The organism is Bacillus sp. TH13 (genome assembly GCF_016651175.1).
In the GTDB taxonomy this organism is placed as follows: domain Bacteria; phylum Bacillota; class Bacilli; order Bacillales; family Bacillaceae_G; genus Bacillus_A; species Bacillus_A thuringiensis_S.
In genome coordinates this window covers 634,388-1,455,000 of the sequence record NZ_JAEKEJ010000025.1, presented here as the reverse complement: position 1 = coordinate 1,455,000, position 820,613 = coordinate 634,388, and the positions used below count along the sequence as shown (strand labels likewise).

Below are 820,613 nucleotides of genomic sequence, written 5' to 3'. Positions count from 1 at the left end.
TAACGGAAAGCCGCAGTGAATAGGCCCAAGCGACTGTTTAGCAAAAACACAGCTCTCTGCGAAGCCGTAAGGCGAAGTATAGGGGGTGACACCTGCCCGGTGCTGGAAGGTTAAGGAGAGGGGTTAGCGTAAGCGAAGCTCTGAACTGAAGCCCCAGTAAACGGCGGCCGTAACTATAACGGTCCTAAGGTAGCGAAATTCCTTGTCGGGTAAGTTCCGACCCGCACGAAAGGTGTAACGATTTGGGCACTGTCTCAACCAGAGACTCGGTGAAATTATAGTACCTGTGAAGATGCAGGTTACCCGCGACAGGACGGAAAGACCCCGTGGAGCTTTACTGTAGCCTGATATTGAATTTTGGTACAGTTTGTACAGGATAGGCGGGAGCCATTGAAACCGGAGCGCTAGCTTCGGTGGAGGCGCTGGTGGGATACCGCCCTGACTGTATTGAAATTCTAACCTACGGGTCTTATCGACCCGGGAGACAGTGTCAGGTGGGCAGTTTGACTGGGGCGGTCGCCTCCTAAAGTGTAACGGAGGCGCCCAAAGGTTCCCTCAGAATGGTTGGAAATCATTCGTAGAGTGCAAAGGCATAAGGGAGCTTGACTGCGAGACCTACAAGTCGAGCAGGGACGAAAGTCGGGCTTAGTGATCCGGTGGTTCCGCATGGAAGGGCCATCGCTCAACGGATAAAAGCTACCCCGGGGATAACAGGCTTATCTCCCCCAAGAGTCCACATCGACGGGGAGGTTTGGCACCTCGATGTCGGCTCATCGCATCCTGGGGCTGTAGTCGGTCCCAAGGGTTGGGCTGTTCGCCCATTAAAGCGGTACGCGAGCTGGGTTCAGAACGTCGTGAGACAGTTCGGTCCCTATCCGTCGTGGGCGTAGGAAATTTGAGAGGAGCTGTCCTTAGTACGAGAGGACCGGGATGGACGCACCGCTGGTGTACCAGTTGTTCTGCCAAGGGCATAGCTGGGTAGCTATGTGCGGAAGGGATAAGTGCTGAAAGCATCTAAGCATGAAGCCCCCCTCAAGATGAGATTTCCCATAGCGTAAGCTAGTAAGATCCCTGAAAGATGATCAGGTTGATAGGTTCGAGGTGGAAGCATGGTGACATGTGGAGCTGACGAATACTAATAGATCGAGGACTTAACCATATAATATGAAGCAATGTTATCTAGTTTTGAAAGAATATAAAAAACTTGTTGACTTTAAAAGCTAAATGAGTTACAATAATTCTTGTCTTAAATGAATACAGTCTGGTAATGATGGCAGAGAGGTCACACCCGTTCCCATACCGAACACGGAAGTTAAGCTCTCTAGCGCCGATGGTAGTTGGGACCTTGTCCCTGTGAGAGTAGGACGTTGCCAGGCAAATGGAGGATTAGCTCAGCTGGGAGAGCACCTGCCTTACAAGCAGGGGGTCGGCGGTTCGATCCCGTCATCCTCCACCATTTAGCCGACTTAGCTCAATTGGTAGAGCAACTGACTTGTAATCAGTAGGTTGGGGGTTCAAGTCCTCTAGTCGGCACCAGAAAATCATGGCGGTTGTGGCGAAGTGGTTAACGCACCGGATTGTGGCTCCGGCATTCGTGGGTTCGATTCCCATCAGTCGCCCCATTTTTCTTAAAATATTAATATGCGGGTGTGGCGGAATTGGCAGACGCACTAGACTTAGGATCTAGCGCCTTTGGCGTGGGGGTTCGACTCCCTTCACCCGCACTTTTAATAAAATATCTCAAACATGTCTTGCGGAAGTAGTTCAGTGGTAGAATACAACCTTGCCAAGGTTGGGGTCGCGGGTTCGAATCCCGTCTTCCGCTCCAATTTTCAATATGACATGCCGGGGTGGCGGAACAGGCAGACGCACAGGACTTAAAATCCTGCGGTGGGTGACCACCGTGCGGGTTCGACCCCCGCCCTCGGCACCATATGCGCCCGTAGCTCAATTGGATAGAGCGTTTGACTACGGATCAAGAGGTTAGGGGTTCGACTCCTCTCGGGCGCGCTTTTATTAACGGGAAGTGGCTCAGCTTGGTAGAGCACCTGGTTTGGGACCAGGGGGTCGCAGGTTCAAATCCTGTCTTCCCGATATTCCCAAAAACATGGGGCCTTAGCTCAGCTGGGAGAGCGCCTGCCTTGCACGCAGGAGGTCAGCGGTTCGATCCCGCTAGGCTCCACTTATTTTAATATCATTTATGGCGGTGTAGCTCAGCTGGCTAGAGCGTACGGTTCATACCCGTGAGGTCGGGGGTTCGATCCCCTCCGCCGCTACCATAAAGGACCTTTAGCTCAGCTGGTTAGAGCAGACGGCTCATAACCGTCCGGTCGTAGGTTCGAGTCCTACAAGGTCCACCACTAAAGGTTTATATCTCGGAGGTATACCCAAGTTCGGCTGAAGGGATCGGTCTTGAAAACCGACAGGCGGCGAGAGTCGCGCGGGGGTTCGAATCCCTCTACCTCCTCCATTTTTCTTAAATTACATATTATATCATCGCGGGGTGGAGCAGTACGGTAGCTCGTCGGGCTCATAACCCGAAGGTCGCAGGTTCAAATCCTGTCCCCGCAACCAAATGGTCCCGTGGTGTAGTGGTTAACATGCCTGCCTGTCACGCAGGAGATCGCCGGTTCGACCCCGGTCGGGACCGCCATTTTAATAAGGCTCGGTAGCTCAGTCGGTAGAGCAGAGGACTGAAAATCCTCGTGTCGGCGGTTCGATTCCGTCCCGAGCCACCATTTTGAAGTCGCAAGCCGGCTTAGCTCAATTGGTAGAGCAACTGACTTGTAATCAGTAGGTTGGGGGTTCAAGTCCTCTAGCCGGCACCACTTTCAAAATGAGCCATTAGCTCAGTTGGTAGAGCATCTGACTTTTAATCAGAGGGTCGAAGGTTCGAATCCTTCATGGCTCACCATTTTCAATTTAATGCGGGTGTAGTTTAGTGGTAAAACAAGAGCCTTCCAAGCTCTGGTCGAGAGTTCGATTCTCTTCACCCGCTTTTCAATTATGGGCCTATAGCTCAGCTGGTTAGAGCGCACGCCTGATAAGCGTGAGGTCGATGGTTCGAGTCCATTTAGGCCCACCATAATTATTCCGCAGTAGCTCAGTGGTAGAGCTATCGGCTGTTAACCGATCGGTCGTAGGTTCGAGTCCTACCTGCGGAGCCATATTATAGAGAAGTACCCAAGTGGCTCAAGGGGCTCCCCTGCTAAGGGAGTAGATCGCGAACGCGGTGCGAGGGTTCGAATCCCTTCTTCTCTGCCAGAACTGGCCCGTTGGTCAAGTGGTTAAGACACCGCCCTTTCACGGCGGTAACACGGGTTCGAATCCCGTACGGGTCATACTAAAAGAGATAGCATAGTCTGCTATCTCTTTTTTGTTGTGTATAGATATAGAAGAAGCTATGACAGATTATAAATAATAAGTTTAAAATAGGATTACCTTTTCTCATACATAAGAAAAGGTAATCCTATTTTTTGAATATGTTTTAACTGTCTATTGAATGTTCATCTTGTTTAATAACAGCATGACTATATGCGGAGTGAAGAGTTTTGTAACCTAAAAGTGCAATAGTTAAGGCGAGGCCTCCTGCTATAATAGCCACACTAAATCCTGCATGGGCTCCAAAGTTATCAATAACTAAACCAGCTATTGCTGACCCTAGGGAGACTCCAATACCAAGTCCTGTAATTGCCCAAGTCATTCCTTCGGTTATTTTTGATTCAGGTACGATTTTTTCCACAAGCCCCATAGTAATAATCATAGTAGGAGCGACAGATAGCCCTGCAAAGAAAACAATAACTACCAGCCAAGCAATAGTGTTTACAAAAACTAGTGGCAGCATTGTTATCATGGAAAGTGTGACTGCTATTAAAAACTGATTATAGGGTGGAGTATTGAGTTTAAGCGTACCAAAAATTAGACCTGCAAGGCATGAGCCGATTGCATAGACAGAAAGCACAAAGCTAGCAGCCTACTGTGTTTCCTTGCTGTTCAGCAAAAGCTACACTAACGACATCTATTGTGCCAAATATAGTACCTATGGCGATGAGTGTGAATACTAGTACTCGCAAAGAACCAATTTTAAATACTGTTCCTTTGTTTGTAATGTCGTGAGGATGTACAGGAGGTTCTGTGCTTTTTTGTAGGGTGAATAGACATACCCCGATTGTAAGAAAAACAGATGACAAAAGTGGCCCTGCTTCTGGGAAGAACATAACACTTAAACTGACAGATAATACAGGACCAATTATGAAGCAAATTTCGTCGACGACCGATTCAAAGGAAAATGCTGTGTGCAATTTATGTGATCCACGGTATAGTTTAGTCCAACGTGCACGTACCATGGCTGACATGTTTGGCATACAACCTGCACATAAGGCGGATAGAAATAGCGTCCAATAAGGAGCTTCATATTTCGTACATAGAAGTAAGAGGATCGTAAAGAAAACACTGATACCTGTAGTCGGAAGAAGTATGCGAGATTGCCCTAATTGATCGGCCATCCGAGAAATATGAGGAGCTAGTAAAGCTGATGATAATGTAAAGGTAGCTGCAACAGCTCCAGCAAGCCAATAGTCACCACTTACTTGAGATAACATGGTAACAATACCAATGCCCATCATTGATATAGGCATCCGAGCTATAAATCCCGCTAATGAGAATCCTTTTGTACCAGGAGCACTGAAAATCTCACGGTAGGAATTAAACATGATCATCACCAAAGTATTTGACGTTTACATATACATTCTTCATTCTTTTAACTCCTCCTCTGGTTCATTAATACCTTCTATAAAAAGGGACAGTGAGTCAATGTAGGGTATAGGTAAGAAGTTATATTATCTTGTAAGCTAGAAATAATTGACATACGCACCGTATGCCAATATCATATTAACATACGGTGCGTATGTCAATTGAAATGTTTTATCTCTGGATAGAGAGATGACGTTTAGAGGAGTTATTCTTTTACATAGAGAACGATACTAATAATGCAATTCATTTTGAATAAATAGAATGAATAGAAGTAGGAGGAAAAGATGATTAAAAAAACAAGAGCAGAGATGATCATTGAAACACGTGCTAAATTGCTGAGTGCAGCAAGAGAGGCTTTTGGTACAGTGGGATATGTAAATACGTCTATGGATGATTTTACGGCATCTGTCGGTTTAACACGTGGTGCAATTTATCATCATTTTGGTGATAAAAAAGGATTGTTAGAAGCAGTTGTAAAAGAAATTGATATGGAAATGGATAATAAATTAGGGAAAGTATCAGATGAAGCGGAAGGAAAATGGGAAGGGTTTGTTGGGCGTTGTCGTGCATATTTAACGATGGCACTTAATCCAGAAATTCAGCGAATCGTACTTCGAGATGCACCAGCAGTATTAGGAACTAGTTATTATCAATCATCACAGTCACAATGTTTAGTAACGATGGCCGAGATGCTTCAGCAATTAATGAAGGACTGTATTATTGAAAAGACGGACTGTGAAGCTTTAGCAAGATTTATAAATGGCGGACTAGTGGACCTTGCTTGTTGGATTGCGAATTCTGAAGATGCAGAGGCACAGTTGTCTAAAACTTTGCATAGCCTATCACTTATATTGAATGGTTTATTATTAGAAAAGAATGCGTAATTTTAACGGATATTTTTTAATATATAGTAATGATTAAAAGGGAGGTGATAAAGTATAGGCTAATTCATTTATTTCACCGTATTCTATATAAGCTAATTGACGTCCATCTTGTAAGGGAATGATGTGATCAGTCAGTTTTAATCTTATAATGTGATTACATTTTTTGTGAATATTAGGATTTTGATTATAGAAAGTGAATTTAGTTACAGTGAGTAATTGAATCATACATTTTTATTCACAATCTAAAGAAAACACCTAATTTGGTATGGATTCCACACCCACCCCATCAACTTTACACTCTATGTGAAAAAGTTCACAAATAGGTCATAATTTGTGAAGTAATTCACAATGATACGTGCTACAATATGAATGTAAAGAAGTTAAACAACATTAAATTAGTATTTTAATTAATTACTTAAACAATCATAAAAAAATATATGTGAACAATAGAGAGGGGAAATTACCATGAAAAAAGGTATCAATCGTGTAGTATTAGTAGGAACAGGAGCTGTAGGTTGTAGTTACGCTTACTCAATGATCAACCAAGGTGTAGCTGAAGAATTCGTATTAGTAGATGTTAATGAAGCAAAAGCAGAAGGGGAAGCGATGGACTTAAGCCATGCGGTACCATTCTCTCCATCACCAACAAAAGTTTGGAGCGGTAGCTATGCAGATTGTAAAGATGCAGATTTAGTAGTCATCACTGCTGGGTTACCACAAAAGCCAGGTGAAACTCGTTTAGACTTAGTTGAGAAAAATACAAAGATCTTTAAACAAATCGTTCGCGGCATTATGGATAGCAGATTCGATGGAATCTTCTTAATCGCAACTAACCCAGTTGATATTTTAACTTACGTAACTTGGAAAGAATCTGGTTTACCGAAAGAGCGCGTAATCGGTTCTGGTACTACTTTAGACTCTGCTCGTTTCCGTTACATGTTAGGTGACTACTTAGATGTAGATCCACGTAACGTTCATGCTTACATCGTTGGTGAGCACGGTGACACTGAACTTCCAGTATGGAGCCACGCTACTATCGGTGTACAAAAACTAGAAACAATCTTAGCTAACAACGAACAGTACAAACAAGAAGACTTAGATAAAATCTTCGAAAATGTACGTGATGCAGCTTACCATATCATCGAACGTAAAGGTGCAACTTACTACGGAATCGGTATGTCACTACTTCGTGTAACTAAAGCGATCTTAAACAACGAGAACAGCGTATTAACTGTATCTGCATACCTTGAAGGTCAATATGGTGAGAAAGATGCTTACGTAGGTGTTCCAGCTGTTATTAACCGCGAAGGTGTACGTGAAATCGTAGAACTTGAGCTAAATGAAGAAGAAAAAGCGAAATTCGCTCATTCTGTAAAAGTATTAAAAGAAACTATGGCACCAGTACTATAATTAATTGCTAAATAATCCGGAAGTGGGGACCTGCTTCTTACTTCTGGATTTATATATAATTCAATATAAATTCCTTTTCCGGTTTCCCTTGTATATCCCCAATATACCCCTTTTGCTGGATAAGGGTCGTTTATAGAAAAAAGCACTCTACTTTACGTAGAGTGCTCTTTATTATTATTTTTTAGGCGTTAACCCCAATTTCTTTAAAATATCTGCCAGTGTACCGCTTTTTGATTTTTCTACAGGTGTTTGTGATTTAGATGCATCTGGCCCTTTTTTCAAGAAGTTCTTTTCAACGAAGCAAATATCTTTTTCGTCGACAATCCCATCTTTATTAAGATCTCCGTCTTTTACAGTTAGTCCTTTTTTACCATAGTTGCTAGTGATAATTTCAGCATCTTTAATATCGATTACTTTATCACCATTTACATCGCCGGCAAGGTTTTCGTCAGGTCTTGCATAATAATATTGGCCAAGCAGATTACCGTCTTTTTCAGTACCAAGTTTCGTTGTTAGGCGGCTTGAAATGAGTTACTTGATGTTTCTGAATCACTGAAATAGGCAAATACACCGCTGAATGTAAGGGATAAACCAAGTGAAGCAGTGACAACTCCAATTCCTACTTTTTGTTTTAATGACATAAGAAAGCCCCCCTAGTTAAATTTTTATAGCGACCGTTCGCAACAAGGATAAATAATTAAACATAGTAGTCCGCTATGAATTATAGTTACGAAAAATCGAAGTGCTTTATTGAGAACATGTATATGCTTATGAATTTTGCATTTCAATAAAATTGTGACAAAAAATGTTGAGAAACATTTTTTTATGACAGATTATTTTGTTTTAATTTTGATTGGAAAATAGCATGAAAAATAGGATAAACCTAATAAAATAAAGATTGAGAAAAAATAATAGACAGAAAAACAGAAGAATAATAAAGCGTTTTCAATGAATATTCGTCAAAATTCGATATTTTACACGGAAATGTGAGGAAAAACTAACGTTTTTAAGAAAAAAACGAATATTTTTTATAAATTAACAAGGATATTGCAGTTTTTCGCAGAAATAGTTAAAGTATAAAAAATTCTGTCATCTAAGTGAGGTGAGCATATTGAGTGTAATAAATTGTGAAGAAGTGAAACGAGATGAGTTTCATACAGAAAAGTACTATGAAAGTTATAACATCTTTGGCGCACATGTTGTGACGGAAGATGAGATTCAAGGGGTACGATTTACAGTGTGGGCTCCTCATGCGAAAGCAATGAGTGTTGTTGGAGATTTTAATGAGTGGGATTATGAGCAACATAAGATGCTACAAGTGACAGAAGAAGGCATTTGGTCCTTATTTATACCGCATATTGAAGAAGGAGAAATATATAAATATGCGATTAAAACGTTGACTGGTGACGTCATTTTAAAGGCAGATCCGTATGCTGTATATGCAGAAGTAAGACCGAATACGGCATCTGTAGTTTTTGATATAAAAGGATATGAATGGAATGATAAAAACTGGAATCGTAAGAAAAAGAAAAAATCGATTTATAAAGAAGCGATGACAGTTTATGAATTACATTTTGGTTCTTGGAAAAAGAAAGAAGATGGAACGCTGTACTCTTACAGGGAAATGGTTGAAGAGCTCATCCCGTATGTGGTGGAACATCAATTTACACATATTGAAATTATGCCGCTTGTTGAGCATCCATATGATCGTTCTTGGGGATATCAAGGAACGGGATATTATGCAGCGACGAGTAGATTTGGTACACCGCATGATTTAATGCATTTTGTCGATGAATGTCATAAATATGGAATCGGTGTCATTTTAGATTGGGTGCCGGGGCATTTTTGTAAAGATGCTCACGGTTTATATTTGTTTGATGGCACACCGACCTATGAATATAAAGATAAAGATGTACAAGAAAATCCAGTATGGGGAACTGTCAATTTTGATTTAGGAAAGAGAGAGGTACGTAATTTCTTAATTTCAAATGCGTTATTTTGGATGAGATATTTCCATATTGATGGTTTCAGAGTAGATGCAGTTGCGAACATGTTGTACTGGAATAAAGAAGGACAAGAGCAAAGTAATGAGCATGCTGTTTCATTTTTAAGAGAGTTAAATGAAGCAGTGTTTGCAGAGGATGAAGATTTTCTTATGACGGCAGAAGATTCAACAGCTTGGCCACTTGTAACAACTCCGACGTATGAAGGTGGGCTTGGATTCAATTACAAATGGAACATGGGCTGGATGAATGATGTGCTGAAATATATGGAGTGTGCGCCTGAATATAGGAAACACATTCATGAGAAAATGACGTTTTCTTTACTATATGCGTACTCTGAAAACTTCATATTACCGCTTTCTCATGATGAAGTCGTTCATGGGAAAAAGTCGTTATTAAATAAAATGCCAGGTGATTACTGGGATAAGTTTGCTCAGCTTCGTTTATTATATGGATATTTCTTTACTCACCCAGGAAAGAAGTTACTTTTCATGGGAGGAGAATTCGGACAGTTTGATGAGTGGAAAGATCTTGAAGATTTAGATTGGAATTTACATGATTTTGAAATGCATCGTTATATGCATGATTACTTTAATGAGCTCATAGCATTGTATAAGCGCTCAAAACCACTTTGGCAGCTTGACCATTCACCTGAAGGTTTTCAGTGGATTGATGCTAATAATAATGAGCAAAGTATTTTCTCTTTTATCCGCCAAGGGGATAAACAAGAAGATGCGTTAGTTGTCGTATGTAATTTTACGAAAGCTACATATGAAAACTATAAAGTAGGTGTACCAGATTTCGAGTATTATAACGAGATTTTAAACAGTGATGCACAGCAATATGGCGGTTCGGGGCAAGTGAATAAGAAACGTCTTAAGACGTTTCTAGAACCGTACCATAATCAAGCAGCACATGTAGAGATTACAATTCCACCATTTGGCGTATCCATATTACGACCAGTGAAGACGAGAAAGGGGAGCAAAAAACAAGATGGCTCAAAAACAAAAGTGCGTAGCGATGTTACTAGCAGGGGGAAAAGGTAGTCGTTTAAGTGCATTAACAAAAAATTTAGCCAAGCCAGCTGTTCCATTTGGTGGTAAATATCGCATTATTGATTTTACGCTAAGTAACTGTGCGAATTCTGGTATTGAAACGGTTGGGATTTTAACACAATATCAACCACTTGAACTTCATAATTATATCGGAATTGGAAATGCGTGGGATTTAGACCGAGTAAACGGTGGAGTCACAGTATTACCTCCTTATGCAGAGTCTTCAGGGGTGAAGTGGTATACAGGTACGGCAAGTGCCATTTATCAAAATTTAAACTATTTAAGTCAGTATGAACCGGAGTATGTTCTTATTTTATCAGGCGACCATATTTATAAAATGGATTACAGTAAGATGCTAGATTACCATATTGAGAAAGAATCGGACGTATCCATTTCTGTTATTGAAGTACCTTGGGATGAAGCGAGTCGCTTTGGCATTATGAATACAAATGAAGAGATGGAGATTGTTGAGTTTGAGGAGAAACCACAATTTCCAAGAAGTAATCTTGCATCAATGGGAATTTATATTTTTAACTGGGCAATCTTGAAAGAGTATTTAGAGATGGATGCAAGAAATCCTGAATCTAGTAATGATTTCGGAAAAGATGTACTTCCGCTTTTATTAGATGAAGGGAAGAAGCTAATGGCGTATCCATTTGAAGGATATTGGAAAGATGTTGGAACGGTGAAAAGCTTATGGGAAGCGAATATGGATTTACTTCGCGATGAAACATCGCTGAATTTAAACGATCGTAATTGGCGTATTTATTCTGTGAATCCAAATGAGCCACCTCAATATATTGCAGAAAAGGCAAAAGTAGAAGAATCGCTTATTAACGAAGGATGCGTCATTGAAGGGGACGTGAAGCATTCTGTGTTATTCCAAGGGGTGACGGTGGAAGAAGGTAGTATGGTTATTGATTCTGTCGTTATGCCAGGAGCAAAGATTGGTAAAAATGTTGTGATTGAAAGAGCGATTGTTGGATCAGAAATGGTTATCGAAGATGGCACAATCATTCGTCCAGAAAAGAATGTTGACGATGTAGTATTAATTGCTGAAGGGAAATAGAAAAGGGGGATGAAATGAATGGGAGAAAAAATGTTAGGAATTATTAATGCAACGGGAAGTTTTCCTTCCTTAAAGAAAGTAACAGGGCATCGTTCACTAGCGGCGTTACCGTTTGGGGGCCGTTATCGACTCATTGATTTCATGCTTTCAAATATGGTAAATTCTAGTATTCATAGTGTGGCAGTTTTTACAAGCCATAAAAACCGTTCGCTAATGGACCATGTTGGTTCAGGAAAACAGTGGGATTTAGATAGAAAAAGAGACGGACTATTTTTATTCCCGCCAAATTGCCAATGTGACCAAGATGAGTTTGGATCTTTTGCACACTTTAGAAGACATATTGATTATTTTCTAAGAAGCAGAGAAGAGTACGTTGTTATTACGAATAGCCATCTCGTAACAGCATTAAATTTTCAGGCGGTGTTAGAGCGACATATACATACGGCAGCTGATATTACGGAAGTTTGCCATGAAGGGGTTTCGCTTCAAACATACGTGTTGAAGAAACAATTATTGTTAGATTTATTTGAGTCATATAAAGATGTGGAGCAATATAGCTTATTCGATGTAGTGAGAGAAAAGCGCGGAAAATCATTGCATATTGCTACGTATGAGCATACAGGATATGTAGCTATTATTGATTCGATTGAAAGTTACTATAAACATAGCTTAGAAATTTTGCAACCTGCTATTTGGAAGCAATTATTTAAGAAAGAAGCACCAATCTTTACGAAAGTAAAAGATGAGCCACCAACTCGTTATTTAAAGGGTGCAGTCGTGAAAAATACAATGATTGCAAATGGCAGTATTATTGAAGGGGAAGTAGAAAACAGTGTTGTTTCCCGTTCAGTTAAAATTGGAAAAGGTTCAATTATTCGTAACAGTATTATTATGCAAAAGAGCCAAATTGGAGATAACTGTATAATAGACGGTGTTATTATTGATAAAGACGTGAAAATTGGCGACGGTGTCGTATTAAAAGGAAACACCGATGAGCCGTATGTTGTAGAAAAAGGAAGCGTACAAAACAGTACGATTAATAGTTATTCCTAAAGAATCAGTGGGGTTTTTTCCCCACTGATTAAAGTTTTAATTTAAATGAAAACTCGAAGGGAGGAAGCTGCAAGAGGAGTAATAAAAACTTTTCGCGCAGTGGGACAACAAGTGAATATTTTATTTGCAGTATCAGAATGTGTACCGTTTGTGAAATCGGGAGGATTAGCTGATGTAGCGGGTGCGCTCCCAAAAGAGCTGAAAAAATTAGGAGTGGACGTTCGTATTATACTTCCGAATTATAGTCTCATTCCGCAAAAGTTAAGAGATGGATGTACGTTACATAAAGTAATTAACGTCCCGCTTGGGTGGAGAAATCAATATTGTGGAATTTTAAAAGGTGAGCAAGACGGAATTACGTATTACCTAATAGATAATGAATATTATTTTAAGAGAGATTCTCTGTATGGTCATTATGATGATGGGGAGCGTTTTTCTTATTTCTCAAAAGCAGTGTTAGAGTGTATTCCGCATCTTGATTTTGAAGTGGATGTTCTTCATAGCCACGATTGGCATACAGCTATGGTGAATTTCTTACTACGTGAAAAGTATCAAGATAACTCATTATATGAGCGTATTAAAACGGTATATACGATTCACAACTTGCAGTTCCAAGGAGTATTTCCTCCTGAAGTGATGTACGACTTGTTAGAGCTTGGTGATGAATATTTTCATAGTGAGCAGCTAGAGTTTTATGGAAACATAAACTTTATGAAAGGCGGTATTATCGCTTCGGATCAAATTACAGCGGTGAGCCCGACGTATAAAGAAGAAATTCAATATGAATTTTTCGGTGAGAAGTTAGATGGATTACTGCGAAAATATAATGATAAGCTTAGCGGCATTGTAAATGGTATTGATACGAGCGTATATAATCCAGAAACCGATTCGTATATTAAGGCTCAGTATGATGCAGAGTCATTATATGAAAAGAGTGAAAATAAACGCGCTTTGCAGCGTTATTTTGGTTTGCCAGAAAAAGAGGATACACCAATTATTTCAATGGTAACGAGATTAACGAAGCAAAAAGGTCTTGATTTAGTACGCACTGTATTCCGCGAAATAATGGAAGAAGATGTACAATGTATTATTTTAGGTTCAGGTGATTCGGAATATGAGCAATTCTTTGAGTGGATGGCATATGAGTATCCGGAGAAGGTAAAAGTTTATATCGGATTTAATGAAGAATTAGCGCACCAAGTGTATGCGGGAAGCGATTTGTTTTTAATGCCATCGCTGTTTGAACCTTGTGGACTTGGACAACTTATCGCATTAGCGTATGGTACGATTCCAATTGTAAGAGAAACAGGTGGATTAAACGATACAGTACATTCTTATGATGAAGAAACAGGCGAAGGAAATGGTTTCAGTTTCACGAACTTTAATGCACATGACATGCTGCATACGGTTCACCGTGCAATTGAATTTTATCACGATAAACCAGTGTGGGAGCAGCTTGTAAAACAAGCGATGACTGAAGATTATAGCTGGGAGCAATCGGCTCTTGCTTATAAGGAATTGTATAAAAGTCTCATGGAATAACATGTAGGTGGTGAAAAAATGTTTACTCATGTTGAAAGTTTTAAATCAACTTTTCTAGAAAAGTTAGAGACGATGTATGGGAAAAGTTTCAAAGATTCTACAACTCGTGATCAATATAATACGCTCGGCCATATGGTACGTGAGTATATGAATAGTCAATGGATTGCAACGAACGAGAGTTATCGATCCGGAGAGCAAAAGCAAATGTATTACTTGTCTATTGAGTTTTTGCTTGGACGTTTGCTTGGAAGTAACATCTTGAATTTAGGTATTAGAGATGTATGCGAGCAGGGGTTATCTGAACTAGGGATTTCGTTACAAGAGTTAGAAGAAGTGGAAGCAGATGCAGGTCTTGGTAATGGTGGACTTGGACGCTTAGCAGCCTGTTTTCTTGATTCACTTGCATCTTTAAACTTACCAGGACACGGCTGTGGAATTCGTTATAAACATGGTTTGTTTGATCAGAAAATTGTCGATGGTTATCAAGTTGAATTTCCAGAACAGTGGCTTCTTCATGAAAACGTATGGGAAGTAAGAAGGCATGATCAAGCTGTAGAAGTAAGTTATTTTGGCAGTGTTGAACCGCTAGAAATTGACGGGCGTTTAGAGTTTAGGCATACAAATGCAGAAGTCATTATGGCGGTGCCATATGATGTGCCGGTAGTAGGCTATGAGACGAGTACTGTAAATACACTTAGACTTTGGAATGCTGAACCAGTTCCTTTCCCGCAAAACTGCAAAGATATTTTGAAATATAAGCGCGAAACAGAGGCTGTATCGGAGTTTTTATATCCAGATGATACGCATGATGAGGGGAAAATACTTCGTTTAAAACAACAGTATTTCCTAGTATCAGCAAGTTTACAAAATATCGTTCGAATGCATAGAGAAAGATATGGTGACCTTCGTCAACTACATGAAAAAATCGCGATTCACATTAACGATACACATCCGGTTTTAGCAATTCCAGAACTGATGCGTATTTTACTAGACGAAGAAAAGTTAACATGGGAAGAAGCTTGGCACATAACGACGCAGACGATTTCTTATACGAATCATACGACGTTATCAGAAGCGCTCGAAAAGTGGCCAATTCACATTTTTAAACCGTTATTACCGAGAATTTATATGATTATTGAAGAGATTAATGAACGTTTCTGTCATGAACTTTGGGAACGTTATCCTTATGAATGGCATCGCATTGAAGACATGGCAATTATTGCGCATGATCTTGTGAAAATGGCTCATTTAGCAATTGTCGGTAGCCATAGCGTAAACGGTGTAGCAAAAATTCATACGGAAATATTAAAACAGCGGGAAATGCGATTGTTTTATGAATTTTATCCAGATAAGTTTAATAATAAGACGAATGGAATTGCTCATAGGCGCTGGCTTATGAAAGCAAATCCACAGCTAACAAATCTCATTTCAGAGGCGATTGGAACAGAGTGGAAGAAAGAACCGATTAAGCTTCAATCGTTGCAAACAGTTCAATATGATGCTAGTTTCCAAGAGAAATTTGCAGAAGTAAAACAAGAGCGTAAAGAGATTTTAGCGGAGCGCATTCATAATACAATGGGGATTACGATTGATCCAAATTCTATTTTTGATGTGCAAGTGAAAAGACTACATGCTTACAAACGACAATTATTAAATGTTCTTCATATTTTATATTTGTATAACCGTTTGAAAGAGGATGCTAGTTTTACATTTTATCCGCGTACTTTTATTTTTGGAGCGAAAGCATCACCTGGCTATTATTACGCGAAAAAAATTATTAAATTAATAAATGAACTCGCAAGAAAAGTAAATAATGACCCGTACGTCAGTCAATATATGAAAGTTATCTTTCTAGAAAACTACCGAGTTTCTTTAGCGGAAGATATATTCCCGGCAGCGGATGTAAGTGAACAAATTTCAACGGCGAGTAAAGAAGCATCGGGAACAGGTAATATGAAATTTATGATGAATGGTGCAATTACACTCGGAACGCTAGACGGAGCTAACATTGAAATAAAAGACCGGGTCGGTGATGATAACTGTTTCATTTTCGGCTTAACAGCGGAAGAGGTTCTTCATTACTATCAAAATGGTGGATATCGTGCAAGTGATTATTATCACCACAATAGGCACATTAAAAAAGTAGTTGATCAATTAACAAATGGTTTCTTTGCACAATCGGGAGCTGAATTTGAAGCGATTTACGATTCTCTTGTTATTCAAAATGATGAATACTTCGTTCTGCGAGATTTTGGCCCATATGCTGAAAGACAAGAAGCTGTCGGTAGAGCTTATGAGAACCGAACAAAGTGGCTAGAAATGTCGATTTTAAATATTGCACAGTCTGGTCATTTTGCGAGTGATCGAACGATTTTGCAGTACAGCAATGAAATTTGGGGTATTGGTAATGCTGTTAAACAGTTTTAAAGAGGTTGCTACGTTGGGGGATATATTATCGATTTACCAACAAAAATGGATATTAATAAATAAAACGAGCTTACTTTTCTTAAGCTCGTTTTATTTATTTTGCTTAAGAAAGAAATGGAATAGTGGTATATATTATACCTGCCCCATCATACTCTCCTGTCGCAAAGTATGAAAATGTAAAGAAACCTGTGACCGTAAAAATTACAATAAGAAAAAGTGTGAAGATAAATTTTAACATGTAAGGTCCCCTCATCCAAAAATAACTTCATAGAGTATTATAGTATACGAATATTTTATTTCCAATTGTTTACTGGTTAAAAATGAGAAGTCAGACATGTTTTGTATGTTGTAATGGAATGATTATTTGTAATGGATTTTGTGTTTTTTGTAAATGTCATATTGTGATGGACGTGTGCATACTCCCAATCATGATCATTAAAATTTATGTTTCGGGGAGGGAGAAGTGGAACGACATCGAACAAGTTGACGAAACGAAAACTACTAGCTACTTGTAGTTTATAATAATTTCGAAAAGCGATATCTCCTACTTTTGGAGAAGCAAATGTATAAAGTCCATATTGTGCGAAGGCAGTATTTATACGCGCATCTAATATGTGTAATGTGGCAAGCGCACCACCTAGACTATGCCCAGTAGCTAGCAGTTTTTTATGTGCTGGCAATGATACGAGCATATCCATAATAGAATCACGGCAAGACTCATAAATAGAGAGAAAGCCGTGATGGACATTTCCTCCATTTAAAGCATAAGGATAAGGTTTTTGATTGACGAGAGAGTCAATAATCCAATCTGGGTCTGTTTGAGTGCCCCTAAAGGCAACGATAATTGTATCCTCAGATTCTAATATAAACCCGAACCATTCTGTTGTTTGAATGGCCTTTCCTTGAAAACCTTGTACATATTGAAAACCAGCTGGTATTTCGAAAATACCATTTTGTTTATATTGTTCATACGTTAACTCACAACAAGAAGCTAACAGTATGGCAGTGTCTTTATCAAAGGATAAAGGAGTACGCATTAAGGAAGCCCTCCTTAAGAAAAGGTATAGTTTAATATATGCAGTGAGGAACTTGATTCATTCTTTTGGAAAAAAGGCTTGAACCTACAGTTACGTGAGGGAGTATGATTTTTGTAAACATATTGTTAGGAGGAGTGTAAGATGAGCAAAAAGGAAGGCTGTTCAATTGGTGAGTTTTCAAAGAGAACAGGCACATCAATACGGACACTACAATATTACGATGAAATTGGACTACTTAAACCTGAAAAGAATGTTTGCTCTGGTCACCGTGTGTACAAAGGAAAAGATATATTAGATCTACAGAAAATAGTGAGTCTTAAAGTATTAGGATATAGCTTAGAAGAAATACGCGTTATGCTGAAAATGCCAAGTTTGAATGTAAATTTAAAAGAAACGTTGGAACAACAAAGAAAAGCCTTTGAAGAAAAGAGAAGACACATTGAAGTTTCGATAAAGGCGCTTGAACGAACAATGGTATGTCTTGAGGAAGATGAAGAGTTGGATAGTGACATATTAATGAGTCTAATTAACAGCATTCAAAAAGAAAACGAACAACGTTTATGGCTTGAAGGATATGTGTCAAAAGAATTGGCTGATGGATTATATAATAAGCCGGAAGAAGAGGGCATAGCACTTGATAAAGAGTTTGTGCGTTTAGCAAAAGAAGTGAAAAGGTTATTTGGAAGACAAATTGAGGATTCAGAAGTGCAAAAATTGGTTGATGAACATATGAAGGCGACTCTTAAGTATGTTGGTGAAGAGACAATGTATTCTTTAGGTAAATTAGAGAATGTAGAAGAACAATATAATAATATGATACCATCTCCTTACACGGAAGAAGAAGAGGCATGGCTTAATGAAGCGATGGAGTATTATATGATTCGAAATGGTATGTATAGCCCTCCGAAGTAAAAATAAAATGCCATATTCATAAACTTTAGAGAAATGCCTCCGATGTTTTTTTTGCATTGGAGGCATTTTTTTACTCTTTTCCATCTAAAAGGAAATCAAGTTCACCTAATATACTACCTTCAACAGTACTTTATAATGCTGGGCTTGTAAGAGGTTTGAAAAAATAGCCTGTATATATTTGAACGATGATTACCTATTTTCTTGTGTTTGTTCGCACTATATACCGAAAATTTCGGGAAACGAAACATATTATTTATCTGTTTGTTTTTGCTTTTTTTTCAAATACTCCGCACGCAATTGTTCAAGTTGCTGCTTTTTATCAAATTTGGCAGGCTTCTGTTTTTCATGAAACTTTGCCACAGCTACCTGACTTTTGGAATCTAATTGATATTTTCCCACTTTTTTCACCTACTTTTCTTGTGTTTAAAGAGAATCTATTCAACAAATATAATATACCTTATTTTACTGAAGTAAACCTTATTACTTTATTTTAACTGCTTTTTCTCGTTTGTAGACGTAAATTAAAACACCCTTTCACTGCATTACTGCAAGCAAGGGTGTTTTAATTGTAGTATTTTATTAGTCGATGGCCATGCCAACATAAGGGCCCTTTTTACTCTTTCCCATCCAATAAACGACCGATTCCACCTAATACACTACCTTCACCAGTACTTTGCGCTGCTGGGCTTGTAAGGCGTGCTGCTAATCGGCTAAGTGTTAAGGACTGAATCCAAACTGTTCCAGGACCTTCTAATGTTGCGAAGAATAAACCCTCACCGCCAAATAGAGCTGTTTTTACTTTTCCAACGAATTCGATATCATAGTTAATATCCTTTGTCATGGCAACGAGACAACCTGTATCAATGCGAAGTTTCTCACCAGGTTTTAATTCACGTTTATATACAGTTCCGCCTGCGTGCATGAAAGCGAGGCCATCACCTTCAAGTTTCTGCATGATGAAACCTTCACCACCGAAGAAACCAGTTCCTATTTTTTTTGTAAATTCAATTCCAATAGAAACACCTTTTGCGGCACAAAGAAAGGCATCTTTTTGACAAACGATTTTCCCTTGGTATTCTGTTAAATCTACAGGAATAATTTTACCAGGATAAGGAGCAGCAAATGAGACGTGGCGTTTGCCGTGCCCTGTATTTGTAAATACAGTCATAAACATGCTTTCACCTGTAACGAGACGTTTACCTGCTCCCATTAATTTTCCGAATAGACCGTTAGATGGGCCAGAACCATCACCGAAGATTGTCTCCATTTCGATGTAGTCTTCCATCATCATCATTGCGCCCGCTTCTGCGACAACGCTTTCCTTTGGATCTAATTCAATTTCAACAAATTGCATATCATCGCCATATAACTTATATTCGATTTCATGTGCTTGCATTTTTTCACCTCATAAATATGTAGTAATTATATTGTACAGAAGTTAAAAGAATTAGAACACTATAGTTTTGTTAATTTTCGAATAAAAATAGAATGAAAATTTAAGGTTATACTAGGATTATAAAAAATGATGGAATGAAAGTGTTCTCATTTGACGTTTTCGATATAGCATGATATAGTGAAAGCACTATTGAGCTACATAATGTGGTACGGAAATAAAGCACGTTGTATTAAAGGCTGTAAGCTTGTTATACATTCATGTCCTTTATATCCACCTTTTCATGTGGATTCATAGTTTCATTTTTATTTAGGAGGTACATGACATGCAAACAGGTAAAGTTAAATGGTTTAACGGCGAAAAAGGTTTTGGCTTCATCGAAGTTGAAGGCGGAGAAGACGTATTCGTACATTTCTCAGCTATCCAAGGCGACGGCTTCAAAACTTTAGAAGAAGGTCAAGAAGTTTCTTTCGAAATCGTTGAAGGAAACCGCGGACCACAAGCAGCTAACGTTACAAAAAACTAATTAGCTAGCGATAAAAAGCATTCCGATTTTCGGAATGCTTTTTTTATTCTTTGGAACTAGATTCATTTGAAGATAACTCGCCTTTGAAAGTGCGCTCTTCAAAGTCATCAAGCATTTGTTCATACTCTTCATGTTCTTCTGTGGCGAAAACTTGCGGATTTTTGCCATACATGTCTGTTCCTATAAAATTTTCAAAATCCTCTACATACCCAACATTTTCCTCGCTATTTACGTACATGCCATTATAGTTTTTGGAATCCTGTCTTTCTAAATCGGACGGTGTTTCTGATGTCCCGTAATTTGCGACATCTTGCCATGCATCTTCAGCATCGTATTCTACAGAATGATCTTCGTCGTGCTTGTGAAAAGAAGGAGCCAACACCTCTTCTTCAACTGGTCGCGTGTTCATATTTAATTTATTTGTAGTGTGCTGAATACACGTTGTAGCGGTTGGCATTGCCTCTAATCTTTCAAACGGAATTTTTTCACCAGATACTTCACAAATGCCGTACGTACCAGCTTCAATTTTTTGCAGAGCATGTTTTGTATCATCTAGTTGTTTATGCCAAAATTCGATGAGTCCGAAATCTTTTTCTCGTTCGTATAATTCTGTAGCCATATCACCTGGATGGTTGTCATAGCTAGACAGTTCTCCTACTGAATCGCGTTCAGAAGCACGATCTGTATTTTCATGAGTTTGTATCGTTTGCTCTAGTTCTTGTTTTTGTTTTTCTAAAATGGATTTAAATTGGCCTATTTGTTGTGGAGTTAACATAGTCGTCCACCTTCCTACAATTCAGTTTCTTTACATAGTATGAGCGTTGAGAGTAGGAATTATGAGATGAATTTCAGATATGAAAAAGGAGCCGCATAAGCAGCTCCTTTTATAGAAAATATCCAAGTAATAATCCGATTCCCATTAGGAAACCGAAGATTGTATTTGTTTTTGCTGTTGCAATCATCGCAGGTACCATTTCCATTGGAATGCTTTTGCCGATAAAGCCTTTCGTCGCTTTAAATGCTTTCGGTGCACTTAAAAATACGATAAGCATCCATGGTGATACGATGCCCACGATAATTAAAGCAATTGTCCAAATGTAGGAAACGATGAACATCGAAGCAAGTACACCAACAGCTCTTTCACGTCCCACGAGAATTGCTAACGTTTTACGACCGTTTTCTTTATCGCCATCCAAGTCACGAATATTATTAGCTAGTAAAATGGCACCAATTAAAATGGAGCTTGGAATAGATAGTAAAATGACTTCTGATGTTACAGTGCCAGTTTGAATAAAGAATGAAATCCCAATAATAATGACACCCATAAATAATCCGGCTGTCAACTCTCCAAATGGTGTATATGCAATTGGAAGTGGCCCACCTGTATAAAGATAAGCAACGGCCATACAAACAAGACCGATTGCAGCGAGCCACCAGCTAGAATTCATACAAATATAAACACCTAATAGTATTGCGATCCCGAAAAATCCAAATGCTAAGTTAAGCACCGTTTTTGGTTGAATGCCATCGCGAACGATAGCGCCGCCGATACCAACTGAACCTTCGTGATCGAGTCCTCTTTTATAATCAAAGTATTCATTAAACATGTTTGTTGCTGCTTGAATGAGAAGACAAGCAAGAAGCATCATAAGGAAAAGAGGAAGATGTATTTGATTTATACCTCCGACTTGCATCGCATAGGCTGTTCCGATGAAAACAGGAACGAAAGCTGCTGTTAATGTATGAGGACGTAGTAAACTCCACCAAATGCGCCAGCCTGTTTGCTTACTTGGCTTTGGCGCCGTAGGAGAGGAATTCGTTTCGACGTTCATTTCCATGTTGAATCCTCCTTTGGTCACATATTGTACACAACTAAGTGTAGAAAAAGCATCATTTAGTGTCAACGTTTATTTTCTAGGAAGAGAAGGTGAATTTCTCAGAAATGCTAAACGTTGACAGGCCTTTCGTTTGAGGTGTATCTTAAAATCAAGCGTAATTATGACTATTTTTCGCCCATAGGGGGGAGACAATTGTGATTCAAACGAAACAAATAGGCTTGCAAGAAGCTCTTAGTGCAGCCATTAAGCGTGCAACTGATGAAAAAATATTGGTTAGCTTCGTAAAACAAATAGACTGGATGGATCCGCTTCTGTTTTATGCAGCAGGAAAAAGGATTGCATTCGAAAATAGATGTTATTTTGCAGACCCAGTTCAGCATGTAATATTTTCTGGAATTGGCTCTGTTTTCACTATAGCAACTGCTTCTCACAAACGCTTTCAAACTGCTCGTGACGAGTGGGATAAAGTAAAAGAGAAAGCATTTGTACAAAGAGAAAAATACGAATTTGGAACAGGTCCTCTTTTATTTGGTGGATTTTCATTTGACCAAGAAAAAGAGAAAACGGACTTATGGAAAGAATTTGATGATACGACATTTTCACTACCAGCATTTTTATTAACTGTAAAAAATGAAAAAGCATGGTTAACAATGAATACATTCGTTTCAGCAACAGATTGTGCAGAAACTCTTTATAACGAAATTGTTTCTTTAGAAGAGAAAATTTTTGGGGAGAGTAAATGTGCATTAGAAGGATCGAAATTAACAGTTACTTCTAAAGTAGAAGTGGATCCGAAAGGCTGGATGGAGGCCATTGAGAAAGTACAAGATGAAATGAAGCTGGGGAACGTGCAGAAGGTTGTATTAGCGAGGGAGTTAAAAGTAGAGATGGATCATCATATTGATTCTGCTCTTGTCTTAGAAGCACTTCGTATTGGGCAACCGGATTGTTACGTATTTTCTTTTGATTATAAAGGAGCATGTTTCTTAGGAGCGACGCCAGAGAGGTTAATTCGCAAAGAAGATGAGAAGTTTACTTCGATGTGTCTTGCTGGTTCAACTGGCCATGGTCAATCTATAGAAGAAAGTAAGCGAAATAGTAATGCGCTTCTTCATGATGAAAAGAATTTAGCTGAACACGGTTATGTTGTGAACATGATTAGGTCGGTATTAAATGAGCACTGCGAATCCGTTAATATTCCGGAAAGGCCGGGCTTATTAACAACGAAAAACTTAATTCATTTATATACGCCTGTAGAGGCAAAAGGCGATGCGAGTCTTTTAACAATGGTAGAAGAATTACATCCAACACCAGCTCTTGGCGGGACACCTCGTTTGGAAGCGATGAAACTGATTCGTGATGTTGAATTGTTAGACAGAGGATTATATGGCGCACCGATTGGCTGGATAGATGATGAAGGAAATGGTGAGTTTGCGGTTGCACTCCGCTGCGGGTTATTAAATGGCGAGAAAGCATCCTTATTTGCCGGTTGCGGGATTGTAATTGATTCTGTACCGCAACTTGAATATGAAGAAACAAGTTTGAAGTTTAGACCGATGCTTGGTGCTTTGGAGGAATTAATGAAATGAACAATCATATAGAAGCATTATCATATTATTTAGGCGCGTTCGTGGATGAACTGACGCGTCTAAATGTATGTGATGTTGTCATTAGTCCAGGCTCACGGTCAACGCCGATTGCTCTACTAATGGAACAACATGAAGGAATGAACACATATTTACATGTAGATGAAAGATCTGCAGGATTTTTTGCGCTCGGTATCGCAAAAGCGAAAAAACGTCCTGTTGCATTATTGTGTACATCAGGAACGGCAGCAGCTAATTACTATCCAGCTGTATGTGAAGCTTTTCATTCAAGAGTGCCGCTTATCGTCTTAACGGCAGATAGACCGCATGAATTAAGAGATGTCGGTGCACCACAAGCGATGAATCAATTCAATTTATACGGTACATTTGTGAAGCAATTTACAGAGATGGCTCTTCCAGAAGCGAGTGAAGCGATGTATCATTACGCTCGCATGACAACGCAGCGTATGATAGCGAGTGCTTGTTTAGCGCCGCAAGGACCTGTTCATCTTAATTTTCCAGTACGCGAACCGCTTATCCCGGATTTCTCATTAGAAGATTTATGGGATAAAGGACGCGGGGAATATACAGGAGTAGTTCAGCAAGGGAACGTGACGATGCCGAGTGAATATGTAGATTCGCTTGTAGGGCGCCTTTCGCATATGGAGAAGGGGCTTATTATTTGTGGAGACGATAGTCATTCAGAACTCGCAGCATTTGCGGCAGAATTAGCTGAAAAAACTGGATATCCAATATTGGCAGATCCGCTTTCTAATATTCGTAGCGGACATCACGATAAAACGATGGTAATCGACTGTTATGACACATTTCTACGAAATGAACAGTTAAAAGAAACGTGGAAACCGGACGTTTTAATTCGCTTTGGTGGTATGCCTGTTTCCAAATCATTAACACAGTTCATAAAAAAACAAACGAAAGCAGTTCATATCGTTGTTGATGAATCTGGACAATGGAGAGATCCAGCTCTCGTTGCGACAGAAGTTGTCCAAGCAAGTGATATTGTATTTTGCAGTACACTAATAGAAAAAATGCCAGTTATGAAAAAGAATGATTGGTTCGGAATGTGGAAACATATAAACGAAAAAACGAAGGAAACGCTTCGTGAAATGGAGACATATGATACTGCATTTGAAGGGAAAGTCATTACGGATATTGTCCGCGTATTACCAGAAGGAGCAACGTTATTTGCAAGTAATAGTATGCCAATTCGTGATACGGATTCATTCTTCTTCACATCGGATAAAAATATTCAAGTGATGGCAAACCGCGGTGTAAATGGGATTGACGGAATCATTTCGACAGCTTTAGGAGCGAGCATTATTTGCGATCCGCTCGTATTAATTATTGGTGATTTATCATTTTATCACGATTTAAATGGGCTGTTAGCAGCGAAATTACATGAATTAAATATAATAATTGTCGTTGTAAATAATGATGGCGGGGGTATTTTCTCATTCTTACCACAGTATGAGAAAAAGGAACATTTCGAATCATTATTTGGAACACCAATTGGTCTTGATTATGAACACGTTGTTAAAATGTACGGTGGTTCATTTAGCCGTGTAAATGGTTGGGAAAGCTTCCGAGAAGAGGTACAAAAAGGAACGACTACAGAAGGTTTACACGTTGTGGAAATTTGTACGAACCGTGATGAAAACTTAATATTGCACCGGACATTATGGGCAAAAACGATGGACGTGATTACTACATCTTTACAAGGTGAATCAAAATGAACGTAACGCTGCAAGGTGTATCGTATGAATATGAAGTAGTCGGAAGCGGGGAACCACTTCTACTTCTTCATGGTTTTACGGGAAGTATGGAAACGTGGCGTTCTTTTATTCCTTCATGGAGCGAGCAGTTTCAAGTTATTGTAGTAGATCTTGTTGGGCATGGAAAAACAGAAAGTCCCGAAGATGTGACGCATTATGATATTCGAAATGCGGCAGTGCAAATGAAAGAGCTACTAGACTATCTTCATATTGAAAAAGCGCACATACTCGGCTATTCAATGGGTGGTAGACTAGCGATTACGTTGGCTTGTTTATATCCAGAGTATGTACATTCTCTTTTATTAGAAAATTGTACAGCTGGGCTCGAAAATGAAGCGGATAGAAAAGAACGTCGTGAAAAAGATGATCGACTTGCCGATAAAATTGAGCGAGAAGGCATAGAAAGTTTTGTATCCATGTGGGAAAATATTCCGCTTTTTGAAACGCAAAAACGTTTAGCAGAAAACGTACAAGAAGCAGTGCGAAAAGAGCGACTTGCTAACAATCCAAAAGGACTTGCAAATAGCTTGCGCGGCATGGGAACAGGGGCTCAGCCTTCATGGTGGAAAGAGCTACATAACTTGAAAATACCTGTTCTTTTAATGAACGGAGAATATGATGAAAAGTTCTTTCGCATATTAAAAAACATTGAAAAAAGCGTCTCGAACGCGAAATTTGTCAAAATTGATGGTGCTGGCCATGCAATTCATGTGGAACAACCGGAAAAGTTTGATACAATAGTAAAGGGATTTCTAAAAACTATGCAGTGATGCTTTTTTCAGCAAGAAGGAAGTCACACTTATAGATGAGATCAGACATACACAAGGAGGTAGTTGTAATGGCTATTGAATGGGTAAAAGAAGGCAATTACGAAGATATTATTTATTCAACATACAATGGTATCGCAAAAATTTCGATTAACCGTCCTGAAGTACATAACGCATTCCGTCCAAAAACGGTAATGGAGTTAATCAACGCTTTTGCACATGCTCGTGATGATGCAAATGTTGGCGTTATCATTTTAACAGGTGAAGGTGGACGTGCATTCTGTTCTGGCGGCGACCAAAAAGTTCGCGGTCATGGTGGATATGTAGGTGACGACCAAATCCCACGTCTAAACGTATTAGACTTACAACGTCTAATTCGCGCAATTCCTAAACCAGTTATCGCAATGGTAGCAGGTTATGCAATCGGTGGTGGACATGTACTTCATATCGTATGTGACTTAACAATCGCTGCAGACAACGCTGTATTCGGACAAACAGGTCCTAAAGTAGGAAGCTTTGACGGTGGATACGGAGCTGGTTACTTAGCTCGTATGGTAGGCCACAAGAAAGCTCGTGAAATTTGGTACCTATGCCGTCAATATAGTGCTGGGGAAGCGCTTGATATGGGCTTAGTAAACACAGTAGTACCATTAGAAGAGCTTGAAGCAGAAACAGTACAATGGGCACAAGAAATCTTAGCAAACAGCCCAATGGCACTTCGTTTCCTAAAAGCTGCATTCAACGCAGACACAGACGGTCTAGCTGGTATTCAACAACTAGCTGGAGATGCAACGTTATTGTACTACACAACTGACGAAGCAAAAGAAGGTCGCGACGCGTTCAAAGAAAAACGCAGTCCGGACTTCGGTCAATTCCCTCGTTTCCCTTGATGAAACCAAAAGCGAAAGCGGCTTGCTTAGAACAAAAGGGCGTTGGAACTCCTGACGTAGAGGCGCTTTTTGCCTCGTAGGAAGGCGTGAAACGACCGACTGTTCTAGCCGCTGTAGCTAGATGAGATCAACCGGAAACAAAACAACTAAGAGACTTGATGTCATATCAGGTCTCTTTCTTTCATGAAAGGAGAATGAGTAATGGAGACGATGCCTAATTGGTTAATACAGCGTGCATTTTTAACACCAGATCGCACTGCAATTGAAATAGAGGAAGAGAAAGTTACTTTCGTGCAGCTACATGAAAAAGTAGTATCTGTTTGTGAGCACCTCACGCATGTTGGAGTGAAGCGAGGGCAAAAGGTGGCTGTTCTGATGAAAAATGGTATGGAGATGATTACAGTTATTCACGCCCTATCTTACGTAGGTGCAGTAGCTGTACTTCTAAATACACGTCTTTCAAGAGAAGAGCTACTTTGGCAAATGGATGATGCTGAAGTTGTTTGTTTAGTGACGGATCAACAGTTTGATGCTAATGATGTTCCTGTATATTCATTTGCTGAAGTGATGCATGGACTGAAGGTAGAAGCCTCTATACAAGAAGAATTTTCTTTAGAAGAAGCGATGACAATTATTTATACGTCTGGGACGACAGGAAAACCGAAAGGCGTTATTTTAACGTACGGAAATCATTGGGCAAGCGCGGTTGGTTCTTCGCTTAATTTAGGTCTTCGTGATGATGATTGTTGGTTAGCTTGTATGCCGATGTTCCATGTTGGTGGGCTATCTCTTTTAATGAAAAATATTATGTACGGTATGCGCATTTTACTCGTTCCGAAATATGATGCTGATTTTATTCACAACGCACTTCAAACGAGGGACGTTACGATTATTTCTGTCGTATCAAAAATGTTAACAGATTTATTAGAGAGACTTGGAGAAGGGACATATCCAGCTTCTTTACGATGCATGTTACTTGGCGGAGGACCCGCGCCGAAACCGCTATTAGAAACGTGTGTGGAAAAAGGAATCCCTGTGTATCAAACGTATGGTATGACAGAAACGTCTTCTCAAATTTGTACGTTATCAGCAGATTACATGTTAACGAAAGTTGGCTCGGCTGGAAAACCATTATTCCAGTGCCAACTTCGTATTGAAAAAGACGGCGTAGTAGTGCCGCCACATGCGGAAGGCGAAATTGTAGTAAAAGGACCGAACGTAACAGGCGGTTATTTTAACCGTGAAGATGCGACGCGTGAGACAATTCAAAACGGATGGCTTCATACGGGTGACCTCGGTTATCTAGATGAAGAAGGATTTTTATACGTATTAGACCGCCGCAGCGATTTAATTATTTCTGGCGGAGAGAATATATACCCAGCTCAAATTGAAGAAGTGTTACTCTCTCATCCGGCAATAGCGGAAGCCGGTGTTGTTGGTATGTCTGATGATAAATGGGGACAAGTACCAGCTGCTTTTGTTGTGAAAAGCGGGGCGGTAACAGAAGAAGAAATTCTTCATTTTTGCGAGGAGAAATTAGCGAAATATAAAGTGCCGAGGAAAGCATGTTTCTTAGAGGAATTACCACGTAACGCTTCGAAAAAATTGTTAAGACGAGAGTTAAGACAATTAGTGGAGGAGATGTAGTGGAAATAAAAAAAGCGAAACTGTATATAACGGAAATGCCACTCGTAATCCCGTTTGCTGCGAGCTACGGGACTTACGAAAAGCGTGAGAGTATTGTTATTGAATTAGAGGATACAGACGGGTACATTGGATTTGGGGAAGTCGTTGCATTTTCTGAACCGTGGTATACGGAAGAAACGGTGAAGACAGCACTACATGTACTGCAAGACTTTTTGTTACCTGATTTATTAAAGGCTGAAATTTCTCATCCGAATGAGGTGCCGAGTTTGTTTCAACATATCAAAAGAAACCGGATGGCGAAGGCTGGAATAGAAGGGGCTGTTTGGGGTTTATATGCGAAGCGTCAAAAGAAATCGCTAGCGACAGTTCTTGGCGGAACTAGCACTGAAATTGAAGTCGGCGTTGTAATAGGGATCAATACAATTCCGGTTATGTTAAAACAAATAGAGAAGTACGCGGAAGAAGGATACGAGCGTTTTAAAGTGAAAATAAAGCCAGAGCATGATTACGAATTATTGAAAGAGATTCGTAAAGAGTTTCCGCATATCCCGCTAATGGCAGATGCGAATTCAGCGTATACATTAGCGGATACGGAGAGGCTGAAACGACTAGATGAATTCCAATTAATGATGATTGAACAACCGTTAGCGGATTACGATTTTCTTGATCATGCACAGTTGCAAAAGAAAATTGAAACGCCGATTTGTTTAGATGAAAGTATTCATAGTTTTGAAGACGTGCGCGTTGCGATCACGCTTGGCAGCTGCCAAATTGTGAACATTAAACCAGGGCGAGTGGGCGGATTAACAGAATCTATTCAAATCCATAATTATTGCATGGAGCATAATATCCCTGTTTGGTGCGGCGGTATGGTAGAGATGGGGATTTCACGAGCGCAAAATGTCGCTCTTGCCTCATTGCCTAACTTTACGATTCCAGGCGATATATCTGCTTCTAGTAGACATTGGGAGAGGGATATTATTTCACCGGAAGTGATGCTTGGGGGTGGGAAAGTAATGGTGCCGCAAAGTGTTGAAGCTGAGTATGAAGTAGATCGTGGAAGGCTGACGGAAATCACGAAGCAGCGAATTGTTTTTGAACGGTAAAGGAGAGCTTCCTTAGGCTGCCCGCAAATAGCGAGAGGATTTTGTCGTTAATTGTCGGTAAGTCGATATATTTCAATAATCGCTGATATAATTTGAGTTACGGTCGATATAATTGAAAAATCGCTGATATAATTTTATTTACCAAGGTTACTTTAACGAGTAGCCTTTTCGTATTGTACAAATTGGATAGACTAGTTTACAATCTAGCGTATAAAAATGGAATGAAAAAGGGGGAGTAAAATGAAGCGCATTTCAATTTTAATAGCTGATGATGAGGCGGAAATTGCTGACTTAATTGAGATACATTTAGAAAAAGAAGGGTACCATGTTGTGAAAGCAGCGGATGGGGAAGAGGCGGTTCATATTATTGAAACGCAGCCAATCGACTTGGTAGTTTTAGATATTATGATGCCGAAAATGGATGGTTATGAGGTGACGCGTCAAATTCGCGCGAAACATCATATGCCGATTATTTTTTTAAGCGCGAAAACTTCGGACTTTGATAAGGTGACAGGTCTTGTACTAGGTGCGGATGATTATATGACGAAGCCTTTCACACCAATAGAATTAGTTGCACGTGTAAATGCACAACTGCGTAGGTTTTTTACGTTAAATCAACCGAAAGTAGCGGAGAGCAAATCTGCTTTAGAAATAGGCGGAGTCGTAATTAATCCCGAGCGCAGGACGGTTGATGTGTATGGTGAGCAAATTGAATTAACGCCGAAAGAGTTCGATATTTTATATTTATTAGCGAGTCATCCGAAGAAAGTGTACAATGTGGAAAATATTTTTCAGCACGTATGGGCAGACGATTATTATGAAGGTGGAAATACAGTAATGGTACATATTCGTACTTTGCGGAAGAAACTTGGAGAAGATAAAAGAAAGGATAAATTAATAAAAACAGTATGGGGAGTAGGTTATACTTTCAATGGCTAATATGATGAAAAGTTTTCGATTTAAAATGATTGCCTTATTTGCGTTAAGTATGGTGCTTGCAGCAACTGTAACTTATATAATTTATAAAGGATTGCAGCTGTATTATAAAACAATGGTTCGCTACGAAGAGCCTTTAGCGCAATTTAGGTCAATGGTAAGGGAATTTGGAGACATTAACTTCTTTTTAATTTTCTTTATTCCGTTATCTGTTATCTTTTTCTTCTTTTTGACAAAACCGTATTTAAAATACTTTGATGAAATTTCTAATGGGATTCATCATCTTGCGAACGGTAATTTTACGAATAAAGTTCAAGTTTCATCAAATGATGAGTTTGGAAATATCGCGCGCGAAATAAATGTTGCGAGTGAAAAGTTAAAAGAAGCTGTGGAAAGAGGAGACTTTGCAGAAAGTAGTAAAGATCAGCTTGTTGTGAATTTAGCTCATGATTTAAGAACACCATTAACATCCGTGTTAGGATATTTAGATTTAATTCTTAAAGATGAAAATTTAACAAAAGAACAAATTAAACATTTCTCCACAATTGCATATACAAAATCGCAAAGACTGGAAAGTTTAATTGATGAGCTATTTGAAATTACACGTATGAATTATGGCATGCTAAAGCTGGATAAAAAGCCGATTGATATAAGTGAGTTGCTTATACAGTTAGAGGAGGAATTGTATCCGTTATTAGAAAAACATCATTTAGAAGCTAGATTGAACGTGGCTCCTCATTTACCGATGCACGGTGATGGAAAATTGTTAGCTAGAGTATTTGAAAACTTGTTAACAAATGCCGTTCGTTACGGGTATGATGGACAATTTGTTGATATGAATGGGTATGTTGATAATGGAGAAGTTGTCGTACAAATTATGAATTACGGAGATAGCATCCCGGAAGAAGATTTACCGTATCTTTTTGATATGTTCTATACAGGTGATAAAGCAAGAACTGAGAACCGTGGCGGGACAGGCCTTGGACTATTTATTGCGAAAAATATTGTCGAGCAACATAACGGTACGATTTCTGCTGAGAGCAATGTAGTTAGAACGATATTTGAAGTACGATTGCCAAAAGACGAGAATGTAACAATTTAATAAAAATTTAAACTTTACCCCACTTTTTATTTTAATAGTTTTTTCTATTCTATACGTAAGTTACGTTAAGGAGGAACTAGAAATGAAAAAGTGGGTATTTATTTCTTTTTTTATAGCATGCACAGTATGTGTAGGCGTTTATATATCACCGTTATTTCAAAAGGGAATCGATGTTAAAATTGTCGGAAAAGATGAGCTAGTAAAGGCGGCAAACACCGAGGGGAAAGAGATTACGAAGGAACAAATTTATAAGGGCGATTTATTATTAGTTAACAGGGATTATCCAGTAAAAAAAGATAGTATTAGGTCTGATATTATAAATGTAAATCATAATAGTGAATTAGTGAGAGGCTATGTAATATTTGATAGAAATCTTCGTTCATCAAAGGATGTTATGAAAAAGTTTTTGAACGTTGTCGATGCGGCTGGCAAAGAAAGTGTTAACCATTTTTTGATTAGTAGTGGCTATAGAGATTTCCAAGAGCAAAAACAGCTATATGAAAAAATGGGATCTGATTATGCACTTCCAGCAGGATACAGTGAACATAATTTAGGATTATCACTGGACATTGGGTCTACTCAAAAGAAAATGGAGAAAGCGCCTGAAGGAAAATGGATTGAAGAGAACGTATGGAAGCATGGCTTTGTATTACGTTATCCGAAAAATAAAAGTCATATTACAGGCATTCAATATGAGCCGTGGCATATACGTTATGTCGGATTACCTCATAGTGCGATTATGCAAAAAAAGAATTTCACACTAGAGGAATATTTAGAGTTTTTAAAAGAGGAAAAAGAGATTTCAACTGAAGTAGAAGGTAAGAAATATACTGTTTCTTATTATAAAGTTTCTGGGAATATGAAAGTGAATGTTCCAGCAAATAAGCAGTATGAAATTTCCGGGAACAATATGGATGGGGTTATTGTGACGGTTCAGGAATAGAGAAAAAGGCTGTGCCATTTGGGACAGCCTTTTCTTATATAAGAAAGAAATTGACGTTTTTTGTCGGTAAATCGATATTCCTTGTCGAATCGTTGATATAATTTCCTATACTATCAACATTTTGGAGGAGCATCTTTTTATTTACTTTTAAACATTATAACGTTATATTTACTTCACCCTTTTTTTGTGTTACGCTAAACGTGTGAAAGAGATATAAAAATGAAACTTTAATGTAAGCGTATTCTTATGGCTTCTTATAGAAAAGGGTGGAAATACAATGACAGAACGATTCGTACTACGTAATGTAAAACGTGTGAACGGGGAAGAGATTGACATTGTAATTGAAAATAATAAAATCGCACAAGTGACGAAAGCTGGTGCTGGCGAAGGTGGAAAGGTTCTTGATTACTCTGGTACTTACGTATCGAGTGGCTGGATTGATTTGCACGTTCACGCTTTTCCAGAATTTGATCCGTATGGCGATGAGGTGGATGAAATTGGCGTTAAGCAAGGGGTAACGACGATTGTTGATGCGGGTAGTTGCGGTGCTGATCGCATTGCAGATTTAGTACAAAGTAGAGAGCAGGCAAAAACGAATTTATTTGCCTTTTTAAATATTTCTCGCATCGGTTTGAAACGAATTGATGAATTATCCAAAATGGAATGGATAGATAAAGAGAAAGTAATAGAAGCAGTAGAAAAGTATAAAGATGTAATCGTTGGGTTAAAGGCGAGAATGAGTAAAAGTGTCGTTTGTGATAGTGGAATTGAACCGCTTCATGTTGCACGCTCTTTATCCCATAAAACATCATTACCAATTATGGTACATATCGGTTCAGCACCTCCTCGCATAGAGGAAGTTGTACCTCTTTTAGAAAAAGATGATGTCATTACACATTATTTAAACGGGAAAGAAAATAATTTATTTGATGAAGAAGGCAAACCGCTATCTGTGTTATTAGATGCAGTGAAGCGCGGTGTTCATTTAGATGTTGGTCACGGTAATGCTAGTTTTTCTTTTAAAGTAGCAGAAGCGGCGAAGCGTCACGGTATTGCCTTTAATACAATTAGTACAGACATTTACCGGAAGAATCGTATACACGGTCCAGTGTATAGTATGGCTCACGTTCTTTCGAAATTCCTTTACTTAGGGTATCCGCTAGAAGAAGTAATTGATGCGGTGACGAAACATGCGGCAGAGTGGCTGAAAAAACCAGAGCTTGGCCGTATTCAAGAAGGCGATATTGCAAACTTAACTTTATTTACGGTGAAAGATGAGAAGGTTACGTTAATTGATTCAGAAGGGGATCAGCGCATTGCTGAAAGAAGAATTGATACGAAAGGGGTTGTAATCAATGGGTCATTCATTGAATGCTAAGTACGGATTAAAAAGAGTGATTAATGCGAGCGGTAGAATGAGTATTTTAGGTGTATCCGCTCCTACAGATACAGTTATGGATGCGATGAAATATGGTGGACAAAATTATGTGGAAATTGCTGATTTAGTAGATAAAGCGGGAGACCATATTGCGAGAATTCTAGATTCAGAGGCAGCGGTCGTTGTAAATTCAGCATCGAGCGGAATTGCACTTTCTATCGCTGGTATCGTTACAGAAGGAAACCGTCGTAAAAGTGAAAGACTTCATCAAGAAGTCATCGCGAAAAACGAAGTGATTATGTTAAAAGGTCATAACGTTCAATATGGTGCTCCTGTTGAAACGATGATTTATTTAGGCGGCGGTAAGCTTGTTGAAGTGGGTTACGCAAATGAAGGGAAAGTAGAGCATATTGAAGATGCGATTGGTGAAAATACAGCAGCGATTCTATATGTGAAATCCCATCATGCCGTGCAAAAAAATATGATTTCTGTTGAAGAAGCATGGGAAGTTGCGCAGCGAAATAACGTACCACTTATCGTCGATGCGGCAGCTGAAGAGGATATTCAAAAGTATGTAAAGTATTCAGACCTTGCCATTTATAGCGGTTCAAAGGCAATTGAAGGACCTACTTCTGGTATTGTTGGCGGTAAACGAAAATATATCGAGTGGCTGAAAGTGCAATTACATTGCATTGGAAGAAGTATGAAAGTTGGGAAAGAAACGACTTTCGGTTTACTTCAAGCGCTTGATGAGTACGGAGTAAAAGAAGATGAGAGCCAGCAAGAAAAAGAGTTATTACAAGTACTTATGCCGCTAAAAGAATTAAATGGTGTAAATGTAACGATCGTTCAAGATGAAGCAGGAAGAGCAATCTTTAGAGCGCGTATTCATATTAACGAGAAAGAGTTAAATAAATCAGCAAAAGACGTTGTAACAGCATTACGCGAAGGGGAAATCGCAATTTACACACGTGATTATGGAGTAAGACAAGGATTCTTTGACATTGACCCACGTCCACTTCAAGGTGATGACATACATGTAATTGAAGAAAAAATGAGAGAAATCGTAGGGGGAAACTAAAATGACAAACATTCAAAAACGTTTTTATAAAGGCCGTGTAGCATTAAATGTATTAGCAAACAATATCCGAAATGCAAAAGACATTTTTGAAGCGGCAGAAGGTTATGTAGTAGTGGGAGTGTTATCAAAAGACTATCCAACAGTAGAAGAAGCAGTAACTGCAATGAAAGCATACGGAAAAGAAATTGATGACGCTGTATCAATCGGACTAGGAGCAGGAGATAATCGTCAAGCGGCAGTTGTAGCTGAAATTGCGAAGCATTATCCTGGTAGTCATATTAACCAAGTGTTCCCTTCAGTTGGAGCGACACGTGCAAACCTTGGCGGAAAAGATAGCTGGATTAATAGTTTAGTATCACCAACAGGAAAAGTAGGGTACGTAAATATTTCTACTGGTCCAATTAGTGCAGCTGGAGAAGAAAAAGCAATCGTTCCAATTAAAACAGCAATCGCACTTGTACGTGATATGGGCGGAAATTCATTGAAATACTTCCCAATGAAAGGATTAGCGCATGAAGAAGAATATCGCGCAGTTGCGAAAGCATGTGCGGAAGAAGGCTTTGCATTAGAGCCAACAGGCGGAATTGATAAAGAAAACTTTGAAACAATTGTACGTATCGCATTAGAGGCAAATGTAGAGCAAGTTATCCCGCACGTGTACTCTTCTATTATTGATAAAGAAACTGGTAATACGAAAACAGAAGATGTTCGTGAGTTATTAGCGGTAGTGAAGAAGCTAGTTGATCAATATGCGTAAGAAAATTGCAGCATTCGGCGAAGTAATGATGCGCCTGCAAGTACCTGGATATGAATTGTTGTCGCAAGCTAACACGTTAAATTACTCATTTTCAGGTACAGGTGTGAACGTTGCAGCGGCACTTTCTCACTTAGGGCATGAAGGGCTTCTTATTTCAACTTTACCGGAAAATTCGGTCGGAGATGCAGCTTTATCTTACATTCAAAAGTTAGGGATTCAAACGTCTCTTGTTTCAAGAGGCGGTAAATATGTAGGTATGTATTTTTTAGAAAATGGATTCGGTGCACGTGCAAGCCGCGTTACGTATTCGAATCGATTAGAAAGTAGCTTCAATACGGCGTCTGAAGAGATGTACCAATTTGAAGAAATTGCTAAGGAAATTGATATCGTTCATTTTTGCGGTATTACACTTGCGATGAATGATACGGTGCGCCATCATATGAAGTCTTTAGCGAGAGCAGTTAAAGAAAACGGAGGAACCGTCGTTTTTGATTGCAATTATCGTCCATCTCTTTGGGGAGAAGACGGATATGAGCAGGCGAAACCGCATTATGAAGAAATGCTGGGACTTGCTGATATCGTTATGATGAACGAAAAAGATGCAATGTTTGTTTTAGGAATGAAAACCGAAGAAACGGAGCGAGAGGCGCAACTTGTTGATCTTATTCCAAAGGTAGCTGAAACGTATCATATCGCTACAATCGCTGGTACTCATCGCTCTATTAACAGTGATAATACACATTCGCTTCGCGGGTTTATATGTAAAGATGGTGCGTTCACTTTTGCAAAAACACTTACGTTTTCTGTATATGATAGAATAGGTGCTGGAGATGCTTATACGAGCGGAATTATTCATGGCGAGATAAAAGAGTTCGCACCAGAGAAAGCTGTTTCATTTGCGTCAGCAGCTGGAATGCTAGCACATACAATCGTCGGTGATACGCCAATGTCATCAGAGAAAGATATACTTCGGACAATGACGGCATCAGTAGGTGATGTAGAAAGGTAGTGGGTGTAACAGTGAACGTAACGAGAAAAAAAGGACCATTATATTTACAAATAAAAAATATTATTCGTGATCGAATATTGCATGGTGTATATGCGATTCATACGAATATTCCTTCAGAACCGCAATTAGAGGAAGAGTTCAAAGTTAGTAAGATTACAGTACGAAATGCCATTAAAGAGCTCGCTCAAGAAGGATACTTGGAAAAGAAAAGTGGTAAAGGAACGAAAGTCATCCGTAATACTTCTGCGACAAAGTTGTCAAAGGGTAAGAAATTTACAGAAGTGTTAGTGGAAGAAGGATATAAAGTACAGAAGAAATTGCTGAAAGCAGAAATCGTTCATAATGAAGAAGGAACGGTACCATTTCGATTATTCGGTAAGGAGAGTTTTCGTATCGAACGTTTATATACGTTAAATGATGCACCGTACATTCATTATACGCACTATTTCTCAGCACACATGGCAAGTACAGATTTATCGGACTTTGATTTACAATCGCTTTACGATTTAGTTGAGGACCGAGGTATACATTTAGAAAACTTCAGAGATGAATTCGCAGTTGGACTCGCGCCTAGTTTTGTTGCAGAAGCGTTAGGCGAAAAAGAGGGGACAGCGTTATTAAAGCGTATGCGCTATTCTTACGATGAAGTTGGCGAAGTAATTGAATATAGCGAAGGCTACTACAATACAGAAATGCAGCATTATGTAGTGAATTATGACGTATAAAAGGAGGGTATTCGCTCTCTTTTTTTATAAAGTGAAACTTTAATCCCGCACCAATAAGGTGTTTACTGTCCACAAATAAGGGGTAAAAGTAAGGGGAATGAGAGATGGATATATACTTATTAATCGTCACGTTACTTGCAATCGCAATTGTTATTTTAGGGGTATCATGGTGGAAATGGCATGCATTTATTAGTTTAACAGTTGCGAGTTTATTTTTAGCTATTATGTCTGGACTGAATTTAACGAAAATAGTGACTGCCTATGAAACTGGTGTTGGTAGTGTACTAGGGCATTTAGTTGGTATTTTGGCACTTGGAACTATCTTAGGGAAAATGATGTCTGATTCAGGGGCAGGCATGCAAGTTGCAGATTTCTTTATTCGATTTTTCGGCGTAAAAAAATTACCTTGGGCTATGTTATTTGCAGGTTTTGTTATAGGGATTCCCGTCTTTTTTGAAGTAGGGATTGTCATTTTATTACCACTTGTTATTTCAATTCGAAAAACAACGAAGCAAAACATATTATTAATTGCTTTACCTGTTATTGCGGGATTATCTATCGTACATGGGCTAGTACCTCCGCATCCAGGGGCCATGACTGCAATTGGTATTTATAACGCGAACTTAGGAAAGGTGCTTTTATATTCATTACTTATCGCATTACCAACGGCTATTATAGCAGGCCCAATATTTGCAAAGTGGGTACATAAGAGGGTTATACCTGAAAATGAACCGGAGCTTGTTCGAGTTACGACAGTATCAACTGATTTGCCAAGTCGTAAAGTTTCATTCTTTATTATTTTATTACCAGTTGTATTGATGATTTTATCAGTAGTTGCACCATATATTTCATTACCGAAAAAGTTGACTGAATTTTTTGTGTTTATAGGAAGTCCAGTAATCGCCTTACTTATTTCATGTTTCGCAGCATTTTACTTACTCGGTATCAAACAAGGTATTAATAAAAAGATGATTAAAAAATTAACAGATGAAAGTTTATTGCCTGTCGGTTCTATTATTTTAATAATTGGTGCAGGCGGTGGATTTAAACAAATATTAATTGAAAGCGGCGTTGGAACAGCTATTGCACAAATGGCAGAACATATATCGTTATCACCAATTGTATTAGCTTTCATGGTAGCTGGATTAATTCGAATTGCAACAGGTTCAGCTACAGTAGCATTAACGACAGCGGCAGGGATTGTTTCACCAGTTATTCAGCACATGTCTGGTGTGAATTTAGAGCTTCTCGTTATTGCAACCGGTGCAGGTTCGTTAATGTTTTCTCACGTAAATGATGCTGGTTTCTGGCTTGTAAAAGAGTATTTAGGTTTGACGGTGAAGGAAACGTTTAAAACGTGGACGGTGCTGGAGACATTGTTATCATTTATTGCATTCGGTTTTGCCCTTTTGTTAAATATGTTTCTTTAAAAGATACCTAAATAGGTATCTTTTTTTTTGATTAAGCCCAATTTCTAAAACAAGCCCGTTTTTAGGTAAGCCAAGCTTCCTATTCGCCCTGAAAACATAATATAAATGGAATCCCCTCATTTAGAACAAGAGGAACTTGTTATGAATGATACTAAAGGAGGAATAGGGTAATGAGCGAAAAGTGTGAACACAGACATGATGATTGCGACCGTAGACGTGGATGCGGAGGCGGTTTTGCGCTTCTAATCGTATTGTTTATTTTATTAATTATCATCGGTGCTAGCTGCTTCGGCGGAGGCGGCGGTTGTGGCTATGGTGGTTATGGCGGTTACGGCGGCGGCTATGGTGGATATTGCTGCTAATTATTAAAAACTATTGAAAATGGCCTTGTGCAATACGCACAAGGCCATTTTATTCATATTTTTATATGCTGTGATAATTTATTAATGTACAGAGAACGGATTAAGAAGAAGAAAATAATCTCGATAATCCCGAAAAAGGTGAGTACGATACATGTCTCTTTTAGTAAGGAGAAAGAAAACATGCTTTGTAAAAACTTAACCGCAAATAACGTGTGAACACCAGCAACGATGTAAGGAACAAAAAATAAAATTCCTAATTGAATGGTTGCAGAGCGAAACATTTCTAATTCAGTTAAGCCAAGCTTTGTAATCGTAATATACTTTTGTCTTTCAGTTGTTAAGTCATTATACATACGGAAATATAAGACACTAGCCGCACCGATAAAGAAGATAAAACCAAGAAATGCCCAAATAAAGAATTGAGCAACTGCATTTCCTTTACCGTAAATGAGTTCATCCGTAGCCGTATGTATGAAGAAAGGAACTTGAGCTTTCTCTTCTGTATGCTTTTCGTAGAACTCACGTGCATCACCACTAATAACGCGTAACATATTTCTGGTTGGAACTATTGCATTTTCCCAGTTTTCTACGAAGTAGTTATAGATTACGGTTGTTTCAATATGAGGAATCATATTATCAAATACATAATCTTGTACGACAGCTAAATGTGGGAATGCAAAGGATGGTTCTATTCCCTTATTAATAAACCCTTTAATATGAAATTCTTTTTTATTAGATCCGAGTGTAATCGTATTTTGCTTTGCAAATGGATTAGATACGAGATCGAGAAGTTCTGGTGAGTGGCGAGAAATAATATACACTTCTGTAGAATCGATTGTTATTTCCGGTCTTTTCAATTGTTGGGCGATTGCGTTATAATCGCTCATCTTCATAAGCATAATATCTTCTTTTGAAGCTGTATCTTTTAAGACTGTAAACTTATATTTTTTGTACTGAAAATTACTAGTTGTAAGCTCCGTTTCAATTGTAGAAATATGCTTTTGTTCAAGGGAATTGTCACCTTCTGATGTATAAGTGAAGGGGACGGGATATCGCTCTAGTACTGATGCCTTCGTATTGTTATTAGCGGCGAATAACCCAATAATAATTGTAAATGCAAGTGCAGATAGCATAGAAACGATAAAGAGTACGTTAATATTACTACGGGTACGAGCAACTAAGTCCGAAATCCATAACATATTTATTTGTTTCAAATAAAACTTTCTACGCTTCTTTAAAATATAGATAAAAAGAAGAAATGTTTGTGAAAAGAATAAATATGTCCCGACTACTACGAGCGGTAAAATAGATAACATAATAAAAAAGACAGATCCATTTTGCACATTTTTTTCCGTTACGTAGCCTCGTGGATAACCAGCGATATAATAGCATAGCCCTAAACAAATTAAAGCGAATAAAGAGATGAGTATAGATGGTCTTTTTTCAGCTGGCATTTTCTTGTTCCCTTTAATGAGGTGGGCTGTTTTTCGAGTACGAATAAACATTGGTGTAAACGTAGAAACGATTAAAAATAAAATGATAAACGTTACGGTTGTAACGATAATCGCTTCTGTTGGCCAATATAAATAGAGACCTTTGGCATTTGTTAATTTCGAAGTGACTAATAAGAAAAAGTTAGAAAATACAAGGCCACCTTGAATGCCGATAAAGATAGACAATATCCCGATTATCATATTTTCAGTAAATAACAGTCTTTTTAATTGTCTCTGTGAGATACCGAGAATGGTGAGTATCCCGAATTGTTGCTTCCGTACATTTAAAAATGTTCCAATTGAATATAAGAGAAAGAAGAACGAGAACATAACAATCACAAGCTGTGCTGTACTAGCTAAGTTCATTAGAGGATCACGTTCTTGGAAACTTTGTACACTTTGTAACCGCGGGTGATACGCGTATACAGTAAATGAAAAGAAAACCATGATAGAAAAAGCACTACTTACAAAATAAGCGAAATATGCTTTAGAATTACGCGAGACATTTTTAAATGCAAATTGCCAAAATGTCATCCACGTCTTCCTCCTAATAACGCTAGAACATCTAATATTTCCTGATAAAATTTCTCGCGATATAGCCCGCGGTGCAGTTCGTTGTAAAGTTCGCCATCTTTAATGAAAATGACGCGGTTACAATAACTTGCGGCAAACGGATCGTGCGTAACCATTAAAATCGTTGCATCTTCTTCTTTATTTAATTTCGTAAATAGCTCCATTACGTCAATTGCCGCTTTTGAATCTAAGTTCCCTGTTGGTTCATCAGCAAGTAGAAGTGAGGGGTGATGGATAACAGCACGTGCAACTGCAGTACGCTGTGCTTGTCCTCCAGAAACTTCAAAAATACGTTTGTCCAAAATATGATCGATTCCAAGCTTTTTTGAAATGTTATCAAGCTTTTCGTCCATTTCTTTTAACGGAACATTATCTAACGTTAAAGGCAGTACGATATTTTCACCAATTGTTAGTGTATCTAGTAGATTAAAATTTTGGAAAACAAATCCTAACTCTTGGCGACGGAAAATGGCTAACTTCTCTCTACGAAATGTGTGCGGTTTTTTTCCGTTAATCACGACATCACCAGAAGTAGGGGAATCAATTGTAGAAATAACGTTTAAAAACGTAGATTTACCGCTACCAGATGGCCCCATGATAGCAACAAATTCACCTTTATCTACGTGTAAATTTATATTTTTTAAAGCGGTATGAGGTACTTTTCCCTCATACACTTTTGAGACGTTTTTTATGTGTAATACTTCTTCCATAATAATCACCTTTCTATTCTCTAAAACTTAATGTGTTGTGATAATTTTTGCATATAAAAGGAACGAATTAAAAGGAAAAATAAAATTTCAACTGTTCCAAAAATCAACAGTACGACTGTAATTTCAGCGAAGAACGAGAGATGTAATATTTCTTGTAGCATCTTTGTCGCAAACATCGTATGGATTGATGCCATAATGTAAGGTACGAAGAAAAGAATCGCAAGCTGAATTGTCGCTGAACGTTTCATTTCAGTCTCAGTTAAGCCTATTTTTGTAATCGTTATATATTTTTCTTGCTCACTTGTTAAATCTGTATACATCCGGAAGTAAAGAACACTGCCAGCACCGATAAAGAAAATAACTCCTAGGAAAGTACCAATTAAGAAGAACGAAGCGACATTTAGTTTTGTCTTATATAGAGAATCGCTCGCTTCACTTGCATGGAAAGGTGGATGCTCTGCTTGAATTGCTGCATTATCGGTGTCAATTTTTGTGATAAACGATGAACCGATATTATGTGCTTTTTCCCAATCTGTAACTTTGAAGTTATATACACTCATTTGTTTGGAAACGGTGGATAAGGCTTCTACATTTTCATCAGATAGTATGAGTAATTGGTATATTAAGCTGTTTGGGAATGGGCTATAGCTTTTGTATTCTTTCACTTGTAGTTGTAAATTGTTTTGAGTAAGTGTAAGTGTATTTTTCTGTTCTTTATTATGAAGCGTTCCAATAACTTGATCATCTAAGTCTTTCATAAGAATATAAGATTCATTCTTATTTACCGTGAGCGTTTCCCAATTTAAAGCCTTAGCAAGTACATTATAGTCACTTTGTTTAATGGCATAATAGAGCTGCGTGTTATCTTCAGCTGAAGATACTTCATATATATCTGTTTTAAATTTTGTATAAGTAAAGTGCTCTTCATTAAATTTCTGCTCTAACCAGTTTAAATGTTCATCAGCTAACGTATTTTCAGTATGCGATAAATAAGTAAACGGGAAAGGGTTTTGTCTAATCGCATCAAACTTTGTAAATTTCCCGAATCCATATAAGAATGTAATCATTGTAAAAGCGAGCGTCGATAGCATCGCCACAATAAAGAGCATATTAATATTCGTACGAATACGTGATGCTAGATCAGAAATCCAAAGCATATTAATTCGTTTCATATAAAACGTTCTTCGCATTTTTAAAATACGAAGAAGTAAAAAACTAATTTGTGAAAAGAAAAAGTATGTTCCAGCTGCAATAAGCGATGGGATGACAAATATACTAGAGACGGCATATAAAAGCCCAATTATGTCACCAAGCGACATAAAATACAGTGGATTTGCGGCTAACGCATATCCACATATTAAACAGGTCGCACCAAATAGAGAGATGAGAACGGATGCTTTTCTTTCTTTTTGTTTTGTTCCTTCTTTTAAAAGACGTACGGCTTTTCTCGTACGAATGAGCATCGGTGTAAAAGATGATACGAGAATGAAGAGCCCAAGAAAGATGATGATAGTTAAAACGATAGCACTTGTAGGCGGATATAAATATAAACCAGGTACGTGTGTAATTTTGGCGGTAACTAATAAAAAGAACTGTGAAAAGACAACTCCAAGTTGAATACCAAAAAATATAGAAAGAGCACCAATTAACATATTTTCTATAAATATGAGTCGTTTTAATTGTTTTTGAGATATGCCAAGTACTGTTAAAATCCCGAACTGTTTTTTTCGTACTTTTAAAAACGTCCCGATTGAATACAGTAAAAAGAAAAATGAAAAGAACACAATGACAACTTCTGAAATTGTCATTAATATGTTCAGAGCATAATTCACGTCTGTCATATGCAATTTCGGATGGAATAAATAAACTGCAAATGAGAAAAAGATTGCAATGGAGAACGCACTGCTTACAAAATAGGCAAAATAAGCTCTGGCGTTCCGCGTCACGTTTTTAAAGGCAAACTGCCAAAATGTCATTCACCTGAACCTCCTATTGGGATGAGCATGAAAAAGGAGGGATGAGATCCCACCTTCTCATGTGATAACTTTTTTAATATGTTAACCATTCGTATACTGTGATAATTTTTGCATATAAAGTGAACGAATGAATAAGAAAAATACGATTTCAACGAATCCAAAAATAATAAGAACGGCTGAAACTTCTTTGAACAGAGATAAACCAATTACATCTTGTAGCATTTTTGTTGCGAACATTGTATGAATGGATGCCATAATGTACGGAATGAAAAATAAAATACTAAGTTGAATGGTTGCAGATCGTTTCATCTCTGTATCTGTTACACCGATTTTAGAAATCGTTATATATTTCTCTTGTTCGTTCGTCAAATCCGTATACATTCTAAAGTAAAGAACGCTACCAGCTCCAATGAAGAAAATAACTCCTAAAAATGTCCCAATTAGGAAAAATGCAGCACTGCCTGATGTTATTTTGTATAACGAACCTGCTGATTCAAAGGAACGAATAAGGGGTCCTTCATACTGGGATTTATTTCGATCTTTTTGCACTTTTTCTATAAAATTATCAGCAATTTCATATGTCTGTTCCCAGTTTTGAATTTTGTAATTGTATGCTGATATATGTTTTACGGTGTTAGGTAAGTTATTTACGATAATATCAGGCAACACTATCGTTTGATATGAAAAGTCAGATGGGATTGCGTTTACATGCTCATAGCCTTTTACTCGTAATTTCGTATTTGTACTAGAGAGTGTAATGTAATCTCTTTTGTAGCTTTGCTCAAATTCGTTGAATATGGTGATATAAGATGTCCCTGTTAGCACATATGCTTCGTTATTATCCATAAATAGTTGTTTCATTCGTAAAGAATCTGCAAGTTTGTTATAGTCACTTTGCTTAATTGCGTATACGTCATTATAAATAGCTATATCTTTATCTTCTTTTAGTGGTGTTTCATATATATCAGCTTTTATTTTTTGATAAGGGAAATGCTCTTTTTGTAATTGTTGCTCAAGCCAATTTAAATGCTCTGTAACAAAAGGGTTCGCATCATAAGAAAAATAAGAAATTGGAAAAGGAGAAGTTCTATTAACTTCTAGCTTAATAAATTTCCCGAATCCATATAGAAACGTAATCATTGTGAAAGCAATTGTAGATAGCATTGCTACAATAAAAAGCATATTAATATTCGTTCGAATACGGCTCGCTAAATCCGAAATCCAAAGCATATTAATCCGTTTCATATAAAACTTCCTTCTTTTCTTTAAAATATAAATCAGTAAGAAACTAATTTGTGAAAAGAAGAAATATGTTCCGATTGTAACAAGCATTGGGATAACGAAAATACTTGAAACCATATATATAACACCGATTTGCGGGCTTACTGATACGAAATATTTAGGATTTCCAGCTAACGCATAACCACCAAATAAACAAATCGCACCAAATAATGAAACAAGTATGGATGGTTTTCTTTCTTTTTGTTTTCCACCATTTGTTTTTAAAAGGTGTACCGCTTTTTTTGTACGAATAAGCATTGGTGTGAATGCAGATACAATGATAAAAAGACTAAGGAAAACAATGGTTGTTAAAATAAACGCGTTAGTAGGACCGTATAAATATATTCCTGGAACATGCGTAAGTTTGGATGTTACTAATAAGAAAAATTGAGAAAAAACAACTCCAAACTGCATGCCGAAAAATATAGATAAAATCCCGATTAACATATTCTCCATAAAAACAAGACGATGTAATTGTTTTCTCGATATTCCTAAAATGGTCAAAACACCAAATTGTTTTTTTCTAACTTTTAAAAAAGTACCAATGGAATATAGTAAAAAGAAGAAAGAGAAAAATACAATTACTACTTCTGAAAATATCATTAATCCTGAAATTTCAGAAGTCATGTCAAAGTTTTGTAATTTCGGATGGAATAAGTAAACAGCAAACGAAAAGAACACAGCAATGGAAAAGGAGCTACTTACAAAGTAAGCAAAATAAGCTCTTGAGTTGCGCGTGACGTTTTTAAATGCAAATTTCCAAAATGTCATAGATTATACCTCCGGCTAGAAGATATAGAAGTAGTTGTATTGCAAAAAATGTATGAGAGTGAGTTCTCATACATTTTGCTTGCATATGTTACGATCATGCTTCGGTCACCTTCTCCGTATGTTCTGCTTGATTATTTGCAGCGTTGTGGAAGATGATTTTAATCGTCGTTCCTTTACCAACTTCAGAATCTAGTTTGACAGAGTGACCTAAATAATCACAAATTTTACTTACAATATAAAGGCCCATACCAGTAGATTCTCCGAATGCGCGACCGTTTTTCCCAGTGTAAAATGGTTCAAATACTCTTCGAATATCTTCTTGCGGAATACCAACACCTTCATCACGAACTTCTAAAATAATATCTTTTCCGTTTCGATAAGCAGATAAGAATACTTTCTTTCCGCGTTCACCAGAGTAACGAACTGCATTTGTCATTAACTGATAGATGATAAATTTTAGCCATTTCGCATCAGAAGCAACTTTTAAATCAGAATGGACTTCTAAAACAGGGAAGACACCATTACGAATGAATAGTTCTTTTAATCCGTTAATATTTTTTGTTACCGTATCTTTTAATGAAATTGTCTCAACATGGAAATCTTCATGGAAGTTATTTAACCTAGCCATGTATAAAGCCATATCAAGCCCTTGGTTTAGACGCTCTAATTCTTTTTTAAACTTTGGAATTAAATGCTCGTCTTCCATTTCTAGCACCATAAGCTGCATAACAGAAACAGGTGTCTTCATTTGATGTACCCAATGGTTAATAAATAATTGATGTTCTTGTTGTTTTACTTCATACGATTGTAGTTCTTTTTGGAAGAGGCGGTACTGCGTACGCACGAGTTCATTGACACCGTGAGGCATCGGAGCAGTTGCTCTTTCAATAAATGCATCTTCCATTTTTTCTGGTTGCTCACTTAATCTATGGTACATTCTACGATTGCGAACGTAACGGTAAGCGAGGAAACAAATAAATAAGTATAGGCTTAAAACGACGAAGTAAAATTTATTATTTTGAAATCCATCTACTGCATCATAAAGAACGAAAATGATACCGAAGTTTAATACGTACAGTAGGAAAAATGCAAAATGATCACGTAAAAATAACTTCATGCTTATTCACTCCAAGTTGCGTTAAAGCGATATCCAAGTCCACGTACTGTTTCAATAGAGTTCTCAATGCCAAGCTCATTAAACTTTTTACGAAGACGTGTAATGTTTACGTTTAATGTATTTTCCTCAACGAAACTTTCGTCATCCCAAAGCGCAGCTAATAAATCTTCACGGCTCGCTGTACGAGGAAATTTAGATAATAACATTTCTGCTAAAATTGCCTCTTTCTTTGTTAAAAGAACTTGTTCAGATCCAAAATGAATTTCTGGACGTTCAGGGAATAGTTTTAATCCTTCTACTTCAACGATACGTTCTGAAATATTTGGTGCATAATCACCGTAAATACGGCGTAATTGTCCTTTAATTTTCGCCATCACAACGTCGTAGTGGAATGGTTTTGTAATGTAATCATCCGCACCGCTTTCAATTGCCATAATTTGTTCCATCTCACCAGCACGCGCTGAAATGAAAATAATTGGACAAGTAGATTCATGACGAATTTGACGGCACCAGTAGAAACCATCGAATTTCGGTAAGTTTACATCAAGTAAAACAAGATGGGGTTTCACTGCGTTAAACGATTCCATAATATCATCGAAATTCTCCGCTACCACAGCCTCATAACCGTACTTCTGAATGTGAGATTGCAGTAATGATGAAATATTTGGATCGTCTTCAACGATTAAAATTTTATACATATGTATATTCCTCCTCAGAAAAACAATTGTAGCTATAGTGTATCATGTGTTTCAAGTCTTTTCATTATGTTGAAAGATAAGCTAGTAAACAGTATAGGTTAAAAGTGAGAAAAGTAAAAAGGGCGCTGGATACAATTGACAAATAACGGTAATCGGTTTAATATTTAGATAAATATCTAAATGTCTAATTATCGAAAGGAAGAAAGACATTGAATCAAGCATTCAAAGCATTAGCAGATCCAACAAGGCGAAAAATTTTAGACTTATTAAAAGAAGGTGATCTAACCGCTGGTGAGATTGCTGAACATTTCAATATGACAAAACCAAGTATTTCACACCACTTAAACGCACTTAAAAATGCTGAACTTATTCAAGATGAAAAGAAAGGGCAATTCGTTGTGTACTCTTTAAACACAACGGTCTTTCAAGATTTGTTGACTTGGGTGTTTACATTTACGAATAAGGGGGAAGAGGGGAAATGAAAAAACATCTTTTTGCAATCTTATTAATCGTTATAATTTGTTTAGCTTGGGCGTTTGCTTGGCCACATTTGCCGGATACAATTGCAACGCATTGGAGCGGTGGTAAGGTAGATGGGTATTCTTCTAAATTGTATGGAATGCTTTCTATGGTTGGAATTATGATTGTTTTATATATTTTTCTCAACCTGTTACCAAAGATTGATCCAAAGAAAGCAAACTACGAGAAGTTTTCTAAAGCTTTTATGATGATAAATAACGGGATACTACTGCTACTATTTGTAGGAAATATAGATATTATCACAAGTGGATTAGGATACAATTTATTCATTAATCGCGTGCCTGAATTATTAGTTGGTATTTTATTTATAGTCATCGGAAACTATTTACCACAATGTAAACCAAATTATTTTGTAGGTATAAAAACACCGTGGACGTTAAGTAACGAAGAAGTATGGAGAAAGACGCATCGCTTTAGCGGAAAGGTGTTTGTTGTATTAGGAATTATTATGATTCTAAGTGTTTTTGCACCAGTAACGTGGAAATCTTTCGTAATGGGTGGAATTATTATCGGTGCAGTAGGGCTCACGATGGGATATTCATATATTGCTTATAAAAAAGAAATAGGGGCTTAATAAAAAATTATGGGGGAGAGAGGATGAAAAGACACGTATTACCATGGAGTTTAATTATTGGCATTGTAATTGGATGGTATATTGTATGGCCACATTTACCAGAACAAATTCCACGTCATTATAATGCGGCAGGAGTAGTAGATGGATATTTTTCTAAAGTAGAAGCAAGTTCTGTTTCAATAGGTAGCATGATGTTGCTGTATTTGATATGGCTAGCTCTTGGGTATATTGACGTAACGAAAGATAAGTATAAACAGCATGCTAAAGTCCTTTCCGCAGTCCATTATGCAATTCTTTTAATAGGATTCGGTTGTAACTTATTTGCGCTATTAGCAGCGTCTAATTATATTGCATCGGGCTCAATTGCATTTAATTTTGGACTTGGAACATTGTTTCTTGTACTAGGTAATTACATGCAACAAACGAAGCCAAACGGGTTAGTAGGCATTCGAATGGACTGGACATTAGAAAATCCTGTAGTTTGGAGGAAAACACATAGATTTGCTTCGAGGGTATTTGTAATAGGTTCACTTTGTATATATGCCGGGGCTTTGCTTCCAGATCCATTTAATATTTTTATAGGGATTGGAATCATATTAATATGCATTATCGTATCAACAATAAAGTCATATAGTATTTATAAAGAAGAGTTGAAAATGTAAATAAAGCTGCTTTTCCTTTTAGGGAAGAGCAGCTTTGTTTTTAGGTTATTCAAATTACTATATTTAATAAGTTATATTCAAATTTTTAATTAACCAAGGCTTTATCAATGACAGAACTGTTATAGGTTGCATAGCTTTAGTGTGATCCATATCATTTCCTCTTAAGATTTCTATATCCCATCCAAGATGTTCTAACTTTTGTTTGTTTTTTTGAAGTATACCAATAATATCAACTACTACATTGCCAAAATTTTCAACGTAAACAATAGTGTCTTTTTCCCCAGAAAACGCTAATCTCGGAATGATTAGTTTATGTTGGATGTCTTGATCATCAAACTCCATCAAATTCTCGTACATTGTAACAAACTGTTTAGTTTGACTCATGTCGATCTTTATCTGTATGTTATCCCAATCAATTTTTTCAGGATTAATATGTGCTTGATCAATAACAGGAGAATTGTGATTATTCACAGCTTGCTCGTATGTTTTATTTGTTACTACCATCATTTCTTTATATGGACCATCTATTGGTGGAAACCCGCCCATGATTATACTGTCTAATCTATCCGTTCGAATGGCTAATTGTAATCCGGCTAAAGCTAACCAAGAGTAACCATAATAACTAAACTTATTAATATTCATTTCGTCAGCAATTGTTAATAGGTCTTTTATTATATTTTCAGGTGTGAGATTCTCTGGATTTGGATGTTGCAAACGATGGCCTTCGTAGTCAAAATATAAAATCTGAAACTTATCTATGAGTCCATCAATAAAATGTTTTCCAAATTCAGGATCTACTCCCCACAACTTTAAAGTTTCAGCATCTTGCCCATATACAGATTCTTTAGCAACTGGGAGCATGATTGTTCTAAATTTTGGATTTCCAACCAAACCAACCTTTAATACTGATTCGTCCGTAAGTTTTATGATTTTCTCCATTTCTATCACTCCTAAATTGTTTATACTAAAATCATATAACATTCATGCAATCTTCCGGATTTATGATTTTTTTCTCGTATATATAAGGATTTTATTTGAAATATGTTAATGTAGCACTTGAAGGTTTTACTTTAAAAAGGAGTTAATAAATGAAGACATATAGTCCTAAACAAATTGCGAATGTCTTAAATGTTAGCACAACAACTTTGAGAAGATATGAAGAACAAAATCTCATTCCTGTTGTGCCAAGAACGGAAAGTAATCACCGGTTTTATACATCGATACACTTTCAAGCATTTATTACCATTAGAGCATTATTAAAAGGATATGATATACCTATTGTTTATAAAGTTATGAGGATGATTAAAAACGTAAAGTTTGAAGAAGCACTTTGGTTAATTAATGAACAGCAATTCAATATTCAGGTGGAGAAAAAACGAGTAGAAGAAATACTAAACATGATTCGAAATGCTGATTTTACTAAATATAAAAATGTAGAGTTAAATGAACGCATGAGCATTGGAGAGGCTGCAAACATAGCAGGCGTAAATACTTCGGCTATCCGTCATTGGGAACATGAAGGGTTAGTCCACTCAGAAAGAAATAAAGAAAACGGTTATAGAATGTTTCCAATATCTGAACTGCGTAAAATACTGGTTATAAGCAGTTTGAGAAAAACCGTGTATTATATAGAAAATATGAAAAGCTTGCTAGATGATTTAGAAACATTACACTATGGAAAAATTGAACGTTCCTTTCAGTTGGCTTTAGAAAACTTGAACAATCAACTATTACTCCAATTTAAAGGAATTGAAGAACTGATGAAATATATACACTTTTACGAGTAAGCAAATATGTAAAAAGAGCTAGGCACAATGCTTAGCTCTTTTCCTTTTGTTATCACTTCTTCAAAACCGGTATCCAAATTTCACTTTTAAAGTTTGGAGAAGATATATCTTTCTGTTCATTCCACAATATCTCCGGTCCTTCCGCTAGTTCATAGTTCGAAGAAGGGAACCATTCAGAATAAATACGTCCCCATACATTTTGTAATGCATCAGGAAATGGACCGACAGCTTCAAATATAGCCCATGTTGAAGCTGCGACTTCAAGTTGCGCGAATTGCTCTGGACAATCCTTTGTTGTGGCTACTCCAATATAGTGATCGAGTTCGCCTTTTTCCTCCATTCTTCCTTCAGAAAAATTAGTGGAAGCACTAATAATTCCAGTAGGTTCAATGTTTGAAAGGGACTTTAATGTTTGAATAGACTCTGGGTTTAAACTTTTCCACATAGAAGCAATTTCTTCATTTACACCGTTAAAAACGATTGGTACTCGTTTTGTAATACCTATAATTCGAAAGGGGTCTTTTTCTTCAATTCGATAATTCATTTCATTTCCTCCTTGAATGGATAACTGGAAGGTCATTGGTGAATAAGCCTTCAAAGAATGGCTACTATTTCGGGCCTCTGAAGGTGTTATACCGTGCAAGTTTTGAAATGCACGAGCGAATGAATCTGGTGAGTTGTAGTCATATTTTATAGCGACATCAATGACTTTTACATTGCTGTTTTTTAGTTCAAAGGCAGCGAGAGTAAGACGTCTACAGCGAATATAATCAGATAGTGATATGCCTGCTAAAAACGAAAACATTCTTTTAAAGTGATACTCAGAACAGAGAGCTAGCCTCGCAACTTCTTTAAAATCAATTTCATTCGTAAGGTTACCTTCAATATAGTGCATTGCAGTATTCATATTTTTAAGTGAATCCATATTATGACCTCCTCTGTACATAGAATAACAGGAACGAAATAACCCCATCCGACATTTCGTGCACAACTTTGTAGGTGCATTTTTTACCTTACAAAATTGTAATGTTCCTGTAAGGAGAATGAATGGATGGTATGATATCCCAATGTTATAGTAGCAAAGTACTTTAATTCATTATGTTAACTTTTTGATGTCTTTACTTATGTGCCTTACATAACTGTCATGTTTGTGTAAGAAACATCGATAGTGGCAAGAGTAGAGAGTGTATATAGTTGAAAATAGAGAATAGAAGAAATGAGGGATGTCGAGATGAAAACAGTGTTAGAAGCAAAAAATATCGAAAAAGTGTATGACACGGGTGGTAATAAATTTGCAGCGTTAAAAGGTATTAACTTACAAGTAAAAGAAGGTGAATTCGTTGGAATTATGGGACCTTCTGGTTCTGGTAAGACGACTTTACTAAATGTTCTTTCTACAATTGATAATGCGACGAACGGTGAAATTTTAATTGATGGAAAAGATATTGTGAAGATGAATGATGATAAGTTAGCGTTATTCCGCCGCGATCATTTAGGTTTCATTTTCCAAGATTATAATTTATTAGATACGTTAACAGTGAAAGAGAATATCGCTTTACCACTTGCGTTATCAAAGGTGAAAGCGAGTGAGATTGATCGCCGCGTTCTTGAAATCTCAAAGAAATTCGGTATTGATCATATTTTAAGTCAGTTCCCATATCAAGTGTCGGGTGGACAGAAGCAGCGCTGCGCAGCATCACGTGCAATTGTTACGAATCCAAGTATGATTTTCGGAGACGAGCCAACTGGAGCGCTTGATTCTAAATCTGCAACAGATTTACTTGAAAGTATGAAGTCATTAAATGAATATGATAACTCAACAATTTTAATGGTAACGCATGATGCATTTGCGGCGAGTTATTGTAAACGAGTTATTTTCATTAAAGATGGTGAACTATATAAAGAATTGCACCGCGGTGAATCAACGCGTAAACAGTTCTTCCAAAAAGTCGTTGACGTAATGTCTTCTATTTCTGGAGGTATGGCTGATGACCTTATCTAGCATTGCCCTCCGCAACATACAGCGGAACTTTAAAGACTACTTTGTATATTTTGCATCAATGATATTTAGTATTGTAATTTACTTTACATTTAAAGCACTGCAATACAATTCACAAATGGAAAAAGCAGCGGAAGCTTCTAAAAAGATTAGTGGAGCGTTCCAAGTTTCAAGTGTGATGCTTATTATTTTCGTAGCAGTGTTCATTATATATTCGAACGGATTCTTTACACGTAAACGTAAAAAAGAAGTTGGCTTATATTCGTTACTAGGTATTCGGAAAAGACAAATTGGTAAAATGCTCTTTTATGAAAATATGTTAATGGGATTAATGTCATTAGTAATCGGGATTGCGATCGGTAGTGTCCTTTCAAAATTATTCCTTGAGTTATTAGTAAATATGATGGGATTAAATTTAAACGTTCATTTTGAAGTACCGATGGCTGCGATTATTGATACAGCAATTATTTTCTTTGTGATTATTTTATATACATCACTTCAAGGGTATCGTTTAATTTATCGCTTTAAGTTAATTGAACTTTTCCGCGCAGAGCGTGAAGGAGAAGCAATGCCAAAAGGATCCGTAATTATGGCGTTAATTTCAGTTTTCTTAATCGGCTCAGGTTATTTCTTAGCGTTAATGTTTATGAAGGCAGTTATGTATGCAAACTTTATGGCAGTCGCACTTTATATATTACTTGCGACAGTATTAGGTACGTATTTACTATTTATGTTCTTTACAGTATTCGTATTGAAACGTGCAAGAAATAATAAATCATCGTTTTATAACGGTATGAATATGATAACGACGTCACAGTTACTATATCGTATTAAAGGAAATGCAAAGTCACTTGCGACAATTTCTATTTTAAGTGCAGTAACATTAACGGCGGTTGGTACGTCAGTTACGATGTATTACAACACATTTACACAATCAAAAGCAGTTGCACCATACAGCTACTCTTATGAGAAGAAAGATGCAGAACTAGATAAGAAAGTAAATGCGATTTTTGCTGAAGAGAAAGAGAATCACCCTGTAAAAGATCAATTTGAAGTTGAGATGGTTCCTGTAAAAGGAAAGTTTGAAGGAGCTAAAGTCGATTTCATCTTTAATATGAACTACAGTATCTCAGAGAAATATCAATTTATATCTCAATCTGAATTCAACAAACTTGCGAAAAAAATCGATGCGGAAACAGTGAATATAGCTACTGGCGAAGCATTTATATATGATAGTTCTTATATGGAAGGGTATGAGTTTAGCCCTGAATATAAAGGAAATAAAGCGGTATTCCAAATTGGAAATGAAACGAAGACATTGACGATCCAAGGTGCAAATAATAATGCAATTACGAACTTAGGTGAATTAGTTGTTGTCGTTTCAGATGAAATGTATGAACAGGCGAAGCAAGCATTTGGAACACGTGTTGTAAAAAATATTGATGTAAAAGATGAAAGAAACAGTAAAGTATTAACAGAAAAATTAACAAAAGTGATGCCAGCTAGTGAATCAGAAATGGCACCACCATTTAGAGACTTCTATACTGGTTTCCATATGGGACTTGAAGCAACTGGACTAATGATGTTCATCGGAATGTTCTTAGGACTTGTATTCTTACTAGCAACAGGTTCTATTATTTACTTCAAACAGCTAACAGAAGCAAGTGCAGATCGTGAGCGTTACGTTGTCCTTCATAAAGTCGGTGTAACGAAACAAGAAATGAAAAAAGCTATTGCAAAACAAGTGAGCTTTATCTTTGCAATTCCACTAGTAATCGGAATTCTACACAGTTTGTTTGCATTAAAAGGTTTAGGGAACATACTACCATTTGAAATTATGATTCCGCTTCTAATTAGTATCGGAGTATACGGCGTTATTTATATCGGATATTACTTCTTAACAGTTCGCTCTTATTATAAGATTGTGAGCGCGAAGTAATGAAAGAGTTGTTTTATCTTAGTAAAAAAGCATCCGACTAACATGTTAGTCGAATGCTTTTTTGTCTATACGTGAGCTTTATTTTCGTCCGAACTATCAAACATGTCCATTACTTTAAAAATACCTTCCAATAGCAAGGTACATAGAATAGCGAAAATTAATACGGCATGAGGTGATAATTCAACTGATGTGAAGTTAAGGTCTGCCAACCAAAAGTAACCTACATAAAAACTTAGAAATGTGCTAACAGCCGAAAGTGTAAATCCTAAAAATCCTAATTCCTTTAATTTTTCCTCAGATAATTTACATAAACGTAAAACAATAGAGAAGAGAATTCCTACTATGAAAAATCCCATACATAATGCGAACAATGATATTATGCTTGGATACTTAACTTCATCGGGCATCCACTTTTTCATTCCCACTATTAAAAATGTAGGGACAAGAATAGGTAATAAAAGTGGTAGCACTATTTGTATAGCTGCAAATAATGCATTTGATTTATTATCGTTTTGATTATTCATAAAGCCTCCAAAAATGATTTCTATACTAATTTCAAATATCTTAGAGGATTCTAACATAAAAATAGTAACTTCGCTATACAAAATCGGAGTAGGAACATGATCATTCATGGTAAATAAACAAGCTGACTTATTTGTATATGTTTGATTCGCTTATCTTTGGAATTCAATTTTTTATGTTTGTTTATAGTAAAGATGAAGATTTCCTTCATCTTCATAAAATCTTAAGAAACTTCCTCAATTTTTATTAAGAAACGATAGTTATACTTAGAAACAAGTTAAAAACTATTGAACGAATGGGGAGAAGGTTACATGCAACTCATAACATTCTTACACGAATTTATTAAACATCCGAAACATACTGGTGCAATTGCGCCAAGTTCAAAAATATTAGCAAAGAAGATGGTAGATGTAATTGATTTTAATAGAGCGAAATGCATTGTAGAGCTAGGGCCTGGTACAGGAGCTTTTACGAAAGAAATTATGAAGAGAAAGAAGAAGGAGACATTATTTCTTCTTATTGAAATTAATGAAGTATTTTTCAAAGAGTTAAAGAGAAAATTTAAAGATGAGCAGAATGTGATTGTTATACATGGCTCAGCGGAAAATATAAAGAAGTATAGGGAACAATTGAATATAGAATGTATTGATTACATCTTATCAGGATTGCCTTTCACTTCTTTACCAGAAGAGGTTTCAAAGCGCATTTTAAACAGTGTAATGGAAACGATACATGAGAATGGAGAATTTATTACATTTCAATATTCACTTGTGAAAAAAGGATTTATACAGCATTTCTTCCCTGAAATTACACTAGAAAAAGTGTGGTTCAATTTCCCGCCAGCTTACGTCTTTAGCTGTAAAAAAGAGCCAAGGAGAGCATATGCATAATGGAGCTAAATGAATTAATGTCATACATTGAGCAGTATGGTTATTGGGCGTTATTTTTCTGTTTATGGTTAGGTATTATCGGTATGCCAATTCCAGATGAAATGATTGTAATGAGCGGTGGATTAGTATCATCGATGGGTATATTGGATTTGATTCCCGCCTTTTTACTAACGTATTTAGGCGTTGTATCCGGCCTTTCTTTAGGGTATATACTCGGGAAAATTTTTGGCATAAAAATACTTAATAAATTGATGAAAAAGAAAAAGACGAAGTATCTTTTAAAATCGCAAGAGATGATAGCAAAATATGGTCATTATGCATTAGTTATAAGTTATTTTATACCTGTTGTGAGGCATATCGTACCGTATTTAGTAGGAATGAATAACATGTCTTTTAAAACGTATGCGGTTTATTCATATGTAACAGGCTTTGTCTGGACGTTAGTTTATTTCGTACTAGGCTCAATATTTGGAAAGCATATAGAAGTGATAGTAACCCTTGCGACCGAGTACGGTATATATTTTGGTGGCATCGTTATTGTAGTTTGTAGTATTTCTTATATGTATATGCATAAGAAGAATGCCGTAGTGAGTGAAATAAAGCAACATTCATAGTTTGGTAAATGATGCTGGAGGAGATTTTGTGAGTAAAGGAACGATACTTATCGTGGACGATGAGAAGGAAATTAGAAAGCTTATCACTATCTATTTAAAGAATGAAGGTTATGAAGTATTACAAGCTGGAGATGGTGAAGAGGGTTTAGAAATAGTAAAGAAAAGAGACGTGCATCTAATCGTCCTTGATATTATGATGCCGAAGATAGATGGTATTCATATGTGTATGAAAGTGAGAGAAATAGCGGAAATGCCTATTATTATGCTGTCGGCAAAAACGCAAGATATGGATAAGATTTTAGGATTAACAACTGGGGCAGATGATTACGTAGCTAAACCATTTAATCCACTGGAACTCATTGCTCGTATTAAATCACAACTTCGGAGATATATGAAAATGAGTGGGACAAGTGTACAAGATGAAAATGAAATAGAAATTGGAGATATGAAAGTTAATATAGTAACACGGCAGGTCATTATTGCAAATGAAGAGGTGAAATTGACACCGAGAGAGTTTGAGGTATTAGAATTGCTTGTACGAAATCAAGGAATGGTATTAAATGCAGCACAAATTTATGAAAGAGTATGGAAAGAGCAAGCTTTCCAATCCGATAATACTGTGATGGTACATATTCGGAAAATACGTGAAAAGATAGAGGCGATTCCAAGGAAGCCTCGGTACATTAAAACGGTATGGGGAGTTGGCTACAAGATTGAGAAAGATATTTGAACCGATAATATGGATGAATCAAGTTTTAAAAAAAATGACAGGTAAAATAGTGAGTTATTTGGAAAAGAGCATACGGATACAGCTAATGGCTACATTTACTTTTTGTACGTTACTCGGTGTATTAGTAGGATGGTCTTCATCTTCTTTTTTTGAGGATGCGAATAAAATTTCTATCATTGATTATGCATCAGGTATGGAAGCCATTGATGGACAGACACAAAGGCTTGTTGAAAGTATGACCGGGGAAGGTAAGGAAATTAATATACAAGAACTGCTTGATCAATTGAATGACCAAAATCAACTAAAGATTTTAATAATAGACGAGGATGGAAAAGTCGTTTATAAAACAAAGGGAGCGCCGGAAGAACAAATCAATCTTCATGAGACGATGCGTAATGTGATGGATTTTAAAATGGATCAAGTACGATATGTAGAGGCGCAAAATTTAATTCAAGATGGAACTGAACAAAAGCGTAAGGAGTTTACAACTTTTTATCCGGTTACTGTTAATACCGAAAATATGTATATCATTGCAAGTGGTATACCACAAGGAAATGTGAAGTATATAGTGAATGATAGCAGTCCATTTCCATCTTTACTAGGTTTTATCACTTTTATACTATCTTTCTTTTATATAACGAAAAGGAAAATGAATCAGATTGAAGCGATGGCAGAAGGAGTAAGGGAATTTTCGAAAGGTAATTTACAATATAAAATCAAACAGGCAGGTCAAGACGAAATAGGTTTATTAACTTCTAATATTAATCAAATGGCAGAAAAGCTCTTGGCTAATATAGAAAAGGAAAAACAAATAGAGAAGCAAAAAAGTGAATTGATTACAAATGTATCACATGATTTAAGAACACCACTTACTTCTATTATGGGGTATTTACGTTTACTAGGTGATGCGAAATATGAAAATAAAGAACAGCATGATGAGTATATAAAAATTGCCTTTTCAAAATCAGAGCAGTTGAAGATGTTAATAGAAGATTTGTTTGAGTATACAAAACTAACAGATGAAAATATGGCGTTAGATTCGCAAGAAGTGTGTATAAATGAACTACTTGATCAATTAATAGAAGAGCTAGTACCACAAGCGGAGGAGCATAATCTTTTTTTTGTAAAAGAATTTCAGGAAGATCGTATATATGCTGTGGTGGACTCAGAAAAAATGGTACGTGTGTTTGAAAATCTTTTAATAAATGCAATTAAATACAGTATAGATAAAGCAGAAATTCGGGTTTTACTTCAAAGAGAAGAGCAGCATATCAAAATTTCTATAGCGAATCATAGTGAAGAATTTACAAAAAAAGAATTAGAGAATTTGTTTGAGCGTTTTTATAAAAAAGATCAATCGAGAAGTAGAGCTGTAGAAGGTTCAGGTTTGGGGCTTGCAATTGCAAAAAGCATTGTTGAATTGCACAAAGGAGAAATTCGAGCAAAACATGAAAATGGGGTTATTCAATTTATTATATTATTGCCAATTTAATTAGAAAAGCATTAGGAAATTTGGTTACATTTTAATAAGTAATAGTGCCACAATTGATTTAGAGGAAGTCCTTTAAGGGGAAGTATCTGAGAAGAGGAGAATAGAAAGTTTCATGAAAAAAATAAGCGCGTTTATCGTATTGATTATAGTTGGAGTTACATTACTTATAGTGAAGGGTGGACCTATTGTAGATCAACTCAATCCATTTATTAAAGAAGATATTTATTATGCTGTTGTTGATAATGATGGTAAATATGGAGCTGAAAACAAAGGTTTTGCTAGATGGGAATATAAATTCAAAGGATATAATGAATCTGGTCAAGAGCAAAAGATTGCAATGACTGCTTCAAAACATTTAAGAATAGGAGCATATTTAAAGATTAGATCTAAAGGAAGTTATGGTATGGAATGGGAAGAAGTACAAATAGATGAAATACCTAAGAAAGTAAAAGAGAAAGTACAAATACAACATAATTAGTTATAGAAATTATAAGTGGCATTCCATGGATAAGGTAACGAGCAAGCTTCGAAGATTGTAGTAGTATATGATAAGTTCTAAATTTTTTATAAAGAAGATAAAGTTTATCTTAACTTTATTTAAACTGCATTTCTTCTGTGTAAAATGACTAGTATTCTATAGTATGTAGATAAAAAATAGTAGGGAGTAGCAGGATAATTATGCAGGTTTCTAAGAAGAAAATATTATTATTTCTTTCAATTATTCTTTTTGCTTTATTGATGGTGTATGTATGTACAAATAATAAGCATGTCCAAAATATTGTTCATAATATAGAAGACATCTATAAAGTATATAGAGAGAATCAGGTATTGAAAGGGAAAATTGAACATCAAGAATCGTTAAAGAGTAAAGTGCAAATATTAAGTGAGGAGAAAGAAAACCTTACTAAACTTATCAACAAAACGAAAGAATTAAAGGAACAAGGAAAATACAATTTAATTCAAGCTACAATAGTAACTCGTGTAGCAGAAGAGTGGTATGGAGAAGTCACTATTGATAGAGGAGCACAACATGGTGTAAAGGTTGATATGGCTGTTATTACAGTGGACGGTTTTATCGGAAAGGTAGAGAGTGTAGATCAATATACATCTGTTGTGAAATTAATTACGAATGATGAACGAACGAATCGTTTAGCAATCACCCTTCAAAATAATTCATCCATTTTAGGATTTGTTACAGGGTATGATAAGAAAAAACAGGCCCTTCGAATTGATAATATCCCATCAGATAAAGTGAAAGAAATAAAAATAGGTGATAGCATTATTACCTCTGAATTGAGTCAGAAAATACCACCAGGTCTTGAAGTAGCAGAGGTAATAGAGCAAGAACAAGATCAATATGGTCTTACTTATACTATTTATGCAAAACCAAAGGCGAATTTATATGATTTAGAATATGTTATTTTAATAGAACCTAAATAATAGTTTTATGTAGTGCCTTTGAGAGGTGAATTAGAAACGAAGAGAATGAACGTAAAATAAAGAGTAAGAGGGATAAGGAAAAGTAAAACGGTACTAAATTTAATGATATATGGTTATATATTTATAATGTTTTATTTTATCTTTATCTCGGACAATTATAATGAAGAGGTAAACTGATGATAAGTGCAAAGTTATTAAGTATTACAGTCAGGCTTTTTTTGTACATTTTTAATATTAATTATTTATATAACCTCTTAAATAGGCTAGAAAACCTATATAATATCCTTCGACTTTATATGTGTAAATATATTATTTGAGCGTGAGAATATTGATGTCAAAAGGTATATGAATCGGATTATAAAATGTTTGATTTGCATATTGTAATGTTTTTTTCAGGAGTGTACATTACAAAAATGTAAGGATAATGTAAGAGGAATCAATATTGCTGTTTGTAGGGAAAAGATAAAATGATAGTTAGTGGCTATGAAAGTAGCATGATCGCAGCACTAGCCAAATGACAGGAGGCAATATGAAAACTTTAATATTTGAAGAGAACGTTGTACAAAGAGGGTATAGTAAAAAGATGAATGTAGTACACCACACTGTAGAAAAGCGTGGGTGTAGAGTGTGTTATTAAAACTTTCTATTTCTAGTATGAAAAAAATGATTAAGGATTATATCGTTTTATTAATAGGTCTTGTCATCTCAATTTCTATTTTTTATATGTTTCAAACGCTTGCGTTAAATAAAGAGTTTACAATGAATAACAGTATTATTGGTTCAATCGTATTTGTATTTCAAATAGGATCGATTTTGGTGGCTTTTATTACATTCTTTTATATTTTTTATGCAAACTCTTTTCTCCTTTCACTACGGCGGAAAGAACTTGGCATGTATCTTGTTTTAGGGGCCAAAAAGAGTAAAATCAGCCAACTTTTATTCTTTGAGACATTGTCTATGGGAATGATTTCACTAGCATTAGGGAGTGTATTCGGAGCTATTCTTTCCAATTTCGTTAGCAAATTTTTAACGAAACAATTGGAAATTTCAACGGAAGGTTATCAAGCATTTTATGTTCCGGCATTCAAAATAACATTTATATTCTTTAGTGCGTTATTTCTACTTACATCCATTATGAATGCGATTCGTATAGCGCTTAAAACGGAACTAGATTTAATTCGTACAGAGGAGCAAACGGAACACATACGAATGAAAGGACCAGCCACAATATTGTTACTTTTATGTAGTTTGCTAGGACTAGGTGTAGGGTATTATTTCGTAATTTTCGTAGGAATAAAGGGCGCTGGAGCCATTATACTTCCATTATTCACGATTACAATCGGGACATATCTTATATTTATTTCGTTCTTACCTATGATTGTTAATAGGTTAAAGAAAACGCGCTATTTAAATGAGAAGAAATTAAATGCATTTACATTTGCACAATTGCAGTTCAGGGTAAGTAGTTTGGCGAAAATATTAGGCACGGTAACGATGCTAATTGGACTAGGTGTAGGGGCAATGGCTGGTGGCATGTCTTTACAGAAAAACGTAATCCTTACAGCAGAAAGAATGTCAGGTTATGATATTACAATTCATGATCCAGAAGCAGAGGATTATAAAGCTATGGAAAAAATGAAAATTGTAGATAAAAAACAATATAAATACAAAGTTAATAATGAGGCTGTTTACTATTTAAAAGAAGAATTATTAGCGAATCCTCCACTGTTGTTTGGAAAGAAAGAGACAACACATATTACTGAACAACTTCCATCTTCGAGCTATAGGATGTTTAAGGGGGAGGAAGTTGATCCATCTATTTCTACGTTACCACTGAATTGGGATAAGAGTATGGATAGTGATTTTAGATCGAATATTTCTGTATATGATCGTAAACCTGTCTATATCGTCGATGAAAACCGTTATGAAGCAATCCAAGGGAATGAGCATACATTTTTTATTGCTAAAGTAGATAATATTTTAAGGTATAAAACAGAGTTAAAAGAGATGGATAATCGTCAAATCGAAAAAATAGCCGCTGCTATTAATAAGCCTAAGGAAGATGTATATTTACCAACAAACTATAGTGATTATGAATCTATGCTTGCCTTTTCAAAAGGAACTTCCTTTATGGGATTCTTTTTAGGCCTTGCTTTTTTAGCTATGATGGTAAGTTGTTTAATGTTTAAGATCCTTTCTGGAGCTACGAAAGATATAGGGCGGTATGAGATGCTTCGGAAAATTGGGGTACGTAAAGAATTACTTATACAATCTATGTATAAAGAATTAGGCATTGTATTTCTATTTCCAGCTATATTGGGTCTTATACACGTTTTGGTAGGAATGAATGTATTTACATTTGTTAAATTTTTTGTGGATCCATATGTGAATATTGGACTTCCGATTTGTATATTTATAATTATTTACGTTGTTTACTATTTGATCACTGTTCAATTATATAAGGGGATTGTCCTCCCAAAGGAAAAATAGAATATAGAATTCAAGGGTCTCAAACTTATTATAGTTTGGGACTTTTTAATATTATTAAGGGGAAATCAAGGAATCCCTCTACTATTTTTAAGGAAACACATCTATACATAGAGATTAGTGTAATTAATTACACTAATTGAATTTTTAAGTGAAATATATCGTATCTGCATTTTATATTTATATAGCTTGTTTAGTCTATGAATACACCCAAGCTGGTATTTAAAAAAGTATACAGGGAGAAAATGAAATGAGAAAGAAAATTTTACTAATTTGTGCGATGGATGAATTAAAAGTCAAACTTGTAAATTTTATTGGATTTCCTTTTATATTAATTTGGTTATTGAGCATATATGTGAACAGTAATCATTTGGATAGGAACTATGGTTGGAATGAGATTAGTAGCTTTGGGGATGGTAGAGAGACAGAGAAAAGAAGGTTTGTATGTGTATTGTCCTAAGTGTAATGTGAAAATTCAAAAAGGGGATTTTGCTCCTTTTTATTCAAAATGTAATTTATTTTTTTAGTAAATAATGATAGTTGGAATGAGTTTGAGATATTGAAAAAGCTTTGCGAGGATACGCAAAGCTTTTTCATATAGTGTATTTTCTTTCGATTCACATTGTAGATAAGGAGAAAGAGAATCCTCTATTTTCAGTTTATAAAAGGTGAAGAGGAAAATTTATTATAACTTTTGTAATAAGCGTTCGTTGCTTTCCATATCTCCTTTACATAAAGGACATTGCGGCTCTTCTTCTAACGAAAAGTTTTTACGCATCCACCCACGGCAGTTTTCTTCTTGACATTCCCATACAGCAATTGCTTCTGGTTCTTCTACAGGTTTATCATTTTTTCTCCAATACATGTGATCGCTCCCTTAAATTGAAAAGTTTTTCAGAAAAAACAAAAAAGGTTGTTAACGATTTTGTTAACAACCTTTTTATATTAGTTCATTATACTTTATTTTTTGAAAAAATGCGAAGGTTAGTAATTGTTAAAGTATAGCAAAATAAGGATTATAAATCATTGTTGAAAGCTTTGATAATAATTCAATTTGACACGGTGTATGCCGTCAACCTTCTCGATATTTTTCTAGCTCTTCTTCACGCTATTGTTTTGTTGACTTTGGAATTTCTATATCATCAATTAGGCGTTTCTGCTGTTGTGTCTTCCAGAATATGCTCGTTGTATGGAAGACTTTTTGTTTTGAAAACATTATGAAGTTTAATAAATTTATCCAGCATAAACGGGTAGTAGGGATCTCAACTCAGAATTTGGTTGGAGCGAAGAAGTTAGGTGGAAATAAAGGTTTTGAATATACAGTTAAACCTTATGATGAGAAGGGAGAAGAGAAAGAAGTAACAATTGATGGCGTAGATAAATTACAAAAAGGCTCGTACTGGCATGTCATTACAAGAGGGAAGTTTTTACATGATAAAGTAGAAATAGAGGTAGATAAAATTCCTGATGGTACGAAGGCGAAGTTAGGATTATAAAGATAAAACCGATTCTCAATGTGGGAATCAGTTTTATTATTTTATGGTAAAATGTAGAAGGGTATTGAGAGATATGCTACTCGTTGCTAGGCTTATATTAATTGGGGTTATGTGCAGTATGAGAATAGTATCCTTACATATGATAAGAATGAGAAAAGATAGAAGAGAGATATGTATATTGTCCAAAATGTAATGCGAAAATTCGAAGAGGAAATTCTGCTCCTTTTTGTTCGAAATGCAATGTAACATTTTAACTATATTAAATCCAAAACCACTTTGTATGATTTTGGATTTTTCTTTTTAAGAAAATATTAAGAAACCCCGTGACTATTTGTTAAGAAAATCTATTTATACTGAGTTCTGTTGCTTACAGGGAACATCAAGAATCATAACAGGAGGTTTAAATAGATGAAAACAATGTTAGAAGCGAAAGGGATTTCGAAAATATATAATACAGGTGGTAATGCATTTGAAGCGCTGAAAGATATTCATTTACAGGTGAAAGAGGGAGAATTTGTCGGTATTATGGGGCCATCTGGTTCTGGGAAAACGACGCTTTTGAATGTTCTTTCTACTATTGATACAACATCAAAAGGTGAGATTTTAATTGATGGAAAAGATATTGTGAAGATGAATGATGATGATGAACTAGCGTTATTCCGCCGTGATCATTTAGGATTCATTTTCCAAGATTATAATTTATTAGATACGTTAACAGTACGAGAAAATATTGCATTGCCTCTGGCCTTATCGAAAGTGAAGGCGAAAGAGGTAGAATCTCGCGTTGAGATGATTGCAAAGAAATTTGGAATAAATCATATTTTAAATCAATATCCGTATGAAGTGTCAGGTGGACAAAAACAACGCTGTGCAGCATCAAGAGCGATTGTAACAAATCCAAGTATGATTTTTGGAGATGAGCCAACTGGTGCGCTTGATTCAAAGTCAGCGACAGATTTATTAGAAAGTATGAAATCATTAAATGAAAAAGACCGTGCAACGATTTTAATGGTAACGCATGATGTATTTGCCGCAAGTTATTGCAAACGTGTTGTATTCATTAAAGACGGTGAATTGTATAAAGAGTTATATCGCGGGGAGCTTACACGTAAACAGTTCTTCCAACAAGTTGTTGACGTAATGTCTTCTATTTCTGGAGGTGCTATAAGTGAGCTTATATAGTATCGCTCTTCGTAATATAAAACGAAATTTTAAAGATTATTTTATATACTTTGCTTCTATGATTTTTAGTATCGTAATTTATTTTACATTTAAATCATTGCAGTATAATTCACAAGTTGGAGAAGCTGGCGACCGGGTTAGTAACGGATTTCAACTTGCGAGTGTCATGCTTATTATATTTGTCGCGATATTTATTATATATTCAAATGGATTTTTCACACGAAAGCGTAAAAAAGAAATAGGTCTTTACTCTTTACTAGGTATTCGGAAAAAAGAAATAGGCAAAATGCTGTTTTATGAAAATATGTTAATGGGTTTACTATCATTAGTAATTGGCATTATAATCGGTAGTTTACTTTCAAAATCATTTCTTCAGCTGTTAGTCAGCATGATGGAATTAGGCGTAAATGTTCATTTTGAAGTGCCGATTGGAGCGGTTATTGATACAGCATGTATTTTTTGTTTCATTATTCTTTATACATCTTTTAAAGGATATCGAGTTATTTATCGTTTTAAATTAATTGAATTGTTCCGAGCAGAAAATGAAGGAGAAGGAATGCCAAAAGGTTCTAAAATTATAGCTATTGTTTCTATATTACTAATTGGTTCAGGATATTTCTTATCAGTAACAGCTATTAAAAATGCTAACGGTGATAACTTTATGTCAATTGCTCTTTCCATTTTATTAGCGACAGTACTTGGTACGTATTTATTCTTTATGTTCTTTACTGTATTTGTATTAAAAAGAGTACGAAATAAAAAATCTAAGTTTTATAACGGAATGCAAATCGTTACGACATCTCAGTTACTATACCGTATTAAAGGAAATGCAAAATCATTAGCAACAATTGCAATATTAAGCGCAGTAACATTAACAGCGGTTGGAACTTCTGTAACAACGTACTATAACGCATATATGCAGGCGAAAAAATATATGCCGATTAGTTATTCTTACGAAAAGAAAGATGCTCGTGTAGATCGTAAAGTAGAGGAGATTTTAAAAGAGGAGACAGAAAAGAATGAAGTGATTCATCAATATGAGTTAGAAACAGTAAAAGTAATCGGTGAATTTGGTGATGATGTTTCAAATAAAGATGCATTAAAATCAAGAACGACTGAACTTATGGCTCAATCATCATTTAATAAAATCGCAAAATATTTAAATGAAAAAACAGTGGATTTGAAGAAGGCAGAAGCGTACGCATTTGATGTGATGCACGGTGAAGGGAATAAAGATACTGGCGTATATAAAGGGAAGAAAGGAATATTCCCAATTGGAGAAGTCGCACCAGTACAAATAATAGAAGTAAATGCGCGAAACATTACAAACTTATATGAGCTTGTAGTTGTCGTTCCAGATGAAGTGTATGAGCAGGCGAAGAAGACAGTCGGATCTCACATTGTACAAAACATTGATGTAAAAGATGAAAGAAATAGTAAAGTACTAACAGAGAAATTAAAACAAGTAATATCAAAAGAATATGCAGAAGGACAAGAACAGTTCCGTGACTTCTATACTATTTTCCGAGATGGCATTGAAATGTCAGGATTAATTATGTTTAGTGGTATTTTCTTAGGGTTAGTATTTTTACTTGCGACAGGTTCAATTATTTACTTCAAACAATTAACAGAAGCAAATGCAGATCGTGAGCGTTACATCGTTCTTCGAAAGCTTGGAGTAACGAAAAAAGAAATGAAAAAGGCAATTGCAAAGCAAATGAGATTTATCTTCTTCATTCCTTTAGTAGTAGGTATATTGCACACTTTATTTGCGCTAAAAGGATTAGCGACAGTACTTCCTTATGAAATTGCAGTACCGTTATTACTTAGTATTGGTGTGTATAGTATCATTTATATAGGTTATTATTTGTTGACGGTTCGATCTTATTTTCGGATTGTGAGTAAATAGAAAAAAGCGAAAGAGAACATAGTGAAAATGATGTTCTCTTTCGCTTTTTATATTACTATTTATGTCCTAAAATATGCTCAATCTCATGCAAACTTAATTTACTTGCCTTAGCAATCGTTTCAAGTGGTATACCAAGATCATACATATTTTTAATTATTTGAATTTTTCCCTGTTCAATCCCTTTTTCAATCCCTTTTTCAATCCCTTTTTCAATCCCTTTTTCAATCCCTTTTTCAATCCCTTGTTTCATTCCTTGTTTCATTCCTTGTTCCATTCCTCTTTTTATTCCTTCTGTCTCTGCATGGGCAAATTTTGCTGCTTCATCCATTAAAACTTTCTCCCTTGCGTCATAGGCTTGTCGGAAAGAAGAATCTTGACTCATACGTTCCCATTTATTTATCGCTTTTTGTAAAATAGGGTCTTGGTTCATAGCAATATCCTCCAATAGTTTAGTTAAGTGCTCATCCTCATTTGCTGAAAGCAATAAAAGCCAACGAACAAATGGATCTTTCCACGGATTTACTTTTTCTTCATGCCATTGTTCAGTTAACTTTGGAATTTCTATAATGTGGATTTCTATGTCTTCACTCAGGATTTTTTGTTGTTGTGTATTCCATAATATGCTTGTTGTATGGAAGGCTGGGTGTTCCGAAAACATTGCGAAGTTTAGTAAGTTTATGGTGATGGTTTTGTGAAGTGCACTGTAGGGCATCCCTTTTTGTAGTTGAGATGTGTATAGTCTTCCCCAATAATATAAACTGCGTTTAACCATATCGTGATTATTATTGAGTTGTATTTCTACATTAACTTTTGTTCCTGTGTCTAATGTCGCTGAAATGTCTAAAATAGATAACTTATCCTCTTCATATTCCCTGTGTAAATGTGGATCTTCTAGTTGTAGAGAAGCAATGGGCGACTCTAAAGACTCTTGTAACATAGCATTTAAAAATGCAATTAGAATATCTTCGCTACCATTCGTACCAAACAATTGTTTAAATGCAAAATCAATGCGTAAATTAACTAACTGTTGGTTGAACAAAGTTTGTCCTCTCCCTTATATGAAGGTGCTTCTTTCCTTCATTGTACATAAAAAGAACTAGAGTATGCAAACAAGCCATTCTTCTATTTTTTAGTAGTGTTATTAGAATGTCACAGGTAAGTATGGTTATGTTATACTCTAGTGAAATTAAAGAAATATTTTTGTTTATATCGAGGTGAAGATGATACATATGCAAAAAGATATTTTAAAACTATTAGATAAAAAGCAAAGTAAGTATGAATTTCCTGCCTTTGATAATGAATATATGGATATTTCGCAAGTGAAATTCTCTCTTTTCTTTAAAGATACTAAGGATTGGTTAATGGTGTTTCAACTTGTTGGGGTAGGTTCATTAGGTGTATATAATGATATTCAAGTATATGGAGATAGAATTACTTATTCAATGGGTGATGATTGCATTCTACAATTAAATAATGGCGATTATGAGTTGTTTGATGATGAAGGTGAATTTATACCGAATATTTATAAAGGCAGTTTAAAAATTCGCGAGCATCATTTTGAATATGAATTTACAGAAGAGGATTATATAAATAATGGAATAGAAGTACAAACGACAGAACATTATCCAACATACTTTATGCGTATGCTTGCTACTAATGAAGAAGTTAGAACATTATTATGGTGGAGTAAAGAAGAGATTTTGGAAGAGTTCGGTTTAGAAGGTAATTGGGAAGTAGCGTATGAAACGGAAGAATGGAAACATGTTGAAGACGAAAAAGTAAGTGAAAATGAATTCTTCCAATCAGTAGCCGCTGCAATAGAGAAGAAAGATCCAAGTATTATTGTGAAGAAGGATTCTAATACGCATTGGAGAAATTGGGTAGAGTTTGATTGTGACTGAAAAGGATAGGAGAAAGAATAACAAATGAAAAGAAGAAGAAAATCCGGAGAAAAAGTACAAATGCATCGTTTTGCACTACCTCTATGCTACGGAAGTGAAGCACCATATTATTATTACGAGATAGCGCCCCATGAAAGAGAGGAATGCTCCCATTTAACATCAGAACTTTGCGTAATGGACAATGAACATTACTTTATTAGAGGTTGTTTAGAGATTCCTATCATTGATTACCACGAAAATTTTATTTGGACTGTGTGGGTATCACTTAGTAAAGAAAGTTATGATGAAGTATTAGAGAAGTGGGATGAAAGAGGCCGAGAAAATAGTGATCCTTATTTTGGTTGGTTATCTGTAGAAATACCAGTTTATCCAGAAACACTAAATTTAAAAACAAATGTACATATAAGAGAAGTTGGAATGGCACCGTATGTTGAATTAGAGCCAACCGAGCATCCTTTAGCGATCGAACAAAGAAATGGAATTACTTTAGAGAGAGTTAAAGAAATAGAGGAAATGATCCAACAATATAACTAGATTAGAAGAGAAAAAACGAGTGCTAGCACTCGTTTTTTTATTACACAACCGCAGGATTATAAATCATCGTAAAGTGTCCTTGTAATAATTCAATGTGACAAGGTGTATGAAGCGAGCTTTCTCCATCTGTATCTACTTCTTTTTCTTCTTTCGTTTCAATATGAATGGATTTCGCTTTTACGTGGAAGATGTCATTTTCATTTGAGTCTTCAAATAGTTTCTTTCCGATGTAATCTTTAAATGCTTGAATACCTGTTGATTTGACTACGAAAATATCAAGTGTTCCGTCATCACATTTTACGTTCGGAATAAAGGATGGAATACCACCAAGATATTCACCATTTCCAACCATGACAAGGACAGCTTCGTCTTCATATACTTGTCCGTCATAAGTAATTTTTACTGGGAATGTTTCAGCATTTTTTACAGTTCGAATTGTGCTTAAATAGTAACCGATTTTACCAAGCTTTGCTTTTTCTTCTGCATCGATATTGTTTGATACTTCAGATACGAGTCCAATGCCCCAGAAGTTTAAGAAATGTTGTTCATTTGCTTTTGCAACGTCAACTGGTTTTATATGTTCTTTTGTAATAAGTTTTGCCGCTTCTGCAATGTTTTGCGGAACATCAAGTGTGCGAGAGAAGTCGTTGCAAGTTCCTCCTGGAATGATTGCAAGTGTAGGTCTAGTTTCGAGAGGTGCTAAGCCATTTGTGCATTCAAATACTGTTCCATCACCACCAAAGACGATAATTAAATCTACTTTACTAGCAAACTCTTGGCAATATTTTGTTGCATCACCTTGTTTTTTCGTATGAAGGATATGTAGATCAGGAAAAGCTGCGGCAAGAGGTGGTACGATTTTTGTTAAATTTGTATGTAAGTCACCTTGACCAGCTTTCGGATTTACGATGAGGAGTACTTTTTCAAATTTTGTCTTTGTCATATTTCATCTCTCCCTGTAGTTTGTAATGGAAAGAAAGGAGCTGTTCCCATGTATTTTAGAACAGCTTCTCCCTATTAATTGGATGCTAAGATTGTCAGTTATTGTCGGTAAGTCGATATATTTAAAAAATCGCCGATATACATTTTATGTACCATCAATTTTTTAAGTTATACGATTACTCCGTTACAACTGAAGCAATAAATGGTAAGTTACGATATTTTTCCGCACAGTCGATACCGTATCCAACGATGAATTCGTCTGGAATTTGGAAGCCAACATATTCAGCTGTTAAGTCCACTTTACGGCGTTCTGGTTTATCAAGTAAAGTACAGAACTTAAGTGCCTTTGGTTTATGCATAAAGAAGTGGTCTTTTAAGAAATGAAGCGTTAAACCAGAATCGATGATATCTTCTACGACAATTACGTTTTTTCCAGTAATGTTTACGTCGATATCTTTTAGTAGTTTCACTTTTCCAGTAGTTTCTGTTTGATTTCCGTAGCTAGATGCAGAGATAAAATCAATTGTTACATCGTTTTTAATGTGACGAATTAAATCAGCAGCAAATACGAATGAACCTTTTAATACTGCGATAACTACGATTTCTTCTCCTTCAAAGTCACGTTCGATTTGAAGTGCTAGTTCTTTTACTTTTGCTTGTAATTGTTCTTCAGAAATTAAAGTGTCTTTTATTTCAATATTCATTGTAATCCTCCTACAGTGTAAAACTTATGAACATTTCGACTGTAAAGGATAGAATAGAAAAAGTCAAAGGAGATAGTAATTTTTTACAAAGATAACGACAAAATCATCTGATGATATGATATACTAAGTACAATAAGAAAACGCTTCCATAAAGGGTGGATATGATGAAGAAGAAACAGTACACAAGTGTAACATTTATAAAAGCATTACTTTTAACAATTGTTCTTGGCCTGTTGGCTTACGTAATTGATGTACCTGCGATTCGTATTTCATTAATTGGAATGACTTTAGTGTTAGGAGCAATTTCGCACGGTATGATGTCGCAGCTAAAAGAAGCTGGACTTGATGATATGAGAGATCATATAGATAAAAAGTAAGAAACCTTCATTATATAGAGTGAAGGTTTTTTTGTTTCTTACAAAAATGTAAGGTAGTTGTAAGGCAAATCGATAGTTGCATAATAGCATTTTGGATAAACTATGGGTGTAAGGTAAAAGGCAAGCATATTTTAGGTAAATTAAGTTTTAGGCACTCTATATGTGAAAAAGGAGTAGGAGGGCATGGAGAAACGTTGGACGACCTTTTCTTTTTTAGCGACTAGTAACACCGTAATGCTAGATGGAAAAATGGATTTTTTGCACTTGTTTGATCGTGAAGATGATCATTCTTCTTCTAAATTTACAATGAAATGGAATAAATGGAGCGAAAGTTGTAGGTTTGAAGAAGAGGCCCCTAACGAAAAGCAAAAGATTATTTTAACAAACCCTATTAAAGCGTGGGTTGTTCAACGTCGTAAGTGTAACGTCAAAAATCACTTCAAGAAAACTGAGCCGAGACAATTAGTTATCGCTCCGGCCCGTTCTACTTCCAAATCACGCGAAAGTAACATGTAGATATTGAGACACACACCCGAAAAAACATCGTACATATTGCGATGTTTTTTCTTTTTCTACAATGAAATCTTTAAATGAAATATATTTCATCTGCATCTTATATTTATATCGCTTGCTTATTCTAGTAATACATCCGATGCGAGTTGATGTGAATAAAGTATAAGGAGAGAATGAAGATGAAAAAGAGACTATTACCAATTTGTGCAATGGCACTTTTAACAGTAGGATATTCTTCAGTAGCGAGTGCTTCTACTGGAACAGTAACAAAGGAAGAAGAAGCGCAAGTGCAACAAGATAAAGCTAAAAAAGAAGAAGCAATTAAGGAACAGCAAAAAAATGAAGTAGAGAAAAAACAAGCGGCACAAGTACAAGAAAAAAATAATATGGCTAAAAAAGAGGAAGCAATAAAAGCTGAGAAAAAGAGTGAAGAAGAGAAAAAGAGAATAGCGCAAGAACAGTTAAAAAATGATATGGCAAAAAAAGAAGCAGCGATAAAAGTCGAGCAAAAGAATGAAGTAGCTAAAAAAGAAGAAGCAAAGCCAGTTGTACAAGGTGAAAAATTACCAAACACAGCATCAAATAATGTAGCAATGATGGGATTAAGTGCATGTCTTGTAGCGATAGGTACATTATTTGGTTTGAATCGTCGCAATAAGGTTAAAGCGTAAATAAAATATTTTCCTATAAAGAATGGGATAATTTCATATATTAAAAATGGTAGGTTACTCCTACCATTTTTTGCATGGAGGGATGAAGAATGAAGTTACTCAATTATATCGGTATCATATTGATGGCTATAGGGCTATTCATGGGATCCTATTACGCTGTGGAATGGTATAAAGGAAAAAGCTCTGCCGGGCAATTAACGGCAGAAGAAATAAAGAGCCTTAAAAATATACAAGATACTCAACTTTCTCATGAAACACCTGTAACTTCTCAAGTGCCTTCTTCTCAAACAGAACATAAAGAAGGAGAAAAGGTAGCACTGTTAAATATACCGAAAATAAAGAAGAAGTTTTCTATATATTGGGGAGCGGATGATACGACTCTGAAAAAAGGAGTTGGTATGTTTGTTAGTGATTTAACGACAACCCCATCTGGAGGAGGACATACTGTACTGAGTGGACATCGAGATACTGTATTTACAGATTTAGGAGAGTTGAAAGAAAAGGATACCCTTGTTTTAGAGTATGATAATAAAACGTACACATATGAAATTCAAAAGACATGGATTACTCATGCGGATGATCGTACTGTTATTATAAAAAAAGAAGAACCGATATTAACACTGACAACTTGTTACCCATTTGATTATATAGGGGATGCACCAGATAGATATATTATCGAGGCGAAGTTAACTGGCAGTTATTCAAAATGAAATTATACTTTCTGAAAGCAGGAGGGGGATATATAAGTTATGTCAAAAAACATTTTAATTGTTGAAGATGAAGATATATTACGTGAAATATTAAAAGATTATTTTTTAAGTGAACAATATGTAGTGTTTGAAGCGAGGGACGGGAAAGAGGCTTTAGCTGTATTTGAAGAAGAAGAGGTTGATTTAGTTATTTTAGATATTATGTTGCCAGAACTCGATGGATGGTCTGTTTGCCGAAGAATTCGAAAGACGTCCGAGGTGCCTATTATTATGCTAACGGCGCGCGTAGATGAAGACGATACGTTACTTGGTTTTGAACTTGGGGCAGATGACTATGTGACGAAGCCGTATAGTCCACCCATTCTATTAGCAAGAGCGAAACGATTATTAGAAAGTAGAAAAGCATCGAAGAAACCTTTAGAGAACGAAGATGATATGTTATCGATTCATGGCATCCACGTCCATTTTCCGTCACGTACTGTTACTGTTGATGAGGCAGATGTTAGTTTAACGCATACGGAGTTTGAAATATTAGTGTATTTCATGAAAAACCAAGGAATTGTACTAACAAGGGAACAATTAATTTCAAGAATTTGGGGATATGAATTTGCTGGTGATGATCGAACGGTTAATAGTCATATTCGTAATTTAAGAAATAAATTAGGAGAGAAAGCAAAGTACATTACAACTGTAGTACGAACAGGTTATAAATTTGAGGGAACTGTATGAAGAAAGGAATTGTACTAAAATTATTTACTCTTACAACAGCATTATGTATGTTAATTTTAGCGACGATATTTATTGGACAAACGATATTTTTCAAACAATATTATGCGAATCGAAAAGTGGAAGATATTAAAGTGAATTTAAATTCCTTTGAGAAGAATTATTTAAACTACACAGGAACTGCAGAAGGAATCCAGAAACTTGAGCAAGACTTTTTTAGGGAAAATAATACGTGGATTACGACACTAGATCAGAATGGGAATTTAAAACATGTGGATGATTTTTATTTTGAGGTAACGATAGATCGTAGGCAACAAAAGAGCTTTGGACAACAACTATTCAAGATACCCTTACACAATCTCGTCAATATAGAGGAGATTGATAATAAATCATCAGAGCATTTTTTAGGACAAGAGATTTATTTTTCTGGAGTGAGAAAAGAAGATAGTTTTATTCCATTCTCTTTTTCTTTATCTAAGCAGAATTTAAGCGGATCTAATAAACCGTTAGAAAAAGCATTTCAGGAGAAAATAAAATTAGATGAGGAGAAAAAGAGAGCAGTTGGGGAGCAACTTGCTAAGGAAAAGAAACCAGCTGTCCAGGAAGAAGCTGCTCAGGAATTAGGCGTTTACATAGGAGGACGTGTTACAAAAGTACAGTTACCAGATGTAAACGGTCCTGTGAATCCAATTTATAAAAATAGCATATTTTTAGATAATATTAAGGGTTTTCAAACCGATTTATTATTAAAAGAAAGCAATAAAATACGATATACAACACAAACAATGGATTATGAAAAGAATGATATAAAATATAAATTATTAATTAAGCCAATAAAAGAAAAAGACGGATCAGTAGCATATATATATGCAATGGCTTCTTTACAGCCTGTAGATGAAGCTGTACAAATGGTGCAAGATTATTACATATACATCATTGCATTTGTAGTCGTTCTTATTTTTTTAGCTTCGTTTTATTATTCAAAGCAAATTGCCAAACCGTTATTAAAAATAAATGATACGACGAAGAAAATAGCGCATTTAGATTTTACAGAAAAAATACCGATTACTTCAAAAGATGAAATTGGTGATTTATCGAAAAATATTAATATACTTTCTAATAAATTAAATTCTCATATCGGACAGCTTGAACAAGATATTGAAAAGGAAAGAAAGTTAGAAAATACACGGAAAGAATTCATTTCTGGTGTTTCGCATGAATTAAAAACACCGCTGAGTATTATGAAAAGTTGCATTTCCATTTTAAAAGACGGGGTAGCTGAGCATAAAAAAGAGTATTACTTTCAAGCGATGGAGAGAGAAGTAGACAAAATGGATACTTTAATTTTGGATATGCTTGAGTTAGCTAAATTTGAATCTGGTACATATAAAATGAAAAAGGATTTATTTTATATTGATTCAGTAATTGAAGATATATGTGAATACCTTTCTGTGGAGATAGAGAAAAAAGAACTTCGTGTTCATAAAAATATAAGTCCATTTGAAGTGATTGCAAATCAAGGCCGGATTGAACAAGTCATCGTGAACTTCATTACGAATGCAATACGTTATACACCAAATAAAGAGGATATTATTATTTCGACAATAGATGATAAAGATCGTATAAAAGTGTGCATTGAAAATAAAGGTACTCACATTGAAGACGAACAATTAGATAAAATTTGGGATCGTTTTTATCGCGTGGATACAGCTCGGCAGCGTTCACAAGGTGGGACGGGGCTTGGGCTTGCTATTTCAAAGAATATTTTAGAACTACATGATGCTGAATATGGGGCAGGAAATACAGAAGATGGTGTGTTATTTTATTTCTATTTACCGAAGAAAGCGTAGACAATACAATCTGCGCTTTTTTTAAGTTATTTTCATATTATCTTTACCTAATCTTTATTTTTAAGAGATATAATCTTGTTAGAAAATGAGGTTATGTAAGGAGTAGATTAGCCGTGAATAGCAATTTACTAGGTGTGATGGTATTTATTTTTCTTTGTGCATTTATTGTATTTATTATTGATATTACTCACTGAGAATTTTGATATAAAAAAGGCGCTAGTTAAGCGCCTTTTTTTTGTGAATTCATTTGATAAGCACTAATGCTCTTGAATAAGCGTGGTGAAGTGAGAAATAAAAATATAAGTAAAACTGTACATAAAATAAAAGAACCAAGCATTGTACTTCCATTTACGATTAATGAATATAACACAGCCGATTGACCTTTCGGTGCATATTGTCCCCAGAAAATAATACCGGCAATAAAGTGACAGAAATAGCGAGCAAAGCTACCGATAAATGTGGCAAGGATAATGTAAACAAGGATTTTCTTACCATGGTTTTGTTTTGCTGAAGGTTTTTCTTTGCGACTACCTAAAGTTAATTGTTCATTGCTATTCTCATTAGATACTAGAAGTGCTTTTTGAATTGGACGATAGAATAAGCCAGCAAATCCAATAAAAGCAAAGGCAATGAAGTACTCAATAAATGCTTGAACAGGTGTTAAAATGTAAGCATCACCTACAATAATTTGTAATAATCCCCAAATTAAGCCACCTAAGAAAGCAGATTTAAAGCCCCAGCGATATGCAATAATAAAAATAGGAATCATAGCAAATGAAATGGAACCGCCTGTTGGAAGTTTAAGTGATAATGGTAAAATGTCGATAATCATGGCGAAGGCTGCAAGAATAGCAGATTCGATCATCGCTTGTAAATTGGTGTTACGCATGTTGTCTCCCCCTAAATCCAAGTTGTACAAAAAAGAATAGATATCATAGGAGGATACGAAATACGTAAATAAAAATGAGGCATGTATTTCGGACGTTTGCACAATCCCTGCGTAAGCATTAACTAACAGGTTCGAAGGGTCGGAACGAAGTGTTCCCTCTCAGCGACATGGCTCCCCCAGTGATAACGAGATTCTTTATTTGCTACCGTTTATTGTAAGCGAAATGGATGAGAATGGCAAACAAATACAGTATGACAATGATTGAAATAGAATTGTAGCGAAATGTTAATAAATATGAAGCAAAAGGGTATAGTACAAGAGAAATAGAGTGTGCTATAATTTTTCTGAAAATAATTATCATTCTCTTCTGAGGGGGAAGGTTATGAGCTTAGTAGATATTAAAATCGGTGAGAAAGTGTTAGTAAAAAGCGTTCAGTCGTTAGATCAATTATTAAAGAGAAGACTAGCTGCTTTCGGTCTTTCTGAAGGAAGCGAACTTCGTATGAAGCAGAAGGCGATGTTCAAAGGTCCTTGTACATTGGAGTGTCGTGGACAGTTAATTAGTATTCGTCATTGTGACGCGAAAATGATAAAGGTGGAATTAGCGTGAATAAGGTAGCTTTGCTAGGGAATCCGAATACAGGAAAGACATCATTATTTAATGCACTTACTGGTTCTTATGAGTATGTAGGAAACTGGAGCGGTGTAACAGTAGAAAAAAAGGTTGGTAAATTAAAAGATAGACAAGGAACATTAATTGATTTACCAGGTGTTTATGATTTAAATCCAGTTTCGCGTGATGAAGGTGTTGTAACAAACTTTCTATTAACAGAAGAATTTCAGCATATGTTAAATATTGTGGATTCCTCGCAGTTTGAACGAAATATGCATTTAACGTTGCAATTACTTGAATTTGGTAAGCCAGTTTCAATTGGTTTAAACATGGTTGATGTGGCGAAGCAAAGAGGAATTGTAATTGATGTAAAACGATTATCGGAACTCTTAGGTGTAACAGTTGTGCCTGTCGTTGCAAGAAGTGGAAAAGGCTGTGAAGAACTACTTGCGACTCTTAAAGAAAATGACAAAAAAGAGAAAAAGCCATTCCTTATTTCATATGGTGTACAAATGGATGAAGGAATTGGAGAAGTAATTGCTCTTTTAGAGACAGTGAATTACGAGCATCCGAGATGGCTAGCGCTTCAATTTTTAAGCAATAACGAAGTAGTAGAAAAAGAAATGAAAGCATTACCAATTTATAAGGAACTCATAGCCATTCGATCTCGCTTAGAAGGAAAACTTGATTGTACGTTAGAAGAGCACATTTACAAAACTCGTGAAGCGTATATTGAAAAGTTAAAAACAAATGTTATGGAGCATGAGAAAGAAGGAAAAATTCCTTTTTCAGAAAAAGTTGATAGATTAATTACACATAAAATTTTAGGACTTCCAATCTTTTTAGCAGTTATGTTTTTTATTTTTCAGGTTACGTTTACGTGGATTGGTACACCTTTATCGGATATGTTAGATGAGTTTTTTGGTGGCCAGCTTACGGATTGGGTGACAGCTGGACTTACAAGTATTGGAGCTTCTCATTTTATTCAAGCACTCGTTACAGAAGGTATTATTGCCGGTGTTGGTGCTGTATTAGTATTCGTACCACAAATCTTTGCACTATTCTTTTTCATTTCATTATTAGAAGACTCAGGATATATGGCGCGAATTGCAGTTGTTATGGATAGAATTATGGAGTTTTTCGGTTTAAACGGAAAGGCATTTATCCCGATGATTATCGGCTTTGGATGTAACGTTCCAGGTATTATGGCTGCGAGAACGATTGAACAGGAAAAAGAACGTTTACTTACCATTTTAGTAACACCATTTATGTCTTGTTCAGCACGATTACCTGTATATGCATTATTTGCGGGCGTATTCTTCCCGCATAGTCAGGCGACTGTTGTATTTTCTTTATATGTTGCAGGGATTGTTCTCGCGTTATTAGTTACAAAAATTATGTCTCTTACGATTTTGAAAGCGGAAAAGTCTATTTTCGTAATTGAACTACCACCTTATCGTGTGCCACAAGCGAAAACGTTATGGCTGAGCACCTGGGAGAAAGGGAAAGGGTTTGTTCGTAAAGCTGGTACATTCATCTTTGGTGGTTCGGTTGTTATTTGGTTATTAAACTATGCAGGTCCATCAGGATTTGGCGTTGATATGGGAGATAGCTACTTAGCGATGATTGGTGGATTTATCGCACCGCTATTTGCACCGCTCGGGTTCGGAACGTGGCAAGCTGCAGCATCCCTTTTAACAGGATTTTTAGCGAAAGAAGTTGTCGTTTCTACAATGGCAATTATTTATGCAGTTAAAGAAGATGTGCTTGGAAACGTAATGGGAGCACATTATACAGCATTATCGGCTTATGCATTTATGTTCTTTATTTTATTATACGTTCCATGTTTAGCGACGGTGGCTGTTATTAAACGTGAAACAGGATCAGCGAAATGGACGATTTTCTCAGTCGTTTACCCGCTTGTTGTTGCTTATGTATTAACGCTTATTATATACCAAGTTGGATCTTTACTAGGATTCTAAAAGGAGATGTATAATGATGGTCAATATTATAATTGGAGCTATCATTTTTGGTTATGCAGCATACACGTTAGTTAATTTTGTAAAGAGAAGTAAAAAAGGAAAATGCGCAGCATGTTCTTTAAATAAGTCATGTCAGTCGAAAACTTGTAGTCCGGATATGGAACAAGTTGCTCATAATAAATAGAAAAAAGCTTTGCGAATTTCGCAAAGCTTTTTTGTTTTACTTTTTAATTTTTACAAGTTGAGAAGCTTCTACGCCTTTGTAACCAGGAAATTCTTTACTTGGGTCTTTATCAAATTTTAATACACCTACAGATTTTTCATCACCTTTTACATTGCTGTAAGTTGCGTCATCAACAATCGCATACATATCTGTATATGCACGGCCACTTCCGATAATTGTGTTGCCTTCATATTTTAATTTTGCCCCATCAAGTGTAGTATTTTCTACTTTTTCTTTTGCAAATAATACACCTTGTTCTGTTGTTATAGCTGGTAATTTATCAAGTGGTTTCGTGTTGTCTTTTTCATCAACTTTGTTAAGTAACTCTTTTTTCACTAGTTCTTCACCAGTTTTCTTATCCATTACAAGAACTTTTTTACCATCTAATGTTGTCATTTTCATTTTATAGAAGTCTTTTTCTTTCACTTCTTTTTTGTTTTTATCTGTAATTTGCTGAACTTGTTCTTCTGAGCCATACAGTACAAAGCCGTTCGCTTTCTCTCCTAATAAAGAACAACCTGATAATGCTCCAAATGAAATTGCCGCTGCTAATCCGATTCCTACTAATTTTTTCATGATGACTTCTCCTTTTATCTGTTTTATAGTAAATACAATTTTTGTATTATTGCTTACATGTGAAGAAGCATGTTTGTTGCTTCTGGTATTAGTGTATAAGAAATATCGGAATGCAACTATCGAGTTAGCTTACAGTAACATTACAATAATGTAATTTAGTGAAAGTGCATAAAAATAAGTCAATTCTGAAGAGAATTAATGGGAATATATTAGAAATACAATATTTTATCTGGAATGTCATATTATATTGGCTATATTTTGGAAATAACATGTAAGGACATCTTTGTTTTGTTATAATAAACACATAGGCTGTAAAAATGAATATTCTTTACTGTAAAGGGAGATTCTTAAGTTTTCCAAGTAGTGAATTTGAAATATGAGGTATATCATAGGAGGAATTTAGATGTCTGTATTTAAACGATTAAGAGATTTAACAATGTCAAATGTGTATTCGTTAATTGAAAAAGCGGAAGATCCAGTTAAGATGACTGATCAATATTTACGCGATATGCAAGCTGATGTACAAGAAGCTGAGAAAAGTGTAGCAGCTCAAATCGCACTTGAGAAGAAATTCAAAATATTATTTGAAGAGCAAGAAGCACTTGTGAAAAAACGTGAAGAGCAAGCTCATATGGCTGTTCAAGCTAATAACTTAGATCTTGCGCGTCGTGCATTAGAAGAAAAACAAAATGCAGAGCAAAAGATGAATGAGTATAAAGCAAGCTACGAGCAGAATAAAGCTGCTGCTGATAATCTGCGTCTTAAGCTAGAAGAAATGCGCAAGCAATTAACAGAGCTGAAAAATAAACGTGAAACACTTGTAGCACGTGTAAATGCAGCGAAAGCACAGAAGAATATTAATCAGGCGATGTCTGGATTTGATTCAAATTCAGCAAAAGCTGGTTTAAGCCGTATGGAAGAGAAAGCTCTTCAATTAGAGGCTGAAGCGGAAGCAAGCGGTGAAGTTTATAAGAAAGAAAAGTCATTAGATGATGAATTCGCAAGCTTAAACAAAAATTCTGCTGTTGACGATGAATTAGCTCGTATTATGAAGCAGTATGAGAAATAATATAGAATAGAGACAAATGAACCGACATGTCTAAATATATTCATGTCGGTTTTCTATTATATTTAGAGGAGGTTTTGCAATGACATGGATGAATGTAGTTGCCATGCTTGTATGGACTGGAGCGAGTGCAGTACTTTTATTTGCAATTATGTGGGTTGATTCAATTTTTACAAAATACAATGATTTAAAAGAAATCAAAAATGGAAATACAGCTGTAACAACTCGTTTTATTATGAAATTATTTGCACAAGGGTACATTTTATCCCAATCAATTACGAAAGCAAATGACTTATGGCAGGCCCTTCTTGCTTCAGCAGTTTCTTTCGTTATTTTATTAGTGGTAGAAATGTTTATCGAATTCGTATTAAAGAAAATGGCTGGTTTAGATTTAGAAGAAGGTACGAAAGAAGGCAGTGTTGCTCACGCGATGTTGGCTGGATCATTACATATTGTTGGTGCACTTATTTTAGGTGCTTGTTTATAAAGAGAAAAGGAGGGATAGATCATGAGTTTATTTAAACGAATTAAAAATATAATGAAAAGCCCAGAGCCACCGAAGCCGGAAAAGAGTCTTTTAACGTTAGCTCCTGGCGATATGATTGAAGTTTCGTTAGTTATGTACGAATTGACCGGGAAAACGAGTATGCATTCTCGTAAAGAAATTGTTTTAACACTGCAAGATGGAAAAGACATTCGTTATTTAAAAATTGAAGACCGTGAAAATACGTATTACAAATTATATACACCAATTGATGGTCGCTTAGATTCAATTGAGGAAATTCCGACGACAATTGAAATGGATGATACTGAGTATCATATGGAAGAACAATATAACGGACGTGTTGTTGTGATGGGGAAAACACCATTCTCCGCTTCAGAGGAACAGTACGTATGGGAATTCCAATCAGATAATCGAAAATTATTGCGTATTGAATGGCAAAATGGTCGCACAATGATGTATGAGGGAGAAGCAATCATTCCTGCTGATGTACAAATTATAAGAGCAACGTAAGGGGGCGTAATCATGTCAAACCGATTGTTTACCATGATTAAATCGTTTGTAATCCCTATACTTGCTATCGTTATATTACTTGTTGTTGCTGGTTATGCCTTATCAGGTTGTCAAGGCGGGCAGACAAAGTCGATTCAAGACCGTTATCCACTTGAGTCTGTCGCAAAGGAAGGTAAACAAGAATCTTACGTGTATAGGGCCGCCAATCGGTCAGTTCCTGAAGTAGCGAAGGAACTCATTAACGAAAGAGAACCGAAGCAAGCATCTAAAGAAGACGAAAATCAAATGTTCCTCGTTTATTCTGATAAGATTTATAACCTGCAAAAGGATAAGGAGAAACCATCTGATACGTTAATTGAAATAAGTAATAAAGAATTTGTCCGTCAAAATTACCAACCGTCCTTCTTGCAAGGATATATTATGGGTAGCATATTAAACGATATATTCGGTTCAAGAAAATCATCGCCCGGTGATTATCGAGGATACAATGACAGACAAAATCATAAACCAGTTATTCCAGAGAGACCACCTACGAAAGAAGAAAAGAAAACCCCACCTCCAATTACGAAGGAAGGGAAAGGGTCTATCATTAAGCGAGGCGATAATGTAGATTCGAAACCATCAGTAGGTGATAAGGGAAGTATTACTGAAAAAGGAAGTAATACGACGCCCCCACCTTCTACTGGAAGTAAGGGTAAAATTACAAAAACACCAGGCGGTTCAAGCGGATCAGATGTGAAGCCGAAATCATCTATTAAAACGCCGCCAAGAAATACATCTCCTCCGAAAACGAGGGTTGGTGGTTCAGGAAAAATTACGAAGAGAAGATAGTTATAGAGGCCGAAAAGTGGAATTTGCTTTTCGGTCTTTTTTATTATGGAAATCAATTCCTTTTAACTGATACAATTAAGACATAAGGAGGGGATAGTATGACTATGTATAAAAGATTTAGTGTAATTATGTTCCTCGTATTATTCTTGAGTTTGTTTATTAGTACAACGATGAAATTTCACTTTATAGTAGGTATTTTATGGATACTATGTATATGTACTCTCTTTCTATATGTTCCGCTGCGCTTTCAAGAGGAAGTACCCGCCTTTCAAAAATACGTAGCATGGATTAAGAGAGGAAGAAGATGGGGAGAGTAAAATTATATCAGCGATTATTAAAATATAGCGACTTACCGACAAAGACTGCAACTTAATAATAAGAAGAGGGTGTGCCAAATTGTTGGCACACCCTCTTTTTCATAACGATTAATGAATATCACGTTTCTTGAAATTACCGCCTTTTACTTCTGCTACGTCATAAACTGTAATAAAGGCGTGTGGATCGATTTCATTAATAAGTTCTTTCATTTTACTTTCTTCTAAACGGTTAATTACACAAGAAATTTCTTTGAATTTCTCTCTTGAATAGCCACCGTATACTTCGTTATATGTTGCACTTCGGCCTAAACGATCGCGAATTGTTTCTACCATTAATTCAGGCTCTTTTGTGATAATTTTAAATGCTTTCGAACCACTTAAACCAACTTCAACGATATGAATCACTTTCGAAGCGATAAAGTAAGCAATTGCCGAAAGGATAGCTCCTTGAAGGCCGAATACCGTTGATACGAAAATAAATACGAACATGTTTAAGAATAAAATAAGGTCACTCGTTCCAAATGGTAACTTACGAGAAAGCAATACAGCAAGCATATCGATTCCATCTAATGCCCCACCGTTACGTAATGCTAGTCCCATACCAAAACCGATAATAATACCACCAACAACTGTAACTAATAATGTATCGCCTTCGATAATAGCTGGTATTCCGTGCATGACAACGGTACCTACTGCTAATGAAGCGATTCCAATAATAGAATAAATTGCAAAGCTTTTACCGATTTGCTTATATCCTAACCAAACGAAAGGAATGTTAATAACTGCGATTAGAGCTCCTAATGGCAATCCAAATAATCTTGAACTAACGATACTTAAACCAGTCACACCACCGTCTGATACGTTATTTGGAATTAATACTGCTTCTAATCCGTACGCTGTGATAAATGCCCCAATAATAATCATCAAAGCTTTCGAAGCAATTTTTAGCTTATTGGGCTTGTTTTTGATAATTTTCTCCATATAATTTCCTCGTTTCAAACTAGTTTCTTGTTTGTTACATAATTCACACCTAAATTTCATTTTAACATTTAATTTGAAAAAATTCTCCTTTAATGGATGTATGCAGGGAATATTATGACCATATTATTAATTTAAATACAACTGTAGAAGATTAGAGAGTGGTCATAATTTTAATATGAAAAAGTAGAATGGATAGTATGGATATATTTGGGGCACTAATCTTAGGGAGGGGATTCTGTGGGATACTGTACGAAATGTGGAAATGAAACGAACGAGGGCAACGAGTTTTGCGGACAGTGCGGGGAGAGTCTTAGCTATAAAACGGTAGAGGGAAGTTTTCCGAATAGCAGTTCTAATAGTAGTATAGAAGTTTTTTCTTTAGTTGGTTTCATCACTGGATTAATATCATGGTTTATAAACTTATGGGGGCTTATTGGTAGTGTAGCTATCGTATTTTCTATATTGGGTTTAAACAAAAAAGTGACGGGTACGAGTAAAACATTTGCTATTGTTGGAGTGATTTCTGGAATAATTAATGTGTTGTATGCTGTTACGTTATTTATTTAAATTTGATGAACGAAAAGGTATAAAAAAGTCCCCTGTGCATAAAGCATTCAGAGGAATTTTTATTTGATAGCTATTAAGAAACAATAAAACTAATTACTGTTAGGAATAAAGCGAAGCCTAAAATAGTTCCACATATTTTCATATGGCGCTTACGTCCCATAACAACAATCGCGACATATTCACGAATCATTGCGTTAGGCCAGTAATAAAATGCAGTTTTTGATCCGATTCCTTGGCTATTAAGGCCAGCTTGTCTTGCGTATATACCAGCGCGGAAAAGGTGGAAATTATTCGTTGTAAAAATACTTCTATACTTACCTTCTGGTTTTAAAGAATCCATAATTTCTTTAGAGAACAACATATTTTGATATGTGTTTACAGAGCGATTTTCTTGCACCGTATGTTCAAGAGGAATTCCTTTTTCAACAGCATAATTTTGCATCGCTTCTGCTTCTGGAAGGCCTTCATCTGGACCTTGACCACCAGAGAAAATAATTGTTGGTGGTGTATTCACAGCTGCTTGTTTCCAATAAAAGTCGATAGCTTTATTAATACGACTTGCAAGTAAAGGTGGTACTTTATCATTAATTAAGCCGCTACCAAGAACGATTATGAAATTTTGATTACGTCTTGGTCTGTTGAATTGGTATAAAAAATATGCGCTTAAGAAGTTAGATAAGTGTATAAAGAAATAGAAGCTTATAAGAGAAATAGCTGCAAAAATAGGCTCTAAATGCGATGAGACTAGACTTGCTGGATTTATGATAGGGAGTAACATAAAGAATAACATCCCTAAAGCAGCAAGGAGTGTTAAACAGTTAGTGAACCGTCTTCCTTCTCGCTTCATTAAAATTCTAGCATTAAGAAATAACCCAAACATTAAAGTAACAATACCGAAAGGAAGCATAATGAGAAGTGCTAAAATAGGTAAAATTATAATATAGCGTAGGACAGCATTATCTGAGTTCAAAGATACAATTACACAAAAAAGAAGGAAAAAACAGATAAAGGCATTAAATAAAAAACCATTTATTATTTTCCGCGGATCTTTTAAATACGAGATAAGAAAAATAATAAACAATATAAGAGGAATAATTCCAAAATACAGCATAAATATAGTACACCTCAATTTGTATAAGAATTTGACATACCTTTTATATTACATGATTTTATAAGTGAAAATGAAAGAAAAAGGATTTTGAATTTTCTCAATAAAATATATAGATATGTATGTTACAATATATTCAAAGCGATATATTAAAAGTAAAATGGTTGAAAAGGCACTCAGTAGAGTGCTTTTTCTTTTTGTATGCAATTGTGCATATTATATTTTTTTTCAAATGAAGAGGATTACAATATAAGTTGTAGACAGACTTTATAAACCAGAATTTAATACAAACATTTTCCTCTACTTTTTGTATCTAACAATCGTATAACAATAAATAATTCTGTTTTATAGTGTCTGTTTATAAAAGGTGTCTTTTTTGAAGGCGCCTTTTTGTTATTAGTATAGATAGTTTTCACTGTTAACATAGTGAAAACTATCTATACTAAACATTAGCAATCTTCCGTATAAATATTATCAATTTACTATATATTCCAGTGGTGTTAACCTACATATGAAAGGCTTTCTTTTTCAAAATATTACCCCTAATAAAATTTTGAAGAAGTCAACTGTCTCCAAACTTGTCTTTATGCTTAAGGAAAAAGCACTCAATTTGAGTGCTTTTTCTTATTGAAACATGCTATTTTTCTAGGCGATTTTCATAAAATAAAAGTAAAGAAATGAAAGTGGGTGACAAAATGCCAGCAGTTGTGGAAGGTGTTATTATTGAAAACTGCAATGGAACAATTAATGTAGGTGATAAATATAACGTACAGCCGATTGAAAAGACGAAAGCTTACAATGGATCGGGATCATCAAATACAGGAATGAAAGTACAAACGTTTAGCGGGATTAGTACGGCGGATGTAAGGGATAATGATGTGTATGATCAAGTTATTCAATCAACGTTATAATTTTAAAATGCAAAATTGCATAAAGTAACATGTTTGTTGTATGTTACACTTTAGCTGTGAGCTGTTAATGATTCTTCTGTATTATAGTTGTTAGATTGGAAATATAACATCTTATCGAAAATCATACATGAAAAAGACACTTCAACCGAAGTGTCTTTTTTTATTTTAGTGATACCCTTTAGCAGAGTCTTTATGAATTTTATTTTTAAAGATACTGTAGCTCCAAAGCTGATATCCAATAACGATTGGTACCATGACCATTGCAACGAAGAACATAATTTTTAAGTTTAATTGACTACCAGCTGCGTTGTATAACGTTGTACTGTATGCATCGTTAATACGAGATGGTAACATTCTTGGGAACATACCTGCAAAGCCAGTTGTCATAAACATTGCGATTGTTAGGCAAACGAATGTGAATGCAAGGCCAATTTTATGTTTGTACACCATAATAAGTGCGAGTACACTCATTAACATTGCAAGTACTGGAAGAATGAATAGTACCGGATATTCCGTAAAGTTTTGGAATAAGTTTGTCCGATTAGTAGTTGCTACATAGAAGATAGCTAAAATAATAGCTGCTGCCATTGAAAATGGTCTTGCTATTTTATAAGCACGATTAGATACTTCACCAGTCGTTTTAATCATGACCCAAAGGGCACCGGATACGACAAATATAGCAGTGAAGAAAAGACCACCTAATATACCGTAATGGTTTAATAAGCTAAGTAAATTTCCTTCATAGCCATTTTTTCCGATTTGTAGTCCGTAATACAGGTTAGCAAATGTAACACCGAATAAGAAGGTGATTAAGAAACTGCCAATTGTAAAGGCCCATTTACAAGTTTTTTGCCAAATTGGTGAATCATCTTTATGCATGAATTCCAGTCCAGCGGCACGAGCAAATAGTGCAAGTAATACTAAGAATAACGGTGTATATAGATAACTAAACATATTTGCATATGTGACTGGGAAGGCAGCAAATGTTGCGCCACCAGCTGTAATTAACCATACTTCATTACCGCCCCAGAACGGGCCAATTGCTTCTTGTAATTGATTTCGTTCTTGTCGGTCTTTCGTAACGAAAGGAAAAATCATTCCGTTACCAAGTGCATACCCATCAAGAATGAAGTAAACTGTCCAAATCACGCCCCATAAACCGAACCAGATGATTGCAAGCATATCATGAGACATGAGCCACACCTCCTTCAGTAGCAGGTTCTTCTAATGCTGCAGGTCCTTTTTTCGCGAACTTCAACATTAAGTATACGTCTGCGATTAAAAGTAAAGTGTAGAACAAAATTAAACTAATTAATGAGAACCAAATTTGTGGAACTGATATAGGCGATACAGATTCTGCTGTACGCATTAGTTTATATACTGTCCATGGCTGACGACCTACTTCAGCGACAATCCATCCTGCGTTAATCGCGATATAAGGAAGTAAGACAGACCATATTGTAATTTTTAAATAACGTTTTGAGTTTTCTAGTTTTCCTTTTCGGTTTAAATAGAAGCCGTACCAAGTTAATGCCATAAAGAACATACCAAGTGCAACCATTAAGCGGAAGCTATAATACACGAGGTTAACATTTGGACGTTCATCTTTCGGAATATCTTTTAAACCAACAATTTCGCCATCAAATGAGTTTGTATAGAAAAAGCTTCCGAGTTTTGGAATCGTAAGGAATTCAAAGTTCTTCTCATTTTTCACATCAGGAATTTGAACAATTGAGAAGCCTTGTCCTTTTCCAGTTTCCCAAACTGCTTCCATCGCAGCTCCTTTTGCTGGTTGATATTTAGCTGCTGATACACCAGATTGATGTCCCATAAACGGTGTAATTGTTGCGGCGAATAAACCTAGCATTAAACCAAACTTAAATGATTTTTTGAAGAATTCCACTTCGTTTTTACGTAATAAGTGATAGGCACTAATTGCCATAACGAAGAAAGCCCCTACGATATAACAACCAATGACAGTATGGAAGAACATATTCCAAGCATATGGATTTGTAACGAGTGCCCAGAAGTCATTTAATTCAGCGCGGCCGTTACGTACTACGTAGCCAATAGGGTTTTGCATAAAGCCGTTTGCTGTAATAATCCAAAGTGCGGAAATATTTGTTCCAAGTGCAACCATCCACATACAGAAGGCACGGAACTTTGGTGAAATTTTGTCTTTACCGAATAACCATATTCCCATGAAAGTAGATTCTAAGAAGAAGGCAACAAGTGCTTCGATTGCGAGAGGTGATCCGAAAATATCTCCCATATATTTGGAGTACTCAGACCAGTTTGTTCCAAATTGGAATTCCATCGTAATCCCGGTTATAATCCCCATTACGAAGTTAATTGTAAATAATTTACCCCAGAAATTTGCCATTTTACGGTATGTTGGATTCAATGTGCGGGCGTATTGAGTTTCCATACATGCTACTAAAATAACAAGTCCAATTGTCAAAGGTACAAATAAAAAGTGATAAAAAATAGTAATTGCAAATTGAAAACGACTTAGTAACAGAACGTCGGACATAATAAATATTCACTCCTTTTTTACATTATCTAAAATCAGTTTATAGTGAAAAAACGTTTAAAGTATGTGAGACTTGTTACAAAGGTGTGTGTATATTTTGAAAGAATTATGTCGATTACCTGAAAACATCCTATTTTTACTATAAAGCAATATCCTTTTTGAGTTTTTTAAATTTTGGTACACTATATAAGTAATGTAAATGAGAGAAAAGAGGGTTCTTTACTATGAAGTCATTAGAAGAGATTTTACAATACAATGAAAAATTCGTTGAAGAGAAAAGATACGAAGAGTATGAAACAGGAAAATTCCCGAATAAAAAAATGGTAATTATCTCTTGTATGGATACTCGTCTTGTTGAATTATTACCAAAAGCAATGAATATGCGTAATGGTGATGTGAAAATTATTAAAGTAGCAGGAGCTGTTATCTCACATCCATTCGGAAGTATTATGCGTAGTATTTTAGTTGCTGTATATGAACTTGGTGCTGATGAAGTTTGTGTAGTTGGTCACCACGATTGCGGTATGGCAAAAATTCAGGCAAGCAGTACAATTGAGAAGATGAAAGAGCGCGGTATAACAAATGAGAAATTAGATACACTCCGTTATTCTGGAATCGATTTAGAAAGATTCCTACAAGGGTTCTCTAGTGTAGAAGAAAGTGTAGAACATAGCGTATCAATACTTCGCAACCATCCATTACTTCCAGAAGAAGTACCTGTTCACGGTCTTGTTATCGATCCTGATACAGGAAAATTAGATCTAGTTGTGAATGGTTACGACAATTAAGAATTTACTTTGTCATCCTTTTTATCTGGGACAGGATCAAATCCTCCCGGGTGGAAAGGGTGACATTTTAATATACGCTTACAAGTAAGCCAAAAGCCTTTAAGTGCACCATGTTTTTGAAACGCCTCTAATCCGTAATGAGAACAAGTCGGATAAAAACGGCATGTTGGTGGCGTCATGGGAGAAATGAACTTTTGATAAAAGCGTATAATCCCAATAAAAATCTGTTTCATAACGGTCTCCTTTTCAGCATATTCTTAAAGTATTATAGCACGACTGTACATAATACTTTACTAATGTGCATTTCCGTTATATCATATTGGATATAACGGAATTAAATTAAAAGCGGGAGAGATGTTTTATGCCATCAGTAGAAAGCTTTGAATTAGATCATACGATTGTAAAGGCACCTTATGTAAGACATTGCGGAGTTCACAATGTAGGTAGTGACGGTATTGTAAATAAATTTGATATTCGTTTCTGCCAACCGAATAAACAAGCAATGAAACCAGATGTTATTCATACGTTAGAACATTTATTAGCATTTAATTTACGTAAATATATTGATCGTTATCCGCATTTTGATATTATCGATATTTCACCGATGGGCTGCCAAACAGGATATTATCTTGTAGTAAGTGGAACACCGACAGTTCGAGAAATCATTGATTTATTAGAACTAACATTAAAAGATGCGGTTCAAATTACAGAAATTCCAGCTGCAAATGAAACACAATGTGGTCAAGCGAAGCTTCACGACTTAGAAGGAGCACAACGCTTAATGAACTTCTGGTTAAGCCAAGATAAAGATGAACTTGAGAAAGTGTTTGGATAAAGAAAAACTGCCTGTGAAAAGGCAGTTTTTTTATTTGTAAAAGAGAAAAGTACAGGTTTTATAGAAAAACAATGAGTTTCACTTATGAGCATTTTTAAGAAATGAAAGGCAGTAGGTGAATATCTTAATGAGAGCTCCTGTTTGAAAAACAGGAGTTTTTTGTGTGAATGGAGTATTGACTTTAACGTATACGTCAAAGTTTATAGTGAAGATAAATAAGGCGTGAGGAGGAAACGATGGATAAGTATAGCATTGGTGAAATTTCAAAAGAAACGAATGTAACGACGAGAACACTTAGATATTATGAGGAAATTGGATTGTTAAAACCATCGTACGTTGCCGAGTCAGGGTATCGCTACTATTCAAAAGATGATGTGATTACATTACAGCAAATCACGACTTTTAAAAAGCTTGGTTTTAAGCTGTCGGAAATAAAAGAAGTATTAAAAGAAAAAAAGGGGATTTCAGAAGAAGAAAGATGGAAAAGTGCAATTCAAAATGAAATTCAAACAATACAAGCGGAAGTAAAAAGATTACAGGATTTAGAAAAGCAACTATATACAACATTTCATGCCATTGAATTAACAGGAGAGCTTAGAACAGAAGATTTAATGTTATTTATAAAATCAGTACAGGGAATTGATCAGAGGGAAAAGTTTAGGAAAAGGTATTTTACTGAGGAAGAAAAGCAAATCATTCAGGATTTACCAACGTTTGAAGAAGATGACGAAAGAATGAAAGAGTGGTTACAAGTATTAAGAGAAATTCGCCAGCGTATAAATGAACCAGTAGATTCACCAGAAATGCAACAATTGGCGGAAAAAGTAGTGACTTTTTCAATGCATGTATTTCAAGAAGATGAACAATTAATAAATAAGTATTGGGAATTAATTAGACCTGAAGAGGGAGAAATTGCAAAAGTATATGGACTTGATTCGGAAACAATGAAGTATATAGATGAAATGGTGGAGTATTATTTGAAAAAGGAGGAAGATAAATGACAGCCATGCAAAAAGAAAAGCTATATGGAAAGGAGCACGCACGATTAGAGCGGCAATACTTTTATAAACATGTGGGGATTTTCATTTTTGCACAGCTTCTATTTATTTTTATAGTAGGGCTTGTACCAGCTCAAGAGTTGCCAAGCGGTTCCTATTTCCTTCATATGAAAGAGTGGATTTTAAATAAACAAATTGGATTTTATAAAAATGAAACGATTAATACGATTACAAGTGTCTGGACATCAGTGCTTATTATTCATTTTATATGGGCGATGTCTTACATTCTTTTTCCGAAAAAGAAGCGTAATTCTTCGAAACAAGAAACAAGAGAAGAGATAAAAGAAGAAGTGAAAAAGAAAAAGGAGATTAGCATAAATAGGGCGTGGATGTATTTAGTATTTGGGGGCTTAATTGAAATATATTGGGCGACAGGATTAAAAACAAATTCAATGAGTATTTTGACACTCATTGCAATTTTAGTGAGCTTTCAACTACTAATTGAAGCAACTAAAAAAATTCCAATTGGTACGGCATATGCAGTATTTACTGGAATTGGTACAGTTGGAACGATATTAGTAGATATTTTATATTTCAAAGAACCATTTTCGCTCATCAAAATTTTCCTCGTTTGCTTATTGGCACTATTTATTATCGGATTGAAATTTAGTGGGAATAAGGAAGAGGTGAAATAAAGTGGCATGGATCTATTTAATTATAGCTGGGCTCTTTGAAATTGTCGGTGTAATTGGGATAAAGAAAGTAGCAAAAAATAATAGTTGGACGAATAATATTATTTTAATAGGTGGTTTTATTATTAGTTTTCAATTTTTAACGATGGCGCTTCAAGAAATTCAGTTATCGATCGCATATGCAGTTTGGACTGGAATCGGAACGCTCGGGGCAGCAGTTGTCGGTATTTTATTTTTTCAAGAACCTAAAAACGCTTTTCGGATTATTTGTATTGTTGGGATTATGGGGACGATTATTGGATTGAAAGTAGTGAGTTAAAGAAGAGCACACAAGCTCTTCTTTTTTATGGAAGTATGTCAGAAATCCCAACGAAGAAAGTGATTATCCCAACTATAAAACAAAAGATAGCTTTCGATTTTTGCTTTTGTTGTATTTCAGCAACTCCCGAAAGAATAAATGTGATGCTTAAAAGGATAAATACATAAGAGAAAAGAATAGAAATTCGTGTAAAAAGACTAAAAAAAGCAAGAATAAAAGCAATAGCAGATAGTAAGATTCGAAGGTTTGTTAGCATAGTATCCTCCAATTTATTAACTGTTTAAAAAATCCAAATTAGTGAGAGGTAATGGTCAGTAGGTGATTGGAAATTACATGTTATCTTTAGTGAAAGTAGTTCGATATTACAATGAAGAGCATAAGACTAGAAACGAAAAAATGCGAGATACCCATTGATTTTCTTCCGGATTTCAGTTCATTAATTCCTAGAAGAATAAAGAAACAACTGAGAGCAAATTGCATGTATGGGAGAAGTGTGAAGTTGTCGGTAGCAAGAGAATAAGTGCAAAGAGAGAGTGTGAGAAGCATGAAAAAATAGCGTAATCCAGTTAGCATTGTATACCTCCTTTAAAGAGACTATTTATCGAAATATTTCTGAGAAGCCAAGAAATAAAGCACCAGCTCCTGCTAACAGAGCAAGTATACTACCGCCTTTTTGCTGTTTTAAGTTTTCCTCTATACTAATAACGAAAGCCATCATCCCTAAAAAGATGAACATATAAGGCATAATTTCTCTATTACTAGTAAAGAAACTATAGATTGCTATACATAAAGCAATAAGTGATAAAGTAATCCGTCCCCCTTTTAGCATAAAAGACCTCCTCTATTTTATGTAGGTAATAATGAGAACAATCCAAATGAAAGCACCGGCAATAATACAAATAAGTCCAGTTGCTGACTCCTTTTTCTTTATTTGTTCAAATGCGATGAGAAACATTAAAGCCCCTAATAGAAATTGTGAAAGAGGTAGAAAATTATTTTGACCTGTATATAATCCAATTGCTGACATAACGATCACAGTGAGTGCGATTGTGATGCGGAGTATACGAAGCATACTATGAATCCTCCTTATTCTTTTTTGTATAAGGATTATCTTCTAGTTTATCGACGGAATGTTTATAAGCATAGCCTTTATTAATTGTCATGATGGAGAGTACGAGGATGAGTAGGACGATGATAATACCGATAATTAATATTTTGAACATAAAACCCCTCCTTTTCTTTATTTTACATAATTTTGTAATTGATGAAAACAATAGAAATTAAAAGGATGAAAGAAGGGTGTTACATGGAGACGAAAAAAACATATTATATATCAATAGGAAATGGTCAAATTTCACAAGTGAAGACGGCGGATACGTATAATTTTGAAATTTACGCAAATGATGAGGAAATTACGGAATTAAGAGAGCACTTCGATCAAGCATATGTAGAAGATTTAGGTTCATTTGTACGCTCCCACGTTCCATTTGTTGAGTATCATCACGATTCAAATAATGACCGATATGATGAACAACTACAAAAAGCATATAAAATGATTTACGATTTAGGAAATCATGAGACGAAAGAATTAGTCGCGCAAATGGGAATAATCAATGGATTGTAATTGGATAATATTATGCAGAAAAGCGAGAATATGCTACAATTTGTGGTAGGAAAAACTTGTAACCATCAATAGGGGAGTAATGGCATGTACAAATTTAAAGATTATTACCACAACACTGTACAATTATCGTTTGAACGTTATCCATTTTCTCCTGAGCCAAAGCATGTTTGGGTTGTATGCCGGTACGGGGATCAATGGTTATTAACACATCATTTACGTCGCGGTCTTGAATTTCCAGGTGGTAAAGTAGAACTAGGGGAAACACCGGAAGAAGCGGCAGTTCGAGAGGTTCATGAAGAAACCGGCGGCATAGTTTCTGATTTAACTTACTTAGGACAATACAAAGTATCTGGAAAAGACAAAATAATCATTAAAAACATTTATTTTGCAACAATTAGTGCGGTAGAAGAACATACGCATTACGAAGAAACGAAAGGGTCTGTTTTATTAAAAGACATTCCTGACAACATTAAAACGAATAGAAAATTTAGCTTTATAATGCGCGATGACGTATTAGCGCGTACGATGAAACATATAGAAGAAATCGGCTGTTTTACGAAGTAAAGTAGCCGGTTTCTTTTTTTGTGGGCATTATAAAAGATTACGCCATAAAAAATAGTGAGCGATTTGATTTAAGAAATTATTTATAACATATTTTGTTTTTTCAATAAAAAACAGAATTTTCTGTCATGGATAAGTCTTAATTGAAGGTAATATAAAATATAAAACTGGAATATCTTTTGAATTATTTGATTTTTTTTCCTTATAAACCAAATAAAAGTTAAAATGTTTATCAACATATTGGATATTGAACCAAAAAAAGGAAAACGCTAATATGAGTATATATTATCCAAATAGGTAACAATGTTTGATAGATCTCGTTGAAAAGAAAAGGGAGCGGATAAATATGAGTTTAAGAGATTTAGAGAATAAATTGAATGCTTTAAAAGTTACAGAGGAAATGGAAATTGAGTTAGAAACTAATGGTGTTCCTGTTTTTGAAAAACAAGGGGGATCAGGGATTAATTTAGATTTAACGATGCTGGGAGGTTCTAGGCCTCGTACAGATCAGATTTAATAGAAAAAATTAAGTGTAAAAAATAAAAAATAATATTCAACGAGATCTATGAGATATTGAAGAAATATAAAGGGAGGTAACAAAGTGAAAGTAAAATCTAACGAAAGTATTTTAGAGCCGCTATATTCTCAACCATCCTCTAAGCTTTATGAAGTTGCATGCGATGTGAATACACCTGCAATTATATATGATTATGCTGGTATGAAAGATGTAGTTGATAGAATACAAGAGGATCTGAAAGAACTCCCCCATGCAAAATTAAATCTTGCTGTAAAAGCTACACATACTCCTGAATTATTATCTTTATATGCGAAATGGGGACTAGGGTGCGATGTAGCAAGTCTAGGAGAATATGAGCTTGCAAAGAAGGCTGGTTTTACTGAGATAACTACGACAAATCCAGCTTATAGTTTGAAGGATATGAGAGTTTTCATGAATGAAGGGATTACTTTAGACATTGATTCTATTTCACAGTTGATTTTATATGGGGAACATTTTCCTAATACGAATGTTGGAATTAGAGTTAGAATTCCGCTACCAACTGAAATTGAGTCTGCAGCAACATTTGGAAAAGATAGTAGATTTGGCATAAATATTCTTGATGATAGATTGGAAAAAAATATAAAAAATTCAATTTAAATATAACAAGGTTACATGTTCATACTGGACAAATGACACCTCAATCGTTGCTCTATAAAGCTGATTATTTATTTGCCGTTGCAAGTTATCTTAGTAATGTCGAAGTTCTTGACTTTGGAGGAGGAATGTTTCATTTTTATGTTGATCGTGAAAAGGCTAGGAAAGCTATTTCTAGTTTAAAAGAGAAAGTAGTTAAGTGGCAGAAGGAAAATAATAGGAAGATACATATACGTTTTGAACCAGGAGGAGCGTTATTATCAGGTTGTGGATATCTAGTTACATCTGTGATGGCAAGCGAGTTTCATACCTTTTTTAATAAGAAAGTGATTACTGTGGACTCTTCTGCTTGGAATTTAGCCCCCTGGCATAAACCTAATCTTATTAGCCTAAATAAGAAGAATAAGAAAAAAGAAAAAATTTTAATTGCAGGAAATACCTTATATGAAGGGGACTTTTTTGGGAAAGATATAAACGGGAATATGATGGATTTTGAATTAGAGAATTTAGATGTTGGAGATAAAATTTTGTTTACTGCTTCTGGGGCATATACCATGACAAACTCTAGAAGGTTTAACTGTCTACCTTTGCCAGGTGAATATTTATTGTTGGAAAATCAATTAATTCGCATTAATCACTCTGGAGGAAGTCGATATGAATAAATATTATAGAGTAAAAAAAGTTTAATTATTAAAGAAGAATTAAATTATCTCACCTTATGGGATTCTAAAGAAGGCTGGGAAATAAATGTAGAACAAAGCTCCTTAGAGTGTATTAGGGCGTTTTATTTGCCAATAACAAGAGATGCTGCACATAAATTATTACTTAATCGGTTTGATTTAACAAGTGAGCTATTGGATTCAATGATAAACTCTTTACTTGAACAGGGGATAATTGAAGAGTTTACCCCGGAAGCAGAAACTTTTAGAGGAGGGAAAGGAGGTATGTTTAATTCAGAAGTGGTAACGCTGTCTGAATGTATGAATGGAACATGGTGCAATATAGCTTTTATAGGGATGCCATATGACCTTAATGTAACGTATAGACCAGGTTGTCGATTTGCACCAAGATATTTAAGGAAAGTAAGTGGAGCTGTATATCAGCATAACTCGCGGTCCTTATGCGGAGTTTATGATCCAATAAAAGGAAAAAGGATTTTTGAAAATGTAACAATGGCGGATATTGGCGATATTCAATCAATTGTATTTGCTAGAAATGGTAAAGAGTTCGATGCGTTGGAAGAGACTGTGTTTCGTTTGGTCAATCATAATGTTTTTCCGGTAACAATAGGGGGAGATCATTCAATTACTCTACCATGCCTAAAAGGAATAGTGAGAGCGAAGAAAATAGGTGTTATTCAATTAGACGCACATTCTGATTTTGGATTAAATAAGTTGGATAACTGGAGAGATTCGGTACACCACGGTAATTTTATAGATGCAGTTCTTGAGGAAGAGGGTATCGAAGAGGTTATTCAAGTTGGTATTAGACAGTTAGTTGAGAATCAGCTAACACATGAAAAGGTAAAACAATGGCCTGGAAAATCAATTTTGAATAATTTGAATGAATTTGGAGATGTGTTAAATAAAGAATTGCAATATTATATAACACTTGATGTAGATGTATTTGATTCAGCGGTAATTAAGTCTACAGGGACGCCGTTACCAGGTGGATTTAGTTATGATGAAATGATAGAAATATTAGAATTTATAGTTGGACAGGTAGAGGTTATTGGTCTAGATATAGTTGAATTATTACCAGAGGAATCTGAGACTGAGGGGATTACTATCTCAAGAATTATCATAAATATATTATCTAATATAATGGAGAGAAAATATGAGTATTTATCCAGAAATACCACAGTTGTTAATTAATAAAAACTTTGATATACAAACCCCTGCAATCATTTATGATGTTGAGGCAATTAAATATGTAGTGAAAAAAATAAAGGATAACATTAGTAAAATACCTAATACTCATATTTGTTTTTCTGTCAAAGCAAATAGGAATATTTCTCTATTGAAAACTTTAGTGGAACTAGGAATTGGTGCGGATGTTGCGTCTATAGCAGAGTTAGATGTTGCTAAAAGTGCCGGATTTCAACATATCTACGCTACCTCTCCATCTTTTTCAAGTAATGAAATAGAGGTTTTATACAAAAATGGAATTATCCCAGATTTTAGCACTGTATCACAACTTAAAGAAGCGCTGAAAAATGGGAGTGTTGAAAACAAGATAGGGTTGAGAGTTAAGTTTAAATTAGATTTACTAGATTCAGAATTAGAAACCACCTTTGGAGAACAAAGTCGTTTTGGTATTGATGTATTTTCTTCAGATATAAAAATGTTATTAAAAAAATATGGACTTAAAGTGAAGCAAATACATGTGCATTTGGGAGAGATAAGGAATTCAAATATAATGTCGCAAGTAGCGTTGGGAATGGAAAAAATGGTGGGAATGTTTCCGGAAGTCGAGGTTCTTAACTTTGGTGGAGGATTAACATATTTATATTCTGATGAAAATGAGGTTACAAAAACCTGGGATATCTTAGAAGGTGTAATTAAAAGGATAAATAAATTATTAAATAGACAAGTGAAAGTAATAATAGAACCTGGGATGTTGTTAATGGCCATGTGCGGATATCTTGTTTCGACAGTGCTTACTTCAGACGTAGAGGGGAATCATAGGATAGTTACTTTGGATAGTTCAGCATGGAATTTAATGTATTGGACTCCGCCTATCTTGGTATATACGTACACAAATAATCTTATAAAAGACATGCATAAGATTTGTGGTTCTACTTGCTATGAGAAAGACATATTCATTCAATCAAATTATAATGAACGTTTAGATATTGGGGATCGGGTGTTATTAGCTCCAGCTGGGGCATATGTAACTAGTATGGCTAGAAATATGCACGGTTTTCCCTTACCAGATGAGTGGATTCTTAATAATAATAGATTGTATAGAGTAGGAGGAAGAGAAGTTGGTGTTAACTGAATTTTCTAATTATATAGTTTTATTACAAGAAATAGAGGATTTAATTTCAATATATTTTTCTCTAGGTATGGAAGGGCATCCTTACTCAGCAAAAACAAATGGTTGGCTAGAATCCGCAGTTCACTTAGGTAGGCAAATTAGTGAAAAGAAAATTGGGACATTTGAAGATGAAATGCATCTGGAAAATTTAAGCATGCAATTAAGAGTTTTATGGATGGAATTTGTCCAATTTACTACTAATAAACATATGAAGTCACCTCCACTGGGAGAAGTAAAATATTTACCCTCACAAAATAAGATAGATTTTAGTTATGAAAGAAACATAGAGCCGGTTCATTTAGAAAGAAAAGCTAATTTATATCGTGAAAAACATGATGAATGGGAATGTGATCATGTTTTCGCTTCAAGTGGGATGGCTTGTATATCTACTTTTTTACAAAGTTTTTTTGGAATGTCAAAGCCAACACAAAAACAACCATTAAAATTATGCACATGGGGAGATTATTTTGAAACTCGTGTATTGCTAGATTTATACAAAAGGGATTCTATTGAAATTCAAAATTTTAAAACCCAAAAAGAATTTGAAGCAAGTATTAGTCGATTTGATCTTTTCTTTATAGAGCCGGTTCGTTATAACTGGTCATTAGAGGTGTTTAATTTTGTTAGCTTTATAGATAAGTTAACTAAGGATACATCGAAAAATTTAAAGGTTTTGATTATAGATACTACTTTAAACGGGAATACATTAAGAGTGATTGAGTTGTTAGAAAAACTCAAGGCTATTCCTAATTTAATATTTGTACATATTCACTCTTGTTTGAAGTTAGATCAGCAAGGTATGGAATTTTCAAATTGTGGATTATTAAGTGTTTATACAGTTAAGGAAAATAATCAAATACCATCAGCAAAGAATATTTGTTCTTATATTAGAAAAGTACGAACGTTATTAGGAACAGGACTAACTTATGAAGAAATTTCTTTATTAGATAATAAATTTTTCTTAAATAGAAAGGGATTTTCTATTTATTGTAATAGAGTATTTAAGAATAATGAAGATTTAGCAAAATCTATTTGTAATAAAGGTATTTTTAATAATATTGCATACCCATCTCTTATTTCTACAGAAAGTTGGGCAAAAGCTCCTTTTGTTGTTTTTCATTTAAAAGAAGATACATTGGAAAATTACGGTTGGTTACTTAGTATTGTAAATTATGAAGCGAAAAGGAAAAAAATCCCCTTTGTAATGGGCTCAAGTTTTGGGTTTAGAACTCATCGTTTTGAGGTGATAATTCCAAATTTAAAACAGGGAAAAGGATTATTTAAAGTGGCTATGGGGGTTAGAGAAGGTCCTACTAAAGAATATGTTATTAATCTTTTAATGAGAATATCTAAATATAAAAACTTAGAAGAATTAAAATTAGCATATCCCAAAGTTACTCCTATTAATTTAAAGGATATAAAAGCATAAAAGTGAGGAGAAAAAATGATAGAAGTTATAAAAGTAAAAAAAACGTATAAAACTAGAAATAAACAAGTAGAAGTATTAAACAATATCTCTTTTAATATTGGAAAAGGGGAGGTCGTTGGGCTCTTAGGTATCAATGGGGCTGGAAAAACAACATTAATAAAATGTCTATGCGGTCTTATAGAAACCAATGAAGGGGATATAAGGATTAATGGTATATCTGTAACACACAAAAATAAGAAAGCGCTGAAACATATTAGTTCTGTTTTAGAAGGTAATCGTAATTTATATTGGCGTCTAACAGTGAAAGAAAATATAGAATATTTTTTGGGGAATCGTGGAATATCCCGTGGTCATATTCAATCTCGAATAGATTACTTTTTAGAAAGATTCCAATTATACGAGAAGAAAAATGAACTTGTAAAAAATCTTTCTCGTGGTATGCAACAAAAAGTAGCTATTATTATTGCACTTATGGCTGATACAGAAATTCTATTATTAGATGAACCAACTCTCGGACTTGATGTGGAATCTAATAATGAAATAAGAACATTTTTAAAAGAAATCGTGAATACAGAAAATAAAACTATATTAATTAGCTCCCATGATATGAATTTAATTCAAAAGTTATGTGATCGAGTTGTAATTATTAGTAATGGAAGAATTATAACAAATGACACCGTTTTGAATCTAATGAATTTATTCCAAGTTAAGTCCTATCAATTTATTACCAGTATACATCTAAAAGAAACATACAGGCAAACTCTATACAAACTAAATGATTCAATTCACATAATTGAAAAAGATGGAAAAGATATTATTAAAGTAACAATATCTAGCAATGATGATTTTTATTCTATTATGAATTATCTAAAGCAATTTGATATTGAAATAGAGTCTATTGAGAAAGATCAAGTTAATTTTGAGGAAGTATTTTTGAAGCTAATAAAGGGTGAGGTGGCATATGGGTCTATATAATATCTTTATTTCCAATTTACGAAGGGAAGGTATAAATATGTTACGCTATCTTCCTAACACAATAAGTGAATTGGTTATATTTTACTTGGTTTTTCTTGGGTTTTTTTTAGGTATAACTTTAGTTGGTGATCCTAATACAATAGAGCATAACATACAGTTGGTAATTTTAAATTATGTTTTTTGGTTTCTTATTTTAACGGTAACACAAGGAATCGGTTGGGAGATATCGAATGAGGCAGGACAGGGAACATTAGAACAGCTATATTTAACACCGTATAAACTTTCTTTTATATTACTTACAAGGATGATAAGCACAATATTAATTAATTTGGTGACTATATCTTTTTTGTTATTTGGTGCTATGTTAACAGCAAATCAATGGCTAAATATTGATTTAATTTCTATATTACCTATTTTATGTATTACATTAATAGGCGTATTTGGAATTGGTTATGCGATAGCTGGAATTACAATGATTTTAAAACAGGTGGATTACATCTTACAATTATTTCAATTTATTATTATGGGTCTGACATTTATTCCGTTAACGGTAGCTCCCTTCCTAAAATACGGTCCGTTTATGTTAGGGTTACAATTGATTAGGGATATAGCCATAAATAAAAAATCATTGTTCTCTATTGGGGGAGCAGAGTTATTATTTCTTATAGTAAATGCATGTATCTATTTAGTTATAGGATTAATTGTATTTTGGAGATGCGAAAAAATCGCTAAAAACAAAGGTCTATTTGGACATTACTAGATAAAGGAGAAGAATAGATGACTAAGTATAAGAGAGAAAACAGAGAGTTAACTAAATTAGCTTCTTATATTGCGACTTTAAATCAAATACCAGAATATCATGTTGGTTATTGTGGGATACAAAAGGATGAAATAAAAAGCACTTTAGAAAATGAATTTTCTGACTGTAGTTTTGAAAAATCGTTTACTATTCTGTATGAGGATTTAGAAATTGTTGGAGCACTTGGTTTTGATGTAGATAGTGACACTAAAACAGCTGAAATTTGGGGACCTTTTATTCATAAAGAAGAGCAGTGGGAAAGACTAGCAGCAAAGCTGTGGAAAATAGGAGTATCCAAATTGGAAGGAAGTGTACATACATTTAATGGTTTTTTTAATAGGAAAAATAAAAATGTAAAAAAATTTATGAACGATTTAGTTGTGGATAAACAAGGAAAACATGTGATTTTAAAAATACACCCCTCAAATTTCGTGTATTATCCTAGTTTAGTAATAGAACCAATTACATCTGGGTTTTATGAAAGTTTTATTAAGTTACATGATAAAGTATTTCCAGATACTTATTATAGTGGAGAAGCAATTATTAATAGAATAAATGAGGAAAATAAATTATTCGTTTTTAAGAAAGAAGGCCTTTTGTTAGGGTATATTTATATTGAAGGGAGCCTGGAATTTAAAGAGGGAAATATAGAATACATTGCGGTCCATCCTTCGGTGCGAAATAAAGGGATTGGCTTAAAACTTTTAAACTATGGATTGTATGAATTATTTAGCTTTGTAAAAGTAGAAGAAATTTCTATTTGTGTGAATGCAGATAATGAACAAGCAATCCGTCTATACAGAAGCGCAGGTTTTTCTATTACAGATGAAATGGATTTCTACAGTGTAAAATTATGACACCTAGTAATGGAATACAATTTTCTTTATGATAAAAACGAAAAGTAAAATTAAAGTTAAAGTTGGTATTACGGATATGTTTATAGACTTTGTTTCGTACAATGCAAAAAAGAATATATAAATATAGATTCTTCTATTAATCCTAATTTTATATAAAAGAGGAGAAAATCTTTGTGGATTACGCAACATTTTAAAGAACATAAAGTAGGAAGCCGTAGCATAAATGCTAGGCTTTTTTTATAAGTAGAAAGAATGGGAAGAGAATAGAAAAAAATTCATGAGATAGAAGCTAAAATAAGGGAAGCACATCTTATCAACGTACAGTTTTATAAAAAATTTCTAGTTATAGATTAACCAAGTAAGCAACAGTTTACCGTTTAAGCTCCACCTCTAAAAACGAAAGCACCTCCAACAAATCATCTACGATACGTGAATGCTTAAAATTCCCCCAAAACGAATCTTTTTTCCAAACACCAAGAATCCCTACTTGTTCAGAACCAAGCACATCGTTTTCTGGATGATCTCCAACATAAAGACATTCTTCTGCCTTCACATCTAGTCTTTGCAAAGCACGTTCGAAAATTTCAGGATGAGGTTTTTTAATTCCTTCAGCTTCTGAAACGAGAATGGTGTTTGTATACGTATGTATATGTAGTGCTCGAAGGTTGCTCATCTGAAATTCAGTAAAACCATTTGTAATAATACCAATTTTAATGTTTCGCTGTTTTAACTGTTGAAGTAGTTCATGCGTGTTTTTGAAAGGAATACAATGATGTTGGAAGTTTGTAATATAGTCGTGTAGTAGTTGTTCTTGCGTTAAAGTAGTAATGTTGTATCCGGAAAAGAGAGTAGCATATACTTTATCCTTCCACGTATAGCCATTATTATCGAGTTCAAGAAATCGAGAACAATACTCTGATTTCTCTATGCTCTTCAAATGTGAGGCGAAGCGATTATATTGCTCACAAATAAATTGTTCTAAAGATTGGCGCCGATCTAATAGTGTTCCATCTAAGTCGAATAAGATTGCACGAATCATGGGAAGCCTCCTTGCAGTTTTTATAATTAATTATCGCATATTCGCAAAAAAATGATTATGATATTTTGTAGAATGGAATAATGGGGGATTGTATGAAGGAACTGTATGGCAAGTTAGTGTGTTGTATGATAGCAAGCAGTTTAGTTGCAGGATGCGATAGTGCTATCGAGGTTACGAAAGAAAAAGAAATTTGTAAAACAGAAGAAGAGTGCACGCAAATAGGAGATAAAACATTACAAAAAGTATATAAAAAGATAGAGGGACTTTCAGAACTTGAAAAAGTAGAGGATTATGACATAGAAGAGTATGAAAGTATGAATATGAAAGAGGCGGAACAGAAAAAAGAAGAGGATGAAAATTATTTCTTTTTAGCTTCTTATTATATCGATGATGATGAAATTGTAGATCCTTATTTTGAGAAATTGGATCGTAAGAGATTGAATAAAGCTTTTGCAGATGACGAAGTAGCAAAAGATGATTTGTTAAGCCAGCGGCAAGATAGAGAGTATCATGAAACTTTATGGGACATGTATCGCACTCTCATTCCAGTGAAATATCGTGAGAATATAACAGGGTTTGATCTAATAACGGATGGTTATGACGGCGTTGTTGCTCATGTCATGCCAAGTATGGATGACCCGAGAGATTGGTTGCTTAGTTTAGATGTGCTCGATTCTGGGGTGAATATAGATGAAGTGATGAAAACATTAATTCATGAAACGGCTCACGTATTAACGATTGGGCATAAACAAGTACCAGTGGATAGGAAATATTTAGAGGCGTTTGATGAAGAGAAAGACATTTCATCATATCGAAATAAATGTAAAACGGTGTTCTTGAAAAATGGATGTGCGAGAAAAACTTCGTATATTAACCAATTTTATGATGAATTTTGGAAACCAATTGAGCAAGAGTGGACAGAAAAGAAAGTAGAAGAAAGTGAAGAGGCACAAATTAAATTTTATAAAGAAAAGCATGATGAGTTTGTATCGCTGTATGGAACAACAAATGTAACGGAAGATATCGCAGATACATTTACAGCGTTCATTTTACAAGATTCAAAAAAAGTGAAAGAAGGAACAGAGTTAAAATATAAGAAAATTGCTTTCTTCTATCAGTTCCCTGAGCTTGTAAAAATGAGAGCGGAAGTGCTGTCAGGATTATATGATGTTTCGAAAACGATAGAACAACAAAGTGGAGACTAATGTGAGTTATGCGTTCGATATAGTTTCGTTAGAGTAAAGCGTGAAGAATTTTTAATTCTTTGCGTTTTTTTTATGTTGATAAAATTGAAAATTCTGTATTTTCATTAAAAATAAGAAGGAACTGGCGGTATAAAATAGAATTAGTATAAAAATGTCACAATTTAGACACAATTATAATGCGCGTGTTGTAGGGACTATAAGTTTACTCTCGAGGAGGTAATGAAACGTATGAAAACGATTCTTGCTGTTGCTGGTCTCATTTGGGTAATGTCTCACGGTTTTCCGATTTTTGAAGGGGAGCAAATTCGTAGTGCTTTGAATGAAAAGTTTAATGATTATCATGTGATAGATCGAAAAGATAATGTCGTTACAGTACGTGTGAAAGACTGTTTCCATACAGTTACGGTTGCGGATGGAAACATTACAAATGAAACGAAAATGTGTGATAAAAGGTAAAAGAAAGAAGCTGACTATAGCGCACTGTTTTGAGTCAGCTTCTTTTTCTTTTTCCAATTAGAATTTTTTCAAATGCCTCGACAAATACATACATAAGAGTTGCAAGAACACATGTGAGTAGTACGCTAAGTAAGACGAGTGTGAAGTTAAAGACTTGGAATCCGTAGCTAATTAAGTAGCCAAGTCCTTGTTTGGAAACGAGAAGTTCTCCGAAAATAACACCGACCCAGGATAAACCAACATTTACTTTTAACGTTGAGATAATTGCTGGAAAGGATGCAGGGAGAACGACTTGCTTATAACATTGCCATTTATTTGCGCCAAATGTGTCCATCACTTTTATATAGTTAGAATCGACTTCTTGAAATGCACTGTAAATAACGAGAATGGTAATGATGATGGAAATGATTACTCCCATTGCGATAGAAGATGAAATGTTTGGACCGAAAATAACGATGATGATTGGACCGAGTGCAACTTTTGGCATTGCATTTAGGACGACGAGATAAGGATCAAGTACGCGGGCTAGAAGTGGCATCCACCAAAGAAACGTTGCAATAATAGCACCAAGTACTGTTCCGAGAATGAAGCCTACTCCTGTTTCCAGCAATGTCGTCCATATGTGGACCCAAAGTGAACCGTCGATCCATTTCGTTAAGAAGAGATCCCAAATACTTGAAGGAGAGCTGAAGAGTAAAGGATCAATCCATTCTTTTTTGCTAGCTATTTCCCATAGTGCAAAGAAAAGAATAAGTAGTAAAAGTTGTAGAGAGCGAGCAATCCAAGCACGCCTACGTTCTTTCTTTCGAAATTGTTCATGTAGTTGTTTTATATTATCCAAGTCGTTCCAGCTCCTTCCATATATCTTGAAAGAGGGCTGGGAAATCGTAGTGATGGCGTGCTTCTAACGGTGATAAAGAACGGATACTTTCTGGGACGATAAAGGTTTTTGCGATTTTTCCAGGATTCGCTTGCAGTAAATAAATACGATCACTCATCGCAATCGCTTCTTCAATATCGTGAGTAACAAGTAGTGATGTTTTCTTATATTTATTTAGTAAGTTGAAAACGAGTTCTTCTAGTTTTAATTTCGTTTGATAATCGAGTGCGGAGAATGGTTCATCTAGCAATAAAATTTTGGGATCAGTTGCTAACGTTCGAACGAGAGCGGCACGTTGACGCATACCGCCGGATAGTTCACGAGGATATTGTCCTTCTACCCCATGTAAACCGACTTGTTTTAAAAGATTTAAAGTATGCCCTTTCATCTGTTCATCATAAATCTTTCGAATATGAAGTCCAAGCATAATATTTTCTTCAATCGTTTTCCAAGGGAATAAGTAATCTTGCTGCAACATATATCCCATAGATGAAGTTTTCGTTGTAATCGGTTCACCATCTAAAAAGACGATACCGTCAATTGGATCAAGTAGTCCAGCAATGATTGAGAGGAGCGTTGTTTTACCGCAACCACTTGGACCAAGTATAGAAATAAATTCGCCTTCTTCCACTTGTAAGCTCATATCTTCGAGAATAAGTTTGGCATTCTCTTTTGCAAAAAAGCAGTGGGAAACGTTACGTATTTGTAAAAAACTCATACACTTCGCCTCTATTTCTTAATAACGCTTTCGGCAATTTTTGTATTGACGAGCGCTTCATGTGGGACTTCTTTTTGTAATTCGCCAGCGTCTTTCATAATAGTTTGGAGCTGTTTCCATTCTTCCGCATCTAGTAGTGGATTTGTCGCATAAGAATGCTGCTTTTTATACCGTTCAATTACTTTGACTGTTATGTCTTTTGAAGTGTCTTTAAATAATGGGGAAACAGCATCAGCGATCTCTTCTGGACTATGTGTATCAACCCATTGCTGTGCTTTATAGAGAGCACGTGTGAACTTTTCAGCTGCAGCTTTATCTTTCTTTAAGAAACTTTCTTTTGCCATGAACGTTGTATAAGGAACAGTACCAGATTCATTTCCGAATGAAGCGACGATATAACCTTTACCTTCTTTCTCAAGTATACTTGCAGTCGGTTCAAAGAGCTGCACAAACTCTCCAGTACCAGATGCGAAGGCATTTGCAATGTTAGCAAACTCGATATTTTGAATTAAGTTTGTATCTTTATGAGGATCAATGCCATTTTTCTTTAAAACGTATTCCCCGACCATTTGCGGCATGCCGCCTTTACGCTGTCCTAAAAATGTAACACCTTTTACGTCATTCCAATTAAAAGAGTCTAGTTTTTTACGTGAAACTAAAAATGTCCCATCTGTTTGTGTAAGCTGTGCAAAGTTAATGATAGGGTCTTTCGCTCCTTGTTGATGAACGTAAATAGACGTTTCAGAACCGACCAGAGCAATATCAATTCCGCCAGATAATAGGGCGGTCATCGTTTTATCGCCACCAGCTGTTGTTTGTAGGTCAATATCTAGTCCTTCATCTTTAAAAAATCCTTTTTCAATTCCGACATATAACGGGGCGTAGAAGAGAGAATGGGTAACTTCGCCGACACGAATGTTTTGAGTTTGTTCTTTCGTACCTTCTTTTTTATTACTACAAGCAGCAAAAGTAAAAACAGCTAGTAACATGATGCAAAAAATCACGATTAATTTTTTCATTATATAACACCTCCTAGAAGTCACTCTACAAGCATGATATGTAGGTAAGTGCCTATATGTGAGTGTAGATAGCAGGAATTTTTTGGATGGTAAAGAAGTACAAATATAAGGGGTGATAAAATGGAGTACGAATACGATGATAGCGTACATTTACATCTTGATTATTTTGGGACAGAATGTGACATGGAATCGATTGCTTATAAGAGGAAGAATGAAGACGTATGGGATGTGTATTTTAATTTTGGAGTATACGGTATTCAGAAAGACGATGTAGAGTTAGGGAGGTTTATGGACGAATATGCTGGTCATTACGTTTTTTCTGTACATGCTCGCGATCTTAGCTGGGAATTTGGAAGTGCCCAGTTTGAAGAGTGGGTTTTGAAAAATCGGATAGTAGAAAAAACGCTACAAAAATAGGAGGAATTTTGTGATTGGATTTCTCATCTTATTATTTATTTTTGTGGCCGGATTTTTTATCATGCAAATGCTTATTTACCGATTTGCAAAGAAAAACATTCATAAATATACGAAAATAAAATGGTTTCATATGTGGCTACATATGAATATGAAAAAAGGTCCGAGATTAGATTTTTTTGATTTTGTAGTTATAGTACTCGTATGTATCGTATGGAAAATATGGCTGCTTCCTTTTATATAATACACATGCTAATCATTTTCTCTTTTATCATAAAATAACGAAAAGAACCTGTCTTGTGGAAGGTTCTTTTTTATAGTAATAGTTGTCAAAAACTTGCGTCTATAAGAAAAACAGCGCTTGTGAAAATGATTTTAGAATTTGTTTATTCATATCAGAAATCTCCTCTTTCTAAGTGTAGTTTTGTATTGTTATATAAGGAAAATAATATATACGACAAATTTTTACAAAAGAATATATATACTTTTGTTATGCTATGAAAGTTATTAATTTGTAATATATATAGGAGGATTTTTCATGTTGAAAAAAGTATTATTTTCTGTACTTATGGGCTTATGTGTAATTGCTTTAAGTGCTTGTAAAGGTGAGGAAGAAAAAGTAAAAGAAACAACAGATGAGCAAAAAATAGAAGAAGATAAAAAAGTGGCAGAGGAAGAAAAACGTAAGCAAGAAGAAGAGAAAAAAGCAGAGGAAGAAAAGCGTAAACAAGAAGAAGAGCAAAGAGCAGAGGAAGAAAAACGTAAACAAGAAGATCAGCAAAGAGCAGAGGAAGAAAAGCGTAAACAAGAAGAAGAGCAAAAAGCAGAGGAAGAAAAGCGTAAGCAAGAAGAGCGACGCAAACAAGAGCAACAGAAGGCTCAGCAACAACAACCTGTACAACAAGAGAGAACACAAAAGCAAGAAAATACAAAACAAATAACGGGCGGGAAACCAACACGATCACAAATTTCAGTTGGTTCACATGTAGTTATCCAATTAGATAATGATTATAGTAAAACAGTGAGTGGTGTTGTGAAAGATATTTTGACAAATACAGAAACACATACATATGGAATTAAAGTGCGATTACAGAATGGACAAATTGGCCGTGTGCAAAGTGTTGGGTAATAAGAAAGAGGTCGGCCATCTGTGGCCGACCTCTTTCTTATTATGCTTGGTTAGTGCGGAAGAATGGAAGCTTCTGCACAATGTGAATTAATCCGTATGCAAGAATTAAGCACATAAGAGGATTAATGAAAAATCCGTAGCGGTTAATTGCTAAGAATAAGTTTGAGAAGATAATGTAAATAATAGAACTTGCTACTAGCATCATAACGCGTTTATGTTTAAATGAATTTAGCATGAGGCACAAGCTGCTCAAGAATGTGCCGATGATAAACACTCTATGACATAGTTGCATAAAGTTATGAATACGGTATTGGTCTACAGCAGGAGCTGTTTTGAATAACTCAATTGTTTTACCGACAGTGAACCAAGAGAACCAATAAGTGAAGTCCGTCTTAAATCCATTCTTGATTAATTCTTTTGCGTATGCACCTTTGTCATCTAAGCCTTTAGCTCTCATTTCATTTACTATATTTTCATATCCAATTTTATTAAATGGATCTGCACCGGCAATTAGTGGATCTGCACCTTGGGTTGAGAATAAAATAAATTGGTTGAGTGCTAAATAGTTACGAACAACCCATGCGCCAATAATAAAGAAAGGTCCGATAAACCATAACAATCCGATTCGAATGGAGTCTTTAAATCCATATGTAAATAACACAACAAGAACAGGAATGAGCATCATTGGAGCTGGATTTGGACGGAACATAAGTAAAATTGAAACGACAATTCCAAACCATATATGGAATTTCACTTTATTGTATTTCCATGCGAGAACAAATACATATACACATAAAGCCAATAAGAATATGGATGGAACTTCTGTTAGCAATGTACGGAAGTATGTATAGTTACTTGGATAAATAGCGTATAAAATACTTGCAACAATTCCATAAATGTTTTTTTCGAACAATTCTTTTCCTATTAAGAATACTAATAGCACTGTACAAAGGTTCATGATCATGTTAATAACAGTTGCTACGTAATAGTAAGGAATTGATGTAATATCAGAAATAATCATAGCGCCAGCTAATAGTAATGGCTGACCTGGTGTGATATATGCATTTTTTCCTGGAACTTCACTAGGTTCTAAATACACATAACCAAATACACCATGCTTTAATAGTTGTTCAGCTGTTAACGAATAGTTAAAGGCATCATTTGCACCATATGTTACTTTGACTAACTCCCCATCCAATCCTGGCTGTTTTACTAAACAAAAAACGTGCAACAGGAAAGAAAGCGCCAAAATTGCATATACCGCTTTAGGCAAACTTTTAAACTTAGTAAGCAAAAATGAGCAACTCCTTTTTTATTAATTCTTTCGTATTTTCATGAGAAACCCTTAATAGTATTAATGATTTCCAAAACATAGTTATTATATCATAAAGTGGAATGCTAAAATGAAGTTTTTCAAGAATGAATAATTTGTATGGAAAATTTAACTGTTGATTAAGGAAATATTAAGACAATACATTTATGATAGAAGCAAGTATGCAGACGAAATATGTAATATATGTTATTTTAATAGAAATAGTTCTTTCGATGCGGGGAAATTAAGACATAGAAACGAGGGAATGAATTGAAGTATGGTTATACACTTTTTCATCTTCCGAAAAGAAGTATATTAATTTCTAGCATTATAAGTAGTATGGTGACTTTATTAGTAATAACTATGCTGTTTATGATTTTAAAGGTTTTTAATTTAGACATGATGAAAGATCATTTAAATCAAAAGCTTGTTTTAAGTGTTATGATGATTTTCATATGGGGCATAACATTTTATATTACGCATTTCAATAAAAAAGAGATGTCTATACCTAGGGCATCTCTGCGAGTGCATTTTATATTATTTTTGCTAGCTCATGCAGTAGCATTATTTTATATTGTAATGCAAGTTAATATGAGTTTCATAGAGACAATGAATTGGATTTACATTTATAATATGCAGTTTATATTAAGTTTTGTAGTAATTTATGCAATATATATTCTTGTATATAATTTAATAGGTAAGGTCTTTCTAAGTATGGTTTTATCTAGCTGTACGTTAGTCATTTTAGGTATTGTGAATTATTTGAAGCTTATTTTCAGAGGTGATCCGTTATATCCTTCTGATTTCACACAAATTACGCATATGCAATCTGTTATACCGATGGTGATGGACTATTTTAGCTGGGGTTATATTTTAATCATTATCGTAAGTATCGTAGTTTGTATTGTAGCGGGGATATATATGAGAAGGTATATTCAAAATGTAAAAATTCATCTAGGAATAAGAGCTTTATTAGTAATAGGATCTATTTTTGTTCTATATGCGTACGGTAATTTTGCGAATACATTTATGAATAAAGTATTTCAAAAATCAGGTGTAGATTTTGTTTTGTGGAATCAAAATGAGAACTATGCTTCAAATGGTTTTGTACTGGGGTTTATTAGCAATTTAGATACAACAGTTATGGAAAAACCAAAAAATTATTCTAAAGAAAATATGCTTCAAATAGCAAACGATATAAAAAAACAATATAGTGGAAATATAGGGAACCAAAAGAAAAAAGAGAAACCGAATATTATTTTTGTAATGAGTGAATCGTTTTGGGATCCGACGAAAGTAACCAACCTTTCTTTTAGTGAAGATCCTGTACCAAATTTACATCATTATATAGAAAACTTTCCTGGTGGACAAACTATTTCTCCTACATTTGGGGGAAATACGGCGAACGTTGAATTTGAGGCATTAACGAGTTATTCAATGAGTTTGTTAAAGCCAGGTTCTATACCATATCAGCAGGTTATTACAAATAAGAAAGAAATTCCATCAATCCCTACGGTGTTGAAAAAAGAAGGCTATTACACAAGTGCAATTCATTCATTTGGACGCACATTCTTTAAACGTGATGATGTATATAAGGTGTTAGGATTTGATAAGTTTAATGCAGATGACACGATGGAAAATGTGGATATTGATGGAGATTATATTAGTGATTTAGAGATGAGTAAAGAGATAATTGCTGAGTTAGAGAAACAAAAACAACCTACATTCATTCATGCAGTTACGATGCAAAATCATTTTCCCTTTACAGAGGGCCGATTTGGTGAAAACCTAATAGAAATTAGCGGGCTAGAAAATGAAGAATCAAAGGGAGAATTAGAGACGTATACAGAAGGATTAAGACGTTCAGATGAGGCTCTTCAATATTTAATAGAGCAACTAGATAATTTAGATAGACCTACATTATTAGTATTCTTTGGAGATCACCTTCCATCATTAGGAACAAATAAATCTTTTTATAAAGAAAATGGGTATATAACGAATGAAAAAACACCGAGTGAACGTTTAGCGATGGCGCAAACGCCGCTATTAATGTATGCAAACTTTGATATGCCAAATGATAATTTAGGTTTAGTAAGCCCAATTTATTTTTCTAATCTTATTTTTGATTATGCAGGATTAAATAAATCCTCATTTTATCAATTTTTATCGGGACTTTACAAGGAAATACCAGTGCTTAGAGATGAATTAAAAGTTGATAAAAATGGAGAAGTAATCAATGATTTAACAAAGAAACAAAAAGAAATGTTAGAGCAATATAAAATGCTTCAATATGATTTACTCGTTGGAAATCAATATAGCAAAGAAATCCTCTTTTAATAAAAGAAACAAAAAGAACTTGTATAACGATACAAGTTCTTTTTTCATAGTATTTAACGGGGTAACCAGACAAGCTGGGTTTAGGGAGTATTACTTGTACATTTAGTATATATGAAAATGTAATCGTTTTATTTGTGTATTTGTGAGAAATATGTGAATTTTATGTTTTGTAAAAAATCGATCATATTAACTTTCAATCTTGTATTGCAGTTGTTATGCATGTAAAAATTTTATCAGTTCTTTATTTAATTCATCCGCTTGATCGATTGGTGAACCATGGCCACTATTTGTAAGAGCGTGTAACTGAGAATTTTTAATTCGTTGTTGCGTAAGCTCAGCACTTTTGTAAGGAATAAGTTGGTCGTGAACGCCGTGGAAGATTTTTGTTGGGACGTTAATTTTATTTAAATCTTTCGTTACATCTTCATTTGCAGCTGCTTGTAAAATTTTGATAAGGGCATAAGAAGCGGACTGCATACCGAGATAAGAAAACCATTCAAGGGTTGCAGCTCCTAAGTTTCTATTGAAAAAGGATAAAGATACATCATTTAAAAATTTTGGTAAATTAGCATACATTTGATTAATGAGAGCATCTGCTTGTTCTTTCGGTACACCGTAAGGGGACTCTTGATTTTTAACGAAAGAGGGGGAGACAGCGTCAATTAATGCGAGCTTAGAAATGCGGCGCCCATTATAGCGAGACATATAGCGAATAGAAAGAGCACCACCAACTGAGAAACCGACTAATGTAGCGTTCTCTACTTGGAGTGCTTCTAGAACAATTGCGATATCATCGGCTAATCGATCATAGGTGTAACCAGTCCATGGCTTATCAGATTGCCCATTCCCTCGTATATCCATGGCGATACAGCGAAAGCCATGCTCTGGTAAAACATTGAGTTGATATTGATACATTTGATGATTTAAAGGCCATCCGTGAACGAAGAAAACAGTCTTACTACCTGGACCAGGATTAACATCTTGCACAAAAATATGCACATCTTTCTCGACAGTAACAAACATAAATGTCCCCCTATTTTATGAATATGCTCTATCCCAAAATCGTTGTTTTGTCATAGCTTTAATAAATTCATTTGCTAGTCGCGTAGGGTCTTGTTCTATTAAAACACCAGGCTTTCCTTTGATATTTAAAGATTGAATAATAGAAGAGCCGTTTTGGAAGAAGCCAATCGGCTTAAAGTGATTATATGATTCTACGACAAATGAACTTGCTTTGTTAAGAAAATGATCATCCATCTTTCCGCCGATAAGAAGTAATCCATCATAAAGGAGTGGTGAGCCTGTTAAGAAGGTATCATTTACTTCCCAATGTCCATTTGACGTTCCCTGCACTATGCCTAATCGTTCGGAAACGATCACTGGTTGAAGACCTACTTGTTTGAACTGATTTATTATATATTGTGCGCTTGGCCCATCATATCCATTTGCAACAATGACACCTACTCGTAATGTATTAGGACTAAAGGTCGTATTTGCCATACTGAGTGCTGGAGATGATTTTGTAACGTTGGATTCTTGCACATTTGGGACTTTTGCTCCCAGAGCTTCTGCAACTAAAGTAGCCAATTCTGTACTAATATGTCCAATCATATCAACGACTTGTTGGCGGACAGATTTACTTTTGACTTTTCCTAATTCAAAGGAGAAAGCCTGTATAATGTGGATTTTTTCGACGTGACTCATACTATTCCAAAATAAACGAGCTTGAGAGAAGTGGTCTTTGAAGCTAGCAGCAGTTTCCCTTGTTTTATGACCAGATACAGTAGAAGGATATGTAACGAATCCCCCCTTTGTCCCAGGTACAGTATAAGGAGAATTATTTGCTAAGGAATTGTTATGGTAGGCAACTTTTCCTTTGTCAATTATATATTTAGACGCACCATCTCTTTGGTTGTTATGAAATGGGCATATTGGACGGTTAATCGGTAGTTCTTGATAATTTGTACCAACGCGTGCTAATTGTGTGTCTGTATAAGAAAAGAGTCTACCTTGTAAGAGAGGGTCATTGGTAAAGTCAATACCACGAACGATACTTCCAGGGTGTAGTGCCACTTGTTCAGTTTCAGCGAATACATTATCTACATTGCGATTTAAGGTCATTTTCCCAATGATTTTAACGGGGAAATCTTCTTCAGGCCAAATTTTCGTTGCATCTAATATATCGAATCCGTATTTAAATTCGTCCTCTTCTTCTAAAATTTGAATGCCAAGTTCGTACTCAGGATAGTTTCCAGCATTAATATTTTCCCACAAATCACGGCGATGGTAATCTGGATCAGCACCACCTATTTTTTGTGCTTCATCCCAAATTAACGAATGAACGCCGAGCTTTGGCTTCCAGTGGAATTTCACGAATCGTGACTTTCCATTTTTATTAACTAAACGAAATGTATGAACGCCAAATCCTTGCATCATTCGAAAGCTTCTTGGAATTGTACGATCGGACATAATCCACATCATCATTGCAGCTGATTCTTGATTATTGGCGATAAAGTCCCAAAAAGTATCATGTGCTGTTTGTCCCTGTGGAATTTCATTATGCGGCTCTGGTTTAAGGGCGTGAATAAGATCAGGAAATTTAATGCCATCTTGAATAAAGAAAATGGGAATATTGTTTCCTACTAAATCAAAATTTCCTTCTTCTGTATAAAATTTAACGGCGAATCCTCTTACATCTCGATTCGTTTCATTTGCTCCTTTTGATCCAGCTACTTCAGAGAAACGAATGAAAAGCGGTGTTTTTTTTGAAGGGTCTTGTAGAAAGTGGGCCATTGTTAGCTCTTCTAAAGATTCATATAACTCAAAAATGCCATGTGCTCCGTATCCTCGTGCGTGAACGACTCGTTCTGGAATTCGTTCACGGTCAAAGTGAGAAAGTTTTTCTCGCATAAGGAAATCTTCTAGAAGGGTAGGGCCACGATCACTGGCAGTTAAAGAGTTTTCATCATTTGAAATTTTAACACCTGTATTTGTTGTCATCTCCTTTCCTTCATTTTCACGCGTGAAAGATTGGAGTTGTTCTGTCTTTTTATTTTTTTTGCCGTCCATAAAAAACACCTCCCATAATATACGTATTATTGTTTATGTTTTTTATGCTTGTATATAGCATGAAGATATTGCATGGTTGGGATGATTTTCCTCAAATGTTCGATTTATCTTTGTTTGTCTATGAAAATCATTTATTATAATAAATGGTATTCTTCGAGATATTATTTTGAAGGGGTGTTGAAGTGAAAGAAAGTTTTCTATCATATAAAGAAGAAGAAAGAAATGCAAAAATCCTTTTATGGGTGTTATATGTCATTGTTATTGTATATCAAATTTTCTATGCAATCGTATTAGAAGATAAATCAATAATGGATAAGGGATACAACATAATATGGCAAGTTATTTGCGGAGTAGCAATACTGTGCGTGAATATATATCTAGTGAAAAAAGAGAAGGCAAACCTTGTTAAATATGCATGGATATTTGCATACATAGGGATAGAAATCGCTAATATATTTTCGTATATTTTTTATAATAAGGCGGCGTTTGATGCGACAAATATAATAGAAATTATTCTCATTTTCTTTGTACCCATATTTTTAAATAAAAAATTTTATGTAATCTTACTTTCTTCTATTGTAGGAAAATATTTAATTTATTTATTTGTATTAGAGGAAATAAAAGCATTTATGTTCCTTATTATGTGTACACTTATGTTAATAGCTGCATATATCATTTTAAACCGATTTTTACAATATCTTTCAGCTGTAAAGGAAAGTATTGCGATTGCTAGTGAATCACAGAAATTAGCAGTAATCGGAAAAATGGCAGCGACGGTTGGACATGAAATTAAAAATCCACTCGCTTCATTAAAAGGATTTACGCAATTACAAAGAGAGAAGCATGAAGAGGATCCTGTTTATAAACGTATGATCTTTGAAATAGAAAATATGAATAATATGATAAGTGAGTTGATGGAAGTTGCTACATGCAAGCCTTCTATTTATAAGAAACATGATCTGGGAAAAATTGTATTACAAGCAACAACAACTCTTCGCGAAAAAATGAATGAATTAAATGTGCAGCTTATTTCTAATGTGGGAGAACAAACAATAGAAGTTGAATGTGATGAACGAAGAATAAGAGGAGTCTTTCTATATACGATAAAAAATGCTTTAGAAGCAATGGAGCAAGGTGGCATATTACATTTACGGTTAGAAAATAAAGGGAAAGAGTATGTGATGATCAGCTTAATTGATAATGGTCATGGTATTAAGCAAGAAAACTTAGCCCGTGTTACAGAGGCCTTTTATACAACGAAACAAGATAAAATTGGTCTGGGACTTACGGTAGCGAATCGAATTGTCGCCGAGCACCTTGGTGAGCTGCATATTTCAAGTGAAAGAGATACTGGAACGAGAATAGACATCATTCTCCCAAGGAAGTGTGGAAATACTGAAATCCAAGTGGAAGAAAAGCTAGGAGTTACCATATGAATAAAGGCTATATATTTAAAAATGAAGAAATAAAGGCGTTGAAAGTATTTTTAAGTTTATTTTTTATTATATTTTTTGTGTATGATCTTGCCTATGAATTTATCGTACCTTTAATCGCGGGAGAGCAAGAAGGCGTAGGAAAGTTTGAAGATGGTTTAGGTTTATGGCTTTACTTTTTGACGGTAGTATTGTTTTGCATTGGAATATACTTTATGAAATGGAAGAATGTTTTTGTGGTAAAGTATATTATTCTAATTGGCTATAATGTATTAGATTGTATCCATAACATTATGATTTATTATGGTAGCGATGCGGAATTTGACGGTGGAAATATAGTAGAAGTATTTTTTATTTTGTTCGCACCAATCTTTGTGAACAAAAGATATTTCTGGCTAGTTCCAGCGATACTTGTCGGGAAGTACGCTCTTACAGGAATCATTATTCAATCTTCTCTCGTTTTAATCCCAATGGCATTATATAGTGTATTTACTATCATATGTTGGATTATATTTTTGAGGGTTCAGTCTTACGTTCGTACGCTTGAGATGATGGACAAAGAAATAAAACAGACAGAAAAACTAGCAGCTGTTGGAAAAATGGCGACGGTTATTGGTTATAAGATTAGAAGACCTTTAGCAAACTTAAAAAAACTTGTGAATAAACAAGCAGACAAGCATCCAGAGGATAAAATTTATAGTGATATTATGAAACAAGAAGTAGATCGGATTCATATAATTGCTACAGAACTTAGTGGATTTGAGAAATCTAAATCACTAGAATCAGAAACTCATAACATACAAGAAATTATCTCTTATGTTATTCGAGTTATGGAAAAGCCAGCTTTAAAACAAGGAGTCCACATACAAGGTATTTACAGTAAAGACTTACCATCAATTACATGTGATGAAAAACGATTAAAACAGGTCTTTTTTAATTTAATTAAAAATGCAATTGAAGCAATGTCAGTTGGCGGAACAATTACGATTAAAGTTACTGTAAAAGATGGAATCATCATTCAAGTGAAAGATGAGGGATGCGGCATTCCGAAAGATAAAATTCCAAAGTTAAATGAAGCTTTTTATACAACGAAAGAAACAGGAACTGGTCTAGGTTTAGTAGTTACAGAAAAAATTATTAAAGACCACAACGGTAAAATGAGTTTTGAAAGTGAAGTTGGGGTTGGAACGACGGTTGAGGTTATGTTACCACTGCATTAAATAGAAAAAACATCACTTCCAAATAAGTGATGTTTTTCTATTTTATCTTGCTATTTGTGGATAGTAAAAATCTCATTTTATCGATAAAGAATGTATGATGTATTTCTAAGATCAAAATGTTTTTTTTAGTTTTTATTATGGATTTTCCAGTGAAAAATTTAGACTATAAAAATTAATTGTTTTTTTCTAAAAAAACTATTTTCTTTTTTGGGTTTTAATGGTATATTCAAAACACGATAAATAAATACCTATTTTTGGCACACTATTCGAAAGGATAGGTCGCAAAGCTAAGAGTCTAAAGTAATGAAAATTACTATGATAGTCTGGTTGCAGTTTGGATTTTCACACATAGTTGTATGTATGAAAATCGAAGAGGCAATTGGACTTTTTATTGTCTCAAAAAAAAATAAATGGGCACACTGTTCGAAAGGATAGGTCGCAAAGCTAAGAGTCTAAGGTAATGAAAATTACTATGATAGTCTGGTTGCAGTTTGGATTTTCACACATGTTGTGATGTATGAAAATCGAAAAGGCAACCAGGCTTTTTATTTTTTAGGAATACACATTATGATTGTAAACTTAGTCGATTAATACATTTAATGTTCGGAATATTCGGTAAGTAGAAAGCGAGGGAGGGAAGTACATTGCAAAATCAAATAGGGAAATTTGGGCGTATACTTCTCGCTGGAGGAATATTATTTACACAAGTTGGTGTGCTAGACTACTCTGCAACGAAAGTTTATGCGGTTACAAACGACGAGCAAGGACGTTTTATCGTTCATATGGATAAACAAGAAATAAAAGTTGATGAAAATGTAGTATTAAAGATTACAAATACAAATAAACAAGATGCTAATATCGAGCTGAAATTATCTAATGAACAGCTGTTCAATGAAGCAGAAACAAAAAAAATGAACGAAAACAATAAAGCGATTCAAAACATTTCAGTAACAGAAGATCATATTGTAAAAATTGAAAAGAATGAACAAAGTAATTTTATCGGTGACGTATATGTAGTCATTCAAATGAAAAAAGTTGGAGAGTACAAATTTGAACCGATAGTGAAGTTTGAAGGGAATGAAAAGAAAATTGAATCTCCTTCTCTACATGTTGTAGAGAAAAAAGAGGCTTTAAATGTAGCTATTTCTGATGAAAATCCAAAGGCTTCAGAGGAAGTTATGAAACAAGAAATAAGTGAAAAAGTGAAAGTATCGGAAGAAAATAAAAAACAAGAAATAAATTCTACTAATGCTGAAGTTCCAAAAGAAACGAAGACTTTAGCGAAAGAAAAGGTTAATGAAAAACTCGTACCAAAGGAAAATGAATTAAAAGAGAGCAATAGGATAAACGAAAATAAACAGGAATTACCTGTTATTCAAGCTGAGAAGGTATTAAAGAGCCAATCTCTACTAGCTGCTAGTCCTGTTACAAGTATTCTTAAATATCCAAATGTAAAGGTAATAAATAATAGAACAGGTGAAGGGCCTTCTATCTCGGGTAAATATGCTTTTAGATTTGTTTGGAGCCCACAAGTAACATATGAGGTAAAGGGTAGTAGCAATGACAGAACTGGTCAAAGTCAATATACATTTAGAAATTCAAATAGAGAACAGTACGTATTAATAAAAAAAGCTGGTGAATATCAAGGGAAATGGATTGATGTCCGTATTAATATTCACTCTATGACAGCTTCATCTGTAGATGTTAAAACACCAATAACTAAAGGTGATGCAAAAAACTTTTTACAATTATATGGGAACGGAAGGTCAGGACAAACTTATAATGCTTCCTTTGAATTTTATGAACACGGAACAAGTAAAAAAGTACCATTAACGGCAATGTGGAATTTCAAAAGGATAAATAGTTATAAAAATGTAACGTTACGTAATGATGGTAGTCATTTAACAAATTTATACGTGTATGATACGAGTTCAATTAGGTATCAAGACAAAGGGAATAATAAAATAGAGTTTTCTGGAACAGCAGGTCCAGTAGCTACTCCAGAAGCAGATATGACAATTACATTTGATAATTTAACAGAATTACCGCTAGAAGTTAGATTAAATGCTTCAGGTGTTAATGTATCATACGACCAATTAGCGATTGCACAAATTGAAATTCCAGCTCCAAGTGTAATAGGAGATATTGTGGAAGATAATTCCCGTCAACTTTCTTATAAGGTATATCAAAATATGCCTGCTCAATCGAAAGAGATTCACTATGCGAAATCTTTCGTATTAGAAAGTGAAGTGAATAAGGATTTTACTGTGAATGATGTTTCCATTCAAGATGTGGAGAGTGGAGATGATGTAAGTAGCTTCTTTGATATTAGCAGGAAAAACAATAAAGTCACTGCGGTTGCGAAAGCAAATGCGCTAAAAACAGAAGAATTCAACGGGAAAATTTACGAGATGACAATTACAGGTTCTCCTGTAAAAGGTGCTGATGTAATGAAATATTACAAAAATGGTTATCTTGAAATACCGGTGTCAGCTAAAAATTATTTAGATGGCGATAAGAATGGGCAAGATAGTAATCGAGATGGAGTCGCAAAAATAAGCTATAAAGGTATTCCAACTGGGAAACCAGTCCCACAAAAAGTAGTGCAAGGAACAGATTTAACAAAAATGGATATTTCTAAATTTGTGACAGATTTATCTGTAGATACGAATTTGGATGTAGATAAACCAATATCAGTAGTGAAGTTAATCAATATTCCGGATACCAAAATAATAGGGAATCATACTGTAACGGTTGTAATTGAAACGAAGCAAGGTGTACAAGCGGAGATTCAAGTGCCGGTTACTGTCGTTGATGGGACTTTAAAGTTAGTAGACGTACCAAAAGAAATTACATTTGGAGATTTAACAATTCCATCGAAAACAACGACATACGCACCGAAGGCGATTTCAAATCCTTTAAAGGTAACCGATGATCGTGTTAAAAAGCAAAAATGGAGTGTATATGTAAAGGAAATCACACCATTAACTTCAGCGCAAAATGACACATTGACAGGAGCATTGATTTACAAACGAAATGGAAAGGATACAACTTTAAGTACTTCTAGTATAGAAGCATTCTCGTATACTTCTAAAAACGACGAGGAGGTTTCATTAAATTGGAAGGAAAACGAGGGAATCCATTTACAAGTAAAACCAGGGCCGAATGTCAAAGCAAATACAAAATATGCTGGACAGCTAGAATGGACATTAACCGATGCTCCTCTCTAAAAATATATGAAATATATAAATTTTAGAAAGGAGAGAGTAATGAAAAAAATAGTTGGTATTATCGTTTCCACAGTTATATGTGTGCCGTTTCTTATGGCAAATGTAGTAACGGCTACAAGTACGAATTCAAAAGCGGGTATTACATTTTCGAATAGCTATACACCAAATACCTCAACTGATCCGACAAAGATAAATACAAAAAAAGAGACAGTTGATAAAAATAAAAATGGAGATAAATATTTACCGAAAACAGGAGGCCAGACACGGGACTTCAAACAATATATAGGATTGTTTTCGATTGTTTTATCTCTATATGTATTCAAAAGAATTAGGGGAAAGCAAGTGTATTCAAAATAAAAAATAGATGAAAACAGAGAAAAGGGGAAGGTACATATGAAACTAGCAAAATTAGCATTAATCGGTGCAGTATCATTAACATCAGTTGCAGCAGTAGGAACTTCAGCATTTGCGGAAGAGAAAGCAAATATGAAATCAAAAACAGATGTAACGTTTATTGAAGATACAAGCACAACAGATCCAAACAATCCAGAAAATCCAAATGAAAAAGTTACACCAGAGAACCCTGGTGACCATGAAATAGGAACAAAAGGTCCATTAAGTATTAACTACGTTTCTAACTTACACTTCGGCGAGCAAGTTATCTCTGGTAATGATCAAACGTACTTTGCAAAATTGGATAAAGTGAAACAAGGGAGCAAAACAGTTGAAGTACCTAACTTCGTATCTGTAACAGATAACCGTGGTACAAATGCAGGATGGAAATTGAAAGTAAAGCAAAATGCACAATTTAAAAGTGGTAATAGTGAGTTAACAAATGCAGCTTTAAGCTTAAGTAACCCAGCTGTAAATTCTGTAACTGATGCACAATATGCACCTACAACATTTAAAAATAAAGTAACGCTAGCTCCAGGTGGAGATGCGGTGGAAATTACTACTGCCGCAAAGAATAAAGGTATGGGTGATTGGACGACTGCATTTGGTAAAGGAACAGAACAAGGTAAACAGAGTGTGAGCTTATTCGTACCAGGTACGACGGCGAAAGAAAAAGGTGCGAAATATTCAGCTGAGTTAACTTGGACTTTAGAAGATACACCAAACTAAGCTTATACAAGATTGAAAATTAAGAATGACTGAATTTTAAAAAATGATTATAAAGGGGTATAAAACTATGAAACTAGCAAAAATAGCATTAATTGGAGCGGTAACACTATCATCAGTATCAGTAGGGACGTCTGCATTTGCAGCTGAGGAAGATGGCGGGAAATTAGACTCAAAAGCATTCATTAAATTCGAGAAAAATACAGATAAAATTGATGTTGTTAATCCAGAGAATCCAGATGAAACTGTAGATCCAGTTGATCCAGATAAAAAAGGTACAGATGGTCCACTAAGTATTGATTATGTATCTAACTTCAACTTTAAAACACAAAAAGCATCAGGGAATAACGAAATCTACTTTGCAGAATTAGATAAAGTAAAGAAAAAAGTAGACGGTTCTGTAATTGACGTGCCGAACTACGTTCAAGTAACAGATAATCGTGGTACAAATGCTGGATGGCATTTAACAGTAAAACAAAATGGTCAATTCAAAACTGCAGATGATAAAGCGTTGGATGGTGCGGCATTAACATTAAAAAATTCAGCTTTGAAATCAAATGCAGGTAGCGACGCACCAACAGCAGAACAATCTATCACATTAAATCCAAGTGGTGCAGCATCTGATTTAATCGATGCAAAAGAAAACCAAGGTATGGGTACATGGGTAAATACGTTTGGTAAAGATGCAACAGAAGCGAAACAAAGCGTAGAGTTATCTGTACCAGGTAAAACGAAAAAAGAACAAACACAATACACAACTTCACTAACTTGGGAACTAACAGACGCTCCTATGTAAGTAAGAGGAATTTTAAGATAAAAGAGGAAAATGAGAAGAGATAAGGGAATGGCTTTAACCTTGTCTCTTTCTTGTCTATAAAATGGATATGAAGGGGATTACATAAGAGATGGTAAAAAAACTATTTACTAGCTTACTATTAATTACATTCTTCATGGTAAACGCTTTTTCAGTATATGCAGCTGAAATGAAATTCGCTGTGACAGCAGTTATACCAGAAAATCAAATTGATAAAAATCAAACGTATTTTGATTTGAAAATGCAACCTGGACAAAAGCAAACAATTCAAGTCCAAATGAAAAATGATACGAATAAAGAAGTTGTGGTCGAATCGTTTGCTAATACAGCAATTACGAATAGCAATGGTATTACAGATTATAGTACAGTAGAACCAAAAATGGATTCTACTTTGAAATATCCGTTTTCTAAAATTGCTAAAATGCCAAAAGAAACGAAAGTCCCAGCTAACAGCATAGTGACAGTTGATATAAACCTAGAAATGCCAAGTGAGTCGTTTGATGGTGTTATTTTAGGTGGTTTATACTTTAAAGAAAAAGAAGATGAGAATGCAAAGAAAAAAGATGAAGGTGTGCAAATTGAAAATAAATATGCATACGCAATTGGTGTTGTTTTAAAAGAGATGGATGCTGAAGTAAAACCAGACATGAAATTAAACGAAGTAAAGCCAACACAAATTAACGGGCGTAACGTTGTTACTGCAAATTTACAAAACGTAAAGCCAGCAATGTTAAAAAATTTAAGTGTTGATGCAAAAGTATATAAAGAAAAAGGTAGAGACGTTTTATTTGAAGCGAAAAAAGAAAATTTAAGAATGGCGCCAAACTCAAACTTTGATTATGCTATTAGCTGGGAAAACAAAGCATTTGATCCAGGAACGTACCGAGTAGAAGTGAAAGCCACTGATGGCGATCAAAAATGGGAATGGACGAAGAAATTTACAATTGAAGGAAAGACAGCCGATAAGTTAAATGATACAGCGGTAGAAACGAAAAAAGACTACAAGCTATATTACATTATCGGCGGAGTACTACTGGTAATTATATTATTAGTTCTTGTGTTCTTCTTAGGTAGACGTTCTAAAAAAGAGGACGATAACAAAAAATAATATATTGATAGTGTAAAAAGAAAATAATGGATGTTTTACTATGAAAAATATATAATGGCTTTGTCTGTTATTTGTTGTAGTTCATTTATATTTCTATTTGTTGACCCGAATATCGGGTCTTTTTTTATGGAATGAATTGCTATATGTTAGTAATTAGAAAAATAGAATATACAGCACTCGCAGTAATTCCAGGGGTAATATAAAGGGATATAGCATCTCCTCTTGCAACTGGGTTTCCAGTTGTAATGCTATTCCAAGTTACAGTAGCGGGACCTACTGCTGGAGTAGGATTAAATACTTGAATTTGTCCTGCTCCGCTATCCGTTGGTTTAATGGAAAATACCATAGTTCCGGTAATTTTGTCAGTAGTAGTTAATGTAATAGTAGATAGGATGTAGCTAGAAGTAGGGGTTGTGAGGTTTGTTGGGACATTTCTGCAAATATTAATCGTATAAACAGCAGCAGGTAAATTATTTATATTTATAGACGCAGAAAAGCCAACAATACTACCGGCTCCAGCAGTGACATATGGAATAACATTGGAGTCAATTCCAGGAGAACCCGCTATACGTTGAAAACCAGCATTTGTTCCTTGAAAAACAATACTTTTTGCTGAAGCACTATCGGCAGATTCCGTAGGCCCAGTGTTCCCCATAGGACCAGTGATGCCGGTAGGCCCAGTGTTCCCCGTAGGCCCAGTGATACCGGTAGGAGAATTAAGTAGCGTTAGAGCCACCATTTCTCCTGCGGAAGCAAAATAACATCCACATCAAAATTTTCTTTAAACCAATCATACATCAATGTCTCTTTCACTAAATATTCAGAGGCAGAGTGTGACACACCAATTAGAGACATATTCGTTTCTTTTACATAATCCATAATGAGCGAGTATTTATGTCGGCCGTAATCATTGTCGATATGGCAATGGATTTCTCCTGTAATATATGCTTCAGCACCTTTTTCTTCTGCTTCCTTCATTAAAGATACAACATCGCCACATCCAGCGATAATTGCGATTTTTTTGATGGAATCATGTCGTTTACCTTCGAAGTCTGTGTAAGGAATCTGGAAGAGTTGTTTTAGATGTTTTTGGAGTGCTTCTGTTGATGTTTCATCTATTTCACAAATAAGGCCAATTGGTTCTTGTTCTGGACCTCCATATGCAAAGTCGTCCACTACAGTAGCGTTTAATGCTTTTGCAATTGAAATACTCGTTCCATGCGTTTGATGAAAATCCATTGGTACGTGACATGTATATATAGAAAGTTGTTTTTCTTTTATTCCTTGCAAATATTTTTCAGGAATTGGTATGAAACCGCGACCGGATCTTCCAAGCGGATCACCACACTCCATTACAAGGGGATGGTGCATAAAGAGTAAATCACCAGGTGTGGATTGTGAAATGAATGTTTCAAGAACGTCATCTGTAGGGAATACAGCTAAAAATACTTTGTTTACATTTTCAGATCCGTGCATCATAAGGCCGTTAAATAAATCTACAAAATTTGCTTCGAAAAATTGTTGCCAAGGAAATTTGATAGGATCATATACGGCTGGGATAAATCGACTAAAGGCACTATCTTTTCCGTATTTTTCAATTTGGAATAAGTGATCGAGTGATTGCTCTATTTTTTTTAAGGCTGGCATGTTTGATAATCCTCCTTAAGATGATTCTTGCTTTATGAGTTGTTTGTATTCTTCGTAGCAAAATAAGAAGCGGATAGGAAACAAATAAAACCTAGGATCCAGCTAATAGAAGGAGAATAGGGAAGTACATGCTGTAATAGCATTCCGCTAGAAATGAAGAAACTACTAAATAGACCTAATAACATGGGATATCGTTGTAGTTTGAACACGGATAGTAAACATCCTTTCTCCTGCATGAACTACTCATAAAAGCTCGAGTACTGAAACTTTATCACATACATTGTATATTAGTCTTAATTTTCTGTATATAACTTTTAAGAAAAATGGTGATACAATATATGAATGATAAGAGAAGAGAGGATGAAGATTAACATATGTACGTTACTGTAACAGAAGCAGCATATAAAAAGATTATGGATACGATTCCAAGTGAAGCGAAATATATAAAGTTATTTTACGATAATGAGGGTTGCGGTTGTGTCATGAGCGGAATCATCGATTTAGTAGCTGTAGCAGAGAAAGATGAGCGCGATGTGGATATTGAATCAAGCACAATGAACTTTATCGCTGATCGTACAAAGCTTGTATTTATGGACGATAAGTTAACGGTTGATTGGCATGAAGGTGGAGGAACTTTTCAGTTAAAGAGCCCAAGCCAGTTTTATAATCCAAATATGAAGTTACACGTTCGAATATAGTAAAGGAAAGGTGATTCCAAAATGTATTTTGGAATCACCTCAGAGTGTTGGGAAACCCTTTAGGGTTCCCCACACTCTGGAATCATTTTGATTTTAGCGAATAAAAACAACATAAAATAATAGAGTTTCAAAAAAATAGCCCTCCACCAGACCTTTTTTGGTCAGATGGAGGGCTATTTTTTTCATGTTTTGACAAGTTGCGGTAAGATAAGCCTGCATTTGGACAGACTTCAGCCCCCGAAATCGAGCATATCGATAGCCATGTAGTTCTTTGGCGTCCGCAAAGCTTCGCTCTATAGTTGAACAGCGTACTTTGTACAACTTTTTCCCTGTAACTGTTAGTTTGTTTTTTCTAGCGATATCCTTATATTTCTCCCATATATGATGAGTGATAACTTTTTGTTTTTGTTTCTTTGAAAAACATACCTCACGTAGCGGACAAACAGCGCAGTCTTCTGGGTTGGATTTATAGTGACGATATCCTTCACGATCCGTTGTCGCATACTCTAAAATACACCCCATCGGACAAGCAAATGCATTCATTTCTTCTACATATTTAAATTGGCTTTTTGGTACTTCTTTATTTCGTTTTCCAAATCGGCGATACCCCATCACCATAAATATATTTCTCTCCGATAATTTCTTACAGATATACCCTGTAAAATAGCCTGCATCAAGAGCTACAGCTTCCACTTTAAATCCGAATTTATCAATTTGAGCTTGTAGACGTGCTAAATATGGCTCGGAATCTGCCATATTTCCAGCCGTTACATAAGTATCTGTAATAATATTGTACTTCGCATCAGTCGTACGATGGTCTAAGAAATGAAAACCGTTCGGTTTTCCATCTCTCATTAAAAATCCACTATCTGGATCCGTAGTACTTATACGAGTTTTTTTAGTGGGAGTATCACTTTCCTTTCTAGGTTTTAATTCTTTTTTTCGTGTACCTCACGATCTTCAATTACCGCAGCTTCTAGTTCATCTATATAAAACTTTGCCTTTTCTTTTTTATATTTATGTACAAACTTATTTTTATTAGCATTGGCCTTAATGTGCGTAGAATCTGTCATCAGCGCACGTCCTCCCACCATCCGGTGCTCTGTCGCTTGCCTCACGATCTCATCAAAAATTTCTTCGAAAATATTTGTATGAATAAAGCGAGTACGACGATTCCAACTGATTGTAGAATGATCTGGAATAGTATCTGATAGAGAAAACCCTAAAAACCAACGGTAGGCGATATTCGTTTTAATCTCTTTTTCCAATTGACGCTCCGAACGAATACCGTAAAAATATCCAATAAACATCATTTTAAATAAAACGATAGGATGGATTGACGGACGTCCATTGTTTTCACAGTAATAAGGGCGTAACTTCTCTTCAATAAAATCAAAACTAATTGTCGCTTCGATCGCACGAAGGAAATGATTTTGTGGAACCAACTCTTCTACAGAAACAGATACACGTTCATCACGATGATTTTTTAAAGCACCCATCATAAAAAATCTCTCCTTTACCTCTTTTTATCAGTGTTGACACATAAAAAGAGGTTCAGACACAAAAACAGGCTGTGGAGAAGACTTTCTCCACAGCCTGAGGTGATTCCAAAATGTATTTTGGAATCACCTTTTTTATTTTATAAGTCGCTATTATTGTCGATTTTTGTTGATAAGTCGATATATTTGGGAAATCGCTGATATAAATGGAGTTGCGCTGATATATTTGGGAAATCGCCGATATAAATGGAGTTGCGCCGATATATTCAGAAAATCGCCGATATAATTTCATTTACCAAAACGTTTCAATAGTAAAAAGATTTTTTCACATAATGAAATGTACATGTGATTGAATTTTCTGTATAATCTTCTTTGCGGAGGGGATACGCATGAGAAGATGGGGAATTGAGTTGTTAATTTTAAGTGTTGTTATTATTTGGGGGATTAACTATACAATTGCGAAGTATGGACTTTTAGAATTTACAGCAATTGAGTTTACTGCACTTCGCATGATGGCGGCGGCACCGCTTCTGTTACTCCTTACCTTTTTTATTGAAAAGTCGGTTTATATGGAGCGAAAGGATATACCTAGATTAATTATCGTTAGCATTGTAGGTATTGTACTGTATCAAACGTTATTTATGGAAACTGTCAAATATACATCTGCTACAAATGCCTCTTTACTCATTTCTATTTCACCTATTTTTACAACTGCATTTGCGATTTTCTTGAAACAAGAAAAGTTTTCTTCTCGAAAGTTAATCGGTTCTATGACTGCCTTTGTTGGTGCAGCATTAGTTTTAGTAGCAGGACATTCGCTTACTAGTTCTTTTTATGGCAATGGAATTGGACTTATTACATCAATATGCTGGGGGCTTTATCCTGTTTTAGCAGGACCATTAATTAAAAAATATTCAGCATTACGTGTTACAGCATGGTCTGCATTAGTGGGTGCGATTCCGCTATTATTGTTAAGTGGTCCACATGTGTTTGTCATGCTATTTCACATTACTCACGAAATGACACTATTTGCTTTACTATATTCTATTTTCTTTGTAACAGTATTTGGTCTAGTAATGTGGTATGTTGGTGTTCAAAAAATTGGGGCGTCACATACGACGGTATATATGTATATAACGCCGCTTGTAGCTGTTTTATTTGCAGCTGTCTGGGCAAATGAATATGTATCGTTTCAACAGATCATCGGTGGAATTATCATTTTTGTCGGTCTATGGTTTGTGAAATCGGAGAAAGTAAAAGTTCATTCTATTGCAGGGGAACCTATATCAAAATAGGAAAACAGATCACCTATGATCTGCTTTCCTATTTTTTTATTTTTGGTAAGAAGATGAGAAATAAGATAGCAGTAATAAGTGGAATTAAGTTTAAAAATGGAATACGGAAGAGTGTAATAAGAATAATACCTGGAAGAAGAACACCGAGGACAGCGTAAAAAATGCTATGGTTTTTCGTGTACCAATACAATGAAAGTCCGATAAGTGCAGGGATAATGAGGTGAATGAGAGCCATTAAAAAATAAATCATTAGACGCCCCCTTTATTTGTGTGCTTATTACATCATATCCGTATGTTCATAAATTGATATCATTTTTTTCATAAATGGACGAAAAAAGTTTGAAAAACCGTCACAAAATATGAGAATATGATGTTTGAAATCTTGTATAATATTATTTTCTAAAAGCATTTAAACAACATAAACATACTGTTTATGTTGTTTTTAATTTGAGTGAAATGGATGTAAGGAATATGAATTTGAAAGAAATTTTTTGTTGGATAGATAAGAACGAATGAAGAGAGGTACAGCATGATTAGTATGTCACTAAGATCATTTAAAATCCAATCGTATTATATACTAGGTATTTTGTTACTAGGTTGGATGTTAACACCGTTTTCAGCACACTTTTTAGGCGCTGGAATTGGGCTTATTGTAAGTATGTATTGCGTTTGGCTTCTAGGGAGAAGAATTGAGAAGCTTGGAGATAGTATTGTAAAGAAGACGAAAGCACCGACACTCGGTATGTTTAACCGTTTTGCAGCTGCCATTTTGGGTGCTATTATTATGTACGAAATTGAGCACCACATGGTTATGTGGGCATTTGCAGTAGGGATTATGGGTGGTTATTTCTTAATCGTTGTGAATTTAGGATACTATAGCATGAAAGATGAGAAAGAACTAACAAAGAGCTAAAAGAGATAAAAAGATAAAAGACTTCTTTTTAGATGGAATAGATGATCCAGCCACGAATAGAAGCGGTCAGGGCCTTTTTTAACCCCATACGATGTGAAACTCGAGAGATGTAGCGAGTAGTGATATAATGTATATATTCGAAGCTGTAATTTTATAATCTAAGTCACAGATGAAGAGATTAGCGTTTCACTTTATATAAGATATAGAAAGAAGCTTGCGTTTTCACGTAAGCTTCTTTTTTATGTAAGTGTGTGTAACCGTTAAGCCGCATTGGGTTTTGTCGGTGAGTACGCGAAACTTTACGGTTACACGACACTTATTCATATGAGTAAAGGGTCATTCCAACAGAAAGTTTTAATTTAAGCGATTGGACCGCCTAAGTTAATAATATCTTCAGAAACGCTTTCGAACTTTTTGAAGTTCTCTTTGAATTCATTTGCAAGCTCGATTGCTTTTGCTTTGTAAGCAGCTTTATCAGCCCAAGTTTGTTCAGGCATTAACACTTCGTCAGGTACACCTGGTACGTGAAGTGGAACTTCAAGACCGAAGATGTCATGTTTAGCTGTTTCAGTTTTTGCAAGTTCGCCGCTTAATGCTGCTTGAATCATTGCACGAGTATAACCTAAGTTCATACGTTTACCAACGCCGTATTCGCCGCCAGTCCAGCCAGTATTTACTAGGAATACTTTTGCATCGTGTTTCTCGATTTTTTCACCAAGCATTTCAGCGTAGCGAGATGCATCAAGTGGTAAGAATGGTGAACCGAAGCAAGTTGAGAATGTAGCTTGCGGAGATGTAACGCCGCGCTCTGTTCCTGCTAGTTTACTAGTGTAACCACTTAAGAAATGATACATAGCTTGCTCTTTTGATAACTTACTGATTGGAGGCAATACGCCAGATGCATCAGCAGTTAAGAAAATGATTGTATTTGGGTGTCCAGCAACACTTGGTAGTACGATATTGTCGATCGCATGCATAGGGTATGCAGCACGAGTATTTTCTGTTAAAGTAGTATCGTTGTAGTCTGCGATACGCGTTTGGTTATTAATGATAACGTTTTCTAAAACAGATCCAAATTTGATTGCATCGAAAATTTGTGGTTCTTTCTCGTGAGAAAGGTTTACACATTTTGCATAGCAACCGCCTTCAATATTGAATACACCGTTATCAGACCAACCGTGCTCATCATCACCGATTAATTTACGGTTCGGATCAGCAGATAAAGTTGTTTTACCTGTTCCAGATAAACCGAAGAATAGTGCTACGTCACCTTCTTCACCTACGTTTGCAGAGCAATGCATAGAAAGAATATCTTGTTCAGGTAGTAAGAAGTTCATAATAGAGAAGATTGATTTTTTCATTTCTCCAGCGTATTCTGTACCACCAATTAGTACAATACGTTTTTCGAATGAAACCATAATGAATGCTTCAGAGTTTGTACCGTCAACAGCTGGATCAGCTTTGAAGTTCGGTGCAGAAACAATTGTGAACCCTGACTCATGAGTTGTTAATTCTTCTTCAGTTGGACGAATGAATAATTGATGTACAAATAAATTGTGCCATGCATATTCATTAATAACTTGAATTGGTAGGCGGTAATTGCGGTCAGCGCCTGCAAATCCTTTGAAGACGAATAACTCTTCTTTTTCTTTTAAGTATTCTAAAACTTTAGTATATAATTTATTAAAATGTTCTTCAGAAATCGGTTGGTTCACAGCTCCCCAAGCAATTTTGTCAGCAACCGATGCTTCTTTCACAATAAATTTATCTTTAGGAGAACGTCCTGTATATTTTCCTGTTGAAGCAGAAACGGCACCAGTAGAAGTTAATTTCCCTTCATTTCGCATTAATACTTTTTCCACTAATTGCGGAACACTTAGTTGAATCTGTGCATTGCTTCCGTTCAATAATTCGTGTAAACCAATTTGGACATTCACAGTACTCATATTTATATACCATCCTTTTCATTTAATGAAATATTTCTCGTAATCCCCAACAAGAGTATAACACAATTATATAAATAATGTATACTATTTATTTCTTTTTGTTTGTGTGAATGCATTATTTCCCTATTAATATTTCATTTCAGGCGTATTGAGAAAAACTTTCAGGAAAATGTGAATATTAATTGACAAATGAATATCATTTCTTTAGTATAGGTTGGGACGGATACTCTCTTATCCCGAGCTGGCGGAGGGACAGGCCCGATGAAGCCCAGCAACCTCACTTGTATTGATAAATGCAGGTGAATAGGTGCTAAAACCTGTGCGAGGCTACAGGTCTCGAACGATAAGAGCGAAGGGCAAAAAGCAGTATGCAAGTAGCAAATTAAACCTTTCCTCTATGTAAAGTAGGAAAGGTTTTTCTGTATGCTTGTGTGGGAGAATAAATGTATGTCGCAGTTTGTGGCAAATTAAGGATGAGTTCCGTACAATATATACAATTACTGTAGGGAGGTTTACCACATGACAAAAAAACGTCATCTGTTCACATCTGAGTCTGTAACTGAAGGACATCCAGATAAAATTTGTGACCAAATTTCTGATTCAATTTTAGATGCGATCTTATCAAAAGACGCAAATGCACGTGTAGCTTGTGAAACAACTGTAACAACTGGTTTAGTATTGGTAGCGGGGGAAATTACGACTTCTACTTACGTAGATATTCCGAAAATCGTTCGTGAAACAATTCAAGGCATTGGTTACACACGCGCAAAATACGGATTCGATGCAGAAACTTGTGCTGTTTTAACATCTATCGATGAGCAGTCTGCTGACATCGCTATGGGTGTTGACCAAGCGCTAGAAGCACGCGAAGGTCAAATGACTGACGCTGAGATTGAGGCAATTGGTGCAGGAGACCAAGGTTTAATGTTTGGTTTTGCATGTAATGAAACACAAGAATTAATGCCACTTCCAATCTCGCTTGCTCACAAATTAGCTCGCCGTTTAACTGAAGTACGTAAAGATGATACATTATCATACTTACGTCCAGATGGAAAAACGCAAGTTACAGTTGAGTATGATGAAAATGGTAAACCAGTACGTGTTGATACTATCGTAATTTCTACACAACATCACCCAGATGTTACATGGGAAGAAATCGATCGCGACTTAAAAGAGCACGTAATTAAAGCTGTAGTACCAGCAGAATTAATGGATGGAGAAACAAAATTCTTCATTAATCCAACTGGCCGCTTCGTAATTGGTGGACCACAAGGTGATGCTGGTTTAACAGGACGTAAAATCATCGTTGATACTTACGGTGGATACGCTCGCCACGGTGGCGGTGCATTCTCTGGTAAAGATGCAACAAAAGTTGACCGTTCTGCAGCATATGCAGCTCGTTATGTTGCGAAAAACATCGTAGCAGCTGGTCTTGCTGACAAAGCAGAAGTACAACTTGCATACGCAATCGGTGTAGCACAACCAGTATCAATTTCAGTTGATACATTCGGCACAGGTAAAGTATCTGAAGACGTATTAGTAGAACTAGTTCGTAACAACTTCGATCTTCGCCCAGCTGGTATTATTAAAATGCTAGACTTACGTCGCCCAATTTACAAACAAACAGCAGCTTACGGCCACTTCGGACGTACTGATGTAGATCTATCATGGGAACGTACAGACAAAGCTGCAGCTTTAAAAGAGCAAGCTGGTCTATAATATATGAAAAAAAGCTTTGCGCGGTGAGCGCAAAGCTTTTTTATTTTGTTTTACTTACAATTTGAATACATGAACTACAATATACTTCTCCATCTAGCTGAATATATTTTTTCATATTAGTCATGCCACTTGTTGGAAATGGCATATGAATCCAAGCCTTTTCATACGTTTGTATTTCCTTTTTACATGATTTACAAAGGGTGGGTTTCTTCTGGAACATATGTAATCAACCGTTCATTTGACGTGCTTTACCTGCGCAAAAGGCACTGCTTAGTAAAAATAGTGTGGCGAATATAATGCTTACTAATGTAGCGTATGGAATTGCGCCTTTTAAGGAAAAGCCGACAGTGATTGAAGCGATGAATAAGAGGATAAATGTTGTTGTTAATTTTTTATATAGTTCCATAATATGTAGACCTCCAATTTAATTTTTAGTACAAGTTTTAAAATTGAATTCTATTATGTAGAAAATATAAGGAGTAGCTAAAGATGTGTAGTCTAGGAGTATAAGAAAGTGTACTTTCCTTTTTGTGGGTTAGTATACTTATATTGTATCATGGCGCATGATTGGCTTCATACATAATTGTGTAAAGATATGTATGATAAAATGAAGAAAAGTCTTTAAGAAAGGAAAGATAAAAAATGAGTGTAACTGAACATAAAAAACAAGCTCCAAAAGAAGTGCGTTGCAAGATTGTTACGATTTCCGATACACGTACGGAGGAAACGGATAAGAGCGGACAACTATTACATGAATTGTTAAAAGAAGCGGGCCATACAGTGACCTCTTATGAAATTGTAAAAGATGATAAAGAAAGTATTCAGCAAGCAGTGTTAGCTGGTTATCATAAGGAAGATGTAGATGTTGTATTAACAAATGGCGGTACTGGTATTACGAAACGCGATGTCACAATTGAAGCAGTATCAGCGTTATTAGATAAAGAAATTGTTGGATTTGGTGAGCTGTTCCGTATGATTAGTTATTTAGAAGACATCGGAAGCAGCGCAATGTTAAGTAGAGCGATCGGCGGTACAATTGGGCGCAAAGTAGTTTTCTCGATGCCAGGATCGAGCGGAGCAGTTCGCCTTGCGATGAATAAATTAATTTTACCGGAATTAGGCCATATTACATTTGAGCTGCATCGCCAATGAGTAAGTGGGCTGGAATTGTATTAGCAGGTGGTATGTCGAGTAGATTCGGTGAGCCGAAAGCGTTAGCAATTTGGAAGGGAACTACTTTTGTTGAGCATATTGTGAAAGTGATGGGAAATACCTTGCAAGACATTGTAGTAATCAGCCATACTGATATAAAAGAGCGAGTAGAGCAATTCGTACAAGTTCCTGTTATAGAAGACATTCCGCACTATAAAGGAAATGGACCGCTTGCCGGTATTGTATCAGGTATGGAATACATAGAAGCAGATTGGTACGCTATTATGCCTTGCGATGCACCAAACGTTTCGCATGAATGGTTTGCCATTTTACTAGAGCAAACGAGCAATGAATATGATGCGGTTGTACCTATTATTAATGGAAGAAAACAACCGCTACTTGCGGCGTATCATAACCGCGTGAAAGAAAAGATTTATGCTTTACTTCAGGAAGAAAAAAGAAGTATGGGCCAGCTTTTATCACAATGTAATGTGAAGTATGTTTCTGGAGAAGATGTACAAGCGAATGCGGATTGGTTTATAAATGTAAATACGAAAGAAGAATATGTGCAGGCTCAAAAAGACCTTTCAAATGAATGAAAGGTTTTTTGATATACAGAATTGGGGAACAATTGCTGTATAAAGGTATGTGAGTAAGTTGATTTTAAGGGGAATTCTTAAAATCATTATACAGTTTAAAATACTGTATAACCATATATTAATTTTTATGGGTTTTTATTACAAGTCTGTTTAGTTATGTTTATTTTTGATATAATTAATATAGAAATAAAACAATGTTTAACCTTATGTATCATTTATTAAACTAAAATTTATGACCATGTAATAAACTCCCTTCGTTTTTTTGAAGGGAGTTTTTCTATTTAAGCAAGCAACTCTGATGCGTTATGCTGCAGGACTTCTTCATATTGGTTAAGCAAACCGCGAAAGATCTCATCCCAGCTCTTTGATTTCGCAAAAGATGAAGCTGCTATTCCCATCTGCTCAAGTTTTTCTTCATTTTGTAATAAAAAATAAATGGATGATAGAAATGCATCTTCATTTTTAGGCGGACAAAGAACTCCCGTTTTTCCATCTGTAATAATATTTTTAACCCCGCCACTATTTGCACCAATGACAGGTGTACCGCATGCGAGTGATTCAAGTACGACATTTCCGAATGTTTCAGTAGCTGATGGAAACACCATTATGTTAGAACAAGCATATGCTTCAGCTAAATCTGCACTTTGTAAATAGCCAGTAAAAGTGATATTTGTTTTCGGAACAGCTTCACGTAAACTTGTTGCTAGAGGACCGTCTCCTGCGATGAGCCAATGAATATCGTTTCGAGTATGTGCTGTTTTAACGATAAGGTATTGCAGTGTATCAATATCTTTTTCAGGAGCAATTCGTCCAACATAGGAAAGGACATACTTCGCTGTAATATTATATTTTTTTCGGAATAGGTCTGTATTGTAAGCAGGATGAAAGAGTGTGCAATCTACACCACGTCCCCATATAGAGAGGGTCTGAAAGCCTTTGTTTTTTAATTGATGTAATGTTTCAAAGGAAGGTACAAAATTTTTTTGCATATGACTATGAAACCATTTTAAATAGTTCCACAGCATATTGGAGAGGAATTCGATTTTGTAATAACGTAAATAGGCATCGAAATCAGTATGATAAGAACCGACAACTGGGATGTTTAACTTTTTTGCATAATACAATCCACAAAGTCCCATGTTGAAAGGTGTGGCAATGTGAATAATGTCAGGTTTAAAGGAAAGTAGTTCCCGTTTAATGCGCGGAGTAGGAAAAGAAAAACGACATTCTGGATATAATATTGTTAACGGGATACTTCTCATCTTATTCACATTCGCTACAAAATTATCTTCAGCTGTATGCTGAGGGGCGAAAACAGAATAGGCGATCTGTTCTTTCTGAAAATATTGTGTTAATCGCTCTAACGTTTTCGCAACCCCGTTAATTTGTGGCGTAAAAGTATCGGTAAAAATGGCGACTCTCATCATATCACTCCTTTATGTGAAAAGTGGGATGAATTGATAAAAAGAGATGATGCCAGAGCAAGTGCCAAGGCACATACCGACGAATACATCTGACGGATAGTGAAGCCCTAAATAAATACGTGAAATACCGACGCATAATGCTAACGGTAATAGGAAAGCAAGTAAGCTTGGATTATAGCAAATAAATGGAATGAAGACAGAGAAAACGGCTGTTGTATGACCAGACGGGAAAGAGTGGTCTTTTAATGGATGGACTGGATATTTTGCATCCTGAATTGTTAAATAAGGACGTTTTCGCGGATACCACCTTTTTAATATTTGCACAGGAATATGGCTAATTGCTAACGAAATAGCAGTTGCAATTGCAGCTTGATGCAAAGTTCCCTTTGCGAAAATTAAAAAGAAAAGTGTGAGTGCGATGGAGAAAGTCGCGCCACCGATATGAGTAATATTGCTGAAAAAGATATTTAATGTTTTTTGATCAAAGTAGCGGTTAATTCCTCTGAAAATGTAACATTCTATTTTATATAATCCACTGACCTTCATGAAAATTCTCCTCCCTCATCTACATATATATGGAGATATTAGCTTTTATTTTAATAAGATTTTGTTGAGGGAGTAATAATGTTTTGTAAAGAAAAAGTTAGATTTTATATAAAAAAAGCTGCCAATCTTATGGCAGCGGAAATTTACTTCTGTAATGATTTATAATATTGACCTTTTTCAACGTATTGCGTGCGAATACGCTCCATATCTTTACGGTCTTCTTCTGTTAATTCACGAATGACTTTCGCGGGACGACCGAAAGCTAACGTGTTCGGCGGAATTTTCTTTCCTTGTGAAACGAGGCTTCCAGCGCCGATAAAAGCTCCTTCGCCAATTTCAGCACCATCTAATATAATAGATCCCATTCCAATTAAAGCATCTTTCTTAATATGGCAACTATGTAAAATGACTTGATGCCCAATTGTTACGTCGTTTTCTAAAATAAGAGGATACTGCGGGCTTTGGTGAAGTGTACATTGGTCTTGTACATTTACTCGGTCTCCAATGATTGTCGGTGACACATCACCACGGATGACTGTATTAAACCAAATACTTGATTCCTCGCCAACGGAAACATCGCCTGTAATCGTAACATAGTCAGCGATAAAAGCACTACTCGCAATTTTCGGTTTTTTTTCTTTGTAAGGATATATCATGTAAAGTCTTCCTTTCCTAGAGACTAGTTTTAGTGTATCAAATTATGAGAAAGAGTGAAATGGAGGAGAGCCGTATGTGGAATTATGAAGCGGAGGAAGCAAAAGCTGTCATTGTTATTGTGCACGGCGCAATGGAATATCACGGACGTTACGAAGCAGTTGCGGAAATGTGGAATCATATCGGCTACCACGTCGTGATGGGGGATCTTCCGTCACATGGAACGACTTCAAGAAATAGAGGACATATTGATTCATTTGATGAATACATAGAGGAAGTTAAATTATGGGTGAAAGAAGCAAGAAAGTATAGGTTACCTATTTTTCTATTCGGTCATAGTATGGGTGGTCTTATTGTCATTCGTATGATGCAAGAAACGAAGAGAGAAGATGTAGAAGGTATTATTTTGAGTTCGCCTTGTTTAGGGGTAGTGACTGGACCCTCTGCTCCGCTTCAATTTGCTTCAAGAATATTAAATGTTGTGGCTCCAAAATTGCAATTTGCAACGAATCTTACGGTGGAAATGTCAACACGTAACCATGAAGTGAGAGATGCAATGGAGAATGATTCTTTGTTCTTGCGCAAAGTATCAGTACGTTGGTATAGTGAATTGATTAAGTCTATCGAAATTGCTCATAAAAAAATAGATGATTTTCCAGATGTTCCGCTCTTGCTAATGCAAGCTTGTGAGGATAAACTTGTAGATAAAACACGTGTCCGCACTTGGTTTGATAATGTTAAAATAAGTGATAAGGCTTTTAAAGAATGGCCGAATTGTTATCACGAGCTATTAAATGAGTATGAGCGTGATGAAATTTTGAGTTATATTCAGTCATTTACTGAAATGCATGTCAATAATATAGTAAAAACAAACAAATAAATCATTATTTGTACATTTAATAGAGGAGATGAAGGAAGAAGTGAACGTACCGAGTAATCCCATAACGCTCATGGCGAAAGTATACCGTGATGTGTTTCCGGTTGTACACCATGAGCTAGCGATGTGGAAAGAGCGTGCCTACCATATTCCGAATGATGAGCTTCATAGTCAGGCAATCGCAAGTATTGAGCATAAAACGTTTCATTGTGAGGGCGGTGGCATTTTAGCTCTGCTAGCAAATGAACACCGAGAAGAATGTATTCGTTTTATCGTAGCGTATCAAACGATCAGCGACTATTTAGATAATTTATGTGATCGCAGTACATCACTTGATCCAAATGATTTTGCAGCACTGCATGAATCGATGTTAATGGCATTATCACCTGAAGTAGAAGGTGGCGGTAATTATTATCGTTATCGTGATGATCAAGATGATGGTGGTTATTTAGATGAACTTGTTGAAACATGCCAAGATGTTTTAAAGAAAACGAAGCACTATGACAAAATTGCTCCTGTTCTGCATGAACTTGCTTGTTATTATTGTGATTTACAAATTCATAAACACGTGAAGTTAGAAGAAAGAGAGCCGCGCCTGAAAACTTGGTTTGAAGCACATAAAGAAAACTTACCTGAGATGAGTTGGTTTGAATTTTCAGCATGTGCCGGTTCTACACTTGGAATTTTCTGTCTTGTAGCATATGCATTTCATGATGAATTACATGATGAAGATATTGCGAAAATTAGACAAGGGTACTTCCCTTACGTACAAGGACTTCATATCTTACTTGATTATTTCATCGATCAAGAAGAAGACCGCATAGGCGGGGATTTGAATTTCTGTAGTTATTATGAAAACGAGCAAGCTATATTAGATCGTATGAAACACTTTGTAGAAGAAGCAGAGAAGAGCATTGGTGATTTGCCTCATGCGAAGTTTCATCGTCTCATAAGCCGAGGATTACTTGGTATTTATTTATCAGATCAAAAAGTATCAGCACAAAAGAATATGCACAAAATGGCACGGCGCATTGTAAAATACGGAGGCCTCACTTCACGATTCTTCTATTGGAACGGGAAGATGTACCGAAAGAAAATGGCGCAGTGACGAAGAAAACCACTCATGTAGAGTGGTTTTCTTTTCATTATGATCGTATTTTTGAAAATACATATATAAGAAGTTCAATTGCGAAAATAACTAAAACAGATAGTCCGAATAAAGGCATGACAGCGCCTAGTATAACCATCAGGATAAAGAAAACGAGTACGCTTTTCTTATCTCTTTGCTTTGGAGGTGCTGCTAATTTTCCTTTCGGCTTTCTTGCTAACCACATTTTTACTCCGTAATAAATAAGAAGTAGTAGAGATAATGTCGTTAGTAAGCATAATATTTTATTTGGCCATCCAAATAAATGTCCTTCGTGAAGTGGGATACCGTAAGTGAACCATTGTGCAAGTAATCCATAATCACGATAGTCCGTTTTTGAAATGAGTTTCCCGCTATATTGATCAAAGTAAGCTGTTATCTCTTCATTTGGTGCAACATGCATACCTGTAATACCAGAACCGCTCGATTTCGAAATAGTAAATACACCTTTCGTATCAGCTGGTAGTGAGATCACATATGGCTTCTTTATTTCAATTCCTTTTTGTAATTCATCGATAGAAATTGCTTTCGGTTCATTTGAATTCGATTCAGGTGGAGCTTCTTTTCTTGTTGCCCACGGCAATTCTTTTACCTTTGATTCAGGCGGTGCCATGTACAATTTTGGATATCCGAGTGATTCATTAGAAGATGCAATTTTATAAATTTGGTTCCCCATAAATCCTGACCACGGCAATCCAGATGCGACTAGCAGAAAGAGAGGAATTGTAAATATAATACCGATAATAGAATGACGTCTTTTTGCTTTTTCTCGCTTATTGGATGATGGTGTATTTTTGAATTGGCGTATACTCATGTACAATCCGGTTACGATTAAAAAGATTGTCCAGCATGCCGCAAGTTCTACAGTATAGTTGACGACAGTGCCACCAACTAAAAGAGAACTATGTAATTCCCGCATGATATTGGCAAACGTTTCACTTGCGTTTTGATCCCCAACAATTTGATTATTACTATCTAAATACACATATTTTTGTTGCCCAGTATACTCATTTGCAATCGTAAGTCTTGTATTATAATCCCCATTAAATTCACTAATTTTCGCCACGCTATAATGGGGATATTTTTTCTCTGTTAAGAGAAGCGAATCAGCCATCGAAATAGACTCTGTTTGGGCACTCTTCCCAAAATATAAATCTTTATAGATGAAATCTTCAACCTCTTCCCGAAATAAATACCCAATTCCGCTCAGTGACAAAGTAATAAGAAGCGGTGTAATAAAAAGCCCTGCATAAAAATGCCAACGCCAAAAAATGTAATGAAGCGAACGATTTACTTTCATACTTTCAGTTCCCCTAACCTTCCCTATATGAATAACTACTTATTTAATATAGCGAGATTAAGTGTGGATACTTTGAAAGAATTGTGAAGAATGTTAAAAGTTTTTAGGGGTTTCAACAAACATAAAACACATTTCAAAAGGAAGGTGTTCAATGTTTATAAATGTTTCTTCTTATTTGATAAATACATTTCAACAACCGCATCAGCAAGACATTGAGCAGAATCAACAAAATCCTCATCCGCCACAACGTTCAAATCAGTACATGCGATAATAGCGGTATCTACTTCAGCTTTTAACTGTACAACGAGCACACTCCATAATTTTCGAGCTTCTTCAATTTCTCCGCCTTTAATACAAGTAATAATTTGATTAATGCTTTCCTGCCATTGTTCGTTATGAATGTACTCTATATTACGCTTTGCAATCCCGTCTTGATAAATACCAGCTTGGATTGTCGCTTCTGTTGCGAGAAGCGTGACTCTTTTTATATTTTCAGGAATTGTTTGTAACGTCTCATCGACGATATTTAAAATCGGAATGGAAAGAGAATGTTGTAATTCCTCAAAATAAAGATGCGCCGTATTGCACGGCATAGCAATAAATTCTACGCCAGTACTTTCAAGTTTTTGTGCTCCTTCAATAATCGCTTTTTTCATCGCTTCGTGATCAATAGGGCGATCCATGTAAAACGGTGTTGGGCACGAATAGATCATCATATGAGGAAAGTCCATATCATGTTTTGCTCCGTATATTGTTTGACACTTTGCTACAACTGTATCGACGAATGGCCCAGTCGATTTTGGTCCCATTCCTGCTAGTATTCCGATCATTGTTTTGTCTCCTTTAATATGTAATTAAAAACGTTTTTTGCGAACGATAAAAAGAAATAAAGTAAGTAATAAAAATGAATATAGGATAGCCCAAGCTGTGAGCCATAGTGTGTGAGTCAGTATATTAAATTTGTATTGTCCAAGCATTAGAAAGCTTTCGACAGGTGGTAAAAACCATAGTAACTCTTTTTTAAACCGGATGGAGGCGATCGTTATAAGTAATATAAATGTCAGGCTAAGCCAAGCTGTGCTTGCTTTTTGAATCATATTTCTAGTAAATAAAGTTGCAATTGAAATTCCTAGTATAGAGAAAGACATGTGAGCGAGAAATCCGACTAGAAATAAAGAAACTGTCATTTCTTCATTAAACATTTGCAAAATAATTGGGTAGATTATGGATATAAAAGATAAAACAGTACAAATGAGAAGAGCCGTAATGTATTTACCAACATATAGTGCAGAAATATTATTTGTGTGAGAAATAGTAATTTGTTCTTGTACAGGGTCTTCCGTATGAAAAATTGTGACTGTAATCCAAGCAGATAATAAATAAAGTGCGAGTGCCGTTTCTAAGTATGTCGGTACAATAGGAGTCGGTTTATATGTATATACAAAAAGTAAGCTCACAAAGTACATCGCAATAGGAGGGACGTACTTATACGATTTTGTATAGTCGAGAAAATGGTAACGAATAAGCGCGAACATAATAAACCTTCTTTCGATTTAAAAGTTAGGTTGTAGCAGTGTGATAGATGCTTTTTTATGTAATAAAAACTGAAGCATTTCGTTTGTATATTCTTTTTCGATTTGTAATTGAATAAGGTTTTGATTTGAATTGTATGCAACGTGTATAAAACCAGATTGCTTTTGTAGTTCTATCGCTGAAAATGTGTCGTGAACGATTGCCTCAATATAGATTTGTTCCGTTAATTTTTGTACAAAAGTATCTGCTGTGATTGTATGATTTGCTAACGTCACAATTCTATCGGCGAAGTTTTCTAATAGTTGTTTTTCATGACATGTGAAGAGTATAGATATACCTTGTTGTTTTAATGATAGTAAAATATGTTCTAATTCTTGCTGAGAGTTAGGATCGAGCCCAGAAAGCGGTTCGTCTAAAATTAATAAATGTACGTCCGTAAGTAATGCTTGCATAATGCCTGTTTTTTGTTTCATACCTTTTGATAAGTTTCGTACAACGGAATGCCTTGCATGATGTAAGTGAAAAGACTCAAGGAGCATCGGAATTTTATTTCTTACATATGTTGTTGATAAACCGTGAATGCAGCCGAGATGATATAAATAATCTTCTAATGTAAAACGAATACCTTCAGGAAAATATTCAGGTACATAACCGATTTGTATATGTTCTTTCCTTTGAATTGTCCCTGTTGTAGGTGAAATAAAGCCTGCAATTATTTTGAGTAGAGTACTTTTTCCAGTCCCGTTCCCGCCAACAATGGCGAGTGCTTCTCCTTCTGGAATGGATAAATCAATGTTGTCTAGTATAAGTGATTTGCCATACTTCTTTTGAATTCCCCGTAGTTCTACTAGCAAAGTTCTACCCTTCTTTCTTCGGATATTGTATATATCCATTATATAGGAGGATAACAAAAAGACGTGCGGTGAATGCACGTCTTTTTTTGTTACGTTTTGTCGAACAATCGATATATCCGAGAAATCGTTGATATATTGTAAGTTATGATAGATATATCGAAAAAATCGTTGATATATTATCGCTTTTCAATCGCCACAATAAATGGCGGGTTATTTTGCTGGTTAATGAAGCCATATCGTAGTACGTGAGCTTGTTTTTGGTCTAGTTTTTCAGCAAATGTAAGTACAGCTTCGCGTTCTAATTGTCCTTCTGGATGTCCGTGGTAAATGACAAGAACGATGATACCTTCAGGTGCCATTACTTCTAATAGTTGTTCGATCGCTGAGATTGTTGAGTTCGGTTTTGTAACGATATGCTTGTCTCCGCCTGGAAGGTAACCTAAGTTGAAAATTGCGCCTGTTACTTTTCCTTTTGCATCTTCTGGTAATACGGATAGAAGAGTATCGTGACTATCGTGAACTAAAACAGTACGTTCAAAAAGTTCTTTTTCTTTTAGACGAGTTGTTGAGCTTTCGATTGCCTCTTTTTGAATATCAAATCCAAATACTTTTCCGCTATCTCCAACGATTTCAGCTAGGAAGCAAGTGTCATGGCCGTTTCCTAAAGTGGCATCTACAGCGTAATCGCCTTCTTTTACTGCCGTTTGCAGAAGCGAGCGAGCAAACGGTAATACACGTTCTAATTTCATTTTTGTTTCTCCTCATTTGCATATTTTCCTTGCCAGCTTCCGCGGCGTACAAATTCTGCATCGATGGAATTTAATACTTCCCATTTATTTAAGCTCCACATTGGACCGATCATTAAATCAGGTGGACCGTCACCTGTGATACGGTGCACAATTACGTCTTTTGGAATAATTTCAAGTTGATCAACAACGAGACTTACGTAATCTTCAAGAGAAAGGAATTCTAGTTGTCCTTTTTCATATTGCTTCACCATTGGCGTTCCTTTTAATAAGTGAAGTAAGTGGATTTTAATTCCTTGAACATCAAGCTTGGCTACTTCACGAGCTGTTTCCATCATCATGTCGTAATCTTCAAGTGGAAGACCGTTAATAATATGAGAGCAAACTTTAATGCCGTGCTTACGTAATTTATTTACACCTTCCACATAAGACGGATAATCGTGAGCGCGATTAATAAGATTTGCAGTACGTTCATGAACGGTTTGTAGTCCGAGTTCAACCCAAAGGTACGTACGTTTATTTAAGTCCGCTAAATATTCAACAACATCGTCCGGTAAACAATCTGGACGAGTTGCGATAGAAAGACCGACAACGTCTTTTTCTGCTAGAAGCGGTTCGAATTTTTCTTTTAACACTTCAAGTGGAGCATGTGTATTTGTGTACGCCTGGAAATAAGCTATACATTTTCCGTCTTTCCACTTTGAGCGCATTTTTTCTTTCATTTCATGATATTGCGTTATAACATCATCGCGGCGATCGCCAGCGAAGTCACCAGATCCAGCAGCACTGCAAAATGTACAACCGCCATAAGCAACTGTACCGTCACGGTTCGGGCAATCGAAGCCAGCATCTAATGAAACTTTAAAGATTTTTTCACCAAATTCATTTCGTAAATGATAATTCCATGTATGATAACGTTTATTATCGTTTGTATATGGAAAAGGGTTTTGAACCTTCATTACTTTCCCTCCTAAGCCGAGTCAAAATAACACAAAATCCATTATAACATACTCATAAGGTTCATAAGGAAGGGACACACTAAAGGGGAATTGAAGCAAGGAGGGACAATTATGGCAGAGCGTCAATCACTTGAATCGTATATTACACAAGCGGAACAAGCGGTGGAATATGCGAAAGAACAATTAGACCAAGGTATGAGACAAGAGCATTATAATACGATGGAGTATTCGGATGCGCAGTTGCAATTAGAACAAGCATATAATGATTTACAAACGATGCAACAACATGCAAATGATGAGCAACGTGAGCAGCTAAATAGAGCACGCATGGCAATTCGCCAACTGCAACATCAAATGATTATTACACCGCACTAATAAGGAGTGAATGTAATGGCGAAACGTTCAGATCAAAATAATCCAGAGCAAAAAACGCAAAATGGACATAACGCTGAATTTTCGAATGAACTTGATCCGATTGTTCAAGTAAAACAGCGTAATAGTAAAAAAGGACAACCGCAAAAATCGAAGCAATCAGAGTAAACCAGGTCGCAATATGACCTGGTTTTATTTTGTTATATGACAATAATGTAAGATTACCGTAAGGTTTGTCGATAGTTGTGAGCAACTTTCTTCAGTAGAGTAAGGAAGGATTAAATTTTATACAAGGAGTTGCTTTATGGGGAACAATATTACAAACAAGCGAATTGATGAGTTAGATTACATTCGTGGCTTTGCACTACTAGGGATTATTTTAGTAAATATTCTCGCACTACTTAACATTAAAATTCCAGATCCTAATACAGTGAATGCTAGCTATCAAAGATTTTTATACTTATTTGTAGAAGGTCGTTTCTTCTCAATCTTCTCATTCTTATTTGGAGTGGGATTCTATATCTTTATTTCAAGAGCGATTGCGAAAGGGAAGAATGGCTATGTTTTATTTTTACGTCGCTTAGTAGCATTATTTATTTTTGGTCTAATTCATCAAATGTTTCAGCCTGGAGAAGCATTAGCATTATACGCAATTTGCGGGTTAATCGTTTTACCGTTTTATAAAGCGAAAAAAGAAGTGAACTTAGTACTAGGACTTATTTTGACAATTGCCTTCAGTGTAATGGGAGTTAAAGAGTTATTACCACTTGGCTTAATTTTATTGGGGCTTGCTGCAGGACAATATCGTGTATTTGAAAATCTCACGCAAAATATAAAGAAAGTCGCTATTTTTACAGGTATTATGTTTGTTTTAAGTGTCATAGCTGTATGGTATCAATATGGGCACGTTCCTGCTGAACCATTTATAAATATGATACTTGAGAATGAGGATGGAACAATGAATGCTGCAAGCCAATTTTTAAAAATTGGTGTTACAGTTGGACCGATTATTTCAGCTTTCTATGTTGGAGCATTAATTTTATTACTTCAATTAAAACCAATTCAAACATTGTTAGCACCACTGAAATATTATGGCCGAATGGCTTTAACGAATTATATTGGACAAACTGCAATGATTTTAATCGCAGGAAGTGTATTTAACTTTGCAGAAAACTTAACGTACATGCAGACGTTATATGTGTGTATTGCAATTTATGCAATTCAAATTGTATTTAGTGTAATTTGGATGAAGGTCTTTAAAATGGGGCCATTAGAATGGATTTGGCGAGTTGTTACGTATTGGACGGTAACACCTTTAAAGAAATAAAGAGAAAAGTGGGCTGTTCCTTTTGTGGAGCAGCCTATTTTTTATTGTCATCTTATTCGGTAAGGCGATATTCCTTCGCGAATCGCTGATAAAAGTGGGGAAATCGCTAATAAAATTTTCATTTATCAACGAACCTTACACACTCATCTTTTTTATATTACAAAAGTGTAAGGTAAATGTAATGTTAACAAATAGCAGTTCACTTCCAAAAAGCGCAAAATAGGTAATGGAAAAACAAGCGTAGGAGGATATATATGACGAAACCAGTTGTAGACGTGAAAAACGTCCAAAAAGTGTACGGTAAAAAAGGTGAGAACCAATCACATGCGTTAAAAGGTGTTTCATTCTCAATTCAAGAGGGTGAGTTTGTAGGGATTATGGGACCATCTGGTTCTGGTAAAACGACATTATTAAACGTAATTTCAACACTTGATAAAGCAACGGGCGGCGTTGTTGAAATTGCGGGCACGGATATTACGAAAATGAAACAAGGTGAGCTTTCTGATTTTCGTTCACAAAAGTTAGGATTCATTTTCCAAGACTTCAACTTATTAGAGAACTTATCTATTTATGAAAATATTGCACTTCCACTTTCTCTTCAAGGTGTTTCATCACGTAACATTGGACCAAAAGTAGAAAAAGTAGCGGGTATGTTAGGGATTACAGAAATTCTTCAAAAGTATCCATCTGAAGTATCTGGTGGGCAGAAACAACGTTCAGCAGCAGCGCGCGCACTTGTGCATGAGCCAGCAATTATTTTAGGGGATGAGCCAACAGGAGCTCTTGATTCTAAAAATGCAGCGAGCTTACTTGATGCGATGACAAACTTAAACAAAGAACAAGGCGTATCTATTATGATGGTTACACATGATCCGTATAGTGCAAGTTATTGTCAGCGAATTTTATTCATTCAAGATGGTGAGCTGTATAAAGAAATTCATCGCGGTGGTACACGTGAAGAGTTTTATAAAGAAATTTTAGATGTGCTTGCGGACCTAGGCACACAAAAAGCGTAAGAAAGGAGGTTCTAGAGCATGTTATTCAAACTTTCCATGTCGGGGCTGAAGAGTAAGCTGAAAGATTATATCGTCTTACTTGTTGGTCTTGTCATGTCTATCTCAATTTTTTATATGTTCCAAACGTTAGCGCTGAATAAAGCGTTTATCGAATCTAACTCAGTTATTCAATCAATTGGATTCGTATTCCAAGCAGGTTCATTTTTACTAGCTATTATAACGTTCTTCTATATTTTATATGCGAACTCGTTTCTACTATCTCTTCGTCAAAAAGAGTTTGGTATGTATATGATGTTAGGAGCAAAAAAGCATAAAGTTACATTACTTATGTTTATTGAAACGATTGTATTAGGTGCTGCGTCTCTTGCAATCGGAATTGCGGTTGGTGTAGGACTTGCAGAAGGTATTGGTCAATTATTAATGAAACAATTGGAATTTGCTGGTGAAGGCTATAAAGCATTTTACCTTCCATCTATGACTGTTACTTGCATCTTCTTCTTTGCGCTATTTGTATTATCAGCAATTATGAACAGTATTAAATTATCACGTATTTCTGTACTGCAACTTGTACATGCGGATGCACAAACAGAGCGTGTTGCGGTAAAAGGAAAAATGACAGGTGTCGTTGCAATCCTTGCTGTTATTTTATTAGGAATTGGCTATGCATCAATGATTTACATGGAAAAACTAAGAGAAATGGGAATCCTTATTGCATTAATTACAACAACAGCTGGTACTTACATGCTATTTGGATCACTTCTTCCAGTTATTATGAAAAAGTTAAAAAGTAATAAAAAGCGTAGTGAAAAAGGGCTTAACGCTTTTACATTTGCTCAATTAAATTTCCGCATTAATAGTTTAACGAAAGTACTTGCGACAGTAGCGATGTTAGTAGCGCTTGGAGCTGGTGCGATTTCAGGTGGTATGGCGTTTAAAAATAACGTTATAAAAATGGTTGATGGTTTAGTAATATATGATTCAGTAGTTCATAATCCAACAGCTGAAGAGAAGAAAATTTTAGATGGTATATCATTTAAAAATAAAGCTGAGTACCGTTATAAAGTAGACGACAAATATATTTATTATGTAAAAGAAGATTTAGAGAAACATAAGCCATTTATTCGAGATGGTGTAGGTAAAGAAAGTTTCGGTAAATATAAAGAAATTTCAGGAGAAGCTCCAGTAGGTACAGTAGCAGGAGTGAGATCAGAACAAGATAAAAATGAAAAAGCAATGCCTGAAGAATGGGATGAGGCATTTAGAACAATCCAACCATATTATATATACCAAGATCGTGCCATTAAAGTTGTAGATCAAAAAATGTACGATACTGTAAATGGTAAAGAAGGAATCGTATTTACTGGAAAAACAGACGATTTCGTAGCATACACAAAAGAATGGAAAAAAATTGACGAGTTGCAGCTAGCTAAATATAAAAATGTAAAAGCTGAACAAATGGATAGTAAATATCAAGCTTATAGTGGGTTCTATGGCATTGCGAGTGGAACAGTATTTATGGGATTCTTCCTTGGAATTGCGTTCTTAGCAATGATGGCAAGCTGTCTTATGTTTAAAATTCTTTCTGGTGCATCAAAAGATATTACGCGTTATCAAATGCTTCGTAAAATCGGTGTGCGCCGTGAGTTATTAACGAAATCGATTTATAAAGAGTTATTCTTAGTATTCTTATTCCCAGCAATTGTGGGTATCGCTCACGTATTAGTTGGTATGAATATTTTCGGATTTATTTTAATCGATCCGTACTTCCGTATTTGGGTACCAATCGTAATTTTCGTAGTTATTTATGCGATTTATTACTTCATTACAGTTCAATTGTATAAAGGAATTGTTCTTCCGAAAGAAGATTAATAATAAAAACCGAGCAAAAACGCTCGGTTTTTATTATTTTCAGAAAAAACACTTTAATGTTACTGAAATATATAATATAATGTAAATAAGTAACGTAATATGAAAGTGGAAGCAGCTGGATAAGGAAAGGAGGAATCCAATCTATAGAAAGAAGCTGAACTTTTATCCCCTATTTCTTTTCTAACCACAACGTATTTGTACAATCGTAAATTTCCAAATTGAAAATTGCTTGGATTACAAAAGTATATTGTGAAAATAATGGATAATACATGGAAATCTCATAGCATGATAAGGTAAAATGGACAACATGATGAGAAAATTACCGTTCATAAGATGAGGAGAATACATGTATGGAAGTTGTAGAGGCATTAAAAGATATAAGCCAAATTGAGGCTATGAAAAAATATTTAAAAGAGCACTCCCAGCGAGACTATCTTTTATTTGTTATTGGAATTAACACAGGATTAAAAATTACAGAACTACTTAGCATGAAATTTGAAGATGTATTAAATGAAGACGGGACTGTTAAAGAGTTTTATTCTCTTCCTGTGAAAGATGAAAAATTTAAACAAGATATTTATTTAAATACAAAAGTAAAAGAAGCGCTTTTAGATTACGTACAATCTATTGGCGTTAAAAGAGAAAATTACGTATTTCAATCTAATAAAACGCCAAATTCAATTACGCGCCAACAAGCGTATCGTGTAATTCATAATGCTGCAGAAGCAGTTGGAGTTGTTGGTAAGATCGGAACGAATTCAATGCGAAAAACGTTTGGATTTCATGCGTACAAAAGAGGGATAGCGATTGCGCTATTGCAAAAACATTTTCATCACGCGACTCCATCAGAGACGCTAAAGTATTTAGGTATCTCAAAGGATGAGACCTTTAAAACGGAGATTGATGTCGATTTATAAAAGCCGTAACTAAAAAAATTAGGAGGCGGAAAATATGAATATTAGAGAGAGTGAACTGCCGGGTATTGGATGTAAGTTTGAAGTGATTACAAAAGGTAATGAAAAGATGGTTATCGTTATTCATGATGATGGCCGAAGAGAAATGTACCATTTTGATGCTGATCATGAGGAGAGTATTTCAAGCGTCTCGCTTCGAGATTCCGAAGCGAGACAAATTGCAGCTATATTGGGCGGAATGGTATATAGACCACAAGCTTTAGATACGATTGAAATGGCTTTTGAAGGGTTATCAATTGAGTGGTTTAAGGTGGAAAATAATGCACCAGTCGTACAAAAAACAATTGGTAGTTTACATGTCCGAAACGCATATAACGTAACAATTATTGCCATTTTGAAAAAGAATATGAAGAAGTTCTTTAATCCAGGCCCAGATTCTATCATTGAAGCTGGCGATATGCTCGTATTATCAGGCGAAAGACATGAAGTAAAAAGAATTATTAATGAGTTGCTTTCAGTAGGAGGGGATTCATAATCGATGGATACTTTAATCTTTGAAGTTGGAACTGCGTTAGTATTAGTCGCTTTTGCAGCTATTCTCGCTGCAAAGTTAAAGTTCTCGATTATTCCGTTTCTCATTATACTCGGTATGTTAGTGGGGCCTCATGCCCCAGATTTAGGGCTTATCGATTTAAGATTTATTGAAAGCGGAGAAGTTATTTCCTTCCTCGGCCGTGTTGGCGTTATATTCCTCTTATTCTATTTAGGCTTAGAATTCTCAATTAAAAAATTAATTAAATCAGGAAAATCAATTGCTTTTGGGGGAACTGTTCATATATCGCTTAATTTTATATTAGGTTTACTTTACGGATATATAATGGGTTTCCCCTTATTAGAAACATTAATTATTGCTGGGATCATAACAATTTCATCGAGTGCAATTGTTGCGAAAGTAATTGTTGATTTAAGAAGATCTGGTAATAAAGAGACGGAGCTAATTTTAGGAATCATTATGTTTGATGATATCTTTTTAGCGGTATATTTATCAGTCGTTTCAGGATTAGTACTCGGAGGGGCAACGTCATTTGTAGGTGCTCTTACATCTATTTTAATCGCGGTAGGGTATATGCTACTATTCTTTGTAGTTGCTAGAAAAGCTACGCGATTTTTAAATAAAATGTTAGATATTTCATCCAATGAAATTTTTATTATTGTAATATTCGCTATTTTGTTCTTTGTAGCAGGATTTTCAGAAACGATTCATGTTGCAGAGGCGATTGGAGCATTATTACTAGGACTCGTCTTTTCAGAAACGGAGCATAGTGATCGGATTGAACAGCTCGTTGTTCCGTTTCGTGATTTCTTTGGAGCTATATTCTTTTTCAGCTTCGGTTTAAGTATAGATCCATTTTCACTTGGAGGAGCAGTGTGGTTGGCATTAGGAGCAGTTTTCATTACTCTTATCGGTAATTTTACCGCTGGAATGGCTGCAGGGCGTAAAGCGGGATTATCGCATAAGGCTTCTACGAATATTGGTTTAACACTTGTATCACGCGGAGAGTTTTCCATTATCGTCGCGAATATTGGAATTGCGGGCGGCTTAATGGCAACGATTAAACCATTCTCAGCCCTGTATGTTTTAATATTGGCATCGTTAGGACCTTTGTTAACGAAAGAATCTGGGAGAATATATTCAGTATTAGATAAAATATTTAAATGGAGCGCTAAAGAACGTGCGAAGCGAGAAAAAGAAGTTGGATAATATAAATAAGGGAGACTGCATGAAGTTCATGCAGTCTCCCTTATTTATATATTGTTACTGATGTCGTTTTTTGTCAGTAAGTCGATATAATTGAAAAATCGCTGATATATTTTCATGCAGCAACCAATATAATTTCATTTACCGACGAACCATTATCTGAATTTCATCAACTATTAATCAGTTGCCTTCCTATTTAAAAACGACTACAATTTTACTGTTATATATATGAACGAAAAAAATAGAATAGGAGGGGAAACTATGCCAAGGAAAGTATGGCTATTAGTAGCTGGGATGATTATTAATGTCACGGGTGCTTCTTTTTTATGGCCTTTTAATACAATTTATTTGCATGATCACCTAGGAAAATCTTTATCTGTGGCCGGAATGGTATTAATGATCAACTCGCTTACTGGTGTAATCGGAAACTTGCTCGGTGGTGTTTTATTTGATAAATGGGGCGGCTATAAATCAATTTTAGTAGGGATTGTGATTACACTTGTATCAATTTTAGGTCTTGTGTTCTTCCACGGTTGGCCGTTATATGTTGTGTGGCTAGCGTTAATCGGCTTCGGTTCTGGAATGGTCTTCCCATCGATGTATGCGATGGTCGGTACGGTTTGGCCAGAAGGCGGCAGACGAGCATTTAATGCGATGTACGTTGGACAAAACGTTGGTATTGCGATCGGAACAGCATGTGGTGGATTAGTTGCTTCGTATCGTTTTGATTATATTTTCTTAGCGAACTTTATTTTATACTTTGTTTTCTTCTTAATTGCTTTTATTGGATTCCGTGGTATGGAAGACAAGAAGGATCCAGGAGTGCAAAAAGAAGTCGAAATGAAAAAAGGTTGGTCACTTACACCTGGATTTAAAGCACTTCTTATCGTGTGTGTAGCATATGCTTTATGCTGGGTTACATACGTACAGTGGCAAGGGGCGATTGCAACACATATGCAAGAATTGAATATTAGCCTTCGTCACTATAGTTTATTATGGACGATAAACGGAGCAATGATCGTTTGTGCGCAGCCGCTAGTTAGTATGCTAATTCGCTGGATGAAGCGTTCTTTAAAACAGCAAATTACGATTGGAATTATCATTTTTGCGGCGTCATTCGTTGTATTAAGTCAAGCGCAGCAATTTACGATGTTCCTCGTTGCGATGGTAACATTAACTATTGGTGAGTTATTTGTATGGCCTGCGGTTCCAACGATTGCAAATATACTTGCACCAAAAGATAAATTAGGGTTTTATCAAGGGATCGTAAATAGCGCGGCGACTGTAGGGAAAATGTTCGGGCCGGTCGTTGGCGGAGCGATTGTGGATTTATACAATATGGAAGTATTGTTTATAGCAATCATGGTAATGCTTGTAGTAGCGCTTATAGCAACGAGCATTTATGATAAACGAGTAAAAGTAGAAGAAACAGTTGAAGAAAAAATTGCAGTTTAGTTTGACGGAACATGTAACATGTTTTAGAATATATTTAAATAAAATAACCTTTTGAACAAGGGAGATAGCTCGGCTGTCTTAAGACGAATTCGTTAGTTATTAAAAGTAACGAATAACCGAGAAGCCCGCTTTAAGTAAGCTTTTTAGAGATACTAAGTGGAGGGTAGTTCACATTAACTCATATGTGTAATAACAGTGAGAAGGAGTAGTAGTAATAGAAGCGGGTTTAGAGAGTTGACGGTCGGTGCAAGTCAATCCACGTTTCGTTATGAACTCGCCTTTGAGTTGCAGTTGTGAAACTAATAGTAGCAATTGCCGTTAATCCACGTTACGGATCTAAGCGAATGTATATTTTTACATTAATTTAGGGTGGTACCGCGGGAATCTATAACCTCTCGTCCCTTTCTAGGGATGAGAGGTTTTTTGTATTTTGGGCGGTGAAAATAAATAGAATTTCAAGGAGGGTATCTCATGAGCTTTAATCATCAAGATATTGAGAAGAAGTGGCAAGGGTACTGGGAAGAGAATAAAACATTCCGTACGCCAGATGAAACAGAAAAACCAAAATTTTATGCACTAGATATGTTCCCATATCCATCAGGTGCAGGCCTACACGTAGGACATCCAGAAGGTTATACAGCGACAGATATTTTATCTCGTATGAAGCGTATGCAAGGATATAACGTTCTTCATCCAATGGGATGGGATGCATTCGGTCTTCCAGCAGAGCAATATGCACTTGATACTGGAAACAGCCCAGCTGAATTTACAGAGCATAATATTAATACGTTCCGTAACCAAATTAAATCACTAGGTTTCTCTTATGATTGGGACCGTGAAGTAAATACAACAGATCCAAACTACTATAAGTGGACACAATGGATCTTCTTAAAACTATTTGAAAAAGGCTTAGCTTACGTTGATGAAGTACCTGTAAACTGGTGTCCAGCACTTGGTACAGTACTTGCAAACGAAGAAATCATTGATGGTAAGAGTGAGCGTGGTGGACATCCAGTTGAGCGTCGTCCGATGAGACAGTGGATGTTAAAAATTACAGCTTACGGAGATCGTCTATTAGAAGATCTAGATGAACTTGATTGGCCAGAAAGTTTAAAAGATATGCAACGTAACTGGATCGGTCGTTCTGAAGGTGCAGAAGTACACTTCAATATCGATGGTACAGACGAGAAGTTCACAGTATTCACAACGCGCCCTGATACACTATTTGGTGCAACATACTGTGTACTAGCTCCGGAACATGCACTTGTTGCAGAAATTACAACAGCAGAACAAAAAGAAGCGGTAGAAGCTTACATTAACGCTGTAAAAATGAAGAGTGACCTAGAGCGTACAGAACTTGCGAAAGAGAAAACTGGTGTATTCACTGGTGCTTACGCAGTTAACCCAGTAAACGGTGAGAAATTACCAATCTGGATTGCTGACTATGTTCTTGCAACTTACGGAACAGGTGCTGTAATGGCAGTTCCAGCTCATGATGAGCGTGACTATGAATTCGCATCAGTATTCAATCTTCCGATGAAGGAAGTTGTAAAAGGCGGAGATATTACGAAAGAAGTGTACACAGGTGATGGTGCACACGTAAACTCAGCATTCCTTGATGGATTAAATAAAGAAGAGGCAATCGCAAAAATGATTGAATGGCTTGAAGTAACGAGCGCAGGAAATCAAAAAGTAACGTACCGTCTACGTGACTGGTTATTCAGCCGTCAACGTTACTGGGGTGAGCCAATTCCGGTAATTCACTGGGAAGATGGGACAATGACAGCTGTGAAGGAAGAAGAATTACCATTAGTTCTTCCGAAAACAGAAAACATCCGTCCTTCAGGTACAGGTGAATCACCACTTGCTAACATTGACGAGTGGGTAAATGTTGTAGATCCTGAAACGGGTAAAAAAGGTCGTCGTGAAACAAATACAATGCCGCAATGGGCTGGTAGCTGCTGGTATTACCTACGCTACATCGATCCAAACAATAGCGAAGCACTTGTAGATCCTGAAAAAGTAAAACAATGGCTTCCAGTTGATATTTATATCGGCGGTGCAGAGCACGCTGTACTTCACTTACTATATGCTCGTTTCTGGCATAAAGTATTATACGATATCGGTGTAGTTCCAACGAAAGAACCGTTCCAACAATTATTTAACCAAGGTATGATTCTAGGTGAAAACAACGAGAAAATGAGTAAATCAAAAGGTAACGTTGTAAATCCTGATGATATCGTAGCAAGCCACGGTGCAGATACACTTCGTCTATACGAAATGTTTATGGGACCATTAGACGCTTCAATCGCTTGGTCTGAAAATGGTCTTGATGGAGCTCGTCGTTTCCTAGACCGCGTATGGCGTCTATTCATTCAAGATAACGGTGAATTAAGCGAGAAAATTACTGATGCACCAAATAAAGAGCTTGAAAAAGCTTATCACCAAACAGTGAAGAAAGTAACAGAAGACTATGCAGAGCTTCGCTTCAATACAGCGATTTCTCAAATGATGGTATTCATCAACGATGCATACAAAGCTGAAACACTTCCGAAAGAATATGTAGAAGGTTTCGTAAAAATGATCGCACCAGTTGCACCTCATATCGGGGAAGAGCTATGGAGCAAACTTGGATACAATGAGACAATCACATATGCAAGCTGGCCAACATTTGATGAGTCTAAACTTGTAGAAGATGAAGTTGAAATCGTTGTTCAAGTTATGGGTAAAGTTCGCACAAAACTAACAATGAGTAAAGACGCATCAAAAGAAGAAATGGAACAACTTGCACTTGAAGCAATTCAAGACCAAATTGAAGGGAAAACAGTTCGTAAAGTAATTGTTGTTCCTGGAAAACTTGTTAACGTTGTTGCAAACTAATTAACGCTAAATAAAAGCTCAGAGCATTTAGGCTCTGAGCTTTTTTGTGTAGAAAATCATCTATGGATTAGATTAGTCTAAGTTTTTAATTATTCCATTACGTACAAATAAAAGAGCGGAATTCCCATACAGACAAACACCTATTTTTCTATAGGAAATATGATAAAAAAGGTAGGCTAAATTGAGTAGAAGAGGTGAAAGGAATGAAAGGGATGGACAATAATGCACCACATGGCTTCTTCGGAGGTGGATCGGATAGTTATGAACAAATGATGTTAATGGGAGGAGGACAACAAGGATACGGTGGAATTCCGAGCTGGATGGGGGGAGGCGCGGGCGGATTTCCAACATCGGTAGCTGGCATGCAAACTGAAATGCCTACATCAATGGGAGGCTTTTCGACATCAGGGGCTGGAATGCCTACAATAACAGGGGGATTTCCAACATCAGTAGCTGGTGTACAGACAGGAATTCCAGTAGGAGCACCAACTACATTTCCTTCTTTCGTTGGAGGAGTGCAGACAGGATTTCCGGTACCAGGAATAGGTGTTGTAGCTGGAGGAATAGGTGGGTATCCGCAAGTTGTTCACGGACATCATGGACATCACCACCATCAAGGTCAACATGGACATCATGGACACCATCAGCACCAAGGGCACCAAGGACATCATGGACACCATCAGCACCAAGGGCACCAAGGACATCATGGACACCATCAGCACCAAGGGCACCAAGGACACCAAGGACATCAAGGACATCATGGACACCATCATCATCAAGGCCAACACGGTCACCATGGACACTATCATCACCAAGACCACCAGGGTCATCAGCAACAAGTACACCACCATGGACACCACCACATTCATCCGCAAGCTGTTCTTTATCAAACGCACCAAGGCCAGCACGCTCATCATGGTCACCAAGGGCAACACGGTCATCAAGGGCAACACGGTCACCATGGTCACCAAGGGCAACACGGTCATCAAGGACAACACGGTCATCAAGGGCAACATGGTCACCATGGTCAACATGGTCAACAGCACCAACAATACCAACAATATCAACAATATCAACAGCAACAATCTTCTCCTTGGACAGGTGGAATTGGAGCAGGAGGAGCAGGGGCAGCAGCAGGAGCGGCTAGCATTAGTGGAGCAGCAGGACACGCGGGACACGTGGGTCATTAATAAATTGCAGAAAAAAAGAAATAATAAAAAACTGCTAGGAAATCCTAGCAGTTTTTTTCAGCTTCTTGGCGTTGACGTTCGATTTCAGCACGAAGTTGTGGCTCTGGCGCTTGCCAGCCTTCTGGTTTTAGAATTTTGCCATCGCCTTCGCGGAATCGAGGTTTCCCATCAGGGAATAATTTTGCCATGTTTGCGTTATTTACAATTTCGAATCCTTTATCTGGACGTACGCCCATTTCGGCAAACGTTCCAAATGCAAAGTAAATAAGGTCAATCAGTGCATCATATTGATCTTCAACAGTCGTTGCTTCTAGAAATTCTTCTAGCTCTTCTTGCATAAAACTCGCACGGATTTTTGCGCGCTCTTCTGTTAATTTTGTTGGGGTATTTGTTACAGGATGTCCGAATACTTCATGCATTTTCGCAACGAGTTCGTATCCTTTATCTAAACCTTTTTCGTTTGTCATGTTGTTTCATCCTTTCTTACGTTATGCCGAAGTTTATTGTAACATAAGGTGATTATGAAATGAAAAGAACATCTTATAGAAATAAGATGTTCGCTCGTTATTCTTCTTTCTTAATTAAAATAGATAAAATAAGATCAATGCCGAATATACCGATCAGTAACATTGGTATAACGGCAAGCAAGTAACGTGTGAAGGAAACATTTTTCAAGTATGTATGAGCAAATAAAAAGACGCCGAGAAATAAAATACCATTTAAAATAGGCTTTACTAATTTTTTAGACATAAGCTCCCCCATAAATATCTTCTCTCTCTATTTGATAATAAAAAACTCCTCTCTCCGTTGTATCATGCTGGAGAGAGGAGTTCAATCATTTCTCATTCAATTACACCAGAATTTGTAATATCAACGGTGTACTTTACTTTAATTGGCACATCTTTGTACATTTTTCGCCACTCTTCTAATTTAAATGGGCGATAATGTTGTCTATATTTTGCTCCAAGTCCAAGGGGATCAACATTTAAGGATTTAAACTGTTTAATTAGTTTTGTAGCTTTTGCATCTAACTGTTTCTCAACCGCTTTCGCTATTTTTTGCGTGTTCTTTTTATTTTCTAAGTTGAATTTTCGAGATAATTCTTGAATACGAGCTTCCATTTTTACATGAATATAGAAAGAAGGTTTTCCATTTTTTGTATTTACTTCGTAGGTAGGAACGGAACGAATGTTATTAATCATTGCATAGCCAGGATTGGTTTTAAATTCATGTGAGTCCAAGCGGTGTTTTTCTAGCAGTCCTTTGAAAACAAACATATCGTGATACTTAATTGTTCCGACCAACTTATCCTTTTTCAAAAGACCGATACCAGTAATTTTTATTTTATCACCATGTTTTTTTAGGATAGGCATATAAGAATCTTGTCCTTCACGGTAGTACCTGAAGGCACCTAAATATAAATTGTCAGTTGGCAAAGGCCCAGTGTCCATATTATGTTCTAACATTTTTTTTATATAAATCGCAACATTGTAAGAGGTACTATATTTTCCTTTAAATAGTTCAGTACCACTGCCTTCTAATAGTCCAACATACAGTGAGTTACCAATATTCACATCACGAATTAATGTGTCAAAGGAAGTTGATAATCCTTTTTTAGCAATCTTTGTTGTGAATAAGGCAACACGCATTTGCCCGCTTGCGAACGGTTGCGAAGATTCTAAAGATGTATCTGCCTTTACTTGTTTTACTGCGTTTCCTGTTCCTTCATAAACTTGAACTTTATTTCCCTTTTTTTGTATGGGACAAACAAATGTAACTTTTACTTTATTATCTTTTGCTGTATCGAAGGCAGCTCCTTGAATGAGCTGAACATCATCAATAATATTTTTTTGTAAACAACCAGTTAGACTGAAGATACTGATGCAAATAAGAAGTATTAATTTTTTTTTGGTTTTGTCCATTTTTTTTTCACCCACACAATAATAAATAGAATTGGGATATATATATATATAAGCCAAAAACTAACTTTAGATGTATTACTAATAAAATCATTAATATCATGCCTATTTGTTAAAAGTTGTGAAACAACTAAGGTAATAAGCATAAATGCAATTAAAATACCTCGTTGTTTTACACGAAAGATTTCATGCGTTCCTCGAGTAGCGGCCCATAAAGGTAGAATAAAGCTTGTAATAATAACGAGAGCATAACCGGAAATAGCAATATACTCAAGTCGCTCAATAAAAGGAAGCTTAATAACTTGTGTCATTGAGAGTTGAGACCAAATTGTTTTGAGTAGTTGTTTTTCGCTAAAGAATGTAAAAGCGAGAATCGTACTAAATAAATATAAGAAGTTAGAGAATAATGCACCATATTGTGCAAATTTATGAGATTTTTCTGGTTCTTTAACAAACGGATAAACCATAAGGAAAATTTCAAATCCTGTCATACTATAAATGGATAGTTGAGCTGCTTTCAAAATATCTGTAAAAGAATGTGAAAACATTGGAAGTAAATTATCCCAATGTGAGAATTTCAAAATGAAAAGACTTAGAAAAAGATAACCTAATGTTCCACCAACGGAAATAACACAAATTCCTGTAATGACGCGGAATCCTGATGAAATAATGTAATAACTTATTAAACATAAAAAGAAAGTGAGCATCCAGGTGGATGCGCTAGGAAACATCCACACTTGAATAATTTCGACATAGGTTCGAACGACAGAAATACTTACAATAAAAAAATAAGCCATAAAGATGAGACTAATACCATTTCCAATCCATTTTCCAAAAATCTGTTTGTGTAAATCAATTAAGTTTCCTTCTGTATTTTTTAATGAATAATACATCATCCAGATGAGAATATGAATGATAATTCCTGTGAGGAGAACTCCTATCCAGCCGTCGTATCCGGCGGCTTTTGCTATAATTCGAGCGAAGCCGAGAACGCCAGCTCCAAATTGTGCACCGTGAATTAAGAAGAAAACAAAGATAGGAGATATTTGATATTTTTCTTGAACTTTACTCATCAATGCACCTCATTTCTTAATCATCAAAGTCCGATCTATGTTTTGTTGAAATCCCTTTTGCTGATTTTTTTACATGTTGTGGTCTTGCTTGTACATCTCTTGTATCAATCATTGTTAAAGGAAAACGAATCCAAGAGTCCTTAACGGATTGTTGTCTTGTCGGATAAAACAAAGCGTACGGCTTACGTAAGGAAGTAAGCCTGAATAGATGCGTAAATAAGAAGATAAATCCAAGAGAAATACCGAAGAGCCCTCCTACTTCTGCGAATGCTAGAAATGGGAAGCGTAGTAATCGAACGGCGTTACCCATTTTATAAATAGGCGTAATAAAGGAAGCAAGTGCTGATAAGGCAACGATAATTAATAAAATATTACTCGTTAAACCAGCTTGTACAGATGCTTGCCCGATTACGATACCGCCTACAATACCGAGAGTTTGACCAACTTTCATCGGTAACCTTGCGCCAGCTTCTCTTAATAAATCAATTGCGAGTTCTAAAAAGAGCGCTTCAATTAAAGGTGGAAACGGTACTTGTGCCCTTGATAAAATTAAAGTTTCAAGTAAATCACTTGGAATGAGTTCATAATGATAATTTAAAACTGCAACGTATAACGGTGTAGCACAAATTGAAAATAGAACAGCGATAAGGCGTAAAATGCGTGAAAATGTAGCGTATAGCCAAGAGACGTTATAGTCTTCTGGTGAAATGAAAAAATCAAAATATGATACTGGTGTAAGTAACACGCTTGGGGAACCATCAACAAAAATAGCGATTTTTCCATCAATTAGTGCTTTTGTAACTCTATCAGTACGCTCTGTATTGATATAGAGAGGGAAAATCGACTTTTCTCCCATTAATTCTTGGATATAAGCACTATCATTAATTTGATCATATTCAAGAGCACGCAATGATTCTTCTAGAAAATCTACATTCTCTTTTTCAGCGAGGTTGTCCAAATACATCATGACAACCTTTGTTTTTGAAAACTCTCCAACAATCATTTCTTTTGTCTGTAGCTCTAAAACAGGAAGGCGTTTTCGTACTAAATTAATATTCGTATCGATAGCTTCTACGAAACCTTCCTGAGGACCAATAACTGTCGATTCATTTAATGGAGGACTTGGCGCCCGGTAATTATCAATTGCAATGTTTGCAAGCATGCACTTTTGATCTTGCTGGTTCAGTTGAATAATCGCATGCCCCTTTAAAACCATGTCTTCAATTTTTTGTAAGTCATTCGTAATTGTAATGCCGCTCATCGGAATATGTTCTTTTAGTTGTTCTAGAGAAGCACAATGTTTTTCTAAAAGAGTGGGCATTAAATATTTCTGTAATTTCTCTCCATCAAGTGAAGGGCGATAGTAAGAAATCCAATAAGGCATCGTTTCATCGTCAGATGTATGGTAATTAATAAAATCACTAGACTTTTTAAGTTTCTCTATTAAATCTTGTAGAGAATGAATACGGTCTTTTTCTGGTTTGGTAAAGTCATAAATACTATTACCTCCAGAGCTTTGTTGCTTACTTTGAGAAGAATCATCTTGTTTAGAGCTTTGTTGCTTATTCTGAGAAGAATCATTTTGTTTAGAGCTTTGTTGCTTACTTTGAGAAGAATCATCTTGCTTAGAGTTTTGCTGTTTATCTTGAGAAGAGTCATCTTGCTTAGAGTTTTGTTGTTTCTCCTGAGAAGAGTCATCTTGCTTAGAGTTTTGTTGTTTCTCCTGAGAAGAGTCATCTTGCTTAGAGTTTTGCTGTTTATCTTGAGAAGAGTCATCTTGCTTAGAGTTTTGCTGTTTCTCCTGAGAAGAGTCATCTTGCTTAGAGTTTTGTTGTTTCTCCTGAGAAGGGTCATCTTGTTTAGAGTTTTGTTGTTTCTCCTGAGAAGGGTCATCTTGCTTAGAGTTTTGCTGTTTCTCCTGAGAAGAGTCATCTTGCTTAGAGTTTTGCTGTTTATCTTGAGAAGAGTCATCTTGCTTAGAGTTTTGCTGTTTATCTTGAGAAGAGTCATCTTGCTTAGAGTTTTGCTGTTTCTCCTGAGAAGAGTCATCTTGCTTAGAGTTTTGCTGTTTCTCCTGAGAAGAATCATCTTGCTTAGAGTTTTGCTGTTTATCTTGAGAAGAATCATCTCGCTCGTTATTTTTACCTTTAGTATGTTTCATACTTCTAGTCTGTTCGTTGTTATCGTCATCTGGATTGTTAGACTGCTGCTTCCAGTTATCGGCTTCTTTTGCCTCTGTTGTATTTGATTTTTTTTTCTTACGTAACCAATTCCAAATCATATGTATGCCCTCTTTAATTGTGTAATATAGTGCTATTTTGTGGCTAATTTTGTATATTATTCATTTATTTATGAAAAGAAGAAGGAGATTAGTTTGCATAGAAAAAAACCTTTAGTAAGCAGTTCATACTATAACGGGGAGAGGGAGAGGCTGTGCAAATTGTAAAAAAGGAGAAGTTTGTTTTAAAAGAGTTTACGTTTGAAAATGGCAGGGAAATGCCTGTTCAAATGGGATATGAGACATATGGTACGTTAAATAGAGAAAGGTCAAATGTGATTTTGGTTTGTCATTATTTTAGTGCAACAAGTCATGCGGCAGGAAAATATACAGTGCATGATGAGGAGTCTGGTTGGTGGGATGGGCTCATCGGACCTGGAAAAGCAATTGATACAAATAAGTATTTTGTTATATGTACGGATAATTTTTGTAATGTGCAGGTGAGAAATCCATATGTGATTACAACAGGACCGAAATCAATTAACAAAGAAACTGGAGAAGAATATGCTATGGATTTTCCGTTTTTTACATTTCTTGATGTGGCTCGTATGCAATATGAGTTAATAAAAGGTATGGGAATTTCAAGGTTACACGCTGTAATCGGACCGTCGGCGGGGGGAATGATTGCACAACAATGGGCGGTTCACTATCCATATATGGTAGAGCGGATGATTGGCGTTATTACGAACCCACAAAATCCAATTATTACGTCAGTAAACGTAGCACAAAATGCGATTGAGGCAATTCAACTGGATCCAAGTTGGAAAGATGGAAAATATGGAGAAGAGCAGCCGATAAAGGGGCTTCATTTAGCAAATAGAATGATGTTTATGAACGCGTTTGATGAGCATTTTTATGAAATGGCATTTCCTCGTAATAGTATAGAGATAGAACCTTATAAAAAGTTTTCTACACTAACATCATTTGAAAAAGAGATAAATAAAGCGACATATAGAAGTATAGAGTTAGTAGATGCAAATTCGTGGATGTATACTGCGAAGGCAGTTTTATTGCATGATATTGCATATGGGTTTTCTTCACTAGAAGAATCTCTTTCTAACATAGAAGCGAATGTACTTATGATTCCGTGTAAACAAGATTTGCTTCAGCCGTCTCGTTATAATTATAAAATGGTAGATATTTTGCAAAAACAAGGAAAATATGCGGAAGTGTATGAGATAGAAAGTATAAATGGGCATATGGCAGGAGCATTTGATATTCATTTATTTGAAAAAAAAGTTTATGAATTTTTGAATCGGAGAGTATCTAGTTTTGTGTAGAAGACAAATGATGGGGAAAAGGTGCAATGTTTGTAGTAGGCACCTTTTTTTACATAATTTGTAGACGGAAAATATATGTAGCGATTGCTATACCGAAAAACGCTATGCTAAGCAATAGAAATAAGAATGACATTTCTTGTGGGGATTTTATTTTTCTATTATTTTTCATACTAAGGGCAATAATTGCAGCGAGTAAGAACACAATGCCCATAATGAAAAGAAAAAGCGTCATTTTAATCGACTCCTTTCATAAAACAAGTATATTGAGGATACAATGTGCTAGTTATGTTTGTAAAGAATAAGTTTTGCGAGAAAATTGAGAAATAGCTTTTCGATTCTTTGCGTTCTTTCTTTTGCATGCTAAAATTGGTAGAGAATGTTTGTGGAAAAGAAACTAAAGGTTTTATTGTATATAAGGAGGAACTACATATGACAGAAGTTAAAACAATTACTACAGAAGAGGTACAAGAGCGTTTAGAAAATGGAGAAACGTTATTTCTAGTAGACGTAAGAGAAGATGAAGAAGTAGCGGCAGGAAAGATTCCAGAAGCTGTACATATTAAAATGGGCGATATCCCACATAAAGTAGAGTTCTTTAATAAAGAGAATGAATATATCTTTATTTGTCGTTCAGGAATGCGCAGTGAAAATGTATGTCATTATTTAAATGAGCAAGGATTTAAAACAGTGAACATGGTTGGCGGTATGCTTCAATATGAAGGTGAAACGAAATAGTTAATAGTTAAAAACTTGAAACGAGTCTGTTTCAAGTTTTTTTTTTTTGCATACAGTATAAAAAAGGAGGAGGGGTAAATGGGGATTAATTTGCGTAAAGTAAAAATTATTAATAATACAGGAGCTGTTAATGTCGGCGACTGCTATGATATCTCGCCTTTAGCTGTGGCGAAAGTATATGCAGGTGCTGGAGGATCGAGTGCTGCTATTTTTTTAAATGGAAAAAGGCAGCCAGAAGCGGTGATTAGAACATCGGTATTCCTTCCGCCTTTGGCAACGAGTACACGTACATTAGGTTCGTAAAGGAAAGGTAGAGTGTAATTATGCCTGCGCATATAAAAGAGTTTGTTATTGTGAATAACACTGGGAATATATTTACAGGTGATAATTTGAGTGATACTTCATTTACTGCTTCGAAATCATATAGTGGTTCAATGGGGTGCACCTGGATTGATGTTGTTACAGTAATAGGGACGGAGACAAAACTTTGTTTACAACCAGGAGATTCGGTGACGACGACATATACAAGGGGCACCCCTGCTGGTACTGTAACAGGAACAAATATGGGGCAAAGTGTAAATACATCGGGTATAGCGCAAGCTGTCCCTAATACAGATAATATGGATTCAATTGCAGGACTCCCTTAAGGAATTAAGGGAGTTTTATTTATTTGAAATAAAAATAGTCTTGGAGATTATTTTTGTAAATAGATTAAGAAGAGGTTTATTTATTATGAAAAAGACGTTTTGTAGGTGGTGAAAGTGTGAAGAATCGTGATAATAAAGGGAAACAACAATCTAATTTTAGAATCCCACCAGAACTTATTGGTCCTACTTTTCCTCCTGTTCCAACTGGATTTACGGGTATAGGGATTACTGGTCCAACAGGTCCACAAGGTCCGACTGGACCGCAAGGACCGAGAGGATTTCAAGGTCCAATGGGAGAGATGGGTCCGACTGGACCTCAAGGTGTGCAAGGGATTCAAGGTCCAGTTGGACCAATAGGTGCAACTGGACCAGAAGGGCAGCAGGGACCAGAAGGATTAAGGGGGCCACAAGGGGAAACGGGAGCGACAGGTTTACAAGGTGTGCAAGGAATACAAGGTCCGATTGGTCCGACAGGAGCGACAGGAGCGCAAGGGATACAGGGAGTACAGGGATTACAAGGGCCGATTGGAGCTACTGGACCTGAGGGAACTCAAGGAATCCAAGGAATACAAGGGATACCGGGAGTAACTGGTCCTCAAGGAATTCAAGGAGTCCAAGGAATACAAGGGTCACAAGGACCAAGTGGAAGTACGGGATCAACGGGAGCAACAGGTCAGGGGATAACTGGCCCGACTGGAATAACAGGTCCAACAGGGATAACTGGACCATCTGGAGGACCTCCTGGTCCGACAGGGCCAACTGGTGCGACAGGGCCGGGTGGTGGACCGAGTGGAAGTACAGGCGCGACTGGAGCAACAGGTGCAACTGGAAATACTGGAGCAACAGGTCAGGGGATTCCTGGTCCGACGGGAAGTACAGGAGCAACAGGTGCGCAGGGGCTACAAGGAATTCAAGGAATCCAAGGGCCAATTGGCCCAACAGGTCCAGAAGGTCCGCAAGGAATTCAAGGTATTCCTGGTCCGACGGGAGTAACTGGTGAACAAGGAATCCAAGGGGTTCAGGGTATTCAAGGGATAACGGGAGCAACAGGAGATCAAGGTCCACAAGGTATACAGGGGGCTATAGGTCCTCAAGGGGCCACAGGAGCAACAGGAGATCAAGGTCCACAAGGAATACAAGGAGTACCAGGGCCATCAGGAGCAACAGGACCACAAGGAGTTCAAGGGATACAGGGTCCAATGGGTGATATAGGACCAACAGGTCCAGAAGGCCCAGAGGGACTTCAGGGCCCGCAAGGAATACAAGGAGTACCAGGGCCAGCTGGAGCAACGGGTCCAGAGGGGCAACAAGGGATACAAGGCATTCAAGGACCGGTAGGAGCAACGGGTCCAGAAGGTCCACAAGGAATTCAGGGAATTCAAGGTGTGCAAGGGATAACGGGAGCAACAGGAGTACAAGGAGCAACTGGAATTCAAGGGATACAAGGGGAAATAGGAGCAACGGGTCCAGAGGGTCCCCAAGGAGTGCAAGGTGCTCAAGGGGGGATTGGTCCAACAGGTCCGATGGGTCCCCAAGGAGTGCAAGGAGTACAAGGCATTCAAGGAGCGACGGGCGCACAAGGAGTGCAAGGTCCACAAGGAATTCAAGGAATCCAAGGTCCGACGGGGGCAACAGGAGATACGGGAGCAACTGGGGCCACAGGGGAAGGCACTACAGGCCCAACAGGAGTAACAGGTCCAACAGGGGTAACAGGCCCATCTGGAGGACCAGCAGGACCGACCGGCCCAACGGGGCCATCAGGTCCGGCGGGAGTAACAGGTCCATCTGGTGGACCACCTGGCCCGACAGGAGCAACCGGGGCGACAGGAGTAACAGGAGATACTGGGGCGACAGGCTCAACTGGAGTGACAGGAGCGACAGGAGAAACGGGAGCAACCGGAGCGACGGGAGAAGGACCGACCGGTCCAACAGGAGTAACCGGTCCAACAGGGGTGACTGGCCCGTCAGGAGGACCAGCAGGACCGACCGGCCCAACGGGGCCATCAGGTGCGACGGGAGTGACAGGTCCATCAGGTGGACCACCTGGCCCGACAGGAGCAACAGGTGCGACAGGAGTAACAGGAGATACCGGGGCGACAGGCTCAACTGGAGTGACAGGTGCGACAGGAGAAACGGGAGCAACCGGAGTGACGGGTTTACAGGGTCCGCAAGGAATCCAAGGTATTCAAGGAGAGATAGGTCCAACCGGTCCACAGGGTATTCAAGGTCCGCAAGGAATCCAAGGAGTAACGGGGGCAACCGGAGCACAAGGTCCCCAAGGAATTCAAGGCCCACAAGGCGACATAGGTCCAACCGGCCCACAAGGAATTCAAGGTCCACAAGGTCCTCAAGGAATTCAAGGAGCGACGGGGGCAACAGGAGCACAAGGCCCACAGGGAATCCAAGGTCCGCAAGGTGACATAGGTCCGACCGGCCCACAAGGCCCACAAGGAATTCAAGGCCCGCAAGGAATTCAAGGTCCAACGGGAGCTACAGGAGCAACGGGAGCTACAGGTCCCCAAGGAATTCAAGGCCCACAAGGAATTCAAGGCCCGCAAGGAATTCAAGGTCCAGCGGGAGCTACAGGAGCAACGGGAGCGACAGGTCCCCAAGGAATTCAAGGCCCGCAAGGAATTCAAGGTCCAGCGGGAGCTACAGGAGCAACGGGAGCGACAGGTCCCCAAGGAATTCAAGGCCCACAAGGAATTCAAGGCCCACAAGGAATTCAAGGCCCGCAAGGAATTCAAGGTCCAACGGGAGCTACAGGAGCAACGGGAGCTACAGGTCCCCAAGGAATTCAAGGCCCGCAAGGAATCCAAGGTCCAACGGGGGCTACAGGAGCAACCGGTTCCCAAGGTCCAACTGGAGATACAGGTCCTCAAGGAATCCAAGGTCCAACCGGAGCTGGAGCCACTGGAGCGACTGGAGTCAGTACAACTGCAACGTATGCGTTTGCGAATAATACATCAGGAAGTGTTATTTCTGTTTTGTTAGGTGGCACGAATATTCCGTTACCAAACAATCAAAATATTGGACCAGGAATAACCGTTAGTGGTGGAAATACTGTATTTACAGTTGCGAATGCAGGAAACTATTATATAGCCTATACAATTAATTTAACGGCAGGATTACTTGTAAGTTCCCGTATAACTGTAAATGGCAGTCCGCTTGCGGGAACGATAAACTCCCCGGCAGTGGCTGCAGGTTCATTTAGTGCAACAATAATCGCTAACTTGCCTGCTGGAGCTGCAGTTAGCTTACAATTATTTGGAGTAATTGCGTTGGCTACATTATCTACAGCGACGCCAGGGGCTACTCTAACTATTATTAGATTAAGTTAATAAGCAGAAAACCTTGAAACTTTTATGTTTCAAGGTTTTTTTATCCTTGTATCTGGAAGTAAACCTCGTTAACCATGGGGAGTGGATACCCTTTAATTATTTAAAGTTTCACTTTATCCCTCGAGCTGCCTGTAAAAGCCCGATTGGTGAGGGCTAATAATCAGTGGGGGATGAACAAAACCCCCCACTGATTAAAGTTTCACTTTATTCACTTGAGCAAAAACATCGCAGTTCGAAAATATATTATAATAGAATGAAAAGAGAGAAATTTGGCAGAAAGGGAGGGTGGCGATGCAGGAGATGGTTACAGATTTTTTTGGACGCCCACTTCAAGATTTGCGTATATCTGTCATTGATCGTTGCAATTTTAGATGCACATATTGTATGCCAGCGGAAGTTTTTGGGCCAGATTATGCTTTTTTGAAAGATGAGTTTTTATTGACGTTTGATGAAATTGAACGTTTGGCAAAACTATTTGTTAGCATCGGTGTACGAAAAATTAGACTTACTGGTGGCGAGCCACTGCTGCGTAAAGATTTAACAAAACTTATTGCACGTCTCGTAAAAATTGAAGGGTTAGTAGATATAGGGTTAACGACAAATGCAATTCATTTAACGAAACAAGCAAAAGCATTAAAAGAAGCTGGATTACATAGAGTAAATGTTAGTTTAGATGCAATAGATGACGATGTATTTAAGGACATTAATGGCCGGAATATCAATACGAAACCTGTTATAAAGGGAATTATGGCTGCAAAAGAGGCCGGGCTTGATGTAAAGGTAAATATGGTTGTGAAAAAAGGGATGAATGACCATCAAGTACTTCCGATGGCTGCTTATTTTAAAGAGCAAGGAATCACACTTAGGTTTATTGAGTTTATGGATGTTGGTAGTACAAATGGATGGAACTTTGACCAAGTCGTTACAAAGCAAGAATTAATTGAAATGATTCATAGCGTGTATCCACTTGAGCCAGCTGAAGCGCATTATTTCGGTGAAGTTGCGAAGCGATATCGTTACGTTGGAACAAATGTCGAAGTCGGTTTTATTACTTCCGTTTCAGAGTCATTTTGTTCCTCTTGTACGAGAGCAAGAATTTCGGCAGATGGAAAGTTTTATACTTGCTTATTTGCGACAGAAGGATTGGATGTAAGGGAACTTCTTAGAGGAAATCTTTCAGATGATGAGTTAGTAAGCGTTATACAAAATGTATGGATGCATAGAAAAGACAGGTATTCGGATGAACGGACAGAAGAAAGTGCAAAGAATCGTCCGAAAATTGAAATGTCTTATATAGGAGGATAAGAAAGGGGGCTATCGTATGCAGGAGCGATATTCAAGACAAATATTATTTTCTGGTGTTGGAGAAGAAGGACAGAGAAAAATTAGAGAGAAGCATGTGCTTATTATCGGCGCTGGTGCTCTCGGTGCAGCGAATGCAGAAGCAATTGTTAGAGCAGGTGTTGGCAAAATAACAATTGCGGATCGTGATTATGTAGAATGGAGTAATTTACAAAGACAACAATTATATACAGAAGAAGATGCAAAGCAATACAAACCAAAGGCGGTAGCAGCGGCAGAGCATTTACAAGCGATTAATTCTGAGGTGAAAATAAATCCGGTTGTGACTGATGTAACAGTGCAAGAAATGGAAGAGCTAGTGAATGATGTAGATTTAATATTAGATGCGACAGATAATTTTGAAACGCGTCTTCTCATTAATGATATTTCACAAAAGTATAATATTCCGTGGATATATGGTGGTTGCGTCGGGAGTTACGGAGTAACGTATACAATTTTACCAGGAAAAACACCGTGTTTTCGCTGTTTAATGGAGCATCCGGCGAGCGGAGCAACATGTGACACAGCAGGTATTATACAACCGGCAGTACAATTAGTAGTTGCGCATCAAATTACGGAAGCGCTGAAAATATTAGTAGAAGACTTTGGGGCGCTTCGTGAAACGATGTTATCGTTTGATCTTTGGAATAATCAACAGATGGCATTTAAAGTGAATAGGCAGAAAAAAGATACTTGTTTATCTTGCGGAAGGTTACGTACATATCCGAGTTTAACATTTGAAGCACAAACAAAAACAGAAGTGTTATGTGGGCGAAATACAGTACAAATTCGCCCAGGTGTGCGGAAGAATTTTAATTTAGAAGAAATTAAAAAGCGCTTACAAAGAAGTGTAGAGATAAAGGCGACACCTTATTTATTATCATTTCCGGTAGAAGAATATCGTTTTGTTTTATTTACAGATGGCAGGGCGTTTATTCATGGGACGAATGATATGAATGTAGCGAAAAGTTTATATGCAAGATATATAGGTTGAACCTAAAGAAAATCCTTTAGGTTCAACGGAGAGAGGATTATGAATTTCTCGTATAATCTCCACTTTTTCCACCTGTTTTTTCAAGTAAGTACGTTTCGCCGATAATCATACCTTTATCGACAGCTTTACACATATCATACACAGTAAGAGCGGTAGCGGAAGCAGCTGTTAAAGCTTCCATTTCAACACCGGTGCTACCTTCTGTTTTAACCTTTACTTCAATGAGTAAACGATATTGTTCTTCTGATTGTTTCCAATCAAAAGAAACGTCAACACCTTTTAATAATAAAGGATGGCACATTGGGATAATATCAGAAGTTCGTTTCGCAGCCATAATGCCTGCGATTTGCGCAACTGCTAGTACGTCACCTTTCCCAATTTCATTGTGAGAGATTTTATCGTAAATTTCTTTTGTAACGACAATGCTAGAGCACGCAATTGCTGTTCGAACGGTTGCTTTTTTGTCACTTATATCAACCATCTTTGCGCGTCCTTGGTCATTAAAGTGTGTGAATGAAGACATGGAATTCCTCCTTGAAGTAATTTCTATTTAATATATAAAGTTTAATCGAGATAAAAAAAATTGCAAATATGAGGTGAGAAACGATGATAGAAAAACGAATTCCGATTCAAGTTGCTGAGGCAGTAGAGAGAGTAATGGAATATGCGAAGAATGGTGAAGTAGAAGAGGTTTCTATTACGGAAAGTTATGGGAGAATTCTTGGGGAGGATGTTGTCTCTGATCATGACGTTCCTCATTTTGATCGGTCTCCTTACGATGGTTTCGCAATTCGAGCAGAAGATACGGAAGAAGCGAATCAAGAGAATGCGATTGAGTTTGAAGTAATAGGGGAAATCGGGGCAGGATCTGTTTTTTTAGATGAAGTAGCGCCTTTTAAAGCGGTTCGTATTATGACGGGAGCAGCTATTCCAGAGGGTTGTAATGCAGTCGTAATGCTAGAGCTGACGGAGGGTTTTGAGAAGAACGGAAAAACATATATGAAGGTAAAGCGTCCGTTTAATAGTGGTGACAATGTGTCATTTAAAGGGGAAGATATAAAACAAAATCAAGTTCTCGTTAAGAAAGGCGTTGCAATTAATCCAGGTGTTGCGGCATTACTAGCAACGTTTGGATATAGCACTGTAAAAGTTGTAAAACAGCCTGTTGTCGGTATTGTAACGACAGGAAGTGAATTATTAGAAGTACATGAGCTGTTAGAACCAGGGAAAATTAGAAATAGTAACTCGTATATGATCGCAGCTCAAATTATGAAAGCTGGCGGGAAAGTTCGTTATTATGGTCAACTCGCGGATGAGTTAGATGCATGTTTTACAGCTGTTCAATCAGCGATGGATGAGGTCGACATTTTAATTACAACAGGCGGTGTATCAGTAGGAGATTATGACTACTTACCAGCTATTTATGAAAGATTACAGGCGAATGTACTCTTTAATAAAATAGCGATGAGACCAGGAAGTGTAACGACAGTAGCTGAAGTTGATGGAAAGTTACTTTTCGGCTTATCAGGGAATCCATCAGCTTGCTACGTAGGCTTTGAGCTATTTGTGCATCCGGTTATAAAGACATATTTGTATGTGAAAGAACCTCACATATATATAGCAGATGCTATTTTACAAAAAGATTTTCCGAAACCAAATCCGTTCACTCGTTTTGTAAGAGCAAAGGTAACAATCGCGGAAGGGGTATTACAAGCGATGCCGGTCGGTTTAGATAAATCGAGTGCGGTCTCTTCACTTGCCGATGCGAATGCTTTTATTGTATTGCCTGGAGGAACGAGAGGATTTGAAGCAGGGATGAAAGTATCTGTATTGTTGTTAGAGCACTCTGAGGGATGTGATTGGCCATGGGCAAAGCCCCTTCAATCTTACAAATAGTAGGGTATCAAAACAGCGGAAAAACGACACTTGTAGAGAAAATTGTGCATGTGTTAGCTGAAAGTGAAATGAAAGTTGCTACAATTAAACATCACGGGCACGGAGGTTTTCCGGAAGTAGCGCAAAAAGATAGCGAACGACACCGTAAAGCTGGTGCTATCGTAAGTGGTGTAGAAGGTGCTGGATTGCTTGCACTTTCTTCACTAAGAAAGAAATGGTCCTTGCAAGAAATTATTCGCTTATATGAGTTTTTTGAAGTGGATACAATTTTAATAGAGGGTTATAAAAAAGAGAACTATCCAAAAGTAGTGTTACTTCGTTCTGCGGAAGACGTTGAGCTTTTACATAAAGTAGAAAATATAGTAGCGATTATTACGTGGTATGATGCCCCGGCAAATATACGAGAAGAATATAAAGTATTTCATATAACAGAAGAAGAGTTGTACATAGACTGGTTTTTACAAACGGTTAGGAGTGCGAAATGACAAATATATATTATGAAGTAATTGATACAGAGATCTCGATTGAAGAGGTAACGAAGAAAGTAATTCGACGTGAATGCGGTGCTGTTACAACATTTATTGGAACGGTTAGAGAGTTTACGAAAGGCCGTCGTACATTATACTTAGAGTATGTTGCTTATAAGACGATGGCAGAAAAGATGCTAGAGAAAATTGGTCTGGAAGTGAAAGAGAAATGGCCAGGTACATATGTTGCGATTACACATCGCATCGGTACGTTGCAAATTTCTGATATAGCGGTTGTTGTTGCTGTTTCAACACCACACCGTAAAGCGGCTTATGAAGCGAACGAATATATTATGGAACGCATAAAACAAATTGTTCCGATTTGGAAAAAGGAGTTTTGGGAAGATGGTGACTCATGGATTGGTGATCAATTAGAAAAAACACCATATCCGGCGGGAGAGCCTGGGAAGGAGCTATAAGCATGATTCGAGTATTGTTATTTGCGCACCTGCAAGAAGAAGCAGGGACAAGTGAATTACGAATAGAGAAAGAAAATATTACGGTTGCACAGTTAAAAGATGTTGTTGCGAAAGAATATAATGTACCAGTTTCAGAGCCAATTATGGTTGCGATTAATGAAGAATACGCAAATGAAGATGACAGGGTCCAAGATGGTGATGTTGTTGCACTTATACCACCAGTGAGCGGTGGTTAATATTGGATTCATTAAAACGACTTTCCTACATAGGGAAAGTCGTTTTTTTATGGCAGTTTTGAGAACACTAATCTATAGAACAAGGAGGGAACTATGAAAAAAATATGTGTAGTTATCATAATGCTATGTGCGGCCTTTTTCTCTTCTCCAAGTGATTCTCTCGCGAAAGAATCAAGAGAACAGCTTTTAGAGAGTGCATTATCAAATAGGTACTATTCAGTTATTAGACAAGTGACAGAAGATCAATATGAATGTGTTTCAGTTATAAATATAAAGCGTCTCGGCAAGAAAGATGAATTTGTTCCTAGGTATGAAGTGAAGCTACAATTTCTTACATTTCAAGGAGCGCATAATCCGCCGAACGATAAAGTTACGCTTACTTTGGAAGATCATTTAGATCACGTAAAGATAAAGAAAGTGGAGCGAGAAAAGAAGGTTTCTGACGCTATTGCAGAAAAAGTTTGTGAACGGGAAAAAGAAAAAATAAAAGCTCACTCTAATGACTTAGAGTGATAACCTATGGCATTTAGTAAAGAAAGGTAATGAGTGATGGATATATTTTTAGCAATTTTACCAGCTATATTTTGGGGAAGTATTGTGCTATTTAACGTAAAACTGGGCGGGGGACCGTATAGTCAAACGCTCGGAACAACGTTTGGAGCACTTATTTTCTCAATTGTTGTTTATATTTTTATGAAGCCAGTATTAACACCTACCGTTATCGGAGTTGGAGTTGTGTCAGGTTTATTTTGGGCGCTTGGTCAGGCGAATCAATTGAAAAGTATTGATTTAATGGGTGTTTCGAGGACGATGCCAATTTCAACAGGACTTCAATTAGTCGCGACGACTTTATTTGGTGTTATCGTATTTCATGAATGGTCCACGACAATATCGGTCGTCCTTGGGATTTTAGCGCTCGTTTGTATTATTATCGGTGTTATTTTAACATCGCTTCAAAGTGAAGAAGAAAAGAATGCAGAGCAAGCAGCAAACTTTAAAAGAGGTATCGTAATTTTATTAATTTCAACAGTCGGTTATTTAGTTTACGTAGTAGTGATTAGGTTATTTAACGTAGATGGTTGGTCGGCTTTGTTGCCACAAGCAGTTGGTATGGTGTTAGGTGGGATTTTGCTTACCTTTAAGCATCATCCATTTAATAAATATGCAATTCGAAATATTATTCCAGGATTAATTTGGGCAGCTGGAAATATGTTTTTATTCATTTCGCAGCCGCGTGTTGGAGTCGCAACAAGTTTCTCGCTATCGCAAATGGGAATTATTATTTCCACGCTTGGTGGGATCCTTATATTAGGTGAAAAGAAAACGAAACGCCAATTAACGGGTATCGTTGTCGGTATCGTTTTTATTATCGCAGCCGGAATTATGTTAGGTATAGCCAAAAGTTAAAGGAGGTATGGAAATGTATAGTGATTTAGCAGGGAAAGTTGTCGTTATTACAGGATCAGCAACTGGTCTCGGAAGAGCGATGGGAGTGAGGTTTGCTAAGGAAAAAGCGAAAGTGGTTATTAATTATCGCTCACGAGAATCAGAAGCGAATGATGTGTTAGAAGAAATTAAAAAGGTAGGCGGAGAAGCGATTGCTGTAAAAGGTGATGTAACGGTCGAATCAGATGTGGCGAATCTCATTCAATCTGCTGTGAAAGAGTTTGGTACGCTTGACGTTATGATTAATAATGCAGGGATAGAAAACGCGGTACCGTCGCATGAAATGCCGCTTGAAGATTGGAATAGGGTAATTAATACAAATTTAACAGGTGCTTTTTTAGGAAGTCGTGAAGCGATTAAATATTTTGTAGAACATGATATTAAAGGGTCTGTCATTAATATGTCTAGTGTTCATGAGAAAATTCCGTGGCCACTATTTGTGCACTATGCAGCAAGTAAAGGCGGTATTAAACTGATGACAGAAACGTTAGCGCTAGAATATGCGCCAAAAGGTATTCGAGTAAATAATATTGGGCCAGGTGCAATTAATACGCCGATCAATGCAGAAAAATTTGCTGATCCTAAAAAACGTGCTGACGTAGAAAGTATGATACCGATGGGCTATATTGGAAAACCTGAAGAAATTGCAGCAGTAGCAACTTGGCTTGCTTCATCAGAGGCGAGTTACGTAACTGGAATTACGTTATTTGCAGATGGTGGAATGACTTTATACCCATCGTTTCAAGCTGGGCGTGGGTAATATGAAAAGGACAAAGAGTTTATCTCTTTGTCCTTTTTTTACAAAAAAAATAGCGTTTGGCTATTTAAAATTTAATGATTAATTGTATCTTGAAGAAATTCTGTTGCTTGATGTTCAGTAACATTTTGTACGAGCGCGACTTCGCTGATCATCATCTTTCGTGCATTATCTAGCATTTGTTTTTCGCTCGCATTTAATGCTCTCTCTTTATTACGGCGAAGTAAATCCCGAACCACTTCTGCGCTATCTTGTAAATTGCCATTTTTCATTTTTTCCATATTCATTGTATATCTTTGTTTCCATGAGAGTGATGGGTCTGCCTCCCCGTTTTGAAATTCAAGAAGTATATCATCTAACGTACCTCGATCAACGATATAACGAATACCTGATTTTTTTAATTGATCCATCGGAAGCATTACTTGCATATCTTTACTAATGATGCGTATCACACAATATTGACGTGAAGTACCTAATATTTCTTTCTCTTCAATTGCTTCGATGATTCCTGCACCGTGCATTGGATAAACGATTTTATCACCAATTTGAAACAAATCATCCACCTCCATATGTGGTAACCACTTTTAATGATAGCACACGTATGTAAAAATGTCAAATTTTATATAATAACATAATATTTATATTCGAGTCAATAATGTAAAGTGCTTTTTTTATGTTTTTTTGGGGATTTTATTTATAGTGATTTTTTTAGAAAAATAGTACAGGTGAAGAAAGAAGGCATATCCACTTATTTTTAAGCATAAAATGTAAAAGCGCTAATACAATATACCTAAATCCGTTCTTTGCAAAGGAGGGAGAGAAGGTGGGGCGCACAATAAAAATTGATATTACAAATAAAGTTGTAGCTAAATTTAGACCAAATTATTTGGAATTATATACGAGTAAATTTATGATAGGTAAGTTTTATGTCTATACTGAAGATAAAGAATATGTGTTAGAAGACGGATATATATATGAGAATGGAAAGTTTTATCGCATCATAGATACGCACCGTGGCAATAATCAAGCGGCGGAGGGCTGCGATCTAGGACGGTGTTAACATGATTCGTGTGAAAGTGTTTGATGAAAGTCACGAAAAAGACTTAGAAGATGCTGTAAATGTTTTTTTGAAAAAGATTGATGATAGCAACTTTGTAGATATTAAATATCAAGTTGGTGTTTCCATTAACGACGATGAAAACCAAATTTATTGTTTTTCAGCAATGATCGTTTATAAAGCATAAAAAAGAGCTGGGTGAGCCAGCTCTTTTTTATGCTTTATGTTGGGACAACATGTGTCGGTAATACGTTCATAATAGATTGGGTTGCGCCTAATTGCTTGGTCGTTAAAAGAGGCTCCCCTGTTTCGTGATTTTGGGCATCTTTACACATACCAAGGTGATAACGATCACCTAAAAATGGATCAATATAAAAACCATTTTTGAATACTTTATCATTTGGATGTTTTTCATGGTGAATATCAGAGCAGTTAATGCAATAGAACATAGCGTTCAACCCCTTTTTATTTTGTTTGAAAAAAGTGAGTTGGTAGTCATTTCGCTCCTAAGGAAATGTTGAGGAGAAGAGAAATAACTACCTACTCAAATGGTGGGCATATTCCTTCTGATTTGTCATATCTCGCGTATTGTCCCTGAGGGAAGGAGGAGAGACGAAGTACGCATGATATAAGTAAGGCGCTTCTTTCAATATGAATGATGGAGTTTCATGTTGAGAGAAGTTTTTATTTTGTATTGCCTTTGTGAGTATATTATGAGGAAATGCTAAGAGGGTGTTTGTCCTGTTGAAAAAATGTTGAGAATTTCTCAACAGTAAAAGAATTAGCGTTGACATGAAACTAAAAGGTGTTATATTATCAAAGTGTAACCAAAAGGTGTTATGTTATAACGCCGAGTAAAGGAGAATGAAAATGGAACAACAAAATACATTAAATGATATTAAACAAACAATCGTTTTTAACGCGTCTATTCAAAAGGTATGGAATGTAGTATCAACTGCAGAAGGGATCGCGTCATGGTTTATGCCAAATGATTTTGTATTAGAGGTAGGACATGAATTTCATGTGCAATCACCATTTGGGCCATCACCATGTAAAGTGTTAGAAATTGATGAGCCAAACCATTTATCTTTCTCATGGGATACAGATGGCTGGATTGTTTCATTTAATTTGAAAGACTTAGGAGATAACAAAACAGAATTTACGTTAATTCACGGCGGCTGGAAACATCCTGATGAAATTCTTCCGAAAGCAAATGCGAAGAGTTCTATTATTCGCGATAGAATGAGCGGTGGTTGGGTAGCGATTGTAAATGAAAAACTGAAAAAGGTTGTCGAAGGCTAAGTGTCCTCGTCAGCAGCGAAATATGATGTATTTCAAGCAATTGCTGATCCAACCCGCCGAGAAGTAATACGGTTATTAAGTGACAAAGAGTTACCGATTTCCAAAATAACGGATCATTTCCCGATGAGTCGTACTGCGGTTGTAAAGCACCTTCATATTCTTTCGGAAGCGAATTTAGTAAGTGGAAGAAAAAGCGGAAGAGAGAAGATATATCGTTTGCATCCAGAACCATTAGAAGAATTACAACAGTGGCTCTCGTATTATGAACGTTTTTGGGATAATAAATTATCCATGCTGAAACATATTGTGGAGAATGAAGAATAAAAAAAGGGTGACCAAAATGGTCATCCTTTTTATTGTTGCTCACTTGTTTGTGTAGCTGGCTTTAATAAAAGCCAAGCGATAATTAATGTAAATACTGCTAATACGAAAGTGCTCATATAAATGACGTGTACGCTTGATGCTAATGCGGATTGCGATTCGGTTACTACGTTTGCTGTAGTACCGCCATGTCCACCAGATACAAGATCAAGATTTTTAATACCACGTGCGTGAATCATCGTATTGAAGATTGTACCGAATATTGCAGCACCTAACGTTTGACTAAATGTATTAATAAATGTGTTTAAACCAACAGCTGTTCCGCGTGTATGAGCTGGTACGGCTGCTTGAATTGTTACCATGTAAATTGGTGTCACAAGCCCCATGCCTAAGCCGAATAATCCGACTGCTACATAAATAAGGAACGATGGTGAATTGGTTGATAGTGTAAATAATAAGAAGGTAGCGACTGATAAAATGCTAGCCCCAAGTAAAATGATTTGTTTCGTTTTTAATTTGCCTACTAAGTTACCAGAGAAAATAGCGCCAAATGTCCACATAACAGGGATTGGCATTAAAATAAGTCCAGCTTCTGTAGCATTTTTCCCTAATACACCTTGGCTCCAAATTGGAAGGTACATTGTAATACTAATAATCATTGCGCCAGCAATAAGAGTTAATATATTTATCGTAGATAATGTACGGTTAGAGAAAAGTGTTAAAGGAATTAATGGTTCCGGAGATTTTTTCTCGATGAACAAGAAAATAATGAATGAAATAGCGGCAAAGATTAATAGGCCGATAATTGTCATGTCTCCCCAGTTTTGCTTACTGCTACCTGTTAATAATGCATATAGTAGAGCGATTGTACTTAATGAGAAGACTGTTGCACCAAGATAATCGATATGATGTTTAGCAGGTTTAATAGATTCTTTGTAGTAAATTACAATCATTAAGCAAGCGATAATTCCGAATGGGACGTTTAAGAAGAAAATATAACGCCAAGAAAGAGAATCAACTAAAAATCCACCTACTAACGGTCCGATAACACCGGATACACCCCAAACGGCACTCATCCAACCTTGTGCTTTCGCGCGGTCTTTCGCTTCGCTATATAAGTCTCCAATAATCGTCATTGTGATTGGCATAACAGCACCAGCACCGATACCTTGAAGCGCGCGGAAGAAAATTAATTGTTCCATCGATGTAACGACTCCGCAAAGTGCAGAACCGACTAAAAAGATTGTAGCCCCGATTAGTAAAACCTTTTTACGACCGAATAAATCAGCGAGCTTTCCGTATATTGGAGTCGAAACAGCTGTTGCAAGCATATAAATTGCATATACCCAACTAACAAGTTCGACGCCTGACAAATCACTCGTTATACGAGGGATTGCTGTACTAACAATCGTTCCTTCTACCGCAGAAAGAAACGTCATTAACATTAAAGACATCATGACTTTTTTTCTCATTTGTTTTCCCCTTACCCTTTTTTAAATATTCAACAATATAAAATATAAAGGTACTAAGGTAAATAAAGCAACAAAAAAGCAATGGAAAGTTACATGGAGCAGATATTTGTCGCTTCTTGTCGGTAAGTCGATATATTTGAGAAATCGCTGATAAATTTGGAAAATCGCCGATATAATTACAGAATCGCTGATATATCTGTGGAATCGCCGATAATGATTTCATGGCAGTATTAAAAAAGAAACAGGAATCCCTGTTTCTTTTTTAATACTGCATTTTCGCGTTTTCTCCAGCAGTCGTTCCAGCAATTCTACCAGTAACAAGGGCTGATGTAATATTATAGCCACCAGTATAACCGTGAATATCAAGAACTTCTCCGCAGAAATATAAGCCGTTCGTGAATTTAGAAGACATTTCTTTCGGATTAATTTCTTTCACGGATACACCTCCGCCAGTAACGAATGCTTTTTCAATTGACTGCGTACCATTTACATTTACAGTAAACTCTTTAAAGTCTTTTACAAGTGCACGAATCTTTTCGTGAGAAACTTGTCCAGCTTGTTCACTACCGTCAATTTCATTTTTTTCCAATAAGAATAGGAAGTAACGTTCAGGGACATAACCTTTTAAAACGTTTTTAATTCCTTTTTTCGGATCTTCTTTCATTTGTTTCAGCATGCGCTGAAATAGTTGTTCACTATTTTCCTCTGGCAATGCATCAATACTCATTTGTATTGTATTCGTTTTAAACTTTTTCAGTGCTTTCACGACGAATTGACTACAGCGAAGAGCAGCAGGACCAGATAGGCCGAAATGAGTGAAGAGCATGTCCATTTTGTGAGAAATGATAGCTTTTCCTTTCGGGTTTAATACGCTTAAGTTTATATCACGTAAAGCAAGACCTTGTAATGAGCGATCACGTATAAACGGCTCGTTTGAAAGAATAGGTACTTCTGTTGGGAATAATTCTGTAATTGTATGACCTGCTTTTTCAGCCCAAGCGTATCCGTCTCCAGTGGAACCAGTTTGAGGAACGGATTTTCCGCCAACAGCGATAACGACGTGATTTGTTTCTAACACTTCGCCTGTTTGCAGTACAACTGCTTTCGTTTGACCATTTTCATATTCAATCGTTTCAACAGGCGTATTTGTACGGATTTTTACACCTAAGTTTTTTAATCGTATTAAAAGTGCGTCTACAACAGATTGCGCTTTGTTTGACACGGGGAACATGCGACCGTGGTCTTCTTCTTTCAATTTAACACCAAGATTTTCGAAGAATGTAATAATATCTTCATTATTAAAAATAGAAAAAGCGCTGTATAAGAAGCGACCGTTTCCTGGTATATGTTTAACAATTTCATCAAGTGGTAGACGGTTCGTTACGTTACAGCGCCCGCCACCAGAAATTGCAAGTTTACGCCCGAGTTTATTTCCTTTATCAAGAAGCAAGACATTTGCGCCTTCTTCTGCAGCACCAATTGCAGCCATTAGCCCAGAAGGACCGCCGCCGATGACAATAACATCATAATGCATAATATATCGACCTCATTTTCTACATTTCCTGCCTAAAAGAATAGCATGTTTTCCCTTAAAAGAAAAATAGAGTGAAGTACTGCTTAATGAGAGAATTGTGGTACAATACAAAAGTTAGAGTTCAGCACTATCCTGCTATTTGTAGGCGATAAGACTAAAACCTCAAGATTTAGGAGAAGTAAATAGGGAGTCTGTTAGCCTGTAAATGCTCGAATGGTTCAACTAATAAGGAGTAGGAGAGAAGTCTCCAACTAATTATAGTTTCACTTTATGTAGATGTAGGAGGATTTTTGTATGTCCGATTCGAAATTTCTGCGCGGAACGCTTATTGTTACGCTAGGGACATTTTTAGTAAAGTTCTTAGGCATGATTTACGTCTTTCCGTTTCATGCATTAGTAGGCACAGAAGGCGGAACGCTCTATACATATGGATACATTCCATATACGATCTTTTTAAGTATCGCAACGGCAGGTGTGCCGCTTGCTGTTTCAAAATTTGTTTCCAAATATAATGCGCTTGGCGATTATAAAACGAGCCGGAGAATGTTCCGCTCGGGAATGGTTATGATGATAGTAACAGGAATTCTTTCGTTCCTAGTACTGTACATGACGGCACCGTTGTTTGCAGAAGCGATGCTTGGTAAACAAAGTATACACAATAATGTAGGAGAAGTTACGACGATTATTCGTCTTGTAAGTTTCGCACTTATTGTTGTACCAGCAGCGAGTTTAATTCGTGGTTATTTCCAAGGTCACCAGTCTATGGGACCAACTACCGTTTCACAAATTATTGAACAAATTATTCGTATCGTCTTTTTATTAGCAGGTAGTTTTATCGTTATTAAAGTACTTGGCGGTACAGTTGCAACAGCAGTTGGAGTAGCAACATTTGCTGCGTTCGTTTCAGCGGTTGGAGCACTCGGTGTGTTAATTTGGTACTGGTTAAAACGTAAAAAATATTTGGATCAATATTTAATTGAACAAACTGTACCAGAATCAACAGTAAGTACTGTTCAATTGTTTAAAGAGTTATTCGCATATGCGATTCCTTACGTTGTAATTGGGTTAACAATTCCTTTATATCAACAAATTGATACATTGACATTTAACTCAATTATGCAGGCGATTGGTCAAGGGGATATCGCAGAGCGAGCGCTTGGTATTTTCACAATGTGGACGCATAAGTTAATTATGATTCCTGTATCACTTGCAACAGCGTTTAGTTTAACGCTTGTACCAGCAATTACAAAATCATTTACTGAAAAACAATACCGCTATTTGAAATTACAAATTACACAAACATTCCAGGCAAATATGTTTTTAACATTGCCAGCAGTTATCGGTATTTCAACACTTGCATATCCAATTTACACTGCTTTCTATGACTCAGATCCATTAGGTGGACAAGTATTAATGTGGTATGCACCAGTTGCATTGTTATTTGCTTTATTTACTGTAACAGCGGCAATTCTTCAAGGGATTAATCAGCAAAAGCATGCGATTGTCGCGCTTGTTATGGGTGTTATTTTGAAATTTGTATGTAACGTAATCTTTATTCGTTATTTCGGTACAGTAGGAGCAATTCTAGCGACCGCAGTTGGTTTCTTAGCTTCTGTTTGGTATACAAATCGACAAATTAAAAAATACGCACACTATTCATTCGGTGTTGTATATAAAAGAACATTCCAAATTGCAGTACTGACACTTATAATGGTCGTTGCTGTAAAACTATCACAATGGCTTCTATCCTTCATGATTTCGCCTGATGGCCGTATTGGTGCTCTTATAACAGTTGCGATTTGTGCAGGTATTGGTGGTCTTGTTTACGGATTGTTAGCAATTCGCACAGGAGTACTTGAAAGAGTATTTGGCGGAGAAGCATTAGATAAAATTCAACGTAAACTTGGTAGTAGATTTAAAATAAAGTTGAAATCAAGAGGGGCGTAATTACGTCCCCTTTTCTATGATAAATAAAGAAGGTGAAAAGCGTGAGATTAGATAAATTATTAGCGAATATGGGATATGGAAGTAGAAAAGAAGTAAAGAAATTATTGAAGGATGGCGTTGTGAAAATTGATGGAACGCCAGTAAAAGATGCGAAAGTTCATGTAAATGTAGAAGAGCAAGAAGTTATGATTCACGGTGAAGTTGTGGAATACAAAGAGTTTGTTTACTTAATGATGCATAAACCACAAGGTGTTATTTCAGCGACGGAAGATGATAACCATGAAACAGTAATAGATTTATTAGAATTAGAAGATGCAATCTTTGATCCGTTCCCAGTTGGACGACTTGATATCGATACGGAAGGTTTCTTATTGATAACAAATGATGGGAAGTTATCACATCAATTATTATCTCCGAAAAAGCATGTGCCGAAAAAATATTATGCACACGTTGCAGGAGTAGTAACAGAAGAGGATGTAAAAGAGTTTGCTAAAGGTGTTATCTTAGACGATGGCTATGAAACAAAGCCAGGTGCGCTTACAATATTGAAAAGCGATGATATTTCCGAAATTGAGCTTGTGATTACAGAAGGGAAATTCCATCAAGTGAAGCGTATGTTTGAAGCGGTAGGGAAAAAAGTAGTCTATCTAAAGAGAACAGAGATGGGTCCGTTAGTATTAGATGAAGAACTAGAACTTGGACAATACCGAGAGCTAACAGATGAAGAAGTAGAAATGTTAAAAACATATCAAGTAGATACTGAAAAGTAGTACTTTTATAGGCGCAGAAAAGACCCCTTTCTAATAGTTAGAAAGGGGTATGTATTTATTTACATACAATTATTTTTCGTTATGAGGTCATTCTCACTTTCTTTCCTGTTGTTGTCCACTTACCGCGGCAAGGGCTATACACGAGTTCATTAAACTGCAACACATTTAGATCACGTTGTATCGTTCGCGGTGTGATCCCGAACTCATCTACAAGGTCTTTCGTCGTTACCGTTCCGTTTTCATTGATGTACATATAAATTGATTTAATGCGTGTTAGCATACGAGTAGTTGTAGGTTTCAAGAGAAAACCACTCCTCTACTAGTTTTTTTGACCCCATTCAGGAAAGAAGGTCGTTACTACCATTGTACTCTACATGATAAAATTCATGCTTTAATCTACTTAAATTTTACAAAAGTTTAACAAAAATTCATATAGAAAAATATTGGTAGTTGACATTGTATATATGGTCAGTCAACTAACACATAAAATTCTACGTAAAACGCCAAATTCCTGCAAAATTTTTTGAAAAAACAAAAGAAAAACTAATAAGAAATGTCTGAAATATTACAATTGTTCGGTATTTATTTTTCGTGTATGGCATAAGGGATTTCGGTTTGCTATGATGAAAGAGATAATATAGTGAAGGATGGATGCGTGATGTCAGCGATTAATTGGACAGAAGAAGTGGCAAAACGAAAAGATGATTTAATTCGTGATACACAACAATTTTTACAAATTAAAAGTGTATGGGAAGAAGAATCGGCGAAAGAGGGCGCACCATTCGGTGAAGGTGTAGAAAAAGCGCTATCTTTCATGTTATATAAAGGAGAAGCTGAAGGTTTTGCTTCTAAAAATTTAGAAGGATACGCAGGTCATCTTGAAATGGGACAAGGAGAAGAATTAGTAGGTATTCTTTGTCACGTTGATGTTGTACCAGAAGGAGATGGCTGGACGACTCCCGCATATAGTGCGGATATTCGCGATGGAAAGATTTTTGCACGTGGTGCAATTGACGATAAAGGCCCAACGATGGCAGCATATTATGCGATGAAAATTGTGAAAGAATTAGGCTTACCTCTTTCAAAACGTGTTCGTATGATTATAGGAACAGATGAGGAAAGCAATTGGAAATGTGTAGATCACTACTTTAAAAACGAAGAAATGCCAACAATCGGTTTTGCACCAGATGCAGACTTTCCAATTATTAATGCAGAAAAAGGAATTTCTGATATACAAGTTGTGCAAAATGGAAGTGAAGAGAAAAAAGGTACATATGAACTTGTTTCATTTGATTCAGGGCGCCGTTTAAATATGGTTCCTGATTTTGCAGAAGTGGTTATTACAGGAGAAGATGTAAATGCACTTACAGTAGCATATGAAGAATATTTACAAACTGCTAAAAAAATAGGGAAATCGACTATAGAAGGAAATACAGTGACATTGCAAATAAAAGGAATTTCAGCGCACGGATCTACTCCTGAAAAAGGAGAAAATGCAGGTTTATTATTAGCAAACTTCTTAACTACAGTTTCACTTGATGGAAAAGCAACTGCATTTGCGACATTTGCAACAGAAACATTTACTGGTGATATTTTTGGTGAAAAAGCTACTATTGCTTATAAAGATGAAATTAGCGGTCCGTTAACAGTGAATGTCGGTCGCCTTTCTTATACGAAAGAAAATGGTGGTAACTTAGGTCTAAACGTACGTTACCCGGTTACAACTAACTTTGAAGAAACAATTGCGAAGTTGAAAGAGTATGTTGGTACGCATGCATTTGAAGTAGCTGACTATTCTAATTCACGCCCGCATCACGTTGATAAAGACCACGTATTAATTCGTACGTTGCAACGTGTATATGAGGAACAAACAGGTGAAAAAGCAGAACTATTAGCAATCGGCGGAGGTACTTATGCTCGCTCATTAAAAGCTGGTGTGGCATTTGGACCGCTATTCCCTGGAAAAGAAGAACTTGCGCATCAAAAAGATGAGTACATTGAAATTGAAGACTTATTAAAAGCAACAGCAATTTATGCGCAAGCAATTCATGAACTAGCGAAGTAAAGTGAAACTTTAATCGCCGATATATGAATAATGACCGCTCTCTACTTTAGAGGGCGGCTTCTTTTTAATTGAATGAGATAAGAAAGAAAAGCAACAATAGAAAGAAGGAGACGGTGTACATGGATAGGCATTATTTTGTCGCAATTACGTTACCAAATCATATAAAAGAAGTGCTGTCTAACTATAAAGAGGATACGAATGAGGAATTACGATTTCGCTCGTGGGTACATAAGGAAGATTATCATATTACCCTTTCCTTTTTAGGAGGTGCGACAGAAGAACAGTTAAAAGGGATAAAGAATGGATTACAAACACTTACAAAAACAAAAGAACTATCGTTCACGTTACAAGGTTTTTCAACGTTTGGTAGAGAAGATCAGCCCCGTATTTTTTGGGCGAAGGTAAGTGAGAATCACGATTTGTTTCAGTTGCAAAAGCAAGTACATGCCATTTGTGAAGAAAATAGTTTTTCTCTAGAAACACGCCCATATCATCCACATATTACTGTTGCTCGTAAATGGATAGGAGAAGAAAAGTTTCATTTAGAAAGTATAAAAGAAGTACCTGAAATATCATTTCAAGCAGATACAATTACTTTATACGAATCCCACGTGAAAGAAACCCCGAAGTATAAATCGATTGCTGAAATAAAATTACAAAAATAGAATGGTGAAAACGTTTTTTATGCAGGTGAATATACTATAGAGAAGAATGGAGTTACTGTATAGAGTCTTGTTGATAAGAAAAGCCTTATCATTTGCAGCTCATTTTATCTCGCTCATTAAAGTTTCACTTTATTTTAACTTTGAGAATGATGGTGATTTTTTTATGTTGAAAGTAAAACGTCCATTTGATGCCTATTTAGATGAAATGAATAAAATTACAATTTTGCTCCCACATGCGTATGGAACAAGTCGGACATTTCGTTTGCAAGAAGGAAGTAATGTGAAAGATTTACCGATTGCTCATACTATTGCGCTTCCAGATGCAACGAAGTATGAGTGCTTTATAGAAGAGCCGCTAGATGTGGGTAAGTATTATACAGTACGAGATGAACGGAATGAAGAAACGGATTTACAAATAGGTGCTGTTATTCGAACAACAATTTTCGATGAAAAGTATTATTACGAAGGTACAGATTTAGGTGCTGTGTATCAAAAAGAAGAAACGACATTTAAAGTATGGGCTCCAACCGCAAGGCTTGCGAAAGTAAGAATTTATAAGAGTGATAAAGAATATACCGATCATGAAATGTACAGAGAAGAAAACGGAGTTTGGATTCAAACATTACAAGGTGATTTAGACGGAGCACGCTATACATTTCTTGTTTGTATTAATTTAATATGGAACGAAGCTGTGGATCCTTATGCAAAGTCGGTGACGGTAAACGGAAAACACGGTGTTGTTATCGATTTAGAAAAAACGAATGTAACAAGACGAGAGCAATTACCACCATTACACGCAATGACAGATGCCATACTGTATGAACTGCATATTCGTGATGCCACTATTCATCAGGGCAGTGGAGTGAGTAAAAAAGGAACATATAAAGGGCTAATGGAAGAAGGGACAACAGGGCGAAATGGGACGTTAACAGGGTTGTCTCATATAAAAGATTTAGGTGTTACACATGTTGAACTATTACCTTTATATTGTTTCGGTGGTGTAGATGAGGCGAATCCTTCGTCCGCCTATAATTGGGGGTATAATCCATTATATTACAATGCACCAACAGGATTTTATGCTACAAATCCCTCTGATCCGTATAACAGGATAGTTGAGTGCAAACAACTAATTGAAACATTTCATGAACAAGGTATTAGGGTGATCATAGATGTTGTATATAATCATGTTTATGAAAGAGAGCTATCATCATTTGAAAAGCTTGTTCCAGGATACTATTTTCGTCATGGTGAAGATGGTATGCCTTCTAATGGGACGGGAGTCGGAAATGATATAGCGTCTGAACGGAAAATGATGAGGAAATTCATTGTAGAGTCTATTTTATATTGGCTTACTGAATACAATGTCGATGGATTCCGATTCGACTTAATGGGAATTTTAGATGTTGATACAATGAATATGATAGAAAAAGAAGTGCGAAACATAAAACGAGATGCTTTGCTATTAGGAGAAGGATGGGATTTACAAACACCGCTTCCTCTTGAGGAAAAAGCAACGTTAAATAATGCGAAGAAAATGCCACATATCGCGCAGTTTAATGATCAATTTCGTGATGGGATAAAAGGGAGTACATTTCATATAAACAAACGTGGTTTTGCATTTGGTGGGTCTGTAGACTGTAATCATTTGCAGTATATTGCAGCAGGAAGTCTTTTAAGTATGAAAGAAACAGGGCTGTTTCTAGAGCCGGCGCAAAGCATTAATTATGTAGAATGTCATGATAATATGACGATGTGGGATAAACTAGTGCGCAGTAATGAAGAATCAGAAGCGATTTTGAAAAAACGTCACCTGCTAGCGAGCGCAATGGTTATTCTTTCACAAGGCATTCCTTTCTTACATGCAGGACAAGAGTTTTATCGTACGAAGAAAGGAAATGAAAATAGTTATAATGCAAATGATGAGATCAATCAATTAGATTGGGATCAAAAAGAGAAAGAGATAGAGACCGTTAACTATATAAAAGGTTTAATTGCGATTCGTAAAGAGCATGGGGCATTCCGATTACAAAACGCAGACCTTATAAAAAAACATATGACTTTTTTACAAACATCTACAGAAGTACTTGCATACCACCTGCAAAATGTAAAATCATTTGGGCCGTGGAAAGAGATTGTCGTTTTATTTAATAGCGGTTTAGAAGCTAAAACGGTGCAACTTCCGAAAGAAGCAACGTGGGATGTGCTAGTAAATGAAAACGAAGCGAAAATAGATCCAATTTCTTCATTTAGAGGAAAGGAACTTAGGCTCCCTCCAATTAGCACGTATATATTGACGATAATGTGACAAATCGCTACTTGACGATGAGAATGTAATAAATGTAGAATTGACAAAGGTGACGATTTTGATAAGTTGTCATTCTATGACAGGTTTTGTAAAATAAAATAGAGGATTTTTGGCTTAGGCTAATTTTTCTTTTCATTTACAGTAAAATATATGAATCCACAACATGTGTAGAAATGTTGCGGTTTTTCTTTTCATAACTATAAAAGATAAGGATTTGTTAACGGGTAATGAATATGGAATGGTTGGAACAATTATTAGGAAAAGAGTGGAGTCTTGTACCGGCTGGTGGAGTAACGGGCGATGCGTATATTGCGCAAAACGGACAACAGAAGTTATTTTTAAAGCGGAATACATCGCCCTTTTTAGCGGTATTGTCAGCAGAAGGAATTGTTCCAAAATTACTTTGGACAAGAAGGGTAACGAACGGTGATGTAATTTCTGCTCAAAAATGGCTTCCGGGACAGAAGCTAGAGCCAGAGGATATGAAACTAGAACGTGTTGCGAAACTTTTGAAGAAAATTCACTCCTCTAAAGCGCTTGTACAGATGATTCAAAGACTTGGGAAGCAGCCGCTTCACGCACAAGAGTTATTACAACAACTGCAACTCGTTTTAAGAGGAGATATAAGGGATGATGAAACAATTCAGCAAGGCCTTCAATATTTAATGGATTCATTAAAAGCTATTGAATACAACGAATTCGTTGTATGCCATTGTGATGTAAACCATAACAACTGGATATTGTCGGATGAAGATGAGTTGTTTTTAATTGATTGGGATGGAGCTGTAATTGCTGACCCAGCTCTAGACCTTGGTATGTTATTATATTGGTACATTCCGCGCCAGGAGTGGAGTGAGTGGCTCGGTTTTTATGATATTGAAATGGATGAATCGCTGCTTAGGCGCATGAGATGGTATGTGATAGCACAAACGATTTTGTCTATTCAATGGCACACAACAAAAAAACAGCAAGCAGAAGCTGAATATTGGCATCAATATTTACAGCAACTACTTGCTTCAGAATAATACTTAAGAAAAATTGTCCATTCCAGCAATCCACTGAGTAAGTTGTTCTTGATTATTGGAAATATGGTTGTCCAAATTAGAGGAAGATTTACCCGATTGACTATAAGAATATACATCGTTTAGCATTGTTTTAGCGTCACTACTTATATTATCGTTTGCGAGTAACGATTGAATGAGGCGCTCTAATTGCTCGCATTCTGAAACTGTCCCGCAGCAATCACTTTGGTGGTTGACTAAAATATCTTTCAGCACTTCTAATTGATGTTGTTGATTAATTGGCATGAACGGATCATCCTTTCGATTGTTTTTCTCTTCAAATGTAAGAGAAAAAGCTGTTTCGTCATGGAATGTTTAATGCTGTATGTAGTTTTTATCAAAATGGTACATCTTATACTTGAAAGAAACGGACCGAGTGCTCGTACGTACTTGGTTTTTTGTTTGGTAGATTGATTAAAAAAAGAAAGAAGGAATTATTCCTTTAAAATAGTTTTGTAAAGAGAGGGAGACATCTATGCGTTTAAGACATAAACCATATGCAATGGATCGAATTAACGAGTATTCACATATCGTAATCGGAAACCCAGAGGAGCGCGCTGGTAACTGGAAAGAAGTATTTGGAAATGAACAACCAATTCATATTGAAGTAGGTACAGGTCGTGGCCGCTTTATGTATGATATGGCAAAAGCGAATCCACATATTAATTATATTGGAATTGAAAAATTCACAAGTGTTGTTGTAGATGCACTTGATAAATTAATTGAAGAAGAAGTGCCGAACTTAAAGTTAATTAATAAAGATGCTGAAGATTTAACAGTTTTCTTTGCAAAAGGTGAGATTGATCGCGTTTATTTAAATTTCTCAGATCCATGGCCAAAGAAGCGTCATACGAAGCGTCGTTTAACGTATAAAACGTTTTTACGTAATTATGAAGAAGTGTTAGTAGAAGGCGGAGAAATTCATTTCAAAACAGATAATCAAGGTTTATTTGAATATTCTCTTATGAGTATGGCTGAGTATGGTATGTTACTAACGTACTTAAGCTTAGATCTTCATAACAGTGACTTTGAAGGTAACATCATGACTGAATACGAAGAGAAATTCTCTAGTAAGGGTCATCGTATTTACCGAGTTGAAGCAAAATATCGTACAGAGCCTATGCAGTAATGCCATAGGTTTTTTTATGTCTAAAATAATCAGAATTTTATGTTAAGATTAATTAAAAGGGGGATGTGTAATGGAACATTTACAAATTGGAGATATAAAAGTAACGTGGTTAAAAGGCGGAAATACACATTTAGATGGAGGGGCAATGTTTGGTGTTGTGCCGAAAGTACTTTGGTCACGTAAATATAAACATAATGACACAAATCATATTTACTTACGAACAGATCCGTTACTTTTACAAACGAAAGATGGAAATATGCTCATTGATTCAGGAATAGGAAACGGTAAGTTGGATGAGAAGATGAAACGAAATCAAGGTGTAACAGAAGAATCATCGGTGTATGAATCATTAGAAAAATTAGGATTAAAGTCTGAAGATATCGACTATGTCTTAATGACACATCTTCATTTTGATCATGCATCTGGTCTAACAAAATGGGAAGATGATCACCTTGTACCGGCATTTCCAAATGCGAAAGTTTACGTAAGTGAAACAGAATGGAATGAAATGAGGAATCCAAACATTAGATCACGTAATACATATTGGAAGGAAAATTGGGAGCCAATTGTAGATCAAGTTGTTACGTTCCAGCAAGAAATAGAAATTACAGATGAAATTAAGATGGCGCATACGGGTGGTCATAGTGATGGACATGCAGTTATCGCTTTGGAGAGTCAAGGGGAAACGATGCTACATTTAGCAGATCTCTTGCCGACGCACGCGCATCAAAATGTATTATGGGTAATGGCATACGATGATTATCCGATGACCTCGATTGAAAATAAACAAAAGTGGATGAAGTATGGTGCTGACAAAGAGGCGTGGTTTACGTTTTATCATGATGCATATTATCGCGCTGTGAAGTGGAATGAGGAAGGGCATATCGTAGAAAAAATAGAACGGAAAACGAGTATAGAAGCTTAAAAAGAGGAGATTGTTCCATCATATTTGTTGGAGCAGCTTCTTTTTTATTATCGGATTTTGTCGGTAAGTCGATATATTCGGAAAATCGCTGATATAATTTTAATCAATACCCACAATTTCAAAAAAATAAGAGGTTCACCTAATGGGAACCCTCCTTTTTATGCTGCTATAACCTCTAAAACAGTACCTGTTTTAGCATCAACTAAAAATTCAAATCGTTCTTGTATATCATCTAACATTGTTGTAAGACCGCCGCGATAAACTTCATATGCGACATCATATTTTTCAAATGTCTCTGGAACCATATGTACCCAAGAGCCAGTAATTTCACCTTTATGACTTAATGCTTGTTTCACCATTTTCAATGCTTTTTCTGAAGAAATATGGGATTGTTCTTGTACTTTGTTTGCAACGAGATAACCAGCTGCGAATCCAAAGCCAAGACCTGCTACTAAACCTTTCCAGCTCATATATTCACCTCAATTCTATAAAATAAAAATAGTGTACCAATAATAATTATAAAGCAAATACAGTTAAAAAAGAAGAAACTAGAAACATTTCGAAAATTTCGTTACAATAAAAGAGGTATTCTACTAAGGTTTGAAAGAAGGGGACTTCGTGAATAAAGAGACATTACAATTATTTCGTACGTTAACAGAATTACAGGGTGCATCAGGTTTTGAACATGATGTACGCCGTTTTATGAAACAAGAATTAAGCAAATATGCGGATGAAATTGTACAAGACGGTTTAGGTAGCGTATTTGGTCTGAAAAAAGGGGACGAAACTGGCCCGCGTGTTCTTGTAGCAGGTCATATGGATGAAGTAGGTTTCATGGTTACGCAAATTACGAAAAACGGAATGCTTCGTTTTCAAACGTTAGGCGGCTGGTGGAGCCAAGTTCTATTAGCACAGCGTGTACAAGTTATGACGAAGAATGGTCCTGTTATTGGGGTTGTTGGTTCTATTCCTCCTCATTTATTAAGTGACGCGCAACGTGCAAAACCGATGGATATAAAAAATATGTTAATTGATATAGGTGCAGATAGTTATGAAGATGCGATTGAAATTGGTGTAAAACCAGGACAACAAATCGTGCCGATTTGCCCATTCACACCGATGGCAAATGAGAAGAAAATTATGGCGAAAGCTTGGGACAACCGTTACGGATGTGGTCTTGCAATTGAATTGTTAAAAGAATTAAAAGATGAAACATTACCAAACACATTATACTCTGGTGCTACTGTACAAGAAGAAGTAGGCCTTCGCGGAGCGCAAACTGCTGCAAATATGATTCAACCAGACATTTTTTATGCGCTTGATGCAAGTCCAGCAAACGATGCATCTGGTGATAAAACGCAGTTCGGTCAATTAGGAAGAGGTGCTCTTCTTCGTATTTACGATCGCACGATGGTAACACATAGAGGAATGCGCGAATTCATTTTAGATACAGCAGAAACAAACAACATTCCGTATCAATACTTTATTTCACAAGGTGGTACAGATGCGGGCCGTGTACATACAAGTAACTCTGGTATCCCATCAGCAGTAATTGGTGTTTGTGCACGCTACATTCATACACATGCTTCAATTTTACATGTTGATGATTATGCAGCGGCGAAAGAATTAATTACGAAGCTTGTAAGAACAACGGATAAAACGACGTTAGAGACAATTAAGAATAACGCGTAGAGAAGAAGGGCTGAAGAGCCTTTCTTTTTTTGGATTGAATAGATGACCCATCCATGAGTGGGAGCGGTCAGTGCTTAATGGGCGATCGAATGGTGTATTAAGAGCGCGGGTAGGAAGTGAGAGAAAGACTATTTTTGTGTTCGAGGTCTGTAATTGAGGAAAGCTACCTTTCTTTTTGGATTAAATAGATGCCCAGCGGTGTGTGGTGGCGGTATGTGCTCGAATGGTGTATTAAGACCGAGGATAGGAAGAAAGAAGAAGCCTGTTTTTTTGTTTAGGACCAGTAATATTGTGGAAAGCCATCTTCTTTTATAGGTAGAAGGGATTCCACGGTGGTGTGTGATAGTGGTTGGTATTTAATATGTTCGGAAGCAGATATTGGAACAAAATGATGAATTTTTATAGAGGTGAACGAAATGAAGGTAGTAGTTGGATCGAAGAATAAAACGAAGGTTGGCGCTGTGGAGAAGGTTTGGAAAGATGCTGAAATTACATCTCTTTCTGTTCCTTCAGGAGTAGCAAATCAGCCGTTTTCAGATGAAGAGACGATGCAAGGAGCGATTAATAGAGCGAAGCGAGTGCTAGAGGAAGGAGAAGCTCCAATTGGTATTGGGCTAGAAGGCGGTGTGATGAAAACGGAGCACGGTTTATTTATGTGTAACTGGGGTGCGTTAGCAACAAGTGATGGGAAAGTATTCGTGGCTGGAGGAGCGCGTATTAAGTTACCAGACGATTTTTTAGCACCTCTTGAAGATGGCAAGGAGTTAAGTGAAGTGATGGAAGAGTTTGTACATAGAAAAGATATTCGTAGTCACGAAGGTGCGATTGGTATTTTTACAGATGATTATGTCGACCGCACGGAATTATTTGTACACGTTGTTAAGTTACTTGTTGGGCAATATAAGTATGACAAAAAGCAAGCATAAACCTTGCACCATGCGCGATGTATGGTAGTATAAAAGAAAGATTATAAAATGAAAAATGCACCCGTTAGAGGAGGAAATATAGATGAAGTCATTAGAAAGCATGGAGCAATTCCAACAATTAAAAAATGAAGAGAATGTAGTCTTTATGTTCTCAGCAGAATGGTGCCCAGACTGCCGCTTTGTAGACCCATTTATGCCAGAAGTAGAAGAGAAATATAGTGATTTCTCATTTTACTATGTAGATCGTGATGAGTTTATTGATCTATGTGTAAAATTAGACGTATTTGGCATTCCGAGCTTTGTAGCGTACAATAAAGGTGAAGAAACTGGTCGCTATGTAAACAAAGATCGTAAAACACAAGAACAAATCGAAGAGTTCATTGAAGGTTTAAAGTAAGGCAATTTGCCAATTGAATTGTAAAACAACCTCTACCTTCGCGGGGGAGGTTATTTTTTTGGAAGGGAGGAAAAAGAGATGAAGATGACAAGTAAAAAGATGAAAGAAGAGTTAATGAAGAAATTATCTCGTCCAGAATGGGACTTTCAGTATGATAGCGAGAAAGAGGTTCTACGTATAGAACAGAAAGACTCGAAAAAAGGTATTAACGTATCGCTTCCAGGAGTTGTGGCAAAATGGGAAGTGAACAAAGAAAAGGCAATTGAAGAAGTTGCTTATTACGTACAAGAAGCGCTAATTGCGATGCATAAAGAAGAAAATAGCGGAGCAAAAATTTTACCTGTTATTCGTTCTACTTCTTTCCCGAAACAAGCAGAAGAAGGAAATCCGTTTATTATGACGGATCATACGGCGGAAACACGTATTTACTATGCGTTAGATTCGAATAAAACGTATCGACTAATTGATGAACGTCTATTACAAAAATTAGAACTTACAGAGCAACAAGTGCGGGAAATGGCATTATTCAACGCACGCTCATTAGGTTATGAATTTAAACAAGATACAGTAGCGGGGAATACATTCTACTTTTTAAACACAAATGATGGGTATGATGCGACTCGTATTTTAAACGAATCGTTACTACAATCGATGCGTGAGAAGATTTCTGGTGACATGGTTGTTGCTGTTCCTCACCAAGATGTATTAATTATTGCTGATATCGTCAACGAAATCGGTTATGATATTATTGCACAAATGACAATGAAATTTTTTGCCGAAGGGCATGTTCCGATTACATCACTTTCATTCGTATATGAAGATGGAGAATTTGAACCAATCTTTATTTTAGCGAAAAATCGGAAGAAGACAGATGGAAAAGAGAAAGGATGAACGAAGTGAACGTTTTTTACAACCTTGAAGGAATTGGTGACACTTTAATTGTTGCCTTACAAGATATTACTTTAGAGAACCGTACTTTTGATCGCAAAGGAGATGTTGCACGCGTATACGATCGTGAAAGCAATGTAACAGCAGGATTCAACATCTTTAATGCATCTTCTTACTTAGAAGTAAAAGAAAAAGGAAACCTTACATTAACGAAAGAGCTTGTAGAGAAAATCAACGAAATTTTAGCGAAGAATGGCTTTGAAGAGACAGTAGAAGCAGATCTTTCTCCGAAATTTGTTGTAGGCTATGTAGCTGAAAAAGAAAAGCACCCAAATGCTGATAAGTTAAACATCTGTAAAGTAGAAATTGGTACAGAAACATTACAAATCGTATGTGGTGCACCAAACGTTGATGCAGGACAAAAAGTTGTCGTTGCAAAAATCGGTGCTGTAATGCCAAGCGGTATGTTAATCAAGCCAGCTGAGCTTCGCGGTGTTCCTTCTTCTGGAATGATCTGCTCTGCACGTGAATTAGAGCTTCCAGACGCTCCACAAGAAAAAGGTATTCTTGTATTAGAAGATAGCTTTGAAGTTGGACAAGAATTTAAATTTTAATTGATATAAGAAAAGAGAGGTTGTCCTTTTGGGCAGCCTCTCTTTTTTGTCATTTTTGTTGGTAAGTCGAAATTTCGTGTTGAATCGTTAATATATTGAGAGTTGTGATAGATATACTCCAAAAATCGTAAATATGATAAAGGTGTCACCTTTTGTCTTAAAATCTATATTGTATTTTATAAACAAACTAGTTAAAATTTAGAAAAATAGAAGGGGATAGACGTATGAAACAACAACCAAAAATCGCAGAACTTCTAAAACGAATTGAAACTTCAAAACAGCAAGATGTTGAGCTAGGTACTTATGAAATATATGTGTTTAGTGAAAGTGAATTAGAAAAAGGACAAATCGGTTACCGATATGATAAACATAAAAAGTCATTAATAAGTGAAGAAAACGGAAAGTGGCAAGAAGGATGGATTGCAATTGGATATGAAACGGATATGGGCGATCCAGTTTTCGTAAATATAGATGATGACGCTTATCCAGTTTATACTGCAGAACGTGGTACAGAAACATGGCAGCCAGTTTATATTGGAAATATGGATGAGATTATAGGGCAATTATAAGAAAAACTTTGAATCCGGTGCAAAGTGATGGGAGAGAAGTATGAAGTATATAAAAATAATGAGCATGATTGCATTCATTGGAATATATATGGCCGGTTGTTCACAAGAGCAGTCGAAAAAAGAAACTACATCTTCTATACAAGAGAAAAACAAAGATACCAAAGAAGACGCACCGGTAGAAAAGCTGCAAGAACAAGAAAAGAACGAAGAATCGCAAGCAATTAAAACGAATGAGCAAGTGGAGCATAAGCAGGAGGAAATGCCGGCTGAAGAAAAGATAGAGGAAACTACACCGGTGCTGCCAACTGAGCAACCAGTGCAAAATAATGAACAAAAAGTAGAGAGTAATGAAAAACAAGAGAAGTTTCTTGTCGTTATTGATCCAGGGCATCAACAAAAAGCGAATTTAAATTTAGAGCCGATTGGGCCAGGGGCAACAACACAAAAATATAAAGTGACAGATGGTACAACTGGTGTTGTGACGAAAAAAAGAGAGGCCGTACTTGTATTAGAAATGGCTTTCGTATTAAAAGAAAAGTTAGAAGCAAAGGGAATGCAAGTATTAATGACGAGAACGTCACAAGACGTTGATATAAGTAATAAAGAACGGGCGACATTCGCAAATAATCATAAGGCAAATTTATTTTTACGTCTTCATGCAGATGGTTCTGAAAATCCAAACCAAAGTGGATTTGCTGTATTGACGCCAGCAGAAGACAGTCCGTATACGAAAGAGATTTATGCGGAAAGTCTTCAAATCTCTCAAATGATTGTAAATAAAATGAGGGAGAACCAGCAAGTGAAAGTAAATGGAATTAAATTCAGGGATGATCTTTCTGGATTTAATTGGTCCAAAGTACCTGGTGTACTATTAGAACTTGGGTTTATGTCAAATCTTGAAGAAGATAAAAAATTATCTGACCCGCAGTATGTAAATTCTTTATTGCAAAGTGTAACGGATAGTATAGATGCATATCGGAAGCGTAAAGCTTAAGCGCAGTCTTACATGAAAGGCTGCGTTTTTCCATATGAAACACTCGTAAATTAGAATATTGTGGATAAATATGACATGCTTAATTTTACCTGCACTTTTTGCCGAATGCTGATACAATAAAGGATGTTACTATTTAGTAGAAAGAGTGGTAAGCATGTTAGATTGGATGAAAAAGTTGTTTAACAAAGAGGAAGAACAAACAGCGTTGAATAAAGAAGTACAAAAGCAAATTGAAAGTCAGCCGAAAATTCCTCGTGTAAACCACTACACTGAAGCAAGAGAAGCACAAATGGCAAGTAGGAATGCAGGTAAATGCCGTTTTCCTTTAGTACCGGATAATGGGTTCGATGAAGAGGATGAAAGAGAAGTAGATCGCTTCGAAGAACAACCTGTTCAAGGAGTAACATATGAAGAACCGACTGCTCAAAGAGGAATACAGGTGGAAAGAAGCAGACGACCGTATGTGGAAAAGGTAGTTTCTACATATGAAGAACCGGAAGTACAATATGAACCGGTGCGAGAGGCTGTCGTTAAAAAGGCATCTGCACCTTCGCAAGAGAGTAACCGTAGACCATTTCGTCCAACAGAAATGATTTCGCCAATTTATGGATATAATCGTCCTTCAGTAGAGAAAAAGGTTGAAAAGCAGGAGGAAGTAAACGAAAGAGAAGATCTTGAAATATCTGTAGAGGGCAAAGCAGTTGTTGATGCATGGTTAGAGAAAAAAGGATATACATTATCAGATTTCTCAGAAGGGCAAGCAACGTCTTCTTCGCCTAGTCATGAATCGGTTGGCCAACAGGATAAAAAGCAAGAAAAATCAGTTGTTGATCAATGGCTAGAGAAAAACGGTTATGAAATCGAACGCCAAGAGCCTTTAGTAGAAGAAAAAGAAGTGATTCAAGGAATGAGTACACCGCAGGAAGTTTCAGCGGATGAATTACTTCATAAAACAGTAGCTGAGCAGATGGAAAGTGCTAAGCTAGAAAAAGATGTAGTGGTGTTAAACGAAAACAATCTACAAGAAGAATTAGTGGCTTCTAAAGTAGAGCACGAGGATACAATATTATCAGAAGAAATTAAACGTAATACAGAAATAAAACAACCTACTATTGAAGTAGAAAAGCAAGCTCCAGAAGAATCAGTGATTGTCAAAGCAGAAGAAAAACTTGAAGAAACAATCATTGTGGAAATACCAGAAGAGCTAGAAGAAGTGGAAGTAATTACAGAAACAGAAGAGCTAGAAGAAGTAGAAGTAATTGCAGAACCAGAAGAGCCAGAAGAAGTAATTGCAGAAACGGAAGAGTCAGAAGAAGTAGAAGTGATTGCAGAAACAGAAGAGCTAGAAGAAGTAGAAGTGATTGCAGAAACGGAAGAGTCAGAAGAAGTAGAAGTGATTGCAGAAACAGAAGAGCTAGAAGAAGTAGAAGTAATTGCAGAAACAGAAGAATCAGAAGAAGTGGAAGTAATCGCAGAAACAGAAGAATCAGAAGAAGTAGAAGTGATTGCAGAAACAGAAGAATCAGAAGAAGTGGAAGTAATTGCAGAAACGGAAGAGTCAGAAGAAGTAGAAGTGATTGCAGAAACGGAAGAGTCAGAAGAAGTAGAAGTAATTGTGGAAACGGAAGAGCTAGAAGAAGTGGAAGTAATTGCGGAAACAGAAGAATCAGAAGAAGTGGAAGTAATTGCAGAAACGGAAGAGTCAGAAGAAGTAGAAGTAATCGCAGAAGCAGAAGAGTCAGAAGAAGTGGAAGTAATTGCGGAAACAGAAGAGCTAGAAGAAGTAGAAGTGATTGCGGAAACAGAAGAGCTAGAAGAAGTAGAAGTGATTGCGGAAACAGAAGAGCTAGAAGAAGTGGAAGTAATTGCGGAAACAGAAGAGCTAGAAGAAGTAGAAGTAATTGCGGAAACGGAAGAGCTAGAAGAAGTGGAAGTAATTGCGGAAACAGAAGAGCTAGAAGAAGTAGAAGTGATCGCAGAAACAAAAGCGCCTGTAGTAGAGACATTTGTAGCACTTGAGGAAATTCAGCAAGAAGATGAAGTAATTGAACAAAAGAGTGAATTCATACATGTAGCTGAGGCTGATGAACAGACAAAGAACGATGTTCAAAGCTTTGCGAATGTTTTAATTGCAGAAACAGAAGAAAATAAACGAGTTGAAGAAGAAGCACCGGTCGTAGAAGAGCAATCAGTTGAAGAAGAAGTGCCGGTCGTAGAAGAACAACCCGTTGTAAAAAAAGAAGAACCAAAACGTGAGAAAAAGCGTCATGTACCATTTAATGTTGTTATGTTGAAACAAGATAGAACACGATTAATGGAAAGACATGCAGCTAGAGCAAATGCAATGCAGCCTTCTGCTAATGTACGAGTAGAGAATAAGCCAGTACAACAAGAGGTAGCAGAACCACAAGTGGAAGAACAACCAATGCAGCAGGTGGTAGTAGAATCACAAGTGGAAGAGCAACCAATGCAGCAGGTGGTAGTAGAATCACAAGTGGAAGAACAACCAATGCAGCAGGTGGTAGTAGAATCACAAGTGGAAGAGCAACCAATGCAGCAGGTGGTAGTAGAATCACAAGTGGAAGAGCAATCAGTGCAGCAAGTAGTAGCAGAACCACAAGTGGAAGAGCAACCAATGCAGCAGGTGGTAGTAGAATCACAAGTGGAAGAGCAATCAGTGCAGCAAGTAGTAGCAGAACCACAAGTGGAAGAGCAACCAATGCAGCAAGTAGTGGTAGAGCAAGTACAAAAGCCAATTTCAAGTACGGAAGTACAAGAGAAAGCATATGTTGTAAATCAAAGAGAGAACGATATGCGAAATGTATTGCACACACCACCGACATACACTGTTCCGCCATTAGCGCTGTTGTCGATTCCACAGCAATCAGCGTTAGATAATACAGAATGGTTAGAGGAGCAGAAAGAGTTATTAGATACAACGTTTAATAATTTTCATGTTGGAGCACATGTTATTAATGTATCGCAAGGGCCAGCAGTAACTCGTTTTGAAGTGCAACCAGACCCAGGCGTGAAAGTAAATAAAATTACAAATTTAAGTGATGATATTAAGTTAAGTTTAGCTGCGAAAGATATTCGTATTGAAGCGCCGATTCCAGGGAAGAGTGCGATTGGAATTGAGGTTCCAAATAAAGAAAGTAAGCCAGTATTTCTTCGTGAAATTTTAAGAAGTCCTGTATTCACAAAGAGTGAATCACCGCTTACTGTTGCGCTTGGACTTGATATTTCAGGTGATCCAATTGTAACAGATATTCGAAAAATGCCGCACGGACTTATTGCGGGTGCAACGGGTTCAGGTAAAAGCGTGTGTATTAACGCGATTTTAACGAGTATTTTATATAAAGCGAAACCGCATGAAGTGAAGTTAATGTTAATTGATCCGAAGATGGTTGAGCTTGCACCATACAATTCTGTTCCACATCTTGTAGCACCTGTTATTACGGATGTAAAAGCAGCGACAGCGGCTTTAAAGTGGGCAGTCGAAGAGATGGAACGCCGTTATGAATTGTTTGCGCACGCTGGTGCTCGTGATTTAACTCGTTACAATACGATTGTAAGTGAGCGAGAAATTCCAGGAGAAACATTACCTTATATCGTTATTGTCATTGACGAGTTAGCCGATTTAATGATGGTAGCACCTGGTGATGTTGAGGAAGCGATTTGTCGTATTGCGCAAAAAGCACGTGCTTGTGGTATTCATTTATTAGTAGCGACGCAGCGTCCATCTGTAGATGTTATTACAGGTTTAATTAAGTCAAACATTCCAACGCGTATTGCGTTTACTGTATCATCTCAAGTTGATTCGCGTACGATTATTGATATTGGAGGCGCGGAGAAATTACTTGGCCGTGGTGATATGTTATTTTTAGGGAACGGTACATCTAAGCCAGTTCGTGTACAAGGTGTATATGTATCGGATGATGAGATCGAAAAGACAGTTGATCATGTGAGAAAGCAAATGAAGCCGAATTACTTATTTAAGCAAGAGGATTTATTAGCGAAAACAGAACAGGCTGAGTCGGAAGACGAATTGTTCTTTGAAGCATGTCAATTTGTTGTAGAACAAGGGGGAGCGTCCACATCTTCTGTACAGCGAAAATTCCGCATCGGTTATAATCGCGCGGCACGTCTCATTGAGGAGATGCAATCGCAAGGAATTATTTCTGAAGCAAGAGGGACGAAGCCAAGAGATGTCCTTATTTCTGAGGATGAATTTGCTGCTATGCAGGAAACGAATGTATAGTCCACGGTTTTGCTGTATACTAATAGAAAATGTTGGATAGTAAAGTAGGGAGTAAAGCGACATGAAAGAAATTGAATTAAAATTAAAAGGTGAAATAAATCGACTAACAAATAAAACATTTAAATTTGACGAACGAGTTGGAGAAGGTTGGTTCTCCGCCGTTTACTTTTTAAAAACTAGAGAAATTATTGAAGAATTTCGCCCGAAAAGTGTTGTAACGATGCAATTTTTCCAAAAAGAAAATGCAGTTCTTTGCGGAACAGATGAAGTAATTGCATTGCTACAAACATTCGCTAAAAATCCTGAGGAACTTGAAATTAACTCTTTAAAAGATGGCGATAAAATTAGTCCATTTGAAACAGTGTTAACAATTCATGGTCCTTATGAGAATTTCGGATTTTTAGAAGGTGTTATTGATGGGATTTTAGCTCGTCGTACATCGGTTGCAACAAACGTATATAATGTTGTCCAAGCTGCACGTAGTGTAGATAAAGAAAAACCAGTTATTTTCATGGGAGATCGTGACGACCATTATACACAACAAGCTGGTGACGGTTATGCAGCATACATCGGAGGTATGAGCGCACAAGCGACGCATGCAATGAATGAATGGTGGGGCAGAAGTGGTATGGGAACAATGCCTCACGCATTAATTCAAATGTTTAATGGTGATGTTGTAGAAGCGGCAAAAGCATATCATAAGAAATTCCCAGAAGATGAATTAGTTGTACTAATTGATTACAATAATGATGTTATTACAGATGCACTTCGTGTAGCGCGTGAATTTGGATCAACATTAAAAGGTGTGCGTGTAGATACGTCTCGCACAATGATTGATCAATACTTTATTCGCCACCCAGAAGTACTTGGAACATTTGATCCACGTGGTGTAAATCCATCGCTTGTATTCGCACTTCGCAAGGCGCTTGATGAAGAAGGATTCCAGCATGTAGACATCGTTGTAACTGGTGGATTTGATGAAAAGCGTATTCGTGAATTTGAAGCTCAAAAGGTACCTGTTGACATATACGGGGTAGGGAGTAGCTTGTTAAAAATGAATATAGGCTTTACTGGTGATAATGTAGAATTAAATGGGAAACCAGAAGCAAAAGCTGGTCGTAAATATCGTCCCAACCCACGTTTAGAGCGTGTTCAATTAGAAAAAAGAGAAGAGATGTAAAAGAGAGAAAAACTGATAGGTGATTGACCCTATCAGTTTTTCTGTTATCATAGTATAGCGGCTTCTTTTTTGCTATAATGGACTTGTTATGGACATATAAAGAAGTACGTACGAGTTTATCCTGATAAGTGAAGGGAAAGAATAACTTCACTACATCAAAAATGTATGATGATTACCAAAATAAGAAAAGATTCATATACTGTCTTATAGATAGGCCGTTGTATTAGTTCGAAATGTTGGAGGTTCTTTAAGATGACAGTTTACCATTTTGTAGGAATTAAAGGAACAGGAATGAGTTCATTAGCGCAAATTCTTCATGATATGAAGCATACTGTTCAAGGGTCTGATTATGAAAAGCGTTTCTTTACACAAACAGCGTTGGAAAAGCGTAGTATCTCGATCCTTCCTTTTGATAAGAATAATGTAGAAGAAGGACAAGTGATTATTGCAGGAAATGCATTTCCTGATACGCATGAAGAAATTGTAGCAGCAAAAGAATTAAACATCCCAGTCCATCGTTACCATCACTTCTTAGGTGACCTTATGAACCAATACACAAGTGTTGCTGTAACTGGTGCACATGGAAAAACATCAACAACTGGTTTGTTAGCCCATGTAATGCAAGGTGCACACCCGACATCTTACCTTATTGGAGATGGAACAGGGCATGGGGTAGAAAATAGTAAGTATTTTGTATTTGAAGCTTGTGAGTATCGTCGTCATTTCTTGTCTTACAATCCAGACTATGCAATTATGACGAATATTGATTTTGATCATCCAGATTATTTTGCAGACATCAATGATGTATTCAGTGCATTCCAAGAGATGGCATTGCAAGTGAAAAAAGGCATTATTGCATGTGGAGATGATGAAGAACTTCAAAAAATTCAAGCGAAAGTACCTGTTATTTTCTATGGATTTGGAGAAGATAATGATTTCCAAGCACGTAACATCCAAAAGAGAACAGATGGCACGATATTCGATGTATTCGTTCGTAATACGTACTATGACACGTTCAAAATTACAGGATACGGCAATCACAGCGTATTAAATGCGTTAGCAGTAATCGCGCTTTGTCACTATGAAAACGTTGATGTAGAAGCAGTAAAACATCAATTAACAACTTTTGAAGGCGTAAAACGTCGCTTTAATGAAAAGCCGATGGGAGAGCAAGTAATCATCGATGACTACGCACACCATCCGACAGAAATTAATGCAACGATTGAAGCTGCTCGTCAAAAACATCCAGAGCGTGAAATTGTCGCTGTATTCCAGCCACACACATTCTCACGTACAGAAAAGTTCTTAGATGAGTTCGCAGAAAGCTTAAGTAAAGCTGACCAAGTATACTTATGTGATATTTTCGGATCAGCACGCGAAAACAAAGGTGAATTAACAATCGAAGATCTGCAAAAGCGTATTGACGGTGCAGAACTAATTACAGATACAACAACGGATGTATTAAAGAAACATAAAAACGGCGTTCTAATTTTCATGGGCGCAGGTGACATCCAAAAATTCGAAGCAGCTTACGTAAAAGAAGTTCAAGTTGCAGAGAAATAATAGAAAAGACGCATAGCTGTGGCTGTGCGTCTTTTTTGTTGTGTTCAATTTTTATCCCGCTATTTGCCGGGCAGTGAGACCCCCACCTTAAAATTCAGCGAAAGCAAAGAAGTTAGGTAGGGGTCGTGCTGCCCGTAAAAGCCCGATTGGTGTGGGCTAATAATCAGTGGGGGATGAACAAAATCCCACTGATTAAAGTTTCATTTTATTTATGTATTGACCTAGAGCTAACTCTAGGTTGTAAGATGAAAATGTAAAAACAAGGGGGAGAGAACATGTATAAAAACGGCGAAGTAGCAGAATTAACAGGGATGGGCATTCACACTTTACGCTACTATGAGAAATTAGGTTTATTACCACCACCAACGCGAAATAGCGGTATTCGTCAGTATACAGAAGGTGATGTACGTTTATTAAAATTTTTATATTCATTAAAACAAACTGGGATGTCATTAGAAGAGATGGCTGAATTTGCAAGTGATGGGTGCATTATAGAGGAAATTAGGCAGAAGAAAGAGGAAGTACCAGCGAAAGTAAAAAAGAGAATTTCCATTTTAGCAACTCACTTGGAGCGATTAAAAGAACAGCAGGAACAATTGCAAAAAGTTGTTCAGCTAACGGAGGAGAAGTTAGAAATTTATTACGGTTTTCTAGAAGAAAAAGACTTGGAGGCCGGCAATGAAAAATAAAGTATATGCGCAGTTATTAGGTTTTGCAATATTTACTGGTGGGACATTTAATGCTTCGAAATATGCGGTGCAGTATTTCGAAGCAATTCATATAGCAGCATGGCGTTTTGGGATTGCTGCATTTGTGATGTTATGTTTGTTAAAAATACGAAAAGATTTTGACTTGGAAGTATGGATGCAGAATAGGACCTATTACCTTTTGCTAGGTATTGTTGGTGTATTCGGTTTTAACTTCTTTTTCTTTTCAGGAATGAAATATACAGAAGCTATTGATGGTGCACTTATTATGGCGACAAATCCTCTCGTTACGACGCTGTTAGCAAGTGTCATTTTACGAGAGAAAATAGTGAAGCGCCAAGCAATTGGAATGTTACTTGCACTAATTGGAGTTGTTTTTGTACTTACACAAGGTTCGTTTACAATACTACAACATGTATCATTTTCAAAAGGGGATTTTTATATTTTATTAGGGAATATTTGCTGGGCGTTATACGGCGTGCTAGGCAGAAGGTTTATTAAAACTGGTATTCCAATACAAACGACGATATATACGATGACTATTGGTGCACTTGCCTTTATTATCATATCTTCTACACAAAAAAGTATAGTACCAGTTTTAGAAATTCCTTTGTTTGCATGGGGAGCGATTCTCTTTATGGCAATTGGAATGAGTGTGCTTGGTTACTTATGGTGGAATAATGGAATTGCTCAAATTGGGGCAGCAAGGACATCTTTATTTTTTAATCTAGTGCCTGTTGTTACAATGCTTATTTCTTTTATTGAAGGAGTCAATATAACACCTGCACAATCTGTAGGAATGATATTAGTTGTTACGGGAGTATTGTATTCTTCTGGTTTTATACAAAGAAAATCAAAAGAAAGTGTGAATATTTAACATTTTGCATCCACAAATGTTAGAATAATAAGAAAACTAAAAAGGGGACTAAAAAAATGTTCACACTCCGAGTAGACGACGAAATTGAACTACAATTATTAGAAAAACATCATAAAGAGGAATTATATCAATTATTAGATCAAAACCGTAATCATTTACGAAAATGGCTCCCTTGGGTGGATGGGATGAAATCTGCTGATGCTTATGATGAGATTTTTCCGATGTGGTTAAAGAAATTTGCAGAGGGAGACGGTTTTGAAAGTGGTATACGTTACAAAGGAAAGCTCGTTGGGATGGTGGGTATTCATCCAGTAAGCTGGGGGAAGAGAGCGGCGAGTCTTGGGTATTATCTTGCAGAAGATGCTGGAGGAAAAGGCGTTATGACGCGTAGCGTGAAGGCTGTGCTTCAATATGCATTTGAGAATTTAAAATTAAATAAAATGGAAATCCGATGCGGTGTTGAAAATGTGAAAAGTCGTGCTATTCCAGAGCGTTTAGGGTTTAAGTTAGATGGTATTTTACGAGATGAAGAATGGTTATATGATCATTTCCATGATGTCGCTGTATATAGTTTATTAGCTTCAGAGTGGAAAGAAATTCGATGAACGAGAAGATTCGTATTGTTCCGTATGAAAGTATGTTTCAAGAGGAAGTAGTAGATCTTATCGTTCATATTCAGCAAAAAGAGTATAATGTTCCCATTACGAAAGAAGAACAACCGGATTTACTTCAAATAGAAACATTCTATCAAAAGGATCACGGAAACTTTTGGGTAGCACTTTATGATGGGAAAGTAGTTGGAACAGTAGCTTTATTAGATATTGAGAATCATCAAGTCGCGCTAAGAAAAATGTTCGTACAAAAAGAGTTTCGTGGAAAAGAATGGGGCGCGTCACATATGTTGCTTCAAACAGCAATTTCATGGGCTGAGGATAAAAAGTTGAAAGATATTTATTTAGGAACAACAGTAAAATTTTTAGCGGCACATCGCTTTTATGAAAAGAATGGTTTTCAAAGTGTGAGTATAGATGAGTTGCCGAAAAACTTTCCAGTGTTACAGGTAGATAAGAAATTTTATAGTTACATTGTGAAAAAGGTCATCTAGAAATGGCCTTTTTCTATGAAGCAAAATGGAAATAGTGGTATAATTTGGATTAGGGGGTGTAGGTATGAACTTTCCAATTCAAAGAAGTAAGTCAGTAGTCATTTTCGTTTGTCTTACGTTAGCTTTTATGTGTATATATCCAATTGTCATGCTTTTCACTAATAAAGCGCATTGGATGTCAGCGTTGATTGGGATGGGTTTATGCTTCATTGTAAATGTACCACTTGTTTGGGAAGTATTTATTAAAAAACATAAAATAGAAAATGGCGTATTAAAGTACGGTATTCTAAATGATGATGTTGTATTAAAAGATATAAGAGTTGTTCGTCAAGTTGGAAAGTATCTTGAAATTACGACGAATGCATATAAAGTACATATGGTTGCGATGCCGCAAGATATGGGTGAATTCTTGGCGCTTATCGAGAAAGAAAATCCACATGTGAAAATGGAAATGGTAGGGAAGAAATAAAAAAACGCTCGGATATAATTCCGAGCGTTTTTCATTATTTTAAGTTCTCTGGATTTAAAGCTTCTAGTTCAGGTACAACGAAGCGTCCGTCTTTACGGATTAGTACGTCGTCGAAGTAAATTTCGCCGCCGCCGTATTCAGGGCGTTGGATGCATACTAAGTCCCAATGGATGTTCGAGTTGTTACCGTTCCATGCATCGTCGTAAGCTTGTCCAGGAGTGAAGTGGAAGCTGCCATCGATTTTTTCATCGAATAGGATGTCTCCCATTGGATGTAAGATGTATGGGTTTACGCCGATTGCGAACTCACCAACGTAGTGTGCGCCTTCGTCTGTATCGAAGATTTTGTTAATGCGTTCTGAATCGTTTGCAGTTGCTTCAACGATTTGACCGTTCTCGAACTTAAGTTGTACATTTTCAAATGTATAACCGTTGTAAGGAGATGGTGTGTTGTAAGAAACTGTACCGTTAACAGAATCACGAACTGGTGCAGAGTATACTTCACCGTCTGGAATGTTTAAATGACCTGAGCATTTAATTGCTGGAATGTCTTTAATAGAGAATGTTAAGTCAGTTCCAGGACCAGTTAAACGAACTTTATCTGTTTTATTCATTAATGTAACAAGGCTATCCATCGCCTTATCCATTTTACCGTAGTCTAAGTTACATACTTCGAAGTAGAAGTCTTCGAAAGCTTCTGTACTCATTTTAGCAAGCTGTGCCATAGAAGCATTTGGGTAGCGAAGAACAACCCAACGTGTTTTTGGAACGCGAATGTCTCTATGAACTTTTTTACCAACTGTTTGGCCATGAACTTTCATGCGCTCACTTGGAACGTCAGCTTGTTCATTAATATTATCGCCAGAGCGAAGACCGATATAAGCGTCCATGTCTTTCATTACGCTTGCTTCATATGCAGCGATTTGTTCGAAATGTTCTTCAGTAGCACCCATTAATAAAGAGCGATCTACTTGATGATCTTTTAAAGAGACGAATGGAAAACCACCAGCTGCATATGCTTCTTTTACAAGTGCAGTTACAAGTTCTTTTTGTAAGCCAAAGTTTTCAATTAATACTTTTTCACCTTTTTGTAAGCGGATAGAGTAGTTAATTAAATTGTATGCTAACTTTTCAATACGTGGATCTTTCATATGTAAAGCCTCCCTACTAATTATGTATCCTCTCCTATTGTAACCTACTTAGTGGAATTTGTTGAATGATTTATGTTACAGTTAACGAATAAGTATGAAAATTCTAATGATGAGATAGGGATTAGAATGAAACGGAAAATGATTGTATAATAGGAGAAAGTATGAAAAAGATAAAGGAAGTGATGAAATGCAAGTTCTTTTATATGTAAGTGCGGCTATTATCGCGGTTGCTTTCGCAGTATTAGTTGTGTATGTATGCAGAACGTTGTTATCGGTTCAGAAGACGTTAGAAAACGTTGCAAGCACGTTAGAAGGTTTAGAAAAACAAATGCAAGGAATTAGCGTAGAGACAGAGCAATTATTACATAAAACGAATGCGTTAGCTGATGATATTCAACAGAAGTCACAGTCATTAAATAAAGTGGTAGCGGGTGTAGATGGGATTGGAACGACAATCCAATCTTTAAATACGAAGCTTCGTAATGTATCAGACTCTGTAACGGACGAAATTGAAAATAACGCTGATAAAGTAGCGCAAGTTGTACAGTGGAGCAGTGCGGCGATTGAAGTATACAATCATTACCGTGCGTCGAGACAAGAGAAGAAGGTTGAAAAAGAAGAGCGTAAATTAGAAAGAATTGAGAAAAGCGCTGAAAAGAAAGAGAAGCGCTCTAGATTTCGTATGAGAGGTGAATCGTGATGAATATGACAAAGCTTGAAACAATTGAAGAGCTTGAAGTCTTAGTAGAAAAGAATGAGCCGTATGTTCTTTTTAAACATAGTACGACATGCCCGATTAGTCACGGTGCATACACAGAATTTCAAGCGTATTGCAGTGAAGAAAGAGAAGTGCCAGCGTATTACTTATACGTACAAGATGCGAGAGATGTGTCAAATCGTGTTGCAGAACAATACAGTATTAGACATGAATCACCGCAAGTGTTATACATAAAAGATGGGATGGTAGTATGGAATACATCTCATTGGAATATTAAAAAAGATGCTTTAGAAGAGAATATAAAGTAAAAAGAAGCAAGCTAAAGGTGCTTGCTTCTTTTTTTGTTTTTGTTGAAATATATTTAGTGGTACACTATTAATAGTTCAAACTAAATAACTAGATTGTTGAAAGTAGGTTTTAAGTAATGAAGAAAATGGCATTATCCTTCGCAGTCGTAAGTTTATTACTGGGAGCTTGTAGTAACAATAGTAATACGATTAGTAAGAAGGATGAAGTTATACAAAAAGATACAAAAGAAAAAAGTATGATTCCGAGAACTGCTGTTTCTAAAGATTATTATAGAACTGTTATTCCTTTAAAAGAACAAAAGGTTATTAATACAGCTAATATAAAAACAAATTCTAAATTGGATTTAGCAGAGTATGAAAATGGTTTAATAAATATTGCAACGCAGCAATTTGATACAGAGAGTCACGTACTGCAATTAAATCAGTATATTCCAGAGAAACTAGTTGATGAACTAGTTGCGAAAGTAGAAGCGCCAGTTTTGACGAATATTATAGAACAAGACTATTTCGGAAAACAGAATTCAAATGAATTAAGTTTATCTGGTGTTATGATTGGCTTAGCTATGTCTTCAAGTGTATCGAATGAAGAAGCTATGTCTAAAGGGTCTGAAGTTGCTAAACAACTTATTGAAGCTATTAACAAAAATGATAAATATAACAAATCTCCAATTACGTTTGCTATCTTTAAGCAAGAAAGTACAAGTTCTTTAAAAAATGGTACGTATATTGCTAGTGCTACTGTTCAAAAGAATGATACGAACCTTGGAAATTGGAGTACAATTGATGAAAAGTCGTATTCATATCCTTCTGATGAATTTACACAAGCACATGGAGAAGATAATACAAAAATAAATAACTTTGCTAAGGAAATAAAAGGTTTTTCTAATGGAGATTTTATTCCAGTCAACGCAAAAGTTTCTTATAAGAAAGATCAAATGGATACATTAAATATGAATATTGTTATTAAATATAACGGTAAAACAGAATTAATGGCTCTTACCCAATTGGCTGCTCAAGGTATGTTAGACAAATTGCCTAAAGATGCGAAAGTACAATTACAGATCAAGTCCGAGAGTAAAATTGAGGCCGTTATTATAAAAGAGAAAAACAGTGATAAACCGTTTGTTTCCTTCTTGTAAAAAAGACAGTATGTAAACTGTCTTTTTTTATTTTAAATGAAAATATAAAATGTTTTTTGATGGTAATTCATTGCTGTATATCGTGTGACAATCGTATATGTATCAACTATAATAAGTTATCTTAAAAAAGTAATATATAGGAATTTGAAAGAGGTGGCTTTCTTATGGCATCACAACAATTAGGTCGTTTACGTTCTGAAATTGATCAACTTAATTTACAAATATTAGAGTTACTAAACGAAAGAGGTCGTCTCGTACAAGAAGTTGGTAATTTAAAAGAAGTATAAGGTGTGAAACGTTTTGATCCTGTACGTGAAAGAAATATGCTGGATTTAATTGCAGAGAATAATAATGGTCCATTTGAAACTTCGACTTTACAACATATTTTCAAACAAATTTTTCAAGTTGGTTTAGAGTTACAAGAAGAGGATCATCGTAAAGCAATACTTGTTTCTCGTAAGAAAAAAACAGAAGATACGATTGTTGAAATTAATAGTGAAAAAATTGGTGACGGAAATCAGCATTTTATTATGGGACCGTGTGCAGTGGAAAGTTATGAACAAGTACGTCAAGTTGCTGAAGCAATGAAAGAGCAACGCGTAATACGCTTGATATTTCCGCTGTACCGATTTTAAAGAAAGAGGCACATTTACACCTGTCGTTGTTGATGTAACGCATTCTACAGGGAGACGTGACCTTCTCTTACCAACTGCAAAAGCAGCGATGGCAATTGGTGCAGACGCAATTATGGCTGAAGTAGATTCAGATCCGGCTGTAGCTTTATCAGATGCGGCGCAGCAAATGAATATACCGCAGTTCAATGATTTTATGAATGAATTAAAATCATTTGGAAGTAAATTATAAGAACTTTTAATGAGCTGTTCCAAAAAGGCATTTTGGGACAGCCTTCTCTTATTGTATAGCGACTGTCATTGTCGATTTTTGTTGGGAAGTTGGTATATTAAAAAAATCGCTGATATAATTAGAGTTGTGGTCGATATATTTGGAAAATCGCCGATATATTTCGAGTTACGGTTCATATATTCGAAAAGTCGCCGATATAAATTTCATTTACTATCGTACTGCTTAAAATAAGATTTCTACTTAGGAAATATCTATTTTTTTACAAAAAATGCCCTTTTTTCATAAAAAATACGAAAATACGAGAAAAGAAGCGAATTTTTTCGAAACTTTTGCGGGAAAATATTGTATGAGCCTGCGTTTATATCGTATCATTAGTAAAAGGAAGAACTCGGGACGATTGGTGGCATCTGCAAATAGAGTTGATGTCTTTTTTTCATTCAAGTAACCGATACATAAAAATAGATAACAAAAATAGAAGGAGTGTGCGATGAGATGAACGTAACAATCTATGATGTAGCGCGCGAAGCGAACGTTTCAATGGCTACCGTATCACGCGTTGTGAACGGTAACCCAAATGTAAAGCCTACAACAAGAAAGAAAGTATTAGAAGCAATTGATCGTTTAGGATACCGCCCAAATGCGGTAGCACGTGGACTAGCAAGTAAGAAGACAACTACAGTAGGTGTTATTATTCCTGATATCTCAAATACGTTTTATGCAGAACTTGCACGTGGAATTGAAGATATCGCAACAATGTACAAATATAACATCATTTTAAGTAACTCTGATCAAAACAAAGAGAAAGAGTTCCATCTATTAAATACGATGCTTGGAAAACAAGTGGACGGAATTGTTTTCATGGGTGAAGATATTACAGACCTTCACATTGAAGAATTTAAAAAATCTCCAGTACCAATTGTATTAGCAGCGTCATTTGATGAGCAAAATGAAACGCCATCAGTAAATATTGATTATACACAAGCAGCTTACGATGCAATGAAGCACTTTATCGAGCAAGGACATAAACGTATCGGTTTCGTCTCTGGTCCATTCATTGATAAAGCGGGAAGCGCGAAGAAGTTACAAGGTTATAAAAAAGCTTTAGAAGAAGAAGGTATTTCATATGATGAAAATCTTGTAATCGATGGAGATTACACATATGACTCAGGTATCGAAGCATTCGAAAAGCTTTGGAGCAATGATGAAAAGCCAACAGCAATCTTCGTGTCTTCTGATGAAATGGCACTAGGTGTAATCCATGCAGCACAAGACGCTGGATTAAACGTACCAACTGATGTAGAAGTACTTGGTTTCGATAATACACGCCTTGCATTAATGGTTCGTCCGCAGCTTTCAACAGTTGTACAACCAATGTATGATATCGGTGCAGTAGCAATGCGTCTATTAACAAAGTATATGAACAAAGAAAAAGTGGAAGATCACACTGTTATCTTACCTCACCGTATCCAATTTAGAGATTCAACGAAGTAAGTATAAAAAAGCTCACAGCGATTGCTGTGAGCTTTTATTTGTATTCAGGATAATATTTTTCAATTACTGTATCTACAGTTTCATTTTTCTTAACGTGTAAAAATCTTGCGTACAATTCTTTTCCAGTTTCAAATGGCGTATCGTCTAATTCAAACACATGTAACACTTTTCGGAACGTCCATGTGATTTGCTCATCATACATATTATCGTATGTGTGCTCCGATTGTATAGCTATCTTTTCACCTAGTTCATGAGCTTCTTCTAAACTGTTTGCTTTAACAAGAATAATACTTTCTTCAAAAAGTATATCGTGATTCTCTTCATAATGCTCATCCATTTTCGTAGGATGAGGCTCACCAGAATGAACAGACTCAAACAATAATTTTACAGCGTACATATTATGCTGCATGTTTCACTTTATAAATAATACTTGCGATAAGCGAAGCAGGTATTGTAAATACGTTACTTTGATAATGGTAATGTACTTGGGATTCTTCATAAGACATGTTGTCATATAGTTCGTTTTGTGAGACACTCATTTTTTTCTGTTTTTCTTTGAGCATTTTAATGTAGTTGTATTGTATTGGGACGAGAATGATGAAATAAGCTAATACGATTAGTGAAATCCAAATCATTATGAACACTCCCTTACAAAGAATATTTATATATGGTAATTATATCAATTTATATGAAAAATATCCATTTTTTTATATAAATTGATTCTTTTTTAAATGAAAAAAATTCTTCTTGGTTTCGTAAATCATGTTCAAGGCATGTTTATGCATTGCGTTTAAAACTTTGTATTAACTGTTCTAATCTAGAAGGATCATATTGTTTCACGTTGTTGGCAATAATACTTGCATCTTTGTCTAAGTCAACTGTAATATAATCGAATCGCTCTACTTGTTTAAAAACTTTATAATATTATATTAGAATTTATTTATTAAAAGACTTCTCTATAGATTTTATTATTCCGTGTTATATGTCACATAAGTGCAAATTTAACTATTATAGGGCAATGTCATGTATAATAGAAAGAAAAGGCTTGTGAGGGGGGAAAAGAGATGATCGTTCTTTGGATAATTACGCTTTGTATGACTGCTATTTTTGCATATATGACGTTAAAACAAAATGGTTTAAAGCGATTTGTTCCAGGAAGTATTCTTGCAGGAATTGCCCTTATCACGTATGTAATTTCTATTTTTATTGAAAGTGTATCAGTAGATATGAGCACAAGTTTAATGTTTATTGGTATTACACTATTTGCAGGTAGCATTATGGTACTTATGGTTGCTGGTATTATTTTATTTATTCATATGAATTCGGAAACGTTATAGCATATAGAAAAGGCATGTCCCGAGGGACATGCCTTTTTATCCGTTCAATTATGCTCTATCTTTAGAAGAATTTTGTTGTTTTAATAAGTCGCGAATTTCGCCAAGAAGAACTTCTTCTTTTGTTGGTTCTGGAATTTCTTCCTCTTTTTCGTCTTCTTTTTTAGATGTTAGTTTGTTGAAAACTTTAACAAACATAAAGATAGAAGCTGCGATAATTAAGAAATCAAAAATTGTTTGGATGAAGTTACCATACATAACAGCTGATTTACCGTATCCAAAGTGCAAATCTGTAAAGTTAACGCCACCTAATACCATACCAAGTAATGGTGTAATAATGTCTTTTACTAAAGAACTAACGATTTTACCGAATGCAGCACCGATTACAACCCCGACAGCTAAATCAACGACATTCCCTTTGAAAGCGAACTTTTTAAACTCGTTCCACATGTGTCAATCCCATCCTTTCCACGATTCATTATGAAATTTATAATTCCTATCAACATATTCTATAGAAATTTACGAGAGAAATAAAGGGGAAATGGGAATGAAAGTAAATTCTGAAAAATGTATCCGTTTTAATTTTTGTTTACATCATCTAGTAAAGATTGTAGCATTTGCTGCGTTTTTAATCCTTCTAATCCATCTACAACAGGCTTTGTATCTCCGTGTACACATTCAATAAAATGATGAACAGCATCTTCAAAACCACGTTGTTTTAACGTCGTATCCCATGATGGAGAACCGCTTTGTGAAACTGAGTTTTCCTGTTCAATTTCAAATGTATTCATATTTTTTACGCGAATGATTTTCCCTGGCGTTACAAGTTCAATTTGTTCTAAATTTGTACCGGCATGGCGATGCATTGCAGTAGAAAGTAACAGTCCACTTGGAGTTGTATATGTATGATGTCCGTAAAGAAGTTCATTCTTTTCATTGATTTGCATCATATTGTGAACGACGTTAAGGTCATCATTAGCGAACCAGCGAGCAGTATCTACAATGTGTAAATAATCATCTAACATAGTGAAGTCGTACGTATATGGCCCGACTTTATTTGTGCGATGCTTTTCAATTCGAATCCATGAAATATCATGAGCCTGTTCTTTGGCAGCGACATACATAGGAACGAATCTGCGATTAAATCCGACCATTAACTTTCGGTTATACTTCTCGCTCAACTCGACTAGTTGCTCAGCTTGTTCCACAGTAGCTGCTAACGGCTTATCAACATAAACGTCGATTCCTTTTTTCAAAAGCTCAGAAACGATTTCATAATGCGATGCAGTTGAACTATGAACGAAGATTGCATCACATTCCGAAGCTAACGTTTCAATAGAATGAAAGTCTTGAATTCGGTATTGCTGGCAAACTTGTTTTCTTTTCTCTGCGTTAGGTGTAAACGCCCCGACAAAGTTCCAATCTGTTTCTTTTGTAAGTGTTGGAAGATAGGCCTTTTGCGCAATGCTACCAAGTCCAATCATCCCAATTTTAGGTTTATTCATATGTATTCCCACCCTATTAATATTGATGTAACGGCTTAAATGTAGCATAGGATGGGGGAGGAAGGCAAAGATAAGCTTTTTACTTATTCCCTTCTAACAAAATCTTCTCTATCTCTGCAAAATTATGAGCGCGAGCATGCTCTAACGGGGTAACACCATCATTATCTGGAATATTTACATCTGCACCGTGCTCAATAAGAAGGCGAATGACTTGTTGCTGTGTTTCGTTTCCGTTACTTAGTACGATGGCTTCCATTAAAGCTGTCCATCCTAGGTTATTTACATGATTTACATCAATATTTGTTCGAGTGAGGATTTCTTTTATAACGTCAATATAGCCATGTTCTGAGGCTGGGATAAGAGCTGTTCCGCCGTAACGATTTGTAATCGTAGGATCTGCACCAGCATCAATTGTTAGCTTTAAAATGTCTAAGTAACCTTCCGCACCGGCGTATAGAAAGGGATTGTTTTTCATGTCATCTTGGATATTTACGTCAGCACCAGCTTCGATAAGTGCCTTTGCAGTTTTTATATCATTTTTGTATGTAGCAATCATAAGAGAGGTACGTCCTTGATTATCCGTCGCATTTATATTTGCACCTTGTTTTAGTAAAGATATAACAGTATTCGTTTCATTTTTTTCAGTAGCTGCTAGTAGTGCAGTCTCCATGTTTGTCATCTCCTTTTTTACTTCTTGTTCTTGCGAGCATCCGTGTAAAAAAATTACGCAACATATCATACTGAATGTTTTTTTGAACATGGAATTTCAACCTCCTAATCTCAACTGTAAAATAGGAACATTAAATTTTTATAAACTGACGCTAAAATTACTATAAAATCGCTTGAGTATTTGAACATATATTTTTATGCTTATGAATATGAAGGATGGGTAAAGTGAAACTTTAATCAGTGGGGGCATCCCCACTGATTATTAGCTCACACCAATCGGGCATTAACGGGCAGTTTTACTACCTGTTAATGCGGAATAAAGTGAGGATGTAAATTATGTCTATTAAAACAAGGTTTTTATTTTCTTATATTGCTGTCATTCTTGTTTCTATTACGCTCATATTAGTCGCGGGATTTTTAATTGTTTTTTCAATAACAGGTGATTTGGAAGCAGTGAAAAATTTCTATAAAAGTTCTTACATTCAAAAGCCGCTTACACCAGAAGAAGAAAATGCCTATCTTGAATTAAAATTAGCGGCAAAGCAACATCAATCTCAATTATTAGATGAATCGTTCGTTTCATCAATTGAAAAAGAAGGTGTGAAAATAATTGTAAGAAAGGGAGAAAACATTTCTTATGCTAATAAGGGATTTGAAAGTTCGACTTTAACAGAAGCCCTTCCGAAATTTGAAGCGGCAAATATTAATAGTCGTGGTACAACCGAACTAGGCGATACATTTTATCGATATGTAAAATTTGATTTTTATTTTCCCGAGAAAGAAGAAGGGAGTATATTTGTACTAAAAAAGCAAAGTTCATTTGTAGATCTTACACAAAAGTTATTTCCAATCTTATTCGTATCGCTTTTACTACTAGCCATTTTACTCATTGGATTATTAAGTTACCTCGTTTCAAGAAGTGTAATAAAACCAATTTTTGTATTGAAAGGCGCAACGGAGAAAATTAAAGAAGGAAATTTAGATTTTCAAATACCAATTACATCACACGACGAAATAGGGCAATTAAATCAAGGGTTTGAGGAAATGAGGAAGAGATTAAAAGAATCGATAGAGATGCAAACACAGTATGAAGAAAATCGAAAAGAGCTTATTTCAAACATCTCTCATGACTTAAAAACACCGATTACATCAATTATAGGATATGTAGAAGGAATAAAGGACGGGGTAGCAAATACGCCAGAAAAAATGGATAAGTATTTAACAACTATCCATACGAAGGCAAAACATATGGACACACTCATTGATGAACTATTTTTATTTTCGAAGCTCGATTTGAATCGAGTTCCATTCCAGTTTGAAACAGTTGAATTAAATACGTTTATGCAAGAATTAATAGAAGAGATGCAAATGGATTTAAGTAAAGAAGGTATAGAAGTTAACTTACAATTACATGCATCAACACTATATGTAACGGCCGATTGTGAAAAGATAAATAGAGTGATATCAAATTTAATTCATAATAGTGTGAAATACATGGATAAAGAAGAGAAGAAAATTACTGTAACAGTATCGAGTGATAATAATAAAATTATTGTGAAAGTGATGGACAACGGATCAGGTATAGAAGCTGATACATTGCCGTATATCTTTGAACGTTTTTATCGTGCAGAGCAATCGCGGAATTCTAGCACAGGTGGAAGTGGACTTGGTTTAGCAATAGCGAAGCAAATTGTTGAAGAACATGGCGGGGAAATTTGGGCGGAAAGCGAGCTTGGTAAAGGCACAAGCATTTTCTTCTCATTGGAAAAAGTAGAGGAATGTGGTGAGTAAATTGAAAAGAATTTTATTAATAGAAGATGAAGTAAGTATTGCAGAATTACAGCGAGATTATTTAGAAATTAATGATTCCCAAGTTGATGTAGAGCATTCAGGAGAAATAGGTTTACAAACAGCTCTGCAAGAAGACTATGATTTAATTATTTTAGATATTATGCTTCCGAAAATGAACGGATTCGAAATTTGTAAACAAATACGTGCTGTAAAAGATATTCCGATTCTACTTGTTTCAGCAAAAAAAGAAGATATAGATAAAATTCGCGGACTCGGATTAGGAGCGGATGATTATATAACGAAACCGTTTAGTCCAAGCGAATTAGTCGCAAGAGTAAAAGCGCATATTGCTCGTTATGAAAGATTATTAGGAAATGTAAATAAGCAACGTGATACGCTATACATTCACGGAATTTCTATCGATCAACGAGCGAGGAAAGTTTTTATAAACAATGAAGAAGTGGCATTTACAACGAAGGAATTTGATTTATTAACATTCTTTGTCACACATCCAAACCAAGTATTAAATAAAGAACAGTTATTTGAACGCATTTGGGGATTAGATTCCGCTGGTGATTTAGCCACTGTTGTCGTTCATGTTAGAAAGTTACGTGAAAAAATCGAAAGAGACCCTGCCCACCCGCAATATATTGAAACAGTGTGGGGAGCTGGTTATCGTTTTAATGTGTAGGGAACCTGCCGAGTTATTGGTAGGTTTTTTATATGTTATTTGAACGAAAGGAGAGAATAGGAAATTTATGTTAAAATGTAAAGAGAGATAAAACATAGGAGAGTGTGAGAGGGCGTGCTACATTTTGGGGGATACATTAAAAGATAATAAATCAAACAAGGTTTTAAAGATTGGAACTAATATGGTACTTATCTTATTAATTATTGGTGCAATACAAATGTTTTATGATGAAGATTCTACGAATGATCATTTCGGTTGGTTATTTATGATGGTCTTTTTTGCAATTAAAATAATTTCTAGTTTTATGATAAGTTTAAAAGAAGGAGATAAAAAGTCAGTATTTATTGATTTAGGTTTAGTGATTTTTTCTGTTCTTCTTTTGGTTGTTACTAGTGTGAAATATTTCTTTTGAAAAAGCTCATAGTCTTATAGAGGCTGTGAGCTTTTTGTTGGAAAATTAGCTTGCGACCTTAACATACTATTTTAGAGTTCCTTGTTGCAATGATTTATAAAATGTTTGAGTAGTAGAAGTAAACAGAGTCGTTTCTTCTAAAAAAGGATAATGGTTGCTGTTTTCGAATGGAATGAAGATAGAATTACGTATCCCATCATGTATCTCGATAGAATATTGAATTGGACACTGTACATCATATCTTCCGCATATAATAAGTGTCTTTGTTTGGATGGAAGGTAAATACTCTCTTAAATCAAATGACGGATATTCATTGGCGAAAGCGTTCATCCGGCTAGCGGACATAGTTTTTTGGATTGGTTTACAAAAATAAGAGTTGTAGTTTTCTGGTTTATGCAGTGATAATTTTGTTCTCTCAGTAGATAGTTCTTTTCGTTCTTCACTTGTAAGGTGAGGGCTTTTTAAGTTTTCGATGAGTTTTTGCATATAATGAAACTGTGGATGTGCTGGGTGATAAATGCAGAATGGTATTTCGGTATAGTTACTTGCTGCAGCTCCAACGATGACTAATGATTGTAAGGAATTTGGATATGTAATCGCATATAAAAGTCCAAGCATACCACCTGTCGAATGACCAGCGAAATGCCATGTTGGGAGTTGTAAAGCTACCCGTATTGCTTCTAAATCGTGAACCGTTTCAATCATACTTAATTCGTTTTCTGACTGGGCGGTTACAGAGCTACCAGCATCTCGTAAATTAATGAGAAATACACGCTGCGTAGCAGTGAAAACATCTGCAAAGTAATCACCAGTTTCATTAAATTGTGAATAGTGATGTGTAATACAAAGCGGTTCGCCATTTCCTTTTGTAAAGAGTTCAAATGTGCCGCGTTTTGTGGGGATCATTTGTTGTGTCCACATAATATCACGTCCTTTTTTCATAAAAGTTGGACCAGACTGTTATAAAATGAAAATATATCAGCGATTATTAGAATATATCGGCGCAACTCGGAATATATCAGCGATTATCAAAATATATCGGCGTAACTCGGAATATATCAGCGATTATTAAAATATATCGACTTGCCGACAGAAAACGACAATAATAGTAAGCTTTAAATAAAAGGAGGCTATTCAAAAACGAGCCTCCTTTTCCTTTAGTATAAAGATTTTGTCATATTATTCCGAATAATTTCAAGGGATTTCGCTACAGTTAATGCATTTTTTTCTTCAATTTCTGGTTTACGGGGGATAGGTTTATACATGTTGTCTGGATCTTCCCATGTGAGGGGAAGTTCTGTTTCTGCTTGTCCTTTCCAAGCTTCAATCCATTCTGGAGGGAGATAACCTGAGATGTTTTGGATGTTGTTCATTTCGAGCCAAATGAGTGCCCAAGCTCTTGGAACGACGCGCCAGTGATCATAGCCACCGCCGCCGACAGCGATCCAGCGACCGTCGCAATATTCATTAGCAATTTCACGAGCGAGCTTCGGTATTTCGCGGTAAATATTCATTGTCGCACAAAGATGTGTAAGTGGGTCATAATAATGTGCGTCAGCACCATTTTGCGTTAAAATAATATCCGGTTTAAAGTACGCTGCAACTTCTTTTACAACAGTTCGATATGCTTCTAAGAACGATTCATCTTCTGTAAAAGCATCGAGTGGAACGTTAAAAGAATAACTATAACCATTACCTTGTCCACGTTCGTTTACAGCGCCAGTTCCAGGGAATAAATAGCGACCAGTTTCATGCAGTGAAATGGTGCATACGTTAGGGTCATCATAAAACGACCACTGTACGCCATCACCGTGATGAGCATCTGTATCAATATATAAGACGCGTAAACCGTATTTCTTCTGAATATACTTCATTGCTATGGAGCTATCGTTATAAATACAAAAGCCAGATGCCTTGCCACGGAAGCCATGATGTAAGCCGCCTCCTAAGTTAAGCGCGTGTTTTACTTTTCCGGAAAGAACAGCATCGACAGCTGTTAACGTACCACCAACGAGCAATGCGCTTGCTTCGTGCATATTTGGGAACATCGGTGTATCTTCTGTTCCGAGTCCATATGTCATCGCAATTGATTTTTCTAACTTTCCTTCTCCAGCACGTTTTACCGCATTTATGTACTCCTCTGTATGAATGTAGGCAATCTCTTCATCTGTAGCCATCCGTGGTGAGATGATTTGAGAGGGAGAGATGAAACCGCCCTTTTGTAATAAATCATACGTAAGTGTGACGCGCAGTTGGTTAAAAGGATGATCAGGGCTAAATGAATAGCCCCGAAAGTCATCCGAATAAATAAACGCGCTACTCATGCTTGCATCCCCATGATGTTCGGCCATAATACGCGATAGCCTTCTGCTTCAAGTGCATCAATCACTTTTAGAGGATTCATCGTTTGAATGCGGAAAACAAGTACTTTATCATTCTCATCTTTTGCTGGATAGACGAGAACGCTCACGATATTTATTTGTAAATCACTAAAAATAGCAACGACTTTTCCAAGAATACCAGGTTCGTTTTTTACTTGAATTTCAATTTGTGAACTCGGTTGATGTGCCCCTGTTAATTTCACTAACGTGTGCAGTACTGTAGATTCTGAGATGATACCAACTAACTTACCAGCCTTTGTAACAGGAAGGCAGCCGATTTTATTTTCAAAAAATAAAGTAGCAATTTCCTCAACGAAATCGAGAGGGTGGCAAGTCATTACAGGATGTTTCATAATAAGTTCGAGCGGTTGCTGTAGCATATCGAGTGAAACTTGTTCATCTAGAATAGACGGACTTGCATCTCTTACATCCCGATCAGAAATAATGCCTACGACGTGATTATTTTGATCGACAATTGGAATGTGCCGAATGCCTTTCGTGCGTATCGTTCGGATTGCTGTTTCGATTGTATCGTTTGGATGCAGTGTAACTACATTTTGATTCATAATTTCTTCTACAATCATTCCAGTTGCCCCCTTTATTAATACATAAAACGATTGTGAAAACGTAGACGGTCAAAAGCTTGAATAGAATCCGTATCAACGCGTTTACCGATGCGGACCATTAAACAGTTGGCAGGATGTGAACAAATTTCAGGATCGTCTGTAGCCATCCATTGTAACCCGCCGGCATTCATCATCTTCTCCATTACTTTTCGGTATTCCCAAACATTTAATCCTGTTTGTTTCAAATCCCAGTGCCAATAATATTCAGTCGTCAATATAATGTAATCTTCCATATAATCGTCCATCATAGAAACCTCTAGTAAGTTCTTTCCGACAGAACTCCCGCGGAAGGCTGGGACTACTTCAATGGCCCCAAGCTCAATTAAGTTTTCTATTTTTCCTTCTGACCATCGTTCAAGTGGATCAGGATATAAATATGTAACATATCCAACAATCATTTGGTCATGTCTAGCAATAATGAGTCGAGCTTCTGGTAATTTAGAAATTTCGACAATTGCTTTATATTGCTGTTCTGCAGGACGAAATGCAACTAAATCTGGATGAAATTCATACATTTCAAGATTATGTGTAGAGACAGGACCTTCAATAATTAAAGTGCCTTTCGCTGTTTTTAAGTTTCTAGCATTGTATATTTTTTTATGAATCAATGTATTGCTCACCACCTTGAGGGTTTGTGAATCTATTAATATCGTACTTTATAATATATGCGATGTGAATCGAATTTTGTCATTAAAAATTTGTCTAAAAATCAACAAATATACTGAAAATTTTAAATAATATCATTATAATAGATAATAGAATACATAGGAGGGGGATGTAAAGTATGAAAGTAGAAACGCTTCCTGTCATTAAAGGAGAAAATAATTTGCCGAATTATGATGAGGCATACGCGAATTTTAACTGGGAAGAGGTTAATAAAAATTTTACTTGGAATGAAACAGGCCGAGTAAATATGGCGTATGAGGCAATTGATAAGCATGCGAAATCCGATCGAAAGAATAAAGTAGCCCTTTATTATCAAGATGGATCGCGAAAAGAGAAATATACATTTAAGGAAATGAAGGATTTTTCTAATAAAGCAGGAAATGTCCTGAAAAACTATGGCGATGTAGAAAAAGGCGATCGCGTTTTTATTTTTATGCCACGTTCTCCAGAGTTATATTTCGCACTTTTAGGTGCAGTGAAATTAGGAGCAATTGTTGGACCGCTATTTGAAGCATTTATGGAAGGCGCAGTTCGCGATCGTTTAGAAGATAGCGAAGCAAAGGTGTTAATTACAACGCCTGAATTGTTAGAGCGCGTACCATTAAATGATTTACCAGCTTTAAAAACAGTTTTCCTTGTTGGAGATAATGTAGAAGAAGGCGGTAAAACGGTAGCGTTCAATCCTTTATTTGAACAAGCTTCAAAAGAATTACATATTGAATGGTTAGGCCGTGAAGACGGTTTAATTCTTCACTATACGTCTGGTTCTACTGGTAAGCCAAAGGGTGTGCTTCATGCGCAAAATGCAATGGTTCAGCACTATCAAACGGCGAAATGGGTATTAGATTTAAAAGAAGATGACGTATATTGGTGCACAGCTGACCCGGGCTGGGTAACGGGAACAGCTTACGGCATTTTCGCACCGTGGTTAGTCGGAGCATCAAATGTTATTTTAGGTGGACGATTTAGTCCAGAAGCGTGGTATGAAGCACTGCAAGATTACGGTGTGACGGTTTGGTACAGCGCACCAACAGCATTCCGTATGTTAATGGGAGCTGGACAAGACGCAATTAAAAAATATGACTTATCACAAGTTCGTCACGTATTAAGCGTTGGTGAGCCGTTAAATCCAGAAGTAATTCGCTGGGGTATGAATGCATTTGGACTTCGTATTCATGATACGTGGTGGATGACAGAAACAGGTGGACAAGTTATTTGTAACTACCCTTGTATGGAAATCCGTCCAGGTTCAATGGGTAAACCAATTCCAGGTGTGAAAGCAGCGATTGTTGATAATGAAGGAAATGAAGTGCCTCCTTACACAATGGGTAACTTAGCGATTGCGAAAGGTTGGCCATCTATGATGCGCGGGATCTGGAATAACCAGCAAAAGTATGAATCTTATTTCATGCCGGGAGATTGGTACGTATCAGGCGACTCTGCCTATATGGATGAAGATGGATACTTCTGGTTTCAAGGACGTATTGACGATGTAATTATGACGTCAGGTGAGCGCGTTGGTCCGTTTGAAGTAGAAAGTAAATTAATCGAGCATGCTGCTGTTGCAGAAGCTGGTGTAATTGGTATTCCTGATCCGGTGCGCGGCGAAATTATTAAAGCATTTATCGCACTTCGAGCAGGATACGAACCATCTGATGAATTAAAAGAAGAAATTCGTCAATTTGTAAAGAAAGGCCTAGCAGCTCATGCAGCGCCACGACAAATTGAATTTAGAGATAAATTACCGAAAACGAGAAGTGGTAAAATTATGCGCCGCGTATTAAAAGCGTGGGAGCTGAATTTACCAACAGGTGACTTATCAACGATGGAAGATTAAGAGAGGAAGGTCTGAACGAAAAATGTTCAGGCCTTTTTTTTTTATGATATCATGAACTTGTATATATAAGTTAAAGGGGATAGTATGATGAAACCAGAAAAGGAAAAGATGATACTAGGAGAAATGTATATACCGGCTGATCCAGTTTTAGTACAAGAAAGAGAGCAAGCACGTATATTAACGAGAAAATTAAATGATACGCCAGAAGAGCAATTGAAAGAGCGTAGCGAAATCATAAAAGAATTATTCGGAACGACAGGAGATAATATTCATCTTGAATCTTCTTTTAGATGTGATTACGGCTATAACATTCATGTCGGTGAAAATTTTTACGCGAACTTTGACTGTACGATTTTAGACGTATGCCCGGTAACAATCGGAGTGAACTGTATGTTAGCTCCAGGTGTTCACATTTATACAGCAACGCACCCGCTTGATCCGGTAGAGCGTATAAGCGGATCAGAATACGGAAAACCAGTTACAATTGGCGATAACGTATGGATTGGCGGAAGAGCAATTATTAATCCAGGTGTAACAATTGGAGACAATGCGGTGATCGCATCTGGTGCTGTCGTAACGAAAGATGTGCCTAATAATGTAGTAGTTGGCGGGAATCCTGCAAAGATTATAAAAAAACTAAAATAATATTTGAACGAAGTGCCTTCCTCGTCTGTATACATTTATGAAAGAATAGATGAGGGAGGCTTTTATATGTCTAATAAATTACTTCTTACTTTTGCTTTAATTGGGATTATAGTTGTATTTTCTTGTGGTCTTTTCTTACCGATACCAATTGGATATAGAGTATCAATGCTTACAGCTGGAGTTATAATGGGTGTTATGTTTTCAATCATTATTCCATTTGATAGAAAACATATAGTACGAAAAAAAGGGAATAAAATCGATTTTACAAAAACAAAAGTTTATTTTCGCTGGAATGTATTTGATACGATTTCTGTTTGTCTGGCATTGTATGCATGCATATGTGTGCAAGCGTTAAATACTTTAGTTGCAATGGGATTTACGATTCAAAACCCATATGTGCAATTTTTTACAAATCAATCACAATTGTGGATTTTTATTGCGATTGCATATTTAATTTCCCGTATTTCATTAACGTTAAAAGGAATAAAGGAGATCAAAAATCATGGCGCAGATTGGGATTGAGGAGGAGCTCATGCTTGCGTATCAAAGTGGAGATAAACAAGCGGGAGAAAGACTATATGTTTTAATCAAACCAGCGCTATACACATTTTTATATCGATTTAACCGAGATGAACAATTAAGTATCGATCTTGTGCAAGATACGTTTTTGACGCTAGAGCGTAAGAAACATATGTATGAACTTGAAAAAGGTAAAATAAAAACGTATTTATTTCAAATTGGTTATCGTCTTATGATTAATAAGTTAAATAGGAGAAAAAAGTGGCGTACGCTTTTGCCATTTTTAGTGCCGATTCCGGAAAAAGAATTTTCTCACGAAGATCGGCTTACAGTAAGAGAAGCAATTTTGAAAGTTCCAGAAGAGCAAAGAGCGGTCCTAATCCTTTCTTATTATCATGACATGCAGCAAAAAGAAATTGCAGAAATATTAAACATTCCGATTGGAACAGTGAAATCGAGACTTCATAACGGAATAAAGAAATTGAAACAATTGCTGGAGGTGGACGAAATTGAGCGAAAATCCCTTTAAGAGTGAATATAAATTAAAACAGCATTTAGATAGTGACCATGTAGAAGTACCGGACTTTCCAAAAACGGTAAGTCGCTTCGATCGATTAATCGGATTTCTTGGTTCTCCAGCGAAAGATCCTGTAGAGGCGACCATTGGGAATGATTTATCGGTTGTGTTTCATGTATCGTTATTAGTTGGGGTTCCAATTCTTTCTCTTATTACGATACTCTTTATGGCGTTGTAAAGGATTGACAAGAAGAGAAACCGGACCTCTATTTGACACGCCTATATAAATGATGGTATAAAGAAAAGTATATGAATAATTGAGCGTGGAAAGGGAGAAGTAGTGATCATTTCCCTGTTTTAGAGAGCTGATGGCCGGTGAAAATCAGCACATAGATGATCGCGAATTACGCCCCTAGAGCATCTTTTTTCGATTGAATTGTATTCAAAAGGGAAAAGACGGTGCTAAGCCGTTATGTAAATAAGGTGGTAGGCTTTTTTGCCTGCAACTAGGGTGGTAACGCGATAATCAAAATCGTCCCTTATTTGAAGGGGCGATTTTTTTATGTTTTCAACCTTCACGCCAGTAATGAACTTAAAGGAGAGTATGTAGGATATGGGTATTTTACAAGATCTTGAATTTCGCGGTCTAATTAATCAGCAAACAGATGCTGAGGGCCTTGAGCAATTATTAGAAAAAGAAAGCGTTAAATTATACTGTGGTTTCGATCCGACAGCAGATAGCTTACACATCGGTCATATGTTACCAGTATTAATGTTACGTCGTTTCCAATTAGCTGGTCACCAACCAATCGCACTTGTTGGCGGTGGTACTGGTATGATCGGCGACCCAAGTGGTAAAAAAGCAGAGCGTACATTAAATACGAAAGATACAGTTGCTTACTACACAGAAAGCATTAAAAACCAACTTTCAAACTTCTTAGAGTTCGAAAACGTGGACAACCCAGCAACGATGGCTAACAACTATGACTGGCTTGGTAACTTAGATGTAATTTCATTCTTACGCGATATCGGTAAAAACTTCGGTTTAAACTATATGTTAGCAAAAGATACAGTAGCATCTCGTTTAGAAACTGGTATTTCATTCACTGAGTTCAGTTACATGATTTTACAATCATACGACTTCTTAAACTTATACCAACACCATAATTGCCGTCTGCAAATCGGTGGTAGTGACCAATGGGGTAACATTACAGCTGGTCTTGAATTAATTCGTAAATCAGAGGAAGATGCGAAAGCATTCGGTTTAACAATTCCACTTGTTACAAAATCTGACGGTACGAAGTTTGGTAAAACAGAAGGCGGCGCAATTTGGTTAGACCCAGAGAAAACAACTCCTTACGAGTTCTACCAATTCTGGATTAACACAGATGACCGCGACGTTGTTAAATACTTAAAATACTTCACATTCTTATCTCATGAAGAAATTCTTGAGCTTGAAAAGCAAGTAGCTGAAGCGCCAGAAAAACGTGCAGCACAAAAAGCATTAGGTGCAGAAATGACAAAACTTGTTCACGGCGAAGAAGCATTAGAGCAAGCGATTAAAATTTCAGCTGCACTATTCAGCGGTTCTGTAGCAGAACTAACTGCAAGTGAAATCGAGCAAGGATTCAAAGACGTACCATCTGTAGAACGTACTGCAGAAGATACAGTATTAATCGACTTACTTGTCGAAAGCAAAATCTCTCCATCAAAACGTCAAGCACGTGAAGATGTAACGAACGGCGCAATCTACGTGAACGGTGAGCGTACACAAGCATTAGACTACGTTGTAACAGAAAACGACCGCATCGAAGGTAAATTCACAATCATTCGCCGCGGTAAGAAGAAATATTTCTTAATTCGTTACTAATAAATAAAAAGCTTTGAGGAATTTCCTCAAAGCTTTTTTGTTTTAATCTCCTTTTCGAGTTCATACGGAAATCACATGTAAGCGGTATGATAAACGTATAACAATTAGAAAGGAGTGGTAAAACGAAATGTCACTAGAAGCTTTGATTATTTTTTCTTTGCTAAACGCGGGTCAACTTGCAGAGAATTCGAAGGTTGATATACATAAAGAGCAGAAAGATGCTTATGTATATGTTCAAAAAGAGGAAAATAAATAACTTTAATATATATATAAATAAAAGCTACTCGAAGTAACTGTTTTGGTTTCTTCGGTAGCTTTTTTGTATGCATAGGATTCAAATTTAGTAAGTGAGCTATTTAATAGAGGGTTTGTAGAAGAAAAAAATATAATTAATGTGAACTGATAAATTGATAAAAATAAACCGTTATAAACAGGAGGATTTGTATGGAACATAGTGAGGCATCTCAAAGATTGTTACTTTCAGATTGCATGGATTCTATAATTACTATCCAAAAGTTAGGGATAGATGAACAGTTTACCCCGATAGGTTATGATAATCTATTTAGTCATAAAACAAGTAGTGACTCCTAAAGGGAACGTTTAGATAATTTAGTGTATAAAATCAAAGAAAGGTTTATCATGATATTAATATTTTCCTTTATTAAAAACAGCCGTTTCAAGTATTGACTTGAGAAGGCTGTTTTTTTGATTTAATCTTTTAAGTCCCCCTGTCAAAAAATAAAATTTGTCCTCTGGGGAGGATAGGTAGCGTAGGGGCACATCAATAGTTGCACTATTTTTAAAAAAATGAAAGGGTGGTGAAATGTCTACGAAACTCTGTAAGTATTACATAATAAAAGCCACAACTCATGAAAAGACCTTCTAATATATTGTTAGTTTATTTGATTAATATTCTTTGTCCACTTTTCGTAACTCTGACTGTGTAAGTCCATATGTCTATGTTGTACAACCTGCTAACAACATAACAGGAATAGCTAAGGCTAATAGTTTACGTTTCATTGACACATATACCCCTTTGTGTTATTTCTTTTTACTTAGTTCTTTTGTTGCTTTGTCTACTAACTCAGAAGCTTCGTCTAAATCCTGTTTAGCGAATTCAATTGTATCTTTATCATCCTTTTCTAAACCTGCCTGTATGTTTTCTACCCCTGATTTCGAGAATAACATTGCTTTACTTATGTTTATCGGTGCTTTATTGTCTTCAGCTAACTTATAATCTAATTTATCAATCTTATCAATTAATTCGAAATAAGGTTTCGATAACTCTTTTAACTTTTCAGCCTTCTTCTTATTAGATTTTCTGCTATCTATAAGGTCTTTTATTTCTTCCGTTTGTTCAGTGTAATCTTTAAGTAAGTATGTTGCATTCTTACTATAGTCTTCTTTCTTGTTTTCTTTAACAGAAGCTTCCATTACTTCGTCTTTCTTTTTATCGTTTGACTCACAACCTACCCCTGTTATTAACAACATTGGAATCGCTAAAGTTAATAGTTTACGTTTCATTTTTTCATACCCCTTTAGTATTTATTATTCTGCTTCACTTACACTTTGTATTTCCGCAAGACCTTGTGCGATACTCGCAGCTAGTTAAAGTGCTGTACTATAGTTATCACTAGATGTTTGATTAAATTCATATAGGTGTTCTAACTTTTCTTTCAGTTTTACCTCTCATGACTGCAAAAAGATTTGCCATAGCGTCCAGACCTGAGATTGGCATAGCTTGATCGATTGTTTCCGTACTTGCTATCATTCGATCGATTTCTCGAATTTGTTCTAATATCTCCTGTTCGATAACATCTGTAGAAGCTACCTGTGATTGAAAGCCTCTTGGAAAAGCATCATTTTGAAGGATTAATTCTTCGCATAAGTAAATGCTTCTTTGTGCTAACGGACGAAAGGTTTGTAAGAAATATGCTTTTGCACTGCTATATGTTTGTCCTTGTAGAACAGTATCCAATGCAAAAGCGTCAATAGAATGAATAATTTGTTCCATACCTTGAATAGTAGCGATACATAAAGAGTTCATACTTTCTGTTTGAGCTTGTACTTCACCGAGATGCATATTTAAAGACACGAACTTTCCCTCCCCTTACAAGAAAATAATACCAATTTAAGGGAGGGGTTGTAAACGGAATATTCTAATGATTTAACGATTAAAGAGGTACTCGTTTATTAAGTTTTTTAATCTCATTCGGATGCTCGAGTGATGAAGAGGTTTTTAAGGTTGAATGTAAATAGAAAAGGGAAGATATAGATTATGTGCAAATAAATACGTTGTAAAAATAATGTTAACAAAAGGAGAGTACAGCAAAGAAAAATGAGTTATGGGATAGAATGTAGTGTTTTTAAGTGTTAGAAGAAGGGAGAGTTTTTTATTAATGTGGATAAAAAACGAATGAAATTCTAGAGAGAGGGTTAAGTTTTATTAACTATAGACTTGCAGTTCTTTTTTATTTTGTTACATTGGTCTGTTTCTATACATATAATCGGGTTATATTCAATAAAAAAAGCCCAGGCCCCTTGATAAACAAGGTTCCTAAGGCTTTTAATACTACTCTTTTCAGAGTACCGAGATTAACGAGAGTAGAACTCTACGATTAATGCTTCGTTGATTTCAGCTGGTAACTCAGCACGCTCAGCGTGACGAGTGTAAGTAGCTTCTAATTTGTCAGCATCGAAAGTTAAGTATTCTGGTACGAAGTTGTTAACTTCGATCGCTTCTTTAACAACAACAAGGCTGTTAGATTTTTCGCGAACGCTGATAGTTTGGTTAGGCTTTACACGGTAAGATGGGATATCTACGCGAGCGCCATCAACCATGATGTGACCGTGGTTTACTAATTGGCGAGCTGCACGACGAGTGCGAGCTAAGCCCATACGGTAAACTAAGTTGTCAAGACGAGCTTCAAGAAGGATCATGAAGTTTTCGCCGTGCTTACCAGGCATTTTACCTGCTTGGTCAAATGTGCGACGGAATTGACGCTCAGTCATGCCGTACATGTGACGAAGTTTTTGTTTCTCTTGTAATTGTAAACCGTATTCTGAAAGTTTCTTACGTTGGTTAGGACCGTGAGGACCTGGTGCGTAAGGGCGTTTTTCTAATTCTTTTCCTGTGCCGCTTAGAGAGATTCCAAGACGACGAGACAGTTTCCAAGCTGGACCTGTATAACGAGCCATAGTTGACTCCTCCTTTAAAAATGTTTTTATTTACGTAAAATAAAAACAGACGTAATCGATATTTACGGGCATTTTGTTTTCATGTACCTTCGCTCCAGCAGCAGGGAGTTACGAGATACACCTCCGTAGAGGAACAAAATACAAACGATAAACTCACATTACAAGGCTGCCTTTTTATTTTACACAAACGCTATTATATCTTTTACCCAGAGTTTCGTCAAGCGAGTACGTTTTTGTTTTATGCATATAAATTTTGGAAATTAATATAAGAAGGAATTTAAAACAATATAAAAGAAGAGATAGAAACACAAATAAAACGCTTACATAAAATGTAGTAAAAACGTTCATCAGTTTTTTACTGGTGAATATGCGGTAATAAAAACATAAAGGGGATGTTTTTATGAAAAAGAAGCATATGGAGACAGCGTTAATTCATCACGGTTATACACCTGAGGAACATAAAGGAAGTTTAACACCACCTTTATTTCAAACCTCTACGTTTACATTTGAGACTGCGCAGCAAGGAGAGGCGAGTTTCGCAGGAGTGGATCCATCTTATATTTACTCACGGCTTGGAAATCCAACTGTGAAATTATTTGAAGAACGTATGGCGGTGTTAGAAGGAGGAGAAGAGGCACTTGCCTTCGGATCTGGTATGGCAGCTATTTCAGCGACTTTAATCGGTTTTTTAAAGGCTGGAGATCATATTATTTGTTCAAATGGATTATACGGATGCACGTACGGTTTTTTAGAAGTGTTAGAAGAAAAATTTATGATTACGCATTCGTTTTGTGATATGGAGACAGAGGCTGATATTGAAAATAAAATTCGCCCAAATACAAAGCTTATTTTCGTTGAAACACCAATTAATCCGACAATGAAATTAATTGATTTAAAACAAGTGATTCGGGTTGCGAAGCGAAAAGGCTTACTTGTTATTGTTGATAATACATTTTGTTCACCTTATTTACAAAGACCGCTTGAGCTTGGCTGTGACGCTGTTGTGCATAGTGCGACAAAATATATTGGAGGCCATGGTGACGTTGTAGCGGGCGTAACAATTTGTAAAACGAAAGCATTAGCTGAAAAGATTCGCCCGATGCGAAAGGATATCGGCGGTATTATGGCGCCGTTTGATGCGTGGTTATTATTACGTGGGTTAAAGACGTTAGCAGTAAGAATGGATCGTCATTGTGATAATGCAGAAAAAATTGTATCGTTCCTAAGAAAACATGATGCGGTAGAAGGGGTTTGGTATCCAGAAGGGGAGTTAGCATCTCGTCAAATGAAACGCGGGGGCGGTGTTATTTCTTTTTCAGTAAAAGGCGGAAAAGAAGAGACGCAAGCGTTTATTAATGATCTTCACTTTATTACAATTGCGGTGAGTTTAGGAGATACAGAAACGTTAATTCAGCATCCAGCAACGATGACGCACGCTGCGATTCCGGCTGAACTAAGAAAAGAAATGGGCATTTTCGATAATTTAATACGCTTATCGGTCGGTCTAGAATCGTGGGAGGATATCGTTTCTGATTTAGAGCAGGCATTAAAGAAAATATCTACTGTTAATCAATAAAAAAAGAGTGAGCTATCGGTTTTGTACAGGACGTACTAAGTCGATAACTCGCTCTTTTCTTTTTACATATGTTTTAGGAGTGTCTCCACAAACTTTTCTAAATAGCGCTGATCTACTTCATCAAAACGATTTTTTTCAGGACTATCAATGTCAAGTACACCAATGACAGCTCCTTCTTTCACAATCGGTACAACGATTTCCGAATTAGAAGCACTATCGCAAGCGATGTGACCTGGGAATTGGTGAACGTCCGCTACAAGCTGAGTTGTTTTCGTTTCAGCTGCTACGCCGCAAACGCCTCGTCCAAATGGAATGCGTACGCAAGCAGGCATTCCTTGGAACGGTCCAAGGACAAGCTGATTTCCTTCTGTTACATAAAAGCCAACCCAATTAACGCGATCTAAAAATTGGTTTAATAATGCGGACGCATTTGATAAGTTTGCGACTACGTTTGATTCGCCAGTTAATAACGCATCCAGTTGTTTAATTACTGTCTCATATTGCTGCACGCGAGATCCTGCATAACTTTCTTTAGTAAACATGGAAACAGCTCCTTTTTTATCGAGATGTGTAAAATATTAGCAAAATACGATGTATTTCACATGACTTTGTCGATAGAAAATTAAAGGAATTTGTCTTAAAAGTCAAGAAATTTAAACTATAGCTGTTCATTGAGAGGAAGTGAGCGCATGAAGCAGACGAAACAAAAAGTAATTGATGCGGCAATATCGTTGTTTAATACGAAAGGTTATGATGGAACGTCGGTGCGAGACATTGCAAAGCGAGCGGATGTGAATGTAGCGAATATTTCATATTATTTTGCTGGGAAGCAAGGTTTATTAGAACAGCTTATTACTGATTTTTTAGAAGAGTATATTCATGTGATTGAAATTTCGTTTGAACAGAGAGAGTATTTGTCGGCTAAAGATGTGATGGTGCAAATGGTGCGTGGGATGTTACGATATCAATTTGAAAATAGAGAACTAACACGTTTCTTCTACCGAGAGCTTTCGCTTGATACGACATTAATTCGTGAAGTGATGACCGTTTATTTTTCTAAAGAAAGATATTATATAGAGCAAATTATTAGGCAAGGACAAATAAAACAAGAATTTCAGAAAGTATCATTTACAATGTTTATGACGCAATTAAAAGGCATGATAAATATGCCGTTTTTATATCCACAATATATATCAGAAGTACTGCATTCTTTCCCGTCTGAGACATTTTTCATAGAAATGTACACGAAAGAGATTGAGCAATGGATGGAACAAGCATTATGTAAAGCGAATATGTACCATGAATGGCCAAGAGCTGTTCATATGTGAAGAATCCCCACCTAACGAACTGAGGTGGGGAGTTTTATGTTTATTTTTCTTTGCCATAAATTGTTACATAATAGCGCGATAATTGTTAACGTTGCTCCAGCGATTTCAATTTTATCGACTGTATAACCTCGAAAGATAGAACCGATCAGTGCAAGAATAGGAACTAAATTCATAAATAATATGCCGTTAATAGATGAAATATAGCGATTTCCCATATTCCAGCAAAATACAGCGATAACTCCTGCGATAATCGACATATAAAAGAGCTCAAAACGAACGCTCACAACTTTACGCAGTGACGGCATAGTAACTATATTTGTGTACGTTAAGAAAGTAACAATAACGATGAGTGAAATGGAGCCAAATAAACAAGTTAATGTCGTGTACCTAAGTGGTGACCAGGATTGAAAACGAGCACCTCCGTTTGTATAAATGACCCAGCAAGTAACGCCGCATAGCATTAATATGTTTGTCGATAAGTGGCTTGCAGCTCCAAATAATAAGTGAATATTTCCTTTTGAAATGACAAGCATAACACCAAGTAATGCAACGAACATACAAAGAAATGTGTAGTTTTGTGGGCGACGATTTTTCGTTACCCATTGCAGTGATAAGGCGATCAGTGGCATAAGAGACTGAATCATAGCTGCATGAATTGCTCCGGAAGGTCCAGCAAGTTGTTGTCCGTAGAAAACGAGAAAACCATATCCTGCGAAACCGACTGTCCCGTAAAAGAACAGAGAAAGTGTTCTTTTTTCTAAGCGGAGTGAAGTCTTCCCTTCAGTAATTAATAGCAAAATAAGAAAAATAATAGCTGCTGATCCATAGCGAATCGTTGTGAAGAAGAACGGATCGATAAATTGCAGAGCATTTGCCATTACAGGAAACATAAATCCCCAGGCAGTGACGGCGAGTAAGCATAGAAAGGATCCGAGTAGCATTTGTTTTTTGTTCAAGAGTATCTTTCCCCTTTGCATTTCGTTATAGTAAGTTGATGAAATAAGTATAAAGAGTAATTGTTTATAGGAGGAAATATCGATTTCTTATAACGGTTATAACTTTTTGTTAGAGGTGTGTACGATGGATTTGGAGGCAGTACGATCGTTTATCGAAGTGAAGCATACGCGAAGTTTATCAAAGGCAAGTAAAATTTTACATATATCTCAACCAGCGCTTAGTAAGCAAATTCAAAAGTTAGAAGCGGATTTAGAGGTTACTTTACTTAAGCGTTCTGCGCAAGGAGTGGAGTTAACGGAGGCAGGAGAGTTATTTATAAAAAGAATGCTACCGATTTTGGAACAAATAAATGAAGTGAAAACAGAAATGAGGGGGTATCAAGAGAACCGAAAGTTTTCAATTGGTATACTACCGAGTTTAGCAGAGCATTACATATTAGAGTGTAAAGATGTATTAGGTGATGAGTTCGAAGTAGAGTGGCAAATCGGACATACGGAAGTATTAAGAGATTTATTTAAAGCGCGGGAGATTGACGCGATGTTCATTGATTCAGTAGTAGAAGGTGCTACGTATATAAAAGAAGTGCAACAAGAGAAAATTGTTTGTGCCGTTTCAAATAATCATCCGTATAAAGAGAAGAAAGTCATTCAAATAGAAGAGCTGCAAAATGAAAAATTAATTGTATATCCAGAAATATGCGATGTAAGGAAAATGATTATGAACATGTTTCATGAGATAGGTGTAAAGCCAACTATAGCTGTGGAAACATCTTACGCAGAACCGATGCTTACAATGGTAAAAGCTGGACTTGGTATCACGTTACTTCCAGAAAGGGCAGTAGAGCAGTCTGTAAGGCAGGGAAATGTACATGTAATTTCTGTTGAACCACCACTCATGCGGAAAATTTATTTCGTATCTCATACGAAAGATTGTTTGTTATTACAATCATTTGAGGATAGGTATTGAGGTAGGCGGAATATTGAGAAAGATTACAATCGCATTGAAAGAAACATGAAATTTTAAAAAAAACTAGGTCAAAAACAAGCCATTACATGGTATGATTAGTACATTGTTAGTTGTTAAATATAGGGGAATTCCCTTTTTATACATAATGCCTTCCATTTCATAAACGGAACGGACAAAAAAAGAGATATAACTAGGAGGCTTTTTTGCATGGATTCTATCCTGACGATCGTTATCATTGTAGTAAGCTCTATTCTAGTGCTGCTCATGATAGAGCTTGTGATAAGAAATCGTTCATATAAAGATATTGAAGCACTGGAGCAGTGGAAACAAGAGATAAAAGATAAACCTGTGGCAGATGAACTAAAACGGGTAAAAGATTTAAACATGACGGGTCAAACAGAAGAACTGTTTGGTAAATGGCGTGAAGAATGGGATGAAATTGTATCAACAACCCTTCCGAAAGCGGACAAAGATTTAGCGCAAGCGCGAAAATTCGCCTCGCAATTCTCCTTCCGAAAAGCAAAGCATGCGATGAACGAATCCATAAGTGGTTTAGATGACGCTGATAATCGTATTACAGGTGTTTTAAATGAATTACAGCAATTGTTAGAAAGCCATGAGAAAAATAGCTCGGAAATTGAAGGGTTACGTGATACATATCGTAGTATGAAAAAGAGTGTTCTTGCTCATAGACATATGTATGGAGCAGCAGAGCAGAAAATCGAAGAGATGCTAGACGCTGAATCTAATAAATTTAAAAGCTTTGAAGAAGCAACAGATAATGGTGACTACTTAAAAGCGAGAGAAATTGTTATTAGTTTAGAAGAAGGTTTAGCAAGTTTAGAAATCATTATTCACCAAATTCCAGATTTATTAGTAGAATGTCAAGCGACGCTACCAGTTCAACTGGAAGATTTATTACAGGGTCATAATGATATGGTAAGACAAGGTTATGTATTAGAGTATTTGGAAATCCCTAAAGAAGTTCGTGATATGACGACACAACTAAACACATGTTTAATGGATATACAGGAGCTTCATATAACAGAAGCGGCTGAAAAAGTGGAAGACTTAAAAACTCGTTTAGATGGTTTCTATGATCAACTTGAGCAAGAGGTGCATGCGAGACATTATGTGGAGCAAAAAACACTTTCTGTTTATGAAGACTTAGAAGAAATACGTATCGAAACGATTGAAACGAAAACAGAAACACAACTTGTGAAACAAAGCTATCAATTGCAAGATAAGGATATTGAATCTCAAAAAGTAATTGAAAAGCAAATGCACATTTTAACGAAACGTTTTGAAATGCTACAATTACGCGTTGCTGAACAAGATATTGCCTTCTCTATTATTCGTGAGGAACTAGAAGAGGTTTATGAGCAATGTGAAACGTTAAAAGTACTTCATGCAGAATATAAAGAAATGCTGCAAACGATGCGTAAAGAAGAATTTGAAGCGCGTGAGAAGTTACAAGAAATGCGAAATACTATTTTCGAAACGAAACGCTTTATGCAAAAGTCGAATTTGCCAGGTCTTCCAGAGAGTATTATGGAAGATTTAAAAAGAGGGCAAATGGCAATGCGAGCTGTATATGAACAATTAGAAGTGAAGCCGTTAAATATGAACGCTGTAAATAGCAGTTTAGAAGAAGCATACACAACTGTGAACGGTGTAGCTGAAATGACAGAAGAGTTAATTGGACAAGCGTATTTAGTTGAAAAATTAATTCAATACGGTAACCGTTACCGCAGTCATGATGAGAGCCTTGCAGAAAGCTTAAATTATGCGGAGAAATTATTCCGTGAATATCAATACGATGCAGCTTTAGAACAAGCCGCTTCTGTACTAGAGCAACTTGAACCTGGTGTTGTTCAAAAAATAGCTGAATATGTAGACAATGAACAAACCCTTTCATAAAGGGTTTGTTTTTTTGTGTAATTTTGCAGGCGATGTTGCTATAATGAATAGCGGAATACAGCAAGGTTATTCGTTTCAAAATAAAGTGAAACTGTAATCAGTGGGGGATTCATCCTCCACTGATTACTAGTTGAACCAATCGGGCATTTACGGGCAGTTGATCTCCCACCTAACTTCTTTGCTCTAGTTGAACTTTGAGGTGAGAGTCTTACTGCCCGTTAATGCGGGGTAAAGTGAAACTGTAATCAGTGGGGGGGATCTCACTAATTATTATTATTCACTAATCGGGATAAAACGGAACCTCTGCGTAGTCTTAGCGTAATGACACGTATTTATGATATGATTATATGATGTGATAGCGCTGAAAGGGGAAGAACGATGATCTATTTTGATAATAGTGCGACGACGAAGCCATATCCAGAAGCCCTTCAATCGTACGTGACGGTTGCTGGGAAATATTTTGGTAATCCTTCTTCTATTCATTCGCTTGGAGGAGAGGCAGAGCGTCTATTAACACAATCAAGAACGATTGCAGCGCAGCTTCTTCACGTTAAACCTTCTGAAATTATTTTCACATCAGGTGGAACGGAAGGGAACAACCTTGCGATTAAAGGGATAGCGATGAGGAATCGTTCGCGCGGCAAACATATCATTACAACAAATATTGAACACGCGTCTGTGTTTGAGGCATATAAGCAATTAGAAGAACTCGGATTTGATGTAACATATTTACCGGTTAACGAGCACGGTGTTGTATCGGTAGAGGATGTAAAACGAGCACTTCGTGAAGATACGATTCTTGTATCAATTATTCATGTGAACAACGAAACTGGAGCAATTCAGCCCGTTGCTGAAATTGGAACTTTATTATGGAATCATCCGAAAATAAGATTCCATGTAGATCATGTACAAGGGATAGGAAAAGTACCGCTTGATTTATATGCTTCTCATATTGATCTTTGCTCAATATCTGGACATAAATTCCACAGTGTAAAAGGAACGGGTCTTCTTTATATACGTGATGGCGTAAGATTAGATCCGATTTTATCAGGTGGTCAACAAGAGCTTAAGTATCGCTCTGGTACAGAGAATTTACCTGGCATTGTAGCGATGGTGAAAGCACTTCGCATGACAATGGAACAAGTGAAAGAGAAGGTAGCTCATTTGCAAGGTTTACAAGCGGAGCTTGTCAGCTTCTTTAAAGGGATGGAAGATGTGACGATTAATACATCGCTTGCATATGCAGCACCGCATATTTTAAATGTATCATTTGTTGGTTTAAAACCAGAAGTAGTCGTTCATGCTTTAGAAGAACACGGTGTATATGTGTCAACGAAATCAGCTTGTTCTTCAAAAGCAAATGAAGTAAGCAGAGTGTTAGTGTCGATGGGAGTGCCGCATGCAGCAGCTGCAAGCGCTATTCGTATTAGTTTGGCACCAGACAACACGATGGAAGAAGTAAAACAATTTGAAGGTATTGTAAAAGAGACAATGCCAAAATTATATGAAGTGATGAGGTAAAGAAATATGATGACATATGAATATATTTTAGTGCGTTACGGAGAAATGACGACAAAAGGTAAGAACCGTTCTAAATTTGTAAGCACATTAAAAGATAACGTGAAGTTCAAACTGAAAAAGTTCCCAAATATTAAAATTGATGCAACGCATGACCGTATGTACATCCAGTTAAACGGTGAAGATCATGAGGCAATCTCTGAAAGATTGAAAGACGTATTTGGTATTCATAAGTTTAACTTAGCGATGAAAGTACCATCAGAATTAGAAGACATTAAAAAAGGTGCATTAGCAGCTTTCTTACAAGTAAAAGATGATGTGAAAACATTTAAAATTACAGTGCACCGTTCTGATAAGCGCTTCCCAATGAAGACGATGGAGTTACTTCCAGAAATCGGTGGGCACATTTTAGAAAATACAGAGGATATCACAGTAGATGTTCATAATCCAGATGTGAATGTACGTATAGAAATTCGCAGTGGTTACAGTTATATTATGTGTGGTGAGCACATGGGAGCTGGCGGTTTACCAGTTGGCGTTGGTGGAAAAGTAATGGTACTTCTTTCTGGTGGTATTGATAGCCCGGTAGCAGCGTACTTAACGATGAAACGCGGCGTATCTGTGGAAGCAGTTCACTTCCATAGCCCACCTTTCACAAGTGAGCGTGCAAAACAAAAAGTAATTGATTTAGCACAAGGGTTAACGAAATACTGTAAACGTGTAACGCTGCACCTTGTTCCGTTTACAGAAGTGCAAAAAACGATTAATAAAGAAATCCCATCTAGCTATTCAATGACGGTTATGCGCCGTATGATGATGCGTATTACAGAGCAGATTGCTGAGGAGCGTAATGCACTTGCAATTACGACTGGTGAAAGTCTTGGACAAGTAGCAAGCCAAACATTAGATAGTATGCATACGATTAACGAAGTAACAAACTACCCAGTTATTCGTCCGCTTATTACGATGGATAAATTAGAAATTATTAAAATTGCTGAAGAAATCGGCACGTATGATATTTCAATTCGTCCATACGAAGATTGCTGTACAGTATTCACACCAGCTAGCCCGGCGACGAAGCCGAAGCGTGAAAAAGCAAATCGATTTGAAGCGAAATACGATTTCACACCGTTAATCGAAGAAGCTGTAGCGAACAAAGAAACAATGGTATTACAAACAGTTGAAGTAGTGGCGGAAGAAGAAAAATTCGAAGAACTTTTCTAAAACCATAAATTACCATATCTAAAATGTGTATGAAGTCATGTTATTTATCACACTCTATACTCACAAGGAGGTGATATAACATGGCACGTAGCACAAATAAATTAGCGGTTCCTGGTGCTGAATCAGCATTAGACCAAATGAAATACGAAATCGCTCAAGAGTTTGGTGTTCAACTTGGAGCGGATGCAACATCTCGCGCTAACGGTTCTGTTGGTGGCGAAATTACAAAACGTCTAGTTTCACTAGCTGAGCAACAATTAGGCGGTTACCAAAAATAATCCCATATACGATGGCTTAGAAAGAGCGGGTTTTCCCGCTCTTTCTTTTTGTTGTTCATATTAGTATAAATTTATTTCGACAAAAGCATAAAAAAATTGTCAAAAGAAGAGGGTTCAAAATTTACTGAAAATTCTTTATTATATAAGGGAGGCATAAAGAAAAAGGAGGATGTTTATGAAGAGAGAGGAATTGTTGGCACCACCATCTTATAATTTAGTTTCAGAAATAGAGAAATATACAGATGATAAAGAGAAGCTTGCTTTAATTTGGCAAGATGATAAAGGGAATAGACGAGAAGTTACATATTTTGAATTAATGCAAGGTGCGAACAAAATTGGAAACGCTTTTATAAAAAGTGGCTTACAAAAAGGGGACAAGCTCCTTATTATGATGCCACGTTTAATTGAAGCTTACATGACGTATATCGCTGCGATTAAAGCAGGATTTGTTGTAATTCCGAGTTCGGAAATGTTGCGTAAAAAAGATATCGAATACCGCATTGAACACGGAGAAGTAAAAGCCATAGTAAGCTATGAGCCGTACATTGGACAGTTTGATGATATAGAAGCAATGGAATCTCTTCAAAAATTCGTCCTGAGCGAGCAGTCAGTAGACGGATGGATCAATTTAAAAACAGCATTAGAAACAGAAAGTGACATGTTAGAAATGGCGAAAACAGATAAAGAAGATATGGTCTTTTTATCTTACACGTCAGGGACGACAGGAAACCCGAAAGGTGTCGTTCATACGCACGCGTGGGCATACGCTCATTTACGTACAAGCGCCCCAAATTGGCTCGGAATTGAAGAGAATGATGTTGTATGGGCAACGGCTAGTCCAGGGTGGCAAAAGTGGATTTGGAGCCCGTTTTTAGCAACTCTCGGTTCAGGGGCAACAGGATTTGTGTACAACGGTAAGTTTGAACCGAAAACGTATTTAAATTTATTAGACGATAATAAGGTGAATGTGCTTTGTTGTACACCGACTGAGTATAGATTAATGGCAAAGGTAGAAGATTTAAGCCAGTACAATTTAGAGGCATTACATAGCGCTGTATCCGCAGGTGAGCCGTTAAATAGAGAAGTCATTGGAACGTTCCAAAAGCACTTTGATATTACAGTAAGAGACGGCTATGGGCAAACGGAAAATACACTACTTGTTGGTGTAATGAAAGGGATGGATATTAGACCAGGATCAATGGGGAAACCAACGCCAGGTAACCACGTCGATATCGTAAATGAGGAAGGTATTCCAGTTAAAGTAGGCGAAGTTGGTGATATTGCAGTTCACATTGAAACGCCAGCACTCTTTAAACAATATTATAAAGACGATGAGCGTACAGCGATGCAATTCCGCGGTGATTATTATATTACAGGTGATAAAGCGAAGAAAGATGAAGACGGTTACTTCTGGTTTGAAGGGCGCGGTGATGATATCATTATTAGCTCTGGTTATACAATCGGGCCGTTTGAAGTAGAGGATGCGCTTGTAAAACATCCTTACGTAAGAGAATGTGCGGTTGTCGCAAGTCCTGATGAAATTCGCGGAAGTGTCGTGAAGGCATTTATCGTATTAAGAGAGAATATAGAAAAGAACGAAGAAACGTTAATTCCAACACTCCAACAACACGTCAAAGAACTCACTGCACCATATAAATACCCTCGCAAAATTGAATTTGTAGATGAACTACCAAAAACGATTTCTGGAAAAATTCGCCGTATTGAACTTAGAAAACAAGAGATGGAGATTCCGTCAAAATAATTTTGCAAACAGTGAAGTAAATAGTTGAATGAAATGCAAAACAATGATAATATGAAAACGAACACAAGTTCGATTTTAAAAACTTAAAAAAGAGGTGTCCGTATGATTTTAGGTATTAATCCGTACTTAGTTTTAGATGGTAGTGGGCAAGAAGCTGTACAGTTTTATAAAGAGGCTTTAGATGCAAAAGTAGAAGTCATGCAAACTTTTGGTGACATGCCTGAAAATCCAGAATACCCGATTCCAGCTGAAGCGAAAGAGCGCGTTTTACACGCTACTTTAAAAGTTGGTAATACGGATCTTATGATTTCTGATACATTCCCAGGTCAAGGGCATGCAATCGGATCTCAAGTAACAATCGCAATTCAAATTAGTAATGCAGAAAAAGCAAAAGAAGTATTCGATAAGTTACAAGAAGGTGGAGAAGTTATCATGCCACTTCAAGAAACATTCTGGAGCCCAGCATACGGACAAGTAAAAGATAAATTTAATATTGAATGGCAAGTTACAACGTCTACTACTGAACAAAAGTAATTTTTAGAAAAGCACCATGTTTTGAAATGGTGCTTTTTTTTATACAATAAAAAATAAAGGAGATGGGATATATGGGAGAAATTTGGTATGGCGGCACCATTTACACAATGAGAGAAGAAAATGAAAAAGTGGACGCTGTTTACGTTGAAAACGGTACGATTGTTGATGTTGGAAGTAAAGAAGAGTTAGAAAACCAATATGCCGCGGTTACATTGCACGATTTAAAAGGCAAAACAATGATCCCAGGTCTCGTTGATAGTCATATGCATCTTATTGGGCATGGAGAGAGATTACTCCGTCTAGATTTATCAAATTGTACATCTTATGGTGAAGTGCTTACTCTTGTTCAGAAGCGAGTGGAAGAAGCTCCAAAGGGCTCTTGGATTATTGGAGAAGGATGGAATGAAAATAACTTTACAGATACGAAAGATGTTCTTGCGCGTGATTTAGATGAAATTTCGAAAGAACATCCCATTTTATTAAAGCGAGTTTGTCGTCACGTTACATGGGTGAATTCATACATACTGCAAGAAGCGAATATAACAGAAGCGACGCAAGATCCAAAAGGCGGGAAAATTGGTAGGGATTCATCAAATAAGTTAACAGGGCTTTTATATGAACAAGGGCAAGAATTAATTAAACATGTTCAGCCAGAAATTGATGAAGCTTATTTACAAAGAGCTCTGCAAACAGCGATTAAAGATTGCTGGAAATACGGACTTGTTGGCGGGCATACGGAAGATTTAAATTATTATGGTGGTTTTAGAAAAACATATAATGCGTTTTCTCACGTTATAAAAGAAATGCCATTTAAAGCCCATTTGCTCGTTCACCATGAAGTAGCACATGAACGAAAAGAATATGAAAATGAACATTATATTGAATTTGGGGCAATGAAAATTTTTTCTGACGGTTCTTTTGGCGGAAGAACAGCATTATTAAGTGAACCGTATGAAGATGCGAAGGAAACGAATGGGGTTGCAATTTTCTCAAGTGAAGAACTTGCAGAATTAGTGAAGAAAGCACGAGACTTACATATGCCAGTTGCGATTCATACTATCGGTGACTTATCGCTTGAATATGTCATTGATGCACTCGAATTATATCCACCAGCAGAAGGGTTACGTGACCGTATTATTCATTGTCAGCTTGCTCGTGAAGAGTTGATTGAAAGAATGAAAAACTTGTCGGCTATTATCGATATACAGCCAGTCTTTCTTTCCTCAGATTTCCCGTCAGTCATTGAAAAACTAGGCGAGCGTCGTCTTCGTTATGCGTACGCTTGGAAGACGTTACTGGAAGCAGGATTACGCTGCAACGGTGGGTCTGACGCACCAATTGAACAAGTGAATCCGTTTTTAGGCATATATAGCGCTGTTACACGCAGAAGTTTTATTGACGATGTATGCTATATGCCTGAGGAAAGATTAACGGTATATGAGGCTGTTTCTCTATTTACAACAGGAAGTGCCTATGCAATCGGAAAAGAAGCGAAGCGAGGGCAAATTACAAAAGGATATGAAGCAGACTTTACGATATTAGACCGTAATATTTTTGAAATTGAGGCAGAAGAAATGAAAGAAGTACAAGCAGAAATGACCGTAATAGATGGCCAAGTTGTCTATAGAAAAGGTATGTAAAAATATATGAGCGATTATTGAAATATATCGACTTACCGACAAAAATAGCAACTAATAGTTAGAGAAATAAATAACCGCAGAATTATGGGATGCCATAATTCTGCGGTTATTTTAATTCTATAAAAACGTTCTTTGTACTTTTTCCCAGAAAGAGTTGTTTTTTAATTTAACTGTTTTAATTTGTTTATCGCTTAAGCGTACAACAGCTTTTTCCACTTGTTTAATGCTAAGCGCTTCGTTATCCATGCCGATAACAGGATAATCGTTACCGTCTGGTCGTAGTTTTAAAGTTAATGTACGTTCGTGATTTAAAATGAACGGTGAACCGAGCGTACGGTAAGTGTTGTTATTTAATGATGCTAGTTCGCTTACTTGGAAACATGGGATAAGCGGGTCAACAACTGCACCATGCAATGATTTATTGTAAGCTGTACTTCCAGTTGGGGTAGAAACAACTAAACCATCCCCTCTAAATGTTTCGAAGTATAAATCATCAACGTAAACATCTACAACGAATGTTTTAATAATGCTAGAACGTAATGAGAACTCATTTAAACAATAGAAAGATGTACCATGATCTACATCTACCTGAATTGTTGGATATTTGCGCACTTCAATTTCATTTTTTGTAATTTCTTGAAGGGCTGTATCAATGTGATCAATGTGAAAATCGCAGTAGAACGAAGTTTCATCTTTCGTAGAAATCCCTGCGTATAAGCAATCTTCTCTAAAACCAGTTTTACGAACGGCTTGTAAGAAGGTTGCATCATCTCCAACACTGACGATAGCGTTTGCATTTTTTGAATGATCTAATATGGTAAATCCATTCTCTTCTAAAATACTATAGATTGGTTTCATTTTTTCAACGAACGTTGCCTTGTCATCACCATAAAAGAAAAATAAATTGCGACGATCTGCCATTATGTATCCCTCCACTGCAGTTGAATTTTCTGTTTTTCGTGCTACATATCATTAGAGTCCGTTCCCTGATGATATGTTCAAATAATATATTTCGATACAAATTGTCAAAATACCTTTTTATTTTTAGAAAAATTTTTATATTCAATCTTATAAAACTCTGTTTAACGATGAATAAACTTGTCGATAATGGGTACGGAGTGAAAGGATGATACGTATGAAGTGGCTCGTAATTGGAATAATAATTCTTCTCCTTTTTATTTTGCTTATACTATTGTCGAAAATATCGCTTAAGGTGACATTTTTATATTCAGAAATGGAAAAGCAATGTTTATTTCAAGTGAAAATATGGATGATTCGATATACATTTGATGTGTTGGAAAGAATTGAAAAACAGCAGAAAAAGACAGGACAGAAAATCGAAAAAGCTGAAGAGGACGGCGGACTAGATAATAAAATTATGGCGCAACTTGACAGTATTGGGGAACTGATAAAAAGGCTTCAAAAAGTTCATACTATCGTTAAAGATTTTCTCAAACGAGTGAAAATCAATGGTTGGAGATGGCATACGCAGATTGGAGCAGGCGACGCAGCTAGTACTGGAATTGTCACTGGATATGCATGGGGGACAAAAGGAATGGCTGCTGGAGTTGTCGGACAATATATGCATATTGTCGATGTACCAGAATTTGAAATTACTCCTGTTTTTCAAGGGAAGGGATTTGCATCGAGATGCGAGTTAACAGCATCTTTTCGTATATTTCGTGCTATAAAAACGGGTATCAAATTACTCACGTTTATGAGAAGACAAAGATCTGGTACGAATGAAAAATCAGTTCAAGCATAGGGGGGATATAAAGTGGACCATCCAATTCAAGGTTTAATGACAACCGCAATGCAGCATTTAAAACAAATGACTGATGTAAATACAATTGTTGGTGATCCGATTAAAGCGGCAGATGGAAGTGTAATTCTTACCGTTTCGAAAGTTAGTTTCGGATTCGCCGCTGGTGGAAGTGAATTTGGTAAAGTAGAACATTCAGGCCGTCATCCATTTGGCGGGGGAAGTGGTGGAGGAGTTTCTATTAATCCTGTTGCTTTTCTTGTAATAAATGGAGATGGTGTGAAAGTATTACATTTAGATAAGCAAACGCATGTCATCGATAAAATAATTGAATTAGCGCCACAAGCTGTTGATAAAGTGAAAGAAATGATGGATAAACGAAAAGAAGATGATCCTGAATTTCAAATTTAACGAATAAAGAAGCTAATCAATAGGTTAGCTTCTTTTATTTTTTTGTAAATAAAGCGATTTTATTTGCATTATCGATAGGGACAAACTATCATTTACATTGTACATATTTTGTTTAAATAAGGGAGGATTTTCAAGTGGCAAACGTAACTTTTAAAGGTAATCCAATGACTTTAGTTGGAACAGAAGTTAAAGTTGGCGATCAAGCGCCAAACTTCCAAGTATTAGCAAACGACTTATCTCCAGTAAGTTTAGAAACATACAAAGGCGAAGTAAAATTAATTAGTGTTGTACCTTCAATCGACACGGGTGTGTGTGATGCACAAACACGTCGTTTTAACCAAGATGCAGCAGGTATTGAAAACGCGAAAGTATTAACAATTAGCGCTGATTTACCATTCGCTCAAAAACGCTGGTGTGCAGCAAACGGTTTAGAAAATGTTGTTACACTTTCTGACCACCGTGACCTTTCATTCGGTGAAGCTTACGGCTTAGTAATGAAAGAACTTCGTTTACTTGCTCGTGCAGTATTCGTAGTAGATAGCAATGACAAAGTAGTTTACGTAGAATACGTAGGCGAAGGTACAAGCCATCCAAACTATGAAGCAGCATTAGAAGCAGCTAAATCTGCAAAGTAATGTGAAGGAAATGACCTCTTATAAAGAGGTCGTTTTTTCTCATATATCGCTGCGTAACGGTGCCGATATATGAGAAAAAACGTTATATCATATATAACTTGAGAGGGAGCTCTTTACAGGAGGTCGCTTTTTCTTTTTGGAAAAAATCACTTTGTGGTATGATATGAGTTATGTGTAAAAGAGAGAAGGAGGAATGTACGTGAGTCAGACAGTAGAAACATTATTTTCTATTTTTGATTCTTCTGCGGTAGTTTTACGTAAAGAATTAGATGTGACATATTTGGAGGCGCTTGTAGAAACAGGTGATAACTTGTTTGAGGGAGCGATTTTACAAGAGGAATTATCCGAATCGGCAATTGAAAGGCTGAATCGTGAATATAGTACGTTTAATGAAGAAACATATAAAGGTGAAGAAATTCGTAAAGCATTTCAGTTAGCCATCTTAAAAGGAATGAAAGAAGGCGTACAAGCCAATCATGAAATGACGCCTGATGCAGTTGGAATGTTCATGAGTTACTTATTCCATAAATTTATGCAAGGTCAAAACGAAATTACAGTTTTAGATCCTGCAATTGGAACAGGAAATTTAATGACTACAGTGTTTAATAGCGCCAAAGAAGGACTAACAATGAGTGGATTTGGTGTAGAAGTGGATGAAGTGCTAATTAAACTTGCTTTAGTAAATGCAAATTTACAAAAGCATGCAATCGAATTCTTCCATCAAGATGGACTAGCACCACTTTATATCGATCCAGTTGATGCAGTCGTTTCAGATTTACCGATTGGTTACTATCCAAACGAAATCGGTGCAAGTGAATATAAATTAAAAGCAGATGAAGGAATGTCGTATGCTCATCACTTATTTATTGAACAAAGTGTGAAACATACGAAAGAGGGCGGGTACTTATTCTTCTTAGTACCAAACTTCATTTTTGAAAGTGACCAAGCACCAAAATTACATGCATTTATTAAAGAAACATGCTTTATTCAAGGGTTATTACAGCTTCCTGTTTCCATGTTTAAAAACGAGAAAAATGCAAAAAGTATATTTGTTCTCCAAAAGAAAGGCTCTAATGTAACAATGCCAAAACAGGCGTTATTAGTGGAGTTGCCTAAATTCTCTAACATGAAGGCGATGGAGAACATTATGGATCAATTAAATACTTGGTTTGCAACACATAAATAAAGTTGGGTATATGTAACAGAGTTAGTGATTCATGTAGTACAGTTTTATATAATATGTCATATTTTTAAATATATACTAGATTTAACTGAATTTTTTTGAAATCTGTAATATATATTTTTTCTTGGTGTTACAATTTTTTCACTTGAAATATATGTCGGACGATGTTTAAATTAAAATCGTGAGTATAAAATTTGCTAATGATGAAACGTTTTCATATTTAGTAAATTTGATTAGATAAAATCGAGCGGTTTGTGGAAACATCCACACAACTACCAAGAGAAAAAGGGGCGAAAGACTAGATGTCAAAAATCATCGCGATTAACGCAGGAAGCTCTTCCTTAAAATTCCAATTATTTGAAATGCCAAGTGAAACAGTATTAACAAAAGGTTTAGTAGAACGTATCGGTTTAGAAGATAGTATCTTCACTATTACTGTAGATGGCGAAAAACAAAAAGAAATTACAAACATTCCAGATCACGCAGTAGCAGTTAATATGCTTCTAAAAAAATTAACTGAAAACGGAATCGTTAAGTCTCTAGATGAGATTGGCGGTATCGGTCACCGTGTTGTTCACGGCGGCGAAAAATTTGCTGACTCTGTTCTAATTACTGATGAAGTATTAGCTGATATCGAAGAATTAAGCGATTTAGCACCACTTCACAACCCAGCAAACATTGTTGGTATTAAAGCATTCCAAGAAGTATTACCAAACGTACCAGCAGTAGCAGTATTCGATACAGCATTCCACCAAACAATGCCGGAATCTGCATTCCTATACAGCTTGCCATATGAGTACTATGAGAAATTTGGCATCCGTAAATACGGTTTCCACGGAACTTCTCATAAATACGTAACTGAGCGTGCGGCTGAATTACTAGGTCGTCCACTTGAAAGCTTAAGCTTACTTTCTTGTCACTTAGGTAACGGTGCAAGTATCGCAGCAGTAGAAGGCGGTAAATCTATCGATACTTCTATGGGCTTCACTCCACTTGCTGGTGTAACAATGGGTACACGTTCTGGTAACCTTGACCCTGCGTTAATTCCATACATCATGGAAAAAACAGGCCAAACAGTAGAAGAAGTAGTTAACGTATTAAACAAGAAGAGTGGTATGTTAGGTCTTACTGGTTACTCTAGTGACCTACGTGACATCATTGCGAAAGAAGAAGAAGGCGACCACCGTGCGAAAGTAGCACTTGATGTATTCGTAAGCCGTATCCACAAATACATCGGTTCTTACACAGCTCGTATGAAAGGTGTCGACGCAATCATCTTTACAGCTGGTGTAGGTGAAAACAGTGCGATTATTCGTGAGCGCGTATTAGAAGGCCTTGAGTACATGGGCGTATACTTCGATGTAAAACGTAATAACGTATTCGGTGAAGAAGCATTCATCAGCTTCCCACACTCTCCAGTAAAAATTATCGTAATTCCAACTGACGAAGAAGTTATGATCGCTCGTGACGTACTACGTCTTGGAGATATTGGTTAATATATAAAAAGAAAGACGAGATCCTATAGGATTTCGTCTTTTTTCTTTTGGATGTATTTTAAAATTCCATCCGGATATAATATTTTTTCTTTCTGAATGAATGCCTTAATAGGAATCCATTTCGCATACGTTACTGCTTGCTCATCTTGTATATTTAATATTTCCATTTCATATAGTGAGGTGTCTAATAAACGCAAAGAATATAGTTGAATGATTTCATGACCAATGCCCCCATCTAGATGAAAGACATTTTCTAAGCAACCTAAATAATTGGTGATTTCTATCTCCGTATGAAGCTCTTCTTTAAACTCCCGAATAACAGTATGTGCTGATTTTTCACCAAGTTCAATGGAACCGCCAAGAGGACGATAATATGTTTCGCCTTCTGTATAATATTCTTGTACGAGAAGGCGATCTTGATGTACAGCAAGACCGAAAGCTTTTGCACGTGGATACATAATAGAATCACTCCTTATTTGTTTTGTATAAGGACGATTATAATATATGGTGTGATAAAAGTATCGTGTATTTAAGTGTGCGGTCTAACTGTAATTCCATCAAATAAGTCTTTCCAAAATGCTTCATTGTATTGGTATACATCCATAATAGGACATTTCATAACGCAAGTATGTTGTAATCCCCAATCTTCTTGAGTGATAGTTGGTATATCGGCAGGAATTAGTAACAGGACAGAGAATGTATGTGTAATTATTTGAGATAAAATTTGTTCTAGGGAACATGATTCTTCGTATGTTCCTCCAGTTCGAAGAAATAATATGGATTCTGCCGTTTCAATTGTAGTTAGAAAACGATTAGTTCGATGTTCGTAGTTTAACTTAATTTCTGTATAAGAAGGCCAAGTAGTTGGTGTGTTTACATCTGTTTTAAAGTCATGACAGGAGTCAATTTCATAAAGGTTGTCCCTTCATCTTAATTTTGCATCATCATCCCAAAATGAGATGAAGGATAAATTTTCTTAATTTAAAAAGCGGTCAAATCGATTTTGGAATAATAAATTTACTTTCGCTAATGAAGGACTTAGCATAAAATCAATAACACCAAAAAATGGTGATAATTCTAATTGATATAATGCCCAAGTAGGCCAGCAGTTTTTTCCTAAGCTGAATTCTGCGTTATAATTTTGTTTTAGATTGGATAGATTCATGTGAAGCATCTCATCCTTTTTGCTATTATTTTATGTCACTCATAAAGGGTATATAAAAAGAGATATACAAGCATATTTGTAAAGAATAAGCAGAAATATGTTACAATAGAAAAAAATCGAACGAGGTGGTTGTTACGATGCGATCGAAGCGAGAACAAGCCATTTTAGACAATATAAAAGAATGGGAAGCGCAATTAGTTGAGCAAGAAGCGACCGATTTTCAAAAAGTGTTTGATAAATGGTTACATACTACAGTTGCGAAATTACCTGAGAAAAAGCGAAAAGAATTCTTCACGAAAGCAGATGGATGGCTCTTTCATTTGCATGCATTTATTCAAAGTTCACAAGCACAGTTAGATGCACGTAATCGGATTTTAGGAACATCGAGATTATTTGATGAATCGATTGAACAGCTTGAAGATTTGAAAGCATTATCTATTGATCAGTTAACATACATAGCAGAGCAGCAAACAGCACGTCATCGTCTATATTCGTTTGTGCAAGGCGGGGCGACAGGTGCTGGAGGTTTATTATTATTAACGGCAGATTTTCCGGTTATGATCGCGTTAAATGTGAAGGCAGTCCAACTTATTGCAACATCATTTGGGCATGATGTGAACAAGCCTTATGAAATGATGCTTGCGTTAAAGGTGTTTCATGCGTCATTACTACCAGGAAGACTTCAGCAATACGCATGGTACAATTTATTGCAAGAGCTGGAGCAAGAAGATTCGTTCTTTTATGAAGGAGACGAAGCAGTGCTACAAACAGCTTCTACTGAAGTTGTGTTAAAACAAATTTTGAAGACATTTTCGATTTATGCTCTTCGTCGTAAATTATTCCAAGGTATTCCGGTAATTGGAATGGCAATTGGATCTACAGTGAACTATCGTTTAACAAGAAACGTTACTGAATTTGCAAATAGATTTTATCAAGTGCGCCATATAGTCGAGAAAGAAAAAAGAGCATAAAAAAAGCGAGAGGCCGAAGCCTTTCGCTTTTTTAATTTGTTGCATGTTTTTTGGACATTGGAACAGATACTGGCTGCTTTTCTGCTGTTTTTTCTGTTTTTGGATAATAAATTAAATCCAATGTTTTTGCCTGTACGGCAATCGAAAGAATAGTAAAAGCAATTTCTGTCCAATTTAAATAATATAATGAAAGCGCAAGAACAATCGCGTCAAAGACGAAGAAAATTTGCCCAATTGTAAAACGAGTTCGTTTACTTAATACAATTGTTAAAATATCGTCTCCACCGGTTGCACCGCCAAATCGCAATATAAAACCGAGTCCAATACCAGCTAACGCACCGCCAACTATTGCAGCTATAAATAAATTATTTGATAAATCTACCGTAAATGGAGAATAATTTTCCATTAAGGAATAAAATAATCCGAATGAAATAGAACCTAAGAATGAATAGCCAACCATTTTTCTACCCAAAAATGAAGCACACAGTAAAATAATTGGGATATCCATTAATACAGTTGAAATAGATGGTGAAATATCATAAAAGTTTTGAATGAATAGTGCAATTCCTACAAAGCCACCTTCTGTTAAGTGGTTTTGGAAGTGAATGTGATATAGCGCTGCTGCTAAAATAAATGAACCGATTAAAACCATAAAAATTTCTTTAATAATTTGCCGACTTTGGATGTTCCTCATCGTTATTCCTTCTTTCCGTAGTTAGTAGTCCTTTTTGTGTTGTAAACTAACTACGAGCTCACATGTAGCTTTCAGTTAGTTTACGAAAAAACTAACTACGCTATATGTCGCTGAAGAAATAACGAATAATCCTCTCGTCCATCAATTCTCCCTACCTTCGTTTTAGTTTAAGTCTTAAAACGACTAAACAAAACGTGGAGTAGGATTCGTCATTTAGCAATCCTGCTCTTCTTTGTTTTGTTTAGTTAGTAACAATTAAGTCCTAAACAAAACGCTATGTGTAAGAAGAGTCTTTTTTTTGCCAAATTATCCTTCGGGCAATCATAATTTCCCCACTCTCGTATTTTTTTCGCTAGACTAAAGTATCTGAGCTGAAAAATACGCTACGTGTATGATTCGTCAATACGATGCCACATGCTCCTTCGAGCGATCATGATATCAAAATCCCTTCCTTCAAGATTTATACTATTATATCATACTTTTAAAAAATGTATGCGGATGGAAACCGACAATAAACGGAGGGAATCTACAAAAAATGTTATGTTTAAATATTTTTGTAGCAAAGCCTAAGTTATTTCAGAGGATTGGACAGTTTGTAACGGTTTGTCCAATAAGTAAGAAAAAAAGGGTTTTATTCCGTTGTGTTCTTTTCATCACTTTTATCTTTAAAAAATGCATCCCAACTAATTACACTTAAAAAAGTTAAAGCGATAATAACGAAAGCACGCATAAGCTTTAGACCTCCTTTTGTACATAGTATATGAATCATTCGATTCGAAATGTGTCATTTTTTTACAACTCTTAACTATTATGAGAGTATATTAATATAGATAGATGAAGGGGAGAGTGAAGATATGCTAAAAGACATGTTCAAAAGAAAAGAATTAATATGCGTTTCATGTCAGAAAAAAATTCAATATGAAGAAGAACTTGTTGCTTTTGTAAAGTTGCCGAAAGAAAGAAGTATATTAGTTGGTCCATTTGATGTGTGTTTGGCGAAAACAGCACAAGAGATATATTGTAAATCATGTTACGACAAAAAAGCATGACCCAAAGTAATTGAGGGGCATGCTTTTTTCATTGGTGTGCTTTCCCCTCAGATACATTTTGAGTGAGTCGATACCAAAGCCAAAGGTCATTAATGATGGAAGCAAGATCGGCAATTTCTGAATTTAGTTTACAAGAAACTTCGAAGTCTTCTTCGTTATTTAAATGATGTTGTTTTGTATTAATATAGTGCTCAAGTTCTTTTATACGATCAGGAATTTTCCCGCGAATTTGTTCCCATTTTAGTAAAATAGCATGCTGCATTTTTTCGGGGATATCTTCCCAATCTTCTTGTAAATGCGGAATTTCAATTCCTAGATGATTATCGTATAAGAAATACTTTTCCATAAGTTCACCCCCGTTTTCCTGCTTATATTGTACAGAAAAACAGAAAGAAGTTCGACGAAATTGTTTGAAAAAATTTGAAAATGACTCTTGATACATTTTGTAAAAGGTGTTAAAGTTTGAATTATTATAAAAGAAAATGAATATTTATTCTTTAGGGGGATGCAAAATGGAGAAGAAAAAAGTTGTATTAGCATATTCCGGAGGTCTTGATACTTCCGTTGCAATTAAATGGTTACAAGAGAAGAATTATGATGTTATTGCACTTTGTTTAGATTTAGGGGAAGGAAAAGACTTAGGGTTTGTGAAAGAAAAGGCACTTTCAGTTGGTGCAATTAAATCATATATGGTGGATGTCCAAGAAGAATTTGCGAATGAATATGCATTGATGGCGATGCAAGCACACACATTATACGAAGGGAAATACCCTCTTGTCTCTGCATTATCTCGTCCGCTTATTGCGAAGAAATTAGTAGAAATCGCAGAACAAGAAGGTGCAACTGCAGTTGCACATGGATGTACAGGAAAGGGAAATGACCAAGTTCGTTTTGAAGTTTCTATCCAAGCATTAAATCCTTACTTAGAAGTGATTGCGCCTGTACGTGAATGGAAGTGGTCACGTGAAGAAGAAATTGCATATGCAAAAGAAAACGATGTACCAATTCCGATTCATTTAGATAGCCCGTTTTCAATCGATCAAAACTTATGGGGACGCAGCAACGAATGTGGAATTTTAGAAGATCCATGGGCAGCACCACCAGAAGAGGCATATGAAATGACATTAGCATTAGAAGATACACCGAATAAGCCAGAGTTTGTAGAAATCGGATTTGAAGCAGGTGTACCGACGACTTTGAATGGTACTGCATATTCACTTGCAGAATTAATTAAAACGTTAAATGCACTTGCTGGAAAACATGGCGTTGGACGTATCGATCACGTAGAAAATCGTCTTGTCGGTATTAAATCTCGTGAAGTATACGAATGCCCAGCAGCAATGACGTTAATCACTGCGCATAAAGAGTTGGAAGATTTAACACACGTAAAAGAAGTAGCACATTTTAAACCAGTGATTGAACAGAAAATAACAGAACTTATTTATAACGGTTTATGGTTCTCTCCTTTAAAACAAGCGCTTCATGCATTTTTACAAGAAACGCAAAAGAATGTAACAGGTACAGTGCGTGTAAAATTATTTAAAGGTCATGCGATTGTAGAAGGACGTAAATCTGAATACTCTTTATACGATGAAAAATTAGCAACATATACTGCCCAGGACGAATTTAATCATGATGCAGCAGTTGGATTCATTTCATTATTTGGTTTACCGACGAAAGTATACAGCCAAGTGAATCAAAAGAAGGTGGAAGCGTGAGCAAACTTTGGGGCGGACGTTTTACGGAAGAAGCGGAAGCGTGGGTTGAAGAGTTTGGAGCATCCATCTCCTTCGATCAACAATTAGTAAATCAAGATATAAAAGGGAGTATTGCACACGTAACGATGCTAGCAAAGCAAGGCATCGTTACGAAAGAAGAGGCAGAGAAAATAAAGATAGGTCTTCAATATTTATTGAAAGAAGCAAAAGAGAATAAGCTACAATTTTCAGTAGAAGCAGAAGATATTCATTTAAATATCGAAAAGATGCTAATTGAACAAATTGGCGAAGTAGGAGGGAAACTTCATACAGGCCGAAGCCGTAATGATCAAGTAGCAACGGATATGCATTTGTATTTAAAAGAAAAGATAGAACATATTATAAAAGCTACAAAGCAATTGCAAACTGTTCTTGTTCATCAAGCAGAAAATAATATTGAAACGATTATGCCTGGCTATACGCATTTGCAACGTGCCCAGCCGATTTCATTTGCTCATCATATTCTCGCTTACTTTTGGATGTTAGAGCGTGATGTGAATCGTTATGAAGATTCATTAAAGCGTATTAATATCTCCCCATTAGGAGCAGGAGCGCTAGCTGGGACGACATTCCCGATTGACCGAGAATATAGTGCGGAGCTTCTTGGATTTAATGGAATATATGAAAATAGTTTAGATGCAGTAAGTGATCGTGATTTCATCCTGGAGTTTTTAAGTAACTCATCTATGCTTATGATGCACTTATCGCGCTTTTGTGAAGAACTTATTTTATGGAGTAGCCAAGAGTTTCAATTTATTGAAATGAGCGATCAATACGCAACTGGAAGCAGCATTATGCCGCAAAAGAAAAATCCGGATATGGCGGAACTAATCCGTGGTAAAATAGGCAGAGTATACGGTAATTTATTCAGTTTACTTACAGTAATGAAAGGATTACCGCTCGCTTACAATAAAGACTTGCAAGAAGATAAAGAAGGAATGTTTGATACAGTAAAAACAGTAGAAGGATGCCTTCATATTATGGCGGGCATGCTTGAAACGATGACTGTAAACAAAGAAAAAATGGGGCAAGCTGTGACGCAAGATTTCTCCAACGCAACAGAAATTGCCGACTATTTAGCAAACAAAGGACTACCATTCCGTCAAGCTCATGAAATTGTTGGGAAGTTAGTGCTATATTGCACACAAAAAGGAATTTATTTATTAGATGTCTCGCTTGAAACATATAAAGAAATGAGCTCTTTATTTGAAGAAGATTTGTATGAAGTTCTTTCACCATATGCGGCTGTAAAGCGCCGTAATAGTGCTGGTGGGACAGGGTTTGAACAAATCAAAAACGCTTTGGAAAAGGCGAAGGGGTTAACGAAAGAAGTTATTAAGAATTGAGTTGGGAAGTACGCCAGTCTATTAAAGTCTGGCGTACTTTATTTTTTACTAGCATTTAAGTTACAATGTAGTGAAAAATAACAATTTAGGGGAAGTCTATGAAGAAAATAGTGTTTATTATTGTACTGTTAATTAGCTTAATTGCAAATGCTAAAGTGTTTCTTTTGGACAAATATATGTATGTTGGTGAAAAAGAAAAGCGAGAAGAAGCGATTATCGCAACGATGTGGCATTTGCAAGATAAAGGATATAAAGAAAGTGATATTGCATACATAAAACCAGCCTTTTATAGCAAAATTGGTTCATACGGTATGAATGTGCAGTTTAAAGATGCACCAAATGAATCATATACATATAGAGTTTTAAAAGATGAGAAAACAAATAAACTAACTGTACACCAGGATAGCAATGAGCCAGGTGGTATGGGCGGGAAGCATCAAGAGCTTAAATAAAAAAACGACTGATGGCATTCGCCTGCAGTCGTTTTTCTTTTAATCATACTTATGTCGATCTTCTGTAATTCGAATATACTCAATATCCATCAAATCACGAAGTAATGCACCGTTACTTAGTTCAACGCCATGTTTCTCTTTAAAATGAGTGCGAATCGTATCTAGCATTTCAATTTCTTTGCCGTTCACGTCTAAAATAATGCGTTCAGAATCATCCATATAGCATCCTCCTTTTTTACACATATATATTTTGTCCGTCTATTTCTAAAAAATGTATGTTAACGTAATGTTAGGAAATAAGAAAGGGATGAAAAATGAGACGTATTTATCCCGCATTAACGGGCAGTAAGACCCCCACCTCAAAATTTAGCGAAAGCAAAGAAGTTAGGTGGGGATCAACTGCCCGTAAAAGCCCGATTGGTTCAACTAATAATCAGTGGGGGATGAACAAAACCCCCCACTGATTAAAGTTTCACTTTATTTTATAGGGCTAATTTTGTACACGTTAATTGTATTACACGTTGCATTCCCAAATATCTTTTCATTTGAGGATTTAGAAACAGTACACGTTGCGATATTTATTTTTGCTCTATTTGTAGTAGATTGCTTTATTTCTATATGGCTTTCGAAAAGAAATGGAATGGAAAAAGAGAAAACGTTCATTTTGGATGATGACGTACTGTTTGTCTTTAGTGCTTGCTGCTGCTTTTTTTAGTGAACATATTAAATATTGGATTTGGAGCGTTCGTATTCGCATAATATTTTTTTATGCACTTTCTTCCTTATATGAAAGAAAAGCGAGGAGAAGAGGAAGACCAGCTTGTAGAAGAAGCGAGAGAACAAGAGAGTAAGAGAATTGAAGGAGATATAAAGAAACTTGGAGAACAAAAGTGGTATTTAAAATCAAAAATCATATACGCTCTTTGCTTTATTACGCCGCCAATTGGCTATTTGTACGTTTTCTTACTTCGTAAAAAAATGACAGAAGGTGCAAGGCAAACGTACTTAATGGTTGCGAGGATTATGATGGCATTATGGTCTTTGAAGTTTCTTCGGCCTTATGTGTTGGCAATTACCGTTGTTGTCGTAGCATGTCTTGTGTTTATAGTGAAGTTTATAAAATGAAAAACACCAAGCCTATGTGAAGTGAACCCCGAAAACGGGACACCAATCAAAACACCTAAACCACTTGTTCCCTAAATTCTTTAGGGGATAGGTGGTTTAATTTTTCTTGAATTCGCACACAATTGTAGTAATGAATGTATTCTAGCACAATCTTTCGCACAGTTGTGTTGGATACTTTTGTTATCTTTTGTGAATAGAAAGCTTCACTTTTTAAATGACCAAAGAAGCTTTCCATGACGGCATTATCATGGCAATTTCCTCTCCGGGACATGCTGGTGATCATGCCGTTTTCTTTGGCATACGCTTGAAATTCTTTTGCTGTATAAATACTTCCTTGATCCGAGTGAAGAAGGACATCTTTTACTTTTCGCCCTCTCATTGCTTGTTTCAATGTTTTCATCGCTAATGTCAGTGTTTGTGATTCGCTGATGACACAACTAATAATTTCACGATTAAAGGCATCCATGATCGTTGATAAATACAAGGTACGCTCTCCAAATAAGAGATACGTCACATCCGTAAACCACTTTTCATTTGGTTTGGATGCATCGAATTGGCGCTCCAATCGATGAGGGGCTACCATTGGTTCCGCACCATTGATATATTTCTTTTTCTTCCGACGCACTTTTGAAAGAATATGATTTTGTCTCATGATTCGTAATACTTTTTTATGATTGACACACAGTCCCATTTTTCGAAGAGTAGCGGTCACTCTTCGATATCCATACCGGAATTTATGCCTAAGACAGACGTCCTTTACTCTTTCTTCTATATCATCTTTCAGATCTTCCGTTCGTTGTAACCAACGATAAAATGTAGAACGGGGTAATTCTAATACGTTACACAAGTCTTTTACCGTTATTTTTGTTTGTACATTTCTCCATAAAGTAACTACAGTTTCTGGTTTCAGCCCCTTTCGATTTCCAGATACTTTCCCCATACAAGTAATTTTGTTTTTAGATGTTTATTTTCTAAACGTAGCTGTTCTAATTCACTGAGCTCTTTTGGTCCTTTTCCATAAGAATATTGTTTTCCTACAGGTTGTTGAAAACGATACGTTTGATCTGTACGATACCATTTCATCCATGTCTTAATTTGGGAAACATTTTTAATTCCGAGTTTCTCCATAATTGCACGATTTGAATAACCGTCTTTCTTCATTTCAATGACTTTCCACTTTGTTTCTTCTGGGTAATGAACTCTTGTCTTCAAACGAAAAACACCTCCAATGAATTTGCATACTTAGTATGCGAATTCAGGAGGTGTTTTTTCATGTACCACTATTCGGGTTCACTTCAATGTGGACTTGGTGTTTTATCTATAAATTAAAGCTCACCTTGTTCCTCATCACCACGAACAACAAGGACATCGCATTTCGCATAGCGAATAATATGTTCAGAGACGCTACCGATTAGGAAACGCTCAACAGCATTTAAACCAGTCGCGCCACACATAATTAAATCTACTTTATGGTTTGGAGCGATTTCTTTTGAAATTTTAGATTTAGGGTTACCAAATTCTAATACAGTTTCAATTTTTTCAAGACCAGCTTCAAGCGCAGTTTTTTTGTAGTCTTCTAATAAGTCTTCTGCAAATAGATTTGCACGTTCAGCAATTGCACGGCTATAAGCCTCTACTGCTGAGTACGCTTTTACATCAACGATATGAGCAATTGTTAATGTTGCATTATTGCGCTTTGCGACTTGAATTGCTTTTTTAAAGGCTTTTTCTGCTTCTTTAGAACCATCCACCGCGATTAAAATATTTGTATATGTATTATTCATAGTAAATTCCTCCCAATCTGTTTTATAACTGTTTACAACTTAATTATAAAACAAATTTTGGTAACGTGCTTGCCAGAAACGTTACAGAATTTTGAAAACTCTGTTTCAATTCATTTTAGTTGTAATTGGAGCGAGAACTTGTTACATATGAAGTATAGCAATTTAAAAGGGGGCAGTTTTGTGAGACATGCGCTCATTACAGCCGGTACGAAAGGTTTAGGAAAGCAAGTAACAGAAAAGTTATTGGCTAAAGGCTATTCAGTAACAGTAACGTACCATAGCGATATCATGGCTATGGAAACGATGAAAGAAACATATAAAGATGTGGAAGAGCGTCTACAATTCGTGCAAGCGGATGTCACGAAAAAGGAAGATTTACATAAAATAGTAGAAGAAGCGATGAGCCGTTTTGGCAAAATTGACTTTTTAATTAATAATGCTGGTCCATATGTATTTGAACGAAAAAAGTTAGTTGATTATGAAGAAGATGAATGGAATGAAATGATTCAGGGAAATTTAACAGCGGTATTTCATTTATTAAAACTTGTCGTTCCGGTCATGAGAAAACAGAACTTTGGCCGTATTATTAATTACGGATTTCAAGGGGCGGATAGTGCACCGGGATGGATTTATCGTTCAGCTTTTGCCGCAGCGAAAGTAGGACTTGTTTCATTAACGAAAACAGTTGCTTATGAAGAAGCGGAGTATGGTATTACTGCGAACATGGTATGTCCTGGTGATATTATAGGCGAGATGAAAGAGGCAACTATTCAAGAAGCACGTCAGCTGAAAGAGCATAACACACCGATTGGTAGATCTGGAACAGGTGAAGATATTGCAAGAACCATTTCGTTTTTATGTGAGGACGATTCCGATATGATTACCGGTACAATTATTGAAGTGACTGGTGCAGTGGATGTTATTCATAGACATCGATAGAATAAAATAAGATGAAGTTTCGAATAATTGGACAGTTTATCCATTGTGCTGAGAGGTGCGGATAATACTGTCCTTTAATATAAAATTAAATCTATCGGAAAACTCGTGTTATTTTTTTGTCAAATATTGAGATATTATGTTAAAATATAAGAGCGTAGAAAGCGCTTTAAAAAATGATTCAGGGGTCATTTCATAACTCAAGGGGGAACTAATCATGCGTATCGGTATTCCAACAGAAATTAAAAACAATGAAAACCGTGTGGCAATGACGCCAGCGGGAGCAGTACATTTAGTACAAAATGGTCATGAAGTTTTTGTTCAAAAAGGAGCAGGTTTAGGATCTGGCTTTACGGATGAAGAATATGTACAAGCTGGTGCGAAACTTGTAGAAACTGCTGAAGAAGCATGGAATCAAGATATGGTTATGAAGGTAAAAGAGCCAGTAGCAAGTGAATACGGCTATTTCCGTGAAGGTTTAATTTTATTCACATACTTACACTTAGCTCCAGAACCAGAATTAACGAAAGCATTAATCGATAACAAAGTTGCATCAATCGCATACGAAACAGTACAATTAGACAATCGTTCTTTACCATTACTTGCACCTATGAGTGAAGTAGCTGGTCGTATGTCTGCACAAATCGGTGCACAATTCCTTGAGAAAAACAAAGGTGGTAAAGGTATTTTACTTGCAGGCGTTCCAGGGGTAAAACGCGGCAAAGTAACAATCATCGGCGGTGGTCAAGCTGGTACAAACGCAGCTAAGATTGCAGTAGGTTTAGGTGCAGATGTAACAATCATTGACTTAAGTGCAGAACGTCTTCGTCAATTAGATGATATTTTCGGTAACCAAGTAAAAACATTAATGTCTAATCCATACAACATTGCAGAAGCTGTTAAAGAATCTGACCTTGTTATTGGAGCAGTATTAATTCCAGGTGCAAAAGCGCCAAAACTTGTAACAGAAGAAATGATTCAATCAATGGAACCAGGTTCTGTCGTTGTAGATATCGCGATTGACCAAGGTGGTATTTTCGAAACAACTGACCGTATTACAACTCACGACAACCCAACTTACGAAAAACATGGCGTTGTTCATTATGCAGTTGCTAATATGCCAGGTGCGGTTCCACGTACGTCAACTCTTGCATTAACAAACGTAACAGTACCATATGCAGTACAAATTGCTAACAAAGGCTACAAAGAAGCTTGCTTAGGCAACACTGCATTATTAAAAGGTATTAACACATTAGATGGTTATGTAACATTCGAAGCAGTTGCAGAAGCTCACGGCTTACAATACGCTGATGCAAAAGAGCTACTTGAAAAAGCTCCTGCTTTATCATAATAGAAATACATTTGAGACCTTCCTTTTCGTGAGGAGGGTCTTTTTTATATGGGGAAATAACATGTGAATAATTGTTATTTATCCCGCATTAACGGGCAGTAAGACCCCCCACCCAAAAATTCAGCGGAAGCAAAGAAGTTAGGTGGGGGATGAATAAAACCCCCACTGATCAAAGTTTCACTTTATTGGTGTAAATCGATTTTTATTATGATAATTTAGAATTGTATAATAAAAAAGAGGGGATTCTATGGGGAGCAAAAAGAGAAAGCGAAAGCAAGCTAAAAGACAAAAGTACATAAAGAAAAAACAGGAGCAGAACATACCTTTTTCACAAAAAGTAGTCATTACGATAGAGAAATCATTTCGGTATATTTGTATGGCTCTGTATGTAATTTTGTGTATGTATTCATTTGGAGTGTTTTACAGTTTTGAGATAACTCCTAATATTATTGAGAGTATTTTAGTATTTATCCTTGTTGCAATAGAATTAGTCTTATTCGTTATATTTTTTGATACAGTATGGCCTAGTCATGAAAGTAAAAAAGATAGAAAAAGAAGTGAAAAATCTTCATACGCTTCAAGCTCATCAAGTGGATTCGGTGACTACAGTAGCAGTGATTGTAGTAGCTCAAGTGATGGTGGAGGAGATTGCGGAGGTGGTGGAGATTAAGGTGATTTTTCAGAAGAACGACTAATGAAAGGATGAGACGAAAGATGGAAACTGTGAACTTAATAGAATTAACAAAGGACATTCAAGATCAACATAAAAACTTCGTCGTTTCAAATATAAACAGTCATTGCTTACGAATCGCTGTATTTACTGGTGAATATGATTGGCACTATCATTCTAATTCGGATGAATTATTTATTGTGCTAGAGGGAGAGTTACTTATTGATTTTGAAGATGGAGAAACAGCGGTTTTAAAGCCAAATGATTCTATTTTAATTCCAGCATGTACGATTCATAGAACGAGAGCATTAAAGAGAACGGTAAATCTTTGTTTTGAACATATAGAGGCTGATACGACTAAAGTGGAGCAATTATGAAAAAATTATCTGTAGCTGATTATAGAAAAGTTCTTCCGGTTTTAGAAGGTAATACAAGAACGACGACGTTTGCTTATGCGGTATGTGATCAAATGATAGATGGTGAGGTTTTTATAAACGGGCAATTAACAGCAGGATTAATTATTACAGCTAACGGTATCTATTATTTATTTGGTGATACGGATGATCAAAATTATAACGAAGAGTTATTTTCATATTTAAAAACGGCTATTGAAAAAACAGAGAAGAGATTTACACTCTTCACTTCGAGTGAAGAGTGGGAAATGATGATAGAAGAGCGTTTTAGTAATGTACTTCGGAACATCCCGCGAATGAAATTTCAAAGCGTAACCTTTGAAGAGAGCCAACGAGATTTTAACAAAAATACATATGAAGTGAAGCGTATTGATAGAAGAGATATAGAGCGCAGCAGTGAATTTAAAGAGGAGTACTACAAAGAATATTGGGGATCAAAAGAAACTTTTTTGAACAGTGGTTTTGGATTTTGTATAGAACAAGCTGGAATAATTGTAGCTGAATGTGTCTCAATATTTAGCGGGAATGGTTATGCTGAAATAGATATTACAACACATGAAGCGCATCAAGGGAAAGGATTAGCTCAAGCTGTTGCAACACGGTTCATTGAACATTGCATGCAAAATGATATTATACCGAGCTGGGATTGTTATGTAGACAATATTCCTTCGCGAAAATTAGCTAGTAAATTAAGTTTTTATCATCCAATAGAATACAGTTTGTTTGTACGTAAGAAAACGGGGGAATAAAAATGAATGTAGAATTAACAAGATTTAAAGTTAAGCCTGGTAAGAGTCATCGAGTAGATGAATGGATGCAGCTTCTTAATGACAATATGAAAGAAGTACTTTTGACATTAAACGACGAAAAGATGTACGTTGAGACAATTTTCCGGGAAATAAGAGATGGAGAAGAGTACTTATATTGGTATTCTGTGCAAGGAGAAGGTGGTATTTTTGTCGAAAATTCGCATCATGAAATTGATAAAAAGCACTTAGCATTTTGGTATGAATGTATCGATGAAGAAGCACCGTCTATTGATATGAAAACAGAAGTTGTTATGATTCAAGATTTTGTGAAGGAAGCGATGAAATAATAGAATAGTATTTCAGAGAAGCGCATCAAAATGGATGTGCTTTTTATTATGGAATTTTTTTTAGAAAAGCTGTATACATTTTACGCTCTCAAACGTTGAGTATATAGAGAGGAGAGCCGAATGAGTCATGATACGTTTGAATCGTTATTAATAGAGAAATCAAAAGCTGTGTTTGGATACTTAATTAAGATTGGAGCAGATAGAAAAGAAGCAGAAGATATTGTGCAAGATACGTTGTATAAAGCTTTATTGCTTATGGAGGAAATACCGTTAGGACATTTAGCACCGTGGCTATTTAGAGTTGCAATCAACCAGCACCGAGATTTGCACCGGAAAGAAAAAAGACTAAATCCAATCGCAATTGAATCAGTCGTTCTTATTGGGCAAAAGTCATTAGATGAAGTGCTTTTAACAAGTGAGTTACAAGGAGAAGTACAAGAAATATTGGAGACGATGACGGAGGATTATCGTCATATTTTACTGTTGAAATATGAGTATGAACTATCTTATAAGGAAATTGCCATTTTATTAAGTATGAAAGAAGATACAGTAAAAACAAGCTTGTACCGTGCAAGAAATCAATTTAAAAAACTGTATAGGAGGAGAAATGATGAGTCGGAAGGACTTTAATTTGAATATGAATGATAAGCAGATGAAGACTTTGATGAAGAGAGCGAAGAGGAAGCAGTTTTGGAGAAACTGGCTTATTTCTATTTGTGCGTCCATTATGGTTATAGTAACTTTGTTTTTGGGTGCAGCTTACTTTTCTCAGCAAACATTTAGAAAAATGGAAAGAGAAATGAATGCACTACATATGGTTCAAGGGCCTAATATCCGTTTCAGCGGAAGCATGTATTTAAGTCTTGGTATGACAGGAAGTACAGTAATATATAACTCTTATAAAAATATAGCTGGTCAACCAGTGAAATGGGTAAATGATATATACGAATCTGGTATATGGAGTTATAGTATGAAGCATTACAATGGTGAACTTGTTAGTCTAGATGAGGAAAAAAGGGGTGAAGAGGCTGTTACGATGCCAGATTATAATGTGCAAACAATGCAGAGGGAAATGAGGTTTTATTTACCTTTCGTTACTTATAAAAATTATGTGGATGACCTGAAAAATATTGGAGATTTGCAAAATAAAGTTGCAGAAGTAGCCTTATCTTTTGATAAATCGTATACAGCTGAACAAATTACTGAGATGCTTCCGAAAAGTGTACAGCCAGTTTGGTTTTGGGTAGATACATATAATGAACAGAAAGGTGATTCTTATGTAGGGTTAAAAGATCCTAAAAATGGCGCAATATTAAATGCGGAAATGGCTAAAAATGTTTTTGGATTTGAAGGAAGTTATGCAAAAGTAAAAGAGGATGTGAAAAACGATTTAATAATAAACTCAAAAGAGTTTCTATACCAAATGAAGTATTTAGCAAAAAATAGTGAAGGTATACCAAGTGATTATTTTGAACAATATTATAAAGAAATAAAAAACACCAAACCAAAAGACCTACCAATATACGGTGTAGTCGTAACAGGAAAAACAGAGGATTTACAAAGTTTACAAGGGTCACCGTATATTAAGGCTGCTGTAAGAGGTGTAACAGTTGAGAAATATTGATTACAAGTAATTAATGTGAATAATCAGAAAATTTATGTTATAATATGGGAAAAGGAGGTTTATATGAGGCAAATACATGGAGCAATTTATATTTACATAACAATGTTTTTCGTGGCGATATCCTATGGATTGGGGCACGTGTATTCGCATCCTATACTCACTTTTTTAAGTGGAGCATGTATGGCGTTTGCGCTTCTTGTCCACCTTTTCTCAGTTTGGATCGTGAAATTTCAATTAAATATTAGTGAAATAGAAGAAGGCACTTTTTGAGTGGCCTTCTTTTTTAATAATATTTTGGAAGCTCTTGTAGCAATTTTTCAATTTCGAATTCGGTTTCTTCACATATAGAAAGTGTGCGTAGTCTGAAAAATAAGCTACGTAAGAAAGATTTTGTATTTCCATATAGAAACTCGTACGATTCAATAGGTAGTGCTTGTTTTTGGACCGGTAATTGAGCTACTAAGTCACGAAGGGCTAATATGAGTATTTCTTCTTTTAGGCCATTTTGCAGCATTGCGACAATCGGATAAACGAGACGCTCGTCTTCTTCATATTTGTAGTAAATAGAATGGACAAAAACTTTGTTTAACAAAGTTTTTAATATCTCTTCGTAATGTAAAGTTTCTAGTTTAGGACTATGAACAAGCGCCTCAAATGTATCGGAAGCATGAGCGATACTATGTGCCCAGCCGTGATCTGGAACATATCCGCGGAAATCATGTTCATTGTTCATATATAGAATTAATTGATCTTTTACAGTTAAAATATCATTCTGTGATAAGAAATTATGAGTTGTATCTGCATCTATAATGAGTGCAATTAATAAGGTCGTAAATGCGCGAGTAAATACAGCATCTTCATCATCTGAATGAATCTTATACAATAAATATTTTTCACCGATGCTTTCTAATAATAGTTTCTGTAACTGTGTGTGTGAAAGGTAGCGATTTTTGATGAGATGATAAAAAGTAGAGTAGATGAGTTTGTCCCTTAAATAGCTATCAGTATCGCCAATTTGCTCAAGCATATTGAAACTTAAAGAATCAATGTTAAGTGTGTTATCCAGTATGTAATTATTATTACGAATTTCTTCTAACCGTTGTTGTAACATATAAACCTCCTATTTTAGAAAAATCTGTATTTTTATAATATAATAAGAGGAAGAAATAGACAATAAATAAGTGCATTTGAATGGAGGGGGCATTATGAAGAGAGCATTATTCTTTTTCATTAGTATTTTCTTTTTAGGAAGCTGTTCCATTTCGTATGTTAATTTTTCTAGCGAGAGCAAAAGTTGGACTGGACAATATAAAGGGCATATTAAGGATGACAGTGAAGATGGAATGTTTACGTTTCAATATAAGGGTGGGGATGGAAAGACAGAATTTAAAAACTTAGAGATTGCTATTAATGGAGCCTTTAGTACAATGACAGAAACGTCAGAAAATCATAAAGGAGAAAAGGTTGAAATGAAATCTTCTTGTGTAAGTTGTGCACCTCTATCTAAAGATAAACCGATAGAAGTTGTGATTAAATGGGATGATAAGTATGAAGAGAAGATGGTGTTAAATTTGAAATAGCCTAGAGTAAGGAGTTAAAAATGAATAGGCATATGAAAATTGTTATGTTTTTAAGTATATTTCTAGTCATATTATCAGCGTGTACTACAAAACAAGTAGAGCAAGTAACTGTAAAAGAAGTGCCTAAAGAAGGGTATATCATATTAAGAAATGACACGGTGTTTTTTGCCGATGATAAAAAGTTTAACACAAAAGTAGAGTTACAAAATTATATAGAACAACAAATGAATAAAGACCATCCATCACATATAGTCTTGAGCTTTAAGGACAAATACGCATATAAACAGTTAAAAACAGGGGATAAAATAAAAGTATGGTTTTCTCAAATACTTGAAAGTTATCCAGCAAAAATGATTGTAGAGAAATTTGAAATAGTAGAGAAATAAAAAAAGGCAGCAATCACGCTGCCTTTTTTCTTATTTCACAAATTGTAATTCTTTCGGGAATTTCGTTAAAATTTCTGACCCGTCTTTTGTGATGTAAATATCATCTTCAATACGAACGCCACCTACGTTTGGTACGTAAATACCAGGTTCGATTGTGAAGACCATACCTTCTTTTAATGGAGATTCGTTACCAGTTTTTACATCTGGATATTCGTGAACGCTAATTCCAAGTCCGTGACCAAGTCGGTGTGGGAAGAAGTCTCCGTAACCTGCATCTGCGATAACAGAACGAGCAGCATTGTCGATTGCGCCAAGTGTAACACCTGGTTTACATGCTTCAACTGCTTGTAGTTGTCCAGCAAGTACAGTGTTGTAAATGCGGGTTTGTTCTTCAGAAATCTCGCCGAATGCTACTGTACGTGTAATATCAGAGCAATACCCTTCAATGATTACGCCTAAATCAAATAGTACGAAATCACCGCGCTTCATTTTGTTTGCGCCAGGAATACCGTGTGGAAGAGCAGAGTTTGCACCGGCTAATACCATCGTATCAAATGACATTTTATGTATGCCTTTTGTTTTTAATTCGTGTTCAATAATTGCTAATACTTCTAGCTCGCTGCGGTTTTCTTTAATTGCATTTACACCAACTTCAACAGCATAGTCTGCCATTTTAGCTGCTTCACGTAAAATAGAAAGTTCTTTTTCATCTTTAATTAAACGAAGTTCGCGAACTTTCTCCTCTGCCGATTTGAACGCTGCATTTGGGAATAATTTCGTTAACTCTTCGTAGCGCTCTACGTTTAAATGTTCTTTTTCAATTGCAACTGCATTTGCATTGATGCCGCGGTCTTTAATTGCTTTTGCAATCATATCCCATGGTCGATCAGTATCAGTGAATCCGATAATTTCATGTGCCCAGCCAGCGTTACGTGCTTGACCTTCTTCCATTTTAGGACAAATTAAAATAGGTTCTTTTTCTTGGAATACAAACATACCAAGTAATCTTTCATGCGGTTCACAGTGGAAGTTCGTCATGTAGAAGACGTTCGGTGTAGAAGTTAAGAACGCAGCTTCTACATTTTTTTCTTTTAGCCATTGCATTAAATTTTCTAATCTAGCATTCATTGATTGGCACCTCCGAGATTTCAATTACATGTATAACTTTACATCGGATGAAAGCGTTATGACAAGTAAATAGATGTTAGAAAAGACAGGGAATAGAGAAATCATGTAGAATAAAAAGTGTGAATGTAATAAGGGGAGGAATGTAATAATGAAAGTATCTTATCATGGACATTCAGTTGTGAAAATTGAGGTGAATGGAAAAGTTATTTTAATTGACCCGTTTTTAACAGGAAATCCGAAAACAGATTTAAAAGCTGAAGATGTCAAAGTGGATGCAATTCTTTTATCGCATGGACACGGTGATCATGTTGGAGATACAGTAGAACTTGCGAAGAAAAATAATGCAGTTGTTGTAGCGCCATTTGAACTAGCAACATTTTTAAGTTGGCAAGGTGTAAATACACATCCGATGCATATTGGTGGTTCACATGAATTTGACTTCGGAAAAGTGAAGTTTACACAAGCATTCCACGGCTCTAGTTATATTGACGAAGAAAATAAGACGATTACATATACAGGTATGCCAGCAGGTATTTTATTTACAGCAGAAGAGAAAACTGTATATCACGCAGGAGATACTGCACTATTCTCTGATATGAAGTTAATTGGGGAATTAAATAAAGTTGATCTAGCATTTTTACCAATTGGTGATAATTTCACAATGGGACCAGAAGATGCTGTACTAGCGGCAAAATGGATTAATGCGAAAACTGTTGTACCGATGCATTACAATACGTTCCCAGTTATTGAACAAGATCCATATCAATTTGTAGAAAAGCTACAAAATTGTACAGGGAAAGTATTAGAAGCTGGAGAAAGTATTACACTATAGAAAAGAAACCCTTCATTTGAAAAGAAAAGTGAAGGGTTTTTTACGTGTGTAGGACAGCTTTTAATGCTTGTATTTGTTTTGGTGATTCTTTTCTTTTTGTACGTGGTTGTTTAGGTGTTTCATTCAATTCCATCGCAACTTGTTTCCCATCTACGAAAGCTAAAAATATAGCACATACAACCTCTAAAAATTTTTTCATCATGTGTTCGCTCCTTTGTCTTATTTCTTGTCTTCATTGTATAGGGAATCAAGTGGGCGAACTATCGAATGAGATGACAATAGCATTACATTGTTGTCATAGAATGACTGGTGGAATGTAAGAGTCATTTTGTTATAAAAAAAATAGTACAGGTATGTAAAGAGAGAGTGTAACAGTTTTGAAAATATAGTATACTGAAAGTACAACACATGAAGAATTTAGGGAAAAGAAAGTATGGTGAAACCATTTGGCTACCAAGCATAACCAAATTTTAGAACATATTAATAGCCTGCCAGTAGGGCATAAAATTTCTGTAAGACAAATTGCGAAAGATTTGAGTGTAAGTGAAGGGACAGCTTACCGTGCAATTAAAGATGCAGAAAATAAAGGATATGTTAGTACAATTGAACGTGTCGGAACAATTCGAATTGAACAAAAGAAGAAAGAGAATATCGAAAAACTGACATATGCAGAAGTCGTTAACATTGTAGACGGTCAAGTACTTGGGGGCAGAGAAGGACTACATAAAACATTAAATAAATTCGTAATCGGAGCTATGAAATTAGAAGCGATGATGCGCTATACAGAAGCTGGGAATTTACTCATTATTGGTAACCGTACGAACGCACATCAATTAGCACTAGAAGCTGGAGCCGCTGTATTAATTACGGGCGGATTTGATACGGAAGATCATGTGAAAAAATTAGCAGACGAATTAAAGTTGCCGATTATTTCAAGTAGCTACGATACATTTACGGTCGCAACGTTAATTAACCGTGCAATTTATGATCAACTGATTAAGAAAGAAATTGTACTTGTTGAGGATATTTTAACACCAATTGAAGAAACATTATATTTAAAGCCGCATGATACAGTACAGCAATGGCATGCATATAACGAAGAGACAATGCACGGAAGATATCCAATTGTCGATGAAAATAAAAAAGTGCTAGGAATCGTAACTTCAAAAGATATGATTGGTGTAGCGAAAGAAACACCAATTGATAAAGTAATGACAAAACACCCAATTACAGTGAATGGTAAAATGTCTGTCGCAGCTGCGGCACGTATGATGGTGTGGGAAGGAATTGAATTACTTCCTGTCGTTGAGGAAGGAAATAAACTGCAAGGTATTATTAGCCGTCAAGATGTACTTCAGGCACTGCAAATGATTCAACGTCAGCCACAAGTTGGAGAAACAATTGATGATATCGTAACGAATCAATTTATGACGCCAAAAGAAGCGAAGAATGAGCATCTATATCAATTTTCAGTGACGCCGCAAATGACGAATTCAATCGGAACGTTATCGTACGGTGTATTTGCAACAATTGTGACAGAAGCGACAAATCGCGTCATTCGTGCGCAAAAGAAAAGCGATTTAATTGTTGAAAACTTAACGATTTATTTCGTAAAGCCGGTTCAGATTGATAATGTTGTATCCGTTCATCCGAAAGTATTAGAAATTGGCCGTAAATTTGGTAAGGTCGATGTAGAGGTGCATCATGAAGGTAATGTCGTTGGAAAAGCATTACTTATGGTTCAGTTAATCGATAAATAAAAAGATGGAACAAATCGTTTTGATTTGTTCTGTCTTTTTTTGTTGTTTTAAATTTGTAAGGCATGATTTTAGATGGGAGTTTTAGTGGAATAGGTATGAGATGGAGTGGAAAAGTAACGCAAGAAAAGACAGAATAGTAATTCAATTATGCCGTATATTGTGTTATGATTATATTGTAAGAAAATGGATTTCTGGAAGGTGGTATGCAATATGTCATCAACAGTACTCTTTTTTGGTAGTATCGCACTATTTTACTTTCTTGTGATGATACCGATTCAATATTTATATTTACAAGGTTTACATGAAAAAAAGAAAAAAACAGGATTATCTCAGCGAGAGCTATATGAAAAAATGTCTTTTGGGGAAGAACAATTACATCTTCATGTGCAAGGCAATCCATTCAATATCCCTTCTGCGTTTGTTGCATATATGATTTTGAAAGTTAAGGGACGTAAAAAAGCATCACAATATTGATGCTTTTTTTATGTTGCTTCATAGACTTCGGCTTCTTTAACTGCTAATGGTAAGAAGTGTTTGTATTGGCGAAACCCATTAAATACACTTGCACTACCAAATAGAACGAATAAAACACCAACGATAATACGAGCGGTTGAAAGTTCTAAAAAGAATTGGTTTACCCCGAAAAATAAAACGAATGAACCGAGTGCCATTGCGGATTTTCCTGAGAGCCAACCTTTTTCCATTGGGCGGTTTGTACGAAAGTATTTTGTTTTGTAAAAGAGGTACAACATAAATGAGACGATAATACAGAAGACTAATACTGGCATAATGAACACTCCCATCGCTTTGTGAAAAATAATAGAAAAGAAAAAGAAATGTCTAAACTTTCTAACTTCTATTATAAAGCAATTGTTCGCATGTATGAAATACTTTCCGTTATAATGGAGGATAAAGTGAAGAAGTTGATTAAAAAGGAGATTATACATATGCATGAGCAAATTTTAGGAGCAATTAAAGAATTTGATACAATTATTATTCATCGCCACGTGCGTCCGGACCCAGATGCATTAGGTTCACAGGGTGGCCTTGGTACAATTCTACAAGAATCGTTTCCAGAGAAAAATATTTATACGGTTGGGTACAATGAACCGTCGTTAGCGTACTTACGAGTAATGGATGATATTGAAGATAGTGTATACGAAAATGCGCTTGTTATCGTTTGTGATACTGCGAATCAAGAACGTGTTGATGATCAACGCTATACAAAAGGGAAGATGTTAATTAAAATTGATCATCATCCAAATGAAGATCCATATGGAGATATTACGTGGGTAGATACGGCAGCGAGTTCTACAAGTGAAATGATTTATGAGTTTTACACGTATGGAAAAGATAAAGGATTAAAAATAACAAAAGAAGCAGCTCGCCTTATTTTAGCTGGAATTGTTGGGGACACAGGTCGTTTCTTATTCCCGAATACAACAGCAAAAACACTTCGTTACGTAAGTGAGCTTGTTGATATGGGTTTGAAATTCACAGATTTATACAATGAAATGTATAAGACAAAAGAAAAAATTGCTCGTTTAAACGGTTATATTTTACAAAACTTTACGATGGTAGAAGAAGGAGCAGCTTACATTAAATTAACGAAAGAAGTATTAGAAGAGTTTGATGTACTTTCTTCTGAAGCATCTGGTGTTGTTGGAGCACTTGGCAATATTGACGGATTAAAGGCGTGGGTTCTATTTTTAGAGGAAGACGACGTAATTCGTGTTCGTCTTCGTTCAAAAGGACCAGTTATAAACAAATTAGCAATGCAATATAACGGTGGAGGACACCCGATGGCTTCTGGTGCGAAGGCATCTTCTTGGGAAGAAGCGGATCGTCTTTTTGCTGATTTACGTGAGATTTGTAAATAAGAGATTATATGTTAGAACGAAAAGAAGGAGTGGCGCTAAAGCCCTCCTTCTTTATTTTTCTTTCTCTATAGTAATGCTAATTTCAAGCACTGTATCAAAAGATATTGTATCGACTTTAAAACGGTATAGCCGATCGTAATGTTTGTACGTCTTGTTTTCGATTACCTTTTTGAGTAGGTCTTTATTTTTTGCGATACTTTGAATGTTTTTCGTTAAAAGATGCTGGAGATCATTATGGATAGATGTAGTCATATTTTCGAGTGTAAGATTGTCTAAATCGTATTTTTCTCGATTGATAAGTTTTATTTTAATCTCTTGAATGGTTAAGAGCCGTTTATTTTCAGTGTTCAATTTTTCTTGATCTTCGAGAAGGACGTGGAGTTTGGCTTCTTGTTTTTCTATAATTTCTCTTTGTTCTGCTATTTTACTAGCTTGTTCTTCTTGAAAAACACCGTATATGTACAAAAAAATAAACCAGCTCAACACGCCTCCAACAGCAGCACCAGCTAAAACTAAGTACCATCTTTTTGCTGTATTGGCACTTGGTACTCTCATACATGTTCCTGCGTTAGCCATTTAATAATAATGAGACCTGTTTGCATACCACCAGTTGCGAAAAAAATAAGGAGAATTTGTTTTACGATATCTTTCATATCTCCGCCAAAGAAACTTCTTTCAAAGCTATAAAAGGTATCGAATGTTCCGCCGATTGCTGCAACGAGTGCCCAAATTCTTAAATTTTGGGCGAATTGATTAATGTAAGTTAGAGCTGGTTTTCCGATAAGAAACGCACCAAATCCACCAATTAATGAACCGCCAAGTATAACCCCAAAGGCAATAAAATAACTAATAATAAGCAGAGAGAAAAAAGTATGTTCTCTTACATCCATCGTCATTCCCCTTTCTTCTTCATATATATGGACAAAGTATAAGAAGTATGTTTTGATTTCCGCTTTCCTCATCACCTATAATAAAAGTAGTCAAATAGGTAAAGAGAGGGTACAACAGTGAAGTTTGTGCATTTACAATGTCAAACCGTTTTTAGTTTATTAAAAAGTGCTTGTAAAATTGATGAGCTTGTAGCCAGGGCGAAAGAACTTGGTTTTTCATCGCTGGCTATTACGGATGAAAATGTTATGTATGGCGTTATTCCGTTTTATAAAGCATGTAAGAAACATGGTATACAGCCTGTTATTGGATTAACCGCTTCTATTTTTAGTGAAGAAGAAGAAAGGTCTTATCCGCTTGTATTACTTGCTGAGAATGAAATAGGTTACCAAAATTTATTAAAGATTTCTAGCAGTATTATGACAAAGTCCAAAGAAGGTATTCCTAAGAAGTGGCTTGCGCATTATGCGAAAGGATTAATTGCTATTTCACCAGGTAAAGATGGCGAAATTGAGCAATTATTACTAGAAGACAATGAGAGTCAGGCTGAAGAAGTAGCTCGCACATATCAAAATATGTTCGGCCATTTTTATATGAGTTTGCAGCATCATGCAATTCAAGATGAGTTGCTTTTACAAGAGAAGCTACCTGAATTTATTAGTAGGGTTAATATTGCAGTCGTTGCAACAAACGATGTGCGTTATATCAATCAAAGTGACGCACTTGTTCACGAATGTTTACTATCTGTTGAAAGTGGAACGAAAATGACTGATCCAGATAGGCCGAGGCTGAAAACAGATCAATATTATTTAAAATCATCGGATGAAATGGAAGCACTATTTTCCCATGCGCCGGAAGCGATCCAAAATACAATAAAAATTGCAGAGCGTTGCCAAGTAGAAATACCGTTCCATGTAAATCAACTTCCGAAGTTTCCTGTTCCGTCTAACGAAACGAGTGATATATACTTGCGTCGTGTTTGTGAAGAAGGTTTGCGGAAACGATATGGTGCGCCGAAAGAAGTGCATATAAAGCGTTTGGATCATGAATTAAATGTTATTTCTCGCATGGGATTTAGTGATTATTTCCTCATCGTATGGGATTTTATGAAGTATGCACATGAAAATCATATTTTAACAGGACCAGGTCGTGGATCGGCAGCTGGTTCACTCGTCTCATACGTATTAGAAATTACAGATATTGATCCGATTGAATACGATCTATTATTTGAAAGGTTTTTAAATCCTGAACGTGTGACGCTTCCAGATATTGATATTGATTTTCCAGACGTAAGACGTGATGAGATGATTCGCTATGTGAAAGATAAATACGGTCAGCTTCGTGTTGCGCAAATTGTAACGTTTGGTACGCTTGCAGCAAAAGCAGCAATTAGAGACATTGCCCGCGTAATGGGGCTTCCGCCGCGAGATATTGATATATTTTCAAAACTTATCCCATCAAAGCTCGGTATAACGTTAAAAGATGCATATGAAGAATCACAATCACTTCGTGAGTTTATACAAGGGAATCTTCTGCATGAGCGTGTGTTTGAAATCGCAAAACGTGTAGAAGGTTTACCACGTCATACGTCTATTCATGCGGCTGGCGTTATTATGAGTCAAGAACCGTTAACAGGCAGTGTAGCAATTCAAGAAGGACATAACGATGTTTATGTTACGCAATATCCAGCCGATGCGCTAGAAGAACTTGGGTTGCTTAAGATGGACTTTTTAGGGTTACGTAATTTAACGTTACTTGAAAATATTATAAAATTTATCGCGAACAAAACTGGGAAAGAAATCGATATAAGAAACTTACCTCTTCAAGATGAAAAGACGTTCCAATTATTAGGGAGAGGGGATACAACAGGTGTATTCCAGCTTGAGTCAGGTGGTATGCGAAATGTACTTCGCGGGTTAAAACCGAATGAGTTTGAAGATATCGTAGCTGTTAACTCGTTATACAGACCGGGGCCGATGGAACAGATACCGACCTTTATTGAATCGAAACATGGAAAAAGAAAAATTGAATATTTACATCCGGATTTAAAGCCAATTTTAGAAAGAACATACGGCGTCATTGTATACCAAGAACAAATTATGCAAATTGCATCGAAGTTAGCAGGGTTTTCGCTCGGAGAAGCAGATTTACTGCGCCGTGCAGTGAGTAAAAAAAATCGTGATATTTTAGATCAGGAACGTAAGCATTTTGTCCAAGGGTGTTTGCAAAATGGTTATGATGAGATGTCCGCTGAGAAAATTTATGATTTAATTGTAAGATTTGCGAATTACGGTTTTAACCGAAGTCACGCTGTAGCTTACAGTATGATCGGATATCAGCTTGCCTATTTGAAAGCGAACTATACGCTGGAATTTATGACGGCATTATTATCAAGCGCAATTGGAAATGAAGATAAAATTGTACAGTATATACGAGAAACGAAGCGGAAAGGCTTTCACGTTTTGCCGCCGTCTCTTCAGAGAAGTGGTTACAACTTCCAAATAGAAGGGAATGCGATACGTTACAGTTTACTTTCGATTCGAAATATTGGAATGGCTACAGTGACGGCATTATTAGAAGAACGAGAGAAAAAAATGTTCGAAGATTTGTTTGAATTTTGTCTCCGTATGCCGTCAAAGTTTGTGACGGAGCGCAATTTAGAAGCTTTCGTCTGGTCCGGATGTTTTGATGATTTTGGTGTTTCGAGAACGAATTTATGGAAAAGTATTAAAGGGGCATTAGAGTACGCGAATCTCGCACGTGATTTAGGAGATGCTGTTCCAAAATCAAAATACGTACAAGGAGAAGAGCTATCTTTTATTGAACAACTAAATAAAGAGAAGGAAGCACTTGGCTTTTATTTATCAAGTTATCCGACAGCGCAGTATGTAAAGTTAGCAAAAGAATTAGAAATTCCATCTCTCGCTCAGGCGATGCGACACAAGAAAAAAGTACAAAGAGCTATTGTGTATATAACAAGTGTGAGAGTGATTCGTACGAAAAAGTTTCAAAAGATGGCATTTATTACATTCTGTGATCAAAATGATGAAATGGAAGCAGTCCTCTTCCCGGAAACGTATATACATTTCTCGGACAAGTTACAAGAAGGAGCAATTGTTTTAGTTGACGGTACGATTGAGCTAAGAAATCATAAGCTGCAATGGATTGTAAATGGGCTATATCCGCTAGAGGAAATGGATGTTTATGAAGAAAAGAAAGACGCATCTGTTTACGTGAAATTGCCGTCTCAGTATGAGAAAAAGCTTTTAAATCAGGTTACGAAAATATTGTTCGACTATTCAGGTTTTGCGAAAGTACTAATTTATTATGAAAAGGAACATAAAATGGTACAATTATCTCGGAGTTTATCGATTCATCCAAGTGAAGAATGTTTAGGAGCACTTCGTGAAATTGTCGGGGAAGAAAATGTAGTTGTGAAAATATAATGGACAATTTCCCTACACTTCGATTATTATAGTAGTAGTGTTCGTGGTCAGACCACTTGGAGAAATTGATATCAGCAAGATTAATTTGAGGAGAGTGGATAGTTTGTCAACACTTCGTGAAGAAGCACTTCACATGCATAAAGTGCATCAAGGAAAATTAGAAACTGTATCAAAAGTAAAAGTAGAAAATGCAAAAGATTTAAGTCTTGCATATTCTCCAGGGGTTGCAGAACCTTGTAAAGAAATTTATGACGATAAAAGTAAGGTATATGAATATACGATGAAGGGAAATATGGTAGCAGTTGTGACAGACGGAACAGCTGTACTTGGTCTTGGTAACATTGGACCTGAAGCATCTCTTCCAGTAATGGAAGGTAAAGCTGTATTATTCAAGAGCTTTGCTGGTGTAGATGCATTCCCGATTGCCTTAAATACAAACGATGTAGATAAAATTGTTGAAACTGTAAAATTAATGGAGCCAACTTTTGGCGGCGTTAACTTAGAAGATATCGCAGCACCAAACTGCTTCATTATTGAAGAGCGTTTGAAAAAAGAAACAAATATTCCTATCTTCCATGATGATCAACACGGAACAGCTATCGTAACAGTAGCAGGTCTTGTAAATGCACTGAAATTAGTTGGAAAGAAAATGTCTGACATTAAAGTTGTCGCAAATGGCGCAGGTGCAGCAGGTATTGCAATTATTAAACTTTTATATCGCTATGGTGTACGCGACATTATTATGTGTGACCGTAAAGGGGCAATCTATGATGGTCGTCCTACAGGTATGAATCCGGTGAAGGATGAAGTTGCAAAATATACAAATAAGAATCGTATAGAAGGTTCTTTAGCTGATGTTGTACAAGGTGCGGACGTATTCATTGGTGTATCTGCAGAAGGTGCATTAACAGAAGAGATGGTTCGTACAATGAATGACAATGCGATTATTTTTGCAATGGCAAATCCAGTTCCAGAAATTATGCCAGAATTGGCAAAAGCAGCGGGCGCAGCTGTTGTTGGAACAGGTCGTTCTGACTTCCCGAACCAAGTAAATAATGTACTGGCGTTCCCTGGTATTTTCCGCGGTGCACTTGACGTACATGCGACACAAATTAACGAAGAAATGAAGATGGCAGCTGTACAGGCTATTGCTGAGCTTGTAGCAGAAGATGAGTTGAATGCAGACTATATCATTCCAGCACCATTTGACGCGCGTGTAGCGCCTCAAGTAGCGGCTTACGTTGCAAAAGCAGCAATGGAGACAGGAGTAGCTCGCCGTCAAGTAGATCCAAATGAGATCGCTGAAAAAACAAAACAATTAGCGCTGATTGGTAAAGAATAAGCGAGGAATTTCCATTGACATCATCAAATACAAAAGTATATCTCGAAATTGTAAAAAAAATCCGTTCCATTATGGAAGAGGATGGATTGGTAGCGGGGGATCGTTTGCCGTCTGAGCGTGAGTTAAGTTCACGCTTAAACGTAGGACGTTCCTCTGTAAGAGAAGCATTGCGTGCTTTAGAACTGGTAGGATTGATTGAAACGAGACGTGGTGAAGGGACGTTTATTCGAAACTTTTATGATAACGGCCTTGTACAATTAATTGCTCCGTTCTTACTGCAAGATGAGAAAACAATTCGTGATTTATTACAAACGAAACGATTGCTTGAGAAAGATATGATTCGAATTGTATGTAATTTACCGAAAGAAACATTTTCTAAAGTACTAAGTAGATTACACCAAGTACTTGAAGGAAATGAAAACTCAATCCAAACGCTTCATCAAACGTTCTTTAAAACACTTATTGAACAAGTCGATAATTATTTACTATATCGCATTTGGATGATCGTAAATGATTACGTAGCAACTCTTTCTTGTAAAGTTTCAAGAGATTCTATCGATATGTATAGAAAGCTTTATGCTACTTTGGAAGAAAAACAAGAAAATGATGCACTAAAAATTTACGATGAATTAGTAGAGAATATACAGTTTCACTCGTAATGTATAAAATTTGTCGAAATGACCATGACACGTTATGACAAACATTCTACCGCGTAGCGGTTAAAGTTAAACGTAAAGAGTGAGGTTATTAGACAGATTGAGAAGATAAGGCTAACATCAAACTTTGGTGTTAGCCCCATTTTCTTCTTACGCTAACCTTAGCTCTCAACGAAGGGGGTCAAATTGTGCTAAGAGATTTATTCGTGAAAAAGAAAAAGTACGCTGCAATACCTTCAGAACAAGTACGAAAAGATGTACCAGATGGCGTTATGACAAAATGTCCGGAATGTAAAAAAATCATGTATACGAAAGAACTTCTAAAAAATTTAAAAGTATGTGTGAATTGTGGATATCATCATCCTATGAATGCATGGGAACGTCTTGATAGTATATTGGACGAAGGGTCATTCCGTGAGTATGACAAAGAAATGGTTTCATTAAATCCACTCGAGTTTCCAGGTTATGAAGAGAAACTAGAGAGCGATCGTAAGAAGACTGAATTGAACGAAGCGGTTGTAACTGGTGAAGGAACAATTGATGACATGCTTGTTGTTGTTGCAGTAATGGATTCTCGTTTTCGAATGGGGAGCATGGGCTCTGTAGTAGGAGAGAAAATCGCCCGTGCGGTTGAAAAGGCGTACGACTTACAAGTTCCATTTATTATCTTTACTGCTTCGGGTGGTGCCCGTATGCAAGAAGGTATATTAAGTTTAATGCAAATGGCAAAAACAAGCGTAGCTTTGAAAAAGCATAGTAATGCAGGAGGATTATTTATTTCTGTTATGACTCACCCGACGACGGGCGGGGTTTCAGCGAGTTTCGCTTCACTTGGTGATTATAATCTTGCAGAACCAGGTGCACTTATCGGATTTGCTGGTAGACGTGTAATTGAACAAACGGTGCGTGAGAAACTACCGGAAGATTTCCAAACGGCAGAATTCTTACTAGATCATGGTCAATTAGATGCGGTGGTGCATCGTGATGATATGAGAGAATCGCTTCGCAAGATTTTAGAAGTTCATCAAGGAGGGGGAATGGCTGTATGGCAGAGCTAGAATTTGAAAAACCAGTTGTTGAGCTAAGAAATAAGATTCGTGAACTGAAAGACTATACGAAAAACAGCCAGATGGACTTCAGTGAGGAGATTCGTATTTTGGAAGACAAGCTAGAAAATTTAGAGGAAGATATATACGGTAATCTGAAAGTATGGGACCGTGTTCAAATTGCTCGTCATGCAGAACGACCGACAACGCTCGATTATATTGAGCACTTATTTACTGATTTTTTCGAATGTCATGGAGATCGTCTATTTGGCGATGATGCAGCGATTGTCGGCGGCATTGCGAAATATAAAGGGATGCCTGTAACTGTAATTGGGCATCAGCGCGGAAAAGATACGAAAGAAAATATTCGCCGTAACTTTGGAATGCCTCATCCAGAAGGATATCGAAAAGCATTACGCTTAATGAAGCAGGCGGAAAAGTTCAATCGTCCTATTATTTGTTTTATTGATACGAAAGGGGCTTATCCTGGTAAAGCTGCTGAAGAACGTGGTCAAAGTGAAGCTATCGCCCGCAATTTATTTGAAATGGCAGGTTTAACTGTACCTGTTATTTGTATTGTTATCGGTGAAGGTGGTAGTGGCGGTGCGCTGGGCCTTGGAGTTGGAGATTACATTCATATGCTAGAAAATTCCACTTATTCTGTTATTACACCAGAGGGTGCAGCGGCAATTCTTTGGAAAGATGCAGGAAAAGCAAAGGAAGCTGCAGAGGCAATGAAAATTACAGCAGCAGATTTGAAAGAATTAGGTGTAATTGATGAAATTATTCCAGAGGCAAAAGGTGGAGCTCACCGTAATCTTTTGAAACAGTCAGAAAATATAGACTTAATGATTAGAAAAACTTTTGAACAATTAAACGAAATTTCGAAAGATGAATTAATCGAAAAACGTTATGAAAAATATATGAAAATTGGGCAAGTTTCGTTTTCAAACGCTTCCATTGGGATAAAATAATAAAAGCGTGCGTTCCTCTTCGCGAATGCACGTTTTTATTATGAAAAGACACATCTTCTCCATTGTGTTTTTATATTTTTTCGTGTTATTTTATTATAAGGCAAATAATCTTTATGAGGTGAGTACAAATGAAACGTATTGGTGTATTAACAAGTGGTGGAGATTCACCTGGTATGAATGCTGCCATTCGTGCAGTTGTTCGTAAAGCGATTTTCCATGATATTGAAGTATATGGTATTTACCATGGATACGCTGGATTAATTTCTGGTCACATTGAAAAATTAGAACTTGGTTCTGTTGGCGATATTATCCACCGCGGTGGTACGAAATTATATACAGCAAGATGTCCTGAGTTTAAAGATCCAGAAGTACGACTAAAAGGTATCGAGCAATTAAAGAAACATGGTATCGAAGGACTTGTTGTTATTGGTGGAGATGGTTCTTACCAAGGCGCTAAAAAATTAACTGAACAAGGATTCCCATGTGTTGGTGTACCAGGTACAATCGACAATGATATCCCTGGAACAGACTTCACAATTGGTTTCGATACAGCTTTAAACACTGTTATTGATGCAATTGATAAAATCCGTGACACAGCTACATCTCATGAACGTACATATGTTATCGAAGTAATGGGACGTCACGCTGGTGATATCGCATTATGGGCTGGTTTAGCTGATGGTGCAGAAACAATCTTAATTCCAGAAGAAGAGTATGACATGGATGATGTTATCGCTCGTCTGAAGCGCGGTAGTGAACGTGGTAAAAAACACAGTATTATCGTTGTAGCTGAAGGTGTTGGAAGTGCAATTGACATCGGTAAGCACATTGAAGAAGCAACAAACTTTGATACTCGTGTAACTGTATTAGGTCACGTACAACGTGGCGGATCACCAAGTGCACAAGACCGTGTATTAGCAAGTCGTCTTGGCGCAAGAGCAGTTGAATTATTAATTGCTGGTAGAGGTGGACGTTGTGTAGGTATTCAAGATAACAAACTTGTTGATCATGATATTATCGAAGCGTTAGCTCAAAAGCATACAATCGATAAAGATATGTATCAATTATCTAAAGAATTATCCATCTAATCGGCGTAATGTCGGATATTTGGGAACGGTTTCATAATTTTCGGAGGTGCAATATGCGTAAAACTAAAATTGTATGTACTATAGGTCCTGCTAGTGAAAGTATTGAAAAATTAGAGCAATTAATTGAAGCAGGTATGAACGTTGCTCGTTTAAACTTCTCTCATGGTAGCCATGAAGAGCACGGAGCTCGTATTAAAAACATTCGTGAAGCTTCAAAGAAAACTGGTAAAACAGTTGGTATCTTACTTGATACAAAAGGTCCAGAAATCCGTACTCACGACTTCGTAGACGGACAAGCTGAGCTTGTAACAGGTGCAGAAGTAGTTCTTTCTACTGAGCAAGTATTAGGTACTGCAGAGAAGTTCTCTGTATCTTATGCTGGTCTTTATGACGATGTAGACCCAGGTTCTCGCATTCTAATCGATGACGGTCTTATCGAACTAGAAGTAATCGAAAAAGCTGATGGAAACATCCGTACAAAAGTTCTTAACAGCGGAACTGTGAAAAATAAAAAAGGTGTTAACGTACCAAACGTAAGCATTAAGCTTCCTGGTATCACTGAAAAAGACGTAAAAGATATCATCTTCGGTATCGAGCAAAAAGTTGATTTCATCGCAGCTTCATTCGTACGTAAAGCGTCTGACGTATTAGAAATCCGTGAATTATTAGAAGAGCATAACGCTCAATACATCCAAATCGTACCAAAAATCGAAAACCAAGAAGGTATCGACAACATCGATTCAATCTTAGAAGTTTCTGACGGTTTAATGGTAGCTCGTGGTGATATGGGTGTAGAAATTCCACCAGAAGAAGTACCATTAGTACAAAAACGTCTAATCAAAAAATGTAACGTGTTAGGTAAACCAGTTATTACTGCGACACAAATGTTAGACTCTATGCAACGTAACCCACGTCCAACTCGTGCGGAAGCAAGTGACGTAGCTAACGCAATCTTCGATGGTACAGATGCAATCATGCTTTCAGGTGAAACAGCTGCTGGTCAATACCCGGTAGAAGCAGTAACAATGATGGCTAACATTGCAGTACGTGTTGAAAAATCATTACAATACGAAGATATGTTCAAAAAACGTATTAAAGAGTTCACTCCAACAATTACAGATGCAATTAGCCAATCTGTTGCGCATACAGCACTTGCTCTTGATGTAGCTGCAATCGTAGCTCCAACAGAAAGTGGACATACTGCGAAAATGATCTCTAAATACCGTCCAAAATCTCCAATCGTAGCTGTAACATCTGACGAGCAAGTAGGGCGTCGTCTTGCGCTTGTTTGGGGTGTACAAGCATTTATGGCTGAGAAGCGCGCGGCTTCAACTGACGAAATGCTAGATACAGCAATTCAAACAGGTATGGATGCAGGTCTAATCGGACTTGGAGATACTGTAGTAATTACTGCTGGTGTTCCAGTTGCTGAAACTGGTACAACAAACTTAATGAAAATCCACGTTGTTGGTGAAGAAGTTGCTAAAGGACAAGGAATCGGTCGTAAAGCTGCAAAAGGTAAAGTAGTTGTAGCAAAAACAGCTGCTGAAGCTGTAGCGAACGTAAACGAAGGTGATATCCTTGTTACAACAAGTACTGATAAAGATATGATTCCTGCAATCGAAAAAGCTGCTGCTTTAGTTGTAGAAGAAGGTGGCTTAACAAGCCATGCGGCTGTTGTAGGCGTATCAATCGGTATTCCTGTTATCGTTGGTGTAAGCGGCGTAACAGTAACTTTAAAAAATGGCCAAGAAGTAACAGTTGATGCAGCACGCGGAATTGTTTATAATGGACATGCGGAAGTGCTATAAGTAATACGGAGAGAAGGATCGGAGTCCTTCTCTTTTTTTTTACACAAAAACGAGATGGAATTAGCTTAAAATGCCTAGAATTGCTTTTGAAAGCTGTTTGTTATGGGTTTTAATATGAAAGGGTATCTATATTTCATATGATGTATATAGGCGTTGTGAGGGCGTTAAAAGTGAGTTGAGAGAGAGGTGTAGAACTATGAAGTGGTTACTATTCTTGTTTATTTTAATACCGGCGATTGAGATTACGGTCTTAATTGGATCAAGTCATGTAATAGGATTATGGTCTACGTTCGCTATGATTGTATTTACAGGTGTTGTAGGTGTGTATTTGGCGAAAAGACAAGGATTTAAAGTGCTTGGAGAAATTCGATCTAAGTTGAATAGAGGGGAAATGCCAGGTGAGGCAGTACTAGATGGTATTTTTGTATTTGTAGGAGGTATTCTCTTGGTGCTTCCTGGGTATGTGACAGATGTGCTAGGGTTTATATGCGTGATCCCTATTACGAGAGCTTTATTGAAGCCGCTTGTTATGAAGTGGATGGAATGGAAATTTAGAAAGAACTCTACTATTATCATTCAGAAATAGCACTTAGATTATAACGATCTAAGTGCTATTTTTTTGTCTTGTAAGAGGAGAGGAACTTTGTGATTGAAGTTTGGCTTTATCGCACCGTTTGTGGGGTGGATTTCTATCTCAAAGCTGTGCTGCTCGTAAGTGTCTGATGCGTGGGGGATGAACAAAACGTTCGCTTATTATATTTGCTATATAATTTTCGTTTGAACTCTTGTTGTGCTTCTATTAAACGTGTGATTTTTAAGTGCTATTAATTTGGATGAATAAGATGGAGAGAAATGCAGCTAAATTAAAGTTTTGCTTTCGTATATAAATGAACGATTGGTGTAAAGAATTCATATAAAAGGCGAGGATTGTAGTTGAAGCCTTATTCTATGCTATTTTGTATATTTATTCATTTACATAAAAAGTAATAAATGTAAGTAATAAATATAGATAAAATAGAATAAAAATGTATTTTTGATTAGAAAATGTGTTTTTTTATGCAAAAAAACAAGAGGATTATCCTTTTTTGGGTAATACTCTTGTTACATGTGAGTAGTGTGAAAAAATAAGTGAAAGGAATAATCAGTGGGAAATTCCCACTGATTACAGCTTGTTTTTTATATGAATTAGAAACTTTTATTTTGAAGGTGAACCTTTAATATATTTCCACAAGTCATGGAAGACATTAGCTTTGTGTAATGTATTAAGTAGTACTAAGGTGACTGGGCCGATGATTAATCCTAAAAAGCCAAAAAGCTTAAAGCCGACAAATAGAGCGACGAGTGTTGCTAATGGATCGAGACCGATGTTAGATGAAAGCACTTTCGGTTCCATAATTTGTCTTTGGACAATCACGACGATGTATAAAATGAGAAGACCAATGGCGAATGCGGTATCGCCAGTGAAAAATACGTATATAACCCATGGAACGAAGACTGCGCCTGTTCCTAAATATGGTAGTAAATCTACAACTCCTGTAATAATCGCAATAGTAATGGCGTATGGTACGCGTAATATTAAAAGGCCGATCAGTACAATGACGGTTGTCATAGATACGAGTGTAAGTTGTGCTTTCACAAAACCAAATAAAGCTTTTTTTAAGTCGACAAAAATAGTTTTTCCGTAGCCATGTACACGATTTGGTAGTAATTTTCTTGCTTTTTGAGCAAGACGGTGCCAATCGTAACTAATGAAGAAAGTGGCTAATAAAATGAATACAAGGACAGTTAACGTTGTTGGCAGTGCACTAATGAAATTCGTTAATCCGCTTATAATGGCGGTTAAAAGTTCTTTCATTTGTGTTGTTGCTTCTGTTCCTAAGTTTTGAATGTTTTGTGTAATTGTATAGCGCTGTGGTTCTCCAAGATGATTAAATTTAGAGATTAAATCATCGTAGAGAGGCATAATATGATTAAGTGCAAATTGCTGAGCGAATGTAACGATATCCGGAAACTTTACTGTAACAAGTTGGAGTAAGTATGTTGTGGCAGATATTGCTTCAGTCACAAGATATGTAACAAGTCCAACGATAGCTCCAAATACGAGAATTAAGCTAACGAGTACTGCTAGTGCGCGAGGAAATTGTAGTTTTTGATTAAGGAAATTGACGACAGGATTAATCAAATAAGCAAATGCAAAAGCGATAATAAAAGGATAGATAAGCCCTGACATGTATAGTAATACATAGAACCCAGCTATCGTTGCTACAATGACAAATATGAGTCGCAATATCGTATATAGTAAGTTTCGGTTCAAAGATGTATACCTCCCATTCCGATTTGGATTATCCTAATTCGTTCAACTTATAACTAACGTGCTCTGCTGATTAAAGTCTCACTTTATCGGCAGTAAATCTCCCGCCAAAGCCCAATTGATGAAGGCTAATAATTAGTGGAAGATGCCCAACTGATCAAAGTGTTACTTTATGTTATAGTGGAATGATGGATTTAGCCTGCTTTTTTCGGTATATGAATGGCTGTGAAAGCCTATTGGTGATGCTACTACTATATGGTAAAAACTTCATTTTCTCTTCTTTTTATTTTACCTGTTTCTTATTAGAAAAGAAAGAAGAGACGACTGTTTTCAAAAATGTATACATGCTTAAATTTTTTTGGTGAAAGTCTCTTTTTTAAATTTTAAAATGTATAAAAAATTGAAGGTGTTATCGATAAATAGGCATCTGTATAGCATGTATAACGATAGGTTTAAAGGTATTTTTGTTTTGAAATGAGTTCATTATTTTCAGAAAGGAAGTGTAAACATGATTAGTCAGTCAACGTTATTTTTATTCATACTACTTATTATAGGACTTATTGCTAAAAACCAATCGCTTACTGTAGCTATTGGTGTGTTATTTCTATTCAAATTTACGTTTTTAGGAGATAAGGTCTTTCCTTATTTACAAACGAAAGGAATTAACCTAGGTGTAACGGTCATTACAATAGCGGTGCTAGTACCGATTGCGACGGGGGAAATAGGTTTTAAACAACTTGGAGAAGCGGCGAAATCGTATTATGCGTGGATTGCTTTAGCTTCAGGTGTAGCAGTCGCTTTGTTAGCGAAAGGCGGCGTGCAATTGTTGACAACGGATCCTCATATTACAACTGCGCTTGTTTTTGGGACAATTATAGCGGTTGCGTTATTTAATGGGGTTGCTGTTGGTCCGTTAATTGGGGCTGGAATTGCCTATGCGGTTATGAGTATTATACAAATGTTTAAATAAGGAATTTTATAGTAATATAAAATTTTTGAATTCTTTCTGTTCACAAAAGTCAGATAATTGTTTATAATAGGATTAGAAACTTTGAAAAGTTACATAACAGCAGAGACTTTACACCAGATAAAATAAAAACAACATAAAACAATTTTATAATGATATTGTTTTATGTTGTTTTTATCATAAAACTCTTCGGAATGTGTTTTCCTCACTAACTTGTTGTTTTGAGCGTGAGGATTCGGGGAGACATTCACGCTCATGCTTTCCATGTAAACAATGGACAATAAGAGGGGAACATCGCAACAAATTTGCATGATCGTGCATTTTGCTTGCCTAAAGAGTGAACGGGCGTTCATAATTCATAAGGGGAGCAAATAGATATAAGGAGCAAGGTTGGGAGAATTTTCAGGAAAAGGAGAGAATGTCATGACTGTTATTCGAGGTTTAGAAGGGGTAGTAGCAACAACATCATCTGTGAGCTCTATTATTGATGATACATTAACTTATGTTGGGTATAATATTGATGATTTAGCTGAGAATGCTACGTTTGAAGAAGTAGTGTACTTATTATGGCACCGCAAGCTTCCTAATGAAAAAGAACTAGCGGAATTTAATGAAATTGTATCTGAATACTATAAAGTTCCAGGTGAGATTTTAACATATTTGAAACAAGTAGATTTAAAAGTTGCACATCCGATGTCTGTTTTACGAACTGCAATTTCCATGCTATCATTATACGATGAGAGCGCTGAAATTATGGATGAAAAGTCTAATTATTTGAAAGCGGTTAAATTACAGGCTCAAGTGGGAACTTTAGTTGCTGCTTACGCGAGAATCCGTAAAGGTTTAGATATTGTTGAGCCAAGAAAGGATTTATCATTAGCTGCAAACTTCTTGTACATGTTAAATAATCGCGAGCCAAATGAAGTTGAAATTGAAGCTTTTGATAAGGCGCTTGTACTTCATGCAGATCATGAGTTAAACGCTTCTACATTTACTGCACGTGTTTGCGTAGCTACACTTTCAGATGTATATTCTGGTATTACAGCAGCAATTGGTGCATTAAAAGGTCCTCTTCACGGTGGGGCAAATGAAAATGTAATGAAGATGTTAACTGAAATTGGCGAAGAAGAAAATGTAGAGTCATATATTCATAATGCTCTTCAAAATAAAGTGAAAATCATGGGCTTTGGCCATCGTGTGTATGAGCAGGGTGATCCACGTGCAAAACACTTACGTGAAATGTCTAAGAGATTATGCGTGCTTTTAGGAGAAGACAAATGGTATAATATGTCTATCAAAATTGAAGACATTGTAACAAAAGAAAAAGGTCTTCCACCAAATGTTGATTTCTATTCAGCTTCTGTATACCATTGTCTAGGAATTGACCATGACTTATTTACACCTATTTTTGCAATTAGCCGTATGTCAGGCTGGTTAGCTCATATTCTAGAACAATATGAAAACAACCGTTTAATCCGTCCGCGTGCTGATTATAATGGACCAACGCATCAAGTGTATGTTCCAATTGCACAAAGATAAGCGAAAAACACTATTTCGATAGTGAAAATACGCTTTCAAAAGTCTGATTTTTTCGGAAAGATGTAATGATTAGAATATTTTAATTTGACTAACGGTTTGAACTGAGGGGTTATTCCCTCAGTTTCATACATATGAAATTTCAAACATGGGGGTTATCACATTGACGACAGGTGAAAAAATTACTGTAACTAATGGTGTTATGAATGTACCAAACAATCCGATTATTCCATTTATCGAAGGAGATGGAATTGGTCCTGATATTTGGGCAGCTGCATCTCGCGTAATAGAAGCAGCAGTTGAAAAAGCTTATGATGGTGAGAAGAAAATCGTTTGGAAAGAAGTGCTTGCAGGGGAAAAAGCATTCAACCAAACAGGCGAATGGTTACCAGAAGAGACTTTAAATTTAATCCGCGAATATTTAATCGCAATCAAAGGTCCACTTACAACTCCAGTTGGCGGTGGTATTCGTTCTCTAAACGTAGCACTTCGTCAAGAATTAGATCTATATGTATGTCTACGTCCAGTTCGTTATTTTGAAGGTGTTCCTTCACCTGTAAAACGTCCGGAAGATACTGATATGGTTATTTTCCGTGAAAATACAGAAGACATTTATGCTGGAATTGAATATGCACAAGGATCTCCAGAAGCAGAAAAAGTTCTTGCTTTCTTAAAAGAAGCAATGGGTGTTAATAAAATCCGCTTCCCAGAAACATCTGGTATTGGTATTAAACCAATCTCAGAAGAAGGGACAAAGCGTCTTGTTCGTGCTGCAATTCAATATGCAATTAACGAAAAACGTTCTTCTGTTACATTAGTTCATAAAGGAAACATTATGAAATTTACAGAAGGTGCTTTCAAAAACTGGGGTTACGAAGTAGCGGAACAAGAATTCGGCGACAAAGTATTTACTTGGGCTGAATATGATCGCATTGTTGAAAAAGATGGTAAAGATGCAGCGAATAAAGCGATGGCAGACGCTGAAGTGGCTGGAAAAATCATCGTAAAAGATTCTATTGCAGACATCTTCTTACAACAAATTTTAACTCGTCCACGTGAGTTCGATGTTGTTGCAACAATGAACTTAAATGGTGACTATATCTCTGATGCACTTGCTGCACAAGTAGGTGGAATTGGTATTGCACCTGGTGCAAACATTAACTATGTGACTGGACATGCTATCTTTGAAGCTACACATGGTACAGCTCCAAAATATGCAGGTTTAGATAAAGTAAACCCATCTTCAGTTCTTCTTTCAGGTGTATTATTATTAGAACACTTAGGATGGAATGAAGCAGCGAAATTAGTAACAGATTCAGTTGAGAAAACAATTGCATCAAAAGTAGTAACATATGACTTCGCTCGCCTAATGGAAGGCGCAACAGAAGTGAAATGTTCTGAGTTTGCTAATGAGCTTATTAAAAACATGGATGTAGCGATAATCAAAAACGCATAATTAAAGCGGGGGGGTAAATTATGACAATCAAACGCAAGAAGGTTTCAGTCATCGGTGCAGGATTTACAGGAGCAACAACGGCATTCTTATTAGCACAAAAAGAACTTGCAGATGTTGTATTAGTGGACATTCCACAACTGGAAAATCCAACAAAAGGGAAAGCGTTAGATATGTTAGAAGCGAGCCCAGTACAAGGTTTTGATGCTAACATTATTGGAACATCTGATTACGCAGATACTGCTGATTCTGACGTTGTCGTTATTACAGCAGGTATTGCACGTAAGCCTGGTATGAGCCGTGATGACTTAGTAGCAACGAACTCTAAAATTATGAAAAGTATTACGCGCGACATTGCAAAACATTCACCAAATGCAATTATTGTTGTGTTAACAAATCCAGTTGATGCAATGACATATTCTGTATTTAAAGAAGCGGGATTCCCGAAAGAGCGTGTAATCGGCCAATCGGGCGTATTAGATACAGCTCGTTTCCGTACATTCATCGCACAAGAATTAAATCTTTCTGTAAAAGATATTACAGGATTTGTTCTTGGTGGACATGGTGACGACATGGTACCTCTTGTGCGTTATTCTTATGCAGGCGGTATTCCGTTAGAAACGTTAATTCCGAAAGAGCGTTTAGAAGCAATCGTAGAACGTACACGTAAAGGTGGCGGTGAGATTGTAGGCTTATTAGGAAACGGTAGTGCATATTACGCACCAGCAGCTTCTTTAGTTGAAATGACAGAAGCAATCTTAAAAGATCAACGCCGTGTATTACCAGCTATTGCGTACCTTGAAGGTGAGTATGGTTATAGTGACCTTTACTTAGGGGTACCAGTAATTCTAGGTGGTAACGGAATTGAAAAAATTATTGAATTAGAACTTCTTGCAGATGAAAAAGAAGCGTTAGATCGCTCTGTAGAATCTGTACGCAACGTAATGAAAGTTCTTGTTTAATAATTGAATAGTAGTGAAAAAGATTCGGGATCCCGAATCTTTTTCTACTATTTACCGAATTGTTTTTTTGAAATAATATGAAAACGCTATCATTTGTAATATCCTATAATGAAACTGTAGATTTATACTATACATTGCCCTCATCATAGTAAATTTCGGATAAGGTATCGTTTTTAGTAGGATAATAAGGTGAAAAAATCGGAGGGGATTGTAACATGTTAAAGAAAAAAGTTCAAATTGGTCGTAAAATGGATGAAATTACAGTAGGAGAGAAATTATCTATCACTGAAAAAATTGAGGATAAAGATTTGTTATTGTACTTAGGGTTAACGAATGATGCCAATCCATTATATATTCAGCATGATTACGCATCCCAAACTCCGTATGAAAAGCCGATTGTACCAAGCATTATGCTAACGGGGATGATTACAACGGCGGTTACGAAATATTTACCGGGTCCAGGAAGTCATATTACTAGGAAGGACCTTACGTTCGTGAAGCATGTTCACCATTATGAAACGTTACAAATCCACTTTGAAGTTGTGGCTGTTTCTGAGGAGGAACATACAATTGATATGCTTGTATCTGCTCATGATGAAAAAGGAGAAACTGTTGTAAAGGGTTCATTAACAGTAACGCCACCTTTTAAATCTGTTTCCATTATGGAAAAAGCATTAGATAATTTTTAAAAGATGAAAATATGAATAGCGCTAGCATCCTTATTAAAAGGATGCTAGCGCTATTTTTAGTTGAAAAATCCTTCTTTGAACCCTTCAGCAAATTCTGAGCAACCCGTTTTAATCGTATCCCAGCTCGGAGAGTTGAAAGCAAGGATACATGTGACTGCTAAAGATAGAATGGGTAGTATTAGTCGCATAATAGACCTCCAAATTATATTAATTTGTATATTGAGATTAATCATATAACCATCGGTAATTGAAGTCAATGAAAGGAGTGATTCTTTTAGGTGAGGTGGAAAAGAGAGGACGTTATCTTTGAAACGATACGAGAAGCTGAAGTGTGGGTCGATTCGATCGCAAATGAAATGTATGGAAGAGTATTTGATGGATATGAAACACTAGACTATAAAATTGCATACGCTCTCGCGTTTTTCCTAGCACAAAATCAAGATTTTATCCCGCATTAACGGGCAGTAAGATCCCACCTCAAAATTCAGCGAAAGCAAAGAAGTTAGGTGGGGAATCAACTGCCCGTAAAAGCCCGATTGATTCAACTAATAATCAGTGGGGAATGAACACCCCCACTGATTAAAGTTTCACTTTATAGTTCATACGGAAGTGAGCTTTAAAGAAGAGAGAGTAATCTATAAAGTTTGGCAAAATCCTGTGTAGTAGTTGCAGGTGAAGCGTAATTACGTCTGTTTTCTCAATTCTACACAAACGATCTCCATGAATAGACAATTATATTGAGAGGGACCTTGTTTTCTAGTATGATGAGAATAACGGGGAAAATACTAGGATGAAGAAGGTTTCAAGTCTATAACTTGGAGGAAAAGAATGAACAATCGTATTTTAGTAGTTGATGATGAGGAATTTATCTTAACTTTAATTGAATTTAATTTACAACAAGCTGGGTTTGAAGTTATAACAGCGATGGATGGAGAAATGGCGCTTCAAAAAGCGACAACAGAACGCCCAGATTTAATTATATTAGATTTAATGCTTCCGAAAATGGATGGTATGGAAGTGTGTAAAGAATTACGATTGCAGCGCGTTATGACGCCGATTTTAATGTTAACGGCAAAAGATGATGAGTTTGATAAGGTGCTAGGCCTTGAACTTGGGGCAGATGATTATATGACGAAGCCATTTAGTCCAAGAGAAGTTGTTGCTCGTGTGAAGGCGATTTTGCGCCGCACGAAATTACAACAAGAAGAACAAGTTGCAGAAGCGCCAGATGAAGATAGCATCACAATTGCAGAACTTAAAATTTTACCGGAGTTTTATGAGGCTTATTTCCAAGGAAGAAAGCTTGAATTAACACCAAAAGAATTTGAACTACTTGTGTATCTCGCGAAAAATAAAAGTCGCGTGTTGACGCGTGATCAATTATTAAGTGCTGTATGGAATTACGATTTTGCTGGTGATACACGAATTGTTGATGTTCATATTAGCCATTTGCGCGATAAAATTGAACAAAATACAAAAAAACCGACGTACATTAAAACGATACGTGGTTTAGGATATAAATTAGAGGAGCCAAAAGGGAATGAATAAATTTCGTTCCAGGCTTCTTTTTACATTTGTTTCTCTTATTGTATTTATTTTAGTTGGACTAGGCTTATTGCTAGAAACTGTGTTTGAAAACTACTATATAGATCATGCTAAAGAGAGAATGGTAAAAGAAACGGAGTATGTTGCGGCGTTAGCAGAAGAGCAAGGTTTTGATAATGTCCTAAAAAATCCATACGTATTTGAAAAGTTAGAAGAAAAAATACCAGCTTCTATCGTATTTGTGGATGAAAAAAAGAAAGTTCAATATAGAAAAGGACAAGAATTGGCATTTAGTCCAGAGACGATTCAAGAACTTTCTTCGGAAGTGGCAAAACAACGAAGTAAAGTGATTACGAAAGAGACAGATCGAAAGAATGAATTTTATCATGCGGTGTTCGTTCAAGATGTAGAAGGAAAACAAGGATACATTTTGGTGAAAAGTACAATCGATCCTTTAAGAGACGTACATCAAAAAACGTGGGGATTATTAATTACCGGATTTGTCATTGCTTGTCTCGTAGTTGTATTTTTGGGTATGAAAATTACAGGGCAATATATTAGGCCAATTGAATCAGTTACGAAAGTTGCAATTGAATTGGCAAAGGGTAATTATAAAGCACGTGCATACGAAAGTCATTCGGATGAAACTGGAATGCTGAGTAAAGCAATTAATATTTTAGCTCGAAATTTACAAGAGATGACACTTGAACAAGAAATGCAGCAAGATCGTCTGCATACGTTAATTGAAAATATGGGAAGCGGAATGATTTTAATTGATAGCCGCGGATATATAAACCTTGTAAACCGCTCTTATAAGGAAACTTTTCACGTAACAGATGAAGAATATTTAGATCGCTTATATTATGAATCGTTTCATCATACAGAAATTATTGAGCTTGTAGAAGAAATCTTTATGACAGAAGTGAAAGTGCGTAAACAAATGTTATTGCCACTTGGAATTGAGCGGAAGCACTTTGAAGTATATGGAGCACCGATTATCGGGACAAACCATGAATGGAAAGGGATTGTTCTCGTATTCCATGACATAACAGAGTTAAAGAAATTAGAACAAATGAGAAAAGACTTTTTAGCGAATGTTTCTCATGAATTAAAGACACCGATTACTTCTATTAAAGGTTTTTCAGAAACACTCTTAGACGGAGCGATGGATAATAAAAAATTCTGCGAACATTTCTTGCACATTATTTTAAAAGAAAGTGAGCGCATGCAAGGGTTAATTGAAGATTTATTAGATTTGTCGAAGATCGAACAACAAGGATTTAAATTAAATATGGGAACCGTTGACATGAAGGGGCTGCTTGAAGATATTCATATGGTGCTTGATAATAAAGCAGGAGAAAAAGAAATCTCTTTACAAGTGAATGTATTAAAACGTGCCTCTGTTATTGGAGATCCAAGTCGTCTGAAACAAATCTTTATTAATTTAATTAATAATGCGATCGTATATACACCGGCTGGAGGCGTTGTTTCAGTAGAGTTAGCGGAAGATAAATATAATGCTTATATAAAAGTATCGGATACTGGAATTGGTATTAGTAAAGAGGAAATTCCGCGTATTTTTGAACGCTTTTACCGAGTGGATAAAGCGAGAAGTAGAAATACTGGTGGTACAGGCCTTGGATTATCAATTGTAAAGCATTTAGTAGAGGCGCATCAAGGTACGATTACAGTAGATAGTGAAGTTGGAGAAGGGACAACGTTTACAGTTGTTTTACCGAAATCAGCAACTGAAAAATAGGATGAAGGATGTTTACAATATATTAACAATAGCTTAATTAAATATTAATAAAGCTCTGTTAATATAATACATGAAAACCCCTTCATCCAAGGAGTAATTTTGGACGAGAATAGTTAAACTGTTCTCGTCACTTCCCTTTATGCCAATATAAGTCTGTTTTATATATGAAAGAAAAGAACCGTTATTTTTCTTCTCTCTATTAGTCATGTTAATATAGAGAGAGGAAAGGAACGGTTTTTTTCTGTGAAAAAAATCATTTCAAATTTGCATGGGGAGGTTTCTGATTTGGAAAAAAAGGTCGTATTAGTAGATGGTAATAATATCGCGTATCGTGCTTTCTTTGCACTACCGCTTTTAAATAACGACAAAGGTATACATACGAACGCAATTTACGGTTTTACAATGATGTTAATGAGAATATTAGAGGAAGAAAAACCGACGCATATGTTAGTAGCATTTGATGCGGGTAAAACGACATTCCGTCATAAAACATATAGTGAGTATAAAGGCGGACGTCAAAAGACCCCACCTGAATTATCAGAACAATTCCCGTTTATTCGTGAGATGCTTGATGCATTCAACGTACCGCGTTATGAATTGGAAAATTATGAAGCGGATGATATTATGGGAACGCTAGCAAAAGAAGCAAGCGAACAAGGAGCAAGTGTAAAAGTTATTTCAGGAGATAAAGATTTACTTCAACTTGTTTCTGATAACACGCTTGTATGTATTCCGCGAAAAGGGATTACGGAAGTAGATGAATATACGAAAGAAGCTTTATTTGAAAAATATAGCTTATCACCAAAGCAAATTATCGATATGAAAGGTTTAATGGGAGACCAATCAGATAATATTCCGGGTGTACCAGGAGTTGGTGAAAAAACTGCGATTAAATTGTTAACACAGTTTGGAACGGTTGAAGAAGTGTATGACAATCTAGATCAAGTAAGCGGGAAGAAATTAAAAGAAAAACTGGAAGCAAATAAAGACCAAGCTCTTATGAGTAAAGATCTTGCAACTATCATTACAGATGCGCCGATTACAGTGCATGTGGATGATATGGAATATAAAGGATATGAAGCAAGTGATGTCGTTCCAATGTTCGAGAGTTTAGGATTTACATCTCTTTTAAATAAATTAGGTGTTACGCCAGAAGAAACGGCTCCAGCTGAATTAGATGATATTACATTTGAGATTGTGGAAGAAGTTACAGAAGAAATGCTTCAGCAAGATAGTGCGCTTATTGTTGAAGTGCAAGAAGATAACTATCATAAAGCAGATATTCAAGGTTTTGGTATTCAAAATGAAAATGGTTGCTACTTTATTCAAAAGGACATTGCTCTTAAGTCAGATGCATTTAAAGACTGGCTTGCAGATGGAGAGATGAGAAAGCATACATTTGATGCGAAGCGTGCAATCGTTGCACTGAAATGGAACGGTATAGATATACAAGGGGTTGACTTTGATCTATTAATCGCTGCTTATTTACTTGACCCGGCTGATACAGATAAAGATTTCCGTACTGTAGCGAAAATGAAAGAAACGCATGCTGTGAAATCTGACGAAGAAGTTTATGGAAAAGGCGCGAAGCGTGCTGTTCCAGAGTTAAAAGTAGTAGCGGAGCATGTAGCTCGTAAAGTGCATGTATTATATGATGTAAAGCAAACATTCGTTGAAGAGCTAGAGAAGAATGAGCAATATGAACTGTTTACAGAGTTAGAATTACCACTTGCGCGTGTATTAGCTGATATGGAAGTAAAAGGTGTAAAAGTTGATACAGAGCGTCTTCGTAATATGGGAGAAGAACTTGCAGGTAGATTAAAGGAAATGGAACAGGAAATTTATAAGCTTGCGGGAACAGAATTTAATATTAATTCACCGAAGCAGCTTGGTGTTATTCTGTTTGAGAATTTAAACTTACCGGTTATTAAAAAGACGAAAACAGGTTATTCTACGTCAGCTGATGTACTAGATAAGCTTATGGATCACCATGAAATTATTCCAAACATTTTACATTATCGTCAATTAGGGAAACTAAATTCAACTTACATTGAAGGTTTACTGAAAGTTGTACATGAAGATTCATCTAAAATTCATACTCGCTTTAATCAAGTGTTAACGCAAACAGGTCGATTAAGTTCGACGGATCCGAACTTGCAAAATATCCCGATTCGATTAGAAGAAGGAAGAAAGATTCGTCAGGCATTTGTTCCATCAGAAGAAGGTTGGATTATGTATGCGGCTGATTATTCACAAATCGAGCTGCGTGTATTAGCTCATATTGCAAATGATAAAGGGCTAGTTGAAGCATTCCAACATGACATGGATATTCATACGAAAACAGCTATGGATGTATTTGGCGTTGAAAAAGATGAAGTAACTTCAAATATGAGACGACAAGCGAAAGCTGTTAACTTCGGAATTGTGTATGGTATTAGTGATTACGGTCTTTCGCAAAACTTAGGGATTACAAGAAAAGCAGCAGCGGAATTTATTGAAAAGTATTTAGAAAGTTTCCCTGGTGTACAAGAATACATGGAGGACATCGTAAAAGATGCGAAACAAAAAGGATATGTGGCTACATTATTAAATCGCCGCCGTTATATTCCAGAAATTACAAGTCGTAATTTCAATTTACGTAGCTTTGCTGAGCGTACAGCGATGAATACACCAATTCAAGGTACTGCAGCAGATATTATTAAAAAAGCGATGATTATTATGGCAGATCGTTTAGAAGAAGAAGGCTTACAAGCGCGTCTTCTTCTGCAAGTACACGATGAATTAATATTTGAAGCACCAAAAGAAGAAATTGAAAAATTAGAGCAGCTTGTACCTGAAGTAATGGAGCATGCAATTGAACTCGCAGTTCCGCTGAAAGTTGATTATTCTTACGGTCCAACTTGGTACGACGCAAAATAAGGAAGTGATGAAATGCCTGAATTACCAGAGGTTGAAAACGTCAGACGGACACTTGAAAATCTTGTAACAGGAAAAACGATTGAAGATGTTATTGTTACTTATCCAAAAATAGTGAAACGACCGGATGATGCAGAAATCTTTAAAGAAATGCTAAAAGGTGAGAAGATTGAAAATATAAAGCGAAGAGGAAAGTTTTTGCTTCTATATGTAACAAATTATGTTATTGTTTCACATTTGCGTATGGAAGGAAAGTTTTTACTACATCAAGAGGATGAGCCGATTGATAAACATACGCACGTCCGTTTCTTATTTACAGATGGAACTGAATTACATTATAAAGATGTGAGAAAGTTTGGTACGATGCATCTCTTTAAGAAAGGTGAAGAGATGAATCAAATGCCTCTTGCTGACTTAGGTCCGGAGCCGTTTGATGCTGAATTGACACCGCAGTATTTACAAGAAAGACTGCAAAAGACAAATCGTAAAATAAAAGTTGTGCTATTGGACCAGCGTCTTTTAGTAGGGCTTGGAAATATATATGTTGATGAAGTTTTATTCCGTTCTCAAATTCATCCGGAACGAGAAGCTTCTTCTTTAACAGTAGAAGAAATTGAGCGGATTTATGAGGCTACCGTTACAACGTTAGGTGAAGCGGTAAAACGTGGCGGAAGTACAATTCGGACGTATATCAACTCACAAGGGCAAATTGGTTCATTCCAAGAACTCCTAAATGTATATGGAAAAAAAGGAGAGCCGTGTGTAACTTGTGGTACGATATTAGAAAAAACAGTTGTCGGCGGGCGAGGAACGCATTACTGCCCAATTTGTCAGCCTAGAATATAGAAAAGAGATAACATCGGATAGGCATTTGTCATATACATACAGCAGAGCTATGTATAAGGGAGGAGCTTACCGATGTACCTTTATTTATCTCTTATTTTATTAGCTTTTACATTAAGCTTAGATAGCTGTAGTGTAGGGCTAACATATGGGTTAAGAAGCGTAAGAATTCCACTAAAATCAATTATAATTATCGGAATCTGTTCAGCGGCTGTTATGCTTGTTTCAATGGGAATTGGACATATGATCGCGAAAATATTTTCACCTGTTATCGCAACGCGTATCGGTGGGCTTGTTCTTATTGGAATAGGGATTTGGGTGTTATATCAATTTTTTCGAAGTGAGAAAAAAGAAGAACCGAAGCAAGAGGAGAAGGTCTGGAAATTAGAGATTGCCTCGCTAGGGCTAGTAATTCAAATTTTACGGAAACCGACTGTAGCAGACTTTGATAAATCAGGCACCATTTCTGCAGGGGAAGCATTACTTCTTGGTATCGCTCTTTCTGTAGATTCATTTGGTGCTGGAATTGGTGCATCTTTATTAGGGTATGCACCCGCTATGATGGCGATATTAGTTGCAGTTATGAGTTCTTTGTTTTTATTTATTGGAATGAAACTTGGGACGGTTTTATCGAATATGAAGTGGTTACAAAAATTTACATTCCTGCCTGGAGTATTACTCATTATTATTGGAATTTGGAAAATGTAAGTATGGGCGTGGAACATTAGTTTCGCGCCTTTTATTATGAGGAGGATTATGATGACAGTAGTAATTGGATTAACAGGAGGCATTGCAAGTGGAAAAAGTACAGTGTCTCAAATGCTTCGTGAATTGAGCATACCAGTTATTGATGCAGATATTATTGCGCGAGAAGTTGTAGAGCGAGGAAAACCAGCATATAACAAAATAGTAGAAGTATTTGGAACGGAAGTGTTACAAAAAGACGGAGAACTGAATCGGCCGAAATTAGGGAGTGTCGTTTTCTATAATGAAGAAAAACGATTGCAGTTAAACAAAATTGTTCATCCTGCAGTACGTGAGGAAATGAATAGACAAAAGGAAATGTACATAAAAGAAAGTATGCAAGCGATTGTGTTAGATATCCCTCTTTTATTTGAAAGTAAATTAACAAGTCTCGTTGACCGTGTTTTAGTTGTAGCAGTTACGCCTGATACACAATTAGAACGTTTGATGAAACGAAATGGTTTTTCGGAAGAAGAAGCAACGGCGCGTATTCAATCTCAAATGCCGTTAGCAGAAAAAGTGAAAAATGCAGATGAAGTGATAAATAATGATGGCACAATTATGGGAACGAAAACACAATTGCAGGTAATTTTAAAGAAATGGAACATTATTGACTAAAAAATTGTGAAATTAATGAAAATGCTTAGTGACATATCCCCTTTTTGTGTTATACTATTATTGGGATTGGAGATAAATAGTATAACGCATTCAAGGGGGATAACATATTATGACTCGTGTGGCAATTAATGGATTTGGACGTATTGGGAGAATGGTATTTCGTCAAGCAATAAAAGAAAGCGCATTCGAAATTGTAGCAATCAATGCAAGCTATCCATCTGAAACGTTAGCACACTTAATTAAATATGATACAGTTCATGGCAAGTTTGACGGAACAGTAGAAGCATTTGAAGATCACTTATTAGTTGATGGAAAAATGATTCGCCTTTTAAACAACCGCGATCCAAAGGAATTGCCTTGGACAGATTTAGGTGTTGAAGTTGTAATTGAAGCGACTGGTAAATTTAATTCAAAAGAAAAAGCAATTCTTCATGTTGAAGCTGGAGCGAAAAAGGTTATTTTAACAGCGCCTGGTAAAAATGAAGATGTAACAATTGTAGTTGGTGTGAATGAAGACCAATTAGATATTACAAAACATACTGTTATTTCAAATGCATCTTGTACAACAAACTGTTTAGCGCCTGTTGTAAAGGTGTTAGATGAGCAGTTCGGAATTGAAAACGGTTTAATGACGACTGTTCACGCTTATACAAATGACCAAAAAAATATTGATAACCCACATAAAGATTTAAGAAGAGCGCGTGCTTGCGGACAATCAATCATTCCGACAACGACAGGTGCCGCGAAAGCGCTAGCAAAAGTTCTTCCGCACTTAAACGGAAAACTTCATGGTATGGCACTTCGTGTACCAACGCCAAACGTGTCTCTTGTTGACTTAGTAGTAGACGTAAAACGTGATGTGACAGTTGAAGCTATTAATGAAGCTTTCAAAACGGTTGCAAACGGTGCGTTAAAAGGTATTGTAGAATTCAGCGAAGAGCCTTTAGTATCTATCGACTTTAATACAAATACACACTCAGCTATCATTGATGGTTTATCTACAATGGTAATGGGTGATCGTAAAGTGAAAGTACTTGCTTGGTATGATAACGAGTGGGGCTACTCTCGTCGTGTTGTAGATCTTGTAACGTTAGTTGTTGAAGAGTTAGCGAAACAAGAAAATGTGCAACACATTTAAGTGAATAAGGGAGAGGGCAAGGCAATACTTGCCCTCTTTTTTTATTTTTTTCTGAAAAGGAAAAAAATTATATGAGTATATTTTAAAAAGTGGACATACCACGAAACGTTGTGATTGCTGCATTTGTGAATCGTTTATTTTTTTTAGGGAAAAGTAAAGAGGAAAATATGACAGAAAATCGAAAAAACTGTTGTTGCAAAATGAAAATAAACAAAGTATACTAACACTCGTAAACTTAAGAGCTGAGGTACGTAGTCACTACTTAAAGGGTTAGGACCTCTCTGGACTAACTTTCCCCCGTGGTAGTGGAGCAAGCCAAATTGCAAATTAGTTTTCAATTCGAACAGTTAGAATAAATTTACAAGGGGGAACTGTAGAATGGATACTATGGATACGATGGGTCGTCACGTGATCGCTGAACTTTGGGATTGCGATTTCGACAAGCTTAATGACATGCCGTATATTGAACAATTATTTGTGGATGCAGCACTAAGAGCTGGTGCTGAAGTGCGTGAGGTTGCTTTTCATAAATTTGCACCACAAGGTGTAAGTGGAGTAGTAATTATCTCGGAATCACATTTAACAATTCATAGCTTTCCGGAGCACGGTTACGCGAGTATTGATGTTTATACTTGTGGGGATCGTATTGATCCAAATGTTGCTGCAGAATATATTGCAGAAGGTTTAAACGCGAAAACGCGTGAGAGCATCGAGCTTCCTCGAGGCACTGGTAGCTTCGAAATTAAGCAGAGAGAAACAAAAGCTCTTTAAAAAAGAACATAATTGATTTAAAATGTAAAGAGGTGTATAATGCACCTCTTTTTTAGTTTATAAAAAAGAGGAAATATAACGTACTCGTTAGTTGAATAAATTGTACTCTTGCAAATGAGGTAGTGCCCTATATACCATCTTATTTTTAAGGATGAGATGATAAAGTGATGCGCTTAAACTTAAAGTGGTAAGAGAGTTAGAATGAGTTATATAATATTGTATATATATTTTAGGTGAAGTGAGTAGAGAAAAATAAAGAGTATAGTGTAAAGGAGTGAATGAATTGCGTTGTCCATCCTGTTCTCATAATGGTACAAGAGTGTTAGATTCGCGTCCGGTAGACGAGGGGCGCTCTATTCGAAGAAGGAGAGAGTGTGAAAGTTGTTTAAGTCGCTTTACGACCTTTGAAAGGGTAGAAGAGTCACCTCTTATCGTTGTAAAAAAAGAAGGCACACGAGAAGAGTTTAATAAAGAAAAGATTTTACGTGGTTTAATTAAAGCGTGTGAAAAAAGACCAGTATCTTTAAGACAATTAGAAGAAGTAACACAAAGCGTGGAACGTGAACTGCGTAATTTAGGTATATCAGAAGTGAAAAGTGATATGATTGGTGAAATTGTTATGGAAGAACTTCGCGATATTGATGATGTTGCTTACGTACGCTTTGCTTCTGTATATCGTCAATTTAAAGATTTAAATGTATTTATTGAAGAATTAAAAGATATACTGCAAAAAGAAAGAGAGTAGAAGTTGTATTTTATTCTCTTTACATACCGTAAGTAATAGGATAAGAGAGCTAGAAGCGTAAGCTAATAGCTCTTTTTCACTAAGAATTTATATAATGAAGATAGGACGAATGAAGTAGAGGATAGATTGGATGAGAGAAAGGAAAAGCAAGAATGGAAAAACAGTCATGGATGGAGCTATTGCCGATTGATCGTTATAAAGTAAGTGCGAAAGGGCTACTGCATAATTACGACCGAAAAGTATTAACGATGTTGTATCAGCCGTTAATAGGTAGTAGAGCTTTTAGCTTATACATGACACTATGGGGGGAGCTAGAGCAAGATCGTGTATTTGGAAAAGAGAATACGCATCATTCCCTTATGGTGACTATGCAAATGCAACTTCCTGAAATATATGAGGAACGAGTAAAGTTAGAGGCAATTGGACTTTTGAAGGTATATATTAAGAAAGAAAAAGATATTCGAATGTTCATATATGAGTTGCAACCACCTTTATCTCCGAAGCAGTTTTTTGATGATATTGTTTTAAGTATCTTTTTATACAATCGATTGAGTCGGACAAAATATAATCAAGTAAAGCAATATTTCTTAGAAGAAGAATTTGATTTTGCTTCTTATGAAAATGTTACGCGTTCTTTCAATGATGTGTTTGGTTCGTTTAATCCAGGACAGCTTGAGCATGCGCAAGAAGATCTTCGTATTCCAAAAACGACAACTATGCCAAGTAACGAGAAGGGAGACGCTCCGAAAGTTTGGAATGATTTCTTTGACTTCTCTTTATTTGTAGATGGATTGTCCGCTCTTGTTCCTAAAAAGTCGATTACAGATCAAGTGAGAGATTGCGTTATAACACTTGCTTACGTGTATGGTGTAGATGTGTTATCGATGCAAAATATCGTTCTTGGTGCGGTGACAGAGATGCAAACAATTGATATGGAAAGGCTTAGAAAAGGAGCACGCGATTGGTATCAATTTGAAAATGGTCAAGCATTACCGGTATTAAGTGAAAGAGTACAGCCTCATGCTGCACGTACGATGAAAGAGAAAGAGCCTTCATCGCAAGAGGAGATGCTAATAAAGCAGCTAGAGGAAATCTCGCCAAAACAACTATTGAAAGAGATTTCTGGTGGTGCAGAGGCAACGAAAGCGGATTTGCAAATCGTTGAAGATGTCATGATTAATCAAAAATTGACACCAGGAGTTGTGAATGTACTTATTTATTACGTTATGCTACGCTCAGATATGAAACTTGCGAAAACGTATGTCGAGAAGATTGCTGGGCATTGGGCACGTAAAAAGGTCGGTACAGTAGCGGACGCGATGGAGTTAGCGAAAGAAGAGAACCGTCAATATCAAGAGTGGGCTGAGACGAAGAAAAAAGGCCGTACGGCGAAGAAAACGGTACGGAAAGAAATGGTACCAGATTGGCTTAAGGAAGAAGAACCGAAAGAACAAGAGAAAGAAACGGCGAAGAAAGATGTAAGTGTAGAAAAAGATGCAAGTACGTTAGAAGATGAACGAAAACGATTAGAAGAAGTGTTAAAAAAATATAAGCGTGATTAATAGAAGAGAATGAACGCTCTTTGAGGTGAGAAAATGGAGCATATTCAAAATTCATTTGCAAAATTAATGGGAAATGAAAAATTTAAAAATAGATATGAAGTATTAAAGGCAGAAGTAATGGCGCATCCGCGTGTGAAAGAATTTATAGACGAACATAAAGGTGAAGTAACGACTTCTATGATTGAGCGCAGTCTTGTGAAGCTATATGAATATATTGGACAAAGTGTAGGTTGCGTGGATTGTCCGGATTTAGGTTCATGTAAAAATATGCTGCAAGGGTACGAGCCAAAGCTTGTTATTCAAGGAAAGATGATTGATATTCAATACGATCGCTGTGTTAGAAAAGTAGCGCATGACGAGAGAAAGAAATATGAAAAACTCGTTCAAAGTGTATATATGCCAACGGATATTTTACAGGCAACTATGGAAAACTTAGACCCTTCTGATTTAAATGCACGTATCGATGCAATTGGTGCAGCGAATGAATTTTTAAGTACATATGAACCAGGTAAAAAAGCACAAGGTTTATATTTGTACGGTAAATTTGGTGTAGGAAAAACGTACCTTTTAGGAGCAATTGCGAACGAGCTTGCTCGAAAGAAAATAAGTTCGATGCTCGTATACTTCCCAGAATTTTTACGTGAAATCAAAAGTTCGATTCAAGATAATTCGATTGGTGAAAAGATTGATGCGGTTAAACGCGTACAAGTTTTAATGTTAGATGATATCGGGGCAGAAGCGATGTCAAGCTTTGTGCGTGACGATGTGCTTGGTGCAATCTTGCAATTCCGTATGTTAGAAAACTTACCGACGTTCTTTACGTCTAATTTTGATTTTAAACAACTGGAACACCATTTAACGTATACACAGCGTGGTGAGGCTGAAGAAATGAAGGCAGCACGTATTATGGAACGAATTAAATATTTAGCGAAACCAATTCCGATTGGTGGGAAAAACCGTCGTCATAAGTAAAAGAGCAAGCTGAGAAGCTTGCTCTTTTGTATTATAGTGATATTTTCTTTTCAAATATGAGGTCGAAATATTCAGGTTGTCCAGAACTGCCAATCGTAGGGGCGACAATCTGTACGAACCTCCAGTCATCTCTAGCATGTTCTTGAATAATTTCTTGGTAGTCTTCAGCTAGTTTTGAGCGAGTGAGCCCCCAATGGAATTCGACTTTTACGAATTTATATTCGAACATTCAGATACCCCCTTTTAGTGATAAATAAAGTATACAATAAAAAATTCATAGTAGCTTGTATCATTTTTTTCTCTCTCCCTTAATATATATAAAATTAGCAAGCCATATTGAGTGGATTTTCTAACGATAGGAAATGTAATTCTACTAAGAGTGAACTTCCACGGGACGGACTCTTATAGGATTTGTAACGTATAGATACAGTCCTTTAGAGCAGGGATAAAAGGGGGGACAAAAGTGATTGAAATTTGCTTCGAAGAAAAAAATGATGCTATGCACGTATATAGACAATTGCTGAAAAGAGCGGAAGTGTTATATAAGGAAACGAGTGTGTATTTACAGGAGCAAAAAGTGGTGATTCACATACCAGTACGTGAATCGAATTATATTGAAAAAATCTTATTGCCAGTAATGGTGTATTTCATTGTGAATGTGAAACAAAATGAGTGGATTTATACGATCTTAAAAGAAAAGTTTTTTTATGAAGAACAAGAAGAATGTCATCAAATATTGCACATGGCACATGAGATTTTAAAGGGAAGAAGAAAAGGTGTAGCTCAGGATTTAACGCGTAACGCATTTGAGTCATATATTAAGTCTTCTTTAAATAATTGGCTTTGTGATCCGCTCTCATTCTCGTTTTCATCATATATCCGTTTTCGTCTTCGTACATATAGGGAAATGGTGGCTAAACTTGCGGAAGTGGCAATTGATGAGTATAAGATGGAGCAAGAATACCAAATGTTCATTGAAACGCTTCGGCAACAAGTGAGTAGCCGTAAATCACGCTTGTCCTGCGTGCATCTTATTTTTGATGAAAGCTTTATCTTTTATGATGATAAAGGTAGACGTTTAAAACAGGAGAAGTTGGTCCAATATATAGATGAGGAATTATTAAAGCAAAATGATGTATATATTGATACGAAAGTAATTGCGCCGCTTCTTTCTATTTCGCCCAAAAAGATTTATTTATATACGAAAGAACAAGACCATAATATGATTATTACTTTGCGAAATGTGTTTCAAGAACGGGTCCAATTACATGGATTACATGATTTTGAGCGCAATGTGAAAAATTTAAAAAATAAAGGTAACGCCCTTGATTTTCTAAGTTTTTGAGCATATAATTACCTACATAAATGAAATATATCGAAATGTCATGATGAGGACATGAGTAGTTTTCTACGATTTTCAGAGAGGGAAGCCTTAGGGTGTGAGCTTCCTAGTACGGGATTATTACTTACCACCTCTAAACTTTAGCAGTGAACGATTCTTTTAGTAATTGCTAACGGACAACACCGTTATGTTGAACTTGAGCAATTAACGATCATGTTAATTGGAACAAGGGTGGAACCACGAATTCAACACTCGTCCCTTTTTATGGGATGAGTGTTTTTTATTTTGAGAAAAAGAGGAGTGACCAGTGATGGCAGATGTAGTTAAAATTACTTTCCCTGATGGAGCTGTGAAGGAGTTTCCAAAAGGCGTAACAACTGAAGAAATCGCAGCTTCTATTAGCCCAGGCTTAAAGAAAAAAGCTGTAGCTGGAAAATTAAACGATGAGATGATCGATCTTGTTACACCAATCGAAGAAGATGGTGCAGTTTCTATTATTACATTAGATTCTGAAGATGGCTTATATATTTTACGCCATTCAACAGCCCACCTTTTAGCACAAGCGTTAAAACGTTTATATAAAGATGTTAAGCTTGAGCTTGGCATTGGCCCAGTAATTGAAAATGGCTTCTATTACGATATCGATATGGAAGAAGCAATTACAGTTGAAGACTTCAAGAAAATCGAAAAAGAAATGCAAAAAATCGTGAACGAGAACTTAGAAATCGTTCGTCATGAAGTACCACGTGCAGAAGCACTTCGTCGCTTTGAAGAAATTGGCGATGAGTTAAAATTAGATTTAATTAACGACCTTCCAGAAGATGCAGTTATTTCAATCTATGAGCAAGGCGAATTCTTCGACCTTTGCCGTGGTGTTCACCTTCCATCTACAGGGAAAATTAAAGTGTTTAAATTATTAAGCGTTGCAGGTGCTTACTGGCGCGGCGATAGCAATAATAAAATGTTACAACGTATTTACGGTACTGCATTCGTTAAGAAAGCAGAATTAGATGAGCATTTACGTATGCTTGAAGAAGCGAAAGAGCGCGATCACCGTAAATTAGGTAAAGAATTAAAACTATTTACTAATAGCCAAAAAGTAGGACAAGGTTTACCACTTTGGTTACCAAAAGGTGCAACAATTCGTCGTATTATCGAGCGTTACATCGTTGATAAAGAAGCAAGCTTAGGTTATGATCACGTATACACTCCAGTATTAGGAAGCAGAGAGTTATATGAAACTTCTGGTCACTGGAACCACTACCGTGATGGCATGTTCCCATCAATGGAAATGGATAATGAAGAATTAGTTCTTCGTCCAATGAACTGTCCTCACCATATGATGGTTTATAAAAATGATATTCACAGCTACCGTGAATTACCAATCCGTATTGCGGAACTTGGAACAATGCATCGTTATGAAATGTCAGGTGCGTTATCTGGATTACAACGTGTACGCGGAATGACTTTAAACGATGCGCACATTTTCGTTCGTCCAGATCAAATTAAAGAAGAGTTAAAACGTGTTGTAAACTTAACTCTAGAAGTATACAAAGATTTCGGTTTAGAGAACTACTCATTCCGTCTATCTTATCGCGACCCAGCAGATACTAAAAAGTATTATGCGGATGATGAGATGTGGGAAAAAGCACAAGGTATGTTAAAAGAAGCTATGGATGAAATGGGTCTTGATTACTATGAAGCTGAAGGTGAAGCGGCATTCTACGGTCCAAAACTTGATGTTCAAGTTCGTACTGCTCTTGGAAAAGACGAAACACTTTCAACTGTACAATTAGACTTCTTACTTCCAGAACGCTTTGAATTAACTTATGTTGGTGAAGACGGTAAGCAACATCGTCCAGTTGTAATTCACCGTGGTGTTGTATCAACTATGGAACGCTTCGTAGCCTTCTTAATTGAAGAATACAAAGGTGCATTCCCAACTTGGTTAGCTCCAGTTCAAGTACAAGTAATTCCAGTTTCTCCGCAAGTACATTTAGACTATGCGAAGAAAGTACAAGACGAATTGCGTCGTGCTGGTATCCGTGTTGAATTAGACACTCGTGAAGAGAAGATCGGTTACAAAATCCGTGAAGCACAAATGCAAAAAATTCCGTACATGCTTGTAGTAGGTGACAATGAAGTAACTGAAAACGGCGTAAACGTACGTAAATATGGTGAACAAAAATCAGAAACAATCGCATTAGATGCTTTTGTTGACATGATTAAAGTAGAAGGAAAACGATAAGAAAAAGCCGCGGTATACCGCGGCTTTTTTATGTAATATACTTGAGGGGAATTAGAAAAAATAACCATGTAACACTTATCATAAAAAAGTATTGCAAGTATGTTAGTTGTTTGTTACAATATTTCTTGTTGTTAGTAAAACACATCGCGTCTTCTTGACAGACGTCATGTCCTATGATAAACTCATCAAGGATAATAGAATATTGTTTTGTGGAACAAGTAGAAGCACCCGCTTCTCACCTGATGGACGCATTCGCAGTTAGCAGGTAAATGTATTTCTTACTTAAGATTTTACAAGTGTGGGTGTCGTATGCCCGCACTTTTTTTGTCGGGTTCTATGACTACAAAATATGTTCTGAGAAAACCTTGGAGGTGGCTTACTATTAGCAAGGATATGATGATTAACGAGCAAATTCGTGCACGTGAAGTACGTTTAGTTGGCGCAAATGGCGATCAACTTGGAATCAAGTCTCGTAATGACGCTTTAGACTTAGCTGCAAATCTTAATCTTGATTTAGTATTAGTTGCTCCAAATGCGAAACCGCCAGTATGCCGCATTATGGACTACGGTAAATTCCGCTTTGAGCAACAGAAGAAAGAAAAAGAGCAGCGCAAAAATCAAAAAGTAATTAGCATGAAAGAAGTTCGTTTAAGTCCAACAATTGATGAACACGACTTTAACACAAAACTTCGTAATGCTATCAAGTTTTTAGAGAAAGGCGACAAGGTTAAAGCGTCAATTCGCTTTAAAGGACGTGCCATTACTCATAAAGAAATCGGTCAACGTGTTTTAGATCGCTTCTCAGAAGCTTGTGCTGAAGTTAGTACAGTTGAATCTAAGCCTAAAATGGAAGGACGCAGTATGTTCTTAGTTTTAGCACCGAAAAACGATAAGTAATAGATAGAGGAGGAAATACCTATGCCTAAACAAAAAACTCATCGCGGCGCTGCAAAGCGTTTCAAAAAGACTGGATCAGGTAAACTGAAACGTTCTCACGCTTACACAAGCCATTTATTCGCTAACAAATCTACAAAAGCTAAACGTAAACTACGTAAAGCTGGTGTAGTAAGCGCTGGTGACTTCAAACGCATTCGTCAAATGCTTGACAACTTAAAATAAGTTCGGCTGATATATAGAACAATTAGGAGGTAATATTATGCCAAGAGTAAAAGGTGGTACAGTTACTCGTCAACGTCGTAAAAAAGTTATAAAATTAGCAAAAGGTTACTACGGTTCAAAAAATACATTATTCAAGGTTGCTAACCAACAGGTTATGAAATCTCTAATGTATGCATTCCGTGACCGCCGTCAAAAGAAACGTGACTTCCGTAAATTATGGATTACACGTATCAACGCAGCAGCTCGTATGAATGGTCTTTCTTACAGCCGCTTAATGCACGGTCTTAAAAATGCTGGCATCGAAGTTAACCGCAAGATGCTTGCTGACTTAGCTGTTCATGACGAAAAAGCTTTCGCTGAATTAGCAACAGTTGCAAAAAACAACATTAACTAATTAATTAGTTGAAACCTTAGAAGAATTTTCTTCTAAGGTTTTTTGTTTGTATTCAGAGAGAAGTTTGAAGTTCTAAAGATTAACGGATGTGTCGTTATCGATATGACAAAATTAATATAAAAACTATAGCGGTATAGAAGAATATATATGTGAAGTCAGGATAATCCTCCTGGCTTGTTTCAATTCTGCTCTTTTGGAAAGAAGAGTATCTTTCCTAGCCGAAACGACACTGCTATAATGGAAAGATGATATGGAACTTTCATCAGATGAACAATTTAAGAGCGATGACTGAAACGTATTTGTAAATTAAGGACAAGCTATTTTATAAAGAGGTAGATAGCTGACTTATTCATAAGAACTGAAACATAATAATGAACTTTGAGATGGAACAACATTGTTGCGTAAAATGCGATGTTGGAGGAGGACAATAGAATGGACTTACTACAACTATTTAAATTACAAAAAGAATTAGATGACCGTATTGCAAAAGAACATGACTTACAACCGAAAAAATTGTTAAAAGAAAAAATGTTAGCTCTTCTTGTAGAAATTGGAGAACTTGCAAATGAAACACGTTGTTTTAAATATTGGAGCAACAAACCAGCTTCGGAACGTGAAGTAATATTAGAAGAATACGTAGATGGTTTGCATTTTATTTTATCAATCGGAATTGATTTAGGTATTGATAAAAACTTCCTATTCTATAAATGTGCACAAACGAATAAAACACAAGTGGAAATTTTCTTAGACACATACGCGAAAGTAATTCGTTTTACAGATCAACCATCTATTACAAACTATATTGAATTATTTACGAGCTATCTTCGACTTGGACAAGCACTTGAATTTGAGCAAGAAGAGATTGAAAAAGCGTATTTAGATAAAAATGAAGTAAATCATCAGCGTCAAACACAAGGATACTAATTTAATTTTTGAATATTTCAATTTAATTATTGTATAATGAATTGACTGAAGAAAAAGGAGGGTGTTGGCAATGACAAAATTAGACGCGACATTGACAATGCTAAAAGAATTAACAGATGCACGTGGTATTGCCGGTAACGAGCGTGAACCACGCGAAGTAATGAAGAAATATATCGAGCCATTTGCAGACGAGCTTTCTACTGATAATTTAGGAAGTTTAGTTGCGAAAAAAGTAGGGGAAGAAAACGGCCCGAAAATTATGGTTGCAGGTCATTTAGATGAAGTTGGCTTTATGATTACGCAAATTGATGACAAAGGTTTCCTACGCTTCCAAACGGTGGGAGGCTGGTGGTCACAAGTTATGCTTGCACAGCGCGTGACGATTGTAACGCGTAAAGGAGATGTAACAGGTGTAATTGGTTCAAAACCACCGCACATCTTACCTCCAGAAGCACGTAAAAAGCCAGTTGAAATTAAAGACATGTTCATCGATATCGGTGCTTCTAGCCAAGAAGAAGCAATGGAGTGGGGCGTACGACCAGGAGATCAAGTTGTACCTTACTTTGAATTCCAAGTGATGAAGAATGAAAAAATGTTACTTGCAAAAGCATGGGATAACCGAATCGGTTGTGCGATTGCAATTGACGTATTAAAACAATTAAAAGATGAAAAGCATCCAAACGTTGTATACGGCGTTGGAACTGTACAAGAAGAAGTTGGTCTTCGTGGTGCAAAAACATCTGCGAATTATATTAAACCAGATATCGCGTTCGCAGTAGATGTTGGTATCGCTGGAGATACACCGGGTGTAACGTCAAAAGAAGCGCAAAGTAAAATGGGCGATGGACCACAAATCATTTTATATGATGCTTCTGTTATTGGACATACAGGTTTACGTGATTTCGTAGTTGATGTTGCTGACGAATTACAAATCCCGTACCAATATGATTCAGTAGCGGGCGGGGGAACTGATGCGGGTGCGATTCACATTGCTGTAAACGGTATTCCTTCTATGGCAATTACAATTGCAACGCGCTATATCCATTCACATGCAGCGATGTTACACCGTGATGATTATGAAAATGCAGTAAAGTTAATTGTAGAAGTTATTAAACGTCTTGATAAGGATGCTGTACATAACATTACATTTAATTAATAGAAAAAGCGAAGGGGATTTTCCTTCGCTTTTTTATGTTTTAAAAAGGTCGTTCTAATCCTGCTGCAGTATGAGCACCTAAAATAATTAAACGAGTTAATTGCATCGCCATAAAATGCGGGGTATATATCATTCCTCTTTTTAACCATGACATAATCATTCCGATGTGAGCCCCTGTCACATAACTAATCAAAATATCACGAGGAACCATAAGATCTTCGTCATCTGGTTGTGAAATAGACAAGCTTAATGTTAAATGCACTTGTATTGTTTTCATCATTTTATAAGAGTAGTTTCCGGTAGCTTTATCCCCAAGCATAACGTTATAAAAGTTTACATTTTCTGCGATATGTTCGAATAAAGCCAGAAATGTAGGATGAGGTGAATCGAATGTAAGTTGAAAATCTTCTTTATTTCTATTTTTCGGTTTAATTACTTCTGCTAGCTTCTCTAACATTTCTTCAATACTTTTGTCTAATAGGTCATATTTATCATGGTAATGGCTATAAAATGTAGCGCGATTTACAGGAGCGCGTTCTGCGATATGTTGCACAGTTACATTTTCAAAGCCTTTTTCGCCTACTAAAGCGACAAAAGCATCCTGAATGAGTTGTCTCGTTCGCTTTACACGTGGATCATTTGTATTTTTAATAGACATTTTACTTCTCCTCGTTTAATTTTCTATACTTAAACAACATATTGGTATTATATTGTTGTTTAAGCAACATTTCATACGTAAATTGTCGGTTGTAGATTCAAAATAATTATTTATAATTATAAACGATAGTCCTTCAGAAATCAGCACCGCTCGCAGGCAGATAAGTTTCGATTTACGCTGCAGATGGTGTGATTTTTTTGTTAAAAGGTTAATATAATTAACAATTAAACAATCTAAACAATAAGGACATAAATAGTTTAGAAAAAAATTATATGCGATATAAGGAGAGGAATGCAATGAATCAGTTTCGAAGAATGGTAATTATCAACATTATCACATTAATTGTACTAGTTGGCGGCGGTATTGGCGGTTATTACTATTACAACCAAACGGAAAATTACTTAAAAACAGACAATGCAAAGATCGATGGAAAGGTAATTCCGGTTGCTTCACCAGTAGCAGGGAAACTAACTGACTGGAAAGCTGAAGTTGGAAAAAATTACAATGAGAATGATAAATTAGGAGCTGTTACTGTAACAGCAGCTAATGGAGAACAAACAGTAGATGTAACAATTCCACAAAATGCAACGGTTGTACAATCAAACGCAACAACAAATGCTTTCGTTGGAGCAGGTAGCCCGATTGCTTACGCATTTGATATGAACAATTTATGGGTAACAGCAAACATTGAAGAAACAGATGTTGATGATGTTCAGAAAGGTCAAGACGTAGACGTGTATGTAGATGCATACCCAGATACAACGTTAACTGGGAAAGTAGAACAGGTTGGTTTAACAACAGCAAATACATTCTCGATGTTACCATCAAGTAATGCAACAGCGAACTATACGAAAGTAACACAAGTAGTGCCAGTTAAAATTTCATTAGATCATAGCAAATCAGTAAATATTGTTCCTGGAATGAATGTGTCAGTTCGTATTCATAAGTAAGGGGGAGATGAGATGTCCTCAATTGCAATTGTAGGATATGCACTATTTTGTATAATCGTCTTCTTCCTTGTAAATCGTCTTTTACGAAAGAAAAAAACGAACGTGGGAGAAGAACAAGTCCCAGCCGTAAGTAAAATAGAAGTAAGTAAGCTAGAAGCAGTAGAGAAAGAAAGTGAACAAAAGCAAGAAGCCGAAATTTCTAATGTAGTTGAATTAGAAACAGGCAAGCAAGAAGAAGTAAAACAAGAAAAAGAAATGCCGAAAAAACAAACGTCTATGCCTATAGAGAATGTAAATGTAAAAGCAGTTGTAACAGTATTAATTCTCGGCATGTTCGTTTCTATTTTGAACCAAACAATCATTAACGTTGCATTGCCTCCGTTAATGAATGAATTTAACGTATCAACTTCAACGGCGCAATGGTTAATTACAGGGTTTATGCTTGTAAATGGTATTTTAGTGCCGATTAGTGCCTTTTTAGTTTCACGATTTACGTATCGTAAATTATTTGTAGCGGCAATGTTATTCTTCACAGTAGGATCTATCATTTGCGCTACATCAGGAAACTTTACAATGATGATGACGGGCCGCGTAATTCAAGCGGTCGGTGCAGGTATTTTAATGCCAGTTGGCATGAACATCTTTATGACGTTGTTCCCGCCTCATAAGCGTGGGGCAGCGATGGGATTACTAGGTGTTGCAATGATTTTAGCGCCAGCTATTGGGCCAACTGTAACAGGCTGGGTTATTGAAAACTATAGCTGGAACTTAATGTTCTATGCGATGTTTATTATTGGTTTAATTATTACGTTCCTATCTTTAAAATTCTTTACACTCGCTCAACCAGTGTCTAAAACAAAATTAGATGTATTTGGTGTAATTAGTTCGAGTATTGGACTAGGTAGCTTACTGTACGGATTTAGTGAGGCTGGAAATAATAGTTGGACTAGTGCAGAAGTTGTTATTTCACTTATCATTGGTGTCATTGGTTTAGCGTTATTTATTTGGAGAGAGTTAACAACAGACAATAAAATGCTTGATTTACAAGTATTTAAATATCCAGTATTTACTTTCACTTTACTAATTAATGCAATTGTAACGATGGCGTTATTTGGAGGTATGTTATTACTTCCGGTATATCTGCAAAACATTCGCGGCTTTACGCCAATCGAATCAGGTTTATTATTACTCCCAGGATCATTAATTATGGGTATTATGGGACCTATTGCAGGGAAACTATTTGATAAATACGGTATTCGTCCGTTAGCGATTGTTGGGTTAGCTATTACAACGTTCGCGACATATGAATTTACGAAGTTATCAATGGATACGCCATATAGCGTTATTATGATGGATTATATTATACGTTCAATTGGTATGTCATTCATTATGATGCCAATTATGACAGCTGGTATGAACGCACTGCCGATGAAATTAATTTCTCACGGTACAGCAACGCAAAATACGTCAAGACAAGTAGCTGGTTCAATCGGAACAGCAATTTTAATCACACTTATGACGCAACAAACAACTGCTCACGTAGCAGATTACGGCAACATGTTAACAACATCAAACCCAATTTTAGTTGATAAAGTACACGGTATGGGGCAAAGTTTAGCAGCGATTGCCGGATCGGCTCAAGCAGGAGATGCGATGAGCACACAACTATTATATGGACAAATTTCAAAGCTATCTGCAATTAACGGTATTAACGATGCCTTCTTAATTGCAACGATACTAGCAGGTATTGCTTGGGTGTTATCGTTCTTCTTACAATCAGGCAATAAACCAAATAAAAAAGCAGGGAATTAATTTCCCTGCTTTTTTGTCTTTTTAAAGAGTTAAATATAAAAAAATGATAACCAGTTACGGAGCACAGCCCTGTTATAAACAAAATCGTTCCCATAGCAAGAATACTTGATATTTGTCTGCCGCTTATAATAGCTAATAGTCCGGCTAAAGAGAAAAAACTCCAATATAAAGTTCCTGAAATTGGAACCATCCCCTCTAAATGTATTCCAGAACCTATACAAATGATAGGAACAACGATAAGAGATATGCTAATTAAACCAGCTATAATAGTAAGTAATTTACGATGTTTCATGCCAGCAATAATTAAAAAAATACCAACGATAAATTCCCATACCATCAAAGTAAGAGCTAAAATCATCCAAGTTAATATTCCGACCACTGCTGTATTACCTCCGATTTGTAGGTTTCTAAAAAATATTATATATAGAATGAATCACCTACAGACACGAGTACCCAGAAAATAACCCCCAGTAGTCCCGTAATAAAAATAATAAATCCTATGTTGCGTATACTTTTAATTTTTACTTGTAATCCACTTAATCCTGCCGATAATCCAGTTAAAGAAAACAATATCCAGTATAAAGTAGTTGAAATAGGGAGGATTGTCTCGCTATTCACCCCCATGCTCCAAAAAACAAAAGGTAGCGTTACAAAGGAAAAGCTAAGTACCCCCCATTAAACCAACAAATAATTTACGATGTTTAATACTAGTAATAATTAAAAAAATACCACCGAAAAATCCGCATAAGACAAGAATTGGCATATAAACAATCCAAAGGAAGCTAAACATATATAATCTCCTTTTATGTAATGAGTTATATTTTACTACATCAGGTTCATTTTGGATATTATTAATAAATATGTATAAATTGATAGAAATGGGTAGTAATGATACGGATTATCAAAAAGTGCTAATCGAAGAAGAGTTTGAAGTTGTGATAAAAGAGTAAAAAGAGGTATCGTGATGATACCTCTTTTTAACTGAAGAATGCCAACGTATTATTTATAATATGAAATAACATAGCTGGAAGAATGGATTTTGTTTTCTTACATAAAATAGCCATTAATAATCCCATGAAGAAAGTAATTACCATTACTCCAAGTGAGTATGTATGAGCGATACCAAAGAAGAAACTTGTTAAGACTGCTGCAATCCAAAATGGAAAGCGTTCAGAGAAGAAGTGAAGTATAAAACCACGGAAAATAAGTTCTTCAAAAATTGGTGTGAGTATTGCAAATCCCAGAAGTAATAGTATTTGATATTGCTTAAAAACGTCTAAGTTTAGTGCGGAAGATTGCTGCTTTGTTGCGTCTTGGAATACATAATTTAATAAGAAGTAGTTGAGTATGATGTTTATAGCGAAGAAAAGAAGTAAATATACGTATGTGCGCCATTCTTTCAGTGCTTTAAAGTTAAAAGAGTTCAGTAATAATCTTTTCGCAGGTTTGAATTTAAAAATAAAGAATAACAACATGGCTAGTTGTAACCCTATACTTGCGGTGTTTGCAATAGATTCATACAGGGCAATTTGCTTTTTATTTGTAAGACCAGCCGTATAAATTGTTAAGGGCATTATTGCTAGGAACAAGGTAATGAGTCCAGTTCCGAAAAAAGCGAATAAAACGGAGCTAATAAATTGTCCCCATGACATAGAGTGTTTCTGTTCATCAGAAAGTTGTGTAGCGGATTGCATTTGTGAAATCACCTCTTTATATTTGTATATTTAATTATAAAGTAATCTGTTTTTGAATGTAACATTTAAATATTACATTCAAAGGTGTATTTTTCGTAAAATAATAAAAGAGGTATCACCCTGTAGTGATGCCTCTTTCTCATTGATAACTATGTTCTGCCTTGTTATTCAATTTTGCTTGCTCTATTTGCAATTCACGCTCTACCAATCGATCTAATTGCTGAATAGCTTTCAGTGCTTTTTCATAAGAGATAGTTCGGTAATGGTGCGCTCCGCCTGGTTCTTCATCTGCTTCGTCTGCCCATTTAATAATGCTTTGAAGAGATGTTCTTTCAATTTCTTGTTCCACTAAGAAAGAATCTGTATGCAGAAGAATCGCGATAGAAATTTCTTTTGCTAGTTTTGGATGCTCTCCCAATCTAATAAGCAATTTATGTGCTCTTTCTGCACCTTTAATTGCATGGATATCATTCTTTTTATATAAGTCATAGTCCCATTCGCCACCTGTGTACCACGTATGATGTCCGATATCATGAAGGAAGCCAGCTTTTGTGGCAGCATCGACTGAGGCGTGATGCTTTTTGGCTAGGTGAAACGCATGGTAAGCGACAGCGATCGCGTGAACCATTCCAGAACGATTTACGTATTTTTGTGTAATATGGTGTTTAAAAATTTGTTCAAGCGTAATACGGTGCATAAAACATTCACTCCTTTTATCTAATGATGTATACGAAGAAAAAACGATTGGTTTAAATGTATTTTGAACATTGTACTCCATCATAGTTCGTTAGTAAAGTAGAAATGTTTAGGAGAAGAAAAAATTTTTCGTGAAAAAAATCACCTTGGCTTATGCGAAGGTGATTTTTAAATTGCTTATTTTTTTAATCCTTGCTCAAGTGTTTCTAACATTTCATGTTTTTCATTTTCATCAGCATTTTTCCAAATGACTTCGAATAAAACGCCAAGACCTGGAAGCATTTTTTCTTCACCGCTTTGAATTGCATCGACAATTGTTTCTTGTAATTGATCTTGTGAATTTCCAGATACATTCGCTAATACGGCACCGCGTAAATTAAAACTCATTGTTTTCACCTCTTCTTCAGAATTGAAACTGACGTTAGTTTTTGTTCTTTTTTATGTAAATATGTATGAAAAATAGGCTATAATGATAAGACAAGAAGAGAGGGAAATACATATTATGAAAAACATTGATTCAATACAAAATCCGCGTGTAAAGCAGTGGAAAAAGCTGCAAACGAAAAAAGAACGCGATAAAAAAGGTTTATTTTTTGTAGAAGGATTCCACTTAGTCGAAGAAGCTTTGAAGGCAGGAATTGTAACAGAACTTATCGTTTCAGATCAGACAGACCTTCCGAGAGATTGGACAGTTAATGATGTGGAAATGTATATCGTGCCTGAGGCTATTGTAAAAATACTTCGTGAAACAGAAACGACGCAAGGTGTATTTGCTGTTTGTGAGAAGCATGAGAAAGAAGTAGCTCTTACTGATGGGAAATTCCTTTTATTAGATGGCCTGCAAGACCCAGGTAATTTAGGGACAATTATTCGTACAGCTGATGCAGCTGGTATTCATGCCGTTGTGCTTGGAGAAGGTTGTGTTGATGTTTACAATAGTAAAGTACTCCGCTCTACACAAGGTTCTATTTTCCACTTGCCAATTGTAAAAGGGAACTTAGAAGAATGGGTAGACAAGTTAAAAGAAAATAACGTTCCTGTATATGGAACAGCTCTTGAAAATGGAGTTCCGTATGGTGAAGTAACTCCGGCCGGAAGTTTTGCATTAATTGTTGGAAATGAAGGAAATGGCGTACGCCAAGAAATTCTTGCAAAAACGGATCAAAACTTGTATATTCCGATTTACGGCGGGGCAGAATCATTAAATGTTGCGGTTGCAGCAGGGATTTTAACGTATTATTTACAAAGCCCAGTTGCGAACAAATAAAAAACTTCTTATAATAAGTTGAAGTACATTATATTAAAAGTTAAATAACGAAAAACGTTGATAGAGAAGAGTAGCTTACAAAATCGCCATATAGGGAGAGAATGCCGTAGACTGAAAGCATTCTTATGGTAGACGGAAGTGAATTCACCTCTGGAGTTGACGCCAGGACCATGTATATGTAAAGGCGTTCCGGTCAGAATTGATCGTTATAACTAATGAGTGGGCAGACTTGTTCTGTCAATTTAGGGTGGTACCGCGAATTTACCTCGTCCCTTTTTGGGAGCGAGGTTTTTTTATTTTTAAAATTAGGAGGGTTCCAAAATGGAAGCACGTTTAAAAGAGCTAAAGCAAAAAGCGTTAGAGCTTATTGAAGAAGCGAAAGAGCTAAAGGGCTTAAACGACGTACGCGTAGCGTATTTAGGAAAAAAAGGTCCAATTACAGAAGTATTACGCGGCATGGGAAAATTATCAGCAGAAGAGCGTCCACGTATGGGAGCATTAGTGAATGAAGTACGTGAAGCGATTCAAACGCGTCTAGAAGACAAAATTAGCAACTTAGAAAAAGCAGTAATTGAAGCGAAATTAGCTACGGAAACAATTGATGTTACATTACCAGGTCGTCCTGTTGAAACAGGTTGTCACCATCCGTTAACAGCTGTTGTTGAACAAATTGAAGATGTATTCATCGGTATGGGTTATGAAGTAGCTGAAGGAACAGAAGTAGAAAAAGACTACTACAACTTCGAAGCACTAAACTTACCGAAAGATCACCCAGCACGTGACATGCAAGATACATTCTACATTACAGAAGAAACGTTACTACGTACACATACATCTTCTGTGCAAGCACGTACGATGGAAAATAATAAAGAAAAAGGCCCAATCAAAATTATTTGTCCTGGTAAAGTGTATCGCCGCGATGATGATGATGCGACGCATTCACATCAGTTCATGCAAATTGAAGGCCTTGTAATTGATAAAAACATTCGTATGAGTGACTTAAAAGGTACACTGCAAGTATTCGTGAAAAAGATGTTCGGTGAAGATCGTGAAATCCGTCTTCGTCCAAGTTTCTTCCCATTCACAGAGCCATCTGTAGAGATGGATATTTCTTGTATGATGTGTCATGGCAAAGGTTGCGGCACTTGTAAAGGAACTGGCTGGATTGAAATTCTAGGCGCAGGTATGGTTCATCCGAACGTACTTGAAATGGCTGGTTATGATTCAAAAGAATATCAAGGTTTCGCATTCGGTATGGGCGCAGAGCGTATCGCAATGTTGAAATACGGAGTAGATGACATTCGTCATTTCTATACAAATGATGTACGTTTCTTACAACAATTCAAACGAGCGTAAGGGAAGGAGAGGATAAATATGTTCGTATCATATCGTTGGTTACAAGAGTATGTAGATATTAAAGATGTAACAGCACAAGAACTAGCAGACAAAATCACGAAAAGTGGTATTGAAGTAGAAGGCGTTGAAGTATTAAATAAAGGTGTAAAAGGTGTTGTAGTTGGTCACGTATTAGAATGTGAAAAACACCCAGAAGCTGATAAATTAAGCAAATGCTTAATCGATATCGGTGAAGAAGAGCCAGTTCAAATTATTTGTGGAGCTGCTAACATTGCAAAAGGTTTAAAAGTACCAGTTGCAAAAGTTGGAGCTGTACTTCCTGGTAACTTCAAAATCAAAAAAGCAAAACTACGCGGTGAAGCTTCTCACGGTATGGTTTGTGCTCTTCAAGAGCTTGGTATTGATGGAAAGTTAGTTTCAAAAGAATACGCAGATGGTATCTTCATCTTCCCAAGTGACGCTGAAGTTGGTGCAGATGCACTTGAAATTTTAAACTTACACGATGAAGTACTTGAGCTTGGCTTAACACCAAACCGTGCAGATTGCCTAAACATGTTAGGTGTTGCATATGAAGTAGCTGCTATTTATGGCCGCGAAGTAAAACTTCCAGCTATCGACTTACAAGAAACAGCAGAAAAAACTTCTGATTATATTTCTGTAAGTGTAGAAGCGAAAGAAGAAAACCCGTTATACATTGCAAAAATGGTTAAAAACGTAAAGATTGGTCCATCACCAATGTGGATGCAAACTCGTCTTATGGCAGCTGGCATTCGTCCAATTAGCAACGTAGTTGATATTACAAACTACATTTTAATGGAATACGGTCAACCGTTACATGCATTCGATTACGATAAATTAGGTTCAAAAGAAATCGTTGTTCGTCTTGCAAAAGAAGGCGAAAAAATTGAAACGTTAGATGATCAAGAGCGTACATTACAAAGCCACCATCTTGTAATTACAAACGGCACGAAAGCTTTAGCTGTTGCTGGTGTAATGGGCGGGGCGGATTCTGAAGTTACAAATGAGACAGTAAACGTTCTAATTGAGTCTGCATACTTTGCAGGTCAAACAGTACGTCGTACATCAAAAGACTTAGGTCTTCGTAGTGAATCAAGTGCACGTTTCGAAAAAGGGATCGACCCAACACGTACATTTGAAGCAATTCAACACGCAGCTGCCTTAATGGCGAAATATGCTGGCGGTGAAGCACTTGAAGGTGTAGTAGAAGCTGATAACTTACAAGTACAAGAGCGTACAGTATCTGTTACTGCTGAAAAAGTAAACCGTGTATTAGGTACAAATATTTCTGCGAGTGAAATGGGTACAATGTTCGCGAACTTGAAATTCCCATTCACAGAAGTAGAAGGAACATTCCATGTAAATGTACCAGCACGTCGTCCTGATATTACAATTTCAGAAGACTTAGTAGAAGAAGTGGGCCGTCTATACGGTTATGACCACATTCCAGTTACATTACCTTCTGGAACGATGACTCGTGGTAAATTAACATTAGCACAAACGAAACGTCGTAAAGTACGTCGCTTCTTAGAGGGTGCTGGTTTATATGAAGCAATCACGTATTCATTAACGAGCGCTGACAAAGCGAAACAATACATGATTGAGCCAAACGAAAAGGCTCCTGTAGGTCTTGCACTTCCAATGAGTGAAGAGCGTAGCCAACTTCGTTTAAGCTTAGTGCCACAATTGCTAGAAGCAGTTTCATACAATGTTGCTCGTAAAAACGACAGCGTTGCTTTATACGAAGTAGGTTCTATCTTCTTACCAACAGAAGCAGGAGAACTTCCGAAAGAAGAACAACACCTTGCAGGTGTTATGACAGGTCTTGCTCTTCACCATGCATGGCAAGGTGAGAAGAAAGTAGTAGACTTCTTCGTTGTGAAAGGTGTACTAGAAGGACTATTCGACGTACTTGGCGTTTCAAACCAAATCACATATGCACCAGCAAAACGTGAAGGTATGCACCCAGGCCGTACAGCTGACATCGTATTAGATGGCGAAGTAATTGGTTTCATCGGTCAATTGCACCCAGAAGCAGAAAAACAATTAGATGTGAAAAATACATTCGTATTTGAACTATCTCTTGTAAAAATATTCGGTGCAGACGCTGAAGAAACTTACTACTCAGCAATTCCGCGTTTCCCATCTATGACACGTGACATGGCTGTTGTAGTAACAAAAGAAACAAAAGCTGGTGAAATGAAGCAAGTCATTGCTGAAGCTGGCGGAGAACTTTTGAAAGACGTAACACTATTCGACTTATACGAAGGTGAAAAAATGGAAGAAGGCAAGAAATCACTTGCATTCTCTATGACTTACTTCGATGCAGAACGTACGTTAACAGATGAAGAAGTAACAGAAGCGCATAACCGTGTATTAACAACGGTAGAAGAGAAATTTGGTGCGGAGTTACGTAAGTAATTAGAAAATTGCCGGATTCATTCCGGCAATTTTTTTATTGCACAATCGTCGACAGATGTCGGTAAGTCGATATATTACAAAAATCGCTTATATATTTTCTGGCATCTTGCATCTTTCTCTCGAATGTAGTACATTAATTTTAGTTTAACAAAATGAAAGACGATGATAAGGAAAAGTAGTATATACTATAATCCAAAGCGAGTCAGGGGCGGTGAGAGCCTGATGAGGCGGTATATGTGAAGAACACCTTGGAGTTGCTAACCGAAATTGAATTTTGTATTCAAGAGTAGACTTAGACGGGAAGCCGGCCTGTTACAAACCGGGAAGTATGTATTACATACGAGTTAAAGTTGGTCTTTATGACAAATTGGGTGGTACCGCGAAGTTTAACCTTTCGTCCCTTTATGGATGAAAGGTTTTTTTGTATTTAAATATATCAGCAAAGGAGAATTTCACTATGGAAAACACATTAGTAAAAAGTCTGTATAGAGATACAGAAAAGTATGCAGGTCAAACAGTACAAGTATCAGGGTGGATTCGTAACTTACGTGATTCAAAAGCATTTGGTTTCATCGAATTAAACGACGGTAGCTTCTTCAAAAGCGTTCAAATCGTTTTCGATACAGAATTAGAGAACTTTAAAGAAATTGCAAAGCTGCCACTTAGCTCTTCAGTGAAAGTAGAAGGTAAAGTAATTGCAACGCCTGGAGCGAAGCAACCATTTGAAATTAAAGCAGAAAAAATTGATATCGAGGGCTTATCAGATTCTGATTACCCACTTCAAAAGAAGCGTCATACGTTTGAATACTTACGTACAATCGCTCACTTACGTCCAAGAACAAATGCATTCTCTGCAACGTTCCGCGTACGTTCTATCGCAGCATTTGCGATTCACCAGTTCTTCCAAGAGCGTGGATTCGTACATGTTCACACACCAATCATCACTGGTAGTGATACAGAAGGTGCTGGCGAAATGTTCCGCGTAACAACACAAGATTTAAACAACGTACCAAAAGGTGAAGACGGACAAGTTGATGAATCAAAAGACTTCTTCGGTAAAGAAACAAACTTAACAGTAAGTGGACAGCTGAACGCTGAAGCGTATGCATTAGCATTCCGTGATGTATATACATTCGGACCTACATTCCGTGCGGAAAACTCAAACACAACTCGCCACGCTGCTGAGTTCTGGATGGTTGAGCCTGAGATTGCATTCGCTGAGTTAGGCGATGTAATGGATCTTACAGAAGATATGCTGAAATATGCAATGAAATATGTATTAGAGCATGCACCAGAAGAAATGGACTTCTTCAACAGCTTCGTTGATAAAACAGTTCTAGAGCGTATGAACAACGTGATTAACTCTGACTTCGGTCGCATCACATATACAGAAGCAATTAAAGTACTTCAAGAATCAGGTGCTGACTTCAAATACCCAGTAGAATGGGGTATTGACTTACAAACAGAGCATGAAAGATACTTATCAGAAGAAATCTTCAAACGCCCTGTATTCGTAACTGACTACCCGAAAGACATTAAAGCGTTCTACATGCGTATGAATGAAGATGGAAAAACAGTAGCTGCTACTGACCTTCTAGTTCCTGGCATCGGCGAATTAATCGGCGGAAGTCAACGTGAAGAAAGAATGGACGTTTTAGTAGACAGAATTAAAGAATTAGGTATGAACGAAGAGGACTACTGGTGGTACTTAGAACTTAGAAAATACGGCGGTACAAAACACGCTGGATTCGGTCTAGGTTTCGAGCGCTTCCTAATGTACATCACTGGTATGGCTAACATCCGTGACGTAATTCCATTCCCAAGAACTCCAGGTTCTTCTGAGTTCTAAAATATGAAAAAAGCGAGAGGATTTCCTCTCGCTTTTTTGTTTGCATAGTTTATGACCCCGTAGCAAAAAGTAACGCGAAGGGGTGAATATAAATGAGTAAAAAAGTGAAAAAAGATCATTCAAGGTCAAGCCTTGGTTCTCCAGAAGTAGAAGGACAAGGAACGACGACACATGAAACAGGTTCACATAAAGTACCTTCATCAAATAAGAAGCAGAAACGAAGCTAACATAAAAAAGGAGAGTCTTGGCGACTCTCCTTTTTTCATGTATTACATCTTCTTATCGTTAATTTCTTTTGTAATGTTATCGACATCTTTGTCTAATCGATCGAAATAGAAAAACCACAGTAAACTTATGAACACGTAATAGATGGCCATCACGCCAAGATTATCAGATATATTTTCAAATGTAGATTTAGTAGTGAAAAAAGCTCCCCAAATGGTAGAAATAGTGAAGTAAGAAAGAGGACCTACGATGTGTACGAAAGCATAAAGTACCGTTTTTACTTTTACAGCGTTCATATGAAAAACCTCCTTTTTCTAATCATACATTCAAGTTCCTCACAGAAGTGTTGTAGTTTTGCTGGATTATGTATTAACAAGCGGGCATCGTGTTTCCCGATAAACCTGCGGATCCGAAAGTTTAATGAAAAAGATCGACCATAACGCTCTATTAAATCGTTGAACTCTCGTTGTTCACTTAGTAGCTGAATGTTTTCCCTAATTTCGAACTGTCTTTCATGTGGATCACCTAGTAAAATATTTAGAATCATTTGTAGAAGTAGCAATGTAGATCCCCTCCTATGTTGGAATAATCTGTATATTATAATTGTAACAAAACTATAAGGACAATAGTAGGATGAAACAAAAAACAGGAGTTTGTAGGCTCCTGTTTTTGTCGATACTATTTTAATAAGCGAAGCGCCTTCTCCGTATTAGCGAAATGCAGTTTCACAAACTCGGGTAATCGTTCTTTACCAAGCTTTTGAATTAATTTAGCAGCAGCGATATCAACTTGTTTACCAGCACCTTTTGGAAGTGGCATACCAGCTTTTTTACTTAGTTCGTCAAACTGTTTTACGAATGAGTAGCGAGCTAAAATAGAAGCAGCGGCTACTGCTAAATGGACGCTTTCACCTTTCGTAGCGAAATAAACATTTTCACGCTGTACCTGTTTTTGTTTTGCTAAATATTTATAGTATGTATCAGGTTGTGTGAATTGATCGATTAAGACGCCTTCAGGTTTTGTAGGTGCCATTTTCGCTAATAAGTTTGTAATAGCTTTATTATGTAGCAAGGCTTTTAACTTACCTTGGTTGTTTCCTTTATCAAATAGCTCGTTATATTTTTCATTATGAAGGACAAGAGAGCTGTAAGGAACAACGTGTAGAAGTTGTTTCGCAATGGCAGTAATTTGATCGTCATTTAAGTTTTTAGAGTCTTTTACACCAAGTTCTTTTAGTAGTGGAATTTGCTTCGCATCCACATATACAGCAACGACTGTCATCGGTCCAAAGAAATCTCCCGTACCAACTTCATCAGACCCTACAATAGACATTGTACCGATGGAAGCAGGCGGCGCATAACGATGGGAATCGACAGATTTTTTTACAGCTGTTTTTGGTGTTTGAGAGACAGTTTGCCAACGAGCAGCTTCTGCTTCAGCGCGGCCTCCTTGGAACATTACTTTTCCAGATTTATATGCTGTAATCGTGCAAGATGGTACCTTTGCCATGAAGATCCCGCCTTGCGGAGTTTTCGGGCTAAGCGAATGTTTATATTGTTGTTTCATGTCTTCAATTACTGTAGAATTTGTTTGAATTACGATAGAATTTGACATAATGGTCGCCCCTTTTTTTATATTGTTATTTTTATCATATCGGATTGTTCTTTCTGTTTCCATATTATGAAGGTTCATGGTATGATAAACTTTAGGATTCTGTACGTGATTGGAGGCCGGTGAGTTGTCACAACAAAAGGGAAAGAAAAGTCGAATTAATGTAGAAATCTATGGTCAACAATATTCAGTTGTTGGCGATGAAAGTACAAGTCATATCCGCATGGTAGCAGCGATTGTGGATGATAAAATGCGCGAACTCAATGCCAAGAATCCTTCGCTTGACACGAGTAGACTAGCGGTATTGACGGCGGTAAACGTCATACACGATTACATAAAATTAAAAGAAGAACATGAGAAATTGAAAGAAAGTATGACAAAAAAAGGAATGGAATAACATGATTGATATTATTATCATTTTACTGCTTGTTATGGGATTTTTCCTCGGCTTACGCAGAGGGTTTATTCTGCAACTTGTAAAGTTAACAAGCTTTATTATCGCATACCTTGTTGCATACTGGTACTGTAAAGATTTAGCGCCAGCACTTGCGAAATTTATTCCGTATCCATTTGATAAAAACGTATCTGTTCCAGAATGGATTGATGCAAATAATATTGAGACAGTATTTTATCAAGCGCTTGCGTTTATCATATTGTTTATTATCACTAAAATTGCACTTTCATTACTTGGTAATTTGTTAAATATGTTTGCAGAAATACCGGTTTTAAAGCAAGTAAATGCGTTTGCGGGGGCAATCCTCGGATTTTTAGAAGTATATATTATTTTGTTTGTCTTAATTATCATTGGAAACATACTTCCGATTGAACAAGTACAAACACCATTACAAAAATCATCAATTAGCAAAATAATTGTAGACGATACACCGATTCTATCTGAAAAGGTGAAGGAACTATGGCAGACAGGTAGCAGAGTATAACTTCTCTTTTTTCGGAAAGAGAAGTTTTTTTCTATGAAAGAAAGGCGGGGCAATGATGAAAGTAAATAAAAAACAAGTTATCAAATTATTAGAGACAATCGGGCTTTTTATGGAACTAAAGGGTGCGAATCCATTTAAAATATCTGCATTTCGTAAAGCGGCAGCAGCATTAGAAAGTGACGATCGTAGTCTTTCTGAAATTGAAGATTTCACAAAGATTCCAGGCATCGGAAAAGGAACAGCAGCCGTTATTCAAGAATATATAGAATCGGGAACATCTGAAGTATTACAAGAACTTGAAAAAGAAGTACCAAGTAGCTTATTGCCGTTATTAAAACTACCAGGTCTTGGTGGTAAAAAGGTGGCTAAGTTATATAAAGAGCTAGGCGTTATTGATATGGAGACGTTAAAAGCTGCTTGTGAGGAAAATAAAGTACAAGCTTTAGCTGGTTTCGGTAAGAAGACAGAAGAGAAAATATTAGAAGCAATCGATCAAGTAGGCTCTCGTCCAGAGCGTTTACCAATTGCGATGGTATTGCCTATTGCCGGGGAAATAGAGGAGAAATTGTCGAATATTGCTGAAGTAATTCGTTTCTCTCGCGCTGGTAGTTTGCGCCGTGTTCGTGAAACAGTGAAAGATTTAGATTTTATCATTGCAACTACAGAACCAGCAGCGGTACGTGAGCATTTACTACAATTCGATAATATGATTGAGGTAATCGCAAGTGGGGATACGAAAGTTTCTGTTCGTCTTCAATATGAATATGATATTTCAATTGATTTCCGCTTAGTAAAACCAGAAGAGTTTATTACAACACTTCACCATTTCACAGGATCAAAAGACCATAACGTAAAAATGCGTCAAATCGCAAAAGATAAAGGCGAGAAAATTAGTGAGTACGGTGTAGAGAACTTAGAAACAGGTGAAGTGAAAACATTTGAGACTGAAGAAGACTTCTTTGCTCATTTCGGTCTGCCATTTATTCCGCCAGAAGTGCGTGAAGATGGAAAAGAAATTGAATTAATTAAAGAGTATCCGAACTTAATTCAGTTTTCCGATATACAAGGTGATTTACATATGCATACAACTTGGAGTGACGGTGCTTTTTCTATTGAAGAAATGGTACAAGCGTGCCGTGCTCGTGGATATAAGTTTATGGCGATTACTGATCACTCGCAATACTTAAAAGTAGCGAATGGTTTAACGAAAGAGCGTCTTCGTGAGCAAGCGAAAGAAATTGAACGTATGAATGAAAAGTATCCAGACATTACAATTTTACGCGGAATTGAAATGGACATTTTACCAGATGCCTCGCTTGATTTTGATGATGAAGTATTAGAAGAATTAGACTATGTCATTGGAGCGATTCACTCTAGCTTCTCACAAGACCGTGAAACGATTATGAAGCGTCTGCGTACTGCACTTGAGAATAAACATGTTACAATGATTGCCCATCCGACAGGACGTCTTCTCGGGCGTCGTGAGGGTTATGATGTAGATACAGATTTATTAATTGAACTCGCAAAAGAAACAAATACAGTTTTAGAATTAAATGCGAATCCGAACCGTCTAGATTTAAGTGCGAAATTATTAAAACAAGCACAAGATGCTGGTGTGAAAGTAGCGATTAATACGGATGCTCATACGCTTGAAATGTTAGAAGATATGGAAACAGGTGTAGCAGCAGCACGTAAAGGTTGGATTCAAAAAGATAACGTGATTAACACGTGGGATATTGAACGTTTATTAGACTATATTAAACGTAATAAGTAACACAAGGGGGACCTGCAACATGTTAGAAAGAACGTTGCGTGTATTAGAATACAATAAAGTAAAAGAACAATTACTTGAACATACAGCATCTTCACTTGGTCGTGACAAAGTGAAGCATTTAGTGCCGAGCACTGATTTTGAAGAAATTGTAGAAATGCAAGATACAACGGATGAAGCAGCGAAAGTCATTCGTTTAAAAGGTAGTGCACCATTAGGTGGCATTACGGATATTCGTTCAAATGTGAAGCGTGCAAAGATTGGAAGTATGTTAAGCCCGAATGAACTACTTGATATTGCGAATACGATGTATGGTAGTCGTAATATGAAACGTTTCATTGAAGATATGGTTGATAACGGTGTCGAGCTTCCGATTTTAGAAACTCATGTCGCTCAAATTGTATCTTTATATGATTTAGAAAAGAAAATTACAAATTGCATCGGTGATGGCGGTGAAGTAGTCGATAGCGCGAGTGATAAACTGCGTGGTATTCGTACTCAAATTCGTACTGCGGAAAGCCGTATTCGTGAAAAGTTAGAAAATATGACGCGTTCTTCAAACGCGCAAAAGATGTTGTCTGACTCGATTGTAACGATTCGTAACGAACGTTACGTAATACCAGTAAAGCAAGAATACCGCGGCGTATATGGTGGTATTGTTCACGATCAATCTGCTTCTGGACAAACGTTATTTATTGAACCGCAAGTCATTGTAGAATTAAATAACGCACTGCAAGAAGCACGAGTGAAAGAAAAACAAGAAATCGAACGCATCTTATTAATGTTAACGGAAGAAGTGGCAGTAGAAGCCGATATCGTTTTATCAAACGTAGAAGTAGTTGCAAATCTTGATTTCATCTTTGCGAAAGCTTTTTATGCGAAGCGAATTAAAGCAACGAAACCAATCGTAAATAACAAGCGTTACATGGATTTAAGACAAGCACGTCATCCGCTTATCGATCCAGAAATTATCGTGCCAAATAACATTATGTTAGGTAAAGATTTCACGACAATTGTTATTACAGGACCGAATACAGGTGGTAAAACAGTTACGCTGAAAACGGTTGGTATTTGTGTATTAATGGCGCAATCTGGCCTTCACATTCCAGTAATGGATGAATCAGAGATTTGTGTATTTAAAAATATCTTTGCTGATATCGGTGATGAGCAATCGATTGAACAAAGTTTAAGTACGTTCTCCTCACATATGGTGAACATTGTAGATATTTTAGAAAAAGCTGATTTTGAAAGCTTAGTTTTATTCGATGAATTAGGTGCTGGAACAGACCCGCAAGAAGGTGCTGCACTAGCAATTTCGATTTTAGATGAAGTATGTAATCGCGGTGCTCGCGTTGTTGCTACGACGCATTACCCAGAATTAAAAGCATACGGATACAACCGTGAGCAAGTTATTAATGCGAGTGTTGAGTTCGATGTGAACACATTAAGCCCAACATATAAATTATTAATCGGTGTACCAGGTCGTAGTAACGCCTTTGAAATTTCGAAGCGTCTTGGATTATCTGATCGCGTTATTGACCAAGCCCGTAACCACATTAGTACAGATACAAATAAAATCGAAAATATGATTGCGAAGTTAGAAGAGAGCCAGAAGAACGCAGAGCGTGACTGGAATGAAGCAGAGGCACTTCGCAAACAATCTGAGAAACTTCATCGTGAGTTGCAACGTCAAATTATTGAATTTAACGATGAGCGTGATGAAAAACTATTAAAAGCGCAAAAAGAAGGGGAAGAAAAAGTCGAAGCTGCGAAGAAAGAAGCAGAAGGTATTATTCAAGAACTTCGTCAATTGCGTAAAGCACAGCTTGTAAATGTGAAAGACCATGAGCTTATTGAAGCGAAGAGCCGTCTAGAAGGAACAGCGCCAGAGCTTGTGAAGAAGCAAAAAGTAAACGTGAAAAACACTGCGCCGAAACAACAGTTACGTGCAGGCGATGAAGTAAAAGTATTAACGTTCGGTCAAAAAGGTCAATTACTTGAAAAAGTAAGCGATACAGAGTGGAGCGTACAAATCGGTATTCTGAAGATGAAAGTAAAAGAATCTAATATGGAATACATTAACACACCGAAACAAACAGAGAAAAAAGCAGTCGCAAGTGTGAAGGGTAGAGATTACCACGTTTCATTGGAACTTGATCTTCGCGGTGAACGTTATGAAGATGCAATGATGCGCGTTGAAAAATATTTAGACGATGCCCAGCTTGCAAGTTATCCTCGTGTATCAATCATTCACGGTAAAGGAACAGGAGCGCTTCGCCAAGGTGTACAAGATTACTTGAAGAAGCACCGCGGCGTGAAGAATTACCGTTACGGTGACATGGGCGAGGGAGGCCTAGGCGTAACAGTTGTCGAATTAAAATAGAAAACAACGAAACAAAGGGGAAACCATTATATGTTTATGGACAAACTTGCAAAAGTATTGTTAGCTTGTTGTGGAATATTTTTGGTGATTGGGGTTATTTATTTAGTTGTTTTTGCGAAGTGAAAAAGCGTCAATCGTGGCATAATGATATTGCCATAGATTGACGTTTTTATTATATATGAAAAGGAACAAAACATGAAAATCAACCAATACATAAGCGAAGCAAAATCCTGCTCAAGACGTGAAACAGATCGCCTTATTAAAGCTGGACGCGTGGCTATTAATGGCGAAATATGTACGCACGGTGCACTCGTGAGCGATGGTGATAGGGTAACGATTGATGGGCAAGTTATTGTAAAAGAAGAGAAAGAAAAAGTGTATATCGCATTCCATAAACCAGTCGGAATTACTTGTACAGCAGCTGATCATATTGAAGATAATATTATTGATTATATCAATTACCCAGAGCGAATCTTTCCAGTTGGGCGATTAGATAAAGCATCAGAAGGACTTATTTTATTAACGAATGATGGCGCGATTGCCAATCAAATTTTACACGGTGATCACGAACACGAGAAAGAATATGTTGTCACAGTCGATAAACCTTTTACGGACTGGTTTATTGATGAGATGTCCAGCGGTGTAAAGATTAAAGATGGTATGACGAAGCCGTGCAAAGTGACGAGAGTCGATCAATCAACATTTCGTATCGTTTTAACGCAAGGAATGAACAGGCAAATTCGTAGAATGAGTCGTGCTTTCGGATTTACTGTAATAAAGCTAAAGCGAGTGCGCATTATGAATATAGAGCTAAATGAGCTTGGAGTAGGAAAATGGCGGAACATTGCAACTGAGGAATTAGAGATATTAAAAGGGCAGTTATAGGGAGGAAAAATTTTCTCCCTATATTTTTTTGTCAGAAAAAATAAAACTATTGATTTTTTAAAAAATAGCCCATATAATAAAAAACAACAAGTTTCGACAAGATATTTTATAAAAGTAATGATGAGGACATGAGTTGTATTTTACGATTCTCAGAGAGGGGAGCCTTAGGCTGTGAGCTTCCTAATACGAAAAGACAAGCTTACCACCTCTAAACTTCAAGAGTGAACTGCATGCATGATGCATTGTAATTCTTGACGGATAAAACCGTTATCAATTTACACGAGCTATAAAATGAGCTTATTTTGCTATAAATTCATTTTATTAGAATAAGGGTGGAACCACGATTTCAACACTCGTCCCTTTGTTAGGGACGGGTGTTTTTTGCGTTCTTTTACGGGGAAGTATGCTTGAAAGAGGATATGTGACGGATTATATTTCAGAATATTTTGTCAATTAATTATTTTAGGAGGTTAGTAGAAATGAAATCATCTTTAAAGTTTTCAGAGATGTTTGCAATAAGTTTAATGTTATTTGCACTGTTTTTTGGTGCAGGTAATATGATTTTTCCACCAGCGTTAGGGCAAGGTGCTGGAACGGACGTATGGATCGCGCTGTTTGGTTTTATCGTAACAGGCGTTGGACTACCTTTATTAGGCGTAATTGTTATAGCTTTAAAGGGAGATATTAATGAGCTAGCAGGACGTGTACATCCTATATTCGCACTTGTTTTTATCACTGCCATTTATTTATGTTTAGGCGTATTCGTAAGTGTGCCGCGTACAGGAACAGTAGCTTATGAGATGAGTGTTGCACCGTTTTTACCAAGTGAGATAGCAGGTCAGTCATATCCACTTGTTATCTTTACACTTATTTTCTTTGCAGTAACTTTCTATTTAGCTTTAAATCCTTCGAAATTAGTGGGGCGTATTGGTAAAGTGCTAACTCCAATATTATTAGCTGTTATTGCAATTATCGTAGGTAAAGCACTTATTACACCAATTGGAGAATTTGGTGCACCGACAGAAGTGTATAGTGCTCCTCTCTTTAAAGGATTTATTGATGGATATTTAACTTTAGATGGACTTGCAGCACTTGTATTCGGAAATGTTGTAATTCATGCGTTAAAAGAAAAAGGCATTACAAATAAAAATAGTATTGCAAAAGTAACAATCTTTGCAGGATTTATTGCAGCGCTTGGTCTACTACTTGTGTATTTAGCGCTTGCTTATCTTGGAGCTTCTAGTGTGTCACTTGGAATGGGCGCAAACGGAGGAATTATTTTAACAAATGTCGTGAAGCATTTATTTGGCAGTTACGGAACTTTATTACTAGGGATCGCAATTACAGCAGCATGTTTAACAACTTCTGTAGGTATTGTTGCAGCTTGTGGTGATTACTTCTCTTCCTTATTACCAAAGCTTTCTTATCAAAAAGTCGTTTTCATTTTCTGTGTATTAGCATTTATGGTAGCAAATCTTGGGTTAACTCAGTTAAATGCATTAGCATTACCAATCTTAATCGCTATTTATCCAATTGGAATCGTACTTATCGTATTATCACTTGTTGAAAACTACGTTCGTCTTCCATTAGCGATGTATGTGGGGGGGATTGTAGGAGCATTTGCAATCAGTTTCTTTGATGGGTTACACAATGCAAACCTTCAAATTGCAGCGCTAGCACCTATTTTAGATAAGATTCCATTATATAGTGTAGGAATTGGTTGGTTAGTTCCAGGCATAATCGGTATAGGATTTGGTTATATAGTTTCTAAGTTTCAAAAGCAGGAAATTGCTGTAGAAAAATAGAGAAAAGAGGCTTTCTATAATAGAAAGTCTCTTTTTTTGTAGAAAAAGCCATATATAGAGAAATTCAGATATTAAAAATTTTATACGTAATATAGTTGACAAAAAATTTATGAGTAGGCTAAGATTGACTTAGTTGTGGAAATATTGGAAGGGAAGTGAGGGATAAGGGGTTTCTATAACTATAGTGTTGTTATGGGAAGAGGTGAAAGAAGGGGCGAAGAGATAGTTTATTTTTTTTGATTTATATTGAGAATGATAATCAATAAAAAAGTTTTATAATTTTTTCTCAGTTTCTATGCCTTTGTATAAGGAATAGGGTGAGATATTATTTTTAATATTCAATGAGAATGATAATCAATAATACTTATGTTACATAAAAGAATGCTAATTAAATAATAGGTAAAAGAGATTATTTTTTTCTTATAAATTGAGAATAATTATCATTTTCAAAAAGTGAAATGAAAGATAACCAAGGAGGAAACAAGAAAAATGAAAAAGGTTTCTGTATTACCCGCTTTTATTATAACGTTCGTATGTATGCTAGCTTTTCTTGTAATGCCATACGGAAATGCTTCAGCAAAACTAGCTGATGGTACTTACGATATTAATTACGTAATTCAAAAAGCGGAAAATGATTCAGCTTCAATGGCAAATGACTATTTTGAAAAGCCAGCAAAATTAGTAGTGAAAAACGGTGAGATGAGAGTACAAGTTCCGATGAATCATAGTGCTTGGATTACAGAATTTAAAGCACCAGAGAACGGGAATTTTGTTGATGCGAAAGTTGTTAGTAAAGATGAATCGGCAGATAAAAGAACAGTAGAGTTTAAAGTAGATGATTTATCCAAACCGGCAGCTGTAAAAATTCATGTTGTTGTACCAAATGCAAACTATGACCACCACTACACAATTCGTTTTGCTTTTGATGCAAATGTAAAAGCTGTAGGTGGCGATAACGGCGTAGCTGCTACTACAAAAAATAATGATCAAGCGAAAACAGATACACAAGTAAAAGAAGAGAAAACAAAAGTAGAGAATAAGGAAGCAGCTAAAGAAGTGAACAAAGAAACAAAAAATGAAAATGGAAAAGCTGAAAAAACAGATAACCCAAAAACAGGCGATGAAGCACGTATTGGATTGTTTGCAGCGTTAATTCTTATTTCAGGTGCTTTCTTAATTCGTAAAGTGAAGTTGAGTAAATAAATCTTTTGAAGGGTGATGAATATATGTTTAAACAATTTAAAATGATTATTGCCGTATTTGCTGTTTTATTTACGTTTATCGCAACACTAGGTTTACAAGATGCAAAGGCTGCTACAAAACTAGCTGATGGAAAATATAATATTGCTTTTACTGTATGGAAAGGCGATAAAGATGAATCGTCTAGAATGAATAGTTATTTTGAAAGCCCAGCAACATTAACAGTTAAAAATGGAAAACAATATGTTTCATTTAAAGTGAAAGATAGTGCTTCTATTAAAAGTTTCCAAGTAGAAAAAGATGGTCAATTTGTAGAAACAACCGTGTTAAGTGAAAACAAAAAAGATAATACTAGAGTTGTAGAATTTGAAGTTGCTGACTTGTCAAAAAAACTAAATGGCAAGGTGAAAATTAATATTCCAATTATTAATTATAATGCTTCGTATGATATTCGCTTTGTATTTGATGGGAATAGTATTAAATAATTTTCAAAAGGGAGAGTCGTTCCATTGAACAGGTATACAAAAATTATTGTTGCTATGTTTTTAATGATATTTACATTCGTATCAACATTACAACCACTTGCAGTTCAAGCAGCTACCAAGTTGGCTGACGGTGAATATTCAATTGGCTTCAAAGTTTTAAAAGATACATCAGATGAAGAATCAATGATGAATCAATATTCAGTAAGCCCGGGAACTTTAAAAGTGAAGGATGGGAAAAAGAAAGTATCCTTTACATTAACGAATAGTTCATGGATTACGAAGTTTGAAACAGAAAAAGCAGGTAAGCTAGTTGCGACAAATGTAATTAGTGAAGATAAAGAAAAAGATACAAGAGTAGTAGAATTTGATGTAGAAGATGTAGAGAAGGTATTAAATGCAAAAGTAAAAGTAGATATTGATTTTTTAAATTATCATCATGAGTACGACGTTCGTATTGCATTTGATCAAAATAGCATTACACCAATTCATGTAGAAAAACCAAATGAAAAAGAGGACCCAGCTAATAAGCCAGATCCAAATGAAACTACCGATCCAGGTCAGAAGCCCGACCAAAAGCCTGACCCAGATCAACAACCAAATTCTAACACAATTACAGATGGTGCGTACAGCATTCCATTTAAAGTGTTAAAAGATCAAACAGATGAAGAATCTAAGATGAATACTTACATGGTAAATCCAGGAATATTAAAAGTAGAAAACGGTAAGAAAAAAGCAATTGTAACATTAAAAAGTAGCTCATTAATTAAAAATTTCCAAACGGAAAAAGATGGCGCATTTGTTGATGCAAAAGTAGTGAGTGAGGATAAGGAAAAAGATACAAGAGTAGTAGAGTTTGAAGTAAACGATTTGTCTAAAAAACTAAATACAAAAGTATTTATCGAAATGGCATCAAGAAATTATAAGCAAACGCATGATGTACAACTTTTATTTGAACAAGATAAACTTGAACAAATTAAAAATGAAGAGAAACAACCAGAAGTAGAAAAACCAGAAGTAGAAAAACCAGAAGTAGAAAAACCAGAAGTAGAAAAACCAGAAGTAGAAAAACCAGAAGTAGAAAAACCAGAAGTAGAAAAACCAGAAGTAGAAAAACCAGAAGTAGAAAAACCAGAAGTAGAAAAACCGGAAGTAGAAAAACCAGAAGTAGAAAAACCAGAAGCAGAAAAACCAGATGCTGAAACAATTAAAGATGGTGAATACAGCATCAATTTTAAAGCGTTAAAAGATCAAACAGACGAAATTTCAATGATGAACACATATACAAAAAGTCCAGGTGTGCTAAAAGTAAAAGATGGTAAGAAGTATGTATCATTTACGTTAACGAACAGTTCTTGGATTACAAAATTTGAATTTGAGAAAAATGGTTCGTTTGTTGATGCAAATGTAATAAGTGAAGATAAAAAAGTTGATACACGCGTAGTGGAAGTAGAAGTACCAGATTTATCGAAAAAGTTAAATGCAAAAGTAAAAGTAGATATCGATTCAATGAATTATCACCATTTTTACGATATTCAATTTGCATTTGATAAAGGTAGCATTAAGCCGTTAGATAACCAAGGCGGAAACAACAACCAAGGTGGAAACGACAATCAAGGCGGAAACAACAACCAAGGTGGAAACGACAATCAAGGCGGAAACAACAACCAAGGTGGAAACAACAATCAAGGCGGAAACGACAATCAAGGCGGAAACGACAATCAGGGTGGAAACAATAACCAAGATAATAACACAACAATTGATCCAAAAGCTCTTAAAGATGGTGAATACAGCATTGGCTTTAAAGTGTTAAAAGATCAAACAGATGAAATCTCAATGATGAACACATACACAAAAAGCCCAGGTGTATTAAAAGTAAAAGATGGTAAGAAATACGTATCGTTTACATTAACAAATAGTACATGGATTACGAAATTTGAATTTGAGAAGAATGGTTCTTTCGTTAATGCAAAAGTGTTAAGTGAAAATAAAGAACAAAATACAAGAGTAGTAGAAGTAGAAGTAAACGATTTGTCTAAAAAATTAAATACAAAAGTAAAAGTAGATATTGATTCAATGAATTATCACCATTTCTACGATGTTCAATTTGTATTTGATCAAGACAGTATTAAAGCTTTAGGGAATCAAGGTGGAAACGACAACCAAGGAGGAAACGACAACCAAGGCGGGAATGACAACCAAGGTGGAAACGACAACCAAGACGGGAATGACAACCAAGGTGGAAATAATAACCCGAAAGTAATAGTTGATCCGAAAAATTTAGTAGATGGCCAATATGATATTACATTTAAAGTATTAAAAGATAAAACAGATGAGATTTCAAAGATGAATGACTATGTTGTAAATCCAGCGAAATTAATCGTAAAAGATGGTAAAAAATACATTGAGATGACGCTGAAAAATAGTGCGTGGATTACGAAATTCCAAACGGAAAACAAGGAACTATTCGCTGATGCGAAAGTAGTAAGCGAAGATAAAAATGCAAATACGCGAGTAGTACAGTTTGAAGTAGAAGATCTATTTAAAAAATTAAACGCAAAAGTAAAGGTAGACATCGATGAGATGAACTACCATCATTTCTACGATGTACAAATTCAATTTGATACAAATAATATCGGCGCGTTAGGAACTATTAAAGAGGAACCGAAAAATGAACCGAAAAATCCAGTGACTACACCGAAAGTAGATAATATAAAAACAGTAGGTACTCCTGATTTTAACCGAAATGCAGATGGTCAGAAGAAAAAAGAAGATACAAAAAATGATTCAAAAAAAGAGAAAAACTCAAAAACTGCAGATACAGCACAACTTGGTTTATACATGGTGTTACTGCTAGGTTCACTTGCTTTACTAGTTCGTAAATATAGAGCAGGTAGATTGTAATTTTTGGAGTCTTGATGCATGTTCGCGTGCATCAAGACTTGTTTCATATTGTATGGAAGGGAGTGGTGATTGAGAGTGAAGAAAATCGTAAGTGTACTAATGGCTATCATTTTGTTAATGAGTATAGCAGGGTGCTCATCACCAAAAAAAGAAACAGCAAAGCAGGTAAAGAGTGAGAGTAAGGAGCGCGTTGTTGCAACAACAGTGGCTGTTACTGAAATTATGGATGCGTTAGAAGTAGATTTAGTCGGTGTTCCAACAAGTTCTAAAACTTTACCAAAGCGATATAAAGGTTTACCTGAAGTTGGGAATCCAATGAGTCCAGATATGGAAAAGGTAAAGTCATTAAAGCCTTCAGAAGTGTTATCTGTGACAACACTTGAATACGAATTAAAGCCAGTTTTTGATGGTGTGGGTATGAAAGCAACCTTTTTAGATTTAACGAGTTTAAAAAATATGCAAAGTTCTATTAGCGATTTAGGTAAGAAATATGGACGTGAAAAACAGGCTGAAGCAGTAGTAACTAAGTTAGATAAAAAGGTTGCTAGCATTCAAAAGGAAGTAAAAGGAAAGAAAGAACCGACAGTGCTTATTTTATTAGGTGTGCCGGGAAGTTATTTAGTAGCAACAGAGCATTCTTATATTGGAGATTTAGTGAAACAATTAGGTGGTAAAAATATTGTGCAAGGTGAACAAGTAGAATATTTAGCTTCTAATACAGAGTATTTAAAGAAAGCCGATCCAGATATTATTTTACGAGCAGCTCATGGTATGCCTGATGAGGTTGTAAAAATGTTTGATAAAGAATTTAAAACAAATGATATTTGGAAACACTTTGCTGCGGTTAAAAATAACCGTGTTTATGATTTAGAAGAGCGTTTATTTGGAACGACAGGCAATTTAGCAGCAATTGAAGCTTTAGATGAATTGAAAAAAATGATGTATCCGTGATGCATTTTAATATAAAGGAAGAGTAGAATGAATAAAAAAACTTGGAGTTTCCTCATTGTTACTGCATTGCTCATTGTTATGACATCATTGTCAGCGATGAAAGGGAGTTTAGAAGTAGGTATTGTTGAACTTGTACAAGGGATATTTACAGGTGGAAATGAAGATGTTGAAGTCATTAAAGATTTACGTTTCCCGCGTATTATTATTGCGCTGTTCACTGGAGCGGCTCTTGCTGTTTCAGGGGTGCTTTTTCAAGCTGTTATGAAGAATCCACTCGCTGATGCTGGGGTAATCGGTATATCTTCAGGAGCAAGTTTTATGACACTCGTTATTATTACTTTGTTCCCGCAATTCTTTTTCTGGACCCCCGTATTCGCCTTTTTAGGTGGTGCGCTTGCGTGTTATCTCGTTTATTCGTTTTCATGGAAGTCAGGGTTAAGCCCACTTCGCATTATTTTAATTGGTATTGCTATTAATGCGATGTTTACTGGATTAAATGAATCATTCGTTACGATTTGTGGGTATTTTATTAAAAGTATTAAGCAAACGACGACTTCTAACATAACAATGAAGACGTGGGGCGATGTAGAAATAATGGTGACTTATGGAACGATTGGTCTTATTCTTGCTCTGTTCGTAGGAGCTTGGTGTAACTTATTATCGCTACAAGATAAGACTGCGAAAAACTTAGGCTTGCACGTGACGAGAGTTCGTCTTATTATTTCTGCCATTGCAGTACTCTTAGCGGCAGTATCAACAGCGATTGCAGGTGTTATTGCTTTTGTAGGATTACTAGTTCCGCATATTTCAAGACAATTGGTCGGTTCAGACCATAAAGTATTAATTCCATTTTCTGCTCTTGCAGGGGCGTTATTAATTTTGACAGCGGATACGATTGGAAGGTTAATTGTGCCACCTAATGAAATTCCAGCAGCAACAATTATGGCGGTTATTGGTGGTCCATTCTTAATATTCTTGCTTAGAAAGAGTGATAAAGTTCATGGAAATTAAAAATGTAACCTTTTCATACGATAACGTAACAAATCGTTTAAAGTCTGTTAGTAGTGAAATAGAAATTGGGAAAATTACAACAATCATTGGCCCGAATGGATGCGGGAAATCAACATTACTTAGTGTCATGTCTAGAAATCACGTTCCTAGCAGTGGAGAAGTAATACTTGATGGGAAAGCGATTAGTGAATATAAACCGAAAGAGCTTGCTAGAAAGCTAGCAGTTGTCCACCAACAAAATGAGGCTCCAGCAGATATTACAGTGGAAAAGCTAATAAGCTTTGGACGTATGCCATATAAAAATATTTTCTCTCCGCAAACAGATGAAGATAGAGAAGCGATAGAGCGTGCACTAGTATGTACGAATTTACAAAGTAAGCGTGATAAGCCAATCTATGCTTTATCCGGTGGAGAGAGGCAGCGAGTTTGGATCGCAATGACATTAGCTCAAAATACACCAATGATTTTCTTAGATGAACCGACAACCTATTTAGATATTTACTATCAGCTAGAAATATTAGAATTAGTGAAAGAGTTAAATGAAGTGTATGGATTAACGATTGTAATGGTATTACATGATATTAATCAAGCCATTCGTTATAGCGACCATATTATCGTTATGAAAGATGGAGAGATCATTACGAAAGGTAATCCTAATGATGTAATAACAGAAGAGATGGTTAAAGCAATATATGGTGTAGATGTCATTGTAAAGCAGGATGAAGATACTGGATTGTATATGGTACCTATGGGAATCTAAAGGCTGAGTATAATCCGTTTTGAGGTGATAATTTGAATAGCAAGAACGGACGGAAAAAGAATTCTTTTTTTCAACGCATACTTACAATTGCGTTTTTAGGAGTCTTTTTCTATTCAATGTATGAGTTGGGTGGGATTTTCATGGATTATTATGAAAATCGTAAAGTAATGGCTGAGGCACAACATATTTATAAAAGAAGTCCAATGGAAGAAAAATCGGAAGACGGAGAGGTACGTAAACAGTTTCAGGATCTCCAGAAAATTAATCCAGAGATAGTCGGATGGATTACGATGGATGATACACAAATTAATTATCCAATCGTTCAAGCAAAAGATAATGATTACTATTTGTTTCGTAATTATAAAGGTGAAGATATGAGAGCGGGAAGCATTTTTATGGACCATCGTAATGATGTGAAATCTCAAAATCGAAATACGATTTTATATGGCCATCGTATGAAAGACGGTTCTATGTTTGGTAGTTTAAAAAAAATGTTGGATGAAGACTTTTTCATGTCCCATCGTAAATTATATTACGATACATTATTTGAAGGATACGACGTTGAAGTTTTTTCAGTATACACGACAACAACGGACTTTTATTACATTGAAACGGATTTTGAAAATGATGCAGCATATACATCGTTCTTAAAGGAAGTTCAAGAAAAATCACTGTACAAAACGGATACGGAATTGACGGCTAATGATGAAATCGTAACACTTTCTACTTGTGACTATGCGCTTGATCCAGAGGCTGGAAGGCTAGTTGTACACGCAAAGTTAGTAAAAAGAAATTAAAGAAAAAAGTATAGAATATGAGAAGTGATAGATAACGCTTCTCATATTCTATACTTTAAAAAAGAACTGTTTTTACTGTGCTGCAGCCATTGGCATACGTACAACTTTTACATCATAGTAAGCAATTTTATTATCAAGAATATATTCTGGCATTCCACCTTGATGTGAGTGAGCATCTTTAAATGCGGCGCTCTTTGTCCAACCTTGGAAATCTTCTTTTGCATTCCATCGAGTGCTAATTGTTACCTCATCATAATCAACTGTATTTTGCGTTAAAAGAACTTCTAGACCTAAAAAGCCTGGCATCGTTTCAACTTTACCTACTTTATTAAAACGCTCAATTAATTTATGTCCATTTCCCTTTGTAATTTTAGCTGTATTTGTAACAATAATCATGTTTATTCCTCCTATAAATGTAGCTATATTTTCAAGAACTCATATACATTAAATGATAATGAAAATCATTATCATTGTCAATGGTAAATGTGAAATATATAATTTTTTTCTATTATTTTGGACAGTGAGATTTCCATTTCAAAACGTAGTAAATATGTGGCGGTTAAGTGCGAGAATAAGCGAGTTGTACTAGCAAAGCAATAATATGGTATAGTGAAACGAGGCTGTTTTTTCAGGCTTGTTTTTTAAATGCTTCCTATAGAGAAAGCATGCAAATGGAAAGGAAGTTATTATATGCAATCAGAAGTAACTATAAAAATAAAACCGAAATTTATAAAAGAAATTAAAAGTGGATATCCACTTATTTTAAAAGATGCAATTCAAAATTTAAACGATGTTCGTGAAGAAGGGACAATCATCAAAGTAGTAGATGAGAAGAACAACTTTGTCGGAAAAGGTTATTATGGAAAACAAAATAAAGGATACGGCTGGATTTTAACGAGAAAAGAGAGTGAACAAATTAATCAATCTTTCTTTGAAAGTAAAATCAAATCTGCCTTACATAAACGAAAACAATTTTATAAATCAAGTGATACGACAGCATTCCGCGCCCTAAACGGTGAAGGTGATGGTCTTGGCGGACTAATTATCGATTATTATGACGGCTACTACGTAGTAAGTTGGTATAGTGAAGGGATTTATACTTTCAGAGATGAGATTATAGCAGCTCTGCAAAAAGTAGCAAACTTTAAAGGCATTTATGAGAAAAAGCGTTTTGATACGAAAGGGAAATATATTGAGGGTGATGATTTCGTAGCAGGAGAGCGCGGTGAGTTCCCGCTTATCGTAAAAGAGAACGGTGTGAACTTCGCTGTTTATTTAAATGACGGGGCAATGGTTGGTGTATTTTTAGATCAACGTAACGTTCGAAAACAAATTCGTGACAAATATGCAAAGGGAAGAACAGTGTTAAATATGTTCTCTTATACAGGTGCTTTCTCTGTATTTGCAGCGCTTGGCGGAGCGAGTAAAACGACGAGTGTTGACCTTGCAAATCGTAGTTTAAGTAAAACAATTGAGCAGTTTAGTGTCAATGAAGTTGATTATGAAGCACAAGATATTATTGTAGAAGATGTATTTCTTTACTTCAAATATGCAGCTAAGAAAAAGATGAAATTTGATATGGTTGTACTTGATCCTCCAAGCTTCGCCCGATCAAAAAAATATACATTTAGTGCAGCAAAAGATTATAAAAATTTATTGAAAGAAACAATTGCTATTACAGAAAATAATGGTATTATCGTTGCTTCTACAAATTGTAGTGCATTCGATATGAAAAAGTTTAAAGGCTTTATCGATACAGCCTTTAAAGAAATGAATGGCAAATATAAAATATTAGAAGAACATTCTTTACCAGAAGATTTCCGTACCATTGATCAATTTAAAGAAGGAGACTACTTAAAAGTAGTTTTCATCGAGAAAATTAAAGGTTAATAAAGAAAAGGAGCTCGAGTTTACTTGAGCTCCTTTTCTTATTGAACGATATTTTGTACTCTACCGACTTGCCCGTCCTGCAATCGCACTTTAATGCCATGTGGATGGGAAGGGGAGTTTGTTAAAATATCTTTTACAATGCCACGTGTTAATTTGCCTGTTCGTTGATCTTGTTTTAATACAATATCAACTTCAAGACCGGGTGCGATATTAGAACGTTTTTGTCCGTTCATTTACACACCTGTACGTCTACGTTGGTTGTTTGTCTTCTTTGTTTGTTGGTTTTGTAATTTTTTCGTTTCTTGGTTTTGATTTTTTGCATTTTGACCATTTCCATTTCCTTGCTTTTTCTTAGCAAGTTGTTCACGCATTAAATCAGCTAAGCTTACTTTTTTGTTTTCTGACATGATAAGTCTCCTTTATATAAAGTTAATTATGAACTATCGTAGTAAATTTCATCATATCATTGTTATGGAAGGAAGGGAAGTTGGTTTGAAAATTCATATTATTCTTCACAGTGTTCATTCGTTACGATACAATTAGCATGTTAATGTTTGTAAAAAGGGGATAGACATATGTCACATCATATTTTATTAGTGGAAGATGATATTTCAATTCAAGAGATGGTGGAAAAGTATTTAATAAAAGAGGGCTTTCAAGTTACAATCGCGTCTGATGGAGAGGAAGGCGTGAACACATATTTAAAAGGTTCATTTGATTTGATTATCCTCGACATTATGATGCCGAAGCTAGATGGATTAGAGGTTGTACGTATTATTCGTGAAAAAAGTGCAGTTCCGATTTTAATGATGTCAGCAAAAGATACAGATGTTGATAAAGCTGTCGGATTAGGACTTGGAGCAGATGATTACATTTGTAAGCCGTTTTCTATGATTGAATTGGCTGCACGTGTAAAAGCAGGTATTCGGAGGTCTACGAAATACTCGGCTACAGAAACTATAGAAAAAATGATTCAAATTGGTGATTTAACAATTGATGCAATTAATTTTACTGTAGAAAAAAACGGGAAGCCTCTCAAACTTACTTTAAAAGAATTTGAGATTTTAAAGCTATTCGTAAAGAACCAAAATCGAGTATTTACAAAAGCGCAAATATATACGTTAGTTTGGAATGAAGAGTATTACGGTGACGATAACGTTATTAATGTTCATATGAGAAGATTGCGTGAGAAAATCGAAAGTGACCCATCTAATCCAGAATATATTAAAACGTTATGGGGCATCGGCTATAAGCTGGAAGTAATGTAATATGATCAATTTGTTAATAGGTATTATTTTTATATTGTTATGTGTTATTTATATGCAATATAAAATGAGAAAAAATAGTAGTGAAAATTTACGATACACATATGAAAAGTTAGAAAGTATTGTAAATGACAAAACAGGCGAGACGTTACTCGTTATGACAGATGATCTAGAATTGCAAAAATTATTAGTGGCAATTAATCAATTATTAGATGCAAAACAGAAAACGAATGCAGATCATGCAAAAGTAGAAATTTCGATGAGAAAAATGCTTTCAAATATTTCGCATGACTTGAAAACACCACTAACAGTTATTCTTGGATATACAGAAATGTTAAATAAGGATAAAACGATAAATAAAGAAGAACAACAAATATTACTTGAAAAAGTGCATACGAAAACACTAGAAGTGATGGAGTTAATTCATAAGTTTTTTGACTTGGCAAAATTAGAATCTGGTGACAAAGCAATTGAAATGACAAAAGTAAATATGAATGAAGTTTGCCGCGAGAAGATTTTATCTTTTTATGATTTAGTGACGACGAAAGGTTTTCAGGTTCATATTGATATACCAGAAAGAAATATATACGCACTTGGAAATGTAGAAGTATTAGGTAGGGTATTGAATAATTTAATATCAAATGCGATTACATATGGAGACGATGGAAAGGCACTTGGTATGACGTTAAGAGATGATGACACGAGTGTGTATATAGACGTATGGGATAAAGGAAAAGGGATTGATGAATCTCATATTGATAAAGTATTTGAGCGTATGTACACACTTGAAGATTCAAGAAATAGATTGTACCAAGGAAGCGGTCTAGGATTAACGATCACGAAACGGCTTGTGGAAGCGATGGACGGAAAAATTCACCTTTCTAGTAAACCGTATGAAAAAACAATTTTTACAATTGTATTAACAAAGATGCAGTTTTAGCTTGTAGAGCAGTAGATTCTACAAGCTTTTTTTCAGCGTAAGGAATTTGTAAGAAACGGGTAAGAAAAAAGAGATTTCCGTTGTCTATTATAGAAATATAGAGTATTGCGAAAGGGGAAAGTAACATGACATATATATTAAAAACAAATCAGTTAACGAAAGTGTTTAAAGGGAAAGAAGTTATTTCCAGTGTTAACATGCATGTGAAAAAAGGAGAAATTTACGGTTTTTTAGGACCAAACGGTGCTGGTAAAACAACGATTATGAAAATGATTACAAATTTAATAAAACCGACGAGTGGTGATATTGAAATCTTCGGTGAGAAATTAACAGATACATCTTATGAAGTATTAAAAAGAATGGGGACAATTATTGAATACCCAATCTTTTATGATAAATTAACGGCGAAAGAAAACTTAGACCTGCATTGTGAATATATGGGCTACTACGATAAAAATGCAATTGACCATGCTTTACATTTAGTGAAACTACAAGGGATAGATAATAAAAAAGTAAAAGATTTTTCATTAGGAATGAAACAACGACTCGGTATTGCAAGGGCAATCGTGACAAAGCCAGAATTGCTCATTTTAGATGAACCAATTAACGGTTTAGATCCAATTGGTATTAAAGAGTTACGAGAGTTATTTAAAATGCTCTGCAAAGAATATGGCATTACATTATTAGTTTCTAGTCATATTTTAGGTGAGATGGAACTAATGGCGGATACAATTGGTGTGATTCAAAATGGAAAACTAATAAAAGAAGTTTCAATGAAGAGTATTAACGGAAAACAAACAGAGTATATTGAAATTACTGTTCCTGATGTGAAACGTGCAGCTTATATTTTAGAAGATAAACTTGGTATAAAAAATTACAAAATAATGAGCGGAAACATGATTCGGGTTTATGAAGTGGCGGTGACACAGCAAGCCATTTCAAAAGCACTTATTATGAACGATGTGGAAATTGAAAGTATTAATAAGAAACATAGTTCCTTAGAAGAATATTTCTTAAATGTAATGGATGGAGAAGGTATTCATGCTTAATGGACTGTGGCTGAACCTGGTAAGTGGATTTATCGTAATGCTAATAAGTGGAATTTTATATTATAGAAAACCAGAGCGGAAATGGTTGTTAATTCTACTAGTGATAGGAACGTTAAGCTTCGTTACTGCTGGAATTAGAATGTTAGCAGCATAAAGACAGTTATATAAAGAATGGAGGAGTGGTTTGTATGCTTAGATTAATAAAGCTCGAATGGAAGAAACATAAATTATCTAGTTACTTTAAAGGGGTAGCAATTTGTATTATAGCAATTTTCGCTGCAGTAAGCCTTATGGCGTGGGGAATTAAAGCCGAGGGGGACGTGCTCTTCTTTGACTTCACGCAACAAATGGTTTTAATAAACACTTTTATTAGGATAACATTCATTATTTTTAGTTCGGTCATTTTATCACGTTTAGTAATTGATGAGTATAAGAACAAAACAATGCAACTACTATTTATGTACCCATTGCAACGAAAAATGCTAATGAGAGCGAAATTAACAATTGTTTTTTGTTTTTGTTTTGTGAGCACGATTATCGCTACTTTCAGTATCAGTTTGCTTGTATATTTTGTGAGTCCAATGATGGGACTGATTGAAACACCAGCTACGATAGGTGAAATAATATCTATCGTTCCAACTACTTTTATAAGTGCATTTATGATATCTGGTATAAGTTTAATTCCTTTATTTTTTGGGATGAGAAAGAAATCGACACCCACAACAATTACTTCTGCAGTAATAATCGGAATGCTAATTAGTAGTAACTTTGGTCCTGGAAACGGTCAAGTAAGTCTGTTTAATTTTATAGCTATCCCAATAGTGCTCTGTTTATTAGGAATTTTCATCAGTTATCTTTCATATCGTAAAATCGACAAGATCGATGTGGCGTGAAGCAAGCTTAAAACAACAACGAACTGGGGTATGAATAGTGAAAAAAATGATAGTAATTGCAATATTATTCATTACAATTGCTAGTGTAGTTTTTGGTATTAAGGTATTTCAGGGGAAAGATTTTAAGAAAGAAAAGTCTTTTGAGATAAATCATATAAAAGAAATAGAAGTGGACAATGAAAACTGGAATCTTGAATTTAAAAGTACAGACGCTAATAAAATAGTAATTTCCGCTCAAGGTGAACAAGCAGATAAAGAGATAGATCCCGTCAAAATAGAAAATGATGAAAATAAAATTGTGATTAGGCAAAAACAAAAGGTGCACAGATTTTTTTATGGTTTTACGTTTAGGAAGAAAAATAGTATATCTATAGCGATTCCGAAGAAAGAAATAGATAAAATTGTATTAAATAATAAATCGGGTGATGTGAAAATAAACGATATAGTAGTAAAAAGCATCGTGACAAAAGGAAAATCTGGAGATGGAATGATTACAGGATTATCGGCAGAGAAGGGTGAATTTACATCCGAAAGCGGAGATTTAATGTTAAAAGATAGTTTATTACAAGAAGTAAATATAACTTCCACTACTGGAGATAATTATGTAAAAAATGTAAAAATGAAAATATGAACATCAATTCAACATCTGGGGAAGTATTACTGAAAGATATGACAGAAGGAAAGTCATTATTTGTAGAAACAAAATCAGGGGATATTGGCGTACGGTATAAAGGTGTCCCGGCATCATTGAAGCTTATGGCTAAAAGTAATTCGGCTGACGTAATAGTGGATTTAAAAGGACTTAAGAAAGATAAAAGTACAGAAAAAATAAAAGAAGGAACTATTGGTGATGCAAAAAATGAAGTGAAGATTTTAAGTAAAACAGGGGTCATTTATATTGATTAAGTCTTAGGAGGAGGGAGGACCATCATGCTACGTCTTATGAAGCTAGAACTGAAGAAATTTAAACTTGGCTGGTACGTGAAGAGAGCAGTAATTGCAAATCTTGCTATACTGGCATTATTGATTTTTGTTAGCATCGTTTCTCAAATAGAGGGAGATCCAGAAATAAGAGATCCGCAGGCGATTTTGTTAATGGCTAGTTCAATAGTGAGAGCAACATTTATTATTTTTGGCGCTGTACTAATAGCTAAGTTAATAATTGATGAATATAAAAACAAAACAATATTATTGATGTTTTCTTATCCAATTAATCGAAAGAAAATAATGATTAGTAAGTTGGCTATTACAGCAATATTAACATTCATAACAGTTATTTTATCTAATATTTTTGTAGTGGGAATTTTCATTGGAATAGATAGTTATTTTTCGATTCTTCCTAATTCATTCGCAGTAGATCAATTGATTCAAGAAGGGATAAATCTCGTTCCTTTAGCCATTGCCACTGCTGGAATAAGCTTAATTCCTCTATACTTCGGAATGCGTAAACGTTCAGTGCCAACTACTATTGTTTCGTCTATTATCGTTGTGCTAATCGCAATTAATAACCCACCAATATTTCCTATAGCGACCTTTCTTCCTCTTCAATTCGCATTTGCAGTGATTGGTGTGGCGATTGCTTATTATGGAATTAAAAATATTGAGAGGGAAGATGCATTATAAAGTTTCACATGAAACAAGTTACAGAAAAAGACAAGATATGTAAACATCTTGTCTTTTTTGTCGTTACATTTTAGGAACTTCCATTCCAGCCGCAGCCCATTCTTCTTTTGCAGGGCCATATACGCCAGGAACTGTTAAGCCAGCTTGTCGCATTAAAACCGTCATTTGTCCGCGGTGGTGATTTTGATGATTAATGAGTGTCATTAAAAATATAGAATTCGGCATAGGGCGACCAAAGAAGTCATTAATAGTAGCTAAGTCTTTATCAGTCCATTTACTTTGAAGTGTTTCAACAAAAGCCGCGTTTACTTTACGGTATTCATCTGCAATTGTTTTTGCAGAAGTTGGAACAGGATAATCTTTCGATTCTCCTTCAAACTTTAGCCCTGTGCCAGATAGTATAACAGGAATTGCCGTCACGATATGCCAAGCAACTCTTCCTAAAGTCCAATGTTCAGGTGCAATCTCTTGTGATAAAGATGCATCGGTTAATGAATCAAGCATTTTCTGAGTAGACTCTGCTTCGTATGTCCATGATTGTAAAAAGCCTTCAATTGTTTGGTACATTATTGTTATCCCCCTCTACTTATGTTCATAGATTAAGTTCGAGAAGAAATGACAAGTTCCCTTTATGTTTTAATGATAGTATTTAAAATTTTATATATAAATTTTATGATACTATTGAGTGTATATAGAATTATATTAATTTAGGGGGATATGATGAAAAGATTGATTTTAGGAATCATAATTTTATTTTTAATGGTAGGATGTAGCAATGAAACCTATAAAAAAGCAATGGATCAAGGGAAATTGGCGTTAGCGAGTAAAGAATATGACACGGCAGTAGCATCATTTGAGCTAGCATTAGAAGAGAAAAAGGATGATAAAGAAGCAAAGGTATTAAAAGGCCAAACTACTAAGATGATAAGTTCGATAAAAGAGAAATCGAGTGGAAATATAGAACAAGCAATAGGTTTGTTTCAAGAAGTAGAAAAGATGAAAGATGGTTCCACAATCCTTCAAAATCAAGCGAAAGAACAAAAAGATTTGCTTATAGAGCATAAAGAGTTAAAAGGTCAATATATAGGTCAATTGGAAAAGGCAGAGAAGTTAAAGAATGATAAAAAGTATGAAGAGGCTAAAGGGATAGTAAATAAAATTTTTAACGATACTGGTCAAAATCAACAATTTATTTCGGAAAATCAACGGGCCCAAGAGCTGAATAAGCAAATCGATGGCTTACTAACTCAACAAGCAGAAGTCAAGAAAAAAGAGGAAGAGTTAAAAAATGAAAAGAAAAAAGAGGCTGATATTGGAAAGTTAAAGGGGTCTTGGATGTCATCAGAAAGTACAGACAGGCCAGTTGGGTTGGAAATAGAATCTATTAATAGTGAGAAAACAGGCGGAGAATTTATGGAACATAATATTTTTGGGAAAGGGACTACTATAGGAGACTTTCGAATATTAAGTGTGGACCAAGGGATTATTTCCATAGAGCTTGTATTTTTAATGGGAGAAAGAAAACAGAAGGTTGATTTGAAACTTGAGGAGAACACATTAACTGTACATCATGAGTTTATGGGAGGGACTAAATCTGTGAAATTAGTGAGATCAGAGTAATTTATCCCGCTATTCACCTGCAGTAAAATTCCCACCTCAAGATTCGGCTGGAGCAAAGAAGTTAGGTGGGAGATCCACTGCTCATAAAAGCCCGATTGGTGTGGGTTAATAATCAGTGGGGATGAAGAAAACCCCACTGATTAAAGTTTCACTTTATTTAGTATATAAAAAGGAGGCTTCTAAAACGAAGCCTCCTTTTTAATTAACTTTCTTCCCACTCTTCCTCATCAACCATAAGAAATAAGGTGCTCCAAGTACAGCAACGACAAGTCCAGAAGGAATTTCTTTCGGATATGCAATTGTTCGGCCGAGTAAGTCAGCAATGGAAAGAAGAATTGCTCCAAACAGTGCTGAGCAAACGAATAGTCTTTGATGATTCATACCAACAACAATTCTTGCTAAGTGAGGTGCGACAAGGCCTAAAAAGGCAATTGTACCGACAGCAGCGATATTTACTGATGCAAGTAGTGTCGCTAGCACAATCAGAGCAAGACGTGTTTTATTTACTGGTTGCCCAAGTCCAGTTGCTAAATCGTCTCCAAGTACGAGAACGTCAAGTTGTTTTATTAAGAAAAAGATAATGAATACAAGAATTAGAGATGGATATAGAATGATATTTTCTAAGTGATTCCACCCTCTTGCATACGTACTGCCAGATAACCATGTTAAAGCAGCGGCAACATTCAAATTGGCTCTAACGATAAAGATTTGAATAATTGCTGAGCCAAGTGCAGAAATACCAATCCCTATTAAGGCAAGAGCTGTTGGGCTAAACCCTGATTTCCATGAGAAGAAGAGGACAATTCCAACTGCAAGTAGTCCGCCAATAAATGCACCAATTGGTAGGAAGAAACCAGGAAGTGCAGGAAAGACATACATAACAGTTAAAGCACCAACACCAGCTCCCGATGAAATACCAATAATAGAAGGATCGGCAAGTGGGTTTCGTAATATACCTTGGAAAACAAGCCCACTTATTGCAAGGCATGCACCAGCAATAGCGGCAACGAGCATTCTTGGTAAACGAAGATTCATCATCATGTTTTTGTCAAATTGTGTTAATTGACCTGATATAACATTAGTAATGCTTTCGATATAAGCGTTACTACCGATTGTAACACCAAGAGCAATCGTCACAATACAAAGTGTGATAGATATAATGATTACCTTTTTATAAGAGTAATAGCTGGAGCTAGCTCCAGCTGCATTCGCACCATTATCATTCATATATTGTCTCGACTTCATCATTCGATAGACTAAGTAAATAAGCCAAGGAGATCCAATCATTGCTGTGACTGCCCCGACAGGAAGTTCTGCACCGGTTGGATCTATTAGTCTACCGACAACATCTGCTCCAAGCAATAATACTGCCCCCCATAAGAAAGAAGAGAGAAGAAGAGTAAAGTGTTGACGGTATCCGATCAGGCGCATTAAATGAGGTGCAACTAAGCCGACAAATCCAATTGGTCCAACAACAGTAACAATTACTGCTGTTAAAAAGATTGCAGCAATGAAGGCGATAAGACGTGTTACTGCTGTTTTTTCACCAAGAGAAACAGCAACATCATCACCAAGTAAGAGAATGTTGAGTTTACGAGACATAAATAGTAAAACTAGGAAAGAAATAATGATAAATGGAAAAGCAAATTGAACGCCATCCCAGTTATTTTGAATAAGAGAGCCAGCTCCCCATAAAAATAAACCAGCTGTTTCATTTTCATAGAACAGTTGCATCGTTCCGGTAAAGGCAGAAAGCATTAATGTAACGACCATCCCAGCTAATGCCATTCTAAGTGGGGTTCCCTTTTTTCCACCAGAAATACGGTATACAAATAAAGCAGTAATAGCACCGCCGATAAATGTGAACAGAAGAGAATTAATTTGCAAGCCTTTTGGTAAGAAAATTGTAGCCGCTACTAGAAAGAAATATGCGCCAGAGTGAATACCCATTGTACTGGATTCAGCAAGTGGATTTTTCGTTAACGTTTGTAAAATAACCCCAGATGCAGCAAGAGCACCTCCAGCTAAAATGGCAATTACAGCTCTAGGTAATCGAAGCATGATTAAAGTTTGATGTTCTAGCGATTGGTTCGGTGAGATAAGAGCATCAATAATCATACTATAGGAAATGTTTGCTTGACCTTGTCCGATATGAATAAAGAAAAGGAGGAGCAAGAGAGCTGCTCCTCCTCCGAATACAAGACTTGCTCGAAGTGTATGTTGTAGGCTATTCATCGTGTAATCACTTCTTCGCTGTCATTACATCTGCTACTTGTGTTGCTAAAGATGTTGCAGACTCAGGACCACCGAAAATCCAAGTGTCGCCTTTTAATTTATACATTTTGTTTTCTTTTTTGAACTTTAATTCTTCCCAAGCAGGGTTGCCTTTTAGTTGCGTGTCAAAAATGTTATCTTCATCCGCTACAATGTAAATGAAGTTTGAATCTTGTACACTTTGTAATGATTCTACAGTTGTTTGTTTGAAACCATCTGGCTCAGATTTTCCTGCTTCAAAAGTATTTGTTAAACCTAATTTTTTTGTAACTTGTAAAGCTAAAGAATTGTCAGTTAAGATACGGAATGTTGGTACGTTTTTAGCAGTAAATGCTTGTGCCATTGCGATGTTTTTATCTTTTAAGTCTGCTTTCTCAATTTTTGCTTTTGCATTAGCGAAGGCTTTATCCATATCAGCTAATACTTTTTTACCTTCTTCTTCTTTTCCAACTGCTTTTGCAATTTGTTTAAATGTTTCTGTCATTTCAGCAAAGTGATCGTTATTGCTTGTTGATGGATCAAACATAACTGTTGGTGCAATTTGCTCTAATTCATTTTTAATTGCTTTACCACGGAATGAAGCTGTGATAATTAAATCTGGTTTTAAACGGCTAATTTCTTCTAAGTTTGGTTGTTGACGTGTCCCTACATCTACAACATCTTTACTTGGTTTTGTTTTTGTATTTACCCATTTATTATAATTCTTAATGTCTGCCATCCCTACTGGCTGAACACCAAGTGCTAATAAGTCTTCTGAATATACCCACTCAAGTACAACTACTTTTTTCGCTGGTTTATCTAACTTTGTTTCCCCTTCAGCGTGTTTAATTGTTATAGCTTGATTTTTATTGTCCGCTTTTGTTTCCTTTTTCTCCTCTTTTTGCTGTCCGCATCCAACAGCGAATAGAAGAACTACTATGAAAATACTGAGAATTTTCTTCATCTTCTGCCCCCAAATTAAGTGTTTTTTGTAACTAGCACCATAAATGAAAATGGTTATCAATTACAACACCAAAATCATACTATGAGGATAATTTAAGTGTCAATATTTTTTTAAAATTTTGACTAAAAATAACAAGTTATATGGATTTTTATATATTATAGTCGCTATTTATGAAGAATCATCCTCTTTACTAAAAAGATTGGCGAATGTGGAAAGTTTAAATGGGAACTTGGCTGTGTACGAAAGCGTAATGTGTATGGTTAATAATCTGTGGAGATGGGGCGAAAGTACAAGCAAAAGGAGAGTGAATTGCATGTAATAATTACTAGAATGTATGGAGGAAATCTGTGTTTTATCCCCCACTAGGCAAAGTATTTCTTTGTTATTTAGATAGGTGTTTTTAATTCGGTGATTGCGCTAAAAAAATCGAATGTAAAGGAAGTGATCAACATGTCTTCATGGAGCAATAACATAAATGGATATTGTGGGTGTAATAATCAAAATGGTGTACATGTTGATTCATGCTGTTTTAGTTGCGATGGGACAGTTCCTAAGGTTGGTCCAACCGGTCCGACGGGGGCAACAGGAGCAACAGGTGGCACAGGCCCAACGGGGGCGACAGGAGTAACAGGCGACACAGGCCCAACGGGAGCGACAGGAATAACAGGAGCAACAGGCCCAACGGGAGCGACAGGAATAACAGGAGCAACAGGCCCAACGGGAGCGACAGGAATAACAGGAGCAACAGGAGCAACGGGTCCAACGGGAGCGACAGGAATAACAGGGGCAACGGGAGCAACAGGCACAAGTATAACGGCAACATACGCATTTGCAAATAATACGTCGGGTACAGCAATATCGGTACTACTAGGTGGAACAAATGTCCCGCTTCCAAACAATCAGAATATCGGTCCAGGTATTACAGTGTCTGGGGGAAACACAGTATTTACGGCTGCAAATGCAGGGAACTATTATATTTCATATACAATTAATATAACGGCTTCATTATTAGTTAGTTCAAGAATTACAATTAATGGGGCACCGCTTGCTGGGACTATTAATTCTCCTGCATTAGCAACGACATCATTTAGTGCGACAATTATTACGACCCTTGCGGCGGGGAGTGCAATTAGTTTGCAATTATTTGGTTTGTTAGCTGTTGCGACATTATCAACAACTACCCCAGGAGCGGTATTAACGATTATAAGATTAAGTTAATGACAAACTCTCTTACTCTTTTAAGATTAGGAGAGTTTCTACATATAATAAGAAGTTAATGAAGTAAAGCATAGTTATATAAAAGTCAGAATATTATGATTGTAACGTTATGGTGACTATAATATAATGAAAATAACCATCATGAATGAACATTCATTTATTTTTTATGTATTTGAAGGGGGAATGAAGGTGGAAAAAACATGGTTGAAAAGTTATCCAGAGGAAATTCCTAGTACGATTTCTTATGATATTCAGCCACTTCATGGATATGTAGAACAGATGGCTTCTCGCTATCCAGAAAAGAAAGCGCTTCATTTTTTGGGGAAGGATATTACGTTTTCGGACTTCCATGATAAGGTGAAGAGATTTGCAAATTATCTTCAAAAGCTCGGTGTGGAAAAGGGGGATCGAGTTGCTATTATGTTGCCGAATTGTCCGCAAGCTGTAATTGGTTATTACGGTACATTACTTGCGGGAGGTATCGTAGTACAAACAAATCCACTGTATACAGAAAGAGAATTAGAATACCAGCTTCATGACTCGGGAGCAAAAGTAATTCTTTGTCTCGATTTAGTGTTTCCAAGAGTAACGAATGTTCAATCTGCTACAAAAATTGAGCATATTATCGTAACTCGTATTGCGGACTTTTTACCATTCCCTAAAAATCTATTGTATCCATTTGTGCAGAAAAAACAGTCGAATTTAGTTGTGAAAGTATCAGAGAGTGAAATGATTCATCTTTGGAATTCAGTAGAAAAAGAAGTGAATACGAATGTTGAGGTGCCTTGTGATCCTGAAAATGATCTAGCTCTTTTACAGTACACAGGAGGAACAACCGGATTTCCGAAAGGAGTTATGTTAACGCATAAAAACCTCGTTTCTAACACTTTGATGGGAGTACATTGGTTATATAATTGTAACGAAGGTGAAGAAGTCGTCCTTGGGGTTCTTCCATTTTTCCATGTTTATGGTATGACAGCTGTTATGAATTTAAGTATTATGCAAGGATACAAAATGGTCCTTATTCCAAAGTTTGATATGAAAATGGTTTTTGAAGCGATTAAGAAGCATAAAGTGACATTGTTTCCAGGGGCTCCAACTATTTATATCGCTCTTTTAAATAGCCCGCTTTTAAAAGAATACGATATTTCTTCTATTCGTGCTTGTATTAGTGGATCAGCACCACTGCCAGTAGAAGTACAGGAAAAGTTCGAAAAAGTTACAGGTGGTAAACTAGTAGAGGGATATGGTTTAACAGAATCATCTCCGGTTACACATAGTAATTTTTTATGGGAAAAGCGAGTGCCGGGTAGCATTGGAGTTCCGTGGCCAGATACAGAAGCAATCATTATGTCACTTGAAACTGGTGAGGCATTACCACCAGGAGAAATAGGGGAAATTGTAGTGAAAGGTCCTCAAATTATGAAAGGATACTGGAATAAGCCAGAGGAAACAGCGGCTGTATTGCAAGATGGCTGGCTCCATACAGGTGATGTTGGCTACATGGATGAAGATGGATTCTTCTATGTAAAAGATCGCAAGAAAGATATGATTGTCGCGAGTGGATTTAATGTGTATCCTCGTGAAGTTGAAGAAGTATTATATGAGCATGAAAAAGTGCAAGAAGTAGTGACAATTGGAGTTCCAGATCCGTACAGAGGAGAGACAGTTAAAGCATTTGTTGTGTTAAAAGAAGGTACGGAGTGCTCTGAGGAAGAATTAAATCAGTTTGCACGTAAATATTTAGCGGCTTATAAAGTGCCGAAAGTATATGAGTTTAGAGATGAATTGCCGAAAACGACAGTAGGGAAAATTTTACGCCGTGTCTTAATGGATGAAGAGAAGAGAAAGAATGAGGATGAGCAAACGGGCTAAGGCCCTTTCTTTTTGAAAAATAGGATTGACACTTTTCTAAATAGTCAGTATTATAAGAATATGAATGACTATTCATTCAGTCATCTTCTTGAAGGGGACAGTAAAGTGAAGAAAAATAGACCGAAATACAATCAAATTATTGATGCGGCAGTCATTGTGATTGCGGAGAATGGGTACCACCAAGCGCAAGTTTCTAAAATCGCAAAGCAAGCTGGGGTAGCTGATGGCACGATTTATTTATATTTTAAAAATAAAGAAGATATATTAATATCCTTATTCCAAGAGAAGATGGGAGAATTTGTCGAAACAATTCGTCAAAAAACAGCAGGAATTGAAAGCGCTGTATCGAAGTTATTCATGTTGGTAGAAACGCACTTCTTGCTGTTGTCACAAAATGATCCTCTTGCTATCGTTACGCAATTAGAGCTGAGGCAGTCCAATCAAGACTTGCGCCTTAAAATAAATGAAGTATTAAAAGGCTACTTACAAGTTATGGATGAGATTTTAGAGACTGGTATAAAACAAGGTGAATTTCAAGCAGATTTAAATGTTCGCGTGGCAAGACAAATGATCTTTGGAACAGTAGATGAAGTTGTGACCAATTGGGTAATGAGCGATCATAAGTATGATCTGGTCGCACTTTCAAAAACGGTACATGGGCTACTCATTGCAGCTTGTGGTTATCGTCAATAATGGGAGGGATCATGTTGAAATTCCTATCTGTAAGAGTTGAAGATCATATCGCGGTGGCGACGTTAAATCACGCACCAGCAAATGCGATGTCTTCACAAGTTATGCATGACGTTACTGAATTAATTGATCAAGTGGAAAAGGATGATAACATTCGTGTTGTTGTTATTCACGGTGAAGGACGTTTCTTCTCGGCAGGAGCAGATATTAAAGAATTTACATCTGTTACTGAAGCGAAGCAAGCAACAGAATTAGCACAGCTTGGACAAGTTACGTTTGAGCGTGTTGAAAAATGTTCAAAACCAGTTATTGCGGCAATTCATGGAGCGGCACTGGGCGGCGGCCTTGAGTTTGCTATGTCTTGCCACATGCGCTTTGCAACTGAAAGTGCAAAACTTGGTTTACCTGAATTAACACTTGGATTAATTCCTGGCTTTGCAGGTACACAGCGCTTACCACGTTATGTTGGGAAAGCAAAAGCTTGTGAAATGATGTTAACAAGTACACCAATTACTGGTGCAGAAGCATTGAAATGGGGACTTGTTAACGGATTGTTCTCTGAAGAATCACTTTTAGATGATACGCTTAAAGTCGCAAAACAAATTGCTGGAAAAAGTCCAGCAACAACTCGTGCTGTACTAGAGTTATTGCAAACGACCAAATCGTCTCATTACTATGAAGGTGTACAACGTGAATCACAAATTTTTGGTGAGGTATTTACGAGTGAAGATGGAAGAGAAGGTGTAGCTGCATTTTTAGAAAAGCGTAAACCTTCATTTAATGGCAGGTAGTTCAATTATTTTTTTAATATAAATTAACAGAAAATTAAAATTGATAGAATCTTTCTGAAAAACAAGGGGGTAAATGGAATGAACATCTACGTACTCATGAAACGAACATTTGATACAGAAGAAAAAATCGTAATTAAAAACGGTGCAATTTACGATGGCGAAGCGGAATTCATCATCAACCCTTACGATGAATATGCAATTGAAGAAGCAATTCAAGTAAGAGACGCACAAGGTGGAGAAGTTACAGTTGTAACAGTCGGTGGCGAAGATAGTGAGAAAGAACTTCGTACTGCATTAGCGATGGGCTGTGATAAAGCGGTATTAATTAATATTGAAGATGATGTAGAAAATGGTGACCAGTTCACGACAGCAAAAGTGCTTGCTGAATATTTAAAAGATAAAGATGCAGATTTAATTTTAGGCGGAAACGTTGCAATTGATGGTGCATCTGGACAAGTAGGTCCACGCGTAGCTGAAGCGTTAAATATTCCGTACGTAACGACAATTACAAAACTTGAAATTGACGGTACAAACGTGAAGATTGAGCGTGATGTTGAAGGTGATACAGAAGTGATCGAAACTTCATTGCCGGTTTTAGTAACAGCACAGCAAGGTTTAAATGAACCGCGTTATCCATCGCTTCCAGGTATTATGAAAGCGAAGAAAAAGCCACTAGAAGAAGTAGAATTAGATGATTTAGATTTAGAAGAAGATGATGTGGAAGCAAAGACAAAAACAATTGAAATCTATTTGCCTCCTAAGAAAGATGCAGGAAAAGTGTTACAAGGCGAGCTGCAAGATCAAGTAAAAGAACTTGTATCGTTGCTCCATACAGAAGCGAAAGTAATCTAATAAAATACGAAATTATATATGCAGGAGGGAAAATCTATGGCTCGTAAAGTATTAGTAATGGGTGAAGTTCGTGATGGATCGCTACGTAACGTTTCGTTTGAAGCGGTAGCAGCAGCAAAAACAATTGCAGAAGGCGGTGAAGTAGTAGGTCTTCTAGTTGGAGACAGCGTTGCCTCTTTTGCAAATGAATTGATTCATTACGGTGCAGATCGCGTTGTGACAGTTGAAAATGATAAATTAAAATCATATACATCTGATGGTTATGCACAAGCGTTTTTAGCTGTACATGCTGAAGAAAATCCAGAAGGTATTGTCTTTGGACATACAGCACTTGGTAAAGATTTATCACCAAAATTAGCAGCGAAGCTTGAAGCTGGTTTAGTTTCTGACGTAACTGCTTTAGAGGTTGAAGGTGGAAATGTTATCTTCACTCGTCCAATTTACTCTGGTAAAGCATTCGAGAAGAAGATTGTAACAGACGGTATCTTATTTGCGACAGTTCGTCCAAATAACATTGCAACTCTTGAAAAAGATGAGTCTCGTAGTGGTGACGTATCTTCTATTACAGTTGATGTGAAAGATTTACGTACAATCATTCAAGATGTTGTCCGTAAAACTGCAGAAGGTGTTGATCTTTCTGAAGCGAAAGTTATTATCGCTGGCGGACGCGGTGTGAAGAGTGAAGAAGGATTTAAACCATTAAAAGAGTTAGCTGACGTACTAGGCGGCGCTGTTGGGGCATCTCGTGGTGCTTGTGACGCTGAATACTGTGAGTACTCATTACAAATTGGTCAAACTGGTAAAGTTGTTACGCCAGACTTATATATTGCATGTGGTATTTCTGGTGCGATTCAGCATTTAGCAGGTATGTCTAACTCAAAAATAATCGTTGCGATTAATAAAGATCCAGAAGCAAGTATCTTCAAAGTAGCTGACTACGGTATTGTCGGTGACTTGTTCGAAGTTGTACCTCTTTTAACAGAAGAGTTTAAAAAGTTAAAAGTACATTCATGATTTAAGTACCCTTGAGTTCCAAGTGAAGTACCCCTATATATAGAAAAAGGTGAGAGATCCCCTGTCTCTCATCTTTTTAGTATTTAATCCGTATTTTTATATAGTATAAAGGAACATTTTTTTGTTACAATACATAACGATACATATTATTCGCCACGTATATAAGTTAATGATATACTCTTGGTAGAATATACTTGAAGGAGGAAATAAAATGGCAATTGTAAACGCAAATGACCAAAGCTTCGCAGCTGAAACTAGCGAAGGTGTTGTATTATTAGATTTCTGGGCACCTTGGTGTGGACCTTGTAAAATGATCGCTCCTGTATTAGAGGAAATCGATGCAGAACTAGGCGAAAAAGTAAAAGTAGTAAAAGTAGATGTTGATGAGAACCAAGAAACTGCTCGTCAATTCGAAGTAATGAGCATTCCAGCTCTTTTCGTATTAAAAGACGGTAAAGTAGTTGATCAAACGTTAGGTTACAAACCGAAAGAAGCGTTAGTAGAATTAGTTTCTAAACATTTCTAAAATAAAAAAGCTACCAGTTGGTAGCTTTTTTTATTTTCTTTTTTACAGTCTTTCCGTTACAATAAAAGAACGTATGTTGGGTGTTTGGACATAGTATGTTTTCAAGGGAAAATAAAAATGCTAAGTATGTAGAAATGGAGGGAGACGAGTGCACGAACATTTGAAAGAGAAGTTGGCTATTTTACCAGATCAACCTGGTTGTTATTTGATGAAAGATAAGCAAGGAACGGTTATATATGTTGGAAAGGCAAAAGTGCTTAAAAATCGTGTGCGCTCGTACTTTACTGGTTCACATGATGGGAAAACACTGCGGCTTGTAGGAGAAATTGTTGATTTTGAATATATTGTAACCTCTTCGAATTTAGAAGCACTTATTTTAGAGTTAAATCTAATTAAAAAATATGATCCGAAATATAATATTCAATTAAAAGATGATAAAACATATCCTTTTATTAAAATTACAGCGGAGAAACAACCGCGCTTACTCATTACTCGAAATGTAAAAAAGGATAAAGGAAAGTATTTTGGTCCTTATCCAAATGCACAATCTGCTCATGAAACGAAAAAACTGCTAGATCGTATGTATCCACTTCGGAAATGCACGAATATGCCAGATAAAGTTTGTTTGTATTATCATATGGGTCAATGTCTAGCGCCTTGTGTGAAAGAAGTGACGGAAGAACAAAATAAAGAAATTGTAGATGAAATTATTAAGTTTTTAAATGGTGGACATAAAGAAATTCGTTCAGAATTAGAAATAAAAATGTATGAGGCCTCAGAGAAACTAGAGTTTGAACGTGCAAAAGAGTTGCGTGATCAAATTGCTCATATTGATGCGATTATGGAAAAACAAAAGATGATTATGAGTGACTTAGTGGATCGCGATGTGTTTGGATATGCAGTGGATAAAGGATGGATGTGTGTTCAAGTTTTCTTCGTTCGAAAAGGCAAGCTAATTGAACGTGATGTTTCTATGTTTCCGATTTACGATGAACCAGAAGAGGGCTTTTTAACGTTTATCGGTCAATTTTATGAAAACAGTAGTCATTTTAAGCCGAAGGAAATTGTCGTTCCAGGAAGTATAGATTCGGAATTAGTAGAGCGCTTTTTAGAAGTGGAAGCGACACAGCCGAAACGTGGTAAGAAAAAAGACCTTGTAGAATTAGCAAATAAAAACGCAAAAATTGCTCTTGAAGAGAAGTTTTACTTAATCGAACGTGATGAAGAACGAACGATTAAAGCGGTAGATCATTTAGGGAAGCAGCTTGGAATTGAAACACCGTATCGTATTGAAGCGTTTGATAACTCAAATATTCAAGGAACAAATCCCGTTTCTGCAATGATTGCTTTTATCGATGGGAAACCAGCGAAGAAAGAATATAGGAAATATAAAATTAAAACGGTTCAAGGGCCAGATGATTATGAGTCTATGAGGGAAGTTGTGAGACGCCGTTATACAAGGGCGCTTAAAGAAAATTTACCTTTACCGGATTTGATTATTATTGATGGCGGAAAAGGCCACTTGGCGGCTGCAAGTGATATTTTAGAGAATGAGCTCGGATTATATATTCCGATGGCAGGTCTTGTAAAAGATGACAAACATAAAACCTCCCATTTAATTATTGGAGATCCCCCGGAACCTGTGATGCTTGAGAGAAATAGCCAAGAATTTTATTTATTGCAGCGTATTCAAGACGAGGTGCATCGATTTGCGATTACATTCCATCGTCAATTACACGGGAAATCTGTCATTCAATCAGCATTGGATGACATTCCAGGAATCGGTGATAAACGGAAAAAGGTATTGTTAAAACATTTTGGTTCATTAAAGAAGATGAAAGAAGCTTCTGTAGCAGAATTTGTCGAAGCAGGTATGCCAAAAAATGTTGCAGAGACGATTTATACGTATTTAACAGATAAGAAGACGTTGTAGTTTACAATGTCTTCTATTTTTTGTTATAATTTCTGAAGATTTAAAATAAATTGATGTGAATGAAAATACAAAAAAGTCAACTAAACTGATATGTCTAGTTGACTGTAGGTAATGCTTACACTTCAATGAGATCTTTTATATCCCATTTCACAAGAAATGTAATAGAGTCAGAACGTTTTTTCTTTTCTTCGTATGACTCTGCAACGACGTTCCGTTGCTTTTGAATTTGTTCAGCGATGAATCCAGCTTCTAGTTGATAAGAAGAATGCCTTTTTTGTTTTTGACGTTCTGCAATGAGTGTGCCTTTAAGTTGGAACTGCATTTCACGACGCTTATGTTCAATAATGCTTAAAGTGCCCCAGCCAGCCTTTTCAAAGAACTGAATGACTTCTTCAATTGTTTCTAGCGGATATTTTCTTGCAAGGTTTCTACCAGACCAGTATAAAATACCATCTAAATCGTTGCCGATTAAATCAGGTAGTAATTCTTCACGTAGCAATTCATAAGCGAAGGCGTTCAATGAAACATCTTCTAAAGATGTTATATCGATTGTATTTTTACTCACAATATTCCCCTCTTTCTATAGGGATTATTATATAACATTTTTCATTTATAAAAACAGATTTTTCTTTAGGGAAATCTGAATATCTAAGAAGAAAAAAGAATTGGCAAATTATATGCAAATTATGTATACGTTTTCTTGACGCTTCGACAAAAATAGGGGTAAAATGAACTTGTTATCAAATTATGCTGAAATATTTCGAATAATTTTTTCAGTTTTTCTTATGCCAATAGTGAAAAAACATTATTGTTATAAATTAATCTGAAAACAGCAGTCAAACATTCAAGGGGGTAATGGGGACATGAAAGGCCGCGAGTATACGTTTCGTAAGTGGCACTCATTAATGGGGGTCATCCCGGTTGGTGTCTTTTTGACGCAACATCTAATTGTAAACAACTTTGCAACAAGAGGAGCAGAGGCTTTTAACAAAGCTGCAGGCTTTATGGAGCTCCTTCCATTCCGGTATGCGCTAGAAATTTTCATCATCTTTTTACCGATACTGTACCATGCTATATATGGCTTATATATTGCATTTACAGCTAAGAACAATGCGGTTTCTTACGGTTATTTCCGTAACTGGATGTTCGTCTTCCAAAGAATTTCAGGTATCGTTACGCTGATTTTCATTTCTTGGCACGTCTGGGAAACTCGTATTCAAGCAATGTTAGGTAAAGAGGTAAACTATGATATGATGGCAGATATTTTAAACAATCCAGCTATGTTTGCATTCTACTTAGTTGGTGTTGTTTCAACAATTTTCCACTTTGCAAATGGACTATGGACATTCTGCATCAGCTGGGGAATTACAGTATCTCCACGTTCACAAAGAATCTCTACTTATGTAACATTAGCTATTTTCTTAGGTCTATCTTATGTAGGTGTGAGTGCATTATTAGCGTTCATCGATCCACAGCTAGCAAATCAGTAAGGAGTGGGAGAGCATGAAAGGGAAACTTATAGTAGTCGGCGGTGGCTTGGCTGGCTTAATGGCAACGATTAAAGCGGCAGAAGCAGGAGTAAATGTTGAACTGTTTTCTTTAGTACCAGTAAAACGTTCACATTCTGTATGTGCTCAGGGCGGAATTAACGGTGCCGTAAATACGAAAGGTGAAGGGGATTCTCCATGGATCCACTTTGACGATACAATTTATGGTGGGGACTTCTTAGCGAACCAACCACCAGTTAAAGCAATGTGTGAAGCAGCACCTGGTATCATTCATTTAATGGACCGTATGGGTGTTATGTTCAACCGTACGGAAGAAGGACTTCTTGATTTCCGTCGATTTGGTGGAACGCAACATCACCGTACAGCATTTGCTGGTGCAACAACTGGACAGCAATTACTTTACGCATTAGATGAGCAAGTACGTCGTCACGAAGTAGCAGGACTTGTAACGAAATATGAAGGTTGGGATTTCTTACGAGCTGTTGTTGATGATGAAGGTGTGTGCCGAGGAATCGTTGCACAAGACTTACAAACTATGGAGATTAAAAGTTTCGGAGCTGATGCCGTGATTATGGCAACAGGGGGCCCTGGTATCATTTTCGGAAAATCAACAAACTCCATTATTAATACAGGTACAGCAGCGTCTGCTGTATATCAGCAAGGCGCATATTATGCAAATGGTGAGTTCATTCAAATTCACCCAACGGCAATTCCAGGAGACGATAAATTACGTCTTATGAGTGAATCTGCACGTGGTGAAGGTGGACGTGTTTGGACATATAAAGATGGTAAACCATGGTACTTCTTAGAAGAAAAATATCCGGCTTACGGAAACCTTGTACCTCGTGATATCGCAACGCGTGAAATCTTTGATGTTTGCGTAGAGCAAAAACTAGGTATTAACGGTGAAAACATGGTGTACTTAGATCTTTCTCATAAAGATCCGAAAGAACTAGATATTAAACTTGGTGGAATCATTGAAATCTATGAGAAATTTACAGGTGATGATCCTCGTAAACTACCAATGAAAATCTTCCCAGCTGTTCACTATTCAATGGGCGGACTATGGGTTGACTATAAGCAAATGACGAGTATTCCAGGTTTATTTGCAGCAGGTGAGTGTGATTATTCTATGCACGGTGGTAACCGCCTTGGTGCAAACTCACTATTATCAGCAATTTATGGTGGTATGGTAGCAGGACCAAACGCAATTGAATATATGAAAGGTCTTTCTAAATCATCAGATGCTGTTTCGTCTACTGTATATGAGCAAAATGAATTAATCGAAACAGAGAAATTTAACAATATTTTAACGATGGATGGTAATGAAAATGCATATGTTCTTCATAAAGAGCTTGGAGAATGGATGACAGATAACGTTACAGTAGTTCGTGAAAATAAAAAGTTATTAGAAACAGATGCGAAAATTGAAGAGTTAATGGCTCGTTACAAACGTATTAACATTAACGATACAGCGAGATGGAGTAACCAAGGTGCTTCATTTACACGTCAACTTGCAAATATGTTTGAGTTAGCACGTGTTATTACAATTGGCGCATATAACCGTAATGAGAGCCGCGGGGCGCATTACAAACCTGAATTCCCAAATCGTGATGATGCAAACTTCTTAAAAACTACGATGGCAAAATTTGAAGGAGAAGGAAATGCACCAGCATTCCATTACGAAGACGTTGATGTTTCATTAATTAAACCACGTAAACGTGATTATTCTTCAAAACATGATGTAGCTGCTAAGGGTGAAGAGAAGGGGGATAAACAACATGTCTGAGAAAACAATCCGCCTCATCATTACGAGACAAGATGGACCAGATGCACAAGCGTTTGACCAAGAGTTTGAAATTCCATATCGTCCGAATATGAATATTATTTCGGCGCTTATGGAAATTCGTCGTAATCCTGTTGATTCAAAAGGGAATCAAACAACTCCGATTGCATGGGATATGAACTGCTTAGAGGAAGTATGCGGAGCATGTTCAATGGTTATTAACGGAAAACCACGTCAATCATGTACGGCTCTTATTGATCAATTAGAACAGCCAATTCGCTTAAAGCCGATGAAGACATTCCCAGTTGTACGTGATTTACAAGTTGACCGCAGTCGCATGTTTAATGCTCTAAAACGCGTTAAAGCTTGGATTCCAATTGATGGTACGTATGACCTAGGTCCAGGACCAAGAATGCCTGAGAAAAAGCGTCAATGGGCTTATGAGCTTTCAAAATGTATGACATGTGGTGTTTGCTTAGAATCATGTCCAAACGTAAACAGTAAGTCTGACTTTATTGGACCAGCGCCGTTATCACAAGCTCGCTTATTCAACTCACATCCAACGGGTGAAATGCATAAAGCAGATCGCTTACGTGCAATTATGGGAGATGGAGGACTAGCAAACTGTGGTAACTCTCAAAACTGTGTGCAATCATGTCCGAAGGGTATTCCTTTAACAACTTCAATTGCGGCATTAAACCGTGATACAACAATTCAATCGTTCAAAGATTTCTTTGGTAGCGATAATAACTATTAATAAATATTGCCTCTTCATCTTGAAGGGGCAATATTTATAACTATATTTTTCAGTTTATTCTGTTTTTTTTGAGAGGAAGGGGAGATAACGTTGAAGAGAATTTCTTATATTGAAGACTTCGAGAAATGGGAAAGTGGTTTTTTATTTTACAATCCTGTAAAGGTTCGTTTTGGTGAAGTAGATATGTTTGGACATGTAAATAATGTCGTTGCTTTTACTTATTTTGAAGAAGCTCGTATCGCGTTGTTTAAAGAACTTGGATTTATGCAAGAGTGGACACATGCATCATCAGACACGATGATCGTTGTTGCGGATTTACAATGTAATTTTATTAAGCAAATATATTATGATGAACAGTTGAAGGTGTATGTAAAGGCAGGATCGGTTGGGAATTCTTCTTTAGATTTACATTATATGGTGAAGAATGCAGAAGGAGAGGTTTGTTTAGTAGGCCGTGGAATGATGGTTCAAGCGTCGAAAAAAACAGGAAGAGGCGAACCATGGCCTGAAGAATGGAAGAAGAAATTACTACAATGATAGAGTGAAAGAAAAATAAGAGAGCAATTTGCTCTCTTCAGAGTGTTGGGAAACCCTTTAGGGTTCCCCACACTCTGGAATCATTTTGATTTTAGCGAATAAAAGCAACATAAAATAATAGAGTTTCAAAAAAATAGCCCTCCACCAGACCTTTTTTGGTCAGATGGAGGGCTATTTTTTTCATGTTTTGACAAGTTGCGGTAAGATAAGCCTGCATTTGGACAGACTTCAGCCCCCGAAATCGAGCATATCGATAGCCATGTAGTTCTTTGGCGTCCGCAAAGCTTCGCTCTATAGTTGAACAGCGTACTTTGTACAACTTTTTCCCTGTAACTGTTAGTTTGTTTTTTCTAGCGATATCCTTATATTTCTCCCATATATGATGAGTGATAACTTTTTGTTTTTGTTTCTTTGAAAAACATACCTCACGTAGCGGACAAACAGCGCAGTCTTCTGGGTTGGATTTATAGTGACGATATCCTTCACGATCCGTTGTCGCATACTCTAAAATACACCCCATCGGACAAGCAAATGCATTCATTTCTTCTACATATTTAAATTGGCTTTTTGGTACTTCTTTATTTCGTTTTCCAAATCGGCGATACCCCATCACCATAAATATATTTCTCTCCGATAATTTCTTACAGATATACCCTGTAAAATAGCCTGCATCAAGAGCTACAGCTTCCACTTTAAATCCGAATTTATCAATTTGAGCTTGTAGACGTGCTAAATATGGCTCGGAATCTGCCATATTTCCAGCCGTTACATAAGTATCTGTAATAATATTGTACTTCGCATCAGTCGTACGATGGTCTAAGAAATGAAAACCGTTCGGTTTTCCATCTCTCATTAAAAATCCACTATCTGGATCCGTAGTACTTATACGAGTTTTTTTAGTGGGAGTATCACTTTCCTTTCTAGGTTTTAATTCTTTTTTTCGTGTACCTCACGATCTTCAATTACCGCAGCTTCTAGTTCATCTATATAAAACTTTGCCTTTTCTTTTTTATATTTATGTACAAACTTATTTTTATTAGCATTGGCCTTAATGTGCGTAGAATCTGTCATCAGCGCACGTCCTCCCACCATCCGGTGCTCTGTCGCTTGCCTCACGATCTCATCAAAAATTTCTTCGAAAATATTTGTATGAATAAAGCGAGTACGACGATTCCAACTGATTGTAGAATGATCTGGAATAGTATCTGATAGAGAAAACCCTAAAAACCAACGGTAGGCGATATTCGTTTTAATCTCTTTTTCCAATTGACGCTCCGAACGAATACCGTAAAAATATCCAATAAACATCATTTTAAATAAAACGATAGGATGGATTGACGGACGTCCATTGTTTTCACAGTAATAAGGGCGTAACTTCTCTTCAATAAAATCAAAACTAATTGTCGCTTCGATCGCACGAAGGAAATGATCTTGTGGAACCAACTCTTCTACAGAAACAGATACACGTTCATCACGATGATTTTTTAAAGCACCCATCATAAAAAATCTCTCCTTTACCTCTTTTTATCAGTGTTGACACATAAAAAGAGGTTCAGACACAAAAACAGGCTGTGGAGAAGACTTTCTCCACAGCCTGAAGAGAGCAATTTGCTCTCTTATTTTTTGTCTTCCATCGCTTCTTCTAATGTTAAGTGATGTTTATATAGGTATGTAGCGTATGGATTACCAACGTAGCGTAAGTGCCATGGTTCATATGCATATTCTGTTGTATCTGTTTTATCTTCTAAGTAACGAATGACAAAGCCGAATTTATGAGCGTGTTCCGCGACCCAGTTTCCTTCTGCTGTCTCTCCGAAGATAGGCTCTAATTGAAATTTAGCTGTTTTTGAACTAATATCCATTGCTAAACCCGTTTGGTGTTCACTTGTACCAGGAATTGCGCTTACTGAATTAGCTTCAGCTTTTCCTTGACGTCTAACGTATGTATCATGCAACGATTTTTGACGTTTGTATGAACGATAACCAGATACAGCTGTAAGATCAATCCCTTCTTTTTTTGCAGCTTTGAACATGTTTTCAAGTGCCTCTGCAGCATCTTTGCGTAGTAGCGTTTTTTCTTTATCTTTTGGACTAGTGAATGGTACGTTTGGTCTTGTTAAGTCTTCAGGAGTGTATCCATCTGGTAGTTTTCGATGTTTATTAATTAAGACAAGATTAGATTTTGGATTTGTTACAACTGAAAAGTCATTGTCTATTTTCTTTGCATTATGATCAGCTTTTGGAAAAGCAGGAATCTCTTCTTTTGGGTGGTTATTATGTTTTTGACTTTCGACAGCTTTCGCTTCATTATGTAGTGGTGATTTAGAACCAAAGTAAGCGAAAGATGTGATACCGATTACAATAGTAGTGGCAGAAATAATTATTATCTTTTTCATAATGCCTTGTAATCACAGTCCCTTCTTAATAAAATGTGTATCTTTTTTTATTATAAGTCTAGTTTGTTGGAAAAGAAATATCAGAGTCATAACGTAATAGAAATGCAAAGAAAATGTCAGAAAATGTGTAAATTTGTAGTATTTTTTTATATAATTCATTTCTTATCTTTCATGAATTGCATTTTTTATGTAATATATATACATAAGAAGATGTAGCGATTATCGAGAATAAAGAACTTCTTGTATAGACTAGGAGTGAATGGGAATGGATTTTGCAACAATTATTGGACTTATTTTAGGATTTTTAGCAGTGGTAGTAGGGATGGTCGTCAAGGGCGCTGACGTAACAGCCTTATTAAATCCTGCCGCAGCATTAATTATTTTTATCGGTACATTTGCTGCAGTATGTATTGCATTTCCGATGAATCAACTAAAAAGGGTTCCAAAACTATTTAAAGTTCTTTTTGGTTCAAATAAAAAGGATTTAAGTTATGAACAGTTGCTAGAATTATTTGTTCATTGGACATCTGAAAGTAGAAAATACGGTATTTTGTCTTTAGAGCAACAATTAGACAAAATTCAAGATGAATTTCTTTTGCGCGGTATGAAATTTGTGATTGATGGCGTATCCGCAGAAGATTTAGAGCAAATTTTGGAATCTGAATTAGAGGCAATTGAAGAAAGACATGCAAAGGGAGCTGCTATTTTTTCACAAGCTGGTACGTATGCACCGACATTAGGAGTTTTAGGTGCTGTTATCGGTCTTGTAGCTGCGCTTGGTAACTTAACTGATATTGAAAAGTTAGGTCATGCTATTTCGGGTGCATTTATTGCAACGATTTTTGGTATTTTTTCAGGGTATGTATTATGGCATCCATTTGCAAATAAGTTAAAGCAAAAATCTTCAGCTGAAATTGAGAAAAAACGTTTAATCATTGATTGTTTATTAATGTTACAAGAAGGTACATATCCGTTTATTATGAAGAACCGCATTTTAGGTGCACTTTCTGCAACTGAGCGTAAAAAGCTAGAAAAAGGAGCAGAAAAAAATGCGGAGTAAGAAAAATAGAAGAGGCAAAAAGAAAAAACATGATGAGCATATCGATGAAACGTGGTTAATCCCATATTCTGATATGTTAACGTTGTTATTTGCATTGTTTATCGTTTTATTCGCAATGAGTAGTATAGATGCTGCGAAGTTTAAACAGATGGCAGTTGCTTTTCGAAGTGAATTAGCCGGGGGAACAGGTAACAAAGAATTTTTAAGTGATCAAAAGCCAAATGATGAAAAAGAATTATCGGCAAGTAGCCTTGAGGCAGAACAAGCAAAAAAACAAGAAGAAGCTAGAGCTAAAGAAAAAAAAGAGATGGATGAATTGAAAGCATTACAAAAAAAGATTGATCAATATATTAATGAAAAACAATTATCCTCTTCTTTTCAAACTAAATTAACTGAAAAGGGATTAATGGTGACAATATTAGAAAATATACTGTTTGATTCGGGGAAAGCAGATGTGAAATTAGAATCTTTAGGGATTGCAAAAGAGATGTCTAGCTTACTTGTTTCAGCGTCACCTCGTGAAATTACAGTATCCGGTCATACGGATAATGTCCCTATTGCCAATGCACAGTTTGCGTCGAATTGGGAATTAAGTACGCAGCGGGCAGTTAATTTTATGCAAGTATTACTGCAAAATAAAGAATTACAACCAGAAAAATTTAGTGCGATTGGTTACGGAGAATACCGTTCGATTGCTCCAAACGATACACAAGAAGGAAAGGCAAAGAATAGACGTGTGGAAGTATTTATCTTGCCTTTAACAGAGAAAGTAAAATAAAGAGGATGGCGAATGCCATCCTCTTTATTTTACTTCAAATGATTTTAAGTTGTCGCGACGGATTTTATCCTTTTCTGCATCTGATTTTTTGAAATCATAATCATATAAAGCGCCTTCCCAATCGCCATACATTGGATTCGGGAAAATAATGAATTTCTCACCAAATTGTGCTTTTGAATCTTCTACTGTTTGGTTACGATCTTTTACAGATTTTCCATCAAAACCTGTGAAATCAGATAAGTTATCACCGAAGAATAAGACAATATCATGAGTTTGAGAAACGAGTTCACGGCGTTTTTCTTTTCCTTTTTCTTTCGGATCTTGTAGTAATATATGTTCTTTCGTTGCTTGAGGAGCACCTACACGCTCAAGATTTTTAATTGTTGCATCTAGTTGGTTCGTTTTACGATTTGAGATGTAGTAAATATCTACACCTTTAGACTCTGTATATTTTAAGAAATCAATTGCGCCTGGAAGGGCTTCAGCCTCAGCTTTGTTAATCCAATCATCCCATTTGTAAGGATAACCTTTGCCTGTTTTTACGCTCATTGCTTGATGAGGACTGTTATCTAAAACAGTTTCGTCTAAATCAAGTACGATAGCAGGTTTTTTCTCTGTCCCTTTTGCAAGAACTGCATCAAGTTTTAATTGACCAATGTTGTACCCTTGATAGTAAAGTGCTTTCGTTTCACCAGCTGTTTGATACCATAAATCAGCCATTAATTGTTGTTCTGTTAATTTTACTTTCTCTTCTTTCGCCACTGTTTTCTCTGGTGTTCCTGAACATGCTACAAGTGATGTAGATAGAACCGCTACAGATAATAAAGTGGTAATGCTCCTCTTCATCTTCATATGTATCCTCCTCGATGTTAGAAAATCATTTTATATTATATATTAAAATATAATATTTTTATATGAACATTTGCATATTGTCTTTTGTATATATAGTAGTATGTCCTATATTAGAAAGATGAGCAAAATAATAACAGTTGTTTTGACAAGTTTAATTGTCGTAATGACAATTATAATTGACAAAGAGAGTTTTATTATTTACAATTTTAACTAAATAGAACAAATGATGGATTAATGACGGTGTTTACATATAAGAGGATGAAGTGTAGAGCTATATTTTGTCTTGAATAAACATAGTCTTTGAAAGAGAGTACGAATAATACTAAAGGGGAGGCTTTAAACTTTGAGTTTACAAATTCAAAACTTAACGAAACAATTTGGGGAATCAAAAGCTGTTAACGGTTTACAAATTTCGTTACCAAAAGGTGAAGTACTAGGGTTACTTGGACGAAATGGTGCAGGGAAAACAACAACAATCAAAATGCTTCTCGGATTATTAACGCCTAATGAAGGTTCGATTACGTGGGATGGAAAAGCATTTGGGAATAGTGGCGTAACAATTGGGTATTTACCAGAAGAAAGAGGTTTATATACAAAAAGTAGAGTAATAGATCAGCTGCGATATTTTGGTAGATTAGAAGGAATGTCGAAGAAAGAAGTAGATCACGCTATCGATCACTGGTTAGAGCGTTTAGCGATACCAGAATATAAATTTAAAACGGCTGGAGAGCTTTCAAAAGGGAATCAGCAAAAAATCCAATTAATTGCTGCTCTTCTTCATAATCCGGAACTTCTCATTTTAGATGAACCATTCAGTGGCCTTGACCCAGTTAATGCCGGGATGTTAGCTAGTATTATTGAAGAACAAGTACAGAGCGGAAAGACGATTATTTTATCAAGTCATCGTATGGAACAAGTAGAGGCTTTTTGCCAACATGTATGTATTTTGAAAAAAGGTGAAGCAGTCGTAAAAGGACAGCTAAGTGATATTAAGAAAGAATACGGTTTCCGTAATTTAACGATTGAAGATACAGTAGAGAATGAAACGGGATTAGAAGCTATACATGTATCGTATGAAAAACAACAAGGCCTTCTTTATGTGAAAGTACAAGGCGATGCGGAAGCTCTCAAGATTTTGCAACAGTTGCAAGAGCAAGGTGTTAGCTTACGACAATTTAAAATGTTAGAGCCGACGTTAAACGAAATCTTTGTAGAGAGGGCGAAATAACGATGCGTAAATTTTCTCACGTATTTTCATTTTATTTTAGGGAAGCGTTTTTATCTAAAAAATCATTAATTACGAGTGCGATTTTATTTTTAGTTGTGTTTGGGATTTTTGCATTTAATCATTTTACTTCAGGCGATGATAAAAATAAGGATAAAGATAAAATTGCAGTTGTAGTAGAGAGTTCCACATATAAAGTACAAAAAGATGAGCTAAATAAGCTATTGCCATCAGCAAAAATAGCGCTTGGTTCAAAGGATGATTTTGATAAACTGCATAAGCAAGTAGAAGAAGGCGATTTAGATGGTCTATTCCATGTGACGGAAAAGGGTGGGGCTCCATCGATTACATATATGTATAATGGATTTCCAAGCCAAGCAACTTCTGCAATTATGGCAGGATATTTAAAGCAACAATATACGATTGTGACGATTGCCAAAAATAATGTTTCACCAGAAATTGCACAGCAATTACAAACAGAAATTCAAGTAAAGCAAGAAGCGATAAAAGATCGTACATCTTCTTTCGGAATTGCCTATTTCTTTACATTTGCTTTATATATGTTTATTGTAGCGTTTGGAAATACAATCGCAATGAATATTGCATCTGAAAAGGCGTCACGTGTAATGGAAGTAATGCTTCCGAAAGTGAAGCCTCTTACAATGATGTATGCGAAAATTTTAGCGGTTGTTTCAACGGCGTTATTGCAACTTGTCATATTGGCGTGTGGTTATCTTATTCCATATTTGTTGGGTTGGGTTGATTTAGAAAGTGCCTCACTATTTGGTATTCCAATTGACTTTACGAAATTAGATGCAAAGGTTATCAGCATGTTTCTTGTTTATTTCATTACGGGATATTTACTTTATGCGATGATGTATGCTGCTGCTGGAGCTGTCGTGTCTAAGACGGAGGATTTACAAGCTGTATCTTTCCCGGTAATGATTTTAATTATGGCTGCATTCTTCATTAGTATTAAATCATTAAGTGATCCGAATAGTACTATCGTTGTTGTAAGTTCTTACGTTCCATTTTTTACACCGATGGTTACCTTCTCACGTATTGTAGCTGGTGAAGCAGGTATGCTAGAAATTACGATAACATTAGCGGTCTTATTGGCGACAATTGCGGTATTAAATGCTGTTACAAGCCGCATTTACGTAAACGGCGTAATGAATTACTCAGATAAAGTGAAATTTAAAGATTTAGCGAAATTTATAAAGCGTCAATAATGAGAGAAAAGCATGATTTCCTATTGAAATCATGCTTTTTCTTTATGTATAAATTAAAAATAGTATATAATAATAAGAGTCGTCTTTTAATAGAATGAATAAAAAGGAGGGTGTGCAGATGGGGATTAGTAGTCGTTTTACAGTAGGTGTTCATATGCTGACATTACTTGCGATAGATCGAAACTCTCGCTGTACCTCTGAATGGATTGCCGGTAGTGTGAATACAAATCCAGTTGTGATTCGTCGCATTACAGGAATGTTGAAGAGAGCAGGACTTGTTGATGTACAAGCTGGTAAAGGTGGTACGACACTTGCTCGAGATTTAGAAGAAATTACATTACTTGATGTATATAAAGCAGTGGAAGTTGTAGAAGAAGGACAGCTATTTTCCTTCCATGAAAATCCCAACATTGAATGTCCAGTAGGAGCTAATATTCAATCAGTATTAGAAATTATTTTAATGCAAGCGCAAGAAGCGATGGAAAACGTACTTGCAAATGTAACGGTAGATCAATTAGTTACAAATTTAAAGTCTAAAATGAAAGAATAAAAAAGCGAGCTTCCTCATAATGAGGGCTCGCCTTTTTTTATTCAGAAACATTGAAAATTCTATTTTTCAGTATTTAAAATGAATTTACCTACGATAGCTGCGAAGATACCACCAAGAATTGGTGCTACGATGAATACCCATAGTTGAGAAAGTGCTTCTCCACCAACAAATAAAGCTGGTGCGATACTACGAGCTGGGTTAACAGATGTTCCAGTTAACGGAATTCCTAATAAGTGAATTAAAACTAATGTGAAACCAATTACTAGTCCCGCTAAAGAAGAACTGCCTTTTTTACCTGTTACAGCCACGATAACTAAAATGAATACGAAAGTTAAAATGAACTCAACTAAAAATGCTCCAGATAAACCAAGAGTTCCGAAACCATTTTGTCCTAAATTATCTAAAGGTGTTTTAGCAGATTTTAAAATTGTTACTAACGTTGCAGTTCCTAATAAACCACCTAAAATTTGAGCTAATACATAATAACAAAGTTCCATAGCGTTCATTCGTTTGTTGATGAACATAGCTATTGATACTGCTGGATTAATGTGACATCCAGAAATTGTTCCGATGCTATATGCCATAGCTACAATAGATAGACCGAAAGCCATAGCGATTCCTAATGTTCCAATTCCTTCAATTCCGCCGCCAGTGACAGCTACTCCAGTTCCGAATAATACAAGTACAAATGTACCAATAAATTCAGCGATTGCTTTTTTTAACATAATTTACCTCCTATTAATGCGCATGAAACGTATTATAACATAAGTTTTAGTATAAACAGCCAATGAAGTACTATTCTGATAAGGCGAAATAGGGGGACAATAAAAAAGAGTATGGTTCATCTCTATAGAACCATACCTTTTTTTATGCTGATTTTTTCTGTTTAACGACTGGAACAGAACGGTTTAAAATACTATTTGCAACCATTCCTAACATAATAATAATCATTCCAATGAGGGAAAGTCCTCCAGGGAATGAACCATTTAAGAAAATGATTTCGCCAAGCACGGTAAATACCATCGTTCCAGCTTGTGTTGCTTCAACTGCCCCGAGTAAGGCGAGGTTATCTTTTGCTAAGTCAGTAGCAAAGAAAAATGTCATCGTTGCAATAACGCCGGAACATAATGCTAATAAAAGCCCTTGAAGCATTTGGCTGGATGTTGGAATGCCAGTAGTAGAAAATCCATATATACCAAGCAAAATTGTTATAGGAAGACTTCCAATAGCCATTCCTAATACACGTTGGAACGTATCAAGGCGTCCGCCAACAAGTTCCATCATTTTTCGGTTACCGAACGGATATAAGAAAGCGGCTAATACGACAGGTAAAAAACCTGAAATGAACTGAGTCATTGTAATATGGCCTGCGGCAGTTGCTTGCATACAAATTACACCAAGTAAAATAAATAATGCAACATATAAGCTACGAAGTGGAATTTTTCCACGTACAAGTTTCGTACCTGATTTTGTTTCTATTTTCACGAAAAATAGTGGTGATAGTAGTAAACCAGCTAAAATCGTAACTTGCCAAGTTCCAGCAACGAGCCAAGCTGGAGAAAAGACAGCTGCGAAACTTAATAAAGAATAAAAACCAATACCTGCAACGGAACCCCATCCGATCCATGCTAATGGATGTTTTTTTAATTCTTCCCATAATCCCCTAAAGTTTTTGCGAAATAAAACGATAAGGAATAAAATAGGAAGAGCAAATAAAAAACGGAAGGAAGCTGTCCAAGCCCAGCTCGTTCCAGATACATTCATTGCTCTATTAATAATAAAGGTTGCAGAAAAAAAGGCAGATGATAAAAGACCTAATAAAATTGCGCGCATAAAGTATAGCACTCCTTTCGAAAATAAATAATTATGTATAGTATAATATACTTTAATTAAATAAAAGTAAACTATTTTATACTTTAAGGTGGTTTTATATATGAAAGAAAATGAAGATATGCAAACGAAAGAAGTCATTCAACAAGTTGGACAGTTATTGAGACAAATTCGAAATGAACAGAAATTAAGTTTAGAAGAATTAGCTCATAAAACAGGAGTGAGTAAATTAACATTAGGAAAAATTGAAAGAGGGGAAACAAATCCGACGCTAGCTGTCATTTGGAAAATAACGAAAGGGTTATCAATTCCTTTATCCAGATTGATGGTTGTTGGAGAACCTGTAGCTGTTGCGCGCTGTGGAGAAGGATTTGCAGTAGATGAAGGACAAGCGTGGCATTTAGAAACGATGTTCCGTTATACGAAAGAAACAGGGATGGAAATGCACCGTGCTTGTTTACGATCAAATAGTATATATAAACCAGAAGCTCATCATGAAGGTGCGATTGAGCTTGTAACGGTAATGAAAGGGAAAGTGTCTATTCAAGTGGAGAATGATGTATACGAATTAAATGAGTTTGATTCCATCCAATTTGAAGCGAATAAGAAGCATGTTTATAAAAATGAAGAAGAAGAAGTGGCGGTATTACATTTAACGATGAAATATTCTTCATGAAAAAATCACCTATAGGATTCTATAGGTGATTTGCTCTTCTTAAGTATATGAAATGATGCCATTAGTACGAGCGTGGCATAAATAATAAACAAATGAAATAAACTAAAAATCCTGTCCCAAAACATAAAACAGCAATAACCCAAATGATACGAATAAGAGTAGAGCTAATATCAAAATATTCTCCTAAACCACCACATATACCAAATAGCATTTTATCAGTTTCGGATTTACATAACTTTTTTGACATATTCCAATCAACTCCTTTTTATATCAAACTGCATACTTTTATTCTATATGGAAATTTATGAGAAGACTATGGGGTTGTATTACATTTTTTTTTGAGAGACGATCATATTAATTGTCTTAATTTTCAGTGGATATTAAACTTGTAGTTATGAGGTGATTTTTAATAAAGGGTGGGGAAATAGGGATGACAGTATATTGGTTGACTAATGTAATGCTTGAATCAAGATATACATATGAAGAAGAGAGAATTTCACGAACAGAAACAGAATTATGTAGTTTACTCATTGAAGATGGACGAATTAAAAAAATTATAGAAGGGGTTGTTCAAGAGGAAGATATAGTAACGCTTGATGCTAAGCGCTTATTAATGTTGCCAGCTTTCGAAGAGATGCACATTCACATTGATAAAACATATTATAGTGGCCCCTGGAAAGCTTGTAAGCCAGCAGAAAGTATTTTTACACGTTTTAATGAAGAAGAAAAAATTTTACTAAAGCAATTAGCAACTGCTCAAGATAGAGCGGAAAATATGCTAGAGTTACTACTGCGAAATGGTGCAACGAATATTAGAACGCATTGTAATGTTGATCCGATTATTGGACTTGGTAATTTGGAGGCGACGTTAGCGGCATTAGAAACATATAAAAATCGATTGTCTGGTAGAATTGTTGCGTTTCCGCAACATGGATTATTGCGCAGTAATTCTGTGCAACTCGTGAAAGATGCGATGCGTATGGGTGCTCATCTAGTCGGAGGAGTAGATCCAGCTACAGTGGATAATGATATTGAAAAATCATTACATACAATTATGGATATCGCAGTAGAATTTAATGCGGATGTTGATATTCATCTACACGATGCGAATAATCTTGGAACGTTTACGATGAAGAGATTGGCAAGTTTAACAGAAGAAGCAGGGTGGCAAGGGCGTGTAACAATTAGTCATGCACTTGGACTTGGTGGTGTTACTGATAAAGAGGCTGAAGAAGTGGCAGAAAGACTCGCAGCTGTAAATATTGATATTACTTCAACAGTACCAATTGGTAAACAAGTAATTCCAATTCCGTTATTAGATAAAAAAGGTGTTAAAGTTTCATTAGGAAATGATAGTATTACAGATCATTGGTCACCGTTTGGAACAGGTGATATGCTTCAAAAGGCAAATCGATTAGCAGAGCGTTTTGGATGGAGTGACGAAAGGTCTTTAGGAAAAGCAATTCGCTTTATTACGGGAGGAAAAGAAACGTTAAATAATGAAGGGAAGCGGGTATGGCCGAATGTAGGGGATGAAGCGAGCTTTGTTTTGACAAATGCGACATGCACTGCTGAAGCGGTAGCACGCCAAACAGAAAAAAGTTTAGTCGTGTATAAAGGAAGTATTGTTGTTGGAAGCTTAAATGAGGTGGAATTAAATAATCTTGTGTAGAAGAATCGTTTAAATACCTTGGAGAGGGTTCTAATGGTGAATATAGAACTCTTCTTTTTTATTCTTACAATATATTTTTTATAGAAAAGCTAGAAGGGATGGGCATTTTGGACAATCAACATAACCAAAATCATATTATGGGAACTTTGCAATGGTTTATATTTCTATTAGCAAATTCAATCGCACTACCAATTGTCGTTGGCGGATTATTTCATCTTACGACGGAAGAAATATTTTATTTAATGCAGCGTACGTTTTTTGTAGTTGGTATATCTTCTTTCTTACAAGGATGGATCGGGCATAGATTGCCAATTGCGGATGGACCAGCTGGATCTTGGGTTGGTGTATTTACAGTACTTGCTTATGCAACTGTCGGGCAGGATCAACTGCATAGTACACTGCAAATTTTAGAATTAGGAATGATAATCTCCGGTGTTATTTTAATAGGATTAGGAGTAACTGGTTTTATAGGACGTATTTTATTTTTATTTACGCCAGTTGTGACAGGGACGTTTTTACTTTTATTATGTTTACAATTAAGTGGTGTATTTTTAAAAGGAATGCTAGGAATTACAGCTACTATTTCTCAAATCGATGGATTTACAGCGATAATCGCGTTTAGTATATTTTTGTTCGTTATTATACTGTCTAATTTTGGAGAAGGTTTTGTCAAAAGTTATGCAGTTTTAATAGGATTAATTAGCGGGTGGATTATTTTTCTCATTGCAGGAAAAGTGACGGTTCCATCTCAAGTAACTCATTTTGTGCAACTTCCACAAATATTTGCTTGGGGACTTCCAAAATGGAATACTGGTATGGCAGTATCCAGTTTCGTTATGGTATGTATTTTAGTTTCAAATACAGTGGCAGCTATTATAGCGATTAATCAAGCTACCATTCATAAAGCAACTATTGAACAAAAACAGTTGAAGGATGGTACGTGGGTTGGAGGGATTTCACATATCATTTCCTCCGTATTTTCAACTGTAGGTGTCGTTCCGTTACCAGCAACGGCAGGATTTATACGCTTAACAAAACAAAAATATATACGATCGTTCTTAATGGCATGTGCGTTACTAGTCGTAATGTCTCTTTTTCCAAGTATTATTCGTTATTTAGCATCTTTACCATCGGCTGTCGCATCGGCTGTTTTAATGGCTTCGTTCGTACAATTAATTGGAATTGGATTTAATAATATAAAACAAGTGCCGATGAGTGAAAGGAATGTAACGATTTTAGGAGTGGCAGTATTATTTGGAAGCGGCGTTATGTTTTTACCGTCTGGAGCACTCCAATCCTTGCCGTCTGTTATGCAATATATATTCGGTAATGGTTTATTTGTAGGTACGGTTGTAAGTATATTGCTAGAACAAATATGGCGCGTTGGAAAGTGAGTGGATAAAAAGAGTGTACGCAATGTATAAAAGTCTAAAATAACATGGGAAATAAAGCCCATTTTTATTCACCACCTGCACATTTCGTTCATACAATATCTTGACTAAATAAACACCCAACTTACACATACACAGCTCTGGCTTAAGCAAGGAGGGTTATACCAGTTGAAGGAAAAAGCGTATCAATCTAAACCTTTACTCACAAAGAGAGAAAGAGAAGTATTTGAATTACTGGTTCAAGATAAAACAACGAAGGAAATTGCAGGTGAACTTTTTATAAGTGAAAAGACAGTTCGTAACCACATCTCAAACGCAATGCAAAAGCTAGGGGTTAAAGGACGTTCACAAGCAGTTGTTGAGCTTCTTCGCATGGGAGAGCTCGAACTATAAGAAAGCAGCCGACTTTTATATAAAGAGTCGGCTATTTTTCTGTTTGTTTCACTTGCTATATGAATGATAAGAAGATTACATACATAAATAGGTAATAAGGAGGGGATATGTTGAAAAGGATACTGTTAGTTTCAACAAGTGCTCATGATATGAATGGACACCCGACTGGTTTGTGGCTTGAAGAGCTCGCAGCTCCTTATCATTTATTTAAAAAGGCTAAGTTTGATGTTGATATTGTGTCGATAAAAGGCGGAAGAGTACCTATAGATAGAGTGTCTATTCCGAATGGTATACCTCGCGAATTCAAGTACGTTGCGTCTTTATTGCAAAATACGAGACCGATTTCAAATGTTCATTTTTCGGACTATGATGCGGTTTTATTTGGTGGTGGGCACGGGGCGATTGTAGATTTTCCAGGTAATCCATATGTAGCAAATTTGATTGAGAATATGTATAACAATAACCGGATTGTAGCGGCTGTTTGTCACGGAGTAAGCTCCTTAGTCGGTGTGAAAAATAAGGATGGCTCGTTTTTTGTTGCCGGTAAGCGTATAACAGGTTATACAAACGATGAAGAAAAAGCTGTACATTTAGAAAAGCGCGTTCCGTTTTTGTTAGAAAGTAAGTTGAAAGAAGAAGGAGCTTTGTTTTATATAGCCCAAAATTTTACGTCACATGTGGTAGTAGATGGACATTTAATGACAGGACAAAATCCACAGTCTAGCGTGGAAATAGGTAAGGCTATAAAAAGGGCTGTAAATAAATTATAGAAAAAGTACCCGCTACTAACAAAGGTAGTGGGTATTTTTATCCCTCTATTTGCCAGGTAGTAGGACCGCGATTGGTGAAACTTTAATCAGTGGGGGATGAACAAAACCCCCACTGATTAAAGTTTCACTTTATTCTAAAATTTCCGCCTCAAAATTGGTTTGTAACCGTCCAGTTGGTGATAATTGATTATAGTTTTTTATGTATAGTATATGAAAATGTAATAGACTAAAAAGGCATAATGAGTATAATAACTTCATTTATAATCATTCGTGAATTTGCTATACTATTTTGTATGGACAAAAGGGGAGGCTCTTTTAAATGAGAAAAGTCGCATGTGCAAATACTTATATTAATAAAATCAAGCCCGTTATTAGAAAGGCGAGTTTTAGCCAATTGAAAATAGATGAAATTGCGAAATATATGGATATTAGTAAAGCTACTTTATATAAACGTTTTTCTTCGAAAGATGAAATTATTGAGGCGGTAGTAGAGGATTTCATGAACTATCTACTCGAAGGTGATGCGTATAATCAAGATGAAAGTATGTCATTTACAGAACGGTTCCAAAAGACGTTTATCCATTCTTTAAAATGTGTGACATATATTTCTGATGTCTTTTTAAATGATTTAAAAGAAGCATATCCGCATTTGTCGGATCAATTAGTCGCTGCACAACAAAATCGTAATCATAATTTGCAAATGTTTTTTGAAGCAGGTATGGAACAAGGTTATTTTAATAAAATGAATGCACAATTATTTATGGTACAAGATGATGTGATGTTAAGACGTATTATAGATCATTCTTTTTGTATTCAGTACGATATTACGTTAAAGAAAGCGATACTTGATTTTTATCAATTAAAGAAGTATCAACTTTTTAAACCAGAGTATATAGAAGCAATTGATGACTCTGAAATTGAAAAAGAAGTTATTGCTATTTTGCAAATGATTTCGTAAAAAAAAGCAGATCTCCCTTAATAGAGGGAAATCTGCTTTTTTAGTACATATTATTTTTGCAACTGTTTTAATACTAATTCGGCTACTGGACCACCTGAAGCTGGGTTTTGACCAGTGATAACACGATTATCTTCTAGAGCATAAGCTTCCCACGGTTGTGCGGCTTTTTCGTAAAGTCCTCCATTTTTAATGAGTTCATCTTCTGTTAAGTATGGAACGAATTGATCTAGTTCAGCTAATTTTTCTTCTTCATTTGAAAAGCCTGTTACCTTCTTCCCCCTAATTAAACGATCCCCATTACTTAATGTAATATGAAATAAACCAGCAGCTCCATGACAAACGGAAGAAACAATTCCGCCGTTTTCATAAATATTGCGGCTAATATTTTGAAGTTGTTTATTTTCTGGGAAGTCCCAAATAACCCCGTGACCACCTGCGTAATAAATAACAGCGTAGTCTTCTGGATTCACTTCACTCGGTTTCATCGTAGAACCGAGGCGATTCATAAACTCTTTCTTTTGATACCATTCCCAATCGACGCTCTCCGCCATTGCTAAACTATGTGGATCAATTGGTGTATAACCGCCTTGTGGGCTGACATAATCGACTTCGTAACCCGCTTCTTCTATTTTTTTACGAAATGTACAGCTTCACCAAGCCAAAGTCCGGTAGCCCTATTTAAATTTGGATATTTTTCTACACTTGTTAATACAACTAATATTTTTTTCTTCATCATAATCCTCCTATAATGTCTCTTCTATATAAAAGTTCTGTATTCGTTTCGTTTTATTAAGCTAAAAAATGCAAATTTGAATAATCATGCCAGTCCTCCTTATATCGGATTCGAAATTAGTGTATAATAAATTTTGAACAAAGTAAACTAAAAAGGTTAAATCAGTTTACTTTGTATATTTTTCGTTGACAAACTGTAATGCTGAAACTATGATAGTTCCATGAATATCGAACAACATTCATGTTTCGTGTCGAATTCACTTTATCGCGCTATTTTCTGGGCAGTAAGACCCCTACCTCAAAATTCAGCGGAAGCAAAGAAGTTAGGTGGGGGATGAACAAAAACCCCACTGATTAAAGTTTCACTTTATCGCGCGATAAATTAGTACCTTTTATACATTTAATGAAGTTGTTTAGTGGTGATACAACATTTAAATAACTTCATTTTTTCATCTATAGTTTGACAGTTTTAAAATTGCAATCAGGAGAGTGTTACACATGGGGAAAGATATAAGTAACCATTCGAAATGGTTTGTTTTTACATTATGTTTTATTGTTTTGTTAGGACCGATGAACGCTGTGTTATTTAATGTAGCGCTAGAGGATATTGCCAATGATTTATCAATTAGTCAATCGAAAGTAAGTTGGGTTGTAGTAGGGTATTCTTTAGTTGTCGGTATTGGTTCGATAATATATGGAAAGCTAGCTGATCGTTACAGTGTAAAAAGACTATTAATTATTTCTATTATCATATTTGTAGCTGGTTCTATTGTTGGGTTTGTGAATCAATCTTATGAGATTATCATTTTCGCAAGGATAGTGCAGGCGAGCGGGGGAGCAGCGTTTATTGCGCTCAGTATGATTGCGGTGGCAAAATTAGTTGCTCCAGCTAAAAAACCGAGTGCGTTAGCAATGATTAGTTCTTCTATTGCATTAGCGGTTGGTATTGGACCTTTAGTTGGTGGGGCAATTACAAATACGTTAGGGTGGCCGTATTTATTTTTATTTATGGTTATTTCAATGATTGGTATTTTCTTGCTCGTAAAATTTATGCCAGAAGAGGCGCAACATACCGATGAAGTGTTTCGCTTTGATTTCATTGGAGCAGTTTTATTATTTGTAGTGATTACGACCATTTTATTAGGAGTGAATATTAATAGTTGGCTTTTTGTGTTATCTGTTGCTTTCCTATTTTTATTCAAGGTTCATATGAAGAGAACAGAGTCGCCGTTTATTGATATTGAGTTGTTTACAAATAAACCATTACTTCGTTTAATAGCAGTCGGATTTATCATTAATGTGGCGTTATGTGCTAGTTTATTATTATTACCATTACTGTTAGGAAGAGGACACGGATTGTCTCCATTCATTATTGGAATTGTATTGTTTGTTGCATCTCTCTTTGGTATTGTATCTAGTGTTATTACCGGAAAGATTATTCCTTCGTTTGGGAATGTGAGGATGATGTATGTAGCGTCTGTAGTTATGATCATGGGCTTTTTAATTTTAGGGATTATTCCGGACGGGAACTTACTCTTTATTTTATTTGCGGTTATTTTAACATTTATGAGTTATTCGGCAATTCAAGTATCATTAAACACATTTATACCGAAAACATTAAATCCAGCTAAAGTTGGAGTTGGTCTTGGTTTATATAATTTAATTAACTTTTTTGGTATGGCATTTGGACCAGCTGTAGCGAGCGAAATTATGGAATCTACAAATAGTTATCGATTGAATTTTATTTTGATTGTCATTTTAATTTCTGTTCATTTCTTCTTATTAATGGGAATGTCTTCTTTTCAAAAAAAGATGGAGCAATGAATATGCACTTTATATAGAAGAAACCGACTTTCTTATAGAAGGTCGGTTATTTTTCTGTCTTGCAAATTACGAAAAAAGGAGCAAAATAAAAAAGGTCCTAGTCTATACACGGGCAAATGAAAATTTTCATACAGAAGCATTTGAAGTGAGCGAACTTAAAGTGTGTAAAATATAATGATAAACATAAAAGATGATGAATGAGAAAACGGGTGATGAAGTTGAATAGAGCAATCGGTGTTATCGATTCAGGAGTTGGCGGTTTAACAGTAGCGAAGGAATTAATTCGTCAGTTGCCGAAAGAGCGTATCATATATTTAGGAGATACAGCACGTTGTCCTTATGGTCCACGTTCTCGAGAAGAAGTGCGTCAATTTACGTGGGAAATGACGGAGCATTTACTAGATTTAAATATTAAAATGTTAGTTATTGCGTGTAATACAGCAACTGCAGTTGTATTAGAAGAGATGCAAAAACAATTACCAATTCCAGTAGTAGGAGTTATTCACCCAGGATCACGTACAGCTTTAAAAGTGACAAACACGTATCATGTTGGGATTATTGGAACGATTGGAACTGTGAAAAGTGGTGCATACGAAGAGGCGTTAAAGTCTATTAATAACCGTGTTATGGTAGAAAGTTTAGCTTGTCCACCTTTCGTTGAACTTGTAGAGAGTGGGAATTTCGAAAGTGAAATGGCGTACGAAGTTGTAAGAGAAACGCTGCAACCACTGAAAAGTACCGATATTGATACACTTATATTAGGGTGTACACATTATCCGATTTTAGGACCTGTTATTAAAAAAGTAATGGGAGATAAAGTACAACTAATTAGTTCTGGTGATGAAACAGCACGTGAAGTAAGTACAATCTTATATCATAGTAAAATGTTGAATGAAGGAGAAGAACAAAGCGATCATCTCTTCTTAACAACAGGAAAAATAGGCTTGTTTAAAGAAATTGCATCAAAATGGTTCGGTCAACCGATTGAAAATGTGAAGCATATTCATTTAGAAAAAGAATAATAGTAGAATTCATATAAGTAAGCTCCTGAGAAATCAGGAGTTTTTGTTTATCCCGCTATTTTCCAGGCAGTAAGACCCCCCACCTCAAAATTCAGCGGAAGAAAAGAAGTTATGTGGGGGATGAACAAAACTCCCGCTGATTAAAGTTTCACTATATAAGAGGCACAGCTTGTTCTAAAATGTGAAACGGCTCGTATACATAATAGTACAAACTTAGATTTTAGGGGGGAATGGCATGCCTAAATCCACTTTTAAATGGGTTGTTGGTGCTACTGTGAGCGCTGTTTTACTAACAGGGTGTGGCTTTATAAATCAGGAGAAAGCAACTGAACAAATTGATCCGCCAAAACAAGTTACGTATACAGAGGGTGGGAAGAAAGAAGTAGCTAAAAAAGATAAGCAAGGGCAAATGGTAAATAGAGAACTATACCTTGTGGATAAAAATGGTTATGTTGTACCACAAACGTTAGCTATACCTACTCCGAAAGCAAATGAGACTGTGAAGCAAACGTTAGAATACCTTGTGAAAGATGGACCAGTAACGAATTTATTACCGAATGGGTTTCGTGCAGTCATTCCGGCGAATACAACGATGACCTTAGATTTGAAAAAGGACGGGACGGCAGTTATTGATTTCTCTAAAGAAATGAAAAACTATGCGAAAGAAGAAGAGCGTCAAATCGTTGAATCTATAGCGTGGACGTTGACGCAATTTACAGAGATAAAACAAGTGCAGTTCCAAATAAATGGTGAGAAATTGGCAAAGATGCCTGTTGGTGGTACACCGCTTGGTGAAGGAGTGAGCCGTGCAAATGGTATTAACTTCGATGATGAACAAGTAGCAGATGTAACAAATACAAAACCAGTCACACTGTATTTTATGGCGCAAAATAATAATAAACAGCAATATTACGTACCAGTAACGCGCCGTGTTGCAGAAGGAAAAGAAAATGATTATGCAGCAATTATAGATGAGCTTGTAAAAGGTCCGATTCATCAATCGCTCCTGAATGATTTTAATCCAGGCGTTAAGCTTATTACGAATCCGAAATTACAAGACGGAAATCTTACATTAAACTTTAATGAAAATATATTTGTAAACCCAGATAAAAATATGATTTCAAATTACGTATTGAAGTCGTTAGTTTTATCTTTAACAGAAAAGAAAGGTGTGAAAAATGTTTCTATTGAAGTGAATGGAAAAGCAAATCTTATAGATGAAAAGGGCGGAAAGTTGATAAAACCTGTAGATCGCCCAGAAAACGTGAATACAGGTAGTTTTTAATCTTGAATAATTTGATATACTTAAGTAAGAAAGGAGAATTGCTTTTTGGGTTCTCCTTCTTTTATTGTATACATATCATACATTTAAATTTGGCTATACTAACGAGTAGTAATTAAGAGGAGGTTATTTTTATGCGAGTAGATGGTAGAGAGAAAACAGAATTACGCCATATACATATTCATACGAATTATTTAAAACATCCAGAGGGATCTGTATTAATTGAAGTTGGGGATACAAAGGTGATTTGTTCAGCGACAATTGAAGAGCGTGTACCACCGTTTATGCGTGGAGAAGGAAAGGGCTGGGTAACAGCTGAATACGCGATGATTCCGCGTGCAACAGAACAACGTACAATTAGAGAGTCAAGCAAAGGGAAAGTAACAGGACGTACAATGGAAATTCAGCGTCTAATTGGACGAGCATTACGTGCGGTAGTTGATTTAGAAGCGCTTGGCGAGAGAACAGTTTGGATTGACTGTGATGTTATCCAAGCAGATGGTGGAACGAGAACAGCGTCTATTACAGGTGCATATGTAGCGATGGTACTAGCTTTTGAGAAGTTATTACAAGCAGAAAAAGTATCTAAAATTCCAGTAAAAGATTATTTAGCAGCAACGTCAGTAGGGATTGTTGAAGAGCAAGGTGTTGTTTTAGATTTAAACTATGCAGAAGATTCTAAAGCAGACGTTGATATGAACGTAATTATGACTGGAAAAGGCCAATTTGTTGAAGTGCAAGGAACTGGAGAAGAAGCGACGTTTAGTAGAGCGCAGTTAAATGAACTACTTGATGCTGCGGAACAAGGCATTTTCCAACTGATTGATATGCAAAAAGAAGCTTTAGGCGACATCGTATCTCATATAGAGTAGAGGTGGAAAGTATGAAACAAGTTGTTGTAGCGACAAAAAATATGGGTAAAGTACGTGAGTTTGCTGAGTTATTTGAGCGATTTGATTTAGAAGTGAAATCATTACACGATTTTCCTCATATTGAAGAAGTCGAAGAAACTGGTGAAACATTTGAAGAAAATGCGATCTTAAAAGCGGATAGTCTAAGTAGACAGTTGAATTCGATCGTAATTGCGGATGATTCGGGTCTTATTGTAGATGCTTTAAACGGAAAACCAGGAGTGTATTCAGCGCGTTTTGCTGGTGAACCGAAAAATGATCAAGCAAATATCGATAAAGTGTTACAAGAATTAAATGGCATTGACTTTGAAAAGCGTAAAGCTCGTTTCTATTGTGCATTAGCAGTTGCTTTCCCTGAAGGTGATAAAAAGCCTGTCATTGTAAATGGGACATGTGAAGGATTTATTTTAGAACAACGCCGCGGAGAAAATGGTTTTGGATACGATCCAATCTTTTATGTGGAAGAATATAAAAAAGCAATGGCGGAATTAAGTTCAGATGAGAAAAATGCTATTAGCCACCGTGGTCGTGCTCTTCGTAAGTTAGAAGAAAAAATCCCGGAATGGTTTTTAGGAGAGTAAGGGAGAGAGTGTGATGAAAGCTTTAATCGTAAGCGATAGTCATAGCTCTGTGAAGGAATTACAGCAGTTGAAAGAGAAATATGAAGGGAAAGTAGATATCATGATTCATTGCGGTGATTCAGAGCTAACGCCTGCTCATGAAGAACTGCAAGGTTTCCATGTTGTAAAAGGAAACTGTGATTATGCTAACTTTCAAGATGAAATTGTAACTGATGTAAATGGAATTCGCTTCTTAGTTGTGCATGGACATCGCCATAATGTGAAAATGACATTACAAACGCTAGCGTACCACGCTGAAGAAGTGGGAGCGCAAGTTGCATGCTTCGGACATTCTCACGTATTAGGTGCGGAATTAATCGACGGCGTTTTATTTATTAATCCAGGCAGTATTTTATTACCACGTCAGCGTGTAGAAAAGACATTTGCTTTATTAGAAATGGATGAAAATCAAATGGAAGTTCGTTTTGAAACATTAGAAGGACAACTAGTTGAACAAGCAGTTTTTAAAAGAGGATAATAAAATTTATCCTCTTTTAAAAAAGGTGTTGACTTTATGTATGGTTATACATATAATAAATATTGTCGATAGGGCAACGGCGCTAACGAAGAAAAGAAAATAACATATGCGGGTGTAGTTTAGTGGTAAAACAAGAGCCTTCCAAGCTCTGGTCGAGAGTTCGATTCTCTTCACCCGCTCCATGTCCCAGTAGCTCAGCCGGATAGAGCATACGCCTTCTAAGCGTACGGTCGGGAGTTCGAATCTCTCCTGGGACGCTAAAAAAACCTTGTTATCTTTTGATAACAAGGTTTTTTGTTTGTTTAAAAATTGATATATGTGCAAGAAGTGTAAAAATATAACGTAACATATGATAATTATTATATACAACAGATTAAAGTGTATTAATAAAAGAGCGCCATTTATGCGCCCTATTCCTCTTATTTAATTTAAAGAATCAATAGGTTTATGATGGAACTCAAATCCATATCCAGATTCTCTTAATTGTTTACTTACAATATTATAAAACTCTTTACCATTCTAGTAAGATTGAGCAGCCGTTATCGGAACTTATCCCTGATAGTGTGTTACAATTAATAGAAGCGGAAAACGAAGATCTCCAATTGACTGGACGTGTGATTAGTTGGACAGTTTAAGAAGGTTGTATAAAAAGGGAGATGGCGCAAAGATGGCGAGAACAAAAGAGAATGATTTAACGGAGAAATTGGCAGAAGGTCAACGGAAATATGGTGACGGCAACTTTACAGTACAGAACATCGGTGATGAAACTAACCCGAATTGGACTGTCGTAAAAAATGTGAGGAAGGGATCGGCAGGCATTCGCGAAGGAGAAGATATATTAAGACTGCGATCAAAATATATAAAATAGTACGGAAATGGGCGGAGCCGGAGTTCGAATCTTTCCTGGGACGCTAAAAAAACCTTGTTATCTTTTGATAACAAGGTTTTTTGTTTTAAATTAGTTATTAATAAACTTCTCAAATACAAAACCATAATCTTTCACATTGTATTGTTTCTTCGTATCAACAAGCCAGTTAAAGGCGATCTCGTTCATCTCTTTAAATTGCTCTGCTAAGTTTACTTGTGCGTTTGAAATACGGCTGAAAGCATTAGATGCCATATCTAAACTTTTATGTGCATATTGTAATGTAATGTCGTTGTCGTATGAAATTTCTTCAATTTTAAGTAAAGCCTTATATAAATCTTTTAATTCTTCAATATGTTTTTTATGAACATCAATTGAGTAATGCTCATCTCCCATTTGAAACTTAATTTCTATATCTAAATCAATCGTTCCTGCAGTTTCAAGTGCTACGTTTTTAATTTGATATTTACTATAGCTATAGCGGCGCAGTGTGCGTTTTTTACTTGTTGCGCTTGTACCATCTAGGTGGAGTAATCCTTTGTTTGTGAAGCAATATTCATCTGATTTGGATTTAATTAGAAAATAAATTTTCTCTCCATCTTCGTGCATCACGTAATCATCAGCGTCAACTTTATCGTAATCTTTCGGTGTAATGACAGAACCTACATCGCTTAACCCTAAAACATCAGCAGCTACTTTTTTGAACATATATAATCCCCCTTGTAAATTAAATTCTTAATTGTACAAAAATATATTAACATGATTTTCATTTTTTGTTTTCTTGTAATACGAAAATATCTGAAGGTAAGTTAAGAAAAGTAACGCATAATTATTTTGATCCTAAATTATTTAGTAAATCTATTAGTCTAAGAGTCGATTCGCCGAAAAGTAACCAAGAGAAAAAAGCTAATTTTGCAAGTGATTATAGAGAAATTTCGTGAAAGCACCTCGAGCGATATGAGGTGTTTTTCAATCCCTTTTTGAAATCTTACAATTCTGTAAGGTAACTGTAAGGTAGTTCGATGGTAAGAAATTGCTAATCTTTTATAATGAAGATAACAACGATAAAACGAGGAGGAAGAAATGATGAAAGGATTAGTTGTAACGGGCTTAACGGTTGCTTTTGGATTTGTAGCGTATGAGAAATTAACGTATGTAGTTGATGTTGTGAAACATTTGATTGCTTAGAGAAAACAGCTATGAGAGGGAAAGGGAATGAGTGAATGAATGGAATGGTTATTTGGAATTATAGGTACTTGTAGTGTAGTGTTATTGTTCTTTGTCCCAAGTGGTATACTTAGTTCGACAACAAGTTTGTTCTTCTTAAGTTTGTTTGCTTGTACGATGCTTATTATTATGTTTTTAATGAAGCGAAGTAAACCAATCTTCTATTTTAGCATGATTGTTATGGCAATTATTGTTCTCCAAATTATTACCCTTGTAATATACCCCACAATTATAAAAGCTTTCCATTAATGATGAATCCTCTGCGCTTGTTGCTGGGGATTTTTATTTGTACAATTTTAATTTTTAGTAGAGATTTACTCGTATCGGAATGTAAAAATTAAATATTTTTATATTTCAAACAAATGGTTTAGGGATGTTGTGTTCTCATTACGCATTTGATATATTTACTTTGAACATAATTAAAATCAAGAAAAAGAGGCGGACGTATGGATAAAAAAGAAAATACGGTCGTATTGTTTCCACAACTATCAGAGCGCTATATTGATGAAGGGTTTTTAGCGCTGAAAGAGCGGGAATTCGAAGATGCATTGCGTTGTTTTGAAATATTACGTCAGTATAATGCGGAAACGGAACAAACGGAATTAGCTTCAGTTATTTGTTTACTCGAATTAAAACGTATGGAAGAAGCGAAAGAAAAATGTGAACAGTTGCTTAAAATAGGAGTTGTCTTATTTGGTGATATTCTTGAAACGTACGTAACTATTTTAGTTCAAACAAATGATTATGAAGGTGTTATTGAAACTGTTGAAAAGGTTTTACAAACGAAAGATATAATGCCTGATCAAAAGGAAAAATTAGCGCAGCTTGCTTTATTTGCAGAAGGTATGCTAAATGAGGGAGACGCATCGCTAGTGGATTCAAACTTTGAATTGGATGAGTTTACTAATGAAATTTTTGGAGAAAACTTTGGACAGAAGCTAAGAGCGATTCAGCGACTTTCGTTAAAAGATTTAGATCTTGCATTACCTGTTTTAAAGAAATTTTTAATAGACGAAGAGCAGCACCCCTATTTGAAAACTTCTATTTTGTATAAAATGATAGAAAGTCAGGTGGAAGAAGAAATAGAGGTAGAAAAGTTTGGAAATACGATTAAGGTGATTCCAGCATTTACAGGTCATAATGAGGAGCAATCCAATAACATTATACATAAATTATCAAGCCGATTAGAGCAAAATTATCCCGATATATTTGAAGCGATGGTTACATATTGGAAAGAGTTGCAAATTAGCGTTTTCCCATTCGCTCTATTAATGGATAAAGAAGAGATTTGGTCAGCTGTTTTAGAGAGAATTGGAAGAAAGCGTTTCGGATTGGCTATTGATGAAGAAGAGCTTATGGCAGCATATAATATCGAATTGGAAGAGTTTCATATTGCCTATCAATGGTTATTACGTGTTGAAAGAGAAGGATATTTGCCCGTATAATTATGAAAAAGAATCGTTCAGTTCTTGAAACGAGCATATTCTATGTTATAATGTAAGGGTTGCAAAAGGCAGAAATCTGCCTGTTTGTAAGAGAAGAGAAGTGCAATTCTCTTACTTAATATGTTTCATATTATTCTCGAACAAAATATACCGTAGTTGTCTTCTGGACAATTAGTAGATTGGAACATTATATCTGAAAGCTTTTGCTAGAGGGTTATTTGTGTATTTGTTATTTCAAAAAAGAGATAATGAAGATTTTAATCTATAGAGGTATGTGCATACATTATTATAGTTGGAGGGAAAGAATAAATGTCTACAAAATGGGAAAAATTAGAAGGTAACGTTGGCGTTTTAACAATCGAAGTTGATGCTAAAGAAGTAAACAACTCTATCGACGCTGCGTTCAAAAAAGTAGTAAAAACAATTAACGTACCAGGTTTCCGTAAAGGAAAAATGCCTCGTCCATTATTCGAACAACGCTTTGGTATTGAATCTTTATACCAAGATGCTTTAGATATCATTTTACCAAAAGCATACGGTGAAGCGATTGAAGAAGCTGGTATCTTCCCAGTTGATCATCCTGAAATCGACATCGAGAAGTTCGAAAAAAATGCTAACCTTATTTTCACTGCAAAAGTTACAGTGAAACCTGAAGTTAAATTAGGTGAGTACAAAGGTTTAGCAGTAGAGAAAGTTGAAACAACTGTAACTGACGAAGATGTAGAGAACGAATTAAAATCTTTACAAGAGCGTCAAGCTGAACTAGTTGTTAAAGAAGAAGGAACTGTTGAAAACGGTGATACAGCTGTAATCGACTTCGAAGGTTTCGTTGATGGCGAAGCATTTGAAGGCGGAAAAGGCGAAAACTACTCTCTAGCAATCGGTTCTGGTACATTCATCCCAGGTTTCGAAGAGCAAGTAATCGGTCTTAAATCTGGTGAGTCTAAAGACGTTGAAGTATCATTCCCAGAAGAGTACCATGCTGCTGAATTAGCTGGCAAACCAGCAACATTCAAAGTAACAATTCACGAAATCAAAACAAAAGAACTTCCTGAGTTAAACGACGAGTTCGCTAAAGAAGCAGACGAAGCGGTTGCAACTCTTGATGAATTAAAAGCAAAACTTCGCACAAACTTAGAAGAAGGCAAAAAGCACGAAGCTGAGCACAAAGTACGTGACGAAGTAGTAGAATTAGCTGCTGCTAACGCTGAAATCGAAATTCCAGAAGCTATGATCAACACTGAGTTAGATCGTATGGTTCGTGAATTCGAGCAACGTTTAAGCCAACAAGGTATGAACCTTGAGCTTTACTACCAATTCACAGGTACTGACGCTGACAAATTAAAAGAGCAAATGAAAGAAGATGCACAAAAACGTGTAAGAATCAATCTTGTTCTTGAAGCTATCATTGAAGCTGAAAACATCGAAGTTACTGAAGAAGAAGTAACTTCAGAAGTTGAAAAAATGGCTGAAATGTATGGTATGCCAGTAGACGCTATCAAGCAAGCTCTTGGAAGTGTAGACGCTTTAGCTGAAGATCTTAAAGTGCGTAAAGCTGTAGACTTCTTAGTAGAAAACGCTGCATAATAAAATAACAAGGCACGATTTTAATCGTGCCTTGTTTTATAAATATAGAAATATATTTATAAAACTTTTCGATGGAGAAGGAAAAGTTCCTTTACAAGTCGAATATACATATTTCAAAAGTTTTAAAATTTTTTTATTTGTACATAACTAGTCATATTATTTGTATTTCTCGCCACGTAGTGACATAATATGTATTTACATACGATACATTTATCGTGTACATACGAAGGCAAGAGGTTAGCACTTTGTAAGGGGTGTGAAAATATGTTTAAATTTAATGATGAAAAAGGGCAATTAAAATGTTCTTTCTGTGGTAAAACACAAACGCAAGTTCGAAAGTTAGTGGCAGGTCCAGGTGTTTACATTTGTGACGAGTGTATCGAACTTTGTACTGAAATTGTACAAGAGGAGCTTGCGAAGGACGAAGAAGTAGAATTCAAAGATGTACCGAAACCGGTAGAAATTCGTGAAATCTTAGATGAGTATGTCATCGGGCAAGATAGCGCGAAAAAAGCACTAGCGGTAGCGGTATATAACCATTACAAACGCATTAATTCTAACAGCAAAATTGATGATGTAGAATTAGCGAAGAGTAATATCGCACTTATCGGGCCAACAGGTAGTGGTAAAACATTACTGGCACAAACGTTAGCGCGTATTTTAAATGTTCCATTTGCAATCGCGGACGCAACATCTTTAACAGAAGCTGGATATGTTGGGGAAGATGTAGAAAATATCTTACTAAAATTAATTCAAGCAGCTGATTATGATGTAGAGAAAGCGGAAAAAGGAATCATTTATATTGATGAGATTGATAAAGTGGCACGTAAGTCCGAAAATCCATCAATTACACGTGATGTATCTGGTGAAGGTGTGCAGCAGGCACTTCTGAAAATTTTAGAAGGTACTGTAGCAAGCGTTCCACCTCAAGGTGGTCGTAAGCATCCGCACCAAGAGTTCATTCAAATTGATACAACGAACATCTTATTCATTTGTGGTGGAGCGTTTGATGGCATTGAGCCAATTATTAAACGTCGCCTTGGTGAAAAAGTAATTGGATTTGGTTCTGAGAAGAAAAATGCTGATGTAAATGAGAAGCATGTTTTATCTCACGTATTACCAGAGGATCTTTTAAGATTTGGTTTAATTCCAGAGTTTATCGGTCGTCTTCCAGTTATTGCGAACCTAGAGCCACTTGATGAAGATGCTCTTGTTGATATTTTAACGAAACCGAAAAATGCACTTGTTAAGCAATTCCAAAAACTATTGGAGCTTGACGATGTTGAGTTAGAGTTTGAAGAAGGTGCACTAATCGAAATTGCGAAAAAAGCAATTGAACGTAAAACGGGTGCCCGTGGACTTCGTTCTATTATTGAAGGCTTAATGCTTGATGTAATGTTCGAACTTCCATCTCGTAAAGATATCGAGAAGTGTATTCTTACAAAAGAAACAGTAGCTGATAATGAGCCGCCAAAATTGGTGTTACAAGACGGTACTGTACTTGATACAAAAACATCTGCATAATGCGAAAGGGAAACAGCAATTTTTATAATTGCTGTTTTTCTTTATGTTTAGCTATGTTCTTCCGCGGAAATACTAAGAGATAAAATATTGCGGGAGGAAATAAATAATGAGCTGGACAAATATATTTTTAGTTGTTCAACTTGTTTTTGGTGTAATTGTCGGATTGTATTTCTGGCATTTACTTCGAAATCAACGAACACAAAAAGTTTCAATTGATCGAGAATCGAAAAAAGAATTAGAACAGCTTCGTAAAATGCGTGAGATTTCTTTAACAGAGCCGCTAGCAGAAAAGGTGCGTCCTACAACCTTTTTAGATATTGTAGGGCAAGAGGACGGGATTAAGTCGTTAAAAGCGGCTCTTTGTGGTCCGAATCCGCAACATGTAATCATATATGGCCCGCCAGGTGTTGGGAAAACAGCGGCAGCACGTCTTGTATTAGAAGAAGCGAAACGAAATCCTAAATCTCCATTTCGTACGAATGCAACATTTATTGAACTTGATGCGACAACAGCTCGGTTTGATGAACGTGGTATCGCAGACCCTTTAATTGGTTCGGTACATGATCCGATTTATCAAGGTGCTGGGGCGATGGGGCAAGCAGGTATTCCGCAACCGAAAAAAGGTGCTGTAACAGATGCGCATGGTGGTATTTTGTTTATTGATGAGATTGGTGAGCTCCATCCGATTCAAATGAACAAAATGTTAAAGGTGTTAGAAGATCGAAAAGTATTTTTAGAAAGTGCGTACTATAGTGAAGAAAATACGATGATCCCAACATATATACATGATATTTTCCAAAAAGGCTTACCGGCAGACTTTCGCTTAGTTGGTGCAACGACACGTTCGCCAGAGGAAATTCCTCCTGCTATTCGGTCGCGTTGCTTAGAAGTATTTTTCCGTGAATTAGATACAGAAGAAATTCAAAAAGTAGCGAAAAACGCTGCGGAAAAAGTGGAAATGCAAATAGGTGAAAATGGTATTGAAATGATTGGGATGTATGCAAGAAATGGACGAGAAGCGATTAATCTCGTACAAATCTCTGCTGGTATGGCGATAAATGAAGAACGTTCTTTCATTAAAGATGAAGATATAGAGTGGGTTGTTCACTCAAGTCAGCTTACACCAAAATACGAAAAGCACATTTATCCGATTCCAAGGATTGGTCTTGTAAATGGTCTTGCTGTATACGGACCAAATACAGGTGCGTTATTAGAAATTGAAGTAACAGCAATTCCGGCGAAAGATAAAGGATCGGTAAATGTTACCGGAATTGTAGAAGAAGAAAGCATTGGTAGTCAAACGAAATCGATTCGTCGGAAAAGTATGGCGAAAGGCTCTGTTGATAATGTATTAACAGTACTTCGTTCGTTAGATGTGTTGCCAGAAGGATATGATATACATATTAATTTTCCAGGTGGTATCCCAATTGATGGACCTTCTGCAGGAATCGCTATGGCAACAGGTGTATATTCTGCGGTGCATCGCACATATGTAAATAACGAAGTAGCGATGACAGGTGAAATAAGTATACACGGAGAAGTAAAGCCTATTGGTGGCGTGTATGCAAAAATAAAAGCTGCGAAAAAAGCGGGAGCTAAGAAAGTCATTATTCCTGCTGAAAATATGCAACCATTTTTGTATACGATAAAGGGAATTGAAATTATTCCTGTCCGTAAGTTAAAAGAAGTATTTGAGCTAACGTTTATGCAAGAAAATACGCATAGAGAGCTAGATGTACATACTAACGTAGACGAAACAGATGCACAATCTATGTAAAAATAAACAATAATAAAATTTGCCAGACTTCGTTTAAGTTTGTATGCTTAATCGGAGTCTTTTTTCTTTTCGTGAGGTAGAAAAACAAGCTATTTACAATTGCGAGGAATCTCAGCAATTGCATCTAGGTGTATTGTAATATAAAATAGTTGAACAGGAGTTTAATTTATTATGGAGGTGCTATGTCTAGTATGAATACGAACGAAAGAATCGTGCCCCTCCTACCATTAAGAGGCGTTCTCGTATATCCAACGATGGTTTTGCATCTTGATGTAGGACGTGATAAATCGATACAAGCACTAGAGCAGGCGGCAATGGATGAAAATATCATCTTTTTAGCAATGCAAAAAGAAATGAATATCGATGATCCGAAAGAAGATGACATATATAGTGTAGGTACAGTGGCGAAAGTCAAGCAAATGTTAAAATTGCCGAACGGTACGCTTCGTGTCCTTGTGGAAGGTTTACATAGAGCAGAAGTAATAGAGTTTATCGAAGAAGAAAATATAGTACAAGTGTCTATTAAAACGGTAACTGAAGAAGTAGAAGATGATTTAGAAGAGAAAGCTCTTATGCGTACGTTACTGGAGCATTTCGAACAATATATTAAAGTTTCGAAAAAAGTTTCAAATGAAACATTTGCAACGGTAGCTGATGTAGAAGAACCAGGGAGATTAGCTGATCTAATTGCTTCTCACTTGCCGATTAAAACGAAGCAGAAACAAGAGATTCTAGAGATTGTATCTGTAAAAGAACGATTACATACACTTATTTCAATTATTCAAGATGAACAAGAGTTACTTAGCCTAGAAAAGAAGATTGGGCAAAAAGTGAAACGTTCAATGGAGCGCACGCAAAAAGAATATTTCTTACGTGAGCAAATGAAGGCGATTCAAACTGAACTTGGCGACAAAGAAGGTAAGGGCGGAGAAGTAGAAGAACTTCGTGAAAAAATTGAACAGTCAGGAATGCCTGAAGAAACAATGAAGGCTGCGCTGAAAGAATTAGATCGTTATGAAAAGTTACCAGCAAGTTCTGCGGAGAGTGGTGTTATTCGCAATTATATTGATTGGTTATTAGCGCTTCCGTGGACAGAGGCAACAGAAGATATAATTGATCTTGCTCATTCGGAAGAGATTTTAAATAACGATCATTACGGTCTTGAAAAAGTGAAAGAGCGTGTACTTGAATATTTAGCTGTACAGAAGTTAACGAATTCATTAAAAGGACCTATCCTTTGTTTAGTAGGCCCTCCTGGGGTCGGCAAAACTTCGTTAGCGCGTTCAATTGCAACATCATTGAATCGTAACTTTGTCCGTGTATCTCTTGGTGGTGTGCGTGATGAATCTGAAATTCGTGGTCACCGCCGTACATATGTTGGAGCAATGCCAGGACGCATTATTCAAGGTATGAAAAAGGCGAAAACAGTTAATCCAGTCTTCTTATTAGATGAGATTGATAAAATGTCTAACGATTTCCGTGGAGATCCATCAGCGGCATTACTTGAAGTATTAGATCCAGAACAAAACCATAACTTCAGTGATCATTACATTGAAGAACCATATGATCTATCGAAAGTTATGTTTGTAGCAACCGCTAATACACTTTCAAGTATTCCAGGTCCATTACTTGACCGTATGGAAATCATTTCGATTGCTGGCTATACAGAACTTGAAAAAGTACACATTGCTCGTGAGCATTTATTGCCGAAACAATTAAAAGAGCATGGCTTACGAAAAGGTAATTTACAAGTGCGTGATGAAGCGCTTCTTGAAATTATTCGTTATTATACACGTGAGGCTGGTGTTCGTACGCTAGAACGTCAAATTGCAAAAGTTTGCCGTAAAGTAGCGAAAATTATCGTTACAGCAGAACGTAAACGTATCGTTGTGACAGAGAAAAAGATTGTTGATTTACTTGGTAAACACATATTCCGTTATGGGCAAGCTGAAAAAACAGACCAAGTTGGTATGGCAACAGGTCTAGCTTACACAGCAGCAGGCGGCGATACACTTGCAATTGAAGTTTCTGTAGCGCCAGGAAAAGGGAAACTAATTTTAACGGGGAAACTTGGGGATGTTATGAAAGAATCAGCACAAGCTGCGTTTAGTTATATACGCTCTCGTGCAGAAGAGCTTCAGATTGACCCGAATTTCCATGAGAAAAATGATATTCATATTCATGTTCCAGAAGGAGCAGTTCCAAAAGATGGACCGTCAGCAGGTATTACGATGGCAACGGCACTTATTTCTGCACTAACAGGTATTCCTGTAAGTAAAGAAGTAGGTATGACAGGTGAAATTACACTTCGTGGTCGTGTATTACCAATTGGTGGCTTAAAAGAAAAAACATTAAGTGCTCACCGCGCAGGCTTAACAAAAATTATTTTGCCAGCAGAAAACGAGAAAGATTTAGATGATATTCCAGAGAGCGTAAAAGAAAACCTTACGTTTGTGCTTGCATCTCATTTAGATGAAGTATTGGAGCACGCATTAGTAGGAGTGAAACAATGAAAGTAACAAAAGCAGATATTGTAATTAGTGCTGTTAAACCAGAACAATATCCAGACAGTGATTTACCAGAAATTGCATTAGCAGGTCGTTCAAATGTCGGGAAGTCTTCCTTTATTAATAAAATTTTAAATCGTAAAAAGTTAGTGCGTATTTCTTCTAAACCAGGAAAAACGCAAACACTGAACTTTTTCTTAATCAATGAGATGATGCATTTTGTTGACGTTCCAGGTTATGGATATGCGAAAGTGTCTAAATCGGAGCGCGCGGCATGGGGGAAAATGATTGAAACGTACTTTACAACGCGTAAGCAATTAGACGCAGCTGTATTAGTAGTTGATTTACGTCACCAACCAACAAGTGATGACGTGATGATGTATGATTTCTTAAAGCATTATGAAATCCCAACAATTATTATTGCGACGAAAGCCGATAAAATCCCGAAAGGGAAATGGCAAAAGCATTTAAAAGTTGTAAAAGAAACGCTTGCTGTTGAAATTGGCGATGAAATCGTTCTATTCTCTTCTGAAACAGGACTTGGAAAAGAAGAAGCGTGGAAGGCAATTCATAAAATGACAAAAACAAAAAACGCGTGACGAATGTCGCGCGTTTTTTTCTTTATATAAGCTGTTAACGTACGTTTAATGTAACTTCAATATTACCTCGTGTTGCTTTAGAGTAAGGACATACACCGTGAGCCGCTTCTACAAGTTCTTTTGCTTCGCTATGTGAAACGCCAGCGACATGTACATCAAGCACGGCAGATAGGCCAAAACCACCGTCTGTATCTTTTCCGATAGAAACGTGAGTGGTTACTTCTGTACTTTCTACTTTCATACGTTTTGTACGAATGACAAGTTGTAATGCACTATCAAAACAAGCTGCATAACCAGCTGCAAATAGTTGTTCTGGATTTGTTGCTTCTCCGCCTGCACCACCTAGTGCTTTCGGCATTTTTACATCAAGATTTAATATGCCATCATCTGAAACTACTTTCCCATTTCTTCCACCTGTTGCTGTTACTGAAGCAGTATATAATTTATCCATATTTATTCCCCTTTTCCATTATTAATTGTTTTCATTGTTTCAATTAGTTTATTTAGCTCAATTAATAAAGAGCGATATTCGTGCTCTGTAATTCCTAAATTTGTAGCCATCGTTGTCGGTAATGAGCAAGCCTTTTCCTTTAAATCTTTGCCTTGTTCTGTTAATTCAATACAAACTTTTCGCTCGTCTTCTTTGGAACGAACACGTTTTACAAGTTTTAATGATTCCATTCGTTTTAACATAGGTGTTAACGTACCGGAATCTAAAAATAGACGTTCTCCAATTTCTTTTACTGTTAGTCCATCTTGCTCCCATAGTACGAGTAAAGTAATGTACTGGGGATACGTAATACCCATCTCTTCTAAATAAGGTCGATAAAAACGAGTAACCTCTCTAGAACAGGCATAAATAGAAAAACAAAGTTGGTTATCTAGATGCAAAGAGTCCTCTGTCATACATAACTCCTTTCTAATTAAGTTGTGCGCAATTTAATTTTGTAAAATCAATATAACGAAAAATAAATAAAATGTCAAATACATTGTATTGAGAAAGTGTTTGCTACATTTTGGAACAATCATACATATTTTCCTTCATGATGAAAGAAGATAGGAAAGATGATGTTATAATTTATATGGAATAGTTTCCATCACTTGATTATGAGGACTTTTTTGGTAACGTACAAATAGAGTTATTAATTTATAATCATTATAAAGTAGAAGGTTTTTTATTAGTTTACTGAATCTCCTTTATTACATACGGAGAATAATTAAAAAATAATCGGTTGTTCACACGATTGTCAGATTCATAAGAGGAAAGTTGTATTATGATAGTAGATAAAGTGATAAAACGGGTGAAGGGGGACATGCTGCGTGCATATTCTTGTTGTTAGTGTAAATTATCGAACAGCCCCTGTAGAATTTCGTGAGAAACTCACATTTCAGGCAGCAGAGCTAGAGCGAGCAATGACTACATTACAAAATCAAAAGAGCGTGTTAGAGAATGTCATTGTATCAACTTGTAATCGCACTGAGATTTATGCTGTTGTCGATCAATTACACACGGGACGGTATTATATTAAGAAGTTTTTAGCTGATTGGTTTCAGCTTGAAATAGAAGAAGTCGCGCCATATTTAACTATTTTTGAACAAGATGGTGCAATAGATCATTTATTCCGCGTAACGTGCGGTTTAGATTCGATGATAGTCGGAGAAACGCAGATTTTAGGTCAAATAAAAGATAGCTTTTTAGAAGCGCAACAAGTTAAAGCAACAGGCACAATTTTTAATGAATTGTTTAAGCAAGTCATTACATTAGCAAAACGTGCCCACTCAGAAACAACAATCGGGGAAAGTGCAATGTCTGTTAGTTATGCTGCTGTTGAGCTTGGAAAGAAAATATTTGGCGAGTTAACAAATTGTCATGTGCTTATTCTTGGTGCTGGTAAAATGGGCGAACTTGCACTGCAAAACTTATATGGAAGTGGTGCTCGTAAAGTAACGGTTATGAATAGGACGCTTTCGAAAGCAGAAGTAATGGCTGAGAAATATATGGGACATGCAAAATCGTTAAGCGAATTACAATGTGCATTATTAGAAGCAGATATTTTAATTAGTTCAACTGGTGCATCTGAGTATGTCATTACGAAAGAGATGATGACAAAGGTGGAGAAAATGCGCTCTGGTCGTCCTTTATTTATGGTTGATATTGCAGTACCACGTGATATTGATCCAGCGATTGATGAGTTAGAAGGTTCTTTTTTATATGACATTGATGATCTGCAAGGAGTAGTGGAAGCAAATCGTGCTGAGCGTTTGAAAGAAGCGGAGAAAATTCAATTTATGATTGAAGAGGAAATTGTTCTATTTAAAACGTGGTTAAGTACACTTGGTGTTGTTCCATTAATATCAGCTCTTCGTGATAAGGCACTTGCAATCCAAAGTGAAACGATGGTAAGCCTAGAGCGAAAAATACCAAACCTTAGTGATCGTGAGAAAAAAGTCATTAGTAAGCATACGAAAAGTATTATTAATCAATTATTAAAAGACCCAATTTTAGTAGCGAAAGAAATAGCTGCTGAAGAGGGAGCGAGCGAAAAATTAGCGTTATTTGCGAAGATTTTCGATTTAGAAACGGAAGAAGTAGAGAGTCGTGCGGAAGAAGTAGAACATAAAAGAGTGTGGACACCATCCGTTCCATCTTTATAATTTGGAAGGATGATCGGATGAGTTTTTTAAATAACAGTATTATTTATCATATTGCAATTATTTTATATGCTTGTAGCATTAGTTTATATTTTATAGATTATTTCCAAAGTAACCGAAAGGCGAACCGATTTGCTTTTTGGTTACTTTCGATTGTATGGGTATTGCAGTCTATTTTTATGTTGCTTAGGGCGACAGATTCAGAAACGAACCCCATTTTAACTTTATTATCAGGGATTTATTTTTATGTTTGGTTATTGATTACGATGTCGTTAGTCATAAATCGATTTATGCGCGTTGACTTTTTAGTCTTCTTTACAAATGTTGTTGCATTTGGCGTAAGCGCTTTTTCTATTTTTACACCGCTCGGAAAGATGTCGCCAGTACTTGCAGAGCAATTAGTTTCGGAACTTGTATACGTGCATGTTGGAATGGCGATTATTTCTTATGCAACGTTTACGGTATCGTTTATTTTTTCTATTATGTATTTACTGCAATATCGCCTATTAAAAAAGAAAAAGTGGAATGCGAGATTAAGAAGGTTAGGGAATTTACCGAAGCTTGAATCTACGTCTTACGGATTAAATTTATTTTCTGTTCCATTTTTCTTACTAGCAATTTTATTAGGGTGCATATGGGGATATACAAAATTGGATAATTTTCATTGGTATGATACGAAAGTAATTGGTTCGTTTGTCGTTCTATTTGTATATTGTGCGGGCTTGTATTTAAGAGCGGCAGATGTGTTGCAAGGGAAGAAAATTGTACTGTGGAATGTAGGGGCCTTTCTCGTAATGCTAGTTAACATTTTTTTATTAAGTAGTTTATCTAATTTCCACTTTTGGTATTTATAATGAGGAGAGAGAATTATGCGCAAAATTATTGTAGGGTCACGAAAGAGTAAGCTAGCATTAACACAAACAAACTGGTTTATTGATCAGTTAAAAGCACTTGGTTTACCATATGAATTTGAAGTGAAAGAAATTGTCACTAAAGGTGATGTGATTTTAGATGTTACTCTTTCAAAAGTAGGCGGAAAAGGTTTGTTCGTTAAAGAAATTGAGCATGCGTTACTTACGAAAGAAATCGATATGGCTGTACATAGTATGAAAGATATGCCAGCCGTACTTCCAGAAGGGTTAATGATTGGCTGTACACCAAAGCGTGTTGACCCTCGTGATGCTTTTATCTCAAAAAATGGAGCATCGTTTAAAGAGTTAGCGGAAGGTGCTATTTTAGGTACGAGTAGTTTAAGACGTAGTGCACAACTACTCGCTGCGAGACCAGATTTACAAGTGAAGTGGATTCGCGGAAATATCGATACACGTTTACGTAAATTAAAAGAAGAGGATTACGATGCGATTATTTTAGCGACAGCTGGATTACAAAGAATGGGCTGGGATGATGAAGTTATTACAGAACATTTAGATGAAACGTTATGTGTACCTGCTGTAGGACAAGGTGCATTAGCGATTGAATGTCGTGAGGATGATAAGGATTTATTGCAGTTGTTATCGCATATTAATGATGCGATAACAGAAAGAACAGTGGCAGCGGAGCGAGTATTTCTTCATAAACTTGAAGGTGGATGTCAAGTTCCAATCGCTGGATATGCAACCCTTAAAGAAAACGATACAATCGAATTAACAGCTCTTGTTGGCTCTATGGATGGCTCTGTTTTATTAAAAGAGACAGTAGTAGGTACTAATCCTGAGGAAGTAGGATTAGAAGCCGCGGGCCGTTTAATTAAACAAGGCGCCAAAGAACTCATTCTTGCTGCAAATAAGGAGCAACAATAAATATGAACGCTCTCGCTGGAAAAACGGTATTGATTACACGTGCCCAGCATCAAGCGAAACAAATGAGTGTAGCAGTGAAAGAAAAGAGCGGAATTCCATTGGAAATTCCGCTTTTGCATATGGAAGGTATGTCTCATATGCAAATTCAACATATTGAAGGGCAGCTACATTCGTATGACTGGGTTATTTTTACGAGCAGAAATGGTGTAGCTTTTTTTCTAGATAGTTTGAACAAGAAACTACCGCTAACCATTAAAATCGCTGCGGTAGGTGTGAAAACAAAATTAGAGTTAGAAAAAAGGGGCTATCAAGTTCATTTTGTTCCAACTTCATTTGTTGCAGAAGCATTTGCAGAAGAGTTTCTAAAAGAATTAAGTGGAAACGAACATATTTTATTTCCGAAAGGGAATTTAGCAAGAGATGTAATACCAGTTAAACTTCGGGAAATTGGTGTTTCTCTAGATGAGTTAATCGTATATGGTACGAAAGTGAATGTAGAAAAAAAGCAAGAGCTTATAGCAGCGTTGAAGTTAGGGAAAATAGACATTATTACATTTACGAGCCCTTCAACTGTTACTAGTTTTGTTCGTTTACTTGAGGGTACAAACTGGAGAGAATGGACAAAAAAATGTACAATTGCTTGTATAGGACCTATTACGGAAAAAGAGGCAAGTCGTTATTTTCCGTCTGTTATTGTGCCGAAAGAGTACACTGTAGAAGCATTACTACAATGTGTTTGTGAATCTATAAAATGAAAGAATGGGGATAGAAATCTATGAACTCTTTACAATTTAATCGTCATCGTCGTTTAAGACAAAGCGGTAGTATGCGTGCACTTGTGCGTGAAACGTTTTTACATACGGAAGATTTTATTTACCCTATTTTTGTATTAGAAGGTGAAAATGTTCGTAATGAAGTTCCTTCTATGCCAGGCGTATATCAAATGTCTTTAGATTTATTGCAAACTGAAATGCAAGAAGTTGTTGATTTAGGTATTCGTTCTGTTATTGTATTTGGTTTACCTGCTGAAAAGGATGAAGTTGGATCATCAGCATATTGTGATCATGGAATTGTACAACGTGCTATTCAACAAATTAAAGGCGATTTCCCCGAGCTAGTAGTAGTTGCGGATACATGTTTATGTCAATTTACAAGTCATGGTCATTGCGGTGTAATTGAAGATGGTATTATTTTAAATGACGAGTCTCTTGCAGTTCTTGCGAAAACAGCTGTAAGTCAAGCGAAGGCAGGAGCGGACATTATTGCGCCATCAAACATGATGGACGGCTTCGTAACAGCAATTCGCCATGCATTAGATGAAAATGGTTTTGGACACGTGCCAGTTATGTCGTACGCTGTGAAATATTCATCAGCATTTTATGGGCCATTCCGTGATGCTGCGCACGGTGCGCCGCAATTTGGTGACCGTAAAACATATCAAATGGACCCAGCGAACCGTATGGAAGCATTCCGTGAAGCGGAATCAGATGTAATGGAAGGGGCTGATTTCTTAATTGTAAAGCCAGCTCTTTCTTACTTAGATATCATTCGTGATGTGAAAAATAACTTTAATTTACCAATCGTTGCTTACAACGTAAGTGGTGAATATTCAATGATTAAAGCGGCAGCGCAAAATGGTTGGATTAATGAAAAAGAAGTTGTGCTTGAAAAATTAATTAGCATGAAACGTGCAGGAGCAGACTTAATTATTACGTATCATGCGAAAGATGCAGCAAAATGGTTGCAAGAAGGAGGAGCTAAATAATGAAAAAGTTTGATAAGTCAATTGCAGCGTTTGAAGAGGCGCAAGACTTAATGCCTGGTGGCGTAAATAGCCCAGTTCGTGCCTTTAAGTCTGTTGGGATGAATCCGTTGTTTATGGAGCGTGGTAAAGGCTCTAAAGTATATGATATTGATGGAAATGAATACATCGACTACGTATTATCATGGGGGCCTTTAATTCATGGTCATGCAAATGATCGTGTTGTTGAAGCGTTAAAATCTGTTGCTGAAAGAGGTACAAGCTTCGGTGCACCGACAGAAATCGAAAATAAATTAGCGAAACTTGTTATTGAGCGTGTACCATCGATTGAAATTGTCCGCATGGTCAACTCTGGAACAGAAGCGACAATGAGTGCACTACGTTTAGCTCGTGGTTATACAGGCCGTAATAAAATCTTGAAATTCATCGGTTGTTACCACGGTCATGGTGATTCGTTATTAATTAAAGCTGGTTCTGGTGTGGCGACTCTAGGTTTACCAGATAGCCCTGGCGTACCAGAAGGTGTAGCGAAAAATACGATTACAGTAGCTTATAATGATTTAGAAAGTGTGAAATACGCTTTTGAACAATTCGGTGATGATATTGCTTGTGTAATTGTAGAACCAGTGGCAGGGAATATGGGTGTTGTTCCTCCGCAACCAGGATTTTTAGAGGGACTTCGTGAAGTAACAGAACAAAACGGTGCACTGCTTATTTTTGATGAAGTAATGACAGGATTCCGTGTTGCTTATAACTGTGGACAAGGTTACTACGGTGTAACACCTGATTTAACTTGTTTAGGTAAAGTAATCGGTGGTGGCTTACCAGTAGGAGCGTACGGTGGTAAAGCAGAAATTATGCGCCAAATTGCGCCAAGCGGACCGATTTATCAAGCTGGTACTTTATCAGGTAACCCACTTGCAATGGCAGCAGGTTATGAAACGTTAGTACAGTTAACGCCAGAATCATATGTAGAATTTGAGCGTAAAGCTGAAATGTTAGAAGCTGGATTACGTAAAGCAGCTGAAAAACATGGCATTCCACATCATATTAATCGTGCAGGTTCTATGATTGGTATTTTCTTTACAGATGAGCCCGTTATTAATTACGATGCAGCAAAATCTTCAAACTTAGAATTCTTTGCGGCTTACTATCGTGAAATGGTAGAACAAGGTGTATTCTTGCCACCATCTCAATTCGAAGGTTTATTCTTATCGACAGCACATAGTGACGCAGATATTGAGGCGACAATTGCAGCGGCTGAAATTGCAATGTCAAAATTAAAATAATGTATTAGAGAAAAATCGCTCTCCATAAGGGGAGCGATTTTTTTTATTCATAAAGTAAGCTTTCCCTACATAAATCTGTAATGACATATAGTTTGGGAGGGGGAAAAGAAGTGGCTGCAGATCATTCGTTACGATTTTCATTAAAAGAATCTGTTTGGTTCCAAAAGGGACAGGAAGTCGATGAACTTTTGTCAATTTCGTTAGATCCAGACGTTGAGATAGAAGAGCTTGATCATGAAGTAATCGTGAGAGGGCAATTAGATTTAACGGGAGAGTATGTTGCAAGGCAAGATGATTCGGCGTATTCACTAAGAGAACTATCGCCAGCAAAGTCAATTGATTATGTAGAAACAAGGGAAGATGGGGTTAATGAACTTGTTCATTCCTTTCCGCTTGAAATATCAATTCCGAGAAATCGAGTGAAAGTAATTGAAGAACTATATGTATCAATTGAGGAATTTGATTATGAATTAAAGGAAAATGGTTGCTTACAATTATTAGCGGATATATCTATTACTGGTTTATGTGATGAAGAGAGAAGCGAGGATGAAGAAGAAACGGTGTATGCTGAGTTAGAAGAAGATTCAGCGCAAGAGGATGAGAATAGACCGGCGCCGCATGTAGAAGAACCAACATACAAGGAATCAGATGAGTGGGAAGATTACGCATTTGAACCGTTCCAATTAGAGGAAAGAAAAGAGCAGGAATTAGAAGAAGAGAAAATAGAAGAACATGAATTTGTGGAGCGTGAAGAGGAGCAAGAAACAACGCCGCAATTTGAATTGTTCGGACGAAAAGATTTCAAGAAAGAAAAAGCGAAAAAGCAGGAAGAACAAGAAGAAGAGTACTCACAGCGAGATGAAAATGCGCTTTATTTAACAAAACTATTTACGAAAGAACCGGAAGAGGAATTTACAAAGTTAAGAATGTATTTCGTGCAAGAAGGGGATACAATTGAATCTATTGCAGACCGTTATGAAACATCGGTACAAAATTTGTACCGTGTCAATCAAACAGAAGATATATTTTTAAATACGGGGCAAATTATTTATATTCCCGTTTCAAGAGTAAAGGCGAAATAAAGAAGTGAGTGTTTTCACTCACTTCTTTTCTTAGAAGCTATGTTTTGAATAGAAAGGGTTATTCGTATGGATATTGAATTGCGAAATCACTATGAACCTATCGTGAGGCAATATAGATTGGATACGCAGCATATGGAAGAGCACGGAAGTGTAATGAAAATTTATACGAATCAAGGTCCATATGCACTTAAGAAAATAGAAGGCAGAAAGTTAGAGCGGAATAACTTTCTGCATCATATTCAATATTTGAAGGAGAAAGGTTTTTCAAATTATGTACCTATATACCATGCGACGGATGGAAATTATATTTTAAGTGACGGGACGTATAATTATTATTTAATGCCTTGGTTAGAACGTGCAGAAGGAAATGGTGAGGACAATGATCAATACCATAAAATGTTTCAGACACTCGGAACGTTGCATCAAAAAACTGTGAAGGAAGAAACGTATACGGAAGAAGATTTAGAAAAACATTATACAACTATATCCAATCGCTGGGAAAATGATGGTGAGATGTTAGAAGAGTTTCTCGTAGAATCTGAATCAAAATGGTATATGTCCCCGCTTGAATTGCAATATTGTACGTACTATCATCATGTAATGAGAGCGCGTGAATTTGCAACGAAGCAATTAAATGAGTGGAACGATGCGATGAAAGAAAAAGATAAAACGCGTATTACTTTTGTGCATGGTAACGTGTCACTTAATCATTTTTTATTTGACTATGAGCGGAATGGCTATTTTATTAGTTTGGAAAAATCGAAGTTTGCAACGCCTGTGCAAGATATAGTAGGTTTTTATTCACGGTCTTTAAACACATATCCAATCGCAAGAAGTGATCGGTTTGAATGGTTTCAAATGTATCAAAAAAATTTTCCGTTTACGAAAGAAGAGCAACTTCTCATGTTTGCTTATATGACGTACCCATCACAATTTATTCGACAAATCGGTTCGTATAGAAAAAGAAAAGATAATCGCAACGAGGAAAATGAATTGCGGGAAGTAAAGAGTTTGCAACAATCGCATTGGCTCGTTAGCAATATAGAATATTTCCTATCACAATTACAAGCTGCCCAGCAAGGGAACGGGTAAAGTAAAACTTTAATCAGCGGGGCTCCCGCCTAACTTCTTTGCTTCAGCTGAATTTTGATATAGGGATCTTACTGCCCGCAAATAGCGAGATAAAGAAGATAAGTAGAGAATGCTACTTATCTTTTTTTGTGCGCCCGAAAATTCATAGACTTAAATTTATCTTGACGAATAAGGTTTCGTTTTTTACACTATTGTATATAATAATTAACAATCATATAAATGCCTTGAAGGGGAAGAGTATAACATGAAACGTCTTCAGAGAGGAGAATCATTAGCTGGGAGATTCTCTAGATAGTTATGTTAGAAGGTAGCCCTGGAGCATCTTTTCTGAACGGAATAGTTCTCATTAGGAAAAGACGGATTTGTCCGTTATCAAATTAAGAGTATAAGCAAATTATGAATTTGTTTGTAAATAAAGGTGGTACCGCGATGTCCCTCGTCCTTTTTTGGATGAGGGACATTTTTTATTTTAAGGAGGGAAAATAATGTCAAACACGGAAAAGAATTTACCAACTAAATATGATCATATGTCCGTTGAAGAAGGCCTTTATCAGTGGTGGCTAGAAGGCAAATATTTTGAAGCAACAGGAGACGAGAAGAAACAACCGTATACAATTGTAATTCCACCTCCGAACGTAACTGGTAAGTTACACTTAGGTCATGCTTGGGATACAACTCTTCAAGATATTTTAACTCGTACGAAGCGTATGCAAGGTTACGATGTGTTATGGCTTCCAGGAATGGACCATGCTGGTATCGCAACACAAGCGAAAGTAGAAGGAAAACTTCGTGAAGAAGGTATTTCACGTTACGATCTTGGCCGTGAGAAATTCCTTGAAAAAGCTTGGGAATGGAAAGAAGAATACGCTTCTCACATTCGTCAACAATGGGGGAAAGTTGGTTTAGGACTAGACTATTCTCGCGAACGTTTCACATTAGACGAAGGTTTATCTGATGCGGTTAATAAAGTATTCGTTCAATTATACGAAAAAGGCTTAATTTACCGCGGTGAATATATTATCAACTGGGATCCAGCAACACGCACAGCTCTTTCTGATATTGAAGTAATTCATAAAGAAGTTCAAGGTGCATTCTACCATATGAACTATCCGTTAACAGACGGTTCAGGTCACATTCGTCTTGCTACAACTCGTCCAGAAACGATGCTTGGTGATACAGCAGTAGCAGTTCATCCGGAAGATGATCGTTACAAACATTTAATCGGAAAAACAGTTACACTTCCAATCGTAGGCCGTGAGATTCCGATTATTGCTGATGAGTACGTAGAAAAAGACTTCGGAACAGGTGTTGTAAAAATTACACCAGCTCATGACCCGAATGATTTTGAAGTAGGTAACCGTCATGACTTACCACGCATCTTAGTAATGAATGAAGATGGATCGATGAACGAAAAAGCTGGTAAGTATAACGGTATGGATCGTTTCGAATGCCGTAAAGCATTAGTGAAAGACTTACAAGAGGCTGGCGTATTAGTAGAAATCGAGCCTCATATGCATTCAGTAGGTCATAGTGAGCGTAGCGGTGCAGTAGTTGAGCCTTACTTATCAACACAATGGTTCGTAAAAATGGCTCCACTTGCAGAAAAAGCAGTAGCACTTCAACAAAAAGAAGAAGAAAAAGTAACGTTCGTACCAGAGCGTTTTGAAAACACATACTTACGCTGGATGGAAAACATTCATGACTGGTGTATTTCTCGTCAATTATGGTGGGGACACCGTATTCCAGCTTGGTATCATAAAGAAACTGGTGAAGTATACGTAGGTACAGAAGCACCAGCAGATATTGAAAACTGGAATCAAGATAATGACGTACTTGATACATGGTTCAGTTCAGCGCTATGGCCGTTCTCAACACTTGGTTGGCCGGATGAAGATTCAGCAGACTTTAAGCGCTACTATTCAACAGATGCATTAGTAACTGGTTATGACATCATCTTCTTCTGGGTATCTCGTATGATTTTCCAAGGTTTAGAGTTTACAGGCGAGCGTCCATTTAAAGATGTATTAATTCACGGTTTAGTTCGTGATGAGCAAGGTCGTAAGATGAGTAAATCTCTTGGTAACGGTATTGACCCAATGGATGTTATCGAGAAGTACGGTGCAGATGCAATGCGCTATTTCTTATCAACAGGAAGTGCACCAGGTCAAGATTTACGCTTCAGCATGGAGAAAGTAGAATCTACTTGGAACTTCATTAATAAAATTTGGAATGCATCACGCTTCGTATTAATGAACATGGATGATATGAAGTATGAAGAAATCGATTTAACTGGTGAAAAATCAGTTGCAGATAAGTGGATCTTAACTCGCTTAAACGAAACAATCGAAAGTGTAACACGTAACATGGATAAATATGAGTTCGGTGAAGCTGGACGTTCATTATACAACTTCATTTGGGACGATTTCTGTGACTGGTACATTGAAATGGCGAAGCTCCCACTATACGGTGAAGATGAAGCAGCTAAGAAAACAACTCGTTCTATTTTAGCTTACGTATTAGACCAAACAATGCGTCTATTACACCCATTTATGCCATTCGTAACAGAAAAAATTTGGCAACATTTACCACACGAAGGCGAATCTATTACAGTAGCTGCGTGGCCAACAGTTCGCGAAGATTTACAAGATACGGAAGCTGCGGCAGAAATGCACCTTCTAGTTGATATCATTCGCTCTGTTCGTAACATCCGTGCAGAAGTAAATACGCCAATGAGCAAAAAAGTTCAAATGCAAATTAAAGCAAAAGATGAGGCTGTACTTGCTCAACTTACGAAAAACAGCTCTTACATTGAGCGTTTCTGTAATCCAAGCGAATTAACAATTCAAACAGATTTACAAGCGCCAGAAAAAGCAATGACTGCAATCGTATCAGGTGCAGAGTTATTCTTACCATTAGCTGATCTTATCAATCTTGATGAAGAGAGAGCTCGTCTTGAGAAAGAACTTGAGAAGTTCGATAAAGAAGTAGAACGTGTACAGAAGAAACTTTCTAACCAAGGTTTCGTAGCGAAAGCTCCTGCGGCAGTTATTGAAGGAGAGCGTGCGAAAGAGCAAGATTACCTAGAAAAACGCGAAGCAGTTCGTCAACGTCTAGTAGATCTTGAAAAGTAAAAATGTTTTTAGAGACTCACTATATTGGTGAGTCTCTTTTCTTTGCGTATAATAGAACTATGAAAGTTGTCTTTTGAAAGGGGAAAAGCATACGTGATACATACATACGAAGAAGCGATAGGATGGATTCATAGCCGATTGAAATTTGGAATTAAGCCAGGATTAGAAAGAATGAGATGGATGCTAGAAGAACTCGGAAATCCAGAGCGTCATATAAAATGTGTTCATCTTGCTGGTACAAATGGAAAAGGTTCAACGTTAACATATATGCGCTACATGTTAGAAGGCGCGAAATATAAGGTAGGAACGTTCACCTCTCCTTATATCGAAACATTTAATGAACGCATTAGTGTGAATGGGACACCAATTGCAGATGAAGAGATTACTGAACTTGTAAAGATGGTAAAACCAGTCGTGGAAAAACTAGATGAGACGGATTTAGGGGAAGCGACGGAGTTTGAAATTATTACTGTTATGGCAATTTGTTATTTCGGTAAAGTCAATTTCTGTGATGTTGTTTTATTTGAAACAGGGCTTGGTGGACGTTTTGATTCTACTAATGTTATACACCCTGTTCTCACGATTATTACAAATATCGGTCACGATCATATGCATATTTTAGGGAATACACTAGGAGAAATTGCATATGAAAAGGCGGGGATTATTAAGTCTGGCGTGCCGGTAATTACTGGTGTGCAGGACGAAGAAGCTTTGGAAGTCATTCAAAATGTTGCAAAGGAAAACCATGCAAACCTATACGAACTTGGCAAGCATTTTACAGCGTTACATAAGCAGTCTAAAGAAGATGGGGAACAGTTTGATTTTACTTGTCCTTTTGCCGCATTTGAAGATTTGCAAATCTCAATGAAAGGCATTCATCAAGTAGGAAATGCAGCGCTAGCACTTATGGCAGTCATGTATGTAAAAACATATCTATCATTTTTAATTGAGGAAGAGGAAATAAGAACGGGATTACGGGAAGCGTATTGGATTGGGCGCTTTGAAAAGCTGCAAAGTAACCCGGATATTATTATAGATGGTGCCCATAATCCAGAAGGTATTGAAAGCCTTGTGAAAACAGTAGAAGCGCATTACAAAGATAAAAATGTAATAGTTTTATTTACTGCCCTTGGTGATAAACAATTGCATAACATGGTAGGCCAATTAGAAACCATTGCAGATGAAATTATTTTTACAACATTCGCCTTTGATCGTGCTATCTCTGCTGATAAACTTGCATCATATTCACAAAAAGAATCAAAATTAGTTTTTGAAAATTGGAAAGATGCAATTGATACAAAAGTTGAAATGATAGGAGAAAATGATGTTTTCATCATAACAGGTTCTCTTTATTTCATTTCTGAAGTTCGAAAATATATTCGCGAGAAAAACTAGATAGTCTTTGCTATCTAGTTTTTTGTTCTACAAATGAAGTCAAAAGCATACATATAAGATAAATATATAGGGTTATTTGGCGAATTTCTCTGACAAATATCTCGTTTTTTTGTGAAAGGAATATGATATGATGCGGACAACGATAAGAGGTGAGGTGTGAGTGTATGGACAAGCAATCACGAACGATCTCAGTGAAAGTGAATGGAACAGAAGCGAAGTATGAGGAAAAGAAGAAAGATGAATTTGAATGGATGGTAGTAGAGGGTGAACGACCGAGAAATGTTGTTCCGTTTCAAAAAGCGAAATCGATGTCTGTGGAAAAATACCGAAAGAAGTGGAGTAATACATTAATTGCAATCGTTGCAACCGCAATTATTATCGGTACGGCGTTTGGAATGGGGATGCTTCATTTACTCACCGGACAAGGAACGACAGGAGGAAGTGAAGTAACAGCTTCCCAGCCGACTGGGAATGGAGAATCAAAGGTGGGTGGAACGGCAGGACAAACATCAGAACCAAAAGAAGAAAAACAAAAAGCACAGGCAGGAGCGTCATTGGATCCGATGAAATTATTTTTTGTTCAAGGGGGGCTTTATTCTTCTGAAGAAAAGGGACGAGCAGCTCTTGAAGAATGGAAAGGCAATGGGGGCATTGGAGCTTTGAGACCGAGCGGGGATAAGTATGCAATAGTTGTTGGTATTGCTAGCGATGAACAGGCTATAAATCAATTAATGACTCAGTATAAAAATGATGGTGTCTCCGTTTTAAAAAAGAACTGGGATATAACAGATAAAGCGTTGCTGAAAGATGATAAAGAAGTAGGAACATTTTTAACAAAAGTGCAGCCATTATACACTCATTTAGCAAAATATGCTTCTAGTGTACAAGTTGGTGGAAAAAGCAGCGCAAAAGATATAGAAGCAATTAAAAAAGAATGGAAAGCGATTGAAAAAGAGGGGAAAAGTATGAAGCGAGAAGAAGCAAAGAAACTGTATATGTATACGTCGATAGCTGTACAAACAGTAAAAGATGGGAAAATGGATAAGGAATCTTTGGCGAAATTAAATCAAGTTATTATTGATGGCTTACTCTCGTATGAAAAAATTGTTTCGTAGAAAGTGAAATGATAGGATAATAAAATGAGTAAGAAAGAAGTACATGTACTTCTTTCTTTTCTTTTGAATTTAGAGCAAAGTGCTTTCTCTATGACAGGAATATAATCGTATGCAATAAAGAATTGTTATTTTAGTTAGAGAAATTAATATTTCTTTCATTTGTGGACAAACTACTCCTTTGATACGATTGATATAAATTGTTCTGCTTCATGTGAGAAAGGAAGGAGAAAATATGAAAAAAATAATTTTAGCTTCAGGATCACCTCGGAGGAAGGAATTGCTTGAGTTAGCTAGCATACCATTTGAAATCATTGTAAGTGAAGTAGAGGAAACAATTGGTGCATATTCATCGCCTTCTGATATTGTAATGTCGCTCGCCTTGCAAAAAGCATCAGCGGTGGCAGAAAATAATAGTGATTACATTGTGTTAGGTGCAGATACAATTGTTACATATGAGTCGCGTATTCTTGGTAAGCCTTCTAATGAGGATGAGGCGAAAGAGATGTTACAATTATTATCAGGGAAAACACATGAAGTGTATACAGGTGTTGCGATTATATCAAAAGAAAAAACGGTTACTTTTTATGAGCGTACAGAAGTTACGTTTTGGGAGCTAACAGAAGAGGAAATTGATACATACGTCGCGTCGAAAGAACCTCTTGATAAAGCCGGTAGTTATGGGATTCAAGGTAAAGGATCTATTTTCGTTCAAAATATTCAAGGGGACTACTATAGTGTAGTTGGCTTACCAATTGCACGTCTCGTTAGGGAATTAAAACAATATGATATTGATGTAACCCATGCGTAAAATTGCATGGGGTTTTCTTTGAGAGAACAAATAAAGGAGTGGAGAGATGAACGGTATTCGTGATGTTGTAAGAGAAGAACAGCCACGGGAGCGTTTATTGTTAGAAGGTGCCGGAAGTTTATCAAATCGAGAGCTTCTCGCAGTATTACTCAGAACAGGTTCTAAAGAAGAAACAGTGTTAAAGTTATCAGATAAAATTTTACACCAATTTGATGGCTTACGTATGTTGAAAGACGCAACATTAGAAGAGCTAATTAGTATACATGGTATTGGGATTTCAAAGGCATCGCAACTTATGGCAGCCTTTGAACTAGGCAGAAGAATGGTGCGTTTAGAATATCAAAATAGATATAGTATTCGAAGTCCAGAAGATTGTGCGAAATACATGATGGAAGAAATGCGTTTTTTACAACAAGAGCATTTTGTTTGTTTATATTTAAATACAAAAAATCAAGTTCTACATAGGCAAACGATTTTTATTGGAAGTTTAAACACGTCAATTGTACACCCCAGGGAAGTTTTTAAAGAAGCCTTCCGTCGTGCAGCAGCCTCTATTATATGTCTTCATAACCATCCCTCAGGAGATCCCACGCCGAGCCGTGAAGATATTGAAGTAACAAAACGTTTAGTAGAATGCGGCCAGATTATCGGAATTGAAGTGCTAGATCATATTATAATAGGTGACCATAAATTCGTGAGTTTAAAGGAAAAAGGTCATATTTAAGACTATGCTTTTTACTTATTTTGTTTTATAATGTGATTTATGAGTTTTTTGTAGAAATTTATCTACAAAAAGGATAAAGATATAAAAAACGTACTGTTTTTATAATATAAAGTAAGAAAAAATGAGTCCGTGAAAACAAGAAAGGAAGATAAATAATATGTTTGGATTTGGTGGATTTACTCGCGATCTTGGAATAGACTTAGGAACTGCGAACACGCTTGTATATGTAAAAGGAAAAGGTGTAGTTTTACGTGAGCCTTCAGTAGTTGCGTTACAAACTGATACGAAACAAATCGTTGCTGTAGGTAGCGACGCAAAACAAATGATTGGTCGTACACCAGGGAACGTTGTGGCACTTCGCCCGATGAAAGACGGTGTAATTGCTGATTATGAAACAACTGCAACAATGATGAAATATTACATTCAACAAGCTCAAAAATCAAACGGTTTCTTCTCACGTAAGCCGTATGTAATGGTATGTGTACCATCTGGTATTACAGCTGTAGAAAGACGTGCAGTAATCGATGCGACTCGTCAAGCGGGTGCTCGTGATGCTTATCCTATCGAAGAGCCATTTGCAGCAGCAATTGGTGCAAACTTACCTGTTTGGGAACCAACTGGTAGTATGGTAGTTGATATCGGTGGTGGTACAACAGAAGTTGCAATTATTTCTTTAGGAGGTATTGTAACAAGTCAGTCAGTTCGTGTTGCTGGTGATGATATGGACGATTCAATCATTCAGTACATTAAGAAAAGCTATAACTTAATGATCGGTGAAAGAACAGCTGAAGCATTAAAATTAGAAATCGGTTCTGCAGGCGAGCCAGAAGGTATCGAGCCTATGGAAATTCGCGGTCGTGATTTAGTAAGTGGTTTACCAAAAACAGTACTAATTCAGCCAGAAGAAATTGCAGATGCATTAAAAGATACAGTAGATGCGATTGTAGAATCAGTTAAAAATACGCTAGAAAAAACTCCACCTGAATTAGCGGCTGATATTATGGACCGCGGTATTGTATTAACAGGTGGCGGGGCATTACTACGTAATTTAGATAAAGTAATTAGTGAAGAAACAAAAATGCCAGTTCTTGTTGCAGAAGACCCATTAGATTGCGTAGCAATTGGAACAGGTAAAGCATTAGACAATATCGATCTTTTCAAAACTGCTGCTCGATAATATTGCAAAATAAAAATCAGTGAAATTAAGAGGGTGTGAACGTGCCACAGTTTTTCTTAAACAAAAGATTAATTGTTTTGTTAGTTAGTATTATTCTTCTCGTGGCATTGATTGGAATCTCATTGAAAGAACGGAACAGTTTAACATGGCCAGAGCAGTTTGTTAAAGATACTGTCGGTGTTGTAGAACGTGTATTCCAAAAGCCAGCGAAATACGTAGCTGGATTCTTCGAAAATGTAGAGGATGTAAAGCGCACGTATGAAGAGAATAAAGAATTAAAAGCAAAATTAGATAATTATGCAGGTCTATCAGGTAAAGTAAAACAATTAGAAGATGATAACAAGAAGTTACAAGAGTTAACTGGAAAAAAAGAGTTGCTGAGCGATTATACTGAGATTCCAGCTACTGTTGTTTCTCGTAGTTCAGATAAATGGTACGATTTAATTGGAATTGATAAAGGGGCACAGCAAGGAATTAAAAAAGATATGGCTGTTATGACTTCACAAGGTTTAGTTGGACGTGTGAAAAGTGTATCTCAGTTTACATCATCAGTAGAGTTATTAAGCTCTATGAGCCGAACAAATCGTGTATCTGCTATTGTACAAGGGCAAGAAAATATCTTTGGTTTAATTGAAGGTTACGACAAAGAAAAACACTTACTTCTTTTCACAAAGATTGGTTCTGATGCAAAAGTAGAAAAAGATCAAATGGTTGTAACATCTGGACTAGGTGATATTTTCCCGAAAGGTCTTGTAATTGGGAAAATCGTTGATGTACAACCAGATGCATACGGCTTAACAAAAACAGCTTATGTAAAACCTGCCGCTGATTTAAATGACGTAGAGCATATTATGGTTGCTAAACGTAAAAAGCCTTCAGCGCCATTAGAATAGGAGGGGGAGAAGAGATGATGAAGATTTTAAAAAGAGCAGCTCTTCCTCTTTTGCTCCTTTTTGTGTTTCTATTTGAAAATATGTTTGCTACCATTGTTCCAACAAATGTGTTTTGGAAAGAGAGTATAGCAGCACCGCATTTCTTTATAATCGTCTTATGTTTTATTACAGTGTATTATAGTCCGGTCCAGGGGATTTATTACGGACTATTATTTGGTTTCTTATTTGATACCGTATACACAGAACTTGTCGGTATATATATTTTTGCTTATCCGATTTTAGCTTATTTAGTTTATAGTGTGATGAAAGTACTGCAATTGAATTTATTTATTGTTGTTTCCATCATATTAGCTAGCGTTGTAGCACTAGAGTATTATGTGTATGGATTTTTAACTTTGTTGGGACGTACTCATATGCCAGCGTATGTCTTTTTCACAGATCGTCTCCTTGCTACTTTATTGTTAAATGCTATTTTCTTGTTGATAGTTTGTTTCCCACTGAGACGATATATATTGCGTCTTTCAAAAGCGATGGAAGAAAAAGAAAAAAGGATTTTCTAATTTTATGTCGAATTGAATCGGTGGGGTGAACTTTAGTGGAAGAAAAAAAGCAACAAAATGTAACGATAAAAGGGACAAAAGATGGGATAACGCTTCATTTAGATGATTGTTGTTCATTCTCTGAATTGTTGATAGAATTAGACGAAAAACTTTCTACACATTACTACGATGGTGATGGACGCTCTTTAATTGAAGTGCATGTGAAAGTAGGAAATCGTTATTTAACAGAAGTCCAACAAGAAGAGATTCGTACGTTAATTCGTAATAAAAAGAATCTTGTTGTGGATTCAATTGAAAGTGATGTTATCACTAAAGCAGAAGCAATAGCTTGGAAAGAAGAAACAGAAATTGTCCCTATTTCCAAAATTGTTCGCTCTGGACAAGTTTTACATGTAAAAGGAAATTTGTTGTTAATTGGAGATGTTAATCCAGGCGGAACGGTTATCGCTGGGGGGAATATTTTTGTTGTAGGATCATTAAGAGGAATTGCACATGCTGGGTATTATGGGGATTCGGATGCTGTAATCGCTGCATCTGTTATGAACCCGATGCAACTTCGAATTAGTGATGTGGCAATGCGGGCTCCGGAAGAGAAAGAAGACGGAGCGGAGGCGGCAGAATGTGCGTATATTAATGAGAACAATCACATTGTTGTCGATCGCCTGCAACTTCTCACTCATCTTAGACCTAATTTAACAAAGTTAGAAAGGGGAATTGTATAGCTGTGGGAGAGGCAATAGTAATTACATCTGGAAAAGGCGGAGTAGGTAAAACTACAACGTCTGCGAACATTGGTACGGCCCTAGCGTTATCTGGAAAGAAAGTGTGCTTAATTGACACAGATATCGGTCTTCGAAATTTAGACGTAGTAATGGGGCTGGAAAATCGTATTGTATTTGATCTTGTTGATGTCGTTAAAGGGCGTTGCCGTTTACCTCAGGCTCTTATTAAAGATAAACGTTTTGATGATCTTTATTTATTACCTGCAGCACAAACGAGTGATAAATCAGCGGTAACACCTGAACAAATGGATGAATTAATACAAGTATTACGTCAAGATTATGATTACATATTAATTGATTGTCCTGCGGGGATTGAGCAGGGATTTAAAAATGCGGTAGCTGGTGCGGATAAAGCAATCGTTGTTACGACGCCAGAAGTATCCTCAATGCGCGATGCGGATCGTATTATTGGGCTTTTAGAAAAAGAGGATATTGAACCACCAAAACTTGTTATTAACCGTGTACGTAGTCATATGCTTCATGAACAGGATATGTTAGATGTTGATGAAATTGTACGTACATTGTCAATCGAGCTTCTTGGTGTTGTCGAAGATGACGATGAAGTTATTCGAGCTACAAATACAGGTGAACCTGTGGCGTTGCAACCAAGCGGAAAAGCAGCGTTGGCTTATCGTAATATTGCAAGACGCTTGTTGGGTGAGAATGTACCATTACAAGCATTTGAACAAGAAAAGGTATCGGTATTTGCAAAGGTAAAAAACTTCTTTGGAATCCGTTAAAAGCACTTCGCACATATGCGAAGTGCTTTCTTTTTTCTTCACACGAATATCTTTCTTTCTTAGCTCATACACATGTACAAACTGTATACAACTGTTTCTATTGAAATTAGCTTACGGAAAGAAAGGAGACAGTATGAAGAATAGACGCGTAGAAGAAATTAAAAAGCGGATTGCGAAAAGGAAGGCCGAGCAAGAAAGGATGGAGGAAGAGCAGTATTTTACCGGAGGAAATTTTGGTAGCGAAACAGTATTTATTGAAGAAGGAGAAAAGGAAATTCACCCTTTATTTCGAAAGGAAGTCTTTTTCTTCAAAGTTTTATTATCAGCAATATTAGTTCTTTCGGTTGCTATTTTATATAAGAATGCCCCGTCTTCGTTCGATGGTGCTAAAGCTGTTACAGAAAAAGTGATGAAAGAGGAATTTCAGTTTGCTACTGTAGCGAAATGGTATGAAAAGCAATTTGGAAAACCGCTTGTATTTTATTCACCGAATGAGAAAAAAGAAGGGAGTATTCAGCAAAAAGATTATGCAATTCCTGCTTCTGGAAAAGTAATGCAAGGGTTTCAAAAAAATGGTCAAGGTGTATTTGTCCAAACAGCTACAAATGCAACAGTTGAGTCAGTGAATGAAGGATTAGTTGTTTTTGCGGGTAAGAAAGAGGAACTTGGAAATACAGTTCAAATTCAACATGCAGATGGTACGGAGTCATGGTATGCAAACTTAAACGATATGTCAGTGAAATTATATGATTACGTTTCAAAGAAACAAAAAATTGGAACGGTGAGTAATGATACAAATGATAAAAATGGAAAGTTTTATTTCGCGATAAAAAAGAATGAAAAATTTATTGATCCGATCCAGGTGATATCATTTGATTAAATATAGGGACGTTTTAACGAAAATTTCCGTGCATCCATTATTTTGGGTTATCATTGTCATTGGTATTTTTACTGCACGTTTTAAAGAATTAATACTGTTATTTTGTATTGTTCTTATTCATGAACTTGGGCATGCTTTTGCAGCAGCGCACTATAATTGGCGTATAAAAAAAATTCAGCTTTTGCCGTTTGGTGGCGTGGCTGAGCTTGAGGAACATGGTAATAAGTCGTTGAAAGAGGAACTTGTTGTCGTAATTGCAGGACCGATTCAACATGTTTGGATGATGCTAGTAGGTTATATATTGTTTGAAGCTGGTTGGCTGAACGCGGATTTATATTATTTCTTTATGTGGAATAATATAATTATTTTAGCGTTTAATTTACTCCCTATTTGGCCGTTAGATGGCGGGAAAGTATTGTTTAATATACTATCATATCGTTTTCCTTATTTACAAGCACATGAAAAGATGATGAAATTGTCATGTGTTTTTTTTGGTGTAATATTAGGATGGCAGTTACTCTGGAATAGCAATAATATTATGATGTGGGTACTACTCATGTTTTTGGCAGTGTCGTTATATCAAGAGTGGAAACAAAGACGATATGCCTTTATGCGTTTTTTATTAGAACGTTATTATGGGAACAAAAGAGGAATTGAAAAGATTGCACCTATTGAAGTGCAATCAGAAGATCATTTATATAAGATATTCACAAAATTTCGTAGAGGATATAAGCACTCTATTATCGTCCATGGAAAATATAAAGAACATTACACATTAGATGAAAATGAACTGCTCTATGCATATTTTACTGAAAAACGAACAACTTCATCAGTTGAAGAATTAATCGGTTAGTGTTGACGATAGCACTAACCTTTTATTATTGTAAAAGCAAAGAAGATTATAAAGTGAGGAAATAATTTTGAAAACGTTATATGTGAATTACGCTGGATCGGAAAAGCGCGTTGCAATTGAAGAGAAGAAAAAAATTGTTGAGTTTTTATGGAAACGTAATGAAGAGCAAGAGATTGTTGGGCATATTTATGCCGGACGTATCGTAAGAACAATCGCTGGAATGAACGCAGCATTTGTAAACATCGGTTTAGAAAAACATGCGTATCTTTCATACGATGATGTACCATCTTGTTATCGTATACATGAAGGGCAAGCGATTCTCGTACAAGTTGTGAAAGAGGCAATTGATACGAAAGGGCCTAAATTGACAGCGAATATAGAATTTACCGGGAAATATGTCGTTTATATGCCGTTTGATGAGATGCGCGCTGTTTCTCGGAAAATAAAAAATAATAAAAGAAGACAACAGTTACTCCAAATTGAGGTAGAAGGAACGGGGGGGTACATTTTCCGCTCTGCTTCTGAAAAAGGAGCGATTGAAGAAATACAAGCTGAAATGCAAATGTTACAGCAGTTATATGAAGAGCTACAAAGAAAAGAGGGCCAAGGAAAGGCGCCGTTATTACTTCATCGACCGGCCACCTTTTTAGATCGTGTATTCCAAGAGAATCCGATTGAAACAATTGAAAAAGTAGTTGTAGATACAAGAAGTATAGTAAAAGAATTAGAGGAAAAGATTGGAAAAGAAAAAGTATCTTTTTATAATGAAAAATCTTCAATGTTTAACCATTTTGGAATAGAGCGTGAAATCGAGAAAGCACTTCAAAAAATTGTATGGCTCCCGAATGGTGCTTATTTAATTGTGGAACAAATGGAGACGATGACTGTAATTGATGTGAATACGGGCAAGTTTACTGGAAAACAGAATTTACAAGATACAGTCCTTCGTACAAATGAAGTGGCAGCTGAAGAGATTGCACGTCAATTAAGACTGCGTGATATCGGTGGTATGATATTAATTGATTTTATTAATATGAAAAGAAGAGAAGATAAAGAAATGGTAAGAGAATGTCTCATGGCTGCTATGCAAAATGATCGCACATATACAAGAGTGCTTGGGTTTACAGAGTTAGGGATTTTAGAGATGACACGTAAACGTAAGAAACATTCTTTACGCGACGTATTACTAGAAGAATGTGTACCGTGCAAAGCGACGGGGTATGTGATGTCATATGAGACAATTGCGTATGAGTTAGAGAGAGAGCTAATTACATATGGCAATATAGAGGATGAGGCAGTATTAATCGCTGCACCTAAAGACTTGCAAAAACAATTTTTGCAAAAAGAATTACAAAAAAATATTCCATTTGAAATTTATTTCAAAGATGATATGATCGAAAAGTATGCAATTGTCCGTTTTGGAAGTAAAACAGAAATTGTAGAGCGGAAAAAATAGTTAGCAGAACATTTATTGACAACCGTCTATGATTCATGATAACATCTTTATGTTATAGTTTATAGCACCTAAACGGCTATATGCTACAACCGCACAAGACAGGTTCCCTAAAGGCATATATGTCTACCTCGTTTTTGGCGAGTCTTAGTAATTAAGAGGAGGTGCAAGTATGTACGCAATTATCGAAACAGGTGGAAAACAAATTAAAGTTGAAGCTGGTCAAGCAATCTACATTGAAAAATTAGATGTTGAAGCTGGTGAAACTGTTACTTTTGACAAAGTTCTTTTCGTTGGTGGCGAAAACGTTAAAGTTGGTAGCCCAGTTGTAGAAGGTGCAACAGTTACTGCGAAAGTTGAAAAACAAGGTCGCGCTAAGAAAATTATCGTTTTCAAATACAAAGCGAAAAAGAACAATCGTAAGAAACAAGGTCATCGTCAACCTTACACTAAGCTAGTTGTTGAAGCTATCAACGCTTAATCCAGGTTAACATGATTAAAATTACGATAAGTCGCACGAAATTAGGAAGTATCCAATCATTTAAAATGACTGGACATGCCGATTATGCGCCACATGGACAAGACCTTGTCTGTGCTGGAACTACAGCGGTTGTGTTTGGTTCTATAAATGCAGTGGAAGAACTTTGTAATGTGCAGGCAACTATTGAACTCGGAAGTGATGGCGGATTCTTAACGTATGAATTGCCTAATGATTTAGACGTTCATACAGTAGAAAAAGCACAGATACTTTTGGAAGGATTGGTTGTTTCGCTTAAGACGATCGAACTTGATTACGGAAAGTATATCCGTTTAATAGAAAAAGTGCAGGAGGTGTAACGTATGTTAAGATTAGATCTTCAGTTTTTCGCATCTAAGAAAGGTGTAGGTAGTACAAAGAACGGTCGTGACTCTCAGTCAAAACGTCTTGGTGCTAAACGCGCAGATGGTCAAACGGTTTCAGGTGGTTCAATTCTTTACCGTCAACGCGGTACAAAAATTTATCCAGGTGTTAACGTTGGTCGTGGTGGCGATGACACTTTATACGCGAAAGTTGACGGCGTAGTACGCTTTGAGCGTCTTGGCCGTGACCGCAAACAAGTGAGCGTATATCCTGTTGCTCAAGAAGCATAAGAACTCACGGAAAACTCTAACCTGAGTGCAGGTTAGAGTTTTTCTATATTAAGGGGTATCTAAATGAATGAAAAATGGACAATTATAGATGCATTGCGCCATTCAAGACATGATTGGCTCAATCGTATGCAGATGGTGAAAGGAAACCTTTCCCTTGGAAAAGTGGAAGAAATTCATAGTCTCATCGATCGTTTTGTCCAAGAAGCGAGACAAGAATCCAATCTGATGGGGCTATCAATGCCTTTATTTTCAGAGTGGATTTTAACATATAATTGGAAACAGCAGCCGTGCTTATTGGAGTACGAAGTATTAGGGAAATTACATAACTTATCTCACTTAGATGAGACTGTATGTACATGGACGAATCAATTTTTCTCGATGCTTCAGCATAGTTTAGACGTATATGTTGAAAATTATGTTTGTATCACAATTGAATGTGACGCGGATAATGCTCGTTTCTTTTTTGATTTTCGTGGTAAGCTAACGAGTGTAGAAGAACTACAGAATTGGCTTGCGACCCAAAACAATAAATGGTATTCCATTTCTTATACAGTGCGAGACGAAGAAGTCTCAGTTATATTACAACCAATTGAAAAAGTGTGGTGAAATAATGTTTGTAGATCAGGTCAAGATATATGTAAAAGGCGGCGACGGTGGTAACGGTATGGTTGCGTATCGTCGTGAGAAGTATGTTCCTAAAGGTGGCCCAGCAGGTGGCGACGGGGGTAAAGGTGCAGATGTTGTTTTCGTAGTTGAGGAAGGCTTACGTACATTAATGGACTTCCGCTACCAACGTCATTTCAAAGCTGATCGCGGTCAGCACGGAATGAGTAAAGGTCAGCACGGACGTAAATCTGAAGATTTAATCGTAAAGGTTCCACCAGGAACAATAGTAAAAGATGAAAAAACTGGTCAAATTCTTGCCGATTTAGTAACGCATGAACAAACTGCTGTAATCGCAAGAGGTGGCCGTGGTGGCCGTGGTAACTCACGTTTCGCAACAGCTACGAACCCAGCACCAGAAATCGCTGAGAACGGAGAACCAGGTCAAGAACGTGATGTCATTCTAGAACTTAAAGTACTAGCAGATGTTGGACTTGTTGGATTCCCAAGTGTAGGTAAATCTACATTATTATCTGTTGTATCATCAGCACGTCCGAAAATTGCAGAGTATCACTTTACAACAATCGTTCCGAATCTTGGTGTTGTTGAAACTGGTGATAACCGCAGCTTCGTGATGGCTGACCTTCCTGGACTAATTGAAGGCGCACATGCTGGCGTTGGACTTGGACACCAATTCTTACGTCATATCGAGCGTACACGTGTAATTGTACATGTTATTGATATGTCTGGTTTAGAAGGCCGTGAGCCATATGAAGATTATGTTACAATTAATAATGAATTAAAAGAATACAATATGCGTTTAACAGAGCGTCCACAAGTTGTTGTAGCAAACAAAATGGATATGCCAGATGCAGAAGAGAACTTACAAGCATTTAAAGAGAAAGTGGGAGACGAAGTAAAAATCTTCCCAATTTCAGCTGTAACGAAACAAGGTGTTCGTGATTTACTATTTGAAGTAGCGAACTTATTAGAAACAACACCAGAATTCCCAATGTACGATGTTGTCGAAGAGTCTGAAGCAAGTGTAATGTATAAATTTGATGCTGAAAGTCTTAAATTTGAAATTACACGTGAAAGTGACGGCACATTTGTTATTTCTGGTTACGATATCGAGAAGACATTCAAAATGACAGACTTCTCACGTGATGAATCTATACGTCGTTTCGCTCGCCAAATGCGCGGAATGGGTATTGATGAAGCGCTTCGTGCACGTGGTGCAAAAGACGGAGATATTGTAAAAATTCTTGAATATGAATTTGAATTTATCGACTAAGACTGCCGAAATATGGCAGTCTTTTTTTTATCCCACTATTTGCCCGTAGAACCTCCACTGATTAAAGTATCACTTTATATTGCAATAGTTAGATTATTATAGGAAAAAATCCCCACTAAATAAATTTTCAATTTATAATGGAAAAAGGAGTAAATGTAGAAGAATTCTTTTATGGGGAGAAAAAGAGCATGTATAAAATATTAATTGTAGAAGATGATGAGAAAATCGCGGGAATATTAGAGGAGCATTTAGAAAGGTATGGCTATCAATCATTTAGAGTAAGTGATTTATGTCATATAAAAGATGAGTTTGTAAAAGTAAATCCTCATCTCGTGTTACTTGATATTAATTTACCGTACTTTGACGGTTTTTATTGGTGTCGTCAAATTCGTACTATATCGAATGCGCCGATTATTTTTGTTTCTGCAAGAACAGGGGAAATGGATCAAGTAATGGCGATTGAAAACGGCGGCGATGATTATATTACGAAGCCATTCCATTTAGATATCGTAATGGCAAAGGTGAAGAGTGCGCTTCGCCGTGGTTATGGAGAGTATGCTTCTGCTGCTGAGAGTGATTGTTTAGGTGTAAATGGACTGTTGTTATTCCCGTCCCAGCATATTGTTGAGTGGCAGGGACAACAAACTGAACTGACAAAAAATGAGTTTTACTTATTAGAATGTTTAATGAAACAGGTGAATCAGTATGTAACGCGCGAAGAACTGTTAGAAGCTCTATGGGATGAAGTAGCATTTGTGGATGATAATACATTAACCGTAAATGTAAAACGTGTAAGGAAGAAACTAGAGGAGTTAGGCATTAAAAATGCAATTGTAACGAAACGTGGATATGGTTATGCGCTTCTTACGGAGTGGGGCGAAGGGCATGAAGGTTAAAAATTACCTCGTGGATCGCTTTCCTTTAATTCTTTCTTATATTGTTAGCCTTTGTTTATTTGGGCTCGTTTTGCAGTTGCAAAGTCTTTTAGAAAAGAAATCCATTGATTGGAGTACGTGGTTATATGGACTTTTATTAGGAACAGTTGTGTTTACTGTATACCTCATTTACGATTATCGAAAACGGAGTGTGTATTTAAAGAGGATCGAAAAGTATGTTACTGGCGGAAATACATTACATGACTCTTTACTTATTGATGAATCTTATACATCAGAGCAAGAAATGGTCGTTGAATCTTTTACGTTATTAAGACAGCAATATATGAATGAAATTCATAAACAGCATGCGAAAGAGCAACAGCAAATGATATTTATGAACCAATGGATTCACCAAATGAAAACACCAGTATCTGTTATTGAATTATTGTTGCAGAAGTTTGGCAAAGAGCATCGTGAGGCAAGAGTAACAGTTGAAAGTATCCGTGAAGAAAATAACCGTATACTAAATGGGTTAGATTTAGCGTTACATATGGCAAGACTAGAGCAGTTTGCGAAAGATTATAAGGTAGAAGTAGTAAATGTTATAGATATCGTGCGAGGTATTATTAATGAAAACCGAAAATCCTTCATTCAATCGTCTGTATTCCCGAAAGTGATGTTTGAAGAAGATACTTGTATGGTTGCATCTGATAGAAAATGGCTGAGCATTGCTATAGGTCAAATTGTTGTAAACGCAATCAAGTATACCAAAATTTCAGCGGTAGAGAAAAAAGAAATTCAATTTCAAATTGAAGAGAAAGATCAAAAGGTGTTATTACATATTAAGGACAATGGAATTGGTATTCCAGAGCAAGACGTAAAGCGCATATTTGACCCATTCTTTACGGGAATAAATGGACGTAAAACGAGAGAAGCGACTGGGATGGGCTTATATATTACGAAGGAAATTTGCGATAATTTACATCATGGAATGTATGTTCAATCGGCTGAAGGAGAAGGGACAACATTCACGTTCCAATTTGCAAAAGATGAAGAATATCATACATTGATGAGAAAAATGACAAAACTGTAAGATAACAAAACGTTTTGTAAGGGAAATCACTCGTTTCTTTTTCTTATTTTTCTTATAGTAAATGTAAGAAGAAAACACATAGGGGGATTAGAAATGAGTGTTCTTGAAGTAAAAGGATTAACGAAGGTGTACCAATCAAAAGGTTCAGTAGCGACGACTGCTTTAAACGATATAAATTTTAAAATAGAAGAAGGCGAATTTGTAGGGATTATGGGTCCTTCAGGAAGCGGGAAAACGACGCTTTTAAATTTATTAGCAACAATTGATAAGCAAACTTCAGGTCATGTACTTGTAAATGGTGAAGAAATTAATCAAATGCGTGCTGCCAAATTAGCGGAGTTTCGCCGTACACATTTAGGATTCATCTTCCAAGATTTTAACTTACTTGATACGTTATCCATTAAAGAAAACATCATTTTACCACTTGTAATGGCGAAGAAATCTGTAAATGAAATCGATGCGAAAGTACTGGAAATTGCGAAGTTTTTAAACATCGAAGAAATTTTAAATAAAAAAGTATACGAAGTATCAGGCGGACAACAACAACGCGCAGCAGCAGCGAGAGCAATCATTCATGAACCGACGTTAATTTTAGCAGATGAGCCAACTGGAAACTTAGACTCAAAGTCAGCGAAATCGCTAATGGGCGCTCTGCAAGATTTACACGAGCAAAAGAAAGTAACGATTGCAATGGTTACGCACGATCCAGTAGCGGCTAGTTATTGTGAACGTATCCTTTTCATACGCGATGGAGAAATTTTCTCGGAAATACATAAAGGAAGAACGAAACAAGCCTTTTTCCAAGAAATTCTGGACGTACTTGCGATGCTAGGAGGAGAATATCATGAACTTTCGCCAGCTCGCGCTTAATAACGTAAAAGGAAATTGGCGTAACTATAAAGCGTTTCTTATAAGTAGTTGTTTATCGATTGTCGTATTTTTCATGTATGCTTCTTTTATTTATCATCCAGATGTCGTAAGCGGTAATATTAGTATGAGAACGATGATCACAAAAGGATTAGAATCGATGAATTATATTGTGGTCATCTTCTCGGCACTCTTTATTTTATATGCAAATTCAACGTTTTTACGAGCAAGAAAAAAAGAGTTTGGTCTACTAACATTAATAGGCGGAACGAAATCGCAGCTCGGCCGAATGATTATATTAGAGCAACTGATGTTAGGTAGTATTGCAATTGTAGTTGGTATTGGGGTTGGAATGCTTTGTTCAAAATTATTTTTCCAAGCGTTAAGCGTATTATTGAAAATAGATAAGACACTTCCACTCGTTTGGAATAGTAAAGCAGTTTTTATTACAGCTGGTGTATACTTTATTTTATTTTTAATCCTATCATTGTTTAGTGTTTGGACAGTAGGACGCTTGCAAATTATTGATTTATTAAGAGAAGCAAGAAAGCAAAAAGTAGAGCCGTTTGCATTTACATGGTTAAGTGTAGTTGGTATAGGATGTATTATTGCTGCATATGTGCTTAGCTTCCAAGTAACGTTTCTGAATTTCCTCATCCTCTTTTTACCGGTTGTAGGACTGACAATTGGCGGAACGTATTTACTATTTACACAAGGAAGTACAGTCGTATTAAAAGCATTGCAAAAACGAAAACAATCTTTTTATACGTACCCAAATATGTTCGTCCTTAGTAACCTTATTTATAAAATGAAAGATAATGCTCGTTTTCTATTTGTAATTTCTATTATTACGGCGGTTGTATCCTCGGCAGTTGGCACGCTTTACGTATATTTTGAAAATTTGAGTGCGAAAACGGTAGAACTTACACCACACGCTATTTCATATGAGGAAAAGGGGTTAAGTACGCATAGCCTTATTAATGAAGAAAAGGTACAGGAGCTTGTGAAGAGACATGGGTTTGAAGATGCGCGAAAAGTAACCTACGTTAAACTACCGGCAACACAGAAAATAACGTTGTTTAATAGTGAACATGAAGTACCGATGACGATTATTTCAGAAAAAGAATATAATACGGAAGTGCGCAAACAAAAGAGAGAGCAACCTACAGAAGTTCATAATGCACTGGGTAGTGCAACAATGGTTATGGTTGATATGTCAAATGAACTGATGAAGATAGACCGCACGAAACCGTATGAATTTACAATTAACGGACAAAAGCAGTCTGTTCAATTAAATAAGCCAACGCAGTATTCTGTTTTTAATGATAGTGAATATCTCGTTGTAAATGATCAAGATTTTGAGAAATATGCAAAACTCGTACCAGATGAAGAAAAGACGAAATATTACGGTTATTATATTGAGGATTGGAAAAGTACAGAAGATCTTGTATTAGATTTGAAAAATGAAATTGCACCAGAAAAGCAAGGAGAATTGAGAAATTCAGTGTTTGCGTATAAGGATATAAGAGAAGGTGGAGCAATTACAATGTTCATCGGTTTCTTCGTAGCGGTACTGTTCTTCTTCTTTGCTTGTAGTATGACATACTTTAAATGGTTTAACGATAAAGAACAAGATCGTATTCAATTTAAATCGTTAAAGAGAATCGGTATGACAGATAAAGAAATTCGCAAAATTGCGATTCGACAAATGGGAGTTATCTTCTTTATCCCAATTTTAATCGGTTCCATTCATAGTGGAGTTGCTCTTCATACGTTAGGGAAAATGCTTTATATTGATTTGTGGAAATCAGGTGCGCTTGTAATTGGAGCATACATTTTAGCTTCTGCTATTTACTTTATGATCGCGCAAAGAGGATATTTAAAACACGTAAAAAGCTAGGGGAATCTCTAGCTTTTTGCCTATGTAGTAAGTTACAGGAGGACGATAGATGAACATTCGGCAACTAGCGCTGCAAAATATAAAAGGAAATTGGCGTAATTATAAAGTGTTTTTCTTAAGTAGTTGTTTTGCAATATTTGCTTCTTTTGCATATATGTCTGTCATTGTACATCCGTATATGCAAGAGACGATATGGTATCAAAACGTACGCTGGGGACTTATCATATGTAATGTTATAATCATTTCTTTTTTCGTCATATTTATTTTGTACTCTACCTCTATTTTCATAGAAGCACGTAAGAAAGAATTAGGGTTATATATGTTAATGGGAGCAACGAAGTCTAACGTAATAGGAGTGATTATGACCGAGCAAATTTTAATCGGGGTCTTCGCGAATATTTTCGGTATTGGGCTTGGTATGATATTTTTAAAACTCTTTTTTATGGTATTTAGTATGTTACTTCGACTTCCGAAAGAACTTCCTGTTATATTTGACGTAAGTGCGATTGGTGTAACATTTATTACATATATGGTCGTTTTTATTCTGTTATCTTTTATAAGTGCTTTACGTATATGGAATATAAAAATCATTCGGTTATTGAAAGAATTTCGAACAGATAAAAAAGAGAAGAAAACATCCAAGTGGCTTTGTATATTCGGCTTTATTTGTTTAGGGATAGGATATGCGTTAGCGCTACAAGTGACGATGGCTACGATAGCAATATACTTTTTCCCTGTGTCTATACTTGTCTTTTTTGGAACGTATTTTTCTTTCGCGCATGGTGCTACCCAAGTGTTAGAGATGATAAAGCGAAATAAAAAGATTATGTATACATATCCGTATTTATTTATAGTGAATCAATTGTCACATCGAATGAAGGAAAATGGTCGCTTTTTCTTTCTGATGTCTATGGCAACGACGTTTGTAGTTACGGCAACAGGTACGGTGTTCTTGTATTTTTCTAGCATGCAAGATATGTGGCGAACTGGAGGGGTACACTCGTTTTCGTACATAGAAAAAGGTATTTCTACTTATGAAGTCTTTGAAGAAGGTGCGGTTGAAAAATTACTGAATCAATATGGGTATGATGATTTTCAATATATGAGTTTTGTTGGAGTGTATGCATCCTTTCAGTCTAATAAAGGAGAAACAACAATAGCACCGCTTATAAAAGAAAGTGATTATAACCAAGAAGCGAGGAAACAAAAACAGAAAACATATCATCCTAAAAAAGGTACAGTGACACTCGTTTATTATAATAAATACAATAATTCGAATGTATATAATCAAAAAGAGATTCAATTGCAAGTAATGAATCAACCATATCAATTCGTATTTAACGGTCAGAAAGAAGGGGTTCAATTTAACTATCACCCTTCGTACATTAATGGTCTGTTCTTCGTTATGAATGATGAAGACTTTGACAATATAGCAAATAAGGTTCCTGATTCTGAAAAGATGATATATAGAGGCTACACATTATCAAATATCGAAAAGACGAAGAAATTGAATGAAGATTTACGGAAACATATGAAACAAGATAATAATAATGCATTTCGAAGTAATATGGAGTTATATGTAAGTATGAAAGAAGGCGGTGATATTACTCTATTTATGGGCTCGTTTATTAGTATATTATTCTTTCTTACTTCATGTAGTATCGTGTATTTTAAATGGTTCCATAATATTGCATCGGACCGAAAGCAGTATGGTGCACTCTCTAAACTTGGAATGACGAAGGAAGAAGTATGGAAAATTTCTCGTTGGCAATTATGTATGCTATTTTTTGCGCCAATTATAGTAGGGAGTATGCATAGTGCAGTTGCGTTATATACGTTTCATAATACTTTCTTTATGGATGGATCATTAAAAAAAGTAGGTTTGTTCATTCTGTTTTATATCGTAGCATGTATCATTTATTTCTTCTTCGCTCAAAGAGAATATAAGAAACATTTAGACTAGCAAATGCTAGTCTTTTTTTAATATTCGAAATTTACATAGAAGAATATAAAAAAGTATGGTATAACAGTAAGAAAACGAAAAAGAGGGGAAAAGACGATGATTCGAGTAGGATATTTAGGACCAGAAGCAACATTTACAAATATGGCGGTGAGTCGTTTTTTTCCGGAAGCAGATCATGTACCGTATCGAACGATTCCAGATTGTATAGATGCAGCTGCAAATGAAAATGTAGACTTCGCAGTCGTACCGTTAGAAAATGCAATAGAAGGTTCAGTGAATATAACGGTTGATTATCTTGTACATGAGCAGCCGCTTTCTATTGTAGGAGAAATTACAGTGCCAATTCAGCAGCATTTACTTGTACATCCGCAGTATGCAGAAGTGTGGGATGAAGTATATGCGGTGCATTCTCATCCGCATGCCATTGCACAGTGCCATAAATTTTTAAATGAAGAATTAAAAGGAGTAACTGTTCGAGATATGACATCCACAAGTGCCGCTGCGCAATATGTGAAAGAACATCCTGAAGAAAAAATTGCCGCTATTGCAAATGAAGCAGCTGCAGAAAAATACGGATTAACGATTGTAAGACGTAGCATTCATACGCATAAAAATAATCATACACGCTTCCTCGTGCTCCATAAGAAAAAGAAAGCGATACTTCCAAATAACGGAGAAAACCGCGGAGAGAAAACGACGCTTATGATAACGTTACCTGCTGATTATGCAGGGGCACTATACCAAGTGCTATCAGCTTTCGCATGGAGGAAATTAAATCTATCAAAAATCGAATCTCGCCCGATGAAAACAGGCCTTGGCAATTATTTTTTCTTAATCGATGTCGATAAAGCATACGATGATGTATTATTACCAGGCGTAACGATGGAACTTGAAGCACTCGGCTTTTCTGTTACTGTGCTGGGGAGTTATTCTTCTTATTGGTTGTAAGATGTAGACGGAATGTTGGTATTTGTCTAATCGTCAATATCATTTCATTGCCTAGTATATTTTTTAATAGATTAATAAAATCCCACCTGCAGAAGGTGGGATTCTTTATTTTAACTTCGCAAGACGATCTTCTAACTGACCACGCCAAATATCAGCTAGTTCTGGAAGAGCAAGAATTTTTTCTATGCCATCTTTATCTTTTCTATTATGAAAATAGATTTCGTTAGAGAACAACACAGAAATATTGCTCGGTTGACGTTCTAGTAATGTAATTTTAGAATCTTTACGTACAGTACCTTCTTGAAGAACACGGCATAGGTAGCCAGTAAATCCAGTTGCTACAATGCGCGGTAAAATGCCAGGAATACCGAGGCGTTTTGAAATAGTGCTACAAGGTACTCTTGCTTGTGTCACTTGAATGATTGCTTCACCTAGTTGATATGTATCTCCGATGCAAACATCACGCTCTAACATATTTGTTACGGTAATGTTTTCGCCAAATGTGGAAGCTGGAAGCGTAGTTTGAAATTCCTCTTCCCATAGTGCGTAATGCTCGTGTGGGTATACACAAACAGCGCGATCAGGACCGCCATGATGTTTTAAATCTGCTACGTCATCGCCGAGGAATCCATCTTTTGAGAGGAAAGCTTCTTCTGTAAGTTCCTTACATATACCAGTAATCATTTCTTTATCTTCGCTATATTTCATTTGTTTCGGTTTGCCAATGCTAAAGTGAACGAGTTCAATTCCCATAAGTGATCTCCTTTACGATTGATTACAATATTATAGCATTAAAAAAGCACAGAGAATTATAAAAACTCTGTGCTTTACATTAATAAACGAGAAATCCTGCTTTATCCAGTGCCTCGCAAGCAGCATCTAACTTTTCTTTAGAATCGGCCTCAATTGTATGTAAGTGAATACCATCTGTTAGTTGCGAAAGGTAAGAAGCATTTGTGTTTTCTATTTTTTGTAAATATTGTTCTACATCAAAGCGATTACTTACCATAATAGATGCTGTTAAATCGCCGTATACAGGATGCTCAACTTTTACGTCTTTAATCGTAACGCCGTGATCAACAAGCATTGTAAGTTCTTGACGTACTTCTGCTGGTTTGTGCTGGCATACGATTACGCGTTCAAAAGCTTGTTGTTTCTCTTGTGGCTTTAAATATAAATAGCCTTGAGCAGTCGCAATAATTGGTTCGTTTCGTGCTTTAAGCAAGGAAATATCTTGCACGATAACTTGCCTACTTACGTTTGTCTTCTTCGATAGTTCATTCCCAGATAACGGCTCATTTGCAGCGAGAAGCCACTGAAGGATAAGCTGTCGTCTTTCTTCACCTAAAATCTTTTTTTGTTCATTTTGTTTCATTATGATTTAACACCTCTATAAAATTGATTTCCAATTGTGTGTAGTGCATGAATAGTAGTATCAATTTGATCTTTCGTTGTTTGTTGTCCGAAAGAGAAGCGGACATATTGTTTGGCCTCTTCATACGTTTTTCCAATTGCAAGCATAGTTTTCGAAGGTTCTTGTTTACCGACTTGGCAAGCACTTCCGGTGGAAATGGCAATACCATGACGATTACATTCTAGCATAGTATATTGACCTTCGATTCCTTTTATTGTAACCCCAACAATATGTGGTAAACAAGAAGTAGAATGACCTTCTACTTCAATTTCTAGCGGAAGTGTTTGTATTTGCTCTAAAAAGTAGGATCGTAACTCTTTAAAACGTAAACTTTCTTCCCATTGAGTTTTTAATATATTTTCAGCAGCTGTTAAAAAAGATGCGATGCCGGGAACGTTCACTGTACCTGGGCGAAATCCTTTTTCGTGAGAAGTTCCTGGAAATACTTGTTCCCAGCGAGATTGCGGATTTATGTAGCAAGCGCCGACACCTTTTGGTCCGTATATTTTATGTGCTGAAACAGAAAGACTATCAATCCCCATCTCAAAAACATGGATAGGCAGTTTACCAAACGTTTGCACACAATCCGTATGAAATAAAACATTATATTTTTTCAAAATTGCCCCGATTTCTGTAATGTTTTGAACGGTTCCGATTTCAGAGTTTCCATGCTGTATACTTGCTAGCACAGTATCTTCTGTAATAGATGCCTCTAAATCTACTAAACAAATGAGTCCGCTTTTATCAACAGGAATTTCAGTGATCGTATAGCCTTTTGATTTTAGAGATTGAAAATAACTTCGAATGGATGCATGTTCCATAGGTGTCGTAATAATATGCTTCTTATTTCGGGCATTTAGAAGTGATTGGATCGCAAGATAGTTTGATTCTGAGCCACCGCTTGTGAAGAATACTCCTTGTTCTTTTCCACCAATCATTTCCGCGAATGTTTTTCGGCAAACTTGTAATAAAGAAGAAGCCGTTCCTCCAATGTCATGTAAACTTTGTTCATTTCCGAAGTATTGAGAAGCTGCTTTCATATATGTTTGTAACGCTTCCTCGCTCATAGGTGTAGTAGCTGCATAGTCAAGATATATCATCATGTAAGTTCCTCTCTCTAGTAAGAGTTACATTTCTTTTACTTTTTAAATGGTAGTGAAAATAAGAATTATAAAAAAACTCTTGTCATTATTTTAAAACTATGTAAATATAGGTGTCAAGACAGTTGAAAAGTGTAAAGTAGGAGGCAACAATTATGCCAAGTGCAGATGTCTTAATTATTGGAAGTGGCGTTGCGGCACTTCGTGTTGCAAAAGAGATTTGTCACGAAAAGAATGTGATTATTATCACAAAGGAGACGAAACGTAATAATAATACACATTTAGCTCAAGGTGGAATTGCCGCAGCGGTAGCTACATATGACAATCCTAATGATCATTTTGAAGATACGTTAGTAGCAGGGTGTCATTATAATAATGAAGAAGTGGTCCGTTATTTAGTCGAGGAAGGGCCGAAAGAAATTAATAACCTTATTGAAAGAGGAATGAAATTTGATGGAGATGAAACAGGTCCTCATCTTGGAAAAGAAGGAGCGCATCGAAAACGTCGTATTTTACATGCAGGTGGCGATGCAACAGGAAAGAATTTATTAGAGCATCTTATTCAAGAAGTAGCTCCATACGTTACGGTAGTGGAACAGGAAATGGTGCTCGATTTTATTATAGAAAAAGATAAATGTGTTGGGGCTTTAACTCGTAACAATAAAGGAGAACTGAAACGTTACAATGCAGTTTATACGGTGTTAGCTTCAGGCGGTATTGGCGGTTTATACGCCTTTACTTCTAATGATGAGACAATTACAGGCGATGGACTTGCAATGGTGTACCGTGCAGGCGGAGAACTTGTAGATTTAGAGTTTATACAATTTCATCCGACGATGTTATACGCGGGTGGGCGTTGTTCCGGCCTCGTGTCCGAAGCTGTTCGCGGAGAAGGAGCTGTCCTTATAAATGGCAAAGGGCAGCGTTTTATGATGGATATACATTCCGAACAGGATTTAGCGCCTCGTGATGTAGTCGCAAGGGCTATTCATGAACAGCTACTTGCGGGTGAAAAAGTGTACTTAAACATCGAAATGATTCAAAACTTTGAACAACGCTTTCCGACCGTGTCATCGATATGTAAAACAAATGGAGTCGATATAAATAAAAAGCTTATTCCAGTCGTGCCCGGTACTCATTTTCACATGGGCGGCGTGAAAACGAACTGTGATGGAGAGACGTCTATTCCGAACCTATACGCAGTCGGTGAAGTAGCTTGTAATGGGGTTCATGGTGCAAATAGATTAGCGAGTAATTCATTATTAGAAGGTCTTGTGTTTGGAAAAAGAATCGGACGACACATTTTATCTAGAGAGACAAAAGAAAAGGTGAACATGCTAGCCGAAAAGGAAGCGAAGTTTATCGTTCTGAATCATTTACCGACGAAAGAAGAAATACAAAAATGCATGATGAAATATGTTGGGATTGTGCGAACAGAGCAAAGTTTATCTTATGCGAAGAGATGGCTTAGTAAGTACGGTGTTCGAAATATGATATTACAACATGATGTTCTTACGAATGAAGAGATAACACTTATTAATATGTTAACGGTTTGTGAGCTTATAGTTGTGTCAGCCCTGCAAAGAGAAGAAAGTATTGGTGGGCATTACCGGAGTGATTATCCAGATAGAAATGTAGGAAAGAAAGAGATTGTTCGAGTAAAGAGAAAACTACAACTTGTGTGATGAGGGGAAGAGGGGCTTTATGAACACGATAAAAGTGAAAGAAGCATTAAATCGATTTTTTTTAGAAGATATAGGAGAAAGAGATGTAACATCTCAGCTTATTTTTCCAGATAACTTGCTTTCAAAAGGAACGTTTCTTTCGAAGGATACAGGGGTCTTTGCAGGACGTTTAGTAATTGAATCGGGATTTAAATTAATTGATGAGAGAATTGAAGTAGAGCTTCATAAAAAAGATGGGGATCTTGTAGAAAAAGGCGAAATCATTGCAACTGTGCAAGGTCCAATTGCATCGTTATTAACAGCAGAGCGCGTTATATTAAATGTTATCCAGCGTATGAGCGGAATAGCGACGATGACGCGTAAAGCGGTTCTTGCTTTAGATAGCAGCCATACACGTATTTGTGATACGCGAAAAACAATGCCGGGGCTACGTATGTTTGATAAGTATGCAGTCGTGTGCGGAGGAGGATTTAATCACCGTTTCGGTTTATATGATGGTGTCATGATCAAAGACAATCATATTGCCTTTGCTGGTTCTATTACGAAAGCTGTTACATCGCTGAAAGAAAAATTAGGACATATGGTGAAAGTAGAAGTGGAAACAGAAACGGAGGAGCAAGTGAGAGAGGCTGTAGCGGCTGGTGCGGATATTATTATGTTTGATAACCGTACGCCAGATGAGATTAGAGAGTTTTCAAAGATTGTACCAAGTGCCATCGTTACGGAAGCATCAGGAGGCATTACAATTGAAGATTTATCGAAATACGGAAAAACAGGGGTAGATTATATTTCACTTGGAGCGTTAACACATTCAGTGAAAGCACTTGATATTAGTTTCAATATTGAAGGGTAAGGAAAGTCGCTTAGAGGGGGAGAAAGGAATATGAGTATTTTAGAAAAAGTGCAACCAATTGAAACGATGTTACCGGAGCGTTATCACAAGATGTCAAAAGAAGATATGGAAAAGCGTGTTCATGAAATTAAAGAAAAAATGGGGAAAATGTTATTCATTCCAGGACATCATTACCAAAAAGATGAAGTGGTACAATTTTCAGATGCAGCAGGGGATTCACTTCAGCTTGCGCAAGTTGCAGCGAGCAATAAAGACGCAAAGTATATTGTGTTTTGCGGGGTGCACTTTATGGCGGAAACAGCAGATATGTTAACGACAGATGATCAAATCGTTATTTTGCCAGATATGCGTGCAGGATGTTCGATGGCAGATATGGCAGATATTGAACAAACAGAAAGAGCGTGGAAAGAGCTCACGAAATTATTTGGAGATACGATGATTCCGTTAACGTATGTGAACTCTACAGCTGCAATTAAAGCGTTTTGTGGTCGTAACGGAGGAGCAACAGTAACTTCTTCTAATGCAAAGCAAATGGTATCTTGGGCGTTTACACAAAAAGAACGTCTCGTCTTTTTACCGGATCAACATTTAGGAAGAAATACAGCGTACGACTTAGGTATCGCGTTAGATAAAATGGCAGTATGGGATCCGCATACTGATTCTTTAGAGTACGATGGAGATATAGAAGAAATTCAAGTGATTTTATGGAAAGGTCATTGTTCAGTTCATCAAAACTTTACAGTGAAAAACATAGAGAATGTACGAAAAAATCATCCGGATATGAATATTATTGTACATCCAGAATGTTGCTATGAAGTTGTAGCTGCTTCAGATTATGCAGGGTCAACGAAATATATTATTGATATGATTGAATCAGCGCCATCTGGTAGCAAATGGGCGATTGGTACAGAAATGAATTTAGTGAATCGAATTATTCAGCAACATCCAGATAAAGAAATTGTTTCGCTTAATCCATTTATGTGTCCATGTTTAACGATGAACCGAATTGATCTGCCTCACTTATTATGGGCACTTGAAACGATAGAAAGAGGAGAAGAAATTAATGTTATTAGTGTAGATAAACAAGTAACGGCAGAAGCGGTTCTTGCATTAAATCGTATGTTAGAGCGTGTGTAAAGCAACGGTATTCCCGTTGCTTTTTTTCATGCACATAATCATAACGAGAACGAAATGGGCATACATTGTTGTGAAGAAATCATTGCGATTTTTTTATGCTTATTCCACTTCAAATGATATTGAAAATCGAAGAAGTGATGAAAGTGAAAAGAAGTTAACGTTATTTAGAAAGAGTTACTTCATGAGATTTGTTACTTATAGATAAGTTATACAGGAGGGGGAAAATTTGAAAATTCATATCGTGCAAAAAGGGGATACCCTTTGGAAAATTGCGAAAAAGTACGGAGTGGATTTTGATACACTGAAACAAACAAATACACAACTTAGTAATCCTGATCTAATCATGCCAGGTATGAAAATTAAAGTGCCATCAAAGAGTGTTCATATGAAACAACAGGCTGGAGCAGGCTCAGCGCCTCCAAAGCAATACGTAAAAGAAGTGCAGCAAAAAGAATTTGCAGCAACACCAACTCCGCTTGGAATAGAAGATGAAGAAGAAGTTACGTATCAATCAGCACCAATTACACAGCAGCCAGCTATGCAACAAACACAAAAAGAAGTGCAAGTAAAACCGCAGAAGGAGATGCAAGTAAAGCCGCAAAAAGAAGTACAGGTGAAGCCACAGAAGGAGATGCAGGTAAAGCCGCAGAAAGAGGTGCAAAAAGAACAGCCAATTCAAAAAGAAAAACCGTCTGTTATTCAAAAACCACCTGTGATAGAAAAACAAAAACCGGCGGAAAAAGAAAACACGAAGTTTTCGGTAAATGTATTACCGCAGCCGCCACAACCACCAATAAAACCCAAAAAAGAATATAAAATTTCAGATGTAATAAAAAAAGGAAGCGAGTTAATTGCTCCTCAAATTAGTAAAATGAAACCTAACAATATCATTTCTCCGCAAACGAAAAAAAACAATATAATATCGCCGCAAGTGAAGAAAGAGAATGTAGGGAATATAATATCGCCGCAAGTGAAGAAAGAGAATGTAGGGAATATAATATCGCCGCAAGTGAAGAAAGAGAATGTAGGGAATATAATATCGCCGCAAGTGAAGAAAGAGAATGTAGGGAATATAATATCGCCGCAAGTGAAAAAAGAAAATGTAGGGAATATAGTGTCACCGCAAGTGAAGAAAGAAAATGTAGGGAATATAGTGTCACCACAAGTGAAGAAAGAGAATGTAGGAAATATAGTGTCACCACAAGTGAAGAAAGAGAATGTAGGAAATATAGTGTCACCACAAGTGAAGAAAGAAAACGTAGGGAATATAGTATCGCCAAATGTATCGAAAGAAAATGTAGTTATTCCGCAAGTCATACCGCCAAATATTCAAATGCCAAATATAATGCCAATTATGGATAACAACCAACCACCAAATATGATGCCAATTATGGATAATAATCAAATGCCGAATATGATGCCAATTATGGATAACAACCAACCACCGAATATAATGCCAATTATGGATAACAACCAACCACCAAATATGATGCCAATTATGGATAACAACCAAATGCCGAATATGATGCCAATTATGGATAACAATCAAATGCCGAATATGATGCCAATTATGGATAACAATCAAATGCCGAATATGATGCCAATTATGGATAACAACCAACCACCAAATATGATGCCAATTATGGATAACAACCAACCACCAAATATGATGCCAATTATGGATAATAATCAAATGCCGAATATAATGCCAATTATGGATAACAATCAAATGCCGAATATAATGCCAATTATGGATAACAATCAAATGCCGAATATAATGCCAATTATGGATAACAATCAAATGCCGAATATGATGCCAATCATGGATAACAATCAAATGCCGAATATGATGCCAATCATGGATAACAATCAACCACCGAATATGATGCCATATCAAATGCCGTATCAACAGCCTATGATGCCGCCGAATCCGTATTATCAACAACCAAATCCATATCAAATGCCATATCAGCAAGGAGCTCCGTTTGGACCGCAATATACGTCTATGCCAAACCCGAATATGATGCCAATGGATAATAATATGCCGCCGCTTGTGCAGGGTGAGGAAGATTGTGGATGCGGAGGAGAAAGTAGACTATATAGTCCACAACCAGGCGGTCCGCAATATGCGAATCCTTTATATTATCAACCAACTCAATCTGCATATGCACCACAGCCAGGAACGATGTATTATCAACCAGATCCACCAAATGTATTTGGAGAGCCCATTTCAGAAGAAGAGGACGAAGAAGAAGTTTAAAAAGGCGGGAGTATTCCCGCCTTTTTTGCATGCGTGTTAATTAAGGAAATGAAGGGTTTTTATGAAGTGCTAGAAAATTCCCAGTGAAATATTAACAGTGTAAAAACCCTCTCTGTTACTCATCATAAGAGGGAGCTTTTCAGAAGAGAAGCTCATTCTAACAGAGGGGGTTTTTGTATTGAATACGAAAGTAAAAGTGATTGCTGCTTCTTTGTTAGTTACCAGTGCATTAGCTGCATGTGGTACACCAAAAGATAACAATGCAATGGATGGACGTAACTACAATTACGAGCGTACATCTTATAATGATACACACCAGTATCGTGATAATGTAACGCGTAATGATCGCTATACAGATTATGTAACATATAGAAATGGTCGTAACGATACAGGATATAACAATTATTACCGAGATGTAAATTACAACGGTCAAATTGCTAATCCGCATCCAACACGTAATATTACAATGAACAATTCATACATTAACAATGATGGTAAAACAGCAGAAAAAATTACAAATCGTGTGAAACGTATGAATAACGTGGACCGTGTGTCTACAGTTGTATATGGAAACGATGTGGCGATTGCGGTAAAACCGCGTAATACAGTGACAAATGAAACGGCGATGGCGAACGAAATTCGTCAAGCTGTTGTAAATGAAGTTGGAAACAGAAACGTATATGTTTCTGTAAGAAATGATATGTTTACTCGTGTCGATGCAATGAGCACACGTCTACGTAACGGTACAGTTACAAACGATTTTAATCGTGATATAGGAAATATGTTCCGAGACATTCGTTACGGTTTAACTGGTACTATGCGATAGCAAAACAAAAGAGGAAGGGATAGCCCTTCCTCTTCATTCATCGTTGTCTTGTAAACGACGTTTTTTAATAAAATAACTAACGGAGTAAGAAACTAAAAAGCATATGAGGAAAACACTACCTGTTAGAATAGCTTCAAATAGAGGTCTTTCAGGACTGAAAATGATATAAATAATAGTAATAATAATTCCAATGAGAAGAGAGCGTAAAACAAGCTTGTAATAAGGGGTTAATTTTATTTCCTTTTCGCCTTCTTCTACATCGATTGAAACACTTAACTGTAAATAAGCAAGTAAAATACTCGTAAGCATAAATAATAGCCATAATGGAGATTTCGTAATTTGATTAGTTCCTTCAGTGAATCCGATATAGCCTAAAATTCCAACTATCCCAATGTATTGAAAAAGAAAGGCAATACGTATGTTTTTTAACGTTTGAAGAATGAGACGTTCATCCTTTATTTTTTTCACAATATTCATCCCCTGCTTATTATGATTTCGCTTTTACATTAATTGTAACATATATATTACAATTATCAATTTATAATTTACATAAAATAATTTGGATGAAAGAGGAAATAAGATATTTTTATAAACATGTTGCACTTATACTTTATTAATGTTATATTAGCAAAGCGATGAGCTAATTTACGTAAGACGAGAGATATGCTTAAGTGCTAAACACGCGAATGTGGTCGCCTGGTCTCTCGCCGTAAACGCATCAAGACGCCTGCTTTGCAGGCGTCTTTCATTTTATATAAAAGTAAATGATACATGCAGATGAGGTAAATCCCTATCTGCATTTTTTATTTTTTCGAAAGAAATGTAATATGGATAAAACCCCCATTTCCGGAAAAACTACTAATGAAAGTTTGATTTTGCCTAGAAGAGGTGAACGGAAATGAAATGGATACTGATTGCGATGCAAGCTTTCGTTATGATGTTTTGTTTCGTTTATGAAACGAATGTGAAGGCGGAAGGGCCAGTACCAGAAGTAACGAAAAAAGAACCCGAAGTTACAATTTTATTAGAGCGTATGTATGTTGATGGAGAAGTAAGTGAGGAAATACTTACAGAAAAAGTGGTGGATTTAGAAAAGTTTTTACAGCAGTATAAAGAATGGCAGCTCGTTGATCGTGATGATATACAAATTGTATTGCAAAAGAAAGTTGATGATATTTCTCCGTTATTGAAAACGAGCGGTTATTTTGGCGTGTCAGAGGAAGGGATATTACAAATTTTCAAAGGTGTACCGAAAAGTGATAATGCGATTCATTCCTTCTTCCAAATTGATATGAAAAAGCTTGAGAGTTATGAGCGTGCGAAATTGAAGCGTGGTATTCGGATTAAATCAAAAGAAGGTTTTGTAAAAACGATTGAAAAAATGAAGCAATACGCAGTGCAAAATAAGAAAAAAAGCAGCTCATGGTGAGCTGCTTTTTCTTACTTATTCTTAGCTAAAATTTCTTTTGCGATTTCATCGATTAGCATATCTTTTCCGATTGGATTGAATGCTTTCGTATTGAAGATTTCATTTGATACTTCATATACGTGATTGTTTTTAACCGCTTTATTGTCTTTCCAAACAGCACTGTTTTTGTAGTCTTCGTAAACTTTATCAGCTTCGCCGCCGAAGTTTACAATAAACATTTGGTCAGGCTGGAATGCAACTAGACCTTCTAATGATACTTGCGCCATCGTTTGTTTTAAATCCGTACCTTTTGTTGCTGGAAGCTTTAAGTCATTAAAGATGATGTCACCGTATCCGAAGCTGCCGTATACGCGGAAGTTTTGTGGTGTAACTGCAACGAACATAAAGTTCTCATCTTTTGTTTTGTCTTTAATTTTTTTAGATAAAGAGTCTGCTTTCTTATCGTAGTCTGCAATCCATTTGTCTGCTTTCTTCTCTTCGTCAAATAGCTTACCTACTTCTTTAAATTTACCACGCCAGTCTTCTAAGTTTGTTTCTAGAACAACTGTAGGTGCAACCTTTTCTAGTTGATCATAAATTTTTAATTGACGGTTGTTTAAAATAATTAAGTCTGGTTTTAAAGCAGTAACAGTTTCTAAATCAACTTTAGGTGCCCAGTACCAGCCTACTGCTTTTACTCCATCTAACTTATCTGTTAAGTGATTTTGGATTTTATCTTTATATGTATTTGCTGTACCAACAGGTTTGTGTCCAAGAAGTAATAGTTCTTCTGTTGATCCAGATAAGTCAACAATTCTCTTTGGATTTACTGGAATTGTTGCTTCACCTTTAGCATGTTTTATAACTTTAGTTTTCGGTTGTTCTTTTGCTTTCGATTCTTCTTTTTGAGAAGAGCAGCCAACGATAGAAAGAACAACAAGCATAATAGTAAATAAAATAAATAGCTTACGTTTCATCCTGATGTAACCCCTTTAATTAGTATTGATAATCATTATCGACCTCTGTATATTAAGGTGCTTTAACCTTTCTGTCAATGGAAAATAACAGAAGTTTCAAGTGGAGAACATTTGTTGGGGCAGTCTCGCTTTTCTATCATTAAATATGTTAAAATGGAATACATGATTTAAGAGGGAGAGATCGTATTTTGTTTGAATATGTTACAGGTTACGTGGAGTATGTAGGGCCGGAATATGTCGTAATTGATCATAATGGAATTGGTTATCAAATTTTCACACCGAATCCGTATGTATTTCAAAGAAGTAAGCAAGAAATCCGTGTCTATACATATCATTATGTGAGAGAAGATATTATGGCACTTTACGGGTTTAAAACACGTGAAGAGCGTTTATTATTTACAAAGTTGTTAGGCGTGTCTGGCATTGGGCCAAAAGGCGCTCTTGCAATTTTAGCTTCTGGTCAAACAGGACAGGTCGTTCAAGCGGTTGAGCATGAAGATGAGAAGTTTTTAGTGAAATTCCCAGGCGTCGGAAAGAAAACAGCACGCCAAATGATTTTAGATTTAAAAGGAAAACTAGCAGATGTCGTACCAGATGCATTTGTTGATTTATTCTCAGACACAGAACGTTTTGATGAGAAGAAAGGTTCATCAGCTGAGCTTGATGAGGCACTGGAAGCTCTGCGCGCACTTGGATACGCAGAACGCGAAGTTTCTCGCGTTGTACCAGAGTTATTAAAAGAATCATTAACGACGGATCAGTATATTAAAAAGGCACTTAGTCTTTTACTAAATGGTAAGAGGTGAGTATAATGGACGAACGTCTCCTTTCAGGGGAATCTGCATATGAAGATTCGGATTTAGAATATTCATTACGGCCACAGACGCTCCGTCAGTATATTGGCCAAGATAAAGCGAAACATAATTTAGAAGTATTTATTGAAGCGGCGAAAATGCGTGAAGAAACGTTAGATCATGTGCTTTTATATGGACCACCAGGTCTTGGTAAAACGACGCTTGCAAATATTATTGCAAATGAGATGGGCGTTAATGTTAGAACAACTTCAGGTCCGGCAATTGAAAGACCAGGAGATTTAGCTGCTGTATTAACAGCGCTTCAGCCAGGAGATGTATTATTTATTGATGAAATTCATCGTTTGCATAGATCAATTGAAGAAGTATTGTATCCTGCAATGGAAGACTTTTGCCTTGATATCGTAATTGGAAAAGGGCCTTCAGCACGTTCTGTACGGCTAGATTTACCGCCATTTACACTAGTTGGAGCAACGACCCGCGCCGGAGCATTATCGGCACCGCTTCGGGACCGATTCGGTGTACTTTCAAGGTTAGAGTATTACACAGTAGATCAGCTTTCTGCGATTGTTGAACGTACAGCAGAAGTATTCGAAGTTGAAATTGATTCGTTAGCTGCACTAGAAATTGCAAGGCGTGCTCGTGGTACACCTCGTATTGCAAATCGTCTTTTAAGACGTGTACGTGATTTCGCGCAAGTTCGTGGTAACGGAACGGTTACGATGGAAATTACACAAATGGCATTAGAGCTACTGCAAGTAGATAAATTAGGTTTAGATCATATTGATCATAAATTACTGCTTGGTATTATTGAGAAATTCCGTGGTGGTCCAGTTGGATTAGAAACGGTTTCAGCAACAATTGGAGAAGAATCTCATACGATTGAAGATGTGTATGAGCCGTATTTATTACAAATTGGCTTTTTACAACGAACGCCAAGGGGCCGAATTGTAACGCCGCTTGCGTATGAACATTTCGGAATGGAGATACCAAAAGTATGACGGAGATGCCAAAGCTACTTATTACAGCGGGGATCTTACTCATTGTTGTTGGATTAGCTTGGAAGTTCATTGGAAGGCTTCCAGGCGATATTTTTGTGAAAAAAGGAAACGTTACCTTTTATTTTCCTATCATTACATGTATTGTGTTAAGTATTGTATTATCTTTTATTATGTATATAATAAATCGATTCAAATAAGAAATAGGTGGATATAGCTATGGATATAAATCTGTTTGATTTTCATTTACCAGAAGAACTTATTGCACAAGTCCCGTTAGAAGATCGTGAAACATCAAGATTAATGGTGTTAGACCGTGAAACAGGTGATATTGAGCATAAACATTTTACGGACATTCTTTCCTACTTACATGAGGGGGATTGCTTAGTTTTAAATGAAACGAAAGTTATGCCTGCTCGTTTGCATGGTGTGAAAGAAGATACAGGCGCACACATTGAAGTACTTCTTTTAAAACAAGAAGAGGGCGATAAGTGGGAAACGCTTGTAAAGCCAGCGAAACGTGTAAAAGAAGGAACTGTTATCTCTTTTGGCGAAGGAAAATTAAAAGCAACTTGCACAGGAACTGCAGATCAAGGTGGACGTCAGCTTGAATTTTCATATGACGGCATCTTCTATGAAATTTTAGATGAACTTGGGGAAATGCCACTTCCTCCATATATTAAAGAGACGCTAGAAGATCGCGATCGCTATCAAACAGTATATGCGAAAGAAATCGGTTCAGCAGCAGCGCCGACTGCGGGACTTCACTTTACAGAAGAGTTACTTGAGAAGTTAAAGCAAAAAGGCGTTCAGTTAGCATTCATTACACTTCACGTAGGACTTGGAACATTTAGACCAGTTTCTGCAGACACGATTGAAGAACACCATATGCACGCAGAATATTACCATATGTCTGAAGAGACAGCAGCATTATTAAATCGTGTGAAAGAGAATGGTGGACGTATTATTACTGTAGGTACGACATCAACTCGTACGTTAGAAACAATTGCAACAGATCATGACGGTAAGCTTTGCGCCGCTTCTGGATGGACAGATATTTTCATGTATCCGGGATATGAATTTAAAGCAATTGATGGTTTAATTACAAACTTCCACTTGCCGAAATCAACATTAATCATGCTTGTAAGTGCATTTGCAAATAGAGATAATGTACTTCATGCTTACAATGAAGCAGTAAAAGAAAAATATCGTTTCTTTAGCTTCGGTGATGCAATGTTCGTTGCATCTCACGCTAAAATGAGAAACAAATAAAAGGAGTAAGTTATGACAGCAATTCGTTATGAATTTATTAAGACATGTAAACAAACGGGTGCCCGTTTAGGTCGTGTGCATACACCGCACGGTTCATTTGATACACCAACATTTATGCCAGTTGGTACACTTGCGACAGTTAAGACAATGTCACCAGAAGAATTAAAAGCAATGGATTCTGGCATTATTTTAAGTAATACGTATCATTTATGGCTACGTCCAGGTCATGAAATTATTCGTGAAGCAGGCGGCTTGCATAAATTTATGAACTGGGATCGTGCAATCTTAACAGACTCTGGTGGTTTCCAAGTATTCAGTTTAAGTGACTTCCGTCGTATTGAAGAGGAAGGCGTTCACTTCCGTAATCACTTAAATGGAGATAAATTATTCTTATCACCAGAAAAAGCGATGGAAATCCAAAATGCATTAGGTTCAGATATTATGATGGCATTTGATGAGTGTCCACCATTCCCGGCTACTTTTGAGTATATGAAGAAATCTGTAGAGCGTACAAGCCGCTGGGCAGAACGTTGCTTAAAAGCGCATGAACGTCCGCAAGATCAAGGTTTATTCGGTATTGTACAGGGTGGAGAGTACGAAGAGCTTCGTCGTCAAAGTGCTAAAGACCTTGTTTCAATGGACTTCCCTGGTTACGCTGTAGGTGGTTTATCTGTTGGTGAACCGAAAGATATTATGAACCGCGTGCTTGAGTTTACAACACCACTTCTTCCAGATAATAAGCCTCGTTACTTAATGGGTGTAGGTTCTCCTGACTCGTTAATCGATGGCGCAATTCGTGGTATTGATATGTTTGACTGCGTACTTCCAACTCGTATTGCTCGAAATGGTACATGTATGACAAGTGAAGGTCGCCTCGTTGTAAAAAATGCGAAATTCGCAAGAGACTTCGGTCCGCTTGACCCAAACTGTGATTGCTACACATGTAAAAATTACTCTCGTGCGTACATTCGTCACTTGATGAAATGTGATGAAACGTTCGGAATTCGTTTAACGTCTTATCACAATCTTCATTTTCTGTTAAACTTAATGGAGCAGGTGAGACAAGCTATTCGTGAAGACCGTCTTGGCGATTTCCGCGAAGAGTTCTTTGAACAGTATGGCTTTAATAAACCGAATGCTAAAAACTTCTAATACATAATTTAAAAGGAGGAACAAAAAATGAATGCAGGTATGATGAATATCGTTATGATTGTTGCGATGTTTGCGATTTTCTATTTCTTATTAATTCGCCCGCAACAAAAGCGTCAAAAAGCAGTTGCTCAAATGCAAAACGAATTAGCAAAAGGTGATGCTATCATAACAATTGGTGGCTTACACGGTACAATCGAATCAGTAGATGACACGAAAATTGTTATTAAATCTGGTGGTTCACACTTAACTTTCGATCGCAATGCGATTCGTGAAGTTGTGAAAAACTAATGTGGAAGGCCCTGCATGAAATGTGCAGGGCCTTTTTTAGTTACTTTGCTTTGATATATTTACACCGAAAATACCACCGAGTGTACTCGCACCCATTAATGCTAATTGATAAAGTAATTGTGAGTTCGATAAAGTTTGAGAAAAGCCTAAATAGTTAACTAGAAAAACGAGTATAGTGAACGTGAGACCTGTTGTGAGACCTACTAGCCACCCTTTCCCCTGTGCTTTTTTTCCAGCAATAAAACCAGACATAAGCATAGATAAAAGAGCGAGTATAAAAATAGTAACGGCTAATGTCCCTTCGTTTATATTCGTAAACTTTAATAAAAGAGCCATAATCATGCTAGTAAGAGATGCGAGAATTAATAGTGTAGTAATACCGAATCCGATTGCAGTGGATAATTTTTTCGTTCCATCCATTTATACATTCCCCCTTTTTAATACAAGCATATTTTCCTTTTGTCTAAGTTAGACTAGTTTCTTTTTTATAGGGGAGTCTATACGTAAAAAAGGAGATGTAGAAATGGAATGGATATCAATAATTGGACGGACAATGCTTTTGTATATCATCATCTTAATTATTTTTCGTCTTATGGGTAAACGTGAGATAGGAGAGCTAAGTGTATTAGATTTAGTCGTATTTATTATGCTTGGAGAAATGGCTGTAGTAGCAATTGAAAATACCGATAAATCACTTTGGCATCAATTAGTTCCGATGACTTTTCTTATGTGCATCCAAATTATTTTGTCAGTCATTTCCCTAAAGTATCAACGCTTTCGGCATTTAATAGAAGGTGAGCCGGCTATTCTTGTAAACGCGGGAAAGATTGATGAAAAGAAGATGAGAAAGCAACGTTATAATATAGATGATTTAATGATGCAATTAAGGGAGCAAGGAGTTGGAGATATTCGGGATGTAGAATATGCTATTTTGGAACCGTCTGGGAAGTTATCTGTCTTTCAAAAACAAAAAAATAAACAAGATGTATTGCAGTTTACTCTTCCTCTTATTATTGATGGAGAAATTCAATCTAGTCATTTACAAATGATTGAGCATACAGATGAATGGCTTATTGAGAAATTAAAAAACTTAGGTTATAACGATGTAACACAAATTTTATACTGTAGTTTTCAAAACGGAAAATTTTTTGTTGATGTAAAAGAAAATTAGAGATTTATCCTTTGAAAGAGTAAGAATGATTAGTTTAACTAATAATCAGTGGAGATTACCCCACTGATTAAAGTTTCAACTTATTTCAAAAATGAAAGTTTCCGAATGATAGGGAGACGACTTAACTCTTCTTTTCGAATGAGTTTGAAAGTGAAGAGAAGTACGATATAAACAATTGTTGTTAAAGTGATTTCCCATAATGTTTGTATGCCAAGGGAATGAGAGAAAATAATATATTTATGAATATAAAAACCGAAGGCGCCTGCGATACCGATGGCAAGTCCGCCGAAAATATAGTCTTTTGCGTAAATGGTAAATGTAATCTTTTTTAAAACAGTAGCGTAGTGAAGAAATGTTACTGTTACAATATTTGCAGCGATAGCGAGAGCAACTCCCATCATTTGAAATTCTGGCCTTGAGGCTAGTACAAAAATAACAATTAATTTCACGATGGCGCCAATAAATGTATTCATCATTGCAGCTCTTGCTAAGTTTAAAGCTTGCAAAACAGAGGTCAGTGGACTTTGGAAATAATGAAATAAAAAGCAAGGTGCAAGAAGTTGAATGAATGCTGTTGCGCTGTCTGATCCGTACATAAGAGTTAAAACAGGAGAAGCGAATACATATAATATAACGACAGACCATCCGCCGGTAATTAATGAAATTCGAAGTGCTTGTTGTAAGCGGTGCTCCACTAATTTATGTTGTCTTTTTGCCATCGCTTCACTAATAGAAGGGACGAGCGCTGTAGAAAGAGCGTATGTAATAAAGGCGGGTAGTGATAGAAGCGGGAATGCATAACCGTTTAACATGCCGTATTGCTGGGTTGCAACAGAAGCAGCGACACCAGCGATTGCTAAGCTTTGCATAACGACAATAGGTTCAAAAAAATATGAAACGGAGCCGATTAAACGACTTCCTGTAGTGGGAAGAGCTATATCCATAAGGGAATAAAATGTTCCTTTGCTCTCCTTTACAGTAGTGAAAAATCCAGAGCGTATTGATAAATGTTTTTCGCGCTGAAATAACGTGAGTAAAAATAGTAAGGATGCAACTTCACCGAGAACAGCTGATAACATAGCACCGGCTGCAGCATATTCTACGCCGTAAGGTAAAAATAATTGAATGCATATAGCGATAATGGTAATGCGGACAACTTGTTCTAGAACTTGTGCATAAGCGCTAGGTTTCATATTTTGTTTCCCTTGAAAGTAACCGCGCAAAACAGAAGAAATAGCAATAACAGGAACGACGGGCAAAATGGCTATTAATGGATAGTACGTTCTTTCGTCGGTTAATAATGTTTTTGCTAAAATAGGTGTGAGGAACATAATTCCGATTGTTAATATGATACTAATAACGGATGTAACAGCTAGTGATACAGTTAATATTTTTTTAACTCTTTGTTTATCGTTCACAGCTTCCGCTTCTGCTACAAATTTTGCGATTGCGACAGGAAGACCGATTTGTGTTAATGTAATTGCTAAAATGAATGTAGGAACGGCCATCATATAAAGACCAACGCCTTCTTCACCTAAAATACGTGCCATTACTATACGATTGATGAAACCGAGTATTTTTGTAATAAATCCGGCTATCATTAAAATAAATGCGCCTTTTAAAAAGCTTTGTCTCGTCATGTTCTTCTCCTACCTTCTCAAAATCAATGGAATGATTTACAATAATTTATATGCACGTACGAGACAAGAATGACAAGCATTTAAGAGAGTGAACTATGATAGCGCTCTTGAAAGTAGTTATTGCTGTCCATTAGAGCGGGATTAAAGCGACTTTTTCGTGCTGAAATAAGAAGGAGATGTTATAGATGTTAGATAAAGAGGCTTTGGTAGAATCATACCGCGGACAGTTACAAGTCGTTTTAGAAAGTAAAGTAGAAGAGTTTCACATGTTCGGTTACGACCGAGTGACAGATGATGATATTTGGAAGTTTCTCAAAGTGAAAAAGTGGAAAAAGATAGACAGTGATGTTAGATTATATGAATTGGTAAATGATGTATTAAGAGTAAGTGCTAATGAGTATATGACATATTTAACTGTTGAAGCGTACCAAGCGCCACTTTGGTCATTTGATGAGTACGAAAATAAATAACCGACTGCAATTGGTTTGTTCTTCCTTTTGCAGTATAATGATAGGTATTGATAATGAGGAAATAATTATGTCTAAGATCATATATAAAGGGGGTAGTGAAGAGAGAAAATAAATAATGGAAGTGTAGGTATTGTGAAAAGCTTACCGACACAGCTAGTGAGGAGCTAGCAAAATTATAGAAAGGAAGTCTACTAACTAGGCGCATGCACACGTATAAAAGTGAATCGTAAGAGATTTATTTAAAGTGTTAGTAGCAGAAAGAGGGTACATATGGCAAAGCGTGGTACGAGAATTGCCGCCTTTTTCCTCATCGTCTTATTAATCGGTGGAGTAATTGGTGCGGCAGGAAAAGACATAGCAAAAGGAATTAGTCTAGGACTAGACCTTCGCGGTGGTTTTGAAATTCTGTATGAAGTAAAACCAGCCAAAAAAGGTGATAAAATCGATCGAGACGTACTTGTAAGTACAGTAGGTGCTCTTGAAAATCGTGTCAATGTTCTCGGTGTAAGTGAGCCGAACATTCAAATCGAAGGGCAAGATCGAATTCGTGTACAGCTTGCTGGTGTACAAGATCAGCAAAAAGCACGTGAAATGTTATCAACACAAGCGAAATTAACATTCCGTGATGTGGATGATAACCTTCTTATGGATGGAACGGATTTAAAAGGCGGCGGAGCGAAGCAAACATTTGATGAGCAAGGCCGTGCGAGCGTAAGTCTTACACTAAAAAGCGCTGAAAAATTCCGTGAAGTAACTGAAAAGATTTCAAAAATGCCACCACCAACGAATTTAATGGTGATTTGGCTTGACTTTGAAGAAGGAAAAGATTCATATAAAGCAGAATCTGCAAAACCGAATCCGAAGTTCTTATCAGCGGCAACAGTAAGCCAAGTATTTAACCAAGCTGAGGTATCTATTGTAGGTGGAAACTTCACAGTTGAAAGTGCGAAACAACTTTCATCTTTATTAAATGCAGGTGCACTTCCTGTTGATTTAAAAGAAATGTATTCAACATCTGTTGGAGCGAAATTTGGTCAACAAGCGTTAGAGCAAACGATTTTCGCTAGTGCGATTGGTATCGCTCTTATTTTCTTATTTATGCTTGTATTCTACCGTTTACCAGGACTTGTAGCGGTTATTATGTTAGGTCTATACATTTTCGTTACATTACTTGTCTTTAACTGGATGCATGCAGTTCTTACGTTGCCAGGTATTGCGGCGTTAGTGCTCGGGGTAGGTATCGCAGTTGATGCGAATATTATTACGTACGAGAGACTGAAAGAAGAGCTGAAAATTGGTAAGTCCATGATGTCGGCATTTCGTGCTGGTAACCATCGTTCATTAGCAACAATTCTAGATGCAAACGTTACGACTCTTGCAGCAGCTGGTGTATTATTCGTTTATGGTAATAGCTCTGTAAAAGGATTCGCAACAAGTTTAATCGTAAGTATTTTAGTTGGTTTTATTACCAACGTATTCGGTACTCGTTTCTTACTAGGTTTACTTGTAAAGAGCCGTTACTTTGATAAAAAACCAGGATATTTTGGTGTGAAACAAAAGGATATTATTCCATTAACAAAAGGTGTAGTACATCCGCCAACGAGATTTGATCGTATTAACTTCGTAAATATCGGTCATAAATTCCTTATCTTCTCGATTGTAGTTGTAATTGCGGGTGCAATTATCTTACCAATTTTTAAATTGAATCTTGGTATTGACTTTGCAAGTGGTACACGTATTGACTTGCAATCAAAACAAGCCGTTACGGTGTCTGATGTTCATAAAGATTTTAAAGAATTGAACATTGATGTGAAGGAAGAAAATATTGTACCGACTGGAGATGACAATAAAGGTTTCGCAGTTCGTACATTAGGTGTTTTATCAAAAGATGAAATTGCGAAAACAAAAACATTCTTCCACGATAAATATGGTACAGATCCAAACATAAGTACAGTTTCACCGACAATCGGGAAAGAAATTGCACGAAATGCATTTATCGCTGTACTGATTGCTTCTGCAGTTATCATTTTATACGTAAGTATTCGATTCCGATTTACGTATGCGTTATCTGCAGTGCTTGCGTTACTACATGACGCATTCGTTATGGTTGTTATGTTTAGTATTTTCCAATTGGAGGTAGACTTAACGTTTATCGCTGCAGTACTAACAATCATCGGTTATTCTATTAATGACTCGATTGTTACATTTGATAGAAATCGTGAATTATACAAACAGAAAAAACGAGTACGCGATATAAAAGATCTAGAAGAAATCGTAAATGCAAGTATTCGCCAAACGCTTGGTCGCTCGATTAACACCGTATTAACAGTGTTATTCCCAGTAATTGCACTGCTTATCTTCGGTAGTGAGTCACTACGTAACTTCTCGTTTGCGTTACTTGTTGGATTAATTGTAGGTACGTACTCTTCTGTTTTCGTTGCTTCTCAAATTTGGTTAATGCTTGAAAACCGTCGTTTGAAAAGAGGTAAAAACAAGAAGAAGGTTGAGAAAGTAGAATCTGAACCGCAAGTATAGAAAAGATGATGTCTCTTTATGAGGCATCTCTTTTTTCGTTTGTGGATACAATAAGATAGCAACTTTTTAACGGAAATAATATGGAAGAAAGTGGTGGTGTTATCGCTGTTTTTGTTAAAATAAAAAGATAGGTTAAGAAAAGAAGGGATTTTAATTATGGAAAAAGATGAACGTTTTAAACAGGCCGAGTTTGGTGCTATTGTCGGGATCGTTGGTAATATTATATTAGCAATTGTAAAGGCGGTAATTGGTTATATTGGGAACAGTAAAGCACTGTTAGCAGATGCGGTGCATTCTGCATCAGATGTAATTGGTTCGCTAGCTGTACTTTTTGGATTGCGAGCGGCAAAGCAGCCACCTGATGAAGATCATCCGTATGGTCATGGTAAAGCGGAATCGATTTCAGCGATTATTGTTGCGGTATTATTATTTATTGTGGGACTCGAGATAGCGATTTCTTCTATAAAAGCTTTTTCGCAGGAACTAGAACCACCGAAAGGAATTACGATTTTTGCTGTTGTTCTTTCGATTATCGTGAAAGAAGGAATGTTCCAATATAAATTCCGATTAGGGAAGAGGGTAAATAGTGATGCAATTATTGCAAATGCATATGAGCACCGTTCGGATGTATTTTCTTCAATTGCAGCTTTAATCGGTATTTGTGCAGCTATAATCGGTGGTAAGCTTGGTATAGACTGGCTTGTATACGCTGATCCGATTGCAGGATTAGCTGTTTCACTTCTTGTTGTAAAAATGGCATGGAGCATTGGAGCGGAAGCAATTCATGCAACGCTTGACCATGTTCTTCATGAGGAGGATGTTATTCCGCTTAGAGAAGCAGTTCTTCAAGTAGATGGTGTGAAAAAAATTGGTTCTTTATATGCACGGGAGCATGGTCATTATGTTATTGTCGATATTAAAGTGTCTGTAGATCCATACATTACTGTAGAAGAAGGACACCGCATTGGAAAACATGTGAAAGAAATACTTATGAAACAAGATAATGTACAAAATGTATTCGTACATATAAATCCGTATTCTCCAAATTAAACATTATTAACATTTTAGTATATAGATATTGCATCGTAGTTTGCATTATATTGTCACCCCTTAATCTGTCTTGTATAATGAACAGGTTAAGGGGTGATTTCGTGTTACAACCGAAGACGCGTTGGAAAGAAAAAGAATATAATGACGAGCGAGTGAGTGAATTAGCAAGTAAATTACAGTTATCGCCACTTGTCGTTTCATTATTCCTCGGTAGAGGACTAGATACAGAAGATAAGATTTTAGATTTTTTAAATACAGAAAATCAAGAATTTCATGATCCATTTTTATTAGAAGGAATGGATAGAACGGTAGAACGTGTAAATAAGGCGATTCAAAATGGAGAGCAAATATTAATATTTGGTGATTACGATGCGGACGGAGTAAGTAGTACGACGGTTTTATATCTTGCTCTTCAAGAATTAGGTGCAGAAGTAGAATTTTACATTCCGAATCGTTTTACAGAAGGGTATGGACCGAACGAAGAAGCGTTTCGTTGGGCGCATAGCGCAGGTTTCTCACTGATTATTACTGTCGACACTGGCATCGCAGCAGTACATGAAGCGAATGTAGCGAAGGAGCTTGGAATAGATCTAATTATTACAGATCACCATGAGCCACCGCCAGAATTGCCAGAAGCACTTGCCATTATACATCCGAAATTAGAAGGTGGCGTATATCCGTTTCACTATTTAGCTGGTGTAGGTGTTGCGTTTAAAGTTGCGCATGCACTATTAGGCCGTGTGCCAGAACATTTATTAGAGATTGCAGTAATCGGTACAGTAGCCGATTTAGTATCACTTCATGGTGAAAATAGGTTGCTAGTGAAACGCGGTTTAAAACATATGCGTATGACGAAAAATATCGGACTAAAGGCGCTATTTAAAGTTGCTAACGTTTCGCAAAGTGAAATTACAGAAGAGAGTATTGGCTTCTCAATTGCACCGCGTATTAATGCGGTCGGACGTTTAGAAGATGCTACGCCGGCTGTACACCTTTTACTATCAGATGATCCAGAGGAAGCGAAAGAGTTGGCCGAAGAAATTGATGAGCTGAATAAACTGCGAAAAGATATTGTAAAGCAAATTACAGAAGAGGCTATCGCTGAAGTTGAAAATAACTTCCCACCAGAAGAAAACAAAGTATTAGTACTTGCAAAAGAAGGCTGGAACCCAGGGGTAATTGGAATTGTTGCTTCTAAATTAGTTGAACGTTTTTATCGTCCGACGATTGTATTAAGCATCGATCCTATAAAAGAAACAGCAAAAGGCTCAGCGCGTAGTATTGCAGGATTTGATTTGTTTGCAAACTTATCAGATTGTAGAAAGTTATTGCCACACTTCGGAGGGCATCCGATGGCAGCGGGAATGACGCTACATATGAATGATGTAGATGAATTACGTCGGCGCTTAAACGAACAAGCAGATGCAATTTTAACAGAAGAAGATTTTATTCCAATTACAGCAGTTGATGTTTTTTGCAAAGTAGAGGATGTAACGCTAGCGGCAATTGAAGATATGCAAAAACTAGCACCGTTTGGTATTGGAAATCCGAAACCACGTATTGCAGTGAAAGATGCAGAGTTAGAAAGTATTCGCGCAATCGGATCAGATGGTTCTCATTTAAAAATGGCTCTTCGTGATGGACAAGCAACACTGGATACAATTGGATTCGGTTTCGGTGCATATGCGAAAGAAATCTCTCCAGTTGCAAAGGTATCTGTAATAGGGGAAGCCTCCATCAATGAATGGAATAATTTTAAGAAGCCACAACTAATGGTACAAGATATTGCTGTAGAGGCGTGGCAATTATTTGATTGGCGTAGTATGCGTAATGCAGAAGCAAATTTAGCAGAACTTCCGAAAGAAAAAATAACAATGGTGTATTTTTCTGAAGAGGTATTGAATAAATTTTCTTTAGAGGACTATAAAGAAAAGCTTATGCATGCGTCAGAAGTAACGCATTTAGATGATCAATACATCGTGTTACTCGATTTGCCAAAAGGAACAGATGAATTACGTGAGTTATTTAAAGTAGGATTCCCAGCGCGAATTTATACGCTGTTTTATCAAGAGAATAACCATTTATTTAGTACAGTTCCTACGAGAGAACACTTTAAATGGTACTATTCTTTCTTAAACCAAAAAACACCATTTTCTTTAAGGCAATATGGAGAACAACTATGTCGTCATAAAGGTTGGTCAAAAGATACAGTAAATTTCATGACACAGGTGTTTTTTGAGTTAGAATTTGTTACAATAAAAGATGGCGTCATTTTTATGGCAGACAAAAAACAAAAGCGTGATTTAATTGAATCGAACACATATCGTGAGAAAATGAACCACTTACAATTAGAAAAAGAATTGGTTTATAGCACATATCAGCAACTATATACATGGTTTGAAACGATTCGTAATCATAAAGAAGTAGAACAGTTAGGGTAAAGGATTTGTATTTACAAACCTTTTAGATCTGAGGAGGATTCAGAAATATGGATTTCAAGCAACATATCGCAATTGTACCGGATTATCCGAAAGAAGGTATTGTGTTCAAAGACATTACACCTTTAATGAATGACGGTAAAGCATACAAAGCAGCAACAGATGCAATCGTTGAGTACGCAAAAGAAAGAGATATCGATGTTGTAGTAGGACCAGAAGCTCGTGGTTTCATTATCGGTTGCCCAGTTTCTTATGCGTTAGAAGTAGGATTTGCACCAGTTCGTAAATTAGGAAAATTACCACGTGAAGTAATTACAGTTGACTACGGTAAAGAATATGGTAAAGATGTTTTAACAATCCATAAAGATGCAATTAAGCCAGGTCAACGCGTATTAATTACAGATGATCTATTAGCTACAGGTGGAACAATCGAAGCGACAATTAAGTTAGTTGAAGAGCTAGGCGGAGTTGTAGCAGGGATTGCATTCTTAGTAGAGCTTACTTACTTAGATGGTCGTAAAATGTTAGATGGTTACGATGTATTAGTATTAGAAAAATACTAATCACTATATAGGTAAAACTACGGTGATAAAAAGTACCCGTGAATCTCTTGGAGAGGAGCGGGTACTTTTGTATAATTGAACAAAAAATCATGGTGAAATGTCAGTAAAATCTTTTCCTTTTCACAATTCACAATCATTGGGTTATAATGATAGAATATAATTTATTCTATTAAATAAAGATAAAGTCAATTTTCAATAAAAGGTGATTCGATGGCAAATGAGCAGGTACTAACAGCTGAACAGGTACTCGAGAAAGCAAGTCAATATTTAGCGGATGAAGATATTGAGCTAGTGGCACGTGCCTATGAATATGCACGTGATGCGCATAGCGAACAATATAGAAAATCGGGTGAACCGTATATTATTCATCCGATTCAAGTTGCAGGTATTTTAGTTGATTTACACATGGATCCAGCTACGGTATCAGCAGGTTTCTTACATGATGTAGTGGAAGATACAGAGATTACGTTAGAAGATATTGAACGGGAATTTAACAAAGAAATTGCTATGCTTGTTGATGGTGTTACAAAGCTTGGGAAAATCAAATATAAATCTCACGAACAACAACAAGCAGAAAACCATCGCAAAATGTTTATTGCAATGGCTCAAGATATTCGAGTTATTTTAATTAAACTAGCTGATCGTCTTCATAACATGCGTACATTGAAACATTTGCCTCAAGAGAAGCAGCGTCGCATAGCGAATGAAACGTTAGAAATCTTTGCACCTTTAGCACATAGACTCGGAATTAGTACTATTAAATGGGAGCTAGAGGATACGTCACTTCGCTATTTAAATCCACAGCAATATTATCGTATTGTAAATTTAATGAAGCGTAAACGTGCAGAACGTGAAGAATACTTAGACGAAGTAATGACTGGTATTCGTGAGAAATTAAAAGAAGTTGCAATTCAACCTGAGATTTCTGGAAGACCGAAACATATTTACAGTATTTATCGTAAAATGGCACTGCAAAATAAGCAGTTCAATGAAATTTACGATTTATTAGCTGTACGTGTTGTTGTAAATAGTATTAAAGATTGTTATGCGGTGCTTGGAATTATTCATACGTGCTGGAAGCCGATGCCAGGTCGTTTTAAAGATTATATTGCAATGCCAAAAGCAAATCTATATCAATCTCTTCATACGACCGTAATTGGACCGAAAGGTGATCCACTTGAAGTGCAAATTCGTACGAAAGAAATGCACGAAATTGCAGAATTCGGGATCGCGGCACACTGGGCGTATAAAGAAGGAAAAACAGCAGAAACAACAGGTACATTAGAGAAGAAACTCACATGGTTCCGTCAAATATTAGAATGGCAAAATGAAGCTTCTAATGCAGAAGAATTTATGGAGTCATTAAAAATTGATTTATTCTCTGACATGGTATTCGTCTTTACACCGAAAGGCGATGTAATGGAATTACCACTTGGATCGGTTCCGATTGATTTCGCGTATCGTGTCCATTCGGAAATTGGGAATAAAACAATTGGTGCAAAAGTAAACGGTAAAATGGTGACGCTGGATTATAAATTAAAAACAGGCGACATCATTGAAATTTTAACGTCGAAACATTCGTATGGCCCAAGTCAAGATTGGGTAAAACTTGCTCAAACATCTCATGCAAAAAATAAAATTCGTCAATTCTTTAAGAAACAACGTAGAGACGAAAATATTGAAAAAGGCCGTGAACTTGTTGAAAAGGAAGTACGTGGTCTAGAGTATGAGATGAAAGAAGTATTAGCGCCTGATAACTTAAAACGCGTCGCTGAGAAATTTAACTTTGCAAATGAAGAAGATATGTTTGCAGCAGTTGGATATAGCGGAATTACAGCTTCGCAAATTGTTACGCGACTAACGGACAAGTTCCGCAAACAACGCGAAGAAGAAGAGATTGTTGAAGTTAAAGAAGTTCGTAAACCGATGAAAATTCGAAAATGGGATTCTGGTGTAAAGGTAAGCGGTGCTGATAATTTATTAATCCGTTTATCGAAATGCTGTAACCCAGTTCCGGGCGATGATATCGTTGGGTATATTACAAAAGGCCGAGGCGTATCGATTCACCGCCGTGATTGTGTAAATGTTCATACAGAAGAAGCTGTAGAACGATTATTAGAAGTAGAGTGGGAAGGTAGCCCTGAAAAAGAAATTGAGTATAACGTTGATATTGAAATTTCAGGTTACGATCGCCGTGGTTTATTAAATGAAGTACTGCAAGCTGTTACAGAGACGAAAACGTACATTTCAGCTGTTTCTGGTAGAAGTGACCGTAATAAGATGGCGACAATTAATATGTCAATCTCAATTCGTAACTTACAACATTTGAAAAAAGTAGTAGAACGCATTAAACGTGTTCCGGAAATTTATGCAGTACGACGCATGATGCATTAATAGGGAGTGTAGAAAGATGAGAGTTGTTTTACAACGATCAAAGAAAGCGTCTGTCACGGTAGACGGTGAGATCGTAGGACAAATTCCGTTCGGTTTAACATTACTAGTTGGCATTACGCACGAAGATACAGAAAAAGATGCAACTTACATTGCGGAAAAAATTGCAAACTTACGTATCTTTGAAGATGAGAGCGGAAAGATGAATCATTCTGTACTTGATGTAGAAGGACAAGTTCTATCTATTTCGCAATTCACATTATACGGAGATTGTCGCAAGGGGAGACGTCCAAACTTTATGGATGCTGCGAAACCTGACTATGCAGAGCGTTTATACGATTTCTTTAATGAAGAAGTTCGCAAACAAGGATTGCATGTAGAAACAGGGAAGTTCGGAGCAATGATGGACGTTTCTTTAATCAATGATGGTCCGGTGACCTTAATTGTAGAAAGTAAATAGTGTTGATAAAAAAGAGAGGATTATATAATCCTCTCTTTTTTATACATTGTTGTATGTTTTGTTCATTTATCATAGGATTAATTTGAAGGGGAATAAAAGGAAAAGAAGGTGTAGTATGCTTCAAGAATTTAATATAGCTTTACGTTTTATGCTAGAGTTATGTATTCTTGGGATTGTTGGATACTGGGGGGTTCGAGTAGGAACAACAACAGCTATAAAAATTACACTTGCTATTATTATTCCGATTGTTGTTGCTGCCATTTGGGGGTTATTTGGAGCTCCACATGCAGAATGGGAAATACAAGGTATATTACATGTATTATTAGAAATTATCGTATTTGGAGTAGGTGTTGCAGCGTTATATCATTTGAAGCATCATATGCTAGCAAGTGGACTGGCTATTGTTATTGTTGTAAATCGAATACTAATGTTTATTTGGAATCAATAGCTGTTTCAGTTATGTATAACTCTCTAATTAATATGGAACAATAAAAAGTAAAACATCTATATTGAATGTGAGGGATATACGTATGCGTATGAATGAAAAAGGGCATTCTGTTACAAATGGTGCAAATCAACTGTTTAACGTAAATTTTCATGATTTTATTTCAAAAGAGCAAAACAATACTTCAATGGAGCTTGCTTCTGAGTTTGGGATTTCTCTTCAAGATGTAAAGCGTCTAAAGAAGCAGATTGAACGCTCTTAGAGTACTTGACAATCCTACTCAACAAACGTATAGTAATTTTATATTTACATATGAATATAACCGTTGATAGAGAAGAGTAAATGAGACACACATGGAAAGAGAAGAAATGTCTTAGGCTGAAAACATTTCTGCATGATGACTGATTGAATGACACTCTAGAGGTTTCAACTTGAACGGCATATATGCTTAGTAGGGATGAACGCACATTTAAGCGTTATTAAAAAAGTGGAAGCATACGTGCTTCAATTAGGGTGGCACCACGGGTATAATACTCTCGTCCCTACTGTTCAAACAGTAGAGGCGGGAGTTTTTTTATTTTTATTAAGATTAAAACAATTTGAGGAGGAACTGAATATGTCTATTCAAATCCCACGCGGAACGCAAGATATTCTTCCAGGCACTGTTGAGTTATGGCAGTATATCGAAGGGCAAGCACGCGAAATTTGCCGTCGTTACAACTATAAAGAAATTCGTACACCAATTTTTGAACACACTGAGCTATTTTTACGTGGTGTTGGTGATACGACAGATATCGTACAAAAAGAAATGTACTCATTCCAAGATCGTGGAGAGCGCAGTTTAACATTACGTCCAGAAGGTACTGCACCTGTTGTACGTTCTTACGTTGAAAACAAAATGTTCGGTGATGCAACACAACCAACGAAATTATACTATATCGGTCAAATGTTCCGTTACGAAAGACCACAAGCAGGTCGCTATCGTCAATTCGTACAATTTGGTATTGAAGCAATCGGTAGTAACGATCCTGCAATTGATGCAGAAGTAATCGCACTTGCTGTAGAGTTTTACCGCGGCATGGGCTTGAAAAATATTAAAGTTGTATTAAACAGTTTAGGTGATGCAGCGAGCCGTCAAGCGCACCGTGATGCGTTAATCGCACACTTTGAGCCACGTATCGGCGAGTTCTGTTCTGACTGTCAATCTCGTTTAGAAAAGAACCCTCTTCGTATTTTAGATTGTAAGAAGGACCGTAACCATGAATTAATGGGAACAGCACCATCTATTACAGAATACTTAAACGAAGATTCAGCAGTATACTACGATAAAGTTCAAGAACTATTAACGATGATGGATGTTCCATTTGAAAAAGATCCGAACTTAGTACGTGGTTTAGACTACTATCAACACACTGTTTTTGAAATTATGAGTGAGGCAGAAGGTTTCGGTGCGATCACTACATTAAGCGGTGGTGGCCGTTATAACGGACTTGTACAAGAAATCGGTGGACCAGAAATGCCAGGTATCGGTTTTGCAATGAGTATTGAACGTTTAATTATGGCGCTAAAAGCTGAAAATATTGAATTACCACTTGAACATAGCATTGATTGTTACGTTGTAGCGCTCGGTGAAAAAGCGAAAGACCATGCTGCAAAAGTTGCGTTCAATCTTCGTAAAGCTGGATTGTCAGTTGAAAAAGATTATTTAGATCGCAAAATGAAAGCACAATTTAAATCAGCAGATCGTCTAAAGGCGAAATTTGTAGCTGTATTAGGAGAAGATGAGCTAGATAAAGGCATCATTAACTTAAAAGATATGGCAACAGGTGAACAAGAAGAAGTAGCGTTAGATGTATTTGCTTCATACGTAGCAGAGAAATTAATATAGGGGGAACTTACAGTGGCTGAAAGAACACATGCATGTGGAAAAGTAACAGTAGAAGCTGTTGGACAAACAGTTCAATTAAAAGGTTGGGTACAAAAACGCCGTGACTTAGGTGGATTAATCTTTATCGATTTACGTGACCGTACAGGTATCGTACAAGTTGTATTTAACCCAGAAACATCAAAAGAAGCGTTAGAAGTAGCAGAAACAATTCGTAGTGAATACGTATTACACGTAGAAGGTACAGTTGTTGAACGTGGTGAAGGCGCAATTAATGACAATATGGCAACTGGTCGTATTGAAGTACAAGCAACAAAAGTAAATGTACTAAATGCAGCGAAAACAACGCCAATTATCATTGCTGATGATACAGATGCATCAGAAGATGTGCGTTTAAAATATCGTTATTTAGACTTACGTCGTCCTGTAATGTTCAACACATTCAAAATGCGTCACGACGTAACAAAAACAATTCGTAATTTCTTAGATACAGAAGAGTTTTTAGAAGTCGAAACACCAATTTTAACGAAAAGCACGCCAGAAGGAGCTCGTGACTATTTAGTACCAAGTCGTGTACATGATGGTGAATTCTATGCATTACCACAGTCACCACAGTTATTTAAACAGCTTCTTATGGTCGGCGGATTTGAGCGTTACTATCAAGTAGCACGTTGTTTCCGTGACGAAGATTTACGTGCGGACCGTCAACCAGAATTCACGCAAATCGATATCGAAGCTTCATTCTTAACACAAGATGAAATTTTAGATATGATGGAGCGTATGATGAAGAAAGTTATGAAGGATGCAAAAGGTGTAGAAGTTAGTGCACCATTCCCTCGTATGAAATATGCTGATGCAATGGCTCGCTACGGTTCTGATAAGCCAGATACACGCTTTGAAATGGAACTAACAGACTTATCTGAGTTTGCAGCAGGTTGTGGCTTTAAAGTGTTTACAAGTGCTGTAGAAAGCGGCGGACAAGTAAAAGCAATTAATGCAAAAGGTGCTGCAAGCAAATACTCTCGTAAAGACATCGATGCATTAACTGAATTCGTGAAAGTATACGGTGCAAAAGGTCTAGCTTGGCTTAAAGTTGAAGAAGACGGCCTAAAAGGACCGATTGCGAAATTCTTCGGTGAAGAAGATGCAAACGTGTTAATGAGTACATTAGAAGCTACTGCTGGTGACTTATTACTATTCGTAGCAGATAAGAAGAGCGTTGTTGCAGATAGCTTAGGCGCACTTCGTTTACGTCTAGGTAAAGAGCTTGAGTTAATTGACGAAAGTAAATTTAACTTCCTGTGGGTAACTGATTGGCCACTTCTTGAGTACGATGAAGATGCAGATCGTTACTTCGCAGCTCACCACCCATTCACAATGCCATTCCGTGAAGACGTTGAGCTACTAGAAACAACACCAGAAAAAGCGCGTGCACAAGCATATGACCTTGTATTAAACGGTTATGAGCTTGGTGGCGGATCACTTCGTATTTACGAGCGTGACGTACAAGAAAAAATGTTCAAAGCACTTGGATTCTCACAAGAAGAAGCGCAAGAGCAATTCGGATTCTTATTAGAAGCATTCGAATACGGTACACCACCACACGGCGGAATCGCATTAGGTTTAGACCGTCTTGTTATGTTACTTGCAGGCCGTACGAACCTTCGTGATACAATTGCATTCCCGAAAACAGCAAGCGCAAGCTGCTTATTAACAGAAGCTCCAAGCCCAGTTGCAGAAGCGCAGCTTGAAGAACTGAACTTAAAATTAAGCTTGAAAGAAGAGAAGTAAGAATAGGGTCTAGATGGTTATACTATAACCGTCTAGGCTTTTTTTGAGAGGAAGTTTAAAAAAGTCCGGTTCAGATGGAGGTCGCATTTCGTCGTTACTTATGCTAGTCCGGTGTACACTATGTTTTCATTTTCGAAATATGTATTTTTAGGAATTCTATAACTTTTTCTATACAAATAGTCGGAAAAACGCTAGAATACATGGTAGACCATTTTTGTAATAGGAGTGTAGAGCTGAATGTTACATCAATTTTCACGTAATGAATTAGCCTTCGGTAAAGAAGGACTTGAAATATTAAAAAATAGTACAGTTGGTATTTTAGGAATTGGCGGCGTAGGGTCATTTTCGGCAGAAGCGTTAGCACGTTCTGGCGTAGGGCGTCTCGTATTAGTTGATAAAGACGTTGTAGATATTACAAACGTAAACCGTCAAATTCATGCTTTAGTATCTACTGTTGGACGTTCAAAAGTAGAATTAATGAAAGAGCGTATTGCAGACATTAATCCAGAGTGTGAAGTAATTGGACTAGAAATGTTTTATACAGATGAAACATATGAAGAGTTCTTTAAACACGGTTTAGATTTCGTAGTAGATGCATCTGATACAATTACGTTCAAAATCCATTTAATTAAACAATGTTTACGTCGTAAAATTAAAATTATCTCTTGTATGGGTGCTGCAAATAAAATGGACCCAACTCGTTTCCGTATTGCGGATATCTCTAAAACACATACAGATCCAATTGCGAAAGTAATTCGTACGAAGCTTCGTAAAGAGGGTATTAAAAAAGGTGTAAAAGTTGTCTTCTCTGACGAAAATCCAATCGTAATTCGTGAAGAAGTACGTAAAGAGATCGTACCAGACGAAAATGCGAAAATTCGTAAAGCGAAATTACCACCTTCATCAAATGCATTCGTACCATCTGTGGCAGGCTTAATTATGGCAAGTCACGTTGTACGTGAACGTATTAAAAACGTAGAAGTGAAACGTGTGGGGCAAGAATAAAGTGAAAGCATATATCCATTTTGGATATATGCTTTTTTATATGTATTAAAGAAATATAGATATTTGCATTACTACTAGTTCAAATGTGAGCAAGGCTAGTAAGTAATGATTATATTTACCCAATCTATTTTGGGCGTTTCTTTGTATGACAGGGAGGAATGTTATTGTCAATCTTTGTTGTTAAATCGATATCCTTTGTCGAATCGTTGATATATTGCAAGTTGTGATAGATATATTCGAAAAATCGTTGGTATAATTTCATTTACCGATATATATGGTTCACCGAAAACAAACAAGGATGTCACTTAGTTAAAAAAGTGACATCCTTGTTTTTAATTCTCTGCAGAATAAATAATATCTAAATTCCCGTTTTGATCGGTTTTGAAAATCGGGGCAATTTGATCTTCTTGCTCTTCGACTGAAACAAGTTTTCGAGCACGATCCATAATTCTAACAAGCATTGCGTAATCTTCTTCGATTGCTTGTTGTTTTTTTGTGAGTACCGCTAATTTTGCTTCAAGTTCATTATTCGTTTTTTGTAGGGAAGTGAGCTGATCTTGTAATACATCATTTTCAGTTTGCAACTTTTCGATTGAAGGGTTATTATGTTCCATGTTTTGCAAAAATGAGATGACATTTTGCATTGTAAGTTCCTGTTTACTTGGCGTAATATCTTCTGAAAACTCAGCATCGATTACGAGTTGTTTCGTTTTCGTGAACTGATTTTTTTCTATTTTAGCTTCAGAACGCTTTAATTCTTTACGTTGTTTTTTTGCAATCTGCACTGCATCTTCGTAATTCGCTCGTACTTCAGCATTCCATCTAAAGCCACAAGCTGCTGAAGTGCGGTTCAACGCATCGCCGACTTCATCAAATGCTTTTATTTGTGTACTTCCGCTGCGAATATGTCGTAAAACAGTTTCTGCTAAAAGGAGATCATCTTCTTTTGTCCATGCATCTTGACGTGTTTTCATAAGCGAAGCCTCCATAATGGTGACGTTTTCGTTTATGTTACCCTTTATTTTTCGTTTTATTCGAAGTTTGTAATCTTTCATAAACAGTAGAAAGTGCTTGCTCAAATTTTCCTGTCGTTTTCGGTTTATAATATTGCTTGTTTTTTATTTTATCAGGTAAGTATTGTTGCCTTATCCAGCCGTTTGGATGGTCGTGTGGATATAAATATCCAATGCCTCTTCCAAGTGATTCTGCGCCTTTGTAATGACTATCTTTTAAATGGCTTGGAATGTCACCTGTTTGACCGTTACGTAAATCGTGTAATGCAGCATCAAGTGCTTTATAAGCTGAATTTGATTTTGGTGATAAGCATAGCTCGATAACGGCATTTGCAAGTGGGATGCGTGCTTCTGGGAATCCGACTCGTTCAGCTGATTCAATTGCAGCTAGTGTACGCGGTCCAGCTTGTGGGCTAGCAAGTCCAATATCTTCATAAGCCATAATAAGAAGGCGTCTGCCAATACTTTGTAAATCACCTGCTTCAATAAGGCGTGCTAAATAATGGAGCGCTGCATTTACATCACTTCCGCGCACTGATTTTTGAAATGCTGATAATACGTCATAATGAGCATCGCCGCCTTTGTCGTGAACGAAGCTCTTCTTTTGTAAGCATTCTTCTGCAATCTCGAGTGTGATTTCAGCCGCTTGATCGTCTGTAGTAAAGCTGGATAATACAGCAAGCTCAAGTGCGTTATAAGCGGAACGCATATCACCACCAGAGGCGTTTGCAAAGTGATGTAGTGCTTCATCCGTTACCGTTACAGCATATTTTCCAAGGCCTTTTTCTTTATCTTCTAAAGCTCTTTTTAACCCAATTAAAATATCATCTTCTGTTAGTGCGTGTAATTCGAAAATTTGACATCTGCTTCGAATAGCGGAGTTTATTGCATGGAATGGATTACTTGTCGTTGCACCAATTAAAGTAAGAAGTCCGCTTTCTAAATGAGGTAATAGAAAGTCTTGTTTTGCTTTATCTAGACGGTGAACTTCATCTAAAATTAAAACGAGGTGTCGATGCATCTTCGCTTCTTGTACGACAACTTCCATATCTTTTTTATTGTGAGTAACAGCGTTTAATAGACGAAACGGGGTACCGGTACTTCCTGCAATTGCACTGGCAATGGATGTTTTTCCTGTACCTGGAGGACCGTATAAAATCATAGATTGAAAATGATTTGCTTGGACCATTCGCCATAAAATCTTTCCTTCACCAACTAAATGCTGTTGCCCAATAATTTCTTGAATATTTTTAGGGCGCATTCGATGTGCGAGTGGTTGTTTCATTTAGACCGTCTCCCTTAATATATAATCTCGTTCTATCGTATCATTTTTTTCTACGGAGTTTGAAATAGGATGTTGTTTTATGGGAAAAATGAAGGTGAATATTTTCATTTTTCTTTCAATTGTAATAATTTCCGAGTTTTTCAATGTGATTTTATGTTATCATTTTGATACACAAGTTGAAATTTCTTATAATACTATATTATGCTATAATTTCATAGGATTTTAAATTGTGTTCTTTTTATAAATAAGATATAACCAATAGAAGTGAAAATTTGAAAAGAGGTGCAAAATAGATGAAGATTTCAACAAAGGGCCGCTATGGCTTAACAATTATGATCGATCTTGCAAAAAAGTTTGGTGAAGGTCCAATTTCATTAAAATCAATTGCGCAGGCGCATGACTTATCCGAGCATTACTTAGAGCAATTAATTTCACCACTTCGTAACGCTCGTCTTGTAAAGAGTACGCGAGGTGCATATGGTGGATATGTATTATCTGATCAACCAGCTAACATTACAGCTGGGGATGTAATCCGTGTATTAGAGGGACCGATTAGTGTTGTAGAAATGATAGAAGAAGAAGAGCCAGCACAGCGCCAGTTATGGATGCGTGTTCGTGATGCGGTGCAAGAAGTGTTAGATAGTACAACGTTAGAAGATTTAGTACGTTATGAGGAAGAAAATCACGGGGGCTATATGTTTTACATTTAATTCCTTGTGAAACGATTTGGAAAGAAGGAGATTTAATGGAACGCATTTACTTAGATCATGCTGCGACATCTCCGACTCACCCAGAAGTGGTCGAAAAGATGATTCCATATATGACAGAAATATTCGGGAACCCGTCTAGTATTCACTTTTACGGACGTCAAACTCGTCACACAGTAGATGAGGCGAGACGAGTGTGTGCACGCAGTATTCATGCGAATCCGAATGAAATTATATTTACGAGCGGTGGTACAGAAGCTGATAATTTAGCGCTTATAGGTGTAGCACGTGCGAACCGTCATAAAGGTAACCACATTATAACGACGCAAATTGAACATCATGCGATTTTGCATACGTGCGAATTGTTAGAGCGTGAAGGGTTTGAAGTGACATATTTACCTGTCGATGAAACAGGGCGCATTCAAGTTTCTGACATACAAAAGGCATTAACCGAAGAGACGATTCTTGTATCTGTTATGTTTGGGAATAATGAAGTAGGGACAATGCAACCAATTGTGGAAATAGGAAAGCTGCTGAAGGAGCATCAAGCTTATTTCCATACAGATGCGGTACAAGCTTACGGTTTGGTAGAAATTGATGTGAAAGAGTTTGGTATTGATTTATTATCCATTTCAGCCCATAAAATTAACGGACCAAAAGGTGTAGGGTTCTTATACGCTGGTGCAAATGTGAAATTTGAGCCGTTATTAATAGGCGGAGAGCAAGAAAGAAAACGCCGTGCTGGTACGGAAAATGTGCCTAGTATTGCTGGGCTTCAGCATGCAATTCTTATTGCTGAAAAAACTCGTGAGCAAAAAAATGCCCAATATGAAGAGTTTAAAGATATAATGGTATCTGTCTTCAAAAATGAAGGCATTACTTTCGAGGTAAACGGAAACTTAGAACATCACTTACCGCATGTGCTCAATGTAAGTTTTACAGGAATGAACATTGAACCGTTCCTTGTGAACTTAGACCTAGCTGGCATTGCAGTATCAAGTGGTTCTGCTTGTACAGCTGGTTCGATTGATCCATCACATGTATTAGTAGCGATGTTTGGAAAAGACTCCGATCAAATACGTTCATCCGTACGCTTTAGTTTTGGACTTGGAAATACGAAAGAGCAAATTGAAAAAGCGGCGTACGAAACAGTGAAAATCGTGAAGCGATTAACACAAAATTAGTATGGGAGGTGACATGATGAACAAACTACCTCACGAAACACGCGTTGTCATCGGTATGTCCGGTGGCGTCGATTCATCTGTAGCAGCACTTTTATTAAAAGAGCAAGGTTATGATGTAATCGGAATTTTTATGAAAAACTGGGATGATACAGATGAGAATGGTGTCTGTACAGCAACTGAAGATTACAATGATGTAATTGAAGTGTGTAACCAAATCGGTATTCCGTATTATGCAGTAAACTTTGAAAAACAATACTGGGATAAAGTATTTACGTACTTCTTGGATGAGTACCGAGCTGGTCGTACACCAAATCCAGATGTAATGTGTAATAAAGAAATTAAATTTAAAGCATTTTTAGAGCATGCAATTGCGCTTGGTGCTGATTATGTAGCAACAGGCCATTATGCACGCGTTGCTTATATGGACGGCGAATATAAAATGCTTCGCGGCGTTGATGACAATAAAGATCAAACGTACTTCTTAAATCAATTAAGCCAAGAGCAATTATCAAAAACAATGTTCCCGTTAGGTGAATTAAAGAAACCGCAAATTCGTGAAATGGCGAAAGAAGCTGGCTTAGCGACAGCGGCGAAAAAAGATAGTACAGGCATTTGCTTCATTGGTGAGCGTAACTTTAAAGATTTCTTAAGTAACTACTTACCAGCGCAACCAGGTGTGATGCAAACATTATCTGGTGAAGTGAAAGGGAAGCATGACGGTTTAATGTATTATACAATTGGACAACGTCATGGACTTGGAATTGGTGGTAACGGTGATCCATGGTTTGCTGTTGGGAAAAACCTAAAAGAAAACATTTTATATGTTGATCAAGGATTCCATAACGAACTTCTATATGGTGATGAAGTTATTGCTACCAATGTAGGATGGGTAAGTAACAAAGCAAAAGAAACAGAATTTAAGTGCACGGCGAAATTCCGTTATCGTCAAGAAGATAATAAAGTAACGGTTCAAATCGTTGATGAAAATACAGTTCGTATTCTTTGTGATGAGCCAATTCGTGCAATTACACCAGGACAAGCAGTTGTTTTCTATGATGGAGATGAGTGCTTAGGCGGTGCTACAATTGATGAAGTATACCGTAGTGCTAAGAAATTGGATTATTTAGGATAAATGAGAAGCCTCTGCCGATTAGCGGTTAGAGGTTTCTTTTACATAAAGCGAATTTTCGTTCGCTTGGAAAATACATTCTTTGTTATAATTTGTTGTAGAGGTGAAGGACATGTCAAACAAACTTGAAACAGGTATTCAATATATGCAAGAAGGAAATTGGGAAGAAGCAGCTAAAAATTTTACAGAAGCAATCGAAGAAAATCCGAAAGATGCGCTTGGATACATTAATTTTGCAAATTTATTAGACGTATTAGGTGATAGCGAGCGAGCGATTTTATTTTATAAACGTGCACTAGAGTTAGATGATAAATCTGCAGCTGCCTATTATGGTTTAGGAAATGTATATTATGGCCAAGAGCAATTTACTGAGGCGAAAGTTGTATTTGAACAAGCAATGCAAGCTGGATTACAATCAGCTGATGTAACATTTATGTTAGGTATCACACATGTACAGCTTGGAAATGATCGTCTTGCACTACCATTCTTACAAAGAGCAACAGAATTAGATGAAAACGATGTAGAAGCTGTATTCCAGTGCGGACTTTGCTTCGCGCGACTAGAACACATTCCAGAGGCGAAACCTTATTTTGAAAAGGTATTAGAAATGGATGAAGAGCATGCAGATGCGTATTACAATTTAGGTGTTGCGTACGTATTTGAGGAAAATAATGAGAAGGCTCTTGCTTTATTTAAGAGAGCAACTGAAATTCAGCCAGATCACTTTTTAGCTGGTAATGGTGTTCGTTTATTAGAGCAAGAAGTTGAATAAGGTGAAAATATAGTTAATGGGTAGTTATCTCTCATCTAAAGAGGTGGGGGATGTACTGCTCATTAAAGTGAAAATATCGGAAAGGAGAGGCAAGATGGGAAATCAACATGCAATGGATTTGTTTGAGGAAGAGAAAAAGTTTATAAAAGCGCAAGTTCTTCATACCATTTTCCACAACGAAGAAAACCTCTATTCCGTTGTCAGTATGAAAGTCATTGAAACGAATGAAACATATGACGAAAAGAAAGTAATGATAAACGGTCATTTTCCCCGCATGCATGAAGATGAAGTGTTTACATTGACAGGTCACTTTAAGGACCATCCAAAGTATGGAAAACAATATTTGGTTGAAACATTTAAAAAAGAATTGCCGCAAACAAAAGCAGGTATGGTGCAATATTTAGCGAGTGATTTATTTAAAGGGATAGGAAAGCGTACAGCTGAAAAAATTGTGGACCATCTCGGGGAACATGCTATTTCTAAAATTATGGATGACCCTGAGGCGCTAAATGGTGTTGTTAACAAACAAAAATCTCAGGAAATATATGAGACAATTGTTGAACATCAAGGATTAGAGAAAGTAATGAGCTTTTTAAATGGTTACGGTTTTGGAACGAAACTGTCTATTAAGATTTACCAGCAATATAAAGAGATGACATTAGAAGTGATTCGTAATAACCCATATCAGCTTATTGAAGAAGTGGACGGGATTGGATTTGGAAGAGCGGATGATATAGGACGTGCGTTAGGGATATCGGGTAATCATGATGATCGTGTACGTGCGGGATGTTTTTATACGTTAGAAAATGTATCATTACAACTTGGCCACGTTTATATGGGGAAGGATCAACTTGTAAGAGAAACGATGTCACTTTTGAATAACCAAGAAGGAAGAGTGACAGAGGAAGATATTATAGGTTGTATTGAAATGATGCAAAGTGAAGGGAAAGTTATCATAGAAGAAGAACGAGTATATTTGGCCTCGTTGTTCTACTCTGAAAAAGGCGTTGTAAAGTCCATTCGCAGGCTTATGAACCAAGAAGAAACACCTTCATTTCCTGAAGCCGAGGTGTTAAAAACATTAGGTGAAATTGAAGAACAGCTAAACGTGCAGTATGCACCGTTTCAGCAAGAAGCGATTCAAACGGCACTTCATAAGCCGATGATGTTATTAACAGGTGGACCAGGAACGGGGAAAACAACTGTTATTAAAGGGATTGTTGAAATGTATGCATCATTGCACGGATTATCGTTAAATCTGAATGAATATAGTGATGATAATCCATTTCCAATACTATTAACAGCTCCAACAGGAAGAGCAGCGAAGCGGATGAGTGAATCGACAGGACTTCCAGCTTGCACAATTCACCGTTTGCTTGGCTGGACGCCAGAAGGATCTTTCCAGCGTAATGAAACGGATCCTGTCCAAGGTAAGCTCCTTATTATTGATGAATTTTCAATGGTTGATATTTGGCTTGCAAATCAGCTATTTAAGTCGCTACCGACGAACATTCAAGTTATCGTTGTAGGTGATGAAGATCAGTTGCCATCTGTAGGACCTGGACAAGTATTAAAAGATTTATTAAATGCAGGCGCAGTTCCGACAGTGAAGCTTACTGAAATTTATCGTCAAGCAGAAGGCTCATCTGTTATTCAACTTGCCCATGCAATCAAAGACGGCACGCTCCCGCCAGATTTAGCACAAAATAAAAAAGATCGTTCATTTATCAGCTGTACAGGGGCTCAAATTGTTGAGGTTGTGAAAAAAGTTTGCGAAAATGCTAAAACAAAAGGATTTAGTGCAAGGGATGTCCAAGTATTAGCACCGATGTACCGCGGGCCTGCTGGTATTAATGTATTAAACGAAGCATTGCAACAAGTATTTAATCCGAAGAGGGAAAAGAGTAAAGAAATTGCTTACGGTGATGTTGTATACCGAAGAGGCGATAAAGTACTGCAACTCGTTAATCAGCCAGAGAGCCAAGTGTTTAATGGTGATATTGGAGAAATTGTTTCGGTGTTTTATGCGAAAGAAAACGTTGAGCAACAAGATATAATTATCGTTTCATTTGATGGAATTGAGGTAACGTATACAAAGCCCGATTTAAATCAAATTACGCATGCATATTGTTGTTCCATTCATAAATCACAAGGTAGTGAATTTCCGATTGTTATTATGCCGATCGTGAAAAGTTACAACCGTATGTTACGTCGTAATTTAATTTACACGGGCATTACAAGAAGTAAGAAGTTCCTTATTATTTGCGGGGAGGAAGCAGCTTTCAAATCTGGTGTAAATCGGCTTGATGATGCAATGCGTCAAACAACTTTGGCTAGTCGCTTGCAGGAATCACAAGGAGAAGTACAGATGGTCACAGTTAATGGCGAAGAAATGGACGTGGAAAACATTTCACCGTATGATTTCATGTAACAAGGTGAAATTATATAGTGAAACTTTCAAACGCATAGCGTTGAAAGGCTCCAGCAATGTATAAACGAATGCAGTTTGGACATAATGGCGAATAGAATCTGGGAGTCTGTAAGGAGATGAAAGCCATATGTTCATTTGTCCAAATTGCAAAGGGAAAGACATTGGAAAAATAGGTGTCAACCAATTTTATTGCTGGAATTGTTATATCGAATTATCGGTTTCAAAGGGGAAAATCCATACACATCAAGTTGAGGAAGATGGTTCATTAAGCTCTCTTGATGATTTATTTGATGAGAATGAAAGAACGATCGGATAACGAAAAGGGGGATTTACTTTGAATCTACGCAATTCATTAATCGCATTAGGTGTTGGAGCTGCAGCATATCAATATGCTCGTAAGCAAGATGTATTTTCAAAACGCAATATGAAAAAAGCACGTAAGATGATTAAGTCTTACTTATAATCATTTCGATAAAGTGAAAAACTCCCTTATTGACGAGGGAGTTTTTTTATGCGCTCATATGCAAATAAAAAAGTCCGATTTCTGAGAAAAGATAAGATAGACCGTAGCAGCCAACGCCGAGTATTCCATACTGCCATAATTGCTTCGCTTTTTCTTTACGTGAGGAACGAATAAAGAACCCCTTCCAAATACCAAACCCGATACAAATCCATTCAAGAATCATAAAAAGTGTTGATAATCCAAGCATAAACAAAACCATAATTAGCCCTCCTGATTATATTAATTCATGCTGTATTCTCAGGGGTGGTTGTCCTTATTATGTTATTTATATGTACGTCTTTAAAAAACAGTATGGTCCGTATGAAAAGATTTTAAAAGTTTCGCACATAACCTACCCCATTTATTTTCAAAATAAAGGTGGAGGAGGTTTTTCATGTGAAGAATCTTAAAATCATTTGGATATATCGTTTAGGATTATTGTTACTTGTTTTTCTTTGTTTGCTCGTCTTTTTAAAAATTAAGCCACTATGGGCACCAATTATTTTTGTATTTAAAGTAGCAATCACGCCATTTCTTATCGCTTGTTTTATTGCGTATTTATTGCACCCTTTAATTGAAAAAATCCATAAGGAAGGGATGCCCCGTACACTTGCCATTTTGCTCATTTATATCCTTTTCTTTGGCGGAATTGGTTATGGGATTTATAAAGGAACGCCAGTCGTTATTAAACAGCTACAAGAGATTAATGAACAATTTCCGCAGTTTACAAAAATGTACGATTCGTGGATGGATGGCGTTACAGAACAAACAGCGAATTTCCCTTCGTTCATTCATGAAAAGGTGAAACAACTTTTTGTGGGTGTGGAAACGAAGATTCAAGCGCTTTTAAATAAAGTGATGAGTACAGCTCGTGGTGTACTCGATTCATTGCTTATTATTTTCTTAATACCGTTCATTGTATTTTACATATTAAAAGATTATGGTGAGTTTTATCATATCTTTTGGAAACTAGTCCCAAGTAAATGGCGAGGTACGGGGCAAATGCTTGCGAAAGAAATTGATAAGTCACTTGGAAGTTATATTCGAGGACAGTTATTTGTTTGTTTAGTATTAGGGGGAGTATCAGCTCTTTCTTTTTGGTTTATCGGTATGAAATATCCATTATTGCTTGGCATTATTATTGGGGTAACGGATATAATCCCGTACTTCGGTCCTATTTTAGGAGCGATCCCGACGTTAATGATTGCAGCAACAGTATCAACGAGTTTACTTATTAAGGCGGGGATCACGATTGCTATTTTGCAATTTGTGGAGAGTAACATTTTATCGCCTTACATCGTTGGTAAGTCACTTCGTATGCATCCCGTTATTATTATGCTTGCCTTACTAGTTGGGGGAGAGGTAGCTGGGATTGTAGGATTACTAATATCGGTTCCCATTTTAGCAGTTATTCGCACCGTCATTGTTCATGTGAGGCCTCTCTTGAAAAAAGAAGATGTGTAAGTATAGAAGCCCTCTATGTAAGAAATAGAGGGCTAATCGTATATTTATTTAGAAATCTGCTCGTGTATCTTATGAACGAGGGAGCTCACATCATTTGTTTGAATATGTTTTATTTTTTTCCATTCGTTATCATACATAAATACAATTTGATTGTTGAAAAGACGCTTTTGTTCTTTTAAATTAGAAATTTTTGCGAAAGAGTACTCTTCAAATATTGGATTGTTACTTACATCTGGTCCATAAAAGAATAGCCTTTTGTCCGTTAAAATCAATAGGCCTGGTCTCGCGACGGAACGATAAATAAATATGTCTAATGAACATGCTGCGTAAAATAATATCGTTTCGTCAGTCGCTAATATGTTTTTAGCTTTGCTAAGTAAGGTTGTCATTGTGATCGCCCCTTTATTTTATTAACAATAATTTAATTATAGCAAAAAAAGTAATATTTAGAAATTTTTAGAAATTATTCTTATAAGGAGATTCCGATTTGTTAATAAACGCATAATATATGAAAAGGCTGTTAAGAATGAATAGTAGAATACTTATGATTAATAAGCAATTAATACAATATAAATGATTATCTACATTGACAAACTTAAGAGAATTCTATTATATTTAGTCATATAATACATTAAATCAATGACGGAACAAGTACGTTACAGTCCATTTATAGAGAGAAGCTTCCATATGGCTGAAAGAAGCTTTAAATGAAGGGTAACAGAAAGCTAATCCTGAGAGCAGCTAATCACTGCCGTCTTGCCACGTTACGGCACCATGAGGTGATGAATTGATTGTTCTTGTAATCAATTCATAATTAGGGTGGTATCGCGAGTTAACTCTCGTCCCTTTTATAGGGACGGGAGTTTTTTATATTTAAGGAGGAAAATACAATGAAACAACTAACAGGCGCACAAATTCGTCAAATGTTTTTAGACTTTTTCCAAGAAAAAGGACATGCAGTAGAACCTAGTGCATCACTAGTTCCACATGAAGATCCATCTCTTCTATGGATTAATAGTGGTGTAGCTACATTAAAAAAATATTTTGATGGACGTGTAATCCCGCAAAATCCACGTATTACAAATGCTCAAAAATCAATTCGTACAAACGATATTGAAAACGTAGGGAAAACAGCTCGTCACCATACATTCTTTGAAATGTTAGGAAACTTCTCAATTGGTGATTACTTCAAAGAAGAAGCAATTACGTGGGCTTGGGAATTCTTAACGAGCGACAAATGGATTGGATTCGATAAAGAATTACTATCAGTTACAATCCATCCAGAAGATGAAGAAGCATTCACAATTTGGAATGAGAAAATGGGCGTTCCAAAAGAGCGTATTATCCGTTTAGAAGAAAACTTCTGGGATATTGGTGAAGGACCAAGTGGACCGAATACAGAGATTTTCTATGACCGCGGGGAAGCTTACGGTAATGACTTTAGTGACCCAGAATTATATCCAGGTGGAGAAAACGAGCGTTACTTAGAAGTATGGAACCTTGTATTCTCTCAATTTAACCATAATCCAGACGGTTCATATACACCACTTCCTAAGAAAAACATTGATACAGGGATGGGTCTAGAGCGTATGACATCTATCGTTCAAGATGTGCCTACGAACTTTGATACAGACTTATTCATGCCGATGATTGGTGCAACAGAATCAATTTCTGGTGAGAAATATCGTAATGGCGATTTAGAAAAAGATATGGCATTTAAAGTAATTGCTGACCATATCCGTACAGTAACATTCGCTGTTGGTGACGGTGCTCTTCCATCTAACGAAGGTCGTGGTTATGTATTACGTCGTTTATTACGCCGCGCTGTTCGTTATTCGAAGAAATTAAACATTAACCGTCCATTCATGTTTGAATTGGTACCGGTTGTTGGAGAAGTAATGAAAGACTTCTATCCAGAAGTACTTGAAAAGAAAGATTTCATTGCGAAAGTTGTGAAAAACGAAGAAGAGCGTTTCCATGAAACACTTCATGATGGTGAAGCAATTTTAGCTGAAGTTATTGCAAAAGCAAAAGAAGAAAAAACAACTGTTATTTCTGGAGTAGATGCGTTCCGTCTATATGACACATACGGTTTCCCAATCGAATTAACAGAAGAATATGCAGAAGAAGCTGGTATGACAGTTGACCAAGAAGGCTTCGAAAATGAAATGGAAAAACAACGTGAGCGTGCACGTGCTGCTCGTCAAGACGTTGACTCAATGCAAGTTCAAGGCGGTGTACTTGGAGAAGTTAAAGTAGCGAGTGAGTTCGTTGGTTACGGTACAGTTGCAACAGAAAGTAACGTTGTTGCACTTGTGAAAAACGGTGAATACACAGACAGCTTACAAGCTGGTGAAGAAGGACAATTAATGCTTGATGTAACACCATTCTATGCTGAGAGCGGTGGACAAATTGCAGACCGTGGTTACCTTCTTGCTGACGGCGTGAAAGTTCTTGTAAAAGACGTACAAAAAGCACCAAATGGTCAAAATTTACACAAAGTAGCTGTGGAAGAAGGCACGTTAACGAAAGATGCAGCTGTGAAAGCTGTTATCGATACGAAAAACCGTAGTAGCGTTGTGAAAAATCATACAGCAACTCACTTACTACACCAAGCATTAAAAGACGTACTTGGAACGCATGTTAATCAAGCAGGTTCTCTTGTAACTTCTGAACGTCTACGCTTTGACTTCTCTCACTTCGGTCAAGTGCAAGCTGACGAATTAGAAAAAATTGAGCGTATGGTAAACGAGAAAATTTGGGAAAGTATTAACGTTGAGATTTCTCAAAAATCAATCGGAGAAGCAAAAGAAATGGGCGCAATGGCATTATTCGGTGAAAAATACGGAGATGTTGTACGCGTTGTACAAGTTGGCGATTACAGCTTAGAGCTTTGCGGTGGTTGTCACGTTGATAATACAGCTTCTATCGGTATTTTCAAAATCGTTGCTGAGTCTGGTATCGGTGCAGGAACTCGTCGTATTGAGGCGGTAACTGGTAAGTCTGCATACGAATTAATGAACGATCAAGTAGGTTTATTAAAAGAAGCAGCAGGAAAAATGAAAACAAATCCGAAAGATATTTTAACAAGAGTTGATGGTCTATTTGCTGAAGTGAAACAACTTCAAAAAGAAAACGAATCTCTTGCTGCGAAATTAAGCAATATCGAAGCTGGAAACTTAACTGATTCTGTAATGACAGTTGATGGTGTGAATGTATTAGCAGCGAAAGTAAATGTTGCAGATATGAACAACTTACGTACGATGATGGATGATCTAAAAAATAAATTAGAGTCAGCAGTTGTTGTATTAGCATCTGTTAATGACGATAAAGTAAACATCCTAGCAGGTGTAACGAAAGACTTAATTAGCCAAGGTTACCATGCTGGTAAACTTGTGAAAGAAGTAGCTTCTCGTTGCGGCGGTGGCGGTGGTGGCCGTCCTGATATGGCACAAGCAGGCGGTAAAAACCCGGCTCAAGTCGAAGAAGCTTTAGCATTTGTACAAGAGTACGTTAAATCTGTTTCAAAATAAAGAGATAGTAGTGTACAATGGTAGGGAGAGGAGAAGTTCTTCTCCCTATACTTACTATATAAGTGAGGTGCTTGAAATGGACGGTTTTGATAAAACAATGAAGTTTAGCATTCAAGATGAAAAACAGAGTGTCCATGTAAATGATGTACTTTTAACTGTGTATGATGCACTTCAAGAAAAAGGCTATAATCCGATTAACCAAATCGTCGGTTATTTATTAAGTGGAGACCCAGCATACATACCTCGCCATAAAGATGCACGAAGCATCGTTCGTAAGCTTGAACGTGATGAAATCATTGAAGAGCTTGTGAAGTCTTACTTGAAACATCATCGTGAGGAGTAGTTTATGCGGATATTAGGTTTAGATGTAGGTACAAAAACAGTCGGAGTTGCAATGAGCGACGAAATGGGCTGGACAGCACAAGGATTAGAAACAATTAAGATTAACGAAGAACGAGGTCACTTTGGTTTTGATCGTATTTCTGAGTTAGTAAAGCAGTACAATGTGGACAAAATAGTAGTAGGTTTACCTAAAAATATGAATGGTACAATTGGTCCACGTGGTGAAGCGTGCCAACAATTTGCAGAAAACCTACGAGAGCTGTTACAATTAGACGTTGTAATGTGGGACGAGCGTTTGTCGACGATGGCAGCGGAACGTCTACTCATTTCAGCGGATGTAAGCCGTAAGAAGCGAAAACAAGTAATCGATAAGATGGCTGCAGTCGTAATCTTACAAGGATTTTTAGATAGTAAATAAGAGGTGACCAAAATGGAAGAAAATCAAATTACAATTGTAGACGAAAAAGGTAACGAACATTTATGTGAAATTATTTTCACTTTTGATGCTGAAAAATTTGGTAAAAAATCATACGTAGTCTTCTCTCCAATCGGTGAAGTAGACGAAGATGGAGACCCAATTTATGATGCAATGGCTTATGAGCAAAATGAAGAAGAGGGCGGAAGTTTACTTCCAATCGAATCTGAAGAAGAGTGGGAAATGGTACAAGAAATGTTCAACACTCTTGCTGATGAGCAAGAAGCTGAATAATAAGTACTGAAAAGATGGACGACATACAGTCCATCTTTTTTTGTATTTATATGTAAAATGAAAGATTTTTTGTCGAAACTGTGTAATCCTTTGTAGTATAATGAGACGGATTGTAGAAAAATAAAATGGATACTAAAAAAGATAGGCGAATTTGTTGTGGCTTTCCATCATGCTGTATAGAAACATATACATATGGTCTACAATTGAATAAGGAGGAAGAGTTTTGATAGAGAATCAAGTGAAAAAGAAGCGTAGACGCATCTTTTTATTTTCGATTATTGCACTGCTTTTAGTTTGTGGTTCAGTCTATGCGTATATTTCATCCGCATTAGGACCAGTTGATAGCGGGAATAAAAAAGAGATTGAAGTAGAAATTCCGAAAGGATCATCTACAAGTAAAATTGGAGAAATTTTAGAAGAAAAAGGCGCTGTGAAAAACGGTACAGTTTTTAGTTTTTATACAAAGGCTAAATCGAAAAGTTTACAAGCAGGTACATATTTATTAAATCCTTCGATGAATGCTAAAGATGTTATCGAACAAATGTCATCTGGCAACGTGCATCGTCCAGCTCTTTATAAAGTGACGATCAAAGAAGGAGCCCAAGTAACTGAAATTGCAGAAACGATTGCGGCAGAACTAAAGTGGAATAAAGATGATGTTACGCGTCAATTAAACGATAAAGCATTTATTCAAAAAATGCAGCAAAAGTATCCGAAGTTATTAACGGATAAAATCTTTGATAGTAATATTAAATACCCATTAGAAGGTTATTTATATCCTGCGACGTATTCATTTTATAAGAAAGATACGACGTTAGAAGAAATCGTAATTCCGATGCTTGAGAAAACAAATGCAATCATTGTTCAAAATGAGGCAAAAATGAAAGCGAAGAACTGGGATGTTCATCAGCTTTTAACATTATCTTCACTTATTGAAGAAGAGGCAACTGGTTTTACAGATCGTCAAAAGATCTCTAGTGTCTTTTATAATCGTTTAGCGAAAGGTATGCCGCTTCAAACGGATCCAACGGTATTATATGCACTTGGAAAGCATAAACAACGTGTATTATACGAAGATTTAAAGGTAAACTCACCGTACAATACGTATGTTGTAAAAGGATTGCCGGTAGGGCCGATCGCAAACTCTGGTAAACATTCAGTGGAAGCTGCGTTAGAACCTGTGCAAACAGATTATTATTATTTCTTAGCTGCACCAAGTGGTGAAGTGTACTATGCCAAAACATTAGAAGAGCATAATGCATTAAAGCAAAAATACATTACGAAAAAACAGTGAAATGGGGAGGGATAGCGAAAAAAGTCGCACATCCCTCTTTTTTGTGGTAAAATATATCGGGTTAAAAACTGGCAGAAGAATCGTTTTTAATATCAAAACGGGACATACAAGCTAAGGGTAAAACTGGCTTGTATTTTTATTGCATTCTATGTGGGAAAAGACGTCATAGAGGCACTTCTCCATGTAAATAAGGAGGACCATTTATGGAGGATGCAGTTAACGAGTACCTATTATCATTTATTGATCCGAAAGATAAATTAATTCTTGAAATGGAAGAATATGCAACAGAAAATCATGTGCCGATTATGGATCGACTTGGAATGGAATTTATGCTGCAATTTTTACGTTTAATTGGACCGAAAAGCATTTTAGAACTTGGAACAGCAATCGGTTATTCTAGTATTCGTATGATGCAAGCTATTCCAAATTCACGTATTGTGACAGTTGAGCGCAATCGTGAGCGATATGAAAAAGCACTTGAATATATAGAACGTTCCCCAGTAACAGATCGTATTTCAGTTATTTACGGTGATGCGTTAGAGACAGGTGAACAAGTAAAAGAACACGGGACATTTGACGTTATTTTTATTGATGCAGCAAAAGGACAGTATCGTCGCTTTTTTGACTTATATGAACCGTTATTAAATCCTGGTGGCGTAATTATTTCAGATAATGTTATGTACCATGGTCTTGTAACGACAAAAGAGAAAATTGAAAACAGACGTACACGTGGTTTAATCCGTCGTATTAAGACGTACAATGAGTGGCTTATGAACCATGAAGGATACGATACAACGATTTTCCCAATTGGTGATGGAGTAGCTGTTAGTAAAAAGAGAGGGTGACCAAGGTATGAAGAAACCTGAATTGTTAGTAACGCCAAGAGCGGTGGCGGATATCGAACTTCTTGCGAAAGCAGGAGCAGATGCGGTAATGATCGGTGAGCAAAAGTTTGGTTTACGTTTAGCAGGGGAGTTTTCACGTGAAGATGTAAAACAAACTGTGAAGATTGCACATGAAAATGGTGTGAAAGTATACGTAGCCATGAACGCTATGTTCCACAACGATAAGGTAGAAGAATTAACAGATTACGTTTCATTTTTAAATGAAGTAAATGTAGATGCAATTGTTTTCGGAGATCCAGCAGTATTAATGGCTGTTCGCGAAGTAGCGCCAAATATGCAGTTGCACTGGAATACAGAAACGACAGCAACAAACTGGTTCACTTGTAATTACTGGGGACAAAGAGGAGCGAAGCGCGCTGTATTAGCTCGTGAGCTGAGCTTAGATGAAATTGTTGATTTAAAAGAAAATGCTGAAGTGGAACTAGAAGTACAAATTCACGGTATGACTTGTATGTTCCAATCGAAGCGTTCATTAGTAGGAAACTACTTTGAGTATCAAGGACGTAATCTTGACATTGAAAAGAAAAAATATGAAGAGAATATGTTCTTATATGATCCAGAGCGTAACAATAAATATCCGATTTATGAAGATGAAAATGGTACTCACATTATGAGTCCGAACGATATTTGTTTCATCGATGAATTAGAGGAACTAATCGAAGCTGAAGTTGATAGCTTAAAAATCGAAGGTGTACTAAAAAGCTCTGAATACATTATTGAAGTAACGAAGAAATATCGTCAAGCGATTGATTTATGCGTAGAAAATCGTGATGCATATCATGACGTGAAAGATGATTTATATAAAGAAATAGAAGAAATGCAACCAGTAAATCGTCCGTTAGATACAGGATTCTTCTTTAAAGAAACGGTTTACTAAACGAGGAGGGTGTAGGAAATGACTGTACAAGAAATTTCACGAGTGATCGATGGCAAACGTGTTATTGTGAAGAAACCTGAACTGTTAATCCCTGCGGGTAACTTAGAAAAATTAAAAGTAGCTATCCATTACGGGGCAGATGCTGTATATTTAGGTGGACAAGAATTTGGTCTTCGTTCGAATGCAGGTAATTTTACGCTAGAAGAAATGGCAGAAGGCGTTGAGTTTGCAAAGAAGTATGGAGCAAAAATATACGTAACAACAAATATCTTTGCACATAATGAAAATATGGACGGGCTAGAGGAATATTTAAAAGGGATTGAAAAAGCTGGCGTAACGGGAATTATCGTTGCTGATCCGCTTATCATTGAGACTTGTAAACGTGTAGCGCCTTCTGTTGAGGTGCATTTAAGCACACAGCAATCACTATCCAACTGGAAAGCAGCACAGTATTGGAAAGAAGAGGGTTTACATCGTCTTGTATTAGCTCGTGAAGCAAGCTATGAAGAAATGAAAGAAATTAAAGAAAAAGTGGATATTGAAATTGAAGCATTCGTCCATGGTGCAATGTGTATCGCATATTCAGGAAGATGTACATTAAGTAACCATATGACAGCGCGTGACTCTAATCGTGGCGGTTGTTGCCAATCTTGCCGCTGGGATTATGATTTAGTTCAAACAGTATCACAACATAAAGATGCAAAAGAGCTTCCTCTATTCCAAGAAGAAGATGCTCACTTTGCGATGAGTCCAAAAGATTTAAATTTAATTTTATCAATTCCGAAAATGATTGAAATTGGAATCGATAGCTTAAAGGTAGAAGGACGTATGAAATCAATCCATTACGTAGCGACTGTAGCAACTGTATATCGTAAAGTAATTGATGCTTATTGTGCGGATCCAGATAACTTTGAGTTTAAACAAGAATGGTTAGATGAGCTTGATAAATGTGCAAATCGTGATACAGCTCCTGCATTCTTTGAAGGGGTTCCAGGACATCAAGAGCAAATGTTTGGAAATCATAGTAAGAAAACAACGTATGATTTTGCTGGTTTAGTGTTAGATTATAATGAAGAAACGGGCATCGTAACGATTGAGCAACGTAATCATTTCAAACCAGGACATGAAGTGGAGTTCTTTGGACCAGAAATAGAAAACTTTACGCAAACGGTGGAGAAAATTTGGGATGAGGATGGAAACGAATTAGATGCAGCGAGACATCCGTTGCAAATCGTGAAATTCAAAGTGGATCAACGAGTGTATGTGAATAATATGATGCGCAAAAGCATACTTCAATAAGAAAGAGTGATAGTCGAATGGGGACGAATAAGCCTGTTGTAATTGGAATTGCTGGTGGTTCGGGATCAGGTAAAACGAGTGTAACGAAAGCGATTTTTGACCATTTTAAAGGTCATTCTATTTTAATCTTAGAGCAAGATTATTATTACAAAGATCAAAGCCATTTACCAATGGAAGAGCGTTTAAAAACAAATTATGATCATCCGCTTGCGTTTGATAATGATCTGTTAATTGAACATTTGCAGCAGTTGCTTGCATATGAGCAAATTGATAAGCCTGTATATGACTATACATTGCATACACGTTCAGAAGAAATTATTCCAGTTGAGCCGAAAGATGTAATTATTTTAGAAGGAATTCTTATTTTAGAAGACCCACGTCTTTGCGAGTTAATGGACATTAAATTATTCGTTGATACGGATGCTGACCTTCGTATTCTGCGCCGCATGCAGCGTGATATTAAAGAGCGCGGTCGTACGATGGATTCAGTTATTGATCAGTACGTAAGTGTTGTACGTCCAATGCACAATCAATTTATTGAGCCTTCTAAGAAATTTGCGGATATTATTATCCCTGAAGGTGGACAAAACCATGTTGCAATTGATATTATGGTGACAAAAATTGCAACAATTCTTGAACAAAAAGTAAATTTGTAATAGCATAGTAAAAGATATACGGTAGGAAGGGATTTTTTCCCTTCCCATCGAATACAATGAAACATGCAACCTCATCTATATATAGGTGAGGGCATATTTATATCAACTTTCCATACATATCTTCTTTATATAAAGAAGAATTGGAAATACGGGGTTGTATGTGACAACTCCGCTAGTGCAAGGGTACTAGAAACCTCCGCTAACAATGGAAGCGGAGGAGTTTTCATATGGAACTCCTCTTTTTTTCGGGGGATTGGTATATAAAAGGAGTGGAAAATATGTCAACAGAAAAAACATACCCTATGACGCAAGAGGGTAAGCAAAAACTAGAGAACGAACTTGAGCAATTAAAAACAGTAAGACGTAAAGAAGTAGTAGAACGTATTAAAATCGCACGTAGCTTCGGGGACCTTTCTGAGAACTCTGAGTACGATGCAGCAAAAGATGAGCAAGCGTTCGTAGAAGGACGTATTACACAATTAGAAAATATGATTCGTAACGCAGTTATCATTAAAGATAATGGCGAAGTATCTACTGTTGTTACATTAGGTAAAACAGTAACATTTAAAGAATTACCAAACGGAGATGAAGAAGCGTACACAATCGTAGGTAGCGCGGAAGCTGACCCATTTGAAGGAAGAATTTCTAACGATTCTCCAATCGCAAAAAGCTTATTAGGTAAGCAAATTGGTGAGAAAGTAACAATCCAAACACCAGGCGGAGAAATGCAAGTAGAGATTGTCTCTGTAAAATAATAAAAAAATCACTCGTGTAAAAACGAGTGATTTTTTTATTTGTATAAAAGATGAAACACTCCGTCCAAACTATAATAGACGAGGTGTTTTTTTATGAAAATAAAACGGAGAATTACAATTGTTTTAATTTGTTTTATGGGCATTATGTTTTTATTGCTTTGTCGTTTAATTCAAATCCAAATTATAGATACAGAATCATTTACTAATCGTAAAATAAATTTAATTGAAAAAAGTGTTACGCAACGTACGCAATCCATTGCAGTAGACGATGGACGTGGGCAGTTTATAGATCGTAATGGTAAAGAAATAGGTGAGGAAAAGTATCCTGTTTTAATTGTTTTTCCATTTTTACAAATAAAAAATGACATGTTAGAGAAAATCGCGCATATCATTGGTGTGTCGAGACAAGAGATCAGAAGACAAATGAAAAATAAAAAAAATGCATTTATACTGCAAGGGGAAACTGCTCCATTTCGAGTGACACGAGAGCAGATGGAGAAGGTGAATCAATTACATGTACTAGGTATTGTAGCAGCTGAAGTGCGATTAAAACAAACTGGGGAGATAAATCATTTAATTGGTGATGTGGGGGAGAACGAAAGAGAATTTCAAAAGCGATATGGAGAAGTGAAAAAAATTTCAAAACAAACGCCGATAGGTATTTCAGGGTTACAGCAATCATTTGATGAATTTTTATTGACTGATGGAGAGGCAAAAGTATTGTATCAAGTAGATCGGCAAGGAGAACCAATTTTCGGAAAGCAAGCGAAATATACTTCACCAGGAAATCCATTTTACCCAGTTAGGATTCAAACTACTTTACATAAAGGATTGCAGCAAAAAGCAGAAGAAGTGATTGAAGCAAATGAAATAAAGAAGGGGGGATTAGTATTACTTGATGTAAAGACAAATGAAATATTAGCGATGGTCAGTAAGCCGTCTTTACAAGTAAGAGATAAGAATTTATATAAGACTACACTTGAAAATCAAATGTTAACGCCACATTTTCCAGGCTCTGTTTTTAAAACAGTAGTTGCAGCTGCAGTCATTGATCAAAAAGTAAATTTGTTTAATCGGACATTTAATTGTAATAAAGATTTATATGGTGAAAACGACCCACAAGTTATGATGGGTACACTTAACTTCAAAGAGAGCTTTGCTAGGAGCTGTAACAGGGCATTTTCCGAGTTAGGTAACGAGCTATTACAAAAGGATAGGACGGTGCTAGAAACATATGTAGCAGCTTTAGGAGCACATGAAAAGGTTGGATGGAAAGGTTCTGTATTTCATACACCTCATTTTGAGCAAATGCCAGAAGAGAAAGGCACTACTATTTGGGGGAATGAAGAAAACAAAAATAGTAAAAAAGCGGCAGAGCAAACAGCGATTGGACAGAAAGATGTACGTATATCACCTCTAGCAATTGCAAATATGATGGCGACGATTGCGAGGAATGGAGAAAAAATGGAAGTGAAAGCTGTTGAAAAAATAGTATATAAAAATGGAGCGGATTTTTTTACATTTGAGAACCATACGTTACATGGAAAACAGCTTTCGTATGAAACAGTGAAAACATTACAAGAGTTATTAAGAGGCGTTGTAACAAGGGAGAAAGGAACAGGAACGGCATTCCGTTCGCTGCCGCTAAGTGTCGCTGGAAAATCCGGGACAGCGCAAACAGGGAAAGGGACGAGGGTGAATCGCTGGTTTGCAGGTTACTTTCCGTATGAGAATCCAAGATATGCTTTAGTTGTTGTTGATCTAGAGACTGATAACAAAGTGAATAAAGTCACACCTATTTTTAAAGATATGGTAAGAGAAATCTATCAATTGGAGAATGAAAAGTAATCTTGCAATTTATAGTGAATTGTTTTCATTTCATGAAAATATCATTGTAAATGTTCAACCTTTCTAGATTTAATGTTACAATAGCAATTAGGAAAAACTGCATGGAGGTTTGGAGAATGGCAGGAGGATCAAGATTCCAACAGAAACAACAAAAACGTCGTCAAAACGGTGTTTTAAATATTGCAATCGCTATTGTATTACTATTAGTAGCTATTGTAGCATATCAATTGTTCGTTCCTAGTACGAAAGAGCAAGCATCTTCTACTGATAAGAAAGTCTCTCAACAAACAACAAAGAATGAGAAAGCTGGAAAATCAGAAGATAAAGAATCTGCTAAGAAAAAAGAAAAAGAACAAGAGCAAGCAGAAGCTAAGCAAAAAGCTGAAGAAGAGAAGTTAAAGGCTGAGGAAGAAAAGAAAAAAGCTGAAGAAGAAGCGAAAGCTAACGAGAAAGTATCAGCTGAAAAAACTGTATCCAAGGCAAAAGAGGCTTACACAAAACCTTCTTGGAAAGCTGTAGGAACAGAACAAGGTTCATCACCAGCGATGACGTTTAAACAGGGGTCATCAGATTGGAATGAGATGCAAAATGCAATTGCTGCAGGTATTGAAGTACCGAAGGAGCAATTAGTATTCCATTTTGTTGGAAGAGACAAAACTGGAAAGAGCAAAGCTTATGGTGACGTTCAAGATAAGCAAAGTGGAAAAAGATATTACGTAAATATTGATTGGGTAGATAATGAGGGCTGGAAACCAGTACTTGTTCAAACTCTAAACTAAAAAAGAGAGGCTCCTTAGGAGCTTCTCTTTTTTAGTTAACGCAATTTCTTTAATTTAAAATGAACAACCGCGCTATAATACGGTCTTTTGCTTTCAGGATCCATAACCATTTGATGTGAGATGTGATGAACTTCAAGCATAAGTGCTTTATTATTATCGATTTGTTCACTAATTTTTCGTTCTAAAGAAGCTAAGTCTCCCGCTTCAAAAAATTCTACTTTATCTTCTAACATTTCAAAGGTAAATGACATGAAGACGGCCCCTCTCCTATGTAATCAACTATAGTGTAACAAAGAAAAGAAGGAAATACCATGTACATTTCAATTGACATTTTTAGAAAGAGGGAATATCATACTGATAAAACCGATAAGAAAAAGGGGAATTTTTATGGGCACAGAATTTAATGGTTTATTTGATGAGTGGGCTCATACGTACGACTCATTCGTACAAGGCGAAGATATACAATATAAAGAAGTTTTCGCCCATTATGAGAACATTCTAGAGGATGTAGTTAACAAGTCATTTGGTAATGTATTAGAATTTGGTGTCGGTACAGGTAATTTAACAAATAAATTATTACTTGCTGGCCGCACAGTTTACGGTATAGAACCGTCGCGTGAAATGCGTATGATTGCAAAAGAGAAATTGCCAAAAGAATTTTCGATTACAGAAGGTGATTTTCTTTCGTTTGAAGTCCCAAATTCAATTGATACCATTGTAAGCACCTATGCATTTCATCATTTAACAGATGATGAAAAAAATGTAGCGATTGCGAAGTATAGTCAATTGCTAAACAAAGGTGGTAAAATAGTGTTTGCTGATACGATATTTGCAGATCAAGATGCATATGATAAAACTGTTGAAACAGCAAAACAAAGAGGTTTCCATCAATTAGCAAACGATTTGCAAACGGAATACTATACACGTATTCCAGTTATGCAGACTATTTTTGAAAATAATGGCTTCCATGTAACGTTCACGAGATTAAATCATTTCGTTTGGGTAATGGAGGCAACTAAGCAATAGAAAGAGGGATTAGATTGAGAATTGCTGTAATTGGAGCAATGGAAGAAGAAGTACGTATTTTACGTGACAAATTAGAACAAGCAGAAACAGAAACGGTTGCAGGTTGTGAATTTACGAAAGGACTATTGGCAGGACATGAAGTAATCTTGTTAAAGTCTGGTATTGGTAAAGTAAACGCAGCGATGTCAACGACAATTTTATTAGAAAAATATAAGCCTGAAAAAGTAATTAATACTGGTTCAGCTGGTGGATTCCATCATTCTCTAAACGTTGGTGATGTAGTTATTTCGACTGAAGTTCGTCACCATGACGTAGATGTAACAGCATTTAACTATGAATATGGTCAAGTACCAGGAATGCCGCCTGGATTTAAAGCTGATGAGGCGTTAGTTGCATTAGCTGAGAAATGTATGCAAGCTGAAGAAAATATTCAAGTTGTAAAAGGTATGATTGCAACAGGCGATTCATTTATGAGTGATCCGAACCGCGTTGCAGCCATCCGTGATAAATTTGAAAATCTTTATGCGGTAGAAATGGAAGCAGCAGCTGTTGCACAAGTATGCCACCAATATGAAGTTCCGTTTGTTATCATTCGCGCACTTTCTGATATTGCTGGTAAAGAATCCAATGTTTCATTTGATCAGTTTTTAGATCAAGCAGCTCTTCATTCTACAAACTTTATCGTAAAAGTGTTAGAAGAGTTAAAGTAATGTAACAAAAAGGCAACTGTCTCATATAAAGAAAATACATACAGTTGCCTTTTCTTTATTGGCAAACAAGGGGGAGAACACGATGAATGTATATCGTGGAGTTCATGAGTTAATTGGTCATACACCAATTGTAGAAATTACTCGTTTTTCACTTCCGAAAGGGGTCCGCTTATTTGCAAAGCTTGAATTTTATAACCCAGGCGGAAGCGTTAAGGATCGTTTAGGAAGAGAATTAATCGAAGATGCGCTAGAAAAAGGGCTTGTTACCCAGGGTGGAACAATTATTGAACCGACTGCTGGGAATACTGGTATTGGACTGGCACTTGCAGCATTAGAACATGATTTACGTGTTATTGTTTGTGTACCAGAGAAATTTAGTATTGAAAAACAAGAATTAATGAAAGCACTAGGTGCAACGGTCGTGCATACACCGACTGAGCAAGGAATGACCGGTGCAATTGCAAAAGCAAAAGAATTAGTAAATGAAATACCGAATTCATACTCTCCAAGTCAATTTGCAAATGAGGCAAATCCTCGTGCATATTTTAAAACATTAGGTCCTGAACTGTGGGACGCATTGAATGGAGAGATTAACATATTTGTTGCTGGAGCAGGAACTGGCGGTACGTTTATGGGGACTGCATCTTATTTGAAAGAAAAAAATATAGATATTAAAACAGTTATCGTAGAGCCAGAAGGATCTATTTTAAATGGTGGTAAGGCTGGTTCACATGAGACCGAAGGAATTGGACTTGAATTTATCCCGCCATTTTTGAAGACATCTTATTTTGATGAAATTCATACGATTTCTGATCGAAATGCATTTTTACGAGTGAAAGAATTAGCGCAAAAAGAAGGACTTCTCGTTGGAAGCTCTTCAGGAGCAGCATTTCATGCGAGCTTACTTGAGGCAGAGAAGGCAGCGCCAGGTACAAATATTGTAACCATTTTTCCTGATAGCAGTGAGCGCTATTTAAGTAAAGACATATACAAAGGATGGGAATAAAAAATGAGAGCAAAGACAAAGTTAATTCATGGTATTCACATAGGAGAACCTTCGACTGGATCTGTAAACGTACCGATCTATCAAACAAGTACGTACAAACAAGAAGCAGTTGGTAAGCATCAAGGATATGAATATTCACGTACAGGTAACCCAACACGTGCAGCTTTAGAAGAAATGATTGCCGTATTAGAAAACGGTCATGCTGGATTTGCATTTGGTTCTGGAATGGCTGCTATTACAGCAACAATTATGTTGTTCTCAAAAGGTGACCACGTTATTTTAACAGATGATGTTTATGGCGGAACGTACCGCGTTATTACGAAAGTATTAAACCGCTTCGGTATTGAGCATACATTTGTAGATACAACAAACTTAGAGGAAGTTGTAGAAGCGATTCGTCCAAATACGAAAGCAATTTATGTGGAAACACCAACGAACCCACTACTAAAAATTACTGATATTAAGAAAATATCTACTCTTGCTAAAGAGAAAGATTTATTAACAATTATTGATAACACATTCATGACGCCATATTGGCAGTCGCCGATTTCTTTAGGAGCAGACATTGTACTTCATAGTGCAACGAAATATTTAGGAGGTCATAGTGACGTAGTTGCAGGTCTAGTAGTTGTAAATAGCCCACAACTAGCAGAAGACCTTCACTTTGTACAAAACTCAACAGGAGGTATTCTTGGACCACAAGATAGCTTCTTACTACTTCGCGGTTTAAAAACATTAGGAATTCGTATGGAAGAACATGAAACGAATTCACGCGCTATTGCTGAATTTTTAAATAATCATCCAAAAGTAAATAAAGTATATTACCCAGGTCTTGAATCACATCAAAACCACGAATTAGCAACAGAACAAGCAAATGGATTTGGTGCTATTATCTCGTTTGATGTAGATAGTGAGGAAACATTAAATAAAGTACTTGAGAAACTGCAATACTTTACACTTGCTGAAAGCCTAGGAGCAGTAGAAAGTTTAATTTCTATCCCATCTCAAATGACACATGCATCAATCCCAGCAGATCGCCGTAAAGAATTAGGAATTACAGATACATTAATTCGTATTTCTGTCGGTATTGAAGATGGTGAAGATTTAATTGAAGATTTAGCACAAGCGCTAGCATAATAAAAATGCACTGCTAATGTGGAGCAGTGCATTTTTATTATGTTAATTTGTGAAATATTTCACAAATTAGACATACACAAACGAAATGAATTCATGTATATTGAATTCATGAAATGTTATTCATAAATAAACTTGTGAAATATTTCACAAACAATGAGATTCATGTAGGACGGTAACTCTATTTTTTTTCGCTAATCGGGACTTATTATGACCTGTAAGGACTTATAAAGACCGTGATAACAGAATAGGAGGAAATTTACATGGTAGTCAAAGAGAAAGTTGTAAATGAAATGCAAGAGGTAAAAGAGATGATTGATACGTTAGTAAATAACGGTCAACAAGCTTTACAAGCATTAGAAAGTTTTACACAAGAGCAGATTGACAACATTGTTCATGAAATGGCACTAGCGGGTGTTGATCAACATATGCCGCTTGCAAAATTAGCTGTTGAAGAAACAGGCCGTGGTGTCTATGAAGACAAATGCATTAAAAATATTTTTGCCACTGAATATATTTGGCATAGTATAAAGCAAGATAAAACGGTAGGAATTATTCACGAAGACCCTCATGAAGAAATAATAGAAATTGCAGAACCTGTCGGTGTAGTAGCTGGGGTAACGCCAGTAACGAATCCAACGTCGACAACAATGTTTAAAGCGTTAATTGCGATAAAAACGAGAAATCCAATTATTTTCGCATTTCATCCTTCTGCACAAAATTGTTCTGTTGCAGCAGCGAAAACCGTATATGATGCAGCAATGAAAGCTGGTGCACCAAAACATTGTATTCAATGGATTGAGAGACCGTCTGTTGAAGCGACAAAACAATTAATGAACCATGATGGTGTGGCGCTCGTTCTAGCAACTGGAGGCGCTGGTATGGTGAAATCAGCTTACTCTACTGGAAAACCAGCGCTAGGCGTTGGTCCTGGTAATGTACCGTGTTATATAGAAAAATCAGCACATGTAAAACGAGCTGTGAATGATTTGATTTTATCGAAAACATTTGATAACGGTATGATTTGTGCATCAGAACAAGCAATCATTGTCGATAAAGAAATCTATGATGATGTTAAAACAGAAATGATCGAAAACAATTGTTACTTTGTAACAGAAGAAGAAAGAAAAAAATTAGAAAAGCTTGTTATAAATGAAAATACATGTGCAGTAAATAGTGATATTGTAGGGAAATCAGCACAGTATATTGCCGAATTAGTTGGGCTTACTGTTCCTGAATATACAAAAATGCTTGTAGCTGAAATTCAAGGTATCGGAGCAGCATATCCGTTATCTCGTGAGAAACTGAGCCCAGTATTAGCTTGTGTGAAGGCAAATTCATTAGAAGAAGGACTTACATATTGCGAAGACATGTTAGACCTCGGCGGTTTAGGACATTCAGCGGTTATTCATTCTACAAATAAAGAAGTGCAAAAGCAATTTGGATTACGTATGAAAGCTTGCCGTCTCATTGTAAATGCACCTTCATCACAAGGTGGAATAGGGGATATATATAACGGATTTATTCCGTCACTTACACTTGGTTGTGGTTCATACGGAAAGAATTCAGTTTCCAAAAATGTAACGGCGACTCATTTATTAAATATAAAAAGGCTGGCAGATAGAAAAAAGAATATGCAGTGGTTCAAATTGCCACCAAAGATTTATTTTGAAAAACATGCTACAGCGTATTTAGCAAATATGCCTAACATTTCACGCGCATTTATTGTAACGGATCCTGGAATGGTTGAACATGGCTATGTCGATACAGTCGCGCACTATTTACGCAAGCATGCAAATGATGTGAAAGTTGAAGTTTTCTATGAGGTCGAACCAGATCCATCAGATGAAACTGTCTTTAAAGGTGCGGAAATGATGAGAAGCTTTCAGCCAGATGTAATTATCGCACTTGGTGGTGGTTCAGCTATGGATGCAGCAAAAGGGATGTGGTTGTTCTATGAGTATCCAGAAACAACATTCTATGGCATTAAACAGAAGTTTTTAGATATAAGAAAACGCACATGTAAATACCCAGAATTAGGAAATAAGGCACAGTTTGTTGCGATTCCAACAACATCAGGAACAGGATCAGAAGTGACACCATTTGCGGTTATTACAGATAAGAAAAATAATATAAAGTATCCGCTCGCAGATTATGAATTAACACCAGATGTAGCAATTGTTGATCCACAATTTGTAATGACAGTACCACCACATGTAACAGCAGATACTGGTATGGATGTTTTAACACATGCAATTGAGGCGTATGTTTCTGTTGTGGCAAATGACTATACAGATGGATTAGCATTAAAAGCTATTGATCTCGTATTCAAATATTTACCAAGAGCATATAAAGATGGAAATGATGAAGAAGCACGAGAAAAAATGCATAACGCTTCTGCAATTGCAGGGATGGCATTTGCAAATGCTTTCCTCGGTATTAATCACAGCTTAGCACATAAGATTGGACCAGAATTCCATATTCCGCACGGACGCGCAAATGCCATTCTAATGCCGCACGTAGTCCGCTATAATGCTATTAAGCCAAGAAAACACGCATTGTTCCCAAAATATGAGCACTTTGTGGCAGATGAACGCTATGCACATATAGCGAGAATGCTCGGGCTTCCAGCAAGTTCGGTAGCAGAAGGGGTGGAATCACTCGTCCAAGCAATTATTGAGCTTGGAAAAAGCTTAAATATTAATATGAGTATTGCAGGACAAGGAGTAGATAAAGAGCAATTTGAAGAGGTTGTTGGAGTATTAGCAGAAAGAGCTTTTGAAGATCAATGTACAACTGCTAATCCAAAGTTACCGCTTATTTCAGAGCTGAAAGAAATTTATATGGAAGCATATAAATGTGAGTAATGGTTATGAAAGAGCCGCAGTAAAGCGGCTCTTTTTTTGTTGGAAAACATCTCCCTGAATGGCTGTATTTACTGGTCTTTCAGTTTCATAGAATATGATACAGTGAAATAGAGGAGTGAGAATATAATGAAAGAATTACAAGGAAAAATAGAAGATTATACTCGGTTCGGACAAATTCTTCTAGCTGTAAGTACATTGTTAATGGTTGGCTTTTTGATTCCGAATGGAGCAAAAGAGACAATCCAATTTTTTGTTATGATGGGGAGCATCGTTATATTTTTAAGTTTATCGTTCTTTTTCTTTCAGCGTGTGAAAGTGATGCGTGACCAGCTAGAGGAAAATGAATGTGAATAACATTATTAACTAGAGCGCGGCGAAAAGAAAGAATCTTTTTGTCGCGCTTTTTGTTTTTTGAAGAAAAATGTATGCGTTTCATGTTGACAATGATAATCCTTATCAATTAAAGTAGAATAGTAGTTAATGATTATCATTATCAATTAGAGGTGAAGAAATGAAAAAATCTATTACGCTATTTACAGCGATTTTATCTATTTTTTTCTTGTTAATAGGTTGCAGTGCCAAAGGGGAAGAAAAAGCGTCTGCAACCAAAACAGAAAAAGGAAAAGAAAAAATCGAAATTACCGATCTGTCAGGGAGAAAGGTAACATTCGATAAAGTACCAGAAAGTTTTGCAACATTAAGTATGGGGGACATGGATATTATTCATGCTTTAGGTGGAAAAGTAGTAGGTCGTCCGGATACGAAATTAACTCTTCCAGAGGAGTTAAAGAAGGCAAAAGTAATCGGGAATGCACATCAACCGAATTTTGAGCAAATTGCTAGTTTAAAGCCCGATGTACTTGTTGCTAACAATGGATTCCAAAAGAACGTGCCAACGGTTGAAGGACAAGGAACGAAAGTAATCATTTCTTCTGCGAATTCTGTACAAGATATTCAAAAGAATATTGAATTATATGGAACGGCAATGAAGAAAGAAGATAAAGCAAAAGAACTTAATCAAAAAATCAATAATCAAATGAAGAAATATGAGAAAAAGAGCGATGTGAAAGCATTGCTAGTGTATGGTGCACCAGGTACTTATTTAGCGGCATTACCAACATCTTTATCAGGTGATATTTTAGAAAAAACAGGCGGAAAAAATATTGCTTCTGATTTTCCAGAAATGAAAGAATATCCGCAATATGCACAGCTAAGTGTAGAACGTATTATTGAGGCGAATCCAGATGTGATTTATTTAATTACACACGGAGATCCAACAAGTGTGAAAAAAGCATTCGAAGGCGAAATGATGAAAAATGAAGCGTGGAAAAATTTAGATGCAGTAAAACAAAACCGCGTAGTTATTTTGCCACCTAATTTATTTGGATCTAATCCTGGGACAAAAGTTACAGAAGCAATGGACTTTATGTATAAAAGTATACAAGATGTAAGGAAATGATACGTATGGAAAGTAGTGAAGTAGTAAGAGAAAAGGAACATCCTTTTGCGAAAAAAAGATGGATAATAGCAGTTACTTTAGTTGTATTAACAATCCTAGGCCTCTTTTACGGTCTTTTCGCAGGAAGTTTATCCTTTTCTGTACGAGACATTCTAACAGGTATACAAGATGAGGGTTCGACAGTACATCGAATTGTATGGGATCTTCGCATACCGAGAGTGCTCGTTGGGTTTATAGTAGGAACATGTTTAGCTGCATCTGGTACACTTCTGCAAGGGGTTATGAGAAACCCTCTTGCAGATCCTGGTATTATCGGAGTTTCATCTGGGGCAGGCCTTGTAGCAATTGTCATCATGATTTTATTCCCACAGCATCTAGCTTTTTTACCACTAGGGGCGTTTTTAGGAGCTTTCATAACAGCGATGGTTATTTATGCTTTATCATGGCAAAAAGGGGCACCACCTTCAAGAATCGTCTTAGTAGGGGTGTCGATCAATGCATTAATTGGTGCAGCAACGTCAGCATTAATGTTATTACATAGTGACAAAGTACAATCCGTGTTACCGTGGCTAGCGGGTGGTATTGGTGGTGTAAGTTGGGCACATTTAAACATGATTATTTATTATGCAATATTCGCCATTATATTAGCTTTCTTTGGTATTAAGCATATTCGAGTGTTAATGCTTGGAGATGAAATGGCAAAGTTATTAGGACATAACGTGGAAAAAAGTCGGTTTTATTTAATCGTAGTAAGTACATTATTAGCTGGAATTGCAGTAAGTGTATCTGGTCTTATTGGATTTGTCGGTCTTGTCGTACCACATATGCTACGTTTATTAGTTGGAAATGATTATAGATATTTGCTACCTTTATCATGCCTTGGTGGCGGTGTATTACTTGTTTTTGCGGATGCAATAGCTCGAAGTTGGTTCGATCCAATCGAATTGCCTGTTGGTATTTTACTGTCCTTCTTAGGTGGTCCGTTCTTCTTATATTTAATTCATAGAGGAGGAAAACAACGTGATTTCCGTTAACAAAGTGTTTTACGCACACTCTGAAAGATTTCAAATGCAAAATATGAATGTACATATTAAGGCTGGGGAAATCGTTAGTTTAATTGGTCCGAATGGATCGGGAAAATCTACTTTGCTTCGTTTAATAGCAAGGCTACTGAAACAAAGCGAAGGGGACATCATTTTAGATGGGAAAAACATTCATATGATGAAGAGTGCTGATGTAGCGAAGCAATTAGCAATGTTACCACAAATGCATGATCATCAATTAGATTTAACAGTGAAAGAACTAATTGAGTTCGGAAGAGGTCCACATAAATCATGGAGTAGCCGCTTAAATAAAGAAGATGAAGAAATTGTTGATTGGGCATTGTCTGTTACAAATCTTGAAGGGTATGAATATCGTCTTTTACATTCTTTATCAGGAGGGGAACGGCAACGTGCTTGGATTGCCATGACGCTAGCGCAACGTACAAATGTCTTATTATTGGATGAACCAACAACCTTTTTAGATATCGTTCACCAGTTGGAAGTAATGGAACTTGTGAAACGATTAAATGAGGAGTTTGGAATGACAATTATAATGGTTTTACATGACATTAACCAAGCTGCTCAATATAGCGATCGTTTACTCGTATTAAAGCGAGGAAAGATTCAGTATGATGGTATACCAGAAGAAGTGCTATGCCATGAAATGTTTCAACATGTATTTGGCATAGATGTAGATATCTTTCAAGGAAGTGACAAGCCGTTTTTTACACCGAAACGAATTTCTAAAAGGGGAGAAGAGCGATGCAAACAGAAGAGCGTATTACCACTGAATTAGTAAGAGAATTTGTTATGGCAGCTCACGGGGATTTAGAGAAAGTACAAGAGCTATTGGTTGAATCGCCAAGCTTACTTCACGCCTCTTATAATTGGGGTGGATCAGATTGGGAAAGTGCGTTAGGGGCATCGGCACATGTAGGTCGTAAAGATATTGCTCTTTATTTACTAGAAAAGGGTGCTCGGATGGATATTTTTGCAGCAGCTATGCTTGGTGAATTAGAAGTTGTACAAGCTATTTTAGTAGCTCAACCAGAAGCATTGCGTGCATCTGGTCCTCATGGCATTTCTCTTCTTCAGCATGCACGAATGGGTGGAGAGAAATCTAAGCGTGTATATGATTATTTAGCAATACTATCTTAATGAACTAAGGAAGTTCTTATGTGCGGTAAACTTTTCACTTGACACAATTGAAAAGTTTACCGCCCGTTAGAACGGGATAAGTATCTAGTATATTTGAAAATCCTACACCCCCTCAACTGTAGTTTTCTTAATACTAGTTATGATATGGATGCAGTAGACAAAATTTGTCTACTGCTTTTTTTAGTCGTTGAGAATGAATATTCTGTATTTTATTGTGGGTTCATTTATCCCGCTATTTGCGGGCAGTAAGACTCCCGCCTCAAAATTCAGCTAGAGCAAAGAAGTTAGACGGGAGATCCACTGCCCGTAAACGCTCGATTGGTGAGGGCTGATAATCAGTGGGGGTGAATAAAATTCCCCACTGATTAAAGTTTCACTTTATAATTAATAGTAACATTTCGTATGCAAACAAAACATGATCGTGAAATTAAGAACAAATTAGTGGAAAGGAGTGCAGGCATGTTTCATACAGATCGTTTACAAATTCGCAAATATACAATGGATGATTTACAGTTCTATGCTTCACTATGGGGGAACGAGAAGGTAATGCGCTATATTGGAAATGGGACGTTAAAAACATATATACAGTGTAAAAAAAGTTTGGAGGAGTGGGTCATTCCTAGCTATAAAAACGGTCTCGGTTTATTTGTATTGATTGAAAAGGAAACGGGAACAAGAATTGGTCATGCAGGGCTGGTAAAGCAGCAGATTGATGGAAAAGAGGAAATTGAAATTGGTTATTGGTTACTTCCTCAGTATTGGGGAAAAGGGTATGCAAAAGAAGCGGCGGCAGCATTTCGAGACTACGGTTTCCAAGCATTACGAATGAATAAATTAATTTCTCTCATTAACCCGAATCATCCCGCCTCAATATTTGTTGCTAGAAAGACAGGGCTCAGCTATGAGAAAACAACTTTATTTCATGGGATGGATGTTCTTGTTTATTCCATTAAACGTGTCGGATGAAAAATTACTTTTTTAAAGGTAAATTGCATTTTTTGAAGAATGGTATATGAAAATAAAGGGGGGATTACATGTACATTTATCATAATGGACTTATTATTCGTGAGGGAACGAGTAGCGTACCAGCATATGCAATTAAAGCATTGTTTGAAGATGCCGGTTGGAGTAATGATAATATCCCTTCTTGGCAAATTGAAAAATTTACGATAGCATTTGAAAATTCAACATGGGCTTTCACAATTTGGGATGAAGAAGAGATGATTGCAATGGTTAGGGTCATTTCGGATGGAATTATGATCGCGAACATAGTAAATTTAGTTGTGAAGTGTGAATATAGAGGGAAGGGATTAGGTAAGAAGCTTGTAGCTCTTTGTTTGCAAAAACTTCCCCACGGTGACTGGTTTGCGCATACATCTGCGAACAATTTTGATTTTTATAGAAGTTGTGGATTTGAAGTTAGAGAGCTATCGAGAAATGGAACATGTGCGTACTATGGATATCAAGCCGCGAAAAGAGATGGTCACCGATAAATGAACGGAAAGTAAAAAAGTATAGCGAGGTAATTTTGAGACTTTTGATAATAGAGAATGGATTGAGGCTCTTTTTATGATAAAATGAAAGAAAATTCCGTTTATTATTAGGGGGATAAAAATGAGTATAAAAGTTGGGGATGTATTTAAATATGAAAGAAGATTTACTGAGGAGGAAGTTTTTGAATTTGCAAATATTACAGGTGATAAAGGTAGACACCATATGGAATACGATGAAAACGGAAGACTAATGGTTCATGGTTTATTGACTGCTAGTATCGGAACAAAGGTGGGCGAAGAGTTACATTACATAGCAAGAGAATTAGTAAGTGAGTTTATTAGACCAGTTTTTACAGGAGATACGATCACTTGTGAATTAACTTTAACAAATATTGAGCAAATGGAAGGTTATAAAAAAGTTTCAATCGAGTCAGTTTATCGCAATCAGCATGAAAAGACGGTACTAGTTGGGACAAGTTATGGAATTATAAGGGGATAAAAAAAGAAGCCTGTTAATCAGGCTTCTTTTTTATTATTTAGTAAACACGTTTTCGATTTTCCGCATAACTAGAGATAAGTAATAATGCAGTTTCTTCTCCTATATTACGAACAATATGAGGAACGCATGCATTCCATGAGAAAGAATCACCTTCTTCTACAATTGCAATATCTTCACCGTGCTGAACTTCTAGTTTTCCACGTAATACAAGGTGACATTCTTCCCCTTCATGGGCATTTGGTGAGTTTTCTTTCGGGAATCCAGTAGGGATTTCTACTAAAGATAGGCGAAGCCCCCCTTGCTCCGCAACATGCTCAATTCTTTGCTCATCTTTGCCGTATACACTGTATTTCCGTTCTTCTTTTTTGACAATTTTTAAGCGATCTTTTTGTTCTAATAATAAATAGGGAAGGGGAACATTTAAAAAATTGGAGATCGTTTCTAAAGTTGAGATAGATGGTGATGTCTTATTATTTTCAACCTGACTCATAAAGCCTTTAGAAAGACCTGTTCCCTCACAAATTTGTGCAATTGTTATGCCTCTACGTTGACGAATTTCACGTATTGCAGAACCAATATTCATAAAATCAAGCTCCTTTTTGTAAACAACTATTTGTATCATAGCAAAAAAAATATATTTTTTCCCAGTGAAAATGAATTGACGAATAAAAAAAATTAGTGTATGTTTTGTAATGTAAATAAAAGTTTTGTATAAGGAAACTATAAAGGAGAGAATGAAATGAATCAACATATTGGTAACTTAATTATTCGTATCGTGTTAGGGGTAACATTCTTCATGCACGGTTTAACAAAATTCCAATCAGGAATTGACAATATTGCAGGGTGGTTTACAAGCATTGGTTTACCAGGAGGACTTGCATACGGTGTAGCAACATTTGAATTAGTTGGAGGTCTATTATTAATTCTAGGTTTAGGTGTAAGATATATTGGATTATTATTTGCACTTGTTATGGTTGGAGCAATCGTAAAAGTGAAATGGTCAACTGGTTTATTGGGAGATGGAAAAAATCCTGGTTTCGAATTAGAACTTGCATTATTAGCAATGGGTGCATACTTATTTGTTGCAAAAGCTGATGGTTTTGTAGATAATTTCTTAAAAGAAAAAATGTCAAAGAAGAACTAATTTAAATGGGGGGGCTAACAAGATGAGTTTTCAACTTCATCCCGATACAACACTTGATGTTGTTCATTTATACGTATCTAATGTAAAGAAATCACTAGAGTTTTATACGGAAGTACTAAGTATGAAGGTGCTAAAAGAAGAAGAAGCAGTTGTTACATTTGGGAATGAAAATGATGAACCACTTCTTATCATTGAAGAAAAGAAGGAAGCCTTTCCGAAGCAAAGAGGAAGAACAGGGTTATATCATTACGCAATTTTATTACCAAATAGACAGGATTTAGCGAATGTTCTTCGTCATCTTGTAGAAATGGTATATCCGCTACATGGCGGAGCCGATCATTACTTTAGTGAAGCCCTTTATTTAGCTGATCCAGATGGAAACGGAATTGAAATTTATCATGATCGACAAAAAGAAGTTTGGCGTGATGAGAATGGAGAACTCCCATTTGTTAGTAACCCGTTAGCTGGTGAAGAATTATTACAGCAAGGAAGTACATGGAGTGGATTTCCAGCTGGTACTGTGATGGGGCATATTCATTTCCATGTAGCTGATTTAGAGGAAGCGAAACGTTTCTATGTTGATGGTCTTGGTTTTGAAGTAACGATCCCAGCTCGTAATGGAGCGTTGTTCGTATCTGCAGGTGGTTATCATCACCATATCGGTTTAAATACATGGCAAGGTGAAGGGGTACCACCGCAAATGCCAGGTTCCATTGGTTTGAAATATTTCACAATTGTACTAGTGGATGAAAAACAAAAAGAGCAAGTATGTGAAAGCTTAAAAAATATTGGCAAGATTGCTACGTACAAAGATGGAATATTACAAGTCGAGGATCCATTTGGACATTGTATCCATTTCAAAATAAAAGGAGAAGCCTAAAAAGGCTTCTCTTTTTTATTTTCTTATAATTGCTTTTTCGTTTTGTAAAAATAGCTCATCAAATTGTTTTGCAAGCTCAAAATCTAGTTTCGTTAAACCTTTTGCATTCCAAGATGACAAAGTAATAATAACTGCTTTATACTGGATAAGGATAAATGGATGGTGATTATGTTCTTCTGATAGTTTGGCGGCTTCAGAGACAAATTCGACTCCTTTTAAGTAGTCGGAAAACATATATTTTCGTTCAATCCATTTCTCATCTTTTACCATCCATTTATCTACCTTCAATAATTCCTCGTGAACTTCTTCTTCAGTTAATCGTAGCATCATTTTTCACATCCTTTACTGGAAGTAACGCAAGACCATTGTTAATAAGGCGTGTTACAGCTTCGTCAGTTGTGAAAGTAGAAAGTTGTTGTAGTAATGCTGCTGATGTTTCATGCCCTTTGTTATGCTCTAAAAGTAACTCTAATACTTCAAGGCGCAGCAACCATTCTTTCGCATAAAATTTATTTAATACTTCTTGAATTGCTACTAATTGATCGATATGAGCGTCGTGTAAAATCCCCTCACTTCGAATATCTCGCACTGTTTGATACATACGTTCAAGTTCATTCAGTACAAGTGGAGCAGGAATTTCTTGAACTTCTTCATCCATTGGGAAAAATGCTGCGGCATCTGCGGCACCTGGGAATACTGAAGTGATTTGTGAGCCAACAGCCATATCAAATGCGCCCCATGAAGCATCAAATAAGACGCGGGCGTTATAAGTAACTGTGCAATCGATAAAGGAAATAAGAGCAATTTTCGTATCGTTTTTTACAATATCTGTTACTGTTCCTTTTACATGAATACCACTTGCAAAAGTAAACGCAGCGATATTTCCAATTGTAATTCCTAATGATTGTAGTTGTTCGTCTGTGCAGTTTTCTAATGCAATATTTTCAGTGAGTAATCCAATCGGTGTTCCAAATCCGTCACTGTGTACAGAAGTAGAATGATTTGCTAACTGTTTATTATGAAGCGCTAATGCCGTTGGCGAATTTGTTCGCATGTAAATTAATTCACCTGCATCGTTTTTAATTGTCTCGCTAAATGTACCTGTAATTTGTAATCCACTATTTAGCTCAGCTGTTGCATAGTTCTCAGAGCGAATTGCTTTTTCTAAACCTTCTTTTCCACCTGTTTTAAAGGCCATTGTTTTAGAAAATGTTTCAAGCGCATCTGTTAGCTCTTCAAAGGATTCACAAACAAATAGTTGTGGTTGCATTTTTGTTACGTCATAAGTTGTCCCTGTACATGCTTCAATAGAAAATGGAACTTTTTCTACAGCGTCTGTTAAGCAATGTTTGCTTTCGCCAACAGAAGAAAGGAGACCAGCACCATATATTTTTGGATCATCTATGTTTCCAATCAATCCGTATTCTACTGTCCACCAGAAAAGACGTGAAATTTGTTCAGCTTCTGATAAACCAGAAACTAAGTTTTGTTTTTCAATTACAGCATTTTCAGCAGCCTTAACTTCATCAGGAGTAGAAGTAGGGCTTTCTTTTACTATTGTTAATGTACGAACAGCTTCAAATGCATCATGTTCTTCTTTTGTAGAGAAAGCTTTTGCACCAATTTGCCCAAAACGTTTCACATATTTTGCATATGTAGGATCAAGTAAAATCGGTGCGTGTCCTGCGGCTTCGTGTACGATATCTGGAGCTGGTGTGTACTCGATATTTTCTACTTTCCGAATATCTGTTGCGATCGGTAGTAGTCCGTGTCCTTGAAAATCGAAGAATGCTACGCCGGGAATAAGTCCGTCAATCGTTACAGCGCCCCAGCCACTTGGTGCCAAACACTCATTCATGTCTTCTACTTTTGGAATTGCATCTATATTAATACCAGATGATTGTAGTCCGTTCACATAGGCTGGATGAGCAACGTCTTTTAAGAAGCTATGATTTTGTCTCATAATATAACGCCACACAGCGTGATTCACCGGTGTGTATTGATCATAATGTTGTGTGGATACGAATGGTTTTAAATGCGATGGAATTTCTGTTTTCTTTGTCATTTAGACATCCTCCTTTTTTTCAATAAAATTGAATATTGATTTCGTATAGCTTGTATCACCTCCTTTCATTTTTTGTAAGCGCTTATAAAATTTTATCATAAGATTCGGAATTATTTAACATTTGTTTCTGTGAGAAATAGAAAAAGCCCCTATCGGAAAATCCGATAGGGGCGAAAGAATCGCGGTACCACCCTATTTGTAAGTGAAAATATACTTACATCTCAATTAATGATAACGGAAAAATTCCGTCTTTTCCTTCATGCAGAAAAGCACTACGAAAAAGAAGCTCCAGAATTGTAATTCATACTTATATATGTGCTAATTTCCACCGACCATTAGCTCTCTGTAACAGGGATATAAGATACTACTGCGATTCTTTCAACGCGTATATATGAAATTGTGTAAGAGGATGGACGCAAAAAAGTCCCTATCGGAAAATCCGATAGGGACGATAAAAATCGCGGTACCACCCTATTTGTAAACAACTAATTGTTTACCACTCACTTTAAGATAACGGAAAGATCCGTCTTTCTCTTCATGCATAAAAAGCATTACGGGAAAGAAGCTCCAGAATTGTAATTCACGCTTGTATATGTACTGATTCGCACCAACCATCAGTTCTCTGAGACAGTGATATAAGTCGCTACTAGTATTCCTTCAAAGCCGATATATAATTCGTTCAACTAAACTATGTTTTGTATTATAAAACTATATTTAAAAAATTGTCAACATAAATTTTTTATCCCATGTTAACGAGCAGTAAAACTCCTACCTCAGAATTCGGTGGGAGTAAAGAAGTTAGATGGTAGACTGACTGCTCGTAAACCCTGATTGGTGAAGGCTAATAATCAGTGGGGATGAACGAAATCTCCACTGATTAAAGTTTCACTTTATTTCACTTCTAAATTAACATTTAAATTAGAGGTATTGCCAGCTGCATCAGTTGCTACAATGTGAATAGTATTTTTTCCTTTTTGTAATTGAGTGCGATTGAAATAAATGTCATAGCTTTTCTCCCAAGGGTTCAGGAATGCCTGTTCCCATACACCATTTCCATTAATTTCATATTGCATTCTCACTGGAATACCAGGTGCTATCCAACCAGATTCTGACATCCAATCTAGTAGAATATCATCAACTTTTCCTCTAATTACGAGATTTTCTTGGTCAACCTCGTGTGTTAACTTAGGTGCAGTTCGATCAAGAAATACAGCAGCTGTTTGCTTTGTTTCTCCGCCAGAATTAGAAGCAACTGCTTCAATTTGATATAGCCCGTCAGCTAAAGGAGTGCCATCTGCTTTTGTACCATTCCATTTGAAAGGTTTATACCCAGGAGTTGCATTTTTAGCTTGATGGATAATTCCTTGATACGTTACACGTTCTTTCGTAACTAAATTTGCATGCAATGTGACATCATCCACAGGCGCAACTAAATAGTAGTTGATGAGATTATCATCTAGTACGTGGTCGCCATTTGGGCTAAAAGTAGAATTAATAATTTCAAGTCCATCGATACGTTTATAATCTTTAGGATCGATACTAAATGTGAATGGAATTCGAATTTCTTCTTTTGCCCCTTGTTCTTTTACATATACATTTCCAGTATACACACCTTGTTGTAGTGAGCTATCTACAGTGATAGTAAATGGTTTTTCGGTACTACTATTCGGTTGTATGCTAATCGATGAAGGGACAGAAGCTTTTACTTTTGTTTTTGTGTTTGCATCTAGTAATTCTACACGAGTTGAAAAACTTTTCTTTTTACTAGAAAGGTTTTGTAATGTAACATTTTGCGTCAGTTTTACTTTTCCGCTATTGGGCTTAATAAGACCAAAGCTGACATTGTTAGGTTTTACTAATATATTTGTTTGAGTTGCTTTCGGAATGTTAATTAAACCAGATCCTTGTGCCATAACAGGGTATGTATTTTCATTGACATCATGTAATGTTTTTGCATTGTTGGCAAGAGCCGCTTTCAATTGTTCTGTCGTCCAATTAGGATGCATTTGACGCAAGAGGGCAACCGCTCCAGCTACTTGCGGAGCAGCCATACTTGTTCCGTTATGCGATTCATAGCCGCCTCGCGGTACTGTACTAGTAATTTGTACTCCAGGTGCAACAACATCAGGCTTTATTAGCCAACTTCCTTGTGATGGTCCTCTTGAACTAAAGTTACCGATAAGTTCGGTTTGCTTTGGTTGTCCGATTTTTATATTTTTCTTTCGTTTTGTAATTAAAGTTTTTAATTCTTCCCCATTTGTATTGGATAATTGTATTACTGGGACAGCTAGATGTTCACGTGAAAAATATTCCGGCATCATATTAATTTCTTTTTCGCTAGAGATTAATAACACACCAAGTGCACCAGCTTGCTTCGCTTGTTCTGCTTTTACTAATGTACTAGAAGTACCTTGTAAAATAAGTGCGAATTTCCCTTTCACATCTTGTTTTGCATAATCACCTGAATTGCCATAACCAACATATACAAGAGGGGAATCATTTCCTATTGGAAAATCGGATTTTGATAACGGTAACCCTTGATATGTTTTGCTGGAACCAGCTACTTGGAATGTTGGAAACGGGATAGAAACTGTAGATGCTCCAACAGAAATGACACTACTTGCGTTACCGGGAGCATCAACAGACCAAGGTTTTGGTCCGTCATTTCCATTTGAAACGACAGCAGTAACACCAAGTTTCGCTGCTCGTTCTAACGTTAATGTTACAGGCTGATCAGGTACATTTAAATCCTGCCCAAGGGAGAGGTTTAACACATCCGCACCATCTTGAATCGCTCGCTCAATCCCTTGGATAATATCATCTGTTGTACCAGTTCCACCGTCATTCATTACACGATAGGCTAGAATAGAAGCGTTTGGAGCAACGCCTTTAATTTTTCCGTTACCCGCAATAATTCCAGCTACATGAGTACCATGTACGTTACCATCCATTGGATCGTTATCTTCATCAACCGTGTCATATCCACCGATATAATTTGCCTTTAAGTCAGGGTGTGTATAGTCTACGCCAGAGTCGATAATGGCTACTTTCATGCCTTTTCCATCAAGCGGTTTGCCAGATGGATCTTTTAAATTCCACGCTTCAGGTGCACCAATTGTCGGTCCACCGATATTTGGTGCTTCTTCGTTAGTAGCACTTTTTGATGTTTCATGCAATTTATATGTTAAGTTCGGATAGACTGCTTTTACTTCAGGTAAAGAGGCAAGAGAGGTAATTTGATCTCCAGGAACTGAAATAGAGAATCCGGAAAATAAGGTATTATACACTTCTTTAATTTTTGCACCAGGTGCTTTTTCTTTTATTTTCTTAGTCGTATCTTCTTGTGCTTTTTTTAGTTCAGCATGATAAGACTGCGCATTACTATTTTGTAAATCTGGAGCATGCTGAATATTACTTTGAGCAGCGAGAGGAGCATGTTGCAATTCTACAATTACTGATATTTCTTTTGTTGTTTTCGTTTCAACATTTTGAGCAATTTTATGTTCTCCCCACTGTTCAATCGTTGTTTTTAATTGTGGACTAAATTGCGTCTCCTTTTGTAGTGATTCAGCATGAGCGCTTAAAGCTCCAAAACTAGAAAAGACAAGCGCCATACTTAATAGTGTAGATGTAGTTTTTTTCATTGATACTCCCCCTAATAAAAAAGTGCCAATATTCAGAAGTGAAATTTTACATTGTAGTCGAAAATTATAAATGTAAATGTTGGCTGAACTATACTTTCGACATAATTCATACCAATCCTCTATGAATTGAAAATTGCTTGGGAAATTTTTTCTGATTATGTCGAATCGATATTTTTCACATATTGTAGGGAGAAAGTGAGGAATGCTATGAGGAAAATGGAGTGATGGTATGAAAAGGCTAATAGTAATTGGTAGTGTAGTGTTGTTTATGTTTTTATGTTCTATAACTATTACTAGTGCAGAAAGTAGTAGTGTGAAAGTTGCTTTTATTCGTCATCATAATCTTTGGATAAAAGTTGATGGAAAAGAAATACAAATTACAAAAGGAGAGTACATAACAGGGCCAAAGTGGTCACATGATGGAGAGTGGCTGGCATATGTAAAAGGAAAGAAACAAAGTATGCTTGAGTTATATCGGCTAAAAGATGGAAAAAAAGTTATACCGTCGCACTCAGAAATATCGAATTATAAATGGTCACCAACAGAAAATATAATTACATTTATATTTGCAGGTACATTAAATACATTTGACGTTGAAAAAAAGAATGCAGATTTTGAAAATGTATCAGCGGGTGTAGGCGATTATGCATGGTACCCTGATGGAAAGAAGTTTCTTGTATCCTCTGAAGCACATTTACTTCCAACAGGGTGGACAGGAGCTCAGCTATATGAAGTGCAAAAAGATGCAAATAAAAACCCGCACAAAATGAAGCATTTGTATGCATTACCAAATGAACATGATGATTTTCTAGCGCTAGTTGCAAGTGGGTTTAAGTGGTCACCAGACCAAAAGTGGATTTCATTTTTAGCGGTACCGACAGCTTCATGGTCAGCTGATAGTAATACACTTTGCTTAGTTCGAGCAGACGGTAGTCGGTTTGAAATAGTAGATCAAATGCTATTAAATACACAATGGTTCAAATGGGCGCCATCAAAAAATATATTGGCTTATATTGAAGGGAGCGGGAGAGTTGCATTAGAGAATAAACATTTAAAAATAAAAGAACTGCCAGCACTCCAGCAGCAAACATTTACGCCGAAAGGATATGTCGATTGGGATTTTACATGGAAGAACGATAATGTAATTATCGTTTCACGAGCAAAAGAGGGAGGGTTTGAAACTCTGCCAGAAAAAAGGCCATTCCCATCTTTATATGAGATAAATAGCACAAGCGATAAACAATATCAAATTACAAAGTCATCTAATAAGCAAGGCGATTATCATCCAATTTTCATGAAGAAGAGCAATCAATTAATATGGATACGTTCAAATCGTAAGAAAGCTGATATATGGCTAGCTCATAGCGATGGAAAATATGAAAAGAAATGGATTGAAAATGTAGATGTACCAGAGTGGTATTATGAGAAATGGAATTGGGAAAATATTATCTCGGTGAAAGAAGAATAAAAAAACTGCCTAAAAGATCATTTTAGGCAGTTTTTTATTGTTATTTATGTGTTTTATTTGGCTTTTTTTTCGCTGGGTTTCCGTTCCCTTGGCGCTTTCTATTTTGTTCATCTTTTGCTTGTTTTTCATGTAGTGTATCTAAAAATTCATTCGAGTTACTCATGTTTATATCTCTCCTTTCATTTTGTCATGATTACTATAACCATTTAGGAGTATAATCATGAGTTAGAAATTAGGCACTTAATTTTCTTCGATAATGTAAGTAAAATATTCCATACATAACAAATAGCATGAGTAAAACTTGTATCTCTACATTTTCTTTTAAAAAAGCTGCGATAGGGTCTGGTAAGTACGGTGATTTATCGTTTGTGCTTAAACCTAACCATTTATTTAAGAGGCTAATGGTACAAAATATAAAAATACCGGACCAGCTTGCCGTAATTGCTTTTTGTTTAATTTTTGTTTCACGTCCATCATCTGTAATCCAAGGATTAGCAGTTTTATCACTACTAAAGAAGCCGTTTATATATCCCCATACAATCATTCCAATAAAGACAATTATCCATTTCATATATGTAATTCTCCTTTCGATGTAAAAAGTATTTTACATGTTATATTGTAATATTTTACAAATCTAGTGTCAAACCTTTTTTACATATCGGTTTTCATACAGCAGGAATAAAGAATGCAATAGGGAAGAAATATGTGTGAGGATTTTTATAGTAAGAGGAGGCTGAATATGAAACTTGTTTTTGTTCGGCATGGTGAAGGTGAACATACAACGGATTTACCGGAAAGCTTGCAAGTGTTTGACCCACCATTGACGAGGGTAGGAAAGGCTCAAGCTAAATTACTTCAACGTGATGTATCATTACAAGAAACGGATATATTAATTGTTAGCCCTACACTTCGAACTTTGCAAACAGCGACAATATGGAGTGCGAAATGTAGTTGTCAAAAAATCGTTCATCCATATGTATCCCCGCGTATTTTTCCTTATCGAGAAGGCGCGAAAACATTACCATGCGATCGCATAGTAGATCAGGATATGATAAAAAAGTTATTTCCACATTTTTCGATAGAGAAAAGCTCAAATAATCAGTTATGGAAGGAAGGTATAAACACTATTTCAGAGAATAGTTTTCAGCAAATAGTAGATGAATTTCTTCTTTGGTGTTATGGACTGGGTGCTGAAAGAATTTGCATTGTATCTCATGATGGAACAATTACAGCATATAGACAATATTTACAGAAAGTCGTTTTAACTAGATCAGATTTTTTGAAAGAAACAGGTATATATGAAATGGATTTATCCCATAAAAGTCTGATTGATAAGGGCTGATTATAGAATGGGGGTTGTATGTTGAATATTGCATTAGTAGTTGGTTTTAATTCGGATTTAGAGGCGCAATCAATCCGAGCATCTCTTGAATATTTTGGTGCAAGGGTTGTGACATATTGGATTGGTAGACCGAAAGATTTTGTGGAAGTTCTTTCTGGAAAGAACTTATTTAACGATATTAATTATATTATTTTTTGCTTTCATGGTGAAGAAGGGAAGTTTGTCATGGAAGAGTTAGGCGAAGAAGTATATGAACAAGATGAACCGAGAGGGTATTTTGGTGCAGCAGAAATTTATAAATATGCAAAATTGCATAATACATATATTGTAAATAGCGGGTGCAAGTTAGGGGAGCAAAATCTAGCAAAATCTTTTTTACATAGTGGTGTGAAATCATATATTGGATCGATTAATTATGTAGATGGAAATGCAGCACTTATGTTTACTATACGCTTATTTTATGGGGTTATTAATCATGGGAAAACGTTAGAAGAAGCGTTTCAAGAAGCGAGTTTAATTGATGAGGAGACACATACATTTCGATTCTATAATTAGTGTGAAACACGTTTATTCTATATTCGAATAAACGTGTTTCACATTTAACTCACAATTTTTTTACATTTTTTTCAATGAAAATGATTATCACCTGTGGTATGATATGTTCAAGTTTTTACAGGTAATAAAAGTTACTATATAAACGTTAGTTTTTAATGTTTCATACACATGTCATGAATTATTCATAATTAACGTTTTAAAAATAAGTAACTAATGTTATTATATTAACTGTAACTAACTTAATTACAACTTTAGGAGGAAGATATGGTTATTCAATTTTTAAGAGAAAACAAAGCAGTTTCTTTTGTATTAGCAGTAATTCGAGTATATCTTGGTTACACATGGTTAATGGCTGGAATCGGTAAACTACAAGGAAAAGGATTCGATGCAACAGGTTATTTGCAAGGCGCAATTGAAAAATCTAAAGGCGCACAACCGGCTGTTCAATCTTGGTGGGCATCATTCTTACAAGAGTTTGCAATTCCAAATGTAGATTTGTTTAATACGCTTGTAACATGGGGAGAAATTTTAGTCGGAATTGGTTTAATTGTAGGCTGTTTAACAAAAACAGCGGTCTTTTTTGGTCTTGTAATGAACTTTTCCTATATGTTTAGTGGGTCAATTGGTGTGAACCCTGAGATGGTTATCTTATCTATGTTTGTTCTTGTTGCCGGTATGAACGCTGGGAAATTTGGAATGGATGGCTTCGTTATCCCGAAAGTATTAGGATCAAAAACTCAAAAACGCCAAAAGCAAGCTGCTTAATATATGAAAACGGGTATCTCACAATGAGATACCCGTTTATGTTATTTTTCAACTTTGATCGGATTGTTCTTAAAGAAGTCTTGTACATACCCGACAAATTCTTGTGGTTCTTGGCGAAATGGTGCATGATAACCTTTTTCAATAATATGTAAAGTGCTATTTTTTAAGAATTGATGATACGTTTCTCCTTCTTTCCAAGAAACGCTACTATCATTTCTGCCCCATATAATTAAAGTTGGCTGTTTCATTTCATTCGCATTAATTTTAAGACGTCTAGGCCATAGTTTCATTTTGTTATAATGTTCTTCATCATTACGTTTGAATTTCACTTTGCTCTCATCATAATCTGTAATAGAAGAAACGGCATTTAAATCAGTCGACAATTGTGGTTTTGGTGAGCCTTGTTTATTAACGAATGTATGAGGGCCACCTGTAGCATCAGTTAAAATAAGGTGAGTAACTGCTTCAGGATATAAATATGTTAAATTTAGAGAAATTTCTCCCCCATGGAATGCCCCAGTATTGCGAATGAATCATATCCTAGTTTTTTCATTAATTTATAATACAAATTTGCATGAGTTGGAAAAGAATAATAAAAATCCATTGGCTTAGATGAGCGCCCGAATCCTAAAGCGTCTACAGAAATAATTGTATGATCTTTTGCTAAATCGGAGTAAATCTTTTGAAAACCATCTGATGACCCTCCAAAGCCATGAATCATAAGTAAAGGTGGCTTTTCATTACCAATCTTTTTAAAGTAAATGGTTTGACCATCTATTTCTACCATTTTTTCCTCGGTAGCTAGTTTCGCTGTAATTGTATTTTTAACTTGCTTTACTTGTTCTACTGGCTTTTCTGCTGCACTACATCCTACTAATAGTGTAAGAGTAAGACAACCTACCATAAAATAGCTAAATCGCTTCAATTAGGTGTCTCCTTTCTAACATAACGCTGTATCTATCATAGCAAATAGCATATTACGATTTCCAGGAAGTTGGCTACCATTTTTTATCATAAGAGGTGAAAGGAGCGTTTCTTGGAAATTTTCTGCTTGAAGAAATTTACGAAATGTAAATTGTGAGTGTGGGACATCAATTCGTACTATACCATTCCAACATTCACATATCTTTTTTAATAATTGAATAGCATCTTCTTCTTGCTTGGCGATAAGTGGATTGATACATAATATATTGCCCTTTTGTATGCATAATGAAAAAGCTTCTATACAGTTATTTCTTTCAATTTTAAAAGAGTGTACGGCCCTTGGTAATAGCAAAGAGTAAAGTAGAGAACGATTCATACCAGTTGCAATTTGATCCAGAGAAGTAAGAGATATAAGGTCTTCTTCTTGTACTTGTTGTAAGTGAGAAGGGTACGTCTTAATAGTTTGCTTTTCAAAACGATGAATCGTTGTTGCTGTTTGAAATCCGCATGATGTGTATAGAGGTTCGCCAGCTTTTGTCGCAATAAGTGCAATTGGTTGTTTTGGATGAATTTGTTCCAAGCAATGATTTAGCAACATGCGCCCTATTCCACGTCCTTGAAAATTAGGGTGAACGATTAACATACCAATGGAAGCGAAGTTACTTGTAAAGGGAAATACTCCTCCAGTCGCAATGAGTTTGTTTTCATGAATGTAACCTACAAGTGTGCCGATAGAAAGATACATTTCGAATTGTTTTTTCATAAAAATTTCATCGTGTAACCATCCAACAGATTTGCAAAGATTAAGTAATTCAAAAATAAAAGATTCATTTAGCTTTACTATTTTCATAAAGGCTCACCGCATTTCTATTTATTTTCATAAAAATAGAGTCAAAATGTAAAAAAAGAGATTTACGTTAAATGAAATCCAACTTGTTTATATTTAAATTGTAAAGGGAGGGATGATTGATACAAAAAGACAAACTTATACAAATTATAACTGATATTTACATAAGTTAACAAAAAATTTACATACAGCTAATTTTCTCTTAATAGTCTTCCATTAAATTTGATAGTGGGAAATGAATAACCTAATTAGGGGGACAAGACAGTGAAAAAATTTGTGAAAAAAGCATGGCCATTTGCAGTTGTGGCATCATTAGCAGTTACTTCGGTAGCAACATGGAATTTTACTCGTTCTAGTGAGGTTAATGCAGATGAGAACGGAAGCAATGCAAAGATTAAAAATGTTATCGTATTAATTGGGGATGGTATGGGCCCTTCATATATGACGGCTCACCGTTATATGAAAGATAATCCAAAAACCTTTGAAATGGAATCTACAGAATTTGATAAGCATCTTGTAGGAACACAAAAAACATACCCAGAAGATGAACATGAAAATATTACAGACTCTGCATCGGCAGCAACAGCTATGTCAGCAGGGATTAAAACATATAATGCTGCAATTGCAGTTGATAATGATAAAGCGGAAGTGAAAACGGTTCTTGAGCAAGCGAAAGAAAAAGGGAAATCAACGGGACTCGTTGCAACTTCTGAAATTACACATGCAACACCAGCTGCTTTCGGTGCGCATGACATTAGCCGTAAAAATATGGACGCAATTGCAAATGATTATTTTGATGAGAAAATTAAAGGGAAGCATAAAGTAGATGTTATGCTTGGCGGCGGCGTAAAGAACTTTGTTAGAAAAGATCGTAATCTTACAGAAGAGTTTAAGAAATCTGGTTATAGCTATGTAACGGATCGAGATCAATTGTTAAATGATAAAAATGATCAAATTCTTGGTTTATTTGCACCAGGTGGATTAGATAAAATGATTGACCGCAATGAGAAAACACCTTCATTAGAAGAAATGACTAATGCAGCGATTGAGCGTTTGAACAAAAATAAAAATGGTTTCTTCTTAATGGTGGAAGGAAGTCAAATCGACTGGGCTGGACATGATAATGATATTGTTGGTGCAATGAGTGAAATGGAAGACTTCGAAAAAGCTTTCAAAGCAGCGATTGAGTTTGCGAAAAAAGATAAAAATACGTTAGTTATTGCAACGGCAGATCACGCTACTGGTGGATTATCTTTAGGTGCCAATGGCGAGTATAACTTTAAAGTAGATCCAATTAAAGCTGCAAAACGCACACCAGACTTTATGGCAAATGAGATTGCAAAAGGTGCAAATGTAGAAGAAACATTGAAAAAGTATATTGATTTACAATTAACTCCAGAAGAAATTCAAGCTGTAAATGATATAGCTCCGTCAAAAGATGTAACAAAGATTGATAATGCAATTGAAGATATTTTCAATAAGCGCTCGGTTACAGGCTGGACAACAGGTGGACATACAGGGGAAGATGTGAACGTGTATGCATTTGGTCCAGGTAAATACTTGTTCTCTGGCGTTCAAGAGAATACAAATATAGCGAAACGTGTCTTTGATATTGTTGGTGGCGGTGATCCGAATAAAGGAAGACGATAATTAAGAGCGAAAGTGAGGCGAACTGCCTCGCTTTTCTTTTTAGGAGTTGGAAATATGAAAAAAATATTTGCGAAATTAAGATTCCTTCTAGCATTTGTAGTATTACTAGTTGGATGTCAACAAGAAGAGAATAATGTAGCACAAAAATCTACTACTAAAAAAACTGAGGAAAAGGTACAAATAACAAAAGAAGAAGAGAAATCTATTCAAGATATTATTAATACATTTGTGCGAACGAAGAATGAAAAGAATCTTGCAGAACATATGGAGTTATTTTCAAAGAAGATGCCTAGTGCTGAAGACTTAAAAACACAAAAAGAAGCCGCGTTTCAAAAGGGAAATAAGAAAATTGAATTGGAACATATAGATATGAAAGTTAGTAAAGTAGGGTATGTTATTGTTGAAACGAAAGAAAAGGAAGTAGACGACAGTATCACTCTTCAAAAGAAAGTACAGTATGCTCTTGGAAAAGAAGATGATAAATGGAAGATTGAAGAGGTTCGAACGATAGAGAAAAAATAACGTGAAACTTTAATAAGTGTGGAGTCGTACTTCCCAAAAATTATAGAAAAAAGGTTCTCATTGGTGAGAACCTTTTTTTTATAGTGGTAGCATAATTTGATTTGAGCATGCCTCAATATCATCAATATCTTGACGAATTGTGGCCATTTTATTATCAAGATCTTCAGCTTTCATTGCTGCATCATGTAGTTCATCTTTTAAATACTCCGGTATTTTCCCTTCATATTTATAATAAAGTTTATGTTCTAAACTTGCCCAAAAGTCCATTGCCAGTGTACGTAACTGAATTTCTGCAAATACATCTTTTGTACCAGAATTTAGTGATAAAGGGTATTTAATAATCATGTGTAAACTTTTATATCCGTTTCGTTTTGGGTTAGCGATATAATCTTTTACTTCAATGACTTCCATATCTTCGCGTTTTTGAATGACTTCTTTCAAATGATAGATATCTTCTACGAAGCAACATGTAATACGAATACCAATAATATCTTGTAAATGTGTTTGAGCGTTTTCAACTGTTGGTAATAAGCTTTTGCGTTCTAGCTTTTTAATAATACTTTCAGGTTGTTTTAGTCTTGTTTTTATATGTTCAAACGGGTTGTAATCCTCTAGAAATTGAGCTTCCCGGTTCATAATTTCAAATTTAGTTTTTAACTCTTCTAAAGCAAATGTATATGGTAATACAAAAGCTTTCCAGTAGTTAACTGTTGATTGATTATATTCCATTTATATACACACCTTTTCCTATTTACAAGTGAGGTCGTTATTATACTAAATACCAAATCATATAAGCACAAGCAGCAAATGATGAGATCATAAAGCGATATTTAGTTTTCATACTTTCAACTCCTTTCGAGTAAGATTCTATATAAATAAACGTGATTGTTAATAAGTTCACTATGTACAATTTCTATAGTAATAGATTCGTGTGAATTTCGTATGAACTAATTGTTTCAGCTTTTTGTCTTTTTTGCTGTGAATCTTAATTATGATTCAGATGTAAAGTGTTTTTATTTGATTTATTCATTTGTATAAATTAATGTATATTTAAATTTGTGGTTATTAAGGAGGATATATGGTGAACTTTGAAGAATTAGCAATTGCTAGACGTTCTGCGATGAAATTTATACAAGGTATAGAAATCTCTGATGAGGATTTTAAAAAAATATTTGAGTTAACTAAGCTTTCTCCATCTTGCTATAATTTGCAGCACACACATTATGTTGTAATTCGTGATCAAGAGCGAAAAGAAAGATTAAAAGAATTAGCATTCGGTCAATATAAAGTATCGAGTGCATCAGCGGTAGTGCTCGTTTGTGGTGATAAGAGAGCATACCAAAATGTCGAAAATATTTACTTCGGTATGAAAGTTTTAAAAATGATTGATGAATGCGAATATGAAGATACAATTAGGCAAACGAAAGGCTTATATGAAGGAAAAGGAGAGCGTTTCATGGAGGATGAAGCGCTTAGAAACGCTTCATTAAGCGCGATGACTTTTATGTACGCAGCTAAATATTATGGCTATGATACATGTCCAATGATTGGTTTCGATGAAAAAGCAGTACAAGATGAGTTAAATATGCCAGAGCATGTAATACCTGTTTTAATGATTACGATAGGGAAAAGTGATACGGCTAAAGTTCGTCCAAGAGGATATCGAAAGCCAATTAGTGAGTTTGTTACATACGAATCGTTTTAATAAAATTTATTTAACTATAAAAACAAGGGGATTCTAAATGGAATCTTCTTGTTTTTGCAATTGACAAATAGAATGAAGTTTTATAATATATAAATCGTAATCATTACGTTTTAGTTGCGATCTTTGAAAGAAAGGAGAATTGCATATGCGTGTAAATATAACATTAGCTTGTACGGAGTGTGGTGATCGTAATTACATTTCTAAAAAAAATAAGCGAAACAACCCAGAGCGCATCGAACTTAAAAAATATTGTCCACGATTAAAGCGAGTAACGTTACATCGTGAAACGAAGTAGAAGACTAGAGATATCTCTAGTCTTTTTGGTTAATAAATTTGGTTTTGTTTGTTATAATTACCTTAAATTGTAATGTTGAGGAGGGGAATAATGAATCAAAAAGATAAAGAGAGAAAAGAGCAAGTGGCTCATATTATAGAAATTCCGGATGAATATAGTCTTGTTGTAGATGATCAAGAAGGGGTTGATGACCCGTACCATCTATTGTGGTGGGGACATAAAGATGATGAGGAGAAACAGATACAAATTACATTAAATAGACATACTGATAATTTAATTGAATTTAGGATAGATGATGGAAATTATTTTTCAAGTGGTAAGGAAGCGATAGAGGAGAATAAGGCAAGAGAGATTGCAAATACATTCTTGAAAAAATATACAAAAGAAGGATATGAATTCTATACATATGTAACGGTTAAGGACGACAGGCGCGGTTGGAAAGAAGTAAATTATATGCAAGCAGTGAATAGCTATCCCTTGCCGAATACAGGGTGTGTTGTGCGAGTGCACCCTTCAGGTAATGTTGTGCATTTTCATTACAATGGAAAAAAAGCTATAGAGAAAAAACCGTTATGGCCAAGTGAGATTGTTGAGGCGAATATCGTTTTAGACAACTTAAAGGCCAAACAAGATATGAGGCTTGTATTTGTAGATTTAACACATTCTTTATGTAAATATGAAAATGGAGAAGAAGTAAAAGGGTACCACCTTATGTATGTACCAGAACCTAGTCATGTATTTATTGATGCAAGTACAGGTAAAGATTTATTTGGACCAGATCATTATAAATTACCGCCAACAGTGGCTGTTGGAAAACAAGAAAAGGGTAGCCAACAAGATGATGTATTCGATTTATTTGACTGGGATAAGGAAAGGTTTACAAAAGTAGCTGAGACGGAAAATGAAGATGGAATAAGGATGAAATTTGTACCGAAAGAGGAATTACAAACACAGAAAGAGGAAAATAATCCATATTTAATGAATGAATTCTTTAAAAAGCATTTACCAATGTTAAAATATAATAATTTAGTTGGCATTACCATTGATAAATCAACCAATGAATTAATTGGTTTTATAAAACTGACAGATGATAAAGAAGCAAAACAAATACTGTCTAGAGAAGAATGTTTACAAAAAGCACTTCAATTTTTAGAACATGTTATTCCAGATGTTACACAATATCTTCGACTTTGGAAGGAACATGAAGAAGCAGAAGATGGGATTGAAAGATTTATCTTTTCCATATATGTGAATGGTATTCTGGCAGAGTATAACCAATTTATGATTAACATCAATGCAGAAAATGGTGCTGTGATGCACTACTCGGGAGAGTCTAGCAACTTTATAAAAGAATTACTTACATATGAAACAACACCAAAAGTAACAAAAGAAAAAGCGTTAGAAATATACAGAGAGGCTATCCGAGTTAAATTAGAATGGTTTTTAGATCATGATGCAGAGGAAACCAAGTACAAACTACTGTACAAACAAACGACAGATGAAAAACATAAAGAACCTTTTGATTGTAGTCGGGAAATTCGTTATATTGATGCTCAAACTGGGAGAAAGATTTGGAGTAAGTAAAATAAAAAGAGTTATTTTCAAAGAATATAAAAATAACTCTTTTTATTTTTATAATTTGCCTGTTCGTTTTTCAAAAGTAAATGTGATAGGAAGATCGGAATGAGAACTATCATTTTTAAATGTTACTTTCCATTCTTTAGTATGGGCTTTAATTTCAAAATTAAGAAGATTCATCGCTCTACGTTTATCTATTTCTAAAAACATATTATGAATTTCTGGTTCTTGCTGTAAATTAAGAGCCTTTAGTGTGACTGTAAATGTGAAAAAATTCTGCCCTTCATATACTATCCTTGCTATTTTTGTTTTTGGTGTATTTAACAGTACATAAAAACGGTCTGATTGAGTTAATTGTACAGAGTCATCAGTAATTTCATTCTCGTTAGTTTGAAGTTCAACTAAGAAAGATGTACTACGGGAAGAATCTGTTTTGCTTGTAATATGTAATTCAGTAGGAATCATGGGTATTTCATAAAACTCATTTTTTATTATAGTATTGTAGTCTTCTGAAAATTTACGAACTTCTTTTGGAAAAGAGTCTTCTTCTTGTGTATTTAAAAAGGTTTTATGTTGCTTTGGAAATTTTTTATTAAACTTTAATGTTTCTTTAAAGTAATAATTGGATCCAGTCAAAAATAAACAACTACAAATTAATAAAAAAATTCGATACGGATTTTGAAAGTGAAAGAAAAATAGTATACATGTAATAATTCCAATTACATAGAGAATAAAGATAAGTAGTTCTAGTTTTGAGTGAAAGGAAAAACCATAGTTATGAAAAAATTTCATTCCAGTTATAATTTGAGCTCCAAAAAATAAAGAAATTCCAAATTGAAAAAATAATAAATCAGGCCCTCTTTTAATAACAAAAGTAATGAACGAAATGAAAAGTAAAAATCCCCCTAAATAAATTGTTACATTTAATAATCGATCTAATGTAATCATGAATAGTGTCCCCTTTAATAGCATATTCATATATAAATAACAATTTCTTTTAATTATAATATAACAATAAAATATTTTAAATGTTAGAAGTGTTGAGTTTTATAAATAAACTGTACAGACACAAACAACCTCACGCCTACATACACATAATAAAGACCACTATTTTGGCGGAGGTGAAAGGTTTGAGTCTATTCGCCGCAATTGGATATATGGTTCGAGAAGTGTTTGTCTTTGTTTCTTATGTAAAGAATAATGCGTTCCCGCAGCCGTTATCATCAGATGATGAGAGAAAGTACTTAGAGTTAATGGAGCAAGGTGATGCTCAAGCGAGAAATCTTTTAATTGAACATAATTTACGGCTTGTAGCTCATATCGTTAAAAAATTTGAGAACACAGGAGAAGATGCAGAAGATTTAATTTCAATTGGTACGATCGGGCTCATTAAAGCGATCGAGAGCTATTCTGCAGGAAAGGGAACAAAGCTTGCGACGTATGCAGCACGCTGTATTGAAAATGAAATTTTGATGCATTTACGTGTACTAAAGAAAACGAAAAAAGATGTTTCACTTCATGATCCGATCGGGCAAGATAAAGAGGGCAATGAAATATCGCTTATTGATATATTAAAATCAGAGTCTGAAGATGTAATTGATATGATTCAGCTTAGTATGGAGTTAGAAAAAATTAAAGAGTATATCGATATTTTAGACGAAAGAGAAAAAGAAGTGATTGTGAAACGTTTTGGACTTGGGCTAGATAAGGAGAAAACACAGCGGGAAATCGCTAAGGCGCTTGGTATTTCTAGAAGCTACGTATCAAGGATTGAAAAGCGTGCTTTAATGAAGATGTTCCACGAGTTTGTAAGGGCAGAGAAAGAGAAAAAAGCGAAAGAGTAAAGTGTATTAGAAGCAGCCATATTTTAAAAGGGGCTGCTTTTCTTATTGTAAATAAGAAAAGAAAACGCGTTATGCTAAGAAGAAATACATGTTCACTGTTGAAAATGATGGATTCTATCTGTAATATTAGAAGGTGCTAAATAATTTAAGAATAATACCATACTTAGTTTTCTGTATGTATAATAAGGCTGCTTTATATGATATGTGGGAATAAGAACCAATTTTACATATGATATAGAAAGAAAAGAAGGGAAAACTAAAGTTATAGACTGATTAGGGGGTTTCGCAATTTGCGACGTACATTATATCGACTTATGATAGAACTTACAAATGGTCGCTTTACTTCTTATATATTACGTAAATTTGCACAATCTCGTTTGAGTTCTATCATTATTCCATCGTATGCGAAAGTTTTTCAAATTAATCAAGATGAGATGGAAAAGGGCTTGAAGGAATATAGAACATTGCATGAATTATTTACGCGTAAGCTAAAAGAAGGAAAGCGTAGTATTGATACAGATGCATCGAGTATCGTTAGTCCTGTTGATGGTGTTTTTGCAGATCATGGTCCTATTGAGGATACAAAAACATTTGATATTAAAGGAAAGCGCTATTCAATTGTGGATATGCTAGGTAATGAAGAACGTGCAACGCGATATGCAGGCGGTACATATATGGTAATTTATTTGAGTCCAAGTCACTATCATCGCATTCATAGTCCGCTTTCTGGTTCTGTGACTGAAAGATTTGTACTCGGTAGAAAATCATATCCGGTAAATGCAGATGGTATGGAATACGGGAAAGAACCGCTGTCAAAAAATTATCGTTCTGTTACAGAAATAAGCAGTGATGGTGAGCATATGGCTCTTGTAAAAGTAGGTGCCATGTTTGTTAATAGTATCGAGCTTTTGCATGAGAGAGACACTGTTCAAAAAGGTGAAGAAATGGCATACTTTACATTTGGTTCAACAGTTGTGTTATTGTTTGAAAAAGATATGATAGAAGTAGTGCAGGAATTAAAGAGTGGACAAGAGCTTCGTCTTGGTGAAAAAATAGCTACTCGATTAGCTCATAAATAAAGAAAAGCTTTTATAACCGTAAGTAAGAGTTATGGGCAAAGATACTTAATGATGAAATCCCCTAGATGGGAGTACTTGTTTATTCGAGAGCCATCGTAGGATGGCTCTTTTTACAGGGCATCCAATAATTTATCCTGTAACTGTTTGATTGGTACGGGCTGATTAAGCTTTCACTTTATATGTAATCAAGAAGATTTGACAAGCTTGTCCTCTAATGAGCGTCTAATGATTTCTTGTTTTATAAGTAAAATGAAGTCGGGATTTAATTTTAGTTCTTTTGCTTTATAATAAGACTCAGTGAGTAACTCAGTGGATAACTGTTCCATATGTTTTGTTTTCAAGGTGAGTCACCTCCTAATAATATAAGGATTGATTCGTTGATGCATTTAATGTACCAAAAAAATATGACAGTCACAAACGGGTGGTTATCCACATACCTAGGTGGATAACGTGTGTATAGTTTGTTAGTAAATTCCAAATTAACTGAAAAATTAATGTGGAAAATGTGTACAATTTTATCCACAGGTTATATATCGAAAAATGTTGTCGAAAAATTTTATGAAAAATCCTCAAAGAGGTGAAAGAAATTGAAACTATTTTTACCAAATGAATATGTGAAAAATGTATATCATGTTCAACCAGAAGATTTAAAAAAACGTGGGATTAAAGGTGTTATTACTGATTTAGATAACACTTTAATTGAATGGGATCGTCCAAATGCAACCCCGCAACTTGAAAAATGGTTCTTGAAAATGAAAGAGCACGGCATCCAAGTAACGGTTGTTTCAAATAATAATGAGCAACGTGTAAAAGATTTTGCTGACCCATTAGGCATTCCATTTATTCATAGTGCACGTAAACCATTTGTTCGAGCGTTTAAGCGTGCGATACAAGAGATGCGTTTACAGGCAGAGGAAGTTGTAGTAATTGGAGATCAGTTACTGACTGACGTGCTTGGTGGAAACCGAGTAGGGCTTCATACAATTTTAGTTGTACCGGTAGCACAAACGGACGGATTAGTGACGCGATTTAATCGAAAAATTGAACGAAGAATTATGAAAAATATGAAGAAAAAAGGTTTAATTAACTGGGAGGAATAAAGTTTGACTGAAACAATTAAATGTATTGGTTGCGGTGTAGAAATTCAAACAGAAAATAAAAACGAAGTAGGGTATGCTCCTACCTCATCTTTAGAGAAAGAACAAGTTATTTGTCAACGTTGTTTTCGCTTGAAGCATTACAATGAAATTCAAGATGTATCGTTAACAGATGATGATTTCCTACGCATTTTAAATGGAATTGGAAAATCAGATGCATTAGTAGTCAAAATTGTAGATATTTTTGATTTTAATGGTAGCTGGTTACCTGGCTTACATCGTTTCGTAGGAAATAATAAAGTATTACTTGTTGGAAATAAAGCTGATTTAATTCCAAAGTCAGTAAAACATGATAAAGTAAAGCATTGGATGCGCTATAGTGCAAAGCAACTAGGATTAAAACCAGAAGATGTCTTTTTAATTAGTGCAGCGAAGGGACAAGGAATTGCTGAACTAGCAGATGCTATTGAGTATTATCGCGGCGGCAAAGATGTTTACGTTGTTGGATGTACGAATGTAGGGAAATCGACATTTATTAATCGTATGATTAAAGAATTTAGTGATGAGACTGAAAATGTAATTACAACATCTCATTTCCCAGGAACAACCCTTGATTTAATTGATATTCCATTAGACGAAGAATCTTCTTTATATGATACGCCAGGTATTATTAACCACCACCAAATGGCCCATTATGTTGGAAAGCAAAGCTTAAAGCTTATTACACCAACAAAAGAAATTAAGCCGATGGTATTCCAATTAAACGAAGAACAAACGTTATTCTTTAGTGGATTGGCACGTTTTGATTATGTAAGTGGTGGTCGTCGTGCGTTTACTTGTCACTTCTCGAATCGCTTAACAATTCATCGTACAAAGCTTGAGAAAGCAGATGAATTATATAAAAATCATGCTGGGGATTTACTAAGCCCACCAACGCCAGAAGAATTAGCGAATATGCCTGAGCTAGTGAAATACGAATTTAATATTCGTGAACCTAAAACGGATGTTGTATTCTCTGGATTAGGATGGGTTACTGTGAACGAACCAGGAGCAAAAATTGTTGCACACGTACCAAAAGGAGTAAGTGTTTCACTACGTAAATCTTTAATTTAATATGGAGAGGGATTTATGAAACAATTATATGGTGTAATCGGAAATCCAATTGGACATTCATTATCACCCGTTATGCATAACAATGCATTTGAACACTTGAATATGGATGCCCATTATCATGCGTTTCTTGTTGAAGAGGAAGTGCTAGGGGAAGCAGTAAGAGGTTTAAAAGCATTAGGTATTTCAGGATTTAATGTAACAACTCCGCACAAGGTTGCTATTATGGAGTATTTGGATGAGATTGACCCATTGGCAAGGAAAATCGGTGCAGTAAATACAGTGGTGCATAAGAATGGAAGGTTAATTGGCTACAACACAGATGGGATTGGTTTTGTTCGAGCGTTGCAGTCAATTAGTCATGAACCACTTCAAGGGAAACGTATTTTATTACTTGGTGCAGGTGGTGCTAGCCGAGCTATTTATTTTTCTCTTGCTGATGTAGGTGTAAAAGAGATTGATGTAGCCAATCGTACAGTAGATAAGGCGAAAGAACTTATTGCTGCACGTACGGCCGATGTTAATTCTGTTGCTTTGTCGTTAGAAAAAGCGACAGAAGAACAAGGGAATTATGATATTATCATTCAGACGACAACAATAGGTATGCATCCACACGTCGAACATACGCCATTACAAATTTGTTCGTTAAAAAAAGGAACGATTGTATCAGATATAATTTATAATCCATTTGAAACGAAAATTTTATGTGAGGCAAAAGAGCAAGGTGCAATCATTCAAAATGGTATTGATATGTTTGTGTATCAAGGAGCACTTGCATTTGAAATGTGGACAGGACGTGTACCGAATATCGGGAGAATGAAACAATTAGTTATAGAAAAGCTTGGAGGCTAACATATATGTTAACAGGAAAACAAAAAAGATTTTTACGTGCACAAGCACATCATTTAACACCAATTTTTCAAGTAGGAAAAGGCGGAGTAAATGAAAATATGATTAAACAAATCGCAGATACTTTAGAAGCTCGTGAGTTATTTAAAGTAAGTGTATTACAAAACTGTGAATTTGATCGCCGTGAGGTTGCGGAAGAACTTGCAAAAGGTGCACGTGCTGAAATCGTTCAAGTAATTGGAAGCACAATTGTTTTATACAAAGAATCAAGAGAAAATAAACAAATTAAGCTTCCTCGATAAAAAGATTAGCATGCGCTATTTTTATCGCTGATGCGTAATGATGTAGAGAGCGAAACCAATTGAACTTTTATTAATAGCAACTCTCTTCATTCCTAACAAAGGAGAGTTGCTGTATGTAAAAGGAAGGGGCGTTTCTTTTGAGGAAAATTGGCATCATTGGCGGTACATTTGATCCGCCTCACTATGGACATTTGCTAATTGCAAATGAAGTATATCACGCTTTGGATTTGGAAGAAGTATGGTTCTTGCCAAACCAGATTCCGCCACATAAACAAGGACGTAATATTACAAGTATAGAAAGTCGTTTACATATGTTAGAGCTCGCGACTGAGGCAGAAGAACACTTTTCTATTTGTTTAGAAGAGTTAAGCAGGAAGGGCCCATCTTATACGTATGACACTATGATGCAATTGACGAAGAAGTATCCGGATGTGCAGTTTCACTTTATTATTGGTGGGGATATGGTTGAGTATTTACCGAAGTGGTATAACATTGAAGCTTTGCTGAATCTTGTAACGTTTGTTGGAGTTGCGAGACCTGGGTACACATTGCATACGCCGTATCAGATTACTACAGTGGAAATTCCGGAATTTGCAGTTTCTTCATCTTTATTACGTGAGAGATATAAGGAGAAGAAAACGTGTAAATATTTACTTCCTGAAAAAGTACAGGTATATATCGAGAGGAATGGGTTGTATGAATCGTGAGAATGCACTTCATATTGTCAAACAACAAATGCATGAAAAACGTTATATACACACAATTGGTGTAATGGAGACAGCGATTGAGCTGGCTAAGTTATACGGTGTGGACGAGAAAAAAGCAGAGATGGCAGCTATATTCCATGATTATGCGAAATGTAGAGCGATTTCAGAGATGGAAGAGATTATTAAACGTGAAGATTTGCCGAAAGATTTACTTTGCTATAATAAAGAGTTGTGGCATGCGCCTGTTGGGGCATACTTAGTAGAAAAAGAGGTAGGCATTACGGATCCTGAAATTTTGCAAGCTATTACATATCATACAAGTGGTCATGAGAACATGACGATGTTAGATAAAGTGATTTATGTAGCTGATTACATTGAGCCAGGGCGAAAGTTTCCAGGTGTGGAAGAGGCTCGTAAACTCGCATATACGGATATAAATCAAGCTTTATTATTTGCGTTAAAGAAAACAATTCAATTTTTAATGGGAAAAAATCAGACGATTTATCCATTAACATTCCAAACATACAATGCAGTTATCAAGGAGGAAATGAGTAAATGAACGATAAAGATTTATTAGTATTAGCGGCAAAAGCAGCTGATGATAAAAGAGCAGAAGATATGGTTGTCCTAAATATGCAAGGTATTTCACCAATTGCAGATTATTTCATTATTTGTCACGGTAATTCAGATAAACAAGTGCAAGCAATTGCACGTGAAATTAAATCAAAAGCACATGAGTTCCAAATCGACGTACAACGTATGGAAGGTTTTGACGAAGCACGTTGGGTATTAGTTGATCTTGGAGATGTAGTTGCTCATGTATTCCATAAAGATGAGCGTAATCACTATAATTTAGAGCGTCTATGGGGCGATGTGCCACGTGAAGATATTACAGAAGAGCTAGGCCAATGAAATACGAACAATTTGCATTGTTGTACGACGAACTAATGAATGATGTCCCTTATGATAAATGGGTGGAATTCACAGAGGAAAGCCTGCAGCAAGCAGATATGAAAGAGGCAAAAATTCTTGATGTAGCATGCGGTACGGGTAATGTAACCCTTCCGCTTGTGCAAAAGGGTTACGATTTAATAGGTGTCGATCTTTCAGAAGAAATGTTAACAGTCGCTCAGCAAAAACTGGGAGCAGAGGGATACTTTATTCCTTTTTATCAACAAGACATGCGAGAGCTTGATGTTCCAGGTGAGTTTGATTGTGTAACCATCTTTTGTGATTCATTAAATTATGTATTGCAAGAAGATGGAGTGCAAGAAACATTTAGAAGAGTATTTCACCATTTACGCCAAGATGGCTTGTTTTTATTTGATGTACATTCTTTATATAAAATACATCATGTATTTCAAGATGAAACGTATACAGTGAATGGAGAAGAAATATCTCTTATTTGGAATTGCTTCCCTGGTGAAGAATCAAATAGTGTAGAGCATGATTTAACATTCTTTGTTCAAGATCCGGAAGAAGATGTGTACCATCGGTTTGACGAATGTCACGTGCAACGTGCATATCAAGTGGAAGAGTTAACGAAATGGCTTCAAGAAGCAGGTTTTACAGTGCTTCGTGTAACAGGTGATTTTGAGCGACTTGAAGTTACAGAACAAACAGAGCGTATTTTCTTCATGGCGAAGAAAAACGGATAAAGTGAAACTTTAATCAGCGGGGTGCGAAGCTTCCCGCTGATTATTAGTTGAACCAATCGGGCTTTTACGGGCAGCCCGACCCCCTCCTAACTTCTTTGCTTTCGCTGAGTTTTAAGGTGGGGATCTTACTGGCCGTTAATGCGGGATAAAACAAAAGCAACCGAGAAGGTTGCTTTTGTTTTATAAAGAAGATGTATTTTTAGTTCTGGCATAATCTGAAGATCGTATGCGTAAAGTGTGGGAATAGTAGTTGAAGTGAAAATGTATTGTAAAAAAGTAATTATTTATAAAAAGGATTTGGAATGAAAATGACGTATTTATTATGTGTGTTTATTGAATTGCTGATCAACGCATTCTAAATCTTCATCAAATTTTTCATGTGTTCGCTCGATTAACTTATGGAACATATCTCCAACGTGTTCTTCTAAAACCCGAATGCCTTCCCCAGTAACGCCGCCTTTCACGCAAACCTTTTCTTGTAAGGTAGGTAATGTGAAGATTTCTTTTTCAAGTAATTTCCCCATCCCCACGACCATTTCACTTACTAAAGTAGTAGCCTCTTCGTGTGTAATATTTGTTTTATCTACAGCAGCGTTAATGAAGCATTGTAGTAAATAACTAAAGAAAGCAGGACCGCAACTTGCTATATCAGATGAAACGCGCGTTATATCTTCTTCTATTACAAGAGGTGTAGAAATGTTTTTGAATAGACGAAGTAGTTTTTGTTGCCATTCTTCAGAGCAATTATCTCCAAATGTAAATAGTGAGGCGCCAGAGAGGGCGCGGTTTGTGATACTTGGAATGATACGCGCGACGTGGCAAGGTACGAGAGTCTCTAATTGTGATGGAGATATTGGACTCGTAATAGAAACTAAGCACGTTTCATCAGAAAAATGTTCAGCGTATTTTTTTAGGATAGGGTATATATCTATCGGCTTAACACAAATAAAAATAAGTTGTGATTGTTCGATTACTTCCGGGATTGTTTTTGCTATATGAACAGAAGGGTATTTTTCTTTTATATGATATGCTTTGGCAGGCGTCCGATTAATGATTGTAAGGCACGAAGGCTTGACAGCACGGGTTTCTAAAAATGCATCAATTAGTATATTCCCCATGTTTCCTGTCCCTATAATTCCTATGTTCAAAGTTTCATCCCTCCTTCGTAACAGCTTTCTCCTAAACAATATGAATGATGTTATAAATTTATGATTAGAGGTGTAAAATGATGTGGGATTTTCCGAAAAAGTCGTTAGGTTTAGTAGTTATTATTGGAACTTTACTTTTTCTTGTTTTTTGGAAAACGAACCAGAGTGTAGAACGAACGCCTACTACAATGAATGTGCAGGAGAAGGAGATAGAAAAAAAGGGTAAACCAAAAATATCGGATACAAAGGAACAGAAAAGAACAATTATAATTGATGTGAAAGGAGCGGTTAGTAAAGAAGGGGTATATGAAATGAAGGAAGGAGATCGCGTAAAGGATGCAGTTCAAAAGGCTGGTGGTTTTTTATCAGAAGTAGATATCAAAAAAGTGAATTTAGCACAAATTGTACAAGATCAAATGCTTCTTTATATACCGAGTAAAAATGAGTCAGAACAAGGGATGTTTACTTCTTCTAAGGAAGATGGCAAGATTCGAATAAATACAGCGGCGAAAGAGCAATTGGAAAAAATTACGGGGATTGGCTCTCGAAAGGCAGAAAGTATTTTGAAATATCGAGAAGAACATGGTCCGTTTCAGAAAATAGAAGACTTATTAGAGATTGATGGGATTGGTACGAAGTCTCTTGAAAAGATAAAAGATCAAATTATTATTCCGTAAAAGATTGACGAAGTTTTTCTTCTTTCGCTACACTACAAGTAGACAAAAAAGTAGGTGAAAAATATGGAACGAATTTCATGGGATCAATATTTTATGACGCAAAGCCATCTACTATCGTTACGTAGTACATGTACAAGGCTTGCGGTAGGAGCGACAATCGTTCGCGATAAACGAATTATTGCTGGTGGATATAATGGTTCGATTAAAGGTGGCGTACATTGTATAGATGATGGTTGTTACGTAATCGATAATCATTGTGTTCGGACAATTCATGCTGAAATGAATGCTTTATTACAATGTGCCAAGTTTGGTGCGAAAACAGAGGAAGCAGAAATTTACGTTACGCATTTCCCTTGTTTACAATGTTGTAAGGCAATTATTCAAAGTGGTATTACAGCGGTTTATTATGCGCAGGATTATAAAAATCATCCATACGCCATAGAGTTATTTGAACAAGCGAATGTAACAGTGAAGCACGTTCCGCTAGAATATGATATTGCTGCATTGGAGGAGCAAAAACGTTATACGGAGTTAAAAGAATTATTTGCGTCTTTAGAAAAAGATAGTTTATCAATGGAAGAATTACAGCATGTATTCACGAAAGCAAAAATGATGCTATAAGGAGTGAGTATAAGTTGCAGGAACAATGGAGGTATGTTGCAATCTCGTTTATAATAGGGATTGCAATTGCCTTTTCCTCGTCACTTTTATTGATGGTTTTTTGCCTCTTTTTAAATGTTTTCTTCTGTTTATATCGCACTTCGCGTAAAACCTTCGTTTTTTGCATTGTAGCGTGCTTTAGTAGCGCTATATACACTTCCTATATTCAAGGGTGGAATAAGTCTCTAGGAGAGTCCTATGGAGTTACAAGAGGGGTTGTACGAAATACACCGCTTGTTAATGGGGATCGCCTATCTTTTCAATTTGAAGATCACAATAAAAATATAGTGCAGTTAAGTTATAGAATAAAATCAGCCTTGGAAAAGGAAAAAATGCAACAATTATACGCAGGGATATCATGTGTATTCGAGGGTGAGAGGAAAGAACCACAAACAGCTCGGAATTTTCATGGTTTTAATTACCGTGATTATTTATACAAGCAACATATTCATTTCGCATTTGAGGCTACATATATTTCTGAATGCTATAAAACATCACTGTCGCTCATGCAACGGATTCTCCTTTTGAGGCAACAAGCAATCTCGAAAGTTACAGAAATGTTTCCAGAGCAATCAGGTGCTTTTATGAATGCGTTACTATTTGGTGATAGACAACAAATGACGTTTGAAGTGGAAGAGCAATATCAACAGTTTGGTCTTATACATTTGTTAGCAATTTCAGGTTCGCACATTGTATTGTTAATGGGGATAGTATATTTTATTTTGCTAAGAAGTGGTGCGACGAGGGAGGTAGCAACAATTTGCCTTATCGTCTGTATTCCTTTGTATATGGTTTTAGCAGGGGCGTCACCATCTGTTATAAGGGCTTCTATAGCAGGAGTGTTGATGTTGATTGCTTTTATGTGCTCGATTCGTTTATCTAGTTTAGATGCTTTAAGTGTAACAGCTATATGTATGCTTATATATGACCCTTATCTTGTTTTTAATATTGGATTTCAGTTTTCTTTTGTAGGTAGCTTCGCTTTACTTTTGTCTGCTCCGTTATTATTAGGGAGTAGCAACGGAGTAATCCGAAATTCTATTTATATTTCTATCATTTCACAGCTCGTTAGTACTCCGATTTTGTTATATCACTTTGGTTATTTTTCTCCATATAGCATTTTCCTCAATCTCTTATACGTTCCGTTTTTATCTATCATTGTATTACCATGTAGCATTATTATTTTACTGTGTATGCCAATTGTCCCGTTTCTCGCAAAAGGATTTGCGAATGTATTATCAATAGGCTTGAGTATGTCTAATGATTTTCTAAGTTATTGTGAAAGTTTACCATTTACCCAGCTTATTTTTGGGAAAACGCCCTTTAATCTTGTAGCTGTATATTGCGCGAGTATTGTCAGTATACTGATGGTTTGGGAAAGGAGAGCGCCGAAAAAAATGGTGTGTATAGTTGTAAGTGTATTTCTTTTTATTAGCACGTGTCATTATGTATATCCATATTTTAGAGGAAGCGGAAGTGTAACATTTATTGATGTTGGACAAGGTGATGCAATATTAATTCGCCTTCCGTATGATAAAGGGGTTTATCTTATTGATACAGGTGGAACGCTTCGTGTGAATAAGGAAGAATGGCAACAAAAAAAGCATGAATTTTCTGTTGGAAATGATGTTTTAATACCCTATTTACAAAAAGAAGGTATTAAAACAATTGATAAATTAATCATAACGCATGGAGATGCAGATCATATAGGTGCTGCGCAAGAATTATTATCATATATACCTGTAAAAGAAGTGGTATTTGGCCGAAAGGGAAAAGATGCAGTATTAGAAAAAGCAGTAAAGAAACAGGCATTAGAAAAGGAAATGAAAATAACTGAAGTGGGGGAAGGGGAGAGTTGGAGTGTAAATGAAGCTGAATTTTTCGTTTTAGCTCCAAAAGGAAAAGAAAAAAGTGAAAATAATGCTTCAATTGTAATATGGGCAAAATTTGGAGGGTTGACGTGGCTATTTACAGGCGATTTAGAAGAAGAAGGCGAGAAGTTTTTAGTATCTGCGTATCCAGATTTGCGAGTGGATGTTTTAAAAGTTGCTCATCATGGAAGTAATACGTCATCTATAGAGTCTTTTTTGAACGTTATACAGCCCCGTGTAGCGATTATATCTGTTGGTAAGCAGAATAGATATGGACACCCGCATAAAGAAGTGATAGAACGTTTGGAGAAGATGGGGAGTGCGATATGGCGCACGGACAAGCAAGGTGCTATTTCCTATGTTTTTAAAGGGGAAAATGGAACCTTTCAAAGTAAAATCACATATGATAAGACATATAATAGGTGAAAAAGAGAAGACTGCCATGAAGTGGCAGTCTTTAAGAACCGATAAATTTAATAACAGTTGCAATGATGAAAAGTGTTGCGAAAAAACCAAATGAGACGATAAATCCTACCCCTGAATCAATAGCGTCATTGCGTTTACTTTGAACGTTTTGTTCAAAATCATTCATTTAGAATCCCTCCCCAACATTCCACTTTAGTATAAAATATTGTCAGAAAAAAATCTACAATTTCAATATGAAGAGAAAATGAGCTTTTTGCAACTTTTAGATTATGAAGTAACGTGAGTTTTTTGTTTCCAAGCATGTTAACAGTTGGCACTTATACTCGAATTTTTATTGTGAATAATAAAGGGAAGGTGATTACCGCACACCAATAAGAAACCCGGGGCTTATTGCGTGGCGTTTAATATAAATAAAGGAACGGGTTATAAAGCCTGTTCCTTTGTACTTGTAAAACAAAAGCTAGGGCATTAGTATAAATATATATTGCCAAGTTAGGGAGTAGGAAAAAGTATGAGTGATATACATAAAAAAATTAAAAAGAAACAGTTTGCTCCGTTATATTTACTATATGGGACGGAAGCTTTTTTTATAAATGAAACGATAAAGCTTATTACGACAGAAGCACTTGAAGAAGAAGATCGAGAGTTTAATGTTGTGACATACGATTTGGAAGAAGCGTATTTAGAAGATGTGGTTGAGGATGCGCGTACGCTTCCTTTCTTTGGAGAGCGGAAAGTACTGTTAATAAAATCACCGCTATTTTTGACTTCGCAAAAAGAAAAGTTAGAGCAAAATATAAAAATTTTAGAAGAATACATTGGTGAACCTTCTCCATTTTCTATTCTTGTTTTTGTTGCGCCTTACGAAAAACTTGATGAGCGAAAAAAAATTACAAAACTATTAAAGAAAACAGCGGATGTAGTAGAAGCAAATGCGATGCAAGTGCAGGATGTTCAGAAGTGGATTGTTGCTCGTGCAGATGAAGTGCATGTGCATATTGATAATGCGGCTGTTAGTTTGTTGTTAGAGCTGGTGGGAAGTAATGTAACGATGTTGGCGAAGGAAATGGACAAGTTAACGTTATACGTTGGTATGGGCGGAGAGATTACAACGCAACTTGTTGCAGAGCTTGTGCCAAAATCAGTTGAGCAAAATGTATTTGCTTTGACAGAAAAAGTGGTGAAAAAAGATATTGCAGGTGCGATGCAAATTTTGGATGGATTATTTACGCAGCAGGAAGAACCGATTAAATTGCTTGCATTATTAGTGAGTCAATTCCGTTTGTTGTATCAAGTGAAAGAGTTACAGCAACGTGGTTATGGGCAAAATCAAATTGCATCTCATATTGGTGTACATCCGTATCGTGTAAAATTGGCAATGAATCAAACGAAATTTTTCTCTTTTGAAGAATTAAAAAAAGTGATTATAGAATTAGCGGAAGCTGATTATAGTATGAAGACGGGAAAGATGGATAAGAAACTTGTGCTCGAGTTTTTCTTAATGCGATTAAATCATATGTGATGACACAAAAAAAGTTCATGTACTTAGTGCATGAACTTTTTTGTATATAAAAAAACGACCCAAATGGATCGTTTTTTAAACGCCTTACGCGTTTACTTGTTTCGCTAAGCGAGATTTTTGACGAGATGCAGCGTTTTGGTGGATAAGACCTTTACGAGCTGCTTTGTCAAGTTTTTTAGAAGCAGTTTTGAAAGCTTCTTTAGCATTTTCAAGATCGTTATTAGTAACTAAAGCTTCTACAGTTTTAACAGCAGAACGCATGTCAGACTTGATAGAAGCGTTATGTGCACGACGCTCTTCGCTAAGTTTAGCGCGTTTGATAGCAGATTTGATGTTTGCCATACTTTTCACCTCCCTGGTGCAATCGAATGACTCGATTCTTACATAGAACAAGTGATATTCTATCAAACGGTGAAGAGAATTGCAATAGTATATCCATGAAATTTCACGTAAAGGAAAGAATGACCTTATATAACTTTGGGAAATCTAACGATATTTACTATGAATTACGGAGGAGATACGATGAAAGAACCATTGGATTTAAGTAAATATAGCGTTAGAACTGACCTTGCTGTAGAAGCTCATCAAATGTTGCAAGAAAGCCAAGAAGAACAAAAAGGGATACAGGGGGTAATTGTAAAAGAGAGGGAAGAAGAAGGTACTATAATTACAAAAGTAACAATTGATGAAGCTGCCTCTGAAGCGATGGGTAAAAAACCTGGAAATTATTTAACGCTTGAAGTACAAGGTATACGTCAGCAAGATACAGAACTTCAACAAAAAGTGGAGCGTATTTTCGCAAAAGAATTTTCTTATTTTTTAGAAGAGGTTGGTGTTACAAAAGAAGCGAGCTGTTTAATTGTAGGCCTTGGGAATTGGAATGTAACACCGGATGCTCTTGGGCCAATAGTTGTAGAAAATGTATTAGTAACGAGACATTTGTTTCAATTGCAGCCTGAAAGTGTAGAAGAAGGGTTTAGACCTGTTAGTGCAATCCGGCCGGGGGTAATGGGGATTACAGGCATCGAAACGAGCGATGTTATTTATGGGATTATTGAGAAGACAAATCCAGACTTTGTAATTGCGATTGACGCATTAGCTGCCCGTTCTATTGAACGAGTAAATAGCACGATACAAATTTCTGATACTGGAATCCATCCTGGATCAGGGGTTGGGAATAAACGTAAGGAACTAAGTAAAGAGACATTAGGTATCCCTGTTATCGCAATTGGTGTTCCGACTGTGGTCGATGCCGTTTCGATTACAAGTGATACGATTGATTATATTTTGAAACATTTTGGTCGAGAGATGAAAGAAGGAAACAAACCTTCACGATCTTTGTTACCAGCGGGATTTTCATTTGGAGAAAAGAAAAAATTAACAGAAGAAGATATGCCAGATGAAAAGAGCCGAAATATGTTTTTAGGTGCTGTTGGTACGTTGGAAGAAGAAGAAAAAAGAAGGCTCATTTATGAAGTGCTATCGCCTCTTGGTCATAACTTAATGGTGACCCCAAAAGAAGTAGATACTTTTATTGAGGATATGGCGAATGTAATAGCGAGTGGTTTAAATGCAGCGCTGCATCATCAAATTGATCAAGATAATACGGGAGCGTATACACATTGAGGGAGAAAGATGATAATAGTTTGAGTCGTTTTGCGCTTTTGTGTATATGTAGTGTAGCTTTATGTTTACTTATGATGATAGCAGGAGTGTCACTTGCTAATCATGGTTTGAAAAGTATGAAAGGTTATCGGCAATTGTCGTATGAACAAATAGCTCATATGACAGGGACAGAGAGTACAGGTGCTGAATCAGAAATTTTGGGTAGTTCGTTTTCAGCTTCAGAAAAACAACAACAATTAGAACGTTTAAGAAGTTTTAATGTTGTAGAAGGAATTGGGATGGCGGTAGCAAGTGTAGCTTATGAAATGACGAAGTTCGGAACGGATATAGTTGTTGGGAAAATAAAGGGGATTTTTAGCTAAGAGTAACATGGGAGGCGGTTGTTTTACTGATTTGTAAGACAACCGTTTTAAAATTTGAAAAGGGTTTGTCTCTTATGGTTTATTCGCATAAGATATAGATAGAATGATTTGTATCGTAAGCAGCACGAGTTTTCATTGAATCTTTGTTGCTCTATTGATATAATCAGTGCTAGTGTATATTGGCGAGACTATTAGGAGTTGAGAACATAGATGAACAAAGAAGAAAGAGCAAAAAGACAGTCCAAAATTCGTAATTTCTCTATTATTGCTCATATTGATCACGGAAAATCAACGTTAGCAGACCGTATTTTAGAGAAAACAAATGCGTTAACACAACGCGAAATGAAAGCTCAGTTGCTTGACTCTATGGATTTAGAGCGTGAGCGTGGTATTACAATCAAATTAAACGCAGTACAATTAAACTATAAAGCAAAAGATGGTGAAGAGTATATTCTTCATTTAATTGATACACCAGGACACGTCGACTTTACGTACGAAGTATCTCGTAGTTTAGCGGCTTGTGAAGGCGCGATTCTTGTAGTAGATGCAGCGCAAGGTATTGAAGCGCAAACGTTAGCGAACGTATACTTAGCGCTTGATAACAACTTAGAAATTTTACCAGTTATCAATAAAATCGACTTACCAAGTGCGGATCCAGAACGTGTACGTCAAGAGGTAGAAGATGTAATTGGTTTAGATGCATCAGAAGCGGTACTTGCTTCTGCGAAAGCTGGAATTGGTATTGAAGAAATTTTAGAACAAATTGTTGAAAAAGTACCAGCTCCGGCAGGTGATTCAGAAGAGCCGTTACAATGTATGATTTTTGACTCTTTATATGATCCGTACCGTGGTGTAATTGCTTATATCCGTGTTGTAAATGGAACGGTAAAAGTTGGCGATAAAGTACGTATGATGGCAACGGGTAAAGAATTTGAAGTAACAGAAGTAGGTGTATTTACACCGAAAACTACGCAACGTGACGAGTTAACAGTAGGTGATGTAGGTTTCTTAGCAGCATCTATTAAAAATGTAGGTGATACACGTGTAGGTGATACGATTACACATGCGAAACGTCCAGCTGCAGAGGCGTTACCAGGTTACCGTAAATTAAACCCGATGGTATTCTGTGGGCTGTATCCAATTGATTCTGCTCGTTATAACGATTTACGTGATGCGTTAGAAAAATTAGAGTTAAACGATTCTGCTCTTGAGTTTGAGCCAGAAACATCTCAAGCGTTAGGGTTTGGTTTCCGTTGTGGATTCTTAGGACTTCTTCACATGGAAATCATTCAAGAACGTATTGAACGTGAATTTAAGATTGACTTAATTACAACAGCGCCAAGCGTTATTTATAAGGTTTATTTAACAAACGGTGAAGATGTTATTGTTGATAATCCATCTAATATGCCAGACCCACAGTCTATCGATCGTGTAGAAGAGCCGTTTGTGAAGGCTTCAATTATGGTTCCGAATGACTATGTTGGAGCTGTAATGGAAATTTGCCAAGGTAAACGTGGAACGTTTATTGATATGCAATATTTAGATGAAACGCGTGTTACATTAACATATGAAATCCCGTTATCAGAAATCGTATATGACTTCTTCGATCAATTGAAATCAAATACGAAAGGGTATGCATCATTTGACTACGAGTTAATTGGTTATAAACCATCTAAACTTGTGAAAATGGATATTCTTTTAAATAATGAACAAGTGGATGCTTTATCATTTATCGTACACCGTGATTCAGCGTATGACCGTGGTAAAGTAATTGTAGAGAAATTAAAAGAATTAATTCCGAGACAACAGTTCGAAGTGCCAATTCAGGCGACTATCGGAAATAAAGTTGTAGCACGTTCTACAATTAAGGCGATGCGTAAAAACGTACTTGCAAAATGTTACGGCGGTGACATTTCTCGTAAGCGTAAACTTCTTGATAAGCAAAAAGAAGGTAAAAAACGTATGAAGTCTGTTGGTTCTGTAGAAGTGCCGCAAGAGGCATTCATGGCTGTACTGAAAATGGATGACAACTAATATTTGAAATAAAAAAGAAGTCGTTTGTGCGGCTTCTTTTTTCTGTATAATTACTTTTTAGACATCTGAGCAGCTCTCATTTACAATAATGAGAGAGCTTTTTAGTTCATATAGAGTTAGGAGATTGTTAATGTCCGAAAATATTCGAAAAGATATTCAAGATAAAATACAAAATGGCAATTTTAATTGTGAAAAGGAATTGACGCTTTCTATTATTAGTGGAAAGTGGAAAGTTGTGATACTGTGGCATCTTGGTGTGGAAGGGCCTCATCGTTTTAGTGAATTACAACGGTTATTCCCAAGCATTTCTCATAAAGTTTTGTCGAACCAATTAAAAGAGTTAATGGAAGATGGGATTGTTGATCGAACAGTATATCCCGAAATTCCTCCTCGTGTTGAGTATTATATGACGGAACTAGGCATGTCGCTTTTACCGATCGTTGAAATGATGTATGATTGGGGAAAAATGCGAATGGAACAAATTCGTAATACGTTAGAGAAGTAGAGAATCCTCCGGAGTGCGGAGGTTTTCTTTTTAGAAAGGTAGGAGTTATATTTGGTACAAGCTGCATATATTCATATTCCGTTTTGTCAGCACATTTGTCACTATTGTGATTTTAATAAAGTGTTTATTGAACGCCAACCGGTTGATCAATATTTAGATTATTTAGAGAAGGAAATAATAAATACGGTTCAAAAAGTTCCGTTTGATAGTATGAAAACGATTTTTGTGGGCGGTGGAACTCCGACAGCGTTAAATATGGAACAGACAAAAAAATTACTCGAGATTATTAATCGTCATTTGCGTCCGTTTGCTCCGAATTGTGAATTGACATTTGAAGCGAATCCAGGAGATCTACCGAAAGAGAAGTTGAATGTACTACTAGAAGGTGGAGTGAATCGAATTAGTTTTGGTGTGCAAACGTTCCGTGATGAACTGCTTGAGAAAATCGGGCGCAAGCATACGAGGGAAGATGCATTCCTAGCGATTCGAGAAGCTCAGGAAGTAGGCTTTAAAAATATTAATGTAGATATTATTTATGCTTTGCCAGGACAAACGATAGAAGATGTGAAGGAAACATTAGATATTGCTTTTACGCTTGGTGTACAACATTTCTCGGCATATTCATTAATTGTGGAACCTAAAACAGTGTTTTATAACTTAATGAATAAAGGGAAATTGCGTCTTCCGGGTGAAGACCATGAAGCGAAAATGTATGAAATGGTAATGGATGAAATGGAGAAACACGGTTATAACCAGTATGAAATTAGTAATTTCTCAAAAGGTGACAATAAAAGTAGACATAATCTCACATACTGGAATAATGAAGAGTATTATGGCTTTGGAGCTGGAGCTCATAGTTATGTGAATGGGGAACGTATTCAAAATGTAGGTCCGCTGAAGCAATATTTTAATAAAATTGATGAAACAGGATTTCCGTATTTAAATGTTCACGTGGTGACGGAGAAAGAAAAGATGGAAGAAGAGTTGTTCTTAGGACTTCGAAAAACAAAAGGTGTATCTAAAATAGCGTTTCAAAAGAAATTTAATATGGAGATGGATCAAGTTTTCGCGAAGCAGTTACAAAACAACCAAGAACAAGGATTGCTTGAAGAGAGCGATGGAGGTGGATATGTACGTTTAACGCGAAAAGGAAAATTATTAGGGAATGAAGTATTCCAATCATTTTTAATTGACTAATTAAATGTTCCATTAACGTGAAAAAATTTCATTATTTCGTGACGTTTCCGTTGACAATTGAATGTCAATTTTGGTAAGTTATTAATAGATTTAGCACTCGAAGAGAAAGAGTGCTAACAGAGGTGATGATGAGATGCTTACGGAACGTCAGCTCTTAATTTTACAAACAATTATTGATGACTTTATTGGATCAGCGCAACCTGTTGGGTCTAGGACGTTGGCTAAGAAAGATGAAATTACGTTTAGTTCAGCTACTATTCGAAATGAAATGGCTGATTTAGAGGAGCTAGGATTTATTGAGAAAACGCATAGTTCTTCTGGACGTGTTCCTTCTGAGAAAGGATACCGATTTTATGTAGACCATCTTTTAGCGCCGCAAAACTTACCGAACGATGAAATTGTACAAATTAAAGATTTATTTGCTGAAAGAATTTTTGAAGCAGAAAAGATTGCACAGCAATCGGCTCAAATTTTATCAGAGCTTACAAATTATACGGCCATTGTTCTCGGACCGAAGTTAAGCACAAATAAACTTAAAAACGTACAAATTGTGCCGCTTGATCGTCAAACTGCAGTCGCTATTATTGTAACGGATACAGGGCATGTACAAAGCAAAACGATTACCGTTCCGGAATCTGTTGATTTATCAGATTTAGAAAAAATGGTTAATATTTTAAATGAAAAGCTATCAGGCGTACCAATGGCAGAACTGCATAACAAAATCTTTAAAGAGATTGTTACAGTTTTACGTGGGTATGTTCATAATTACGATAGTGCAATAAGAATGTTAGATGGTACATTTCAAGTTCCTTTATCGGAAAAGATATACTTTGGAGGAAAAGCAAATATGCTTTCGCAACCAGAGTTCCATGACATTCACAAAGTAAGGTCCTTATTGACGATGATCGATAATGAAGCCGAGTTTTATGACATTTTGCGTCATAAACAAGTAGGTATTCAAGTGAAAATTGGTAGGGAAAACTCTGCGACGGCTATGGAGGATTGCAGTTTAATTTCTGCAACATATTCGATTGGAGAAGAACAGCTTGGAACAATTGCTATTTTAGGTCCGACAAGAATGCAATACTCTCGGGTAATTAGTTTGTTACAGTTATTTACGAGACAATTTACAGATGGACTTAAAAAGTAAATGAGAGTAATACATTCGCTCAAGTGATGAAATTTTCATTGCTGTGTGTAATATATAATCTTAGGTAATCATGCTATACATGATACCTAATACCTTTTAAGGAGGTGAATATTGTGGAAGAGCGTAACGAACAAGTGGTAGAAGAAGTAAAAGAAGCGCAAGTTGAAGAAGCTGTCACGCCAGAAAACAGTGAAGAAACTGTAGAAGAAAAAAGTGAGGCTGCTCTTTTACAAGAAAAAGTAGATGAGTTACAAGCGAAACTAACGGAAACGGAAGGTCGCACATTACGTCTACAAGCTGATTTTGAAAATTATAAGCGCCGCGTCCAAATGGATAAACAGGCTGCTGAAAAATATAGAGCACAAAGTCTAGTTTCAGACATTTTGCCAGCTCTTGATAATTTTGAAAGAGCGATGCAAGTGGAAGCAACTGATGAGCAAACGAAATCCTTATTACAAGGTATGGAAATGGTGCATCGTCAATTGTTAGAAGCGTTGACTAAAGAAGGTGTGGAAGTGATTGGAGCTGTTGGTAAACAGTTTGATCCTAATGAACACCAAGCTATTATGCAAGTGGAAGACAGTGAATTTGAATCAAACGCGGTTGTGGAAGAATTCCAAAAAGGTTATAAACTAAAAGATCGTGTAATTCGCCCATCAATGGTAAAAGTAAATCAATAATTTACATAAAAGTAGGAGGATTAGCCATGAGTAAAATTATCGGTATTGACTTAGGTACAACAAACTCTTGTGTAGCTGTTATGGAAGGTGGAGAACCAAAGGTTATCCCAAATCCAGAAGGAAACCGTACAACACCTTCTGTTGTAGCTTTCAAAAATGAAGAACGTCAAGTTGGGGAAGTTGCAAAGCGTCAAGCAATTACAAACCCAAATACAATCATGTCTGTTAAACGTCATATGGGTACAGACTACAAAGTAGAAGTTGAAGGTAAAGATTACACACCTCAAGAAATTTCTGCAATCATTTTACAAAACTTAAAAGCTTCTGCTGAAGCATACTTAGGTGAAACAGTAACGAAAGCTGTTATTACAGTACCTGCATACTTCAACGATGCAGAGCGTCAAGCAACGAAAGATGCTGGTCGTATCGCTGGTTTAGAAGTTGAGCGTATCATTAACGAGCCAACAGCAGCAGCACTTGCTTACGGTTTAGAAAAACAAGATGAAGAACAAAAAATCTTAGTGTATGACTTAGGTGGCGGTACATTTGACGTATCTATCCTTGAGTTAGCAGACGGCACATTCGAAGTTATTTCAACTGCTGGTGACAACCGTCTTGGTGGCGATGACTTTGACCAAGTTATCATCGATCACTTAGTAGCTGAGTTCAAAAAAGAAAATAACATTGATTTAAGCCAAGATAAAATGGCGCTTCAACGCTTGAAAGATGCAGCTGAAAAAGCGAAAAAAGATCTTTCTGGTGTAACACAAACTCAAATTTCATTACCATTCATTAGTGCTGGAGCTGCTGGTCCATTACACTTAGAATTAACGTTAACAAGAGCGAAATTCGAAGAGCTTTCAGCAGGTCTTGTTGAAAGAACATTAGAGCCAACTCGTCGTGCATTAAAAGACGCTGGTTTTGCTCCAAGCGAATTAGATAAAGTTATTCTTGTTGGTGGATCTACTCGTATCCCAGCTGTACAAGAAGCTATTAAACGTGAAACTGGTAAAGAGCCATATAAAGGTGTAAACCCTGATGAAGTTGTAGCATTAGGTGCTGCAGTTCAAGGTGGCGTACTTACTGGTGATGTAGAAGGCGTTCTATTATTAGACGTAACTCCACTTTCTTTAGGTATTGAAACTATGGGTGGCGTGTTCACGAAATTAATCGAGCGTAACACTACAATTCCAACAAGTAAGTCACAAGTATTCTCGACAGCTGCTGATAATCAACCAGCAGTAGACATTCACGTATTACAAGGTGAGCGTCCAATGTCAGCTGACAACAAAACGTTAGGTCGTTTCCAATTAACTGACCTTCCACCAGCACCACGTGGTATTCCGCAAATCGAAGTAACATTCGATATTGATGCGAACGGTATCGTTAACGTACGTGCGAAAGACTTAGGAACAAGCAAAGAGCAAGCTATTACAATCCAATCTTCTTCAGGTCTTTCTGATGAAGAAGTAGAACGTATGGTACAAGAAGCGGAAGCAAATGCTGACGCTGACCAAAAACGTAAGGAAGAAGTTGAACTTCGTAACGAAGCTGACCAACTTGTATTCCAAACAGACAAAGTTGTAAAAGATTTAGAAGGTAAAGTAGATGCAGCTGAAGTTGCAAAAGCAACAGAAGCGAAAGAAGCATTACAAGCTGCAATTGAGAAAAACGAGCTTGAAGAAATTCGTGCGAAAAAAGATGCTTTACAAGAAATCGTACAACAATTAACTGTTAAATTATACGAGCAAGCTCAAGCAGCTGCTGGCCAAGCGGAAGGTGCGCAAGGTGCACAAGACGCTGGCGCAAAGAAAGACAATGTAGTTGACGCTGAGTTTGAAGAAGTAAAAGAAGACAAGTAATTCAACTGTAAACATAATAAGTAAGATGACAAAAAGTCAAAGTCAAGCGTGCCTTGACTTTGGCTTTTTTCACGAATGAGAAGCGATGTGTGAGGATCTTAAGTTTTTCGCTTTGCATACTGTAAGTGAGGAAACTTTGTTGCAAAGCACTTTCTTTCGGTGTTAAAATTACGTTTATGTGAAAGATTCGGGGGTTGTAAATTTATGAGTAAACGAGACTATTATGAGGTCCTTGGACTTAGCAAGGGCGCTTCAACAGATGAAATTAAAAAAGCGTATCGTCGTTTGGCTAAAAAATACCATCCAGACGTAAGCAAAGAAGAAAATGCAATTGAAAAGTTTAAAGAAGTACAAGAAGCATACGAAGTGTTAAGTGATGATCAAAAGCGTGCACAGTACGATCAATTTGGTCATGCTGGTGCAAATCAAGGATTCGGTGGATTTGGCGGCGGAGGAGACTTCGGCGGTGGCTTCGGTTTTGAAGATATATTTAGTTCTTTCTTTGGCGGTGGCGGCGGTAGACGTCGTGATCCAAATGCTCCGCGCCAAGGTGCTGACTTACAATATCAAGTCACTTTAGATTTTGAAGAAGCTATTTTTGGTAAGGAATTAAATGTAGAAATTCCAGTAGAAGATCCATGTGATACTTGTAAAGGTAGTGGAGCAAAACCAGGAACTTCAAAAGAAACATGTAAACATTGTTCAGGATCAGGTCAAGTGAGTGTAGAACAAAATACACCGTTTGGTCGTATTGTGAACCGTCAAGCTTGTGGTCATTGTTCAGGAACTGGGCAAATGATTAAAGAAAAATGTACGACATGTCACGGTTCAGGTAAAGTTCGTAAACGTAAAAAAATCAATGTTAAAATTCCAGCAGGTATCGATAATGGTCAACAAATTCGTGTGTCTGGAAAAGGTGAAGCTGGCGTAAACGGTGGACCAGCAGGAGACTTATATGTTGTCGTTCATGTAAGAAATCATGAATTCTTCGAGCGTGAAGGAGATCATATTATTTGTGAAATGCCATTAACATTTGCACAAATGGCACTTGGTGATGAAGTAGAAGTTCCTACTGTTCATGGTAAAGTGAAGCTGAAAATTCCAGCAGGAACACAAACAGGAACAGAATTCCGCCTAAAAGGAAAAGGTGCTCCGAACGTACGTGGATACGGTCAAGGAGATCAATATGTAGTCGTTCGCGTTGTTGTACCGACGAAATTAACTTCACAGCAAAAAGATTTATTACGTGAATTTGCAGGACAAGAAGAGCAGGATGATAGTTTATTCGGAAAGCTTAAACGTGCTTTCAAAGGGGAATAATGGAAATAAAAAATGGAGTTGGTAAATTGTGAAATGGTCAGAAATTAGTATTCATACAACAGAAGAAGCAGTAGAAGCTGTCTCTCATATTTTACATGAAGCTGGTGCTAGCGGAGTTGCAATTGAGGATCCAGCGGAGTTAACGAAAGAGCGCGAGCAACAATATGGTGAAATTTATGCATTGAACCCAGATGAATATCCGGCGGAAGGTGTATTAATAAAAGCGTATTTCCCGCAAACGGATTCTTTACATGAAACGATTGCAGGTGTAAAATCATCTATTGATGTGCTTCCATCTTACGACATCGAAATTGGTACTGGAAATATTACCGTTAACGAAGTCAATGAAGAAGATTGGGCTACTGCTTGGAAAAAATATTACCATCCAGTACAAATTTCTGATACATTCACAATCGTACCGACTTGGGAAGAATATACACCATCTTCTCCTGATGAAAAAATCATTGAATTAGACCCGGGTATGGCATTTGGTACAGGAACTCATCCAACAACAACGATGTGTATCCGTGCTTTAGAAAAAACAGTACAGCCAGGTGACACTATTATTGATGTAGGAACAGGTTCTGGTGTACTTAGTATTGCGGCTGCAAAATTAGGTGCGTCTTCTGTTCAAGCATATGATTTAGATCCGGTTGCGGTTGAAAGTGCAGAAATGAATGTACGTTTAAATAAAACAGATGATATCGTGTCTGTTGGACAAAATAGTCTTTTAGAAGGTATTGAAGGTCCTGTTGATTTAATCGTAGCTAACTTATTAGCAGAGATTATTCTATTATTCCCTGAAGATGCAGCAAGAGTTGTGAAGTCAGGTGGATTATTTATTACATCGGGCATTATTGCTGCGAAGGAAAAAGTAATTTCTGAGGCGTTAGAACAAGCTGGATTTACAATTGAAGAAGTGTTACGAATGGAAGATTGGGTAGCAATTATTGCACGAAATGCGTAATATAGATTTTAGTCTATAATGAAAAGGGGAGTCTCTCACTATAAGGTGAGGGACTTGCCGTTTGTTATATGAAAAATGATAACGTTTCGTTCTTTTCGTAAGTGTTGACTTACGAAAGGAACGAAACTCTACTAAGGTGATTATATGCAACGTTATTTTGTAGAAGAGAAATATGTAAATGAGACAAGTATTCGCATTGTAGGTGATGACGTACATCATATCGCAAGAGTGATGCGTATGTCAGCTGGTGATCATATTTATTGCTGTGTAAACGGAAAAACAGCAGTATGTTCAATTGATGAAATTACCAGTGAATTTATTAATACGGCTATTGTAGAATGGGTAGAGGCGTCAAGTGAACTTCCTGTTTTCGTGACGATTGCAAGTGGACTGCCAAAAGGAGACAAGCTAGAGTTAATTTTTCAAAAAGGAACTGAGCTTGGGGCAGCTGCATTCTTACCATTTCAAGCATCTCGCTCTATCGTAAAATGGGATGCGAAAAAAGCTGATAAAAAAGTTGAGCGTTTAAGAAAAATTGTGAAAGAAGCTGCGGAACAATCACATAGAAGTGAAATTCCAGAAGTACATGCTCCGGCATCATTTAAGCAATTGCTTTCAATGAGTGGTGAGTATGATGTTTGTCTTGTTGCTTACGAAGAGGAAGCAAAACAAGGCGAGAAATCTAATTTTGCGAAAGCTTTAACGACAATGAAACCAGATCAAAAGCTATTGATTGTATTTGGCCCAGAAGGCGGTTTAGCTGAGGAAGAGATTACAGCGCTTCGTGAACATAAATTTGTACCATGTAGTTTAGGACCAAGAATTTTAAGAACAGAAACGGCGCCGTTATACGCGTTAAGTGCTGCTTCGTATCATTTTGAATTGATGGGGTGATGATCAATGTCAACTGTTGCGTTCCATACGTTAGGTTGTAAAGTAAACCATTATGAAACAGAAGCCATTTGGCAATTGTTTAAACAAGGTGGTTATGAAAGAACAGAATATGAAAAGAAAGCTGATGTATATGTTATTAACACATGTACAGTAACGAATACTGGGGACAAAAAAAGCCGTCAAGTAATTAGACGTGCTGTGCGTCAAAATCCAGATGCAGTTATTTGCGTAACGGGATGTTATGCACAAACATCTCCAGCTGAAATTATGGCGATTCCAGGTGTAGATATTGTAGTTGGTACACAGGATCGTGAAAAGATGTTAGGTTACATCGAAGAATTCCGTAAAGAGCGTCAACCAATTAATGCTGTCCGTAATATTATGAAAACACGTGTGTACGAAGAACTTGATGTACCTTATTTCACGGATCGTACACGTGCGTCTTTAAAAATACAAGAGGGTTGCAATAACTTCTGTACATTCTGTATCATTCCTTGGGCGCGTGGTTTAATGCGTTCTCGTGATGGAAAAGAAGTTATTAAACAAGCACAACAATTAGTGGATGCAGGCTATAAAGAAATCGTATTAACGGGTATTCATACAGGTGGATACGGCGAAGACATAAAAGATTATAACTTAGCTGGATTACTTCGTGATATGGAAGCGGAAGTAGGCGGATTAAAACGTCTTCGTATTTCTTCTATTGAAGCGAGTCAAATTTCAGATGAAGTAATTGAAGTGTTAGATAAATCTGAAGTAGTTGTACGCCACTTGCATATTCCGTTGCAATCTGGTTCTAATACTGTATTAAAACGTATGCGTCGTAAATATACGATGGAGTTCTTCCAAGAGCGTTTAGATCGTTTGAAAGAAGCGTTACCAGGCCTTGCGATTACATCTGACGTAATCGTTGGTTTCCCAGGTGAAACAGAAGAAGAATTCATGGAAACATACAATTTTATTAAAGAGAACCGCTTCTCTGAATTGCATGTGTTCCCTTACTCAAAACGTACAGGAACACCTGCAGCACGCATGGAAGATCAAGTTCCTGAAGATGTGAAGAACGATCGTGTTCATCGTTTAATTGAGCTATCTAATCAATTAGCGAAAGAGTACGCATCAGCGTTTGAAGGTGAAGTGCTTGAAATCATTCCGGAAGAGCAATTTAAAGAGGGCGACCGTGAAGGGTTATATGTAGGTTATACAGATAACTACTTGAAAATTGTATTTGAAGGATCAGAAGAATTAATTGGTAAGCTAGTGAAAGTAAAAATTACGAAATCTGGTTATCCATATAACGAAGCGCAATTTGTTCGTGTTCTTGAAGATGATGTGAAAAAAGAATCAGCAAGCGCATAAAAAGAGCGTGCAACCGGAAACGGTTTGCATGCTTTCTTTATTTGAAGCGGTTAAGTACTAGAAGGTGGGAAGGCGTTTCGTGCATCCCTGTATGAAAAAAGATGAAACGATAAAAATATAGTTGTCTTCATCAGTGAAGGATACTAGCTATTTGCTTAACTTTTGAAAAGGAAATGCTTCTATTCTTCTTTTATTCTGCCAAATAGTTGACCTGAAGTGATAAAATGTATTATAATCGTAAAAGACATGCTGAAGAAGTGTTTCTTTTTGCATGCTGAAGTTAGTATGTAAGTGTGATGTTTCGGAGGGAGGGAAAGAGAATGTCAAAAACAGTCGTTCGTAAAAACGAGTCTTTGGAGGATGCACTTCGCCGTTTTAAAAGATCGGTTTCTAAAACTGGTACACTTGCTGAAGCAAGAAAGCGCGAGTTTTATGAAAAACCAAGTGTAAAACGTAAGAAGAAATCTGAAGCGGCAAGAAAGCGTAAATTCTAAGAGAGGGTGTAAGTTATGAGTCTTCTCGGTCGTTTAAACGATGATATGAAACAAGCGATGAAGAATAAACAAAAAGAAAAATTAACCGTTATTCGTATGGTTAAGGCTGCTTTACAAAATGAAGGTATTAAACTGCAACATACTCTTACTGAAGAAGAGGAAGTAACAGTTTTAGCTCGTGAAGTAAAACAGTATAAGGACTCCCTCCTTGAATTTAAAAAAGCTGGTCGTGAAGACCTTGTTAATAAACTGCAAAGTGAAATTCAGATTTTAAGCGCATATTTGCCAGAGCAATTAACTGAAGAAGAACTAGTTGATGTAATCAAGCAAGTTATTTCTGAAGTTGGTGCGACTTCTAAAGCAGATATGGGTAAGGTGATGACTGCTGTTATGCCGAAAGTAAAAGGTAAAACAGACGGATCGCTTGTGAATAAGTTGGTTATCCAGCTATTAGCATAAAAAAACGTCTCATTTCGTATGAGACGTTTTTTTATTGTTCTTATTAAGGAGAAACGCTATATTACTTAAAAACGTTTCTGTAAGTGATAGAAACGCCTCTGGTATGTAAAAAAGGTAACAGCCTTAGTTGTAATTAATCCCACCGTAAAAAAAGCTTTTTCGTTTTCTTAATTTCTGTGACTAACTCCTCAATGCTTTCTGTTCCTTGTTCCACTATATCTGGACAAAATTCATACATTTCTTGCGCGAAAGATTGCATTTCTTCGTCTGTAGGTAACACGCTAAAAATGGCATCAACCCAGTCATGATCTGCACCGATCATGATAAAAGGATAGCGGTCATTCCATTTTCTTAGTTTAAAAATAACATCTATATTGCTAACTTCGTAATTAACACCATTTGTTTGTTGGATTGTAAGGATATCAAATTGGCCATTTCCTTGTATAATTGCAATTCTACACTTACTCTTACTTCCTTGACTAAAACTTCTTTCGCAAATAAAAGCTAAGTATCCAAGCTTCTGAACCTCAGATTGAAGTTTTATAACTTGCTGTTCAGCATAATCCTCAAAGGTAACGAAAGAGACTCCAGCTATTTTAGATTTTGAATCAGTTACATAAAAGGGTTGGATGCTGCTGTCAGTAACTTGTTTTATAACATTCAAAATTTCTTGACTAAATCCAATTTCCTTTCGTATTTCCTCGCTTATTAATTCATTTTTTTGTTTTTTAATGAATCCTAATATTTTTTTGAAATTCATATAACAACCACCTATAAAATATTCTTACTTACAATGCGAAATTTAGAGTGGAGCAATTTCCTTTTTCGGATTTTATCTCATTTGTCTAATGAATGACAACTACTTATTCTATGGTCATTATGTCAAGCCCAGAACAAATTGTAACAGGGTTTTTTTAGTATCCAACTGCTCGCTAGGCTCAATTTCTTCATGCAACTTGTACTGATATCCCTTAGGGGTGCATATTCTTGTATTAATACTTCTATTAATAAGGATCACATCCTCTGATCCATCATTGTCCCGATAAATATGATTTCATATAGCGACTGTTTTATTAACATGATATGAACTCTTACAGAATATAGTTATGTTAGTGAAGTCGTTATAACACGATAGGCACTTGTGAAGAAATACATATATGGGATGAGAGGGGGGTCTTTCGAGATGAAGAAATTAGAACAAATGAAAAATTGGTTAACAAAACAAGTAGACCTACCAGTGGATGTATTAATGGATCTACCTCGGATTACTCTTGTTGGGCAAATACATATTTATATAGAAAATCATCGGGGACTATTAGTGTTTTCAGATAAAGAAGTGCGATTGCTTTTAAAACACGGTCAATTACTAATTAAAGGACAATCCTTTGTTATTAAAACGATTCTTCCAGAAGAGCTTTTGCTCGAAGGGATAATTGAGCAAGTAACATTTTTAGAAAATGAAAAAAAAGGTGATTGAAGTGAAACTTCCATTTGTGAAGTTTTTCTTCTTTATCCTGTAAAAGTTTCGTTGATAGAGATCGATTACAGTTTTACTTTGTTTCATTTTAGTACGAGCTATTTTAATGTTTCAAATAAAAAGTAGTATATCTACTTTTAGAAAGGTAGTGAAGGTGGTAAATGAAAAATAAATGGTTTATAAAGTGGCTTGGATATGTAAAAGTGCGAATTGAAGGTAGAGGAGCGGAACGGTTTGTTAATGAATGTGTACGGAGGAATTTATTAGTTTGGGATGTTAAGAAGATAGCTGATGAAACGTTAGTTTTTTGTATGTTGTTACGCGATGTGAAAAAAATAAAACCAATTTATAGAAAAAATGAATGTAAATTATATTTTATTGGACGGTATGGTTTTCCTTTTTGGAATAAGCGTTTAATTAAAAACAGTGGATTTTTAATTGGGTTTTTAATTTTCTTTTTTGGCGTGATTGTAATGTCCAATATGGTTTGGAAAATTGAAATTACAGGAGCAAAACCTGAAACAGAATATATATTGATGAAAGAATTGGATAAAATGGGTATTAAAAAAGGAAAACTACAGTTTCAAATGCCGAATGTAGAAGATGTACAACGCCATTTGACAGATAATATTAATGCCATTACTTGGGCGGGATTAGAAGTAAGAGGAACGACGTATCATTTTAAAATTGTTGAAAAAAACGAACCGAAAAAAGAAAAGGAACAAAGGCCGCAAAATTTAGTAGCAAAAAAAGAAGCGATTATTACAAAAACGTTTGTAGAAGTTGGAAAGCCGGTTGTACTGAAAAATGATCATGTGGAAAAAGGGCAGATTCTCGTATCAGGAATATATGGTAATGAGGAAAGTCCGACGATTGTTTCAGCGAAAGGTATTGTGTATGGCGAAACGTGGTATACATCTAAGGTGGATGTCCCGTTAAAGACGCAATTCCAAGTGTATACTGGTAATGTATACAATGAACATTTTCTTAAATTTTGGGATACGAAAATAAAAATATGGGGATTTCAACATGATAAGTATAAACGCTCTCGTACTGAAAGTGTAAAGCATGATGTGAAATTATTTGGTTTTACACTGCCGATTGCATATGAAAAAGATGTTGTGAGAGAAGAGGAAGAAGCGAACCGAGAATATACAGAAAAGCAAGCGCTGAAAGTAGCGAAAGAGATGGCCGAAAAAGAACTAAAGAAAAAATTGGATGAACATGCTATGATTGTAAGTGATAAGATTTTGAGCAAAGAGGTTGAGGCGGATCAACTAAAAGTCACATTACATTATACTGTGATTGAAAATATTGCAGAGCCACAACCAATATCCGAATCCGATATTCAAGGAGACTGAGTAATGGCAGAACAATTAGTAGAAATGAACCAACAATTGGAAAATACTAACGAAGCAATCGCTCTTTTTGGAGTCAATGATGCGCATTTAAAAGTAATTGAACGAGAACTGAATGTATCGATCGTAACTAGAGGAGAAACTGTTCATGTATCTGGGGCAGTTGAAACGGTGACACTCGTAGAAAAAATCTTACAGCAATTACTTGTTGTAATTCGTAAAAGTATATCAATTTCAGAGAGAGATGTTGCGTATGCAATTCAGCTCGCACAACAAGGGAAAGTTGCTCAATTTGAAGAGTTATATGAAGAAGAAATTTTCAAGACTGCAAAAGGCAAATCCATTCGTGTAAAAACAATGGGGCAAAGACGATATATTCATGCAATGAAGAAGAATGATATTGTCTTTGGGATAGGGCCTGCAGGAACTGGAAAAACATACTTAGCTGTAGTAATGGCTGTGAGAGCTTTAAAACAAGGATATGTAAAGAAAATCATTCTAACAAGACCTGCTGTAGAAGCTGGAGAAAATTTAGGTTTTTTACCAGGGGATTTGAAAGAGAAGGTAGATCCATACTTACGCCCATTATATGATGCCTTACATGATATTCTTGGACAAGAATATACGCAGCGTATGATGGAGCGAGGAGTAATTGAAATCGCGCCGCTTGCTTATATGAGGGGGCGTACGCTTGATGATTCATTTGTTATTTTAGATGAGGCTCAAAATACAACGGGTGCTCAAATAAAAATGTTTTTAACAAGATTAGGTTTTAGTTCTAAAATGGTTATTACAGGGGACCCTTCACAAGTAGACTTGCCAAAAGGGGTAAAATCAGGGCTATCTATAGCTGCTAATATTTTATCTGGTGTATCAGGTCTGTCATTTATTACATTAGAACAAACGGACGTTGTCAGACATCCATTGGTGCAACGTATTATTGAGGCATATGATAAAATGGAATGATCCTATTTGTCAGGATCATTTCTTTTTGTATGATAAGGTTGGCGAACGTCATATTTTTTACTATCATGAAAGATAAGGAAAATAAACTATAGGTACTGGTGTATAAAATGTTACCCCAAAGTATCGTTGGGTAGAAGAAATGAAAGCTATAAATAGTTTCACTTTATTTCTGGAGAGGAGAAGGTATTGAAATCATGTCAAGATCTCAAGAAATTTCTAAGTGGTTTCGTAATTTACAACATTCGAAAAAACTAAGTTGGATTTCTTACGTTGTATTAGGAGCAGTGCTGTTTTTTGCGCTTATGAATAATGTAAAACCAGAGCAATTAGATGTTAACATGTATTCTATTGCGAAAAAGACAATCCATTCTCCTATAAAAATTGAAGATAAAGTTACAACGGATAAAAAGAAAAAAGAAGCCACTACAAAAGTTGAAGATCAATATACATATAAAAGTGAGTATAAACAAAATAAAGTTGATATTGTGAATGACGTCTTTGCTAAAGTGGATGAAGTGGTGCAAGAGATTAAAGCTGTTGGACCGGATGATCAAAAAAAGATGACTGATGCTGAGAAAGTGGACAAGTTAAAAAAGAAACTACCGGCTGACTTAACGAAAGAATTATCTGATTCAAACTTACTAAATTTGATTAATGCAGATTCGAGCCAATTAGTATTAGCGAAGGATGCTGCGGTCACAGCGATTAATAGTATCATGACTGAGCACATTAAAATGGACGAATTGAAAGATGCGAAAGAACGATATGTAAGTGAGATGAATAGTGTTAATGTTGATAATGGTTTAAAAGAGTCAATTAAGGCGCTAGGAAGATATGCAATTTCAGCGAATTATTTTTATGACCCGATCTTAACGAAAGAGAAGAGAAAAGCAGAGGAGGATTTAGTTCCACCTGTTTATATTCTTCAAGGACAAGTTCTTGTTAGAGAAGGTGAAACAATTTCAAGTGATGTGTATAATCAGTTGAAATTAGTTGGCTTGTTAGAAAAAGGGAACGGTTTTCAACCTTATGTTGGATTAGCGGTACTCATTGGTGTGTTACTATACTTTATGCATAAACAATTTGAATTATTTTTAAAGAGAAAAAGAGAAGATAGACCGTATGTTTTAGCGTATATTACAATTTTGTCTATCACAATCGTTTTAATGAAAATCATTAGTTTGTTTCAAAAACTTGAATATGCAGGGATTGCATATGTTGTCCCGGTTGCGATGGGAACAATACTTGTGAAATTAATGATTGGTGATCGATTTGTCTTTTTAACGAGTATGATTTTTTCTGTATGCGGAAGTATTATGTTTAATGAAGGAGTAACGAGTACATTAAATTATAGTGTAGGGATTTACGTATTGTTAAGTTCATTATCGGTTAGTATTTTCTTGAGAGAAAAAAATCGTCGTACAATGATTTTACAAGCTGGTATACTCGTTTCTGTATTAAATGTAGTTGTATTGGCGGCGCTCTTATTATTACGTAATGGGAATTTTTCGCCTCTTGAAATTGGTACGCAATTATTAATGGCTTCACTTTCAGGGATTATATCATCCGTTTTGGCTATGGGGATTTTACCATATTTAGAAAGTGGACTTGGAATCGTATCAAGTATGAAGCTTATGGAACTATCAAGTCCAAATCATCCGCTTTTACGCAGAATTTTGTTAGAAGCGCCAGGGACATATCATCATAGTGTAATGGTAGCGAATCTTTCTGAAGCTGCTTGCGAAGCAGTCGGGGCAAATGGTGTATTAGCGCGTGTAGGGGCATATTATCATGATGTAGGAAAAACAGTACAACCACAATTCTTTATTGAAAACCAAATGGGGATTGAAAACCCGCATGATAAATTAGATCCTGTAACGAGTAAAGATATTATAATTGCTCACGTAACGGATGGAGTAAGAATGCTTGAAGAATATCATATTCCACAAGAAATTATTGATATCGCTGGGCAACATCACGGTACAACGTTACTGAAATATTTTTATTATAAAGCGATTAAAGAAGATAAAGAAAAATATACAGAAGAGATGTTCCGTTATCCGGGCTCAAAAGCAACTTCGAAAGAATCGGCAATTGTTGGTATTGCTGATAGTGTAGAAGCTGCGGTACGTTCTATGAATCACCCAACGCCAGAACAAATTAATAATTTAGTGCAAAGTATTATTAAAGATCGATTGCAAGACGGTCAATTTAGTGAATGTGATTTGACGTTTAAGGAACTACAAATCGTTGGGAAAACGTTGTGTGAAACGTTAAATGGTATTTTCCATTCGCGTATTACATATCCGGAACTTCCGGAAGAAAAGGAGAAAGAATGAGTTTGTTAATTGATTTTATTGATGAAACAGAAGAAGTAAAAGAAGAGTATATGAGTTTAATTCGTGAAGTGTTAGAAAAAGCAGCTCAAATGGAAAATATCGAGGGTGGTGCGGAGGTATCGGTGACATTTGTAGATAATGAGCGCATTAGAGAAATTAATCGTGATTACCGAGATAAAGATCAACCTACAGATGTAATATCCTTTGCTATGGAAGAGATGGGAGAAGGAGAAATGGAGATTGTTGGTGCAGAGATGCCGCGCATGTTAGGTGATCTTATTATCTCTATTCCAAGGGCGAAAGAGCAAGCTGAAGAGTACGGACATTCTTTCGATCGTGAACTTGGATTTTTGGCGTTACATGGCTTTTTACATTTACTTGGTTATGATCACATGACAGAAGAAGATGAAAAAGAAATGTTCGGAAGACAAAAAGAAATTTTAGAAGCTTTTGGATTAGGACGATGAAAAAAGGAAAACTTATAGATAGTTTTGGATATGCTATAGCTGGTATGTTCTTTTGTCTTCGTCATGAACGAAATATGAAAATTCATTATTTAGCCGCAGTCATTGTTATATGCTGCGGCTTTTATTTCCATATTACGAAAATAGAGTGGATGATATTACTTATTGTAATAGGGAGTGTAATGAGTTTAGAAATGGTAAATACGGCTGTAGAAAAAACGGTAGATTTAGCGACTGCCGATATTCATCCGTTTGCAAAAATTGCAAAGGATGTTGCAGCAGGAGCGGTTTTATTGTTTGCAATTATAGCTGTTATAATTGGTGCTATTATCTTTTTACCGTATATGGTATAGTTGCATTCCGAAGCTTTTATTAAGCTTTGGAAGTGCCGTAAGGGCCTTTAATGAGAGAGTGTATCTCTTCATAGCTGTGAACAGGAAGGATGCGGGAATATGAATAGTAAACAATTAATTCTAGAAGCAATCGAAGCGCGTAAACAAGCGTACGTACCATATTCTAAATTTCAAGTAGGTGCAGCATTATTAACGCGCGATGGAAAAGTATATCGTGGATGTAATGTTGAGAATGCATCATATGGCTTATGTAATTGTGCTGAAAGAACAGCTTTATTTAAGGCGGTTTCTGAAGGAGATAAAGAATTTGTAGCCATTGCGGTTGTAGCAGATACAAAGCGCCCAGTACCTCCTTGTGGAGCATGTCGACAAGTTATGGTAGAATTATGTAAACAGGATACGAAAGTATACTTATCAAATTTACATGGTGACGTTCAAGAGACGACAGTCGGAGAATTGTTACCAGGAGCATTTTTAGCGGAGGATTTACATGAATAGAAAAGGTTATAAATCAGGTTTTGTCTCTATTATTGGCAGACCGAATGTTGGAAAATCTACATTTTTAAACCGTATTATCGGCCAGAAAATTGCTATTATGAGTGATAAGCCACAAACGACTCGTAATAAAATTCAAGGTGTATATACAGAAAATGATTCACAAGTTATTTTCATTGATACACCAGGAATACATAAACCTAAACATAAATTAGGCGACTTCATGGTAAAGATGGCTCAAACGACATTGAAAGAAGTTGATATTGTTCTGTTTATGGTCAATGCAGTTGAAGGATTTGGTCGTGGTGAGGAATTCATCATTGAGAAATTAAAAGAAACGAAACAACCAGTATTTTTAGTAATTAATAAAATTGACCAACTTCATCCAGAGCAATTACTAGAGTTAATTGATCAATATCGTAAACTACATGAGTTTGCAGAGATTGTACCAATTTCTGCGTTAGACGGTAATAATGTGGACGCTTTAATTGGAACAATTAAAAAGTATTTACCAGAAGGACCACAATACTATCCAGATAATCAAGTAACGGATCATCCGGAGAGATTTATTATTGCAGAGCTTATTCGTGAGAAAGTACTACATTTAACACGTGAAGAAGTGCCACATTCTGTGGCTGTTGTTATCGATGCGATTCAAAAGCGTGAGGGCGGTGCAGTTTATATAAATGCAACGATTGTTGTTGAACGTGCATCACAAAAAGGAATCATCATCGGAAAACAAGGGAAAATGTTAAAAGAAGTTGGTAAGCGAGCTCGTTTTGATATTGAAGCGCTACTTGGTTCTAAAGTATTTTTAGAAGTATGGGTAAAAGTGCAAAAAGATTGGCGTAATAAAATGTCTCAGCTTCGTGACCTAGGTTTCCGCGAGGATGAGTACTAAAATAGAGTCAAGCTATAATCAGTGGATGGTTGGTTCATCCACTGATTATTGGTTTTTATGAACTTTGATAAATTAGGAAAAATTTTTCTCACATGAAAATGGACAAAATGGGTCAATTTAATAACAACAAAGGAAATTGGTTTATAGGCTACGCTTATTGAGAAAGGTGGATTCTTATGCTAGATTTTACCTGGAAGTTTTTCTCCAAAACAGGAAGCATTGAAACGTACTTGCTTTTGAAAGAAATGGAAAAAGACGTAAACGATGAGATGGATCAACATGAAGAGGAGCTAGCGCATCTAGACTCTCCAATTTCTTGACCCGTTTTGTTCAAACCTTGGATGGTGACGAACATGTTTCAAAAAGTTGAGGGCATCGTTATCCGTACGACAGATTACGGAGAAACGAACAAGATTGTTACAATATTCTCAAGAGAACTTGGTAAGGTAAGTGCAATGGCAAGAGGGGCAAAAAAACCGAAAAGCCGATTAGCATCTGTGTCGCAATTAATGACACATGGCCAGTTTCTTATTCAAATGGGATCTGGGCTTGGAACATTGCAACAAGGCGAGATTATTTCAACTATGAAAGAAATTCGCGAGGATATATTTTTAACTGCTTATGCATCATTTATTGTTGAGTTAACTGATAAAGCAACAGAAGATAAAAAACATAATCCGTATTTATTTGAAATGTTATATCAAACGTTGCATTATATGTGTGAGGGTGTTGATCCAGAAGTATTATCATTAATTTATCAAACGAAAATGCTTCCGGTATTAGGGATGCGCCCGTACTTTGATACATGTGCGATTTGTCATCAAGAAACAGACTTTGTCGCCTTCTCCGTCAGGGAAGGCGGTTTTCTGTGCTCACGTCATGCAGAGCAAGACCCATATCGTATACCGGTAGGAGAAGCTGTTCATAAATTATTACGTCTTTTCTTCCATTTCGATTTACATAGGCTCGGAAATGTATCGGTAAAGGATAGCACAAAAAAACAAATGCGTTTAGTATTGAATACATATTATGATGAATATTGCGGAATTTATTTGAAATCAAGACGTTTTTTAGAACAACTTGATAAGTTTCAAATATAATTTTGGGCCGTATACGGTCCTTTTTACATACTTTCTTTTTCGAATAGCATATTTAGTATATAATATTTAAGAGATAGTATAACTTTTTTCGTTGTGCATTAAAGGTGGTGATTATCATAGAGCTGAATAAACGACAAGAACATATCATTCAGATTGTAAAAGATCACGGTCCTATTACAGGGGAATCAATTGCAGCGCAATTGGGTCTAACACGTGCGACGCTAAGACCAGACTTAGCAATTTTAACGATGGCTGGTTATTTAGAAGCACGTCCACGCGTAGGTTATTTTTATACGGGTAAAACTGGGGGGCAGCTATTATCTGAAGCTGTTAAGAAAATTAAAGTACAAGATTATCAATCTAGACCGGTTGTAATTGATAAAAATGTTTCCGTATACGATGCAATTTGTACGATGTTTTTAGAGGACGTTGGTACATTGTTCGTTGTAGATCAGATGACTCTATTAGTTGGTGTTGTGTCTCGTAAAGATTTATTAAGAGCGAGCTTAGGAAAGCAGGATTTAACCTCTCTTCCGGTTAATATTATCATGACAAGGATGCCAAACATTGCAATGTGTCGTAGAGAGGATTCTTTATATGATATTGCGATGGAATTAATAGAAAGACAGATTGATGCAATGCCAGTTGTGAAAGATACGAAACAAGGTTTAGAAGTGATTGGGCGAATTACAAAAACAAATATTACACGTGCGTTTGTAAATTTAGTAAATAACGAATAAGTGTAATTTGTTTAAAGTGAGGTAATGTAATGGATAATAAAATCGTATATGTCGTATCTGACTCTGTAGGGGAAACGGCTGATTTGGTTGTTCGAGCAGCAATGGGGCAATTCCCGTTTGCTCCTGATATTAGACGTGTACCGTATGTAGAAGATACAGGGACATTAAAAGAAGTGATTTCGATTGCTAAGAGTAATCAAGCACTTATATGTTTTACGTTAGTTAAGCCTGATATGCGCCAGTATTTAGTAACAGAGGCTGCAAGAGAAGGGGTAGAGGCATACGATATTATCGGCCCTCTTATTGATCAAATTGAAGAAATTACGGGGCAAGTGCCGAGGTATGAGCCAGGTGTTGTCCGTAGGTTAGATGAAGAATACTTTAAAAAAATTGAAGCGATTGAGTTTGCTGTGAAGTATGATGACGGCAGAGATGCACGAGGTATTTTAAAAGCAGATATCGTGTTGATTGGTGTTTCGCGTACATCAAAAACACCACTTTCTCAATATTTAGCTCATAACAAACGCTTGAAAGTTGCGAATGTACCACTCGTACCAGAAGTTGACCCACCTGAAGAACTATATCAAGTGGCAAAAGAAAAATGTTTCGGTTTGAAAATTACACCAGATAAGTTAAATCATATTCGAAAAGAACGATTAAAATCACTTGGATTAAGTGATGGAGCAACATATGCAAATATTAATCGTATTCAAGAAGAAATTGATCACTTTGAGGAAGTAATTAGTAAAATAAATTGCCAAGTAATCGATGTATCGAATAAAGCGATTGAAGAAACAGCAAATATTATTGTGAATGCAGTGCAAAACCAAAAAATGTTTTAGCACATTTACCAAAGGTGAATGTGCTTTTTTCGCTCGTGTGAAATATGATACCTATAGATTTTGTAATAGATTGTAGTGTAATGGTTATACTTATACTCCTTTGTCTTTTAGTATATTCAAGGTGTAAGTTTGTCATCCTGAAATGTAAGATGAAAAAATAAAGGGATATGTAGCGTAGTTGAAGAAAATATATTATAATAAAAAATTGTGATAAAAACCTATATTTTACGTTTAGACTTTAATTTTTCAGAATAAACTAGGGATAGGATTTACGAAAAAGACATGTAATTACGTTAAATCGACAAAATCTATACAAGAAAACGCACATTATGGAAGGATTCACAGAAGGGATGTAGAATACAGAAATATGCAAAACATCAACAACATATTAGTTGGTATAGATGCATGTCCCGTGAAGACTGAAATTGTGCAAGTTGGAGCGGAATTTCATGTCGGAATTTTGTTTGTCGCATCATATGCTCATCCTTTAAGGAAATAGCAAGGAAATTGGATCTTTGTAGATACTGAACAAAATGGAGTTGATTGTTATATGGATCACCATGAAAAAGCTACAGATCTCAAGATCAAACAGTATATGTGGCTTGCTACTCTTCTTGTAAAAAGGTGTATATGTATTGTTTCTAAGAGGTACATTTGTAACAGATGAGCAAATGTATACAATTTTATATAGCAAGTATGTATATGCGATTTATGCAGATAAAGGACCTATAGGAAAGGTTCAAAATCGTTTATACAATGTAATCGGCAACACTTTCTAACAAGTTTAGAAAAATATTGTCGAATTATAAAGGAATTTTTTAATTTATATCGAATACAAAATACGACACGGAGATGGAGTTATGGGGAACAGAATTCCCGAAGAAGTTGTTGAACAGATTCGGACATCATCCGATATTGTAGAAGTCATTGGTGAATACGTTCAACTTAGAAAACAGGGGCGTAACTATTTCGGCCTTTGTCCATTTCATGGTGAGAATTCTCCTTCATTCTCTGTTTCATCTGATAAGCAAATTTTTCATTGCTTCGGATGTGGAGAAGGTGGAAATGTATTTTCATTTCTAATGAAAATGGAAGGACTGGCTTTTACCGAGGCTGTTCAAAAGCTAGGCGAAAGAAATGGAATTGCGGTTGCAGAGTACACATCAGGGCAAGGACAACAAGAAGACATATCTGATGACACTGTCATCATGCAACAAGCTCATGAATTATTGAAAAAGTATTATCATCATTTATTAGTAAATACGGAAGAGGGAAATGAAGCACTTTCATATTTATTAAACCGTGGTATTACGAAAGAGATGATTGAGAAGTTTGAAATTGGTTATGCATCACCTGCTTGGGATGCAGCGACGAAAATTTTACAAAAAAGAGGTTTATCGCTGTCTAGTATGGAACAAGCTGGCCTTCTAATAAGAAGTGAGAAGGATGGTAGTCATTACGATCGCTTCCGTGGAAGAGTTATGTTCCCGATCTATACGTTACAAGGTAAGGTGATAGCGTTTAGTGGAAGGGCGTTAGGAGATGACACTCCAAAATATTTAAATAGCCCGGAAACGCCAATTTTTCACAAAAGTAAATTGTTGTATAACTTCCACCAAGCAAGACCGTTTATTAGAAAGCGTGGGCAAGTGGTTCTTTTTGAAGGATATGCCGATGTACTAGCTGCGGTAAAAAGTGGCGTGGAAGAAGCCGTTGCGACAATGGGAACGGCTTTAACTGAAGAACAAGCAAAACTTCTGCGACGTAACGTTGAAACTGTTGTTCTTTGCTATGATGGTGATAAAGCAGGGCGAGAAGCGACGATGAAAGCAGGGCAATTATTGCTAAAAGTTGGTTGCCAAGTGAAAGTCACATCCTTGCCAGATAAGCTTGATCCTGATGAATATGTGCAACAATATGGGACTACCGCTTTTGAAAATCTTGTGAAATCAAGTGTGAGTTTTGTTGGTTTTAAAATAAATTATTTGCGTTTAGGGAAAAATTTGCAAGATGAGTCTGGCAAAGAAGAATATGTGAAAAGTGTTTTAAAAGAGTTATCGTTGTTACAAGATGCGATGCAGGCAGAGTCATATTTGAAGTCATTATCGCAAGAATTTTCGTATTCAATGGAAACACTTTTGAATCAATTGCACCAATATCGCAAAGAACAAAAGGTACAGCAAAAACAAATAAAGCAGGTTGCTAAACCGTCTCAAGTCGTTCAAACAAAACCGAAGTTAACAGGTTTTGAAAGAGCGGAAAGAGAAATTATTTACCATATGTTGCAAAGTGCAGAAGTAGCTGTTCGTATGGAATCCCATATAGAAGATTTTCATACAGAAGAACATAAAGGGATTTTATATGAACTATACGCATATTATGAAAAGGGAAATGAACCTTCAGTCGGAACATTTTTAAGTTGGCTCTCTGATGAAAAGTTGAAAAATATTATCACTGATATTTCGACGGATGAATTTATTAATCCAGAATACACAGAAGAAGTGTTGCAAGGCCATTTGGAGACGCTTAGACGGCATCAGGAAAAACTTGAAAAGATGGAGATCATCTTTAAAGTGAAACAAATGGAAAAAACAGATCCTGTAGAGGCTGCTAAATATTATGTAGCATATTTACAAAATCAAAAAGCGAGAAAATAGCTTTTTTGATAAAGTTTTAGTATAATGAATGTTTGTATCTCGCGTAAGGAGGGGAACAGATGGCTGACAAACCAGCTCGTTCTAAACAAATTGAAACTGAAATGACCCTTGAGCAAGTGAAAGAACAACTCACTGAGCTCGGAAAAAAACGTGGCGTTCTTACATATGAAGAGATTGCAGAACGCATGAATGGATTTGAAATTGAATCCGATCAAATGGATGAATACTATGAATATTTAGGTGAACAAGGCATTGACTTAGTTGGTGATAATGACAACGAAGAAGGCCCTAATAATCGCCAAATTACAAAGACAGAAGAAGAGTTTGACCTCAATGATTTAAGTGTACCACCTGGGGTTAAAATCAACGATCCTGTTCGTATGTATTTAAAAGAAATTGGTCGTGTAGACTTACTATCTGCAGAAGAAGAAATTCGACTTGCAACGCGTATTGAAGAAGGCGATGAAGAAGCGAAACGTCGTCTTGCAGAAGCAAACTTACGTCTTGTAGTAAGTATTGCAAAGCGCTACGTAGGCCGTGGTATGCTTTTCTTAGACTTAATTCAAGAAGGTAATATGGGTCTAATTAAAGCTGTTGAAAAGTTCGATTATCGTAAAGGTTTCAAATTTAGTACGTATGCAACTTGGTGGATTCGCCAAGCTATTACACGTGCCATTGCAGACCAAGCGCGAACAATTCGTATTCCAGTTCATATGGTTGAAACGATTAATAAGTTAATTCGTGTACAACGTCAATTATTACAAGATTTAGGTCGCGAACCGTCTCCTGAAGAGATTGGTGAAGAAATGGATCTTGCTCCAGAAAAAGTACGTGAAATCTTAAAAATTGCACAGGAGCCAGTTTCTCTTGAAACACCAATTGGTGAAGAAGATGACTCCCATTTAGGTGACTTTATTGAAGACCAAGAAGCAACATCGCCTGCGGACCATGCAGCCTATGAATTGCTAAAAGAACAATTAGAAGATGTGTTAGATACACTAACAGATCGTGAAGAAAATGTTCTGCGTCTTCGTTTCGGTTTAGATGATGGACGAACTCGTACGCTTGAAGAAGTTGGGAAAGTATTCGGCGTAACGAGAGAGCGTATCCGTCAAATTGAAGCAAAAGCACTTCGCAAATTAAGACATCCAAGTCGTAGTAAGCGTCTTAAGGATTTCTTAGAATAGGTTATTTTTTAAGTTTACTTCACCTTTGTGAAGTAAACTTTTTTATTTTGTTAATTTTTGTTAAAATTTAGCTATCGGCAACGATTACAATTTCTTGTAATTTATTTTACAGAATTGTCTTTTGATTTGCAAATGCTCATTTTTCGATTTTTCGATTAATTTTGTTTATTCTATACAAAAATATATGTAGAAAAGCGAAAAATATGATGAGAAACGTTAATAATTATCGAAATAATAAGCTATATGACAATAAAAAACAATAAACTGAATTTATGGAATATTTTTAACAAGTAGTAGTTTACTCTTTTCTGATAGAGCGTTTTCAAGTACAATGGAAATGACTGAATCATCTAACTATTTAGGGGTATAGAGGGGGGAGAAGAGATATGAAACGTAATCCGCTGATTCCGTTCGCTCTTATTGCAGCATTAGGTATTATCGTTATGTTTGTATTTTCATTTCAGGGGCTAAATAAATCTAAAGAGTTAGCTGATGCAAAAAATGGCGGGAAGCCAGCACAAACAGCATCAAAACCAGAGGATATTGTGAAGCAAAGCTGTACGAGCTGCCATGGTGATCAGTTACAAGGGGCAGTAGGACCTAACTTACAAAAAATTGGTGGGAAACTTTCAAAGGATGAAATTAAAGAAATTCTTTCCAAAGGAAAGGGCAATATGCCTGCCAATATAGTTCCAGCTGATCAAGCCACTAAAGTAGCTGATTGGTTATCGAAGAAAAAATAAAGTTCCGTATGACAAGTCTTTTGCTTATGCAAAGGGCTTGTTTTTCTATATTTTCTAAAATACGATGAATGATAGAGAAGTGAATTGTTGTTATGGGCTTGCAACAACTACTATAAATTCATTATCATGGAGACAGACTGACAAGAGAAGGAGTAATGGAAATACATGAATGAAGTAAAGCTTTCAAAACGATTAGAAGAAGTTGTGCGTGAAATACCAGTAGGATCTACAGTTGCTGATATTGGATCGGATCATGCGTATTTACCGTGTTATACAATTATAAATAATATTGCTACAAAAGCAGTTGCAGGTGAAGTTGTAGATGGACCATTTCGTTCTGCACAAGCAACTGTAGCTGAAAGTGGCTTACAAGATAAAGTAGATGTACGTAAAGGGAATGGATTAGCTGTTATCGCGCCAGGAGAAGTAGATGTTATTACGGTTGCTGGAATGGGCGGAGCGTTAATTCGTGACATTTTAGAAAGTGGTAAAGAAAAATTAGAAGGTGTAACACGTTTAATTTTACAGCCGAATATTGCAGCACATCATATTCGTGAATGGTTTGTTGAAAATGGTTGGGAGCTTATCCATGAAAAAATCGTAAAAGAAGATGGGAAAATTTACGAGATTTTAGTAGGAGAGCGAGGAAATGTCGAAGCACCTTACTCGGAAAATAAACAAGCGGGATTGTTTATGGGGCCATTTCTAATAAAAGAGAAAAATGAAGCTTTTGGTGAGAAATGGGAAGGGGAATTGAAAAACTTCCAAAATATTTTAAAACAGTTAGAACGTGCGGCTAATTCTGAAGAAACAAAAGCGAAACGTGCAGAAGTAGAAGCGAAAATGAAAATGATAGGGGAGATTTTATCATGAGTAAAATTCCAAACGGCCATGAAATTATTTCTTTATTTGAAAGTATGTATCCGAAGCATTTGGCGATGGAAGGAGATAAAATTGGTCTGCAGATTGGAGCGCTTAATAAATCTGTACAACACGTATTGATTGCGTTAGATGTAACGAAGGAAGTTGTGGAGGAAGCGATTCAATTAGGAGCGAATGTCATTATCGCGCATCATCCTTTAATTTTTAATCCGTTAAAAGCGATTCATACAGATAAAGCGTACGGAAGAATTATTGAAACGTGTATTAAAAATGATATTGCCATTTATGCAGCGCATACAAATGTGGATGTTGCCAAGGGCGGGGTAAATGATTTACTTGCTGAGGCGTTGGGGTTGCAAAATACAGAAGTTTTGGCACCGACATATGCAGAAGAAATGAAAAAAGTTGTTGTGTTTGTGCCAGTAACTCATGCAGAAGAAGTACGAAAAGCATTAGGAGACGCAGGTGCTGGTCATATCGGCAATTATAGCCACTGTACGTTTAGTAGCGAGGGTACAGGTACGTTTGTACCTCAAGAGGGGACAAATCCTTATGTAGGGGAAACTGGACAGTTAGAGCGCGTAGAAGAAGTGCGAATCGAAACGATTATTCCAGTTTCACTACAACGAAAAGTGATTAAAGCGATGGTAACGGCACATCCATATGAAGAAGTAGCGTATGATGTGTATCCACTTGATAACAAAGGCGAAACATTAGGGCTTGGGAAAATAGGATACTTAAAAGAAGAAATGACACTTGGACAGTTTGCAGAACATGTAAAGCAATCATTAGATGTAAAGGGTGCACGAGTTGTTGGGAAATTAGATGATAAAGTGCGTAAAGTAGCTGTACTTGGTGGTGATGGTAACAAATACATCAATCAAGCTAAATTTAAAGGAGCGGATGTATATGTAACAGGTGACATGTATTATCATGTTGCTCATGATGCGATGATGCTCGGTTTAAATATAGTTGACCCAGGACATAACGTTGAAAAAGTAATGAAGCAAGGTGTGCAAAAGCAATTACAAGAAAAAGTGGATGCAAAGAAACTCAATGTACACATTCATGCTTCGCAATTACATACAGATCCATTTACATTTGTATAAGAAAAATAAAAACCGTTGCTCATATAGGCAACGGTTTTTATTATTGTTCTTTTTTCACTTTTACACGAGGTAATATTTTTTGTAACGGTACTTTTCGAACTCTCTCCCATGTAGCGGGATTCATTGGGTCATATTGATCTAAGAAAGCGATAACTTCTTTTGTAATTGGAGTTGGAGTGGAAGCACCTGCTGTAACAGCTACGTTTTCTACACCTTGTAGCCACTCTAATTGAATTTCGCTTACATCAGCAACTCGATATGCTTTTGTACCTGCGATTTCTTGTGATACTTGTGCTAAGCGATTTGAATTGTTACTTTTCGGATCACCAACAACAATTGTTAAGTCTGCAACATCAGCTTGTTTAGCGACAGCTTCTTGGCGAACTTGAGTTGCTAAACAAATTTCTTTATGGAATTCTGCTGTTGGGAATTTTTTTTGAATGTCCTCCATTAAATGTTGAACATCCCATTGACTCATCGTTGTTTGATTCGTTACTAAAATTTTATCTGTTGGGATTTCTAATGTTTTTAAATCATCGGCTCTTTCGATAAGGTGAACAATGTCAGGTGCAATACCGACTGCGCCTTCTGGCTCTGGATGATTTTTTTTACCGATATAAATGACATGATACCCTTCAGCTTTCTTAGCTTCGATAAGGTCATGCGTCTTGGTAACATCTGGACAAGTGGCATCGATTGTTGTTAAACCTTTTTCTTTTGCGCGTTGTTTAACTTCTGGAGAAACACCGTGTGCAGTGAAAATAACAGTACCAGAATCAATTTTATCTAAAATTTCTAAGCGACTTGGACCGTCTAATGTGATGATTCCATCTTCTTCAAAAGCGTCTGTAACATGTTTATTGTGAACAATCATACCTAAAATATAAATGGGTCTCGGCAATGATTTATCTAATGCGGCGTTACGTGCAATTACCATTGCATCGACAACACCGTAGCAATAACCACGAGGGGAAATTTTAACAATTTTCATATGAGTAATCCTCTCCTTCTAAACAAGGGATACTTTTGTGCATAGTCTTTTACATTATAAAGGAGGAGTGGATAGAAAACAAAGGATTGTTACACATATAGTTTTGGTTTTGTTGCTGTTTGTTGAACTGGTTCTTTCGGTAACTCTTTTTCTATTACAGGTTCAATCACTATTTTCTTTCGTTTTCGTTTCTTTTTTTGAGGTGTAGGAGGCGGACTTTCTACCTCAACTGGCTCTGTTACATTTTCCGTTTGATTTTCTTCCGTACTTTTTCCAGAGGTGAGGATTTTAACAATGCTTGGTAGACTACGCATAATAGGACCGTACTGTTCGACGACAGGACCTACAGATTGAACGACTTGGGATACTTTTTCGATGTTATTTATCATATTAGTTGGATTCGAAATTAAATTCGAAAAAAAACTGCCGATGCCACTGCTTGCTGTAGCTGTAGTTGCTGCCCCGCCGCGCGTTTCATTTGATTCATACATTTGAGGCGGTATCATTTGCTCAGGATGTTGCTGCATGTATGGTTGATATTGTGGATGTTGCTGAGGATATTGTTGCTGGTATTGCTGTTGATATTGCTGCGGCGGTGGTTGCTGATGCATCATCGGCGGGCCTTCCATTTGTCGGTAAGGCGGAACCATTTGCATAAAAGGCTCGGTTGGATCGTGTTTTTTAAAAAGCTTAGCAAGAAAACCTTTCTTTTTTTGCGCCATTGGTGGTAGTTGTGGAATGGGATATGGTGTATAAGGTTGTTGTCCTTGATTCGGATACATTTGCCTTGTAGGGGATTTCGGAAACATGTGAGAAATCCTCCTTTCTTCAGTTAGGTATATACACATACAATATGCAATAAAAGGGAAGAAGGTTAGTTTTTGAAGTGAAAACCTAAACTAAAGATGGATTTTACTTGTAGATTTCGATATAATGTAGACTTGACTGATTTGTGCGCGCAGTAGAAATTTTAGAAAGAAGGTGTAACTTATGACGCAAAAAACTTTTACACAGTATGATTTTAAACCATTTTTAATAGATGCAGTTCGTGAACTACGCTTTACAGAGCCGACAGGAATTCAGCAGAAAATTTTCCCGGTCGTGAAAAAAGGTGTAAGTGTAATTGGGCAATCCCAAACAGGTTCTGGGAAAACACATGCATACTTACTTCCTACATTAAACAGAATTAATGCAAGCCGTGAAGAAGTACAACTTGTTATTACAGCACCTACTCGTGAGTTAGCACAACAAATTTACGAAGAGATTGTGAAATTAACAAAATTCTGTGCGGAAGATCAAATGATTACAGCGCGTTGTTTAATTGGTGGAACTGATAAACAACGTTCAATTGAAAAATTGAAAAAACAACCTCATATCGTAGTTGGGACACCAGGGCGTATTAAAGACTTAGTTGAAGAACAAGCATTATTTGTTCATAAAGCAAATACGATTATTGTCGATGAAGCAGACTTAATGCTTGATATGGGATTTATTCATGATGTAGATAAAATTGCAGCACGTATGCCTAAAAACTTGCAAATGCTAGTTTTCTCTGCAACAATTCCTCAAAAACTAAAACCGTTTCTGAAGAAATATATGGAGAATCCAGAGCATATTCATATCAATCCAAAACAAGTTGCAGCTGGAAACATTGAACACTATTTAGTGCCTTCTAAACATCGTAATAAAATTGATTTAGTGAATAAAATGCTACTTCAATTTAAACCGTATTTAGCAGTTGTTTTCACGAATACGAAAAAGATGGCAGATCAAGTTGCTGATGGATTAATGGAACGCGGCTTAAAAGTTGGACGAATTCACGGGGATTTATCACCACGTGATCGTAAAAAAATGATGAAACAAATTCGTGACCTTGAATTCCAATATATTGTTGCGACTGATTTAGCAGCACGTGGTATTGATATTGAAGGGATTAGCCATGTTATTAACTATGAGCTACCATCAGATTTAGATTTCTTCGTTCACCGCGTTGGAAGAACAGCACGTGCGGGGCATTCTGGTATTGCAGTGACGATTTATGATCCAGCAAACGAAGAAGCGTTAGATAGCTTAGAAAAACAACGTCATATCGAGTTTAAACATGTAGATTTACGTGGAGATGAGTGGGCGGATTTAGGTGAGCGTCGTCGTCGTAAGAGCCGTAAAAAACCAAATGACGAACTTGATGTTATGGCAACGAAAGTTATTAAAAAACCGAAAAAAGTAAAACCAAACTATAAACGTAAACTTGCAACAGAACGTGACAAAGTGAAGAGAAAATATAGCAATAAAAAAAGATAAGGGGTTTCCCTTATCTTTTTTTAATCCCGCTAATTTAAATGAAGAGTATAGTCTGTTTAAATAGTCAAATAAATTTGTGTAGTGCGTCTTTTGTGAACAAACAATTCACTACATATTTCTACAAATTATGCTATCATTATATCTATTGTATATTGAAGAGGTGATTGTATGTTAAAGATTGGATCTCATGTTTCCATGAGTGGTAAGAAAATGTTATTAGCAGCAAGTGAAGAGGCTGTTTCATATGGTGCAACGACGTTTATGATTTATACAGGTGCACCGCAAAATACACGAAGAAAACCAATTGAAGAATTGAACATAGAAGCAGGAAGAAAACATATGGAGCTGAATGGAATTGAGGAGATTATCGTCCATGCACCGTATATTATTAATGTTGGGAATACGACAAAGCCAGAAACATTCCAATTAGGTGTAGACTTCCTTCGTATGGAAATTGAAAGAACATCGGCATTAGGTGTAGCGAAACAAATTGTTCTTCACCCAGGAGCGCACGTTGGTGCTGGAGCAGATGCTGGTATTCAACAAATTATTAAAGGGCTTAATGAAGTACTAACGCCAGAACAGACGGTTAACATTGCCTTAGAGACGATGGCAGGAAAAGGAACAGAATGTGGTCGTAGCTTTGAAGAAATTGCAAAGATCATTGATGGCGTAAAATATAATGAAAAGCTATCTGTATGCTTTGATACGTGTCATACGCACGATGCAGGATATGATATTGTAAATGACTTTGACGGTGTATTAAACGAATTTGATAAGATCGTTGGTATAGATCGTTTACAAGTACTTCATATTAATGATAGTAAAAATGTATGCGGAGCAGGAAAAGACCGTCATGAAAACATCGGATTTGGTCATATTGGGTATAAAGCGTTGCATCATATTGTACATCATCCACAGTTAATGCATGTACCAAAAATTCTTGAAACACCGTATGTAGGGGAAGATAAAAAAGATAAGAAGCCACCATACAAATTGGAAATCGAAATGCTGAAAAACGGTACTTTTGATGAAGGGCTTCTTGAAAAAATTAAAGCGCAATAAGGAGGGGATTTCCCCTCCTTATTTTCAGAGTGTTGGGAAACCCTTTAGGGTTCCCCACACTCTGGAATCATTTTGATTTTAGCGAATAAAAACAACATAAAATAATAGAGTTTCAAAAAAATAGCCCTCCACCAGACCTTTTTTGGTCAGATGGAGGGCTATTTTTTTCATGTTTTGACAAGTTGCGGTGAGATAAGCCTGCATTTGGACAGACTTCAGCCCCCGAAATCGAGCATATCGATAGCCATGTAGTTCTTTGGCGTCCGCAAAGCTTCGCTCTATAGTTGAACAGCGTACTTTGTACAACTTTTTCCCTGTAACTGTTAGTTTGTTTTTTCTAGCGATATCCTTATATTTCTCCCATATATGATGAGTGATAACTTTTTGTTTTTGTTTCTTTGAAAAACATACCTCACGTAGCGGACAAACAGCGCAGTCTTCTGGGTTGGATTTATAGTGACAATATCCTTCACGATCCGTTGTCGCATACTCTAAAATACACCCCATCGGACAAGCAAATGCATTCATTTCTTCTACATATTTAAATTGGCTTTTTGGTACTTCTTTATTTCGTTTTCCAAATCGGCGATACCCCATCACCATAAATATATTTCTCTCCGATAATTTCTTACAGATATACCCTGTAAAATAGCCTGCATCAAGAGCTACAGCTTCCACTTTAAATCCGAATTTATCAATTTGAGCTTGTAGACGCGCTAAATATGGCTCGGAATCTGCCATATTTCCAGCCGTTACATAAGTATCTGTAATAATATTGTACTTCGCATCAGTCGTACGATGGTCTAAGAAATGAAAACCGTTCGGTTTTCCATCTCTCATTAAAAATCCACTATCTGGATCCGTAGTACTTATACGAGTTTTTTAGTGGGAGTATCACTTTCCTTTCTGGGTTTTAATTCTTTTTTTCGTGTACCTCACGATCTTCAATTACCGCAGCTTCTAGTTCATCTATATAAAACTTTGCCTTTTCTTTTTTATATTTATGTACAAACTTATTTTTATTAGCATTGGCCTTAATGTGCGTAGAATCTGTCATCAGCGCACGTCCTCCCACCATCCGGTGCTCTGTCGCTTGCCTCACGATCTCATCAAAAATTTCTTCGAAAATATTTGTATGAATAAAGCGAGTACGACGATTCCAACTGATTGTAGAATGATCCGGAATAGTATCTGATAGAGAAAACCCTAAAAACCAACGGTAGGCGATATTCGTTTTAATCTCTTTTTCCAATTGACGCTCCGAACGAATACCGTAAAAATATCCAATAAACATCATTTTAAATAAAACGATAGGATGGATTGACGGACGTCCATTGTTTTCACAGTAATAAGGGCGTAACTTCTCTTCAATAAAATCAAAACTAATTGTCGCTTCGATCGCACGAAGGAAATGATCTTGTGGAACCAACTCTTCTACAGAAACAGATACACGTTCATCACGATGATTTTTTAAAGCACCCATCATAAAAAATCTCTCCTTTACCTCTTTTTATCAGTGTTGACACATAAAAAGAGGTTCAGACACAAAAACAGGCTGTGGAGAAGACTTTCTCCACAGCCTGGCAATAAGGAGGGGATTTCCCCTCCTTATTTTAGTAATTGCTGAAATAATGTATTTACTTGTTGGGCAGTGGCAGGAGAGGTTACTTTTGCAATCTGTTTTAAGAGCTCTAGTCGCTCGTTGTTATCGTAAATATTAATATTTTTACCTTTCATAAGTAAAACGATTTGGTCAGCTTGTGCAGTCGTAATAGAAACTTCATATTCTTTGCTATATTTTAATAACTCTTTTGTAGAAATATGATTTAATTTTTTATTAACAATTTGTTTTATGAGGTTCATCTTGTTATCCTCCTTCACGCGTTCTTCTATCGAAATATATGAGCATATAGCTTGTACATATTCGTATGGAGTTTCTTTTTTCATGAGGAAAAGAAGCGTATGTTATAATATAAGGACAAAACTACAGAAAAAGAGTAAAGGGAGGACCTATGGAGCAAAAGCAACATCGAAAAGAAAGTGTTATTCATCTCATTTATCGTTTAGTTATGATTATTTTTGGAGCAGCATGCGCGGCGGTAGCGATTGAACTATTTTTAATGCCAAATAAAATTATTGATGGTGGAATTATTGGTATTTCTCTTATATTAGATTATCTTACTCCTAACATTTGGTGGTTAAGTTTTTCTACTTTAGTCGTTGTTCTCAATATCCCATTTATGTATTCGGGTTATAAGCAAATTGGAAAAACATTTATGTTATCTTCGACATTTGGTATTGTAGCGTTAGCTTTCATTGAGTCAACGTTACATGCGGTGCCACCATTTACAACAGAACCTATTTTAGCGACAGTGTTTGGTGGGCTTATTTTAGGTCTTGGTGTAGGACTTGTAATTCGTCATGGTGGGTCGTTAGATGGAACTGAAATTATGGGGATTTTATTAACGAAGAAATTACCGTTCTCTGTTGGTGAATTCGTAATGTTTGTGAACTTATTTATTTTTGCATGGGCAGCATTTGTGTTTGGTGTGGAACAAGCGATGTATTCTGTTATGACGTACTATATCGCATTTAAAACGATCGATACAGTAATTCAAGGGCTAGATGAAACGAAGGCGGTTTTAATTGTATCTGATCAATATGAGGAAGTATCAAACGCGATTTTGCATCGTCTTGGCCGTGGAACTACAAAGCTGGTAGCAAAAGGTGGTTACACGGATAAAGAAAAAGAAGTTATTTATGCAGTTGTAACGCGTCTAGAAGTGACGAAGTTAAAATCAATTGTGCATGAAATTGATGAAAATGCGTTTGTTACGATTATGAACACGCAAGAGACAAATGGTGGTAAGTTTAAATCGGCTATTCACTAAAAATTTATAGGAATATTTTTCGAAGCAGAGAATTTTTCTCTGCTTTTTGTTATAATAGTAAGGTTTCTTGAAAAAATAGATATATTTTAGGCAGATTGGTTTACAACTATAATAAGCTGTACTATAATTCAAATAGATATAAATCGGAATCATTCTGAATTAAAATAGGTGAGATGCTATGAATAATATATTAGAGATTGAAGGTTTAACATTCCGATACGAAGATCGGAATGTGTTAGAAAATATTAATTTGCAAGTTCCGAAGGGAGCTTTTTTAGGTTTAGTGGGACCGAATGGTTCAGGTAAATCAACTTTACTTAAGTGTTTATTAGGCGTTTTAAAGCCAAAAGAAGGAAGCATTCGCGTGTTTGGCGTTGATAGTAAGAAGTTTAAGGAATGGAACAAAGTTGGTTATGTATCCCAAAAGGCAAATAGTTTCAATTCTGGTTTTCCAGCAACTGTTTCTGAAGTTGTGTCAATGGGACTTGTTTCGAAAAAAGGGCTTTTTCGATTTTTCACAAAAGAAGATAAGAAAAAGGTAGAAAAAGCAATTGCTGATGTAGGGATGAGTGAGTTTCAAGGTCGTAACATTGGAGAGCTTTCTGGTGGACAGCAACAGCGTGTATTTATTGCTCGTGCGCTTGTTAGTGATCCTGAATTGCTTATTTTAGACGAGCCTACTGTTGGAATCGATGTAAAAAATGTGGAAAGTTTTTACGAAATATTAGAGGATTTAAACAAAAGGTTGGGAATCACATTAATTCTTGTTACTCATGATATGGGAGCTGTTACCGAAAAAGTAACACATGTTGCATGCCTAAACCAACATCTACATTTCCATGGAAATGTAGAGAAGTTCCGAGAGTTAGAAGATGCAGAAATGTCCGTCTTATATGGACATCATGTTCATCGTTTAGAACACGAACATGAGCATCACGGGAGGATATAATGATACAAGATTTTTTACAATATGACTTTTTACGTAATTCTTTATACGCAGGTATTTTAATTGGACTTGTTGCACCGCTAATTGGTGTGTTTGTTGTTATTCGTCGTTTATCTCTTATTGCGGATGCATTAAGTCACGTGACGTTATCAGGTATTGCAGCAAGTTTATTACTTGAAAAAACCATTTTTACAGGTGGATTTTTAAACCCCTTATATATGGGGATGATTTTTTCAATTGGTGGAGCGCTACTAATCGAAAAGTTAAGAACTGTATATAAGCACTATCAAGAATTAGCAATTCCGATTATCCTTTCGGCAGGGATGGGAGTTGGAGTTATTTTCATTTCACTTGCAAATGGATTTAACACAGACTTATTTAGTTATTTATTTGGTAGTGTTAGTGCTGTAACAAGTACGGATTTAATTATTATTGGGATTGTAGCAATTGTTGTTGTTGCGACAATTATTTTATTATATAAAGAGCTGTTTCTACTATCATTTGATGAGGAATACGCAGTATCAACTGGTTTAAGAGCGAAATGGATTCACTTTATTTTCATTATATTAGTTGCTCTTGTCATTGCAGTATCAATGCGTGTAGTAGGGGTTCTTCTCGTATCATCATTAATGACGTTGCCAGTTGCAGCGAGTATTCGTATTGCTAAAGGATTTAAACAAACAATTTTCTTTTCCATTTTATTTGGTGAAATTGCAGTTATTGGTGGAATGTTTGCTTCGTATCAACTTGATCTAGCACCAGGTGGTACAATTGTTATGATAGCAGTTCTTATTTTAATCGGTGCGATTTTATGGAAGAAGAAAAAAACTGCATAAAGTAGGGATAGGTATGAATCTAACAGAAGCTTTACGCCTAATGAAAGAAAAAGGATACAAACATACTGGAAAAAGAGAAGAGATGCTCAGATTATTTGCAGCACATAATCGTTATTTAACTGCGAAAGACGTTTTAGAGCATATGAAAGACGACTATCCAGGGCTTAGTTTTGATACGATTTATCGTAACTTAACAGTTTTTGCTGAGATTGGTGTTTTAGAACAAACGGAATTAAATGGTGAAAAACATTTTCGTTTTACTTGTTCTATTATGGAACATCATCATCATTTTATTTGTTTGGATTGTGGGGGGACGAAAGAGATTACTTCCTGTCCAATGGATTTTATGAATAAAGATTTTACTGGTTATGAAGTAACGGGTCATAAGTTTGAAATATATGGCCGTTGTCCAAAATGTGCAAAGTAAAAGCTCGTCGGTTATATAACTGACGAGCTTTTTTGCGTAGAAAAGAAGGTTGCTCACAAATATTGTGGCAACCTTCTTTTTATTGTTCTTGTGTCTCTTTTTCTTTTTCTCGTTCAGCAGCCATTTCAGCAGCAATTACGTCGATTTCTTTTTTCAGTTCTTCTACCATTGTTTCTTCTGGTACTTTACGAACGACTTGCCCTTTACGGAATAATAATCCCTCTCCACGTGCACCGGCAATACCGATATCAGCTTCACGAGCTTCACCAGGGCCATTTACAGCGCAACCAAGTACTGCAACTTTAATTGGTACTTGAAGTGTAGAGATGTATTCTTCCACTTCGTTAGCAATGCTAATTAAATCGATTTCAATACGACCACAAGTTGGACAAGAGATAAGTGTTGCTGCGTTAGACGCAAGACCGAATGATTTTAATAGTTCACGAGCAACTTTTACTTCTTCAACTGGATCAGCACTTAATGAAATACGTAGTGTATTTCCGATGCCTTTATTTAAGATTGCTCCAAGACCAGCGGCACTTTTTACAGTTCCGGCAAACAATGTTCCAGACTCTGTAATACCTAAATGTAATGGATAATCAAAAGCACGAGCAGCTTTCTCGTATGCTTCGATTGCTAAGTTAACATCAGAGGCTTTCATAGATACGATAATATCGTGGAAATCTAAGTCCTCTAAAATTTTAATATGATGTAGCGCGCTCTCAACCATACCATCTGCAGTTGGGTACCCGTACTTTTCTAAAATGTGACGCTCTAATGAACCAGCGTTTACACCAATACGGATTGGAATACCGCGTTCTTTTGCTGCATTTACAACAGCTTCTACTTTATGGCGACGACCAATATTACCTGGATTGATACGTACTTTATCGATGCCACCTTCAATTGCTTTTAAAGCAAGGCGATAATCAAAATGAATATCAGCAACAAGTGGAATGTTGATTTGTTTTTTTATATCAGCAATAGCATCTGCTGCGCGTTCATCTGGAACGGCAACGCGGACGACTTGACAGCCGGCTTCTTCTAAACGCTTGATTTCAGCAACTGTTGCTTCAACATCATGTGTTTTTGTTGTTGTCATACTTTGTATAATTAATTCATTATTACCGCCGATTGTTAAATTACCGACTTTAACTGGACGTGTTTTTGTACGATGAGTCATTTCATTCACGAATAGATCGCTCTCCTTATAAAAGAAGTTTCTTATTTAGTCCCTCATATCAATGATAGTATACGTGATATAGGGCTATAGAAACCGAAGTGCTCGGTTTCACTTTTACTATTGTATCAGCGCCTTTATGTAATTGACAAGGATTAAGTGATAGCTTATTGATATAACGGGAATTTATAAGACTTTCCAATTTGTATTTTTGTAGCAGATGTACTTTTGTTTAATAGTTTAAAGTCGTCAATGACTTTTTCTATAGAAGGAATTTTTTTCTTGTTAATTTGTTCTGTAATAGAAAGAACTGTCTCACCAGTTTTTACTTCAATTGTTTTATAAGATACATCCGTTTCTTTTTCTGTTTTGTTCTCTTTATTTTGTTGGTTGTCTGCGTTCTCTTTTTTAATCGTTTGGGCAGCGGTTGTTTTTTTATATGAACTTAACATCGGTAAAGTACCGATTTTTATATCGTAATAAAATACATAACCGAGAACAAGCACGAATAGGAATATACCTAACCTCTTCATATTCTTCACTCCTTTGCTAGGAATATATGCTTGTCCAAAAAAAAAATGCCTATTTAGGCATTTTTTTCGTTCTTATTTTTCTTTCGGTTTTGGAACTTCTTTAATCGTTAAGTACAGAACGATTAAAACAACTGCAATATAAATGAACGTTGCCCCAGGTACGACGATTTTGAATAAATCCATAATCATGAAGAAAATGGTTGGGATTGTGTAGCTGTATGCAGTTAGTGTCCAAACTTGTTTATAGGATAGTTTACGTTGACCGCTCATAGCAGAACCGATGAACGCAAGTAAAGTCACGCCTACAAAAGTGATGAATAATTGGAATAGGTACACTAAGAATCCGATAACGAATAATAAAATTGGATAAATATTATCGAATAAAGAAATAAATTCTTGTAGATCTTTTTTCTCAAGAGATGCACCTAACAAATCGTTATAAGAATACGTTTGTGTTTGACCATTTCCCATAGAGACTACTTTATCTTTTAAAACAAATAAACCTGTTTTATTTTGATATTTTTCTAGGTCTGTTGAATTTGGATCAAATACGAAAAGTGCATTTCCGTCTTCTTTTTCAATAGGTTGATCAATATCGGCTTTTAGTTCGCCATTTTCAATCTTAAAGTCAGGTAAATCTTTATCGATGACTTGATTTACCATGCCTACACCATCTTGGATAAAACTACCGTACAAAAAAGTTCTTGGAATAGTAGTAATTAAGCAAAGTAGCATAATATACAAAATGGTTTTACCGATTTTTTGAAAACGGAATAGCGCCATATCTTTAGGCGAGTATATGCTTTTTACGAATTGGGTAAATATGGACATAGATTCACTTCCTTTATGTATGTATAAAATCATTGTAACGTAGGAATCTAGAGAATCTCAAGATATATTATATTTACATATAGTGGAGATAACTAAATTTCTTTTTATTAACTTTCTTCTTTTAAATAAGAAAAATACAATTGACACTTTTCTTTTCTATATGGTAAATTTATCTTACCTTTCTTAAAGGGCATATCCGATAGGAATTCCTTTATTTGATATGTTGTTACATACATAATTGTGGACCCTTAGCTCAGCTGGTTAGAGCAGACGGCTCATAACCGTCCGGTCGTAGGTTCGAGTCCTACAGGGTCCATATCCATTTCGCATGTTTATTATGTTAGCAGGAAGCTTCCTTGTAGAAGGAAGCTTTTTTTACGGAATATATGAGCATTTTAATTGAAAAGAAGTGGGAATTTTGCTACTTTAATGATAGCAAGACAATGTGATTTATTTGTTTGCACCCTATGGCAATTAGGGTAGAATGAAGTTGTATGTCACTTAAGTGGCAATACATAAACTGGGAGGAATATAACAATGGCAAAACACGAATTACCAAATTTACCTTATGCGTATGATGCTTTAGAGCCTCACTTTGACAAAGAAACAATGAACATCCATCATACAAAACATCACAACACGTACATTACAAACTTAAACGCTGCTTTAGAAGGTCATGCAGAATTAGCTGACAAAAGCGTAGAAGAATTAGTTGCAAACTTAAACGAAGTACCAGAAGCGATCCGTACAGCAGTACGTAACAATGGTGGCGGACATGCTAACCATACATTCTTCTGGACAATCCTATCTCCAAACGGCGGAGGACAACCTGTAGGTGAACTTGCAACTGCAATTGAAGCGAAATTCGGTAGCTTCGATGCATTCAAAGAAGAATTCGCAAAAGCTGGCGCAACTCGCTTCGGTTCTGGTTGGGCTTGGTTAGTAGTAAACAATGGTGAGTTAGAAGTAACAAGCACTCCAAACCAAGATTCTCCTTTAACTGAAGGCAAAACTCCAGTTATCGGTTTAGATGTTTGGGAGCACGCTTACTACTTAAACTACCAAAACCGTCGTCCAGACTACATCGGCGCATTTTGGAACGTTGTAGATTGGAACGCTGCTGAAAAACGTTACCAAGAAGCAAAATAATCGTAATAAATATAGAAAAAGCTAGGGGAGAGCCCCTAGCTTTTTTCTATGCTTTCCTTTTACATAATTGGGCTTGTCTTTGGAAGACTAGAACATGAAGTAAAGGAGAGTTGTGTATGAAGTGGAAACATATAATTGGTGACGTTGAAGTGAATCGGGATTTAGTGTTATTGCTCCTTATAGGAGGTTTATACACGCTCGCAATTTCTTTATCGAATACGTTTGTAAATATTTATTTATGGAAGCAAACACAAAATTATGTGAATCTTGGCTTGTATAATTTGGCCAGCGTTGTATTACAGCCTCTCACATTTCTTGTAGGGGGGAAATTAGCGAAACGTATCGATCGCTCGATTTTATTACGAATAGGAGTAGGAACGCTCGCAATTTTTTTTATCGTTGTTTTAGTGGCTGGAAAAAGTGCTTCCCAGTATATTTTATTAATGGGGGCTCTTTTAGGAGTAGGATACGGTTTTTACTGGTTGGCTTTTAACTTATTGACATTTGAAATTACAGAACCAGAAACAAGAGATTTCTTTAATGGATTTCTTGGACTTCTTACATCTTTCTCTGGGATGATTGGACCAATAGCAGCAGGATACACAATTTCACGCATGGAGAAATGGAGTGGTTATACTGTTATATTCTTTCTTTCATTAGTTTTATTTGCAATTGCTGTCGTCTTAAGTTTCTTTTTATCTAAAAGAGAATGTGAAGGGCGTTATGAAATTGTGCAAGTATTGAAAGAACGAAGAGTTGATAAAAATTGGGGGAAGATTACACGAGCTCATTTTTTCCAAGGATTGAGAGAAGGAACGTTTATTTTTGTCATTTCAGTATATGTTTATTTAGCAACTAATAGTGAGTTCGCATTAGGGAAATATAGTTTAGTGAACTCTGCTGTATCCTTTGTATGTTATTACTTGGTCGCTCGCATGTTAAAGAAAGAGTGGCGGAAAAAAGCAATTTTACTTGGGGGCATTATTTTATATGCTGTCGTCTTTTTAGTTATTTTCAATGTTACATACACGAAATTACTTATTTATGCGGCATGTATTGCCGTTGCATATCCTATTTTACTTGTTCCATATGGGTCAATGACATATGACGTAATTGGTAGAGCTAAAAATGCGAGAGAATGGCGTGTGGAATATGTCGTTGTCCGGGAGTTATGGTTAAATGCCGGAAGAATCTGTTCCATTTTAAGTTTTTTATGTGCTGTACTATTCTTTCCACCTGGAAAAAGTTTACCTTACTTATTATGTATTTTAGGTGCTGGACATTTTCTTATTTATTTTGCAGTTAAAAATGTCAAATATGATGGGGGAAATGCGGATAAAACAAGTGTTGTAACACAAGGAACTACGCAGAATCAAACTGAACCAGAAGGTTAACTTCTCGTTTGTTTTATGCTAGAATAGAAAAAGATGTAAAACAGCAGTGAGGACACCTGTATGAAGGTGTCCCTTTCACATTACATAGCTGTTGGTAGAGGGGGTTTGTATGAGCAAGAAGCAGAAGCAAAATAAGAAAAAGACCCACGTTCCTTTTCGGTTAAACGTGCTGTTTTTCTGCGTGTTTTTAATGTTCTCCGCGGTTATTGTAAGGCTCGGATATGTACAAATTGTTCGCGGTGAAGAATATAAGAATGAAGTGGAGAAGAAAGAAAACTCAACGATAAGTAATCCTGTACCGCGTGGGAAAATATTTGACCGTTATGGGCGACCTGTAGTAGATAATGCAGCCATTCGTACTATTACATTTACAAAAATGAAAGGATCAACGGCAGAGGATCGCTTAGAAACAGCGAAAAAGCTAGCAGATTTGATTGAAGTACCGACAGATAAATTAACAGATCGCGATAAAAAAGATTATTGGCTTGCTATGCATAAAGAGGAAGCTAAAGAAAAAATTACGAATAAAGATCGTCAAGAGTTTAAAGATAAAAAAATTGATGATAAAGAATTAGACGAGCGTCAGCGAAGTCGTGTAACAGAAGAAGAGATTAATCAATTATCCGCAAAAGATCTAGAAATATTAGCGATTAAAAGTAAGATGGACGGCGGATATGCAATGACACCTCAAGTTATTAAAAAGGATGCTACAGAAAAGGAATATTCGATTATTAGTGAAAACCTAGCAGCATTACCAGGTGTAGATACGAATGTTGATTGGGATCGAAAATATACGTACGATGATTTATTCCGAAGTGTACTTGGTGGGGTGTCGACATCTGATGAAGGCTTACCGAGAGAAAGACTAGATTACTATCTTGTTCGTGATTATAATCGAAATGACCGAGTAGGAAAAAGTTATCTTGAACAACAGTATGAAGATAGCCTGCACGGTACGAAAGCAGAAGTTAGAAATGTTACAGATAAAAACGGTAATATTTTAGAAACGATTAATGTATCAAAAGGACAAAGTGGTAATGACTTGAACTTAACAATTGATATGGAATTACAAAAGCGTGTGGAAGATATTCTTGCGAAGAATTTAATGAGATTTAAAGGAAGCGAACCTCTTTTAGATCGCGCATTCGTTGTAATGATGAATCCAAAAAATGGTGAAGTTTTATCTATGGCGGGGAAACAATTAGTTAACGAAGATGGTCAAACGAAAGTAAATGACTTTGCATTAGGTACCATGACAAGTTCTTATCCGATGGGGTCAACTGTAAAAGGTGCAACAGTACTTACAGGATATCAAACTGGTGCGATTCAACCAGGATCGGTGCAATTGGATGAACCAATTAAATTAAAAGGTACACCTACGAAATCGTCTTGGAAAACGATGGGATACATTAATGACCTTACAGCTTTAAAAATGTCTTCTAACGTTTATATGTTTAAAACAGCGATGAATATCGCCGATGTTCCATATGTGAGAGGTGGTACGTTAGATATACCTCAAAAAGCATTTGATACGATGCGTTATTATTTCGGACAGTTTGGACTTGGTGTAAAAACAGGAATTGATTTACCGAATGAATCTGCTGGTCAGATGGGTAGAAGTAGTCAACCAGGTTTCTTACTAGATTTATCAATTGGACAGTATGATACGTATACACCGCTTCAATTAGCGCAATATATTTCGACGATTGCCAATGGCGGATATCGTATGCAACCACAAGTTGTAAAAGAAATTCGTCAACCGGCAGTGAAACCAGATGAAGTTGGGAAAGTTGTTCAATCTATGGAACCGAAAGTATTAAATCGTGTTGATATGCCAGAATCGCAAATTAAACGTGTTCAAGAAGGATTTAGACAAGTGTATAATGATTCAGGTGGTACAGCTACAAAATACTTTACAGGTGCAAAATATAAAGCGGCAGGGAAGACAGGTACCGCGCAAACTGTGTATGGCGGAGATAAAGAGATTGGTAGAAAGGCAAACGGTGAACGTGTGGAAACATATAACTTAACATTAGTAGGTTATGCGCCACTTGAAGATCCAGAAGTAGCATTCTCTGTTGTCGTTCCATGGGTACATGATGATAAGACTGGTATTAATGGATATATTGGTCGTGAAATTATGGACGCTTACTTTGATTTGAAAAACAAAGAAGTAAATGGTGAAACTCCAAAAGATGACAAAGACAATAAAAATAAAGATCAAGATGATGAATAAAAAATTTGTAAAAAAGCACACTATCTGAAAAGATAGTGTGCTTTTTTTTATGGTTTATGCATATCGTGTAATAAATGTGGACAAGTATACAACACTGAAAAACACGCGGCCGTATAAATGATACTTGTATATGATGAGATAGGGGATAACTGTTTTATAGGGAAATCATCAGAGAAGATGAATAGCTACTACTGATTAAAATTGTATCGTATGTTGATCTTTGTGGAACTTTACAAAACTTTTACAAACAATTAAAACCGAATTAATAGTTTAGCAGTATTCTTATATCTGTAATCCTGTTATTTCTGGTTACTTCTAGGAGGAAGAACACGTGAAATGGATGCGTACACCGATTAAAATTTTCGTACTATCAATATGGTTCCTCTGTTTTGAAATGTCTACTGCATTTGCTTTAAATGATACGGGAGAAGTGAGAGTTGATGGATCCTCAACGGTTTTTCCTATTATAGAAGCAGTAGCGGAGGAATATACAAAGGTGCATCCAGACGTGAAAATTTCCATCAGTATTTCTGGAACTGGGGGAGGATTTAATCGTTTCAGTAAAGGAGAAGTAGATATAAATAATGCTTCGAGAGTAATGAAACAAGTCGAGAAAAATGAAATGAAGAAAAACTCTATTCAATTCACACCTTTTGAGGTTGCTAACGATGGTCTTACAATTGTTGTGAATTGGCACAATACATGGGTAGACGATATGTCAGTAGACGAGTTACGTCTACTGTGGAGTGAAGATGGAAGAGAGAAGCGATGGTCACAAATTCATTCAACATGGCCACGTGAACAAGTGAAGTTTTATGCACCAGGCGTAGACTCTGGTACGTATGATTATTTTCAAAATGTCATCTTACAAAATCATCGCATTGTAAAAAAAGTCTCTTTGTCTGAAGACGATCAAGTTATTATGCAAGGGGTAATGAATGATAAACATGCCATTGCTTTTGTAGGATATGCTTATTATATGGCTAATCGAGATAAGGTGAAAGCAATAAAAGTAAATGGTGTATTTCCGACGAAAGAGACCATTCAATCAGGTAAATATAAGCCGTTATCTAGGCCGCTACTTACTTATGTGAATAATGCATCTATCCGAAATAAAATGAATGTAGCAAACTATGTTGAGTTTATGATTCAGCATGTTGGTAACCTCGCTGAAGAGGTCGGTTATGTAAAATTGCGAAAAGAAAAATACAATGAACAGCTGCGTATGTTAACAGAAATAAAAAGGTAATGTCAGGGTGGAAAGGGGTTTTCATCTTTGGCTCATAATGACAAAAGTCAAATTACATTTTCTGTACAACATTTGATTGAAAGAAATAAAAAGCAAAGAAAAAAAACGCAGCGAATCAATCGAATAGTACCTTTATTACTAAAAATAATTGCTAGCGTTTCTATTGTGACGACACTTGGAATTGTTTTTACGCTCTCTAATGAAACAATCATGTTTTTTCAAAAAATATCATTATACTCCTTTTTGACGGAGAAAGAATGGTTACCATTTTTTGAAGATCCTAAATTCGGTATATTACCACTTATATGTGGAACGTTCCTTGTAACAGCGATTGCTATGTTTGTGGCAATTCCTATCGGTTTAGCGTGTGCTGTATTTTTAAGCGAATATGCTTCAAATAGTGCACGGAAAATATTAAAGCCGATGTTAGAGCTATTAGCAGGTATCCCGACAATTGTATATGGTTTTTTTGCATTAACAATTGTTACGCCGCTTTTACAAAGGATTATACCAGATTTACAGTTTTTTAATGCGATTAGTCCAGGAATCGTTATCGGATTTATGATGATGCCTACAGTTGCATCTCTATCTGAAGACGCGATGAGATCTGTGGCGAAAGGGACGAAAGAAGCTTCATTAGCACTCGGAGCGACGCGGTTTGAAATGGTAAAACAAGTGGTGTTTCCGTCCGCTTTTACAGGGATTATGGCAGCAATTATATTAGCGGCTTCTCGTGCAATTGGTGAAACGATGATCGTTGTAATTGCAGCAGGATCCACACCAAATGTATCGCTTGATCCGACACATTCTATTCAAACGTTAACAGCCTATATTGTGCAAGTAAGTTTAGGTGATGCTCCGCATGGAACGGTTACGTATTACAGCATGTATGCTGTAGGTGCAACTTTATTTATGTTTACTTTTATTATGAACATCATTTCGCAGTCTATTATGCGCCGTTTTAGGAGGATGACATAATATGCGAATGTTGAATCATAATAAAATACAAAAAAACATGGCATCACGCTTTTTAAAAGATCGAATTTACAAATTGTTATTTTATATATCAATTTTATTTTCAATCGTAATTTTGTCTGTGTTACTGTTTCAAATTGTTGAAAAAGGTATAAGTTATCTTTCAATAGATTTCTTTACAAATTTCGCTTCACGTAATCCGAAAGAAGCTGGTATTGCTGCAGCTTTGTCAGGGACAATATTATTTATGAGTATTGTTATACCTGTTTCTTTTATATTTGGAGTTGGAACAGCTCTTTATTTAGAGCAATATGCGAAGGAATCTCTATTTAAAAAAATAGTAGAGATTAATAATCAAACGTTAGCAGGAGTACCATCCGTTGTATTTGGATTGCTTGGTTTAACTATTTTTGTATACGCTCTTCATTTAGGAGAGAGTATAGTTGCAGCAGCACTGACGATGAGTTTACTCGTCTTACCGACAGTTGTTGTGGCGAGTCAAGAAGCAATCCGATCAGTACCAAGTGTATTATTAGAGGGTTCTTACGGATTAGGTGCTACGAAGTGGCAAACGATGTATCAAATTGTATTGCCATATGCTTTTCCAGGGATTATAACGAGCTGTACGTTAGCGATATCAAGAGCAATTGGAGAAGCAGCACCACTATTAGTGATCGGGGCACTTGCGTTTGCAAATTATGTTCCATTTAGTATGTTTGATAGATTTACAGTTTTACCAATCCAAATTTTTAATTGGATGAGTAGGCCACAAGAAGAATTTCAGTATGTAGCAGCAGCTGGGATGATTGTTTTGTTAGGTTTGTTGCTATTTATCAATATATTTGTTTTATGGTTACGAAATCGAAAATAAGTTGGAAGTGGATGAAAGGGGAATTCAAATGGTAGCAACAGTAGTAAATGTACAGGTGAAAAACGAAGAGAAGATCGAGACTGCGCCAAAGAAAGTAGTATTTGATACGAAAAACTTAAATTTATGGTACGGGGAAGACCATGCTTTAAAAGATATTAATTTAAGTATTCATGAGAATGAAGTTACAGCTATTATCGGTCCAAGTGGCTGTGGTAAATCAACGTACTTAAAAACGTTAAATCGCATGGTAGAGTTAGTACCGATCGTTCGAACTACAGGTGTAATTGAATATAGAGAACGCAATATATTTGATAAATCATATCCAGTTGAAGAATTAAGAACACATGTAGGAATGGTGTTCCAAAAGCCAAATCCATTTCCAAAATCTATTTATGAGAATGTAGCATACGGTCCAAAAATCCATGGTATTCGTGACAAAAAGACATTAGATGAAATTGTTGAAAAAAGTTTACGTGGAGCAGCGATTTGGGATGAATTAAAAGATCGTTTGCACGATAATGCATACGGTTTATCTGGTGGACAGCAACAGCGTCTATGCATCGCACGCTGCTTAGCTATTGAGCCAGACGTTATTTTAATGGATGAGCCAACATCGGCATTAGATCCAATTTCAACATTAAAAGTAGAAGAATTAATTCAAGAGTTAAAGAAAGACTTTAGTATTGTTATCGTAACGCATAATATGCAACAAGCAGCGCGTATTTCAGACAAAACTGCTTTCTTCTTAAGCGGGGAAGTTGTGGAGTATACAGATACAAACAAATTATTTACGACTCCTTCAGATAAGCGTACAGAAGATTATATTACAGGTCGCTTTGGCTGATATCGTCGCAAAGCTAAGAGAAAATGCCCTCTTAACAGAGGGCATTTCTTATTTTTATCTCACTTTAATAGGGAAGTAATACTTCCCTTATCTTAAGTTTTATTACAAGCGTAAGAGGCTATGTAGGAGATTTATCCCGCTATTTGCGGGCAGTAAGCCCGGATTTCAAAATTCAACAAAAGCAAAGAAGTTAGATGGCGGGCCGCCTGTAAAAGCCCGATTGATGAGGGTTGATTAAAGTTTCACTTTATATATAATGGCACATAATATTGAGGGGGAAGAAAAAATGGTAAGAGAACAGTTTCAAGGTGATTTAAAAGTGTTACAGCAAAAGGTAATCGAGCTTGGAGAATTAGCAAATGCGGCTTTATTGATTGCTATGGAAGGTCTGCATACAAGGGATGTAGAGAAAGCGTTAGAGGTCATTGATGGTGATTACCGCATGGATAATTTAGAAGAGGAAATAAACGATCTTGCACTTATGCTTATTACGAAGCAGCAACCTGTAGCAAGTGACTTAAGAAGGATCTTTATTTCAATTAAAACAGCGACAGATTTAGAGCGTATTGCAGATCATGCTGTTAATATTGCAAAGGCTACAATTCGTCTTGGGGAAAAAGAAGTGGCTGTTAGTTTGCACAACCTGGATGAAATGTTTGCGATTGCAAATGAGATGTTGCATTTAGCGTTAGAAGCATATGAACAAGAAAATTTAACTTTTGCGAAACAAATCGCTGAAATGGATGATTCTGTTGATGAAATATATGGAAAATCAATTCGTGAGTTTATATCTTCAGTTCCGGAACAACCAGAAGCAATTACGCAAATTACACAATTATCATTTGTGGCGAGATATATTGAGCGTGTAGCAGATCATATTACAAATATTGCTGAAAATGTCTTTTATTTAGTAAAAGGAAAGCATTATTTATTGAATGAGTAGGAATCAAAGCAGGTGATAAGAAATCACCTGCTTTTTTTAGTCAAAACATGACAAAAAAAGCTCGTTGTTTCCTTTAGTTTATGATGATAAGATGTATCATAATGTAATGGGAAAATTAGTATATATGTTGTTCGTTAATAAGTAGTATTTATCAATTGATAGTAAGCGCTTTCTTTGAGTTTGAACCGTACGTTTTTATAAGTGGGAAATTTAATTATAGGGTCTTTTAAATGAGGATTCGTTTAACTAATCAAGTTTATGCTGCTAGTTCATGTGGGATAGAGAATATACATATGGTATATGGAGCTACTGAACATTATATAAGTGGAGGCTGAAGTATATGAAGGGGGTTATTTTAGCTGGAGGAAAAGGAAGACGCCTTAGACCATTAACATGTAATACTCCAAAGCCGATGTTACCATTATTAGAAAAACCAGTTTTAGAATACAATATTGAGTTATTACGCCAGCATGGTATTCGTGAAATTGCAATTACTGTTCAATATATGAGTACGACCATTAAGCAATATTTTGGTGATGGTAGTAAATGGGGAGTTAACTTGTATTATTTTGAAGACTCTCCTCCGCTTGGTACAGCAGGGAGTATTAAACAAGCAGAACAATTTTTAGATGAAACATTTGTTGTGATAAGTGGGGATGCATTAACTGACTTTCAATTATCAGAAGGAATTAGGTTTCATGAACAAAAGAAAAGAATAGTAACAATGTTTGTGAAAGAAGTAGAAAATCCACTCTCATTTGGATTGGTTGTAATGAATAAAGACCAGGAGGTTACACGATATATAGAAAAGCCGGGCTGGAATGAGGTAGTCTCTAATGTTGTGAATACAGGCATATATATTATGGAGCCAGAAATCTTTTCTTACATACCGCCTAGGCAATTTTTTGATTTCAGTCATGATGTGTTTCCGTTATTGGCAAATAAAAATGTGTTATTCGCATATTTGTCAGAAGGTTATTGGTTAGATATCGGCACATTTAATCAATATCGACAAGCACAATTTGATTTGTTAACGAAAAAGTTACAAGTACCTATTCCTTATACGGAAGTATTACCGATGGTATGGATGGGAGAAGGGGTGACGATTGGCAAAGGGACGAAAATTCATGGCCCCTCTTTTATTGGAGAAGGAGCAAAGATTGGTACAGGAGCTGTAATTGAGCCATATTCTATTATTGGGAAAAATAGTATCGTTTCAAATTATTCTCATCTTCAAAAAAGTATTGTTTTTGCAAATGCCCACATTGGGAAGTATTGTGAACTATTAGAAACGACAATAGGAGAGCGTACAATAGTTGAAGATGACGTTACACTGTTTCAAAAAAGCGTTGTAGCGGATCACTGTCATATTGGGAGAAGTACGGTAATTAAGCAAAAAGGAAAACTATGGCCTTATAAGGCGATTGATAGTCATTCGATAGTAGGAGCGGCTGGTATTCAAGAGAGTGAAATGAGTGCAGGTTGGTTACAAAAAAGCCGCATTGTAGGAAGAGGGAATGTTGAAATTACTCCCCAGTTTATCGTGAAGATTGCGATGGCGTATGGATCTCTTTTTACAAAAGGAGAGAGTATATTAATTGGAAGTCAAGAAAATATAGAAACAACCTCTTATAAAAATTTATTTTTACATGCTATTCATGGTATCGGGATTCATACGATGGAATGTAAAGAAATGAACGAGTCACTTTTTCAATATAGTGTTCATCATTTGCAATGTGCAGGTGGTGTTTTTATCCAAGTGGAGAATGAGAATGAGATTGTTATAAAGTTATACGGTCAAGCTGGCATGCCGTTAACGTATAAGCAGCAAAAAGAGATAGAACAAGTATATATGTCCGAATTGTTTTATTACGTACATGAGAAAGAAATGGGGCGAAATAAGCTAGTTCATGTTTCTATGAATGAGTATATAGAAGTTATATTGGAGCATATTGATATCGAGAAAATACAGATGCAGAAGTTTCATCTTCTTATTAATAAGAGAAATGATACGTTGCAACATTTACTTATGCTCTTTCTGCAAAGACTTGGTTGTACAGTTACATGGATTTATGCAAGTGAACAAAAAGATCATGTAAAGGCTTTGATGAAATCAAGTAAAGCGAATATGGCTCTTATGTTTTCTGAGCAAGGAAATTATTTCGAGTTATATGATAAGGATAGTAATATTTACCAGGGTACAGATTTGGAAGAGGTAGATATTCCAGATTTCTTACTCGAATCGACAGGAAATATTTACCCAATGTCTTTGAAGTTAGGAGAATGTTATCTTCTATTTTATACGCAGGATGAAAGAAAGTCGTTTCAAGTAAGGTGGAAGCGAGATATTTTATATCGAATTGGAAAATTATTCGAGCTAATAGCATTGCAAGGAAAAACGTTTCTCAGCATAGTAGATCAATCACCGCCGCTCTATTTACTTTATGATGAAGTGGTATGTTCATGGAATGAAAAAGGGGAAATTATGAGGAAATTATTGGATGATATAGAAAGGAAGGGAGAAGGTATATTTGAAGGAGTACAGTTCAAATATACTGAAAAAGAGTGGTCTTATATCGTTTCTGACACAAAACAACCAAAATTTTTAGTGTATTCACATGCTAGAAACCCAGTAATAGCAAGGGAAAACATGAAAAATCTTATAGAAAAAATTAGACAATATCAAAAGGTGTAGAATTTTTATTTTAAAAGTGGTATTATAGTATAGTCTGATTTAAGTTATTAGTACTGGAGGGAAATAAGAATGCGTGTGAATATTACTCTAGCATGTACAGAATGCGGAGATCGTAACTATATCTCAAAGAAAAATAAACGTAACAACGCTGAGCGTATCGAGCTTAAAAAGTATTGCAAGCGTGACAAGAAGTCTACGTTACACCGTGAAACAAAGTAAGCAGTAGGAATATTTTCCTACTGTTTCTTTTTTTATTCGATTCCTATGTTAAAAGTGATACACTATCATCATAGAGAAAAGTGTCACTGTAAGGGGGAGAATGTGTGAAAGAAGAGAAAGTGCGTTTGCGTAAACAAATAATAGAACACATGAATTCTTTATCGAAAGAACAGTATACAACTTTATCAGAACAGATTGCATTTTTGCTGTATGCGCAAAAAGAGTGGGTTGAAGCTAAAACAATTGGAATTACTCTTTCAATGGAAAATGAAGTGAATACATATCCTATTATTGAAAAAGCTTGGGAAGAAGGAAAGAAAGTTGTAGTTCCTAAGTGTAATAAAGGAATAAGAACGATGTCCTTCAGGCAAATTAATAATTTTGATCAATTAGAAACGGTGTATATGAATTTACGTGAACCGATTCCCGGGCTTACGGAAGAAGTGAATGTGGATGAAATTGATCTTCAAATTGTGCCGGGCGTAGCTTATACAGAACGAGGAGAGCGAATTGGGTACGGCGGTGGCTATTATGATCGTTATCTCGTGCATTATAAAGGGAAAACGCTATCATTAGCGTATGATTTTCAAATGGTAAAACACATTCCGGTAGAGCCATTTGATAAAAATATAGAAAAAATTATTACAGAAAAAGGAACAATGCTTATAAATGAGCTTGTATAGACAAATAAAAATTGACGAGACTTTTTCTTCTTGATTATAATAAAATATGTGAACGTTTTCTTATTATAATTTTTTATAGTAAGTGAGCATAGAGGGTGATGAAATGGTATCTATTTATGATATTCAGCAATTGCTAAAGAAATTTGGTACGATTATTTATACGGGAGATCGAATTGCAGATTTACAATTAATGCAAGATGAATTGCGTGAATTAAATCAATCACAGCTAATCGATCCACAAGACTATCAAACAGCTTTATTTTTATTGAAGCAAGAAATTCAAAAAGAGCTAAATAAGAATTAGATAAAGGTAGGTAAGCAACATGGAAGAGAAATGGTTAGTTGGTGTTGACCTTGGTGGTACAACGATTAAATTAGCATTTATTAATGTATACGGTGAAATTTTACATAAGTGGGAAATCCCTACGAATACAGGTGAGCAAGGAAAACATATTACACTTGATGTTGCGAAAGCAATTGATAAAAAGCTAGAAGAATTAGGCGAATTGAAGAGCAAGTTAATTGGTATTGGTATGGGAGCTCCTGGTCCTGTACATGTGGCATCTGGAATGATTTATGAAGCGGTTAATTTAGGGTGGAAAAACTATCCGCTAAAAGATTTATTAGAAGTAGAAACAGGATTACCTGTTGTTATTGATAATGATGCAAACTTAGCAGCGCTTGGTGAAATGTGGAAAGGTGCTGGTGAAGGTGCAAAAGATTTAATCTGCATGACACTTGGTACGGGCGTTGGTGGTGGTGTAATCGCCAATGGTGAGATTGTACACGGCGTGAGTGGTGCTGCTGGTGAGATTGGACATATTACAGTAGTTACAGAAAATGCTTTCCCATGTAATTGCGGGAAGTCTGGTTGCTTAGAAACAGTAGCATCTGCGACAGGTATTGTACGTGTTGCTATGCAAAAAATACAAGAGACTAATAAAGAAAGCATGTTGCGTTCTATGTTAGCTGAAGAAGGACGTATTACATCAAAAGATGTCTTTGAAGCACTTGGACAAGGCGATGAATTAGCAGGCGAAGTAGTAGAAAAAGTAGCTTCTTATTTAGGATTAGCTGTAGCGAACCTTTCTAGTACGTTGAACCCAGAGAAAATTGTTATTGGTGGAGGCGTGTCTAAAGCTGGAGATGCACTATTAGAACCAATTCAACGCTATTTCGAGCAATACGCTTTCTCACGTGCTGTAAAGAGCACGAAGTTAGCTATTGCAACACTTGGTAATGATGCAGGTGTTATCGGAGGAGCTTGGCTTGTAAAAAAGCACAAATACGAAGCGAAGATGATATAAGTTGTGAAATATGAAAAGAGGAAGGGGGAACCCTTCCTCTTTTTGTGTGAAATCTCGATGAAGAATAAAGTGTAAACGAATTAAGCTGCTGGTGGATACCCGTTATATAGAACAGTCATGATCGTAAACCATCCGAAAACGAGTACAGTTGCAATTGCAAAGCCGCTCGCGAAAAAGTTTTTTTCACGAAGTGTTCTAAGCGTAGCAAATACAGCTAACAGAGTGACAAGTGTAAAAATAATAACAAGGCCCATACAATATCCTCCTCTGTCTACCCATTTCTTATTATGAGTTTTTGGAATATTTACTCTTTTATATTGTACATGTTTTAAAAATGATTGTCGAGATAGCATCCTTTCTTTTCCTCAGAGAAAGAAATGTTGTATCATTAAAAGTAAGTTTAATAACTGGAGGAGATTTTCATATGAAATGGATACAAATGCCGTTAGGCCCATTACAAACAAATGCTTATATTTTAATGAACGATCAAAAAGAGTGCATTATCTTTGACCCTGGTCATGAAGGTGAAAAGCTCGTTACATATTTACAAGAAGAACAATTAAAACCATTGGCGGTTTTATTAACACATGCTCACTTTGATCATATCGGTGCTGTTGATGCGGTAAGAGACGCTTTTCATATTCCTGTATACGTACATAAAGAAGAAGCAGATTGGTTAGGAGATGCAACTGTAAACGGCTCTCAAATTTTTATGATGAACCGCAGTATTACAGCAAAACCAGCGGATCATATTATTGATGCAGAAGGTACATTAACAATTGGATCATTTAATTTTGAAATTTTTGAGACGCCGGGACATTCTCCAGGAAGTATTTCTTATTATAGTAAAGAGGCGAATGCTGTATTCTCAGGAGATGTATTGTTCCAAATGAGCATTGGAAGAACAGATTTGCCTGGTGGAAGTTTTGCTGAATTAATTGGAAGTATTGAAGAGAAATTATTTGTATTACCAGATGAAACAGCAGTGTTATGTGGACATGGTCCAGAAACAAGCATTGGCTTTGAAAAAGAAAATAATCCGTTTTTACAATAAGGAGTCATTATGGGGATGGAGCTCATTTTAAGAGAATGGATGGGAAAAGAAAAGGATTATTCAATTTCATATAGTACGTATATGAACCTTGTATTGTATACAGAAGGTCATGGATATTATATGAAAGAACGTGAAAAGATTGGGAGACAAGGGGATTTTTTTACGAGTAGCAATGTATCCTCTGTTTTTGCAAAAACTTTTGCTAAACTTTTTATTCGTCTTGTTGAAAATGGTGAAGTTGCTTCGAATATTTGTGAGGTTGGTGGGGGAACTGGAAAGTTTGCCTATGATGTTTTACAAGAATGGAAGCAATTATCTCCAAAAACCTTTATTGATTTAAACTATTCAATGATTGAAGTGAGCCCTTTTCATAGGGAATTACAGCAGGAGAAACTTGGCTCATTTTCTAATGTATCGTACTATACCTCCTATAGTGAAATGGGAGATTCTTTCGAGGGAATTCTTTTTTCGAATGAGTTGTTTGATGCATTTCCTGTTGAAATAATTGAGAAAAGAAATGGTATGTTGTATGAAGTACGTATTACATATACAGAGGAAGGAAACCTTTCAGAAGTATGTAGGCCGTTAGATAAAAGAATTGGTCGATATTTATTGAAATATAATATTCATATTGCTGAAGGGCAACGTTTTGAAGTACCAATTGTGATGGAGGAGTATATAAAAGAAATTGCGAAATGGTTTCAAAAAGGTATATGTATTACAGTTGATTACGGATACACAAAAGAAGAATGGATGCATCCAGCACACCGTGAAGGAAGTTTGCGAGGGTATTATCAGCATAAGCTAATACGTAACCCACTAGCGCATCCAGGTGAAATGGATCTTACTACTCATATTCATTGGGACGAGCTAAAGGAAATGTTTAGTATGCAAGGAATGAGTGCAGTATGGCATAAGAAACAATCTGAGTTCTTGTTAGCTGCAGGGATATTAGAACAGCTTACGAGCCATCAAGATACGAATCCTTTTTCTGAAACGCAAAAACAAAATCGAGCAGTTCGTTCTATGATTTTGAATGGAGGAGTAGGGAGTGCGTTTGATGTTGTTATACATACAAAAGATATGCAACATTTACATTTGGAGCGGTATGTAACAATATAAAAAACAAGACACAGTATATACTGTGTCTTGTTTTTTAATACGACTTATGTAGTATTATATATTTCCTCTCATGATATATATTTATATTAAAGATATGAGATAAAAAATATAGAATACGTTCTTTTTCTTCGATTATTAGTCCCTAACCTAATAATACGCGAACGAGTTGAATTATTGTTTCGTTCTCTACTTTGTAATAAATTTCTAATCCTTTTCTTTCACTAGAAACGATTTTAGCGCTTTTTAATTTTGCTAAATGCTGTGAAATTGTAGATTGTGGCATGTTTAAGCCAGTGTACATTGTAGAAACGTTGCTTGGACCGCGCTCAATTAATCCTTTTACGATACATAAACGAACAGGATGAGCCAGCACTTTTAATAATTCTGCATTACTTTCATATAGTTCTAATTCTTTTTGAAAGGTTTCTAACATGTTCTTTTCCACCTCCGTGTGAGCTATTATACCATACTATACATACCAAAAATTTAAAGAAAAGAAAATAGTTGTTGCAGAAAAAAAGTCCTAAAGTAAAGAAATTGTAAGAAAAGAGACCATGATGTAAATAAAATAGGTAAATTAGCACGTTTTTGTAAAATGACATTTTTGGGTGAAAATTTCGATACGTTTTAAAAATTGAAAGATATAGATATATTTGTAACACAATTTTATCATGATTTTCTTATTCTTTCAAATGAATATACGAAATTTTTAAAATAATATGACAAAGGAATTATAATGATATATATAGAATATAAAACAGGTTAAAAGAAAAGAAGCTGAATGTAATTCGCTTCTTTATGGTGATAACGAAATATTTGATTACAGCTGATAAATCTTAGGATAATCAAGTCATTAGTCATTTATTCTAAAATTCATCTTTTAGCAACGTTAAAAATCTGTGATTCCATATGTTCTCGTAAAAATCAATCGTCTCTTTTGCGGACATAAAAGGATTATTCAACGTAGAGGTTGTTTTCTGTGCCATAAAGTTTTCGTATCCCAGTCCGTGGGCAAACTTAATCGTAGCATCCATACAGTACTCTGTTTGGGCACCACAAAATTCAATGCGCTTTACAGATAATTGATCTAAAATTTCTTTTAAGTTTGTTTTATAAAATGAATTTGCATGTGTTTTTCTTACAAAAAAATCTTGTTCTTGAACATCTAGATCGGTATGAATAGCCCAAATTTCTTTCTCGGGTACTAAATCATCATCACAATGTTGAACAAAAAGGATTGGTTTATTTAATTTTCTGTATGAAGAAATTCTTTTATTTACTTTTGTTAGTAAGTTCTGTAAATCAAATAAATGCTCTCCGCTATAACATACTCCATTTTGTAAATCGATAACGATTAAAATATCTGCACAAGTATCCATTATTTTTGCTCCTTTTTATTTCTTAATATATCAATTACTCCATTACTTGGAAATAGATAAAAATTTTATTTTTTAATGAACTATATAGACAGAAAAGCACTAAAACGAGTATGTTAAACAGCATAAAAAAAGATATGAAAACTTAATTTCATATCTTCTATTTATTCTATGCATTTACAGGTTCTTCTACATAAGAAAGGGCATTTTCAAAATCGGATATTAAATCGTCAACATTTTCAAGGCCGACTGATAACCGAAGTAATGAATTAGAGATCCCTCTTTCATCACGAGCTTCTTGCGACAGTGCTGCATGTGACATTTTTGCTGGATAAGAAAGAATTGACTCTACAGCTCCTAAACTAACTGCAAAAACAGGTAATTTTACTTTTGACAAAAATTGGCGGAGTGCATCTTCTGACTGCAAAGTAAACGATAAGACCGCTCCAGCTGATGTTGCTTGAGATTGTTGAATATCAAATCCGAGATGCGTTTGTAATCCAGGATAATAGACATTTTGTACTTTAGCGTGCTCTTGTAAATAATGTGCAATTTTATTGGCATTTTTAGCTGAATGCTCGAGGCGTACATGCAATGTTTTTAGGCCGCGAAGTACGAGAGAACAATCTTGAGGCCCTAAGATAGCACCGAATGCATTTTGTAAAAATCCAAGCTTTTGAGCGAGTTCTGCATCTGTTACTACTGCTAATCCGGCAGTAACATCACTATGACCAGCAATAAATTTTGTAGCACTATGAAGAACGACATCAGCTCCAAGTTCAAGTGGTTTCTGGAATAGTGGTGTCAAAAAAGTATTATCAACAAAAGTAAGAGCGCCAATAGATTTTGCAAGTTTAGAAACTTCGCGGATATCTGTCACTTTTAAAAGTGGGTTAGAAGGTGTTTCTACATAAAAGAGCTTTGTATTTGGTTTAATGTTTTGTTTTATTTCTTCTAAATTGGTCATATCAACAAATGTATGTGAAACACCGTAACGGGAGAGTACCTCAGTTATGACTCTGTAAGTGCCTCCGTATACATCTTCTGAAATGAGTACGTGATCACCTTGTGAAAGAAGGAGGAATGCAGTGGAAATCGCTGCAATGCCTGATGCAAAGGCGAATCCCTTTGTTCCACCTTCTAATAAAGCAATGATATCCTCAAGAGCTTCACGAGTTGGATTTCCTGACCTGCTATAGTCATATTTTCCGAACGCATCTACATCAAACTGGTGAAAAGTTGATGTGTTATAAATGGGAACGTTCACAGCGCCTGTTTGTGAGTCATGTTTATATTGGTTGTGTAGTAAGAGTGTATCTATAGAATAGCTCATATTCTTACACCTTCTTTTACGAGTTTAATGGCTTGCTTTAAGTCTTGAATTAAATCGTTACTATTTTCAATGCCAACGGAGAATCGAAGAAGACGATTGCATACACCGTTTGCTGTTCTAATATCTTCAGGAATATCAGCATGTGTTTGCGTTGCTGGATAAGTCATTAAACTTTCTACACCACCAAGACTTTCTGCAAATGTAATTAAGGATAAAGATTGTAAGAATGGATTAATCCAAGCTTCATCTTTAAGGCGGAATGAAATCATGCCGCCTCTTCCTGGATAAAATACATCTGTCACCCCGTCTTCATCATTTAAATATGCAACAACTGCTTTCGCATTTTCTTCATGTTGTCTCATGCGAAGCGCTAACGTTTTCATACCGCGAATTAATAACCATGAGTCAAATGGGCTTAAAACCGCGCCTGATGCATTATGATAATGAGCGATTTCCTCACAAAGTTCCTTTCCTTTTGCAACGACAAGTCCGCTTAGTACATCGTTATGTCCCCCTAAATATTTCGTTGCGCTATGGAGTACAATGTCAGCACCTTCTGTTAATGGTTGCTGTATATAAGGTGTGTAGAATGTGTTGTCTACAATAAGAAGTAGTCCGTGCCTTTTCGCTACAGTTGCGACAGCGGCAATATCAGTAACTTGCATTAACGGATTAGTTGGAGTTTCTATGAAAATAGCCTTCGTTTCAGTTGTGATAGCTTGCTCAATTTGTTTAATAGATTGTGTATTTACGTATCTACATCGAACATTCCACTTTTTTTCGTGCTCAGAAAATAATCGATACGTTCCCCCGTATAAATCTTCAGATACAATAAGTTCGTCTCCAGAGTGGAATAGAGAAAGGACGAGGAGAACAGCCGCCATCCCTGAACTACAGGCATAACCTTGTTCGCCATATTCTAAGTCTGCGATCGCCTGTTCTAAAAGACCGCGAGTTGGATTGCCAGTTCGTGAATAGTCAAAGCCAGTAGATTTACCAATTCCTTCGTGACGATAAGCGGTTGAGAAATAAACCGGTGGATTAACCGTTCCTGTTGTAGTTTCACTGCGATTTCCGATTTGTGCTAGTTTCGTTTCGATTGTTGACATGTGAAAATTCCTCCTTTTTAAATTGAAACATTAAGTGAATATAAAATAAAAAAGCCTTCTAAGAAGAAGGCTTTCGGTTTGAATAGAGTCTTCTTCTCATCTGTCAAATCTTTCACAATTTGCTGGAATTAGCACCTTATTAACAAAATGTTAATGGTTGCTGAGGCGTCATAGGGCCAGTCCCTCTACCTCTCTAGATAAGAATGTTCGTATGAAATTTTTATTATGTTTTTAACTTTACAACAAAAGATAATTGAATTGCAAGTTTATTTTAAATAATTTTTATTTTTCTGCAAGTGTCATTGACTTTTATTTTTGTGCATGCTAAATTTATTAAAAAATTAACAAACATTGTTAAAAGGGGAACGCATTTCCTTTTAGCTACATAAATAAAATAATAAAGACAACTCTTATTGAGAGCGGTGGAGGGAAAGGCCCTGTGAAACCCGGCAACCTTCAAACGAAATGTTTGAAACGGTGCTAATACCTGCAAAACGAATGTTTTGCATAATAAGAGGAGGAACGATTATGTCCCCCTCTTCAAAGTGAAGAGGGGGTTTTTATATTGATAGAAATGAGGGAGATTCGTGAAATTACTAGATTTATTATCAAAAGGAATTGTAATAGGTGATGGTGCGGTTGGGACGTTATTGCATTCACATGGTTTGCAAAGTAGCTTTGAAGAATTGAATGTATCTGATCCAGACTTAATTATATCGATTCATAAACAATATGTAGCTGCTGGAGCAGATGTAATTCAAACGAATACGTATGGGGCAAATGAGGCGAAATTACGTATGTATGGTTTAGAAAATCAAGTTACAGAAATTAATAGAGCGGCAGTAAAACTGGCGAAAGCATCTGTTACAGACAGAAATGCAATTTTAGGAACAATTGGTGGTATGAAACACATCGGAGCCGTTACAACGACTGATATGGAAAGGGAGTTTATGCTACTTGAACAGGCAGGGGCTTTACTAGAAGAACAGGTTGATGGATTACTATTAGAAACTTTTTACGATGAATTTGAATTACTTCATGCCGTTAAAGTATTGCGTAAGCAAACGAACATTCCAATTGTTGCTCAATTAGCGTTACATGAAGCAGGTACGACTCAAAATGGAAATGATGTCAATGAAATATTAAAGCAACTTATAGATTACGGTGCAAATGTTGTTGGATTGAATTGTCAACTAGGGCCGCTTCATATGACGGAAGCTTTCAAAATGATATCGATTCCGCAAAATGGCTATTTATCAGCATACCCAAATGCAGGTCTCCCGAATTATGTAGAGGGACGTTACGTATATGAGGGAAGTCCAGCTTATTTCGAAGCGATGACACCGAAATTTATTGAGCAAGGTATTCGGTTATTAGGTGGTTGTTGTGGCACGACTCCAGAACATATTGAAAGTATGAAACGTGCAATTGCAAATGTTACACCTGTAATAGAAAAGGATACGATTCAAAGACCGAAAGTAGTTCATACACACGAGAAACGTTCAAAAGCTCATGTCACATTAGCAGAGAAAGCAAAAAAACAAACGACAGTAGTAGTGGAATTAGATCCACCGAAAACATTAGATACGCAGCGATTTTTTGAAGGAGCAAGAGCATTGAAAAGAGCTGGGGCAGATGCTATTACTCTAGCAGATAATTCATTAGCATCGCCTCGCATCTCGAATATGGCAATGGGGGCATTATTAACGAAGCACGATATTCCGGTATTGACGCATTTAACGTGTAGAGATCATAACGTCATTGGACTACAGTCTCATTTATTAGGCTTATCGGCGTTAGGTATGGAAGAAGTGTTAGCTTTAACTGGTGATCCAGCACGCGTTGGTGATTTTCCAGGTGCCACTTCTGTATATGATTTGTCCTCTATTGAGCTCATTAAAATGATTAAAGAAATGAACGACGGACGCTCGATTTTAGGGAAATCAATAGGTCCAGCAACAAGGTTTTCAGTGGGAGGTGCGTTTAATCCGCATGTAAGACATTTAAAAGCAGCGGTTAAGCGGATGGAACGGAAAATAGATGCTGGAGCGGAATATTTCTTAACTCAGCCAATTTATGATATCGCGTTAATTGAAGAAGTGTATGAAGCGACAAAGCATTTGGAACAACCTATTTTTATTGGGATTATGCCATTAATAAGTAAAAGGAATGCAGATTTCCTTCATTTTGAGGTGCCGGGTATTACTCTACCTGAAGAAATAAGGGAGAGAATGGATGGACATGAAACGAAAGAGGCAGCAATTGAGGAAGGGATTCGCATTTCACAAGAATTGATCGATGTGGCGATGAAATATTTTAACGGCATTTATCTTATTACACCATTTCTAAAATATGAAATTACAGAACATCTTGTTAAATATGTGAGAGAAAAGCAAGAAGTGAAAGAAGGTATTAACTGATGAAATGTATAGAAGAAAAATTACAAAATAACATCTTAATATTAGATGGTGCAATGGGAACAATGATCCAGCAAGAGGACTTAACTGCGGAAGATTTCGGAGGAGAAGAGTACGAAGGGTGTAATGAATATTTAGTAGAAACAAGACCTGATGTCATTTTAAAGATTCATAAAGCTTATATTGAAGCTGGAGCGGATATTATTGAAACAAATACATTTGGGGCAACGAATATTGTACTAAGTGATTATGAGCTGTCTCATTTAGATGAAGAACTAAATGAAAAGGCAGCACTTTTGGCGAAGCAAGCTGTTAAAGAAAGCGGGAAGGAAGTATATGTTGCGGGAGCGATGGGACCAACAACGAAAGCAATTAGTGTTACAGGTGGTGTGACTTTTGAAGAATTGATTGAGGCTTATACAAGGCAGGCACGAGGATTATTAAAAGGAGAAGTTGATGTATTACTCGTTGAGACGAGTCAAGATATGCGTAACGTGAAAGCAGCTTATATTGGAATTCAAGCCGCTTTTGAAGAAATGAAAAAAACGGTTCCTATTATGATTTCAGGAACGATTGAGCCAATGGGAACGACTCTGGCTGGGCAAACAATTGAAGCTTTTTATTTATCAGTAGAACATATGAAACCATTATCTGTTGGATTAAACTGTGCGACTGGTCCGGAGTTTATGAGGGACCATATTCGTTCACTATCTGATTTATCGGAGTGTTACATTTCTTGTTATCCAAATGCAGGTCTTCCTGATGAAGATGGACATTACCATGAATCTCCATCTTCTCTTGCTGAAAAGGTGAAACGATTTGCTGAAGAAGGATGGGTTAATATTATTGGTGGTTGTTGTGGCACGACACCAGAACATATAAAAGCAATGAAAGAAGCACTAGCATCTCTTAAGCCTCGTGACCATCATGAGAGAGAAGGACATGGAATTAGTGGATTGGAGGCACTGCAATACGATGAGTCTATGAGACCGTTATTTGTAGGTGAAAGAACGAATGTTATTGGATCACGTAAATTTAAACGATTAGTAGCAGAAGGGAAATTTGAAGAGGCTGCTGAAGTGGCAAGGGCGCAAGTGAAGAAAAATGCTCATATTATTGATATTTGTATGGCAGATCCTGATCGTGATGAAATAGAAGATATGGAGAAATTTTTGACAGAAGTTACGAAAGTGTTAAAAGTACCGATTATGATTGATTCAACGGATGAAAATGTTATGGCAAGAGCACTTACTTATATTCAAGGAAAAGCTGTTATCAACTCTATTAATTTAGAAGATGGAGAAGAGCGTTTTGAAAAGGTAACACCGCTTCTTCGTAAGTATGGTGCTGCAATTGTAGTTGGTACAATCGATGAAGATGGTATGGCAGTAAGTGCTGAAAGAAAATTAGAAATTGCAAAAAGAAGTTACGAATTATTAACTACGAAATATGGGATACGCCCGTCAGATATTATTTTTGATGCACTTGTGTTTCCAGTAGGGACAGGTGATGAAGAATATATTGGTTCAGCGGCAGCGACTATAGAAGGAATTCGCCTTATTAAAGAAGCGTTACCAGAGTGTTTAACGATTTTAGGTGTAAGTAACATATCATTTGGTTTACCACCAGCTGGACGTGAAGTATTGAATTCCGTCTTTTTATATCATGCTACGAAGGCTGGATTAGATTACGCGATTGTTAATACGGAAAAATTAGAACGCTATGCGTCGATTCCAGAGGAAGAAAAACACCTTGCAGATGCATTACTGTTTGAAACGACGAAAGAGACGTTAGAAGAATTTACAAACTTTTACCGAGTCGCTAAAAAGAAAGATGTCGTTGTGCAAGAAACGTTAACGCTTGATGAAAGACTAGCAAATTATATTGTAGAAGGTACGAAACAAGGATTACACGAGGATTTAAGTCTTGCACTTGAAGAAGGAAGAAAACCTCTTGATATTATTAACGGTCCGCTTATGACAGGGATGGACGAGGTAGGACGACTATTTAATAATAATGAACTTATTGTTGCTGAAGTATTGCAAAGTGCCGAAAGTATGAAAGCTGCTGTAAGCTATTTAGAGCCACATATGGAATCTAGTGATAGTGCGAAAAAAGGGAAAGTATTATTAGCAACTGTAAAAGGTGACGTGCATGATATTGGGAAAAATCTCGTTGAAATTATTTTAGCGAATAACGGATATGAGATTATTAATTTAGGAATTAATGTACGTTCGGATCGAATTGTTCAAGAAGTACAAGAAAAGAAGCCGGACATTATAGGCCTCTCAGGTTTATTAGTAAAATCAGCGCAACAAATGGTAACGACTGCTGAAGATTTAAAAGCAGCAAATATTGATGTTCCCATTGTTGTAGGTGGTGCAGCGTTAACGAGAAAGTTTACAGATAATCGGATTTCACCATCATATAAAGGGCTCGTTTGTTATGCGAGTGATGCGATGACGGGGCTCGATATTATTAATAAGCTTCAAAAAGAAGAAGAGCGTGAGAAGATGAAACAGGATAAGAAAGAACGGCATCTTCATATCGTAAAAAAAGAGGAGAAGAAAGTAGAAATTCCAGCAGTAATTGAGCCATTACCGAAGACTGAGGTTATCGTGCCTGATTCAACAAAACGAATTGTATTACGCGATATTCCCGCCCTTCATCTCGCTCCATTTTTAAATAGACAAATGCTACTTGGGCATCACCTTGGATTAAAAGGAAATGTGAAGAAGCTTTTGAAAGAGGGAGATAAGAGAGCGTATGAATTAAATGATTTAATAGATGAATTATTGCAAGAAGGACAATCTTGGTTAAAGCCAAAAGCAGTGTATCAATTTTTCCCAGCGCAAAGCGACGGACAAAACATTGTAATATATGATCCAGAAGATCATACGCGTGTTATAGAGCGTTTCACATTCCCTAGACAAGGAAAGGCCCCCTATCGTACTTTAGGCGATTATTTGCGCCCAATTGGAGATGAGATGGACTATGTTGCTTTCTTATCTGTTACGGTTGGGGAAGGAGTTCGGGACATTGCTGAAGAGTGGAAAGCGAAAGGTGATTACTTACGTAGTCATGCCATTCAATCGTTAGCGCTTGAATTAGCAGAAGGACTTGCTGAAAAAACACATATGCTCATTCGTGACCGCTGGGGCATTCCAGACTCACCTGAACTGACGATGGAAGAACGTTTCCGTACGAAATATAGGGGAATACGCGTGTCATTTGGTTACCCGGCGTGTCCAGAACTTGCAGATCAAGAAAAGCTATTTCGCTTAATTCATCCAGAGGAAATAGGTATTTCATTAACAGAAGGATTCATGATGGAGCCAGAAGCGTCCGTAACGGCTATGGTATTTTCTCACCCTGAGGCAAGATATTTTAGTGTATTATAGTCTAGAAGGGGGAGACGTATGAAGAAAATAGTCTTTACAGGTGGCGGTTCGGCAGGACATGTAACACCTAATTTAGCCATTATCCCACATTTACAGAAAGACAACTGGGATATCTCTTATATTGGTTCTCATCAAGGTATTGAGAAAACGATTATAGAAAAGGAAGGCATTCCCTACTATAGTATTTCGAGTGGAAAGCTACGTCGTTATTTTGATTTGAAAAATATAAAAGATCCTTTTCTTGTAATGAAGGGTGTTATGGATGCGTATGTAAGGATTCGAAAACTAAAACCAGATGTGATTTTTTCAAAAGGCGGTTTCGTATCTGTACCAGTCGTAATAGGAGGATGGCTAAATAGAGTACCAGTTTTATTACATGAATCTGATATGACGCCAGGACTAGCAAATAAAATTGCGCTTCGTTTTGCTTCGAAAATATTTGTTACATTTGAAGAAGCAGCGAAACATTTACCAAAAGAAAAAGTAATATATACGGGATCTCCTGTACGTGAAGAAGTGCTGAAGGGAAATCCTGAAACAGGTTTAGCATTTTTAGGTTTTTCACGTAAAAAGCCAGTTATTACGATTATGGGAGGCAGCTTGGGCGCGAAGAAAATTAATGATACGGCTCGAGAAGCATTACCAGAACTTCTTAAAAAGTATCAAATTGTTCACCTTTGCGGAAAAGGTAACCTTGATGAAAGTTTACAAAATAAAGAAGGATATAGACAATTTGAATATGTACATGGAGAACTGCCGGATATATTAGCGGTAACCGATTTTGTTATTTCACGCGCGGGCTCCAACGCAATTTTTGAATTTTTAACATTACAAAAGCCGATGGTTTTAATTCCATTATCGAAATTTGCAAGCCGTGGCGATCAAATATTAAATGCAGAGTCCTTTGAAAGGCAAGGGTATGCCTCCGTATTATATGAAGAAGATGTAACTGTAAAATCTCTGATAAAGTATGTCGAAGAATTGAATCAAAATAATGAGAAGTATAAAACAGTACTAAAAAAATATAATGGAAAAGAAGCAATTAAAACAATTATTCAAAATATTTCAGAGGCATGATGAAACAATCATGCCTCTTTTAGTAGGGTGAAAGATTCCAAGAATTGATATTTTTATGTTACAATAAAGTGAAACTTTAATCAGTTGGGTGCATCCCACATCTAACTTCTTTACTTTTACTGAAATTTGAGGAGGGAGTCTTACTGCCCTCAAATAGCGGGATAACAAATGGGTTAATAGGGAAATTCCAATTAATGAGGCGTGAAAATACGAATGGATTAGGAGTGACTGTGTTGGAGCTAAGTCTCTATGAAAATACTGCACTTATTATATGCTTTGTGTTGTACGTTGGTAGTGTTATTGTTTATATTTCAAGGAAATTTTCGCAAGAAAGAGGGCTTGAAAAGTCAGAGATAACAGCTGAACTAGAAATGTTAGCTGATGAAAGTTATAAAAAACAAAAAATAAAAGAAGACCATGAAGCATCCCATCATTTAAACGCAAATAAGTTTTAAAGATGGGGATTTTTTTTGAAGTTGTTCTTTATTATAGCTATAACAAATAACGCTAAAAAGGAGTTTCCCCATACATAATGAAGGAGTGTATATAAATGAATTTTTATATCGCCTCAGGTTTCCAAAATAAACATCTTGTACGTTCCGTAGCAAATGAACTGAAACATGCAGGATGGCATCATACATATGATTGGACCAAAAACGAAAGAGCAGCGAATCAAGAACAATTAAGAGAAATTGGTCAGGCAGAACAAAATGCTGTAAAAGAAGCGGATGTATTTTTACTTATATTAGATGGCGGAAACGGGAGCCATACAGAGTTTGGAATGGCGATTGCGCTAGAGAAAACTATATATGTATATCATGCAGGAAATCCGTTCCAAACAACGTTCTATCACTTGCCAGAAATAAATATTTTTGAAGGAGATGTAGCTGAGTTTGCATCTTATGTTATGAATCATGTGAAATAATAGTAACTACCTAAAAGGTTATAAAAGTGATCTTTTGGGTACAGTGATGATAAGAAACGTATATAAAGGAGTACATAATATGAAATTAGAAAATGGATGGGAAACGAGCTTTTTAGAAGTCGTACAAAATAGTGAATTTAAGAAAGAGGCACTTCTTAGTCAATTGCTTTGTCAGGATAGTGAAGAAGTAGAAGAGCTTGTGGATGATTACGGCTACGAAGAGCTTGTTGAACGCGAACATGATGATGAGTTAGCTGAAATTTTAGGAGAAGAACTTTTTAGTGAGATGGAACGACAAGTATTCTTATCTTCAAACCCAGAAGAAAAACTTATTTCATTCGTCAATGGATTAGGTTTTCATGTATTAGATTGGATCGTTCTTCTTGAAACAGAATTTGGAATTGATAGTGCAAACTTTACATCAGATGCTGTGAAGGTGTTAGAAAAGCGTTTCAGCCAGTTTCCATACATAGAGGATAAGACAATTTTTGATATGACATTTGGAGAATCGATGGATGTATTAGAATCTGTTACAGGATTACAACTAAAGGAAAAGATGAACGTATAATGAAAAAAGAACGTGATTGGATCACGTTCTTTTTTTACATAATAATAATTTTATCATCTAGTTTTGTCTGCCCGGTAAGAAGTGCGTTTAAATATTCCACTTTTCTTATACAAGCTTGTATATGTCTTTCAACCTCTTGTAACTCTGCTTGGTGATGTGTTTCAATTGGATGAATTTGTACGTTGAATTTTTCAAATTGACTACTATATGTTATTTCTGCATAGCCGCTCATAATATCGGTTTCGTTATGAAATAAAAATTGCCTCGTTTTGTCACAGAATGATACATCCTGAAAGCCATATACTTTTAATGCTTCAATTACTTTTTTTATCATTTTTGTATTCATTTTTTAACCCTCTTTACGAAGTTCTACTTTTATATTATAACATAAAAAATTACATAGAAAGCGCTTCCAAGTGTATTTTATTATAAACTTTACGTTTCAATCACAAAAATGAAACAAAGAAAAAATAATTGTAAAGAAGGAAGGACTCTTTTATTGTTTCGTCATATATATAGAGAAATAGTGCAATGAAAGGAAATTTTCCGAGGTGGAGATCGTATTTCCAATTTGAGCGCAGTAAAAGAGGTGAGAATCTTGAACTTTGATATTGTAGGACAAAAAGCATATATAAAAGATGGACCGCATCGGAACCGAATTGGAATTGTAAAGAAAAGCGAGACAAAATTAGCATCGCAGTTTGCTATTGTAATTGGAGAACAAATCATTGATGTAGAGCTAAAGGATATCGTGTTAGTTGGAGTAGACGTAGGACAATTTCATAAATGGTGCGAACAAAATGGTTATTTGTGAAAAGGACGGGCTGTGAGATAATGAAATATATTTGAGGAAAGAGAATATGTTATTGTATTCTCTTTTTCTATGTTTAAGGAGGCGAAAATGAAATATAAAGAACAGGAGTTTACGTTGGAGTTAAAAGAGAACATTCAATGTATGGAGAAGGAAATAGAGCGAATATTACTTAAACTGTATAAAGAGTATTCGCATTTATACATAGAAAAACATATGGAATTAGATATGGGATTTGCAAGAGAAAAAAAGAATCCCTTTGAGGTGGGTTATTATTCATCAGTCGCTATAGCTATATTAGATGAAGAAAAAGAGATAATTGAATTTCACAATATTCCAATTTCGAAATGCGAAAGAATCTTTTTAGGAATGCCAATTCAATCAAACATTTTTGGGAGTAAGAAAGTAGGGGAACTTGCTGATGAATCTTGTTATGAGATTGAGGAAGAGTTAAAAGAGCGATTAGAACAATACTTGAAGTGATAATTCTCAAGATAAAATCTATAAAGAGGGAACGGAATAAAAAAAGACGCTAACAATTGTATGTTAGCGTCTTTTTTCATTATGAAGCAATTTCACCAGTTTTTGTATCATCTTGATTGTACGTATCTTGATCTAATTCACCAAGCCATTTACTTGAAATAAGACCTGCTGTCATAGAACCACTTACGTTAAGAGCTGTACGGCCCATATCGATTAATGGCTCAACTGAGATAACTAGAGCAACAATACCGATTGGTAAGTTCATTGTAGATAGTACGATTAAAGCTGCGAATGTTGCACCGCCACCAACTCCGGCAACACCGAATGAGCTAATAGCGACGACAGCGATTAAAGTTAAAATAAATTGTGGTTGTAATGGATTAATTCCTACAGTTGGAGCGACCATCATTGCAAGCATTGCTGGATAAATACCTGCGCAACCGTTTTGTCCGATAGATACTCCAAATGAAGCTGCGAAGTTTGCAATTCCTTCGGAGATACCAAGCTTTTCTTTTTGAGCTTCAATATTTAATGGCATCGCACCAGCACTAGAGCGAGATGTGAATGCAAATGTTAATACAGGGAATACTTTTTTCAAATATTGAATTGGATTTAAACCAGACAGTGCGATTAATAATAAGTGAATGATAAACATTACGATAAGTGCTACATAAGAGGCTAACACGAAGTTACCAAGTTTTAAAATAGCATTTATATCGCTACCAGCAACTGTTTTTGCCATAAGAGCTAATACGCCGTATGGAGTAAGACGTAAAATTAATGTTACCATACGCATTACGATTGCATATACAGCATCAAGCATTTTCTTAAATAGCTCTGCTTGTTCTGGATATTTTCGTTTTACACCTATAAAGGCAATGCCGATAAAGGCTGCAAATATTACGACAGAAATTGTTGATGTTGGACGAGCGCCTGTTAAATCAAGAAACGGATTTGTAGGCAATAGCTCTAATAATTTATCTGGAATTGTTGTCTTTTCAATAGAAGTAAATCTTTCTTCAACTAGTTTCAGACGAGCAGATTCTGCATCACCTTGTTGCAGGCCTGTTGCAGATACATCAAATCCTGCACTTGCAGCGATACCGACAGCTGCAGCGATTCCTGTAGTGAGAATTAAAATTCCGATAATAAGACCACTAATTTTACCAAGATTTTTCGTTAACTGTAATTTTGTAAATGCTGAAATAATAGATACTAAAATAAGTGGCATAACGATCATTTGAAGTAATTTCACATAACCGTTACCGATTAAGCCAAACCAAGTATTTGATTCAATAATTACTTTAGAAGTTGGCTCATAAATAAATTGTAATATAAGACCGAATAAAATTCCGACTCCTAAAGCGGTAAATACACGTTTATTAAAAGATACATGCTTACGTTGCATATAATATAATACGCCAACTAAAATGAGCATGACTGCAACGTTAATTCCGACAAGCAGTGTATTCATGTTGATTCCCCCTAATTCCAATCTGTTATATAGAATATAAGTTAATAAAACCTATAAGTCAACTAGGAAATTCCGGAATTAAAAAAAGATGGCAAAATGCCATCTTTTAATGTCCAGCCCCAGGCACAAGTAAGAATGTCGTGTAGTATGTAAATCCTATGAAGAAAACAGTCAAATATGCCCCGAATACGTATATATACATACGCTCTGTTAATTTTAAATAGCTTAAAAGTACGAAGAAGCCTGTTTGTCCTAAAAATAGTAGTGCAGCCTGTTGCATATCTCCTACGTAAAACATAACCGAGAAAATTCCAGTCCAAAAGCCGAGAACGCGAAACATGCGATCCATGCCATTTCCCTCCTTTTCTAGAAAAAGTAAAACCTCACCTCATTATAGTTTATTTTTCTTACTATTGTAAATATTCGTTCATATAAAAAGAAGCCAATTATTATTGGCTTCTTTTTATATGAGAAATTAAATTGTTAGTTTATAATTACAAGATTTACATCCATCTAATAGACTATCATTTCGAGTTAATTCCATGTTAGGGAATAGGATTTCAAAAATTCCTTTCATCATATCTCCGTGCATGTTACAAATTTCAGTTGGATGATGAACAGCAACTTCTTTAAATGGACAATTGTGTACATCATAGAAAATTTTTGTTCCATCTGCACTTAATTCAAATGCAGGTGATAAGCCAGCTGTTGAGAAAGCTTCTTTTGCAATTTGAACTTTTTGTTCTACTGTTAAAGCATCTTCACTCACATTTAAACGTTGCATATGTTGTTGCATTAATTCGGCCCCGAATTGTTTTCCTGTTTCGTATAGCGCTTTTTCACCAGCAGCGCCAAGACTAAGTAAAGAATTAAATGCTATTCTTGCTAACAATTGATAATCACGGAATGGAAATTGCAATTGAATAACATCTTCAGATAAGACATATAATCTGCTTGGTCTTCCGCCTTTTCCAGTTTTCTTCGTTTCCGATTTAAGCATATGAACATCTTCTAATTTAGATAAATGTAAACGCGCTACGTTTGGATGAATATCGAATTCATCTGCAATTTCTTGTACAGTTACGTAACTATGTTTTTGCGAAATATATTTATAAATGTAATAACGAGTTGGGTCAGCTAAAACACCTGTAATTTTTAAAGCTTGTTCCATGAGGATCTCCACCTTTATCACTTTATCCAAGATAATAACATTATAATACAGATAAACATGAGTATAGGTAATTTCAGACAATAATTCAGAAATTGTTCATAATTTCACAAACATATTTTTCCTTTTTGTTCTAGTGAAAATGCAAAATTCCAAATTTTTATTGTGCATGTTTTCATGCTATATACATAGTGAGGAGGGAAAAGTGATGAATGGGATTGAAATTTTTGCGAATACAATTTTAAAAGAAGCGTGTAGGGTACAAGCGTCAGATTTACATATTGTGCCCCGGCAGAAGGATGTAGCGGTGCAACTACGTATAGGAAAAGATTTAATGACGAGACAATGTATTGAAAAGGAGTTTGGAGAAAAACTTGTCTCACATTTTAAATTTTTAGCATCTATGGATATAGGAGAGAAACGGAAGCCACAGAATGGTTCGTTGTATTTGCAAATTGATGGACAAGAAGTGTATTTACGCCTTTCAACACTTCCAACAGTATATCAAGAAAGTCTCGTTATTCGCCTTCATTTACAAGCATCTGTTCAGCCCTTATCACATCTTTCGTTATTTCCAAGTACGGCAGCAAAACTACTCTCGTTTTTACGCTATTCACAGGGGCTACTCGTGTTTACTGGACCGACTGGTTCTGGGAAGACAACGACAATGTATGCATTATTAGAGGTAATTAGAAAAAAGAAAACACGTCGCATCATTACACTTGAAGATCCGGTTGAAAAAAGAAGTGACGATGTATTACAAATTCAAATAAATGAAAAAGCGGGTCTCACATATGAAACAGGATTAAAGGCTATTTTACGTCATGATCCAGATATTATTTTAGTCGGTGAAATCCGTGATGAAGAAACAGCAAAAATAGCTATAAGAGCAAGTTTAACAGGACATTTAGTAATGACAACGCTGCATACGAATGATGCGAAAGGAGCAATCATTCGTTTCATGGATTATGGTATAACGAGGCAAGAGATTGAACAGTCTTTATTGGCTGTAGCTGCACAGCGACTTGTCGAATTGAAATGTCCGTTTTGCAGAGGGAAGTGCTCAACTTTATGTAAATCAATGAGGCAAGTAAGGCAAGCAAGCATTTATGAGCTGCTATATGGGTATGAGTTAAAACAAGCGCTTAAAGAAGCGAATGGAGAATGTGTTACTTACAAACATGAGACTTTAGAATCGTCAATACGAAAAGGATATGCTTTAGGGTTTTTAGAAGATGATGTTTATGTTTAAGAAAACTTGGAGTTTAAGTAATCAAGTAGTATTGTTGAAACATTTAGGAGAATTATTAGAAAAAGGCTACTCTCTTTTACAAGCATTAGAATTTTTACAGTTTCAATTACCTGTAGAAAAGAAAGTACAATTGCAGCGCATGGTTGAGGGATTAAAAGATGGGAAAAGTCTACATGATTCTTTTCATCAGTTAAGGTTTCATCAGGACATGTTAAGTTATTTATTTTATGCCGAGCAACATGGTGATATTTCTTTCGCTTTGCAACAAGGAAGTGCACTTCTTTATAAGAAAGATAAGTATAGGAAAGACATGATGAAAATAATGCAGTATCCTATGTTTTTGGTGTTTTTTCTACTAATCATGCTTTTTATTTTCAACCTCATCTTATTACCTCAGGTTGAAATGGTTTATAGTTCGTTCGGTTCTAATACACCACTACTTACAGAACAAATTTTAAGTGCAATAAAAATGCTACCTTACATTATTTTAACCGCTATTGTAACTGTTATTATTGGATGTAGTTTATATATGTTGTATTTTAGGAAACTTCCACATATTAGACAGGTAAAAATCATGCATCGTATTCCCTTCATCAAAACATTTCTTATTTTAAAGCATTCACATTATTTCGCTACTCAGTTGAGTGGTTTATTAAATGGTGGACTATCAGTATGCGAAGCTTTAACAATAATGATGGAGCAAAGATATCATCCGTTCTTTCAATATGAAGCGAGCCGAATTGAAAGACAATTAATTGGAGGAGAACAGTTACAATCTATCATTGCTAAAAGTGGGTATTACGAGAAAGAACTTTCTTATGTTATTACGCATGGACAAGCAAACGGCAATTTAGCGATTGAATTAGGTGACTATAGCGATCTTATTATGGAAAAGATGGAACGGAAAATTAAACATATGTTAGTTATCATTCAGCCTATTTTATTTACATGTATTGGAGGAATCGTTGTCCTTATGTATTTAGCGATGATTATGCCGATGTTTCAAATGATGAATTCTATTTAGGAGGCATTTGTATGCAGAATGAGGAAGGATTTACTCTGTTAGAGATGCTATTAGTAATGGTTGTCATAACTATATTATTACTATTAATTATTCCGAATGTAGTTACACAGCGCTCATCGATCCAAGGAAAAGGGTGTGCAGCTTACGTGAAATCTATAGAAGCGCAAATACAAGTATATCAATTACAACATAATAAAATTCCATCGTTAAAAGAACTGACAGATGAAAAGTATATTACAATTGATAAGTGTCCGAATGGCGAATCTATTCATATTTCAGATGATGGCACAGTATCAATTAGGACATTGTGAAACAACAAGGGTTTACTTTTTTAGAGATGTTACTCGTTTTATTTGCTATTTCTGTATTGAGTATAGTTACGTATTTTAGTGTTCATTCCTTATACGAGCGACAAAAAGTTGAACAATTTTTGAGACAGTTTTCAAATGATATTTTGTATATGCAGCAATTAGCGATAAACCGTCAAAAGCACTATACATTACGTTGGCATAAAGATAGAAATTTGTATGCTATAAAAGAGTTAGGTACAAAGTATTATATCGTCAAGCGAGAGTATGAGGAAGATATACAAATTAATTTGCATACGTTTCCAAATCCGATGACATATAATCCAAGTGGAAATATTAATAGAGGTGGTACGATTATAATTTCGTATCGAAATTATAAATATGAAATTGTATTTCAGCTTGGAAGAGGGAGATTTACGTATCGTGAAATGTCAAAAAGGATCCATAATGGCTGAAATGATTGTATCGTTAAGTGTTTTAATGATGGCTGTATCGTTACTACTACCGCAAACAGTATTAGTTATGCAAGAAAGAAAAAATATACAAATTCGTTATAAGGCATCTGGGTTATTAAAAAAAGAAGCAGCTATATATATGTATGGAAATGAAGAAAGGCGAATAATAGAAAAGAATGTAAATGGAATTGTGTATTACACATATTGGGGAGGCAATGAAGTTTGTACCATATGGAGAGATGTGAAAGACAGAATGGTGGAACAATGCTTTTATGTAGGAGAAAAAATAAATTAGAATGTGGTTTTTCATTAATAGAAATGATTGTATGTCTGTTTCTATTATCAATATTTTTTTTGCTCTTTCCCCGCCTACATTTCATTGAAATCGAAAATAAACAGTCAAAAGGATTAAATGATTGGGAGTGGGATGTGTTTTTAGGTCAAACGCAATTGGAGTTTCGTGAAGTATCATCTGGAGAACAGCTAGCATTTGAAAATGGAGAAAGTATTTTAAGATTCCGATCGCGTAATGGGAGTGAAGTATCATATGAAAAAGAGAATAGTCGTCTTATAAGAAAGGTAAATAGGCGCGGGAGAGAAGTTGTTTTACAAAATATTGGAACGGTTTCTTACAAACTAACACCTCATATACTCATTATAAATGTGAAAGATACTAGTGGGAAAATATATGAAGGGGTAGTTATGCGATATAGTGAAATGGAAATGAATGTATGAGAGGGCAAAATGGGTTTACAATGCCTGGAACGATCATCTTTCTTATTTTATTAACTTCTTTTTTATATACGAAACCAATATGTTGCTTACAGATAAAAATTTTTATATGGAAATAGAACAAAAGTTTTTACTGGATGAATTACTTAACCGATCTATTACAGATATAAAAAAAGACTTACAGCAAAAAGAAAAAGAAGGTGCATTTTTCTTTCAGTATGAAAAGGGAGAAGCGAGTGGGAATTATGTTTTTGAAAATGATTCAATTCTCGTTGCGTTGCAGTGCACACTCAAACAGGAAGCTTTCTATACGGTGAGTTTTCGGTATAGAAAAAAGGATGGGAAAATAGTGGATTGGATAGAAGGATAATATGTAAAATATATAGAGATCAACCAGGATTTTCTATTGTAAATTGAATTGATTTTTTAGAGGAAATGGATAAATATAATGATTAAAAGTTTAAATTTTCTCAAAAAAGAGAAAGGTAGAAAGAATATGATATATTCATGCTATCCAATCATTATTTTTAGGGAGAATAGGGAAATGACAAACAACAATCAAATAGATGAAAATAAGGAACAAACTATTTTTGATCATAAAGGAAATACGATTATGACAGAAGATAGAGAAATACACATTATTTCAAAATTCGAAGAACCTCTTATTGTCGTATTAGCAAATGTACTAAGTGATGAAGAGTGTGATGAATTGATTGAAATGTCTAAAAATAAAATGAAGCGTTCTAAAGTTGGTTCATCACGTGATGTAAATGATATTCGGACAAGTAGCGGTGCATTTTTGGAAGACAATGAACTTACTTCAAAGATTGAAAAACGAATTTCATCTATCATGAATGTTCCTGCGTCGCATGGAGAAGGGTTGCACATTTTAAATTATGAAGTGGATCAACAATATAAAGCACACTATGATTATTTTGCGGAACATAGTAGATCAGCTGTTAACAATCGTATTAGTACGCTTGTAATGTATTTAAATGATGTAGAAGAAGGCGGGGAAACGTACTTCCCGAAATTAAATCTTTCTGTACACCCTAGAAAGGGAATGGCAGTATACTTTGAGTATTTTTATCAAGATCAATCACTAAATGAGCTTACGTTACACGGAGGGGCACCTGTAACGAAAGGCGAGAAATGGATTGCAACGCAGTGGGTGAGAAGAGGTACTTATAAGTAAAAGCGAGTGTTACGTTTTGTTCTTCATAGTATAAGAACAAAACGTTTTTTTATTAAACAAAGTAGCATCTTTCGTTATAATAACAATTAATAAATGACGATTGAGAGGACAGAAAATGAAATCTATATACATAACCGGCTATATGGGAGCAGGGAAAACAACAATTGGAAAAGCATTAAGTAAAGAACTTCAAATGGATGTTGTAGATACTGATCAAAAAATCGAAGAGAAGCAAGAGAAGGCAATTCGAAATATTTTTGCCGAAGAAGGCGAAATGGCTTTTCGGGAATATGAAAGCGAAATGTTACGTTCGCTACCAGTCCATAATGTCATTATTACAACTGGTGGGGGAATTATTGAGCGAGCGGAAAATCGCAAGTGGATGAAAGAGAACGGAACTGTCGTGTATTTATATTGTGATCCGCATGTAATTGCAGAAAGGCTTCGTGAAGATACGACACGTCCACTATTTCAAAAGAAAGATATAGATGCATTTGTAACGAAATTTGAATCACGCCGAGCTTATTATGAAGAGGCTCATATTCATATCGATACGACAAATAAGTCTGTAAAGCAAATTATGAATGAATTAAAGGAAAAGATTAATGTATAAAAAAGTGGACATACTAATCAAGTAGAGGTGATGATAATATGTCTACTAATGATTATGTTCGCTTTGTGACGCAGCAGTTTGTGTCGTATATGGATGCTCCAAAAGAAGATCGAAAACAAAAGAAAGAACAACGCCGTGCTGAAAAAGAGCCATTTATGAATAAGTGGTTTGGTGTTATGCCGTTGAGTGCTGCTTTGTTTTATCGAAATGTAAAAAGTAAAAGAAAAAAATCAAGTTAAATTTTAGTCATATGTCTAGCAAAATAAAGATCCCCTAGTGTCGTAATACACTAGGGGATCTTCATTTACTGCACGGATTCTTGTTCTTCAGTAACGGCATGTATTTTATTGTTCACCCATACGAACCCTATTCCGATACAAATAGAAATGCCCCAGCCGACAGCGGTCATAATCGCTCTCATTTCACCATAGCCATCTACACCAAAAACAGAGATGAAATAAATTTTTAAAAAGCTTTTTAATATAAATTGCAGCCCGAAAAATAACGTTAAATATTGCAGTGCTGGATATATACGACTATCACGATAAAGCTCACGACTTTTATCGCGGTCATGGCCTTGCAGTGCGGCAATATCCGCAGCGAAATATAACATAAGTGGTTTTTTTATAAAAATTGTACAGATGACGATAATACCGAGTACGATGTGATAATATGCATCATTCCACAACATTCGTTCAGCTGACCCAGATAATAAATCTACCGTTGTATTAGAAATGAGTGTAATTAAAATAAAGAACCCTGTCACGTTAAACTGTTTTTCTTTTTTAAAGGTATACAGTGTATAAAGAATCCCGGGAACAGAGGAAAGTAACATCGCGTAATAAGGATCGATATAAGGTTTTGCAAATTTCCAAATGAGGAATGGGATTACGAGATAAAAGACAAGATCTAATATAGCTTTTTTATTTTGATTCATACAAAGCCTCCTTAAGTCATACATATATTTTATAATATAATTTCTGAAAATTGTATAAGGTTTAATGGGAAAAGAAAAAATATATCAATTTTCGAGGGGTTAGTAAATTGAAAAAAATTGCCCCTAGCGTAGTAAGTTTTTTTAGTATATAATAAAGGAAACGCTTTCATTTTTGATTTGTTCACAAAATGGACGGAAAATCACATATTTACTATCGATATGTTGCTTTATAATGAAACTAATTAAATATACATGCATACAATATTGTGAAATAAATAACATAAATAATTTATATAAATGTAAACGTTATCAAAAGAGAGAGGTGGAGACAATGAGTAAATTTTTCTTCAATCATAATCCAGCAACAGTAGAGGATGGAAGGCTTGTTAAATATGCTGAAATTATTTATGGAGAAGGTGGCCGTTCTGTATTAGAAAATTTAATGGTGAAGGCATCTATCAGGTTGCGTGATCGTTATCCGAATAAATCTGACGAGCAGATATCGAACCTAGTAAATAAAGGCATCCATGATATGTTTCAAAAATATGTGAGCGAGTAAGAGTAGCCGATGGCTGCTCTTATTTTTTTGCATAAGGATGGTGTCTCTAGCTGAAAATAAACATGTATTTTGAAAAACGTAAAAAGGAGTGGGAAAGATGAGCAATGGGATTGGACGTTCGAAAGAAAATCTTCCAACTGATGCAAATCATGTAAGCGCAAAGGATCGTGCGTATCAAAAACGTATGGCAAAGCAAAAACAACAAGAGCGTAATGAGGATAGAGAGTAACTCAAAATAAAGCTCCTTCTAAAGCAGAAGGAGCTTCTTCAAGATAGAAAATGATTCGCGGTAACATAAAAGAGTCCACCGTTAATAATTTGCACTGTAATACGTGGTTCATACTGTTCTTGCAGAGCTTGTTTTTCAATTTCATAGCTCTCAGGAAGTTCTTCACTTTCTTCATAAAAACGGTTTAAAAGGTCTAAATCATGATTCCAACGCACTCTTGCTTCTTTCGCCCACGTATGGTCATCTTCTGCAATTATATTTTTTAAAGCGTCTTCTATACGTTGTAAACCACTTTGAGGTTTAATGATGGGCGAGAGTGTAAAACAAAAATCAGGTATTTTTGGTGTGAGTTTAATGTTAGTTAATGTTTCATGAAAGTTTGCCATCATTGTTCCAGAAATGAGATGAATACCAATGGAGTGAAGGATGTCTTTTTTTCGATCACATTGATAGGAAACTTTTATATTAATACCAAGCCAAGGGTGGAGCGGTGTATGTGTTGCCCCATTATGTCTTACATCCTCATATAAACGTATGTAAGAGCCTAATTCTTTTGTCGTTTGGAAAATTTGATGTAGACGTGGTGAACCGTAGTGAATAAGCTCACCATCATTTTCTTCATTTTCTGGATTTGTAATAAGAGTAAGGCGCATCGGATTCGGTACGCCTCCTGTTTTCTCAAGATAGTGCCAATAAAAAGGACGATTCATTAATAATTTATCCATCTCAATTGTTAACTGTACATCTAATAAATGAGGAGAACGTTCTAAAATTTCGCAGTTATTCGCCTCAAAGAAATTGTATAAGTAATTATGAATTTCATGTTGCTGCATAGCCTTGCACCTCAGCTTCATTTCGTTTCGCAAAGTCTATAATAGATGTTAAGTTTTCCATCTTAATTCGGATTTCTCCTTCGCTTTTTGATTGCGCAAATATTTCTTGAATGTGCGCGTCGATGTTTTTCATATTAATTCTCGTTAAAATTTCATCAAGTTCACCGATAACGCGCTCAAATAAATTGATTTTTTCATATAATAATTTCAAAATATGTTCTTCAACAGTGTGCTTTGTAGCTAAGTTATAAATATGAACATCATTCTTTTGACCAAGGCGGTGAATACGTCCGATTCTTTGCTCGAGACGCATTGGATTCCATGGCAAATCATAATTGATCATATGGCTACAAAACTGTAAGTTAATCCCTTCACCACCAGCTTCAGTTGCAATTAATACTTGTGCGTGGTTTTGGAAAAGCTCCTTCATCCAATCTTTCTTCCCGCGTTTAAATCCGCCGCGGAATGGAACGGAAGAAATACCGTGTTGTTGTAAAAACCATTGTAAGTACATTTGTGACGCTCGATATTCTGTGAAGATAACGACTTTATCGTCAATTTCTTTTATAAGCTCAAGAGCTTTATTCGCTTTTGAATTGAAAGGAATATGATTAATTTTGTCCATTAGCACATCGATATGTGGATCTTTTATATAATGTTCATTTTCTTTCTGTCTTTTTTCTACATGCTTTTTCAATGAATAGTAAACAGCCTCACGACTACTGCACGCTTCCCGTTTTAAAGTTAACGATGAGAAAGCAGATGTGAAGGCGTCTTGTCCTCGCCAATTTTCGATATCATTATATAGAGCTTGTTCTTGTTCATTGAACTCAACAAAAATTGTACGTACATGTCTCTTCGGCCAATCGATACCGGTATTATGTCGTCTATTTCGCACCATTACTTTGTTAATGAGAGCTTTTAAGTCTTCATCTGATTCGGCTGAACGATTTTTGGAAGCGTAATATTCTTCAAAGTTGGATTGATTGCCTAAATGTCCTGGTTTTAATAAAGAAACAAGGTTAAAAATTTCATCAATCTTATTTTGAACAGGAGTAGCGGTTAGTAATAAACAAAACTTCTTTTTTAATCGTTGTGCAAATTCATAGTTTTTTGTTTTATTATTTTTCAGTTTATGTGCTTCATCGATAATAATAAGGTCATATTCTAAGTTCAACACGATATCGCGATGTGGTGAACGTTTCGCAGTATCAATTGATGATACGATTACGTCAGCTTGTTCCCACGAGTAGCTTTTCTTTTGTGCTACAGCGGGAATGAAAAACTTTGTATTTAGCTCGTATGCCCATTGTGATACGAGAGAAGCTGGGACAAGTATAAGTACCTTTTTCACAAGCCCGCGGACCATGTATTCTTTCAAAATAAGTCCAGCTTCAATTGTTTTTCCAAGACCTACTTCATCTGCTAGAATCGCTTTACCATTCATTTGTTCAATCACATTTTGAGCGACTTCTAATTGATGCGGAAGCGGCGTGAAATGGGATAAATGTTTTGGTGCTTGTAGTCCATCAAAAGTAGGAACAAGTAACGATTTTTCTGTTTCATAAGCTAAGTGATATAAATCCCAGTTTGTCCAAGGACCATCTTCATCAATTCTATTTAAAAAATTGTTTTGCCAAGTCCGATCTACGGAAATATCGACATTCATTACGACTCTCCCACCTTTTATAAACTAAAGTAATTATTTTTTAATGTATGATGATGTGCCTTAAAAGAAGGCATGATTATCGTTATTAAAGGCTATATGATAGACAATAATAAAGTATTAAATCTCAAAAGCTGTATTTATTGAGTTTTAACATAAAAAATTCTAAATTATTTTTTATGCTAGAATATTGATGAAATATAGCGAATGATGTTAGGATAATGGTGTGAAATGTGTGGAATCTTTCGTATTTTATCCAAGAAAGTGATTTTTTATTTACGCTTTCATAAAAAAATATAATGAGATTCCGTATATCCTATCTTTTCAGAATGAAAATGTTTAGAAAAGGGAAGCAACTTTTATTGATTTGTCAAAGCATAAGGGGGAGAGAGCATGATTACATTACAACGTACACCGTTATTTGATGTATACGCGAAGTATGGTGGGAAAACAATCGACTTCGGTGGTTGGGAATTACCAGTTCAATTTTCAAGCATTAAAGAAGAACACGAAGCTGTACGTACAGCGGCAGGTTTGTTCGATGTGTCTCATATGGGAGAAGTTGAAGTAAAAGGTGTAGATAGTTTAGCATTTTTACAACGTGTTGTTACAAATGACGTATCTACCTTAAAGGTAGGGCGCGCACAATATACAGCTATGTGCTACGAAAATGGTGGTACAGTAGATGATTTATTAATCTACAAACGTGGTGAAGAAGACTATTTATTAGTAATCAATGCATCAAATATAGAGAAAGATTACGAATGGTTAGCAAGTCATGTAATTGGCGATGCGACAGTAGTCAATGTTTCTAGTGAAGTTGCACAGCTTGCAATTCAAGGACCAAAAGCAGAAGGCATTTTACAAAAAGTTGTGTCAGAAGATTTGAAAGAAATTAAGTTCTTTAAATTTAAAAACAATATTCTTGTAGATGGAATTCCAGCACTTGTATCTCGTACAGGTTACACAGGTGAAGATGGATTCGAAATTTACTGTAAGAGTGAAGATGCTGCAAAACTTTGGGAGAAACTTCTTGAAGTTGGAGCAGAAGAGGGCTTAAAAGCATGTGGTTTAGGTGCTCGTGATACACTTCGATTCGAAGCAACATTACCACTTTATGGACAAGAATTATCAAAAGATATTACACCGATTGAGGCTGGAATTGGCTTTGCGGTAAAAACAAATAAAGAAGCAGACTTCTTTGGAAAAGCAACGTTAAAAGAGCAAAAAGAAAACGGTGCGCCTCGTAAATTAGTCGGCATCGAAGTAATCGAACGTGGAATTCCTCGTACGCATTACCCTGTATTTATTGGTGAAGAAAAAATTGGGGAAGTAACGAGTGGTACACAATCTCCAACGTTAAAGAAAAGCATTGGTTTAGCACTAATTGATGTAAAATACGCAGCAGTTGATACAGAAGTAGAAATTGAAATTCGTAATAAACGCGTCAAAGCAGTAGTTGTTCCAACACCATTTTACAAACGTTCAAAGTAACGGGGAGAGGGGTAGATTTCATGTTGCATCGTTATCTTCCAATGACAGAAGAAGACAAAAAAGAAATGTTACAAACGATCGGCGTTCAAACGATCGATGAATTATTCTCTGATATTCCAGAGAGTGTTCGTTTTAAAGGGGATTTAAAAATTAAAGAAGCAAAATCAGAGCCAGAGCTTTTAAAAGAGCTATCTCAAATGGCTAGTAAAAATGCTAACTTAAAAGAATACGCTTCTTTCTTAGGAGCAGGCGTATACGATCATTATGCTCCAGTAATTGTAGATCATGTTATTTCTCGCTCAGAATTTTATACAGCTTACACACCATACCAACCGGAAATTTCACAAGGGGAATTACAAGCAATCTTTGAATTCCAAACAATGATTTGTGAATTAACAGGAATGGATGTAGCAAACTCTTCTATGTATGACGGGGGTACAGCTTTAGCTGAAGCGGCAATGTTAGCAGCTGGCCATACTCGCAAAAAGAAAATTCTTGTATCTAGCGCGGTTCATCCAGAATCAAGAGCAGTACTTGAAACGTATGCAAAAGGTCAAAATCTTGAAGTTGTTGAAATTAATCATAAAGATGGTGTAACAGATTTAGACGTATTACAAAGTGAAGTAGATGATACAGTTGCTTGTGTAATCGTTCAATATCCAAACTTCTTCGGACAAGTTGAAAAATTAGCTGATATTGAAAAAATCGTTCATCAACAAAAATCATTATTTATCGTTTCTTCAAATCCATTATCATTAGGCGCATTAACACCACCAGGGAAATTTGGTGCTGATATTGTAATCGGTGATGCACAACCATTTGGTATCCCAACGCAGTTTGGTGGACCGCACTGTGGTTACTTTGCAACAACGAAAGCATTTATGCGTAAAATTCCAGGACGTCTTGTTGGACAAACTGTAGATTCAGATGGTAAACGTGGATTTGTATTAACGTTACAAGCACGTGAACAGCATATTCGCCGTGATAAAGCGACATCTAACATTTGTTCAAACCAAGCGTTAAATGCATTAGCAGCTTCTGTTGCAATGACGGCACTTGGCAAACAAGGTGTGAAAGAAATGGCACGTCAAAACATTTCTAAAGCACAATATGCAAAACGTCAATTTGAAGCGAAAGGCTTTACTGTAACATTTGCTGGACCATTCTTCAATGAGTTTGTTGTAGATTGCAAACGTCCAGTGAAAGAAGTAAACGATGCATTATTACAAAAGAATATTATCGGCGGTTACGATCTAGGCCGTGATTATAAAGAGCATGAAAACCATATGCTTGTAGCAGTAACTGAGCTTCGTACGAAAGAGGAAATTGACACACTTGTAAACGAAATGGGGGCTATCCAATGAAGAACCAAGACCAAGCACTTATCTTTGAAGTGACTAAAGCAGGACGCGTAGGATATAGCTTACCCAAATTAGATGTAGAAGAAGTGAAACTAGAAGATGTGTTTGAGAGCGATTATATTCGAGTAGAAGATGCAGAGCTACCAGAAGTATCTGAACTTGATATTATGCGCCACTATACAGCACTTTCAAACCGTAACCACGGTGTTGATTCTGGATTCTATCCACTTGGATCTTGTACGATGAAATATAATCCGAAAATTAATGAGAGTGTAGCTCGTTTCGCAGGATTTGCAAATATTCATCCACTGCAAGATGAAAAGACAGTACAAGGTGCAATGGAATTAATGTACGACTTACAAGAGCATTTAATCGAAATTACAGGTATGGATACTGTTACTTTACAACCAGCAGCTGGTGCACACGGAGAATGGACAGGTTTAATGTTAATTCGTGCATACCATGAAGCAAATGGTGACTTTAACCGTACGAAAGTAATTGTGCCTGACTCTGCTCACGGAACGAATCCAGCATCTGCAACTGTAGCTGGTTTTGAAACAATTACAGTAAAATCAAATGAAAATGGCCTTGTTGATTTAGAAGACTTAAAACGTGTTGTCAATGAAGAAACAGCAGCACTTATGTTAACAAATCCTAATACATTAGGTCTATTTGAAGAAAATATTTTAGAAATGGCAGAAATCGTCCATAATGCAGGCGGTAAATTATACTATGATGGTGCAAACTTAAATGCGGTATTAAGCCAAGCGCGCCCAGGAGATATGGGATTTGACGTTGTGCATTTAAACCTTCATAAAACATTTACAGGTCCGCATGGCGGCGGTGGTCCAGGTTCTGGTCCAGTAGGTGTGAAAGCTGATTTAATTCCGTACTTGCCAAAACCAATTTTAGAGAAAACGGAAAATGGCTACCACTTTAACTACGACCGTCCAGAAGCAATTGGACGCGTGAAACCATTCTATGGTAACTTCGGTATTAACGTTCGTGCATACACGTATATTCGCTCTATGGGTCCAGATGGACTACGTGCGGTAACTGAGTATGCTGTATTAAATGCGAACTATATGATGAGAAGATTAGCGCCATTCTACGATCTTCCATTCGATAGACATTGTAAGCATGAATTTGTATTATCAGGTCGTCGTCAAAAGAAACTTGGTGTACGTACATTAGATATTGCAAAACGTCTGCTTGATTTCGGTTACCATCCACCAACAATTTACTTCCCATTAAATGTGGAAGAATGTATTATGATTGAGCCGACAGAAACAGAATCAAAAGAAACATTAGATGGTTTCATTGATAAGATGATTCAAATCGCTAAAGAAGTAGAAGAAAATCCAGAAGTTGTACAAGAAGCACCGCATACGACAGTCATTAAACGTTTAGACGAAACGATGGCTGCACGTAAACCAGTTTTACGTTATGCAAAGCCAGCTCCTGTACAAGTTTGATTAGAATAACAAAGGAAGAACTCGCTACGGTGGGTTCTTTTTTTGTATGGATAATTTGTGCAGAAATAGTGAAGAAAATGTTAAAAAAATATGTTTTTTGTTTCATAATGGTGTAAAGATGTAGTTTTATAGGTAGTTTTGTTGAAAAAGTCGGTTTGATAAAAGTATTTATTTTTGTTAGAATTTTATTGAAATTAAGAAGATGTGATGAGGCAAAAATTACTCATTTTTATGTATATGTGAAAAAACGAGCAAGACGGGGGTGAAAGTGTGGGATATCGATGTTATAGAATGGTATACCATTTAGAAAATGGAGAAACAATTAAAGATGTAAAAGAATTTTGCTATCGAGACCAAGGAAAAGTGTTAGAAAGAGTAGCAAATCGTGTAATGGATAATAGAGAAGTGACGGCGATTGATAAACAAGGAACAATCATTTCAATAGCATGTGAGGACATTGTAAAGGTGGAACTTGATTACATAACAGAAAGTTAACCTTGAGTCATATCGAATTATTCGATAAAATAAACTGTTGAATGGTGAAGTGAGAAGAGAGGAGTTTATCATGGGTAGTACAAGACACTTTTATATGTTTATCTTAGCGTTTGTTCTTGTTGTGGCATTAACGATTTACTTAATCGTTGACAGCAGCTGGTACAACACAGTTCATCCGGCATTCCTTCTGTTTATGTATATAGGAATTGCAGTAGTAAGTTTCGGAATGAGAGACGAGATGTTAGATCGCTTTGAAAAGTGATACATATACGAAAGACCAACAGGAAAATGTTGGTCTTTTTTTCTTGCCAAAAATAGGATGATGTGTATATACTGTGTATATAAGGTATATACAGTATATACACACACTGGAGGAAAACATGAATATTATTATTTCGAATTCTTCCCAAGACCCTATTTATGTGCAAATAAGAAAACAATTAAGCCAGCTTATTTTAAATGGTGGTTTAAAGGGTGGAGACCAATTACCGTCTATTCGTAGCTTAGCGAAGGAATTGCAAATTAGTGTAATTACAACGAAGCGTGCGTACGAGGAGCTTGAAAAAGAAGGATATATAGAAACTGTTGCTGGGAAAGGGACTTATGTTTCACGTAAAAATAATGAACTATTAAAAGAACAGCGGCTACGTCTATTTGAAAGTAAGGCTGAAGAAATCGTAAAAGAAAGTAAAGTGTTGCAACTTTCACTTGAAGAATTGCAGCAGATGATTGCGTGTTTATATAAGGGGGAATAAGAGATGTTAGAGCTAAAAAATGTTTGTAAAAGTTATGAAGATTTCGCAGTGAAAAATATAAGTTTTGCATTACCACGAGGATATATTATGGGGTTTGTCGGACCAAATGGTGCTGGGAAAAGTACAACGATCAAAATGATTATGAATTTAATTAGAAAAGATAGCGGCGATATAAAAATTTTTGGCAAAGACAATAAGAAAGCCGAAAAGGACATAAAACAAAACATTGGTTTTGTATATGATGAAAATCATTATTACGAAGATTTAACGTGTGAACAAATGAAACGTATTATTGCACCGTTATATAAAAAGTGGGACGAAAATCAATACCAATCGTATATGCACAGATTGCAAGTTCCAAAGTATAAAAAAATTAAAGAGCTATCTAAAGGGATGAAAATGAAGTTTGCGATTGCCATCGCACTTTCACATCATGCTGAGTTCATTATTATGGATGAACCAACAGCAGGATTAGATCCAGTTGTTCGAAGTGAATTACTTGATATGTTGCAAGAAATTGTAATGGAAGATGAAGTATCTGTATTATTCTCAACCCACATTACAACGGATTTAGAACGTATTGCAGATTATATTACGTTTATCAACGATGGAGAAATTATATTTACTGGTGAAAAAGATGAATTAATGGAGAACTACGTAATCGTAAAGGGAAGCAATGATTTATTAGATCGAGAAGGAAAAGAATTATTTGTTGGATTACGAAAAAATAAATTTGGTTTCGAAGGTTTAGCGAAGGATAAACAAGCAATTATCGATTGGTTTGGAAATGAGGTTGTAATAGAAAAGCCTACATTAGACGATATCATCGTTTACACTGCGAAAGGGAGAGGTGCTTATGCGTCAGCTCATCTATAAAGATTTGTTCTTTTTTCGGGTTACGTGGTTAGTCTATTTTATTATGCCCCTTGTTTTCTTTGGATTAGAGCCAGATGGTGAATTGTTATTTCCGATGAGTTGCTTACTCATAACGATATCATCTTCTATGATACTAATAGCGATGGATGAAAAAAATAAAAGTGATGTTATTATAAATAGTTTACCTGTTGGACGAAAGGATATCATTATTGCTAGATATATTTCGGGTGTAATATTCATTGTAGGTGGCATGATTTCTACTATGCTAGTTGTTTTTCTTATAAGAGGTATCGCTGTCATTGGTGATATTGGAGCTTATCATCCCAATTTGTATATTGAAATTCCTTGGTATGTAGTAGTCAGAGGTGCTGTATATTCTTTAGTTTATATTACAGCATTATTCCCGAGTTATTATGGGACAAAATCAAAAATAGTACGTGGAATATTTACAGGTGGAGCCGCTGGAATAGGTGTTATTGTTGGAATGTTTATTGGTGACGGAGAAAGCGCTACGGCATCATTCATTGATTGGATTGTGAATCCATTACATCTTGGTGTATTTATAGTTGGATTCATTACATTAGTTAGTATTTATATCGCTTCTATGTTTCTTACAATTAAAATTTATGAAACGCGTGATTTATAGAGAGGAGAATTTATATGCAGCAATTGATTTTGAAGGAGTGTTTCTTGCAGAAGAAGATGTTTCCTTTATATTTTTTAATACCTATTTTCTCTGTTTTTAGGAATCCAGTCCAACCGATGGGGATTGCAATAGGGTTATTTATAACATGTAGTACGATTATATATATTTCTTTTTATTATGAAGAGAAAAGTAAAACAGAAAAAATATTAGTGAGTCTGCCTATAACGAGAAAAGAGATAGTTATAGCTAAATATATTTCAAGTTCATTATTTATTATGGCTGGTTTGAGTACAACTTTTATAGTCATAATATTAGGAAATATTCTATTGAACAGAGATATAGTTATGCCTGGATATGCAGTATGTTCAGCAATAGTAGCAACTTTAATCTATTGTGTTGTAACGATACCTGCTAATTACATTGGAGGATATAAAGCTACTTCTGTTTTGAATGTTATTATGATTTTGCCTTTAACAGGTATGATTGGCCTTATGTGCAATATTTTTGGTGATAAAACAATTATGCTAAAAGTACTCCACTCTCAAGAGGCTACACTAGCAATGGGTGTTCTTGGTACTGGAGTGTTAGTAAGTATAGTCATATCAATGTTTCTCTCAATGAAAATGTTTCAAGAGGCAGAGTTATAGAAGGGATATTTTCATATTAGGGGGGGGGAATACATGGTCAAGCAACTAATTTTAAAAGATTTCATCATTCAATGGAAATTTTTAATTTGGTACATACTGTATCCTGTTTTCTTTTATATGGCCTTAACAGATACGGAAAATCTGTTCATAATTATGTCAGTAATTATTACAATTGGGGCAACAGTAAAAACATTTGAAGCAGATAGTAAAAATGAGAGTGAAGTCATAGTGAATAGTTTCCCAATATTGAGAAAACAAATTGTGTATGCGAAATATATAGTAGCAATTATTATTCTTTTTATAAGTGTAACGGTCGGTTGTTTCACGATGGGAATGAAGAGTGGGGTTAACTTATTTGAATTTATTGAAACGACAATGGTTGCTAGTATTAGCTTTATTTTAGTGTATTTAAGTTTGGTTTTACCACTATCCTTTTGGCTAGGGTATAAGAAAACTATTTTTATTGCGATTTTTATACTAATAGCACCTATGGCTGTTTCTACTATTTTCTTTGGAATCAACCTAGAACAAATTCAGCTATATAACAGCTTGTTATTCATTGGTTCAATATGCATGTTCATAGCATCTATCTTCGTTGCAGTAAAAGTATATGAAAAAAGAGAATTTTAGAAGGTGCCTTAAAAAAGGCACCTGCTTCAATAACGACAATACGAGAGCAGTAGTTTATAAAAAGAAACGCTATTTGGTACATCTTTCGGAGTATGTAATATAAAGCTGAAAACGATGATGAGAATAAGAAATAGGAAAAATAAAAATAGGATTTGCTTATGTATAGAATTTTGCATATTATTCACTCCTTTTTTAGGTAGTATGTCCAAAAGAAAGGAGTGTATGAAAAATTTTAGGAGGGGAGAATGATGAACAAAAGAAAATGGTTATATAGAATAGGGGTACTTTTTGTTTCAATCGGTCTCATATTAGCGAATTTTTATTCAGACATACCATCACCGTTTCCTAATTTGCATAAAGGGATTTGCATAAGTATTGTCATAGGTGGTCTACTTTGTCTTATTGCATCTAACTTTTATAGAAAATCTGAATGAATAAAAAAAGGACAGTTACTCTTTTTTAGAAGAACTGTCCTTTTTAAATAACTTATTCCATAGTTTGGCGATACTCCATATAATGACAATTGCAATGGAGGCGATAATGGACCAAACAATCGATATAATTTCAAGTGTCATGTTAGGAAGGAATGTGAGAATGGATAATACTTTATGAAACAATGATTCTATTATATGAAAACTTATTTGTAATAGAATTACGATACCAAGTGTGATCCATGCTAATATTTTCTTTCCTTTTTCTTTCCACATGACATTCACCTCACGTTAGCTTAATAGTTTTAAGCCAACAGCGCCGCATAAAATGCAGCTTAAGAAAGCAAGACGACGCCAATCCGCTGATTCTCGAAAAATGAGAATGCCTAGAAGTGCACTTCCAGCAGTTCCGATTCCAGTCCAAATCGCGTAAGCAGTTCCCATCGGTAACGTGTTCATCGCAAGAGATAAGAAGAAGAAGCTTACGCCGAAGTTAGCGATTAAAATAACTTTTGGTGCCCAGCCTTTCTTTTCAGTGGCTACTTTCATAAAGAGTACACCAATAATTTCACAAATACCAGCCAGAATTAAAAATACCCAAGCCATTTTATGCAGCCTCCTTCGTTTCTTTTTCTTCTGTTACTCGTTTTAGACCAATTACTCCGAAGAAGATTAAACCGATTAATAAAACTTTTACAATAGAGAAAGGTTCTCCGAAGATGAAAATCTCTGTAAGAACGATTCCACCAGCTCCGATTCCTGTGAAGACTGCGTATACAGTGCCGACAGGTAAATCTTTATAAGCTCTAAATAATAAGACGAAACTAATTGTAATTAATAGAGCAACACCAGCCCACTCAAGTGGTGCCTCCGCTTTTTTTAGTCCAATCACCCAAAAGATTTCAATAATACCAGCGATGATTACATAAATCCATGCCATATGTCATTTCTCCTTCCTACCAGTCGTTAGGTAAAGGGCTTAAAAACGACGCATTGCAAAGGAGCAATCCGTCAGTTTGAAAGTCCGCGCCAAAATACTTTCCAAGAAGCGTCTAAACGTGTCTCAAAACGATTTAAACCTGCGTATAATAGTTCAACCATAAGACCGTCGAGTAAGCATAGAAAAGCCTCTAAGGCGTCTTTTACTTCAATGTTATGCAGCTCATCTTGTTCGCTTGCTCTTTTAAATACAGGGAATAAAAGTTTTCCGACGTTTTCAATGTGTACATTTGCTTTATTAATAATTTGTTCGCGAAATGCATCAGGCGGAAAATAAGAAGTTCGTAACCAAAACATTGATTCTTCACTTTCACCAAATCGTTTTGCATAGCCTTTTAATAATTTTAAAAGCAATTCTTCAGTGGACGAATTGGAAAAGCTTTCGATATCGCCTGTGAAGCTCTGCAAATCTTTTTGAAGAGCAGATTCTAAGCATATGAAATATAGCTCTTCTTTTCCTTTAAAGTGTGCGTAAATCGATGGTTTTTTAATCCCAACTTCTTGAGCAATATTTGCCAATGAAGTTCCTTCATAGCCGTAGCGTGCGAAATGAGAAAGTGCTACAGCTTTAATGCGGTTTGCTGTCATTTTCATCCCCTACCTACCGTTCGTTAGGTTCATTATATGAGATGAAAAATATAATGTCAATAGGTGAAGAACTGAAAAAGAGCGCATTAGGTAACGCTCCTTTTCAGACTGTTTTCCGCTCAATTAAATGGAATGGAAGCTCTTCTGAGTTCCCAGCTAATTGTTCGGCCTGTATTTGTTTATGGAACAAGGTAAAAGCTCGCGATCCCATCGTGAGACCAGGATGTTCAATAGTTGAAATTTCTAATGCTTTTGAAATCTCATGGTTATCGAATCCTAAAATGGCGAGATCTTCAGGGACACGTATACCATGTTTTTTTGCTTCTGTTAGTAAACCGGCAGCTACTTGGTCATTCGCTGTGAAAATAGCAGTTGGACGATTTTTCATATTTAAAATACGATGGAGTATTTGTGCTCCGTCCTGCATTGTATAGCATTGGTGGAAAATCCATTCAGGATGCAACGTTTTCCCTTCGTTACGAAGTGTATCGGCGAACGCTTTTTCACGCTCCATGGAATTTACACTTGTTTTTCTTGCTAAACAAATTCCGATTTTTTCATGGCCTCTACTTAGTAAATAGGCAGTACCGAGACGGAAACCTTCATAATGATCTACGTAGATGGATGAAATGAGGGGATGCTTCATTTTTTCACATGAAATAATAGGGGCAAATTTTGCAAAAGGTTCGATTTGTTCCCAAGAGCTCGTTCGGGAGCAAATAATCATCCCATCAAATTGTTTCATTTTCATCATTTCAAGAACACGAATTTCTTCAATGCTATCGTAATTCGTTTGACATAAATTAATGTGATATCCGGCAGCTAACGCTTCGTTTCCGATTCCTTCAATAATCGTACTGAAGTAGGGGAGGTTAATGAAAGGAAGCATAACGCCAATTGTATATGTTTTCCCTCTTATTAAATGGACAGCATTTATATTTTTTGCGTAGTTTAATTCTTCAACAGCATCTAGAACACGCTTACGCTTTTCTTCTTTTACGTAAGGGTGATTATTCAGGACACGAGAAACAGTTGATATCGATACACCAGCAGTTTTAGCAATTTGTTTTATATTGGCCATATGTATCACCTCTTTCCCTTATTATAAAGGGAAAATAATAAGAAAGAAAAAATCTTGACCTGAAAAGCTTTTCACAAACTATGGTATTAATAAGACTTCTTTTTATTCGCGTAACCTTTTCACTTGGGCGTAAGAATGATAGGGGTCTTTTTTGTTTGCAAAAAGTGTTGTCAAAATGTGTGAGAATAACGTGGAAAGTTTTCAAAGGTGGAGTTTGGTGACAAAGCGAATATGAAGAGAATATCAACGCTTCGTTCGTTAAGAGAGCGGTATGAAAGGGCGGAAACAAATTGAAAAAAAGAATCATTTGTTTCGTGTTTTCTAGTTTCATGCTTAGTTCGTGTTCGTTTCAGCAAACGATGCAAGAAGAAAAACACTTTGTGGGAACAACAGGAGGAGCCATGAATCGTGTTACGGATCCTATTCCGCTAAAGGAACTTCCAAAATATTTTCCGGTGAAGTTTAAAGTTCCAACGTTTTTACCGTACGACATTACAAGTGATGTGAAGGGGGAAGTAAGAACGCTTGGGAAAAAGAACACTGTCTTAACGATTAAATATAAACAGAAGGAGTCAGGTAGAAATGAGTATATTGAGTTAAATGTCGCGAACTTTCCCTATAGTTTTCCGGATCTTGTGGAAGAGAAGCGATTTCAAGAACAAATGAAACTGAATAATGGAACGTCTGCTTATTTTAAAAATAAAGATGATTATGAACGTGGTGACGAATTTGCTACGCTTATATGGAAAGAGAAAGGAATTGAATATCAGCTATTGTATCGGAATGTAGAAGAGAGCGATAAAGACACGATTAAGCAAAATTTATTATACATTGCGAATAAGATGAAATGAAAAAACTAGCTGATTTATTCAGCTAGTTTTTTGTATGTTATTATTTCTTTTTAATTTTGCCTGTCCAAGATTTAAATCCACCTTGTAATTGGTAGAAATCTTTGTAGCCTTGTTTTTTTAAGTATTGCGCTGCACGACCTGTACGGAAGCCGCTTTGGCAGTACAAGTAAACAGGTTGATCTTGACGAAGTTCTTTATGGCGAAGGCGAATTTGTGATAACGGAATGTTACGTGCACCTAAAATGTGCCCTGCGTTATATTCATCTGTTTCACGAATATCGATAAGCTGTGCTTTACGGTAGCCAGCGCGAAATTCTTCTTCTGTAAGAGTTTTAATTAATTTTTTCTGATAGAAGTACATCCATACAGTGTAGCCGATGAATGCTACGATTACGGCTAATAAAATAATCCAAGTTGTTGACACGATTCTATCGCTCCCTTTTTTCTTATCCTACTTTCAATATTATAATGCCCATATGTATTTATGCAACAGATTCATTTGCATATAAGAAGAAATTTCGTATTCTTTCACAAATTTTGTCGAATTTGGTAGACTAGAGAATGTGAAAAATACTTGGTTATATGAGGTGCAGGATGGGAAAAGAAAAATGGTGTTATATTAACTCTGGTCAATGTTCACCGGCATTTAATATGGCGTTAGATGAATGTTTATTAAATTGGCAAAGTGAAAAGAAAATGCCACCAACAATTCGTTTTTATGAATGGGAAGTACCAACATTAACAGTTGGATATTTTCAACGTGTTGAAAAAGATATTAATATGGATGTAGTTAACGAAAAGAAATATGGATTCGTTCGTCGTCAAACAGGCGGCAGGGGTGTACTACATGACAAAGAGTTAACGTATAGTGTTATTGTGTCTGAAGATCATCCGAATATGCCGAAAACAGTTACAGAAGCGTATCGTGTTATTTCGCAAGGCTTATTAGATGGTTTTAAGGCATTAGGGCTAGAAGCATATTATGCAGTTCCAAAAACAGAAGCAGATCGTGAAAATTTAAAAAATCCACGTTCAGGCGTATGTTTTGATGCACCATCTTGGTATGAAATTGTAGTGGAAGGAAGAAAAATTGCTGGTAGTGCTCAAACACGTCAAAAAGGTGTTATTTTACAGCATGGATCGATTCCATTAGAAATTGATTTAGATGAACTATATGATCTATTTTTATTCCCAAATGAACGTGTGAAGGAACGTATGAAAAGTATGTTTTCTTCTAAAGCGGTAGCAATTAATGAATTAACAGACCGTACATTTACGATAGAACAGTTAATTAAAGCTTTTGAAGTTGGCTTTGAAAAAGGATTGGATGTAGAACTTGTTCCATATGAATTAACAGAAGAACAGTTACATGAAGTTCAAACGTTAGCGAAAGAAAAGTATGAAAGTAATGAGTGGAATTATAAAAAATAAGAGATGGCAATTGCCACCTCTTATTTTTTTATAGTAAATTAAGTACTTTTTCTACTTTGATTCCTTTATCTTGTAAAGAACGAAGGCGACTTACAACGTCCATAATTTCTTTGTCAAATGTAACGCTAATACCTTGGCTTTGTAGTTCTTCTTTTAAGCTTTCAATAGAATCATCTATGTCGATGCCAAGCTCGTAATCTTGACAAACTTCAATTGTCTTTTTCACGAGTTTAACATAATTTTCTTGTAGTTTTGAATTTGTTTCAGTCAAAGCAGGCTGCTTCGGTTTTGCAGGGGCAACCGGTGCTGTTTCTTGCTTTGTAACTGGAGTAGGGACTACTTTTTTCACAGGTGCTGGAGTAGTTAGTTCTACAGCCACTTCTACACTTACTGGCTTCGGTGTCGGTACCGGAGTAGGCTTAGGTGCCATAGCAGGTGTTTCCACACGCGTAACAGGCTTAGGAGCGGGTGTAATTGCTTTTGGAGCTTCTACAACTACTTCTTTTTTCGGCGCTGCTTCTACCTGTGTTTCTTCTTGCTCGGCAGCGTCTTTATTTTCTTTACTCCACATAACGCGTTCAATTTCTAGAGAAACATTGTTTTTGTTCATCGCTGTTAATGTAACTTTACCAACTTCAGCGTTTCCAGTGAAATCAACAATTTTATAAATAACACTCTTGTTCCAATCCACGTTTCCGCTCAAAAATAATTCTTCGTTACATTTCGGCGTTAAGCCCTCGATTTTAATTTCTGCGTTTACACCGTTTTCACTATATACCATAATTAGCGAAGCATTTACATCTTCGTCTGCTAACATTAGTTCACGTACCATTTTGCCGGTGCGTACTTGCGTTTTCTTCTTAACTGACATCTAATTTCTCCTCTCAAAAATTCAGTAATAATAAAAAAATCGTATAACGAAAAATAATTGCTCACGAAGATTTATGATACCGATAATAAAAGCATCACGTCAACAATTAACTTTAATTATTTTGCATTTTTCTTATTTTCTTTATGAAATTTTTCAATTTGTAAAATTAGACAGAAGAAAAAACAGCCTTTTGAAGGGCTGTTAAAAATTTGATTTTTTATATAGTAATTTATATAAAATAAAAATAAGATAGCAATTAAAGCATTTTGCCAAAAGGTTAGATGATAAATGAGATAAGGTTGCTTTTTAAAATAAACATGTAAAAATACAGATGCGCAAAATGGGGTAGCGAACGCGAATCCAAATAGAATTCTTCTTTTCCAATTTATTTTTTGATTAAAGGAGTAACGCTTTAATAAATATAAAATAAGCAGTATTCCTAGAATAATTAGTGAAACAGAAAAAGTAGTTCCAGGGATACTAAAAACTGGGGTTAATTGTTCCGCAGTATTTCCAAAGGTTGAAATAAAAAACGAAACAATTGCATCGATTCCAAACTGTATAGCAAGAAGCAAGCTAACAACAAAACCGATTGAAGAAGTTTTTTCTAATTTTGTTTGGGATGGTAAAGCTGATATAAGTTCATCGCAATAAGATTGTAAATTACTACCGAAAATGTCATAAGCGCTTTTATTTTCTGTTTGTGCTTCGATGAGGTGATCTAATATTTCTAGTAACAGTTCCTCCATTTGTTGCTCAGGTACGTTTGATATTCGAAGATATACTAACATATCGCCATAAGCAGCTTCGTTTTCGGAAGTTAGAAGCTCACGTTTTTTATTATTCAATTCAATCATGTCTTGTGCATTCATTCCTATCACTCCCCCTGTAATAAGTTATTTACCGTAGTAGAAACCATTCCCCAGCTTTGTTTAAATTCTTCAAGTTGTTCTAATCCTTTAGTGGTTACGTGATAATATTTTCGCTTTGGACCGAGTGAGGAAGCTTTTAATGTTCCTTCAATCAATTTTTCTTTTTGCATACGTAACAATAACGGATATATGCTCCCTTCGCTTACGAATGTAAAGCCGTGTTTATTTAATTTTGTGCTCAGTTCATATCCGTACACTTCTTCTTGTGAAATGATGTATAGGATGCAACCTTCGAGCACACCTTTTAACATTTGGCTGTGCATGATTTTACCACCTTTTATTTTAGGTAACTTGCATTGCAAGGTAGATGTTATCCAAATTATAACATTCAGTAACTTGCAACGCAAGTTACTGAAGTGGAAAACTTTAATGAGTGTTAATTTTTCAATGCTTCCCATACTAACGAGAGGAGGGAAGCGTATGAAACCATTTATGCCAAAACTCGTTTACTTTGAACCAAAGGCACTTGAATATCCACTTGGAAAAGAGCTTTATGAGAAGTTTACGAAGATGGGATTAGAAATTCGTGAAACGACATCACATAATCAAATTAGAAATTTGCCAGGAGAAAATGATTTGCAAAAGTATCGTAATGCAAAGGCTATACTTGTCGTTGGAGTGAGGAAGACGCTAAAGTTTGATACGTCAAAACCGTCAGCTGAATATGCAATTCCGCTCGCAACAGGGTGTATGGGACATTGTCATTATTGCTATTTGCAAACGACACTTGGGAGTAAGCCTTACGTTCGTGTGTATGTCAATCTTGATGAAATATTTGAGAAGGCAAAGCAATATATGGATGAAAGGGCACCTGAAATAACAAGATTTGAAGCAGCGTGTACATCAGACATTGTTGGAATTGATCATTTAACACATGCATTAAAGCGGGCGATTGAATTCATTGGAGAAAGTGAATATGGGTGCTTACGTTTCGTCACGAAATATTCGCACGTTGATCATTTATTAGATGCAAAGCATAATGGGAAAACTCGTTTTCGATTTAGTATAAATTCACGATATGTAATTAAAAATTTTGAACCAGGGACATCGCCGTTTGAGGAGCGAATAAAGGCGGCACGTAAAGTAGCAGGTGCAGGTTATCCACTTGGTTTTATAGTTGCGCCACTTTATATGCATGAAGGATGGGAAGAAGGATACCGTGAACTATTTGAGCGACTGTACAATGCGCTGAAAGATATGACGATACCAAATTTAACGTTTGAATTAATTCAGCATCGTTTTACGAAACCAGCGAAAAAGGTTATTCAAGAGCGTTATCCAAATACGAAACTTGAAATGGATGAAGAGAAGCGGAAGTATAAATGGGGACGATATGGCATCGGAAAATATGTATATAAAAAAGATGATGCAGCAGTGTTGGAAGAAACGATAAGAGTGTATATAAATGAGTTTTTTCCTAATGCAGAAATACAATACTTTACTTAAGAGGAGTCTGTATGCAAATACAGATTCTTTTTTGTTTTATATATTTAGGCTCGTTTCCACCTTGTCACGTTATTCTTTCTGGTGTATCATTTTATTGATTGCTTCGTACGGAATAAGCAAAATGAACTTGGATGGAGGAAACCGATGCCTACCCCTAGTATGGAAGATTATATTGAACAAATTTATTTGTTGATTGATGAAAAGGGTTATGCCCGCGTATCTGATATTGCTGAAGCGCTTAGTGTACATCCATCCTCTGTAACAAAAATGGTGCAAAAATTAGACAAAGATGAATATCTAATTTATGAAAAATATAGAGGGCTTGTATTAACAACAAAAGGTAAAAAAATCGGAGAACGTCTCGTATATCGTCATGACTTGCTAGAGCAATTTATGCGTATTATCGGTGTGGATGAAGGTAAGATTTACAATGATGTAGAAGGAATTGAACATCATTTAAGTTGGGAAGCGATTGATCGCATTGGTGATTTAGTGCAATACTTTGAACAAGATGCAGTCCGAGTGGAAACACTTCGCGGTGTTCAAAGAGCAAATGAAGAGAAAAGTAATTAAGGGGAACGTATGGCGTTTCCTTTTTTATTTCAATTCGAAAAGGATGGGAGAATTATGAAAGCAATTATTTTTGATTTTGATGGATTAATTGTGGACACAGAAACGATATGGTTTCACTCTTTCAGAGATGCTGTTCGTGAATACGGTGGAGAACTACCTTTAGAGGAATTTGCGAAATGCATTGGAACAACAGATGAGGTACTTTATGCATATTTAAATGATCAATTAAAAGAGAAGTTTAACAAAAGTGCATTAAAAGAAAAAGTGGCAACTTTACATAAAGAGAAAATGAAAATACCAGAAGCTCGTGACGGGGTAAAAGAATATTTAGAAGAAGCGAAAGAAATGGGATTAAAAATCGCACTAGCTTCTAGTTCGTCTAGAGAATGGGTTATTCATTTTTTAGAAGAGCTACAGATTCGAGATTATTTTGAAGTCATTAAAACGAGAGAAGATGTTGAGAAGGTAAAACCAGATCCAGCTCTTTATCGAGTTGCAATAGAAGAATTAGGAATTAAGCCGTCTGAAGCTATTGTATTTGAAGATTCATTAAATGGATTGAGAGCAGCAATTGCAGCGGGATTAACGTGCGTTGTGGTACCTAATGATGTGACACGGAATTTACCATTTGAAAATCATCATCTTCGAATTGAAAGTATGAGAGAGAAAAGTTTAAAAGAAGTGCTTCAAAGTATAAAAAAAGACCGTACTTCCTAAAAGGAAGCACGGTCTTTCTTTTTGCTTTTTTTGCCTTCAATGACAGTTAAATGAGACTGTTTTCTTTTTCGTTTCAAAGTGGAAGAATTCCCTTTTTTACTTTTGTCATTAGAAGTATTTGACTTAAAGAAAGAATTGCCTAGGGGTGCTACATTTTGTTTCCCATGTTTGCGGTTCGATTGTTTTGCCGCACGCTTATATGAGCTTTGCGAATTTGCAGAACCACTGGAATTTGTAAACATCTTGTATAGCAAGTAAAAGATACCGACAACAAGTAACATGTACCCGATATTTCTTAATACACCCATGGGATTTGTAATAACAGATGAAACAAGGCCGAATATTGCCAATCCGATAATAAGCACAAATATAGCGAAAGTAAACGAACGACCGTTCATAAGGGACACCTCCTAAAAACGTATATTAAAATTAGTATATTAACGATGAGGAAAGGAGTTGAACACCATTTTTAAATAATTATTGTTTGTTCTCTAAACGTAATAATTCTTCAAACGATGCAATTGCTACTTCCACTTGATCATCTGTTGGTTCTTTCGTTGTTAATAGTTGTAGCCATAATCCAGGATATCCAAGTACGCGTAATACGGGAATATCTCGTAATCGATTTGTAAATTGCAATACTTCAAAAGAAATACCAAGTACAACTGGAATTAATAAAATTCTGTTTATAACTCGTGCCCAAAGAGGATCTGTAGGGACTAGGAAATAAACGAACATTCCAATAATGACTGTAAATATAATAAAGCTACTGCCGCATCTATAATGGAGACGAGTTTGCTTTTGAACGTTTTCTACAGTCAGAGGAAGGTCATTCTCGTAAGCATTGATTACCTTATGCTCTGCACCGTGATACTGAAATACCCGCTTAATAAGTGGGGTTAAAGAAATAAAGTATATATAGCTCAATAATAGCATGAGCTTAATGACACTTTCGACAATGATTTGCCCAGTATGGGATGGGAAAATCGGTCTTGTTAATTCAGCTAATAGTGCAGGAACTGCTGTGAAAATGACTTTACCGAATATGAAAGATAAAACGCCAACGGCTGCAACTCCTAATACCATCGTTAATTTTGATTGTTCTTCTTTTTTATTTGCAATTTGTTCATCATCTTCTGGGTGGACGTCAAATCGTTCAGAAGCGAAGTTTAAATGCTTTGCTCCATTCGCACTTGCATCCACAATAGCGGCAATCCCTCGTAAAAATGGAATTTTTTTTAGGATAGATAATACTTTATTGCGAACGCGTGGTAATCGATAAAATTCAATCGATTTATCTTTACGACGAACCGCTGTAACAGTATATTCTCTACCGCCAAACATAACTCCTTCTATGACCGCTTGCCCGCCATATATTTGTTTTGACTCTTCTGCCATGTTAACACCAACCTGTATTTGTTTCTCTCTTATGTAGAAAAAGAGGCAATTGTCATACTGGGTTCTGTCGTTTTGAAATAAGACAATCACCGAGTTTCCTTTATTTTATCGGCAAATACAAGTAGATGACAAGGGAAAATGTTATGAGAGTCGGACATTTCTTATTCTTTTTATAGACAAATTTCGCAGGATTTAAACATGCTTCAAAATAGTTTCGGGCATACTATTGAGCGGAGGTGTCGATGTGAGTCAAGAACAATTAGGAACAAGGAATTTTGTGCAGATCGGTTTGTTTGGTGGAATCTTTTGGGGCGGGATATGGTATTTCCTTCATATATTTTCATTCACGGAGGCGGGACCGAATTATTTCCTTTTACCATTTGCGTTTGGAAGTTGGAAAGAGGGTGTATGGGGCAATGTGTCCGGAATAGTGTGTATGGGACTTCTTTCAATTTTGATTTCCTTTTTATATAAAGCATTTTTTGCAAAGTTTGAAGGGATTATTGCGGGAATTATTTATGGGCTATTTTGGTGGGTATTACTGTTTTTGGGGATGGGTTTAATGGCCCCTGTTATTAAAAGTGCGCTTCATTTACCAAAAGAGACAATTGTAACGACAATATGTATTTTTATATTGTATGGTGTGTTTATAGCATATTCTGTTTCTTATGCAGTAAATAGCAATAAAGCAGAACAAGAAGGGCAAGAGAAGACGAACTATTCAAATAAGTAACTCCTATGTTAAAATAGTGTATAGATATTTAATATTAAGGAGTTTTAAGAATATGAAAAAGTTACTCCTCGTAAACGGTCCTAACCTAAATCGCCTCGGTGTTCGTGAGGTAAATGTATATGGAAAGGGCACGCTAGCGACACTTGAAGCAGATATGAAGCAAGAAGCAGAAACAATGGGAGTGGAGTTAGAATGTTTCCAATCGAATCATGAAGGTGCCATTATCGACATTATTCATGAAGCGGAAGATATATATGAAGGGATCATTTTAAACCCGGGAGCATTTACGCATTATAGCTATGCGATTCGTGATGCCATTGCGAGCATTTCGATTCCTGTTATTGAAGTACATATTTCTAACATTCATCAGCGTGAATCGTTCCGTCACGAATCTGTGACGGCAGCTGTTTGTGCAGGACAAATTGTTGGATTTGGTTTTTATGGCTATAAGTTAGCGTTATTTGCATTAATGGAGAAATTGAGGGAGGCATAAAGTAATGGAGAAAATTGAAAGATTACGAAGTGCGTTTGATGAGGCTGGCATTGACGGTATTTTGTTAACAAATGAACATAGTCGTAGATATATGGCTAACTTCACAGGAACAGCAGGCGTTGTTCTTATTTCAAAAGATCGTGCTCAATTTATTACAGATTTCCGTTACGTCGAGCAGGCAAGTAAACAAGCGGTTGGATATGAGATTGTACAGCACGCAGGATTAATCATTGATGAAGTGGCAAAGCAAGTGAAAGAGCTTGGAATTCAAAAGCTTGGTTTTGAGCAAGATATTCTTACATATAGTTCTTATTCAGCGCATAAGGAAGCGATTGATGCTGAATTTATCCCGACTTCTGGACTTGTAGAAAAGTTACGCTTGATAAAGACTGATTCAGAGATTAAGATATTAAAGGAAGCTGCACAGATTGCAGATGCTGCCTTTGAGCATATTCTATCATTCATTCGCCCGGGAGTATCTGAAATTGAAGTGTCAAATGAACTTGAATTTTCCATGAGAAAACAAGGAGCAACATCTTCTTCGTTTGATATTATCGTTGCTTCAGGTCTTCGTTCGGCATTACCGCACGGCGTGGCATCTGAAAAAGTGATAGAAACAGGAGATTTCGTTACATTAGACTTCGGCGCTTATTACAAAGGATATTGCTCTGATATTACTCGTACGATTGCAGTCGGTGAACTATCTGATAAATTAAAAGAAATTTATAATATCGTTTTAGAAGCACAACTACGTGGTGTGAACGGTATTAAAGCTGGTTTAACAGGTCGCGAGGCTGATGCGCTAACGCGTGATTACATAACGGAAAAAGGATATGGTGAATACTTTGGACACTCCACTGGTCATGGAATCGGTCTTGAAATCCATGAAGCACCAGGTTTAGCGTTCCGTTCTGATACAGTACTTGAACCAGGTATGGCTGTAACAGTAGAACCAGGTATTTATATTCCAGGTATTGGCGGCGTACGTATTGAAGATGATATCATTGTGACAAGTGAAGGTAATGAAGTAATTACGAAATCACCAAAAGAACTTATTATTTTGTAATACACAGGAGGATTTTTTTACATGATTTCAGTAAACGATTTTCGTACAGGTTTAACAATTTCAGTGGACAATGCCCTTTGGCAAGTACTTGATTTCCAACACGTAAAGCCAGGTAAAGGTGCTGCATTCGTTCGTTCTAAACTACGTAACCTTCGCACAGGATCTGTTCAAGAGAAAACATTCCGTGCAGGTGAGAAAGTAGAAAAAGCACACATCGAAAACCGTCGTATGCAATACTTATACGCAAGCGGTGAGGCTCACGTATTTATGGATAACGGAACTTATGAGCAAATCGAGCTTGGTGAAAACCAAATCGAGCGCGAGCTTAAATTCCTAAAAGAAAACATGGAAGTAGCAATTATGACTTACCAAGGCGAAGTACTTGGTGTTGAGCTTCCAAATACAGTTGAATTACAAGTTACAGAAACAGAGCCTGGTATTAAAGGTGATACTGCTTCTAACGTAACAAAACCAGCTACATTAGAAACTGGTCTTGTTGTACAAGTACCAATCTTCATTAACGAAGGCGAAATGCTTATCATCAACACTGGTGAAGGTAAATACGTTTCTCGTGCATAGTAGAAAAGCACTCGTGATTATCACGAGTGCTTTTTTTTATAGGAAATAGGGTAGATAGTAAATAGCTGTTATTATAAAACTGAAAGCTGTAAGACTAGCAGCACCTACTGTGTAAGGGCTCCATGTCATATGAAAAGGTTTTACTTCACCTGTTTTATATATAGTGTGATCAATGTTGGCATTTTGGTTTACATTTAAAGCAATGAGCCAAATTGTACCGAATATCCCTAAGCTACCGAGGAAAAAGGTCTCTATAAATGACCAACCGACAAATAATGAAAAAAGATAAATAAGAGCTAATTCTACTACAACGGTTAAACTAATTTTCAATGCCTTCATGTTTTTCCTCCTCACTCTGTAATTCCAACCAGTTTAAAAAATTTTCACGTGACACGACATGCAGAGAGCAAGGCGACCTTACTTCTTTTTCTATTGCGGCGTGTTCATCTGGAAACTTGTTTTCCACGTGCAATGAAATATAAGGTAGTTTTTCTTGTGCTTTTAATGAGCGGATATTATTCGTCTTAGCACCAGCAAATACGCAGGAAAGTTGTAAGTCTAAAAAGGCGATTTTAAAGATTTCTTTTTTTGCAGCCTCGTTATAGCCTTTTCCCCAGTACGGATAGCCGAGCCAACTACCAATGTGAGATTGTTTCTTCTCATTATTAATATGTTTAAGTGTGGTAAGGCCAATTATTTCATTCTCTTCATTCACAACCATTCTCGATAAGGATTTCTTTTGGCGCTCTTCTTCTATTGCGAAAAGAAGAAATTTTTTCGTGTTTTCGATGTTTTCTACCGTTATCCCCAATGCATTTTTTATATGTGGATCACTTGATAGCTCGAAAATCACATTTGTATAGCGTAAATCTAGTGGTAATAAAGTAACGTGCTGCATGGTTTATACCCCTTTTAAACTAAATGTACCATAATATACCATAAAATAATATGAATATTCAGATTAGCATGCGATCTTTAGAGAAAAATTATGTTTTTACTTCTGAAATAGACAACCTCTGCATATGGTTGTACAAATATATTCTTTTTTAGAATACGAAGTTAGTAACTGTTACGGGAGAAGGTGGAAGAATGAAACAGTGGCTAGCGGCAATGGAAACATCCGTGCTTGTTATGGGAGCACTTCGATTATTTTCAGGTAGTGCGGAGATATTTGCTGCTTTGCTTATGCTTTATGTGAATGATGCGAAGAAAGCGTTGTTTATAAATGGTATGTTAGCGTTTGTTGGACCTACCGTATTAATTTTAACAATGACAATTGGGATAGCGAGTGTAGCAAGTGAAATTTCTTTCTTGAAGCTCTTTTTTCTAGCGCTTGGAATTTGCTGTATTTTTATCGCATTACTGAAATAGTAAGTCGAGTATAGTGGGGAGAAGCCGATGAAAGAGGTATTAGAAGTTTTACCAAAAACGATGAAGTACTTAATTGAAGAATGTAAGCAATACGATGCTTTAGAGGAAATTCGTGTTCGAATTGGAAGACCGCTAGAGTGTATTGCACACGGAAAGGTATTTTTTTATGACTATATCACTACTGCAGAGGATGCTATTTATTTATTGAATAAGTTAAGTCAATTCTCAATTTATACGATGGAAGAGGAATTAAAACGTGGGTATGTGACGCTTCGCGGGGGGCATAGAATCGGGTTAGCGGGAAAAGTCATTACAGAAAAAAGCGCAGTGAAAATGATTCGTGATGTCTCTTCCTTTAATATTCGTATTGCTCGTCAAAAAATAGGGATTGCTGAACCGCTTTTGGCATATTTGTATGAAAAAAGGTGGTTAAACACGATGGTAATTGGCCCCCCGCAAACGGGAAAAACGACACTTTTAAGAGATGTAGCACGTTGCATGAGTCAAGGGGTAAGTGCTTCGGAAATTCCTTCCTGTAAAGTGGGGATCGTTGATGAACGGTCAGAAATTGCTGGCTGTGTGAAAGGGATCCCGCAATATGATTTTGGTACCCGAGTCGATGTGTTAGACGCATGTCCAAAAGCAGAAGGAATGATGATGATGATTCGTTCTATGAGTCCTGATATTTTGATCGTAGATGAAATTGGCCGTAAAGAAGATAGTGAAGCAATTATGGAGGCAGTGCATGCAGGTGTTCAGCTTTTTATAAGTGCACACGGATTCTCCTATGAGGATGTTGTGAAACGCCCATCGTTAAAGGCAGTGCTGGAGCTTGGGATATTTGATAGGTTTGTGGAGCTATCAAAAGCGAGGGGTCCAGGAACGGTTATGCAGGTGAAAGATAAATATGGAAAACCAGTGTTATCAAATAGAAAGGCTGAGGGCGTATGGTGAAAATATTCGGTGCAGTGTTAATCGTTGCGGTCAGCACCTTTTTCGGGTTTTCATACGCTAAAAGATATAGTGAGAGGCCGAGGCAACTTAGATTATTAAAATCAGCACTTCAATCATTAGAGGCAGAAATTATGTATGGACACACACCTTTATCTGAGGCTGCCGAGCGATTAGTTAAACAAATGCCAAAGCCATTAAATTGGATCTTTCAAAGTTTTGCTAAAAAACTAGAAAGTGGAGAACAAACAGTGAGGGAAGCTTGGATAGATAGTTTGAAAGAGAATTGGAAGTTGACGGCTTTTCAACAAACCGAGTATGAAATACTGCAGCAATTTGGTGAAACGCTCGGGCAACATGATCGTGAATCACAACAAAAACATATTCGCTTATGTATTACACATTTGGAGAGAGAAGAAGAGGAAGCAAAAGCTTTACAACTGCAATACGAGAAAATGATCAAGAGCTTAGGGGTACTAGCAGGGCTGCTTATTGTAATTTTACTGCTATAGGGGGGAGAAAGGCGATGTCCATTGATGTTGGATTAATATTTCAAATCGCCGGAATCGGCATTGTTTTAGCTTTCATTCATACTGTACTAAAAGAATTGAAGCGTGAGGATATTGCAAATTGGGTTATCCTTGTCGGTTTTGTCGTCATTTTATTTCATGTTGCATTTTTAATTAATACGCTATTCGACAAGATTAAAAGTGTCTTTCTCTTCCAGTAAAGGAGGCGGTTCGAATCGAAATTATACAAATTGTCGGATTAGGCCTCGTTGCTACGTTTTTAGCTGCTGTTTTGAACCAGCATAAATCTAGCATTACATCTTTATTTATTGTGTTCGTAGGTAGCGTGATGTTTCTTATTTTAATTGATCAAATTCATTCTATTTTACAAATGATTGAGAGAGTAGCGAGTGAAGCGAAAGTTAGTAACGTCTATGTGGAAACGTTACTAAAGATTATTGGAATTGCTTATATTGCTGAGTTTGGAGCCCAAATTACAAAAGATGCTGGTCAAGGTGCCATCGCTTCGAAAATTGAACTTGCTGGGAAAATCCTCATTCTCGTTATGGCAATTCCTATTTTGACGGTTGTAATTGAAACTATTCTCGGATTTTTACCGACGGGATAAGGGGGAGTGAATGTTGAGGAGGTTTGGAGCTAAGCTGCTATTTGCTTGCTTCCTTTTCTTTTCTTTACCGGTTGTTGTACAAGCTTCTCCTGTAGAAACAAACGTCGTTGATCAACAATTGGATAAGCTCGGAATTGAAGATGTGAAGCAATTTTGGGACGGGCTTGTTACAAAATATGGAGGCTATTTGCCAGAGAGTCAAAAAGGGAGTTTTATGGAGTTTGTAAAGGGAGAAAAAGAATTCTCTCTAAAAGAGTGGATGATAGGGTTATTAAAATATTTATTTCATGAGCTTGCAGCTAATGGAAAACTGCTTGGCACACTTATTATGCTCACAATCTTTAGTGCATTGTTGCAATCACTGCAATCCGCTTTTTCAAAAAGTAGCGTAAGTAAAATTGCTGATGCTGTTGTATATATGGTACTTATTATTTTTGCTTTAAATAGTTTTTATGTCGTTATGACATATGCAAGAGAAACGATACAAACAATGGTAGATTTCATATTAGCATTATTGCCAATTTTGCTGGCGCTTATAGCAACTGGCGGGGGAGTTGTATCTGTATCGTTTTTTCATCCGGTTATCATTTTCTTAATGAATACGAGTGGGCTTCTTATGAATTATATCGTTCTACCACTTTTATTACTGGCAACGATATTAAGTATTGTAAGTACAATGAGTGATCAATATAAAGTGACGAAATTGTCCAAGCTTCTGCAAAATGTTAGCGTTGGGATTATCGGTATCTTTTTAACGATTTTTTTAGGAGTATTATCTGTACAAGGAACAGCAACAGCCGTTGCTGATGGAATAGCTGTGAAAACTGCTAAATTTGTAACAGGAAACTTCATTCCAGTAGTTGGAAGGATGTTTACAGAAGCGGCAGATACTGTTATCAGCGCATCAGGATTATTGAAAAACACAGTCGGAATTATTGGGCTCGTCATTTTATGCTTAATTGTTGCTTTTCCAGCGATTCAAATTTTCTGTATCGCATTTATTTATAAATTCGCAGCAGCAGTATTGCAACCGGTTGGCAGCGGAGCAATTATTCAATGCTTAGACATTATTGGACGAAGCATCATTTACGTATTTGCTTGCTTAGCTATCGTATCATTTATGTTCTTTTTAAGTATTACAATTATTATTGCTGCGGGGAATATTACACTTATGATGCGGTAGGAGGTGAAGAGTATGCAATTTGTTACAGAGTGGATTAGAAATATTATCGTTTTTTTGCTCTTAGCGACAATGCTTCATCTTATTCTTCCAAATTCGAATTTGCAAAAATACGTTAAATTTGTTGTAAGTCTTTTGTTAGTTGTATTAATTTTAACGCCTCTTTTTAAACTATTGCAGACAGATGTAAATGAAGTAATTGCAAATTTTAATGAAGAAAAGTACGTAGCAGAAGGATCTGTAAAAAATTCAATAGATTCGAAGAAAAAAGAAATACAAGCTCTAACACGTGCATATAGTTTAGAAGAGATGGCTACCAAAATGAAAAAAGAAGTAGGAAAAGAGTTTGAGAAAAAGTATGGTATGACTGTCTCTGAAATACAAATAGTCGCAGCAGAAAATACAGAAGAAGTAAAGTCAGCGAAAGATATTCAATCTGTTGTTGTGACGTTGAAAGAAAAAGAACGCAGTAAAAATGATGCAATCGAAACAGTAAAGCCAATTGAAATTAATACGAAAGAGCCTCCAAAAAAAGTGGAAGAAACGAATGTGGAAATGAAAGATTTCTTTTCAAGCAGGTGGCAACTAGAGGGTAAACAAATCCAAGTTCAAATGGAAGGGAGGACAGGTAGAGTAAATGGACAATAAAGATAAAAATTCGAAGTTCTCATTTTTTCGAAACTTATTGAATGGGGATCAAAAAGAAAGCAACGAGAAGGGTAAAAAGGTAACACCTAAGTTTTTACTTGTCCTACTCATACTTGGAATTTTGCTTATGTTTTCTAGTAGTCTCTTTTCAAGTAAAAAAGAAGAAGTACCTGTATTTAAAGAACAAAAAACTCAAAACCAAGAAAAAGACGTACCAACTTTCGGACAAAAAAATAATGATAGTATGTCAAATGTAGAAAAATATGAAAAAGCGTATGAACAAGAATTAAAAGCTGCTTTAGAAGAAATAGCAGGAGTAAAAGACGTAACGATTAAAGTGAATTTAGATTCATCTGAAGAAAAAATTTTAGAAAAAAATACAGTGAAACGCTCACAAACAACAGGTGAAACAGATAAAACAGGCGGTAAAAGAGAAGTAGAGGACGAGTCTCTTGATGAAAAGACTGTCATTATACGTGAAGGGGATAAAGAAACTCCTGTTGTTTTACGAACAGAGAAGCCGAAAGTACGTGGTGTTCTTGTCGTAGCAAAGGGAGTGGATAATATACAAGTTAAAGCAATGGTAAAAGAAGCTGTGATAAGGCTGCTAGATGTACCGGCCCATCGCGTTTCAGTTTCACCGAAAAATTGATAGGGAGGAAATAAAGTGTTAAAAAAACAAACAGTTTGGCTATTAACGATGTTAAGTTTAGTTGTTGTACTATCTGTGTATTACGTGACAACTCCTGACAAAATGAATACAGCATCGCCGGCAACAGGTGAAAAGATTGGACAAGAAAAACAAGGTACTGATAAAGCAGTAACAAACGAAGCACCTAAAGAAACCCCGAAAAAAGAAAATACAAGCAAGGAAACAACAAATAAAGAAACAACGAATAAAGAAACAGACAAAAAAGAAAATACTAAAAAAGAAACAAGTAAAAAAGAGGGTAATGTATCAGTTCAATCAAGTGATGAGAATTTCACAGCTTTACGTATGCAAATGGAAGATCAACGTAGTGAAGCGAAAGCAAAATTACAAGAAGTGATGAATTCTTCGAAATCTTCAGCAACAGAAAAGAGTAAAGCGAAAGATAACTTTGATGCAATCACTACAATGGAAACGAAGCAAGAATTACTTGAGACAGTAATTAAATCTCAAGGAGGATATCCAGATGCTCTTGTAAGAGCTGATGGTACAGATATTAGAGTAACGGTTAAAGCGGCAAAACATTCACAGAAAGAAGCAAATAAAATTATTCAACTTGTAAGAAGTGAAGGCGGATCAAAAGATGTAGGTGTGAAATTTGATCCACCAGCGAAATAAGTGAAACTTTAATCCGTAGGGGTTTCCCTGCGGATTATTACCTTTTACTAAGCAAAGGGTATGCAAATAGTGAAATAGAGTATGTAAGTAAACGTGTTAATAGAAAAAAGCTATCATTTTCGATAGCTTTTTTCTATTTTGTCTTTGTAGTTATTTTTACTATGTTCAACTCGGAATGGAGAAACACGTTGTGAGTAAAAGATTAATGGTTCATGGTACTGATGATTACTTTTTCCGGATTTGACGTGGATGCAAAGAACGCATGCCCAAACGATTACGGCAGGTAAAAAGAGAATGAGCCATATCATATTTCCACACCTCGGCACAATATATTTTCTACACTTTGAACATACTATTCTTATATGAAGGAATGATGAACGGCGTGTAAACAAAAATTAATATTTGGTAAAAATATGTTATTGACTATAGATGTGGTGAAGAGTGGAGAGGGAATGGCGTGTTTGCTGTGTAACGTTTTGAAAAAGTAGTGAATGTTTTTTTTGAAGTGGTCTTGCCAATTTCATGTGAAACTTGGTATTATTACTAGGTAATAATTTTTTATTGGAATAATATTTTTTACAGGAGTTTCGATTTATTATAAAGAAATATAAATTGGAATGTTTAAAAAATTTATCGTAAGATGGACATAGTAAATATTTCTATTAGTTAATGAAATATATTTTCTAATAGAATACATCGTATTTTTACAGTCAATCTAGTTTTCGTGACGAGAATCTGTAAAAACGGGACAAACAAGAGTATGGGAGTGGATTTTACATGTTTAAAATTCAAGAAGTTCGTGAATTAATTAAATTAATTGATAGCTCTAATATTGATGAATTTGAATACAAAAAAGACGGTACAACAATCAAAATGAAAAAGCGTGGTAATGAAGTTGTTGCTGTACAAGCACCTGCAGCAAAACAAGCTATGCAACCAGTAGCGCCTGTTGAAGTTGAAACGACAGTAGCAGCAGCGCAAGCAGAAGCACCAAAACAAGAAGAGAAGAAAACTGTTCAAGATGAAAACCTACATAAGATTACCTCACCAATGGTAGGTACATTCTATTCTTCATCTTCACCTGATACACCTCCATATGTAAGTGTTGGGGATAGAGTATCGAAAGATTCTATCGTATGTATTGTCGAGGCTATGAAGTTATTTAACGAAATTGATGCTGATGTAGAGGGCGAAATTGTTGAAATTCTTGTTAATAACGGACAGCTTGTTGAGTATGGACAACCGCTATTTCTTGTAAAAGCGTAATAAGGGAGTCTTTGTGATGATAAAAAAAGTATTAATAGCCAATCGTGGGGAAATTGCTGTACGAATTATTCGTGCTTGTAAAGAAATGGACATTGAAACAGTTGCAATTTATTCAGAAGCAGATAAAGAGTCACTTCACGTACAGATTGCAGATGAAGCGTATTGTGTAGGACCAACGATTTCGAAAGAAAGCTATTTAAATTTGACGAACATTATTAGCGTTGCGAAGTTAACAGGCTGCGATGCTATTCATCCGGGATACGGATTCTTAGCAGAGAATGCAGATTTCGCAGAGTTATGCCGTGAATGTAACTTAATTTTTATCGGTCCAAGTCCAGAAGCTATTTCAAAGATGGGCACAAAAGACGTTGCTCGTGATACAATGAAAGAAGCAGGGGTTCCGATTGTACCAGGTTCACAAGGGATTATTAAAAATACCGAAGAAGCGATCGAGCTTGCTAATCAAATTGGATATCCAGTTATTATTAAAGCGACTGCAGGTGGCGGCGGAAAAGGTATTCGTGTTGCACGCCATGAAGAAGAGCTTATAAAAGGAATTCAAATTACACAGCAAGAAGCTAGTACCGCTTTTGGGAACCCTGGTGTATACTTAGAAAAGTACGTTGAAGATTTCCGTCATGTTGAGATTCAAATAATGGCAGATACACACGGAAATGCCATTCATTTAGGAGAGCGTGATTGTACAATTCAGCGCCGTTTGCAAAAACTATTAGAAGAAAGTCCATCACCTGCACTTGATGAAGATATTCGCAAGCAGATGGGTGAAGCGGCAGTAAAAGCGGCGGTAGCGGTTGATTATACAGGTGCTGGTACGGTTGAGTTTATTTATGAATATAAAACGAAAACCTTTTATTTCATGGAGATGAATACGAGAATTCAGGTAGAGCATCCGGTTACTGAAATGGTAACGGGAATGGACTTAATTAAAGAACAAATTCTTGTTGCTTCAGGAGAAAAGTTATCGTTACAGCAAGAAGAAGTACAATTTAATGGTTGGGCAATTGAATGTCGAATTAATGCGGAAAACCCTGCCAAAAAATTTATGCCATCTCCAGGTAAAGTAGAAATGTACTTACCACCAGGAGGATTTGGTATTCGCGTCGATTCAGCTGTATATCCGGGATATTCCATCCCACCTTTCTATGATTCGATGGTTGCTAAATTAATTGTTCACGGAAAAACACGTGAAGAGGCAATTGCAAAAATGAAGCGCGCACTTAGTGAATTTGTCATTGAAGGCGTACATACAACAATCCCGTTCCATTTGCAATTGCTAGATCATCCTGATTTTGTAAAAGGTGAGTTTAATACGAAGTTTTTGGAAGAGCATGAACTTGTGACGCAGTGATACATTAAAGGAGGTTTTTTTCATGGCTGAACATATGTTAGATATGGGTCAAGATACAACTCTTGGTAAAGTAGAAATTGCACCAGAAGTAATTGAAGTAATTGCAGGTATTGCAGCTGCTGAAGTAGAAGGTGTAGCGGCAATGCGCGGTAATTTTGCTACAGATGTTGTTGAGAAGTTAGGTAAGAAAAATCATGGTAAAGGTGTAAAGGTTGAATTAGCAAACGAAGATATTATCGTTGACCTTTATGTTGTAATGTATTTTGGTGTAGCAATTCCAGTTGTTGCACAAAAGATTCAAGACAATATTCGCCAAGCGCTCTTTACAATGACAGGACTTGAGCCAAAAGAAGTGAATGTTCACATCGTTGGCGTAACATTCGAAACACAAAAAACAGAAATCGAACCAGTGTAAGAATGAAAAGGTGCCTAGTAACATAGGCATCTTTTTTATCGTTTCATTTCTTCACAAATTACAACCCTCTAATTATTATACTATTTCAAAAAATAAGAAATAAATAAGGAAATGTGTCGTTTTTCCAAAAAACGTACATTGTGATAAGATATGGAACTTGAAGTTAATCTTTTTATTATTTTTCAGCCTTGTAACCCGTGTGTGAAACGATAAATTGTGTTATTATCATTGTATTATAAGGTTGGAAAATCAATGAAAACTGTAAGAGTAAGTGAATTGACGGCTTATAAATTATAATAATATAACAAAGTATAAGGAAAGACTTGAAGCATAAAGGAGAGTTACAATGAAACGTAGGACGGCTAGAGAAAGAGCAATGCAAGCATTATACCAAATGGATATTACAGGTGAATTAGAACCGAAAGTAGCAGTGGAAAACACGCTAGATGAAGGCGAAGAAACAAATGAGTTTCTAGAGTCACTTGTAGTAGGTTTTGTAGAAAATAAAGAAGCAATCGATGAAGCGATTCGTCAAAACTTAAAAAAGTGGAAGCTTGAGCGTATTAGTATTGTTGATCGCAGTATTTTACGTGTAGCTGTGTATGAAATGAAGTACATGGAAGAAATTCCACACAACGTAACAATTAACGAAGCAATTGAAATTGCTAAAACATTTGGGGATGAGGAATCTCGTCGTTTTATTAACGGCGTTTTATCTAATATAAAAGATACACTGTAAATTCTTTAAGGGGGAATCTTAAAATGGTAGCAGTAATCATCAAAGGAAATGAAGTTGCGGAGAAAAAACGAGCACAATTAACAGAAGAAGTTGTGAAGTTGAAAGAGCAAGGGGTTGTACCAGGATTAGCAGTTATTTTAGTTGGAGAAGATCCAGCATCTCGTTCTTATGTAAAAGGAAAAGAAAAAGGCTGTGAACAAGTAGGGATTTACTCAGAGCTAATTGAACTTCCTGAAACAATTACTGAGGAACGCTTGCTTGCTGAAATCGATCGCTTAAATGGCGATGACCGCATTAATGGCATATTAGTGCAATTACCTTTACCAAAACATATTGAAGAAAAAGCTATCATTGAAAGAATTTCACCAGAAAAGGATGTAGACGGATTTCACCCAATCAGCGTGGGACGTATGATGACGGGACAAGATACATTCCTTCCATGTACACCGCATGGTATCGTAGAATTAGTAAAAGAAACAAATCTTGATATTTCTGGAAAACATGTAGTAGTAATTGGAAGAAGTAATATTGTCGGTAAACCAGTGGGACAATTGTTCTTAAATGAAAATGCAACTGTCACATATTGTCATTCTAAGACGCAAAATATGAAAGAGTTATCGAAGTTAGCGGATATTTTAATCGTAGCTGTTGGACGACCTAAAATGATAACAGCGGATTATATTAAAGAAGGAGCGGTTGTAATTGACGTTGGTGTAAACCGTTTAGAAACAGGTAAACTTTGTGGTGATGTTGACTTTGACAACGTGTTAAATGTTGCGGGTTACATTACACCTGTGCCAAAGGGTGTTGGTCCAATGACAATCACAATGCTTCTTCATAATACTGTTGAATCTGCCAAACGTGCAGGTGTCGTTTGTAAATAATTTGAGTCGGCTATGAGGAGAGAGAAATGGAGAAGCAATATTTAACCGTTACAGCGTTAACACGCTATATAAAAACAAAAATAGAATATGATCCGCATTTGCAGTCTGTTTGGTTAAAAGGTGAAATTTCCAACTTTAAAAATCATAGCCGTGGCCACATGTATTTTACATTGAAAGATGAAAATGCAAGAATCGCAGCGGTTATGTTTGCGGGTCATAATCGTAATATTAAATTCAAACCTGAAAATGGGATGAAGGTACTCGTGAAAGGGAAAATCTCTGTTTACGAGGCGAGTGGTTCTTATCAAATTTATATTCAAGACATGCAGCCTGACGGAGTCGGAAATTTACATTTAGCGTACGAACAGTTAAAAGTTCGTTTAGAAGAAGAAGGACTTTTTTCTCAAGTTTATAAAAAAGCAATTCCTCCTTACGCTAAAACAATAGGTGTGATTACGTCGCCAACAGGAGCAGCGATTCGTGATATTATAACAACGATTAAACGTCGTTATCCAATTGGGAATGTTATTGTATTTCCGGTACTTGTACAAGGGGAGTCAGCGGCTCCCTCGATTGTACAAGCGATTCGTACAGCGAATGAAATGGGAGAGATAGATGTACTAATCGTTGGCCGTGGTGGAGGTTCTATTGAGGAATTATGGGCTTTCAATGAGGAAATGGTTGCAAGAGCAATCTTTAAGAGTGAAATTCCTATTATTTCGGCAGTAGGCCATGAAACGGATTTTACAATCGCAGATTTTGTTGCAGATTTACGCGCGCCAACACCGACTGCAGCAGCTGAGCTGGCAGCACCTAACATTATAGAGTTACAAGAAAAGGTATTACAAAGAACTCTGAGATTGCAAAGAGCGATGAGAGAGTTAGTACATAAAAAAGAAGAAAAACTACAAGTGTTGCAAAGATCGTATGCGTTCCGTTATCCAAGACAAGTATATGAGCAAAAGGAAGAGCAATTAGATAGAGCGCTAGAACAGCTTGTTTTAGCTAAAGAGCGCTATATTGATAAAAAGGTGAATCAGTTAAAGCAACTTTCATTTTATTTAGAGAAGCACCACCCATCTCAAAAAATTATGCAAACGAAGGTAGCTGTTGAAACGTTGCAAAAGCAATTACAACGTGAAATGCAAACGTTACTTCAAACGAAAGAATTTGCCTTTGTAAGAGCTGCTCAAAAACTTGAAGCGTTAAGTCCGCTTAAAGTAATGATGAGAGGGTACGGGCTTGTATATGATGAAGAGAAGCAAGTGTTAAAAAGTGTGAAAGATGTAAGCCTTGGAGATGCTGTTTCAGTTCAATTACAAGATGGAATACTAGATTGTAGCGTATCAGGCATAGAGGAGCGTGAATTGAATAATGGAAAATAAATTAAGCTTTGAAGAGGCAATTTCGCAACTTGAGCATCTTGTTTCTAAGCTAGAACAAGGTGACGTACCGTTAGAAGAAGCGATTTCTTATTTTAAAGAGGGCATGGAGTTATCTAAGCTTTGTGATGAGAAGTTGAAGAATGTACAAGAACAAATGGCAGTTATTCTTGGGGAAGATGGAGAGCTTGAACCGTTTACTGCTGTAGGAGATGAAGCATAGTGACGATTGCTTTTGATACTTTTTTGAAAGAAAGTAAAACTTTCGTAGAAGAGAAACTTGTAAGCTATGCAAATGAATTACAATGTCCAAATGTACTTCGTGAAGCGATGGCATATTCTTTGGAAGCGGGTGGAAAACGTCTCCGCCCGTTACTTTTGTTTGCAACATTACAAGCGTTTGGGAAAGAAAGAAATCTTGGAATAGGTGCAGCTTGTGCTCTTGAAATGATTCATACATATTCTTTAGTTCATGATGATCTACCTTGTATGGATGATGATGATTTAAGAAGAGGAAAGCCCACAAATCACAAAGTATTTGGTGAAGCGATGGCAGTTTTAGCAGGAGATGGCTTATTGACGTATGCTTTTCAAGTTATTATGGCATATGAGCAAAAAGAAATTTCTGCCGAAAAAAAAGTAAGACTTGTACTTGAACTTGCAAAAGCAGCAGGACCAGAAGGAATGGTTGGCGGACAAGTGGCAGATATGGAAGCTGAAGGGAAACGCCTTACGATTGATGAACTGGAGTACATCCATAAACATAAGACGGGAAAACTGCTTGAGTTTGCTGTACTTGCGGGTGCGATACTTTCTGATGCAACAGAAGAGCAAGAAGAAAAATTGCTTACGTTTGCCAAATATATCGGTCTAGCTTTCCAAATTCGAGATGATATTTTAGATGTCGAAGGAACCGAAGAAGAGATTGGGAAACCGATTGGTAGTGATCTTTCTAACGAAAAGAGCACATATACGACGTTGTTTACTGTAGATAGAGCAAAGGATATTTTAGAAGAAACAATTGCAGAAGCAAAAGGTGCGATTAGCTCCTTGCAATTACAAGATGAATATTTACTATCTATTTGCGATTTAATTGCAAAACGTAATAACTAATATAACAGCGTTTTCATTTGTTGAGTCATTCATCATTTTATGATATAACTGTAGGAAAAGGTTTTTCTTTTCTTGTTATTGGCAAAAATATATGTAGATTACATTGCCGTTATCACTTCGTGTTAGCGGCTATTTTTTTCATCGCCTAAAGAAATATGGTTTATAATAGGATTAGGGCGCAATAGACTGGTTAATGTCGGGACAAGACGAAAAATAGAAAAGAGAATTTCTTGTTTTGTGTAAATGTTTTTTATAATATTTGACATGTTGACAGATTATGAAATGAAAGTGAGTGATCCATGTGGATCTAACGCAAATTCAAAACCCTAGTTTTTTGAAAGATATGTCTATCAGTGAACTAGAGGGATTGAGTGAGGATATTCGTAAGTTTTTAATTGAAGAGCTCTCTCAAACAGGTGGACATATTGCACCTAATTTAGGTGTAGTAGAACTCACAATTGCTCTGCATAAATTATTTGATAGCCCGCAAGATAAATTTTTATGGGATGTAGGACATCAATCCTATGTACATAAAATTTTAACTGGACGCGCGAAAGAGTTTGGTACATTAAGGCAATATCAAGGCCTATGTGGTTTTCCGAAACGTTGCGAGAGTGAGCACGACGTATGGGAAACTGGTCATAGCTCGACATCGTTATCGGCTGCAATGGGAATGGCTCTGGCACGTGATTTAAAGAAAACGAAAGAATATGTTATACCAATTATTGGAGATGGTGCTTTAACAGGCGGAATGGCTTTAGAGGCATTGAACCATATTGGACATGAAAAGACAGATATGATTGTTATTTTGAATGATAATGAAATGTCAATTGCACCAAACGTTGGTGCGCTCCATAATGTACTTGGTCGTTTACGTACCGCAGGAAAATATCACTGGGTAAAAGATGAATTAGAGTATATATTAAAGAAAATCCCAGCAGTTGGCGGGAAAGTGGCTGCGACAGCAGAGAAAATAAAAGATAGTCTTAAATATTTACTAGTATCTGGTGTCTTTTTCGAAGAGTTAGGCTTTACATATTTAGGTCCAGTCGATGGGCATGATTATGAAAAGTTATTCGAAACGTTGCAATATGCAAAGAAAACAAAAGGCCCAGTGCTTGTTCACGTTATTACGAAAAAAGGAAAAGGTTATAAACCGGCCGAGAGTGACGTTATTGGAACTTGGCATGGAACAGGACCTTATAAAATTGAATCAGGTGACTTCGTTAAGCCGAAAGAAGTTGCACCAGCATGGAGTGCTGTTGTTAGTGAAACAGTACTTAAGCTAGCGAGAGCGGATGAGCGTATCGTAGCAATTACACCTGCAATGCCTGTTGGATCAAAACTTGAGAAATTCCAAAAAGAATTCCCAAATCGTATGATTGATGTAGGTATTGCAGAACAGCATGCTACAACAATGGCAGCAGGTATGGCAACGCAAGGAATGAAGCCATTCTTAGCAATTTATTCGACATTTCTACAAAGAGCATATGACCAAGTTGTTCATGATATATGCCGCCAAAATCTAAATGTTTTCATTGGAATAGATCGCTCAGGATTAGTAGGAGCAGATGGTGAAACGCATCAAGGCGTATTTGATATCTCATTCTTACGTCACTTGCCAAATATGGTGCTTATGATGCCGAAAGATGAAAATGAAGGGCAACATTTAGTTTATACGGCGATGAAATATGAAGATGGACCAATCGCATTGCGTTATGCGCGCGGTAATGGACTTGGCGTTCATATGGATGAAGAATTAAAGGCGATTCCGATCGGTACGTGGGAGACGTTAAAAGAGGGTACACAAGCAGCTATTTTAACGTTTGGTACGACAATACCAATGGCAATGGAAGCCGCTGAGCGTCTTGAAAAAGCTGGAGTTTCAGTGAAAGTAGTGAATGCTCGCTTTATTAAACCAATGGATGAAGCATATTTACATGATCTTCTAGGAAAGAATATACCGATTTTAACGATTGAAGAAGCTTGCTTAATTGGTGGTTTTGGAACAGGAGTAGTTGAATTTGCATCTGAAAATGGTTACCATAGTGCATTAGTTGAACGAATGGGTATTCCAGACCGCTTCATAGAGCACGGAAGTGTAACAAAATTATTAGAAGAAATTGGTTTAACGACAGATGCTGTCGTAGACCGTATTCATACAATGATTCCATCAAAACAAAAAAGGGCGTAACAAATGAGCATAAAAAAAGAAAGAGTAGATGTACTATTAGTAGAGCGAGGACTTATAGAAACGCGTGAGAAAGCAAAGCGCGCCATTATGGCGGGACTCGTATATGCAAATGAAATGAGACTTGATAAGCCAGGAGAGAAAATCTCGCAAGATACTGAGATTACGGTGAAGGGACAAGTTATGCCGTATGTAAGTCGTGGTGGTTATAAACTTGAAAAGGCATTAGAGACATTTCATCTTGATTTACAAGATAAAGTTATGATAGATATTGGTTCATCAACTGGTGGCTTTACAGATTGTGCGCTTCAAAATGGAGTGAAATTATCTTATGCATTAGATGTAGGATACAATCAACTAGCGTGGAAATTACGTCAAGATGAGCGTGTTGTTGTAATGGAACGAACAAATTTCCGTTACGTGACACCAGCAGACTTAGAACGTGGTTTACCTCAATTTGCAAGTATTGATGTTTCATTTATATCATTAAAGCTTATACTGCCAGTTTTAAAAACAATGCTTATGCCTAACGGGGATGTAGCAGCGTTAATTAAACCTCAGTTTGAAGCTGGAAGAGAGCAAGTTGGGAAAAAAGGTATCGTTCGTGATAGAAAAGTACATGAAGCTGTTGTAGAAATGATTGTCGAGTTTGCTTTAAAAGAAGGCTATGATGTGGAAGGTTTAACATTCTCACCAATTACGGGTGGGGATGGTAATATTGAATTTTTAATTCACCTGAAATGGCATGGTGAACGTGAGAATGGCGAAAATCATTCTCCAATTTCTATAGAGCAAGTTGTTACAGAAGCGCATGACGTTCTAAAACAAAAAGGGAAAGGGGAATAACATATGTTGTTCCTCTTTTTGTTGTAATTGTATAATGATTGTAAAAACAATTGTGTACAAGAAACGAATTATAAGTTAACATAAATAAGTGAAGTATACCAATGTTTAAACTATGGTAAGAGATAGTGTGAGGTGCAAATGTATGAATAAAGGTCAGCGCCATATTAAAATCAGGGAAATTATTGCAAACAAAGAAATTGAAACACAAGATGAATTAGTTGATATTTTACGTAATGAGGGATTTAATGTAACGCAAGCAACAGTATCGCGCGATATTAAAGAACTGCACTTAGTGAAGGTGCCATTGCATGATGGACGCTATAAATATAGCTTGCCAGCAGATCAACGATTTAACCCGTTACAAAAATTAAAACGAAATCTAGTGGATTCATTTGTAAAATTAGACACGGCAGGACATATGCTTGTGCTAAAAACATTGCCTGGTAACGCTCATTCACTTGGAGCACTTATTGATCATTTAGAGTGGGATGAGATCATCGGAACCATCTGTGGTGATGATACTTGCTTAATTATTTGCCGTACACCTGACGATACAGGTGTTGTCTCTGATCGTTTCTTAAATATGTTGTAACAAAAAATCTTGTTTGCTTTCCATCGTAAAGTGGGAAGTGAACAAGATATTTTTATTGGTTAAAAATATGATTTTTCAATTGTAATATAATATTTTGTTTGCATAAAGTTAGAAAATAGATGGATTGACCCGTAAAACGAATGTTTGGTACAATGAAGCGGGTTAGAAGAGTATATACATACAAATATATAGCATGATTATTTGAATGAAGAACTGAGAAAATCCTTTAGTAAGGGATTATTTTATAACGAGGTGAATGGGGCATTGTTATCGGAATTATCGATTAGAAACTTTGCTATTATTGAAGCATTAAATATTTCTTTTCAAAAAGGTTTAACGGTTTTAAGCGGTGAAACAGGGGCCGGAAAATCGATTATTATTGATGCAATTAGTTTACTTGTAGGTGGCCGTGGGTCAGCAGAATTTGTTCGATATGGAACAGAAAAGGCTGAGATTGAAGGGCTATTTTATGTTGAAGATGAGAAGCATCCATGTATTGAAAAGGCAGAAGAGTTAGATATAGAAATAGAAGATGGCATGATTATTTTAAAGCGTGATATTGCTGCGAACGGGAAGAGTGTATGTCGTGTAAATGGGAAGCTTGTTACACTTAGCATATTAAAAGAAATTGGGAAAACACTTGTTGATATTCATGGACAGCACGAAACGCAAGATTTAATGAATGAAGAACGACATCTTTTTATGCTTGATCACTTTGATGGGGATCGAATCGTTAAACAATTAGATATATATCAAAACGTATACGCTGACTATGAAAAATTAAAAAAACAATTGAAATCGTTAAGTGAAAATGAACAACAAATGGCACATCGCCTAGATTTAATTCAATTTCAGCATGAAGAAATTCGCAAGGCGGATTTAAAGATGGATGAAGAAAATGAATTAACTGAGGAACGATTGCAAATTTCTAATTTTGAAAAGATTTATAAAGCGTTAGGTGATGCATATCGTTCGTTAAGTGCCGACGGAAAAGGATTAGATAATGTAAGAAGTGCAATGGGGCAAATGGAAAGTATTACACATTTAGATGAAGTGTATCAAGAGAATTATGATTCAATTGCAAATAGCTACTACTTATTAGAAGAGGTTGCCTATCAACTGAGAGAAAAGCTCGATATGATGGAATATGATCCAAATCGTTTAGATGAGATCGAAACACGTTTGAATGAAATTCGTATGCTAAAGAGAAAATATGGAAATACTGTAGAAGAGATTTTAGCGTATGCAGATAAAATTGAACAGGAAATTTTTACAATTGAAAATAAAGACGTTCATATTGAAACGACGAAGAAACAGTTGAAGGAATTAGAAAGTGTTATTCTGAAAGAAGCAACGTTGTTAAGTAATATGCGTCATGAGCTTGCAGAACATCTTACAAATGCAATTCATCAGGAATTAAAAGAATTATATATGGAAAAAACGAAATTTGAAGTGAGAATTATGAAGAGAGAAGGAAATGCAGAAGAACCCCTTGTGGAAGGTGCACCGGTAAGACTTACGGCGGATGGTTACGATCATGTGGAATTTTATATTTCAACGAACCCAGGAGAGCCGCTAAAACCACTTTCAAAGGTTGCTTCTGGCGGAGAGTTATCTCGTATTATTTTAGCTTTAAAAAGCATTTTTTCTAAGCATCAAGGGGTTGCATCTGTTATTTTTGATGAAGTGGATACGGGTGTAAGTGGCCGAGTCGCACAGGCTATTGCGGAAAAAATTTATCGAGTATCAGTAAACTCGCAAGTACTTTGTATTACGCACTTACCTCAAGTAGCTTCAATGGCGGATTCACATTTATTTATTCGAAAACAAGTAGCGAATGATCGTACAATTACATCAGTTACTGTTTTAACTATGGAGGATAAAGTAACAGAAATAGCTCGAATGATTTCTGGTGTAGAAATCACAGATTTAACGACAGAGCATGCGAAAGAATTACTTACGCAAGCGCATCATTTTAAACAGACAGCAGAGGCTATCCAGTAATGGATAGCTTTTTTTCTCAAATGACGATTTCTTAATTCTTCCGGTTATAAATAATGCACTGCAAGGAGAGATTAAAAAGTGAAGCCAAGAGGCTGAATGTGGGGTAGGAGCGAGGAGAGTGAACAAGTTGAAATTAGAAAAATTTCGAAAAATAATAGGTCTTTGTCTCCTTGTTTCTTTAGTTTTTATTGGATGTTTTAAACCGCTTCGAACGTTTATTTCATCACCGAAACAACTTGTTGTTTTTGAAGGACAACAATCAGAAATATCATCATTACCAGTTTTCAAAGCTTCATCCACAAATCGTCATGTATTTACAGTGAGTTCGAATGAACAAAAACAAGGACTTATGGTAAATTCTCATCAAAATGGTGAAGCTGATATGGTATTTCAGCTTGCTGGTTTTCCAGTGAAAAAAGTAAATGTGAGAGTGTTAAAAGATTTTAAAGTGATTCCAGGTGGACAATCAATTGGTGTGAAATTAAATACAAAAGGTGTACTTGTTGTAGGCCATCATTTAATTCAAACTGAAAAGGGTAAAATATCTCCTGGTGAAACAGCAGGTGTACAAATTGGAGATATGATTACTGAAATTAATGGTAAAACAATTGAAAGAATGAGTGATGTAGCACCGTTTGTTCATAATAGTGGAGAAACAGGTGAACCGCTTAATCTTGTATTGTTAAGAGATGGAAAATATATTCGTACGAAGCTAACTCCACAAAAAGACAACGGTGAATCGTCTTATCGAATTGGCTTGTATATCCGTGATTCGGCAGCTGGAATTGGAACGATGACATTTGTTCATCCAGATTCTATGAAATACGGGGCACTTGGTCATGTTATTTCTGATAATGATACGAAAAAGCCAATTCAAGTCGAAGATGGACAAATTATGCGCTCGACAGTTACATCAATTGAAAGAGGTAGTCATGGGAATCCGGGGGAGAAATTAGCAAGATTCTCACCAGATCGTGAAGTGATTGGTAATATTACAATTAATAGTCCATATGGTATTTTTGGCAAATTAAATACGAATATGAAAAACGGTATAATGGATAAACCGATGCCTATCGCATTATCTCATCAAGTAAAAGAAGGACCGGCAAAAATATTAACAGTTATTGATCAAGATAAAGTAGAAGCGTTTGATATTGAAGTTGTTAGTACAGTGCAACAAAAATTCCCAGCCACAAAGGGTATGGTAATAAAAGTAACAGATAAACGTCTATTAGCGAAAACGGGCGGTATCGTACAAGGAATGAGCGGAAGTCCAATTGTACAAAATGGAAAAGTAATTGGTGCTGTTACGCATGTATTTGTAAATGATCCAACATCAGGATATGGTGTTCATATTGAATGGATGTTACATCAAGCTGGAATTAATATTTATGATCAAGAGAAAAAAGCGAGTTAATATATATATATTAGCTCGCTTTTTCTGTTGAAAAATTCGTTGAAATTTTGTAAAAGCTCCGCAAGAGGTGTTTTTTGTTGTAAAATAAAAGAAAAGGGTTGAACGTTTCGTTGTATTTCTATGATGGAATGTGTTGCGAAAGGGAATAAATGAACGATAAACATATTTTTTTGTGATTTTATCGGAAAGTAAGAAACTTTAAAAGGGAATTTTCACACAATTGTCGAACAATTCATGTAGCCTAGAAGGATACACATGTCGGAGAATCGATTCGGTAAGGGAGGAAAAGCTGTGGAGAAAATTAAAGTATGTCTTGTGGATGATAATAAAGAACTAGTATCAATGTTAGAGAGCTATGTAGCCGCTCAAGATGATATGGAAGTAATCGGTACTGCTTATAATGGTCAAGAGTGTTTAAACTTATTAACAGATAAGCAACCTGATGTACTCGTTTTAGACATTATTATGCCACACTTAGATGGTTTAGCTGTATTGGAAAAAATGCGACATATTGAAAGGTTAAAACAGCCTAGCGTAATTATGTTGACAGCATTCGGGCAAGAAGATGTGACGAAAAAAGCAGTTGACTTAGGTGCCTCATATTTCATATTAAAACCATTTGATATGGAGAATTTAACGAGTCATATTCGTCAAGTGAGTGGTAAAGCAAACGCTATGATTAAACGTCCACTACCATCATTCCGATCAGCAACAACAGTAGATGGAAAACCGAAAAACTTAGATGCGAGTATTACGAGTATCATTCATGAAATTGGTGTACCCGCTCATATTAAAGGATATATGTATTTACGAGAAGCAATCTCCATGGTATACAACGATATCGAATTATTAGGATCGATTACGAAAGTATTGTATCCAGATATCGCAAAGAAATATAATACAACAGCAAGCCGTGTGGAGCGCGCAATTCGTCACGCGATTGAAGTAGCTTGGAGCCGTGGGAATATTGATTCTATTTCGTCCTTATTCGGTTATACAGTATCCATGTCAAAAGCAAAACCTACGAATTCTGAGTTTATCGCAATGGTTGCGGATAAGCTGAGACTTGAACATAAAGCTAGCTGAGAGTAGAAGTAGCAAAGGGTTTTCGTTTTAGTAAAACCCTTTGCATGCTGGAACTCTATACTCGACAGTAATTTTAAAACTAATAAACTTTTTAATGAAAGACCAATGGATGTTATAATTCGTTGGTTTTTTTATTTTGTTTAGAAAAAGAGATTATTTGATATCATGGAAAATAAAACCTATTTTTAGTAATATTACATGTAAGTGAGTTTTTTATAAGACAATTAAATAGATATAGATAGGGGGAAGGGGAATGAAAAATAAAATTTCAACTTGGCTAGGAATAGTAGCAGCTATGGGAGTTCTTGCTATTGCAGTTACATTTGGAATGTTAGAACTTGCCGATAATCCAGTAGATAAAGAAGTGAGCGCTCAAATAGATAAAAAAGAAGACCAAACAATAGTAGGTAGAGAGGTAGATGGGGTCTTTGTTGATGTGTATGTTACTGAAAATTCTACTGAAAGAGAAGTTATTACAGCGATGCATCGCATGACTCATCAAAAAGTAGTGGCAGAACGAAAATCGGGCTCTATCCCAATGATTCAAAATAATGCTAAAAAATTAAAAGAAATCATAAATCAGAGTAGCTTTGCGAAGAAAAATGAGCTTTTAGCAATTGCTAATAGATGGGCACAAAAAGATTTTAGTAAAATTGTAGAAGATCACAATTATTTCTCGGATGTTCAAGAAGATAACGTTTGTAAAGCAACTAGAGCGATGGATGCGGTAGAAGAGCAACATTATATTTTAACTACATTCGGGGAGGGAAAAGCGAAAGAACTATACGAATCAGGGGATGCTCCGCACGTTCAATAAAAAATAATATAAAGGGTTTCTAGTTTTTTATGATCGTGTTTAAGGACGCAATGGGGGCTTATAAATAAATAGTCTGCTTTCTTTATGACTTGCAACAAAAAAGAAAGCAGACTATTAAATGATGAAGGAACGGCTAAATTGCATCGTAGCACATCTGTTAAAGGATTTTAGCAGGGAAGTCATCCGTGATATAATAGAAAATAATAAAAAGCCCTGCAAAACAGGACTGTATTATTCTTCGTCTTTATTTTGTTTTTCTAATTCAACTAGCTTTTGAATTAAAATGTGTTGCGGCATATGCATGAGTTGTTCAAGTGGAACACCTAGTGCTTTTGATAAGCGGACTGCAGTATCTGGAGAAATTTGCAATGGTCTCATAGAAGTACCTCCTTTTTCGTATAGTATAGCATAAGATTGGGGGAGTGAGGATGACTCTTATATTTGCGCATCGTGGTGCGGCTGGAACGTACCCAGAAAATACAATGCTTTCATTTGAAGCGGCTGAGTCTTTTAGAGCGGATGGAATTGAACTTGATGTTCAATTAACGAAAGATGGAAAAGTTGTCGTCATTCATGATGAAACGGTGGACCGGACAACAAATGGAAAAGGTGCGGTTCGGAATTATGTATATGAGGACTTATGCAAGTTAGATGCAAGTTATAAATTTGGTGATAAAGTAGGTTTTTGTAAAATACCACTTTTAGAAGAGGTATTAGAGTGGCTTGAACAAACGAGTTTGCTACTTAATATTGAACTTAAAAATAATAAAATTCCATACAGAGGTTTAGAGGAAGAAGTTATAACGCTTGTACGGAAATTTAGTTTAGAGGATCGCGTTGTATTTTCTTCGTTTAATCACTACAGTATGAAACGGTGCCATATGATGGCTCCTGATATTCAAACTGCAATTTTATATCGCGAAGGTTTGCATAGTCCGTGGGCATACGCGAAAAAAATGGGGGCTACAGCAGTACATCCGAATTATCGTTACCTTCAAGATGCTATTGCCGAACTAACGATGGAAAGTGGTGTAGAGGTTCGCCCTTATACAATTAATGAAGAAACGCTTATGCGTAAATATTTTGATATGAATATATCGGCGATTATTACTGATTACCCTGAAACGGCAAGAACGTTATTGCCAATAAAAAAATGAGACCGTGTGGAACGGTCTCATTTTTTATTTATAAATAGTGGGGCCTTCCTATCTTCTAAAGCGAGCTTGTACTTTATTTCGTTTACGATCTCGGTGTACGACGAAGCCGCCAAAAATATAAAACCCGAGCCCGAAGCAGAGAGCGCCGATTAAAAATTGTAACCACAGTATAGAGATTGGTGGAAATAGAATCCCAAATACAGTATCTCTCATTAACTTTATACCAAACACAGCTAATGAAATAGGGATGAGTGCTAATAGTAGAGCAACGTAACGCTGCATACATAACGCTCCTTTTCAGATTATTTCGTGTATTTTAATGATGTTATATGGAAAGGTGGTTTGTCAAGAGGTTGCTGAACGAGTAAGATAAAGGTGTGAAAAAATTTGCAGAGCTACTTCGAGAGGAAGTGTAATATATGAAACAAAAAGTATTAATTGTTGGTGCAGGTGAAGGTGGGAGCGCACTGCTGAATCTGTTACAAAGTTCGAATATATTTCAAATTATAGGGATTATTGATATAAATCCGGTGGCAAAAGGATTACAAATTGCTAAGGAATATGGGATTGCAATTGGAGAAAGTGTAACTCCATTTCTTTCTATGCATATCGATGTAATATTTGATATGACAGGTGAAGATGATGTACATAAAGTTTTATTGGAAAAAAAGAAAAAAGACACTCTTCTTATACCAGGTGATATTGCAAAAATTGTTACAGGATTAGCGCATGAGAAGGAAGGGTTAATTGGGCGGTTAGAGGAACAAACGCAACAAGGAGAATTAATTTTAAATTCTACGCATGACGGTATGATCGTAATTGATCGAGAGGGACAAGTTCGTCTTTTTAATAAAAGTGCAGAGCGTATTATCGGATATAAAAAAGAAGAGGTGATAGGAAAATATATTTTAGAAGTTATTCCGACTAGTAAATTACTTCGCATTATACGTACGAAACAAATAGAAGTAAATTATGAACTAACATTAGAGAATGGAAAGAAAATTATTACAACGCGTATACCGATATTAAAAGAGGGCGGAGAGGTACAAGGAGCATTTGCAATTTTTAAAGATATAACAGAAGTTGTAGATTTAGCGGAAGAAGTTACAGACTTAAAAGAAATTCAAACATTATTAGAGGCGATTATTAACTCATCTGAAGAAGCGATTTCGGTTGTGGATGAAAAAGGAAGAGGTTTAGTCATTAACCCGGCATATACGAAATTAACGGGTTTAACAGAAGAAGATATTATTGGGAAGCCTGCTACAACTGATATTGTAGAAGGCGAAAGTATGCATATGAAAGTACTTCGAACGCGTCGTGCGGTGCGCGGAATACATATGAAGATTGGGCAAAAAAAGCGCGATGTAATTGTAAACGTAGCGCCAGTTATTGTGGATGGAATATTGAAAGGAAGCGTCGGCGTTATCCGTGACGTGTCGGAAATTCAAAAGTTAACAAATGAATTGAATAGAGCGAGGCAAATTATTCGCACATTAGAAGCGAAATATTCTTTTGATGATATTGTCGGAAATTCAGATGAAACAACGGCAGCTATCGAACAGGCGAAGCTAGGAGCGAATACACCGGCAACGGTACTGTTACGCGGTGAATCTGGGACTGGTAAAGAATTGTTTGCACATGCAATCCATAATGGAAGTAATCGAAAATACAATAAATTCGTCCGTGTAAACTGTGCGGCCATTTCGGAGACGTTGTTAGAAAGTGAATTATTTGGTTATGAGGAAGGAGCGTTTTCTGGAGCGAAAAGAGGCGGGAAACGTGGGTTCTTTGAGGAAGCGAATAACGGTAGTATTTTTTTAGATGAAATAGGGGAGTTATCTGCAAATACACAAGCGAAGCTCCTTCGTGTATTGCAGGAAAAAGAAATTGTAAAAGTTGGTGGAACGAAAGCGATACCTATTAATGTTCGAGTAATTGCAGCGACACATGTGAATTTAGAAAAGGCTATTCTAGAAGGGAAGTTTAGGGAGGATTTATATTATCGATTAAATAAAATTCCAATTCAAATTCCGTCTCTTCGTCAACGTAAAGGAGATATACCGACAATTGCGGACAGATTGATTCAAAAAATTAATCAAGATTATGGTCGTAATGTAGAAGGGCTCACTGATTCAGCTATTTTATATTTACAATCATACGAATGGCCAGGGAATGTGAGGGAACTTGAAAATATTTTAGGACGAGCAATTATTTTTATGAATTATAACGAGATCTATATTGATGTACATCATTTACCGCCATTACATAACGAAGAGCAGGTGGAGTCAAAGCAATCTCATTTATTACCTGAATTAGAAGAAAAGCCACTTGAACATTTAGTGACAGAGTTTGAAGGGAATATTATTCATGAATATTTGGAGAGATTTGATGGGAATAAAACACAAACTGCAAAAGCGTTAGGAATTTCCGTTCGAAATTTATATTATAAGCTAGAAAAGTATGACTATGCAAAAAATAGCATGCAATAAATTGCGTACCGTGCAATTTATTGCATGGTATACAAAAAGCGACAAAATAAGACAGAATCTTTTGTTATTTTCCAAAGTATTGATTTTACTGCATTTTGAATGCGTTTTCATTATTGGTAAGACCACTTTTAAAAGTTGGCACGGTATTTGCTTTATAAATAGACGAGGGACGACGGAAAGGGTTGATTACAAAATATGAAGTTAGAATACTTAATTGATCAAGCAGCGGGACAGCCTAAAAAAACTGTGGCTGTAGCAGTAGCTGAAGATCATGAAGTAATTGAAGCTGTAGCGAAAGCAATTAAATTACAGCTAGCTCAATTTCGTCTATATGGAAATCAAGAAAAAATAATGGGGATGCTACAAGAACATGGTTTACAAACTTCAGAACATGTTGAAGTGATTGCAGCAATGTCTAATGCAGAGGCTGCAGAACTTTCTGTTAAAGCTGTGAGAAATGGTGAAGCAGACGTGCTTATGAAGGGTAACATCCCAACAGCGAATATTTTGAAGGCTGTGTTAAACAAAGAGTGGGGCCTACGTAAAGGTAGCGTACTTTCACATGTAGCAGCATTTGAAGTTCCAAATTACGATCGTCTTATTTTCGTTACAGATGCAGCGATGAACATCGCACCTGACGTAACACAAAAAGCTGCTATTATACAAAATACTGTAGAAGTTGCCCGGGCAATAGGAATCGACTTGCCAAAAGTGGCACCCATCGCAGCAGTAGAAGTTGTGAATCCAGCGATGCAGGCGACAATTGATGCAGCGATGTTAACACAAATGAATCGCCGCGGACAAATTAAAGATTGTATCGTTGATGGACCACTGGCTTTAGATAATGCAGTATCACAAATTGCAGCAGAGCATAAAGGCATAGTAAGTGATGTAGCAGGTAAGGCAGACATTTTACTCGTCCCAACGATTGAAGCTGGAAATGTGCTATATAAATCACTCGTATACTTTGCGGATGCAAAAGTAGGAGCAATGATTGCTGGCGCAAAAGCACCGATTGTTTTAACATCTCGTGCTGATTCAGCAGAAACAAAAGTATATTCATTAGCATTGGCAGTTGCGACTGCTTCAAAATAAACCAAAAAGGGTAAAACATTAGGGGGAAACGACAATGACATTAGAAATCTTCGAATACTTAGAAAAATATGATTATGAGCAAGTAGTATTTTGTCAAGACAAAGAATCTGGTTTAAAAGCAATTATTGCAATTCATGATACAACACTTGGACCGGCTCTTGGTGGAACAAGAATGTGGACATATGATTCTGAAGAAGCGGCGATTGAAGATGCATTGCGTCTTGCAAAAGGGATGACATACAAAAACGCAGCAGCTGGTTTAAACTTAGGTGGTGCGAAAACAGTAATTATTGGTGATCCTCGTAAAGATAAGAGCGAAGCGATGTTCCGTGCACTAGGACGTTATATCCAAGGACTAAACGGACGTTACATTACAGCTGAAGATGTTGGTACAACAGTAGATGATATGGATATTATCCATGAAGAAACTGACTTTGTAACAGGTATCTCACCATCATTCGGTTCTTCTGGTAACCCATCTCCAGTAACTGCATACGGTGTTTACCGTGGTATGAAAGCAGCTGCAAAAGAAGCTTTCGGTACTGACAATTTAGAAGGAAAAGTAATTGCTGTTCAAGGCGTTGGTAACGTAGCATATCACCTATGCAAACATTTACACGCTGAAGGAGCAAAATTAATCGTTACAGATATTAATAAAGAAGCTGTACAACGTGCTGTAGAAGAATTCGGTGCATCAGCAGTTGAACCAAATGAAATTTACGGTGTTGAATGCGATATTTACGCACCATGTGCATTAGGCGCAACAGTTAATGATGAAACTATTCCACAACTTAAAGCAAAAGTAATCGCAGGTTCTGCAAATAACCAATTAAAAGAAGATCGTCACGGTGACATCATTCATGAAATGGGTATTGTATACGCACCAGATTATGTAATTAATGCAGGTGGCGTAATTAACGTAGCGGACGAATTATATGGATACAATAGAGAACGTGCACTAAAACGTGTTGAGTCTATTTATGACACGATTGCAAAAGTAATCGAAATTTCAAAACGCGATGGCATAGCAACTTATGTAGCGGCAGATCGTCTAGCTGAAGAGCGCATTGCAAGCTTGAAAAATTCTCGTAGCACTTACTTACGCAACGGTCACGATATTATTAGCCGTCGCTAATCATTCATATATAACTTTTACAAAAGGTGTGGTTACCCCTTATGAGGTTTCCACTTCCTTTTGAATTTATTAGTGGAGGTAGCAACATTGTCTGTAAATCGAATTCTTGTTATTAACCCAGGTAGTACATCCACAAAAATTGGTGTTTTTGATAATGAAAGACCCGTTCTAGAAGAAACGATTCGTCATGACGTAGAACAGATTGGAAAATATAAGCGAATTATCGACCAATATGAGTTTCGAAAAGAAACGATTTTAGAAGTTCTACATTCTCATGGTATTAACATTTCAAAATTAAACGCTGTTTGTGGGCGTGGTGGATTACTTCGTCCAATCGAAGGCGGTACGTATATAGTAAACAATGCGATGTTAGAAGATTTAAAGAATGGCTTTAGTGGTCATCACGCTTCAAATCTTGGAGGCATTTTAGCATATGAAATTGCTTCTGGATTAAACATTCCTGCATTCATTGTGGATCCTGTCGTTGTAGATGAGATGGAGCCGGTTGCTCGTATAAGTGGTATTGCTGGTATGGAACGCAAAAGTATCTTCCATGCATTAAATCAAAAAGCAGTTGCTCGTAAAGTAGCTGAACAGTTAAATCATAAATACGAGGATTTAAATTTATTAGTTACACATATGGGTGGCGGTATTACAGTTGGTGCCCATAAAAAAGGAAGAGTAATCGATGTGAATAACGGTTTAAACGGAGAAGGACCATTTAGTCCAGAGCGTGCTGGTACAGTACCAGTAGGGCAACTAGTAGAAATGTGTTTCTCTGGTGAGTATTACCGGGATGAAATGATTAAAAAACTTGTCGGACAAGGTGGACTTGTAAGTTTAATCGGTACAAATGATGCGATAAAAGTAGAGCAAATGGTTGAAAAAGGTGATCCTGAAGCAACTCTTATTTATAAAGCAATGGCATATCAAGTTGCAAAAGAGATTGGCGGAGCTAGCGCTGTACTTCACGGGAAAATCGATGCAATCGTATTAACTGGTGGACTGGCATACAGTAAAATTCTTGTCGATGAAATAAAAGAGCGAGTGGACTGGATTGCAGATGTTATCGTACATCCAGGAGAAGATGAGTTAGAAGCGTTAGCAGAAGGAGCACTTCGTGTATTACGTGAAGAAGAAGCTCCAAAAGAATACGTTGTACGTGAAAAAGAAACGGTAGCTAGGGGTTGAGATAATGGCAAAAGAATATGATTTAGTCATCGTTGGCGGCGGTACTGGTGGATATGTTGCTGCAATTCGTGCATCACAACTAGGGTTAAAAACTGCACTAGTCGAAAAAGAAAATCTTGGTGGTACTTGTTTACACAAAGGATGTATTCCTAGTAAAGCTCTTTTACGTAGTGCGGAAGTATATGCAACTGCTAAAAAAAGCGAAGAGTTCGGAGTTATTGCAAGCAATGTAGAACTAAACTTTGCGAAAGTACAAGAGCGTAAAGAGAAGATTGTAACGCAGCTTCATAAAGGCGTTCAACATTTAATGAAACAAGGTAAAATTGATGTGTTTGAAGGTATTGGCCGTATTCTTGGCCCGTCTATTTTCTCTCCGATGCCAGGGACAATTTCAGTTGAACTTGCAAGTGGAGAAGAGAATGAAATGTTGATTCCAAAAAATGTACTTGTTGCAACAGGTTCTCGTCCAAATTCATTGCCAGGTTTAGAATTAGACGGAGAGTACGTAATGTCTTCAGATCATGCTCTAAAAATGGAAACGCTTCCTAGTTCGATTATTATTGTTGGTGGCGGTGTAATCGGTATTGAGTGGGCATCTATGCTTGCTGACTTCGGTGTAGAAGTTACAGTATTAGAGTATGCGAAAACGATATTACCACTAGAAGATCAGGACGTTTCAAAAGAAATGCAACGTCTATTTAAGAAAAAAGGTATTAAAGTGGTAACTGGTGCAAAAGTATTACCAGAAACATTGGTAAAAGATAATGGAGTAACAATCCAAGCTGAACATAACGGTGAGAATAAAGAATTTAAAGCTGAAAAAATGCTTGTATCTGTAGGAAGACAAGCGAATACGCAAAATATTGGCTTAGAGAACACAGATATCGTTGTGGAAAAAGGATACATTCAAACAAATGAGTTTTATCAAACGAAAGAATCGCATATTTACGCAATTGGAGATGTAATCGGTGGTTTGCAACTGGCTCACGTTGCTTCTCATGAAGGGATTGCTGCAGTAGAACATATTGCAGGGAAAGAAGTTACACCAATTGATTACTCTATGGTATCAAAATGCGTATATAGCAGTCCAGAAGTTGCTTCTGTCGGTTTAACAGAACAAGAAGCGAAAGAAAAAGGCTATAAGTTAAAAGTAGGTAAGTTCTCATTCCGTGCAATCGGAAAAGCACTTGTATACGGAGAATCAGATGGTTTCGTAAAACTTGTAGTTGATGAAGAGACAAATGACATTCTTGGTGTTCATATGATTGGACCGCATGTAACAGATATGATTTCTGAAGCTGGTCTTGCAAGAGTACTTGATGCAACACCTTGGGAAGTAGCACATACAATTCATCCGCATCCATCATTATCTGAGGCGATTGGTGAAGCAGCACTTGCTGTAGATGGAAGAGCGTTACACGCATAAAAATGTGGATTTAGGAGGTTATGAAAAATGGCAGAAGTAAAAGAAAAGCGCCATGAAGAGCTTGGCTTAAGTGATGAGCAAGTATTAGAAATGTTCCGTACGATGTTACTTGCACGTAAAATCGACGAACGTATGTGGTTATTAAACCGTGCAGGTAAAATTCCATTCGTAATTTCTTGTCAAGGACAAGAGGCTGCGCAAGTTGGAGCGGCGTTCGCTCTTGATAGAGAGAAAGATTATGCATTACCATACTACCGTGATATGGGTGTTGTACTAGCATTTGGTATGACAGCTAAAGAACTTATGTTGTCTGCTTTCGCGAAAGCTGGAGATCCAAACTCTGGTGGTCGTCAAATGCCTGGTCACTTCGGTCAAAAGAAAAATCGTATTGTTACAGGTTCATCTCCAGTAACAACACAAGTACCACATGCAGTTGGTATTGCACTAGCTGGAAAAATGGAGAAGAAAGATTTAGTAACGTTCGTTACATTTGGAGAAGGTTCTTCAAACCAAGGTGACTTCCATGAAGGGGCAAACTTTGCTGGTGTACACAAACTGCCTGTTATTTTTATGTGTGAAAATAACAAATATGCAATCTCTATTCCAGTTGAAAAACAATTAGCATGTAAAAACGTATCAGATCGTGCAATTGGTTACGGTATGCCTGGATATACAATAGACGGAAATGATCCGCTTGCAGTATATAAAGCTGTAAAAGAAGCAGCAGATCGCGGCCGTCGTGGTGAAGGCCCGACTTTAATTGAAACAGTATCGTATCGTTTAACAGCACATTCTAGTGACGATGATGATCGTGTTTATCGTGATAAAGAAGAAGTAGAAGAAGCAAAGAAAAAAGATTCAATTATAACATTTGCAGCTTATTTAAAAGAAGCTGGTGTGTTAACTGAGGAATTTGAAAAACAAATGTTAGACGAAATTATGCATATCGTAAATGAAGCAACAGAATATGCAGAAAATGCTCCGTATGCAGCACCTGAAGATGCATTGAAGCACGTATACGCAGAATAGGGGGGAACGTTTCATGGCTGTAATGTCTTATATTGATGCTATTACATTAGCAATGCGCGAAGAAATGGAACGCGATGAAAAAGTATTCGTTTTAGGAGAAGATGTTGGTAAAAAAGGTGGCGTATTTAAAGCGACACACGGTTTGTATGATCAATTTGGTGAAGATCGTGCGCTTGATGCACCGCTTGCAGAATCTGCAATTGCTGGGGTAGCAATTGGTGCAGCAATGTATGGTATGCGTCCAATCGCTGAAATGCAGTTTGCTGATTTCATCATGCCAGCAGTAAACCAAATTGTTTCTGAGGCAGCAAAAATTCGTTATCGTTCTAATAATGATTGGACTTGTCCAGTTACAATCCGTGCACCATTTGGTGGGGGTGTTCACGGTGCATTGTATCATTCACAATCTGTAGAAGCGATGTTTGCAAACCAACCAGGTTTAAAAATCGTTATCCCTTCTACACCATATGATGCAAAAGGCTTATTAAAAGCAGCCATTCGTGATGAAGATCCAGTATTATTCTTCGAACATAAACGTGCATATCGTTTAATTAAAGGTGAAGTGCCGGAGGATGACTACGTATTACCAATCGGAAAAGCAGATGTAAAACGTGAAGGTGATGATATTACAGTTATCACGTACGGATTATGTGTTCATTTTGCTCTTCAAGCAGCTGAAAAGTTAGCACAAGATGGCATCTCTGCACACATTCTTGATTTACGTACTGTATATCCATTAGATAAAGAAGCAATCATTGAAGCAGCTTCTAAAACAGGTAAAGTTCTTCTTGTAACAGAAGACAATAAAGAAGGAAGCATTATGAGTGAAGTGGCAGCAATTATTGCTGAAAACTGTCTATTTGATTTAGATGCGCCAATTGCACGTCTTGCAGGTCCAGACGTTCCAGCAATGCCATATGCACCAACAATGGAAAAATTCTTTATGGTAAATCCAGATAAAGTTGAAAAAGCAATGCGTGAACTTGCGGAATTTTAATCGGGGGGACTATACATGGCTGTAGAAAATATTACAATGCCTCAGCTCGGGGAGAGCGTTACAGAGGGCACAATTAGTAAATGGCTCGTTAATGTTGGCGATCACGTAAACAAGTATGATCCGCTTGCAGAAGTAATGACTGATAAAGTAAATGCTGAAGTACCATCTTCTTTCACGGGTATTGTGAAAGAGTTAATCGCTGGTGAAGGTGATACGTTAGCTGTAGGTGAAGTAGTTTGTGTGATTCAAGTAGAAGGCGCAGATGAAGTAGCAGCAACAGCTGTTGAGGAAAAAACAAAAGAAGAACCAAAGGCAGCAGCAATTACGCCTGAAAAACCACCGAAAGTAAAACAACCAACTGATGGAAAACCACGTTTTTCACCAGCTGTGTTAAAACTTGCGGGTGAGCATAACGTTGATTTAGATCTAGTAGAAGGTACGGGAGCAAATGGCCGTATCACTCGTAAGGATATTTTAAAGCTAGTGGAATCTGGAAATATTCCGCAAGCAGGTGTGAAAAAAGAGGAAGCTGTAGCGGCAGTAGTAGAAGCTCGCCCAGAAGCACCAAAAGCAGCACCAGTAGCGCAAAAAGTAGAAGCTGCGAAACCAGTTTCTGTACCTACAATGCCTGGAGATATCGAAATTCCAGTAACAGGTGTGCGTAAAGCAATCGCAGCAAACATGTTACGTAGTAAACATGAAGCACCACATGCTTGGATGATGATTGAAGTAGATGTGACAAACCTTGTGTCATACCGTAACTCAATTAAAGGTGACTTTAAGAAGCGTGAAGGCTTTAACTTAACGTTCTTTGCTTTCTTCGTAAAAGCAGTAGCACAAGCGTTAAAAGAGTATCCTCAAATTAATTCAATGTGGGCTGGCGATAAAATTGTTCAGAAGAAAGATATTAACCTTTCTATCGCTGTTGCAACAGAGGAAGAACTATTTGTACCAGTAATTAAGCAAGCGGACGAGAAAACAATTAAAGGTATCGCTCGTGAAATTACAGAACTTGCAGGAAAAGTACGCACGAAATCGCTAAAAGCAGACGAAATGCAAGGTGGAACATTTACAATTAATAACACAGGATCATTCGGTTCTGTTCAATCTATGGGTATTATTAATTACCCACAAGCGGCTATTTTACAAGTTGAATCAATTGTAAAACGCCCAGTAATTATGGATAACGGTATGTTCGGTGCTCGTGACATGGTTAACTTATGTTTATCACTTGATCACCGCGTACTTGATGGTTTAATCTGTGGTAAGTTCTTAGGACGTGTTAAAGAAATTTTAGAAAACATGTCAGAAAACAATACATCTGTATATTAATAAAAAGCTCGCTTATGCGAGCTTTTTATTATCTTATTTCTTCATCTACATCCTACTATATGTATAAATACCTTTCCCAGTAATCTTACAATAAACGATTATGTATTAGGAATTTACGAAAATACATTGCTGATATATGGTATATGGATATAAAATAAGAAAAGAATAATTTTTTTGGCAAATCTTACTGATGAAACTGTAGTATAATATATTGTATTGTATGAAAAAGAGAGTTATTCTATATAAGTGTTTTATAGATAATGTGTAATCAGTCGTCAAAACATGAAGAATGTTGACTCCTGGTTTTTTATTTTGCTGTAACAATGTTTCAGGAGGATGTCATGAAAAGAAGTACCGAGTTTCTAAAAAGTTTAGATGTAAAATTAATTTTAATTTTGTGTGCACTATGTGTGACGAGTATAGCTGCTATATATAGCAGTCAGCAAACTGGCCAATATGGGGCTGAGAATTTTGCTTTGAAACAAGGGATTAACTACATAATTGGAATTGTAATGTTACTTCTTGTTGCAAGTGTTGATTCAGATCAGCTGCAAAAATTATCATGGCCATTGTATATTGCAACATTTCTGTCAATTATTCTACTAAAAATATTACCGGTTTCAACCTTTACACCGGAGATACTAGGAGCAAAAAGATGGTTTAGATTTCCACTAATTGGATCTATTCAGCCGTCAGAGTTTTTCAAAATTGCACTGGTTATGTTAGTAGCAAATTTAGCAGTAAAGCATAATGCACAGCATATGGTTCGAACATTTAAAACAGACTTAATATTAGTAGGAAAGATTATGCTAGTATCTATTCCTCCTACGGCAATTGTATATAGCCAACCGGATACAGGTATGGTGTTCTTATATGCTGCTGCTATTGCATGTATTTTATTTATGTCAGGTATTCAGAAGAAATTGATAGCAATATGCACAGTTATTCCGGTGACGATATTATCTGTGTTAATGTTTATTTACTTTAAGTATCAGGATTTTTTCTATAATAATTTAGTTACATTACTAAAACCTCACCAACAGTCACGTATTTTAGGTTGGTTAGACCCATTTGAACATACAGATCAAGGTTATCAAACACAGCAATCGATTCTAGCTGTAGGTAGTGGAGGTATGGAAGGTAAAGGATACGGTGGAGGAAGCGTCTATATCCCAGAGAAGCATACTGACTTTATTTTCGCTACAATTGCCGAAGAAGGTGGATTTATCGTAGCAGCGTTAGTTGTCTTCTTGTTCCTATTACTACTATATCGAACAATTATTATTGGTTATTCCGCTGATAATTTATTTGGTACATTATTATGCGCTGGATCGATCGGTATATTAACAGTTCAAATATTCCAAAACATCGGTATGATCGTTGGATTAATGCCTGTAAAAGGTATTGCATTACCTTTCTTATCGTATGGGGGAAGTTCCTTATTCTCGAATATGATTATGATGGGGCTCATACTATCGGTACGGAAAACTTATAAAAAATATATGTTTTCAGTTAAGTAAAAAAAGCTGGTTCGTTTTTAAACGAACCAGCTTTTTTACATATATGCTCATAAACGTTGCAAACTAAAACAGGATAGCAGTTTGAGACGGGTAAGGAGTGCAAAGTGATGCATATGCATATTTTTGAAGGAGCACGGCATCTTTCTAATAGTGAATGGGTTATTCGGGCTATTATAGCATACATATTTTTAATATTAGTTGCGAAAGCGATGGGGCAAAGGTCTATCGCACAACTTCGTTTTTTAGATGTTGTATTAGTGTTATTGCTTGGTGGGAATATTTCTAACGCATTGTCTGATGAAAAAGTAGGGTTACTGGGCTCGATGATTACAACGTTCATACTTGTTGTACTTCATATTATAAGCTCAGTTTTAATGCTGAAATGGGATAGATGGAGACGCTTTTTAGAGCCAGCACCTATCATTCTTATACATAATGGTTCCATTGATTTTAGCAATTTGAAAAAGGCGAGAATTACCGTGGAATATTTGTTTTCGGAACTTCGTATGCGAAATGTGAGCGATATTCAAACGATTAAATTAGCATTATGGGAAGCGAACGGTGTCGTTTCTATATTTCGGTATCCAGAATATGAAGCAGTTTCGCGGCTTGATCTTAAAGTGGCGGGAAAAAAATCTCCAGTTTCTTTTGTATTAGTAAAGGATGGGAGGATACAGAAAGATGTTCTTGCATTATTAGGAAAAACAGAAGCGTGGGCGAGAGAATTTCTAGAGAAGAGTACAGAAGTCGAATCTATTATGTTAGCTACAGTAGATGAATCACATAAAATAAATATTTTGTTAAAAAAATGAAAAATATACGCATTTTGTCGTTTCGAACATATGATACAATAGTGTGGACAACGAAAAAGGAGGCGATACGGTGGGATATGTAGAAGAATTACGAAAAATAGTTGGTCATCGCCCTTTAATTTTAGTTGGTGCTGTTGTACTCGTTATAAATGAAAATGGATATGTTTTATTGCAGCAGCGGACAGAGCCGTACGGAAAATGGGGGCTACCTGGCGGGCTAATGGAGCTTAGTGAATCACCAGAAGAAACAGCTTATCGTGAAGTATATGAAGAGACAGGAATAAAAGTGAAGAACTTGCGACTAATCAATGTATTTTCTGGAGCGAACTACTTTACAAAATTAGCAAACGGTGATGAATTTCAATCTGTAACAACCGCCTATTATACGGATGAATACGAAGGGGATTTTGTTATGAATAAAGAAGAAGCAGTTCAGCTTAAATTCTTTTCAGTAACAGAACTACCTGACTATATTGTAGGATCGCATAAAAAAATGATTGCTGAATATATGAAGATTATGGAAAAAAAGATATAATAATAGTGAAAGAAATACAAAAACACAGTTCTGGTTGGTAGTCCAGACGCATGATTTCATGTCAGTAACCTTCCCCTCCGGGATGTCCCGTATTTCTAATCTTTTAAAGGAGGGGCTGTCAATGGATTTGACAGTATATCACGATGGTCAGTTTTTTGTTGGAATTATTACATGCAAAGAACAAGGGAAATTGTATGGAGCGAGGTATATTTTTGGGGCGGAACCGTCAGATGAAGAAGTGCTTATGTTTGTGAATGGTTCACTTTTAGAACATTTTCAGCACTTTGCAAAATGTGGTGTAGAAGTTAAAGAAAAACAGCGACCTAAAAACATAAAGCGTATCATACGACAAGCAGCAAAAGAAACAAATATTAAACGTTTTACTAAGGCGCAAGAGGCGATTAGTTTATCTTATGAATTGCATAAACAAGAAAAGAAAGTGCAGTCTAAAGAGAAGCGAGAAGCTGAAAAAGAAAGAAGACGTTTAATTAAAGTACAAAAAGCAAAGCAAAAACATCGTGGTCATTAAAGAAAAGGTGTTAGAGCAAGAGCTCTAACACCTTTTCTATACTTAAATACAAGTAAACTTACTTGTATTTCATAAACATTAACTGGTAAGATACAAATAGGTAGTTTTAGAGGAGGGAAAAGAGTGATTAATTTTAACTTTTTTATGAATGATGTTGTCCGCCAAGCGCGTGAAGAGATTGTCTCTGCTGGATATACAGAATTGACGACGCCAGAAGCGGTAGAAGAAGCGTTTAAAAGAAATGGAACAACACTTGTAATGGTAAACTCTGTATGTGGTTGTGCAGGTGGTATTGCTCGTCCTGCTGCTGCGCATTCCGTACATTATGATAAACGTCCTAACCACCTTGTAACGGTGTTTGCAGGTCAAGATAAAGAAGCGACAGCAAGAGCGCGTGAATATTTCGAAGGGTACCCACCTTCTTCTCCATCATTTGCTTTGTTAAAAGATGGAAAAATTGTAACGATGGTAGAGCGTCATGAAATTGAAGGGCATGAACCGATGCAAGTTATTGCGAAACTACAATCGTATTTCGAAGAAAATTGTGAAGAACTATAAAAAATAAGAGAAAAGGCGGCACATCCACAATCAAGTGGATGTGCCGCCTTTTTTATTTATTATTAAAATTTATGAGATATGCATAGTTATGTTATTTTATGCATTATTTTATACATGAAAAACAGCGATTATATTGTTATTTCATTTATTTTTATTTTATATATTGCATAAAAATGAAAGTGCTGATACAATACAAACATCGAATAAATATTCTATTAAACTTTTAAATATACATTATTAGGGGGAAGAAAGATGAAGAAGTTATTATCAATATCGTTTGCACTTATTTTAATTGTAAGTATATTCAGCGCTTGTAGTAATGGGGAAGAAAAGGCTACTGGAAAAAGTGAAAAAGTACTGGTTATGGGGACTTCAGCAGATTATAAACCATATGAATACGTGGAAGCTTCAAAAAGTGATGAAATTATTGGTTTTGATGTCGATGTTGCTAAATATATCGGAAAAGAACTTGGGTATGAAGTGAAAGTGAAAGATATGGATTTTGGTGGTTTATTAGCATCTCTTAGTTCAGGAAAAGTTGATTTCGTAATGGCAGGCATGACGCCAACTGCAGAGCGTAAAAATAATGTTGATTTTACAGATATTTATTTTGTTGCGAAAAATATGGTCGTTTCTAAAAAGGATTCTAATATTAAATCTGTAGAGGACTTAAAAGGGAAAAAAGTAGGGGTACAAACAGGATCTATTCAAGAAGAGAAAGCAGCAGAATTTAAAAAACAAGTAGATTTCCAAGTTGAGGGACGTGACCGTATACCAGAAATCGTACAAGAAATTAAAGCTGGTCGTTTTGATGCTGCAATTATAGAAGACACAGTTGCTAAAAATTATTTAGAGAAAATGAAAGATTTACAAGGAATTGAAATTAAAGAGGCGCCAGAAGAAGTTGGAGCAGCAATTGCCCTTCCGAAAAACAGTGATAAAACAGCTGAATTTAATAAAGTAATTAAAAAAATGCAAGAAAATGGAGAAATGGATAAATTAGTGAAGAAATGGTTTGGCAGCGAAAAATAAGCTGCCTTTCACTTTTCTGTGAGGGGAATGAAAAGAATGAACTTAGATTTTTCGGCGATTATGCCTTCAATACCATATATACTAAAAGGTTTAGAAGTTACTTTGAAAATTGTAGCAGTATCAGCTTTAGCAGGATTTATTTTAGGAACATTATTAGCACTTTGTAAAATTGCTAGAATACGAGCGTTAAATATAGCAGCAGATTTTTATACATCAATTTTTCGTGGTACACCACTTGTATTGCAATTAATGATTATTTATTTCGGCGTCCCGCAAATAATTGGTTATGAAATACCAGCATTCTTAGCAGCTGTACTTGCATTTAGCTTGAATTCAGGTGCATACATGTCAGAAGTGATTCGTGCCGGTATTCAAGCGGTTGATAAAGGACAAACAGAAGCAGCGATGGCTTTAGGGATACCGTACGGAAAAATGATGAGAAATATTATTTTCCCTCAAGCATTAAAAAATATATTACCAGCGCTTGTGAACGAATTTGCGACACTTACGAAAGAATCAGCTGTAGTAACAGTAATAGGCGCGACTGATTTAATGCGCCGTGCTTACATCGTAGGCGGTGAGACATTTAAATATCTTGAACCATTACTTTTTGTTGGACTGATTTATTATATGTTAGTCATTATTCTTACATTAGTCGGGAAGGCAATTGAAGGGAGAATGAAGAAAAGTGATTAAAATTGAAAACCTTCATAAATCATTTGGTAATAACGAAGTATTAAAAGGAATTACAATAACGATTGAAAAAGGGGAAGTAGTTGCAATTATAGGGCCTTCTGGATCAGGAAAATCAACATTTTTACGTTGTATGAATATGTTAGAAGCACCAACGAATGGTCACATTTGGATTGGAACGGAAGAAGTAACGAATCCGAAAACGAATGTTATGCATGTTCGTGAAAATGTCGGTATGGTATTTCAGCATTTTCACTTATTTCCTCATATGACTGTATTAGAAAATATTACGTATGCTCCTATCAATGTAAAAGGGGTAACGAAGCAAGAAGCTGAAAAGAAAGCTGAGAAACTTTTAGAAAAGGTTGGATTAGTAGATAAAAAAGATACGTATCCGAATCGTCTGTCGGGAGGACAAAAGCAACGTGTAGCAATTGCAAGAGCGTTAGCGATGGAACCAGAAGTTATGTTATTTGATGAACCGACATCGGCGCTAGACCCAGAGATGGTGAAAGAAGTGTTAGAAGTTATGAAATCGTTAGTTACGACAGGAATGACGATGGCTATCGTTACACATGAAATGGGCTTTGCAAAAGAAGTGGCAGATCGTGTTCTTTTCTTGGACGGAGGAAAGCTTGTAGAAGATAGTGCGCCAGAAGAATTTTTTGCAGAGCCGAAAAGTGAACGTGCGCAACAATTTTTACAAAAAATATTGTAATATGAAAAGGTTATGTGAATAATAAGTAGAAAAGGATGACATTGTGTCATCCTTTTTTTATACTAGCTGTAAATACGTTTATACATATAGGAGTAATGATATGTTTAAAATTGGATATCGTACAGTAAAAACAGCAATAGGGACAGGCGCGGCAGTTTTTATTGCTCAGTTATTAGGATTAGAATTTTATAGTTCAGCGGGTATTTTAGTTATATTGTGTGTACAAAATACGAAACGTAAATCACTGCAAGTATCACTACATCGTTTTTTAGCTTGTGTATTATCAATGGTGTTCGCGTTTTGCATTTTTGAAACAATTGGATATACACCACTAGCAATTAGTGTATTATTACTTACATTTATTCCGACTGCAGTTATGCTCAAAATTCAAGAGGGTATTGTCACGAGCTCAGTTATTGTTATGCACCTGTATTCATTGAAACAAATTACATGGCTTATTGTTGGGAATGAAATTGCTATATTAACGATAGGGATTAGCGTGGCTCTATTAGTGAATATGTATATGCCGAGTAGTGAAAATAAGCTAAAAGAGTATCAAGATAAAATAGAAAGTAATTTTAAAACGATTTTGTTTGAAATGGTTGTATATTTACGAAATCGAGAAAGTAGTTGGAGCGGAGCAGAACTTATTGAAACTGAAAATATGCTAAATGAAGCTAGAGATTTATCGTTTAAGAAACTTGAGAATGCATTTATGCGAGAAGATGACTATTACTATCGTTATTTTAATATGCGTATGCAACAATTCGAAATTTTAGAGCGAATGATACCACTAGCAGCTTCTTTATCGTGGACATATGAACAAGCTGACATGATTGCAGATGTTGTTGAAAACATTAGTAATGCTATTAGCCCTGAGAGTACTGGCGTTATTTCCTTAAGGCAGCTTCAAGAAATGAGGGAATTATTTAGAGACATGCCATTGCCAGCTACACGCGAGGAATTTGAGATACGTGCGAAACTTGTTCAACTTGTGTATGAAATGGAACAATATTTACTCATTAAAAGCCGCTTTAAGGGAAAGGATAATATAAAAGAACTTATATAGAAGGTAGGAATTATCTATGCCGTATCTTCTCACTATCATATTATGTCTTTCTTTATCGCCGATTTGGCCTCTTGGGGATAATCCGCGTGCCGGAGATCCTTTTATTATTGTAAATAAAGCAACGAATAAATTAGCTTACATTGACGATGGAAAGATTCAAAAAGTTTTTCCAGTAGCGACAGGGAAAACGAATGAATTAACTCCAGAAGGAACTTTTGATGTTGTAATGAAAGCGAAGGATCCGTATTACATTGCGAAGAATATTCCAGGTGGATCGCCAAAAAATCCACTTGGGTCAAGGTGGATTGGATTTAATGCAAGAGGAACTGATGGAAGTAAATATGGAATACATGGAACAAATCAACCGAGTTCAATTGGAAAGTATATTTCACAAGGGTGTATAAGAATGAAGAAAAACGATGTGGAATATTTATTTGATCGCATTCCAATTGGAACGAAAGTATGGATTGTGAAATCGAAAAAATCATTTCAGCAATTGGCAAAAGAAAAAGGAGCCGTTGCATATGAAAAAGCCAACGAAAAGGTTGGCTTTTTCTATTATAATAAGTTGTCTTGACATGTGTACATAACCGTGCGTTAATGAGAGTATAGAAAGATAAAATTAGATAAAGGGGTTGCTCATATGTACTTGAATCCAAAACTTTCGTATATGCAGTTTTTTATGGGATTTCTATTTATTATTACATTCATATTGGCAACTTTTAATATATGTTCTTATCTTGTAGCGATTGTATGTATGGCATTACTTAATCTAACTTTTGTTATTGGGGCATTTCAGCAGAAACAATATACAAGTTTTGTAATAGCACTTGTAATGTCATTTTCCTTTAGTATTGTAGCGATTGTGTTTTATATAAAATAAACCATCTCGATGTCGAGATGGTTTATTTTGTCATGTGTAAAAAGTAAAAAAAGGACGAACACATCGCCCTTTTTACCAAAACATACTCGCGCCAGCAAGTAATGTTGTTACAAGCATAGAAATTAGCATCACATAAACCATAATTTTTTGAGCTTTTTTATGCATCGTTATACCTCCTTGCAAATCAGTACAATTTCATTGTAACGAGAAATGAAATTATGGACAAGGGGAGAGTGAGGACAAAATTCGGGAGGGGATTGCAAAATATAACAGGAAATTTGAGTGTGTATAGAGAATATAGTTAAAGGGTATATTGTTAATTTTTAGTTGGGCAAGCTGAAGAATGGAGATACGATGATGAAAATATACGAAACAGATCGTTTATACTTAAGGGAAATTGATGAGTCGTATGCTGAAACAGTTCTTCAATATTACGACAGAAATCGTGAATTTTTAAAAGCTTGGGAAGAGTATAGACCGGATGATTTTTTTACGCTAGATTATCAAAAGAAAAAGTTGCAAAAGGATAGAAAAGAGTTCGAAGAAGGGAAAATCATCAGACTATGGATTTTTAAAAAGGGTGATGATACGAAAATAATTGGGTGTATTTCATTTAATTTAATCGTTCGTGGCATTTATCAATCTTGTGTACTCGGTTATAAATTAGATAAAGCAGAGTTAAACAAAGGGTATACGACAGAAGCACTTAGAAAAGCAATTCAAGTTGCTTTTGAGGAATTTCAGTTACATCGTATAGAAGCTCCGATTATGCCTCGTAATTTAGCATCTATACAAGTGGTGACGAAGATAGGTTTTCAATATGAAGGCGTGTCTAGGAAGATGTTAATGGTAAATGGCGTGTGGGAGGATCATATGCGCTGGGTATTGTTAAATGAGTAATAGAAAGCAGATGGTTATCTAGACATGTAAACCATCTGTTTTTTGTCTTGTATTTCGAAAGTTTTGCGAAATTCTGTTATAATTAGTAGTGTTACATACATAATGGTAGTGCAGGAGGCGCAGTCTTATGATTAATCAAGAACGTTTAGTAAATGAATTTATGGAATTAGTACAAGTAGATTCTGAAACAAAATTTGAAGCAGAAATCTGCAAAGTATTAACGAAGAAATTTACAGATTTAGGTGTAGAAATATTTGAAGATGACACAATGGCTGTAACTGGTCATGGTGCAGGCAACTTAATTTGTACTTTACCAGCAACAAAAGATGGTGTTGATACAATTTACTTTACTTCTCATATGGATACAGTAGTTCCTGGTAATGGAATTAAGCCTTCTATTAAAGATGGATATATCGTATCAGATGGTACAACAATTTTAGGTGCGGATGATAAAGCTGGATTAGCCTCAATGTTCGAAGCAATCCGTGTTTTAAAAGAGAAAAATATCCCTCATGGTAAAATTGAATTTATTATTACAGTCGGAGAAGAATCAGGTCTTGTTGGTGCAAAAGCATTAGACCGTGAGCGTATTACAGCGAAATATGGCTACGCATTAGATAGTGATGGAAAAGTTGGTGAAATCGTTGTTGCAGCTCCAACACAAGCGAAAGTGAACGCAATTATTCGCGGGAAAACAGCTCACGCTGGTGTAGCGCCGGAGAAAGGTGTATCTGCAATTACTATCGCAGCGAAAGCAATTGCGAAGATGCCACTTGGTCGCATTGACTCTGAAACGACTGCAAATATTGGACGTTTTGAAGGTGGTACACAAACGAATATCGTTTGCGATCATGTACAAATCTTTGCAGAAGCTCGTTCTTTAATCAATGAGAAAATGGAAGCACAAGTTGCGAAAATGAAAGAAGCATTTGAAACAACTGCAAAAGAAATGGGCGGTCATGCAGACGTTGAAGTAAACGTTATGTACCCAGGATTTAAGTTTGCTGATGGCGATCACGTTGTAGAAGTTGCAAAACGTGCAGCTGAAAAAATTGGTCGTACACCTTCTCTTCACCAAAGTGGTGGCGGAAGTGATGCAAACGTAATTGCAGGACATGGTATTCCAACAGTTAACTTAGCAGTTGGTTATGAAGAAATTCATACAACAAACGAGAAGATTCCTGTTGAAGAATTAGCAAAAACAGCAGAATTAGTTGTTGCAATTATTGAAGAAGTAGCGAAGTAATGGAAAATAAAAAGCGTGTAAATCAATTGTGATTTACACGCTTTTTATTTTGATTTGATTGCTTTGACAAGACGTATAAGCCAATATAAGAAAAACTATGGAAGTTGCTACATGTACTAGACGAGGGAATAATCCTAACGTATTCATATTGAAAATCGGAAGTAGTAAATCATTAATTGCAATGATTAATATAACTACAAGGAATGTATAGTTGAGTTTGTCCCGCTATTTGCCGGGCAGTAAGCCCCCCACCTCAAAATTCAGCGAAAGTAAAGAAGTTAGGTGGGGATCGGGTTGCTTGTAAAAGTCCAATTGGTGAGGGCTAATAATCAGTGGGGGATGAACAAAACCCCCACTGATTAAAGTTTCACTTTATTAGTTGATTTCATCATAATCAGCCCCTTTCACATATATATCCTCTTTATATCGATTATAAAAAAGAACAAGTAATTATTATAACTATTGTGCAAAATTTGATATAATGAAAGAACGAACGTTCTGATTAGGGAGTGAGTACTATGCGAGAAATGTATCCGAAAAATGGTCGTGTTATTTTACATGTAGATATGAATTGCTTTTTCGCATCTGTTGAAATTGCTCATGATCCATCATTACAAGGAAAGCCATTAGCGGTTGCTGGAAATGAAAAAGAGAGAAAAGGAATTATAATAACATGTAGTTATGAGGCGAGAGAATACGGAATACGTACGACGATGCCCCTTTGGGAAGCGAAAAGATTATGCCCGCAATTAGTTGTAAGGCGTCCTAATTTCACATTATATCGCGAAGCTTCATTTCAAATGTTTCAAGTCCTTTCCCGTTTTACAGAAAAGATACAACCAGTCTCAATAGATGAAGGATATTTAGATATTACAGATTGCTATGCACTTGGTTCGCCCCTTGAAATAGCAAAGATGATACAACAAGCACTATTAACAGAGTTACAGCTTCCGTGTAGTATCGGAATCGCTCCAAATCTTTTCCTAGCAAAAACAGCTTCTGATATGAAAAAACCTCTCGGTATTACCGTGCTTCGAAAACGTGATATTCCAGAAATGATTTGGCCACTTCCAGTTGAAGCAATGCATGGGATTGGAGAAAAAACAGCTGAAAAATTAAATGAAATTCATATACATACAATTGAACAGTTAGCGAAGGGAGACGAGCATATCATTCGCGCTAAAATTGGCAAGCACGGTATTGATTTACAAAAGCGTGCAAAAGGTACGGATGATAGGGAAGTGGATCCGAGTCAAATGGGCCAACATAAAAGTGTCGGTAACTCGATGACTTTTTCAAAGGATATGGATGAAGAGAAAGAATTACTTGATATGTTAGAACGGTTATCAAAATCAGTGAGTAAAAGATTACAAAAGCGAACCCTTGTCAGCTATAATATTCAAATTATGATTAAATACCATGATAGGCGAACAGTAACACGGAGTAAGCAATTGAAAAATGCGATTTGGGAAGAACGCGATATTTTTCAAGCAGCATCCCGTTTATGGAAGCAACATTGGGATGGTGATTCCGTTCGTTTACTAGGTGTTACAGCTACTGAAATAGAGTGGAAGACAGAATCGGTGAAACAATTAGATTTGTTTTCATTTGAAGAGGATGCGAAAAAAGAACCACTACTTGCTGTCATTGATCAAATTAATGATAAGTATGGAACACCGATTTTACAACGAGGTAGTCAACTACTACGTAAGCAAGAGAAGTCGTTTCAACAAAAGTTAGAAAATAAGTTTATGTAGAAGGTGTCATGAAGTAGTAAAATCATGACACCTTTCCTATTTAACTCGCTTCTAAATCTAAAGAAGTCTTCCATCCAGCTCCAGTAACGCCAGATTCTAATAGCATTCTACTTACTATTTTTTCAATTAAGATAGCCGCATTTGTCTTGCAATGTAATGTAGCCTGTATACACACCTTTCGATTAGAATCTACGTCTTCACTATACAACTCTTTTAAACCGAGCCCTTCTGTACTTACCATATGCATAAGTAAAAAACGAATATGTGCTTCATTTTCTTCTGAACAAGTAAGGGAAAGTAAGTAGTTCGTTTGTTCTGGTGATTCTTCTTTTGATTTTTTATTCATAAAAAGAGCAATTGGGCGAAGGAGTATATTTGCTAGTAACACGCCGGCTGCACCTAATATAGCTGCAACGAGGAAACCGGCGCCTGTAAGAGTACCGACAGCAGCTGCACACCATAAAGTAGCTGCCGTATTTAGCCCTCTAATACTAAAACCATCGCGGATAATAACGCCACCCCCTAAAAAGCCAATGCCACTAACGACTTGAGCGGCAATGCGGGAGGGGCTAGCATCATGATTAAGCATGACGGATAATAAAACAAATATACAGGCACCAAGTGATACGAGAGCATTTGTCCGTAACCCAGCCATTCGATGTCTCCATTGTCTTTCCATTCCGATGCAAGCTCCTACAATAATTGCTATAACTAATCTGAATATAATGTCGTACCATACCATCATGGTCACCTCCATATATAAATATGTGTTATGTCTTTTAGAATGAGCGGGGAATACCCACTCATTCTTATTTTTACAACCAGCTATGAAACTTTTTAATATAAAGCTTTTTCAGGAACTGTGTTAAAAAAGCGTAGCCTAATAGTATTCCTACTAACCAAGGGAAGTAGCTAAGTGGCAATGATTGTAAACCAACGGCTGCACCAAGTGGTGAGAATGGAATATAAATCCCGATTGCCATAATAAGAGCGGTTAATAAAACGACTGGTGTTGATGCAGCGCTTTGAATAAATGGAATCTTCTGTGTTCGTATCATGTGAACAATTAAAGTTTGTGTTAACAATCCAACCACAAACCAACCGGACTGGAATAATGATTGCTCGCTCGGTGTATTTGCACCAAATACATTCCACATGACTACGTATGTGATAATATCAAATATGGAACTGATTGGGCCGATACAAATAATGAAGTTTCGTAAGTTTGCAGTATCCCATTTTCGGGGTTTTTCTAGAAACTCTTTATCCATTTTGTCCCATGGAATAGAAAGTTGTGAAATATCATAAAGTAAGTTTTGAATTAAAAGATGAATGGCAAGCATCGGTAAAAAAGGAATGAAAGCACTTGCTACTAACACGCTAAACACATTACCGAAGTTAGAGCTAGCTGTCATCTTAATATATTTTAAAATATTTCCGAATGTAGTACGTCCTTCTAAAATCCCCGCTTCTAATATAGTTAAACTTTTTTCGAGTAGAATAATATCAGAAGCTTCTTTCGCAATATCAGTAGCAGTATCAACAGATATTCCGACATCAGCTTCACGTAATGCTACAGCATCGTTAATGCCATCTCCCATGTAACCTACAGTGTGTCCATTTCCTTGTAATGCGTGTATAATGCGAGATTTTTGCATTGGATTAAGCTTCGCAAATACAGTCGTTTCTTCAGCAAGTTTTGCTAATGCTTTATCTGGTAAAGAATCAATCTCGTAACCGAGGATTGGTTCGCCGATATCTAATCCAACTTCTTTACAAACCTTTCTTGTAACAATTTCGTTATCGCCAGTTAAAATTTTCACTTGTACACCATGTTTTTGTAATGCTTGAATTGCAGCTGCTGCAGATGGTTTCGGTGGATCTAAAAAGCCGATATATCCAGCGAGAATCATATCTGTTTCGTCTTTTACTGCGTACTCTTTATCATTTATTCTTCTATCTTTTTTATAAGCCACAGCAATAACCCGCATACCTTCACTATTTAATGTCTCACTTAGTTTTTTGACATTTGAACGTATTTCCTCGGTGAGTGGAACGACTTTTTCATCCACTTCAGTGTAATTACAAATTGATAAAATTTCTTCTACGGCACCTTTACAAACCATTGTATGTTCACCTGAAATATCTTTTACGATGACTGACATACGCCGGCGGGCGAAATCGAATGGAATTTCATCTAGCTTTTGAAAAGCTGATGGATTAAATTTATTATTTTCCTCTGTATGCTTAATAACAGCTTTATCTATTAAATTTTTCAATCCAGTTTGATAGAAACTATTTAAATAGGCAAATTGTAAGACGCGATTGCATTTATTTCCATTAGGATCTAAGTGACGAACAAGGACAACTTTATCTTCTGTTAAAGTTCCGGTTTTATCTGTACAAATAATGTTCATAGCGCCTAAGTTTTGAATAGAATTTAGCTGTTTTACAATTACTTTTTGTTTAGACATGTTAACGGCACCTTTAGCTAGATTAGCAGTTACAATCATGGGTAACATTTCAGGTGTAAGGCCAACAGCAACGGCAATAGCGAAGAAGAAAGCTTCTTGCCAATCTCCTTTTGTGAATCCATTAATGAGAAGGACAATAGGCGCCATAATAAGCATGAATGTAATTAAGAGCCAGCTTACTTTGTTTACACCTTTATCAAAGCTTGTTTCTACACGCTTTCCAATTACCTTATTTGCTAAAGAGCCGAAATACGTATCGGTACTTATTGAGATGACAACAGCTTTTGCGCTACCACTTACAATATTTGTTCCCATGAAGCAAAGGTTTTCCATATCGAGTGGATTGTAATTTTTTTTCATGTTTTTCGGTAAGATATGCTTATTTTCTGTATGGTAGCAGCGTTCGTATTTTTCTACAGGAAGTGCTTCCCCTGTCAAAGAAGATTGATTAACAAATAAATCTTTAGCGGATACAACACGCACATCAGCTGGAACGATATCACCAGCTGAAAGGGAAATAATATCGCCAGGTACAAGTTCCTCAATTGGAATTTCTGTTGTGTAATTTCGGTTTAAATTCTTTACATTTTTTGTTTCATGTACAAATCCATTTATTCTAAATACGCTCGCAGTTGTTCGAACCATAGCTTTTAACTTATCGGCAGCTTTTTGAGAACGGAATTCTTGTGAAAACCGAATCGTTGCACTAAGTAGGACCATTACAGATACGACAATCGTTCCTTGCATATCATCCGTGAAAAAGGAGAGTGCTCCAAGAGCTAATAAAACGAAAATAAATGGGTTTTTAAATGCCAACAGAAATTGAATGTACCACGGCGCCATTTTATTATGAGCTATTTCGTTCGGACCATATAAAGAAAGTCTACGAGACGCTTCTTGTTTAGATAATCCATCTTGTGTTGTTTCTAAAAGTTTTAACGCAGAGCTTACATCTTGTGTTGCAACCTCCACTAATAATTCGTTATTTGTTTTCATGCTATCTTGCTCATAAGCATGCTTTGTTTCTTGTCTTTGTAAATTAAACATCGGTAGTTCCTCCTCTGTCATGAAGGAGGAAACAATCTGTTACCTAACTATTTGAAATGGTGAGGAACAGTTTCTTTCCTACCTACATGATGAAATATGAATGTAAAACGTATGGGTATCTGGGCCGAATCATCAATTGCCAACTGTTCCTCACCTCCGTACAATTTAGTAGTTTCTGAATATGCTATGTTTGTTTCATAGTAAGGTGCATATAGACGTAAAAAGACCTTTACTCAAAACGAGTAAAGGTCTGAATTCGCAGTTAAAAGAGTCCACAACAAAGACTGTTAGTAGACATAAATAAAAACAGTTTTTGTGTATGACAAAATACATGCACCTCTCCCTCGTTGAGTTTTAGCACTGTATAGCATAGGTACTGAAACCAGCTACGTTAAAAAAGGCCTTCATTCCGACCTTTCCTGTTGACCCATTGGCGTCTCTCGACATTTTTGGGCAGCAGCGTTTCTCTATACAGGAGCCTCACCTAACAGAGACCATATTCAATTACATGTTGAATGTTAGCACTGTAAAATCGTAGTGTCAATATCTTTTTTATCTGTGTTTTTAAAATATTAAATGGATTTATAATAGATATATGGGATGAAATGCATGATATTGATTATAAATAATGTGGAAAATAAATATTTTTATAAAAGGGGAATTTGTAATGGTACCACAAAATTTTATTATAAATATTGAGAATCAAAAGTGGTTGTTTAATGAGCAGGAAGATTTATGTTCACACGGAGAAATATATTTAAATGTGGCTGGAACGATTATTACACAAACAGGTATGGATGAGGAGTGGGGAATAAGTGCATCAGCTTTAGCTTTGTTACGAACTTTAGATAAAGAATATATTTGTGATATTGAAAATGAAGAGGGGCTTATTTTACACGGATGTGGCACTATGCTCATGTTAGGATGCCCAATTTCAATTCATTGGACTATAAACCATATAGGTGAAAATGTGGTTTTAAAGGATTGTGTCAAAGTTATTTCTACTGATCAAAAGGCTATATACTATGAAGGGCTTCATATAGAATTGAATGAAAATGAATATAAAAAACAAATTGTTTCTTTTGCACTACAAGCAAAAGAATTATTCAATAAATCAAGTGAAAAGATAATTTTAGATGAGTTTGATCAAAGCATGTATACAGACTTTTGGACGGAATATGATCATTTGCTAAATAAGTATAAATAAAAAAGCACTGTAACCAGTGCTTTTTTATTATAGATTACAAGATTGTAGGGTTTTCAAAAATAACAATCTCTGAACTGTTTGTAGTTGGAACGCGTTGGGCGTAATATGTTAAAGCTGAAGAAATATATGCTGGTAACGTATCATTTGTATGTGATGTTGTATATTCATGGATTAATTCCTTTAAAGTTGTCCATTCTAATTGTGCTGGGTGATCAGACACGAAAGAACTTACCCAGCGATCAAATGAAGATGAAAAATCAGTTTGTAAACGAAATACTTCTTTCATAATAAAACGCTCCCTTAAAATGTAGTATAATTATTTTACCACAAAACACGAACGATTGCTAAATTTTTTAAGTATAACGTTCGTGTTATATAGTTGTCTAGATGATTGGTTATGTAAATTCGATTTGCCATTTGAAATAACATTCCGTAAGATGAGAGATAGAGTATATTTAGAGCTGGAGGAAAGAAAGTGGAATTTGTATTTTTAGGAACTGGTGCAGGTGTTCCTTCAAAAGGAAGGAACGTTTCAGCAATTGCTTTACAATTGTTAGAAGAACGAGGACAGACTTGGTTATTTGATTGTGGCGAGGCCACGCAACATCAAATATTACATACATCGGTACGTCCGCGCCGCATTGAGAAAATATTTATTACGCATTTACATGGCGATCATATTTTTGGATTGCCTGGTTTATTAGGTAGCCGTTCATTTCAAGGAGGAACTACGCCTTTAACGGTGTATGGGCCGAAAGGAATTAAACAATTTATTGAAGTGGCATTATCGGTAAGTACGACACATGTGAAATATCCACTTGAAGTTGTGGAGATAACAGAAGAAGGTACTGTATTTGAAGATAATGAATTTTGTGTAGAAACGAAAAGATTGTCACACGGCATAGAATGTTTTGGATATCGTATTGTAGAGAAAGATATACAAGGTGCTCTTTTAGTTGATAAGTTGCTTGAGATGGGTGTGAAACCAGGTCCAATCTTTAAACGTTTAAAAGATGGAGAAGTAGTTGAATTAGAGGATGGCACGATATTAAATGGAAATGAGTTTATCGGCCCACCCCAAAAAGGAAGAATTATTACTATCTTAGGTGATACGCGATATTGCGAAGCGAGTAGGGAGCTTGCGCAAGATGCAGATGTACTTGTCCATGAAGCGACTTTCGCAGCAGCAGATGAGCAACAAGCGCATGATTATTTTCATTCCACATCTAAGCAAGCTGCGAGCATTGCACTTCAGGCAAATGCGAAGCGATTAATCTTAACTCACATTAGTTCTCGCTATCAAGGAGATACATATAAGGAATTATTGAAAGAGGCAAGAGAGTTGTTTTCTAATACAGAAATAGCGACGGATTTGAAATCATTCCCAGTAGAAAAATGATAGTTTTGTAAAAAATGGTAACAACGGGTTGCCATTTTTATATGTCTAAAAAAATTTAAAAATAAAACTGTTATTATTTTATACTTATACTTGGATGATACAGAAAATTAGGATGGTTTGAATATATAGGATAAAAATACGAAATAATGATCATTTAGAAAAACTGTTATATAAGTCAGATGACATACAAGTGATACAAATAGTAGAAACGGACTTTTATTCAGAACTTTTAAAATTCAACAAAAGTAAGCGTTTTATAAAAAACAAGCTATAATTAGGACAGATTATAATTTATGATAAGTCACATGCATTTTAGTCATTATCGTAACAAGTGAAGTTGACTAAACCATGAGAGAGTAACACGAGAATTATAATAGGAAAGATATTACTATTATGTGTACTAAGTCTTTTTCACTTTTTAGCTAAACGATATGATTAGCTAGTGTAACTATTGCGAGTTCCTTAGTAGAAGCTTTTTATTAATAAGGTGGTGGAGAGTTAATTGGTACACCACTCTTTAAAAGAGTTCAGAACATCAGCAGGTAGCCTAGGCGGAGTAGCGGGTGCAAATTTAGTTGTATTAGCAATGGTTATATCACTTGTTTATGCTGTCCTTGCAATGGCTTCTGTGTTAAACTTTGGATTGCTACCAGACTTTATTGTGGAGGATCTTATATCATTTTTTAATGAGAATAATGCTAAGATTCTTATGTATTATTATAACTGGTATTATTTCAGGTTATATTGGATTGCTTTTATTCAAAAATTATCCAATTCATACAGCAGAACAAATTCGTGGTACAACTGGAAAAGCGACAGATGTAGCAGCTTAATAGAATAGTAGAATAAATTTTTGCATAGAGGTTTAGGGGGAGTTATGATGAAGTATCGCTCAGTATTTGATATTATCGGTCCAGTTATGATTGGACCATCAAGTTCACATACAGCAGGCGCGGCAAGAATGGGGCAAGTTGCTCGCCAGCTGTTTCGTCATGAACCAGAAAGAGTAAGCATTTCGTTATATGGATCATTTGCAAAGACGTATCGAGGGCATGGTACGGATGTAGCACTAATCGGTGGAATATTGGGATTTGAAACAGATGACTTACGTATTCCAGAGGCGCTAGAAATAGCAAAAGAGCGCGGAATTGAAGTGGAATTCATTGAAGAAGATGCCAATGCACCTCACCCAAATACAGCAAGAATTCGTTTGTATAAAGGTGAAGAAGAAATTGAAGTTGTTGCTTGCTCAATTGGTGGCGGTAAAATTGAAGTTGTAGAATTAAACGGATTCGATCTTCAATTATCAGGCACAAGTCCAGCACTACTTATTGTAAATAACGATCGCTTTGGTGCTATTGCAGCGGTGGCTTCAATCCTTGCTACACACGAGATTAACATTAGTACAATGAGTGTTTCTCGTAAAGAAAAAGGAAGAAGAGCGCTTATGGTTATTGAAACAGATGAATTATTAGCAGATGAAGTGATTGAAGAAATAAAAGCGCAACAAAATATTTGTCAAGTAACTATTATGGATTAATTGCAGGGGGGACACACCATGTTTCGGAACGCAGCGGAACTAGTGGCGCAAGCTAAAGAACAAAATGTAAAAATCGCAGAAATTATGATTCAATGTGAAATGGAAACAAGACGTATTTCACGTGAAGAAGTAATTGCTGGTATGGAAAAGAACTTAGTCGTGATGGAACAAGCAGTAGAACGTGGTATTCGCGGCGTGAAATCACCAACTGGTTTAACTGGTGGAGATGCTGTAAAAGTTCAAGCGTATATGAAGAGTGGAAAAGGCTTATCTGGAGATACGATTTTGGATGCAGTAAGCAAAGCTGTTGCAACAAATGAAGTAAACGCAGCGATGGGAATTATTTGTGCAACACCAACAGCAGGGTCTGCTGGAACAGTGCCAGGTGTACTATTTGCACTAAGAGAAAAATTGCAGCCTACACGTGAAGAAATGATTGAGTTCTTATTTACAGCAGGAGCTTTCGGTATGGTTGTTGCGAATAATGCTTGTATTTCTGGTGCGGCAGGAGGATGCCAAGCTGAAGTTGGTTCAGCAAGTGGAATGGCGGCTGCAGCTGCAGTTGAGATGGCTGGTGGAACACAAGATCAAGCAGCTACAGCGATGGCAATTTCATTAAAGAACATGCTTGGTTTAGTGTGCGATCCTGTTGCAGGACTTGTAGAAGTACCTTGTGTAAAACGTAATGCAGCAGGAGCTGCGAATGCGATGATTTCAGCAGATTTAGCATTAGCTGGTGTAACGAGTACAATTCCATGTGATGAAGTAATTGAGGCAATGTTTAGAATTGGACAAACGATGCCAGTAGCACTTCGTGAAACAGCAGAAGGTGGACTTGCAGCAACGCCGACTGGTCGTCGCCTGCAAGAAGAGATTTTTGGGAAGAACAATAACTAAGTGTAATTATAAGAAAAAGGAGCTCAAATAAACTTGAGCTCCTTTTTCTATTTTTCTTTTGTTAGTTGTTCTAATGTTTTTCCAAGATTATGTGATCGTTTCGTTGCCTGTGTAATACAAGAAATAAGTGCTTGTTGAAATTTATGTTCTTGTAATATTTCAATACCTGCTTCAGTAGTTCCACCAGGAGAAGTAATTTCCTTTCGCAAAATAGAAGGGTGTTTGTCACTTGCTTTTAGCATTTCAGCAGCACCAATCATCGTTTGAAGAATAAGTGATTTTGCAACATCTTCTTTTAAACCAATTTTTTTTGCAGCTTCTTCCATAGCTTCCACTACGTAATAAATATAAGCAGGTCCACTTCCAGATAATGCAGTGACAGCATGCATATCTTCTTCCTCTACAACAGAGACGAGACCAATCGTTTCAAATAAAGATGTTGCAGTGCGAATATGTTCCGCTGTTGCATGTTTTGAAGGGGAGATAGCGGTAGCTGATTTTAAAATGGCTGCGGATGTATTTGGCATTGCACGAATAATTGGAACGTCTTTTTGAAGTAGTTTTCTAATTGAGTGAGTAGAAACACCTGCTAGTAATGAAATAATAAGCACGTTATTATTTATGTATTCTTTAAAAGGGGTAAGCGCTTCTGCAACATCCTTTGGTTTCATTGCTAGAAAAAGAATATTTGCATCAGTAAGTAATTCTTTTTTATTATGAGTACCTTTGACACCGTATTTTTTATGTAGCTCTTGTAATCTTGTCTCGTTAGAACGATTACTTACAGTAATTTGTTCACCTTTAACAACATTTGCATGTAACAAGCCACCAATAATGGCTTCGGCAATGGAGCCTGCACCGAGAAAGGAAATGTTTTGAATAGACATGATGTTCCTCCTTTAATTTTGGTTAGAAATTCTTATAAATGTACATACATTCGTTTTTTTAGAGGAAACACCTCTTTTTATCTGAAAATAATGACAAATATATATAGAAGTTGTAAACTGAAGAAGTATTCATTTTTGAACCGGAAAGAGACAGGGGGGCTAAGCATGACGGCGATTCACCGAATGGAGATTCCTGTACCATTTGCAGTGGAAACTGTGAATGTGTTTTTAGTTGAGGGGGAGACATTAACATTAATTGATACAGGGACGAATACAGAAGAGGCAAGGAATGCGTTAGAAAGTCAATTAGGTGCATTAGGACATACGATAGAAGATATTGAAACAGTAGTCATTACGCATCATCATGCAGATCATTGTGGACTTTTAAATATATTTTCTGAGAAGACGAATATTATTGGACATCCTTGGAATGAGCCTTGGATCACACAAAATCCAGAATTTTTAAAGCGGTATCATGAATTTTTTAGAGAGACGGCCTTACAGTTTGGTGTGCCAGCAGCATTTTTGAAAGACGAGTCGTTATTGACGACGAGGACACTTAAATATTCTTGTAATAGATCGTTAACGCATACTGTGAGAGAAGGAGATCGTATTGATTCTTTGCCTGGATTTATAGTACTTGAAACACCAGGTCATGCTTCTACTCATATTTCTTTATATAGAGAATCTGATGGAATATTAATTGGTGGAGATGCTCTCATCAGTCATATTTCTTCGAATCCAATACTAGAACCACCATATGAAGGGCAAACAGAACGGGCACGCCCATTACTACAATATAACCAAACATTACAGCGTTTAAGCGAAATGAATATTTCACGCATTTTATCAGGGCATGGGGAAGATGTTCTAAATGTGAAACAACTTATTGAAACGAGATTACAAAAGCAAGAAACACGTGCTTTTAAAGTACTTGAGTTATTAAAGGAAAAACCAATGACAGCATTTGAAGTATGTGTAAAACTATTTCCGGTATTATATAAAGAACAATTACCACTTACTATTTCAGAAACGGTTGGACAATTGGACTATTTAGCATATAATCAACAAGTGATGATTGATGAGTCGTCGCAACAATTGATTTATTATGCAAAGTAGGTGACAGCAATGACAGGACGTTTACAAAATAAAGTAATCGTCATTACAGGTGCTTCTAGTGGGATTGGTGAGCAAGTTGCAATGCAAGTTGCAGCACAGGGAGCGACTCCAGTATTAATGGCTCGAACAGAAGAGAAACTACAAGCGTTAGTAGACAAAATTAAAGAAACTTATAATACGCCTTGCTATTATTATGTATTAGATGTAAGTGAAGAGATGGAAGTACAGTCTGTTTTTTCAAAGGTATTACAAGAAGTAGGACGTATTGATATATTAGTAAACAATGCGGGATTTGGTATTTTTAAAACGTTTGAAGATGCGTCAATGGGTGAAGTAAAAGATATGTTCCAAGTAAATGTATTTGGATTAGTAGCATGTACGAAAGCGGTACTACCTTATATGGTAAACAAGAACGAAGGACATATTATTAATATTGCTTCCCTTGCCGGAAAAATTGCAACTCCGAAATCAAGTGCGTATGCAGCAACGAAACATGCTGTATTAGGATTTACGAATAGTTTACGCATGGAATTAGCGAATACAGATATTTATGTTACAGCAATTAATCCAGGTCCGATAGATACAAACTTTTTTGAAATAGCGGATCAATCTGGTACATATGTAAAGAATATGGGACGTTACATGTTAAAACCAACATACGTAGCAGAACAAATCGTAAAGTCGATGCACACGAAAAAACGTGAAGTAAACTTACCGAAGTGGATGGGAATTGGCCCGAAACTTTATGCTTTATTCCCAAGTTTATTTGAACGTGTAGCAGGTAAATCATTAAGTAAAAAATAGGAGATTTCCATATGGAAATCTCCTATTTTTTATTGTTTTCCAGTTACATAATCATAAACAATATCCTCAATTTCCTCGTATAAATCAATTTCAATATTTGAATGAGTCACCGTTTGAATATGTTTCACTAGCATTTCCAGATCTTCTGTTGATATTGGACTGCATTGATATTGTTGAAAACTTTTTATAATCATTTTCTCAATTAATTTTTCGTTCATATTTTTCCCCGCCTGTATGTACGTATGTATTGTTTTATTGTACTTGAAGTGAAATAAAAAAACTACTATGCACTATTTTTGTATAAAAATTAGGTTGAGTATATTATTTTTCTAGTAAAATTAAGTTTTTTTAGATTTAAAAATTTATAAATATTTAATTGACTCTATAAATATACAATATTATAATCATACTTAATTTAAAGAATCGATATGAGGAGGAACTTATGAAAGTCGCAATTATTGGAGCCACTGGATATGGGGGCATTGAGTTAATTCGTTTATTAGAACAACATCCATATTTTTCGATAGCATCTCTCCATTCTTTTTCACAAGTTGGTGAGTGTATAACAAATGTATATCCGCATCTTCGAAATGTCCTTTTTCATACGTTACAAGAAATTGATGTGGAGACGATAGGAAAAGAAGCAGAAATTGTATTTCTAGCAACCCCAGCAGGAGTATCGGCGGAGTTAACTCCCAAGTTAGTAGCAGAAGGTTTAAAAGTAATTGACCTATCTGGAGACTTTCGTATGATAGATCCTTCGTCATATGAACTATGGTATAAAAGGCCAGCAGCGAAAGAAGAAATTCTTAGAGAAGCAGTGTATGGGTTAAGTGAATGGAAGAGGACTAGGATTCAAAAGGCAAATTTAATTGCAAACCCAGGATGTTTTGCTACAGCCACATTGCTAGCGATAGCGCCGTTAGTACGTAGCGGCATGATTGAAGAAGATTCGATTATTATTGATGCGAAATCAGGGGTATCAGGAGCAGGAAAAACACCAACAACAATGACTCATTTTCCTGAGCTATACGATAACTTACATATCTATAAAGTAAACCAGCATCAGCACGTTCCAGAGATTGAGCAAATGCTTACAGAATGGAATAGTGAATTACAGCCAATTACATTTAGCACACATTTAATACCGATATCACGAGGAATCATGATTACACTTTATGCAAATGTAAAACAAAAGATGGAAATAAAGCAACTTCAAAAATTGTATGAAGAAACGTATGAACAATCGCCTTTCATCCGAATTTGTACGCAAGGGAAATTTCCAAGTCCAAAAGAAGTGAGAGGCTCAAATTATTGTGATATTGGCATAGCTTACGATGAAAGAACTGAAAGAGTTACGGTCGTTTCTGTTATAGACAATATGATGAAAGGCGCGGCTGGGCAAGCGATTCAAAATGCAAACATAATAGCGGGACTAGAAGAGACAACAGGTTTACAACATATGCCGCTTTATCTATAAGGGGGACATGATGATTAAAGTAGCGTCTATTACAAAATTAGAAAATGGTTCAATTGTAACGCCGAAAGGCTTTTCGGCAATTGGTACTGCAAATGGTTTAAAAAAGGAGAAAAAGGATTTAGGTGCCATCGTTTGTGATGTACCAGCATCATGTGCCGCTGTGTATACAACGAATCAAATACAAGCAGCTCCTTTGCAAGTAACGAAGGATAGTATAACGGCAGAAGGGAAGTTACAAGCAATTATCGTTAATAGTGGAAATGCAAATGCTTGTACTGGAATGAAAGGATTACAAGACGCATACGAGATGCGCGCATTAGGGGCGGAACATTTTGGGATGAAAGAAAATTACGTTGCAGTAGCTTCAACAGGTGTAATTGGTGTTCCACTGCCGATGGATATAATCCGAAAGGGAGTTGCAACTCTTATACCGACGAAGGAAGAAAGTGAAGCATATTCTTTTTCGGAAGCAATTTTAACGACGGATCTTATAACGAAAGAAACTTGCTATGAAATGATTATTGATGGGAAGAAAGTGGCGATTGCGGGTGTTGCAAAAGGTTCAGGGATGATTCATCCGAATATGGCAACGATGCTTAGTTTTATTACGACAGATGCTCATATAGAGCATGACGTATTGCAAACAGCGTTATCACAAATAACGAATCATACATTTAATCAAATCACGGTAGATGGAGATACTTCTACGAATGATATGGTCATCGTTATGGCAAGTGGATTATCAGAAACAAGGCCGATAAATATGGAACATACAGATTGGGAAACTTTCGTAGGTACTTTACAGAAGGTATGTGAAGATTTAGCGAAAAAAATTGCGCAAGATGGTGAAGGCGCTACGAAGTTAATAGAAGTAAATGTGCTAGGAGCTCAAACGAATGAAGAGGCAAAAAAAATTGCAAAGCAAATAGTCGGTTCGAGTCTTGTGAAAACAGCAATACATGGTGAAGACCCAAACTGGGGGCGAATTATTAGCAGTATTGGACAAAGTGAAGTAGCTATTAATCCGAATACAATTGACATTACTCTTCAATCTATATCGGTATTAAAAAATAGTGAGCCTCAAACATTTTCTGAAGAAGAAATGAAAGAGAGATTACAAGAAGATGAAATAGTCATTAATGTGTATTTACATTTAGGTGAAGAGACAGGATCAGCTTGGGGCTGTGACTTAAGCTATGAATATGTGAAAATAAACGCTTGTTATCGTACATAAGGAGAGGGAAGATGAGCGATTATATTGTAGTGAAATGCGGCGGTAGTATGTTGAATCAATTAAATGGTGTGTTTTTTGATTGTATAAAGAAATTACAGCAGAAGTATAAAGTAGTGATTGTCCATGGTGGTGGGCCAGAAATTGATGCCAAATTAAAAGATTGTAACATCAACGTAGAAAAAAGAGATGGATTACGCGTAACACCAAAAGAAGTTATGGATGTTGTTCAAATGGTGCTATGCGGAAGTACGAATAAAAAACTCGTAATGAATTTACAAAAGCATAATTTACTTGCTGTAGGTTGTTCAGGGTGTGACGGCAATTTACTTCAAGTTCAACCTGTCAGCGAAGAGATAGGATATGTGGGGGAAGTAAGTTATGTAGAAACAGCCTTATTAAAAGGATTAATAAATATGGAGTATATTCCTGTTATTGCTCCAATCGGGGTAAATGGTAATGAAATTTATAACATAAATGCGGACAATGCTGCGGCTGGGATTGCGGCCGCGTTAGGGGCAAAAGAGCTTGTTTTTATTACGGATGTAGATGGAATATTACATGAAGGGAATTTGGTAAAGGAAACGGATGAATCTGAAATTACAACTCTTATAGAAAAAGGAGTTATTACAGGCGGGATGATTCCGAAAGTACAGGCGGCGCTAGTTTCATTGAAAATGGGAGTGCAAAAGATAAGTATTGTGAATGGTACAAAAGATTTTACTGAGGTTACGGGAGAGTGTATTGGAACGACGGTAACGAAAGGTGTGAGTATTGCATGACGAGTCATCTTTTTCAAACGTATGGCAGAAGAACTATTGAGTTTGTAAATGGAACTGGAACGAAAGTTATTGATAATAACGGTAAGGAATATTTAGATTTCACATCAGGAATTGGCGTATGTAATTTAGGACATTGTCACCCTACTGTTCTCAAAGGTGTACAAGAGCAACTTGATGATATATGGCATATATCTAACCTGTTTACAAACAGCTTGCAAGAAGAAGTTGCGTCATTATTAACAGAAAATAGAGCATTAGATTATGTGTTTTTCTGTAATAGTGGGGCAGAGGCAAATGAAGCGGCTTTAAAGTTAGCACGTAAGCATACTGGAAAATCTCTCGTCGTAACATGCCAGCAGTCTTTTCACGGTAGAACATTTGGAACGATGAGTGCAACGGGCCAAGATAAGGTAAAAGAAGGATTTGGTCCATTACTTCCATCTTTTTTACATATCCCTTTTAACGATATTAAAGCATTAGAGGAAGTAATGAATGAAGAAGTTGCGGCGGTAATGGTAGAAGTTGTTCAAGGAGAGGGAGGAGTAATACCTGCTGATCTACCTTTTTTGAAAGAGATTGAAACATTATGTAATAAGTTCGGTTCCTTATTTATTATAGACGAAGTTCAAACAGGGATAGGAAGAACTGGAACACTATTCGCTTATGAACAAGTGGGAATAGATCCTGATATCGTTACCGTGGCAAAGGCACTTGGGAATGGGGTTCCTGTCGGAGCGATGATTGGCCGGAAAGAGCTCGGAACGTCGTTTACTGCAGGATCGCACGGTTCAACTTTTGGCGGGAATTACATCGCGATGGCTGCAGCGAAAGAAGTATTGCAAGTAAGTAAAAGACCATCGTTTTTAAAAGAAGTACAAGAAAAAGGCGAGTACGTATTAGAGAAGTTGCAAGAGGAATTACAACATGTCGAATGTATTCAAAATATACGTGGTAAGGGGCTTATGATTGGGATTGAGTGTAAGCATGAAGTTGCAAATTTTATAGAACAACTAGAAAACGAAGGACTTCTCGTATTACAAGCAGGGCCTAATGTTATAAGACTATTACCGCCACTCATTGTTACGAATGAAGAGTTAGAACAGGCAGTATATATAATAAAAAAAGTAGTTTGTACAAAAAACGTATCAATCATATAAGGGGGAAGTTTCATGTCAACTGTACAAGTACCGAAATTAAATACGAAAGATCTTTTAACATTAGAAGAATTAACGAAAGAAGAAATTATTTCGTTAATTGAGTTCGCTATATATTTAAAAAAGAATAAGCAAGAGCCTTTATTACAAGGCAAAATATTAGGGCTTATTTTTGATAAGCATTCAACTCGTACTCGTGTATCTTTTGAAGCGGGAATGGTACAACTCGGGGGACATGGTATGTTTTTAAGTGGGAAAGAGATGCAAATGGGAAGAGGAGAAAGCGTTTCAGATACTGCGAAAGTATTATCGCAGTATATTGACGGGATCATGATACGTACATTCTCACACGCGGATGTAGAAGAGCTTGCAAAAGAATCGAGTATTCCTGTTATTAACGGTTTAACGGATGATCATCATCCTTGTCAAGCATTGGCAGACCTCATGACGATATATGAAGAAACAAATACATTTAAAGGAATAAAATTGGCTTACGTAGGTGACGGAAATAATGTATGTCATTCATTGTTGCTAGCGAGTGCAAAAGTCGGAATGCATATGACTGTTGCAACGCCTGTAGGATATGAACCGAATGAAGAGATTGTAAAAAAAGCGTTAGCGATTGCCAAGGAAACAGGAGCTGAAATTGAAGTTTTGCATGATCCTGAATTAGCGGTGAATGAAGCAGATTTCATTTATACTGACGTTTGGATGAGCATGGGGCAAGAGGGCGAAGAAGAGAAATATACTTTATTTCAGCCATACCAAATCAATAACGAACTTGTTAAGCATGCGAAGCAAACATATCGTTTCTTACACTGTTTACCTGCCCATCGTGAAGAAGAAGTAACAGGAGAAATTATAGATGGACCACATTCTATCGTCTTTGAGCAAGCTGGTAATCGATTGCATGCTCAAAAAGCGTTATTAGTGAGTTTATTTAAAAATGTAGAAGAGCCTTCCTAAAAGGGAGGTTTTTTTATATTAAAATGTCGGATGTATATTTGGTTAACCATTTCGATATCATTTATAATAAAAGAGAAAACTAAATTTGTTTTTCAGAGTGTGTAAGGACATACTACATATAAAAATATAGTTAAAGAGATGATGAGGGTGAAAACAACTAAGAAAACATATTCGTTTTTTCAGCGGATGTGGAGAATATTAAAGTTTCAATATTATAAGTTGCTTCGATCGCCAGAAGGCGCAAAGAAAGTATCGTTAGGGTTTGCTATAGGATTCGGCTTAGAAATGTTAGTCATTTATACGGCATCGCTCGTATATGTAATATTTTATCCAATCGTCAGGTTAGCAAAGGGATCTTTTCCTGCGGCAGTTATTGGCAATATTATTGGGAAAATATCGTTTCTCCCAGTATTTTTATTTCCGCTTGCGTATGCGCTAGGAAAAATGATTTATCCATTTCATGTACAGAAAATTCATCATGAACCATTTAAGATATCAGACTTGTTTTCAAGTCACATTTTTACGATATTAAAGAGCTTATTACAAAGTGAAGTGTATGTATTAATTGGAATGACGATTTTAGGAGTTGTGTTTGGTCTCATTTCGTATTTCGTTGTGCATTATTTATACGAAAAGAACCGTAAGTTACGCTTGAAGAAAAGGAAGAAACGAGTGAGAGAACCACTTGTACAATTATAAACAATGTCACATCCATTTTCTCCTTTGAATATGTTTAAGAAAAAGGAGGAGAGGATAATGTATTATTATTACGTACCTCAAGTATATCCATATGTAAATTATTATCCGGTTTATGATACGAGTAGACAATACGAATTATATCGGCAACAACAATTACAGCAATTATCACAAATACCACAAATACCACAAATACCACAACAACAGCCTACACAGGAAAAAAAACCATATTTAACAACATGGCCATATTCCAATGTGTACTATGGTAACTATTACGAATCATAAAGCTGCTTCTATTTAGAAGCAGCTTTATACGTTTGTTTTCAAAATTAAATTTTGAATGGTTTGAAGAGAATGAATGAGCTTTTCGCGCTCTTCCTCAGATAATGTTTGGAAATTTTCTTTTAGTTTGTCTAAAATGAATTGCTGATACTGATTTACTAATAATTTCCCTTCAGCTGTTAGGGAAATTAAAATGACCCGTCGATCTTTTTCGCTATAATGACGCTCTATTAGTTCTTCTTGAATAAGTTTGTTTAATAGAGGTGTCATGTTAGGCCGTGAAATCGCTAGCCGCTTGCCGATTTCGGAAACTGCTAATGTGCCGTTTTCATGCAAAAGCAGTAATACTTGTGTATGTGATGGCGGCATATGTCTTTGAGAAGAAAATTCTCCAGGAAGCATAAATTTGCGATAAAAAAGAGGCACTAGCGAAAGAAGATGATCAACAATACGTTCCCACTCGCGTGATTCCATATAAAGGCCCCCTTCCACTATCATTGTAACAAAAAAGACATGTTATAAAAATAGAATTGTTTCATGGTCGCTTTAATATTTGTAGGATAACACTTGCTTTGTAAATGTATTGGCAATAATCGCATAGCCGTTATCATTTGGGTGTACTTGGTCAAATAATAACTCTTTTTTATCATTCGATATTAATTTACGAATTGGTAAAACGATAGATGGTTGATTTGCTTTGGAAATGGAATAAACAGATTCATTCCAGCCATCTAAAAACATATCTGCATAACTTGCGATGGAGTCATCGAGTTGTAACGGGTTATAGAGTTCTGAGAGAATGAGTAAAGCATCCGGATTTTGATCTCGAACTGTCTTTACAATACTTTTTATATCCGCTTCAAAATGGGCTTTTTCTTTATTTAACATTTTTATACCATCTATAACACCAACATCACGATTTAAACGAAATAAATTATTTCCTCCAATATTAATTGTAATTATATTTGCTGCTCTAATTTTTTCCTTTACATCTTCTGATTGAACTTTTTTAGCGAGACGATCTGTTGTAAGACCGTTTACCCCAAGGTTTTCTACTGTAATTGGTTTATGAATTTGTGCTTCTATTTGCTTAGAAGCTAATTCAGCAAATCCACCTTGTGTCGATCCATATCCTTTAGCGAGTGAATCACCTAATACAAGATGATAAAAAGATTCGTTTGTTTGCTTATCAATCCAATTTGGGGCAGATGTTTTTTCTGTTTTTTCTTCAGATTCATTTTGTTTTGTCTCGTCGTTCTTTTCAAAATAAGAATAAGAAATGATCAGAAGGAGGAGACAAACAATTGTTAAGATGACTTTTTTCATAAATTCATCCTCCTTGTAATTGGTAATTGTATCATATTCAGCAGTATTAGCAATGTAAGGGCATATTATATGTTTATGAAAAGTTTATAATAACTTTACAGAAAATTTGTTGAAGTTTGTCAAAAAATATTGACGATAGGAAAGAACTTTATATATGATAATGTCAGATAAGGTGAAACTTTAATTAGTGGGAGCTTTATTTCCGATTAATTAATGGTCTTCATCAATCGGGCGTTTAAGGGGACTACTCGTTAGCGCAGGGTGAAATGAAAATTGTGTCTCTAATAGAAGAAAAAAGGTATGTGGTTAGAGACAGATAGGGATTGATTTCATTATTTTTGGTAATTGTATAAGGGGGATTTTTTGTGAAAAAGTCAAAAAAAATGCTAGCTGGAGCAACTCTTGCGATTGGTGTTATAGCGCCGCAAGTAATGCCAGCAACAGCTCATGCAGATGAGAACACTGGGGAGAGTACAGTTAACTTACGAATTCTAGAAACATCAGATATTCACGTTAACTTAATGAATTACGATTATTATCAAACGAAAACAGATAATAAAGTAGGACTTGTACAAACGGCAACACTCGTTAATAAAGCACGTGAAGAAGTGAAAAACTCTGTCCTATTTGATGATGGGGATGCATTACAAGGGACACCGCTTGGGGATTACGTAGCGAATAAAATAAAAGATCCGAAGAATCGTGTGGATCCTAGTTATACACATCCATTATATCGTGTAATGAATTTAATGAAGTATGACGTCATCTCTCTTGGGAATCATGAATTTAACTACGGTTTAGATTATTTAAACAAAGTGATTGAAAAAACGGATTTCCCGGTTATTAACTCGAATGTATATAAAGTTGACCATGATGATAAGGAAGAGAACGATGAAAATTATTTTAAACCATATCATATTTTAAAGAAAGAAGTAGTGGATGAAGCAGGCCAAAAACAAATAGTGAAAATTGGTGTAATGGGATTTGTTCCACCACAAATCATGAACTGGGATAAAGCGAACTTAGAAGGAAAAGTAAAAGCGAAAGACATCGTCGCAACAGCAAGAATAATGGTGAAAAAAATGCAAAATGAGGGTGCGGATATTATCGTTGCATTGGCTCATTCAGGCGTCGATAAGAGCGAATATAAAGAAGTGAATAAAATGGAAAATGCATCATATCATTTAGCAACACAAGTTCCTGGCGTAGATGCAGTATTAATGGGACATTCACATACTGAAGTGGAGGATGTATTTAATGGTGTTCCAGTTGTAATGCCTGGTGTTTTTGGTAGTAACTTAGGTATTATTGATATGCAATTGAAAAAGGTAAACGGAACATGGGAAGTACAAAAAGATCAATCTAAGCCACAACTTCGCCCGATTGCTAATAGTAAAGGTACCCCATTAGTAGAATCTGATCAAAAATTAGTTAATGAAATTAAAGATGAGCATCAAGCGACAATCGACTATGTAAATACACCTGTAGGTGAAACGAAAGCACCAATTAATAGTTATTTTTCATTAGTACAAGATGATCCTTCCGTACAAATTGTGACAAATGCACAAAAATGGTATGTAGAACAAGAACTTAAAAAACCAGAGTACGAAAAGATTAAAGATATTCCGGTTTTATCTGCAGGCGCACCATTTAAAGCAGGTGGCCGAAACGGTGCTACATATTATACGGATATTCCAGCTGGAACGTTAGCGATTAAAAACGTTGCAGATTTATACGTATATCCAAATACGTTATATGCTGTAAAAGTAAATGGGGCACAAGTGAAAGAATGGCTTGAAATGTCTGCAGGTCAGTTTAATCAAATTTATCCAGAAAAGAAAACAGAAGAACAACCGTTAGTAAATATAGGCTATCCTACATATAACTTTGATATTTTAGATGGCTTAAAATACGAAATTGATGTAACACAACCGGCGAAATACGATAAAGATGGAAAAATTGTAAATGCAAATACGAATCGTATTGTAAATATGACATATGAAGGTAAGCCAGTAGCTGATGATCAAAAGTTCATCGTCGCTACAAATAACTATCGTGGAAGTAGTCAAACGTTCCCAGGTGTAAGTGAAGGGGAAGTTGTATACCAATCACAAGATGAAACACGTCAAATCATTGTGAAGTATATGCAAAAAATAAAAAATATTGATCCAGCAGCTGATCAAAATTGGACGTTTAAACCGATTGTTGCAGATAAATTAAATACAACATTTGATTCTTCACCAAATGCACAAAAGTATATAAAGAAAGATGGGAACATATCATATGTTGGACCATCTGAAAATGAATTTGCTAAATATGCAATTGATATAACGAAGAAGAATGATGATAAAGAAACTGGTGGAGAAAACCCAACAATACCACCAAAAGGTGATGGAGAAAACCCAACAACACCACCAAAAGGTGATGGAGAAAACCCAACACCACCAACAGAAGAAGGTAATAATGGTAATGAACCAAAGCAAGATGGAAATAATACCGGATCTGGACAAACTACAACAGATGATCAAAATACAAAAGAAACAACAACAACTGTAAGTGAAAATAAAGAAGCTGAAAAAGATGAACGTGATTTACCGAAAACAGGTGCAAGTATTGCTTCTACAATTGGAGCTGGTCTTGCGTTTGTTGGAGCGGGATTACTTATGTTATTTAGAAGAAAGAAAGCGAATAGATAGTCGAGAAATATAAAAAGGATTACCGATTTGGTAATCCTTTTTGTTATATTATGAAACTGGTACTGCTTTTTCTTTTTTCCATGAAAGACCGAATCCAGTAAAGCCGACGATAATGGTTACGACTGGACAAGCTAAACAGAAGATTGCGTATGGCAGGTAATCGAATGTTGGAACGCTAAGAACGTTTGTTAAGAATACGCCACTGACACCCCATGGTACGAGTGGATTAATTACTGTACCAGCATCTTCTAATACTCGTGATAAATTACGACGCTCTAAACCGACTTCATCGTATTTATTAGCAAATGCTTGTCCTGTTAAAACGATGGATAAGTACTGCTCACCGAGTAAGAAGTTTACACCAATTGCAGTTGAAGCAGTAGAAATAATTAAGCGTGTGCTATTTTTTACGAAGCTAGAGATAATATTCATCAGCTGCGCTATAATGCCCATTCCTTGTAATAATCCTCCCATACACAGAGCTAGGAAAATAAGAGCGATTGACATCATCATACTTTGCAGACCACCGCGAGATAATAAGCTATCAATATCTTTAATACCAGTTTTAGAAACGTATCCGTCTTGCATAATTTTCATTAAATCCGCTAAAGAAGTGCTAGGTTTAAAAATAAAGAGAATAATAATCCCTACCACAATTCCTGCAAGTAATGTTGGAACTGCGGGTACCTTTTTAAATGCGAATAGGAACAGTAATAAAATGGGAATCAGCGTAACGATAGAAATCGTTGCATTTTTTTCTAGTGTGTTAATAAATGCTGAGAAATCAACGTTTCCACCAGATCCGCTTCCTAAAATGAAAAATGCGATAAAAGCAATAATGAAAGCTGGTACTGTTGTCCAAAGCATGTTACGAATATGTTCAAATAAATCTACACCCGTTACAGCAGGCGCTAAGTTTGTTGTATCAGATAAAGGAGACATTTTATCTCCGAAGAATGCACCAGAAATAATTGCACCAGCAATAAGAGCTGGATCGTATCCAAGGGCAGTACCCATTCCCATAAAGGCAAGTCCTACAGTTGCAGCAGTTGTAAATGCACTACCGATACTCGTTCCAACAATTGCACAAACAACAAAAACAGTTGGAACGAAAATTTTTGGAGATACAAGTTGGAAGCCATATACCATTAAAGTTGGAATAGTTCCAGCTGCGATCCAAACGCTAATTAATACGCCTACAAGTAAGAAAATAAATATAGATGGAATACCAGCTGAAATACTACTGATCATCCCTTTCTCCATAGTAGACCAAGAGATTCTCTTCAGGAATCCAAATGCTAATAAAAGAACGATACCAAATAAAATTGGGATGTGTGGTGAAACTTCTAATTGAATAACACTAAAACCAATACAGAAAAAGATAAAAGTTGTTAAAAGAACAGACTCAATTTTTGAAACCATTGTTTTCCCCTCCTAAGTAATGTAAAATAGCTCTTTTTTATATAAAATTCGCCAATATTGTATATTTCCTTCTAAATTTTAGAATTTTGTGACAAATTACCGGTAATTGTTAGTCCTTCTATATGATACGGAAATGATTGGATAAAAAAACGTCCCTGCATATAATTATGCAGGGACGAAGAAATCGCGGTACCACCCTAGCTTGTGAAATGAATGTATCACAAAATAAAGGGTCATATGATATGCGCTTATAAAATAAAAAACGTCCCTGCAATATATGCAGGGACGAAAAATTCGCGGTACCACCCTAAATTGTGAAACAGTGTCGTTTCACCACTCTTTAGACATAACGGTCTATAACCGTCTTTCACTACTCCTCACGTTTCGTAAAAGAAGCTCCAGGGGGTAATTCATAATTCGCTCTGTACTGGTTCGCACCGACCACCAGCTCTCTGAAATCAGAAATCGAAATACTACTAAATCCTATCAACGCCGATTCATATGATGTTAGTTAAATTTTTATCATATTTTCATCTTACATGTCAATAAAAATATTAAATATTTTTTTAGGGAAATAAAGGAGAATTGTTTTTAATGCTGTAAAAATGTACGTTATAATGAATTTGAAAGGGGGAGGAAAGAGTGAAGAAAAAAATAATTCTTTTTACCACTTTATTAGTTATTGGAGGAAGTGCTGGAATTTACACAGCTTTTGCGGCTGAATCAGAGCAGTTGAAACAAAAGCAAATACAACAGTCAGAAGTGAAGAAAGTAAAAGAAATAGAAGAGAAGAAATCAATGGAAAAAGCAGCAGAGAAACTAGGAGTTTCTACTGAGGGGAAAACAAAAGAAGAGGTTACGAAAGAAGTGAATACCGCTAGGTTTGAGGAGCGTCATGATTTATTAATTGAGCACGCTAAGCAACTTGGAATTGATACAGAGGGAAAAAAAGATGAAGAAATTATTTTAGAAATTGGAAAGATACAGCATGGAAAGTAGAACAACTTATCGTATGATAAGTTGTTCTTTTTTAAGAACCATTTGATTTTAAAATAATTGACAGTCATTCGGATTTAATGTTAACTGTATTTATAAATAAGTTAACATTAGGGGTGACAGTTGTGACAATAAATAGTAGAACGATTGAAAAATCATCTTATACATATGAAGAATTAGCAGAGAAAAATAAAGCTTACGTATGGCACCCATTTACACAAATGAAAGATTATTTAGAAGAAGATCCAGTCATTATTGAACGTGGAGAGGGAAGAAAGCTATACGATGTAAATGGTAATGAATATTGGGATGGTGTTTCATCTATATGGTTAAATGTTCACGGACATCAAGTACCGGAATTAGATGAAGCAATTCGTGAGCAATTAAATAAAATTGCTCATTCTACTATGTTAGGACTTGCTAACGTTCCATCTATTTTATTAGCAGAAAAAATTATTGAGGTTGTACCAGATGGATTGAAGAAGGTATTCTATTCTGATTCAGGTTCTACCGCTGTTGAAATTGCAATTAAGATGGCTTTCCAATATTGGCAGCATAAAGGGAAACCAAAGAAACAAAGATTCGTTACATTAAAAGAAGCATATCACGGTGATACAATTGGAGCTGTTTCAGTAGGAGCAATAGACTTGTTTCACCAAGTGTATAGTTCGCTCTTATTTGATGCGATTAAAATGCCGTATCCATATACATATCGTTCTCCTTACGGAAATAATAAGGAGGAAATTGTAAAAAGCCATTTAGAAGAAATGGAAGAATTGTTGAAAGAAAAGCATGAAGAAGTAGCTGCCATCATTGTAGAGCCATTAATGCAAGGTGCTGGCGGAATGATTACAATGCCAAAAGGATATTTAAAAGGACTGCGCGATTTATGTACAAAGTACAATGTATTATTTATTACAGATGAGGTAGCGACTGGATTTGGGCGTACAGGGAAAATGTTTGCGTGTGAACATGAAAATGTGACGCCAGACATTTTAACTGCTGGTAAAGGTTTAACAGGTGGATATTTACCAATTGCAGTTACGGTAACGACAGATGAAATATATAATGCCTTCTTAGGAGAATATGAAGAACAAAAAACATTTTTCCATGGACATAGCTACACAGGCAATCCGTTAGGGTGTGCCGTAGCAATCGCGAATCTAGAACTATATGAAAAAACAAATTTAATAGAAGAAGTGGCACGTAAAACGGATTATGTGGCAGCACAATTAGAAAAGCTCTTTGCGTATAAACATGTAGGTGATATTCGTCAGTGCGGATTAATGGTTGGTATCGAGCTTGTGAAGAATAAGGAAACGAAAGAAGCTTTTGACTGGAAAGAAAGAGTCGGTGTTCAAGTATGTAAACGCTCAAGAGAGCTGGGTATGATTTTACGACCGCTAGGTAACACGATTGTATTTATGCCGCCACTTGCTTCTACTTTTGAAGAGATTGATGATATGTTACGCATCTTATATAAGGCAATCTCGGATGTTACGGAGGGAGAATAATGAGTGGTTTTTTCATAACAGCAACTGATACTGAAGTTGGAAAAACAGTAGTTGCAGGTGCTATAGCAGGTGTATTTAGAGAATTAGGATATAGCGTAGGGGTATATAAACCGTTGCAAAGTGGGCATGTTGCATCAAACCCTGAGGGAGATGCGGCAAGGTTAAAAGTATTATCAGGTGTACCGACACAAGAAAATGAAATTTGCCCTTATTCTATTGAAGAACCACTTGCTCCGAGACTTGCCATGAAAAGAGCTGGAAGAGTAGTAAAGTTAAAAGAAATTACTGATTACTATAATGAACTATTAAAAGAGTTTAATAGCTTATTTGTAGAAGGAGCAGGTGGGCTTGCTGTCCCATATACAGAAGATGCTTTAGTAATTGATTTTGCAAAAGAATTACAGTTGCCTCTTATTGTAGTAGCTCGTCCTACGTTAGGAACAGTAAATCATACAGTGTTAACGATTGCTTACGCAAAGGCGCATGGCCTAACCGTAGCGGGTGTCATTTTATCAGGTTGCAAAGAATGTGAAATGGAAAGAGTGCAAGAAAATAAAGAGATGATTGAAGAGTTGAGCGGGGTACCAGTTTTAGGATTATTACCATTCTTTGAAGGTGAGTTTACGAAAGAAGAAGTATTGGAATCTGCAAAAGAACATATTATGATTTCAAAATTAGAGGAGTTTATCCAAAATGAATCAAACGTGGCGGGCGCACCTTCAATCTAAATTACAACAATTACATGAGCAAGGGCAGTATCGAAATTTATATGTAACAGAGCAGGCAGAAGAGACTTGGCTTATTCGAGATAAAAAAAGGATGTTAAATTTAGCGTCAAATAATTATTTAGGGTTAGCTGGAGATGAAAGGTTAAAAGAAGCTGCTATTGCCTGTACAAAAAGATATGGAACTGGAGCGACTGCCTCTCGTCTCGTTGTAGGAAATCATCCATTATATGAAGAGGTTGAGAGAAGCATATGTGACTGGAAAGGTACTGAAAGAGCTTTAATTGTAAATAGTGGGTATACGGCAAATATAGGTGCCATATCTTCTTTAGCCTCTCGGCAAGATATTGTTTTTAGTGATAAGTTAAATCACGCAAGTATTGTTGATGGAATCATATTAAGCGGGGCAGAGCATAAAAGGTATCGTCATAATGATTTGGATCATTTAGAGAAGCTTTTGAAAATGGCTTCGCCTGAAAAGAGGAAATTAATCGTAACAGATACCGTTTTTAGTATGGATGGTGATACTGCGTATTTGAGAGATTTAGTACAACTGAAAGAGAAATACGGAGCAATCATTATAGTCGATGAAGCACATGCGAGTGGAATATATGGAATCGGCGGAGCTGGATTATCTCACATAGAAAAAAATCTTGCTCAAAAAATTGATATACATATGGGGACGTTTAGCAAGGCTTTAGGGTGTTATGGTGCGTATTTGACAGGTGATGAAATTTATATAGAGTATTTACAAAATATGATGAGAAGCTTTATTTTTACTACAGCTTTACCACCAAGTACGTTAGGGGCGGTGCAAAAAGCAATTGAAATTGTAAAAGAAGATAACGAAAGAAGAGAGAACCTTATAGCAAATGGAGAATACTTCAGAACTAAATTAAGGGATGCTGGTTTTGATATTGGGAATAGTTCAACTCATATTGTACCGATTGTAGTCGGTTCGAATGAACATGCTTTACGGTTTAGTGAAAGGTTACAAGAAGCAGGGATTGCGGCCATTGCAATTCGTCCGCCAACTGTGCCGGTTCATAGTTCTCGAATTCGCTTTGCAGTTACATCGCAACATACAATAGCTGATTTAAAATGGGCTATTGACCGAATTATCCACATTGCGAAAGAAGAGGAGCTTTTCGTATGAACGATCTAAAGATTATTTTTATCCCCGGATGGGGAATGGAAGAGAATATTTGGGATTTAGTACTTCCGTATTTTAAAGGATATCCTGTTCAATGCATAGATTGGCGTAATATGAACGAACGAAGTGAATTTGTGGAACGAATTATAGATGTAGCGCATAACGACAACGTAATTTTAGTTGGTTGGTCACTAGGAGCGTTAGCAGCAGTTGAAGCTTATAAAAAGATTAAGGCAAAAGGCATCGTATTAATTGGTGGTACTGCTAAATTTACAAATACGAGCGATTACAGTAACGGATGGAATGCCTTGCATGTAGAACGGCTGAAAAGGAATTTGTTGAGAAGGAAAGAAGATACGCTCAAGCGGTTTTATGAAAATATGTTTACGAAAGATGAGCTAAAAGGGAATAAAAACTTTGAAGACATTGTAGACCGTTTTAAAGGTGATTCTATTCAGTCTTTACAACTAGGTTTGGATTATTTAATAGAAACAGATATGAGAGAAGAACTAAAAGAAATTAAAGTACCTATACTACTTATTCACGGAGAACAGGATGTAATATGCCCATTGTCTGCGGCACGTAGTATGACGGAGAATAGCAGCAGCGAGCTGAAAGTAGTAAGTGAAGCAGGGCATGCATTATGTGTAACGAATTTTGAATATTGTGCAAATGAGATAATTCAATTTGTAGAGGGGATACGACATGATCAACAAAACGTTACTACAAAAACGGTTTAATGGGGCAGCCGTATCTTACGATCGATATGCAAATGTACAAAAAAAGATGGCACGTTCATTACTTTCAATCTTAAAGGAACGATATAGTGAAACGGCATCAATACGTATTTTAGAATTGGGGTGCGGGACGGGGTATGTAACAGAGCAATTATCAAAGTTATTTCCGAAAGCACATATTACAGCAGTTGATTTTGCTGAAAGTATGATTGCGATTGCGCAAACTAGACAAAATGTAAAAAATGTAACGTTTCACTGTGAAGATATTGAGCAATTACGATTAGAAGAATCATATGATGTCATTATTTCAAATGCTACATTTCAATGGTTAAATAATTTACAACAAGTGTTAAGAAATTTATTTCATCATTTGTCTATAGATGGGATATTACTCTTTTCAACGTTTGGACATGAAACATTTCAAGAATTGCATGCCTCGTTCCAACGTGCGAAAGAAGAAAAAAATATAAAAAATGAAACAGCGATTGGTCAACGTTTTTATTCGAAAGATCAGTTGCTTCATATATGCAAGATAGAAACAGGGGATGTGCATGTTTCTGAAACATGTTACATAGAGAGTTTTACAGAAGTTAAGGAGTTTCTGCATTCTATTCGAAAAGTAGGAGCAACTAATAGCAATGAAGGATCATATTGTCAAAGTCCCTCACTCTTTCGTGCGATGCTACGCATATACGAAAGGGACTTCACGGGAAATGAAGGGATAATGGCAACGTATCATGCTTTATTTATGCATATAACAAAAGAGGGGAAGAGATGAAATGAAACAAGTACAAACAAAAAGGGATTGGAAAAAGCTTGCATACGATGTAGTGGAAGAGAAGATGATTACGAAAGAAGATGCAATAGCGATATTAGAAGCTGATGATACAGAAGTTTTAGAAATTATGAATGCAGCTTACATCATTCGCCATCATCACTTTGGTAAGAAAGTAAAATTGAATATGATTATTAATACGAAATCTGGATTATGTCCTGAAGATTGTGGATATTGCTCACAGTCTATTATTTCAGAAGCACCGATTGATAAATATGCATGGTTAACGCAGGAGAAGATTGTAGAAGGGGCACATGAAGCAATACGCCGTAAAGCAGGTACATATTGTATTGTAGCGTCTGGTCGTCGTCCGACGGATAAAGAGGTAAATCACGTAATTGGAGCAGTTAAGGAAATTCGTGAAACGACAGATTTGAAGATTTGTTGTTGTTTAGGTTTCTTAAATGAAGATCAAGCAGGACGTTTAGCGGAAGCTGGCGTGCATCGTTATAACCACAACTTAAATACACATGCAAATAATTACGATAGTATTTGTTCAACTCATACATATGATGATCGTGTTGATACAGTTCAAAAAGCGAAACAAGCTGGTATTTCACCATGCTCTGGAGCGATTTTTGGCATGGGAGAAACAATTGAAGAGCGTGCTGAAATTGCATTTGAATTACAACGTATAGATGCAGACTCTATCCCTTGTAATTTCCTTGTTGCTGTAAAGGGGACACCTCTTGAAGGGCAAAAAGAGTTAACGCCAGTAGAATGTTTAAAAGTACTGGCAATGATGCGTTTTGTAAACCCAACAAAAGAAATTCGTATTTCAGGAGGACGTGAAATCAATTTACGCTCTGTACAGCCAATCGGTCTATTTGCAGCAAATTCTATTTTTGTCGGGGACTACTTAACGACAGCTGGACAAGAGCCAACTGCGGACTGGGGTATGATTGCAGATTTAGGATTTGAGATTGAAGAATGTGCATTATAAGATAGATGAAAAAGCAAACTTGTAAAAGGGTTTGCTTTTTTTTGTAAATAAAATGTAATAAATAGTTGTGAACGCTTGATACTATTGGTTTTTGAACGAAAAAAAGAATTTTTGTGGACGAATTTTCCAAGCCCTAGTTGTACATAGTAAATATGTAATTTATATTGGGTTGGAGGATTTTACATGTACAAATACATATTAGCGATTATGACTTGTTTAATTTTAATAAAAGCAATAAGTTCTGATCCAGTTAAGGCTGCTGAAAATCCTGAACAAAAAGAGATGCAACAAAGAATCGAACAACACTTTCGAACGAAAGCTGAACATTTTGGATTGAAAACGGAAGGAAAAGATTTAAAGGAAGTTAGAAAAGAAATTACTATCATAGAAGAAGCGAAAAAAAGAGAGAATGTATGGAGAACAGCACAAGCTCTTCATATAAAAACAGAAGGAAAAACGATGAATGAATTAATAAAAGATGTACAAAAAAAGGTGGAAAAATAAAAAGAGGCCGCAGCCTCTTTTTATGCCCATTGTTTTGATAAGTGAGCCATTTCAATTGCAGCAACAGCTGATTCATATCCTTTATTACCAGCTTTCGTACCTGCGCGTTCAATCGCTTGTTCAATTGTTTCTGTCGTTAATACGCCGAAAATAACTGGGATGTCCATTTGTAGTGATAAAGACGCAACACCTTTTGCTACTTCATTACAAACGTAATCGTAGTGAGTTGTAGCACCTCGGATTACAGTACCTAATGTAATAACAGCATCATACTTTCCGCTACTCGCCATCTTTTTAGCGATTAAAGGAATTTCAAATGCACCAGGAACCCAAGCAACATCAATATCATTTTCTTCTACACCGTGACGCTTTAATCCGTCTAAAGCGCCGCCAAGTAACTTACTTGTAATAAATTCATTAAAACGTCCAACAACAACTCCAACTTTTAATCCTGTACCAACTAAATGACCTTCGAATACCATAATAAATCTCTCCTTTAATTATAAGTTTAGTAAGTGTCCTAATTTGTTTACTTTCGTTTGTAAATACGATTTATTTTCTTCTTTTGCCGGCATTTGCAACGGTACACGCTCGACTACTTCTAAATCATAACCTTGTAAGCCAGCAATTTTTCTTGGGTTATTCGTTAATAATCGTAAACTTTGTAAACCTAAATCTTTTAATATTTGAGCACCGATACCGTAATCACGAAGATCAGCAGGGAAGCCAAGTTTTTCATTTGCTTCTACAGTATCGAATCCTTCTTCTTGTAATTTATAAGCGCGAAGCTTATTAAGAAGCCCAATGCCTCGTCCTTCTTGTCTCATATAAAGAAGAACGCCTTTTCCTTCACGCTCAATTTGAGCAAGTGCTGCATGGAGTTGTGGTCCACAATCACAGCGGCATGAACCGAATACATCTCCTGTTAAGCATTCAGAATGAACACGTACAAGTACCGGTTCACCTGTTGAAATATCACCTTTTACAAGTGCGATATGTTCTTTCGTATCTAATGAGTTAGAATAGCCAATTGCTTGGAAAGTACCGAAATCTGTAGGTAATGTAATTTCCACTTCTCTCGTCACAAGTGTTTCATGATGGCGGCGATAAGCAATTAAATCTTCTATTGTAATCATTTTTATATCAAATTGTTTTGCGCATTCTATTAAATTAGGTACACGTGCCATCGTGCCGTCCTCATTTATAATCTCGCAAATAACTCCAGCTGGTTCGGCACCGCATAGCTTTGCTAAATCAACAGCAGCTTCTGTATGACCTGCACGACGCAGGACACCGCCTTCTTTCGCAATTAATGGAAAGATATGTCCAGGCCGATTGAAATCAGTGCCTTTTGATGCAGGGTTTAACAATTCTTGTATCGTAGTTGCACGTTCGTGAGCGCTAATTCCTGTTGTTGTAGAAACATGGTCAATGCTCACTGTAAACGCAGTGTGATGTGAATCTGTATTATGAGATACCATTGGTTCTAATTGTAGACGTTCTGCGTACCCTTCCGTAATCGGTACACAAACGAGACCACGGCCATGTGTAATCATAAAATTAATTGTTTCTGATGTAATGTACTCTGCTAAAGCAATAAAGTCGCCTTCATTTTCTCGGTTTTCATCATCACATACGATAACGACTTTACCTTGTTTTAAATCTTCTAGAGCTTCTTCAATACGATGAAACATTGTGCTTCCCCCTTATAGAAATCCGTTTTCTTGTAAAAAACTTTCGGTCATTGAACCTACTCGTTTTGCAGGTTTAGTAATAAAGCGTTCGATATATTTACCAATCATGTCACACTCAATATTTACGATATCTCCGGCATTTTTTTCTCCAATGACAGATTCGCTTACTGTGTGCGGGATGAGTGAAATCGTTATGGAAGCTTCGTCTATATCAAATATCGTTAAACTCGTTCCATCAACAGCAATGGACCCTTTATGCAAACAATAGTGTAGCAATTCATCAGAAATTGCTATTTTATAATAGACGGCATTGTAATGTTGTTTTTTAGTTAAAATCGTTCCGATGCCATCAATATGTCCTGAAACGAAATGTCCACCGAATCTTCCGTTTGCAGACATTGCCCGCTCTAAATTTACTTTAGAGTGGGGTTTAAGCATGCGAAGCGATGTCGACTGCATCGTTTCAGGCATTGCATCAACTGTAAATGAAGTAGTTGTAAAGTTTGTTACAGTTAAGCAAATACCGTTAACCGCGATACTATCACCTAAGTGAACATCTGATAAAATTTTCTTTGCATGAATCGTTAATTTCATCGCTTCTCCGCTTTGTTGCATGTTTGCTATCGTTCCTAATTCTTCTACAATTCCTGTAAACATTCCGTCACCTCGTTTCGGGCATTCGCAACGATTTTTATATCATCACCAATTTGTTTCATCTCTTGAATTTTCAAGGAAAGCGCATCTTGTAATTTTGAAAAACCATATCCTCCAAATAAAGTAGGAGCATCTTTCCCACCAATTAATTTCGGGCTTATATAGGTTACAATTTCATTAAAATTGTTTGTTTTTAAGAAACTTGCATGAATCGATTGGCCACCTTCAACGAATAGAGAAAGAATTTGTTTTTCTCCAAGAAAGGAAAGAAGGTCCTCGATTTCTATATGCTTCGTTTCCATTTGGAATATAGCTATATTTTTAGATTCATAAGAAGATATCTTCTCTTTCTTTACATCCTTACCGACAATAATCCATGTCGGTGCTAAACCATCTGTTATAACATGAGAAGATGGTGGCGTTCGTAAATGGGTATCTAAAACAACGCGAATAGGATGTTTTCCCCCATTTAGAATTCTTGTTGTTAAATGAGGATTATCACCTATAACTGTATTCACTCCAACAAGAATTGCATCATGTGTATGGCGATATTGGTGAACATCAGCACGTGCTTCTTCACCTGTAATCCACTTACTTTCACCAGTTACAGTTGCTGTTTTTCCATCTAAGCTCATCGCTGTTTTGATTGTTACAAAAGGGCGTTTCGTTTTCATGTAGTGAAAAAAGTAGCGATTTAATAAAACTGCTTCTGCTTCAAGAACACCGGTAGTTACTTCAATTCTAGCTTCCTCTAATCTTCTTTTTCCGTTACCAGAAACGAGCGGATTACAATCGAGAGTAGCAATTACAACACGCTTAACTCCTTTTTCGATGAGCAATTCACAACAAGGTGGTGTTTTTCCAAAGTGGCTACACGGTTCCAGTGTTACATAAACGGTAGCGTCTTTGGCGTTCTGACCAGCCATTTGAAGGGCATGAACTTCTGCGTGTTCTTCACCAGCTCGTAAATGAGCCCCCATACCAACGATGTTTCCATCTTTTACAACAACAGCACCAACCATAGGATTTGGACTTGTTTGTCCTGATGTCCCTTCTGCTAACTGCAGGGCAATCCTCATATATTCTTGATCTGTCATTTTCTTCACCTCTCCTAAAAAAATCAAAAAACCCCAAGGATTTAATATCCTTGGGGTTTGGGAGACGTGATTTCTAGAAATATAGTTTGAATACGAAAGCATAGGAAAGAAACCTAACGATAATTGATATTTCTGCATAAAGAAAAAACCCAGCAAAATATCGAATTTTTAAACGCTAGTTGTCTCTTTTTATTTCAGTATAAAAAATAAGTATAGAAAATTAAACATATATAAAGAATCAAAATGAATCTTTAAAAATATGCATACTGAAATAAAAGTGTATTCACTATATAAAAAACTAGAAACATATCCTTCTCCCATCCAGACTATACTGTCGGCCCTAGAGTTTCACTAGATCCACCGTTTTCGAGTTGAAAACGGGTCACGGACTTAGAAGTTTTCACTTCATCACCGCCGGTTGGGAATTTCACCCGACCCCGAAGGATGCTGTTTGCTCAAATTATAGCACAAAAAAAATAAAAGGCTAGTAAAAAATATTCGAATGTGAAGAATTGTGTGAAAATATATGTGGGCTGGAATGGAAATAAAAGTATTAGAAATGTTGTAAGGAGAAGGGATATAACGGAGTTACTAAAAAGAAAAAAACATGCACAAAAAAATGTGCATGTCACATGTAAAATTATTCTGCCTCTGGTGCTCTAACAACAGACTCGAATTTACCTTTATGCGAAGCGTCGCAATAAGGCATATTTTTTGATAAACCACAACGGCATAAAGAAAATGCCGGTTTTGCTGGGAATATATTCCCTTGTGAGTCGACTAATTCCACGTCCCCTGTAACGCGAAAAGAGCCATTATCATTTACTTTAATTTGTACTTTTGCCAACGTTATCCCTCCTTCCCAAACGCTTAATTTCATCATATAATCAAGGGAAGTGCTTGGCAATATAAAGTGAAACTTTAATTAGTGGGGGAGGCATCCCCCACTAATTATTAGTTGAACCAATCGGGCTTTTAGGGGCAGTTAATCTCCCACCTAACGTCTTTGTTTCAGCCGAATTTTGAGGTGGGAGTTTTACTGCCCGCAAATAGCGGGGAAAAAAGAGCACTTTGTTTGAGAAAGAAGAGAGTGTTATAATAGTTTTCATAACTGACTAGAGTAAGGTGACGAGAGATGGATAAACAATTACATACATTACGAAACATTGCAAATGAGCGCACGTGGGCATCATTTTTGAATGATAATCATCCATATAGTTTGTTACATTGGTCCATTGCAGGTGTAGGGCAAGAGGCAAAGGATGTTTGGTTACTTCAAGATGAAGTAACATTTCAAACGACAGAATTCCCAACGTTAGATGATGCAATGCAATGGATTTCTGAAAATATGGAACAAGTTACAGACGTTTTAGCGCAATAAAAAACAGGCTTATGCAAGCCTGTTTTTTGTTTCTTTCACATATGTGTTTAAAAATTGATCGACGGCTGCTTCGTACTCTTCTTTATTTTCGTTATAAGAGCAAGCGTGTGCACCGTGTTCTGCAATATAAAGCTGCTTATTATTTTCTTTCGCTTCATATAACGCTTTTGTCATATCAGCTAAAATATAGTCGTCATCTTTACTATGAATAAAGAGAACGGGATTGTTAATGTTTTTTATACAGTCGATTGGTGAAACTTCACGAATTGTATAACCGTCACGAACTTTCAAAAATGCGTTTGCTAAAGGTAATAAAGGCCATTTTGGTAAATGGAATTCAACCTTTAAACGGTGCTGTAATTGTCCGTGAAAATCAGAGAAAGGACAATCTGCAATATAGAAATCAGCACCATCTTCTACAAGTCCTGCGTATTGAAGAAGTGTTGCAGCTCCCATAGATTCACCATGAATACCAAGTGTAATATTGGTGCCAAAACGGTTTTTTAGCCAGTCAACTACGGATTTTAAATCATGTTTTTCATAGTATCCATAGCTTGTTGTTTTTCCGCCAGTTTTACCATGACGACGATGATCGTAAATGAGGACGTTATATCCTCTTTTTAAGAATAAGTTTGCATATTTTACAGAGTTTATTTTATTTACAGTTACACCGTGGCAAAAAACCATAAACTTATTGGTGGAATGACCAGCAGGAATGTAATATCCGTGAAGGTCGTATCCGAATTGTGAAGGGATATGAATTTCTTCTTTATGAAGAGCATCAAAATCCTCTATACGAAAATGTTTTTTCGTTTCTCTTTCGAGTACTTCTTCCTCTGTTTTTTTCTTTAAGTACATCACTTTATTTGTAAAGAAAATCCCAAGGGCAGTTATTGCACCTAGTATAGTAAACAATGCTGCAAAAAAACGTTTCATACTTTACCTCATCCTCCAAATACCGTTACATGTGATACACTTATATTGTATCACAATGATATAAAAGGGGAGAAATAGGAAATGCTGCATATACAAAAAATTACGCCAGCGATGAAAGAAACAATCCGAATGTTCATGTGTGAGAACTGGGGAAGTTCATTGATGGTTTCACGTGGTAAGGGACATCAGTTAGAAGAGTTGCCAGGATTTGTTGCGCTCTTAGATGACAGAATAATCGGAATTATAACGTATGAAGTGACCGGGAATATGTGCGAAATTGTATCGCTAGATAGCTTTGAAGAAAGAAAAGGAATAGGGACGAAACTTGTGGATTGTGTATTACAAGTTGCAGAAGAAGAACGGTGCAGACAGGTTTGCCTTATTACAACAAATGATAATATGAATGCGTTACGATTTTACCAAAAACGTAATTTTGTAATGACTAATTTATATGTGAATGCGGTAGAGGAGGCACGAAAAATAAAGAAAGAAATTCCACGTATTGGATATGATAATATCCCAATTTTACATGAAATTCAGTTGGAGTATCGTTTAGTGAAATGATGTAACAATTTTCAGAAATGTGAGTTATTAATCTTGACGGATAGTGTAATTTAGTTTACCGTAAAATTGTAATCTATTACCATATTAAGGGGTGACGATGTGGCAACTATACGTGATGTTGCAAAATTGGCAGGTGTTTCAGTCGCAACCGTTTCACGAGTTATTAATGAAAAAGGATACGTTCATGAGGACACAGTAAAACAAGTAAAGGAAGCAATTGAAGAATTACGTTATAGGCCAAACAGTGCAGCGAAGCCACTATTTAAAGAGAATTCAACGATAATTGCATTACTTGTAGATAATTTATGTAACCAATCAAACATCACTTTGCTACATTGTATTGAGGAAATAGCATATAAAGAAGGTTATCAAATCATTATTTGTAATATAGAGAATAAAGATAGATACATACATATGCTGAAGCAAAATAACATTGCAGGTGTTATTTTGACAAGAGCAGTTTTTAAAAGTGTAGGAAAAATTCCATTTCCGTTTGTTGTGATCGATGAGCAACAATCACATGGAAATTATTATGAAAGTGGACAGAGAGCTGTTTCTTTATTAAAAGAGAAAGGGTGTCACTTTCTTGCATATTTCGGTGAGGGAGAAGAAAGTGAAGAAATGGAAGATCATATAGCAGGGTTTTTAGACGCTGTTTGGGATGAAGGAATCTCTTATCGAGAAGAATGTGTACAAGGGTATACAAATAAACAATTTATTACATTATTGCAAAACAATCCGTATGTAGATGGAATTGTAGCCTCAAGTGATCAGATTGCTATTGAGTTAATTCGGTCAGCGAGATTTCTAAATATACATATACCAGATAAATTAAAAATTGTTGGACCCAATGGGAGTATAGAGTGTGAATGGATAGGTTCATCACTACCGACAATTGAAAGCTATGTCAAAGATAACGGAAAAGTAGCTTTTCAACAATTAAAAGGAAAAATAAAAAAGTAAAAGGTGCGTTTTATACGCACCTTTTTATAATGTAATTGCGGCAATAAAGCCAAATATAAGTAACGGTATATTGTAATGTAGAAAAGTGGGTACACATGTATCCCATATATGATGGTGCTGACCATCAGCATTTAAACCGGATGTTGGTCCAAGGGTACTATCCGATGCTGGAGATCCTGCGTCACCTAGTGCTCCGGCTGTACCGATAATTGCAATTGTGGCCATTGGACTAAATCCAAGCTGAATGCAAAGAGGTACAAAAATGGTTGTTAAGATAGGGATGGTTGAAAAGGATGAACCAATTCCCATCGTAACGAGAAGTCCAATAACGAGCATAAGAAATGCAGCGAGTGGTTTGTTATTTCCGATTATATGTGCACTCGTTTGCACCAGAGATTCAACATGTCCTGTTTTTCGAAGAACAGCGCCGAATCCAGCGGCAGCAATCATAACAAAGCCAATGAAGGACATCATACGCATTCCGCTTGTTAATATCGCATCTGCTTCTTTAAGTGGTAGACTGCCACTAACTGATAAGACGATAATACCTGCTAAAGCACCGAAAATCATTGATTCTGTTGTTAATTGAACAGTTAATGTAGCAATGATAGATAATAACCCGAAAGTAATGCTACGTTTTGTATAGGGAACGATTTCATTTTCGGTAGAATGAATTTGTTCTGTTTCATACGTACGAGGTTTTCGGTACGTAATGAATACCGCTACACATAATCCAATAATCATACCAATTGCTGGAATAGTCATTGCTTTTGGAATAAGTGTGACATTAAATGTAAGGCCGCTTTGCGCAGCGTTGGTTTGTAATACGTCATGATAAATTTTTCCGAATCCTGCAGGGATCCACATATAAGGAGTAATCAATCCAAATGTAATAATACATGTGACAAGTCTGCGATCCACTTTCAGCTCATTTAATACTTTTAAAAGTGCTGGAATTAAGATGGGGATGAAAGCAATGTGAACAGGAATCACATTTTGTGAGAAACAAGCCATCGTTAAAATAATGAATAAAATAAGTATTTTAGAATAAACTTGTTTTTTCGTGTCTTGTTCATTGCCAATCCATTTTAATGCAGTTTGAATCATAGCATCTGGAAGTCCTGTTTTGGAAAGGGAAATAGCGAAACCACCAAGCATTGCATAACTTAAAGCGATTGGAGCACTGTTTCCAAGACCAGTTGTAAAAGTGTTAATCGTTTCTGAAATACCGAGTCCGCCGATAATTCCGCCTGTTAAAGCTCCAACAATGATGGCGACAATGACCTGGACACGTAACAAACTAAGCAATAGCATAATTGCTACTGCGACGAGTACAGCGTTCATAATAAATGTAATCTCCCTAAATTTTTATTCTGTTAAGACAAGTAAATATGAAACATTTTGCTATATTTATACATACTTGCGACATATTATTATAAAATGTTTTCTATGAAATGTAAAAGAGCCTTTTGTTACTAATGCTGAAAAGCTAGCTCTTGTTTTATTGATCGCAAAGAATTGGCGAATAATTCTGGTTCTTCTAAATCAGGAGAATGTGCTGAATTTGGGAACCAAATCATCTTTTTTATAGGCGCTTCAATAATATCGCAATATTCCTGAACGAGTGCATAAGGAGTTTGATAATCATAGCGACCAGAACAAAAATAAACTGGAATAGATAAACTTGAGATAGAAGAAAAGAAATCGATTGTCAGCATTTCTTCCCATAAAACACCAGATTTTAAATTTCCTGCGAGAAACTTGAACCAATCTAATAGCGTATACTCAGGAGAAAAGAAACCTTTTCGTATGAAAGAAAAGGAAGATCCGTTTTGGATTGCGCCTCCAAATGTGCCAAGCCACTTTCTTTGAATAATGAGACGTCTCGTATCTAAAAATGGTGGTTTGCCTAATTTTAAAAGGGAAGCTAATGCTTTTTTATGATCATGTTTTTTTGCAGAATGAATTAAATGTTGATATAGTAATTCTTCATTTTGTTTCATATGTACAATTTGCCCAATACCGATGTAAGCCTCGATATACTTTGGATATTGATGTGCTATGTTAAGCCCAATAATACTTCCCCAAGAATGACCAGCGAGAAATAGTTTTTGTTTGTTGAACCTTCTAAGTGCATATTGAATCACTTCTTTTGCATCGGAAACGAAGTGTTCGATTGTAAAATTTGCTCCGAAATCTTTCATTGAAAAAGATTTACCTGCCCCGCGCTGATCCCAATTAATAACAATAAAGTGCTTCTCTAATTCTTTTTGAAAATGACGAATAAATCCGATTTGTGCCATGCCGGGTCCACCATGACAGCATAATAAAATAGGCTGCTCTACGTTTTGCCCACGCATAAGGAGAGTTTGTTTTCGATTATTAATCATAACGCTTTCTATCGTAGCGATACTATTAGGAATGAGTTGTTTGTTTTCATTATAGAACTGAGGGGTATAGCTACGCAAAAGCATATTGAAAACCTCCTTTTGTGAAATCGTATGAATCGCACAGGCTATTCATTTTGCATATACTGTTAGAAAATCATTGTAACATACCATACTAGTGTCATTTCAACACGGGAGGAGGGAAATTGTGACGATTGGAGAAATTATAGATGGTTTAAATAGGCGTGAATCCATCGCTATTATAGCAAAACGTCTTGAAATAAGCCCGTATACATTATCGAAGAAATTAAGATTGATTGGATACGAATATGATGGAGAGCAGAAGAAACGTATTTTTGTAGGAGATGGAGAAGAACCACGTCACTTACAACTCCAAGAAGCGACCGCCCTTCAATATGAGAAAACAGATTATCAATTATTAATTTATGAGCAATTACAAAGTATTTATGAATTATTAAGAAGAAGAGAAGAAGTAATTGCACCAATTATGAGTAAAAGTACAGAGAAAAAGAGACGCACCTTTTCTATTAATACAGAAATATTAGCAAGATTGGACCTTATATCAGAATCGAAAGGAATTCAAAAATCTAAAATTGTAGAAGAGGCGTTGCAACAATTTTTACAGCAATATGAATTTAACAAAACATCACATTTTGATAACTAAAGAAAAGGATACTATGTTCATTGGAAGAACGAGTATCCTTTTTATGATGTATATTACGTATAAATACAGGATCAGTGCAAATCCTTTATAGCGTGAAAAATGAAATTTCTTATTAGAGAAACACTTAATTTACTTTTTGGATTCTTCCATCAATAACTGGCTGAATTGGTTCTTTTAATTGTTTTACGTAATCGACTAACGCTTCAAAGTCGTTTGGACCAGTTTCTGCATTTTTACCATTTTTAAATGATACGAATCCGTCACCGCCAGAAGCTAAGAAAGCATTTGCAACTACGCTATACGTTTTAGATGGAGATAATTCTTCTCCGTTTGTTAAACGTATATTTGTAACTTTTTCACCGTTTGGTTTATTTGCATCCCATGCATATTGAATACCTGAAATTTGAAGCATTCTTGTTGTTCCTTTTTGCCATTGCTGATTTAAAATATCGCGAATGTCTTGACCTGTTAAATCTACTTTAATCAATTGATTTCCAAAAGGTTGAATGCCGTATAACTCACCCCACGTAATATCACCAGCATCTAAGTCAATACGAATGCCACCAGGATTCATGAGGGCGATTTGAGTTTGCATCGTTTGACGTTGAGCATCGGCAACTAAATTTCCAAGAGTGGACTCACCAGCATCATTTTGTTTACGGTCGATAGATGCTGTAGATTTTCCGACCACCTCATTTACAAGTGGTGCGATTTTTTCTTTATATTGATCTAGTTTTTTCTTTACTTGTTTATCAGGTTCTACACCTTCATGATACGTTGTAACAACTTCAGCTTTTTTCTTTATAATATCCTTTGTTTTACGATCAATTGTTACATCCACGTCTGAGAAAGCCGTGCCGTAAGAATTTGCTTGGACAATTAGTTTATTATTTACTGTACCATTTACATACGTATGACTATGTCCACCGAAAATAACATCAACTTCTGGGTCTGTTTCATTTGCAATTCGAGTAAGGTCGCCATTTGTTACCCCAGACTCATCGGTTGTTCCACCGACATGAGCAAGAACGACGATAGATTTAACGCCGAGGCGTTTTAATTGTTGTGTTGATTTATTAATTGCTTCTACTTCATCAGTAATTTGTACATTTTTAAGCATCGTAGGCATAACGACATTTGGTGTATCAGTTGTAACAACACCAATGAATCCTACAGGAACACCATCTACCATTTTTACAGTAAATGGTGGTAAAAATAAGCGGCCAGTTGATTTGTTATAGAAGTTAGCAGCTACATAGGGGAAGTTAGCCCCTTTGAAATTCCCTGTGTTTTCATGATATCCACCGTAAATGAGGCGTTTCATTTCATCAATGCCTTCATCAAATTCATGGTTCCCGATTGTACCAACATCAAATTTTAAGTCATTTAAAAATTCAATCGTCGGTTCATCTTGTAATAATGCTGAAACTGGTGGACTAGCTCCGACGATATCACCAGCATGTACGAGAAGTGTATTAGGGTTTTGTTTTTTACGTTCTTTTAAATAAGTAGCTAAGTAATCAGCGCCACCAGCTTCTTTATTATTAATTTTTTTAACAGTATCTAGTTGTCCATGGAAATCATTAATACCAAGCATTTGTACGTCTATGTAGCGGTTTTGTTCAGCTGGATTCTGAGATGGGGGAGCGGCAAATACGCTTGAAAAAGTAATAGTGCTTAAAACAGCAACGGCAGGAATAATTTTTTTCCACATAGTTCATTTCTCCTTTTTTATAATCTGACATCATACGACATAATTTTAATAGATTCATAGAATTATAGCTACATAAAAATTTAGTCTTTTCGAAAAATTAACATATTTACAAAAAGTGAATAATAGAGTAAAGACCCTTTTTTATTGTCGATTTCATCGTGTATCTACTATAATGGAGAAAAAAGTAAAAGGTGAGTAGCATGAAGAAAAAGAAACAAAGACAAATGCAAAGACAATCGCAAGTGAATCAACCAAAGAAAGAAACACTTACATTAGGCGATCAATTAAATGATTCACTCATGCAACAATTAAAGAGTAAGAAGAAAGAGTTGCAAGTGAGAGAAGAGGAAAAAGAGGCAGCTGAACTGGAAAGAAAGCGCAAAGAACAAAAAGAACGTGAAAAGAATAAATCATTTGAAGAACTGCTAAGTGAAAGTAACCTTACTTGGAAAGACTTTAAATAATAAAAAAATGATCAGTGAAATTCACTGATCATTTTTTGACGAGCTTGTAAGAAAAGGGGAGTTAGTATGAGGAAAATTGTAGTTGTTCCGCATGAAAATCATTGGAGTGAAAAATTTCAAATGGAGGCTGAAAGATTAAAAACAGCGATGCCAGAAAGGGTGAAAATTCATCATATTGGAAGTACGTCAGTGCCAGGACTGGCAGCTAAACCTATTATTGATATGATCATGGAAGTAGAAAGTATCGAAAGGGTAGATAGGTGGAATGAACGATTTATAGAGCTTGGTTACATCGTAAAAGGGGAAAATGGTATTTCAGGACGCCGATTTTTTATCCATGGAACGGAAGAAAAACGTTCGTATCATTTACACGTGTTTGAAAAAGGAAACCCAGAGATAGTAAGGCATTTAGCGTTTCGTGATTATATGATGGCTCATTGTGAAGAAGCAGAGGCATATGCAACCTTAAAGAAAGAATTAGCCGAAAAGTATACATATGATGGCACGTTATATACGGAAGGGAAAAATGAGTTTGTGCGCAATGTGGATGAAAAAGCGAAAGAATGGAGAGAAAATAACGTGAATAAATGAGTTCACGTTATTTTTTTAGCTATATAAATGTGTTATGTAAACTGTACGTATGTTTTGACTTTTTGAATGAATCTTGTTGAAATAAAGTTATGGTTTATAAAAATGTAACAATGAAAGGGAGACGACTGTGTATATTCCAACAACTACACTTCATAATGGTGTGAAAATGCCGATGATTGGTCTAGGCGTTTATAAAGCAAAAGAAGGCAACGAAGTAAAACAAGCAGTAAAAACAGCGTTAGAAGTTGGATACCGTTCGATTGATACAGCAACTGTGTATGAAAATGAAAGCGGTGTCGGAGAAGCGATTCGTGAATCAGGAATTCCAAGAGAAGACCTATTTATTACAACAAAAGTTTGGAATGACGATCAAGGATACGAGGAGACACTCGAGGCGTTTGAAAAAAGCTTAAAGAAATTACAAATGGACTATGTAGATTTATATTTAATACATTGGCCGGTAAGAGGGAAGTATGTGGATACGTACCGAGCGTTAGAAAAATTATATGAAGAAGGTAAAGTGCGTGCAATTGGTGTTTCTAATTTTCATAAACATCATTTAGAACTGTTATTACCAAATTGCAAAGTGAAGCCGATGGTGAACCAAGTAGAACTTCATCCGATGTTAACGCAATTTGAATTGCGTAATTATTGTCAAGGTGAGCAAATCCAAATGGAAGCGTGGAGTCCGTTAATGAGGGGCGGAGAAGTATTTCAGCATCCAATCATTCAGGCTATTGCTAACAAATATGAAAAAACACCTGCGCAAGTTATATTAAGATGGGATATTCAAAGCGGGATTGTTACAATTCCTAAATCTGTTACACCATCTCGTATTAAAGAAAACTTTACTATTTTTGATTTCTCACTAACTGAAGAAGAGATAAATCAAATTAACACGTTGAATCGCGATTTACATGTAGGCACAAATCCTGATAAATATGATACGTTATAAAAAAGACTGTCTCCTAATAAAGGAGACAGTCTTCTGTTTATCGGTAATTCGATATTTTTAACGATGCAAAGCATATGTGTCATATTTAAAAATTTTTTGAAGTTGTACATATTCTTCTTTAGTTAAAGGTAACTGTTGGCTAGCTCGTATATTTTCCTGCAATTGTTGAAGAGAGCTTGCGCCAGGTATAACAGCTGCAACAGTCTTATTATGTAAGCAATATTTAATAGCTGTTCCTGTTAAAGAGCTTTCTCCAATCGTTTCTTTTACACTCGCTAGAGTTGTATGTAATTCATCGTAAGAATAAGAGAGGTAATCCTTTTCCTTTACTCTTTCTATTTTTCTTGCATTGTTATCAGTTAAAATTCCTTTTGCAAGTGGTCCGCGAGCAATGACGCTAATTTGGTGTTCATTCAGAAGCGGGAACCATTCTTCTGGACGACGATTTAAAAGGCTATATTCCATTAGTATACTAACGATGTTTGAGCGTTTTGCATATTCACGGATTACATTTGGACGAATAGAAGAAATACCGTAATGGCGAATAATACCTTCTTTTTTCAATTCTTCAAAAGCTTCAATTGTTTCATCTATTGGATCTTCAATCGTTCCGCCATGAAGTTGGTAAAGATCAATATAATCAGTTTGAAGTCTACGTAAACTTTCTTTTACTTCAGCCTTTATGTAAGCTTTAGAAGGGTCCCAAGACCAGCCGTTTTTTTCTTCTGTCCAACGATTTCCAACCTTCGTTGTAAGAACAATTTTGTCTCGTTTCCCCTTCAAGGCTTTTCCAACAAATTCTTCATTTAATCCGTAATCATATAAATCTGCTGTATCAAAAAAATTAATTCCTAAATCGATTGCTTCATCGACAATACGCATAGCCTCTGTTTCAGATGTACCGAGAGACATACAGCCAAGGCCCATTTCTGTAACAAATAAATCTGAGTTTCCTAATTGACGTTTTTTCATAGGTCAACCTCCTTACCTTTATTGTACGAGAGGGAAAAGAGGTTGACAAACGTTTCCTTTTCGCTTCGCATTAACTGCCCGCAAAAGCATAATTAATGTGAGCTTAACGGATTAATGTTTCACTTTATTTGCTGTAATCCACTCTTGTACAGTTGTATACTCTTTGCTATATTGTTTTAGCTTATGGCGAATTTGCCATGCTTTTCCGACTAACGTGATGCGATTTGGTAAAATATAAACTTTCATTTCTATCACGCTCCTTTCAATGTGGTAAAATGTATGAAGAAAGAATAGGAAATAGAACAGGGAGATGAAGTAGTATGAGTAATCTTACAGAGAGAACAGTAAAAACTGAGCCGATTTTTGATGGTAGAGTTATAAAAGTTCGTGTTGATGATGTAGTATTACCAAATGGAGAAATGAGTAAACGTGAAATTGTAAATCACCCTGGTGCAGTTGCGATTATTGCTATTACGGATGAGGGGAAAATTGTGCTTGTTGAGCAGTATCGTAAAGCGCTTGAAAAGGCGATTATAGAAATTCCAGCCGGCAAGTTAGAGCCTGGTGAAAAACCAGAGGTAACAGCAGTTCGTGAATTAGAAGAGGAAACAGGATATGTATGTGAAAATATGGAGCTTATTACTTCTTTCTATACATCTCCAGGATTCGCAGATGAAATTTTATATGTATATAAAGCGACAGGTTTGACAAAAAAAGAAAATAAAGCTGAGTTAGATGAAGATGAGTTTGTGGAATTAATGGAAGTATCGTTAGAAGAAGCGATTACTCTTATGAAAAATCTTCGTATTCATGATGCGAAGACGATGTTTGCAGTACAATATTTACAACTACAAAAATAAACACTCGCCAAAGGCGAGTGTTTTTTAATTGATTTTTGCATATACACGTGCATCACGTAAGCTACCGTCTGGTGCTAGGAAATCATTTTCCATTGTACCTTCTAGAATGAATTCTAGACGTTCTGCTAAGCTACATGCATTTATATTTGTTGCATCAGTACGAATTTCAATTCTTCTAGCGCCTAGTTTATCAAAGGCGAACTGAATTGCACCTTTAACAGCTTCGGTCATATAGCCTTGTTTTGTATAGGCACTATGTAGCCAGAAGTGAAGTGAAAACTTTGGAATATCCCAGTTTTCAGGCTTTAGTGTAATTGCTCCGATGAATGTACCAGATACTTTATCGTATAAGTGAAAATCAAGTGTTTCACGAAGTAAAAACTGTCCGTGAGCTTCGCGAACAATTTCTTCAGCACTCTCTTCTGTTTCAGCGTTAATTGGTATCCACGGTACTAAGTCTTCTAGAGAAGCTTGGATTGCTTCATATACTTCTGCACCATCACCTGGAAATGGTTTACGAACTTGCAAGCGTTCAGTTTGAAATAATGTTGGAAAATCTAATAATAATGGTTTCAAGAGAAATCCCTCCTATTCTCTACTTTTTAGTTTAGCAAAGTAGAGCGGAATTTCAATGTTAATTCGTCATACTTTTTTCTTTCTTTCATACATTTTTAATAAGAGTGTGAACGGAGGGAAGAAAAATGTGGCGAAAAAATTGGCAAGACCGTGTAATGTCTCACATACAGGAAAACTCTTCATTATATATATTTAACGCTGTTTTATTATTGATGGGAGTAATATTTGGAGCCATTCTTGTGAATAGTTTACAAATCAATCAAAAACAAGATTTATCATTTTATTTACAACGTTTTTTTGGACAAGTCTCTAAAGGAGAATTTGCCATTGCGGGCGAAATGTTTCGAGAAAGTTACTTTTCGCAATTAAAATACATCGGATTTATTTGGATTTTAGGGATTTCAATTATTGGATTACCACTTATTTTTATTTTATTATTTGTAAAAGGAGTTGTTGTTGGATTTACAGTTGGTTTTTTAGTAAGTCAGCATGGATGGAATGGACTATTATTAGCATTTGTATCTGTTTTGCCACAAAATTTAATTATCATTCCAGTCTTTCTCATTATGACAACCATTGCTGCAAGTTTTTCTTTACGGATGATTAGGCATCAATTTATTAGAAAAATAACCGAGCCACTATTACCATTATTAATCCGGTATACATGTTTCTTTCTTGTAATTGGAGTGGTGTTAGCACTTGCTTCTAGTGTGGAGGCTTACGCATCACCAGTTTTAATGAAAGAAGTTGTTGAGGCTATCAATAAAAAATAAATATTTTTTGAGAATAATTATCAATTTGTTTTTATTGTTTTTCTTTTGACAGAAGCCCTTCTTCTGATATAATGGTGTAAGAGTGGCGAGGAGGGAGTAGTACCGAATGGAAGAAAGAATTGAACGAATTAAGAAGCAATTACATGCAGCGAGCTACAAATTAACACCGCAACGTGAAGCAACAGTTCGTGTGCTGCTAGAAAATGAAGAAGATCATTTAAGCGCAGAAGATGTTTACCTCCTTGTAAAAGAAAAGTCGCCAGAGATCGGATTAGCAACCGTCTATCGAACTTTAGAACTATTATCTGAGTTAAAAGTTGTCGATAAGATTAACTTCGGAGACGGTGTTTCACGCTATGACTTACGCCAAGAAGGTGCGCAGCGTTTCCACCATCATTTGATTTGTACACAATGTGGTGCTGTACAAGAAATACAAGAAGATTTACTTGGTGAAGTGGAAAGGAAAGTAGAGCGAGACTGGAGCTTTAAGGTGAAAGATCATCGTTTAACATTCCATGGGATTTGTAAAAATTGTCAAGAAAATGAAACGGATGAAAAATAACCTTTTCCTATTTATCTAGGAAGAGGTTTTTTATTTGAATAAGGTATAAATTTATGAAAGCTTGGCATATGTTGTAATAACTTATATTTTGGAGGAATTTACAATGCGCCGAGCTTTAAAATTAACTTTTGATGGAATAAAAGTATTTTTATTATTTACAAGTTGTACGATTTTGTTTTATTTCGCTATACTATGGATAAATGAAGAATATGAAAGCTATCATCGTTATGAAAAACCTAAAGAAGAGACTGTAGAAAAAGTATCAGGGAATGAAGAACCGGCAAAGGATGCTTTCGTAAATAGAATGATGTTTTTCTATGAAAATGGGGAGTAGTGTAGAGTGGAAGATCAATTAAAAGATTTTATTCATTATATGGTTGTCGAAAAAGGATTAGCAAAGAATACAGTAGTATCTTATGAACGGGATTTAAAAAGCTACGTAAAGTATTTGCAAAATGTGGAACAGACGAAAACTTTTCATGAAGTGACCCGTTTACACATTGTTAACTTTTTGCAGTATTTAAAAGAGAACGGAAAATCTTCGAAAACATTGGCGCGTCATATCGCATCAATTCGTTCGTTCCACCAATTTTTACTTCGTGAACGAGCGGTAGAACACGACCCATCCGTACATATTGAAACGCCGCAAGGGGAACGGAAATTACCAAAAGTATTATCAGTTGATGAAGTAGAGGCGTTACTTCAAACACCAAAAATGACAAGTGCTTTTGGGATTCGTGATAAGGCGATGCTAGAGTTACTGTATGCGACAGGACTTCGTGTTTCAGAATTGATTGCACTCAATTTAGAAGATGTACATTTAACGATGGGATTTGTTCGTTGCATAGGGAAAGGGAATAAAGAAAGAATTATTCCACTAGGAAGTTTAGCAACGGAAGCGATTCAAAAGTATATTGAAAAAGGAAGAAGAGAATTAATGGGGAAAAAAGTAGTAGATGCACTCTTTTTAAACCATCATGGTAATCGATTATCAAGACAAGGATTTTGGAAAATATTAAAACGATTAGCGAAAGAAGCAAATATTGAAAAAGAGCTTACACCTCATACGTTGCGTCACTCGTTTGCTACGCACTTATTAGAAAATGGAGCAGATTTACGTGCTGTACAAGAAATGCTTGGCCATGCAGATATTTCAACGACGCAAATCTATACGCACGTTTCAAAAACTAGATTAAAAGATGTATATAAACAGTTTCATCCAAGAGCATAGTTACTATGCTCTTTTTTTCATAGATTAAGAGGGGAAGACCGTTTCACAGAAACTTCACAAACATTTCGTATATTGTTTTCAGCAGAAGACTGGAATATTACAATGTATTTCCTCTATACTAAATAAAGTATAAAGGAGGAAATGATGATGAAAAAACTTATTATGATTTTATTTATCGCGATGCTAGCGTTGGCTGGCTGTAATACAAACAAAGAAGAACCGAAAAAAGAAAAGAAACTTGAAAGTGTAAACGTAGCGATTCAAACGAATCCGAAAGAAATTAAACCTGGTGAAAAAACAGAAGTACAAGCACTTGTTACACAAGGAAAAGAAAGAGTAACGGATGCTGATGACGTAAAGTTTGAAATTTGGAAAGATGGCGACGAGAAACATGAGATGTTAGATGGTAAGCATAAAGGAAAAGGTGTTTATGCAGTAGAGAAAACATTTGAAACTGACGGAGTATATCATATTATTCCTCATACAAATGCACGCGATATGCACGTTATGCCAGAACATAAAGTTGCTGTAGGAAATGCGAAAGTAGAAGATGCGAAAAAAGAAAACAGCGACCACAGTGCAGGACATGGAGATCATAAAAGTGACACAATGATCCATCTTATGGCTGGAGACATAAAGGCAAATGCTGAATCTACAATGAAAGTTCATTTAAAGCAAAAAGAAGAAGCATTAACTGGTGCTGAAGTACAACTAGAGATTTGGAAAGATGGTGTTGAAAAACACGAATTTATTCCAGCGAAAGAAGGGAATAAAGGAGAGTATGAAACGAAACATACTTTCAAAGAGAACGGTGCTTACAAAGTGAAAGTGCATGTAAGAAAAGGCGAATTGCATGAACATAAAGAAGAAACGGTAGAAGTAAAATAAAAAGTAGCTCTTTAGAGCTACTTTTTATTTTTGTTATGAAGAAATAAATCATAAAATAATTAGCACTTCGTTGCAGAATGGATTACAATAGAAGTGTGAAGAAAATGAGAAATTCTACGAAAATGTATTAAAAAGAAAGCGTAAACATGTTATGATATCAGTATCAGATGTCTGACATCTGACTTAGAAAAAACTAGAAATGTTTTTGAGTCGTTTCAAGTAAAACGAAATAGGTTAGAGAATGGTTTAAAGAAGTACTGTTTGACAATGAGAATTCTTATGGATAACAGTTTCACTTTATAGCGTTTTGAACATACTACAAGAAGTAGAACTGAACTTATAGGAGGTCGCAGTTATGAATAAATATAAACGTATATTCCTAGTCGTAATGGACTCTGTGGGAATCGGTGAAGCACCAGATGCTGAGCAATTTGGTGATTTAGGATCTGACACAATTGGTCACATTGCTGAACATATGAATGGTTTACAAATGCCTAACATGGTGAAATTGGGTCTTGGTAACATTCGTGAAATGAAAGGTATCTCTAAAGTAGAGAAACCACTTGGATATTACACAAAAATGCAAGAGAAATCTACTGGTAAAGATACAATGACAGGTCACTGGGAAATCATGGGCCTTTACATTGATACACCATTCCAAGTGTTCCCGGAAGGATTCCCGAAAGAATTACTTGATGAATTAGAAGAAAAAACAGGCCGTAAAATTATCGGTAATAAGCCAGCTTCTGGAACTGAAATTCTTGATGAACTTGGTCAAGAGCAAATGGAAACCGGCTCTTTAATCGTTTATACTTCTGCTGATAGCGTATTGCAAATTGCAGCACACGAAGAAGTAGTGCCACTTGATGAGTTATATAAAATCTGTAAAATTGCACGTGAATTAACATTAGATGAGAAATACATGGTAGGTCGTGTTATTGCTCGTCCATTCGTTGGTGAACCTGGAAACTTTACACGTACACCAAACCGTCATGACTATGCATTAAAACCATTCGGCCGTACAGTAATGAATGAATTAAAAGATAGTGACTACGATGTAATTGCTATCGGTAAAATCTCTGACATCTATGATGGTGAAGGGGTAACGGAATCACTTCGTACGAAGTCTAACATGGATGGAATGGATAAGCTTGTAGATACATTAAATATGGACTTTACAGGTCTTAGCTTCTTAAACTTAGTTGACTTTGATGCATTATTCGGCCACCGCCGTGATCCACAAGGATACGGAGAGGCTCTGCAAGAATATGATGCACGTCTTCCAGAAGTATTCGCAAAACTACAAGAAGATGATCTATTATTAATTACAGCAGACCACGGTAATGATCCAATTCACCCTGGTACTGACCATACACGTGAATATGTACCATTATTAGCATATAGCCCAAGTATGAAAGAAGGCGGACAAGAGTTACCACTTCGTCAAACATTTGCTGATATTGGTGCAACAGTAGCAGAAAACTTCGGTGTGAAAATGCCAGAATACGGAACAAGCTTCTTAAACGAGCTAAAGAAATAGGGGGATAAACAAATGAATCGTGAACTTATTACAAAATCAGCTTCATACTTAAAAGAGAAATTTCAAGAGACACCACAAGTAGGACTAATCCTTGGATCAGGACTTGGTGTATTAGCAGACGAAATTGAGAACGCAGTAACAGTACCTTACAGTGAAATCCCTGAGTTCCCAGTATCAACTGTAGAAGGCCATGCAGGTCAACTAGTATTTGGTACACTTCAAGGTGTAACAGTAGTAGCAATGCAAGGACGTTTCCACTTCTATGAAGGATACGACATGCAAAAAGTAACATTCCCAGTTCGTGTTATGAAAGAACTAGGTGTAGAAACGGTTGTTGTAACAAACGCAGCTGGTGGTGTAAATACATCATTCGAGCCAGGCGATCTTATGTTAATTTCAGACCACATTAACTTCATGGGTACGAATCCATTAATCGGACCAAATGATTCTGAAATGGGCGTACGTTTCCCTGATATGTCTACATCATATACAGTAGAACTTCGTGAAATGGCGAAACAAGTTGCAGCAGACTTAAATATTAAAGTACAAGAAGGTGTATACGTTGGAATGACAGGTCCTGTATATGAAACACCTGCTGAAATTCGTATGCTTCGTACACTTGGCGGAGATGCAGTTGGTATGTCAACAGTACCTGAAGTAATTGTAGCACGTCATGCTGGAATGAAAGTATTAGGTATTTCTTGTATTTCAAATATGGCAGCTGGTATTTTAGATCAGCCACTTCATCACGATGAAGTAATTGAAACGACAGAACGTGTTAAAGCTAACTTCTTAGCATTAGTAAAAGCAATCGTAAAACAAATGAAGGGGTGACTTCACAATGAGAATGGTGGACCTAATTGCAAAAAAACGTGACGGACATGCATTAACGACAGAAGAAATTAACTTTATTGTTGAAGGATATACAAATGGTGATATTCCTGATTATCAAGTAAGTTCACTTGCAATGGCAATTTTCTTCCAAGATATGAACGATCAAGAGCGTGCGGATTTAACGATGGCAATGGTAAATAGCGGCGATACAATTGACTTATCAGCTATTGAAGGTGTAAAAGTAGATAAGCATTCGACAGGTGGTGTTGGTGATACGACGACACTTGTATTAGGTCCATTAGTAGCTGCTTTAGATGTACCAGTAGCGAAAATGTCTGGACGCGGTTTAGGACATACTGGTGGTACAATTGATAAATTAGAAGCAGTTCCAGGATTCCATGTGGAAATTGAAAACGATGAATTCATGCGTCTTGTAAATGAAAACAAAATCGCTGTTATCGGCCAAAGTGGTAACTTAACACCTGCTGATAAAAAGTTATATGCACTTCGTGATGTAACAGCAACAGTAAACTCAATTCCGCTTATTGCAAGTTCGATTATGAGTAAAAAAATTGCTGCTGGTGCAGATGCAATTGTTCTTGATGTAAAAACTGGAGCAGGTGCATTTATGAAAACGGATGAAGATGCAAAACGTTTAGCAGAAGCAATGGTACGCATCGGTAATAACGTTGGTCGTAATACGATGGCAGTTATTTCTGATATGAGTCAACCACTCGGTGAAGCTATCGGTAACGCATTAGAAGTACAAGAAGCAATTGATACATTACAAGGTAAAGGGCCGAAAGATTTAGAAGAGCTATGTTTAACACTTGGAAGTCAAATGGTGTACCTTGCTGGACAAGCTTCATCTTTAGAAGATGCACGTGAAAAGCTAATTGAAGTAATGAACAACGGAAAAGCGCTAGAATCATTTAAAACGTTCTTATCAGCGCAAGGCGGCGACGCATCTGTTGTTGATGACCCTTCTAAATTGCCACAAGCACAATTTAAAATTGAAGTGGAAGCGAAAGAAGACGGATATGTATCAGAGATCGTTGCAGACGAAATCGGAACAGCAGCAATGCTTTTAGGAGCAGGACGTGCAACGAAAGAGTCAGAAATTGATTTAGCAGTTGGCTTAATGCTGCGCAAAAAAGTAGGCGATAGCGTGAAGCAAGGTGAATCCCTTGTTACAATTTACGCAAACCGCGAAAATGTTGAAGATGTAAAAGCGAAAATTTATGAGAACATGAAGATCTCTAAAGAACACGTAGATGCACCAACTTTAGTACACGGTATCGTAACGAAGTAATAAAAAAAAGCTGAGGAGATTTCTCCTTGGCTTTTTTTACTATTTTTTGTTTATAATAATAATGGGTGAAATTATGATTAGAATTTGTGCAGTAACAAAAACAGATGAAGTATTATATGATGTTTCTCTAGAAGAAACAAAGAAAGACCATATTGTATGGTATTGGCTAGATTTATATAAGCCAACGAAAGAAGAGTATACATATATTCTGCAAGACCATTTTAAGTTCCATCCCCTTGCAATTGAAGACTGTCTAGAATATGTACAGAGGCCAAAAGTTGATTTTTATGATGGATATAACTTTTTAGTTCTTCACGCGTTTGGAGAAGATGGGCTAGAACCACATGAAATTGATTTGTTTGTTAGTGATCGCTATATTGTTTCTTTCCATTTTTCTCATAATAATGCAATTGAAAGAGTATGGAAAACACTTGGTGAGAAGAGGCGGATTAAGAAAGGACCTTTACATGTAGCACATACAATCACTGATCAAATTGTAGATGATTATTTCGCACCTGTATATTACATTGAAGATCATTTAAATGCGATTGATGATAATTTAACAGGTGAGACAGCAGGAGCCGTGCTAGAAGAAGTATTTGATATTAGGGCAGATTTATCTAAGTTAAGACGTACAATTATTCCAATGCGTGATTTATTGTATCGTATTTTGAATTCCACTCGTTTTTACGGTATAAGTGATCATGAGATTTATTTTAAAGATATACATGATCATTTACTTAAACTTACGGAAATGATTGAGGCAAGTCGAGAGTTAACGGCGGATATTCGGGATAGTTATTTTTCATTAAACTCACATCATATGAATAACATTATGAAAACATTAACTGTATTCTCGACTATTTTCATGCCATTAACATTTATTGCGGGAGTATATGGAATGAACTTTACGCATATGCCAGAGCTTGGTGGACAATATAGTTATTTTATTTGTCTTCTTCTAATGGCTTTAATTGGCGGCGGAATGATGGCATGGTTTTATAAAAAAGGATGGTTTAAGTAAAAAACCACCGAGGATTTCCTCGGTGGTTTTTCTTAACCAATAGCATGTAATACAAACATAGCTAAGAATAAGCATGTAATGATATACATAGATGGTGCGACTTCTTTACGCTTTCCAAGAGAAACTTTTAAGATAGGGTAAGCAATAAATCCGAACGCAATGCCATCAGCGATACTATATGTGAGCGGGATCATAACGATAATTAAGAATGCTGGAAATCCTTCTGAAAAGTCGTTCAGAGGAATTTGTTGAATGCTTGTAATCATCAGACCGCCAATAATAATTAAGATTGGTGCAATGGCACTATCAGGAATTAATTTGACAAACGGAAGAGCAAACAGTGATGCAAAGAATAGCAACCCAGTAACGATAGACGTCAGACCTGTCTTACCACCTGCAGTAATACCTGCGGCACTTTCTACTGTTGAAACGGTAGGGCTTGTGCCAAATAGACCACATGTCATTGCTGAAATTGCATTGGCTTGGTAAGCACGTGGGAATTTACGATCATCTTCTAATAAACCGTGCAGAAGTCCCATGTTCTCAAAAATAAGCACCATGCTTAAAGAGAATGTTGCAATCCAAAATGGTAAGGAAGAAAGTTTCCCAAATGACATAGCTCCAAACACATCACCATAATTAGCGAATGAGAATGAACTATTTCCCACTTGACTCGTATCCACAAGACCAAATAACCATGAGATACCAGTTCCTATTGCAATCGTCCATAAAAAGTTTCCACGTACGTTACGAATAAATAATACAAGTGCAATGATAAGAGTAAGTAATGTCGCAAGAACGACAGGATTACTTAATTTCCCCATTGCCACAGCAGTATTTGGGTTCGAAACGACTAAACCACCTTTTTGCAATCCGATAAACGCTAAAAATAATCCAATGCCGACAGTAATCGCTTCCTTTAATGACTTTGGAATTGATACTGATAGCACGCGAGCGATTGGTGTAAAAGCGGCAATTGCAAAAATAATACCAGAGATAAAGACAGCAGCTAATGCTTCTTGCCAAGTTAGTCCAAGCGTATGCACAGCTGTGTACGTGAAGAATGCATTTACACCCATACCAGGGACAAGAATAGCAGGTGCATTTGCCCAAAATGCCATGAGTAGACATCCGACAAATGAACTAAAAACAGTTGCTAAAATTCCAGCTTCAAGAGGAATGCCAGCATCTGATAAGATGGATGCATTTACAATCATAATATATACGATTGTGAAAAATGACGTAACTCCAGCTAAAACTTCTTGTTTTGGTGATGTTTCGTGTAAACCTAATTTAAATGTTCTTTCAAGTATTCCTTTCATGTTAAACCTTCTTTTTCATATCCCTCTCCCACCCGTGATATCTCTTTTGTAAGAGCTCACCGTCCTTTATTATATCAGAACATCATGTTTTTACAACAAGTAAAATGATAACGTTTACTTGTAAAGAGAATTCGTTATAAATACGTAAAAATAGCCCGTATGGATGAAATGATTTCTAATTCACCAGATTGAATGGGCGGGGCTGCTTGTGCATGTAAAGTAGCATAAGACGTAACCTCCCGTGGTAATTGGGCAGATTCTTCAACGAATGAGAGGGGAACAGGATTAATATTTAGATTATATGTACTCGCAATAGCACGAGCTTTTTCTACTGCCTGGTGCAGAGCTTGAATGAGAGCTTGCTCATAATATTTATTTGGATGAGATACTCGGAAACGTAAACCTTTTGCTACATTTGCGCCATTTGATACGGCTATATCATATACTTCCCCAGCTTTTTGTACATTTAAAACGGTAATTTCATACAAATGCTCCACACGGTATCCTTGTAGCAATGCTTTATCATTTACATATTCGTATTGAGGAGTGATCGTATAAGAAATCGTTTCTATATCTTTATCGGCAATACCAAGCTGTTTAAGTGCATCCAGCAATTGTTTTGATTGTACTGCATTTTCTTCCTGCGCTTGTTTTACATTTTTACTATCAGTTCGAATGCCAAGCGTTAATATAACAACGTTTGGTTTTGCTTTGACAACGCCTTCGCCTTGTACAGTAATAGTAGCTTCTTTACCAGTATTAGCTGTGCGTACGTTGTGTAAATAAGGATTTATTCCACCCTGCATTTTCCATCACCATCCTTTTTATATGTATATGTGTGAACAAAAAAGAAATTTATATGAAAAAAGTTACATAAATGAGAATGTTGAGGAAAGAAATCATATACAATATAGGTATTTATAGATTATAATATGTGTAAATATGATAAAAAAGGGACGAGGCTATTGAACGAAAAAAGAGAAACGCTGATTTTAGATTTATCTGCATCATTTCGAAAAATGATACGTTTATTACAAAATGATATTAATACACGTTTTGCAGAACATATGCCATATAATGAATTTTCTGTATTACGTGCGTTATTTTTAAACAGTCCACAGATGGCTTCGCAAATTGCGAGTGAAGTAAACGTAACCTCCAGTCATATTACAGCTGTTACAGATCGACTTGTACGAAAAGGATTAGTAGAAAGAAAACGTTCTAATTCAGATCGTCGTATCGTGTACTTAGAAATTACAGAGCACGGAAGAGAAGTAACTGAAAAACTTGAAGCTGTGCGTAAAGAATATTATAAAGAGAGATTTAAAGGTTGGAGCGACCAAGAAATAGAAATGGTCTTAGAACTATTTGGCCGCGTATTATAATAAATGAGGATAGGAAGCGAAAGCATTCCTATCCTTTTTCTTTTGAATAAAAATATTTTGAAACTCCGATACTTTAATTAAAAGATCGGAGGAAAGATTATGAAATATATTGCTGCACTTACCATTTTATTTGGTAGTTTTTTCTATTTTCAAACATTCACGTATGCAGATACGCCTATCCAAGTGGTGCGAAAAGAAGTGAAGTACATTGAAACTGATAATACAGTTTTATATTCGAAATTATGGGTTCGTTCTATGCAAAACGCAGTATTATTCCACCATAGCGATAATATTCGTAATCGGGACACATTACGTAATGTAATAAGTTCATCGCTTGTTAAAGCGAAGCAACTATCTTTTCAGAAAGCAGCACTTTATATACCGAGACTATCGCAATACGTATCAAAAATAGGGAAAGAAAACATTCAAGTGTACTACATTGCGATTCACTATAATGTGAAAAAAGAAAATGCATATCAATTAGATGGTATGAACTATTTTCTACAAGTATTTGTAAAAGAGCGTGGGGAATGGAAAATTGCCGAAAGTGTAGTTGCACCGACAGAGCAAATTGTGCAAAATGGTGATGGATTTGGGATGAAAGAAGAGATGGTGTATGGGGATAGGAGAGAGAATGTGAAATAACCTCCTTATTTAGATAGGGATATATATAATAAAAAGCATTGCTCTTGTGCAATGCCTTTTTATTTAGTTCATATAAGAGTTAAATAATTCATAACATCTTTCTTTTGTCATTGTATGACTTTTTCGTCAGCTTCTATTAATGCCATTGTTCCGTGTTTATAGTTTCACATCTATAATGCTTTTTGAAACATGTATTCATCACCTTAATGTATGTTTATTTCCCTCTAAAAGCAAACTTCAATTTTAATAGACGTGTAAAAATGAAGTAACTTATGATAGCGAATAGGAAAAATCCAACATAATAAGGCAGAAGTGCATCTCGTCCGCCTAATATTCTACCGCCAAGCAGTCCGAAGCATAGAACAGTGCAAATCATGAACCATTTTTGCAAGTTGGGAAACAATAGTATTTTTCCGTTTTGTTCGTTCGGTGTACGTGTGTATAGAAAGGTTGCCATTGATAAAAAGATAATGATGTAAGCAAATGGTGTTAATAGTGTCCAAGGAGAAGGTACAGAAGTACGTTCCATTGGATTGTCCTGTGGTACACTAGAAAGTTTATTGCCATAGTCATCAAATGTTTCTATCGGGTGGTAATCATAAGTAATAGAAAAAGATTCTAATGGTGAAATGATATCTATATGTTGTAAGTACTCATGAGTACGTTGCTCTATTTCTCCTATTGCATCTAAAGACCATTGTGTATGGGAATAAATGAATCCGGAAATTAACAATCCAAAACCGTATGGTAAAAATAATAGAATGATAGTTAAACTACTTTGAGAGAATATATGTCCAGTAATGGTTCCGATAAATAAGGTGAATGTATAAATAGCGATAAGTACAACCGTAGCATATAGAAAGTAACTATAGAACGGAGTAAAGATTTGATGCTCATTGTGAAACGACATGTTCTTTATTCCGTACATGCTAATCCAGCAAACAATTTGCACTGTAATAATATTCAAAACACCAAGCCACCATTTTGTTAAAAAAATATCTTTTCGTTTAAAAGGCATCGAGAATAGAAAATCAGTTGATTGATTGTTACGTTCCCATCCGATTAAAAGACAAGCAAGTGCAATAAGAGTAACTCCTTGAAAGAGGACGGCACCATCAGATGCGTGAAAATAGTAGGAGTAGTAATATGCATAGTCATCAAACTTCATTTTTGATTGTTTTAGTTGCATTTGCGCTTCTTGATAATATTTATAAGGTAGTTGATATAAACTAATTAACCAAAATAATAGAATTATATATTTTCCTTGCTTCCATTGCCTTATCCATAAAGCTTTATGAAACATGCGAATCCTCCTCAAACGTTGTGATAAAAATATCTTCGAGCGACATGGCTAATTCCTCAATGAGCAGTGGCTGTTCTTTATGAAACTTTTCCAATGTAGCTGCGACATTTCCCTCAATTAAGATTGTATATACTTTTCCTGTTTGATTTAATATTTTAATATTGCTTAAGTTTTCTAGTTTTTGAGGCAATGAACGTTCGTAAGCGACTTGTATTTTAGCAAATTGTGATTTTGCATCGTCTAGTGACGTAATAGATGCTACAGTATGTCCTTTTAACATAATGATTGTATCTGCAATTTGTTCCACTTCATCTAAATGATGAGTTGAGATGAAAATGGTAATCTCTTTTTCTGCAACTTCTCCAACGAGAAACTGTAAAATTTGCCTTTTCACGATAGGATCAAGTCCATTTGTCGGTTCATCTAAAATGATATATTCTGCTTTTGTAGAAACAGCTAAAATGATGGCGAGCAGTGCTTTCATTCCTTTTGAATAGCTACGAATTCGTTTGTTTGGTAAGTTAAAACGTTCTAACAATTCATAGAAATGTGTTTCATCAAATGCGGCATAAACTTCTTTATAAAAATTTACAATTTCTTTTATCGTATAGCCGTTCAGTATATTGGTAGAATCAGGAACATATACGATTTTTTGCTTTATTTCAGGACACTGATGAATGTTTGTATCTTCATATGTAACGGTCCCTGCATCAGGGTCTAAAATACCGACCATCGTTCGCAATAAAGTTGTTTTCCCCGCACCGTTTCTTCCGAGTAATCCGATGATACTCCCTCTTTGCAATGTGAAAGAAACATCGTCTAAAATCGTTTGATTATCAATTGTTTTCTTCAAGCTTGTCACTTTCAGCATCTGTATTTCCTCCAATCTCTTTATAGTATGAATCTATCCAATCATGAATTTTATCTTTCGTAACACCAAGATAAGAGGCTTCTAATAGTAATTGATGAAATTGCTTTTCAACCATAGCGATTTTCCTTTCGTCTAATGTTGGGGTAATCGATTGGGATACAAATGTTCCTTTCCCTCGTAATGTTTCAATAATCCCTTGTCGCTCTAACTCTTGATACGCTTTACTCACTGTATTTGGATTTATAACGAGTAAAGAAGCGAGTTCGCGTACAGAAGGAAGTTTGTCACTTGGAGCTAACATGTTCTTCAATACGAGTTCTTTTATATTTTGAACAATTTGTTCCCATATCGGAGTGTTGCTTCTTGGATCAAGTTGAATATGCAAGAGCAATGTCTCCTTCCTTATATGTATTATGTGTACTACTGTGTGTAATACACTTAATACAATATAGGGGACGAATGTATTTGTCAACTGAAAATGTTAGAAAAATTTGGTATTAAAAAAAGATAAATTGGAAAAAATAGGTCTGATATAGAATGGAGGGTTAGTCATGAAGCGAGTTTTTGGAATACTTGTTTGTTTCATGTTATTGCTTTCTGGAACTTCAGTGAGTTTTGCACAATCTGAGAAAACGAAGCAGGAGAAAACAGAAGAAACAACGCCGAAGTTAGCGGAACAAGCGTCGTCAGCAATCGTAATTGAGCAAGATACAGGTAAAGTTTTATTTGATAAAAATCCAAATGAAAAATTACCACCTGCTAGTATGACAAAGATTATGACAATGCTTTTAATTATGGAACAAGTTGAAAAAGGAAAACTAAAACTGACCGATAAAGTTAGAGCGAGCGAACATGCAGCTTCAATGGGTGGATCGCAAATCTTTTTAGAACCTGGGGAAGAGATGACTGTAAATGAGATGTTAAAGGGTATTGCAATTGCATCTGGAAATGACGCATCTGTTGCAGTAGCCGAGCATATCGCAGGTTCAGAAGAAGGATTTGTAAATATGATGAACAAAAAGGCGAAAGATCTAGGGCTGAAAAATACACATTTTCAAAACCCAACAGGTCTTCCGGCCAAAGACCATTATTCGACAGCAAATGATATGGCTATAATGGCAAGAGAATTGATGAAGTATCCACTTATTCGTAAATACACAGGTAAGTACGAAGATTATTTACGTGAAGATACGGATAAAAAGTTTTGGCTCGTTAATACGAATAAGCTAGTACGTTTTTATCCTGGCGTAGATGGAGTAAAAACAGGTTTTACGACAGAAGCGAAATATTGTTTAACAGCATCGGCTGAAAAAAATGGCATGCGTATCATTTCAGTTGTCATGGGAGCACCAACATCAAAAGAACGGAACAACGAAGTGACGAAGCTTCTTGACTACGCATTTGGTCAATATATGACAAAGAAATTGTATACGCGCGGCGAAAAAATTAAGACAGTTCAAGTAGGGAAAGGGAAAAAAGAAAAAGTAGATTTAGTTGCATCAGATAATGTTTCTCTTCTTATGAAGAAGGGCGAGAATATGGACAAGGTAAAACAAGAAGTAATTGCTGAAAAGAAAGTAAAAGCACCGATTAAAAAAGGTGACGCGCTTGGTACACTTGTTATTAAAAAAGATAAGGATGTTTTATTAAAACAAACAATTGTAGCAAAAGAAGATGTTGCTGCAGCGAGCTGGTGGGAGTTATTTAAAAGAAGTTTTGGGATGTTTTCAACATCAAAATAGCGGCAAATATTTTGCCGCTTTTCTATTCGTATGTAGGTGAATAATGCTGAAAGGTTTCACTTTATGACGAAATAGTTCTTCTTTTGTCAGCAGGGAGGATTCTTATTTTGTATCACGAAAATCTTTATGTATGCGAATGAGTAAAGTTTGAGCATAAGGAGGAAATCGTGTGAGTCTTTCCATGCAATTAGAAGTAAAACGTGACGTCCTATGTGTGAGACTAGCGGGTGAATTAGATCATCATACGGCTGAAGAGTTGCGAACGAAAGTAACAGATATGATTGAGACACATGGTGTTCATCATATTGTTTTGAGCCTAGAGAACTTATCGTTTATGGATAGTTCTGGTCTAGGTGTTATATTAGGCCGATATAAACACGTAAAGGGATTAGGTGGAGAAATGGTTGTTTGTGCAATTTCACCGCCTGTTAAGCGTTTATTTGAAATGTCGGGCTTATTCAAAATTGTTCGCTTAGAAGAAAGTGAAGCGCACGCGCTCGCGACGTTGGGGGTGGCATAGGTGAGAAATGAAATGAACCTTCAATTTTCAGCATTAAGTCAAAATGAATCGTTCGCTCGCGTTACAGTGGCGGCTTTCATTGCACAACTAGATCCAACGATGGAAGAATTAACGGAGATTAAAACAGTTGTGTCAGAAGCGGTTACAAATGCAATTATTCATGGGTATGAAGGAAATGCAGAAGGTATTGTTTATATTTCTGTAATTTTGGAAGAAGCAATGGTGAAACTCACGATTCGAGATGAAGGGATTGGAATTTTTAACTTAGATGAAGCGAGACAACCCCTTTTTACAACTAAACCTGAATTAGAGCGTTCCGGAATGGGATTTACTATCATGGAAAATTTTATGGATGAAGTAGAAGTTATTTCAAACGAATCTTTCGGGACAACAATCCATTTGACAAAATACTTATCAAATAGTAACGCTCTATGCAATTAAGGAGAATAGCCTATGGACATAGAGGTCAAAAATGAGAAGAAGAAACCTCAGTTAAAGGACCACGAGCTAAAAGCGTTAATTCAAAAAAGTCAAGATGGAGACCAACAAGCGAGAGATACAATCGTTCAAAGTAATATGCGCCTCGTTTGGTCGGTTGTACAGCGGTTTCTTAATCGAGGATACGAACCAGACGATCTATTTCAAATTGGATGTATTGGGCTCTTGAAATCGGTAGATAAATTTGATTTATCTTTCGACGTGAAATTTTCAACATATGCAGTTCCAATGATTATTGGTGAAATACAACGTTTCTTACGTGATGATGGATCAGTGAAAGTTAGTAGGTCTTTAAAAGAAACAGGAAACAAAATTCGAAAGATGAGAGATGAGCTTTCGAAAGAATTCGGAAGGGCTCCAACGATTAATGAAGTGGCAGAGGCACTAGAACTAACGCCAGAGGAAGTTGTTCTAGCACAAGAAGCGAGCCGGGCCCCTTCGTCTATACATGAAACTGTATATGAAAACGATGGAGATCCAATCACTATTTTAGATCAAATTGCAGATCAATCTGAAACGAAATGGTTCGATAAAATTGCTTTAAAAGAAGCGATTAGAGAACTAGATGAACGAGAGCGCTTAATTGTATACTTGCGTTACTATAAAGATCAAACACAGTCAGAAGTAGCAGAGCGCATAGGCATTTCGCAAGTACAAGTTTCAAGACTTGAAAAGAAAATATTAAAACAGATGAAAGATCGAATAGACGAATAATTGTCTATTCGATTTTTTTATGCCGTTAATAGGAGAGAGATGTTAATTTTTGCAAAAATTAACAGAATTTATTGATAATTTAGTCAATTTAAAATATAATCCAAGTATGAACTTGTCATAAAGGGGGAAGGAAACATGGAAACGAGGCAACAATGGGGAACGAGAGCTGGATTTATTTTTGCAGCGGTCGGATCTGCCGTTGGATTAGGAAACATATGGCGTTTTCCTTATACAGCGTATGAAAATGGAGGCGGGGCATTCTTTTTACCGTACTTATTTGCATTATTAACGACGGGTATTTCATTGTTAGCATTTGAGTTTGCTCTTGGTCATCGTCATCGTGGCTCAGCACCACTTACATTTTTCCGTATTAGCCCGCGTGCCGAATTTATTGGATGGTGGCAAATGTGCGTAACATTTATCGTTTCAACATATTATGCAGTGATTATTGCTTGGTCTATATCGTATACATACTTTGCAATTACTGGAGCATGGGGAAAAGACACGCAATCATTTTTATTTAAAGAGTACTTACATGTTGCAGATAAGCCAGGGCAATTTGGAGGACTTGTACCGGAAGTATTAATTCCATTAGCTCTCGTTTGGATTATTGTGCTTGGCGTTGCATTTAAAGGAGTTAAAAAAGGAATAGAAGTTGTTAACCGTATATTTATTCCTTTATTAGTTGTTATGTTCCTTATTATCGTCGTTCGTGCAGTGACGATGGAAGGTGCTATGCAAGGACTAGATGCATTCTTTAAACCAGATTGGAGTCGTATTTTTGATGGGAAAGTATGGCTTGCTGCTTATGGTCAAATATTCTTTAGTTTATCTTTAGCATTTGGAATTATGATTACGTATTCTAGTTATTTACCGAAAAACTCGGATACAACAAATAATGCCTTTATTACTGGATTTGCAAACTCAGGATTTGAATTATTAGCGGGTATTGGGGTCTTTGCAGCTCTTGGATTTATGGCGAATAATATGGGAGTACCGGTTGATAAAGTAGCAAGTGCTGGCGTTGGGCTTGCGTTCGTAGTATTTCCGCAAATTATTAATGAATTGCCGATGTCACCGTTGTTTGGTGTATTATTTTTCTTATCGTTAACGGTTGCTGGAATCACATCACTTATTTCACTCGCGGAAGTATGTTTTGCCGCTGTATCTGAAAAATTCAGTTTAAGTCGGGAAAAAACCATTGGAATTATGGGAACCCTTCTCGTGTTAGTTTCTCTTGTATTTGCAACACGTGGTGGGCTTATGTTCTTAGATGTTGTCGACTATTTCGCTAATAATTTCGGATTAATTACAATTGCACTTGCGGAAGTAGTGACGATAGGGCTCATTTTACGTCGTTTACCAGTTTATCAAAATCATGCAAACTTTGTATCTGATATTAAATTAGGAACGTTTTGGAGAGTAAGTTTACTCGTTATTACTCCGCTTATGTTAGGGTATATGCTAATTGATGGTACAATCCAAAACATTAAAAAGAATTATGGAGATTATCCGACTGAGTTTGTTGTAACGTATGGTTGGTCGATAGCAGCAGCCTTCCTTATCGTTGCGCTAATTATTAGTCTAAAGAAATGGAATGCACAAATACATTCGGATTCTGCCAAGCTTGAAAAAGAATGGAAAGATCGAGGTGTTTCATAATGAGTGGCTCAGCAATTATGATGATGGTTATTGGAATAGTAGTCATTTGGGGAGGGCTTGCATTAAGTATTGCAAACTTATTTAAGAAAAAGGCATAAGTAAAAAACATCTGTACCGAAATGGTGCGGATGTTTTTTTATGAAAAAATTGTATTAGAAAAAAATTCAATAACCATACTACAACTACGAGGAAGAGTGAAGGGGTGAATGAAAGTTGGAACAAACGATTTATATTAAAATGCGCAATCGTTTAAAAGTTTCTCCTACTTATGAAGTAAAGCTGGGCGATGTTGCTCAACTTGCCGGAGATTCTTCCGTAGTTGAGTTGTTACAAAATGAGATAGTTTACAAAATAACAGCGCATGATAAGACGCATGTTGTAATTGATGTTATGAAAGTAATTGAGATTATTCAACAGAAAGCATCTCATGTACAAATTAATTTACTCGGTTCTGGACAAACTCTTGTTGAAATTATATACGAAAAAAAGAAGGCGCATCCAGTTTTTTTCGGGCTTGTATGGCTGTTACTTTTCATTGGAGCGGCCCTTGCGATCATTTATTTCCATGAAGATGTAAGTATGCAACAAGTACATCAACGGTTATATTACATGATTACTGGAGAATTTAATGCGCAACCACTTTTATTTCAAATTCCTTATTCTTTAGGTCTTGGCTTAGGGATGGTTTTATTCTTTAATCATGTATTTCAAAAGCGAATTAATGAAGAGCCAAGTCCGCTAGAAGTTGAGATGTTTCAATACCAACAGTCACTTGATCAATATGTAATCGTTAATGAAAACAAGGATAATATGAAACAACTTACCGATGATTGAGTCTGGATTTGTTATTTTAATTGGTTTAGCTGGAGGGATTGCGGTAGGTAGCGGATATGTCGCATTTTTAGCTGTACTTGGTATAATCCCCCGTTTAGCCCAATTAACGAGAAGTGGAAAGCATATTCAATATTTTGAGTGGGCAGTCATTGCAGGTACTTTAACAGGGGCTTGGTGCAGTTTGAAAAACATTACATTTCAAACGTCGCAATATTGGCTCGTTATATTAGGGATATTTTGTGGCACGTTCATTGGAATGCTTGCTGCAGCATTAACAGAGGTGTTAAATGTTCTACCTATTTTAGCGAAACGAGTAGGGGTAGAGGGGAAGATTGTTGTTTTACTCGTTGCTCTTGTACTTGGGAAAGTAATAGGCTCGTTGTTTCACTGGATTTATTTCGTAAAGTAGGAGGCAGTATATAAATGACAAGTCAGAAATTGAAGGATGATTACATAAATAAAGTGAAGGAGTATCATCCAAAGCCAAACTATTTACTAAATTGTATCAAAGCATTTCTTGTAGGTGGACTCATTTGTACAGTTGGAGAAGTATTGATGAAATTTTATATACATTATTTTCACTTCAGTGAACAAGAGGCAGGAAACCCCACTGTTGCAACTCTTGTTTTATTATCCGCGATTTTAACAGGGTGTGGTGTATATGATAAAATCGGTCAATTTGCTGGAGCAGGATCAGCGGTACCGGTGACAGGATTTGCAAATTCTATGGCGAGTGCTGCCTTAGAGCATAAGAGCGAAGGGGTTGTTCTAGGGATTGCTACAAATATGTTTAAACTGGCAGGAAGTGTAATTGTATTTGGGGTTGTTGGTGCATATATCATTGGGTTAATAAGGTATACCTTTAAAGTTTTTATGTCTTAAAGGAGGGGCTAGTATGAGGTTAACCGGAAAACAAACGTGGGTATTTCAAAATGATATATATGTGAATGCAACGGGTACTGCTGTCGGTCCGAAAGAAGCTGAGGGCCCTCTTGGAAAAGATTTTGATATTTCATACGATGACTTGCATTGTGGAGAGGAAAATTGGGAGCTCGCCGAACGAAGATTAATGTCAGACTCAATTCAACAAGCAGTGCAAAAAGGGAATATAAAAACATCGCAAATTGATTTCTTTTTAGCGGGAGATTTATTAAATCAAACAGTGACAGCAAATTATGTTGCGCGTAAGTGGGGCATTCCTTTTTTAGGAATGTTTAGCGCTTGTGCGACGTCTATGGAGACTTTAGCAGTTGGCTCAGCTTTTATAGACGGTGGATTTGCAAATCGTGTCTTAGCTACAGTAAGTAGTCATAATGCAACGGCTGAAAGACAATTTCGCTATCCAACAGAGTATGGTGGGCAAAAGCCAGGGACAGCAAATTCAACTGTGACTGGTGCAGGATCTATATTAATTAGCAATGAAAAAAGTGCAATTAAAATTACGGCGGCTACAATCGGAAAAGTGCAAGATTTAGGAATCACAAATCCTTTGGATATGGGGGCAGCGATGGCTCCAGCAGCAGCTCATACAATTCAACAGCATTTTGAAGATTTAAGAAGAAGTGCCGATGATTATGATTTGATTGTTACGGGTGATTTATCAGCTGTTGGGACGCCGATTGCAAAACAACTTTTACTTGAGGAAGGTTACGATCTTGGGCATATATACAATGATTGCGGATTGATGATTTATGAATCAAGTCAAGAAGAAGTGTTTGCAGGTGGTAGTGGTTGCGCTTGTTCAGCAGTTGTCACATATGGCCATTTATTACACGAGATGCAAAAAGGGAATTTACAACGAATTTTTGTCGTTGCCACTGGCGCATTATTAAGCCCGATGATGATGCAACAGAAAGAAACGATTCCAACAATTGCACATGGTGTCGTATTTGAAAGAGTTAAAGGAGAGTGAATTGTGGATTTTATATATGCATTTCTTGTAGGTGGAGCTATTTGTGTAATTGGGCAGCTATTGTTAGATTTCGCAAAGTTAACACCAGCTCATTTAATGGCAACTTTTGTAGTCATCGGAGCAATTTTAGATGGATTTGGATTGTACGATAAACTAATAAAGTTTGCAGGTGCTGGAGCAACAGTCCCTATTACAAGTTTTGGACATTCACTATTGCACGGAGCAATGCATGCAGCAGAAAAACATGGATATTTAGGAATTGGTATTGGCATGTTTAGTTTAACATCTGCGGGCATTTCCGCAGCGATATTGTTTTCGTTTTTTATAGCACTTATATGTAAACCGAAAGGATAAATCAAATGAGACGAAGGGTTGTTTTGGTCACAGATGGAGATGAATATGCAAAGCGGACAATTGAGCTTTTAACAAAGGAATTTGGGGGAAGGTGTATTTCAGCATCACAAAGTAATCCAACCAAATTGACAGGGAAAAGAGTTGTTGAGCTTATTATGCAAACGCCATATGACCCTGTATTTGTCATGTTTGATGACAGTGGATTTATTGGAGAAGGATCTGGTGAGAAGGCTTTAAAATATGTGGCTACCCATAAACAAATTGATGTGCTCGGAATTTTAGCAGTAGCGTCTAATACGCATCGTTGGGAATGGGCACGTGTAGATGTAAGTGTAGATCGGAATGGGAATTTAACCGAATACGGTGTTGATAAATTTGGACTTCCAGATGGTGAAATTGGCAGGATTAGTGGAGATACAATATATTGCTTAGACGATTTAAATGTTCCTGTCATTGTTGGAGTTGGTGATATTGGTAAAATGTGCGGGAATGATGAATGGGAGAGAGGGTCACCTATTACTAGAAAAGCGATTCAATTAATTTTGGAAAGGAGTGGTTTTTATGACGAAGCCTAAAAAAGTGGATATCCCTATATCAACTTTCATAAGTGACAATGAAAATTATTTAAAGCAGACAGTTGGACTAGGCGTTACATACGATGTTGGCATTCGTAAATTTCAAATTTTGAATAAAGAAATTGGTGTGTTATTTGTAAACGGACTTTGTGATACAAATTATATTATCCCTATTTTAGAAGAAGCGGTGGATACAAATGAGATAAGGGATGTAGAAGAAGATACAGTGAAGCTTTTAGAGAATCGCTTAATCCATCAACAAGTAAGCAAAGTGAAAACGATGGATGAGGTAATGCTCCAAGTATTATCAGGACTCATTGTGATATTTGTGGAAGGTGAAACGGAAGCGTTCGCGATCGATGTTCGTAGTTATCCAGGGCGAACACCGACAGAACCAGATACCGAAAAGGTAGTACGCGGCGCGAGAGATGGATTTGTTGAAAATATCGTTGTAAATACAGCATTAATTCGTAGAAGAATTCGAGATCCACGTCTTCGAAATGAAATTATTCGAGTAGGAGATAGATCACAAACGGATATTTGTATTACATACGTTCAAGATGTTGCAAACCCAGACTTAGTAAAGATTATAAAACAAGAATTAAATAACATCGATGTAGATGGAATTACGATGGCGGATAAAACAGTAGAAGAATTTGTTGTAAAGCAAAGCTATAACCCATTCCCACTTATTCGATATACAGAAAGGCCAGATGTAGCAGCAAATCATCTACTAGAAGGGCATGTGTTAGTACTCGTTGACACATCACCAAGTGCTATGATTACACCGACAACATATTTTCATCATTTACAGCATGCAGAAGAGTTTAGACAAAATCCAGCTGTCGGTACATTTTTACGCTGGGTGCGCTTTTTAGGTGTTATATTCTCGTTATTTTTATTACCATTTTGGTTAGTGTTTGTATTTGATCCAACTCTTTTGCCACCAAATCTTGCTTTTATTGGACCGACTAAGATGACACATTTACCAATTTTATTACAGGTGTTAATGGCAGAGGTCGGACTTGAGTTTTTAAGGATGGCAGCTATTCATACTCCAACGCCGCTATCGTCTGCAGCAGGGTTGATTTCCGCTATATTAATTGGGCAAATTGCAATTGATGTAGGTTTGTTTGTGCCAGAAGTAATTTTGTATGTAGCGGTTTCAATGATTGGTGCATATGCAACACCGAGTTATGAATTGGGACTCGGAAATAAGGTTGGGAAATTGTTTGTTATTATTTTAACAGGTCTCTTCCATGAGATGGGATTTGTAATTGGTATGACGATATTAATTTTATTTTTAACGTCTATAAAAAGTTTACAAACACCTTATTTATGGCCGTTTTTACCATTTGATTGGGGCGCATTAACAAAAATTTTACTCCGTCCAACAATGTCTAGTTTAAAAGTACGACCAAGTATAGTAAGACCTCAAAATGTAAAAAGACAAAAATAAACGGGATTATGTACCCGTTTATTTTTTTTAGTAAAAATTTATTGTTTTTTAACAAAAATCAAACATTTTTTGTGTACACTTAGAGTAGATATTGTGTATGGAAGGGGAAGAGGACATGATTAAATTATTTGTAAGTGATTTAGATGACACGCTCGTTTACGATGTGAATCATATGCAAAAAGAAGATGAACGTGCGCTGTGTTGGTTAGCTGAGAAAGGGACAAATATTTGTTTTGCCTCTGGCCGCTTTACACACAGAATTGATGAAGTTGTAAAAAGGTTTTCATTCCCATATTACACAACTGGCTTAAATGGAGCGACAATGTTATTTCCGGATGGGAATTTATTTCATGAATCGAGTTTTGAAAATGCGGCTGCCCAGGAAATATATCGATATATACATAAAAAAGGACTAGCGGATATTGTTTGTGCAAATGAGCAGCGATATACAAAAAGGAAAAATGAACATCACCATAATTTTGAAGCGTATATGGGCGTGCATATCGCTGAAATTGAAGCGTTAGAAGAAGAGTTTGGTAAGACTGTACACCCTGCAAAATTGTTTGTTTTTGGTGAAGAAGAGAAAATTGTGACGCTAGATCAAGAGCTACGAGATACGTTTCAAGGCGAAGCGGAAGTTTTTATATCAGGTAAACGCTATGTTGATATTATGCCAAGGGGCGTGAGTAAGGGGAGTGCTCTAAAGCGACTAATGGACCATTTGCAAATTGAAGCAAATGAAGTTGCTTGTATTGGAGATTCTTTCAATGATATTTCTATGTTTGAAGTAACCCCGCATTCATTTACTCTTCATCATGCCCATCCATATGTAAAGGAGAAAGCAAATCATATAGTGCGTTCGGTTGAAGAGGCTGTTATGAAATTACCGTTACTTGTATAAAAAAGAAGCCCGTCACTGGCGGGCTTCTTTTTTACTTGAATAAAGATTTAACAAAATCAATGATACTTGAGAAGAAATCTTTCACTTTATCTAGAAAACTTTGTCCTTCTTCAGATCCTAAAAAGGCAGAAACGTGTTCTTTTGCTTTGTTTAATTGACTACCAACTTGATTCCAATCGATATTAAGATTCTTCATTTTATCAAATAACGATACTAAGTTATCTAACTGTTCATCTGTTAATGTAATGCCTAATTGATCAGCAATTTTTTTAATTAATGAACGTAAATCTTCTGTTGTTTTTGGCTGTTCTTTTGCAATTTCTTCTTTAATTTTTGCAACAAGTTGAACTGCTTTTTCTTCACCAATTTTATCACCAAGCTGGGCTGTTTGTACCATTTCTTCATTCGCTACTTTTTTTACTTCTTCAGGAATTTGTTTATTGGACGCAGTTTCGTATGCTTTCATTAATCCAGTTAAAGCTGCAGTTCCTGAAACTTTAAAAGGTGCAGTAATTTGAATTTCTGCATCTTTTACACCTGCTGTAATCAAAGCGTTAGTGTACATTGCATCTGTTACCCAGTTAATATTCTTTGATCGTACAATAAGACCAGATCCTGGTTTTGTGTATGTAATCATAGAAGAAGAAATTGCTCTCGTACCAATTTGTGCTTTTGGAACAATGCCTTCTAGAAATTTATGTTCTTCCGCATTAGATACAGTAATAATTGTAGCATCTTTCGGTGCTTTCATTTCTTTTAACAGATCTTGTTTTTGTTGTTCAGATAAGTTCTCTCCTAATGTAACAATTGATTCTCCCTCGATGATGTCTGCAAATGAAGCTGTTGGCATCATAAATACCGTTACAGCTAATAGCAGAGCTAGTAATTTCGTTTTCACGAAAAATCGCTCCCTTTCTCTTTCTAAAATTTTCGGGCAACAAAGTTATTATAGTATATATTTCTTATTTGTCACCTAGCTTTTTCCACATTTCAAAAAAGAAGTATCTAGATTGTCGGATTCTTTTTGTTTCTAGTCATGAATGTGGTAATATAGTGCTGAGATAGTTGAAAGGAGACATATACGTATGAAAACTTTAGGATACATATTAATGGAAAACGGTGAAAAAATCGACTTGGAATTTTTCCCAGAAGAAGCACCGAAAACAGTAGAAAACTTTAAAAAATTAGCAGAGCAAGGATTTTATGACGGTGTTACATTCCACCGTGTTATTCCTGGTTTCGTAAGCCAAGGTGGAGACCCAACAGGTACAGGTGCAGGTGGCCCAGGTTACTCTATTCCATGTGAAACTGATGGAAACCCTCATAGACACCTTGTAGGATCACTTTCTATGGCTCACGCTGGTCGTAACACAGGCGGTAGCCAATTCTTTATCGTTCATGAGCCACAGCCGCATTTAGATGGTGTTCATACTGTATTCGGTAAAGCAACAAGCGGTATTGAAACAGTATTAAAAATGCGTCAAGGCGATGTAATGAAAGAAGTTAAAGTTTGGGAAGAGTAAGGTAAGGAAAAAGAGAGCTTTTGCTCTCTTTTTTTACTTTTAAATGGGACGGGGTACTTCTTCTGCAGCTCATCATACAAGTAGTATTGTTGCTAAAATATATTGCTTGTGAGAACAAACCTTTAACAAATTACATAGAATACATTACATTATATGTTTCAACAAATATTTTTTGTTATATTAATTTTGCTAGAATAGTGCTACTTTAGGGTAACTATTAATGAAGTGATGTTGAATGATATGTTTTTTTCCATTCCGTATAAAATTTTCTTTTTTTACTCTATTTATTAAAGGAATAGTGCTGAAACATAGATTTGACTTTCTTCTTTTCGCTTTGTATGATTATCAAGTTGTTTTAGGCTCTTCTCACTCTGTTGAAAATATTGTAAAATGAATATGATATGAAAAGAGTGATTGAGGGGATTACTAGTTTGTAACTTTTGTAAGAAGGGATAAGGGTTATGTTAATTCGTTTTAAAAAAAGTTATGAAAAAATTGCAATGGGGCTTCTTTCGTTTATGCCAACTGAAAAAGATGTGAAAACATTACAATTGACAATGAAAGAATATGAAGCAAAAGATGATTGGCAATTGTATTTGTGGAAAGAGAATGAAGATTTTGTTGGAATAATGGGGATTGTAAAAAAAGAGAATCAAGTATTAGAAATTCAGCATTTGAGTGTGAATCCGTCTCACCGTCATGTGGGGATTGGAACGAAGATGGTTCAAGAGTTAAAGAATAAATTTCTTGAGTTTACAATTTGCGGAAATGAGCAAACGGCAAATTTTTGCGAAAAATGTAAAGGGCTAGAACAAAATATACATTCGTGAAAGCAGAGATAAGTAGTTTATTATCTCTGCTTTCTTTTTTGTAATTGTTCGTTTCGTTCAGTAATGACTTCTGTGCGATCACGCAAAGTGTGCTTGTTTATAATATATTCACCCGGGATAGCATTCAAGTCTTTCCAAGGGAGGTTTTGTTTTTGACATAACTCTATGCACTGCTTCTCTAACGATGAATCTGATAAGGGTAAAAATAAAGGTACAAAACGTTCTTTTTTATGGATAGATTGCAATCTTTCATTGAGCAAGGAAAGAAGTTGTACTTGATTAATTCCTAAACGTTGTAAAGACACACCGCTTTTTTCTAAAATTGTGATTGCGCTTTTCATCATTTTTGTGGAACCATTCCAGTTAGCACGTCTTTGGTGGTATAAAGAAACTGCAATTTGAATGAGACCAACTAAGTAATGATCACGATTTCCTCGTGGTTTTGTCTTCCAGTACTCTTCTAGTATTTCGTGGCATTCAAAATAGTCGTAATCTCCTTGGAAATGAATTAAAAATTGTATGTATTCGGTAGGATACATGTGTTCTCGCCCCTATCTAACGGTTATACATATAAGTGTATCATAGAAATATGAACAATAAACGACTAGGAGATTTCCCCCTAGCCGTTATTGTTCATATTAGCAGAAGCAAGCTGCTCCTACAATAATTAGTAAAATAAACAGTACAACAAGTAATGCGAACCCACCGCTAAAACCACAATCAACGTGACCCATAGTTTTTTGACCTCCTACATTGTTCTTACTACACTGTTATCATATGAAGTGGTGGGCATGATGACATAGGCATCGGTCTATTTTTAATTAAATTTCTTAAAAAGGTTGGATAGAACATGAGTATGCTCTATACTTATGTTGTTATAGAAAAAATGTGGTGGGATGCTTTGTGCAATATAATTTTAAAGTAGAGGCTTTTGAAGGGCCTTTAGATCTATTGTTACATTTAATACATCGTTATGAAATTGATATATATAATATTCCTGTAGCAGATATTACAGAGCAATATTTATCTTATGTGCATACGATGAAAGAACTTCAATTAGATGTTGCAAGTGAGTATTTAGTAATGGCCGCAACGTTATTACAAATTAAAAGTAAAATGTTGTTGCCGAAACATGAAGAAGATGTACTTGATAACGGTGATGATTTTATAGATGATCCTCGTCAAGAATTGATGGAGAGGTTAATTGAATATAAGAAATATAAGCAAGTTGCTACTGAGTTAAAAGAAAGAGAACAAGAAAGAGCACAGCTATATACACGTCCACCAATTGACTTTACATCGTTGCAACAAGAAGAAGAGACAAGCTTGCCTCTTGATGTTACGTTATATGATATGCTAGCGGCATTTCAAAAATTAATGCGCCGTAAAAAGGCAAAAAAACCTGTAACAACACGTATTACTCGTCAAGAAATACCAATTGAACAGCGAATGACTGATATTTTAAAGCAGTTAAAAATAAAGGGTGGTCGCCAAAGTTTTTATGATTTGTTTGTTGATGATGAACGTGAAATAATGGTTGTAACATTTTTAGCAGTTCTGGAACTTATGAAAAATCAACAAATCATAATTGAGCAAGAACATAATTTTGATGAAATTTTCGTATCAAGCTCTAATAAATCTACATAGGGCAAGTATGTGAAATTGGGATAGAAACACTTTATCTCATGCTATGTTTTAATGTATCGTTTGGAACAAGAGAAAAAATATTGAACCGAACGCATTGATTGTGATTCGGTTTTTTGATGTGTATTTTTATGGGAAAATAGAAGGAAGGAGCTCGTGAAATGGATAGGAAAGAACAAAAGTCAATTATTGAAGGCCTTTTATTTGTTTCTGGTGATGAAGGGATTTATCCAGAACAAATAGCGAAAGTTCTTGAAATTGAAATGAATGAAGTAATTAATATTTTAGAAGAAATGCAACAAGAATGTGAAGGTGCAAACCGTGGTTTGCAAATTGTACAGTATGCAAAAGTATATCGTTTTGCTACAAAGAAAGAACATGCTTCATATTATCAAAAATTAATAGATACACCAACAGCTGCTTCGCTCTCACAAGCTGCTCTCGAAACGTTAGCGATTGTTGCATATCGTCAACCAATCACAAGGACTGAAATGGAAGAGATTAGAGGAGTTAAAACCGATAAGGCGTTACAAACGTTGGTTTCACATTTACTTATAAAAGAAATGGGAAGAGCGGAAGGACCAGGGCGTCCTATTTTATACGGAACAACAAAAGAATTTTTGGACACATTTGGATTGAAAACATTAGATGATTTACCGCCGCTTTCTGAAGAGAATGAACAAATGAATGAAGCGGATTTATTCTTCGGTTCCTTACAAGAGATATCGAAATAAAAGCTTAGCATTTTGCTAAGCTTTTTTGTATATCAATTATTTACAGTGCCATACTAAATGAAAAAAGGAGACGAGTTATGAGAGGTATGCGGATTATTCTATTATTAGTTTCTGTTTTATTATGTTTTTCTTTAAATAGCGCATCAGCTAAAAGGTATATGATGTCCATTCATACTACGTCTCCTTTACATATGCATCGGCAACATCTTAGTAAAATGAAAGTGAGCTTTTTAAAAGTGGGGCAAGGTGATGCAACACTTATTATAATGCCAAACGGACAAACAATGTTAATTGATGGAGGACCTTATGAAGCAGGAGAGGTTATTATTCAGAAATTAATTGAGAAAGGGATTAATCATTTAGATGTAATTGTCAGTACGCATCCCGATATGGATCATATAGGGGGGCTAATTCCAATTGTAGAGCAAATGCCGGTATCGCTTATATTAGATAGCGGAAAAACATATAGTTCTCTTACTTATCATACATATCGGAATAATATTAAAAAAAGAGGGATACCTTTCGTTTCAGTAAAGGAAGGGCAATATATACCGCTGGATCCACATGTTTCTATACAAGTATTGAACAATGGGAAATCAAAAGATGAAAATAATGAATCCTCAATTGTTTTGAAGGTACGATATGGAAAAGCGGATTTTTTATTAATGGGTGACGCGGATGTACGGACAGAACATGAAATATTAAAACAATTTGATGTACATGCAGATGTTTTAAAAGTGGGGCATCACGGCTCTTATACTTCAACAAGTGAAACGTTTATAAAAAAAGTGGAACCGCAGTTTGCTATTCTGTCTTACGGGAGTAGTAATCCGTATGGACATCCTCACCAAAGTGTAGTAAAACGCTTAAAAAGGCACGGTATAATGGTACATAGAACTAATAAACGTACAGTAGAAATAGAAACAGATGGTGAACATGTTATGTTAGAATCTAGTGGGTTAATGCCATTGTTGAAGTGATTTCTATATTAGGGGTGGATACTGTCCCTTTTTGGAAAAATGAATATTATATATTATAGTTATAAGGGACGTAAGAAATTTCCTTTTTTGTTGAATAAAAAGGAAATTTTATTAGAATGTATAGACAACTACTCGTGCATATATTAAGATGGAACTAGGCGAATAAGGTAATAATAATAAGTAGGTATTTCATGGGAAAGGATCGATGAAAATGAAAACGCAAATTGTCATCAATGCCAAAATTTACACAGGTCAAGAAATAGTGGAAAACGGATTTATTCGTTACGCAGAAACCATTAAAGAAATTGGTTTGATGGCTCAATATGTACCACAAGAAAATGAAACTGTTTTTGATGCTACAGGGAAGATTGTAATTCCAGGTATGATCGATGTTCATATTCATGGTGGATACGATATTGATGCGATGGATGCAAATAGCGATGGGTTAGTAACTCTAGGTAAAGAAATGTTAAAAGAAGGGGTTACAACTTACTTCCCAACAACAATGACACAAGCTCCAGAGGCAATTGAAGCAGCGCTAACTGCTGCGAAAGAAGCAAAAGAAAAAGGAGCGCATTTCGAATATATTCACTTAGAAGGACCTTATGTTTCAAAGAAACGTGCAGGTGCACAACCACTTGAACATATCGTTCCTGCAAATATTGAGCAATTTAAACAATGGCAAGAAGCAAGTGGGAATTTAATTAAATTAGTAACATATGCACCAGAAGAAGAGGGAGCATTAGAGTTTGAACAATATCTTGCTGAAACTGGTGTAGTTGGCACAATGGGGCATACAGATGCAATTGATGCACAACTAAAAAATAGAAAGATTACACATGCGACACATTTATACAATCAAATGCGTGGATTACATCACCGTGAACCAGGAGTTGTTGGTCATGTGTTATTAAATCCAGATGTAATGGTTGAAGTAATTACAGATGGTATTCATATTCACCCTGATATGGTGAAATTAGCATATAAGTTAAAAGGACCGAAAAAAGTAAGTGTTATTACTGACGCAATGCGCGCAAAAGGTCTTGAAGATGGATTATATGAGCTTGGCGGACAGCCAGTACATGTAAAAGATGGTAGTGCTCGATTAGAAGATGGAACGTTAGCTGGTAGTATTCTAAAAATGGATCAAGCTTTCCGAAATGTAATTGAATTTACAGGTTGTTCAATCGAAGATGCAGTACTGATGACATCAGTTAACCAAGCAGAAGAGTTTGGGTTAAATAATAAAGGTGCATTAGCGGTAGGAAAAGATGCAGACTTTGTTGTGATGAATGAAGATTTACATGTATATGATACGGTTCGTTTAGGAATTCATATGAAGGAAGGGAAGTAATTAAATGAATATTCTTGTTGTAAAAACTCCAGAAGAACTAGCAGAAGCAGGCTATAAATTAATTGAAGAAGTTGTAAAAACAAAAGAAAATCCAACATTAGGAATGGCTACAGGAAGCTCTCCATTAGGTATTTATGCAGAAATGCGAAAAAATAAACTTGATACAAGCCGTGTAACCACTGTAAACTTAGATGAGTACGTAAATTTACCACATGAAGATAAAAACAGCTATCACTATTTCATGCAAGAACAGTTGTTTGATCATCTTCCATTTAAACAAACTTATGTACCAAACGGGATGGCAAGTGATTTAGAGGAAGAGTGCAAACGTTACGAGGGCATTCTAGCTGCTAACCCAGTTGACCTACAGATTCTTGGAATCGGTGAAAACGGTCACATCGGATTTAACGAGCCAGGAACATCGTTTAATTCTCCAACGAACATTGTTGAATTAACAGAATCTACACGCCAAGCAAACCTTCGCTTCTTCGAAAAAGAAGAAGATGTGCCAACTCATGCGATTACAATGGGAATTGGAAGCATTATGAAAGCGAAACAAGTTCTACTTGTTGCTATGGGTTCTAAAAAGGCAGAAGCTGTTAAAGAATTATTGCAAGGTGAATATAGTGAAGAGTGTCCGGCTACAGTTTTACAACGTCATCCGAATGTAACCGTAATTGCAGATCAAGAAGCTCTATCTTTATGCAGTGAGGCGATTGCTGATGAACATCGACAAGTATTCACCATTTCCGATCTATTATCAGATTCAAGAGTGGGTGAAACAGCTAATTGAGGACGGCGAATGGAAGCCGGGAGATAAAATCCCATCTGAGAATGAACTTTGTGATAAGTTCGAAGTGAGTCGTATGACAATCAGACAGGCGATTAATAATTTAGTGGAACAAGGCTATTTATATCGGAAGCGTGGAATTGGAACATTTGTCCAACTTCCGAAAGTGGAACAAAAATTGCAAGGAATGACGGGATTCACAGAAGACATGATTTCTCGTGGGATGAACCCAAGTAGTCAATTACTTAGTTTCCGCCTAGTTCCAGCTACTGCTAAAATAGCAGACCGGTTGAGAATACAGGAGGGGGAATCGGTTTATGAAGTGAGGCGTATTCGCTTAGCTGATGATGAACCGATTGCTTTTGAGACGACATATTTGTCGCCAGCTCTTGTAAAAGATATTAACGAAGAAATATTGCAACAATCTTTATATGAACATTTAGAGAAAAAACTGGGCTTTAAACTTGTTAGCGCTACTCAGTCAATTGAAGCTTCCGTTGCTACGGAAAATGAAGCTGAACATCTGCATATTCCTAAAAAGGCGCCTGTACTTGTAATGCGTCAATGGTCATATTCAGAAGGTGAGATACCGCTAGAGTATGTGAAATGTATTTATCGTGGAGATCGTTATAAATTTATTACGAATATCGCACGTAACAAATAGTATATTTCAGTTTGTGAAGTACAGTGGAATTGAAAATGGTTAACATGTAAAGAAATAAAAATACGACTCATCCTTATAAGGAATGAGTCGTATTTTTATTATGACCAATTACGTGGTTAACAGCATCTTTGACGTGATTTACTACATAGTGAGCGTGTTTTTTTACTGCATCATCTGCTTGTGACATAGCAAAACTGTGAGGAGTTAAAGAAAACATAGGAATATCATTGTAAGAATCCCCTATACAAGCAATTTCCTCAGGTTTTATTTGAAACTCATTTAATAAAACAGAAATGGCAGAGCCTTTACTAACATTCGGTGGCATTACATCTAAACATTGTTCTGCGGAGATGAAAGTACTAACTTTCCCGTGGAATTTTTCATCAATTTTTTTCTGAAGGAGTTGTAAGCTCTCCTTTGTTCCACCGACAGAAATTTTATTTGGGAAAATTGTATCATCAATCTTCTGTAGTAAGTTTGGTTCTTCAACAGAAGTCATAGTCACTTGTTGTTCAAGTTCTTGAATAAAAGGTGTTTTCTCTTCAATGTAATAATTATGCTCATCACTTACATAACGGAAATAAGGATTTTCATTTGTCATAGCTAGCAAATCGGGAAGTATGCTGGAATCAAAAGTTGCAGATAATAGTTGTTTATTTTCATGTGTATATACAAAAACACCATTTACACTAATGCGATGAAAATTTGTATTTACAGCTTTCATTAAGTCTGCAATTTCATTATCAAGTCTTCCGGAAGCAAAGCAAAGAATAACATTTTGCTCGGCAAGGCTGCGTAGTGCCGCGACATCTTGTTCATCAATAAGACCTCCGTGTTGCATCATTGTACCATCGATATCACTTACAAACATTTTAATCATGCTGTTATCTCCTTTCTATGTACAGTTGCTCTTACATTATACGCATCATATATAAACATGTCTAAAAAATGAATTTTTATTAAATGGCAGATGTTTTACATTGACGACAAAGAAGAATATTCTGTAACATAAAAGTAGGCTATTTAAGTACGAGGGTGGTGTTATATGAATAATTATCTAGAAATTAAAAAAGTTTTAAATAATAATGTCATCATTGCTAGCCATCCTGAACACGAGGAAGTAGTAGTGATTGGTAAAGGAATTGGATTTGGGAAAAAAGCGAAAGATGTATTGGAGCAAGAACAAATCGAAAAAATGTTTGTCTTAAAAAATGAACGTGATCGTGAACAATATAAATTATTAGTGCCGCATGTTAGTGAAAAATTAATTGAATTGATGAACGATATTATGCTGTACATTCAAGAAAAAGCGAAATCTCCACTAAATGAACATATTCATATTGCGTTAACAGATCATATTTCATTTGCGATTAAAAGGTTAAAACAAGGACTTACAATTGATAATCCTTTTTTAGTTGAAACAAAAATGCTCTATCCAGAGGAATATGAAATTGCGGAAGGTGTTGTAGAACTTTTAAATTCTCGTTTGCAAATTACATTGCCAGAAGGAGAAATTGGTTTTATTGCACTTCACATTTACAGTTCGCTTACAAATTCTGATTTATCTTCAGTTAATCAAAACTCCCGTCTCATTGCACAACTTGTATCTTTAATTGAGACAAACTTACAAATTACATTAGATCAAGAGAGCATTCATTATTTACGCCTTATTCGTCATCTTCAATATGCTATTGAGAGGGTGAAAAAAGGAGAAAAAGTAGAGGAATCGCAAAGTTTTGCTGATTTATTAAAGGCGGAGTATCCAGTTTGCTATAACGTAGCTTGGAAGCTAGTTAAGGTCATGCAAAAAGAGTTGCAACTACCTGTATATGAAGCGGAAAGTATTTATTTAACGATGCACTTGCAACGCTTAGTAAAGGCAGAGCATGTGTAAGAAGTCATATATTTTTGTCTAAAATGAAAACGTTAAAAAAAATGATTGAATCGCTTACAATAGTTATGTATAATAACTATTGCAAAGTTATACAAATTTCGACAAACACATTAAGGTGAAACGAAAACGTTTGCCTTAATTATAGTGAACTTATACGTAAACCTATTTTTGACACGTGTTACTGATTCGATCAGGCATGAGTGGAGAAAAGTAAGGAATGTAAGCTAGAGAAAGGGATATACTACCCTTTGTATAGCTATCGTTCTATCTTTTTTTCCTCATGTCTTTTTGGCGTTTGTCGGAAGGTATCAATATAGATAAGAGAGGAAGGGTTTCCATGTTTAAGAAGATCTTTGGTGTTCTTCAAAAAGTCGGAAAAGCGTTAATGCTTCCAGTAGCGATTTTACCGGCGGCAGGTATTTTACTTGGATTTGGTAATGCATTTCAAAATCCACAGTTAACAAATGTTATTCCTGCTTTAAAAGCAGATTGGTTCGTAATGGTTGCAAAAATTATGGAACAATCTGGTGATATTATTTTCGCTAACCTTGCATTATTATTCGCAGTTGGGGTAGCAATTGGTTTAGCTGGTGGAGACGGAGTAGCTGGTTTAGCAGCATTCGTCGGCTACTTAATTATGAACAAAACGATGAGTGTGTTCTTAGAAGTAGATAAGCTAGTGAAAGTAACAAGTTCTGGAGCAGACCCAGTAAAAATTGGATTTACAGATCCAGCGTATGCAAACGTATTAGGTATTCCAACGCTACAAACAGGGGTATTTGGTGGTATTATCGTCGGTATAGTAGCGGCATATTGCTATAATAAATACTTCAACATTGAATTACCATCATACTTAGGTTTCTTTGCAGGTAAGCGTTTCGTACCGATCGCAACTGCAACATTCTCTTTAATAGTAGGTATTATTATGTGCTTCGTTTGGCCATACATTCAAGGTGGCTTAAACACGTTCTCACATCAAATGATTGATGCAAATAGAACAATCGCAGCATTTATATTCGGTTTAATTGAACGTTCATTAATTCCATTTGGACTACATCACATTTTCTATTCACCGTTCTGGTTCGAATTCGGTCAGTATACAAATGCAGCTGGCGAATTAATCCGCGGTGACCAAAAAATCTTTATGGCACAGTTAAAAGACGGTGTAGAATTAACAGCAGGTACATTTACAACTGGTAAGTATCCGTTCATGATGTTCGGTCTTCCAGCAGCAGCTTTAGCAATGTACCATGAAGCACGTCCAGAAAATAAAAAATTAGCAGCAGGTATTTTAGGTTCTGCAGCATTAACATCTTTCTTAACAGGTATTACAGAGCCACTTGAATTTTCATTCTTATTCGTAGCGCCAGTATTATTCGGAATTCACGCTGTATTTGCTGGTCTATCATTTATGACAATGCAAATTTTAGGTGTTAAAATTGGTATGACATTCTCTGGTGGTTTAATTGACTTCCTATTATTCGGTGTACTACCAGGCCGTACAGCATGGTGGTGGGTAATTATTGTTGGTCTTGTACTAGCAGTTATTTACTACTTCGGATTCCGCTTTGCAATCCGTAAATGGAATCTAAAAACACCTGGTCGTGAAGAGGCAAATGCGAATGACGGTGCAGGAAAAGCAGAAGCAGGCGAACTTCCTCGTGAAGTATTAGTAGCACTTGGTGGTAAAGAAAACATTGCTTCTTTAGATGCTTGTATTACTCGTTTACGTGTTCAAGTTAACGAACAAAAGAATGTAAACAAAGACCGCTTAAAAGAACTTGGAGCAGCTGGTGTACTTGAAGTTGGAAATAACATTCAAGCTATTTTCGGACCGAAATCTGACACGTTAAAATCACAAATTCATGATATAATGTCAGGCCGTACACCTCATGTTGAAAAAGAAGAACCTGTAAAAGTGGAAGAAACTCCTCAAAAAGTTGATGAAAATGAAACAATTGTATCACCAATTGAAGGGAAAATCTTACCGATTACAGAAGTACCTGACCAAGTATTCTCAGGAAAAATGATGGGAGACGGATTTGCAATTGAGCCAACTGAAGGAACAGTAGTTTCTCCAGTTAATGGTGAAATTGTCAATGTATTCCCTACAAAACATGCGATTGGTATTCAATCTGAAGGCGGAAAAGAAATTTTAATCCACTTTGGTATTGATACTGTAAAATTAAATGGTGAAGGATTCGAGGCACTTGTCGCACAAGGTGATAAAGTGAAGCAAGGCCAACCATTATTAAAAGTAGATCTTGCATTTGTAAAAGAAAATGCACCATCTATCATTACACCAATTGTATTTACAAATTTACAACAAGGGCAACAAGTCGAATTGAAAAAAGATGGAAATGTTAAGAAGGGCGAAACCGCTATTATTGACATTCAGTAGGAATTTGACGCAAAATGTTTATAATTATAATAGGCGATGTGGTTGACCGAACATCGCCTATTATATACAATAGATGATGTAGTACTCACGTCTATACAACTAAAAAAAACTGTAATTTAAAGGAGATAAATTATCATGGAAAAAATCTTTAAAGTAACTAGCGACTCAGGAATTCATGCTCGTCCAGCAACTCTACTTGTAAACACTGCAAGCAAATTTGGTTCTGACATTAACTTAGAGTATAACGGAAAGAACGTTAACTTAAAATCAATCATGGGCGTTATGTCTTTAGGCATTCAACAAAACGCAGAAATTAAAATCACTGCAAATGGTGATGATGCAGCTCAAGCACTAGCAGCTATCGAAGAAACTATGAAAAACGAAGGATTAGGAGAATAATGACTCTTAACATTCAAGGGATCGCTGCATCAAGTGGGATTGCTATTGCAAAGGCTTTCAGACTTGAAAATCCTGAATTTAACATCGAAAAGAAATCAATTACAAATGAAGCTGCAGAAATTGCACGCTTAGACGCTGCGCTTGAGAAAGCAAAAACTGAATTAGAAGCTATTAAGGACCACGCATTTGCTGAGCTAGGTGCTGACAAAGCTGCGATCTTTGAAGCACATTTATTAGTGTTAAATGATCCAGAACTAGTAAACCCAGTAAAAGACAAAGTAAATAGCGAAAAAGTAAATGCTGAATTTGCAATGGATGAAGTTGCATCAATGTTTATTTCTATGTTTGAAAACATGGATAACGAATATATGAAAGAACGTGCTGCGGACATTCGTGACGTAACAAAACGCGTTCTTGCACATTTACTAGGAATTAACTTCTCAAATCCTGGTACAATTTCTGAAGAAGTAATCATCATTGCTGAAGATTTAACGCCATCTGATACAGCTCAGTTAAACCGTAAGTATGCAAAAGGTTTCACTACTGATATCGGTGGACGTACATCTCACTCTGCAATTATGGCTCGTTCTATGGAAATTCCAGCTGTTGTTGGTGCGAAAGTTGTTATGGAAAAAATCCAAAACGGCGATATCGTTATCATTGACGGTTTAGATGGAGAAGTAATTGTAAACCCATCAGAAGAAACTCTTCGTTCGTTTGAAGAAAAGAAAGCGAAATTTGAAGAGCAAAAAGCTGTATGGGCAAAATTAAAAGACCAAGCTACTGTAACAAGTGACGGACATCACGTTGAGCTTGTTGCAAATATCGGAACACCAAATGATGTACAAGGTATTATCGATAATGGTGGAGAAGGCGTTGGTTTATACCGTACAGAATTCTTATACATGGGCCGTGACAATCTTCCAACAGAAGAAGAGCAGTTCGAAGCGTATAAAGCAGTTCTTGAAGGTGTAAAAGAAGGTCAACCAGTTGTTGTTCGTACACTTGACATCGGTGGAGATAAAGAGCTTCCATACTTACATTTACCAAAAGAAATGAACCCATTCTTAGGATACCGTGCAATTCGCTTATGTCTTGATGAGCAAGATGTGTTCCGTACACAACTTCGTGCATTACTTCGTGCTAGCGTATACGGTAACTTAAAAATTATGTTCCCAATGATTGCAACTCTTGATGAGTTCCGTCAAGCGAAAGCGATTTTATTAGAAGAGAAAGCAAAACTTGTAGAAGCGGGTACTACTGTTTCTGATTCTATTGAAGTTGGTATGATGGTTGAAATCCCAGCTTCAGCGGTATTAGCAGATCAATTCGCGAAAGAAGTTGACTTCTTCTCTATCGGAACAAATGATTTAATCCAATACACAATGGCTGCAGACCGAATGAACGAACAAGTATCATACTTATACCAACCATATAACCCATCTATTTTACGTCTTGTAAAAATGGTTATCGATGCTGCTCATAAAGAAGGCAAATGGGCTGGTATGTGTGGTGAGATGGCAGGCGATTCACTTGCTATCCCATTATTATTAGGATTAGGTTTAGATGAGTTCAGTATGAGTGCAACATCTATTCTTCCTGCAAGAACACAACTAAGCAAGTTGTCAAAAGCAGAAATGGAGACATTAGCAGAAAAAGCATTAATGATGTCAACTGCTGAAGAAGTTGTTGAATTAGTTAAAAGCATATAATAGTAAAAAACCTGAGTCGATTTGAAATCGGTCTCAGGTTTTTTTATTACACATACCTTAGGTGATTTTATTGATTAAACTTCTCTTAAAGAGCAATTGCGATAACATCTTCTGGGCAAACACGTAGAATCCCTTCAAATCTATCGTCATTACGATTGTTTCCATTCTTATCATCTTTGTTGTTGTCTTTGTCGTTATCTCTTCTTAATGCAGAGAATAGAGCAATACCGTTACAGAACCCCTCAAAAACTAAATTGCGGAATGTTCCATTTCCTTTTAGTTTAAGAAGCGAAACTTCAGTGCCTATAGAAAGATTTGCAAGTACGTTACATACAGCAGGTCGTTGTGGTCTAATTTCTACTCTCTCTTTCTCACGATGGTTGTGCTCTCTTTCATGATGATGACAGTCTCTAAAGTTATCACAGCATCCAAATGATCCAAACATAATCCTCATCACCCCCTTCACACTTATAATCTATGTAAGTTCGGTAGTTAGTGACTGGACAGAGAGTGGAATTTTTTCTAGGGGATTTTCTCATTTTAAATGACTAGCTGGGTGTTTAGTATGGAATGATGTTTAAAATAGGGGGAATATAACAAAAAAATGTAAAAACCACCAAAATAAACGAAATGGGTAGCCTTTACACTTTTTTACTTTTATATAAAACGATGATATATACAGGAAGAGCTAGGAGTAGTGGTACAATGGATCGTGCAGTATGTTTTTCTGATTCTAATTGGAATGCTTCTTCTTTTGGGAATTGTAAAATGGAGATGTTTGCGGCATCACCAATAAAATATAGAAGCAGTACAGTTACTATGTAACATAAAAGTGCGATCAAGCTTCCGTATGAACTCAATGAAAATCCCTCTCTTGTTATCTATTTGTTATCATTGTATCATAATTGTAACAAAAACACACGGGTATATTTCAATACCTTAACAAAATTCGACACAAAACGTCACGTTTATTTATGATAAAGCAATAGAATATACTTTTCTATAAATATAAATGTCGAATGATTTGTAGTAATATTACAAAAGTATGACAGGAAATAAAAAAACGAAGGTAATGTAGTTACCTTCGTTTTTTATTATTTTGCCCACTCACTCACTTGCTCTACGCTCATACGTGGTGCAGGGTGGCCTTTTAAAGTTGATTCACCAATTGTAATAAGCATAATTGGAACGTAACGAGATGAAACGTTAAATTCGTCTGTCAGTGCTTGTGGATTGAAGCCACCAATAGCACAAGTATCCCAACCAGTTGCTTTAGCTGCAAGCATAAGTTGCATTGCTGCTAAAGATGCATTTGAAAAGGCAGCATCTCTCGGGAATTGTTCACGAGCATATGCAGATTCAATATTTTTAGCTAAGCGTTCTTTTGCTTCTTCTTTCATAAATCCTTGTTCTACAATTGGACCATACACTGGCTCAACATTTTTATAAGCTTCTAAATCACCTAAAATAGCGACTACTGCAGAAGCGTCAAGAATTTGTTGTTGGTTATAAGCTATTGGGTGTAATCGTTTTTGTACATCTTCACCTTGAAAAACAAGGAATTTCCAGTGTTGTAAGTTCCAAGCAGAAGGTGCTTGTGCTGCGGCTTTTAAAATCTCATGTAATTCTGTAGATGAGATTTCTTTATTTGGGTTGAATGCACGTGTAGATGTGCGTTCATATAGAACGTTAAAAAAGTTATCGTTTGTCATTATATATCCTCCAAATTGTATATGAAATTATCGGGAAAACTCAATGTATATTACTTACATTTTGTAAGTTGTCGAATTTAAGAATATAATATCTTTATTTTAATTGTCAAGTTTTAAGAAATAAGCTAGGGCATTCATACAAACGATATAATTCCTATAATCATACACTAAAAAAGGAATTTATAGAGTGAAAAGGGAAGATAACATTCTCAATTAGCTTGTTAATATGTATCTCTCACAAATTAATGTTTATTGGAGAACAGTCTTTTAAAAATGTTTGTGAGGAATTCAGTAGAACAAGATATATGAAGTGAGTGAAGACTAGTGATGAACATACTACATTTTTTATTAGAGAATACGGTTTTCCAAAATGTGTTACAAGATCTGCAGTTAAATGTCCTTTATATAGAAAATGGATGTAAGCATCAACAAACGATAGAAAATATCCATCCAAAATGTATGTTTATAGCAAATAGTTTTGAAGAGGGCGAACTATTATTTCAAAGAACAAAACCGCACATTATAATTATGTATGTAACAGATTATTCTCAAATCAAATATATAAAGAATATGTATACCCCGCAAAGTACATTCATTGTCATTTGGGATCAACAAATAACAAAAGAATTTACAGATGTACTTGCATTAGGAATACGTAATATTGTAATAGCCCCTGTAACTCCACAAGCAGTATTAGAAGAAGTGAATAAGAGTTTGTATCAACTTTCTTTAGTAAGGCAAGTTAGTTTGCAACAGGAATTGCTTCAAACGATGTTTGATTTTCAAAATGATTTATTATTTATAGTAGAAGATGATGAGATTGTTGATTGTAATACAAATTTTTTAACGTTTTTCGGATATGAAAATTTGTTTGCCTATCGTGAGCAACATTTAGTATTTGCTGAACATTTTATTAGAGAAAATGGATACTACTCGACGACGCATGATATAACATGGCTAGACGATACTTTATCAAGTGGTAGAAGAATTAAGATGTCAAATTATGAAGGGACAGTATCTACTTTTCTATTACGTGCGACACCATTGCCAGAAGATTTATCAAGATTTATTGTAAAGTGCACGGAAATTACAGAATTAGATGAAATTTATCAAGAACAAGAAAGACTTGCTATGGTAGATTCATTGACAGAGATTTATAATCGTTTAAAGTTTCAACAAATACTAGAGGTAGAGTGGGAAAAGGTAATACGTAGTGATGAGAAAATAGCAATCATTTTATTTGATATAGATAATTTTAAAACAGTTAATGACACATATGGTCATGATTTTGGCGATTTGGCATTAATACAACTTGCAGAGCTTATGAAATCTAAAGTGGAGCAGCAACATGTATTTGCAAGATGGGGAGGAGAAGAATTCATTATATTGGTGACAAATACAGTGGAAAAGGAAGCATTTCAAGTTGCGGAGTCATTACGATTCTTCATTGAAACAAAACAATTCACTGGAATTTCGAAGTTAACAGCTAGCTTTGGAGTTGCGTTATATGAACAAGGAACTACAAGAGAAGAGTTAATGCAACGAGCGGACATTGCTTTATATGAAGCGAAAAAAAATGGAAAGAATCAAGTATGTGTGTATAGAAAAGAAAAAATGTAATTTTTCGCAACAAATTGTTGCGATTTTTTTTTATTGTTTGATAATAGAATAGGGGGACAATTTTTAGCGAAGGAATTATGGAGGATCGACATGATAAAAAAAGTAATGATAATGGCTTCACTGTCTGCTATAGTTGGCGGCGGAGTATACTATTTTCTTGTTAGCCCCAATATAAAGGAAAACACAGTATTAACAACTAAGGTGAATCCTACTATTGAATCGGAAGTGCAAGGGAATATAGAAGAAAAAGAAGAGCAACAAATTGATTACGCTAGCATATCTCAAAAATTAGATCAATATTTAGTCGGAAAGCAATTTAATGGAACAGTTTTGGTAACAGATAAAGAGCATGTTATATTGAATAAAGGATATGGCTATGCTGATGTTCAAAATAAAATTGAAAATACGCCTCAAACAAAATATCGTATCGGTTCTATTACGAAAACAGTTGTTGCCACATCTATTTTACAGCTGCAAGAACAAGGGAAATTGAATATTCAAGATAATGTAAATAAATATATTCCTTCATTTCCGGAGAATAAAAATATTACGCTATATCATTTATTAACACATACCTCTGGTTTACCTGAACACGCAAAAGGCAATGTTAATGCTGCTTCCCGTTTACAGTTAATTAATTGGATTGGACGTCAAAATTTAGAATTTCCTGCAGGAACAGGTTGGAGATATACAGATTATAATTATATGGTGCTTGCTTATATAATAGAACATATATCGAAAAAACCTTTAGGAGATTACATAAAAGAAAATATATTTGTAAAAGCAGATATGCATGAATCCGGTATGGGAAATATGGTACCTGGAGATAAAAATTTTACAAAGGGTTATGTGAAAAAAGATCAAGAGCTTGTACCAGCACAGAAGTTAGGCATGGATTGGCTATATGGTTGTGGTGAGATGTATACGACAGTTGGAGATATGAAGAAGTTAGACGAAGCAATTATAAATGGAAAACTTCTTTCTGAACAAAGTATACAAGCAATGTTTTCACCTTCAGCAGAACGGAAATATGCATTTAGTTTTTATATATATCCAGATTATTTTCATAATCATGGTGTATTATCTGGTTGGAACACTTTCAATAATTTTAATAAAGAAAAAGGAATTTTTGTTATGTTATTTTCAAATGTGAAAAATAGTATGGATGATGACTTTAATAAAGAGTTCCGAAAGATGGTAAATGATTTATTAGAACAAAGGGGATGAGAAAATGGAACATAAAACTTTATCAATAGGTTTCATTGGTATTGGCGTAATGGGAAAAAGTATGGTTTATCACTTAATGCAAGATGGTCATAAAGTATATGTATATAATAGAACGAAAGCAAAAACAGATTCTTTAGTGCAAGATGGTGCACATTGGTGTGATACACCAAAAGAGTTAGTGAAGCAAGTTGATATTGTAATGACAATGGTTGGATATCCACATGATGTAGAAGAAGTGTATTTTGGTATAGAAGGAATTATAGAGCATGCAAAAGAAGGTACGATAGCAATTGACTTTACGACATCTACACCTACTTTAGCAAAACGCATTAATGAAGTTGCAAAAAGCAAAAAAATATATACGTTAGATGCACCTGTCTCAGGAGGAGATGTTGGTGCGAAAGAAGCAAAACTCGCAATTATGGTAGGTGGAGAGAAAGAAATATATGATAGATGCTTACCTTTACTTGAAAAGTTAGGAACAAACATTCAATTACAAGGACAAGCTGGGAGTGGACAACATACAAAAATGTGCAATCAAATTGCGATTGCTTCCAATATGATTGGAGTATGTGAGGCTGTTGCTTACGCGAAGAAGGCTGGACTGAATCCAGATAAAGTGTTAGAGAGCATTTCAACAGGGGCAGCAGGTAGCTGGTCATTAAGTAATTTAGCTCCTCGAATGTTAAAAGGAGACTTTGAGCCGGGATTTTATGTAAAGCATTTTATGAAAGATATGAAAATTGCTTTAGAGGAAGCAGAAAAATTACAATTACCAGTCCCAGGCTTAAGTATGGCGAAAGAATTGTATGAAGAGTTAATTAAGGATGGCGAAGAAAATAGTGGAACACAAGTATTATATAAAAAATATATAAGGGGGTAAACGAGGTGGACCTTCAAAAGTTTGATGAGATGATTGATACTGTACAGCGAGCTACTTGTATGAAAATTAATGAAAAACAAAAAGAAGCTTTTAAACAAAAGTATGATTTTGAACCAGAATTTGAATATGGAAGAGATGAGAAGGGGCATTATGTAATTCGAACCTCAAAAAAGATGTTAGAAGAAATGGAGTTTTATTTGGCATTGAAATATGATCGTGATGGAGTGGATCTTTATATGCAAGCTGAGATTGACGGTATATTTCATGTATCTGTTAGCTATGGTGAAGATGCCCTACATCTACAAGAATTGTTTCAATTTCTAGAAGAAAATAAATAAAAGTCCTCATTTGAGGACTTTTATTTATTTAGTCATCTTTAATTTTTATAATTATAAATTAGAAGCGCGGCGGCATCGTTCAACCGGGAATGGGATAATTTGTGCGATGTGATTAGGACCCAATTGTTTTGTACGAGCATGGCGTATTATATAAAAAGCACACAGAATTGAAACCGGAATAGCGCCGAATAAACCAAACAATAAAGCGCTTACACAAGATGCAACAAATCCTAAAACACCAATTTCTAACTCTTCCATAATAGCTCCTAAAATAACAGGAAATGCTCCACATGTAACTCCAAGTATAAGTGCGATAAGTAAGCTCATGATTATCCCCCTCTGTTTGCGATATTATTTTCCTTCTTAATTAATTGTAGTATATCATATACAAAACAGAATTTTCAGAAAAATTTCAATAAATATTCAAAAAATGTTCAAAAAATATACTTGAAAAATCAAGGTGTTAAATTTGTGATGAAGTGGTACTTTTGAGTAAATAAAAAATCAGGCTTATTTCAAAAATGAAATAAGCCTGTTCCATAGGAGGATGTATATATGTAGAGTGAATAAAAGTTTGGAAAAGGGGGTCCAAGTCCTTTTATTCAACTAACTACCTTAATAGATTGGAACCCAGCCTTCAGTTGTCACAAAAATACGAATAGATACAACTTGACGATCATCTTGCAAGGTAAAATAATGTCTTGCATTTTCAGGAACAGATATGAGATCGCCTGGCTCAAGTTCAACATCAAAGAATTTCCCATCTTTGCCTTCAATAGCGAAAATACCATGACCACTGACGATAAAGCGAACTTCGTCATCTGTATGATGATGTTCTTTTTGGAAATTAATTAATAATTCGTCAAGGTTAGGTGTGCTATTTGAAAGTGAAATTACATCATGTGCTTTATAACCTCGACTTGCTGAAACATCAGCGATTTCTTTTGAAAAAACAGCTAATATTTCAGCTTTGTTTTCATCTGTTAACGAATAATTTTCATTTAAATGAGTAGGAAGTTTAGAAATGTTCCATTTCTCATATAAAACGCCTTCCTCTTGTAGAAATTTAGATACTTCCACTTCATTTTCAATGCGAGTATTTACTTCATGAATACGAATTTGCGCCATTAGAAACGCCTCCTTGAATTGATAATAGTTTTATATGAAATTGGAATAAAAACTCATAAGCTTCTAATCTTTTCTTTGCATCAAAGCTATCTCGGCCCCATACGGTAATACCGTGGTTACGGATTAATACTGCTCCTGAATCACCTTGTATATGCTTTCGGAAGTTTTCTCCAAGCGTTGGGATATGGGCATGGTTTTCGATAATAGGAATGTTAATTGTTGCACCTTCTTCCCAAATATCGAGAGCTTTAATAATTTCTTGATTTTGAAGGGTGACTGCATCATTATATAAATTTGTGATAACATTGTTATCAGTTGTATGAACATGAAGTACGCACCCGGCATTTGTATTGTTATAAATATGTGTATGCAATATTGTTTCTGCTGACGGGCGTAATTCAGTCTCTAATACGGGAACCCCTAGATAATCTACTAATAGAAAATCATCTGGAGTAGTTTTTGTTTTATCTTTACCACTTGCTGTAATAAGAAAAGTAAGTGGCTCATGACTAACCTTTATAGAAATATTACCACTCGTTGCTGGAAACCAATTTCGTGTTGTTAATTCTTTTTTTATCTCGCTTAAGTCATACCATTGACGAAAAAGTTGTTTCATGATTTCACCTCCAACAAATGTTTTAATTCATTTTGAATATCATGGAATGTTTCAAACGGTGTATAAGCAATATAATTCTCTTCACACTTTGTAATAAGGAAGTCACGAGCAAATACTTTATCTGCTTGTTTCGCAGCTTGTAAATCAGTAATTGAATCTCCAATCACAATATGGAAGTCATTCGTATCACTCAATTTACGGATGAGTGATGATTTACATAATCCGCAATGATTTTGACAATGATGATCACAAGGATGAGGCCAATTCACCGTAATGTATTCATTTGAAAAATCTGTTTCATTACAGTAAATTTGCTCTTTTGGAATGAGTCCTTGTAAGAGTGGATAGACGAAGAAATCCATTCCACCTGATATAACGTAAAAAGAAATATTATTTTCCTTTACGAATTGTATAAATTCATGAAAGCCACTGCGAATTTCGGCAGTTTCTTTTAAAAATTGAATTATATTATCGCGCAGATGAGTAGGTATCAATTGAAATAATTGAGAAACACCCTCTTGAATAGATAGCTCTTGTGATAAAATTCTATTTTTTACTTCTTCTGCTTCTGGTGGAGCGAATTTTTCCATAATGGACATAATGTTATCATTATTTGTAATCGTACCATCGAAATCACAAAACACTTGAATACTCATAACTTCACCTCATGAGAGGGGTTTCCCCATATTTGTAGTGCGCTATGTAAATTAATTTCATCTACTTCATGGAGTAATTTACCTTGCAAAGTAGCTGTAATTGCAGTACGGAAAGCTTTACCACCGCCTTGCGCTCCATACGGATGCCCATGTATCCCGCCGCCGGCATTAATAACAACATCTTTACCGAAATCTTGCAGAATAAAAGGAACGAAACCAGGATGAATACCCGCAGATGGGACAGAAAAACTTTTCTTGAAAAATACATCTTCCTCAGTTAAATATTTTGAAATGCTGAGAGCTTCTTCTTTTTCTAATGCAACGCTTCCGTACGGAGACGGGAATAAAGAAAAATCTGCACCAGCATAACGTAGTAGCTTTCCAAGTAATAATGGAGATGAGATTCCATATAACTGTGAGGCTGAATAAGCACCACTTACAGCAGGGTGTGCCATAATAGGAACTGAAATTTCATCATCTTCTGCAAGTGATTGTAGTACATCTAGTCCGTAAGCAAATACGTTAAATAATAGAATATCAGCTCCAGCTTGCACTGCACGTTTCGCATTTTCTTTTAAATCAAAAGTTCGTCCTGTTAAATTTACGGCATATAACGTTTTATGTCCGTATGTTTCATATACGGATTGTAAAACTTCTTTTCCAGATACAATGCGTTTCGTAAGTGGTGTTAATGCATTTTCAAATAATATTTCATCATCTTTTACTATATCTACACCACCACTTGCTTGATCACGTAATTGCGTTTTTAAATACCCAATATTTCGTCCAATCATTCCTTTAAAAATACTCATTAAAAGGGGACGATCATGCACTTGTAAAAGGTTTCGAATACCATCTATCCCGAATTTTGGACCAGGAAAATGTTTTTTTAACTCGTCTGAAAAAGTTAAGTCAATTAATTTTACTTCGCCATCAAGGGATAGCTTTCCAAATGTAGTCGTTAAAATTGCTGGTAAATCTGGACTGAAGTTTAATAACGGATATTCGATTTTAATAATTCCGCGTTTTACTTTTTTACGTAAATACGAATTCGTATGTTCATGTTCAGCTAATTCCTCAATATGAATGACGTTGCCTTTATGTTGCTTTAATTGTTCTTGCAATAATTGTGGCAAATGAGTCCAAGAGCCAATTGTTAAACCAAGTGCAATTTGCTCAGCCTTTTTTTCTAAGTTATGTGAATCATCATGGATTAAATACGTCGCTATAATTCCGCTCATTGTTATAACCTCCTAGTTAAATAAAAAAACCTCTCAGCTAAGGAGAGGTTTTTTTACAACCAGCTCCTTATCTGTCAGCGTAATGCTGCGAGAATTAGCACCGTGTCTACAATTGTAGATCGGTTGCCGGGTTTCGTCGGGCTCGTCCCTCCACCTGCTCTTGATAAGAAGTATTTAGAAATGTTTAAATTTTTAAGATAACTGAATTTTGTCAGATATTTTTCATGTTGTCAATTACTTTTTGAAAAAATTTAATTTATCAATTCGATTAATGGCTTCTCGTAATCTATCTTCTGTATGCAAGAGACCAACACGGACATACCCTTCGCCATGTTCACCAAATCCAACACCAGGAGCAACTGCAACATGTGCTTTTTCTAGTAAAATATCAGCAAATTGCTCAGAGGTATATCCTTTTGGAACAGGAAGCCATGCAAAGAATGACCCTGTTGGAATGTCTACATTCCAACCAATTGATTGACAAGCCGAAATAAGAGCGTTTCGTCGAGATTCGTAACTATTTACAAGGTCTATTACGCAAGACTGTGAACTTAATAGTGCTTCGCGGGCAGCATCTTGAACTGCACCAAAAATACTAACATACATATGATCTTGTAATAAGTTAATGGTTTCAATGACACTTTCATTCCCTACTGCAAAAGCAATACGCCATCCAGCCATATTGAAAGTTTTCGATAGAGTGTAAATTTCAATACCTGTATTTTTAGCACCGTCTGCTTGCAAGAAACTAACAGGTTTTTGACCATCAAATCCGATAGCGCCGTAAGCAAAATCATGAACGACTAATATATTATGTTTATTAGCAAAATGAATAGTTGCATCAAAAAAATCTTTTGATGCAGTAGCACCTGTAGGATTATTTGGATAGTTTAAAAACATTAATTTTGCACGCTCGGCAATAGAGTTATTAATTTTTGTATAATCTGGTAAAAAGTTATTTTCTGCAATAAGCGGCATTGTTTCAAATTGTGCTTTGGCTAAAGCAACTCCTGATAAATAATCTGGATAGCCTGGATCTGGAACGAGAATCGTATCACCAGGGTTTGTAAAACAAACTGGTAATTCTACTAATCCAGCCTTTCCACCAAACAATATAGCAACTTCAGTTTTCGGATTTACTACTACATCATATTCACGTTGATAGAATGTTGCCACGGCTTCTTTTAAACTTTCATGTCCGCGAAATGGCGGATATTTATGATGAATGGTCTTTTCTGCAGCATCTTGTAAAGCTTTTACGATATGCTGCGGTGTTGGTTGATCTGGATTACCTTGACCTAGATTAATAACATCATGACCAGCTGCAACGACTTTGTTAACTTTTGCAACAAGTGAAGCGAAAAATTGTGTTGGCAATGATGTTACTATCTCAGAAGGTTGAAATAATTTCATACTTTCCACCTCTTTTGAAAGTTGTTACAATTCTAGTGACAAATGATATAATCTTTCCAGTATTTTGTAAAGAGAAAAATAAGAATGGGGCTGAAAAAATGAAAGTCGCATGTATTCAAATGGATATTGTTTTTGGAGATGTAGAAAAAAATATTGAGAATGCTAAAAATAAAATAAGCGAAGCGATGAAGGAGAGACCGGATGTTATTGTCTTACCAGAATTATGGACAACAGGATATGATTTAACAAGACTTTCTGAAATTGCAGATAGGGATGGATTGGAAACGAAAGAAAAGTTGAAAGAATGGTCGAAACAATATGGTGTACATATTGTTGGTGGTTCCATAGCGAAGCAAACAGAGCAAGGTGTTACAAATACAATGTATGTGGTAGACAAGGAAGGAGAACTAGTCAATGAATATAGTAAAGTGCATTTATTTCAGCTTATGGATGAACATAAATATTTAATCGCAGGAAATAGTACAGGTGAATTTAAGTTAGATGATATAGAGTGCGCCGGCACAATTTGTTATGACATTCGTTTTCCAGAGTGGATGCGCGTTCATACTGCGAAAGGTTCAAAAGTTTTATTTGTTGTAGCAGAATGGCCATTAGTTCGTTTAGCACATTGGCGTTTGCTATTGCAAGCAAGAGCAGTTGAAAATCAGTGTTATGTTGTTGCCTGTAATAGGGCAGGAAAGGATCCGAATAATGAGTTTGCCGGTCATTCTTTAATTGTCGATCCTTGGGGCGAAGTTGTTGTAGAAGCGAATGAAGAAGAATCAATTTTATTTGGAGAGCTTGTATTCGAGAAAATTAAAGAAGTACGTAAAGGAATTCCAGTTTTTGCGGATCGCCGTCCAGAATTATACAAATAAAATGTTGACAAGTGATTTTTATTCTTGGTATAGTCTTCAACATAAAGTTAAAAATTCAAAAAATTATACAACTCTTATCAAGAGCAGGTGGAGGGATTTGGCCCGATGAAGCCCAGCAACCGACCGTAATACCATTGTGAAATGGGGCGTTTATTACGCCAAAAGGCACGGTGCTAATTCCAGCAGAAAGTAAAACTTTCTGGCAGATAAGAGGGGAGAAGATAAACTTCAAACCTCTTTCTTAGTGGAAAGAGGTTTTTCTGTGTTAGAAAAACCTCTGAATTTAAAAAGGGGGAGAAGACGATGGGATATTATTCATTAACAGAAATAACAGCTGTACAATATGCGAAAGAGAATGGCTATTTTGAGGCGAAGGCAAATGTCATTTGTCATGAAATCGGAGATGGAAACTTAAATTACGTGTTCAAATTAGATGATGGAGAGAAATCCATTATAATAAAACAAGCACTGCCTTATGCGAAAGTAGTTGGTGAAAGTTGGCCGTTGTCTATAAAAAGAGCAACGATTGAAAGCAAGGCACTGCAAATTTTTGCGCAGTATGTACCGGATTATGTTCCGGTAGTGTACAGTCATGATGAAGAGTTAGCGATAACGGTAATAGAAGACTTATCAAGACTAACAATTACAAGAAAAGGATTAATAGACGGAGAAGAATATCCGCTTTTATCCCAGCATATCGGCCGTTTTCTAGCACATGTTTTATTTTACACTTCAGATTTTGGTTTACAATCAGAAGAGAAGAGGGTACTAGAAGGTACCTTTGTAAATCCGGATCTTTGTAAAATTACAGAGGATTTAGTGTTTACAGATCCGTTTGGACATTATGATACAAATGATTATGAGCCAGATTTACAGCTCGTGGTTGATGAACTTTGGAGTGATAAAACTTTAAAACTAAAAGTAGCACAATATAAATATAAGTTCTTAACAAGAAAAGAAACTCTTATTCATGGTGATTTACATACTGGTAGTATTTTTTCGTCACCTTCTGAAACGAAAGTGATTGATCCAGAATTTGCGACCTATGGCCCATTTGGATTTGACATAGGTCAATTTATTGCAAATCTATTATTAAATGCTTTATCTAGAGAAGAAGAAAAAAGAAGTGTATTATTTTTCCATATAGAAAAGACGTGGAGTTATTTTGTAGAGACTTTTACAAAGTTATGGATTGGAGAAGGTGTAGAAGCATATACGAAAGAAAAACAATGGTTACCAATTATTTTGCAAAATATCTTTACTGATGCTGTTGGATTTGCTGGATGTGAACTGATTCGTAGAACAATTGGTTTAGCTCATGTAGCAGATTTAGATGAAATAGAAAATAAAGAAACAAGAATTCAAGCTAAGAAACAAGCGCTATCCTTAGGTAAAGAACTAATAAAATATGAATCTAAAAGTGCTGATATTCAACTGTTTCGAACGTTATTTCAACAGACAGTTTCAGGAGGCATAAAAGCATGAGTACAATTGTTACTGTTCCGATATCTGTAAGTTGGAAAGGTGATGCAATTGCGGTATTAAATCAAACGAAATTGCCGCATAGCACAGAATATAAAACATTGACGACTATTGAAGAGGTTTGGAAAAGCATCGTAATGTTAGAAGTACGAGGAGCGCCTGCAATTGGAATTGTAGCTGCATTTGGCTTGGCGCTTGCATCAAAAAAATATAACACTGTACATATTGAAGAATTTCAAAAGAAGTTTAATAGAGATTGTAATTATTTAGGAACGTCACGCCCGACAGCAGTCAATTTATTTTGGGCAATTGATCGTATGAGAGAATCTATTCGAGAGATTACTACAATAAAAGAAGCACAAAAAACATTAGAAGAAGAAGCGCTTCGCATTCAGCAGGAAGATGAAGAGGTGTGCCGAAATATTGGGGAATATGCGTTAACATGTTTTAAAGATGGCGATAATATTTTAACAATCTGTAACGCTGGAAGTATCGCAACTGCCAGATATGGAACTGCATTAGCTCCCTTTTATATTGGAAAAGAGAAAGGTGTGCGTTTACATGCATATGCGTGTGAAACGAGACCAGTTTTACAAGGTGGTCGCTTAACGACGTGGGAATTGAAGCAAGCAAATATTGATGTGACCCTTATTACAGATAATACTGCAGCTCATGCTATTCAAACGAAAGAAATAAATGCAATTATTGTAGGGGCGGATCGAATTGTCGCAAATGGAGATACGGCAAATAAAATAGGGACAATGAATTTAGCTATTTTAGCAAAGCACTTTGATATCCCATTTTATGTTGCTGCGCCACTGTCAACATTTGATGTTAGGAAAGAAAATGGAGCCGAGATAATTATTGAAGAAAGAGATGAAACAGAAGTTACGAAAATCTTTGGAAAACAAGTAGCACCAATTGGAACGAACGTTTATAACCCTGCATTTGACGTAACACCGAACGAATTAATTACAGGAATTATTACTGAGAAAGGTATTATAAGCGGGGATTATAAACGAGAAATTGCATCATTATTTGAAAAACAGGCTAATACATAATAGCTTGTTTTTTTATGCCTAAATGCATTGTTTTCTCTTACTTATATAATGAAAGGAGGAGAAGGGGATGGAAGAGTGGATCAAGATGATAGGTAATGTAGGGTTTCCAATTGTTGTAACATTATATTTACTCCACCGTATTGAAAGTAAATTAGAGGGGGTAATTGTTGCAATTGAGAAGCTCCCGCGGCAATTACTAAAGTACGAAGATCCTCGCGATAAAAAATAAAGTTTGCTCTTCGTGAGCAAACTTTATTTTTTATTGAGCAGTATAACCACCATCGATAACGACAGCTTGACCAGTTATACCTTTCGCTTTTTCGCTCGCTAAAAACATAGCATAATCAGCGATTTCTTGTACTTGTAGCAAACGCTTCTGTGGTACAAGTGGATAAATGACATCTTCTAAAACATTTTCAAGTGGTACATTTCTTGTAGTAGCTAAGTTTTGTAGTTGATTACGTACAAGAGGGGTATCGACATAACCAGGGCAAAGGGCATTAACAGTAATACCATGCGTAGCACCTTCTAAAGCGGCAACTTTTGTTAATCCAATTACGCCATGTTTTGCACTATTATAGGCAGCTTTTCCAGCAAACCCAACCAGGCCGTTAATAGAAGCGACATTAATAATACGACCATATTTTTGTTGTTTCATAATCGGAAAGGCATGCTTAGTTGCGATAAACGGAGCAATTTGCATAATTTGAATTAGCAGCTCGAACTTTTCAGTTGGAAAGTCTTCAATGGGTGAAACGTGTTGCATTCCTGCGTTGTTAATTAATATATCTAATGAACCGAAATGATCAACTGTTTGAGAAATTGCTGCTGTAATTTCCTCTTCAGATGTAACGTCACATTTTAAACCGATAGCTTGAAAACCTTCATTTTGTAATTGTTCAGCAGCTTCTTTCGCACGTTCTTCAAGACGATCAGTAATCACAACTTTTGCACCTTCTTTTGCAAAAGCACTTCCCATTTCATATCCAATACCACTCGCAGCACCTGTTAAAAAGACAACTCGATTTGTAACCATGATGAAAAACATCCCTTCGTAATAAAGTTCTCATATTGCTCTATTTAGAGAGGGGATAATAAAAATCCTGCAAAGATTTGGAAAAATATTGTTAGGAGGATTTGAGTTATGTCAACAAGTCAAATGTTGAAAGGGATTTTAGAAGGATGCTTACTTGCTATTATTTCTGAAGGTGAAATATACGGTTATGAAATGAGTGAAAAGCTAGCGAAGTATGGCTTTACAATGGCGAGTGAGGGAAGTATTTATCCGTTATTAATACGAATACAAAAGGAAGGATTAATAACAAGTGTAATGAAGGAATCTCCATCTGGCCCAAAGCGAAAATATTATACATTAACAGAAAAAGGCGAGGAAGCACTTAATGAATTTATGGATCGCTGGGAAGCGATGCAAAGTAGTGTAGAGCGTCTACTAGTAGGGAAGGGGAGAAAAAAATAATGCTATCAAGAGAAGCACGAAAGTTTTTATTAGATATGAGATTATTTTTGACGGCAAAGAGTGTAAAAGAAAGTGATATTGAAAACTTTTTAGAAGATGCAGAGTTGCATTTAATAGAAGGTGAGAGTGAGGGCAAGAGCGTAGAAGATATTTTTGGAAGCTCACCGAAAGAATATGCAAATGAACTTGTAAAAGTGATGGAAAGAGATAGACAGGAGACGTGGAAGCAAATTGGTTTTACAGTAATGAATATCGTATCATTTTGGATTATTGCTTCTATCTTAATAGTGAATCATGGAATGTTACAGATTTCACTTATTCAGTGTATCGGTTATAGTTTTTCATTGATTTTAGTTGTTATAGGTCCTAATTTTCTACTTCGTAAAATGGCCTTCGTAACAAGTTTTACAAAAACATGGTTTTCTATGTGGTCTTTAGTTATGATTGCTCCAATGTTTTTATTAGGAGCTGTTACGATATTAGACGTGATCTATCCGACAAAAACGCTCACATTCACCGAAGTGCAAGGTTATATAGTAGCTGGTGGGATTTTTATCATCACAGTAGCTATAAATATATATTTTGAAGGATGGTTTAAAAACTTATATTTAATCATTCCACTTTCAATTATGTTAGTGTTTAAAACATTTACATCGGAAGATCTTATGCCAATGCTAATTCAATTTATATGTTTATACGGAAGTTTATTTATTTTAATTTTCGTTGAAATTATGATGAAGACGAATAGAAGAGAAATGGTTAAATAAGGGAGGGGTTATAATGAAGATTTCTAAAGAAGGTGAAAAGTTTTTAATCGATACGAAAGTATATTTAATAACAAAAGGGATTAAAGAAGAAGATGTGGACGCTTTTCTAGAAGATGCAGAGCTTCATTTAATAGAAGGTGAAAAAAAGGGAAAGACAGTAAGTGACATATTTGGTGACTCACCAAAAGAGTATGCGGAAGAATTAGCGAAAGAGATGGAGAAGGATAAAAGCGGGAGCATAAAGACTATTTTAGGAATGATAATTGGGATAGGTGGATATTGGTTACTTACAAATATTTTATTTGAAAGTCCGAATCAACAATTTAAGTTAACAAATGTACAGTTAATCGGTTATCCTATCGTTTTAATCATTACGATTATTGGAACAATTGTTGCATTTAGAATGTCTTCTTTCAAAAGCAAATTAGTAGAATTTGGAATTATTTATGTAATAGTAATGGTTCCTATTTTATTATTGGTGTTATTGATGTTTATGAATAAATGGTATGGGACGCCTATATTACAATTGTCGACAATGCAAACATATATATTAGCAGCAATTATCTTTTTATTACTTCTTATTGGTGAAGTATATGTTCTTGGCTGGATGGGTGTTTTGGTGCTAATTGTTCCTCTTGCAATTATGTTCATATTTAAAGACTTAGAAGAAAGTAATGTATTTTGGGGAATTGCAAAGGTCTTACTTATGTATGGAAGTATATATGGATTAATGAAATGGTCTTTAAAAATTGAAGAAAGAAAAAGTGTGAACTAGAAATTCAATAAAAAGCGGCTGCTCTGGATATACCAAAAATTATTTCCAAAGAAATATTATATAGGGATTTTTAGAGGGATTACATTTATATTTAGTTGTCTATTTTTATTTCTAGCAGCCGGGATTTGGTTTGTTGATTGGAATAAGTTGTTTTAAACAGTAACATGAGGGTTACTGTTTTTTTCTTTGTAATAAAGAGCTTTGTAAAGAGAGCGCTTTTTGTTCTTCCGTTAATAAGGAATGAATATGAATGTTTTCTGGACGAGGGACTATCGGATACATAAGATTTGTTGGAGAAGGGTGGTGCTCCGAGCCGGTTGGAGAATGAGGATCTGCATGAGTAAGTTTTCCATGAACACGTCTTGTAAATAAAATATGACCAATTTCGTGAGCGAGCGTATATATATTTTTCATAGGAGCAGCCGAATTTGTTAAAACGATATAGCCAGTAAGTTGCTGTTGTTTTGCTAAAGAATAAGCGCAGGCAATTACTGCTGTTTCTTTGAAATAATTACTGCCAATATAACAAATATAAAGGTCGCATTCAGGAGCTTCATTTACACATGCTTGGAAAAAGGATGCCAACTTTTCTTGACTTTGAATGGAATTTTTATAACTGATTTCACGGTCAGAAAAACGGAAAAGTTCATTTAATACAATGACTTCTTGAATTTGAAATGTAATAGGGTGCCAAATTGATTCTGCAACAGCTAAATCTTTTGCGATACGGTCATCAGAAATATCGGCGCCTGGAGTAATGCAAATACATATATTGACGTATGGATCCATAAGGAACACCTCAAATAAAAAATTCTTCCTATAATATATGTGGGAAAAAGATGCTATGTATGGATAAACGCCTTCTTTATTGAATATATAGATGACAAGTCGAAAAAATTTCATAGTTCTATAACATGGTGTGGCCGTCTTTTTGATATAGTAAAGGAAAGGGGGAGAATATATGTATACATTAAAAATCGTTTCAGACAGAGAAGCACTTTATCAATTTGCGAGTTATGTAAGAGTTGTACAAGGGGTTGAAGATGTATATGTAGAGGTGGGAGAACCTTTATATGAACATCCTTTAATGAAGTTTTATGTACATATTAAGCTGAAAGAAACATATGAGCAACATAAAGTGTTACAGGAAATAGCAAGATTAGTAGAATTAGGTCGTTTTACATATGTCCATTATCGTAATGATGAAATTGAGGAAGCTTTTGAAGCTGTAAAATATGAAAGTTTTAAGAAATAAAGGTGAAAAAAAGGAGGCGAAAGCTTCCTTTTTTTCTTTAAAATTACATGAACAAAAAGAGAAAAATTTTGTTATGATAAGGGAGGTTAGGGAAAGGGGAATTTACATATGGGGTATATTGAAGAGTTACGCAAAGTCGTTGGTACAAGGCCGCTTATTCTCGTAGGATCAGCAATCATTATATTAAATGATAATCAAGAAGTATTGCTTCAATATCGTTCAGATACATATGATTGGGGTGTACCTGGTGGGGCGATGGAACTGGGCGAAACGACAGAAGAAACTGCACGTAGAGAGTTATTTGAGGAAACGGGATTAACTGCAAAAATAATGCAATTTCTTGGTGTTTTATCAGGAAAAGAAGTATATTTCCGTTATCCGAATGGCGATGAAATTTTCAATGTCATTCATCTGTATCAGGCACATCATGTGAGCGGGGAATTGAAGCTCGATCATGAAGGGCTCAAACTCCAATATTTTCCGGTTGATAAGTTGCCAAAATTGAATGAAACGACAGAGAAAATTTTACAAAAGTTTTTATATGTGCTAACAGAATAGAAGGTTAATTCCTTCTATTTTTATTATATTAAATATTTTGATTTTTTAGTATGTTTATAGTATGATAGTTATAGATATACATCTTATGGAATTTCACCTAAAAACTTACTAGGGTACATAAGAGAGGGGCAAGTACAAAATGCATAATGTTGTTATTACAGCTGCAGTTCGTTCGCCAATTGGAACTTTTGGAGGAGCGCTAAAAAATGTAACGCCAGTAGAATTAGCTGTTCCTGTACTTCAGGAAGCTGTAAAACGAGGCGGGGTAGAACCAAATGAAGTTGATGAAGTAATTTTAGGTCATTGTATTCAAAGAACTGATGAAGCAAATACGGCGAGAACAGCTGCATTAGCGGCAGGATTTCCTGACACAGTTACGGGATATACAATCCAACGTCAATGTTCTTCAGGTATGCAAGCAATTATGTCAGCTGCAATGCAAATCCAATTAGGTGTAAGTGATGTTGTTGTTGCAGGTGGAGTAGAAGCGATGAGTTCGAGCCCTTATGCATTGAAACAGCACCGCTGGGGACAACGTCTACAGCACGGAGAAATTCGTGACACGGTGTGGGAAGTGTTAGAAGATCCGATTCACCATATTATGATGGGTGAAACAGCGGAAAATTTAGTTGAACAATATGAAATTACAAGAGAGGAACAAGATGAAGTTGCTCTTCGCAGTCATACATTGGCACTGCAAGCAATTGAGTCTGGATACTTTGACGATCAAATTGTTCCTATTACGATAAAAGAACGTAGAAAAGAAATAGTATTTTCGAAGGATGAACATCCACGTGCAGATATTACAGCTGAAAAATTAGCAGGATTAAAACCAGCGTTCCGTAAAGACGGATCAGTAACTGCAGGAAATGCATCTGGCCTGAATGACGGAAGTGCAGTTCTAGTATTAATGAGCGAAGAAAAAGCGAAAGAAAAAGGCTTACAACCGTTAGCTAGAATTGTTGGATATTCAGTAGCTGGGGTAGATCCAAAAATTATGGGTATTGGGCCAGCACCAGCAATTCGTAAAGGTTTAGAAAAAGTAGATTGGTCATTAGAAGATGCAGATTTACTTGAAATTAATGAAGCTTTCGCAGCTCAATATTTAGCTGTAGAGAAAGAGTTAGGTTTAGACCGTGAAAAAGTGAACGTAAACGGTAGTGGCGTAGGACTTGGGCATCCAATTGGTTGTACAGGGGCTCGTATTACAGTAAGTTTAATTCACGAATTAAAAAGACGTGGGTTAGAAAAAGGAATTGCCTCTTTATGCGTCGGTGGCGGTATCGGGGTTGCCTTATTTATAGAAGCACTATAAAAAAGAAGCAGCTATTGCTGCTTCTTTTTTTACGACTCAAATAGATGATGGAATAATCGATCGCGATTTTCAAAGAAAAGTTTCGTCGTTTGGTAATGCTCAGTTTCTTCTAATGTGGATTCGTGAATTCCCTCTTGTGTTAAAGAGTATATAGTGGATTCAGGATAAGCCATTAAAATAGGAGAATGCGTCGCGATAACAAATTGTGAACCTTGTTCAGCTAGCTCATGCATTCGAATGAGCATGGAAAGTTGTCTCATCGGTGATAAAGCTGCCTCAGGCTCATCTAAAATGTATAAACCTTTTCCTGAAAAACGGTTCATAAATAAGGAAAAGAATGATTCGCCGTGAGATTGTTCGTGTAGTGAAACGCCGCCGTAAGATTTTATAGCATCTATTTCATCAATATAAGAAGCAACGTTATAAAATGATTCAGCGCGAAGAAAGAAACCGTCGTTTGGTGTATTGAAACTTTTTGAGATTCGAAGGTATTCATGTAAAGATGAATGTGAATCGTTTGTGCTAAAGCGGAAATTCTTCGTTCCACCTTCTGCATTAAAACCTAACGCAATTGCAATTCCTTCAAGTAATGTTGATTTACCTGTTCCGTTTTCTCCAATAATGAATGTTACATTTGGATGGAAAGCTAGTGATTGTAATGTTCGGATAGCGGGTAAGCAGTAAGGATATGCGGAAAAACTAGGGATAGTTTCTTTTTTTAATGTGACATTTTGTAAAAAGGGTACGTCAATCAATATATAAACCTCAATTCATAACGGATTTTGAATTTAAAAAGGTAGCAAATACAAGTGTTAATAACACCTGAATCTCTTCTTGTCTTCTGAATATTTATGTGGATTATATCATTTAAACTATCATATTCCAATGTGAAAATAAATATTGCATGAAGTTCCATTCTCTCGTTATGATAGATGGTATTCTATTGAAAATGTGAGAAGGAGTTAAAGTATGCCGTTTACATTTGCACATCCAGCAGCAGTTCTCCCTTTTGCGAAAAAGCATTCTAAACATATTTCAGTAACGGCTCTTATATTAGGTAGTATGGCGCCTGACTTTGAATATTTCTTACACTTTAGACCGTATGGTGTAATTGGGCATACGTGGCTTGGGTTCTTATATTTAAATTTACCACTTGTCTTCTTATTAGCATACATATATCATTACATTTTAAAAAAGCCTTTTATAACACATTTACCTAAACCATTTGCTGGCTACTATACATATGCAGTAGACAAGGGGTGGGGTCTTCATACATGGAAGGAGCTTTTTGTATTTTGTTATTCAGCATTATTCGGTATGTTAACGCATGTTGTTTGGGATGCATTCACTCATAAGACAGGCTATTTTGTTATGAAAATATCATTATTGCAAAGAGAATGGTATAGTATCTCTGTTTATAAATATATGCAACATGGAAGTACATGTATTGGTTTTCTATTATTAGTATACGTTTTATGGAAGCATAGAAATGAAATGGGTAAAGACTTTATTTTAGCTTCGGAAAAAAGAAAGTATTGGATTTCAGTAATTGTTGTGGCAACTATTATATTTATCGTGCATGTGTTCCTAGATCCCTATTTTCATATTTTCCAAATTGGAGGTATAATAGTATCTGGACTGACAAGTTCATTTTGTGGACTTTTCATTGTTTCTATAGTTTACAAAGCAAGGGACTAATTTTATATTCATGAATGATAGCGTTAGGAGAAATGAAATGATGAAAGCATGGAAAAGTATTTTTGTTTTATGTAGTTTTCTTCTTATGTTAAGTGGTTGCTTCCATCAAGAAGAAAAGAAAGCTGAACCGAAGAAGAAAGAATCTATTCCTGAAACAAAAGAATATGGTGGGCGTGAGCTGAAAAAAGTAGGACAAAAAGTGAAAGAAACAGGATGGGGTACTTTCAAGTTAGAGCAGATGCATTCTGTGAATCAAACATTTGAAGTAGCGCCAATGAAAATTCACGTACAAGATGTGAAAGTAATCTCTTTATCACAGATGAGTGAAAAGGCAAAAAATACATTGAAAGTATACACGGCACTAACTCCTGAAGAAGTAAAACGTAGATTAGGGGATAAAGTAAGCCAAGAAGATGCAGAATTATATGCATCGCTAAGTGGAACAGAGATTAGTAATACAATTCGTTACGTTGAGATTACATATAAAGTGGAGAATAGCGGAAATAAAAATATGCAATTTTTCTCTATGAATGATGTTATAATTAATGGTAAGCAACATTTTAAAGTAGCGACTCAAAACTTTTTATATGACGAAGATACGTTAGTTGGTACAAAAAATGTATCAAGAGAAGACTATAAGCCTGGTGAAACAAGAGATGGGATTATTGGTTTAATACTTGACGATGGAAAAGACAAGGTAAAGGATATTCAGTTTATAACTGATGATTTACTTGCAGGAGATTCAGAAACACAAGATGTTGTAAAAGAGCCACAAACGTTTAATATCTCACTTTCGGAGTAATGTGTTTTTAAAATAATGTAAGACAAAGCAGTCAGCACTCAAAAGATTATGCTGACTGTTTTTTTATTTCTTTTATGTATGAATCTACATTTTGAAAAGGCACCTTAATTTTAAACGCATCTTTTTGTTCATTAAATTGCTTTTCATTGTAGGGACCGAAACGTTTATTGTGCTTTACGTCAATAATCCAATAATGTTCACTTTTTTTATTTGCAATTGCTGCGTCAGGGTTGTTTGGATCTGATTTTTCCTCAGTTTGTTTTGCAATAATGTATTTATCATCCCAAGCAATGTCTGTAATTTTTGCAGGGATGTATTGTGTGGCATATACAGCATCTTGCGAGGGGAAAAGTTCAAATGCATTTCCAGAAGTACGTATGAGCTCGTATTCATCGTTAACCGTATAAGTTAAGTGACTTGTGTTTCCTGTACAACCGGTTAATAGGAAGGCGACGAATAGGATTATCCATTTTTTCAATATGGGAACCTCCTTTATAATGCTATTGTAACAAATTGTACAAGAAAAGTAAGAGAAACGCTAGTTTACAATGTTTTTTAGAAGTGGTACGATGAGACGGGTAAAGAAGGATATGAAGGAGTCGACATAAAATGAAGTTAAAGATGCATCGTCCAGCGCTTGTAATGAATCGCATAGGTGCTTCCCTAATTGACATGTTTTTAATCTCGGTTATGTATGGTGCAGTAGTAGCTATTATGACCGGAAACTATAGTGCTATGTTTAAGCGCTTTAATATAAGTTTAGGTGATTTTAGATATGATTTCGCAGTAGTTTTCATATTAATGGCGATATATTTTATTGTGTTACCCTTTATTTGGAACGGTGTTACACTTGGCAAAAAGGTAACGAGAATAAAATTAATTTCATTGAAGAGTGAAAAGCTAACGTTGCAAACATTAATTATAAGATTTTTTGTATTGTTATTGCCGAACGTATTGCTATTAGGAATTCCATTAATATGTAACGTATATATGATGTTGTTCCACAAAGACAATTGCGGTTTTCAGGACTTAATTACAAAGACGAAAGTAATAAGTCTTGTATAATGAAAAAAGACCTTTTTATACATAAAATAAGAAGGTCTTTTTTTGTTATACTACAATTTATGTAATAATATCATTTTGGGTTTTGATAGATTGGAAATTGAGAAAAATTTACAATGATTAAAATAATATCTTTATATAATAAGGGGGAAATTGAAATGACTGGAGGTAGTGTAATCTTTTGGGAGATTTTAATTTTCATCGGTTTAGTTTTCGATCAGCGTAATAGTAGGAAAAAAGAAAGAGTAAAAAAAGTAATCGCTTACAAATAAATGAGCAATTTTTCTTGCTTGCAGAATAATCTCATAAAGGAGTATACTGAATGACGGTAAGACTTATAGAAGGGGTAATGAAAATGAAGCTTGCAGGAAAAGTTGCTATCGTAACTGGTGGTGGCATCGGTATTGGACGTAATACAGCTCTTTTGTTGGCTAAACAAGGCGCAAAAGTAATTGTGACGGACATTGATCAAGAAAGTGGACAAGCAACAGTGGAGGAAATTACGAATCTAGGCGGAGAAGCCCTTTTTGTATTCTATGATATGGAAAAGCAAGGAGATTGGCACCGCGTTATTAGCATCACTTTGAATGCATTCAGTCGCATTGACATGCTTTTTCAAAATGCTGGTTTATATAAAATAGATTCTATTTTTTCTCGCCAACAAGAGAACGATTCCAATGTACTTTGTATTAATGACGTTTGGATAGAGATAAAACAATTAACGTCATCTTTTATGAAACAGCAAGAAGAAGTGGTGCTTAGTGATTTACCGATTTTCGGTATTATTAGCACGAAAGGACAATCATTTCATACAGTAGAAGCCCTAGTATAATAATGAAAACCGCCCTCAATATATGTGGACGGTTTTTTTGTATGTTATATAGAAGGAAATTTTTTTAGCGAATACGTTGTTCTGTTTGGCTGTCAAAGAAATGCGCTTTATTTAAATCAAATGCCAATTTAATTTGGTCTCCAGGTGAGAATATATGTCGTGCATCAACACGTGCTGCAAAATCTTGATTTCCAAGTTTCATATATAAAATAGATTCAGCACCTAACAATTCAGCAATTTCAATTTTTGTTGTGAAAGTAGTAGATTGTGAAGCTTCTAAAAATAGTAGTTCATCATGAATGTCCTCCGGGCGAATACCTAAAACAATTTCCTTATTTACATAGCCTTGTTCACGCAGCATCTTCATTTTTCCTTCAGATACTTTGATTTTTATAGTATTGTCTATAACGAAATCGGTTTCAGTCAATTTACCACGGAAGAAGTTCATCGCTGGTGACCCGATAAATCCACCCACGAAAATGTTTTCTGGTGTTTCATATACTTCTTTTGGAGTTCCAATTTGTTGAATCTTTCCATCCTTCATAACGACAAGACGCGAAGCCATAGTCATTGCTTCTGTTTGGTCATGTGTTACATAAATTGTTGTTGTTCCAAGGCGATGATGTAGCTTAGAAATTTCTGAGCGCATTGCAACACGGAGTTTAGCATCTAAGTTTGATAATGGCTCGTCCATTAAGAAAACTTTTGCATCTCGAACGATTGCTCTACCTAACGCAACACGTTGGCGCTGTCCACCTGATAATGCTTTCGGTTTTCTATCTAAATATTGTTCAAGTCCTAAAATTTTTGCTGCATCTTTTACACGACGATCGATTTCATCTTTTGGTATTTTTCGAAGTTTTAATCCAAATGCCATATTATCATATACACTCATATGTGGATAAAGAGCGTAGTTTTGGAATACCATTGCGATATCTCGATCTTTTGGAGGAACATCATTCATTAGTTTACCATCAATTGAAAACTCGCCTTTTGAAATATCTTCGAGTCCAGCTACCATTCGTAACGTTGTAGATTTTCCGCATCCAGAAGGACCGACAAATACGATAAATTCTTTATTTTGAATGTGTAAATTAAAATCAGTTACAGCTGTTACGTTATTATCATATATCTTATAAATGTTTTCTAATTTAAGTTCTGCCATGGTATTTCCCCCTAGAAATAATTATGCAAACGTTTTCTTTGAGTTCATTATAAACGAATAGATTCAAAAAATAAATAAAAAAATAAAACGTTTTCATATATTGGAGAATTATTAGTGATTTTCGCGTTTTTTCTTAGAAAAAGAACAATAAAAATTGTAAGCGCTATTTTAAATTGAGATAGAATCTGTTATCATTCATTAATGAAAACGTTTGCACCTTAAAAAAGAGAAAAATGAATTATGAATGAAATGGGGTAGCATAATGGAAAAACAATGGTGGAAAGAAAGCGTAGTATATCAAATTTATCCTCGTAGCTTTATGGATAGTAATGGTGATGGTATAGGAGATCTTCAAGGGATTAT

The 820,613-nt window shown here is 36.2% G+C and carries 860 protein-coding genes, 25 tRNA genes, 2 rRNA genes, 23 pseudogenes, 10 riboswitches and 14 other annotated features (2 of these 934 running past the window's edge); of the genes and pseudogenes, 673 read left to right on the top strand and 237 right to left on the bottom strand.

Features of this window, described 5'->3' with window-relative positions:
• The 24 genes from JFU02_RS15900 to JFU02_RS15785 all read left to right on the top strand — a co-directional run.
• Window positions 1–1,159 (top strand): 23S ribosomal RNA (locus tag JFU02_RS15900); it begins 1,763 nt to the left of the window's first position.
• 101 nt (window positions 1,160–1,260) lie between these two features.
• Window positions 1,261–1,376 (top strand): 5S ribosomal RNA (rrf, locus tag JFU02_RS15895).
• Between the two features lie 4 nt (window positions 1,377–1,380).
• A tRNA-Val gene (locus tag JFU02_RS15890) sits at window positions 1,381–1,456 on the top strand.
• A gap of 4 nt (window positions 1,457–1,460) precedes the next feature.
• Window positions 1,461–1,536: transfer RNA gene (locus JFU02_RS15885), tRNA-Thr, on the top strand.
• Window positions 1,537–1,546: 10 nt separating this feature from the next.
• Window positions 1,547–1,622, top strand: a tRNA-His gene (locus JFU02_RS15880).
• A 21-nt stretch (window positions 1,623–1,643) separates the two neighbouring features.
• Window positions 1,644–1,724 (top strand) — tRNA-Leu (locus JFU02_RS15875).
• A 29-nt stretch (window positions 1,725–1,753) separates the two neighbouring features.
• Window positions 1,754–1,828 (top strand) — tRNA-Gly (locus JFU02_RS15870).
• 16 nt (window positions 1,829–1,844) lie between these two features.
• Window positions 1,845–1,933 (top strand) — tRNA-Leu (locus JFU02_RS15865).
• Window positions 1,934–1,936: 3 nt separating this feature from the next.
• Window positions 1,937–2,010: transfer RNA gene (locus tag JFU02_RS15860), tRNA-Arg, on the top strand.
• 10 nt (window positions 2,011–2,020) lie between these two features.
• A tRNA-Pro gene (locus tag JFU02_RS15855) sits at window positions 2,021–2,094 on the top strand.
• A gap of 15 nt (window positions 2,095–2,109) precedes the next feature.
• Window positions 2,110–2,182: transfer RNA gene (locus JFU02_RS15850), tRNA-Ala, on the top strand.
• Window positions 2,183–2,202: 20 nt separating this feature from the next.
• A tRNA-Met gene (locus tag JFU02_RS15845) sits at window positions 2,203–2,279 on the top strand.
• A 4-nt stretch (window positions 2,280–2,283) separates the two neighbouring features.
• A tRNA-Ile gene (locus tag JFU02_RS15840) sits at window positions 2,284–2,360 on the top strand.
• Between the two features lie 17 nt (window positions 2,361–2,377).
• A tRNA-Ser gene (locus tag JFU02_RS15835) sits at window positions 2,378–2,470 on the top strand.
• A 27-nt stretch (window positions 2,471–2,497) separates the two neighbouring features.
• Window positions 2,498–2,574, top strand: a tRNA-Met gene (locus JFU02_RS15830).
• Between the two features lie 3 nt (window positions 2,575–2,577).
• A tRNA-Asp gene (locus JFU02_RS15825) sits at window positions 2,578–2,653 on the top strand.
• Window positions 2,654–2,662: 9 nt separating this feature from the next.
• Window positions 2,663–2,738 (top strand) — tRNA-Phe (locus JFU02_RS15820).
• 14 nt (window positions 2,739–2,752) lie between these two features.
• Window positions 2,753–2,828 (top strand) — tRNA-Thr (locus JFU02_RS15815).
• A 10-nt stretch (window positions 2,829–2,838) separates the two neighbouring features.
• Window positions 2,839–2,914 (top strand) — tRNA-Lys (locus JFU02_RS15810).
• A 13-nt stretch (window positions 2,915–2,927) separates the two neighbouring features.
• Window positions 2,928–2,998: transfer RNA gene (locus JFU02_RS15805), tRNA-Gly, on the top strand.
• 10 nt (window positions 2,999–3,008) lie between these two features.
• A tRNA-Ile gene (locus tag JFU02_RS15800) sits at window positions 3,009–3,085 on the top strand.
• Between the two features lie 7 nt (window positions 3,086–3,092).
• Window positions 3,093–3,167 (top strand) — tRNA-Asn (locus JFU02_RS15795).
• Window positions 3,168–3,173: 6 nt separating this feature from the next.
• Window positions 3,174–3,264, top strand: a tRNA-Ser gene (locus JFU02_RS15790).
• 5 nt (window positions 3,265–3,269) lie between these two features.
• Window positions 3,270–3,341: transfer RNA gene (locus JFU02_RS15785), tRNA-Glu, on the top strand.
• Window positions 3,342–3,487: 146 nt separating this feature from the next.
• On the opposite strand, the pseudogene JFU02_RS15780 reads toward JFU02_RS15785, so the two are convergent.
• Window positions 3,488–4,712 (bottom strand): annotated as a pseudogene (locus tag JFU02_RS15780) (MFS transporter).
• Window positions 4,713–5,036: 324 nt separating this feature from the next.
• On the opposite strand from JFU02_RS15780, the gene JFU02_RS15775 reads away from it, so the two are divergent.
• Window positions 5,037–5,636, top strand: coding sequence for a TetR/AcrR family transcriptional regulator (locus JFU02_RS15775; protein ID WP_000592775.1), 600 nt, complete (start codon window positions 5,037–5,039; stop codon window positions 5,634–5,636).
• Window positions 5,637–6,101: 465 nt separating this feature from the next.
• Window positions 6,102–7,046 (top strand): L-lactate dehydrogenase, encoded by a 945-nt coding sequence (locus JFU02_RS15770; protein ID WP_201071277.1) that lies wholly within the window; start codon window positions 6,102–6,104, stop codon window positions 7,044–7,046.
• A gap of 174 nt (window positions 7,047–7,220) precedes the next feature.
• Here JFU02_RS15770 and JFU02_RS15765 read toward each other — a convergent pair.
• Both JFU02_RS15765 and JFU02_RS15760 read right to left on the bottom strand, forming a co-directional pair.
• Window positions 7,221–7,574 (bottom strand): annotated as a pseudogene (locus tag JFU02_RS15765) (dockerin type I domain-containing protein); the annotation flags it as partial.
• Window positions 7,565–7,687 (bottom strand): annotated as a pseudogene (locus JFU02_RS15760) (TasA family protein); the annotation flags it as partial. The pseudogenes JFU02_RS15765 and JFU02_RS15760, both read right to left, overlap by 10 nt.
• A 470-nt stretch (window positions 7,688–8,157) precedes the next feature.
• On the opposite strand from JFU02_RS15760, the gene glgB reads away from it, so the two are divergent.
• The 5 genes from glgB to glgP all read left to right on the top strand — a co-directional run bounded on the left by glgB (window position 8,158) and on the right by glgP (window position 16,195).
• Entirely contained in the window at window positions 8,158–10,095 is a 1,938-nt protein-coding gene (gene glgB / locus JFU02_RS15755; protein ID WP_000111406.1) for a 1,4-alpha-glucan branching protein GlgB, read from the top strand.
• Window positions 10,043–11,173, top strand: a complete 1,131-nt coding sequence (gene glgC, locus JFU02_RS15750) for a glucose-1-phosphate adenylyltransferase (RefSeq protein WP_000057602.1) — start codon at window positions 10,043–10,045, stop codon at window positions 11,171–11,173. The genes glgB and glgC overlap by 53 nt, the downstream gene beginning before the upstream one ends.
• A gap of 18 nt (window positions 11,174–11,191) precedes the next feature.
• The gene (gene glgD, locus JFU02_RS15745) at window positions 11,192–12,226 is read left to right on the top strand and encodes a glucose-1-phosphate adenylyltransferase subunit GlgD (protein WP_000504165.1); all 1,035 of its coding nucleotides are present in this window, start codon (window positions 11,192–11,194) and stop codon (window positions 12,224–12,226) included.
• A 111-nt stretch (window positions 12,227–12,337) separates the two neighbouring features.
• Window positions 12,338–13,768: a glycogen synthase GlgA gene (glgA, locus tag JFU02_RS15740; protein WP_042973442.1), complete on the top strand. Its 1,431-nt coding sequence runs from the start codon at window positions 12,338–12,340 to the stop codon at window positions 13,766–13,768.
• A gap of 18 nt (window positions 13,769–13,786) precedes the next feature.
• Entirely contained in the window at window positions 13,787–16,195 is a 2,409-nt protein-coding gene (glgP, locus tag JFU02_RS15735) for a glycogen phosphorylase (RefSeq protein ID WP_000494103.1), read from the top strand.
• Window positions 16,196–16,509: 314 nt separating this feature from the next.
• Here glgP and JFU02_RS15730 read toward each other — a convergent pair whose 3' ends face one another.
• Window positions 16,510–17,232: a lipase family protein gene (locus tag JFU02_RS15730; RefSeq protein ID WP_061667093.1), complete on the bottom strand. Its 723-nt coding sequence runs from the start codon at window positions 17,230–17,232 to the stop codon at window positions 16,510–16,512.
• A 141-nt stretch (window positions 17,233–17,373) separates the two neighbouring features.
• On the opposite strand from JFU02_RS15730, the gene JFU02_RS15725 reads away from it, so the two are divergent.
• Window positions 17,374–18,144 carry a MerR family transcriptional regulator gene (locus JFU02_RS15725; RefSeq protein ID WP_061667094.1) on the top strand — a complete coding sequence of 257 codons (771 nt, stop codon included), beginning with the start codon at window positions 17,374–17,376 and terminating at the stop codon, window positions 18,142–18,144.
• A 249-nt stretch (window positions 18,145–18,393) separates the two neighbouring features.
• Here the strand turns inward: JFU02_RS15725 and JFU02_RS15720 are convergent, their stop codons facing one another.
• Together JFU02_RS15720 and JFU02_RS15715 are read right to left on the bottom strand one after the other, a co-directional pair.
• Window positions 18,394–18,543, bottom strand: a complete 150-nt coding sequence (locus tag JFU02_RS15720; protein ID WP_000521642.1) for a hypothetical protein — start codon at window positions 18,541–18,543, stop codon at window positions 18,394–18,396.
• 214 nt (window positions 18,544–18,757) lie between these two features.
• On the bottom strand, window positions 18,758–19,540 hold the full coding sequence (locus JFU02_RS15715; RefSeq protein ID WP_001147843.1) for a TIGR00266 family protein: 783 nt from the start codon (window positions 19,538–19,540) through the stop codon (window positions 18,758–18,760).
• A gap of 322 nt (window positions 19,541–19,862) precedes the next feature.
• On the opposite strand from JFU02_RS15715, the gene cspD reads away from it, so the two are divergent.
• Window positions 19,863–20,063 carry a cold-shock protein CspD gene (gene cspD / locus JFU02_RS15710; RefSeq protein ID WP_001193052.1) on the top strand — a complete coding sequence of 67 codons (201 nt, stop codon included), beginning with the start codon at window positions 19,863–19,865 and terminating at the stop codon, window positions 20,061–20,063.
• A 43-nt stretch (window positions 20,064–20,106) separates the two neighbouring features.
• Here the strand turns inward: cspD and JFU02_RS15705 are convergent, their stop codons facing one another.
• Both JFU02_RS15705 and JFU02_RS15700 read right to left on the bottom strand, forming a co-directional pair.
• Window positions 20,107–20,838 carry a yteA family sporulation protein gene (locus JFU02_RS15705; protein WP_201071263.1) on the bottom strand — a complete coding sequence of 244 codons (732 nt, stop codon included), beginning with the start codon at window positions 20,836–20,838 and terminating at the stop codon, window positions 20,107–20,109.
• A 109-nt stretch (window positions 20,839–20,947) separates the two neighbouring features.
• Window positions 20,948–21,901: a 1,4-dihydroxy-2-naphthoate polyprenyltransferase gene (locus JFU02_RS15700; RefSeq protein WP_000425752.1), complete on the bottom strand. Its 954-nt coding sequence runs from the start codon at window positions 21,899–21,901 to the stop codon at window positions 20,948–20,950.
• A 194-nt stretch (window positions 21,902–22,095) separates the two neighbouring features.
• Between JFU02_RS15700 and JFU02_RS15695 the strand changes: the two genes are divergently transcribed.
• The 16 genes from JFU02_RS15695 (at window position 22,096) to JFU02_RS15620 (ending at window position 39,413) form a co-directional block, all read left to right on the top strand.
• Window positions 22,096–23,490 (top strand): isochorismate synthase, encoded by a 1,395-nt coding sequence (locus tag JFU02_RS15695; RefSeq protein ID WP_061667095.1) that lies wholly within the window; start codon window positions 22,096–22,098, stop codon window positions 23,488–23,490.
• Window positions 23,487–25,241, top strand: coding sequence for a 2-succinyl-5-enolpyruvyl-6-hydroxy-3-cyclohexene-1-carboxylic-acid synthase (menD, locus tag JFU02_RS15690; protein WP_201071261.1), 1,755 nt, complete (start codon window positions 23,487–23,489; stop codon window positions 25,239–25,241). Before JFU02_RS15695 ends, menD begins: the two co-directional genes overlap by 4 nt.
• Window positions 25,238–26,050: a 2-succinyl-6-hydroxy-2,4-cyclohexadiene-1-carboxylate synthase gene (gene menH / locus JFU02_RS15685; protein WP_061667096.1), complete on the top strand. Its 813-nt coding sequence runs from the start codon at window positions 25,238–25,240 to the stop codon at window positions 26,048–26,050. Before menD ends, menH begins: the two co-directional genes overlap by 4 nt.
• 68 nt (window positions 26,051–26,118) lie before the next feature.
• On the top strand, window positions 26,119–26,937 hold the full coding sequence (menB, locus tag JFU02_RS15680; protein WP_000963887.1) for a 1,4-dihydroxy-2-naphthoyl-CoA synthase: 819 nt from the start codon (window positions 26,119–26,121) through the stop codon (window positions 26,935–26,937).
• Between the two features lie 201 nt (window positions 26,938–27,138).
• Complete coding sequence (locus tag JFU02_RS15675; protein WP_000449532.1) at window positions 27,139–28,584, top strand: o-succinylbenzoate--CoA ligase; 1,446 nt, start codon at window positions 27,139–27,141, stop codon at window positions 28,582–28,584.
• Entirely contained in the window at window positions 28,584–29,690 is a 1,107-nt protein-coding gene (gene menC / locus JFU02_RS15670; protein WP_000403259.1) for an o-succinylbenzoate synthase, read from the top strand. The genes JFU02_RS15675 and menC overlap by 1 nt, the downstream gene beginning before the upstream one ends.
• Before the next feature lie 240 nt (window positions 29,691–29,930).
• Entirely contained in the window at window positions 29,931–30,629 is a 699-nt protein-coding gene (locus tag JFU02_RS15665; protein ID WP_000822510.1) for a response regulator transcription factor, read from the top strand.
• Complete coding sequence (locus JFU02_RS15660) at window positions 30,622–31,728, top strand: sensor histidine kinase (protein ID WP_000002608.1); 1,107 nt, start codon at window positions 30,622–30,624, stop codon at window positions 31,726–31,728. The genes JFU02_RS15665 and JFU02_RS15660 overlap by 8 nt, the downstream gene beginning before the upstream one ends.
• An 82-nt stretch (window positions 31,729–31,810) precedes the next feature.
• A complete protein-coding gene (locus JFU02_RS15655; protein ID WP_061667097.1) occupies window positions 31,811–32,671 on the top strand; it encodes a M15 family metallopeptidase in 861 nt (286 codons plus the stop codon).
• A 277-nt stretch (window positions 32,672–32,948) separates the two neighbouring features.
• Window positions 32,949–34,049 (top strand): amidohydrolase/deacetylase family metallohydrolase, encoded by a 1,101-nt coding sequence (locus tag JFU02_RS15650; RefSeq protein WP_000139963.1) that lies wholly within the window; start codon window positions 32,949–32,951, stop codon window positions 34,047–34,049.
• Window positions 34,027–35,130, top strand: coding sequence for a DgaE family pyridoxal phosphate-dependent ammonia lyase (locus JFU02_RS15645; RefSeq protein WP_000510123.1), 1,104 nt, complete (start codon window positions 34,027–34,029; stop codon window positions 35,128–35,130). Before JFU02_RS15650 ends, JFU02_RS15645 begins: the two co-directional genes overlap by 23 nt.
• Window position 35,131: 1 nt before the next feature.
• The gene (gene dagF, locus JFU02_RS15640) at window positions 35,132–35,887 is read left to right on the top strand and encodes a 2-dehydro-3-deoxy-phosphogluconate aldolase (protein WP_000181936.1); all 756 of its coding nucleotides are present in this window, start codon (window positions 35,132–35,134) and stop codon (window positions 35,885–35,887) included.
• Window positions 35,880–36,896, top strand: coding sequence for a sugar kinase (locus JFU02_RS15635; protein ID WP_001227502.1), 1,017 nt, complete (start codon window positions 35,880–35,882; stop codon window positions 36,894–36,896). Before dagF ends, JFU02_RS15635 begins: the two co-directional genes overlap by 8 nt.
• The gene (locus tag JFU02_RS15630) at window positions 36,896–37,621 is read left to right on the top strand and encodes a GntR family transcriptional regulator (protein ID WP_000539264.1); all 726 of its coding nucleotides are present in this window, start codon (window positions 36,896–36,898) and stop codon (window positions 37,619–37,621) included. The genes JFU02_RS15635 and JFU02_RS15630 overlap by 1 nt, the downstream gene beginning before the upstream one ends.
• A 104-nt stretch (window positions 37,622–37,725) precedes the next feature.
• On the top strand, window positions 37,726–39,051 hold the full coding sequence (gene gntP, locus JFU02_RS15625; protein WP_061667098.1) for a gluconate permease GntP: 1,326 nt from the start codon (window positions 37,726–37,728) through the stop codon (window positions 39,049–39,051).
• A 170-nt stretch (window positions 39,052–39,221) separates the two neighbouring features.
• Complete coding sequence (locus JFU02_RS15620) at window positions 39,222–39,413, top strand: YjcZ family sporulation protein (protein WP_001290387.1); 192 nt, start codon at window positions 39,222–39,224, stop codon at window positions 39,411–39,413.
• Window positions 39,414–39,466: 53 nt separating this feature from the next.
• On the opposite strand, the gene JFU02_RS15615 is transcribed toward JFU02_RS15620, so the two are convergent.
• From JFU02_RS15615 to JFU02_RS15590, 6 genes are all read right to left on the bottom strand, one after another.
• Window positions 39,467–41,440: an FtsX-like permease family protein gene (locus tag JFU02_RS15615; RefSeq protein ID WP_000144948.1), complete on the bottom strand. Its 1,974-nt coding sequence runs from the start codon at window positions 41,438–41,440 to the stop codon at window positions 39,467–39,469.
• Complete coding sequence (locus JFU02_RS15610; protein WP_000393250.1) at window positions 41,437–42,189, bottom strand: ABC transporter ATP-binding protein; 753 nt, start codon at window positions 42,187–42,189, stop codon at window positions 41,437–41,439. Before JFU02_RS15610 ends, JFU02_RS15615 begins: the two co-directional genes overlap by 4 nt.
• A 20-nt stretch (window positions 42,190–42,209) precedes the next feature.
• A complete protein-coding gene (locus JFU02_RS15605; protein ID WP_061667099.1) occupies window positions 42,210–44,165 on the bottom strand; it encodes an FtsX-like permease family protein in 1,956 nt (651 codons plus the stop codon).
• A gap of 81 nt (window positions 44,166–44,246) precedes the next feature.
• Entirely contained in the window at window positions 44,247–46,217 is a 1,971-nt protein-coding gene (locus tag JFU02_RS15600) for an ABC transporter permease (protein WP_201071258.1), read from the bottom strand.
• Between the two features lie 94 nt (window positions 46,218–46,311).
• Entirely contained in the window at window positions 46,312–47,334 is a 1,023-nt protein-coding gene (locus JFU02_RS15595) for a sensor histidine kinase (protein ID WP_000765341.1), read from the bottom strand.
• A 2-nt stretch (window positions 47,335–47,336) separates the two neighbouring features.
• Window positions 47,337–48,032, bottom strand: coding sequence for a response regulator transcription factor (locus JFU02_RS15590; protein WP_000276738.1), 696 nt, complete (start codon window positions 48,030–48,032; stop codon window positions 47,337–47,339).
• A 209-nt stretch (window positions 48,033–48,241) separates the two neighbouring features.
• On the opposite strand from JFU02_RS15590, the gene JFU02_RS15585 reads away from it, so the two are divergent.
• From JFU02_RS15585 to JFU02_RS15575, 3 genes are read left to right on the top strand one after another with little or no spacing between them, the layout of a single operon-like run.
• On the top strand, window positions 48,242–48,514 hold the full coding sequence (locus tag JFU02_RS15585) for an autorepressor SdpR family transcription factor (RefSeq protein WP_001070526.1): 273 nt from the start codon (window positions 48,242–48,244) through the stop codon (window positions 48,512–48,514).
• On the top strand, window positions 48,511–49,146 hold the full coding sequence (locus JFU02_RS15580) for an SdpI family protein (RefSeq protein ID WP_061667100.1): 636 nt from the start codon (window positions 48,511–48,513) through the stop codon (window positions 49,144–49,146). The genes JFU02_RS15585 and JFU02_RS15580 overlap by 4 nt, the downstream gene beginning before the upstream one ends.
• Before the next feature lie 23 nt (window positions 49,147–49,169).
• Window positions 49,170–49,808: an SdpI family protein gene (locus JFU02_RS15575; RefSeq protein WP_000820679.1), complete on the top strand. Its 639-nt coding sequence runs from the start codon at window positions 49,170–49,172 to the stop codon at window positions 49,806–49,808.
• Window positions 49,809–49,871: 63 nt separating this feature from the next.
• Here JFU02_RS15575 and JFU02_RS15570 read toward each other — a convergent pair whose 3' ends face one another.
• On the bottom strand, window positions 49,872–50,747 hold the full coding sequence (locus JFU02_RS15570) for an alpha/beta fold hydrolase (RefSeq protein WP_201071254.1): 876 nt from the start codon (window positions 50,745–50,747) through the stop codon (window positions 49,872–49,874).
• Between the two features lie 149 nt (window positions 50,748–50,896).
• On the opposite strand from JFU02_RS15570, the gene JFU02_RS15565 reads away from it, so the two are divergent.
• Entirely contained in the window at window positions 50,897–51,595 is a 699-nt protein-coding gene (locus JFU02_RS15565) for a MerR family DNA-binding transcriptional regulator (protein ID WP_061667101.1), read from the top strand.
• Window positions 51,596–51,647: 52 nt separating this feature from the next.
• On the opposite strand, the gene JFU02_RS15560 is transcribed toward JFU02_RS15565, so the two are convergent.
• Window positions 51,648–52,520: an AraC family transcriptional regulator gene (locus JFU02_RS15560; RefSeq protein WP_201071252.1), complete on the bottom strand. Its 873-nt coding sequence runs from the start codon at window positions 52,518–52,520 to the stop codon at window positions 51,648–51,650.
• Between the two features lie 306 nt (window positions 52,521–52,826).
• Between JFU02_RS15560 and JFU02_RS15555 the strand changes: the two genes are divergently transcribed.
• Window positions 52,827–53,597 carry an ABC transporter ATP-binding protein gene (locus tag JFU02_RS15555; protein ID WP_000859656.1) on the top strand — a complete coding sequence of 257 codons (771 nt, stop codon included), beginning with the start codon at window positions 52,827–52,829 and terminating at the stop codon, window positions 53,595–53,597.
• Window positions 53,584–55,533: an ABC transporter permease gene (locus JFU02_RS15550; RefSeq protein ID WP_061667103.1), complete on the top strand. Its 1,950-nt coding sequence runs from the start codon at window positions 53,584–53,586 to the stop codon at window positions 55,531–55,533. The genes JFU02_RS15555 and JFU02_RS15550 overlap by 14 nt, the downstream gene beginning before the upstream one ends.
• Window positions 55,534–55,598: 65 nt before the next feature.
• Here the strand turns inward: JFU02_RS15550 and JFU02_RS15545 are convergent, their stop codons facing one another.
• Window positions 55,599–56,057 carry a hypothetical protein gene (locus tag JFU02_RS15545; protein ID WP_001064712.1) on the bottom strand — a complete coding sequence of 153 codons (459 nt, stop codon included), beginning with the start codon at window positions 56,055–56,057 and terminating at the stop codon, window positions 55,599–55,601.
• A 309-nt stretch (window positions 56,058–56,366) separates the two neighbouring features.
• On the opposite strand from JFU02_RS15545, the gene JFU02_RS15540 reads away from it, so the two are divergent.
• The 8 genes from JFU02_RS15540 (at window position 56,367) to JFU02_RS15505 (ending at window position 64,168) form a co-directional block, all read left to right on the top strand.
• A complete protein-coding gene (locus JFU02_RS15540) occupies window positions 56,367–56,945 on the top strand; it encodes a class I SAM-dependent methyltransferase (protein ID WP_001176072.1) in 579 nt (192 codons plus the stop codon).
• Window positions 56,945–57,559: a DedA family protein gene (locus JFU02_RS15535; RefSeq protein WP_000422375.1), complete on the top strand. Its 615-nt coding sequence runs from the start codon at window positions 56,945–56,947 to the stop codon at window positions 57,557–57,559. Before JFU02_RS15540 ends, JFU02_RS15535 begins: the two co-directional genes overlap by 1 nt.
• A gap of 28 nt (window positions 57,560–57,587) precedes the next feature.
• Complete coding sequence (locus JFU02_RS15530; protein ID WP_000033682.1) at window positions 57,588–58,289, top strand: response regulator transcription factor; 702 nt, start codon at window positions 57,588–57,590, stop codon at window positions 58,287–58,289.
• Complete coding sequence (locus tag JFU02_RS15525; protein WP_061667104.1) at window positions 58,273–59,781, top strand: sensor histidine kinase; 1,509 nt, start codon at window positions 58,273–58,275, stop codon at window positions 59,779–59,781. Before JFU02_RS15530 ends, JFU02_RS15525 begins: the two co-directional genes overlap by 17 nt.
• A gap of 112 nt (window positions 59,782–59,893) precedes the next feature.
• Complete coding sequence (locus JFU02_RS15520; RefSeq protein WP_042972761.1) at window positions 59,894–60,259, top strand: YxeA family protein; 366 nt, start codon at window positions 59,894–59,896, stop codon at window positions 60,257–60,259.
• 200 nt (window positions 60,260–60,459) lie between these two features.
• Window positions 60,460–61,221, top strand: coding sequence for a rod shape-determining protein MreC (gene mreC / locus JFU02_RS15515; protein WP_176520053.1), 762 nt, complete (start codon window positions 60,460–60,462; stop codon window positions 61,219–61,221).
• 627 nt (window positions 61,222–61,848) lie between these two features.
• On the top strand, window positions 61,849–63,711 hold the full coding sequence (locus tag JFU02_RS15510) for an FtsX-like permease family protein (protein WP_097888565.1): 1,863 nt from the start codon (window positions 61,849–61,851) through the stop codon (window positions 63,709–63,711).
• Between the two features lie 247 nt (window positions 63,712–63,958).
• Entirely contained in the window at window positions 63,959–64,168 is a 210-nt protein-coding gene (locus JFU02_RS15505; RefSeq protein ID WP_061667106.1) for a hypothetical protein, read from the top strand.
• 225 nt (window positions 64,169–64,393) lie between these two features.
• Here JFU02_RS15505 and JFU02_RS15500 read toward each other — a convergent pair whose 3' ends face one another.
• Complete coding sequence (locus tag JFU02_RS15500; protein WP_000289927.1) at window positions 64,394–64,573, bottom strand: cold-inducible protein YdjO-related protein; 180 nt, start codon at window positions 64,571–64,573, stop codon at window positions 64,394–64,396.
• A gap of 246 nt (window positions 64,574–64,819) precedes the next feature.
• Window positions 64,820–64,945: pseudogene (locus tag JFU02_RS32190) on the bottom strand (Rpn family recombination-promoting nuclease/putative transposase); the annotation flags it as partial.
• 49 nt (window positions 64,946–64,994) lie between these two features.
• On the opposite strand from JFU02_RS32190, the pseudogene JFU02_RS15495 reads away from it, so the two are divergent.
• The 4 genes and pseudogenes from JFU02_RS15495 to JFU02_RS15485 form a co-directional block, all read left to right on the top strand.
• Window positions 64,995–65,204: pseudogene (locus JFU02_RS15495) on the top strand (DUF1093 domain-containing protein); the annotation flags it as partial.
• Between the two features lie 73 nt (window positions 65,205–65,277).
• A pseudogene (locus JFU02_RS32185) lies at window positions 65,278–65,458 on the top strand (hypothetical protein).
• A 154-nt stretch (window positions 65,459–65,612) separates the two neighbouring features.
• Window positions 65,613–66,386, top strand: coding sequence for an ABC transporter ATP-binding protein (locus JFU02_RS15490; protein WP_000855636.1), 774 nt, complete (start codon window positions 65,613–65,615; stop codon window positions 66,384–66,386).
• Window positions 66,373–68,295 carry an FtsX-like permease family protein gene (locus tag JFU02_RS15485; RefSeq protein WP_097888563.1) on the top strand — a complete coding sequence of 641 codons (1,923 nt, stop codon included), beginning with the start codon at window positions 66,373–66,375 and terminating at the stop codon, window positions 68,293–68,295. Before JFU02_RS15490 ends, JFU02_RS15485 begins: the two co-directional genes overlap by 14 nt.
• Before the next feature lie 55 nt (window positions 68,296–68,350).
• Here the strand turns inward: JFU02_RS15485 and JFU02_RS15480 are convergent, their stop codons facing one another.
• Entirely contained in the window at window positions 68,351–69,334 is a 984-nt protein-coding gene (locus tag JFU02_RS15480) for an Rpn family recombination-promoting nuclease/putative transposase (protein WP_201071249.1), read from the bottom strand.
• Between the two features lie 190 nt (window positions 69,335–69,524).
• Between JFU02_RS15480 and JFU02_RS15475 the strand changes: the two genes are divergently transcribed.
• Both JFU02_RS15475 and JFU02_RS15470 read left to right on the top strand, forming a co-directional pair.
• Entirely contained in the window at window positions 69,525–70,196 is a 672-nt protein-coding gene (locus JFU02_RS15475; protein WP_097888561.1) for a DUF7003 family protein, read from the top strand.
• A 24-nt stretch (window positions 70,197–70,220) separates the two neighbouring features.
• Window positions 70,221–70,730 (top strand): DUF2199 domain-containing protein, encoded by a 510-nt coding sequence (locus JFU02_RS15470; RefSeq protein ID WP_097960385.1) that lies wholly within the window; start codon window positions 70,221–70,223, stop codon window positions 70,728–70,730.
• 40 nt (window positions 70,731–70,770) lie between these two features.
• On the opposite strand, the gene JFU02_RS15465 is transcribed toward JFU02_RS15470, so the two are convergent.
• Both JFU02_RS15465 and hpt read right to left on the bottom strand, forming a co-directional pair.
• Window positions 70,771–71,673, bottom strand: coding sequence for a diacylglycerol/lipid kinase family protein (locus JFU02_RS15465; protein ID WP_201071240.1), 903 nt, complete (start codon window positions 71,671–71,673; stop codon window positions 70,771–70,773).
• A gap of 175 nt (window positions 71,674–71,848) precedes the next feature.
• The gene (gene hpt / locus JFU02_RS15460) at window positions 71,849–72,376 is read right to left on the bottom strand and encodes a hypoxanthine phosphoribosyltransferase (RefSeq protein ID WP_001019295.1); all 528 of its coding nucleotides are present in this window, start codon (window positions 72,374–72,376) and stop codon (window positions 71,849–71,851) included.
• Between the two features lie 161 nt (window positions 72,377–72,537).
• Here hpt and JFU02_RS15455 point away from each other — a divergent pair, with 161 nt between their 5' ends.
• The 6 genes from JFU02_RS15455 (at window position 72,538) to JFU02_RS15430 (ending at window position 77,223) form a co-directional block, all read left to right on the top strand.
• Window positions 72,538–72,753 (top strand): hypothetical protein, encoded by a 216-nt coding sequence (locus JFU02_RS15455; RefSeq protein WP_002001286.1) that lies wholly within the window; start codon window positions 72,538–72,540, stop codon window positions 72,751–72,753.
• 183 nt (window positions 72,754–72,936) lie between these two features.
• Entirely contained in the window at window positions 72,937–73,269 is a 333-nt protein-coding gene (locus JFU02_RS15450) for a hypothetical protein (RefSeq protein ID WP_000415616.1), read from the top strand.
• A gap of 176 nt (window positions 73,270–73,445) precedes the next feature.
• Window positions 73,446–73,937, top strand: coding sequence for an LPXTG cell wall anchor domain-containing protein (locus tag JFU02_RS15445; protein WP_000746716.1), 492 nt, complete (start codon window positions 73,446–73,448; stop codon window positions 73,935–73,937).
• Between the two features lie 89 nt (window positions 73,938–74,026).
• The gene (locus tag JFU02_RS15440) at window positions 74,027–74,647 is read left to right on the top strand and encodes a class D sortase (protein ID WP_000771571.1); all 621 of its coding nucleotides are present in this window, start codon (window positions 74,027–74,029) and stop codon (window positions 74,645–74,647) included.
• 39 nt (window positions 74,648–74,686) lie between these two features.
• Entirely contained in the window at window positions 74,687–75,376 is a 690-nt protein-coding gene (locus tag JFU02_RS15435; protein ID WP_000041842.1) for a response regulator transcription factor, read from the top strand.
• Window positions 75,373–77,223: a sensor histidine kinase gene (locus JFU02_RS15430; RefSeq protein ID WP_000715420.1), complete on the top strand. Its 1,851-nt coding sequence runs from the start codon at window positions 75,373–75,375 to the stop codon at window positions 77,221–77,223. Before JFU02_RS15435 ends, JFU02_RS15430 begins: the two co-directional genes overlap by 4 nt.
• Window positions 77,224–77,443: 220 nt before the next feature.
• Here JFU02_RS15430 and thiT read toward each other — a convergent pair whose 3' ends face one another.
• Window positions 77,444–78,112, bottom strand: coding sequence for an energy-coupled thiamine transporter ThiT (thiT, locus tag JFU02_RS15425; RefSeq protein WP_097960387.1), 669 nt, complete (start codon window positions 78,110–78,112; stop codon window positions 77,444–77,446).
• Between the two features lie 86 nt (window positions 78,113–78,198).
• A riboswitch (TPP riboswitch) is annotated at window positions 78,199–78,300 on the bottom strand.
• Window positions 78,301–78,494: 194 nt separating this feature from the next.
• On the opposite strand from thiT, the gene JFU02_RS15420 reads away from it, so the two are divergent.
• From JFU02_RS15420 to JFU02_RS15410, 3 genes are read left to right on the top strand one after another with little or no spacing between them, the layout of a single operon-like run.
• Window positions 78,495–78,722 carry a FeoA family protein gene (locus JFU02_RS15420; RefSeq protein WP_000060519.1) on the top strand — a complete coding sequence of 76 codons (228 nt, stop codon included), beginning with the start codon at window positions 78,495–78,497 and terminating at the stop codon, window positions 78,720–78,722.
• Window positions 78,719–80,707 (top strand): ferrous iron transport protein B, encoded by a 1,989-nt coding sequence (feoB, locus tag JFU02_RS15415; protein WP_097960388.1) that lies wholly within the window; start codon window positions 78,719–78,721, stop codon window positions 80,705–80,707. The genes JFU02_RS15420 and feoB overlap by 4 nt, the downstream gene beginning before the upstream one ends.
• A gap of 13 nt (window positions 80,708–80,720) precedes the next feature.
• On the top strand, window positions 80,721–80,891 hold the full coding sequence (locus tag JFU02_RS15410) for a FeoB-associated Cys-rich membrane protein (protein ID WP_000989593.1): 171 nt from the start codon (window positions 80,721–80,723) through the stop codon (window positions 80,889–80,891).
• Window positions 80,892–80,927: 36 nt separating this feature from the next.
• Here the strand turns inward: JFU02_RS15410 and JFU02_RS15405 are convergent, their stop codons facing one another.
• The gene (locus JFU02_RS15405; RefSeq protein WP_000737464.1) at window positions 80,928–81,506 is read right to left on the bottom strand and encodes a lipoprotein BA_5634 family protein; all 579 of its coding nucleotides are present in this window, start codon (window positions 81,504–81,506) and stop codon (window positions 80,928–80,930) included.
• A 403-nt stretch (window positions 81,507–81,909) separates the two neighbouring features.
• Here JFU02_RS15405 and JFU02_RS15400 point away from each other — a divergent pair, with 403 nt between their 5' ends.
• The 5 genes from JFU02_RS15400 to JFU02_RS15380 all read left to right on the top strand — a co-directional run bounded on the left by JFU02_RS15400 (window position 81,910) and on the right by JFU02_RS15380 (window position 84,735).
• The gene (locus JFU02_RS15400) at window positions 81,910–82,575 is read left to right on the top strand and encodes a PspA/IM30 family protein (RefSeq protein ID WP_000110281.1); all 666 of its coding nucleotides are present in this window, start codon (window positions 81,910–81,912) and stop codon (window positions 82,573–82,575) included.
• 79 nt (window positions 82,576–82,654) lie between these two features.
• On the top strand, window positions 82,655–83,059 hold the full coding sequence (locus tag JFU02_RS15395; protein WP_000220086.1) for a DUF350 domain-containing protein: 405 nt from the start codon (window positions 82,655–82,657) through the stop codon (window positions 83,057–83,059).
• A 21-nt stretch (window positions 83,060–83,080) separates the two neighbouring features.
• On the top strand, window positions 83,081–83,587 hold the full coding sequence (locus tag JFU02_RS15390; protein ID WP_000051755.1) for a DUF4178 domain-containing protein: 507 nt from the start codon (window positions 83,081–83,083) through the stop codon (window positions 83,585–83,587).
• A gap of 12 nt (window positions 83,588–83,599) precedes the next feature.
• Window positions 83,600–84,418 carry a DUF4247 domain-containing protein gene (locus JFU02_RS15385; protein ID WP_000071186.1) on the top strand — a complete coding sequence of 273 codons (819 nt, stop codon included), beginning with the start codon at window positions 83,600–83,602 and terminating at the stop codon, window positions 84,416–84,418.
• A gap of 98 nt (window positions 84,419–84,516) precedes the next feature.
• Window positions 84,517–84,735, top strand: coding sequence for a hypothetical protein (locus tag JFU02_RS15380; RefSeq protein WP_000180095.1), 219 nt, complete (start codon window positions 84,517–84,519; stop codon window positions 84,733–84,735).
• Between the two features lie 108 nt (window positions 84,736–84,843).
• Here JFU02_RS15380 and JFU02_RS15375 read toward each other — a convergent pair whose 3' ends face one another.
• Window positions 84,844–85,716 (bottom strand): YitT family protein, encoded by an 873-nt coding sequence (locus JFU02_RS15375; RefSeq protein ID WP_000411244.1) that lies wholly within the window; start codon window positions 85,714–85,716, stop codon window positions 84,844–84,846.
• A 237-nt stretch (window positions 85,717–85,953) separates the two neighbouring features.
• Here JFU02_RS15375 and JFU02_RS15370 point away from each other — a divergent pair, with 237 nt between their 5' ends.
• Window positions 85,954–86,283: a zinc ribbon domain-containing protein gene (locus JFU02_RS15370; protein ID WP_000540173.1), complete on the top strand. Its 330-nt coding sequence runs from the start codon at window positions 85,954–85,956 to the stop codon at window positions 86,281–86,283.
• A 73-nt stretch (window positions 86,284–86,356) separates the two neighbouring features.
• On the opposite strand, the gene JFU02_RS15365 is transcribed toward JFU02_RS15370, so the two are convergent.
• A complete protein-coding gene (locus JFU02_RS15365) occupies window positions 86,357–87,394 on the bottom strand; it encodes a YdcF family protein (protein ID WP_061667112.1) in 1,038 nt (345 codons plus the stop codon).
• Between the two features lie 674 nt (window positions 87,395–88,068).
• Between JFU02_RS15365 and JFU02_RS15360 the strand changes: the two genes are divergently transcribed.
• On the top strand, window positions 88,069–88,302 hold the full coding sequence (locus JFU02_RS15360) for a spore germination protein (protein WP_003308072.1): 234 nt from the start codon (window positions 88,069–88,071) through the stop codon (window positions 88,300–88,302).
• A gap of 165 nt (window positions 88,303–88,467) precedes the next feature.
• On the opposite strand, the gene cydB is transcribed toward JFU02_RS15360, so the two are convergent.
• The gene (cydB, locus tag JFU02_RS15355; RefSeq protein ID WP_000017670.1) at window positions 88,468–89,496 is read right to left on the bottom strand and encodes a cytochrome d ubiquinol oxidase subunit II; all 1,029 of its coding nucleotides are present in this window, start codon (window positions 89,494–89,496) and stop codon (window positions 88,468–88,470) included.
• Entirely contained in the window at window positions 89,486–90,835 is a 1,350-nt protein-coding gene (gene cydA, locus JFU02_RS15350) for a cytochrome ubiquinol oxidase subunit I (protein ID WP_061667114.1), read from the bottom strand. The genes cydB and cydA overlap by 11 nt, the downstream gene beginning before the upstream one ends.
• 224 nt (window positions 90,836–91,059) lie before the next feature.
• Between cydA and JFU02_RS15345 the strand changes: the two genes are divergently transcribed.
• Entirely contained in the window at window positions 91,060–91,623 is a 564-nt protein-coding gene (locus tag JFU02_RS15345) for a beta-class carbonic anhydrase (protein ID WP_000838173.1), read from the top strand.
• Here the strand turns inward: JFU02_RS15345 and yidD are convergent.
• Entirely contained in the window at window positions 91,620–91,856 is a 237-nt protein-coding gene (yidD, locus tag JFU02_RS15340) for a membrane protein insertion efficiency factor YidD (RefSeq protein WP_000809334.1), read from the bottom strand. The two genes, JFU02_RS15345 and yidD, sit on opposite strands and share 4 nt — an antisense overlap.
• Before the next feature lie 128 nt (window positions 91,857–91,984).
• Between yidD and luxS the strand changes: the two genes are divergently transcribed.
• The 4 genes from luxS to JFU02_RS15320 all read left to right on the top strand — a co-directional run bounded on the left by luxS (window position 91,985) and on the right by JFU02_RS15320 (window position 94,467).
• On the top strand, window positions 91,985–92,458 hold the full coding sequence (gene luxS, locus JFU02_RS15335; protein ID WP_001141371.1) for an S-ribosylhomocysteine lyase LuxS: 474 nt from the start codon (window positions 91,985–91,987) through the stop codon (window positions 92,456–92,458).
• Window positions 92,459–92,694: 236 nt separating this feature from the next.
• Window positions 92,695–93,459 carry a MerR family transcriptional regulator gene (locus JFU02_RS15330; RefSeq protein WP_061667115.1) on the top strand — a complete coding sequence of 255 codons (765 nt, stop codon included), beginning with the start codon at window positions 92,695–92,697 and terminating at the stop codon, window positions 93,457–93,459.
• The gene (locus JFU02_RS15325) at window positions 93,456–94,151 is read left to right on the top strand and encodes a DMT family transporter (protein ID WP_086405777.1); all 696 of its coding nucleotides are present in this window, start codon (window positions 93,456–93,458) and stop codon (window positions 94,149–94,151) included. The genes JFU02_RS15330 and JFU02_RS15325 overlap by 4 nt, the downstream gene beginning before the upstream one ends.
• A gap of 1 nt (window position 94,152) precedes the next feature.
• Window positions 94,153–94,467, top strand: coding sequence for a DMT family transporter (locus JFU02_RS15320; protein WP_000312334.1), 315 nt, complete (start codon window positions 94,153–94,155; stop codon window positions 94,465–94,467).
• Between the two features lie 25 nt (window positions 94,468–94,492).
• Here the strand turns inward: JFU02_RS15320 and JFU02_RS15315 are convergent, their stop codons facing one another.
• From JFU02_RS15315 to ytzI, 4 genes are all read right to left on the bottom strand, one after another.
• Window positions 94,493–94,723 carry a DUF3953 domain-containing protein gene (locus JFU02_RS15315; protein WP_000957185.1) on the bottom strand — a complete coding sequence of 77 codons (231 nt, stop codon included), beginning with the start codon at window positions 94,721–94,723 and terminating at the stop codon, window positions 94,493–94,495.
• A gap of 342 nt (window positions 94,724–95,065) precedes the next feature.
• Window positions 95,066–95,296: a DUF3953 domain-containing protein gene (locus JFU02_RS15310; protein ID WP_000911648.1), complete on the bottom strand. Its 231-nt coding sequence runs from the start codon at window positions 95,294–95,296 to the stop codon at window positions 95,066–95,068.
• Between the two features lie 12 nt (window positions 95,297–95,308).
• The gene (locus JFU02_RS15305) at window positions 95,309–95,539 is read right to left on the bottom strand and encodes a DUF3953 domain-containing protein (protein ID WP_000944464.1); all 231 of its coding nucleotides are present in this window, start codon (window positions 95,537–95,539) and stop codon (window positions 95,309–95,311) included.
• A 1-nt stretch (window position 95,540) separates the two neighbouring features.
• A complete protein-coding gene (gene ytzI / locus JFU02_RS15300) occupies window positions 95,541–95,690 on the bottom strand; it encodes a YtzI protein (RefSeq protein WP_000472795.1) in 150 nt (49 codons plus the stop codon).
• An 83-nt stretch (window positions 95,691–95,773) separates the two neighbouring features.
• On the opposite strand from ytzI, the gene JFU02_RS15295 reads away from it, so the two are divergent.
• The 11 genes from JFU02_RS15295 to JFU02_RS15245 all read left to right on the top strand — a co-directional run bounded on the left by JFU02_RS15295 (window position 95,774) and on the right by JFU02_RS15245 (window position 104,904).
• Complete coding sequence (locus JFU02_RS15295) at window positions 95,774–96,091, top strand: hypothetical protein (RefSeq protein ID WP_000448411.1); 318 nt, start codon at window positions 95,774–95,776, stop codon at window positions 96,089–96,091.
• A gap of 84 nt (window positions 96,092–96,175) precedes the next feature.
• On the top strand, window positions 96,176–96,655 hold the full coding sequence (gene mutTA, locus JFU02_RS15290; protein WP_000276385.1) for an antimutator 8-oxo-(dGTP/GTP)ase: 480 nt from the start codon (window positions 96,176–96,178) through the stop codon (window positions 96,653–96,655).
• A 343-nt stretch (window positions 96,656–96,998) separates the two neighbouring features.
• The gene (locus JFU02_RS15285) at window positions 96,999–97,169 is read left to right on the top strand and encodes a hypothetical protein (RefSeq protein ID WP_153577967.1); all 171 of its coding nucleotides are present in this window, start codon (window positions 96,999–97,001) and stop codon (window positions 97,167–97,169) included.
• Between the two features lie 84 nt (window positions 97,170–97,253).
• Window positions 97,254–97,808 carry a hypothetical protein gene (locus JFU02_RS15280; RefSeq protein WP_201071230.1) on the top strand — a complete coding sequence of 185 codons (555 nt, stop codon included), beginning with the start codon at window positions 97,254–97,256 and terminating at the stop codon, window positions 97,806–97,808.
• A 125-nt stretch (window positions 97,809–97,933) separates the two neighbouring features.
• On the top strand, window positions 97,934–98,467 hold the full coding sequence (locus JFU02_RS15275; protein ID WP_201071227.1) for a type III PLP-dependent enzyme domain-containing protein: 534 nt from the start codon (window positions 97,934–97,936) through the stop codon (window positions 98,465–98,467).
• A gap of 126 nt (window positions 98,468–98,593) precedes the next feature.
• Entirely contained in the window at window positions 98,594–99,679 is a 1,086-nt protein-coding gene (locus JFU02_RS15270; protein WP_201071224.1) for an arginase family protein, read from the top strand.
• Entirely contained in the window at window positions 99,642–100,805 is a 1,164-nt protein-coding gene (locus JFU02_RS15265) for a diaminopimelate decarboxylase family protein (protein ID WP_061667119.1), read from the top strand. The genes JFU02_RS15270 and JFU02_RS15265 overlap by 38 nt, the downstream gene beginning before the upstream one ends.
• The gene (locus JFU02_RS15260; RefSeq protein ID WP_086405779.1) at window positions 100,792–102,273 is read left to right on the top strand and encodes a hypothetical protein; all 1,482 of its coding nucleotides are present in this window, start codon (window positions 100,792–100,794) and stop codon (window positions 102,271–102,273) included. The genes JFU02_RS15265 and JFU02_RS15260 overlap by 14 nt, the downstream gene beginning before the upstream one ends.
• 15 nt (window positions 102,274–102,288) lie before the next feature.
• The gene (locus tag JFU02_RS15255) at window positions 102,289–103,248 is read left to right on the top strand and encodes an ABC transporter ATP-binding protein (protein WP_061667121.1); all 960 of its coding nucleotides are present in this window, start codon (window positions 102,289–102,291) and stop codon (window positions 103,246–103,248) included.
• A gap of 37 nt (window positions 103,249–103,285) precedes the next feature.
• Window positions 103,286–104,008 (top strand): ABC transporter permease, encoded by a 723-nt coding sequence (locus JFU02_RS15250; RefSeq protein ID WP_224980930.1) that lies wholly within the window; start codon window positions 103,286–103,288, stop codon window positions 104,006–104,008.
• A gap of 17 nt (window positions 104,009–104,025) precedes the next feature.
• A complete protein-coding gene (locus JFU02_RS15245; RefSeq protein ID WP_061667122.1) occupies window positions 104,026–104,904 on the top strand; it encodes a GNAT family N-acetyltransferase in 879 nt (292 codons plus the stop codon).
• A gap of 370 nt (window positions 104,905–105,274) precedes the next feature.
• Here the strand turns inward: JFU02_RS15245 and JFU02_RS15240 are convergent, their stop codons facing one another.
• Entirely contained in the window at window positions 105,275–105,943 is a 669-nt protein-coding gene (locus tag JFU02_RS15240; protein ID WP_097820958.1) for an HAD family hydrolase, read from the bottom strand.
• 92 nt (window positions 105,944–106,035) lie between these two features.
• Between JFU02_RS15240 and JFU02_RS15235 the strand changes: the two genes are divergently transcribed.
• Together JFU02_RS15235 and JFU02_RS15230 are read left to right on the top strand one after the other, a co-directional pair.
• Window positions 106,036–107,148: a recombinase family protein gene (locus JFU02_RS15235; protein ID WP_142308512.1), complete on the top strand. Its 1,113-nt coding sequence runs from the start codon at window positions 106,036–106,038 to the stop codon at window positions 107,146–107,148.
• Window positions 107,149–107,376: 228 nt separating this feature from the next.
• Window positions 107,377–107,604, top strand: coding sequence for a hypothetical protein (locus tag JFU02_RS15230; protein ID WP_000849112.1), 228 nt, complete (start codon window positions 107,377–107,379; stop codon window positions 107,602–107,604).
• Between the two features lie 34 nt (window positions 107,605–107,638).
• Here JFU02_RS15230 and JFU02_RS15225 read toward each other — a convergent pair whose 3' ends face one another.
• Genes JFU02_RS15225 through JFU02_RS15215 form a run of 3 tightly spaced genes read right to left on the bottom strand, consistent with a single transcriptional unit; the run spans window position 107,639 to window position 110,221 of the window.
• The gene (locus tag JFU02_RS15225; protein ID WP_000368771.1) at window positions 107,639–108,445 is read right to left on the bottom strand and encodes an ABC transporter permease; all 807 of its coding nucleotides are present in this window, start codon (window positions 108,443–108,445) and stop codon (window positions 107,639–107,641) included.
• Window positions 108,438–109,202, bottom strand: a complete 765-nt coding sequence (locus tag JFU02_RS15220; protein ID WP_000009030.1) for an ABC transporter ATP-binding protein — start codon at window positions 109,200–109,202, stop codon at window positions 108,438–108,440. Before JFU02_RS15220 ends, JFU02_RS15225 begins: the two co-directional genes overlap by 8 nt.
• Window positions 109,203–109,213: 11 nt before the next feature.
• Window positions 109,214–110,221: an ABC transporter substrate-binding protein gene (locus tag JFU02_RS15215; protein WP_000734016.1), complete on the bottom strand. Its 1,008-nt coding sequence runs from the start codon at window positions 110,219–110,221 to the stop codon at window positions 109,214–109,216.
• 120 nt (window positions 110,222–110,341) lie between these two features.
• Here JFU02_RS15215 and JFU02_RS15210 point away from each other — a divergent pair, with 120 nt between their 5' ends.
• The 3 genes from JFU02_RS15210 (at window position 110,342) to JFU02_RS15200 (ending at window position 111,764) form a co-directional block, all read left to right on the top strand.
• Window positions 110,342–110,638, top strand: a complete 297-nt coding sequence (locus tag JFU02_RS15210; RefSeq protein ID WP_000455579.1) for a DUF3986 family protein — start codon at window positions 110,342–110,344, stop codon at window positions 110,636–110,638.
• A gap of 10 nt (window positions 110,639–110,648) precedes the next feature.
• Window positions 110,649–110,879, top strand: a complete 231-nt coding sequence (locus JFU02_RS15205) for a hypothetical protein (protein ID WP_000578981.1) — start codon at window positions 110,649–110,651, stop codon at window positions 110,877–110,879.
• A 294-nt stretch (window positions 110,880–111,173) separates the two neighbouring features.
• Window positions 111,174–111,764, top strand: coding sequence for a YwbE family protein (locus JFU02_RS15200; RefSeq protein WP_201071221.1), 591 nt, complete (start codon window positions 111,174–111,176; stop codon window positions 111,762–111,764).
• Window positions 111,765–111,804: 40 nt separating this feature from the next.
• On the opposite strand, the gene JFU02_RS15195 is transcribed toward JFU02_RS15200, so the two are convergent.
• Window positions 111,805–113,058 (bottom strand): glycosyltransferase family 39 protein, encoded by a 1,254-nt coding sequence (locus JFU02_RS15195; protein ID WP_201071218.1) that lies wholly within the window; start codon window positions 113,056–113,058, stop codon window positions 111,805–111,807.
• A gap of 288 nt (window positions 113,059–113,346) precedes the next feature.
• Between JFU02_RS15195 and JFU02_RS15190 the strand changes: the two genes are divergently transcribed.
• On the top strand, window positions 113,347–115,413 hold the full coding sequence (locus tag JFU02_RS15190; protein ID WP_201071215.1) for an LTA synthase family protein: 2,067 nt from the start codon (window positions 113,347–113,349) through the stop codon (window positions 115,411–115,413).
• Between the two features lie 213 nt (window positions 115,414–115,626).
• Here JFU02_RS15190 and JFU02_RS15185 read toward each other — a convergent pair whose 3' ends face one another.
• Both JFU02_RS15185 and JFU02_RS15180 read right to left on the bottom strand, forming a co-directional pair.
• The gene (locus JFU02_RS15185; protein WP_000498278.1) at window positions 115,627–116,436 is read right to left on the bottom strand and encodes an alpha/beta fold hydrolase; all 810 of its coding nucleotides are present in this window, start codon (window positions 116,434–116,436) and stop codon (window positions 115,627–115,629) included.
• A 15-nt stretch (window positions 116,437–116,451) separates the two neighbouring features.
• Window positions 116,452–118,482 (bottom strand): catalase, encoded by a 2,031-nt coding sequence (locus JFU02_RS15180; RefSeq protein WP_061667128.1) that lies wholly within the window; start codon window positions 118,480–118,482, stop codon window positions 116,452–116,454.
• A 182-nt stretch (window positions 118,483–118,664) separates the two neighbouring features.
• Between JFU02_RS15180 and JFU02_RS15175 the strand changes: the two genes are divergently transcribed.
• The 7 genes from JFU02_RS15175 to JFU02_RS15145 all read left to right on the top strand — a co-directional run bounded on the left by JFU02_RS15175 (window position 118,665) and on the right by JFU02_RS15145 (window position 127,406).
• Window positions 118,665–119,918, top strand: a complete 1,254-nt coding sequence (locus tag JFU02_RS15175; protein ID WP_000664893.1) for an ATP-binding protein — start codon at window positions 118,665–118,667, stop codon at window positions 119,916–119,918.
• Window positions 119,915–121,135, top strand: coding sequence for an ATP-binding protein (locus JFU02_RS15170; RefSeq protein ID WP_001032634.1), 1,221 nt, complete (start codon window positions 119,915–119,917; stop codon window positions 121,133–121,135). Before JFU02_RS15175 ends, JFU02_RS15170 begins: the two co-directional genes overlap by 4 nt.
• A 246-nt stretch (window positions 121,136–121,381) precedes the next feature.
• Window positions 121,382–121,470: riboswitch (cyclic di-GMP riboswitch) on the top strand.
• A 68-nt stretch (window positions 121,471–121,538) separates the two neighbouring features.
• Window positions 121,539–121,627, top strand: a riboswitch (cyclic di-GMP riboswitch).
• A 152-nt stretch (window positions 121,628–121,779) separates the two neighbouring features.
• Complete coding sequence (locus JFU02_RS15165) at window positions 121,780–124,365, top strand: WxL domain-containing protein (protein WP_201071212.1); 2,586 nt, start codon at window positions 121,780–121,782, stop codon at window positions 124,363–124,365.
• Window positions 124,366–124,404: 39 nt separating this feature from the next.
• Window positions 124,405–124,722: an EF2685/EF0750 family sortase-dependent surface protein gene (locus tag JFU02_RS15160; RefSeq protein WP_000724871.1), complete on the top strand. Its 318-nt coding sequence runs from the start codon at window positions 124,405–124,407 to the stop codon at window positions 124,720–124,722.
• Window positions 124,723–124,758: 36 nt separating this feature from the next.
• Window positions 124,759–125,487 carry a WxL domain-containing protein gene (locus JFU02_RS15155; RefSeq protein ID WP_000761532.1) on the top strand — a complete coding sequence of 243 codons (729 nt, stop codon included), beginning with the start codon at window positions 124,759–124,761 and terminating at the stop codon, window positions 125,485–125,487.
• A 67-nt stretch (window positions 125,488–125,554) separates the two neighbouring features.
• Complete coding sequence (locus JFU02_RS15150; protein WP_097821020.1) at window positions 125,555–126,280, top strand: WxL domain-containing protein; 726 nt, start codon at window positions 125,555–125,557, stop codon at window positions 126,278–126,280.
• A gap of 109 nt (window positions 126,281–126,389) precedes the next feature.
• Window positions 126,390–127,406: a WxLIP family cell surface protein gene (locus JFU02_RS15145; protein WP_201071197.1), complete on the top strand. Its 1,017-nt coding sequence runs from the start codon at window positions 126,390–126,392 to the stop codon at window positions 127,404–127,406.
• A gap of 139 nt (window positions 127,407–127,545) precedes the next feature.
• Here the strand turns inward: JFU02_RS15145 and JFU02_RS32475 are convergent.
• Window positions 127,546–128,106, bottom strand: a pseudogene (locus JFU02_RS32475) (collagen-like protein); the annotation flags it as partial.
• A gap of 26 nt (window positions 128,107–128,132) precedes the next feature.
• Window positions 128,133–129,053, bottom strand: coding sequence for a Nif3-like dinuclear metal center hexameric protein (locus tag JFU02_RS15135; protein WP_001111121.1), 921 nt, complete (start codon window positions 129,051–129,053; stop codon window positions 128,133–128,135).
• 374 nt (window positions 129,054–129,427) lie between these two features.
• Here JFU02_RS15135 and JFU02_RS15130 point away from each other — a divergent pair, with 374 nt between their 5' ends.
• Window positions 129,428–129,751: an iron-sulfur cluster biosynthesis family protein gene (locus JFU02_RS15130; protein WP_000289569.1), complete on the top strand. Its 324-nt coding sequence runs from the start codon at window positions 129,428–129,430 to the stop codon at window positions 129,749–129,751.
• Window positions 129,752–129,844: 93 nt separating this feature from the next.
• Here the strand turns inward: JFU02_RS15130 and JFU02_RS15125 are convergent.
• Window positions 129,845–131,253, bottom strand: a protein-coding gene (locus tag JFU02_RS15125) for an IS1182 family transposase (RefSeq protein WP_201071021.1) whose coding sequence is annotated in 2 segments (ribosomal slippage) — window positions 129,845–130,695 and window positions 130,695–131,253 — 1,410 coding nt in all. Because the reading frame shifts where the segments join, the coding sequence is not laid out codon by codon here.
• Between the two features lie 386 nt (window positions 131,254–131,639).
• Between JFU02_RS15125 and JFU02_RS15120 the strand changes: the two genes are divergently transcribed.
• Window positions 131,640–132,545, top strand: coding sequence for a DMT family transporter (locus JFU02_RS15120; protein ID WP_201071194.1), 906 nt, complete (start codon window positions 131,640–131,642; stop codon window positions 132,543–132,545).
• Window positions 132,546–132,573: 28 nt separating this feature from the next.
• Here the strand turns inward: JFU02_RS15120 and JFU02_RS15115 are convergent, their stop codons facing one another.
• Window positions 132,574–132,795 carry a hypothetical protein gene (locus tag JFU02_RS15115; protein ID WP_000639042.1) on the bottom strand — a complete coding sequence of 74 codons (222 nt, stop codon included), beginning with the start codon at window positions 132,793–132,795 and terminating at the stop codon, window positions 132,574–132,576.
• A gap of 279 nt (window positions 132,796–133,074) precedes the next feature.
• Between JFU02_RS15115 and JFU02_RS15110 the strand changes: the two genes are divergently transcribed.
• Window positions 133,075–133,458 carry an ATP synthase subunit I gene (locus JFU02_RS15110; RefSeq protein ID WP_000624926.1) on the top strand — a complete coding sequence of 128 codons (384 nt, stop codon included), beginning with the start codon at window positions 133,075–133,077 and terminating at the stop codon, window positions 133,456–133,458.
• 359 nt (window positions 133,459–133,817) lie between these two features.
• Here JFU02_RS15110 and pckA read toward each other — a convergent pair whose 3' ends face one another.
• Complete coding sequence (gene pckA, locus JFU02_RS15105) at window positions 133,818–135,404, bottom strand: phosphoenolpyruvate carboxykinase (ATP) (protein WP_000108813.1); 1,587 nt, start codon at window positions 135,402–135,404, stop codon at window positions 133,818–133,820.
• A 228-nt stretch (window positions 135,405–135,632) separates the two neighbouring features.
• A riboswitch (SAM riboswitch) is annotated at window positions 135,633–135,754 on the top strand.
• A 169-nt stretch (window positions 135,755–135,923) separates the two neighbouring features.
• On the opposite strand from pckA, the gene metK reads away from it, so the two are divergent.
• Entirely contained in the window at window positions 135,924–137,123 is a 1,200-nt protein-coding gene (gene metK, locus JFU02_RS15100) for a methionine adenosyltransferase (RefSeq protein ID WP_000163117.1), read from the top strand.
• Between the two features lie 40 nt (window positions 137,124–137,163).
• Here the strand turns inward: metK and JFU02_RS15095 are convergent, their stop codons facing one another.
• The gene (locus JFU02_RS15095; RefSeq protein WP_201071191.1) at window positions 137,164–137,343 is read right to left on the bottom strand and encodes a hypothetical protein; all 180 of its coding nucleotides are present in this window, start codon (window positions 137,341–137,343) and stop codon (window positions 137,164–137,166) included.
• Between the two features lie 6 nt (window positions 137,344–137,349).
• A complete protein-coding gene (locus JFU02_RS15090; RefSeq protein ID WP_000424798.1) occupies window positions 137,350–137,529 on the bottom strand; it encodes a hypothetical protein in 180 nt (59 codons plus the stop codon).
• A 236-nt stretch (window positions 137,530–137,765) separates the two neighbouring features.
• Between JFU02_RS15090 and JFU02_RS15085 the strand changes: the two genes are divergently transcribed.
• Both JFU02_RS15085 and JFU02_RS15080 read left to right on the top strand, forming a co-directional pair.
• Window positions 137,766–138,275 (top strand): MogA/MoaB family molybdenum cofactor biosynthesis protein, encoded by a 510-nt coding sequence (locus JFU02_RS15085; RefSeq protein WP_000117130.1) that lies wholly within the window; start codon window positions 137,766–137,768, stop codon window positions 138,273–138,275.
• Window positions 138,272–138,874: a molybdenum cofactor guanylyltransferase gene (locus tag JFU02_RS15080; protein ID WP_086405791.1), complete on the top strand. Its 603-nt coding sequence runs from the start codon at window positions 138,272–138,274 to the stop codon at window positions 138,872–138,874. Before JFU02_RS15085 ends, JFU02_RS15080 begins: the two co-directional genes overlap by 4 nt.
• Before the next feature lie 281 nt (window positions 138,875–139,155).
• On the opposite strand, the gene JFU02_RS15075 is transcribed toward JFU02_RS15080, so the two are convergent.
• From JFU02_RS15075 to JFU02_RS15065, 3 genes are all read right to left on the bottom strand, one after another.
• Entirely contained in the window at window positions 139,156–140,298 is a 1,143-nt protein-coding gene (locus JFU02_RS15075; protein ID WP_061667134.1) for a glycosyltransferase family 4 protein, read from the bottom strand.
• A gap of 12 nt (window positions 140,299–140,310) precedes the next feature.
• Complete coding sequence (locus JFU02_RS15070) at window positions 140,311–140,844, bottom strand: phosphatase PAP2 family protein (protein WP_000868592.1); 534 nt, start codon at window positions 140,842–140,844, stop codon at window positions 140,311–140,313.
• 143 nt (window positions 140,845–140,987) lie between these two features.
• Window positions 140,988–141,500, bottom strand: a complete 513-nt coding sequence (locus JFU02_RS15065; protein ID WP_000640186.1) for a gamma carbonic anhydrase — start codon at window positions 141,498–141,500, stop codon at window positions 140,988–140,990.
• Between the two features lie 74 nt (window positions 141,501–141,574).
• Between JFU02_RS15065 and JFU02_RS15060 the strand changes: the two genes are divergently transcribed.
• Both JFU02_RS15060 and JFU02_RS15055 read left to right on the top strand, forming a co-directional pair.
• Entirely contained in the window at window positions 141,575–142,378 is an 804-nt protein-coding gene (locus JFU02_RS15060) for an alpha/beta hydrolase (protein WP_000267424.1), read from the top strand.
• Between the two features lie 40 nt (window positions 142,379–142,418).
• The gene (locus tag JFU02_RS15055) at window positions 142,419–143,483 is read left to right on the top strand and encodes a tetraprenyl-beta-curcumene synthase family protein (RefSeq protein WP_061667136.1); all 1,065 of its coding nucleotides are present in this window, start codon (window positions 142,419–142,421) and stop codon (window positions 143,481–143,483) included.
• A gap of 37 nt (window positions 143,484–143,520) precedes the next feature.
• On the opposite strand, the gene JFU02_RS15050 is transcribed toward JFU02_RS15055, so the two are convergent.
• The 6 genes from JFU02_RS15050 to mnmL form a co-directional block, all read right to left on the bottom strand.
• On the bottom strand, window positions 143,521–144,822 hold the full coding sequence (locus JFU02_RS15050) for a PepSY-associated TM helix domain-containing protein (protein ID WP_000867819.1): 1,302 nt from the start codon (window positions 144,820–144,822) through the stop codon (window positions 143,521–143,523).
• A gap of 155 nt (window positions 144,823–144,977) precedes the next feature.
• Window positions 144,978–145,652: an aspartate/glutamate racemase family protein gene (locus JFU02_RS15045; RefSeq protein ID WP_061667137.1), complete on the bottom strand. Its 675-nt coding sequence runs from the start codon at window positions 145,650–145,652 to the stop codon at window positions 144,978–144,980.
• 24 nt (window positions 145,653–145,676) lie between these two features.
• The gene (locus JFU02_RS15040; protein WP_000457772.1) at window positions 145,677–146,357 is read right to left on the bottom strand and encodes a hypothetical protein; all 681 of its coding nucleotides are present in this window, start codon (window positions 146,355–146,357) and stop codon (window positions 145,677–145,679) included.
• An 18-nt stretch (window positions 146,358–146,375) separates the two neighbouring features.
• Window positions 146,376–147,209 (bottom strand): ABC transporter ATP-binding protein, encoded by an 834-nt coding sequence (locus tag JFU02_RS15035; protein ID WP_000959739.1) that lies wholly within the window; start codon window positions 147,207–147,209, stop codon window positions 146,376–146,378.
• 176 nt (window positions 147,210–147,385) lie between these two features.
• Window positions 147,386–147,958: a tRNA 5-(aminomethyl)-2-thiouridylate-methyltransferase MnmM gene (mnmM, locus tag JFU02_RS15030; RefSeq protein WP_000764476.1), complete on the bottom strand. Its 573-nt coding sequence runs from the start codon at window positions 147,956–147,958 to the stop codon at window positions 147,386–147,388.
• A complete protein-coding gene (gene mnmL, locus JFU02_RS15025; RefSeq protein ID WP_061667139.1) occupies window positions 147,955–148,914 on the bottom strand; it encodes a tRNA modification radical SAM protein MnmL/YtqA in 960 nt (319 codons plus the stop codon). The genes mnmM and mnmL overlap by 4 nt, the downstream gene beginning before the upstream one ends.
• Window positions 148,915–149,025: 111 nt before the next feature.
• Here mnmL and JFU02_RS15020 point away from each other — a divergent pair, with 111 nt between their 5' ends.
• The 11 genes from JFU02_RS15020 (at window position 149,026) to JFU02_RS14970 (ending at window position 161,696) form a co-directional block, all read left to right on the top strand.
• On the top strand, window positions 149,026–149,289 hold the full coding sequence (locus JFU02_RS15020) for a YtzC family protein (protein ID WP_000840869.1): 264 nt from the start codon (window positions 149,026–149,028) through the stop codon (window positions 149,287–149,289).
• 15 nt (window positions 149,290–149,304) lie between these two features.
• The gene (locus JFU02_RS15015; protein ID WP_001129340.1) at window positions 149,305–149,454 is read left to right on the top strand and encodes a hypothetical protein; all 150 of its coding nucleotides are present in this window, start codon (window positions 149,305–149,307) and stop codon (window positions 149,452–149,454) included.
• Window positions 149,455–149,590: 136 nt separating this feature from the next.
• Window positions 149,591–150,613, top strand: coding sequence for a DUF418 domain-containing protein (locus JFU02_RS15010; protein ID WP_061667140.1), 1,023 nt, complete (start codon window positions 149,591–149,593; stop codon window positions 150,611–150,613).
• Window positions 150,614–150,867: 254 nt separating this feature from the next.
• Window positions 150,868–151,629, top strand: a complete 762-nt coding sequence (locus JFU02_RS15005; RefSeq protein WP_000165856.1) for an ABC transporter ATP-binding protein — start codon at window positions 150,868–150,870, stop codon at window positions 151,627–151,629.
• Between the two features lie 18 nt (window positions 151,630–151,647).
• Window positions 151,648–153,498 carry an FtsX-like permease family protein gene (locus JFU02_RS15000; protein ID WP_000897773.1) on the top strand — a complete coding sequence of 617 codons (1,851 nt, stop codon included), beginning with the start codon at window positions 151,648–151,650 and terminating at the stop codon, window positions 153,496–153,498.
• A 350-nt stretch (window positions 153,499–153,848) separates the two neighbouring features.
• Entirely contained in the window at window positions 153,849–154,415 is a 567-nt protein-coding gene (locus JFU02_RS14995) for a tyrosine-type recombinase/integrase (RefSeq protein ID WP_000454208.1), read from the top strand.
• A 34-nt stretch (window positions 154,416–154,449) separates the two neighbouring features.
• Window positions 154,450–154,947, top strand: a complete 498-nt coding sequence (locus JFU02_RS14990) for a cation:proton antiporter regulatory subunit (protein ID WP_061667141.1) — start codon at window positions 154,450–154,452, stop codon at window positions 154,945–154,947.
• 3 nt (window positions 154,948–154,950) lie between these two features.
• The gene (locus JFU02_RS14985) at window positions 154,951–156,174 is read left to right on the top strand and encodes a cation:proton antiporter (RefSeq protein WP_000380172.1); all 1,224 of its coding nucleotides are present in this window, start codon (window positions 154,951–154,953) and stop codon (window positions 156,172–156,174) included.
• Window positions 156,175–156,432: 258 nt separating this feature from the next.
• Window positions 156,433–157,626 (top strand): MDR family MFS transporter, encoded by a 1,194-nt coding sequence (locus JFU02_RS14980; protein ID WP_098285321.1) that lies wholly within the window; start codon window positions 156,433–156,435, stop codon window positions 157,624–157,626.
• A 186-nt stretch (window positions 157,627–157,812) separates the two neighbouring features.
• Window positions 157,813–158,032: a binding site (T-box leader), on the top strand.
• Window positions 158,033–158,097: 65 nt separating this feature from the next.
• Window positions 158,098–160,506, top strand: a complete 2,409-nt coding sequence (leuS, locus tag JFU02_RS14975; RefSeq protein ID WP_000009440.1) for a leucine--tRNA ligase — start codon at window positions 158,098–158,100, stop codon at window positions 160,504–160,506.
• A gap of 203 nt (window positions 160,507–160,709) precedes the next feature.
• Window positions 160,710–161,696 carry a hypothetical protein gene (locus tag JFU02_RS14970; RefSeq protein WP_201071187.1) on the top strand — a complete coding sequence of 329 codons (987 nt, stop codon included), beginning with the start codon at window positions 160,710–160,712 and terminating at the stop codon, window positions 161,694–161,696.
• Between the two features lie 44 nt (window positions 161,697–161,740).
• On the opposite strand, the gene JFU02_RS14965 is transcribed toward JFU02_RS14970, so the two are convergent.
• The 5 genes from JFU02_RS14965 to JFU02_RS14945 form a co-directional block, all read right to left on the bottom strand.
• Window positions 161,741–162,163 carry a pyrophosphohydrolase domain-containing protein gene (locus tag JFU02_RS14965; protein ID WP_000180554.1) on the bottom strand — a complete coding sequence of 141 codons (423 nt, stop codon included), beginning with the start codon at window positions 162,161–162,163 and terminating at the stop codon, window positions 161,741–161,743.
• Window positions 162,164–162,260: 97 nt separating this feature from the next.
• Window positions 162,261–162,446, bottom strand: a complete 186-nt coding sequence (locus tag JFU02_RS14960; protein WP_000038776.1) for a hypothetical protein — start codon at window positions 162,444–162,446, stop codon at window positions 162,261–162,263.
• A 92-nt stretch (window positions 162,447–162,538) separates the two neighbouring features.
• On the bottom strand, window positions 162,539–163,618 hold the full coding sequence (locus JFU02_RS14955; protein WP_201071184.1) for a Ger(x)C family spore germination protein: 1,080 nt from the start codon (window positions 163,616–163,618) through the stop codon (window positions 162,539–162,541).
• The gene (locus tag JFU02_RS14950; RefSeq protein WP_061667145.1) at window positions 163,594–164,688 is read right to left on the bottom strand and encodes a spore germination protein; all 1,095 of its coding nucleotides are present in this window, start codon (window positions 164,686–164,688) and stop codon (window positions 163,594–163,596) included. Before JFU02_RS14950 ends, JFU02_RS14955 begins: the two co-directional genes overlap by 25 nt.
• A gap of 16 nt (window positions 164,689–164,704) precedes the next feature.
• On the bottom strand, window positions 164,705–166,969 hold the full coding sequence (locus JFU02_RS14945) for a spore germination protein (RefSeq protein WP_201071182.1): 2,265 nt from the start codon (window positions 166,967–166,969) through the stop codon (window positions 164,705–164,707).
• A gap of 152 nt (window positions 166,970–167,121) precedes the next feature.
• Here JFU02_RS14945 and JFU02_RS14940 point away from each other — a divergent pair, with 152 nt between their 5' ends.
• Window positions 167,122–168,246 carry an alpha/beta fold hydrolase gene (locus tag JFU02_RS14940; protein ID WP_201071180.1) on the top strand — a complete coding sequence of 375 codons (1,125 nt, stop codon included), beginning with the start codon at window positions 167,122–167,124 and terminating at the stop codon, window positions 168,244–168,246.
• A 49-nt stretch (window positions 168,247–168,295) separates the two neighbouring features.
• On the opposite strand, the gene JFU02_RS14935 is transcribed toward JFU02_RS14940, so the two are convergent.
• The gene (locus tag JFU02_RS14935; protein ID WP_000171888.1) at window positions 168,296–168,478 is read right to left on the bottom strand and encodes a hypothetical protein; all 183 of its coding nucleotides are present in this window, start codon (window positions 168,476–168,478) and stop codon (window positions 168,296–168,298) included.
• Between the two features lie 197 nt (window positions 168,479–168,675).
• Here JFU02_RS14935 and JFU02_RS14930 point away from each other — a divergent pair, with 197 nt between their 5' ends.
• The 6 genes from JFU02_RS14930 to JFU02_RS14905 all read left to right on the top strand — a co-directional run bounded on the left by JFU02_RS14930 (window position 168,676) and on the right by JFU02_RS14905 (window position 175,304).
• Entirely contained in the window at window positions 168,676–168,981 is a 306-nt protein-coding gene (locus tag JFU02_RS14930; RefSeq protein WP_000141209.1) for a rhodanese-like domain-containing protein, read from the top strand.
• 78 nt (window positions 168,982–169,059) lie between these two features.
• A complete protein-coding gene (locus JFU02_RS14925; RefSeq protein WP_000512463.1) occupies window positions 169,060–169,284 on the top strand; it encodes a spore germination protein in 225 nt (74 codons plus the stop codon).
• Between the two features lie 20 nt (window positions 169,285–169,304).
• Window positions 169,305–169,628 carry a hypothetical protein gene (locus JFU02_RS14920; protein ID WP_001110855.1) on the top strand — a complete coding sequence of 108 codons (324 nt, stop codon included), beginning with the start codon at window positions 169,305–169,307 and terminating at the stop codon, window positions 169,626–169,628.
• A 116-nt stretch (window positions 169,629–169,744) separates the two neighbouring features.
• Complete coding sequence (locus tag JFU02_RS32470; protein WP_201071177.1) at window positions 169,745–172,969, top strand: BclA C-terminal domain-containing protein; 3,225 nt, start codon at window positions 169,745–169,747, stop codon at window positions 172,967–172,969.
• A 291-nt stretch (window positions 172,970–173,260) separates the two neighbouring features.
• Window positions 173,261–174,274, top strand: a complete 1,014-nt coding sequence (moaA, locus tag JFU02_RS14910) for a GTP 3',8-cyclase MoaA (protein WP_001157139.1) — start codon at window positions 173,261–173,263, stop codon at window positions 174,272–174,274.
• A 16-nt stretch (window positions 174,275–174,290) separates the two neighbouring features.
• Complete coding sequence (locus JFU02_RS14905) at window positions 174,291–175,304, top strand: molybdopterin-synthase adenylyltransferase MoeB (protein WP_001158091.1); 1,014 nt, start codon at window positions 174,291–174,293, stop codon at window positions 175,302–175,304.
• Window positions 175,305–175,341: 37 nt separating this feature from the next.
• Here JFU02_RS14905 and moaC read toward each other — a convergent pair whose 3' ends face one another.
• Complete coding sequence (gene moaC / locus JFU02_RS14900; RefSeq protein ID WP_000094146.1) at window positions 175,342–175,827, bottom strand: cyclic pyranopterin monophosphate synthase MoaC; 486 nt, start codon at window positions 175,825–175,827, stop codon at window positions 175,342–175,344.
• A gap of 83 nt (window positions 175,828–175,910) precedes the next feature.
• Here moaC and JFU02_RS14895 point away from each other — a divergent pair, with 83 nt between their 5' ends.
• From JFU02_RS14895 to JFU02_RS14865, 7 genes are all read left to right on the top strand, one after another.
• Window positions 175,911–177,200 carry a molybdopterin molybdotransferase MoeA gene (locus JFU02_RS14895; RefSeq protein ID WP_061667148.1) on the top strand — a complete coding sequence of 430 codons (1,290 nt, stop codon included), beginning with the start codon at window positions 175,911–175,913 and terminating at the stop codon, window positions 177,198–177,200.
• On the top strand, window positions 177,170–177,685 hold the full coding sequence (gene mobB / locus JFU02_RS14890) for a molybdopterin-guanine dinucleotide biosynthesis protein B (RefSeq protein WP_000513627.1): 516 nt from the start codon (window positions 177,170–177,172) through the stop codon (window positions 177,683–177,685). Before JFU02_RS14895 ends, mobB begins: the two co-directional genes overlap by 31 nt.
• A complete protein-coding gene (gene moaE / locus JFU02_RS14885; RefSeq protein WP_061667149.1) occupies window positions 177,682–178,146 on the top strand; it encodes a molybdopterin synthase catalytic subunit MoaE in 465 nt (154 codons plus the stop codon). The genes mobB and moaE overlap by 4 nt, the downstream gene beginning before the upstream one ends.
• A gap of 2 nt (window positions 178,147–178,148) precedes the next feature.
• Window positions 178,149–178,382 (top strand): molybdopterin converting factor subunit 1, encoded by a 234-nt coding sequence (gene moaD / locus JFU02_RS14880; protein WP_000621782.1) that lies wholly within the window; start codon window positions 178,149–178,151, stop codon window positions 178,380–178,382.
• A 93-nt stretch (window positions 178,383–178,475) separates the two neighbouring features.
• A complete protein-coding gene (locus tag JFU02_RS14875; RefSeq protein ID WP_061667150.1) occupies window positions 178,476–178,895 on the top strand; it encodes a DUF3888 domain-containing protein in 420 nt (139 codons plus the stop codon).
• 36 nt (window positions 178,896–178,931) lie between these two features.
• Window positions 178,932–179,789 carry a glucose uptake protein GlcU gene (glcU, locus tag JFU02_RS14870; RefSeq protein ID WP_000350861.1) on the top strand — a complete coding sequence of 286 codons (858 nt, stop codon included), beginning with the start codon at window positions 178,932–178,934 and terminating at the stop codon, window positions 179,787–179,789.
• A 13-nt stretch (window positions 179,790–179,802) separates the two neighbouring features.
• Entirely contained in the window at window positions 179,803–180,588 is a 786-nt protein-coding gene (locus JFU02_RS14865) for a glucose 1-dehydrogenase (RefSeq protein ID WP_061667151.1), read from the top strand.
• A gap of 71 nt (window positions 180,589–180,659) precedes the next feature.
• Here JFU02_RS14865 and JFU02_RS14860 read toward each other — a convergent pair whose 3' ends face one another.
• Window positions 180,660–181,154 (bottom strand): CarD family transcriptional regulator, encoded by a 495-nt coding sequence (locus tag JFU02_RS14860; protein WP_000451440.1) that lies wholly within the window; start codon window positions 181,152–181,154, stop codon window positions 180,660–180,662.
• 254 nt (window positions 181,155–181,408) lie between these two features.
• On the opposite strand from JFU02_RS14860, the gene JFU02_RS14855 reads away from it, so the two are divergent.
• On the top strand, window positions 181,409–181,645 hold the full coding sequence (locus tag JFU02_RS14855) for a DUF2553 family protein (RefSeq protein WP_000533803.1): 237 nt from the start codon (window positions 181,409–181,411) through the stop codon (window positions 181,643–181,645).
• A gap of 1 nt (window position 181,646) precedes the next feature.
• Complete coding sequence (locus tag JFU02_RS14850) at window positions 181,647–181,829, top strand: sporulation protein Cse60 (RefSeq protein ID WP_000621751.1); 183 nt, start codon at window positions 181,647–181,649, stop codon at window positions 181,827–181,829.
• Between the two features lie 34 nt (window positions 181,830–181,863).
• On the opposite strand, the gene JFU02_RS14845 is transcribed toward JFU02_RS14850, so the two are convergent.
• A complete protein-coding gene (locus JFU02_RS14845; protein ID WP_000498991.1) occupies window positions 181,864–182,091 on the bottom strand; it encodes a DUF3973 domain-containing protein in 228 nt (75 codons plus the stop codon).
• Between the two features lie 421 nt (window positions 182,092–182,512).
• On the opposite strand from JFU02_RS14845, the gene JFU02_RS14840 reads away from it, so the two are divergent.
• Both JFU02_RS14840 and JFU02_RS14835 read left to right on the top strand, forming a co-directional pair.
• On the top strand, window positions 182,513–182,944 hold the full coding sequence (locus JFU02_RS14840; protein WP_000437760.1) for an SRPBCC family protein: 432 nt from the start codon (window positions 182,513–182,515) through the stop codon (window positions 182,942–182,944).
• Window positions 182,945–183,268 carry an ArsR/SmtB family transcription factor gene (locus tag JFU02_RS14835; protein ID WP_000098837.1) on the top strand — a complete coding sequence of 108 codons (324 nt, stop codon included), beginning with the start codon at window positions 182,945–182,947 and terminating at the stop codon, window positions 183,266–183,268.
• A gap of 29 nt (window positions 183,269–183,297) precedes the next feature.
• Here the strand turns inward: JFU02_RS14835 and JFU02_RS14830 are convergent, their stop codons facing one another.
• Together JFU02_RS14830 and JFU02_RS14825 are read right to left on the bottom strand one after the other, a co-directional pair.
• Window positions 183,298–184,737, bottom strand: coding sequence for an MDR family MFS transporter (locus JFU02_RS14830; protein ID WP_001228031.1), 1,440 nt, complete (start codon window positions 184,735–184,737; stop codon window positions 183,298–183,300).
• Window positions 184,738–184,999: 262 nt separating this feature from the next.
• Window positions 185,000–186,271: a BaiN/RdsA family NAD(P)/FAD-dependent oxidoreductase gene (locus JFU02_RS14825; RefSeq protein ID WP_086405801.1), complete on the bottom strand. Its 1,272-nt coding sequence runs from the start codon at window positions 186,269–186,271 to the stop codon at window positions 185,000–185,002.
• Between the two features lie 294 nt (window positions 186,272–186,565).
• On the opposite strand from JFU02_RS14825, the gene JFU02_RS14820 reads away from it, so the two are divergent.
• Window positions 186,566–188,218 (top strand): putative polysaccharide biosynthesis protein, encoded by a 1,653-nt coding sequence (locus tag JFU02_RS14820; RefSeq protein WP_061667153.1) that lies wholly within the window; start codon window positions 186,566–186,568, stop codon window positions 188,216–188,218.
• 41 nt (window positions 188,219–188,259) lie between these two features.
• On the top strand, window positions 188,260–188,988 hold the full coding sequence (locus JFU02_RS14815; protein WP_001234947.1) for a pseudouridine synthase: 729 nt from the start codon (window positions 188,260–188,262) through the stop codon (window positions 188,986–188,988).
• 79 nt (window positions 188,989–189,067) lie between these two features.
• On the opposite strand, the gene JFU02_RS14810 is transcribed toward JFU02_RS14815, so the two are convergent.
• Window positions 189,068–189,289: a DeoR family transcriptional regulator gene (locus JFU02_RS14810; RefSeq protein WP_000805512.1), complete on the bottom strand. Its 222-nt coding sequence runs from the start codon at window positions 189,287–189,289 to the stop codon at window positions 189,068–189,070.
• 357 nt (window positions 189,290–189,646) lie between these two features.
• Here JFU02_RS14810 and pepV point away from each other — a divergent pair, with 357 nt between their 5' ends.
• From pepV to JFU02_RS14790, 4 genes are all read left to right on the top strand, one after another.
• Window positions 189,647–191,053 carry a dipeptidase PepV gene (gene pepV / locus JFU02_RS14805; RefSeq protein ID WP_061667154.1) on the top strand — a complete coding sequence of 469 codons (1,407 nt, stop codon included), beginning with the start codon at window positions 189,647–189,649 and terminating at the stop codon, window positions 191,051–191,053.
• A gap of 119 nt (window positions 191,054–191,172) precedes the next feature.
• Window positions 191,173–191,718, top strand: a complete 546-nt coding sequence (gene thpR / locus JFU02_RS14800; RefSeq protein ID WP_098323883.1) for an RNA 2',3'-cyclic phosphodiesterase — start codon at window positions 191,173–191,175, stop codon at window positions 191,716–191,718.
• Between the two features lie 163 nt (window positions 191,719–191,881).
• Window positions 191,882–194,023, top strand: coding sequence for a type I pullulanase (gene pulA, locus JFU02_RS14795; RefSeq protein WP_061667156.1), 2,142 nt, complete (start codon window positions 191,882–191,884; stop codon window positions 194,021–194,023).
• A gap of 227 nt (window positions 194,024–194,250) precedes the next feature.
• Window positions 194,251–195,048 carry a phosphotransferase family protein gene (locus tag JFU02_RS14790; protein WP_002094168.1) on the top strand — a complete coding sequence of 266 codons (798 nt, stop codon included), beginning with the start codon at window positions 194,251–194,253 and terminating at the stop codon, window positions 195,046–195,048.
• 3 nt (window positions 195,049–195,051) lie between these two features.
• Here JFU02_RS14790 and JFU02_RS14785 read toward each other — a convergent pair whose 3' ends face one another.
• Window positions 195,052–195,330, bottom strand: a complete 279-nt coding sequence (locus JFU02_RS14785) for a YtzH-like family protein (protein ID WP_001122235.1) — start codon at window positions 195,328–195,330, stop codon at window positions 195,052–195,054.
• Window positions 195,331–195,559: 229 nt separating this feature from the next.
• Between JFU02_RS14785 and trmB the strand changes: the two genes are divergently transcribed.
• Both trmB and JFU02_RS14775 read left to right on the top strand, forming a co-directional pair.
• Entirely contained in the window at window positions 195,560–196,213 is a 654-nt protein-coding gene (trmB, locus tag JFU02_RS14780; protein WP_001239383.1) for a tRNA (guanosine(46)-N7)-methyltransferase TrmB, read from the top strand.
• A 70-nt stretch (window positions 196,214–196,283) separates the two neighbouring features.
• On the top strand, window positions 196,284–197,138 hold the full coding sequence (locus JFU02_RS14775; protein ID WP_000400671.1) for a YtnP family quorum-quenching lactonase: 855 nt from the start codon (window positions 196,284–196,286) through the stop codon (window positions 197,136–197,138).
• Between the two features lie 158 nt (window positions 197,139–197,296).
• Here JFU02_RS14775 and JFU02_RS14770 read toward each other — a convergent pair whose 3' ends face one another.
• A complete protein-coding gene (locus tag JFU02_RS14770) occupies window positions 197,297–197,608 on the bottom strand; it encodes a PepSY domain-containing protein (RefSeq protein WP_000118535.1) in 312 nt (103 codons plus the stop codon).
• Window positions 197,609–197,756: 148 nt separating this feature from the next.
• On the opposite strand from JFU02_RS14770, the gene JFU02_RS14765 reads away from it, so the two are divergent.
• From JFU02_RS14765 to JFU02_RS14695, 15 genes are all read left to right on the top strand, one after another.
• Window positions 197,757–198,830 carry a M42 family metallopeptidase gene (locus JFU02_RS14765; RefSeq protein ID WP_001031518.1) on the top strand — a complete coding sequence of 358 codons (1,074 nt, stop codon included), beginning with the start codon at window positions 197,757–197,759 and terminating at the stop codon, window positions 198,828–198,830.
• Between the two features lie 416 nt (window positions 198,831–199,246).
• Complete coding sequence (locus JFU02_RS14760; RefSeq protein ID WP_000869933.1) at window positions 199,247–199,756, top strand: DUF84 family protein; 510 nt, start codon at window positions 199,247–199,249, stop codon at window positions 199,754–199,756.
• A gap of 82 nt (window positions 199,757–199,838) precedes the next feature.
• Complete coding sequence (locus tag JFU02_RS14755) at window positions 199,839–200,153, top strand: thioredoxin family protein (RefSeq protein ID WP_000838193.1); 315 nt, start codon at window positions 199,839–199,841, stop codon at window positions 200,151–200,153.
• Window positions 200,154–200,231: 78 nt separating this feature from the next.
• A complete protein-coding gene (locus JFU02_RS14750; RefSeq protein ID WP_000784615.1) occupies window positions 200,232–201,044 on the top strand; it encodes a DUF1444 domain-containing protein in 813 nt (270 codons plus the stop codon).
• Complete coding sequence (gene ytpR, locus JFU02_RS14745; RefSeq protein WP_086405806.1) at window positions 201,041–201,655, top strand: YtpR family tRNA-binding protein; 615 nt, start codon at window positions 201,041–201,043, stop codon at window positions 201,653–201,655. The genes JFU02_RS14750 and ytpR overlap by 4 nt, the downstream gene beginning before the upstream one ends.
• Before the next feature lie 224 nt (window positions 201,656–201,879).
• Complete coding sequence (locus tag JFU02_RS14740) at window positions 201,880–202,224, top strand: hypothetical protein (RefSeq protein WP_000813348.1); 345 nt, start codon at window positions 201,880–201,882, stop codon at window positions 202,222–202,224.
• A gap of 40 nt (window positions 202,225–202,264) precedes the next feature.
• On the top strand, window positions 202,265–203,218 hold the full coding sequence (locus JFU02_RS14735) for an N-acetylmuramoyl-L-alanine amidase (protein ID WP_116366206.1): 954 nt from the start codon (window positions 202,265–202,267) through the stop codon (window positions 203,216–203,218).
• Window positions 203,219–203,372: 154 nt separating this feature from the next.
• A complete protein-coding gene (locus JFU02_RS14730) occupies window positions 203,373–207,479 on the top strand; it encodes a DNA translocase FtsK (RefSeq protein ID WP_201071175.1) in 4,107 nt (1,368 codons plus the stop codon).
• 61 nt (window positions 207,480–207,540) lie between these two features.
• Window positions 207,541–208,659: a nicotinate phosphoribosyltransferase gene (locus JFU02_RS14725; RefSeq protein WP_000658373.1), complete on the top strand. Its 1,119-nt coding sequence runs from the start codon at window positions 207,541–207,543 to the stop codon at window positions 208,657–208,659.
• Window positions 208,660–208,911: 252 nt separating this feature from the next.
• The gene (gene murC, locus JFU02_RS14720; protein ID WP_000219467.1) at window positions 208,912–210,222 is read left to right on the top strand and encodes a UDP-N-acetylmuramate--L-alanine ligase; all 1,311 of its coding nucleotides are present in this window, start codon (window positions 208,912–208,914) and stop codon (window positions 210,220–210,222) included.
• Window positions 210,223–210,497: 275 nt separating this feature from the next.
• Window positions 210,498–210,911 (top strand): MerR family transcriptional regulator, encoded by a 414-nt coding sequence (locus tag JFU02_RS14715; RefSeq protein ID WP_201071173.1) that lies wholly within the window; start codon window positions 210,498–210,500, stop codon window positions 210,909–210,911.
• A complete protein-coding gene (locus tag JFU02_RS14710) occupies window positions 210,901–211,806 on the top strand; it encodes a DMT family transporter (RefSeq protein ID WP_201071171.1) in 906 nt (301 codons plus the stop codon). The genes JFU02_RS14715 and JFU02_RS14710 overlap by 11 nt, the downstream gene beginning before the upstream one ends.
• A 56-nt stretch (window positions 211,807–211,862) precedes the next feature.
• A complete protein-coding gene (locus JFU02_RS14705) occupies window positions 211,863–212,411 on the top strand; it encodes a GNAT family N-acetyltransferase (RefSeq protein ID WP_061666043.1) in 549 nt (182 codons plus the stop codon).
• Window positions 212,408–212,911 carry a GNAT family N-acetyltransferase gene (locus JFU02_RS14700; protein WP_201071168.1) on the top strand — a complete coding sequence of 168 codons (504 nt, stop codon included), beginning with the start codon at window positions 212,408–212,410 and terminating at the stop codon, window positions 212,909–212,911. Before JFU02_RS14705 ends, JFU02_RS14700 begins: the two co-directional genes overlap by 4 nt.
• A gap of 64 nt (window positions 212,912–212,975) precedes the next feature.
• Window positions 212,976–213,380: a PH domain-containing protein gene (locus JFU02_RS14695; RefSeq protein WP_001010621.1), complete on the top strand. Its 405-nt coding sequence runs from the start codon at window positions 212,976–212,978 to the stop codon at window positions 213,378–213,380.
• Window positions 213,381–213,414: 34 nt separating this feature from the next.
• Here JFU02_RS14695 and JFU02_RS14690 read toward each other — a convergent pair whose 3' ends face one another.
• Window positions 213,415–214,530 (bottom strand): aminopeptidase, encoded by a 1,116-nt coding sequence (locus tag JFU02_RS14690; protein WP_201071165.1) that lies wholly within the window; start codon window positions 214,528–214,530, stop codon window positions 213,415–213,417.
• Between the two features lie 187 nt (window positions 214,531–214,717).
• Between JFU02_RS14690 and JFU02_RS14685 the strand changes: the two genes are divergently transcribed.
• The 5 genes and pseudogenes from JFU02_RS14685 (at window position 214,718) to ccpA (ending at window position 219,050) form a co-directional block, all read left to right on the top strand.
• On the top strand, window positions 214,718–215,230 hold the full coding sequence (locus JFU02_RS14685; RefSeq protein WP_097825661.1) for a DUF948 domain-containing protein: 513 nt from the start codon (window positions 214,718–214,720) through the stop codon (window positions 215,228–215,230).
• Window positions 215,230–215,556 (top strand): bacillithiol system redox-active protein YtxJ, encoded by a 327-nt coding sequence (gene ytxJ, locus JFU02_RS14680; protein ID WP_001057469.1) that lies wholly within the window; start codon window positions 215,230–215,232, stop codon window positions 215,554–215,556. The genes JFU02_RS14685 and ytxJ overlap by 1 nt, the downstream gene beginning before the upstream one ends.
• Window positions 215,557–215,672: 116 nt before the next feature.
• The gene (locus JFU02_RS14675) at window positions 215,673–216,695 is read left to right on the top strand and encodes a CamS family sex pheromone protein (RefSeq protein ID WP_000738028.1); all 1,023 of its coding nucleotides are present in this window, start codon (window positions 215,673–215,675) and stop codon (window positions 216,693–216,695) included.
• A gap of 164 nt (window positions 216,696–216,859) precedes the next feature.
• A pseudogene (gene aroA, locus JFU02_RS32770) lies at window positions 216,860–217,559 on the top strand (chorismate mutase).
• 492 nt (window positions 217,560–218,051) lie between these two features.
• Window positions 218,052–219,050: a catabolite control protein A gene (gene ccpA, locus JFU02_RS14665; RefSeq protein ID WP_001103313.1), complete on the top strand. Its 999-nt coding sequence runs from the start codon at window positions 218,052–218,054 to the stop codon at window positions 219,048–219,050.
• Between the two features lie 34 nt (window positions 219,051–219,084).
• Here the strand turns inward: ccpA and JFU02_RS14660 are convergent, their stop codons facing one another.
• From JFU02_RS14660 to JFU02_RS32765, 3 genes and pseudogenes are all read right to left on the bottom strand, one after another.
• Window positions 219,085–219,447 carry a DUF4288 domain-containing protein gene (locus JFU02_RS14660; RefSeq protein WP_061666072.1) on the bottom strand — a complete coding sequence of 121 codons (363 nt, stop codon included), beginning with the start codon at window positions 219,445–219,447 and terminating at the stop codon, window positions 219,085–219,087.
• Between the two features lies 1 nt (window position 219,448).
• Window positions 219,449–219,685 carry a DUF3949 domain-containing protein gene (locus JFU02_RS14655; protein ID WP_000637901.1) on the bottom strand — a complete coding sequence of 79 codons (237 nt, stop codon included), beginning with the start codon at window positions 219,683–219,685 and terminating at the stop codon, window positions 219,449–219,451.
• A 145-nt stretch (window positions 219,686–219,830) separates the two neighbouring features.
• Window positions 219,831–219,935 (bottom strand): annotated as a pseudogene (locus JFU02_RS32765) (protein Dhp61); the annotation flags it as partial.
• A gap of 179 nt (window positions 219,936–220,114) precedes the next feature.
• Between JFU02_RS32765 and JFU02_RS14650 the strand changes: the two are divergent.
• Window positions 220,115–220,387 carry a DUF3917 domain-containing protein gene (locus JFU02_RS14650; protein WP_000636589.1) on the top strand — a complete coding sequence of 91 codons (273 nt, stop codon included), beginning with the start codon at window positions 220,115–220,117 and terminating at the stop codon, window positions 220,385–220,387.
• Between the two features lie 48 nt (window positions 220,388–220,435).
• Here JFU02_RS14650 and mscL read toward each other — a convergent pair whose 3' ends face one another.
• The 3 genes from mscL to JFU02_RS14635 all read right to left on the bottom strand — a co-directional run bounded on the left by mscL (window position 220,436) and on the right by JFU02_RS14635 (window position 222,649).
• Window positions 220,436–220,834, bottom strand: coding sequence for a large conductance mechanosensitive channel protein MscL (gene mscL, locus JFU02_RS14645; protein WP_000267016.1), 399 nt, complete (start codon window positions 220,832–220,834; stop codon window positions 220,436–220,438).
• A 128-nt stretch (window positions 220,835–220,962) separates the two neighbouring features.
• A complete protein-coding gene (locus tag JFU02_RS14640) occupies window positions 220,963–221,889 on the bottom strand; it encodes a Gfo/Idh/MocA family protein (RefSeq protein ID WP_001039702.1) in 927 nt (308 codons plus the stop codon).
• 79 nt (window positions 221,890–221,968) lie between these two features.
• A complete protein-coding gene (locus JFU02_RS14635) occupies window positions 221,969–222,649 on the bottom strand; it encodes an ankyrin repeat domain-containing protein (RefSeq protein WP_061666045.1) in 681 nt (226 codons plus the stop codon).
• A gap of 245 nt (window positions 222,650–222,894) precedes the next feature.
• Between JFU02_RS14635 and JFU02_RS14630 the strand changes: the two genes are divergently transcribed.
• The 3 genes from JFU02_RS14630 (at window position 222,895) to JFU02_RS14620 (ending at window position 225,452) form a co-directional block, all read left to right on the top strand.
• Window positions 222,895–224,349, top strand: coding sequence for a sensor histidine kinase (locus tag JFU02_RS14630; protein WP_061666046.1), 1,455 nt, complete (start codon window positions 222,895–222,897; stop codon window positions 224,347–224,349).
• Between the two features lies 1 nt (window position 224,350).
• Window positions 224,351–225,040 (top strand): response regulator transcription factor, encoded by a 690-nt coding sequence (locus tag JFU02_RS14625; RefSeq protein WP_201071162.1) that lies wholly within the window; start codon window positions 224,351–224,353, stop codon window positions 225,038–225,040.
• Between the two features lie 124 nt (window positions 225,041–225,164).
• Window positions 225,165–225,452 (top strand): hypothetical protein, encoded by a 288-nt coding sequence (locus JFU02_RS14620; protein ID WP_061666047.1) that lies wholly within the window; start codon window positions 225,165–225,167, stop codon window positions 225,450–225,452.
• A gap of 66 nt (window positions 225,453–225,518) precedes the next feature.
• Here JFU02_RS14620 and JFU02_RS14615 read toward each other — a convergent pair whose 3' ends face one another.
• The 4 genes from JFU02_RS14615 to acuA form a co-directional block, all read right to left on the bottom strand.
• Window positions 225,519–226,394, bottom strand: a complete 876-nt coding sequence (locus tag JFU02_RS14615; RefSeq protein WP_201071159.1) for an alpha/beta fold hydrolase — start codon at window positions 226,392–226,394, stop codon at window positions 225,519–225,521.
• Window positions 226,395–226,609: 215 nt separating this feature from the next.
• Complete coding sequence (acuC, locus tag JFU02_RS14610; RefSeq protein ID WP_000092808.1) at window positions 226,610–227,776, bottom strand: acetoin utilization protein AcuC; 1,167 nt, start codon at window positions 227,774–227,776, stop codon at window positions 226,610–226,612.
• The gene (locus JFU02_RS14605; RefSeq protein WP_000634583.1) at window positions 227,773–228,417 is read right to left on the bottom strand and encodes an acetoin utilization AcuB family protein; all 645 of its coding nucleotides are present in this window, start codon (window positions 228,415–228,417) and stop codon (window positions 227,773–227,775) included. Before JFU02_RS14605 ends, acuC begins: the two co-directional genes overlap by 4 nt.
• Window positions 228,418–228,434: 17 nt before the next feature.
• Window positions 228,435–229,067, bottom strand: coding sequence for an acetoin utilization protein acetyltransferase AcuA (gene acuA / locus JFU02_RS14600; RefSeq protein ID WP_000581392.1), 633 nt, complete (start codon window positions 229,065–229,067; stop codon window positions 228,435–228,437).
• Window positions 229,068–229,243: 176 nt separating this feature from the next.
• Here acuA and acsA point away from each other — a divergent pair, with 176 nt between their 5' ends.
• From acsA to JFU02_RS14560, 8 genes are all read left to right on the top strand, one after another.
• Entirely contained in the window at window positions 229,244–230,962 is a 1,719-nt protein-coding gene (acsA, locus tag JFU02_RS14595) for an acetate--CoA ligase (protein WP_000862049.1), read from the top strand.
• A gap of 84 nt (window positions 230,963–231,046) precedes the next feature.
• Window positions 231,047–231,607 (top strand): maltose acetyltransferase domain-containing protein, encoded by a 561-nt coding sequence (locus tag JFU02_RS14590; protein ID WP_061666050.1) that lies wholly within the window; start codon window positions 231,047–231,049, stop codon window positions 231,605–231,607.
• Window positions 231,608–231,673: 66 nt separating this feature from the next.
• Entirely contained in the window at window positions 231,674–232,129 is a 456-nt protein-coding gene (locus JFU02_RS14585) for a hypothetical protein (protein ID WP_000066443.1), read from the top strand.
• Complete coding sequence (locus JFU02_RS14580) at window positions 232,110–232,655, top strand: RNA polymerase sigma factor (RefSeq protein WP_000057201.1); 546 nt, start codon at window positions 232,110–232,112, stop codon at window positions 232,653–232,655. The genes JFU02_RS14585 and JFU02_RS14580 overlap by 20 nt, the downstream gene beginning before the upstream one ends.
• Window positions 232,636–232,881 (top strand): hypothetical protein, encoded by a 246-nt coding sequence (locus JFU02_RS14575; protein WP_001293795.1) that lies wholly within the window; start codon window positions 232,636–232,638, stop codon window positions 232,879–232,881. Before JFU02_RS14580 ends, JFU02_RS14575 begins: the two co-directional genes overlap by 20 nt.
• A gap of 77 nt (window positions 232,882–232,958) precedes the next feature.
• Window positions 232,959–233,186, top strand: a binding site (T-box leader).
• 70 nt (window positions 233,187–233,256) lie between these two features.
• A complete protein-coding gene (gene tyrS / locus JFU02_RS14570; protein WP_001994474.1) occupies window positions 233,257–234,513 on the top strand; it encodes a tyrosine--tRNA ligase in 1,257 nt (418 codons plus the stop codon).
• A gap of 127 nt (window positions 234,514–234,640) precedes the next feature.
• Window positions 234,641–234,769, top strand: a complete 129-nt coding sequence (locus JFU02_RS14565; RefSeq protein WP_000050940.1) for a hypothetical protein — start codon at window positions 234,641–234,643, stop codon at window positions 234,767–234,769.
• A gap of 188 nt (window positions 234,770–234,957) precedes the next feature.
• Complete coding sequence (locus tag JFU02_RS14560) at window positions 234,958–235,104, top strand: hypothetical protein (RefSeq protein ID WP_017763656.1); 147 nt, start codon at window positions 234,958–234,960, stop codon at window positions 235,102–235,104.
• Window positions 235,105–235,554: 450 nt separating this feature from the next.
• On the opposite strand, the gene JFU02_RS14555 is transcribed toward JFU02_RS14560, so the two are convergent.
• The 3 genes and pseudogenes from JFU02_RS14555 to rpsD all read right to left on the bottom strand — a co-directional run bounded on the left by JFU02_RS14555 (window position 235,555) and on the right by rpsD (window position 237,711).
• Window positions 235,555–236,037 (bottom strand): hypothetical protein, encoded by a 483-nt coding sequence (locus JFU02_RS14555; RefSeq protein ID WP_017763655.1) that lies wholly within the window; start codon window positions 236,035–236,037, stop codon window positions 235,555–235,557.
• Window positions 236,038–236,124: 87 nt separating this feature from the next.
• Window positions 236,125–236,608, bottom strand: a pseudogene (locus JFU02_RS14550) (T7SS effector LXG polymorphic toxin); the annotation flags it as partial.
• A 500-nt stretch (window positions 236,609–237,108) separates the two neighbouring features.
• Window positions 237,109–237,711: a 30S ribosomal protein S4 gene (gene rpsD / locus JFU02_RS14545; protein ID WP_000135320.1), complete on the bottom strand. Its 603-nt coding sequence runs from the start codon at window positions 237,709–237,711 to the stop codon at window positions 237,109–237,111.
• Window positions 237,712–238,111: 400 nt separating this feature from the next.
• On the opposite strand from rpsD, the gene megL reads away from it, so the two are divergent.
• Window positions 238,112–239,287 (top strand): methionine gamma-lyase, encoded by a 1,176-nt coding sequence (megL, locus tag JFU02_RS14540; RefSeq protein WP_000726565.1) that lies wholly within the window; start codon window positions 238,112–238,114, stop codon window positions 239,285–239,287.
• A 62-nt stretch (window positions 239,288–239,349) separates the two neighbouring features.
• On the opposite strand, the gene JFU02_RS14535 is transcribed toward megL, so the two are convergent.
• A complete protein-coding gene (locus tag JFU02_RS14535) occupies window positions 239,350–239,829 on the bottom strand; it encodes a GAF domain-containing protein (RefSeq protein ID WP_000494340.1) in 480 nt (159 codons plus the stop codon).
• A gap of 147 nt (window positions 239,830–239,976) precedes the next feature.
• Between JFU02_RS14535 and refZ the strand changes: the two genes are divergently transcribed.
• Window positions 239,977–240,615: a forespore capture DNA-binding protein RefZ gene (gene refZ, locus JFU02_RS14530; protein WP_098285407.1), complete on the top strand. Its 639-nt coding sequence runs from the start codon at window positions 239,977–239,979 to the stop codon at window positions 240,613–240,615.
• Between the two features lie 11 nt (window positions 240,616–240,626).
• Here the strand turns inward: refZ and JFU02_RS14525 are convergent, their stop codons facing one another.
• Window positions 240,627–241,571, bottom strand: a complete 945-nt coding sequence (locus tag JFU02_RS14525) for a DMT family transporter (protein WP_001036055.1) — start codon at window positions 241,569–241,571, stop codon at window positions 240,627–240,629.
• A 124-nt stretch (window positions 241,572–241,695) separates the two neighbouring features.
• On the opposite strand from JFU02_RS14525, the gene JFU02_RS14520 reads away from it, so the two are divergent.
• The 8 genes from JFU02_RS14520 to JFU02_RS14485 all read left to right on the top strand — a co-directional run bounded on the left by JFU02_RS14520 (window position 241,696) and on the right by JFU02_RS14485 (window position 251,414).
• Window positions 241,696–242,538, top strand: a complete 843-nt coding sequence (locus tag JFU02_RS14520; RefSeq protein ID WP_000362524.1) for a LysR family transcriptional regulator — start codon at window positions 241,696–241,698, stop codon at window positions 242,536–242,538.
• Between the two features lie 207 nt (window positions 242,539–242,745).
• The gene (gene ezrA / locus JFU02_RS14515) at window positions 242,746–244,458 is read left to right on the top strand and encodes a septation ring formation regulator EzrA (protein ID WP_061666054.1); all 1,713 of its coding nucleotides are present in this window, start codon (window positions 242,746–242,748) and stop codon (window positions 244,456–244,458) included.
• 378 nt (window positions 244,459–244,836) lie between these two features.
• Window positions 244,837–245,979, top strand: coding sequence for a cysteine desulfurase family protein (locus tag JFU02_RS14510; RefSeq protein ID WP_201071156.1), 1,143 nt, complete (start codon window positions 244,837–244,839; stop codon window positions 245,977–245,979).
• A gap of 6 nt (window positions 245,980–245,985) precedes the next feature.
• Complete coding sequence (thiI, locus tag JFU02_RS14505) at window positions 245,986–247,200, top strand: tRNA uracil 4-sulfurtransferase ThiI (protein ID WP_000989272.1); 1,215 nt, start codon at window positions 245,986–245,988, stop codon at window positions 247,198–247,200.
• An 80-nt stretch (window positions 247,201–247,280) separates the two neighbouring features.
• Window positions 247,281–247,478 (top strand): alpha/beta-type small acid-soluble spore protein, encoded by a 198-nt coding sequence (locus JFU02_RS14500; protein WP_000124491.1) that lies wholly within the window; start codon window positions 247,281–247,283, stop codon window positions 247,476–247,478.
• Window positions 247,479–247,653: 175 nt separating this feature from the next.
• The gene (gene mbcS / locus JFU02_RS14495) at window positions 247,654–249,240 is read left to right on the top strand and encodes an acyl-CoA synthetase MbcS (RefSeq protein ID WP_097888534.1); all 1,587 of its coding nucleotides are present in this window, start codon (window positions 247,654–247,656) and stop codon (window positions 249,238–249,240) included.
• A gap of 102 nt (window positions 249,241–249,342) precedes the next feature.
• Window positions 249,343–249,774, top strand: a complete 432-nt coding sequence (locus JFU02_RS14490; protein ID WP_000600350.1) for a VOC family protein — start codon at window positions 249,343–249,345, stop codon at window positions 249,772–249,774.
• 71 nt (window positions 249,775–249,845) lie between these two features.
• Entirely contained in the window at window positions 249,846–251,414 is a 1,569-nt protein-coding gene (locus JFU02_RS14485) for an amidohydrolase (RefSeq protein WP_201071153.1), read from the top strand.
• A 117-nt stretch (window positions 251,415–251,531) separates the two neighbouring features.
• On the opposite strand, the gene JFU02_RS14480 is transcribed toward JFU02_RS14485, so the two are convergent.
• Window positions 251,532–252,335, bottom strand: coding sequence for an NAD kinase (locus JFU02_RS14480; protein WP_086405835.1), 804 nt, complete (start codon window positions 252,333–252,335; stop codon window positions 251,532–251,534).
• 205 nt (window positions 252,336–252,540) lie between these two features.
• On the opposite strand from JFU02_RS14480, the gene JFU02_RS14475 reads away from it, so the two are divergent.
• From JFU02_RS14475 to ackA, 5 genes are all read left to right on the top strand, one after another.
• The gene (locus JFU02_RS14475) at window positions 252,541–253,179 is read left to right on the top strand and encodes a DUF2953 domain-containing protein (protein ID WP_042972715.1); all 639 of its coding nucleotides are present in this window, start codon (window positions 252,541–252,543) and stop codon (window positions 253,177–253,179) included.
• 12 nt (window positions 253,180–253,191) lie between these two features.
• Complete coding sequence (gene ytfJ, locus JFU02_RS14470) at window positions 253,192–253,587, top strand: GerW family sporulation protein (RefSeq protein ID WP_000350003.1); 396 nt, start codon at window positions 253,192–253,194, stop codon at window positions 253,585–253,587.
• Window positions 253,588–253,721: 134 nt separating this feature from the next.
• Complete coding sequence (gene tpx / locus JFU02_RS14465) at window positions 253,722–254,222, top strand: thiol peroxidase (protein ID WP_000024527.1); 501 nt, start codon at window positions 253,722–253,724, stop codon at window positions 254,220–254,222.
• Window positions 254,223–254,421: 199 nt separating this feature from the next.
• Complete coding sequence (locus tag JFU02_RS14460) at window positions 254,422–255,408, top strand: class I SAM-dependent methyltransferase (protein ID WP_000084365.1); 987 nt, start codon at window positions 254,422–254,424, stop codon at window positions 255,406–255,408.
• A 299-nt stretch (window positions 255,409–255,707) separates the two neighbouring features.
• On the top strand, window positions 255,708–256,901 hold the full coding sequence (ackA, locus tag JFU02_RS14455; RefSeq protein ID WP_000034570.1) for an acetate kinase: 1,194 nt from the start codon (window positions 255,708–255,710) through the stop codon (window positions 256,899–256,901).
• A gap of 23 nt (window positions 256,902–256,924) precedes the next feature.
• Here the strand turns inward: ackA and JFU02_RS14450 are convergent, their stop codons facing one another.
• Together JFU02_RS14450 and JFU02_RS32140 are read right to left on the bottom strand one after the other, a co-directional pair.
• Window positions 256,925–257,359, bottom strand: coding sequence for an NUDIX hydrolase (locus JFU02_RS14450; RefSeq protein WP_000283505.1), 435 nt, complete (start codon window positions 257,357–257,359; stop codon window positions 256,925–256,927).
• 71 nt (window positions 257,360–257,430) lie between these two features.
• A pseudogene (locus JFU02_RS32140) lies at window positions 257,431–258,066 on the bottom strand (DUF1796 family putative cysteine peptidase).
• Between the two features lie 137 nt (window positions 258,067–258,203).
• Between JFU02_RS32140 and JFU02_RS14440 the strand changes: the two are divergent.
• The gene (locus JFU02_RS14440) at window positions 258,204–259,037 is read left to right on the top strand and encodes an EcsC family protein (RefSeq protein ID WP_001256853.1); all 834 of its coding nucleotides are present in this window, start codon (window positions 258,204–258,206) and stop codon (window positions 259,035–259,037) included.
• A gap of 31 nt (window positions 259,038–259,068) precedes the next feature.
• Here the strand turns inward: JFU02_RS14440 and JFU02_RS14435 are convergent, their stop codons facing one another.
• Window positions 259,069–259,731, bottom strand: coding sequence for a YitT family protein (locus tag JFU02_RS14435; protein ID WP_001244514.1), 663 nt, complete (start codon window positions 259,729–259,731; stop codon window positions 259,069–259,071).
• Between the two features lie 854 nt (window positions 259,732–260,585).
• Between JFU02_RS14435 and JFU02_RS14430 the strand changes: the two genes are divergently transcribed.
• The gene (locus tag JFU02_RS14430; protein ID WP_000910278.1) at window positions 260,586–260,780 is read left to right on the top strand and encodes a hypothetical protein; all 195 of its coding nucleotides are present in this window, start codon (window positions 260,586–260,588) and stop codon (window positions 260,778–260,780) included.
• A gap of 28 nt (window positions 260,781–260,808) precedes the next feature.
• On the opposite strand, the gene JFU02_RS14425 is transcribed toward JFU02_RS14430, so the two are convergent.
• Window positions 260,809–261,126 (bottom strand): hypothetical protein, encoded by a 318-nt coding sequence (locus JFU02_RS14425; RefSeq protein ID WP_000417222.1) that lies wholly within the window; start codon window positions 261,124–261,126, stop codon window positions 260,809–260,811.
• 166 nt (window positions 261,127–261,292) lie between these two features.
• Between JFU02_RS14425 and JFU02_RS14420 the strand changes: the two genes are divergently transcribed.
• The 3 genes from JFU02_RS14420 to JFU02_RS14410 all read left to right on the top strand — a co-directional run bounded on the left by JFU02_RS14420 (window position 261,293) and on the right by JFU02_RS14410 (window position 264,335).
• The gene (locus tag JFU02_RS14420; protein ID WP_000412339.1) at window positions 261,293–262,498 is read left to right on the top strand and encodes an argininosuccinate synthase; all 1,206 of its coding nucleotides are present in this window, start codon (window positions 261,293–261,295) and stop codon (window positions 262,496–262,498) included.
• On the top strand, window positions 262,495–263,883 hold the full coding sequence (argH, locus tag JFU02_RS14415) for an argininosuccinate lyase (protein ID WP_098285411.1): 1,389 nt from the start codon (window positions 262,495–262,497) through the stop codon (window positions 263,881–263,883). The genes JFU02_RS14420 and argH overlap by 4 nt, the downstream gene beginning before the upstream one ends.
• A gap of 98 nt (window positions 263,884–263,981) precedes the next feature.
• Entirely contained in the window at window positions 263,982–264,335 is a 354-nt protein-coding gene (locus JFU02_RS14410; protein ID WP_097888537.1) for a DUF3139 domain-containing protein, read from the top strand.
• 39 nt (window positions 264,336–264,374) lie between these two features.
• Here the strand turns inward: JFU02_RS14410 and JFU02_RS14405 are convergent, their stop codons facing one another.
• Entirely contained in the window at window positions 264,375–264,554 is a 180-nt protein-coding gene (locus JFU02_RS14405) for a hypothetical protein (RefSeq protein ID WP_000342760.1), read from the bottom strand.
• Between the two features lie 244 nt (window positions 264,555–264,798).
• Here JFU02_RS14405 and JFU02_RS14400 point away from each other — a divergent pair.
• Window positions 264,799–265,460 (top strand): annotated as a pseudogene (locus JFU02_RS14400) (hypothetical protein).
• 55 nt (window positions 265,461–265,515) lie between these two features.
• Here JFU02_RS14400 and JFU02_RS14395 read toward each other — a convergent pair.
• Both JFU02_RS14395 and JFU02_RS14390 read right to left on the bottom strand, forming a co-directional pair.
• Window positions 265,516–266,672 (bottom strand): IS3-like element ISBt2 family transposase gene (locus JFU02_RS14395; protein WP_097821174.1). Its coding sequence is split into 2 segments (ribosomal slippage): window positions 265,516–266,420 and window positions 266,420–266,672, totalling 1,158 coding nucleotides; the frame shifts between segments, so codons are not numbered across the junction.
• 113 nt (window positions 266,673–266,785) lie between these two features.
• A complete protein-coding gene (locus JFU02_RS14390) occupies window positions 266,786–267,244 on the bottom strand; it encodes a universal stress protein (protein WP_001066673.1) in 459 nt (152 codons plus the stop codon).
• A 147-nt stretch (window positions 267,245–267,391) separates the two neighbouring features.
• Here JFU02_RS14390 and JFU02_RS14385 point away from each other — a divergent pair, with 147 nt between their 5' ends.
• The 9 genes from JFU02_RS14385 to JFU02_RS14345 all read left to right on the top strand — a co-directional run bounded on the left by JFU02_RS14385 (window position 267,392) and on the right by JFU02_RS14345 (window position 273,604).
• Window positions 267,392–268,183, top strand: coding sequence for an SDR family oxidoreductase (locus tag JFU02_RS14385; protein WP_003307942.1), 792 nt, complete (start codon window positions 267,392–267,394; stop codon window positions 268,181–268,183).
• A 214-nt stretch (window positions 268,184–268,397) separates the two neighbouring features.
• Entirely contained in the window at window positions 268,398–269,531 is a 1,134-nt protein-coding gene (gene ald, locus JFU02_RS14380) for an alanine dehydrogenase (RefSeq protein WP_001219403.1), read from the top strand.
• 247 nt (window positions 269,532–269,778) lie between these two features.
• Window positions 269,779–270,201, top strand: coding sequence for a hypothetical protein (locus tag JFU02_RS14375; protein WP_061666058.1), 423 nt, complete (start codon window positions 269,779–269,781; stop codon window positions 270,199–270,201).
• A 44-nt stretch (window positions 270,202–270,245) separates the two neighbouring features.
• Entirely contained in the window at window positions 270,246–270,578 is a 333-nt protein-coding gene (locus tag JFU02_RS14370) for a cupin domain-containing protein (RefSeq protein WP_086405838.1), read from the top strand.
• Window positions 270,575–271,363 (top strand): GNAT family N-acetyltransferase, encoded by a 789-nt coding sequence (locus JFU02_RS14365; RefSeq protein ID WP_000736716.1) that lies wholly within the window; start codon window positions 270,575–270,577, stop codon window positions 271,361–271,363. The genes JFU02_RS14370 and JFU02_RS14365 overlap by 4 nt, the downstream gene beginning before the upstream one ends.
• A gap of 2 nt (window positions 271,364–271,365) precedes the next feature.
• Window positions 271,366–271,710: a DUF6176 family protein gene (locus JFU02_RS14360; protein WP_086405839.1), complete on the top strand. Its 345-nt coding sequence runs from the start codon at window positions 271,366–271,368 to the stop codon at window positions 271,708–271,710.
• A gap of 120 nt (window positions 271,711–271,830) precedes the next feature.
• A complete protein-coding gene (locus JFU02_RS14355; protein ID WP_000017720.1) occupies window positions 271,831–272,340 on the top strand; it encodes an RNA polymerase sigma factor in 510 nt (169 codons plus the stop codon).
• Complete coding sequence (locus tag JFU02_RS14350; protein WP_098285434.1) at window positions 272,321–273,334, top strand: anti sigma factor C-terminal domain-containing protein; 1,014 nt, start codon at window positions 272,321–272,323, stop codon at window positions 273,332–273,334. Before JFU02_RS14355 ends, JFU02_RS14350 begins: the two co-directional genes overlap by 20 nt.
• 63 nt (window positions 273,335–273,397) lie before the next feature.
• Window positions 273,398–273,604: a hypothetical protein gene (locus tag JFU02_RS14345; RefSeq protein ID WP_001248905.1), complete on the top strand. Its 207-nt coding sequence runs from the start codon at window positions 273,398–273,400 to the stop codon at window positions 273,602–273,604.
• A gap of 13 nt (window positions 273,605–273,617) precedes the next feature.
• On the opposite strand, the gene JFU02_RS14340 is transcribed toward JFU02_RS14345, so the two are convergent.
• Complete coding sequence (locus JFU02_RS14340) at window positions 273,618–274,445, bottom strand: DUF2785 domain-containing protein (RefSeq protein WP_061666059.1); 828 nt, start codon at window positions 274,443–274,445, stop codon at window positions 273,618–273,620.
• 94 nt (window positions 274,446–274,539) lie between these two features.
• Between JFU02_RS14340 and JFU02_RS14335 the strand changes: the two genes are divergently transcribed.
• Window positions 274,540–274,914 (top strand): hypothetical protein, encoded by a 375-nt coding sequence (locus tag JFU02_RS14335; RefSeq protein WP_000816699.1) that lies wholly within the window; start codon window positions 274,540–274,542, stop codon window positions 274,912–274,914.
• Window positions 274,915–274,934: 20 nt separating this feature from the next.
• On the top strand, window positions 274,935–275,300 hold the full coding sequence (locus tag JFU02_RS14330; protein ID WP_061666060.1) for a DUF3221 domain-containing protein: 366 nt from the start codon (window positions 274,935–274,937) through the stop codon (window positions 275,298–275,300).
• A gap of 30 nt (window positions 275,301–275,330) precedes the next feature.
• On the opposite strand, the gene pepQ (JFU02_RS14325) is transcribed toward JFU02_RS14330, so the two are convergent.
• Window positions 275,331–276,428, bottom strand: a complete 1,098-nt coding sequence (gene pepQ / locus JFU02_RS14325) for a Xaa-Pro dipeptidase (protein WP_061666061.1) — start codon at window positions 276,426–276,428, stop codon at window positions 275,331–275,333.
• A gap of 148 nt (window positions 276,429–276,576) precedes the next feature.
• On the opposite strand from pepQ (JFU02_RS14325), the gene JFU02_RS14320 reads away from it, so the two are divergent.
• Window positions 276,577–277,260 (top strand): metal-dependent hydrolase, encoded by a 684-nt coding sequence (locus tag JFU02_RS14320; RefSeq protein WP_061666062.1) that lies wholly within the window; start codon window positions 276,577–276,579, stop codon window positions 277,258–277,260.
• A 40-nt stretch (window positions 277,261–277,300) separates the two neighbouring features.
• On the opposite strand, the gene JFU02_RS14315 is transcribed toward JFU02_RS14320, so the two are convergent.
• A complete protein-coding gene (locus tag JFU02_RS14315) occupies window positions 277,301–277,462 on the bottom strand; it encodes a hypothetical protein (RefSeq protein WP_086405842.1) in 162 nt (53 codons plus the stop codon).
• A 244-nt stretch (window positions 277,463–277,706) separates the two neighbouring features.
• Here JFU02_RS14315 and JFU02_RS14310 point away from each other — a divergent pair, with 244 nt between their 5' ends.
• A complete protein-coding gene (locus JFU02_RS14310; protein ID WP_000201577.1) occupies window positions 277,707–279,020 on the top strand; it encodes a CBS domain-containing protein in 1,314 nt (437 codons plus the stop codon).
• A gap of 210 nt (window positions 279,021–279,230) precedes the next feature.
• Complete coding sequence (locus JFU02_RS14305; RefSeq protein ID WP_000099738.1) at window positions 279,231–279,494, top strand: DUF3949 domain-containing protein; 264 nt, start codon at window positions 279,231–279,233, stop codon at window positions 279,492–279,494.
• A gap of 8 nt (window positions 279,495–279,502) precedes the next feature.
• Here JFU02_RS14305 and JFU02_RS14300 read toward each other — a convergent pair whose 3' ends face one another.
• Window positions 279,503–279,808 carry a YtpI family protein gene (locus JFU02_RS14300; RefSeq protein WP_016080095.1) on the bottom strand — a complete coding sequence of 102 codons (306 nt, stop codon included), beginning with the start codon at window positions 279,806–279,808 and terminating at the stop codon, window positions 279,503–279,505.
• Between the two features lie 159 nt (window positions 279,809–279,967).
• Here JFU02_RS14300 and JFU02_RS14295 point away from each other — a divergent pair, with 159 nt between their 5' ends.
• Complete coding sequence (locus tag JFU02_RS14295; protein ID WP_000545133.1) at window positions 279,968–280,900, top strand: DHH family phosphoesterase; 933 nt, start codon at window positions 279,968–279,970, stop codon at window positions 280,898–280,900.
• Between the two features lie 51 nt (window positions 280,901–280,951).
• On the opposite strand, the gene ytrI is transcribed toward JFU02_RS14295, so the two are convergent.
• Together ytrI and JFU02_RS14285 are read right to left on the bottom strand one after the other, a co-directional pair.
• The gene (gene ytrI / locus JFU02_RS14290; RefSeq protein WP_001265736.1) at window positions 280,952–281,455 is read right to left on the bottom strand and encodes a sporulation membrane protein YtrI; all 504 of its coding nucleotides are present in this window, start codon (window positions 281,453–281,455) and stop codon (window positions 280,952–280,954) included.
• Window positions 281,452–281,865: a YtrH family sporulation protein gene (locus JFU02_RS14285; protein ID WP_002005839.1), complete on the bottom strand. Its 414-nt coding sequence runs from the start codon at window positions 281,863–281,865 to the stop codon at window positions 281,452–281,454. The genes ytrI and JFU02_RS14285 overlap by 4 nt, the downstream gene beginning before the upstream one ends.
• 42 nt (window positions 281,866–281,907) lie before the next feature.
• On the opposite strand from JFU02_RS14285, the gene dnaE reads away from it, so the two are divergent.
• The 8 genes from dnaE (at window position 281,908) to JFU02_RS14245 (ending at window position 292,737) form a co-directional block, all read left to right on the top strand.
• The gene (gene dnaE, locus JFU02_RS14280) at window positions 281,908–285,234 is read left to right on the top strand and encodes a DNA polymerase III subunit alpha (RefSeq protein WP_098301259.1); all 3,327 of its coding nucleotides are present in this window, start codon (window positions 281,908–281,910) and stop codon (window positions 285,232–285,234) included.
• Between the two features lie 133 nt (window positions 285,235–285,367).
• The gene (gene ystJ / locus JFU02_RS14275; protein ID WP_161114790.1) at window positions 285,368–286,576 is read left to right on the top strand and encodes an NADP-dependent malic enzyme; all 1,209 of its coding nucleotides are present in this window, start codon (window positions 285,368–285,370) and stop codon (window positions 286,574–286,576) included.
• 14 nt (window positions 286,577–286,590) lie between these two features.
• The gene (locus JFU02_RS14270) at window positions 286,591–287,235 is read left to right on the top strand and encodes a FadR/GntR family transcriptional regulator (protein ID WP_061666064.1); all 645 of its coding nucleotides are present in this window, start codon (window positions 286,591–286,593) and stop codon (window positions 287,233–287,235) included.
• A gap of 185 nt (window positions 287,236–287,420) precedes the next feature.
• Window positions 287,421–288,290: an acetyl-CoA carboxylase, carboxyltransferase subunit beta gene (accD, locus tag JFU02_RS14265; protein WP_000942858.1), complete on the top strand. Its 870-nt coding sequence runs from the start codon at window positions 287,421–287,423 to the stop codon at window positions 288,288–288,290.
• Window positions 288,278–289,252, top strand: coding sequence for an acetyl-CoA carboxylase carboxyl transferase subunit alpha (gene accA, locus JFU02_RS14260; protein WP_086405843.1), 975 nt, complete (start codon window positions 288,278–288,280; stop codon window positions 289,250–289,252). Before accD ends, accA begins: the two co-directional genes overlap by 13 nt.
• Before the next feature lie 128 nt (window positions 289,253–289,380).
• A complete protein-coding gene (gene pfkA / locus JFU02_RS14255; protein WP_000821158.1) occupies window positions 289,381–290,340 on the top strand; it encodes a 6-phosphofructokinase in 960 nt (319 codons plus the stop codon).
• Window positions 290,341–290,393: 53 nt separating this feature from the next.
• Window positions 290,394–292,151, top strand: coding sequence for a pyruvate kinase (gene pyk, locus JFU02_RS14250; RefSeq protein WP_098838546.1), 1,758 nt, complete (start codon window positions 290,394–290,396; stop codon window positions 292,149–292,151).
• 196 nt (window positions 292,152–292,347) lie between these two features.
• Window positions 292,348–292,737, top strand: a complete 390-nt coding sequence (locus JFU02_RS14245) for an FxsA family protein (protein ID WP_097888539.1) — start codon at window positions 292,348–292,350, stop codon at window positions 292,735–292,737.
• Between the two features lie 609 nt (window positions 292,738–293,346).
• Here JFU02_RS14245 and ytvI read toward each other — a convergent pair.
• Entirely contained in the window at window positions 293,347–294,465 is a 1,119-nt protein-coding gene (gene ytvI, locus JFU02_RS14240) for a sporulation integral membrane protein YtvI (protein WP_001081402.1), read from the bottom strand.
• Window positions 294,466–294,970: 505 nt separating this feature from the next.
• Between ytvI and JFU02_RS14235 the strand changes: the two genes are divergently transcribed.
• From JFU02_RS14235 to JFU02_RS14215, 5 genes are all read left to right on the top strand, one after another.
• On the top strand, window positions 294,971–295,432 hold the full coding sequence (locus tag JFU02_RS14235; protein ID WP_000625504.1) for a DUF441 domain-containing protein: 462 nt from the start codon (window positions 294,971–294,973) through the stop codon (window positions 295,430–295,432).
• Between the two features lie 387 nt (window positions 295,433–295,819).
• Window positions 295,820–296,968 carry a citrate synthase gene (gene citZ / locus JFU02_RS14230; protein WP_003307960.1) on the top strand — a complete coding sequence of 383 codons (1,149 nt, stop codon included), beginning with the start codon at window positions 295,820–295,822 and terminating at the stop codon, window positions 296,966–296,968.
• Window positions 296,969–297,128: 160 nt separating this feature from the next.
• Window positions 297,129–298,421, top strand: coding sequence for an NADP-dependent isocitrate dehydrogenase (icd, locus tag JFU02_RS14225; RefSeq protein ID WP_000206893.1), 1,293 nt, complete (start codon window positions 297,129–297,131; stop codon window positions 298,419–298,421).
• A 20-nt stretch (window positions 298,422–298,441) separates the two neighbouring features.
• A complete protein-coding gene (gene mdh, locus JFU02_RS14220; protein ID WP_000153232.1) occupies window positions 298,442–299,380 on the top strand; it encodes a malate dehydrogenase in 939 nt (312 codons plus the stop codon).
• Window positions 299,381–299,595: 215 nt separating this feature from the next.
• Entirely contained in the window at window positions 299,596–300,069 is a 474-nt protein-coding gene (locus JFU02_RS14215) for a MaoC family dehydratase (RefSeq protein WP_000914180.1), read from the top strand.
• A 56-nt stretch (window positions 300,070–300,125) separates the two neighbouring features.
• On the opposite strand, the gene JFU02_RS32465 is transcribed toward JFU02_RS14215, so the two are convergent.
• On the bottom strand, window positions 300,126–300,257 hold the full coding sequence (locus JFU02_RS32465; RefSeq protein ID WP_276571056.1) for a hypothetical protein: 132 nt from the start codon (window positions 300,255–300,257) through the stop codon (window positions 300,126–300,128).
• A 90-nt stretch (window positions 300,258–300,347) separates the two neighbouring features.
• On the opposite strand from JFU02_RS32465, the gene JFU02_RS14210 reads away from it, so the two are divergent.
• From JFU02_RS14210 to dnaI, 12 genes are all read left to right on the top strand, one after another.
• Window positions 300,348–300,527: a hypothetical protein gene (locus JFU02_RS14210; protein ID WP_001267381.1), complete on the top strand. Its 180-nt coding sequence runs from the start codon at window positions 300,348–300,350 to the stop codon at window positions 300,525–300,527.
• A 370-nt stretch (window positions 300,528–300,897) separates the two neighbouring features.
• Entirely contained in the window at window positions 300,898–301,617 is a 720-nt protein-coding gene (phoP, locus tag JFU02_RS14205) for a two-component system response regulator PhoP (protein WP_001065220.1), read from the top strand.
• Window positions 301,610–303,373: a sensory box histidine kinase PhoR gene (gene phoR, locus JFU02_RS14200; RefSeq protein WP_098838548.1), complete on the top strand. Its 1,764-nt coding sequence runs from the start codon at window positions 301,610–301,612 to the stop codon at window positions 303,371–303,373. Before phoP ends, phoR begins: the two co-directional genes overlap by 8 nt.
• A gap of 285 nt (window positions 303,374–303,658) precedes the next feature.
• The gene (gene polA / locus JFU02_RS14195) at window positions 303,659–306,292 is read left to right on the top strand and encodes a DNA polymerase I (RefSeq protein WP_000412810.1); all 2,634 of its coding nucleotides are present in this window, start codon (window positions 303,659–303,661) and stop codon (window positions 306,290–306,292) included.
• Between the two features lie 12 nt (window positions 306,293–306,304).
• A complete protein-coding gene (gene mutM / locus JFU02_RS14190; RefSeq protein ID WP_001114475.1) occupies window positions 306,305–307,135 on the top strand; it encodes a DNA-formamidopyrimidine glycosylase in 831 nt (276 codons plus the stop codon).
• 72 nt (window positions 307,136–307,207) lie between these two features.
• A complete protein-coding gene (gene ytaF / locus JFU02_RS14185) occupies window positions 307,208–307,840 on the top strand; it encodes a sporulation membrane protein YtaF (RefSeq protein WP_000281729.1) in 633 nt (210 codons plus the stop codon).
• Between the two features lie 51 nt (window positions 307,841–307,891).
• Window positions 307,892–308,494 (top strand): dephospho-CoA kinase, encoded by a 603-nt coding sequence (gene coaE, locus JFU02_RS14180; protein ID WP_097960080.1) that lies wholly within the window; start codon window positions 307,892–307,894, stop codon window positions 308,492–308,494.
• 109 nt (window positions 308,495–308,603) lie between these two features.
• Window positions 308,604–309,632, top strand: coding sequence for a glyceraldehyde-3-phosphate dehydrogenase (locus JFU02_RS14175; protein WP_000198979.1), 1,029 nt, complete (start codon window positions 308,604–308,606; stop codon window positions 309,630–309,632).
• A 387-nt stretch (window positions 309,633–310,019) separates the two neighbouring features.
• Window positions 310,020–310,403 (top strand): adenosylmethionine decarboxylase, encoded by a 384-nt coding sequence (speD, locus tag JFU02_RS14170; RefSeq protein ID WP_002003660.1) that lies wholly within the window; start codon window positions 310,020–310,022, stop codon window positions 310,401–310,403.
• Window positions 310,404–310,686: 283 nt separating this feature from the next.
• Complete coding sequence (gene nrdR / locus JFU02_RS14165; protein WP_001203687.1) at window positions 310,687–311,148, top strand: transcriptional regulator NrdR; 462 nt, start codon at window positions 310,687–310,689, stop codon at window positions 311,146–311,148.
• Window positions 311,149–311,300: 152 nt separating this feature from the next.
• Complete coding sequence (locus JFU02_RS14160; protein ID WP_000415031.1) at window positions 311,301–312,710, top strand: replication initiation and membrane attachment family protein; 1,410 nt, start codon at window positions 311,301–311,303, stop codon at window positions 312,708–312,710.
• 33 nt (window positions 312,711–312,743) lie between these two features.
• On the top strand, window positions 312,744–313,682 hold the full coding sequence (gene dnaI / locus JFU02_RS14155; RefSeq protein ID WP_000400117.1) for a primosomal protein DnaI: 939 nt from the start codon (window positions 312,744–312,746) through the stop codon (window positions 313,680–313,682).
• A gap of 31 nt (window positions 313,683–313,713) precedes the next feature.
• Here the strand turns inward: dnaI and JFU02_RS14150 are convergent, their stop codons facing one another.
• Window positions 313,714–313,911: a DUF4177 domain-containing protein gene (locus JFU02_RS14150; protein WP_000464454.1), complete on the bottom strand. Its 198-nt coding sequence runs from the start codon at window positions 313,909–313,911 to the stop codon at window positions 313,714–313,716.
• A gap of 234 nt (window positions 313,912–314,145) precedes the next feature.
• Between JFU02_RS14150 and ytxC the strand changes: the two genes are divergently transcribed.
• From ytxC to JFU02_RS14115, 7 genes are all read left to right on the top strand, one after another.
• On the top strand, window positions 314,146–315,027 hold the full coding sequence (ytxC, locus tag JFU02_RS14145) for a putative sporulation protein YtxC (RefSeq protein WP_000569629.1): 882 nt from the start codon (window positions 314,146–314,148) through the stop codon (window positions 315,025–315,027).
• Between the two features lie 31 nt (window positions 315,028–315,058).
• Window positions 315,059–315,287, top strand: a binding site (T-box leader).
• Between the two features lie 47 nt (window positions 315,288–315,334).
• On the top strand, window positions 315,335–317,272 hold the full coding sequence (gene thrS, locus JFU02_RS14140) for a threonine--tRNA ligase (RefSeq protein ID WP_000786077.1): 1,938 nt from the start codon (window positions 315,335–315,337) through the stop codon (window positions 317,270–317,272).
• Between the two features lie 210 nt (window positions 317,273–317,482).
• Window positions 317,483–317,603 (top strand) — a sequence feature (ribosomal protein L20 leader region).
• A 62-nt stretch (window positions 317,604–317,665) separates the two neighbouring features.
• Window positions 317,666–318,169: a translation initiation factor IF-3 gene (gene infC / locus JFU02_RS14135; protein ID WP_000973215.1), complete on the top strand. Its 504-nt coding sequence runs from the start codon at window positions 317,666–317,668 to the stop codon at window positions 318,167–318,169.
• Between the two features lie 21 nt (window positions 318,170–318,190).
• Complete coding sequence (gene rpmI, locus JFU02_RS14130) at window positions 318,191–318,391, top strand: 50S ribosomal protein L35 (protein ID WP_001125945.1); 201 nt, start codon at window positions 318,191–318,193, stop codon at window positions 318,389–318,391.
• A 37-nt stretch (window positions 318,392–318,428) separates the two neighbouring features.
• Window positions 318,429–318,785 (top strand): 50S ribosomal protein L20, encoded by a 357-nt coding sequence (gene rplT / locus JFU02_RS14125; protein WP_001138362.1) that lies wholly within the window; start codon window positions 318,429–318,431, stop codon window positions 318,783–318,785.
• A gap of 432 nt (window positions 318,786–319,217) precedes the next feature.
• Window positions 319,218–319,709, top strand: a complete 492-nt coding sequence (locus JFU02_RS14120; RefSeq protein ID WP_000365050.1) for a dUTP diphosphatase — start codon at window positions 319,218–319,220, stop codon at window positions 319,707–319,709.
• Between the two features lie 70 nt (window positions 319,710–319,779).
• The gene (locus tag JFU02_RS14115) at window positions 319,780–320,865 is read left to right on the top strand and encodes a M42 family metallopeptidase (RefSeq protein WP_000163554.1); all 1,086 of its coding nucleotides are present in this window, start codon (window positions 319,780–319,782) and stop codon (window positions 320,863–320,865) included.
• A gap of 40 nt (window positions 320,866–320,905) precedes the next feature.
• On the opposite strand, the gene JFU02_RS14110 is transcribed toward JFU02_RS14115, so the two are convergent.
• The gene (locus JFU02_RS14110; RefSeq protein ID WP_086405850.1) at window positions 320,906–321,523 is read right to left on the bottom strand and encodes a TetR/AcrR family transcriptional regulator; all 618 of its coding nucleotides are present in this window, start codon (window positions 321,521–321,523) and stop codon (window positions 320,906–320,908) included.
• Window positions 321,524–321,819: 296 nt separating this feature from the next.
• On the opposite strand from JFU02_RS14110, the gene JFU02_RS14105 reads away from it, so the two are divergent.
• Complete coding sequence (locus tag JFU02_RS14105; RefSeq protein ID WP_001071418.1) at window positions 321,820–322,473, top strand: HlyD family secretion protein; 654 nt, start codon at window positions 321,820–321,822, stop codon at window positions 322,471–322,473.
• Between the two features lie 12 nt (window positions 322,474–322,485).
• Window positions 322,486–324,285 (top strand): DHA2 family efflux MFS transporter permease subunit, encoded by a 1,800-nt coding sequence (locus JFU02_RS14100; RefSeq protein WP_000094779.1) that lies wholly within the window; start codon window positions 322,486–322,488, stop codon window positions 324,283–324,285.
• 21 nt (window positions 324,286–324,306) lie between these two features.
• Here the strand turns inward: JFU02_RS14100 and JFU02_RS14095 are convergent.
• The 5 genes and pseudogenes from JFU02_RS14095 to sspI all read right to left on the bottom strand — a co-directional run bounded on the left by JFU02_RS14095 (window position 324,307) and on the right by sspI (window position 327,062).
• Window positions 324,307–324,664 (bottom strand): annotated as a pseudogene (locus tag JFU02_RS14095) (ammonia permease).
• Between the two features lie 38 nt (window positions 324,665–324,702).
• Window positions 324,703–325,075, bottom strand: a pseudogene (locus JFU02_RS14090) (DNA-binding protein).
• Window positions 325,076–325,262: 187 nt separating this feature from the next.
• Window positions 325,263–325,979, bottom strand: coding sequence for a CPBP family intramembrane glutamic endopeptidase (locus tag JFU02_RS14085; protein WP_001190240.1), 717 nt, complete (start codon window positions 325,977–325,979; stop codon window positions 325,263–325,265).
• A gap of 139 nt (window positions 325,980–326,118) precedes the next feature.
• Window positions 326,119–326,676, bottom strand: coding sequence for an HD domain-containing protein (locus tag JFU02_RS14080; protein WP_000554790.1), 558 nt, complete (start codon window positions 326,674–326,676; stop codon window positions 326,119–326,121).
• Window positions 326,677–326,852: 176 nt separating this feature from the next.
• Entirely contained in the window at window positions 326,853–327,062 is a 210-nt protein-coding gene (gene sspI / locus JFU02_RS14075; protein ID WP_000009509.1) for a small acid-soluble spore protein SspI, read from the bottom strand.
• Window positions 327,063–327,144: 82 nt separating this feature from the next.
• Between sspI and JFU02_RS14070 the strand changes: the two genes are divergently transcribed.
• The 5 genes from JFU02_RS14070 to JFU02_RS14050 all read left to right on the top strand — a co-directional run bounded on the left by JFU02_RS14070 (window position 327,145) and on the right by JFU02_RS14050 (window position 333,813).
• A complete protein-coding gene (locus tag JFU02_RS14070; protein WP_141551101.1) occupies window positions 327,145–327,942 on the top strand; it encodes a TrmH family RNA methyltransferase in 798 nt (265 codons plus the stop codon).
• Window positions 327,943–327,990: 48 nt separating this feature from the next.
• Window positions 327,991–328,219 (top strand) — a binding site (T-box leader).
• Between the two features lie 44 nt (window positions 328,220–328,263).
• Window positions 328,264–329,298, top strand: a complete 1,035-nt coding sequence (pheS, locus tag JFU02_RS14065) for a phenylalanine--tRNA ligase subunit alpha (protein ID WP_000388222.1) — start codon at window positions 328,264–328,266, stop codon at window positions 329,296–329,298.
• An 18-nt stretch (window positions 329,299–329,316) separates the two neighbouring features.
• Window positions 329,317–331,737: a phenylalanine--tRNA ligase subunit beta gene (pheT, locus tag JFU02_RS14060; RefSeq protein ID WP_086405853.1), complete on the top strand. Its 2,421-nt coding sequence runs from the start codon at window positions 329,317–329,319 to the stop codon at window positions 331,735–331,737.
• 153 nt (window positions 331,738–331,890) lie between these two features.
• Window positions 331,891–332,142: a binding site (T-box leader), on the top strand.
• A gap of 52 nt (window positions 332,143–332,194) precedes the next feature.
• Complete coding sequence (gene asnS / locus JFU02_RS14055; protein WP_000432189.1) at window positions 332,195–333,586, top strand: asparagine--tRNA ligase; 1,392 nt, start codon at window positions 332,195–332,197, stop codon at window positions 333,584–333,586.
• 92 nt (window positions 333,587–333,678) lie between these two features.
• A complete protein-coding gene (locus JFU02_RS14050) occupies window positions 333,679–333,813 on the top strand; it encodes a YuzL family protein (RefSeq protein WP_000039592.1) in 135 nt (44 codons plus the stop codon).
• A gap of 42 nt (window positions 333,814–333,855) precedes the next feature.
• On the opposite strand, the gene JFU02_RS14045 is transcribed toward JFU02_RS14050, so the two are convergent.
• The 3 genes from JFU02_RS14045 to rnhC form a co-directional block, all read right to left on the bottom strand.
• On the bottom strand, window positions 333,856–334,107 hold the full coding sequence (locus JFU02_RS14045) for a hypothetical protein (RefSeq protein WP_061666227.1): 252 nt from the start codon (window positions 334,105–334,107) through the stop codon (window positions 333,856–333,858).
• On the bottom strand, window positions 334,104–334,373 hold the full coding sequence (locus tag JFU02_RS14040) for a hypothetical protein (protein ID WP_061666228.1): 270 nt from the start codon (window positions 334,371–334,373) through the stop codon (window positions 334,104–334,106). Before JFU02_RS14040 ends, JFU02_RS14045 begins: the two co-directional genes overlap by 4 nt.
• Window positions 334,374–334,489: 116 nt before the next feature.
• Window positions 334,490–335,425 carry a ribonuclease HIII gene (rnhC, locus tag JFU02_RS14035; RefSeq protein ID WP_061666229.1) on the bottom strand — a complete coding sequence of 312 codons (936 nt, stop codon included), beginning with the start codon at window positions 335,423–335,425 and terminating at the stop codon, window positions 334,490–334,492.
• Window positions 335,426–335,549: 124 nt separating this feature from the next.
• Between rnhC and zapA the strand changes: the two genes are divergently transcribed.
• The 13 genes from zapA (at window position 335,550) to srtB (ending at window position 351,309) form a co-directional block, all read left to right on the top strand.
• The gene (gene zapA / locus JFU02_RS14030) at window positions 335,550–335,819 is read left to right on the top strand and encodes a cell division protein ZapA (RefSeq protein WP_000082701.1); all 270 of its coding nucleotides are present in this window, start codon (window positions 335,550–335,552) and stop codon (window positions 335,817–335,819) included.
• A gap of 1 nt (window position 335,820) precedes the next feature.
• The gene (locus JFU02_RS14025) at window positions 335,821–336,360 is read left to right on the top strand and encodes a CvpA family protein (RefSeq protein WP_000565409.1); all 540 of its coding nucleotides are present in this window, start codon (window positions 335,821–335,823) and stop codon (window positions 336,358–336,360) included.
• A 55-nt stretch (window positions 336,361–336,415) separates the two neighbouring features.
• Window positions 336,416–338,134, top strand: a complete 1,719-nt coding sequence (polX, locus tag JFU02_RS14020) for a DNA polymerase/3'-5' exonuclease PolX (RefSeq protein WP_000867517.1) — start codon at window positions 336,416–336,418, stop codon at window positions 338,132–338,134.
• Window positions 338,135–338,153: 19 nt separating this feature from the next.
• A complete protein-coding gene (locus tag JFU02_RS14015) occupies window positions 338,154–340,514 on the top strand; it encodes an endonuclease MutS2 (protein WP_086405857.1) in 2,361 nt (786 codons plus the stop codon).
• Between the two features lie 195 nt (window positions 340,515–340,709).
• Window positions 340,710–341,399, top strand: coding sequence for a 23S rRNA pseudouridine(2604) synthase RluF (locus JFU02_RS14010; RefSeq protein WP_086405858.1), 690 nt, complete (start codon window positions 340,710–340,712; stop codon window positions 341,397–341,399).
• A 108-nt stretch (window positions 341,400–341,507) separates the two neighbouring features.
• Window positions 341,508–341,763, top strand: a binding site (T-box leader).
• A 115-nt stretch (window positions 341,764–341,878) separates the two neighbouring features.
• Entirely contained in the window at window positions 341,879–343,204 is a 1,326-nt protein-coding gene (gene brnQ6 / locus JFU02_RS14005) for a branched-chain amino acid transport system II carrier protein BrnQ6 (protein WP_098315818.1), read from the top strand.
• 489 nt (window positions 343,205–343,693) lie between these two features.
• A complete protein-coding gene (gene isdC / locus JFU02_RS14000) occupies window positions 343,694–344,407 on the top strand; it encodes a heme uptake protein IsdC (protein WP_061666232.1) in 714 nt (237 codons plus the stop codon).
• A gap of 23 nt (window positions 344,408–344,430) precedes the next feature.
• Window positions 344,431–344,889: an NEAT domain-containing protein gene (locus tag JFU02_RS13995; RefSeq protein ID WP_000476164.1), complete on the top strand. Its 459-nt coding sequence runs from the start codon at window positions 344,431–344,433 to the stop codon at window positions 344,887–344,889.
• Between the two features lie 24 nt (window positions 344,890–344,913).
• Complete coding sequence (locus JFU02_RS13990) at window positions 344,914–347,790, top strand: NEAT domain-containing protein (protein ID WP_201071150.1); 2,877 nt, start codon at window positions 344,914–344,916, stop codon at window positions 347,788–347,790.
• A gap of 69 nt (window positions 347,791–347,859) precedes the next feature.
• Complete coding sequence (isdE, locus tag JFU02_RS13985) at window positions 347,860–348,741, top strand: heme ABC transporter substrate-binding protein IsdE (protein WP_001264110.1); 882 nt, start codon at window positions 347,860–347,862, stop codon at window positions 348,739–348,741.
• Window positions 348,742–348,768: 27 nt separating this feature from the next.
• Window positions 348,769–349,752 (top strand): FecCD family ABC transporter permease, encoded by a 984-nt coding sequence (locus JFU02_RS13980; RefSeq protein WP_001036848.1) that lies wholly within the window; start codon window positions 348,769–348,771, stop codon window positions 349,750–349,752.
• Window positions 349,742–350,512: an ABC transporter ATP-binding protein gene (locus JFU02_RS13975; RefSeq protein WP_061666235.1), complete on the top strand. Its 771-nt coding sequence runs from the start codon at window positions 349,742–349,744 to the stop codon at window positions 350,510–350,512. Before JFU02_RS13980 ends, JFU02_RS13975 begins: the two co-directional genes overlap by 11 nt.
• 32 nt (window positions 350,513–350,544) lie before the next feature.
• Entirely contained in the window at window positions 350,545–351,309 is a 765-nt protein-coding gene (srtB, locus tag JFU02_RS13970; RefSeq protein ID WP_061666236.1) for a class B sortase, read from the top strand.
• Between the two features lie 72 nt (window positions 351,310–351,381).
• Here srtB and isdG read toward each other — a convergent pair whose 3' ends face one another.
• Window positions 351,382–351,705: a heme oxygenase gene (gene isdG / locus JFU02_RS13965; protein ID WP_000587818.1), complete on the bottom strand. Its 324-nt coding sequence runs from the start codon at window positions 351,703–351,705 to the stop codon at window positions 351,382–351,384.
• A 294-nt stretch (window positions 351,706–351,999) separates the two neighbouring features.
• Between isdG and JFU02_RS13960 the strand changes: the two genes are divergently transcribed.
• On the top strand, window positions 352,000–353,199 hold the full coding sequence (locus tag JFU02_RS13960) for a class I SAM-dependent rRNA methyltransferase (protein WP_061666237.1): 1,200 nt from the start codon (window positions 352,000–352,002) through the stop codon (window positions 353,197–353,199).
• A 38-nt stretch (window positions 353,200–353,237) separates the two neighbouring features.
• Here the strand turns inward: JFU02_RS13960 and JFU02_RS13955 are convergent, their stop codons facing one another.
• Both JFU02_RS13955 and JFU02_RS13950 read right to left on the bottom strand, forming a co-directional pair.
• Window positions 353,238–353,432 carry a YwbE family protein gene (locus JFU02_RS13955; protein ID WP_001014310.1) on the bottom strand — a complete coding sequence of 65 codons (195 nt, stop codon included), beginning with the start codon at window positions 353,430–353,432 and terminating at the stop codon, window positions 353,238–353,240.
• Complete coding sequence (locus tag JFU02_RS13950) at window positions 353,433–353,606, bottom strand: hypothetical protein (protein WP_001293576.1); 174 nt, start codon at window positions 353,604–353,606, stop codon at window positions 353,433–353,435. It abuts the gene before it with no gap.
• 168 nt (window positions 353,607–353,774) lie between these two features.
• Between JFU02_RS13950 and JFU02_RS13945 the strand changes: the two genes are divergently transcribed.
• The 7 genes and pseudogenes from JFU02_RS13945 (at window position 353,775) to JFU02_RS13915 (ending at window position 358,969) form a co-directional block, all read left to right on the top strand.
• Window positions 353,775–354,467: a response regulator transcription factor gene (locus JFU02_RS13945; RefSeq protein ID WP_016080130.1), complete on the top strand. Its 693-nt coding sequence runs from the start codon at window positions 353,775–353,777 to the stop codon at window positions 354,465–354,467.
• A gap of 1 nt (window position 354,468) precedes the next feature.
• Window positions 354,469–355,404 (top strand): HAMP domain-containing histidine kinase, encoded by a 936-nt coding sequence (locus JFU02_RS13940; RefSeq protein ID WP_086405863.1) that lies wholly within the window; start codon window positions 354,469–354,471, stop codon window positions 355,402–355,404.
• A 125-nt stretch (window positions 355,405–355,529) separates the two neighbouring features.
• On the top strand, window positions 355,530–356,453 hold the full coding sequence (locus JFU02_RS13935) for an ABC transporter ATP-binding protein (protein WP_016080132.1): 924 nt from the start codon (window positions 355,530–355,532) through the stop codon (window positions 356,451–356,453).
• On the top strand, window positions 356,446–356,607 hold the full coding sequence (locus JFU02_RS13930; protein WP_016080133.1) for a hypothetical protein: 162 nt from the start codon (window positions 356,446–356,448) through the stop codon (window positions 356,605–356,607). Before JFU02_RS13935 ends, JFU02_RS13930 begins: the two co-directional genes overlap by 8 nt.
• A 34-nt stretch (window positions 356,608–356,641) precedes the next feature.
• Window positions 356,642–357,346 (top strand): ABC transporter permease, encoded by a 705-nt coding sequence (locus tag JFU02_RS13925; protein WP_016080134.1) that lies wholly within the window; start codon window positions 356,642–356,644, stop codon window positions 357,344–357,346.
• A gap of 37 nt (window positions 357,347–357,383) precedes the next feature.
• Window positions 357,384–358,252: pseudogene (locus JFU02_RS13920) on the top strand (DUF4097 family beta strand repeat-containing protein).
• A gap of 24 nt (window positions 358,253–358,276) precedes the next feature.
• Entirely contained in the window at window positions 358,277–358,969 is a 693-nt protein-coding gene (locus tag JFU02_RS13915; protein ID WP_000945192.1) for an ABC transporter permease, read from the top strand.
• Between the two features lie 63 nt (window positions 358,970–359,032).
• Here JFU02_RS13915 and JFU02_RS13910 read toward each other — a convergent pair whose 3' ends face one another.
• Window positions 359,033–359,536 (bottom strand): DinB family protein, encoded by a 504-nt coding sequence (locus JFU02_RS13910; RefSeq protein WP_000284974.1) that lies wholly within the window; start codon window positions 359,534–359,536, stop codon window positions 359,033–359,035.
• Window positions 359,537–359,689: 153 nt separating this feature from the next.
• Here JFU02_RS13910 and JFU02_RS13905 point away from each other — a divergent pair, with 153 nt between their 5' ends.
• The gene (locus JFU02_RS13905; RefSeq protein ID WP_086405865.1) at window positions 359,690–360,589 is read left to right on the top strand and encodes a tetratricopeptide repeat protein; all 900 of its coding nucleotides are present in this window, start codon (window positions 359,690–359,692) and stop codon (window positions 360,587–360,589) included.
• Window positions 360,590–360,787: 198 nt separating this feature from the next.
• Here JFU02_RS13905 and fhuB read toward each other — a convergent pair whose 3' ends face one another.
• Window positions 360,788–362,824: a Fe(3+)-hydroxamate ABC transporter permease FhuB gene (gene fhuB / locus JFU02_RS13900; protein ID WP_001087106.1), complete on the bottom strand. Its 2,037-nt coding sequence runs from the start codon at window positions 362,822–362,824 to the stop codon at window positions 360,788–360,790.
• Between the two features lie 7 nt (window positions 362,825–362,831).
• Window positions 362,832–363,806 (bottom strand): ABC transporter substrate-binding protein, encoded by a 975-nt coding sequence (locus JFU02_RS13895; protein WP_000722822.1) that lies wholly within the window; start codon window positions 363,804–363,806, stop codon window positions 362,832–362,834.
• Between the two features lie 450 nt (window positions 363,807–364,256).
• Between JFU02_RS13895 and JFU02_RS13890 the strand changes: the two genes are divergently transcribed.
• The 8 genes from JFU02_RS13890 to uvrC all read left to right on the top strand — a co-directional run bounded on the left by JFU02_RS13890 (window position 364,257) and on the right by uvrC (window position 372,705).
• Entirely contained in the window at window positions 364,257–365,024 is a 768-nt protein-coding gene (locus tag JFU02_RS13890; RefSeq protein WP_201071137.1) for a BclA C-terminal domain-containing protein, read from the top strand.
• Window positions 365,025–365,213: 189 nt separating this feature from the next.
• The gene (locus JFU02_RS13885; protein WP_000416315.1) at window positions 365,214–366,899 is read left to right on the top strand and encodes a long-chain-fatty-acid--CoA ligase; all 1,686 of its coding nucleotides are present in this window, start codon (window positions 365,214–365,216) and stop codon (window positions 366,897–366,899) included.
• A 105-nt stretch (window positions 366,900–367,004) separates the two neighbouring features.
• Complete coding sequence (locus tag JFU02_RS13880; protein WP_000742223.1) at window positions 367,005–367,592, top strand: TetR/AcrR family transcriptional regulator; 588 nt, start codon at window positions 367,005–367,007, stop codon at window positions 367,590–367,592.
• An 11-nt stretch (window positions 367,593–367,603) separates the two neighbouring features.
• Window positions 367,604–368,380: an enoyl-CoA hydratase gene (locus tag JFU02_RS13875; protein WP_086406359.1), complete on the top strand. Its 777-nt coding sequence runs from the start codon at window positions 367,604–367,606 to the stop codon at window positions 368,378–368,380.
• A gap of 78 nt (window positions 368,381–368,458) precedes the next feature.
• A complete protein-coding gene (gene etfB, locus JFU02_RS13870) occupies window positions 368,459–369,232 on the top strand; it encodes an electron transfer flavoprotein subunit beta (RefSeq protein WP_001029031.1) in 774 nt (257 codons plus the stop codon).
• A 36-nt stretch (window positions 369,233–369,268) separates the two neighbouring features.
• Window positions 369,269–370,246: an electron transfer flavoprotein subunit alpha gene (gene etfA / locus JFU02_RS13865; protein ID WP_000101957.1), complete on the top strand. Its 978-nt coding sequence runs from the start codon at window positions 369,269–369,271 to the stop codon at window positions 370,244–370,246.
• A gap of 211 nt (window positions 370,247–370,457) precedes the next feature.
• Window positions 370,458–370,772 carry a thioredoxin gene (gene trxA, locus JFU02_RS13860; protein ID WP_001018944.1) on the top strand — a complete coding sequence of 105 codons (315 nt, stop codon included), beginning with the start codon at window positions 370,458–370,460 and terminating at the stop codon, window positions 370,770–370,772.
• A gap of 148 nt (window positions 370,773–370,920) precedes the next feature.
• Window positions 370,921–372,705, top strand: coding sequence for an excinuclease ABC subunit C (gene uvrC / locus JFU02_RS13855; RefSeq protein ID WP_061666243.1), 1,785 nt, complete (start codon window positions 370,921–370,923; stop codon window positions 372,703–372,705).
• A gap of 115 nt (window positions 372,706–372,820) precedes the next feature.
• Here uvrC and JFU02_RS13850 read toward each other — a convergent pair whose 3' ends face one another.
• Window positions 372,821–373,270: a YslB family protein gene (locus JFU02_RS13850; RefSeq protein WP_000042214.1), complete on the bottom strand. Its 450-nt coding sequence runs from the start codon at window positions 373,268–373,270 to the stop codon at window positions 372,821–372,823.
• Between the two features lie 298 nt (window positions 373,271–373,568).
• Between JFU02_RS13850 and sdhC the strand changes: the two genes are divergently transcribed.
• The 4 genes from sdhC (at window position 373,569) to JFU02_RS13830 (ending at window position 377,293) form a co-directional block, all read left to right on the top strand.
• Complete coding sequence (gene sdhC / locus JFU02_RS13845; protein ID WP_000678354.1) at window positions 373,569–374,195, top strand: succinate dehydrogenase cytochrome B558; 627 nt, start codon at window positions 373,569–373,571, stop codon at window positions 374,193–374,195.
• A 13-nt stretch (window positions 374,196–374,208) separates the two neighbouring features.
• The gene (sdhA, locus tag JFU02_RS13840; protein WP_000676742.1) at window positions 374,209–376,002 is read left to right on the top strand and encodes a succinate dehydrogenase flavoprotein subunit; all 1,794 of its coding nucleotides are present in this window, start codon (window positions 374,209–374,211) and stop codon (window positions 376,000–376,002) included.
• Entirely contained in the window at window positions 375,995–376,756 is a 762-nt protein-coding gene (sdhB, locus tag JFU02_RS13835) for a succinate dehydrogenase iron-sulfur subunit (RefSeq protein ID WP_001291827.1), read from the top strand. The genes sdhA and sdhB overlap by 8 nt, the downstream gene beginning before the upstream one ends.
• Window positions 376,757–376,846: 90 nt before the next feature.
• Window positions 376,847–377,293 carry an acyl-CoA thioesterase gene (locus tag JFU02_RS13830; protein WP_000822725.1) on the top strand — a complete coding sequence of 149 codons (447 nt, stop codon included), beginning with the start codon at window positions 376,847–376,849 and terminating at the stop codon, window positions 377,291–377,293.
• 91 nt (window positions 377,294–377,384) lie between these two features.
• Here JFU02_RS13830 and JFU02_RS13825 read toward each other — a convergent pair.
• Both JFU02_RS13825 and JFU02_RS13820 read right to left on the bottom strand, forming a co-directional pair.
• Window positions 377,385–378,793, bottom strand: a protein-coding gene (locus JFU02_RS13825) for an IS1182-like element ISBth7 family transposase (RefSeq protein WP_201071134.1) whose coding sequence is annotated in 2 segments (ribosomal slippage) — window positions 377,385–378,235 and window positions 378,235–378,793 — 1,410 coding nt in all. Because the reading frame shifts where the segments join, the coding sequence is not laid out codon by codon here.
• A 116-nt stretch (window positions 378,794–378,909) separates the two neighbouring features.
• Window positions 378,910–379,689, bottom strand: coding sequence for a M15 family metallopeptidase (locus JFU02_RS13820; protein ID WP_000720194.1), 780 nt, complete (start codon window positions 379,687–379,689; stop codon window positions 378,910–378,912).
• Window positions 379,690–379,954: 265 nt separating this feature from the next.
• Here JFU02_RS13820 and motA point away from each other — a divergent pair, with 265 nt between their 5' ends.
• Both motA and motB read left to right on the top strand, forming a co-directional pair.
• A complete protein-coding gene (gene motA, locus JFU02_RS13815; RefSeq protein ID WP_000344851.1) occupies window positions 379,955–380,749 on the top strand; it encodes a flagellar motor stator protein MotA in 795 nt (264 codons plus the stop codon).
• Window positions 380,739–381,527, top strand: coding sequence for a flagellar motor protein MotB (gene motB, locus JFU02_RS13810; RefSeq protein ID WP_001256734.1), 789 nt, complete (start codon window positions 380,739–380,741; stop codon window positions 381,525–381,527). The genes motA and motB overlap by 11 nt, the downstream gene beginning before the upstream one ends.
• 24 nt (window positions 381,528–381,551) lie before the next feature.
• Here motB and JFU02_RS13805 read toward each other — a convergent pair whose 3' ends face one another.
• Window positions 381,552–382,379, bottom strand: a complete 828-nt coding sequence (locus JFU02_RS13805; protein ID WP_000782822.1) for a 5'-nucleotidase, lipoprotein e(P4) family — start codon at window positions 382,377–382,379, stop codon at window positions 381,552–381,554.
• Window positions 382,380–382,722: 343 nt separating this feature from the next.
• Between JFU02_RS13805 and JFU02_RS13800 the strand changes: the two genes are divergently transcribed.
• From JFU02_RS13800 to JFU02_RS13790, 3 genes are all read left to right on the top strand, one after another.
• On the top strand, window positions 382,723–383,607 hold the full coding sequence (locus JFU02_RS13800) for an ABC transporter ATP-binding protein (protein ID WP_000058119.1): 885 nt from the start codon (window positions 382,723–382,725) through the stop codon (window positions 383,605–383,607).
• 2 nt (window positions 383,608–383,609) lie between these two features.
• Window positions 383,610–384,836 carry an ABC transporter permease gene (locus JFU02_RS13795; RefSeq protein ID WP_098013550.1) on the top strand — a complete coding sequence of 409 codons (1,227 nt, stop codon included), beginning with the start codon at window positions 383,610–383,612 and terminating at the stop codon, window positions 384,834–384,836.
• Between the two features lie 118 nt (window positions 384,837–384,954).
• Window positions 384,955–385,386, top strand: coding sequence for an Rrf2 family transcriptional regulator (locus tag JFU02_RS13790; RefSeq protein ID WP_000512998.1), 432 nt, complete (start codon window positions 384,955–384,957; stop codon window positions 385,384–385,386).
• 59 nt (window positions 385,387–385,445) lie between these two features.
• Here JFU02_RS13790 and JFU02_RS13785 read toward each other — a convergent pair whose 3' ends face one another.
• On the bottom strand, window positions 385,446–386,111 hold the full coding sequence (locus JFU02_RS13785; RefSeq protein ID WP_000913211.1) for an aquaporin: 666 nt from the start codon (window positions 386,109–386,111) through the stop codon (window positions 385,446–385,448).
• A 142-nt stretch (window positions 386,112–386,253) separates the two neighbouring features.
• The gene (locus JFU02_RS13780) at window positions 386,254–387,219 is read right to left on the bottom strand and encodes a DMT family transporter (RefSeq protein WP_001201631.1); all 966 of its coding nucleotides are present in this window, start codon (window positions 387,217–387,219) and stop codon (window positions 386,254–386,256) included.
• Window positions 387,220–387,319: 100 nt separating this feature from the next.
• Here JFU02_RS13780 and JFU02_RS13775 point away from each other — a divergent pair, with 100 nt between their 5' ends.
• Window positions 387,320–387,892 carry a helix-turn-helix domain-containing protein gene (locus JFU02_RS13775; protein WP_061666245.1) on the top strand — a complete coding sequence of 191 codons (573 nt, stop codon included), beginning with the start codon at window positions 387,320–387,322 and terminating at the stop codon, window positions 387,890–387,892.
• A gap of 61 nt (window positions 387,893–387,953) precedes the next feature.
• Here JFU02_RS13775 and JFU02_RS13770 read toward each other — a convergent pair whose 3' ends face one another.
• Window positions 387,954–388,139, bottom strand: coding sequence for a PspC domain-containing protein (locus JFU02_RS13770; RefSeq protein ID WP_000038410.1), 186 nt, complete (start codon window positions 388,137–388,139; stop codon window positions 387,954–387,956).
• A gap of 183 nt (window positions 388,140–388,322) precedes the next feature.
• On the opposite strand from JFU02_RS13770, the gene JFU02_RS13765 reads away from it, so the two are divergent.
• The 5 genes from JFU02_RS13765 to JFU02_RS13745 all read left to right on the top strand — a co-directional run bounded on the left by JFU02_RS13765 (window position 388,323) and on the right by JFU02_RS13745 (window position 393,076).
• A complete protein-coding gene (locus JFU02_RS13765; RefSeq protein WP_061666246.1) occupies window positions 388,323–389,564 on the top strand; it encodes an amidohydrolase family protein in 1,242 nt (413 codons plus the stop codon).
• A 98-nt stretch (window positions 389,565–389,662) separates the two neighbouring features.
• A complete protein-coding gene (locus JFU02_RS13760; protein ID WP_061666247.1) occupies window positions 389,663–390,958 on the top strand; it encodes a purine/pyrimidine permease in 1,296 nt (431 codons plus the stop codon).
• A 165-nt stretch (window positions 390,959–391,123) separates the two neighbouring features.
• Window positions 391,124–391,348 (top strand): spore germination transcription factor GerE, encoded by a 225-nt coding sequence (gene gerE, locus JFU02_RS13755; RefSeq protein ID WP_000659484.1) that lies wholly within the window; start codon window positions 391,124–391,126, stop codon window positions 391,346–391,348.
• Between the two features lie 107 nt (window positions 391,349–391,455).
• The gene (locus tag JFU02_RS13750; protein ID WP_003307891.1) at window positions 391,456–392,118 is read left to right on the top strand and encodes a type 1 glutamine amidotransferase domain-containing protein; all 663 of its coding nucleotides are present in this window, start codon (window positions 391,456–391,458) and stop codon (window positions 392,116–392,118) included.
• Between the two features lie 319 nt (window positions 392,119–392,437).
• Window positions 392,438–393,076, top strand: a complete 639-nt coding sequence (locus JFU02_RS13745) for a TetR/AcrR family transcriptional regulator (RefSeq protein ID WP_001233011.1) — start codon at window positions 392,438–392,440, stop codon at window positions 393,074–393,076.
• A 50-nt stretch (window positions 393,077–393,126) separates the two neighbouring features.
• On the opposite strand, the pseudogene JFU02_RS13740 reads toward JFU02_RS13745, so the two are convergent.
• Window positions 393,127–393,809 (bottom strand): annotated as a pseudogene (locus tag JFU02_RS13740) (type 1 glutamine amidotransferase domain-containing protein).
• Between the two features lie 497 nt (window positions 393,810–394,306).
• Between JFU02_RS13740 and JFU02_RS13735 the strand changes: the two are divergent.
• The 8 genes from JFU02_RS13735 to JFU02_RS13700 all read left to right on the top strand — a co-directional run bounded on the left by JFU02_RS13735 (window position 394,307) and on the right by JFU02_RS13700 (window position 400,202).
• Window positions 394,307–395,632, top strand: a complete 1,326-nt coding sequence (locus tag JFU02_RS13735) for an MFS transporter (RefSeq protein WP_097889012.1) — start codon at window positions 394,307–394,309, stop codon at window positions 395,630–395,632.
• 212 nt (window positions 395,633–395,844) lie between these two features.
• Entirely contained in the window at window positions 395,845–396,654 is an 810-nt protein-coding gene (racE, locus tag JFU02_RS13730) for a glutamate racemase (RefSeq protein WP_000774005.1), read from the top strand.
• A gap of 235 nt (window positions 396,655–396,889) precedes the next feature.
• The gene (gerM, locus tag JFU02_RS13725) at window positions 396,890–397,939 is read left to right on the top strand and encodes a spore germination protein GerM (RefSeq protein WP_001126747.1); all 1,050 of its coding nucleotides are present in this window, start codon (window positions 396,890–396,892) and stop codon (window positions 397,937–397,939) included.
• A 131-nt stretch (window positions 397,940–398,070) separates the two neighbouring features.
• Window positions 398,071–398,808 (top strand): ribonuclease PH, encoded by a 738-nt coding sequence (gene rph, locus JFU02_RS13720; protein WP_001261765.1) that lies wholly within the window; start codon window positions 398,071–398,073, stop codon window positions 398,806–398,808.
• An 11-nt stretch (window positions 398,809–398,819) separates the two neighbouring features.
• Window positions 398,820–399,428, top strand: a complete 609-nt coding sequence (locus tag JFU02_RS13715) for an XTP/dITP diphosphatase (RefSeq protein WP_000815946.1) — start codon at window positions 398,820–398,822, stop codon at window positions 399,426–399,428.
• A 13-nt stretch (window positions 399,429–399,441) separates the two neighbouring features.
• The gene (locus tag JFU02_RS13710; RefSeq protein ID WP_000645502.1) at window positions 399,442–399,945 is read left to right on the top strand and encodes a metallophosphoesterase; all 504 of its coding nucleotides are present in this window, start codon (window positions 399,442–399,444) and stop codon (window positions 399,943–399,945) included.
• Window positions 399,946–400,053: 108 nt separating this feature from the next.
• Window positions 400,054–400,127, top strand: a tRNA-Gly gene (locus JFU02_RS13705).
• Between the two features lies 1 nt (window position 400,128).
• Window positions 400,129–400,202, top strand: a tRNA-Arg gene (locus tag JFU02_RS13700).
• 166 nt (window positions 400,203–400,368) lie between these two features.
• Here JFU02_RS13700 and JFU02_RS32760 read toward each other — a convergent pair.
• Window positions 400,369–400,461 (bottom strand): annotated as a pseudogene (locus JFU02_RS32760) (DUF6572 domain-containing protein); the annotation flags it as partial.
• Between the two features lie 151 nt (window positions 400,462–400,612).
• On the opposite strand from JFU02_RS32760, the gene JFU02_RS13695 reads away from it, so the two are divergent.
• A complete protein-coding gene (locus tag JFU02_RS13695) occupies window positions 400,613–400,813 on the top strand; it encodes a hypothetical protein (RefSeq protein WP_000124591.1) in 201 nt (66 codons plus the stop codon).
• Between the two features lie 90 nt (window positions 400,814–400,903).
• On the opposite strand, the gene JFU02_RS13690 is transcribed toward JFU02_RS13695, so the two are convergent.
• Window positions 400,904–401,518 carry a PH domain-containing protein gene (locus tag JFU02_RS13690; protein ID WP_000475213.1) on the bottom strand — a complete coding sequence of 205 codons (615 nt, stop codon included), beginning with the start codon at window positions 401,516–401,518 and terminating at the stop codon, window positions 400,904–400,906.
• A gap of 519 nt (window positions 401,519–402,037) precedes the next feature.
• Between JFU02_RS13690 and JFU02_RS13685 the strand changes: the two genes are divergently transcribed.
• The 7 genes from JFU02_RS13685 to ysxC all read left to right on the top strand — a co-directional run bounded on the left by JFU02_RS13685 (window position 402,038) and on the right by ysxC (window position 411,476).
• Window positions 402,038–402,286: a hypothetical protein gene (locus JFU02_RS13685; protein WP_001983650.1), complete on the top strand. Its 249-nt coding sequence runs from the start codon at window positions 402,038–402,040 to the stop codon at window positions 402,284–402,286.
• Window positions 402,287–402,483: 197 nt separating this feature from the next.
• Complete coding sequence (locus tag JFU02_RS13680; RefSeq protein WP_000358256.1) at window positions 402,484–403,482, top strand: hypothetical protein; 999 nt, start codon at window positions 402,484–402,486, stop codon at window positions 403,480–403,482.
• 309 nt (window positions 403,483–403,791) lie between these two features.
• Window positions 403,792–405,069 (top strand): trigger factor, encoded by a 1,278-nt coding sequence (gene tig / locus JFU02_RS13675; RefSeq protein ID WP_000105216.1) that lies wholly within the window; start codon window positions 403,792–403,794, stop codon window positions 405,067–405,069.
• A 264-nt stretch (window positions 405,070–405,333) separates the two neighbouring features.
• On the top strand, window positions 405,334–406,593 hold the full coding sequence (gene clpX / locus JFU02_RS13670) for an ATP-dependent protease ATP-binding subunit ClpX (RefSeq protein WP_000472289.1): 1,260 nt from the start codon (window positions 405,334–405,336) through the stop codon (window positions 406,591–406,593).
• Between the two features lie 106 nt (window positions 406,594–406,699).
• Window positions 406,700–408,370, top strand: coding sequence for an ATP-dependent protease LonB (gene lonB, locus JFU02_RS13665; RefSeq protein WP_000119174.1), 1,671 nt, complete (start codon window positions 406,700–406,702; stop codon window positions 408,368–408,370).
• A 182-nt stretch (window positions 408,371–408,552) separates the two neighbouring features.
• On the top strand, window positions 408,553–410,883 hold the full coding sequence (gene lon / locus JFU02_RS13660; RefSeq protein WP_061666250.1) for an endopeptidase La: 2,331 nt from the start codon (window positions 408,553–408,555) through the stop codon (window positions 410,881–410,883).
• Window positions 410,880–411,476 carry a ribosome biogenesis GTP-binding protein YsxC gene (ysxC, locus tag JFU02_RS13655; protein ID WP_000869118.1) on the top strand — a complete coding sequence of 199 codons (597 nt, stop codon included), beginning with the start codon at window positions 410,880–410,882 and terminating at the stop codon, window positions 411,474–411,476. The genes lon and ysxC overlap by 4 nt, the downstream gene beginning before the upstream one ends.
• Before the next feature lie 34 nt (window positions 411,477–411,510).
• On the opposite strand, the gene JFU02_RS13650 is transcribed toward ysxC, so the two are convergent.
• Together JFU02_RS13650 and JFU02_RS13645 are read right to left on the bottom strand one after the other, a co-directional pair.
• On the bottom strand, window positions 411,511–411,927 hold the full coding sequence (locus JFU02_RS13650; RefSeq protein WP_097889024.1) for an organic hydroperoxide resistance protein: 417 nt from the start codon (window positions 411,925–411,927) through the stop codon (window positions 411,511–411,513).
• A gap of 2 nt (window positions 411,928–411,929) precedes the next feature.
• Complete coding sequence (locus tag JFU02_RS13645) at window positions 411,930–412,382, bottom strand: MarR family winged helix-turn-helix transcriptional regulator (protein ID WP_000133912.1); 453 nt, start codon at window positions 412,380–412,382, stop codon at window positions 411,930–411,932.
• Window positions 412,383–412,796: 414 nt separating this feature from the next.
• Between JFU02_RS13645 and hemA the strand changes: the two genes are divergently transcribed.
• The 32 genes from hemA (at window position 412,797) to pheA (ending at window position 446,337) form a co-directional block, all read left to right on the top strand.
• Window positions 412,797–414,131 (top strand): glutamyl-tRNA reductase, encoded by a 1,335-nt coding sequence (hemA, locus tag JFU02_RS13640; protein ID WP_061666251.1) that lies wholly within the window; start codon window positions 412,797–412,799, stop codon window positions 414,129–414,131.
• 17 nt (window positions 414,132–414,148) lie between these two features.
• A complete protein-coding gene (locus JFU02_RS13635; RefSeq protein WP_000009002.1) occupies window positions 414,149–414,982 on the top strand; it encodes a cytochrome c biogenesis protein in 834 nt (277 codons plus the stop codon).
• Window positions 414,983–414,997: 15 nt separating this feature from the next.
• A complete protein-coding gene (gene hemC / locus JFU02_RS13630) occupies window positions 414,998–415,927 on the top strand; it encodes a hydroxymethylbilane synthase (RefSeq protein WP_001226405.1) in 930 nt (309 codons plus the stop codon).
• Window positions 415,928–415,929: 2 nt separating this feature from the next.
• Window positions 415,930–416,682, top strand: a complete 753-nt coding sequence (gene hemD, locus JFU02_RS13625; protein WP_097960492.1) for a uroporphyrinogen-III synthase — start codon at window positions 415,930–415,932, stop codon at window positions 416,680–416,682.
• Window positions 416,683–416,702: 20 nt separating this feature from the next.
• Window positions 416,703–417,692 carry a porphobilinogen synthase gene (gene hemB, locus JFU02_RS13620; RefSeq protein WP_001087081.1) on the top strand — a complete coding sequence of 330 codons (990 nt, stop codon included), beginning with the start codon at window positions 416,703–416,705 and terminating at the stop codon, window positions 417,690–417,692.
• The gene (gene hemL / locus JFU02_RS13615; protein WP_000712938.1) at window positions 417,692–418,978 is read left to right on the top strand and encodes a glutamate-1-semialdehyde 2,1-aminomutase; all 1,287 of its coding nucleotides are present in this window, start codon (window positions 417,692–417,694) and stop codon (window positions 418,976–418,978) included. Before hemB ends, hemL begins: the two co-directional genes overlap by 1 nt.
• A 110-nt stretch (window positions 418,979–419,088) precedes the next feature.
• Window positions 419,089–420,060 (top strand): stage VI sporulation protein D, encoded by a 972-nt coding sequence (gene spoVID / locus JFU02_RS13610; protein WP_061666253.1) that lies wholly within the window; start codon window positions 419,089–419,091, stop codon window positions 420,058–420,060.
• Window positions 420,061–420,126: 66 nt separating this feature from the next.
• Window positions 420,127–421,152 carry a spore coat protein YsxE gene (ysxE, locus tag JFU02_RS13605; RefSeq protein WP_000350661.1) on the top strand — a complete coding sequence of 342 codons (1,026 nt, stop codon included), beginning with the start codon at window positions 420,127–420,129 and terminating at the stop codon, window positions 421,150–421,152.
• A gap of 215 nt (window positions 421,153–421,367) precedes the next feature.
• Window positions 421,368–421,599, top strand: a binding site (T-box leader).
• A gap of 38 nt (window positions 421,600–421,637) precedes the next feature.
• Window positions 421,638–424,283 (top strand): valine--tRNA ligase, encoded by a 2,646-nt coding sequence (locus JFU02_RS13600; protein WP_086407265.1) that lies wholly within the window; start codon window positions 421,638–421,640, stop codon window positions 424,281–424,283.
• A 93-nt stretch (window positions 424,284–424,376) separates the two neighbouring features.
• Window positions 424,377–425,678: a bifunctional folylpolyglutamate synthase/dihydrofolate synthase gene (locus tag JFU02_RS13595; RefSeq protein WP_000582075.1), complete on the top strand. Its 1,302-nt coding sequence runs from the start codon at window positions 424,377–424,379 to the stop codon at window positions 425,676–425,678.
• Window positions 425,679–425,842: 164 nt separating this feature from the next.
• Window positions 425,843–426,793 carry a stage II sporulation protein B gene (locus tag JFU02_RS13590; protein WP_086407264.1) on the top strand — a complete coding sequence of 317 codons (951 nt, stop codon included), beginning with the start codon at window positions 425,843–425,845 and terminating at the stop codon, window positions 426,791–426,793.
• Between the two features lie 232 nt (window positions 426,794–427,025).
• Window positions 427,026–427,601 carry a Maf family protein gene (locus tag JFU02_RS13585; protein WP_097889022.1) on the top strand — a complete coding sequence of 192 codons (576 nt, stop codon included), beginning with the start codon at window positions 427,026–427,028 and terminating at the stop codon, window positions 427,599–427,601.
• Between the two features lie 46 nt (window positions 427,602–427,647).
• Complete coding sequence (gene radC / locus JFU02_RS13580; RefSeq protein WP_001013396.1) at window positions 427,648–428,325, top strand: RadC family protein; 678 nt, start codon at window positions 427,648–427,650, stop codon at window positions 428,323–428,325.
• Between the two features lie 157 nt (window positions 428,326–428,482).
• Window positions 428,483–429,502 carry a cell shape-determining protein MreB gene (gene mreB, locus JFU02_RS13575; protein ID WP_000466736.1) on the top strand — a complete coding sequence of 340 codons (1,020 nt, stop codon included), beginning with the start codon at window positions 428,483–428,485 and terminating at the stop codon, window positions 429,500–429,502.
• Window positions 429,503–429,543: 41 nt separating this feature from the next.
• Window positions 429,544–430,395 carry a rod shape-determining protein MreC gene (gene mreC, locus JFU02_RS13570; RefSeq protein ID WP_001135484.1) on the top strand — a complete coding sequence of 284 codons (852 nt, stop codon included), beginning with the start codon at window positions 429,544–429,546 and terminating at the stop codon, window positions 430,393–430,395.
• A 14-nt stretch (window positions 430,396–430,409) separates the two neighbouring features.
• On the top strand, window positions 430,410–430,955 hold the full coding sequence (mreD, locus tag JFU02_RS13565) for a rod shape-determining protein MreD (protein WP_000975762.1): 546 nt from the start codon (window positions 430,410–430,412) through the stop codon (window positions 430,953–430,955).
• Window positions 430,956–430,990: 35 nt separating this feature from the next.
• On the top strand, window positions 430,991–431,677 hold the full coding sequence (gene minC, locus JFU02_RS13560; RefSeq protein ID WP_000391512.1) for a septum site-determining protein MinC: 687 nt from the start codon (window positions 430,991–430,993) through the stop codon (window positions 431,675–431,677).
• Between the two features lie 2 nt (window positions 431,678–431,679).
• A complete protein-coding gene (gene minD, locus JFU02_RS13555; RefSeq protein ID WP_201071132.1) occupies window positions 431,680–432,477 on the top strand; it encodes a septum site-determining protein MinD in 798 nt (265 codons plus the stop codon).
• Between the two features lie 133 nt (window positions 432,478–432,610).
• Window positions 432,611–433,357, top strand: a complete 747-nt coding sequence (gene spoIVFA, locus JFU02_RS13550) for a stage IV sporulation protein SpoIVFA (protein ID WP_000797476.1) — start codon at window positions 432,611–432,613, stop codon at window positions 433,355–433,357.
• Window positions 433,350–434,210 (top strand): stage IV sporulation intramembrane metalloprotease SpoIVFB, encoded by an 861-nt coding sequence (gene spoIVFB, locus JFU02_RS13545; protein WP_000599045.1) that lies wholly within the window; start codon window positions 433,350–433,352, stop codon window positions 434,208–434,210. The genes spoIVFA and spoIVFB overlap by 8 nt, the downstream gene beginning before the upstream one ends.
• Window positions 434,211–434,277: 67 nt before the next feature.
• The gene (locus tag JFU02_RS13540; RefSeq protein WP_061666258.1) at window positions 434,278–435,666 is read left to right on the top strand and encodes an Rne/Rng family ribonuclease; all 1,389 of its coding nucleotides are present in this window, start codon (window positions 434,278–434,280) and stop codon (window positions 435,664–435,666) included.
• 77 nt (window positions 435,667–435,743) lie between these two features.
• Window positions 435,744–435,821 (top strand) — a sequence feature (ribosomal protein L21 leader region).
• A gap of 14 nt (window positions 435,822–435,835) precedes the next feature.
• Window positions 435,836–436,144: a 50S ribosomal protein L21 gene (rplU, locus tag JFU02_RS13535; RefSeq protein ID WP_000270907.1), complete on the top strand. Its 309-nt coding sequence runs from the start codon at window positions 435,836–435,838 to the stop codon at window positions 436,142–436,144.
• 11 nt (window positions 436,145–436,155) lie between these two features.
• Window positions 436,156–436,500 (top strand): ribosomal-processing cysteine protease Prp, encoded by a 345-nt coding sequence (locus JFU02_RS13530; protein ID WP_002082112.1) that lies wholly within the window; start codon window positions 436,156–436,158, stop codon window positions 436,498–436,500.
• A 3-nt stretch (window positions 436,501–436,503) separates the two neighbouring features.
• Window positions 436,504–436,794 carry a 50S ribosomal protein L27 gene (rpmA, locus tag JFU02_RS13525; RefSeq protein WP_000944957.1) on the top strand — a complete coding sequence of 97 codons (291 nt, stop codon included), beginning with the start codon at window positions 436,504–436,506 and terminating at the stop codon, window positions 436,792–436,794.
• Window positions 436,795–436,857: 63 nt separating this feature from the next.
• Window positions 436,858–437,400, top strand: coding sequence for a sporulation initiation phosphotransferase B (locus JFU02_RS13520; RefSeq protein ID WP_001003585.1), 543 nt, complete (start codon window positions 436,858–436,860; stop codon window positions 437,398–437,400).
• A 4-nt stretch (window positions 437,401–437,404) separates the two neighbouring features.
• Entirely contained in the window at window positions 437,405–438,691 is a 1,287-nt protein-coding gene (obgE, locus tag JFU02_RS13515; protein WP_000497121.1) for a GTPase ObgE, read from the top strand.
• A gap of 188 nt (window positions 438,692–438,879) precedes the next feature.
• Window positions 438,880–439,587 (top strand): response regulator transcription factor, encoded by a 708-nt coding sequence (locus JFU02_RS13510; protein WP_042973420.1) that lies wholly within the window; start codon window positions 438,880–438,882, stop codon window positions 439,585–439,587.
• Window positions 439,577–440,659, top strand: coding sequence for a HAMP domain-containing histidine kinase (locus JFU02_RS13505; protein ID WP_000865419.1), 1,083 nt, complete (start codon window positions 439,577–439,579; stop codon window positions 440,657–440,659). Before JFU02_RS13510 ends, JFU02_RS13505 begins: the two co-directional genes overlap by 11 nt.
• A gap of 93 nt (window positions 440,660–440,752) precedes the next feature.
• Window positions 440,753–441,529: an ABC transporter ATP-binding protein gene (locus JFU02_RS13500; RefSeq protein WP_000114529.1), complete on the top strand. Its 777-nt coding sequence runs from the start codon at window positions 440,753–440,755 to the stop codon at window positions 441,527–441,529.
• Window positions 441,504–443,426 (top strand): ABC transporter permease, encoded by a 1,923-nt coding sequence (locus JFU02_RS13495; RefSeq protein ID WP_098838581.1) that lies wholly within the window; start codon window positions 441,504–441,506, stop codon window positions 443,424–443,426. The genes JFU02_RS13500 and JFU02_RS13495 overlap by 26 nt, the downstream gene beginning before the upstream one ends.
• Before the next feature lie 49 nt (window positions 443,427–443,475).
• Window positions 443,476–445,389: an ABC transporter permease gene (locus JFU02_RS13490; protein ID WP_001026321.1), complete on the top strand. Its 1,914-nt coding sequence runs from the start codon at window positions 443,476–443,478 to the stop codon at window positions 445,387–445,389.
• Window positions 445,390–445,485: 96 nt separating this feature from the next.
• Complete coding sequence (gene pheA / locus JFU02_RS13485; protein WP_000621693.1) at window positions 445,486–446,337, top strand: prephenate dehydratase; 852 nt, start codon at window positions 445,486–445,488, stop codon at window positions 446,335–446,337.
• A 105-nt stretch (window positions 446,338–446,442) separates the two neighbouring features.
• Here the strand turns inward: pheA and JFU02_RS13480 are convergent, their stop codons facing one another.
• From JFU02_RS13480 to JFU02_RS13470, 3 genes are all read right to left on the bottom strand, one after another.
• Entirely contained in the window at window positions 446,443–447,090 is a 648-nt protein-coding gene (locus JFU02_RS13480) for an MOSC domain-containing protein (protein WP_000510689.1), read from the bottom strand.
• A gap of 79 nt (window positions 447,091–447,169) precedes the next feature.
• Window positions 447,170–447,712, bottom strand: coding sequence for a transcription repressor NadR (locus tag JFU02_RS13475; protein ID WP_000812272.1), 543 nt, complete (start codon window positions 447,710–447,712; stop codon window positions 447,170–447,172).
• Window positions 447,712–448,854 (bottom strand): IscS subfamily cysteine desulfurase, encoded by a 1,143-nt coding sequence (locus JFU02_RS13470; RefSeq protein WP_000973781.1) that lies wholly within the window; start codon window positions 448,852–448,854, stop codon window positions 447,712–447,714. The genes JFU02_RS13475 and JFU02_RS13470 overlap by 1 nt, the downstream gene beginning before the upstream one ends.
• 152 nt (window positions 448,855–449,006) lie before the next feature.
• Here JFU02_RS13470 and nadB point away from each other — a divergent pair, with 152 nt between their 5' ends.
• The 5 genes and pseudogenes from nadB (at window position 449,007) to JFU02_RS13445 (ending at window position 455,612) form a co-directional block, all read left to right on the top strand.
• Window positions 449,007–450,536, top strand: a complete 1,530-nt coding sequence (nadB, locus tag JFU02_RS13465) for an L-aspartate oxidase (RefSeq protein ID WP_061666262.1) — start codon at window positions 449,007–449,009, stop codon at window positions 450,534–450,536.
• Between the two features lie 19 nt (window positions 450,537–450,555).
• On the top strand, window positions 450,556–451,389 hold the full coding sequence (gene nadC / locus JFU02_RS13460) for a carboxylating nicotinate-nucleotide diphosphorylase (protein ID WP_001092241.1): 834 nt from the start codon (window positions 450,556–450,558) through the stop codon (window positions 451,387–451,389).
• 30 nt (window positions 451,390–451,419) lie between these two features.
• Window positions 451,420–452,526 carry a quinolinate synthase NadA gene (nadA, locus tag JFU02_RS13455; protein WP_061666263.1) on the top strand — a complete coding sequence of 369 codons (1,107 nt, stop codon included), beginning with the start codon at window positions 451,420–451,422 and terminating at the stop codon, window positions 452,524–452,526.
• 226 nt (window positions 452,527–452,752) lie between these two features.
• Window positions 452,753–452,909, top strand: a pseudogene (gene safA, locus JFU02_RS32755) (SafA/ExsA family spore coat assembly protein); the annotation flags it as partial.
• A 2,055-nt stretch (window positions 452,910–454,964) separates the two neighbouring features.
• Complete coding sequence (locus JFU02_RS13445) at window positions 454,965–455,612, top strand: YhcN/YlaJ family sporulation lipoprotein (RefSeq protein ID WP_001093530.1); 648 nt, start codon at window positions 454,965–454,967, stop codon at window positions 455,610–455,612.
• A gap of 33 nt (window positions 455,613–455,645) precedes the next feature.
• Here JFU02_RS13445 and JFU02_RS13440 read toward each other — a convergent pair whose 3' ends face one another.
• The gene (locus tag JFU02_RS13440) at window positions 455,646–456,089 is read right to left on the bottom strand and encodes a branched-chain amino acid ABC transporter substrate-binding protein (RefSeq protein WP_098867584.1); all 444 of its coding nucleotides are present in this window, start codon (window positions 456,087–456,089) and stop codon (window positions 455,646–455,648) included.
• A gap of 421 nt (window positions 456,090–456,510) precedes the next feature.
• Between JFU02_RS13440 and JFU02_RS13435 the strand changes: the two genes are divergently transcribed.
• Window positions 456,511–457,041, top strand: coding sequence for a BofC C-terminal domain-containing protein (locus tag JFU02_RS13435; RefSeq protein ID WP_098285577.1), 531 nt, complete (start codon window positions 456,511–456,513; stop codon window positions 457,039–457,041).
• Between the two features lie 11 nt (window positions 457,042–457,052).
• Here the strand turns inward: JFU02_RS13435 and JFU02_RS13430 are convergent, their stop codons facing one another.
• Complete coding sequence (locus JFU02_RS13430; RefSeq protein WP_201071126.1) at window positions 457,053–457,997, bottom strand: iron-hydroxamate ABC transporter substrate-binding protein; 945 nt, start codon at window positions 457,995–457,997, stop codon at window positions 457,053–457,055.
• A gap of 188 nt (window positions 457,998–458,185) precedes the next feature.
• Here JFU02_RS13430 and ruvA point away from each other — a divergent pair, with 188 nt between their 5' ends.
• Genes ruvA through yajC form a run of 6 tightly spaced genes read left to right on the top strand, consistent with a single transcriptional unit; the run spans window position 458,186 to window position 462,519 of the window.
• Complete coding sequence (gene ruvA / locus JFU02_RS13425) at window positions 458,186–458,803, top strand: Holliday junction DNA helicase RuvA (RefSeq protein WP_000464517.1); 618 nt, start codon at window positions 458,186–458,188, stop codon at window positions 458,801–458,803.
• A 5-nt stretch (window positions 458,804–458,808) separates the two neighbouring features.
• Window positions 458,809–459,810: a Holliday junction branch migration DNA helicase RuvB gene (ruvB, locus tag JFU02_RS13420; RefSeq protein WP_000344464.1), complete on the top strand. Its 1,002-nt coding sequence runs from the start codon at window positions 458,809–458,811 to the stop codon at window positions 459,808–459,810.
• On the top strand, window positions 459,807–460,007 hold the full coding sequence (locus JFU02_RS13415) for a DUF2905 domain-containing protein (protein WP_000138162.1): 201 nt from the start codon (window positions 459,807–459,809) through the stop codon (window positions 460,005–460,007). The genes ruvB and JFU02_RS13415 overlap by 4 nt, the downstream gene beginning before the upstream one ends.
• 19 nt (window positions 460,008–460,026) lie before the next feature.
• Complete coding sequence (gene queA / locus JFU02_RS13410; protein ID WP_000354014.1) at window positions 460,027–461,079, top strand: tRNA preQ1(34) S-adenosylmethionine ribosyltransferase-isomerase QueA; 1,053 nt, start codon at window positions 460,027–460,029, stop codon at window positions 461,077–461,079.
• Between the two features lie 12 nt (window positions 461,080–461,091).
• Complete coding sequence (tgt, locus tag JFU02_RS13405; RefSeq protein WP_000125365.1) at window positions 461,092–462,231, top strand: tRNA guanosine(34) transglycosylase Tgt; 1,140 nt, start codon at window positions 461,092–461,094, stop codon at window positions 462,229–462,231.
• Window positions 462,232–462,258: 27 nt separating this feature from the next.
• Entirely contained in the window at window positions 462,259–462,519 is a 261-nt protein-coding gene (yajC, locus tag JFU02_RS13400; protein ID WP_000991113.1) for a preprotein translocase subunit YajC, read from the top strand.
• A 36-nt stretch (window positions 462,520–462,555) separates the two neighbouring features.
• Here the strand turns inward: yajC and JFU02_RS13395 are convergent, their stop codons facing one another.
• The gene (locus JFU02_RS13395) at window positions 462,556–462,939 is read right to left on the bottom strand and encodes a TIGR04086 family membrane protein (protein ID WP_086407261.1); all 384 of its coding nucleotides are present in this window, start codon (window positions 462,937–462,939) and stop codon (window positions 462,556–462,558) included.
• Window positions 462,940–463,042: 103 nt separating this feature from the next.
• Here JFU02_RS13395 and JFU02_RS13390 point away from each other — a divergent pair, with 103 nt between their 5' ends.
• Complete coding sequence (locus tag JFU02_RS13390) at window positions 463,043–463,690, top strand: DUF421 domain-containing protein (RefSeq protein WP_086407260.1); 648 nt, start codon at window positions 463,043–463,045, stop codon at window positions 463,688–463,690.
• A gap of 80 nt (window positions 463,691–463,770) precedes the next feature.
• Here the strand turns inward: JFU02_RS13390 and spoVB are convergent, their stop codons facing one another.
• Window positions 463,771–465,330, bottom strand: a complete 1,560-nt coding sequence (gene spoVB / locus JFU02_RS13385) for a stage V sporulation protein B (RefSeq protein ID WP_061666268.1) — start codon at window positions 465,328–465,330, stop codon at window positions 463,771–463,773.
• 185 nt (window positions 465,331–465,515) lie between these two features.
• On the opposite strand from spoVB, the gene JFU02_RS13380 reads away from it, so the two are divergent.
• From JFU02_RS13380 to JFU02_RS13325, 12 genes are all read left to right on the top strand, one after another.
• Complete coding sequence (locus JFU02_RS13380) at window positions 465,516–465,800, top strand: post-transcriptional regulator (RefSeq protein ID WP_000884549.1); 285 nt, start codon at window positions 465,516–465,518, stop codon at window positions 465,798–465,800.
• A gap of 270 nt (window positions 465,801–466,070) precedes the next feature.
• A complete protein-coding gene (gene secDF, locus JFU02_RS13375; protein WP_001119082.1) occupies window positions 466,071–468,335 on the top strand; it encodes a protein translocase subunit SecDF in 2,265 nt (754 codons plus the stop codon).
• A gap of 156 nt (window positions 468,336–468,491) precedes the next feature.
• Entirely contained in the window at window positions 468,492–469,385 is an 894-nt protein-coding gene (locus JFU02_RS13370; protein WP_000409737.1) for a cation diffusion facilitator family transporter, read from the top strand.
• Between the two features lie 101 nt (window positions 469,386–469,486).
• Window positions 469,487–471,826 carry a single-stranded-DNA-specific exonuclease RecJ gene (gene recJ / locus JFU02_RS13365; RefSeq protein ID WP_098013584.1) on the top strand — a complete coding sequence of 780 codons (2,340 nt, stop codon included), beginning with the start codon at window positions 469,487–469,489 and terminating at the stop codon, window positions 471,824–471,826.
• Window positions 471,827–471,873: 47 nt separating this feature from the next.
• Window positions 471,874–472,386, top strand: coding sequence for an adenine phosphoribosyltransferase (locus JFU02_RS13360; protein WP_000346215.1), 513 nt, complete (start codon window positions 471,874–471,876; stop codon window positions 472,384–472,386).
• A 210-nt stretch (window positions 472,387–472,596) separates the two neighbouring features.
• Complete coding sequence (gene relA, locus JFU02_RS13355) at window positions 472,597–474,780, top strand: GTP diphosphokinase (RefSeq protein ID WP_001262795.1); 2,184 nt, start codon at window positions 472,597–472,599, stop codon at window positions 474,778–474,780.
• 16 nt (window positions 474,781–474,796) lie between these two features.
• A complete protein-coding gene (locus JFU02_RS13350; RefSeq protein ID WP_001266965.1) occupies window positions 474,797–475,237 on the top strand; it encodes a D-tyrosyl-tRNA(Tyr) deacylase in 441 nt (146 codons plus the stop codon).
• Between the two features lie 115 nt (window positions 475,238–475,352).
• Window positions 475,353–475,685: a YrdB family protein gene (locus JFU02_RS13345; RefSeq protein ID WP_000938753.1), complete on the top strand. Its 333-nt coding sequence runs from the start codon at window positions 475,353–475,355 to the stop codon at window positions 475,683–475,685.
• A gap of 82 nt (window positions 475,686–475,767) precedes the next feature.
• The gene (locus tag JFU02_RS13340) at window positions 475,768–475,944 is read left to right on the top strand and encodes a hypothetical protein (protein ID WP_001242605.1); all 177 of its coding nucleotides are present in this window, start codon (window positions 475,768–475,770) and stop codon (window positions 475,942–475,944) included.
• Between the two features lie 54 nt (window positions 475,945–475,998).
• Window positions 475,999–476,229 (top strand) — a binding site (T-box leader).
• Between the two features lie 69 nt (window positions 476,230–476,298).
• On the top strand, window positions 476,299–477,570 hold the full coding sequence (gene hisS / locus JFU02_RS13335) for a histidine--tRNA ligase (protein ID WP_000027086.1): 1,272 nt from the start codon (window positions 476,299–476,301) through the stop codon (window positions 477,568–477,570).
• Between the two features lie 12 nt (window positions 477,571–477,582).
• Window positions 477,583–479,358 carry an aspartate--tRNA ligase gene (gene aspS, locus JFU02_RS13330; protein WP_201071122.1) on the top strand — a complete coding sequence of 592 codons (1,776 nt, stop codon included), beginning with the start codon at window positions 477,583–477,585 and terminating at the stop codon, window positions 479,356–479,358.
• 237 nt (window positions 479,359–479,595) lie between these two features.
• Window positions 479,596–480,363: a tRNA threonylcarbamoyladenosine dehydratase gene (locus JFU02_RS13325; protein ID WP_000903182.1), complete on the top strand. Its 768-nt coding sequence runs from the start codon at window positions 479,596–479,598 to the stop codon at window positions 480,361–480,363.
• 332 nt (window positions 480,364–480,695) lie between these two features.
• On the opposite strand, the gene JFU02_RS13320 is transcribed toward JFU02_RS13325, so the two are convergent.
• Window positions 480,696–481,337 carry an RsfA family transcriptional regulator gene (locus tag JFU02_RS13320; protein ID WP_000857698.1) on the bottom strand — a complete coding sequence of 214 codons (642 nt, stop codon included), beginning with the start codon at window positions 481,335–481,337 and terminating at the stop codon, window positions 480,696–480,698.
• Between the two features lie 37 nt (window positions 481,338–481,374).
• A complete protein-coding gene (locus tag JFU02_RS13315) occupies window positions 481,375–482,661 on the bottom strand; it encodes a replication-associated recombination protein A (protein WP_061666269.1) in 1,287 nt (428 codons plus the stop codon).
• Between the two features lie 293 nt (window positions 482,662–482,954).
• On the opposite strand from JFU02_RS13315, the gene cymR reads away from it, so the two are divergent.
• From cymR to JFU02_RS13280, 7 genes are all read left to right on the top strand, one after another.
• The gene (gene cymR, locus JFU02_RS13310) at window positions 482,955–483,371 is read left to right on the top strand and encodes a cysteine metabolism transcriptional regulator CymR (protein WP_000704116.1); all 417 of its coding nucleotides are present in this window, start codon (window positions 482,955–482,957) and stop codon (window positions 483,369–483,371) included.
• Between the two features lie 35 nt (window positions 483,372–483,406).
• Window positions 483,407–484,552, top strand: a complete 1,146-nt coding sequence (locus JFU02_RS13305; RefSeq protein ID WP_000439890.1) for a cysteine desulfurase family protein — start codon at window positions 483,407–483,409, stop codon at window positions 484,550–484,552.
• A gap of 16 nt (window positions 484,553–484,568) precedes the next feature.
• Window positions 484,569–485,684, top strand: a complete 1,116-nt coding sequence (gene mnmA / locus JFU02_RS13300) for a tRNA 2-thiouridine(34) synthase MnmA (protein ID WP_001038009.1) — start codon at window positions 484,569–484,571, stop codon at window positions 485,682–485,684.
• Window positions 485,685–485,793: 109 nt separating this feature from the next.
• Window positions 485,794–486,453: a tetratricopeptide repeat protein gene (locus tag JFU02_RS13295; RefSeq protein WP_000066410.1), complete on the top strand. Its 660-nt coding sequence runs from the start codon at window positions 485,794–485,796 to the stop codon at window positions 486,451–486,453.
• Window positions 486,454–486,547: 94 nt separating this feature from the next.
• On the top strand, window positions 486,548–488,884 hold the full coding sequence (recD2, locus tag JFU02_RS13290) for an SF1B family DNA helicase RecD2 (protein WP_086407255.1): 2,337 nt from the start codon (window positions 486,548–486,550) through the stop codon (window positions 488,882–488,884).
• 127 nt (window positions 488,885–489,011) lie between these two features.
• Window positions 489,012–489,200 carry a hypothetical protein gene (locus JFU02_RS13285; protein WP_000469281.1) on the top strand — a complete coding sequence of 63 codons (189 nt, stop codon included), beginning with the start codon at window positions 489,012–489,014 and terminating at the stop codon, window positions 489,198–489,200.
• An 18-nt stretch (window positions 489,201–489,218) separates the two neighbouring features.
• The gene (locus JFU02_RS13280; RefSeq protein WP_001053553.1) at window positions 489,219–489,347 is read left to right on the top strand and encodes a YrzQ family protein; all 129 of its coding nucleotides are present in this window, start codon (window positions 489,219–489,221) and stop codon (window positions 489,345–489,347) included.
• A gap of 46 nt (window positions 489,348–489,393) precedes the next feature.
• Here JFU02_RS13280 and JFU02_RS13275 read toward each other — a convergent pair whose 3' ends face one another.
• Window positions 489,394–489,606 carry a hypothetical protein gene (locus JFU02_RS13275; protein ID WP_000242540.1) on the bottom strand — a complete coding sequence of 71 codons (213 nt, stop codon included), beginning with the start codon at window positions 489,604–489,606 and terminating at the stop codon, window positions 489,394–489,396.
• Between the two features lie 176 nt (window positions 489,607–489,782).
• Between JFU02_RS13275 and JFU02_RS13270 the strand changes: the two genes are divergently transcribed.
• On the top strand, window positions 489,783–490,850 hold the full coding sequence (locus JFU02_RS13270) for an AI-2E family transporter (RefSeq protein WP_000793128.1): 1,068 nt from the start codon (window positions 489,783–489,785) through the stop codon (window positions 490,848–490,850).
• Window positions 490,851–490,894: 44 nt separating this feature from the next.
• Here JFU02_RS13270 and JFU02_RS13265 read toward each other — a convergent pair whose 3' ends face one another.
• Window positions 490,895–491,239, bottom strand: a complete 345-nt coding sequence (locus JFU02_RS13265; RefSeq protein WP_086407254.1) for a PH domain-containing protein — start codon at window positions 491,237–491,239, stop codon at window positions 490,895–490,897.
• 241 nt (window positions 491,240–491,480) lie between these two features.
• Window positions 491,481–491,700: a binding site (T-box leader), on the top strand.
• Between the two features lie 40 nt (window positions 491,701–491,740).
• Here JFU02_RS13265 and alaS point away from each other — a divergent pair.
• The 12 genes from alaS to JFU02_RS13205 all read left to right on the top strand — a co-directional run bounded on the left by alaS (window position 491,741) and on the right by JFU02_RS13205 (window position 503,847).
• Window positions 491,741–494,383: an alanine--tRNA ligase gene (alaS, locus tag JFU02_RS13260; protein ID WP_000811810.1), complete on the top strand. Its 2,643-nt coding sequence runs from the start codon at window positions 491,741–491,743 to the stop codon at window positions 494,381–494,383.
• Between the two features lie 76 nt (window positions 494,384–494,459).
• Window positions 494,460–494,726, top strand: coding sequence for an IreB family regulatory phosphoprotein (locus JFU02_RS13255; protein WP_000348591.1), 267 nt, complete (start codon window positions 494,460–494,462; stop codon window positions 494,724–494,726).
• 3 nt (window positions 494,727–494,729) lie between these two features.
• A complete protein-coding gene (ruvX, locus tag JFU02_RS13250; RefSeq protein WP_001221202.1) occupies window positions 494,730–495,143 on the top strand; it encodes a Holliday junction resolvase RuvX in 414 nt (137 codons plus the stop codon).
• A 12-nt stretch (window positions 495,144–495,155) separates the two neighbouring features.
• Window positions 495,156–495,434, top strand: a complete 279-nt coding sequence (locus JFU02_RS13245; RefSeq protein ID WP_000392245.1) for a DUF1292 domain-containing protein — start codon at window positions 495,156–495,158, stop codon at window positions 495,432–495,434.
• A gap of 223 nt (window positions 495,435–495,657) precedes the next feature.
• The gene (gene mltG, locus JFU02_RS13240) at window positions 495,658–496,728 is read left to right on the top strand and encodes an endolytic transglycosylase MltG (RefSeq protein WP_000572140.1); all 1,071 of its coding nucleotides are present in this window, start codon (window positions 495,658–495,660) and stop codon (window positions 496,726–496,728) included.
• A gap of 203 nt (window positions 496,729–496,931) precedes the next feature.
• Complete coding sequence (locus JFU02_RS13235) at window positions 496,932–497,573, top strand: O-methyltransferase (protein WP_000389102.1); 642 nt, start codon at window positions 496,932–496,934, stop codon at window positions 497,571–497,573.
• Between the two features lie 7 nt (window positions 497,574–497,580).
• Window positions 497,581–498,510: a peptidase U32 family protein gene (locus tag JFU02_RS13230; protein WP_097888762.1), complete on the top strand. Its 930-nt coding sequence runs from the start codon at window positions 497,581–497,583 to the stop codon at window positions 498,508–498,510.
• Window positions 498,511–498,528: 18 nt separating this feature from the next.
• A complete protein-coding gene (locus JFU02_RS13225; protein ID WP_000217970.1) occupies window positions 498,529–499,809 on the top strand; it encodes a peptidase U32 family protein in 1,281 nt (426 codons plus the stop codon).
• Window positions 499,810–499,826: 17 nt separating this feature from the next.
• Entirely contained in the window at window positions 499,827–500,465 is a 639-nt protein-coding gene (gene udk / locus JFU02_RS13220; protein ID WP_000537079.1) for a uridine kinase, read from the top strand.
• Window positions 500,466–500,743: 278 nt separating this feature from the next.
• Window positions 500,744–501,220: a transcription elongation factor GreA gene (gene greA / locus JFU02_RS13215; RefSeq protein ID WP_014894880.1), complete on the top strand. Its 477-nt coding sequence runs from the start codon at window positions 500,744–500,746 to the stop codon at window positions 501,218–501,220.
• A 93-nt stretch (window positions 501,221–501,313) separates the two neighbouring features.
• Complete coding sequence (locus JFU02_RS13210; protein ID WP_086407253.1) at window positions 501,314–503,068, top strand: peptidoglycan D,D-transpeptidase FtsI family protein; 1,755 nt, start codon at window positions 501,314–501,316, stop codon at window positions 503,066–503,068.
• Between the two features lie 116 nt (window positions 503,069–503,184).
• Complete coding sequence (locus JFU02_RS13205; RefSeq protein ID WP_000897100.1) at window positions 503,185–503,847, top strand: YrrS family protein; 663 nt, start codon at window positions 503,185–503,187, stop codon at window positions 503,845–503,847.
• 35 nt (window positions 503,848–503,882) lie between these two features.
• Here JFU02_RS13205 and JFU02_RS13200 read toward each other — a convergent pair whose 3' ends face one another.
• A complete protein-coding gene (locus JFU02_RS13200) occupies window positions 503,883–504,098 on the bottom strand; it encodes a YrzA family protein (RefSeq protein WP_000010984.1) in 216 nt (71 codons plus the stop codon).
• A gap of 136 nt (window positions 504,099–504,234) precedes the next feature.
• Between JFU02_RS13200 and JFU02_RS13195 the strand changes: the two genes are divergently transcribed.
• The 13 genes from JFU02_RS13195 (at window position 504,235) to JFU02_RS13135 (ending at window position 516,242) form a co-directional block, all read left to right on the top strand.
• A complete protein-coding gene (locus tag JFU02_RS13195; RefSeq protein ID WP_000536331.1) occupies window positions 504,235–504,873 on the top strand; it encodes a class I SAM-dependent DNA methyltransferase in 639 nt (212 codons plus the stop codon).
• Between the two features lie 14 nt (window positions 504,874–504,887).
• The gene (gene mtnN, locus JFU02_RS13190; RefSeq protein WP_001217025.1) at window positions 504,888–505,583 is read left to right on the top strand and encodes a 5'-methylthioadenosine/S-adenosylhomocysteine nucleosidase; all 696 of its coding nucleotides are present in this window, start codon (window positions 504,888–504,890) and stop codon (window positions 505,581–505,583) included.
• 82 nt (window positions 505,584–505,665) lie between these two features.
• Window positions 505,666–506,589 carry an O-acetylserine dependent cystathionine beta-synthase gene (locus tag JFU02_RS13185; RefSeq protein WP_001103877.1) on the top strand — a complete coding sequence of 308 codons (924 nt, stop codon included), beginning with the start codon at window positions 505,666–505,668 and terminating at the stop codon, window positions 506,587–506,589.
• A 3-nt stretch (window positions 506,590–506,592) separates the two neighbouring features.
• Window positions 506,593–507,726 carry a bifunctional cystathionine gamma-lyase/homocysteine desulfhydrase gene (locus JFU02_RS13180; protein WP_097889065.1) on the top strand — a complete coding sequence of 378 codons (1,134 nt, stop codon included), beginning with the start codon at window positions 506,593–506,595 and terminating at the stop codon, window positions 507,724–507,726.
• 260 nt (window positions 507,727–507,986) lie between these two features.
• Complete coding sequence (gene adhE, locus JFU02_RS13175; RefSeq protein WP_086407252.1) at window positions 507,987–510,590, top strand: bifunctional acetaldehyde-CoA/alcohol dehydrogenase; 2,604 nt, start codon at window positions 507,987–507,989, stop codon at window positions 510,588–510,590.
• Between the two features lie 126 nt (window positions 510,591–510,716).
• A complete protein-coding gene (locus JFU02_RS13170; RefSeq protein ID WP_000661453.1) occupies window positions 510,717–510,944 on the top strand; it encodes a YrhC family protein in 228 nt (75 codons plus the stop codon).
• A 157-nt stretch (window positions 510,945–511,101) separates the two neighbouring features.
• The gene (locus JFU02_RS13165; protein WP_000748479.1) at window positions 511,102–512,049 is read left to right on the top strand and encodes an ABC transporter substrate-binding protein; all 948 of its coding nucleotides are present in this window, start codon (window positions 511,102–511,104) and stop codon (window positions 512,047–512,049) included.
• A gap of 5 nt (window positions 512,050–512,054) precedes the next feature.
• Window positions 512,055–513,083 (top strand): FecCD family ABC transporter permease, encoded by a 1,029-nt coding sequence (locus tag JFU02_RS13160; RefSeq protein WP_002082127.1) that lies wholly within the window; start codon window positions 512,055–512,057, stop codon window positions 513,081–513,083.
• Window positions 513,070–513,888: an ABC transporter ATP-binding protein gene (locus tag JFU02_RS13155; RefSeq protein WP_000626530.1), complete on the top strand. Its 819-nt coding sequence runs from the start codon at window positions 513,070–513,072 to the stop codon at window positions 513,886–513,888. The genes JFU02_RS13160 and JFU02_RS13155 overlap by 14 nt, the downstream gene beginning before the upstream one ends.
• Window positions 513,855–514,250: an ankyrin repeat domain-containing protein gene (locus tag JFU02_RS13150; RefSeq protein ID WP_001192766.1), complete on the top strand. Its 396-nt coding sequence runs from the start codon at window positions 513,855–513,857 to the stop codon at window positions 514,248–514,250. The genes JFU02_RS13155 and JFU02_RS13150 overlap by 34 nt, the downstream gene beginning before the upstream one ends.
• A gap of 402 nt (window positions 514,251–514,652) precedes the next feature.
• Complete coding sequence (locus JFU02_RS13145; protein WP_003307847.1) at window positions 514,653–515,216, top strand: GNAT family N-acetyltransferase; 564 nt, start codon at window positions 514,653–514,655, stop codon at window positions 515,214–515,216.
• 68 nt (window positions 515,217–515,284) lie between these two features.
• Window positions 515,285–515,743 (top strand): GNAT family N-acetyltransferase, encoded by a 459-nt coding sequence (locus JFU02_RS13140; protein ID WP_097889067.1) that lies wholly within the window; start codon window positions 515,285–515,287, stop codon window positions 515,741–515,743.
• Window positions 515,744–515,864: 121 nt separating this feature from the next.
• Window positions 515,865–516,242 (top strand): hotdog family protein, encoded by a 378-nt coding sequence (locus JFU02_RS13135; protein WP_000025008.1) that lies wholly within the window; start codon window positions 515,865–515,867, stop codon window positions 516,240–516,242.
• 37 nt (window positions 516,243–516,279) lie between these two features.
• Here JFU02_RS13135 and JFU02_RS13130 read toward each other — a convergent pair whose 3' ends face one another.
• On the bottom strand, window positions 516,280–516,825 hold the full coding sequence (locus JFU02_RS13130) for a helix-turn-helix domain-containing protein (RefSeq protein ID WP_001020693.1): 546 nt from the start codon (window positions 516,823–516,825) through the stop codon (window positions 516,280–516,282).
• Window positions 516,826–516,981: 156 nt separating this feature from the next.
• On the opposite strand from JFU02_RS13130, the gene JFU02_RS13125 reads away from it, so the two are divergent.
• Together JFU02_RS13125 and JFU02_RS13120 are read left to right on the top strand one after the other, a co-directional pair.
• Window positions 516,982–517,386 (top strand): DoxX family protein, encoded by a 405-nt coding sequence (locus JFU02_RS13125; RefSeq protein WP_201071120.1) that lies wholly within the window; start codon window positions 516,982–516,984, stop codon window positions 517,384–517,386.
• 22 nt (window positions 517,387–517,408) lie between these two features.
• On the top strand, window positions 517,409–518,266 hold the full coding sequence (locus JFU02_RS13120) for a VOC family protein (RefSeq protein ID WP_000009837.1): 858 nt from the start codon (window positions 517,409–517,411) through the stop codon (window positions 518,264–518,266).
• A gap of 15 nt (window positions 518,267–518,281) precedes the next feature.
• On the opposite strand, the gene JFU02_RS13115 is transcribed toward JFU02_RS13120, so the two are convergent.
• From JFU02_RS13115 to JFU02_RS13105, 3 genes are all read right to left on the bottom strand, one after another.
• Entirely contained in the window at window positions 518,282–518,596 is a 315-nt protein-coding gene (locus JFU02_RS13115; RefSeq protein WP_000979537.1) for a 4a-hydroxytetrahydrobiopterin dehydratase, read from the bottom strand.
• Window positions 518,577–520,331, bottom strand: a complete 1,755-nt coding sequence (locus JFU02_RS13110) for an aromatic amino acid hydroxylase (RefSeq protein ID WP_061666277.1) — start codon at window positions 520,329–520,331, stop codon at window positions 518,577–518,579. Before JFU02_RS13110 ends, JFU02_RS13115 begins: the two co-directional genes overlap by 20 nt.
• A 163-nt stretch (window positions 520,332–520,494) precedes the next feature.
• Window positions 520,495–520,722: a binding site (T-box leader), on the bottom strand.
• A gap of 50 nt (window positions 520,723–520,772) precedes the next feature.
• Window positions 520,773–521,001, bottom strand: a binding site (T-box leader).
• Between the two features lie 220 nt (window positions 521,002–521,221).
• Complete coding sequence (locus JFU02_RS13105; protein ID WP_097888672.1) at window positions 521,222–523,975, bottom strand: S8 family peptidase; 2,754 nt, start codon at window positions 523,973–523,975, stop codon at window positions 521,222–521,224.
• 229 nt (window positions 523,976–524,204) lie between these two features.
• Between JFU02_RS13105 and JFU02_RS13100 the strand changes: the two genes are divergently transcribed.
• Complete coding sequence (locus tag JFU02_RS13100; protein WP_000825711.1) at window positions 524,205–525,443, top strand: TolB family protein; 1,239 nt, start codon at window positions 524,205–524,207, stop codon at window positions 525,441–525,443.
• A 40-nt stretch (window positions 525,444–525,483) separates the two neighbouring features.
• Here the strand turns inward: JFU02_RS13100 and JFU02_RS13095 are convergent, their stop codons facing one another.
• Together JFU02_RS13095 and JFU02_RS13090 are read right to left on the bottom strand one after the other, a co-directional pair.
• Window positions 525,484–525,606 (bottom strand): DUF4023 domain-containing protein, encoded by a 123-nt coding sequence (locus JFU02_RS13095; RefSeq protein ID WP_000071866.1) that lies wholly within the window; start codon window positions 525,604–525,606, stop codon window positions 525,484–525,486.
• 69 nt (window positions 525,607–525,675) lie between these two features.
• Window positions 525,676–526,014, bottom strand: a complete 339-nt coding sequence (locus JFU02_RS13090) for a phosphoglycerate mutase (protein ID WP_201071118.1) — start codon at window positions 526,012–526,014, stop codon at window positions 525,676–525,678.
• A 168-nt stretch (window positions 526,015–526,182) separates the two neighbouring features.
• On the opposite strand from JFU02_RS13090, the gene JFU02_RS13085 reads away from it, so the two are divergent.
• From JFU02_RS13085 to JFU02_RS13075, 3 genes are all read left to right on the top strand, one after another.
• A complete protein-coding gene (locus JFU02_RS13085) occupies window positions 526,183–526,785 on the top strand; it encodes a phosphoglycerate mutase family protein (protein ID WP_000779740.1) in 603 nt (200 codons plus the stop codon).
• Window positions 526,786–526,803: 18 nt separating this feature from the next.
• Window positions 526,804–527,340, top strand: coding sequence for a delta-aminolevulinic acid dehydratase (locus JFU02_RS13080; RefSeq protein WP_097888670.1), 537 nt, complete (start codon window positions 526,804–526,806; stop codon window positions 527,338–527,340).
• Between the two features lie 264 nt (window positions 527,341–527,604).
• Window positions 527,605–528,105 carry a DoxX family protein gene (locus tag JFU02_RS13075; protein WP_000236608.1) on the top strand — a complete coding sequence of 167 codons (501 nt, stop codon included), beginning with the start codon at window positions 527,605–527,607 and terminating at the stop codon, window positions 528,103–528,105.
• A gap of 41 nt (window positions 528,106–528,146) precedes the next feature.
• Here the strand turns inward: JFU02_RS13075 and JFU02_RS13070 are convergent.
• Window positions 528,147–529,030: pseudogene (locus JFU02_RS13070) on the bottom strand (alpha/beta fold hydrolase).
• Between the two features lie 15 nt (window positions 529,031–529,045).
• Window positions 529,046–529,879 (bottom strand): GNAT family N-acetyltransferase, encoded by an 834-nt coding sequence (locus tag JFU02_RS13065; protein ID WP_000706694.1) that lies wholly within the window; start codon window positions 529,877–529,879, stop codon window positions 529,046–529,048.
• A gap of 261 nt (window positions 529,880–530,140) precedes the next feature.
• Here JFU02_RS13065 and JFU02_RS13060 point away from each other — a divergent pair, with 261 nt between their 5' ends.
• Entirely contained in the window at window positions 530,141–531,526 is a 1,386-nt protein-coding gene (locus tag JFU02_RS13060) for an alkaline phosphatase (protein WP_061666282.1), read from the top strand.
• 54 nt (window positions 531,527–531,580) lie between these two features.
• A complete protein-coding gene (locus tag JFU02_RS13055) occupies window positions 531,581–532,048 on the top strand; it encodes a hypothetical protein (protein WP_000717904.1) in 468 nt (155 codons plus the stop codon).
• 78 nt (window positions 532,049–532,126) lie between these two features.
• Here JFU02_RS13055 and JFU02_RS13050 read toward each other — a convergent pair whose 3' ends face one another.
• Entirely contained in the window at window positions 532,127–532,777 is a 651-nt protein-coding gene (locus JFU02_RS13050; RefSeq protein WP_000456230.1) for a GTP pyrophosphokinase, read from the bottom strand.
• A gap of 349 nt (window positions 532,778–533,126) precedes the next feature.
• On the opposite strand from JFU02_RS13050, the gene JFU02_RS13045 reads away from it, so the two are divergent.
• From JFU02_RS13045 to JFU02_RS13035, 3 genes are all read left to right on the top strand, one after another.
• Window positions 533,127–533,753, top strand: a complete 627-nt coding sequence (locus JFU02_RS13045; protein WP_141529798.1) for a nitroreductase family protein — start codon at window positions 533,127–533,129, stop codon at window positions 533,751–533,753.
• A gap of 145 nt (window positions 533,754–533,898) precedes the next feature.
• Window positions 533,899–534,048 (top strand): 50S ribosomal protein L33, encoded by a 150-nt coding sequence (rpmG, locus tag JFU02_RS13040; RefSeq protein ID WP_001265617.1) that lies wholly within the window; start codon window positions 533,899–533,901, stop codon window positions 534,046–534,048.
• A gap of 90 nt (window positions 534,049–534,138) precedes the next feature.
• Entirely contained in the window at window positions 534,139–535,632 is a 1,494-nt protein-coding gene (locus tag JFU02_RS13035; RefSeq protein WP_001072064.1) for a YcdB/YcdC domain-containing protein, read from the top strand.
• A gap of 48 nt (window positions 535,633–535,680) precedes the next feature.
• Here the strand turns inward: JFU02_RS13035 and JFU02_RS13030 are convergent, their stop codons facing one another.
• Complete coding sequence (locus JFU02_RS13030) at window positions 535,681–536,574, bottom strand: hypothetical protein (protein ID WP_000631113.1); 894 nt, start codon at window positions 536,572–536,574, stop codon at window positions 535,681–535,683.
• Between the two features lie 182 nt (window positions 536,575–536,756).
• Here JFU02_RS13030 and sigK point away from each other — a divergent pair, with 182 nt between their 5' ends.
• Entirely contained in the window at window positions 536,757–537,470 is a 714-nt protein-coding gene (gene sigK / locus JFU02_RS13025) for an RNA polymerase sporulation sigma factor SigK (protein ID WP_000051382.1), read from the top strand.
• Window positions 537,471–537,760: 290 nt separating this feature from the next.
• Entirely contained in the window at window positions 537,761–538,549 is a 789-nt protein-coding gene (locus tag JFU02_RS13020; protein ID WP_201071116.1) for a phosphatidylserine decarboxylase, read from the top strand.
• Between the two features lie 185 nt (window positions 538,550–538,734).
• On the opposite strand, the gene sda is transcribed toward JFU02_RS13020, so the two are convergent.
• Window positions 538,735–538,890, bottom strand: coding sequence for a sporulation histidine kinase inhibitor Sda (sda, locus tag JFU02_RS13015; RefSeq protein WP_000850094.1), 156 nt, complete (start codon window positions 538,888–538,890; stop codon window positions 538,735–538,737).
• A 246-nt stretch (window positions 538,891–539,136) separates the two neighbouring features.
• Between sda and JFU02_RS13010 the strand changes: the two genes are divergently transcribed.
• The 8 genes from JFU02_RS13010 (at window position 539,137) to JFU02_RS12975 (ending at window position 544,272) form a co-directional block, all read left to right on the top strand.
• A complete protein-coding gene (locus tag JFU02_RS13010) occupies window positions 539,137–539,649 on the top strand; it encodes a YqeG family HAD IIIA-type phosphatase (protein WP_000765316.1) in 513 nt (170 codons plus the stop codon).
• Window positions 539,650–539,652: 3 nt separating this feature from the next.
• A complete protein-coding gene (yqeH, locus tag JFU02_RS13005; RefSeq protein ID WP_000140807.1) occupies window positions 539,653–540,759 on the top strand; it encodes a ribosome biogenesis GTPase YqeH in 1,107 nt (368 codons plus the stop codon).
• Between the two features lie 15 nt (window positions 540,760–540,774).
• Window positions 540,775–541,608 (top strand): shikimate dehydrogenase, encoded by an 834-nt coding sequence (gene aroE / locus JFU02_RS13000; RefSeq protein ID WP_000812104.1) that lies wholly within the window; start codon window positions 540,775–540,777, stop codon window positions 541,606–541,608.
• 5 nt (window positions 541,609–541,613) lie between these two features.
• The gene (gene yhbY / locus JFU02_RS12995; RefSeq protein WP_000955224.1) at window positions 541,614–541,907 is read left to right on the top strand and encodes a ribosome assembly RNA-binding protein YhbY; all 294 of its coding nucleotides are present in this window, start codon (window positions 541,614–541,616) and stop codon (window positions 541,905–541,907) included.
• Between the two features lie 137 nt (window positions 541,908–542,044).
• The gene (gene nadD / locus JFU02_RS12990) at window positions 542,045–542,614 is read left to right on the top strand and encodes a nicotinate-nucleotide adenylyltransferase (RefSeq protein ID WP_001226032.1); all 570 of its coding nucleotides are present in this window, start codon (window positions 542,045–542,047) and stop codon (window positions 542,612–542,614) included.
• Entirely contained in the window at window positions 542,604–543,173 is a 570-nt protein-coding gene (gene yqeK / locus JFU02_RS12985) for a bis(5'-nucleosyl)-tetraphosphatase (symmetrical) YqeK (RefSeq protein ID WP_001078472.1), read from the top strand. Before nadD ends, yqeK begins: the two co-directional genes overlap by 11 nt.
• The gene (rsfS, locus tag JFU02_RS12980) at window positions 543,170–543,526 is read left to right on the top strand and encodes a ribosome silencing factor (RefSeq protein WP_000998173.1); all 357 of its coding nucleotides are present in this window, start codon (window positions 543,170–543,172) and stop codon (window positions 543,524–543,526) included. The genes yqeK and rsfS overlap by 4 nt, the downstream gene beginning before the upstream one ends.
• Entirely contained in the window at window positions 543,523–544,272 is a 750-nt protein-coding gene (locus JFU02_RS12975) for a class I SAM-dependent methyltransferase (RefSeq protein ID WP_000873063.1), read from the top strand. The genes rsfS and JFU02_RS12975 overlap by 4 nt, the downstream gene beginning before the upstream one ends.
• 320 nt (window positions 544,273–544,592) lie before the next feature.
• Here JFU02_RS12975 and comER read toward each other — a convergent pair whose 3' ends face one another.
• Window positions 544,593–545,420 carry a late competence protein ComER gene (comER, locus tag JFU02_RS12970; protein ID WP_001020554.1) on the bottom strand — a complete coding sequence of 276 codons (828 nt, stop codon included), beginning with the start codon at window positions 545,418–545,420 and terminating at the stop codon, window positions 544,593–544,595.
• A 77-nt stretch (window positions 545,421–545,497) separates the two neighbouring features.
• On the opposite strand from comER, the gene JFU02_RS12965 reads away from it, so the two are divergent.
• From JFU02_RS12965 to JFU02_RS12955, 3 genes are all read left to right on the top strand, one after another.
• Window positions 545,498–546,097: a helix-hairpin-helix domain-containing protein gene (locus JFU02_RS12965; protein ID WP_000989920.1), complete on the top strand. Its 600-nt coding sequence runs from the start codon at window positions 545,498–545,500 to the stop codon at window positions 546,095–546,097.
• A 63-nt stretch (window positions 546,098–546,160) separates the two neighbouring features.
• The gene (locus JFU02_RS12960; RefSeq protein ID WP_000439775.1) at window positions 546,161–546,718 is read left to right on the top strand and encodes a ComE operon protein 2; all 558 of its coding nucleotides are present in this window, start codon (window positions 546,161–546,163) and stop codon (window positions 546,716–546,718) included.
• A 14-nt stretch (window positions 546,719–546,732) separates the two neighbouring features.
• Complete coding sequence (locus JFU02_RS12955) at window positions 546,733–549,054, top strand: DNA internalization-related competence protein ComEC/Rec2 (RefSeq protein WP_201071114.1); 2,322 nt, start codon at window positions 546,733–546,735, stop codon at window positions 549,052–549,054.
• A gap of 31 nt (window positions 549,055–549,085) precedes the next feature.
• Here JFU02_RS12955 and JFU02_RS12950 read toward each other — a convergent pair whose 3' ends face one another.
• Window positions 549,086–549,220, bottom strand: a complete 135-nt coding sequence (locus tag JFU02_RS12950; RefSeq protein ID WP_000997609.1) for a YqzM family protein — start codon at window positions 549,218–549,220, stop codon at window positions 549,086–549,088.
• A gap of 345 nt (window positions 549,221–549,565) precedes the next feature.
• On the opposite strand from JFU02_RS12950, the gene holA reads away from it, so the two are divergent.
• Window positions 549,566–550,576, top strand: coding sequence for a DNA polymerase III subunit delta (gene holA, locus JFU02_RS12945; RefSeq protein WP_001279925.1), 1,011 nt, complete (start codon window positions 549,566–549,568; stop codon window positions 550,574–550,576).
• A gap of 84 nt (window positions 550,577–550,660) precedes the next feature.
• Here holA and rpsT read toward each other — a convergent pair whose 3' ends face one another.
• The gene (rpsT, locus tag JFU02_RS12940) at window positions 550,661–550,918 is read right to left on the bottom strand and encodes a 30S ribosomal protein S20 (protein WP_001274012.1); all 258 of its coding nucleotides are present in this window, start codon (window positions 550,916–550,918) and stop codon (window positions 550,661–550,663) included.
• Between the two features lie 180 nt (window positions 550,919–551,098).
• On the opposite strand from rpsT, the gene gpr reads away from it, so the two are divergent.
• The 14 genes from gpr (at window position 551,099) to JFU02_RS12870 (ending at window position 565,485) form a co-directional block, all read left to right on the top strand.
• A complete protein-coding gene (gene gpr / locus JFU02_RS12935) occupies window positions 551,099–552,202 on the top strand; it encodes a GPR endopeptidase (protein ID WP_000662645.1) in 1,104 nt (367 codons plus the stop codon).
• Window positions 552,199–552,564 (top strand): YqxA family protein, encoded by a 366-nt coding sequence (locus JFU02_RS12930; RefSeq protein WP_001207094.1) that lies wholly within the window; start codon window positions 552,199–552,201, stop codon window positions 552,562–552,564. Before gpr ends, JFU02_RS12930 begins: the two co-directional genes overlap by 4 nt.
• A 210-nt stretch (window positions 552,565–552,774) precedes the next feature.
• Entirely contained in the window at window positions 552,775–554,598 is a 1,824-nt protein-coding gene (lepA, locus tag JFU02_RS12925) for an elongation factor 4 (protein WP_001030948.1), read from the top strand.
• A gap of 130 nt (window positions 554,599–554,728) precedes the next feature.
• Entirely contained in the window at window positions 554,729–555,103 is a 375-nt protein-coding gene (locus JFU02_RS12920; protein ID WP_001293539.1) for a winged helix-turn-helix transcriptional regulator, read from the top strand.
• A gap of 51 nt (window positions 555,104–555,154) precedes the next feature.
• Window positions 555,155–556,300: a radical SAM family heme chaperone HemW gene (gene hemW / locus JFU02_RS12915; RefSeq protein ID WP_061666284.1), complete on the top strand. Its 1,146-nt coding sequence runs from the start codon at window positions 555,155–555,157 to the stop codon at window positions 556,298–556,300.
• Between the two features lie 133 nt (window positions 556,301–556,433).
• On the top strand, window positions 556,434–557,450 hold the full coding sequence (gene hrcA, locus JFU02_RS12910) for a heat-inducible transcriptional repressor HrcA (protein ID WP_000954948.1): 1,017 nt from the start codon (window positions 556,434–556,436) through the stop codon (window positions 557,448–557,450).
• A gap of 113 nt (window positions 557,451–557,563) precedes the next feature.
• Complete coding sequence (gene grpE, locus JFU02_RS12905) at window positions 557,564–558,130, top strand: nucleotide exchange factor GrpE (protein WP_000392712.1); 567 nt, start codon at window positions 557,564–557,566, stop codon at window positions 558,128–558,130.
• Window positions 558,131–558,156: 26 nt separating this feature from the next.
• Entirely contained in the window at window positions 558,157–559,992 is a 1,836-nt protein-coding gene (gene dnaK / locus JFU02_RS12900) for a chaperone protein DnaK (protein ID WP_000034700.1), read from the top strand.
• Between the two features lie 204 nt (window positions 559,993–560,196).
• A complete protein-coding gene (gene dnaJ, locus JFU02_RS12895; RefSeq protein WP_000043950.1) occupies window positions 560,197–561,312 on the top strand; it encodes a chaperone protein DnaJ in 1,116 nt (371 codons plus the stop codon).
• A gap of 28 nt (window positions 561,313–561,340) precedes the next feature.
• Window positions 561,341–562,279: a 50S ribosomal protein L11 methyltransferase gene (gene prmA, locus JFU02_RS12890; RefSeq protein WP_000872103.1), complete on the top strand. Its 939-nt coding sequence runs from the start codon at window positions 561,341–561,343 to the stop codon at window positions 562,277–562,279.
• A 144-nt stretch (window positions 562,280–562,423) separates the two neighbouring features.
• Window positions 562,424–563,173 (top strand): 16S rRNA (uracil(1498)-N(3))-methyltransferase, encoded by a 750-nt coding sequence (locus JFU02_RS12885; RefSeq protein WP_001190158.1) that lies wholly within the window; start codon window positions 562,424–562,426, stop codon window positions 563,171–563,173.
• Between the two features lie 6 nt (window positions 563,174–563,179).
• Window positions 563,180–564,532: a tRNA (N(6)-L-threonylcarbamoyladenosine(37)-C(2))-methylthiotransferase MtaB gene (gene mtaB / locus JFU02_RS12880; RefSeq protein WP_000108681.1), complete on the top strand. Its 1,353-nt coding sequence runs from the start codon at window positions 563,180–563,182 to the stop codon at window positions 564,530–564,532.
• Between the two features lie 320 nt (window positions 564,533–564,852).
• Window positions 564,853–565,026 (top strand): 30S ribosomal protein S21, encoded by a 174-nt coding sequence (gene rpsU / locus JFU02_RS12875; RefSeq protein WP_000048061.1) that lies wholly within the window; start codon window positions 564,853–564,855, stop codon window positions 565,024–565,026.
• A 15-nt stretch (window positions 565,027–565,041) separates the two neighbouring features.
• Entirely contained in the window at window positions 565,042–565,485 is a 444-nt protein-coding gene (locus JFU02_RS12870; RefSeq protein WP_000054582.1) for a GatB/YqeY domain-containing protein, read from the top strand.
• A gap of 133 nt (window positions 565,486–565,618) precedes the next feature.
• Here the strand turns inward: JFU02_RS12870 and JFU02_RS12865 are convergent, their stop codons facing one another.
• Window positions 565,619–566,245: a DUF4253 domain-containing protein gene (locus JFU02_RS12865; protein WP_001009614.1), complete on the bottom strand. Its 627-nt coding sequence runs from the start codon at window positions 566,243–566,245 to the stop codon at window positions 565,619–565,621.
• 423 nt (window positions 566,246–566,668) lie between these two features.
• Here JFU02_RS12865 and yqfC point away from each other — a divergent pair, with 423 nt between their 5' ends.
• The 19 genes from yqfC to JFU02_RS12775 all read left to right on the top strand — a co-directional run bounded on the left by yqfC (window position 566,669) and on the right by JFU02_RS12775 (window position 583,098).
• Window positions 566,669–566,962 (top strand): sporulation protein YqfC, encoded by a 294-nt coding sequence (yqfC, locus tag JFU02_RS12860; RefSeq protein ID WP_000732269.1) that lies wholly within the window; start codon window positions 566,669–566,671, stop codon window positions 566,960–566,962.
• Window positions 566,963–567,123: 161 nt separating this feature from the next.
• A complete protein-coding gene (gene yqfD, locus JFU02_RS12855; protein ID WP_097888666.1) occupies window positions 567,124–568,323 on the top strand; it encodes a sporulation protein YqfD in 1,200 nt (399 codons plus the stop codon).
• A gap of 3 nt (window positions 568,324–568,326) precedes the next feature.
• Window positions 568,327–569,286, top strand: a complete 960-nt coding sequence (locus JFU02_RS12850; protein WP_000840522.1) for a PhoH family protein — start codon at window positions 568,327–568,329, stop codon at window positions 569,284–569,286.
• A 194-nt stretch (window positions 569,287–569,480) separates the two neighbouring features.
• On the top strand, window positions 569,481–571,625 hold the full coding sequence (locus JFU02_RS12845) for an HD family phosphohydrolase (RefSeq protein WP_000091517.1): 2,145 nt from the start codon (window positions 569,481–569,483) through the stop codon (window positions 571,623–571,625).
• Window positions 571,622–572,092 (top strand): rRNA maturation RNase YbeY, encoded by a 471-nt coding sequence (ybeY, locus tag JFU02_RS12840; protein ID WP_000054686.1) that lies wholly within the window; start codon window positions 571,622–571,624, stop codon window positions 572,090–572,092. The genes JFU02_RS12845 and ybeY overlap by 4 nt, the downstream gene beginning before the upstream one ends.
• Window positions 572,089–572,442: a diacylglycerol kinase family protein gene (locus tag JFU02_RS12835; RefSeq protein ID WP_000715475.1), complete on the top strand. Its 354-nt coding sequence runs from the start codon at window positions 572,089–572,091 to the stop codon at window positions 572,440–572,442. Before ybeY ends, JFU02_RS12835 begins: the two co-directional genes overlap by 4 nt.
• 99 nt (window positions 572,443–572,541) lie before the next feature.
• The gene (locus JFU02_RS12830; protein ID WP_001086281.1) at window positions 572,542–572,940 is read left to right on the top strand and encodes a cytidine deaminase; all 399 of its coding nucleotides are present in this window, start codon (window positions 572,542–572,544) and stop codon (window positions 572,938–572,940) included.
• The gene (gene era, locus JFU02_RS12825; protein WP_001080237.1) at window positions 572,933–573,838 is read left to right on the top strand and encodes a GTPase Era; all 906 of its coding nucleotides are present in this window, start codon (window positions 572,933–572,935) and stop codon (window positions 573,836–573,838) included. Before JFU02_RS12830 ends, era begins: the two co-directional genes overlap by 8 nt.
• Window positions 573,839–574,014: 176 nt before the next feature.
• Window positions 574,015–574,158, top strand: coding sequence for a YqzL family protein (locus JFU02_RS12820; protein WP_000883924.1), 144 nt, complete (start codon window positions 574,015–574,017; stop codon window positions 574,156–574,158).
• Between the two features lie 33 nt (window positions 574,159–574,191).
• Complete coding sequence (gene recO / locus JFU02_RS12815; protein ID WP_000487013.1) at window positions 574,192–574,938, top strand: DNA repair protein RecO; 747 nt, start codon at window positions 574,192–574,194, stop codon at window positions 574,936–574,938.
• A gap of 107 nt (window positions 574,939–575,045) precedes the next feature.
• On the top strand, window positions 575,046–575,678 hold the full coding sequence (gene ccpN, locus JFU02_RS12810) for a transcriptional regulator CcpN (RefSeq protein WP_000583756.1): 633 nt from the start codon (window positions 575,046–575,048) through the stop codon (window positions 575,676–575,678).
• Window positions 575,679–575,707: 29 nt separating this feature from the next.
• Window positions 575,708–576,520, top strand: a complete 813-nt coding sequence (locus JFU02_RS12805) for a pyruvate, water dikinase regulatory protein (RefSeq protein ID WP_000368949.1) — start codon at window positions 575,708–575,710, stop codon at window positions 576,518–576,520.
• A gap of 367 nt (window positions 576,521–576,887) precedes the next feature.
• Entirely contained in the window at window positions 576,888–577,019 is a 132-nt protein-coding gene (locus tag JFU02_RS32750; protein WP_086407246.1) for a PIN domain-containing protein, read from the top strand.
• 136 nt (window positions 577,020–577,155) lie between these two features.
• Complete coding sequence (locus JFU02_RS12800; protein WP_000479748.1) at window positions 577,156–577,299, top strand: hypothetical protein; 144 nt, start codon at window positions 577,156–577,158, stop codon at window positions 577,297–577,299.
• Between the two features lie 81 nt (window positions 577,300–577,380).
• A complete protein-coding gene (gene dnaG / locus JFU02_RS12795; RefSeq protein WP_000528221.1) occupies window positions 577,381–579,177 on the top strand; it encodes a DNA primase in 1,797 nt (598 codons plus the stop codon).
• 59 nt (window positions 579,178–579,236) lie between these two features.
• Complete coding sequence (gene rpoD / locus JFU02_RS12790) at window positions 579,237–580,364, top strand: RNA polymerase sigma factor RpoD (protein ID WP_000764066.1); 1,128 nt, start codon at window positions 579,237–579,239, stop codon at window positions 580,362–580,364.
• A 386-nt stretch (window positions 580,365–580,750) separates the two neighbouring features.
• Window positions 580,751–581,107: a cytochrome c550 gene (gene cccA, locus JFU02_RS12785; protein ID WP_000828142.1), complete on the top strand. Its 357-nt coding sequence runs from the start codon at window positions 580,751–580,753 to the stop codon at window positions 581,105–581,107.
• A gap of 165 nt (window positions 581,108–581,272) precedes the next feature.
• Entirely contained in the window at window positions 581,273–581,980 is a 708-nt protein-coding gene (locus JFU02_RS12780; protein WP_001006546.1) for a tRNA (adenine(22)-N(1))-methyltransferase, read from the top strand.
• Entirely contained in the window at window positions 581,977–583,098 is a 1,122-nt protein-coding gene (locus JFU02_RS12775) for a Nif3-like dinuclear metal center hexameric protein (protein WP_000036249.1), read from the top strand. Before JFU02_RS12780 ends, JFU02_RS12775 begins: the two co-directional genes overlap by 4 nt.
• Before the next feature lie 40 nt (window positions 583,099–583,138).
• Here the strand turns inward: JFU02_RS12775 and JFU02_RS12770 are convergent, their stop codons facing one another.
• Window positions 583,139–584,089 (bottom strand): 4-hydroxy-3-methylbut-2-enyl diphosphate reductase, encoded by a 951-nt coding sequence (locus tag JFU02_RS12770; RefSeq protein WP_000706658.1) that lies wholly within the window; start codon window positions 584,087–584,089, stop codon window positions 583,139–583,141.
• An 89-nt stretch (window positions 584,090–584,178) separates the two neighbouring features.
• Complete coding sequence (locus JFU02_RS12765; RefSeq protein ID WP_061666287.1) at window positions 584,179–584,898, bottom strand: YqfQ family protein; 720 nt, start codon at window positions 584,896–584,898, stop codon at window positions 584,179–584,181.
• Window positions 584,899–585,079: 181 nt separating this feature from the next.
• On the opposite strand from JFU02_RS12765, the gene JFU02_RS12760 reads away from it, so the two are divergent.
• Both JFU02_RS12760 and JFU02_RS12755 read left to right on the top strand, forming a co-directional pair.
• Window positions 585,080–586,390 (top strand): DEAD/DEAH box helicase, encoded by a 1,311-nt coding sequence (locus JFU02_RS12760; protein ID WP_000192443.1) that lies wholly within the window; start codon window positions 585,080–585,082, stop codon window positions 586,388–586,390.
• 168 nt (window positions 586,391–586,558) lie between these two features.
• Window positions 586,559–587,455, top strand: a complete 897-nt coding sequence (locus JFU02_RS12755) for a deoxyribonuclease IV (protein WP_000912457.1) — start codon at window positions 586,559–586,561, stop codon at window positions 587,453–587,455.
• Window positions 587,456–587,533: 78 nt separating this feature from the next.
• Here JFU02_RS12755 and JFU02_RS12750 read toward each other — a convergent pair.
• A pseudogene (locus JFU02_RS12750) lies at window positions 587,534–588,941 on the bottom strand (IS1182 family transposase).
• Between the two features lie 122 nt (window positions 588,942–589,063).
• A complete protein-coding gene (locus JFU02_RS12745; protein ID WP_001048958.1) occupies window positions 589,064–589,318 on the bottom strand; it encodes a DUF2624 domain-containing protein in 255 nt (84 codons plus the stop codon).
• A gap of 149 nt (window positions 589,319–589,467) precedes the next feature.
• Here JFU02_RS12745 and JFU02_RS12740 point away from each other — a divergent pair, with 149 nt between their 5' ends.
• The 4 genes from JFU02_RS12740 (at window position 589,468) to JFU02_RS12725 (ending at window position 592,555) form a co-directional block, all read left to right on the top strand.
• Complete coding sequence (locus JFU02_RS12740) at window positions 589,468–590,346, top strand: YitT family protein (protein ID WP_000435962.1); 879 nt, start codon at window positions 589,468–589,470, stop codon at window positions 590,344–590,346.
• 178 nt (window positions 590,347–590,524) lie between these two features.
• Complete coding sequence (locus tag JFU02_RS12735) at window positions 590,525–591,295, top strand: metal ABC transporter ATP-binding protein (protein ID WP_001059662.1); 771 nt, start codon at window positions 590,525–590,527, stop codon at window positions 591,293–591,295.
• The gene (locus tag JFU02_RS12730) at window positions 591,295–592,128 is read left to right on the top strand and encodes a metal ABC transporter permease (protein WP_000613815.1); all 834 of its coding nucleotides are present in this window, start codon (window positions 591,295–591,297) and stop codon (window positions 592,126–592,128) included. Before JFU02_RS12735 ends, JFU02_RS12730 begins: the two co-directional genes overlap by 1 nt.
• 13 nt (window positions 592,129–592,141) lie before the next feature.
• Entirely contained in the window at window positions 592,142–592,555 is a 414-nt protein-coding gene (locus JFU02_RS12725; RefSeq protein ID WP_001054516.1) for a Fur family transcriptional regulator, read from the top strand.
• 79 nt (window positions 592,556–592,634) lie between these two features.
• Here the strand turns inward: JFU02_RS12725 and ispG are convergent, their stop codons facing one another.
• The 3 genes from ispG to yqgB all read right to left on the bottom strand — a co-directional run bounded on the left by ispG (window position 592,635) and on the right by yqgB (window position 595,099).
• Window positions 592,635–593,738: a flavodoxin-dependent (E)-4-hydroxy-3-methylbut-2-enyl-diphosphate synthase gene (ispG, locus tag JFU02_RS12720; protein WP_153577907.1), complete on the bottom strand. Its 1,104-nt coding sequence runs from the start codon at window positions 593,736–593,738 to the stop codon at window positions 592,635–592,637.
• A gap of 164 nt (window positions 593,739–593,902) precedes the next feature.
• The gene (gene yqfZ, locus JFU02_RS12715; protein WP_000825420.1) at window positions 593,903–594,268 is read right to left on the bottom strand and encodes a protein YqfZ; all 366 of its coding nucleotides are present in this window, start codon (window positions 594,266–594,268) and stop codon (window positions 593,903–593,905) included.
• A 72-nt stretch (window positions 594,269–594,340) separates the two neighbouring features.
• A complete protein-coding gene (yqgB, locus tag JFU02_RS12710; RefSeq protein WP_000021892.1) occupies window positions 594,341–595,099 on the bottom strand; it encodes a protein YqgB in 759 nt (252 codons plus the stop codon).
• A gap of 242 nt (window positions 595,100–595,341) precedes the next feature.
• On the opposite strand from yqgB, the gene JFU02_RS12705 reads away from it, so the two are divergent.
• From JFU02_RS12705 to glcK, 14 genes are all read left to right on the top strand, one after another.
• Window positions 595,342–595,415 (top strand) — tRNA-Ile (locus tag JFU02_RS12705).
• Window positions 595,416–595,636: 221 nt separating this feature from the next.
• Window positions 595,637–596,248, top strand: coding sequence for a superoxide dismutase [Mn] (gene sodA, locus JFU02_RS12700; protein WP_001052031.1), 612 nt, complete (start codon window positions 595,637–595,639; stop codon window positions 596,246–596,248).
• A 116-nt stretch (window positions 596,249–596,364) separates the two neighbouring features.
• Window positions 596,365–597,642: an MFS transporter gene (locus tag JFU02_RS12695; protein WP_000871389.1), complete on the top strand. Its 1,278-nt coding sequence runs from the start codon at window positions 596,365–596,367 to the stop codon at window positions 597,640–597,642.
• 109 nt (window positions 597,643–597,751) lie between these two features.
• Window positions 597,752–599,878 (top strand): peptidoglycan D,D-transpeptidase FtsI family protein, encoded by a 2,127-nt coding sequence (locus tag JFU02_RS12690; protein WP_000038979.1) that lies wholly within the window; start codon window positions 597,752–597,754, stop codon window positions 599,876–599,878.
• Window positions 599,879–600,209: 331 nt separating this feature from the next.
• A complete protein-coding gene (locus tag JFU02_RS12685) occupies window positions 600,210–601,127 on the top strand; it encodes a PstS family phosphate ABC transporter substrate-binding protein (protein WP_000871824.1) in 918 nt (305 codons plus the stop codon).
• 27 nt (window positions 601,128–601,154) lie between these two features.
• Window positions 601,155–602,105, top strand: coding sequence for a phosphate ABC transporter permease subunit PstC (pstC, locus tag JFU02_RS12680; RefSeq protein WP_000940894.1), 951 nt, complete (start codon window positions 601,155–601,157; stop codon window positions 602,103–602,105).
• A gap of 1 nt (window position 602,106) precedes the next feature.
• Window positions 602,107–602,973, top strand: coding sequence for a phosphate ABC transporter permease PstA (gene pstA / locus JFU02_RS12675; RefSeq protein ID WP_201071112.1), 867 nt, complete (start codon window positions 602,107–602,109; stop codon window positions 602,971–602,973).
• Window positions 602,974–603,001: 28 nt separating this feature from the next.
• Entirely contained in the window at window positions 603,002–603,817 is an 816-nt protein-coding gene (pstB, locus tag JFU02_RS12670; RefSeq protein WP_000226681.1) for a phosphate ABC transporter ATP-binding protein, read from the top strand.
• A 286-nt stretch (window positions 603,818–604,103) separates the two neighbouring features.
• Window positions 604,104–604,760 carry a phosphate signaling complex protein PhoU gene (gene phoU, locus JFU02_RS12665; protein WP_000251245.1) on the top strand — a complete coding sequence of 219 codons (657 nt, stop codon included), beginning with the start codon at window positions 604,104–604,106 and terminating at the stop codon, window positions 604,758–604,760.
• 340 nt (window positions 604,761–605,100) lie between these two features.
• Window positions 605,101–607,455, top strand: coding sequence for a sugar phosphate nucleotidyltransferase (locus JFU02_RS12660; protein WP_000679327.1), 2,355 nt, complete (start codon window positions 605,101–605,103; stop codon window positions 607,453–607,455).
• Between the two features lie 69 nt (window positions 607,456–607,524).
• Entirely contained in the window at window positions 607,525–607,674 is a 150-nt protein-coding gene (gene rpmG / locus JFU02_RS12655; protein ID WP_001265616.1) for a 50S ribosomal protein L33, read from the top strand.
• Window positions 607,675–607,778: 104 nt separating this feature from the next.
• Window positions 607,779–608,357 carry a 5-formyltetrahydrofolate cyclo-ligase gene (locus tag JFU02_RS12650; RefSeq protein ID WP_000656862.1) on the top strand — a complete coding sequence of 193 codons (579 nt, stop codon included), beginning with the start codon at window positions 607,779–607,781 and terminating at the stop codon, window positions 608,355–608,357.
• A gap of 103 nt (window positions 608,358–608,460) precedes the next feature.
• Window positions 608,461–608,661: a YqgQ family protein gene (locus JFU02_RS12645; protein WP_000253699.1), complete on the top strand. Its 201-nt coding sequence runs from the start codon at window positions 608,461–608,463 to the stop codon at window positions 608,659–608,661.
• A 19-nt stretch (window positions 608,662–608,680) separates the two neighbouring features.
• Entirely contained in the window at window positions 608,681–609,664 is a 984-nt protein-coding gene (gene glcK, locus JFU02_RS12640) for a glucokinase (RefSeq protein WP_000391701.1), read from the top strand.
• Window positions 609,665–609,744: 80 nt separating this feature from the next.
• Here glcK and JFU02_RS12635 read toward each other — a convergent pair whose 3' ends face one another.
• Entirely contained in the window at window positions 609,745–609,918 is a 174-nt protein-coding gene (locus tag JFU02_RS12635) for a DUF2759 domain-containing protein (RefSeq protein WP_000524852.1), read from the bottom strand.
• 170 nt (window positions 609,919–610,088) lie between these two features.
• Between JFU02_RS12635 and JFU02_RS12630 the strand changes: the two genes are divergently transcribed.
• Both JFU02_RS12630 and JFU02_RS12625 read left to right on the top strand, forming a co-directional pair.
• Window positions 610,089–610,718, top strand: coding sequence for an MBL fold metallo-hydrolase (locus JFU02_RS12630; protein WP_000871225.1), 630 nt, complete (start codon window positions 610,089–610,091; stop codon window positions 610,716–610,718).
• 9 nt (window positions 610,719–610,727) lie between these two features.
• Window positions 610,728–611,840, top strand: coding sequence for a class I SAM-dependent methyltransferase (locus JFU02_RS12625; RefSeq protein WP_000525145.1), 1,113 nt, complete (start codon window positions 610,728–610,730; stop codon window positions 611,838–611,840).
• A gap of 142 nt (window positions 611,841–611,982) precedes the next feature.
• Here JFU02_RS12625 and JFU02_RS12620 read toward each other — a convergent pair whose 3' ends face one another.
• The 4 genes from JFU02_RS12620 to metI form a co-directional block, all read right to left on the bottom strand.
• Window positions 611,983–612,273, bottom strand: a complete 291-nt coding sequence (locus JFU02_RS12620) for an ArsR/SmtB family transcription factor (protein ID WP_000894377.1) — start codon at window positions 612,271–612,273, stop codon at window positions 611,983–611,985.
• Between the two features lie 433 nt (window positions 612,274–612,706).
• Window positions 612,707–613,219: a cysteine hydrolase family protein gene (locus JFU02_RS12615; RefSeq protein WP_000379162.1), complete on the bottom strand. Its 513-nt coding sequence runs from the start codon at window positions 613,217–613,219 to the stop codon at window positions 612,707–612,709.
• A gap of 166 nt (window positions 613,220–613,385) precedes the next feature.
• A complete protein-coding gene (metC, locus tag JFU02_RS12610; RefSeq protein WP_061666288.1) occupies window positions 613,386–614,549 on the bottom strand; it encodes a cystathionine beta-lyase in 1,164 nt (387 codons plus the stop codon).
• Complete coding sequence (metI, locus tag JFU02_RS12605) at window positions 614,546–615,658, bottom strand: cystathionine gamma-synthase/O-acetylhomoserine thiolyase (RefSeq protein WP_000103879.1); 1,113 nt, start codon at window positions 615,656–615,658, stop codon at window positions 614,546–614,548. The genes metC and metI overlap by 4 nt, the downstream gene beginning before the upstream one ends.
• A gap of 93 nt (window positions 615,659–615,751) precedes the next feature.
• Window positions 615,752–615,862, bottom strand: a riboswitch (SAM riboswitch).
• Between the two features lie 203 nt (window positions 615,863–616,065).
• Window positions 616,066–616,175: riboswitch (SAM riboswitch) on the top strand.
• A 70-nt stretch (window positions 616,176–616,245) separates the two neighbouring features.
• Between metI and JFU02_RS12600 the strand changes: the two genes are divergently transcribed.
• From JFU02_RS12600 to JFU02_RS12575, 6 genes are all read left to right on the top strand, one after another.
• A complete protein-coding gene (locus JFU02_RS12600) occupies window positions 616,246–618,078 on the top strand; it encodes a bifunctional homocysteine S-methyltransferase/methylenetetrahydrofolate reductase (protein ID WP_000770355.1) in 1,833 nt (610 codons plus the stop codon).
• Complete coding sequence (gene metH / locus JFU02_RS12595) at window positions 618,078–621,476, top strand: methionine synthase (RefSeq protein ID WP_061666290.1); 3,399 nt, start codon at window positions 618,078–618,080, stop codon at window positions 621,474–621,476. The genes JFU02_RS12600 and metH overlap by 1 nt, the downstream gene beginning before the upstream one ends.
• Window positions 621,477–621,494: 18 nt before the next feature.
• Window positions 621,495–622,553, top strand: a complete 1,059-nt coding sequence (locus JFU02_RS12590) for an undecaprenyldiphospho-muramoylpentapeptide beta-N-acetylglucosaminyltransferase (protein ID WP_000724758.1) — start codon at window positions 621,495–621,497, stop codon at window positions 622,551–622,553.
• Between the two features lie 194 nt (window positions 622,554–622,747).
• Window positions 622,748–623,008, top strand: a complete 261-nt coding sequence (locus JFU02_RS12585) for a DUF3966 domain-containing protein (protein ID WP_001250701.1) — start codon at window positions 622,748–622,750, stop codon at window positions 623,006–623,008.
• 95 nt (window positions 623,009–623,103) lie between these two features.
• A complete protein-coding gene (locus JFU02_RS12580; protein WP_001012346.1) occupies window positions 623,104–623,478 on the top strand; it encodes a nucleoside 2-deoxyribosyltransferase in 375 nt (124 codons plus the stop codon).
• A gap of 79 nt (window positions 623,479–623,557) precedes the next feature.
• A complete protein-coding gene (locus tag JFU02_RS12575) occupies window positions 623,558–624,046 on the top strand; it encodes a hypothetical protein (RefSeq protein ID WP_000764268.1) in 489 nt (162 codons plus the stop codon).
• Between the two features lie 34 nt (window positions 624,047–624,080).
• Here JFU02_RS12575 and JFU02_RS12570 read toward each other — a convergent pair whose 3' ends face one another.
• Window positions 624,081–624,392 (bottom strand): hypothetical protein, encoded by a 312-nt coding sequence (locus tag JFU02_RS12570; protein ID WP_001093240.1) that lies wholly within the window; start codon window positions 624,390–624,392, stop codon window positions 624,081–624,083.
• Window positions 624,393–624,644: 252 nt separating this feature from the next.
• Here JFU02_RS12570 and JFU02_RS12565 point away from each other — a divergent pair, with 252 nt between their 5' ends.
• Window positions 624,645–624,860, top strand: a complete 216-nt coding sequence (locus JFU02_RS12565) for a DUF3912 family protein (protein WP_001008333.1) — start codon at window positions 624,645–624,647, stop codon at window positions 624,858–624,860.
• A gap of 87 nt (window positions 624,861–624,947) precedes the next feature.
• On the top strand, window positions 624,948–625,340 hold the full coding sequence (locus JFU02_RS12560) for a hypothetical protein (RefSeq protein ID WP_061666291.1): 393 nt from the start codon (window positions 624,948–624,950) through the stop codon (window positions 625,338–625,340).
• A 79-nt stretch (window positions 625,341–625,419) separates the two neighbouring features.
• On the opposite strand, the gene JFU02_RS12555 is transcribed toward JFU02_RS12560, so the two are convergent.
• From JFU02_RS12555 to JFU02_RS12545, 3 genes are all read right to left on the bottom strand, one after another.
• On the bottom strand, window positions 625,420–626,814 hold the full coding sequence (locus JFU02_RS12555; RefSeq protein ID WP_098013735.1) for an L-cystine transporter: 1,395 nt from the start codon (window positions 626,812–626,814) through the stop codon (window positions 625,420–625,422).
• A gap of 106 nt (window positions 626,815–626,920) precedes the next feature.
• Entirely contained in the window at window positions 626,921–627,163 is a 243-nt protein-coding gene (locus JFU02_RS12550; protein ID WP_000375619.1) for a DUF2626 domain-containing protein, read from the bottom strand.
• 126 nt (window positions 627,164–627,289) lie between these two features.
• Window positions 627,290–627,985 carry a helix-turn-helix transcriptional regulator gene (locus JFU02_RS12545; RefSeq protein ID WP_000434108.1) on the bottom strand — a complete coding sequence of 232 codons (696 nt, stop codon included), beginning with the start codon at window positions 627,983–627,985 and terminating at the stop codon, window positions 627,290–627,292.
• A gap of 205 nt (window positions 627,986–628,190) precedes the next feature.
• Here JFU02_RS12545 and comGA point away from each other — a divergent pair, with 205 nt between their 5' ends.
• The 10 genes and pseudogenes from comGA to JFU02_RS12495 all read left to right on the top strand — a co-directional run bounded on the left by comGA (window position 628,191) and on the right by JFU02_RS12495 (window position 633,800).
• Window positions 628,191–629,234 carry a competence type IV pilus ATPase ComGA gene (gene comGA / locus JFU02_RS12540; RefSeq protein ID WP_001013181.1) on the top strand — a complete coding sequence of 348 codons (1,044 nt, stop codon included), beginning with the start codon at window positions 628,191–628,193 and terminating at the stop codon, window positions 629,232–629,234.
• Window positions 629,221–630,258 (top strand): competence type IV pilus assembly protein ComGB, encoded by a 1,038-nt coding sequence (gene comGB / locus JFU02_RS12535; protein WP_042973412.1) that lies wholly within the window; start codon window positions 629,221–629,223, stop codon window positions 630,256–630,258. The genes comGA and comGB overlap by 14 nt, the downstream gene beginning before the upstream one ends.
• 11 nt (window positions 630,259–630,269) lie before the next feature.
• Window positions 630,270–630,569, top strand: a complete 300-nt coding sequence (comGC, locus tag JFU02_RS12530; RefSeq protein WP_001178681.1) for a competence type IV pilus major pilin ComGC — start codon at window positions 630,270–630,272, stop codon at window positions 630,567–630,569.
• The gene (gene comGD, locus JFU02_RS12525; protein ID WP_042972675.1) at window positions 630,566–631,021 is read left to right on the top strand and encodes a competence type IV pilus minor pilin ComGD; all 456 of its coding nucleotides are present in this window, start codon (window positions 630,566–630,568) and stop codon (window positions 631,019–631,021) included. Before comGC ends, comGD begins: the two co-directional genes overlap by 4 nt.
• The gene (locus JFU02_RS12520) at window positions 631,014–631,316 is read left to right on the top strand and encodes a hypothetical protein (protein WP_000829466.1); all 303 of its coding nucleotides are present in this window, start codon (window positions 631,014–631,016) and stop codon (window positions 631,314–631,316) included. The genes comGD and JFU02_RS12520 overlap by 8 nt, the downstream gene beginning before the upstream one ends.
• Window positions 631,286–631,756 (top strand): competence type IV pilus minor pilin ComGF, encoded by a 471-nt coding sequence (gene comGF / locus JFU02_RS12515; protein ID WP_000923095.1) that lies wholly within the window; start codon window positions 631,286–631,288, stop codon window positions 631,754–631,756. Before JFU02_RS12520 ends, comGF begins: the two co-directional genes overlap by 31 nt.
• A pseudogene (gene comGG, locus JFU02_RS12510) lies at window positions 631,753–632,123 on the top strand (competence type IV pilus minor pilin ComGG). The gene comGF and the pseudogene comGG overlap by 4 nt, the downstream one beginning before the upstream one ends.
• A 174-nt stretch (window positions 632,124–632,297) precedes the next feature.
• Window positions 632,298–632,948, top strand: coding sequence for a 2OG-Fe(II) oxygenase (locus JFU02_RS12505; RefSeq protein ID WP_000183838.1), 651 nt, complete (start codon window positions 632,298–632,300; stop codon window positions 632,946–632,948).
• Window positions 632,949–633,063: 115 nt separating this feature from the next.
• Complete coding sequence (gene aroK / locus JFU02_RS12500) at window positions 633,064–633,561, top strand: shikimate kinase AroK (protein WP_000836655.1); 498 nt, start codon at window positions 633,064–633,066, stop codon at window positions 633,559–633,561.
• Between the two features lie 38 nt (window positions 633,562–633,599).
• A complete protein-coding gene (locus JFU02_RS12495; RefSeq protein WP_000106083.1) occupies window positions 633,600–633,800 on the top strand; it encodes a YqzE family protein in 201 nt (66 codons plus the stop codon).
• A gap of 65 nt (window positions 633,801–633,865) precedes the next feature.
• On the opposite strand, the gene JFU02_RS12490 is transcribed toward JFU02_RS12495, so the two are convergent.
• Both JFU02_RS12490 and JFU02_RS12485 read right to left on the bottom strand, forming a co-directional pair.
• Window positions 633,866–634,498 (bottom strand): VC0807 family protein, encoded by a 633-nt coding sequence (locus tag JFU02_RS12490; RefSeq protein ID WP_001075116.1) that lies wholly within the window; start codon window positions 634,496–634,498, stop codon window positions 633,866–633,868.
• 141 nt (window positions 634,499–634,639) lie between these two features.
• Window positions 634,640–634,756, bottom strand: coding sequence for a hypothetical protein (locus tag JFU02_RS12485; protein ID WP_001987222.1), 117 nt, complete (start codon window positions 634,754–634,756; stop codon window positions 634,640–634,642).
• A gap of 73 nt (window positions 634,757–634,829) precedes the next feature.
• Between JFU02_RS12485 and JFU02_RS12480 the strand changes: the two genes are divergently transcribed.
• Both JFU02_RS12480 and JFU02_RS32460 read left to right on the top strand, forming a co-directional pair.
• Window positions 634,830–635,057 (top strand): hypothetical protein, encoded by a 228-nt coding sequence (locus JFU02_RS12480; protein WP_000032702.1) that lies wholly within the window; start codon window positions 634,830–634,832, stop codon window positions 635,055–635,057.
• Window positions 635,058–635,154: 97 nt separating this feature from the next.
• Window positions 635,155–635,286 carry a hypothetical protein gene (locus JFU02_RS32460; protein ID WP_000064668.1) on the top strand — a complete coding sequence of 44 codons (132 nt, stop codon included), beginning with the start codon at window positions 635,155–635,157 and terminating at the stop codon, window positions 635,284–635,286.
• 38 nt (window positions 635,287–635,324) lie between these two features.
• Here the strand turns inward: JFU02_RS32460 and JFU02_RS12475 are convergent, their stop codons facing one another.
• Window positions 635,325–636,119, bottom strand: a complete 795-nt coding sequence (locus JFU02_RS12475; protein ID WP_001183965.1) for a YqhG family protein — start codon at window positions 636,117–636,119, stop codon at window positions 635,325–635,327.
• Entirely contained in the window at window positions 636,106–637,788 is a 1,683-nt protein-coding gene (locus JFU02_RS12470) for a DEAD/DEAH box helicase (RefSeq protein WP_001100037.1), read from the bottom strand. Before JFU02_RS12470 ends, JFU02_RS12475 begins: the two co-directional genes overlap by 14 nt.
• A 390-nt stretch (window positions 637,789–638,178) precedes the next feature.
• On the opposite strand from JFU02_RS12470, the gene gcvT reads away from it, so the two are divergent.
• From gcvT to JFU02_RS12415, 11 genes are all read left to right on the top strand, one after another.
• The gene (gene gcvT / locus JFU02_RS12465) at window positions 638,179–639,279 is read left to right on the top strand and encodes a glycine cleavage system aminomethyltransferase GcvT (protein WP_201071110.1); all 1,101 of its coding nucleotides are present in this window, start codon (window positions 638,179–638,181) and stop codon (window positions 639,277–639,279) included.
• 20 nt (window positions 639,280–639,299) lie between these two features.
• A complete protein-coding gene (gene gcvPA / locus JFU02_RS12460; protein WP_000903240.1) occupies window positions 639,300–640,643 on the top strand; it encodes an aminomethyl-transferring glycine dehydrogenase subunit 1 in 1,344 nt (447 codons plus the stop codon).
• The gene (gene gcvPB, locus JFU02_RS12455; protein ID WP_000795708.1) at window positions 640,640–642,115 is read left to right on the top strand and encodes an aminomethyl-transferring glycine dehydrogenase subunit 2; all 1,476 of its coding nucleotides are present in this window, start codon (window positions 640,640–640,642) and stop codon (window positions 642,113–642,115) included. The genes gcvPA and gcvPB overlap by 4 nt, the downstream gene beginning before the upstream one ends.
• Before the next feature lie 291 nt (window positions 642,116–642,406).
• Complete coding sequence (locus JFU02_RS12450) at window positions 642,407–642,610, top strand: DUF3929 family protein (RefSeq protein ID WP_000262496.1); 204 nt, start codon at window positions 642,407–642,409, stop codon at window positions 642,608–642,610.
• A 70-nt stretch (window positions 642,611–642,680) separates the two neighbouring features.
• Entirely contained in the window at window positions 642,681–642,872 is a 192-nt protein-coding gene (locus JFU02_RS12445; RefSeq protein WP_000535933.1) for a hypothetical protein, read from the top strand.
• A gap of 118 nt (window positions 642,873–642,990) precedes the next feature.
• Window positions 642,991–643,365, top strand: coding sequence for a GntR family transcriptional regulator (locus JFU02_RS12440; RefSeq protein ID WP_001021348.1), 375 nt, complete (start codon window positions 642,991–642,993; stop codon window positions 643,363–643,365).
• 3 nt (window positions 643,366–643,368) lie between these two features.
• On the top strand, window positions 643,369–644,241 hold the full coding sequence (locus JFU02_RS12435; protein ID WP_000891285.1) for an ABC transporter ATP-binding protein: 873 nt from the start codon (window positions 643,369–643,371) through the stop codon (window positions 644,239–644,241).
• The gene (locus JFU02_RS12430) at window positions 644,222–644,887 is read left to right on the top strand and encodes an ABC-2 transporter permease (protein ID WP_001249442.1); all 666 of its coding nucleotides are present in this window, start codon (window positions 644,222–644,224) and stop codon (window positions 644,885–644,887) included. Before JFU02_RS12435 ends, JFU02_RS12430 begins: the two co-directional genes overlap by 20 nt.
• 14 nt (window positions 644,888–644,901) lie before the next feature.
• Window positions 644,902–645,534, top strand: coding sequence for an ABC-2 transporter permease (locus JFU02_RS12425; protein WP_097888894.1), 633 nt, complete (start codon window positions 644,902–644,904; stop codon window positions 645,532–645,534).
• A gap of 33 nt (window positions 645,535–645,567) precedes the next feature.
• Window positions 645,568–646,164, top strand: coding sequence for an ABC-2 transporter permease (locus tag JFU02_RS12420; RefSeq protein ID WP_000240633.1), 597 nt, complete (start codon window positions 645,568–645,570; stop codon window positions 646,162–646,164).
• 248 nt (window positions 646,165–646,412) lie between these two features.
• Entirely contained in the window at window positions 646,413–646,598 is a 186-nt protein-coding gene (locus JFU02_RS12415; RefSeq protein ID WP_001042452.1) for a hypothetical protein, read from the top strand.
• Between the two features lie 15 nt (window positions 646,599–646,613).
• Here the strand turns inward: JFU02_RS12415 and JFU02_RS12410 are convergent, their stop codons facing one another.
• The 5 genes from JFU02_RS12410 to JFU02_RS12390 all read right to left on the bottom strand — a co-directional run bounded on the left by JFU02_RS12410 (window position 646,614) and on the right by JFU02_RS12390 (window position 649,263).
• Window positions 646,614–646,871, bottom strand: coding sequence for a DUF3975 family protein (locus tag JFU02_RS12410; RefSeq protein ID WP_000265369.1), 258 nt, complete (start codon window positions 646,869–646,871; stop codon window positions 646,614–646,616).
• Between the two features lie 15 nt (window positions 646,872–646,886).
• Complete coding sequence (locus JFU02_RS12405) at window positions 646,887–647,201, bottom strand: DMT family transporter (protein WP_000312623.1); 315 nt, start codon at window positions 647,199–647,201, stop codon at window positions 646,887–646,889.
• A 1-nt stretch (window position 647,202) separates the two neighbouring features.
• Complete coding sequence (locus JFU02_RS12400; protein ID WP_000312340.1) at window positions 647,203–647,535, bottom strand: DMT family transporter; 333 nt, start codon at window positions 647,533–647,535, stop codon at window positions 647,203–647,205.
• A gap of 71 nt (window positions 647,536–647,606) precedes the next feature.
• Window positions 647,607–648,188, bottom strand: coding sequence for a TetR/AcrR family transcriptional regulator (locus tag JFU02_RS12395; RefSeq protein ID WP_002005730.1), 582 nt, complete (start codon window positions 648,186–648,188; stop codon window positions 647,607–647,609).
• Between the two features lie 97 nt (window positions 648,189–648,285).
• The gene (locus JFU02_RS12390) at window positions 648,286–649,263 is read right to left on the bottom strand and encodes a LacI family DNA-binding transcriptional regulator (RefSeq protein ID WP_201071108.1); all 978 of its coding nucleotides are present in this window, start codon (window positions 649,261–649,263) and stop codon (window positions 648,286–648,288) included.
• 314 nt (window positions 649,264–649,577) lie between these two features.
• On the opposite strand from JFU02_RS12390, the gene JFU02_RS12385 reads away from it, so the two are divergent.
• Complete coding sequence (locus JFU02_RS12385; RefSeq protein ID WP_201072147.1) at window positions 649,578–650,114, top strand: DNA polymerase III subunit delta; 537 nt, start codon at window positions 649,578–649,580, stop codon at window positions 650,112–650,114.
• Window positions 650,115–650,154: 40 nt separating this feature from the next.
• Here the strand turns inward: JFU02_RS12385 and JFU02_RS12380 are convergent, their stop codons facing one another.
• Complete coding sequence (locus JFU02_RS12380) at window positions 650,155–650,538, bottom strand: rhodanese-like domain-containing protein (RefSeq protein ID WP_000108654.1); 384 nt, start codon at window positions 650,536–650,538, stop codon at window positions 650,155–650,157.
• A 170-nt stretch (window positions 650,539–650,708) separates the two neighbouring features.
• Between JFU02_RS12380 and JFU02_RS12375 the strand changes: the two genes are divergently transcribed.
• Window positions 650,709–651,545, top strand: a complete 837-nt coding sequence (locus JFU02_RS12375) for a lipoate--protein ligase family protein (RefSeq protein ID WP_000514081.1) — start codon at window positions 650,709–650,711, stop codon at window positions 651,543–651,545.
• A 28-nt stretch (window positions 651,546–651,573) separates the two neighbouring features.
• Here JFU02_RS12375 and JFU02_RS12370 read toward each other — a convergent pair whose 3' ends face one another.
• The 3 genes and pseudogenes from JFU02_RS12370 to JFU02_RS12360 form a co-directional block, all read right to left on the bottom strand.
• Complete coding sequence (locus tag JFU02_RS12370) at window positions 651,574–652,416, bottom strand: hypothetical protein (RefSeq protein ID WP_000111892.1); 843 nt, start codon at window positions 652,414–652,416, stop codon at window positions 651,574–651,576.
• A gap of 201 nt (window positions 652,417–652,617) precedes the next feature.
• A pseudogene (locus JFU02_RS12365) lies at window positions 652,618–653,288 on the bottom strand (DUF1129 domain-containing protein).
• Window positions 653,289–653,293: 5 nt separating this feature from the next.
• Entirely contained in the window at window positions 653,294–653,611 is a 318-nt protein-coding gene (locus JFU02_RS12360) for a PadR family transcriptional regulator (protein WP_061666298.1), read from the bottom strand.
• A gap of 157 nt (window positions 653,612–653,768) precedes the next feature.
• Between JFU02_RS12360 and splB the strand changes: the two genes are divergently transcribed.
• From splB to JFU02_RS12345, 3 genes are all read left to right on the top strand, one after another.
• On the top strand, window positions 653,769–654,794 hold the full coding sequence (gene splB / locus JFU02_RS12355) for a spore photoproduct lyase (protein ID WP_201071105.1): 1,026 nt from the start codon (window positions 653,769–653,771) through the stop codon (window positions 654,792–654,794).
• A gap of 144 nt (window positions 654,795–654,938) precedes the next feature.
• Window positions 654,939–655,367 carry a transcriptional regulator MntR gene (gene mntR, locus JFU02_RS12350; protein WP_001143082.1) on the top strand — a complete coding sequence of 143 codons (429 nt, stop codon included), beginning with the start codon at window positions 654,939–654,941 and terminating at the stop codon, window positions 655,365–655,367.
• A gap of 54 nt (window positions 655,368–655,421) precedes the next feature.
• Window positions 655,422–656,084 carry an HAD family hydrolase gene (locus JFU02_RS12345; RefSeq protein ID WP_061666430.1) on the top strand — a complete coding sequence of 221 codons (663 nt, stop codon included), beginning with the start codon at window positions 655,422–655,424 and terminating at the stop codon, window positions 656,082–656,084.
• Here JFU02_RS12345 and JFU02_RS12340 read toward each other — a convergent pair.
• Together JFU02_RS12340 and JFU02_RS12335 are read right to left on the bottom strand one after the other, a co-directional pair.
• Window positions 656,081–656,482: an SA1362 family protein gene (locus JFU02_RS12340; protein ID WP_001014463.1), complete on the bottom strand. Its 402-nt coding sequence runs from the start codon at window positions 656,480–656,482 to the stop codon at window positions 656,081–656,083. The two genes, JFU02_RS12345 and JFU02_RS12340, sit on opposite strands and share 4 nt — an antisense overlap.
• A gap of 79 nt (window positions 656,483–656,561) precedes the next feature.
• Window positions 656,562–657,482, bottom strand: coding sequence for a DUF1385 domain-containing protein (locus JFU02_RS12335; RefSeq protein ID WP_000807119.1), 921 nt, complete (start codon window positions 657,480–657,482; stop codon window positions 656,562–656,564).
• 244 nt (window positions 657,483–657,726) lie between these two features.
• On the opposite strand from JFU02_RS12335, the gene JFU02_RS12330 reads away from it, so the two are divergent.
• From JFU02_RS12330 to efp, 4 genes are read left to right on the top strand one after another with little or no spacing between them, the layout of a single operon-like run.
• Window positions 657,727–658,215, top strand: coding sequence for a YqhR family membrane protein (locus JFU02_RS12330; protein ID WP_000076887.1), 489 nt, complete (start codon window positions 657,727–657,729; stop codon window positions 658,213–658,215).
• A 52-nt stretch (window positions 658,216–658,267) separates the two neighbouring features.
• On the top strand, window positions 658,268–658,708 hold the full coding sequence (aroQ, locus tag JFU02_RS12325; RefSeq protein ID WP_000735140.1) for a type II 3-dehydroquinate dehydratase: 441 nt from the start codon (window positions 658,268–658,270) through the stop codon (window positions 658,706–658,708).
• Window positions 658,709–658,712: 4 nt separating this feature from the next.
• Window positions 658,713–659,774 (top strand): Xaa-Pro dipeptidase, encoded by a 1,062-nt coding sequence (gene pepQ, locus JFU02_RS12320; protein WP_201071102.1) that lies wholly within the window; start codon window positions 658,713–658,715, stop codon window positions 659,772–659,774.
• Between the two features lie 21 nt (window positions 659,775–659,795).
• On the top strand, window positions 659,796–660,353 hold the full coding sequence (efp, locus tag JFU02_RS12315; RefSeq protein WP_000626517.1) for an elongation factor P: 558 nt from the start codon (window positions 659,796–659,798) through the stop codon (window positions 660,351–660,353).
• A 36-nt stretch (window positions 660,354–660,389) separates the two neighbouring features.
• Here efp and JFU02_RS12310 read toward each other — a convergent pair whose 3' ends face one another.
• A complete protein-coding gene (locus JFU02_RS12310) occupies window positions 660,390–660,692 on the bottom strand; it encodes a hypothetical protein (protein WP_201071099.1) in 303 nt (100 codons plus the stop codon).
• Window positions 660,673–661,251: a GNAT family N-acetyltransferase gene (locus tag JFU02_RS12305; RefSeq protein WP_001165001.1), complete on the bottom strand. Its 579-nt coding sequence runs from the start codon at window positions 661,249–661,251 to the stop codon at window positions 660,673–660,675. The genes JFU02_RS12310 and JFU02_RS12305 overlap by 20 nt, the downstream gene beginning before the upstream one ends.
• Window positions 661,252–661,442: 191 nt before the next feature.
• Here JFU02_RS12305 and JFU02_RS12300 point away from each other — a divergent pair, with 191 nt between their 5' ends.
• From JFU02_RS12300 to JFU02_RS12260, 9 genes are read left to right on the top strand one after another with little or no spacing between them, the layout of a single operon-like run.
• Entirely contained in the window at window positions 661,443–661,724 is a 282-nt protein-coding gene (locus JFU02_RS12300) for a YqhV family protein (RefSeq protein ID WP_000816050.1), read from the top strand.
• 27 nt (window positions 661,725–661,751) lie between these two features.
• Window positions 661,752–662,678 (top strand): stage III sporulation protein AA, encoded by a 927-nt coding sequence (gene spoIIIAA, locus JFU02_RS12295; RefSeq protein WP_000665904.1) that lies wholly within the window; start codon window positions 661,752–661,754, stop codon window positions 662,676–662,678.
• Entirely contained in the window at window positions 662,672–663,187 is a 516-nt protein-coding gene (spoIIIAB, locus tag JFU02_RS12290) for a stage III sporulation protein SpoIIIAB (RefSeq protein ID WP_000238702.1), read from the top strand. The genes spoIIIAA and spoIIIAB overlap by 7 nt, the downstream gene beginning before the upstream one ends.
• A 14-nt stretch (window positions 663,188–663,201) precedes the next feature.
• Window positions 663,202–663,405, top strand: coding sequence for a stage III sporulation protein AC (gene spoIIIAC, locus JFU02_RS12285; RefSeq protein WP_000020914.1), 204 nt, complete (start codon window positions 663,202–663,204; stop codon window positions 663,403–663,405).
• Window positions 663,406–663,428: 23 nt separating this feature from the next.
• Entirely contained in the window at window positions 663,429–663,812 is a 384-nt protein-coding gene (spoIIIAD, locus tag JFU02_RS12280) for a stage III sporulation protein AD (protein ID WP_077393170.1), read from the top strand.
• Between the two features lie 10 nt (window positions 663,813–663,822).
• Window positions 663,823–664,995, top strand: coding sequence for a stage III sporulation protein AE (gene spoIIIAE, locus JFU02_RS12275; protein ID WP_000946111.1), 1,173 nt, complete (start codon window positions 663,823–663,825; stop codon window positions 664,993–664,995).
• A 12-nt stretch (window positions 664,996–665,007) separates the two neighbouring features.
• Window positions 665,008–665,640, top strand: coding sequence for a stage III sporulation protein AF (spoIIIAF, locus tag JFU02_RS12270; protein WP_001161037.1), 633 nt, complete (start codon window positions 665,008–665,010; stop codon window positions 665,638–665,640).
• A complete protein-coding gene (spoIIIAG, locus tag JFU02_RS12265) occupies window positions 665,630–666,292 on the top strand; it encodes a stage III sporulation protein AG (RefSeq protein WP_000368887.1) in 663 nt (220 codons plus the stop codon). The genes spoIIIAF and spoIIIAG overlap by 11 nt, the downstream gene beginning before the upstream one ends.
• Window positions 666,293–666,307: 15 nt before the next feature.
• Complete coding sequence (locus JFU02_RS12260) at window positions 666,308–666,967, top strand: SpoIIIAH-like family protein (protein ID WP_000914712.1); 660 nt, start codon at window positions 666,308–666,310, stop codon at window positions 666,965–666,967.
• A 113-nt stretch (window positions 666,968–667,080) separates the two neighbouring features.
• Here the strand turns inward: JFU02_RS12260 and JFU02_RS12255 are convergent, their stop codons facing one another.
• Window positions 667,081–667,275, bottom strand: coding sequence for a hypothetical protein (locus JFU02_RS12255; protein ID WP_003309905.1), 195 nt, complete (start codon window positions 667,273–667,275; stop codon window positions 667,081–667,083).
• 469 nt (window positions 667,276–667,744) lie between these two features.
• Here JFU02_RS12255 and accB point away from each other — a divergent pair, with 469 nt between their 5' ends.
• From accB to JFU02_RS12180, 15 genes are all read left to right on the top strand, one after another.
• Window positions 667,745–668,233, top strand: coding sequence for an acetyl-CoA carboxylase biotin carboxyl carrier protein (accB, locus tag JFU02_RS12250; protein WP_000472863.1), 489 nt, complete (start codon window positions 667,745–667,747; stop codon window positions 668,231–668,233).
• A 16-nt stretch (window positions 668,234–668,249) separates the two neighbouring features.
• Entirely contained in the window at window positions 668,250–669,602 is a 1,353-nt protein-coding gene (gene accC / locus JFU02_RS12245) for an acetyl-CoA carboxylase biotin carboxylase subunit (RefSeq protein WP_000592870.1), read from the top strand.
• 22 nt (window positions 669,603–669,624) lie between these two features.
• Window positions 669,625–670,017: an Asp23/Gls24 family envelope stress response protein gene (locus tag JFU02_RS12240; protein WP_000807630.1), complete on the top strand. Its 393-nt coding sequence runs from the start codon at window positions 669,625–669,627 to the stop codon at window positions 670,015–670,017.
• Between the two features lie 346 nt (window positions 670,018–670,363).
• Entirely contained in the window at window positions 670,364–670,756 is a 393-nt protein-coding gene (nusB, locus tag JFU02_RS12235) for a N utilization substance protein NusB (RefSeq protein ID WP_000830247.1), read from the top strand.
• 23 nt (window positions 670,757–670,779) lie between these two features.
• The gene (folD, locus tag JFU02_RS12230; protein WP_061666300.1) at window positions 670,780–671,640 is read left to right on the top strand and encodes a bifunctional methylenetetrahydrofolate dehydrogenase/methenyltetrahydrofolate cyclohydrolase FolD; all 861 of its coding nucleotides are present in this window, start codon (window positions 670,780–670,782) and stop codon (window positions 671,638–671,640) included.
• Window positions 671,641–671,666: 26 nt separating this feature from the next.
• Window positions 671,667–673,025, top strand: a complete 1,359-nt coding sequence (gene xseA / locus JFU02_RS12225) for an exodeoxyribonuclease VII large subunit (RefSeq protein ID WP_061666301.1) — start codon at window positions 671,667–671,669, stop codon at window positions 673,023–673,025.
• Window positions 673,015–673,245, top strand: a complete 231-nt coding sequence (gene xseB / locus JFU02_RS12220; protein WP_000428424.1) for an exodeoxyribonuclease VII small subunit — start codon at window positions 673,015–673,017, stop codon at window positions 673,243–673,245. Before xseA ends, xseB begins: the two co-directional genes overlap by 11 nt.
• Window positions 673,245–674,135, top strand: coding sequence for a (2E,6E)-farnesyl diphosphate synthase (gene ispA, locus JFU02_RS12215; RefSeq protein WP_061666302.1), 891 nt, complete (start codon window positions 673,245–673,247; stop codon window positions 674,133–674,135). The genes xseB and ispA overlap by 1 nt, the downstream gene beginning before the upstream one ends.
• A gap of 301 nt (window positions 674,136–674,436) precedes the next feature.
• Window positions 674,437–676,329, top strand: coding sequence for a 1-deoxy-D-xylulose-5-phosphate synthase (gene dxs / locus JFU02_RS12210; RefSeq protein WP_000366456.1), 1,893 nt, complete (start codon window positions 674,437–674,439; stop codon window positions 676,327–676,329).
• Between the two features lie 3 nt (window positions 676,330–676,332).
• Window positions 676,333–677,172, top strand: a complete 840-nt coding sequence (locus tag JFU02_RS12205; RefSeq protein ID WP_086407233.1) for a TlyA family RNA methyltransferase — start codon at window positions 676,333–676,335, stop codon at window positions 677,170–677,172.
• A gap of 142 nt (window positions 677,173–677,314) precedes the next feature.
• On the top strand, window positions 677,315–677,764 hold the full coding sequence (argR, locus tag JFU02_RS12200; RefSeq protein ID WP_001032580.1) for an arginine repressor ArgR: 450 nt from the start codon (window positions 677,315–677,317) through the stop codon (window positions 677,762–677,764).
• A gap of 264 nt (window positions 677,765–678,028) precedes the next feature.
• Complete coding sequence (recN, locus tag JFU02_RS12195; protein ID WP_000947762.1) at window positions 678,029–679,768, top strand: DNA repair protein RecN; 1,740 nt, start codon at window positions 678,029–678,031, stop codon at window positions 679,766–679,768.
• A gap of 118 nt (window positions 679,769–679,886) precedes the next feature.
• Window positions 679,887–681,185, top strand: coding sequence for a SpoIVB peptidase (gene spoIVB / locus JFU02_RS12190; protein WP_003307836.1), 1,299 nt, complete (start codon window positions 679,887–679,889; stop codon window positions 681,183–681,185).
• Between the two features lie 291 nt (window positions 681,186–681,476).
• Complete coding sequence (gene spo0A, locus JFU02_RS12185; RefSeq protein ID WP_011110369.1) at window positions 681,477–682,271, top strand: sporulation transcription factor Spo0A; 795 nt, start codon at window positions 681,477–681,479, stop codon at window positions 682,269–682,271.
• A 253-nt stretch (window positions 682,272–682,524) separates the two neighbouring features.
• Window positions 682,525–683,088, top strand: coding sequence for a PRK06770 family protein (locus JFU02_RS12180; protein ID WP_086407232.1), 564 nt, complete (start codon window positions 682,525–682,527; stop codon window positions 683,086–683,088).
• Window positions 683,089–683,319: 231 nt separating this feature from the next.
• On the opposite strand, the gene JFU02_RS12175 is transcribed toward JFU02_RS12180, so the two are convergent.
• On the bottom strand, window positions 683,320–683,466 hold the full coding sequence (locus JFU02_RS12175; protein ID WP_001247671.1) for a YycC family protein: 147 nt from the start codon (window positions 683,464–683,466) through the stop codon (window positions 683,320–683,322).
• Between the two features lie 50 nt (window positions 683,467–683,516).
• On the opposite strand from JFU02_RS12175, the gene JFU02_RS12170 reads away from it, so the two are divergent.
• Window positions 683,517–684,245, top strand: a complete 729-nt coding sequence (locus tag JFU02_RS12170; RefSeq protein WP_000172594.1) for a glycerophosphodiester phosphodiesterase — start codon at window positions 683,517–683,519, stop codon at window positions 684,243–684,245.
• Window positions 684,246–684,293: 48 nt separating this feature from the next.
• On the opposite strand, the gene JFU02_RS12165 is transcribed toward JFU02_RS12170, so the two are convergent.
• Entirely contained in the window at window positions 684,294–684,527 is a 234-nt protein-coding gene (locus JFU02_RS12165; RefSeq protein ID WP_001190212.1) for a DUF2627 domain-containing protein, read from the bottom strand.
• A 137-nt stretch (window positions 684,528–684,664) separates the two neighbouring features.
• Here JFU02_RS12165 and JFU02_RS12160 point away from each other — a divergent pair, with 137 nt between their 5' ends.
• The 19 genes from JFU02_RS12160 (at window position 684,665) to JFU02_RS12070 (ending at window position 703,291) form a co-directional block, all read left to right on the top strand.
• Entirely contained in the window at window positions 684,665–686,737 is a 2,073-nt protein-coding gene (locus JFU02_RS12160) for a sigma-54 interaction domain-containing protein (RefSeq protein ID WP_000810980.1), read from the top strand.
• Between the two features lie 195 nt (window positions 686,738–686,932).
• The gene (gene yqiS / locus JFU02_RS12155; protein WP_000764675.1) at window positions 686,933–687,832 is read left to right on the top strand and encodes a phosphate butyryltransferase; all 900 of its coding nucleotides are present in this window, start codon (window positions 686,933–686,935) and stop codon (window positions 687,830–687,832) included.
• Window positions 687,833–687,866: 34 nt separating this feature from the next.
• On the top strand, window positions 687,867–688,967 hold the full coding sequence (locus tag JFU02_RS12150; RefSeq protein ID WP_000171355.1) for a leucine dehydrogenase: 1,101 nt from the start codon (window positions 687,867–687,869) through the stop codon (window positions 688,965–688,967).
• 87 nt (window positions 688,968–689,054) lie between these two features.
• Entirely contained in the window at window positions 689,055–690,158 is a 1,104-nt protein-coding gene (gene buk, locus JFU02_RS12145) for a butyrate kinase (protein WP_000115776.1), read from the top strand.
• A gap of 4 nt (window positions 690,159–690,162) precedes the next feature.
• Window positions 690,163–691,584 carry a dihydrolipoyl dehydrogenase gene (gene lpdA / locus JFU02_RS12140; RefSeq protein WP_001051295.1) on the top strand — a complete coding sequence of 474 codons (1,422 nt, stop codon included), beginning with the start codon at window positions 690,163–690,165 and terminating at the stop codon, window positions 691,582–691,584.
• A gap of 27 nt (window positions 691,585–691,611) precedes the next feature.
• On the top strand, window positions 691,612–692,613 hold the full coding sequence (gene bfmBAA / locus JFU02_RS12135; RefSeq protein WP_000852549.1) for a 3-methyl-2-oxobutanoate dehydrogenase subunit alpha: 1,002 nt from the start codon (window positions 691,612–691,614) through the stop codon (window positions 692,611–692,613).
• A 13-nt stretch (window positions 692,614–692,626) separates the two neighbouring features.
• Window positions 692,627–693,610: a 3-methyl-2-oxobutanoate dehydrogenase subunit beta gene (bfmBAB, locus tag JFU02_RS12130; protein WP_000290071.1), complete on the top strand. Its 984-nt coding sequence runs from the start codon at window positions 692,627–692,629 to the stop codon at window positions 693,608–693,610.
• Window positions 693,611–693,625: 15 nt separating this feature from the next.
• Window positions 693,626–694,942 carry a dihydrolipoamide acetyltransferase family protein gene (locus JFU02_RS12125; protein ID WP_201071096.1) on the top strand — a complete coding sequence of 439 codons (1,317 nt, stop codon included), beginning with the start codon at window positions 693,626–693,628 and terminating at the stop codon, window positions 694,940–694,942.
• Window positions 694,943–695,283: 341 nt separating this feature from the next.
• Window positions 695,284–696,462: an FtsW/RodA/SpoVE family cell cycle protein gene (locus JFU02_RS12120; protein ID WP_000831183.1), complete on the top strand. Its 1,179-nt coding sequence runs from the start codon at window positions 695,284–695,286 to the stop codon at window positions 696,460–696,462.
• 107 nt (window positions 696,463–696,569) lie between these two features.
• Complete coding sequence (locus JFU02_RS12115) at window positions 696,570–697,274, top strand: DUF421 domain-containing protein (protein WP_000550960.1); 705 nt, start codon at window positions 696,570–696,572, stop codon at window positions 697,272–697,274.
• Between the two features lie 70 nt (window positions 697,275–697,344).
• A complete protein-coding gene (locus tag JFU02_RS12110) occupies window positions 697,345–697,809 on the top strand; it encodes an NUDIX hydrolase (protein ID WP_000542551.1) in 465 nt (154 codons plus the stop codon).
• Window positions 697,810–697,930: 121 nt separating this feature from the next.
• Window positions 697,931–698,338, top strand: coding sequence for a YjdF family protein (locus tag JFU02_RS12105; RefSeq protein WP_000366602.1), 408 nt, complete (start codon window positions 697,931–697,933; stop codon window positions 698,336–698,338).
• 144 nt (window positions 698,339–698,482) lie between these two features.
• The gene (locus JFU02_RS12100) at window positions 698,483–698,896 is read left to right on the top strand and encodes a BrxA/BrxB family bacilliredoxin (protein ID WP_001979317.1); all 414 of its coding nucleotides are present in this window, start codon (window positions 698,483–698,485) and stop codon (window positions 698,894–698,896) included.
• A gap of 252 nt (window positions 698,897–699,148) precedes the next feature.
• Window positions 699,149–699,928, top strand: a complete 780-nt coding sequence (locus JFU02_RS12095; protein WP_000735461.1) for a transporter substrate-binding domain-containing protein — start codon at window positions 699,149–699,151, stop codon at window positions 699,926–699,928.
• A gap of 36 nt (window positions 699,929–699,964) precedes the next feature.
• Window positions 699,965–700,624, top strand: a complete 660-nt coding sequence (locus JFU02_RS12090) for an amino acid ABC transporter permease (protein WP_001046910.1) — start codon at window positions 699,965–699,967, stop codon at window positions 700,622–700,624.
• Window positions 700,617–701,339, top strand: coding sequence for an amino acid ABC transporter ATP-binding protein (locus JFU02_RS12085; protein ID WP_000590227.1), 723 nt, complete (start codon window positions 700,617–700,619; stop codon window positions 701,337–701,339). The genes JFU02_RS12090 and JFU02_RS12085 overlap by 8 nt, the downstream gene beginning before the upstream one ends.
• 100 nt (window positions 701,340–701,439) lie before the next feature.
• Window positions 701,440–702,408 carry an aromatic acid exporter family protein gene (locus tag JFU02_RS12080; protein ID WP_000472683.1) on the top strand — a complete coding sequence of 323 codons (969 nt, stop codon included), beginning with the start codon at window positions 701,440–701,442 and terminating at the stop codon, window positions 702,406–702,408.
• A 16-nt stretch (window positions 702,409–702,424) separates the two neighbouring features.
• Window positions 702,425–702,985: a L,D-transpeptidase gene (locus JFU02_RS12075; protein ID WP_001146575.1), complete on the top strand. Its 561-nt coding sequence runs from the start codon at window positions 702,425–702,427 to the stop codon at window positions 702,983–702,985.
• A gap of 66 nt (window positions 702,986–703,051) precedes the next feature.
• Entirely contained in the window at window positions 703,052–703,291 is a 240-nt protein-coding gene (locus tag JFU02_RS12070; RefSeq protein WP_000281164.1) for a DUF3894 domain-containing protein, read from the top strand.
• A gap of 72 nt (window positions 703,292–703,363) precedes the next feature.
• Here JFU02_RS12070 and prli42 read toward each other — a convergent pair whose 3' ends face one another.
• Window positions 703,364–703,456, bottom strand: a complete 93-nt coding sequence (gene prli42 / locus JFU02_RS12065; RefSeq protein WP_000549037.1) for a stressosome-associated protein Prli42 — start codon at window positions 703,454–703,456, stop codon at window positions 703,364–703,366.
• 189 nt (window positions 703,457–703,645) lie between these two features.
• Here prli42 and JFU02_RS12060 point away from each other — a divergent pair, with 189 nt between their 5' ends.
• The 3 genes from JFU02_RS12060 to JFU02_RS12050 all read left to right on the top strand — a co-directional run bounded on the left by JFU02_RS12060 (window position 703,646) and on the right by JFU02_RS12050 (window position 707,194).
• Complete coding sequence (locus JFU02_RS12060) at window positions 703,646–704,191, top strand: GNAT family N-acetyltransferase (RefSeq protein WP_061666307.1); 546 nt, start codon at window positions 703,646–703,648, stop codon at window positions 704,189–704,191.
• A gap of 127 nt (window positions 704,192–704,318) precedes the next feature.
• Window positions 704,319–705,437 (top strand): tripeptidase T, encoded by a 1,119-nt coding sequence (locus tag JFU02_RS12055; RefSeq protein ID WP_000609800.1) that lies wholly within the window; start codon window positions 704,319–704,321, stop codon window positions 705,435–705,437.
• A gap of 518 nt (window positions 705,438–705,955) precedes the next feature.
• The gene (locus JFU02_RS12050; protein ID WP_001208856.1) at window positions 705,956–707,194 is read left to right on the top strand and encodes a DNA polymerase IV; all 1,239 of its coding nucleotides are present in this window, start codon (window positions 705,956–705,958) and stop codon (window positions 707,192–707,194) included.
• A gap of 40 nt (window positions 707,195–707,234) precedes the next feature.
• On the opposite strand, the gene JFU02_RS12045 is transcribed toward JFU02_RS12050, so the two are convergent.
• Complete coding sequence (locus JFU02_RS12045; RefSeq protein WP_061666308.1) at window positions 707,235–707,936, bottom strand: MgtC/SapB family protein; 702 nt, start codon at window positions 707,934–707,936, stop codon at window positions 707,235–707,237.
• Window positions 707,937–708,009: 73 nt separating this feature from the next.
• Window positions 708,010–710,715: a magnesium-translocating P-type ATPase gene (gene mgtA / locus JFU02_RS12040; protein ID WP_201071093.1), complete on the bottom strand. Its 2,706-nt coding sequence runs from the start codon at window positions 710,713–710,715 to the stop codon at window positions 708,010–708,012.
• Window positions 710,716–711,046: 331 nt separating this feature from the next.
• Window positions 711,047–711,214, bottom strand: a riboswitch (M-box (ykoK) riboswitch).
• 168 nt (window positions 711,215–711,382) lie between these two features.
• Here mgtA and JFU02_RS12035 point away from each other — a divergent pair.
• The gene (locus tag JFU02_RS12035) at window positions 711,383–711,922 is read left to right on the top strand and encodes a hypothetical protein (protein ID WP_061666310.1); all 540 of its coding nucleotides are present in this window, start codon (window positions 711,383–711,385) and stop codon (window positions 711,920–711,922) included.
• Window positions 711,923–711,956: 34 nt separating this feature from the next.
• Here the strand turns inward: JFU02_RS12035 and JFU02_RS12030 are convergent, their stop codons facing one another.
• Window positions 711,957–712,208, bottom strand: coding sequence for a DUF3932 family protein (locus JFU02_RS12030; RefSeq protein ID WP_061666311.1), 252 nt, complete (start codon window positions 712,206–712,208; stop codon window positions 711,957–711,959).
• A 189-nt stretch (window positions 712,209–712,397) separates the two neighbouring features.
• On the opposite strand from JFU02_RS12030, the gene rnz reads away from it, so the two are divergent.
• The 4 genes from rnz (at window position 712,398) to sdaAA (ending at window position 715,758) form a co-directional block, all read left to right on the top strand.
• Window positions 712,398–713,321, top strand: a complete 924-nt coding sequence (rnz, locus tag JFU02_RS12025; RefSeq protein WP_000397452.1) for a ribonuclease Z — start codon at window positions 712,398–712,400, stop codon at window positions 713,319–713,321.
• 695 nt (window positions 713,322–714,016) lie between these two features.
• Window positions 714,017–714,154, top strand: a complete 138-nt coding sequence (locus JFU02_RS32745) for a hypothetical protein (RefSeq protein ID WP_000943431.1) — start codon at window positions 714,017–714,019, stop codon at window positions 714,152–714,154.
• Window positions 714,155–714,201: 47 nt separating this feature from the next.
• Window positions 714,202–714,861, top strand: coding sequence for an L-serine ammonia-lyase, iron-sulfur-dependent subunit beta (sdaAB, locus tag JFU02_RS12015; protein WP_000877451.1), 660 nt, complete (start codon window positions 714,202–714,204; stop codon window positions 714,859–714,861).
• An 18-nt stretch (window positions 714,862–714,879) separates the two neighbouring features.
• Entirely contained in the window at window positions 714,880–715,758 is an 879-nt protein-coding gene (gene sdaAA / locus JFU02_RS12010; protein ID WP_000489454.1) for an L-serine ammonia-lyase, iron-sulfur-dependent, subunit alpha, read from the top strand.
• A 47-nt stretch (window positions 715,759–715,805) separates the two neighbouring features.
• Here the strand turns inward: sdaAA and proI are convergent, their stop codons facing one another.
• Complete coding sequence (gene proI, locus JFU02_RS12005; RefSeq protein WP_000027255.1) at window positions 715,806–716,645, bottom strand: pyrroline-5-carboxylate reductase ProI; 840 nt, start codon at window positions 716,643–716,645, stop codon at window positions 715,806–715,808.
• Window positions 716,646–716,810: 165 nt separating this feature from the next.
• Here proI and JFU02_RS12000 point away from each other — a divergent pair, with 165 nt between their 5' ends.
• Window positions 716,811–717,764 (top strand): MBL fold metallo-hydrolase, encoded by a 954-nt coding sequence (locus tag JFU02_RS12000; RefSeq protein ID WP_000125118.1) that lies wholly within the window; start codon window positions 716,811–716,813, stop codon window positions 717,762–717,764.
• A 9-nt stretch (window positions 717,765–717,773) separates the two neighbouring features.
• On the top strand, window positions 717,774–718,568 hold the full coding sequence (locus tag JFU02_RS11995; RefSeq protein ID WP_061666312.1) for an SDR family NAD(P)-dependent oxidoreductase: 795 nt from the start codon (window positions 717,774–717,776) through the stop codon (window positions 718,566–718,568).
• Between the two features lie 29 nt (window positions 718,569–718,597).
• Here JFU02_RS11995 and JFU02_RS11990 read toward each other — a convergent pair whose 3' ends face one another.
• Window positions 718,598–718,786, bottom strand: coding sequence for a YqzH family protein (locus JFU02_RS11990; RefSeq protein WP_001003226.1), 189 nt, complete (start codon window positions 718,784–718,786; stop codon window positions 718,598–718,600).
• A gap of 224 nt (window positions 718,787–719,010) precedes the next feature.
• Here JFU02_RS11990 and argC point away from each other — a divergent pair, with 224 nt between their 5' ends.
• The 7 genes from argC to JFU02_RS11955 all read left to right on the top strand — a co-directional run bounded on the left by argC (window position 719,011) and on the right by JFU02_RS11955 (window position 725,162).
• Window positions 719,011–720,048, top strand: coding sequence for an N-acetyl-gamma-glutamyl-phosphate reductase (gene argC / locus JFU02_RS11985; protein ID WP_061666313.1), 1,038 nt, complete (start codon window positions 719,011–719,013; stop codon window positions 720,046–720,048).
• Window positions 720,049–720,058: 10 nt separating this feature from the next.
• Window positions 720,059–721,282 (top strand): bifunctional glutamate N-acetyltransferase/amino-acid acetyltransferase ArgJ, encoded by a 1,224-nt coding sequence (gene argJ, locus JFU02_RS11980; protein ID WP_000598388.1) that lies wholly within the window; start codon window positions 720,059–720,061, stop codon window positions 721,280–721,282.
• Window positions 721,283–721,293: 11 nt separating this feature from the next.
• Complete coding sequence (gene argB, locus JFU02_RS11975) at window positions 721,294–722,061, top strand: acetylglutamate kinase (RefSeq protein WP_001286798.1); 768 nt, start codon at window positions 721,294–721,296, stop codon at window positions 722,059–722,061.
• A complete protein-coding gene (locus JFU02_RS11970) occupies window positions 722,058–723,218 on the top strand; it encodes an acetylornithine transaminase (RefSeq protein ID WP_000200564.1) in 1,161 nt (386 codons plus the stop codon). Before argB ends, JFU02_RS11970 begins: the two co-directional genes overlap by 4 nt.
• Before the next feature lie 12 nt (window positions 723,219–723,230).
• Window positions 723,231–724,181 (top strand): ornithine carbamoyltransferase, encoded by a 951-nt coding sequence (gene argF / locus JFU02_RS11965; protein WP_061666314.1) that lies wholly within the window; start codon window positions 723,231–723,233, stop codon window positions 724,179–724,181.
• Window positions 724,182–724,319: 138 nt separating this feature from the next.
• On the top strand, window positions 724,320–724,880 hold the full coding sequence (locus JFU02_RS11960) for a DUF2062 domain-containing protein (protein WP_002026296.1): 561 nt from the start codon (window positions 724,320–724,322) through the stop codon (window positions 724,878–724,880).
• 57 nt (window positions 724,881–724,937) lie between these two features.
• Window positions 724,938–725,162 carry a hypothetical protein gene (locus tag JFU02_RS11955; RefSeq protein WP_063675663.1) on the top strand — a complete coding sequence of 75 codons (225 nt, stop codon included), beginning with the start codon at window positions 724,938–724,940 and terminating at the stop codon, window positions 725,160–725,162.
• Window positions 725,163–725,186: 24 nt separating this feature from the next.
• On the opposite strand, the gene JFU02_RS11950 is transcribed toward JFU02_RS11955, so the two are convergent.
• Both JFU02_RS11950 and JFU02_RS11945 read right to left on the bottom strand, forming a co-directional pair.
• Entirely contained in the window at window positions 725,187–725,633 is a 447-nt protein-coding gene (locus JFU02_RS11950) for a MarR family winged helix-turn-helix transcriptional regulator (RefSeq protein ID WP_000445819.1), read from the bottom strand.
• Between the two features lie 72 nt (window positions 725,634–725,705).
• Window positions 725,706–726,485, bottom strand: coding sequence for a GDSL-type esterase/lipase family protein (locus JFU02_RS11945; protein ID WP_000755850.1), 780 nt, complete (start codon window positions 726,483–726,485; stop codon window positions 725,706–725,708).
• Between the two features lie 365 nt (window positions 726,486–726,850).
• On the opposite strand from JFU02_RS11945, the gene cpdB reads away from it, so the two are divergent.
• Complete coding sequence (cpdB, locus tag JFU02_RS11940) at window positions 726,851–729,181, top strand: bifunctional 2',3'-cyclic-nucleotide 2'-phosphodiesterase/3'-nucleotidase (protein ID WP_097888363.1); 2,331 nt, start codon at window positions 726,851–726,853, stop codon at window positions 729,179–729,181.
• 48 nt (window positions 729,182–729,229) lie between these two features.
• Here cpdB and nhaC read toward each other — a convergent pair whose 3' ends face one another.
• On the bottom strand, window positions 729,230–730,603 hold the full coding sequence (nhaC, locus tag JFU02_RS11935; protein WP_061666316.1) for a Na+/H+ antiporter NhaC: 1,374 nt from the start codon (window positions 730,601–730,603) through the stop codon (window positions 729,230–729,232).
• Window positions 730,604–730,881: 278 nt separating this feature from the next.
• Window positions 730,882–731,102: a binding site (T-box leader), on the bottom strand.
• 143 nt (window positions 731,103–731,245) lie between these two features.
• On the opposite strand from nhaC, the gene JFU02_RS11930 reads away from it, so the two are divergent.
• The 8 genes from JFU02_RS11930 (at window position 731,246) to JFU02_RS11895 (ending at window position 738,010) form a co-directional block, all read left to right on the top strand.
• Window positions 731,246–731,602 carry a hypothetical protein gene (locus JFU02_RS11930; protein WP_061666317.1) on the top strand — a complete coding sequence of 119 codons (357 nt, stop codon included), beginning with the start codon at window positions 731,246–731,248 and terminating at the stop codon, window positions 731,600–731,602.
• A gap of 77 nt (window positions 731,603–731,679) precedes the next feature.
• On the top strand, window positions 731,680–733,113 hold the full coding sequence (gene bioA, locus JFU02_RS11925; protein WP_061666318.1) for an adenosylmethionine--8-amino-7-oxononanoate transaminase: 1,434 nt from the start codon (window positions 731,680–731,682) through the stop codon (window positions 733,111–733,113).
• Entirely contained in the window at window positions 733,113–733,841 is a 729-nt protein-coding gene (gene bioD, locus JFU02_RS11920) for a dethiobiotin synthase (RefSeq protein WP_201071078.1), read from the top strand. The genes bioA and bioD overlap by 1 nt, the downstream gene beginning before the upstream one ends.
• Window positions 733,807–734,994: an 8-amino-7-oxononanoate synthase gene (gene bioF, locus JFU02_RS11915; RefSeq protein ID WP_001077299.1), complete on the top strand. Its 1,188-nt coding sequence runs from the start codon at window positions 733,807–733,809 to the stop codon at window positions 734,992–734,994. The genes bioD and bioF overlap by 35 nt, the downstream gene beginning before the upstream one ends.
• Window positions 734,991–735,731: an alpha/beta fold hydrolase gene (locus tag JFU02_RS11910; RefSeq protein ID WP_061666319.1), complete on the top strand. Its 741-nt coding sequence runs from the start codon at window positions 734,991–734,993 to the stop codon at window positions 735,729–735,731. The genes bioF and JFU02_RS11910 overlap by 4 nt, the downstream gene beginning before the upstream one ends.
• Entirely contained in the window at window positions 735,697–736,506 is an 810-nt protein-coding gene (bioC, locus tag JFU02_RS11905) for a malonyl-ACP O-methyltransferase BioC (protein WP_061666320.1), read from the top strand. The genes JFU02_RS11910 and bioC overlap by 35 nt, the downstream gene beginning before the upstream one ends.
• Window position 736,507: 1 nt before the next feature.
• The gene (bioB, locus tag JFU02_RS11900) at window positions 736,508–737,506 is read left to right on the top strand and encodes a biotin synthase (protein ID WP_000815856.1); all 999 of its coding nucleotides are present in this window, start codon (window positions 736,508–736,510) and stop codon (window positions 737,504–737,506) included.
• A 183-nt stretch (window positions 737,507–737,689) separates the two neighbouring features.
• Window positions 737,690–738,010, top strand: coding sequence for a hypothetical protein (locus JFU02_RS11895; RefSeq protein WP_061666321.1), 321 nt, complete (start codon window positions 737,690–737,692; stop codon window positions 738,008–738,010).
• A gap of 20 nt (window positions 738,011–738,030) precedes the next feature.
• Here JFU02_RS11895 and ribH read toward each other — a convergent pair whose 3' ends face one another.
• From ribH to JFU02_RS11870, 5 genes are all read right to left on the bottom strand, one after another.
• Entirely contained in the window at window positions 738,031–738,492 is a 462-nt protein-coding gene (ribH, locus tag JFU02_RS11890) for a 6,7-dimethyl-8-ribityllumazine synthase (RefSeq protein ID WP_000230895.1), read from the bottom strand.
• 18 nt (window positions 738,493–738,510) lie between these two features.
• Window positions 738,511–739,704 (bottom strand): bifunctional 3,4-dihydroxy-2-butanone 4-phosphate synthase/GTP cyclohydrolase II, encoded by a 1,194-nt coding sequence (gene ribBA, locus JFU02_RS11885; protein WP_061666322.1) that lies wholly within the window; start codon window positions 739,702–739,704, stop codon window positions 738,511–738,513.
• Window positions 739,705–739,716: 12 nt separating this feature from the next.
• Window positions 739,717–740,361: a riboflavin synthase gene (gene ribE, locus JFU02_RS11880; RefSeq protein ID WP_000493902.1), complete on the bottom strand. Its 645-nt coding sequence runs from the start codon at window positions 740,359–740,361 to the stop codon at window positions 739,717–739,719.
• Complete coding sequence (ribD, locus tag JFU02_RS11875; protein ID WP_201071075.1) at window positions 740,343–741,455, bottom strand: bifunctional diaminohydroxyphosphoribosylaminopyrimidine deaminase/5-amino-6-(5-phosphoribosylamino)uracil reductase RibD; 1,113 nt, start codon at window positions 741,453–741,455, stop codon at window positions 740,343–740,345. The genes ribE and ribD overlap by 19 nt, the downstream gene beginning before the upstream one ends.
• A 305-nt stretch (window positions 741,456–741,760) precedes the next feature.
• A riboswitch (FMN riboswitch) is annotated at window positions 741,761–741,904 on the bottom strand.
• Window positions 741,905–742,095: 191 nt separating this feature from the next.
• Window positions 742,096–742,302, bottom strand: coding sequence for a CDGSH iron-sulfur domain-containing protein (locus tag JFU02_RS11870; protein WP_001151580.1), 207 nt, complete (start codon window positions 742,300–742,302; stop codon window positions 742,096–742,098).
• Between the two features lie 288 nt (window positions 742,303–742,590).
• Here JFU02_RS11870 and JFU02_RS11865 point away from each other — a divergent pair, with 288 nt between their 5' ends.
• On the top strand, window positions 742,591–742,836 hold the full coding sequence (locus JFU02_RS11865; RefSeq protein WP_000360793.1) for a DUF2552 family protein: 246 nt from the start codon (window positions 742,591–742,593) through the stop codon (window positions 742,834–742,836).
• Between the two features lie 9 nt (window positions 742,837–742,845).
• Here the strand turns inward: JFU02_RS11865 and JFU02_RS11860 are convergent, their stop codons facing one another.
• Complete coding sequence (locus JFU02_RS11860; protein WP_000819234.1) at window positions 742,846–743,772, bottom strand: alpha/beta hydrolase; 927 nt, start codon at window positions 743,770–743,772, stop codon at window positions 742,846–742,848.
• 81 nt (window positions 743,773–743,853) lie between these two features.
• Here JFU02_RS11860 and JFU02_RS11855 point away from each other — a divergent pair, with 81 nt between their 5' ends.
• Window positions 743,854–744,336 (top strand): GNAT family N-acetyltransferase, encoded by a 483-nt coding sequence (locus tag JFU02_RS11855; RefSeq protein WP_061666324.1) that lies wholly within the window; start codon window positions 743,854–743,856, stop codon window positions 744,334–744,336.
• Window positions 744,337–744,435: 99 nt separating this feature from the next.
• On the top strand, window positions 744,436–745,299 hold the full coding sequence (locus JFU02_RS11850) for a LacI family DNA-binding transcriptional regulator (RefSeq protein ID WP_000201351.1): 864 nt from the start codon (window positions 744,436–744,438) through the stop codon (window positions 745,297–745,299).
• Between the two features lie 24 nt (window positions 745,300–745,323).
• On the opposite strand, the gene JFU02_RS11845 is transcribed toward JFU02_RS11850, so the two are convergent.
• Window positions 745,324–746,643 carry a Na+/H+ antiporter family protein gene (locus tag JFU02_RS11845; protein ID WP_061666325.1) on the bottom strand — a complete coding sequence of 440 codons (1,320 nt, stop codon included), beginning with the start codon at window positions 746,641–746,643 and terminating at the stop codon, window positions 745,324–745,326.
• 131 nt (window positions 746,644–746,774) lie between these two features.
• Window positions 746,775–747,773 (bottom strand): alpha/beta fold hydrolase, encoded by a 999-nt coding sequence (locus JFU02_RS11840; protein WP_000926816.1) that lies wholly within the window; start codon window positions 747,771–747,773, stop codon window positions 746,775–746,777.
• 121 nt (window positions 747,774–747,894) lie between these two features.
• Here JFU02_RS11840 and JFU02_RS11835 point away from each other — a divergent pair, with 121 nt between their 5' ends.
• Window positions 747,895–748,371 carry a ribbon-helix-helix domain-containing protein gene (locus JFU02_RS11835; RefSeq protein WP_000151934.1) on the top strand — a complete coding sequence of 159 codons (477 nt, stop codon included), beginning with the start codon at window positions 747,895–747,897 and terminating at the stop codon, window positions 748,369–748,371.
• A gap of 124 nt (window positions 748,372–748,495) precedes the next feature.
• On the opposite strand, the gene JFU02_RS11830 is transcribed toward JFU02_RS11835, so the two are convergent.
• Window positions 748,496–750,085 (bottom strand): bifunctional metallophosphatase/5'-nucleotidase, encoded by a 1,590-nt coding sequence (locus tag JFU02_RS11830; protein ID WP_201071072.1) that lies wholly within the window; start codon window positions 750,083–750,085, stop codon window positions 748,496–748,498.
• Window positions 750,086–750,285: 200 nt separating this feature from the next.
• Between JFU02_RS11830 and JFU02_RS11825 the strand changes: the two genes are divergently transcribed.
• The 3 genes from JFU02_RS11825 (at window position 750,286) to JFU02_RS11815 (ending at window position 752,095) form a co-directional block, all read left to right on the top strand.
• Window positions 750,286–750,549 carry a YqkE family protein gene (locus JFU02_RS11825; protein WP_000727560.1) on the top strand — a complete coding sequence of 88 codons (264 nt, stop codon included), beginning with the start codon at window positions 750,286–750,288 and terminating at the stop codon, window positions 750,547–750,549.
• 66 nt (window positions 750,550–750,615) lie between these two features.
• Window positions 750,616–751,140 carry a GrpB family protein gene (locus tag JFU02_RS11820; protein WP_061666327.1) on the top strand — a complete coding sequence of 175 codons (525 nt, stop codon included), beginning with the start codon at window positions 750,616–750,618 and terminating at the stop codon, window positions 751,138–751,140.
• Window positions 751,141–751,267: 127 nt separating this feature from the next.
• Window positions 751,268–752,095, top strand: coding sequence for an aldo/keto reductase (locus JFU02_RS11815; RefSeq protein ID WP_061666328.1), 828 nt, complete (start codon window positions 751,268–751,270; stop codon window positions 752,093–752,095).
• 57 nt (window positions 752,096–752,152) lie between these two features.
• On the opposite strand, the gene JFU02_RS11810 is transcribed toward JFU02_RS11815, so the two are convergent.
• Both JFU02_RS11810 and mciZ read right to left on the bottom strand, forming a co-directional pair.
• Window positions 752,153–753,067 (bottom strand): aldo/keto reductase, encoded by a 915-nt coding sequence (locus JFU02_RS11810; RefSeq protein ID WP_061666329.1) that lies wholly within the window; start codon window positions 753,065–753,067, stop codon window positions 752,153–752,155.
• A gap of 111 nt (window positions 753,068–753,178) precedes the next feature.
• A complete protein-coding gene (gene mciZ, locus JFU02_RS11805; protein ID WP_000870292.1) occupies window positions 753,179–753,313 on the bottom strand; it encodes a Z-ring formation inhibitor MciZ in 135 nt (44 codons plus the stop codon).
• Between the two features lie 74 nt (window positions 753,314–753,387).
• On the opposite strand from mciZ, the gene JFU02_RS11800 reads away from it, so the two are divergent.
• Entirely contained in the window at window positions 753,388–753,927 is a 540-nt protein-coding gene (locus JFU02_RS11800; protein ID WP_000067931.1) for an NUDIX domain-containing protein, read from the top strand.
• 24 nt (window positions 753,928–753,951) lie between these two features.
• Here the strand turns inward: JFU02_RS11800 and JFU02_RS11795 are convergent, their stop codons facing one another.
• The gene (locus JFU02_RS11795) at window positions 753,952–754,503 is read right to left on the bottom strand and encodes a GNAT family N-acetyltransferase (protein WP_000803479.1); all 552 of its coding nucleotides are present in this window, start codon (window positions 754,501–754,503) and stop codon (window positions 753,952–753,954) included.
• A 155-nt stretch (window positions 754,504–754,658) separates the two neighbouring features.
• On the opposite strand from JFU02_RS11795, the gene spoIIM reads away from it, so the two are divergent.
• The 9 genes from spoIIM (at window position 754,659) to corA (ending at window position 762,667) form a co-directional block, all read left to right on the top strand.
• The gene (spoIIM, locus tag JFU02_RS11790; protein ID WP_223285805.1) at window positions 754,659–755,276 is read left to right on the top strand and encodes a stage II sporulation protein M; all 618 of its coding nucleotides are present in this window, start codon (window positions 754,659–754,661) and stop codon (window positions 755,274–755,276) included.
• Between the two features lie 106 nt (window positions 755,277–755,382).
• The gene (gene fur / locus JFU02_RS11785) at window positions 755,383–755,838 is read left to right on the top strand and encodes a ferric iron uptake transcriptional regulator (RefSeq protein ID WP_000392657.1); all 456 of its coding nucleotides are present in this window, start codon (window positions 755,383–755,385) and stop codon (window positions 755,836–755,838) included.
• A 103-nt stretch (window positions 755,839–755,941) separates the two neighbouring features.
• Window positions 755,942–756,172, top strand: coding sequence for a YqzK family protein (locus tag JFU02_RS11780; protein WP_001250432.1), 231 nt, complete (start codon window positions 755,942–755,944; stop codon window positions 756,170–756,172).
• Window positions 756,173–756,178: 6 nt separating this feature from the next.
• A complete protein-coding gene (xerD, locus tag JFU02_RS11775) occupies window positions 756,179–757,069 on the top strand; it encodes a site-specific tyrosine recombinase XerD (RefSeq protein ID WP_000390088.1) in 891 nt (296 codons plus the stop codon).
• Window positions 757,070–757,213: 144 nt separating this feature from the next.
• Entirely contained in the window at window positions 757,214–757,957 is a 744-nt protein-coding gene (locus JFU02_RS11770) for a FixH family protein (RefSeq protein WP_042972652.1), read from the top strand.
• A 355-nt stretch (window positions 757,958–758,312) separates the two neighbouring features.
• Entirely contained in the window at window positions 758,313–759,497 is a 1,185-nt protein-coding gene (gene deoB, locus JFU02_RS11765; protein WP_001046081.1) for a phosphopentomutase, read from the top strand.
• Window positions 759,498–759,509: 12 nt separating this feature from the next.
• Complete coding sequence (locus tag JFU02_RS11760; RefSeq protein WP_001078446.1) at window positions 759,510–760,331, top strand: purine-nucleoside phosphorylase; 822 nt, start codon at window positions 759,510–759,512, stop codon at window positions 760,329–760,331.
• Window positions 760,332–760,338: 7 nt separating this feature from the next.
• A complete protein-coding gene (locus tag JFU02_RS11755) occupies window positions 760,339–761,643 on the top strand; it encodes a pyrimidine-nucleoside phosphorylase (RefSeq protein ID WP_001243069.1) in 1,305 nt (434 codons plus the stop codon).
• Between the two features lie 61 nt (window positions 761,644–761,704).
• On the top strand, window positions 761,705–762,667 hold the full coding sequence (gene corA / locus JFU02_RS11750) for a magnesium/cobalt transporter CorA (protein WP_002026281.1): 963 nt from the start codon (window positions 761,705–761,707) through the stop codon (window positions 762,665–762,667).
• 32 nt (window positions 762,668–762,699) lie between these two features.
• Here the strand turns inward: corA and JFU02_RS11745 are convergent, their stop codons facing one another.
• Window positions 762,700–763,989 (bottom strand): NCS2 family permease, encoded by a 1,290-nt coding sequence (locus JFU02_RS11745; protein ID WP_000676244.1) that lies wholly within the window; start codon window positions 763,987–763,989, stop codon window positions 762,700–762,702.
• Window positions 763,990–764,123: 134 nt separating this feature from the next.
• Entirely contained in the window at window positions 764,124–764,795 is a 672-nt protein-coding gene (locus JFU02_RS11740) for an SIMPL domain-containing protein (protein WP_061666330.1), read from the bottom strand.
• 159 nt (window positions 764,796–764,954) lie between these two features.
• Here JFU02_RS11740 and JFU02_RS11735 point away from each other — a divergent pair, with 159 nt between their 5' ends.
• Together JFU02_RS11735 and JFU02_RS11730 are read left to right on the top strand one after the other, a co-directional pair.
• Window positions 764,955–765,374, top strand: coding sequence for a MarR family winged helix-turn-helix transcriptional regulator (locus JFU02_RS11735; protein ID WP_001003307.1), 420 nt, complete (start codon window positions 764,955–764,957; stop codon window positions 765,372–765,374).
• Between the two features lie 99 nt (window positions 765,375–765,473).
• Entirely contained in the window at window positions 765,474–766,019 is a 546-nt protein-coding gene (locus JFU02_RS11730; RefSeq protein ID WP_061666331.1) for a hypothetical protein, read from the top strand.
• Between the two features lie 214 nt (window positions 766,020–766,233).
• Here the strand turns inward: JFU02_RS11730 and JFU02_RS11725 are convergent, their stop codons facing one another.
• From JFU02_RS11725 to JFU02_RS11715, 3 genes are read right to left on the bottom strand one after another with little or no spacing between them, the layout of a single operon-like run.
• On the bottom strand, window positions 766,234–767,322 hold the full coding sequence (locus tag JFU02_RS11725) for an ABC transporter permease subunit (protein WP_086407650.1): 1,089 nt from the start codon (window positions 767,320–767,322) through the stop codon (window positions 766,234–766,236).
• Entirely contained in the window at window positions 767,312–768,193 is an 882-nt protein-coding gene (locus tag JFU02_RS11720; RefSeq protein WP_061666333.1) for an ABC transporter ATP-binding protein, read from the bottom strand. Before JFU02_RS11720 ends, JFU02_RS11725 begins: the two co-directional genes overlap by 11 nt.
• Window positions 768,159–768,578 (bottom strand): GntR family transcriptional regulator, encoded by a 420-nt coding sequence (locus tag JFU02_RS11715; protein WP_000548040.1) that lies wholly within the window; start codon window positions 768,576–768,578, stop codon window positions 768,159–768,161. Before JFU02_RS11715 ends, JFU02_RS11720 begins: the two co-directional genes overlap by 35 nt.
• 166 nt (window positions 768,579–768,744) lie before the next feature.
• On the opposite strand from JFU02_RS11715, the gene dacF reads away from it, so the two are divergent.
• From dacF to JFU02_RS11645, 14 genes are all read left to right on the top strand, one after another.
• Window positions 768,745–769,935, top strand: a complete 1,191-nt coding sequence (gene dacF / locus JFU02_RS11710) for a serine-type D-Ala-D-Ala carboxypeptidase DacF (RefSeq protein ID WP_086407649.1) — start codon at window positions 768,745–768,747, stop codon at window positions 769,933–769,935.
• 169 nt (window positions 769,936–770,104) lie between these two features.
• Window positions 770,105–770,455 (top strand): anti-sigma F factor antagonist, encoded by a 351-nt coding sequence (gene spoIIAA, locus JFU02_RS11705; protein WP_000059133.1) that lies wholly within the window; start codon window positions 770,105–770,107, stop codon window positions 770,453–770,455.
• Window positions 770,456–770,896 carry an anti-sigma F factor gene (gene spoIIAB / locus JFU02_RS11700; RefSeq protein WP_001243398.1) on the top strand — a complete coding sequence of 147 codons (441 nt, stop codon included), beginning with the start codon at window positions 770,456–770,458 and terminating at the stop codon, window positions 770,894–770,896.
• A 12-nt stretch (window positions 770,897–770,908) separates the two neighbouring features.
• On the top strand, window positions 770,909–771,667 hold the full coding sequence (gene sigF, locus JFU02_RS11695) for an RNA polymerase sporulation sigma factor SigF (protein ID WP_000350729.1): 759 nt from the start codon (window positions 770,909–770,911) through the stop codon (window positions 771,665–771,667).
• A 135-nt stretch (window positions 771,668–771,802) separates the two neighbouring features.
• Window positions 771,803–773,329, top strand: a complete 1,527-nt coding sequence (locus tag JFU02_RS11690; protein ID WP_000450089.1) for a sodium-dependent transporter — start codon at window positions 771,803–771,805, stop codon at window positions 773,327–773,329.
• Window positions 773,329–773,427, top strand: coding sequence for a methionine/alanine import family NSS transporter small subunit (locus JFU02_RS11685; RefSeq protein ID WP_000016826.1), 99 nt, complete (start codon window positions 773,329–773,331; stop codon window positions 773,425–773,427). The genes JFU02_RS11690 and JFU02_RS11685 overlap by 1 nt, the downstream gene beginning before the upstream one ends.
• A 115-nt stretch (window positions 773,428–773,542) precedes the next feature.
• Entirely contained in the window at window positions 773,543–774,163 is a 621-nt protein-coding gene (locus JFU02_RS11680; protein ID WP_061666334.1) for a stage V sporulation protein AA, read from the top strand.
• Entirely contained in the window at window positions 774,156–774,572 is a 417-nt protein-coding gene (spoVAB, locus tag JFU02_RS11675) for a stage V sporulation protein SpoVAB (RefSeq protein ID WP_000572939.1), read from the top strand. Before JFU02_RS11680 ends, spoVAB begins: the two co-directional genes overlap by 8 nt.
• A 14-nt stretch (window positions 774,573–774,586) precedes the next feature.
• Window positions 774,587–775,045, top strand: a complete 459-nt coding sequence (gene spoVAC / locus JFU02_RS11670; protein ID WP_061666335.1) for a stage V sporulation protein AC — start codon at window positions 774,587–774,589, stop codon at window positions 775,043–775,045.
• Between the two features lie 13 nt (window positions 775,046–775,058).
• Complete coding sequence (gene spoVAD / locus JFU02_RS11665; protein ID WP_001241139.1) at window positions 775,059–776,075, top strand: stage V sporulation protein AD; 1,017 nt, start codon at window positions 775,059–775,061, stop codon at window positions 776,073–776,075.
• A 3-nt stretch (window positions 776,076–776,078) separates the two neighbouring features.
• Window positions 776,079–776,429 (top strand): stage V sporulation protein AE, encoded by a 351-nt coding sequence (gene spoVAE, locus JFU02_RS11660; RefSeq protein WP_000345907.1) that lies wholly within the window; start codon window positions 776,079–776,081, stop codon window positions 776,427–776,429.
• Between the two features lie 5 nt (window positions 776,430–776,434).
• On the top strand, window positions 776,435–777,004 hold the full coding sequence (spoVAEA, locus tag JFU02_RS11655; RefSeq protein ID WP_086407646.1) for a stage V sporulation protein SpoVABEA: 570 nt from the start codon (window positions 776,435–776,437) through the stop codon (window positions 777,002–777,004).
• Complete coding sequence (spoVAF, locus tag JFU02_RS11650; protein WP_000165594.1) at window positions 776,991–778,463, top strand: spore germination protein SpoVAF; 1,473 nt, start codon at window positions 776,991–776,993, stop codon at window positions 778,461–778,463. Before spoVAEA ends, spoVAF begins: the two co-directional genes overlap by 14 nt.
• A gap of 97 nt (window positions 778,464–778,560) precedes the next feature.
• Complete coding sequence (locus tag JFU02_RS11645) at window positions 778,561–779,364, top strand: HAD family hydrolase (protein ID WP_003307772.1); 804 nt, start codon at window positions 778,561–778,563, stop codon at window positions 779,362–779,364.
• Window positions 779,365–779,395: 31 nt separating this feature from the next.
• Here JFU02_RS11645 and JFU02_RS11640 read toward each other — a convergent pair whose 3' ends face one another.
• Window positions 779,396–780,262 (bottom strand): DUF1002 domain-containing protein, encoded by an 867-nt coding sequence (locus tag JFU02_RS11640; protein WP_000850515.1) that lies wholly within the window; start codon window positions 780,260–780,262, stop codon window positions 779,396–779,398.
• A gap of 187 nt (window positions 780,263–780,449) precedes the next feature.
• On the opposite strand from JFU02_RS11640, the gene JFU02_RS11635 reads away from it, so the two are divergent.
• The gene (locus JFU02_RS11635) at window positions 780,450–780,887 is read left to right on the top strand and encodes a peptidylprolyl isomerase (protein WP_000853782.1); all 438 of its coding nucleotides are present in this window, start codon (window positions 780,450–780,452) and stop codon (window positions 780,885–780,887) included.
• 461 nt (window positions 780,888–781,348) lie between these two features.
• Entirely contained in the window at window positions 781,349–781,717 is a 369-nt protein-coding gene (gene ribT / locus JFU02_RS11630; RefSeq protein WP_000908400.1) for a GNAT family N-acetyltransferase RibT, read from the top strand.
• Between the two features lie 20 nt (window positions 781,718–781,737).
• Here the strand turns inward: ribT and JFU02_RS11625 are convergent, their stop codons facing one another.
• Both JFU02_RS11625 and JFU02_RS11620 read right to left on the bottom strand, forming a co-directional pair.
• Complete coding sequence (locus tag JFU02_RS11625; protein ID WP_061666336.1) at window positions 781,738–782,256, bottom strand: DUF309 domain-containing protein; 519 nt, start codon at window positions 782,254–782,256, stop codon at window positions 781,738–781,740.
• A 99-nt stretch (window positions 782,257–782,355) separates the two neighbouring features.
• Window positions 782,356–782,451 (bottom strand): YjcZ family sporulation protein, encoded by a 96-nt coding sequence (locus JFU02_RS11620; RefSeq protein WP_000510194.1) that lies wholly within the window; start codon window positions 782,449–782,451, stop codon window positions 782,356–782,358.
• Window positions 782,452–782,620: 169 nt separating this feature from the next.
• On the opposite strand from JFU02_RS11620, the gene scpA reads away from it, so the two are divergent.
• From scpA to JFU02_RS11590, 6 genes are all read left to right on the top strand, one after another.
• Window positions 782,621–783,364 carry a segregation/condensation protein A gene (gene scpA / locus JFU02_RS11615; protein ID WP_001199754.1) on the top strand — a complete coding sequence of 248 codons (744 nt, stop codon included), beginning with the start codon at window positions 782,621–782,623 and terminating at the stop codon, window positions 783,362–783,364.
• 158 nt (window positions 783,365–783,522) lie between these two features.
• Window positions 783,523–784,095, top strand: coding sequence for a segregation/condensation protein ScpB (scpB, locus tag JFU02_RS11610; protein ID WP_000375171.1), 573 nt, complete (start codon window positions 783,523–783,525; stop codon window positions 784,093–784,095).
• A 77-nt stretch (window positions 784,096–784,172) separates the two neighbouring features.
• The gene (locus tag JFU02_RS11605) at window positions 784,173–785,075 is read left to right on the top strand and encodes a ComEC/Rec2 family competence protein (RefSeq protein WP_001214827.1); all 903 of its coding nucleotides are present in this window, start codon (window positions 784,173–784,175) and stop codon (window positions 785,073–785,075) included.
• A gap of 211 nt (window positions 785,076–785,286) precedes the next feature.
• Window positions 785,287–786,429: an N-acetylglucosamine-6-phosphate deacetylase gene (gene nagA, locus JFU02_RS11600; protein ID WP_001987227.1), complete on the top strand. Its 1,143-nt coding sequence runs from the start codon at window positions 785,287–785,289 to the stop codon at window positions 786,427–786,429.
• A 4-nt stretch (window positions 786,430–786,433) separates the two neighbouring features.
• Entirely contained in the window at window positions 786,434–787,222 is a 789-nt protein-coding gene (gene nagB, locus JFU02_RS11595; RefSeq protein WP_001024207.1) for a glucosamine-6-phosphate deaminase, read from the top strand.
• Window positions 787,152–787,883 carry a GntR family transcriptional regulator gene (locus JFU02_RS11590; protein WP_014894892.1) on the top strand — a complete coding sequence of 244 codons (732 nt, stop codon included), beginning with the start codon at window positions 787,152–787,154 and terminating at the stop codon, window positions 787,881–787,883. The genes nagB and JFU02_RS11590 overlap by 71 nt, the downstream gene beginning before the upstream one ends.
• Before the next feature lie 73 nt (window positions 787,884–787,956).
• On the opposite strand, the gene JFU02_RS11585 is transcribed toward JFU02_RS11590, so the two are convergent.
• Window positions 787,957–788,763 carry a Cof-type HAD-IIB family hydrolase gene (locus tag JFU02_RS11585; RefSeq protein ID WP_000594251.1) on the bottom strand — a complete coding sequence of 269 codons (807 nt, stop codon included), beginning with the start codon at window positions 788,761–788,763 and terminating at the stop codon, window positions 787,957–787,959.
• 165 nt (window positions 788,764–788,928) lie between these two features.
• Between JFU02_RS11585 and glcT the strand changes: the two genes are divergently transcribed.
• The 4 genes from glcT to ptsP all read left to right on the top strand — a co-directional run bounded on the left by glcT (window position 788,929) and on the right by ptsP (window position 794,289).
• Window positions 788,929–789,777, top strand: a complete 849-nt coding sequence (gene glcT, locus JFU02_RS11580; protein WP_001067323.1) for a glucose PTS transporter transcription antiterminator GlcT — start codon at window positions 788,929–788,931, stop codon at window positions 789,775–789,777.
• Window positions 789,778–790,114: 337 nt separating this feature from the next.
• Window positions 790,115–792,178: a PTS glucose transporter subunit IIABC gene (gene ptsG / locus JFU02_RS11575; RefSeq protein WP_000473190.1), complete on the top strand. Its 2,064-nt coding sequence runs from the start codon at window positions 790,115–790,117 to the stop codon at window positions 792,176–792,178.
• 135 nt (window positions 792,179–792,313) lie between these two features.
• The gene (gene ptsH, locus JFU02_RS11570) at window positions 792,314–792,577 is read left to right on the top strand and encodes a phosphocarrier protein HPr (RefSeq protein WP_000411080.1); all 264 of its coding nucleotides are present in this window, start codon (window positions 792,314–792,316) and stop codon (window positions 792,575–792,577) included.
• Window positions 792,577–794,289: a phosphoenolpyruvate--protein phosphotransferase gene (ptsP, locus tag JFU02_RS11565; protein WP_061666337.1), complete on the top strand. Its 1,713-nt coding sequence runs from the start codon at window positions 792,577–792,579 to the stop codon at window positions 794,287–794,289. Before ptsH ends, ptsP begins: the two co-directional genes overlap by 1 nt.
• A gap of 85 nt (window positions 794,290–794,374) precedes the next feature.
• On the opposite strand, the gene JFU02_RS11560 is transcribed toward ptsP, so the two are convergent.
• From JFU02_RS11560 to JFU02_RS11550, 3 genes are all read right to left on the bottom strand, one after another.
• Window positions 794,375–794,734, bottom strand: a complete 360-nt coding sequence (locus tag JFU02_RS11560) for a DUF3915 family protein (RefSeq protein ID WP_000468022.1) — start codon at window positions 794,732–794,734, stop codon at window positions 794,375–794,377.
• Window positions 794,735–794,930: 196 nt separating this feature from the next.
• On the bottom strand, window positions 794,931–795,149 hold the full coding sequence (locus tag JFU02_RS11555) for a hypothetical protein (RefSeq protein ID WP_000100493.1): 219 nt from the start codon (window positions 795,147–795,149) through the stop codon (window positions 794,931–794,933).
• A 234-nt stretch (window positions 795,150–795,383) separates the two neighbouring features.
• Window positions 795,384–796,001 carry a nitroreductase family protein gene (locus tag JFU02_RS11550; RefSeq protein ID WP_000180387.1) on the bottom strand — a complete coding sequence of 206 codons (618 nt, stop codon included), beginning with the start codon at window positions 795,999–796,001 and terminating at the stop codon, window positions 795,384–795,386.
• Between the two features lie 327 nt (window positions 796,002–796,328).
• Between JFU02_RS11550 and JFU02_RS11545 the strand changes: the two genes are divergently transcribed.
• The 4 genes from JFU02_RS11545 to JFU02_RS11530 all read left to right on the top strand — a co-directional run bounded on the left by JFU02_RS11545 (window position 796,329) and on the right by JFU02_RS11530 (window position 800,069).
• Entirely contained in the window at window positions 796,329–797,621 is a 1,293-nt protein-coding gene (locus JFU02_RS11545) for a GGDEF domain-containing protein (protein ID WP_001023184.1), read from the top strand.
• Window positions 797,622–797,711: 90 nt separating this feature from the next.
• Complete coding sequence (locus JFU02_RS11540) at window positions 797,712–798,848, top strand: serine hydrolase (RefSeq protein WP_000592894.1); 1,137 nt, start codon at window positions 797,712–797,714, stop codon at window positions 798,846–798,848.
• A 4-nt stretch (window positions 798,849–798,852) separates the two neighbouring features.
• Complete coding sequence (locus tag JFU02_RS11535; RefSeq protein ID WP_000400425.1) at window positions 798,853–799,731, top strand: NAD(P)-dependent oxidoreductase; 879 nt, start codon at window positions 798,853–798,855, stop codon at window positions 799,729–799,731.
• A gap of 5 nt (window positions 799,732–799,736) precedes the next feature.
• Window positions 799,737–800,069, top strand: a complete 333-nt coding sequence (locus JFU02_RS11530) for a DUF3909 family protein (RefSeq protein ID WP_000365616.1) — start codon at window positions 799,737–799,739, stop codon at window positions 800,067–800,069.
• Between the two features lie 51 nt (window positions 800,070–800,120).
• Here the strand turns inward: JFU02_RS11530 and JFU02_RS11525 are convergent, their stop codons facing one another.
• The 6 genes from JFU02_RS11525 to JFU02_RS11500 form a co-directional block, all read right to left on the bottom strand.
• On the bottom strand, window positions 800,121–800,396 hold the full coding sequence (locus tag JFU02_RS11525) for a hypothetical protein (RefSeq protein WP_000054662.1): 276 nt from the start codon (window positions 800,394–800,396) through the stop codon (window positions 800,121–800,123).
• 288 nt (window positions 800,397–800,684) lie between these two features.
• Complete coding sequence (locus tag JFU02_RS11520) at window positions 800,685–801,197, bottom strand: 1,2-dihydroxy-3-keto-5-methylthiopentene dioxygenase (protein WP_201071069.1); 513 nt, start codon at window positions 801,195–801,197, stop codon at window positions 800,685–800,687.
• Entirely contained in the window at window positions 801,175–801,813 is a 639-nt protein-coding gene (locus JFU02_RS11515; protein ID WP_000811345.1) for a methylthioribulose 1-phosphate dehydratase, read from the bottom strand. The genes JFU02_RS11520 and JFU02_RS11515 overlap by 23 nt, the downstream gene beginning before the upstream one ends.
• Complete coding sequence (mtnX, locus tag JFU02_RS11510; protein ID WP_000027471.1) at window positions 801,810–802,469, bottom strand: 2-hydroxy-3-keto-5-methylthiopentenyl-1-phosphate phosphatase; 660 nt, start codon at window positions 802,467–802,469, stop codon at window positions 801,810–801,812. Before mtnX ends, JFU02_RS11515 begins: the two co-directional genes overlap by 4 nt.
• Window positions 802,466–803,710, bottom strand: coding sequence for a 2,3-diketo-5-methylthiopentyl-1-phosphate enolase (gene mtnW / locus JFU02_RS11505; protein WP_061666339.1), 1,245 nt, complete (start codon window positions 803,708–803,710; stop codon window positions 802,466–802,468). Before mtnW ends, mtnX begins: the two co-directional genes overlap by 4 nt.
• Before the next feature lie 64 nt (window positions 803,711–803,774).
• A riboswitch (SAM riboswitch) is annotated at window positions 803,775–803,880 on the bottom strand.
• A gap of 64 nt (window positions 803,881–803,944) precedes the next feature.
• Window positions 803,945–805,123 (bottom strand): pyridoxal phosphate-dependent aminotransferase, encoded by a 1,179-nt coding sequence (locus JFU02_RS11500; protein ID WP_000765531.1) that lies wholly within the window; start codon window positions 805,121–805,123, stop codon window positions 803,945–803,947.
• Window positions 805,124–805,137: 14 nt separating this feature from the next.
• On the opposite strand from JFU02_RS11500, the gene JFU02_RS11495 reads away from it, so the two are divergent.
• The 4 genes from JFU02_RS11495 to JFU02_RS11480 all read left to right on the top strand — a co-directional run bounded on the left by JFU02_RS11495 (window position 805,138) and on the right by JFU02_RS11480 (window position 808,773).
• Window positions 805,138–806,001, top strand: a complete 864-nt coding sequence (locus JFU02_RS11495) for a carbon-nitrogen family hydrolase (protein ID WP_061666431.1) — start codon at window positions 805,138–805,140, stop codon at window positions 805,999–806,001.
• 71 nt (window positions 806,002–806,072) lie between these two features.
• Window positions 806,073–806,214: riboswitch (SAM riboswitch) on the top strand.
• A gap of 90 nt (window positions 806,215–806,304) precedes the next feature.
• Window positions 806,305–807,486 carry an S-methyl-5-thioribose kinase gene (mtnK, locus tag JFU02_RS11490; RefSeq protein WP_000542690.1) on the top strand — a complete coding sequence of 394 codons (1,182 nt, stop codon included), beginning with the start codon at window positions 806,305–806,307 and terminating at the stop codon, window positions 807,484–807,486.
• Complete coding sequence (gene mtnA, locus JFU02_RS11485; protein ID WP_061666340.1) at window positions 807,483–808,544, top strand: S-methyl-5-thioribose-1-phosphate isomerase; 1,062 nt, start codon at window positions 807,483–807,485, stop codon at window positions 808,542–808,544. The genes mtnK and mtnA overlap by 4 nt, the downstream gene beginning before the upstream one ends.
• A gap of 67 nt (window positions 808,545–808,611) precedes the next feature.
• A complete protein-coding gene (locus JFU02_RS11480; RefSeq protein WP_000393336.1) occupies window positions 808,612–808,773 on the top strand; it encodes a YvrJ family protein in 162 nt (53 codons plus the stop codon).
• 30 nt (window positions 808,774–808,803) lie between these two features.
• Here the strand turns inward: JFU02_RS11480 and JFU02_RS11475 are convergent, their stop codons facing one another.
• Window positions 808,804–809,580, bottom strand: coding sequence for a 3-hydroxybutyrate dehydrogenase (locus JFU02_RS11475; protein ID WP_000258449.1), 777 nt, complete (start codon window positions 809,578–809,580; stop codon window positions 808,804–808,806).
• 108 nt (window positions 809,581–809,688) lie between these two features.
• On the opposite strand from JFU02_RS11475, the gene JFU02_RS11470 reads away from it, so the two are divergent.
• From JFU02_RS11470 to JFU02_RS11455, 4 genes and pseudogenes are all read left to right on the top strand, one after another.
• Entirely contained in the window at window positions 809,689–810,021 is a 333-nt protein-coding gene (locus tag JFU02_RS11470; RefSeq protein WP_201071066.1) for a PadR family transcriptional regulator, read from the top strand.
• A complete protein-coding gene (locus tag JFU02_RS11465; RefSeq protein ID WP_000952331.1) occupies window positions 810,021–810,788 on the top strand; it encodes a DUF1129 domain-containing protein in 768 nt (255 codons plus the stop codon). Before JFU02_RS11470 ends, JFU02_RS11465 begins: the two co-directional genes overlap by 1 nt.
• Window positions 810,789–810,801: 13 nt before the next feature.
• The gene (locus JFU02_RS11460) at window positions 810,802–811,563 is read left to right on the top strand and encodes a DUF1129 domain-containing protein (protein WP_061666341.1); all 762 of its coding nucleotides are present in this window, start codon (window positions 810,802–810,804) and stop codon (window positions 811,561–811,563) included.
• A 12-nt stretch (window positions 811,564–811,575) separates the two neighbouring features.
• A pseudogene (locus tag JFU02_RS11455) lies at window positions 811,576–811,719 on the top strand (DNA-binding protein); the annotation flags it as partial.
• Window positions 811,720–811,734: 15 nt separating this feature from the next.
• On the opposite strand, the gene JFU02_RS11450 reads toward JFU02_RS11455, so the two are convergent.
• The gene (locus JFU02_RS11450; RefSeq protein ID WP_000371614.1) at window positions 811,735–812,352 is read right to left on the bottom strand and encodes an ImmA/IrrE family metallo-endopeptidase; all 618 of its coding nucleotides are present in this window, start codon (window positions 812,350–812,352) and stop codon (window positions 811,735–811,737) included.
• A gap of 172 nt (window positions 812,353–812,524) precedes the next feature.
• Between JFU02_RS11450 and JFU02_RS11445 the strand changes: the two genes are divergently transcribed.
• From JFU02_RS11445 to JFU02_RS11435, 3 genes are all read left to right on the top strand, one after another.
• On the top strand, window positions 812,525–812,818 hold the full coding sequence (locus JFU02_RS11445; protein ID WP_000288331.1) for a DUF3928 family protein: 294 nt from the start codon (window positions 812,525–812,527) through the stop codon (window positions 812,816–812,818).
• Window positions 812,819–812,926: 108 nt separating this feature from the next.
• Window positions 812,927–813,376: an NUDIX hydrolase gene (locus JFU02_RS11440; protein ID WP_201071062.1), complete on the top strand. Its 450-nt coding sequence runs from the start codon at window positions 812,927–812,929 to the stop codon at window positions 813,374–813,376.
• A gap of 139 nt (window positions 813,377–813,515) precedes the next feature.
• Window positions 813,516–814,691, top strand: coding sequence for an acetyl-CoA C-acetyltransferase (locus JFU02_RS11435; protein ID WP_201071058.1), 1,176 nt, complete (start codon window positions 813,516–813,518; stop codon window positions 814,689–814,691).
• 29 nt (window positions 814,692–814,720) lie between these two features.
• On the opposite strand, the gene JFU02_RS11430 is transcribed toward JFU02_RS11435, so the two are convergent.
• Window positions 814,721–815,446 (bottom strand): AAA family ATPase, encoded by a 726-nt coding sequence (locus JFU02_RS11430; RefSeq protein ID WP_000568014.1) that lies wholly within the window; start codon window positions 815,444–815,446, stop codon window positions 814,721–814,723.
• A gap of 214 nt (window positions 815,447–815,660) precedes the next feature.
• On the opposite strand from JFU02_RS11430, the gene JFU02_RS11425 reads away from it, so the two are divergent.
• Both JFU02_RS11425 and JFU02_RS11420 read left to right on the top strand, forming a co-directional pair.
• On the top strand, window positions 815,661–816,389 hold the full coding sequence (locus JFU02_RS11425; protein WP_001116860.1) for a DUF4184 family protein: 729 nt from the start codon (window positions 815,661–815,663) through the stop codon (window positions 816,387–816,389).
• A gap of 37 nt (window positions 816,390–816,426) precedes the next feature.
• Window positions 816,427–817,191 carry a hypothetical protein gene (locus tag JFU02_RS11420; RefSeq protein ID WP_000973897.1) on the top strand — a complete coding sequence of 255 codons (765 nt, stop codon included), beginning with the start codon at window positions 816,427–816,429 and terminating at the stop codon, window positions 817,189–817,191.
• A 46-nt stretch (window positions 817,192–817,237) separates the two neighbouring features.
• On the opposite strand, the gene JFU02_RS11415 is transcribed toward JFU02_RS11420, so the two are convergent.
• Complete coding sequence (locus tag JFU02_RS11415) at window positions 817,238–817,669, bottom strand: DUF3997 domain-containing protein (RefSeq protein WP_000758793.1); 432 nt, start codon at window positions 817,667–817,669, stop codon at window positions 817,238–817,240.
• A gap of 131 nt (window positions 817,670–817,800) precedes the next feature.
• Between JFU02_RS11415 and JFU02_RS11410 the strand changes: the two genes are divergently transcribed.
• The 3 genes from JFU02_RS11410 (at window position 817,801) to JFU02_RS11400 (ending at window position 819,085) form a co-directional block, all read left to right on the top strand.
• A complete protein-coding gene (locus JFU02_RS11410) occupies window positions 817,801–818,256 on the top strand; it encodes an RDD family protein (RefSeq protein WP_201071056.1) in 456 nt (151 codons plus the stop codon).
• Between the two features lie 155 nt (window positions 818,257–818,411).
• Window positions 818,412–818,525 (top strand): hypothetical protein, encoded by a 114-nt coding sequence (locus JFU02_RS11405; RefSeq protein WP_000145648.1) that lies wholly within the window; start codon window positions 818,412–818,414, stop codon window positions 818,523–818,525.
• 50 nt (window positions 818,526–818,575) lie between these two features.
• Window positions 818,576–819,085 carry an SDR family NAD(P)-dependent oxidoreductase gene (locus JFU02_RS11400; RefSeq protein WP_201071053.1) on the top strand — a complete coding sequence of 170 codons (510 nt, stop codon included), beginning with the start codon at window positions 818,576–818,578 and terminating at the stop codon, window positions 819,083–819,085.
• A gap of 64 nt (window positions 819,086–819,149) precedes the next feature.
• Here JFU02_RS11400 and JFU02_RS11395 read toward each other — a convergent pair whose 3' ends face one another.
• Window positions 819,150–820,250 carry an ABC transporter ATP-binding protein gene (locus tag JFU02_RS11395; protein WP_201071039.1) on the bottom strand — a complete coding sequence of 367 codons (1,101 nt, stop codon included), beginning with the start codon at window positions 820,248–820,250 and terminating at the stop codon, window positions 819,150–819,152.
• Window positions 820,251–820,512: 262 nt separating this feature from the next.
• On the opposite strand from JFU02_RS11395, the gene malL reads away from it, so the two are divergent.
• Window positions 820,513–820,613 carry the start of an oligo-1,6-glucosidase gene (gene malL, locus JFU02_RS11390; RefSeq protein ID WP_086407642.1) on the top strand. 1,576 nt of this gene lie beyond the right edge of the window, so 101 of the gene's 1,677 nt are visible here — the first part of the coding sequence; it begins with the start codon at window positions 820,513–820,515; its stop codon lies beyond the right edge, outside the window.

Bases quoted from the DNA above. Each gene is read 5' to 3' on its own strand.
- JFU02_RS14985 (WP_000380172.1), top strand. From the start codon at position 154,951: ATGGATACTTTAATCTTTGAAGTTGGAACTGCGTTAGTATTAGTCGCT.
- JFU02_RS12180 (WP_086407232.1), top strand. From the start codon at position 682,525: ATGAAAAATAAAATTTCAACTTGGCTAGGAATAGTAGCAGCTATGGGA.
- JFU02_RS15435 (WP_000041842.1), top strand. From the start codon at position 74,687: ATGTCAAAAAACATTTTAATTGTTGAAGATGAAGATATATTACGTGAA.
- coaE (WP_097960080.1), top strand. From the start codon at position 307,892: ATGACAGTAGTAATTGGATTAACAGGAGGCATTGCAAGTGGAAAAAGT.
- motA (WP_000344851.1), top strand. From the start codon at position 379,955: ATGGATTTTGCAACAATTATTGGACTTATTTTAGGATTTTTAGCAGTG.
- JFU02_RS15410 (WP_000989593.1), top strand. From the start codon at position 80,721: ATGATGGTCAATATTATAATTGGAGCTATCATTTTTGGTTATGCAGCA.
- JFU02_RS15160 (WP_000724871.1), top strand. From the start codon at position 124,405: ATGAAAAAAATAGTTGGTATTATCGTTTCCACAGTTATATGTGTGCCG.
- recO (WP_000487013.1), top strand. From the start codon at position 574,192: ATGTTTCAAAAAGTTGAGGGCATCGTTATCCGTACGACAGATTACGGA.
- bioC (WP_061666320.1), top strand. From the start codon at position 735,697: ATGATCAACAAAACGTTACTACAAAAACGGTTTAATGGGGCAGCCGTA.
- trmB (WP_001239383.1), top strand. From the start codon at position 195,560: ATGCGTTTAAGACATAAACCATATGCAATGGATCGAATTAACGAGTAT.
- ribBA (WP_061666322.1), bottom strand. From the start codon at position 739,704: ATGTTTCATCGTATTGAAGAAGCTCTAGAAGATTTAAAACAAGGTAAA.
- mciZ (WP_000870292.1), bottom strand. From the start codon at position 753,313: ATGAAAGTTTATATTTTACCAAATCGCATCACGTTAGTCGGAAAAGCA.
- JFU02_RS11645 (WP_003307772.1), top strand. From the start codon at position 778,561: ATGGAAGGGGAAGAGGACATGATTAAATTATTTGTAAGTGATTTAGAT.
- pfkA (WP_000821158.1), top strand. From the start codon at position 289,381: ATGAAACGTATTGGTGTATTAACAAGTGGTGGAGATTCACCTGGTATG.
- JFU02_RS14875 (WP_061667150.1), top strand. From the start codon at position 178,476: ATGAAAAAAATATGTGTAGTTATCATAATGCTATGTGCGGCCTTTTTC.
- metC (WP_061666288.1), bottom strand. From the start codon at position 614,549: ATGAGCTATTCTATAGATACACTCTTACTACACAACCAATATAAACAT.
- JFU02_RS12845 (WP_000091517.1), top strand. From the start codon at position 569,481: ATGTCAAGATCTCAAGAAATTTCTAAGTGGTTTCGTAATTTACAACAT.
- JFU02_RS13205 (WP_000897100.1), top strand. From the start codon at position 503,185: ATGGCAGGAGGATCAAGATTCCAACAGAAACAACAAAAACGTCGTCAA.
- proI (WP_000027255.1), bottom strand. From the start codon at position 716,645: ATGTCTATTCAAAACATTTCCTTTCTCGGTGCAGGCTCCATTGCCGAA.
- JFU02_RS14750 (WP_000784615.1), top strand. From the start codon at position 200,232: ATGAAGATGACAAGTAAAAAGATGAAAGAAGAGTTAATGAAGAAATTA.
- JFU02_RS11540 (WP_000592894.1), top strand. From the start codon at position 797,712: ATGATAAAAAAAGTAATGATAATGGCTTCACTGTCTGCTATAGTTGGC.
- JFU02_RS13875 (WP_086406359.1), top strand. From the start codon at position 367,604: ATGTTGAAATTCCTATCTGTAAGAGTTGAAGATCATATCGCGGTGGCG.
- JFU02_RS14770 (WP_000118535.1), bottom strand. From the start codon at position 197,608: ATGAGCTGGAAAGGTTTAGTAGCAGGTCTTGGCTTTGGATTCGCAGCT.
- JFU02_RS15455 (WP_002001286.1), top strand. From the start codon at position 72,538: ATGATGAAGAAGAAACAGTACACAAGTGTAACATTTATAAAAGCATTA.
- JFU02_RS13480 (WP_000510689.1), bottom strand. From the start codon at position 447,090: ATGGGAATTGAACTCGTTCACTTTAGCATTGGCAAACCGAAACAAATG.
- queA (WP_000354014.1), top strand. From the start codon at position 460,027: ATGGATATAAATCTGTTTGATTTTCATTTACCAGAAGAACTTATTGCA.
- JFU02_RS12410 (WP_000265369.1), bottom strand. From the start codon at position 646,871: ATGTGGAAAGAAAAAGGAAAGAAAATATTAGCATGGATCACACTTGGT.
- argB (WP_001286798.1), top strand. From the start codon at position 721,294: ATGAGCGATTATATTGTAGTGAAATGCGGCGGTAGTATGTTGAATCAA.
- sdaAB (WP_000877451.1), top strand. From the start codon at position 714,202: ATGAAGTATCGCTCAGTATTTGATATTATCGGTCCAGTTATGATTGGA.
- sspI (WP_000009509.1), bottom strand. From the start codon at position 327,062: ATGAGTTTTAATTTACGCGGTGCCGTATTAGCGAATGTATCTGGAAAT.
- JFU02_RS14360 (WP_086405839.1), top strand. From the start codon at position 271,366: ATGAATGTAGAATTAACAAGATTTAAAGTTAAGCCTGGTAAGAGTCAT.
- JFU02_RS15120 (WP_201071194.1), top strand. From the start codon at position 131,640: ATGAGAAGATGGGGAATTGAGTTGTTAATTTTAAGTGTTGTTATTATT.
- aroQ (WP_000735140.1), top strand. From the start codon at position 658,268: ATGAAAAAGTTACTCCTCGTAAACGGTCCTAACCTAAATCGCCTCGGT.
- JFU02_RS13345 (WP_000938753.1), top strand. From the start codon at position 475,353: ATGCTTCAAGAATTTAATATAGCTTTACGTTTTATGCTAGAGTTATGT.
- JFU02_RS14450 (WP_000283505.1), bottom strand. From the start codon at position 257,359: ATGTATCCACGTGCAAAAGCTTTCGGTCTTGCTGTACATCAAGATCGC.
- JFU02_RS13150 (WP_001192766.1), top strand. From the start codon at position 513,855: ATGCAAACAGAAGAGCGTATTACCACTGAATTAGTAAGAGAATTTGTT.
- JFU02_RS13195 (WP_000536331.1), top strand. From the start codon at position 504,235: ATGGGCACAGAATTTAATGGTTTATTTGATGAGTGGGCTCATACGTAC.
- pyk (WP_098838546.1), top strand. From the start codon at position 290,394: ATGCGTAAAACTAAAATTGTATGTACTATAGGTCCTGCTAGTGAAAGT.
- JFU02_RS15185 (WP_000498278.1), bottom strand. From the start codon at position 116,436: ATGTTTGTTACTGTCGAGAAAGATGTGCATATTTTTGTGCAAGATGTT.
- JFU02_RS14585 (WP_000066443.1), top strand. From the start codon at position 231,674: ATGTCTAATAAATTACTTCTTACTTTTGCTTTAATTGGGATTATAGTT.
- JFU02_RS15065 (WP_000640186.1), bottom strand. From the start codon at position 141,500: ATGATATATCCTTACAAAGAAAAAAAACCGAAAATTGCGAGTAGTGCT.
- JFU02_RS14895 (WP_061667148.1), top strand. From the start codon at position 175,911: ATGATAGAAAAACGAATTCCGATTCAAGTTGCTGAGGCAGTAGAGAGA.
- mnmA (WP_001038009.1), top strand. From the start codon at position 484,569: ATGAACAAACTACCTCACGAAACACGCGTTGTCATCGGTATGTCCGGT.
- JFU02_RS15005 (WP_000165856.1), top strand. From the start codon at position 150,868: ATGACGAAACCAGTTGTAGACGTGAAAAACGTCCAAAAAGTGTACGGT.
- bfmBAB (WP_000290071.1), top strand. From the start codon at position 692,627: ATGGCTGTAATGTCTTATATTGATGCTATTACATTAGCAATGCGCGAA.
- mreC (WP_176520053.1), top strand. From the start codon at position 60,460: ATGCAGGTTTCTAAGAAGAAAATATTATTATTTCTTTCAATTATTCTT.
- JFU02_RS15375 (WP_000411244.1), bottom strand. From the start codon at position 85,716: ATGGAGAAAATTATCAAAAACAAGCCCAATAAGCTAAAAATTGCTTCG.
- JFU02_RS12395 (WP_002005730.1), bottom strand. From the start codon at position 648,188: ATGAAAATGACAGCAAACCGCATTAAAGCTGTAGCACTTTCTCATTTC.
- ptsP (WP_061666337.1), top strand. From the start codon at position 792,577: ATGACTCTTAACATTCAAGGGATCGCTGCATCAAGTGGGATTGCTATT.
- glcT (WP_001067323.1), top strand. From the start codon at position 788,929: ATGAATAATTATCTAGAAATTAAAAAAGTTTTAAATAATAATGTCATC.
- thiT (WP_097960387.1), bottom strand. From the start codon at position 78,112: ATGCGTAACACCAATTTACAAGCGATGATCGAATCTGCTATTCTTGCA.
- JFU02_RS14945 (WP_201071182.1), bottom strand. From the start codon at position 166,969: ATGATTTGGAATTGGTTACGTAAGAAAAAAAAATCAAATACAACAGAG.
- JFU02_RS11620 (WP_000510194.1), bottom strand. From the start codon at position 782,451: ATGGGTCACGTTGATTGTGGTTTTAGCGGTGGGTTCGCATTACTTGTT.
- JFU02_RS13350 (WP_001266965.1), top strand. From the start codon at position 474,797: ATGAGAGTTGTTTTACAACGATCAAAGAAAGCGTCTGTCACGGTAGAC.
- comGC (WP_001178681.1), top strand. From the start codon at position 630,270: ATGCAGAATGAGGAAGGATTTACTCTGTTAGAGATGCTATTAGTAATG.
- JFU02_RS15470 (WP_097960385.1), top strand. From the start codon at position 70,221: ATGAAAAGAAGAAGAAAATCCGGAGAAAAAGTACAAATGCATCGTTTT.
- pepQ (WP_201071102.1), top strand. From the start codon at position 658,713: ATGGAGAAAATTGAAAGATTACGAAGTGCGTTTGATGAGGCTGGCATT.
- JFU02_RS12060 (WP_061666307.1), top strand. From the start codon at position 703,646: ATGATGAAAATATACGAAACAGATCGTTTATACTTAAGGGAAATTGAT.
- JFU02_RS14655 (WP_000637901.1), bottom strand. From the start codon at position 219,685: ATGATTTGGATTTCACTAATCGTATTAGCTTATTTCATCATTCTCGTC.
- JFU02_RS14050 (WP_000039592.1), top strand. From the start codon at position 333,679: ATGAGTAAAAAAGTGAAAAAAGATCATTCAAGGTCAAGCCTTGGTTCT.
- comGA (WP_001013181.1), top strand. From the start codon at position 628,191: ATGAATGGGATTGAAATTTTTGCGAATACAATTTTAAAAGAAGCGTGT.
- JFU02_RS15555 (WP_000859656.1), top strand. From the start codon at position 52,827: ATGAAAACAGTGTTAGAAGCAAAAAATATCGAAAAAGTGTATGACACG.
- nadA (WP_061666263.1), top strand. From the start codon at position 451,420: ATGAGTATTTTAGAAAAAGTGCAACCAATTGAAACGATGTTACCGGAG.
- pheS (WP_000388222.1), top strand. From the start codon at position 328,264: ATGGAAGCACGTTTAAAAGAGCTAAAGCAAAAAGCGTTAGAGCTTATT.
- mntR (WP_001143082.1), top strand. From the start codon at position 654,939: ATGCCTACCCCTAGTATGGAAGATTATATTGAACAAATTTATTTGTTG.
- secDF (WP_001119082.1), top strand. From the start codon at position 466,071: ATGGCAAAGCGTGGTACGAGAATTGCCGCCTTTTTCCTCATCGTCTTA.
- JFU02_RS14630 (WP_061666046.1), top strand. From the start codon at position 222,895: ATGTCTATTAAAACAAGGTTTTTATTTTCTTATATTGCTGTCATTCTT.
- JFU02_RS13795 (WP_098013550.1), top strand. From the start codon at position 383,610: ATGCGTAAATTTTCTCACGTATTTTCATTTTATTTTAGGGAAGCGTTT.
- JFU02_RS15600 (WP_201071258.1), bottom strand. From the start codon at position 46,217: ATGACATTTTGGAAATTTGCATTTAAAAACGTCACGCGCAACTCAAGA.
- JFU02_RS14990 (WP_061667141.1), top strand. From the start codon at position 154,450: ATGAATATTAGAGAGAGTGAACTGCCGGGTATTGGATGTAAGTTTGAA.
- JFU02_RS13960 (WP_061666237.1), top strand. From the start codon at position 352,000: ATGCAATCAGAAGTAACTATAAAAATAAAACCGAAATTTATAAAAGAA.
- radC (WP_001013396.1), top strand. From the start codon at position 427,648: ATGAACGGTATTCGTGATGTTGTAAGAGAAGAACAGCCACGGGAGCGT.
- JFU02_RS12445 (WP_000535933.1), top strand. From the start codon at position 642,681: ATGGGTAGTACAAGACACTTTTATATGTTTATCTTAGCGTTTGTTCTT.
- JFU02_RS14345 (WP_001248905.1), top strand. From the start codon at position 273,398: ATGAGGCAAATACATGGAGCAATTTATATTTACATAACAATGTTTTTC.
- JFU02_RS11825 (WP_000727560.1), top strand. From the start codon at position 750,286: ATGAAGAAAAAGAAACAAAGACAAATGCAAAGACAATCGCAAGTGAAT.
- JFU02_RS12100 (WP_001979317.1), top strand. From the start codon at position 698,483: ATGAATGATGTTGTCCGCCAAGCGCGTGAAGAGATTGTCTCTGCTGGA.
- metK (WP_000163117.1), top strand. From the start codon at position 135,924: ATGACAAAAAAACGTCATCTGTTCACATCTGAGTCTGTAACTGAAGGA.
- mutM (WP_001114475.1), top strand. From the start codon at position 306,305: ATGCCTGAATTACCAGAGGTTGAAAACGTCAGACGGACACTTGAAAAT.
- JFU02_RS13735 (WP_097889012.1), top strand. From the start codon at position 394,307: ATGGGGAAAGATATAAGTAACCATTCGAAATGGTTTGTTTTTACATTA.
- JFU02_RS13145 (WP_003307847.1), top strand. From the start codon at position 514,653: ATGCAAACAAAACATGATCGTGAAATTAAGAACAAATTAGTGGAAAGG.
- JFU02_RS13585 (WP_097889022.1), top strand. From the start codon at position 427,026: ATGAAAAAAATAATTTTAGCTTCAGGATCACCTCGGAGGAAGGAATTG.
- spoIVFA (WP_000797476.1), top strand. From the start codon at position 432,611: ATGAAGAATAGACGCGTAGAAGAAATTAAAAAGCGGATTGCGAAAAGG.
- JFU02_RS14365 (WP_000736716.1), top strand. From the start codon at position 270,575: ATGAAAAAATTATCTGTAGCTGATTATAGAAAAGTTCTTCCGGTTTTA.
- JFU02_RS13415 (WP_000138162.1), top strand. From the start codon at position 459,807: ATGACGGAGATGCCAAAGCTACTTATTACAGCGGGGATCTTACTCATT.
- JFU02_RS13395 (WP_086407261.1), bottom strand. From the start codon at position 462,939: ATGGATGGAACGAAAAAATTATCCACTGCAATCGGATTCGGTATTACT.
- JFU02_RS15595 (WP_000765341.1), bottom strand. From the start codon at position 47,334: ATGAAGTTATTTTTACGTGATCATTTTGCATTTTTCCTACTGTACGTA.
- cydB (WP_000017670.1), bottom strand. From the start codon at position 89,496: ATGTCTCATGATATGCTTGCAATCATCTGGTTCGGTTTATGGGGCGTG.
- ytpR (WP_086405806.1), top strand. From the start codon at position 201,041: ATGAACGAAGTGAACGTTTTTTACAACCTTGAAGGAATTGGTGACACT.
- nadB (WP_061666262.1), top strand. From the start codon at position 449,007: ATGCCAAGTGCAGATGTCTTAATTATTGGAAGTGGCGTTGCGGCACTT.
- ribD (WP_201071075.1), bottom strand. From the start codon at position 741,455: ATGACAGATCAAGAATATATGAGGATTGCCCTGCAGTTAGCAGAAGGG.
- mtnK (WP_000542690.1), top strand. From the start codon at position 806,305: ATGGGATATTATTCATTAACAGAAATAACAGCTGTACAATATGCGAAA.
- JFU02_RS15070 (WP_000868592.1), bottom strand. From the start codon at position 140,844: ATGAAGGTCAGTGGATTATATAAAATAGAATGTTACATTTTCAGAGGA.
- spoVAB (WP_000572939.1), top strand. From the start codon at position 774,156: ATGATTGAGTCTGGATTTGTTATTTTAATTGGTTTAGCTGGAGGGATT.
- JFU02_RS12615 (WP_000379162.1), bottom strand. From the start codon at position 613,219: ATGGATACTTGTGCAGATATTTTAATCGTTATCGATTTACAAAATGGA.
- JFU02_RS14120 (WP_000365050.1), top strand. From the start codon at position 319,218: ATGGACTTACTACAACTATTTAAATTACAAAAAGAATTAGATGACCGT.
- pulA (WP_061667156.1), top strand. From the start codon at position 191,882: ATGTTGAAAGTAAAACGTCCATTTGATGCCTATTTAGATGAAATGAAT.
- rplT (WP_001138362.1), top strand. From the start codon at position 318,429: ATGCCAAGAGTAAAAGGTGGTACAGTTACTCGTCAACGTCGTAAAAAA.
- JFU02_RS14565 (WP_000050940.1), top strand. From the start codon at position 234,641: ATGTCACTAGAAGCTTTGATTATTTTTTCTTTGCTAAACGCGGGTCAA.
- glgC (WP_000057602.1), top strand. From the start codon at position 10,043: ATGGCTCAAAAACAAAAGTGCGTAGCGATGTTACTAGCAGGGGGAAAA.
- JFU02_RS14995 (WP_000454208.1), top strand. From the start codon at position 153,849: ATGGAAGTTGTAGAGGCATTAAAAGATATAAGCCAAATTGAGGCTATG.
- JFU02_RS12165 (WP_001190212.1), bottom strand. From the start codon at position 684,527: ATGCAGCGTTACGTTGCTCTACTATTAGCACTCATCCCTATTTCATTA.
- JFU02_RS15590 (WP_000276738.1), bottom strand. From the start codon at position 48,032: ATGTATAAAATTTTAATCGTTGAAGACGATCCAAATATTTCATCATTA.
- JFU02_RS13685 (WP_001983650.1), top strand. From the start codon at position 402,038: ATGGAATGGTTATTTGGAATTATAGGTACTTGTAGTGTAGTGTTATTG.
- JFU02_RS14305 (WP_000099738.1), top strand. From the start codon at position 279,231: ATGTCATCAACAGTACTCTTTTTTGGTAGTATCGCACTATTTTACTTT.
- JFU02_RS14435 (WP_001244514.1), bottom strand. From the start codon at position 259,731: ATGAGGAACATCCAAAGTCGGCAAATTATTAAAGAAATTTTTATGGTT.
- JFU02_RS13520 (WP_001003585.1), top strand. From the start codon at position 436,858: ATGAATGAAAAATGGACAATTATAGATGCATTGCGCCATTCAAGACAT.
- JFU02_RS15535 (WP_000422375.1), top strand. From the start codon at position 56,945: ATGGAGCTAAATGAATTAATGTCATACATTGAGCAGTATGGTTATTGG.
- JFU02_RS13975 (WP_061666235.1), top strand. From the start codon at position 349,742: ATGGAAATTAAAAATGTAACCTTTTCATACGATAACGTAACAAATCGT.
- JFU02_RS15230 (WP_000849112.1), top strand. From the start codon at position 107,377: ATGAAAACGATTCTTGCTGTTGCTGGTCTCATTTGGGTAATGTCTCAC.
- JFU02_RS12740 (WP_000435962.1), top strand. From the start codon at position 589,468: ATGGAGCAAAAGCAACATCGAAAAGAAAGTGTTATTCATCTCATTTAT.
- JFU02_RS14520 (WP_000362524.1), top strand. From the start codon at position 241,696: ATGGATTTGGAGGCAGTACGATCGTTTATCGAAGTGAAGCATACGCGA.
- JFU02_RS11995 (WP_061666312.1), top strand. From the start codon at position 717,774: ATGACAGGACGTTTACAAAATAAAGTAATCGTCATTACAGGTGCTTCT.
- JFU02_RS15475 (WP_097888561.1), top strand. From the start codon at position 69,525: ATGCAAAAAGATATTTTAAAACTATTAGATAAAAAGCAAAGTAAGTAT.
- recD2 (WP_086407255.1), top strand. From the start codon at position 486,548: ATGGGAAATCAACATGCAATGGATTTGTTTGAGGAAGAGAAAAAGTTT.
- JFU02_RS15660 (WP_000002608.1), top strand. From the start codon at position 30,622: ATGGCTAATATGATGAAAAGTTTTCGATTTAAAATGATTGCCTTATTT.
- JFU02_RS15310 (WP_000911648.1), bottom strand. From the start codon at position 95,296: ATGCTAAAAGGGGGACGGATTACTTTATCACTTATTGCTTTATGTATA.
- JFU02_RS15235 (WP_142308512.1), top strand. From the start codon at position 106,036: ATGAAGGAACTGTATGGCAAGTTAGTGTGTTGTATGATAGCAAGCAGT.
- JFU02_RS13955 (WP_001014310.1), bottom strand. From the start codon at position 353,432: ATGAACGGACAAAAACGTTCTAATATCGCACCCGGTCTTGAAGTTGAT.
- JFU02_RS15060 (WP_000267424.1), top strand. From the start codon at position 141,575: ATGTGGAATTATGAAGCGGAGGAAGCAAAAGCTGTCATTGTTATTGTG.
- yqfC (WP_000732269.1), top strand. From the start codon at position 566,669: ATGAAGAAATTAGAACAAATGAAAAATTGGTTAACAAAACAAGTAGAC.
- JFU02_RS14115 (WP_000163554.1), top strand. From the start codon at position 319,780: ATGACAAAATTAGACGCGACATTGACAATGCTAAAAGAATTAACAGAT.
- JFU02_RS12745 (WP_001048958.1), bottom strand. From the start codon at position 589,318: ATGAACCTCATAAAACAAATTGTTAATAAAAAATTAAATCATATTTCT.
- JFU02_RS11725 (WP_086407650.1), bottom strand. From the start codon at position 767,322: ATGTTTCATAAAGCTTTATGGATAAGGCAATGGAAGCAAGGAAAATAT.
- JFU02_RS13715 (WP_000815946.1), top strand. From the start codon at position 398,820: ATGAAACAAGTTGTTGTAGCGACAAAAAATATGGGTAAAGTACGTGAG.
- JFU02_RS15200 (WP_201071221.1), top strand. From the start codon at position 111,174: ATGTTGAAAAAAGTATTATTTTCTGTACTTATGGGCTTATGTGTAATT.
- JFU02_RS11465 (WP_000952331.1), top strand. From the start codon at position 810,021: ATGCTATCAAGAGAAGCACGAAAGTTTTTATTAGATATGAGATTATTT.
- JFU02_RS13315 (WP_061666269.1), bottom strand. From the start codon at position 482,661: ATGAAACAACCACTCGCACATCGAATGCGCCCTAAAAATATTCAAGAA.
- JFU02_RS11855 (WP_061666324.1), top strand. From the start codon at position 743,854: ATGCTGCATATACAAAAAATTACGCCAGCGATGAAAGAAACAATCCGA.
- JFU02_RS15150 (WP_097821020.1), top strand. From the start codon at position 125,555: ATGAAACTAGCAAAAATAGCATTAATTGGAGCGGTAACACTATCATCA.
- JFU02_RS15080 (WP_086405791.1), top strand. From the start codon at position 138,272: ATGAGTAAGTGGGCTGGAATTGTATTAGCAGGTGGTATGTCGAGTAGA.
- udk (WP_000537079.1), top strand. From the start codon at position 499,827: ATGGGGACGAATAAGCCTGTTGTAATTGGAATTGCTGGTGGTTCGGGA.
- JFU02_RS14605 (WP_000634583.1), bottom strand. From the start codon at position 228,417: ATGATTGTAGAAGAAATTATGAATCAAAATGTAGTTACACTGCATCCA.
- JFU02_RS15245 (WP_061667122.1), top strand. From the start codon at position 104,026: ATGACTAAGTATAAGAGAGAAAACAGAGAGTTAACTAAATTAGCTTCT.
- JFU02_RS15450 (WP_000415616.1), top strand. From the start codon at position 72,937: ATGGAGAAACGTTGGACGACCTTTTCTTTTTTAGCGACTAGTAACACC.
- JFU02_RS14330 (WP_061666060.1), top strand. From the start codon at position 274,935: ATGAATAGGCATATGAAAATTGTTATGTTTTTAAGTATATTTCTAGTC.
- JFU02_RS12950 (WP_000997609.1), bottom strand. From the start codon at position 549,220: ATGAATGATTTTGAACAAAACGTTCAAAGTAAACGCAATGACGCTATT.
- JFU02_RS14110 (WP_086405850.1), bottom strand. From the start codon at position 321,523: ATGTCTATTAAAAATACAAATGATCCACGTGTAAAGCGAACGAGACAA.
- JFU02_RS15560 (WP_201071252.1), bottom strand. From the start codon at position 52,520: ATGGATTCACTTAAAAATATGAATACTGCAATGCACTATATTGAAGGT.
- JFU02_RS13230 (WP_097888762.1), top strand. From the start codon at position 497,581: ATGAAGAAACCTGAATTGTTAGTAACGCCAAGAGCGGTGGCGGATATC.
- JFU02_RS12475 (WP_001183965.1), bottom strand. From the start codon at position 636,119: ATGCAGCAACATGAAATTCATAATTACTTATACAATTTCTTTGAGGCG.
- JFU02_RS12590 (WP_000724758.1), top strand. From the start codon at position 621,495: ATGAAGAAAATAGTCTTTACAGGTGGCGGTTCGGCAGGACATGTAACA.
- JFU02_RS11405 (WP_000145648.1), top strand. From the start codon at position 818,412: ATGACTGGAGGTAGTGTAATCTTTTGGGAGATTTTAATTTTCATCGGT.
- sdaAA (WP_000489454.1), top strand. From the start codon at position 714,880: ATGTTTCGGAACGCAGCGGAACTAGTGGCGCAAGCTAAAGAACAAAAT.
- JFU02_RS13510 (WP_042973420.1), top strand. From the start codon at position 438,880: ATGTATAAAATATTAATTGTAGAAGATGATGAGAAAATCGCGGGAATA.
- pepQ (WP_061666061.1), bottom strand. From the start codon at position 276,428: ATGAATGCTAGATTAGAAAATTTAATGCAATGGCTAAAAGAAAAAAAT.
- JFU02_RS15385 (WP_000071186.1), top strand. From the start codon at position 83,600: ATGTCAAACCGATTGTTTACCATGATTAAATCGTTTGTAATCCCTATA.
- JFU02_RS11960 (WP_002026296.1), top strand. From the start codon at position 724,320: ATGATGAGGGTGAAAACAACTAAGAAAACATATTCGTTTTTTCAGCGG.
- JFU02_RS15095 (WP_201071191.1), bottom strand. From the start codon at position 137,343: ATGTTCCAGAAGAAACCCACCCTTTGTAAATCATGTAAAAAGGAAATA.
- ptsG (WP_000473190.1), top strand. From the start codon at position 790,115: ATGTTTAAGAAGATCTTTGGTGTTCTTCAAAAAGTCGGAAAAGCGTTA.
- rpoD (WP_000764066.1), top strand. From the start codon at position 579,237: ATGGCTGACAAACCAGCTCGTTCTAAACAAATTGAAACTGAAATGACC.
- acsA (WP_000862049.1), top strand. From the start codon at position 229,244: ATGAAAGTAGAAACGCTTCCTGTCATTAAAGGAGAAAATAATTTGCCG.
- mutTA (WP_000276385.1), top strand. From the start codon at position 96,176: ATGTACAAATTTAAAGATTATTACCACAACACTGTACAATTATCGTTT.
- argJ (WP_000598388.1), top strand. From the start codon at position 720,059: ATGATTAAAGTAGCGTCTATTACAAAATTAGAAAATGGTTCAATTGTA.
- fhuB (WP_001087106.1), bottom strand. From the start codon at position 362,824: ATGAATAGCCTACAACATACACTTCGAGCAAGTCTTGTATTCGGAGGA.
- metH (WP_061666290.1), top strand. From the start codon at position 618,078: ATGAAATGTATAGAAGAAAAATTACAAAATAACATCTTAATATTAGAT.
- JFU02_RS11800 (WP_000067931.1), top strand. From the start codon at position 753,388: ATGAGTAATCTTACAGAGAGAACAGTAAAAACTGAGCCGATTTTTGAT.
- JFU02_RS13475 (WP_000812272.1), bottom strand. From the start codon at position 447,712: ATGAAACAAAATGAACAAAAAAAGATTTTAGGTGAAGAAAGACGACAG.
- JFU02_RS14685 (WP_097825661.1), top strand. From the start codon at position 214,718: ATGCAAGTTCTTTTATATGTAAGTGCGGCTATTATCGCGGTTGCTTTC.
- infC (WP_000973215.1), top strand. From the start codon at position 317,666: ATGATGATTAACGAGCAAATTCGTGCACGTGAAGTACGTTTAGTTGGC.
- JFU02_RS14105 (WP_001071418.1), top strand. From the start codon at position 321,820: ATGAATCAGTTTCGAAGAATGGTAATTATCAACATTATCACATTAATT.
- JFU02_RS13930 (WP_016080133.1), top strand. From the start codon at position 356,446: ATGCTTAATGGACTGTGGCTGAACCTGGTAAGTGGATTTATCGTAATG.
- JFU02_RS15605 (WP_061667099.1), bottom strand. From the start codon at position 44,165: ATGACATTTTGGCAGTTTGCCTTTAAAAACGTGACGCGGAACGCCAGA.
- JFU02_RS14480 (WP_086405835.1), bottom strand. From the start codon at position 252,335: ATGGCAGATCGTCGCAATTTATTTTTCTTTTATGGTGATGACAAGGCA.
- spoIIM (WP_223285805.1), top strand. From the start codon at position 754,659: ATGTCTCACATACAGGAAAACTCTTCATTATATATATTTAACGCTGTT.
- pepV (WP_061667154.1), top strand. From the start codon at position 189,647: ATGTCAGCGATTAATTGGACAGAAGAAGTGGCAAAACGAAAAGATGAT.
- JFU02_RS12660 (WP_000679327.1), top strand. From the start codon at position 605,101: ATGAAGGGGGTTATTTTAGCTGGAGGAAAAGGAAGACGCCTTAGACCA.
- JFU02_RS13650 (WP_097889024.1), bottom strand. From the start codon at position 411,927: ATGGATAAATTATATACTGCTTCAGTAACAGCAACAGGTGGAAGAAAT.
- gpr (WP_000662645.1), top strand. From the start codon at position 551,099: ATGAAAGAACCATTGGATTTAAGTAAATATAGCGTTAGAACTGACCTT.
- JFU02_RS11520 (WP_201071069.1), bottom strand. From the start codon at position 801,197: ATGGCGCAAATTCGTATTCATGAAGTAAATACTCGCATTGAAAATGAA.
- JFU02_RS15610 (WP_000393250.1), bottom strand. From the start codon at position 42,189: ATGGAAGAAGTATTACACATAAAAAACGTCTCAAAAGTGTATGAGGGA.
- menD (WP_201071261.1), top strand. From the start codon at position 23,487: ATGAACAATCATATAGAAGCATTATCATATTATTTAGGCGCGTTCGTG.
- JFU02_RS12560 (WP_061666291.1), top strand. From the start codon at position 624,948: ATGAAATATAAAGAACAGGAGTTTACGTTGGAGTTAAAAGAGAACATT.
- JFU02_RS11450 (WP_000371614.1), bottom strand. From the start codon at position 812,352: ATGGATCCATACGTCAATATATGTATTTGCATTACTCCAGGCGCCGAT.
- alaS (WP_000811810.1), top strand. From the start codon at position 491,741: ATGAAACAACTAACAGGCGCACAAATTCGTCAAATGTTTTTAGACTTT.
- JFU02_RS14965 (WP_000180554.1), bottom strand. From the start codon at position 162,163: ATGACAAACGAAAAAGGTTTAGATAAAGGATACGAACTCGTTGCGAAA.
- JFU02_RS14820 (WP_061667153.1), top strand. From the start codon at position 186,566: ATGTCCGATTCGAAATTTCTGCGCGGAACGCTTATTGTTACGCTAGGG.
- JFU02_RS12485 (WP_001987222.1), bottom strand. From the start codon at position 634,756: ATGCATGTATATTTAATTAGTTTCATTATAAAGCAACATATCGATAGT.
- JFU02_RS11420 (WP_000973897.1), top strand. From the start codon at position 816,427: ATGATGAAAGCATGGAAAAGTATTTTTGTTTTATGTAGTTTTCTTCTT.
- bfmBAA (WP_000852549.1), top strand. From the start codon at position 691,612: ATGGCAGAAGTAAAAGAAAAGCGCCATGAAGAGCTTGGCTTAAGTGAT.
- JFU02_RS12305 (WP_001165001.1), bottom strand. From the start codon at position 661,251: ATGCAGCACGTTACTTTATTACCACTAGATTTACGCTATACAAATGTG.
- JFU02_RS12160 (WP_000810980.1), top strand. From the start codon at position 684,665: ATGAAACAAAAAGTATTAATTGTTGGTGCAGGTGAAGGTGGGAGCGCA.
- JFU02_RS15090 (WP_000424798.1), bottom strand. From the start codon at position 137,529: ATGGAACTATATAAAAAATTAACAACAACATTTATCCTCTTATTCATC.
- JFU02_RS14560 (WP_017763656.1), top strand. From the start codon at position 234,958: ATGGAACATAGTGAGGCATCTCAAAGATTGTTACTTTCAGATTGCATG.
- JFU02_RS13470 (WP_000973781.1), bottom strand. From the start codon at position 448,854: ATGATGATATATCTTGACTATGCAGCTACTACACCTATGAGCGAGGAA.
- JFU02_RS12075 (WP_001146575.1), top strand. From the start codon at position 702,425: ATGCCGTATCTTCTCACTATCATATTATGTCTTTCTTTATCGCCGATT.
- JFU02_RS13360 (WP_000346215.1), top strand. From the start codon at position 471,874: ATGGATTTCAAGCAACATATCGCAATTGTACCGGATTATCCGAAAGAA.
- JFU02_RS15000 (WP_000897773.1), top strand. From the start codon at position 151,648: ATGTTATTCAAACTTTCCATGTCGGGGCTGAAGAGTAAGCTGAAAGAT.
- cydA (WP_061667114.1), bottom strand. From the start codon at position 90,835: ATGTCCGACGTTCTGTTACTAAGTCGTTTTCAATTTGCAATTACTATT.
- JFU02_RS13255 (WP_000348591.1), top strand. From the start codon at position 494,460: ATGGACGGTTTTGATAAAACAATGAAGTTTAGCATTCAAGATGAAAAA.
- JFU02_RS12730 (WP_000613815.1), top strand. From the start codon at position 591,295: ATGATACAAGATTTTTTACAATATGACTTTTTACGTAATTCTTTATAC.
- isdC (WP_061666232.1), top strand. From the start codon at position 343,694: ATGAAAAAGGTTTCTGTATTACCCGCTTTTATTATAACGTTCGTATGT.
- JFU02_RS15390 (WP_000051755.1), top strand. From the start codon at position 83,081: ATGAGTTTATTTAAACGAATTAAAAATATAATGAAAAGCCCAGAGCCA.
- spoVB (WP_061666268.1), bottom strand. From the start codon at position 465,330: ATGACGAGACAAAGCTTTTTAAAAGGCGCATTTATTTTAATGATAGCC.
- deoB (WP_001046081.1), top strand. From the start codon at position 758,313: ATGAATAAATATAAACGTATATTCCTAGTCGTAATGGACTCTGTGGGA.
- greA (WP_014894880.1), top strand. From the start codon at position 500,744: ATGTCAACAGAAAAAACATACCCTATGACGCAAGAGGGTAAGCAAAAA.
- JFU02_RS15675 (WP_000449532.1), top strand. From the start codon at position 27,139: ATGGAGACGATGCCTAATTGGTTAATACAGCGTGCATTTTTAACACCA.
- JFU02_RS15170 (WP_001032634.1), top strand. From the start codon at position 119,915: ATGAATAAAGGCTATATATTTAAAAATGAAGAAATAAAGGCGTTGAAA.
- JFU02_RS12175 (WP_001247671.1), bottom strand. From the start codon at position 683,466: ATGAGACCATTGCAAATTTCTCCAGATACTGCAGTCCGCTTATCAAAA.
- JFU02_RS14295 (WP_000545133.1), top strand. From the start codon at position 279,968: ATGCATGAGCAAATTTTAGGAGCAATTAAAGAATTTGATACAATTATT.
- yajC (WP_000991113.1), top strand. From the start codon at position 462,259: ATGAATGCAGGTATGATGAATATCGTTATGATTGTTGCGATGTTTGCG.
- tgt (WP_000125365.1), top strand. From the start codon at position 461,092: ATGACAGCAATTCGTTATGAATTTATTAAGACATGTAAACAAACGGGT.
- JFU02_RS15040 (WP_000457772.1), bottom strand. From the start codon at position 146,357: ATGTTCGCGCTTATTCGTTACCATTTTCTCGACTATACAAAATCGTAT.
- JFU02_RS13750 (WP_003307891.1), top strand. From the start codon at position 391,456: ATGTTGAAAAGGATACTGTTAGTTTCAACAAGTGCTCATGATATGAAT.
- lon (WP_061666250.1), top strand. From the start codon at position 408,553: ATGTCTAGTATGAATACGAACGAAAGAATCGTGCCCCTCCTACCATTA.
- JFU02_RS13065 (WP_000706694.1), bottom strand. From the start codon at position 529,879: ATGAAAATAGTAAAGCTAAATGAATCTTTTATTTTTGAATTACTTAAT.
- rsfS (WP_000998173.1), top strand. From the start codon at position 543,170: ATGAACGATAAAGATTTATTAGTATTAGCGGCAAAAGCAGCTGATGAT.
- JFU02_RS14850 (WP_000621751.1), top strand. From the start codon at position 181,647: ATGATTCGTGTGAAAGTGTTTGATGAAAGTCACGAAAAAGACTTAGAA.
- JFU02_RS14080 (WP_000554790.1), bottom strand. From the start codon at position 326,676: ATGCACCGTATTACGCTTGAACAAATTTTTAAACACCATATTACACAA.
- JFU02_RS12580 (WP_001012346.1), top strand. From the start codon at position 623,104: ATGAATTTTTATATCGCCTCAGGTTTCCAAAATAAACATCTTGTACGT.
- rpsD (WP_000135320.1), bottom strand. From the start codon at position 237,711: ATGGCTCGTTATACAGGTCCAGCTTGGAAACTGTCTCGTCGTCTTGGA.
- JFU02_RS15705 (WP_201071263.1), bottom strand. From the start codon at position 20,838: ATGTTAACTCCACAACAAATAGGCCAATTTAAATCCATTTTAGAAAAA.
- JFU02_RS14970 (WP_201071187.1), top strand. From the start codon at position 160,710: ATGAAAGGGATGGACAATAATGCACCACATGGCTTCTTCGGAGGTGGA.
- JFU02_RS13370 (WP_000409737.1), top strand. From the start codon at position 468,492: ATGGAAAAAGATGAACGTTTTAAACAGGCCGAGTTTGGTGCTATTGTC.
- JFU02_RS12000 (WP_000125118.1), top strand. From the start codon at position 716,811: ATGACGGCGATTCACCGAATGGAGATTCCTGTACCATTTGCAGTGGAA.
- cymR (WP_000704116.1), top strand. From the start codon at position 482,955: ATGAAGATTTCAACAAAGGGCCGCTATGGCTTAACAATTATGATCGAT.
- JFU02_RS15220 (WP_000009030.1), bottom strand. From the start codon at position 109,202: ATGAGTTTTTTACAAATACGTAACGTTTCCCACTGCTTTTTTGCAAAA.
- bioA (WP_061666318.1), top strand. From the start codon at position 731,680: ATGTTAACTGTATTTATAAATAAGTTAACATTAGGGGTGACAGTTGTG.
- JFU02_RS12690 (WP_000038979.1), top strand. From the start codon at position 597,752: ATGAGCAAGAAGCAGAAGCAAAATAAGAAAAAGACCCACGTTCCTTTT.
- JFU02_RS15545 (WP_001064712.1), bottom strand. From the start codon at position 56,057: ATGAATAATCAAAACGATAATAAATCAAATGCATTATTTGCAGCTATA.
- asnS (WP_000432189.1), top strand. From the start codon at position 332,195: ATGGAAAACACATTAGTAAAAAGTCTGTATAGAGATACAGAAAAGTAT.
- JFU02_RS15650 (WP_000139963.1), top strand. From the start codon at position 32,949: ATGACAGAACGATTCGTACTACGTAATGTAAAACGTGTGAACGGGGAA.
- JFU02_RS13915 (WP_000945192.1), top strand. From the start codon at position 358,277: ATGCTACGTCTTATGAAGCTAGAACTGAAGAAATTTAAACTTGGCTGG.
- JFU02_RS13495 (WP_098838581.1), top strand. From the start codon at position 441,504: ATGAACTTTCGCCAGCTCGCGCTTAATAACGTAAAAGGAAATTGGCGT.
- JFU02_RS12435 (WP_000891285.1), top strand. From the start codon at position 643,369: ATGTTAGAGCTAAAAAATGTTTGTAAAAGTTATGAAGATTTCGCAGTG.
- JFU02_RS14905 (WP_001158091.1), top strand. From the start codon at position 174,291: ATGCAGGAGCGATATTCAAGACAAATATTATTTTCTGGTGTTGGAGAA.
- corA (WP_002026281.1), top strand. From the start codon at position 761,705: ATGGGTGAAATTATGATTAGAATTTGTGCAGTAACAAAAACAGATGAA.
- rpsT (WP_001274012.1), bottom strand. From the start codon at position 550,918: ATGGCAAACATCAAATCTGCTATCAAACGCGCTAAACTTAGCGAAGAG.
- JFU02_RS12080 (WP_000472683.1), top strand. From the start codon at position 701,440: ATGTTTAAAATTGGATATCGTACAGTAAAAACAGCAATAGGGACAGGC.
- mtnA (WP_061666340.1), top strand. From the start codon at position 807,483: ATGAGTACAATTGTTACTGTTCCGATATCTGTAAGTTGGAAAGGTGAT.
- JFU02_RS14440 (WP_001256853.1), top strand. From the start codon at position 258,204: ATGCGATCGAAGCGAGAACAAGCCATTTTAGACAATATAAAAGAATGG.
- JFU02_RS12805 (WP_000368949.1), top strand. From the start codon at position 575,708: ATGGATAATAAAATCGTATATGTCGTATCTGACTCTGTAGGGGAAACG.
- JFU02_RS12440 (WP_001021348.1), top strand. From the start codon at position 642,991: ATGAATATTATTATTTCGAATTCTTCCCAAGACCCTATTTATGTGCAA.
- JFU02_RS13505 (WP_000865419.1), top strand. From the start codon at position 439,577: ATGAAGGTTAAAAATTACCTCGTGGATCGCTTTCCTTTAATTCTTTCT.
- spoIIIAA (WP_000665904.1), top strand. From the start codon at position 661,752: ATGAAAGAGGTATTAGAAGTTTTACCAAAAACGATGAAGTACTTAATT.
- argF (WP_061666314.1), top strand. From the start codon at position 723,231: ATGTCAACTGTACAAGTACCGAAATTAAATACGAAAGATCTTTTAACA.
- JFU02_RS12345 (WP_061666430.1), top strand. From the start codon at position 655,422: ATGAAAGCAATTATTTTTGATTTTGATGGATTAATTGTGGACACAGAA.
- JFU02_RS13805 (WP_000782822.1), bottom strand. From the start codon at position 382,379: ATGAAGATGAAGAGGAGCATTACCACTTTATTATCTGTAGCGGTTCTA.
- JFU02_RS13785 (WP_000913211.1), bottom strand. From the start codon at position 386,111: ATGTTAAAAAAAGCAATCGCTGAATTTATTGGTACATTTGTACTTGTA.
- spoVAF (WP_000165594.1), top strand. From the start codon at position 776,991: ATGACGAAGCCTAAAAAAGTGGATATCCCTATATCAACTTTCATAAGT.
- JFU02_RS13085 (WP_000779740.1), top strand. From the start codon at position 526,183: ATGAAACTTGTTTTTGTTCGGCATGGTGAAGGTGAACATACAACGGAT.
- JFU02_RS12850 (WP_000840522.1), top strand. From the start codon at position 568,327: ATGGCAGAACAATTAGTAGAAATGAACCAACAATTGGAAAATACTAAC.
- JFU02_RS11720 (WP_061666333.1), bottom strand. From the start codon at position 768,193: ATGCTGAAAGTGACAAGCTTGAAGAAAACAATTGATAATCAAACGATT.
- dacF (WP_086407649.1), top strand. From the start codon at position 768,745: ATGAAGCGAGTTTTTGGAATACTTGTTTGTTTCATGTTATTGCTTTCT.
- JFU02_RS15215 (WP_000734016.1), bottom strand. From the start codon at position 110,221: ATGAAAAAATTAATCGTGATTTTTTGCATCATGTTACTAGCTGTTTTT.
- glcU (WP_000350861.1), top strand. From the start codon at position 178,932: ATGGATATATTTTTAGCAATTTTACCAGCTATATTTTGGGGAAGTATT.
- JFU02_RS14150 (WP_000464454.1), bottom strand. From the start codon at position 313,911: ATGTTCGAATATAAATTCGTAAAAGTCGAATTCCATTGGGGGCTCACT.
- JFU02_RS12830 (WP_001086281.1), top strand. From the start codon at position 572,542: ATGAATAGTAAACAATTAATTCTAGAAGCAATCGAAGCGCGTAAACAA.
- JFU02_RS13120 (WP_000009837.1), top strand. From the start codon at position 517,409: ATGAGTTTTCAACTTCATCCCGATACAACACTTGATGTTGTTCATTTA.
- JFU02_RS12870 (WP_000054582.1), top strand. From the start codon at position 565,042: ATGAGTCTTCTCGGTCGTTTAAACGATGATATGAAACAAGCGATGAAG.
- JFU02_RS15635 (WP_001227502.1), top strand. From the start codon at position 35,880: ATGCGTAAGAAAATTGCAGCATTCGGCGAAGTAATGATGCGCCTGCAA.
- JFU02_RS14015 (WP_086405857.1), top strand. From the start codon at position 338,154: ATGTTAGAAAGAACGTTGCGTGTATTAGAATACAATAAAGTAAAAGAA.
- JFU02_RS15550 (WP_061667103.1), top strand. From the start codon at position 53,584: ATGACCTTATCTAGCATTGCCCTCCGCAACATACAGCGGAACTTTAAA.
- bioB (WP_000815856.1), top strand. From the start codon at position 736,508: ATGAAACAAGTACAAACAAAAAGGGATTGGAAAAAGCTTGCATACGAT.
- dnaG (WP_000528221.1), top strand. From the start codon at position 577,381: ATGGGGAACAGAATTCCCGAAGAAGTTGTTGAACAGATTCGGACATCA.
- JFU02_RS15285 (WP_153577967.1), top strand. From the start codon at position 96,999: ATGAGTTTAAGAGATTTAGAGAATAAATTGAATGCTTTAAAAGTTACA.
- dnaJ (WP_000043950.1), top strand. From the start codon at position 560,197: ATGAGTAAACGAGACTATTATGAGGTCCTTGGACTTAGCAAGGGCGCT.
- JFU02_RS14775 (WP_000400671.1), top strand. From the start codon at position 196,284: ATGGAACATTTACAAATTGGAGATATAAAAGTAACGTGGTTAAAAGGC.
- JFU02_RS15700 (WP_000425752.1), bottom strand. From the start codon at position 21,901: ATGGAAATGAACGTCGAAACGAATTCCTCTCCTACGGCGCCAAAGCCA.
- menB (WP_000963887.1), top strand. From the start codon at position 26,119: ATGGCTATTGAATGGGTAAAAGAAGGCAATTACGAAGATATTATTTAT.
- JFU02_RS13160 (WP_002082127.1), top strand. From the start codon at position 512,055: ATGGAAAGTAGTGAAGTAGTAAGAGAAAAGGAACATCCTTTTGCGAAA.
- JFU02_RS11810 (WP_061666329.1), bottom strand. From the start codon at position 753,067: ATGAAAAAACGTCAATTAGGAAACTCAGATTTATTTGTTACAGAAATG.
- JFU02_RS15440 (WP_000771571.1), top strand. From the start codon at position 74,027: ATGAAGTTACTCAATTATATCGGTATCATATTGATGGCTATAGGGCTA.
- metI (WP_000103879.1), bottom strand. From the start codon at position 615,658: ATGTCAACAATCGAAACGAAACTAGCACAAATCGGAAATCGCAGTGAA.
- mscL (WP_000267016.1), bottom strand. From the start codon at position 220,834: ATGTGGAACGAGTTTAAAAAGTTCGCTTTCAAAGGGAATGTCGTTGAT.
- JFU02_RS11425 (WP_001116860.1), top strand. From the start codon at position 815,661: ATGCCGTTTACATTTGCACATCCAGCAGCAGTTCTCCCTTTTGCGAAA.
- tyrS (WP_001994474.1), top strand. From the start codon at position 233,257: ATGGGTATTTTACAAGATCTTGAATTTCGCGGTCTAATTAATCAGCAA.
- JFU02_RS11445 (WP_000288331.1), top strand. From the start codon at position 812,525: ATGTATACATTAAAAATCGTTTCAGACAGAGAAGCACTTTATCAATTT.
- JFU02_RS13440 (WP_098867584.1), bottom strand. From the start codon at position 456,089: ATGAATATTGTGAAAAAAATAAAGGATGAACGTCTCATTCTTCAAACG.
- rph (WP_001261765.1), top strand. From the start codon at position 398,071: ATGCGAGTAGATGGTAGAGAGAAAACAGAATTACGCCATATACATATT.
- JFU02_RS11780 (WP_001250432.1), top strand. From the start codon at position 755,942: ATGCGCCGAGCTTTAAAATTAACTTTTGATGGAATAAAAGTATTTTTA.
- JFU02_RS13820 (WP_000720194.1), bottom strand. From the start codon at position 379,689: ATGAAAAAGATAATAATTATTTCTGCCACTACTATTGTAATCGGTATC.
- JFU02_RS32745 (WP_000943431.1), top strand. From the start codon at position 714,017: ATGCTAAGATTCTTATGTATTATTATAACTGGTATTATTTCAGGTTAT.
- JFU02_RS12635 (WP_000524852.1), bottom strand. From the start codon at position 609,918: ATGGGCCTTGTTATTATTTTTACACTTGTCACTCTGTTAGCTGTATTT.
- JFU02_RS12570 (WP_001093240.1), bottom strand. From the start codon at position 624,392: ATGAATACAAAAATGATAAAAAAAGTAATTGAAGCATTAAAAGTATAT.
- JFU02_RS13600 (WP_086407265.1), top strand. From the start codon at position 421,638: ATGTCAAACACGGAAAAGAATTTACCAACTAAATATGATCATATGTCC.
- JFU02_RS14790 (WP_002094168.1), top strand. From the start codon at position 194,251: ATGAATATGGAATGGTTGGAACAATTATTAGGAAAAGAGTGGAGTCTT.
- JFU02_RS13080 (WP_097888670.1), top strand. From the start codon at position 526,804: ATGTTGAATATTGCATTAGTAGTTGGTTTTAATTCGGATTTAGAGGCG.
- JFU02_RS13030 (WP_000631113.1), bottom strand. From the start codon at position 536,574: ATGATTACATTAGATCGATTATTAAATGTAACAATTTATTTAGGGGGA.
- mtaB (WP_000108681.1), top strand. From the start codon at position 563,180: ATGTCAACTGTTGCGTTCCATACGTTAGGTTGTAAAGTAAACCATTAT.
- JFU02_RS15155 (WP_000761532.1), top strand. From the start codon at position 124,759: ATGAAACTAGCAAAATTAGCATTAATCGGTGCAGTATCATTAACATCA.
- JFU02_RS15520 (WP_042972761.1), top strand. From the start codon at position 59,894: ATGAAAAAAATAAGCGCGTTTATCGTATTGATTATAGTTGGAGTTACA.
- JFU02_RS14425 (WP_000417222.1), bottom strand. From the start codon at position 261,126: ATGGAAAAGTATTTCTTATACGATAATCATCTAGGAATTGAAATTCCG.
- brnQ6 (WP_098315818.1), top strand. From the start codon at position 341,879: ATGAAATCATCTTTAAAGTTTTCAGAGATGTTTGCAATAAGTTTAATG.
- mbcS (WP_097888534.1), top strand. From the start codon at position 247,654: ATGAAGAGAGAGGAATTGTTGGCACCACCATCTTATAATTTAGTTTCA.
- JFU02_RS11535 (WP_000400425.1), top strand. From the start codon at position 798,853: ATGGAACATAAAACTTTATCAATAGGTTTCATTGGTATTGGCGTAATG.
- ytaF (WP_000281729.1), top strand. From the start codon at position 307,208: ATGTACCTTTATTTATCTCTTATTTTATTAGCTTTTACATTAAGCTTA.
- hemC (WP_001226405.1), top strand. From the start codon at position 414,998: ATGCGCAAAATTATTGTAGGGTCACGAAAGAGTAAGCTAGCATTAACA.
- JFU02_RS11400 (WP_201071053.1), top strand. From the start codon at position 818,576: ATGACGGTAAGACTTATAGAAGGGGTAATGAAAATGAAGCTTGCAGGA.
- JFU02_RS15145 (WP_201071197.1), top strand. From the start codon at position 126,390: ATGGTAAAAAAACTATTTACTAGCTTACTATTAATTACATTCTTCATG.
- yidD (WP_000809334.1), bottom strand. From the start codon at position 91,856: ATGAAACAGATTTTTATTGGGATTATACGCTTTTATCAAAAGTTCATT.
- JFU02_RS14420 (WP_000412339.1), top strand. From the start codon at position 261,293: ATGGAGAAGAAAAAAGTTGTATTAGCATATTCCGGAGGTCTTGATACT.
- JFU02_RS14430 (WP_000910278.1), top strand. From the start codon at position 260,586: ATGCTAAAAGACATGTTCAAAAGAAAAGAATTAATATGCGTTTCATGT.
- JFU02_RS12495 (WP_000106083.1), top strand. From the start codon at position 633,600: ATGTCTACTAATGATTATGTTCGCTTTGTGACGCAGCAGTTTGTGTCG.
- JFU02_RS14660 (WP_061666072.1), bottom strand. From the start codon at position 219,447: ATGTACGCTGTAAAATTATTGTTTGAGTCTGTTCATTCTGGTGAGCCT.
- JFU02_RS13680 (WP_000358256.1), top strand. From the start codon at position 402,484: ATGGATAAAAAAGAAAATACGGTCGTATTGTTTCCACAACTATCAGAG.
- JFU02_RS11730 (WP_061666331.1), top strand. From the start codon at position 765,474: ATGAAATATATTGCTGCACTTACCATTTTATTTGGTAGTTTTTTCTAT.
- gcvPB (WP_000795708.1), top strand. From the start codon at position 640,640: ATGAAGAACCAAGACCAAGCACTTATCTTTGAAGTGACTAAAGCAGGA.
- JFU02_RS12240 (WP_000807630.1), top strand. From the start codon at position 669,625: ATGGCTGAACATATGTTAGATATGGGTCAAGATACAACTCTTGGTAAA.
- JFU02_RS11770 (WP_042972652.1), top strand. From the start codon at position 757,214: ATGATGAAAAAACTTATTATGATTTTATTTATCGCGATGCTAGCGTTG.
- JFU02_RS13925 (WP_016080134.1), top strand. From the start codon at position 356,642: ATGCTTAGATTAATAAAGCTCGAATGGAAGAAACATAAATTATCTAGT.
- spoIIIAG (WP_000368887.1), top strand. From the start codon at position 665,630: ATGGACAATAAAGATAAAAATTCGAAGTTCTCATTTTTTCGAAACTTA.
- cccA (WP_000828142.1), top strand. From the start codon at position 580,751: ATGAAACGTAATCCGCTGATTCCGTTCGCTCTTATTGCAGCATTAGGT.
- JFU02_RS13185 (WP_001103877.1), top strand. From the start codon at position 505,666: ATGAATGTATATCGTGGAGTTCATGAGTTAATTGGTCATACACCAATT.
- JFU02_RS14825 (WP_086405801.1), bottom strand. From the start codon at position 186,271: ATGCATTATGATGTTATTGTCATCGGCGGCGGTCCTTCTGGGCTAATG.
- lpdA (WP_001051295.1), top strand. From the start codon at position 690,163: ATGGCAAAAGAATATGATTTAGTCATCGTTGGCGGCGGTACTGGTGGA.
- JFU02_RS13770 (WP_000038410.1), bottom strand. From the start codon at position 388,139: ATGTCAAAAAAGTTATGTAAATCCGAAACTGATAAAATGCTATTTGGT.
- rnhC (WP_061666229.1), bottom strand. From the start codon at position 335,425: ATGTCAAATTCTATCGTAATTCAAACAAATTCTACAGTAATTGAAGAC.
- JFU02_RS15580 (WP_061667100.1), top strand. From the start codon at position 48,511: ATGAAAAAACATCTTTTTGCAATCTTATTAATCGTTATAATTTGTTTA.
- mobB (WP_000513627.1), top strand. From the start codon at position 177,170: ATGGGCAAAGCCCCTTCAATCTTACAAATAGTAGGGTATCAAAACAGC.
- JFU02_RS14845 (WP_000498991.1), bottom strand. From the start codon at position 182,091: ATGTTCTATTGCATTAACTGCTCTGATATTCACCATGAAAAACATCCA.
- JFU02_RS11745 (WP_000676244.1), bottom strand. From the start codon at position 763,989: ATGAAAGGAATACTTGAAAGAACATTTAAATTAGGTTTACACGAAACA.
- JFU02_RS13130 (WP_001020693.1), bottom strand. From the start codon at position 516,825: ATGAATATTGGTTCTGCAATACGTGAAATTCGTCAACGTAGAGGCATA.
- ruvX (WP_001221202.1), top strand. From the start codon at position 494,730: ATGCGGATATTAGGTTTAGATGTAGGTACAAAAACAGTCGGAGTTGCA.
- lonB (WP_000119174.1), top strand. From the start codon at position 406,700: ATGAGCTGGACAAATATATTTTTAGTTGTTCAACTTGTTTTTGGTGTA.
- spoIIIAB (WP_000238702.1), top strand. From the start codon at position 662,672: ATGGTGAAAATATTCGGTGCAGTGTTAATCGTTGCGGTCAGCACCTTT.
- JFU02_RS12480 (WP_000032702.1), top strand. From the start codon at position 634,830: ATGAGTAAATTTTTCTTCAATCATAATCCAGCAACAGTAGAGGATGGA.
- sdhC (WP_000678354.1), top strand. From the start codon at position 373,569: ATGAAAGGCCGCGAGTATACGTTTCGTAAGTGGCACTCATTAATGGGG.
- comGF (WP_000923095.1), top strand. From the start codon at position 631,286: ATGCTTTTATGTAGGAGAAAAAATAAATTAGAATGTGGTTTTTCATTA.
- hemL (WP_000712938.1), top strand. From the start codon at position 417,692: ATGAAAAAGTTTGATAAGTCAATTGCAGCGTTTGAAGAGGCGCAAGAC.
- JFU02_RS12755 (WP_000912457.1), top strand. From the start codon at position 586,559: ATGTTAAAGATTGGATCTCATGTTTCCATGAGTGGTAAGAAAATGTTA.
- rpmA (WP_000944957.1), top strand. From the start codon at position 436,504: ATGTTAAGATTAGATCTTCAGTTTTTCGCATCTAAGAAAGGTGTAGGT.
- JFU02_RS12405 (WP_000312623.1), bottom strand. From the start codon at position 647,201: ATGGCTTGGGTATTTTTAATTCTGGCTGGTATTTGTGAAATTATTGGT.
- ezrA (WP_061666054.1), top strand. From the start codon at position 242,746: ATGGATTCTATCCTGACGATCGTTATCATTGTAGTAAGCTCTATTCTA.
- JFU02_RS12430 (WP_001249442.1), top strand. From the start codon at position 644,222: ATGCGTCAGCTCATCTATAAAGATTTGTTCTTTTTTCGGGTTACGTGG.
- JFU02_RS11895 (WP_061666321.1), top strand. From the start codon at position 737,690: ATGTACAAATACATATTAGCGATTATGACTTGTTTAATTTTAATAAAA.
- JFU02_RS12035 (WP_061666310.1), top strand. From the start codon at position 711,383: ATGGTACCACAAAATTTTATTATAAATATTGAGAATCAAAAGTGGTTG.
- gcvPA (WP_000903240.1), top strand. From the start codon at position 639,300: ATGTTGCATCGTTATCTTCCAATGACAGAAGAAGACAAAAAAGAAATG.
- sdhA (WP_000676742.1), top strand. From the start codon at position 374,209: ATGAAAGGGAAACTTATAGTAGTCGGCGGTGGCTTGGCTGGCTTAATG.
- JFU02_RS13035 (WP_001072064.1), top strand. From the start codon at position 534,139: ATGAATCAAAAAGATAAAGAGAGAAAAGAGCAAGTGGCTCATATTATA.
- JFU02_RS11585 (WP_000594251.1), bottom strand. From the start codon at position 788,763: ATGATTAAAATGTTTGTAAGTGATATCGATGGTACAATGATGCAACAC.
- JFU02_RS32460 (WP_000064668.1), top strand. From the start codon at position 635,155: ATGAGCAATGGGATTGGACGTTCGAAAGAAAATCTTCCAACTGATGCA.
- JFU02_RS14635 (WP_061666045.1), bottom strand. From the start codon at position 222,649: ATGTTCAAAAAAACATTCAGTATGATATGTTGCGTAATTTTTTTACAC.
- JFU02_RS14385 (WP_003307942.1), top strand. From the start codon at position 267,392: ATGAAGTATAGCAATTTAAAAGGGGGCAGTTTTGTGAGACATGCGCTC.
- JFU02_RS13095 (WP_000071866.1), bottom strand. From the start codon at position 525,606: ATGAGTAACTCGAATGAATTTTTAGATACACTACATGAAAAACAAGCA.
- JFU02_RS11955 (WP_063675663.1), top strand. From the start codon at position 724,938: ATGTATTATTATTACGTACCTCAAGTATATCCATATGTAAATTATTAT.
- JFU02_RS13340 (WP_001242605.1), top strand. From the start codon at position 475,768: ATGCGTATGAATGAAAAAGGGCATTCTGTTACAAATGGTGCAAATCAA.
- accC (WP_000592870.1), top strand. From the start codon at position 668,250: ATGATAAAAAAAGTATTAATAGCCAATCGTGGGGAAATTGCTGTACGA.
- JFU02_RS14980 (WP_098285321.1), top strand. From the start codon at position 156,433: ATGCCAAGGAAAGTATGGCTATTAGTAGCTGGGATGATTATTAATGTC.
- hisS (WP_000027086.1), top strand. From the start codon at position 476,299: ATGTCTATTCAAATCCCACGCGGAACGCAAGATATTCTTCCAGGCACT.
- JFU02_RS14535 (WP_000494340.1), bottom strand. From the start codon at position 239,829: ATGTTTACTAAAGAAAGTTATGCAGGATCTCGCGTGCAGCAATATGAG.
- JFU02_RS14840 (WP_000437760.1), top strand. From the start codon at position 182,513: ATGGAACAACAAAATACATTAAATGATATTAAACAAACAATCGTTTTT.
- JFU02_RS12520 (WP_000829466.1), top strand. From the start codon at position 631,014: ATGGCTGAAATGATTGTATCGTTAAGTGTTTTAATGATGGCTGTATCG.
- JFU02_RS12045 (WP_061666308.1), bottom strand. From the start codon at position 707,936: ATGGTATGGTACGACATTATATTCAGATTAGTTATAGCAATTATTGTA.
- JFU02_RS15465 (WP_201071240.1), bottom strand. From the start codon at position 71,673: ATGACAAAGACAAAATTTGAAAAAGTACTCCTCATCGTAAATCCGAAA.
- fur (WP_000392657.1), top strand. From the start codon at position 755,383: ATGGAAGAAAGAATTGAACGAATTAAGAAGCAATTACATGCAGCGAGC.
- JFU02_RS12775 (WP_000036249.1), top strand. From the start codon at position 581,977: ATGAGTAAAATTCCAAACGGCCATGAAATTATTTCTTTATTTGAAAGT.
- JFU02_RS12885 (WP_001190158.1), top strand. From the start codon at position 562,424: ATGCAACGTTATTTTGTAGAAGAGAAATATGTAAATGAGACAAGTATT.
- JFU02_RS13905 (WP_086405865.1), top strand. From the start codon at position 359,690: ATGAAAAGATTGATTTTAGGAATCATAATTTTATTTTTAATGGTAGGA.
- rplU (WP_000270907.1), top strand. From the start codon at position 435,836: ATGTACGCAATTATCGAAACAGGTGGAAAACAAATTAAAGTTGAAGCT.
- JFU02_RS12310 (WP_201071099.1), bottom strand. From the start codon at position 660,692: ATGAAGGCATTGAAAATTAGTTTAACCGTTGTAGTAGAATTAGCTCTT.
- JFU02_RS13105 (WP_097888672.1), bottom strand. From the start codon at position 523,975: ATGAAAAAAACTACATCTACACTATTAAGTATGGCGCTTGTCTTTTCT.
- JFU02_RS13165 (WP_000748479.1), top strand. From the start codon at position 511,102: ATGAAAAAATCTATTACGCTATTTACAGCGATTTTATCTATTTTTTTC.
- efp (WP_000626517.1), top strand. From the start codon at position 659,796: ATGATTTCAGTAAACGATTTTCGTACAGGTTTAACAATTTCAGTGGAC.
- JFU02_RS13490 (WP_001026321.1), top strand. From the start codon at position 443,476: ATGAACATTCGGCAACTAGCGCTGCAAAATATAAAAGGAAATTGGCGT.
- JFU02_RS12470 (WP_001100037.1), bottom strand. From the start codon at position 637,788: ATGAATGTCGATATTTCCGTAGATCGGACTTGGCAAAACAATTTTTTA.
- nhaC (WP_061666316.1), bottom strand. From the start codon at position 730,603: ATGGTTTCAAAAATTGAGTCTGTTCTTTTAACAACTTTTATCTTTTTC.
- JFU02_RS15330 (WP_061667115.1), top strand. From the start codon at position 92,695: ATGGATAAGTATAGCATTGGTGAAATTTCAAAAGAAACGAATGTAACG.
- JFU02_RS14740 (WP_000813348.1), top strand. From the start codon at position 201,880: ATGAAACAACAACCAAAAATCGCAGAACTTCTAAAACGAATTGAAACT.
- JFU02_RS11590 (WP_014894892.1), top strand. From the start codon at position 787,152: ATGAACATCGACAAGTATTCACCATTTCCGATCTATTATCAGATTCAA.
- JFU02_RS14705 (WP_061666043.1), top strand. From the start codon at position 211,863: ATGTTCACACTCCGAGTAGACGACGAAATTGAACTACAATTATTAGAA.
- JFU02_RS12055 (WP_000609800.1), top strand. From the start codon at position 704,319: ATGATTAATCAAGAACGTTTAGTAAATGAATTTATGGAATTAGTACAA.
- JFU02_RS15365 (WP_061667112.1), bottom strand. From the start codon at position 87,394: ATGCTGTATTTTGGAATTATTCCTCTTATATTGTTTATTATTTTTCTT.
- trxA (WP_001018944.1), top strand. From the start codon at position 370,458: ATGGCAATTGTAAACGCAAATGACCAAAGCTTCGCAGCTGAAACTAGC.
- JFU02_RS12360 (WP_061666298.1), bottom strand. From the start codon at position 653,611: ATGCACAGCCAAATGTTAAAAGGTGTGCTCGAAGGTTGCATCCTATAC.
- mreB (WP_000466736.1), top strand. From the start codon at position 428,483: ATGTTTGGATTTGGTGGATTTACTCGCGATCTTGGAATAGACTTAGGA.
- JFU02_RS15615 (WP_000144948.1), bottom strand. From the start codon at position 41,440: ATGACATTTTGGCAATTTGCATTTAAAAATGTCTCGCGTAATTCTAAA.
- JFU02_RS13245 (WP_000392245.1), top strand. From the start codon at position 495,156: ATGGAAGAAAATCAAATTACAATTGTAGACGAAAAAGGTAACGAACAT.
- JFU02_RS13305 (WP_000439890.1), top strand. From the start codon at position 483,407: ATGGAACGCATTTACTTAGATCATGCTGCGACATCTCCGACTCACCCA.
- holA (WP_001279925.1), top strand. From the start codon at position 549,566: ATGAGTGATATACATAAAAAAATTAAAAAGAAACAGTTTGCTCCGTTA.
- JFU02_RS14340 (WP_061666059.1), bottom strand. From the start codon at position 274,445: ATGTTACAACAACGGTTAGAAGAAATTCGTAATAATAATTACATACTG.
- JFU02_RS12390 (WP_201071108.1), bottom strand. From the start codon at position 649,263: ATGGCCAATATAAAACAAATTGCTAAAACTGCTGGTGTATCGATATCA.
- ribT (WP_000908400.1), top strand. From the start codon at position 781,349: ATGTTAATTCGTTTTAAAAAAAGTTATGAAAAAATTGCAATGGGGCTT.
- JFU02_RS15420 (WP_000060519.1), top strand. From the start codon at position 78,495: ATGAGCTTAGTAGATATTAAAATCGGTGAGAAAGTGTTAGTAAAAAGC.
- JFU02_RS13050 (WP_000456230.1), bottom strand. From the start codon at position 532,777: ATGGAATATAATCAATCAACAGTTAACTACTGGAAAGCTTTTGTATTA.
- JFU02_RS12420 (WP_000240633.1), top strand. From the start codon at position 645,568: ATGGTCAAGCAACTAATTTTAAAAGATTTCATCATTCAATGGAAATTT.
- ytrI (WP_001265736.1), bottom strand. From the start codon at position 281,455: ATGAGAGTACCAAGTGCCAATACAGCAAAAAGATGGTACTTAGTTTTA.
- JFU02_RS15250 (WP_224980930.1), top strand. From the start codon at position 103,286: ATGTTACGCTATCTTCCTAACACAATAAGTGAATTGGTTATATTTTAC.
- nadC (WP_001092241.1), top strand. From the start codon at position 450,556: ATGAACACGATAAAAGTGAAAGAAGCATTAAATCGATTTTTTTTAGAA.
- JFU02_RS12625 (WP_000525145.1), top strand. From the start codon at position 610,728: ATGGGGATGGAGCTCATTTTAAGAGAATGGATGGGAAAAGAAAAGGAT.
- JFU02_RS11945 (WP_000755850.1), bottom strand. From the start codon at position 726,485: ATGAAAAAAGTCATCTTAACAATTGTTTGTCTCCTCCTTCTGATCATT.
- JFU02_RS11820 (WP_061666327.1), top strand. From the start codon at position 750,616: ATGAGGAAAATTGTAGTTGTTCCGCATGAAAATCATTGGAGTGAAAAA.
- JFU02_RS13645 (WP_000133912.1), bottom strand. From the start codon at position 412,382: ATGACAGAGGACTCTTTGCATCTAGATAACCAACTTTGTTTTTCTATT.
- JFU02_RS14920 (WP_001110855.1), top strand. From the start codon at position 169,305: ATGCCTGCGCATATAAAAGAGTTTGTTATTGTGAATAACACTGGGAAT.
- JFU02_RS14485 (WP_201071153.1), top strand. From the start codon at position 249,846: ATGGGAGAAATTTGGTATGGCGGCACCATTTACACAATGAGAGAAGAA.
- JFU02_RS12450 (WP_000262496.1), top strand. From the start codon at position 642,407: ATGGTATACCATTTAGAAAATGGAGAAACAATTAAAGATGTAAAAGAA.
- mgtA (WP_201071093.1), bottom strand. From the start codon at position 710,715: ATGTTTAATTTACAAAGACAAGAAACAAAGCATGCTTATGAGCAAGAT.
- dagF (WP_000181936.1), top strand. From the start codon at position 35,132: ATGACAAACATTCAAAAACGTTTTTATAAAGGCCGTGTAGCATTAAAT.
- JFU02_RS12090 (WP_001046910.1), top strand. From the start codon at position 699,965: ATGAACTTAGATTTTTCGGCGATTATGCCTTCAATACCATATATACTA.
- thiI (WP_000989272.1), top strand. From the start codon at position 245,986: ATGATGACATATGAATATATTTTAGTGCGTTACGGAGAAATGACGACA.
- JFU02_RS11605 (WP_001214827.1), top strand. From the start codon at position 784,173: ATGAGAGGTATGCGGATTATTCTATTATTAGTTTCTGTTTTATTATGT.
- JFU02_RS14580 (WP_000057201.1), top strand. From the start codon at position 232,110: ATGGCGCAGATTGGGATTGAGGAGGAGCTCATGCTTGCGTATCAAAGT.
- cspD (WP_001193052.1), top strand. From the start codon at position 19,863: ATGCAAACAGGTAAAGTTAAATGGTTTAACGGCGAAAAAGGTTTTGGC.
- JFU02_RS15400 (WP_000110281.1), top strand. From the start codon at position 81,910: ATGTCTGTATTTAAACGATTAAGAGATTTAACAATGTCAAATGTGTAT.
- JFU02_RS12340 (WP_001014463.1), bottom strand. From the start codon at position 656,482: ATGAACGGTCGTTCGTTTACTTTCGCTATATTTGTGCTTATTATCGGA.
- glgP (WP_000494103.1), top strand. From the start codon at position 13,787: ATGTTTACTCATGTTGAAAGTTTTAAATCAACTTTTCTAGAAAAGTTA.
- scpB (WP_000375171.1), top strand. From the start codon at position 783,523: ATGGATAGGAAAGAACAAAAGTCAATTATTGAAGGCCTTTTATTTGTT.
- JFU02_RS14320 (WP_061666062.1), top strand. From the start codon at position 276,577: ATGAAAGTATCTTATCATGGACATTCAGTTGTGAAAATTGAGGTGAAT.
- JFU02_RS15020 (WP_000840869.1), top strand. From the start codon at position 149,026: ATGGCAGAGCGTCAATCACTTGAATCGTATATTACACAAGCGGAACAA.
- JFU02_RS13295 (WP_000066410.1), top strand. From the start codon at position 485,794: ATGTCAAACAAACTTGAAACAGGTATTCAATATATGCAAGAAGGAAAT.
- JFU02_RS14315 (WP_086405842.1), bottom strand. From the start codon at position 277,462: ATGATGAAAAAATTTTTAGAGGTTGTATGTGCTATATTTTTAGCTTTC.
- bioF (WP_001077299.1), top strand. From the start codon at position 733,807: ATGAATCAAACGTGGCGGGCGCACCTTCAATCTAAATTACAACAATTA.
- JFU02_RS13390 (WP_086407260.1), top strand. From the start codon at position 463,043: ATGGAATGGATATCAATAATTGGACGGACAATGCTTTTGTATATCATC.
- JFU02_RS15315 (WP_000957185.1), bottom strand. From the start codon at position 94,723: ATGCTAACAAACCTTCGAATCTTACTATCTGCTATTGCTTTTATTCTT.
- JFU02_RS15045 (WP_061667137.1), bottom strand. From the start codon at position 145,652: ATGATCGGAATACTAGCAGGAATGGGACCAAAATCGACTGGGCCATTC.
- JFU02_RS15540 (WP_001176072.1), top strand. From the start codon at position 56,367: ATGCAACTCATAACATTCTTACACGAATTTATTAAACATCCGAAACAT.
- JFU02_RS11845 (WP_061666325.1), bottom strand. From the start codon at position 746,643: ATGAACGCTGTACTCGTCGCAGTAGCAATTATGCTATTGCTTAGTTTG.
- JFU02_RS13110 (WP_061666277.1), bottom strand. From the start codon at position 520,331: ATGACAAAGAAAACAGAAATTCCATCGCATTTAAAACCATTCGTATCC.
- JFU02_RS14085 (WP_001190240.1), bottom strand. From the start codon at position 325,979: ATGCAATCCGCTACACAACTTTCTGATGAACAGAAACACTCTATGTCA.
- argC (WP_061666313.1), top strand. From the start codon at position 719,011: ATGAAAGTCGCAATTATTGGAGCCACTGGATATGGGGGCATTGAGTTA.
- JFU02_RS13265 (WP_086407254.1), bottom strand. From the start codon at position 491,239: ATGACAACCTTACTTAGCAAAGCTAAAAACATATTAGCGACTGACGAA.
- nagA (WP_001987227.1), top strand. From the start codon at position 785,287: ATGAAAACGCAAATTGTCATCAATGCCAAAATTTACACAGGTCAAGAA.
- JFU02_RS15050 (WP_000867819.1), bottom strand. From the start codon at position 144,822: ATGAAAGTAAATCGTTCGCTTCATTACATTTTTTGGCGTTGGCATTTT.
- JFU02_RS13935 (WP_016080132.1), top strand. From the start codon at position 355,530: ATGACATATATATTAAAAACAAATCAGTTAACGAAAGTGTTTAAAGGG.
- pstA (WP_201071112.1), top strand. From the start codon at position 602,107: ATGCGAATGTTGAATCATAATAAAATACAAAAAAACATGGCATCACGC.
- pstB (WP_000226681.1), top strand. From the start codon at position 603,002: ATGGTAGCAACAGTAGTAAATGTACAGGTGAAAAACGAAGAGAAGATC.
- hpt (WP_001019295.1), bottom strand. From the start codon at position 72,376: ATGAATATTGAAATAAAAGACACTTTAATTTCTGAAGAACAATTACAA.
- moaE (WP_061667149.1), top strand. From the start codon at position 177,682: ATGACAAATATATATTATGAAGTAATTGATACAGAGATCTCGATTGAA.
- JFU02_RS15180 (WP_061667128.1), bottom strand. From the start codon at position 118,482: ATGGACGGCAAAAAAAATAAAAAGACAGAACAACTCCAATCTTTCACG.
- JFU02_RS12920 (WP_001293539.1), top strand. From the start codon at position 554,729: ATGTCCGAAAATATTCGAAAAGATATTCAAGATAAAATACAAAATGGC.
- JFU02_RS13210 (WP_086407253.1), top strand. From the start codon at position 501,314: ATGAAAATAAAACGGAGAATTACAATTGTTTTAATTTGTTTTATGGGC.
- megL (WP_000726565.1), top strand. From the start codon at position 238,112: ATGAAAAAGAAGCATATGGAGACAGCGTTAATTCATCACGGTTATACA.
- JFU02_RS11830 (WP_201071072.1), bottom strand. From the start codon at position 750,085: ATGTGGAAAAAAATTATTCCTGCCGTTGCTGTTTTAAGCACTATTACT.
- JFU02_RS11545 (WP_001023184.1), top strand. From the start codon at position 796,329: ATGAACATACTACATTTTTTATTAGAGAATACGGTTTTCCAAAATGTG.
- JFU02_RS13380 (WP_000884549.1), top strand. From the start codon at position 465,516: ATGTTAGATAAAGAGGCTTTGGTAGAATCATACCGCGGACAGTTACAA.
- JFU02_RS12865 (WP_001009614.1), bottom strand. From the start codon at position 566,245: ATGAATTTCAAAAAAATATTAGGATTCATTAAAAAACAAAAAAATGAA.
- JFU02_RS13135 (WP_000025008.1), top strand. From the start codon at position 515,865: ATGAGTATAAAAGTTGGGGATGTATTTAAATATGAAAGAAGATTTACT.
- JFU02_RS32750 (WP_086407246.1), top strand. From the start codon at position 576,888: ATGCAAAACATCAACAACATATTAGTTGGTATAGATGCATGTCCCGTG.
- JFU02_RS11395 (WP_201071039.1), bottom strand. From the start codon at position 820,250: ATGGCAGAACTTAAATTAGAAAACATTTATAAGATATATGATAATAAC.
- JFU02_RS15255 (WP_061667121.1), top strand. From the start codon at position 102,289: ATGATAGAAGTTATAAAAGTAAAAAAAACGTATAAAACTAGAAATAAA.
- JFU02_RS11910 (WP_061666319.1), top strand. From the start codon at position 734,991: ATGAACGATCTAAAGATTATTTTTATCCCCGGATGGGGAATGGAAGAG.
- ysxC (WP_000869118.1), top strand. From the start codon at position 410,880: ATGAAAGTAACAAAAGCAGATATTGTAATTAGTGCTGTTAAACCAGAA.
- JFU02_RS13170 (WP_000661453.1), top strand. From the start codon at position 510,717: ATGAAAGAATTACAAGGAAAAATAGAAGATTATACTCGGTTCGGACAA.
- JFU02_RS12695 (WP_000871389.1), top strand. From the start codon at position 596,365: ATGAAGTGGAAACATATAATTGGTGACGTTGAAGTGAATCGGGATTTA.
- JFU02_RS12335 (WP_000807119.1), bottom strand. From the start codon at position 657,482: ATGGCAGAAGAGTCAAAACAAATATATGGCGGGCAAGCGGTCATAGAA.
- glcK (WP_000391701.1), top strand. From the start codon at position 608,681: ATGGAAGAGAAATGGTTAGTTGGTGTTGACCTTGGTGGTACAACGATT.
- JFU02_RS11475 (WP_000258449.1), bottom strand. From the start codon at position 809,580: ATGGTTACAAATCGAGTTGTCTTTTTAACAGGTGCTGCGAGTGGTATT.
- isdG (WP_000587818.1), bottom strand. From the start codon at position 351,705: ATGATTATTGTTACAAATACAGCTAAAATTACAAAGGGAAATGGACAT.
- JFU02_RS12415 (WP_001042452.1), top strand. From the start codon at position 646,413: ATGAACAAAAGAAAATGGTTATATAGAATAGGGGTACTTTTTGTTTCA.
- ackA (WP_000034570.1), top strand. From the start codon at position 255,708: ATGTCAAAAATCATCGCGATTAACGCAGGAAGCTCTTCCTTAAAATTC.
- JFU02_RS12120 (WP_000831183.1), top strand. From the start codon at position 695,284: ATGAAAAGAAGTACCGAGTTTCTAAAAAGTTTAGATGTAAAATTAATT.
- JFU02_RS12375 (WP_000514081.1), top strand. From the start codon at position 650,709: ATGGGAAAAGAAAAATGGTGTTATATTAACTCTGGTCAATGTTCACCG.
- JFU02_RS15430 (WP_000715420.1), top strand. From the start codon at position 75,373: ATGAAGAAAGGAATTGTACTAAAATTATTTACTCTTACAACAGCATTA.
- JFU02_RS12780 (WP_001006546.1), top strand. From the start codon at position 581,273: ATGAATGAAGTAAAGCTTTCAAAACGATTAGAAGAAGTTGTGCGTGAA.
- JFU02_RS15645 (WP_000510123.1), top strand. From the start codon at position 34,027: ATGGGTCATTCATTGAATGCTAAGTACGGATTAAAAAGAGTGATTAAT.
- ispG (WP_153577907.1), bottom strand. From the start codon at position 593,738: ATGACTCATCGTACAAAAACACGTCCAGTTAAAGTCGGTAATTTAACA.
- JFU02_RS11625 (WP_061666336.1), bottom strand. From the start codon at position 782,256: ATGTATCCTACCGAATACATACAATTTTTAATTCATTTCCAAGGAGAT.
- JFU02_RS15730 (WP_061667093.1), bottom strand. From the start codon at position 17,232: ATGCGTACTCCTTTATCCTTTGATAAAGACACTGCCATACTGTTAGCT.
- JFU02_RS11435 (WP_201071058.1), top strand. From the start codon at position 813,516: ATGCATAATGTTGTTATTACAGCTGCAGTTCGTTCGCCAATTGGAACT.
- JFU02_RS15655 (WP_061667097.1), top strand. From the start codon at position 31,811: ATGAAAAAGTGGGTATTTATTTCTTTTTTTATAGCATGCACAGTATGT.
- JFU02_RS14160 (WP_000415031.1), top strand. From the start codon at position 311,301: ATGGAAAAACAGTCATGGATGGAGCTATTGCCGATTGATCGTTATAAA.
- JFU02_RS14100 (WP_000094779.1), top strand. From the start codon at position 322,486: ATGTCCTCAATTGCAATTGTAGGATATGCACTATTTTGTATAATCGTC.
- obgE (WP_000497121.1), top strand. From the start codon at position 437,405: ATGTTTGTAGATCAGGTCAAGATATATGTAAAAGGCGGCGACGGTGGT.
- argR (WP_001032580.1), top strand. From the start codon at position 677,315: ATGAATAAAGGTCAGCGCCATATTAAAATCAGGGAAATTATTGCAAAC.
- JFU02_RS12170 (WP_000172594.1), top strand. From the start codon at position 683,517: ATGACTCTTATATTTGCGCATCGTGGTGCGGCTGGAACGTACCCAGAA.
- JFU02_RS14710 (WP_201071171.1), top strand. From the start codon at position 210,901: ATGAAAAATAAAGTATATGCGCAGTTATTAGGTTTTGCAATATTTACT.
- JFU02_RS15075 (WP_061667134.1), bottom strand. From the start codon at position 140,298: ATGAGAGTCGCCATTTTTACCGATACTTTTACGCCACAAATTAACGGG.
- JFU02_RS13115 (WP_000979537.1), bottom strand. From the start codon at position 518,596: ATGATGCTACGATTAACTGAAGAAGAAGTTCACGAGGAATTATTGAAG.
- JFU02_RS12975 (WP_000873063.1), top strand. From the start codon at position 543,523: ATGAAATACGAACAATTTGCATTGTTGTACGACGAACTAATGAATGAT.
- JFU02_RS14355 (WP_000017720.1), top strand. From the start codon at position 271,831: ATGAGTCATGATACGTTTGAATCGTTATTAATAGAGAAATCAAAAGCT.
- JFU02_RS13200 (WP_000010984.1), bottom strand. From the start codon at position 504,098: ATGTCATTTACCTTTGAAATGTTAGAAGATAAAGTAGAATTTTTTGAA.
- yhbY (WP_000955224.1), top strand. From the start codon at position 541,614: ATGTTAACAGGAAAACAAAAAAGATTTTTACGTGCACAAGCACATCAT.
- JFU02_RS12125 (WP_201071096.1), top strand. From the start codon at position 693,626: ATGGCTGTAGAAAATATTACAATGCCTCAGCTCGGGGAGAGCGTTACA.
- JFU02_RS14370 (WP_086405838.1), top strand. From the start codon at position 270,246: ATGGAAACTGTGAACTTAATAGAATTAACAAAGGACATTCAAGATCAA.
- clpX (WP_000472289.1), top strand. From the start codon at position 405,334: ATGTTTAAATTTAATGATGAAAAAGGGCAATTAAAATGTTCTTTCTGT.
- hemB (WP_001087081.1), top strand. From the start codon at position 416,703: ATGAACTCTTTACAATTTAATCGTCATCGTCGTTTAAGACAAAGCGGT.
- JFU02_RS13055 (WP_000717904.1), top strand. From the start codon at position 531,581: ATGAAAAAAATATTTGCGAAATTAAGATTCCTTCTAGCATTTGTAGTA.
- JFU02_RS15135 (WP_001111121.1), bottom strand. From the start codon at position 129,053: ATGCCAGCCTTAAAAAAAATAGAGCAATCACTCGATCACTTATTCCAA.
- JFU02_RS14955 (WP_201071184.1), bottom strand. From the start codon at position 163,618: ATGGACAAAACCAAAAAAAAATTAATACTTCTTATTTGCATCAGTATC.
- JFU02_RS15445 (WP_000746716.1), top strand. From the start codon at position 73,446: ATGAAAAAGAGACTATTACCAATTTGTGCAATGGCACTTTTAACAGTA.
- JFU02_RS14785 (WP_001122235.1), bottom strand. From the start codon at position 195,330: ATGCCAATTAATCAACAACATCAATTAGAAGTGCTGAAAGATATTTTA.
- JFU02_RS13635 (WP_000009002.1), top strand. From the start codon at position 414,149: ATGAGTTTTTTAAATAACAGTATTATTTATCATATTGCAATTATTTTA.
- JFU02_RS14715 (WP_201071173.1), top strand. From the start codon at position 210,498: ATGTATAAAAACGGCGAAGTAGCAGAATTAACAGGGATGGGCATTCAC.
- gntP (WP_061667098.1), top strand. From the start codon at position 37,726: ATGGATATATACTTATTAATCGTCACGTTACTTGCAATCGCAATTGTT.
- JFU02_RS11410 (WP_201071056.1), top strand. From the start codon at position 817,801: ATGAAGTTAAAGATGCATCGTCCAGCGCTTGTAATGAATCGCATAGGT.
- JFU02_RS12735 (WP_001059662.1), top strand. From the start codon at position 590,525: ATGAATAATATATTAGAGATTGAAGGTTTAACATTCCGATACGAAGAT.
- glgD (WP_000504165.1), top strand. From the start codon at position 11,192: ATGGGAGAAAAAATGTTAGGAATTATTAATGCAACGGGAAGTTTTCCT.
- JFU02_RS13940 (WP_086405863.1), top strand. From the start codon at position 354,469: ATGATCAATTTGTTAATAGGTATTATTTTTATATTGTTATGTGTTATT.
- rpmG (WP_001265616.1), top strand. From the start codon at position 607,525: ATGCGTGTGAATATTACTCTAGCATGTACAGAATGCGGAGATCGTAAC.
- JFU02_RS14010 (WP_086405858.1), top strand. From the start codon at position 340,710: ATGAAAATCAACCAATACATAAGCGAAGCAAAATCCTGCTCAAGACGT.
- JFU02_RS12645 (WP_000253699.1), top strand. From the start codon at position 608,461: ATGGTATCTATTTATGATATTCAGCAATTGCTAAAGAAATTTGGTACG.
- aroE (WP_000812104.1), top strand. From the start codon at position 540,775: ATGAAACAATTATATGGTGTAATCGGAAATCCAATTGGACATTCATTA.
- JFU02_RS14735 (WP_116366206.1), top strand. From the start codon at position 202,265: ATGAAGTATATAAAAATAATGAGCATGATTGCATTCATTGGAATATAT.
- menH (WP_061667096.1), top strand. From the start codon at position 25,238: ATGAACGTAACGCTGCAAGGTGTATCGTATGAATATGAAGTAGTCGGA.
- JFU02_RS12505 (WP_000183838.1), top strand. From the start codon at position 632,298: ATGACAAACAACAATCAAATAGATGAAAATAAGGAACAAACTATTTTT.
- JFU02_RS13760 (WP_061666247.1), top strand. From the start codon at position 389,663: ATGGGCATTTTGGACAATCAACATAACCAAAATCATATTATGGGAACT.
- JFU02_RS13690 (WP_000475213.1), bottom strand. From the start codon at position 401,518: ATGTTCAAAAAAGTAGCTGCTGATGTTTTAGGGTTAAGCGATGTAGGT.
- accB (WP_000472863.1), top strand. From the start codon at position 667,745: ATGTTTAAAATTCAAGAAGTTCGTGAATTAATTAAATTAATTGATAGC.
- JFU02_RS13045 (WP_141529798.1), top strand. From the start codon at position 533,127: ATGGTGAACTTTGAAGAATTAGCAATTGCTAGACGTTCTGCGATGAAA.
- JFU02_RS11970 (WP_000200564.1), top strand. From the start codon at position 722,058: ATGACGAGTCATCTTTTTCAAACGTATGGCAGAAGAACTATTGAGTTT.
- JFU02_RS13710 (WP_000645502.1), top strand. From the start codon at position 399,442: ATGAAAGCTTTAATCGTAAGCGATAGTCATAGCTCTGTGAAGGAATTA.
- speD (WP_002003660.1), top strand. From the start codon at position 310,020: ATGGATACGATGGGTCGTCACGTGATCGCTGAACTTTGGGATTGCGAT.
- JFU02_RS14935 (WP_000171888.1), bottom strand. From the start codon at position 168,478: ATGACGCTTTTTCTTTTCATTATGGGCATTGTGTTCTTACTCGCTGCA.
- JFU02_RS14410 (WP_097888537.1), top strand. From the start codon at position 263,982: ATGAAGAAAATAGTGTTTATTATTGTACTGTTAATTAGCTTAATTGCA.
- JFU02_RS13790 (WP_000512998.1), top strand. From the start codon at position 384,955: ATGGGGATTAGTAGTCGTTTTACAGTAGGTGTTCATATGCTGACATTA.
- JFU02_RS15325 (WP_086405777.1), top strand. From the start codon at position 93,456: ATGACAGCCATGCAAAAAGAAAAGCTATATGGAAAGGAGCACGCACGA.
- JFU02_RS15130 (WP_000289569.1), top strand. From the start codon at position 129,428: ATGTACGTTACTGTAACAGAAGCAGCATATAAAAAGATTATGGATACG.
- ribE (WP_000493902.1), bottom strand. From the start codon at position 740,361: ATGTTTACAGGAATTGTAGAAGAATTAGGAACGATAGCAAACATGCAA.
- JFU02_RS13530 (WP_002082112.1), top strand. From the start codon at position 436,156: ATGATTAAAATTACGATAAGTCGCACGAAATTAGGAAGTATCCAATCA.
- JFU02_RS15210 (WP_000455579.1), top strand. From the start codon at position 110,342: ATGGAGTACGAATACGATGATAGCGTACATTTACATCTTGATTATTTT.
- ytzI (WP_000472795.1), bottom strand. From the start codon at position 95,690: ATGTTCAAAATATTAATTATCGGTATTATCATCGTCCTACTCATCCTC.
- JFU02_RS13275 (WP_000242540.1), bottom strand. From the start codon at position 489,606: ATGGTTTTGTTTATGCTTGGATTATCAACACTTTTTATGATTCTTGAA.
- JFU02_RS13100 (WP_000825711.1), top strand. From the start codon at position 524,205: ATGAAAAGGCTAATAGTAATTGGTAGTGTAGTGTTGTTTATGTTTTTA.
- JFU02_RS14175 (WP_000198979.1), top strand. From the start codon at position 308,604: ATGACTCGTGTGGCAATTAATGGATTTGGACGTATTGGGAGAATGGTA.
- mreD (WP_000975762.1), top strand. From the start codon at position 430,410: ATGATGAAGATTTTAAAAAGAGCAGCTCTTCCTCTTTTGCTCCTTTTT.
- JFU02_RS11635 (WP_000853782.1), top strand. From the start codon at position 780,450: ATGAAAACTTTAGGATACATATTAATGGAAAACGGTGAAAAAATCGAC.
- JFU02_RS15565 (WP_061667101.1), top strand. From the start codon at position 50,897: ATGAAGACATATAGTCCTAAACAAATTGCGAATGTCTTAAATGTTAGC.
- JFU02_RS13075 (WP_000236608.1), top strand. From the start codon at position 527,605: ATGGTTATTCAATTTTTAAGAGAAAACAAAGCAGTTTCTTTTGTATTA.
- ytxJ (WP_001057469.1), top strand. From the start codon at position 215,230: ATGAATATGACAAAGCTTGAAACAATTGAAGAGCTTGAAGTCTTAGTA.
- JFU02_RS13775 (WP_061666245.1), top strand. From the start codon at position 387,320: ATGAAAGAAAATGAAGATATGCAAACGAAAGAAGTCATTCAACAAGTT.
- phoU (WP_000251245.1), top strand. From the start codon at position 604,104: ATGGTAAGAGAACAGTTTCAAGGTGATTTAAAAGTGTTACAGCAAAAG.
- JFU02_RS14860 (WP_000451440.1), bottom strand. From the start codon at position 181,154: ATGGAGGTGGATGATTTGTTTCAAATTGGTGATAAAATCGTTTATCCA.
- moaA (WP_001157139.1), top strand. From the start codon at position 173,261: ATGCAGGAGATGGTTACAGATTTTTTTGGACGCCCACTTCAAGATTTG.
- JFU02_RS15305 (WP_000944464.1), bottom strand. From the start codon at position 95,539: ATGCTTCGTATACTCCGCATCACAATCGCACTCACTGTGATCGTTATG.
- JFU02_RS13430 (WP_201071126.1), bottom strand. From the start codon at position 457,997: ATGAAACGTAAGCTATTTATTTTATTTACTATTATGCTTGTTGTTCTT.
- refZ (WP_098285407.1), top strand. From the start codon at position 239,977: ATGAAGCAGACGAAACAAAAAGTAATTGATGCGGCAATATCGTTGTTT.
- JFU02_RS14300 (WP_016080095.1), bottom strand. From the start codon at position 279,808: ATGCCAGTATTAGTCTTCTGTATTATCGTCTCATTTATGTTGTACCTC.
- JFU02_RS15770 (WP_201071277.1), top strand. From the start codon at position 6,102: ATGAAAAAAGGTATCAATCGTGTAGTATTAGTAGGAACAGGAGCTGTA.
- adhE (WP_086407252.1), top strand. From the start codon at position 507,987: ATGGTAGTCAAAGAGAAAGTTGTAAATGAAATGCAAGAGGTAAAAGAG.
- JFU02_RS15110 (WP_000624926.1), top strand. From the start codon at position 133,075: ATGATTAGTATGTCACTAAGATCATTTAAAATCCAATCGTATTATATA.
- JFU02_RS12765 (WP_061666287.1), bottom strand. From the start codon at position 584,898: ATGTTTCCGAAATCCCCTACAAGGCAAATGTATCCGAATCAAGGACAA.
- JFU02_RS14335 (WP_000816699.1), top strand. From the start codon at position 274,540: ATGAAGAGAGCATTATTCTTTTTCATTAGTATTTTCTTTTTAGGAAGC.
- dnaI (WP_000400117.1), top strand. From the start codon at position 312,744: ATGGAGCATATTCAAAATTCATTTGCAAAATTAATGGGAAATGAAAAA.
- sodA (WP_001052031.1), top strand. From the start codon at position 595,637: ATGGCAAAACACGAATTACCAAATTTACCTTATGCGTATGATGCTTTA.
- JFU02_RS14755 (WP_000838193.1), top strand. From the start codon at position 199,839: ATGAAGTCATTAGAAAGCATGGAGCAATTCCAACAATTAAAAAATGAA.
- JFU02_RS15405 (WP_000737464.1), bottom strand. From the start codon at position 81,506: ATGAAAAAATTAGTAGGAATCGGATTAGCAGCGGCAATTTCATTTGGA.
- JFU02_RS14500 (WP_000124491.1), top strand. From the start codon at position 247,281: ATGGCACGTAGCACAAATAAATTAGCGGTTCCTGGTGCTGAATCAGCA.
- JFU02_RS13180 (WP_097889065.1), top strand. From the start codon at position 506,593: ATGAGAGCAAAGACAAAGTTAATTCATGGTATTCACATAGGAGAACCT.
- JFU02_RS14650 (WP_000636589.1), top strand. From the start codon at position 220,115: ATGATCGTTCTTTGGATAATTACGCTTTGTATGACTGCTATTTTTGCA.
- JFU02_RS14865 (WP_061667151.1), top strand. From the start codon at position 179,803: ATGTATAGTGATTTAGCAGGGAAAGTTGTCGTTATTACAGGATCAGCA.
- JFU02_RS14960 (WP_000038776.1), bottom strand. From the start codon at position 162,446: ATGTCTAAAAAATTAGTAAAGCCTATTTTAAATGGTATTTTATTTCTC.
- JFU02_RS14350 (WP_098285434.1), top strand. From the start codon at position 272,321: ATGAGTCGGAAGGACTTTAATTTGAATATGAATGATAAGCAGATGAAG.
- yqfZ (WP_000825420.1), bottom strand. From the start codon at position 594,268: ATGAAGAGGTTAGGTATATTCCTATTCGTGCTTGTTCTCGGTTATGTA.
- mnmL (WP_061667139.1), bottom strand. From the start codon at position 148,914: ATGAAGGTTCAAAACCCTTTTCCATATACAAACGATAATAAACGTTAT.
- accA (WP_086405843.1), top strand. From the start codon at position 288,278: ATGGCAGAGCTAGAATTTGAAAAACCAGTTGTTGAGCTAAGAAATAAG.
- JFU02_RS14725 (WP_000658373.1), top strand. From the start codon at position 207,541: ATGAAAGAAATTGAATTAAAATTAAAAGGTGAAATAAATCGACTAACA.
- phoR (WP_098838548.1), top strand. From the start codon at position 301,610: ATGAATAAATTTCGTTCCAGGCTTCTTTTTACATTTGTTTCTCTTATT.
- JFU02_RS14025 (WP_000565409.1), top strand. From the start codon at position 335,821: ATGATTGATATTATTATCATTTTACTGCTTGTTATGGGATTTTTCCTC.
- JFU02_RS12205 (WP_086407233.1), top strand. From the start codon at position 676,333: ATGAGCATAAAAAAAGAAAGAGTAGATGTACTATTAGTAGAGCGAGGA.
- JFU02_RS12575 (WP_000764268.1), top strand. From the start codon at position 623,558: ATGAAATTAGAAAATGGATGGGAAACGAGCTTTTTAGAAGTCGTACAA.
- racE (WP_000774005.1), top strand. From the start codon at position 395,845: ATGAAGTTGAATAGAGCAATCGGTGTTATCGATTCAGGAGTTGGCGGT.
- JFU02_RS14930 (WP_000141209.1), top strand. From the start codon at position 168,676: ATGACAGAAGTTAAAACAATTACTACAGAAGAGGTACAAGAGCGTTTA.
- JFU02_RS13995 (WP_000476164.1), top strand. From the start codon at position 344,431: ATGTTTAAACAATTTAAAATGATTATTGCCGTATTTGCTGTTTTATTT.
- JFU02_RS14590 (WP_061666050.1), top strand. From the start codon at position 231,047: ATGATGAAACCAGAAAAGGAAAAGATGATACTAGGAGAAATGTATATA.
- JFU02_RS12070 (WP_000281164.1), top strand. From the start codon at position 703,052: ATGTACTTGAATCCAAAACTTTCGTATATGCAGTTTTTTATGGGATTT.
- ribH (WP_000230895.1), bottom strand. From the start codon at position 738,492: ATGGTATTCGAAGGTCATTTAGTTGGTACAGGATTAAAAGTTGGAGTT.
- yqfD (WP_097888666.1), top strand. From the start codon at position 567,124: ATGAAAAATAAATGGTTTATAAAGTGGCTTGGATATGTAAAAGTGCGA.
- JFU02_RS14950 (WP_061667145.1), bottom strand. From the start codon at position 164,688: ATGAGTAAAGTTCAAGAAAAATATCAAATATCTCCTATCTTTGTTTTC.
- JFU02_RS12585 (WP_001250701.1), top strand. From the start codon at position 622,748: ATGAGGCGTGAAAATACGAATGGATTAGGAGTGACTGTGTTGGAGCTA.
- JFU02_RS15395 (WP_000220086.1), top strand. From the start codon at position 82,655: ATGACATGGATGAATGTAGTTGCCATGCTTGTATGGACTGGAGCGAGT.
- etfB (WP_001029031.1), top strand. From the start codon at position 368,459: ATGAACATCTACGTACTCATGAAACGAACATTTGATACAGAAGAAAAA.
- JFU02_RS14245 (WP_097888539.1), top strand. From the start codon at position 292,348: ATGAAGTGGTTACTATTCTTGTTTATTTTAATACCGGCGATTGAGATT.
- JFU02_RS14475 (WP_042972715.1), top strand. From the start codon at position 252,541: ATGATACGTATGAAGTGGCTCGTAATTGGAATAATAATTCTTCTCCTT.
- JFU02_RS11740 (WP_061666330.1), bottom strand. From the start codon at position 764,795: ATGCAGGGTGGAATAAATCCTTATTTACACAACGTACGCACAGCTAAT.
- JFU02_RS13500 (WP_000114529.1), top strand. From the start codon at position 440,753: ATGAGTGTTCTTGAAGTAAAAGGATTAACGAAGGTGTACCAATCAAAA.
- JFU02_RS15665 (WP_000822510.1), top strand. From the start codon at position 29,931: ATGAAGCGCATTTCAATTTTAATAGCTGATGATGAGGCGGAAATTGCT.
- JFU02_RS14640 (WP_001039702.1), bottom strand. From the start codon at position 221,889: ATGAATAAACCTAAAATTGGGATGATTGGACTTGGTAGCATTGCGCAA.
- JFU02_RS11990 (WP_001003226.1), bottom strand. From the start codon at position 718,786: ATGAACGAAAAATTAATTGAGAAAATGATTATAAAAAGTTTTCAACAA.
- JFU02_RS11550 (WP_000180387.1), bottom strand. From the start codon at position 796,001: ATGACAAACGATAACTTTTTTAACGTTCTATATGAACGCACATCTACA.
- nagB (WP_001024207.1), top strand. From the start codon at position 786,434: ATGAATATTCTTGTTGTAAAAACTCCAGAAGAACTAGCAGAAGCAGGC.
- ptsH (WP_000411080.1), top strand. From the start codon at position 792,314: ATGGAAAAAATCTTTAAAGTAACTAGCGACTCAGGAATTCATGCTCGT.
- xseA (WP_061666301.1), top strand. From the start codon at position 671,667: ATGGAGAAGCAATATTTAACCGTTACAGCGTTAACACGCTATATAAAA.
- JFU02_RS12550 (WP_000375619.1), bottom strand. From the start codon at position 627,163: ATGGATCGCATGTTTCGCGTTCTCGGCTTTTGGACTGGAATTTTCTCG.
- relA (WP_001262795.1), top strand. From the start codon at position 472,597: ATGGCAAATGAGCAGGTACTAACAGCTGAACAGGTACTCGAGAAAGCA.
- folD (WP_061666300.1), top strand. From the start codon at position 670,780: ATGGTAGCAGTAATCATCAAAGGAAATGAAGTTGCGGAGAAAAAACGA.
- aroK (WP_000836655.1), top strand. From the start codon at position 633,064: ATGAAATCTATATACATAACCGGCTATATGGGAGCAGGGAAAACAACA.
- JFU02_RS15015 (WP_001129340.1), top strand. From the start codon at position 149,305: ATGGCGAAACGTTCAGATCAAAATAATCCAGAGCAAAAAACGCAAAAT.
- leuS (WP_000009440.1), top strand. From the start codon at position 158,098: ATGAGCTTTAATCATCAAGATATTGAGAAGAAGTGGCAAGGGTACTGG.
- lepA (WP_001030948.1), top strand. From the start codon at position 552,775: ATGAACAAAGAAGAAAGAGCAAAAAGACAGTCCAAAATTCGTAATTTC.
- JFU02_RS15725 (WP_061667094.1), top strand. From the start codon at position 17,374: ATGAGCAAAAAGGAAGGCTGTTCAATTGGTGAGTTTTCAAAGAGAACA.
- JFU02_RS11840 (WP_000926816.1), bottom strand. From the start codon at position 747,773: ATGCTTTTGCGTAGCTATACCCCTCAGTTCTATAATGAAAACAAACAA.
- ald (WP_001219403.1), top strand. From the start codon at position 268,398: ATGCGTATCGGTATTCCAACAGAAATTAAAAACAATGAAAACCGTGTG.
- spoVAD (WP_001241139.1), top strand. From the start codon at position 775,059: ATGAGGTTAACCGGAAAACAAACGTGGGTATTTCAAAATGATATATAT.
- rpsU (WP_000048061.1), top strand. From the start codon at position 564,853: ATGTCAAAAACAGTCGTTCGTAAAAACGAGTCTTTGGAGGATGCACTT.
- JFU02_RS11500 (WP_000765531.1), bottom strand. From the start codon at position 805,123: ATGAAATTATTTCAACCTTCTGAGATAGTAACATCATTGCCAACACAA.
- acuC (WP_000092808.1), bottom strand. From the start codon at position 227,776: ATGAGTAGCGCGTTTATTTATTCGGATGACTTTCGGGGCTATTCATTT.
- hrcA (WP_000954948.1), top strand. From the start codon at position 556,434: ATGCTTACGGAACGTCAGCTCTTAATTTTACAAACAATTATTGATGAC.
- yqgB (WP_000021892.1), bottom strand. From the start codon at position 595,099: ATGTCCATATTTACCCAATTCGTAAAAAGCATATACTCGCCTAAAGAT.
- JFU02_RS12820 (WP_000883924.1), top strand. From the start codon at position 574,015: ATGCTAGATTTTACCTGGAAGTTTTTCTCCAAAACAGGAAGCATTGAA.
- mtnW (WP_061666339.1), bottom strand. From the start codon at position 803,710: ATGAGCGGAATTATAGCGACGTATTTAATCCATGATGATTCACATAAC.
- JFU02_RS12370 (WP_000111892.1), bottom strand. From the start codon at position 652,416: ATGTCAGTTAAGAAGAAAACGCAAGTACGCACCGGCAAAATGGTACGT.
- JFU02_RS14555 (WP_017763655.1), bottom strand. From the start codon at position 236,037: ATGAAACGTAAACTATTAACTTTAGCGATTCCAATGTTGTTAATAACA.
- JFU02_RS15570 (WP_201071254.1), bottom strand. From the start codon at position 50,747: ATGGAGAAAATCATAAAACTTACGGACGAATCAGTATTAAAGGTTGGT.
- tig (WP_000105216.1), top strand. From the start codon at position 403,792: ATGTCTACAAAATGGGAAAAATTAGAAGGTAACGTTGGCGTTTTAACA.
- JFU02_RS13435 (WP_098285577.1), top strand. From the start codon at position 456,511: ATGAAATGGATACTGATTGCGATGCAAGCTTTCGTTATGATGTTTTGT.
- JFU02_RS15085 (WP_000117130.1), top strand. From the start codon at position 137,766: ATGAGTGTAACTGAACATAAAAAACAAGCTCCAAAAGAAGTGCGTTGC.
- JFU02_RS14375 (WP_061666058.1), top strand. From the start codon at position 269,779: ATGGGGAGCAAAAAGAGAAAGCGAAAGCAAGCTAAAAGACAAAAGTAC.
- JFU02_RS32465 (WP_276571056.1), bottom strand. From the start codon at position 300,257: ATGCGACTAATACTACCCATTCTATCTTTAGCAGTCACATGTATCCTT.
- JFU02_RS12725 (WP_001054516.1), top strand. From the start codon at position 592,142: ATGAATCTAACAGAAGCTTTACGCCTAATGAAAGAAAAAGGATACAAA.
- JFU02_RS15010 (WP_061667140.1), top strand. From the start codon at position 149,591: ATGGGGAACAATATTACAAACAAGCGAATTGATGAGTTAGATTACATT.
- JFU02_RS13890 (WP_201071137.1), top strand. From the start codon at position 364,257: ATGTCTTCATGGAGCAATAACATAAATGGATATTGTGGGTGTAATAAT.
- JFU02_RS11460 (WP_061666341.1), top strand. From the start codon at position 810,802: ATGAAGATTTCTAAAGAAGGTGAAAAGTTTTTAATCGATACGAAAGTA.
- JFU02_RS13140 (WP_097889067.1), top strand. From the start codon at position 515,285: ATGTACATTTATCATAATGGACTTATTATTCGTGAGGGAACGAGTAGC.
- spoIIIAE (WP_000946111.1), top strand. From the start codon at position 663,823: ATGTTGAGGAGGTTTGGAGCTAAGCTGCTATTTGCTTGCTTCCTTTTC.
- ruvB (WP_000344464.1), top strand. From the start codon at position 458,809: ATGGACGAACGTCTCCTTTCAGGGGAATCTGCATATGAAGATTCGGAT.
- JFU02_RS14490 (WP_000600350.1), top strand. From the start codon at position 249,343: ATGATTTTAGGTATTAATCCGTACTTAGTTTTAGATGGTAGTGGGCAA.
- JFU02_RS15775 (WP_000592775.1), top strand. From the start codon at position 5,037: ATGATTAAAAAAACAAGAGCAGAGATGATCATTGAAACACGTGCTAAA.
- thpR (WP_098323883.1), top strand. From the start codon at position 191,173: ATGGATAGGCATTATTTTGTCGCAATTACGTTACCAAATCATATAAAA.
- JFU02_RS13895 (WP_000722822.1), bottom strand. From the start codon at position 363,806: ATGAAGAAAATTCTCAGTATTTTCATAGTAGTTCTTCTATTCGCTGTT.
- JFU02_RS14045 (WP_061666227.1), bottom strand. From the start codon at position 334,107: ATGAACGCTGTAAAAGTAAAAACGGTACTTTATGCTTTCGTACACATC.
- JFU02_RS15345 (WP_000838173.1), top strand. From the start codon at position 91,060: ATGAAGTCATTAGAAGAGATTTTACAATACAATGAAAAATTCGTTGAA.
- JFU02_RS12400 (WP_000312340.1), bottom strand. From the start codon at position 647,535: ATGGCATGGATTTATGTAATCATCGCTGGTATTATTGAAATCTTTTGG.
- JFU02_RS15115 (WP_000639042.1), bottom strand. From the start codon at position 132,795: ATGATTTATTTTTTAATGGCTCTCATTCACCTCATTATCCCTGCACTT.
- JFU02_RS11860 (WP_000819234.1), bottom strand. From the start codon at position 743,772: ATGAAACGTTTTTTTGCAGCATTGTTTACTATACTAGGTGCAATAACT.
- JFU02_RS14695 (WP_001010621.1), top strand. From the start codon at position 212,976: ATGAACTTTCCAATTCAAAGAAGTAAGTCAGTAGTCATTTTCGTTTGT.
- mtnX (WP_000027471.1), bottom strand. From the start codon at position 802,469: ATGAGTATTCAAGTGTTTTGTGATTTCGATGGTACGATTACAAATAAT.
- JFU02_RS12620 (WP_000894377.1), bottom strand. From the start codon at position 612,273: ATGTTAGAAACCTTTCAAAAAGAATTAGAACTATATGAAAGTAATGCA.
- JFU02_RS11515 (WP_000811345.1), bottom strand. From the start codon at position 801,813: ATGAAACAACTTTTTCGTCAATGGTATGACTTAAGCGAGATAAAAAAA.
- JFU02_RS13225 (WP_000217970.1), top strand. From the start codon at position 498,529: ATGACTGTACAAGAAATTTCACGAGTGATCGATGGCAAACGTGTTATT.
- JFU02_RS13980 (WP_001036848.1), top strand. From the start codon at position 348,769: ATGAATAAAAAAACTTGGAGTTTCCTCATTGTTACTGCATTGCTCATT.
- JFU02_RS12630 (WP_000871225.1), top strand. From the start codon at position 610,089: ATGAAATGGATACAAATGCCGTTAGGCCCATTACAAACAAATGCTTAT.
- JFU02_RS12425 (WP_097888894.1), top strand. From the start codon at position 644,902: ATGCAGCAATTGATTTTGAAGGAGTGTTTCTTGCAGAAGAAGATGTTT.
- moaC (WP_000094146.1), bottom strand. From the start codon at position 175,827: ATGTCTTCATTCACACACTTTAATGACCAAGGACGCGCAAAGATGGTT.
- JFU02_RS14730 (WP_201071175.1), top strand. From the start codon at position 203,373: ATGTTAGATTGGATGAAAAAGTTGTTTAACAAAGAGGAAGAACAAACA.
- JFU02_RS14510 (WP_201071156.1), top strand. From the start codon at position 244,837: ATGATCTATTTTGATAATAGTGCGACGACGAAGCCATATCCAGAAGCC.
- JFU02_RS13945 (WP_016080130.1), top strand. From the start codon at position 353,775: ATGTCACATCATATTTTATTAGTGGAAGATGATATTTCAATTCAAGAG.
- ystJ (WP_161114790.1), top strand. From the start codon at position 285,368: ATGCATAAAGTGCATCAAGGAAAATTAGAAACTGTATCAAAAGTAAAA.
- murC (WP_000219467.1), top strand. From the start codon at position 208,912: ATGACAGTTTACCATTTTGTAGGAATTAAAGGAACAGGAATGAGTTCA.
- JFU02_RS11865 (WP_000360793.1), top strand. From the start codon at position 742,591: ATGGATAAACAATTACATACATTACGAAACATTGCAAATGAGCGCACG.
- JFU02_RS13285 (WP_000469281.1), top strand. From the start codon at position 489,012: ATGTTCATTTGTCCAAATTGCAAAGGGAAAGACATTGGAAAAATAGGT.
- nusB (WP_000830247.1), top strand. From the start codon at position 670,364: ATGAAACGTAGGACGGCTAGAGAAAGAGCAATGCAAGCATTATACCAA.
- phoP (WP_001065220.1), top strand. From the start codon at position 300,898: ATGAACAATCGTATTTTAGTAGTTGATGATGAGGAATTTATCTTAACT.
- JFU02_RS12030 (WP_061666311.1), bottom strand. From the start codon at position 712,208: ATGAAAGAAGTATTTCGTTTACAAACTGATTTTTCATCTTCATTTGAT.
- JFU02_RS12960 (WP_000439775.1), top strand. From the start codon at position 546,161: ATGGAACGAATTTCATGGGATCAATATTTTATGACGCAAAGCCATCTA.
- JFU02_RS13320 (WP_000857698.1), bottom strand. From the start codon at position 481,337: ATGAAAACACGTCAAGATGCATGGACAAAAGAAGATGATCTCCTTTTA.
- polX (WP_000867517.1), top strand. From the start codon at position 336,416: ATGAAAGTAAATAAAAAACAAGTTATCAAATTATTAGAGACAATCGGG.
- JFU02_RS11950 (WP_000445819.1), bottom strand. From the start codon at position 725,633: ATGGAATCACGCGAGTGGGAACGTATTGTTGATCATCTTCTTTCGCTA.
- JFU02_RS15240 (WP_097820958.1), bottom strand. From the start codon at position 105,943: ATGATTCGTGCAATCTTATTCGACTTAGATGGAACACTATTAGATCGG.
- JFU02_RS12555 (WP_098013735.1), bottom strand. From the start codon at position 626,814: ATGAATACACTGCTTGTCGGAATTAACGTTGCAGTCATGCTCATTTTA.
- gcvT (WP_201071110.1), top strand. From the start codon at position 638,179: ATGATTACATTACAACGTACACCGTTATTTGATGTATACGCGAAGTAT.
- JFU02_RS14760 (WP_000869933.1), top strand. From the start codon at position 199,247: ATGAAGGTAGTAGTTGGATCGAAGAATAAAACGAAGGTTGGCGCTGTG.
- pckA (WP_000108813.1), bottom strand. From the start codon at position 135,404: ATGAGTACTGTGAATGTCCAAATTGGTTTACACGAATTATTGAACGGA.
- moaD (WP_000621782.1), top strand. From the start codon at position 178,149: ATGATTCGAGTATTGTTATTTGCGCACCTGCAAGAAGAAGCAGGGACA.
- spoIIIAF (WP_001161037.1), top strand. From the start codon at position 665,008: ATGCAATTTGTTACAGAGTGGATTAGAAATATTATCGTTTTTTTGCTC.
- bioD (WP_201071078.1), top strand. From the start codon at position 733,113: ATGAGTGGTTTTTTCATAACAGCAACTGATACTGAAGTTGGAAAAACA.
- rpmG (WP_001265617.1), top strand. From the start codon at position 533,899: ATGCGTGTAAATATAACATTAGCTTGTACGGAGTGTGGTGATCGTAAT.
- JFU02_RS12115 (WP_000550960.1), top strand. From the start codon at position 696,570: ATGCATATGCATATTTTTGAAGGAGCACGGCATCTTTCTAATAGTGAA.
- ybeY (WP_000054686.1), top strand. From the start codon at position 571,622: ATGAGTTTGTTAATTGATTTTATTGATGAAACAGAAGAAGTAAAAGAA.
- JFU02_RS13235 (WP_000389102.1), top strand. From the start codon at position 496,932: ATGGAGGATGCAGTTAACGAGTACCTATTATCATTTATTGATCCGAAA.
- gerM (WP_001126747.1), top strand. From the start codon at position 396,890: ATGCCTAAATCCACTTTTAAATGGGTTGTTGGTGCTACTGTGAGCGCT.
- JFU02_RS12105 (WP_000366602.1), top strand. From the start codon at position 697,931: ATGGATTTGACAGTATATCACGATGGTCAGTTTTTTGTTGGAATTATT.
- JFU02_RS12255 (WP_003309905.1), bottom strand. From the start codon at position 667,275: ATGATATGGCTCATTCTCTTTTTACCTGCCGTAATCGTTTGGGCATGC.
- JFU02_RS15500 (WP_000289927.1), bottom strand. From the start codon at position 64,573: ATGTATTGGAGAAAAAATGATAAACCTGTAGAAGAACCAGAAGCAATT.
- JFU02_RS14925 (WP_000512463.1), top strand. From the start codon at position 169,060: ATGGGGATTAATTTGCGTAAAGTAAAAATTATTAATAATACAGGAGCT.
- xseB (WP_000428424.1), top strand. From the start codon at position 673,015: ATGGAAAATAAATTAAGCTTTGAAGAGGCAATTTCGCAACTTGAGCAT.
- JFU02_RS14690 (WP_201071165.1), bottom strand. From the start codon at position 214,530: ATGAAAGATCCACGTATTGAAAAGTTAGCATACAATTTAATTAACTAC.
- JFU02_RS13695 (WP_000124591.1), top strand. From the start codon at position 400,613: ATGGCGAGAACAAAAGAGAATGATTTAACGGAGAAATTGGCAGAAGGT.
- splB (WP_201071105.1), top strand. From the start codon at position 653,769: ATGAAACCATTTATGCCAAAACTCGTTTACTTTGAACCAAAGGCACTT.
- thrS (WP_000786077.1), top strand. From the start codon at position 315,335: ATGGCAGATGTAGTTAAAATTACTTTCCCTGATGGAGCTGTGAAGGAG.
- JFU02_RS13910 (WP_000284974.1), bottom strand. From the start codon at position 359,536: ATGTACCAAACAATTGAAGGCTTTTTACAATCATGGACATACGAAGCA.
- JFU02_RS14830 (WP_001228031.1), bottom strand. From the start codon at position 184,737: ATGAGAAAAAAAGTCATGATGTCTTTAATGTTAATGACGTTTCTTTCT.
- JFU02_RS14390 (WP_001066673.1), bottom strand. From the start codon at position 267,244: ATGAATAATACATATACAAATATTTTAATCGCGGTGGATGGTTCTAAA.
- JFU02_RS15295 (WP_000448411.1), top strand. From the start codon at position 95,774: ATGGAGACGAAAAAAACATATTATATATCAATAGGAAATGGTCAAATT.
- etfA (WP_000101957.1), top strand. From the start codon at position 369,269: ATGGCTCGTAAAGTATTAGTAATGGGTGAAGTTCGTGATGGATCGCTA.
- motB (WP_001256734.1), top strand. From the start codon at position 380,739: ATGCGGAGTAAGAAAAATAGAAGAGGCAAAAAGAAAAAACATGATGAG.
- era (WP_001080237.1), top strand. From the start codon at position 572,933: ATGAATAGAAAAGGTTATAAATCAGGTTTTGTCTCTATTATTGGCAGA.
- JFU02_RS13590 (WP_086407264.1), top strand. From the start codon at position 425,843: ATGGACAAGCAATCACGAACGATCTCAGTGAAAGTGAATGGAACAGAA.
- JFU02_RS12150 (WP_000171355.1), top strand. From the start codon at position 687,867: ATGACATTAGAAATCTTCGAATACTTAGAAAAATATGATTATGAGCAA.
- JFU02_RS12770 (WP_000706658.1), bottom strand. From the start codon at position 584,089: ATGAAAATTGTTAAAATTTCCCCTCGTGGTTATTGCTACGGTGTTGTC.
- JFU02_RS11560 (WP_000468022.1), bottom strand. From the start codon at position 794,734: ATGTTTGGATCATTTGGATGCTGTGATAACTTTAGAGACTGTCATCAT.
- JFU02_RS15715 (WP_001147843.1), bottom strand. From the start codon at position 19,540: ATGCAAGCACATGAAATCGAATATAAGTTATATGGCGATGATATGCAA.
- rpmI (WP_001125945.1), top strand. From the start codon at position 318,191: ATGCCTAAACAAAAAACTCATCGCGGCGCTGCAAAGCGTTTCAAAAAG.
- luxS (WP_001141371.1), top strand. From the start codon at position 91,985: ATGCCATCAGTAGAAAGCTTTGAATTAGATCATACGATTGTAAAGGCA.
- JFU02_RS14215 (WP_000914180.1), top strand. From the start codon at position 299,596: ATGTTAAAGAAAAAAGTTCAAATTGGTCGTAAAATGGATGAAATTACA.
- JFU02_RS11470 (WP_201071066.1), top strand. From the start codon at position 809,689: ATGTCAACAAGTCAAATGTTGAAAGGGATTTTAGAAGGATGCTTACTT.
- JFU02_RS11690 (WP_000450089.1), top strand. From the start codon at position 771,803: ATGGAAACGAGGCAACAATGGGGAACGAGAGCTGGATTTATTTTTGCA.
- JFU02_RS14235 (WP_000625504.1), top strand. From the start codon at position 294,971: ATGATTAGTCAGTCAACGTTATTTTTATTCATACTACTTATTATAGGA.
- JFU02_RS11525 (WP_000054662.1), bottom strand. From the start codon at position 800,396: ATGAGCTTACTTATCGCACTTATACTTGGAGTTACATGTGGAGCATTT.
- JFU02_RS13765 (WP_061666246.1), top strand. From the start codon at position 388,323: ATGACAGTATATTGGTTGACTAATGTAATGCTTGAATCAAGATATACA.
- pheA (WP_000621693.1), top strand. From the start codon at position 445,486: ATGATTCGAGTAGGATATTTAGGACCAGAAGCAACATTTACAAATATG.
- JFU02_RS11760 (WP_001078446.1), top strand. From the start codon at position 759,510: ATGAATCGTGAACTTATTACAAAATCAGCTTCATACTTAAAAGAGAAA.
- JFU02_RS15490 (WP_000855636.1), top strand. From the start codon at position 65,613: ATGAAAACAATGTTAGAAGCGAAAGGGATTTCGAAAATATATAATACA.
- JFU02_RS13950 (WP_001293576.1), bottom strand. From the start codon at position 353,606: ATGTCAGAAAACAAAAAAGTAAGCTTAGCTGATTTAATGCGTGAACAA.
- pheT (WP_086405853.1), top strand. From the start codon at position 329,317: ATGTTCGTATCATATCGTTGGTTACAAGAGTATGTAGATATTAAAGAT.
- sigF (WP_000350729.1), top strand. From the start codon at position 770,909: ATGGACATAGAGGTCAAAAATGAGAAGAAGAAACCTCAGTTAAAGGAC.
- JFU02_RS15505 (WP_061667106.1), top strand. From the start codon at position 63,959: ATGAGAAAGAAAATTTTACTAATTTGTGCGATGGATGAATTAAAAGTC.
- JFU02_RS15265 (WP_061667119.1), top strand. From the start codon at position 99,642: ATGAGTATTTATCCAGAAATACCACAGTTGTTAATTAATAAAAACTTT.
- spoVAC (WP_061666335.1), top strand. From the start codon at position 774,587: ATGACAAGTCAGAAATTGAAGGATGATTACATAAATAAAGTGAAGGAG.
- JFU02_RS12050 (WP_001208856.1), top strand. From the start codon at position 705,956: ATGCGAGAAATGTATCCGAAAAATGGTCGTGTTATTTTACATGTAGAT.
- hemD (WP_097960492.1), top strand. From the start codon at position 415,930: ATGAACGCTCTCGCTGGAAAAACGGTATTGATTACACGTGCCCAGCAT.
- spoVAEA (WP_086407646.1), top strand. From the start codon at position 776,435: ATGAGACGAAGGGTTGTTTTGGTCACAGATGGAGATGAATATGCAAAG.
- JFU02_RS11440 (WP_201071062.1), top strand. From the start codon at position 812,927: ATGGGGTATATTGAAGAGTTACGCAAAGTCGTTGGTACAAGGCCGCTT.
- spoIIIAC (WP_000020914.1), top strand. From the start codon at position 663,202: ATGTCCATTGATGTTGGATTAATATTTCAAATCGCCGGAATCGGCATT.
- JFU02_RS13745 (WP_001233011.1), top strand. From the start codon at position 392,438: ATGAGAAAAGTCGCATGTGCAAATACTTATATTAATAAAATCAAGCCC.
- JFU02_RS12300 (WP_000816050.1), top strand. From the start codon at position 661,443: ATGAAACAGTGGCTAGCGGCAATGGAAACATCCGTGCTTGTTATGGGA.
- sdhB (WP_001291827.1), top strand. From the start codon at position 375,995: ATGTCTGAGAAAACAATCCGCCTCATCATTACGAGACAAGATGGACCA.
- JFU02_RS15380 (WP_000180095.1), top strand. From the start codon at position 84,517: ATGACTATGTATAAAAGATTTAGTGTAATTATGTTCCTCGTATTATTC.
- JFU02_RS11755 (WP_001243069.1), top strand. From the start codon at position 760,339: ATGAGAATGGTGGACCTAATTGCAAAAAAACGTGACGGACATGCATTA.
- JFU02_RS12545 (WP_000434108.1), bottom strand. From the start codon at position 627,985: ATGGAACAAGCTTTAAAAATTACAGGTGTTTTAGCTGACCCAACTCGT.
- mdh (WP_000153232.1), top strand. From the start codon at position 298,442: ATGACAATCAAACGCAAGAAGGTTTCAGTCATCGGTGCAGGATTTACA.
- JFU02_RS12835 (WP_000715475.1), top strand. From the start codon at position 572,089: ATGAAAAAAGGAAAACTTATAGATAGTTTTGGATATGCTATAGCTGGT.
- JFU02_RS12095 (WP_000735461.1), top strand. From the start codon at position 699,149: ATGAAGAAGTTATTATCAATATCGTTTGCACTTATTTTAATTGTAAGT.
- ysxE (WP_000350661.1), top strand. From the start codon at position 420,127: ATGGATATTGAATTGCGAAATCACTATGAACCTATCGTGAGGCAATAT.
- JFU02_RS15275 (WP_201071227.1), top strand. From the start codon at position 97,934: ATGTTTCATTTTTATGTTGATCGTGAAAAGGCTAGGAAAGCTATTTCT.
- JFU02_RS11480 (WP_000393336.1), top strand. From the start codon at position 808,612: ATGGAAGAGTGGATCAAGATGATAGGTAATGTAGGGTTTCCAATTGTT.
- JFU02_RS12965 (WP_000989920.1), top strand. From the start codon at position 545,498: ATGATGTGGGATTTTCCGAAAAAGTCGTTAGGTTTAGTAGTTATTATT.
- dnaK (WP_000034700.1), top strand. From the start codon at position 558,157: ATGAGTAAAATTATCGGTATTGACTTAGGTACAACAAACTCTTGTGTA.
- JFU02_RS12490 (WP_001075116.1), bottom strand. From the start codon at position 634,498: ATGAATCAAAATAAAAAAGCTATATTAGATCTTGTCTTTTATCTCGTA.
- JFU02_RS14405 (WP_000342760.1), bottom strand. From the start codon at position 264,554: ATGGATGATTCTGAACGCATTATTTTAGACGTGAACGGCAAAGAAATT.
- JFU02_RS14070 (WP_141551101.1), top strand. From the start codon at position 327,145: ATGATAAGACAAGAAGAGAGGGAAATACATATTATGAAAAACATTGAT.
- JFU02_RS13780 (WP_001201631.1), bottom strand. From the start codon at position 387,219: ATGCGCGCAATTTTATTAGGTCTTTTATCATCTGCCTTTTTTTCTGCA.
- JFU02_RS15360 (WP_003308072.1), top strand. From the start codon at position 88,069: ATGAAAGTGGGTGACAAAATGCCAGCAGTTGTGGAAGGTGTTATTATT.
- JFU02_RS12760 (WP_000192443.1), top strand. From the start codon at position 585,080: ATGACGCAAAAAACTTTTACACAGTATGATTTTAAACCATTTTTAATA.
- prli42 (WP_000549037.1), bottom strand. From the start codon at position 703,456: ATGCATAAAAAAGCTCAAAAAATTATGGTTTATGTGATGCTAATTTCT.
- JFU02_RS14700 (WP_201071168.1), top strand. From the start codon at position 212,408: ATGAACGAGAAGATTCGTATTGTTCCGTATGAAAGTATGTTTCAAGAG.
- yqiS (WP_000764675.1), top strand. From the start codon at position 686,933: ATGAAGTTAGAATACTTAATTGATCAAGCAGCGGGACAGCCTAAAAAA.
- JFU02_RS15620 (WP_001290387.1), top strand. From the start codon at position 39,222: ATGAGCGAAAAGTGTGAACACAGACATGATGATTGCGACCGTAGACGT.
- JFU02_RS13125 (WP_201071120.1), top strand. From the start codon at position 516,982: ATGAATCAACATATTGGTAACTTAATTATTCGTATCGTGTTAGGGGTA.
- JFU02_RS14615 (WP_201071159.1), bottom strand. From the start codon at position 226,394: ATGAAAAAAGGACGTGATATTATGTGGACACAACAAATGATCCCCACA.
- JFU02_RS15575 (WP_000820679.1), top strand. From the start codon at position 49,170: ATGAAAAGACACGTATTACCATGGAGTTTAATTATTGGCATTGTAATT.
- yqeK (WP_001078472.1), top strand. From the start codon at position 542,604: ATGAATCGTGAGAATGCACTTCATATTGTCAAACAACAAATGCATGAA.
- comGB (WP_042973412.1), top strand. From the start codon at position 629,221: ATGTTTATGTTTAAGAAAACTTGGAGTTTAAGTAATCAAGTAGTATTG.
- JFU02_RS13090 (WP_201071118.1), bottom strand. From the start codon at position 526,014: ATGAAATGGATAATTGTCTTTATTGGAATGATTGTATGGGGATATATA.
- JFU02_RS14675 (WP_000738028.1), top strand. From the start codon at position 215,673: ATGAAGAAAATGGCATTATCCTTCGCAGTCGTAAGTTTATTACTGGGA.
- mnmM (WP_000764476.1), bottom strand. From the start codon at position 147,958: ATGAAATTAGAACGTGTATTACCGTTTGCTCGCTCGCTTCTGCAAACG.
- JFU02_RS13325 (WP_000903182.1), top strand. From the start codon at position 479,596: ATGTTACATCAATTTTCACGTAATGAATTAGCCTTCGGTAAAGAAGGA.
- ccpA (WP_001103313.1), top strand. From the start codon at position 218,052: ATGAACGTAACAATCTATGATGTAGCGCGCGAAGCGAACGTTTCAATG.
- JFU02_RS11685 (WP_000016826.1), top strand. From the start codon at position 773,329: ATGAGTGGCTCAGCAATTATGATGATGGTTATTGGAATAGTAGTCATT.